General features: G+C 54.9%; 861 protein-coding genes, 16 tRNA genes, 7 rRNA genes, 3 other RNA genes, 8 pseudogenes, 2 CRISPR repeat arrays, 3 riboswitches and 1 other annotated feature (2 of these 901 cut by a window edge). Of the genes and pseudogenes, 373 read left to right on the top strand and 522 right to left on the bottom strand.

The features are described from left to right. The 3 genes from ABTW00_RS05815 to ABTW00_RS05805 form a co-directional block, all read left to right on the top strand. Positions 1–260, top strand: partial view of a bifunctional acetate--CoA ligase family protein/GNAT family N-acetyltransferase gene (locus ABTW00_RS05815; protein WP_433639495.1) — the end only. The gene continues 2,392 nt to the left of window position 1, outside the view; 260 of the gene's 2,652 nt are visible here — the last part of the coding sequence; its start codon lies off the left edge, out of view; it ends in the stop codon at positions 258–260. A gap of 108 nt (positions 261–368) precedes the next feature. After that, positions 369–1,724: a CDP-diacylglycerol--serine O-phosphatidyltransferase gene (gene pssA, locus ABTW00_RS05810; protein WP_064543404.1), complete on the top strand. Its 1,356-nt coding sequence runs from the start codon at positions 369–371 to the stop codon at positions 1,722–1,724. A gap of 71 nt (positions 1,725–1,795) precedes the next feature. Further along, positions 1,796–2,095: a YfiM family lipoprotein gene (locus tag ABTW00_RS05805; RefSeq protein WP_433640940.1), complete on the top strand. Its 300-nt coding sequence runs from the start codon at positions 1,796–1,798 to the stop codon at positions 2,093–2,095. 1 nt (position 2,096) lies between these two features. On the opposite strand, the gene ABTW00_RS05800 is transcribed toward ABTW00_RS05805, so the two are convergent. From ABTW00_RS05800 to rluD, 8 genes are all read right to left on the bottom strand, one after another. Beyond that, positions 2,097–3,395: an MFS transporter gene (locus tag ABTW00_RS05800; protein WP_064543400.1), complete on the bottom strand. Its 1,299-nt coding sequence runs from the start codon at positions 3,393–3,395 to the stop codon at positions 2,097–2,099. A 378-nt stretch (positions 3,396–3,773) separates the two neighbouring features. After that, positions 3,774–3,889, bottom strand: a 5S ribosomal RNA gene (gene rrf, locus ABTW00_RS05795). A 90-nt stretch (positions 3,890–3,979) separates the two neighbouring features. Beyond that, positions 3,980–6,887, bottom strand: a 23S ribosomal RNA gene (locus ABTW00_RS05790). Positions 6,888–7,098: 211 nt separating this feature from the next. Continuing rightward, positions 7,099–7,174: transfer RNA gene (locus ABTW00_RS05785), tRNA-Glu, on the bottom strand. An 85-nt stretch (positions 7,175–7,259) separates the two neighbouring features. Further along, positions 7,260–8,799, bottom strand: a 16S ribosomal RNA gene (locus tag ABTW00_RS05780). The 16S, 23S and 5S rRNA genes sit together here with 1 tRNA gene alongside, the layout of an rRNA operon. Positions 8,800–9,237: 438 nt before the next feature. Beyond that, positions 9,238–11,811 (bottom strand): ATP-dependent chaperone ClpB, encoded by a 2,574-nt coding sequence (gene clpB, locus ABTW00_RS05775; RefSeq protein ID WP_064543384.1) that lies wholly within the window; start codon positions 11,809–11,811, stop codon positions 9,238–9,240. 130 nt (positions 11,812–11,941) lie between these two features. Further along, entirely contained in the window at positions 11,942–12,673 is a 732-nt protein-coding gene (gene yfiH / locus ABTW00_RS05770; RefSeq protein ID WP_064543382.1) for a purine nucleoside phosphorylase YfiH, read from the bottom strand. After that, positions 12,670–13,650, bottom strand: a complete 981-nt coding sequence (gene rluD / locus ABTW00_RS05765; protein ID WP_064543380.1) for a 23S rRNA pseudouridine(1911/1915/1917) synthase RluD — start codon at positions 13,648–13,650, stop codon at positions 12,670–12,672. The genes yfiH and rluD overlap by 4 nt, the downstream gene beginning before the upstream one ends. 132 nt (positions 13,651–13,782) lie before the next feature. Between rluD and bamD the strand changes: the two genes are divergently transcribed. The 4 genes from bamD to pheA all read left to right on the top strand — a co-directional run bounded on the left by bamD (position 13,783) and on the right by pheA (position 16,568). Continuing rightward, positions 13,783–14,526: an outer membrane protein assembly factor BamD gene (gene bamD, locus ABTW00_RS05760; protein WP_064543397.1), complete on the top strand. Its 744-nt coding sequence runs from the start codon at positions 13,783–13,785 to the stop codon at positions 14,524–14,526. Between the two features lie 273 nt (positions 14,527–14,799). After that, on the top strand, positions 14,800–15,141 hold the full coding sequence (raiA, locus tag ABTW00_RS05755) for a ribosome-associated translation inhibitor RaiA (protein ID WP_064543378.1): 342 nt from the start codon (positions 14,800–14,802) through the stop codon (positions 15,139–15,141). A gap of 117 nt (positions 15,142–15,258) precedes the next feature. Then, positions 15,259–15,384, top strand: a sequence feature (Phe leader region). Further along, positions 15,260–15,307 carry a pheA operon leader peptide PheL gene (pheL, locus tag ABTW00_RS05750; protein WP_121497579.1) on the top strand — a complete coding sequence of 16 codons (48 nt, stop codon included), beginning with the start codon at positions 15,260–15,262 and terminating at the stop codon, positions 15,305–15,307. It overlaps the preceding feature by 48 nt. Positions 15,385–15,407: 23 nt before the next feature. Continuing rightward, positions 15,408–16,568 carry a bifunctional chorismate mutase/prephenate dehydratase gene (gene pheA / locus ABTW00_RS05745; protein WP_271447767.1) on the top strand — a complete coding sequence of 387 codons (1,161 nt, stop codon included), beginning with the start codon at positions 15,408–15,410 and terminating at the stop codon, positions 16,566–16,568. Here the strand turns inward: pheA and ABTW00_RS05740 are convergent. The 9 genes from ABTW00_RS05740 to ABTW00_RS05700 form a co-directional block, all read right to left on the bottom strand. Beyond that, positions 16,565–17,437: an SMP-30/gluconolactonase/LRE family protein gene (locus tag ABTW00_RS05740; RefSeq protein WP_064543388.1), complete on the bottom strand. Its 873-nt coding sequence runs from the start codon at positions 17,435–17,437 to the stop codon at positions 16,565–16,567. The two genes, pheA and ABTW00_RS05740, sit on opposite strands and share 4 nt — an antisense overlap. Positions 17,438–17,501: 64 nt before the next feature. Beyond that, entirely contained in the window at positions 17,502–18,623 is a 1,122-nt protein-coding gene (gene tyrA, locus ABTW00_RS05735) for a bifunctional chorismate mutase/prephenate dehydrogenase (RefSeq protein ID WP_064543374.1), read from the bottom strand. 9 nt (positions 18,624–18,632) lie between these two features. After that, positions 18,633–19,703: a 3-deoxy-7-phosphoheptulonate synthase AroF gene (gene aroF / locus ABTW00_RS05730; protein WP_064543372.1), complete on the bottom strand. Its 1,071-nt coding sequence runs from the start codon at positions 19,701–19,703 to the stop codon at positions 18,633–18,635. A gap of 226 nt (positions 19,704–19,929) precedes the next feature. Then, positions 19,930–21,300 carry a PepSY-associated TM helix domain-containing protein gene (locus ABTW00_RS05725; protein WP_433639488.1) on the bottom strand — a complete coding sequence of 457 codons (1,371 nt, stop codon included), beginning with the start codon at positions 21,298–21,300 and terminating at the stop codon, positions 19,930–19,932. A gap of 56 nt (positions 21,301–21,356) precedes the next feature. Beyond that, positions 21,357–21,692 carry a DUF2946 domain-containing protein gene (locus ABTW00_RS05720; protein ID WP_077248619.1) on the bottom strand — a complete coding sequence of 112 codons (336 nt, stop codon included), beginning with the start codon at positions 21,690–21,692 and terminating at the stop codon, positions 21,357–21,359. 338 nt (positions 21,693–22,030) lie between these two features. After that, positions 22,031–22,987 (bottom strand): hypothetical protein, encoded by a 957-nt coding sequence (locus ABTW00_RS05715; RefSeq protein ID WP_433639486.1) that lies wholly within the window; start codon positions 22,985–22,987, stop codon positions 22,031–22,033. A gap of 161 nt (positions 22,988–23,148) precedes the next feature. After that, a complete protein-coding gene (locus tag ABTW00_RS05710) occupies positions 23,149–24,063 on the bottom strand; it encodes an FRG domain-containing protein (protein WP_433639484.1) in 915 nt (304 codons plus the stop codon). A gap of 13 nt (positions 24,064–24,076) precedes the next feature. Beyond that, on the bottom strand, positions 24,077–25,102 hold the full coding sequence (locus ABTW00_RS05705; RefSeq protein ID WP_433639481.1) for a phage integrase: 1,026 nt from the start codon (positions 25,100–25,102) through the stop codon (positions 24,077–24,079). 7 nt (positions 25,103–25,109) lie between these two features. Next, entirely contained in the window at positions 25,110–25,688 is a 579-nt protein-coding gene (locus tag ABTW00_RS05700) for a phage repressor protein CI (protein WP_433639479.1), read from the bottom strand. 125 nt (positions 25,689–25,813) lie between these two features. Here ABTW00_RS05700 and ABTW00_RS05695 point away from each other — a divergent pair, with 125 nt between their 5' ends. From ABTW00_RS05695 to ABTW00_RS05645, 11 genes and pseudogenes are all read left to right on the top strand, one after another. After that, positions 25,814–26,038 carry a hypothetical protein gene (locus ABTW00_RS05695; protein ID WP_433639477.1) on the top strand — a complete coding sequence of 75 codons (225 nt, stop codon included), beginning with the start codon at positions 25,814–25,816 and terminating at the stop codon, positions 26,036–26,038. 35 nt (positions 26,039–26,073) lie between these two features. Next, positions 26,074–26,583 (top strand): phage regulatory CII family protein, encoded by a 510-nt coding sequence (locus tag ABTW00_RS05690; RefSeq protein WP_433639474.1) that lies wholly within the window; start codon positions 26,074–26,076, stop codon positions 26,581–26,583. Between the two features lie 6 nt (positions 26,584–26,589). Beyond that, positions 26,590–26,790: a phage filamentation protein Fil family protein gene (locus ABTW00_RS05685; protein WP_433639472.1), complete on the top strand. Its 201-nt coding sequence runs from the start codon at positions 26,590–26,592 to the stop codon at positions 26,788–26,790. Then, positions 26,754–27,092 (top strand): DUF5347 domain-containing protein, encoded by a 339-nt coding sequence (locus ABTW00_RS05680; protein WP_433639470.1) that lies wholly within the window; start codon positions 26,754–26,756, stop codon positions 27,090–27,092. Before ABTW00_RS05685 ends, ABTW00_RS05680 begins: the two co-directional genes overlap by 37 nt. Before the next feature lie 64 nt (positions 27,093–27,156). Next, on the top strand, positions 27,157–27,390 hold the full coding sequence (locus tag ABTW00_RS05675) for a DUF2732 family protein (protein ID WP_110140839.1): 234 nt from the start codon (positions 27,157–27,159) through the stop codon (positions 27,388–27,390). Between the two features lie 11 nt (positions 27,391–27,401). Beyond that, complete coding sequence (locus tag ABTW00_RS05670) at positions 27,402–27,788, top strand: hypothetical protein (RefSeq protein WP_433640936.1); 387 nt, start codon at positions 27,402–27,404, stop codon at positions 27,786–27,788. Further along, the gene (locus tag ABTW00_RS05665; RefSeq protein ID WP_110140841.1) at positions 27,785–28,063 is read left to right on the top strand and encodes a DUF5405 family protein; all 279 of its coding nucleotides are present in this window, start codon (positions 27,785–27,787) and stop codon (positions 28,061–28,063) included. The genes ABTW00_RS05670 and ABTW00_RS05665 overlap by 4 nt, the downstream gene beginning before the upstream one ends. Beyond that, positions 28,064–30,213, top strand: a pseudogene (locus ABTW00_RS05660) (replication endonuclease). It begins immediately after the preceding gene. A gap of 96 nt (positions 30,214–30,309) precedes the next feature. Continuing rightward, positions 30,310–30,492: a hypothetical protein gene (locus ABTW00_RS05655; protein WP_433639467.1), complete on the top strand. Its 183-nt coding sequence runs from the start codon at positions 30,310–30,312 to the stop codon at positions 30,490–30,492. A gap of 90 nt (positions 30,493–30,582) precedes the next feature. Then, a complete protein-coding gene (locus tag ABTW00_RS05650; protein WP_433639465.1) occupies positions 30,583–30,861 on the top strand; it encodes a hypothetical protein in 279 nt (92 codons plus the stop codon). A 116-nt stretch (positions 30,862–30,977) separates the two neighbouring features. After that, positions 30,978–31,799 (top strand): DUF2971 domain-containing protein, encoded by an 822-nt coding sequence (locus ABTW00_RS05645; RefSeq protein WP_433639462.1) that lies wholly within the window; start codon positions 30,978–30,980, stop codon positions 31,797–31,799. 324 nt (positions 31,800–32,123) lie between these two features. On the opposite strand, the gene ABTW00_RS05640 is transcribed toward ABTW00_RS05645, so the two are convergent. Further along, positions 32,124–33,155: a phage portal protein gene (locus tag ABTW00_RS05640; protein WP_433639460.1), complete on the bottom strand. Its 1,032-nt coding sequence runs from the start codon at positions 33,153–33,155 to the stop codon at positions 32,124–32,126. Then, the gene (locus ABTW00_RS05635) at positions 33,155–34,924 is read right to left on the bottom strand and encodes a terminase ATPase subunit family protein (RefSeq protein ID WP_433639458.1); all 1,770 of its coding nucleotides are present in this window, start codon (positions 34,922–34,924) and stop codon (positions 33,155–33,157) included. Before ABTW00_RS05635 ends, ABTW00_RS05640 begins: the two co-directional genes overlap by 1 nt. A gap of 164 nt (positions 34,925–35,088) precedes the next feature. On the opposite strand from ABTW00_RS05635, the gene ABTW00_RS05630 reads away from it, so the two are divergent. The 11 genes from ABTW00_RS05630 to ABTW00_RS05580 all read left to right on the top strand — a co-directional run bounded on the left by ABTW00_RS05630 (position 35,089) and on the right by ABTW00_RS05580 (position 40,789). Continuing rightward, positions 35,089–35,952 (top strand): GPO family capsid scaffolding protein, encoded by an 864-nt coding sequence (locus ABTW00_RS05630; protein ID WP_433639456.1) that lies wholly within the window; start codon positions 35,089–35,091, stop codon positions 35,950–35,952. Between the two features lie 31 nt (positions 35,953–35,983). After that, positions 35,984–37,138: a phage major capsid protein, P2 family gene (locus ABTW00_RS05625; protein ID WP_433639454.1), complete on the top strand. Its 1,155-nt coding sequence runs from the start codon at positions 35,984–35,986 to the stop codon at positions 37,136–37,138. Positions 37,139–37,141: 3 nt separating this feature from the next. Further along, the gene (locus ABTW00_RS05620; protein WP_433639452.1) at positions 37,142–37,903 is read left to right on the top strand and encodes a terminase endonuclease subunit; all 762 of its coding nucleotides are present in this window, start codon (positions 37,142–37,144) and stop codon (positions 37,901–37,903) included. 97 nt (positions 37,904–38,000) lie between these two features. Further along, on the top strand, positions 38,001–38,501 hold the full coding sequence (locus ABTW00_RS05615; RefSeq protein WP_433639449.1) for a head completion/stabilization protein: 501 nt from the start codon (positions 38,001–38,003) through the stop codon (positions 38,499–38,501). Further along, entirely contained in the window at positions 38,501–38,704 is a 204-nt protein-coding gene (locus ABTW00_RS05610) for a tail protein X (RefSeq protein WP_433639447.1), read from the top strand. Before ABTW00_RS05615 ends, ABTW00_RS05610 begins: the two co-directional genes overlap by 1 nt. Beyond that, entirely contained in the window at positions 38,695–38,916 is a 222-nt protein-coding gene (locus ABTW00_RS05605) for a primosomal protein (RefSeq protein WP_433639445.1), read from the top strand. Before ABTW00_RS05610 ends, ABTW00_RS05605 begins: the two co-directional genes overlap by 10 nt. Next, positions 38,900–39,409, top strand: a complete 510-nt coding sequence (locus ABTW00_RS05600) for a lysozyme (RefSeq protein WP_433639443.1) — start codon at positions 38,900–38,902, stop codon at positions 39,407–39,409. Before ABTW00_RS05605 ends, ABTW00_RS05600 begins: the two co-directional genes overlap by 17 nt. Next, complete coding sequence (gene lysB / locus ABTW00_RS05595; protein WP_433639441.1) at positions 39,406–39,819, top strand: Rz-like lysis system protein LysB; 414 nt, start codon at positions 39,406–39,408, stop codon at positions 39,817–39,819. Before ABTW00_RS05600 ends, lysB begins: the two co-directional genes overlap by 4 nt. Then, a complete protein-coding gene (gene lysC / locus ABTW00_RS05590) occupies positions 39,719–39,964 on the top strand; it encodes an Rz1-like lysis system protein LysC (protein ID WP_249221867.1) in 246 nt (81 codons plus the stop codon). Before lysB ends, lysC begins: the two co-directional genes overlap by 101 nt. Then, complete coding sequence (locus tag ABTW00_RS05585; RefSeq protein WP_433639438.1) at positions 39,927–40,343, top strand: phage tail protein; 417 nt, start codon at positions 39,927–39,929, stop codon at positions 40,341–40,343. The genes lysC and ABTW00_RS05585 overlap by 38 nt, the downstream gene beginning before the upstream one ends. Further along, positions 40,340–40,789, top strand: coding sequence for a phage virion morphogenesis protein (locus tag ABTW00_RS05580; protein WP_433639435.1), 450 nt, complete (start codon positions 40,340–40,342; stop codon positions 40,787–40,789). The genes ABTW00_RS05585 and ABTW00_RS05580 overlap by 4 nt, the downstream gene beginning before the upstream one ends. An 84-nt stretch (positions 40,790–40,873) precedes the next feature. Here ABTW00_RS05580 and ABTW00_RS05575 read toward each other — a convergent pair whose 3' ends face one another. Next, positions 40,874–42,325, bottom strand: coding sequence for a hypothetical protein (locus ABTW00_RS05575; RefSeq protein ID WP_433639432.1), 1,452 nt, complete (start codon positions 42,323–42,325; stop codon positions 40,874–40,876). Positions 42,326–42,449: 124 nt separating this feature from the next. Between ABTW00_RS05575 and ABTW00_RS05570 the strand changes: the two genes are divergently transcribed. Genes ABTW00_RS05570 through ABTW00_RS05545 form a run of 6 tightly spaced genes read left to right on the top strand, consistent with a single transcriptional unit; the run spans position 42,450 to position 46,633 of the window. After that, a complete protein-coding gene (locus ABTW00_RS05570) occupies positions 42,450–43,091 on the top strand; it encodes a phage baseplate assembly protein V (RefSeq protein WP_433639430.1) in 642 nt (213 codons plus the stop codon). Then, positions 43,088–43,435: a GPW/gp25 family protein gene (locus ABTW00_RS05565; protein WP_433639427.1), complete on the top strand. Its 348-nt coding sequence runs from the start codon at positions 43,088–43,090 to the stop codon at positions 43,433–43,435. Before ABTW00_RS05570 ends, ABTW00_RS05565 begins: the two co-directional genes overlap by 4 nt. Before the next feature lie 4 nt (positions 43,436–43,439). After that, positions 43,440–44,348, top strand: coding sequence for a baseplate assembly protein (locus ABTW00_RS05560; RefSeq protein WP_433639424.1), 909 nt, complete (start codon positions 43,440–43,442; stop codon positions 44,346–44,348). Beyond that, on the top strand, positions 44,341–44,952 hold the full coding sequence (locus tag ABTW00_RS05555; RefSeq protein ID WP_433639421.1) for a phage tail protein I: 612 nt from the start codon (positions 44,341–44,343) through the stop codon (positions 44,950–44,952). The genes ABTW00_RS05560 and ABTW00_RS05555 overlap by 8 nt, the downstream gene beginning before the upstream one ends. Next, the gene (locus ABTW00_RS05550) at positions 44,949–46,043 is read left to right on the top strand and encodes a phage tail protein (RefSeq protein ID WP_433639419.1); all 1,095 of its coding nucleotides are present in this window, start codon (positions 44,949–44,951) and stop codon (positions 46,041–46,043) included. The genes ABTW00_RS05555 and ABTW00_RS05550 overlap by 4 nt, the downstream gene beginning before the upstream one ends. Further along, a complete protein-coding gene (locus tag ABTW00_RS05545; RefSeq protein ID WP_433639417.1) occupies positions 46,043–46,633 on the top strand; it encodes a tail fiber assembly protein in 591 nt (196 codons plus the stop codon). Before ABTW00_RS05550 ends, ABTW00_RS05545 begins: the two co-directional genes overlap by 1 nt. Here ABTW00_RS05545 and ABTW00_RS05540 read toward each other — a convergent pair. Further along, a complete protein-coding gene (locus tag ABTW00_RS05540; protein WP_433639415.1) occupies positions 46,608–46,955 on the bottom strand; it encodes a tail fiber assembly protein in 348 nt (115 codons plus the stop codon). The genes ABTW00_RS05545 and ABTW00_RS05540 overlap by 26 nt on opposite strands. A 454-nt stretch (positions 46,956–47,409) precedes the next feature. Here ABTW00_RS05540 and ABTW00_RS05535 point away from each other — a divergent pair, with 454 nt between their 5' ends. The 9 genes from ABTW00_RS05535 to ABTW00_RS05495 all read left to right on the top strand — a co-directional run bounded on the left by ABTW00_RS05535 (position 47,410) and on the right by ABTW00_RS05495 (position 54,677). Further along, positions 47,410–47,988: a recombinase family protein gene (locus ABTW00_RS05535; RefSeq protein ID WP_433639412.1), complete on the top strand. Its 579-nt coding sequence runs from the start codon at positions 47,410–47,412 to the stop codon at positions 47,986–47,988. Between the two features lie 64 nt (positions 47,989–48,052). Next, on the top strand, positions 48,053–49,240 hold the full coding sequence (locus tag ABTW00_RS05530; protein WP_433639409.1) for a phage tail sheath protein: 1,188 nt from the start codon (positions 48,053–48,055) through the stop codon (positions 49,238–49,240). 12 nt (positions 49,241–49,252) lie between these two features. Beyond that, a complete protein-coding gene (locus tag ABTW00_RS05525) occupies positions 49,253–49,771 on the top strand; it encodes a phage major tail tube protein (protein ID WP_433639407.1) in 519 nt (172 codons plus the stop codon). A 63-nt stretch (positions 49,772–49,834) separates the two neighbouring features. Beyond that, entirely contained in the window at positions 49,835–50,116 is a 282-nt protein-coding gene (locus ABTW00_RS05520; protein WP_433639404.1) for a phage tail assembly protein, read from the top strand. Between the two features lie 32 nt (positions 50,117–50,148). Continuing rightward, positions 50,149–50,268 (top strand): GpE family phage tail protein, encoded by a 120-nt coding sequence (locus ABTW00_RS05515; RefSeq protein WP_433639401.1) that lies wholly within the window; start codon positions 50,149–50,151, stop codon positions 50,266–50,268. After that, positions 50,261–52,690, top strand: coding sequence for a phage tail tape measure protein (locus ABTW00_RS05510; RefSeq protein WP_433639398.1), 2,430 nt, complete (start codon positions 50,261–50,263; stop codon positions 52,688–52,690). The genes ABTW00_RS05515 and ABTW00_RS05510 overlap by 8 nt, the downstream gene beginning before the upstream one ends. 11 nt (positions 52,691–52,701) lie before the next feature. Further along, a complete protein-coding gene (locus tag ABTW00_RS05505) occupies positions 52,702–53,166 on the top strand; it encodes a phage tail protein (protein WP_433639395.1) in 465 nt (154 codons plus the stop codon). 2 nt (positions 53,167–53,168) lie between these two features. After that, positions 53,169–54,347, top strand: a complete 1,179-nt coding sequence (locus tag ABTW00_RS05500) for a phage late control D family protein (RefSeq protein WP_433639393.1) — start codon at positions 53,169–53,171, stop codon at positions 54,345–54,347. Positions 54,348–54,458: 111 nt separating this feature from the next. Beyond that, a complete protein-coding gene (locus ABTW00_RS05495; protein WP_112933321.1) occupies positions 54,459–54,677 on the top strand; it encodes a DNA-binding transcriptional regulator in 219 nt (72 codons plus the stop codon). A 163-nt stretch (positions 54,678–54,840) separates the two neighbouring features. Here ABTW00_RS05495 and rplS read toward each other — a convergent pair whose 3' ends face one another. The 5 genes from rplS to ffh all read right to left on the bottom strand — a co-directional run bounded on the left by rplS (position 54,841) and on the right by ffh (position 58,317). Further along, the gene (gene rplS / locus ABTW00_RS05490) at positions 54,841–55,188 is read right to left on the bottom strand and encodes a 50S ribosomal protein L19 (RefSeq protein ID WP_006687325.1); all 348 of its coding nucleotides are present in this window, start codon (positions 55,186–55,188) and stop codon (positions 54,841–54,843) included. Positions 55,189–55,229: 41 nt separating this feature from the next. Beyond that, on the bottom strand, positions 55,230–55,997 hold the full coding sequence (trmD, locus tag ABTW00_RS05485) for a tRNA (guanosine(37)-N1)-methyltransferase TrmD (RefSeq protein WP_064543366.1): 768 nt from the start codon (positions 55,995–55,997) through the stop codon (positions 55,230–55,232). Positions 55,998–56,027: 30 nt separating this feature from the next. Further along, positions 56,028–56,576 carry a ribosome maturation factor RimM gene (gene rimM, locus ABTW00_RS05480; RefSeq protein ID WP_035894946.1) on the bottom strand — a complete coding sequence of 183 codons (549 nt, stop codon included), beginning with the start codon at positions 56,574–56,576 and terminating at the stop codon, positions 56,028–56,030. Between the two features lie 18 nt (positions 56,577–56,594). Then, positions 56,595–56,843, bottom strand: coding sequence for a 30S ribosomal protein S16 (rpsP, locus tag ABTW00_RS05475; protein ID WP_064543364.1), 249 nt, complete (start codon positions 56,841–56,843; stop codon positions 56,595–56,597). Positions 56,844–56,952: 109 nt separating this feature from the next. Continuing rightward, positions 56,953–58,317 carry a signal recognition particle protein gene (gene ffh, locus ABTW00_RS05470; protein ID WP_064543362.1) on the bottom strand — a complete coding sequence of 455 codons (1,365 nt, stop codon included), beginning with the start codon at positions 58,315–58,317 and terminating at the stop codon, positions 56,953–56,955. A 224-nt stretch (positions 58,318–58,541) separates the two neighbouring features. On the opposite strand from ffh, the gene ABTW00_RS05465 reads away from it, so the two are divergent. Together ABTW00_RS05465 and ABTW00_RS05460 are read left to right on the top strand one after the other, a co-directional pair. After that, complete coding sequence (locus tag ABTW00_RS05465; RefSeq protein WP_064543360.1) at positions 58,542–59,333, top strand: cytochrome C assembly family protein; 792 nt, start codon at positions 58,542–58,544, stop codon at positions 59,331–59,333. Positions 59,334–59,349: 16 nt separating this feature from the next. Continuing rightward, complete coding sequence (locus ABTW00_RS05460; RefSeq protein WP_065358046.1) at positions 59,350–60,636, top strand: HlyC/CorC family transporter; 1,287 nt, start codon at positions 59,350–59,352, stop codon at positions 60,634–60,636. A 42-nt stretch (positions 60,637–60,678) separates the two neighbouring features. Here the strand turns inward: ABTW00_RS05460 and grpE are convergent, their stop codons facing one another. Then, entirely contained in the window at positions 60,679–61,272 is a 594-nt protein-coding gene (grpE, locus tag ABTW00_RS05455; RefSeq protein WP_065358045.1) for a nucleotide exchange factor GrpE, read from the bottom strand. A gap of 121 nt (positions 61,273–61,393) precedes the next feature. On the opposite strand from grpE, the gene nadK reads away from it, so the two are divergent. The 3 genes from nadK (at position 61,394) to bamE (ending at position 64,506) form a co-directional block, all read left to right on the top strand. After that, complete coding sequence (gene nadK, locus ABTW00_RS05450) at positions 61,394–62,272, top strand: NAD(+) kinase (protein WP_064543386.1); 879 nt, start codon at positions 61,394–61,396, stop codon at positions 62,270–62,272. Between the two features lie 85 nt (positions 62,273–62,357). Beyond that, entirely contained in the window at positions 62,358–64,019 is a 1,662-nt protein-coding gene (gene recN, locus ABTW00_RS05445; protein ID WP_433639386.1) for a DNA repair protein RecN, read from the top strand. Positions 64,020–64,167: 148 nt separating this feature from the next. After that, entirely contained in the window at positions 64,168–64,506 is a 339-nt protein-coding gene (gene bamE / locus ABTW00_RS05440) for an outer membrane protein assembly factor BamE (protein WP_064543353.1), read from the top strand. A gap of 66 nt (positions 64,507–64,572) precedes the next feature. Here the strand turns inward: bamE and ABTW00_RS05435 are convergent, their stop codons facing one another. Beyond that, positions 64,573–64,869 carry an RnfH family protein gene (locus tag ABTW00_RS05435; protein WP_065358043.1) on the bottom strand — a complete coding sequence of 99 codons (297 nt, stop codon included), beginning with the start codon at positions 64,867–64,869 and terminating at the stop codon, positions 64,573–64,575. Then, a complete protein-coding gene (locus ABTW00_RS05430; RefSeq protein ID WP_064543350.1) occupies positions 64,859–65,296 on the bottom strand; it encodes a type II toxin-antitoxin system RatA family toxin in 438 nt (145 codons plus the stop codon). The genes ABTW00_RS05435 and ABTW00_RS05430 overlap by 11 nt, the downstream gene beginning before the upstream one ends. Before the next feature lie 151 nt (positions 65,297–65,447). Here ABTW00_RS05430 and smpB point away from each other — a divergent pair, with 151 nt between their 5' ends. Next, entirely contained in the window at positions 65,448–65,930 is a 483-nt protein-coding gene (gene smpB / locus ABTW00_RS05425) for an SsrA-binding protein SmpB (protein ID WP_064543348.1), read from the top strand. Between the two features lie 48 nt (positions 65,931–65,978). On the opposite strand, the gene ABTW00_RS05420 is transcribed toward smpB, so the two are convergent. From ABTW00_RS05420 to ABTW00_RS05405, 4 genes are all read right to left on the bottom strand, one after another. Beyond that, positions 65,979–67,148 (bottom strand): HlyD family efflux transporter periplasmic adaptor subunit, encoded by a 1,170-nt coding sequence (locus tag ABTW00_RS05420; RefSeq protein WP_064543346.1) that lies wholly within the window; start codon positions 67,146–67,148, stop codon positions 65,979–65,981. Between the two features lie 10 nt (positions 67,149–67,158). After that, entirely contained in the window at positions 67,159–69,291 is a 2,133-nt protein-coding gene (locus ABTW00_RS05415; protein WP_433639380.1) for a type I secretion system permease/ATPase, read from the bottom strand. A 24-nt stretch (positions 69,292–69,315) separates the two neighbouring features. Next, on the bottom strand, positions 69,316–70,665 hold the full coding sequence (locus tag ABTW00_RS05410) for a TolC family outer membrane protein (protein WP_433639378.1): 1,350 nt from the start codon (positions 70,663–70,665) through the stop codon (positions 69,316–69,318). Positions 70,666–70,737: 72 nt separating this feature from the next. Next, positions 70,738–82,362: an Ig-like domain-containing protein gene (locus ABTW00_RS05405; RefSeq protein ID WP_433639376.1), complete on the bottom strand. Its 11,625-nt coding sequence runs from the start codon at positions 82,360–82,362 to the stop codon at positions 70,738–70,740. A gap of 512 nt (positions 82,363–82,874) precedes the next feature. On the opposite strand from ABTW00_RS05405, the gene ssrA reads away from it, so the two are divergent. The 3 genes from ssrA to ABTW00_RS05390 all read left to right on the top strand — a co-directional run bounded on the left by ssrA (position 82,875) and on the right by ABTW00_RS05390 (position 85,087). Then, positions 82,875–83,237: a transfer-messenger RNA gene (gene ssrA, locus ABTW00_RS05400) on the top strand. A gap of 165 nt (positions 83,238–83,402) precedes the next feature. Next, on the top strand, positions 83,403–84,632 hold the full coding sequence (locus ABTW00_RS05395) for an integrase domain-containing protein (protein ID WP_433639374.1): 1,230 nt from the start codon (positions 83,403–83,405) through the stop codon (positions 84,630–84,632). Between the two features lie 38 nt (positions 84,633–84,670). Next, positions 84,671–85,087, top strand: a complete 417-nt coding sequence (locus ABTW00_RS05390) for a hypothetical protein (protein ID WP_000387701.1) — start codon at positions 84,671–84,673, stop codon at positions 85,085–85,087. Here the strand turns inward: ABTW00_RS05390 and ABTW00_RS05385 are convergent. The 5 genes and pseudogenes from ABTW00_RS05385 to hxsD form a co-directional block, all read right to left on the bottom strand. Beyond that, positions 85,074–86,886, bottom strand: a pseudogene (locus ABTW00_RS05385) (DUF6119 family protein). The gene ABTW00_RS05390 and the pseudogene ABTW00_RS05385 sit on opposite strands and share 14 nt — an antisense overlap. Positions 86,887–86,954: 68 nt before the next feature. Continuing rightward, positions 86,955–87,590, bottom strand: coding sequence for a His-Xaa-Ser repeat protein HxsA (gene hxsA / locus ABTW00_RS05380; protein ID WP_433639371.1), 636 nt, complete (start codon positions 87,588–87,590; stop codon positions 86,955–86,957). Beyond that, entirely contained in the window at positions 87,587–88,699 is a 1,113-nt protein-coding gene (gene hxsC / locus ABTW00_RS05375) for a His-Xaa-Ser system radical SAM maturase HxsC (RefSeq protein WP_433639368.1), read from the bottom strand. Before hxsC ends, hxsA begins: the two co-directional genes overlap by 4 nt. After that, a complete protein-coding gene (gene hxsB / locus ABTW00_RS05370; RefSeq protein ID WP_433639366.1) occupies positions 88,692–90,080 on the bottom strand; it encodes a His-Xaa-Ser system radical SAM maturase HxsB in 1,389 nt (462 codons plus the stop codon). Before hxsB ends, hxsC begins: the two co-directional genes overlap by 8 nt. Then, the gene (gene hxsD, locus ABTW00_RS05365; protein ID WP_000333417.1) at positions 90,080–90,352 is read right to left on the bottom strand and encodes a His-Xaa-Ser system protein HxsD; all 273 of its coding nucleotides are present in this window, start codon (positions 90,350–90,352) and stop codon (positions 90,080–90,082) included. The genes hxsB and hxsD overlap by 1 nt, the downstream gene beginning before the upstream one ends. A 113-nt stretch (positions 90,353–90,465) precedes the next feature. On the opposite strand from hxsD, the pseudogene ABTW00_RS05360 reads away from it, so the two are divergent. Further along, positions 90,466–90,723: pseudogene (locus ABTW00_RS05360) on the top strand (tyrosine-type recombinase/integrase); the annotation flags it as partial. 425 nt (positions 90,724–91,148) lie between these two features. Beyond that, complete coding sequence (locus tag ABTW00_RS05355) at positions 91,149–93,125, top strand: alkyl/aryl-sulfatase (protein WP_433639364.1); 1,977 nt, start codon at positions 91,149–91,151, stop codon at positions 93,123–93,125. A gap of 472 nt (positions 93,126–93,597) precedes the next feature. Here ABTW00_RS05355 and ABTW00_RS05350 read toward each other — a convergent pair whose 3' ends face one another. After that, positions 93,598–94,074 (bottom strand): GNAT family N-acetyltransferase, encoded by a 477-nt coding sequence (locus ABTW00_RS05350; protein WP_433639361.1) that lies wholly within the window; start codon positions 94,072–94,074, stop codon positions 93,598–93,600. A 234-nt stretch (positions 94,075–94,308) separates the two neighbouring features. On the opposite strand from ABTW00_RS05350, the gene ABTW00_RS05345 reads away from it, so the two are divergent. Next, positions 94,309–95,166, top strand: coding sequence for an alpha/beta hydrolase family protein (locus ABTW00_RS05345; protein ID WP_433639358.1), 858 nt, complete (start codon positions 94,309–94,311; stop codon positions 95,164–95,166). A gap of 206 nt (positions 95,167–95,372) precedes the next feature. Here ABTW00_RS05345 and ABTW00_RS05340 read toward each other — a convergent pair whose 3' ends face one another. Both ABTW00_RS05340 and ABTW00_RS05335 read right to left on the bottom strand, forming a co-directional pair. Then, positions 95,373–96,173, bottom strand: a complete 801-nt coding sequence (locus ABTW00_RS05340) for a nucleotidyltransferase domain-containing protein (protein ID WP_433639356.1) — start codon at positions 96,171–96,173, stop codon at positions 95,373–95,375. A 328-nt stretch (positions 96,174–96,501) separates the two neighbouring features. Continuing rightward, complete coding sequence (locus ABTW00_RS05335; RefSeq protein ID WP_276852266.1) at positions 96,502–96,798, bottom strand: DUF406 domain-containing protein; 297 nt, start codon at positions 96,796–96,798, stop codon at positions 96,502–96,504. 250 nt (positions 96,799–97,048) lie between these two features. Here ABTW00_RS05335 and ABTW00_RS05330 point away from each other — a divergent pair, with 250 nt between their 5' ends. Further along, positions 97,049–97,471: a hypothetical protein gene (locus ABTW00_RS05330; RefSeq protein WP_276852268.1), complete on the top strand. Its 423-nt coding sequence runs from the start codon at positions 97,049–97,051 to the stop codon at positions 97,469–97,471. Between the two features lie 108 nt (positions 97,472–97,579). On the opposite strand, the gene ABTW00_RS05325 is transcribed toward ABTW00_RS05330, so the two are convergent. The 4 genes from ABTW00_RS05325 to ABTW00_RS05310 form a co-directional block, all read right to left on the bottom strand. Then, positions 97,580–98,686 carry a fimbrial protein gene (locus ABTW00_RS05325; RefSeq protein ID WP_433639352.1) on the bottom strand — a complete coding sequence of 369 codons (1,107 nt, stop codon included), beginning with the start codon at positions 98,684–98,686 and terminating at the stop codon, positions 97,580–97,582. 12 nt (positions 98,687–98,698) lie between these two features. Then, positions 98,699–101,152, bottom strand: a complete 2,454-nt coding sequence (locus ABTW00_RS05320; protein ID WP_433640934.1) for a fimbria/pilus outer membrane usher protein — start codon at positions 101,150–101,152, stop codon at positions 98,699–98,701. Between the two features lie 80 nt (positions 101,153–101,232). Continuing rightward, a complete protein-coding gene (locus ABTW00_RS05315) occupies positions 101,233–101,898 on the bottom strand; it encodes a fimbrial biogenesis chaperone (protein ID WP_276852272.1) in 666 nt (221 codons plus the stop codon). A 68-nt stretch (positions 101,899–101,966) separates the two neighbouring features. Continuing rightward, positions 101,967–102,521, bottom strand: coding sequence for a fimbrial protein (locus ABTW00_RS05310; protein ID WP_433639349.1), 555 nt, complete (start codon positions 102,519–102,521; stop codon positions 101,967–101,969). A 621-nt stretch (positions 102,522–103,142) separates the two neighbouring features. Here ABTW00_RS05310 and ABTW00_RS05305 point away from each other — a divergent pair. The 4 genes from ABTW00_RS05305 (at position 103,143) to ABTW00_RS05290 (ending at position 105,130) form a co-directional block, all read left to right on the top strand. Continuing rightward, a complete protein-coding gene (locus ABTW00_RS05305) occupies positions 103,143–103,442 on the top strand; it encodes an ArsR/SmtB family transcription factor (RefSeq protein ID WP_433639347.1) in 300 nt (99 codons plus the stop codon). A 13-nt stretch (positions 103,443–103,455) separates the two neighbouring features. Then, entirely contained in the window at positions 103,456–103,977 is a 522-nt protein-coding gene (locus ABTW00_RS05300; protein ID WP_433639344.1) for a rhodanese family protein, read from the top strand. Positions 103,978–104,035: 58 nt separating this feature from the next. Continuing rightward, entirely contained in the window at positions 104,036–104,215 is a 180-nt protein-coding gene (locus ABTW00_RS05295; protein WP_065358205.1) for a hypothetical protein, read from the top strand. 465 nt (positions 104,216–104,680) lie between these two features. Continuing rightward, on the top strand, positions 104,681–105,130 hold the full coding sequence (locus ABTW00_RS05290; RefSeq protein ID WP_065358204.1) for an L-alanine exporter AlaE: 450 nt from the start codon (positions 104,681–104,683) through the stop codon (positions 105,128–105,130). A 39-nt stretch (positions 105,131–105,169) separates the two neighbouring features. Here the strand turns inward: ABTW00_RS05290 and ABTW00_RS05285 are convergent, their stop codons facing one another. Next, positions 105,170–105,514: a DUF2002 family protein gene (locus ABTW00_RS05285; protein WP_064543247.1), complete on the bottom strand. Its 345-nt coding sequence runs from the start codon at positions 105,512–105,514 to the stop codon at positions 105,170–105,172. Positions 105,515–105,664: 150 nt separating this feature from the next. On the opposite strand from ABTW00_RS05285, the gene ABTW00_RS05280 reads away from it, so the two are divergent. Next, positions 105,665–105,991, top strand: a complete 327-nt coding sequence (locus ABTW00_RS05280; RefSeq protein ID WP_433639341.1) for a DUF883 family protein — start codon at positions 105,665–105,667, stop codon at positions 105,989–105,991. A gap of 67 nt (positions 105,992–106,058) precedes the next feature. Here the strand turns inward: ABTW00_RS05280 and ABTW00_RS05275 are convergent, their stop codons facing one another. Beyond that, positions 106,059–107,408 carry a PLP-dependent aminotransferase family protein gene (locus ABTW00_RS05275; RefSeq protein WP_433639339.1) on the bottom strand — a complete coding sequence of 450 codons (1,350 nt, stop codon included), beginning with the start codon at positions 107,406–107,408 and terminating at the stop codon, positions 106,059–106,061. A gap of 86 nt (positions 107,409–107,494) precedes the next feature. Here ABTW00_RS05275 and ABTW00_RS05270 point away from each other — a divergent pair, with 86 nt between their 5' ends. The 8 genes from ABTW00_RS05270 (at position 107,495) to emrB (ending at position 116,526) form a co-directional block, all read left to right on the top strand. After that, entirely contained in the window at positions 107,495–107,926 is a 432-nt protein-coding gene (locus ABTW00_RS05270; protein ID WP_064543241.1) for a carboxymuconolactone decarboxylase family protein, read from the top strand. Between the two features lie 411 nt (positions 107,927–108,337). Continuing rightward, positions 108,338–109,543, top strand: a complete 1,206-nt coding sequence (gene proV / locus ABTW00_RS05265) for a glycine betaine/L-proline ABC transporter ATP-binding protein ProV (RefSeq protein ID WP_433639336.1) — start codon at positions 108,338–108,340, stop codon at positions 109,541–109,543. Then, positions 109,536–110,597: a glycine betaine/L-proline ABC transporter permease ProW gene (proW, locus tag ABTW00_RS05260; RefSeq protein ID WP_064543237.1), complete on the top strand. Its 1,062-nt coding sequence runs from the start codon at positions 109,536–109,538 to the stop codon at positions 110,595–110,597. Before proV ends, proW begins: the two co-directional genes overlap by 8 nt. A gap of 63 nt (positions 110,598–110,660) precedes the next feature. Further along, positions 110,661–111,662, top strand: coding sequence for a glycine betaine/L-proline ABC transporter substrate-binding protein ProX (gene proX, locus ABTW00_RS05255; RefSeq protein ID WP_064543235.1), 1,002 nt, complete (start codon positions 110,661–110,663; stop codon positions 111,660–111,662). Between the two features lie 176 nt (positions 111,663–111,838). Beyond that, positions 111,839–113,020, top strand: a complete 1,182-nt coding sequence (locus tag ABTW00_RS05250; protein WP_433639333.1) for an MFS transporter — start codon at positions 111,839–111,841, stop codon at positions 113,018–113,020. Between the two features lie 136 nt (positions 113,021–113,156). Continuing rightward, complete coding sequence (gene mprA / locus ABTW00_RS05245; RefSeq protein ID WP_064543231.1) at positions 113,157–113,687, top strand: transcriptional repressor MprA; 531 nt, start codon at positions 113,157–113,159, stop codon at positions 113,685–113,687. A 111-nt stretch (positions 113,688–113,798) separates the two neighbouring features. Next, positions 113,799–114,971, top strand: a complete 1,173-nt coding sequence (emrA, locus tag ABTW00_RS05240) for a multidrug efflux MFS transporter periplasmic adaptor subunit EmrA (protein ID WP_064543230.1) — start codon at positions 113,799–113,801, stop codon at positions 114,969–114,971. A 16-nt stretch (positions 114,972–114,987) separates the two neighbouring features. After that, positions 114,988–116,526 (top strand): multidrug efflux MFS transporter permease subunit EmrB, encoded by a 1,539-nt coding sequence (emrB, locus tag ABTW00_RS05235; RefSeq protein ID WP_163446252.1) that lies wholly within the window; start codon positions 114,988–114,990, stop codon positions 116,524–116,526. 161 nt (positions 116,527–116,687) lie between these two features. Here the strand turns inward: emrB and ABTW00_RS05230 are convergent, their stop codons facing one another. From ABTW00_RS05230 to mltB, 21 genes are all read right to left on the bottom strand, one after another. Continuing rightward, positions 116,688–119,471 (bottom strand): glycoside hydrolase family 3 protein, encoded by a 2,784-nt coding sequence (locus tag ABTW00_RS05230; protein ID WP_433639329.1) that lies wholly within the window; start codon positions 119,469–119,471, stop codon positions 116,688–116,690. A gap of 29 nt (positions 119,472–119,500) precedes the next feature. Continuing rightward, positions 119,501–120,859: a glycoside-pentoside-hexuronide (GPH):cation symporter gene (locus ABTW00_RS05225; RefSeq protein WP_064543224.1), complete on the bottom strand. Its 1,359-nt coding sequence runs from the start codon at positions 120,857–120,859 to the stop codon at positions 119,501–119,503. 306 nt (positions 120,860–121,165) lie between these two features. Next, positions 121,166–121,681 carry an S-ribosylhomocysteine lyase gene (gene luxS, locus ABTW00_RS05220; protein WP_064543222.1) on the bottom strand — a complete coding sequence of 172 codons (516 nt, stop codon included), beginning with the start codon at positions 121,679–121,681 and terminating at the stop codon, positions 121,166–121,168. 260 nt (positions 121,682–121,941) lie between these two features. Beyond that, on the bottom strand, positions 121,942–123,486 hold the full coding sequence (gshA, locus tag ABTW00_RS05215) for a glutamate--cysteine ligase (RefSeq protein WP_433639325.1): 1,545 nt from the start codon (positions 123,484–123,486) through the stop codon (positions 121,942–121,944). Between the two features lie 81 nt (positions 123,487–123,567). Next, complete coding sequence (locus ABTW00_RS05210) at positions 123,568–123,996, bottom strand: YqaA family protein (protein ID WP_064543219.1); 429 nt, start codon at positions 123,994–123,996, stop codon at positions 123,568–123,570. Further along, positions 123,993–124,559: a fructose-1-phosphate/6-phosphogluconate phosphatase gene (gene yqaB / locus ABTW00_RS05205; protein WP_065358199.1), complete on the bottom strand. Its 567-nt coding sequence runs from the start codon at positions 124,557–124,559 to the stop codon at positions 123,993–123,995. The genes ABTW00_RS05210 and yqaB overlap by 4 nt, the downstream gene beginning before the upstream one ends. A gap of 122 nt (positions 124,560–124,681) precedes the next feature. Further along, positions 124,682–124,996 (bottom strand): BON domain-containing protein, encoded by a 315-nt coding sequence (locus tag ABTW00_RS05200; protein WP_064543215.1) that lies wholly within the window; start codon positions 124,994–124,996, stop codon positions 124,682–124,684. Positions 124,997–125,288: 292 nt separating this feature from the next. Beyond that, positions 125,289–125,365 (bottom strand) — tRNA-Arg (locus ABTW00_RS05195). Positions 125,366–125,399: 34 nt separating this feature from the next. Next, a tRNA-Arg gene (locus tag ABTW00_RS05190) sits at positions 125,400–125,476 on the bottom strand. A 60-nt stretch (positions 125,477–125,536) separates the two neighbouring features. Continuing rightward, positions 125,537–125,613, bottom strand: a tRNA-Arg gene (locus ABTW00_RS05185). 90 nt (positions 125,614–125,703) lie between these two features. After that, positions 125,704–125,780: transfer RNA gene (locus tag ABTW00_RS05180), tRNA-Arg, on the bottom strand. A gap of 3 nt (positions 125,781–125,783) precedes the next feature. Then, positions 125,784–125,876 (bottom strand) — tRNA-Ser (locus ABTW00_RS05175). A 317-nt stretch (positions 125,877–126,193) separates the two neighbouring features. After that, positions 126,194–126,379 (bottom strand): carbon storage regulator CsrA, encoded by a 186-nt coding sequence (gene csrA / locus ABTW00_RS05170; RefSeq protein WP_007370562.1) that lies wholly within the window; start codon positions 126,377–126,379, stop codon positions 126,194–126,196. Positions 126,380–126,621: 242 nt separating this feature from the next. Further along, complete coding sequence (alaS, locus tag ABTW00_RS05165; protein WP_433639318.1) at positions 126,622–129,249, bottom strand: alanine--tRNA ligase; 2,628 nt, start codon at positions 129,247–129,249, stop codon at positions 126,622–126,624. A 253-nt stretch (positions 129,250–129,502) separates the two neighbouring features. Further along, entirely contained in the window at positions 129,503–130,003 is a 501-nt protein-coding gene (gene recX / locus ABTW00_RS05160; RefSeq protein WP_433639315.1) for a recombination regulator RecX, read from the bottom strand. A 66-nt stretch (positions 130,004–130,069) separates the two neighbouring features. Further along, on the bottom strand, positions 130,070–131,128 hold the full coding sequence (recA, locus tag ABTW00_RS05155) for a recombinase RecA (RefSeq protein WP_064543209.1): 1,059 nt from the start codon (positions 131,126–131,128) through the stop codon (positions 130,070–130,072). 80 nt (positions 131,129–131,208) lie between these two features. Beyond that, positions 131,209–131,706 carry a nicotinamide-nucleotide amidase gene (gene pncC / locus ABTW00_RS05150; RefSeq protein WP_064543208.1) on the bottom strand — a complete coding sequence of 166 codons (498 nt, stop codon included), beginning with the start codon at positions 131,704–131,706 and terminating at the stop codon, positions 131,209–131,211. Positions 131,707–131,845: 139 nt separating this feature from the next. Then, positions 131,846–132,724 carry a metal ABC transporter substrate-binding protein gene (locus ABTW00_RS05145; RefSeq protein WP_065358292.1) on the bottom strand — a complete coding sequence of 293 codons (879 nt, stop codon included), beginning with the start codon at positions 132,722–132,724 and terminating at the stop codon, positions 131,846–131,848. A gap of 8 nt (positions 132,725–132,732) precedes the next feature. Beyond that, positions 132,733–133,596 carry a metal ABC transporter permease gene (locus ABTW00_RS05140; RefSeq protein ID WP_433639311.1) on the bottom strand — a complete coding sequence of 288 codons (864 nt, stop codon included), beginning with the start codon at positions 133,594–133,596 and terminating at the stop codon, positions 132,733–132,735. Further along, positions 133,593–134,303: a metal ABC transporter ATP-binding protein gene (locus tag ABTW00_RS05135; RefSeq protein ID WP_433639309.1), complete on the bottom strand. Its 711-nt coding sequence runs from the start codon at positions 134,301–134,303 to the stop codon at positions 133,593–133,595. Before ABTW00_RS05135 ends, ABTW00_RS05140 begins: the two co-directional genes overlap by 4 nt. A gap of 194 nt (positions 134,304–134,497) precedes the next feature. Beyond that, positions 134,498–135,568: a lytic murein transglycosylase B gene (gene mltB, locus ABTW00_RS05130; RefSeq protein WP_065358289.1), complete on the bottom strand. Its 1,071-nt coding sequence runs from the start codon at positions 135,566–135,568 to the stop codon at positions 134,498–134,500. A gap of 203 nt (positions 135,569–135,771) precedes the next feature. On the opposite strand from mltB, the gene gutQ reads away from it, so the two are divergent. Further along, the gene (gene gutQ / locus ABTW00_RS05125; protein ID WP_065358288.1) at positions 135,772–136,737 is read left to right on the top strand and encodes an arabinose-5-phosphate isomerase GutQ; all 966 of its coding nucleotides are present in this window, start codon (positions 135,772–135,774) and stop codon (positions 136,735–136,737) included. On the opposite strand, the gene norR is transcribed toward gutQ, so the two are convergent. Continuing rightward, positions 136,734–138,251, bottom strand: coding sequence for a nitric oxide reductase transcriptional regulator NorR (norR, locus tag ABTW00_RS05120; RefSeq protein WP_433639306.1), 1,518 nt, complete (start codon positions 138,249–138,251; stop codon positions 136,734–136,736). The two genes, gutQ and norR, sit on opposite strands and share 4 nt — an antisense overlap. Before the next feature lie 189 nt (positions 138,252–138,440). Between norR and norV the strand changes: the two genes are divergently transcribed. Then, a complete protein-coding gene (gene norV, locus ABTW00_RS05115; RefSeq protein WP_433639303.1) occupies positions 138,441–139,889 on the top strand; it encodes an anaerobic nitric oxide reductase flavorubredoxin in 1,449 nt (482 codons plus the stop codon). Further along, on the top strand, positions 139,886–141,019 hold the full coding sequence (gene norW / locus ABTW00_RS05110) for an NADH:flavorubredoxin reductase NorW (protein ID WP_433639301.1): 1,134 nt from the start codon (positions 139,886–139,888) through the stop codon (positions 141,017–141,019). Before norV ends, norW begins: the two co-directional genes overlap by 4 nt. A gap of 149 nt (positions 141,020–141,168) precedes the next feature. Here norW and ABTW00_RS05105 read toward each other — a convergent pair whose 3' ends face one another. From ABTW00_RS05105 to ABTW00_RS05085, 5 genes are all read right to left on the bottom strand, one after another. Further along, the gene (locus tag ABTW00_RS05105; RefSeq protein WP_064543190.1) at positions 141,169–142,185 is read right to left on the bottom strand and encodes a HoxN/HupN/NixA family nickel/cobalt transporter; all 1,017 of its coding nucleotides are present in this window, start codon (positions 142,183–142,185) and stop codon (positions 141,169–141,171) included. Positions 142,186–142,196: 11 nt separating this feature from the next. Further along, a complete protein-coding gene (gene hypF, locus ABTW00_RS05100) occupies positions 142,197–144,422 on the bottom strand; it encodes a carbamoyltransferase HypF (protein ID WP_433639298.1) in 2,226 nt (741 codons plus the stop codon). A 5-nt stretch (positions 144,423–144,427) separates the two neighbouring features. Further along, the gene (gene fdhF / locus ABTW00_RS05095) at positions 144,428–146,578 is read right to left on the bottom strand and encodes a formate dehydrogenase subunit alpha (RefSeq protein ID WP_065358284.1); all 2,151 of its coding nucleotides are present in this window, start codon (positions 146,576–146,578) and stop codon (positions 144,428–144,430) included. Between the two features lie 36 nt (positions 146,579–146,614). Further along, positions 146,615–147,160, bottom strand: coding sequence for an electron transport protein HydN (gene hydN / locus ABTW00_RS05090; protein ID WP_064543184.1), 546 nt, complete (start codon positions 147,158–147,160; stop codon positions 146,615–146,617). Positions 147,161–147,304: 144 nt separating this feature from the next. Further along, positions 147,305–148,318, bottom strand: a complete 1,014-nt coding sequence (locus tag ABTW00_RS05085) for a LacI family DNA-binding transcriptional regulator (RefSeq protein WP_163446273.1) — start codon at positions 148,316–148,318, stop codon at positions 147,305–147,307. 262 nt (positions 148,319–148,580) lie between these two features. Between ABTW00_RS05085 and ascF the strand changes: the two genes are divergently transcribed. Further along, entirely contained in the window at positions 148,581–150,038 is a 1,458-nt protein-coding gene (gene ascF / locus ABTW00_RS05080) for a PTS cellobiose/arbutin/salicin transporter subunit IIBC (RefSeq protein WP_065358282.1), read from the top strand. Between the two features lie 20 nt (positions 150,039–150,058). Then, the gene (locus ABTW00_RS05075) at positions 150,059–151,483 is read left to right on the top strand and encodes a 6-phospho-beta-glucosidase (RefSeq protein ID WP_271447610.1); all 1,425 of its coding nucleotides are present in this window, start codon (positions 150,059–150,061) and stop codon (positions 151,481–151,483) included. A gap of 43 nt (positions 151,484–151,526) precedes the next feature. Here ABTW00_RS05075 and ABTW00_RS05070 read toward each other — a convergent pair whose 3' ends face one another. Further along, on the bottom strand, positions 151,527–152,294 hold the full coding sequence (locus ABTW00_RS05070) for a phytanoyl-CoA dioxygenase family protein (protein WP_433639292.1): 768 nt from the start codon (positions 152,292–152,294) through the stop codon (positions 151,527–151,529). Between the two features lie 159 nt (positions 152,295–152,453). On the opposite strand from ABTW00_RS05070, the gene ABTW00_RS05065 reads away from it, so the two are divergent. Continuing rightward, positions 152,454–153,275, top strand: coding sequence for a helix-turn-helix transcriptional regulator (locus ABTW00_RS05065; RefSeq protein ID WP_433639289.1), 822 nt, complete (start codon positions 152,454–152,456; stop codon positions 153,273–153,275). 2 nt (positions 153,276–153,277) lie between these two features. Here the strand turns inward: ABTW00_RS05065 and ABTW00_RS05060 are convergent, their stop codons facing one another. Both ABTW00_RS05060 and ABTW00_RS05055 read right to left on the bottom strand, forming a co-directional pair. Next, the gene (locus ABTW00_RS05060; protein ID WP_064543171.1) at positions 153,278–153,622 is read right to left on the bottom strand and encodes a nitrous oxide-stimulated promoter family protein; all 345 of its coding nucleotides are present in this window, start codon (positions 153,620–153,622) and stop codon (positions 153,278–153,280) included. A 64-nt stretch (positions 153,623–153,686) separates the two neighbouring features. Further along, complete coding sequence (locus ABTW00_RS05055) at positions 153,687–153,974, bottom strand: SelT/SelW/SelH family protein (RefSeq protein ID WP_064543168.1); 288 nt, start codon at positions 153,972–153,974, stop codon at positions 153,687–153,689. A gap of 205 nt (positions 153,975–154,179) precedes the next feature. Here ABTW00_RS05055 and ABTW00_RS05050 point away from each other — a divergent pair, with 205 nt between their 5' ends. From ABTW00_RS05050 to ABTW00_RS04970, 17 genes are all read left to right on the top strand, one after another. Next, a complete protein-coding gene (locus ABTW00_RS05050) occupies positions 154,180–156,534 on the top strand; it encodes a TonB-dependent receptor domain-containing protein (RefSeq protein WP_433639284.1) in 2,355 nt (784 codons plus the stop codon). A 61-nt stretch (positions 156,535–156,595) separates the two neighbouring features. Then, on the top strand, positions 156,596–157,627 hold the full coding sequence (locus tag ABTW00_RS05045) for a hemin-degrading factor (protein WP_433639282.1): 1,032 nt from the start codon (positions 156,596–156,598) through the stop codon (positions 157,625–157,627). Continuing rightward, positions 157,624–158,439, top strand: coding sequence for a heme/hemin ABC transporter substrate-binding protein (locus ABTW00_RS05040; RefSeq protein ID WP_433639280.1), 816 nt, complete (start codon positions 157,624–157,626; stop codon positions 158,437–158,439). The genes ABTW00_RS05045 and ABTW00_RS05040 overlap by 4 nt, the downstream gene beginning before the upstream one ends. Then, complete coding sequence (locus tag ABTW00_RS05035) at positions 158,439–159,434, top strand: FecCD family ABC transporter permease (RefSeq protein ID WP_433639277.1); 996 nt, start codon at positions 158,439–158,441, stop codon at positions 159,432–159,434. The genes ABTW00_RS05040 and ABTW00_RS05035 overlap by 1 nt, the downstream gene beginning before the upstream one ends. Next, complete coding sequence (locus ABTW00_RS05030) at positions 159,427–160,206, top strand: heme ABC transporter ATP-binding protein (RefSeq protein ID WP_065357910.1); 780 nt, start codon at positions 159,427–159,429, stop codon at positions 160,204–160,206. The genes ABTW00_RS05035 and ABTW00_RS05030 overlap by 8 nt, the downstream gene beginning before the upstream one ends. 189 nt (positions 160,207–160,395) lie before the next feature. Then, positions 160,396–160,473, top strand: a complete 78-nt coding sequence (gene tnaC, locus ABTW00_RS05025) for a tryptophanase leader peptide (RefSeq protein ID WP_074398737.1) — start codon at positions 160,396–160,398, stop codon at positions 160,471–160,473. Positions 160,474–160,727: 254 nt separating this feature from the next. Next, positions 160,728–162,143: a tryptophanase gene (tnaA, locus tag ABTW00_RS05020; RefSeq protein WP_433639274.1), complete on the top strand. Its 1,416-nt coding sequence runs from the start codon at positions 160,728–160,730 to the stop codon at positions 162,141–162,143. A 114-nt stretch (positions 162,144–162,257) separates the two neighbouring features. Beyond that, on the top strand, positions 162,258–163,505 hold the full coding sequence (gene tnaB / locus ABTW00_RS05015; RefSeq protein WP_065357911.1) for a low affinity tryptophan permease TnaB: 1,248 nt from the start codon (positions 162,258–162,260) through the stop codon (positions 163,503–163,505). A 201-nt stretch (positions 163,506–163,706) separates the two neighbouring features. Beyond that, positions 163,707–166,268, top strand: a complete 2,562-nt coding sequence (mutS, locus tag ABTW00_RS05010; RefSeq protein WP_433639270.1) for a DNA mismatch repair protein MutS — start codon at positions 163,707–163,709, stop codon at positions 166,266–166,268. Between the two features lie 347 nt (positions 166,269–166,615). Further along, positions 166,616–168,913 (top strand): xanthine dehydrogenase molybdenum-binding subunit XdhA, encoded by a 2,298-nt coding sequence (xdhA, locus tag ABTW00_RS05005; protein WP_433639267.1) that lies wholly within the window; start codon positions 166,616–166,618, stop codon positions 168,911–168,913. Positions 168,914–168,923: 10 nt separating this feature from the next. Beyond that, on the top strand, positions 168,924–169,802 hold the full coding sequence (gene xdhB, locus ABTW00_RS05000) for a xanthine dehydrogenase FAD-binding subunit XdhB (protein ID WP_433639264.1): 879 nt from the start codon (positions 168,924–168,926) through the stop codon (positions 169,800–169,802). Beyond that, entirely contained in the window at positions 169,799–170,278 is a 480-nt protein-coding gene (xdhC, locus tag ABTW00_RS04995; RefSeq protein ID WP_064543145.1) for a xanthine dehydrogenase iron sulfur-binding subunit XdhC, read from the top strand. The genes xdhB and xdhC overlap by 4 nt, the downstream gene beginning before the upstream one ends. Positions 170,279–170,810: 532 nt before the next feature. After that, entirely contained in the window at positions 170,811–171,590 is a 780-nt protein-coding gene (gene ygfM, locus ABTW00_RS04990) for a molybdopterin-dependent oxidoreductase FAD-binding subunit (RefSeq protein ID WP_433639260.1), read from the top strand. Then, positions 171,587–174,457, top strand: a complete 2,871-nt coding sequence (locus tag ABTW00_RS04985) for a molybdopterin-dependent oxidoreductase Mo/Fe-S-binding subunit (protein WP_433639257.1) — start codon at positions 171,587–171,589, stop codon at positions 174,455–174,457. Before ygfM ends, ABTW00_RS04985 begins: the two co-directional genes overlap by 4 nt. A gap of 164 nt (positions 174,458–174,621) precedes the next feature. After that, complete coding sequence (locus ABTW00_RS04980; RefSeq protein WP_064543140.1) at positions 174,622–176,022, top strand: nucleobase:cation symporter-2 family protein; 1,401 nt, start codon at positions 174,622–174,624, stop codon at positions 176,020–176,022. 18 nt (positions 176,023–176,040) lie between these two features. Next, positions 176,041–177,357 carry a guanine deaminase gene (gene guaD / locus ABTW00_RS04975; RefSeq protein ID WP_065357917.1) on the top strand — a complete coding sequence of 439 codons (1,317 nt, stop codon included), beginning with the start codon at positions 176,041–176,043 and terminating at the stop codon, positions 177,355–177,357. 55 nt (positions 177,358–177,412) lie between these two features. Next, positions 177,413–178,780: an NCS2 family permease gene (locus ABTW00_RS04970; RefSeq protein WP_064543136.1), complete on the top strand. Its 1,368-nt coding sequence runs from the start codon at positions 177,413–177,415 to the stop codon at positions 178,778–178,780. A gap of 64 nt (positions 178,781–178,844) precedes the next feature. Here ABTW00_RS04970 and ABTW00_RS04965 read toward each other — a convergent pair whose 3' ends face one another. Genes ABTW00_RS04965 through ABTW00_RS04955 form a run of 3 tightly spaced genes read right to left on the bottom strand, consistent with a single transcriptional unit; the run spans position 178,845 to position 181,112 of the window. After that, positions 178,845–179,081, bottom strand: a complete 237-nt coding sequence (locus ABTW00_RS04965) for a non-oxidative hydroxyarylic acid decarboxylases subunit D (RefSeq protein ID WP_065357919.1) — start codon at positions 179,079–179,081, stop codon at positions 178,845–178,847. Between the two features lie 10 nt (positions 179,082–179,091). After that, the gene (locus tag ABTW00_RS04960) at positions 179,092–180,519 is read right to left on the bottom strand and encodes a non-oxidative hydroxyarylic acid decarboxylases subunit C (RefSeq protein WP_064543132.1); all 1,428 of its coding nucleotides are present in this window, start codon (positions 180,517–180,519) and stop codon (positions 179,092–179,094) included. Next, a complete protein-coding gene (locus tag ABTW00_RS04955; protein ID WP_064543129.1) occupies positions 180,519–181,112 on the bottom strand; it encodes a non-oxidative hydroxyarylic acid decarboxylases subunit B in 594 nt (197 codons plus the stop codon). The genes ABTW00_RS04960 and ABTW00_RS04955 overlap by 1 nt, the downstream gene beginning before the upstream one ends. Positions 181,113–181,262: 150 nt before the next feature. On the opposite strand from ABTW00_RS04955, the gene ABTW00_RS04950 reads away from it, so the two are divergent. Continuing rightward, complete coding sequence (locus ABTW00_RS04950) at positions 181,263–181,667, top strand: MarR family winged helix-turn-helix transcriptional regulator (RefSeq protein WP_064543127.1); 405 nt, start codon at positions 181,263–181,265, stop codon at positions 181,665–181,667. 61 nt (positions 181,668–181,728) lie between these two features. On the opposite strand, the gene rpoS is transcribed toward ABTW00_RS04950, so the two are convergent. The 12 genes from rpoS to cysD form a co-directional block, all read right to left on the bottom strand. Continuing rightward, positions 181,729–182,721: an RNA polymerase sigma factor RpoS gene (gene rpoS, locus ABTW00_RS04945; RefSeq protein WP_064543125.1), complete on the bottom strand. Its 993-nt coding sequence runs from the start codon at positions 182,719–182,721 to the stop codon at positions 181,729–181,731. Between the two features lie 117 nt (positions 182,722–182,838). Further along, positions 182,839–183,984 (bottom strand): murein hydrolase activator NlpD, encoded by a 1,146-nt coding sequence (nlpD, locus tag ABTW00_RS04940; protein WP_064543123.1) that lies wholly within the window; start codon positions 183,982–183,984, stop codon positions 182,839–182,841. A 121-nt stretch (positions 183,985–184,105) separates the two neighbouring features. Further along, the gene (locus ABTW00_RS04935; protein ID WP_064543122.1) at positions 184,106–184,735 is read right to left on the bottom strand and encodes a protein-L-isoaspartate(D-aspartate) O-methyltransferase; all 630 of its coding nucleotides are present in this window, start codon (positions 184,733–184,735) and stop codon (positions 184,106–184,108) included. Next, positions 184,729–185,490: a 5'/3'-nucleotidase SurE gene (gene surE / locus ABTW00_RS04930; protein ID WP_064543120.1), complete on the bottom strand. Its 762-nt coding sequence runs from the start codon at positions 185,488–185,490 to the stop codon at positions 184,729–184,731. The genes ABTW00_RS04935 and surE overlap by 7 nt, the downstream gene beginning before the upstream one ends. Next, the gene (truD, locus tag ABTW00_RS04925; protein WP_433639250.1) at positions 185,471–186,520 is read right to left on the bottom strand and encodes a tRNA pseudouridine(13) synthase TruD; all 1,050 of its coding nucleotides are present in this window, start codon (positions 186,518–186,520) and stop codon (positions 185,471–185,473) included. The genes surE and truD overlap by 20 nt, the downstream gene beginning before the upstream one ends. Then, a complete protein-coding gene (gene ispF, locus ABTW00_RS04920; protein WP_064543116.1) occupies positions 186,517–186,996 on the bottom strand; it encodes a 2-C-methyl-D-erythritol 2,4-cyclodiphosphate synthase in 480 nt (159 codons plus the stop codon). The genes truD and ispF overlap by 4 nt, the downstream gene beginning before the upstream one ends. Beyond that, the gene (gene ispD, locus ABTW00_RS04915) at positions 186,996–187,706 is read right to left on the bottom strand and encodes a 2-C-methyl-D-erythritol 4-phosphate cytidylyltransferase (protein WP_167575142.1); all 711 of its coding nucleotides are present in this window, start codon (positions 187,704–187,706) and stop codon (positions 186,996–186,998) included. The genes ispF and ispD overlap by 1 nt, the downstream gene beginning before the upstream one ends. Before the next feature lie 19 nt (positions 187,707–187,725). After that, a complete protein-coding gene (gene ftsB, locus ABTW00_RS04910) occupies positions 187,726–188,043 on the bottom strand; it encodes a cell division protein FtsB (protein WP_064543112.1) in 318 nt (105 codons plus the stop codon). 150 nt (positions 188,044–188,193) lie between these two features. Then, a complete protein-coding gene (locus tag ABTW00_RS04905; protein WP_064543109.1) occupies positions 188,194–188,520 on the bottom strand; it encodes a DUF3561 family protein in 327 nt (108 codons plus the stop codon). A gap of 43 nt (positions 188,521–188,563) precedes the next feature. After that, positions 188,564–189,169: an adenylyl-sulfate kinase gene (cysC, locus tag ABTW00_RS04900; RefSeq protein WP_064543107.1), complete on the bottom strand. Its 606-nt coding sequence runs from the start codon at positions 189,167–189,169 to the stop codon at positions 188,564–188,566. After that, complete coding sequence (cysN, locus tag ABTW00_RS04895; RefSeq protein ID WP_065357926.1) at positions 189,169–190,596, bottom strand: sulfate adenylyltransferase subunit CysN; 1,428 nt, start codon at positions 190,594–190,596, stop codon at positions 189,169–189,171. Before cysN ends, cysC begins: the two co-directional genes overlap by 1 nt. Before the next feature lie 9 nt (positions 190,597–190,605). Then, entirely contained in the window at positions 190,606–191,514 is a 909-nt protein-coding gene (gene cysD, locus ABTW00_RS04890) for a sulfate adenylyltransferase subunit CysD (RefSeq protein ID WP_064543103.1), read from the bottom strand. Positions 191,515–191,841: 327 nt separating this feature from the next. On the opposite strand from cysD, the gene ABTW00_RS04885 reads away from it, so the two are divergent. Further along, a complete protein-coding gene (locus ABTW00_RS04885; protein ID WP_433639244.1) occupies positions 191,842–192,903 on the top strand; it encodes an aminopeptidase in 1,062 nt (353 codons plus the stop codon). A gap of 133 nt (positions 192,904–193,036) precedes the next feature. Here the strand turns inward: ABTW00_RS04885 and ABTW00_RS04880 are convergent, their stop codons facing one another. Then, on the bottom strand, positions 193,037–193,192 hold the full coding sequence (locus ABTW00_RS04880; RefSeq protein ID WP_433639242.1) for a hypothetical protein: 156 nt from the start codon (positions 193,190–193,192) through the stop codon (positions 193,037–193,039). Positions 193,193–193,454: 262 nt separating this feature from the next. On the opposite strand from ABTW00_RS04880, the gene ABTW00_RS04875 reads away from it, so the two are divergent. The 5 genes from ABTW00_RS04875 (at position 193,455) to tnpA (ending at position 196,427) form a co-directional block, all read left to right on the top strand. Then, positions 193,455–193,808 carry a DUF6463 family protein gene (locus ABTW00_RS04875; RefSeq protein ID WP_433639239.1) on the top strand — a complete coding sequence of 118 codons (354 nt, stop codon included), beginning with the start codon at positions 193,455–193,457 and terminating at the stop codon, positions 193,806–193,808. A 671-nt stretch (positions 193,809–194,479) separates the two neighbouring features. Beyond that, on the top strand, positions 194,480–194,932 hold the full coding sequence (locus ABTW00_RS04870) for a PTS sugar transporter subunit IIA (protein ID WP_433639237.1): 453 nt from the start codon (positions 194,480–194,482) through the stop codon (positions 194,930–194,932). A 97-nt stretch (positions 194,933–195,029) separates the two neighbouring features. Further along, complete coding sequence (locus tag ABTW00_RS04865) at positions 195,030–195,146, top strand: hypothetical protein (RefSeq protein ID WP_433639234.1); 117 nt, start codon at positions 195,030–195,032, stop codon at positions 195,144–195,146. A 32-nt stretch (positions 195,147–195,178) separates the two neighbouring features. Then, on the top strand, positions 195,179–195,823 hold the full coding sequence (locus ABTW00_RS04860; RefSeq protein WP_433639232.1) for an HAD-IA family hydrolase: 645 nt from the start codon (positions 195,179–195,181) through the stop codon (positions 195,821–195,823). 157 nt (positions 195,824–195,980) lie between these two features. After that, positions 195,981–196,427, top strand: a complete 447-nt coding sequence (gene tnpA, locus ABTW00_RS04855) for an IS200/IS605 family transposase (protein WP_433639230.1) — start codon at positions 195,981–195,983, stop codon at positions 196,425–196,427. A 67-nt stretch (positions 196,428–196,494) separates the two neighbouring features. On the opposite strand, the gene ABTW00_RS04850 is transcribed toward tnpA, so the two are convergent. The 14 genes from ABTW00_RS04850 to cysJ all read right to left on the bottom strand — a co-directional run bounded on the left by ABTW00_RS04850 (position 196,495) and on the right by cysJ (position 214,292). Beyond that, a complete protein-coding gene (locus ABTW00_RS04850) occupies positions 196,495–197,256 on the bottom strand; it encodes a DeoR/GlpR family DNA-binding transcription regulator (protein ID WP_433639227.1) in 762 nt (253 codons plus the stop codon). Positions 197,257–197,347: 91 nt separating this feature from the next. Continuing rightward, entirely contained in the window at positions 197,348–198,484 is a 1,137-nt protein-coding gene (locus ABTW00_RS04845; protein WP_433639224.1) for a hypothetical protein, read from the bottom strand. A gap of 18 nt (positions 198,485–198,502) precedes the next feature. Next, on the bottom strand, positions 198,503–199,006 hold the full coding sequence (locus ABTW00_RS04840; protein WP_433639222.1) for a hypothetical protein: 504 nt from the start codon (positions 199,004–199,006) through the stop codon (positions 198,503–198,505). 129 nt (positions 199,007–199,135) lie between these two features. Beyond that, a CRISPR array of direct repeats spans positions 199,136–201,177; the repeat unit is 29 nt; unit sequence CGGTTTATCCCCGCTGACGCGGGGAACAC. A 96-nt stretch (positions 201,178–201,273) separates the two neighbouring features. Further along, entirely contained in the window at positions 201,274–201,567 is a 294-nt protein-coding gene (gene cas2e, locus ABTW00_RS04835) for a type I-E CRISPR-associated endoribonuclease Cas2e (RefSeq protein WP_433639220.1), read from the bottom strand. After that, positions 201,567–202,487: a type I-E CRISPR-associated endonuclease Cas1e gene (gene cas1e / locus ABTW00_RS04830; protein WP_433639218.1), complete on the bottom strand. Its 921-nt coding sequence runs from the start codon at positions 202,485–202,487 to the stop codon at positions 201,567–201,569. Before cas1e ends, cas2e begins: the two co-directional genes overlap by 1 nt. After that, positions 202,484–203,134: a type I-E CRISPR-associated protein Cas6/Cse3/CasE gene (gene cas6e / locus ABTW00_RS04825; RefSeq protein WP_433639216.1), complete on the bottom strand. Its 651-nt coding sequence runs from the start codon at positions 203,132–203,134 to the stop codon at positions 202,484–202,486. Before cas6e ends, cas1e begins: the two co-directional genes overlap by 4 nt. Next, positions 203,116–203,862 carry a type I-E CRISPR-associated protein Cas5/CasD gene (gene cas5e, locus ABTW00_RS04820; RefSeq protein ID WP_433639214.1) on the bottom strand — a complete coding sequence of 249 codons (747 nt, stop codon included), beginning with the start codon at positions 203,860–203,862 and terminating at the stop codon, positions 203,116–203,118. The genes cas6e and cas5e overlap by 19 nt, the downstream gene beginning before the upstream one ends. Before the next feature lie 10 nt (positions 203,863–203,872). Then, positions 203,873–204,931, bottom strand: coding sequence for a type I-E CRISPR-associated protein Cas7/Cse4/CasC (gene cas7e, locus ABTW00_RS04815; RefSeq protein WP_433639212.1), 1,059 nt, complete (start codon positions 204,929–204,931; stop codon positions 203,873–203,875). Positions 204,932–204,941: 10 nt separating this feature from the next. Continuing rightward, on the bottom strand, positions 204,942–205,505 hold the full coding sequence (gene casB, locus ABTW00_RS04810; protein WP_433639209.1) for a type I-E CRISPR-associated protein Cse2/CasB: 564 nt from the start codon (positions 205,503–205,505) through the stop codon (positions 204,942–204,944). Next, complete coding sequence (casA, locus tag ABTW00_RS04805) at positions 205,502–207,058, bottom strand: type I-E CRISPR-associated protein Cse1/CasA (protein ID WP_433639206.1); 1,557 nt, start codon at positions 207,056–207,058, stop codon at positions 205,502–205,504. Before casA ends, casB begins: the two co-directional genes overlap by 4 nt. Before the next feature lie 11 nt (positions 207,059–207,069). After that, positions 207,070–209,715, bottom strand: coding sequence for a CRISPR-associated helicase Cas3' (gene cas3 / locus ABTW00_RS04800; RefSeq protein ID WP_433639203.1), 2,646 nt, complete (start codon positions 209,713–209,715; stop codon positions 207,070–207,072). A gap of 193 nt (positions 209,716–209,908) precedes the next feature. Further along, the gene (gene cysH, locus ABTW00_RS04795; protein WP_223803934.1) at positions 209,909–210,643 is read right to left on the bottom strand and encodes a phosphoadenosine phosphosulfate reductase; all 735 of its coding nucleotides are present in this window, start codon (positions 210,641–210,643) and stop codon (positions 209,909–209,911) included. 134 nt (positions 210,644–210,777) lie between these two features. Further along, positions 210,778–212,490: an assimilatory sulfite reductase (NADPH) hemoprotein subunit gene (gene cysI / locus ABTW00_RS04790; RefSeq protein ID WP_110496999.1), complete on the bottom strand. Its 1,713-nt coding sequence runs from the start codon at positions 212,488–212,490 to the stop codon at positions 210,778–210,780. Continuing rightward, complete coding sequence (gene cysJ, locus ABTW00_RS04785) at positions 212,490–214,292, bottom strand: NADPH-dependent assimilatory sulfite reductase flavoprotein subunit (RefSeq protein ID WP_433639199.1); 1,803 nt, start codon at positions 214,290–214,292, stop codon at positions 212,490–212,492. Before cysJ ends, cysI begins: the two co-directional genes overlap by 1 nt. A gap of 304 nt (positions 214,293–214,596) precedes the next feature. Between cysJ and queD the strand changes: the two genes are divergently transcribed. Together queD and agp are read left to right on the top strand one after the other, a co-directional pair. Next, positions 214,597–214,962: a 6-carboxytetrahydropterin synthase QueD gene (gene queD, locus ABTW00_RS04780; RefSeq protein ID WP_163446301.1), complete on the top strand. Its 366-nt coding sequence runs from the start codon at positions 214,597–214,599 to the stop codon at positions 214,960–214,962. 165 nt (positions 214,963–215,127) lie between these two features. Then, positions 215,128–216,369 (top strand): bifunctional glucose-1-phosphatase/inositol phosphatase, encoded by a 1,242-nt coding sequence (gene agp / locus ABTW00_RS04775; protein ID WP_433639196.1) that lies wholly within the window; start codon positions 215,128–215,130, stop codon positions 216,367–216,369. 66 nt (positions 216,370–216,435) lie between these two features. Here agp and ABTW00_RS04770 read toward each other — a convergent pair whose 3' ends face one another. Together ABTW00_RS04770 and queE are read right to left on the bottom strand one after the other, a co-directional pair. Continuing rightward, complete coding sequence (locus ABTW00_RS04770; protein ID WP_433639193.1) at positions 216,436–216,630, bottom strand: hypothetical protein; 195 nt, start codon at positions 216,628–216,630, stop codon at positions 216,436–216,438. 127 nt (positions 216,631–216,757) lie between these two features. Next, positions 216,758–217,579: a CRISPR direct-repeat array (repeat unit 29 nt; unit sequence CGGTTTATCCCCGCTTACGCGGGGAACAC). A 324-nt stretch (positions 217,580–217,903) separates the two neighbouring features. Further along, positions 217,904–218,575: a 7-carboxy-7-deazaguanine synthase QueE gene (gene queE / locus ABTW00_RS04765; protein ID WP_433640932.1), complete on the bottom strand. Its 672-nt coding sequence runs from the start codon at positions 218,573–218,575 to the stop codon at positions 217,904–217,906. Positions 218,576–218,867: 292 nt separating this feature from the next. Here queE and ABTW00_RS04760 point away from each other — a divergent pair, with 292 nt between their 5' ends. Next, entirely contained in the window at positions 218,868–220,205 is a 1,338-nt protein-coding gene (locus tag ABTW00_RS04760; RefSeq protein ID WP_065357933.1) for a gluconate:H+ symporter, read from the top strand. 338 nt (positions 220,206–220,543) lie between these two features. Further along, a complete protein-coding gene (locus tag ABTW00_RS04755; protein ID WP_433639191.1) occupies positions 220,544–221,653 on the top strand; it encodes an SDR family oxidoreductase in 1,110 nt (369 codons plus the stop codon). A gap of 50 nt (positions 221,654–221,703) precedes the next feature. Here the strand turns inward: ABTW00_RS04755 and eno are convergent, their stop codons facing one another. The 5 genes from eno to rlmD all read right to left on the bottom strand — a co-directional run bounded on the left by eno (position 221,704) and on the right by rlmD (position 229,376). After that, positions 221,704–223,002, bottom strand: a complete 1,299-nt coding sequence (eno, locus tag ABTW00_RS04750; protein ID WP_064543089.1) for a phosphopyruvate hydratase — start codon at positions 223,000–223,002, stop codon at positions 221,704–221,706. 79 nt (positions 223,003–223,081) lie between these two features. Beyond that, positions 223,082–224,719 carry a glutamine hydrolyzing CTP synthase gene (pyrG, locus tag ABTW00_RS04745; RefSeq protein ID WP_064543087.1) on the bottom strand — a complete coding sequence of 546 codons (1,638 nt, stop codon included), beginning with the start codon at positions 224,717–224,719 and terminating at the stop codon, positions 223,082–223,084. Positions 224,720–224,942: 223 nt separating this feature from the next. Beyond that, on the bottom strand, positions 224,943–225,734 hold the full coding sequence (gene mazG, locus ABTW00_RS04740) for a nucleoside triphosphate pyrophosphohydrolase (RefSeq protein WP_271447418.1): 792 nt from the start codon (positions 225,732–225,734) through the stop codon (positions 224,943–224,945). Between the two features lie 61 nt (positions 225,735–225,795). Then, a complete protein-coding gene (relA, locus tag ABTW00_RS04735) occupies positions 225,796–228,027 on the bottom strand; it encodes a GTP diphosphokinase (protein WP_064543083.1) in 2,232 nt (743 codons plus the stop codon). Positions 228,028–228,077: 50 nt separating this feature from the next. After that, a complete protein-coding gene (gene rlmD / locus ABTW00_RS04730; RefSeq protein ID WP_433639187.1) occupies positions 228,078–229,376 on the bottom strand; it encodes a 23S rRNA (uracil(1939)-C(5))-methyltransferase RlmD in 1,299 nt (432 codons plus the stop codon). A 56-nt stretch (positions 229,377–229,432) separates the two neighbouring features. On the opposite strand from rlmD, the gene barA reads away from it, so the two are divergent. Next, positions 229,433–232,186 (top strand): two-component sensor histidine kinase BarA, encoded by a 2,754-nt coding sequence (gene barA / locus ABTW00_RS04725; protein WP_433639185.1) that lies wholly within the window; start codon positions 229,433–229,435, stop codon positions 232,184–232,186. A gap of 82 nt (positions 232,187–232,268) precedes the next feature. Here barA and ABTW00_RS04720 read toward each other — a convergent pair whose 3' ends face one another. The 6 genes from ABTW00_RS04720 to syd all read right to left on the bottom strand — a co-directional run bounded on the left by ABTW00_RS04720 (position 232,269) and on the right by syd (position 237,781). Continuing rightward, entirely contained in the window at positions 232,269–233,408 is a 1,140-nt protein-coding gene (locus ABTW00_RS04720; RefSeq protein ID WP_433639183.1) for a glycerate kinase, read from the bottom strand. 33 nt (positions 233,409–233,441) lie between these two features. Further along, positions 233,442–234,782 carry a glucarate dehydratase gene (gene gudD, locus ABTW00_RS04715; protein ID WP_433639181.1) on the bottom strand — a complete coding sequence of 447 codons (1,341 nt, stop codon included), beginning with the start codon at positions 234,780–234,782 and terminating at the stop codon, positions 233,442–233,444. Between the two features lie 250 nt (positions 234,783–235,032). Next, the gene (locus ABTW00_RS04710) at positions 235,033–235,476 is read right to left on the bottom strand and encodes a flavodoxin (protein ID WP_163446313.1); all 444 of its coding nucleotides are present in this window, start codon (positions 235,474–235,476) and stop codon (positions 235,033–235,035) included. Positions 235,477–235,491: 15 nt separating this feature from the next. Further along, positions 235,492–236,274 carry a tRNA pseudouridine(65) synthase TruC gene (truC, locus tag ABTW00_RS04705; protein ID WP_433639178.1) on the bottom strand — a complete coding sequence of 261 codons (783 nt, stop codon included), beginning with the start codon at positions 236,272–236,274 and terminating at the stop codon, positions 235,492–235,494. Next, positions 236,274–236,603, bottom strand: a complete 330-nt coding sequence (locus tag ABTW00_RS04700) for a YqcC family protein (RefSeq protein ID WP_064543071.1) — start codon at positions 236,601–236,603, stop codon at positions 236,274–236,276. Before ABTW00_RS04700 ends, truC begins: the two co-directional genes overlap by 1 nt. A gap of 632 nt (positions 236,604–237,235) precedes the next feature. Further along, positions 237,236–237,781, bottom strand: coding sequence for a SecY-interacting protein (syd, locus tag ABTW00_RS04695; protein ID WP_271447414.1), 546 nt, complete (start codon positions 237,779–237,781; stop codon positions 237,236–237,238). Positions 237,782–237,850: 69 nt separating this feature from the next. Here syd and queF point away from each other — a divergent pair, with 69 nt between their 5' ends. The 5 genes from queF to xni all read left to right on the top strand — a co-directional run bounded on the left by queF (position 237,851) and on the right by xni (position 244,258). Continuing rightward, positions 237,851–238,696 carry an NADPH-dependent 7-cyano-7-deazaguanine reductase QueF gene (gene queF, locus ABTW00_RS04690; protein ID WP_271447413.1) on the top strand — a complete coding sequence of 282 codons (846 nt, stop codon included), beginning with the start codon at positions 237,851–237,853 and terminating at the stop codon, positions 238,694–238,696. 117 nt (positions 238,697–238,813) lie between these two features. Beyond that, positions 238,814–240,178 carry a nucleotide 5'-monophosphate nucleosidase PpnN gene (gene ppnN / locus ABTW00_RS04685; protein WP_064543065.1) on the top strand — a complete coding sequence of 455 codons (1,365 nt, stop codon included), beginning with the start codon at positions 238,814–238,816 and terminating at the stop codon, positions 240,176–240,178. A gap of 501 nt (positions 240,179–240,679) precedes the next feature. Continuing rightward, complete coding sequence (locus ABTW00_RS04680) at positions 240,680–241,969, top strand: HAAAP family serine/threonine permease (RefSeq protein WP_065358091.1); 1,290 nt, start codon at positions 240,680–240,682, stop codon at positions 241,967–241,969. A 53-nt stretch (positions 241,970–242,022) separates the two neighbouring features. Then, positions 242,023–243,390, top strand: coding sequence for an L-serine ammonia-lyase (locus ABTW00_RS04675; RefSeq protein ID WP_065358092.1), 1,368 nt, complete (start codon positions 242,023–242,025; stop codon positions 243,388–243,390). A gap of 112 nt (positions 243,391–243,502) precedes the next feature. After that, positions 243,503–244,258 (top strand): flap endonuclease Xni, encoded by a 756-nt coding sequence (xni, locus tag ABTW00_RS04670; protein WP_433639171.1) that lies wholly within the window; start codon positions 243,503–243,505, stop codon positions 244,256–244,258. Positions 244,259–244,374: 116 nt separating this feature from the next. On the opposite strand, the gene rlmM is transcribed toward xni, so the two are convergent. The 4 genes from rlmM to ABTW00_RS04650 form a co-directional block, all read right to left on the bottom strand. Further along, positions 244,375–245,475, bottom strand: a complete 1,101-nt coding sequence (gene rlmM / locus ABTW00_RS04665; protein ID WP_065358093.1) for a 23S rRNA (cytidine(2498)-2'-O)-methyltransferase RlmM — start codon at positions 245,473–245,475, stop codon at positions 244,375–244,377. Beyond that, positions 245,468–245,863 carry a DUF423 domain-containing protein gene (locus ABTW00_RS04660; RefSeq protein WP_049850475.1) on the bottom strand — a complete coding sequence of 132 codons (396 nt, stop codon included), beginning with the start codon at positions 245,861–245,863 and terminating at the stop codon, positions 245,468–245,470. The genes rlmM and ABTW00_RS04660 overlap by 8 nt, the downstream gene beginning before the upstream one ends. A gap of 22 nt (positions 245,864–245,885) precedes the next feature. Beyond that, positions 245,886–246,803 (bottom strand): glycine cleavage system transcriptional regulator GcvA, encoded by a 918-nt coding sequence (gene gcvA / locus ABTW00_RS04655; protein WP_064543054.1) that lies wholly within the window; start codon positions 246,801–246,803, stop codon positions 245,886–245,888. 352 nt (positions 246,804–247,155) lie between these two features. Further along, the gene (locus ABTW00_RS04650; protein WP_065358094.1) at positions 247,156–247,383 is read right to left on the bottom strand and encodes a YgdI/YgdR family lipoprotein; all 228 of its coding nucleotides are present in this window, start codon (positions 247,381–247,383) and stop codon (positions 247,156–247,158) included. Between the two features lie 191 nt (positions 247,384–247,574). Here ABTW00_RS04650 and csdA point away from each other — a divergent pair, with 191 nt between their 5' ends. Continuing rightward, positions 247,575–248,780 (top strand): cysteine desulfurase CsdA, encoded by a 1,206-nt coding sequence (gene csdA, locus ABTW00_RS04645; protein WP_433639165.1) that lies wholly within the window; start codon positions 247,575–247,577, stop codon positions 248,778–248,780. Further along, positions 248,780–249,229, top strand: coding sequence for a cysteine desulfurase sulfur acceptor subunit CsdE (gene csdE, locus ABTW00_RS04640; RefSeq protein ID WP_433639163.1), 450 nt, complete (start codon positions 248,780–248,782; stop codon positions 249,227–249,229). Before csdA ends, csdE begins: the two co-directional genes overlap by 1 nt. Here csdE and tcdA read toward each other — a convergent pair. Beyond that, positions 249,214–250,026, bottom strand: a complete 813-nt coding sequence (gene tcdA / locus ABTW00_RS04635; RefSeq protein ID WP_433639161.1) for a tRNA cyclic N6-threonylcarbamoyladenosine(37) synthase TcdA — start codon at positions 250,024–250,026, stop codon at positions 249,214–249,216. The two genes, csdE and tcdA, sit on opposite strands and share 16 nt — an antisense overlap. Positions 250,027–250,149: 123 nt before the next feature. Continuing rightward, positions 250,150–251,247 carry a murein transglycosylase A gene (gene mltA, locus ABTW00_RS04630; RefSeq protein ID WP_065358098.1) on the bottom strand — a complete coding sequence of 366 codons (1,098 nt, stop codon included), beginning with the start codon at positions 251,245–251,247 and terminating at the stop codon, positions 250,150–250,152. 208 nt (positions 251,248–251,455) lie between these two features. Here mltA and ABTW00_RS04625 point away from each other — a divergent pair. The 3 genes from ABTW00_RS04625 (at position 251,456) to ABTW00_RS04615 (ending at position 251,778) form a co-directional block, all read left to right on the top strand. Then, positions 251,456–251,532, top strand: a tRNA-Met gene (locus ABTW00_RS04625). 48 nt (positions 251,533–251,580) lie between these two features. Next, positions 251,581–251,657, top strand: a tRNA-Met gene (locus ABTW00_RS04620). Positions 251,658–251,701: 44 nt separating this feature from the next. Next, positions 251,702–251,778: transfer RNA gene (locus ABTW00_RS04615), tRNA-Met, on the top strand. Between the two features lie 83 nt (positions 251,779–251,861). On the opposite strand, the gene ABTW00_RS04610 is transcribed toward ABTW00_RS04615, so the two are convergent. Genes ABTW00_RS04610 through ABTW00_RS04530 form a run of 17 tightly spaced genes read right to left on the bottom strand, consistent with a single transcriptional unit; the run spans position 251,862 to position 265,951 of the window. Beyond that, positions 251,862–253,379 (bottom strand): cobyric acid synthase, encoded by a 1,518-nt coding sequence (locus tag ABTW00_RS04610; protein WP_433639159.1) that lies wholly within the window; start codon positions 253,377–253,379, stop codon positions 251,862–251,864. Then, positions 253,376–254,182: an energy-coupling factor ABC transporter ATP-binding protein gene (locus ABTW00_RS04605; protein WP_433639157.1), complete on the bottom strand. Its 807-nt coding sequence runs from the start codon at positions 254,180–254,182 to the stop codon at positions 253,376–253,378. Before ABTW00_RS04605 ends, ABTW00_RS04610 begins: the two co-directional genes overlap by 4 nt. 8 nt (positions 254,183–254,190) lie before the next feature. After that, positions 254,191–254,868 (bottom strand): energy-coupling factor ABC transporter transmembrane protein, encoded by a 678-nt coding sequence (locus tag ABTW00_RS04600; RefSeq protein WP_433640930.1) that lies wholly within the window; start codon positions 254,866–254,868, stop codon positions 254,191–254,193. After that, positions 254,855–255,136: an energy-coupling factor ABC transporter substrate-binding protein gene (locus tag ABTW00_RS04595; RefSeq protein ID WP_064543034.1), complete on the bottom strand. Its 282-nt coding sequence runs from the start codon at positions 255,134–255,136 to the stop codon at positions 254,855–254,857. The genes ABTW00_RS04600 and ABTW00_RS04595 overlap by 14 nt, the downstream gene beginning before the upstream one ends. Before the next feature lies 1 nt (position 255,137). Beyond that, positions 255,138–255,875, bottom strand: a complete 738-nt coding sequence (gene cbiM / locus ABTW00_RS04590) for a cobalt ECF transporter S component CbiM (protein ID WP_433639154.1) — start codon at positions 255,873–255,875, stop codon at positions 255,138–255,140. Next, positions 255,872–256,585, bottom strand: a complete 714-nt coding sequence (locus ABTW00_RS04585; RefSeq protein ID WP_433639152.1) for a cobalt-factor II C(20)-methyltransferase — start codon at positions 256,583–256,585, stop codon at positions 255,872–255,874. Before ABTW00_RS04585 ends, cbiM begins: the two co-directional genes overlap by 4 nt. Next, positions 256,582–257,361: a sirohydrochlorin cobaltochelatase gene (gene cbiK / locus ABTW00_RS04580; protein WP_064543028.1), complete on the bottom strand. Its 780-nt coding sequence runs from the start codon at positions 257,359–257,361 to the stop codon at positions 256,582–256,584. The genes ABTW00_RS04585 and cbiK overlap by 4 nt, the downstream gene beginning before the upstream one ends. Next, positions 257,358–258,158 (bottom strand): cobalt-precorrin-6A reductase, encoded by an 801-nt coding sequence (locus tag ABTW00_RS04575; protein ID WP_433639148.1) that lies wholly within the window; start codon positions 258,156–258,158, stop codon positions 257,358–257,360. Before ABTW00_RS04575 ends, cbiK begins: the two co-directional genes overlap by 4 nt. Beyond that, entirely contained in the window at positions 258,155–258,880 is a 726-nt protein-coding gene (locus tag ABTW00_RS04570) for a precorrin-3B C(17)-methyltransferase (RefSeq protein WP_065358106.1), read from the bottom strand. The genes ABTW00_RS04575 and ABTW00_RS04570 overlap by 4 nt, the downstream gene beginning before the upstream one ends. After that, entirely contained in the window at positions 258,880–259,935 is a 1,056-nt protein-coding gene (gene cbiG, locus ABTW00_RS04565) for a cobalt-precorrin 5A hydrolase (RefSeq protein ID WP_433639144.1), read from the bottom strand. Before cbiG ends, ABTW00_RS04570 begins: the two co-directional genes overlap by 1 nt. Continuing rightward, positions 259,916–260,689: a cobalt-precorrin-4 methyltransferase gene (locus tag ABTW00_RS04560; RefSeq protein WP_433639142.1), complete on the bottom strand. Its 774-nt coding sequence runs from the start codon at positions 260,687–260,689 to the stop codon at positions 259,916–259,918. Before ABTW00_RS04560 ends, cbiG begins: the two co-directional genes overlap by 20 nt. Next, positions 260,682–261,251 carry a decarboxylating cobalt-precorrin-6B (C(15))-methyltransferase gene (locus tag ABTW00_RS04555; protein WP_433639140.1) on the bottom strand — a complete coding sequence of 190 codons (570 nt, stop codon included), beginning with the start codon at positions 261,249–261,251 and terminating at the stop codon, positions 260,682–260,684. The genes ABTW00_RS04560 and ABTW00_RS04555 overlap by 8 nt, the downstream gene beginning before the upstream one ends. Next, complete coding sequence (locus ABTW00_RS04550) at positions 261,241–261,846, bottom strand: cobalt-precorrin-7 (C(5))-methyltransferase (protein WP_433639138.1); 606 nt, start codon at positions 261,844–261,846, stop codon at positions 261,241–261,243. Before ABTW00_RS04550 ends, ABTW00_RS04555 begins: the two co-directional genes overlap by 11 nt. Further along, complete coding sequence (gene cbiD, locus ABTW00_RS04545) at positions 261,840–262,979, bottom strand: cobalt-precorrin-5B (C(1))-methyltransferase CbiD (protein ID WP_433639135.1); 1,140 nt, start codon at positions 262,977–262,979, stop codon at positions 261,840–261,842. The genes ABTW00_RS04550 and cbiD overlap by 7 nt, the downstream gene beginning before the upstream one ends. Beyond that, positions 262,976–263,611 carry a cobalt-precorrin-8 methylmutase gene (locus tag ABTW00_RS04540; protein WP_065358112.1) on the bottom strand — a complete coding sequence of 212 codons (636 nt, stop codon included), beginning with the start codon at positions 263,609–263,611 and terminating at the stop codon, positions 262,976–262,978. The genes cbiD and ABTW00_RS04540 overlap by 4 nt, the downstream gene beginning before the upstream one ends. A 10-nt stretch (positions 263,612–263,621) precedes the next feature. Beyond that, positions 263,622–264,581 (bottom strand): adenosylcobinamide-phosphate synthase CbiB, encoded by a 960-nt coding sequence (gene cbiB, locus ABTW00_RS04535; protein WP_433639132.1) that lies wholly within the window; start codon positions 264,579–264,581, stop codon positions 263,622–263,624. Continuing rightward, on the bottom strand, positions 264,578–265,951 hold the full coding sequence (locus ABTW00_RS04530) for a cobyrinate a,c-diamide synthase (protein WP_433639130.1): 1,374 nt from the start codon (positions 265,949–265,951) through the stop codon (positions 264,578–264,580). Before ABTW00_RS04530 ends, cbiB begins: the two co-directional genes overlap by 4 nt. 96 nt (positions 265,952–266,047) lie before the next feature. Then, a riboswitch (cobalamin riboswitch) is annotated at positions 266,048–266,223 on the bottom strand. Between the two features lie 134 nt (positions 266,224–266,357). Here ABTW00_RS04530 and ABTW00_RS04525 point away from each other — a divergent pair. Beyond that, positions 266,358–267,227 (top strand): L-threonine kinase, encoded by an 870-nt coding sequence (locus ABTW00_RS04525; protein ID WP_433639128.1) that lies wholly within the window; start codon positions 266,358–266,360, stop codon positions 267,225–267,227. Here the strand turns inward: ABTW00_RS04525 and cobD are convergent. Together cobD and amiC are read right to left on the bottom strand one after the other, a co-directional pair. Continuing rightward, the gene (gene cobD, locus ABTW00_RS04520; RefSeq protein WP_433639125.1) at positions 267,212–268,288 is read right to left on the bottom strand and encodes a threonine-phosphate decarboxylase CobD; all 1,077 of its coding nucleotides are present in this window, start codon (positions 268,286–268,288) and stop codon (positions 267,212–267,214) included. The two genes, ABTW00_RS04525 and cobD, sit on opposite strands and share 16 nt — an antisense overlap. 6 nt (positions 268,289–268,294) lie before the next feature. Beyond that, positions 268,295–269,545, bottom strand: a complete 1,251-nt coding sequence (gene amiC, locus ABTW00_RS04515; protein ID WP_064543004.1) for an N-acetylmuramoyl-L-alanine amidase AmiC — start codon at positions 269,543–269,545, stop codon at positions 268,295–268,297. Positions 269,546–269,774: 229 nt separating this feature from the next. On the opposite strand from amiC, the gene argA reads away from it, so the two are divergent. After that, positions 269,775–271,106, top strand: coding sequence for an amino-acid N-acetyltransferase (gene argA, locus ABTW00_RS04510; RefSeq protein ID WP_064543002.1), 1,332 nt, complete (start codon positions 269,775–269,777; stop codon positions 271,104–271,106). Positions 271,107–271,828: 722 nt separating this feature from the next. Here argA and recD read toward each other — a convergent pair. From recD to rppH, 12 genes are all read right to left on the bottom strand, one after another. Further along, the gene (recD, locus tag ABTW00_RS04505) at positions 271,829–273,667 is read right to left on the bottom strand and encodes an exodeoxyribonuclease V subunit alpha (RefSeq protein WP_433639120.1); all 1,839 of its coding nucleotides are present in this window, start codon (positions 273,665–273,667) and stop codon (positions 271,829–271,831) included. Then, complete coding sequence (gene recB, locus ABTW00_RS04500; RefSeq protein ID WP_433639117.1) at positions 273,664–277,206, bottom strand: exodeoxyribonuclease V subunit beta; 3,543 nt, start codon at positions 277,204–277,206, stop codon at positions 273,664–273,666. The genes recD and recB overlap by 4 nt, the downstream gene beginning before the upstream one ends. After that, complete coding sequence (gene ptrA / locus ABTW00_RS04495) at positions 277,203–280,088, bottom strand: pitrilysin (RefSeq protein WP_433639115.1); 2,886 nt, start codon at positions 280,086–280,088, stop codon at positions 277,203–277,205. Before ptrA ends, recB begins: the two co-directional genes overlap by 4 nt. A gap of 156 nt (positions 280,089–280,244) precedes the next feature. After that, positions 280,245–283,613: an exodeoxyribonuclease V subunit gamma gene (gene recC, locus ABTW00_RS04490; RefSeq protein ID WP_433639113.1), complete on the bottom strand. Its 3,369-nt coding sequence runs from the start codon at positions 283,611–283,613 to the stop codon at positions 280,245–280,247. Positions 283,614–283,625: 12 nt separating this feature from the next. Continuing rightward, complete coding sequence (locus ABTW00_RS04485; protein ID WP_433639111.1) at positions 283,626–283,946, bottom strand: prepilin-type N-terminal cleavage/methylation domain-containing protein; 321 nt, start codon at positions 283,944–283,946, stop codon at positions 283,626–283,628. Then, positions 283,931–284,335, bottom strand: coding sequence for a DUF2509 family protein (locus ABTW00_RS04480; RefSeq protein ID WP_433639108.1), 405 nt, complete (start codon positions 284,333–284,335; stop codon positions 283,931–283,933). Before ABTW00_RS04480 ends, ABTW00_RS04485 begins: the two co-directional genes overlap by 16 nt. Then, positions 284,332–284,886, bottom strand: a complete 555-nt coding sequence (locus tag ABTW00_RS04475; protein ID WP_433639106.1) for a prepilin peptidase-dependent protein — start codon at positions 284,884–284,886, stop codon at positions 284,332–284,334. Before ABTW00_RS04475 ends, ABTW00_RS04480 begins: the two co-directional genes overlap by 4 nt. Further along, entirely contained in the window at positions 284,880–285,338 is a 459-nt protein-coding gene (locus tag ABTW00_RS04470) for a prepilin peptidase-dependent protein (protein ID WP_433639103.1), read from the bottom strand. The genes ABTW00_RS04475 and ABTW00_RS04470 overlap by 7 nt, the downstream gene beginning before the upstream one ends. A gap of 170 nt (positions 285,339–285,508) precedes the next feature. Continuing rightward, entirely contained in the window at positions 285,509–286,303 is a 795-nt protein-coding gene (gene thyA / locus ABTW00_RS04465) for a thymidylate synthase (RefSeq protein ID WP_065358156.1), read from the bottom strand. Positions 286,304–286,309: 6 nt separating this feature from the next. Then, complete coding sequence (lgt, locus tag ABTW00_RS04460) at positions 286,310–287,182, bottom strand: prolipoprotein diacylglyceryl transferase (RefSeq protein ID WP_064542984.1); 873 nt, start codon at positions 287,180–287,182, stop codon at positions 286,310–286,312. A 256-nt stretch (positions 287,183–287,438) separates the two neighbouring features. Then, a complete protein-coding gene (gene ptsP / locus ABTW00_RS04455) occupies positions 287,439–289,685 on the bottom strand; it encodes a phosphoenolpyruvate--protein phosphotransferase (protein WP_064542982.1) in 2,247 nt (748 codons plus the stop codon). 12 nt (positions 289,686–289,697) lie between these two features. Beyond that, on the bottom strand, positions 289,698–290,228 hold the full coding sequence (gene rppH, locus ABTW00_RS04450) for an RNA pyrophosphohydrolase (protein ID WP_035893962.1): 531 nt from the start codon (positions 290,226–290,228) through the stop codon (positions 289,698–289,700). Between the two features lie 441 nt (positions 290,229–290,669). On the opposite strand from rppH, the gene ABTW00_RS04445 reads away from it, so the two are divergent. From ABTW00_RS04445 to ABTW00_RS04425, 5 genes are all read left to right on the top strand, one after another. Beyond that, complete coding sequence (locus ABTW00_RS04445; protein ID WP_433640928.1) at positions 290,670–290,819, top strand: hypothetical protein; 150 nt, start codon at positions 290,670–290,672, stop codon at positions 290,817–290,819. A 93-nt stretch (positions 290,820–290,912) separates the two neighbouring features. After that, positions 290,913–291,608: a DNA mismatch repair endonuclease MutH gene (gene mutH, locus ABTW00_RS04440; RefSeq protein ID WP_433639098.1), complete on the top strand. Its 696-nt coding sequence runs from the start codon at positions 290,913–290,915 to the stop codon at positions 291,606–291,608. Between the two features lie 120 nt (positions 291,609–291,728). Then, entirely contained in the window at positions 291,729–292,442 is a 714-nt protein-coding gene (locus ABTW00_RS04435; RefSeq protein ID WP_064542974.1) for a TerC family protein, read from the top strand. 123 nt (positions 292,443–292,565) lie between these two features. After that, complete coding sequence (locus tag ABTW00_RS04430) at positions 292,566–292,784, top strand: YgdI/YgdR family lipoprotein (protein ID WP_035893968.1); 219 nt, start codon at positions 292,566–292,568, stop codon at positions 292,782–292,784. A 128-nt stretch (positions 292,785–292,912) separates the two neighbouring features. Further along, the gene (locus tag ABTW00_RS04425) at positions 292,913–293,953 is read left to right on the top strand and encodes an NADP(H)-dependent aldo-keto reductase (protein WP_065358151.1); all 1,041 of its coding nucleotides are present in this window, start codon (positions 292,913–292,915) and stop codon (positions 293,951–293,953) included. Positions 293,954–294,084: 131 nt separating this feature from the next. Here the strand turns inward: ABTW00_RS04425 and lplT are convergent, their stop codons facing one another. Further along, positions 294,085–295,278, bottom strand: a complete 1,194-nt coding sequence (lplT, locus tag ABTW00_RS04420; protein ID WP_433639095.1) for a lysophospholipid transporter LplT — start codon at positions 295,276–295,278, stop codon at positions 294,085–294,087. Continuing rightward, the gene (gene aas / locus ABTW00_RS04415; protein ID WP_433639093.1) at positions 295,271–297,430 is read right to left on the bottom strand and encodes a bifunctional acyl-ACP--phospholipid O-acyltransferase/long-chain-fatty-acid--ACP ligase; all 2,160 of its coding nucleotides are present in this window, start codon (positions 297,428–297,430) and stop codon (positions 295,271–295,273) included. Before aas ends, lplT begins: the two co-directional genes overlap by 8 nt. Positions 297,431–298,047: 617 nt before the next feature. Here aas and galR point away from each other — a divergent pair. Next, a complete protein-coding gene (gene galR / locus ABTW00_RS04410) occupies positions 298,048–299,064 on the top strand; it encodes an HTH-type transcriptional regulator GalR (RefSeq protein WP_064542962.1) in 1,017 nt (338 codons plus the stop codon). Here galR and ABTW00_RS04405 read toward each other — a convergent pair. Genes ABTW00_RS04405 through ABTW00_RS04385 form a run of 5 tightly spaced genes read right to left on the bottom strand, consistent with a single transcriptional unit; the run spans position 299,025 to position 303,374 of the window. After that, positions 299,025–299,504, bottom strand: a complete 480-nt coding sequence (locus ABTW00_RS04405; protein WP_433639089.1) for a GNAT family N-acetyltransferase — start codon at positions 299,502–299,504, stop codon at positions 299,025–299,027. The two genes, galR and ABTW00_RS04405, sit on opposite strands and share 40 nt — an antisense overlap. Further along, a complete protein-coding gene (locus tag ABTW00_RS04400) occupies positions 299,501–300,274 on the bottom strand; it encodes a GntR family transcriptional regulator (protein ID WP_064542956.1) in 774 nt (257 codons plus the stop codon). Before ABTW00_RS04400 ends, ABTW00_RS04405 begins: the two co-directional genes overlap by 4 nt. A 47-nt stretch (positions 300,275–300,321) precedes the next feature. Then, positions 300,322–301,749, bottom strand: coding sequence for a glycoside hydrolase family 1 protein (locus ABTW00_RS04395; protein WP_433639086.1), 1,428 nt, complete (start codon positions 301,747–301,749; stop codon positions 300,322–300,324). 7 nt (positions 301,750–301,756) lie between these two features. Further along, complete coding sequence (locus tag ABTW00_RS04390; RefSeq protein ID WP_064542950.1) at positions 301,757–303,094, bottom strand: PTS sugar transporter subunit IIC; 1,338 nt, start codon at positions 303,092–303,094, stop codon at positions 301,757–301,759. After that, a complete protein-coding gene (locus tag ABTW00_RS04385; RefSeq protein WP_433639083.1) occupies positions 303,069–303,374 on the bottom strand; it encodes a hypothetical protein in 306 nt (101 codons plus the stop codon). Before ABTW00_RS04385 ends, ABTW00_RS04390 begins: the two co-directional genes overlap by 26 nt. 22 nt (positions 303,375–303,396) lie before the next feature. Between ABTW00_RS04385 and ABTW00_RS04380 the strand changes: the two genes are divergently transcribed. Further along, positions 303,397–304,407, top strand: a complete 1,011-nt coding sequence (locus ABTW00_RS04380) for a LacI family DNA-binding transcriptional regulator (RefSeq protein ID WP_064542944.1) — start codon at positions 303,397–303,399, stop codon at positions 304,405–304,407. Positions 304,408–304,487: 80 nt separating this feature from the next. On the opposite strand, the gene lysA is transcribed toward ABTW00_RS04380, so the two are convergent. Then, complete coding sequence (gene lysA / locus ABTW00_RS04375) at positions 304,488–305,750, bottom strand: diaminopimelate decarboxylase (protein ID WP_065358147.1); 1,263 nt, start codon at positions 305,748–305,750, stop codon at positions 304,488–304,490. A gap of 120 nt (positions 305,751–305,870) precedes the next feature. Between lysA and ABTW00_RS04370 the strand changes: the two genes are divergently transcribed. After that, positions 305,871–306,806, top strand: coding sequence for a LysR family transcriptional regulator (locus ABTW00_RS04370; protein WP_433639079.1), 936 nt, complete (start codon positions 305,871–305,873; stop codon positions 306,804–306,806). On the opposite strand, the gene ABTW00_RS04365 is transcribed toward ABTW00_RS04370, so the two are convergent. Next, positions 306,793–307,485, bottom strand: a complete 693-nt coding sequence (locus tag ABTW00_RS04365) for an aspartate/glutamate racemase (protein WP_064542936.1) — start codon at positions 307,483–307,485, stop codon at positions 306,793–306,795. The genes ABTW00_RS04370 and ABTW00_RS04365 overlap by 14 nt on opposite strands. Positions 307,486–307,626: 141 nt before the next feature. Between ABTW00_RS04365 and ABTW00_RS04360 the strand changes: the two genes are divergently transcribed. The 7 genes from ABTW00_RS04360 to ABTW00_RS04330 all read left to right on the top strand — a co-directional run bounded on the left by ABTW00_RS04360 (position 307,627) and on the right by ABTW00_RS04330 (position 315,041). Further along, positions 307,627–307,953, top strand: coding sequence for a cupin domain-containing protein (locus ABTW00_RS04360; protein ID WP_064542933.1), 327 nt, complete (start codon positions 307,627–307,629; stop codon positions 307,951–307,953). 205 nt (positions 307,954–308,158) lie between these two features. Continuing rightward, on the top strand, positions 308,159–309,079 hold the full coding sequence (locus ABTW00_RS04355; RefSeq protein ID WP_433639075.1) for a hypothetical protein: 921 nt from the start codon (positions 308,159–308,161) through the stop codon (positions 309,077–309,079). Positions 309,080–309,617: 538 nt separating this feature from the next. Further along, positions 309,618–310,508, top strand: coding sequence for a carbohydrate ABC transporter permease (locus ABTW00_RS04350; RefSeq protein WP_065358143.1), 891 nt, complete (start codon positions 309,618–309,620; stop codon positions 310,506–310,508). Beyond that, a complete protein-coding gene (locus tag ABTW00_RS04345; protein WP_106925888.1) occupies positions 310,501–311,403 on the top strand; it encodes a carbohydrate ABC transporter permease in 903 nt (300 codons plus the stop codon). The genes ABTW00_RS04350 and ABTW00_RS04345 overlap by 8 nt, the downstream gene beginning before the upstream one ends. A gap of 12 nt (positions 311,404–311,415) precedes the next feature. Further along, positions 311,416–312,543: an ABC transporter ATP-binding protein gene (locus ABTW00_RS04340; RefSeq protein WP_064542921.1), complete on the top strand. Its 1,128-nt coding sequence runs from the start codon at positions 311,416–311,418 to the stop codon at positions 312,541–312,543. 14 nt (positions 312,544–312,557) lie between these two features. Then, a complete protein-coding gene (locus tag ABTW00_RS04335) occupies positions 312,558–313,844 on the top strand; it encodes an ABC transporter substrate-binding protein (RefSeq protein WP_065358230.1) in 1,287 nt (428 codons plus the stop codon). Positions 313,845–313,913: 69 nt separating this feature from the next. Continuing rightward, positions 313,914–315,041 carry an oligogalacturonate lyase family protein gene (locus ABTW00_RS04330; RefSeq protein WP_065358231.1) on the top strand — a complete coding sequence of 376 codons (1,128 nt, stop codon included), beginning with the start codon at positions 313,914–313,916 and terminating at the stop codon, positions 315,039–315,041. Positions 315,042–315,128: 87 nt separating this feature from the next. On the opposite strand, the gene araE is transcribed toward ABTW00_RS04330, so the two are convergent. The 3 genes from araE to kduI form a co-directional block, all read right to left on the bottom strand. Next, positions 315,129–316,547, bottom strand: coding sequence for an arabinose-proton symporter AraE (gene araE / locus ABTW00_RS04325; RefSeq protein ID WP_433639070.1), 1,419 nt, complete (start codon positions 316,545–316,547; stop codon positions 315,129–315,131). 319 nt (positions 316,548–316,866) lie between these two features. After that, positions 316,867–317,628, bottom strand: coding sequence for a 2-dehydro-3-deoxy-D-gluconate 5-dehydrogenase KduD (gene kduD / locus ABTW00_RS04320; RefSeq protein ID WP_433639068.1), 762 nt, complete (start codon positions 317,626–317,628; stop codon positions 316,867–316,869). A gap of 63 nt (positions 317,629–317,691) precedes the next feature. After that, on the bottom strand, positions 317,692–318,528 hold the full coding sequence (gene kduI, locus ABTW00_RS04315; protein ID WP_064542907.1) for a 5-dehydro-4-deoxy-D-glucuronate isomerase: 837 nt from the start codon (positions 318,526–318,528) through the stop codon (positions 317,692–317,694). Positions 318,529–318,997: 469 nt separating this feature from the next. On the opposite strand from kduI, the gene ABTW00_RS04310 reads away from it, so the two are divergent. Continuing rightward, entirely contained in the window at positions 318,998–320,173 is a 1,176-nt protein-coding gene (locus ABTW00_RS04310) for an oligogalacturonate lyase family protein (protein WP_065358233.1), read from the top strand. A gap of 671 nt (positions 320,174–320,844) precedes the next feature. Here the strand turns inward: ABTW00_RS04310 and ABTW00_RS04305 are convergent. The 3 genes from ABTW00_RS04305 to ABTW00_RS04295 form a co-directional block, all read right to left on the bottom strand. Further along, positions 320,845–321,561 carry an oligogalacturonate-specific porin KdgM family protein gene (locus ABTW00_RS04305; RefSeq protein WP_271448137.1) on the bottom strand — a complete coding sequence of 239 codons (717 nt, stop codon included), beginning with the start codon at positions 321,559–321,561 and terminating at the stop codon, positions 320,845–320,847. 479 nt (positions 321,562–322,040) lie between these two features. Continuing rightward, positions 322,041–323,228, bottom strand: a complete 1,188-nt coding sequence (locus ABTW00_RS04300; protein ID WP_271448138.1) for an acetyl-CoA C-acetyltransferase — start codon at positions 323,226–323,228, stop codon at positions 322,041–322,043. Positions 323,229–323,339: 111 nt separating this feature from the next. Next, positions 323,340–324,209: a LysR family transcriptional regulator gene (locus ABTW00_RS04295; RefSeq protein ID WP_433639064.1), complete on the bottom strand. Its 870-nt coding sequence runs from the start codon at positions 324,207–324,209 to the stop codon at positions 323,340–323,342. A gap of 94 nt (positions 324,210–324,303) precedes the next feature. On the opposite strand from ABTW00_RS04295, the gene ABTW00_RS04290 reads away from it, so the two are divergent. Both ABTW00_RS04290 and ABTW00_RS04285 read left to right on the top strand, forming a co-directional pair. Further along, positions 324,304–324,765, top strand: a complete 462-nt coding sequence (locus tag ABTW00_RS04290; RefSeq protein WP_433639061.1) for a multidrug/biocide efflux PACE transporter — start codon at positions 324,304–324,306, stop codon at positions 324,763–324,765. A gap of 111 nt (positions 324,766–324,876) precedes the next feature. Further along, positions 324,877–326,106, top strand: coding sequence for an amino acid permease (locus ABTW00_RS04285; protein ID WP_433639059.1), 1,230 nt, complete (start codon positions 324,877–324,879; stop codon positions 326,104–326,106). 72 nt (positions 326,107–326,178) lie between these two features. On the opposite strand, the gene mqo is transcribed toward ABTW00_RS04285, so the two are convergent. The 7 genes from mqo to ABTW00_RS04250 form a co-directional block, all read right to left on the bottom strand. After that, on the bottom strand, positions 326,179–327,837 hold the full coding sequence (gene mqo, locus ABTW00_RS04280) for a malate dehydrogenase (quinone) (RefSeq protein ID WP_433639057.1): 1,659 nt from the start codon (positions 327,835–327,837) through the stop codon (positions 326,179–326,181). Positions 327,838–328,029: 192 nt separating this feature from the next. Beyond that, positions 328,030–328,803, bottom strand: coding sequence for an ABC transporter ATP-binding protein (locus tag ABTW00_RS04275; RefSeq protein ID WP_100250005.1), 774 nt, complete (start codon positions 328,801–328,803; stop codon positions 328,030–328,032). Continuing rightward, the gene (locus tag ABTW00_RS04270; RefSeq protein WP_065358240.1) at positions 328,800–329,771 is read right to left on the bottom strand and encodes an ABC transporter substrate-binding protein; all 972 of its coding nucleotides are present in this window, start codon (positions 329,769–329,771) and stop codon (positions 328,800–328,802) included. The genes ABTW00_RS04275 and ABTW00_RS04270 overlap by 4 nt, the downstream gene beginning before the upstream one ends. A gap of 51 nt (positions 329,772–329,822) precedes the next feature. Beyond that, on the bottom strand, positions 329,823–330,653 hold the full coding sequence (locus ABTW00_RS04265) for an ABC transporter permease (RefSeq protein ID WP_064542876.1): 831 nt from the start codon (positions 330,651–330,653) through the stop codon (positions 329,823–329,825). Positions 330,654–330,662: 9 nt separating this feature from the next. Beyond that, positions 330,663–332,009, bottom strand: coding sequence for an LLM class flavin-dependent oxidoreductase (locus tag ABTW00_RS04260; RefSeq protein WP_065358242.1), 1,347 nt, complete (start codon positions 332,007–332,009; stop codon positions 330,663–330,665). Positions 332,010–332,152: 143 nt separating this feature from the next. After that, positions 332,153–333,472 (bottom strand): voltage-gated chloride channel family protein, encoded by a 1,320-nt coding sequence (locus ABTW00_RS04255; protein WP_433639051.1) that lies wholly within the window; start codon positions 333,470–333,472, stop codon positions 332,153–332,155. Positions 333,473–333,542: 70 nt separating this feature from the next. After that, positions 333,543–333,604, bottom strand: a riboswitch (Fluoride riboswitch). 28 nt (positions 333,605–333,632) lie between these two features. Then, positions 333,633–334,103, bottom strand: coding sequence for an Lrp/AsnC family transcriptional regulator (locus ABTW00_RS04250; RefSeq protein ID WP_064542870.1), 471 nt, complete (start codon positions 334,101–334,103; stop codon positions 333,633–333,635). 138 nt (positions 334,104–334,241) lie between these two features. On the opposite strand from ABTW00_RS04250, the gene ABTW00_RS04245 reads away from it, so the two are divergent. Continuing rightward, positions 334,242–334,853, top strand: coding sequence for a LysE family translocator (locus ABTW00_RS04245; RefSeq protein ID WP_433639049.1), 612 nt, complete (start codon positions 334,242–334,244; stop codon positions 334,851–334,853). Between the two features lie 39 nt (positions 334,854–334,892). Here the strand turns inward: ABTW00_RS04245 and ABTW00_RS04240 are convergent, their stop codons facing one another. The 4 genes from ABTW00_RS04240 to ABTW00_RS04225 all read right to left on the bottom strand — a co-directional run bounded on the left by ABTW00_RS04240 (position 334,893) and on the right by ABTW00_RS04225 (position 336,883). Next, entirely contained in the window at positions 334,893–335,165 is a 273-nt protein-coding gene (locus ABTW00_RS04240; protein WP_064542864.1) for a GNAT family N-acetyltransferase, read from the bottom strand. A gap of 11 nt (positions 335,166–335,176) precedes the next feature. Next, a complete protein-coding gene (gene yjdI, locus ABTW00_RS04235; RefSeq protein WP_064542861.1) occupies positions 335,177–335,410 on the bottom strand; it encodes a 4Fe-4S mono-cluster protein YjdI in 234 nt (77 codons plus the stop codon). A gap of 66 nt (positions 335,411–335,476) precedes the next feature. Continuing rightward, positions 335,477–336,010, bottom strand: coding sequence for a hypothetical protein (locus tag ABTW00_RS04230; protein ID WP_433639045.1), 534 nt, complete (start codon positions 336,008–336,010; stop codon positions 335,477–335,479). A 177-nt stretch (positions 336,011–336,187) separates the two neighbouring features. Continuing rightward, positions 336,188–336,883: a porin gene (locus ABTW00_RS04225; protein WP_064542854.1), complete on the bottom strand. Its 696-nt coding sequence runs from the start codon at positions 336,881–336,883 to the stop codon at positions 336,188–336,190. A 609-nt stretch (positions 336,884–337,492) separates the two neighbouring features. On the opposite strand from ABTW00_RS04225, the gene ABTW00_RS04220 reads away from it, so the two are divergent. Then, complete coding sequence (locus ABTW00_RS04220) at positions 337,493–338,350, top strand: AraC family transcriptional regulator (RefSeq protein ID WP_433639041.1); 858 nt, start codon at positions 337,493–337,495, stop codon at positions 338,348–338,350. Positions 338,351–338,381: 31 nt separating this feature from the next. Further along, complete coding sequence (locus ABTW00_RS04215) at positions 338,382–338,744, top strand: cupin domain-containing protein (protein ID WP_065358247.1); 363 nt, start codon at positions 338,382–338,384, stop codon at positions 338,742–338,744. Here ABTW00_RS04215 and ABTW00_RS04210 read toward each other — a convergent pair. Beyond that, a complete protein-coding gene (locus tag ABTW00_RS04210; RefSeq protein ID WP_064542846.1) occupies positions 338,741–339,145 on the bottom strand; it encodes a hypothetical protein in 405 nt (134 codons plus the stop codon). The two genes, ABTW00_RS04215 and ABTW00_RS04210, sit on opposite strands and share 4 nt — an antisense overlap. Before the next feature lie 102 nt (positions 339,146–339,247). Here ABTW00_RS04210 and ABTW00_RS04205 point away from each other — a divergent pair, with 102 nt between their 5' ends. Continuing rightward, on the top strand, positions 339,248–340,000 hold the full coding sequence (locus tag ABTW00_RS04205) for a DeoR/GlpR family DNA-binding transcription regulator (protein WP_433640926.1): 753 nt from the start codon (positions 339,248–339,250) through the stop codon (positions 339,998–340,000). Between the two features lie 11 nt (positions 340,001–340,011). Further along, positions 340,012–340,656, top strand: coding sequence for a LysE family translocator (locus ABTW00_RS04200; protein ID WP_433639037.1), 645 nt, complete (start codon positions 340,012–340,014; stop codon positions 340,654–340,656). A 75-nt stretch (positions 340,657–340,731) separates the two neighbouring features. Here the strand turns inward: ABTW00_RS04200 and ABTW00_RS04195 are convergent, their stop codons facing one another. The 4 genes from ABTW00_RS04195 to ABTW00_RS04180 all read right to left on the bottom strand — a co-directional run bounded on the left by ABTW00_RS04195 (position 340,732) and on the right by ABTW00_RS04180 (position 347,534). Next, the gene (locus ABTW00_RS04195; protein ID WP_433639035.1) at positions 340,732–342,255 is read right to left on the bottom strand and encodes a phosphoethanolamine transferase; all 1,524 of its coding nucleotides are present in this window, start codon (positions 342,253–342,255) and stop codon (positions 340,732–340,734) included. 295 nt (positions 342,256–342,550) lie between these two features. Next, the gene (locus ABTW00_RS04190) at positions 342,551–343,939 is read right to left on the bottom strand and encodes a carbohydrate porin (protein ID WP_271447503.1); all 1,389 of its coding nucleotides are present in this window, start codon (positions 343,937–343,939) and stop codon (positions 342,551–342,553) included. Between the two features lie 419 nt (positions 343,940–344,358). Then, entirely contained in the window at positions 344,359–346,032 is a 1,674-nt protein-coding gene (locus ABTW00_RS04185; RefSeq protein WP_064542835.1) for a glycoside hydrolase family 43 protein, read from the bottom strand. Positions 346,033–346,094: 62 nt separating this feature from the next. After that, positions 346,095–347,534, bottom strand: a complete 1,440-nt coding sequence (locus ABTW00_RS04180) for an MFS transporter (protein ID WP_164092419.1) — start codon at positions 347,532–347,534, stop codon at positions 346,095–346,097. A 443-nt stretch (positions 347,535–347,977) separates the two neighbouring features. Between ABTW00_RS04180 and xylA the strand changes: the two genes are divergently transcribed. Next, complete coding sequence (gene xylA, locus ABTW00_RS04175) at positions 347,978–349,297, top strand: xylose isomerase (protein ID WP_065358270.1); 1,320 nt, start codon at positions 347,978–347,980, stop codon at positions 349,295–349,297. 61 nt (positions 349,298–349,358) lie between these two features. Here xylA and ABTW00_RS04170 read toward each other — a convergent pair whose 3' ends face one another. Genes ABTW00_RS04170 through ABTW00_RS04150 form a run of 5 tightly spaced genes read right to left on the bottom strand, consistent with a single transcriptional unit; the run spans position 349,359 to position 353,671 of the window. Continuing rightward, positions 349,359–350,135 carry an ABC transporter ATP-binding protein gene (locus ABTW00_RS04170; RefSeq protein ID WP_065358251.1) on the bottom strand — a complete coding sequence of 259 codons (777 nt, stop codon included), beginning with the start codon at positions 350,133–350,135 and terminating at the stop codon, positions 349,359–349,361. Further along, complete coding sequence (locus tag ABTW00_RS04165; RefSeq protein ID WP_416683409.1) at positions 350,135–350,905, bottom strand: ABC transporter permease; 771 nt, start codon at positions 350,903–350,905, stop codon at positions 350,135–350,137. The genes ABTW00_RS04170 and ABTW00_RS04165 overlap by 1 nt, the downstream gene beginning before the upstream one ends. Then, positions 350,902–351,909 carry a taurine ABC transporter substrate-binding protein gene (locus tag ABTW00_RS04160; protein WP_065358253.1) on the bottom strand — a complete coding sequence of 336 codons (1,008 nt, stop codon included), beginning with the start codon at positions 351,907–351,909 and terminating at the stop codon, positions 350,902–350,904. The genes ABTW00_RS04165 and ABTW00_RS04160 overlap by 4 nt, the downstream gene beginning before the upstream one ends. Positions 351,910–351,963: 54 nt before the next feature. Then, positions 351,964–352,674: an aspartate/glutamate racemase family protein gene (locus tag ABTW00_RS04155; RefSeq protein WP_433639028.1), complete on the bottom strand. Its 711-nt coding sequence runs from the start codon at positions 352,672–352,674 to the stop codon at positions 351,964–351,966. Then, the gene (locus ABTW00_RS04150) at positions 352,667–353,671 is read right to left on the bottom strand and encodes a D-cysteine desulfhydrase (RefSeq protein ID WP_433639025.1); all 1,005 of its coding nucleotides are present in this window, start codon (positions 353,669–353,671) and stop codon (positions 352,667–352,669) included. Before ABTW00_RS04150 ends, ABTW00_RS04155 begins: the two co-directional genes overlap by 8 nt. A 524-nt stretch (positions 353,672–354,195) precedes the next feature. Between ABTW00_RS04150 and ABTW00_RS04145 the strand changes: the two genes are divergently transcribed. Next, on the top strand, positions 354,196–354,900 hold the full coding sequence (locus ABTW00_RS04145; protein WP_433639023.1) for a helix-turn-helix transcriptional regulator: 705 nt from the start codon (positions 354,196–354,198) through the stop codon (positions 354,898–354,900). Between the two features lie 271 nt (positions 354,901–355,171). Here the strand turns inward: ABTW00_RS04145 and ABTW00_RS04140 are convergent, their stop codons facing one another. The 6 genes from ABTW00_RS04140 to ABTW00_RS04115 all read right to left on the bottom strand — a co-directional run bounded on the left by ABTW00_RS04140 (position 355,172) and on the right by ABTW00_RS04115 (position 362,918). Continuing rightward, positions 355,172–356,284, bottom strand: a complete 1,113-nt coding sequence (locus ABTW00_RS04140; protein WP_433640923.1) for a carbohydrate porin — start codon at positions 356,282–356,284, stop codon at positions 355,172–355,174. Positions 356,285–356,434: 150 nt separating this feature from the next. Beyond that, positions 356,435–358,345 (bottom strand): BglG family transcription antiterminator, encoded by a 1,911-nt coding sequence (locus tag ABTW00_RS04135; RefSeq protein WP_433639020.1) that lies wholly within the window; start codon positions 358,343–358,345, stop codon positions 356,435–356,437. 10 nt (positions 358,346–358,355) lie between these two features. Further along, positions 358,356–360,989 (bottom strand): mannosylglycerate hydrolase, encoded by a 2,634-nt coding sequence (gene mngB, locus ABTW00_RS04130; protein ID WP_433639018.1) that lies wholly within the window; start codon positions 360,987–360,989, stop codon positions 358,356–358,358. Between the two features lie 30 nt (positions 360,990–361,019). After that, positions 361,020–362,123: a PTS fructose transporter subunit IIC gene (locus ABTW00_RS04125; RefSeq protein WP_065358260.1), complete on the bottom strand. Its 1,104-nt coding sequence runs from the start codon at positions 362,121–362,123 to the stop codon at positions 361,020–361,022. A 13-nt stretch (positions 362,124–362,136) separates the two neighbouring features. After that, positions 362,137–362,460 (bottom strand): PTS fructose transporter subunit IIB, encoded by a 324-nt coding sequence (locus ABTW00_RS04120; RefSeq protein WP_065358261.1) that lies wholly within the window; start codon positions 362,458–362,460, stop codon positions 362,137–362,139. Positions 362,461–362,462: 2 nt separating this feature from the next. Continuing rightward, positions 362,463–362,918, bottom strand: coding sequence for a PTS sugar transporter subunit IIA (locus ABTW00_RS04115; protein WP_065358262.1), 456 nt, complete (start codon positions 362,916–362,918; stop codon positions 362,463–362,465). A 491-nt stretch (positions 362,919–363,409) separates the two neighbouring features. On the opposite strand from ABTW00_RS04115, the pseudogene ABTW00_RS04110 reads away from it, so the two are divergent. The 3 genes and pseudogenes from ABTW00_RS04110 to ABTW00_RS04100 all read left to right on the top strand — a co-directional run bounded on the left by ABTW00_RS04110 (position 363,410) and on the right by ABTW00_RS04100 (position 367,041). Next, positions 363,410–364,171 (top strand): annotated as a pseudogene (locus tag ABTW00_RS04110) (IS3 family transposase). A 996-nt stretch (positions 364,172–365,167) separates the two neighbouring features. Next, positions 365,168–366,415, top strand: coding sequence for a phosphoadenosine phosphosulfate reductase (locus ABTW00_RS04105; protein ID WP_433639014.1), 1,248 nt, complete (start codon positions 365,168–365,170; stop codon positions 366,413–366,415). After that, positions 366,400–367,041, top strand: a complete 642-nt coding sequence (locus ABTW00_RS04100; RefSeq protein WP_433639011.1) for an IbrB-like domain-containing protein — start codon at positions 366,400–366,402, stop codon at positions 367,039–367,041. Before ABTW00_RS04105 ends, ABTW00_RS04100 begins: the two co-directional genes overlap by 16 nt. 177 nt (positions 367,042–367,218) lie before the next feature. Here ABTW00_RS04100 and ABTW00_RS04095 read toward each other — a convergent pair. The 4 genes and pseudogenes from ABTW00_RS04095 to ABTW00_RS04080 all read right to left on the bottom strand — a co-directional run. Further along, positions 367,219–367,888 (bottom strand): annotated as a pseudogene (locus tag ABTW00_RS04095) (tyrosine-type recombinase/integrase); the annotation flags it as partial. A gap of 293 nt (positions 367,889–368,181) precedes the next feature. After that, the gene (locus tag ABTW00_RS04090) at positions 368,182–368,943 is read right to left on the bottom strand and encodes a hypothetical protein (RefSeq protein ID WP_433639009.1); all 762 of its coding nucleotides are present in this window, start codon (positions 368,941–368,943) and stop codon (positions 368,182–368,184) included. After that, on the bottom strand, positions 368,940–369,362 hold the full coding sequence (locus tag ABTW00_RS04085) for a hypothetical protein (RefSeq protein ID WP_433639007.1): 423 nt from the start codon (positions 369,360–369,362) through the stop codon (positions 368,940–368,942). Before ABTW00_RS04085 ends, ABTW00_RS04090 begins: the two co-directional genes overlap by 4 nt. 190 nt (positions 369,363–369,552) lie before the next feature. Beyond that, positions 369,553–370,017, bottom strand: coding sequence for a helix-turn-helix domain-containing protein (locus ABTW00_RS04080; RefSeq protein WP_282985901.1), 465 nt, complete (start codon positions 370,015–370,017; stop codon positions 369,553–369,555). A gap of 240 nt (positions 370,018–370,257) precedes the next feature. Here ABTW00_RS04080 and ABTW00_RS04075 point away from each other — a divergent pair, with 240 nt between their 5' ends. Further along, the gene (locus tag ABTW00_RS04075; RefSeq protein WP_282985900.1) at positions 370,258–370,755 is read left to right on the top strand and encodes a hypothetical protein; all 498 of its coding nucleotides are present in this window, start codon (positions 370,258–370,260) and stop codon (positions 370,753–370,755) included. A 157-nt stretch (positions 370,756–370,912) separates the two neighbouring features. On the opposite strand, the gene ABTW00_RS04070 is transcribed toward ABTW00_RS04075, so the two are convergent. After that, positions 370,913–371,470, bottom strand: coding sequence for a recombinase family protein (locus ABTW00_RS04070; protein ID WP_282985899.1), 558 nt, complete (start codon positions 371,468–371,470; stop codon positions 370,913–370,915). 222 nt (positions 371,471–371,692) lie between these two features. Between ABTW00_RS04070 and ABTW00_RS04065 the strand changes: the two genes are divergently transcribed. From ABTW00_RS04065 to ABTW00_RS04055, 3 genes are all read left to right on the top strand, one after another. Then, positions 371,693–372,421 carry a hypothetical protein gene (locus ABTW00_RS04065; RefSeq protein ID WP_433639004.1) on the top strand — a complete coding sequence of 243 codons (729 nt, stop codon included), beginning with the start codon at positions 371,693–371,695 and terminating at the stop codon, positions 372,419–372,421. An 864-nt stretch (positions 372,422–373,285) separates the two neighbouring features. After that, on the top strand, positions 373,286–373,756 hold the full coding sequence (locus tag ABTW00_RS04060) for an NUDIX hydrolase (RefSeq protein ID WP_433639001.1): 471 nt from the start codon (positions 373,286–373,288) through the stop codon (positions 373,754–373,756). Next, on the top strand, positions 373,753–374,085 hold the full coding sequence (locus ABTW00_RS04055; RefSeq protein WP_433638999.1) for an NIPSNAP family protein: 333 nt from the start codon (positions 373,753–373,755) through the stop codon (positions 374,083–374,085). The genes ABTW00_RS04060 and ABTW00_RS04055 overlap by 4 nt, the downstream gene beginning before the upstream one ends. Positions 374,086–374,195: 110 nt before the next feature. Here the strand turns inward: ABTW00_RS04055 and ABTW00_RS04050 are convergent, their stop codons facing one another. The 4 genes from ABTW00_RS04050 to ABTW00_RS04035 all read right to left on the bottom strand — a co-directional run bounded on the left by ABTW00_RS04050 (position 374,196) and on the right by ABTW00_RS04035 (position 378,093). After that, the gene (locus tag ABTW00_RS04050) at positions 374,196–376,142 is read right to left on the bottom strand and encodes a DUF6538 domain-containing protein (protein ID WP_433638996.1); all 1,947 of its coding nucleotides are present in this window, start codon (positions 376,140–376,142) and stop codon (positions 374,196–374,198) included. 89 nt (positions 376,143–376,231) lie between these two features. Then, a tRNA-Gly gene (locus ABTW00_RS04045) sits at positions 376,232–376,305 on the bottom strand. A gap of 80 nt (positions 376,306–376,385) precedes the next feature. Beyond that, on the bottom strand, positions 376,386–377,141 hold the full coding sequence (gene actS / locus ABTW00_RS04040; protein ID WP_433638993.1) for an amidase activator ActS: 756 nt from the start codon (positions 377,139–377,141) through the stop codon (positions 376,386–376,388). Between the two features lie 49 nt (positions 377,142–377,190). Further along, entirely contained in the window at positions 377,191–378,093 is a 903-nt protein-coding gene (locus ABTW00_RS04035; RefSeq protein ID WP_433638990.1) for a LysR family transcriptional regulator, read from the bottom strand. 171 nt (positions 378,094–378,264) lie between these two features. Here ABTW00_RS04035 and ABTW00_RS04030 point away from each other — a divergent pair, with 171 nt between their 5' ends. The 4 genes from ABTW00_RS04030 to idi are packed head-to-tail and all read left to right on the top strand — an operon-like array spanning position 378,265 to position 381,671. After that, positions 378,265–379,743, top strand: a complete 1,479-nt coding sequence (locus ABTW00_RS04030; protein WP_433638988.1) for a UbiD family decarboxylase — start codon at positions 378,265–378,267, stop codon at positions 379,741–379,743. Positions 379,744–379,755: 12 nt separating this feature from the next. Next, complete coding sequence (locus ABTW00_RS04025; RefSeq protein WP_433638985.1) at positions 379,756–380,337, top strand: UbiX family flavin prenyltransferase; 582 nt, start codon at positions 379,756–379,758, stop codon at positions 380,335–380,337. An 18-nt stretch (positions 380,338–380,355) separates the two neighbouring features. Further along, positions 380,356–381,072, top strand: coding sequence for a DUF554 domain-containing protein (locus ABTW00_RS04020; protein ID WP_433638983.1), 717 nt, complete (start codon positions 380,356–380,358; stop codon positions 381,070–381,072). Between the two features lie 53 nt (positions 381,073–381,125). Beyond that, positions 381,126–381,671: an isopentenyl-diphosphate Delta-isomerase gene (gene idi / locus ABTW00_RS04015; protein ID WP_065358269.1), complete on the top strand. Its 546-nt coding sequence runs from the start codon at positions 381,126–381,128 to the stop codon at positions 381,669–381,671. 72 nt (positions 381,672–381,743) lie between these two features. Here idi and lysS read toward each other — a convergent pair whose 3' ends face one another. From lysS to xerD, 5 genes are all read right to left on the bottom strand, one after another. Continuing rightward, on the bottom strand, positions 381,744–383,261 hold the full coding sequence (gene lysS / locus ABTW00_RS04010; RefSeq protein WP_433638980.1) for a lysine--tRNA ligase: 1,518 nt from the start codon (positions 383,259–383,261) through the stop codon (positions 381,744–381,746). Positions 383,262–383,270: 9 nt separating this feature from the next. Beyond that, positions 383,271–384,369, bottom strand: a protein-coding gene (gene prfB, locus ABTW00_RS04005; RefSeq protein ID WP_100249904.1) for a peptide chain release factor 2 whose coding sequence is annotated in 2 segments (ribosomal slippage) — positions 383,271–384,293 and positions 384,295–384,369 — 1,098 coding nt in all. Because the reading frame shifts where the segments join, the coding sequence is not laid out codon by codon here. Between the two features lie 89 nt (positions 384,370–384,458). Next, complete coding sequence (gene recJ / locus ABTW00_RS04000) at positions 384,459–386,192, bottom strand: single-stranded-DNA-specific exonuclease RecJ (protein ID WP_271448149.1); 1,734 nt, start codon at positions 386,190–386,192, stop codon at positions 384,459–384,461. A gap of 5 nt (positions 386,193–386,197) precedes the next feature. Then, entirely contained in the window at positions 386,198–386,911 is a 714-nt protein-coding gene (dsbC, locus tag ABTW00_RS03995) for a bifunctional protein-disulfide isomerase/oxidoreductase DsbC (protein ID WP_065355981.1), read from the bottom strand. A 22-nt stretch (positions 386,912–386,933) separates the two neighbouring features. Next, positions 386,934–387,830: a site-specific tyrosine recombinase XerD gene (gene xerD / locus ABTW00_RS03990; protein ID WP_064542785.1), complete on the bottom strand. Its 897-nt coding sequence runs from the start codon at positions 387,828–387,830 to the stop codon at positions 386,934–386,936. Between the two features lie 102 nt (positions 387,831–387,932). On the opposite strand from xerD, the gene fldB reads away from it, so the two are divergent. After that, positions 387,933–388,454 (top strand): flavodoxin FldB, encoded by a 522-nt coding sequence (gene fldB, locus ABTW00_RS03985; RefSeq protein WP_064542782.1) that lies wholly within the window; start codon positions 387,933–387,935, stop codon positions 388,452–388,454. Here fldB and ABTW00_RS03980 read toward each other — a convergent pair. Together ABTW00_RS03980 and sdhE are read right to left on the bottom strand one after the other, a co-directional pair. Then, a complete protein-coding gene (locus ABTW00_RS03980; protein WP_064542779.1) occupies positions 388,451–388,864 on the bottom strand; it encodes a protein YgfX in 414 nt (137 codons plus the stop codon). The genes fldB and ABTW00_RS03980 overlap by 4 nt on opposite strands. Then, positions 388,845–389,111, bottom strand: a complete 267-nt coding sequence (sdhE, locus tag ABTW00_RS03975) for an FAD assembly factor SdhE (protein ID WP_064542776.1) — start codon at positions 389,109–389,111, stop codon at positions 388,845–388,847. The genes ABTW00_RS03980 and sdhE overlap by 20 nt, the downstream gene beginning before the upstream one ends. 243 nt (positions 389,112–389,354) lie before the next feature. Here sdhE and ygfZ point away from each other — a divergent pair, with 243 nt between their 5' ends. Continuing rightward, the gene (gene ygfZ, locus ABTW00_RS03970) at positions 389,355–390,338 is read left to right on the top strand and encodes a tRNA-modifying protein YgfZ (protein ID WP_433638975.1); all 984 of its coding nucleotides are present in this window, start codon (positions 389,355–389,357) and stop codon (positions 390,336–390,338) included. A 154-nt stretch (positions 390,339–390,492) separates the two neighbouring features. On the opposite strand, the gene trhA is transcribed toward ygfZ, so the two are convergent. Continuing rightward, complete coding sequence (gene trhA, locus ABTW00_RS03965; RefSeq protein ID WP_433638973.1) at positions 390,493–391,155, bottom strand: PAQR family membrane homeostasis protein TrhA; 663 nt, start codon at positions 391,153–391,155, stop codon at positions 390,493–390,495. 158 nt (positions 391,156–391,313) lie between these two features. Beyond that, positions 391,314–391,628, bottom strand: coding sequence for a N(4)-acetylcytidine aminohydrolase (gene yqfB / locus ABTW00_RS03960; protein ID WP_433638971.1), 315 nt, complete (start codon positions 391,626–391,628; stop codon positions 391,314–391,316). A gap of 51 nt (positions 391,629–391,679) precedes the next feature. On the opposite strand from yqfB, the gene ABTW00_RS03955 reads away from it, so the two are divergent. Beyond that, a complete protein-coding gene (locus ABTW00_RS03955; protein WP_065355987.1) occupies positions 391,680–392,408 on the top strand; it encodes a MurR/RpiR family transcriptional regulator in 729 nt (242 codons plus the stop codon). Positions 392,409–392,528: 120 nt separating this feature from the next. Further along, positions 392,529–393,962: a 6-phospho-beta-glucosidase gene (locus ABTW00_RS03950; protein WP_433638969.1), complete on the top strand. Its 1,434-nt coding sequence runs from the start codon at positions 392,529–392,531 to the stop codon at positions 393,960–393,962. A gap of 93 nt (positions 393,963–394,055) precedes the next feature. Here ABTW00_RS03950 and ABTW00_RS03945 read toward each other — a convergent pair whose 3' ends face one another. From ABTW00_RS03945 to ABTW00_RS03910, 8 genes are all read right to left on the bottom strand, one after another. Next, complete coding sequence (locus ABTW00_RS03945; protein WP_433638967.1) at positions 394,056–394,799, bottom strand: SDR family oxidoreductase; 744 nt, start codon at positions 394,797–394,799, stop codon at positions 394,056–394,058. Positions 394,800–394,858: 59 nt separating this feature from the next. Further along, positions 394,859–397,732 carry an aminomethyl-transferring glycine dehydrogenase gene (gene gcvP / locus ABTW00_RS03940; protein WP_433638965.1) on the bottom strand — a complete coding sequence of 958 codons (2,874 nt, stop codon included), beginning with the start codon at positions 397,730–397,732 and terminating at the stop codon, positions 394,859–394,861. A gap of 217 nt (positions 397,733–397,949) precedes the next feature. Further along, positions 397,950–398,339: a glycine cleavage system protein GcvH gene (gene gcvH / locus ABTW00_RS03935; protein ID WP_064542751.1), complete on the bottom strand. Its 390-nt coding sequence runs from the start codon at positions 398,337–398,339 to the stop codon at positions 397,950–397,952. A 26-nt stretch (positions 398,340–398,365) separates the two neighbouring features. After that, complete coding sequence (gene gcvT, locus ABTW00_RS03930) at positions 398,366–399,460, bottom strand: glycine cleavage system aminomethyltransferase GcvT (protein ID WP_271447722.1); 1,095 nt, start codon at positions 399,458–399,460, stop codon at positions 398,366–398,368. 392 nt (positions 399,461–399,852) lie between these two features. Further along, positions 399,853–401,055, bottom strand: a complete 1,203-nt coding sequence (gene ubiI, locus ABTW00_RS03925; protein WP_433638962.1) for an FAD-dependent 2-octaprenylphenol hydroxylase — start codon at positions 401,053–401,055, stop codon at positions 399,853–399,855. Between the two features lie 18 nt (positions 401,056–401,073). After that, complete coding sequence (ubiH, locus tag ABTW00_RS03920; RefSeq protein WP_433638960.1) at positions 401,074–402,252, bottom strand: 2-octaprenyl-6-methoxyphenyl hydroxylase; 1,179 nt, start codon at positions 402,250–402,252, stop codon at positions 401,074–401,076. Beyond that, positions 402,249–403,565, bottom strand: coding sequence for a Xaa-Pro aminopeptidase (gene pepP, locus ABTW00_RS03915; RefSeq protein ID WP_433638958.1), 1,317 nt, complete (start codon positions 403,563–403,565; stop codon positions 402,249–402,251). The genes ubiH and pepP overlap by 4 nt, the downstream gene beginning before the upstream one ends. Before the next feature lie 52 nt (positions 403,566–403,617). Next, positions 403,618–404,196: a YecA family protein gene (locus tag ABTW00_RS03910; protein ID WP_163446049.1), complete on the bottom strand. Its 579-nt coding sequence runs from the start codon at positions 404,194–404,196 to the stop codon at positions 403,618–403,620. Between the two features lie 158 nt (positions 404,197–404,354). Between ABTW00_RS03910 and zapA the strand changes: the two genes are divergently transcribed. The 3 genes from zapA (at position 404,355) to ABTW00_RS03895 (ending at position 405,525) form a co-directional block, all read left to right on the top strand. After that, positions 404,355–404,684: a cell division protein ZapA gene (gene zapA, locus ABTW00_RS03905; RefSeq protein WP_064542733.1), complete on the top strand. Its 330-nt coding sequence runs from the start codon at positions 404,355–404,357 to the stop codon at positions 404,682–404,684. Between the two features lie 41 nt (positions 404,685–404,725). Continuing rightward, positions 404,726–404,909, top strand: a non-coding RNA gene (ssrS, locus tag ABTW00_RS03900) — 6S RNA. A 19-nt stretch (positions 404,910–404,928) separates the two neighbouring features. Then, entirely contained in the window at positions 404,929–405,525 is a 597-nt protein-coding gene (locus ABTW00_RS03895; protein ID WP_433638955.1) for a 5-formyltetrahydrofolate cyclo-ligase, read from the top strand. Positions 405,526–405,892: 367 nt separating this feature from the next. Here the strand turns inward: ABTW00_RS03895 and serA are convergent, their stop codons facing one another. Then, positions 405,893–407,125, bottom strand: coding sequence for a phosphoglycerate dehydrogenase (gene serA / locus ABTW00_RS03890; RefSeq protein WP_064542727.1), 1,233 nt, complete (start codon positions 407,123–407,125; stop codon positions 405,893–405,895). Between the two features lie 264 nt (positions 407,126–407,389). Next, positions 407,390–408,049: a ribose-5-phosphate isomerase RpiA gene (rpiA, locus tag ABTW00_RS03885; RefSeq protein WP_433638953.1), complete on the bottom strand. Its 660-nt coding sequence runs from the start codon at positions 408,047–408,049 to the stop codon at positions 407,390–407,392. Between the two features lie 199 nt (positions 408,050–408,248). Between rpiA and argP the strand changes: the two genes are divergently transcribed. After that, positions 408,249–409,142: a DNA-binding transcriptional regulator ArgP gene (gene argP, locus ABTW00_RS03880; RefSeq protein ID WP_035896251.1), complete on the top strand. Its 894-nt coding sequence runs from the start codon at positions 408,249–408,251 to the stop codon at positions 409,140–409,142. Between the two features lie 42 nt (positions 409,143–409,184). Here the strand turns inward: argP and ABTW00_RS03875 are convergent, their stop codons facing one another. From ABTW00_RS03875 to epd, 6 genes are all read right to left on the bottom strand, one after another. After that, positions 409,185–409,928 (bottom strand): oxidative stress defense protein, encoded by a 744-nt coding sequence (locus ABTW00_RS03875; RefSeq protein ID WP_433638950.1) that lies wholly within the window; start codon positions 409,926–409,928, stop codon positions 409,185–409,187. A gap of 86 nt (positions 409,929–410,014) precedes the next feature. Further along, positions 410,015–410,650, bottom strand: a complete 636-nt coding sequence (gene argO, locus ABTW00_RS03870) for an arginine exporter ArgO (RefSeq protein ID WP_065355997.1) — start codon at positions 410,648–410,650, stop codon at positions 410,015–410,017. Between the two features lie 154 nt (positions 410,651–410,804). Beyond that, positions 410,805–411,662: a small-conductance mechanosensitive channel MscS gene (gene mscS / locus ABTW00_RS03865; RefSeq protein WP_433638948.1), complete on the bottom strand. Its 858-nt coding sequence runs from the start codon at positions 411,660–411,662 to the stop codon at positions 410,805–410,807. A gap of 188 nt (positions 411,663–411,850) precedes the next feature. Beyond that, entirely contained in the window at positions 411,851–412,930 is a 1,080-nt protein-coding gene (fbaA, locus tag ABTW00_RS03860; RefSeq protein ID WP_064542711.1) for a class II fructose-bisphosphate aldolase, read from the bottom strand. Positions 412,931–413,027: 97 nt separating this feature from the next. After that, a complete protein-coding gene (gene pgk / locus ABTW00_RS03855) occupies positions 413,028–414,191 on the bottom strand; it encodes a phosphoglycerate kinase (RefSeq protein ID WP_064542708.1) in 1,164 nt (387 codons plus the stop codon). A 39-nt stretch (positions 414,192–414,230) separates the two neighbouring features. Further along, positions 414,231–415,259 carry an erythrose-4-phosphate dehydrogenase gene (gene epd, locus ABTW00_RS03850; protein WP_064542706.1) on the bottom strand — a complete coding sequence of 343 codons (1,029 nt, stop codon included), beginning with the start codon at positions 415,257–415,259 and terminating at the stop codon, positions 414,231–414,233. Positions 415,260–415,632: 373 nt separating this feature from the next. Here epd and ABTW00_RS03845 point away from each other — a divergent pair, with 373 nt between their 5' ends. Genes ABTW00_RS03845 through ABTW00_RS03825 form a run of 5 tightly spaced genes read left to right on the top strand, consistent with a single transcriptional unit; the run spans position 415,633 to position 418,683 of the window. Then, positions 415,633–416,058, top strand: a complete 426-nt coding sequence (locus ABTW00_RS03845) for a PPC domain-containing DNA-binding protein (protein WP_433638944.1) — start codon at positions 415,633–415,635, stop codon at positions 416,056–416,058. 30 nt (positions 416,059–416,088) lie between these two features. After that, positions 416,089–416,667: an ECF transporter S component gene (locus ABTW00_RS03840; protein WP_433638942.1), complete on the top strand. Its 579-nt coding sequence runs from the start codon at positions 416,089–416,091 to the stop codon at positions 416,665–416,667. Beyond that, positions 416,667–417,383 (top strand): energy-coupling factor transporter transmembrane component T, encoded by a 717-nt coding sequence (locus ABTW00_RS03835; protein WP_433638940.1) that lies wholly within the window; start codon positions 416,667–416,669, stop codon positions 417,381–417,383. The genes ABTW00_RS03840 and ABTW00_RS03835 overlap by 1 nt, the downstream gene beginning before the upstream one ends. Then, on the top strand, positions 417,362–418,039 hold the full coding sequence (locus tag ABTW00_RS03830) for an ABC transporter ATP-binding protein (RefSeq protein WP_433638938.1): 678 nt from the start codon (positions 417,362–417,364) through the stop codon (positions 418,037–418,039). Before ABTW00_RS03835 ends, ABTW00_RS03830 begins: the two co-directional genes overlap by 22 nt. Further along, on the top strand, positions 418,033–418,683 hold the full coding sequence (locus tag ABTW00_RS03825; RefSeq protein ID WP_433638936.1) for an energy-coupling factor ABC transporter ATP-binding protein: 651 nt from the start codon (positions 418,033–418,035) through the stop codon (positions 418,681–418,683). The genes ABTW00_RS03830 and ABTW00_RS03825 overlap by 7 nt, the downstream gene beginning before the upstream one ends. 53 nt (positions 418,684–418,736) lie before the next feature. On the opposite strand, the gene tkt is transcribed toward ABTW00_RS03825, so the two are convergent. Continuing rightward, positions 418,737–420,728, bottom strand: a complete 1,992-nt coding sequence (tkt, locus tag ABTW00_RS03820) for a transketolase (RefSeq protein ID WP_065356002.1) — start codon at positions 420,726–420,728, stop codon at positions 418,737–418,739. Between the two features lie 267 nt (positions 420,729–420,995). On the opposite strand from tkt, the gene ABTW00_RS03815 reads away from it, so the two are divergent. Further along, positions 420,996–421,754, top strand: coding sequence for a M48 family metallopeptidase (locus ABTW00_RS03815; protein WP_065356003.1), 759 nt, complete (start codon positions 420,996–420,998; stop codon positions 421,752–421,754). 388 nt (positions 421,755–422,142) lie between these two features. Beyond that, a complete protein-coding gene (locus tag ABTW00_RS03810; RefSeq protein ID WP_433638933.1) occupies positions 422,143–423,411 on the top strand; it encodes an OprD family porin in 1,269 nt (422 codons plus the stop codon). Between the two features lie 58 nt (positions 423,412–423,469). Here the strand turns inward: ABTW00_RS03810 and speB are convergent, their stop codons facing one another. The 5 genes from speB to ABTW00_RS03785 form a co-directional block, all read right to left on the bottom strand. Beyond that, complete coding sequence (speB, locus tag ABTW00_RS03805) at positions 423,470–424,390, bottom strand: agmatinase (protein ID WP_433638930.1); 921 nt, start codon at positions 424,388–424,390, stop codon at positions 423,470–423,472. Positions 424,391–424,525: 135 nt separating this feature from the next. Continuing rightward, positions 424,526–425,260 carry a hypothetical protein gene (locus ABTW00_RS03800; RefSeq protein ID WP_433640921.1) on the bottom strand — a complete coding sequence of 245 codons (735 nt, stop codon included), beginning with the start codon at positions 425,258–425,260 and terminating at the stop codon, positions 424,526–424,528. A 147-nt stretch (positions 425,261–425,407) separates the two neighbouring features. Beyond that, complete coding sequence (speA, locus tag ABTW00_RS03795; RefSeq protein ID WP_074398733.1) at positions 425,408–427,384, bottom strand: biosynthetic arginine decarboxylase; 1,977 nt, start codon at positions 427,382–427,384, stop codon at positions 425,408–425,410. Between the two features lie 8 nt (positions 427,385–427,392). Beyond that, positions 427,393–427,524, bottom strand: coding sequence for an acid stress response protein YqgB (gene yqgB / locus ABTW00_RS03790; protein ID WP_157093515.1), 132 nt, complete (start codon positions 427,522–427,524; stop codon positions 427,393–427,395). A 96-nt stretch (positions 427,525–427,620) separates the two neighbouring features. Then, positions 427,621–427,710: a hypothetical protein gene (locus ABTW00_RS03785; protein WP_433640919.1), complete on the bottom strand. Its 90-nt coding sequence runs from the start codon at positions 427,708–427,710 to the stop codon at positions 427,621–427,623. Between ABTW00_RS03785 and ABTW00_RS03780 the strand changes: the two genes are divergently transcribed. The 9 genes from ABTW00_RS03780 (at position 427,698) to ruvX (ending at position 435,375) form a co-directional block, all read left to right on the top strand. Next, on the top strand, positions 427,698–428,006 hold the full coding sequence (locus tag ABTW00_RS03780) for a hypothetical protein (RefSeq protein ID WP_433641132.1): 309 nt from the start codon (positions 427,698–427,700) through the stop codon (positions 428,004–428,006). The two genes, ABTW00_RS03785 and ABTW00_RS03780, sit on opposite strands and share 13 nt — an antisense overlap. A gap of 166 nt (positions 428,007–428,172) precedes the next feature. After that, complete coding sequence (gene metK, locus ABTW00_RS03775) at positions 428,173–429,327, top strand: methionine adenosyltransferase (protein ID WP_064542672.1); 1,155 nt, start codon at positions 428,173–428,175, stop codon at positions 429,325–429,327. A 377-nt stretch (positions 429,328–429,704) separates the two neighbouring features. Further along, complete coding sequence (locus ABTW00_RS03770) at positions 429,705–431,099, top strand: sugar porter family MFS transporter (RefSeq protein ID WP_064542669.1); 1,395 nt, start codon at positions 429,705–429,707, stop codon at positions 431,097–431,099. Between the two features lie 77 nt (positions 431,100–431,176). Beyond that, on the top strand, positions 431,177–431,677 hold the full coding sequence (locus ABTW00_RS03765) for a SprT family zinc-dependent metalloprotease (RefSeq protein ID WP_433638925.1): 501 nt from the start codon (positions 431,177–431,179) through the stop codon (positions 431,675–431,677). Positions 431,678–431,771: 94 nt separating this feature from the next. Further along, on the top strand, positions 431,772–432,479 hold the full coding sequence (endA, locus tag ABTW00_RS03760) for a deoxyribonuclease I (protein ID WP_433638923.1): 708 nt from the start codon (positions 431,772–431,774) through the stop codon (positions 432,477–432,479). 78 nt (positions 432,480–432,557) lie between these two features. Beyond that, on the top strand, positions 432,558–433,289 hold the full coding sequence (gene rsmE / locus ABTW00_RS03755) for a 16S rRNA (uracil(1498)-N(3))-methyltransferase (protein WP_065356008.1): 732 nt from the start codon (positions 432,558–432,560) through the stop codon (positions 433,287–433,289). A 12-nt stretch (positions 433,290–433,301) separates the two neighbouring features. Next, the gene (gshB, locus tag ABTW00_RS03750) at positions 433,302–434,249 is read left to right on the top strand and encodes a glutathione synthase (protein ID WP_064542657.1); all 948 of its coding nucleotides are present in this window, start codon (positions 433,302–433,304) and stop codon (positions 434,247–434,249) included. Between the two features lie 146 nt (positions 434,250–434,395). Beyond that, the gene (locus ABTW00_RS03745) at positions 434,396–434,959 is read left to right on the top strand and encodes a YqgE/AlgH family protein (protein WP_064542654.1); all 564 of its coding nucleotides are present in this window, start codon (positions 434,396–434,398) and stop codon (positions 434,957–434,959) included. Continuing rightward, positions 434,959–435,375, top strand: coding sequence for a Holliday junction resolvase RuvX (gene ruvX, locus ABTW00_RS03740; protein WP_433638919.1), 417 nt, complete (start codon positions 434,959–434,961; stop codon positions 435,373–435,375). Before ABTW00_RS03745 ends, ruvX begins: the two co-directional genes overlap by 1 nt. 58 nt (positions 435,376–435,433) lie before the next feature. On the opposite strand, the gene ABTW00_RS03735 is transcribed toward ruvX, so the two are convergent. Both ABTW00_RS03735 and ABTW00_RS03730 read right to left on the bottom strand, forming a co-directional pair. After that, positions 435,434–436,087 (bottom strand): LuxR C-terminal-related transcriptional regulator, encoded by a 654-nt coding sequence (locus tag ABTW00_RS03735; RefSeq protein ID WP_064542647.1) that lies wholly within the window; start codon positions 436,085–436,087, stop codon positions 435,434–435,436. 521 nt (positions 436,088–436,608) lie between these two features. Then, entirely contained in the window at positions 436,609–437,589 is a 981-nt protein-coding gene (locus ABTW00_RS03730) for a type IV pilus twitching motility protein PilT (RefSeq protein ID WP_433638915.1), read from the bottom strand. A gap of 16 nt (positions 437,590–437,605) precedes the next feature. Between ABTW00_RS03730 and ABTW00_RS03725 the strand changes: the two genes are divergently transcribed. The 8 genes from ABTW00_RS03725 to ABTW00_RS03690 all read left to right on the top strand — a co-directional run bounded on the left by ABTW00_RS03725 (position 437,606) and on the right by ABTW00_RS03690 (position 444,056). Then, entirely contained in the window at positions 437,606–438,310 is a 705-nt protein-coding gene (locus ABTW00_RS03725) for a YggS family pyridoxal phosphate-dependent enzyme (protein ID WP_064542640.1), read from the top strand. 18 nt (positions 438,311–438,328) lie between these two features. Next, positions 438,329–438,895, top strand: coding sequence for a YggT family protein (locus tag ABTW00_RS03720; RefSeq protein ID WP_064542638.1), 567 nt, complete (start codon positions 438,329–438,331; stop codon positions 438,893–438,895). Beyond that, on the top strand, positions 438,892–439,182 hold the full coding sequence (gene yggU / locus ABTW00_RS03715; protein ID WP_064542635.1) for a DUF167 family protein YggU: 291 nt from the start codon (positions 438,892–438,894) through the stop codon (positions 439,180–439,182). Before ABTW00_RS03720 ends, yggU begins: the two co-directional genes overlap by 4 nt. An 8-nt stretch (positions 439,183–439,190) precedes the next feature. Then, on the top strand, positions 439,191–439,784 hold the full coding sequence (locus ABTW00_RS03710) for an XTP/dITP diphosphatase (protein WP_167575042.1): 594 nt from the start codon (positions 439,191–439,193) through the stop codon (positions 439,782–439,784). Next, positions 439,777–440,913 (top strand): radical SAM family heme chaperone HemW, encoded by a 1,137-nt coding sequence (gene hemW, locus ABTW00_RS03705; protein WP_433638910.1) that lies wholly within the window; start codon positions 439,777–439,779, stop codon positions 440,911–440,913. The genes ABTW00_RS03710 and hemW overlap by 8 nt, the downstream gene beginning before the upstream one ends. Positions 440,914–441,216: 303 nt before the next feature. Then, positions 441,217–442,203, top strand: coding sequence for a TRAP transporter substrate-binding protein (locus ABTW00_RS03700; RefSeq protein WP_433638908.1), 987 nt, complete (start codon positions 441,217–441,219; stop codon positions 442,201–442,203). A gap of 48 nt (positions 442,204–442,251) precedes the next feature. Further along, a complete protein-coding gene (locus tag ABTW00_RS03695; protein ID WP_065356016.1) occupies positions 442,252–442,755 on the top strand; it encodes a TRAP transporter small permease in 504 nt (167 codons plus the stop codon). Then, on the top strand, positions 442,755–444,056 hold the full coding sequence (locus ABTW00_RS03690; RefSeq protein WP_065356017.1) for a TRAP transporter large permease: 1,302 nt from the start codon (positions 442,755–442,757) through the stop codon (positions 444,054–444,056). The genes ABTW00_RS03695 and ABTW00_RS03690 overlap by 1 nt, the downstream gene beginning before the upstream one ends. 46 nt (positions 444,057–444,102) lie before the next feature. Here the strand turns inward: ABTW00_RS03690 and ABTW00_RS03685 are convergent, their stop codons facing one another. The 4 genes from ABTW00_RS03685 to trmB form a co-directional block, all read right to left on the bottom strand. Next, positions 444,103–445,107 (bottom strand): DUF1202 family protein, encoded by a 1,005-nt coding sequence (locus ABTW00_RS03685; RefSeq protein WP_433638903.1) that lies wholly within the window; start codon positions 445,105–445,107, stop codon positions 444,103–444,105. Positions 445,108–445,218: 111 nt separating this feature from the next. Continuing rightward, positions 445,219–445,938 carry a DUF2884 domain-containing protein gene (locus ABTW00_RS03680; protein ID WP_065356019.1) on the bottom strand — a complete coding sequence of 240 codons (720 nt, stop codon included), beginning with the start codon at positions 445,936–445,938 and terminating at the stop codon, positions 445,219–445,221. 176 nt (positions 445,939–446,114) lie between these two features. Then, positions 446,115–446,441, bottom strand: a complete 327-nt coding sequence (locus ABTW00_RS03675) for a YggL family protein (RefSeq protein WP_065356020.1) — start codon at positions 446,439–446,441, stop codon at positions 446,115–446,117. Then, positions 446,442–447,161 (bottom strand): tRNA (guanosine(46)-N7)-methyltransferase TrmB, encoded by a 720-nt coding sequence (gene trmB / locus ABTW00_RS03670; protein ID WP_223803858.1) that lies wholly within the window; start codon positions 447,159–447,161, stop codon positions 446,442–446,444. Between the two features lie 155 nt (positions 447,162–447,316). On the opposite strand from trmB, the gene mutY reads away from it, so the two are divergent. The 4 genes from mutY (at position 447,317) to ABTW00_RS03650 (ending at position 451,298) form a co-directional block, all read left to right on the top strand. Then, complete coding sequence (gene mutY / locus ABTW00_RS03665; protein ID WP_433638898.1) at positions 447,317–448,369, top strand: A/G-specific adenine glycosylase; 1,053 nt, start codon at positions 447,317–447,319, stop codon at positions 448,367–448,369. Positions 448,370–448,395: 26 nt separating this feature from the next. Beyond that, complete coding sequence (locus ABTW00_RS03660) at positions 448,396–448,671, top strand: oxidative damage protection protein (protein ID WP_064542603.1); 276 nt, start codon at positions 448,396–448,398, stop codon at positions 448,669–448,671. A 47-nt stretch (positions 448,672–448,718) separates the two neighbouring features. Further along, complete coding sequence (gene mltC, locus ABTW00_RS03655) at positions 448,719–449,801, top strand: membrane-bound lytic murein transglycosylase MltC (protein WP_064542601.1); 1,083 nt, start codon at positions 448,719–448,721, stop codon at positions 449,799–449,801. 240 nt (positions 449,802–450,041) lie between these two features. Then, positions 450,042–451,298 (top strand): nucleoside permease, encoded by a 1,257-nt coding sequence (locus ABTW00_RS03650; protein WP_064542598.1) that lies wholly within the window; start codon positions 450,042–450,044, stop codon positions 451,296–451,298. A 118-nt stretch (positions 451,299–451,416) separates the two neighbouring features. Here the strand turns inward: ABTW00_RS03650 and ABTW00_RS03645 are convergent, their stop codons facing one another. After that, on the bottom strand, positions 451,417–453,552 hold the full coding sequence (locus ABTW00_RS03645) for an ornithine decarboxylase (protein WP_433638895.1): 2,136 nt from the start codon (positions 453,550–453,552) through the stop codon (positions 451,417–451,419). 418 nt (positions 453,553–453,970) lie between these two features. Between ABTW00_RS03645 and ABTW00_RS03640 the strand changes: the two genes are divergently transcribed. Together ABTW00_RS03640 and ABTW00_RS03635 are read left to right on the top strand one after the other, a co-directional pair. After that, positions 453,971–454,678, top strand: coding sequence for a DUF554 domain-containing protein (locus tag ABTW00_RS03640; RefSeq protein WP_064542592.1), 708 nt, complete (start codon positions 453,971–453,973; stop codon positions 454,676–454,678). A 105-nt stretch (positions 454,679–454,783) separates the two neighbouring features. Next, a tRNA-Phe gene (locus ABTW00_RS03635) sits at positions 454,784–454,859 on the top strand. Between the two features lie 75 nt (positions 454,860–454,934). Here the strand turns inward: ABTW00_RS03635 and ABTW00_RS03630 are convergent. The 12 genes from ABTW00_RS03630 to ABTW00_RS03575 form a co-directional block, all read right to left on the bottom strand. Next, positions 454,935–455,906: a DNA repair protein gene (locus ABTW00_RS03630; protein WP_433638892.1), complete on the bottom strand. Its 972-nt coding sequence runs from the start codon at positions 455,904–455,906 to the stop codon at positions 454,935–454,937. A gap of 163 nt (positions 455,907–456,069) precedes the next feature. Continuing rightward, entirely contained in the window at positions 456,070–457,215 is a 1,146-nt protein-coding gene (locus ABTW00_RS03625) for a trans-sulfuration enzyme family protein (protein WP_433638889.1), read from the bottom strand. A 10-nt stretch (positions 457,216–457,225) separates the two neighbouring features. Then, positions 457,226–458,596, bottom strand: coding sequence for a pyridoxal-phosphate dependent enzyme (locus tag ABTW00_RS03620; protein WP_433638887.1), 1,371 nt, complete (start codon positions 458,594–458,596; stop codon positions 457,226–457,228). 373 nt (positions 458,597–458,969) lie between these two features. Beyond that, a complete protein-coding gene (locus ABTW00_RS03615; protein WP_065356033.1) occupies positions 458,970–459,875 on the bottom strand; it encodes a fimbrial protein in 906 nt (301 codons plus the stop codon). A gap of 16 nt (positions 459,876–459,891) precedes the next feature. Continuing rightward, positions 459,892–460,395, bottom strand: a complete 504-nt coding sequence (locus ABTW00_RS03610) for a fimbrial protein (protein ID WP_433638884.1) — start codon at positions 460,393–460,395, stop codon at positions 459,892–459,894. A gap of 12 nt (positions 460,396–460,407) precedes the next feature. Then, entirely contained in the window at positions 460,408–460,935 is a 528-nt protein-coding gene (locus tag ABTW00_RS03605; protein WP_433638882.1) for a fimbrial protein, read from the bottom strand. Positions 460,936–460,945: 10 nt separating this feature from the next. Beyond that, positions 460,946–463,540, bottom strand: a complete 2,595-nt coding sequence (locus tag ABTW00_RS03600; RefSeq protein ID WP_433638880.1) for a fimbrial biogenesis usher protein — start codon at positions 463,538–463,540, stop codon at positions 460,946–460,948. A gap of 70 nt (positions 463,541–463,610) precedes the next feature. Beyond that, complete coding sequence (locus tag ABTW00_RS03595) at positions 463,611–464,315, bottom strand: fimbria/pilus periplasmic chaperone (protein ID WP_064542463.1); 705 nt, start codon at positions 464,313–464,315, stop codon at positions 463,611–463,613. A 44-nt stretch (positions 464,316–464,359) separates the two neighbouring features. Further along, positions 464,360–464,899, bottom strand: a complete 540-nt coding sequence (locus ABTW00_RS03590) for a fimbrial protein (protein WP_064542458.1) — start codon at positions 464,897–464,899, stop codon at positions 464,360–464,362. Between the two features lie 67 nt (positions 464,900–464,966). After that, the gene (fimA, locus tag ABTW00_RS03585; RefSeq protein ID WP_064542454.1) at positions 464,967–465,515 is read right to left on the bottom strand and encodes a type 1 fimbrial major subunit FimA; all 549 of its coding nucleotides are present in this window, start codon (positions 465,513–465,515) and stop codon (positions 464,967–464,969) included. Between the two features lie 156 nt (positions 465,516–465,671). Then, positions 465,672–465,998 (bottom strand): hypothetical protein, encoded by a 327-nt coding sequence (locus ABTW00_RS03580; RefSeq protein ID WP_167351044.1) that lies wholly within the window; start codon positions 465,996–465,998, stop codon positions 465,672–465,674. A gap of 1,063 nt (positions 465,999–467,061) precedes the next feature. Continuing rightward, positions 467,062–467,403, bottom strand: coding sequence for a DUF1971 domain-containing protein (locus ABTW00_RS03575; RefSeq protein ID WP_064542451.1), 342 nt, complete (start codon positions 467,401–467,403; stop codon positions 467,062–467,064). A 191-nt stretch (positions 467,404–467,594) separates the two neighbouring features. Between ABTW00_RS03575 and murQ the strand changes: the two genes are divergently transcribed. The 4 genes from murQ to ABTW00_RS03555 all read left to right on the top strand — a co-directional run bounded on the left by murQ (position 467,595) and on the right by ABTW00_RS03555 (position 471,386). After that, complete coding sequence (gene murQ, locus ABTW00_RS03570) at positions 467,595–468,509, top strand: N-acetylmuramic acid 6-phosphate etherase (protein ID WP_065356039.1); 915 nt, start codon at positions 467,595–467,597, stop codon at positions 468,507–468,509. Beyond that, entirely contained in the window at positions 468,499–469,857 is a 1,359-nt protein-coding gene (locus ABTW00_RS03565) for a PTS transporter subunit EIIC (RefSeq protein WP_433638875.1), read from the top strand. The genes murQ and ABTW00_RS03565 overlap by 11 nt, the downstream gene beginning before the upstream one ends. 57 nt (positions 469,858–469,914) lie before the next feature. Then, positions 469,915–470,775, top strand: a complete 861-nt coding sequence (locus tag ABTW00_RS03560) for a MurR/RpiR family transcriptional regulator (protein WP_433638873.1) — start codon at positions 469,915–469,917, stop codon at positions 470,773–470,775. A 236-nt stretch (positions 470,776–471,011) separates the two neighbouring features. Further along, entirely contained in the window at positions 471,012–471,386 is a 375-nt protein-coding gene (locus ABTW00_RS03555; protein WP_433638871.1) for a DUF1090 domain-containing protein, read from the top strand. Between the two features lie 66 nt (positions 471,387–471,452). Here the strand turns inward: ABTW00_RS03555 and ABTW00_RS03550 are convergent, their stop codons facing one another. The 3 genes from ABTW00_RS03550 to gss all read right to left on the bottom strand — a co-directional run bounded on the left by ABTW00_RS03550 (position 471,453) and on the right by gss (position 477,363). After that, positions 471,453–473,744, bottom strand: coding sequence for an FdhF/YdeP family oxidoreductase (locus ABTW00_RS03550; protein WP_433638869.1), 2,292 nt, complete (start codon positions 473,742–473,744; stop codon positions 471,453–471,455). 444 nt (positions 473,745–474,188) lie between these two features. Next, entirely contained in the window at positions 474,189–475,370 is a 1,182-nt protein-coding gene (locus ABTW00_RS03545; RefSeq protein ID WP_064542438.1) for a PLP-dependent aminotransferase family protein, read from the bottom strand. Between the two features lie 127 nt (positions 475,371–475,497). Beyond that, positions 475,498–477,363 (bottom strand): bifunctional glutathionylspermidine amidase/synthase, encoded by a 1,866-nt coding sequence (gss, locus tag ABTW00_RS03540; RefSeq protein WP_064542435.1) that lies wholly within the window; start codon positions 477,361–477,363, stop codon positions 475,498–475,500. A gap of 346 nt (positions 477,364–477,709) precedes the next feature. Between gss and yghU the strand changes: the two genes are divergently transcribed. Beyond that, a complete protein-coding gene (gene yghU, locus ABTW00_RS03535) occupies positions 477,710–478,576 on the top strand; it encodes a glutathione-dependent disulfide-bond oxidoreductase (protein WP_064542432.1) in 867 nt (288 codons plus the stop codon). Between the two features lie 33 nt (positions 478,577–478,609). On the opposite strand, the gene ABTW00_RS03530 is transcribed toward yghU, so the two are convergent. Then, entirely contained in the window at positions 478,610–478,900 is a 291-nt protein-coding gene (locus tag ABTW00_RS03530; RefSeq protein ID WP_064542429.1) for a DUF2623 family protein, read from the bottom strand. Positions 478,901–479,090: 190 nt separating this feature from the next. On the opposite strand from ABTW00_RS03530, the gene ABTW00_RS03525 reads away from it, so the two are divergent. Further along, on the top strand, positions 479,091–480,131 hold the full coding sequence (locus ABTW00_RS03525) for an aldo/keto reductase (RefSeq protein WP_433638865.1): 1,041 nt from the start codon (positions 479,091–479,093) through the stop codon (positions 480,129–480,131). A 63-nt stretch (positions 480,132–480,194) separates the two neighbouring features. Here the strand turns inward: ABTW00_RS03525 and ABTW00_RS03520 are convergent, their stop codons facing one another. Both ABTW00_RS03520 and ABTW00_RS03515 read right to left on the bottom strand, forming a co-directional pair. Next, positions 480,195–480,689, bottom strand: coding sequence for a TIGR00645 family protein (locus ABTW00_RS03520; RefSeq protein ID WP_433638863.1), 495 nt, complete (start codon positions 480,687–480,689; stop codon positions 480,195–480,197). Positions 480,690–480,759: 70 nt separating this feature from the next. Further along, positions 480,760–481,269 carry an ESA_00282 family adhesion-associated protein gene (locus ABTW00_RS03515; RefSeq protein WP_433638861.1) on the bottom strand — a complete coding sequence of 170 codons (510 nt, stop codon included), beginning with the start codon at positions 481,267–481,269 and terminating at the stop codon, positions 480,760–480,762. 102 nt (positions 481,270–481,371) lie between these two features. Here ABTW00_RS03515 and ABTW00_RS03510 point away from each other — a divergent pair, with 102 nt between their 5' ends. Both ABTW00_RS03510 and ABTW00_RS03505 read left to right on the top strand, forming a co-directional pair. After that, positions 481,372–481,767: a hypothetical protein gene (locus ABTW00_RS03510; RefSeq protein ID WP_433638859.1), complete on the top strand. Its 396-nt coding sequence runs from the start codon at positions 481,372–481,374 to the stop codon at positions 481,765–481,767. 2 nt (positions 481,768–481,769) lie between these two features. Continuing rightward, the gene (locus ABTW00_RS03505) at positions 481,770–482,213 is read left to right on the top strand and encodes a hypothetical protein (protein WP_064542414.1); all 444 of its coding nucleotides are present in this window, start codon (positions 481,770–481,772) and stop codon (positions 482,211–482,213) included. Here ABTW00_RS03505 and ABTW00_RS03500 read toward each other — a convergent pair. The 5 genes from ABTW00_RS03500 to exbB form a co-directional block, all read right to left on the bottom strand. Continuing rightward, positions 482,186–483,718, bottom strand: coding sequence for a glycoside hydrolase family 43 protein (locus ABTW00_RS03500; protein WP_433638857.1), 1,533 nt, complete (start codon positions 483,716–483,718; stop codon positions 482,186–482,188). The genes ABTW00_RS03505 and ABTW00_RS03500 overlap by 28 nt on opposite strands. A gap of 10 nt (positions 483,719–483,728) precedes the next feature. Then, entirely contained in the window at positions 483,729–485,147 is a 1,419-nt protein-coding gene (locus ABTW00_RS03495; protein WP_064542406.1) for a glycoside-pentoside-hexuronide (GPH):cation symporter, read from the bottom strand. Between the two features lie 153 nt (positions 485,148–485,300). Next, positions 485,301–486,752 carry a methyl-accepting chemotaxis protein gene (locus ABTW00_RS03490; protein WP_433638854.1) on the bottom strand — a complete coding sequence of 484 codons (1,452 nt, stop codon included), beginning with the start codon at positions 486,750–486,752 and terminating at the stop codon, positions 485,301–485,303. A gap of 233 nt (positions 486,753–486,985) precedes the next feature. After that, positions 486,986–487,411, bottom strand: a complete 426-nt coding sequence (gene exbD, locus ABTW00_RS03485; protein WP_064542400.1) for a TonB system transport protein ExbD — start codon at positions 487,409–487,411, stop codon at positions 486,986–486,988. Between the two features lie 6 nt (positions 487,412–487,417). After that, positions 487,418–488,149, bottom strand: a complete 732-nt coding sequence (exbB, locus tag ABTW00_RS03480) for a tol-pal system-associated acyl-CoA thioesterase (RefSeq protein ID WP_433638852.1) — start codon at positions 488,147–488,149, stop codon at positions 487,418–487,420. Between the two features lie 251 nt (positions 488,150–488,400). Between exbB and metC the strand changes: the two genes are divergently transcribed. Together metC and yghB are read left to right on the top strand one after the other, a co-directional pair. Continuing rightward, positions 488,401–489,588 (top strand): cystathionine beta-lyase, encoded by a 1,188-nt coding sequence (gene metC / locus ABTW00_RS03475; RefSeq protein ID WP_064542393.1) that lies wholly within the window; start codon positions 488,401–488,403, stop codon positions 489,586–489,588. A 245-nt stretch (positions 489,589–489,833) separates the two neighbouring features. Then, positions 489,834–490,493 (top strand): DedA family general envelope maintenance protein YghB, encoded by a 660-nt coding sequence (gene yghB, locus ABTW00_RS03470; protein WP_064542390.1) that lies wholly within the window; start codon positions 489,834–489,836, stop codon positions 490,491–490,493. A 102-nt stretch (positions 490,494–490,595) separates the two neighbouring features. Here yghB and ABTW00_RS03465 read toward each other — a convergent pair whose 3' ends face one another. Further along, positions 490,596–491,486, bottom strand: coding sequence for an AraC family transcriptional regulator (locus ABTW00_RS03465; RefSeq protein WP_065356049.1), 891 nt, complete (start codon positions 491,484–491,486; stop codon positions 490,596–490,598). A gap of 214 nt (positions 491,487–491,700) precedes the next feature. Between ABTW00_RS03465 and yqhD the strand changes: the two genes are divergently transcribed. The 3 genes from yqhD (at position 491,701) to ABTW00_RS03450 (ending at position 494,903) form a co-directional block, all read left to right on the top strand. Further along, entirely contained in the window at positions 491,701–492,864 is a 1,164-nt protein-coding gene (gene yqhD / locus ABTW00_RS03460) for an alcohol dehydrogenase (protein WP_065356050.1), read from the top strand. Between the two features lie 204 nt (positions 492,865–493,068). Further along, a complete protein-coding gene (gene dkgA / locus ABTW00_RS03455) occupies positions 493,069–493,896 on the top strand; it encodes a 2,5-didehydrogluconate reductase DkgA (protein ID WP_433638848.1) in 828 nt (275 codons plus the stop codon). Between the two features lie 107 nt (positions 493,897–494,003). Continuing rightward, complete coding sequence (locus ABTW00_RS03450) at positions 494,004–494,903, top strand: DUF3828 domain-containing protein (RefSeq protein ID WP_433638846.1); 900 nt, start codon at positions 494,004–494,006, stop codon at positions 494,901–494,903. Positions 494,904–494,968: 65 nt separating this feature from the next. On the opposite strand, the gene ABTW00_RS03445 is transcribed toward ABTW00_RS03450, so the two are convergent. The 6 genes from ABTW00_RS03445 to ABTW00_RS03420 form a co-directional block, all read right to left on the bottom strand. Then, complete coding sequence (locus ABTW00_RS03445; RefSeq protein WP_433638844.1) at positions 494,969–497,188, bottom strand: YgiQ family radical SAM protein; 2,220 nt, start codon at positions 497,186–497,188, stop codon at positions 494,969–494,971. Between the two features lie 221 nt (positions 497,189–497,409). Then, positions 497,410–498,822, bottom strand: a complete 1,413-nt coding sequence (gene ftsP / locus ABTW00_RS03440; protein WP_433638842.1) for a cell division protein FtsP — start codon at positions 498,820–498,822, stop codon at positions 497,410–497,412. 99 nt (positions 498,823–498,921) lie between these two features. Next, complete coding sequence (locus tag ABTW00_RS03435) at positions 498,922–499,659, bottom strand: 1-acylglycerol-3-phosphate O-acyltransferase (protein WP_065356055.1); 738 nt, start codon at positions 499,657–499,659, stop codon at positions 498,922–498,924. 214 nt (positions 499,660–499,873) lie between these two features. Further along, a complete protein-coding gene (parC, locus tag ABTW00_RS03430; protein ID WP_064542363.1) occupies positions 499,874–502,132 on the bottom strand; it encodes a DNA topoisomerase IV subunit A in 2,259 nt (752 codons plus the stop codon). 110 nt (positions 502,133–502,242) lie between these two features. Next, entirely contained in the window at positions 502,243–503,109 is an 867-nt protein-coding gene (locus ABTW00_RS03425) for an AraC family transcriptional regulator (RefSeq protein WP_271447179.1), read from the bottom strand. Positions 503,110–503,180: 71 nt separating this feature from the next. After that, complete coding sequence (locus tag ABTW00_RS03420; protein WP_064542358.1) at positions 503,181–503,576, bottom strand: YgiW/YdeI family stress tolerance OB fold protein; 396 nt, start codon at positions 503,574–503,576, stop codon at positions 503,181–503,183. 149 nt (positions 503,577–503,725) lie between these two features. On the opposite strand from ABTW00_RS03420, the gene qseB reads away from it, so the two are divergent. The 4 genes from qseB to ABTW00_RS03400 all read left to right on the top strand — a co-directional run bounded on the left by qseB (position 503,726) and on the right by ABTW00_RS03400 (position 506,764). Beyond that, positions 503,726–504,385, top strand: a complete 660-nt coding sequence (gene qseB / locus ABTW00_RS03415; protein WP_064542355.1) for a quorum sensing response regulator transcription factor QseB — start codon at positions 503,726–503,728, stop codon at positions 504,383–504,385. Further along, on the top strand, positions 504,382–505,731 hold the full coding sequence (gene qseC, locus ABTW00_RS03410; RefSeq protein ID WP_064542352.1) for a quorum sensing histidine kinase QseC: 1,350 nt from the start codon (positions 504,382–504,384) through the stop codon (positions 505,729–505,731). The genes qseB and qseC overlap by 4 nt, the downstream gene beginning before the upstream one ends. Before the next feature lie 106 nt (positions 505,732–505,837). Then, positions 505,838–506,419 carry an NAD(P)H-dependent oxidoreductase gene (locus ABTW00_RS03405; protein WP_064542349.1) on the top strand — a complete coding sequence of 194 codons (582 nt, stop codon included), beginning with the start codon at positions 505,838–505,840 and terminating at the stop codon, positions 506,417–506,419. A gap of 30 nt (positions 506,420–506,449) precedes the next feature. Next, positions 506,450–506,764 carry a putative quinol monooxygenase gene (locus tag ABTW00_RS03400; RefSeq protein ID WP_433638835.1) on the top strand — a complete coding sequence of 105 codons (315 nt, stop codon included), beginning with the start codon at positions 506,450–506,452 and terminating at the stop codon, positions 506,762–506,764. Between the two features lie 50 nt (positions 506,765–506,814). Here the strand turns inward: ABTW00_RS03400 and ABTW00_RS03395 are convergent, their stop codons facing one another. From ABTW00_RS03395 to ABTW00_RS03385, 3 genes are all read right to left on the bottom strand, one after another. Then, positions 506,815–508,005, bottom strand: a complete 1,191-nt coding sequence (locus tag ABTW00_RS03395) for a glycoside hydrolase family 88 protein (protein ID WP_433638833.1) — start codon at positions 508,003–508,005, stop codon at positions 506,815–506,817. A 25-nt stretch (positions 508,006–508,030) separates the two neighbouring features. Next, positions 508,031–509,299 carry an oligosaccharide MFS transporter gene (locus ABTW00_RS03390; protein WP_064542340.1) on the bottom strand — a complete coding sequence of 423 codons (1,269 nt, stop codon included), beginning with the start codon at positions 509,297–509,299 and terminating at the stop codon, positions 508,031–508,033. A gap of 96 nt (positions 509,300–509,395) precedes the next feature. Continuing rightward, positions 509,396–511,234, bottom strand: coding sequence for a DUF2264 domain-containing protein (locus tag ABTW00_RS03385; RefSeq protein ID WP_433638831.1), 1,839 nt, complete (start codon positions 511,232–511,234; stop codon positions 509,396–509,398). A 152-nt stretch (positions 511,235–511,386) separates the two neighbouring features. Between ABTW00_RS03385 and ABTW00_RS03380 the strand changes: the two genes are divergently transcribed. Continuing rightward, positions 511,387–512,295: a helix-turn-helix domain-containing protein gene (locus tag ABTW00_RS03380; protein WP_433638829.1), complete on the top strand. Its 909-nt coding sequence runs from the start codon at positions 511,387–511,389 to the stop codon at positions 512,293–512,295. Here ABTW00_RS03380 and ABTW00_RS03375 read toward each other — a convergent pair. The 8 genes from ABTW00_RS03375 to nudF all read right to left on the bottom strand — a co-directional run bounded on the left by ABTW00_RS03375 (position 512,246) and on the right by nudF (position 519,893). Continuing rightward, entirely contained in the window at positions 512,246–513,535 is a 1,290-nt protein-coding gene (locus ABTW00_RS03375) for a TRAP transporter large permease (protein ID WP_167575000.1), read from the bottom strand. The two genes, ABTW00_RS03380 and ABTW00_RS03375, sit on opposite strands and share 50 nt — an antisense overlap. Before the next feature lie 12 nt (positions 513,536–513,547). Further along, on the bottom strand, positions 513,548–514,096 hold the full coding sequence (locus tag ABTW00_RS03370) for a TRAP transporter small permease (RefSeq protein ID WP_065356064.1): 549 nt from the start codon (positions 514,094–514,096) through the stop codon (positions 513,548–513,550). 57 nt (positions 514,097–514,153) lie between these two features. Continuing rightward, positions 514,154–515,131 (bottom strand): TRAP transporter substrate-binding protein, encoded by a 978-nt coding sequence (locus ABTW00_RS03365; RefSeq protein WP_163447880.1) that lies wholly within the window; start codon positions 515,129–515,131, stop codon positions 514,154–514,156. 289 nt (positions 515,132–515,420) lie between these two features. Next, positions 515,421–517,316 carry a DNA topoisomerase IV subunit B gene (gene parE / locus ABTW00_RS03360; RefSeq protein ID WP_163447879.1) on the bottom strand — a complete coding sequence of 632 codons (1,896 nt, stop codon included), beginning with the start codon at positions 517,314–517,316 and terminating at the stop codon, positions 515,421–515,423. Between the two features lie 27 nt (positions 517,317–517,343). Continuing rightward, positions 517,344–517,919 carry an esterase YqiA gene (gene yqiA, locus ABTW00_RS03355; RefSeq protein ID WP_064542320.1) on the bottom strand — a complete coding sequence of 192 codons (576 nt, stop codon included), beginning with the start codon at positions 517,917–517,919 and terminating at the stop codon, positions 517,344–517,346. Next, on the bottom strand, positions 517,919–518,746 hold the full coding sequence (gene cpdA, locus ABTW00_RS03350; RefSeq protein WP_167574999.1) for a 3',5'-cyclic-AMP phosphodiesterase: 828 nt from the start codon (positions 518,744–518,746) through the stop codon (positions 517,919–517,921). The genes yqiA and cpdA overlap by 1 nt, the downstream gene beginning before the upstream one ends. 92 nt (positions 518,747–518,838) lie before the next feature. Then, positions 518,839–519,264 carry a DUF1249 family protein gene (locus ABTW00_RS03345; protein WP_064542314.1) on the bottom strand — a complete coding sequence of 142 codons (426 nt, stop codon included), beginning with the start codon at positions 519,262–519,264 and terminating at the stop codon, positions 518,839–518,841. Then, positions 519,261–519,893 carry an ADP-ribose diphosphatase gene (nudF, locus tag ABTW00_RS03340; protein ID WP_065356069.1) on the bottom strand — a complete coding sequence of 211 codons (633 nt, stop codon included), beginning with the start codon at positions 519,891–519,893 and terminating at the stop codon, positions 519,261–519,263. The genes ABTW00_RS03345 and nudF overlap by 4 nt, the downstream gene beginning before the upstream one ends. A gap of 209 nt (positions 519,894–520,102) precedes the next feature. Here nudF and tolC point away from each other — a divergent pair, with 209 nt between their 5' ends. The 3 genes from tolC to ABTW00_RS03325 all read left to right on the top strand — a co-directional run bounded on the left by tolC (position 520,103) and on the right by ABTW00_RS03325 (position 523,545). Next, positions 520,103–521,530, top strand: a complete 1,428-nt coding sequence (gene tolC, locus ABTW00_RS03335; protein WP_064542531.1) for an outer membrane channel protein TolC — start codon at positions 520,103–520,105, stop codon at positions 521,528–521,530. 171 nt (positions 521,531–521,701) lie between these two features. Beyond that, positions 521,702–522,379: a DUF1190 family protein gene (locus ABTW00_RS03330; protein WP_064542307.1), complete on the top strand. Its 678-nt coding sequence runs from the start codon at positions 521,702–521,704 to the stop codon at positions 522,377–522,379. Positions 522,380–522,384: 5 nt separating this feature from the next. Further along, complete coding sequence (locus ABTW00_RS03325; protein WP_064542305.1) at positions 522,385–523,545, top strand: glutathionylspermidine synthase family protein; 1,161 nt, start codon at positions 522,385–522,387, stop codon at positions 523,543–523,545. Positions 523,546–523,548: 3 nt separating this feature from the next. Here ABTW00_RS03325 and ygiD read toward each other — a convergent pair whose 3' ends face one another. Next, the gene (gene ygiD, locus ABTW00_RS03320) at positions 523,549–524,337 is read right to left on the bottom strand and encodes a 4,5-DOPA dioxygenase extradiol (RefSeq protein WP_433638821.1); all 789 of its coding nucleotides are present in this window, start codon (positions 524,335–524,337) and stop codon (positions 523,549–523,551) included. Positions 524,338–524,532: 195 nt separating this feature from the next. Between ygiD and zupT the strand changes: the two genes are divergently transcribed. Continuing rightward, positions 524,533–525,306, top strand: a complete 774-nt coding sequence (gene zupT, locus ABTW00_RS03315) for a zinc transporter ZupT (protein ID WP_064542298.1) — start codon at positions 524,533–524,535, stop codon at positions 525,304–525,306. 62 nt (positions 525,307–525,368) lie between these two features. Here the strand turns inward: zupT and ribB are convergent, their stop codons facing one another. After that, a complete protein-coding gene (gene ribB, locus ABTW00_RS03310) occupies positions 525,369–526,022 on the bottom strand; it encodes a 3,4-dihydroxy-2-butanone-4-phosphate synthase (protein WP_065356073.1) in 654 nt (217 codons plus the stop codon). A gap of 104 nt (positions 526,023–526,126) precedes the next feature. Next, positions 526,127–526,275: riboswitch (FMN riboswitch) on the bottom strand. Between the two features lie 121 nt (positions 526,276–526,396). Here ribB and ubiK point away from each other — a divergent pair. Beyond that, positions 526,397–526,666, top strand: a complete 270-nt coding sequence (gene ubiK / locus ABTW00_RS03305; RefSeq protein ID WP_065356074.1) for a ubiquinone biosynthesis accessory factor UbiK — start codon at positions 526,397–526,399, stop codon at positions 526,664–526,666. A gap of 107 nt (positions 526,667–526,773) precedes the next feature. Here ubiK and hldE read toward each other — a convergent pair whose 3' ends face one another. Genes hldE through ABTW00_RS03290 form a run of 3 tightly spaced genes read right to left on the bottom strand, consistent with a single transcriptional unit; the run spans position 526,774 to position 532,418 of the window. Next, positions 526,774–528,207, bottom strand: a complete 1,434-nt coding sequence (gene hldE, locus ABTW00_RS03300; protein ID WP_064542289.1) for a bifunctional D-glycero-beta-D-manno-heptose-7-phosphate kinase/D-glycero-beta-D-manno-heptose 1-phosphate adenylyltransferase HldE — start codon at positions 528,205–528,207, stop codon at positions 526,774–526,776. A 47-nt stretch (positions 528,208–528,254) separates the two neighbouring features. Continuing rightward, positions 528,255–531,095: a bifunctional [glutamate--ammonia ligase]-adenylyl-L-tyrosine phosphorylase/[glutamate--ammonia-ligase] adenylyltransferase gene (gene glnE / locus ABTW00_RS03295; protein WP_433638817.1), complete on the bottom strand. Its 2,841-nt coding sequence runs from the start codon at positions 531,093–531,095 to the stop codon at positions 528,255–528,257. A 21-nt stretch (positions 531,096–531,116) separates the two neighbouring features. Continuing rightward, positions 531,117–532,418, bottom strand: a complete 1,302-nt coding sequence (locus tag ABTW00_RS03290) for an inorganic triphosphatase (RefSeq protein WP_433638815.1) — start codon at positions 532,416–532,418, stop codon at positions 531,117–531,119. Between the two features lie 234 nt (positions 532,419–532,652). On the opposite strand from ABTW00_RS03290, the gene ABTW00_RS03285 reads away from it, so the two are divergent. Together ABTW00_RS03285 and ABTW00_RS03280 are read left to right on the top strand one after the other, a co-directional pair. Then, on the top strand, positions 532,653–533,273 hold the full coding sequence (locus ABTW00_RS03285) for a TIGR04211 family SH3 domain-containing protein (RefSeq protein ID WP_064542529.1): 621 nt from the start codon (positions 532,653–532,655) through the stop codon (positions 533,271–533,273). A 65-nt stretch (positions 533,274–533,338) separates the two neighbouring features. Then, complete coding sequence (locus ABTW00_RS03280) at positions 533,339–534,580, top strand: multifunctional CCA addition/repair protein (RefSeq protein WP_064542279.1); 1,242 nt, start codon at positions 533,339–533,341, stop codon at positions 534,578–534,580. A 10-nt stretch (positions 534,581–534,590) separates the two neighbouring features. Here ABTW00_RS03280 and bacA read toward each other — a convergent pair whose 3' ends face one another. Together bacA and folB are read right to left on the bottom strand one after the other, a co-directional pair. Beyond that, on the bottom strand, positions 534,591–535,412 hold the full coding sequence (bacA, locus tag ABTW00_RS03275; protein WP_433638812.1) for an undecaprenyl-diphosphate phosphatase: 822 nt from the start codon (positions 535,410–535,412) through the stop codon (positions 534,591–534,593). A gap of 93 nt (positions 535,413–535,505) precedes the next feature. After that, the gene (gene folB / locus ABTW00_RS03270) at positions 535,506–535,865 is read right to left on the bottom strand and encodes a bifunctional dihydroneopterin aldolase/7,8-dihydroneopterin epimerase (RefSeq protein WP_064542273.1); all 360 of its coding nucleotides are present in this window, start codon (positions 535,863–535,865) and stop codon (positions 535,506–535,508) included. A 107-nt stretch (positions 535,866–535,972) separates the two neighbouring features. Between folB and plsY the strand changes: the two genes are divergently transcribed. After that, the gene (gene plsY / locus ABTW00_RS03265; protein WP_064542270.1) at positions 535,973–536,590 is read left to right on the top strand and encodes a glycerol-3-phosphate 1-O-acyltransferase PlsY; all 618 of its coding nucleotides are present in this window, start codon (positions 535,973–535,975) and stop codon (positions 536,588–536,590) included. A 57-nt stretch (positions 536,591–536,647) separates the two neighbouring features. On the opposite strand, the gene tsaD is transcribed toward plsY, so the two are convergent. Beyond that, the gene (gene tsaD, locus ABTW00_RS03260) at positions 536,648–537,661 is read right to left on the bottom strand and encodes a tRNA (adenosine(37)-N6)-threonylcarbamoyltransferase complex transferase subunit TsaD (protein ID WP_433638808.1); all 1,014 of its coding nucleotides are present in this window, start codon (positions 537,659–537,661) and stop codon (positions 536,648–536,650) included. Positions 537,662–537,896: 235 nt separating this feature from the next. Between tsaD and rpsU the strand changes: the two genes are divergently transcribed. From rpsU to rpoD, 3 genes are all read left to right on the top strand, one after another. Continuing rightward, positions 537,897–538,112 (top strand): 30S ribosomal protein S21, encoded by a 216-nt coding sequence (gene rpsU, locus ABTW00_RS03255; RefSeq protein WP_001144069.1) that lies wholly within the window; start codon positions 537,897–537,899, stop codon positions 538,110–538,112. Positions 538,113–538,417: 305 nt separating this feature from the next. After that, positions 538,418–540,160, top strand: a complete 1,743-nt coding sequence (dnaG, locus tag ABTW00_RS03250) for a DNA primase (RefSeq protein WP_064542263.1) — start codon at positions 538,418–538,420, stop codon at positions 540,158–540,160. A gap of 153 nt (positions 540,161–540,313) precedes the next feature. After that, positions 540,314–542,158 carry an RNA polymerase sigma factor RpoD gene (gene rpoD, locus ABTW00_RS03245; protein WP_271447192.1) on the top strand — a complete coding sequence of 615 codons (1,845 nt, stop codon included), beginning with the start codon at positions 540,314–540,316 and terminating at the stop codon, positions 542,156–542,158. A gap of 146 nt (positions 542,159–542,304) precedes the next feature. Here rpoD and mug read toward each other — a convergent pair whose 3' ends face one another. Beyond that, complete coding sequence (gene mug, locus ABTW00_RS03240) at positions 542,305–542,811, bottom strand: G/U mismatch-specific DNA glycosylase (protein WP_064542257.1); 507 nt, start codon at positions 542,809–542,811, stop codon at positions 542,305–542,307. Between the two features lie 126 nt (positions 542,812–542,937). On the opposite strand from mug, the gene ABTW00_RS03235 reads away from it, so the two are divergent. Beyond that, positions 542,938–543,013, top strand: a tRNA-Ile gene (locus tag ABTW00_RS03235). Between the two features lie 241 nt (positions 543,014–543,254). Here the strand turns inward: ABTW00_RS03235 and ABTW00_RS03230 are convergent. From ABTW00_RS03230 to ABTW00_RS03215, 4 genes are all read right to left on the bottom strand, one after another. Further along, on the bottom strand, positions 543,255–545,213 hold the full coding sequence (locus ABTW00_RS03230) for an acyltransferase family protein (protein ID WP_433638804.1): 1,959 nt from the start codon (positions 545,211–545,213) through the stop codon (positions 543,255–543,257). Positions 545,214–545,460: 247 nt separating this feature from the next. Continuing rightward, entirely contained in the window at positions 545,461–545,760 is a 300-nt protein-coding gene (locus ABTW00_RS03225) for a DUF1889 family protein (protein WP_064542200.1), read from the bottom strand. 180 nt (positions 545,761–545,940) lie between these two features. Further along, entirely contained in the window at positions 545,941–547,494 is a 1,554-nt protein-coding gene (locus tag ABTW00_RS03220) for a peptide MFS transporter (RefSeq protein ID WP_065356096.1), read from the bottom strand. Between the two features lie 472 nt (positions 547,495–547,966). Then, complete coding sequence (locus tag ABTW00_RS03215; protein ID WP_065356097.1) at positions 547,967–548,731, bottom strand: siderophore-interacting protein; 765 nt, start codon at positions 548,729–548,731, stop codon at positions 547,967–547,969. Positions 548,732–548,966: 235 nt separating this feature from the next. Between ABTW00_RS03215 and ABTW00_RS03210 the strand changes: the two genes are divergently transcribed. Further along, positions 548,967–549,485 carry a PadR family transcriptional regulator gene (locus ABTW00_RS03210; protein ID WP_433638800.1) on the top strand — a complete coding sequence of 173 codons (519 nt, stop codon included), beginning with the start codon at positions 548,967–548,969 and terminating at the stop codon, positions 549,483–549,485. Here the strand turns inward: ABTW00_RS03210 and ABTW00_RS03205 are convergent. Then, positions 549,482–551,002 carry a methyl-accepting chemotaxis protein gene (locus ABTW00_RS03205; RefSeq protein WP_433638797.1) on the bottom strand — a complete coding sequence of 507 codons (1,521 nt, stop codon included), beginning with the start codon at positions 551,000–551,002 and terminating at the stop codon, positions 549,482–549,484. The genes ABTW00_RS03210 and ABTW00_RS03205 overlap by 4 nt on opposite strands. Positions 551,003–551,357: 355 nt before the next feature. Between ABTW00_RS03205 and ygjG the strand changes: the two genes are divergently transcribed. Both ygjG and ABTW00_RS03195 read left to right on the top strand, forming a co-directional pair. Then, positions 551,358–552,749 carry a putrescine aminotransferase gene (ygjG, locus tag ABTW00_RS03200; RefSeq protein WP_433638795.1) on the top strand — a complete coding sequence of 464 codons (1,392 nt, stop codon included), beginning with the start codon at positions 551,358–551,360 and terminating at the stop codon, positions 552,747–552,749. Positions 552,750–552,894: 145 nt separating this feature from the next. Next, positions 552,895–554,913 carry an FAD-dependent oxidoreductase gene (locus ABTW00_RS03195; protein ID WP_433638792.1) on the top strand — a complete coding sequence of 673 codons (2,019 nt, stop codon included), beginning with the start codon at positions 552,895–552,897 and terminating at the stop codon, positions 554,911–554,913. Positions 554,914–555,026: 113 nt separating this feature from the next. Here ABTW00_RS03195 and rlmG read toward each other — a convergent pair whose 3' ends face one another. Continuing rightward, positions 555,027–556,163: a 23S rRNA (guanine(1835)-N(2))-methyltransferase RlmG gene (gene rlmG / locus ABTW00_RS03190; RefSeq protein ID WP_065356101.1), complete on the bottom strand. Its 1,137-nt coding sequence runs from the start codon at positions 556,161–556,163 to the stop codon at positions 555,027–555,029. Positions 556,164–556,279: 116 nt separating this feature from the next. Next, the gene (locus tag ABTW00_RS03185; RefSeq protein WP_433638788.1) at positions 556,280–557,623 is read right to left on the bottom strand and encodes a glycoside-pentoside-hexuronide (GPH):cation symporter; all 1,344 of its coding nucleotides are present in this window, start codon (positions 557,621–557,623) and stop codon (positions 556,280–556,282) included. Between the two features lie 119 nt (positions 557,624–557,742). Between ABTW00_RS03185 and ABTW00_RS03180 the strand changes: the two genes are divergently transcribed. The 6 genes from ABTW00_RS03180 (at position 557,743) to sstT (ending at position 564,777) form a co-directional block, all read left to right on the top strand. Further along, on the top strand, positions 557,743–558,609 hold the full coding sequence (locus ABTW00_RS03180) for a helix-turn-helix domain-containing protein (RefSeq protein WP_433638785.1): 867 nt from the start codon (positions 557,743–557,745) through the stop codon (positions 558,607–558,609). Between the two features lie 127 nt (positions 558,610–558,736). Next, entirely contained in the window at positions 558,737–560,380 is a 1,644-nt protein-coding gene (locus tag ABTW00_RS03175) for a glycoside hydrolase family 43 protein (protein WP_433638782.1), read from the top strand. A 77-nt stretch (positions 560,381–560,457) separates the two neighbouring features. Then, on the top strand, positions 560,458–560,958 hold the full coding sequence (locus tag ABTW00_RS03170; protein ID WP_433638779.1) for a M48 metallopeptidase family protein: 501 nt from the start codon (positions 560,458–560,460) through the stop codon (positions 560,956–560,958). Positions 560,959–561,030: 72 nt separating this feature from the next. Beyond that, complete coding sequence (locus ABTW00_RS03165; RefSeq protein ID WP_433638777.1) at positions 561,031–562,008, top strand: Gfo/Idh/MocA family protein; 978 nt, start codon at positions 561,031–561,033, stop codon at positions 562,006–562,008. 268 nt (positions 562,009–562,276) lie between these two features. Continuing rightward, on the top strand, positions 562,277–563,245 hold the full coding sequence (locus tag ABTW00_RS03160) for a TerC family protein (RefSeq protein WP_065356104.1): 969 nt from the start codon (positions 562,277–562,279) through the stop codon (positions 563,243–563,245). A gap of 284 nt (positions 563,246–563,529) precedes the next feature. Continuing rightward, on the top strand, positions 563,530–564,777 hold the full coding sequence (sstT, locus tag ABTW00_RS03155) for a serine/threonine transporter SstT (protein ID WP_416374490.1): 1,248 nt from the start codon (positions 563,530–563,532) through the stop codon (positions 564,775–564,777). Between the two features lie 19 nt (positions 564,778–564,796). On the opposite strand, the gene ABTW00_RS03150 is transcribed toward sstT, so the two are convergent. The 3 genes from ABTW00_RS03150 to uxaC all read right to left on the bottom strand — a co-directional run bounded on the left by ABTW00_RS03150 (position 564,797) and on the right by uxaC (position 568,349). Continuing rightward, positions 564,797–565,348 carry a YgjV family protein gene (locus ABTW00_RS03150; protein ID WP_065356105.1) on the bottom strand — a complete coding sequence of 184 codons (552 nt, stop codon included), beginning with the start codon at positions 565,346–565,348 and terminating at the stop codon, positions 564,797–564,799. Between the two features lie 85 nt (positions 565,349–565,433). Beyond that, positions 565,434–566,921 (bottom strand): UxaA family hydrolase, encoded by a 1,488-nt coding sequence (locus tag ABTW00_RS03145; RefSeq protein WP_065356106.1) that lies wholly within the window; start codon positions 566,919–566,921, stop codon positions 565,434–565,436. A 15-nt stretch (positions 566,922–566,936) separates the two neighbouring features. Further along, positions 566,937–568,349, bottom strand: coding sequence for a glucuronate isomerase (gene uxaC, locus ABTW00_RS03140; RefSeq protein WP_433638773.1), 1,413 nt, complete (start codon positions 568,347–568,349; stop codon positions 566,937–566,939). Positions 568,350–568,824: 475 nt separating this feature from the next. Between uxaC and ABTW00_RS03135 the strand changes: the two genes are divergently transcribed. The 11 genes from ABTW00_RS03135 (at position 568,825) to ABTW00_RS03085 (ending at position 576,193) form a co-directional block, all read left to right on the top strand. Continuing rightward, entirely contained in the window at positions 568,825–570,129 is a 1,305-nt protein-coding gene (locus ABTW00_RS03135; RefSeq protein WP_064542128.1) for an MFS transporter, read from the top strand. A 130-nt stretch (positions 570,130–570,259) separates the two neighbouring features. Then, the gene (gene exuR / locus ABTW00_RS03130) at positions 570,260–571,036 is read left to right on the top strand and encodes a transcriptional regulator ExuR (protein ID WP_065356108.1); all 777 of its coding nucleotides are present in this window, start codon (positions 570,260–570,262) and stop codon (positions 571,034–571,036) included. Positions 571,037–571,339: 303 nt separating this feature from the next. After that, positions 571,340–572,002: a DedA family general envelope maintenance protein YqjA gene (yqjA, locus tag ABTW00_RS03125; RefSeq protein WP_064542121.1), complete on the top strand. Its 663-nt coding sequence runs from the start codon at positions 571,340–571,342 to the stop codon at positions 572,000–572,002. A 2-nt stretch (positions 572,003–572,004) separates the two neighbouring features. Further along, the gene (gene mzrA, locus ABTW00_RS03120) at positions 572,005–572,385 is read left to right on the top strand and encodes an EnvZ/OmpR regulon moderator MzrA (RefSeq protein ID WP_064542119.1); all 381 of its coding nucleotides are present in this window, start codon (positions 572,005–572,007) and stop codon (positions 572,383–572,385) included. A gap of 145 nt (positions 572,386–572,530) precedes the next feature. Further along, positions 572,531–572,899: a DUF1090 domain-containing protein gene (locus ABTW00_RS03115; protein ID WP_064542527.1), complete on the top strand. Its 369-nt coding sequence runs from the start codon at positions 572,531–572,533 to the stop codon at positions 572,897–572,899. Between the two features lie 29 nt (positions 572,900–572,928). Next, positions 572,929–573,234 (top strand): DUF883 family protein, encoded by a 306-nt coding sequence (locus tag ABTW00_RS03110; RefSeq protein WP_064542116.1) that lies wholly within the window; start codon positions 572,929–572,931, stop codon positions 573,232–573,234. A 2-nt stretch (positions 573,235–573,236) separates the two neighbouring features. Continuing rightward, positions 573,237–573,635 (top strand): phage holin family protein, encoded by a 399-nt coding sequence (locus tag ABTW00_RS03105; protein WP_064542113.1) that lies wholly within the window; start codon positions 573,237–573,239, stop codon positions 573,633–573,635. Then, positions 573,635–573,925, top strand: a complete 291-nt coding sequence (locus tag ABTW00_RS03100; RefSeq protein ID WP_064542524.1) for a YqjK-like family protein — start codon at positions 573,635–573,637, stop codon at positions 573,923–573,925. Before ABTW00_RS03105 ends, ABTW00_RS03100 begins: the two co-directional genes overlap by 1 nt. Positions 573,926–574,249: 324 nt before the next feature. After that, positions 574,250–574,642 carry a DoxX family protein gene (locus ABTW00_RS03095; protein WP_064542109.1) on the top strand — a complete coding sequence of 131 codons (393 nt, stop codon included), beginning with the start codon at positions 574,250–574,252 and terminating at the stop codon, positions 574,640–574,642. A gap of 69 nt (positions 574,643–574,711) precedes the next feature. Then, positions 574,712–575,698, top strand: a complete 987-nt coding sequence (locus ABTW00_RS03090) for a glutathione S-transferase family protein (protein WP_064542106.1) — start codon at positions 574,712–574,714, stop codon at positions 575,696–575,698. Between the two features lie 129 nt (positions 575,699–575,827). Then, positions 575,828–576,193: a DUF805 domain-containing protein gene (locus ABTW00_RS03085; protein ID WP_065356112.1), complete on the top strand. Its 366-nt coding sequence runs from the start codon at positions 575,828–575,830 to the stop codon at positions 576,191–576,193. Between the two features lie 289 nt (positions 576,194–576,482). Here the strand turns inward: ABTW00_RS03085 and ABTW00_RS03080 are convergent, their stop codons facing one another. Next, a complete protein-coding gene (locus tag ABTW00_RS03080) occupies positions 576,483–577,379 on the bottom strand; it encodes a LysR family transcriptional regulator (RefSeq protein ID WP_065356113.1) in 897 nt (298 codons plus the stop codon). Positions 577,380–577,483: 104 nt separating this feature from the next. Between ABTW00_RS03080 and ABTW00_RS03075 the strand changes: the two genes are divergently transcribed. Together ABTW00_RS03075 and ABTW00_RS03070 are read left to right on the top strand one after the other, a co-directional pair. Next, positions 577,484–578,185 carry a pirin family protein gene (locus tag ABTW00_RS03075; protein ID WP_064542096.1) on the top strand — a complete coding sequence of 234 codons (702 nt, stop codon included), beginning with the start codon at positions 577,484–577,486 and terminating at the stop codon, positions 578,183–578,185. A gap of 25 nt (positions 578,186–578,210) precedes the next feature. Continuing rightward, positions 578,211–578,372 (top strand): hypothetical protein, encoded by a 162-nt coding sequence (locus ABTW00_RS03070; RefSeq protein ID WP_433638766.1) that lies wholly within the window; start codon positions 578,211–578,213, stop codon positions 578,370–578,372. A 32-nt stretch (positions 578,373–578,404) separates the two neighbouring features. On the opposite strand, the gene ABTW00_RS03065 is transcribed toward ABTW00_RS03070, so the two are convergent. The 7 genes from ABTW00_RS03065 to ABTW00_RS03035 all read right to left on the bottom strand — a co-directional run bounded on the left by ABTW00_RS03065 (position 578,405) and on the right by ABTW00_RS03035 (position 586,311). Beyond that, positions 578,405–579,712 (bottom strand): serine dehydratase subunit alpha family protein, encoded by a 1,308-nt coding sequence (locus ABTW00_RS03065; RefSeq protein ID WP_433638764.1) that lies wholly within the window; start codon positions 579,710–579,712, stop codon positions 578,405–578,407. A gap of 15 nt (positions 579,713–579,727) precedes the next feature. Then, on the bottom strand, positions 579,728–581,053 hold the full coding sequence (locus ABTW00_RS03060; protein ID WP_064542092.1) for an amino acid permease: 1,326 nt from the start codon (positions 581,051–581,053) through the stop codon (positions 579,728–579,730). Between the two features lie 554 nt (positions 581,054–581,607). Further along, positions 581,608–581,988, bottom strand: an RNA gene (gene rnpB / locus ABTW00_RS03055) — RNase P RNA component class A. A gap of 32 nt (positions 581,989–582,020) precedes the next feature. Next, positions 582,021–583,166: a glycerate 2-kinase gene (gene garK / locus ABTW00_RS03050; RefSeq protein WP_065356115.1), complete on the bottom strand. Its 1,146-nt coding sequence runs from the start codon at positions 583,164–583,166 to the stop codon at positions 582,021–582,023. A gap of 86 nt (positions 583,167–583,252) precedes the next feature. Then, positions 583,253–584,143, bottom strand: coding sequence for a 2-hydroxy-3-oxopropionate reductase (gene garR / locus ABTW00_RS03045; protein WP_065356116.1), 891 nt, complete (start codon positions 584,141–584,143; stop codon positions 583,253–583,255). Between the two features lie 30 nt (positions 584,144–584,173). Continuing rightward, the gene (gene garL / locus ABTW00_RS03040; protein ID WP_064542083.1) at positions 584,174–584,944 is read right to left on the bottom strand and encodes a 2-dehydro-3-deoxyglucarate aldolase; all 771 of its coding nucleotides are present in this window, start codon (positions 584,942–584,944) and stop codon (positions 584,174–584,176) included. Positions 584,945–584,970: 26 nt separating this feature from the next. Further along, on the bottom strand, positions 584,971–586,311 hold the full coding sequence (locus tag ABTW00_RS03035; protein WP_064542081.1) for an MFS transporter: 1,341 nt from the start codon (positions 586,309–586,311) through the stop codon (positions 584,971–584,973). A 413-nt stretch (positions 586,312–586,724) separates the two neighbouring features. Between ABTW00_RS03035 and garD the strand changes: the two genes are divergently transcribed. Further along, complete coding sequence (gene garD / locus ABTW00_RS03030; RefSeq protein ID WP_064542078.1) at positions 586,725–588,296, top strand: galactarate dehydratase; 1,572 nt, start codon at positions 586,725–586,727, stop codon at positions 588,294–588,296. A 49-nt stretch (positions 588,297–588,345) separates the two neighbouring features. On the opposite strand, the gene ABTW00_RS03025 is transcribed toward garD, so the two are convergent. Continuing rightward, positions 588,346–589,161, bottom strand: coding sequence for a DeoR family transcriptional regulator (locus ABTW00_RS03025; protein ID WP_065356118.1), 816 nt, complete (start codon positions 589,159–589,161; stop codon positions 588,346–588,348). Positions 589,162–589,430: 269 nt separating this feature from the next. Between ABTW00_RS03025 and kbaZ the strand changes: the two genes are divergently transcribed. The 11 genes from kbaZ to ABTW00_RS02970 all read left to right on the top strand — a co-directional run bounded on the left by kbaZ (position 589,431) and on the right by ABTW00_RS02970 (position 601,552). Further along, entirely contained in the window at positions 589,431–590,708 is a 1,278-nt protein-coding gene (gene kbaZ / locus ABTW00_RS03020) for a tagatose-bisphosphate aldolase subunit KbaZ (protein WP_433640915.1), read from the top strand. A 19-nt stretch (positions 590,709–590,727) separates the two neighbouring features. Then, the gene (gene agaV / locus ABTW00_RS03015) at positions 590,728–591,201 is read left to right on the top strand and encodes a PTS N-acetylgalactosamine transporter subunit IIB (protein WP_065356120.1); all 474 of its coding nucleotides are present in this window, start codon (positions 590,728–590,730) and stop codon (positions 591,199–591,201) included. A gap of 10 nt (positions 591,202–591,211) precedes the next feature. Next, complete coding sequence (agaW, locus tag ABTW00_RS03010) at positions 591,212–591,991, top strand: PTS N-acetylgalactosamine transporter subunit IIC (protein WP_065356121.1); 780 nt, start codon at positions 591,212–591,214, stop codon at positions 591,989–591,991. After that, positions 591,981–592,859 (top strand): PTS N-acetylgalactosamine transporter subunit IID, encoded by an 879-nt coding sequence (gene agaE / locus ABTW00_RS03005; protein WP_433638757.1) that lies wholly within the window; start codon positions 591,981–591,983, stop codon positions 592,857–592,859. Before agaW ends, agaE begins: the two co-directional genes overlap by 11 nt. 17 nt (positions 592,860–592,876) lie before the next feature. Further along, positions 592,877–593,311 (top strand): PTS galactosamine/N-acetylgalactosamine transporter subunit IIA, encoded by a 435-nt coding sequence (agaF, locus tag ABTW00_RS03000; protein WP_433638754.1) that lies wholly within the window; start codon positions 592,877–592,879, stop codon positions 593,309–593,311. Further along, positions 593,308–594,441 carry an N-acetylglucosamine-6-phosphate deacetylase gene (nagA, locus tag ABTW00_RS02995; protein ID WP_433638752.1) on the top strand — a complete coding sequence of 378 codons (1,134 nt, stop codon included), beginning with the start codon at positions 593,308–593,310 and terminating at the stop codon, positions 594,439–594,441. Before agaF ends, nagA begins: the two co-directional genes overlap by 4 nt. Positions 594,442–594,736: 295 nt before the next feature. Then, positions 594,737–595,891 carry an AgaS family sugar isomerase gene (locus ABTW00_RS02990; protein WP_433638750.1) on the top strand — a complete coding sequence of 385 codons (1,155 nt, stop codon included), beginning with the start codon at positions 594,737–594,739 and terminating at the stop codon, positions 595,889–595,891. Positions 595,892–595,903: 12 nt separating this feature from the next. After that, positions 595,904–596,776, top strand: a complete 873-nt coding sequence (gene kbaY, locus ABTW00_RS02985) for a tagatose-bisphosphate aldolase subunit KbaY (RefSeq protein ID WP_433638748.1) — start codon at positions 595,904–595,906, stop codon at positions 596,774–596,776. A gap of 114 nt (positions 596,777–596,890) precedes the next feature. Then, entirely contained in the window at positions 596,891–598,462 is a 1,572-nt protein-coding gene (malX, locus tag ABTW00_RS02980) for a maltose/glucose-specific PTS transporter subunit IIBC (protein WP_433638746.1), read from the top strand. Positions 598,463–598,473: 11 nt separating this feature from the next. Next, positions 598,474–599,649: a MalY/PatB family protein gene (locus tag ABTW00_RS02975; RefSeq protein WP_433638744.1), complete on the top strand. Its 1,176-nt coding sequence runs from the start codon at positions 598,474–598,476 to the stop codon at positions 599,647–599,649. A 13-nt stretch (positions 599,650–599,662) separates the two neighbouring features. Beyond that, positions 599,663–601,552, top strand: a complete 1,890-nt coding sequence (locus ABTW00_RS02970; RefSeq protein WP_433638742.1) for an enterotoxin — start codon at positions 599,663–599,665, stop codon at positions 601,550–601,552. A gap of 66 nt (positions 601,553–601,618) precedes the next feature. Here the strand turns inward: ABTW00_RS02970 and rsmI are convergent, their stop codons facing one another. After that, entirely contained in the window at positions 601,619–602,482 is an 864-nt protein-coding gene (gene rsmI, locus ABTW00_RS02965; RefSeq protein ID WP_064542046.1) for a 16S rRNA (cytidine(1402)-2'-O)-methyltransferase, read from the bottom strand. 62 nt (positions 602,483–602,544) lie between these two features. Here rsmI and ABTW00_RS02960 point away from each other — a divergent pair, with 62 nt between their 5' ends. The 4 genes from ABTW00_RS02960 to dolP are packed head-to-tail and all read left to right on the top strand — an operon-like array spanning position 602,545 to position 606,180. Continuing rightward, complete coding sequence (locus tag ABTW00_RS02960) at positions 602,545–604,641, top strand: penicillin-binding protein activator (RefSeq protein ID WP_433638739.1); 2,097 nt, start codon at positions 602,545–602,547, stop codon at positions 604,639–604,641. After that, on the top strand, positions 604,599–604,988 hold the full coding sequence (locus ABTW00_RS02955; RefSeq protein ID WP_064542039.1) for a YraN family protein: 390 nt from the start codon (positions 604,599–604,601) through the stop codon (positions 604,986–604,988). The genes ABTW00_RS02960 and ABTW00_RS02955 overlap by 43 nt, the downstream gene beginning before the upstream one ends. 16 nt (positions 604,989–605,004) lie before the next feature. Continuing rightward, positions 605,005–605,595, top strand: a complete 591-nt coding sequence (diaA, locus tag ABTW00_RS02950) for a DnaA initiator-associating protein DiaA (RefSeq protein WP_064542037.1) — start codon at positions 605,005–605,007, stop codon at positions 605,593–605,595. A 9-nt stretch (positions 605,596–605,604) separates the two neighbouring features. Beyond that, a complete protein-coding gene (gene dolP / locus ABTW00_RS02945; protein WP_065356132.1) occupies positions 605,605–606,180 on the top strand; it encodes a division/outer membrane stress-associated lipid-binding lipoprotein in 576 nt (191 codons plus the stop codon). 22 nt (positions 606,181–606,202) lie between these two features. Here the strand turns inward: dolP and ABTW00_RS02940 are convergent, their stop codons facing one another. The 5 genes from ABTW00_RS02940 to ABTW00_RS02920 form a co-directional block, all read right to left on the bottom strand. Further along, positions 606,203–606,841 (bottom strand): NAD(P)H-binding protein, encoded by a 639-nt coding sequence (locus ABTW00_RS02940; RefSeq protein WP_433638735.1) that lies wholly within the window; start codon positions 606,839–606,841, stop codon positions 606,203–606,205. A 140-nt stretch (positions 606,842–606,981) separates the two neighbouring features. Continuing rightward, complete coding sequence (locus ABTW00_RS02935; protein WP_433638733.1) at positions 606,982–610,125, bottom strand: CusA/CzcA family heavy metal efflux RND transporter; 3,144 nt, start codon at positions 610,123–610,125, stop codon at positions 606,982–606,984. A gap of 10 nt (positions 610,126–610,135) precedes the next feature. Next, the gene (locus ABTW00_RS02930) at positions 610,136–611,377 is read right to left on the bottom strand and encodes an efflux RND transporter periplasmic adaptor subunit (RefSeq protein WP_433638731.1); all 1,242 of its coding nucleotides are present in this window, start codon (positions 611,375–611,377) and stop codon (positions 610,136–610,138) included. Positions 611,378–611,382: 5 nt separating this feature from the next. Beyond that, positions 611,383–611,730 carry a copper-binding protein gene (locus ABTW00_RS02925; RefSeq protein WP_420811677.1) on the bottom strand — a complete coding sequence of 116 codons (348 nt, stop codon included), beginning with the start codon at positions 611,728–611,730 and terminating at the stop codon, positions 611,383–611,385. Between the two features lie 20 nt (positions 611,731–611,750). Then, on the bottom strand, positions 611,751–613,133 hold the full coding sequence (locus ABTW00_RS02920) for a Cu(I)/Ag(I) efflux RND transporter outer membrane protein (RefSeq protein WP_433638728.1): 1,383 nt from the start codon (positions 613,131–613,133) through the stop codon (positions 611,751–611,753). A 509-nt stretch (positions 613,134–613,642) separates the two neighbouring features. Here ABTW00_RS02920 and ABTW00_RS02915 point away from each other — a divergent pair. The 3 genes from ABTW00_RS02915 to ABTW00_RS02905 all read left to right on the top strand — a co-directional run bounded on the left by ABTW00_RS02915 (position 613,643) and on the right by ABTW00_RS02905 (position 617,129). Further along, on the top strand, positions 613,643–614,929 hold the full coding sequence (locus ABTW00_RS02915) for an ABC transporter substrate-binding protein (protein ID WP_433638725.1): 1,287 nt from the start codon (positions 613,643–613,645) through the stop codon (positions 614,927–614,929). 90 nt (positions 614,930–615,019) lie between these two features. Continuing rightward, on the top strand, positions 615,020–615,703 hold the full coding sequence (locus tag ABTW00_RS02910; RefSeq protein ID WP_065356138.1) for a copper/silver response regulator transcription factor: 684 nt from the start codon (positions 615,020–615,022) through the stop codon (positions 615,701–615,703). After that, positions 615,693–617,129 carry a Cu(+)/Ag(+) sensor histidine kinase gene (locus tag ABTW00_RS02905; protein WP_433638722.1) on the top strand — a complete coding sequence of 479 codons (1,437 nt, stop codon included), beginning with the start codon at positions 615,693–615,695 and terminating at the stop codon, positions 617,127–617,129. The genes ABTW00_RS02910 and ABTW00_RS02905 overlap by 11 nt, the downstream gene beginning before the upstream one ends. On the opposite strand, the gene ABTW00_RS02900 is transcribed toward ABTW00_RS02905, so the two are convergent. Next, positions 617,126–617,551: a YhbP family protein gene (locus ABTW00_RS02900; RefSeq protein WP_433638720.1), complete on the bottom strand. Its 426-nt coding sequence runs from the start codon at positions 617,549–617,551 to the stop codon at positions 617,126–617,128. The two genes, ABTW00_RS02905 and ABTW00_RS02900, sit on opposite strands and share 4 nt — an antisense overlap. Positions 617,552–617,605: 54 nt before the next feature. Here ABTW00_RS02900 and ABTW00_RS02895 point away from each other — a divergent pair, with 54 nt between their 5' ends. Next, positions 617,606–617,890: a GIY-YIG nuclease family protein gene (locus ABTW00_RS02895; RefSeq protein WP_064542008.1), complete on the top strand. Its 285-nt coding sequence runs from the start codon at positions 617,606–617,608 to the stop codon at positions 617,888–617,890. Here the strand turns inward: ABTW00_RS02895 and ABTW00_RS02890 are convergent. After that, positions 617,877–618,380 carry a GNAT family N-acetyltransferase gene (locus ABTW00_RS02890; RefSeq protein WP_065356140.1) on the bottom strand — a complete coding sequence of 168 codons (504 nt, stop codon included), beginning with the start codon at positions 618,378–618,380 and terminating at the stop codon, positions 617,877–617,879. The two genes, ABTW00_RS02895 and ABTW00_RS02890, sit on opposite strands and share 14 nt — an antisense overlap. Next, the gene (gene ubiT, locus ABTW00_RS02885; RefSeq protein WP_065356141.1) at positions 618,374–618,898 is read right to left on the bottom strand and encodes a ubiquinone anaerobic biosynthesis accessory factor UbiT; all 525 of its coding nucleotides are present in this window, start codon (positions 618,896–618,898) and stop codon (positions 618,374–618,376) included. Before ubiT ends, ABTW00_RS02890 begins: the two co-directional genes overlap by 7 nt. Positions 618,899–619,117: 219 nt before the next feature. On the opposite strand from ubiT, the gene ubiU reads away from it, so the two are divergent. The 3 genes from ubiU to ABTW00_RS02870 all read left to right on the top strand — a co-directional run bounded on the left by ubiU (position 619,118) and on the right by ABTW00_RS02870 (position 622,141). Then, positions 619,118–620,113, top strand: a complete 996-nt coding sequence (ubiU, locus tag ABTW00_RS02880) for a ubiquinone anaerobic biosynthesis protein UbiU (RefSeq protein WP_065356142.1) — start codon at positions 619,118–619,120, stop codon at positions 620,111–620,113. 8 nt (positions 620,114–620,121) lie between these two features. Further along, positions 620,122–621,000, top strand: coding sequence for a U32 family peptidase (locus tag ABTW00_RS02875; RefSeq protein ID WP_271447056.1), 879 nt, complete (start codon positions 620,122–620,124; stop codon positions 620,998–621,000). Between the two features lie 133 nt (positions 621,001–621,133). Then, a complete protein-coding gene (locus tag ABTW00_RS02870) occupies positions 621,134–622,141 on the top strand; it encodes a luciferase-like monooxygenase (protein ID WP_433638714.1) in 1,008 nt (335 codons plus the stop codon). A gap of 87 nt (positions 622,142–622,228) precedes the next feature. Here ABTW00_RS02870 and mtr read toward each other — a convergent pair whose 3' ends face one another. From mtr to ABTW00_RS02810, 12 genes are all read right to left on the bottom strand, one after another. Continuing rightward, positions 622,229–623,473 (bottom strand): tryptophan permease, encoded by a 1,245-nt coding sequence (mtr, locus tag ABTW00_RS02865; RefSeq protein WP_433638711.1) that lies wholly within the window; start codon positions 623,471–623,473, stop codon positions 622,229–622,231. Positions 623,474–623,618: 145 nt separating this feature from the next. After that, on the bottom strand, positions 623,619–625,565 hold the full coding sequence (locus tag ABTW00_RS02860; RefSeq protein WP_064541988.1) for a DEAD/DEAH family ATP-dependent RNA helicase: 1,947 nt from the start codon (positions 625,563–625,565) through the stop codon (positions 623,619–623,621). Beyond that, on the bottom strand, positions 625,558–625,638 hold the full coding sequence (gene yrbN / locus ABTW00_RS02855) for a protein YrbN (protein WP_100249910.1): 81 nt from the start codon (positions 625,636–625,638) through the stop codon (positions 625,558–625,560). The genes ABTW00_RS02860 and yrbN overlap by 8 nt, the downstream gene beginning before the upstream one ends. A gap of 106 nt (positions 625,639–625,744) precedes the next feature. After that, on the bottom strand, positions 625,745–626,629 hold the full coding sequence (nlpI, locus tag ABTW00_RS02850) for a lipoprotein NlpI (protein WP_064541985.1): 885 nt from the start codon (positions 626,627–626,629) through the stop codon (positions 625,745–625,747). A gap of 111 nt (positions 626,630–626,740) precedes the next feature. Then, positions 626,741–628,876 carry a polyribonucleotide nucleotidyltransferase gene (gene pnp, locus ABTW00_RS02845; RefSeq protein ID WP_064541982.1) on the bottom strand — a complete coding sequence of 712 codons (2,136 nt, stop codon included), beginning with the start codon at positions 628,874–628,876 and terminating at the stop codon, positions 626,741–626,743. A 357-nt stretch (positions 628,877–629,233) separates the two neighbouring features. Next, positions 629,234–629,503 (bottom strand): 30S ribosomal protein S15, encoded by a 270-nt coding sequence (gene rpsO, locus ABTW00_RS02840; protein ID WP_035891092.1) that lies wholly within the window; start codon positions 629,501–629,503, stop codon positions 629,234–629,236. A gap of 151 nt (positions 629,504–629,654) precedes the next feature. After that, the gene (gene truB, locus ABTW00_RS02835; RefSeq protein WP_064541979.1) at positions 629,655–630,599 is read right to left on the bottom strand and encodes a tRNA pseudouridine(55) synthase TruB; all 945 of its coding nucleotides are present in this window, start codon (positions 630,597–630,599) and stop codon (positions 629,655–629,657) included. Then, positions 630,599–631,000 (bottom strand): 30S ribosome-binding factor RbfA, encoded by a 402-nt coding sequence (gene rbfA, locus ABTW00_RS02830; RefSeq protein ID WP_064541976.1) that lies wholly within the window; start codon positions 630,998–631,000, stop codon positions 630,599–630,601. Before rbfA ends, truB begins: the two co-directional genes overlap by 1 nt. Before the next feature lie 152 nt (positions 631,001–631,152). Next, positions 631,153–633,843, bottom strand: a complete 2,691-nt coding sequence (infB, locus tag ABTW00_RS02825; RefSeq protein WP_065356146.1) for a translation initiation factor IF-2 — start codon at positions 633,841–633,843, stop codon at positions 631,153–631,155. A 24-nt stretch (positions 633,844–633,867) separates the two neighbouring features. Continuing rightward, positions 633,868–635,370, bottom strand: a complete 1,503-nt coding sequence (gene nusA / locus ABTW00_RS02820; RefSeq protein WP_065356147.1) for a transcription termination factor NusA — start codon at positions 635,368–635,370, stop codon at positions 633,868–633,870. A gap of 27 nt (positions 635,371–635,397) precedes the next feature. After that, positions 635,398–635,850 (bottom strand): ribosome maturation factor RimP, encoded by a 453-nt coding sequence (rimP, locus tag ABTW00_RS02815; RefSeq protein ID WP_064541967.1) that lies wholly within the window; start codon positions 635,848–635,850, stop codon positions 635,398–635,400. A 208-nt stretch (positions 635,851–636,058) separates the two neighbouring features. Next, positions 636,059–636,135, bottom strand: a tRNA-Met gene (locus ABTW00_RS02810). A gap of 335 nt (positions 636,136–636,470) precedes the next feature. Between ABTW00_RS02810 and argG the strand changes: the two genes are divergently transcribed. Continuing rightward, positions 636,471–637,814 carry an argininosuccinate synthase gene (argG, locus tag ABTW00_RS02805; protein ID WP_000207646.1) on the top strand — a complete coding sequence of 448 codons (1,344 nt, stop codon included), beginning with the start codon at positions 636,471–636,473 and terminating at the stop codon, positions 637,812–637,814. A gap of 64 nt (positions 637,815–637,878) precedes the next feature. On the opposite strand, the gene ABTW00_RS02800 is transcribed toward argG, so the two are convergent. After that, positions 637,879–638,784, bottom strand: coding sequence for a cupin domain-containing protein (locus tag ABTW00_RS02800; protein WP_064541962.1), 906 nt, complete (start codon positions 638,782–638,784; stop codon positions 637,879–637,881). A 115-nt stretch (positions 638,785–638,899) separates the two neighbouring features. Between ABTW00_RS02800 and ABTW00_RS02795 the strand changes: the two genes are divergently transcribed. Continuing rightward, positions 638,900–639,436: a carboxymuconolactone decarboxylase family protein gene (locus ABTW00_RS02795; protein ID WP_433638703.1), complete on the top strand. Its 537-nt coding sequence runs from the start codon at positions 638,900–638,902 to the stop codon at positions 639,434–639,436. Between the two features lie 57 nt (positions 639,437–639,493). Here the strand turns inward: ABTW00_RS02795 and ABTW00_RS02790 are convergent. The 6 genes from ABTW00_RS02790 to rlmE all read right to left on the bottom strand — a co-directional run bounded on the left by ABTW00_RS02790 (position 639,494) and on the right by rlmE (position 645,089). Beyond that, a tRNA-Leu gene (locus tag ABTW00_RS02790) sits at positions 639,494–639,580 on the bottom strand. Between the two features lie 9 nt (positions 639,581–639,589). Next, entirely contained in the window at positions 639,590–639,922 is a 333-nt protein-coding gene (gene secG / locus ABTW00_RS02785; RefSeq protein WP_064541957.1) for a preprotein translocase subunit SecG, read from the bottom strand. A 226-nt stretch (positions 639,923–640,148) separates the two neighbouring features. Continuing rightward, positions 640,149–641,486 (bottom strand): phosphoglucosamine mutase, encoded by a 1,338-nt coding sequence (gene glmM / locus ABTW00_RS02780; RefSeq protein WP_271447051.1) that lies wholly within the window; start codon positions 641,484–641,486, stop codon positions 640,149–640,151. Continuing rightward, positions 641,479–642,327 (bottom strand): dihydropteroate synthase, encoded by an 849-nt coding sequence (folP, locus tag ABTW00_RS02775; RefSeq protein WP_065356151.1) that lies wholly within the window; start codon positions 642,325–642,327, stop codon positions 641,479–641,481. Before folP ends, glmM begins: the two co-directional genes overlap by 8 nt. 94 nt (positions 642,328–642,421) lie before the next feature. Continuing rightward, positions 642,422–644,359: an ATP-dependent zinc metalloprotease FtsH gene (gene ftsH, locus ABTW00_RS02770; protein WP_065356152.1), complete on the bottom strand. Its 1,938-nt coding sequence runs from the start codon at positions 644,357–644,359 to the stop codon at positions 642,422–642,424. A gap of 100 nt (positions 644,360–644,459) precedes the next feature. After that, entirely contained in the window at positions 644,460–645,089 is a 630-nt protein-coding gene (rlmE, locus tag ABTW00_RS02765) for a 23S rRNA (uridine(2552)-2'-O)-methyltransferase RlmE (RefSeq protein ID WP_064541917.1), read from the bottom strand. 126 nt (positions 645,090–645,215) lie between these two features. On the opposite strand from rlmE, the gene yhbY reads away from it, so the two are divergent. Further along, a complete protein-coding gene (gene yhbY, locus ABTW00_RS02760) occupies positions 645,216–645,509 on the top strand; it encodes a ribosome assembly RNA-binding protein YhbY (RefSeq protein ID WP_024133059.1) in 294 nt (97 codons plus the stop codon). A gap of 154 nt (positions 645,510–645,663) precedes the next feature. On the opposite strand, the gene greA is transcribed toward yhbY, so the two are convergent. After that, positions 645,664–646,140, bottom strand: a complete 477-nt coding sequence (gene greA, locus ABTW00_RS02755; RefSeq protein ID WP_064541914.1) for a transcription elongation factor GreA — start codon at positions 646,138–646,140, stop codon at positions 645,664–645,666. Positions 646,141–646,386: 246 nt separating this feature from the next. On the opposite strand from greA, the gene dacB reads away from it, so the two are divergent. Further along, entirely contained in the window at positions 646,387–647,820 is a 1,434-nt protein-coding gene (dacB, locus tag ABTW00_RS02750; protein ID WP_433638699.1) for a serine-type D-Ala-D-Ala carboxypeptidase, read from the top strand. Positions 647,821–647,950: 130 nt separating this feature from the next. Here the strand turns inward: dacB and cgtA are convergent, their stop codons facing one another. The 4 genes from cgtA to rplU form a co-directional block, all read right to left on the bottom strand. Next, complete coding sequence (cgtA, locus tag ABTW00_RS02745) at positions 647,951–649,126, bottom strand: Obg family GTPase CgtA (RefSeq protein ID WP_064541901.1); 1,176 nt, start codon at positions 649,124–649,126, stop codon at positions 647,951–647,953. A gap of 15 nt (positions 649,127–649,141) precedes the next feature. Beyond that, complete coding sequence (locus tag ABTW00_RS02740; RefSeq protein WP_065356154.1) at positions 649,142–650,107, bottom strand: DMT family transporter; 966 nt, start codon at positions 650,105–650,107, stop codon at positions 649,142–649,144. Between the two features lie 113 nt (positions 650,108–650,220). After that, positions 650,221–650,478: a 50S ribosomal protein L27 gene (rpmA, locus tag ABTW00_RS02735; RefSeq protein ID WP_064541895.1), complete on the bottom strand. Its 258-nt coding sequence runs from the start codon at positions 650,476–650,478 to the stop codon at positions 650,221–650,223. A 19-nt stretch (positions 650,479–650,497) separates the two neighbouring features. Continuing rightward, positions 650,498–650,809 (bottom strand): 50S ribosomal protein L21, encoded by a 312-nt coding sequence (rplU, locus tag ABTW00_RS02730; protein WP_003025032.1) that lies wholly within the window; start codon positions 650,807–650,809, stop codon positions 650,498–650,500. 256 nt (positions 650,810–651,065) lie between these two features. On the opposite strand from rplU, the gene ispB reads away from it, so the two are divergent. Continuing rightward, the gene (gene ispB, locus ABTW00_RS02725; RefSeq protein WP_064541892.1) at positions 651,066–652,037 is read left to right on the top strand and encodes an octaprenyl diphosphate synthase; all 972 of its coding nucleotides are present in this window, start codon (positions 651,066–651,068) and stop codon (positions 652,035–652,037) included. A gap of 187 nt (positions 652,038–652,224) precedes the next feature. Then, on the top strand, positions 652,225–652,497 hold the full coding sequence (gene sfsB / locus ABTW00_RS02720) for a DNA-binding transcriptional regulator SfsB (protein ID WP_065356156.1): 273 nt from the start codon (positions 652,225–652,227) through the stop codon (positions 652,495–652,497). A 49-nt stretch (positions 652,498–652,546) separates the two neighbouring features. On the opposite strand, the gene murA is transcribed toward sfsB, so the two are convergent. From murA to mlaF, 7 genes are all read right to left on the bottom strand, one after another. After that, positions 652,547–653,806 (bottom strand): UDP-N-acetylglucosamine 1-carboxyvinyltransferase, encoded by a 1,260-nt coding sequence (murA, locus tag ABTW00_RS02715; RefSeq protein ID WP_064541880.1) that lies wholly within the window; start codon positions 653,804–653,806, stop codon positions 652,547–652,549. A 65-nt stretch (positions 653,807–653,871) separates the two neighbouring features. Then, positions 653,872–654,126 carry a BolA family iron metabolism protein IbaG gene (ibaG, locus tag ABTW00_RS02710; protein WP_065356157.1) on the bottom strand — a complete coding sequence of 85 codons (255 nt, stop codon included), beginning with the start codon at positions 654,124–654,126 and terminating at the stop codon, positions 653,872–653,874. 137 nt (positions 654,127–654,263) lie between these two features. Beyond that, a complete protein-coding gene (gene mlaB, locus ABTW00_RS02705) occupies positions 654,264–654,554 on the bottom strand; it encodes a lipid asymmetry maintenance protein MlaB (protein WP_065356158.1) in 291 nt (96 codons plus the stop codon). After that, positions 654,554–655,189: a phospholipid-binding protein MlaC gene (gene mlaC / locus ABTW00_RS02700; protein WP_064541872.1), complete on the bottom strand. Its 636-nt coding sequence runs from the start codon at positions 655,187–655,189 to the stop codon at positions 654,554–654,556. Before mlaC ends, mlaB begins: the two co-directional genes overlap by 1 nt. Before the next feature lie 18 nt (positions 655,190–655,207). After that, positions 655,208–655,762, bottom strand: coding sequence for an outer membrane lipid asymmetry maintenance protein MlaD (gene mlaD / locus ABTW00_RS02695; protein ID WP_064541869.1), 555 nt, complete (start codon positions 655,760–655,762; stop codon positions 655,208–655,210). A 4-nt stretch (positions 655,763–655,766) separates the two neighbouring features. Further along, positions 655,767–656,549 carry a lipid asymmetry maintenance ABC transporter permease subunit MlaE gene (gene mlaE, locus ABTW00_RS02690; protein ID WP_064541866.1) on the bottom strand — a complete coding sequence of 261 codons (783 nt, stop codon included), beginning with the start codon at positions 656,547–656,549 and terminating at the stop codon, positions 655,767–655,769. A gap of 7 nt (positions 656,550–656,556) precedes the next feature. After that, on the bottom strand, positions 656,557–657,369 hold the full coding sequence (gene mlaF / locus ABTW00_RS02685) for a phospholipid ABC transporter ATP-binding protein MlaF (protein WP_064541861.1): 813 nt from the start codon (positions 657,367–657,369) through the stop codon (positions 656,557–656,559). A 188-nt stretch (positions 657,370–657,557) separates the two neighbouring features. Here mlaF and ABTW00_RS02680 point away from each other — a divergent pair, with 188 nt between their 5' ends. From ABTW00_RS02680 to npr, 11 genes are read left to right on the top strand one after another with little or no spacing between them, the layout of a single operon-like run. Continuing rightward, positions 657,558–658,532, top strand: coding sequence for a calcium/sodium antiporter (locus ABTW00_RS02680; RefSeq protein ID WP_064541859.1), 975 nt, complete (start codon positions 657,558–657,560; stop codon positions 658,530–658,532). A gap of 14 nt (positions 658,533–658,546) precedes the next feature. Beyond that, complete coding sequence (kdsD, locus tag ABTW00_RS02675; RefSeq protein WP_064541856.1) at positions 658,547–659,533, top strand: arabinose-5-phosphate isomerase KdsD; 987 nt, start codon at positions 658,547–658,549, stop codon at positions 659,531–659,533. A 15-nt stretch (positions 659,534–659,548) separates the two neighbouring features. After that, positions 659,549–660,115: a 3-deoxy-manno-octulosonate-8-phosphatase KdsC gene (gene kdsC, locus ABTW00_RS02670; RefSeq protein WP_065356159.1), complete on the top strand. Its 567-nt coding sequence runs from the start codon at positions 659,549–659,551 to the stop codon at positions 660,113–660,115. Continuing rightward, entirely contained in the window at positions 660,112–660,687 is a 576-nt protein-coding gene (gene lptC / locus ABTW00_RS02665) for an LPS export ABC transporter periplasmic protein LptC (RefSeq protein ID WP_064541850.1), read from the top strand. The genes kdsC and lptC overlap by 4 nt, the downstream gene beginning before the upstream one ends. Then, positions 660,656–661,210 (top strand): lipopolysaccharide ABC transporter substrate-binding protein LptA, encoded by a 555-nt coding sequence (gene lptA / locus ABTW00_RS02660; RefSeq protein ID WP_064541847.1) that lies wholly within the window; start codon positions 660,656–660,658, stop codon positions 661,208–661,210. The genes lptC and lptA overlap by 32 nt, the downstream gene beginning before the upstream one ends. Before the next feature lie 6 nt (positions 661,211–661,216). Continuing rightward, positions 661,217–661,942: an LPS export ABC transporter ATP-binding protein gene (gene lptB, locus ABTW00_RS02655; RefSeq protein WP_064541846.1), complete on the top strand. Its 726-nt coding sequence runs from the start codon at positions 661,217–661,219 to the stop codon at positions 661,940–661,942. A gap of 45 nt (positions 661,943–661,987) precedes the next feature. After that, positions 661,988–663,421, top strand: coding sequence for an RNA polymerase factor sigma-54 (gene rpoN / locus ABTW00_RS02650; RefSeq protein WP_064541843.1), 1,434 nt, complete (start codon positions 661,988–661,990; stop codon positions 663,419–663,421). Positions 663,422–663,443: 22 nt separating this feature from the next. Beyond that, positions 663,444–663,731, top strand: a complete 288-nt coding sequence (gene hpf / locus ABTW00_RS02645; RefSeq protein WP_065356160.1) for a ribosome hibernation promoting factor — start codon at positions 663,444–663,446, stop codon at positions 663,729–663,731. A gap of 55 nt (positions 663,732–663,786) precedes the next feature. Continuing rightward, positions 663,787–664,275, top strand: coding sequence for a PTS IIA-like nitrogen regulatory protein PtsN (ptsN, locus tag ABTW00_RS02640; RefSeq protein ID WP_035891171.1), 489 nt, complete (start codon positions 663,787–663,789; stop codon positions 664,273–664,275). Between the two features lie 33 nt (positions 664,276–664,308). Further along, positions 664,309–665,163, top strand: a complete 855-nt coding sequence (gene rapZ, locus ABTW00_RS02635; RefSeq protein ID WP_064541836.1) for an RNase adapter RapZ — start codon at positions 664,309–664,311, stop codon at positions 665,161–665,163. After that, a complete protein-coding gene (npr, locus tag ABTW00_RS02630) occupies positions 665,160–665,432 on the top strand; it encodes a PTS phosphocarrier protein NPr (RefSeq protein WP_064541834.1) in 273 nt (90 codons plus the stop codon). Before rapZ ends, npr begins: the two co-directional genes overlap by 4 nt. Positions 665,433–665,540: 108 nt before the next feature. Here the strand turns inward: npr and mtgA are convergent, their stop codons facing one another. From mtgA to ABTW00_RS02615, 3 genes are all read right to left on the bottom strand, one after another. Next, positions 665,541–666,260, bottom strand: coding sequence for a monofunctional biosynthetic peptidoglycan transglycosylase (gene mtgA / locus ABTW00_RS02625; RefSeq protein ID WP_064541831.1), 720 nt, complete (start codon positions 666,258–666,260; stop codon positions 665,541–665,543). 226 nt (positions 666,261–666,486) lie between these two features. Next, complete coding sequence (gene arcB / locus ABTW00_RS02620) at positions 666,487–668,826, bottom strand: aerobic respiration two-component sensor histidine kinase ArcB (RefSeq protein ID WP_065356161.1); 2,340 nt, start codon at positions 668,824–668,826, stop codon at positions 666,487–666,489. A gap of 188 nt (positions 668,827–669,014) precedes the next feature. Then, entirely contained in the window at positions 669,015–669,938 is a 924-nt protein-coding gene (locus ABTW00_RS02615) for a TIGR01212 family radical SAM protein (RefSeq protein ID WP_100249914.1), read from the bottom strand. Positions 669,939–670,621: 683 nt separating this feature from the next. On the opposite strand from ABTW00_RS02615, the gene gltB reads away from it, so the two are divergent. The 5 genes from gltB to ABTW00_RS02590 all read left to right on the top strand — a co-directional run bounded on the left by gltB (position 670,622) and on the right by ABTW00_RS02590 (position 680,460). Next, complete coding sequence (gene gltB, locus ABTW00_RS02610) at positions 670,622–675,082, top strand: glutamate synthase large subunit (RefSeq protein ID WP_433638682.1); 4,461 nt, start codon at positions 670,622–670,624, stop codon at positions 675,080–675,082. 9 nt (positions 675,083–675,091) lie between these two features. After that, the gene (gltD, locus tag ABTW00_RS02605; protein ID WP_064541823.1) at positions 675,092–676,510 is read left to right on the top strand and encodes a glutamate synthase subunit GltD; all 1,419 of its coding nucleotides are present in this window, start codon (positions 675,092–675,094) and stop codon (positions 676,508–676,510) included. A 209-nt stretch (positions 676,511–676,719) separates the two neighbouring features. Beyond that, positions 676,720–677,802: a PDDEXK nuclease domain-containing protein gene (locus ABTW00_RS02600; RefSeq protein ID WP_433638679.1), complete on the top strand. Its 1,083-nt coding sequence runs from the start codon at positions 676,720–676,722 to the stop codon at positions 677,800–677,802. Positions 677,803–677,939: 137 nt separating this feature from the next. Continuing rightward, complete coding sequence (codB, locus tag ABTW00_RS02595) at positions 677,940–679,190, top strand: cytosine permease (RefSeq protein WP_433638677.1); 1,251 nt, start codon at positions 677,940–677,942, stop codon at positions 679,188–679,190. Further along, entirely contained in the window at positions 679,180–680,460 is a 1,281-nt protein-coding gene (locus tag ABTW00_RS02590) for a cytosine deaminase (protein ID WP_433638674.1), read from the top strand. Before codB ends, ABTW00_RS02590 begins: the two co-directional genes overlap by 11 nt. A 33-nt stretch (positions 680,461–680,493) precedes the next feature. Here ABTW00_RS02590 and sspB read toward each other — a convergent pair whose 3' ends face one another. From sspB to zapE, 5 genes are all read right to left on the bottom strand, one after another. Continuing rightward, on the bottom strand, positions 680,494–680,994 hold the full coding sequence (gene sspB, locus ABTW00_RS02585) for a ClpXP protease specificity-enhancing factor (protein ID WP_065356165.1): 501 nt from the start codon (positions 680,992–680,994) through the stop codon (positions 680,494–680,496). Positions 680,995–680,998: 4 nt separating this feature from the next. After that, on the bottom strand, positions 680,999–681,637 hold the full coding sequence (sspA, locus tag ABTW00_RS02580; protein ID WP_064541808.1) for a stringent starvation protein SspA: 639 nt from the start codon (positions 681,635–681,637) through the stop codon (positions 680,999–681,001). Positions 681,638–681,935: 298 nt separating this feature from the next. Then, positions 681,936–682,328 (bottom strand): 30S ribosomal protein S9, encoded by a 393-nt coding sequence (rpsI, locus tag ABTW00_RS02575; RefSeq protein WP_000829815.1) that lies wholly within the window; start codon positions 682,326–682,328, stop codon positions 681,936–681,938. A 15-nt stretch (positions 682,329–682,343) separates the two neighbouring features. After that, positions 682,344–682,772: a 50S ribosomal protein L13 gene (gene rplM / locus ABTW00_RS02570; RefSeq protein ID WP_064541805.1), complete on the bottom strand. Its 429-nt coding sequence runs from the start codon at positions 682,770–682,772 to the stop codon at positions 682,344–682,346. 290 nt (positions 682,773–683,062) lie between these two features. Further along, positions 683,063–684,187 carry a cell division protein ZapE gene (zapE, locus tag ABTW00_RS02565; RefSeq protein ID WP_064541803.1) on the bottom strand — a complete coding sequence of 375 codons (1,125 nt, stop codon included), beginning with the start codon at positions 684,185–684,187 and terminating at the stop codon, positions 683,063–683,065. Between the two features lie 198 nt (positions 684,188–684,385). Between zapE and zapG the strand changes: the two genes are divergently transcribed. The 3 genes from zapG to degS all read left to right on the top strand — a co-directional run bounded on the left by zapG (position 684,386) and on the right by degS (position 687,457). Then, positions 684,386–684,784 carry a Z-ring associated protein ZapG gene (zapG, locus tag ABTW00_RS02560; protein WP_064541800.1) on the top strand — a complete coding sequence of 133 codons (399 nt, stop codon included), beginning with the start codon at positions 684,386–684,388 and terminating at the stop codon, positions 684,782–684,784. A 138-nt stretch (positions 684,785–684,922) separates the two neighbouring features. Continuing rightward, on the top strand, positions 684,923–686,299 hold the full coding sequence (gene degQ, locus ABTW00_RS02555) for a serine endoprotease DegQ (protein ID WP_064541797.1): 1,377 nt from the start codon (positions 684,923–684,925) through the stop codon (positions 686,297–686,299). A 90-nt stretch (positions 686,300–686,389) separates the two neighbouring features. Further along, complete coding sequence (gene degS, locus ABTW00_RS02550; protein ID WP_064541790.1) at positions 686,390–687,457, top strand: outer membrane-stress sensor serine endopeptidase DegS; 1,068 nt, start codon at positions 686,390–686,392, stop codon at positions 687,455–687,457. Positions 687,458–687,514: 57 nt separating this feature from the next. Here the strand turns inward: degS and mdh are convergent, their stop codons facing one another. After that, positions 687,515–688,453 (bottom strand): malate dehydrogenase, encoded by a 939-nt coding sequence (gene mdh, locus ABTW00_RS02545; protein ID WP_064541787.1) that lies wholly within the window; start codon positions 688,451–688,453, stop codon positions 687,515–687,517. Positions 688,454–688,897: 444 nt separating this feature from the next. Here mdh and argR point away from each other — a divergent pair, with 444 nt between their 5' ends. The 3 genes from argR (at position 688,898) to yhcN-B (ending at position 690,393) form a co-directional block, all read left to right on the top strand. Then, entirely contained in the window at positions 688,898–689,368 is a 471-nt protein-coding gene (gene argR, locus ABTW00_RS02540) for a transcriptional regulator ArgR (protein ID WP_035891195.1), read from the top strand. A gap of 375 nt (positions 689,369–689,743) precedes the next feature. Further along, positions 689,744–690,007 (top strand): peroxide/acid stress response protein YhcN, encoded by a 264-nt coding sequence (gene yhcN / locus ABTW00_RS02535; RefSeq protein ID WP_065356166.1) that lies wholly within the window; start codon positions 689,744–689,746, stop codon positions 690,005–690,007. Between the two features lie 119 nt (positions 690,008–690,126). Further along, the gene (yhcN-B, locus tag ABTW00_RS02530; RefSeq protein WP_064541780.1) at positions 690,127–690,393 is read left to right on the top strand and encodes a DUF1471 family stress response protein YhcN-B; all 267 of its coding nucleotides are present in this window, start codon (positions 690,127–690,129) and stop codon (positions 690,391–690,393) included. A 52-nt stretch (positions 690,394–690,445) separates the two neighbouring features. Here yhcN-B and ABTW00_RS02525 read toward each other — a convergent pair whose 3' ends face one another. Both ABTW00_RS02525 and ABTW00_RS02520 read right to left on the bottom strand, forming a co-directional pair. Further along, complete coding sequence (locus ABTW00_RS02525) at positions 690,446–690,721, bottom strand: barstar family protein (RefSeq protein ID WP_064541777.1); 276 nt, start codon at positions 690,719–690,721, stop codon at positions 690,446–690,448. Positions 690,722–690,747: 26 nt separating this feature from the next. Beyond that, entirely contained in the window at positions 690,748–692,202 is a 1,455-nt protein-coding gene (locus tag ABTW00_RS02520; RefSeq protein WP_433638666.1) for an NAD-dependent succinate-semialdehyde dehydrogenase, read from the bottom strand. A gap of 104 nt (positions 692,203–692,306) precedes the next feature. Here ABTW00_RS02520 and ABTW00_RS02515 point away from each other — a divergent pair, with 104 nt between their 5' ends. After that, entirely contained in the window at positions 692,307–693,680 is a 1,374-nt protein-coding gene (locus ABTW00_RS02515) for a CoA transferase (protein ID WP_433638664.1), read from the top strand. A 33-nt stretch (positions 693,681–693,713) separates the two neighbouring features. Here ABTW00_RS02515 and aaeB read toward each other — a convergent pair whose 3' ends face one another. From aaeB to aaeX, 3 genes are read right to left on the bottom strand one after another with little or no spacing between them, the layout of a single operon-like run. Further along, positions 693,714–695,681 (bottom strand): p-hydroxybenzoic acid efflux pump subunit AaeB, encoded by a 1,968-nt coding sequence (gene aaeB, locus ABTW00_RS02510; RefSeq protein ID WP_065356168.1) that lies wholly within the window; start codon positions 695,679–695,681, stop codon positions 693,714–693,716. 5 nt (positions 695,682–695,686) lie between these two features. Then, a complete protein-coding gene (aaeA, locus tag ABTW00_RS02505) occupies positions 695,687–696,619 on the bottom strand; it encodes a p-hydroxybenzoic acid efflux pump subunit AaeA (RefSeq protein WP_064541765.1) in 933 nt (310 codons plus the stop codon). Positions 696,620–696,626: 7 nt separating this feature from the next. After that, positions 696,627–696,830 carry a p-hydroxybenzoic acid efflux pump operon protein AaeX gene (gene aaeX / locus ABTW00_RS02500; RefSeq protein WP_064541762.1) on the bottom strand — a complete coding sequence of 68 codons (204 nt, stop codon included), beginning with the start codon at positions 696,828–696,830 and terminating at the stop codon, positions 696,627–696,629. Between the two features lie 129 nt (positions 696,831–696,959). On the opposite strand from aaeX, the gene aaeR reads away from it, so the two are divergent. Continuing rightward, entirely contained in the window at positions 696,960–697,886 is a 927-nt protein-coding gene (gene aaeR, locus ABTW00_RS02495) for an HTH-type transcriptional activator AaeR (RefSeq protein WP_064541759.1), read from the top strand. A gap of 241 nt (positions 697,887–698,127) precedes the next feature. After that, the gene (locus ABTW00_RS02490) at positions 698,128–698,742 is read left to right on the top strand and encodes a YagU family protein (RefSeq protein ID WP_064541756.1); all 615 of its coding nucleotides are present in this window, start codon (positions 698,128–698,130) and stop codon (positions 698,740–698,742) included. Positions 698,743–698,794: 52 nt separating this feature from the next. Here the strand turns inward: ABTW00_RS02490 and tldD are convergent, their stop codons facing one another. The 8 genes from tldD to csrD form a co-directional block, all read right to left on the bottom strand. Continuing rightward, positions 698,795–700,240, bottom strand: a complete 1,446-nt coding sequence (tldD, locus tag ABTW00_RS02485; RefSeq protein WP_163446529.1) for a metalloprotease TldD — start codon at positions 700,238–700,240, stop codon at positions 698,795–698,797. A 106-nt stretch (positions 700,241–700,346) separates the two neighbouring features. After that, complete coding sequence (gene yhdP / locus ABTW00_RS02480; RefSeq protein ID WP_065356169.1) at positions 700,347–704,147, bottom strand: AsmA2 domain-containing protein YhdP; 3,801 nt, start codon at positions 704,145–704,147, stop codon at positions 700,347–700,349. A gap of 33 nt (positions 704,148–704,180) precedes the next feature. Next, complete coding sequence (gene rng, locus ABTW00_RS02475; protein WP_064541745.1) at positions 704,181–705,650, bottom strand: ribonuclease G; 1,470 nt, start codon at positions 705,648–705,650, stop codon at positions 704,181–704,183. After that, positions 705,640–706,233, bottom strand: a complete 594-nt coding sequence (locus tag ABTW00_RS02470) for a Maf family protein (protein WP_064541742.1) — start codon at positions 706,231–706,233, stop codon at positions 705,640–705,642. Before ABTW00_RS02470 ends, rng begins: the two co-directional genes overlap by 11 nt. A 7-nt stretch (positions 706,234–706,240) precedes the next feature. Further along, entirely contained in the window at positions 706,241–706,729 is a 489-nt protein-coding gene (gene mreD / locus ABTW00_RS02465) for a rod shape-determining protein MreD (protein ID WP_433638654.1), read from the bottom strand. Beyond that, positions 706,729–707,736: a rod shape-determining protein MreC gene (gene mreC, locus ABTW00_RS02460; RefSeq protein WP_064541735.1), complete on the bottom strand. Its 1,008-nt coding sequence runs from the start codon at positions 707,734–707,736 to the stop codon at positions 706,729–706,731. Before mreC ends, mreD begins: the two co-directional genes overlap by 1 nt. Before the next feature lie 69 nt (positions 707,737–707,805). After that, positions 707,806–708,849 carry a rod shape-determining protein MreB gene (gene mreB, locus ABTW00_RS02455; protein ID WP_000913396.1) on the bottom strand — a complete coding sequence of 348 codons (1,044 nt, stop codon included), beginning with the start codon at positions 708,847–708,849 and terminating at the stop codon, positions 707,806–707,808. Positions 708,850–709,154: 305 nt separating this feature from the next. Next, positions 709,155–711,095 (bottom strand): RNase E specificity factor CsrD, encoded by a 1,941-nt coding sequence (gene csrD / locus ABTW00_RS02450; RefSeq protein WP_064541732.1) that lies wholly within the window; start codon positions 711,093–711,095, stop codon positions 709,155–709,157. Between the two features lie 216 nt (positions 711,096–711,311). On the opposite strand from csrD, the gene acuI reads away from it, so the two are divergent. The 11 genes from acuI (at position 711,312) to fis (ending at position 720,831) form a co-directional block, all read left to right on the top strand. Further along, positions 711,312–712,286 (top strand): acrylyl-CoA reductase (NADPH), encoded by a 975-nt coding sequence (acuI, locus tag ABTW00_RS02445; RefSeq protein ID WP_433638638.1) that lies wholly within the window; start codon positions 711,312–711,314, stop codon positions 712,284–712,286. Positions 712,287–712,363: 77 nt separating this feature from the next. Continuing rightward, the gene (gene msrP, locus ABTW00_RS02440) at positions 712,364–713,362 is read left to right on the top strand and encodes a protein-methionine-sulfoxide reductase catalytic subunit MsrP (RefSeq protein WP_065356172.1); all 999 of its coding nucleotides are present in this window, start codon (positions 712,364–712,366) and stop codon (positions 713,360–713,362) included. Continuing rightward, positions 713,362–713,961, top strand: a complete 600-nt coding sequence (gene msrQ, locus ABTW00_RS02435) for a protein-methionine-sulfoxide reductase heme-binding subunit MsrQ (RefSeq protein WP_433638634.1) — start codon at positions 713,362–713,364, stop codon at positions 713,959–713,961. The genes msrP and msrQ overlap by 1 nt, the downstream gene beginning before the upstream one ends. 234 nt (positions 713,962–714,195) lie before the next feature. Then, on the top strand, positions 714,196–714,648 hold the full coding sequence (aroQ, locus tag ABTW00_RS02430; protein ID WP_064541720.1) for a type II 3-dehydroquinate dehydratase: 453 nt from the start codon (positions 714,196–714,198) through the stop codon (positions 714,646–714,648). A gap of 22 nt (positions 714,649–714,670) precedes the next feature. Then, complete coding sequence (accB, locus tag ABTW00_RS02425) at positions 714,671–715,132, top strand: acetyl-CoA carboxylase biotin carboxyl carrier protein (RefSeq protein WP_064541717.1); 462 nt, start codon at positions 714,671–714,673, stop codon at positions 715,130–715,132. A gap of 11 nt (positions 715,133–715,143) precedes the next feature. Then, a complete protein-coding gene (accC, locus tag ABTW00_RS02420; RefSeq protein WP_064541714.1) occupies positions 715,144–716,493 on the top strand; it encodes an acetyl-CoA carboxylase biotin carboxylase subunit in 1,350 nt (449 codons plus the stop codon). A 110-nt stretch (positions 716,494–716,603) separates the two neighbouring features. Beyond that, positions 716,604–716,849 carry a YhdT family protein gene (locus tag ABTW00_RS02415; RefSeq protein WP_064541711.1) on the top strand — a complete coding sequence of 82 codons (246 nt, stop codon included), beginning with the start codon at positions 716,604–716,606 and terminating at the stop codon, positions 716,847–716,849. Then, positions 716,839–718,290: a sodium/pantothenate symporter gene (gene panF, locus ABTW00_RS02410; protein ID WP_064541708.1), complete on the top strand. Its 1,452-nt coding sequence runs from the start codon at positions 716,839–716,841 to the stop codon at positions 718,288–718,290. The genes ABTW00_RS02415 and panF overlap by 11 nt, the downstream gene beginning before the upstream one ends. Positions 718,291–718,301: 11 nt before the next feature. Then, a complete protein-coding gene (gene prmA / locus ABTW00_RS02405; RefSeq protein ID WP_433638630.1) occupies positions 718,302–719,183 on the top strand; it encodes a 50S ribosomal protein L11 methyltransferase in 882 nt (293 codons plus the stop codon). A gap of 361 nt (positions 719,184–719,544) precedes the next feature. After that, positions 719,545–720,510 (top strand): tRNA dihydrouridine synthase DusB, encoded by a 966-nt coding sequence (gene dusB / locus ABTW00_RS02400; protein ID WP_064541703.1) that lies wholly within the window; start codon positions 719,545–719,547, stop codon positions 720,508–720,510. A 24-nt stretch (positions 720,511–720,534) separates the two neighbouring features. After that, positions 720,535–720,831: a DNA-binding transcriptional regulator Fis gene (gene fis / locus ABTW00_RS02395; RefSeq protein ID WP_000462905.1), complete on the top strand. Its 297-nt coding sequence runs from the start codon at positions 720,535–720,537 to the stop codon at positions 720,829–720,831. Positions 720,832–720,960: 129 nt separating this feature from the next. Here the strand turns inward: fis and envR are convergent, their stop codons facing one another. After that, positions 720,961–721,614: an acrEF/envCD operon transcriptional regulator gene (gene envR, locus ABTW00_RS02390; protein ID WP_271447035.1), complete on the bottom strand. Its 654-nt coding sequence runs from the start codon at positions 721,612–721,614 to the stop codon at positions 720,961–720,963. Between the two features lie 361 nt (positions 721,615–721,975). On the opposite strand from envR, the gene ABTW00_RS02385 reads away from it, so the two are divergent. The 3 genes from ABTW00_RS02385 (at position 721,976) to ABTW00_RS02375 (ending at position 726,765) form a co-directional block, all read left to right on the top strand. Further along, positions 721,976–723,115: an efflux RND transporter periplasmic adaptor subunit gene (locus tag ABTW00_RS02385; RefSeq protein ID WP_064541696.1), complete on the top strand. Its 1,140-nt coding sequence runs from the start codon at positions 721,976–721,978 to the stop codon at positions 723,113–723,115. 12 nt (positions 723,116–723,127) lie between these two features. Then, positions 723,128–726,238 (top strand): efflux RND transporter permease subunit, encoded by a 3,111-nt coding sequence (locus ABTW00_RS02380; protein ID WP_065356177.1) that lies wholly within the window; start codon positions 723,128–723,130, stop codon positions 726,236–726,238. A gap of 305 nt (positions 726,239–726,543) precedes the next feature. Further along, positions 726,544–726,765: a lipoprotein gene (locus ABTW00_RS02375; RefSeq protein WP_035891258.1), complete on the top strand. Its 222-nt coding sequence runs from the start codon at positions 726,544–726,546 to the stop codon at positions 726,763–726,765. Between the two features lie 586 nt (positions 726,766–727,351). Here ABTW00_RS02375 and rrf (ABTW00_RS02370) read toward each other — a convergent pair. The 6 genes from rrf (ABTW00_RS02370) to ABTW00_RS02345 form a co-directional block, all read right to left on the bottom strand. Continuing rightward, positions 727,352–727,467: ribosomal RNA gene (rrf, locus tag ABTW00_RS02370) — 5S ribosomal RNA — on the bottom strand. Positions 727,468–727,505: 38 nt separating this feature from the next. After that, a tRNA-Thr gene (locus tag ABTW00_RS02365) sits at positions 727,506–727,581 on the bottom strand. A gap of 14 nt (positions 727,582–727,595) precedes the next feature. After that, positions 727,596–727,711: ribosomal RNA gene (gene rrf, locus ABTW00_RS02360) — 5S ribosomal RNA — on the bottom strand. Between the two features lie 92 nt (positions 727,712–727,803). Further along, positions 727,804–730,711, bottom strand: a 23S ribosomal RNA gene (locus tag ABTW00_RS02355). Between the two features lie 211 nt (positions 730,712–730,922). Continuing rightward, a tRNA-Glu gene (locus ABTW00_RS02350) sits at positions 730,923–730,998 on the bottom strand. A gap of 85 nt (positions 730,999–731,083) precedes the next feature. After that, positions 731,084–732,623 (bottom strand): 16S ribosomal RNA (locus ABTW00_RS02345). 467 nt (positions 732,624–733,090) lie between these two features. Between ABTW00_RS02345 and ABTW00_RS02340 the strand changes: the two genes are divergently transcribed. Further along, entirely contained in the window at positions 733,091–733,645 is a 555-nt protein-coding gene (locus tag ABTW00_RS02340) for a gamma carbonic anhydrase family protein (protein ID WP_433638620.1), read from the top strand. On the opposite strand, the gene ABTW00_RS02335 is transcribed toward ABTW00_RS02340, so the two are convergent. The 6 genes from ABTW00_RS02335 to dprA are packed head-to-tail and all read right to left on the bottom strand — an operon-like array spanning position 733,621 to position 737,412. Beyond that, positions 733,621–733,878, bottom strand: coding sequence for a DUF1488 domain-containing protein (locus ABTW00_RS02335; protein WP_065358271.1), 258 nt, complete (start codon positions 733,876–733,878; stop codon positions 733,621–733,623). The two genes, ABTW00_RS02340 and ABTW00_RS02335, sit on opposite strands and share 25 nt — an antisense overlap. Continuing rightward, positions 733,875–734,693, bottom strand: a complete 819-nt coding sequence (gene aroE, locus ABTW00_RS02330; protein ID WP_065358272.1) for a shikimate dehydrogenase — start codon at positions 734,691–734,693, stop codon at positions 733,875–733,877. The genes ABTW00_RS02335 and aroE overlap by 4 nt, the downstream gene beginning before the upstream one ends. Positions 734,694–734,696: 3 nt before the next feature. Beyond that, on the bottom strand, positions 734,697–735,269 hold the full coding sequence (gene tsaC, locus ABTW00_RS02325; RefSeq protein WP_433638617.1) for an L-threonylcarbamoyladenylate synthase type 1 TsaC: 573 nt from the start codon (positions 735,267–735,269) through the stop codon (positions 734,697–734,699). Continuing rightward, positions 735,262–735,816: a DNA topoisomerase family protein gene (locus ABTW00_RS02320; RefSeq protein WP_433638615.1), complete on the bottom strand. Its 555-nt coding sequence runs from the start codon at positions 735,814–735,816 to the stop codon at positions 735,262–735,264. The genes tsaC and ABTW00_RS02320 overlap by 8 nt, the downstream gene beginning before the upstream one ends. Before the next feature lie 26 nt (positions 735,817–735,842). After that, the gene (smg, locus tag ABTW00_RS02315; RefSeq protein WP_064541675.1) at positions 735,843–736,316 is read right to left on the bottom strand and encodes a DUF494 family protein Smg; all 474 of its coding nucleotides are present in this window, start codon (positions 736,314–736,316) and stop codon (positions 735,843–735,845) included. Next, the gene (gene dprA / locus ABTW00_RS02310) at positions 736,288–737,412 is read right to left on the bottom strand and encodes a DNA-protecting protein DprA (protein ID WP_433638612.1); all 1,125 of its coding nucleotides are present in this window, start codon (positions 737,410–737,412) and stop codon (positions 736,288–736,290) included. Before dprA ends, smg begins: the two co-directional genes overlap by 29 nt. Before the next feature lie 129 nt (positions 737,413–737,541). On the opposite strand from dprA, the gene def reads away from it, so the two are divergent. The 5 genes from def to mscL all read left to right on the top strand — a co-directional run bounded on the left by def (position 737,542) and on the right by mscL (position 742,313). Further along, positions 737,542–738,051: a peptide deformylase gene (def, locus tag ABTW00_RS02305; RefSeq protein ID WP_064541669.1), complete on the top strand. Its 510-nt coding sequence runs from the start codon at positions 737,542–737,544 to the stop codon at positions 738,049–738,051. Between the two features lie 14 nt (positions 738,052–738,065). Next, positions 738,066–739,013, top strand: coding sequence for a methionyl-tRNA formyltransferase (fmt, locus tag ABTW00_RS02300; RefSeq protein WP_433638608.1), 948 nt, complete (start codon positions 738,066–738,068; stop codon positions 739,011–739,013). A 54-nt stretch (positions 739,014–739,067) separates the two neighbouring features. Continuing rightward, positions 739,068–740,357 (top strand): 16S rRNA (cytosine(967)-C(5))-methyltransferase RsmB, encoded by a 1,290-nt coding sequence (gene rsmB, locus ABTW00_RS02295; protein WP_433638605.1) that lies wholly within the window; start codon positions 739,068–739,070, stop codon positions 740,355–740,357. A gap of 21 nt (positions 740,358–740,378) precedes the next feature. Further along, positions 740,379–741,755, top strand: a complete 1,377-nt coding sequence (gene trkA, locus ABTW00_RS02290; RefSeq protein ID WP_064541661.1) for a Trk system potassium transporter TrkA — start codon at positions 740,379–740,381, stop codon at positions 741,753–741,755. A 147-nt stretch (positions 741,756–741,902) separates the two neighbouring features. Continuing rightward, positions 741,903–742,313 (top strand): large-conductance mechanosensitive channel protein MscL, encoded by a 411-nt coding sequence (gene mscL / locus ABTW00_RS02285; protein ID WP_064541658.1) that lies wholly within the window; start codon positions 741,903–741,905, stop codon positions 742,311–742,313. Here mscL and ABTW00_RS02280 read toward each other — a convergent pair. The 31 genes and pseudogenes from ABTW00_RS02280 to rpsJ all read right to left on the bottom strand — a co-directional run bounded on the left by ABTW00_RS02280 (position 742,207) and on the right by rpsJ (position 757,146). After that, a pseudogene (locus tag ABTW00_RS02280) lies at positions 742,207–742,529 on the bottom strand (alternative ribosome-rescue factor A). The gene mscL and the pseudogene ABTW00_RS02280 overlap by 107 nt on opposite strands. A 71-nt stretch (positions 742,530–742,600) precedes the next feature. Further along, positions 742,601–743,014, bottom strand: coding sequence for a Zn(2+)-responsive transcriptional regulator (gene zntR / locus ABTW00_RS02275; protein ID WP_064541652.1), 414 nt, complete (start codon positions 743,012–743,014; stop codon positions 742,601–742,603). A gap of 2 nt (positions 743,015–743,016) precedes the next feature. Continuing rightward, positions 743,017–743,385, bottom strand: a complete 369-nt coding sequence (locus tag ABTW00_RS02270) for a DUF1992 domain-containing protein (protein WP_065358278.1) — start codon at positions 743,383–743,385, stop codon at positions 743,017–743,019. Between the two features lie 110 nt (positions 743,386–743,495). Next, positions 743,496–743,882, bottom strand: a complete 387-nt coding sequence (rplQ, locus tag ABTW00_RS02265) for a 50S ribosomal protein L17 (protein WP_064541646.1) — start codon at positions 743,880–743,882, stop codon at positions 743,496–743,498. 40 nt (positions 743,883–743,922) lie between these two features. Continuing rightward, positions 743,923–744,912 carry a DNA-directed RNA polymerase subunit alpha gene (locus ABTW00_RS02260; protein ID WP_002919219.1) on the bottom strand — a complete coding sequence of 330 codons (990 nt, stop codon included), beginning with the start codon at positions 744,910–744,912 and terminating at the stop codon, positions 743,923–743,925. A 25-nt stretch (positions 744,913–744,937) separates the two neighbouring features. Then, positions 744,938–745,558 (bottom strand): 30S ribosomal protein S4, encoded by a 621-nt coding sequence (rpsD, locus tag ABTW00_RS02255; protein ID WP_038158499.1) that lies wholly within the window; start codon positions 745,556–745,558, stop codon positions 744,938–744,940. A 33-nt stretch (positions 745,559–745,591) separates the two neighbouring features. Beyond that, positions 745,592–745,981, bottom strand: a complete 390-nt coding sequence (gene rpsK, locus ABTW00_RS02250; RefSeq protein WP_001029684.1) for a 30S ribosomal protein S11 — start codon at positions 745,979–745,981, stop codon at positions 745,592–745,594. A 16-nt stretch (positions 745,982–745,997) separates the two neighbouring features. Further along, on the bottom strand, positions 745,998–746,354 hold the full coding sequence (gene rpsM / locus ABTW00_RS02245; RefSeq protein ID WP_013364454.1) for a 30S ribosomal protein S13: 357 nt from the start codon (positions 746,352–746,354) through the stop codon (positions 745,998–746,000). A 146-nt stretch (positions 746,355–746,500) separates the two neighbouring features. Beyond that, positions 746,501–746,617 carry a 50S ribosomal protein L36 gene (gene rpmJ / locus ABTW00_RS02240; RefSeq protein WP_000868187.1) on the bottom strand — a complete coding sequence of 39 codons (117 nt, stop codon included), beginning with the start codon at positions 746,615–746,617 and terminating at the stop codon, positions 746,501–746,503. Between the two features lie 31 nt (positions 746,618–746,648). Continuing rightward, entirely contained in the window at positions 746,649–747,980 is a 1,332-nt protein-coding gene (gene secY, locus ABTW00_RS02235; RefSeq protein WP_015962746.1) for a preprotein translocase subunit SecY, read from the bottom strand. Positions 747,981–747,987: 7 nt separating this feature from the next. Continuing rightward, complete coding sequence (rplO, locus tag ABTW00_RS02230) at positions 747,988–748,422, bottom strand: 50S ribosomal protein L15 (protein ID WP_064541643.1); 435 nt, start codon at positions 748,420–748,422, stop codon at positions 747,988–747,990. A gap of 3 nt (positions 748,423–748,425) precedes the next feature. Then, entirely contained in the window at positions 748,426–748,605 is a 180-nt protein-coding gene (gene rpmD, locus ABTW00_RS02225; protein WP_003863301.1) for a 50S ribosomal protein L30, read from the bottom strand. 3 nt (positions 748,606–748,608) lie between these two features. Next, a complete protein-coding gene (gene rpsE / locus ABTW00_RS02220) occupies positions 748,609–749,112 on the bottom strand; it encodes a 30S ribosomal protein S5 (protein ID WP_015962744.1) in 504 nt (167 codons plus the stop codon). A gap of 14 nt (positions 749,113–749,126) precedes the next feature. Further along, positions 749,127–749,480 (bottom strand): 50S ribosomal protein L18, encoded by a 354-nt coding sequence (gene rplR, locus ABTW00_RS02215; protein ID WP_000358960.1) that lies wholly within the window; start codon positions 749,478–749,480, stop codon positions 749,127–749,129. Between the two features lie 9 nt (positions 749,481–749,489). Then, positions 749,490–750,023, bottom strand: coding sequence for a 50S ribosomal protein L6 (gene rplF, locus ABTW00_RS02210; protein WP_064541640.1), 534 nt, complete (start codon positions 750,021–750,023; stop codon positions 749,490–749,492). A gap of 12 nt (positions 750,024–750,035) precedes the next feature. Then, positions 750,036–750,428, bottom strand: coding sequence for a 30S ribosomal protein S8 (gene rpsH, locus ABTW00_RS02205; RefSeq protein ID WP_003031127.1), 393 nt, complete (start codon positions 750,426–750,428; stop codon positions 750,036–750,038). Between the two features lie 30 nt (positions 750,429–750,458). Next, positions 750,459–750,764, bottom strand: coding sequence for a 30S ribosomal protein S14 (rpsN, locus tag ABTW00_RS02200; RefSeq protein WP_064541637.1), 306 nt, complete (start codon positions 750,762–750,764; stop codon positions 750,459–750,461). 14 nt (positions 750,765–750,778) lie between these two features. Continuing rightward, positions 750,779–751,318, bottom strand: a complete 540-nt coding sequence (rplE, locus tag ABTW00_RS02195) for a 50S ribosomal protein L5 (protein WP_064541635.1) — start codon at positions 751,316–751,318, stop codon at positions 750,779–750,781. A 14-nt stretch (positions 751,319–751,332) separates the two neighbouring features. After that, the gene (gene rplX, locus ABTW00_RS02190) at positions 751,333–751,647 is read right to left on the bottom strand and encodes a 50S ribosomal protein L24 (RefSeq protein WP_035894981.1); all 315 of its coding nucleotides are present in this window, start codon (positions 751,645–751,647) and stop codon (positions 751,333–751,335) included. 10 nt (positions 751,648–751,657) lie between these two features. Continuing rightward, on the bottom strand, positions 751,658–752,029 hold the full coding sequence (gene rplN, locus ABTW00_RS02185; protein ID WP_000613954.1) for a 50S ribosomal protein L14: 372 nt from the start codon (positions 752,027–752,029) through the stop codon (positions 751,658–751,660). A gap of 163 nt (positions 752,030–752,192) precedes the next feature. Continuing rightward, the gene (rpsQ, locus tag ABTW00_RS02180) at positions 752,193–752,447 is read right to left on the bottom strand and encodes a 30S ribosomal protein S17 (protein ID WP_035894980.1); all 255 of its coding nucleotides are present in this window, start codon (positions 752,445–752,447) and stop codon (positions 752,193–752,195) included. After that, on the bottom strand, positions 752,447–752,638 hold the full coding sequence (gene rpmC, locus ABTW00_RS02175) for a 50S ribosomal protein L29 (protein ID WP_002919754.1): 192 nt from the start codon (positions 752,636–752,638) through the stop codon (positions 752,447–752,449). Before rpmC ends, rpsQ begins: the two co-directional genes overlap by 1 nt. Further along, complete coding sequence (gene rplP / locus ABTW00_RS02170; protein ID WP_064541633.1) at positions 752,638–753,048, bottom strand: 50S ribosomal protein L16; 411 nt, start codon at positions 753,046–753,048, stop codon at positions 752,638–752,640. Before rplP ends, rpmC begins: the two co-directional genes overlap by 1 nt. Positions 753,049–753,060: 12 nt before the next feature. Continuing rightward, positions 753,061–753,759: a 30S ribosomal protein S3 gene (rpsC, locus tag ABTW00_RS02165; RefSeq protein WP_006817277.1), complete on the bottom strand. Its 699-nt coding sequence runs from the start codon at positions 753,757–753,759 to the stop codon at positions 753,061–753,063. 17 nt (positions 753,760–753,776) lie between these two features. After that, a complete protein-coding gene (gene rplV / locus ABTW00_RS02160; RefSeq protein ID WP_035894978.1) occupies positions 753,777–754,109 on the bottom strand; it encodes a 50S ribosomal protein L22 in 333 nt (110 codons plus the stop codon). A 14-nt stretch (positions 754,110–754,123) separates the two neighbouring features. After that, positions 754,124–754,402, bottom strand: coding sequence for a 30S ribosomal protein S19 (rpsS, locus tag ABTW00_RS02155; protein WP_001138117.1), 279 nt, complete (start codon positions 754,400–754,402; stop codon positions 754,124–754,126). Between the two features lie 16 nt (positions 754,403–754,418). Beyond that, complete coding sequence (gene rplB / locus ABTW00_RS02150; protein ID WP_000301859.1) at positions 754,419–755,240, bottom strand: 50S ribosomal protein L2; 822 nt, start codon at positions 755,238–755,240, stop codon at positions 754,419–754,421. A 17-nt stretch (positions 755,241–755,257) separates the two neighbouring features. Beyond that, complete coding sequence (gene rplW / locus ABTW00_RS02145; RefSeq protein ID WP_000617546.1) at positions 755,258–755,560, bottom strand: 50S ribosomal protein L23; 303 nt, start codon at positions 755,558–755,560, stop codon at positions 755,258–755,260. Then, complete coding sequence (gene rplD / locus ABTW00_RS02140; protein ID WP_000424395.1) at positions 755,557–756,162, bottom strand: 50S ribosomal protein L4; 606 nt, start codon at positions 756,160–756,162, stop codon at positions 755,557–755,559. The genes rplW and rplD overlap by 4 nt, the downstream gene beginning before the upstream one ends. 10 nt (positions 756,163–756,172) lie before the next feature. Then, the gene (rplC, locus tag ABTW00_RS02135) at positions 756,173–756,802 is read right to left on the bottom strand and encodes a 50S ribosomal protein L3 (protein ID WP_064541630.1); all 630 of its coding nucleotides are present in this window, start codon (positions 756,800–756,802) and stop codon (positions 756,173–756,175) included. A 32-nt stretch (positions 756,803–756,834) separates the two neighbouring features. After that, complete coding sequence (rpsJ, locus tag ABTW00_RS02130; RefSeq protein ID WP_001181005.1) at positions 756,835–757,146, bottom strand: 30S ribosomal protein S10; 312 nt, start codon at positions 757,144–757,146, stop codon at positions 756,835–756,837. 379 nt (positions 757,147–757,525) lie between these two features. On the opposite strand from rpsJ, the gene ABTW00_RS02125 reads away from it, so the two are divergent. Then, positions 757,526–757,999, top strand: coding sequence for a prepilin peptidase (locus tag ABTW00_RS02125; RefSeq protein WP_433640913.1), 474 nt, complete (start codon positions 757,526–757,528; stop codon positions 757,997–757,999). Here ABTW00_RS02125 and bfr read toward each other — a convergent pair. The 11 genes from bfr to fkpA all read right to left on the bottom strand — a co-directional run bounded on the left by bfr (position 757,983) and on the right by fkpA (position 766,187). Beyond that, complete coding sequence (gene bfr, locus ABTW00_RS02120) at positions 757,983–758,459, bottom strand: bacterioferritin (protein WP_064541623.1); 477 nt, start codon at positions 758,457–758,459, stop codon at positions 757,983–757,985. The genes ABTW00_RS02125 and bfr overlap by 17 nt on opposite strands. A 72-nt stretch (positions 758,460–758,531) precedes the next feature. Next, positions 758,532–758,726, bottom strand: a complete 195-nt coding sequence (bfd, locus tag ABTW00_RS02115; protein ID WP_035894970.1) for a bacterioferritin-associated ferredoxin — start codon at positions 758,724–758,726, stop codon at positions 758,532–758,534. Between the two features lie 182 nt (positions 758,727–758,908). Next, a complete protein-coding gene (tuf, locus tag ABTW00_RS02110) occupies positions 758,909–760,093 on the bottom strand; it encodes an elongation factor Tu (protein ID WP_003031109.1) in 1,185 nt (394 codons plus the stop codon). Positions 760,094–760,162: 69 nt separating this feature from the next. Further along, positions 760,163–762,277, bottom strand: a complete 2,115-nt coding sequence (gene fusA, locus ABTW00_RS02105; protein WP_064541605.1) for an elongation factor G — start codon at positions 762,275–762,277, stop codon at positions 760,163–760,165. A gap of 96 nt (positions 762,278–762,373) precedes the next feature. Next, complete coding sequence (gene rpsG, locus ABTW00_RS02100; RefSeq protein WP_017374162.1) at positions 762,374–762,844, bottom strand: 30S ribosomal protein S7; 471 nt, start codon at positions 762,842–762,844, stop codon at positions 762,374–762,376. A gap of 95 nt (positions 762,845–762,939) precedes the next feature. Beyond that, positions 762,940–763,314 carry a 30S ribosomal protein S12 gene (gene rpsL, locus ABTW00_RS02095; RefSeq protein WP_000246815.1) on the bottom strand — a complete coding sequence of 125 codons (375 nt, stop codon included), beginning with the start codon at positions 763,312–763,314 and terminating at the stop codon, positions 762,940–762,942. A gap of 123 nt (positions 763,315–763,437) precedes the next feature. Next, positions 763,438–763,725 carry a sulfurtransferase complex subunit TusB gene (tusB, locus tag ABTW00_RS02090; RefSeq protein ID WP_065356483.1) on the bottom strand — a complete coding sequence of 96 codons (288 nt, stop codon included), beginning with the start codon at positions 763,723–763,725 and terminating at the stop codon, positions 763,438–763,440. Between the two features lie 7 nt (positions 763,726–763,732). Further along, entirely contained in the window at positions 763,733–764,092 is a 360-nt protein-coding gene (gene tusC, locus ABTW00_RS02085; protein WP_433638516.1) for a sulfurtransferase complex subunit TusC, read from the bottom strand. Then, positions 764,092–764,478: a sulfurtransferase complex subunit TusD gene (gene tusD, locus ABTW00_RS02080; RefSeq protein WP_064541599.1), complete on the bottom strand. Its 387-nt coding sequence runs from the start codon at positions 764,476–764,478 to the stop codon at positions 764,092–764,094. The genes tusC and tusD overlap by 1 nt, the downstream gene beginning before the upstream one ends. Further along, the gene (locus tag ABTW00_RS02075) at positions 764,478–765,200 is read right to left on the bottom strand and encodes a helix-turn-helix transcriptional regulator (RefSeq protein ID WP_064541597.1); all 723 of its coding nucleotides are present in this window, start codon (positions 765,198–765,200) and stop codon (positions 764,478–764,480) included. The genes tusD and ABTW00_RS02075 overlap by 1 nt, the downstream gene beginning before the upstream one ends. Positions 765,201–765,365: 165 nt before the next feature. Further along, complete coding sequence (gene fkpA / locus ABTW00_RS02070) at positions 765,366–766,187, bottom strand: FKBP-type peptidyl-prolyl cis-trans isomerase (RefSeq protein WP_433638513.1); 822 nt, start codon at positions 766,185–766,187, stop codon at positions 765,366–765,368. A 233-nt stretch (positions 766,188–766,420) separates the two neighbouring features. Here fkpA and ABTW00_RS02065 point away from each other — a divergent pair, with 233 nt between their 5' ends. Continuing rightward, complete coding sequence (locus tag ABTW00_RS02065) at positions 766,421–766,639, top strand: protein SlyX (protein ID WP_064541591.1); 219 nt, start codon at positions 766,421–766,423, stop codon at positions 766,637–766,639. Positions 766,640–766,701: 62 nt separating this feature from the next. On the opposite strand, the gene slyD is transcribed toward ABTW00_RS02065, so the two are convergent. From slyD to kefG, 4 genes are all read right to left on the bottom strand, one after another. Continuing rightward, positions 766,702–767,298 carry a peptidylprolyl isomerase gene (gene slyD, locus ABTW00_RS02060; RefSeq protein WP_064541588.1) on the bottom strand — a complete coding sequence of 199 codons (597 nt, stop codon included), beginning with the start codon at positions 767,296–767,298 and terminating at the stop codon, positions 766,702–766,704. Between the two features lie 96 nt (positions 767,299–767,394). Beyond that, the gene (locus ABTW00_RS02055) at positions 767,395–767,595 is read right to left on the bottom strand and encodes a YheV family putative zinc ribbon protein (RefSeq protein ID WP_064541585.1); all 201 of its coding nucleotides are present in this window, start codon (positions 767,593–767,595) and stop codon (positions 767,395–767,397) included. Positions 767,596–767,605: 10 nt separating this feature from the next. Further along, positions 767,606–769,411 carry a glutathione-regulated potassium-efflux system protein KefB gene (gene kefB / locus ABTW00_RS02050; protein ID WP_064541582.1) on the bottom strand — a complete coding sequence of 602 codons (1,806 nt, stop codon included), beginning with the start codon at positions 769,409–769,411 and terminating at the stop codon, positions 767,606–767,608. Beyond that, entirely contained in the window at positions 769,411–769,962 is a 552-nt protein-coding gene (gene kefG / locus ABTW00_RS02045) for a glutathione-regulated potassium-efflux system ancillary protein KefG (RefSeq protein WP_064541579.1), read from the bottom strand. Before kefG ends, kefB begins: the two co-directional genes overlap by 1 nt. Positions 769,963–770,134: 172 nt before the next feature. Here kefG and ABTW00_RS02040 point away from each other — a divergent pair, with 172 nt between their 5' ends. Together ABTW00_RS02040 and ABTW00_RS02035 are read left to right on the top strand one after the other, a co-directional pair. Beyond that, on the top strand, positions 770,135–772,042 hold the full coding sequence (locus tag ABTW00_RS02040; RefSeq protein ID WP_064541577.1) for an ABC transporter ATP-binding protein: 1,908 nt from the start codon (positions 770,135–770,137) through the stop codon (positions 772,040–772,042). 16 nt (positions 772,043–772,058) lie between these two features. Then, on the top strand, positions 772,059–772,991 hold the full coding sequence (locus tag ABTW00_RS02035; protein ID WP_433638509.1) for a LysR family transcriptional regulator: 933 nt from the start codon (positions 772,059–772,061) through the stop codon (positions 772,989–772,991). A 90-nt stretch (positions 772,992–773,081) separates the two neighbouring features. On the opposite strand, the gene mdcH is transcribed toward ABTW00_RS02035, so the two are convergent. The 8 genes from mdcH to mdcA all read right to left on the bottom strand — a co-directional run bounded on the left by mdcH (position 773,082) and on the right by mdcA (position 780,140). Further along, on the bottom strand, positions 773,082–773,978 hold the full coding sequence (gene mdcH, locus ABTW00_RS02030; RefSeq protein WP_433638507.1) for a malonate decarboxylase subunit epsilon: 897 nt from the start codon (positions 773,976–773,978) through the stop codon (positions 773,082–773,084). Continuing rightward, positions 773,975–774,595 carry a malonate decarboxylase holo-ACP synthase gene (locus ABTW00_RS02025; RefSeq protein WP_433638505.1) on the bottom strand — a complete coding sequence of 207 codons (621 nt, stop codon included), beginning with the start codon at positions 774,593–774,595 and terminating at the stop codon, positions 773,975–773,977. Before ABTW00_RS02025 ends, mdcH begins: the two co-directional genes overlap by 4 nt. A 3-nt stretch (positions 774,596–774,598) precedes the next feature. After that, on the bottom strand, positions 774,599–775,558 hold the full coding sequence (locus ABTW00_RS02020; RefSeq protein ID WP_433638503.1) for an AEC family transporter: 960 nt from the start codon (positions 775,556–775,558) through the stop codon (positions 774,599–774,601). A 123-nt stretch (positions 775,559–775,681) separates the two neighbouring features. Continuing rightward, positions 775,682–776,482: a biotin-independent malonate decarboxylase subunit gamma gene (gene mdcE, locus ABTW00_RS02015; protein ID WP_433640912.1), complete on the bottom strand. Its 801-nt coding sequence runs from the start codon at positions 776,480–776,482 to the stop codon at positions 775,682–775,684. Beyond that, positions 776,482–777,315: a biotin-independent malonate decarboxylase subunit beta gene (locus ABTW00_RS02010; protein ID WP_038634789.1), complete on the bottom strand. Its 834-nt coding sequence runs from the start codon at positions 777,313–777,315 to the stop codon at positions 776,482–776,484. Before ABTW00_RS02010 ends, mdcE begins: the two co-directional genes overlap by 1 nt. Continuing rightward, the gene (mdcC, locus tag ABTW00_RS02005; RefSeq protein ID WP_032945188.1) at positions 777,308–777,607 is read right to left on the bottom strand and encodes a malonate decarboxylase acyl carrier protein; all 300 of its coding nucleotides are present in this window, start codon (positions 777,605–777,607) and stop codon (positions 777,308–777,310) included. Before mdcC ends, ABTW00_RS02010 begins: the two co-directional genes overlap by 8 nt. A gap of 17 nt (positions 777,608–777,624) precedes the next feature. Further along, positions 777,625–778,485 (bottom strand): triphosphoribosyl-dephospho-CoA synthase, encoded by an 861-nt coding sequence (locus tag ABTW00_RS02000; protein WP_069323816.1) that lies wholly within the window; start codon positions 778,483–778,485, stop codon positions 777,625–777,627. Continuing rightward, positions 778,485–780,140 (bottom strand): malonate decarboxylase subunit alpha, encoded by a 1,656-nt coding sequence (gene mdcA, locus ABTW00_RS01995; protein WP_038634792.1) that lies wholly within the window; start codon positions 780,138–780,140, stop codon positions 778,485–778,487. Before mdcA ends, ABTW00_RS02000 begins: the two co-directional genes overlap by 1 nt. A gap of 250 nt (positions 780,141–780,390) precedes the next feature. Here mdcA and ABTW00_RS01990 point away from each other — a divergent pair, with 250 nt between their 5' ends. The 3 genes from ABTW00_RS01990 to ABTW00_RS01980 all read left to right on the top strand — a co-directional run bounded on the left by ABTW00_RS01990 (position 780,391) and on the right by ABTW00_RS01980 (position 782,557). Further along, the gene (locus tag ABTW00_RS01990) at positions 780,391–781,413 is read left to right on the top strand and encodes a hydrolase (RefSeq protein ID WP_064541570.1); all 1,023 of its coding nucleotides are present in this window, start codon (positions 780,391–780,393) and stop codon (positions 781,411–781,413) included. Continuing rightward, entirely contained in the window at positions 781,410–781,628 is a 219-nt protein-coding gene (locus tag ABTW00_RS01985; protein WP_064541565.1) for a YheU family protein, read from the top strand. The genes ABTW00_RS01990 and ABTW00_RS01985 overlap by 4 nt, the downstream gene beginning before the upstream one ends. Before the next feature lie 65 nt (positions 781,629–781,693). Beyond that, positions 781,694–782,557 (top strand): phosphoribulokinase, encoded by an 864-nt coding sequence (locus ABTW00_RS01980; protein ID WP_065356468.1) that lies wholly within the window; start codon positions 781,694–781,696, stop codon positions 782,555–782,557. Positions 782,558–782,618: 61 nt separating this feature from the next. Here the strand turns inward: ABTW00_RS01980 and ABTW00_RS01975 are convergent, their stop codons facing one another. Beyond that, positions 782,619–783,023 carry an OsmC family protein gene (locus ABTW00_RS01975; protein WP_064541617.1) on the bottom strand — a complete coding sequence of 135 codons (405 nt, stop codon included), beginning with the start codon at positions 783,021–783,023 and terminating at the stop codon, positions 782,619–782,621. Between the two features lie 304 nt (positions 783,024–783,327). On the opposite strand from ABTW00_RS01975, the gene crp reads away from it, so the two are divergent. Continuing rightward, positions 783,328–783,960, top strand: coding sequence for a cAMP-activated global transcriptional regulator CRP (gene crp / locus ABTW00_RS01970; protein ID WP_000242758.1), 633 nt, complete (start codon positions 783,328–783,330; stop codon positions 783,958–783,960). A gap of 54 nt (positions 783,961–784,014) precedes the next feature. Further along, positions 784,015–786,090: a YccS/YhfK family putative transporter gene (locus tag ABTW00_RS01965; protein WP_433638497.1), complete on the top strand. Its 2,076-nt coding sequence runs from the start codon at positions 784,015–784,017 to the stop codon at positions 786,088–786,090. Here ABTW00_RS01965 and argD read toward each other — a convergent pair. The 3 genes from argD to ppiA all read right to left on the bottom strand — a co-directional run bounded on the left by argD (position 786,083) and on the right by ppiA (position 788,617). Next, positions 786,083–787,300 (bottom strand): bifunctional acetylornithine/succinyldiaminopimelate transaminase, encoded by a 1,218-nt coding sequence (gene argD, locus ABTW00_RS01960; protein WP_064541556.1) that lies wholly within the window; start codon positions 787,298–787,300, stop codon positions 786,083–786,085. The genes ABTW00_RS01965 and argD overlap by 8 nt on opposite strands. Before the next feature lie 84 nt (positions 787,301–787,384). After that, on the bottom strand, positions 787,385–787,948 hold the full coding sequence (pabA, locus tag ABTW00_RS01955) for an aminodeoxychorismate synthase component 2 (protein WP_064541553.1): 564 nt from the start codon (positions 787,946–787,948) through the stop codon (positions 787,385–787,387). A 96-nt stretch (positions 787,949–788,044) separates the two neighbouring features. Beyond that, complete coding sequence (gene ppiA / locus ABTW00_RS01950; protein WP_064541550.1) at positions 788,045–788,617, bottom strand: peptidylprolyl isomerase A; 573 nt, start codon at positions 788,615–788,617, stop codon at positions 788,045–788,047. 277 nt (positions 788,618–788,894) lie between these two features. Between ppiA and tsgA the strand changes: the two genes are divergently transcribed. The 5 genes from tsgA to ABTW00_RS01925 all read left to right on the top strand — a co-directional run bounded on the left by tsgA (position 788,895) and on the right by ABTW00_RS01925 (position 795,278). Further along, on the top strand, positions 788,895–790,076 hold the full coding sequence (tsgA, locus tag ABTW00_RS01945) for an MFS transporter TsgA (protein WP_065356465.1): 1,182 nt from the start codon (positions 788,895–788,897) through the stop codon (positions 790,074–790,076). Positions 790,077–790,478: 402 nt separating this feature from the next. Further along, entirely contained in the window at positions 790,479–793,022 is a 2,544-nt protein-coding gene (gene nirB, locus ABTW00_RS01940; RefSeq protein ID WP_433638492.1) for a nitrite reductase large subunit NirB, read from the top strand. Beyond that, a complete protein-coding gene (gene nirD / locus ABTW00_RS01935; protein WP_065356463.1) occupies positions 793,019–793,360 on the top strand; it encodes a nitrite reductase small subunit NirD in 342 nt (113 codons plus the stop codon). Before nirB ends, nirD begins: the two co-directional genes overlap by 4 nt. Before the next feature lie 133 nt (positions 793,361–793,493). Next, positions 793,494–794,867, top strand: coding sequence for a siroheme synthase CysG (cysG, locus tag ABTW00_RS01930; protein WP_064541538.1), 1,374 nt, complete (start codon positions 793,494–793,496; stop codon positions 794,865–794,867). Between the two features lie 237 nt (positions 794,868–795,104). Continuing rightward, positions 795,105–795,278 (top strand): DUF4223 family protein, encoded by a 174-nt coding sequence (locus ABTW00_RS01925; protein WP_065356461.1) that lies wholly within the window; start codon positions 795,105–795,107, stop codon positions 795,276–795,278. Between the two features lie 66 nt (positions 795,279–795,344). On the opposite strand, the gene trpS is transcribed toward ABTW00_RS01925, so the two are convergent. The 12 genes from trpS to ABTW00_RS01865 form a co-directional block, all read right to left on the bottom strand. Beyond that, positions 795,345–796,349, bottom strand: coding sequence for a tryptophan--tRNA ligase (gene trpS, locus ABTW00_RS01920; RefSeq protein ID WP_064541532.1), 1,005 nt, complete (start codon positions 796,347–796,349; stop codon positions 795,345–795,347). Then, the gene (gene gph / locus ABTW00_RS01915) at positions 796,342–797,103 is read right to left on the bottom strand and encodes a phosphoglycolate phosphatase (RefSeq protein WP_271446769.1); all 762 of its coding nucleotides are present in this window, start codon (positions 797,101–797,103) and stop codon (positions 796,342–796,344) included. The genes trpS and gph overlap by 8 nt, the downstream gene beginning before the upstream one ends. Beyond that, positions 797,096–797,773 carry a ribulose-phosphate 3-epimerase gene (gene rpe, locus ABTW00_RS01910; RefSeq protein ID WP_271446768.1) on the bottom strand — a complete coding sequence of 226 codons (678 nt, stop codon included), beginning with the start codon at positions 797,771–797,773 and terminating at the stop codon, positions 797,096–797,098. Before rpe ends, gph begins: the two co-directional genes overlap by 8 nt. A 33-nt stretch (positions 797,774–797,806) precedes the next feature. Next, positions 797,807–798,640 carry an adenine-specific DNA-methyltransferase gene (gene dam / locus ABTW00_RS01905; RefSeq protein WP_064541523.1) on the bottom strand — a complete coding sequence of 278 codons (834 nt, stop codon included), beginning with the start codon at positions 798,638–798,640 and terminating at the stop codon, positions 797,807–797,809. Between the two features lie 117 nt (positions 798,641–798,757). Beyond that, positions 798,758–800,041, bottom strand: coding sequence for a cell division protein DamX (gene damX, locus ABTW00_RS01900; protein WP_433638486.1), 1,284 nt, complete (start codon positions 800,039–800,041; stop codon positions 798,758–798,760). An 84-nt stretch (positions 800,042–800,125) separates the two neighbouring features. Further along, positions 800,126–801,220, bottom strand: coding sequence for a 3-dehydroquinate synthase (aroB, locus tag ABTW00_RS01895; protein ID WP_064541516.1), 1,095 nt, complete (start codon positions 801,218–801,220; stop codon positions 800,126–800,128). 58 nt (positions 801,221–801,278) lie between these two features. Further along, a complete protein-coding gene (aroK, locus tag ABTW00_RS01890) occupies positions 801,279–801,800 on the bottom strand; it encodes a shikimate kinase AroK (RefSeq protein WP_035892101.1) in 522 nt (173 codons plus the stop codon). Between the two features lie 280 nt (positions 801,801–802,080). Then, positions 802,081–803,310, bottom strand: a complete 1,230-nt coding sequence (gene hofQ, locus ABTW00_RS01885; protein WP_433638483.1) for a DNA uptake porin HofQ — start codon at positions 803,308–803,310, stop codon at positions 802,081–802,083. Further along, complete coding sequence (locus ABTW00_RS01880; RefSeq protein WP_271446765.1) at positions 803,231–803,629, bottom strand: HofP DNA utilization family protein; 399 nt, start codon at positions 803,627–803,629, stop codon at positions 803,231–803,233. Before ABTW00_RS01880 ends, hofQ begins: the two co-directional genes overlap by 80 nt. Next, on the bottom strand, positions 803,619–804,083 hold the full coding sequence (locus tag ABTW00_RS01875; RefSeq protein ID WP_433638479.1) for a hypothetical protein: 465 nt from the start codon (positions 804,081–804,083) through the stop codon (positions 803,619–803,621). Before ABTW00_RS01875 ends, ABTW00_RS01880 begins: the two co-directional genes overlap by 11 nt. Continuing rightward, positions 804,070–804,606 carry a PilN domain-containing protein gene (locus tag ABTW00_RS01870; protein WP_433638477.1) on the bottom strand — a complete coding sequence of 179 codons (537 nt, stop codon included), beginning with the start codon at positions 804,604–804,606 and terminating at the stop codon, positions 804,070–804,072. The genes ABTW00_RS01875 and ABTW00_RS01870 overlap by 14 nt, the downstream gene beginning before the upstream one ends. After that, complete coding sequence (locus tag ABTW00_RS01865) at positions 804,606–805,367, bottom strand: pilus assembly protein (protein WP_433638475.1); 762 nt, start codon at positions 805,365–805,367, stop codon at positions 804,606–804,608. Before ABTW00_RS01865 ends, ABTW00_RS01870 begins: the two co-directional genes overlap by 1 nt. A 119-nt stretch (positions 805,368–805,486) precedes the next feature. On the opposite strand from ABTW00_RS01865, the gene mrcA reads away from it, so the two are divergent. Next, entirely contained in the window at positions 805,487–808,039 is a 2,553-nt protein-coding gene (gene mrcA, locus ABTW00_RS01860; protein ID WP_433638473.1) for a peptidoglycan glycosyltransferase/peptidoglycan DD-transpeptidase MrcA, read from the top strand. Between the two features lie 61 nt (positions 808,040–808,100). Here the strand turns inward: mrcA and nudE are convergent, their stop codons facing one another. After that, on the bottom strand, positions 808,101–808,664 hold the full coding sequence (gene nudE / locus ABTW00_RS01855) for an ADP compounds hydrolase NudE (RefSeq protein ID WP_064541497.1): 564 nt from the start codon (positions 808,662–808,664) through the stop codon (positions 808,101–808,103). Between the two features lie 305 nt (positions 808,665–808,969). Here nudE and ABTW00_RS01850 point away from each other — a divergent pair, with 305 nt between their 5' ends. The 4 genes from ABTW00_RS01850 (at position 808,970) to hslO (ending at position 813,167) form a co-directional block, all read left to right on the top strand. Next, entirely contained in the window at positions 808,970–811,117 is a 2,148-nt protein-coding gene (locus ABTW00_RS01850; protein WP_433638471.1) for an intracellular growth attenuator family protein, read from the top strand. A 66-nt stretch (positions 811,118–811,183) separates the two neighbouring features. Beyond that, positions 811,184–811,861, top strand: coding sequence for a GMP/IMP nucleotidase (gene yrfG, locus ABTW00_RS01845; RefSeq protein WP_064541492.1), 678 nt, complete (start codon positions 811,184–811,186; stop codon positions 811,859–811,861). A gap of 2 nt (positions 811,862–811,863) precedes the next feature. Further along, on the top strand, positions 811,864–812,265 hold the full coding sequence (gene hslR / locus ABTW00_RS01840) for a ribosome-associated heat shock protein Hsp15 (protein WP_064541489.1): 402 nt from the start codon (positions 811,864–811,866) through the stop codon (positions 812,263–812,265). Positions 812,266–812,288: 23 nt separating this feature from the next. Next, a complete protein-coding gene (gene hslO / locus ABTW00_RS01835; RefSeq protein WP_065356451.1) occupies positions 812,289–813,167 on the top strand; it encodes an Hsp33 family molecular chaperone HslO in 879 nt (292 codons plus the stop codon). Between the two features lie 124 nt (positions 813,168–813,291). On the opposite strand, the gene ABTW00_RS01830 is transcribed toward hslO, so the two are convergent. Beyond that, complete coding sequence (locus ABTW00_RS01830) at positions 813,292–815,010, bottom strand: DUF4153 domain-containing protein (protein WP_433638467.1); 1,719 nt, start codon at positions 815,008–815,010, stop codon at positions 813,292–813,294. Positions 815,011–815,379: 369 nt separating this feature from the next. Here ABTW00_RS01830 and pckA point away from each other — a divergent pair, with 369 nt between their 5' ends. Beyond that, positions 815,380–816,996, top strand: coding sequence for a phosphoenolpyruvate carboxykinase (ATP) (gene pckA, locus ABTW00_RS01825; RefSeq protein ID WP_065356449.1), 1,617 nt, complete (start codon positions 815,380–815,382; stop codon positions 816,994–816,996). 143 nt (positions 816,997–817,139) lie between these two features. Here pckA and envZ read toward each other — a convergent pair whose 3' ends face one another. Both envZ and ompR read right to left on the bottom strand, forming a co-directional pair. Beyond that, positions 817,140–818,492, bottom strand: coding sequence for a two-component system sensor histidine kinase EnvZ (gene envZ, locus ABTW00_RS01820; RefSeq protein ID WP_064541479.1), 1,353 nt, complete (start codon positions 818,490–818,492; stop codon positions 817,140–817,142). Beyond that, positions 818,489–819,208, bottom strand: a complete 720-nt coding sequence (gene ompR, locus ABTW00_RS01815; protein WP_001157751.1) for an osmolarity response regulator transcription factor OmpR — start codon at positions 819,206–819,208, stop codon at positions 818,489–818,491. The genes envZ and ompR overlap by 4 nt, the downstream gene beginning before the upstream one ends. A 230-nt stretch (positions 819,209–819,438) precedes the next feature. On the opposite strand from ompR, the gene greB reads away from it, so the two are divergent. From greB to feoC, 5 genes are all read left to right on the top strand, one after another. Further along, positions 819,439–819,912 (top strand): transcription elongation factor GreB, encoded by a 474-nt coding sequence (greB, locus tag ABTW00_RS01810; RefSeq protein WP_433638464.1) that lies wholly within the window; start codon positions 819,439–819,441, stop codon positions 819,910–819,912. A 99-nt stretch (positions 819,913–820,011) separates the two neighbouring features. After that, positions 820,012–822,345, top strand: coding sequence for a Tex family protein (locus ABTW00_RS01805; protein WP_433638462.1), 2,334 nt, complete (start codon positions 820,012–820,014; stop codon positions 822,343–822,345). 459 nt (positions 822,346–822,804) lie between these two features. Continuing rightward, positions 822,805–823,029, top strand: a complete 225-nt coding sequence (gene feoA, locus ABTW00_RS01800; RefSeq protein ID WP_074416793.1) for a ferrous iron transporter A — start codon at positions 822,805–822,807, stop codon at positions 823,027–823,029. A gap of 31 nt (positions 823,030–823,060) precedes the next feature. Then, on the top strand, positions 823,061–825,379 hold the full coding sequence (feoB, locus tag ABTW00_RS01795) for a Fe(2+) transporter permease subunit FeoB (protein ID WP_433638460.1): 2,319 nt from the start codon (positions 823,061–823,063) through the stop codon (positions 825,377–825,379). A 9-nt stretch (positions 825,380–825,388) separates the two neighbouring features. Then, complete coding sequence (gene feoC / locus ABTW00_RS01790) at positions 825,389–825,625, top strand: [Fe-S]-dependent transcriptional repressor FeoC (protein WP_064541466.1); 237 nt, start codon at positions 825,389–825,391, stop codon at positions 825,623–825,625. A 48-nt stretch (positions 825,626–825,673) separates the two neighbouring features. Here the strand turns inward: feoC and ABTW00_RS01785 are convergent, their stop codons facing one another. Then, the gene (locus tag ABTW00_RS01785) at positions 825,674–825,943 is read right to left on the bottom strand and encodes a YdgH/BhsA/McbA-like domain containing protein (protein ID WP_064541463.1); all 270 of its coding nucleotides are present in this window, start codon (positions 825,941–825,943) and stop codon (positions 825,674–825,676) included. Between the two features lie 114 nt (positions 825,944–826,057). Then, positions 826,058–826,834 carry a pimeloyl-ACP methyl ester esterase BioH gene (bioH, locus tag ABTW00_RS01780; RefSeq protein WP_433638456.1) on the bottom strand — a complete coding sequence of 259 codons (777 nt, stop codon included), beginning with the start codon at positions 826,832–826,834 and terminating at the stop codon, positions 826,058–826,060. A 37-nt stretch (positions 826,835–826,871) separates the two neighbouring features. On the opposite strand from bioH, the gene gntX reads away from it, so the two are divergent. The 3 genes from gntX (at position 826,872) to gntT (ending at position 829,914) form a co-directional block, all read left to right on the top strand. Beyond that, positions 826,872–827,546 carry a DNA utilization protein GntX gene (gene gntX, locus ABTW00_RS01775; protein ID WP_433638454.1) on the top strand — a complete coding sequence of 225 codons (675 nt, stop codon included), beginning with the start codon at positions 826,872–826,874 and terminating at the stop codon, positions 827,544–827,546. 58 nt (positions 827,547–827,604) lie between these two features. Then, the gene (gene nfuA / locus ABTW00_RS01770; RefSeq protein ID WP_064541454.1) at positions 827,605–828,180 is read left to right on the top strand and encodes a Fe-S biogenesis protein NfuA; all 576 of its coding nucleotides are present in this window, start codon (positions 827,605–827,607) and stop codon (positions 828,178–828,180) included. Positions 828,181–828,597: 417 nt separating this feature from the next. Further along, a complete protein-coding gene (gene gntT / locus ABTW00_RS01765) occupies positions 828,598–829,914 on the top strand; it encodes a gluconate transporter (protein ID WP_064541451.1) in 1,317 nt (438 codons plus the stop codon). A gap of 167 nt (positions 829,915–830,081) precedes the next feature. Here the strand turns inward: gntT and malQ are convergent, their stop codons facing one another. Beyond that, on the bottom strand, positions 830,082–832,166 hold the full coding sequence (gene malQ, locus ABTW00_RS01760; protein WP_433638451.1) for a 4-alpha-glucanotransferase: 2,085 nt from the start codon (positions 832,164–832,166) through the stop codon (positions 830,082–830,084). A 10-nt stretch (positions 832,167–832,176) separates the two neighbouring features. After that, positions 832,177–834,567: a maltodextrin phosphorylase gene (malP, locus tag ABTW00_RS01755; RefSeq protein ID WP_433638449.1), complete on the bottom strand. Its 2,391-nt coding sequence runs from the start codon at positions 834,565–834,567 to the stop codon at positions 832,177–832,179. A 623-nt stretch (positions 834,568–835,190) separates the two neighbouring features. Here malP and malT point away from each other — a divergent pair. Continuing rightward, positions 835,191–837,896, top strand: coding sequence for an HTH-type transcriptional regulator MalT (gene malT, locus ABTW00_RS01750; protein ID WP_433638447.1), 2,706 nt, complete (start codon positions 835,191–835,193; stop codon positions 837,894–837,896). Positions 837,897–837,967: 71 nt separating this feature from the next. On the opposite strand, the gene ABTW00_RS01745 is transcribed toward malT, so the two are convergent. The 3 genes from ABTW00_RS01745 to glpE form a co-directional block, all read right to left on the bottom strand. Further along, positions 837,968–838,726, bottom strand: coding sequence for a DeoR/GlpR family transcriptional regulator (locus ABTW00_RS01745; protein WP_064541438.1), 759 nt, complete (start codon positions 838,724–838,726; stop codon positions 837,968–837,970). Positions 838,727–838,743: 17 nt separating this feature from the next. Further along, positions 838,744–839,574, bottom strand: a complete 831-nt coding sequence (glpG, locus tag ABTW00_RS01740; protein WP_433638444.1) for a rhomboid family intramembrane serine protease GlpG — start codon at positions 839,572–839,574, stop codon at positions 838,744–838,746. A gap of 128 nt (positions 839,575–839,702) precedes the next feature. Beyond that, positions 839,703–840,032: a thiosulfate sulfurtransferase GlpE gene (glpE, locus tag ABTW00_RS01735; RefSeq protein ID WP_064541432.1), complete on the bottom strand. Its 330-nt coding sequence runs from the start codon at positions 840,030–840,032 to the stop codon at positions 839,703–839,705. A gap of 204 nt (positions 840,033–840,236) precedes the next feature. Here glpE and glpD point away from each other — a divergent pair, with 204 nt between their 5' ends. Next, on the top strand, positions 840,237–841,745 hold the full coding sequence (gene glpD, locus ABTW00_RS01730) for a glycerol-3-phosphate dehydrogenase (protein ID WP_163446738.1): 1,509 nt from the start codon (positions 840,237–840,239) through the stop codon (positions 841,743–841,745). Between the two features lie 45 nt (positions 841,746–841,790). Here the strand turns inward: glpD and glgP are convergent, their stop codons facing one another. The 6 genes from glgP to asd all read right to left on the bottom strand — a co-directional run bounded on the left by glgP (position 841,791) and on the right by asd (position 852,592). After that, positions 841,791–844,238 (bottom strand): glycogen phosphorylase, encoded by a 2,448-nt coding sequence (glgP, locus tag ABTW00_RS01725; protein ID WP_064541427.1) that lies wholly within the window; start codon positions 844,236–844,238, stop codon positions 841,791–841,793. Positions 844,239–844,255: 17 nt separating this feature from the next. Beyond that, a complete protein-coding gene (gene glgA / locus ABTW00_RS01720; protein WP_065356439.1) occupies positions 844,256–845,689 on the bottom strand; it encodes a glycogen synthase GlgA in 1,434 nt (477 codons plus the stop codon). After that, positions 845,689–846,984 carry a glucose-1-phosphate adenylyltransferase gene (glgC, locus tag ABTW00_RS01715; protein WP_064541420.1) on the bottom strand — a complete coding sequence of 432 codons (1,296 nt, stop codon included), beginning with the start codon at positions 846,982–846,984 and terminating at the stop codon, positions 845,689–845,691. The genes glgA and glgC overlap by 1 nt, the downstream gene beginning before the upstream one ends. Positions 846,985–847,064: 80 nt before the next feature. Next, positions 847,065–849,041, bottom strand: a complete 1,977-nt coding sequence (gene glgX, locus ABTW00_RS01710) for a glycogen debranching protein GlgX (protein WP_433638440.1) — start codon at positions 849,039–849,041, stop codon at positions 847,065–847,067. 4 nt (positions 849,042–849,045) lie between these two features. Next, on the bottom strand, positions 849,046–851,232 hold the full coding sequence (gene glgB / locus ABTW00_RS01705) for a 1,4-alpha-glucan branching enzyme (RefSeq protein ID WP_433638438.1): 2,187 nt from the start codon (positions 851,230–851,232) through the stop codon (positions 849,046–849,048). A 253-nt stretch (positions 851,233–851,485) separates the two neighbouring features. Next, the gene (gene asd, locus ABTW00_RS01700) at positions 851,486–852,592 is read right to left on the bottom strand and encodes an aspartate-semialdehyde dehydrogenase (protein WP_064541414.1); all 1,107 of its coding nucleotides are present in this window, start codon (positions 852,590–852,592) and stop codon (positions 851,486–851,488) included. 232 nt (positions 852,593–852,824) lie between these two features. On the opposite strand from asd, the gene ABTW00_RS01695 reads away from it, so the two are divergent. Beyond that, on the top strand, positions 852,825–853,418 hold the full coding sequence (locus ABTW00_RS01695; RefSeq protein ID WP_035892151.1) for a YhgN family NAAT transporter: 594 nt from the start codon (positions 852,825–852,827) through the stop codon (positions 853,416–853,418). 124 nt (positions 853,419–853,542) lie between these two features. Here ABTW00_RS01695 and gntU read toward each other — a convergent pair whose 3' ends face one another. From gntU to ABTW00_RS01670, 5 genes are all read right to left on the bottom strand, one after another. After that, on the bottom strand, positions 853,543–854,883 hold the full coding sequence (gene gntU / locus ABTW00_RS01690; protein WP_064541411.1) for a gluconate transporter: 1,341 nt from the start codon (positions 854,881–854,883) through the stop codon (positions 853,543–853,545). Beyond that, positions 854,880–855,413, bottom strand: coding sequence for a gluconokinase (gene gntK, locus ABTW00_RS01685; protein WP_064541408.1), 534 nt, complete (start codon positions 855,411–855,413; stop codon positions 854,880–854,882). The genes gntU and gntK overlap by 4 nt, the downstream gene beginning before the upstream one ends. 147 nt (positions 855,414–855,560) lie before the next feature. Next, on the bottom strand, positions 855,561–856,556 hold the full coding sequence (gntR, locus tag ABTW00_RS01680) for a gluconate operon transcriptional repressor GntR (RefSeq protein WP_064541405.1): 996 nt from the start codon (positions 856,554–856,556) through the stop codon (positions 855,561–855,563). A 102-nt stretch (positions 856,557–856,658) separates the two neighbouring features. Next, positions 856,659–857,354 (bottom strand): pirin family protein, encoded by a 696-nt coding sequence (locus ABTW00_RS01675; RefSeq protein WP_064541402.1) that lies wholly within the window; start codon positions 857,352–857,354, stop codon positions 856,659–856,661. Positions 857,355–857,475: 121 nt separating this feature from the next. After that, positions 857,476–858,513, bottom strand: coding sequence for an oxidoreductase (locus ABTW00_RS01670; protein ID WP_433638433.1), 1,038 nt, complete (start codon positions 858,511–858,513; stop codon positions 857,476–857,478). A gap of 266 nt (positions 858,514–858,779) precedes the next feature. Between ABTW00_RS01670 and yhhY the strand changes: the two genes are divergently transcribed. Then, the gene (gene yhhY / locus ABTW00_RS01665) at positions 858,780–859,268 is read left to right on the top strand and encodes an N-acetyltransferase (protein ID WP_433638431.1); all 489 of its coding nucleotides are present in this window, start codon (positions 858,780–858,782) and stop codon (positions 859,266–859,268) included. A gap of 87 nt (positions 859,269–859,355) precedes the next feature. Here yhhY and ggt read toward each other — a convergent pair whose 3' ends face one another. Continuing rightward, positions 859,356–861,098 carry a gamma-glutamyltransferase gene (gene ggt / locus ABTW00_RS01660; RefSeq protein WP_271446776.1) on the bottom strand — a complete coding sequence of 581 codons (1,743 nt, stop codon included), beginning with the start codon at positions 861,096–861,098 and terminating at the stop codon, positions 859,356–859,358. A 122-nt stretch (positions 861,099–861,220) separates the two neighbouring features. On the opposite strand from ggt, the pseudogene ABTW00_RS01655 reads away from it, so the two are divergent. Next, positions 861,221–861,529: pseudogene (locus tag ABTW00_RS01655) on the top strand (DUF2756 family protein); the annotation flags it as partial. A gap of 8 nt (positions 861,530–861,537) precedes the next feature. Here ABTW00_RS01655 and ugpQ read toward each other — a convergent pair. From ugpQ to livK, 12 genes are all read right to left on the bottom strand, one after another. Next, positions 861,538–862,278: a glycerophosphodiester phosphodiesterase gene (gene ugpQ, locus ABTW00_RS01650; RefSeq protein WP_433638428.1), complete on the bottom strand. Its 741-nt coding sequence runs from the start codon at positions 862,276–862,278 to the stop codon at positions 861,538–861,540. Then, the gene (locus ABTW00_RS01645) at positions 862,275–863,345 is read right to left on the bottom strand and encodes a sn-glycerol-3-phosphate import ATP-binding protein UgpC (RefSeq protein ID WP_065356431.1); all 1,071 of its coding nucleotides are present in this window, start codon (positions 863,343–863,345) and stop codon (positions 862,275–862,277) included. The genes ugpQ and ABTW00_RS01645 overlap by 4 nt, the downstream gene beginning before the upstream one ends. Position 863,346: 1 nt before the next feature. Beyond that, a complete protein-coding gene (gene ugpE / locus ABTW00_RS01640; protein WP_064541386.1) occupies positions 863,347–864,192 on the bottom strand; it encodes a sn-glycerol-3-phosphate ABC transporter permease UgpE in 846 nt (281 codons plus the stop codon). Next, positions 864,189–865,076 carry a sn-glycerol-3-phosphate ABC transporter permease UgpA gene (ugpA, locus tag ABTW00_RS01635; RefSeq protein WP_065356429.1) on the bottom strand — a complete coding sequence of 296 codons (888 nt, stop codon included), beginning with the start codon at positions 865,074–865,076 and terminating at the stop codon, positions 864,189–864,191. Before ugpA ends, ugpE begins: the two co-directional genes overlap by 4 nt. A gap of 101 nt (positions 865,077–865,177) precedes the next feature. Then, on the bottom strand, positions 865,178–866,494 hold the full coding sequence (gene ugpB, locus ABTW00_RS01630) for a sn-glycerol-3-phosphate ABC transporter substrate-binding protein UgpB (protein WP_064541383.1): 1,317 nt from the start codon (positions 866,492–866,494) through the stop codon (positions 865,178–865,180). Between the two features lie 235 nt (positions 866,495–866,729). Beyond that, positions 866,730–867,098: a type II toxin-antitoxin system death-on-curing family toxin gene (locus tag ABTW00_RS01625; protein ID WP_271446745.1), complete on the bottom strand. Its 369-nt coding sequence runs from the start codon at positions 867,096–867,098 to the stop codon at positions 866,730–866,732. After that, on the bottom strand, positions 867,095–867,316 hold the full coding sequence (locus ABTW00_RS01620; RefSeq protein ID WP_271446744.1) for a type II toxin-antitoxin system Phd/YefM family antitoxin: 222 nt from the start codon (positions 867,314–867,316) through the stop codon (positions 867,095–867,097). Before ABTW00_RS01620 ends, ABTW00_RS01625 begins: the two co-directional genes overlap by 4 nt. Positions 867,317–867,449: 133 nt before the next feature. After that, the gene (gene livF, locus ABTW00_RS01615) at positions 867,450–868,163 is read right to left on the bottom strand and encodes a high-affinity branched-chain amino acid ABC transporter ATP-binding protein LivF (protein WP_271446743.1); all 714 of its coding nucleotides are present in this window, start codon (positions 868,161–868,163) and stop codon (positions 867,450–867,452) included. Position 868,164: 1 nt separating this feature from the next. Then, positions 868,165–868,932 (bottom strand): high-affinity branched-chain amino acid ABC transporter ATP-binding protein LivG, encoded by a 768-nt coding sequence (livG, locus tag ABTW00_RS01610; RefSeq protein ID WP_433638424.1) that lies wholly within the window; start codon positions 868,930–868,932, stop codon positions 868,165–868,167. Further along, complete coding sequence (livM, locus tag ABTW00_RS01605) at positions 868,929–870,209, bottom strand: branched chain amino acid ABC transporter permease LivM (RefSeq protein ID WP_064541378.1); 1,281 nt, start codon at positions 870,207–870,209, stop codon at positions 868,929–868,931. The genes livG and livM overlap by 4 nt, the downstream gene beginning before the upstream one ends. After that, entirely contained in the window at positions 870,206–871,132 is a 927-nt protein-coding gene (gene livH / locus ABTW00_RS01600; RefSeq protein WP_065356427.1) for a high-affinity branched-chain amino acid ABC transporter permease LivH, read from the bottom strand. Before livH ends, livM begins: the two co-directional genes overlap by 4 nt. 54 nt (positions 871,133–871,186) lie before the next feature. Continuing rightward, positions 871,187–872,296: a high-affinity branched-chain amino acid ABC transporter substrate-binding protein LivK gene (gene livK / locus ABTW00_RS01595; RefSeq protein ID WP_163446764.1), complete on the bottom strand. Its 1,110-nt coding sequence runs from the start codon at positions 872,294–872,296 to the stop codon at positions 871,187–871,189. Between the two features lie 444 nt (positions 872,297–872,740). Here livK and panM point away from each other — a divergent pair, with 444 nt between their 5' ends. Further along, complete coding sequence (gene panM, locus ABTW00_RS01590; RefSeq protein WP_433638420.1) at positions 872,741–873,124, top strand: aspartate 1-decarboxylase autocleavage activator PanM; 384 nt, start codon at positions 872,741–872,743, stop codon at positions 873,122–873,124. 105 nt (positions 873,125–873,229) lie between these two features. On the opposite strand, the gene livJ is transcribed toward panM, so the two are convergent. From livJ to ftsY, 6 genes are all read right to left on the bottom strand, one after another. Further along, a complete protein-coding gene (gene livJ / locus ABTW00_RS01585) occupies positions 873,230–874,333 on the bottom strand; it encodes a branched chain amino acid ABC transporter substrate-binding protein LivJ (RefSeq protein WP_100249924.1) in 1,104 nt (367 codons plus the stop codon). A 253-nt stretch (positions 874,334–874,586) separates the two neighbouring features. Further along, positions 874,587–875,792 (bottom strand): 4-aminobutyrate--2-oxoglutarate transaminase, encoded by a 1,206-nt coding sequence (locus tag ABTW00_RS01580; protein WP_433640909.1) that lies wholly within the window; start codon positions 875,790–875,792, stop codon positions 874,587–874,589. A gap of 334 nt (positions 875,793–876,126) precedes the next feature. Then, the gene (rpoH, locus tag ABTW00_RS01575) at positions 876,127–876,981 is read right to left on the bottom strand and encodes an RNA polymerase sigma factor RpoH (RefSeq protein WP_064541362.1); all 855 of its coding nucleotides are present in this window, start codon (positions 876,979–876,981) and stop codon (positions 876,127–876,129) included. Positions 876,982–877,237: 256 nt separating this feature from the next. Beyond that, entirely contained in the window at positions 877,238–878,293 is a 1,056-nt protein-coding gene (gene ftsX, locus ABTW00_RS01570; protein ID WP_065356423.1) for a permease-like cell division protein FtsX, read from the bottom strand. Next, positions 878,286–878,954 (bottom strand): cell division ATP-binding protein FtsE, encoded by a 669-nt coding sequence (ftsE, locus tag ABTW00_RS01565; protein ID WP_064541355.1) that lies wholly within the window; start codon positions 878,952–878,954, stop codon positions 878,286–878,288. The genes ftsX and ftsE overlap by 8 nt, the downstream gene beginning before the upstream one ends. 2 nt (positions 878,955–878,956) lie before the next feature. Then, positions 878,957–880,498, bottom strand: a complete 1,542-nt coding sequence (ftsY, locus tag ABTW00_RS01560; protein ID WP_433638415.1) for a signal recognition particle-docking protein FtsY — start codon at positions 880,496–880,498, stop codon at positions 878,957–878,959. Positions 880,499–880,676: 178 nt separating this feature from the next. Between ftsY and rsmD the strand changes: the two genes are divergently transcribed. Together rsmD and ABTW00_RS01550 are read left to right on the top strand one after the other, a co-directional pair. After that, positions 880,677–881,273, top strand: coding sequence for a 16S rRNA (guanine(966)-N(2))-methyltransferase (gene rsmD, locus ABTW00_RS01555; protein ID WP_064541348.1), 597 nt, complete (start codon positions 880,677–880,679; stop codon positions 881,271–881,273). Continuing rightward, positions 881,263–881,541 (top strand): DUF1145 family protein, encoded by a 279-nt coding sequence (locus ABTW00_RS01550; protein WP_064541345.1) that lies wholly within the window; start codon positions 881,263–881,265, stop codon positions 881,539–881,541. The genes rsmD and ABTW00_RS01550 overlap by 11 nt, the downstream gene beginning before the upstream one ends. Before the next feature lie 34 nt (positions 881,542–881,575). On the opposite strand, the gene ABTW00_RS01545 is transcribed toward ABTW00_RS01550, so the two are convergent. Then, on the bottom strand, positions 881,576–881,935 hold the full coding sequence (locus ABTW00_RS01545; RefSeq protein ID WP_064541500.1) for a DUF2500 domain-containing protein: 360 nt from the start codon (positions 881,933–881,935) through the stop codon (positions 881,576–881,578). 141 nt (positions 881,936–882,076) lie between these two features. Between ABTW00_RS01545 and ABTW00_RS01540 the strand changes: the two genes are divergently transcribed. Both ABTW00_RS01540 and zntA read left to right on the top strand, forming a co-directional pair. Further along, entirely contained in the window at positions 882,077–882,703 is a 627-nt protein-coding gene (locus tag ABTW00_RS01540) for a lysoplasmalogenase (RefSeq protein ID WP_433638411.1), read from the top strand. Between the two features lie 78 nt (positions 882,704–882,781). Further along, entirely contained in the window at positions 882,782–884,983 is a 2,202-nt protein-coding gene (zntA, locus tag ABTW00_RS01535) for a Zn(II)/Cd(II)/Pb(II) translocating P-type ATPase ZntA (RefSeq protein ID WP_433638409.1), read from the top strand. A 126-nt stretch (positions 884,984–885,109) separates the two neighbouring features. Here zntA and ABTW00_RS01530 read toward each other — a convergent pair whose 3' ends face one another. Together ABTW00_RS01530 and tusA are read right to left on the bottom strand one after the other, a co-directional pair. Beyond that, a complete protein-coding gene (locus ABTW00_RS01530) occupies positions 885,110–887,005 on the bottom strand; it encodes a bifunctional metallophosphatase/5'-nucleotidase (RefSeq protein ID WP_433638406.1) in 1,896 nt (631 codons plus the stop codon). Between the two features lie 180 nt (positions 887,006–887,185). Then, entirely contained in the window at positions 887,186–887,431 is a 246-nt protein-coding gene (gene tusA / locus ABTW00_RS01525) for a sulfurtransferase TusA (protein WP_064541333.1), read from the bottom strand. A 180-nt stretch (positions 887,432–887,611) separates the two neighbouring features. Here tusA and ABTW00_RS01520 point away from each other — a divergent pair, with 180 nt between their 5' ends. Then, positions 887,612–888,277, top strand: a complete 666-nt coding sequence (locus ABTW00_RS01520) for a 7-cyano-7-deazaguanine/7-aminomethyl-7-deazaguanine transporter (RefSeq protein ID WP_065356416.1) — start codon at positions 887,612–887,614, stop codon at positions 888,275–888,277. Positions 888,278–888,350: 73 nt separating this feature from the next. Continuing rightward, positions 888,351–888,908 (top strand): DcrB family lipoprotein, encoded by a 558-nt coding sequence (locus tag ABTW00_RS01515; protein ID WP_065356415.1) that lies wholly within the window; start codon positions 888,351–888,353, stop codon positions 888,906–888,908. On the opposite strand, the pseudogene ABTW00_RS01510 reads toward ABTW00_RS01515, so the two are convergent. From ABTW00_RS01510 to ABTW00_RS01470, 9 genes and pseudogenes are all read right to left on the bottom strand, one after another. Then, positions 888,901–890,132 (bottom strand): annotated as a pseudogene (locus ABTW00_RS01510) (MFS transporter). The gene ABTW00_RS01515 and the pseudogene ABTW00_RS01510 overlap by 8 nt on opposite strands. Before the next feature lie 79 nt (positions 890,133–890,211). Further along, a complete protein-coding gene (gene arnF, locus ABTW00_RS01505; protein WP_064541321.1) occupies positions 890,212–890,601 on the bottom strand; it encodes a 4-amino-4-deoxy-L-arabinose-phosphoundecaprenol flippase subunit ArnF in 390 nt (129 codons plus the stop codon). Then, the gene (arnE, locus tag ABTW00_RS01500; RefSeq protein WP_064541319.1) at positions 890,601–890,939 is read right to left on the bottom strand and encodes a 4-amino-4-deoxy-L-arabinose-phosphoundecaprenol flippase subunit ArnE; all 339 of its coding nucleotides are present in this window, start codon (positions 890,937–890,939) and stop codon (positions 890,601–890,603) included. The genes arnF and arnE overlap by 1 nt, the downstream gene beginning before the upstream one ends. Then, a complete protein-coding gene (arnT, locus tag ABTW00_RS01495) occupies positions 890,936–892,591 on the bottom strand; it encodes a lipid IV(A) 4-amino-4-deoxy-L-arabinosyltransferase (RefSeq protein ID WP_433638401.1) in 1,656 nt (551 codons plus the stop codon). Before arnT ends, arnE begins: the two co-directional genes overlap by 4 nt. Next, positions 892,588–893,490 (bottom strand): 4-deoxy-4-formamido-L-arabinose-phosphoundecaprenol deformylase, encoded by a 903-nt coding sequence (gene arnD / locus ABTW00_RS01490; protein ID WP_433638399.1) that lies wholly within the window; start codon positions 893,488–893,490, stop codon positions 892,588–892,590. The genes arnT and arnD overlap by 4 nt, the downstream gene beginning before the upstream one ends. Continuing rightward, positions 893,487–895,472: a bifunctional UDP-4-amino-4-deoxy-L-arabinose formyltransferase/UDP-glucuronic acid oxidase ArnA gene (arnA, locus tag ABTW00_RS01485; protein ID WP_065356412.1), complete on the bottom strand. Its 1,986-nt coding sequence runs from the start codon at positions 895,470–895,472 to the stop codon at positions 893,487–893,489. The genes arnD and arnA overlap by 4 nt, the downstream gene beginning before the upstream one ends. Beyond that, positions 895,472–896,452, bottom strand: coding sequence for an undecaprenyl-phosphate 4-deoxy-4-formamido-L-arabinose transferase (gene arnC / locus ABTW00_RS01480; protein ID WP_065356411.1), 981 nt, complete (start codon positions 896,450–896,452; stop codon positions 895,472–895,474). Before arnC ends, arnA begins: the two co-directional genes overlap by 1 nt. Position 896,453: 1 nt before the next feature. After that, positions 896,454–897,593, bottom strand: a complete 1,140-nt coding sequence (arnB, locus tag ABTW00_RS01475; protein WP_433638397.1) for a UDP-4-amino-4-deoxy-L-arabinose aminotransferase — start codon at positions 897,591–897,593, stop codon at positions 896,454–896,456. Positions 897,594–897,975: 382 nt separating this feature from the next. Next, on the bottom strand, positions 897,976–898,482 hold the full coding sequence (locus ABTW00_RS01470) for a phenolic acid decarboxylase (RefSeq protein WP_433638395.1): 507 nt from the start codon (positions 898,480–898,482) through the stop codon (positions 897,976–897,978). A 99-nt stretch (positions 898,483–898,581) separates the two neighbouring features. Between ABTW00_RS01470 and ABTW00_RS01465 the strand changes: the two genes are divergently transcribed. After that, positions 898,582–899,445, top strand: coding sequence for a LysR family transcriptional regulator (locus tag ABTW00_RS01465; protein ID WP_433638393.1), 864 nt, complete (start codon positions 898,582–898,584; stop codon positions 899,443–899,445). Position 899,446: 1 nt separating this feature from the next. On the opposite strand, the gene ABTW00_RS01460 is transcribed toward ABTW00_RS01465, so the two are convergent. Then, entirely contained in the window at positions 899,447–900,637 is a 1,191-nt protein-coding gene (locus ABTW00_RS01460; RefSeq protein WP_223803734.1) for an NAD(P)/FAD-dependent oxidoreductase, read from the bottom strand. 230 nt (positions 900,638–900,867) lie between these two features. Here ABTW00_RS01460 and pitA point away from each other — a divergent pair, with 230 nt between their 5' ends. Then, the gene (gene pitA, locus ABTW00_RS01455) at positions 900,868–902,355 is read left to right on the top strand and encodes an inorganic phosphate transporter PitA (protein WP_433638390.1); all 1,488 of its coding nucleotides are present in this window, start codon (positions 900,868–900,870) and stop codon (positions 902,353–902,355) included. Positions 902,356–902,409: 54 nt separating this feature from the next. Here pitA and uspB read toward each other — a convergent pair whose 3' ends face one another. Beyond that, entirely contained in the window at positions 902,410–902,745 is a 336-nt protein-coding gene (uspB, locus tag ABTW00_RS01450) for a universal stress protein UspB (protein ID WP_064541289.1), read from the bottom strand. A gap of 378 nt (positions 902,746–903,123) precedes the next feature. Here uspB and uspA point away from each other — a divergent pair, with 378 nt between their 5' ends. Next, positions 903,124–903,561, top strand: coding sequence for a universal stress protein UspA (gene uspA, locus ABTW00_RS01445; protein ID WP_064541286.1), 438 nt, complete (start codon positions 903,124–903,126; stop codon positions 903,559–903,561). 62 nt (positions 903,562–903,623) lie between these two features. On the opposite strand, the gene rsmJ is transcribed toward uspA, so the two are convergent. The 3 genes from rsmJ to ABTW00_RS01430 form a co-directional block, all read right to left on the bottom strand. Then, on the bottom strand, positions 903,624–904,376 hold the full coding sequence (gene rsmJ / locus ABTW00_RS01440; RefSeq protein WP_433638387.1) for a 16S rRNA (guanine(1516)-N(2))-methyltransferase RsmJ: 753 nt from the start codon (positions 904,374–904,376) through the stop codon (positions 903,624–903,626). An 8-nt stretch (positions 904,377–904,384) separates the two neighbouring features. Further along, positions 904,385–906,427: an oligopeptidase A gene (gene prlC / locus ABTW00_RS01435; RefSeq protein ID WP_433638385.1), complete on the bottom strand. Its 2,043-nt coding sequence runs from the start codon at positions 906,425–906,427 to the stop codon at positions 904,385–904,387. A gap of 160 nt (positions 906,428–906,587) precedes the next feature. Next, positions 906,588–907,244 (bottom strand): hypothetical protein, encoded by a 657-nt coding sequence (locus ABTW00_RS01430; protein WP_064541277.1) that lies wholly within the window; start codon positions 907,242–907,244, stop codon positions 906,588–906,590. Between the two features lie 323 nt (positions 907,245–907,567). Here ABTW00_RS01430 and ABTW00_RS01425 point away from each other — a divergent pair, with 323 nt between their 5' ends. The 3 genes from ABTW00_RS01425 (at position 907,568) to gorA (ending at position 910,303) form a co-directional block, all read left to right on the top strand. Beyond that, on the top strand, positions 907,568–907,882 hold the full coding sequence (locus ABTW00_RS01425) for a hypothetical protein (RefSeq protein WP_433638381.1): 315 nt from the start codon (positions 907,568–907,570) through the stop codon (positions 907,880–907,882). 120 nt (positions 907,883–908,002) lie between these two features. Further along, entirely contained in the window at positions 908,003–908,845 is an 843-nt protein-coding gene (locus tag ABTW00_RS01420; RefSeq protein ID WP_064541271.1) for a 23S rRNA (adenine(2030)-N(6))-methyltransferase RlmJ, read from the top strand. A 105-nt stretch (positions 908,846–908,950) separates the two neighbouring features. Beyond that, a complete protein-coding gene (gene gorA, locus ABTW00_RS01415; protein ID WP_433638378.1) occupies positions 908,951–910,303 on the top strand; it encodes a glutathione-disulfide reductase in 1,353 nt (450 codons plus the stop codon). A 74-nt stretch (positions 910,304–910,377) separates the two neighbouring features. On the opposite strand, the gene ABTW00_RS01410 is transcribed toward gorA, so the two are convergent. Further along, positions 910,378–911,115, bottom strand: a complete 738-nt coding sequence (locus ABTW00_RS01410) for a MipA/OmpV family protein (RefSeq protein WP_433638375.1) — start codon at positions 911,113–911,115, stop codon at positions 910,378–910,380. Between the two features lie 120 nt (positions 911,116–911,235). Here ABTW00_RS01410 and ABTW00_RS01405 point away from each other — a divergent pair, with 120 nt between their 5' ends. The 7 genes from ABTW00_RS01405 to ABTW00_RS01375 all read left to right on the top strand — a co-directional run bounded on the left by ABTW00_RS01405 (position 911,236) and on the right by ABTW00_RS01375 (position 917,650). Further along, a complete protein-coding gene (locus tag ABTW00_RS01405; RefSeq protein WP_433638372.1) occupies positions 911,236–912,165 on the top strand; it encodes a LysR family transcriptional regulator in 930 nt (309 codons plus the stop codon). Between the two features lie 229 nt (positions 912,166–912,394). Continuing rightward, a complete protein-coding gene (locus tag ABTW00_RS01400) occupies positions 912,395–913,918 on the top strand; it encodes a BglG family transcription antiterminator (RefSeq protein ID WP_433638369.1) in 1,524 nt (507 codons plus the stop codon). Beyond that, the gene (locus ABTW00_RS01395) at positions 913,908–914,381 is read left to right on the top strand and encodes a fructose PTS transporter subunit IIA (RefSeq protein WP_065356398.1); all 474 of its coding nucleotides are present in this window, start codon (positions 913,908–913,910) and stop codon (positions 914,379–914,381) included. The genes ABTW00_RS01400 and ABTW00_RS01395 overlap by 11 nt, the downstream gene beginning before the upstream one ends. A 20-nt stretch (positions 914,382–914,401) precedes the next feature. Next, entirely contained in the window at positions 914,402–915,814 is a 1,413-nt protein-coding gene (locus ABTW00_RS01390) for a PTS fructose transporter subunit IIC (RefSeq protein ID WP_065356397.1), read from the top strand. Positions 915,815–915,817: 3 nt separating this feature from the next. Continuing rightward, entirely contained in the window at positions 915,818–916,678 is an 861-nt protein-coding gene (locus ABTW00_RS01385; protein ID WP_433638366.1) for a ketose-bisphosphate aldolase, read from the top strand. A 417-nt stretch (positions 916,679–917,095) separates the two neighbouring features. Further along, positions 917,096–917,515, top strand: a complete 420-nt coding sequence (locus ABTW00_RS01380; RefSeq protein WP_433638364.1) for a hypothetical protein — start codon at positions 917,096–917,098, stop codon at positions 917,513–917,515. A gap of 3 nt (positions 917,516–917,518) precedes the next feature. Then, the gene (locus tag ABTW00_RS01375; RefSeq protein ID WP_433638362.1) at positions 917,519–917,650 is read left to right on the top strand and encodes a bestrophin family ion channel; all 132 of its coding nucleotides are present in this window, start codon (positions 917,519–917,521) and stop codon (positions 917,648–917,650) included. Positions 917,651–917,711: 61 nt separating this feature from the next. On the opposite strand, the gene ABTW00_RS01370 is transcribed toward ABTW00_RS01375, so the two are convergent. Further along, positions 917,712–919,304 carry an STY4199 family HEPN domain-containing protein gene (locus tag ABTW00_RS01370; protein ID WP_433638361.1) on the bottom strand — a complete coding sequence of 531 codons (1,593 nt, stop codon included), beginning with the start codon at positions 919,302–919,304 and terminating at the stop codon, positions 917,712–917,714. A 136-nt stretch (positions 919,305–919,440) separates the two neighbouring features. Here ABTW00_RS01370 and ABTW00_RS01365 point away from each other — a divergent pair, with 136 nt between their 5' ends. Together ABTW00_RS01365 and ABTW00_RS01360 are read left to right on the top strand one after the other, a co-directional pair. Then, complete coding sequence (locus ABTW00_RS01365; RefSeq protein ID WP_077248559.1) at positions 919,441–919,986, top strand: GNAT family N-acetyltransferase; 546 nt, start codon at positions 919,441–919,443, stop codon at positions 919,984–919,986. A gap of 53 nt (positions 919,987–920,039) precedes the next feature. Then, on the top strand, positions 920,040–920,483 hold the full coding sequence (locus ABTW00_RS01360) for a lysozyme (RefSeq protein ID WP_433638360.1): 444 nt from the start codon (positions 920,040–920,042) through the stop codon (positions 920,481–920,483). Here ABTW00_RS01360 and ABTW00_RS01355 read toward each other — a convergent pair. Both ABTW00_RS01355 and ABTW00_RS01350 read right to left on the bottom strand, forming a co-directional pair. Next, positions 920,460–921,086, bottom strand: coding sequence for a LuxR C-terminal-related transcriptional regulator (locus ABTW00_RS01355; RefSeq protein WP_433638358.1), 627 nt, complete (start codon positions 921,084–921,086; stop codon positions 920,460–920,462). The two genes, ABTW00_RS01360 and ABTW00_RS01355, sit on opposite strands and share 24 nt — an antisense overlap. Before the next feature lie 329 nt (positions 921,087–921,415). Beyond that, positions 921,416–922,174 carry an SDR family NAD(P)-dependent oxidoreductase gene (locus tag ABTW00_RS01350; protein WP_064541246.1) on the bottom strand — a complete coding sequence of 253 codons (759 nt, stop codon included), beginning with the start codon at positions 922,172–922,174 and terminating at the stop codon, positions 921,416–921,418. A gap of 119 nt (positions 922,175–922,293) precedes the next feature. Between ABTW00_RS01350 and ABTW00_RS01345 the strand changes: the two genes are divergently transcribed. Then, positions 922,294–922,746 carry the 5' portion of a LysR family transcriptional regulator gene (locus tag ABTW00_RS01345; RefSeq protein WP_433638354.1) on the top strand. Its footprint extends 447 nt past the window's final position, so the window shows 453 of its 900 coding nt (coding positions 1–453); the start codon lies at positions 922,294–922,296; its stop codon lies off the right edge, out of view.

Here is a 922,746-nt window from a genome sequence, read left to right as displayed (position 1 = left end):
GCGCCATTTCCGATCCCGACAATATTGACGCGGAGTTTGCCGTGTTAGTGCGCTCCGACCTGAAAGGGCTGGGGCTAGGCGGGCGTCTGCTGGACAAACTTATCAGCTATACCCGGGCCCATGGTTTGCAGCGCCTGAATGGCATTACCATGCCAAACAATCACGGGATGATTGCCCTCGCGAGGAAGCTCGGTTTTGACGTAGATATTCAGCTGGAAGATGGCATTGTCGGGCTGTCATTAAGGCTAAGTGATGAGTAAGCTGCTGGAAATGCTGCCCTTAACCGACAGAGATGGTATCATTGACCGCTTACGTCGTCTGCGTGGTACAGAGGACCCTTCACTAAACCAGAGAAGAAACGCACTGTGATGTTGTCAAAATTTAAGCGTAATAAACATCAACAACACCTTGCCCAACTACCCAAGCTTTCACAGTCTGTTGATGATATTGAGTTTTTTTATGCTCCAGCAGATTTTCGTGAAGCGTTGCTCGCAAAAATCGCCAGCGCCACGCGCCGAATCTGTATCGTCGCGTTGTACCTTGAGCAGGACGACGCCGGAAAGATGATTCTGCAAGCCCTGTACGATGCCAAACGTCAACGCCCGGAACTCGATGTTCGCGTGCTGGTTGACTGGCATCGCGCACAGCGTGGGCGCATTGGTGCTGCTGCATCCAATACCAACGCGGACTGGTACTGCCGCACCGCAAAAGAGAATCCCGGTGTCGAGGTTCCCGTTTATGGCGTGCCGGTGAATACCCGTGAAGCACTCGGCGTACTGCATTTTAAAGGCTTCATTATTGATGACTGCGTGCTGTATAGCGGCGCCAGCATCAACGATGTCTATCTGCATCAGCACGATAAATATCGTTATGATCGCTACCAATGTATCCGCAATCCGCAGATGGCCGATATCATGTTCAACTGGGTATCGGAGAATCTGGTCGAAGGCCGTGGCGTTAATCGCCTGGACAACACCGAGCGCCCGAAAAGCCCGGAAATCAAAAATGATATCCGCCAGTATCGCCAGGAACTGCGTGATACCAGCTACCATTTCACAGGCAATGCCGGTGATGATGAGCTGACGGTTACGCCGCTGGTTGGCCTGGGGAAAACCAGCCAACTGAATAAAGCTATTTTCCACCTGATGCCGTGCACCGAAGAAAAGCTCACTATCTGCACCCCTTACTTTAACCTGCCAGCATTGCTGGTCCGCAGCATTATTCGTCTGCTGCGCGAGGGGAAGAAAGTGGAGATTATCGTCGGTGACAAAACGGCGAATGACTTCTATATTCCGGAAAATGAGCCGTTTAAAATTATCGGCGCGCTGCCTTATCTCTACGAAATTAACCTGCGCCGCTTCCTGAGCCGCCTGCAATATTATATCAATACCGATCAACTGACGGTGCGCCTGTGGAAAGATGGCGATAATAGCTATCACCTTAAAGGGATGTGGGTCGACAACGAGTGGATTCTGCTGACCGGCAATAACCTCAACCCTCGTGCCTGGCGTCTGGACCTGGAAAACGCGGTGCTGATTCACGATCCGAAAAAACAGCTAGCGTCGATGCGCCAGAAAGAGCTGGACCTCATCCGTAAGCACACGACGGTGGTTAATCACTTCCGCGACCTGCAAAGCATCGCGGATTACCCGGTAAAAGTGCGCAAGCTGATTCGCCGTCTGCGTCGAATTCGTATCGACAGGCTGATTAGCCGTATCCTGTAAACTGAAGCCCCGCACGTCGGGGCTTTTTTATGACTGGAGTCTTTATGCTACGTCCCCTTCTGATTTGCACAATGCTGGCGCTCAGCGGTTGCAGCCATATGGCAAACGATAGCTGGAGCGGGCAGGATAAAGCTCAGCATTTTATTGCCTCGGCCATGCTTTCAGCCGCCGGTAATGAGTTTGCGCAGCACCAGGGCGTCAGCCGCGATCGCAGCGCGGCGATTGGCTTTCTGTTCTCCATTAGTCTGGGTGCGTCAAAAGAGCTTTGGGACAGCCGCCCGGCGGGGAGCGGCTGGAGCTGGAAAGACTTTGCATGGGACGTTGCCGGCGCCACCACCGGCTATGCGGTGTGGCAGCTCGCGCAACATTAACCTACAAGCGTAGACCTTTTCCTTTGCGATGCAGTTTAAGTGAAACCAGGAAAGCAATCGCCGCCATTACCGTCACATACCAGAAGAAGGCGGTTTCGATACCCGCCGACTTCATTGACAACGCCACGTATTCGGCTGAACCGCCAAACAAGGCGTTAGCCACCGCATAAGACAAGCCTACCCCCAACGCGCGCACCTGCGCCGGGAACATTTCAGCTTTCAGGATCCCGCTAATCGAGGTGTAGAAGCTGGTAATGAGCAGCGCGCACATGACTAACGCAAATGCCGCGTATGGTGACGTGACGTTCTGTAACGCAGAGAGAATTGGCACGGTGAACAGGGTAGCCAGCGCACCAAAGCAGAGCATCGAGGTACGACGTCCGACTTTATCAGACAGCAGGCCAAACAACGGCTGGACGAGCATATAGACGAACAGCGCAGCGGTCATAATGACGCTTGCCAGGTTTGCGCTCATCCCGGCAGTGTTCACGAGATATTTCTGCATGTAGGTCGTAAAGGTGTAGAAACTCAGTGACCCTGCAGCAGTGAAACCGAGCACCATGAAAAACGCTCTACGGTTACGCCACAGCCCTTTGAATGAACCGGCTTCTTTTAGCGTGCGCGTCTCTTTCTGCGAGGTTTCATCCAGCTGACGCCGTAGCCACAGGGCGACAATCGCCAGTACGGCCCCCAGGGCAAATGGAATTCGCCATCCCCAGGCGTGAAGATCTTCGCTGCTGAGCACATTTTGCAAGATAACCACGACCAGAACAGCCAGCAGTTGTCCGCCAATCAGCGTGACATACTGGAAGGAGGCATAGAAGCCCTTACGGCCTTCAACCGCCACCTCGCTCATGTAGGTGGCGCTGGTACCATACTCGCCGCCAACGGACAGCCCCTGGAACAAACGCGCCAGCAGCAGCAGTGCGGGAGCCCAAGTGCCAATCACGCTGTAGCCCGGTAAACAGGCAATAACTAACGAGCCGAAACACATCATACATACGGAAATGAGCATCGAGACCTTACGTCCGCGGCGGTCCGCGATGCGGCCAAATAGCCAACCACCGATTGGGCGCATCAGAAAACCTGCGGCAAATACGCCAGCAGTTTGTAGCAGTTGGGTCGTGGTATTTCCTGACGGAAAAAAAATGTGAGCAAAATAGAGGGAACAGAACGAGTAGACGTAGAAATCAAACCACTCAACAAGGTTCCCTGATGATGCCCCGACGATTGCCATCACGCGACGGCGAGTATCGCTGTTGGCCAGCGATTCTTCTGGGGTCACACTGGTTACGGCCATTTGTTAACTCCTGCCAAAAGCGCTCTCCTGCCTTACCGGGCGTACACGTCACGCAGGCAGATATTTTAGTAAATAAAATGTTATATAATTGTTATTATTAAATTAGTGATGAAAATCACATTTTCTGTTAGCAGGATCACGATTTAGGATTAGGTGCAGAAGGAACAGAGGGGAATAGGGAGGAAAAAAAGTGGAGTATGACGTAGGCCGGATAAGGCATTTATGCCGCCATCCGGCAATGTGCCCCGGGATGACCTGATGACGCTGCGCTTATCCGCCCTGCAGAGGGCATTAATCGCCCGGGATTTCACCCTGTTTTACTTTCGTACAGACGTAAAAAAGCCCATCCGTCAGGATGGGCTTCTTCACTTAATTGATGCCTGGCAGTTCCCTACTCTCGCATGGGGAGACCCCACACTACCATCGGCGCTACGGCGTTTCACTTCTGAGTTCGGCATGGGGTCAGGTGGGACCACCGCGCTACAGCCGCCAGGCAAATTCTGTTATCAACACGCATTAGCCTGTCGATGTAATCTGTAATCAAGCTGAATATCGTCTCTTCGCCAAAACATCTTCGGCGTTGTAAGGTTAAGCCTCACGGTTCATTAGTACTGGTTAGCTCAACGTATCGCTACGCTTACACACCCAGCCTATCAACGTCGTCGTCTTCAACGTTCCTTCAGGACCCTTAAAGGGTCAGGGAGAACTCATCTCGGGGCAAGTTTCGTGCTTAGATGCTTTCAGCACTTATCTTTTCCGCATTTAGCTACCGGGCAATGCCATTGGCATGACAACCCGAACACCAGTGATGCGTCCACTCCGGTCCTCTCGTACTAGGAGCAGCCCCCCTCAATTCTCCAGCGCCCACGGCAGATAGGGACCGAACTGTCTCACGACGTTCTAAACCCAGCTCGCGTACCACTTTAAATGGCGAACAGCCATACCCTTGGGACCTACTTCAGCCCCAGGATGTGATGAGCCGACATCGAGGTGCCAAACACCGCCGTCGATATGAACTCTTGGGCGGTATCAGCCTGTTATCCCCGGAGTACCTTTTATCCGTTGAGCGATGGCCCTTCCATTCAGAACCACCGGATCACTAAGACCTGCTTTCGCACCTGCTCGAGCCGTCACTCTCGCAGTCAAGCTAGCTTATGCCTTTGCACTAACCTCCTGATGTCCGACCAGGATTAGCTAACCTTCGTGCTCCTCCGTTACTCTTTAGGAGGAGACCGCCCCAGTCAAACTACCCACCAGACACTGTCCGCAACCCGGATTACGGGTCTACGTTAGAACACCAGCCATTAAAGGGTGGTATTTCAAGGTTGGCTCCACGCAGACTGGCGTCCACGCTTCAAAGCCTCCCACCTATCCTACACATCAAGGACCAGTGTTCAGTGTCAAGCTATAGTAAAGGTTCACGGGGTCTTTCCGTCTTGCCGCGGGTACACTGCATCTTCACAGCGAGTTCAATTTCACTGAGTCTCGGGTGGAGACAGCCTGGCCATCATTACGCCATTCGTGCAGGTCGGAACTTACCCGACAAGGAATTTCGCTACCTTAGGACCGTTATAGTTACGGCCGCCGTTTACCGGGGCTTCGATCAAGAGCTTCGCCTTACAGCTAACCCCATCAATTAACCTTCCGGCACCGGGCAGGCGTCACACCGTATACGTCCACTTTCGTGTTTGCACAGTGCTGTGTTTTTAATAAACAGTTGCAGCCAGCTGGTATCTTCGACTGATTTCAGCTCCATGGGTAAACCACTTCACCTACATATCAGCGTGCCTTCTCCCGAAGTTACGGCACCATTTTGCCTAGTTCCTTCACCCGAGTTCTCTCAAGCGCCTTGGTATTCTCTACCTGACCACCTGTGTCGGTTTGGGGTACGATTTGATGTTACCTGATGCTTAGAGGCTTTTCCTGGAAGCAGGGCATTTGTTACTTCAGCACCGTAGTGCCTCGTCATCACACCTCAGCGTTAGTAAGCGTCCGGATTTACCTAAACGCTCCGCCTACATGCTTAAACCGGGACAACCGTCGCCCGGCTAACATAGCCTTCTCCGTCCCCCCTTCGCAGTAACACCAAGTACAGGAATATTAACCTGTTTCCCATCGACTACGCCTTTCGGCCTCGCCTTAGGGGTCGACTCACCCTGCCCCGATTAACGTTGGACAGGAACCCTTGGTCTTCCGGCGTGCGGGTTTTTCACCCGCATTATCGTTACTTATGTCAGCATTCGCACTTCTGATACCTCCAGCATCCCTCACGAGACACCTTCGCAGGCTTACAGAACGCTCCCCTACCCAACAACACATAGTGTCGCTGCCGCAGCTTCGGTGCACAGTTTAGCCCCGTTACATCTTCCGCGCAGGCCGACTCGACCAGTGAGCTATTACGCTTTCTTTAAATGATGGCTGCTTCTAAGCCAACATCCTGGCTGTCTGAGCCTTCCCACATCGTTTCCCACTTAACTGTGACTTTGGGACCTTAGCTGGCGGTCTGGGTTGTTTCCCTCTTCACGACGGACGTTAGCACCCGCCGTGTGTCTCCCGTGATAACATTCTTCGGTATTCGCAGTTTGCATCGGGTTGGTAAGTCGGGATGACCCCCTAGCCGAAACAGTGCTCTACCCCCGAAGATGAGTTCACGAGGCGCTACCTAAATAGCTTTCGGGGAGAACCAGCTATCTCCCGGTTTGATTGGCCTTTCACCCCCAGCCACAAGTCATCCGCTAATTTTTCAACATTAGTCGGTTCGGTCCTCCAGTTAGTGTTACCCAACCTTCAACCTGCCCATGGCTAGATCACCGGGTTTCGGGTCTATACCCTGCAACTTAACGCCCAGTTAAGACTCGGTTTCCCTTCGGCTCCCCTATACGGTTAACCTTGCTACAGAATATAAGTCGCTGACCCATTATACAAAAGGTACGCAGTCACACCCCAAAGGGTGCTCCCACTGCTTGTACGTACACGGTTTCAGGTTCTTTTTCACTCCCCTCGCCGGGGTTCTTTTCGCCTTTCCCTCACGGTACTGGTTCACTATCGGTCAGTCAGGAGTATTTAGCCTTGGAGGATGGTCCCCCCATATTCAGACAGGATACCACGTGTCCCGCCCTACTCATCGAGTTCACAACCTGTGCATTTTGGTGTACGGGACTATCACCCTGTACCGTCGGACTTTCCAGACCGTTCCACTAACACACAAGCTGATTCAGACTCTGGGCTGCTCCCCGTTCGCTCGCCGCTACTGGGGGAATCTCGGTTGATTTCTTTTCCTCGGGGTACTTAGATGTTTCAGTTCCCCCGGTTCGCTTCGTTAACCTATGTATTCAGTTAACGATAGTGTGTCGAAACACACTGGGTTTCCCCATTCGGAAATCGCCGGTTATAACGGTTCATATCACCTTACCGACGCTTATCGCAGATTAGCACGTCCTTCATCGCCTCTGACTGCCAGGGCATCCACCGTGTACGCTTAGTCGCTTAACCTCACAACCCGAAGATGTTTCACTTCTGATTGCGAAAATTTGAGAGACTCGAACACACCATTTATCTGTTCTTATTACGGAGAACAGACACAGTGTGTCGTTTCAATTTTCAGCTTGATCCAGATTTTTAAAGAGCAAATATTTCAAACGTCACCCGAAGATGAGTTTTGAGATATTGAGGTCGGCGACTTTCACTCACACAAACCAGCAAGTGGCGTCCCCTAGGGGATTCGAACCCCTGTTACCGCCGTGAAAGGGCGGTGTCCTGGGCCTCTAGACGAAGGGGACACTGAAGTCTCAATCGCAAGACGCCTTGCTATTTACTTTTCATCAGACAATCTGTGTGAGCACTTCAAAGAACGTTTCTTTAAGGTAAGGAGGTGATCCAACCGCAGGTTCCCCTACGGTTACCTTGTTACGACTTCACCCCAGTCATGAATCACAAAGTGGTAAGCGCCCTCCCGAAGGTTAAGCTACCTACTTCTTTTGCAACCCACTCCCATGGTGTGACGGGCGGTGTGTACAAGGCCCGGGAACGTATTCACCGTAGCATTCTGATCTACGATTACTAGCGATTCCGACTTCATGGAGTCGAGTTGCAGACTCCAATCCGGACTACGACATACTTTATGAGGTCCGCTTGCTCTCGCGAGGTCGCTTCTCTTTGTATATGCCATTGTAGCACGTGTGTAGCCCTACTCGTAAGGGCCATGATGACTTGACGTCATCCCCACCTTCCTCCAGTTTATCACTGGCAGTCTCCTTTGAGTTCCCGGCCGAACCGCTGGCAACAAAGGATAAGGGTTGCGCTCGTTGCGGGACTTAACCCAACATTTCACAACACGAGCTGACGACAGCCATGCAGCACCTGTCTCAGAGTTCCCGAAGGCACCAAAGCATCTCTGCTAAGTTCTCTGGATGTCAAGAGTAGGTAAGGTTCTTCGCGTTGCATCGAATTAAACCACATGCTCCACCGCTTGTGCGGGCCCCCGTCAATTCATTTGAGTTTTAACCTTGCGGCCGTACTCCCCAGGCGGTCTATTTAACGCGTTAGCTCCGGAAGCCACTCCTCAAGGGAACAACCTCCAAATAGACATCGTTTACGGCGTGGACTACCAGGGTATCTAATCCTGTTTGCTCCCCACGCTTTCGCACCTGAGCGTCAGTCTTCGTCCAGGGGGCCGCCTTCGCCACCGGTATTCCTCCAGATCTCTACGCATTTCACCGCTACACCTGGAATTCTACCCCCCTCTACGAGACTCAAGCTTGCCAGTTTCAAATGCAGTTCCCAGGTTGAGCCCGGGGATTTCACATCTGACTTAACAAACCGCCTGCGTGCGCTTTACGCCCAGTAATTCCGATTAACGCTTGCACCCTCCGTATTACCGCGGCTGCTGGCACGGAGTTAGCCGGTGCTTCTTCTGCGAGTAACGTCAATCGCTGTGGTTATTAACCACAACGCCTTCCTCCTCGCTGAAAGTACTTTACAACCCGAAGGCCTTCTTCATACACGCGGCATGGCTGCATCAGGCTTGCGCCCATTGTGCAATATTCCCCACTGCTGCCTCCCGTAGGAGTCTGGACCGTGTCTCAGTTCCAGTGTGGCTGGTCATCCTCTCAGACCAGCTAGGGATCGTCGCCTAGGTGAGCCGTTACCCCACCTACTAGCTAATCCCATCTGGGCACATCCGATGGTGTGAGGCCCGAAGGTCCCCCACTTTGGTCTTGCGACGTTATGCGGTATTAGCTACCGTTTCCAGTAGTTATCCCCCTCCATCGGGCAGTTTCCCAGACATTACTCACCCGTCCGCCACTCGTCACCCGAGAGCAAGCTCTCTGTGCTACCGTTCGACTTGCATGTGTTAGGCCTGCCGCCAGCGTTCAATCTGAGCCATGATCAAACTCTTCAATTTAAGTTTGATGCTCGTGAATTAAACTTCGTAATGAATTACGTGTTCACTCAGAGACTTGGTATTCATTTTTCGTCTTGCGACGTTTAAGAATCCGTATCTTCGAGTGCCCACACAGATTGTCTGATAAATTGTTAAAGAGCAGTGCCGCTTCGCTTTTTCTCAGCGGCGCGGGGTGTGCATAATACGCCACCCAGCCACGAAGTCAAGAGTTTATTTTCGCTTTCTTCGCCGAAGTTCTCAGGAGAACCTCGCTAACCCGGCGGCTTGTTTGCCGTTGTTCCGTGTCAGTGGAGGCGCATTATAGGGAGAAAATGAGAAGCCGCAAGCATAAAATAGAAAAAACTTTTCGTTCGGCTATTTTTCATACAACCCTCTTATTTTCGCCTGGTTTTTAAACAAAAACGAGCCCCGTAGGGCTCGTTTTCTTCTTTTTGTGACTTACTGCACTGCCACAATCTGGTCGTCTTTCACTTCCAGCCGAATGGTTTTACCCGGCAACAACTCGCCAGACAAGATTTGCTGTGCCAGCGGGTTCTCGATCTGCTGCTGGATAGCACGTTTGAGTGGACGCGCACCATACACCGGATCGTAACCATTCTTACTCAGCAGTTGCAAAGCCTCGTCGGAGATCTGTGTTTCATAGCCACGTTCTTCCAGACGTTTGTACAAACGCTGCAGCTGAATCTGCGCAATCGACGCAATGTGTTTTTCACCTAACGGATGGAAAACAACCACTTCATCAATACGGTTGATGAACTCTGGACGGAAGCTGTGGCTGACCACGCCCAGTACCAGATCTTTCATATGCCCGTAGTCCAGTTCACCGAAGCGTTCCTGAATCAGGTCAGAACCGAGGTTAGAGGTCATGATGACCACCGTGTTACGGAAGTCGACCGTTCTCCCCTGCCCGTCAGTCAGACGACCGTCGTCCAGCACCTGCAGCAGAATGTTGAACACATCCGGATGCGCTTTCTCGACTTCATCCAGCAGGATGACCGAGTAAGGACGACGACGAACCGCTTCCGTCAGATAGCCGCCCTCTTCATAACCGACATATCCCGGAGGCGCACCGACCAGACGAGACACGGAGTGTTTCTCCATAAACTCGGACATGTCGATACGCACCATCGCGTCATCGCTGTCGAACATAAAGTTAGCCAGCGCTTTACACAGTTCGGTTTTACCTACCCCGGTTGGCCCCAGGAACAGGAATGAACCAATCGGACGGTTCGGGTCAGACAGACCAGCCCGGCTACGACGGATCGCATTTGATACCGCTTCAACCGCTTCGTTCTGCCCAATCACGCGGCTATGCAGATCCTGCTCCATACGCAGCAGTTTCTCACGCTCGCCCTCCAGCATGCGGGCCACCGGAATACCTGTCCAGCGCGCCAGCACTTCGGCAATCTCCGCATCCGTCACTTTATTACGTAACAGGCGCATGGTTTTGCCTTCGGACTGGGTCGCCGCTTCCAACTGTTTTTCCAGTTCCGGAATTTTGCCGTACTGCAGCTCGGACATACGCGCCAGGTCACCGACACGACGCGCCTGTTCAATGGCGATTTTCGCCTGCTCCAGCTCCGCTTTAATAGTTTGCGTACCCGAGAGCGACGCTTTCTCCGCTTTCCACTCTTCTTCTAACTCAGAATATTGACGCTCTTTATCGCTCAGCTCGTCGTTCAGCATGTCGAGACGTTTCTTACTCGCCTCGTCAGACTCTTTCATCAGCGCCTGCTGTTCCAGCTTCAACTGAATGATACGGCGATCGAGACGGTCGAGCTCTTCCGGCTTCGAGTCGATCTGCATACGAATGCTGGAGGCCGCTTCATCGATAAGGTCGATGGCTTTATCCGGCAGCTGACGGTCAGCAATATAGCGGTGAGACAGCGTCGCCGCCGCGACAATCGCCGGGTCGGTGATCTGCACATGGTGATGCAGTTCATAACGCTCTTTCAGACCGCGCAAAATCGCAATAGTGTCTTCCACCGATGGCTCTGCCACGAACACTTTCTGGAAGCGACGTTCCAGCGCCGCATCTTTTTCGATGTACTGACGATATTCATCCAGCGTGGTCGCACCGACGCAGTGCAGTTCCCCGCGCGCCAGCGCCGGTTTCAGCATGTTACCGGCATCCATCGCGCCGTCGGCTTTACCCGCGCCCACCATGGTGTGCAGCTCGTCGATAAACAGGATGACGTTGCCTTCCTGTTTCGCCAGATCGTTCAGCACGCCTTTCAGACGCTCTTCAAACTCACCGCGGTATTTCGCCCCGGCCACCAGCGCCCCCATATCCAACGCCAGCACGCGGCGGCCTTTCAAGCCTTCCGGCACTTCACCGTTGATAATACGTTGCGCCAGCCCTTCGACAATGGCGGTTTTACCGACGCCTGGTTCACCGATCAATACCGGGTTATTTTTAGTACGACGTTGCAGTACCTGAATGGTACGGCGAATTTCTTCATCACGGCCGATCACCGGGTCGAGCTTGCCCTGCTCGGCGCGTTCAGTCAGATCGACGGTGTATTTTTTCAATGCCTGACGTTGGTCCTCGGCACCCTGGTCATTCACGCTTTCACCTCCGCGCATCTGTTCAATTGCCTGAGTGATATTGGCGGTAGTTGCGCCTGCCGTTTTCAGCAGATCGGTCAGAGTGCCGCGAGACTCAAGCGCCGCCAGAACGAACAGTTCCGACGAAATAAAGTTATCGCCGCGTTTTTGCGCCAGCTTGTCGCAAAGATTCAACACGCGCATCAGATCCTGAGACGGCTGCACGTCTCCCCCGGTGCCTTCCACCTGAGGTAAACGGCTCAGCGCCTGATCGATAGCCGTGCGTAGCTGGCCGGCGTTAATGCCCGCGGATGTTAATAAAGGACGTACCGAGCCCCCTTCCTGATTCAGCAAGGCGCTCATTAAATGAAGAGGTTCGATAAATTGGTTGTCGTGCCCCAGTGCGAGTGACTGAGCATCGGCAAGAGCAAGCTGGAATTTATTGGTAAGACGATCCAGACGCATGACTCCTCCCATATATAGGTCAATTTTGCTACAGGAGATTAAATGAGGTCATCCCTCAATTATTCAAGGTTAAATGACCTGGTCTATGAGAAAAAAATATCTGCCTTCTGGATCGTCTTGATTCTATAGGTTATATCAGCCAGATAAAACTTGCCATACGACCCGTAATACGGTCGCGGCGATAGGAGAAAAAATCATCCTTTTCGCTGAATGTACAGCGGTCGCCGCCAAAGATGGCGGTTACGCCAATATTCCCTAAACGCTGACGCGCCAAAAGATAGATATCTGCGTAATATTTTTCGCCAACAGGACGAAATGCCCTAACCGCGTTGGCGTCTTTGGCCATAAACGCTTCACGTACTTCCGGGCCGACTTCAAAAGCCTGCGGACCAATCGCCGGGCCAAACCAGGCAAGAATATTCTCGGGACGGTCTTTGAAGCAGGCAACGGTCTCTTCCAGCACGCCGTCGCATAAACCGCGCCAGCCGGCATGTGCCGCGGCCACTTCCGTTCCTGCTTTATTGCAAAACAGAACCGGAAGGCAGTCCGCCGTCATCACCGCGCACACCGTCCCGGGCGTATTACTGTAAGAGGCATCCGCACGTTTCGAAGCATAAGGCTCGCCGGTCAGGTGCAGCACATCTTTACCGTGCACCTGCTCCAGCCACACCGGTTTCGACGGCAGTTGGCCCGCCGCGAACATACGCTTGCGGTTCTCCTCAACGTGTTCGAGATTATCGCCACAGTGAGCGCCGAGATTCAGGGAATCCCACGCGCCTTCACTGACGCCACCGACGCGCGTTGAACTACAGGCGGCCACGCCTTGCGGCAGCGGCCATTCCGGGACAATGATTTTGGTCATAACCAGTCTACGTCATCCTTATGTTCTTCAAAGTCGGCACGCATCACGGCAATCAAATCGACCATATCCTGCGGGATAGGCGCATGCCATTCCATTTCAATCCCCGAAATGGGGTGATAGAGACGAAGCATAGTCGCATGCAGCGCCTGGCGATCAAATTTACGCAGTACGGAAATGAACTCATCCGACGCGCCTTTTGGCGGACGCGGACGGCCACCATAGACCTGATCGCCCACCAGCGGATGGGTGATGTGCGCCATGTGCACGCGGATCTGGTGCGTACGCCCGGTTTCCAGACGCAACCGCAGACGCGTGTGCACACGGAAGTGTTCCATAATACGATAGTGCGTTACCGCCGGTTTCCCCATCGGGTGAACCGCCATGTGCGTACGTTTGGTTGGGTGACGGCTAATCGGTTCCTCAACGGTACCGCCCGCCGTCATGTGACCAATCGCCACCGCCTCATACTCGCGGGTAATCTCGCGCAGCTGCAGCGATTCCACCAGACGTGTCTGCGCCGGAACGGTTTTGGCCACCACCATTAAACCGGTGGTGTCTTTATCCAGACGGTGGACGATGCCCGCACGCGGCACATCGGCAATCGGCGGATAGTAATGCAGCAGCGCATTCAGCACCGTACCATCCGGGTTACCGGCACCCGGGTGAACGACCAGGTCGCGCGGCTTATTGATGACGAGGATATCATCATCTTCATATACAATATCGAGTGGGATATCCTGCGCTTCAAAGCGGATCTCTTCGTCGATTTCAGCATCGATAGCGACGGACTCGCCACCCATGACTTTTTCTTTCGGCTTGTCTGAAACTTTGCCATTGACCTGAACGCGCTGGTCGAGGATCCACTCTTTTATGCGCGATCGCGAATAATCAGGGAACATTTCGGCCAAAGCCTGATCTAAGCGTTGACCGAGTTGTGACTCGGACACCGTTGCGGTGAGTTGTACTCGTTGTGCCATATACAGCTTCTTCGTTAACGTTGGGTTTTTACGGCTTCGCCGTTTAATATAGTGTGCTATTGTAGCTGGTCTTAATCGGGAACAGGAACTGTGAATATCCCGTATAAACATTTTGAGGAAAGTCAAAACGTCATGACGCGCATGAAATATCTGGTGGCAGCGGCCACGTTGAGCCTGGCTTTGGCGGGGTGCTCTGGTTCAAAGGAAGAGGTTCCTGATAATCCGCCTAATGAAATCTACGCAACTGCTCAGCAAAAGCTGCAGGACGGTAACTGGAAACAGGCAATAACGCAACTGGAAGCGTTGGATAACCGCTATCCGTTCGGGCCATATTCTCAACAGGTACAGCTGGATCTGATCTACGCATACTACAAAAATGCCGATCTGCCGCTGGCTCAGGCCGCGATTGACCGTTTCATTCGTCTGAACCCGACGCACCCGAACATCGACTACGTGATGTACATGCGCGGCTTAACCAACATGGCGCTGGACGATAGCGCGCTGCAGGGCTTCTTTGGCGTCGACCGTTCAGACCGCGATCCGCAGCACGCCCGTGACGCATTTAACGACTTCTCGAAGCTGGTGCGCGGCTACCCGAACAGTCAATACGTCACCGACGCCAACAAACGTCTTATCTTCCTGAAAGACCGTCTGGCGAAGTATGAACTTTCCGTTGTTGATTACTACACCGCGCGCGGCGCGTGGGTAGCCGTCGTAAACCGCGTCGAAAACATGATGCGTAACTTCCCGGATACTCAGGCAACTCGCGACGCTCTGCCGAAGATGGAAAACGCCTACCGCGAAATGCAGATGACGGCGCAGGCTGATAAAGTCGCGAAAATCATTGCCGCCAACGGCAAAAGCACTCAGTCCTGATTCAAACATCTTAGAAAGCAAAACGGCAGCCCGATGGCTGCCGTTTTTTTATTCGTTTTAATGACTTGCTGAAGCGGTTTAGCGCCTGGTCATCCTATCAAATATGGCTGCATTTTCCGGAATCGACAAGTAAAAAAACACTTCTTCCTGTCTTGACTCACAAAATGAATGCGCTGACAAAAAGTGACAAAATAATGTGATCTTCATCACACATTTTAAGCAAATCCGAGGTATGCTGGAATCACCAAGACGGAAAGACAAGAGGTAAAATTTATGACAATGAACATTACCAGTAAACAAATGGAAATTACTCCGGCTATTCGCCAGCATGTCGCAGACCGTCTCGCAAAATTGGAAAAATGGCAAACCCACTTAATCAACCCGCATATCATTCTGTCCAAAGAGCCACAGGGATTTGTAGCGGACGCCACGATGAATACCCCTAATGGGCATCTGGTCGCCAGTGCGAAACATGAAGATATGTACACCGCCATTAACGAATTGATCAACAAGCTGGAACGGCAGCTCAATAAGGTGCAACACAAAGGGGAAGCCCGTCGCGCCGCAACGTCGGTGAAAGACGCAAGCTTCGTAGAAGAAGTTGAAGAAGAGTAAACTGAACTTTGTACTTTAATGTGTATCGCCAACGCGCCTTCGGGCGCGTTTTTTATTGACAGAACGAAAACAGAACGAGTACTGTAAAACCTCATCACGCTAAGGATTTAACCTGATAGTGAAACTTCTACCGTTTTTCTTCGCATTCTTTTTTACCTTCCCCTGAATGGGAGGCGTTTCGTCGTGTGATAAAGAATGCGAAGACGAACAATAAGGCCTCCCACACCGGGGGGCCTTTTTTATTGATAACAAGAAAGGCAAACATGATGACTTCGGAAAATCCGTTACTGGCGATACGCGATAAGATAAGCGCCCTTGATGAGAAATTAGTGAGCCTGCTGGCCGAGCGCCGCGGCCTGGCCATTGAGGTGGGTAAAGCCAAGCTGGCGTCTCACCGCCCGGTCCGCGACATCGACCGCGAGCGCGATCTGCTGGAACGCCTGATTACGCTGGGCAAAGCCCACCAGCTTGACGCGCACTACATCACCCGCCTGTTCCAGCTCATCATTGAAGATTCAGTCCTGACCCAGCAAACCCTGCTCCAGCAGCACCTGAATAAAATTAACCCGCACTCCGCACGTATCGCGTTTCTGGGCCCGAAAGGTTCCTACTCGCATCTGGCGGCCCGCCAGTATGCCGCCCGCCACTTTGAGCAGTTCATCGAAAGCGGCTGCCTGAAATTTGCCGATATCTTTAATCAGGTCGAGACCGGCCAAGCTGACTACGCCGTGGTGCCGATTGAAAACACCAGCTCCGGCGGCATTAACGACGTCTACGACCTGCTGCAGCATACCAGTCTGTCGATCGTGGGCGAAATGACGGTCCCTATCGACCACTGCGTGCTGGTCAACGGCACGACCACCCTCGACACCATTGAAACGGTCTACAGCCATCCGCAGCCGTTCCAGCAGTGCAGCCAGTTCCTGAGCCATTATCCGCAGTGGAAAATTGAGTATACCGAGAGCACCTCGGCGGCAATGGAAAAAGTGGCGCAGGCCAACTCACCAACCGTCGCGGCGCTGGGTAGCGAAGCCGGCGGCAAGCTGTATGGCTTGCAGGTGCTGGAACACTGCCAGGCGAACCAGACGCAGAACATCACGCGCTTCCTGGTGCTGGCGCGCAAAGCGGTGAACGTCTCCGACCAGGTACCGGCGAAAACCACCCTGCTGATCGCCACCGGGCAGCAGGCCGGTGCTCTGGTTGAAGCGCTGCTGGTATTGCGTAATCACAACCTGATTATGACCAAGCTCGAATCGCGCCCGATTCACGGCAACCCGTGGGAAGAGATGTTTTATCTCGACGTCCAGGCGAACCTGGACGCGCTGCCGATGCAAAAAGCACTCAAAGAGCTTTCCGGTATTACCCGCTCGATGAAAGTGCTGGGCTGCTACCCAAGCGAGAACGTGGTACCGGTCGACCCGGTTTAACGTTCGATAAACGGTAGCTTCTTCATCCCTGCGACTTCAACGTGCAGGGTGAAGATGGCACCAGAAAGCGGATACTGCGCCACCTCATCCGCCGACATATTCTCTCGGGTGGTGGTAATAAACAGCGTGCGCATATCCGCGCCACCGAAGCAGACCATCGTCGGGCAACGCACCGGCAGACGATATTCCGCAAGCTGCTCCCCCGTTGGCGAGAAGCGCGCCACGCGCCAGCCGTCAAACATCGCGCTCCAGTAACAGCCTTCTTCATCGATAGCCGCGCCGTCCGGGATCCCCTCACCGTCCTGAAACAAGCGGAACACCTCCCGCGCTCCCGGTTCGCCGTCAGCGTCCAGCGGCGTACGATAAATCACGCCGTTTGGCGTGTCGGAGGTATACATCCAGCCTTTATCCTCGCTGAATGCCAAACCGTTGGCGCCGTGAATATCACACTGAATCACCTTTGGCCTCAGTTGGTTATCCACCCTAACCAACAGCGCCCCGTTGTAATCACCCGGCCCCCAGAAGGTACCGGCATAAAAACGTCCATCGCGATCGGTGCCGCCGTCGTTAAAACGCGCCAGCTGTGGATTACTTGGGTTATCGCAGATTTTATGCTGGAGCAGACCGCGGCTATCGGCAAGCCAGATTGCGCTGCGTAGCGCGACGATAAAGCCCCCCTTCTCCCTCAGCGCAAAGCAGCCAACCTCTTCCGGGAACTGTAAGATCTGGTGGTCGCCCGTCGCAGGTACATAGCGGTGAATTTCACACTCCATGATGTCCGCCCAGTACAACGCCTGCTCGGCGTCGCTCCAGGTCGGGCATTCCGGCAGATGTCCGGTGTAATCAAACAGCAGGTTTGCTTCAGCCATCGTCTTCATCCCATAAAAAAAGCCAGAGGATTTCCCCTGGCTTTCAAGTATATACAGTTTTCGTTTACTGCCGACTGTCATTCGCCTGGCGTAACAGGACGCGGCTCTCACTCTGGAAACGCTGTGCGTAGTCGCCGAACCAGTGTTCCACCTTACGGAAGCTGTCGATAAACGCCTGCTTATCGCCCTGCTCCAGCAGGCCAATTGCCTCGCCAAAGCGCTGGTAGTAACGTTTAATCAGCGCCAGATTGTTACCAGACGACATAATAATGTCGGCGTACAGCTGCGGATCCTGAGCAAACAGACGGCCAACCATCGCCAGTTCCAGGCGGTAGATCGGTGAAGAGAGCGCCAACAGCTGTTCCAGCTGCACATTCTCTTCCGCCAGATGCAGGCCATAGGCGAAAGTCGCAAAGTGACGCAGCGCCTGGATAAACGCCATATTCTGGTCGTGCTCAACCGCGCTGATACGATGTAAACGCGCGCCCCAGACCTGAATCTGCTCGAGGAACCACTGGTAGGCTTCCGGCTGGCGGCCATCGCAGTAGACCACCACCTGTTTAGCCAGGCTGCCGCTGTCCGGACCAAACATCGGGTGCAGCCCCACAACGGGCCCCGAGTGCACCGACAGCATCGCTTGCAGTGGCCCGGCTTTCACCGAGGCCAGATCCACCAGAATACAGTCCTTCGGTAGCGGCGGTAGCTTTGCAATCACCTGCTCAGTGACGTGGATTGGCACGCTGACGATGACCATCCCGGCATCCGCCACCATTTCTGGCGCGTTTGCCCAGTCTTCTTTTTCCAGCGTCCGCACCTGATAGCCGGACAGGGTCAGCATTTTTTCAAACAGCCGCCCCATCTGGCCGCCGCCGCCGACAATCACCACCGGGCGCAGCGACGGACAGAGCGTTTTGAAGCCTTTGTCGTTTTCGCTGGAGTAGGACTCGCGCATCACGCGACGCAGCACATCTTCAATCAAATCAGGCGGCACGCCTAATGCGGCGGCCTCTTTGCGACGCGAAGCCAGCATTGAAGCCTCACGTTCCGGGACATAAATCGGCAGGCCGTACTGGCTTTTGACTTCGCCAACTTCCGCCACCAGTTCCAGACGCTTCGCCAGCAGGTTCAGCAGAGCCTTATCCACTTCATCAATTTGATCGCGCAGCGCGGTCAGTTCAGCAACCATACAATCCTCTTACGCCAGACGAGCCGCCAGATGGCCGCGTAAATCCTTGTCGAGCTCACGCAGCAGCGCATCGGTCGTTTCCCAGCTGATGCATGCATCGGTTACCGATACGCCGTATTTCATATCACAGCGCGGCTGCTCGGAAGACTGATTGCCTTCGTGAATGTTGCTTTCAATCATCAGACCAATAATGGAACGGTTACCGTCCTTGATCTGTGCGACAACGGATTCCGCTACCGCAGGCTGACGACGGTAGTCTTTATTGGAATTACCATGACTGCAATCTACCATCAGCGATGCGCGCAGTCCCGCCTGTTCCATCTCTTTTTCACACTGCGCCACATCTTCCGGGCCGTAGTTCGGCTTTTTACCGCCGCGCAGAATTACGTGACCATCCGGGTTACCCTGAGTGCGCAGCAGGCAAACCTGACCGGCCTGGTTGATACCCACGAAACGGTGCGGCATCGCCGCGGCGCGCATCGCGTTGATGGCGGTCGCCAGCGATCCGTCGGTGCCGTTTTTGAAACCCACCGGCATCGACAGGCCTGAAGCCATCTCACGGTGCGTCTGCGATTCTGTGGTACGCGCGCCAATCGCTGACCAACTGAACAGATCGCCCAGGTACTGCGGGCTATTCGGATCCAGCGCTTCGGTTGCCAGCGGCAGCCCCATGCTAACCAGTTCAACCAACAGACGACGAGCAATTTTCAGACCGCCTTCCACATCAAACGAGCCATCCATGTGCGGATCGTTGATAAGCCCTTTCCAGCCGACGGTAGTACGCGGCTTTTCAAAATAGACGCGCATCACCAGGTAGAGGCTATCGCTGACCTCTTCCGCCAGTGTTTTAAATCGACGCGCATATTCGATGGCAGCTTCAGGATCGTGGATGGAGCAAGGCCCACACACTACCAGCAGACGCGGATCGCGACCGGAGATAATGTCAGAAATCGTTTTACGTGACTGGGCGATTTGCGCTTCCTGCTCAACGGTGAGCGGGAATTCAGCTTTCAGCTGATCCGGGGTGATCAAAACCTGTTCATCGGCGATATTTACGTTATTCAGCGCGTCTTTTTGCATGATGGCATTACCTGTTATGGCTCGTTTGCGATAGTTGTTTCCTCAATGAGGTGCTCTCACAATATCATAATGAGTAAAGATATCAATCCAAAATCCGTAAATTATTATTTACAATAGCCTATTAAAGGCAAAATAATCGCCACCAATGTGTACAATAATAATTACACCCCTAATTAAGATGTATAAAAAAGGGCGAACGCCAATGCGTTCACCCTGAGTTAAGCGCCTACTCAGCTGCGCGCGATAATCCCTGCGCGACCCTGCTACGCCAGCGCACCCAGTCAATAGCAACAAACAGCAGTAAACTTGCCCCCATCACCGGCAACGCCAGACCAAGTGCCGCAGTGACGACGAGTGTCGCAATGCGTGCAGGCAGCGCCAACGCCAGCCAGCTTTGCGTCAGCGTTTGCAGCGGGCTGCTCTGTGTCTGGGCTGGACGTTTAATCCACCAGAGCCGATAGCCCATCACAATCGCCACGCACAGCGCCAGCCCAAAGGCGATCAACAAAAGCTGGTTTGGCAAACCGAACAGGATCCCCATATGGAAATCAACACCCCAGCGCGTGAGCTTTGCCATCAACGGAAAATCAGCAAACTGCGTATAGTCGATAATCGCCAGAGAGTGCGGATCGACCGCAACGGCATCGACCTGCGTGGGCCAGCGCCGGTCGATCTCAGTGACCGTCCAGGCACGATCGGCGCTGCGCGGCGGGCGGATCTCCAGATGAGTGGCATCGATGCCGCCGCGTTGAGCAACGTTAAGGATGGCATCGATCCGCTCCCAGGCGACCGGTGAAACATGTGGCATCATCTCGCCCGAATGGCCGCGATGCTCCGCATGAGGATCCATCGCCATCATCTCACCACCGTGCAGTTGGGTATTGACCTGCGGTGTCAGCCAACCAAAAGCAGCGCGCAGCTTATCAACGTTCCCCCCGGCCCACTGCGACCAGGTTAAGCCGGTAGCGGAAAATAGCAGCATCCCCGCCAGTAGACACCAGCCAAGAGTAACATGCACGCGGCGCGTATTTTGCAGACGGTTTTTGATCCGTCGCTTAGGGCGGGTAAAGGCCCACAGAACGATTCCCCCCAGCGCGGCTACCCACATCCACGACGCGGCCAACTCGCTGTATAAGCGCCCCGTATCGCCGAGCAATAGCGATCGATGCGCATAATCAATCCACTGACGCAGCGGTAAAATACCGCTGGTGCCGTAGACCGTCATATCGCCTTTCACCGCCAACGTCACCGGATCAATAAAGATGGCGCGATTTTCCGAGGCCTGAAGCGCCGGATCGGCAAACATTACGCGTGTGGTTTCACCCGCTTCCAGCGCAGGTCGTACGGCGCTCAAACGCAACGGCGTATCCAACGCGCGTTCCGCAGCCGCAATCTGCACGGCTATTGGCTGCCGCTCTCCGCCAATGGTGCCGTGTAGCGCATCGCGATACAGCAGGTTCTCTAGCTGCGGCGTGGCGACATACAGCGTGCCAGTCAGGGCCGCGACGAAAATAAATGGCCCAACAAACAGACCGATAAAAAAATGCAGGCGGCGCAGCAGGTGCACCCATGCCGCCTGCGAGGTGCAGGTTGTCATACTCTTCCTTCATACATGCGAAAAGTGGTGTGACGCTGAGGCGTCATTGATTATTTTTAAGCAGGTACAGCAGGCAAACGCGGCGGCGCGCGGGTATCAGGAAAGAGCCAGGGAAAGTAGCACCAGTGGGTGACGACAGGTGGGAACGACACAATCGTCACGCGCAGCAACAACGCGCACAGCAGTGCACACAGCGCCAGCATTACGCCTGGCATATGCGTCAGCAGCACGCAGTAGCCGCAGGCTTCACCGTGGTCAATGGGTATGCTGTCCGACATCGAATGATGAGTGGGCATTGGCATCGTCATTTCATGGTGCATACCGGGCATCGCGCTCATTGGCGATTGCTGTAGCGACACAGAGATCAGCGGAGCAAAGATAATCAGCGCCATAGCCAACAGCGCAAGTCCGGCGGCCCACTGTTTCAGTGCTGTGATGTTGAATGCTCTGCCGCTCACACTGCCCTCCAATGAATGAGGGCATTGTAAATGATTTAACAACCAAATGTTAACGCATGGTGCCTTTGAGGATAAAAAAAGGGCCAGCCTTTCGGCCAGCCCTTTCTAACAGGATGTCGCTTGCGCGAATCTTAGTTAAGACGCTTTTACCTGACACCATTGAAATACATAAATTTTTAATTATAAACAGTTAGTTATATGTATATCTAGTGCAACGAAATGCGGTCAAAAACATGCTGTATGGGCAATTTGTGGTCATCACGCATTGCTTATCATCCTTTCTTAGCCACAACCTCGGCAATTTTGGCTAAAAAATCCAATTCATCTTTGTCGAATTTCCTGGCTTCCAGGAGCTCTGTCGTTTGCCCGCTTTCAAGTCTCCCAACATTGGAGCTAAACTTTAATCTATCTAGAACAGCCATGTAATCGACATTCTCAGAATTAACTGAAAGTAGTTTTACCACTGCTAAGGTTTCCTCACGAGAGCGTTTTATCGCTTCATAATATCTGAATTCATCCATTGTGACTCTATATTGCTTGAGGAAGAAAAATGATATTAACTCAATAAAAAAAAGTATACCAAACTTCGGAGCAAGATAAATCAGTTCATTTACGAAGCTACTAGACGTCGAAATATTAGCTACGGGCGATTGCGGATCAGAAGCATGAACTTGCGAGTAAAAAAACACCAACCCCACTATTGAGAATATAACCCCAAACAGTAAATACAGACTACCTCGACTATATATATCTTTAGATAACCTAGCGGAGCTAATAACCAAATCGCTTAAATACCCCTCAGCCAAATCTGATTTAGTTTTTTGAGGTTTATCATCCACAACATCAAAAGCCATAGAATTAATTCTAACTTCGTCATTAATCGACAAAGCGCGCCTAAGAACCATTTGTAACGGAGATACTCGATACACCATCGTAAATGCCAACGGAATCAAGCCTAAAACTAAAGATTTAACCCCTGAACTCATATTTAAAAACATGGAAAAGGTGGGTGTTTCAGAAGGCACGGCATTGGCCCCGGGAGATTTATGAAACATAAAAACTAAAAACGAAATATAGAACCACGAAAACATTTCCATGATATTTATAATGCCGGGATTTTTTGCCATAAGGGAGATTAACCTTCGCTCACCACTTATCTTCTTCGCTCTATCAGTTAATTTAGCATCATCTTCAGTAACTCTTTTCTCATCTTCACTATTTAGACTCATAAATCATCTACTCTCTAATATTCACTAATGGGTTAAGTAAATCAGCTCTTACACAGAGCCATTGATAAACAGGTATTTATTCATTTTAAACAGTTATTTACCTGTGTCTCTAGTGCAACTAGATGCGACCATAAGCATACAGTGCGGGCATTAACTGGACACTACAAAAGACTACTGACACCCCGCCCTCTATGGCTAGCACCATATAAATCAGTAATGAAACTGGCTGATTTATCGATTTCAGGGAATAAAGTCCGTTCATGTATCCCTAACAATTCAAGCTCCTTTCGAATATGTACTTTATCATCTTCATGGATCCAAATTCTGTCTTGCCTCAGATTTCCTCCTGCTTTCGAAGCATCTTTTATAACGCCCCATAAAAGGAATGCTCCCGACTGAGCAATAATTCTCTTGTTAGACATTTTAGGTTTGACATAAACAGGTCTAAGTAAGTCATCCGGATTCACGACTTTTCTAAAATGTGCTTTTTCCATCCCAATATGAAATACAAGGGTATCCACAATAGGTTCACTATTAAATTGTTCTATACTTGCAGCCTCTTTAACGCAACCAGCTAGCTCTTCTTTTTGCTTTTTGGTCAAATTAGCTATATTGGCCATACAACTCACACGATCGCTGTCATAATATCTCTGTCGATCTTGAGGGATCAACAAAGCCTGAATCACACCGTGAAACTCATCTTCATCAATACTTGGTTCTGTTGCAAACCAGAGTGCAACAAGTGGATTTGTTGTGACATCAAGTAGCCTTGTTGGTAAGCCGAAGTGTTGCATTCTGACTAGCCTATCAAACATAGTCTTATCAGATTCGAATTCACTTGGATGTAGGGAAACAATATCTCTCACCGCGAAATTTTCACTATTATATAGGTCATTATCATCACGAAAAATTTTTGGTGTAGAATACCAGCCGTAGTGACGCTGCCCACGAAAAACAGTTGGAGGGTATCCATCTAGACGCCAATCAACCACATGCCTAACAAAGTCAGAAACGTTGGTTACTCGCAGTGAAGGACGCGGCCTTTTCTTCTTTGTTTTTAATTTGATATCAGTCACATCTAATTTCCCATTATATTTTTATTCGTGCGATAGGATTTAACTCCGCAGCCTCTTCAAGATGGTCTGGAGCAAAATGTGCGTACCGCATCGTTTCGCGAATGTTCGCATGTCCAAGTATTCGCTGGAGTACCAGAATATTCCCACCATTCATCATAAAATGACTAGCAAAAGTATGTCGTAGTACATGAGTTTTTTGCCCTTCAGCCAACTGTATATCGGTCAGAGCTAGCATTTTCTTGAACTCCTGATAGCAGGGATGGAACATTTTTCCCTGCAAAGGAGCCAATTCGTCATACAACCACCGAGGGATCGGAATAGTACGGTTTTTCTTTCCCTTCGTTTTCGTAAAAGTCAGCTTATAGGGGGAGAGCTGCGAACGTGTAAGTCGTTCGGCTTCGCTCCATCGAGCACCTGTCGCCAGACAAACTTTCACGATGCGAGTTAAGCAGATTTTTCCGTAGGACTCACAGGCTTCGAGCACTTCTAGAATTTGAGGCTGAGTAAGCCAGGACATTTCTTTTTCAGCTTCTTTGAAAACCCGTACACCTTCGAGAGGATTTGGCAGACTCCACTCCCCCAAACGCTTCAGTTCATTGAAGACGGCTTCGAGATATTGCTGCTCTCTATTTACGGTGACAGGCTGCGCAATCCACTTTTTAGGGTTAGCGTGATAGCCATTGTCGATTTCGCCTTTGAGACGTTTGTCGCGATAGTGCGCAAAATCTTTGGCGGTAAGTTGACCCGCAATTGGATCACCAAGACCCCGGCAAACTATATGTAATTTTGCCAATCGTGATTTGCTGGCGGCCAGAGACTGCCCGTGGAGGTTATGCCAGAGCTCAATCAGTTCGCTAAGGCGTCGACGGTCTTCCTTCTCACCCATCCAGGGCTTATTTTGAGCCTCTTCGCGGTAATACTGTTCAAAGGCAACAGCCTCACCTTTAGTGGTGAACTTCTTTCGCACACGGCGACTATCAGCCCCGTCGACACGGAAATCACAAAGCCAATCACCAGAGGCTAGTTTTTTTATCGCCATAATTCTTTTAGTTAGTTCTGCTCAGGGTTAGGTGTACTAGACCAATGCACTCTACCTCTGATACTGCACACTGGAAATCAGTACCCGAGTTGCTGACTTTAATTTTGTTGCCTGGAATTCTCGCAACGTCATAGATGTCATGATCACCATCGATACTTAGAAGCCAACGGCCGTTAGAAATATCAGTCTTGTCAAAATCGACAATCCAAGAATTCTGGCCCTTACAAACATATTTAGGGCTCGTTATCGCATCTGAGAGGAGCGATGCATCAACAATCCATTTTTCATTTTCAACCAAATTACCCGCAAAGATGTCAAAACGAGTTAACGTCTTCATCTTACCTTGTGTGTGATCGGTATCGAACTTACTCCCCTTCCCTGTAGCCAACCAACGCAGCGAAACCCCGGTATCCAGAGCGCAAGCTACCACCACGTCACCAGGGAAATAATCTCGCCTTACCCATGTACTGATTGTGCCAGATGATAGTTCATGCATATCGCCAAGCTGCTTTTGCATAGTAAAACCATAAGCGTCTAGCATGCGCTGCAACACAGCCTTTCCACCTTCTAGTTCATCCAATTTCATCTTAAAAATCCGAATTATCGCAAAAATCCAATTTGACACCTTAAATAAATAAGATTAGATTCTGCTTGAAACTGAAAAATGCACGCCAATGCACTGTAATTACACTTAACAGAGAATAATCACTTATGACTCCACAAATTGCAATCCCGTCCGGCGCGGACCTCATGACATATGACGAATTTGCTGAACTCTATGGATACAGCCTTCGCACAGTAAAACAGATGGTTGCTGATGGTGACTTACTCATCATGCCTCGTAAAAAAGACGGAGGCGCTGCGCGTATAAATATGGTTGCCTTTCGTGCTCGCCTTCTGGCGCAAGGTCTCAACTGCCGCTATGTCACTGCTTGATAAACTCGATTATTTAAGATTTGAAGGGAAAGCGCATGTTTGATTTTCAAGTTTCCAAACATCCTCACTATGACAACGCGTGCCGGGCATTTGCTAAGCGGCACAACATGGCAAAACTGGCAGAGCGCGCCGGGATGAATGTTCAAACATTACGCAACAAGCTCAACCCAGAACAACCTCATCAGTTTACGCCACCTGAATTATGGTTACTGACTGACCTGACCGAAGATTCAACCCTTGTCGATGGCTTTCTGGCTCAAATTCATTGTCTGCCTTGTGTGCCGGTGAACGAGCTGGCGAAAGACAAATTACAGACCTACGTCATGCGCGCTATGAGTTCACTCGGAGAACTGGCAAACGGTGCGGTCTCGACTGAACGCATGACCTCAGACCGGAAGCACAGCATGGTTGAGAGCGTAAACGCAGGTATTCGCATGCTCTCACTGTCTGCGCTGGCGCTGCATGCACGTCTACAGGCTAACCCGGCAATGTCGAGCGTTGTCGATTCAGTGACCGGCATTGGCGCAACTTTCGGTTTGGTGTGAGGGCTTATGCTGACTAACGAACCGTCATTTGCATCACTTCTCGTTAAGCAAAGTCCGGGTATGCACTACGGCCACGGCTGGATCGCAGGTAAGGACGGAAAGCGCTGGCACCCGAGCCATTCACAGGCTGATTTACTGGCTGGTCTATCCACCAAAAAGCAGGGGGAATCATGGCTATCGAAGCTGCTGAACTGTCTGCGCCACTGACCGCCGGTGAGCGGCTGGCAGGTTTAAACCATATTGCTGAATTACGCGCCCGTTTTTGGGGTGATAGCTGTAAAGAAGTGGAGCAATTTATTCGTGATATGCGTGATAAACGTGATCCACTGTTTGAAGAGAATAACCGCGCAATGGCCGCGATTTTCTTTCTGGCAAAAATACCGGCGGCTCGTCATGAGCTCGAATTAAGTGAGCTGACGACTGACGAGAAAAAAGCGCTGATTACAGCGATGAATCATTTTCGTGCAGTGGTGAGCTTATTTCCAAAACGGCTAACCATGCCTAATTAACCCACAACAGGAATTAATGGCGTAAACCCGCCGGGCATTCTTTTGCCCAAATTCAGGAGGCTTTATGAGTAGAACTATTTTCTTATCAACGCCGAATAGTGCTGGCGATGATGTATTAGCGACCTTGTTTAAAGAGGCCAAAAAAGAAGAGCGCAAAGACCGCGCTTTAGCCGTTTCAATCCGTCTTGAGGCTCTGGCCGTTCACATTACCAATAACGATATGTCCGGCAAAGAAGCGGCTGAACTTCTGCGCCGCGAAGCCACCCGCTACGAAAACGAATCTCAGGAGCTGCACTAATGGCTAAGGAAATGACCAATAACCAGTTAGACAAACGCGCACGTCTACGCAAGGCAGCTCAAGACTATCAAACGTCATTGTCGTGGTATCAGGAAAACCTCGATAGTCCAAACGCAGAACAGGACTGTGATGAATCTGCGGCGGCGTTTAAGCGCGAAATCGGCTATCGAGAAATGGACATTATTGCTGACCTGCTAGATGAGATAGATGAGCTTCGGGAATGCCGAAAATCTCGCATTGTTCCAGATGGCTGGGTAGCAGTACCCGCTGAGCCTACTGGCGATATGCTGGCGCGCATCAAGCTATCTGATGTTTGGACAACCGAAGCGCTAACCACCAGATATAAAGACATGCTCCGCGCCGCCCCTCGCGCTCCATGTAAGGAAATAATCAAATGAGTATTCATATCAGCATTGGCGACAAATGGGTTATTACCAGCGACCAATATCAATTCATCCTGAATGAAAAGAAAATCGTTAAATCCGGTAAAAAAGCTGGCGAAGAGTGGCTAGATACTATCGGTTATTACCCGAAGATTAACCAGCTTATTAATGGGCTGATTCACCATCATATTTGCAGTTCTGAGTTAGTCACTCTTGATGAGCTTGTATCAGAAATCGAGCTTATAGGGCGAATGTGTGCAACCGCCTTTAATTATGGGCCTGAAAAATAAATGGTAGCTGTCACCTACGCTTACCCGTGGAACGCAGCGCGGTCAGCTATAGCCAGCCCATATCTGACCTATGACCAACAGTATCGCCGCGATCGTATGTTCGCGGCTTTGCTGCATGCTCGAAAAGTGCTTTCTCTTCAGCCAGAGAGTGTGCGGTTTGACGTTTACCGCACTGCTGCGGTGCTGGAGCAAAATCAGGGTAGTCAGCGAGCCAATGCCTTTTTAATCAGCTTCTGTAAAAAGGCATTGCCGCGCCTCGAACTGGTCGCCAAAAAATATGAATGTACTGGCATTGACCAGAATGTATCTGCTGATGTTTTTGCCGGTCAGTTTGATACACAGTTAGTTCAGTATCTGGCATCTCGTATGGTCAATATGGTGGCTCGATACAACCGCTTACCGGATATGGCGCGCGCCGACATTGATTTGCTTGCCGCTGATATAGCGAACTTCATTCGTGGTGAGCTTGCCAATATTGATGACCGTGATTTCGGTGAGTTCAAAACGCTTTATACCTGGTACATGCGCGCCGGGTATATCTCGCGCCAGTTCAACGTTACCCCTCCCCACTGGGAACGAGTGACCCGTAAAGCCTTCAATCAGGATGACGTCGCCCCTGCCGTTATTCGTATGTTTACCGAATCATGGTGGCGTCAGCGTCTGCGTCGCGTTGCGGCGGCATGGCGCGAACACCTGCAAATTGCCGTCGGCAATGTCAGTAAGAAAAAACACCCATATGCGAGTAAAAACTGCGTTACCGACTGGCGCGAGCAGAAGCGCCGCACCCGTGAGTTTCTCAAAGGACTGGAGCTCGAAGACGAAGACGGCAACCGTATCAGCCTGATTGAAAAATATGATGGTTCCGTTGCTAACCCTGCTATTCGGCGTTGTGAGCTCATGACCCGCATTCGCGGGTTTGAAAATATCTGTAATGAGCTCGGTTATGTCGGAGAATTTTACACACTAACTGCGCCGTCTAAATATCACGCCACGATTAAAGCGGGTTACCGTAACAGTAAATGGAACGGTGCCAGCCCGTCAGATACGCAAAGTTATCTTACTGGCCTGTGGGCGCGAATCCGGGCAAAGCTACACCGAGAAGATATCCGTATTTTCGGGATCCGTGTTGCCGAGCCGCACCATGATGCAACCCCTCACTGGCACATGCTGATGTTTATGTTGCCTGAAGATGTTGAGCGTGTTCGCTTCATCATTCGTCATTATGCGTGGGAAGAAGACCGCCACGAACTGAAGAGTGATAAAGCCAAAAAAGCGCGCTTTCACGCCGAAGCTATCGACCCGGAAAAAGGCAGCGCGACCGGCTATGTCGCAAAATACATTTCAAAAAATATCGATGGTTATGCTCTCGATGGTGAAACCGATGATGAAAGCGGTGAGCTGTTAAAAGAGACTGCACCGGCGGTTTCCGCATGGGCTGCACGGTGGCACATTCGTCAGTTTCAGTTTATCGGTGGTGCGCCGGTGACCGTCTACCGCGAGTTGCGCCGCCTTGCTGATACCGAGACCGCTCACGGCCTCAGTGTTGAGTTTGCTGCTGTTCATGATGCGGCTGACGCTGGTGATTGGGCTGGTTATGTCAATGCTCAGGGTGGGCCATTCGTGCGCCGTGATGAATTGCAGGTGCGTACGTTGTACGAGCCACGCGCCGAGTTTAATCAGTACGGCGAGGAAACTGTCGCCATCCGTGGTGTTTACGATTCTCTCGTCGGTGCCGGCACCCCAATTTTAACCCGACTCACGCAATGGAAGATTGTTCCGAAGCGCGCCGTTGATTTGGCTGTTGACCTTCAGGACGGCTTTGCCGTCCCTCGGAGTTCTGTCAATAACTGTACGGGAAGCGAAAGCGAACCACCGATGCTGGATTTAACAAAGCCACTGAGTCGGCATGAAAGGCGCGAACTAACCAAGCGTCTCAAAAAAACAAAGCCACCAAAACGAGCGCAATTTATCCACGGAACCGATGAGCAGCAATTATCCATCGACCAAACCATCGACAAAGTACGCATAACAACCGGCATTACTATCAGCCGTGGCGAAGCTCTGCATCTGATGAAAGTAGGCAAAGTTGTGTTGAATGGAGGTGGTGACGAGGCTCATCTGATGGTTGGATATTTCCAGCAGCATCATGAACATACGACAGACGGGTGACTAATTTTTTTGCTTTCACTCTTTTGCCATAACGTGCTACTGTATAAATATACAGTATATAGTCGTGGAGGAATTTCATGGTTGGGGAACATTTCAGCCGGACGCAGAAAAAGTGGGCTTGTGTGCAATTCATCGCAGAGGTATCGCTGATTGCCAACTGCAAACCAGCAGATTTAAAGCTCGCATTAACCCTGATTGCCGACCTAGCTCACAGCGAAAGCGACGAAGAAAAAGACGAAATTTTCTATAAGGCTGAATAGGTTAAACACGTTGATGCAAAAACTAGATTTTAGCATCAACGGGTTTGAACAACTCGCATTGCGAGGCGTTAGCAATATTGAGAGGTAAATATGTCTAAGTCCGATAGTAACTATCAGGTAGTTTATCGGGGCGATAGTCTTAAGAATTTTAAGCCCGGTGGTTGGGTGTTCTTTCAGCGCGCGAAAGAGTATGGCGGCGGGTATTGGCTAGGCAGAACCTATGACGGCGTCTTCATCATCGAGTATGAAAAGCCAACATCTCTTTTCGATGGTATTAGCTTCATCCTGATGGTTACCAATATGGAGAAAGAAAGCGATTTTCAGGATATGAGTGTTGATGATCCAGATAGCCAGTTGTCATTGTTTTAGCACTTCATCGCCGTCCCGAATCGGTCATAGGTTCGAATCCAACACCTACGGGTGTTGCAACATATTTGCTTATGTATAGGATAGAGCGAAAGGGTATGATTAGATGGTGATATGGAATGTATTTATCAAGCGATACTCATTTATTTAGATTTCGTGCAGACAATGAGAACACGGTTAATGAGCTAATCAATAATGTTATTTGGCATTCAAAGGCCAGGTGGCTTAATGACCCGTTTGAAATGTTTTTTAATTTTGACCCAAGAGATGTAAGTAAACTTAGTCGCGATGATGTTGCGACAATAATAAAAAAATCAAATTTCCTTAAGGAAAACAGAGTAAATATTGAACGCTGTTTTCTTTCTAATGATTTGTCACCGATTTATAAGTTCTTAAATGATATGTTAGGCAAGAAAACAGTAACCAGCTTAGTTGAAGACCTTCAGCGAAACATCGTAGTTGCATGCTTTACCAAGGCGCATGATAGTCGCTTGATGTGGGGCTACTACGGCAATGGAATGCAAGGGGTTTGCTTTGCCTATAACAAAGAAAAGCTAGTTGAATCAGGTATTGAGTTTGATGATGTCGACTACGTTGAGACAGCGCCAACAATAGATATATATAAACATTTGTTGGAACAAGTTAGAGGCCTTCCTAGCACGATTAACAGTCGTTTCTCATTGACTAAGCATAACGACTGGAAGAAAGAAGAAGAAGTTAGAAGCCTGAAGTATGTTAGCAGTGAGGATATGAGTGAAAGCGCTCACGGATACGCTGTGCAGCTAAATAATCGATGCATTGATGCGGTTATTATAGGCGATAGATTAACAGGTGAAATCCGGGATTCTATAGCCAAATACGCAAGAGAGAACGGTATTGAATTGCTCGTGGCAAGAGCTGATTTATCCAACTACAAAATTCAAATTTCAGCAGAAAAATAGGAATGCATTCATTACTGCATCGAATTGCATGCGTTTTCCTCCCCTGTCGCGTCTGAGCGCCGCCAGTGCTGGCGCGCCTCCGGCGTGTTCGTGCACCTGCATTAAAACCGACCCATAAAGCGGGCAGGCGTGGCGGGGTAAGCATTGCGCGCTGAGCGTGGTATTTATTTTTATTTATCAGCGCCTGAGCGCGTCACAGTGGCGTTTAAACGGTCGTGGGTGAGTCGTAAGGTGTTGAGGCGTGACGACGGCGTGTCGTGGCGCTGAGGCCGTTGTGTGCGGTGGGGGTAAAGCCGCCACGACGGGCGGCTATGGGTGGGGTTATCAGTCGTCGCCGAGCGTGTATTTTTCGAAACGGATAATCTCTTCACCCGCCCACTCGTTCAGCTCCATGAACCGGGCCTGAAGCGGGGTCAGCTCGTTACGCACAAAGACTTTTGCCACCTTCTCAACGTCGCCAACTGAGCCGACGTTCTCAGGCTTGCCGCCCATAAGCTGGAACGGTATGCGGTGCGCATCGAGCAGGTCACCGGCGCTGACTTTCTTGATATTAAAAAAGTCATCCTTTGTCGCGACTTCGCTCAGCGGCACAATTTTAATCCCGTCCGGTTTGCCGTGCGGCGCGTAGAAAAACAGATTTTTAAAATTGCCGAGCCCTTTCGAATCACGCATCGCTTTTCGCAGCGCCTCGACGTCGGTACTACTCTGCGCGGCGTCAGTCACATACATGATGTACCCGGCGTGGGCGCCGTTCTGATAATACTTGCGGCGAAAAAGCGTCGCCGACTCATTCAGCCAGGCTGAATTAAGCGCGCTCAGGTATTCCGGCATCCCGTAAAGCTCCTGATTAATATCAGGCTCAAGCAGGTGGAAGACGGAACCGGCTTTAAACTGGTGCGGCTGCGTGTAGCTCTGAATGTACCAGTACACATCATCCTCAATGCCACGGCGGGTGTATTTCGCCGGTGAGGTTTCCAGCTTTAACGGCTTGCCGGTCAGGCTGCGACGCTCTTCGATAAACGCATTACCAAAGACCAGATAATCGAGCGCGAACCGGGTGAAGTCCTGACGGGATAACAGCGGGTGCGGAATGTAGGTCGACACCAGAATGTTACGCTTCACGTAAATCGGTGAGCTGTGGTGAACGGCGGCGCGCATGCTCTTCGCCAGCCCGGAGAAGCTCACCGGCGGCTCGTACCACTGGCCGTTATCGATACACTCCACATAATCGAGAATGTCGCGGCGATCGAGTACCGGCGTCGGCTCGCCAAAGGTGAACGCCTCCATGCTCTGCGTCGGGGCGGCGGTGCGGTTTTCGGTGCGCGGCTGCTGGCGCTTGTTGCGTTTTTTGCTCATTAATTCCACTCCATAATGCTGGATGACTGTTCGCCTGTCGCGGCGGTCAGCGGCTCATTGATTAATACGTGCATGGTTGCCCACGCGAGGTCGGCGTGACTGGCTTCCTCGGTGCGGCTGGCCTCATAGGTCGAGCTGCGGCCGCTGCTGGTCATGGTTTTACGAATCGACATAAACGACTGCGTGAGGTCGGTCGCGCTGACGTCGTACTCGAGGCAACCGCGGCGAATGGTGTCTTTTGCTTTGAGCACCATCGCGGTTTTCATTTCCGGCGTGTAGCGAATTTCCCGCGCTGCCGGGTAGAACGAGCGCACCAACTGGAAGACGCCCTGACCGAGCCCGGTCGCATCGATACCGATGTATTCGACGGTGTATTTCTGCGTGAGCTCGCGAATGGATTCGGCCTGTTGGGCAAAATCCATGCCTTTCCACTGGTGACGCTCGAGGATGCGGAATTTGCCACCGGCGACAACCGGCGGCGCGATGACGACGCACCCGGCGCTGTCGCCCCGTAGTGACGGGTCATAACCAATCCATACCGGGCGGTGACCGAATGGCCGGTCGGCAAATGGCGCGTAATCGCTCCATTTTTCGAGGCTGTCGACCATGCAGCGCTGAAGCTCTTCGAACGGGAATACCGACGCTTTATCGTCGACGAACTCGCACATAAACAGGTTGCGGAACTCGTCGACGCTGTTCTCACGCTTCAGCGTATCGATGTTAAACAGGGTGCACCCTTTGGCGAGTGCGTCCTCAATGGTGACAATCTGCCGCCACTGGCCGTCAGGGCAAGCGACACCCTTCGCGAGTGCGGCGTGACTGATATCGATATCGACCCGCTCACTCTTGTCCGAGCGCCCACGGTTGAACTGTTCGCCCGACCAGAACGGATAGGCACCGTGTGCCAGCGACGACGGGGTCGAAAAGTAGGTCGTGCGTAGATGCTCCTGTGACGACATGCCACCGGCGACGCGCTTCAGCTTCTGGAAGTTGGGGATCCAGAAAATTTCGTCGACATACAGGTCGCCGTTGTGGCTTTGCGCGGTGTTGGCGTTGGTGCCGAGAAACATCAGCTCTGCGCCGTTGTTGCCAAGCACAATCGGATCGCCGGTGAGTTCGACATCAACCTGTCGGGCAAAAGCGATAATGTATTTACGGAATACATAGGCTTGCGTCTTACTGGCCGATAAAAAAATCTGGTTGTGGCCGGTCTTCAGCGCCTGTAGTAACGCCTCACGCGCAAAGTAGAACGTCGCGCCAATCTGTCGCGATTTGAGGATGTGCCGGATACGGTGCGCCAGTCCCGCGCGCCACCACTCGAGCTGATACTCGAAAGACTGCTCGAGGAAAATCTCTTCGAGTTTCTCGATAGCCTCCTCGCTGAAAAAGTTCTTTTTCGGCTTCTTCTTTTCCCCTTTGTTGCGGTTGGCCACCTTCGGATTTAAATCCGCTTCGTTGCCGGTCTGGCCGTAGCGATTAACCCTTGCGAGGCGCTCCATCTGGCGCGCCAGAAAATCCGCGACCTTAAAGTCGTGAGCGGTCAGGTCGGGCTTTGCATAGAGCTGAATCAGTCGCGCTTCGAGCGTGAACTCGACCCGGTTCAGAGGGGCGGTCTCTTCCCATTTATCGCGCTGCTTCCAGCTCTGCACCGTGGGGCGTTTAACCTGCAATTGCTCCGCGATTTGTGGCACGGAGAACCCTTGCCAGAACAAAAGCGCGGCCTGTCGTCGCGGGTCGCTGAGTAATGATGTGTCGGTTGTAGTGGTCATAAAACCTCGCCGTGATGAGTACATGGCAAGGCTAAAGATTCAGGGGGGATGAATCGCTAAACCACTGTTGTGTCAGGGGTTGCACTTCCGCAACAGGTGGCTGGCGAAGGGCTGAGTCGGGAAACTACATCCGACCCGATAACCCAACTCAGGACACCTGACACATGGCTAAAAAAGTTTCGAAATGGTTTCGCATCGGCGTCGAGGGTGACACCTGCGACGGTCGCGTTATCAGTGCGACCGATATTCAGGAAATGGCTGATTCGTATGACCCGCGCGTCTACGGTTGCCGTATTAACCTCGAGCACCTGCGCGGCCTGTTGCCTGACAGCGTATTTAAACGTTATGGCGATGTGGCTGAGCTGAAAGCTGAAGTGATTGACGATGATTCAGCGCTCAACGGCAAGCTGGCATTGTTCGCCAAAATCACACCGACCGATGACCTCGTCGCGATGAATAAGGCGGGACAGAAAGTCTATACCTCAATGGAAATTCAACCGAACTTTGCCAACAGCGGCAAATGCTATCTGGTTGGTCTGGCCGTCACTGACGACCCGGCAAGCCTCGGTACTGAATATCTCGAGTTTTGCCGTACCGCGAAACACAACCCCCTCAACCGCTTTAAAGCCAGCCCTGAGAATTTCTTCTCTGTGGCAACGCTCGCCGAGCTGGAATTCGAAGACCAGCCCGAGACCATCATCACCCGTCTGAGCGACACGGTGAAAAGCATCTTCAGCCGTAAACAGGCCAGCGACGACGCGCGATTCGGTGATGTGCACGAAGCCGTGACCGCCATCGCCGAGCAGGTGCTGACCGGCAGCGAAAGCGCCGAGGTACGTTTCAGCCAGCTTGAAACTGAGCTCGCCAACGTCAAAAAGGCGCTGACCGAACAGGCCGCAGCCACCACGCAGCAATTCAGCGCCATCAGAACCACGCTGGAACACACCGAAGACAAAACGCAGACGCGCCGTAAGTTAAGCACCGGCGGTGACGGTGATGCGGCTGGCTCCACGCTGACCGACTGCTAACCCCTGATAAACCCGAAGGAATATAAAATCCATGCGTAAAGAGACCCGTTTTAAATTCAATCAGTACCTGAGCCGTATCGCCGAGCTGAACGGCATCGAGGTCAGCGACCTGAACAAGAAATTCACCGTTGAGCCGTCGGTCACTCAGACTCTGTTTGACAAAATTCAGCAGTCGTCCAGTTTCCTGAAACTCATCAACATGGTGACTGTCTCCGAGCTGACCGAAGAGAAAGTCGGCATTGATGTGACCGGCTCCATTGCCAGTACCACCGACACTGACGGCGGCGTCGAGCGTAAAACCGCTGATTTCTCGAAAATGGATGCGTACCGCTATTTCTGCCACCCGGTGAACTTCGACTATCACCTGAAGTACAACAAGCTCGACCTTTGGGCGCGTTTTCAGGATTTCCAGATCCGCATTCGCAACGCCATCATCAAGCGTCAGGCACTGGATTACATCACCATCGGCTTTAACGGCGTGAGCCGCGCGGCGACCTCCGACCGTACCAAAAACCCGTTACTTCAGGACGTGGCCGTCGGCTGGTTGCAGAAATACCGCGAAGACGCGCCTGAGCGCGTGATGTCCAGCGTCACCGACGATGACGGTACGGTGATTTCGGACACCATCAAGGTGGGTAAAGGTGGTCATTACGCCAACCTCGACGCGCTGGTGATGGATGCCTTTGAATCGCTGGTCGCGGAAATTCACCGTGAAAACCCGGAAATGGTGGTTATCTGTGGTCGCCGCATCCTGACCGACAAATACTTCCCGATGATTAATAAATTCCAGGCGAACAGTGAACAGCTCGCCGGTGAGCTGATTATCAGCCAGAAGACCATCGGTCAGCTTCAGGCTGTGCGCGCGCCGTTCTTCCCGGCGAACAGTATTTTCATCACCACGCTGGATAACATTTCGATTTATCTGTACGAGGACGGCCACCGCCGCCACATCGTCGAGAACCCGAAACTCGACCAGGTGGAAAACTACGAACAGGTCAAAGTCGATTTCGTCATCGAGGACTACGAGGCCGGGTGTCTGATTGAAAATATCGAGATCCTCGAGCCGGAAGAAACCGACACCCCGGAAGCGGCCAGCGCGGAAATCTTCGCGGCGGCAATGGTCAAGGCGATGCAGTCCCTGACCGGTACCGCACCGGCTGACACCACTGACGGTACGGAGGCTTAACCGATGGCAACCCCCGCACAGCGTCACGCGATGCGGGTCTCGGCCATTCAGGCATCGCAGCGGGAAAACGCCCCGCTGCGTCATGCCTCAGCTTACGAGCAAATGCTCGTTAAGCTGGCCGCAGACCGCCGGACGCTTTCAGAAATCCGCTCGAAAGAACGCAAAGCGGATAAAAAACGCGAATTACTCCCGCTGTACCTGCCGTGGGTCGCTGGCGTACTGGAAAGCGGCACCGGCGCACAGGATGACATTCTGATGACGGTGATGCTCTGGCGTCTTGATGCGGGGGATATCACCGGCGCGATTGAGATTGCGCGCTATGCGCTGCGCTTCGGTCTCTCGATGCCGGAAAACCATTCCCGCCCCGCGCCTTACATGCTGGCCGAAGAGGTCGCGCTCGCGGCAACCCGCGCCCGTATCGCCGGTGAGCCCGTCGACGCCGCTCAGTTGCTCGAGGTCATCGGCATGACTGAAGCCGCCGACATGCCCGACGAAGTCCGCGCCCGGCTGCATAAGGTTACCGGGCTGGCGCTGCGTGATGCCGGTCAGCTTCCCGAGGCGCTAGGACATCTGAAACGCGCCTTACAGCTCGACACTAACGCCGGTGTTCGCAAGGACATTGAGACGCTCACCCGCGAGGTATTCCCGAAGCCGGTCGCCGCCAAAAAAGTGGAAAAGAAAACCGCCGCGAAAAAGGCACCCGCTAAAAAACCAGATTCACCGGTGAAACGAGGGCGAGGACGCCCGAAGAAAGTCACCGGTTAACCGAACGCGCCCCGCGCCGGGCGGCTCGCTGGTCAATGTCGGTAATTTACCGCAACTGCGACCGGCGACCACCGCCCACCTATTTTCTGAGGAACTCATGACCATGATTGTGATGAACAACCCGACGCAACCGCGCGACCAGATGGTCGTTCCACCAGTGCCGGTTGAGGAGCCGGTGATTAAAAATAACGCCTTTTTCCCCGACGTTGACCCAAAGCGTATACGCGATGAAATGCGCCTCGAGCAGACCGTGACGCCGGTGCGTCTACGTACTGCGATTATCGCCGCGATGGCTGAGACCAACGCCGAGCTGGCCGAGTGGCGCGATTATCAGCTCTCCTGTGGTTATCAGCTACTTGAGAACGTGCCGACGGATATGCTCGACGGTGAAAGTGTGCGGGTTTTCCACTATTTCAACGCTGTGCGAGCGATGACGACCGCGACGCTCTACGAGAAATATCGCGGCGTCGATGCCAGCGCCAAAGGCGACAAAAAGGCCGACAGCATTGACCCGACAATTGATGAAATGTGGCGTGACATGCGCTGGTCTATCGCCCGTATTCAGGACAAAGCGCGCTGCATCATAGGGCAAATCTGATGAACGTCATCGCGCATCAGGGCGACACGCTCGACACGTTATGCCAGCGCCATTACGGGCGCACTGAGGGTGTTGTCGAGGCGGTGCTGTTGGCTAATCCGGGTCTCGCCGAGCTGGGCGTCGTCCTGCCGCACGGCACGGAGGTCAGCTTGCCTGAAGTCGACACCGCGCCGGTATCGGAGACCGTGAACCTATGGGACTGACGATGGAAAAAATCACGACCTTTCTGACCTACTGGCTGTCAGTGGTGCTGGCATATTTCGGTACGCAGACGCCGGAACGGCTGGCGCTTTATGTCGGGGGTGGCTGCGCCATTTTTACCGCGCTGGTGAACTTCTGGTACCAGCACAAGAAATACCGCTATCTCGTCTCGATGGGGATTGATAAGGGGGTTATTCGTGGGCTCATTCGTTAAACGTTGCAGTGTGGCCGTCGTGCTGGCGCTGGCGGCACTGGTGCCTGATTTTCGTTTGCTTCACACCTCGCCGGAGGGGCTCGCGCTGATTGCCGACCTCGAGGGTTGCCGGTTGCGCCCTTACCAGTGCAGCGCGGGTGTGTGGACGTCAGGCATCGGCCACACTGCCGGGGTGGTACCGAAACGGGATATCACCGAGAAAGAAGCCGCCGTGAATCTGGTTGCCGACGTGCTGAACGTCGAGAAACGTCTCGCGGTCTGTGTGCCGGTGGAAATGCCACAGGCGGTCTATGACACGCTGGTCAGCTTCGCCTTTAACGTCGGCACCGGTGCGGCCTGTCGCTCAACGCTGGTTTATCACCTGAAGCACCGACAATGGTGGCAAGCCTGTGACCAGCTCACTCGCTGGGTGTTTGTGAATGGCGTCCGTAATACCGGGCTCGAAAATCGCCGCTTGCGCGAGCGCGCAAACTGCCTGAAGGGGGTGAAATGAAAACGCTGATTGTGTTGTTAACGCTGGCCGTGGCCGGGCTGCTGTGGTTGCGTCACGAAAACACCAACCTGAGCCGCTCTTTTGAACGGGCAAATAAAGTCGCGGGTGAGCAAAAAACGGTTATCAGCATGCTGAAAAGCCAGCTCAAAACCGCCCACCGTATCAGTGGTGAAAACGAGACCGCTCAGGTCTTACTGCGCGGCGAACTCATGGATGCCGGAGCTCGGGCGCAACGTCGGGAACAGACCATCACGAGGTTACTTAATGAAAACGAACAGCTACGCCGCTGGTATAGCGCTGATTTGCCTGATGCTGTGCGCCGGTTGCACCAGCGCGCCGCCTGTGCCGACGCCGGTGATTGTTTACAACGCTTGCCCGAGGGTCAGCCTTTGCCCGATGCCGGGAAGTGACCCGACTACCAATGGCGATCTGAGTGCGGATATACGCCAGCTCGAAAGCGCCCTCGAGCGCTGCGCGCTTCAGGTCAGAACGGTAAAAAACTGCCAGGACAAAATCGATGTACAAGCCAAAGAGTCTGCGAAAAGCCTTAACTGACGCCGTGCCGGTGCTGGCGCGTAACCCTGAAATGATGCGCATCTTTATCGATAACGGAAAACTTACCTCGACGCTGGCGGCGTCGCTGTCTTTCGAAAATCAGTACACGCTCAATGTGGTGGTGACCGACTTCACCGGCGATATCGAGCTGCTGCTCGTGCCGATTCAGGCATGGCTGCGCATCCATCAGGCCGACATCATGACGACCGATGAGGGGCGTAAAAAAGGCTTCACCTATTTCGCCGATATCAACGACAACGACAGCGCCGATATCAGTATCAGCCTGATGCTGACCGAGCGCACCATCGTCAGGGAAGACGGGAATAAGCTGCATATTGAGACCGTGCCAGAACCTCAGCCACCTGAGCCGCTGGTATGAACGACTTTAAACCGTTCGACGATAAGCTCGCGGGTCTGATTGCGGCGCTGTCACCAACCGCCCGGCGCAGGATGGCCGCAGATATCGCGAAGACCCTGCGAACCCGACAACAGCGCCGGATTAAAACGCAGAAAGCGCCCGACGGCACCCCATACGCCGCGCGAAAACGCCAGCCGGTGAAAGCGAAGAAAGGTCGGGTTAAGCGGGAAATGTTCGCCAAACTCCGCACCAGTCGCTTTATGAAAGCCACGGCAGGAAATGACGCTGCCGTCGTGGAATTTACCGGCAAGGTGCAAAGGATGGTGAATGTGCATCAGTACGGCCTGAAGGATAAGCCAGGGCGAAACAGCGCGCCGGTGCAGTACGCCGCCCGACCGCTCATCGGGTTTAACGCTGAAGACCGACAAACTATAGAAAATATTATTATCTGCAAATTATCTATTTAAGATGTATGTAACACGTCGTTAGTTATTAAATGCCGCAGGTATGACTGGCGGCATTCCCATTAAAATATCATTGAATGTTTGGTTTTACATAAAGGATATCAAATTATTGATAACTTTTTTGAATTTTTCCGCATCATCAATAAATGCAGTATCATTGATAATAATGGTTCTTTGTGGGCAAATTAACTTGGTCACTCTCATTTCAATATCATCGAGTATAGGCTGTAGGACTTCAAGATCTTTTCTTAGTTGTTTCTCAGCATCAGTAATTGTACTAAAGCCTTGATGTATTCGCTCAAAAATTCTCATTTTGAAATTAATGTCATCTTCGTTTCCTGTAAGATGAGAAAGATCACCATTCATTACTCTATTGCTACTATTGAGTGTTTCTGTTACCACTAACTCTAAAGTTTCTTTTTTAGTCAACGTTTTCATAAAATCTTTTGATTTAAATTCATTAGATATTGACTTACCTAACGTTTCTTGGAAGATTCGACGAATAAGATAAGGCGGGGCAATAATGACACTGAAAGGATGAATACGTCCTTTATTTAAAAGATTTTCGGTAATCTCTGACAAAACAAGATCATTCATCTTTTTTTGTGAAATATTTATTATGAGCCTGTCAAACAGTCGTTGAACTTCTGCAATGGAACTGAGTACAGCTTTAAAATCCTCTTCTCCCATATGGCTAAAGAAATCCCGGCTAAGACCGTAAAAGTCAGCAATTCCAAGACTAACTCTATGCTCTTTATCTATATTCCCAATTCTTCCTTGTACGGCTTTAAGATCGTCATCTGTTAAATATTTAATCCCATAATCATCCAGTGCTTTTCTGAATACTCTATCAGCCCCTTCGATATCCACTATGCTTACCGTTCTAAAAAACAAAGAAACTAGGTTGCTATAATTATAAACACGAGCAGTTAAGTCTATAGAGTTTGAAAAGGAAAAAGACAACCCCTTAAATAAATTCAACACATTGTCAACTGGTGGGTTTTCCCTGAAGCAAGAAAATGACTCGTAATCATCAGTGACTTGTTTGACATAATTGTCAAACCTACCTTCATTGACCTCTACATCTAATTCACTGATATGAGAATTAAGAAAAATAGCAGCGGGCTCAGATAGATCCATTGCAGCATAGAGGTGATATTGATGAGCTGCTGGGGTAGGCATTAATGAGTTATCAAGAAGGTAAAAAAGCAAGAATTTTATTACTTCTTTGATGACTACAGGCCTGCTAATTCGGCTGGTTATCTTTTTACACTGAATAACTCCGCAAACAATGTCATTACGATACAGAATGCAATCCCGACCTCGTTCCCCAACACCTTGCATTAAAACTATTTTTGTGAATAAGGGGTGTTTCCCCTCATCTATTTCACGCTTCACCAACAAATAAGAAAGTAGTTCAAACTCCCTATCGCCTAAATCAGTAAATGGTAATGGGGCTATACCAGACTCTATAGTTGGAGGTTTATATCCTGCACTTGCTTCCAGATCAATTTGGGTATCGCTTATTGCTTTTATCACAATAAAGACTCCTACATTCCCATTCATAATTTATGTGTATCAGCATGCCTAACTTAAGTTGTGCTGTCCATGGTAAAACGCTGCTAGGTTGCTGTTCCGTACCCCAGGCAACATCATCCAGTGTATGAATACTCGCGCAACTCTTCAGGACGCTTTACGCCTCCTACGCAATTTGATCCGCACCGGCGTCATCGTCGAAGTCGACCTCGATGACGGGCGCTGTCGCGTCCAGACTGGCGGCATCGTTACCGACTGGCTTCAGTGGCTGACGACGCGCGCCGGTCGCTCTCGCACTTGGTGGGCTCCGTCTGTGGGCGAACAGGTTTTACTGCTGGCCGTGGGCGGCGAGCTCGACACCGCCTTTGTGCTGCCCGGTATTTTCTCTGATGACCATCCTGCGCCGTCGGCGTCGGCTGATGCGCTGCATATCGATTTTGCTGATGGCGCGGTTATCGAGTACGAGCCGGAGACCGGCGCGCTGACAGTGAGCGGCATTAAAACCGCAGACGTGACGGCGTCGGACTCCATCACCGCGACGGTGCCGCTGGTGATGGTGAAAGCCGAGACCCGCATCACCCTCGATACCCCGGAAGTGGTCTGCACCAACAAACTGACAGCCGCGACGCTCGAGGTCACCAAAGGCGGAACGATGAGCGGCGATATCGAGCACACCGGCGGTACGTTCAAATCAAACGGCGTAGCGGTCGATAAGCACGCTCACGGCGGCATTCAGCACGGTAACGACTGGACGGAGGGCACGAAATGACGATCCGTTATATCGGCATGAGCCGCGAGACCGGGCGCGCTATTACTGACGTTGAGCATATCCGTCAGAGCTGTGGCGACATTCTGCGTACGCCGGTCGGCTCTCGCGTGATGCGCCGCGATTATGGGTCGCTGCTGTTCTCCCTGATTGACCAGCCGCAGACCGACGCGCTGAAGCTGCAAATTATGTGCGCCTGTTATATGGCGCTGCTGAAGTGGGAACCGCGCATCAGCATCAGCGCGCTGACGGTCGAGCGCCAGTTTAACGGCCAGATGGTTGTTGACCTGACCGGCGAAGTAAAAGCCACCGGCAAACCACTTTCTTTAACCATCCCTGTGAGTTGAATCTATGGCAACTATTGACCTGAGCCAGCTCCCCGTGCCCGACTTCGTGGAAACGCTGGATTTTGAAACCATTCTCGCGGAACGCAAAGCGACGCTGGTCTCGCTTTATCCTGAAGAGCAACAGGACGCTGTTGCGCGCACTCTCGCCCTCGAGTCTGAGCCGCTGGTGAAATATCTGGAGGAAAACGCCTACCGTGAAGTCATCTGGCGTCAGCGTGTGAACGATGCCGGGAAAGGCTGCACGCTGGCCTATGCGAATAATAATGACCTCGACGTAATGGCCGGGAACAACAATACCGCTCGTCAGACCTTGATACCTGCCGATGACAGCACTATCCCGCCCACACCGGCGGTTATGGAATCGGACACCGATTTACGCTTCAGGGCGCAACAGGCGTATGAGGGGCTCAGCGTGGCTGGCCCGGTCGGCGCGTATGAGTACCACGGCCGCAGCGCAGACGGGCGGGTCGCTGATATCTCGGTCGTGAGCCCGTCACCGGCCTGTGTGACCATCACCGTACTTTCACGCGAGGATGACGGCACCGCATCCGATGACCTGCTGGCCGTCGTGGAAAAAGCGCTGAACGCTGAAGAGGTGCGCCCCGTTGGCGACCGGGTGACGGTACAGAGTGCTGAAATCGTGCCGTACCAGATTGACGCGACCCTTTATTTTTATCCCGGGCCGGAAGCCGAACCCATCCGTCAGGCCGCTGAAGAAAAGCTCAAAGCGTATATCACCGCGCAACAGCGACTAGGCCGCGACATTCGTCAGTCGGCGATTTATGCCGCCCTGCACGTCGAAGGTGTGCAGCGTGTCGAGCTGGCCGCGCCACTGGCCGACATTGTACTCACACAATACCAGGCATCTTACTGCACCGAATACAGCATCGCTGACGGAGGTGCCGATGAGTGATAACCGGCTGTTGCCCGTTGGCTCGTCGGTGCTGGAGGTTGCCGCCGCTCGTGCGGCCGCAGATATCGAGCGTGTGCCGGTACCGCTTCGCACGTTGTGGAACTGGCGCACCTGCCCGGTGCGGCTGCTGCCTTATCTGGCGTGGGCGTTTTCTGTCGACCGGTGGGATGAAAACTGGCCGGAGGCGACAAAACGCAGCGTCATCGCCTCATCGTTTTACATCCATCAGCACAAAGGCACCATCGCGGCATTGCGGCGCGTGGTGGAGCCGCTCGGCTATCTGATTCAGGTTAAGGAGTGGTGGGAGCTTAACGAGGAGCCGGGAACGTTTCGGCTGGTTGTGGGCGTCCTCGAGACCGGCATCACTGAAGAAATGTTTCAGGAGCTCGAGCGTCTGATTTATGGCGCAAAGCCCGCGAGCCGTCACCTGACCGGGCTCGCCATCAGCCTGAGCACAACCGGGCCAGCCTACGTGGGTGCGACCTGCTATGACGGCGACATTTTATCGGTTTACCCCTTCACCACTGAAGAGATTGTCGTTGGTGGTGATTTTTATCCGGCTTCGGCCATTCATCTGATTGATAACCTGCGAGTAAGCGCATGACGACGAAATATTTTGCCACCCTGACAAATCAGGGCGCGGCGCGACTGGCAAACGCGACCGCACTCGGTACCAAACTGAATATCACTCAAATGGGCGTCGGTGACGCGAACGGCACACTGCCGACCCCATCGCCGACACAGACCACGCTGATTAATCAGCGCCGCATCGCGGCGATTAACTCACTGGCCGTGGATGACAACGACGCCGGTCAGATTATTGTCGAGCAGGTCATCCCCGAAAATGAGGGCGGTTTCTGGATCCGTGAGATTGGCCTTTATGACGATACCGGCGTACTGATTGCGGTCGCCAACTGCCCGGAAACCTACAAGCCATTACTCACTGAGGGGAGCGGTCGAACGCAGACCATTCGAATGATTCTGGTCGTCTCGAGCTCGGCATCCATTACGCTAAAAGTCGACCCATCCGTCGTACTGGCGACCCGAAAATATGTCGATGACGGTGTTATCGAGGTAAAGAGCTATGTCGATAAGCAGGTCAAAGCACATGAAGCGAAAGCGAATCCGCATTCTCAATATCTGCTGATTAAAAATGCGCTGAAAGAAATCGCCGACGCAGGTCTCGCTGATGAGGTTCTCGAAAACCTTGGTTTAGGAGATTTCCGTTTTGGTGCGCCACTTATTGGTCAGCGTATCGACTGGCCTTTGGAACTTATGCCACAGGAAATATGGCCTGGCATGACAATGGAATTTATTCCGTATATGGCACAGTCATTTGACCCGGTTAAATACCCACTGCTGTCGCAACTGCATCCAGAAAATAAATTACCCGCTGATATGCGTGGCTATGCGCCGCGTGGATGGGATAACGGGCGCGGAATTGATATCGACCGAGAGCTGATGAGCGAACAGGATGATGCCATGCGTAATTTCACCGGCACATTTGTCGCCTCTGACGATAATTCAGCGGCATCATGTACTGGCGTATTCTCCATTACAAAAAATTACGGAACTGCTCAGGGAGGCGGTGCAGTTGAAAAGTTAATTACATTTGACCCAAGCAAGGTTGTCTCGACAGCGGATGAAAACCGAATGAAAAACGTAGCGTGGAATATGATTGTGAGGGCGAAATAATGGCGGCTTTATTTGATAAAAACGGTAATGCAACGGAAACTCACATCGCTACAGTTAGCAGTTTTGCTCCCGTTACCGGCGAATTTAAGGCTACTTATGACGTACGGGTTTTAGCGGGTACGGGCATACCGGCATATTCTACGCTTTCACTGGCTCCAGTATTTAAATCAGGTCAGGCCGCTTGCTGGAATGGTAAAGAGTGGCAACTGATTGCAGATTTGCGGGGAAATACCGCTTACAGAAAATCTGATGGAAGCGAAGTCATTATTAAATCGCTTGGCGAACTGGATGATGACCTGACCGACCTGGCACCGTCTACGCCTTACGACCAGTGGAGCGGAACTGAGTGGGTAACTGATGAGGATACAGCTCACGCGGCTGAGGTGGTGGAGGCTGAGCAGTATAAACAACGGTTAATTACAGCGGCACAGCAATCTATTTCACTGCTACAAACAAAACTCCTGATGGCGCGTACGCTGACTGATGCCGAAACAAATAAAGTGAATAAAACACTGGATTACATTGATGCGGTTGAGGCTATCGATACCGCAACCGCACCGGGAATCAATTTTCCGCAGCTGGAGGTGTAGGCCATTCGGGTTTTGTCGTATCAACTCGCATTAATAGAACCCGGTATAAGCTCCATTCATCCAATGCGGCAGACTCTTCGTCTGTCGCAATCCCCTTGTTTACTGCATATTGTCGCCATTCTATTTCAGCATCAGCAGCCATGCGCAGCGCCGTTTTTTTCTGCTCAGCCAGTAAAACTAATTCAGCCTGAGTTGGTGCAGGGCTTGCCAGAGCTAGTGCATCAGCTTCGCTAATTTCCGTTAGACCACTTTTCACATATTTCTCATCTACAGCATCTTCATACGCGTAAACAGTTCCGCTTTCGTTTTTAAAATATTTCATTATCGCAACTCCAACCATAAAGCATCCGAACCATCCACGCCGATATTGCTGGCTACGCTGTACGTGCTCCCGTCAGGGACAATAATCGAAACACTACTAAGAATGGAGCCAGATGAGACCTGAGTGAATCCGGCTATAGGCGCGCCGTCCACAAATGCACGCCCCTGTGCAGATGTATTTCTCCCTGTGATAACAACAAAGATTGGTTTGCCGGTGCTGTTCGTATATGTAACTCCAGCGACACGGCTTGCTTTGACGTCTTGCCAGGCTTGCCCAACCCCTAGCATCTTTCCAAAACGGTTATCATTACCAGCGGCGACTGTCCCCTCCGTCTCGCCTACGTCTTTTGACGCTGCATCACCGAAATCTGGCAAGTCTCCTAAACCAACGTTTGAGAAAATGCAGTTTTCCCGCCGGGCTGGCATCATTCCGGCTTTTGCATAGGGGAAAACAGATGCAGGTTGGCTACGTTCGTGTATCAACAAATGAGCAAAATACCGCGCTACAGCGTGACGCGCTTGAACGCTCAGGATGCGAGCTAATTTTCGAGGATAAAATCAGCGGAAAATCGACCAACAGGCCGGGCCTTAATCGCGCCTTAAAGCGACTTCAGGCCGGTGATACGCTGGTTGTCTGGAAGCTCGACCGGCTCGGTCGTAGCATGCGGCATCTTGTCTCGATGACCGAAGAGCTTCGACAGCGCGGAGTCAATTTCCGCAGCCTGACCGACAGTATCGATACATCGACCCCGATGGGGCGCTTTTTCTTCCACATCATGGGCGCGCTTGCGGAAATGGAACGCGAGCTCATCGTCGAGCGAACCCGCGCCGGGCTCGATGCCGCTCGCGCACAGGGAAGAGTCGGAGGACGTCGGCCAAAACTGACGCCTGACGAATGGGCTCAGGCCGGGCGACTGATTGCGGCCGGAGAATCCCGTCAGCGTGTTGCGATAATTTTTGATGTGGGGATATCGACGCTGTATAAAAAATTCCCGGCGACAAATCCCGTTGTGTCAGCCACCGCCGAACCCTGACAAATAGCCGCATACAGGCGTAAACCAGACAATATCACTCACCCCAACTAACGGAGTTAAACGGATGAGTGATTATCATCACGGCGTCAAGGTCGTGGAAATTGACGACGGCACGCGCACAATCTCGACCGTATCAACGGCGGTTGTCGGCATGGTCTGCACGGCCAGTGATGCTGACGCCGAAATGTTCCCGCTCAATGTGCCGGTACTGATTACCAGCCCACAAAACGCCATTGCGAAAGCCGGTACCAAAGGCACCCTGTCAAAATCCTTACAGGCCATTGCCGACCAGTCAAAACCGGTCGTTGTGGTCGTGCGCGTCGCGGAGGGTACCGGCGACGACGAAGAGGCACAGGCGCAAACCATTTCTAATATCATCGGCACCACGGATGAGAACGGCAAATACACCGGGCTGAAAGCGCTGTTAACGGCGAAAGCGGTCACAGGTGTGAAGCCCCGTATTCTCGGTGTACCGGGTCTCGATACTCAGGAGGTCGCGACCGCGCTTGCGTCCGTGGCTCAGAAGCTGCGCGCCTTTGCCTACGTTAGCGCGTGGGGCTGTAAAACCATTTCCGAGGTTATCGCCTATCGCGAAAACTTCAGCGCCCGTGAGCTCATGATTATCTGGCCTGACTTCCTCGGGTGGGACACTACGGCCAACGCGACAACAACCAGCTACGCAACCGCGATCGCGCTGGGGCTGCGCGCCAAAATCGACAATGACATAGGGTGGCATAAAACCCTGTCAAACGTCGGCGTCAACGGCGTCACCGGTATCAGCGCGTCGGTCTTCTGGGATTTGCAGGAATCCGGCACCGATGCCGACCTGCTGAATGAGGCCGGTATCACGACGCTGATTCGTGCCGATGGTTTCCGCTTTTGGGGCAACCGTAATTGCTCCGATGACCCGCTGTTTCAGTTTGAAAACTACACCCGCACCGCGCAAATAATTGCCGATACGATGGCCGAAGGTCATATGTGGGCGGTCGATAAGCCGATCACCGCTACCCTGATTCGCGACATTATCGATGGTATTAACGCGAAATTCCGCGAGCTGAAAACCGGCGGTTACATCATCGATGCGACGTGCTGGTTTGACGAAGAGGCCAACAGCAAGGAAACCCTCAAGGCCGGAAAACTGTTTATTGATTACGACTATACGCCGGTGCCACCGCTCGAAAACCTGACCCTGCGCCAGCGTATCACCGACAAATATCTGGCGAATCTTATCTCGTCAGTGAACAGCAAATAAGGAGCCTGACCTATGGCATTACCGCGCAAGCTCAAACTCATGAACCTGTTTATCGACGGGGTGAGTTATCTCGGCGTCGTGCAGTCCGTCACGCTGCCAAAACTGACCCGCAAGCTCGATAAATATCGCGGCGGCGGGATGAATGGCGCTGCCTCCGTTGACCTTGGTCTCGATGACGATGCGCTGTCGGCTGAGTTTTCCCTCGGTGGCTTCCCTGATGACGCGATCTGGTCGTTATATGCCGCCACTGGCGCTGCATCCGTGCCGCTACGTTTTGCAGGGTCTTACCAGCGCGACGACACCGGCGAGACAATCCCGGTCGAGGTTGTACTCCGTGGTCGTCAGAAAGACGTTGACCTTGGCGAAGCTAAACAGGGTGAAGACACGGAGTCGAAAATCTCTCTCGAGTGCACGTACTACAAGCTGACCATCAACGGTAAAGAAATGGTCGAAATCGACACGGTGAACCTCATCGAAAAAGTGAACGGCACCGACATGCTCGAGGCGCACCGACAAAACATCGGCCTGTAATTTCTGCCCCGGTCAGCGCGGCTGACCGGGCATCCTGAAACCTGAATTTAACGAGAAAATATCATGGAAAAAATTAACGAAAATATCGTCACTCTGATTAAACCAATTACGCGCGGTGAGCAGGTGATTACCGATGTCACTCTGTTAAAACCGACCGCCGGAACCCTGCGCGGTGTCAGCCTGGCATCTGTCGCAAACTCCGACGTCGATGCGCTGATTAAAGTGCTGCCACGCATGACCATACCGTCACTGACAGAACAGGAAGCCGCCGCGCTGGAGCTGCCCGACCTGCTGTCGTTTGCCGGTAAGGTGGTGGTTTTTTTGTCACCGAGTTCGGCGGCTTAACCTTCCCGAAAAAACTCTCGGTCGATGACCTGATGGCTGACATAGCGGTAATTTTCCACTGGTCGCCATCAGAGCTATACCCCATGAGCCTGACCGAGCTCATCAACTGGCGTGAAAAAGCGCTACAGCGAAGCGGAAACACGAATGAGTAATAACCTCAAACTCGAAGTGCTCCTGAAAGCTGTCGACCAGGCGACCCGACCCTTTAAAGCGATCCAGACGGCGAGTAAATCGCTGTCTGGTGATATCCGCACGACTCAGCAATCCCTGCGTGATTTGAATGGTCAGGCATCGAAAATCGACGGTTTTCGCAAAGCCAGCGCACAACTGGCGGTAACCGGTCAGTCACTGAAACAGGCAAAGCAGGAAGCCGCCGCGCTGGCCGTCCAGTTTAAAAACACCGAAAGCCCGACCCGCGCACAGGCTCGGGCGCTCGAGCTTGCGAAGAAAAGCGCGGCTGACCTTCAGCTCAAATATAACGGTCTCAGGTTGTCCGTGCAGCGCCAGCGTCAAGAGCTCAGTCAGGCCGGGATTAATACCCGTAAACTGTCGACCGATGAGCAGCGACTGAAAACTACCATCAGTGAAACAACCGTACAGCTTAACCGCCAGCGTGAAGCACTGGCGCGCGTCAGTACGCAACAGGCGAAACTGAACGCGGTTAAATCGCGCTATGAGTCCGGGCAGAAGCTCGCCTCTGGTGCGCGTAATGTTGGGGTGGCTGGTGTCGGGATGGCAACCACTGGTGTTGTTGCTGGCGGCGCTGTGCTCAAACCCGGTTTTGATTTTTCTCTGAAGAACTCAGAGCTTCAGGCGGTACTTGGCCTCGATAAAGAATCGGCTGACATGAAGGCGCTGAAAGGGCAAGCCAGAACGCTGGGTGATAATACAGCCGCATCTGCTGACGACGCCGCGGCGGCACAAATTATCGTGGCGAAATCCGGCGCGGATAAAGACGGCATTCTCGCGCAGACGCCCGCCATCCTGAATATGTCGCTTGCGAACAAAGAAACGATGGAGGACAACGCAAAATTACTCATCGGGACTAAATCCGCTTTCGGTCTCGCAGATGATAAGGCAACCCATATTGCCGATGTGATCTCGATGACCATGAATAAATCACAGGCCACCTTTGCCGGGTTAAGTGACTCACTGACCTATGTCGCACCGGTGGCGAAAAATGCGGGTGTGAGTCTGGAAGAAACCGCCGCGATGATTGGCGCACTTCATGACAACAATATCACCGGCTCGATGGCCGGTACCGGTAGCCGTGCCGTATTGAGTCGACTACAGGCACCATCGGGTAAGGCGTACGACGCGATTAAAGAGCTGGGCGTCAAAACGATGGATAGTAAGGGAAACACCCGGCCTATCTTCTCCATCCTGAAAGAAATGCAGCAGAGTTTTGAGAAAAATAAACTCGGTACCGGCCAGCGCTCAGAGTACATGAAAGCGATTTTCGGCGAAGAAGCCAGCTCGTCGGCCAGCGTCCTGATGGCCGCAGCGGCCAGCGGAAAACTGGATAATCTGACCCGCCTGATTAAAGACTCGGACGGAAAAACCGCTGAACTTGTCGAGGTCATGCAGAACAATCTCGGCGGCGACTTTAAAGAATTTCAGTCTGCTTACGAGGCGGTCGGGACTGACCTTTACGACCAGCAAGAGGAGTCGCTCCGCAATCTGACCCAAACGGCTACAAAATACGTTTTACGACTCGATGGCTGGATACAAAAAAATAAAGAACTTGCTCAGACCATTGGTCTTATTGCCGGTGGCGCGCTTGCTTTGATTGGTGTTATTGGTGGCATCGGTCTGGTTGCATGGCCTGTTATTGCCGGGATTAATGCCAGCATCGCGGCCGCTGGCGCACTCGGTGCAGTAATTACGACAATCAGCGGCGGGGTCATTGCGGCTATTGGCGCTATTACGTGGCCTGTCGTGGCCGTTGCGGCGGCTGTTGTCGCTGGCGCGCTGCTTATCCGTAAATACTGGGAGCCTATCAGCGCATTCTTTGCTGGTGTGGTCGAGGGGCTCATGAGTGCCTTTGCGCCGGTCGGGGAAATATTCGCACCGCTAGCACCCATTTTCGACGGTCTCGGCGAAAAACTTCGCGGCGTCTGGCAGTGGTTTAAAGACCTGATAGCGCCGGTGAAAGCGACTCAGGACACGCTCAACAGTTGTCGTGATGTTGGGGTTATGTTCGGTCAGGCGCTGGCTGATGCGCTGCTGATGCCGCTTAATGCCTTTAACAAGCTGCGAAGCGGGATCGATTGGGTGCTCGAAAAACTCGGCATTATCAACAAAGAATCCAGCTCGCTTGACCAGACCGCAGCGAAAGCCAGTGCGGCGACGCAGAACGGCTACAGCCCCGCTATCAGCTCATACAACAGCTATCAGCCGGTCACGGCACCCGCCGGTAAAACCTACATCGACCAGAGTCGGCCAACCTACCAAATCAACGTGCCGGGCAATGGTATGCCGGGCGGTCGGTTGGGTAACGATTTGCAGGATGCATTAGAAAAATATGAGCGTGATAAACGCTCTAAAGCTCGCGCAAGCATGATGCACGATTAAGGAGACTGATTATGATGCTGGCACTCGGTATGTTTGTTTTTATGCGTCAGACGCTGCCCTATCAGAGCATGCAGCGCAGCGCGGATTATGGCTGGGCGTCAAACTCCCGTGTCGGGAAGCGTGACGCTTTTCAGTACCTCGGCGAGGGTGAAGATAAAATCACCCTGAGCGGTGACCTGTATCCTGAGCTGACCGGCGGTAAGGTCTCGATGCTGGCGCTGTATACGATGGCCGAGCAGGGGCGCGCATGGCCGCTCATTTCCGGGACGGGGACGATTTACGGGATGTTTGTTGTCAGCAATGTCTCGGAGACCGGAACAGTATTTTTTGAGGATGGATCGCCGCGCAAAATCAGCTTCACCCTGACACTAACCCGCGTCGATGAATCGCTGGCGGCGATTTACGGTGATATTGGCAAACAGGCCGAGAGTCTGGTCGGTAAAGCTGGCGACCTGTTGTCGATGGTGGGGGCATAATCATGCTGGATATTATCACCGGCGCGGGTGCCACACTGACGCCCGACTTTATGCTGACACTGGAAAGCAAAGATATCACCGGCAATATCAGCGATCGGCTGATTAACCTCTCGATGACAGACAACCGGGGATTTGAGGCCGACCAGCTCGATATTGAACTCGACGATAGTGACGGGCTGGTCGTGTTGCCGATTCGCGGCGCGGTACTGTCGCTGTATCTCGGGTGGAAAGGTTTCTCGCTGGTCGGTAAGGGGCAATTTACTGTCGATGAGGTGGAGCACCGGGGCGCACCTGATACGGTGACCATCCGCGCCCGGAGTGCGGATTTTCGCGGCACGCTCAATTCTCGCCGTGAAGAGTCCTGGCACGATACCACGCTCGGCGCTATCGTCCACACGATAGCAGAACGGAATAAACTCACGGCCAGCGTCGCCGATTCTCTCGCGGGGATCCAGATTCCGCATATCGACCAGTCTCAGGAATCCGACGCCGTTTTCCTGACCCGTCTCGCGGAGCGTAACGGCGGCGCGGTGTCGGTGAAAGCCGGTAAATTGCTGATGCTCAAAGCGGGGAGTGGCACCACGGCCAGCGGAAAGCCCATCCCTCAAATCACGATCCAGCGCAGTGACGGCGACCGGCATCAGTTTGCCATTGCTGACCGGGGTGCTTACACCGGCGTGACCGCTAAATGGTTGCATACCAAAGACCCGAAACCGGCGAAACAAAAGCAAGCGGTAAAGCTGAAGCGAAAACCCAAAGTGCAGCACCTCAGGGCGTTACAGCACCCGAAAGCGAAACCGGTGAGCAGTAAAGCCACGGCCAAAAAGCAGAAAGAGCAGGAAGCCCGAGAGGGTGAATACATGGCCGGTGAGGCTGACAACGTTTTCGCGCTGACGACCATTTACGCCACGAAGGCGCAAGCGATGCGCGCGGCTCAGGCGAAGTGGGATAAATTGCAGCGGGGCGTTGCTGAGTTCTCGATTATGCTGGCGACCGGTCGCGAAGACATTTATCCAGAAATGCCGGTCAGGGTCTCGGGCTTTAAGCGCGTCATAGACGAGCAATCATGGATAATCAGCAAAGTGATCCATAACCTCGGCGGGAATGGCTTCACGACGGCTGTAGAGCTTGAGGTGATGCTTTCTGATGTGGAATATGAGGACGAAGGGGGTGACGATTAAAACATGGCATATAGTGAGCCTCAAACGCCTACCAGCAAAAATGCATACTTCAACTTGCAAATGTAAGTTTTAGGATTATCATTCTCTCAAGCCAGTAGAGGGGGAAAGATTATGATGCACTGCCCATTATGCCAAGATGCAGCTCACGCAAGGTCCAGCCGGTACCTGAGTATGGAAACGAAAGAACGTTACCACCAATGTCAGAATATCAACTGTGGATGCACCTTTGTGACCCACGAGACTCTCGCCCGATTCATTGTGAAGCCGGGCGAAATTGAACCAGCCCCGCCCCACCCGACCCGACATCAACAACATCAGCTTTGGCTTTAGAACCTGCTTCGGCAGGTTTTTTTATTATCTGCTATCAGTGGACTCCTGTGGACACAAAACGATTCTGCGTGGACATTCCGTGGACACCAAGATAAAAAAAGGGGTTAGCATATAGCTAACCCCTTGTTTTCTAACACGCTTTGGATGCAGCGTGAAAGCGTTCTTAGTTAAGACGCTCTTTGATACGAGCAGACTTACCAGTGCGCTCACGCAGGTAGTACAGTTTAGCTTTACGTACAGCACCACGACGTTTAACAGCAATGCTGTCAACTACCGGAGAGTGAGTCTGGAAGACACGCTCAACGCCTTCGCCGTTGGAAATTTTACGAACAGTGAATGCAGAGTGCAGACCGCGGCTACGAATAGCGATAACCACGCCCTCAAATGCCTGCAGACGTTTTTTGGAACCTTCAACAACCCATACTTTCACTTCCACGGTATCACCCGGACGGAAGGAAGGTACGTCCTGCTTCATCTGTTCTTGTTCAAGTTGCTTAATAATGTTGCTCATAATTTAATCTCTTATCCTGGGTAAACTGATATTTGGGGGTCTCAGACCAGCCCATCATGTTTATGTTGCTGTTGCGCGTGTTCCTGTTTGAACTCCGCCAGCAACCTTGCTTGCTCTTCAGTCAGAGCCAGGTTTTCCAGAAGTTCAGGTCTTCTAAGCCAGGAGCGGCCCAGCGACTGCTTCAAACGCCAGCGACGTATCTCGGCATGGTTTCCCGACAGCAGAACCGGCGGTACCTCCATCCCTTCTAACACTTCAGGGCGGGTATAGTGCGGACAGTCCAGCAACCCGTCAGCAAACGAATCTTCGATTGCTGATGCTTCATGACCTAGCACACCCGGAATAAACCGGGAAACGGAGTCGATCAGCGTCATTGCCGGTAACTCTCCACCGCTGAGAACGTAATCGCCGATAGACCATTCTTCGTCAATCTCGGTCTGAATCACGCGCTCATCGATACCTTCGTAGCGACCACATACCAGAATCAGCTTTTGATTCGTGGCCAGCTCGCTGACGCCCGCTTGATCAAGCTTGCGTCCCTGAGGTGACAGATAAATCACCTTTGCGCCTTCACCTGCCGCGGCTTTTGCTGCATGAATAGCGTCCCGTAAAGGTTGCACCATCATTAACATCCCCGGTCCGCCGCCGTAAGGACGATCGTCCACGGTACGGTGCCGGTCATGCGTGAAGTCACGTGGACTCCAGCTCTGGATGCTCAGCAGGCCATTTTTTACTGCCCGGCCAGTTACCCCGTAATCGGTAATTGCGCGGAACATTTCAGGAAACAGGCTAATTATGCCAATCCACATAGCGCCGTCTTTTACCGTTTATCCGGTGGTTTAAAAACCAGGATCCCAATCTACTTCGATAGTACGAGTAGCGAGATCGACTTTCTTGATAACCTGCCCATCGAGGAACGGAACCAACCGCTCCTTGATGCCAAATGCATCTTTCAGGTTTGCCTTAATGACGAGAACGTCATTCGACCCGGTTTCCATCATATCGATGACTTTACCGAGACCGTAGCCTTCCGTGGTCACTACCTGGCAGCCCATCAGGTCTTTCCAGTAATAGCTTCCATCTTCCAGCGCCGGCAGCTGCGAGGAATCCACGATAATTTCGCAGTTCGTCAGCAGATTCGCGGCATCGCGATCGTCAACGCCTTTCAGCTTAATGACGATATCCTGATTGTGGTAGCGCCAGCTTTCCAGCTCAACGGTCTGCCACTGACCCGCCTTCTGGATTAACCAGGGCTGATAGTCAAAAATGCTTTCGGCGTCTTCGGTGGAGGAAAACACTCTGAGCCAACCACGGATACCGTAGGAAGAACCCATTTTCCCCAATACGATCGGATCAACAGGTGCTTGTGCGGTGTGTTGCTTGCTCATCATGACCACCGTGACAGATTAAGCTGCTTTCTTAGCTTCTTTGATCAGCGCAGATACGCGATCAGAGATAGTTGCGCCCTGGCCAACCCAGTGTGCGATACGGTCCAGGTCCAGACGGGTGCCTTCTTCCGCGCCAGAAGCGATCGGGTTGAAGAAACCAACGCGCTCGATGAAGCGACCGTTACGTGCGTTACGGCTGTCAGTAACAACAACCTGGTAGAACGGACGCTTTTTAGCGCCGTGACGTGCTAAACGAATAGTTACCATAACATCCTCTTGTGTGAATAGAACAACCGGGCCCCATCGAGGGAAGGGGCCCGGTGTCATATTAAAAGCCCGAAAATTTTACTCATTTTTGGGCAAAATGCAATCCGTATTATCTGCCGGGGAATCCTGGTGGCATCATTCCCTTCATTCCGCGCATCATTTTCATCATGCCGCCTTTCGACTTCATCTTCTTCATCATGCGCTGCATGTCGTCGAACTGCTTGAGCAGACGGTTCACGTCCTGCACCTGCAGGCCGCAGCCCTGGGCGATACGACGCTTACGGGAACCTTTGATGATTTCCGGCTTCGCACGTTCTTTCAGCGTCATCGAGTTGATGATCGCTTCCATACGCACCAGCACTTTGTCATCCATCTGCGATTTGACGTTGTCTGGGATCTGGCCCATGCCCGGCAGTTTGCCCATCAGGCTCGCCATGCCGCCCATGTTTTTCATCTGCTTGAGCTGTTCCAGGAAGTCGTTCAGGTCGAAACCATCGCCCTTCTTCAGCTTGGTCGCCAGCTTCTCAGCCTGCGCGCGGTCAACCTTGCTCTCAATATCTTCGATCAGCGACAGCACGTCGCCCATGCCGAGGATACGGGAAGCGATACGGTCCGGGTGGAACGGCTCCAGCGCTTCGGTTTTCTCGCCGACACCGAGGAATTTAATCGGTTTGCCGGTAATGTGACGAATGGAGAGCGCTGCACCGCCGCGCGCATCACCATCGACTTTGGTCAGCACCACGCCGGTCAGCGGCAGCGCTTCGTTAAAGGCCTTGGCGGTATTCGCCGCATCCTGGCCGGTCATCGCGTCAACGACAAACAGGGTTTCAACCGGCTTAATCGCCGCGTGAACCTGCTTGATTTCGTCCATCATCGCTTCATCAACGTGCAGACGACCGGCGGTATCCACCAGCAGCACATCGTAGAATTTCAGCTTCGCTTCTTTCAGCGCCGCGTTAACGATGTCGATAGGCTTCTGGCCAACGTCAGACGGGAAGAAGTCCACGCCGACCTGCTCGGCCAGGGTTTCCAGCTGTTTGATCGCCGCCGGGCGATAAACGTCGGCAGAAACCACCAGGACTTTCTTCTTGTGCTTCTCGCGCAGGAACTTACCGAGCTTACCGACGCTGGTGGTTTTACCCGCACCCTGCAGGCCCGCCATAAGTACCACAGCCGGCGGCTGCGCGGCGAGGTTCAGCGTCTGGTTCTCTTCGCCCATCGCCGAAACCAGTTCGCTACGGACGATTTTGACGAATTCCTGGCCTGGCGTCAGGCTTTTGTTAACTTCATGACCAACCGCTTTTTCTTTTACGCGATTGATAAAATCACGCACTACCGGCAGCGCAACGTCAGCCTCCAGCAGCGCCATGCGCACTTCGCGCAGCGTCTCTTTTACGTTGTCTTCAGTAAGGCGTCCACGGCCACTGATATTGCGCAGCGTGCGCGACAAACGATCGGTTAAATTATCAAACATTGTCTCTCGCCTGGGGTGGAAACGGTGAGTCGCTCACGCGACAAAAAAACGGAAATTTGCGGGAGTATAACACGACACCGGGCGAGTTGTGAGGCCGTGGTTGGCGCTGATATCACGTAACGTGACACCATCGCCCTCACACCACCTGCGCGCCTTGATACAACTCGAGGGATTTTGCGTATATACTGCTTCTCTTTCTTCACTTTGACGACTGCCGACTCTTTATGCCTGTGTTTGCCCTGCTCGCGCTTGTTGCCTACTCCATCAGCCTGGCGCTGATCATTCCCGGCCTGCTGCAAAAAAACAGCGGCTGGCGGCGTATGGCGATTCTTTCCGCCACCGTGGCGCTGGTGTGCCATGCATTTGCGCTGGAAGCCCGTATCCTGCCGGGCGGTGACAGCGGGCAGAATCTCAGCCTGTTAAACGTCGGCTCGCTGGTGAGCCTGATGATCTGTACGGTGATGACCATCGTCGCCTCGCGTAACCGCGGATGGCTGCTGTTGCCCATTGTTTATGCGTTTGCGCTGATCAACCTCGCCTTCGCCACCTTTATGCCCAATGAGTTTATTACCCATCTGGAAGCGACGCCGGGGATGATGGTGCATATTGGCCTGTCGTTATTCTCCTACGCGACGCTGATTATCGCAGCCCTGTATGCGCTACAGCTCGCATGGATTGACTATCAGCTCAAGAATAAGAAGCTGGCGTTCAACAACGAAATGCCGCCGCTAATGGTCATTGAACGCAAAATGTTTCACATCACCCAGGTTGGCGTGGTTCTGCTCACGCTGACCCTCTGTACCGGCCTGTTTTACATGCATAACCTGTTTAGCATGGAAAATATCGACAAGGCCGTCCTTTCCATCATCGCCTGGTTCGTCTATATCGTGTTGTTATGGGGTCACTATCACGAAGGGTGGCGCGGCCGCCGGGTGGTCTGGTTTAACGTGGCGGGCGCTGGCATTCTGACGCTCGCCTACTTTGGTAGCCGCGTGATTCAACAATTCGTGGGCTAAGTACTAAGGAATTCTCTTGGAACATATCTCTACCACCACGCTGATCGTGACGCTGATCATCATGGTGGTCATCTCCGCCTATTTCTCCGGTTCTGAAACCGGCATGATGACGTTAAACCGCTATCGGCTGCGTCATCTGGCCAAACAGGGCGACAAATCCGCGCGGCGAGTTGAAAAGCTGCTGAAAAAACCTGACCGTCTCATCAGCCTGGTGCTGATTGGCAACAACCTGGTCAACATCCTGGCTTCCGCGCTCGGCACCATTGTCGGCATGCGCCTGTACGGCGATCTGGGCGTCGCCATCGCCACCGGGGTACTGACCTTTGTGGTACTGGTGTTCGCTGAAGTGCTGCCCAAAACCATCGCCGCGCTCTACCCGGAAAAGGTCGCCTACCCCAGCAGCTTCCTGCTCGCACCGCTGCAAGTTCTGATGATGCCGCTGGTCTGGCTGCTTAACCTCATCACCCGCATCCTGATGCGCATGATGGGCATTAAAACCGACATCACTATCAGCAGCGCGCTCAGTAAAGATGAGCTGCGCACCATCGTGAATGAATCCCGCTCGCAGATTTCACGCCGCAACCAGGACATGCTGCTATCGGTACTGGATCTGGAAAAAGTCAGCGTCGATGACATCATGGTGCCGCGCAACGAAATCGTCGGCATCAACATCAACGACGACTGGAAGTCTATCGTCCGCCAGCTCACCCACTCGCCGCATGGCCGCATCGTGCTGTACCGCGATACCCTCGACGACGCCATCAGTATGCTGCGCGTGCGCGAAGCCTATCGTCTGATGACCGAGAAAAAAGAGTTCACCAAAGAGGTGATGCTGCGTGCCGCCGATGAGATTTACTTCGTGCCGGAGGGAACGCCGCTCAGCACCCAACTGGTGAAGTTCCAGCGTAATAAGAAAAAGGTGGGGCTGGTCGTCGACGAGTATGGCGATATTCAGGGTCTGGTGACGGTGGAAGACATTCTGGAAGAAATTGTCGGCGACTTTACCACCTCTATGTCACCGTCACTCGCCGAAGAAGTGACCCCGCAAAATGATGGTTCGGTGATTATCGATGGCAGCGCCAACGTGCGTGAACTCAATAAGGCTTTCAACTGGCATCTGCCGGAAGACGAAGCGCGCACCATGAACGGGATGATTGTTGAAGCGCTGGAAGAGATTCCTGCGGCAGGTACGCGGGTACGTATCGCCCAGTATGATATCGATATTCTCGACGTGCAGGATAACGTGATTAAGCAGGTGCAGGTGAACCCGGTTAAGCCGATTCGGGAAAGCGTGCAGGATTAAAGATATCCCCTCTCCCCGGCTGGGGAGAGGGCAACGCGAAGGTTATGCCTTCGCTTTCGCGACGGACACCATCGCCGCGCGAATAGTACGACCGTTCAGGGTGTAACCCTTCTGCATCACCATCAGTACATTGCCAGCGGCCACTTCGTCAGACTCCACCATCGCAATTGCCTGGTGAACGTTCGGGTCCATCGGCACGTCGATATCGGCAACAACCTGCACGCCAAATTTCGCGACCACGTCCAGCATCGACTTACGCGTCAGTTCAATACCTTCGATCATCGCCGCCATCGCGTCGCTGTCTTTGTTGGCCACTTCCAGCGCACGGTCCAGACTATCCAGCACCGGCAGCAGTTCATTGACGAATTTTTCCAGCGCGAATTTGTGCGCCTTCTCAACGTCAATTTCAGTGCGACGACGCAGGTTTTCCATCTCGGCCTTCACGCGCAGCACGCTTTCGCGCTCGCGGGTTTCGGCTTCCGCCAACTGCGATTCAAGGTTCGCAATTTTTTCGTCGCGCGGATCCACCTGCTCAGCAGAAGCGTCTGGTTCAACCGCCTCAACTTCTTCGTGCTGTTCCATGATAATTTCTTCCGGGGATTGCCCCTCAGGCGTTTTCTGTTCTTTACTACTCATGAATTTCTCCGCGTTTTTTCGCAATCATCTCGCTAACTTCGCTTATTATGGGGATAAGATTTCGGGTTTCAAGGGAAGCTCTCACATTGTCACCAATCTTCGGCACAAGGACATTCAGAAAATGAACAATCATTTCAAGTGTATCGGTATTGTAGGACACCCTCGTCACCCGACGGCCCTGACAACACATGAAATGCTCTATCGCTGGCTGTGCACCAAAGGCCTCGATGTGATTGTTGAGCGCCAGATAGCCCAGGAGCTGAAGCTCGATAATGTGAAAACCGGCACGCTGGCCGAAATTGGTCAGAAAGCGGATCTCGCGGTAGTCGTTGGCGGCGACGGTAATATGCTCGGCGCAGCGCGGACTCTTGCGCGCTATGACATCAGCGTCATTGGCATTAACCGCGGTAATCTCGGCTTTCTGACCGACCTCGACCCGGATAACGCCCATCAGCAACTTGCCGACGTGCTGGACGGCAATTACATTGCCGAAAAGCGCTTCTTACTGGAGGCTCAGGTATGCCAGCAGAACTGTCAGAAGCGTATCAGCACCGCCATCAACGAAGTCGTGCTACACCCGGGCAAAGTGGCGCACATGATTGAGTTCGAAGTGTATATCGACGAGACCTTCGCCTTCTCCCAGCGTTCCGATGGCCTGATTATCTCCACCCCCACCGGCTCCACCGCCTACTCACTTTCCGCCGGGGGGCCGATTCTCACCCCATCATTGGATGCAATAACCCTGGTGCCAATGTTCCCGCATACGCTCTCCGCGCGCCCGCTGGTGATTAACAGCAACAGCACCATCCGCCTGCGTTTTTCGCACCGCCGCAGCGACCTGGAAATTAGCTGTGATAGCCAGATTGCCCTGCCCATCCAGGAAGGCGAGGATGTCTTAATCCGCCGCAGCGACTATCACCTGAATCTGATTCACCCTAAAGACTACAGCTATTTCAATACATTAAGCACAAAACTCGGCTGGTCAAAAAAATTGTTCTAATTTTATCGCCGCCTCTTTACTGGATAAAAAACCAGTCTATACTGTATGAAAACACAGTTATGGGTTTTCATACAGGAAAGCGGCTATGTTGGCACAACTGACCATCAGCAATTTTGCAATCGTTCGTGAACTTGAAATCGACTTCAACAGCGGCATGACGGCCATCACCGGGGAAACCGGTGCGGGTAAATCTATTGCAATTGATGCCCTCGGGCTGTGCCTGGGTGGCCGAGCGGAAGCCGACATGGTTCGCGTTGGCGCCACACGCGCCGACCTCTGCGCGCGCTTTGCGCTGAATGACACGCCAGCGGCCCTGCGCTGGCTCGAGGAGAACCAGTTGGAAGATGGCCGCGAGTGCCTGCTGCGCCGCGTCATCAGCAGCGACGGTCGTTCTCGTGGCTTTATTAACGGCACGGCCGTCCCACTTTCCCAACTGCGCGAACTGGGCCAGTTGCTTATCCAGATCCACGGCCAGCATGCGCACCAGCTGTTAGTCAAATCCGAACACCAGAAAACGCTGCTCGACGCCTATGCCGGCGAGCCCAATCTCGCACATCAGATGGCGGAAAATTACCGCCTCTGGCACCAGAGCTGCCGCGATCTGGCGGCTCACCAGCAGCAAAGTCAGGAACGCGCCGCGCGAGCCGAGCTGCTGCAATACCAGTTGAAAGAACTGATCGAGTTCAATCCGCAGCCCGGTGAATATGAACAAATCGATGAAGAGTACAAGCGCCTTGCTAATAGCGGCCAGCTGCTCTCCACGAGCCAGCATGCGCTGGCTATCCTGGCCGACGGCGATGACGTGAACCTGCAAAGCCAGCTCTATACCGCCCGCCAGCTGGCGGGCGAACTGGTGAGCATGGACGGCAAACTCTCCGGCGTGCTGGATATGCTGGAAGAAGCGGCCATTCAGCTAAGCGAAGCCAGCGACGAACTGCGCCATTATTGCGACCGGATGGATCTCGATCCAAATCGTCTGTTCGAGCTGGAACAGCGTCTGTCAAAACAAATTTCCCTGGCGCGGAAGCATCAAATCTCGCCGGAAGCGCTGCCGGAATACTATCAGTCGCTGTTGGATGAACAGCAGTTGCTCGACGACCAGAGCGACTCGCTTGAAACGCTCAAACTAGCTGTTTCTCGCTATCATCAACTGGCACTGGACACCGCGCGCCAGCTGCACGCTCAGCGTCAGGCCAGCGCCCAAGAACTGGCGCAGTTGATTACCGACAGCATGCATATGCTCTCCATGCCGCACGGCGTGTTTGATATCGACGTCAGCTTTGAAGAGCAGCATCTGACCGCCGAAGGTGCAGACCGTATTGAATTCCGCGTCACTACCAACCCGGGCCAGCCGCTGCAGGCGATTGCCAAAGTGGCTTCCGGCGGTGAACTGTCGCGTATTGCCCTGGCCATTCAGGTGATTACCGCACGCAAAATGGAAACCCCGGCGCTGATTTTCGATGAAGTGGACGTTGGGATCAGCGGCCCAACGGCGGCAGTCGTCGGCAAGCTGCTGCGCCAGTTGGGTGAATCAACCCAGGTGATGTGCGTAACCCACCTGCCGCAGGTAGCAGGCTGTGGGCACCACCACTTCTACGTCAGCAAAGAGACCGACGGCGCAATGACCGAAACCCATATGCAGCCGCTGGATAAACGGGCTCGTCTGCAAGAGCTGGCGCGGCTGCTGGGGGGCAGTGAAGTCACCCGCAATACGCTGGCGAATGCGAAAGAGTTGCTGGCCGCATAAACTTTTTTGATTTCCCAGAGTCTGAGTTCACAATAAAAACGCCGTAAGACCTGATATCAAAGGTTTCCAACTTACCTCAGGTCTATTATCATCGGCACATGACATATGAGCCGCGTACTGCTCGGGCCCGAAAAGGAATCAAATCACTATGCGCTGTAAAACGCTGACTGCTGCCGCAGCGGTTCTTCTGATGATGACTGCAGGCTGTTCCACTCTGGAGCGAGTGGTTTACCGTCCTGATATTAGTCAGGGGAACTACCTGGCACCTAACGATGTAGCGAAAATTCGTCCAGGCATGACCCAGCAACAGGTCGCCTACACCTTAGGTACCCCGATGATGACCGATCCATTCGGCACCAACACCTGGTTCTATGTTTTCCGCCAGCAGCCAGGCCATGAAAAGGCGACCCAGCAGACACTGACGTTGACCTTCAACAGCAGCGGTGTGCTGACCAACATCGATAACAAACCGGCGCTGACCAAATAAGCCAACGCTGACGAAAAAAAGCGCTCATTGAGCGCTTTTTTATTGTCTGCAAACAGCAGCAGAGGGTTATCCCTTTTTCTGCGCCGACTTTTCCGCCCGCTGGCGGCGAAGCTCTTTTGGATCGGCAATGAGCGGGCGATAAATCTCAACCCGGTCGCCATCGTGAACCTCATCCTGCAGTTTCGCCGGGCGACTATAAATACCGACCTTATTTTTGCTCAGATCAATATCATCCCGCAGCGCTAACAGGCCGCTTGCCTGAATCGCCTGCTCGATCGTCGCCCCCTCATTCAGGGTAACGCGCTGTACATACTGCTTTTGCGGCAACGCGTAGGCCACTTCCACGACAATCTTACCCGACACGATAAACCTCTCTGGCACGCATCGTGAAGGCCTGCACCATATTCAGCGCCAGTTCTTTAAAGATACGACCAAACGCCAGTTCAATAAGTTTGTTGGTAAACTCAAAATCGAGATGGAATTCAATCTTACAGGCGTCCTGGCTTAATGGCGTAAACTTCCAGCCGCCAATCAGCTTTTTAAACGGCCCATCGACCAGGTGCATCAAAATGCTCTGGTTATCGGTTAAGGTATTACGCGTGGTAAAGGTCTTACTGATACCCGCTTTTGCAACATCGACCGCCGCCGTCATTTGCGTCGGTCCAGACTCCAGAACGCGGCTGCCCGTACAACCGGGAAGAAAATCCGGGTAGGCATTCACATCATTCACCAGTTGATACATTTGCTCCGCGCTGTAGGGAACCAGCGCAGTACGGCTAATCTGAGGCATAGCAATTTCCATGATCGAACACGGCGTAAATAGTATCATTTATCTACGGTTAAAAAAAACGGACGCCGGCTATATCGTGCTAAGATAACGCATTACGCCTCGCGGGAGCTTGAGGCTAGGTTTATCAGATTAGCGATAATTTCAGGATATTATGACAAAGAAAAAAGCACACAAACCTGGATCGGCCACGATTGCGCTGAATAAACGCGCCCGCCACGAATACTTTATCGAAGAAGAATTTGAGGCGGGCCTGGCACTCCAGGGCTGGGAAGTGAAATCCCTGCGCGCAGGTAAAGCCAACATCGGCGACAGCTACGTTATCCTGAAAGACGGTGAAGCGTTCCTGTTCGGTGCCAACTTTACCCCGATGGCCGTAGCGTCTACGCATTACGTTTGCGATCCTACCCGCACCCGTAAGCTGCTGCTCAACCAGCGCGAACTGGATTCCCTGTACGGGCGTATCAACCGCGAGGGTTACACCGTGGTGGCGCTGTCGCTGTACTGGAAAAACGCCTGGTGCAAGGTAAAAATCGGCGTGGCGAAAGGGAAGAAACAGCACGATAAACGTTCCGATCTGAAAGATCGTGAATGGCAGTTGGATAAAGCCCGCATAATGAAGCATGCAGGCCGCTAATACGACTGGCTGACCCTCTCCTGGCGGGGGAGGGTTTTCGATACGCTCCTAGCGTTCACGCAACGCTTCATTCACCTTGTTCAGCGGTTTGATCAGATAATCGAGCACCGATTTTTGTCCGGTCTTAATCTCAACGCTTGCCACCATCCCCGGCAGGATCGGAAAACGCTGCCCCGCTTTATTGCGCAGTTCAGCGCTGTCGGTCCGCACGTAAACCCGATAGTAGAACTGATCCCGGCGAACCTCATCCTGTAATGTATCCGGCGAAACCACTTCGACCGTACCGTTCAGATTGCCATAGATCGACGTATCGTAAGCGGTGACCTTCACCGTAGCGGCAAGGCCTGGGCGAATATAGGCGATATCACGCGGGTTAATCCGCGTTTCAACCAACAGCTGATCTTCCAGTGGCACAATTTCCATCAGCTTACCGCCCGGCTGGAGCACGCCGCCAACGGTGGTGATCTGAATATCCTTCACCACGCCACGCACCGGGGAAAAGAGCGTAGCGCGATCCAACTGATCCGCTTTCCCCGCCATCACCTGTAACTGAGCATCAAGATCGGCGTTGGTTTTTACCTGTTCTTCCCGCGCCCGCACCGCAAACTGGTTACGCGCTTCATCGATTTTACCCTGTAGCTCGGTGGCCTGACGCTGAAGACGGATCACCTCAACCTGGCCTGCTGCCCCTTTCTGTACCAGCGGCTGGGTCATCTGCAGCTCCGCTATCACCAGCCGGTAGTTTTTCTGCAGATTGTTGACCGTTTCATTCAGGTTGCGGCGACGGGATTCATACAGTTGCTGTTCGCGGGCAACCAGATCCGGCTCGCGCATAGATTCGGCGCTGAACTTCAGCGGCGCGCCGGTCAGTTCAGCACGTAGACGCTCGCTGGACGCACGCAGCGCTCTGGCACGGGCAGCCGCTTCGCCGTAATTTGACTGAAACCGTGTCGGGTCAAGCCGGGCCAGCACCTGCCCCTGCTCGACAATATCCCCTTCGCGTACCGCCAGCGACTTGATGATCCCGCCATCCAGACTTTCGATCACCTGCGCATGGGTCGAGGGCGTGATTTTGCCCGTACCGACAGTCACCTCATCAAGGATCGCCCACCACGCCCAGACCACAAAGACCACCAGACCGATCAGCGACAGCCAGATAATCGACGAGTAAAACCGCCCCTGGCGCGCCAGCTCTTCCTGCATCCCCAGTTGACTCATGGCAATATCCTCAGGCGATAGACGCCACGTTACTGTTATTCTGCGCCTGCTTGAGCAGCGAATCCCGTGGACCATCAGCAATAATTTTGCCGTTTTCCATCACCACTATTCTGTCCACCAGATTGAGTAACGCCGGGCGATGGGTTACCAGGATCAGCGTACGCCCGGTCAGCCACTGCTGGAGCTGGCGGATAACCCAGGCTTCCAGCTGTTCATCCATTGACGCGGTGGGTTCATCCAGCAGCACAATCTGTGGATTGCGAACGATTAACCGACTCAACAGCACCATCTGCCGCTGCCCGCCGGAAAGCCCGCGTCCACCTTCGTTGATCAACCGGTCAAGACTGGCGGCATCCTGCTGCACCATGGTGATCGCTCCGCTGATACGCAGCGCCTGGATAAGTTCCGCCTCGGAGGCATGAGGATGCCCCAGCATCAGATTCTGCCGCAGCGTACCGAAGAAGAGACGCGAATCCTGAGAGAGGTAGCCCACCTGGCGACGGACGTCATCGGGGTCGATATGCGCCATATCAACGCCGTCGATAATCGTTTTGCCTTTCGTGGCCTGCGCCTGGCCAGAGAGCAGCTTCAGCAGCGTCGATTTTCCGGCACCGGTTTTGCCGAGAATGGCAACGCGCTCGCCGGGTTTAATCTCCAGCTCGCCGATCTGTACCGCCTGCTCGCCCTTCTCTTCGTCATAGCTGTACTGCAAGCCCTGGACCTGGTAGTGACCCGCCAGCACCGGGCAGTGGGCCATTTTTTTGTCGGCTTCTTTATCGAGCGGCTTTTTCAGCAGCTCATTCAGTCCGGTCATCGCCGATTTCGCATGTTGCCAGCGCGAGAAGACCATCGTCAGCTGCATCAGCGGCGCAATCGTACGCGAGGAAAGCAGGCTACAGGCGACCAGAGTACCGGTCGTGATCCCACCATCCAGCACCAGATAGCTGCCGAACACCAGCATCCCGGCGTAGGTGATCTGCTGGACAGTAGAGGCCCATCCGCTAAGCCGTGCGCCCCACACGCGCTGTTTCATGCCGATTGCGGCACCTACCGAATGGGTGTGCTCCCACTGGCGCTGGAAATAGGGTTCCGCCTGCAGGGCTTTGATATCCTCGATCCCTTCGATCGATTCGACCAGCACCGCGTTACGGATAGCGCTCTCGCGCATCCCCTCTTTCGCCAGCTTCGCCATCGGCCACTGCACCAGCAGGCCAGGAATAACAATCAACGGGATGGCGATCAGCGGAACCGCCACCAGCGGGCCGCCCACCAGCGCCATAATGCCAAGGAACAGGAAAACAAAGGGCATATCCATCGCCGCGCCGACGGTGGTTGACGTCAGGAGCTCGCGCACCTGGTCAATTTCACGGAGCTGGGAGATGAATGAGCCGGTGGATTTGGGACGCGCGTCGTTTTTGATGGCCATCGCCCGCGCAAAGAACAGCGAGGAGACCTTAAGGTCGATGTGCTTACCCATAATGTCGGAGACATGGGTTCGCGCAAGACGAATAAAATACTCAAACGCCGCCGCCATCAACACGCCGAAGAACAGCACCCACAGGGTCGGGATCGACTGAGCAGGAATAACCCGGTCATACACCTGCATTGAGAAAAGGATCCCCCCCAGCGCCAGCACGTTGCCAACAATCGAGGCCAGCGCAATCTCGCTCAGCTTGCGTCCGCTGTGGCGGAAATGACGCCAGAACCAGTGTGCTTCCCAGGGACGGGTAAACTCGTCGATACGCGAATCGCGCCCGCGTGCGGCGATGCCCAATAGAACAATCTCGGGTTTAACACGGGTGAGCAGGGTTTCCAGCGGTTCTTCACGCACCAGATCGCCGCCGTCGCTGAGCCAGTAGCTGACCAGACCGTCGGCGTCGATCGCCTCCAGCAGCATCAGCTCGCCGGATTCCAGTTGGACTATCACCGGCAGGGTCTGCGCATTCCAGCGCATATTTTTTAGTTCGGCGGTCCGTACCTGTAGCCCCATTAATCCACTCAGCCGCTCCAGACGTACATTCAGAGGCAAGGATTCAAACCAGCGCATCTGCTGACGTACCGCCGGCGCGTCAGCGGGCAGGCCAAAACGCCCTGCCGCCCGCACCATAACATTGATCCAGCTTTCGGTTTCGGGCTGTTGCATCTACATCTCCTGTACCCTGTGCGTTTAAAGGGAAGGCAGCGTGTCGCCCACGGTACGGCTCCGCTCAATACCTAACATGTCGAGTAAGTTATCTGCCGCAGCGGCATAGCGTACGGCCGCATCCCAGCCGTCATAGCGCGCAGTGATGGTCGAGGTATCGGCCTGAAAAACATCCTGTTCAACGCTGAGCAAATCATTGAGACTGCGTTTGCTGAGCTGGTATTCACCCTGATACACCCCTCGCGCCCGCTCGGCGCTGGCGTACTGTATTTCACCAGCCTGCTGGCGCTGCTGCGATCCGGCCAGATCCGCCCATGCCGTTGCCGCTTTCTGGTTGATATCCAGTTTGCTGGCCTCCACCTGCGCACGCGCGTTGGCACGATCGCCTTCCGCTGCGTCAACTCTCGCGCTGACCGCCCCGCCCTGATACAGCGGCGCATCCACCACCAGTTGGATCTGATCGTCCCAGTAATTGCTGCTGTTGCTGCTGCTCTGGTAGCGCGTACGGCCGGCCTGCACCGACAGCGTTGGCCAGTGCTGAGCTTGAGCCTGACGAATACGATCGTCAGCCGCGAGCTGTTTAGCGCGTGCGCTGCGTACCGCATAGCTTTGCTCATAGGGAAGCGTTTTGAGGGTGATTTTTTGCTTAAGCAGATCGACCGGCAGGTCGGGCAGCGTGTCTGCGGTCACGCCGGTCAGCACGCTGAGCGCTGCCTGAGCGGAGATCCGCTGCGCCGTGTATTGCGCCAGCGTGGCGTTCATTCCGGCGATACGGGTTTGCGCCTGCAATACGTCAGACTGCGAACTTAGCCCAGCTTCGGCGCGAAGTTTAGCCATCTCCAGCACTTTGTTCAGCGAGTTGGTATTTTTTTTCGCCGACTCCTCCAGCGCCTGAAAACGCTTAACCTGGAGATAGGTTTGCAGCGTCTGCATACCGACCTGATTCAGTGAATCATAGAGCTGGTAGCGATAGGCATCCGACAGGTTATGTTGCTCATCAATACTGCCGCTGGTTTTGCCAAAATCCCACAGCAGCTGGCGCAGGTTAATACCGGCTGAGGCGTTACTGTTCAGCGAACCGGAAGAGTCGGTTCGATGAGAACGTCCGGTATTCCCTTGCAAAGAGACCTGCGGGAACCAGGCGCTTTCCGCCTCGCTAAGATTGGCCTTGCCGACGCTAATTTGCGCCGCGGCCATCGAAATATTGGGGTTACGTGCAAAGGCGCGAAGAATCGCCTCTTTGATAGTCAGTTGTGCCTGGTAAGCATCTCCCGGCGCCGCTTGCCATCTTGTATCTTCCGCGCTTCTTGCGCTGCCCGTCGATGCCATCAACAGCGCCGCCAGCATTGTGCAATGCAGGATTGTTTTCGTCATTCACTCCACCTTAGGTTACCCCGGTGATATTTTTACATCCGAACCCGCCTCGTCCCTGAGGCGACAACCGGTTTACACCATATTGACATGCAGCCCGTGCTGGATGAGAACATCACCTAGCGTATTGCTTTGAGAGCTGTTGTGATAAACATCGAACTGGATCCCGCCGATATCACGCTGCCCGCTGACGCTCCAGATATCTCCCTGCCCCTGCACCAGATTCACCTGGTCGCCGGACACACCTTTAATCAGCAGGTCGTCTTCAGGTTTATCGGTAATTCTTAAGGCCTGTTGCAGGTCAAGGGTGATGCTGTTAGTGCCGGACGAGCCTAAATCGACAATTTCGATATTCTGGATTTTGTCACCCAACGCCGTCAGGTCGAGCTGGAGATGTAGCCCGTCGAGGATCAGCGTATCGGTTCCGGCACCGCCATCGATATGGGTTAACCCCAGAGACGAAAGATGGATAGTGTCGTTACCGGCGCTGCCCGTTACGGAGTCCCCGGTCTGATGGGTTCCGTCGGCCAGATCGATAGTGACGCCTCCAATAGTGTAGGCACCGGTAGCGGCATTTTCTTCCGTAGCCTGTTGATTTTCTGCACTCTGTGCTTCAGTCGTGCTTTCGGTCGACAGGACACTGACTTTCGCCGCCGTGGTGGTGGTGGTCGCCAGCGTGCTGTGGTCGTCAGAGGACTCGCTGGCAGCCAGCACCGACAGGGTCTCAGCTTCAGTTGCCATCAGCGTGGCCGGTGGCGTGGTGGAAATAATGCTGCCGTTAAGGCCGACGTTAAGATAGGTGTGGTTCCCGGCCGCATCCACCGCGTCAATATTCAGAACGCTGGTGAGGCTAAGGATAACACCAAGGTTCAGCACCAGGCCCAGAGACGCCGTCCAGTTGCCACTCGCATCCGGCGTCACCACCGCAAAGGCCGTACTGTTCACCAGTGAAACCCTGATTGAACCGCCTGCGCCCACGTTGGTCGATTTACCGCTGATGGTCAGTACCACCAGACCCAGAAGTGAACTCAGCGGGTTAATCGATACCGTCGGAGCCGTCTGTTTACTGCTGACATCCACAGAGGTGGTGCTGGTGTTACCGACCTTATCGGTGACGCCCGCCGTCACTTTCAGGGTGCCATCGGTAATCCCTTTCAGGATGGAAGAATCAACGGTCGCCGACCAGGTCCCGGTAGTGGCGTCCACCGTGATCTTGCCCGGGTCGAGAACTGTGTTGCCAACGGTGACAACCACTTTTGCCCCGTCGGCCAGGCCGTTGATTTTCCCGGTGATGCTCTGGGCCGTATTGGCTTCACTGATGTTCAGCCAGCCATCGTTGCCAAACAGCGAGGTCAGGGAGATCGACGGCGGGTTATGCGAAATCACGGTCAGCGCGCCGCTGCCTGACGCGACATTACCCGCCGGGTTAGTCAACGTGACGCCGACCGTCAGGTTACCGTCCGCTAACTGACTCAGGTCGCTGGTCGGAACGCTGACAGACCATGTTTTATCTGCCCCAACCGTTGCGGTATAGGTGCGCGTACCCAGCGTCACCGTTACCTTGGATCCAATCCCACTGTCGTTGGTGGTCCCGGAGATCACCTGCGCTTTCAGCAGGTCGGCAATACTCAATCCGCCGTCGCCGAAGATGCTGTTCACGACCAGCGTCGGCAAGGTGTTAATCGCCACCGACGGCGTCACGCTGACGGTATCTTTGTTACCGGCCATATCCTGAACCGAAACGCTGACGTTAAGCGGGCCGTCGGCAAGTTTCTGCAAATCAACCGTCGGCAGCGCCGCTTTCCAGGTGCCGTCTGCATTCACCGTCGCGGTGTAGTTAAAGCCGCCCAGGGCGATTTTCACCTGCGCTCCCGCCGCCAGGTTGGTGACGCTACCGCTGATAAACTGCTGGCTCAGCAGGTCGTTAAGATCCAGGCCGTTGCCGCCAAACAGCGGGTTAAGCGTGATTTTCGGCACGTTAGTCACGATAGAGGTGATCACCTGGGAACTCGTCGCCTGGTTACCCGCGCTGTCGGTGACCGACGCCGTCAGCGTCAGGCTACCGTCACCGAGTCCTTTCAGTTCAGCTTTGGTCAGTTCCAGAGACCAGACGCCGCCAGTAACGGCAACGCTATCATGTATCACTCCGCCGATCGTCACCTTTATGAAACCGTTGTCCAGGTTAGTGACCGTACCGCCTATGGTCTGCCCAAGATTGGCCTCATCCAGATTCAGATAGCCGTCATTGCCAAACAGGGAGGTGATATTGACCACCGGCAGTTTGGTGAGGTTAACAATAGCGTTATGCGTTGCATCGGTGACGGTGTTGCCGGAGGGCGTGGTGATTTTCACGCTGGCGGTCAGATTACCATCCGTCAGGCCGAGCAGATCGGTACTTTTAGCGGTAATGTTGAATGAACCGCCGCTCACCGTGCCGGTAAAGACCTTACCGCCAACGGTCACCTGTATCAGCGAGCCGTCGGCCGCATTGGCCACCGTGCCTGTAATCAGCTTATCGGTCTGCGCCCCCACTGCGCTCAGGGTATTAGTGCCAAACAGCGTCAGCGAGTTCAGCACCGGCGCCAGCAGATCCAGCTTCAGCGAACCGCTGACGCTGGTCGCATTATTACCATACTGATCCGTTGCCGCCATGGTGACGGTCAGCGGTCCGGTGGTACCCAGCGCTTTCAGCGCATCGGCAACGGTGGACGGCAGGCTAACGGACCATTTACCGGTACTGTCTACCGTGGCGGTGAAGGACGCCGTGCTGCCAATGGTAATTGTCACTTGCCGCCCGGCCGCCAGCCCTGTGGTGGTCCCGCTTATCACGCCGGAAACCAGTTCGTTCAGCGAAAGCGTGCCGTCGCCGAACAGCGAACCTAGCGTAATGGTCGGAAGGGTTTTTGCCACGCCAAAGCTGATATTGGTGCTAACCAGGTTGCCGTCGAGGTCGGTGATATTCACCTTCCCGGTAATGGTTCCGTCCTGCAGTCCCTGAAGCAGAGAGGACCCCAGCGTGGCCGACCACAGCCCCTTAACGGCATCAACTGTACCGGTAATCGTCTGACCAGCGATAACCAGCACTACGCTGCCCACTTTGTTTGCGTTGCTGACAATACCGCCAATGGTATGGGCAGTGGCGCTTTCAACATTGTTGATCACGTTATCGACATCAATAACGTTACCTACGGCCAGCGTAACGGCCTCCGCCGCTTTCGGCAGGTCGCCCAGCGACAGGCGCACGTTCGCCAGCGGATCGCTGCTGTTGCTCGGTACAACGTTGCCGTTCGCATCGGTGACGACCAGCTGTAAGCCCAGGGTCTGATTTAGCAGCCCCAGCCAGAGTGACGGCGGCAGGTTAATGGAGAACTTGCCATCGTTGCCCACGGCGACGCTATCCAGCGGAATATTGATATTGGTTCCGGCGATGGTCAGCTTAACGGTTGCCCCGCGGTAGTCTCCGTCTACATGACCGGTGAGGATTTGAGTAACCTGAGACTCGGCGATATTGAGCACACTGTCATTGCCAAAGACGCTGTCAATGGCCACGCCCAGGTCCTTGTTCAGAGCGACGTTGAGGGTCACAGAATTTGTGCTGGTATTACCGGCCGCATCCGTTGCGGTAACACTCACCACCTGCGCGCCGTCGGTTAAGGTCAGCAAATCGGCTTTCGGGAAGGTCACGGACCATTTGCCATCGGGACCCACGGTGGCCGGAAGTGATAGCAGCCCAATTCTGATGAGCAGACTTTCGCCCTGCTGACCTTTGCCGGAAATCACCAGTCCATCTTTGATATCGAGGGTATTCAGCACCGCAGGAAGCAGGTTGAAATTGACATCCAGCAGCGGCGGCGTCGCATCCAGGGTGAACTCTTCCTTTGTCTGATACGAGTTACCGGCACTGTCGCTTACCGAGGCCCGGAAGGTATAGTCGCCGTCGCTCAGGCCTGCCAAATCGCCTTTCGGAATGGAGGCAGACCAGCTACCGCCCGCGACGGTGGAGTAGTAGACTTTCACCACCGTACCCGCTGAATTCAGCAACTCAATACGCACTTCACGGCCGTTTGCATCGGATGTCCCGGTTAAGATCTGGTCGAGACCTTTACCGGTGCTGTTCAAATCGGCAAACGCGTTAATCGCCAGGCTCGGCGCCACGGTATCCACCGTGACGTTCACCACCGCATTAGGGGCACCCGCTCCACTGGCGATAATGCTGTTTGGCCCTTCACTGAGATCGGTTTTGGGCACAATAACCTGCCAGCTACCGTCGCTACCAATCGGGATATTCTCGTAGGTGTGCCCGCCAATCTCCAGCGTAATCACGCCGGAGACATTGCTGCTTTTCCCGCTGATGGTGGTGCTGCCTGAAGCCAGCGCCGCCGCATTCAGCGAGTTATTAAGGCCCACTGTATCGATGGTGATCCAGGCTGCCGGCGGTGTGATATCGATAATCAGGCCAAGATCGGTGGTGCCGGTGACGATCGTCGGGTTACCCGCTTTATCGTTTGCCGTCAGCGTGATGGTGCCGCTGGTCATGCCCACCATCTGCTCCGGCGTGACCTGCAGGCTCCAGCTATGGTCACTTTGCACCGTTGTCTGGAAGGTCTTACCGCCGATAGTAATCGTAATCTTCTGTCCGGCTTCCAGATTCGTCGAGGTGCCGGTGAGCGTCTGTACAAGCCGCGACTCACCGTAGTCCAGGGTTCCGCCTGCAAATGCGGAAGTGACGCTGATTGTCGGCTGTATCAGCGCAATATTGACCGGCTGGGTAATGGTGGTCACGTTGCCCGCCACGTCGGTCACTTTCACATCAATACTTTGCAAACCGTTGGTCACGCCGCTCCAGTCGGCCTGATTCATGGTCAGAGACCAGCCGGTTCCCCCTGAGTTAACGACGCCAGGGAACGTCTTACCGCCGATGGTCACCGATACCGTCGAGTTACCCGGTATCGCTGTTGTCAGGTTGCCGGTCAGCGTCATCGGGCTTGTCACATCGCTAAGGCTGACGTTGCCGTCGCCAAACGCCGAGGAGAGGGTGATCACCGGGTTACTCAGTGCAGCAGAGAATTCGCGTACCGATTCGTTCACGTTGCCGAACTGATCCTCAGCGGTCACCGTAATGGTGTGCTTACCGTTGCTGAGGAATTGCAGCGCATTGGCCGGCAGCGCCAGGATCCAGTTTCCGTTCGCCAGCACCGTGGCCGGGTAGCTGACCCCGTTGACGTCGATAGTCAGCTTCACATACTGCGTGCCGCTGGTAACACCTGTTGTCCCCGTCAGCGTCAGCGGTCCGCTGGCTTCGCTAAGGCTTAGCAGGTTATCGCTGCCAAACAGATCAACGATAGACGGTGTCGGCAGGCTGGTATGGACCGTAAAGTTCACCGACTGCGTATCGGTATTGCCCGCCGCGTCGGTGGCGGTGATCGCCAGCGTCTGGGAACTACCGTTAGGCAGATTTTGCAGCACCTCTTTTGGCAGATTGATAGTCCAGCGACCGTCTGCAAGCACCGTTCCGCTGTAGGTTACCCCGTTTAACACCAAGGAGACTTTTTGCCCGGCGCCGGAGAGATTCGTGGTGCCGGAAATGGTCTGATTGCTGGTTGATTCGACGAAATTCAGCACGCCGTCGGTAAAAGCCACGACCGGGCTAAGCGACGGAGCCGAATGGGTTGCGGCGGTAAAGCTCCCGCTGCCCGTCGAGACGTTGGCGGCATTATCGATAACCGTGATATCAACGCTAACCTTGCCATCCGGGAAGGCTTTCATCTGGGCGGACGTCAGCGACAGGCTCCAGCTACCGTCGGCATTGATGGTGGCCGGGCCGTAATCTACGCCGTTAATGCGGATGGTCACGCTCTGGATACTGGCTTTCGCCAGCCCGGTAGAGCCGCCTATTGTGCCGGTTGTTGCACCGGATTCCAGCACGTTCAGAATACCATCGCCAAACGGCGCCGCCAGGGTCGGCGTCGGCAGCGTATCGGTCTGCACGTTAAAGCTGGCGCTGCCGGTGACGGCGTTTCCGGCTCTGTCGACAATCGTGACGGTCATTAAGTGCGAACCGTCGCTTAATGCCAGCAATGCAGCCGGTGGCAGCGTTAACGACCAGCTGCCGTCATTGTTGACCGGCACCGTAATTGGGTTAATGCCATCAATGGTTATCTTAACGGTCTGGCCCGGACCGGTTACCGAGGTTGAACCACTCAGGGTTTGCCCGAGCGTGGCTTCTGCGAGGTTAATAATGCCATCGCCGCCAAACAGACCGCTGAGGGATGGCAGCGCCGGTCTGGTCAGCAGGTAATCAACGTTGGCCGTCGCACCGGCCTGGTTGCCCCATCCATCCGACGCGCTGACCGTATAGACATGCGTACCATCGCTGTTAGCCGGGATATCGTTAGAGCCAACAATAATGCTCCATTTACCGTCGCTGCCCACGGTTCCACTTCGTACCGCCACGCCATCAACATAGAGCGTCACCACGGTATTAGCGGCAAGACCGCGACTGGTCCCCGTAATCGTTGTACCGGCCTGGGCATCGTTAATATTGACCAGCGCATCACCGAAAGGCGTGCTCATGGTCAGGGTCGGTGGCGTGGTGCTGTTGACATCGACAGGAATTTTCACCTGTGTGGTATTGCCGTCCGCATCCGTCGCGCTCAGCGTCCACTCGCCTTTGCCCTGGGTAAGATTCTGCAAAACGTCCAGCGGAACGGTCATCGACCAGCTATTGCCCGGCCCCGCCACGGTATCAACAATTTTACCGCCCACGTTGAGCGTAACGATCTGCCCTTCTGGCGCTGTACCCGACAGCACCTGGATAGCCGCCGTTTCGCTGATATTGACCTTGCCATCGGCAACAAAACTGCCTGGGTTCAGCGTAAGCGCCGGCCCGATCAGATCCACCGTTACCGTATGGTTGACTGGCGTCGCCGTGTTATTGGCGATATCCGTAGCATTTGCCGTCACCGTATACAGCTGCGAGCCGGAACCGCTGGACAGCGCCTGAACATCGGCAGCCGGCACGTCAACGCTCCACTTGCCGGTGCTGTCCACCAGCCCGGTATAGGTCTTACCGTTCAGCGTAACGGTGACAATACGACCGGCGGTAAGGTTCTGGGATGAGCCGCTGATTGTCAGCGCCTGAAGATGCTCGATGGCGTTAATCACATCATCACCGGCGATGACATTAACGGTGAGGGAAGGCTGTTTGCTGGCATCGGCCACAAAGGTCAGATTATGGTTACTGGTGGCTGAATTACCGGCGACATCGGTAACGGTAGCGGTAATCACCTGGGTACCGCTGGTCAACCCGGTCATCACCGACGAAGGCAATGTCAGCGACCAGGTACCGTCTGGCTGAACCAGAGCACCCGTATAAGTGACGCCGTTAAATACAACGCTGATAATACTGCCCGCCTCGGTGTTGGTGGTTTTACCGTTAATCACCAGCGGCTGCGAAGATTCACTCACATTGATGAAGTCATCGCCGGAAATAGCATTGATGGTAATGGTTGGCAGGGTCGCCGGATTGGCATCAAGAATAAAACTGCCCTTCATCACGGTCGGGTTACCGGCTGAATCACTGATGGTGGCCGTATAGTTAATCGGGCCGTCAGGCAGGCCTACCAGCGCGCCCGCCGGCAGCGAGATGCTCCAGGTCCCGTTACTTAACAGCGTAGTGGTATAGGTCTGGTTGTTAACGACCACAACAATCGTATGTGGATGGTCAGGATCGTAAGGCCCGCCGGTACCGCTAATCGGCACGCTCTGCACCACCTCGACCGCGTTAACGTAGCCACCGCTGACCGCCTGAAGCGTTAACGCTGGAGGTGTTTTATCAACGTCGATGGTGCCGTTGATGACGCTGGTGTTTCCAGCCGCATCCTTCGCGGTGACGGTGTAGGGAATCGGAGTTAAGCCAGTATCCGGGGCATTTAATAACGAGGCAGGCGCATCCAGCGACCAGTTGCCGTTGGCATCAACGGTGGCGCTGTAGTTGATGCCGCCGATATTCACCACGACCGTCTGTCCGGCGCCGAGTACGCCTGTACTACCGGTGAGCGTTGGCGAACCTGCAGCTTCTGCACTATTCAGTATGCCGTCGCCAAATGGCGTATTAATCGTCGCCGACGGTACTTTGTTGATAATCACCGTAAAATCATGGCTGACGCTAATCGGGTTACCGGCGGCATCAACGGCGCTGACGGTGACGGTAGATTTGCCATCACTCAATGCTTTGGCATCCGCTGCCGGTATCAACACCGACCAGGTACCGTCAATTTCGGTTGCCTTTGAATAGGTTTTACCGTTCAGGGTGACGGTGACGATGGTATTGGCCGTCAGATTGCTGGAAATGCCGGTGATACTGAAACCCGCTCCCGCCTCGGCCACGTTGATAGCATCATCACCTGTGACTGGCAGCACGCTGATAGCGGTAAGGTCTTTATCAATGGTGAAGTTATGCTGTGATGATACGGTGTTACCGGCCTGGTCGCTGGTCGTCGCCACCAGGGTATAGCCATTGCTGGTCAGTGCAGCCAGATCGCCCTGCGGGATCTGCACAGACCATATGCCGCTGGCATCCACCGTACCGGTCCAGGACTGCGACCCCAGGGAGACGGTAACCGTCTGCCCTTGCTGGACATTGAGCGTCTTACCGGTGATGGTGATAGCCTGGTTAATTTCAGCAGCATCGATAATATTGTTGCTGGTGACCGGATCCACACTCAGCACCGGCTGTTTGGTCGGATCTATCGCCACCTGGATAGGCTTCGTTACCACAGTGGCGTTGCCCGCGCTATCGGTCACCGTGACCGTCATATTGATGGTGCCGTCCGGCAGCGCTTTCAGATCCGCCGAAGTGACGGGAATAGACCAGGCTCCGTTTTGCCCAATGGTGGTAGTGTAGGTTTTACCGTTCAGCACCAGGGTGACTTTATCCCCGGTCTGTACATCGGTTGCCGTCCCGCTCAACGTCTGGGTGATGTTGGCTTCGTTGGCGTTTAGGTAGTTGTTTCCTGCAAACGCAGAGATGGTGACCTGCGGCGGCACCACATCAACGGGAACATTCAGATTCTGAGAACCGGTGTTGCCGGCAATATCGGTGACCGTAACGGTGACCTGGAGCGGCGAGCTGGCATTGGTCAGCCCCGACAGCGCGCCTGAAGGAATGGTGGCGCTCCAGTTACCGTTGGCATCTACCGTTCCCTGATAATTAACGCCGTCGAGGGTAATGACCACCTTCTGCCCTGCCCCGCTTACGCCGGTTTTACCGCTGAGGGTCTGGTTCTGGGTAATCTCCTGCGCGTTTAGCACACCGTCGCCAAACGGCGTGTTAAAGCTGACATTCGGCAAGTTATTAATAACAATATTGATAGTATGGTTGTCGCTTACCGCGCCATTAGGCCCGATCGCCGTCGCCGTAACCGTCAGCGCGCCATCCGGCTGGGTCAGCAGCGTTCCGTCAGGCAGCGTGACCGACCAGTTGCCCTGAGCATCGGTTTGCGCCGGGAATGTCTTCGTGCCAATGGTTACCGTTACGGTGGTATTTGCGTCCAGCCCCGCGCTGGTACCGCGGATGGTGACCTGGCCTGTGGCCTCGTTTTTGCTGATATAATCGTCACCGGCAATAATACTGATCGCCACGCCACCCTTCAGGGTATCGACGTTAACCGTTGAACTGCCGGTCCCCGTTTGCCCGGCAAGATCAGTAACGGTCACGCTAATGCTAGTGGGCCCCTGCGGCAATTTCTGCAAATCAGCCGCGCTAATTTGCACGCTCCAGTTGCCGTTGGCATCCACCTGCGTGATGTAGCGTTGATCGCCGATCGTGACCTGCACCGTACTGCCCGCCGGTGCGTTTTTCGTAATACCGGAAAGGGTCTGGTCAGTTTTAACCTCGGCGGCATTCAGTGCATTATCGCCGGTCAGCGGCGTGACGGTGACCGTAGGCAGCAGCGTTTTAACATTAAAACTGCCGTTTATCGTGGTGGTATTGCCCGCCGCATCGGTCAGGGTTGCCACAATGTTGTTAGTCCCCTGCGGCAGTGCGGTAAGATCGGCAGGCGATAAGGAAATAGACCACTTACCGTCCACGCCTACCAGCGCCGTGTAGTTTTTACCGTTCAGGGTTACGGAAACCGTACGGCCCTGATCTTCAATCGATGCGATACCGCTAAGCGTCTGGCCCGCTTTCGCTTCCTGTAGGTTAAGAATATTGTCGCTGGTCAGTGGCAGGACAGCCAACGAAGGCGGGGTGAGATCGACGGTAACGTTGCCCTGTACCTGTCCGGTATTTCCTGCCGCATCTTTGGCAACCACGGTTATCGGCAAGGTACCGGCAGCCAGTGCCGCCATATCGGCAGCGCTAAGGTTTAACGTCCACTTACCGTTAGCATCCGCAGTCGTTTCCCAGGTTTTATTACCAATCGTCACCGTGACCGTCTGCCAGCTGCCTTTTACGCCGGTCGTCCCCGTCAAGGTCTGAGCAGCGGCATGTTCTGCGCTATTGACGTAGCCATCGCCAAACGGCGTATTGAGGGTCGGCTTAGGCAGGTCATGGGTCATCACGTCCAGATTCTGAGTCGCCTGGGCCGACAGGGTTCCAAGTGAGACACGAGCAGAGATAGTGTAATTACCATCCTGCAGCAGTTGCAGATCTGCCGACGGGATCGAGACGCTCCAGTTACCCGCGCTATCCACGGTCGCCACATAGTTTTTGCCGTTCAAGGTCACGATAAGCGTAACGCCGGTACCGTACAGGCTGGTGATTCCCCGCACTTCCATCGGTTGTTGGGCCTCAGCCGCGCTCAGATGACCATCGGTGGACAGGATTGCAATCGCTACAGCCGGCTGGGAGGTATCAATGGTAATCGTCTCACTAGCGGTAATGACCTTACCGCTTTTCTCCGTGTAACTCACGGTCACGACCTGAGAACCGTTAGCCAGCGCCTGCAGATCCGCCGCAGGGATCTCCACGCGCCACAGGCCATCGCCGCCAACCGTCGCAAAATAGGTTTTACCATTTAACGTAATGGTCACCATCTGACCGGAAGCGATATTTTGTGTTGAGCCCCACAGCAGTTGGTTCAATTGAACTTCGGCCGAGTTCAGGGCGTTATCGTTGGCAAAAGGACTAATAAAAATTTTAGGGGTAGCAACAGGCTCAGGATCCTTCCCGCCTCCCCCGCCGCTGTTATGACCGTCATTCCCGCCACCGTCACCACTGCTACTGGCTGCGATAGCAATTCCGCCGATCACCGCGGCGCCAGCTATCGCGCCAAGCACGCCCAGGGTTGAGATCCCCGCAATGCCCGCACTACCGGTCAGCGCACCAATAGAGGTTTCGACAATGGTCGGCACCACCGCCTCAGCGGCCATTGGGCCCGCTTCCGTTGCAAACGGGAAGGCTGCGCGATGTACGCCATACTCATCTTCAAAAATCAGTTCGCTGTGTAAGCCGTTAGCATCAAGCGTAAAGAAGCTTTGATAGCGTACCGTCGTACCGTCCTTCATGTGGACAATAAGATCGTCGCCCTGCCGTTCATAAAAATTAACTGATTCAGGCGAAGCATTAATTTTCACTACGCTGCTTTGCGAGAGATTAACGACCCTGTCAGCACTTTGCGAATAACTTGTGATCTCCTTCCCAGTTTCACGGCTAATAATATCTACGGTCGGAGAAAGTGCGCTTGGTTCTGCCATCTTGATATTCCTCTCGCTGCAAGGTAATTACGCACGGCGGCAATAAGGATAAAACGCCTGATAATGGGCATCACCTTGAAATTGATTCAATAGAATATAAGTGCAACACATTGATTATTAAAATAACAATCAATTCATTACATTACGACCATCTGAGCGATCGCTTTAAAAGCTATAACGCGCACCCTGCATTAAAGCAAATAAAAACTATAAATAAGTTTATTTCACAAAACACGATGGATGGTCTAGCAGGGGAAAAATAAAATATCTTTAAGCGATGCTAAACAACTTCAATGAAGTGTTTAAGTCGCATTAATGTGCCCTACCATAAATAAGGGTGTGATTTTAAAATATGATATATCATGCAAATAATAATGGCATTTATATTATTGCTGTCATTTTAGATTATTTTCTCTGTTTACATACGCTGTACAGAACGCAACCAGCTGCAATCCCTCACGATTTGCGCTGGCGTCACGCGTCACAAATCTGTTATACTGTGTGAACACATTGGGGCTGATTCTGGATTCGACGGGATTTGCGAAACCCAAGGTGCATGCCGAGGGGCGGTTGGCCTCGTAAAAAGCCGCAAAAAATAGTCGCAAACGACGAAAACTACGCTTTAGCAGCTTAATAACCTGCTCTGAGCCCTCTCTCCCTAGCTTCCGCTCTTAAGACGGGGATCAAAGAGAGGTCAAACCCAAAAGAGATCGCGTGGAAGCCCTGCCTGGGGTTGAAGCGTTAAAACTAATCAGGCTAGTTTGGTAGTGGCGTGTCTGTCCGCAGGTGCCAGGCGAATGTAAAGACTGACTAAGCATGTAGTGCCGAGGATGTAGGAATTTCGGACGCGGGTTCAACTCCCGCCAGCTCCACCACTTTTTAGTTGTTTGAAGTACAATAAAGTCTACTAAGCCCGCATAGCACAAGCTCTGCGGGCTTTTTTACGTCTATTGTCGTCCAGTGAGAATTGCTGAGAACTATCACATATGGCACCCTGAATGGGACCCACTAAGAAGGGTCCATAAACCGAGGGGCCTAAAATGGCAAAAATCGCTAAGAAGCTCACTGACACTGAAATCAAAAGCACCAAGCCAGCCGACAAAGAAATCAACTTGTTTGACGGAGATGGTTTGATACTACGAATCGCTCCCCTCTCGAAAGGAGGAAAGAAGAATTGGTATTTCAGGTATGCAGTGCCAGTGAGTAAAAAAAGAACCAAAATGAGCCTTGGAACCTATCCTCACCTTACACTGGCAAGAGCCAGAGCCTTACGTGATGAATATCTTTCCTTTCTGGCAAATGGTGTTGATCCACAAATCCATAACAACGATAAGGCGAAGGCATTAAAGAGTGCTACTGAGCACACTCTCCAAGCCGTAGCGCGGAAATGGTTAGATGAGAAGGTAAAGACATCAGGTATCTCACAAGACCATGCAGCAGACATCTGGCGCAGCTTAGAGAGAAATGTCTTTCCCGGTCTGGGTAATGTCCCTATCAATGAGATCCGACCTAAGCTCTTAAAACAACACCTTGATCCTATTGAGCAACGAGGCGTATTGGAAACTCTACGCCGTATCATTTCACGTCTGAATGAAATCTTCCGGTGGGCAGCTACTGAAGAACTTATTGAGTTCAACCCGGCTGACAACCTTGGTCAAAGATTCAGTAAACCAAAAAAGCAAAATATGCCTGCCCTTCCCCCAAGCGAATTGCCAAGGTTTATGGAATCTTTGACGAATGCGTCAATCCGGTTGGAAACACGTATGCTAATTGAATGGCAATTGTTGACATGGGTTCGTCCGGGTGAAGCCGTTCGCGCAAGGTGGTCTGATATTGATACAACCAACAGCATTTGGAACATTCCTGCTGATTTCATGAAAATGAAAAAGCCTCACAAAGTTCCTTTGAGTAAAGAAGCTTTGCGCATCCTTGAATTAATGAAATCAATAAGTGGGCATAGAGAATGGGTTTTCCCCAGCATAAAAGCGCCTCTTAATCATATGCATGAACAAACAGCCAACGCAGCTATTATCCGAATGGGGTTTGGAGGCGAACTTGTAGCTCACGGTATGCGTTCGATTGCAAGAACAGCGGCAGAGGAGTCTGGTAAGTTCAGAGCTGAAGTTCTTGAGGCAGCACTCGCCCACTCTAAAAAAGATGAAATTATCGCAGCATACAATCGTGCAGAATATCTGATAGAACGACAGAGTTTGATGCAATGGTGGAGTGATTACGTTCAAACTCAAAGATTAAATGCTCTGGTAGCCTAGGCATCAGAATAGTTAATATAATCCTGAAGGTGCAGAAAATGGAAGCCTTATTCAAAGTTTTTGAAAAATTCAGTTCCAGACCGCTTTTTTTTATTTTTTTCGGACTCTCACTTTGCGAATTTTTTCAGGAACAATCGGTTCTAATGAATCCATCAGCAGATAACATTGCGAAATTATTTGCAGCCATGACATTAGTTGTTTTTTTAACTTGGGGATTTGAATGGCTAATTTTTAAGTTCAATGTAAACCTTGAACCTCATGATCAAGGCGATATTGGACCAACAATTGGAACGGCTACTTTAGCTGTATACTTAGTTTATGCCTTTCATTTTCTCAGTGAAAATCCTGAAGCATTAAATTTAAAGTTATTAACTAACTCTGGTTTTATATACAGCACAACTCTATTATTATTCTCATTAGAAAGTATGAAGCTTAGAAGACTTAAACAAAAGTAAACAACATCATTGCGAGATAAATACAAAAGAGGTATGGCGGTAAATCACCATACCTAAAACATAATAATTTTGGTAGTATCGGTGATACATAATCCACACCAATATTGGAGCGATACTGAGACGCTATAGCCTGATATCTTTCTCCATAACCAATTCTAAGTTGAGATTTAAGATACGTTTTTTTTCTTTCCCTTTTTCTTTTGGGATTTGTCGTGATGTGAATAATATATCTTTGGTTTCAGATTAAATCCTTCAACAACTTCCTTCCAAGTTTGAACCGCCAATAAAAATTGAATAGAATTGATGTCAATTAATTTTTTAGCTTTTGTAGTAGTTGAGATCCATAAAACCACATCAGTAATTGTCTCTTCAAATTTTACTACTCCTCTTACTATAGTTTGAATTGTAGTTTTTGACTGCTCAATATTATAAATTAGATCATGCGGTTTATCTGATATCTTTACAGCAATAATCTCTCCATTTTTATAAAGATCTGCAACTTCAACATTGTAGTCCTTGCCATTATCACGTAAGGATGGTATTTTTTTTAGCTGGCGATCTAGAAGTATATAACCTTTCTCATCAGACATCTTTTCATTAAAATAATACTCTCTATATTCTAATTTGTCTTTAGAAGTTCCTTCTGCGATTTGTTTTATTTTTTCAGCTTGCCATACTTTGAAGTCGTCTTCCTTAAGAGCATCTTTAACCTCAAATTTTATACTGGATAAAGAAGTAGACAAATACTTCATAAAAGCAGAGTTAAATCGACTCCATCCTCCCCTCTTAAGGAAGAAGTGCTCACTGCCCTCGCTATAAGTAATGCTCAATATTTCTTTTAACGAGGCTGTATGACCACTGTTATTTTCATTAGTTATCTTAACAAAAACTTTATTGACATCTTTTATGTCGTTAGTTTTTATGAATTTCTTTACATCTGCTATTTTTATGTCATTAATTTTATCTGATGATTGAAGATACTTTCCACTCCCCTCAACTTTTGTGTGCAATTTAAAAAATGTCAAAGAATTATTAATTACAATAGAGGCACCAAAAGATTGAATCTCATCAATAATAACTTTTGCATCATCTGTAATGATCGATTGAAGTAGATAATTATCAAGCTCATCTATCTTTGACTCGTCAGTGATTTTTTCCGATTTAGGAAATTCGATTTTCTCTTTGGTTGCCAACGAAGAATCAATATCATTGAAAACATCGACTAATGCAGTAGGGGCACCATCCAAACTTAGCTGAATTGAATCAGAAAAAGTTATATTATTACATCCCCACTTGTCAGTTTCTTTGGCTTTTGTTTTGAGATGCTCGATGGATTCGCCAGGAAAATATGATCCTTGAACAAACTGTGAGTATGAGGATGCCTCCTGACTCTTTCCCCCACAAAAGAATCTGCTTTTCTTGAGTAAAATATTTTCATCATTAGCTATACGCATTGCCACATTCAGCCCAAAGTCTGCTTCAATAAACTTGCTGAGATAAAAATGTGATTTACCAAGACTGATAAGATAGCAATTCTCAGGGTCCTTTTCTTTAAATCCTATTAGCAGGCCAAAATAGAATATATTATGAGGCTTTTCAATTTCTTCATTGAAGAAATCACTAAAAACATCCCACCACCATACTTCATTTCCTTTTAACTTATCAGAAAAATAAAATTTGAGTTGATAAGATTGATGTAGAATAGTTTTTTGTTCGACAAGCCCTTCTTTAATGACTTTTTTTGTCAATTCTGGAAGACTCTTATATGGCATTCTATATATGTTATAGCTGACTGACATTTAATCGCCTCTGAAATATATATTCATACAAGTTAATGTTAAAGTGAAAAATTTTTAATATACTTGATTTATCGAGCTAAAATACTCAATGAATTTAACAACTGTGTATCTAAGGTTTCACTTGAGGGCACTGGTAGTCCGTTCGCAATGCGATAATTTTTTATTGACTGCCTTGTGGAAGGCCCCATTATGCCGTCAATATTCCCGTTGTAATAACCTTTGTCCAGCAAAGCGAATTGAACCCGCATGATTAAGCGCTTACGCTTCTCTGTACCAGAAGTCAGCCCATTACTTGCACGGTTAGCTTCTGTAGTTCCAGCAGAATTCGTAGTAGTAGAGTTGTTATTGTCGTTAGAACGAAGCGAACGCACAGAGGAAGAGGACGATGAGGAACTTGTTCCTGAACTTGAAGACCCAGATGAACTTGGTGAGCTGTATGTTTTTGGATAATAGGGAGTGCTGCCACCATAGTACCCGCCACCTGATGATGAACGGTGAGAACTATGGCTCCGATGGGAGCTATGACTGCGATGCCCTGCAATGTAGAATGGAACTTCGGTGTTAAGTGGGGCTATCACTAAATCATGTTCATTAAGAGTCATACCAGGCAAATCACTTGCTCCGGTAGATGAATCACTTGCCCATACAGAATTATTGAGTGCGAAAAACCCCGGAAGTAGAGCAGCAAAATTAAATTTTTTCATAAAATTGGTCTCGGTGGTTGATGGAAACGGCCCGTTGAAGAACTGAAATAACCAGCACAGGAAGACTTCTGAGTGCATTCATCACATTCTTTAGGATAGTAATTTTTCCAATCAGAGATCGACTGAGCAGCAAGCTCCCAGGCTCTTTCAGGAAGATGACACAAAGGATAATTAAAAATTGTTAGAGGTATACCTGACCTGTGTGCAGCGTCTATAGCGGAGGTTATTTTCTCACTATAGCTGCTGTGTTCAATGAAGATTGTTGACCAGTTTTTTCGCGCCCAACCGATAGATTCCAACCCCATAAGGGAAATCTGATTGATGTTGGAGAAAACACGGCCAACGAACTCTACGATGTCATCCAATTCCGTATAGTTAGCCAGTGTCGGAATAACTCTAAGTTCGATATTAATCCCTGAGTTCCCTGCATTGATTAACCCCTTAACCGTTTCATTAAATGCGCCATCACTTCCTACCAAATGATCATGCACAAGTGGTCTTGATGAGTAGAGCGGTATACCAAAGGTGATTTTTATCTTTTTACTTCGCTTTGCCATTTCATGAGTAAAGTTGGTATCAGCAAATTTGCGTCCGTTTGTTAAAACATGCAAAGCAGTACCTGATGAATTCTCGATGATAAAATCAATGAAGTTAAGGAAATCATCTCCATACAGCAAAGGTTCACCACCGCTGACCCCAACTACTCCATTCAACCCAAATGAAGCGATAGCAAGGGCTGATTGGGTAAGTAGCCAGTCATCATTTGATTTCTTTGGTGGCTGCGAACAAAAGAGACACAAGTTATTGCAGCGTTCCGTTACTAAGACAGTATTATGATTGGCTCTGCGGGACAGAATAACGCGGATCATATTGCCATTGTTAATTACCCCAATATCTCCATCTTCAATTGACTCACATAATTCAGTGCTAATAACAGAGTAATCAAAGCATGGTAGAATGGCATCATTATTGCCTTCAGCAACTACCAGTAAATTGGGCAAAAAGAATAAAGGGTTCACTGGTTTTTGTTTGCATAACCGATAGAATCCCGTGGGCACATTCTTTTTTGAAGCAAAATGAAAGATATCGTTCCTGATAACCTCAGACATATGCCCATCCTTTTAGCATCTCAGCCTTCGGACCACCTTCTGAAATGCAGTTCATCAGATACCTGAACATTCCCTTGTGATACTGACAAAACGTTGAACGACTCCTATCACCAACAGGCTCACCTTGTACACTTATGTTCTGGCATGGGTCTGCACCGCAAAATGGTTGATACGCGCATGTATCACAACCTGGCAGAGCAAAATTGAACGATGAACTCAATACTGCGTTATAGTAAGGACTCTTGGAAAATGATAGCGTCTTAACCTCACCCGCACTGAACTCCGTTTCAGGATTCACCTTCTGCAACATACGGCTCTCATCGCTACCATATACTCGACCGTCATAATTGAAAAGAATACTGTTAAGCACGACCCCACTTGGCGACTTTAAATCCGCATAACCACTAAAGCCGGGATTGAAGATCCTTTTCAGATGAATGGAGGCCGAATGTTCCACAACCCTTATCCCTTTATTGTTGATCTTAAGGATTTCATCTATCAACGAGGCATAGAAACTTAAGTATTCGTCCATAGAAAAGGTGAACGATGCTTTTTGTGCAAACCCATAGGGACTAACAGGTCGGATAAACATGTCCTTGAGGCCAAGAGATAAGTGAGCTTGGACAATCGATTCAGGGTGCCTGATAAGTTCTTTAGTAACTGTAGTAACCGTTGCAACACGACCAGCGCCTAAAGACCGTTTGATAGCCTCTACCCCTGACACTGTTCTACTGTAAGCAAGCCCATGACCAAGAATTCGATTACTGTTGTGAACAACTTCCTCACCATCAAGCGAAACAGAAAACGTTATGTTCCTATCTCTCGACCATTCAAGCATATCCTCATTCAAGACAGACAGGCTTGATGCTACCACCATCTCAAAATTGGTACTTCCCAGCGTTTCAGCACATTGCTCATAGATAGACTGAATTAAATCGAACCGCAAGAGTGGCTCTCCACCCTGTATCTCTATCTTGTAAGGTGGTGTCGATAGTTTTTTGATAGTTGAAATGATGTCAGGTATGAGAAAGGGATTTAGATCATATCCAGGGGCGTTCACTGAAGCTCTACTGACCTGACAATACTTGCAGGTATGGTCGCAACGCAGTGTGGGCACAATCATGAAAATTGGCCTGAGCGCCAATTCATTCATCAATCGTTTTGCAAAAGCTGAACTTAAAGCATAGGGAGCAATAGCTGATGAGCTTTCGTTGGTTATGAACAGCTTGCTTTCTAGTGCGTTTGATTGCTCTGCACTAATTTGCTCATCAGAAAGATCTAGCAGCTCTTGCTCATTAATGAAGTGATGAAAGCCAGCGAGGTTGCTTATAAAAACCCGTCCATTAGGCAATCTATCAAAATTGAATGGCATCAATTCCATTACGAAAGCCTTTCATCGACACTGCGTAGCACTTTATGGACAATAGAGTCTCTCAACGCCCCCGTTTTATGCTGTAGTTTTTCTCGCAAAGCATAATCATTCAGCAGCCTCTCGAATTCATAGAGGCATTCGGGACCATCGTTTTCAAAAGAGATTGTCCAGGAGGATATATCTTCACAAAGTTTCCACTGAGTAAGAGAAGTCATCCAGTACAGGCTATTGCGTATAACCCATTCAGAATAAACATCTTTTTTTAACGTCCTTTCGCACATTGCCATTGCCTCACAAAACTAATAATCACAATCAGCAACCGCTTTAAAGCGGATTTTTCCTATAGAAATGAGGATACACCATTAAATTAATATGTTACAGGATGTTAGCATCTGAATGGCAATTACTAACGATGATCCGACCTGCCGAAGCGTCAACGACTTGCTGGGATGAGATCGACTTTGACGCAAAAGAATGGCGTATCCCTGCTGGTCGCATGAAGATGAAGCGTGAGCATATCGTTCCGCTTTCTGCGCAAGCTTTGGCTATTCTGGAAGTGATGAAGACCATTAGTCAGCACAGAGATTATGTTTTCCCCGGCTACCGTAATCCACTTGAACCGATGAATAGCCAGACAGCGAACATGGCGCTTATGTAAGCATCCCTGCAATCTGTGCCATTCACTTTTAGAGATCTTCCGACATAATGATTATGCCCCTGAGGAGATCTGGCCCCCCCCCCCCACAATAATGAGCTTGCCCTTAATACCAGCACATGCAGTCACCCCAGGAAAAATCACTCGTCTTTCAAGTCAAATACAACAGCCCGCCACTTTGTTTCACCAGCGTGAGCTACAGCAATCGATTCTAATTTAGAATAATACACTAATGTAATATATCTCATTATTAATGATCGCCTTGCTAATAAAATCCCCCCACCCTGTGTACAGCTACAACATTGCAAAATGCAAAAAAACCTCCTGTTTAAACATAAATATCTACACTAAATCTGTAACGGTATGAATATCTTACTTTCGCTAATGTTTTACCCAGCCAATACAAGTCAAAGAGGGTCCCAATGAAACAAAAGCTTATTGTCAAAAGTCTGGCGCTCGCCGGGCTGATGTCAACGGTCATTCTGCCTGCTTATGCTGATATCACCCCAAAAGACGCAACCGAAACGACCCAACAAGCCAACGACGCGCTGTATAACCAATTACCATTCTCTGACAATACCGATTTTACTAACGCTCATAAGGGCTTTATTGCCGCACTGCCTACTGAAGTTATCAAAGGCGAACAAGGTAACGTCATCTGGGATCCACAGCAGTATGCGTTTATCAAAGAAGGTGAAAAGGCCCCCGCAACAGTCAACCCAAGCCTGTGGCGCCAGTCTCAGCTGATTAATATCAGCGGCCTGTTTGAAGTCACCGACGGTGTCTACCAAATCCGTAACCTCGACCTGTCCAACATGACCATAATCGAAGGTAAAGAAGGGATTACGGTGGTTGACCCGCTGGTCTCTGCCGAAACCGCAAAAGTCGGTATGGACCTGTACTACAAAAATCGCGGTAAAAAACCCGTTGTCGCAATTATTTATACCCACAGCCACGTTGACCACTATGGCGGTGTACGCGGTGTCGTTGATGAAGCCGATGTGAAGGCCGGTAAGGTAAAGGTGTACGCACCCTCTGGCTTTATGGAGGCCGCAGTAGCTGAAAACATTATGGCCGGTAACGTCATGAGTCGTCGTGCCAGCTACATGTATGGCAACCTGCTGAAGCCCGATGCGAAGGGCCAGGTTGGCGCAGGTCTTGGAACCACAACATCAGCGGGTACGGTTACCCTGATCGCACCGACGAATATCATTGAAAAAGACGGTCAGAAAGAAGTGATTGATGGCCTGACCTACGACTTTATGCTGGCCCCAGGGTCAGAAGCCCCGTCTGAAATGCTGTGGTATATCGAAGAGAAAAAACTCATCGAGTCTGCGGAAGACGTTACCCATACCCTGCACAACACTTACTCTCTGCGCGGTGCAAAAATTCGTGAGCCGTTGCCGTGGTCTAAGTACATAAACGAAGCGATTGTTCGCTGGGGCGATAAAGCAGAAATCATCATGGCACAGCACCACTGGCCGACCTGGGGCAACGAAAATGTGGTTAACCTGCTGAAAAGCCAGCGTGACCTCTATCGTTATATTAACGACCAGACGTTGCGTATGGCCAACCAGGGACTGACCCGGGATGAAATCGCCGCCAACTTCAAGCTACCGGATAGCCTCGCACACACCTGGGCAAACCGCGGTTACTATGGTTCGGTCAGCCATGACGTGAAGGCCACCTACGTGCTGTACCTCGGCTGGTTCGATGGCAACCCGGCAACCCTGGACGAACTGCCGCCAGAAGAAGCGGCTAAGAAGTTCGTTGACTACATGGGTGGCCCGGATGCCATCATGAAGAAAGCCAAAGAAGACTTTGATCAGGGTAACTACCGTTGGGTTGCGCAGGTCGTCAGCAAGATAGTGTTCGCCGACCCGAACAACCAGGATGCCCGTAATCTGGAAGCGGATGCGCTGGAACAACTGGGCTATCAGGCTGAATCTGGCCCATGGCGTAACTTCTATCTGACCGGCGCGCAGGAACTGCGTAATGGCGTATTGAAGGGGCCAACCCCAAATACCGCCAGTCCCGATACCGTGCGTGCGATGACTCCGGAAATGTTCTTCGACTATCTGGCAGTCCATATCAACGGCGAGAAAGCGGGCAATGCGAAGTCGGTGTTTAACATTGACCTTGGCAGCGACGGCGGTAAATACAAACTGGAACTGGAAAACGGCGTACTGAATCATACCGCCAATGCAGAAGCGAAAGATGCCGATGCGACCATATCTCTGGACCGCGCGACCCTGAACAAAATTATCCTGCAAGAAGAAACGCTGAAACAGGCGCAGGATAAAGGGGAAGTTAAAATCTCAGGCGACGGTGCGAAGCTCGACGAAATGCTGGGCTATATGGATAAATTTGAATTCTGGTTCAATATCGTCACGCCATAGTTATTGCTGTGTGAGAAAGCTGCCTACGGGCAGCTTTTTTATTAGCAAAAGCTAAATAGCTTCTTTGTTTCCTATTACCAAACTTAGCACCTTCTCCTTAAAACCAGCCTGATGTGCTATTTCAATACAAATATAGAAGGTAATTGTGTCTCTTGAATCATATATTTCAAGAACAAATAAATTTGTGGACTTACTTTTTCCTTTTTTGTAGCAAGGAGCAAAACTGCCAATAAGACATACAACTATTTAAGCATCCCTGCATTACGAACCATTAATTTTTCAACAGTCTCTAACCCGCCAACTTCCGCTTGTGGCTCGAAGTGGGCAATCTCCCTGAGCTGAGGTCTGCCGCGAGCGAGGAGCAAACATTGAACACATGAGTTATAGCCAGCCCAAGGTTTTGAAGCTGCTCCTGAACTTGTAGCGATTCGATTTCCGTTGGTGAGCTATCCTGCCAAAAGCACAAGAAAATTCAGACTGATAGTGTGATAGACATATCCATGCAACGCAGATCTGTTTTGGCAAGTCTTGATGGGGATGTCGTTTCCTTGATAAACATAAAACCATGCTTTTCGTAGAAAGTTTGTGCGTTTGGTGTTGAGGTCAAGGTTAACTGTTTCAACCCTCTTTTAATCGCCTCATCTTTAATCGTTTCAATAATCAGGCTAGCAAAACCTTTACCAAAATAATCCGGCAATGTAAAAATAGCTTCTACGCTACCTTCGGTAAGATCCAGATATCCCGTTGCCACCAACCCTGTATCAGGCAACTCGACAACAAAAAAAGGATTTTCCGTAATAACCTCCCTGTAATGTTCAGGCATAGCTTCAGGCGTCCAGTCCTCAAGGACTCTGGCACAATAACTTGGCTTACATCCTTCCCGGATAGAAAGATTCCGTATATTCCAACATTCCTCTGCCTCTTCAGGTACTGCAAGCCTGATTTTCATTTGTTCTTCCTTTTCGTCTTATTATATTTATAGATTTATCATGAAACGGTTTCGTTTCAACAACTTTGTTTAACAAAAGAGGAAAGTCCGCACCTGGCACGCAGCGGACGAGTTACGCTGTGAGCGAAAAACGGGCATCAGGCTCAAAATAGAAAAAAAATCGCCGAATTCCGTAACAAAGGCTAGATTGAATTCAGACTCAACTGGTATGACCACAAAAGCAAGGCGCAAAAAATGAATTCGATCACTATCCCCGTCAGCCAGGGCGGATTTCTGGCCGCCACGGTTTGGGAGAGAAGCAATGCCAGGGCGATGGTTATCATTCACCCGGCAACGGCGGTTGTGCAGGCATTTTATAAGGGATTTGCAGAGTATCTTTTTAACAGAGGATTCAGCGTTCTCACTTATGATTACCGCGGCACGGGTCTTTCGAAGACCGGGAGGGTCCGTCACTACAACGTCTCAATGTCAGACTGGATCGAGCAGGACGTCGGATGCATAACCGCATGGGCTAAAGCGCGTTTCCCTGGCGTTAGCCTGCTGGCGGTAGGGCACAGTGTGGGAGGTCACGCCGTTCTGCTTTCGTCTGCCACCCAAACCTTGCGTGCCGCAGCCATTGTGGCTTCACATGCTGGCGTGACGAGCACGATAAAACGAACGGTAGAAAAAGTGCGCGTCTGGTGCTTATTGCGTGTTCTGGCCCCGGTTCTGTGCCGTATCTTCGGCTACATGCCTGCCAGGCTTCTGGGGCTGGGTGAAGATTTACCGGCTCCGGTGATGCGTCAGTGGGGGCGCTGGAGCGCAATGCCGGGTTATTTCTACGACGACCCAGACTGGAATGCACGCCAACGGGCAGGTGAGATAACGTTACCCGTATTGGTGATGGGTTTTGATGACGACCCGTGGGCTAACACTGAAGCTATTACACGTTTGTTGGAGCCGGTGCAAAACGCCAAAATAGAACGCCGCGAGATACGACGCGCAGAGTTTGGTCTGTCGTCTATTGGTCATATGGGATTTTTTCGTGCGCGATGCGCAAAGACATTATGGCCCGTCGTCGGTCAATGGCTGGAGAGTCAGTGCCCGGATTGAATAAAGCGTGGCATTAGGTTCTGAGAACGCCCAATTCAACGTCTGTTCCAGGGCCTCAGCAACCATTTGAACTTTCCCCTCCCCTGGACACCTGAACCTGGCTTCAGCATGGATTGCAGCAGCTGAATTGAGATATCCACCTCGGGATTTGGCTATTCGATGATACTTTTACACTCCGGCCGCGTAAGTGACCGGAGTGTATAGATTTAACCCCTGTCAGAATACTCGTTCAGCATGGTAAGGACCGCCCAACGGGCCGCATCGTCTGCGATATTGTCAGGCACAGCATCAGCTCGCAGATTGATATAAGCATCAGCGGCCATTTTGATAGCCAGGCTAACAGAATCACGATCGTGCGTTGCCAGCGTGGAAGTCAGCAGGCCATCAGGATCAATGCCGTGAAATTCAATACGGCGAACCCCACGTTGCGGTAGATTTGCACGACGGTACAGCATGGGCCCCAGAATCTGCTCGCGGAAAAATGCCAGCATACCCATCGCTTCGAAGAGTTCGCCCCTTCCCAGCTTAACCACTGCGTAATGAAGCCAGATCCAGGCTCGGGATTCAAACCACTCCGGCGTCATGTTGGGCCAGTGGGCACTAAATTTTGCCAGCTGTCGCTCCAGCGCCGTGTTATCACGGGTAAATAATACCGCGGGCTCCTCAACGCGTTGAGTGAGCATTTCCAGGGAGACAAATTTTAGATCGACATGCAGGAGCTCAGGGCCATACAGGCATATGAGCAGGCGAGGCTCTCCGACATGTTCCCCGGTGAAAGCATGCAGCAGATGGCCTAATGTTCCGGCAAGTTCCCTACGCTGCGCCATGATTTCGTCATAGTGGAGAGGGTCGACGACAACGACAAAATCGAGATCGGAGTATTTATCAAATCCGCCATGAATCATCGAACCGCCGGCAAGAAGGGAATGAATTCGCGAATCTGACTGAAATTTAAGTTTGAGTTGCTCTGCAAAACTTCTGTGTAAATCGGGTAACGAACTCAGCATACTTTTTCCTGTTCACAAAAAAGACAAAGCATTTCAGAATATCGAGTTGCTTATATTCAGGCCAGATATTTTTTTGCAAGAACAGGAATATTTTTCAGGAGTTATCTCGATTAGCCATATGTCCACTATTTAGTGGGTAAGCGCATCAGGGATATATCAACCAGACTGAAGGCATAATTCTATGGTTATTCCGACAAAGGACAAGAAAGCCCGATATAGCGCAATGGCAACCGTCGGAGATAAACACATTTACCTGGGCGTCCAGGAGGTACGTTTAACAGGCCTGCCGCCGTTCATCCACTGAACATACCGGCAGGCGCGCTTACACTCAGAATGCCGACCGTAATGATAATTCAAAAATGATCTTTTCTGCCTGACAAGAGAATGTCACAGAAGCGTCCAGTTTTGCTTCGTTGTCGACGTTCAGAATCTGATACTCAACCTCTGGTTTCCCATCCGATGCCGCAGCAGAAGCCAGTTTCTGGATTTTAGCGGCCGCTAGCTCCGCTTCGTTTTGCGTCGGAAAAATTCGCTCGATTTGAAAGGTACAATCGTCATTTTCAATAATTGTACCAATATCGATTGCACACCCCTTGGTACTGCACTTATCAACAACATCTTTCATAATGATAACCTCGTATATTTGCTCTCAGGATAGGACGCTGACGAGGGAAAATCCATACTTTTAGTGCGTAATCCGCCCGGTCGCTTACGATACGACCCGTCGTGGACGAAGCCCACCTTTGCCCCCAACGATCATAACATTCATTCAAAACCCAGATGATTCACTTACAGTTTATTCCTGGAGACGCATAATCTCCGGTATGCCAACCTTGTTCATGCTCATAACACTGAGATCGTTAGATGAGGACATTATGAAAAAGACAATGATTGCATTATCTGTACTTATGCTGGCATCACCGGTTTTTGCCGCAACGACTCACGCCACTGACGACACCGTGGCCGCAGCACAGGAAAACGCCAACACCGCGAAGGAAAAACTGCATCAGGCGCAGAATCAGGGTGAAGAGCTGAAACTGAAATCAAAACATGCCGCCGAAGGGAAAAGCGACAGCGTCGGCAGCCAGGTAAGTGAAGGCGCGCAGAAAACCTGGCATAAAACCAAGGAAGGGACGGAAAAAGGCTGGAACGCCACCAAAGAAGGCGCGCAGAAAGGCTGGGATAAGACCAAGGAAACCACCGAGAAAGGATGGGATGCCACCAAAAAAGGTGCCCAGGAAGGCTGGGATAAAACCAAAGATGGTGCCGCTGAGCTTGAGAAAAAAGTTACCGAATAACCTGACGTTCACACAAAAAAAGCCGCATTCGCGGCTTTTTTTATATTCCGCGCATTGTCGCCACCTAAAGAAGAACGCGAAGGAAAACGGGCGCTTCGCCCGTCACCATTAATTATAAATAAGCGTAAACGTCGCCATACTGTTCGCCGTCCCGGCGTTAACCACATTGCCAGTCTGCACATAATGGGCAGTGAAGTTAATTCGCTCAGCGCTGGCGGCGTTACTTGCCGCCACCTTTTTCAGTATCGGAAGGTTCGTGGCTTCATTAATTTTCACCGCCGTACCGGCTGCCGGGGCAGGCGCGCCGTTATTGCCGTAGTTCAGTGCCACGCCAACGCCGCTGGCTGCCGCGCTGGTCTTTGTTAATGCCAGAATATTCGGCTGCCCGGATGCATCTTCTACACCAAAGAAGCCTATCCGTACCTCGGTCGGCTGAGAGCAATAAACCGGAATAGCAAACGTCTGGGCGTTACCTCCGGTCGTGCCAATACCTTTAAATTCGGATTTATTGACTGAACCTAACGCCACATGAATCGTGGAAGTGGTGACCTGGCAGCTCCCGCTGGCACCGATATCGACGTTAAGCGCCGAGAGTCCAAGGAAGGTTGGCGACGTGCTGGTCGTGGTTTTCCCCGATGCGGACTGCAGTTCCATAAACAGTTTCCCAACCTGCGGCTGTGCATCCACGTTAGTATGGTTGCCCCCGCTCAGCTGTACGTCGCCGGTTTTGTAGAAGGTGACATAAGCCTTAATGATCACCTCTTTCATGCCAAGTAGCGCCGGTATATCGGCACTGTCGCAGATGGTTGCCGATTCACTCCCCGCCGGAGACGAGCTTCCATCAATGTAATGCACCGCGCCGCCATTGCACTGAAACCCCAGCGAGTAACCAAGACCGTTCAGTTTACTGGCAAAAATATGCACCCCATTCACCGCCGTCGCCGCCCCCTGGGTATCCATTTGCTGATACACCACGCGCTTCCACCCGGCGGCGGGGATCGCTAAATCGCAAGAAAAGCGAACACCGCTGCCATTATCCGCCATCGAATGGGACATCTGCGTATTGTTCGGCAGCGTAGGCAGATATTTGATGTTCTGCGTGTTCACGGTCATATCACCGATGGTATTACTGCAGCTTTCTGCCCAGGCTTGCGGGCTGTTTGCCCCCAGCATGAGCAGAACAAGAATGCAAAAGCGCCGAAAACCGATGTACATACTCAAGCCCTTTTATAAACAGACCGCGCTCACCGTTTTGACCGGATTACGCTGTGGATGATTGGAAAGATGGAAATGAACCGCACAGCTTTGCGCGACATGGTTTACGTCCCAGCGCACAACCAGGGTGCCATCATCCGGAACGCCGCTGAGATAAACCTGTCCCTGCTCTGCCACAATTCCTGAGTCAGCGCCCGCTACGCCCGCAAGCGTTGCGCTCGCGCCAAACGGCAGCGGGCCATTTTTGCCGCGAAGCGTAAACAATACGCGGTGTCCGATATGTGTCTCATAATCCGCCTCGACAATCGCACCGCCTCCGGGGATCACCGTCTGCCCTTCCAGTTCTACCTCGGTGTCATCCGCCATTGATTCGGTATCCAGGCTGATATCATTCTTACGATACGCCGTGAGCGTCGGCACGATGGCATAGCCACGCCAGTCGGTATGGAGATCGGTGCCATTTTGAATCGCCACGTTATCCGCCCCGGGAGCCCGGACGATGGCAAAACTGTCACCGGTATACTGGCCCAGAGTCACACCATGAGGATGCGCCACAATGGATCCGGACGCGCCCCAGTTAATCTGATGAGTGGTTTTATCACGCTGATAGCCAAGCTGTGCTTCGCCATAGCCGCCACGGTAGTCCAGCGACACGCCGCTGTTCCCCCCCTGACCATGGTTGCCGTAGCCCTGTTGCACGGTGTAGTAGAGGTTATTTTCCTCCAGCGCCGAACCATACAGCGAGGCCTGCTGAGAGGTATAGCCGTTGTTATCGGAGGTGGTACTGTAGCTAACGGAGGCATCCGGCAGCATCTCGCCTAATGGGATATTGAGGTTAAAAGAGAACGAGCGGTCATTTTTATTACTTTGCGACGATTGCGTATAGTAATACCCCACTCCCCAGGAGACGCTTCGCCAGGCGCTATAGAAACCCACATGAACGGTCTGATCGTGTCGCGTGGAATGCCAATAGGTTTGCTTCCAGGCAGAAGCGGACAAGCTACCTACGCCTCCCAGCGTTTGCGACAGCGAGATCTCCTCACGGTTACGCTTGTTGTCCGTTTCGCCATAACGTCCCTCAAGGGCGTTGGCTTCGCTAAAATCGTAGTAACCGCTGGAAGAGTAGCGATAGCTTGCAAGGCTCAGCGTCGTGCCGGTAGTAACGAAGTCTTTTTGATACTGTAAGCGCGCCGAATGGCCGTTATAACGCTGCCTGGACGGCGTACGGGTAACCGCGCTGGTGTAATCAACGCCCAGCGAGCCCAGCATGCCAAATCCCCGCCCCGCGCCGACCGACCAGGATTGGTAATCCTCCGCAATTTGTGTGCCGCCATAGAGCGTCACACCCGCGGGCAGTCCGTAGAATAAGGTCGACTGCATAAACTGCGGACGGCGGGTCTGGGGTTGCGTGGAGTAAAAACGCCCCGCGCTGACGCTGTATTTTATGCGTCCCTGGCGCAGCATAAACGGCACCGCTGAAAACGGTTGGGTAAATTTCCGCTCTGAGCCGTCGCTCTCTTTCACCGTCACGTCCAGATCGCCGCTCTGCGAAGTCGGATACAGATCGTTAATGACAAATGCGCCCGGCGCGACAAAGGTTTCATAGATGACATAGCCATGCTGGGAGACGGTCACTTTGGCGTTACTGTGGGCCATGCCGCGAATCGTCGGCGCAAAGCCACGCTGGCTATCCGGCAGCATCTCTTCATTGGACATCAGCTGAATGCCGCGAAACTGCACGCTATCGAAAATATCGCCGCTGGTATAGGTGTCGCCCATGCGCAGCTGACTCTGTAAAGCGCGCACGTCATGCTGTAGATAGGTGCTTTGCGAACGCCAGCGACGCGTTTTGTCGTACTGCATCGCGGCAATATTGCGCAACCGCCAGCCGCCCAGGTTAATACCGCTGCGCAAGTTTAAATAGCTGGAGCGAAAGTCACCGCCGCTTTGCTGTGTCTGCGCACCGGTCAGGTTGTAGTCGACAAATGCGGCAGGAATGCCATCATCCCAGCGGGAAGGGTCAACATAACCATGGCTTTGCAGATTCATCGCCGCCTGCGGAATGCTCAGTTTGAGTCGCTGTTCGGTGAAATCAAACGTGCTGGAAGCATCGGGAATGAACTTGCCAATCAGGCTGAAGGTTTCCCCTTCATCCAGCGAGTCAAATGACGAGAACGCGCTAATGTTTACGCCATACTCGGCCAGTTGGGCTGGCGTTAAAAGTGGCTGCAGCCGGCCATTAACATCGACAAACTCAATGGTTTCATGGCCCATTTGCTGGTTATTGATCCACACGTCCACCGGATAACGACCCGGTTGTTGGCCGCCGGGTTTTGCGAAATAGTGCAGATCGGCCATTTTCTGTTGCGGGTCGGAAAGCTCTAACGCCGAAGGGTCAAAATAGTCCTCGGCCCGCGTAGCATTGTGGTAGCACAGCAGCAGCAACGCCGCGGGAATCCAGGCCATAAGCGGATGACGGCCAATGCCAGCCTCATCAAACGCATTGTCGGAAGTTCTCTTTTTCACGATGGGAGTTGTCAGCAAGATTACTGTTGCGCGGAGTCTGTAATGCCGCCAAAGTCGTTAATCGCCCGCCACTTCACGACGCCTGAACGCGTGACTGGCCACGATTGATCGCTGAAAGGGGCAATCATGCCTGGCGATTCCAGTTCCTGCCCACCAACAGACAGTGAAAAGAAGGAAACAAAATACGCGGTGGGGTTATGGGCAACCAACCGGTTTCCCGTCGTACTGAATGTCAGCGCTTGCCAGGCGCTTTCCGCCTCGCCCGCTAAATTTTTCGGCCGATAGAAGATCTTAAACTTCGATTTAATATTGACCTGCAGCTTATTCACATCATCTTTTTGCGTTGGAGCAATACTTTTCACATTCAACCAGAATACCGATTCACGATCGGTGGGTAATTGTGCTCCAGTATAATTAATTCGCAGCATATTTTTCTGTTCAGGTTCCAGACGAAATAGCGGCGGCGTCACAATAAACGGCGGCTGCCCCTTATCCGTAGTCAGATAATTTTCCACCCATGACTGAACTAAATAAGGCATTGCGGCATCGGCATTCGTAACAGAAATAGACGCCTCACGTTTACCTTCTTCATAAATAACGCGGGTGCCCCCCATAACGATCCCCGCATGAGCACCAGATGAAATGATAAATAAAGAAATAGCCAGACTCGCGATAAAACGATTCATTGGGAAAAACCAGATTTAAAGAATAAAAGAGAAATTGAGCAGAAGCCGCCTTCTGCTCAGAGCTTTAATTAGTTGTAAATCATATTAAAGGTAGCAGTACCGTTTGCTGCCCCGGTGGTTATGGCTGTACCGGTGGCTTTGTAGTCGGCATAGAAGGTCAAATCGGCGGTACCGGTGTTGGTGCCTGATGACCCAGCGGTGACCGGGTGTTTATCACTTACCTTACCCAGAATGACTTGTTTACTTTGGTTTGCTTCATACAGTTTAATGCCGACACCCGTTGCGCCACCTGAGGCAATGGCCAGTAATGTCGTATCGGTCTTGTCTTTGTTGCCATCAAACAGCACGGCAACCTGGGTTACCGAACTTGGGCAATCCTGGACGCTAATTTGGAAGGACTTTTTGGTCGTCTCGACGCCAGAACCGGTAAAATAGGATTGTGCCCACGTGCCAAGGTCGACCTGCGGGTTTGTGCTGCCGCTGGTCACGTTACAAGAAACATCCGTAATGGCCCCGGTGAATTCGACCTGCCCACCCTTACCTTGTGTAGAACCGGCAGCGGCTACCGCCCCCGATACCACTAAGCCGATGACACCTGCCATAATACGAAATTGTGTTTTCATTCTTCATCTCTGATTGATATGCATTGATGCTGACGGTTGCCGGGTAAAAACGATTTATCCGCGCATCGCCGTAAAGCCCTCCATGATTATTAATCTTCGATTCCATCCACAGGGTATTAAACAAGTAATCGCCCTCCATGCCTTTATTAAAGACGGAGAGTATTTTTATTTATAAATTAAGGCTAATCGCCAATATCTTATGTGCATTAGAAATGCGACATCAATCATATCTGCATTGAAAATCAATGCAACAAACAATCACGTAAAAATATCGTAAAAGAACCATCTATTTACTCTCAAAAATAAATAATAATCACTAAATGTTATCTACTAATGATGTTCAAAGTGTAGATACTCAATGCATAAACAAAAGTCATTAACACTCTTTCTTAAAACTTAACGAAATTAACGTCACAAGGCATGCCATCAAATTGCCTGCGTAACAAAAAGTGCTGAGCACGCACGAAAGTAGGAATAATCTTAATATTGTCACCACCCGGACTTTTCAAATACTGATAATAACCACACTAAGCAATAAGTACATTACCAACACAACACGGCTTGTCATCCCTCCCTCTTTAGTTTAGAGTCTTCTTAATTAAGATAAACATAAAATAAACTATGACCGAAATCGATTTTCTGCAGGCTCGCGCCAGCGAAGCCGCCACGCTACTAAAAGCGATGAGCAACCCCCACCGGCTGCTGATCCTTTGTATGCTGTGCGATGCGCCAGGCACTAGCGCTGGCGATCTCGCGAAAGTGACCGGCTTAAGCCCGTCAGCCACTTCTCAACATCTGGCGCGCATGCGCGAAGAGGGGCTGATTGACAGCCAGCGAGCCGCACAACGCCTCCACTACTTTATTAAAAACGACGCGGTGAGGCAGATTGTTGCCACCCTAAAAACGCTCTTTTGCCCTTGAGGAATACCTGAACATGACCGTTGAATACCTCTCTCCACAAGCGGCGCTTACGCTCCTTGAGCAGGGTGCCATCCTTATCGACATACGTGATACTGACGAGTATGCGCGTGAACACATTCCCGTGGCCCGACCGTTTCCGCTTGCATCCATCGAAAAAGGGCAGACGCTTCAGGCCTCAGCTGACAACATCGTGATTTTTCACTGCCAGTCCGGCAATCGTACGCGTAACAACGAAGCGCGACTGATTGCCGCCGCAGCACCTGCAGAGGTTAAAATAGTTGACGGAGGGATCGACGCCTGGCGGCAGGCTGGCCTGCAGACGGTCGAGGATAAATCACAGCCACTACCTCTTATGCGCCAGGTACAGATCGCCGCGGGCGTGCTAATTTTACTGGGCGTCCTACTGGGTTATAGCGTATCCAGCGCCTTCTTCTTGCTAAGTGCATTCGTGGGCGCAGGCTTAACCCTGGCCGGGGTGACCGGCTTTTGTGGTATGGCGCGGCTGCTAGCCATGATGCCGTGGAACAGGCGGTAAGCGCTGTCGCCGCTACGGCAACGTTAATAAAGACAAGAGACAACAAAGGAGCACGTTGATGTTTGCACCTGGCGATCTGGTCCAGCCTAAAATGGGCGGTCCAAAATTGAAGGTTATTGAAGCACATGAAGAGAGCATTGTGGCCGTCCAGGCCAGCGATGAACACGGTAAGCAATACACGCTGAAAAACGATGACGTTGCCCCGTATCGTGAAGAAGGCGACTTTGGCGTTTGCTAAGACCTCCCCCGCGGTGAGCCTGGCTCACCGCCTCTCCTCACGAAACTGAATGCTTACCCACAAATCACGCATATCCTCCAATACCCCCCACCAGCGTTTAATGCCAAAAAATAGCCTTTTAGTCAGTTAAAAACACCATTAGTGACGACAATCACAATAATTTCAGCATTAGCACGCTAAACGCAAAAAAGCCCTACGCTTCCGATACTATTAACCGTTCGATAACAAAGCATAATACATTGATTTTTAATACAAAAATCAGAGTCAAAAACAAAAATAGCGCACAGGTTAAAAAACAATCAAAAACAGAGTATTTTATTGATAAAAACGCATTAAATAAAAATATTTCACTAGTTGTTTGTTTTATTGTAGATGGATAACCTATACGCGTTGAACAAACCAACCCAAAACGCCAATAAACACGTTTTCTCTCAGTTTTAACGTTCATTTTCGAGGAGCATACCGATGTTCTCTGCGCAGTCACGCCTGCGTCATGCGGCAGCAGACACTTTCGCCATGGTGGTCTACTGTTCCGTCGTGAACATGATGATTGAAATTTTTCTCTCGGGAATGACCTTCGAGCAGTCACTTTCGTCTCGACTGGTGGCGATTCCGGTGAACATTATTATTGCATGGCCGTACGGTATCTACCGTGACTTCATCATGCGCCAGGCCGCGCGAATCAGCCCGGCTGGCTGGATGAAAAGAGTGGCAGATCCGCTAGCGTACGTGACCTTCCAGTCGCCGGTATACGTATTGATTCTGCTGAGCGTGGGTGCCGATTGGCATCAAATTGCCGCAGCGGTCAGCTCAAACGCGGTCATATCGCTGGTGATGGGCGCCGCTTACGGCTACTTCCTCGATTTCTGCCGTCGCTTGTTCCGCGTCGAGCAATACACCCAAGCGAAAGCCTGATAGCAGGGTAATAAGAGACTGGCCATGCCAGTCTCTTATTTAGATATTCTCGCCAAAAAGCCCATCTAAGAAACGTTCTAAAGCCATTCGTGAACTAAAGCCGTGCGGAATACCGTAATGCTGTTCAACATCGCCGCCAAGGTACAACGGAAACTGTTCGTAGTGATCGCACGCTTTAATATCAGATGCCGGTTCGGCAAATTTAAAGCTACGGTCTTTGAGCGCCGGGTGAATGATCAGGGCGGTGCGCCCCATCCGCGCTTCGCGGTTGACGTAAACATAATTTTCCCCCCGGCGATAGCCGTAGGCTTTGGCGGTTACCGCATCCATGGTAAAGCCCGCTTTTTCAAGAACGCGCGCCACCTCATCAGGTCGTAGATACATATTTTTTCCTCGTCATCTTTTACTGCATCGCCACCTTACATGAATCAGTATTCGCCTCGCTTTCAGATAAATCCAGAAACACGTTAAATCACGGCAATTTATAGCGGATGACCTACACTTAACGCTCCAGCAAATTTCGTGGAGGACGTTATGCCCAAATTATTTAACCGCAATGAAGCAGAAGATGAAGCACAGGATATTCATAACGATGTCAGCCAATTAGCCGATAGCCTGGAGGATATTCTCAAGAGCTGGGCCAGCGAGAATAAAGATGAAGTGGAAACTGCACGACGCAAAGCCAAAGCGTTGCTGAGTGAAACCCGCGCTCGTATTCATGGCCGCAGCCGTTTACAGCAGAGCGCCTACGATGTTGCCGACACCGCGGACAGCTATGTTCGCGATAAACCGTGGCAAAGTGTGAGCGCTGCCGCGGCAGTGGGGATTTTTATTGGCGTATTATTGGGATCGCGCCGATAATATAACCATAACGATGTTGATAATAAAAACGCGTCTACCCCGGAGTATCTTTGATGCTCCGGGGTTTTTATTTTATTGCTCGCCTTAGCGCCGCAACCTGTTCATTTGCCATCGCCTGTGAAGCAATATTGGTAAAACTCATAATCAGCCCGGCACCTCCACAATGAGCCATGCGCCAGTCGTTAACCGCCTGCACCGCCAGGCCCGCCTCTCGCGCCCGACGCGCCATCATCCGGTCATCCCCGTCAACCGACACCACCAGTTGGATGCCCCCCAGCTGTTCCACCACCTGAAAACCGTGCGCCACAAGCGCCGCTTCAAGCCAGCGACGACGCTGGGCATAGTGAAGGCGCATTTTCTTCAAATGCCGCCAGAAGTGACCTTCACGCAGGAAATCTGCCAGCGTTTGCTGCCAAAGCAGTGGCACCGGGCAAGCCACCCGTTGAGCCTGCCGGCGGAACGCCGCCACCAGCGGCATCGGCGCCACCAGCCAGGCGGTACGCAACGCCGGAAATAGCGCTTTGCTGAATGTGCCGATATAAATGACCCGCTGCGGTGCATCCAGGCTTTTCAGCGGCGGCAGCGGCTTGCCGTGATAGCGGAACTCGCTGTCATAATCATCTTCAATCACCCACGCCTGATGATGCGCTGCCCAATCCAGCAGCTGTCGCCGCCGCGGCAGTGACAGCGCGACGCCCGTCGGGCTTTGATGCGCGGGAGTCAGTAGCGCAAAACGCGTATCGGCAGCATGTTTGAGCGCCCAGTCAACGTCCATCCCTTCGGCATCGACAGGCACCGGATGCAGCGTCACGCCTTCTTGCTCGATGGTGGGACGAATCAGCGGAAAGCCGGGGTCTTCGACCCACATCCCTTCACCACGCCCCGACAGAGCCTGTAGAGTCAGGCTCATAGCGGCCGCATAGCCCGAGGTGATAAATACCTGCTCGGCTTCACATTCAATACTTCGCGACAATCGCAGGTATTCAACAATCGCCTGGCGTAACACCATTTCGCCACATACATCGCCAAGCGCTAAATCAAAACGCGTTTGCGTTCGCAGCCGACGCCCCATCACACGGGACCATATTCCGCGTGGAAAGAGGTCGAGCGCGGGTAGCCCCAGTTGAAACGGTTGTGGCTGAAACTGTTCGCCACCAAAGCCAAGCGGCTCAGCTGGCGCAGTCTCCAGTGTTAAGTGATCGCTTACATACGTACCGGCCTGCCCGCGTCGCTCAAGCCAGCCTTGTGCCACCAGTTCGCCATAGGCGTTCTCCACCGTCACGCGTGAAACGCCAAGTTCCTGAGCATAGAGACGGCTTGATGGCAGACGCCTGCCTGCCGCGAGCTCTCCTTGTTCAATCGCCGTCTTCAGCTGGCGAGCTATTTGCCGGTAACGCGGTTCGCTCTTCTGCTTCATGGTCTTATTTTTTACTCTTAATATGGCCATCTTTCTAAGACCATTATAGTGCTATTTTTGTCACATCTTGAACGAGGAGAAAGACAATGACTGCATTACGCCAACCCTATAGTGAACTCAGCCCCAACGTCTATGCCGGGCTGGTACAGGCCAGTATCGCGCTGGAAAAAAGCTCGCTGGAGCGCACGCTGCTGGAACTGCTGTATTTACGCGTATCGCAAATCAACGGCTGCGCGTTCTGCCTGGAAATGCACAGCAAAGCGCTGCGCAAAGCGGGCGTTGAACAGAGCAAACTGGATGCGCTGGCGGGATGGAGAGTGAGTAATCACTTCAATGATGCGGAGCAGGCTGCGCTGGCATGGGCCGAAGACCTGACGGACATCGCCAGAACCCATGCCGAAGACAGCGTATATCAACCGTTGTTAACCTATTTCAGCGCAGAGCAAATCAGCGATATGACCTTTGCCATCAGCCTGATGAACGCCTTTAACCGGCTGGCCGTTGGCATGCGGATGTAGTCCCGGAGTGCCCGTGAATCATCGCCGTACACGGGCATTATTTTACTTCAAATATCTCACGTTAATTCAGCAAAACACGGCCTTATTTTCCACCCGGATATTTCCTAAAAAAACGTCATCATCATACAAATAATCTCCGCCATTCCCCTTCTAGTTTTCAGAAAATATTCAGTACATTTTTTAGATCTCAACCCAAATTCCTGACCAAAATTATAAAAAAAATCAACTACCGCTAATTTGCGCTCAGCCCTTATATCATGGGAAATGAGAGCGATATCACCCTGCCGGCTATTTCGGATGAAAACAGATTGAGGGTTGTCACATCGTCTCAGTATGCTAGGGTATATACAGGTCATTATTTTCATCAGGTAGCATATCGACATAAACTAAAAACAGGAAATTTCATATTGCATGGCAGTTAAATTAGAAATTAAGAATCTTTATAAAATATTCGGCGAGCATCCACAGCGAGCATTTAAATATATCGACAAAGGTTTCAGCAAAGAGCAAATTCTGGAGAAAACAGGGTTATCGCTTGGCGTCAAAGATGCCAGTCTGGCCATTGAAGAAGGCGAGATATTTGTCATCATGGGGTTATCCGGCTCCGGCAAATCCACCATGGTACGCCTTCTCAATCGTCTGATCGAACCGACTCGTGGGCAGGTGCTGATTGACGGCGTGGATATTGCCAAAATATCCGACGCCGAGCTTCGCGATGTCCGCCGTAAAAAAATTGCAATGGTCTTCCAGTCATTCGCCCTCATGCCGCACATGAGCGTACTGGATAACACCGCGTTTGGCATGGATCTGGCCGGTGTGCCGGTGAAAGAGCGCCAGGAGAAAGCGCTGGACGCCCTGCGCCAGGTGGGCCTCGAAAACTATGCTCACGCCTATCCTGACGAACTCTCCGGCGGGATGCGTCAACGCGTTGGTTTAGCCCGCGCGCTGGCCATTAACCCCGATATCCTGTTAATGGATGAAGCCTTCTCAGCGCTCGATCCGTTAATTCGTACCGAAATGCAGGATGAGTTAGTCAAATTACAGGCCAAACATCAGCGGACCGTGGTATTTATTTCCCACGACCTTGATGAGGCCATGCGAATTGGCGATCGCATTGCCATTATGCAAAATGGCGAAGTGGTACAGATCGGTACCCCGGATGAAATTCTGAATAATCCGGCAAATGACTATGTCCGCACCTTCTTCCGCGGCGTAGATATTAGCCAGGTATTTAGCGCCAAGGATATTGCGCGCCGTAATCCGGATGGTCTGATCCGTAAAACACCGGGCTTTGGCCCGCGCTCCGCCATCAAATTACTGCAGGATGATGACCGTGAATACGGCTACGTCATCGAACGCGGGAATAAGTTTGTCGGTATTGTCTCCATCGATTCACTGAAAGAGGCGCTCAAAGCCAATCAGGGAATTGACGCGGCGCTTCTTGATGAGCCACTGGCCGTCGATGCGCAAACGCCACTCAGCGAATTGCTCTCTCATGTGGGTCATGCCCCCTGCGCCGTACCGGTTGTTGGGGAAGAGCAGCAGTACGTCGGCGTTATTTCAAAAAGAATGCTGCTACAGGCATTAGATCGCGAGGGGGCAAACAACAATGGCTGATCAATCTAACCCGTGGGATACCACACCGGCCGCCGATAGCGCGGCTAACTCCGCCGATGCCTGGGGTTCACCGGCTTCGGCACCGTCCGGCGGCAACGCCGACTGGCTGCACAGCGCGCCCGCGCCGCAGCCCGAACACTTCGACATTATGGACCCGTTCCATAAAACGCTGATCCCGCTCGATAGCTGGGTGACGCACGGTATCGACTGGGTGGTTACGCACTTCCGTCCGCTGTTCCAGGGGATTCGCGTGCCCGTCGATTACATCCTGAGCGCCTTCCAGCAGCTGCTGCTGGGGATGCCTGCGCCGGTAGCGATCGTGCTGTTCGCCCTGATTGCCTGGCAGATCTCCAGCGTAGGCATGGGCATCGCGACCTTTATCTCGCTGATTGCCATCGGCGCCATCGGAGCCTGGTCGCAGGCGATGATCACTCTGGCGCTGGTACTCACCGCCCTGCTGTTCTGCGTGGTGATAGGCCTGCCGCTAGGGATATGGCTGGCGCGTAGCCCGCGGGCGGCAAAAATTATTCGCCCGCTGCTCGATGCGATGCAGACAACCCCGGCGTTTGTCTACCTGGTGCCGATCGTCATGCTGTTCGGTATCGGTAACGTGCCGGGCGTGGTGGTGACCATTATCTTCGCCCTGCCGCCAATTGTGCGTCTGACCATTCTGGGGATTAACCAGGTACCGGCAGACCTGATTGAAGCTTCGCGCTCCTTCGGCGCCAGCCCGCGTCAGATGCTGTTCAAGGTGCAGCTGCCGCTGGCCATGCCGACCATTATGGCGGGCGTAAACCAGACGTTGATGCTGGCGCTGTCGATGGTGGTTATCGCTTCGATGATCGCCGTCGGCGGTCTGGGCCAGATGGTGCTGCGCGGTATTGGCCGTCTCGATATGGGCCTGGCGACGGTCGGCGGCGTGGGGATCGTTATCCTCGCCATTATCCTCGACCGCCTGACGCAGGCCGTAGGCCGGGACTCCCGCAGCCGCGGCAATCGCCGCTGGTACAGCACCGGCCCGCTGGGTCTGCTGCTTCGCCCTTTCACTAAGTAACCATCGTGTTGGCCCGCGCTGGCGGGCCAACGCTCCACGACTATCACTATTAAAGGAACAACGATGCGACACTCATTTGTCTTAGCCACTGCTTTTACCACGCTGGTCTCCACCAGCGCGTTTGCTGCCGACCTTCCAGGGAAAGGCATTACCGTTCAGCCGGTGCAGAGCACCCTGTCAGAAGAGACCTTCCAGACGCTGCTGGTGAGCCGCGCGCTGGAAAAACTGGGCTACACCGTCAGTAAACCGAACGAAGTCGATTACAACGTCGGCTACACTTCTATTGCCGCTGGTGATGCGACGTTCACCGCCGTCAACTGGATCCCGCTGCATAACGACATGTACGCCGCCGCGGGCGGTGATAAGAAGTTCTATCGTGAAGGGACGCTGGTTGGCGGCGCGGCACAGGGTTATTTGATCGATAAGAAAACCGCCGATCAATACCACATCACCAATATTGCGCAGTTGAAAGATCCGAAGATTGCCAAACTGTTCGACACCAACGGTAACGGTAAAGCCGACCTGACCGGCTGTACGCCAGGCTGGGGCTGTGAAACGGCCATCAACCACCAGTTGGAAGCTTACGACCTGAACAAAACCGTCGATCATAATCAGGGTAACTACGCGGCGATGATGGCCGACACCATTACCCGTTTTAAAGAAGGTAAACCGATCTTCTACTACACCTGGACGCCGTACTGGGTGAGCGATGTACTGAAACCGGGCAAAGACGTGGTGTGGCTGCAGGTGCCGTTCTCTTCCCTGCCAGGCGTTCCGAAAGATGCCGACACCAAGCTGCCTAACGGCGCTAACTACGGCTTCCCGGTAAGCACTATCCATATTGTCGCCAACAAAGCCTGGGCCGAGAAAAACCCGGCTGCCGCGAAGCTGTTCGCCATTATGAAACTGCCGCTGTCTGACATTAACGCGCAGAACTCCATGATGCATGCCGGTAAAGCATCGGAAGCCGACGTTCAGGGCCAGGTTGATGGCTGGATTAAAGCCCACCAGCAGGTATTTGACGGCTGGGTGAAAGAAGCGTTGGCAGCGCAGAATAAGGACTGATAAACCTGGCGCCATCAAACAAAGCCGCCACCGGTCACCGGATGGCGGCTTTGTCTTATCCGGCCTATACGAGACAACGACCGCCATCAAAAAGCACATTCCGCTACGCGACATTTTCCCGCTCCTCCCAGCCTTTCGTTATTATCGTCCTTATTCTTCCTCACATTCTCAATACCATGACTAAACCTGCTCACGGGCTTAGCCCAGCGTTAATCGCCTTAATGTCCGTCGCCACCGGCCTTGCCGTTGCCAGTAACTACTATGCACAACCGCTGCTGGAAACCATCGCCCGTCACTTCTCACTAAGCGCCGGACAGGCCGGTTTTATCGTTACCGCCGCCCAGTTGGGCTACGCCGCCGGGCTGCTGTTCCTCGTACCGCTGGGCGATATGTTTGAACGTCGCGCGCTGATTGTCACCATGACGCTGCTCGCCGCGGGAGGCATGCTGATCACCGCCAGCAGCAGTTCGCTGGTCATGATGATCCTCGGTACCGCCCTTACGGGACTCTTCTCCGTAGTCGCGCAGCTTCTGGTCCCTATGGCGGCCACCCTCGCCTCACCGGAAAAGCGTGGCAAAGTGGTCGGAACCGTGATGAGCGGATTGCTGCTGGGTATCCTGCTGGCGCGAACCGTCGCTGGGCTGCTGGCAAGCCTCGGCGGCTGGCGTACCGTTTACTGGGTCGCCAGCGCGCTGATGGTGGTACTGGCCTTCGCCCTGTGGCGTGGTCTGCCGAAGCTCAAGCAGGAGACGCACCTTAACTATCCGCAGCTGCTCGGCTCTATTTTTAGCCTCTTCGCGCACAATAAGCTGCTGCGCACCCGCGCGCTGCTCGGCTGCCTGACTTTTGCCAATTTCAGCATTCTGTGGACCTCGATGGCGTTTCTGCTCTCGGGCGCACCGTTCAACTATTCGGAAGGCACGATCGGCCTGTTTGGTCTGGCGGGCGCGGCGGGTGCGCTGGGCGCACGTCCCGTCGGTGGGCTGGCGGATAAAGGCAAAGCACACCTGACAACCACATGGGGCCTGGTGTTGTTGCTGCTTTCCTGGGTGGCTATTGGCTACGGCCAGACCTCCGCCATTGCGCTGATTATCGGTATTCTGGTGCTGGATCTGACGGTTCAGGGGGTGCATATCACCAATCAGACGGTGATTTATCGCGTGCAGCCTGACGCCCGTAACCGACTCACCGCAGGCTACATGACCAGCTACTTTATCGGTGGTGCGGCAGGGTCGCTGCTATCGGCCTGGGCCTGGCAGCATGCCGGCTGGCTCGGAGTCTGTGCGGCCGGCGCGGCGATTTCCGTCGCCAACCTTTTGGTCTGGTGGTGGGGCTATCATCGTCAGGCAGCCGAGTAACGGCGAGGGGTGATGAGCATACGTATTCATCACCCCTATGCCATAGGGTCATCACATAAATTACTGGCAATAATTCATTTACTTTATTTGTCACTGTCGTTACTATATCGGCTGTAACTAATGAGGTAATGCCCAGATGGATAGTTCGTTTACGCCCATTGAACAAATGCTGAAATTTCGCGCCAGCCGCTGCGAAGAGTTCCCTTTTCAGGAAATTCTCCTGACTCGCCTGTGTATGCACATGCAGGGTAAGCTGCTGGATAACCGCAATAAAATGCTGAAAGCTCAAGGGATTAACGAGACGTTGTTTATGGCGCTAATTACGCTGGAGTCTCAAGAAAATCACAGCATTCAGCCCTCCGAACTCAGCTGCGCGCTCGGGTCATCGCGTACCAACGCCACCCGCATCGCCGATGAACTGGAAAAACGCGGCTGGATTGAACGTCGTGAAAGCGACAATGACCGCCGTTGTCTGCATCTGCAGCTCACCGACAAAGGTCGCGAATTCCTGAGCGAGGTTTTGCCTCCGCAGCATCACTGCCTGCATCAGCTTTGGTCGTCTCTCAGCGCGGCTGAGAAAGATCAGCTTGAGCATATCACCCGCAAACTTCTTACCCGTCTGGATCAGATGGAAGAGGATGGCTCAGTACTCGACGCCCTGCGCTGATACTACCGCGATCGCAATGAAAACAAACAGGCCAGCAGATAACCCCTGCTGGCCTTTCTGGTAAACAGGTCGGCGTTGCCGATATCAATAATAAGAAATGTGGAGAATCACATGAGCGCAAATGCGGAGACTCAAACCCCGCAGCAACCCGCCAACAAGAAAGGCAAACGTAAACGCGCCCTCATCTTGTTGACCTTGCTCTTTGTTATTATTGCCGTGGCCTACGGGGCCTACTGGTTTTTGGTTCTGCGTCACTTCGAGGAAACCGATGACGCTTACGTGGCAGGGAACCAGGTACAAATCATGGCGCAGGTGTCCGGTAGCGTGACGAAAGTCTGGGCCGACAACACCGACTACATCCAGCAGGGTGACGTGCTGGTCACGCTTGACCAGACCGATGCTCAGCAGGCGTTTGAAAAAGCGCAGACCCAGCTGGCCTCCAGCGTGCGCCAGATGCGCCAGCTGATGATCAACAACAAGCAGCTGCAGGCGAATATCGATATTCGCAAAACCACGCTGGCTCAGGCGCAAACCGACCTCAACCGTCGTATTCCGCTGGGCAGCGCCAACCTGATTGGCCGCGAAGAGCTGCAGCACGCGAAAGATGCGGTGACCAGCGCTCAGGCGGCGCTCGATGTGGCGGTACAGCAGTACAACGCTAACCAGGCGATGATTCTGGGGACCAAACTGGAAGATCAGCCAACGGTTCGCCAGGCGGCAACCGACGTTCGTAACGCCTGGCTTGCCCTGCAACGTACCAAAATTGTCAGCCCGATGAGCGGCTATGTTTCCCGCCGTTCCGTCCAGCCTGGCGCGCAGATAAGCCCAACCACTCCGCTGATGGCGGTAGTGCCGGCCAGCAACCTGTGGGTAGATGCAAACTTTAAAGAGACGCAGCTGGCGCACATGCGTATCGGCCAGCCGGTAACCGTCATCAGCGATATCTACGGTGACGACGTCAAATACACCGGGAAAGTGGTCGGTCTCGATATGGGTACCGGCAGCGCCTTCTCGCTGCTGCCGGCGCAGAACGCCACCGGTAACTGGATCAAAGTCGTACAGCGTCTGCCGGTACGTATTGAACTGGATGCCGATCAGCTGGCGAAACACCCGCTGCGTATCGGTCTCTCTACGCTGGTGAAGGTTGATACCTCCAACCGCGACGGTCAGATGCTGGCTAACCAGATTCGTACCAGCCCGGTTTACGAGAGCAATGCGCGTGAAATCAGCCTCGATCCGGTTAACAAGCTGATTAACGACATCGTCCAGGCCAACGCCAACTAATGCTGGGGTGCGCGTAATGCAACAGCAAAAACCGCTGGAAGGCGCGCAGCTGGTCATTATGACCATTGCGCTGTCGCTGGCCACCTTTATGCAGGTGCTGGACTCCACCATCGCGAACGTGGCTATCCCCACCATCGCCGGTAACCTTGGCTCATCGCTGAGCCAGGGGACGTGGGTTATCACCTCATTCGGGGTCGCGAACGCCATCTCCATTCCGATTACCGGCTGGCTGGCGAAGCGCGTCGGTGAGGTGAAGCTGTTCCTGTGGTCGACCGTCGCCTTTGTCATTGCGTCCTGGGCGTGCGGGATGTCCAACAGCCTGAGCATGCTGATCTTCTTCCGCGTGATTCAGGGGATCGTTGCCGGGCCGTTGATCCCGCTGTCGCAGAGTTTGCTGCTCAGCAACTATCCTCCCGCCAAACGCTCAATCGCGCTGGCGCTGTGGTCGATGACGGTGATCGTGGCCCCGATCTGCGGGCCAATCCTCGGCGGCTACATCAGCGATAACTATCACTGGGGCTGGATCTTCTTTATCAACGTGCCGATTGGCGCGATAGTGGTATTGTTAAGCCTCCAGACCCTGCGCGGGCGTGAAACCCGAACCGAGCAAAGGCGTATCGACGGCATTGGCCTGGCGCTGCTGGTGTTGGGGATTGGTAGCCTACAGGTCATGCTCGACCAGGGGAAAGAGCTCGACTGGTTCAACTCCACGGAAATTATTGTGCTGACCATCGTGGCGGTGGTGTCGCTAAGCTTCCTGATCGTCTGGGAGTTGACCGACGATAACCCGATAGTCGATCTGTCGTTGTTTAAGTCACGAAACTTTACTATCGGCTGTTTGTGTATCAGCCTGGCCTATATGCTCTACTTCGGCGCGATTGTTTTGCTGCCGCAGCTATTGCAGGAGGTCTACGGTTATACCGCAACCTGGGCAGGTCTGGCTTCAGCGCCGGTAGGCGTCATTCCGGTGCTGCTGTCGCCGATTATCGGTCGATTTGCCCATAAGCTGGATATGCGCCGTCTGGTCACCTTCAGCTTTATTATGTATGCCGTGTGCTTCTACTGGCGCGCCTACACCTTCGAACCGGGAATGGACTTCGGCGCCTCGGCCTGGCCGCAGTTTATTCAGGGCTTCGCCGTCGCGTGCTTCTTCATGCCGTTGACCACCATTACGCTTTCCGGGCTACCGCCTGAGCGTCTGGCGGCCGCATCGAGTCTGTCGAACTTTACCCGTACGCTGGCAGGCTCCATCGGGACGTCGATTACCACCACGCTGTGGACTAACCGTGAAGCAATGCATCACGCTCAGCTCACCGAGTCGGTGACGCCGTTCAACCCCAATGCCCAGCAGATGTACGATCAGCTGCAAGGCATGGGGATGACGCAGCAGCAGGCTTCCGGCTGGATAGCCCAGCAGATTACCAACCAGGGGCTGATTGTCTCAGCCAACGAAATCTTCTGGATTTCGGCGGGGATCTTCCTGGTGCTGCTGGGGCTGGTGTGGTTCGCCAGACCGCCGTTTGGCGCTGGCAGTGGAGGCGGTGGCGCTCACTAGTTAAAAAGCCAGCTCAGTTGAGCTGGCTTTTTTGTTCGGAAAACCGAAAATATCCTTGTATAACAGCAAGATGACATAACCCTGACAAGCGCAACGACAGCAGTCTACCCGGAGCAAATTGCCAGATGGCGGCCTTGCCTTATCTGGCCTACAAACGGCACTCAGGAATCAACACGCTTAAACTCCAGCCAGTCGATTTCCAGACCCGCTTTCATCACCTCGGTTTGCACCCGGTAGTATCCCGGCTCCAGCTGCACACGACACAGCTTCTGTACCACTCTCTGCCCCAGGGTTCCGCGCGTCTGTATCGTGGCGACAAATTTACCGTTGAATAACAGGTTGGTCGCCGTCTGCGCCAGCGGCATCGCCGCCGCGTTCACGCTCACCAGCAGGTCATATGCTCCTGCGTGCGGAATATAAATCGCCAGCGGTTCGGTGTAGCGTAGCCGCGACTCGGGCGCGATTTTGATCGCATCTGCGATATACAGCTCGTTGTCCGTGGTGATTACCGGCACCCGCACTTTTGGCACCTCGCCCCGCTTCACCACCTGCGTGTGCAGCATAAACGACAGAATATTGCTGGCGCAGCGCTGAAGCTCACCCAGCGTCAGGGTTCCGTCAGCCAGCGCCGTCAGCGTGTTATCCTCTCCGGCATTAATCTCCGCGCCGTTGTTGTTAACCACCATATACAGATCGTTTTGTGCCCGGATCATCGCCGCCGTGTTGTTAACCGTCGCGTCACCGCCGACGATGGCATCATTCATCTTTGCCCACCAGTCGGTCATCACGATGCCTTGAAAGCCCCAGTCATCGCGCAAAATCGTCGTGTTCAGGCAGTAGTTTGACGCTGACCAGTGGCCGTTAATCGGGTTATACGCCGTCATCACCGCCATCGCGCCGCCCTCTTTCACCGCATATTCAAAGCCGCGCAGATAAATTTCACGTAGCGCGCGCGCCGAAACCACCGCATTTGCCTGGGCACGCGCCTGCTCCTGGCTATTGCAGGCAAAGTGCTTGAGCGTGGCAATGCCGCCACCGCTACGAATACCGCGCACCGTGGCCGCCGCCATCATGCCTGTCAGTAGCGGATCTTCCGAGAAATACTCAAAGTTACGCCCGTTGAGCGGATGACGGTGGATGTTCATTCCCGGCCCCAGCAGCAGATCGATCTGATTACGCTGTAGCTCCTTGCCTTCCATCGCGTATAAACGCTCAATCAAAACCGGATCCCAGGTACAAGCCAGCAGCGTACCGCTGGGCATCAGCGTCGCATGCGCGCCGTTATCCATGCGGATACCGGAAGGGCCATCAGCCGTAGAGGCTAGCGGAATGCCTTTTTCCAACAGGCTGTCACTGGTGCCCCCGAACGCTGAGGCCACGCCCGGCGTAACCTTGTGGCTACACATCCCCTCACCGCGCACCAGACAGGCCAGTTCCTCGGGCTCGAGCTGGGCGATAAATTCCGCCATATCGGCACGTCCCTGCGCCACATCAGCAAAGCGAATATTTCGATCGCCAGTCAGACTCAGCGCCGACGGCAGACGCGTATGAATACGGTGATGCAGAGAAAATTTTCTCCTCGGCGTCTCCTCCCACTCCTCAAGCCACGTGCCGGATGTCAGGCGTTTGCCGGGACGCAGTCGCGAAAATGGCACCGTTGGCGCCAGCGCCTGCTCATGACAGGACACAACCCGCAGCATCGGCTGTACGTAGCCGTCCTCGCCCTGAACGCCGATCGGCTGTAAATTACGCACCTGATTCCCACCCCAGAAACGGTATGTTCCCGCCTCCAGCACCCAACAGTTGGGATGACCGGTAGCACCGCTGTCGTCCCACGAAGCCAGCCGTTCCAGCGGCACCGTTAGCGTCAGCGTTTCACGCTCGCCCGGCTGTAGCACCCGGGTTTTCCCAAACGCGATCAGCTGGCGCGCAGGCTTACCTAACACCCCCTGAGGGGCTTCAAGATAGATCTGCACCACCTCGCTTCCCGCAAATCGCTCGCCCACATTGTCGACCGTCGCCGTAAACTGCAACGACAGCGAGGGATCGACAATCAACTCAGCCCGCAAAGCGTGGAGGGTAAAACGCGTGTAGGACAACCCAAAACCAAATGGATACAGAACGGACTGCGGCCGGAAAGTTTCAAAGTAGCGATAGCCTACATAAATATCTTCCTGATAAATATTTTGCACGCTATCGCCCCAGCAGGCAGCTGAAGGGTACTCGTCCAGCGAGGTGGCGAGGGTATCGGTCAGCTTACCGGAGGGCGTCACATCGCCGCACAGCAGCGAAGCAACCACCCGACCTCCGTGCGGGCCGCCGTGCCAGGCGTAGAGAATGGCGCCAATATGTGGCCGCAGCGCCGGATCTTCCGACCATGACATGTCGATGATTGAAGACACGTTCAACACAACGATCACGTTATTGAAGCGTTGGCATACCGCTTTCAGCATGGCGTATTCAGCATCACTCAGGCGATAGCCGCCGGGCACATCGGCATTGTCTTTATCTTCACCGGCTGTGCGGCCAATCACAACCACCGCTTTATTGGAAACCAGGCTGGCCCTGGCAACCAGATCATCGCTCAGCGGCATCTCCTGTTGAAACCACGGTTCCTGCGCCCAGCCTCCGCCGCCGTTATCAAAAGGGTGCGAGATAACCCACTGCTCATAGCTCTGCGCCACGATGCTATTGATCCGCGCGCCGCAGCGTTCGCGCATCGCATCCAGCAGGTTACAGGTTGATACAACGTTTACCGCCCCGCCGGACCCCGTGCCGCTACGATAGTAATTGATTTGGGTACGGCCAAAAATGGCGATCGTATCCAGTTCATCCAGCGGTAGCGTCCGCGGCCTGTTTTTCAGTAATACCGCGCCCTGTGCCGCTACGGTCATCGAGAATTCGGCAAACCCCTCCAGGGGTTTACCGATGAAAGCGTGATGCATACGTGATTCCCCCTTCCCGAGGATTTAACTTACGAATGGGCAAATGTGCCTTTTTTCAGGTCATCAACAACGCCGTTCATTCTGGTTTCGTTCAAACCATAGAACTTGATCGAGAACGCAGTCAGCACGTAGAACACAGCCGGAACAATCGTAAATAACAGCATCACGCCCTGAGCGGCGGAAGGGGACTGTACGGCCACGCCGGATTCGTAATGGAAATAAGCCAATACCCAACCTAAAATGGCGCCACCGACGGCAACCCCCAGCTTAATAATGAATATATTGGCCGCAACATTCATTCCTGTAATGCGACGCTGCGTTTTCCATTCGCCGTAATTATTTGTATCGGTAATCATCGACCACTGTAGCGCACCGTTACCGCCCTGAATCACAGAAATAATAATGTGAATCACAAATATCACTATCCATGCCTGTGGGGGAACGAAGAAACAAATAACCCCAAATGCGGCAGTGAGCAGGTTAATCCAGAATGAAAGCTTCACCTTACAAAAACGGGTACCAAACGGTTTTGCCAGCACGGACCCCGCCATGGAAGCGAACATCCCGCCAAGCATAAACAGAGAAATAATATCAGCGCCTTTATTCAACACCGTATTGATGTAATACACCACCGCGCCGCCGCGCAGCACCACGGCAACCAGCATCATGAAGTTATAGACGGAGAGAATCAGCCACTGGTCGTTTTTAAAGAGAATTTTAACGTCGCGCGCAATGTTGAGATTCTCTTCTTTAATCGGCTGAACGCGTTCTTTGGTGGTGAAGAAGCAGGTAATAAACATCAGGCAGCCAATCACCCCAAACAGAGCCATAGAAACCTGGATGCCGGTCGCCCGATCGGCCGGATAGAGGAAATCGGCCAGCGGGAGAATAAGCGCGGTACCCAGCGCGCCACCGATAGGCGTAATAGCAAATCGCCAGGACTGCAACGACAGGCTTTCGCGCGGGTCAGAGGTGAGCGCTGCGCCGAGCGAGCAGTAAGGGATGTTAATCGCGGTGTACATCAGCGTCATAAAGATATACGCCGCGACCGCGTAAACCACTTTACCGGTATCCGAGAAAGACGGGATGGAATACACCAGCACGCAACTGACAGCAAACGGCACACAAATCGCCAGCAACCATGGACGGAAACGACCCCAGCGCGTAGAAGTCGCATCGGCGATGGCCCCCATAATCGGATCGGTTATCGCATCCAGCAGACGGACCAGCAGGAACATAGTGCCCATTACCGCAGGCGGCAGGCCGTAAATATCGGTGTAAAAATAGGCCAGAATAGCCACCGACGAGTCAAATACGATATGACTGGCGGCATCCCCAAGGCTATAGCCAATCTTCTCCCGAATAGAAATTCTATCCCCTGTAGACATATACACTCCCATTTTAATTTTTGGTCATGAAACCGGTTTCTCTGGGGGTATTTTTGACAGTTACGGGGCGGGATTCTATTATGTTTTTCGACTATTCAATTACGTTTTTCATTTTATGTGATCGACAAACGGGTTAATGCCCGCATCCAAAATTATTTTGTTTAACAGCTCACAAAATAAAAATAGAAATCTTTATTTAAGATATGCATTACTTTTTTTCATTCAAATAGCAAATAATTACAACCCGAGAAATAAAAACCCCGAGGCTAGCCCCAGGGTTTTATTATCACCACATCCACATATCAACTAGATGTGCAGTTCCTGCAGTTTCTCTTTCGGCAGCGCAAGTTCATCATTGCTGTTGATGCGCACATCACGTTCGATAATATGGCGCGCAATCTCCTGCGCTTCACTCAGAGAATGCATCTCGTAGGTGCCGCACTGGTACACGTTCAGCTCCGGGATCTGGTTTTGATCCTGCACTTTCAGCACGTCGGCCATCGCGGCTTTCCAGGCATCCGCTACGCGCTGCTCGTCCGGTGTGCCAATCAGGCTCATGTAGAAACCGGTACGGCAGCCCATCGGGGAAATGTCGATAATCTCAACGCCATTACCGTTCAGATGATCGCGCATAAAGCCCGCAAACAGATGCTCAAGGGTGTGGATCCCTCTTTCCGGCATCACTTCTTTGTTCGGTACGCAAAAACGCAGGTCAAAAACCGTGATCGCGTCGCCGTGCGGGGTGTTCATTTTCTTCGCCACGCGAACGGCTGGGGCTTCCATACGGGTATGGTCAACTGTGAAGCTATCTAACAACGGCATTTCATAACCTCCGATATCACCTTCTTGCTCCCGCGCGCTGCATTTTTTTCATTAAGATAAAAACATTTAACTTATTGAATAAACTATGATTTATGCAATCCGCCACGTTCTGCCTCAGGATAATGTGATTTTTTTAAAAATAAACTGAACTCTTTGTTCCCATGCCAGTCTTACTATATGAAAGACGCGCATTTGTTATCATCATCCCTGATTCAGAGATGTATATTTTGGCCACAGTGATGTGGCCTTTTTCTTTTGTATCAGGCGTGTCTCGCCAGCAGCGCTTCAAACGATTCGTTATCCGCCTCTTCAATCTGACGCTGACGCGCTCTTGAAGCGTCCCGCTCCTTTGCAAAATCCTCTTCGCTGAGAATCTCCAGCGGCTCTTCACGCAGCATTGTCCGATACTGTTCCGCCAGGGCCTTGCCGGTTCCGCCAATCCCCTGATCAAGCATAGAACGCAGAATGCGTGCGGAGAAGGTTAACTCCGGATTATCGAAGCTGGCCACCAGTTCATCGCAAACCGTCTGGTAGGCCGTGTCGCCATTCATGCTATCCATCGTCTGCGCGACACGTTTCAGATCGTGGAACAGATCTTTGCCCACTTTGGTCAGCGGGAACTGCGCGGTTTCGCAGCCAATGCCCAGCGTCAGCCCCGGCTTACGCCCTTCCAGAATCACGCGATTCCAGTTGGTACGGGTGCACAGAAGCTCATCGCTGCTCATCTCCGGCGCATCGGCCAGCACGCACCAGACCATAAACAGGTCGAGGAAGCGAATCTGCTGCTCATCGACACCAATTGGCGAGAACGGGTTGATGTCCAGCGAGCGTACTTCGATATATTCAATACCGCCGCGCAGCAGCGCATCGGACGGAGTTTCGCCGTCGCGGGTCACACGTTTGGGGCGAATCGGCGCATACAGCTCGTTTTCAATCTGCAGAATGTTGCTGTTGATCTGCAGATACTTGCCGTCTCTCTCCAGACCAATGCGGGCATACTCTTCCGACGGCGTTTTGATCGCGCGCTTCAATCCTGCCACATACTCGTGCAATTCGTTAAACGTAATTCCGAGATTGCTTTGCGATTTATTGGTATAACCCAGATCGCTCAGACGCAGCGAGGTGGCGTAAGGCAGGTAGTACATGCCGCATTCGGTTTTCTCAAACGGCAGCGTCGTCGGTTTGCCCTGCAGGAAGGAAGAACAGATCGCCGGAGAGGCGCCAAACAGATACGGTATCACCCAGCCGAAGCGGTAATAGTTACGAATCAGACGAAAATAACCGGCTGAAATCGCTTCTTTATCCTGCGTACCGCACTTCGCCTGCCAGAAAGCCATCGGCAAAGAGAAGTTGTAGTGAACGCCGGAGATGGTTTGCATCAGCGCGCCGTAGCGGTTTTTCAGCCCTTCACGATACAGCGTTTTCAGGCGACCAATGTTCGACGTGCCGTACTGCGCCAGCTCAATGTCCTGACCCGGCGCGATGTAGCACGGCATGCTCAGCGGCCACATACGCTCATCGCCGAGCTGACGTGCAGTGTGACGATGCACATCGCGCAGAAACGTCAGCATATGGTTGATGTCGCCGTCGACCGGAGTAATAAACTCCAGCAGCGCTTCGGCGAAATCGGTAGTGATCCATTTATGGGTCAGCGTGGCGCCCAGCGCCTCCGGATGACCGGTTGTTGCCAGAGAACCATCTGCATTAACGCGTAGGGTTTCGCGCTCAAGACCGCGCTGGATCCCTTCAAGAGCCTGAGGGTGTTTTTCCAGCCAGGACAGCGCCTGTGATACGTCCGGGATCAAATTGACCTCCCGCCTGTCGAATTCATTTTATTAAGCATAATTGTCATCGTGGAGATGAGGACTCTTCCACAAGCCATCCAATTAGTGCCACCACGTCATGCCTTGCAGCGTCAGCGCCGCGACTGCGATATAGCGCAGCGCTTTACCCAGGCATAAAAAAAAGAGTACCGGTCCCCAGGAAATGCGCATCCAGCCTGCGAGCAGGCACAGCAAATCACCGATAACGGGCATCCAGCTCAGCAGCAGCGTGGCCGCGCCGTAGCGACGCAACCAGCCCACCGCTTTTTCCTGCCAACGCGATGTTTTGCGTAATGGAAAAAAACGACCAAGAATAACGTTTGTAGCCCCGCCAAGGCTATTACCCATTGTTGCTATTACTACCAGAAGCCAGGGCTTGCTTGCGCCTGCTAGCAGCAGGCCAATCAGCACGGCTTCCGAGTTGCCCGGCAGCAGCGTTGCGCTGAGAAAGCTGCTTGCAAACAGCGACCCCAACGCCAGAAGTTCATTCACAGCAATCGAACGTCAACAGCATCCATTCCCGCAGCGGCGGCAGCCTGAAGGCCGAAATCGGCATCTTCAAACACCACGCAGCGTTCCGCCGCCACGCCCATACGCTCCGCGCACAGTAAGAAGGTGTCCGGTGCGGGTTTATGCAGTTTAACGTGATCGGCAGCGACAACGGCCGCAAAATAGTGGCGCAGGCCCAGATGTGCGAGCAGCGCCTCGGCCACCGCGCTTTCGCTGCCGGTGCCGACGGCCATCGGTCGACGACCATGCCACGCTTTCACGACTTCAATCAGCGGCAGCGGCGTAACCGAGTCCAGCAGCATCGATTTCACCGCATCGGTTTTTTCACGCGCCAGAAGATGGGGATCCAGATCGGCCTGATGACTTTCAATGATCGCCTGCGCAATACGCCAGGTAGGAGAACCGTTAAGGGCTACCATCGCCTGTTCATCAAAACGCATACCGTAGCGACCCAAAACCTCACGCCACGCCTTACGGTGCGTCGGCTCCGTATCAAGGATGGTGCCATCCATATCAAAAATCAATCCAGCGTAGCGCTCGTACATCGTCTTCTCACCCATCGGATAATGTGACGTTACTTTATCGTAAATGGGGATGATTGTCGCTGTTAGCCGCAGAGACAACAAAGGCGCCTTTCAGCGCCTTATCATCATCCGCATGTCACGGATTATTTTATTTGCATATCGTTTTCAACGACACGCACGCCCTGCACCTTACGGGTTACCTCGACGGCACGCTTAGCGTCCGCGGACGACGACACAAAGCCGCTCAGCTGTACGCGGCCTTTAAAGGTCTGCACGTTAATCTCGCTGGACTTGATATCTTTGTCGCTAAACAGCGCCGTTTTCACTTTGGTGGTAATGACGGTATCGTCAATGTAACCACCGGTGCTCTCTTTCGTTGACGAGCCAGCACAGCCGGACAGCGAGATAGCCATCAGAAGCGCAGCGCAAAACGCAGACGTTGCTTTGAACCATTTCATGGATTTCTCTCCTTGCAGTCATGTCACCAGAATAAGGGTGTATACAAGGATAAATTATAGAAGAAAGAATGAGTTGCCAATGAGAAAAGTGTGAAGAAGATTTTTTGGTTAAAAAGACTAATTCGAGAAAAATAAGAAAAGGTTGGCGACTTCGAGGAGATGGTGCATCCGGGAGGATTACTCGGCTGCGCCTCGCCCTGTGGGTCGTTGCTAAAGCAACGCTATCCTCCCTGGTGCTGGCGATTATCTCGCAGACCTTGAAAAAACAGTGTAGCTGTTATCTCGGAGAATATGGTGCATCCGGGAGGATTCGAACCTCCGACCGCTCGGTTCGTAGCCGAGTACTCTATCCAGCTGAGCTACGGATGCATCGGAAAAGCTAAGTATCGTGCAAAACAAAGAATGGTGCATCCGGGAGGATTCGAACCTCCGACCGCTCGGTTCGTAGCCGAGTACTCTATCCAGCTGAGCTACGGATGCATCGGGAAACTTGCTTTACTGCCGATATTGATACCATCAAAAATGATATCAAGTAAGAGATGGTGCATCCGGGAGGATTCGAACCTCCGACCGCTCGGTTCGTAGCCGAGTACTCTATCCAGCTGAGCTACGGATGCATCGGGAAACTTACTTTACTGCAGATTTGATATCGCCGCTAAAGCGCTATCATTTTCTGTAACAACGCTAATGCGCTATTGCAGAGAAGATGGTGCATCCGGGAGGATTCGAACCTCCGACCGCTCGGTTCGTAGCCGAGTACTCTATCCAGCTGAGCTACGGATGCAAATGGCGGTGAGGCGGGGATTCGAACCCCGGATGCAGCTTTTGACCGCATACTCCCTTAGCAGGGGAGCGCCTTCAGCCTCTCGGCCACCTCACCAACAACACCTCTTGCGAGTGCTTCGAGAACTTGTTTCTGCTCATCGTCGCTGTGTGGCGCACATATTACTTTCTGGGACTTATAAGTCAAACAATTTTCCGCAGATTTTTTTCGTTTGCACATTTCACAGGCAATCAGGTGTTAAAAAAAGCAGAACGGATGTTTTATCAACAGATAAAACGCGATGAAGGCCGCAAAACGGTAACCAGGGAAAATAGCATCAAAGAGATAAGCAGAAGAAAAAACGGTTAATGCAGAGGATAAAACGAGACGAACGGTGGGATTTGCGTCTCACCCGCTGGGTGAGACGCGAGAACTTAGTAATTGGACTGCTGGGATTTTTCAGCCTGGATACGCTGGTAGATCTCTTCACGGTGAACAGAGACTTCTTTCGGGGCATTTACGCCGATGCGCACCTGGTTACCCTTCACCCCTAAAACTGTCACAGTGACCTCATCTCCAATCATGAGGGTCTCACCAACTCGACGAGTCAGAATCAGCATTCTTTGCTCCTTGAAAGATTAAAAGAGTCGGGTCTCTCTGTATCCCGGCATTTTCCATCATATAACGCCAAAAGGTCAGCGATGACAAACACCTTCACGTGTAAGCAGTCACGGCATCACATTCTGTTAAATGTAAGTCTAGCCGATCTACATGACTTCAACCTGACTTTATCGTTATCAGTACCGCATATGCAAGACGCCGTAACAGATAACGTTAAGGCGTCTGCGTGCGTTTATTGTTATTACAGTTTAGCGCTTACCCAGCCTTTCACGCTGGCCAGTGCAGCAGGGAGTGCAGACGCGTCGGTACCGCCAGCTTGCGCCATATCCGGACGACCGCCCCCTTTGCCGCCCACCTGCTGAGCGACCATACCAATCAGCTCCCCTGCTTTCACACGGTCTGTGACATCCTTAGACACACCAGCAATCAGAGAAACCTTACCTTCCGCTACCGTCGCCAGCACGATAACCGCAGAACCCAGCTGGTTCTTCAGATCGTCGACCATGGTACGCAGCATTTTCGGCTCAACGCCAGCGAGCTCGCTCACCAGCAGGTTAACGCCGTTAATCGTCTCAGCTTTGCTGGAAAGATTCGCGCTTTCCTGTGCTGCCGCCTGCTCTTTCAGCTGCTGAAGCTCTTTTTCCAACTGGCGGGTACGTTCGATAACGGTACGAACCTTCTCCGTCAGGTTGTGGCTATCGCCTTTCAGCAGTTGGGCGATGTCGCTTAAGCGATCGCTTTCCGCATGCACAGAGGCAATGGCGCCTTCACCGGTTACGGCTTCAATACGACGCACACCTGCCGCAGTGCCCGATTCAGACACAATGCGGAACAGACCAATATCACCCGTACGGGAAGCGTGAGTACCGCCGCACAGCTCGGTAGAGAAGTCGCCCATGCTCAGTACGCGCACGTGGTCGTCATATTTCTCACCAAACAGCGCCATCGCACCCTTCGCTTTCGCCGCTTCCAGATCCATGATGTTGGTTTCAACAGGCAAGTTGCGACGAATCTGGGCGTTGACCAGATCTTCAACCGCGCGAATCTCTTCCGGCTTCATGGCTTCAAAGTGAGAGAAGTCGAAACGCAGCACTTTGTCGTTAACCAGAGAGCCTTTCTGCGCAACGTGAGTGCCCAGAACCTGGCGCAGCGCCGCGTGCATCAGGTGCGTCGCGGAGTGGTTCAGACGGATGCGAGCGCGACGCGTTTCATCAACATCGGCCTGCACGCCATCTCCCACTTTCAGCGCGCCGGTTGCCAGCTTGCCGAGGTGGCCGATAGCCTGACCATATTTTTGAGTGTCGCTGACCGCAAAGCTAAAGCCCGCGCCTTTCAGCTCACCTTTATCGCCAACCTGACCGCCGGATTCCGCGTAGAACGGCGTCTGGTCCAGAACGACAACGGCTTCCTGGCCCGCAGCGATAGACTCTACCGCTTTACCATCAACAAACAGCGCGGTGACTTTACCGTTCAGTTCCAGATGGTCGTAACCTTTAAATTCGGACGCCCCGTCAACACGGATCATCGCATTATAGTCGGCGCCAAAACCGCTGGACTCACGCGCGCGACGGCGCTGTTCTTCCATCGCCGCTTCAAAGCCCGCTTCATCCACCTTGATGTTGCGCTCGCGGCAAACGTCCGCCGTCAGGTCAACCGGGAAGCCGTAGGTGTCGTACAGACGGAAAGCGGTTTCGCCGTCCAGCGTATCGCCGGTCAGTTTTGCCAGCTCTTCATCGAGCAGGGCCAGGCCGCGCTCCAGCGTACGAGCAAACTGCTCTTCTTCGGTTTTCAGAACCTGTTCAACCTGCGCCTGCTGACGCTTCAGCTCTTCGCCTGCGGCCCCCATGACTTCCACCAGCGGGCCAACCAGCTTGTAGAAGAAGGTGTCTTTCGCGCCCAGCATGTTGCCGTGGCGGATTGCGCGACGAATGATACGACGCAGCACGTAGCCGCGGCTTTCGTTAGACGGCATCACGCCGTCGGCGATCAGGAAAGCACAGGAACGAATATGATCCGCAATAACGCGCAGCGATTTGTTGCTCAGATCGGTCGCGCCGGTCACTTTCGCGACGGCATCAATCAGCTTACGGAACAGGTCGATTTCGTAGTTGGAGTTAACGTGCTGCAGGACAGCAGTAATACGCTCCAGACCCATACCGGTGTCCACGGACGGCTTCGGCAGCGGTTCCATGGTGCCGTCAGCCTGACGGTTGAACTGCATGAAGACGATGTTCCAGATCTCAATGTAGCGGTCGCCGTCTTCTTCCGCGGATCCCGGAGGCCCACCCCAGATGTGGTCACCGTGGTCGTAGAAGATCTCGGTGCACGGGCCGCAAGGACCGGTGTCGCCCATCTGCCAGAAGTTATCGGATGCGTACGGCGCGCCTTTATTGTCGCCGATACGGATAATGCGCTCACGCGGGATGCCTACTTCTTTTTCCCAGATTTCGTAAGCTTCATCATCGGTTTCATACACGGTGACCCACAGACGCTCTTTCGGCAGGGCGAACCAATTTTCACCGGTCAGCAGTTCCCATGCGTACTGGATAGCATCGTGTTTGAAGTAGTCGCCGAAGCTGAAGTTACCCAGCATCTCGAAGAAAGTGTGGTGACGCGCGGTGTAGCCGACGTTTTCCAGGTCGTTGTGTTTACCGCCCGCACGCACGCAACGCTGCGCGGTGGTCGCGCGAGAATAATTACGTTTGTCGAGACCGAGGAACACATCCTTGAACTGGTTCATCCCGGCGTTGGTAAACAACAGAGTGGGGTCGTTATTCGGCACCAGGGAGCTGCTGGCAACTACCTGATGGCCTTTACTATGGAAAAAGTCGAGAAACGCCTGACGGATCTCAGCGGTGCTCTTGCTCATAATTATCCTGAAATCAAGCTACACTTCATCCTTCAAACCGCCTCTGCGTTGGCTGCGCTCGTTCACCCCAGTCACCTACTGATGTACGTTCAGGGGGGTCACTCACTTGCCGCCCTAATGCGGCTTGAATGATTTTGTGTATTTAAGGGATATTCGTCGTAGACACTCGTTGCGATAAAACAACCTGCGCCCGGACGGAAAAAGTGGGAATAAGATAAGTTTTCTTTTGAGGGAAGTAAAATCCCGAGTGGGGTCAATCAGCAAAATTTCGCCATATTTCCTGGATATCTTCCATCAGGTAGCCACGGTAAAGCAAAAAGCGTTGAATTTTGACCTTCTCAGCGAAGACGGTTGGCAGCGGTTCGCCGTATTTTCGTTGAGCCTGTTCTAGCGCCTGTGCAGCCCAGTCGATTTCACACTCCCGCATCGCCTGTTCAATGACCTCACGGGTAATCCCCTTTTGTCCCAGTTCCTGGCGAATGCGTGCGGGGCCATAACCTTTACGACTGCGCCCGGCCATAAACTGCTGAACGAAGCGCCCATCATCGAGGTAGCGGTTCTCAAAGCACCATGCCACCACCTTTTCCACGTCTTCGGGCGGCGCATCGATAGGCTCCGGGCCATTCTTGCCCATCACCGGGGCGGTAAGCTTGCGCCGTAGTTCCTGTTCACTATGGTCGCGCATCGCCAGAATACGGATAGCGCGATCCAGCAGACGGGCATAGGCGGAACGGCGCGGTGAGTTTTCAGTCATCGTTATCCTGCCATCGTGATAAACAAAAGGGCTGCATAAGCAGCCCTGGCGTCGATTCTGAGGTTATCAGAAGTCTTCGTTGGTTTCTTCAACGCTGTTGTTATCAACAACGAAGTCAGGCTTATCGTCCTGGTTATTGAGCAGAAGTTCACGAACCTTCTTCTCAATTTCTTTTGCCGCCGCCGGGTTCTCTTTCAGCCAGGAGATAGCATTCGCTTTACCCTGACCAATTTTGTCGCCGTTGTAGCTGTACCAGGCACCCGCTTTCTCAATCAGCTTCTCTTTCACGCCGAGGTCAACCAGTTCACCGTAGAAGTTGATGCCTTCACCGTAGAGGATCTGGAATTCAGCCTGTTTGAACGGTGCCGCGATTTTGTTTTTCACGACCTTCACGCGGGTTTCACTACCCACCACGTTATCGCCTTCTTTCACCGCGCCGATACGACGGATATCCAGACGAACGGAGGCATAGAATTTCAGCGCGTTACCGCCGGTAGTGGTTTCCGGGTTACCGAACATCACGCCAATTTTCATACGGATCTGGTTGATGAAGATCAGCAGCGTATTGGACTGCTTAAGGTTACCCGCCAGCTTACGCATCGCCTGGCTCATCATACGCGCCGCCAGGCCCATGTGAGAGTCGCCGATTTCACCTTCAATTTCCGCTTTCGGCGTCAGCGCCGCGACGGAGTCGACCACGATAACGTCTACCGCGCCAGAACGCGCCAGCGCGTCACATATTTCCAGCGCCTGCTCACCGGTGTCCGGCTGGGAGCACAGCAGGTTGTCGATATCGACGCCCAGCTTACGTGCATAAACCGGATCCAGCGCGTGTTCGGCGTCGATGAACGCACAGGTTTTACCTTCGCGCTGCGCCGCGGCGATAACCTGCAGCGTCAGCGTTGTTTTACCGGAGGATTCTGGCCCGTAGATTTCGACGATACGACCCATTGGCAGGCCGCCAGCGCCCAGCGCAATATCCAGAGAAAGCGAACCGGTAGAAATGGTTTCCACATCCATGGTGCGATCTTCACCCAGACGCATGATGGAGCCTTTACCGAATTGCTTTTCGATCTGGCCCAGCGCTGCCGCCAACGCTTTCTGTTTGTTTTCGTCGATAGCCATTATTACTCCTGTCATACCGGGTGTTACCGGATAGTGAATTCTGTTCTGTTGAAGCAATTATACTGTATGGTCATACAGTATCAAGTATTTTGTAGAAATTGTTGCCAGAGGAGTTTTAGCGCGTAAGCCGTCGCCTGACGACGCACCGATTCACGGTCGCCAGAGAAGCATTCACGCTGCGTCACGCCCTGCCCGTTGGCGCTGGCAACGCCAAACCAGACGGTGCCCACCGGCTTTTCCGCACTGCCGCCGTCAGGCCCGGCGATGCCGCTGACCGAGACCGCGAAGTCGGCCCGCGCCGCGCGCAGTGCGCCAATCGCCATTTCGACCACGACCGGTTCGCTAACCGCGCCGTGCTGCTCCAGGGTCACTTCACGTACGCCGATCATCTGCGATTTTGCTTCGTTGCTGTAGGTGACAAAACCGCGCTCAAACCACGCGGAGCTGCCCGCCACATCGGTGATAGTTTTCGCAATCCAGCCGCCGGTGCAGGACTCTGCGGTGGTCATGGTCGCGCCGCGCGCCTTCAGCGCCAGGCCTACCTGCTCGCTTAGCTGCAGTAATTCTGAATCTGTCATTGTCGCTCCGCATAAGCCCGATAAAGAGGCCATCAAAGATAGCACTTTCAGCAGAGATGTGGGGACGGGATGGCAATTTTACGAGGGGGGTTCCGAAATTGTATCGCCCCGGCTAAATCAGGGCGAAAAAGAGCAAGGCTCAGCGCATGCTGTCCGCAATCAGCTTCACGTTATGACGCAGCATTTTCACATAGCTGTCGGCCACGCCGCCGGGCGCAGACAGCGCTTCGGGGTAGAGCTCACCGCCAGGCTGAGAACCGGTAGCGGTAGCAATCTGCTTCACCAATCGCGGGTCGAGCTGATTTTCCATAAACCAGGTGTGCACACCGTCGGCCTTAATCTGCTTAATCAGCGCAGCCACCTGCGCCGCGCTGGCTTCGCTTTCCGACGACAGCCCCTGCGGTGCCAGGAAGGTAACGCCGTAAGCACGGGAGAAGTAGCCAAAAGCATCGTGACTGGTCAGGACTTTACGCTTCGCCTGTGGAATACCGTCGAACTGACTTTTCGCCCAATGATCAATGTCGTTTAACTGGGCGATATAGCGTTCACCAGAGGCCTTCAGCGCCGCGCTATCCTCCGGATCGGCCTTAATCAACCCGTTCATAATATTTTTCGCATACAGCGCGCCGTTGGCTGCGCTGTTCCAGGCGTGGGGGTCGGTCACGGTTTTCCCGTCTTCATCCAGCGTATGCGTCTTGACGCCGGTAGAAGCCACCACCAGCTCGCCTTTAAAACCGGAGGCTTTAATCAGCCGATCAATCCACCCTTCCAGCCCCAGTCCGTTAACCACCACCACATCAGCCTTGCTGAGCAGCGCGCTGTCCTTCGGCGACGGCTCAAAGGTATGCGGGTCACCGTCCGGGCCGACCAGCGTGTCGACATGTACGTGTTCACCGCCCACCTGCTGCACCATATCGCCCAATACAGAAAAGCTGCTGACCACATTCAGCGTTTTCGCCATCGCCCCTTGCGCCGATAGCCCCAATACCAGCGCCAGAATCACCCCAATACGTTTCATGTTTTCCCCTATCTTGTGAGTTTTTGCCAACTGACGGTCAGCCGGCTTCGCTTGCCAAAAAACACCGAGACCAAAAAGACGCCGCTGGCGGTCAGAACGATCGAAGGACCGGCGGGTAAATTGGCGGCCCACGACAGGCTCAACCCCATCCACGCGCAGACGCTGCCCATCAGCGCCGCCAGCAGTAAAATGCCCGGCAGGGTCTTCGCCCAACAGCGCGCTGCCACGGCGGGCAACATCATGACGCCCACCGCCATCAACGTACCGAGCACCTGAAAACCCGCCACCAGGTTAAGCACCAGTAAGGCCAGAAACAGGCCGTGCAGCAGAACCGGTAGCCAGCGCGCATTGACCTGTAGCCAGGCGCTGTCGAAGGCTTCACTCACCAGCCCGCGATAAAACAGCGCGATGCTGATAAGCGTCAGGCTGGCAACGCCCGCCACAAACAGCGCCGCGTCGTTATCAACGGCCAGAATGGAGCCAAACAGCAGATGCAGCAGGTCGACGTTTGAGCCGCGTAGCGACACCAGCGTGACGCCCAGCGCCAGCGAGCCAAGATAGAATCCGGCAAAGCTGGCATCCTCCTTCAGCGGCGTGCGCCGGCTCACCCACCCCGCCACCAGCGCCACCGCAATCCCGGCGATAAAGCCGCCGACGGTCATCGCCAGCAGCGACATGCCGTTCACCAGATAACCCACCGCCACACCGGGGAGAATGGCGTGCGATAATGCGTCGCCCATTAAGCTCATACGCCGCAGCAACAGAAATACGCCGAGAATTGTGGTGCTCAGCGACAGGGCCAGGCACACCACCAGCGCGCGACGCATAAAGCCAAATTCAATAAACGGTTGAAAAAAGGTATGCCAGATCATGCGGGCCTCGCGGAGTGAAACGCGGGCAGCACCTCATGGGTCAGCCCCCAGCGCGCATTCTGCGGCGCCAACAGCAGAGTTTCCGGGAAATAGTCCGCGACCCGCTGGTTATCGTGCAGCACCGCCAGCACGGTCTGTCCCTGCTGGTGCATCTCCTGAATAACCGTCATCAGGTCATGAGTGGTGGCCTCGTCAATGCCGGTAAACGGCTCGTCCAGCATCACCAGCGGCGCGCGCTGAACCAGCACACGGGCGAACAACATGCGTTGAAACTGGCCGCCGGAGAGTGCTTCGATCGGCGTTCTCGCCATCTCCGTCAGCCCCACGCGCGCCAGCGCGGCCTGAATTCGCCGCCGCACGTCATTACGCAGGCCGCGCAGTAGCGAAATACGCGGCCACGCCCCCTGACTCACCACATCGAGCACCGTCAGCGGAAACTGCGACTCCAGCGCGTGGCGCTGCGCCAGCCAGCCGATCGTCGGGCGCGTCGGCGACCAGCGCAGCACGCCGCTCACCGGCGGAATAAATCCGGCCAGCGTTTTCAATAAGGTGGATTTGCCACAGCCATTCAGGCCGACGATGGCCGTCATGCTGCCTTTGTGAATCACGCCGCTCAGCGAGGGCGTGATCGCCACGCCTTCATAGCCTGCGACCAGGTTGTCCAGTTCAATCATGGCAGCGTGACCGCCCACCAGACCGCCAGCCAAAGCACAGCCAGCAGCGCGCAGGCCAACAACAGACGCGTCGCGCTGGACGCCATAAAAACAGGAGTCAACATCTTTGCCTCATTATATTATGTTATAACATAACAATAAGGGATGAAATCTAAGATGTAAACGGCGAGAAATGATGCAAAATGTAACAAGCCCCTCCCCGGACGGAGAGGGGCAAGAAAGGAAGATTACTGACCGCGGGCCTGAGACACCGCCAGCCCCAGCTGCCATACGGCCATCGCGTAGTGGGTGCTGTGGTTGTAACGGGTGATGGTGTAGAAGTTCGGCAACCCATACCAGTACTGATAGCCGGTGCCAATATCCAGGCGCAGCAGGCTGGCCTGCTGATGGTTACCCAGCGGCTGCATCGGGGTTAAGCCTGCCGCCGCCAGCTGCGACACGCTGTATTTAGTCTTGAAGCCGTTTTCCAGCCCCGGCGCCTGGCCCATCGCCTGCACCGCCACCGTGTCGCCCGTCACCCAGCCATGCTGTTTGAAGTAGTTCGCCACGCTGCCGATGGCATCTTCCGGATCCCACAGGTTGATGTGACCATCGCCGTTAAAGTCCACCGCGTACTGACGATAAGACGATGGCATGAACTGCCCATAGCCCATCGCCCCGGCGAACGACCCTTTCAGGTCCAGCGGATCGTCTTTTTCATCACGCGCCATTAGCAGGAAGGTTTCCAGTTCACCAGAGAAGTATTCGGCGCGACGCGGATAATTGAAGGAGAGCGTCGCCAGGGCATCGAGAATGCGGGTTTTCCCCATCACGCGGCCCCAGCGGGTTTCCACGCCGATAATCCCCACGATGATTTCCGGCGGTACGCCGTAAACCTGCTGCGCGCGCTGTAGCGCCCCCTGATACTGGTTCCAGAAGGCCACGCCGTTCTGCACGTTATCCGGGGTAATAAATTGTTTGCGATAGCGCAGCCACGCACCGTTCGGGCCGGTTGGCGGCAGGCCGGTCGGAGCCTGTCTGTCCATCAGGCGCAGCACGTAGTCCAGACGCTTGGCCTGCGAGAGAATTTCGTGCAGTTGCTGACGGTCAAATCCGTGCTTGCTCACCATCTTGTCGATGAACTGTTCTGCCGCCGGGTTATTGGCAAAATCACCGGTCGGGATCAACGCATTATGCTGGGGTTCAAGAAGAAAACCGCCGGAGGTGGTTGCCGGTGATTCAGCCGTTTTCGGCTTACTGCTACAGGCAGCGAGCAGGACACACAGGGGGAGTAAAGCCAGAACGCGACGCTTCAGCATGGGACTTCCGTTTAACAATATCAGCAAGAGTTAAATATGGTAAAGCATCCGCCTCGCTGCAAGGAAGCGCCTTCTGGTCCGGCGGGAAAAAAAATCACCGACTCCGAACAATCATGATGCAATCGATGATCTCAATGGGCGTAATGTTTTATCATCGCCGCGCAAAACTGGACCGTGTGACGCGCTAATTATCGGAGAAAGTCATGAGTGATTTTTTGTTAGACGCCGGGCGTAAGGCCCTGTTACTGGAATTACAGGAAGCCAGCCGCCTCCCCGACCGTCTTGACGAGACCTTTGTTCAGGCCGCCAAAGCCATTCTCGACTGCAAAGGCAAACTGATCGTATCCGGGATGGGCAAATCCGGCCATATCGGTAAAAAGCTGGCCGCCACCTTTGCCAGTACCGGCACTCCCGCCTTCTTTGTCCACCCGGCTGAAGCGCTGCACGGCGACCTGGGCATGGTTGAAAGCCGCGACGTGATGCTATTTATCTCCTATTCCGGCAGCGCCAAAGAGCTGGATTACCTCATCCCTCGTCTGCAGGAGAAATCGGTCGTGCTGCTGGCGATGACCGGCAAAGCGAATTCGCCGCTGGCGCTGGCAGCCGACGCGGTGCTGGATATCTCCGTTGAACGCGAAGCCTGCCCGATGCACCTGGCCCCCACCTCCAGCACCGTCAACACGCTGATGATGGGCGACGCGCTGGCCATCGCCGTTATGCAGGCGCGTGGCTTTAATGAAGAAGATTTTGCCCGTTCGCATCCGGCCGGGGCGCTCGGCGCGCGTCTGCTCAACCGCGTGCATCACCTGATGCGTAAAGACGCGGATATTCCACAGGTCAACGTGCACGCCAGCGTGATGGACGCCATGCTTGAGCTGAGCCGCACCGGGATGGGAATGGTGGCGGTTTGTGACGATGTGCTGCAGGTGCATGGCGTGTTTACCGACGGCGACCTGCGCCGCTGGCTGGTGAGCGGCGGATCGCTGGCCGACAGCGTCAACGAAGCAATGACCAAAGGCGGCGTGACGATTCACGATAAAGCGCGCGCCGTCGATGCGAAAGAAAAGCTGATGAAGCTGAAAATCAGCGCCGCGCCGGTAGTGGATGAAAGCCACCGTCTGGTCGGCGCGATTAATCTGCAAAACTTCTACCAGGCCGGGATACTCTAATCCTTGAGGCCCAGACGCTTCGCCAGCCGATGCAGGTTGGCGACGTCTGTCTCCAGCGCTCGCGCGCTCGCCGCCCAATTATTCTGATGTGTCTCCAGCGCCTGGCGAATCATCTGCCGCTGAAAATCCTCCGTTGCATCACGTAAGTTGTGCACGGCAGCCGCCACAGGCTTTGCCTCAACCACCGCCGCCGGTGCCCCTTCCTGAAAGGCAAAATGCTGCGCCTCCAGCACGACCTCGCCGCTGCTGCGGGTCGCCCGCGCCAGCACCACCGCACGATGGATCGCATGTTCCAGTTCGCGTACGTTGCCCGGCCAACCGTAGCTTTGCAGGTGCGTCCTAGCGCCGCTGCTCAACACCACGCGGGACAGGCCCAATCGCAGCCGACATTGCTCGCAAAAATAGCCCGCCAGCAGCACCACGTCATCACCCCGCTCGCGTAGCGGCGGCACCGAAAGCGGAAACACGCTCAGGCGGTGGAACAGGTCGGCGCGAAAGTTGCCCGCCAGCACCTCTTCACGCAGGTCGCGGTTGGTTGCCGCTAACACACGCACATCAACGCGCAGGCTACGATCGTCGCCAACGCGCTGAATATCGCCGTATTGCAGTACGCGCAGCAGCTTGGCCTGTAGCGCCAGCGACAGTTCGCCAATTTCATCTAAAAACAGCGTGCCGTTATCGGCCATCTCAAACTTGCCGCTGCGGTTGCTGATGGCCCCGGTAAACGCGCCCTTCACGTGGCCGAACAGCTCGCTTTCGGCCACGCTTTCCGGCAGCGCGGCACAGTTCAGGTAAACCAACGGGCTAACCGCGCGCGGCGAACCTTCATGAATCGCCTTCGCCACCAGCTCTTTCCCGGTACCCGTTTCACCGCTAATCAGCACGTTGAGGTCAGAGGCGGCGACAATCTCAATCTCTTTTTTCAGCTGCATCATGCCCGGCGACAGGCCGATCATCTGCGTCTCTTTAACCTGTTCAAAATCGCTCACCGAGCCGGGCAACATGTTCTGACTTTCAAGCTGCTCAATGAGCAGCGCGTTGTTAAGCGCCCCGGCGGCCAGCGCGGCAATCAGCCGCAGCTCTTCATCGCTGAATACGTCGAACTGATCCGGCGACATGCCGTCGAGGGTCAGCGCGCCAATCAGGTTCTGTCCGGCAAACAGCGGCAGCCCGATACACGCGTGCACTTTGAGGCGCTCCTGACCGGGAATCAGACCATCGTAGGGATCCGGCAAATCGCTGTCAGCGGGGAAGCGCACCACATCTCCCGCACGGGCGATAGCCTCCAGCCGCGGGTGCCCTTCCAGCGTAAAGCGGCGTCCCAGTACGTCCTTCGCCAGGCCATCGATCGCCAGCGGAATAAACTGCCGCGCGTCGTAGCGCAGCAAAGCTGAGGCATCGCATTCAAGCACCTGGCGCAGCGTAGTAATCAGGCGCTGGAAGCGGTCCTGATGGCCGACACCGCGCTGGAGTTCAATGGCGATGCCCGCCAGTACGTCAACAGAAAAGCTCATGGCAACCTCAAATAGTCATTTCGACAGTGCATGATGTCATATTGACAACCCCACGCATAGTCATTTTGACTAACAAAAAAGGAGGGTTATATTATTAACCAAACAAAATCAATGAATTAAAAAGTTGGCACGTGACCTGCAATAAGCAATACATCTTTTTTGAAAAACGCTGAATTAATTGAGGTTGCTATGTCTATTCTGGTTAAAAATAACATTCATTGGGTTGGCCAACGTGACTGGGAAGTGCGTGATTTCCACGGGACTGAATACAAAACCCTGCGCGGCAGCAGCTACAACAGCTACCTGATTCGCGAAGGCAAAAACGTTCTGATTGATACCGTTGACCATAAATTCAGTCGTGAATTCGTCCAGAACCTGCGCAGCGAAATCGACCTTGCCGATATCGACTACATCATCATTAACCACGCGGAAGAAGACCATGCCGGCGCGCTGACCGAGCTGATGACTCAGATTCCCGATACGCCAATTTACTGCACTGCCAACGCGATAGACTCCATCACCGGTCACCACCATCACCCGGAATGGAACTTCAACGTGGTGAAAACCGGTGATTCGCTGGATATCGGCAACGGCAAACAGCTGATCTTCGTAGAAACCCCGATGCTGCACTGGCCGGACAGCATGATGACCTACATGACCGGCGACGCGGTGCTGTTCAGTAACGACGCTTTCGGCCAGCACTACTGCGACGAACGCCTGTTCAACGACGAAGTCGACCAGACCGAACTGTTCGAACAGTGCCAGCGCTACTATGCCAACATTCTGACCCCGTTCAGCCGCCTGGTCACGCCGAAAATTACCGAAATCCTCGGCTTCAACCTGCCGGTCGATATGATTGCCACCTCTCACGGCGTGGTGTGGCGCGACAACCCGACGCAAATCGTTGAGCTGTACCTGAAATGGGCGGCGGATTATCAGGAAGATCGTATCACTATCTTCTACGATACCATGTCCAACAACACCCGCATGATGGCGGACGCCATTGCCCAGGGCATTAACGAAGTTGACCCGAACGTGGCGGTAAAAATCTTTAACGTCGCCCGCAGCGATAAAAACGAAATCCTGACCAATGTCTTCCGCTCGAAAGGCGTGCTGGTCGGCACCTCTACCATGAACAACGTGATGATGCCGAAAATCGCCGGACTGGTGGAAGAGATGACCGGCCTGCGCTTTCGCAACAAACGCGCCAGCGCCTTCGGTTCTCACGGCTGGAGCGGCGGTGCGGTTGATCGCCTGTCTACCCGCTTGCAGGATGCCGGTTTCGAAATGTCACTGAGCCTGAAAGCCAAATGGCGTCCGGATCTGGATGCACTGGAACTGTGCCGTCAGCATGGTCGTGAAATTGCCCGTCAGTGGTCGCTGGCACCGCTGCCGGAAATGAACACCGCGTCAGCCACAGCAAAAGAAGATTGCGCCTGTGCCGCCGCGGCAGCAGCCGACCTCGGCCCAAGCATGCAGTGCAGCGTGTGCCAGTGGATTTACGACCCAGCCAAAGGCGAACCTAACCAGGACGTCCAGCCGGGTACCCCGTGGACCGACGTGCCGGATAACTTCCTGTGCCCGGAATGCTCGTTAGGTAAAGACGTCTTCGACGTACTGGCAACGGAGGCAAAATGAATCATGGCATTGTGATCGTTGGGTCGGGCTTCGCGGCCCGCCAACTGGTGAAAAACATCCGTAAACAGGATGCGAGCGTCAAGCTGACGCTCATCGCCGCCGACAGCATCGATGAATACAACAAACCGGACTTAAGCCACGTAGTGAGCCGGGGGCAAACCGCCGCCGACCTCACCCTGCAAACCGCCGGCGAGTTTGCCGAACAGTACAACCTGAACCTGTTCCCGCAAACCTGGGTAACCCACATCGACGCTGAGGCGCACGTGGTCAAAAGTCAGAACCATGAATGGCGGTACGACAAACTGGTCCTGGCCACCGGCGCGGCGGCAATCGTTCCGCCTGTGCCGGGCAAAGAATTGATGTTGACCCTCAACAGCCAGCAGGAATTTGGCGCGGCACAAAGTACGCTGCGCGATGCCAAACGGGTGCTGATTATCGGCGGCGGGCTGATCGGCAGCGAGCTGGCGATGGACTTCTGCCGCGCCGGCAAAGCCGTCACCGTAGTCGACAATTCCGCCAGCGTACTGGCATCGCTGATGCCACCGGAAGTGAGCAGTCGTCTGCAGCATCGTCTGACCGACATGGGTATCCATCTGTTGCTGAAAACGCAGCTGCAATCGCTGGAACAAACCACCACCGGCATTCGCGCGAGTTTTGACCGCGACCGCCACGTTGAGGTTGATGCGGTAGTGGCCGCCACCGGCCTGCGTCCGGAAACGGCGCTGGCACGCATGGCAGGTCTTGAGATTAATCGCGGCGTGAAGGTCGATAGCACTCTGCGCACCAGCAACCCGGATATTTACGCGCTGGGCGACTGTGCGGAAATTAACGGTACGGTGATGCCGTTCCTGCAGCCGATTCTGCTCAGCGCCATGTGCCTGGCGAAAAACATCCTTGGCCAACCCGGCGAACTGAAGCTGCCCAATATGCTGGTGAAGGTGAAAACGCCGGATCTGCCGCTGCATCTGGCCGGGGAAACCCGTCGTCAGGATCTGAACTGGACCATTGAAACCCGCGCCGACGGCATGCTGGCGCAAGGCTACGACGAAAGCCAGCAGTTACGGGCGTTCGTGGTCAGCGAGGAAAGAATGAAAGAAGCCTTTGGTTTGTTGAAGTCGCTCGCCAGTTAAGTCGTTAAGCGTTGTTCACTGTCTTACTTAACCCTCAAGCACAAGGAAGTATGGAAGTCTGATTTTGCCCCGGTGCCCCGGGGCTTTTTTTGTTTTTGCATTTGCTGCTTCCCCGGCGGCGCTGCGCTTGGCCGGGAACGGCTCAAATCTTACCGCACCACCAGCGCGTCATAATTGCGCCAGCGGTAGTTCACCATCGACACCAGCCAGCACAGCGCAAACAGACCAATCACCACAAAGCCCGCGTTGCCGAGGTTGTCGCTCAGCATAGACACGCCGCTCCAGATGCCGCCCGTCAGGTCAAACTTATCAATAATCAGCCCCAACGCTTCCAGACCACCGATAAACAGCGCGACGACCACGGAAGCACCGGTAATAGTCATGTTGTAATACAGCTTGCGCTGCGGCTTGTTGAAGGCCCAGCCGTAAGCACCGACCATCAGGATGTTATCCAGCGTATCCACCAGCGCCATTCCGCTCGCGAACAGCGCCGGGAAAACCATAATCGACCACATCGACATGCCGCTGGAGGCGCTGGCGGCAGAGATACCCAGCACGCCGATTTCGGTCGCCGTATCAAAGCCGAGGCCGAACAGGAAGCCGACCAGATACATATGCCAGCTTTTGCCGATCAGGCGGAAAGTACGGCTGAACAGCGCATTCATCAGACCGCCGGTCACCGGGACGTCAGCAGAAACCGACTCCCCTTTTTTCAGCGCCTGGAAGCTGCGCCATACGCCACGCAAGATAACCAGGTTGACCAGCGCCATCGCCAGCAGGAACACGGCGGAAACCGTGGTGCCGATAATGCTACCGGTATCGTGGAACCAGCTCATTTTATGCTGGAAAGCGGTTGCCGTGGCGGCAATCGCCACCGACGCCAGCACCACGATGGAAGAGTGGCCGAGTGAGAACCAGGCTCCCACGCCAAACGGGCGCTTGCCCTGCTGCATCATTTTACGGGTGACGTTATCAATCGCCGCGATATGGTCAGCGTCCACCGCGTGGCGCAGGCCATAGCCCCACGCCAGCAGGCTGGCGGCCATCAGCGCGCCGTTATGGCCAAAGGCCTGCCACGCCCAGCCCCAGGCCAGTAGGTTCGCCAATACCAAAGCCAGCACCAGCAGCGATGCCCGCGGCTGTTGACGAAGAACATTCCACAACATGAATAACTCCTTTAAAGCTGATGACGAGCTGCCGCAATGACGGCCTGCCCGTATGAAATCGCCCCATCACCCGCGGGTAAGCGCTTCGGAAAGAGCAAAGTGAAATCGTGTAAATAGTGCATTAACCGCGCACGCAGCAGCGCGTTGTGCAGCACGCCGCCGCCAAACGCTAGCGTGGAAATATTTGCCGGGCTGGCGTGAGAACGCAGCAATTCGGCCACGCCACGCGCCAGCGCATCGTGGAACGCCCACGCTTTATGCGCGGGTGTCGCCTGCCAGCGCAGCCATGTGTCCCAGAAGCGCATGAGATCGAGCTGACTCTCGCGTACCGGCATGATCACCGGATGGCTCACGCCGGAGCAGGTGGCGGCCAGCGCCTCCAGCCGACACGCCGCCTCACCTTCATAACTCAATGTCTGCGGCGCGCAGCCCAGCGCGCTGGCTACCGCATCAAACAGGCGGCCGCAGGAGGAGGCCTGTGGGCTGTTCAAGCCCCGCGCGATCGCCTGTTTCAGCAGCGGCCAGTTTTGTTGTTGCAGCGGTTGGGTTTCAGCGAAGGTCTGCCAGGCGGGAACAAACGCCAGGCAGTGGGCCAGCAGATTGCGCCACGGCTGCTTCGCCGCCAGGTCACCGCCCGGCAGCGCCACCGGCGGCAGGCCGCCAAGATGCTCGCATTCCCGGTAGTTAACGCGCAGACACTCACCGCCCCACAGCGCGCCGTTCTCGCCCATTCCGATACCGTCCAGCGCCATCGCAATGACATCGCCGCCGTCGAGCGGCCAATCGTGCTCGGCCAGACAGGCGGCAATATGCGCATGGTGGTGCAGCACGCGTTGCTGCGGTAATGCGCTCGCGTCTGCCCAGCGAGAGGAACGGTAGCCACGGTGCGCGTCGGCGACGACGGCCTGCGGCGTAAAATCGTATATCGCCTGCATTAATCCCAGCGCCTGCTGCCACTGGCTTTCAACACCGTCGTCGGTCAGATCGCCAAAGTGCTGGCTGACAACCGCCTGGTCACCACGGACCAGGCAGAAGGTGTTTTTCATATCAGCGCCAAGACATAACATGGGCGGCACGTGATGAAAGCCCGGCGGCAGCGGCAGCGCATCCGGCACAAAACCGCGCGAACGGCGCAGCATTTCACCGCTCTGGCGCACCACCGAATCGTCCATGCGCTGGACGATATCGCGGTTATGCAGCAGGAATCCGTCGGCGATGTCGGCGAGATCCGCCAGCGCCTGGTCATTGCTGAGAGCGGGCGGTTTGCCGCTAAGATTGCCGGAGGTCATCACCAGCGGGCGACCCAGCGCCTGCATCAGCAAATGCTGGAGCGGGTTGGCGGGCAGCATCACGCCCACCTCGGCCAGTTCCGGCGCGATGAGGTCACAAAGCCCCGCTACACGTGCTTTATCCACCAGCACAATCGGCGCGGCGGGCGTGTTCAACAGCGATCTTGCGTCGATTGGCAGCGCGTCGCTATTCGGCAGCATCACCGCCAGCGGTTTCGCCGGGCGATGCTTACGGGCACGCAGCCGTTCAACAGCCCGTTCGTTGCTGGCGTCGCAGGCCAGATGAAAACCGCCAATCCCTTTCACGGCGACGATGCCGCCAGTATTCAGCTGCGCGACGGCGGCCTGAAGCGCCTCTTCTTTCTGTGCACGCTGGCTGCCGCTAAGCCACGTCAGCCACGGGCCGCACTCGGCGCAGGCCACCGGCTGGGCATGAAAACGTCGGTCATACGGGTTGCGGTACTCCGCCTCGCACTGCGGGCAAAGCGGGAATGCCGCCATCACGGTGAAAGGCCGGTCATACGGCATGGCGTTAATAATGGTAAAACGTGGCCCGCAGTGGGTGCAGTTGATAAACGGGTAGCGGTAGCGCCGCTCCTGCGGGTCATTCATTTCCGCCAGACAGGCTGGGCAGGTCGCCGCATCGGGAACAATTTGCGTGCTCATCGCCCCGCTACCGCTCTGGCGGATCGTAAAGTCGGTTGGGATGGTCGGCCAGTCAAACGGCTCAACCTGGGTACTGTCGATGCGTGCAAGCGGCGGGCAGTACTGGTACAGCGCGGCGATGAAGTCCGCTTCATCGCCGTACAGGCGCAATAGTACCCCGGCACTGTCATTACAGACATCGCCCAGACAGCCGCGCTGCTGCGCCAACTGCCAGACGAAGGGGCGGAAACCTACCCCCTGTACCTTTCCGCAGATGCGGATCTGCACGCCGTTTGCACTCATCGTGATTACCCGTGTACCGCCGCTTTCAGACGCATTTTCATCGACTGATAGCTTTGTAGCGCATGCTCTTCGGCCCAGAGCTGATCCACAATCGCCTCCACTTTCACCGCGCAATACTTGGTTTCCGGTGTTTTGGAGATAGGATCGAGGTTGTCCTGAGTCAGTTCATTGCAGGCCCCTACCCACCATTGATAGGTCATGTAGACACAGCCCGCGTTGATACGTTCACTTACGCAGGCGCGGCTAATGACCTTACCGCGGCGGGAGGAAACCCACACCAGTTGTTTATCTTTGATGTTCAGCCGTTCTGCGTCCTGCGGGTTGATTTGCACAAATCCCGGTTCATCGGCCAGCGATTGCAGCGCGGCACAGTTACCGGTCATCGAGCGGCAGGAGTAGTGGCCCACCTCACGTACGGTGCACAGTACCAGCGGAAAATCTGCATCCGGGCTTTCCGCCGGGGCACGCCACGGTGCGGCGAACAGATGGCCTTTGCCGTCCGGCGTGGCAAACTGATTACCTTCATACAGGTACGGTGTACCGGGGTGATCCAGCGTCGGGCAAGGCCACTGCACGTGGCCCATGTCACCCATTTTTTCGTAGGTCACGCCGTAGAACAGCGGGCACAGCTCGCGCATTTCGTCCCAGATTTGCTGGTTATCGTCGTAGTGCATCGGATAACCCATTTCGCTGGCGATCAGGCTGATAATCTCCCAGTCGCGCTTGACGTTATACTTCGCGTCGATGGCTTTATCGAAGCGCTGGAAGCCGCGGTCAGCGCAGGTAAAGACGCCGCCATGCTCGCCCCAGGAAGTGGCGGGCAGCAGTACGTCAGCCTGTTCGGCGGTTTTGGTCATGAAAATATCCTGCACCACCACGAAATCGAGCGCTTCGAAGCCTTTGCGCACCAGCCCTAAATCCGCCTCGGTTTGCAGCGGATCTTCACCCATGATGTAGTAGGCTTTAACCTTGCCTTCTATTGCCAGATGCGGCACTTCGGTAATGCGCACGCCGACTTTGTCGTCCATCAGGCTGGCATCAATCCCCCAGGCATTGGCGAATTTTTCACGCACCTGCGGGTCCGTCACGTCCTGATAGCCAGGGAACTGATTTGGCAGCACGCCCATGTCACACGCGCCCTGCACGTTGTTCTGCCCACGCACCGGGCCAACGCCGACGGCTTCACGCCCGAGGTTACCGGTCAGCAGCGCCAGGCTTGCCAGCCCTTTCACTACGTCAACCGCCTGGCCGAACTGGGTGACGCCCATGCCCCACATGATGGTCGCCGACGGCGCCGCCGCATAAGTGCGCATCGCCTGACGAACCTGTGCGGCGGGAATACCGGTCAGTTCTTCCACCGCTTCGGGCGCGTAGTCTTTAACGACTTCACGCATCTCGTCCAGCCCGGTGGCGTAGCGCGCAACATACTCTTTGTCGTACAGCTCTTCTTCCAGCAGCACATGGGCAAAGGCATTCACCAGCGCCATATTGCTACCGTTACGCATTTGTAGATGCTGATCGGCGATGCGCGCGGTTTCAATTTTGCGCGGGTCGCAGACGATAATTTTCGCCCCTTTATCTTTGGCCTTAATCACGCGACGCGCCACGATGGGGTGCGAATCCGCGCAGTTGTAGCCAAAGACCAGCAGGCAACGGGAATTTTCAATATCGCCGATGCTGTTGCTCATCGCGCCGTTACCCAGCACTTCCTGCAACCCGGCAACCGATGGGCCGTGGCACACGCGGGCGCAGCAATCGACGTTATTGGTGTGCAGCACGCCGCGGGCGAATTTCTGCATCACATAGTTGGTTTCATTACCGGTACCGCGCGATGACCCGGTGGTCATAATGGCGCGCGGTCCGTATTTGGCTTTGATCTCACTCAGCCGTTTCGCGGTGTAGCGAATGGCTTCATCCCAGCTCACGGGGGTGAATTTGCCCCCTTTTTCATAGCGGATCATCGGCTGCGTCAGACGCGGCGTCAGCAGTTGGGTATCGTTCAGAAAATCCCAACCGTAGTAGCCTTTCAGGCACAGCTCATTCTGGTTGGTTTGCCCATCAGCCGCCTCGGCGCGAATAATTTTACCGTGGTCGACGACCAGCTTCAGTTTGCAACCAGCACCGCAATAAGGGCATACACTCGTGATTTTTTTCATCAGTAACAGACCTGTTAAAAGAGAAATAAAGGATGATTAAAGAGAGATAGACGCGGCGCTTTCCAGCGCGGCGCGACGGCGTTTTTCCGCGCTAAGCTGTTCCAGCTTGTTGCGGTCAACGCAGAACAACGCGTGGGTCGGGCACGCTTCCATACAGGCCGGGCCTTCTTCACGGTGGAAGCAAAGGTCGCACTTGTTGGCTTCCGCTTTTTCCGCACGCACCTTCAGACCTGCGCCGCTGTCGCGCACAACCGGACGCACCACCACTTCCATCGCGCCATAGGGGCAGGCCACCACACAGGTTTTGCAGCCAATGCAGCGCTCCTGCATAACGTGGATAAACCCTTTGTCGCGGACAATCGCGCCGTTCGGGCAGACGTTGGCGCACGGCGCGTCTTCGCACTGGCGGCAGGCGGTGGCGGTAGAAACATCTACGCCCTTAATAACGTGAATACGCGGCAGGAACGACTGTGGCGTCAGCGCGGCGCAGTCCTGATCCTGCTGGTGAGAAACCACGCAGGCGACTTCGCACGTACGGCAGCCAATACATTTACTCGCATCAGCGATGATGAAACGGTTCATCAACTTCTCCAGCTATGACAGTGATTGCGCGGGAGAATGCATTATTCGAGCCAACTTTTATTTTATTGATTCATAAGGGGATTTGACAGAGTGTCTGCCGGAACAGGCTGTCATCGTCACTAATGACGATGACAGCTGACGACATTAACGGTGCGGGCCGGCGACGATGGACTCGCGCTCAATCAATTCGCCGGGAAAGGTTTGTTGATATTTAAAATCACCGCCGTCGAGCATAAAAATAAGACGGTGAATCGTCTCTTTAATCATTTCCGTCACCGGAATACGCACGCTCGAGAGGGACGGAATCATATACGGCGCTAACGCAATATCGTCAAAGCCAATCACCGACACCTGCTGCGGCACCGCTATTCCGTGAGCATGAAGCCGCTTGATTGCGCCCACCGCCATATCATCGTTACTGGCCACCAGCGCGCTGAATGTCACCTGCCTTTCTCGCAGAATATCGACACCTGCCGCGCCGGTGGCGGGCGTCCATTTTCCTTCTACAATCAGCTCATTACGTAGCGTAATGCCATGTTTCGCCAGCGCATCCTTATAGCCGGAAAGACGCTCAACGCCGGTCGGCGAATCCAGCGAGCCGGTAATAAAAGCAATATCACGATGGCCCAGCGTAATTAATTTTTCCACCGCCTGCTGGCTGGAAGATTTTTGATCGCAATAAACGCAGTGGCTGCTATTTCGGCGCAGGCGACGGTTAATGACCATCACCGGCTGTTGCTGCTGCTGAATAATATCGTCAATTTCGTCGACGCTTAAAAAACGTGGATAAATAATAATGCCATCGCAGCGCAAATCGAGCAGATACTGAATCGCCTCACGCTCCTCTTCGGCGCTGTGCTTGCCGTCGGCGAGTACCAGACGACGCCCCTGATCTTCCGTCATACTCGCCGCGTGATACAGCAGTTCGCTAAAGTACACGCCATGATAAAGGGTGTTTGTCACCACCAGCCCCAGCGTTTGCGTCTTTTTGGTGGCCAGATTACGCGCCAGAAGGTTTGGCCGGTAGCCGCTCTCTTCGATAGCCAAAAACACCCGGTCTTTGGTCTCCTGACTGACATAACCGTTGCCCGATAGCACCCGGGACACGGTGGCTTTCGATACGCCCGCCCGTCGTGCCACCTCTAGCATCGTCGTCATATTCATACCTTTGAAAAATTATCTGCCCGCAGTGTACTGCACCGCCTGGCGATTTTCAGCAATGGCGAAACGGGTGAATCTTTCATCAGGGCTATTTCCTGTGATCGGTTTCACGAATCAATCAAAAACAAAATCTAGATCTTGTAGCAACAAAATAAACACTTGATGATTATGTGGAACCGGTTTCCTATACAGCGTTTCATCTTTTGAAGCATTCAGGCGATGAACCATAAGTACCCTACTGATAAAACAGGATTTTCCGATGGCTAAAAATTATGCGGCTCTGGCGCAATCTGTGGTGAGCGCGCTTGGCGGCGTGGAGAATATCTCCGCCGTCACGCACTGCATGACCCGTCTACGCTTCGTGCTGAAAGATGACACGCTGGTTGATAGCGCGACGCTTAAAGGCATCAGCGGCGTGATGGGCGTGGTACGCACCGACAGCCAGTGCCAGGTGATTATTGGCAACACCGTCTCGCAGGCTTACCGCGAAGTGGTCAACTTGCTGCCGAACGACATGCAGCCAGCGGCCCCGGTCGGGAAACCGAAGCTGACCCTGCGTCGCATTGGTGCCGGGATCCTCGATGCGCTGATCGGCACCATGTCACCGCTGATCCCGGCGATTATCGGCGGATCGATGGTTAAGCTGCTGGCGATGATCCTCGAAATGACCGGCGTGTTGCCAAAAGGCGCACCGACGCTCACCATTCTGACCGTCATCGGTGACGGCGCCTTCTTCTTCCTGCCGCTGATGGTTGCCGCCTCTGCGGCAGTGAAATTCAAAACCAACATGTCGCTGGCGATTGCTATCGCCGGGGTGCTGGTGCACCCGAGCTTTATTGAGCTGATGGCGAAAGCCGCACAGGGCGAGCACGTCGAGTTTGCCTACATTCCGGTGACCGCCGTGAAATACACCTACACGGTGATCCCGGCGCTGGTGATGACCTGGTGCCTCTCCTACATTGAACGCTGGGTTGACAGAATTACGCCCGCCGTCACCAAAAACTTCCTGAAACCCATGCTGATCGTGCTGATCGCAGCGCCGCTGGCGATTCTGTTGATAGGCCCGATTGGGATCTGGATCGGTAGCGCCATCTCCGCGCTGGTGTACACCATTCACGGCTATCTGGGCTGGCTGTCGGTCGCCATTATGGGTGCGCTCTGGCCGCTGCTGGTGATGACCGGGATGCACCGCGTCTTTACCCCAACCATCATTCAAACTATTGCCGAAACCGGTAAAGAAGGCATGGTGATGCCGTCAGAAATCGGCGCCAACCTGTCGCTCGGCGGTTCGTCGCTGGCGGTAGCGTGGAAAACCAAAAACCCGGAACTGCGCCAGACCGCGCTGGCCGCCGCCGCGTCCGCCATTCTGGCCGGCATCTCAGAACCGGCGCTGTACGGGGTCGCCGTACGCCTGAAGCGCCCGCTGATCGCCAGCCTGATCAGCGGCTTTATCTGCGGCGCGGTCGCCGGTATCGCCGGACTGGCCAGCCATTCAATGGCCGCGCCGGGGCTGTTTACCAGCGTGCAGTTCTTCGACCCGGCTAACCCGATGACCATCGTCTGGGTGTTCGGCGTGATGGCGCTGGCGGTGGTGCTGTCGTTCGTGCTGACGCTGATCCTCGGCTTTGAGGACATTCCGGTAGAAGACGCCGCCGCCGAAGCACGCCAACGTCAGGCTAGCGCGCCGGTAAACGCCACAGCCGCACAAATTTCATAAATTTTTTAGCGAGGTAACGCATGTCGACATTTCCGCAAGGATTCCTCTGGGGCGGCGCCATTGCCGCTAACCAGGCCGAAGGAGCGTATCTTGAAGGCGGCAAAGGGCTGACCACCGTGGATATGATCCCGCACGGCGTCAACCGCCTGCCGGTCAAACTGGGCCAGGAGAAGCGTTTCACGCTGCGCGATGATGAGTTCTATCCCAGCCACCAGGCGATCGACTTCTATCATCGTTATAAAGAAGATATCGCGCTGATGGCCGAAATGGGCTTCGGCGTATTCCGCACCTCCATCGCCTGGAGCCGTCTGTACCCGAACGGCGACGAACTGACGCCGAATGAGGAAGGTATCGCCTTCTACCGCGATCTGTTCCGCGAATGTAAAAAATACGGTATCGAACCGCTGGTGACGCTGTGCCACTTCGACGTGCCGATGCACCTGGTGACCGAGTACGGCTCGTGGCGTAATCGCAAGATGGTGGAGTTCTTTACCCGCTATGCCCGCACCTGCTTTGAAGCATTCGACGGGCTGGTGAAATACTGGCTGACCTTCAATGAAATCAACATTATGCTGCACAGTCCGTTCTCCGGTGCGGGGCTGGTGTTCGAAGAAGGCGAAAATCAGGATCAGGTGAAGTACCAGGCCGCGCACCACGAGCTGGTGGCCAGCGCGCTGGCCACCAAAATCGCCCATGAGGTCAACCCGCAGAACCAGGTAGGCTGCATGCTGGCAGGCGGCAACTTCTACCCCTACTCCTGCAAGCCGGAAGACGTGTGGGCGGCGCTGGAGAAAGATCGCGAGAACCTGTTCTTTATCGATGTGCAGGCGCGCGGCCGCTACCCGGCCTACTCGGCTCGGGTGTTCCGCGAAAAAGGCGTGACCATCGCCAAAGAGGCCGGAGATGATGAAGCGCTTAAGCATACGGTCGATTTTGTGTCGTTCAGCTACTACGCCTCACGCTGCGCATCGGCAGACATGAACGCGAATAACACCAACGCGGCCAACATCGTGAAGTCGCTGAAGAACCCGTACATTGAGGCCAGCGAATGGGGCTGGGGTATCGACCCGCTCGGCCTGCGTATCACCATGAACATGATGTACGACCGCTACCAGAAGCCGCTGTTCCTGGTGGAGAACGGTCTTGGCGCGAAGGACGTCGTCAACGCCGATGGACAGATCGACGACGATTACCGCATCAGCTATTTACGCGAACATATCCGCGCCATGGGCGATGCCATCGAAGACGGCGTGCCGCTGATCGGCTACACCACGTGGGGTTGTATTGACCTGGTGGCGGCGTCGACGGGCGAGATGAGTAAGCGCTACGGATTCGTGTACGTCGACCGCGATGACGCGGGCAACGGGACGCTGGCGCGGACGCGTAAAAAATCGTTCTGGTGGTATAAGAAGGTGATAGCCAGCAACGGGGAAGATTTAGCGTAACGGCCCCCCTCTCCCTTTTAAGGGAGAGGGCTCGTTCAGTGCACTACTCCACATCCAGCAGCCACTTCTGCGCGGGCGTCAAGCGGCTGGCGGTTTCCGGGGTGAGCCAGCGGCGCTGATCCTGCTGCGCGGCGTCTGCCCGGTCGATGTACAGGCCGTGTAGCACGCGGCGGCGCGAACCTTCGCGGTTAGTCATGCCGCCGTGCCAGGCATGGGCGTTGTAAATCATCACGCTACCCGCAGGGGCTGCAAAAATCACTTCGTCCGGATGCGGTGCTTCCACATCTTGCAGCACGTCTTCCGGCAGCTCGGGGCGCAGGTGCGTGGCGGGGATAATACGCGGTGCGCCGTTCGCGGCGGAGAGATCGTCAATTGCCCAGATGGTGTTCACCAGGTGCACCTTCGGAAAATCTGGACGCGGCTTTTTCCAGTCGGCGTGCAGCGGCTGATGACCACCGTTGTACAGCGCCTCACGGGCGTTGAGGCTGGAAACTTTAAACGCGCCCCCAAAAATATAGCGGCACGCTGACAGAATCAGCGGATGCGCCCACACTTTCTCCCACACCACGCCTTTATTCACCAGGTTCGCCACCCGCGTCGCCGTCTCCTCCTGATGGTGCTCCACCGCCAGGTTTTCACCTTCTTTCTCCACCAGAAAATCAATTCGCTCGCGCATTGCGGCCAGCCAGTCGGCATCCGCTACGCCGTGAACGATCGTATAGCCCTGGGTATCCAGCTCGTGTTTCATCGTTGCTGACAGTCCGCCGTTGGCGCCCAGTGCATCCAGCCAGAATGCCGCTTGCTTGTCCATACCGCCTCTCTTTTGTTAACCATTTCACAACATGTATGAAAAGTTACTGCAGGCGTGGCCGCTATTCTGTATGAGATAGCTACACAACGCTGGATTTTTGTGTACAGCAAAATAAAGTGTGATGAGATTCAAAATCCAGAATAACAACAGGACATGAGCATGTCAGAGTCAACCCTCGTCCCCGTACTGGAACAGCTGCTTTCCCGCCAGGGAGACCTCGTCGTACGCTTCCCGCAAGCCTCGCAGCCCGCACCAGAGCTGGCGATGAGCGTATCGTTTCCCCGCCTTGAAATTGTGCTGGAAGGCGAGCTGCCGGATGGCTGCCTGGAAGCGCCGCTTGGGCCGCTGCAGGCGCTGTATATTCCCGGCGGGCGCTGGAATGCCCCACGGTGGCACGGCCCGGCGACGTCGCTGAGCATTCTGTTCAGCAAACAAAAACTGGGCTTCAGCCTTCAACGCTTCGACGGTAAAAAATTCGTTGAGATCCGCAAGCAGCACGTGGCGCGACTCGGCCCGCGGGTAGGCTCGTATCTACTGCTGGCGATGAATGAGCTGGCGATCCGCCCGGTGATGCCCACGACGCAGATAGTGCTCAGCGGCCTGCTCAGCCACTGTATCGATCAACTGACCCATCTGGCGGATACGGTCAGCAAAAGCAGAGAATTATTTCTGGCGATTCAGGAATATATCGACGAACACGCCGCCGGGGCGCTCAGCCGAGAGACGGTGGCGAAGAAATTTCATATCACGCCAAACTATCTGTCGCACCTGTTTCAGAAATCCAGCACCGTCGGCTTTAACGAATACCTCACCGCCGTTCGCCTGGAGTTAGCAAAGAAATTACTGCGCGGCTATGAACTGAAAATCAAAGAGATTGCCCACCACTGTGGCTTTGAGGACAGCAACTACTTTTGCCGCATCTTCCGCAAGCATACTGCCCGCTCGCCGTCGGAGTATCGTCGTCACTGCCGTACCCTGTAAGGCTATTTTTTGCGCCGATATTTCTCCGGCAGCTCGGGAACCGGGCGTCGGTCATCAATCAAATGGAGGATCGTGAGAAGCGGGTGACGCCAGAGCATCCGCGGACCCGCCCAGCGCATAATCTGTTTCATCTCTTCACGCTTTGCGGGTTGGTAGCAGTGCACCGGGCACTGCTTGCAGGCTGGCTTTTGTTCGCCGAACACGCATTTATCCAGCCGCTTATCGGCATAACGGTTCAGCATCTCGTAATGCTCAGCATCGTGCAACGCCTGCGGACAGCGGCGCTGATAAAGCGTAATCATGCTGCTGATTGTCCGTTTTTCACGATCGATGCGTTTGCCTGCCATAGCCCGTCCCTCATCAATAAAGATGCATTAATAATACACGTTTAATGGCGCATTCGCAGCCGCTTTATCCTTCGTGCTTATCCACATGCCCCAGCGGTTTTTCCGGGAAGCAAACGTCGCGCACCCGACGCTTGAGCTCGGCGGCGTCCGGGAAGCCATCGTCACGCTTGCGCTCCCACACCAGTTCATCCCCGACGGTAATGGCAAAAATCCCGCCGGTACCCGGTATCAGCGTTACGCAGGCAATATCGGTGCTGAAGGTGTGTAGCAGTTCCTGCGCCATCCAGCTGGCGCGCAGCATCCAGTTGCATTGGGAACAGTAGGTGATGGTAACAGCCGCTTTCTCGGTCATCGCTATCTCGGGAGAGTCAAAAAACAAAATTGTAATCAAATTGTTGCATGCAAGCAGGTTTATTTGCAAACCTTGTTGCAAATGATAACAACTATCATTACCATTCGCATCACTGAAAATTGGATAGCGTCAAAATGCTTACGGAAAAGCAGATTCTGGAAGTTACGCGTGAGCCAATACTAATAACGATGAAGGCATGGCAACTATGTACAAATCCATTCAATCAGAGGCGTGGCGCAAGAAAAGCCTACTGGTGACCTCTTTGCTCGCAGCAATCTATCAGACTTCCGCGGGCGCGGCTGAAACACAGGACAAAACCGCCGTCGACAGCGCGGAACAGATGACCGTCACCGCCCCCGCACCGGTACTCAAACCGGGCAGCCAGCACGCGGTAAGCGCGCAGGAGCTTCAGGACAAAGGGGCCAACGATTTTGGTTCCATTATGCGTTATGAACCGCTGATCGGCGCGACCGGCGCTAGCGGCGGATCCGGCAACGGCAAAAGCGGCTTCGACCGCGGCGGCTACACCGGCTACAACATTCGTGGCCTTGAGAGCAACCGCGTCGGCATCGACGTCGACGGCATTGCGCAGCCGAACGCCACCGGCCGCAGCTACGTCAGCCGCGCCGGCCAAAACACCTTCGGCATCGGCCGCGACTATATTGACCCGTACATGTACGGCAGCGTGGATATTCAATCTGGCGCGACCGACACCGAGACCGCCAATACTTCCATCGGCGGCAACGTCTCCTTCCAGCCGAAATCGGCGGACGACTATCTGCATCCAGGCAAAACCAGCGCTTTTAGCTACCGCAGCGAGTATGACTCGTCTGACCGCAGCTGGCACAATGGCCTGACGGCAGCGGGCGGCGACGAAACGCTGCGCGGCATTTTTGTCTACAGCCGCCGCGATGGCCAGGAGACCACCACCAACAGTTCGAGCGTGGACGCGTTCCCGGCGAACTGGCACTCCGACGCGTTTATGGCCTCTGGGATCTGGCAGCCTAACGATCAGCACAAACTGACCAGCACCCTCGACTACTACCATAAAACCAACCACACCCACTACGATGTGTGGGACAACGCTGGCGACAGTACCATCGGCAACGCACAGCAGACCAGCCAGACTCGCCGCTGGGGCCTGAGCCTGAAAGACGACTGGACGCCGATGAACGATTTCATCGACAGCATGTCCACCAAGGTCTATTACCAGCATACCGAAGCACACGACCGCACCTACATGCCAGACAGCACTACCGGCACGATGGAAACGGTCTACTCTGACTACGACACCGATACCTGGGGTATGCAGACAGCATTAGCAAAAACGCAGGGTCGTCACGATCTGAGCGCCGGTTTCAACGCCAGCACCACCAAAACCCAGCGTCCGTTCAGCCAGTCGCCGATCCCAAGCGTTTATAGCGAGATCATGCAGCCGGAAGCGGACAGCCGCGAGTACACGATCGGCGGCTTCCTGCAGGATCGGATCAACTTCGATCTCGACGGGCATAACTTTGCGGTGATCCCGGGCGTTCGCGTCGTGCACCAGTCCACCAAGCCGGAGAACCTCTCCAGCCTGACCACCAACAGCACGGTGCTGACCGAATCCTCGGTCTCCACGCTGTATGGCAAAAACGCTGATACCCAGGCGCTGCCGTCGCTGACCTTCCAGTACGACATTACGCCGCGCATGATGACCTATCTGCAGTACAAACGCGGTGCGGAGTTCCCGAACACCAGCCAGCTGTACGGTTCATGGAACCTCGGATCCAGCTACGCGGGCCGCGGTCAGTACGCGCTGATCGGCAATACCGATCTGAAAACCGAAACCAGCGACAACTTCGAGTGGGGCATGAAGGGCGAAGTGACCGAAGGGATCACCATGCGTACCGCGTTGTTCTACAACAACTATAAAGACTTTATCGCCTATACCCGCTACACCCGTTCCAACAACCCAACCCAGTTCGCCAACGTACCGTCGAACATCTACACCATTTATCAGGCGGAAAACCGTGATAAAGCCTATATCTACGGCGGTGAGATCAGCGCGAAATTCAACTTTGGCACCTGGTTTGAGCAGGTTGACGGCCTGAGCGCAACGCTGGCCTACGGCTACAGCGAAGGGAAGTCAAAATCCAGCTACTACGGCGACAAATACGTCGACCTCGATAGCGTTGCGCCGATGAAAGCGATCGTCGGCGTGGCGTGGGACGATCCGTCGAAAGTGTACGGTACCGCGCTGACCGCCACCTTCGTGAAAGGCAAACGCGCCACTGCCACCAACCGTGAGAGCTACGCTAACACCGGCAGCGCGATTACCGATTCCACCAGCGAATACATGCGCGTACCTGGCTACGGCATGCTCGACTGGACGGCCTACTGGCGCGTGGCGAAGAACGTCCGTATCAACGGCGGCGTGTATAACCTGACTGACCGTAAATACTGGGACTACCTGAGCAGCCGCAACATTGAAACGTCCACCAATCAGGACGCCAACGATAAGTCGCTGGCGGTGATGCCGGGCCGTACCTGGCAGTTGGGCGTCAACGTCGATTTCTGATAACAACATCAACAAAATCTGCCTCCGGCCGCTGGCCGGGGTAATGATAAGGAAGAGAGTTATGCAAAACGCATCAAATGAACTGTGGCAGCGCTATCAGGACGTCAAAGCCAGCGGTGCCGCCAAATACGCTCGCGATATCGCCGCCGTAATGGGGGTGAGCGAAGCAGAACTGACCGCAGCCCGCGTCGGCCACGATGCCGTTCGCCTGCAGGATAATGCGCGCGCGATCCTCGCTTCGCTGGAAAAGGTCGGCGAAACCAAATGCATCTGCCGCAATGAGTACGCGGTGCATGAGCAGGTTGGCGCGTTCACCCACCAGCACCTCGACGGCCACGCGGGCCTGGTACTCAACCCGCGCGCCCTCGACCTGCGCCTGTTCCTGAGCCAGTGGGCCAGCGCGTTTCACGTTAACGATGGGGGCCGCGAGAGCATTCAGTTCTTTGACCCGCACGGCGACGCGGTGCTGAAGGTCTATACCACTAACAACACGGACAGCGAGGCCTGGCAGGCGCTGATTGCCGAACAGGCCCAATCAACGCCAGCGCCGCTGGCGGTTCGTCTGGTGGAAAACGCGCGCTATGCCGACACGGCCGACGGCGCGGCGCTGGAAAAAGAGTGGCGCGCAATGACCGACGTCCACCAGTTCTTCGCGCTGCTGCGCAAGTACAACCTCTCGCGCCAGCAGGCTTTCCGCCTGGTCAACGACGACCTGGCCTGTCGCATCGATACTGATGCCCTGCCTCGCCTGCTGGAAACCCTGCAGCGGGACGGCAATGAATTTATGATTTTCGTTGGCAACCGCGGCTGCGTGCAAATCTTCACCGGCGTGCTGGAGAAGCTGACGCCAATGCGCGGCTGGATCAACATCTTCAACAGCGCCTTCACCCTGCACCTGCGTGAAGAGACCATCGACGAAGTGTGGGTGACGCGTAAGCCGACCGTTGACGGTCACGTCACCAGCGTAGAGCTATTTGCCAAAGACGGCACCCAGATTGCCCAGCTGTACGGGCAGCGCAGCGAAGGCCATCCGGAGCAGCAACGGTGGCGCACCCAGGTCGATAGCCTGACGGCGGAAGGGCAGACCGTATGAAACGACTGCTGATTCTGCTGGCGGCGCTGCCGCTGTTGGCTAACGCCGCCGAGCGTATTATCACCCTCGGCGGCGACGTGACGGAAATCGTCTACGCGCTGGATACCCAGTCGCAGCTGGTCGCTCGCGACAGCACCAGCACCTGGCCGACGGCGTCACAATCGCTGCCGGACGTCGGCTACCTGCGCCAGCTCAATGCGGAAGGCATTCTTTCCCTGCGCCCTACGCTGGTGCTGGCCAGCAGCCAGGCACAGCCGTCACTGGTGCTGCAAAAGGTAGAAGACAGCAAGGTGAAGGTGGTTAACGTACCGGGCGGCTACGACGCGGCGGCGATGGAGCGTAAAATCAGCGTTATCGCCGACGCGTTGGGTAAAGGCCCGCAGGGCGATGCCCTGCGTCAATCGCTGCATGACGATATGGCCAAAATTCCGGCCCAGCCGTTGAATAAGCGCGTGCTGTTTATCCTCAGCCACGGCGGTTCCGGCGCGCTGGTGGCCGGGCAGCGGACGGCGGCGGACGGCGCGATTAAGCTCGCGGGTCTGCAAAACGCCATGCAGGGCTTTGACCACTATCGCACCATGTCGCAGGAAGGCGTCATCGCCAGCCGGCCGGATCTGGTGGTGATTTCCGCCGACGGTCTAAAAGGCATGGGCGGCGAAGCATCGCTGTGGAAGTTGCCGGGTCTGGCGCAAACGTCGGCCGGGCGCGACAAGCAGGTGCTGGTGGTTGACGATATGGCCTTGCTCGGGTTCAGCCCGCGCACGCCGCAGGCGCTGCTGCAGCTGCGGCAAAAAGCGGAGCAGCTACCCTGATGCAAATCACCGTCTCCCGCCAGCTCTGGCTGATGGTCGCGCTGCTGATTAGCCTGACGCTGTTCGCCACCACCCTCGGCGCCATGCGGCTACCGCTCGCGAGCCTCTGGCCGTCCGGCGACGAGGTGCTGCGCCATATCTGGCTCACCATCCGTCTGCCGCGCGTGCTGCTGGCGCTGCTGGTAGGCAGCGCGCTGGCGCTCTCCGGCTGCGTGATGCAGGGGCTATTTCGCAACCCGCTCGCCGATCCGGGGCTGCTCGGGATCAGCAGCGGCGCGGCGCTGGCGGTGGCGTTCTGGCTGGTACTGCCGATTTCCGTACCGGTTCTGGTGGCGCTGTATGCGCCCATGCTGGCCGCGTTTATCGGCAGCCTGACGGTGATGGCAGTGATTTTTGTGCTCAGTAAGGCTGGCGACGGTTCGCTCTCGCGCCTGCTGCTGGTCGGTATTGCGATTAACGCCCTGTGCGGCGCGCTGGTGGGGATGCTGTCGTGGATCAGCAACGACGCGCAGCTGCGCCAGCTGTCACTATGGGGGATGGGCAGCCTGGGGCAGGCGGAGTGGCCGACGCTGTTGGTCTCCGCCACGCTGATTATCCCATCATCGCTGGTGGTGTGGTGGATGGCCGCGCGCCTCAATCTGCTTCAGTTGGGTGATGAAGAAGCGCACTATCTCGGCGTTAACGTCCGGGTGCTGCAGCGCGTGCTGCTGCTGTGTAGCGCGGTGCTGGTGGCGGCATCGGTGGCGATAAGCGGGGTGATTGGCTTTATCGGGCTGGTGGTTCCGCATCTGATGCGCATGTGGCTCGGGCCGGATCACCGCGGGCTGATCCCCGGCTCGCTGCTGGCGGGCGCCATTCTGCTGTTAATTGCCGATACCCTCGCCCGTACGGTTGCCGCGCCTGCCGAGATGCCGGTGGGGCTGCTGACCAGCCTGCTCGGCGCACCGTGGTTCTTGTGGCTTATATTCCGTCAGGAGAGGGGGGCCCATGGATAAGCACTATTCCGCCCGCGCGCTGTCGCTGCGTCTGGGCAAACGTCGGGTGATTGATGGCGTGTCGCTGGAGCTGCGGCGCGGCGAAGTCACCGCGCTGATTGGCCCCAACGGCGCGGGAAAATCGACCCTGCTGCGGCTACTTTCCGGCTTTCTCAACGCCGACAGCGGCGAGCAGAACATTGAAGGCAAACCGCTTACCGAGTGGTCGACTGCTGCCCTTTCCCGCCGCCGCGCGGTGATGCTGCAACGCACGCAGCTGAACGCCAGTTGGCCGGTGGAAACGGTGATCGCCATGGGGCGCGCGCCGTGGGGAGCGGAAGTGGACCCGGCGCTTATCCAGCGGGTGATGGCCGAAACCGGCTGTACCCATCTGGCGGGCCGTCTCTATCCGGCGCTCTCCGGCGGCGAACAGCAGCGCGTGCAGCTGGCACGCAGCCTGGCGCAACTGTGGCGCGACGATGGTCCGCAGGGATGGCTGTTTCTCGACGAACCAACCTCGGCGCTGGACCTGTTCTATCAACAGCACCTGCTGCGGCTGCTGAAGAAGCTGACCCGCCGCGGCGAGCTGCACGTGTGCATTGTGCTGCACGATCTCAACCTCGCCGCCCTGTGGGCCGACACTATTCTGTTGTTATATCAGGGCAAGCTGGTCGCCCAAGGCACGCCGCAGGAGGTGATTCAGCAGCCGGTGATTCACCGCTGGTACGGTGCAGACATCAGCATGAACCAGCACCCTGACGCGGCGGTACCGCAGGTCCATCTGGCCCCCTAGCGGCGGGGCCTTGCGACAGGGTGATTGCATAGGTGATTATTCTGTTATTCATTAAGCTCAGGAAACGTAACCCTGCTTTAGCGCGTAGATATAATCAATCGTGACCAGATTCACAATTGAATGCACAGTTAATAGACAAAAAAATAAATTATCATAATGTATGGGCGTGTCTGATGGAGAACATACATTATGAACATCCTGAATAGAACGTATAAAATTTCGAAGTGGTTTAATATTGACAACGTCATCGTCAATCACCGTCCTTAACTCCTCGAACGACTCCACGCCTGTATCATTGTAAATAGTGGTGTAACCGCTATTTCTGATATTCCATAAAAATCTATGCCTTTCTGTTTTATTACAGCGACGCTGCACGCCTTTTTAACAGGCCGTGTAGATTGATGCCGTAATATACCGAGAGCAGAGATGGTATTCGTATTGCGCCAATAAGTGGTTTTTCATATTTCATGAATAACCAGCGGGGAGCCGCGCGCTAAAAATAACGATTTAAGGATGACACCATGAATAACTTTAAACATCTGCCAGAACCGTTCCGTATTCGCGTCATTGAGCCAGTAAAACGTACCACCCGCGAACACCGCGAAAAAGCCATTATTCAGGCCGGGATGAACCCCTTCCTGCTCGACAGCGAAGACGTGTTTATTGACCTGCTCACCGACAGCGGCACCGGCGCGGTAACGCAAAATATGCAGGCAGCGATGCTGCGTGGCGATGAAGCCTATAGCGGCAGCCGTAGCTACTATGCGCTGTGCAATGCCGTAAAAGATATTTTTGGCTATCAGCACACTATTCCAACGCACCAGGGACGCGGCGCCGAGCAAATTTATATTCCGGTGCTCATCAAAAAACGCGAGCAGGAAAAAGGCCTCGACCGCAGCAAAATGGTGGCGTTCTCTAACTATTTCTTCGACACCACCCAGGGCCATAGCCAGATTAACGGCTGTACCGTACGTAACGTATATATTAAAGAAGCGTTCGACACCGCCGCGCGTAACGATTTTAAAGGTGATTTCGACCTGCAGGGTTTAGAGCACGGCATTGAAACGGTCGGCCCGAACAACGTGCCGTATATTGTCGCAACCATTACCTGTAACTCGGCGGGCGGCCAGCCGGTGTCGCTGGCGAACCTGAAGGCGATGTACGCGATTGCGAAGAAATACGATATTCCGGTAGTGATGGATTCGGCGCGCTTTGCGGAAAACGCTTACTTTATTCAGCAACGCGAACCGGGTTATCAGGACTGGAGTATTGAAGAGATCACCCGTGAAACCTATAAGTATGCGGATATGCTCGCCATGTCGGCGAAGAAAGATGCCATGGTGCCCATGGGCGGCCTGCTGTGTATCAAGGACGACAGCTTCTTCGACGTGTACACCGAATGTCGTACCCTCTGCGTCGTGCAGGAAGGCTTCCCTACCTATGGCGGGCTGGAAGGCGGCGCGATGGAACGTCTGGCCGTTGGTCTGTACGACGGGATGAATCAGGATTGGTTGGCCTACCGCATCACCCAGATTCAATATCTGGTCGATGGACTGGAAGCCATTGGCGTGACCTGTCAGCAGGCTGGCGGACACGCGGCGTTTGTCGATGCCGGTAAGCTGCTGCCGCATATTCCGGCCGACCAGTTCCCGGCTCAGGCGCTGGCCTGCGAGCTGTATAAAGTCGCGGGGATCCGCGCCGTAGAAATTGGTTCATTCCTGCTGGGCCGCGACCCGAAAACCGGCAAACAACTGCCGTGTCCGGCAGAACTGCTGCGCTTAACCATTCCGCGCGCGACCTACACCCAAACGCATATGGACTTTATTATTGAGGCCTTCGAACATGTCAAAGAGAATGCCCACAATATTAAAGGATTAACCTTTACCTACGAGCCTAAAGTGCTGCGCCACTTTACCGCCAAACTGACTGAAGTGTAATTAACCTAAACGCCAGTGGTTATATCCAGAATATAGCCACTGGCTTATTCATGCCTGGCATTACGATATTCCTGACAACAACAACGCATTCGCCGTTATCAATAAGGGAAAGCCATGGAAGAAAATTCAAATACAAAACATTCCTCATTCTGGGGAATTATGGTAATTGCCGGTACCGTAATCGGTGGCGGGATGTTTGCTTTACCGGTCGACCTTGCCGGAGCCTGGTTTTTTTGGGGGGCTTTTATTCTTATTATTGCCTGGTTTTCGATGCTGCACTCCGGGCTATTATTACTGGAAGCGAACCTGAACTACCCGGTAGGTTCCAGTTTTAATACCATTACCAAAGATTTAATTGGCGCGAAGTGGAACGTAATAAGCGGAATCACCGTCGCATTCGTACTGTATATTCTCACCTATGCCTATATTTCGGCAAACGGCGCCATTATCAGCGAAACTATCGCGATCAATACCGGAACGCACGTTAATCCGCGAATCGTCGGCATCGGCAGCGCGGTGTTTGTCGCGTGTATTCTGTGGGTCAGTTCGCTGGCTGCCAGCCGCATTACCTCTTTATTTCTTGGCATCAAGATCATCGCCTTTATCGTGGTATTTGGATCGTTTTTCTTCCAGGTTGACTACACGATCCTGCGCGATCTCGCCGCACCGGAAGCCAATAAAACCTACCTCCCCTATATTCTGATGGCCGTGCCGGTTTGCCTGGCCTCGTTCGGTTTCCATGGCAATATTCCCAGCCTGATTATCTGCTACGGCAAACGCAAAGATAAGTTGATTAAGAGCATCGTCTTTGGTTCGCTACTGGCCCTGGTCATTTATCTGTTCTGGCTTTACTGCACGATGGGCAATATCCATCGCAGCAACTTTAAAGAGATTATCGCCTCAGGCGGTAACGTCGACTCGTTGGTGAAGTCATTTTTAGGTACCAATCAGCACGGCGTCATCGAATTTTTCCTGCTGATCTTCTCCAACCTGGCGGTCGCGAGCTCTTTCTTTGGCGTCACGCTGGGGCTATTCGACTATCTGGCGGATTTATTCAAAATGGATAATTCGCCGTCCGGGCGATTCAAGACCCTGCTGCTCACCTTTTTACCGCCCGCCGCGCTGTATCTGATTTTCCCTAACGGCTTTATCTACGCCATCGGCGGCGCGGGGCTCTGCGCAACCATCTGGGCGGTGATCGTACCGGCGTTCCTCGCGCTAAAATCGCGCGAGCGCTTCCCGGACAAAATGTTCACCGTCTGGGGCGGCAAAGCGATTCCCGCGGTGGTGATTCTATTTGGCGTGATGGTTATTCTTTGCTGGTTCGGCAGCACCTTTAACCTGTTGCCGAGGTTCGGTTAACACCACTCCGGCGGCAGGTCGAATCGCCCGATTCAGCCTGCCGCCGGCTCGGCGAACATCCTACTGGAACAACTCTCCCACTTTCGTCTTCACCGCTTTCCCTGAAATACCTATCTCCGTTATCATAGCCACCCACTGCGACAAAAACGAAAATGAAAAAGTTCGCTTTCCACTTTTAACCAGGGACCTGGATTACACCCCATGAGTAAAATCGACAATCTCGACGCTCACACCCCGATGATGCAGCAGTACCTGAAGCTAAAAGCACAGCATCCGGAAATTCTGCTGTTCTATCGCATGGGCGACTTCTACGAAATGTTCTACGACGATGCGAAGCGCGCCTCGCAGCTGCTGGACATCTCGTTGACCAAACGCGGCGCTTCTGCCGGCGAACCGATTCCCATGGCGGGTATCCCGCATCACGCGGTAGAAAACTATCTCGCCAAGCTGGTCAATCAGGGCGAATCGGTCGCCATCTGCGAGCAGATTGGCGACCCGGCCACCAGCAAAGGGCCGGTTGAGCGCAAAGTCGTACGCATCGTCACGCCCGGCACCATCAGCGATGAAGCCCTGTTACAGGAACGTCAGGACAACCTGCTGGCAGCCATCTGGCAGGATAGCAAAGGCTACGGCTATGCGACGCTGGATATCAGCTCCGGCCGCTTCCGCCTGAGCGAACCGACCGACCGCGAAACCATGGCGGCAGAGCTGCAGCGCACCAACCCGGCCGAGCTGCTGTACGCCGAAGATTTTGCCGAGATGTCGCTCATTGAAGGCCACCGTGGGCTGCGTCGTCGCCCGCTCTGGGAATTTGAAATTGATACCGCGCGCCAGCAGTTGAACCTGCAGTTCGGCACTCGCGATCTCGTCGGCTTCGGCGTTGAAGGTGCGGCGCGCGGCCTGTGCGCCGCAGGCTGCCTGTTACAGTATGTCAAAGACACCCAGCGCACCTCGCTGCCGCATATTCGCTCCATCACCATGGATCGTCAGCAGGACAGCATCATCATGGACGCCGCGACCCGTCGCAATCTGGAGATCACCCAGAACCTCGCCGGCGGCTTTGAAAATACCCTCGCGTCGGTGCTCGATTGCACGGTCACGCCGATGGGCAGCCGTATGCTCAAACGCTGGCTGCATATGCCGGTGCGCGATACAAAAATTCTCACCGAGCGGCAGCAGACCATTGGCGCACTGCAGGATACCACCGCCGAGCTGCAGCCGGTGCTGCGTCAGGTTGGCGATCTGGAGCGTATTCTCGCACGTCTGGCGCTGCGTACCGCCCGTCCGCGTGATCTTGCCCGCATGCGCCATGCTTTCCAGCAGTTGCCGGAACTGCGCGCTCAGTTGGCTAGCGTTGACAGCGCGCCGGTACAGATGCTGCGCGAGAAAATGGGTGAATTTACCGAACTGCGCGAGCTGCTGGAGCGTGCCATCATCGATGCGCCGCCGGTGCTGGTTCGTGACGGCGGCGTGATCGCCCCGGGTTATAACGAAGAGCTGGATGAATGGCGCGCGCTGGCCGATGGCGCGACCGACTACCTCGACCGCCTGGAGATCCGCGAGCGCGAGCGCACCGGGCTGGATACGCTGAAGGTAGGCTATAACGCGGTTCACGGCTATTACATCCAAATCAGCCGTGGGCAGAGCCATCTGGCGCCGATTAACTATGTGCGCCGTCAGACGCTGAAAAACGCCGAGCGCTACATCATTCCCGAGCTGAAAGAGTACGAGGACAAAGTTCTGACCTCGAAAGGCAAGGCGCTGGCGCTGGAAAAACAGCTGTATGACGAGTTGTTTGAACTACTGCTGCCGCACCTGGCCGACCTTCAGCAAAGCGCCAGCGCATTGGCTGAGCTGGATGTGCTGGTCAACCTGGCGGAACGCGCCTATACGCTGAACTATACCTGCCCGACCTTTACCGATAAGCCCGGTATTCGGATTACCGAAGGCCGCCATCCGGTGGTAGAGCAGGTGCTCAACGAACCGTTTATCGCCAACCCGCTGAGTCTGTCGCCGCAGCGCCGAATGTTAATCATTACCGGCCCGAACATGGGCGGTAAAAGTACCTACATGCGCCAGACGGCGCTGATTGCGCTGCTGGCCTACATTGGCAGCTACGTTCCGGCGCAAAGCGTCGAGATTGGCCCTATCGACCGCATCTTCACCCGCGTCGGCGCGGCGGATGACCTGGCCTCCGGCCGCTCCACCTTTATGGTAGAGATGACCGAAACGGCCAATATTCTGCACAACGCCACCGAACACAGCCTGGTGCTGATGGATGAAATTGGTCGCGGCACCTCCACCTACGACGGTCTGTCGCTGGCGTGGGCCTGCGCGGAAAATCTGGCTAATAAGATCAAAGCGTTGACGCTATTCGCCACCCACTATTTCGAGCTGACCCAACTGCCGGAGAAAATGGAAGGCGTCGCCAACGTACACCTGGACGCGCTGGAGCACGGCGACACCATCGCCTTTATGCACAGCGTGCAGGATGGCGCGGCGAGCAAGAGCTACGGCCTGGCGGTGGCGCAGTTAGCTGGCGTGCCGAAGGAGGTGATTAAGCGCGCGCGCCAGAAGCTGCGCGAGCTGGAAAGCCTTTCGCCGAATGCGGCGGCCACGCAGATAGACGGCACGCAAATGTCGCTGCTGTCCGTACCCGAAGAGGTGTCGCCGGCGGTTGAGGCCCTGGAAGGTCTGGATCCGGACTCGTTAACGCCGCGTCAGGCGCTGGAGTGGATTTACCGTTTGAAAAGCATGGTGTAATCCATACCAACTGCCGGGCTGCCTAACGTGGCCCGGCACATTACACGCATTGATATTGAATATTAGGAAAAGAAGATAAAATCATATTGCATTAACTTTTATTCATTCAGTAACAATATATATCCAATTCCCTTCCCGCATTATCATATCGCTTCGTATCATAATGAGTTTATATTTATCATATTGATAATTTAGCACGAATGCCTTTCCATATTTTGCAGCAACTTCGTGATATATTTATATAGCGCTCACACTTCCTTATTCTCAATTATTTATTCCCCATTACTGGCGTAGTTATTGCCTGTTCTCAATATTGACCTAAATAGATTGATATTGAGGGAAGAGAAATGGGAACTCGAAGAACGGCCGCCGTTGGCGATACCTGCATGCGCGTCGATGCCATCGCAAAGGTCACCGGGCGAGCACGGTATACCGATGACTATGTGATGGCGGGCATGTGCTATGCAAAGTATGTTCGTAGCCCTATCGCACACGGCTATGCCAATAGTATTCACTGCGATGAAGCCAGAAGCCTGCCTGGCGTACTGGCGATATTTACCTGGGAAGACGTGCCTGCCATTCCCTTTGCCACGGCGGGCCACGCATGGGTATTAGATGAAGATAAGCGCGATGTCGCCGATCGCTACCTGCTCACTCGCCATGTGCGCCACCACGGCGATGCGGTGGCTATCGTGGTCGCCAGAGACGAACTGACCGCCGAGAAAGCGGCGCGGTTAGTCGAGGTCGATTGGCAGCCTCTCCCCGTGATTACCACGCCTGAAACCGCGCTCTCACCGGATGCCGTTAAGATCCATGAGGGCGGTAATTTACTGAAACAGAGCGAAATGTCCACAGGCGATGTGTCGCAGGCTATCGCGCAGGCCGATTATCAAATACAGGGACGCTATCAGACGCCGGTGATTCAACATTGCCACATGGAAGGCGTCACCTGCTTTGCCTGGATGGAGGAGGATTCGCGAATCACTATTGTCTCCAGCACGCAAATTCCGCATATCGTACGCCGCGTCGTGGCACAATCTCTGGGGCTATCCTGGTCGCAGGTCCGAATTATCAAGCCCTACGTTGGCGGTGGCTTTGGCAATAAGCAGGATGTGCTGGAAGAGCCGATGGCGGCGTTTCTGACCACAAAACTCGGCGGCATTCCGGTGAAAGTCGCCCTCAGCCGAGAAGAGTGCTTTCTGGCTTCCCGTACCCGGCATGCCTTTACGCTCAACGGCCAGCTCGGGATCGATCGAGACGGTACATTAAAAGGCTACAGCCTGGACGTACTCTCCAATACCGGCGCCTATGCCTCACACGGCCATTCGATCGCCTCCGCTGGGGGAAATAAAGTGGCCTATCTCTACCCGCGCAGCGCCTTTAGTTACCGTTCTACCACTTGTTACACCAATTTACCGTCCGCTGGCGCCATGCGAGGATACGGTGCGCCGCAGGTGGTCTTCGCCGTCGAATCCATGCTGGATGACGCGGCGGCGGCATTAGGACTGGATCCGTTGGACGTGCGCCTGCGCAACGCCGCGCGGGAAGGCGATACCAACCCGATTACCGGCAAAACAATCTACAGCGCCGGGCTGCCGGAGTGCCTGCTAAAAGGCCGTGAGCTCTTTGAATGGGATAAGCGCCGTGAGGAGTGTCAGCATCAGCAGGGACGCATTCGTCGCGGCGTCGGCGTCGCCTGCTTCAGCTATACCTCCAATACCTGGCCCGTTGGCGTAGAGATAGCCGGTGCGCGCCTGCTGATGAATCAGGACGGGAGAATTCACGTCCAGAGCGGCGCCACGGAAATCGGCCAGGGCGCAGATACCGTCTTTAGCCAAATGGTCGCCGAAACCGTCGGCGTTCCTGTCAGCTTCGTTCACGTTATTTCAACGCAGGATACCGATATTACCCCCTTCGACCCTGGCGCATTCGCCTCGCGCCAAAGCTATGTCGCCGCCCCTGCGCTGCGTCAGGCCGCACTGCAGTTAAAAGAAAAAATTATCGCCCATGCCGCGGAGATGCTCCATCAATCCGCCATGAGCCTGACGCTGGAGAAAGGTTTTATCGTCCTTATCGACCGCCCGGAAACACCGCTGTTATCCATACAGGAGCTGGCGATGGATACGTTTTATCACCCCGATCGCGGCGGCCAGCTGTCGGCAGAGTGTTCGGTAAAAACCACCACTAACCCACCGGCGTTTGGCTGCACCTTTGTCGACTTGAGCGTGGATCTGGACCTGTGCAAAGTGACCATCAACCGCATGCTTAACGTTCATGACTCCGGGCGTATTCTCAACCCGCTGCTGGCGGAAGGCCAGGTTCATGGCGGCATGGGAATGGGGATCGGCTGGGCGCTATTTGAGGAGATGATCATTGATGCACAAAGCGGCATCGTGCGTAACCCAAACCTGCTGGACTACAAAATGCCGACCATGCCGGATCTGCCGCCCCTGGAAAGCGCCTTTATCGAAACGCAGGAGCCGCAGTCCGCTTACGGGCATAAATCACTGGGTGAGCCGCCGATTATTCCCGTCGCCGCTGCCATTCGTAACGCTGTCAGAATGGCGACCGGCGTGGCCATTAATACGCTGCCGCTGACGCCCAAACGGTTGTTTGAAGAATTTCACCAGGCCGGTCTGATTTAAGGATAACACCATGTTTGATATAGCCACTTATCATCGTGCAGCCAACATCGCCGAAGCGATCGGCCTGCTGCTTAACCACCCGCAGGCAAAATTGCTCGCGGGGGGCACCGACGTCCTGATTCAACTGCATCATCACAATGCGCGCTACCGTCACATTATCGATATTCATGGCCTGGACGAACTGCGCGGTATCGCCTTCACCCAAGGAGGCGATCTGCGTATCGGTTCAGCAACGACCTTCACTGAATTGATTGAACACCCTCTGACACAGCGGCACCTGCCCGCCCTGTGCGCAGCGGCGGCGTCCATTGCTGGCCCGCAGATACGCAACGTCGCGACCTATGGCGGCAATATCTGCAATGGAGCCACCAGCGCCGACTCAGCAACCCCAACGCTGATTTATGAGGCGATGCTGGAGATCCACTCTCCTGAAGGCATCCGCTATACCCCAATTAGCGGTTTCCATACCGGGCCGGGTAAAGTTGCCCTCGAGCAGGGGGAGATCGTCGCGGCGTTTCACTTCCCCGCACAGCCTGACGAAAATATCGGAAGTGCGCATTTTAAATACGCCATGCGCGATGCGATGGATATTTCAACCATTGGCTGCGCGGCGCGCTGCCGCCTGCATAACGATGGCATTAGCGAGCTGCGCCTCGCTTTCGGCGTAGCGGCGCCTACCCCAATTCGCTGTCAGCACGCCGAGAACACCGCGCGCAATGCGCCGCTCACGCAAGCCACGCTGGACGCTATCGGCGAGGCGGTGTTGCAGGACGTCGCCCCACGTTCGTCCTGGCGCGCCAGTAAAGAATTTCGCCTGCATCTCATTCAAACCATGACCAAAAAAGTGGTTAGCGAGGCCGTCGTTGCGGCCGGAGGAAAGCTGCTATGAAGCACACTGACAGAATCACGCTGGCATGCACCATTAACGGCATCTCGTTTGAAGGCGGCGTTGCGCCGGGTATGCCGCTGTCTGAGCTGCTCCGCGAACAAGGGCTCCTTAGCGTCAAGCAGGGCTGCTGCGTAGGTGAATGCGGCGCCTGCACCGTTCTGGTTGACGATGTAGCCATTGATAGCTGCCTGTATCTGGCGGCCTGGGCGGCCGGTAAGCATATTCGTACGCTGGAGGGAGAGGCATGCGGCGAAAAAATATCGCCGATACAGCACGCCTATGCGACATCGGGCGCCGTACAGTGCGGCTTCTGCACGCCAGGGCTTATCATGGCAACCACGGCCATGCTCGCCAAACCGCACAATTCGCCGTTAACCATCCTGGAAATTCGTCGGGGGCTGGCGGGAAATTTGTGCCGCTGTACGGGTTATCAAATGATTGTGGATACCGTTCAGCGCTGCGAACAAGAAAAGTGAGCCAAAAAGAGAGACAAGGATGTCTCTCAAACTGCTGGCAAAGTATGGAGCCGTGTTTGTGTCGGGTGGCGACTGCGTCTTACCCGACCAACAAATAGCATGATATCAATATGTCGTAGAAACACGGTTTAGTGCTATCAGGCAAGGGGTTTGTCAGCAATCTCAGAAACAAAGATGTCTCTTATCTATCGCCTATATTCTCCATCAATCTTTCGCCGTTATTTTTATCATTATCATAATGAGAGATTCTCACCGCTATCGAGAAAATAATGCAACCAAAAAAATGAGAGTTCCTGCCGCCGCAAACCACGCGAAGCCCCCCAGACCAACTGCGATATATTTCACAAAGTAGATTCAGGATTAGAAGTTACTCACATAATTTTATTTTAATACCTCCGTTGCGCAAGAGTGGTGCGAATGTTGCTGCATATCCCTCAATTTCAATTGACAACTCATCTATGCACAGGCCGTTAAGGCCGCAACCGATATATACCCTCTGTCCTGACCAAAGAGGGGAGCACGAGGAACGTTTATGATCGAACAATTTTTCAAACCGGACTCCGTCGAGCAGGCGCTAGAACTGAAGCGCCACTACCAGGATGACGCCGTCTGGTTCGCTGGCGGTAGCAAACTCAACGCCACGCCGACGCGCACCGAAAAACGTATCGCTATTTCTCTGCAGGATCTGGAACTGGCATGGGTAGACTGGGACAACGGTAAGCTGCGCATTGGCGCGATGACCTCCTTGCAAACGTTACGCGATACCCCTTTTATCCCCAATGCATTACACGACGCTCTCGGCTTTATCTACTCCCGCCACCTGCGCAATCAATCCACCATCGGCGGTGAAATTGCCGCCCGGCAGGAAGAGTGCGTTTTACTGCCCGTACTGCTGGCGCTGGATGCCTTACTGCTCTTCGGAAACGGCGAAACGCTATCGCTGGAAGATTATCTGGTTAATCCTGGCGATCGCCTGCTTACCGAAATAGTGATTCAAGACCCTTACCGAACCTGTGCCACCCGCAAAATCAGCCGCTCACAGGCCGGGTTAACCGTTGTGACCGCCGCCGTGGCGCTTACCGATCACGACGGCATACGCATCGCCCTCGATGGCGTCTGCGCTCAGTCGCAGCGCCTGCGCGATGTCGAAAAACAGCATCGGGAAGGAAATTCGCTGGAGCAAGCTGTCAGCGCGGCGATTTTCCCGCAGGAAGACCTGCGCGGCAGTGTTGCCTATAAACGCTATATCACCGGTGTCGTCGTAGCGGATCTGTATGCCGATTGCCTGCAAATGGGGGAGGAAATAGCATGATTGTTCATTTCACGCTCAACGGTACGGCTCAGGAGATAAAGGTTAATCCCGGCGAAAACGTACAGAAAATGCTGTTTAATCTTGGTCTGCACGCGGTGCGTAACAGCGACGACGGCTTTGGTTTCGCAGGATCCGACGCCATTCTTTTTAATGGTCATATTGTCAACGCATCGTTATTGATCGCCGCCCAACTGGATCAGGCAAAAATTTTCACTGCGGAATCACTGGGTAAGTGGAACGAGCCGAGCCTGGTGCAGCAGGCAATGATAGACGTCGGCGTTGTGCAGTCTGGCTATAACGACCCCGCTGCCGCGCTTATCATCACCGATCTCCTTGATCGGATCCCCACCCCCAGTCGCGAAGAGATCGACGATGCGCTGTCCGGTTTATTCAGCCGTGATGCGGGCTGGCAGCAATATTATCAGGTAGTTGAACTGGCCGTGGCCCGTAAAGCCGACCCAAACGCCTCGTTGGAAATTGCTCCAACATTCCGTGACGATCTCACCGTCATTGGTAAGCTGCATCCTAAAACGGATGCCGCCAAAATGGTGCAGGCGAAACCGTGCTACGTCGAAGATCGCATCTCCGCAGATGCCTGTGTCATCAAAATGCTGCGCAGCCCGCACGCGCATGCGCTGATTAGCCATCTTGATGTCAGCCGCGCGGAAGCCCTGCCGGGCGTTGTCCACGTCATTACCTGGCGCAACTGCCCCGATCTCTACTACACCCCCGGCGGGCAAAGCGCGCCGGAACCCTCGCCGCTCGATAGACGCATGTTTGGTAAAAAACTGCGCCACGTCGGCGACCGGGTGGCTGCCGTCGTCGCGGAAAATGAAGAGATTGCACTGGCCGCGCTCAAGCTCATCGACGTTGAATACGAAGTCCTGAAGCCTGTCATGTCGATTGATGAAGCCATGGCGGAGGATGCACCTATCGTACACGACGAGCCGGTTGTGTACGGCGTAGGCGCGCCGGATACGCTGGAAGGTGATAACCTGCACGCCGCACAGCGCGGCGAGCACATGATCGTGAACTTCCCGATCGGCGCACGCCCGCGTAAAAATATCGCCGCCAGCATCCATGGCCACATCGGCGATATTGAGAAAGGTTTTGCCGATGCCGACGTGATCATTGAACGTACCTACCGTTCGACCCAGGCCCAGCAATGTCCGGCAGAAACCCACATCTGCTTTACCCGTATGGACGGCGATCGGCTGGTGATTCATGCGTCAACCCAGGTGCCGTGGCACGTACGTCGCCAGGTGGCACGCCTCGTCGGCATGAAGCAACACAAGGTTCATGTCATTAAAGAGCGCGTTGGCGGTGGATTCGGTTCAAAACAGGATATTCTGTTAGAAGAGGTTTGCGCCTGGGCGACCTGCGTCACAGGGCGTCCGGTCTATTTCCGCTATACCCGCGAAGAGGAGTTTATTGCTAACACCTCACGCCACGTCGCCAAAGTGACGGTAAAACTGGGGGCGAAAAAAGATGGCCGCCTGACCGCCGTGAAGATGGATTTCTGCGCCAACACCGGGCCGTATGGCAACCACGCTCTGACGGTGCCGTGTAACGGCCCAGCGCTGTCACTGCCGCTGTACCCTTGCGATAACGTCGATTTCCAGGTCACCACCTACTACAGCAATATTTGTCCAACCGGCGCTTATCAGGGCTATGGCGCGCCAAAAGGCAATTTCGCACTGACGATGGCTCTGGCGGAGCTGGCGGAGCAGCTGCAAATCGATCAGCTGGAGATGATTGAGCGCAACCGCGTGCACGAAGGGCAGGAGCTAAAAATTCTTGGGGCGATTGGTGAAGGTAAAGCGCCAACCTCAGTACCGTCCGCTGCCAGCTGCGCGCTGGAAGAGATTCTGCGTCAAGGTCGGGAAATGATTCAATGGTCATCGCCCAAACCACATCAAGGTGACTGGCGCATCGGACGCGGCGTAGCGATTATCATGCAAAAGTCAGGGATCCCGGATATCGATCAGGCAAACTGTCTCATCAAGCTGGAATCTGACGGTACCTTTATCGTTCAGTCCGGCGGCGCCGACATCGGTACAGGGCTGGATACCGTCGTCGCCAAGCTGACGGCAGAAGTACTGCACTGCCCGCTGTCCGACGTGCAGGTGATCTCCGGCGACACCGATAGCGCGCTATTCGATAAAGGGGCCTATGCCTCGTCGGGCACCTGCTTCTCCGGCAACGCGGCGCGTAAAGCGGCGGAAAATCTACGTGACAAAATCCTCGTCCACGGCGCGCAAATGCTGAATGAGCCGCTGGAGGATGTGAGTATCGCTGCGCCGGGCGTGGTTCGCGGCAAGCAAGGTGAAGTGAGCTTTGGTGATATTGCCCATCAGGGCGAAACCGGCACAGGTTTCGGCGCGCTTTCCGCCACCGCCTGCTATATCACGCCTGATTTCGCCTTCCCTTACGGCGCCAACTTTGTCGAGCTGGGGATCAATACCCGCACCGGTGAAATTCGCCTCGATAAGTTCTACGCTCTGCTCGACTGCGGCACCCCGATTAACCCGGAGCTGGCGTTGGGGCAAATCTATGGCGCTACGCTGCGCGCCATTGGCCACAGCCTGAGCGAAGAAATTATCTACGATGCCGAAGGCCACCCGCTCACGCGCGACCTGCGTGCCTACGGCGCACCTAAAATCGGCGATATTCCCCGTGATTTCCGCGCGGTACTGGTGCCCAGCGATGATAAAGTCGGGCCTTTTGGCGCTAAGTCCATCTCTGAAATTGGCGTTAACGGCGCCGCACCGGCGATTGCCACCGCCATTCACGACGCCTGCGGCGTCTGGTTACGCGAATGGCACTTTACCCCAGAAAAAATACTGCATGCATTAGGAAACATGTAACGACAGCGGGCCGCTACGGCGGCCCGTTTAGATACCCGAATCTATTCAAATGAAGGTTGCAGAGTGAATTGAGATGTCGCGTTCTCAGGGTTTCCTGTACCTAAAATTCGCGAAATACAATCCCAGAATCAGATGATCAAATTTACTTTAGAAGGAGTGAAGGGATGTCTGATATAACTCGCACCGGTTCCGATCTTATTTATGAGCTGGAAGATCGGCCACCGTTTCATCAAGCTATTATTGGCGCGGTAACCCATTTATTAGCTATTTTCGTCCCGATGGTGACACCCGCATTAATCGTTGGCGCGGCGTTGCAACTTTCCGCAGATACCACCGCTTATCTGGTGTCGATGGCGATGATCGCCTCCGGTATCGGCACCTGGCTACAGGTTAATCGCTACGGTATTGTCGGTTCCGGTTTGTTATCAATCCAGTCGGTTAACTTCTCTTTTGTCACCGTAATGATTGCGCTCGGCAGCAGCATGAAAAATGACGGGTTTCATGAAGAATTGATTATGTCTTCGCTGCTCGGAATCTCCTTTGTCGGCGCCTTTCTGGTCGTCGGCGCATCTTTTATTTTACCCTATTTACGTCGGGTGATTACGCCGACCGTCAGCGGTATTGTGGTGCTGATGATTGGCCTGAGCTTAATCAAAGTCGGTATTATTGATTTTGGCGGCGGCTTTGCAGCCAAAAGCAGCGGAACGTTCGGCAGCTACCAGCATATTGGCGTCGGACTATTAGTGCTGATCGTCGTGATTGGCTTCAACTGCTGTCGTAGCCCTCTGTTGCGCATGGGCGGTATCGCCATTGGCTTATTTGTGGGCTACGTTGTTTCATTATGTCTGGGAATGGTGGATTTCAGCACCCTGCAGAATTTGCCACTCATCACCATTCCTACCCCGTTCAAATACGGTTTTCACTTTAGTTTTCACCACTTTCTGGTGGTTGGCACCATTTATTTACTCAGCGTGCTGGAAGCCGTTGGGGATATTACCGCCACCGCGATGGTGTCGAACCGCCCGATTCAGGGAGACGAATACCAGTCGCGCCTGAAAGGCGGCGTGCTGGCCGATGGGCTGGTATCGGTTATTGCGTCCGCCGTGGGGTCGCTGCCGCTCACTACTTTTGCGCAAAATAACGGCGTGATCCAAATGACCGGCGTTGCCTCTCGCTACATTGGGCGCGCCATCGCCGTGATGCTGGTGGTGCTGGGGTTGTTCCCGGTCATCGGCGGTTTCTTTACCACCATTCCTTCGGCGGTGCTCGGCGGCGCGATGACGCTGATGTTCTCCATGATAGCCATCGCCGGGATCCGCATCATCATCACCAACGGGCTCAAACGTCGCGACACCTTAATTGTCGCCACCTCATTGGGATTAGGGCTTGGCGTCTCCTACGATCCCGAAATTTTCAAAATATTGCCAGCATCAATTTATGTCCTGGTAGAAAACCCTATTTGCGCGGGTGGATTGACCGCCATCATCCTGAATCTCATTCTTCCCGGCGGTTATCGGCCAGAAGAGATTTTACCGGCAGCCTCCTCTGCGAAGGATTCGTTTTAAATCTGAAAGGAATTTGTCATGGCCGAAGAACAGACATTAAAAGCCGTACGCGGTAGCTTTATCGACATTACACGAACCGTTACCCACCCGGAGGAGATCGAGTCGGCGTTACGTTTCGTTGAAGATGGGCTACTGCTGATCGCAAACGGGAAAGTGGAATGGTTTGGGAAATGGGAAGACGGTAAGCATCGCATTCCTAACACCATCCGCATCCGCGACTATCGCGGGAAATTAGTCGTGCCGGGATTTGTCGACACCCATATTCACTACCCACAAAGTGAAATGGTCGGCGCCTACGGCGAACAGCTGCTGGAATGGCTGAACAAGCACACCTTCCCAGCGGAGCGCCGCTATCAGGATCTCGAATATGCCCGCGAAATGTCGACCTTCTTCATCAAACAGCTGCTGCGTAACGGCACCACGACCGCGCTAGTGTTCGGCACGGTACATCCGCAGTCGGTCGATGCGTTATTTGAAGCGGCAAGCCATATCAATATGCGCATGATTGCCGGTAAGGTCATGATGGACCGCAACGCGCCCGATTACCTGCTTGATGACGCGCAAAGCAGCTATCTGCAAAGCAAGGAGTTGATTGAGCGCTGGCATAAAAACGGCCGCCTGCTCTACGCCATTACGCCGCGCTTCGCCCCAACCTCGACGCCGGAACAGCTGGCGATGGCACAGCGCCTGCGCGAAGAGTACCCCGATACCTGGGTGCATACTCATCTCTGTGAAAACAAAGATGAAATTGCATGGGTAAAAGCGCTGTACCCCGAGCACGACGGCTATCTCGATGTTTATCACCAGTATGGTTTAACCGGAAAAAACTGTGTTTTCGCCCACTGCGTCCATCTGGAAGAAAAAGAGTGGGATCGTCTCAGCGAAACGGATTCCAGCATCGCGTTCTGTCCAACCTCCAACCTGTATCTCGGCAGCGGGCTGTTTAATCTCCAAAAATCCTGGCACAAAAAAGTCAAAGTGGGGATGGGCACGGACATTGGCGCCGGAACCACATTCAATATGCTGCAAACGCTGAATGAAGCCTACAAAGTGGTGCAACTACAGGGCTACCGCCTTTCGGCCTATGAAGCGTTTTATCTCGCCACCCTGGGCGGCGCAAAAGCGCTTGGGCTGGAGAATCTGATTGGCAACTTCGCTCAGGGTAAAGAGGCCGACTTTGTCGTGCTGGAGCCTACCGCAACACCGTTGCAGCAGCTGCGCTATGACAACTCCGTCACGCTGGCCGACAAGCTGTTCGTCATGATGACACTGGGCGACGATCGTTCCATCTATCGTACCTATGTCGATGGCAGACTCGTTTATGAGCGCAACTGATTGATTTTAAAATCTATTAAATAGAAACCTTTTACTCTATTCTGAGGGCGTTATTATGTCTGGAGATATACAGCAAGCACCCAGCGCCTCGTCACCGCGCGGCACACTCGATGCGTATTTCAAAATTTCAGCGCGTGGGAGCAGCGTTCGCCAGGAGATTCTGGCCGGGTTAACCACGTTTCTGGCTATGGTGTATTCCGTCATCGTCGTACCTGGTATGCTGGGTAAGGCCGGTTTCCCTCCGGCGGCGGTATTTGTCGCAACCTGCCTGGTTGCTGGGTTTGGGTCACTACTGATGGGTCTATGGGCTAACCTGCCGATGGCGATCGGCTGCGCCATCTCCCTGACCGCGTTTACCGCCTTTAGCCTGGTGCTGGGGCAGCATATTAGCGTGCCCGTCGCCCTCGGCGCCGTATTCCTGATGGGGGTTATCTTTACCGCCATTTCCGTCACCGGGATACGAACGTGGATCCTCCGCAACCTCCCTATCGGCATTGCGCACGGCACGGGTATCGGCATTGGGCTATTTCTGCTGCTGATTGCCGCAAACGGTGTAGGTATGGTCATTAAAAATCCGCTGGAAGGGCTGCCCGTCGCGCTGGGATCCTTTACCTCATTCCCGGTACTGATGAGCCTGCTTGGCCTGGCGGTGATTTTTGGCCTCGAAAAATGCAAGGTTCCAGGCGGGATCCTGTTGGTTATCATCATCATCTCGATCATTGGTCTTATTTTCGATCCCGACGTACAGTATCACGGCCTGGTGGCGATGCCGAGTTTGAGCGATGCCGATGGTAAGTCACTGATTTTCAGCCTTGATATTATGGGAGCGCTGAAGCCAACGGTACTGCCCAGCGTACTGGCGCTGGTGATGACGGCAGTATTCGACGCCACGGGGACCATCCGCGCCGTCGCCGGTCAGGCTAATCTGCTGGACAAAGACAATCAGATTATTAATGGCGGTAAAGCGCTAACCAGCGACTCAATCAGTTCGGTCTTCTCCGGTCTGGTGGGTGCCGCGCCTGCTGCGGTGTATATCGAATCCGCCGCCGGTACGGCCGCTGGCGGCAAAACCGGGTTAACGGCCGCCGTTGTCGGCTGCCTGTTCCTGGCCATTTTATTTTTATCGCCACTCTCCTATCTGATCCCAGGCTATGCCACCGCACCAGCGCTGATGTACGTCGGACTGTTGATGCTCAGTAACGTCTCAAAGCTTGATTTTAATGACTTTATTGATGCGATGTCCGGATTGGTTTGTGCGGTATTTATCGTGCTGACCGGTAATATCGTCACCGGCATTATGCTCGGCTTTGTGACGCTGGTCGTTGGGCGCGTGGTCGCGCGTGAATGGCAAAAACTGAATATCGGTACAGTGATAATCACTCTTGCGCTGGTTACATTTTATGCTGGCGGATGGGCAATCTGACAAAAAAAACCACTCCGCGTATCGCTGCGCGGAGTGGAACAATCAGTAAAAAAGGCGAGCGATTTTAACGCTTATCTTCCGCCAGCAGAGGCGGAATGCTCGGCACCATTGGCGCGTCGTCGATATCCTTCTGCGTCATTCGGAACGCTTCCGGATAATGCTCGCGACTGGTGCGGCGTAGCGGCTCGGTATCGCGCCAGGTGTACAGACAGTGCTGGCACTGGTATACGGTCCAGACACCTTTCACCGGCGATTTCGCCATCACTTCAATATGCTCATCGGCGCAACGTGGACAAATCATCTTTTCCTCCTTACTTACGGTTAGCCAGCATAGCGGTCAGTTTTTCAGCCCAGGCCTTGGTTTCCGGCAGGTCTTGTACGGGCTGGCTATAGTGACCGCGGTTGTCCGGCGCAACCGGGGTGGTGGCGTCGATAATCAGTTTGTCGGTGATGCCCGCCGGGCTTGAGCCCGGATCCAGTTCCAGTACCGACATATTCGGCAACTGTACCAGGTCACCCGCCGGGTTAACTTTTGACGATAGCGCCCACATCACCTGCGGCAGGTTGAACGGGTCGACGTCTTCATCAACCATAATCACCATTTTCACGTAGCCCAGACCGTGCGGCGTGGTCATCGCACGCAGCCCCACCGCGCGGGCAAAACCGCCGTAGCGTTTTTTCGTGGAGATAATCGCCAGCAGACCGTGGGTGTACATGGCGTTTACCGCCTGCACTTCCGGGAACTCCGCCTTCAGCTGCTGGTAGAGTGGTACACAGGTCGCCGGGCCCATCAGGTAGTCAATTTCGGTCCACGGCATGCCGAGGTACAGCGATTCAAAAATCGGTTTGGTGCGATACGAAACTTTATCGATGCGCACCACGGTCATGTTACGACCGCCGGAGTAGTGGCCGGTGAACTCACCGAACGGTCCTTCAATTTCACGCTTGCGGCCTTCAATCACCCCTTCGAGGATCACTTCAGAGCCCCACGGCACGTCGAAACCGGTCAGCGGCGCGGTGGCAATCGGATACGGGCTTTCACGCAGCGCGCCGGCCATTTCATATTCTGACTGGTCGTACTTCAGCGGCGTAGCGCCCATCAGGGTAATAATCGGGTCGTTGCCCAGGGTAATCGCAATCGGCAGATCTTCGCCACGCTCTTCCGCTTTATGCAGGTGTAGCGCGATGTCGTGCATCGGGACCGGCTGCAGGCCCAGCTTACGCTTACCTTTCACTTCCATACGGTAAATGCCGACATTCTGCTTACCGAAGTTATCTGGATCCAGCGGGTCGCGCGAGACGACGCACGCTTTATCGAGGTAAAAACCGCCGTCGCCGTCGTTCAGGCGGAACAGAGGCAGAATATCGAACAGGTTAATGTCTTCGCCGTCGACGGTGTTTTCCGCCCACGCCGGGTTAGCGCGGCGCTCCGGCGCAATCGGGAATTTATCCCAGCGGCGAATAAACTCATCAATCTGTTTTTTCACCGGCGTGTTGATTGGCAGCCCCATAGAGATAGCGTGGTTCTGCCAGGAGCCGATGGTATTCATCACAACGCGAGCATCGGTAAAGCCGCGAATGTTATCAAACCACAGCGCGGGCGCACCGTCGCCAATGCGGCCTGTTGCATTGGCCGCGGCGGCCAGATCGGGCTCGGCATTGACCTCTTCACTGATTTTCAGTAGTTGTCCCTGGTCTTCCAGCGCCTGCAAGAACCCACGTAAATCATCAAAAGCCATTATGCATTCTCCTGTGAATATTGGTTCGCCGCCGGTAAACCCTGCCAGCGACGGGCCTTGTCATGTTTGAGGCCAAACTGATCGAGCACGCGGGTCACCACGTGCTGCACGATGTCGTCCACCGTTTCCGGATGGTTATAAAACGCGGGCATGGGCGGCACCATGGCCACCCCCATGCGCGAGAGCGCCAGCATGTTTTCCAGATGGATAGTGCTGAGCGGCATTTCGCGAGGCACCAACACCAGCTTGCGCCCTTCTTTCAGCACCACATCCGCGGCACGCCCCACCAAACCATCCGCATAACCAGCGCGAATACCGGCCAGCGTCTTCATACTGCACGGGATAACAATCATGCCGTCGGTCTGAAAAGAGCCGGAAGAGATAGTCGCGGCCTGATCGGCCGGGCTGTGGCTGAAGTCGGCCATGGCGGCGACATCGCGTGCGCTCCACGGAGTTTCCAGTTCGATGGTGGTTTTGGCCCATTTCGACATCACCAGGTGCGTTTCCACCTCCGGCATGCCTTGCAACGCTTGCAGCAGCGCAACCCCCAACGGCGCGCCGGTTGCTCCCGTCATGCCAATAATCAGTCTCATCTCTCACCTCATTTCGTTCGTGTACGAACAATATGGTTAAGCTACTCCTGTTGGACGAGTCTGGCAAGGCTGTTCCGCTAAGCTCGCATTTTTTGTTCAATGAGTCGGGAGCGGCTATCATAAGCGCAGATACATTGCCGGAGAGCGATCATGGAGATCAAAAACGAAGCGTTTCACCTGCTCCGCCATCTTTTTCAGCAGCATACATCACGCTGGCAGCACGAGTTGCCGGAACTCACCAAGCCGCAGTATGCGGTCATGCGCTCCATCGCCGAATGCCCGGGCATTGAACAAGTGGCGTTGACCAGCGTGGCGGTCAGCACCAAGGCGACGCTCGCTGAAATGCTGAGCCGAATGGAAGCCCGTGGGTGGGTCAAACGCGAGCATGACCCCGATGATAAGCGTCGGCGCTTTGTTTTTTTAACGCCGGACGGGGAAGCGCTACTGGCGGCGAGCCAGCCGGTGGGAAACCGCGTGGATGATGAATTTTTACAGCGTTTGACGCCGCAGGAACGAGAGCAGTTTACGCATTTAATTCGTAAGATGATGGAATAACGCGGAAAAAAAGCAAAGAAAAAGGCCAGTCTGACGACTGACCTCTTTGAAAAAAACAGGCTTATTCGCGGAACAGCGCTTCGATATTCAGCCCCTGCGTCTGCAGAATTTCACGCAGACGACGCAAACCTTCAACCTGAATCTGACGCACGCGCTCGCGGGTCAGGCCAATCTCGCGGCCGACATCTTCCAGCGTAGCTGCTTCATACCCCAACAGGCCAAAACGACGCGCCAGCACTTCCCGTTGTTTGGCGTTCAGTTCGAACAGCCATTTTACGATGCTTTGCTTCATGTCATCGTCTTGCGTGGTGTCTTCCGGGCCGTTTTCATTTTCATCGGCCAGGATATCCAGCAGCGCTTTCTCAGAATCTCCGCCCAGCGGCGTATCAACTGAAGTGATGCGTTCATTGAGACGCAGCATACGGCTTACGTCATCAACCGGCTTATCCAGCTGTTCAGCTATCTCTTCCGCGCTCGGTTCATGGTCCAGCTTATGGGACAGTTCACGCGCGGTACGCAGATAGACGTTTAGCTCTTTAACAATATGGATAGGCAGACGAATAGTACGGGTTTGGTTCATGATCGCCCGTTCAATAGTCTGACGAATCCACCAGGTGGCATAGGTTGAAAAACGGAACCCACGCTCCGGGTCGAACTTCTCTACGGCACGAATCAGCCCCAGGTTGCCCTCTTCAATCAGATCCAGCAGCGCCAGACCACGATTGCCGTAACGGCGGGCAATTTTTACCACCAGACGAAGGTTGCTTTCAATCATCCGACGGCGTGAGGCAACGTCGCCACGCAGGGCACGACGTGCAAAATAAACTTCTTCTTCAGCGGTCAATAACGGAGAATAGCCGATCTCGCCTAAGTAAAGCTGAGTCGCATCGAGTACACGTTGAGTGGCACCTTGCGATAAGAGCTCTTCTTCCGCGAGTTCGTTGTCACTGGGTTCCTCTTCATTTAAGGCCTTCTCATCGAAAACCTCTACTCCATTCTCATCAAATTCCGCGTCTTCATTTAAATCATGAACTTTCAGCGTATTCTGACTCATTTTAAGGTGGCTCCTACCCGTGATCCCCAGGCAATGCACCTTATCATGTCACTTTTCAGGCGACCTCTGCGGTCGCCGACGTCGCCTGAAAGCGTTCATGTGAAGTACTTTGCCGACTTATCGCTGCGGTAAATACTGCAGCGGGTTGACGGATTTCCCCTTGTAACGAATTTCAAAATGCAAACGTGTTGAACTGGTTCCGGTGCTACCCATGGTAGCGATTTTCTGCCCCGCCTTGACGTCCTGTTGTTCCCGGACCAGCATTGTATCGTTATGAGCGTAGGCACTCAGGTAATCATCGTTGTGTTTGATGATAATAAGATTACCGTAACCGCGCAGTGCGTTACCGGCATAGACGACGCGCCCATCGGCGGTTGCGACGATTGCCTGTCCTTTACTGCCCGCAATATCGATACCTTTGTTGCCACCGTCGGTGCCGCTAAAGTTCTCGATTACCTTGCCGTCAGTTGGCCAGCGCCACGAAGAGATTGGCGAACTGGTTGAAGTACTGCTGGCATTCGGTACGGTCGTGCTCGCAGTGGGTGCCGTTACAGGCGCTGTGACGGTCGTCGCAGGCTTGTTGTTAGGCAACATTTTGTTAGCACTTTGTTCACCTGAATCCTCAGAATACGTAATTGTCGGAGTCGACGCAACAACCGCGGTTGAATTTTGTGCAGGTTTTGAGACTAATCCGGAATTTCCGCTGCTGGCCTGTGCGCTGGCCATGGCGACCGAGTTATTGCCGGTAATCGGCTGGCCTGAAGCATTCCCAACCTGCAGAACCTGGCCGACGTTCAGGGCGTACGGCGCCGCAACGTTGTTACGCTGCGCCAGGTCACGGAAATCATTCCCGGTAACCCATGCAATGTAGAACAGCGTATCACCGTGCTTCACGGTATAGGTGCTGCCGCCGGTATAGCTGCCTTTAGGAATGTCGCCATATTTACGGTTATAGACGATATGGCCGTTCTGCATCTGTACCGGCTGCTCGGCAACGGGCTGCGCGACTTGCGGCTGCGCCTGCACCGGCTGGGTCTGAACCGGCTGTACCGGTTGAATCTGAGGCGTTGACTGCGCCGTGCTGCCCATTTTGGGCGGCGGCGTAATCAGCATGCCGGAGTTCGTGCTGCTGGAGCCTCCGCTGTTCACAGAGCTGACTGGCGCTGGTGCATTATTCGAAGAAGTACAACCGGCCAACCAAAGTGAAACCAGTGATAATGCCACAACACGATTGACGGTAAATTTAGGGCTTCCCGCGCTCATTTATCCCCCAGGAATAGGTTAACTGCCAGTGACTTAATACCGTGCAACGCAGGCTATGAACACTGGAAACGTGTTCACCATACGCTGAATTGCGCTGAATACCCTCAGAAAAATCCGGGACTCAGGCCAGCTCCCCTTTTACCAGGGGAACGAAGCGAACGGCCTCAACGGTATCAATAATAAATTCGTCTCCCCGCCGATGAACGCGCTTGAGATACTGGCGATCGTCGCCCACGGGTAAAACAAGAATACCGCCTTCGTCCAGCTGCGACATGAGCGCAACCGGAATCTCGAGCGGCGCCGCCGTAACGATGATGGCGTCAAACGGGGCGCGTGCCTGCCACCCCTGCCAGCCATCGCCGTGGCGGGTCGATACATTATGTAAATCAAGCTGCTTCAGGCGACGCCGGGCGTGCCATTGCAGGCTTTTTATCCGCTCAACGGAGCAGACATGATGCACCATATGCGCCAGAATCGCCGTCTGATAACCTGACCCGGTGCCAATCTCCAGCACCCGGGACTCCGGCGTCAGCTCCAGCAGCTCGGTCATCCGTGCCACCATATAGGGCTGTGAAATCGTCTGGCCCTGGCCTATCGGCAACGCGACGTTTTCCCACGCGCTATGTTCAAATGCTTCATCAATAAATTTATCGCGCGGAACCTGCGCCATCGCATCGAGCACGCGCTCATCGCGGATGCCCAGCTGACGAAGCTGATTGAGCAGACTCTGGATACGTTTACTGACTACCATTGCGCATCGACCCTCGCCTGCTCCAACCAGCCGGTGACCACCTCATGCGCGCTGTGCGCGGTGAGATCTACATGCAGCGGCGTCACCGACACGTAGCCCGCGTCCACGGCGGCAAAATCGGTGTCCGGCCCGGCGTCACATTTGTCGCCCGGCGGCCCAATCCAGTAGAGAGTATTACCGCGCGGATCCTGCTGTGGAATCACTTTATCCGCCGGATGGCGGCTGCCGCAGCGGGTCACGCGAATGCCTTTGATTTGCTCAAGCGGCAGGTCGGGCACGTTGACGTTGAGGATACGCCCGGTGCGTAGCGGTTCGCGGGCGAGCGCGCGCAGCAGCGAGCAGGTCACCGCCGCGGCAGTCTCATAGTGCTGATGACCGTTTAGCGACACCGCCAGCGCGGGAAAGCCTAAATGGCGGCCCTCCATGGCGGCGGCAACCGTGCCAGAGTAGATCACGTCATCGCCCAGATTGGGGCCGGCATTAATGCCTGAAACCACGATATCCGGGCGCGGACGCATCAGCGCATTGACGCCCAGATAGACGCAGTCAGTCGGCGTGCCCATCTGTACGGCAATGTCGCCGTTATCGAAAGTGAAGGTACGAAGCGAGGATTCCAGCGTCAACGAGTTCGACGCACCGCTGCGGTTACGATCGGGTGCAACTACCTGAACCTCGGCAAATTCCCGTAAGGCTCTGGCCAGCGTCTGAATGCCTGGCGCATGGATCCCGTCATCGTTACTCAGCAATATTCGCATAATCACCTGTTGTATTGATAAGTTCCCTTACCACGCTGGTCGCGAAACTGCCCGCCGGCAGCCAGAAGCGCAGTTCGACGGTGACGTCGTCCCACCAGTTCCAGCTTAGCTGCTGCGGATAGAGTAGCATGGCGCGGCGCGCGGCTTCGACTTTTTCACGCTGCAACAGCGACTGCAGCGCCATCTCTTCAGCCAGCACGGTCTGTTCAAATTCCAGGGCGGTACGCTGTGTTCCCCAGTCGCCGCTCCCAGGCAGCGCTGCGGTAATCATTAATTCACGCGCGTCGACGCGAGCCTGCAATACGGCCTGCTCTTCATCGGTGGCAACAAACCAGCTGCCGCGTCCCGCTAATTGTAGCGCATCGCCGTCAACAACTTGATTAAAGTCCGGTTTTTTTAGGCGTTCACTCACTATCTGATTAAACAACGCGCTGCGGGCCGCCGACAACCAAAAACTGCGCTTATTCCGATCCCGCACCGGCGCGCCGCTTTCTGCCCAGCGCAGCGCGCCCAGCAGGTTGCTGCCGCCAATGCCAAAACGCTGAGCGCCGAAATAGTTCGGCACGCCGCGTTCGGCAATCGCCTGTAATCGCGTCTCAACGTCATCACGGCCGCTCACCTCACGCAGCACCAGCGTAAACTGATTGCCTTTTAGTGCGCCTAAACGCAGCTTACGCTTATGACGCGCGTATTCCAGCACCTGACAGCCTTCCAGCTGAAACTGGCTTAAATCCGGCATCGTGTTGCCCGGCACGCGCGCGCACAGCCACTGTTCGGTGACCGCATGCTTATCTTTCTGTCCGGCAAAACTCACTTCACGAGCGTGAATTTTAAGGAATTTCGCCAGCGCGTCGGCGACAAAGCGGGTATTGCAGCCGTTTTTCAGGATGCGCACCAGAATGTGCTCGCCTTCGCCGTCCGGCTCAAAACCTAAATCTTCCACCACCAGAAAATCTTCCGGACTGGCCTTTAATTGCCCCGTCCCCTGCGGCTTGCCGTGCAGGTAGGTCAGTGCATCAAACTGAATCATGACGTAGCCTTTTGTAGCAGAGCGACCGCTTCACAGGCAATGCCTTCACCGCGCCCGGTAAAGCCGAGCTTCTCGGTGGTGGTCGCTTTTACGTTAACGTCGTCCATATGGCAGCCGAGGTCTTCGGCAATAAACACGCGCATTTGTGGGATGTGCGGCAGCATTTTCGGCGCCTGTGCAATGATGGTGACATCAACATTACCTAGCGTGTAGCCTTTGGCCTGGACGCGTTTCCACGCTTCGCGCAGCAACGCGCGGCTGTCCGCGCCTTTAAAGGCCGGGTCGGTATCCGGGAACAGTTTACCAATATCGCCCAGCGCCGCCGCGCCCAGCAGAGCGTCGGTCAACGCGTGCAGCGCCACGTCGCCATCGGAGTGCGCCAGCAGCCCTTTTTCGTACGGGATGCGCACGCCGCCAATGATAATCGGGCCTTCGCCGCCAAAGGCGTGTACGTCAAAACCGTGTCCAATTCGCATTATGCATTCTCCGGGTTACCCGAGCGGGTGAGGTAAAATTCAGCGAGCGCCAGGTCTTCCGGGCGGGTCACCTTAATATTATCAGCACGTCCGGCAATCAACTCGGGATGAAAGCCGCAATATTCTAATGCCGACGCTTCGTCGGTAATCGACGCGCCTTCGTTCAGCGCGCGGGTTAAGCAATCCAGTAACAGTTCGCGAGGGAAAAACTGCGGCGTCAGCGCATGCCACAGATCGTTACGATCGACGGTGTGCGCAATCGCGGCTTTCCCCGGCTCGGCGCGCTTCATGGTATCGCGCACCGGCGCGGCCAGAATACCGCCAACCCGGCTGGTTTCGCTTAAGCTGAGCAGGCGCGCCAGATCGTCCTGATGCAGACACGGACGGGCCGCATCGTGTACCAGCACCCATTGCGCATCATCAATCGCGCGCAGGCCCGCCAGCACGGAATCCGCGCGCTCGGCGCCGCCTTCAACGACGGTAATCTGGGGATGTTGCGCAAGAGGCAGCTGCGCGAAGCGTTCGTCTCCGGCAGAGACGGCGATAATCACCCGCTGGACGCGGGCGTTAGCCAGCAGCGCATCCACCGAGTGTTCAAGAATCGTTTTGTTACCGATTGAGAGATATTGTTTTGGGCAGTCCGTTTGCATGCGGCGGCCAAATCCGGCTGCCGGCACCACGGCGCATACGCCCGGAAAAGTCACGGCCATGTCGTCATCCTGGGACTGGTTATCGATTAGTTTGCGTTTGCCCCGCGCTCTGCGTACGTTTAGACGCATCCGGAACCAGACGATAGAACGTTTCGCCCGGACGGGTCATGCTGAGTTCGTTACGTGCGCGTTCCTCAATCGCCTCCTGACCGCCATTGAGGTCGTCAATTTCGGCGAAAAGCTGATCGTTGCGCGCTTTTAATTTTGCGTTGGTGGTTTGCTGTACGGATACATCATCACGGACCCGGCTGAAGTCATGCAGACCGTTCTTTCCGAACCACAGCGAATATTGTAGCCAGACCAGCAAAGCCAGTAATAGCAGCGTTAATTTACCCATCCTGCCCCCTGAAAAACGGCTCTATCATCCCATAACTTGCCGTCATACTCCACTCCGGCCGCAGGCGATACCGCATATCGCCGGAAATTTACCACATTTCCCCTGCGTATTGGCGCGCAATCGCTGCCGCCGACGCCTCAGGCGAAAGGATTAACTCATAATCCACATGAATAGCAAACCACACAGCAGGGCGACGGTCAGCAGCGTTGCAACAATGGTGTAACCCAGCTTGCCTTTCACCAGCGAGTGAAACGCAACGCCCACCACCACCGCCACGGGCATCAGGGCAAGGAAAAAAGGCCAGGTATAGAGGAAGAAGAACAGCGTGTTATTGCCGTAATGCAGGTAGGGGATACCCAGCGCCATCAACCATGCCACAAAGCCGACAAAAGCCCCTGACAAAGACCAGGTGGTTTCATCATAAGCAGGGGCTAGTGACTCGGGTTGGGCCACGTTGATGTTCTGAGTGTTACGCATAAATCATCCTGTTAGGTCGGAGCAGGCAAACTCCGACACGTTTTCAGGATCTGATAATATCGCTCTGCCTCAGTAGATCTAATAATTGCGCAACCAAATTTGTTACTAATTGTTCACCATCCAGGTGGATCGCAGGCTGCTCGGGCGATTCATACAATGAATCAATTCCGGTGAAATTACGCAGTTCACCGGCACGCGCTTTCTTATAGAGCCCTTTCGGATCGCGAGCCTCGCAGGTTGCCAACGGTGTATCGACAAAGACCTCAAAGAAACGATCGTCCCCCACGCGTTCACGCACCATCTGCCGTTCAGCACGGTGAGGCGAGATAAATGCGGTCAATACCACCAGCCCCGCATCCACCATCAGCTTCGCCACTTCACCGACGCGGCGAATATTTTCTTTACGGTCCGCATCGCTAAAACCGAGATCGTTGCACAGCCCGTGGCGCACGTTATCGCCGTCGAGCAAATAGGTGCTTACACCAAGTTCATGCAGCGCCTCTTCCAGTGCCCCAGCCACGGTAGATTTACCCGAGCCCGAGAGCCCGGTAAACCACAGCACAACCCCACGATGCCCGTGGAGTTGTTCACGCTGCTGCGCGGTGACGGGATGGGCATGCCAGACGACGTTTTCGTCATGTGCCGCCATTACTTGCCTCCCAGCAGATCGCGCGCGCCCCAATGCGGGAAGTGTTTGCGCACCAATGCATTCAGCTCAAGTTCAAAAGCGCTGAACCCGGAATTCACCACGGCATCCTCGGTATTCGGTTCACGCACCATGCCGGCGCCAACCGTCACGTTGCTTAAACGGTCAATGAAGATCAGACCGCCGGTGACCGGGTTTTCCTGATATTTATCGAGCACCAGCGGCTCATCAAAGGTCAGGTCCACCAGGCCGATACCGTTCAACGGCAGTGCGTCCACTTCGCGCTGGGTGAGATTATTGATGTCGACCTGATACTGAATGCCGTCGACGCGGGCGCGGGTTTTCTTCCCGGCGACTTTAATATCATAGCTTTGCCCTGCCGCCAGCGGCTGCTCGGCCATCCATACCACGTCAACGGAAGCGCGTTGTACCGTCGGCAGCGCGTCCTGTGCGTCAAGCAGCAGGTCGCCACGGCTGATGTCGATTTCATCTTTCAGCACCAGCGTGATGGCTTCGCCTGCGGCCGCTTCCTGCAGATCGCCGTCGAAGGTCACAATGCGCGCCACGGTAGACTCGACGCCTGACGGCAGCACTTTAATGCGCTGGCCGACCTTCACGGTGCCGGAAGCCAGCGTACCGGAGAAACCGCGGAAATCGAGGTTCGGACGGTTCACGTACTGAACCGGGAAGCGCATCGGCTGGGTATCCACCGTACGACGAATTTCCACCGTCTCCAGCACTTCCAGCAGCGTCGGGCCGCTGTACCACGGCAGCTTGTCGCTGTTGCTGGCGACGTTATCGCCCTCCAGCGCGGACAGCGGCACGAAGCGGATATCCAGGTTGCCCGGCAGCTGCTCGGCAAAGGTCAGATACTCTTCGCGAATGCGATTAAAGGTCTCTTCGCTGTAGCCGACGAGATCCATTTTATTGACAGCCACCACCAGGTGCTTGATGCCCAGCAGTGTGGAGATAAAGCTGTGGCGACGGGTCTGATCCAGCACGCCTTTACGCGCGTCGATCAGCAGGATCGCCAGGTCGCAGGTCGAGGCGCCGGTGGCCATGTTACGGGTGTACTGCTCGTGCCCCGGGGTGTCGGCGATGATAAATTTACGCTTCTCGGTGGAGAAATAGCGGTACGCCACGTCGATGGTGATGCCCTGCTCGCGCTCGGCCTGCAGGCCATCTACCAGCAGCGCCAGATCGAGCTTCTCGCCCTGAGTGCCGTGACGCTTGCTGTCATTGTGCAGCGATGACAGCTGGTCTTCGTAAATCTGACGAGTATCGTGCAGCAGGCGGCCAATCAGCGTACTTTTGCCGTCATCCACGCTGCCGCAGGTCAAAAAGCGCAGCAGGCTTTTGTGCTGCTGGGCGTGCAGATACGCTTCAACGCCGCCTTCATCGGCAATTTGTTGTGCAATAGTGGTGTTCATGGCGGCTCCTTAGAAATAACCCTGACGTTTTTTAAGCTCCATGGAGCCGGCCTGGTCGCGGTCAATCACGCGGCCCTGGCGTTCACTGGTGGTCGAGACCAGCATCTCTTCGATAATTTCCGGCAGCGTTTGCGCGTCGGACTCTACCGCGCCGGTCAGCGGCCAGCATCCCAGGGTACGGAAACGCACCATGCGTTTTTTGATCACTTCGCCCGGCTGCAAATCAATACGATCGTCATCGATCATCATCAGCATGCCGTCACGTTCCAGCACCGGACGCTCGGCGGCCAGGTACAGCGGAACAATTTCGATGTTTTCCAGATAGATATACTGCCAGATATCCAGCTCGGTCCAGTTAGAGAGCGGGAAGACGCGAATGCTTTCACCCTTGTTGATCTGCCCGTTGTAGTTGTGCCACAGCTCCGGACGCTGGTTCTTCGGATCCCAGCGGTGGAAGCGGTCGCGGAAGGAGTAAATACGCTCTTTGGCGCGGGATTTCTCTTCATCGCGGCGCGCGCCGCCGAAGGCGGCATCAAAACCGTATTTGTTCAGCGCCTGCTTCAGCCCTTCGGTTTTCATAATGTCGGTATGCTTGGCGCTGCCGTGCACGAACGGGTTAATGCCCATCGCCACCCCTTCCGGGTTTTTGTGCACCAGCAGTTCGCAGCCGTAGGCTTTCGCAGTACGGTCGCGGAACTCATACATTTCGCGGAACTTCCAGCCGGTATCGACGTGCAACAGAGGAAACGGCAACGTGCCCGGATAAAACGCCTTGCGCGCCAGGTGCAGCATTACGCTGGAATCTTTGCCGATGGAATACATCATCACCGGATTAGAGAATTCGGCGGCCACCTCACGGATGATATGGATGCTTTCCGCCTCCAGTTGCCGCAGGTGAGTAAGTCGTTTTTGGTCCATAACCGTTCCTTAAGCCTGATTCATTGCATATCTGTTGTGTTTGAGGGCCGATCTTGTCGTTGGCGCTTATTGGGTTGTTGCTGCGGGGTCGTGCTACAACTCGCTAACAATCAGCAATAGAGGGACTATAGGGGTAGGTTTAGACCAAATGAAATTACGAAAAGGAATGAGTAGTTACTCAAAGGAATAACGGTCTGGAAAAGCAAATATCAAAAAGTGCTTAACATGCTATTTTTCGGGCATTTAAGAGCTTTTGAAATTGTGTAATGAAAATCACAGTTTCATACTAAGCGCGTCTATTTTTTTGCTCTGTTGTAAGGACTTCCTATGTTCTCCGCATTGCGCCACTGCATGGCAGCCCTGGCGCTCGGCGTATGCTTCACCCTCCCGGCCCAGGCCGCCGCCTCGTCGCTGGGCACGATCGCCAATACGCAGGCTCGCTATATTGCTACCTATTTCCCCGGACGCATCACCGGCACGCCCGCTGAAATGCTCTCTGCCGACTATATTCGTCAGCAGTTTGCGCAAATGGGCTACCAGAGCGATATCCGTACCTTTAACAGCCGCTATATCTACACCAGCAAAGATAACCGAAAAAACTGGCATAACGTGGTCGGCAGTACGGTTATCGCGGCGCATGAAGGGAAATCCAGCCAGCAGATTATTATCATGGCGCATCTGGACACCTACGCGCCGCACAGCGATAGCGACGTCGAACAGAATCTCGGCGGCCTGACGCTTCAGGGCATCGACGATAACGCACTGGGCCTCGGCGTGATGCTGGAGCTGGCGGAACGTTTTAAAAATATTCCCACAGAGTATGGCATCCGTTTTATCGCCACCAGCGGTGAAGAGGAAGGCAAGCTTGGTGCTGAGAATTTACTTAAGCGTATGAGCAGCGCTGAAAAGAAAAACACCCTGCTGGTCATTAACCTCGACAATCTGGTCGTCGGCGACAAACTCTATTTTAACAGCGGCGTCAAAACCCCGGCCTCAGTGCGCAAATTAACCCGCGACCGGGCGCTGACGCTGGCCCACAGTCGCGGCATTGCCGCAGCCACCAACCCGGGTCTTAACCCCCTGTATCCACAGGGCACCGGCTGCTGCAACGATGCCGAAATTTTTGATAACGCAGGTATCCCCGTACTTTCTGTCGAAGCCACTAATTGGTCGCTTGGCAAAAAGGACGGTTATCAGCAGCGCGCGAAAAGCGCCAGCTTCCCGGACGGTACCAGCTGGCATAACGCGCAACTCGACAACCAGCAGTATATTGATAAAGCACTGCCGGGGCGTATTGAGCGCCGTAGCCGCGAGGTGGTTCGGGTGATGATGCCGCTGATGCGAGAGCTGGCGAAGGCGGGTACTCCAGGAAGTGGGCACAAAAGTTAAGCACACCCTGCTGTTCACCGCGAGAATGCATCAATGCCTTCATCTCAATGGGGGCCTGGGGCATGCACACGATGTTTCATTAACTTCTGCACTATCGGGGGAGTTTATCCCCGCTGACGCGGGGAACACGGTATCAGCGACCGTCCAGCTTCACCGGCCGGTCTGCTGCGGACATGTTGTCAGCCGGAGGCGGTGATTCCGGCGTTAAGGGTAGCACCACTACTTCCGTCGCCCGCAGCTCCGCCTGGACCCGTCGACGAAATGCCGGATAGCGGAGCCAGTCGAGCATGAACAAAGTTCGTTACCGACCAATTTTCCTCAATGCTTTGACAAGTCCGTTTGCCCGCGGTATCAGAGTAATGCTCTCTGATTTACAGGGAGTTTTCGTGATACAGCAAGCCATTGAGAACATGGAAGATATAAAACAGTATAAATAACTACATTTTGAAAATGTAGAAACATAAGTTGGCATTTTAGAAGAAGATCAATTTTTTCATGTTTTTATTGATTAAAATAATGCTATTTATTTAGATTGATAAAGGGATATTGATATGTGGAAATTAAGCGGTCGACTTATGTTTTTAACTGGCATTATTCACACTATAGTAGGCGTTATTTTAGGATATAGTGCGATAAATGAAATCGGCTATAGAGGATATTTCAATGTAATAGCCCAGGATATAAGTCTTGAATATCATTTTTGGTTTATTTTTTGTGGATTAATTATTATCATGCTAGGTCAATTGCTCCATGTTTTTATACAGAAAACACAGGAGCCCGCACCTAAATTCCTGGGTTATAGCATAATGACTATTTCAATCATTGGATGTATATTAATTCCTGCATCAGGTTTTTGGCTTTTTATTCCACAAGCACTAATAATTCTTTTTCCAGCTAAAAATTGAATATTATTCATGATGTAATGTATCTTACAACAGATGGTCTGGTAGAAGGTATAAAAAAATAAACACTTTGATATATGTTTTTTAGAACTATAAGTTCCATAAAAGAAATTATTCAATAAGGTGGACATAAGGATATCCTTCTGGTGCACCTTTCTATTAAAAAAGAAAAATACACTTATGCAGAAAGTAATCAGGCTTACATGAGAAATGCCTGAGCGGCAAATGTCGTTTATGCAAAGTGACCAGCTCCCCGATGTTTGTGATGTTTTCATAAGACACATGTGAATATCCCCATGAAAAACCGCAAACAAGCCATTTCCGCATTTGTTTCGTAAAGGCCAGGTAACCATCCAGCAAGCCTTTATCTCTGTGATGCAGAGTAACCAACAATTTCACAAACCACAGTGCTTTTCCAGTGATCTAGCTCAAATATGAATTCCATTGGCGACGAGACAGTACCACTCCGGGTGGAACGGGTTATGAATACCCATAACAGGGCCCTTCCAGATACTGGCTATGAAAAACATCTGTCATCAAAGATGAGATCTCATTCACAAAATACAAACACAGCAAACCAAAACAGAATCTATAAATCTTGTTTTGGTTTTGTTTTGATCGTATGTTAATTACACAAAAGCAATCATCAATCTTCAGTTAACCCGGGAGGATCCATGAAAATTGCAATCGTAATTGCTTCAAATGGTTTACTCGCCAGCGAATTGGTCAACGTAGCAGAACGAACTGTTGGGCAGGTAGAAAATGTCAGGGCCATAGGATTTCACGATAGTGAAAGCATTGAGGAACTTGTAAATCGTTACAGGCAAGCAAGCAAGGAACTAAATACTACCAATGGCATTGTTTTTTTAATAAATGACAGATTGAGTTGTCACCATTACGTTGCAAGTCAACTTGTCCATGAACTCCAAAATGGCTGCGTCATTACAGGAGTTAATCTTCCTATGTTAATTTCATTATTTCTGTACGAATCTAATGAAACTGAAATAGCCCCTTTTGCTTCCAAAGCGAAACTATATGGTATAGCCGGTATTCAGCTAACTGAAAAAAGCGATATTGATAAGGCGATTAACGATAAAAACAAAAGCAATGAATTATTTGGGGTTTGAGTTTTACACAGAAGGAAATTTTTTATGGAAAAAATAACAGTTCAGATATCAATACCTAAGGCTATTGGTGACTCAAAAACGGTAGTTTGACCTGGGCATGGATGCTGTTCTTGTGAATTCGGCTATTGCACAGGCCAGTGATCCTGTTGCGATGGCCACGGCCATGCGCCTGGCCACCGAAAGTGCACTTTATTACAAGAAAGCTAAAGGTTAACTAATACCTGTCCTTTTATTTGTGGAGGGATTATGACTGAAATTATATGTAAAGCTATACTTTTTGACCTTGACGGAACGCTGGTCGATTCTGGCAAATGTATAGAAGAATTGTGGAGTGAATGGGCTGAAAAGCATCATCTAGATATAAACTATGTTCATTCCATAATACATGGCAGAACAATAGAGGAAGCGCTTTCAAAAATATCACCGTATTTTAGTAATGAAAAATGTGTTGAAGAAGTTAAATCTCTCGCGATTGAAAAACTGAGTAAAATGGCTCCGGTATCAGGTGCGGTTACTTTTTTATCCTCCTTGCCCCATGATTTGTTTGCTGTTGTAACATCCGGCGCGAAAAAGGTGGCATTGCCAAGCATGTATGGTGCAGGCATTCCGGTCCCGGAATGCATAATTACAGCCGAAGACGTCCTGAAAAGTAAGCCATCACCGGAACCCTATTTGCTGGCTGCTGAGCGACTCAATAAGCATCCGGGATATTGTGTCGTTTTTGAGGATGCTGATGCCGGCATTACCTCTGCTCTTGCTGCGGGCATGCGGGTCGTCGTTGTAGGTTCATCACTGGATCTAAAATATGAATATCAGAAGCTTCTTCGGGTAGATAATTTTAATAATATTAAAGTAACATTTGACGGTGACAACATCATAATTTCATTATGAGTCCATCATAAAATACAGGCTTGATGCCTGTATTTTAATTATCAATCTTAAAACACCTCCTATGGAGGTGGTGATCGTTCATGTGGGGCTTTGCCCGTAGAATGCCCATGCTAAATACTGCCCCGGTTTGTTACCAGCAAATCAAGGAGTAAATAGCATGAGCAGATATGAATCCGCTTCCCACGTATTCTATCGCTGTCAGTATCATCTCGTATGGACCCCGAAGTACAGATACAAAATCCTCAAGGGTAACCTTGGTAAAGAGCTTTACCGCAGTATCTACATCTACTGCAGCATGAAGAAATGCACGGTAGTAGAACTAAATGTGCAAATAGATCATATACATCTGGTTGTCGGACCCCCACCAGGTTTAAGTGTTTCCGAGTTAATGGGATTTGTGAAGGGGCGAACGGCCATCAGACTGTTCGCAAAGTTTCCTTATCTCAGGAAGCACAAGCTTTGGGGTAATCACTTTTGGCAAAGAGGATATTTTGTGGATTCAGTAGGGGCAAACGAAGAAATAATCCGACGATATGTACGGTACCAGGACAAGGTAGCGAAAGAGGAAGAAGAAAGACAAATACAGCTGGGACTGGAAAGGTAGTGTTTAAGCCCCCTTTTAGGGGGCCGTGTCAAAGCCACCTGCTATGCAGGTGGTTTTTTACAATCTGTCAGAATGGTTTCAAAATATTGACTGATTCCGGAATGCATTTCCTTTCATCCGGTGTCAATTCCCTCTCAAAGATTAATGTATCCAGTTCACTGTAAGAACAATAACAATATAATCCCTGTAATGAAATTTTGGATGTATCTGCGAGAAGAATCGACTTACTGGCTTGTTCAAGTACTATTTCTTTAGCTTCAAGCTCTCTGTATGAACCCACAGTAGGACCATTCTGATGAAATCCATCACAGCCCATGAATGCGATATCAATATTGCTCTGACGTAATGCCCTCATTGTCCAGGCTCCGACATATGAATAACTTTTAGGTCTTAATTCACCGCCGGTGACCAGTAACTGATTTTTACTGTTTGAAAGTGCCTGTGCCGCCATCATCGAATTTGTAATTATGGTCAGGTTTTCATACATATTCAGCACATTAGCAAGTTGCAGTAAAGTTGTTCCGGAGTCGATGAAAATAACATTGTTTTCTCTAATCAGGGAAACGGCACAATTAGCAATTCTGGATTTTTCTTCGGCATGTGAACTAATCTTGAACGGCAATGGATTTTCAGTGTAATTGCTTGCCGGGAGGACAATCCCGTGGCCTCGCTGAAGGATATTTTTCTCATGCAACTCTGTCACATCCTTTCGGATCGTTTCAGGAGTTACGTTGAACATTTTTGCCAGTTCACTAATGGTTGCTCTGCCGTTAGTTAATACCACATTGATTATTTTATTTCGGCGTTCTACATCTACTGGTCTGGCCATAACTGCCTCACGTTAAAAATTCAATTTTGCATTAAACAAACCGTCCTGATACCGGAAGTGACTGACTCCATGTTCACCTCTGTCAGGCTTGTTACTTCAGTTCTTTCAATTGTGCCATTACACAACTGACTACCCTGTCCATTTCCTTACAGAATTTTTTCACATCACCTGAGCTTCTGCTCCTGGGTTGCACGTAGGTTTTTTTATCAAACCGACAGGTGTAGTATTTCACAGTCTCATTAAGTCGGGGACGTGTACCTTCCCGGGTAAGATGAACTTCTACATATTCATCATTACCATGGGTATGTTGTCCTGTATGAAGATAAAGCGGAGCCCAGTCTGTCATCAGATGATCGTTGTTATTGTTGACTATTTTTGCATTTATACCCGCCCGGCGAAGAGCATCAGGTAAATAGGTCGAATACAGGTTATCAATAAAACCGTATGTCCCTACAATGATGATATCGCTTATCTCTTTGCGCGTTAACCCGACGAACTCTGGCGCAAAATCATCCGGGTGAAACACCAGACTCATCAGAGTGTCAAAGTCAGAGGTCGTTTGGTACAGAGGCGTTGACGGTGATCCTTTCCATGTATCCGGTGCCGCTCTTTCTTTTAACAGTCCAGCGTTCTGTAAGGCACGCACCGCCTGAATAGCTATGCCACTATCCTGGCTCGTAAGAGCCAGCTCGGCCTCTTCTGAGGAGGCACTACCATGCACAGGTTCGGTCTGACGGATTTTTAGTTCCCGGGCAAACCTGATCTGATAGCTGGTCAGCGTGCTGACAAGGCGAATAAAATGGTATCGCTTGCCATCAGGCATTTCGCTGAGTGGAGTTCGACCCAGCGTCACCGACAGGCGTGTATAATATTCGGTCTTTGATTTTTCATCATCTGTTGCCAGTTTTCTTATGACCGGTAACAGATCCTCCTCTCGAAATTCCACTGTTTCATCATAGTCACGATTAAGCCCCAGAAGAAACGTCTCAAGACGTTCGAGCCTTTGCTCCCGCTCTATCCCGGCGATACCCTGAATAAACTTTTCTGTGGCAGAAACAGTGCCTCCCAGGAGAGGTACTTCCTTAATGGCCTCAATGATCAAATCTTTTGCCAGTTTCCTGTTAGCCTGGCTGCTGTAAATTTCTTTTGCTACCGCCCTAACCTCTTCCATAAAGGGGGATGACTTACCGTGCCCTTCCGGAGGAACATTTTGGTCAGACCTTCTCATATGTTCTCCCCGGCAGACTCATTTCACTGACGTCAGAAGGGTGTCTGCAGTGTCCCGAAGCCAGACATAGAGTTCATGACCGTCTTCGTCCGGCCCCGCATCCAGCTGAATACAGCGCTTTGTGACTGTTCCGCCACTGGCCTGGATATCTCTGAGCAGGGAGCCCACCGTGCCGGTTCTGTCATCAATCACCACCCGGTCCTGATATTCCGCAAACTGGTTCAGGGTAAGGTCGACAAACCAGCCGGTCACCTCCACGATGACGTGGGATTTTACTGTCGACCGGTACTTTTCCCGGAAATCCTCAGTCGTCTCCATATGGATAATCACCGGCTTCAGGGACGGATCACCGTCCTGAAGATACTGCGCCAGAAAGTTGCTGGCCAGATCGCAGCAGCCGTGTGGGAAGGCATTCAGCTCCTTCCATCGGTCCATCCGGAAGCATTCATTGGAGCGGGTGTCGGCCGCAAGCACCAGGGCGTTGCGGAAAGCGTGGATACGGCGTCTGATTTCTGGTGTCATTTTGTCACCTTCCCGCCTTTCGGCTCAGCCCGGGCCTGCATCAGCAGTTCTTTCTGCAGCGCCTTTTCACTGGCCCGCAGGGTTTTCACTTCCTCCCGGCTCTCCTGCAGCTGTTCATTCAGGTGTTCACGGTTTATCCCCGCTGACGCGGGGAACACGGATCCATCACGTTTAACGTGAACGTAACCAACGGTTTATCCCCGCTGACGCGGGGAACACGAGTTCATCCTCTGCCCCGGTATTATCGTCACCGGTTTATCCCCGCTGACGCGGGGAACACGTCGCCATCTGCGCCACCGATAACGCTGAGGCCGGTTTATCCCCGCTGACGCGGGGAACACACATGGCACCCAGCGGTTTGATACTCTGCGTTCGGTTTATCCCCGCTGACGCGGGGAACACCTTTTGATACCCACCCCGAACCAGCAAAAACCCGGTTTATCCCCGCTGACGCGGGGAACACCTCCAGGGGAACCGTTTCAACCGGGTAGAAATCGGTTTATCCCCGCTGACGCGGGGAACACAACATTGTCATAAATGGTGTAATTGGTATCACCGGTTTATCCCCGCTGACGCGGGGAACACTGAATCTGTGCTCGACTGAGAGTAGGGCGATGCGGTTTATCCCCGCTGACGCGGGGAACACCAGCGCGCAAAACCACTCGATACCTGAATAACCGGTTTATCCCCGCTGACGCGGGGAACACGGTGGCTCTGATGCTGAAGGTAACTACACCGGCGGTTTATCCCCGCTGACGCGGGGAACACTCCAGTGCTTCGTTAAAGCGGCCGATGAAAATCGGTTTATCCCCGCTGACGCGGGGAACACTAAGACCGGGACCACGAACGCATCAAACTACGCGGTTTATCCCCGCTGACGCGGGGAACACAAGGCCCAGCAGGTAAGCAGGGAATCAAGCTGCGGTTTATCCCCGCTGACGCGGGGAACACTGATGAGAAACTGATAAGCCGACCAAACTCGACGGTTTATCCCCGCTGACGCGGGGAACACGTTGACGGCCACCAACTGGACGACGCAGGGAACGGTTTATCCCCGCTGACGCGGGGAACACTGAATTGAGCTAGCTCCATTGCAGCCTCCACGCGGTTTATCCCCGCTGACGCGGGGAACACGTCGTCAACAACATGATGCAGAAGCTCAGCGGCGGTTTATCCCCGCTGACGCGGGGAACACTCAGATACATCAAATTCTATTTGATATGTTTTCGGTTTATCCCCGCTGACGCGGGGAACACCCGATTAAACGTGACGGTAACGAAATCAACACCGGTTTATCCCCGCTGACGCGGGGAACACGGAGGATCCACCATGACAGACAGCACCGCCAACGGTTTATCCCCGCTGACGCGGGGAACACGAAATCATAACGAGTCTGACGAGAGAACATGCGGGTTTATCCCCGCTGACGCGGGGAACACTTATTTGTGTTGAAAAAACCCGTACTCAGCAGCGGTTTATCCCCGCTGACGCGGGGAACACTTCTAGTTATATCGATAGGTATATGGATCAGCCGGTTTATCCCCGCTGACGCGGGGAACACGTAGATGATTTCCGGGCCGTTGTAGCTGTTATCGGTTTATCCCCGCTGACGCGGGGAACACGTCACCGGCGCGGCCGAGCCGATCAAAAAACGCGGTTTATCCCCGCTGACGCGGGGAACACACGTCGGCCAGCTCTGCGGCGCTACCGGTAGCCGGTTTATCCCCGCTGACGCGGGGAACACTGGCGTAGCCAGAATATAGGGCCTGCGGAGAACGGTTTATCCCCGCTGACGCGGGGAACACTGCCGGGTAACAGGCTGGCGTTAGCATCCCACCGGTTTATCCCCGCTGACGCGGGGAACACCAATTGATCGCCATCTGGCCGTACAGGGTTGTCGGTTTATCCCCGCTGACGCGGGGAACACCTCAGTAGGTTGGCGCGGTCGATGGTCAGGATCGGTTTATCCCCGCTGACGCGGGGAACACTTTAGCGGCTGCAGCAACGCGAAGGAAGCTGTCGGTTTATCCCCGCTGACGCGGGGAACACCAGGAAGGCCCACAGGCGACACCAGGCGACGGCGGTTTATCCCCGCTGACGCGGGGAACACAGTTCCATCAATTCAGGCGCGCGCTTGTTTAGCGGTTTATCCCCGCTGACGCGGGGAACACACTAAACCTATATACTTGTTCCAAAAGCTCTTTTTTAAGGCAAAACAATCTACCAACGTTTATATAACAATTCCATATTATTAAAGAACGCGTAATTTATTGATTTTCAACAGGAAGAAATGAAACCAAACGCAGTCCATCCAAATCTACCGGAATACGTCGGTTTTCACCCCATGTCTGAAACTCAAAACCAGATTCCGTATTAGTCGCCCAGGCCATGACGATATTTCCGCCACCGCCGAGCTGCGTGATCTGTTGCCAGATCATTTCCCGAATACGTTTCGAAGTATCGCCAACATATACGCCAGCCCGAATCTCCAGCAACCAGATGGCAAGACGGCCCCGCAAACGCGGTGGTACGTTTTCTGTAACAACAACCACCATACTCATCAGCCATGCCCCCGATGACCACTATCACCCAATGCTTGCGGTTCCGGTATCGCCGGCGGCAACATATCTGGCGCAGGCTGAGGGGGTTCAATATTTCCGGCGGCGAGCACTTCTTCAATAAGTGGGATCAGTTTTCCCGTCAGCTTTGAGCTGCGAAAAATATCGCGGCAGGCGAGGCGAACTTCTTTATCCGGCTCTGCCGGGTGGCAAGCGGCGATTTCAAATGCTTTTGGCACGACAGAGTCAAATTTGATGATATCGGCAATGTCATAAACAAAAGAAAGCGGCTTACCGCTATGGATAAAACCGATAGCTGGCGCATATCCCGCCGCCAGGATAGCCGCTTCGGAAATCCCGTACAGGCACGATGTCGCCGCGCTAATACATCGGTTGACGACATCCCCCTTCTCCCAGTCTTTCGGATCATAGTTACGACCATGCCACTTCACGCCATACTGCTTCGCCAGCAATGCATAGGTCGCCCGCACACGGGAACCTTCGATACCGCGGAGCTGCTCAATGGAACGACGAGCGGGCGGCGGCTCGCGAAAACGCAGTTCATACATTTTGCGCACCACCTTCAGCCGCAGTTCATCATCCAACGCCAGCTTTGCCTGATAAAGCAACTTATCGGCTCGTGCGCCGCCGGGTTGCCCGGAAGAATAAACCCGCACGCCAGCTTCACCCACCCACACCAGCAGCGTTCCTACTGTCGATGCCAGGCGCACGGCTGCGTGGGAAACTCGCGTTCCCGGCTCCAGCATAATGCAGGCGACCGAACCAACGGGAATGTGCGTGCGGATCCCGGTCTTATCGATCAGCACGAAGGCGCCATCCAGCACGTCGATCTGACCATACTGGAGAAAGATCATCGAGGTGCGATCTTTTAACGGGATCGGATTGAGCGGCACAAATGTCACGCGTCGTCTCCAGGTTTGATCATCATCATTCCGCAGCCAAACGCCCGACTTTTACCGTATCCCTGCGCCAGACGTTGCAGGAAAAGCGCGGGTTCGGTAACCACCAGCATACCGGTATAGTCCACGCTGCTGAACTGAATCATCTGCCGCGATTTCTCGCGGCGAATCTGGTGCTGCCGATAAGCGTCAACGCTTGCCCCACGCAGGGTAAAACCATTTTTATCTCCCTGACGCGCCAGCCACGCCAGCGCAGCCTGCTGTTGATGGGCCCAGCTCTCCCGGCTTTCACCCTGCGCTTTAAGCTGGCGTTTCGCCTCCATCAGCAGATCGTGACGCTTCCCGTTTTTGCAAATCGTCGGGTTAGCGCGCAGGCTAAAGCAGAGCGTCTGTCCGGCGCTCAGCGCAGGCGCAAACGGACGGGTCTGTACGTCAAAAATGGCGCTGGCAGCGGGCTGATCTTGTGACAGAACAAAAAAGCGAAACGCCCCCTGCAACTCTTCACGACGATAGAGAAACTGACGCTCCTTCCCGCCAGGAAAAAGCGCCCACAGCCACTGATGCATGACGTACTCGCCGCGCTCCACCAGGTGTAAGAGCTGTGAAGGCGCCAGTTCGCGGGTATGCAACGTTATTCTTGAGAGATACACGCATCCTCCTTGCTGAGCCACGGCCCCTGATTCACGGTACGTTCACCGAACAGCCATTGCTGACGGTTTATAGGCATATCGCGTCGGCGTAAAATTTTATTCGCCGTTAAGCCATCATGTTCGCCTTCCCACCAGCATTCATTCTGTAATACGGGGAGAGGCAGTCTCAGCGCATTGAATTTATCCTGATACTGACGATACGCTTCGCGTAACACATCCGCCGCACTCCCCTCCAGCAGTTGCGGCGCAAGCGGCAACGCCAGAGGGTGACTTTTGCGCCCCAGATACAGCGGGAATACAGGATGTTGTAACGACGCCTGAAGCTGCGCCAACGTGTAAGGCGCATCCAGCGTCGCGCTGATGGCGACCATCCACCACGCGTCGGTATAGTAGTCGCGTCGGGAAATCAGCGCGCTCAGTAGCTCAGGATCCTGTAACTCTTCGCGACGACTGAAGTAACGCGCTTTACGCACCTCTTTCGGCATCTGCACGGTATGATAATCCCGTGCCCAGCGCGGGCTACAGCTGGCGCACAGCAAAAATGCATAATGACGATTAAAGGCGTTCAGCCGTTCCTCTTCATCGCGGCGAATACCAAGCGCCGCCGCTAATAACCCCAACAGCGCGGAACGCGAAGGAAGTTCATGACTGTGGCGCACTTCGCCTGGCGCATCCACGCCCCAGGAGGCCATCGGCCCATGAAGCTGAAAAACCAGATATTGGCTCATAAGCCACCCCTTATGCGCAGATAAAATCGAGCACGTCTTTGATGCTTCCCTTCTTATTCATCACGTCAAAACCGGTAGATTCCGTTTGCTGCTCATAGACTTTATTCATATTTTCACGCAGTTCGGTGATTCGTTTTACCGCTACATCCAGCTGATTGGTGCCGTTGATCGGATTGTAAAATGCGGCCGCTAGCGATCGCGGTTGATCGGTACCTTTTTCCGCCAGCGCCCAGGAAGCATAGGCACGGCTGGCAAAGCTGTTCTGCTTGCCGGTCGGCGACACTTTCAGCGCGGCCTCAGTAAATGCGCGTAGAGTTTTGTTTGCCAGCTCTTCATTGCCGTTCAAATTTTTCACCAACAAATCTTTGTCGATGCAGATATAGGTATAAAACAGCGCCGAGCCGAACCCAGTTTCTCCCAGATGCCCTGCACCGGCATCTTCTGCCGCCGCCTGGCGTAAATCATCCACAGCGGTAAAGAAATCGTCTTCAACGATCGTTTCGCTGACACCAAAAGCGTGCGCAACCTGGCAAGCTGCTTCCACGTTGAATTCGGGTTTATTCGCCAGCATGCGGCCAAACATCGCAATATCGACGGCCATACGATCGCGGCGTAACAGCGCCAGTTCGTCTTCTTTCGGCGCACGTTTTTCTTCCGCCAGACGATGCGCCAGGGCTTTTACCGCATCAAATTCCGCCGGGCTGATATGTACCAGCTGTTCGGTTTCGGCGTTAGTCAGGATATCTTTTGCTTTCTTGTCGGCCTTCACTTTACCGAAGCAGCTGGCAATACTTTCTACCCACTCGACCGCTTTTTTCGGTTCAATCCCTTTTTCAATCAGAATATTCGCCGCCTCGCGCGCAATGCGCCCACTACGGATACCAATATTTCCAGCGAGCGCCTGCTCAAAAAGCTCAGAAGTACGCCATGCGCGCTTCAGGCTTTGCGAAGAAATACGCAGACGCGTTGCGCCACCAAGCAGCACCGTTTTCGGTGAGCCGGTGTCGTCGCGGTTCAGGTTGGCAGCCGGGTAAGCGGTCAGTAAATGCAGCTGAATAAATGTGGTCATCTGATAGTCCTTATTGATCTTTGTTATTGTCCGTATCAACTTCACCGGCCTGGTAATATTCCAGCGCCCAGCGGATACGAATAAATTCAGTCGGCCGCTGCTGGCGGCGAAGATGGCTAAGCTGTTCGTCGTTTTCCCGGCACCAGAGGAAGACGTCGTCTGCCAGCGAGGGAAGGTTCACCACGCCGTTAAGCAACCGAACCGCACGCAATAGTTGACGCAACAGTTCATCAGGGGTTTTCACCGCAGACAGCCGGGAAAATCGCAGTTCGGACATGACCGGGTTGCTGCCCGTCACCTGGCCTAACTGGGCAGCAAACTTCTGGCGTTCATCAATCGATTTAACATGTGCAGCCAGCGCCGCCGTGATCGCCAGTGCGGTAAAACGCCACTCCTCATTTTCACGTTTCCATAAGGTGTGAGTCTGCATCAGCAGGGAGCGAAATCCCTCCGACAGGCAGGCTTCATTTACCGTTTTACTGCGACGCAGGCTGGCACGCAGGCCGCGTGTTTCCTGCAATTCTTCATGCCATCGGCGTAACGTAACCTTATGGTCGTCCTTCACAATACTCATTCAGCCGCCTCCTGCTTTTTTGCCCCGGCGGCTTTCGCGCTCTGCTTCTCCGCCGATTTCGCGAAATACTTTTTACGCGCCAGCATAATGCGTTTGAGATCGCTCCCTTCATAAGGGTTGGTAAAAACATGGTCGTCAAAGTAGCGGCGGGTAAGTTTCCAGATATTCGTTTGCCACTGACTCAGTCTTTCTTCCGCGCTTTCGCCACTTTCAAGGTCATGCACCAGTGCAAGAAAGTGCGTCTGCGTGAGATGCCAGAAATCGATATCAATAAAGCTGAAGTCGCCGCGCGCGCCTTTGGCATCCGCAAACCAGGCCTCTTTTAACGCGCTACGCAGCAGGCTGAGATTGCGCGACGCCGTTTGCGCCGCCAGCCGGAGATCGGGAACAATACTGTCGGTTAATAGCAGCGGGAAGTGATGTTCATACCAGCAGCGGGCTTTCATATTGTCGAAATCATAACCAAAGCCCCACAGCCCCACTTTGGTGTCCTTGAGGCTACGCGCACCGGTTGTTTTGACAACCAGCGCCGGATATTCGGTGTTATTTTCTGACGTACCTTCCTGATTTAAACCTAGCCAGTCTCGCCAGATGAGCCCGCCGGGCTGCGGCTTAACGGAATAGCGCTCGCTGTCCCCTTTCAACGCCAGACGGTAAGGCGTTAACGGATGCGTCCAGCCCGCATAGTTAACGCCGTAGTTCTTCACCGTCATCCCGCTAAGCAATTCATCACTTTGGGCTTCACAGAGATCGCAACGCCCCGAATGGGTGGTATTAAAATCAAGGCGGATGCGGCGCGGCATCCCCCAGTAGGCCTGAAGCAAATCCACCTGTTCCGGCGTGGTGACGGCATTTGCCTGTTCGCTAGTACGCGTGGGGGCCAACCAGGGAAAAACAGATTCATCACACTGGTTTGGCACGGGCATCCCTGCGCTGTCCTGCGGCATCACATTGAGCCACAGTTTACGCCACAGGGGCGTTTGCCGGTTTCCCTGATACTCCTGCAATTCGATGAGCGTGGTCATCGGCCCGCCGCCGCGCAGCCCGGTGCGATAACCTTTACCGCCCGATGGCGCATTAAGCTGTAATGAAAAGAGCGCCAGCGCCGCACAGTGCGGGCAAAAGCGCTCGGTGACGCCACGCTTAACAAAATGGTCTTTATTAAATTTAGTGGTTTGCGCGCCGGGGATTTCTGGCAGCAATGAGGCGATAGAAACGGTCTCTCCGCTTAACGGCTCGAAATCCTGCATAAAAGCAGGCGTTTGGTCGCCAAACTGGAAAGCAGGCTCCAGCGGTACCAGCGCCTTTTGTAGCGCCTCTGCGCTCAGCCCATCGAACCAGATATCCTCCCAGCGGGCGCTATTTTTCGGCGCAATACTGCACTGCAATAACCCCAGCAAAAACTGCCAGGCCGCACCCTGTAAATCCGCCCGCACAGCGGCGATATCCACCACGCTTTCATCGGCCAGATTGACCGGCGCCAGCTTGCCCACAGAACCGTCGTTAAAACGTACGGGAAGCCAGGGGGTTGTTATAAGTGAGAAATTATTCATATGGTTAGCAGCTAAACCTCCATCATTCCGATTAATCCTTCACAGGCTGAATAACCGCTGTTTTCAACCTCCGACACCACAATCACCACGGCAAACTCCTGATTTTGATGTTGCTCCACGCACCACTGCTGAAGCGGCTTGCCGTCAAGCAATGTGAAATCTGCACGATGTTTATTCCACCAGCCCTGGCGTACCCGCATCGCGCTCATTTCCCAGGCGTGCTCTCCCGGCGCATACGGCATCACGACCCCATCAATAATTCTGGCCAGCCACAGCGTGATGGACTCCTCAGCCAGTCGTGTCGACAGTTTCTCAGGCAGAAAATCGCTGCTTTCCGGGCTGTATCCTGCCGCGAAGTTGAGGATATTTTGCGCAGCGAAGGCCCGGTCACAATAATATTTCCCTTCCTGCAGTTGCTCCGTCTTCGCGAACCCCTCCGGCATCGCAACGTCGTCACCATAGACGGATTCAATCAGCAGCCGGGCTGACTGCGGCATTCGAATCTCGCCTTGTTGTCGTAATACGCGCTGAGTCAGCCACAAACGACCATGATCGGGATAAACGTAGGCACTGTTGCGCATCGCGCTGGATAGCCAGTCTTCACGCGGCGCGTCATCCCATTCGGGGGCAAGGATCAACAGTTCTGGCGCATCGCGCTCATCCTTCCCTGCCGTTTTCACCAGGCCATGACGATCGCGGATATGTCGCTGTAAACGTCCTGCCCTTTGGATCAGTAAATCCACCGGCGCTAAGTCAGAAATCATTTCATCAACGTCGATATCCAGACTCTGCTCAATAACCTGCGTAGCGATAATGACTTTACCCGCGCGCTGACCCGCGCTTTTTTTACCAAACACATTCAGCGTTTGAGTTTCGATTTTCTGGCGATCGTGAAAGGCAAAACGGCTGTGAAAGAGGATCAGATTTTCAGGTGAAACAATGCCCCTGGAGAAAAGCTGGCGATAAATGCGGATAGCGTCATCCACGGAATTTCGGATCCAGGCAATGCACTTACCATTCCGCACCGATTGCTCAATGCGTTCGATACACGCCTGCTCACTGTCTAACCAACCGACGTTGACGCGGCGTTCAACCTCTTTGCGGGTCGCCACATGCTGAGAAACTACATCATTACCCACCACCTGCGTCAGCCAAGGGTAATCGTCATGGCCCAGCAGCGGCGCTTCCACGTTGCTCTTCGTACCACGTGCAAACGCCGCGATCAGCCGGTTGCGTTGCTGCTGGGACAGCGTGGCGGAAAGCAGAATGGTGGAATTACCGTTGCGGGCCTGGTTTTCAATCAGGCTTTCGAGGATACGAGACATATAGGCATCGTAAGCGTGGATCTCATCAGCCAGCAGGATTTTGTTTCTCAGGCCCAGCAAACGCAGGTTGTTGTGTTTAAAAGGCATCACCGCCATCATTGCCTGATCGAGCGTTCCCACACCGACTTCCGCCAGCAGCGCTTTTTTATTACTGTCGGCAAACCAGGCGGCGCAGCCCTGTTTTTCATCCGGCTCTTCCGAACCGGATAAATCCCCCGACCAAAGCGATTGATTAAACCGGTCCATCAGTTGGCGCGCGCTGTGCGCCAGGACCAGGCTAGGGCGAGAATCGGAGTCATACAGCGCCAGCCAGCTTTTCGCCAGCCTGTCGAACATGGCATTCGCCGTCGCCATGGTCGGCAGACCAAAGAACAGCCCCTGCGCTTTACCCGCGGCCATCAGACGATGGGTAAGAATCAGCGCGGCCTCGGTTTTTCCCGCCCCGGTGACATCTTCCAGAATAAACAGCTGCGGCCCTTCCTGATTCACCTCCAGCTCCAACGCCTTTTGCTGCAACGGCGTTGGCTGGCGGATAAAAGGAAAGAGCGTATTAACACCGGAGAAAGGAGCCACCGCAGAAGACGGCGGGAAAAGAGCCAGCGCCGCCTGCGCTTTCTCCAGCGCCTGCCGCCAGTAGGCGTCGATAGGCATTGCATGGGCAATGAGTGGGAAAAAACGAGTAGACGACCCGGTCCAGTCAGCCAGAACCACCGCCGCCGAAATCAGCCAGGAGAGCCGTTGAAAAACCTCAATACCTTCGTCTTCATCCCAGAATGCCGGAACGTCAATCAGTGGAAACAGCGCTTTGATACTGGTAAGAAATTCTCGGGCCGCGTCTTTATCCTGTTGGAGAAAGTTATTGAGTTCAGGAATCCCTTTTGGTGGACGTCCGTGATGCCCGGTCGTTAGTGGCATCCACATCGTTATCACGCGCTTCAGTTTACGAGGAGAGAGGGTCGAAGCAGGCCATAATTCACTATATTGATTTAGCCAGGTATTCCATAGCCCGTAACCTAAATCAGCATGGGAGATAAATTCATAGTTTTGCCGACTTTCTGGAGGGAGCGAAAGATTGGGATGGCTATACTGCCGTTGGAACGAATTGGCGAACTTCCCGGTATCATGCCAGCATAATAACCAGGCGAAAAACTGCGCGGCCTGCTCTCTGTCCTTGATACCTAATTGACCGAATGCATCAGCCAGACCGTAAATGTTGCGCTTCACCATCCAGTAGCCGACAGCGGCTACATCCAGTGAATGCCAGCAGAGTAAATGATAATCATCACCCCCCTCCTTTTCTGCCCGGCGGGTTTTTCCCCAATAATTGAACATCGCTGCAAAGGCTCCACCTAAAGACACGTAATTCATCATCACGTATTTGCCAGGCCAGCCAATGATTTATATCAATAGACCACTCTGTTTTACCGCCTCTCTTGCGTACAAAATGAGGCTTTTTACTCGCTCTAATATGAAAATCCCGGCATAACCGGGATAATAAAATTTAATGAGCAAAACGGGATTAACCTTACCCTTCGTGCAGCCCGCACTCGCGTTTCAGCCCGAAGAAGCGCGTCTCTTCTTCCGCCATGCCCGGCTCCCATTTGCGGGTGGTGTGCGTATCGCCAACCGACAGATAGCCCTGATCCCACAGCGGATGGTATTTCAAACCGTGTTTTTGCAGATACTGGTAAACCGTACGGTTATCCCAGTCGATAATCGGCAGCACCTTAAACACGCCGCGCTGAATCGCCAGCACCGGCAGCGTAGCACGGCTACCAGACTGCTCGCGGCGCAGGCCGGCAAACCAGGTCTGCGCGTTTAGCTCTTTGAGCGCCCGGTTCATCGGCTCAACCTTGTTGATGTCATTGTATTTCTCAATGCCTTCAACACCCTGCTCCCACAGTTTGCCGTAGCGCGCTTCCTGCCATGCCGCGCTCTCTTTGGCGCGATAAACCTGGAGATTGAGTTTGAGTTTGTCCGTTAACTCATCAATAAACTGGTAGGTTTCCGGGAACAGGTAGCCGGTATCGGTGAGGATCACCGGGATATCCGGGCGAATCTGATTCACCAAATGCAGACTCACCGCCGCCTGAATGCCAAAGCTTGAGGAGAGCACGTATTCGCCGGGCAGGTTTTCCAGCGCCCAGGCCACGCGATCCTCGGCGCTCAGTTTTTCCAGTTCGGCGTTGGTTTCGGCCAGCGCCAGTACGCGATCGACCTTTGGCAGGTCGTTCAGGGCGTTTAGATCGAGTTTGGACATATGGACCTCGTTTGTGTGTTTCCCCTCACCCCGGCCCTCTCCCCAAAGGGGCGAGGGAGAAAACCGAGCGGCAGAGAAAACCGAACGGTCCCCTCTCCCCTGCGGGGAGAGGGTTAGGGTGAGGGGGTACGGTGTTATTCCCAGAAATCACGCGCTGGATCGAGCACCGGGCGAATGATGCCCGCACGCACCGTAAAGTCGCCGAAGCCTTCACCCGCTTCACGCTCTTTCGCCCAGCGCCCAACCAGTTCGTCAATGGAATCGAGAATTTCCGGTTCCGTAATATTTTCGCGGTACATACGCGGAATACGCGTCCCCATGCGGTTGCCGCCCAGATGCACGTTGTAACGCCCCGGGGCTTTGCCCACCAGACCCAGCTCCGCCAGCATCGCGCGGCCACAGCCGTTCGGGCAGCCGGTCACGCGCATCACGATATGCTCGTCAGGAATGCCGTGTTTTTCCAGAATCGCTTCCACTTTGTCCGTAAACGACGGCAGGAAACGCTCGGCCTCCGCCATCGCCAGCGGACAGGTCGGGAACGACACGCAGGCCATCGAGTTTTCACGCTGCGGCTTCACCGCATTCATCAACCCGTGGTCGCGCGCCAGCTTCTCGATCTTCGCTTTCTGGCTTTCCGGCACGCTGGCAATAATCAGGTTCTGGTTAGCGGTGATGCGGAAATCGCCTTTGTGGATCTTCGCGATCTCCAGTAAACCGGTTTTCAGCGGACGTCCAGGATAATCCAGGATACGACCGTTTTCGATAAACAGCGTCAGGTGCCAGTTGTTGTCGATCCCTTTCACCCAACCAATGCGATCGCCACGACCGGTGAACTCATACGGGCGGATCGGCTCAAACTTGATCCCCGCGCGGCGCTCAACCTCTTCCTTAAAGGTGTCGATACCGACGCGCTCCAGGGTATATTTGGTTTTCGCGTTTTTACGGTCGGTACGGTTACCCCAGTCACGCTGGGTCGTCACCACCGCTTCGGCCACGGCCAGGGTATGCTCCAGCGGCAGGAAGCCGAACTCGCTTGCCGTACGCGCATAGGTTTTCTTATTACCGTGCTCAATAGACAGACCGCCGCCGACCAGCAGGTTAAAGCCCACCAGCTTGCCGTTTTCAGCAATCGCCACGAAGTTCATGTCGTTGGCGTGCAGATCGATATCATTCTGCGGCGGGATCACCACCGTGGTTTTGAATTTACGCGGCAAATAAGTCGCGCCGAGGATCGGTTCTTCGTCGGTGGTGGCGACCTTCTCCTGATCGAGCCAGATCTCCGCATAGGCACGGGTACGCGGCAGCAGATGTTCAGAGATCTTTTTTGCCCACTCGTAGGCCTCGGCGTGCAGCTCGGACTCATACGGGTTGGAGGTGCACAGCACGTTACGGTTCATGTCGTTGGCGGTCGCCAGCGCGTCCAGCCCGACGGAGTGCAACATCTGATGCACCGGCTTGACGTTCTTCTTCAGAATGCCGTGGAACTGGAAGGTCTGACGGTTGGTCAGACGAATGCTGCCGTAAATCGTGTTGTCAGCGGCGAATTTATCGATGGCCTTCCACTGGGTAGTGGTGATCACCCCGCCCGGCAGACGGCAGCGCAGCAGCATCGCGTGACGCGGCTCCAGCTTCTGCTCGGCGCGCTCGGCGCGGATGTCGCGGTCATCCTGTTGGTACATGCCGTGAAAACGGATCAGCAGGAAGTTATCGCCGTGGAAGCCGCCGGTCAGGCCGTCGTTAAGGTCTTCCGCGATGGTGCCGCGCAGGAAATTACTTTCACGCTTCATGCGCTCGGCGTCAGTCAGTTTGCCTTCGACCACTAAAGGCCCTGGGTGTTTTTCGCTCATTAGTAGACATCTCGCTGATAACGGCGCTCAACGCGCAGCTCACTTAAAAATTCATCCGCCGCTTCGATGTCCATTGCACCGAATTCAGCAATCACTTCCAGCAACGCCTGCTCAACGTCTTTCGCCATGCGATTGGCGTCGCCGCAGACATAAATGTGGGCACCGTCATTAATCCAGCGCCACAGCTCCGCGCCCTGTTCGCGCAGTTTGTCTTGTACGTAGATTTTTTCTTTTTGATCGCGGGACCAGGCCAGATCGATACGGTTCAGCACGCCTTCTTTCACGTAGCGCTGCCATTCAACCTGATAGAGGAAATCTTCGGTGAAGTGCGGGTTACCGAAGAACAGCCAGTTCTTACCTTCCGCACCGTCGGCGGCGCGCTGCTGCATAAAGGCGCGGAACGGCGCGATACCGGTGCCTGGGCCAATCATAATGACCGGGGTCTGCGGGTTCGCCGGCAGGCGGAAGTTGTCGTTGTGCTCAATGAACACGCGCACTTCGCCCTCTTCTTCCACGCGGTCGGCGAGGAAGCTGGAGGCTCCACCGGTGCGGGCACGGCCTTCGATGTCGTAGCGCACGACGCCGACGGTCACGTGCACTTCGCTTTCAACTTCCGCCTGTGAAGAGGCGATAGAGTAAAGGCGCGGCGTCAGCGGACGCAGCAGGCCGATTAATGCTTCGGCATCAAGCTGTGCCGGGGAGAAACGCACCATATCGACGATTGGCGTGGTAGCCGCATACTGCTGAAGCTGGGCTTTATCGCCCACCAGCGGCAGCAGGGACTCGCTGCGCGTCAGCGTAGCGTAGTTCTCCACGATATTCGCGGTATTGACCGTGAGTTCGAAGTGCCACTGCAGCGCTTCGGCCAGCGGCAGGGTTTTGCCGTTAACGGTGACGAGCTCGTCGCCCTTCAGCCACAGCAGCTCCACCAACTCTTGCACCAGCGCAGGATCGTTCTGATACCACACGCCCAGCGCGTCGCCTGGCTGATAGCGCAGGCCAGAATCACCGAGGTCAATTTCAATATGGCGGACGTCTTTTTCAGAATCGCGGCCGGTAATTTTCTGGTTGACCGACAGCGACGCCGACAGCGGCGCCTCTTTGGTGTACGGGCTGGAGTGAATGTCGTTCACCGCCCCGCTTGCTGCCGCCTGCACGGAAGGTGCAGCCGGCGCGCGGGCTTTCAGCACCTCAACCAGACGCGCACGCCATTCGGCAGCGGCGGCCTGGTACTCCACATCTGCATCGACGCGGTCGAGCAGGCGCTCACCGCCCAGCTCGGCCAGCTTGCTGTCAAAGTCTTTCCCTGCCTGGCAGAAAAACTCATACGAGGTATCGCCAAGGCCCAGCACCGCAAAGGCGGTATCGGTCAGCTTCGGCGCTTTTTTCGAGAACAGGAATTTATGCAACGCCACCGCTTCTTCCGGCGTTTCCCCTTCGCCCTGCGTAGAGGTCACAATGACCAGCAGCTTTTCCGACGCGATTTGTTTGAATTTATAATCCCCGGCGTTGACCAGGTTCACGTTCAGTTTCGCGGCCAGCAGATCGTCACGCAGCGCTTCAGCGACGCGGCGGGCATTGCCGGTCTGCGAGGCGGAAATCAGCGTAATGGCCGGGACTTCGACGGCAGCCGGTGCGGCAGAGACGGCTACGGCGCCAGGCTGCTGATTAAGCACGCCCCAAAAATAGCCGGAAACCCAGGCAAGCTGGGTGGGTGATAAATCAGTAGTGGCCGCCTGAAGGCGCGCTAACTGCTCCGGGTTAAGCGGGAGCAAAGCTGAAGGGGGAGACTGTGTTGTCATGCGTTGTTATGTTCCAGTAGCAAAGCTGTTTCTAATCAGGAAAAACAAAACTGAATGTAAGGTTAACGACGTGGATAATAACAATTAAAGAAGGGATAGAAATATCAAATAACCAAATGGACTAACCTCTTTTCCTGGTAGTTAATAGCAATAAAACAGATTAAATAACCCATTGATATGAATAGACAAAAATTATCATCGTGCACAATTATTGCACTCTTTGGCCATTTGGCGGTTTTAGTTAATGCAGAAAAATGTGCATTCGGGTACTATGCGGCGTTTTTTTCCGCAAGACTGAGAGTTCATGATGTCCACCACACTGTTTAAAGATTTCACCTTCGAAGCCGCCCATCATCTGCCACATGTGCCGGAAGGGCATAAGTGCGGTCGCCTGCACGGCCACTCGTTTATGGTGCGTCTTGAGATTACCGGTGAAGTCGATCCCCATACCGGTTGGATCATGGATTTTGCCGAACTGAAAGCGGCGTTCAAACCAACCTACGATCGTCTGGATCACTACTATCTGAACGATATTCCGGGTCTGGAAAACCCAACCAGCGAAGTGCTGTCCCGCTGGATCTGGGAACAGGTTAAACCAGTTGTGCCGCTGCTTAGCGCGGTAATGGTGAAAGAAACCTGCACCGCAGGCTGCGTCTACCGCGGCGAGTAAGTCAGTCGGCATGCGGGGAGTCGGTTCGCGTCTTCCCCGCTTCCCTTCCGTAGTTTCCTATCACATTAATTTCCCTAATCTTTCAGAATGCGGCATCTACCCAGGAAATATGACGAAGTTCTGTCACACTCTTTGGGTTGGTTAATACATTGTGAGGAATAAGGGATGAAAAAAACGCTTCTCGCCGCAGCAATGCCGGCACTGTTATTGTTCTCAGGACTGAGCCAGGCGCAAACCCCACCCGAAGGCTATCAACTTCAGCAGGTGCTGGTGATGAGCCGTCACAACCTGCGCGCGCCGTTGGCGACTAACGGTAGCGTGCTCGAACAGTCGACGCCGAACGCCTGGCCGGAATGGGACGTTCCCGGGGGCCAGCTCACCACCAAAGGCGGCGTGCTCGAAGTCTATATGGGCCATTATATGCGTGAATGGCTGGCGCAGCAGGGACTGGTCACCAGCGGGGAATGCCCAGCGCCGGACACGGTATACGCCTATGCCAACAGCCTGCAACGTACCGTTGCCACCGCCCAGTTCTTTATTAACGGCGCCTTCCCCGGCTGCGACGTTGTCGTCCACCACCAGGAAAAAATGGGCACCATGGACCCAACCTTTAACCCGGTGATCACCGACGACTCTGCCCCATTCCGCGAGAAGGCGGTACAGGCGATGGAGAAAGCGCGGCAGGCTCAACAGCTCGACGAGAGCTATAAGCTGCTGGCGCAGATTGCCCGTTATCAGGATTCTCCTTCCTGCAAAGAGAAGCAACAGTGTTCGCTGAGCGATGCGAAAGACAGCTTTAGCGCCAACTATCAGAAAGAGCCCGGCGTTAAGGGGCCGCTGGCAATCGGTAACTCGCTGGTCGATGCGTTCACGCTGCAATATTACGAAGGGTTCCCGCTTGACCAGGTGGCCTGGGGGGAAATTAAGACCGATCGGCAATGGCGTCTGCTGTCAAAACTTAAAAACGGCTATCAGGACAGCCTGTTCACCTCACCAGAAGTCGCGCGCAACGTCGCCAAACCGCTGGTGAAATATATCGATAATGCGCTGGTAACCGAGGCGGCGAAAACGCCGAAAATCACCGTGCTGGTAGGCCATGACTCGAATATTGCCTCGCTGCTGACGGCGCTGGATTTCAACGCCTACACGTTGCCGGGACAGTACGAACGCACGCCAATCGGCGGGAAAATTGTGTTCCAGCGCTGGCATGACGGCAAAGATAATCGCGATATGATGAAAATCGAGTATGTCTATCAGAGCGCCGAGCAGCTGCGTAACGCTGATGCATTAACCCTGAAAACACCGCCGCAGCGCGTCACGCTGTCGCTCAAAGGCTGCCCGGTTGATGCCAACGGTTTCTGCCCGATGGACACCTTCTCGAAAGTCATGAACGACGCGGCGAAGTAAAGCTTAACGTCCCCGGCTGAGCGAAGCGATGCCGGGTCCTCAACGGGGCCGAATAATTATCGCCTATTATGTTCGCCCACGTTCATTCGCGGCCTGCACCCCTCCACAATATCTTGTTTCCAATAGCGCCTCAGAAAGTGAAGAAATCATCATGCGCTGGAAATCATCGCGTTCTGCATTAATCAATTCATCAAGCTGAATCTCAGCATCGGCAGGTAATGGTTCGGTATTTATCAAAACAACGGCTTTATCGTAATGCATCCTTTTATCTCGTTTAAATGGTGTGCTGATTTTCGCGGAGAGGCTCGTTCTGGCGGTGCAATCTGGTGTATCCCCCGCTCACGCGGGGAACACTCACCGGCTTAAGCACCTTGCGTTCAAACCACGTCGGTTTATCCCCGCTTACGCGGGGAACACGAAGGCCTTGGGAGCCGATACATCCTCTACTACGGTTTATCCCCGCTTACGCGGGGAACACTATCGTTCCGGAAAGTCGGTGTGGTTTAACAGCGGTTTATCCCCGCTTACGCGGGGAACACATAATGGCTGTGGCGCTTGAGGCTTTTTGCCTCGGTTTATCCCCGCTTACGCGGGGAACACACAGTCCACTACCAGCGAAACGGTCATAACTGCGGTTTATCCCCGCTTACGCGGGGAACACCTTAGCGCTAGGTTATGGAATACTGCACTTAGCGGTTTATCCCCGCTTACGCGGGGAACACTGGGGCGACCCTGTCTGCGTGCTAGTATTACCCGGTTTATCCCCGCTTACGCGGGGAACACAAATCGTTGAGGAGGGTTAACCGTGGCTAAAACGGTTTATCCCCGCTTACGCGGGGAACACCGGTTTGAGGTTATTACAAGCAAAACAATAACCGGTTTATCCCCGCTTACGCGGGGAACACTTTATGCGCTGGGGACGCGTTCGGCTTATCGTCGGTTTATCCCCGCTTACGCGGGGAACACTCTAATTGCGGCGGCGTCGTATGCTCTCGCCGCGGTTTATCCCCGCTTACGCGGGGAACACACGAAACCCCCTGTTATAAACAACAAAATAGCCGGTTTATCCCCGCTTACGCGGGGAACACTTGCGGCAGCCGTTACGCCGGGTTATCGACATCGGTTTATCCCCGCTTACGCGGGGAACACGCCGGGATGAAGTTGCAGCAAAACATTCAGGCCGGTTTATCCCCGCTTACGCGGGGAACACTCTAAACACATCTATATGTTTACAAAAAAATTTTTCAGCAAACAACAATCAACCAACAAAATAGCAACCTTTCCATGTTTTTAAAGATCACCTAATCCAATGATTTTTAATAACAAAATAAAATCACCGCTATTCTTCCCTGAAACTTACCAAAATAGTGTGACGCAGATGACATTCGAGAGCACCACCATCGAAATCAGGATACAGATACGCACGACACGATGCCGGCAGACAATTTGAAAAGGGAGAAACGATATTTTGCGCCAAGGTTTATTGACGGCATCAGATGACGGTCACCGGACGGCAACCGTCGAACATCAGGGATCAGGCAATATTCAGATACTTGTGCGTCTGCATCGACAGGCGCCAGTTGCGCGCAATACAGGTTTCAATACACAGGCGGGTTGCATCATCTTTCTGACTGATCGGCTGCAGCGCAATAATACGCTGTTTGTCATCACTCAGCGTCTCCAGCAGCTCATCCAGCGCTTCAATATCGCGCACGCGGCCTACCGGATGCTTGATTTCATCGGCGCGTTCCAGCGCCTGCGACAGCACGTCGTAGCCGCCGCGCATGTTCACCTTCGGCGACACGGTCACCCAGGTGCTAGGCGTGCAGCGCACTTCATGGGTACCGCTGGTTTCAATCTGGCAGCTAAAGCCGTTCTGCTCAAGCAGCGCGGTAAGCGGAGTTAAGTCGTGGATGCACGGCTCGCCGCCGGTAATCACCGCGTGACGCGCGGTCCAGCCCTGACGGCCAATAATCGCCAGCAGATCGTCGCTGCTTGCCGCCCCCCATTTATCGCTCTCTTTGGTTTTCGCCAGGATACTGAACAGAGAAACTTCCCGATCCTCGAGCTTATCCCAGGTATGTTTGGTGTCACACCAGGCGCAGCCTACCGGGCATCCCTGTAAACGAATAAAGATGGCGGGGACGCCAGTAAAATAACCTTCACCCTGCAGGGTTTGAAACATCTCGTTAATCGGGTACTGCATCATCGGCTCTTCAGTAGTGGTAAACCGTCATTATTGCATATTTCGCGCCAGCGATCCCTCGCACTTCTTGCGCAACCGCACGTTGCTTTTTTGCCGACGCACTTAGCGGGGGTTTTCTGTGATGTATCCAATCCTTTTGATGAAAATTAACATTTTCATTACATCGTTATTCGCCCTCTTTCACTGTTTAACATGTTGCTGCGTGATTCAAATTGGTATGACACATTTTCGTGAGTAATATCCAAAACCGGCTACATATCATACCAATTATAAATTTTGACAAGGAAAAAGGATGAACGCGTTTGCTGAAGCCCTGCCGGTGATCTGGGTCGCCCTGGGCGTTGTACTGCTACTTATTCTCAATATGAAATTTAAGATCAACGGGATGCTCGCACTGCTGCTGGCGGCGATTTTTGTTGGCGTGTGTGAAGGATTGCCGCTGGAGGCTATCGGGAAATCGATCGAGGCGGGCGTTGGCAGCACGCTGGGGCATCTGGCATTAATTATTCTGTTCGGTGCGATCCTCGGTAAGCTGATGGTCGATTCCGGCGCGGCCCAGCGTGTTTCCTCGACTTTGCTGCAAAGCTTCGGGCCGAAAAAAGTACAGTGGGCAATCATGGTCATTGGCCTGATATTCGGCCTGGCGATGTTTTACGAAGTTGCTTTCCTGATCCTCGCGCCGCTGGTGATCAGTATTGCTCGCGAAGCCAAAATTCCGTTCCTGAAGCTCGGCATCACGATGGTGGCCGCCGCAACAACCGCGCATAGCCTGTTCCCGCCGCAACCAGGCCCAACGGCGCTGGTTGCCGCTTTCCACGCCGATATGGGGATGGTCTATATCTACGGCGTTATCGTCGCCATTCCAACGGTTATCTGCTCGGGCATTCTACTGCCAAAACTGCTGGGCAATCTGGAGCGCCCAATTCCACAGCTGCTGGAATCACAGAAGGTTTTTCGCGATGACGAAATGCCGTCGTTCGCCACCAGCCTACTGGTGCCGTTGATTCCGGCGATTATCATTACCGGCGTGACCGTGATTAAGCTGTTTATCCCGGCTGGAGCTACCGTCATCTCGTTTCTTAACTTTATCGGTAGCGCGCAGGTCAGCATGCTGATTGCCGTGCTGGTCGCGCTGTATGCATTCGGTACCGCGCGCGGTAAGTCCATGACCGAGGTGATGAGCTCTTACTCCACCGCCATTGAGAAAGTTGCGCTGGTCGTCTTTATCATCGGTGCAGGGGGTGCCTTTAAGCAGATTATTATGGATACCGGCGTGGGCGATTACATCGCCGATATGATGCGTACCTCTTCCATCTCGCCGTTGATTATGGCGTGGTTTATCACCGTGCTGCTGCGACTGGCTACCGGTGCAGGTACCGTCTCTGCGATTACCGCGGCGGGGATTGTGGGGCCAATGATTACCACCTTTAATGTTGATCCGGCGTTGATGGTGTTGGCGACCGCCTCGGGAAGCAACACGCTGACCCACGTCAATGATGCCGCGTTCTGGTTATTCAAAGAGTATTTTGGCCTGTCGATTAAAGACACCTTTAAGACATGGGGGCTTTTAGAATTAACCAACTCCGTTGTCGGTCTGTTAATTGTATTATTACTCGATTTGATTATCTAAATATTTTTAAAAATACATTTTATAAACAATCCGTAGCGCGGCCCACTGCGGATTGTTTTTCTTCTTTTAAAAAGTCATTTATGATGTAACAAAAAATGTTTTTTCTTACAGTTAAGACACAACTATTAATTTTATATAATCCATAATAAACAATGCATTAAGTTTAAGAATAAAATTTATTGAATCTTTTTAAATATCAAGATGTCAAATTTAATCCGCGCCAGTATGTAAGCTTAAAATAAGCTTAAGCTCTCCCTTTATTACCCCCTTCTTTATTTAATCGCCGTTTACTTTTCCGATCCTAGAATCCGCAAATCAACTATGACGAGACAGTATTCATGAATACATTATTAATCACGGGCGTTACCGGTTTTCTGGGCGGCGCGGCGCTGGAAGCCATTCTCAATAGCCACAGTGGCGTTAATTTACTGCTTTTAGTCCGTGCAGATAACGGTGAAGCCGCTGTCGCAAGGGTTAAGGAGAACTTACGTAAATTCAATATCGACGAAGAGAAGCTGACGAAGATTGCCCCACACAATATCCTGCTGGGTGACTTAGCCTATCCGGAGAGTTTTCTCGGTGATGCGCGCCTGGACGAGGTAACCCACGTGCTGAACTGCGCCGCCGTGGCTTCCTTTGGCAACAACCCGCTGATCTGGAAAGTAAACGTAGAAGGTACGCTACAGTTTGCTCGCCGTATGGCAAAGGTGGAAGGGTTACAGCGCTTCCTGCACGTCGGCACGGCAATGTCCTGCTCGCCAGAGCCGGACTCTCTGGTCGCTGAAAGTGCAGAGTTCCGCGAGCGAGCCGAACACCTGGTAGAGTACACGCATTCCAAATCGACCATCGAACAGCTGATGCAACAGCAGCTTCCAAGGCTACCCCTGATCGTCGCCCGCCCCTCAATCGTTGTGGGCCATACTCGCCACGGCTGCCAGCCATCCAGCAGCATTTTCTGGGTCTTCAGCATGGGTCTGATGCTGCAAAAATTCCTGTGCTCGATGGAGGACAGAATTGATGTGGTGCCGGTCGATTACTGTGCCAACGCGCTGCTTCTGCTGCTGGATGCGCCGCTGGTCCAAGGGGAAGTGATACATATCTCCGCGGGAGAAGAGAATAGCGTTCGCTTTGCCGATATTGATTATGCAATGGCGCGTGCGCTGGAGCAGGCACCGGTTGGCGACCGCTATGCGCAGGTTAGCTATGAAACGCTGGTGAAAATGCGGCGTGAACTGAAAGGTATTTTCGGCCCGTGTAACGAGCGGCTAATGTTGAAAGCGATGCGGCTGTATGGCGCTTTCGCCACGCTGAACGTGCGCTTTAGCAACGATAAGTTGCTCAGTATCGGCATGCCAAAACCACCGCGCTTTACCGACTATATCGATCGCTGCGTACAAACCACGCGTGGACTCTCGATTCCACAGCAGATGGCGGTCGATTTTAAGTAAAAAAAATGCCAGCCCGAAGGCTGGCATTTCTATATCAGATAAAGACAGGATTACGCCTGACCTTTGATCTCTTTACGACCGTTGTACGGAGCCTGTGCACCCAGAGCTTCTTCGATACGAATCAGCTGGTTGTACTTAGCAACACGGTCAGAACGGCTCATAGAACCGGTTTTGATCTGGCCTGCAGCGGTACCAACAGCCAGGTCAGCGATGGTAGCGTCTTCAGTTTCGCCAGAACGGTGAGAGATGACAGCGGTGTAGCCAGCATCTTTCGCCATTTTGATCGCAGCCAGAGTTTCGGTCAGGGAACCGATCTGGTTGAATTTGATCAGGATGGAGTTAACGATGCCTTTCTCGATGCCTTCTTTCAGGATCTTGGTGTTGGTTACGAACAGATCGTCACCAACCAGCTGGATTTTGTCGCCCAGAACTTTAGTCTGGTATGCGAAACCAGTCCAGTCAGACTCGTCCAGACCATCTTCGATGGACACGATCGGGTACTGTTTGGTCAGTTCTTCCAGGAAGTGAGTGAATTCTTCAGAGGTGAACGCTTTGTTGCCTTCGCCAGCCAGAACGTATTTACCGTCTTTGTAGAATTCAGAAGCTGCACAGTCCATCGCCAGAGTGATGTCGGTGCCCAGCTCGTAGCCAGCCGCTTTAACAGCTTCAGCGATAACAGCCAGTGCTTCAGCGTTGGAACCCAGGTTCGGCGCGTAGCCGCCTTCGTCACCAACTGCAGTGTTCATACCTTTAGCTTTCAGAACTTTAGCCAGGTTGTGGAACACTTCAGAACCCATACGTACGGCTTCTTTCAGGGATTTCGCGCCAACTGGCTGAATCATGAATTCCTGAATGTCGACGTTGTTGTCAGCGTGCTCACCGCCGTTGATGATGTTCATCATCGGAACCGGCATGGAGTATTTGCCCGGAGTGCCGTTCAGTTCAGCGATGTGAGCGTACAGCGGCAGGCCTTTAGCGGCAGCTGCTGCTTTGGCGTTCGCCAGGGAAACAGCCAGGATTGCGTTCGCGCCGAAGTTGGATTTGTTCTCAGTACCGTCCAGATCGATCATGATCTTGTCGATGCCAGCCTGATCTTTAGCATCTTTACCCAGCAGAGCCTGAGCAATCGGGCCGTTAACAGCGGCAACAGCTTTCAGTACGCCTTTACCCATGAAACGGGATTTGTCGCCATCGCGCAGTTCCAGCGCTTCGCGGGAACCAGTAGAAGCACCTGACGGGGCAGCTGCCATACCGACGAAACCACCTTCCAGGTGTACTTCAGCTTCAACAGTCGGGTTACCACGGGAGTCGATGATTTCACGACCGATGATTTTAACGATTTTGGACATTAGGTTTTCCTCAGTACAAGTTAAACTAAAACTCCAGACAAACAACGCCCCTCGTGGGGCGCTGCCGTTCTAACTTTTTTTACTTCGCTTGACGCTTCTGGTACTCGCCAGCGGCTTTCACAAAGCCAGCAAACAGCGGGTGCCCATCACGCGGCGTAGAAGTAAACTCCGGATGGAACTGACAAGCAACGAACCACGGGTGATTCGGAACTTCGATGATCTCGACCAACTGATCATCACCGGAACGGCCCGCAACGCGCAGACCTGCAGCTTCAATCTGTTTCAACAACATGTTGTTGACTTCATAGCGGTGACGGTGACGTTCAACGATTGTTGGCGCGCCGTACATCTGACGAACCAGGCTGTCATCGCTAAGCTGGCACTGCTGCGCGCCAAGGCGCATGGTGCCGCCGAGGTCGCTCTTTTCAGTACGAACTTCGACATTGCCTTCTTCATCACGCCATTCAGTAATGAGCGCCACAACCGGGTACTTACAGTCTGGCACAAATTCCGTAGAGTTGGCGTTGTCCATCCCCGCAACGTTGCGCGCGAATTCGATCAGCGCAACTTGCATACCCAGGCAGATGCCCAGATAAGGAATATTGTTTTCACGCGCGTAGCGTGCGGTAGCGATCTTACCTTCAACACCACGGTAGCCGAAGCCGCCAGGGATCAGGATAGCATCTAAATCTTTCAGAATTTCGACGCCGCGCGTTTCAACATCCTGCGAATCAATCAGCTTGATGTTGACGCTCACGCGGTTTTTCAGGCCACCGTGTTTCAGCGCTTCAATAACCGATTTGTAGGCGTCCGGCAGTTCAATGTACTTGCCGACCATACCAATGGTTACTTCGCCTGCCGGGTTCGCTTCTTCGTAGATAACCTGTTCCCATTCGGACAGATTCGCTTCCGGGCAGTTCAAGCTGAATCGTTTACAAATATAATCGTCCAGCCCCTGAGATTTCAACAGGCCTGGAATTTTATAAATGGAATCGACATCTTTCATCGAAATAACGGCTTTTTCTGGCACATTACAGAACAATGCAATTTTTGCACGTTCATTTGCCGGAATCGCGCGATCGGAGCGGCAGACCAGGATATCTGGCTGGATACCGATGGACAGCAGTTCTTTAACGGAGTGCTGGGTCGGTTTGGTTTTCACTTCACCGGCAGCCGCCATATAAGGCACCAGAGTCAGGTGCATGAACAGCGCGTTCTCACGACCGATATCCACCGCTAATTGACGAATCGCTTCCAGGAACGGCAGAGATTCGATATCGCCGACGGTGCCGCCGATTTCAACCAGCACCACATCGTGACCTTCGCCACCGGCAAGCACGCGCTCTTTGATCGCGTTAGTGATATGCGGGATAACCTGTACGGTCGCGCCCAGATAGTCGCCACGGCGCTCTTTGCGCAGGACGTCTGAGTAAATACGGCCAGTTGTGAAGTTGTTACGGCGAGTCATTTTAGTGCGGATGAAACGCTCGTAGTGGCCCAGGTCCAGGTCGGTTTCAGCGCCGTCTTCGGTAACGAACACTTCCCCGTGTTGGATCGGGCTCATGGTACCAGGATCGACGTTGATATACGGATCCAGTTTCATCATGGTGACGTTAAGGCCACGGGCTTCAAGAATGGCTGCCAGGGAGGCTGCGGCAATGCCTTTACCCAGAGAGGATACGACCCCGCCGGTCACAAAAATATAGTTCGTTGTCATGCTGAACCTGAGAAGTTAGGGTGAAACGATGGAATAACCAAGACGGGAAAGTAGTATACCCGAACATGGCGAGCGCCACAAACTTTCATTCTCGCTCCTCAATCGCCGCAGAAACAAACATGGGGAGTGAGAAAATAGCCCCTTTTGGGTAAATGTTTTTGACGCAAATCAAGCGCTTGTCATTTAAGATTTCGCACTTTTCGCCCTTTCCCGCAAAAATTCTTTAGAGATCATGTTCCTGCTGTTTTACCTGTTGCCAAACTTCTTCCATCACATTGAGGTCTACGCCGGTCATTTCCAGGCCTCGTTCAGCCACAATTCGTTCGACCTCGCGGAAACGGCGCTCAAATTTTTCATTCGCTTTTTGCAGCGCGGTCTCGGCTTTGACACCTAAATGACGTGAAAGATTGACGGTGGCGAACAGCAGGTCGCCCATTTCCTCTTCCAGTCTAGCTTCATCGACGACCGCCTGCCTGGCTTCGTCCATGACTTCATCAATTTCTTCGTACACTTTGTCCAGAACCGGACCCAGCGTCGTCCAGTCAAAACCTACCGCCGAACAGCGTTTCTGGATTTTGTGCGCCCGCATCAGCGCCGGGAAGGTGCGCGGAATATCGTCCAGCGCCGAGTGCTGCGCTTTATCCGCACGCTCGGCCGTTTTAATCTGCTCCCAGCGGGCCAGCACTTCCTGGCTATTCCCCGCGCTGGCGTCACCGAAGATGTGCGGGTGGCGACGCTCCAGCTTGTCGCTGATGGCGGCACATATGTCGTTGAAATCAAAGCGGCCTTCTTCCTGGGCCATCTGGGCGTAGAACACCACCTGAAACAGCAGGTCGCCAAGTTCACCGCGCAGGTCGTCGAAATCTTCACGGGCAATGGCATCGAGTACTTCGTAGGTTTCTTCCAGCGTGTAGGGCGCGATGGAGCTGAACGTCTGCTCTTTATCCCACGGGCAGCCGTTTTCCGGGTCGCGCAGGCGCTGCATAATGCCGAGCAGTCGGTCGATTTGAGTCATGGTGTTTCCTTGCAAAAATAGAGCGTTACCCTCCCCCAACAGGGAGAGGGTAAAAGGGAAGTTAACCGCCGTGCAGTCGACGCGCGTCGATCACGTCCGGCACCTGGTTCAGCTTGCCAAGCACGCGGCCCAGCACCTGCAGGTTGTAGATTTCAATGGTCATGTCGATGGTCGCCATCTGCTGCTTGGTATCGCTGCGGCTGGCCACGCCCAGTACGTTGACCTTCTCGTTGGCGAGAATGGTGGTGATATCGCGCAGCAGGCCGCTGCGGTCGTTAGCCTGCACGCGCACCACCAGCGAATAGCCCGCCGAGTAGCTCTCGCCCCACACCGCATCGACAATACGTTCCGGCGCGTGCGATTGCAGTTCCGCCAACTGTTCACAGTCCGCACGGTGCACCGAAATGCCGCGCCCCTGGGTAATGAAGCCGACAATTTCATCGCCGGGAATCGGCTGGCAGCAACGGGCAATGTGGTGCATCAGGTTGCCAACACCTTCAACCACTACGCGACCATTGTCTTTGCTGCGGTTTTGCGGCGTGTAAGATTTCTGCTGCAGCTGTTTAAGCGCGGCGGCATCCTGTTCAGCGGCGCTCGGTTTATTGAACTGCGCCTGCAGGAAGTTGACCATCTGGTTGAGGCGAATATCGCCGCCGCCGATCGCCGCCAGCAGCTCTTCCACGTCGTTAAAGTTGTAGCGCGGCAGCAGGTGCTTTTCGGCTTCCTTGAGGCTGATGCCCAAATGCTCCAGCTCGTCGTCGAGGATCTGCCGCCCGGCCAGCACGTTCTTGTCTTTATCCTGTTTACGGAACCAGGCGTGGATTTTCGAACGCCCGCGGCTGGTTGTCACATAGCCCAGATTCGGGTTCAGCCAGTCGCGGCTTGGGTTCGGCTGCTTCTGGGTGATGATTTCAATCTGGTCGCCCATCTGCAGTTGATAGGTGAACGGCACGATGCGCCCGCCGATCTTCGCGCCGATGCAGCGGTGTCCGACATCGCTGTGAATGTGGTAGGCAAAGTCCAGCGGCGTGGAGCCTGCCGGCAGATCCACCACGTCGCCTTTCGGCGTAAACACGTAGACGCGGTCATCAAAGACCTGGCTGCGCACTTCGTCGAGCATTTCGCCCGAGTCGGCCATCTCTTCCTGCCAGGCAATCAGCTTACGCAGCCAGGCGATACGATCTTCGTGACCGGAGCGCTGGCCGCTGGCGGTGCCTTCTTTGTACTTCCAGTGCGCGGCGACGCCCAGCTCGGCATCTTCGTGCATCTGTTTAGTACGAATCTGGATCTCAACCGTTTTGCCGCCAGGCCCCAGCACCACGGTGTGGATGGACTGATAGCCGTTCGGTTTCGGGTTGGCGACGTAGTCATCGAACTCATCCGGCAGGTGGCGGTAGTGAGTGTGCACTATCCCCAGCGCGGCGTAGCAATCCTGCAGGCGCTCGGCGACGATACGCACCGCGCGCACGTCAAACAGTTCGTCGAACGCGAGGTGTTTTTTCTGCATTTTGCGCCAGATGCTGTAGATATGCTTCGGACGACCGTAAACCTCGGCTTTGACCCCTTCGGTTTTCATTTCACTGCGCAGGTGGCCGACGAAGTCATTGATGTAATGCTCACGGTCAATACGACGCTCGTGCAGCAGTTTGGCAATACGTTTGTATTCCGCCGGGTGCAGGTAGCGGAAGCAGTAATCTTCCAGCTCCCATTTGAGCTGGCCGATACCGAGACGGTTCGCGAGCGGCGCGTAGATGTTGGTACACTCTTTCGCCGCCAGCACGCGCTCATCTTCCGGCGCATCCTTCACCTCACGCAGATGCGCAATACGCTCGGCGAGCTTGATGACCACGCAGCGGAAATCGTCGACCATCGCCAGCAGCATGCGACGGACGTTGTCGACCTGTTCGGAGGAAACCGCGTCAGTATGGGTGGCCTTCAGTTGGCGAATGGCCGCCATATCGCGCACGCCGTGAATCAGCGTCACCACCGACTGCCCGGCGCTCTCGCTGAGCACCTCTTCACTGACCACGTTAGCATCGACTAACGGGAACAGCAGCGCCGCGCGTAGCGTGTCGTTATCCATACTCAGCGTTGAGAGGATTTCAACCATCTCAACCCCGCGCCACAGCATCAGCTCGGCGTCATCACGCCCCACGGTCTGGCGGCGACAATAATCCCAGGTCTCGGCTAAGCGTTCACACGACTGCTGGCTGGAAATTCCCAGACTTGCGATCCATTTCTGTGGGTCAAATTCACCAGCTTTATTGAGATGTGCACTTCTTACCGCAACCATTGTCCTCTCCTTTCAGGGACCGGCCTGTCGAAGTCGACAAGCCACCGTTATTACCTACGCTCAAACAGCACCATAGATTCCTGGTGCCCAGTGTGCGGGAACATATCCAGCATTGCCAGACGCTGAATTTGGTAACCCGCATTCAGCAACGCCTCGCTATCGCGCGCCAGCGTCGCCGGATTGCAGGAAACATACACCACCCGCGTCGGCGCTAATTTTATAACATGCTGCATCACGCCCGGTGCGCCAGCACGAGCAGGATCGAGTAAAACTTTGTCAAAACCGTGTTTCGCCCACGCCTGAAGTGTTACATCATCTTCCAGATTCTCGTGAAAGAAGGTGACATTTTGCAGGTGGTTGAGTTCGGCATTCTCGCGCCCTTTCGCCACCAGCGCGGGCACGCCCTCGACGCCGACCACGCTGGCCGCGCGTTTGGCCAGCGGCAACGTAAAGTTGCCCATCCCGCAGAACAGATCCAGCACCCGGTCGGTAGGCTGTACGTCCAGCCATGCCAGCGCCGTCGCCACCATCTGCTGATTCACGCCGTCGTTAACCTGAATAAAATCGCGCGGGCTGAAGGTTAAGCGTAGCCCGTCTGAGGAATACCAGGGAGCATCACCGGTAACGCGTTCAAGTATCTCGCTTTCCGGTGCCAGATACAGCGCCACGCCGGAAGAATGCGAAAAGCGTTCCAGTTTTTCTTTATCTTCGCCGTTAAGCGCCGCCGTATGGCGTAGCACCATCAGCGGCCCGTTATCGGCGCTGACCAGCTCAACGTGCCCCAAATGACGCTGGCCTTTCAGGCTGCTCAGGCACTCACGCACCGCGGGTAGAAACGCCTCAAGATTGGGCACCAAAACAGGGCATTGCACCACATCGATGATATCGTTCGAGTTGGCCTTGCGAAAACCCATCTGCAAGCGTTGCGTTTTTGGCTGATAATTCAAGCTTAAGCGCGCGCGGCGGCGGTATCCCCAGGCTTCCCCGGCGATGACCTCCTCGACCTCGCGATTCATTAAACGATTCAGCGCCGCACGTTTGCTGCGCTGTTGTAGTGCAACCGACGCGTGCTGCTGCTGGCAGCCGCCGCAAATGCCAAAGTGCGGACAACGGGGTTCAACGCGCTCCGGACTGTCGCTCAAACGGCGCTTAACCTGCCCGCGCGCGTACTGTTTTTTGTCTTCCGTCAGGGTAATTTCCGCACGTTCTTCTGGCAATAACCCATTGATGAATAATGCTTTACCGTTGTGGCGCGCCACACCTTGCCCGAAGGGATCAAGACTGCTGACTGTCACGGTTATGATCTGGCGCGTCGTCACGCGCCGTTTTGCAGAGTAGAATTGCGCCATCGTAGAGATTTTTCTCAATCAAATATATTGCACTGATTCTCCCACAACGGACCTCCATGACCAACTACAGCCTGCGTGCAAGAATGATGATTTTGATCCTGGCGCCGACCGTATTAATCGGTTTGCTGCTCAGCATCTTCTTCGTCGTCCACCGCTATAACGACCTGCAGCGTCAACTGGAAGACGCCGGCGCCAGCATTATCGAGCCGCTTGCCGTCTCCAGCGAATACGGTATGAATTTGCAAAACCGTGAGTCGATCGGCCAGTTGATAAGCGTTCTGCACCGTCGCCACTCCGATATCGTGCGGGCGATTTCCGTCTATGACGAACACAACAAGCTGTTCGTTACCTCCAATTATCAACTGGATCCGGGCGAGCTACAGCTGCCGCGCGGCATGCCCTTCCCGCGAAGGCTGAGCGTGACGCGCCACGGGGATATCATGATCCTGCGCACGCCGATTATCTCCGAGCACTACTCGCCGGATGAATCACCGCAGTCGGACGCGAAAACGCCGGTCAATATGCTTGGCTACGTGGCGCTGGAGCTGGATCTCAAGTCGGTCAGGCTTCAGCAATATAAAGAGATCTTTATCTCCAGCGTGATGATGCTGTTTTGTATCGGCATTGCGCTGATCTTCGGCTGGCGGTTAATGCAGGACGTCACCGGGCCAATACGCAACATGGTGAACACCGTTGACCGGATCCGCCGCGGGCAGCTCGACAGCCGCGTTGAGGGCTTTATGCTCGGCGAGCTGGATATGCTGAAAAACGGCATCAACTCGATGGCCATGTCGCTGGCCGCCTATCACGAGGAGATGCAACATAACGTCGACCAGGCCACCTCGGATCTGCGCGAGACGCTTGAACAGATGGAGATTCAGAACGTTGAGCTGGATCTCGCCAAGAAACGCGCCCAGGAGGCGGCACGCATCAAGTCTGAGTTCCTGGCTAACATGTCGCACGAGCTGCGTACGCCGCTCAACGGCGTCATTGGCTTTACCCGCCTGACGCTGAAAACCGAACTGAACCCGACCCAGCGCGACCACCTCAATACCATCGAGCGGTCCGCCAACAACCTGCTGGCGATCATCAACGATGTGCTCGACTTTTCCAAGCTGGAAGCGGGCAAGCTGTTGCTGGAGAGCATTCCGTTCCCGTTGCGCAGTTCGCTGGATGAAGTAGTCACGCTGCTGGCGCATTCGGCGCACGATAAAGGGCTGGAGCTGACGCTGAACATTAAGAATGACGTGCCGGACAACGTTATCGGTGACCCGCTGCGTCTGCAGCAGGTCATCACCAACCTGGTCGGCAACGCCATCAAGTTTACCGAAAACGGCAACATTGACGTGCTGGTAGAACAGCGCGCCGTCAGCAATAACAAGGTACAAATTGAAGTCCAGATCCGCGATACCGGTATCGGTATTCCTGAGCGCGATCAGTCCCGCCTGTTCCAGGCCTTCCGCCAGGCCGATGCCAGTATCTCCCGCCGCCACGGCGGCACCGGGCTGGGGCTGGTGATCACGCAAAAACTGGTGCGCGAGATGGGCGGCGATATCTCCTTCCACAGCCAGCCCAACCGTGGTTCAACGTTCTGGTTCAATATCAACCTCGATCTCAATCCGAACGTTATTTCTGAAGGGCCGGATACCAGCAGCCTGCAAGGCAAGCGCATCGCCTACGTGGAGGCCAATGCCGCCGCCGCGCAGGCGACGCTGGATATGCTGGCGACAACGCCGCTCGAGGTCGTCTATGCGGTGAGTATTGCCGCGCTGCCCACCGAGTTTTACGACATTCTGCTGGTTGCCGTACCGGTTTCGGTGCGCGACCTCAGTATACATCGCGACAAGTTGAATGCCGCGCTCGGCATGACCGACCATCTGGTGCTGGCGCTGCCGTGTCACGCCCAGGTTGATGCCGAGTCGCTGAAACAAAACGGCGCGGCTGCCTGCCTGCTTAAGCCGTTGACCGTCACCCGTCTGCTGCCGGTGCTGCAGGAATTCAGCCGCAGTACGCCCACGCAGGTGGCCGTCCCGGTGACCGAGCATCGCCTGCCGATGACGGTGATGGCGGTGGACGATAACCCGGCGAACCTGAAACTGATTGGCGCGCTGTTGGACGATCAGGTGCAGCACGTTGAGCTGTGCGAAAGCGGACAGCAGGCGATTGAGTGCGCTAAGCAGATGAAATTCGACCTGATTCTGATGGATATCCAGATGCCGGACATCGACGGCATTCGCGCCTGTGAGCTGATTCGTCAGCTTCCGCATCAGCAGCAAACGCCGGTCATTGCCGTCACCGCCCACGCCCTTGCCGGGCAGAAAGAGAAGCTGCTGACCGCCGGGATGAACGACTATCTGGCGAAGCCCATTGAAGAGAACCGTCTGCACGACCTGCTGCTACGCTATAAGCCTGGCGTCATTACGCCACCGCGTCCCGTCCAGCCTACGCCGGTCGAACCGCCGATCGATCTGAACACCACGCTGGACTGGCAGTTAGCGCTACGTCAGGCCGCCTATAAGCCGGATCTGGCGCGGGAGATGCTACAAATGCTGATCGCCTTCCTGCCGGAAGTGCGTAATAAGGTGGAGGAGCAGCTGGTCGGCGAAGAGCCGGAGAATCTGGTCGACGCCATTCACAAACTGCACGGCAGCTGCGGCTACAGCGGCGTTCCCCGTCTTAAACATCTATGTCAGCTGATTGAAAGCCAGCTGCGTAGCGGCACCCCGGCGGAAGAGCTGGAACCGGAGCTGCTGGAACTGCTGGATGAAATGGATAATGTGACGCGGGAAACGAAGAAAATGCTGGGCTAGCCCAAACCTGTAGGCCGGATAAGCGAAGCGCCATCCGGCAGAACCGCGCAAGTTGCCGGATAGCGGCGTTGCCCTATCCGGCCTACAGCGACTGCCCCACTTTTATCGCCGCAGCGATATTCCGCGCGGCCATTCGAACGTTCGTTCCGGCTTCTGCCAGCGCCTCGTCGAGCGAACAGATCCGATGCAGCACGCTGAACACCGCATCCAGTCCGTGCTGGTGCACAACGCCCACATCAGCCGTCAGGCTACCGGCAATGCCAATCACCGGTATCTGATAGCGTTTGGCGACACGCGCCACGCCTACCGGCACCTTGCCGTGGATCGTCTGGCTATCGATACGCCCTTCTCCGGTAATCACCAGATCCGCATCGGCGACCAGCACATCCAGGTGCAGCGCGTCGGTCACAATATCAATACCCGGTCTCAGGTGTGCGCCGCAAAATGCGTACAGCGCCGCCCCCATCCCTCCTGCCGCACCGCCGCCTTCCAGCGTCAGCACATCAAGATCTAAATCTTGCGCAATTTGCCCGGCATAGTGCGCCAATGCGCGGTCGAGCTGCACAACCATCTCTGGCGTCGCGCCTTTCTGCGGCCCAAATACCGCCGATGCCCCTTTATCACCGATAAGCGGATTCGTCACATCACAGGCGACATCTATCTGGCATTGCGCCAGGCGCGGATCCAGGCCGCTGATGTCAATCTTTGCCAGCGTCGACAGCCCCGCACCGCCGGGCGCAATCGGCTGGCCGTCAGCGGTCAGGAGCAGTGCGCCAAGCGCCTGCACCATGCCTGCGCCACCGTCGTTGGTGGCGCTACCGCCAATGCCAATAATAATCCGCGTCACGCCGAGATCCAGCGCATGACGAATCAGCTCTCCGGTGCCCCATGAGGTTGTTTTCAGCGGGTTACGCGCATCGGGAGGTAGAAGCTCCAACCCGCTAGCCGCCGCCATTTCGATAAACGCACAGCATTCATCGCCGGAGATGCCATAAAAACCCTGCACCGGCTCACCGAGCGGGCCGGTCACCTCAACCTGTACCACCCGCCCCTGTGTTGCCGCCACCATAGCCTCAACGGTCCCTTCGCCGCCGTCGGCAACCGGAAGCTTGACGTACTCGGCGTCCGGGTAAATCTCACGAAATCCCGCTTCAATCGCACTGGCGACCTCGAGAGCGCTCAGGCTTTCCTTGTATGAGTCCGGGGCAATTACAATCTTCATAAGCTGTCCTTGTGCGAAGTGGCGGCAGTAAGCTTAGCGCACCATGCAGGGGCGTTTGTTATCAAATGTCCAGTTTGGGATCAGGTACTGCATTCCCATGGCATCGTCGCGCGCCCCCAGCCCATATTGTTGATACAGCGCGTTGGCCCGCATCACCTGATCCATATCCAGCTCAACGCCCAGCCCCGGTTTATTCGGTACTTGCACCTTACCGTTTTTAATTTCAAACGGCGCTTTGGTCAGGCGCTGATTACCTTCCTGCCAGATCCAGTGGGTATCAATGGCGGTAATTTTACCCGGCGCAGCGGCGGCGACGTGAGTGAACATTGCCAGCGAAATATCGAAGTGATTATTGGAGTGCGATCCCCAGGTCAGGCCAAACTCATGGCACAGTTGCGCGACGCGCACCGAACCTTGCATCGTCCAGAAGTGGGGGTCGGCCAACGGGATATCGACCGATTGCAGCGCCAGCGTGTGTCCCATCTGCCGCCAGTCGGTGGCAATCATGTTGGTAGCGGTCGGCAGACCGGTCGCGCGGCGGAATTCCGCCATCACTTCACGGCCAGAGAAGCCCTGCTCGGCGCCGCATGGATCTTCGGCATAGGCCAGCGTCCCTTTCAGGGACTTGCCGATCTTAATCGCTTCATCGAGCGACCATGCGCCATTCGGGTCCAACGTCACGCGCGCCTGCGGGAAGCGTTTCGCCAACGCCACGATGGACTCGGCCTCTTCTTCACCCGCCAGCACGCCGCCCTTCAGTTTGAAGTCGTTAAAGCCGTATTTTTCATAGGCGGCCTCTGCCAGGCGTACAACGGCATCCGGGGTCATCGCCTCGTCGTGGCGCAGGCGGTACCAGTCGCACTGCTCATCCGGCTGGCTCTGATACGGCAGAGGCGTCGCCTTGCGGTTGCCGATGAAGAACAGGTAGCCAAGCATTTCGACTTCGCTACGCTGTTGCCCGTCGCCAAGCAGCGAGGCCACGTTAACGCCCAAATGCTGGCCCAGCAGGTCAAGCATGGCTGATTCAATGGCGGTCACAACATGAATCGTGGTGCGTAAGTCGAAGGTTTGCAGGCCGCGACCGCTGGCATCGCGGTCGGCAAAAGCCGCACGAACGCGGTTCAGAACGTTTTTGTATTCACCGAGCGTTTTCCCCACCACCAGCGGAATCGACTCCTCCAGCGTGGCGCGAATCTTCTCGCCGCCGGGGATTTCCCCCACGCCCGTATGCCCCGCGTTATCCTGAATAATCACAATATTGCGCGTAAAGAACGGCGCATGCGCTCCGCTCAGGTTCATCAGCATACTGTCGCGTCCGGCAACCGGGATCACCTGCATGGATGTGACAACGGGCGTGGAAGTGTGAATCGTCATGGTTAAATCCTTGTCTACTGGGTCGACGGCCGAAAACAGAGCACGGGTATTAACATGCCCAGCCCGACGCGTCAGGAGCGAGAAATCTGGCAATCGTTATTATTATGGCTAACAGCAGTATAGGAACAGGCACGCGGCAGCTCATCGTGCAAATGCACAATATTGCCGGTGAATATTATTTAATGATGTGATAAATGAACAAATAGCAGCCGGTACGACGCCGTCGTACCGGAAAGAGGATAAACCTTGCTTATTTAAGCAGCGTTGCCCACTGCTCGACCCATGGATTGGAGACGCTCTCCGGCTCCGGGTCTTCTGACGCATCAATCATCAGCATATCGCCAATGCGCTGCGCGCCCTGCTCTTGCAACAACGCATCAAAGCGCTTGCCGCCACCGCAGAAGTTCGCGTAGGTGCTGTCACCCAGCGCGATAATACCGTAGCGTAGATGCGGCTGGTACATATCCTGGAGATCGTTAAACAGCGGCACGATGCTATCCGGTAGGTCACCCTGACCGGTGGTGGAGGTCACCACCAGCGCGTATTTACCGGTGTAGCTTTCCCAATCCGCCACCGTCGGGTCTTCAAAGACTTTCGCCTGATGCCCGAGACCGCCGAGAATGGTTTGCGCTTCTTCCGCCACCAGCAGCGAATTGCCGTACATGGTGCCGACAAAAATCCCTACTTCAGCCATGATTTAACTCCCTGTTTACTTCTGGATAGCTTCATCCTGACCGCAGTTGGCAACAAACTCAACCCTTTCATTCTCAGGGAGAAGGCCGCGCCAGCCGAAATGTGATAAAGCCTGCATCCAGACGTGATCCAGCCCGGCGCGAATCGTCAAGGGTTCGCCGGTAAACGGATGGGTCATCGAGAGTTCGCTGGCGTGCAGCATCAGGCGGTTGCAGCCAAAATGCTCCGCGGCGCTGCGGTTCTGGCGCAGATCCCCGTGCTTGCTGTCGCCAATAATCGGATGACGCAGATGTGCCAGATGGCGACGCAACTGGTGTTTGCGGCCGGTTTGTGGATCCAGTTCTACCAGCCCGTAGCGCGTGGTTGGGTAGCGGCCGGTCGCCACCGGCATTTCTACCGTCGCCATGCCCCGATAGTGGGTGACCGCTGGCTGTGGATCCTTGTTCTCACGGGCAAACTTGTCGGCGATTTTATCCAGCTCTTCCACCAGCGGGTAGTCCAGCACCGCCTCATCGGTCAGCCAGCCGCGCACGATGGCGTGGTAGCGCTTGTGGATTTGATGCTGTTCGAACTGTTGCGCCAGCAGACGCCCGGCTTCGCTGGACAGCCCCATCAGCAGCACGCCAGAAGTTGGACGATCGAGACGATGCGCGGTAAAAACGTGCTGACCAATCTGGTCACGTACCGTCTGCATCACCACCACTTTTTCATCGCGATCGAGCCAGCTGCGGTGCACCAGCCAGCCTGACGGTTTGTTCACCGCCACCAACCACTCGTCCTGGTAGATAATTTCCAGCATCAGTGGGGATCGCTCGTAAAGAAGGCATCCAACTGCTCAAGCGGCGGCAGGATAATCGCGCGCAGCGGATGCGCGGCGTCGAGCGCCATTTCGTAATAGGGCGCGATGGCAAAATCTTTCGGCAGCGGCATTTCGCTATCCAGCAGCTGATGCATGCGCGGGATCAGCACCCACTGCAGCCACTCCAGCGGCTCCAGGGTATCCATGCAGAACGGCTGGTCGCTGGCAAAGGCGCTTTCGTGCGGCGCCGTCTCCTGCCAGTGCTGATGCTGACGCAGCAGCGTTTCGATAAGCAGTAATTGGTCGCGTAGGCTGTCGTGGCGTGTCATGGAAACCTCTGAGGAATGAAAATCGCGCGCAGGATACCACTAGTTGGCGGGAAACAAAAAAAGGGGGCACTGTAAAAACAGTGCCCCCGGTTCGTTTCGCAGCAATCCAGCTACTTTTAGTGCTCCCTGCTCGTCCGTGACAACTTTTCCTATGGTCTCCTGACCAGTTCGTCCCTAAACGGTTGCATCCTGCATCACACCACCCCGATGTGATTTCACCCAATCCTTGAGTGTGTCCCGATCTTCCTGATCCACCAGATATCCTGTCTGGCTCTCGTTCTCCGTCCTGGAGGTGTCCTTTAACGCGTTCCTGCGTTATCCTTTTGCTTCATCCTGAAGCCTTTCCTTGAATCACCTTCCCGGTGTGTCCTATGAAGCGTCATCATCCTGATGTTCACTTCATTGTGCGACTCCCTGTCGACGTAGATAGAATCCGCTATTTCGCGCCGTCTTACAAGCGCCCCTCAGGCAATCCCTTAAGGCTTACGCGCAAGAAAATCACGCTATAGAACAATCATCTTATTGATATAAAAAGAAATTACTAAAACATAGGGATAAGTGTCTTACTTATAATCTGGCGATCTCTCACAGTGCGTGTAAGAGATCTCTCACAAAGGGATGGGCAAACTGTCTTACAGAATAGGCTCAAGTTGAGTCAGGAAACTCGCAAGGGAGGAGGCCAGAGGCAGGCGATTGCGCGTTCCGAGCGTCTCTTTGACCACTTCACCGGTCACGTTGCAGACAGAAATCACGTCAAGTTCGCTGTCCAGCGTGGCAATAAACAGCGTCGGCGACAACTTCAGGCGCTTCTGCGTGACCAGGTGGCCAATCAGGTTTTCCTGCACGCGACGGAAGTCATCGGGGCTCCACACCTGCAGCAGCGTCAGGGCTTCCCCCATGAAAAGCGCTTGCATGTCACCCGCATACTGAGTGGTATAATAGGTGTGAATGGGTTGTTGTACCACAATATCCATCGCCCGTTCAACGCCATTTACATTCGGTTCACCGTCAAAATCCTGCGGCTGCCAGAAGACCGCTTCGCCGCTCGTCGATACCTGACATGGCGATGGAATGCCGTAAAGCTCTTCGCTGCGCGGCAGGCTGTTGTAGGTGCGTTGCCAGGCATCGCAATAGCGTTGGGTAAAGGCGTGTAATGCGTCTGCAGTCTGCTGATCCACGAATTTCTCTCTTCAGGTTAGCCAGGATACACTAGAAGCCATAGTGTACCTGCTTTATAACGGTGAAACATGTCTTCTTATGATAACCATCAGGCGCTTGCCGGCCTGACGCTCGGTAAAACCACAGATTACCGCGATACCTACGACGCCAGCCTGCTACAGGGCGTTCCGCGCAGCCTGAACCGCGATCCGCTCGGGCTGCATGCCGATTCCCTGCCTTTCCACGGCGCGGATATCTGGACGCTGTACGAGCTTTCCTGGCTCAACGCCAAAGGTCTGCCGCAGGTCGCGGTCGGCCACGTTGAGCTAAGCCACGCAACGGTGAACCTGGTGGAGTCAAAAAGCTTTAAGCTCTATCTCAACAGCTTCAATCAGACGCGTTTTGCCAGTTGGCAAGCCGTGCAAGAGACGCTGCAACGCGACCTGAGCGCCTGCGCCCAGGGCAACGTGACGGTGGCCCTGTATCGCCTCGATGAAATAGAAGGCCAGCCTATTGCCCATTTCCACGGCAGCTGTATTGATGACCAGGATATCGAGATTGATAACTACCAGTTCAACGCCGACTACCTCAACGGCGCAGCCGGCCAGAAGGTCGTGCAGGAAACGCTGGTCAGCCACCTGCTGAAATCAAACTGCCTGATCACCCACCAGCCGGACTGGGGGTCTGTACAAATTCAGTACCGTGGCCCGCAGATCGACAGGGAAAAGCTGCTGCGCTATCTGGTCTCTTTCCGCCATCACAACGAGTTCCACGAGCAGTGCGTCGAGCGTATCTTCAACGATATTCTGCGCTTCTGCGCGCCGGAGAGCCTGAGCGTTTACGCGCGATACACCCGCCGCGGCGGGCTGGATATCAACCCGTGGCGAGCAAACGGTGAATTTGTCCCGGCAATTGGCCGCCTGGTGCGTCAGTAAGCTGAACAATTTCTCAATAATGCGCACATTGTTCCGCGACTGAGGTTGTAGTAAACAAGCCAGCGAGGCTATTGTAATCACTAAGGAAGACGATTTTCGTCCCGTTAAGGAGTCCACTTGATTACACATATTAGCCCGCTTGGCTCAATGGATATGTTGTCGCAGCTGGAAGTCGACATGCTTAAACGCACGGCCAGCACCGACCTGTATCAATTGTTCCGCAACTGCTCATTGGCCGTACTGAACTCAGGCAGCCTGACCGATAACAGTAAAGAGCTGCTGTCCCGTTTCGAAAGCTTCGATATTAACGTGCTGCGTCGCGAACGCGGCGTTAAGCTTGAGCTGATTAATCCGCCGGAAGAGGCGTTCGTCGACGGGCGCATTATCCGCTCACTCCAGGCCAACCTGTTCGCCGTACTGCGCGATATTCTGTTCGTTTACGGGCAGATTCATAACACCGTACGTTTCCCGAATCTCGATCTGGAAAGCTCCACCCACATCACTAACCTGGTGTTCTCCATTCTGCGCAACGCCCGCGCGCTGCACGTGGGTGAAGCACCGAGCATGGTGGTGTGCTGGGGCGGTCACTCAATCAACGAAAACGAGTACCTCTACGCGCGTCGCGTAGGTAACCAGCTTGGCCTGCGTGAGTTGAACATCTGCACCGGCTGCGGTCCTGGCGCGATGGAAGCGCCAATGAAGGGCGCCGCGGTCGGCCATGCGCAGCAGCGCTACAAAGAAGGGCGCTTCATCGGCATGACCGAACCGTCGATTATTGCCGCTGAGCCGCCAAACCCACTGGTCAACGAGCTGATCATCATGCCGGATATCGAAAAACGCCTTGAAGCGTTTGTGCGTATCGCTCACGGCATCATTATTTTCCCGGGCGGCGTGGGAACGGCGGAAGAGTTGCTGTATCTGCTGGGTATCCTCATGAACCCGGCAAACAAAGACCAGGTGCTGCCGCTTATCCTCACCGGCCCGAAAGAGAGCGCCGACTACTTCCGCGTGCTCGACGAGTTCGTGGTGCATACGCTGGGCGAAGGCGCGCGTCGCCACTATAAGATCATCATTGATGATGAAGTGGAAGTGGCGCGCCAGATGAAAAAAGCGATGCCGCTGGTGAAAGAGAACCGCCGCGATACCGGCGACGCCTACAGCTTCAACTGGTCGATGCGCATTGCGCCGGACCTGCAGATGCCGTTTGAGCCGTCACACGAGAACATGGCCAACCTGAAGCTTTATCCGGATCAACCGGTTGAAGTACTGGCCGCAGACCTGCGCCGTGCCTTCTCAGGCATCGTGGCGGGCAACGTGAAGGAAGTAGGCATTCGTGCCATCGAAGAGTTCGGCCCGTACAAAATTCACGGCGATAAAGAGATGATGCGCCGCATGGACGAACTGCTACAGGGCTTCGTGGCGCAGCACCGCATGAAGCTGCCAGGTTCCGCCTACATCCCCTGCTACGAAATCTGCGCCTGACACTATTCGCAGCGTATTTCACTCCTCACCCGGCGGTCTTCACCGCCGGTTTTTCTCTCAAACCGCCCTCATAAATACCCTAATTCGCGCAGAGCCAATCGTTTGCGCGCTATATGCAACCGCATATTATTAGCAATAATTATGATTCGGCGCTAAAAAACGCCATTTCCATCATTTTTATCAGCAAAAACATCGTATTTACCCCTACCCCCATTTACCACACATACTGCGAATGCTAGCCTTCGCGACCATAAATTTTCGCTCAAAAGGTTATTACAGTAAAAAGACCTGCAATAACCCCAGCTAAAAGTGGATTATTACATTTGGGATCATGATCACTGATACATTTACCAGTTAAATGTACATTTGCGCTCGTCGAAAATGGTGTTGGGTAAAAATCACAAAAAAACCAACACTTCTAAAATTTAATATTACGTTTTTGTTTTTTTTCACTTTATTTGACTAAAAAATTAGCATTTTTCCTTCCTCCAGGAGATACAGATGGAAAACACTCAAACCAGCACGGTCGTCACAGCAGAATCTGCTAGCGGATGGCGCAAAACAGATACGATGTGGATGCTGGGTCTTTACGGCACTGCCATCGGCGCGGGCGTACTGTTCCTGCCGATCAACGCCGGCGTCGGCGGCATGATCCCGCTGATCATCATGGCTATCCTCGCCTTCCCGATGACCTTCTTCGCACACCGCGGCCTGACCCGCTTCGTGCTGTCCGGTAAAAACCCGGGCGAAGACATCACCGAAGTCGTTGAAGAGCACTTCGGCGTAGGCGCAGGTAAACTGATTACCCTGCTCTACTTCTTCGCTATCTACCCAATCCTGTTGGTGTACAGCGTCGCTATCACTAACACCGTGGAAAGCTTCCTGGCGCACCAGCTGCACATGACGCCGCCGCCGCGCGCTATCCTGTCGCTGATTCTGATCGTCGGCATGATGACTATCGTGCGCTTCGGTGAGCAGATGATCGTTAAAGCGATGAGCATCCTGGTATTCCCGTTCGTGGCGGCCCTGATGGTGCTGGCGCTGTACCTGATCCCGCAGTGGAGCGGCGCAGCACTGGAAACCCTGTCCTTCAGCAGCGCGGCCTCTACCGGCAACGGCCTGTGGATGACCCTGTGGCTGGCCATTCCGGTGATGGTGTTCTCCTTCAACCACTCGCCGATCATCTCTTCCTTCGCGGTGGCGAAGCGTGAAGAGTACGGTCAGGGCGCAGAGAAGAAGTGTTCCTCTATCCTGGCACGTGCCCACATCATGATGGTGCTGACCGTGATGTTCTTCGTCTTCAGCTGCGTACTGAGCCTGTCCCCGGCGGACCTGGCGGCGGCGAAAGAGCAAAACATCTCTATCCTGTCTTACCTGGCGAACCACTTTAACGCGCCGGTTATCGCCTGGATGGCACCGATTATCGCGATTATCGCTATCACCAAGTCCTTCCTGGGCCACTACCTGGGCGCACGTGAAGGCTTCAACGGGATGGTAATTAAGTCTCTGCGTAGCAAAGGCAAATCCATCGAAATCAACAAACTGAACAAAATCACTGCGCTGTTCATGCTGGTTACCACCTGGATTGTGGCAACCCTGAACCCGAGCATCCTGGGCATGATTGAAACCCTGGGCGGCCCGATCATCGCGATGATTCTGTTCCTGATGCCGATGTATGCAATTCAGAAAGTACCGGCAATGCGTAAGTACAGCGGTCACATCAGCAACGTCTTCGTTGTGCTGGTGGGTCTCATCGCTATCTCCGCAATCTCCTACTCTCTGTTTAGTTAATCCCCCTGCGCCGCCTTTCGGGGCGGCGCACCTCGATACACAATGGACGCCTCATGATTAGCGTATTCGATATTTTCAAAATCGGCATTGGTCCTTCCAGCTCACACACCGTCGGGCCAATGAAAGCAGGCAAACAATTCACGGACGACTTGATTGCGCGTGGGATCCTGACTGATATCACTCGCGTAGTCGTCGATGTTTACGGTTCACTCTCTCTGACCGGTAAAGGTCACCATACCGATATCGCCATTATTATGGGTCTGGCTGGAAACCTGCCGGATACGGTGGATATCGACGCCATTCCGGCGTTTATCCAGGACGTGAATACCCATGGCCGACTGATGCTGGCTAACGGTCAGCACGAAGTGGAATTCCCGGTTGATCAGTGCATGAACTTCCATGCCGACAACCTCTCGCTGCACGAAAACGGCATGCGTATTACCGCGTTGTCAGGTGACAAAGCCGTTTACAGTAAAACCTACTATTCCATCGGCGGCGGTTTTATCGTCGACGAAGAGCACTTCGGCCAACAGACTGAAGCGCCGGTTGCCGTGCCATACCCGTATAAAAGCGCCGCGGATTTACAGCGTCACTGCCAGGAAACCGGCCTGTCGCTGTCTGGCCTGATGATGCAGAACGAACTCGCGCTGCACAGCAAAGAAGAGCTGGAAAAGCACTTTGCTGACGTCTGGGCGGTGATGAAAGGCGGCATCGAGCACGGCACCACGACCGAAGGCGTATTGCCGGGCAAACTGCGCGTTCCACGTCGTGCCGCCGCGCTACGTCGTATGCTGGTCAGCCAGGACAAAATCAGCAGCGACCCGATGGCGGTAGTTGACTGGATTAACATGTTTGCGCTGGCGGTGAACGAAGAAAACGCCGCCGGTGGGCGCGTCGTCACCGCGCCCACCAACGGTGCCTGCGGTATCGTTCCGGCGGTGCTGGCTTACTACGACAAGTTTATCCGCGAAGTGAACGCCAACTCGCTGGCACGCTACATGCTGGTTGCCAGCGCGATTGGCTCACTCTACAAGATGAACGCCTCCATCTCCGGCGCTGAAGTGGGTTGCCAGGGGGAAGTGGGTGTCGCCTGTTCCATGGCGGCAGCGGGTCTGGCAGAGCTGCTGGGCGGTAGCCCGGCGCAGGTGTGCATTGCCGCGGAAATCGGCATGGAACATAACCTCGGCCTGACCTGTGACCCGGTTGCCGGTCAGGTTCAGGTGCCATGCATCGAGCGTAACGCCATTGCGTCGGTGAAAGCGGTTAACGCCGCGCGTATGGCCCTGCGCCGTACCAGCGTGCCGCGCGTGTGTCTCGATAAAGTTATCGAGACCATGTACGAAACCGGCAAAGACATGAACGCCAAATACCGCGAAACCTCTCGCGGCGGGCTGGCGATGAAAGTGGTAGCCTGCGACTAACGCACTTCAGAGGCCTCGTTTTGCGAGGCCTCTTCCCGTTTTATCCCCCGCCGATAGCCTCACCCGTCCCTGAATGTTACCCTTAGCGCCCAATCTGTTAGGGAGAACGCCCGTGGCCGTCCATTTGCTTATTGTTGACGCACTCAACTTAATCCGCCGTATTCATGCCGTTCAGGGTTCCCCCTGCGTAGAAACCTGTCAGCATGCGCTGGATCTGCTGATTGCGCACAGCCAGCCGACGCATGCGGTAGCGGTTTTTGACGATGAAGCACGCAACAGCGGCTGGCGGCATCAGCGACTCCCAGACTACAAGGCCGGTCGTCCACCTATGCCGGACGATCTTCATGCCGAAATGCCCGCCCTGCGCGCCGCCTTTGAGCTGCGCGGTGTACGCTGTTGGGAGTCCCAGGGTAACGAGGCTGACGATCTCGCGGCCACGCTGGCCGTGAAAGTCGCCAGCGCCGGGCATCAGGCGACCATCGTCTCGACGGATAAAGGCTACTGTCAGCTGCTGTCGCCCACGCTGCGCATTCGCGACTACTTCCAGAAACGCTGGCTGGACGTGCCGTTTATCGAAAAAGAGTTTGGCGTGCAGCCGCAGCAGCTACCCGACTACTGGGGGCTGGCGGGAATTAGCAGTTCGAAAGTACCTGGGGTCGCGGGAATTGGCCCCAAAAGCGCCACCCAACTGCTGACGCAGTTTCCCACGCTGGAAGCGCTGTACGAACATCTGGAAGAGGTGCCGGATAAGTGGCGGAAGAAACTGGAAGAACACCGGGAGATGGCGTTCTTGTGCCGGGATATCGCGCGCCTGCAAACCGATTTGCATCTTGATGGCAATTTGCAGCAGCTCAGACTTAACAGATAGCATCATGACGTAGGCCGGATAAGGCAAAGCCGCCATCCGGCAGTTCTGAGCACCTTGCCGGATGGCGGCTTTGCCTTATCCGGCCGACAAATCACATTCGACCGGACTATGCGTTATTAACGCTCGTCGCGACGCCCACCGACCGCCGCCCACAGGCGACGCACGTGTACGGTCACTTCTTCACGATCGTGATACAGCTGGCGCGCCTGCATCTGCGCGTTAATACCGTGCTCGTCCAGCTTCGCCTGGATGTGCGCCAGATTCTGCGACAGCTCTTCATAACGCTTTTTCATCGGCAGCTTCAGATTGAAGATGGTCTCACGGCACCAACCATTAACCAGCCATTCCGCCATCAGCGCGGCGACCTTCGCCGGTTTCTCCACCATATCGCACACCATCCACGAGATGTTGTTGCGGGTAGGGCGGTAGCGGAAACCGTCTTCGCGCAGCCAGGTCACCTGGCCGGTGTCCATCAGGCTCTGCGCCATCGGGCCGTTATCCACTGAGGAAACCCACATGTTGCGCTTCACCAGCTGATAGGTCCAGCCGCCCGGACAGGCGCCCAGGTCAACCGCGTACATGCCGTTTGCCAGACGCTCGTCCCACTCGTCGGCGGGAATAAAGACGTGAAATGCCTCTTCCAGCTTCAGCGTAGAGCGGCTTGGCGCGTCGGCCGGAAACTTCAGGCGCGGAATGCCCATATAGAACGGCGAGTTGTTGGTGCTATACGAATACCCGGTATAGCAGCAGCCCGGCGCGATAAAGAACACGTGCACCACCGGACGTTTGGTGGTCTCGTACGGCGCCAGCACTTTCGCCTCACGCAGCGCCGCGCGCAGCGGCACGGTCAACTTGCGGCAGAACTTCATCAGCTCTTTGCTTTCGTTGGTATCCGCCACTTCAACGCGCAGATCGCCGCCCTTCTCCACTACGCCTTGCAGCATGCCGACGATCGGCGTGACGCGGTCTTCCGGCGGTAAATCTTTCAACAGCTCGCCGACGACGATCATCTGGCGAGCAAAGATGAGCGAGCTAAACGGCAGCTCGCGCGCCAGCTTATCGGCGTCGCCATCCTGATAGCATTCGAAAATCACATAGCCCGAGTTATCTTTTACGCGCGCGAAGCCAAACACCTCACGACGCCCGGCCTTATCGGTAATTTCCGCAGCACACTCTTTCTCAAACCCAGGGCGGCAATACAGCACAACCTTATTCATGAACAACACCCTTACGCTTAAGTCGAATGGCACCAATTAACATCAACACCCAACCGGCGAGGAAGCTGACGCCGCCCACCGGGGTAACAAACGCCCACAGGCGTAAATGAGAGAGCGCCAGGCAGTACAGGCTACCGCTGAACAGCACGGTACCCAGCGCCAGAAAAACGCTGCTCCAGTAGAACCAGATACTAATGCGGCGCTGCATCGCCACCGCCAGGCCAAAAATCGCCAGCGTGTGAAACGCCTGGTACTCCAGACCGGTCTGGATCCAGCCCATTTCAACAACGCCCAACGATTTACTCAGCACGTGCGCGCCAAATGCGCCCAGTGCGACAAAGATAAAACCGCTGATAGCGGCAAAAATCAGCATAAAACGGCTGGTCATGATGGTATTACCCTAAATTCATTTATTGTTCGTAACGAAAACGAAAAGTTTCTTGCTCATGGGCCGCTTTCGCCAGAATCCACTGACGAAAGGCCGCTATTTTACCCAGTTCTGCCTGACTGTCATGACAAACCAGATAAAACGCATTCTTACTGACCAGAACATCATTAAATGGGCACACCAGACGGCCTGCCTCAATCTCTGACTGCGCCATCACGTTGTTGGCAAGCGCAATCCCCTGTCCGTGGATGGCAGCCTGTAGCACCATGGCGCTATGGCTGAAGATAGGTCCCTGTTGTACGTTAATATGGGTGAGCCCCAGCTGGCGCGTATACGTTTGCCAGTCGCGGCGGGAAGCATCGTGCAGCAGCGTATGTTTGGCTAAATCGGCGGGGGTTTTCAGCGCTTTATCGCCGGTCAGCAGCAGAGGAGAGCAAACCGGGAGTAAATACTCCGCGTACAGTTTTTCAACGCGTAACCCCGGCCAGTTGCCGCGACCGTAAAAAATAGCGACGTCGACATCGTCGGCCAGCTTATCTTCCTGACGGTCCACCGCCTGGATTCTGACGTCGATTCCCGGATAAGCTGAGTTAAAGCTTGAGAGGCGCGGCACCAGCCATTGAATCGCAAAACTGGGCAATAAACTGACGGTAAGCGCCCCTTTCGCGCTGCGTGCCTGTAGTTTACGCGTTGCCTCTGTTAATTGCGAAAAGATCTCTTTGATATCCTGAAAATAGCTCTGCCCCTCTTCGGTCAGCAGCAACGAACGATTGCGCCGACGGAACAGCTTCAACCCCAAAAAATCCTCAAGAGACTTGATTTGATGGCTTACTGCGGCCTGCGTCACAAAAAGCTCATCGGCCGCGCGGGTGAAACTTAAATGGCGTGCGGCTGCATCAAATACACGTAATGCATTAAGAGGTGGCAAACGCTTTGACATGGTCCCAGAACCCAATTGTTAATTGAATTTAACAAATAGGAAACAACAGTTAACCTATTAGTTTTTTTTATCTGAGCCATTATAATTTGTCCGTTGAGCTTCTACCAGCAAATACCTATGATGGCGGCACTTCCTGAGCCGGAACGAGAAGCTTTTTTTGGAATGCGTGTTCTGAAGGGCTTTTGGCTTACGGTTGTGATGTTGTGTTGTTGTGTTTGCAATTGGTCTGCAATTCAGATCACGGTAGCAAGGCTACCCTTTTTCACTTCCTGTACATTTACCCTGTCTGTCCATAGTGATTAATGTAGCACCGCCTAATTGCGGTGCTTTTTTTTGCCTGCGATTCGGCGCGCTATTTCTCCAGCGCCACCATCTCTTTCACATCGCTATGGTTGATTTGCTGTTCAACGCCGTTGGCATCGGTGTAAGAAATCATACCGGTGTCTTTATCAGTCTGCGGTTTCCCCTCGGAAACAATGCTACGACCATCGTTGGTGTGCATCACGTAGTTTGGGCCAGAACAGGCGCTCAGGGCAAACGTCAGCATACAGGCAGAAATCATTGCGGCAGTCTTTTTCATCTTCTTCTCCTTTAGCGATTTATGCTATTTAAAGCTCATTTCATAACAGGCCAAAATATTTGCCTAACGTTATTTAGCATAAGACACTGGTCGGATAGCGCCAGGAGAACCAGACGATTCCGAGGATTGGCACAAACCTTGTATCAATGCTCATTTTGCGCCACGATCGGTTGATTGAACCGAGGAATACCATGAACGCTTTCAACCCCGCGCAGTTTCGCGCGCAATTTCCCGCCCTGCACGATGCCGGGGTTTACCTTGATAGCGCCGCCACAGCGTTAAAACCACAGGCGGTGATCGAGGCGACAAATCAGTTCTACTCGCTAAGCGCGGGGAACGTCCATCGCAGCCAGTTCGCCGAAGCCCAGCGCCTGACCGCGCGCTACGAGGCCGCGCGCGATCAGGTCGCCCGCTGGCTGAACGCCCCTCGCGGTAAAGACATCGTCTGGACGCGCGGCACGACAGAAGCCATCAATATGGTGGCCCAGTGCTACGCGCGCCCTCGCCTGCGGCCGGGCGACGAAATTATCGTCAGCACCGCCGAGCACCATGCTAACCTGGTGCCATGGCTGATGGTCGCGGAGCAGACTGGCGCGAAGGTGGTGCAACTGCCTCTTGGCGCTAACCACCTGCCGGACGTCGAACAGCTCACCACGTTGATGACCTCACGCAGCCGCATTCTGGCGCTGGGGCAAATGTCGAACGTCACCGGCGGCTGTCCGGATCTGGCGCGCGCGATTACTCTCGCCCATCAGGCCGGTATGGTGGTGATGGTCGACGGCGCACAGGGCGCGGTGCACTTCCCGGCAGACGTGCAGGCGCTGGACATCGATTTCTATGCCTTTTCCGGCCATAAGCTCTACGGGCCGACCGGCATTGGCGCACTTTATGGCAAGAGCGAGCTGCTGGATGCCATGGCTCCGTGGCTGGGCGGCGGCAAAATGATTAGCGAAGTGACCTTCGACGGCTTTACCACCCAACCGGTGCCGTACCGCCTGGAGGCGGGTACGCCAAACGTCGCGGGCGTCATTGGCCTGAGCGCGGCGCTGGAATGGCTGTCCGAGGTGGATATGGTGCAGGCCGAATCCTGGAGTCGGGGCTTAGCGACGCTGGCGGAAGATGAGCTGGCAAAACGTCCGGGGTTTCGATCCTTCCGCTGCCAGGACTCCAGCCTGTTAGCCTTTGATTTTGCAGGTGTTCATCACAGCGACATGGTGACGCTACTGGCGGAATACGGTATTGCCCTGCGCGCCGGCCAGCACTGCGCCCAGCCACTGCTGGCGGCACTGGGCGTTAGCGGCACGCTGCGCGCCTCGTTCGCCCCCTATAATACGCAAGACGATGTACACGCGCTGGTCAACGCCGTTGACCAGGCGCTCAAACTTCTGGTGGATTAATGACGACTCCTTTGCTCGCCGGACACCCGTTCGGCACCACCGTAACGCCCGAGGCATTACGGCAACTGTTTGGCGCACTTAGCCAGTGGGAAGATAAATACCGGCAGCTGATTCTGCTGGGCAAACAACTCCCCTCGCTGTCGGACGATCTCAAAGCGCAGGCCAAAGAGATTGCCGGCTGCGAAAACCGCGTCTGGCTGGGCTACTCGCTGGAGGCTGACGGAACGCTGCATTTCTTTGGCGATAGCGAAGGCAGGATCGTGCGCGGCCTGCTGGCGGTGCTGCTGACCGCCGCGGAAGGCAAACGCCCGGAAGCGATTCTGGCTACCAGCCCGCTCGACTTTTTCGATGAACTCGGGTTACGCGGCCAGTTGAGCGCCTCACGTAGTCAGGGCCTGTCGGCCCTGAATGACGCCATGATTGATGCCGCGCGTCAGGCGCTGGCCTGACGCTCCGCTTTCGCCAGCATCTTCTTCAACGCATGGGATACCGCGACAAAACCGAAGGTCGCGGTGACCATCGTCGCCGCGCCAAAGCCTGAGGCGCAGTCCATCCGTTTTGGCCCTTCAGCGGTACTTTTCATCGCACACACGGAACCGTCGGACTGCGGGTAGACCAGCGCCTCGGTGGAAAAGACGCAGTCCACGCCCAGCTTACCTTTGCTGTTCTTCACCACGCCAAAATCGCTTTTCAGCCGTTCACGCAGCTTGGCCGCCAGCGGATCCTGGATGGTTTTCGCCAGATCGCTCACCTGGATCTGCGTCGGGTCGATTTGCCCGCCCGCGCCGCCGGTCGTGATCAACGGCACTTTATAGCGACGACAGTAAGCAATCAACGCGGCCTTCGGGCGCACGCTATCGATAGCGTCCACCACGTAGCTGTAGCCCACGCCCAGATATGCCGCGACGTTATCCGGAGTCACAAAGTCGTCAATGACGGTCACACGGCATTCGGGATTAATCAGGCGAATACGTTCAGCCATCACTTCAGCCTTCGCCATGCCAACGTTGCCGCCCAGCGCATGAATCTGGCGATTGGTGTTGGTCACGCACACGTCATCCATATCAATCAGCGTGATAGCGCCGATACCGGTACGGGCCAGCGCTTCCGCCGCCCAGCTGCCCACGCCGCCAATCCCAACCACGCAAACGTGCGCATCGGCAAACACCTGCAGCGCCTTTTCGCCGTATAAACGAGCCGTGCCGCCAAAACGCTGGCGCCAGGCGTCACTGATAACCACAGACATAGAACCTCAGAGTTAAAAACAAAAAGAGCGGACAATGCCGCCCTGAGCGCATTTCATTGCCGGATGGCGCTTCGCTTATCCGGCCTACGCGCTAATGTGTAGGCCGGATACGCCATCGGGCCACTAGCCGCTAAATACGTTACCCGCGCTGCCGGATGACTTCAGCACCCACACGCGTCCGTAGTGATTATACCAGCCAGCACGGTGTCCGGCATCCGGGCCGATGCCCTGATAGATGTCGAAGTGCTGGCCTTTAATCGCGCCGCCGACATCCAGCGCCACCATCAGACGTAGCTCGTACTGACCGTTAAATTTACCGTTATTGTCCAACTGCGGCACTTCCGCCAGCAGCGTGGTACCCGGCGGGATCACGTTACGGTCTGCCGCCACCGACGCACGCCCTACCAGCGGCACGGCGCTGGCGCCTTTCACCGGGGCGAAAGACTGTGGTTTAAAGAAGACAAATGACGGATTCTGCTCCAGCAGTTCGCGAACTTCCGCTTCGCTGTGGGTTTCGCCCCAGTGGCGAATGGCCTGCATCGACATATCTTCGCGCTTCACTTCCCCGCGATCGATCAGTACCTTGCCAATACTCTTATAGGCCCAGCCGTTTTTCCCGGCATAGCTAAAGAAGTTCAGCGGCGAGCCGTCGCCAAAATCAATGTAGCCGCTGCCCTGCACATCCATGATGAAGTTATCCATCAGCGAATTGCTGTAGGCAAGAATATAAGCATCGCTCAGCTGGCCTGCGTAAATACCGGCGCGGGAAGGCAGCTTGCCGCGCTTTGGCGGCATCCGGTAAATCGGATACTGGAATTCGCCCTGACGCGTATGACGCGCTTCCACCACCGGCGTGTAGTAGCCGGTAAACTGCACGTTGCCGTAGTTGTCGGTCCCTTCCATCTGCCAGGCATCGATACCGTACTGGCGCAGGGTACGGGTATCGCCGCCGGAAAGCAGCCACTGCTGCACGGCGTTGTATACGTTGCTCTGATTGCCATACAGACGCGGCGAAGCGCTACGGATATGGCCCACCTGCTGCGCGAAGTCGCCCGCGTTGATCGGCGCGCCGACGGCATCAGGCTGATTGACTAAAGAGAAAGGCTGGGTGAATTTCCCGTCTTTATACTGTTGACCGCGATCGGTCGGTTTTGACGAACAGGCGGCCAGCATTGCCAGCATTGCCCCCGTTGCCACATATTTTACCCAACGTCCTTTCATGGTGTTTTGTATTCCGCATAATCGAAAGTGCCCGCTGAAGATAACAAACCGCCAGGGGTATTGAAATGCGATTGCGCTGCCCCGTCATAATTTCGAACAAAAAACGTTCAGATTGTGCCTAATACGCACAACTCATAAAAAAATGAGAGCTTTATATCAAAAATGGGTTGCAACAAATGCTCAGCAGAGTATAGTGCGCATCCACGGACGCGGGGTGGAGCAGCCTGGTAGCTCGTCGGGCTCATAACCCGAAGGTCGTCAGTTCAAATCTGGCCCCCGCAACCAATTAAAATCAGAAGCAGTAACGTTACTCGATGGAAGAGTAATGACGGACGCGGGGTGGAGCAGCCTGGTAGCTCGTCGGGCTCATAACCCGAAGGTCGTCGGTTCAAATCCGGCCCCCGCAACCAATTAAAATCTGATGCAAGTTTACTCGATGAAGAGTAAAGACGGACGCGGGGTGGAGCAGCCTGGTAGCTCGTCGGGCTCATAACCCGAAGGTCGTCGGTTCAAATCCGGCCCCCGCAACCAATTAAAATGACACCCATCAGGGTGTTTTTTTTGCCTGTTATCCAGCGAAAGTACGCCATCCTCACGAATGGCGCGCCGCTTCCCTACCCTTCTTTATGCTCACGCATAATCGTATAAATCTTTTCAAGATCAATATGCTGCCGCATCGCCGCTGCCAGAATGTCGAACTGCTGCATCTTATACTCCGCATACTGAAAATCATTATCCCGTGCCGGTAAGCCTTTGCGTTCACGCAGCCCATTGACCAGCGCACGCGTAAAGGTGTCGCTATCGAACAGGCCGTGCAGATAGGTGCCAAACGCCAGTCCGTCCGCGCTGACCGCGCCATCCGCATGATGCTGGCCGTTTTTACACAGCTGCATTAACGGCAGCGCGTTGCCCGCCAGCGCCGTCTCACCCATATGAATTTCATAGCCCTGCAGCGCCATACCGGACACCGCCGCCAGCCAGCCCGGCAGCGCGGCGTTGAGCGTTGCCGTGGCCCGCGTGGTGGTTTTCTGCGGTGCAAAACGCGTGACGGTATTGAGCAGCCCCAATCCGGGCAGCGTACCCAACCCGGATTCCACGTCATCTATCAACGTATCGCCGAGCATCTGATAGCCGCCGCAAATGCCCAGTACCGGCACACGCTGATGCTGCGCCTGGAGAATCCCGTGCGCCAGCCCGCTATCCTGCAGCCACAACAGATCGCCCAACGTGTTTTTACTGCCCGGCAGAATAATCAGGTCCGCACCCGCCAGCTCTTGCGCATGGCGCACGTAGCGTACTCGTACGTCCGGCTGGGCGGCCAGCGCGTTGAAGTCGGTAAAGTTAGAGATATGCGGCAGCTGCACCACGGCAATATCCACATCACGCTCGCCCGCGCTGCGGTACTTGCCCTTTTGCAGAGCGACGCCGTCCTCATCTTCCAGATCGACCTCCAGCCACGGCATCACGCCCAGCACCGGTACGCCGGTCAGCGCTTCGATTTGCGTAATGCCGGAATGCAGCAGCGCCACATCGCCACGAAACTTATTGATGATCACGCCCTTCACCCGCGCCCGTTCGTCGTCGCGCAGCAGCGCCAGCGTGCCGTAGATAGCGGCGAAAACGCCGCCACGATCGATGTCCGCCACCAGAACCACCGGGCACTGCGCCATCTCCGCCATGCCCATATTGACGATATCGCGGTCGCGCAGGTTGATCTCCGCCGGGCTCCCCGCACCTTCCAGCACCAGCACGTCATACTCGCTCGCCAGACTGCGATAGACGCTGAGGATCTGCTCACGCAGACGCGGTTTGTAGTCGTGATAGCTGACGGCGTCCATATTGCTCGCCACTTCGCCCATCAGCACAATCTGCGCTTTGCGGTCGCTGGTTGGCTTGAGCAGAATCGGGTTCATCCGCACGTCCGGGGCAATACCTGCGGCTTCCGCCTGAAAAATCTGCGCCCGCCCCATCTCTTTGCCGTCCGGGGTAATCCCGGAGTTGAGCGCCATATTCTGCGATTTGAACGGCGCGGTGCGCAGGCCATCCTGATAAAAAATCCGGCACAGCCCCGCCACCAGCATACTTTTGCCGACGTCAGAGGCGGTGCCTTGTAACATAATGGCCTGGGTCATCTCGTTCCTTTTTCACGCATGCGGCGAAAAAACTCCGCCTCGGTTTTACACAGCGGCAGCCCAAGCTCCGTGTGCAGCTTTACCAGCCACGGCTGGCTCAACCCCGCCTGTTCCATCAACTCACGCTGGGCAAATACCTTGCCGGGAGCGCCCTGCGCCAGCACTTCACCACAGCGCAACACATACACCGCGTCGCTGACTTCATAAATCAAATCGATATCGTGGCTGGAAATTACCACATGATTGCCCTGCGCGACGATACGCTTGATGATATCCATCATCTGCGCGCGTCCGGACGGGTCCAGCCCTGCTGTCGGTTCATCCAGCAGCAGGTAGCGCGCTTTCAGCACCAGCGCACCGGCAATCGCCACGCGCTTTTTCTGCCCGTGGCTCAGGCATTGAATCGGCTGCTGGCGAAAATGTTGGGCGTCGACCAGCGTAAGCGCATCGTCAACACGCCGTGCGATCTCATCCTCCGCCACGCCGATATTGCGTAGGCTAAAGGCGATATCGCTGTCGATATCGGTATAGAAAATCTGCTGTTCCGGGTCCTGAAACACCGTCGCCACCTGCTGGCGCAGCGCCAGCAGCCCGCGTTTACTGTAGTCCAGCGGCTTACCCTGCCACAGCACCGCCCCCTGCTGCGGACGCAGCAGCCCGCTGAGATTCATAAACAGCGTCGATTTCCCGCACCCGTTGGCTCCCACCAGCCCGGTGACGGCCTGGCAAGAAAAATCCAGCGTTAACCCTTTGAGAATGAGCGCGTCCTGATAGCGAAATTCCAGGTCAGAGGTGGCAAGCATGGCGTTCCTTAAAGATGAAAATCACCCTGATACAGTTTGATATCCAGCACGGTGCTCATCTGCTGATAGCGCATCAGCACCCGCGTAAACAGCAGGCTCACCAGCATCGCCAGCGAGCGATAGCCAAGACGGACATTGCGGTAGCCAAAGCGCAGCGTCTGCGCCCGGTGAATGGCCATGGCTTCGTCAATCAGGATAAAGATAAAGCGCCAGGTCAGCAGAATCTGCTCGGTAAGCAGACGCGGCACCCGCGCCCGCTTCAGCAGCACAATCAGCTGCGGAAATGGCAGGTTCAGCACCAGCCAGAAAGTGGCTGAGAGTGCGGCGAGGCTGCGCCAGAAGGTCGCATTGGCGGTCGCGACTCCCTGTGCCGTAATCCCCAGCCAGTACGGCCCAATCGGCACGCCCGCCAGCAGCGTCTGCGGATCGCGGCTGATGCTGAAGACAATCGTCAGTACGCCGACCGCCAGGAATCCCAGCGGCAGCGCCATCCAGCGGCACCAGCGCCACGGCGAGATACGCAGCAGCCAGCAGGTGAACGCCGCGGTCATCACCATCAGCAGCGCCTGCCACAACGGCGGCAGGCTGAAGGCCAGCACCATCAACAACAGCCAGAACAGGAACTTACGCTCGGGTGCGATGTGAAACCAACGGCTCTGGTAGCTTAGCCTGTCAAGACCGGTCATCACGACGCTGACGCCCTTTGTAATAGCCGAGAATATAGAAAATCACCGCCGCGCCGAGCGAGCCCTGTAGGGTAAACAGCAGGCTTTCGATTTCCCCGCTCGCCGGTTCATACAGCGGCTGGAACCACGGCTGGTAATCCGGCGCAATAGCCTGAATCTGGCTTTCGGCCTCGCCGTCGGAACCGCCGTATTCGCCGCCGTGGTTGATGAAGAACGGCAGGATCATCAGCGCTATTACCAGCGCCAACAGGATCAACGTCTTTTTCATCTTAATGCCCTCGCGCCGGGATCAGCTGCCGTTTGGTCAGTTGGTCGTAGATCATTACCGTCAACAGCCCTTCCGCGATGGCGATCGGAATCTGCGTCAGGCAAAAGATCGCCATAAACTTCAGGCTCGATCCGACAGCACCCGCCTGCGGATCCGGGAAGGCGACACCCAGCTGTAGCGAGGTGACAAAGTAGGTGGCCAGATCCGCAAACATGGCGCAGAGAAAGACCGATACATCGCGACGGAACCCCGCCTTACGGGCCATTTTCCACACCAGATAGCCGACGATGGGGCCAATCACCGCCATCGACATGCCGTTCGCGCCGAGCGTCGTCAGGCCGCCGTGCGCCAGCAATAGCGCCTGGAACAACAGCACGATCGCGCCAAGAATGGCCACGACGCCCGGCCCGAACAGGATAACCGCCAGCCCAACGCCGGTCGGGTGCGAGCAGCTCCCGGTCACCGACGGGATCTTCAACGCTGAGAGTACAAAGATAAATGCCCCGCACAGCGCCAGCAGCACCTTCTGGTTGCTGTCCTCCTGCACGATGCGGCGCAGACGCACCAGCCCGTACCACAGGCACGGCAAAAACAGCAGCCACCAGGCCAGCGCCCACATCGGCGGCAGGAAGCCTTCCATGATGTGCATGGCAAAGGCTTCTTGCGGCACCACCAGCAGCAGTATCGCCGCCGCCAGTCCGCTGAGCGACAGTCGCTTCAGCTGTTGTTCCAGTTTCATTGTCCCGGCTCCCACTGTTTGTTCACCAGAATGGTGGAGAAATACGGCAGCGGCTGGTCGTCCGCAACCTCACCCAGATGCCGCCAGCACTGCTCGCCGGGCAGCGTGGCTTCGGCCATCAGCAGCGCGTGGTCCAGCAGCCCGGCTTTCGCCAGCAGCGCTTTGATGCGCGGAAAACGCCCGTAGACCTTCATCAGCACCAGGCTGTCGTGCTGCGCCAGCGCGCGTTCAATCTCGTCCTCCGGCGCGGTGCAGGCGACCACCGCCAGCGACTGTTGCTCCATCGCCAGCGGCGTTTTGCTGCGCGCGGCAATGGCGGCGAACGAGGTTACGCCGGGAACAATCTCCAGCCATTCCGGGCTGCCGATGCGCTGGAGTAAAAAGACCCAGGTGCTGAACAACATCGCATCGCCAAGGGTGATAAAGCCGACGGTTTTCCCGGCTTCCACTTCGCGCACCAGCGCCGCCGAAACGTCGTCCCACACCGCCTCTTTTTCGGCGCTGTCTGCGCTCATCGGGAAGTGACAGCAGCGCACCTCGGTCTGCTCGCCGAGATACTCGCGCACGATAGAGAGCGCCAGGCTGTCGCCGCCTTTGCGCCCCGCCGGGGCGTAGAGGATATCCAGCGAGCCCAGAATGCGCGCCGCGCGTACGGTAATCAGGTCAGACGCGCCCGGACCGGTGCTCAGAGCATACAGTTTGCCGCTCATGCTGCCTCCAGAGACTGCTGCAGATGCTCAACAAACATGGCGCGTACCACCGGGTTTTCACCCAGCCCGCACAACCACGGTGTCGCCGGAATGCCTGCGGCGTTAAACCGTGTCTTCCACGAATCCTCTTCGTCGGAGGCCATGTCGTTAATCGCATGGTCACCCGCCACCAGCATCAGCGGCATCAGGTGTACGGCGCTGACGCCCTCTTGGCTCATACTCTCAATCAGTACGTCCACTTCCGGGTAGCTCTCCACCGCGCCAACCCGCGCCGGAAAGCGCTGGGCGGTCATCATATGGTCGAGGCAGGCGTAGGCGGCAAAGGCGTGATGGCTGGCACCGTGGCCCATAAACACCACCTTTTCGTTGGCGTTGAGCGCGGGCATCTGTTGGGCGAGCGCGTCCATCAGGCGCACGTAGTCGTCATGCCTGCTCAGCAGCGGCGTCCCGAGGGTCAGGCGTTTGAACAGCGGGCGCAGGCTCTGCACTTCACGGGCGATTTTTTCGTATTCGTCGCCGTTGATGATGTGCAGCGACTGTACCGCCACATCGTCATAGCCGAGGTCCGCGAGTTTTTGCAGCGCCTCAAGCGGGGTATCGGTTTCAATACCATCGCGGGCTTTCAGCTTGCGGATGATCATCCCCGAGGTAAAAGCGCGGAACAGGTCACGGTCGGGGCAGCTTGCCGCCAGCTCGCGTTCGCAGGCGACAATATTCTTCTCGCAGGTGTCATGGTAGCTGGTACCAAAACTCACCACCAGTAGGGCTTTTTTCATGCTTGATTCCTTTTGTCGGCGGCCAGCCAGCGCGCTAAGCGCTCGGCAAAGGCGGGCTGACTTTCCAGTAGTTCGTCGCCGGACACCAGCGGTGCCGGGCGGGTAATCACGATGCAGGGAAGCCCGGCATCCAGGCACGGCTGCACCTTTTCCTGATAGCCGCCTTCCGCGCCGGAGGCTTTGGTCACCACTACGTCGGCGCGGCAGTGTCGGTAAAACGCGGCGTTAAACTCGGCGCTGAACGGCGCGCAGATAGCAAAAATCTCGCCCACGCCAAAGCCGAGGTCCGCGCACTGCTGTACCACGTTCGGCACCGGCAGCACGCGGGCCAGCAGCGTTTTTTCCGGCAGCCCGGCGCGCCATAGCGCCAGGTCTTTGCTGCCGGTGGTCAGCAGCACGCGCTGGCCCAGCGGTTTAATCCGCTCACAGGCTTCATCAATGCTGGTGACGTAGTGCAGCAGCGGGTGCGTCAGTTCATCCCGTTGATCCGGGCGCTGGTAGCGGCTCAGCAGCACGCCCGCTTCCGTACAGGCATCCAGCACGTTGCGGCTGACCGCTTCGGCATACGGATGCGACGCATCAATCACCCAGCGCGTGTCATGTTCACGAAGCCAGGCCACCATCTCCGATTTTTCCAGACGACCGCAGCGCACCTGCCCCTGAATATCCCCCGCCAGCGCTTCGCCGGTGGGCGTGGCGACCGAGACGGTGTATTGCACGTTTGCCGCATCCAGTAGCTGGCAAATCGCCCGCGCATCGCTGGTACCGCCCACCACCAGAACCTCCCCGAAACTCACAGCACGTAGCCTCGCGGAGTAATCATCAGCCCGTCCTGGACGTAGGTGGTTTTGTTGCCGACGATGACCAGGCTGGTCATATCCACCGGTTCAAAGTCCATCGCGCCGAGCGTCGTGAGCCATTTTTCCTGCTTTTTACGCCCGGCGGATTTCACCACGCCTACCGGTGTGTCGGCGCTTTTAACGGCGGAAAGCAGTTCAAAGGCGCGCGCCAGATGCCCTTCACGGCCCCGGCTGCGCGGGTTATAGAAGCAGATAACGAAGTCGGCTTCCCCGGCGGCGATAATGCGTTTTTCAATCACCGGCCACGGCGTCAGCAGGTCGCTCAGGCTGATATGGCAGAAGTCATGCATCAGCGGCGCGCCCAGCAGCGAGGCGGCGGCAATGCTGGCGGTCATCCCCGGAATCAGGCGCACCTCCACGTCGAGCTTCTGTTTACTGACCAGCTCAAGCACCAGCCCTGCCATGCCGTAGATGCCCGCGTCGCCGCTGCTGATTAGCGCCACGTTGTGCCCGGCCTGCGCCAGTTCAATCGCCGCCTGGCAGCGTTCAATCTCTTTGCACATCCCGGTTTTGATCACCTGCTTGTCGCCGGTAAAAGCCTTCACCAGATGGGTGTAAGTTTTATAGCCGACAACGATTTCCGCCGCCTGTAGCGCTTCAACGGCCTCCATGGTCATCATCGCCTGCGAACCCGGGCCAATTCCGATTACGCTTAACATCAGTGTGTTACTCCCAAAGTAATGGTGACGCCCTGTTCACGCAGGGTCTCGCCTAATAGATTTCCGTTGCTCATCCGCCACGCTGCCGGACCTGAAACGCTGCCCACGCCGACCGTCTGCTTCACAAACCGCGACGAGGGAAAACGGTGTTCGTGTTCGCGCAGGGCGTCCACGCTGAACACGTCAAATGGCACGTCAAGGTCGCTTGCCAGCTGAATCAGCCCCAGTTCGTCCTGCTTGAGGGCGATGCTGCCGATAGCCTTCAGAGCCAGCGGGTCTACCTCCTGACACGCAAGCTGACGATGCAACAACTCGCCGAGCAGCGTGCAAGGCGTGCCGCGTCGGCAGCCAATGCCTGCCACAATGCGTCGTGGCACCAGTTTCCAGTGCGGCAACGCCAGTTCAGGCAGCGTAGCGCGCAGGGTGATGCACACCAGCGCATCCAGCTCAGGCAGCGCGTTAAGGTCGCTGACGGTAATAAACCCGCGTCGGTCGCAGCGGCTGATCTCATCGGCGAGCATGTCGTCCCACCACAGCCCCACGCGCTGCTGGCTGACCAGCATCTGGTTAACGGTTTTCACCGCCGCGCGAAAGTCGTGCATCCGCGCGTTAAGCTGGCAGGCCAGCGTATCCAGCGCCGCCACGTCGTTAACGTCGGTGGCGGTGGTGATAACCGGGTCGACACCGAGAATGCCCGCCAGATGCCGGGCGAGGTTGTTCGCCCCGCCGATATGCCCGGAAAGCAGGCTGATGACGTGCTGACCGCGCTCGTCAATCACCACCACCGCCGGATCATGGAATTTATCTATCAGCAGCGGCGCGAGCGTGCGTACCGCAATCCCGGTCGCACCGATAAAAATCAGCGCCGTATCGCGATGAAACGCCTGCCCGACGCTCGCCGCGAAGCCGCCGTCAAACGGCAGGAATCCCGGTTCCACCAGCCCTTCGCGGGTATAACAGTTCATCGGCAGCGCGGCGCTCAGCCGTTTCGCCAACGCCACGCCGCCGGGGGTCAGGCAAAAGAGCGCAATGCGCTCAGGCTTTGCGGTATTCATGGCTAAAGTCTGCGGCGTAGAGACGCGAGTAGTGGTACTCCTCGCCGAGGAAATCCCCGACCAGGATCAGCGCGGTTTTACGGATATCGGCGTCGCGGACCTTGTCGGCGATATCCACAAGCGTACCGCGTACGGTCTGGCTCTCGGGCCAGGTGGCTTTGTAAATCACCGCCACCGGCGTAGTCGCCGGGTAGCCACCGTCAATCAACCGCTCGGCAACTTTATTAATGCGCTGCACCGAGAGGTAAATCGCCATCGAGGTGCGATGCTGGGCAAAAGACTCCAGCTGTTCGCGCTCCGGTACCGGGGTGCGCCCTTCCAGGCGGGTGATGATGAGGCTCTGCGACACTTCCGGCACCGTATACTCCACGCCCAGCTCCGCCGCCGCGCCGAGAAACGCGCTCACACCCGGTACCACCTGCCAGTGAATGCCGCGACGGGTCAGCTCTTCGCCCTGCTCGCGCACCGAGCCGTACAGCGACACGTCGCCGGTTTGCAGGCGGACCACCGTTTTACCGGCCTTCACGCCGGCTTCCATCAGGTCGAGAATCTGTTCCAGATGCAGTTCGGCGCTATCGTGACACTCGGCCTCAGCCGGGCAGTAGCTCAGCAGTTCGGGGTTAATCAGCGAACCGGCGTAAATCACCACCTGCGCCTGTTGTAGCAAACGGTAGCCCTTCAGGGTGATCAGCTCGCGGTCGCCCGGCCCGGCGCCAACAAACCAGACACAGCGTGAATCAAAGGCATCACTCATGGATTTCCTCCTTCTGACAGGCAATGACAAAAACGGGGTTATGCGGTTTGAAGTAGTGACCGCTACCAAGCGCGGTGAGCGTGGATACGTTCAGCTGCTGGCAGTCAATCGCCGTCACGTCCGCCTGCTGGAGGTGCTCAAGGGCGAAATGCAGGTTTTCCTGCAGAATAAAGGTCATCACCAGCCGTCCGCCGGGGCGCAGATGATGCAGCGACCAGTCAATCAGCGCGGTAAGGTGACCGCCGCTGCCACCCATAAAAATCGCGTCGGCACGTTCGACGCTGACGTCAGGGGCTTCACCGGCAATAATCGACACGTTACCGCAGGCAAAGCGTTGGCAGTTTTCTGCCAGCAGACGCAACGCCGCCGGGTTGCGTTCAATCGCCGTGACCGCCAGCGTCGGATGTTGCAACGCGGCTTCAATCGACACGCTGCCGGTCCCCGCGCCGATATCAATCAGGTGGCTGGCCCAGTGCAGCTCTAGTTTTGAGAGCGCCAGTGCGCGTACCGCCTCCTTGGTCATCGGCACTTTTTCGCCGCGTAAAAACAGCTCATCTTTCATCGAGGATCACCACCGTGTTCATCTCATAGTCGTTGTGGACTGCGCTCACCGGCAGCCAGTGAATGCGCTCGTTGTCCAGCGCCAGATTTTCGCCAATCACCATCCAACGATGGCCCTTACCGCGAGCGACCAGCGCGGCGGCTATCTCTTTGGGCCCGCAACGCGTATCGGTCACCATCGCCACCTTGCGATGCACGGCGAGCGTGTCGAAGCACACTTCGCGCCCGTGGCTGCTGGTCAGCCACATGTCGTTCATATCGATGCCCGCCCGCGCACACAGGTACTGCACCGCGCTGACGCCGGGGATCACCCTCACGTTGTCGCGGCCAAAGTGGGCAATCAGCCGCGTGCCGATGCCGTAAAACAGCGGGTCGCCGGAGGCCAGCACCACCACGTTCTGTGCCTGCCGTGCCGCAATCCACGCCAGCACCCGGGGAATATTGGCGCCCAGCGCGCAGCGTTCGCCGCCAAACTCAGGAAACTGCGCCAGATGGCGCACGCCGCCGACCAGCGCATCGGCCTGCTTTACGGCATCTGCTGCCAGCGGCGTCATCAGCTGTACGCCCGCCGGGCCCATTCCGACGACGGTTAACATCGCATGTCCCTTACGATCTCACTGACCGAACGATTGCTGCCGAGTGTCTGGTTATCAAAGGCGAACATGATGGCATCGCAGATGGGCGGGTTTTGCGTGAAGCGCAGCCGCTCCAGCACGCGCTGACAGATGCGTTCGGCCAAGTGGTTGTAGATTGTCTGGAAGCCGTAAGCGTCGATGTGCTCCATGGCCGCTTCGGTGGTGTCGCACTCGCTCACCTGGGTAAGCAGTTCAAGCGGCGCGCCGAGCAGCGCCAGATGGGCCACCAGCGTTTCCATGCGCCCGTCGGCGATATGGCTGTGGGTGTGGAAAATCCCGGCGGCAATTTTGATAAGCTTGCCGGGGTGACCAACCAGCACAATCTGGCGGAAGCCAAGGCGCACCGACTCTTCAATCATGTAGCCGACGAAGTTGCTCATGGTGACCACCCCCTGTGGGTCAATGCCCATCTGTTCGCGCACGAAGCGCTCGCCGTGGTTGCCCGGCACCAGCACCACCCGTTCAAGCCCGGCGGCGCGCTTCATTTCCAGCTCCAGCGCCAGCGAGCGCTTCCAGCTCTCTTCCGACATCGGCGTGACGATGCCGGTGGTGCCGATAATCGAGATCCCGCCCAGAATACCCAGCCGTGAGTTATAGGTTTTCTTCGCCCGCTCTTCGCCTTCCGGGGCAAAAATTTCCACTTCTGCGCCGCGCGCCGGGCCGATGGCCTCACGGACGGCGGTTTCGATGGTATGGCGCGGGGTGCGGTTAATCGCCGCGCTGCCGATGGGTAGCCCGATACCTTTGCGGGTGACGGTGCCGACGCCCTCGCCGCCGCGCAGGGTAATCTCGCCGCTGTCGTTGACGGTCACGCGGGCAAAAATCAGCATTCCGTGGGTGGCGTCGATATCATCGCCGCCGTCTTTGCGGATGGCGGCAATACCCTGCAGGCCTTCGACGTGCGGTGATTCGACGTTCAGGTTTAGCGTCACGCCCGACGGCGTGACAATTGACACCTGGTGAATCAGGTGCTGACGCATCACCATCAGCGCGGCGACTTTCGCCGCCGCCGTAGCGCAGGAGCCGGTGGTGTAGCCTTTGCGCAGCGCTTTGCCGTTATGCCATACCGGGGCATCGAAGGCGGATTCGCTCATCGCGCCCCCTGCAGGTGATAGAGAATGGCGTTGACGATCGCCGCCGCGACGTTGCTGCCGCCTTTACGCCCCAGCGCGGCGATGCCCGGCAGGCTGCTTTTACTCAGCGCCTCTTTCGACTCTGCCGCGCCGACAAACCCGACCGGCACGCCAATCACCCCGCTGACGTCCAGCTCTGTATGCTCCAGCAGACGGAATAGCGCGGTGGGCGCATTGCCGAAGACGAACACTTTGTCGCCTTCTTCTTTGGCGGCAATATCCACCGCCGCCATCGAGCGGGTGATGCCCTGCGCTTTGGCTTCGCGCACCACGCGCGGGTCGCTGATGTAACAGCGGCACTCGCCGCCGAAGGTCGCCAGCAGATTTTTATTGATGCCGGAGAGCGCCATGGTGGTGTCGGTGTACAGCGTGCACGGGCGGCTGAGCGCCTCGCTCAGCCGGGTTAAGGCATCCGGCGCGAACCACAGAATATCCAGCCACTCAAAGTCGGCGGTGGTGTGGATCACCCGTTTGATAATCGCCTCGTGCAGCGGGCTGGCAAAGCGATACGTCGGGCGCATGTCGGCGATAATCTCGCTGATTATCTCGAAGCTTTTGCGCTCAATCGCTTGCGGTTGCTGGATATAGTTCATGCCGTTCTCCTCAGGCCGCGCCCACTAGCCAGTACCTGACCGCCATAAACAGCAGCAGGGCCAGCGTGGAGGCCACCCACATCAGTCGTATCGTTCGGGAAATGTCATCGATGGCGATAGCGCGTCGGGCATCGCCGATCCACGGCTTCTCCACGCGCTGACCAAAATAGTCGTTTGGGCCGCCGAGCCGCACGCCCAGCGCCCCGGCGACGGCGGCTTCCGCCCACGCGCAGTTCGGGCTGCTGTGGTTGTAACGGTCACGCCAGCCAATGCGCAGCGCGCGCGGGCCGTCGTAGCGGCAAAGAAATGCGGCGATGCTAATCAGCAGCCAGCTCAAGCGAGCAGGAATAAAATTGGCGACATCATCGAGGCGGGCGCTGACCATACCGATAGCGCGGTACTTTTCATGTTTGTAGCCCACCATCGAATCGAGGGTGTTGACGGCTTTGTAGGCCATGGCCAGCGGCGCGCCGCCGAGCAGCAGGAAAAACAGCGGCGCGATAATGCCATCAACGGTGTTTTCCGCCACCGTCTCCACCACCGCGCGGTTAATCTGCTCCGGCTGGAGCTGTGAGGTATCGCGACCGACAATCCACGAGAGCTTAATTCGGCTTTCAGCCAGATCGTCGGCACGTAGCGGACGCTCGACGTCCTGCGCGGAACGGGCCAGGCAACGCCCGGCCAGCACGGTGAAAATCATCCATACCTCAACGCCCCAGCCCAACCCCGGGTGAATCAACGTCGCCAGATGCAGCACGCCCCAGGCGATGCCGTAGGTCAGCCCGACCACCGCCAGCCACATCACGCCGCCGCCGATACGCAGGGCGCGATCGCTGTGACAAGTACGGCGCACGACGCGCTGAACGAGATGAATCAGGTTGCCTATCCAGCGCACGGGATGCGGCCAACTCTGCGGATCGCCGATAATAACGTCGAGCAGCCATGCACAGCACCAGGCGAGCAGCGTCATAGAACGCTCCTTGCGGCGGCGAACCAGTGATTCAGCATGGCTGGATGCTGGGCGAAGTGAACGTGAAGATAGCTGGCAAACGTGTTGCCAAGCTGCCAGCCCCCCTGCCATTGCTGAAGCACGACGCCATCGCGAGTTTTTCGGCAGGCCATCGCCGCCGGGATTCGGGCGGTGAAGTCAGAGTAGTGGAACTCGTGACCGCGCAGCACTTCGCCGGGCGCGGCGAGCAGCGTTTGCTGCTCGGCCTGCGCTTCACAGTAACCAAAGCGGGTGAGACGTTTGCCCATTTTGCTGTCGCCGGGGAGAATGTTAGCCATGGCGTGCACCTCGCCCTGCGCATCTTCCAGCGTGCTGCCGAGATACATCAGGCCGCCGCATTCGGCGTAAATCGCCACGCCGCGCTCATGTGCCACCCGCAGCTGGGCCAGCATCGGCGCGTTGGCGGCAAGCGCTCGGGCGTGCAGTTCCGGGTAGCCGCCACCGAGCCAGATCATCTGGCAGTCGGGAAGTACCGCGTCATGCAATGGGCTAAAGCGGACAAGGGTCACCCCCGCGCGTTCCAGCAGCGCGAGATTATCCGGGTAGTAGAAATTGAACGCTTCATCATCCGCGACCGCGAGGGTTAGTCCCTCGCCGCTGGCCGGCATCGGTGGCCACTCGCCCGGCGGTAACCTGTTCAATACGCTCAGCTCCAGCAGACGATCGACATCCAGCGTCCGTTCCAGCGTCGCGGCGAAATCCTGCCATGGCTGGCCATCGATGAGCGCTTCCCGAGCGGTGACCAGACCAAGGTGACGTTCCGGCAGCGATACGCCTTCCGCACGCGGCACGTAGCCGAGCACCGGCAGGTCGCAGTAGCGTTCAATGGCGTTTTTCAGCAGTTGGAAGTGGCTATCGCTGTTGACGCGGTTGACGATAACGCCCGCAATATTGAGGCTCGGGTCGAAGTGCTGGAAGCCCATCACCGTGGCGGCAATGGAGGTCGAGACCGCTTTGCCGTCCACCAGCAAGATGACCGGGCAGCCCAGCTGTTTCGCCATCGCCGCGCTGCTGCAATAGTTGGGGTCGGTACCGTAACCATCGTAGAGGCCCATCACGCCTTCAATGACGGCAATATCGGCCTGCTGCATCTGTTCGCCGAACAGCGCGTTGAGCGTAGAAGGGGGAAGCATAAAGCCGTCGAGATTGCGGGACGCGACGCCACACAGCGCGGTGTGCCAGCCGGTGTCGAGATAGTCCGGGCCGACCTTGTAGGGCTGAACGCGCAGGCCACGCTGCTGAAGCAACGTTAGCAAGCCGAGCGTCACCGTGGTTTTACCACAGCCGCTGCCGGTGCCTGCGAGGATAAATGCGTGCTGCCTGGCTGCCATACCCTGACCCTATTCAGGGTGGTTCTCGGGTATAGCCGTGCGCACGCCCAGTCCGAAGACTGTACGACTCAAAGCAACCCACTTCCCACCGAAGTTGTTGTGAATGGCCAACAGGCAGGTCTTCTGGCTTAGCGTCATCCTCACCCGTCCTTCCCGATCCAGCGATCAGTGGTTTCTACGGGGTCGTCAGCATTACAGCAGCGGGGGCTGCGAGGGATTTACACCCTCTTCCCTGGCACATACTATGCCAAACCTGTTGGTTGCAGATTTATGCCGGCACATCGGCCCGCACAAAATAAAAAGCAGGTTACTCTAGCGCCGCGAAAGAAGGATTTCGTTGCGCTATGACAATACCGGCATATTTATTTACGGTAGTTATATTTCGTTTGGCAAGGCAAGGAAAATCATGAGCGTGGCGCGCTGTCCCGCCTCCGGTGGGGAACTGATTCAGGGCTGGATTCTCGGCAGCGAAAAGCTCGTCTCCTGCCCAATAGACTGGTATAGCACCGTGGAAGTGCGCGAGGGCGTGCCGCTCGTCAATGAGCGACCGCTGGCGCGGGCGATGGTTAATACGCTGCTGGCGCGCTGGGGCTATCCGCCGACGCTGAGCCAGACGCTGCGCATTGAGATTGACTCGACCATTCCCGTGGCGAAAGGGATGGCCAGCAGCACCGCTGACATTGCCGCCACTGCCGTCGCCACCGCGCATCATTTGGGACATTCACTCAGTGAATCTGAACTGGCAACGCTGTGCGTATCGCTGGAGCCGACGGACAGCACCCTGTTTCATGCGCTAACGCTTTTCGATCATCACCACGCACAAACCCAGATTGCCTGCGCCCCCGCCCCCCATTTTGATCTGCTGGTGCTGGAGAACCCGGTTCAGCTTCGCACCGCCGACTATCACCGCCTGCCGCGACGCCCGGCGCTGGAGGCCAACGCCGGGGTGCTGCAACAGGCATGGGATAAGGTACAAACCGCCTGCACGGGCAATAACCCCAGCCTGCTCGGCGAAGCGGCGACGCTCAGCGCTGTCGCGAGCCAGACTCTGCTGCCAAAGCCGGGTTTTACGGCGCTGCTTTCACTTGTCGAACGGTGTGGCCTGTACGGCCTGACGGTGGCGCACAGCGGCAGCGTAGTCGGGCTGATGCTCGACCGTCGCTATCACGATGTGGATTATCTGCACTGGGCACTGGCACAGCGCGACCTGGCGGCGCACTGGCCGCAGCGGCATCTGCTCGCGTCAGTGAATGGCGGGGTTCAGGCCAGCGCCTGACGCAGCGCCGTCAATAGCCGCTGGTTTTCTTCGCGGCTGCGAATCGCCACGCGGAAGTAGCGCCCGTCCAGCCCCGGATAGTTGGCGCAGCTGCGAATCAGAATCTGTTTTTCTAGCAGCGCGTACTGTAGCTCAACTTCCGGGCGTTCGCAGCGCAGGAAAAGGTAGTTCGCCCGCCCCGGATACACCTTCAGCCCCTCAATCTCGCCCAGCGCCCGGTAAAAATGCGCTCCCTCTTCAGCCAGCCAGCAGTGGGTAGCCCGCTGATAGTCGACATCAGTGAGAATGACCTCTGCGGCCAGCGCGGCAAAAGCATTGATTGACCACGGCATCTGCCGCTGACGCAGCCTGGCGACCGCTCGTTCATCGCTGTTCAGCAAATAGCCCAGCCGCAGGCCGGGAATGGCATAGAATTTGGTGAGCGATCGCAGCACCCAAACGTGCGGATACTGCGCCAGCCGTGGGATAAAGCCCGCTTCATCGGGAATAAAATCGAGAAAGGCTTCGTCGAGGACCAGCGCGATTTCCAGCGCGCGACAGCGCTCGGCGATTGCCGCCAGCAGCGCGTCATCCGGCAGCAGGCCGGTAGGGTTATTGGGCGTGCAAAGAAACAGGCAGTCCAGCCCGGCGGTCAGCGCCGGGAGAATACGGTCAGTCAGCTGCCAGTTGTCCTCTTCACGCAGGAAAAAGGTATCGATGGCGCAATCAACGGTTTCCAGCGCCCGACGATATTCGGCGAACCCGGGCGCAACCACCATCGCCCGGCGCGGACACAGCCCCTGAACGAGGGTAAAGATGGATTCGGTTTCGCCGTTGCCCGCCAGGATCCACGTTGCCGGAACACCATGGTGTTCCGCCAGCGCCCGATGCAGCTGCTGATACTCGACGTCAGGGTAACGTTCGGCGCAGCTGAGCTGGGCGACAATCGCCCGTTTTAAACTTTCAGGCATTCCCAGCGGGTTAATATTGGCGCTGAAATCCAGCAGTTGGTCGGCGGAAATCCCCATCAGCGCCGCCGCTTCACGGATATTGCCGCCGTGAGCGCTTTTCAGACGCGACACGCCCGGTTACCCGCGCCGCGCCAGCGTTGCGCCGTCGGCAAAGTAGGCCTTAATGCCAGCGAGGATCGACTCGGCCACTTCCTGCTGGAACTTCGCGGTTTTCAGCTTACGCTCTTCTTCAACGTTACTGATAAACGCCGTTTCGACGAGGATAGACGGAATATCCGGCGCTTTCAGCACCGCAAACCCGGCCTGCTCGACCTGATTTTTATGCAGGTTGTTAATCTGCCCCATCTTCTTGAGCACCGCTTTCCCAAATTTCAGGCTGTCGGCGATGGTCAGCGATTGCACCATATCGAACATGGTGTGGTCGACGTAGCGGTCGCCGCTTTTGCTGACGCCACCGATCAAGTCCGAGGCGTTCTGAGTCTGCGCGAGGTATTTCGCCGCCGTACTGGTGGCCCCCTTGGTAGAGAGCGCAAACACCGATGAGCCGCTCGGCTGACGGCTGGTAAAGGCATCCGCGTGAATAGAAACAAACAGGTCGGCGCGCTGTTTCTGGGCTTTGGCCACCCGCACCTTCAGCGGAATAAAGATATCTTCGTTGCGCGTCATGTAGGCCTTCATGTTGCCTTCTTTCTCAATCAGCGCGCGCAGGCGGCGGGCAATTTGCAGCACCACGTCTTTTTCCCGCGTCTTGTACAGCCCCACCGCGCCGGAGTCTTCGCCGCCGTGTCCGGGGTCAAGCATAATGACAATTGGCCGATCGCGACCGGCTTTCCCCGGCTGCGGCCCGCTCTGCGCCGGCGGCACCTGCTTTTCGAGACCGTCTTTGTTGTACTCTTCCAGCAGCGCCAGCAGCGGGTCCTGCACATCGTTCGCGTTAGCGGGGTAGAGATCCATCACCAGACGTTCTTTAAAGTTGGCAACCGGCGCGAGGGCAAACAGCTGCGGTTTGACGTCCTGCTTCAGCTCAAACACCATGCGCACGGTCTGCGGGTCGAACTGGCCGACACGCGCGGATTTAATAAACGGATCGTCGCCGCGAATCTGCGCCGCCATCCCTTTCAGCACCGAGTTGAGGTTCACCCCTTCAAGATCAACCACCAGGCGGTCGGGATTGCTCAACGCAAACTGCCGATACTTGAGCACGCGGTTGGACTCCACCGTAACGCGCGTGTAGCTGGACGCAGGCCAGATGCGGACGGCCACCACCTGACTGACGGCAGCGAAACCAACCTGACTGACACTTAGCAACCACATGGCGCCCGCCCCTTTTAACAGGCGGCGGCGACTCAAAGACTGACTTCCTGACATGCTCTATCCCAGGCAAAAAAAGACGATTTCAAATTAAGCAAAATATGATTGACCGAAAACTTTAACCAAAGGCGAATAAACTGTCATCTATAAAAGGGTAAACATTCGTTGGTTAAGCGAAATTTGGCGGAGATTTTTCCCATGTTTAGGCAAATTCCGGCTTGCGTTTAGCGCAAAAACAGAATAAAAATACACTTATTACGAATAATCATGCATTGAGGGTTGTGCCGTGGTGAAGGAACGTAGAACCGAACTGGTCGAGGGGTTTCGTCATTCAGTCCCCTATATTAACGCTCATCGGGGCAAGACGTTTGTCATCATGCTTGGCGGCGAAGCCATTGAGCATGAGAACTTTTCAAGCATTGTCAATGATATAGGGCTGCTGCATAGTCTGGGCATCCGCCTGGTGCTGGTCTACGGCGCGCGTCCGCAAATCGACGCCAATCTGGCCGAACATCAACATCAGCCAACCTATCATAAACACATTCGTGTCACCGATAGCAAAACCCTTGAACTGGTTAAACAGGCGGCGGGCCAGCTGCAGTTGGATATCACCGCGCGTCTGTCGATGAGCCTGAACAATACGCCGCTTCAGGGCGCACACATCAATGTGGTCAGCGGTAACTTTATCATCGCCCAGCCGCTGGGCGTGGATGACGGTATCGACTACTGCCACAGCGGGCGCATTCGTCGTATTGATGAAGAGGCGATCCACCGCCAGCTCGACAGCGGCGCTATTGTGCTGATGGGGCCGGTTGCCGTCTCCGTTACCGGCGAAAGTTTTAACCTGACTTCAGAAGAAATTGCCACTCAGTTGGCGATTAAGCTGAAGGCCGAGAAGATGATTGGCTTCTGCTCATCGCAGGGCGTTTACAATGAGGCCGGTGAAATCGTTCCTGAACTGTTCCCTAACGAAGCGCAGGCGCGCATCGAAGAGCTGGAGCAGGAAGGCGACTACCTTTCCGGTACCGCTCGCTTCCTGCGCGGCGCGGTGAAAGCCTGCCGCAGCGGCGTGCGTCGCAGCCACCTGATCAGCTATCAGGAAGACGGCGCGCTGTTGCAGGAATTGTTCTCACGCGACGGTATTGGTACGCAAATCGTGATGGAGAGCGCCGAGCAGATCCGCCGCGCCACCATTAACGATATTGGCGGTATTCTCGACCTGATTGCGCCGCTGGAGCAGCAGGGGATTCTGGTGCGTCGCTCACGCGAGCAGCTGGAGATGGAGATCGACAAGTTCACGATTATTCAACGTGATAACACCACCATCGCCTGTGCCGCGCTTTATCCGTTCCCGGAAGAGAAAATTGGCGAAATGGCCTGCGTGGCGGTGCATCCGGACTATCGCAGCTCTTCGCGCGGCGAAGTGCTCCTTGAGCGCATTACCGCGCAGGCGAAGCAAATGGGGCTGAATCATCTGTTTGTGCTGACCACCCGCAGTATTCACTGGTTCCAGGAGCGTGGGTTTAAGCCGGTTGATGTTGAGCTGCTGCCGGAGAGTAAAAAGCAGCTGTATAACTATCAGCGTCGTTCGAAGGTGCTGATGGCGGATTTAGTCTAGCAGCGCCGATCGGTCTCCGCGCCCTCTTCCCTTTTGAAGCTGTCTCTTATAATCCTTGACGACAGTTATCAGAAAGGGGGGAGGTGTATTTGGATTGATCACTCCGTTGCGCTCCTTTTCAGCTCTCGCCACATAAATTGTACGGGCGCAGGGAGCGCGCAAGGGGCGGCCAATCGCCACTGCGTGGTTCCCTCAGCTTATCCCTTCCGGCTTCGGGTCGGGCGCGAGTTCACATCCATGTGAACCACGCCCTCAGCCCACATCCATGTGGGCTGACCCGGCCTACAGGGAACGCCTCGGCGATTTAGACGCCACCAATACCAGTGCAGTCTTTTAGTTAACAGCAAAAACCAGAGCCACTGAAACCGATGAGTCCCCGCTGGAAATCGGCGAGCCGGAGAATGGAAGACAAGGTTAGGACGCCATGGATGGCGGACTGAGGCGAACCGAGACAGGACGTCGAGTTTCGCCGTGCCGCAGGCTGGAGTGCGTAGGTGAGCGTAGTGCGAAGCACCGATTTCCCCGCGGGGCCGCGGGGATTGTCAAGGGGGGCGCGGCCGCCCCCCTTGGCCCGTTCACCGGTGATAGAACGTCATATTCCACCCTACGTAAAGTGAACGGAATCCCTCTCCTTACTGACAGACATTCGGTCCTATCGCACGAATTTGTGTATAACAGACAGCTTTAAAGGTAAAGGGAGCACATTGTGCCCCCTTTACGCACTATGCCATCTCCGCAAATATCGCCGACAGCCCGCTGCGCCGTTCAGTACGTGTGGCAATCGCCGCGGCCAACAGATTTTCATCGGCATACATCGACAGGCGTGACTTCGCGCGGGTAATCGCGGTGTAGACCAGCTCGCGGCTGACCACCGGCACCAGCTGCGTCGGCAGTACCAGCGCGGCGTGAGTAAACTCGGAACCCTGCGATTTATGCACCGTCATCGCCCATGCGGTATCGTGATCCGGCAGGCGGCTTGGCTGCACCGATTTGATCGTCCCGTCCGGCATCGGGAACCAGACGCGCATCCCCTGCCCACGATCTAACGCCACGCCGATATCACCGTTAAACAGCCCCAGCGCGCTGTCGTTACGGCTAATCATCACCGGACGACCTTCGTACCAGCGCGAGTGGCGCTGCGGCTGAATCAGGCGATGACGCGCCAACAGCTGTTCGAACTGTGTATTCAGCCCGCCGACGCCCCACGGCCCTTCCCGCAGCGCGCACAACAGTTGATATTCACCGAACGCCGCCAGCACCTCTGCAGGCTCGGCCTGCGCGCGTAAAAGCTGTAAATAATGACCGTACCCCATGCGCGCATCATCGAGCATGGCGGCATAATCATCCGTTGTGCGCAGCGGTTTGAGTTCGATATCGCTAAAGCCGCGGGCGAAGACCTCGCCAACGGCCTGTTTATCGCCCCGGTTTACCGCGCCCGCCAGTTGCCCAATCCCCGAGTCGCTGCCAAAACGGTAGCTGGTGCGCAGCAGGCAGAGACTGTCGCGCAGCGCCCCCGCCGTTTGGCCTTCGCCCGCCGGAAGTTCGTTCCCCACCAGGCGGCTTAACTGGGCCGCGCGTTCAGGCGTATAGCCAGCGTTCACCCAGCTACAGATATCCCCCAGTACCGCGCCCGCCTCTACTGACGCAAGCTGATCGCGGTCACCGAGAAAAATGACTCGTCCATGCGGCGGCAGCGCGTCAATCAGCCGCGCCATCATCGGCAGGTCGATCATGGAAGCTTCGTCGACCACCAGCACATCAAGGTGCAGCGGGTTACCCGCGTGGTAGCGCATTTTCTGGCTGCCGGGTTGCGCACCCAGCAGGCGGTGCAGCGTGCTGGCCTCGGTCGGCAGCATCGCTTTATGCGCGTCGCTTAGCGTCAGTTTACGCAGCGCCGCGCCCAAAGATTCGGTAAGGCGCGCCGCCGCTTTCCCCGTCGGGGCCGCCAGACGAATACGGAGTTTTTCGGCATTCGCCATCTGTACCAGCGCCGCCAGCAGTTTGGCGACGGTGGTGGTTTTCCCGGTGCCAGGTCCGCCGGAGATCACCGAAATACGCCGCGTCAGCGCAACGGCGGCGGCCACTTTCTGCCAGTCGACGTTGTCACTGGCGGGGAACAGCGCGTTTAGCGTCTGCTGGAGCTGTGCTTCGTCCACCGCCTGCGGTGTCTGGGTGTCGCTAAAGAAACGCGCCACCGTCAGCTCGTTATGCCACATGCGGTTGAGGTACAGCCGGTCACGGCTTAGTATCAGCGGCGACGGGCGTTCACCGGCACTCACGGCCTTAGACGCCAGCAACAACGCAGCCCAGTCTTCTGGCGCATCGGCATCGCTGAACAGCTGCTGCCAGAATTCACGTGCGCGCTCTTTCGGCTGCATCGTCGCGGTCAGGTGCGACAGAGGCAGGCACACGTGCCCTTCGCCGGTATCGCGGCTGAGCATCGCCGCCGCCAGCATCACCGCCGGGTGCTCATCCTGCGCAACCATCAGCGCAAACTGCACGTCCAGCGGGCGCAGCAGACGCTGCTCGGCGGCATCCAGCAAACGTTGTTCGAGACTCATGCGTCCATCTCCTCGCCTTCTCCGGCAAACAGTGCATCCATGGCCGCAATAAGCGCGGGGTCTGGCCGGGTAGTGAATATCCCTTGCTGCCCCGCGTCGCGGTTAACGCCACGCAGGAACAGGTAAATCACGCCGCCGAAGTGGCGTTCATAGTCATAATTGGCAATGCGATGGCGCAGATAGCGGTGTAGCGCCAGGCTATAGAGCTGATACTGCAAGTCATAGCGGTGCGACTGCATCGCCTCGACCATCGCCTGTTGGGTGTAGGCCTCGCCGTTCTCTCCCAGCCAGTTGGACTTGTAGTCCAGCAGGTAGTAGCGCCCGTCGTGGCGGAAAACAAGGTCGATAAAGCCTTTCAGCATACCGCGTACCTGGCGGAAATCGAGCGTGGGGCAGCCTGCCGAAAGCGGGTCATAGCGGCGGGTTAAGGCATCCAGCGCCAGCGGGTCGAGCGGGCGGTTGATGGGCAAATAAAACTCCATTTCCACCTGTTTTTGCTGTGCGCTCAACTGATTAAGCGCAATACCGGTTTCCGCCAGCGGCGCCGCCAGCACCTGGGAAATCCAGGCGGTCAGCACCGGCTCCCACTCTTCGCCAAAGCCGTTGCTTTGCAGCTTTTCCAGCATCCACTCGGATGAAACCGGCTGGGTAAAGTCGAGGTCTTCAAACAGGCTGTGCAGGAAGGTACCCGGCGATGCGCCACGCGGAAAGTTGTGCGGCGTCAGGGTTAGCTCCGGCAGCGTTTCCGCCGCGCCGACGGCGTCGATATCCAGGCGCGACAGCAGATCCTGCGCCACGCTGTGGCCGCGTTGTTGCAGGCCGGAGTAGCTGGTGACCCGCCAGTCGTCCACGATGCGACGCAGCACCTGACGCGCCGCCAGTTCAGGCATTTGTGCCTGAGTGGCCTGCCAACGCGCGTCGTCGGGCGATGTCGCCAGCGTCAGCGCAATGTGCTCATCGCAGAGCGCACGCAGACAGGCTTCCAGACCCGCGGCGTCGAGTACCTCGCCTTTCTGCATCAGCCTTCCCGGCGCGCTGTGATGAAGTTCGGTATCGGTGGGTTTGTCGCTGCGCCGTGCGGTGAGCGGTGCCAGCCCCAGACTACAGTGCCACACGGCGCGGGTTAGGGCGACGTAGAGCAGGCGCAGATCTTCCGCCAGACGCTCGGCTTCGGCCAGCTCCAGGCTTTCATCGCTTTCGTGAAGATCCAGCACCGCCGCGAAGGATTCCCGATCGTGATAGAACGCCTGCTTCTCTCTACGGAAACGGGCGATAAACGGCAGCCAGACCAGCGGATATTCCAGCCCTTTCGACTTGTGAATAGTGACTATCTGCACCAGGTGTTTGTCGCTCTCCAGACGCATTTGCTGGCTGGAAGCGTTGGTATCCGGCTCGGCGATTTGCTGGTTCAGCCAGCGTACCAGCGCGTGCTCGCTCTCCAGCCCGGTGGCCGCTTCTTGTAGCAGCTCGCTAAGGTGCAGAATATCGGTTAAGCGCCGCTCGCCGCCGTGCGTGGCGAGCAGGTTTTCCGCGAGGGAACGCGCGTTCATCAGGGCACGAATCATCGGCATCACACCGCGGCGTTGCCAGATAAGCCGGTAATCGCTGAACTCTTCCACCAGCGCATCCCAGGCGTGTTCATCCTGATTCAGCCGTTCAATGTCCCGCGCGTTCAGGCCAAACATTGCCGTCGCCAGCGCGCTGCGCAGGGTATTTTCCCGCTCCGGCGTCAGCACCGCCTGTAGCACCCACAGCAGTTCCTGCGCTTCCGGGGTTTCGAATACGCTGTCGCGGTTGGAAAGATAAACCGACGGAATAGCCAGCGCATTCAGCGCATCGCGAATCAACGAGGCTTCCTGGCGGTTACGCACCAGCACGGTAATGTCTGATGCCTGCACCGGACGCGCGCTGTCGCCGCGCCACAGCAGCGCCGTGCCGCGTTGGCCGCCGGTGAGCCAGTCGCGAATCTGCGCCGCGCACTGCTGGGCCATAAAGTTCTGATAGTCGCCTGCGCTAACGCCCTCACCGGGCATCAGCCAGAGGTTCATTGCCGGCTGATTTTCGCCATCCACCTCAAAACGCAGTGAGGCATTTTTCTCGGCGGATTTGACCGGCAGGAACGGAATATCGCGGAACATAAAAGGGTTATCGACCAGCCCAAACAGGCGGTTGACGCTAGCCACCATGCCCGGCGCGGAACGCCAGTTGGTGTCGAGCGTGTAGTGCGCCGCCACATCGCCGCGCGCGCGCATGTAGGTAAAGATATCGGCGCCGCGGAAGGCGTAGATCGCCTGCTTCGGGTCGCCAATCAGCAGCAACGCGGTCTCCGGCTGTTGCCGCCAGATGCGGCGGAAAATGCGATATTGCTGCGGGTCGGTATCCTGGAATTCATCGATCATCGCCACCGGAAAACGCTGACGAATGGCGGCGGCTAACGCATCGCCGCTTTCGCTCTCCAGCGCTTCATCGAGGCGGCTTAGCATATCGTCAAAGCCCAACTCGCCGCGGCGGCGCTTCTCGCGGGCCACCGCCTCACGGATCTCTTTCATCGCCTGGGCAATCACCAGGTCGTTAAGCGTGAGCGGCGAGTCCAGTAGACGCTCAATAGCGCTGAACAGCGGATGCGTTGGCACTTCTCCGCCCGCTTTGGTGCGTTCAGACAGGAACGACTGGCTGAATTTTTCCAGCGCATCGGGGAGTTGGTAGTTTTTGCTCTCTTCCTGCGCCCAGGCGCTGATCTTGTCGATCCACTTGCCCTGGTTGCCGCGGTTGAACTTGCGGCGATCGATACCCGAGTTTTCCAGCAGCGGTTCAAGATCGCTGACCGCAGCCAGCCACTGCTGTTTGATGTCGCCAATCTGCGCGAGGATCTGCTGATGGCGTGATTCCAGCGTCTCGGCGCTGAGCGGTATTTTTAGCTGCGGCGCTTCACCTTGCAGATAGCGGTCGATCGATTTCAGCAGGTCCTGCGGCCCTTTCCAGGACTCAACGATCACCTGCGCGATTTCGCGGTTCAGCGGGTAGCAGTAGCGGCGCCAGAAGTCGGCGCAGGCCTGATAGCGCAGCTGAGATTCGTCTTCAATCAGCTGCTGTTCGAACAGCATCCCCGACTCAAACGCGTTGAGGCTAAGCATGCGCTGACAGAAACCGTGGATGGTAAACACCGCGGCATCGTCCATCTGGCGTTCGGCCAGCAGCAGGACGTTTGCTGCCTGTTGAGGATCGTCGATTTCCGCCAGCAGGCTGGCATACAGCGGGTTGTCGGTGGCGTTACGCAGGCAGGCGACGCGCAGTTCATGAATGTTGCTGCGAATACGCCCGCGCAGTTCTTCGGTTGCCGCCTCGGTGAAGGTCACCACCAGCAGCTCTTCGACGTTGACCGGCCGGGGAAAGGCGGCCTCGCCGCCGAGCCCCAGCAGAAGCCGCAGGTAGAGTGCGGCGATGGTGAAGGTTTTTCCGGTGCCCGCTGAGGCTTCAATCAGGCGCTCACCGTAGAGGGGCAAACGCAGGGGATTAAGGGACTCAGCAGTTACGGTCATTCGTTCTCTCGTCTTATCGGTAAGGTTTGCTGCAACGCGCTAATGCTCTCCCATACCTTCCACCCTTCGGGGTGCGCATAGTCCGTCTTACCATTCTGGCTTCCGGAAACCTGCGACAGCACCGTCATACCCTGTGGCGCAACGACGGTCTGGTGGAAGAAATCAGCCAGCTTCTGCGGCGTTAACAGCTTAATCTGGGCCACTACTTTAGCACGTGAATCAAAGGCCATATTACCGCGATCGAAATCTTTGCTCAGCTGTGAGGCTTCATCCCCGAGCGTTTGCGGCGCTTGCAGCATGTCGGCGATCACCGCCTGCTGAAGCTGCGCGAACTCTTCCGGCTTCATCGCCCGCAGCTTTTGCTCGGCGGTCGGGAAGAAGGCTTTGAAACGTTGCCACAGGAACGCCGGCTGTTTGTCATTGCTTTGCAGCAGGAAGCCCATGCCCCACTGACGGCCAATGTTCATCGAAAAGGCAAACACCGCGTAGCCAAGCTGTTCTTCAGTACGCAGCTGATTGTAGAACCATGGCTGAACGATCTGCGCCAGCATGGCGCTTGCCGCCGAGCTGGAGAACTCATCCACGTTCGGCGGGACAAACACCGCCGCCAGCGCCGAGTCGGTGCTGTTGCCCGCTTTTTCGAAGATGGCGTTCTGCTGTTTTTCCACCAGCACATCTTTGTTACGGCACCATTCGTTACCGTTCGCACCAAGCTGCGACTGGATACTGCGCGCCAGCGTCGTGGACTGCTCGGCGCTGAGGTTGCCAATCACCATAAACTCCGGACGTCCGCCAGTTTTCAGTTGGTCGCGGTAGGCCATCACCTCTTTCAGCGTGATCGACGGCAGCAGCGCCTTGCGATCTTCGCGCTGGAAATACGGCACCTGCGACACCATCTGCACCGGCATAATCGCCTGTTCGTAGGCTTTGCCTTTATCCGCCGAGTCCATCATTTGCTTGTACCAGGATTTTGCCTGTTCAAGCTGATCTTCGGTCGGCGTATAGCTGAAGTAACCTTCTAACAGCGCACTAAACAGCTGCGGCAGACGCTGGGTGTAACCGTTGGCGTTAAGCATCAGGCCGTTGTTCGCGCCGGTCGAGAAGCTGATGCCGCCGACGGCGGCCTGGTTGCTGAGCTGGTCGAGCGCAATGCCCGCCAGATAGTCATTAAGGGCGAACATCACCTGATTTTTGGCGCTGTCCATCGCCTGCGGGTTACGCAGGATCATGGTGATATCGGCCTTCGGTTCAGACGCAAAATAGCGGCTCGGCATATAGACCAGACGCAGATTTGGTTCGTCGATAATCAGCTCCGGATGCGCGTAGCTTTTTTCGTTCTTGATCAGCGTGAAGTCATCGGGAATGTACGGGTTCAGCTGCGGCAGAGTCAGCGTGATGTCGTCGGCCGCTTTCTGCCACTTCGCGAAAGTATCCGCGCTGATTTTATCGACCTGATACGGCGCATCAACAAAGTAGGCCACCTTGTTATGCGGCTCTTTCGGGCTGATGTACCAGATACGCGCATTCTGCGGCGTCATCATCGCCAGACGATCTTTTATCGCCTGCGCATCGTAACGATCGGCAATGTTCACCGCGTCCAGCGTATGCTCGACCGGCACGCGAATCATGGTGTCCGCCAGCCATTCGACGTAGTCCATATCGCGGTTAATCGACGGATAGCGGAAGTCGAGATCCAGCACGTGGGCCAGCTCGTCAAAGTAGCTTTTGTCGACGCCCTTCTGGCGCAGCATGTCGAGGTAGCTAAAGATAGCCGCCACCACCCGATCGCGATTGGCGAGGCCCTTGTCGGTTAAGGTGGCGGAGATTGCCAGCACGCCGCTGTTCCCGTTAACGACCGGGTCGGAATCGGCGCGAATGCCTTCCACCAGCCCCTGCTTTTGCAGCCAGTCGGACAGCGTACCCGGCGTGCGGTTACCGATGAGGTAGGTAATCAGCTCGTCGGTTTTGCTGCGGAACTGCGCCGAGTTGTTATCAATGCGGAACTCCACGCGCAGTACTTTACGCGGCAGCGCGGGAACATAGTGGATAACAATGCCCTTTTGCGCGTCGGTGACCACCGGAACGGTAATTTCCGGACGTTCAATCGATTTATTCGGCACGCGACCATAGGTTTGCGCGGCAATTTGTGCCAGCTCAGGCAGCGGCTTGTTACTGTAAATCACCGCCTTCATCAGGTTAGCGGAGTAGTATTTGTCGCGGAAGGCCAACAGCGATTCATACACCGGGCTGTTCGGCTTGTCGCTCAGCGTTTCGAGGTTGCCGCCGGAGAAACGCGCGCCGGGGTGCGCCGGGTTGATGGTTTCAGCGCTAACCTGCGCCATACGCATACCGTCACGGCTACGCGCCATGGTCAGCTCGGCGTTCACCGCGTTACGTTCGCGATCGGCGTATTTTTTTTCCAGCAGCGGTTCAGCAATGGCATCCGCCAGACGGTCAACGGCCCCCTGTAAGGCGTCATTTTCGACTTCAAGGTAGAAGGCGGTGCGATACGGCGCGGTGCTGGCATTGTGGCTGCCGCCGTGCAGCTTGAGGAATTCCGAGAGGCTATCGGGCTGCGGGTAGTGCTTCGAGCCCATCAACGTCATATGTTCAAGGAAGTGCGCAAGGCCCGGATGCGAATCAGGATCTTCCAGCGAGCCAACCGGAACCACCAGCGCCGACAGTGATTTCACCGCCTGCGGATCGGATACCAACAGCACAACCATTTTGTTATCCAGCGTAATCGCTTGATACTGACGGGTATCTTTTTCGCTTTTACGGATGGTTTCCTGAATCGGTTGCCATCCGGTGTCTGCCTGACCTACGGTCGCCCAAAAGGCGGTGACAAAAACTACAATACTCAACCAGATACTGCGGGGCATTCACGGACCTCACCATTAACAAATACTGCTGAATCTTAATGCTTGTGCGGGCAACTCCCGGCCAGACAAATGGGTCTGACGGCGGCCACTCATCGGTCCGTGACGCGTTGCGCATAGTAAATGAACAACTCAGATTGCGCAATTTTTATACAGCAATTATGCCTGGTGAAAACGAAATAGCGGCAGCAGATACGGCGTCGTTTGTTCGATAATCGCCTCATACTGCGCGGGTTCCAGGGTACGCCACAAGCGCTGATACCAGACATCGGCCCCTTCGCCGCTCACCACCATATTGCCTTCATACACCTGCATAAACTTGCTGCGTGCTTTTTGCTGCGTTTCCTCGTCCCTTAAGATGGCATCATTTTGGGCATCGTAACAGGCTTTTATCCACGCACCTCCGCTTTCTGGTAAGAACAGCAGCGGTTGGCGCATGCCCTCGCGGTATCCGGCGACCAGTTGTGACAGATACGCTTTCGCTTCATTCGCCGCCAGCGGGGGGAATAACCACTCACCCTCTTTGCGCAGCAACAGTCGGCTTTCGCCGCAGCCGCCGCTAGCACAGTAGACAAGGTGTTCCAGCCAAAGTTGCATTCCTTGTGCCACGCTAAGCAAAGATGGCCGCCAGCGCAACAGCCCATTATCCTGAACCTGCGGTAACCATCCGGTTATGTTAACCCCGTCGCAATCAAGGTCTATTTCGATACTCTTTCCTTCCCGACGATATTCGATAACCCGGCTCGCCAGCGCGGTCATCTCCTGGCGCTGTGCCTCCCAGGCAATTTCGCCAAACGGACCGTAGGGCAGTTCTCCCGCAGCACGATAGCGGCGATACATCGCATCCGGCGCCTGCTCTTCAATCAGGGTATTGAGCAACTGTTGGTTAAGCTGGTAGCGGGTCAGCCCCTCAAGGGTAAACGGCTCGGTGTCGGGAATGTCACTCTCTTCGCTACGGAAATTGACCTGTAGGCGCATCTGAAAGAAGGCGCGAACCGGATGACGCCAGAAGCGCTGAAGCTGCTCCAGCGGCAGCGTTGTCAGTTCAACAGGTTCCAGCGGCTGAATAAATTCGCCGTGCGCTTCCCCCTGACGGCTGGCCGCCGCCAGCCATTCCTGAGCATAGCTTTGGCGCTCATCATGCTGGTAATTCTCCGCGTCGAACGGCATGCGGCTATGCAGGTGCATGATGTGGTTCTTCACCCGTCGCTCGCTTTCATCGCAGTTCAGCGCCTCATCACCTTCCAGGCAGTGGCTCTGGCCGATATAGTCCAGCAGTTCCTGCACCAACACCGATGGATAGCGCTCGCTGTTATCCTGAATAGAGCGACCGATGTAGCTGATATAGAGCGATTTTTCCGCCGACATCATTGCCTCGAGGAACAGATAGCGGTCATCGTCGCGACGGCTACGATCGCCGCGTAGCGGCTTCTGGCTCATCAGGTCAAAGCCCAGCGGCGCCAGCGCGCGCGGGTAGATACCATCGTTCATGCCCAGCAGACACACCACTTTGAACGGAATGGATCGCATCGGCATCAGGGTACATATGTTGATAGGGCCCGCCAGGAAGCGCTGGCTGATACGCTCCTGGTCCAGACGCTGAGCCAGCTCATCGCGCAGCAGCACCAGCGGTACTTCACCGACGTATTGCGACTGCACACCCTGAGCGATAATCCCCTGCCACTGCTGTTCAATCAGCGTTAGCGCCGCTTCTGTATCCGGGTCCGGCAGGAAGAAGTCATTCAGCATTTCACGACACACCGGCAGCCACTCTTCGAGTGAACGCCCTTGCGTCAGCACCTGTCGCCAGCGGTTAAGCTGCATGAGCAGCGAAGCCAAATGCCCCACCAGCTCGGCGATAAGCCCGCTGGATTCATCATAGGGCAGCACGTCCTGCCACTCGCCCTCGCGGCTTTCCATGGCGTAACCCAGCAGCATGCGCGTCAAACCAAAGCGCCAGGTGTGCTGCCCGGTCGCCGGGAGATCGAGTTCGCGCACGTTGTCGTCGTCCATCCCCCACCGCACGCCGGATTCGCTGACCCATTGGCGCAGGTGCTGCAAACCGGCTTCATCAATGTTGAACCGCGCGGCCAGTACCGGCACGTCGAGCAGCGCCAGCACGTCTTCACTGGTAAAGCGGCTGTCCGGTAGGGAAAGCAGCGTAATAAAGGCCTGCATTGCAGGATGTGCCTGACGGGCGCGGCGGTCGGAAATGGCGTAAGGCAGATAGCGCTCGCCGGTGGCGCTGCCAAACACGGCCTGGATAAACGGGCTGTAGCTGTCGATATCCGCCACCATCACGATGATATCGCGCGGCGTCAGCGTCGGGTCGGCCTCCAGCATCGCCAGCAGGCGGTCGTGCAGCACTTCCACCTCGCGCTGCGGGCTGTGGCAGACGTGGACGGTCAGGCTGCGGTCATCGTGGGCCAGCGTGCGTTTGTTGCCGCTCCGGGCAAACTCTTCGGCGGTGCGCCCGGCCACGGCGCTGTTTTTTAACTCCAGCACGTCGTATTGAAGGTTGTGTAGCAGGTTATCCGGCTCGATATCAACGAACGCATCCAGCTCCTGATAGCGCTCCAGCCCCGCCAGGAGGTAGATATAGTCGCGCCCCAGTTTGCCCCAGGAGGCCAGCATCGGGTTACCAACGTCCTGTTCGCCGTTATCGTTAAACAGCCCCGGCGCGCTGCTGGCGTCCTGGAACAACGGCAGCTCACGCTGCTCACGATAGTGTCGGCGCTGGCGCGCCATCAGCCGGGCGAGGAACGCCGGATCTTTAATGTCACCCCAGTAATAGCGGCACGGGTTGGTGAACAGCACGTAGATATCCACATGTTTGCCCAGCGCCTGCAGCGCGTGCAGATACACCGGAGGTAGCGCAGAGATGCCGCAGATAAACACCCGCGACGGCAGCCCGTCAGGTTTCTCGCTGCTGTTTTCCAGCGTGTCGATAAAGCGTTGGTAGAGATTGGCGCGGTGCCACTGCGGCTGCCCCAGCGCTGCGGTGTGCTCCACCAGCGCTTTCCATAGCGGAGCCTGCCACTGCTGCGCCTCACCGACGTCATCCACTAACTCTCCGGCTTCCCACTTCGTGAGCCACTGCGGGCGATAGACCAGATACTGGTCATACAGATCGGCCACCCGTGAGGCCAGCTGGAACAGCTTGCGTTTATCGGCATCGTCAGTCAGATAGTGGCGCAGCGGCGTAAAAGCCTCTTCGTCCAGCATGCCCGGCAGCAGCGTCATCAGCTTCCAGCTCATGCTTTGCTTATTAAAGGCGCTCTCGCCGGGAATCTCGGGCAAAACGCGGGTAAACATGTCCCAGATAAAGCTCGCGGGCAGCGGGAAATCGATGTTGGCGGCGATACCAAAACGCTGGGAGAGCGTCATCTGTAGCCACTGCGCCATCCCGGTGCTCTGCACGAGGATCATTTCAGGCTCGAAGGGGTCAGCCAGCAGGTCCTGCTCCACGATAAATTCCATTAACGCTTCCAGCACGTCCAGACGGTTGGAGTGGTAGACCCTTAACATATTCGCTCCTGACTACTGACTGACCGGGCAATGCAGACGCGTTAAACGCCCTTGCCTGCCCATGGGGGTGGTAATAGTAGCATTGATGCTGACACAACGTTGTGACGATGTCTGTACCCGCTGGCTGTGCCAGCCTTCCGGCAGCGGCGCGACCTGTTGCTGCGTTTGCGCCCATGCATAGCGCCACATCTGACGATACTGGTTAAGCTGAGCGTTACCGGCGGCCAACGCGCGGTAGTATCCGCCCAGCGCCGTCACCACCATCACCATTAACAACATGGCCAGCATCACCTCCGGCAGGCTAAAACCGCGTGATTTCAGGGTGTCTGGCATAATAGCGCCTCTTTCAGGGGACAAAAATCACTCCAGCCATGGGCTGAGAACTGAAGGCTACCGGCGGCCCAACGCCCGGATTGCCACAGCGAGAAACCGTCGCTTTGTGCTATCAGCAATAACCTGCCGTCGGTCAATAAGCGCAGACAAACGCGGGTATCTGCGGTATAGGTCATACACTGGGCTTCGGCTTCAGTTCCCCATGGCTGGTGTATCCCCCACTGCAACGCCGAATGCGCCTGCGCCGTGCGCTGTATCGCCAGGCTTTCATCGTTCACCATTGCCAGCCGCTGGCGCTGCGCCTGATTCAGCCCTTGTAGCATCAGGCTGCCGAGCACCAGCAGCATCAGCACCATGGCCAGCGACGAAACGCCGCGCTCGGCGTTCACTGATTATATCCCGTCACGCCATATTGCGCGGTGACCATGCTGCCATGTGCGCCGCTGGCGGACAGCACAATGGTCAGCTCCGGCGGGAAACCGCTCAGCAAACGGCGTACTACCTGAAAATGCGTTACCGTGAGCGCCGCGGGATCGGTCATTTTGTCCCACCCTTTTCCCTCGCAGGTGGTCGCACCGCGTAGCGTTTCCAGCACGCCGGACTGCAGCCGAAAGCCAATGCTGTCAGCCTCGTCGGCGGGCGACGTTTGCCAGAGACCATTGCTGTCGCCATCCCAGTGGGCGATCACACACTGCCCTTGCTGTGCAATCTGCAGCGCCTCGCCGCCACAGTCGTCATCCCCGCAGTACCCTGCACGCTGCAAATGCTTCGCGACCGTGAACAACCGCTGCCAGAGTTCCTCTTCCAGCGTTTGCTGCTGCGTCTGCGCCAGTACGCCCCGCTGGAGCGCGGGGAGAAAGCGTGACGCGCCAAGCAGCAATACGCTGCTGATGGCCATAGCGATAATCACTTCCAGCAATGAGAAACCTCGCATCAACATGTGGCCCCCTCACACAGGCGAATTCGCCCCCAACTGGAGATGACAACCGTCCAGCACCCCGCCTCGCTCGATACCATCAGGCTTCCCGCCCACGCGGTGTTTCGCAGGCCGAAAAACGCCAGATTCGGCGTCATTTTGCTCAGCGAAACCTCGGCCCACGGCGGCCTGAAAATGGCGGGGTTTCCCGCGGGGCAGCCCTCCAGCACCGCATCGTCCGCCGTGAGGCACCAGCCCTGCGCTTCGTGGTTAACCCGCAGTCGACGGTCCCGGTTATGCCAGTTAGCATCGTTACGCAGATAAAGCAGATAGTCCCGTAGTGAACCGACGGTTTGCCACAAACGCTGCTCTTGCTGCCAGCTGCGCCAGCCATACAGACCCGAAGCGCCAAGAATGAGCACCAGCGTCACGGCGATTAAGGTTTCGATAAGGGTGTAGCCCTGTTCTCTGTTCATGGCGGCAGTTTCCTGCGCTGAATAACGGAGCGCGAGCCTGGATTGCGCGTTTTACGTGGGGCTTCGGAAAAAGGTTAACGCGTTGCAGCGGGTGACAAATAAACGGGAAGCGGCCTTCAGAAAATAAAAAAACGGCGCTGAGAGCAGCGCCGTTTTGCGGGTCAGGAAGATTAAATCGCCACGGGCGCTTTGATACCCGGATGCGGGTCGTAACCTTCGATTTCGAAGTCTTCAAAGCGGTAGTCGAAAATAGAATCGGGTTTGCGTTTAATCACCAGCTTCGGCAGCGCGCGCGGTTCGCGAGTCAGCTGCAGGGCGGTCTGCTCCATGTGGTTGCTGTACAGGTGGGTATCCCCGCCGGTCCAGACGAAGTCGCCCACTTCCAGGTCGCACTGCTGCGCCATCATATGCACCAGCAGCGCATAGCTGGCGATGTTGAACGGCAAGCCGAGGAACACGTCGCACGAGCGCTGGTACAACTGGCAGGAGAGCTTGCCGTCTGCCACGTAGAACTGGAAAAACGCGTGGCACGGCGCCAGCGCCATCTTGTCCAGCTCGCCCACGTTCCACGCCGAAACGATGATACGGCGCGAGTCCGGGTCATTTTTCAGTTGGTTCATGACGGTGGTGATCTGGTCAATATGACGGCCATCCGGGGTCGGCCAGGCGCGCCACTGCTTGCCGTAGACCGGCCCAAGATCGCCGTTCTCATCGGCCCACTCATCCCAGATGCTGACGTTATTTTCATGCAGATAGGCCACGTTGGTGTCGCCCTGCAGGAACCACAGCAGTTCATGGATGATAGAGCGCAGGTGGCAGCGCTTGGTGGTCACCAGCGGGAAACCTTCTTGCAGGTTAAAGCGCATCTGGTGGCCAAAAATGGAGAGCGTACCGGTGCCGGTACGGTCATTTTTCTGGGTGCCCTCATCGAGCACCTTCTGCATCAGTTCGAGATACTGTTTCATGCTTCCTCAGGAGATCTGTTTCTGCGGACGGCGAAACGCCCAGACCATCATAATGATACCCGCAAGCACCATCGGAATCGAAAGAATCTGCCCCATGCTGATGTACTGCACCCACTCGCCGGTGAACTGCGCATCCGGCTGGCGGAAGAATTCAGAGATGATGCGGAACAGACCGTAGCCAATCAGGAACAGGCCGGAAACCGAACCCGCCGGACGCGGCTTACGGATAAACCAGTTCAGGATCAGGAACAGGACAACCCCTTCCAGCGCCAGTTCGTACAGCTGGGACGCATGGCGCGGCAGTGAGCCATAGGTGTCGAACAGCGTTTGCCATTCCGGGTGCGACGGCAGCAGCGCCAGGTCTTCCGCACGGGACCCCGGGAACAGCATAGTGTAGTGGAAGCTCGGATCGACGCGGCCCCACAGCTCGCCGTTGATAAAGTTACCCAGACGACCGCAGCCCAGGCCGAACGGAATCAGCGGCGCAATGAAGTCAGATACCTGGAAGAAGGTACGCTTAGTGCGTTTGGCGAAGATAATCATCACCACGATCACGCCGATCAGGCCACCGTGGAAGGACATCCCGCCGTCCCAGACGCGGAACAGATACAGCGGATCCTGCAGGAAGGAGTCGAAGTTGTAGAACATCACGTAGCCGATGCGCCCGCCGAGGAATACCCCGAGGAAGCCCGCATACAGCAGGTTTTCAACTTCGTTTTTGGTCCAGCCGCTGTTTGGGCGGTTCGCACGACGCGTCGCCAGCCACATGGCAAAGATAAAACCCACCAGGTACATCATGCCGTACCAATGCAGGGAGACCGGTCCGATGGAGAAAATTACCGGATCAAAGTCCGGGAAACGCAGATAACCACTATTCATCTGTCACCACAAATGCTTGTTATTCCGCCGAAAGTGGACAGCGGTAGAGATGCGCGCCGTAGGCTTCAGGCGCTCCAAAGGTGCGAATGATAGCATAAGGGTGCTGAGAGGTGATGCGACGAAGATGTAAAAGATATGTATAAGCGGGCAGCTTCGCTCGACCAGGTGACGGAATGGCGCTGCATGTAGGCCGAATAAGGCAACGCCGCCATCCGGCAAGGGCGCCGGACGGCCCGATGGCGCTGCGCTTATTGGCCTACAGGCCGCCGCGAATCAGGCCGCCGAGGCCGCGACGCTCCATAAAGGCCGCGACCTGATGGCGCACTTCGGTCGCCATCTGCGCCTCCAGGCTGCGCTGGGCGAGCGTTTGCGCGTCTTCGAGATCGATATTGCGCAGCAGATACTTCACGCGCGCCACCGAACGACCGTTCATCGACAGATGTCGGAACCCCAGGCCAATCAGGATGGTGACGCACATCGGGTCGCCCGCCATTTCGCCGCACAGACGTAAATCGATACCATAACGTTCGGCTTCCTGCACAATCATCGCCAGTACGCGAATCATCCCCGGATGCAGGCTATCGTAGATGCTGGCAACGCGGGTATTGTTACGATCCACCGCCAACACATATTGCGTGAGATCGTTGGTGCCCACGGAGATGAAGTCGATGCGGCTCGCCAGATGCGGCAGCATAAAGACCATCGACGGCACTTCCAGCATGATGCCAATACGCGGTTTCGGAATGGCGTAGCCGATCATCTCTTCCACTTCGCGGCCGGCACGGTCGATCAGACGGCGCGCTTCGTCGACCTCTTCCAGGCTGGTGACCATCGGCAGCAGAATGCTCAAATTGCCGGTCGCCGCGTTGGCGCGCAGCATCGCGCGCACCTGCACAAGAAAGATCTCAGGCTGATCGAGCGTAATGCGGATCCCGCGCCAGCCGAGGCAGGGGTTTTCTTCGCTGATCGGCATATACGGCAGCTGTTTGTCCGCCCCGACGTCCAGCGTACGTAAAGTCACCGGCTTGTCGTTGAACATCTGTAGCATGCCCTGATACTGCGCCACCTGCTCCTCTTCGGAAGGGAAGCCGCTTTGCAGCATAAACGGAATTTCGGTACGGTACAGACCAATGCCGTCGATGCGCCGCCCCAGCTTCTGCTCATGCTCCGGGCTCAGGCCAGCGTTGAGCATCACCTTCACGCGCTCGCCGCTTTTCAGCTCCGCCGGGCGCTCAACGTCTCCTTCCGCCAGGCGGCTGAGTTCATTTTCTTCGCTGATAAGACGTTGATATTCATGCAGTAGGATCGGTTCAGGATCCACCAGCAACTCGCCGCGATAGCCATCGACTACCAGCGTACGCCCGTGGAGGATCGACGGCTGGATATCGGCGCCCATCACCGTAGGGATCCCCAACGCACGAACCATGATCGCCGCGTGTGAGTTGGCGGCACCGTCGCGCACCACCACGCCCGCTAAACGATCCTGCGGGACTTCCGCGAGCGTGGCGGCGGAGAGTTCATCCGCCACCAGCACAAAGCGCGGCGGCCAGGCATTGGCGCCTTGCGTGGTGTCATCAAGGTGGAACAGCAGACGCTGCCCTAATGCACGCAGATCGCCCGCGCGCTCTTTTAGGTAGCCGTCGCTGAGCGCGGCAAACTGTTCGGCAAACTTCTCAATAACCGTTTTCACCGCCCATTCGGCCACCGAGCCATTATCCACCGCGGCAAACAGCGCGCGGCGCAGGCTGGCGTCAGAAAGCAAGTGCGAATAGAGGTCAAAAATCGCCGCCGTCTCTTTTTGCGCCCCGGCGGCATAGCGTTTGCTGTAACGGCGGAATTCGTTCGCCGCTTCTTCCAGCGCGCCGGTTAAACGTTCGCGCTCCAGTTGAGTATCCAGCGACGACGCTTCATACACCTGCTCCATCAGCGGCAGGGTGGCGTCCATCCAGCCTTCGGCGATCGCCACGCCCGGCGAAGCCGGCAGCGCGCGGATACGCGTCTGGCGATACTGGCCGAACAGCGCCGTCAGCTGAGACTGCGAGAGGATCGCCGCCATCTGGGTGGCCAGCGTCACCAGGAATGACTCTTCGCTTTCGTCGTACTGCCTCAGCTCGCGCTGCTGAACCACCAGCACGCCCAGCAGCTGGCGGCGCTGAATGATCGGCACGCCAAGAAACGCGCGGAAGCGCTCTTCTTTCACTGAGGGAATGTATTTATAGCTGGGGTGTTTTTGCGCGTCGGCGAGGTTAATCGGTTCGGCCAGGCGGCCAACCAGCCCGACGATCCCTTCATCGAAGGCGAGCGTAATGGTACGACCGCGCGGTTTTTTCAGGCCGCGGGTCGCCATCAGATAGAAGCAGCGTCGATCGTTGTCGGCGAGATAGACGGAACAGACCTCGGTCTCCATGGCCAGGCAGACATCGGTGACCAGTATATCCAGCGCCTCGTTCAAACGAGGCGCACTCGCGACCTTCTCAACAATTTCGCGTAAGCGAGTGAGCATAATATGCGTGGCTTAACCTCTTTTACGTCGATAAGCAGGCGCGCTTTGCGGTTTTGGCGCGCTCTCCGCAAGCGCCATCACTACGCTGGCGAACTCTTTCATCACCCGGCGGTAGACGTCACGTTTAAACGACACGACCTGACGCACCGGATACCAGTAACTCACCCAGCGCCAGCCGTCGAACTCCGGCGTGCTGCTGGTTTGCATATTGATATCCGCATCATTGCCGATCAACTGCAAGAGAAACCATTTTTGTTTCTGGCCGATACAAACCGGCTTTGTGTCCCAACGCACCAAACGTTTAGGCAATTTGTAACGCAACCAGTTTCGGGTCGAAGCGAGGATCCGTACGTCCTTACGGCTTAATCCAACTTCTTCGAACAGTTCCCGATACATCGCCTGTTCTGCTGTCTCACCGGGGTTTATGCCCCCTTGCGGGAATTGCCAGGAGTGCTGACCGTAGCGTCGGGCCCACATAACCTGGCCCTGACGATTGCAAATTACAATACCAACATTTGGGCGGTAGCCATCGTCATCAATCACCGGACTACCTCAAAATAAGCTTCAATGTGAATGATTGTTTCACACTCGCTGGAAACGGTAAACCACTCTATTACAGCACGACCATCGAATAACATTTGAATAACTCACAGTAATCATCAGAGTTATAAACAGAGAACCGCGTTCATCCGCGATTTTATTCACTTTTTCTGTGGATAGAGTTGTGAAGAAGTACGGAATTACCCAGGGAAAACCCAGACTACTCTGAATAATCGCATGCAGGCCCTTCGCAGTAAAATGATATTTTTCATTAAGTTATTATAGTTAATCCGCATGCATTAGCGCATAACGTGATGATCATCACATAGGCGATCCTCCAACTGATGAAAGATCGAGCAACGTCGATTTTATCCACAGATTGTGCCAACATCTTAGACATCTTTTGTGCGAAAATTCGATTTTCGTCGCACGTCAAGGCTGTAAATTGAAACAGTAGTGAGGCTTTTCCCCAGTTATCCCATTTTTCTGTGGATAACATGGTGTAAGATCCTGTTCATTGTCAGTGACCAGATTTGGAAAACCTTTTTTCACGGCGTTTTTACGCTGAAAAATAGATTAAAAAATCCATTATAATCATCACGTTGATATATTTACTCAGAAAAAGTTAAACTCTATCCACACCCGGCAAAACAGTCGTTCATTTTTTCACCAAAAGGCGCTTTCATCATGTCAATGCTCGCCCCGCTTCCCGAATCGCCCAAAACCCAGGCCGAGCTGCTTGCGCAGGCGCAGCGTCTGGCGGGCTATTCGCTGGGCGAACTGGCGGCGATGGCCGGTATCGTCCCCCCCAAGGATTTGAAGCGTGATAAAGGCTGGATTGGCGTGCTGCTGGAAATCTGGCTCGGCGCCAGCGCCGGCAGCAAGCCAGAGCAGGACTTCGCCACGCTGGGGGTCGAACTGAAAACGATCCCCATTGACCGCCAGGGACGACCGCTGGAGACCACCTTCGTCTGCGTGGCGCCGCTGACCGGCAATTCCGGCGTCACCTGGGAAAACAGCCACGTTCGCCACAAGCTCAAGCGCGTATTGTGGATTCCGGTAGAAGGCGAACGGACGATCCCGCTCGCCGAGCGCCGCGTCGGCGCGCCGCTGCTGTGGACGCCGAGCCCGGAAGAAGAACATCAGCTGCAAATGGACTGGGAAGAGCTGATGGATCTGATTGTTCTGGGGCAGGTCGAACGCATTACCGCGCGTCACGGTGAAGTGCTGCAGCTACGCCCAAAGGCAGCCAACAGCAAAGCGCTGACTGAAGCCATCGGTGCGCATGGTGAACCGATTATGACGCTGCCGCGCGGTTTCTATCTCAAAAAGAACTTCACCGCCGCCTTGCTGGCGCGCCACTTTATGCTGCAAACGCATTAATTTTTTTGCCCTGCCGCGCACCGGGATTATACTCCTCGTGCTGCTGGCGGCAGGATTGCCCCACAGCACCCACAAAGTACATCTATTGACGCTTTCGCTTTTTTTGGCAGGACTTATCTAATGTTATTTGCATGGATCACCGACCCCAACGCCTGGCTTGCGCTCGGTACGCTGACGCTGCTGGAGATCGTTCTGGGGATCGATAATATTATTTTTCTCTCTCTGGTTGTGGCTAAGCTTCCTACCGCGCAACGCGCCCATGCCCGTCGTTTAGGGCTGATGGGGGCGATGGTCATGCGTCTGGCGCTGCTGGCCTCTATCGCCTGGGTGGTGAAGCTCACCAACCCGCTGTTCACCGTGTTCGATCAGGCCATCTCCCTGCGCGATATTATCCTGCTGCTGGGCGGCCTGTTCCTTATCTGGAAGGCCAGTAAGGAAATTCACGAGTCGATTGAAGGTGATGAGGAAGGGCTGAAAACGAACGTACATTCGTTCCTCGGCGCAATTGTGCAGATCATGCTGCTGGATATTATCTTCAGCCTCGACTCGGTCATTACCGCAGTGGGCCTCTCTGACCACCTGTTTATCATGATGGCGGCGGTGGTGATTGCCGTGGGCGTAATGATGTTTGCCGCGCGTTCAATCGGCGAGTTTGTCGATCGGCATCCGTCGGTGAAAATGCTGGCGCTGTCGTTCCTGATTCTGGTCGGCTTTACGCTGATCCTCGAGAGCTTCGACATACACGTGCCGAAAGGCTATATCTACTTTGCCATGTTCTTCTCAATCGCGGTAGAAAGCCTCAATCTGCTGAGAAACAAAAAAAATCCGCTCTAATCTGTCGCCCATAGCCCTCTTTTGAGGGCTATGTCTGATTTTTTTAAGATTTTCCTGCTTTATGCTAGCCCTGAGGTCGGTTATTACTAGACTATTGAGAGTGCGGCGATGAAGGGGATGACGATGACAAAATGGGCAGTATTGATTTCCGCAGTAGGTCTAGCGTTTGCAGTTTCCGGCTGTAGCAGTGATTACGTCATGGCAACAAAAGATGGCCGGATGATCCTCACCGACGGTAAACCCGAAGTCGATGACGATACCGGGCTTATCAGCTACGAAGATCAGCAAGGCAATAAAATGCAGATTAACCGCGACGACGTATCACAGATCATCAAGCGATAAAGTTAGAGAGGTCAGCCGCTTGCTGGCCTTTTTTCATTTTCTGCTTTCCCTTTTTCTTCCCCTCTGCCATTTTTATATTCCTTTGTCGGGACTCTTTCCCGACGCTGTTGATAAAAGGAAGCCGGCTTATGCAGTACCACCGTATCCCCCACAGCTCTCTTGAGATAAGCACCCTCGGGCTTGGCACAATGACGTTTGGTGAACAGAATAGCGAAGCCGACGCCCATGCACAGCTTGATTACGCCGTGAGTCAGGGTATCAACCTGATCGACGTCGCGGAGATGTATCCTGTGCCGCCGCGCCCGGAAACCCAGGGCCTGACTGAAACCTACGTTGGCAACTGGCTGGCGAAACGCGGCAACCGTGAAAAACTGGTGATCGCCTCTAAGGTTAGCGGCCCGTCACGCAATAACGACAGCGGCATCCGCCCCAATCAGGCGCTGGACCGTAAGAACATTCGCGACGCGCTGCACAACAGCCTGACGCGCCTGCAAACCGACTATCTCGACCTCTACCAGGTGCACTGGCCTCAGCGCCCAACCAACTGCTTCGGCAAATTGGGCTATACCTGGGCTGATTCCGCGCCGGTCGTATCGCTGCTGGAAACGCTGGAAGCACTCACCGAGTATCAGCGCGCTGGGAAAATTCGCTATATCGGCGTCTCGAACGAAACCGCGTTTGGCGTGATGCGTTACCTGCATCTGGCCGATAAACACGACCTGCCGCGTATTGTGACCATTCAGAACCCGTATAGTCTGGTCAACCGCAGCTACGAAGTCGCGCTCTCAGAAGTGAGCCAGTTTGAAGGCGTTGAGCTGCTGGCCTATTCCTGCCTGGCGTTCGGCACCCTAACCGGTAAATACCTGAACGGCGCCAAACCGGCTGGCGCGCGCAATACGCTGTTTAGCCGCTTTACCCGCTACAGCGGCGAGCAGACGCAGAAGGCTGTCGCCGCCTATGTGGACATTGCCAAACGCCATAACCTCGACCCGGCGCAGATGGCGCTGGCGTTCGTCCGCCGCCAGCCGTTCGTCGCCAGCACGCTGCTGGGCGCGACGACGATGGAGCAGCTGAAAACTAACGTGGAAAGTCTGCATCTGGAGCTGAGCGAAGAGGTGTTAGCGGAAATTGAAGCGGTGCATCAGGTCTATACCTACCCGGCACCGTAAAATGTAGGCCAGATAAGGCGGTTACGCCGCCATCCGGCAAGGTGCCGCATCGTGCCGGATGGCGCTTACGCTTATCCGGCCTACAATGAATAGCCGTAGCCCGGCCAAGCGTAAGCGCCGCCGGGTTCACATCAGCGTCGCTTACCCCACAGCCACAGCACGATAATCGCCAGCGCAAACAACACACCGAAGCCCACGCCTACGCCGACAACCGGAATATTCACCGCTACCGCCAGCGAGTACAGCCCCAGCATCAGCAGCATCGCGCTGTTTTCACCGAGATTCTGTACCGCAATCGCGTTGCCCGAGCCAACGGTATGTTTACCGCGATCCTGCAATAGCGCATTCAGCGGCACGATAAAGAATCCGCCGCAGATACCGATGATAAACAGCAGCACGTAAGCCGGCAAAATCGCGTGCTGAAGGGCGAAAATCGCCACGACGACGCCAATCAACACCCCGGCAGGCATACAGCGCGCCACCGTTTCCAGCGTGACCAGCTTCGCGGCCGCCCCGGCCCCCACCACAATCCCCACCGCAACCATCGCGTTCAGATAGGTTGGCGTGGCGTTATCGGTAATCCCCAACGCCACCGGAACCCACAGCACCAACAGGAAGCGCAGCGTCACCCCGGCGCCCCAGAACAGGCTGGTGCCAAGCAGAGAAAAACGCGTTTCACCGTTGTGCCACAACACAATGCAGGCGTTAAAGAAATTGTGGGTCATGGGACGAAAACGCCAGGACTGGCCCGGACGCGCGGCTGGCAGTCTGGGAATAAAGAGGTTAGCCACCACCGCGCCGCCGTAGACGATCGCGCAGAGCGCCAGTGCGCCCACCACATTCCAGTCAGCCACGACGCCGCCGGCCACCGAGCCGATCAGAATCGCCGCAATGGTCGACGCTTCCATCAGGCCGTTGGCCTTCACCAGTTTATCGCCGGTCGTCAGTTCCCCGAGAATGCCATACTTCGCCGGCGAGTAAGCCGCCGCGCCGATTCCCACCAGCGTATAGCCGATAAACGGATTCAGCCCCACGCAAATCATGGCCGCGCCAATCAGCTTCAGGCCGTTGGCGAACATCATTACCCGACCCTTACCAAAACTGTCCGCCACCTGGCCGACGAACGGCGCAAAGACGATGTAAGCGCCCACAAACACCATTTGCAGCACCGGCTGGCTCCAGTCCGGATAGTATTGCTGCTTCATCAGCGCCAGCGTGGCAAACAGCAGCGCGTTGTCGCCAAAAGCCGAGAGGAACTGGGCGGCGATAACCGCCATCATGCCCTTCGACCAGATAGAGGTGTTAGTGTGTACTGACTCACTCATGTGGGTGTTCCGTCTCTGCAACCATGCTCTTAAGGGTGACGAAATCCGGTTTACCGCTGCCCAGCAGCGGCAGCTGCTTCATCCAGCGAATGTCACGAGGGACCGCCAGCTCCGGCACGCCATGGGCCCGCGCATACTGCAACAGTTTGTCGCGGGTCAGTTCATTATCGGTGGTAAATAGCACCAGCGCCTCGCCTTTGCTGGCATCGGTTTTCACTGCCGTGGCGTGCATCTTCTCAGGCGATACGCCCAGCGCCATCTGTTCAACCGTTTCCAGCGACACCATTTCGCCGGCAATTTTAGCAAACCGCTTTGCGCGCCCCTGAATCTGAACGTAGCCCTGAGCGTCAAAAGCGACAATATCACCGGTGTCGTACCAGCCGGTTTCCCGCTCGCCGTGCTGATTCTCCGCCGTCGGCGCTTCCAGCACGCCGGGATTTTCAACGCGCAGGTAGCCGCACATCACGTTCGGCCCTTTCACCTGCAGGCGACCGCCCTGCTCAATACCCGGCACGGCCAGCAATCTCGCGTCCATACCCGGCAGAATGCGCCCTACCGTGCCCGGTTTTGCCGCCATTGGCACGTTAATCGACACCACCGGCGCGCATTCGGTTACGCCATAGCCTTCCAGAATGCGCAGGCCAAACTTGTCCTGCCACAGTTCTTTGGTGCTCTGTTGCAGCTTTTCCGCCCCGGCCACGACATAGCGTAGACGATAGAAATCGTACGGGTTGGCGAATCGCGCGTAGTTGCCCAAAAACGTTGAGGTACCGAACAAGACGGTACAGTTACGGTCATACACCAGCTCCGGAACCATGCGGTAGTGCAACGGGCTGGGGTAGAGGAACACCTCCGCGCCGGTCAGAAGCGGCGTAAACAGCCCGACCGTCAGACCAAACGAGTGGAACAGCGGCAGCGCCGACATAAAGCGGTCATTGGCGGTAAAGTCGGCGATGGTTTTGATCTGCTCGACGTTCGCCAGAATGCTTTTGTGGCTGTGCACCACCCCTTTCGGGTGGCCTTCCGAACCGGAGGTAAACAGAACGATCGCCGGGTCCTCCGGCTGCTGCGCCACCTGCGCCAGACGCGGCATCAGCACGCGCGAAAAGATCCACAGCTTATCGGCGGTGGTGACATCGCCTTTTAAATCTTCAAGGAATACCCAGCGAACCTGGGTTAACTGCTCGGTCAGGTGCCAGAGCTTGCCTTTATCAAGAAACGTGCGCGAGGTAAAAATCGTGCCAATTTGGGCAGCGGTAATAGCGCTGGACAGCCCTTTAACTCCGGCAGTGTAGTTCATCATCGCCGGAATACGCCCGCGGGCAATCGCCCCGAAGATAACCGCGGCGCTGATACCGGCGTTCGGGAGCATCAGGCCGATCTTTTCGCCCTTCTGGCTGTACTTTTCGAGGATACGCGCCACAAACAGCGTTTTGGTCAGCAGTTTACGGTAGCTGTCCGGCTGGAAATTGATATCTTCCACGCACGCTTTTTTTTCGCCGTAACGGTGCATCGCCGTCAGCAGCGATTCATACAGCGTTTCACGCGGGCGCACCGCCATGCGGGCTTCCATCATAATCTGGTGCAGCATTTCACCGGCAATACGGCGGCGGTCGCGAGCGCGCGGCGCTTCCGGCATCGGCAGCGTAGTTGGCGGCAACAGGTGAAGTTGAATGCGCGGGAAAAGGCGGCGTTTCACTAACCCTTTCAGGCGACTAAAGTAGCTCAGTTCCGCGCCTTCAATACGCACCGGAATAATCGTCGCCCCGGACTTCGCCGCCACAAAGGCCGCGCCGTCGTAAATCTTCATCAGCGAACCGGAGACCGAAATGCGCCCTTCCGGGAAAATCACCACCGGGCGCCCCTGTTCGATCAGGCGCACCAGATGCTTGATAGACATCGGTTTTGTCGGATCGAGCGGCACAAAATCGATGATCGGCGTCAGCCAGCGCATGAACCATTTTTGGGAAATAGAGGTATAGACGGCAAAAACCGGGCGAACCGGGAGAAACAGCGCCAGCAGAATGCCGTCGATAAACGAGACGTGGTTAGGTGTAATCAGCACTTTAGGCTGACTTAACGCCTCTGTGTTACCGGTCATCCGTACCCTAAATAACACCCTGAAAAGCTGTCGGAAGAAACAGAGAAGCATACCAACTCCTTTTGCCAAAGATTTGTCTTTGCAAAGGGTACACGAGAAAAGCGGGGAAAAGCAGCAGACGGGGAGACAGAGGTAAAAAAAAACCTGCGCTTCTGCGCAGGTCGGTGTAAGTGATGCGTACGCAAAGCGTACTTTGAAACATTCACCAATCAATACCTCTGGGACCGCTATTGTCTCCCCCCTACCGCCAGGCAGCCAGTTTAAAAGCGCAAGAGAATGAGCGGAAATGCAACGAGGTATTGCGATTGTGGGGAACTGTAACAGCGTATATTCAGGCAAAAAAAACCTGCGCATCTGCGCAGGTTGGTGTAATTGAGTGGTCAACCTTGTGGGCGACTTCACCTATCAATACCTCTGGGATAATCAGATTAGCAACTCGCGTAACGCGTTCTCCAGCAGACATTCGCAACAGCATCTCGCAAAGTGTAAGCAAACGTTTGAATATTCCTGTTTAGTTGCAAAAGCGCGGTGTAACTTTTCCACAAAGCGTTATAAACGCATCAATATTGTGCAATCCACCACAGACTCGGCCTTGAATAGCACCGGGATTTCCGTAAAACTGTTAGGGTGTAAACGTTTACCCCTTCGAATCTTCTTTAAGGCATATTATGGCGACAATTAAAGATGTGGCCCGGATGGCAGGCGTCTCTGTCGCCACCGTTTCCCGCGTCATCAACAACTCTCCAAAAGCCAGCGATGCCTCGCGCCAGGCCGTCCACTCCGCCATGGAGACGCTCAGCTATCATCCCAACGCCAATGCTCGGGCGCTGGCACAGCAATCAACGGAAACCGTCGGCCTGGTGGTGGGCGATGTCTCCGATCCTTTTTTTGGCGCCATGGTCAAAGCCGTGGAGCAGGTCGCCTATCACACCGGCAATTTTTTGCTGATTGGCAACGGCTACCATAATGAAATGAAAGAACGCCAGGCCATCGAGCAGCTGATCCGCCACCGTTGTGCGGCGCTGGTGGTACACGCCAAGCTGATTCCCGACGCTGAGCTGGCAGATTTAATGAAGCAAATGCCCGGCATGGTGTTGATCAACCGCATTCTGCCCGGTTTCGAAAAACGCTGCGTGGCGCTGGACGACCGTTACGGCGCCTGGCTGGCGACCCGCCATCTGATTCAACAAGGGCATACGCGCATTGGCTATATCTGTTCCAACCACGCGATTTCGGATGCGGAAGACCGACTGGCGGGCTACTACGATGCGCTAAAAGAGCACGGGCTACCGTGCAACGACCGGCTGGTGACCTTTGCCGAGCCGGATGAAAGCGGTGGCGAGCAGGCCATGACCGAGCTGCTCGGTCGCGGCAAGCAGTTTACCGCCGTCGCCTGTTACAACGACTCGATGGCGGCGGGCGCGATGGGCGTGCTGAATGATAATGGTATCGACGTACCGCAGGCTATTTCGCTGATTGGATTCGATGACGTGCTGGTTTCCCGCTACGTGCGACCACGGCTGACCACCATCCGCTACCCGATTGTCACCATGGCCACCCAGGCCGCCGAACTGGCGCTGGCGCTGGCAGAGAACAAACCGCTACCGGATATCACCCACCTGTTCAGCCCTACGCTGGTACGCCGTCACTCGGTGATAGCCCCGGCGGAAGAGGTTAAATCGTAGCGATAAAGATGGACGGTGGTGTCCGGGTAATCGAGGGCATCACCGAGGTACTGCCAGCCGAAGCGTTCGTAAAAATCCCGACATGCCGAATAGAGATGCAGTTCCGTATATCCCTGCTGCGCGGCATAGGACATCACGTGCCGCTGTAGCTGGCCCGCCAGACCGCGGCCACGCGCCTCTGGCGTGACGTACAACGCCGCCATCCACGGCCACAAATCCTGACGGCTGATTAAATCGCAGCGCCACAGCCCTACCGTCCCTAACAGTTTAGCGTCCTCAACGGCAATAAACGTCAACGGCAGCGCGCCCGGACGCTGGCTGTGGTCGATGATGCTGGCAAAAAATGCCCGCAACAGACCATCACCGCCAAAGGCATGCCATAGCCAGTCGGTCACCTGATCGGCATACTGCGGGCGGTCGTAGAGCGGCAGAATGGTCACATTAATTTTCCCTGGAAGATGGGCACCGATTCAAACAGATAGCCGTCAAAATCCGGCGCGTCCTCGTCAGACAGCTCCATCAGACTGTTTTTGACGTTCTCAAGGTGCTGCCACATCGCCTGCCAGGCTCCCATGACGTCGCGGCGGCGTAGCGCGGCCAGAATAGTCTGCCGATCGCCGAGCCATTTCAGCCGATAGGTGCGGCTGGCAATATGGGCGTTAAACTGCTGCCACAGCGGGCTGCTGTCCATCTGGATCCAGACGCGTTCGATAGTCGCCAGCAGCATCTGATTTTGCGTCGCGCCCGCCAGCACCAGGTGGAACAGTCGACCGTTGTCCTGGCTGGTGTCATTGAGCGCAATCGCCCGCTGCTCTTGTTCGATAATCTGCTTAAGGTTGTCGATATCTGCGCGGGTGGCCATCTTCGCGGCGAAAGCGGCAATGTTACTCTCCAGCAATTGACGCGCCTGCAGGATTTCAAATGGCCCGACGTCGCTGCTTAGCATCTGCTCTTCCTCACCGTCGCTTTCTTGCGGAATACGCATCACGTACACGCCGGAGCCCTGGCGAATATCAACCGTCCCCTGTAGCTCCAGCATTAACAGCGCCTCGCGCACGATGGTACGGCTAACGCCGTAAGTTTCAGCGATATTGCGTTCCGGCGGCAGGCGCGACCCGACGGGATAACGGCCCTGCATAATCTGGGCGCGCAAATCATCGCCAATCTCCTGATAGGGTTTCTTTTCCGGCGGGACGGTAGCCTTCTCCACAATTTCACCTGTACGTTATGCCAATACCGGCGCTATCTTAGCAAAAATCAGCGCCATTCATCATCGATATCCACCGTCAGCTCGCGGCTGTCGCGCAGTTGACGGAACCAGCGGGCAGAGGCTTTTGGCCGTCGCGCGCGGTCGTTATGGAGGTCGATTTCAATCAGCCCGTAGCGGTTTTTAAAGGCGTTCATCGGCGAAACGTTGTCGGTAAAGGCCCACAGCATATAGCCGTGGCAGTTGGCACCGTCTTCTCTCGCCCGCAGCGTTTGCCACAGATGCTCGCTGATAAAACGGATCCGATAGTCGTCGGCAATCACGCCATCGGCGTTACGGAACTGGGCTTCATTTTCCACCCCCATACCGCTCTCGGCGACAAACCACGGAATATTGCGATAGTCCTTTTTGATGCGCATCGCCATGTCGTAGACAATCTGCGGGTAGATTTCCCAACCGCGCGAGTTGTTCATCTTTCTGCCCGGCAGTTCAAACGGTTCGTAGTACCAGGCCGGGTGGAACGGCGTCTCGGGATGCCAGGCGCGCGACGGCGCTTTTACCCGATGCGGGTAGTAGAGGTTAATGCCCAGTTCATCGACCGTATTATCACGGATGATCGCCAGTTCGTCGGCACTGTAGTCCCAGGCAACCGCATGCTTCTCCAGCAGCGTGAACAGCTCTGCCGGGTAAGCGCCGTGCACCAGCGGGTCAAGGAATACGCGGTTGTAGAACAGATCGTACACCTCCGCCGCCCGCAGATCGTGAGCGGCGGAGGAACGCGGATAGGTCACCTCCGGGTTGAGAATGCAGCCGACGGTTCCTTGATATCCTTTCTCGCGGAATAGCTGCACCACCTTCGCCGTCGCCAGCACCTTATGGTGATTCCACTGCATCCATTTGCCGGTGTTTTGTTCATACGGCCAGCGTAGCGCATCCAGATAGACGCGGGTCTGCACCACAATCGGCTCATTAAAGGTAAACCAGCGCGTCACCTTGTGATGATAGCGGGCAAACACCTGCTCAACGTAGCGCACATACAGCTCAACCACCTTTTTCGACCCCCAACCGCCGTACGCCTCCAGCAGGTAGCCCGGCAGCTCGTAGTGCTCAAGGCAGATCATCGGCTCAATACCGTTGGCCAGCAGCTCATCAAACAGCTGGTCATAATAGGCGGCATACTCTTCATCCACCGTCACCGCCTCGTAATCGGTTAAAAAACGCGACCAGTTGATGGAAGTTCGGTAATGGGTCAGCCCCGCCAGCTTCATCAACTGCACATCTTCGCGAAAGCGGTTGATAAAATCGGTGGCAACCGCCGGGCCGTAGCCGTTATGCCAGACGTGACGGTCGTGCTTGTACCAGAGATCGGGCCAGGAATCCTGGCCCGGCTTCTTCCCGCTCCAGCCTTCCGTCTGCCAGGCCGAGGCCGCGGCCCCGAGAATAAAATCATCGGGAATCGTTATCCGTTTTGTACTCATAGCGTCCTCAGAAGTTATCGGTAGCCGGGGATTTTGCCGCCAGGCGCTCGGAAATCTCGGCGCGTCGGGAAGCGATTTTGACGAACGGCAGGTAAATCAGCACCGCCACGACGATACAAATCAGCTGCGTCACCACCGCTCCCATCGAGCCAGCGGTGGAGAGCCAGGCGTTGATCAGCGGCGGCGTGGTCCACGGCACCATCACCACCGCTTTACCGGCAAACCCGGTGACGGTGGCGAAATAGCCGATACTGCCGGTCACCAGCGGGGTGATAATGAAGGGAATCGCCAGGATCGGGTTAAGCATGATCGGCATACCGAAGATCACCGGCTCGTTGATGTTGAAGATCCCCGGGCCAATCGACAGCTTGGCGATCTCTTTCATCTCTTTACGCTTGGTGGCAATCATCACTGCGATCAGCAGCCCAATGGTCAGCCCGGAGCCGCCGATGCTCATATACACGTCCCAGAACGGCATCGTAATAATATTCGGCACCTCTTTACCCTGCTCGAAGGCGCTCATGTTGACGGTAATCGCCCCTAGCAGCAGCGGTTCGCGGATAGGTTTGATCATCTGGTTACCATGAATGCCAATCACCCAGAAAATCTGCGCGACGAACATCAGCAGCAGGATCCCCGGCAGGCTCTGCATCACCCGCTCCAGCGGCTGTTGCACCACCTGATAAACCGCATCGTAGAGGTACATGCCGGTCAGTTGATGGAAGATAAAGCCGAAGGTGGCGATCGCGGTGACGGTAATGATCGCCGGGATCAGCGCAGAAAACGACGCGGCGACGTTCGGCGGCACGGTGTCCGGCATTTTGATCTTCAGCCCGTTACGCGTTTCCAGCCAGCAGTAGATCTCGACCGACAGAATGGCGATAAACATGCCGAGGAACAGGCTGCGGGTATCAGAGAACTGACGCAGCAGCACATCTTTAACTTCGTGCATCTGCCCGTCGACCATCATCTGTACGGTGGTCGGCGTGACGCAGATAAAGCAGATCACCGCCAGCAGGCCGGGGAACAGCGTCTTAATACCGTTGATCCTTCCCAGCTCGATGCCGATCAGGAACACGGCGCCGATGTTGAGGAAGTTCAGCGTGGCGTAGTTGATGGCGCTGGTAATCGGTTTGAGAGACGCCAGAAACGACAGCGACTGGAAGCTGGCGAGACCATTTTTCGGATCCAGCACCATGTTGGAGATCAGTACGGAGAAAGCGCCAACGATGATCACCGGCATCAACGTAATAAAGGCGTGTTTGATCGCCATGATATAGCGATAGCTATTGAATTTCGTGGCGAAACTCCCCAACGAATCAATCAGTTTGTCCTGCAATGCCATAAGAAAGTACCTCAAATTTAAGGGCTTTATCGCGCATCCGGTGTACAGCCAAACACCTTTTGGTATACCAAAAATAATCATCTTCAATGAAAAGTTCTGTGATTAAGCTCCCAACCTCCATTTTGGTATTCCAAACTGAAAGAAATACCATTATTGGCATACCGCATGTCAGAGGCGCGGTTCTTAGCGCGATTAACTGCAAAAGCGTGATCGCGATAGGTTTTTTATCCGCTGTAGAGTTCGTATGAGTGGTGAATGTCTGTGATAAACTGCGGGTCATCACGGAGTTTCAGGGATTAACAATGGCAACAATGCTGGATGTCTCAATACGCGCTGGCGTGTCGAAAGCAACGGTCTCCCGTGTACTGAATGGTACCGGTCAGGTCAAAGAGAGCACCCGTAAGCAGGTGTTTAAAGCGATGGAGGAGTTAGGCTACCGGCCAAACTTTCTGGCGCGCTCGTTGGCCAATCGCACCAGCAACAGCATTGGCCTCGTTGTCTCTACCTTCGACGGCTTCTACTTTGGGCGTTTGTTACAGCAGGCCTCCCGTCAAACGGAAGCCTGGGGTAAACAGCTGATTGTTACCGATGGCCACGACACGCCCGAGCGTGAAGAACAGGCGGTGCAGATGCTGGCCGACCGCCAGTGCGACGCCATCGTGCTCTACACCCGCCATATGAGCGAAAAAGCGATCATGTCGCTGGTGAACAGCACGCCGATGCCGCTGGTCGTCATTAACCGCGACGTCAGCCAGGCACGCGATCGCTGCGTCTTCTTCGAACAGCAGGATGCCGCATTCCAGGCGGTAGAGTATCTGATTTCTCAAGGGCACCGGGACATCGCCTGTATTACCGTTCCTATTCATACGCCAACCGGTAAAGCGCGTTTGCAGGGCTATCGTCGGGCGCTGGAACAAAACGGCATAAAATGGGATCCGGCAAAAGTGAAGCATGGTGATTCCACCATGAACTGCGGCTATGACATGTGCAACGCGCTGCTGGAAGAGAAAGTGAAGTTCAGCGCGCTGTTTGCCTGTAACGATGACATGGCGCTGGGCGCGTCGAAGGCGCTGCATCAGGCGGGGCTACATATTCCTCAGGACATTTCGCTGTTTGGTTTTGATGATGCGCCTAGCGCCAAATGGCTGGAGCCGGGGCTGTCGACGGTATACCTGCCGATCGACAACATGATCGTCACCGCCATTGACCAGGCCATTAAGCTGGCCGCGGGCGAAGAGATTGAAACCATTCCGCCGTTCACCGGCACGCTGGTATTGCGCGATTCGGTCACGACGGGACCGTATTACAAATAACGTGCCGGATGGCGGCGCAAGCGCCTTATCGGGCCTACATCCCCGTAGGCCCGATAAGCGCAACGCCATCGGGCGTTCCCTCAGATAAGCTCCAGCGCCAGCAGCTCTTCAATCGTCTGACGACGACGAATCAAGCGCGCCACGCCGTTATCAAACAGCACTTCCGGCAGCAGCGGTCGGCTGTTGTAGTTTGACGACATCGACGCGCCGTAAGCACCGGTATCGTGCAGCACCAGATAATCACCCGGGACGACCGCAGGCAGCAGGCGAGTTTCCACTTTGCCCCCTTCCTGCTGGGTGAAGACATCGCCGGATTCACACAGCGGACCCGCCACCACGGTTTCAATCTGCGGGGCGTTTTCCAGCGCACGACCATCGCCCGCCAGCGCGGAAATATGGTGATAGCTGCCGTACATCGCCGGACGCATCAGATCGTTGAAGCCCGCGTCAATCAGTACAAAGTGACGACTGCCCATCGCTTTTACGCTGCGCACCTGCGCCACCAGCACGCCGGATTCCGCCACCAGGAAACGCCCTGGTTCGATCTCAAGCTTCACCGGGTGGCCCAGGTGTTGCGCGATTTGCTGACGCGCGGCATCCCACAGGCCAAAGTAGTGATCGGTGTCGATCGCCTCCTCGCCCTCGCGATAGGGGATCGACAGCCCGCCACCCGCGGAGATCGCTTCCAGATCCTGACCAAACTCCACCACCTGACGCACCATCGCGCCGCACACCTGCTCCAGATGGCCATAATCGACGCCGGATCCGATATGCATGTGAATGCCCACCAGCTTCAGCTGATAACGCTGGATCACCGCCAGCGCCGCCGGCAGATCGCTGTACCAGATGCCATGTTTGCTGTTTTCGCCGCCGGTGTTGGTTTTCTGACTGTGGCCGTGGCCAAAACCAGGGTTAACGCGCAGCCACACGCGATGCCCCGGGGAGATGCTGCCAAGCTGCTCAAGCATATCGACTGACCCGGCATTCACCGGAATGCGTAACTCGTGCACTCGGGCCAACGTGGCTTCATCAATCATATCGGCGGTAAAAACGATATCGTCACGCCCTTCGCCCGGCTCATAGCCTGCGGCCAGCGCGCGTTCAATCTCGCCGAGGGAGACGGAATCCACCTTCACGCCCTGCTCGCGCATCAGACGCAGAATGTGAATATTCGAGCACGCCTTCTGGGCAAAACGCACCACATCAAACTGGTTCAGTTTGGCAATCTGAGCGCGAATAATTTGCGCATCGTACACCCACACCGGACAGCCAAATTCGGCAGGCAGGCGCAGCAGGTTGTCGGCGGTGAGGTCGGTTTCGGTATTGTTGAGCGGACGTGGCATAGCGGACTCCGGTAATTATCTTTTTTATGATTACGCCACAGGCGAAAGAGAATAAAAAATATCGTTTTATCGTGAGTCTATGCAAAAATGATATGGAGTACAGACCTGTGAGGATCGCCGATGCCAGCCGTAAACCTGCGCCATATTGAAATCTTTCATGCCGTTATGACGGCAGGAAATCTGACGGAAGCCGCGCGAATGCTGCACACCTCGCAGCCGACCGTCAGCCGCGAGCTGGCACGCTTTGAGCAGGTTCTCGGCTTAAAGCTGTTTGAACGCAGCCGAGGGCGTTTGCACCCGACGGTGCAAGGGCTGCGGCTGTTTGAAGAAGTGCAGCGATCCTGGTATGGGCTGGACCGTATCGTCAGCGCCGCCGAAAGCCTGCGCGAATTTCGTCAGGGTGAGCTGTCGATTGTCTGCCTGCCGGTGTTCTCGCAATCTTTTTTACCGCCGCTGCTCCAGCCGTTCCTCGCGCGCTACCCGCAGGTCAATATTCAAATCGTGCCGCAGGAGTCGCCGCTGCTGGAAGAGTGGCTGTCGGCGCAGCGCCACGATCTGGGCCTGACGGAGACGCTGCACACGCCCGCCGGCACCGAGCGCACGCCGCTGCTTACGCTCAACGAGGTGTGCGTTTTGCCGCAGGCACACCCGCTGGCCGCGAAAGCGGTGCTAACGCCTGCCGATTTTCAGGGCGAGAACTACATCAGCCTGTCGCGCACCGACAGCTATCGCCAACTGCTGGACGCGCTGTTTAATGAGCATAAGGTGAAGCGTCGCATGGTCGTTGAAACGCACAGCGCCGCGTCAATCTGTGCGATGGTCAAAGCCGGCGTCGGCCTTTCGGTGGTGAACCCGCTAACGGCGCTGGACTACGTCAACAGCGGCGTTGCCATTCGCCGCTTTAGCGTCGGCGTGCCGTTCACCGTCAGTCTGATTCGCCCCCTGCACCGCCCGGCCTCGGCGCTGCTGGAGACGTTTACTGCCCATCTTCAGGCGCATCTGTCACGCATTACCGACCCGCTGGAGGCGGTGCTTAGCGAGATTAAGAGAGCATAAACGCCACCGCGTCTTCGGCATGAATCGCCGCCGTATCAAACACCGGTAGCGGGCTCAGTTCAGCGGGCACCAGCAGGCCAATCTCGGTGCAGCCAAAGATCACCCCTTGTGCGCCCTGCTTCGCCAGCGCCGCTATCACGCCCAGGTAATAGTCGCGGGAGGCCTCGCTGAATTCACCAAGACAGAGCTCGTCAAAAATGATCTGATTGATCTTCTGCCGCTCGTCCGCTTGCGGGATCGGCGTATCGATCGCAAATTCCGTCTGCAAACGCCCGCGGTAGAAATCCTGTTCCATGGTGTAACGCGTGCCGAGTAGCGCGACATTGTTCATCTGTTGTTTTTGAATCGCACGGCCCGTGGCGTCGGCTATATGCAGGAACGGCACGTCGCAGGCGGTTTCAATCGCTTCGGCCACTTTGTGCATGGTGTTAGTGCACAGCACGATACCTTCCGCCCCCGCCTGCTGAAGGCCCCGCGCGGCCTGAGCGAGGATCTCGCCCGCACGCGGCCAGTCGCCCTGTGACTGACACAGTTCAATCTCGTGGAAATCCACGCTGTGCAGTAAGATCTGCGCCGAATGCAAACCGCCAAGACGCTGCTTTACCCCTTCATTAATCAGGCGATAGTAGGGAATGGTCGACTCCCAGCTCATACCGCCTAACAGACCGATCGTTTTCATCGTGGTTCCTTGTTCGTTGTCGTCCAGCCAGTGAAGCAAAGTTGTGATCAACTTTCCACATCTGCGGCTCGCGTTTTCTTTTTGATCGTTTCTGATATAAATTTAATGAAACACCGTTTCAACATAAAACAGGACAGCCGGATGTTTATTTTCCATAAAGAAACCACGCTTGAAGATCTGGGCAATGGCGTAACCCGCCGCATTCTCGCACACGATGGCAAGATGATGGCGGTTGAAGTCAACTTCGAACAGGGCGCGATTGGCCCAATGCACAACCACCCGCACGAGCAGCTGACCTACGTGCTGTCCGGTGAGTTTGAATTCACCATCGGCGATGAGAAGCACGTAGTTACCGCAGGCGATACGCTGTACAAACAGCCGAATATCATGCACGGCTGCGTGTGCCTGAAAGCCGGCACCCTGCTCGATACCTTCACTCCGGTGCGTCAGGATTTCCTGAAAGCATAATCGCCGACACATCAGCCGCTTTTCATCACGAAAGGCGGCGATTCTTTATAGCCCCTTTCCCCTTCCCGCTTTTCAGATTCCGCACGAATTTTCACGCATTCCGCTGAGATCTAACGTCGATTTCCATCACAGTCGCCGAAAAATAATGCGCGTTATGCTAGTGCGCATCTGCCGTTATTGGTCAGGAAATGAAAAAGGGAATTTTATGAAAGTACTCACACTCAGCGATTTACACCCCGCGGACGTATTGCTTTTCTCACCGGAGAAGAAAAGTTTTATTTCCTGGGCAATTACCTTTCTGACCGATGCGCCGGTCAGTCATGCCGCAATGTATTTTGAGACCTGCCCGCCCACAATCGTAGAAGAAACGCCGCCACAGGTGACCACCAACCCCGCCGAAAAGCGTTTCAAGGGCCGCACCATTCATGTTTATCGCCACACGACAGGGGCTCCACTCACCCCCGTCACCCAGGCAGCACGCCAGCACCTGAATAACCAGGAACCCTATGACCATGCCGGGCTGTATATGGTTGGACTGCTGCTGATGTATAAAAAATTCTCGATAACCAGCCAAAAACAGCAGGTTATTATTCGGATACTGAAAAAACTGACCGCGACGATAACCCAGTTTATTCAGCAACAGCAAACGCCCGGTAAACACCCGATGGTCTGTTCACAGTTCGTCGCTCAATGCTTTGACGATGCGGGAAGCGCCTTCCGCCTGCAGTTCCGCCACGCCACGCACCTGGATTCGGCCATAGGCGAAACGCTGCTCGATAAAGCCGCCGACTGGATGAAGCAGCGCCAGGTGACCTTCAATCAATATGATATGAACGCCGCGCCGGAAACCGCCAGCGATGAAGCGCTGTGCGAAGCTCTGCATCACGCCTTTATGGACAATAACACGCAACCGACACCGGCCATGACCGATGCGCTGGCGGAAGCTATTTACTATTTTGCCCAGGCGCACGCGTCGCTGTTGGACCTGGATACCACCGTCAGGCGTTTCGATCCGCTGGCTGCGCTGCGGACCAATCAAAATATGTTTGTCTCGCCGGGCGATTTGATGCGCCATTGCACAAATTTAACGCCAATCGGAATTGTGATGATTCCGACAAATAGCTGACGCGTCATACCCACGAATACATTCCTGATGTTTCCCAAATAAGTTCTTTATTGTGATCAAAGCCTCATCTTTTTCGCTGAGGCTTTATATTTTTCGCCCCCAGTAAAGATTAGCCAATTAATCGTTTTAACAATTAATTATATCAAGATTAATAGATACTAGCGGCCGTCAACTTCCATACCAGAAGCCCCGAATGGTGCAGCCTGAAGGGCAAAAACGCCATCGCCGTCACTATAATGAAACATCGTTTCGACTCTGATCACATTTTCACGATTAATCGCATGACGTAGAAACAAATCGCAATAAAATAAATTTAAAACGGTGTTTTATAAAATGATTGTCGCAAAGCATGAGATTTTGAAACGCAACAACACCGAACAATGGACGAAGTTAATTTTTATTGTATTACATTCACTTACAGGGAAAGGCTGCATGACCGACACCAAGTTAACGCTTTAAATGCTCTGGCGCCAGCAGGCGCGAGGGATGTAACCAACACCCAATCCGTTTGACACACTTGTTCGCCAGGTAGGTATGTATGAATGAAAACAGAATGCTGGGTTTGGCGTGGATTTCACCCTATATAATCGGGTTGATAATCTTCACGGCCTTCCCGTTCGTTTCATCTTTCTTCCTCAGTTTTACTGAGTATGACTTGATGAGTCCACCGGTGTTTAACGGCATCGAAAACTATCGCTACATGTTTACCGAAGACACGCTCTTCTGGAAATCCATGGGCGTGACCTTTGCCTACGTATTTTTGACAATCCCATTAAAACTGGCATTTGCTTTGGGGATTGCGTTTGTTCTTAACTTTAAATTACGCGGAATCGGCTTCTTCCGTACCGCTTACTATATTCCGTCTATCCTTGGTAGCTCCGTGGCGATCGCGGTGCTGTGGCGTGCGCTGTTCGCCATCGACGGCCTGCTAAATAGCTTTATCGGCGTACTCGGTTTCGATCCGGTTAACTGGCTGGGCGAACCATCTCTGGCGCTGATGTCCGTAACCCTGCTGCGCGTATGGCAGTTCGGCTCCGCGATGGTTATCTTCCTGGCGGCCCTGCAAAACGTTCCGCAGTCTCAGTACGAAGCGGCGATGATTGATGGCGCCTCTAAATGGCAGATGTTTATGAAAGTGACCGTGCCGCTGATTACGCCGGTTATCTTCTTCAACTTCATCATGCAGACCACTCAGGCATTCCAGGAGTTTACCGGACCGTACGTCATCACCGGCGGTGGCCCAACCTACTCAACGTACCTGTTCTCGCTGTACATCTACGACACGGCGTTCAAGTACTTCGACATGGGTTACGGCGCGGCGCTGGCATGGGTACTGTTCCTGGTTGTAGCAGTCTTCGCTGCCATTGCCTTTAAGTCTTCAAAATACTGGGTGTTCTACTCCGCCGATAAGGGAGGCAAAAATGGCTGATATTCAACAAATCTCCGACGCACAAAGCATCGCTGAACGTGAGGTTGCCCGCACCCTTCGCCGTGAGAAGATCAACGCATGGGTTCGCTACACCATCCTGCTGATTGTCGGTCTGTTAATGCTCTACCCGCTGGCGTGGATGTTCTCGGCGTCGTTCAAACCGAACCACGAGATCTTCACCACGCTGAGCCTGTGGCCGGCACACGCCACCTGGGACGGCTTTATTAACGGCTGGAAAACCGGTACCGAGTACACCTTCGGTCATTACATGCTGAACACCTTCAAGTATGTCATCCCGAAAGTGATTCTGACCATTATCTCCTCCACCATCGTGGCGTACGGCTTTGCCCGCTTCGAGATTCCGTGGAAGAAGTTCTGGTTCGCAACGCTCATCACCACCATGCTGCTGCCGAGCACCGTACTGCTGATTCCTCAGTACCTGATGTTCCGTGAAATGGGCATGCTGAACAGCTATATGCCGCTGTACCTGCCGCTGGCCTTCGCCACGCAAGGGTTCTTCGTCTTCATGCTGATTCAGTTCCTGCGCGGCGTACCGCGCGACATGGAAGAAGCGGCACAGATTGACGGCTGTAACTCCATCCAGGTGCTGTGGTATGTGGTGGTACCGATTCTGAAGCCGGCGATTATCTCCGTCGCCCTGTTCCAGTTCATGTGGTCCATGAACGACTTTATCGGCCCGCTGATCTACGTCTACAGCGTTGATAAGTACCCGATTGCACTGGCACTGAAAATGTCCATCGACGTCACCGAAGGGGCGCCGTGGAACGAAATTCTGGCAATGGCGAGCATCTCCATTCTGCCATCCATCATTGTGTTCTTCCTGGCACAGCGCTACTTCGTACAGGGCGTGACCAGCAGCGGAATTAAAGGTTAAGAGGGATATATCATGGCTGAAGTTATTTTCAACAAACTGGAAAAAGTGTACTCCAACGGCTTCAAAGCGGTACATGGTATCGACCTGAAAATCGCAGAAGGTGAGTTTATGGTGATCGTCGGTCCGTCCGGCTGCGCCAAGTCCACCACCCTGCGTATGCTGGCTGGTCTGGAAACCATCAGCGGCGGCGAAGTGCGTATCGGCGAGAAAATCGTTAACAACCTCGCGCCGAAAGAGCGTGGGATTGCGATGGTGTTCCAGAACTATGCGCTGTATCCGCACATGACCGTACGTGAGAACCTGGCGTTCGGCCTGAAGCTGAGCAAAATGCCGAAAGATCAGATCGACGCCCAGGTGAACGAAGCGGCGAAAATCCTCGAGCTCGAAGAGCTGCTGGACCGTCTGCCGCGTCAGCTCTCCGGTGGTCAGGCACAGCGTGTGGCCGTAGGCCGCGCGATTGTGAAAAAGCCGGACGTATTCCTGTTCGATGAACCGCTGTCGAACCTCGATGCCAAGCTGCGTGCGTCAATGCGTATCCGTATTTCCGACCTGCACAAGCAGCTGAAGAAATCCGGCAAACCGGCAACCACCGTTTACGTTACCCACGATCAGACCGAAGCGATGACCATGGGCGACCGTATCTGCGTGATGAAGCTCGGCCACATCATGCAGGTAGACACCCCGGACAACCTGTACCACAAACCGAAAAACATGTTCGTTGCAGGCTTTATCGGCGCGCCGGAAATGAACATCCGCGCCAGTAAACTGGTGAGCAAAGAGGGTCGACTGAACCTGAGCATCGGCGATGAGTTTATGCCGCTGAGCGAAGATCTGCACAACAAGCTGACGGCGCAAGAAAATCAGGAAGTGTTCTACGGTATTCGTCCGGAATTCGTCTCCCTGTCCGACGAGCCGTTCGCTGAAGGCGGCTGTAGCGGTGAGATGGTTCGCGTGGAAAACATGGGGCACGAGTTCTTCGTTTACCTGAAAGTCGCGAACTACGAGCTGACGGCACGCATCCCTTCAGATGAAGCTAAACCAATGATTGATAAGGGGCTTCATCGCAAGGTGTACTTCAAGTTTGACATGAATAAATGCCATATTTTTGACGCTAAAACTGAACAGAACCTCTCCCTCTAATCTGGAGTATTAAAATGAAAAAAGTGCTTTTAAGCGCAGCAATCTCCGCCACCCTGGGCCTCACGGCCCTCCCTTCAATGGCAAAGGATGTCGATCTTCGTATGTCCTGGTGGGGCGGTAACGGCCGTCACCAGGTCACACTGAAGGCGCTGGAAGAGTTCCATAAGCAGAATCCAGACATTAACGTAAAAGCGGAATACACCGGCTGGGACGGCCACTTATCCCGTCTGACCACCCAGATTGCAGGCGGTACCGAGCCGGACGTGATGCAGACTAACTGGAACTGGCTGCCGATCTTCTCCAAAAACGGCGACGGCTTCTACGACCTGAACAAAATGAAGGACGTGATCGACTTAAGCCAGTTTGATGCCAAAGAGCTGCAGTCCACCACCGTCAACGGCAAGCTGAACGGGATCCCAATCTCCGTGACCGCACGCGTGTTCTATTTCAACGACGAAACCTGGAAACAGGCTGGCGTTGAATACCCGAAAACCTGGGACGAGCTGATGGCGGCGGGTAAAACCTTTGAAAGCAAGCTGGGTAAACAGTACTACCCGGTGGTGCTCGAGCACCAGGACACCCTGGCGCTGCTGAACTCGTATATGACGCAGAAGTACAACATCCCGGCGATTAATCCGGAAACCAAGAAATTCTCCTACACCAAAGAGCAGTGGGTTGAGTTCTTCCAGATGTATAAAAAGCTGGTCGATAGCCACGTGATGCCGGACACCAAATACTATGCGTCATTTGGTAAGAGCAACATGTATGAGATGAAACCGTGGATTCAGGGTGAGTGGGGCGGTACCTACATGTGGAACTCCACCATTAACAAATACTCTGACAACCTGAAGCCGCCAGCGAAGCTGGAGCTGGGTAGCTATCCAATGCTGCCGGGCGCCACCGACGCGGGTCTGTTCTTCAAACCGGCGCAGATGCTGTCTATCGGTAAGTCGACCAAGAACCCGGAAGCGGCAGCGAAAGTGATCAACTTCCTGCTGAACAGCAAAGAAGGCGTGGATACGCTGGGTCTGGAGCGTGGCGTGCCGCTGAGCAAGGTTGCGGTGAAATACCTGACCGAAGACGGCATCCTGAAAGAGAGCGATCCGTCCGTTGCTGGTCTGCGTCTGGCGCAGTCTCTGCCGGCGAAACTGAGCGTGTCTCCGTACTTCGACGATCCGCAGATCGTGGCCCAGTTCGGTACCACTCTGCAGTACATCGACTATGGTCAGAAATCGGTTGAAGACGCGGCAGCCGACTTCCAGCGCCAGGGTGAACGTATCCTGAAACGCGCAATGCGCTAATCGCGCCATCATGTGTTAATACCCTGCAACTTCGGTTGCGGGGTATTTTTTTATTCAAGGAGAAAGGACATGAAAGGCAAAATCATCCCGCTGAATTTCCGCCATCAGAAGGACAGCGAAACCGGTCACGAGGTGATCCGGATGACGCCACCACACATTATTTGCCACCGGAACTACTTCTACCAAAAATGCTTTACCCGCGATGGGAGCAAGCTCATTTTTGGCGGCGCGTTCGAGGGGCACTGGAACTATTACTTACTGGATATTGCCGCACAGCAGGCAACCCAGCTGACCGACGGCGCAGGCGATAACACCTTCGGTGGCTTTCTTTCCGACGACGACCAGTCATTATGGTACGTCAAAGATACCCGCCAGCTGCGTCGTGTGGATCTCTCGACGCTGGAAGAACACGTGGTGTACGAAGTCGACGACCAATGGGTGGCCTACGGCACCTGGGTCGCCAATTCCGACTGCACGCAGCTCGTCGGCATTGAGATTAAGAAAAGCGACTGGCAGCCGCTCACCGACTGGTCGAAGTTCCGCGCCTTCTACTTTACCAACCCGGAATGCCGCCTGATTAACATTGACCTGAAAACCGGGGAACAGCGGACCATTTTGCAGGAAAAACGCTGGCTTGGTCATCCGATTTACCGCCCGTTCGACGACAATACCGTCGCGTTCTGCCATGAAGGGCCGCGCGATGCGATTGACGCCCGCATGTGGTTGATTAACAACGACGGAAGCAACGTTCGCTGCGTGCGCCAGCAGCAGCCAGGCGAGAGCTTTACGCATGAATTCTGGGTGCCGGATGGCTCGGCGCTGTATTACGTCGCCCATCAGGAAAATAGCCCGCACCGCTATCTGTACAGTGCCGATCCTTCAACGCTGGAAAATCGCCAGCTGATGGAGATTCCGCCCTGCTCTCACCTGATGAGCAACCACGATGGTTCACTGGTCGTCGGCGACGGCGCGCCGCATAAAACCGGGGATATCAGCCTCAACGATCCGTTTATCTGGGTGTTCGATCTGAAAACCGGCGACAAGAAAGCCATCTGCCAGCACAACAGCAGCTGGAAGGTGCTGGACGGCGATCGCCAGGTGACGCATCCGCATCCGTCGTTCTCGCCGGACGGGAAGTGGGTGCTATATACCTCGGACGCTGAGGGGATGCCAGCGCTGTATTTAGCGAAGGTGTAAAAAAAGCCGGGTGGCGGCTGCGCCTTACCCGGCCTACACGGTACATCAAACGTAGGCCCGGTAAGCGTAGCGCCACCGGGCTCTGCATCACACGCCGATATCCCGCAATTTCTCGCCTTTCATCAGCTTGCGTTCAATATGCTCCAGCGTCACCCCTTTGGTTTCTGGAATCAGCCAGAAGGTCACACCGATAAAGGCGACGTTCAGCGCGGTATACAGCCAGAACGTACCCGCCGCGCCGATGGCATCCAGCAGCGTCAGGAAGGTAGCCCCGATAATCATATTCGACACCCAGTTGGTGGTGGTGGAACAGGTGATACCGAAATCGCGGCATTTCAGCGGCTGGATTTCCGAGCACAGGATCCACACGACCGGTGCGGCGCTCATGGCGTAACCGGCGATGCACATCATCGTCATCCCCACCGACAGCCAGGAGAGCCCGCTTGATGCCGTGCCGTTATCAAACTGCATCAGACAGTAGCCCAGCACCAGCGTCCCCACGGCCATCACGCTAAAGCCGATTTTCAGCGCCGGTTTGCGCCCGGCTTTATCCACGGTGAACACGGCGATAAAGGTGGCAAACATAAAGGTCAGGCCGACCACCAGCGTGGCGATCATCTGCTGTTCTGTGGTGGTGAACCCGGCCATTTTAAAGATGCGCGGCGCGTAGTACATGATGATATTCATGCCGGTGAACTGCTGCATCGCCTGTAACAGCATGCCGAGGAACACCGCGCGGCGCACGTTGCGGTTAACCTTAAACAACGCCCAGCCGCCCTGCTTCAGCTTCAGGCTTTCGCGGATTTCGTTCAGTTCATCACGCGCCTTCTCTGAGGTGTCGCGCAGCATGCGCAGCACCTCTTCGGCTTCAATATGACGGCCTTTTTCCGCCAGCCAGCGCGGGCTATTGGGCAGGAACACCACCAGCACAATCAGCACCACTGCGGGCAGCGCCAGCACGATGAGCATCGCACGCCAGTTACCGCTGTAGCTGAAAGCCGTATCGGATAAAAACGCCAGCACAATCCCCAACGTCACCATCAGCTGATACATGCTGATCATCTTGCCGCGCACGTTTTCGCTGGCCATCTCGGAGAGGTAAAGCGGCGCGGTGTAGGAGGCAATACCGACGGCCACGCCGAGAATGACCCTGGAGATTAGCAGCATTTCGACGTTCGTCGCCAGACCCGAGCCGAGCGACCCGGCAACAAACAGTACGGCCCCTACCATCAGGCTGTATTTACGTCCGAGGCGGAATGACAGCCAGCCGTTGAACAGCGCGCCGATCGCCGCTCCCAGCATCATACTGCTCACCACCCACTCCTGGAGGCGATTGGATAACACAAAGTGATCGGTGATAAACGGCAGCGCGCCGGCAATCACCCCGATATCGAGACCAAAGAGCAGCCCCGCGACCGCTGCGGCAATTGAGACAAACTGGTTCATGCGTCGGGTGTCGCGCTGGGTACGCGGCATGAGCGAAGGGTCGTTACTGATTGAAGCCATATTTTCCTGCCAGACAGAGTAAGACATACAACGAAAGTAAGAGATCGATGAACAGGAGTGTCAGGCGGGAAAGGTTATTAACATGGACAATATTGCTGCGCCACATCGTTTTGTGATGGACATTTAACTTTCACATGAAAGCCCATCATGTTACATCGCCTCTATAAGAGGCAGTATACATAGGTGATAATTTCATTATCATCATTTCAGCATGGATTATTCGCACCTTACAATATGGATAAATCTCATGCTTCTCATGCTTTTCACAGGCATAAAAAAACCTGCCGGAGCAGGTTTTTTTATCGGGCTGGCTAAAAAATTAGCGCGCCAGCCAGCCGCCATCAACGGCAACGGTATAGCCGTTGATGTAGTCAGATGCCGGAGAAGCCAGGAATACAATCGGCCCCATCAGGTCGCTCGGCAGACCCCAACGGCCAGCCGGGATACGATCGAGGATAGCGGCGCTACGCTCTTCGTCAGCACGCAGCTGCTGGGTGTTGTTGGTCGCCATGTAGCCCGGTGCAATCGCGTTTACGTTGATACCGTGTTTCGCCCACTCGTTCGCCATCAGACGGGTTACGCCCATTACGCCGCTCTTGGAAGCGGTGTAAGACGGAACGCGGATGCCGCCCTGGAAGGAGAGCATGGAAGCGATGTTGATGATTTTGCCGCCTTTGCCCTGCGCGATAAAGTGCTTAGCTGCGGCCTGAGACATAAAGAACACGCTCTTGATGTTCAGGTTCATAACATCGTCCCAGTCTTTTTCGCTGAAGTCGATCGCGTCTTCACGACGGATCAGGCCTGCGTTGTTAACCAGAATATCGATATGGCCGAATTCCGCCACCGCACGCTCCAGCAACGCCGGGATGCCGTCGATCTGACGCAGGTCAGCGGTCAGGCTCAGGAAACGACGCCCCATGCCGGTTACACGTTCGATGGTTTCGGTTGGCTCAACAATGTTGATACCCACAATGTCGCAGCCCGCTTCAGCCAGACCCAGCGCCATACCTTGACCCAGACCGGTATCACAACCAGTCACAACGGCAACTTTGCCCTGCAGAGAGAATGAATCCAAAATCATTTTATATTCCTTATCGTTAGCGCCTGTACCGGACAGGCATCATTGAACTAATGCTGTCCGCGACTAGCGCAGATCCTTCACTGCTACATGATCCATGTCATCAAAGACCTGGTTCTCACCCACCATCCCCCAGATGAAGGTATACGCCTTGGTACCTACGCCTGAATGGATCGACCAGCTCGGCGAAATCACCGCCTGCTCGTTGTGCATCACGATGTGACGCGTTTCCTGCGGCTGCCCCATCATATGGAACACGCAGCTGTCTTCATCCATATTGAAATAGAAGTAGACTTCCATGCGACGCTCGTGGGTATGGCACGGCATGGTATTCCACAGGTTGCCCGGCGCCAGTTCGGTCAGGCCCATGCTGAGCTGACAGGTTTCGAGTACGTCCGGCACGAAATATTTATTGATGGTACGGCGGTTACTGGTGAGGTTATCGCCGAGGGTTACCGGTGCCACATCGGCAGGGGTTACTTTTTTGGTCGGGTAAGTGGTGTGTGCCGGCGCGCAGTTATAGTAGAACTTCGCCGGTTTCGCCGCGTCAACGCTGGCGAAAACCACTTCTTTAGCCCCTTTGCCCACGTATAACGCGTCGCGGTGGCCAATTTCGTAGCACTGGCCATCAACGGTGATGGTACCCGCGCCGCCAATGTTGATAACGCCCAGCTCGCGGCGCTCCAGGAAGTAGCTCACGCCAAGCTGCTTGCCCACTTCGCCGCCAACCGATACGGTTTTCGCCACCGGCATGATGCCGCCAACGATAATGCGATCGATATGGCTGTACACCATGGTGTATTCGTCGGCGACAAATACCTGCTCAACTAAAAACTCTTCGCGAAGCCCCTGCGTATCCAGCGTTTTAGCATGAGCGCTATGAATGCTCTGTCTTACTTCCACCTGAACCTCCAGGAAAATGTGGTCTTATGTTCTATTACAGAACGAAACTTCGTTCCGTTTTGTTAATGCACGTATCTTATCCCTGATGAAATGGGTTTTCAATTACAAATAAAACATCGTTTCATTTTTCCTGTGAATTAATATCAAAAATGCAAATGGGATCACGAATACGCCGTTCACCAACCTAGCCAGAAAACAAAAAACAATATTATTCATCTAGTTACATTTTCTTTGAAAAATACTCTGTAGAAGGTAAATGATGGAGCAAAATCAAAGATGCGCTTGACGGGAGGAGAAAAGGCTTATCAAAAAAGTCGCAGAAATGATGATTTTTCGTATAAAGTGCGTCTGCCATCACAAACATTGAAACAGTGTTTTGATAAATTGACACCTAATTTTTAAAATGACATCCACATCGGCCAGCGAAGTTGATAGCACCTCGCGACCGCATCAGTAAAAGGAGAGCACCATGGCTAAAGGCATGCGGGTAAAATTGAATTATGAGGTCAGCCGCGACCCGGACACCGGCGCGGAGGTCACCCGCTTAACACCACCAGAAGTCACCTGTCATCGTAACTACTTCTATCAGAAGTGCTTCTTTAACGATGGTAGCCATCTGCTGTTTGCTGGTGAGTTCGATGGCCATTGGAACTACTACTTACTGGATGTGGCAAACGCCGAAGCCGTACAGCTGACCGAAGGCGCTGGCGACAACACCTTTGGTGGTTTCCTGTCTCCGGATGACAAATCCCTTTATTACGTTAAGAACGACCGCACCCTGCTGGAAGTTAACCTGAAAACGCTGGCCGAGCGCGAAGTTTATCGCGTGCCGGATGAGTGGGTTGGCTACGGTACCTGGGTGTCCAACAGCGATTGTACTAAGCTGGTCGGCATTGAAATCGCTAAAAGCGACTGGACGCCGCTGAACGACTGGAAACTGTTCCACGACTTCTTCCATAAAGGCCCGCACTGCCGCCTGCTGCGCGTCGATCTGCAAACCGGCGAAAGCGCGGTGATCCACGAAGAGAAAAACTGGCTCGGCCATCCAATCTACCGTCCGTTTGACGACAACACCGTCGCATTCTGCCACGAAGGCCCGCACGACCTGGTCGACGCGCGCATGTGGATGGTCAACGAAGACGGCAGCAACGTACGTAAAGTTAAAGAACATGCGGAAGGCGAAAGCTGCACCCACGAATTCTGGGTTCCGAACGGCTCCGCGCTGATTTACGTTTCCTATCTGAAAGGCAAACAGGGTCGTACCATTTACCGTTTCAACCCGGACACCAACGTCAACGAAGCGCTGATGCAAATGCCTGCCTGTTCGCACCTGATGAGTAATTTCGACGGCACCATGCTGGTCGGCGACGGCTCCGGTACCCCGGTCGACGTGAAGGACACCAGCGGCTACACCATCGACAACGATCCGTATCTGTATGCGTTCGACGTGGCGAAGAAAGCCTACTTCCCGGTTGCCCGCCACGATACGTCGTGGGCAACGGTACAAAACAGCCGTCAGGTGACTCACCCGCACCCGTCCTTTACCCCGGACGACAGCGCGGTGCTGTTCAGCTCTGACAAAGATGGCAAACCTGCGCTGTATATCGCCAAACTGCCAACCGAACGTAAGTTCATGCAAGCATAAGAATTTTGAGTTTAGTGTTTCTGTAACTGGCCTTGCCCTCCTCTGGAGGGCTTTTTTTTGTCGATGATTTACACAGATGTTGCCTTAGTTATTCCCAGATGCGGACGGTCCCGCTCCCTTTTTAGTCCCAGTCTCTTACACACAAATTCGCAGGACAAAACCTGATATCTATCAGTAAGGTGAAAGGTTCCGTTCACTTTGCGTCAGGTGGAACATGGCATCTTTTCACCGGTGAACGTGTTAAGGGGGATAACCGCATCCCCCTTAATAATCCCTGCGGCCCGCAGGGATGTGGGCTGAGGGCGCGGCTTTGCAGGGTGTTACCTCGCGCCCGACCCGAAAGCCGTAAGGGATAAGCTGAGGGAACCACGCAGTGGCAATTTTGCCGCCAGAGCCCGGGGGTGCAGGGGGCGGCGGCGACTGGCCGCCCCTTGCGCGCTCCCTGCGCCCGTACAATTTATGTGGCGAGAGCTGAAAAGGAGCGCAATGGAGTGATTAATCCAAATGCACCTCCCTTTTCCCTGATAACTGTCAACGGCGATCTGTGTACAAGAGTTAGTTTTAGGGAGAAGAGTCTTTTAGTGTGCGCAGTACCTTCGTTCGCCACAAAAACGAAAACCCCCGGCCAAATGCTCCGGGGGGAAAACGGATGAGGGTCCGGTTTTGTTTATTTAGAAGGAGTAAGCCACACCAACACGCAGACGGGTCTGACGTTCATCGGTCGATTTCACACCCACGTTGCCCACTTCAAAATACGGGGACCAGTTTTTATCCCACTTGTAGGCCATCTTAGCGTTATATTCGGTGCTGTACGGTTTATTATTGTTACGATACAGGCTCTTATGCTGATCGTCCGCCACGGTACTGCGTGCATAAACGTAGTTCAGTTCTACACGCCAGTCGCCCATCGCCCAGCCAACCCAGGTATCCACTTTATTGACTTTGTCATCCACGCCGCCGCCGTTGCTGGAGGTTGCCGGTACACGGGTATATTCATAACGGTAACGCGCCGCCACATAAAAACCATTATCAAAGCTGTACTGCGCGTGCAGATACGGTTTATAGATGGAGAAGCTGTCTTTACTCTCAATATTAAAGCCTGGGTTCAGGGCAAAGTTATCCGTCGCCTTCCAGCGCCAGTTAATGGATTCTTCGTGACCATTCCCCACCATTTCGTTAAACGGACGATCCTGTTTATCAGTATCACCACCCGTTTTCCATTTTGCTTCGACGCCAAAACCAAGACCGTTATCAAACCGATGAGATACCGCAACACGGTCAGCGTTTGAACCGCTGTCAATATATTCATGACGCAGGTCAACGGTTACCGCAGATGCAGCGAAAGACATGCCAGATAATACGGCCAGGGCCAGAGTTTTCTTTAACATTTGCCATCCCTCAATTGAAATTATGTTTCTTTTTTATGGAATTGGATTTTATTTTTTCCAAATTTCTATTTTAGTGATCGAGATCGTAATTATTTGTTTCAGAAAATCTGGCACAAAGAGGACGTGATAAAGCTCAACAAAAAACAGACATAACCCTCAAAAAATAAAACTTAGATCACAAAGATTTATTTTCCATGAATTAAGTTTTCTATAATTTACTTAATTTACATGAACTTACCAAAAAAGAAGTAACGTGAGTTATTCTTAGCAATAGTAATAATTTATGTTTAAGCAATGACTCGGCTAAGCATTTACTCATTCATATCTCTTACAAATGACACAAATAAAAATAAATATATAAAGGAAGGAACTAGACACGAATACTTTCGTGGTCTCTTAACTCAGCGTATAGAAACAAAAAAAGACCTCGAATGAGGTCTTTTTGAAAGGGAAAAAAGAATGGAGAAACTAAAGCAGAGTTACTGAATGTCTCGCTCGACGGCAAGGGCAACCCCCTGACCACCACCGATGCACAGCGTCGCCAGGCCTTTACGTGCATCGCGTTTAATCATCTCGTGAACCAGAGAAACCAGGATTCGGCAGCCCGATGCGCCTATCGGATGCCCCAGAGCAATCGCCCCGCCGTTGACGTTAACCTTCTGCTCGTTCCATTCCAGCATTTTACCCACCGAAATGGCCTGCGCGGCGAAAGCTTCATTAGCCTCAATCAAGTCAACATCATTCAACTGCCATCCTGCACGCTCCAGGCATCGTCGCGTGGCATAAACCGGTGCAATCCCCATTAACGCGGGATCCACCCCCACGCTGGCAAACGCACGGATCCGCGCCAGGATAGGTAACCCCAATTCAAGCGCTTTGCTTTCGCTCATCATCAACACCGCCGCCGCGCCGTCGTTAATCGACGAAGCGTTACCCGCCGTCACCGAGCCCGACAGATCGAAAGATGGGCTCAGACGCGCCAGTGCTTCCGCGCTGGCATCGGTTTGCGGCTGCTCATCGGTATCGACAATCTGCGGCTGACCACCAGGCTGTGGGTTTATCACCGGAACGATTTCGTCGCGAAAGCGCCCCGAGTCGATAGCCTTGCGGGCTTTATGCTGTGAGCTTAACGCCCAGGCATCCTGCTGCTCGCGGCTGATGCCATATTCGCGCGCCAGATTTTCCGCCGTAACGCCCATATGATAATCGTTGAAGGCGTCCCACAGGCCATCATGCACCAGACTATCGATAAGTTGGCTATTGCCCAGCTGCGCGCCGGTACGGCTGTCGGTCAACACGTGCGGCGCGCGGCTCATATTTTCTTGCCCACCGGCGATAACCACATCGGCTTCACCGCATTGAATTGCCTGGGTCGCCAGATGCAGCGCCTTCAGCCCCGAGCCACAGACGTCGTTAATGGTGATGGCCGATACGGTATTCGGCAGCCCCCCTTTTATCGCGGACTGCCGCGCCGGGTTTTGCCCGGTACCTGCGGTCAGAACCTGGCCAATAATCACTTCGTCGATCGACGTTGCGGCAATGCCGCTGCGTTCAACCAACGCGTTGATCACCAGGCTACCCAGTTCGACGGCGGAATGACGTGCAAGCGCCCCCTGAAAACAGCCGATGGGCGTACGGACAGCACCTACGATAACGACATCTTTCATCTCAACCTCAGCGCAAAATAATCTGCGTATAGTAGATGATTGTTATCAACTTTTTTCGCAATTGTTTAAAAAAAGTGAGTCTTATCACAAAGGAATTGCTTATCGTATGCGCTACGTCGACACCTGCTGGAGGTACTGACGCAGCCAGCTTCCCGCCGCGCCCAGGGGAGCCTCTTTATGCCAGAGCAAATCGATAGAAACCGACATGGGCCAGCCCGTAATATCCAGCATAGTCAGCTCCGCCGAACTGGCAAATTCATCCACCAGCGCACAGGGCAACACGCACCATCCCAGCCCCTGCGCCGCCATGCTCAACAGCATCAGATAGTTGGGTGCCGACCATACCGGCCCGCGTGCGGGTGCTGAGCGATTCTCCAGATAGGTATTCAACCGCAGCTCGCGCCACGTGCGCAGTTGCTCCCACTCCACGCGGGCCTGCGCGGTCAGAGGATGATCGGGAGAGACATAGACCGCCATGCGCGTCTGCATCGGCAGGCGGGTATGACCAATATCGGTCGGATAGTCGTCGCGCGCCTCAATCAACCCCACCTGCGCGCGGCCTTTTTGCAACAGATCGACCACATCATCATCCTCCCCCACCAGACATTCAAACTCGGTATGCGGGAAGCGACGGTCGAACTGCGCCAGCAGATCTTCCAGCACGTCCGGATGCAGAGTATCCGACAGTACAAAGGTTAAACGCGCTTCCGTTTCACCGCTCAATGAAACCGCCAGCTCATCAAGCCGTTCACTGGCGGCGAGGATCGCCTGCACGTAGCTCAGCACCCGCTGGCCTTCCGGGGTCAATACCGGTTGGCGCGCAGAACGATCGAACAATGTGACGCCGAGATCCACCTCCAGATGGGCGATGGCGGTACTGATCGTCGACTGACTTTTGCGTAGACGGCGCCCCGCGGCGGAAAAGGAACCGCAGGAGACGGTTTCAACGAAGGCGGTCAGAGCTTCGGGGGAATAGCGCATGAAGTATCTACTTTATCGATGGATTCTATCTTTTACTTATCACATTTACCCATAAAATGCGCATAACAGTGTTCAATAAAACGAAGGTCATCAGATGCAACACGATTTATTACATCGCAGAAAGCTCCCGGAGCGTATTTTCCACGCCGTGTGCTTTGAAGGGATCGCCACCGCGATCCTCGCCCCTACCGCCGCCTGGCTGATGCAACGGCCCGTACTGGAAATGGGGGGACTCACGATTATTCTGGCCACCACCGCCATGGTGTGGAACATCATCTACAACGCCGTTTTTGACCGCCTGTGGCCGGTCACTCGCGTAAAGCGGACGGCAAAAGTGCGTGCCCTGCACGCCCTGGGATTTGAGTGTGGGTTTATCGTCATCGGCGTCAGCATCGTGTCGTTCGTGCTGGGCGTAACGCTGCTGCAGGCACTCACGCTGGAGATTGGCTTCTTCCTGTTTTTCCTGCCTTACACCATGCTCTACAACTGGGCGTACGATACGCTACGCGATCGCATCATCAAACGCCGCCAACAGAATCTTTACGCACAAAATTAGTCTTCTTTTCAGGCCGATAACAAGCGGCCTGAAAATGTTCAGCCACACGAAAAGCTAATTATGGTAAATTGTCCGCCATTTTTTTGGTTTTATGGTTGATATATTCAGATAATGTCTAAAATTTGGTCTAAAGACGAAACTCTATGGAGCTTTGCCCTATATGGCACTGCCGTCGGAGCGGGCACCCTTTTCCTGCCCATCCAGCTAGGGGCCGCCGGTGCGGTAGTTCTGTTTATCACCGCACTGGTTGCATGGCCGTTAACGTACTGGCCGCACCGCGCTTTATGTCAGTTCATCCTTTCGGCTAACACTCCGGCAAGCGTTGGCATTACCGGCGCCGTCACCCACTACTATGGCAAAAAGATCGGCAGTTTAATCACCGCGCTCTATTTCATTGCCTTTTTCGTGGTGGTCTTGATCTACGCCGTCGCTATCACCAATTCGCTGGCCGAGCAGATTTCCCGCTATACGCCCGTCGATTTACCCTTGCGTGCATTGATTAGCCTGGGCGTGGTGCTGCTGCTGAACCTGATCTTCCTGACCGGTCGACAAACCACTATCCGCGTGATGGGCATGCTGGTGTTCCCGCTGATCGCCTACTTCCTGTTCTTATCCATCTATTTGACCGGAAGCTGGCAGCCGTCGCTGCTGACCACGCAGATGGAGGTCAACAAGCAAACCTTGCATCAGGTGTGGTTGTCCATCCCCGTGATGGTTTTCGCTTTTAGCCATACGCCGATTATTTCGACTTTCGCCATCGACCGTCGAGAGAAATACGGCGAGCAAGCCATGGGTAAATGCAAAAAAATCATGAAGGTGGCGTATTTGGTTATCTGCCTGAGCGTGCTGTTCTTTGTATTCAGCTGTCTGCTCTCGATTCCGCCGTCATACATTACTACCGCAAAAGAGGAAGGCGTTACCATCCTCTCCGCGCTGTCGATGATGCCCAACTCTCCGGGCTGGTTGTCCATTTCCGGCATTATTGTGGCAGTCGTGGCAATGTCAAAATCGTTCCTCGGCACCTATTTTGGCGTGATTGAAGGGGCGAGTGAGATGGTGAAAGCGTCGCTGAATCAGGTTGGCGTGCGTAAGAGCCGCTCGTTCAACCGCGGGCTATCTATCCTGCTGGTATCCGCAGTAACGTTCATCGTCTGCTGCATTAACCCGAACGCGATTTCGATGATCTACGCCATCAGCGGCCCGCTGATCGCCATGATTCTGTTTATCATGCCGACGCTGTCGACTTACCTGCTCCCGGCGCTGAAGCCTTACCGCTCCATCGGTAGCCTGATTACGCTGATTGTCGGGTTGATGTGCGTATCGGTGATGTTTTTAGGCTGAACAATATTTGATGTAAAAAAGACCTGCCGGGGTAACCCGCCAGGTCTTTTTTATCACCGGAAAACGATGGGTTTACAGCGCCATATCGTGCTGCGGCGATGCGCTGGCCGGCTGCTCTTCAGCCGGTTTAGCCTGCGCAACCGGGGCGGCTGGCATCTCGATTACCGGCGGTTTGGTCAGTTCCAGCGTCGCGGCGGTGTCGTTCCACACCTGCTGGGTCAGCGCCACGTTGCCGTTCAAGTTCTGGCCAAAGCTCGGGATAATACTGTGGATTTTGCTCTGCCACTCCGGTGAGTTGAACTGTTCCGGGAACAGCTTCTTAATCACATTGAGGGTGATAGGCGCGGCGGTAGAGGCCCCCGGAGATGCGCCCAGCAGCGCTGAAATGGTGCGCTGCTGATCCACCACCACTTCGGTGCCCAGCTTCAACACGCCGCCTTTATCCGCATCTTTCTTGATGATCTGCACGCGCTGACCGGCCTGAATCAACTTCCAGTCCTCTTTACGCGCCTGCGGATAGTACTCTTTCAGCGCCGCAAAGCGGTCATCATCGCTCAACATCACCTGGCTGATGAGGTATTTCACCAGGTCGAAATTATCCAGACCCACGTGGGTCATCGGCATGACGTTGCTGGTTGTGGCCGTGCTCAGCAGATCGAAGAACGAACCTTGTTTCAGGAACTTAGTGGAGAAGGTCGCGAACGGCCCGAACAGCACCACGCGTTTACCGTCGATAAAGCGTGCATCAATGTGCGGCACCGACATCGGCGGCGCGCCCACGGAGGCCTGACCGTAAACTTTTTCCATATGCTGACGGGTCACGTCCGGGTTTTCGGTCATCAGGAAGGAACCGCCCACCGGGAAGCCCGCGTAGTTATCCGCTTCCGGAATACCGGTTTTTTGCAGCAGCTTCAATGCGCCGCCGCCTGCGCCGATGAAGACATACTTCGCGTCAATAGCATGCTGCTTGCCGCTGTTGACGTCTTCAATAGTCACGTGCCAGGAGTTATCGCCGTTGCGCTTAAATTCTGTCACTTCAGAGGAAGTTTGCAGCGTAAAGTGTTCGTTCTTTTGCAGGCTACCGATCAGCTGGCGGGTAATTTCACCGTAGTTGACGTCAGTACCGACCGGCGTCCAGGTGGCAGCCACCTTCTGCTGCGGATCGCGACCGGCCATGACCAGCGGCGCCCACTGGGCAATTTGCTGATGATCGGTAGAGAATTTCATGCCCTGAAACAGCGTAGTTTTTTGCAGCGCATCGTAGCGTTTGCCGAGATATTCCACATTTTTATCGCCCCACACAAAACTCATATGTGGAGTGGAATTAATAAAGGAGTGCGGATTATTCAATACGCCGCGCTTCACCTGCGCCGACCAGAACTGGCGCGAGATCATAAACTGTTCGTTAATTTCCAGCGCTTTAGTGACATCAATGCTGCCATCCGGGCGCTGCGGCGTGTAGTTTAATTCCATGTTAGCCGAGTGGCCGGTACCGGCGTTATTCCAGCCGTTAGACGATTCTAATGCGACTTTATCGAGCTTCTCGACCATCACCTGCTTCCAATCCGGCTGCAGCTCCTGTAGCCAGGTGCCCAGAGAGGCGCTCATGATGCCGCCGCCAATGAGCAGAACATCGGTTTCTTGCGTGGTTTCAGTATTGGCGTAAGCAGCGGAATTGACCAGCAGTGCGATGGTAGCGAGAGAAAATAGTTTTTTATTAATAGCAGGCATAATGATGATATTCGCATAGCTAAATGTAATGAGTGCGACAATAGTAGCGTACTTTTACATTATTTTAAAATATCACCCATTATTTAACAAAAAACATTAACAAATAGACTTTGGCTGCTTTTTTTAATTAAAAAAAGCAGCCTTACACTTTGCGCGGAAATTAAATTAAGCCACGTATATTACAAACAATAATTAATGCAGACCAAACTCAGCCATTAATTGCTGACGCAGGACGACGAACTCTGTGCTGCTACGTTCGCGCGGGCGCGGCAGCGAAACTTCAATAGTGCGAATCGGGTCGCCTTTAATTTTCGGCAGAATCAGCACCCGGTCAGCGAGATAAATCGCCTCTTCCAGATCGTGCGTCACCAGCACCATCGTCATCTTTTCCGCATCGCGAATACGGACAAGCTCTTCCTGCATGGTGATTTTGGTCATCGCATCCAGCGCGCCCAGCGGTTCATCCAGCAGCAGAATTTCTGGCTGAATGGTCAGGGCGCGGGCAATGCCCACGCGCTGAGCCATGCCGCCGGAAAGCTGGTTCGGTAGCGCCTGTTCGCAGTGGCTGAGGCCCACCAGCTCAATCGCTTCTTTCGCCCGCGCTCTGGCCTGCTTGCGCGGCACGCCCTGTACGTCGAGGCTGAAACTGACATTCTCCAGCACCGTCAGCCACGGCAGCAGGCGCGGTTCCTGGAAAATCACCGCTCGCTCACGGCTCATGCCATGCACCGCCTGCCCATCAATCACCACGTCGCCCGCATCCGGCGTTTCCAGCCCCGCCAGAATACGCAGCAGCGTGGTTTTCCCGCAGCCGCTCGGCCCAACGATGGCAATACTCTGCCCGCTCTCAATCTGTAAGTTGAGGTCGCGGAAAACGTCGAACGGTTTACCTTCCAGCGAGAACGTTTTGCGTAAGCTACGAATCGAGATATCGCCGCGTGGCGTCTGAAGTGTCGCAGTCATCATACACCTTCCGTTTTCAGCAAAATATTAGAGGCTTTGAGCTGGCCTTTTTTCAGTACGCCATCACGCTCTAGGATATCGAGCCAGAACTGCACGTCGTGTGGTTCAGACTGGCCGCCTTTACGCACGCCGTAGCCGGTAAAGTACTTCGCAACTTCCGGGTTCTCACCGCGCTCCTTGAGGATTTTGGCCATAATTTCGCGCACTTTTTCCGGGTTGTCGCGAGCGTAGTCCAGGGCACGCGCCGATTCCACCACGAAGATGCGCGCCGCGTCAGGGTGCTGCTTAACGAAGTCAGCACGCAGCACCGTGAAGCCCCCGGCAATCGGCCCCAGTACGTCGGCATCGTTGAAGATTGGACGCAGGCCGCCATGGCTGCGCGCCGACCCTTCAAAAGTGGTTTGCCAGTAGCCAAATGCCGCTACGTCGACCTGACCAGAGCGTAAAGTCTGTTCCAGCTGCGGGCCCGGCACCACCACCGGTTTCGCCGCGTTTTCCGGCAGATTGGCCTGACGCAGCGCCTCGCGCAACGTGTAATCCAGGTGTGCCCCCAGCGTATTCACCGCCACGCTTTTCCCGGCTAAATCTTTGATCGATTTAATCGGGCTGTCTTCCTTCACGTAGAAGATAGATTTGGTGGTCTCGTTAATACCGTTGGTGGGGTAAGCGGCGACAAAATCGTTACCGTTAGCAATGGCGTTAATCACCGCCGGCGTGGCCGCAGAACCGATATCAATGCTGTTCGACGCCAGCGCAAATAAAGACTCCGGGCCACCGCTGGCGTAACCGGCATTTTTAATCGACACTCCGGTATCCTTAAAATACCCCAGTGCGTCGGCTAATTCGTGGGCGGAAATACCGCCGTAGCTCGCCATATAGCGCATCGTGACTGCTTCCTGAGCCCGCACGGATGTGCTGATTCCAAAGAGGAAAAGTACCGCTACCCACGCAAAAGAGATCTGTTTTTTCATTATTGAAATTCCCATCAGGCTTAATTTAAAAACGCAAAATAACGTGCAAAATTAATGGTTACGTGAGTTCCAGCGACACAGACGACGCTGCAGCAGGACCAGAATGGCGTTCGCTAATAGCCCGGCAAACGCCAGCAGGAATATCGCCGCGAACATCATCGGTATTTGGAAGTTATATTGCGCATTCATCACCCGGAAACCGATCCCCTGATTCGCGCCAATCATCTCTGCGGCAATCAGCAGCAGCAGCGCGGTCGTCGCGGAGAGACGTAGCCCGACAAAGATGGACGGCACAGAGGCAGGAACAATCACCCGGTAAAAGAGCGTCAGTCGACCCGCACCAAAGGTCCGCGCCATCTCCAGCAGCTTGCCATCCACCTCTTTCACACCGCTAATGGTCGACAGCAGAATCGGGAACAGCGCCGCCCAAAAGATAACGAACACTTTTGACGTTTCGCCCAGACCCAGCAGCAGGATAAAGATGGGATACAGCGCCAGCGCCGAGGTCTGGCGGAAAAGCTGTAAGATAGGATCCAGTGCCTGCTCCAGCGGGCGTATTTGCCCCATAAACAGCCCCAGCGGAATCCCCACCACGATAGCGGCGGCAAAGGCTAACCCGGCGCGCTGTAAACTGATGGTGATGTCACCCAACAGTGCGCCCTGAGTAATCCCGTTCCACAGTGCGGCAAAGATTTTATCCAGCGGCGGGATTACCGCAGCGTTAAGCCAGCCTGCCGTGCTGGCGATTTGCCAGCCGGCAAAAAACAGGACGAGCAGGCCGTAGCGAGCAATCAGCGACAGGCTGCGCTGATACCATTGCCGGTAAGCGGGCGCGGTTGTCTGGCGGGCCTTCAGGCGAATTCGGGTGGTGGAATAGAACATAGATCCTCCTCAAGCCACTTTGGCATTGCGCGCGGCGCTGTAGCGGTTATCGGCAAACGGCAGCCCCAGGTTTTCGCGCAGCGTCTTACCTTCATACTGGGTACGGAACAGGCCGCGTTTTTGCAGGATAGGCACCACCAGCTCGATAAAGTCGTCCAGCCCGCCCGGCAGCCACGGCGGCAGCACGTTGAAACCGTCTGCGGCCTCGTTCTCAAACCACGCCTGCAGCGTGTCGGCCACCTGCTCCGCGCTTCCCACCACGGTAAAGTGCCCGCGAGCGGTCGCAACCCACTGGTAGAGTTGGCGAATGGTGAAGTTGTTTTCGTCGGCGATCTGGCGGATCAGCTCCGGGCGCGATTTCATGCCTTCAGTCACCGGCAGCGGCGGCAGCGGACCATCAGGATCAAATTTACCCAGGTCGATCCCCCCGCCGGCCAGGCCATTCAGCAGCGCAATGCCGTCAGCTTCGACGATAAGCGAAGTCAGCTTGTGGTATTTCTCTTTGGCCTCTTCTTCGGTGCGGCCGATAAACGGTGCGACACCGGGCATGATCAGCACGTGATCCGGGTTGCGGCCTGCCGCCCTGGCGCGAGATTTAATATCGCGATAGAAGGTCTGCGCCGTCTCCAGATGCTGGTGTGAGGTGAAAATGACTTCGGCGGTGGCAGCCGCCAGCGCACGTCCGCTTTCAGATTGCCCGGCCTGGACGATCACCGGCTGGCCCTGAGGAGAACGCGGCACATTCAGTGGCCCGCGTACTTTAAAGAATTTACCGACGTGATTCGTGTCGTGCACTTTACTGCGATCAAAGAACTGGCCGGAGGCTTTATCACGCAGGAACGCGTCATCCTCAAAGCTGTCCCACAGCTTTTTGACCACTTCAACGTGCTCTTTGGCCCGCTGATAGCGATATTCGTGCGGATGCTGAGTGTCGAGGTTGAAGTTATGCGCCGCGGCCTCCGTCGCTGTGGTCACGACGTTCCAGCCTGCACGGCCGCCGGAGATTAAGTCCAGCGAGGCAAACTTACGCGCCAGGTTGTACGGCTCTTCATAGGTGGTCGAGGCGGTCGCGATAAAGCCGATATTGTTGGTCAACGGCGCCAGCGCGGAAAACAGCGTCACCGGCTCAAAACCGGCCACCTTGGCGGTGCCGCCATCGGTCACGCCGGACGCCGGAATCGCCAGGCCATCGGCCAGGAAGTAAGCATCAAACAGCCCGCGTTCGGCGGTTTGCGCCAGCTGTTTGTGAAATTCAAAACTGGTTGCGCCGTCGGCAGGCTGATCCGGATGACGCCATGCCGCAATATGCTGGCCGCCGCCGGGAAGAAAAGCACCTAATTTGATTTGTCTGCTCATTCTGGTTTTCTCCTGATTCGATGCCGGGTAGTTGGGCTGAAACCAAGATAGCCAGAATGCGCAGCCATTCTGAAATAACAAATATTGAGTTCGTTATTTACATTTTCGCAATAAGAATTCCACTCCGTTACAACAATACGTTATTAGCTATCCGCTTTCGCTTCATCGACTGGAGGCTGCGAACGCGTATTTTTACGCTGCCAGGCCGGAAGTTCCGCCAGTGTGATCCCGATGGGCACCACCCGATGCTTCAGACAAGCCACCCGCTGAGAACGATAGATCCCGCTATAGCCGGATACCAGCCAGGCGACCACGCAGGCCATCGCGGCATACACGCCAACCTCCGCGCCAAACAGCTCAATCGCCATCAACGTCGAGGCGATCGGCGTGTTAGCGGCCCCGGCAAAGACCGCGACAAAGCCCAGGCCGGCCAAGAAAGCGAACGGAAGATGGAGCAGCGGCGCCAGCGCGTTACCCAGCGTGGCCCCGACATAGAATAAAGGCGTCACCTCGCCGCCTTTAAAGCCGCTGCCCAGCGACATGACGGTAAAAGCCAGCTTGCCGACAAAGTCCCACGGTGCCAGAGGGTGCTGAAAAGCATCGACAATCACCGGAATACCCAGGCCAATATAACGATCCCCCTGCACCAGATAGACCGCCAATGCCACAACCACCCCGCCGATAAACGGACGTAGCGGCGCATACGCCACGTATTTTTTCATCACGCCGCCAATCAGGTGCGTGGCATCAGCAAAGACGCGCGTCGCCAGGCCGAAGCAGCAACCCGCAGCAATCACCGCCCCCAGCGTCCACAAGGAGAGTGGCGGAATCAACGACATTACGTAGTGGGTATGATGAACACCCCACATCAGGCCCACCTGGTCAGCCACCACCGCCGCCAGCAGGCAGGGGAAAATGGCGGTGTAGTGCATGCGGCCAATCGCCATCACTTCAAGGCCGAAAATAGCGCCGGCAAGCGGCGTACCGAATACCGAGGAGAAGCCAGCGCTGACCCCTGCCATCAACACCATTCGCCGCACATCGTTATCGAGCTTCAGCAACGAAGTAAACTGGTCAGCGATGGAAGCGCCCATTTGCACCGCGGTGCCTTCGCGCCCAACCGACGCGCCAAATAGATGCGAAACGACGGTACCGATATACACCAGCGGCGCCATCCGCAGCGGAATGGTGTTCGCCGGACGATGTACTTCTTCAAGGATCAGGTTATTGCCGCCCTCCACCGAGCGGCCAAAGCGCAGGTAGAGCCAGCCGACGGTAAAACCGGCAAACGGCAGCAGCCAAATCAGCCAGGGATGGGTAATGCGCGTCGCGGTTGCCCAATCGAGTGAATAGAGGAAGAGCGCGGAGGCGGAACCGGCCAGTACGGCAATCACCGTCGCCAGCAGCAACCACTGCACAAGAAAAAAAAGCGTATTTTTACGCGCGAAGTGTTCAGAAATCATGGACGCATCCTTAGATGAATTGATCATCCTGGACGCGGTAGGGGTGTGCCTGTTCATTCCCGGTCCAGGAATAAAAACAGGCATCATCAGCCACACGGCGGTTCAAGGGGGAATGCCATCCCCTATCGCCCTACTTTAGCACATGAAACGTTTCAGCCAACTATTTCTCTTTCAACGACTCCAGTGGGAAAGCGCGATCCTGCACGACGGTTTTCATCACCAGCGTCGAGCGCAGGTGCTGTACGCCCGGCATCGCTGAGAGCTTTTGGTCGTAGAGCTTCTGAAACGACGAGAGATCGCGCGTGACCACCTGCATTAAATAGTCGGGGTCGCCAAACAGCCGCTGGGCCAGCACGATCTGTGGGATCTCTTCCACCGCCTCCTCAAAGGCGCTAACCGCTTTGCGGTCACCCTCTTTAAGCGTCGCAAACACCAGCGCCACAAAATTGAAGCCCATCTTGCCTGGATCAAGGTTGGCGCGATAGCCGGTAATAACGCCCTCTTGCTCCAGCGCCCGTAGGCGTCGATGGCACGGTGAGAGGCTCAGGTTTACCCGTTCAGCCAGCTCGGTGATAGATAAACGGCCATCCGCCTGTAGTTCAGCAAGAATTTTTCGATCAATGCTATCCATTTAGAAGATTCTCTCTCTAAGCACCGAATCCCAGCATAACATTGAAAGCTCATTGCGCGGAAATAACGATATTCTTTCTCGATATCAGGTCAGGGTTTTCGGGGATAACGCAATGAAAAATAATGGAGAATGTGAGTCATGGAGATGAGCTTAGTGGCCGGTTTCTGGCTGGTATCGTTTTTGCTGATCATGACGCCTGGGGCCGATTGGGCCTACACCATCAGCGCCGGAATCCACGGTCGGCGCATTGTTCCGGCGGTAGCCGGACTGATGTCAGGGCATCTGCTGGCGACCATTGTGGTCGTCGCGGGCGTCGGTGTACTGATTGCCGGGCATCCGCTGGCGCTGTCGGCTATCACGTTACTGGGCGCGGTCTATTTACTGTGGTTAGGGATTTCGCTGCTGCGCCACCCGGCAACGGTCTCCAGCGCCAGTCAACAGAGCGGCGGTTGGAATCAGTGGGTGCTGAAAGGCCTGTGCATCAGCGGCCTGAATCCCAAAGTTTTTCTCCTGTTTCTGGCGCTGCTGCCGCAATTTACCGATCCGCACGGTCAATGGCCGCTGGCGATGCAAATGTCAGCGCTGGGGTTGATGCATCTGCTGACCTGTACGCTCATCTATCTGCTGGTGGGTTACGGTTCACGTGCGTTGCTGGCCAGCCGTCCACAGGCCGCACGAGTCGTCAGCCGGATATCCGGGGGATTGATGGTGGCAATCGCGGCGATGCTGATCATCGAGCAGTTGCGCTAAGGGCTAAGGATTCGCGCCAGCCGACGCTGGCGCAAAAGGTCAGGCGCGAATATCGTCGTATTCGCGAGTCTTATCAAACTCATGCCTGGCAAACGGGCACAGCGGGATCACCTTACGTTGTTCCTGGCGCATCTTCGCCACCACCTTCGCCACCAGCTGTTTCCCTACCCCCTGCCCTTTCAGGCTGGGGTCGACATCGGTATGCTCAATAATGCTCAAATGCTCGCCGGTCGGCACAAAGACGATTTCCGCCACCTGGTTGCCGTTTGCATCATTCACATAAAACTTGTTATGCCCTTCCAGAATCTCCATCGCACCCTCGCTTAGTCATGATGACGGTATTTCAGCGCCCCGCTTGGGCAGGTATCAATCACCCGCACCACCGTGGCAACGTCTACTTCATCCGGGATAATCCACGGTTTCCGCTTCAGGTTAAACAGCTTGCTGCTGCCTCTGACGCAATTGCCGGAGTGCTGGCAGATGTCGGTGTTGAAATAGACATCAATCTTTTCCCCGGTATAGACGCGATAGCCCGCATCCTGTAGTTCCTTATCCATGACATTGCCTCTATTTTTATATGGGTTCGAGGCTAAGCATAGACCTGGGGCGATGGAGACCGCCACTCATTTCACCGTGACCTCGTTACGTATTCGGTTCTGGAACTCGGTAGATTGGGCTGCGAACTTCTGCATTTTGTCGGACAGCTCGCGTAACACGCGCGCGCTGTCGTTTGAACGCCCGTACAGATAATCAAAATAGACCGTGCAATCGGCCAGTTTGCAGAGCTTGGTGTAATCATCCTGCAGATGCGGGAAGTAAATGAAAATCAGCGCCTTTATTTTCGAATGAAGCTGCGTGTTATCGCCATTAATACTGGGCTGCGTACTACGATATTCGGCATCCTGCTTTTTCTTTAATTTGGCAATAAAAAAACTGATGCTGGCCAGTCGCTGCGTGTGCCACTCAATTTCCATCGCCAGCAGCTCCTCATATTTTTGTAGTATCTTTTGCTGTTTTTCCTCTTCTCTTTTTAACTCAAATTCAGTATGCATCTTTTTTTCTATTTTCATTTCTGTGCGCATGATGAGAAACCATCCGCCCCCCAGAATCAGGAAACAGACGATGAGAAGTAATACTACGACGATAGCGCTGTTCATACACGAACCTCTTCGATGATGTGAATACGAAAGACGTGGGGTAATAGCGACACAACTGCGCTTTAACATTAATTAAATTATTCAGGCGAGGTACAAATAAAGCGTGGCAAGGTTTGCAGGGAAAAGTAGAGAACCCCGGCCAGCTTCGCCGGGGGTTTCACTAAAGCAGTGAGGTCATTAGAAGGAGTAAGCGACACCCACGCGGAAACGGGTCTGGCGGTCATCACGGTCGTTGACGCCCACGTTACCCACTTCACCATACGGGGCCCAGTTTTTGTCGATTTTATATGCCACTTTCACGTTATATTCCTGGGAATACGGCTTGTTGTTGTTACGTGCATTGCCTTCTGAGCTACGTGCATAAACGTAGTTCAGCTCGGTACGCCAGTCACCGAACACGTAGCCAGCCCATGCATCACCACGGTTAACTTTGTCATCGTCTTTATTGGCATTTGACGGATAGCGGGTGTAGTCGTAACGATAACGCGCGGCGACGTAGAAGCCGTTGTCGAAGCTATATTGAACGCGCAGGTTCGGCTTATAAATAGAGCGGCTATCGTTACTTTCGATATTAAAGCCAGGCTGAATCGAGAAGTTTTTATTAAATTTATATTGGTAGCTAATAGATTCTTCATGACCGTTTCCGACGAAATCAGAGAACGGTTGGTCGGTGTTGTTACCACCTGATTTCCATTTTGCTTCAACCGAGAAGCCAAAGCCGTTTGCAAAACGGTGAGAGACAGAAACGCGGTCAGCGTTCGTTTTATCAGTTTTGCCGCCGTCAATAAATTCATGACGGAGATCGACAGTCACTGCCGATGCTGCGAAAGAAGCGCCACATAATGCCATCAGGACCAGAGATTTTTTAAACATGCAATAACCCTCAATTGGAATTGTGTTTCATTTTTATGGAATTGCATTTTATTTTTTTGCGAAAGATATTTTAGTGATCAAGATCGTAAAGATTTATTTCATAAGCCTACGAAATGAAAGGACGTGACAGGGTTCAAGAAAACACCGATTGACGAATGGAAAATACAGCCATGGATCACACAAAAGAATAATTTACAGTTAGCTGACATAACTTTATAAAACAAAATTACTTTTTAAATATCAATATGATAAGAAAACATAATTACTCTTGTTACTTATTTCAAGGCAATAATTTACACCATCAACAATATAAAGGCTAAGAATTAACCTAGTCATAAAGTCGTATTTGATACATTTTCTTCACAATATTGGCGTGACTAACGGAACTTTTTCCGAGCGAATTTGCGCACAAAAATCCGTCTCCAGGAAATTCATTTTCACCGATCAGTTGTATACATTCCGGACCAAAGGGGACTGTGTGACATGCAACAACGGGAGCACCATCATCAATGCTACGTTAGTCGCTGGACGGTGATATTCTGTCGATAAATAAGAGAGGCAGGTAAAACGAGAGCACTTCCGTCAGCCAGCCCAACTGCGGACTCCTGCATGAAAAACAACATCGCAACCCAGGACTGGCTTCGCCGGGCTACCGCGCCATCGCGCATTGAGATTATTGAAGCTTACTTCAGAGGGCATGGCTATCAGCCGCATCGTCACGATACCTATGCCATTGGCCGCACGCTGTCTGGCGTGCAGAGCTTCCGTTATCGCGGCAGCATGCGACACGGCCTTCCCGGCTCAACCCTCGTCCTGCATCCTGATGAGCTCCACGACGGCGAAGCAGGAACCGAAGAGGGTTTCCGCTATCGCATGCTCTACGTTGAGCCATCGCTGATTCAGTCCATCCTGGGCGGCCAGTCACTACCGTATATCAAAGGGGGGATATCCGCCGATCCGCGACTGCTGGCAGCCGCTACGCCTTTACTCTGCGCCGTTGATTCACCGCTACAGCCGTTGGAAGAAGATGAAGCGCTCTACGGTCTTGCCCACGCGCTGTCAGCAGTGGGCGGGCAGCGCTTTCATCGTCGCGCCTTCGATTATCCGGCTGCCGAACGGGCCAGAGACTATATCCACGAGTTCTTTTACCGCAGCATCTCTTCTGAAGAACTCACTGCCGCCAGCGGTCGCGAGCGTTGGGCGCTGAGCCGCGACTTCCGAGCCTTGTACGGTACCAGCCCTCATCGCTACGTTATCCTGCGGCGCATCAGCTACTGCAAGCAGTTGCTCATGGCTGGGTTCAGTATGGCGGATAGCGCGATCCAGGCCGGTTTTACCGACCAAAGTCATATGATTCGCCACTTCAATGCTTGTATCGGGTTGTCTCCGGGGCGCTGGCTAAAGCTCCACGGCCTGGCGTCCCCTGCCTGCACAAACGTACAATACGCGCCACCTGCCGCTTTATAAGCTGGATGCTCTTATCACAGGAGGATCACTCATGCAGAAGCCCGTCAATTTTGAGTCAAAACTTGCTCAGTTCAGCGAACACTGGCAGCCCAAAGTGGTCGCTGAAATGAACGACTATCAATTCAAGGTGGTAAAAATCCAGGGCGATTTTATCTGGCATGCGCACCCGGAAACCGACGAAACGATCGTCGTCCTAGCAGGCACGCTGGAGATCGCATTCCGGGATCGCATTGTTGAAGTTCAGGCGGGCGAAATGTTCGTTGTCCCACGGGGTATTGAGCATAAAACAGCAGCCGAACACGAAGCGCATCTGCTGCTCATTGAGCCGCGCGGCGTGCTCAATACCGGCCATGAGGGCGGCGCGCGCACCGCAGTTAACGACGTCTGGATCTAATCTTTGCCCGTCAGGCGGAGCCAGGACTCCGCCTGCATCGTCTTCACGGGTACCTCATCCAGTGAGTAATACACCGCCAGCCCAAGCTCATTCGCGACCCTGACATCATTATCCGCACCGTTAGACGCGCCTTCCATTCGCAGCACCGCATCACAACGCGTCAACAGCCGGTGAGCCACGGGATAAAGAAACGCTTCGCTGATGGCATCGCCAATTTTCTGCGACCCCGCCGCCGCCGAGAGTGGAAATGCCAGCCACTCGCCAATCACCGGGATATGCCCCAGCCGATACACAGCCAGCGCCGTCTGCTCCATGCGTGCCAGGTTTTCATGCATCAACCGTTCATCGCCGTTAGTGCCACTTCGTACTGGACCTGCAATCAATATGATCATACTTTGCATCTTATGCTCCACGTAGGTTGTTGTTTTGGGTAACAGGTGACAGCGCACAACCTATCATGCATAATCGTGCACATTCAAGATCAAACATGCATAGAGAAAATGATGCTAGCCAGCCAGCGAAAACAGCACATCCTTGAGATTCTGGCTCGGGATAAACAAGTGCACTCTACCGAGTTAAGCCAGCACTTCAACGTCTCGGAAGACTCGATCCGCCGGGATTTACGCGAGCTTGCGGCGGCGGGATTGCTCCAGCGCGTCCACGGCGGCGCGCTGCCGGTCTCAGCCGCTATCGCCCCGTTTGAAGCAAGAAAAAGCGTGCAACCAGACGCAAAGAAAACGATCGCGCAAAAAGCGGCGGCATTAATCTGCCCGGGCCAGGTGGTGATCGTTGATGGGGGGACAACCACCTCTGAGATGATCAAGCTGCTGCCAGTCGATATGTCGTTCACCGTGGTGACCCACAGCCCAAACATCGCCGTCGGTCTGGTCGACTATCCGTTAATTGAAGTCATCCTGCTTGGCGGCACGCTGTTCAAGCACTCGGTGGTCACAACCGGGACGGCGATGACCGAAGCCGCCAGCCGCATCAACGCCGATCTGTATTTTATGGGCGTCACAGGGGTCCATCACAGCGCCGGGTTTACGACAGGAAATTTTGAAGAGGCAGGAGTGAAACGTCTGCTGAGCGAACGAGCCTCCGAAACCGTGGTCATGGCCTCTCATGAGAAAATTAATGCCGCCTCCGCTTTCGCCATCGGCGAGCTCAGCCTCGCCAGCACGCTGATCGTCGACGGCATGCTGGATCAACCGCTCACCGATGCGCTTGCCCGCAGCGGCGTTACCCTTATTCACTAACCGAGGTCATCATGCTGGATATCACCCATTTTGGGCTGTTCATTCTCTCCGTGTTCCTGCTCTCTATCACGCCGGGGCCCGATATGGCCTATGTCGTCGGCCAGAGCGTGGCAAACGGCCGCCGCGCTGGGCTGATTTCAGCCGCAGGCGTCGCGCTCGGTAGCTGCACCCATGCGGTCGCCAGCGCCGTGGGATTAACGGCGTTGATTACCGCCTCGCCGCTGCTGTTCACCGTAGTGAAGTACGTTGGCGCGGTATACCTGATGTATCTGGGCGGGAAAATGATACTGGGCACGTTTAGCAGGAAATCGTCACAGGGCGATGAACCGATGGTGGAGCGAAACAGGGCCAATACCGGCGGCCTGCTATCAAAAGGGTTTATTACCACCCTCACCAATCCGAAGGTGATTTTGTTCTTTATCTCCTTCTTCCCGCAGTTCGTGATGCCAAACGGCGAGCATCATGCCATTTCGTTTCTGATCCTCGGTATGGCCTATGCGCTGGTCGGGTTTATGACCGACGCCACGTTTGCCATTCTGGCCGGTAGCGCCGCAGGCGCGGTGTCGCGTAATCAGACATTGCAAAAGGTGTTGGATCGCGTGGTCGGCACGGCGTTTATTGGCCTGGGAATTCGGCTGGCATTGACGCGTCGCTAGTCGTGTCATATCAAACTAATCCAAAAGCGAAACGCGGCCTTGCTGGTCGCGTTTTGCTTTTATCGATAGCCGACACTAACGAATGAGTACCCTGGAAATATCGATAGCCGGGTCATCGACTTTATAAGGCTTTTTGCTCAGACCATAATCCTCGCTATCGGCGACACCATCAAATAGGTTATAGGGCTGAATTTGCTGGGCGCTAATTCCCATCCAACTGGCCAAGCCATTGACGAACATCATGCCTGATTTTTGACTATTAACCACTACCCTGCCGGTATCGTCAGACGAAATTTTCACCAGCGGAATATCGTGATGATATTTACTCACAAAATTGTTATTAAGTTGAATAACCCCATCAACATCACGATGCACCATGCCATGATCGGAAAAATAGATCATCGAAAAACTCCGGCCCTGTTTATTGTGCATCAGCATATCATGTAGCGTCTCAAGGAATTGGTCAGTTTGCTTGATACTCGAGACATAGCAGGCAATATATGCATCTTTTTTCTCCTGCACTTTATAAGCATCTTTCATCCCCTCGATGCGATCGCAGGCATAGGGGTGTGAGCCCATTGTGTGGATCACAAAGAATCTGCGCTGTTTACTGCTGGCGTTAACCATCGGTTTTAATATGCGCAGCAGTTCAAAATCGGAAATATTGCGTTCATTAAATGCACGGAGCTTTGTGAAATAGGTCTTATCACTTTTTTTAGCAATCGCCGATATCGGCGTATCCCATTCGCCAAACTGCCCCTGATTGGAGAGCCAATAAGTATTGAAACCGGCTTTCTTGATGAGACCTATCAGATTCAGATTGTAGTTGGGCGCCGCCGTGCTTTTGTCTCCCTGAGTCAGCATCAGGCGCAGTGAGCCAATCGTGTAGGTTCCCGCAGACTCCATCCCGTTGACGATAACACCTGTGGTGGAATCCAGGAACGGCGTATTTTCTACCGGATAGCCATAGGTATGAAAGTAGTCACGTCGGGCGCTCTCACCAATGACCAGGAAATAATCATCATACTGAGTCTGGCGAGTCTGTTGAACATCGGCCCAATCATTTCTACTGACATAGCTATCAAGCTGAGCATTTTCATCCTTGACCCGCTGTACCGACTCCTGTGCTTCATTCACAAACAGGAACGCGCCAGAACTGTAAAATGAAAGTAGCGCAAAGGATAAAATAAACAATTTGTTATTACAGGGTTTAATCTTAAATTTTAACGCCAACCGGTTAAGCGCAAACGGAGCCAGTATTAAAATAAAAGTATACATGTATGCTTTAAATGGAATTAACCGCAGGAACTCAAACGACTCAGCGATGTTCGAGGCAAAGAGAGACGAAACATACTGGTAAGTCGGGTAACCATACGTCAAACCAATTGGGGCATATACTGTTAACAACAGAAAAAATGGGATCGCGATCAAAAAGGTTCTTTTTGCCGTGAACAAAAATGCACACAACCCGCATAACAACAAAATATTAATCGCATGCGGATGCCCGTCCCCTGTGGCACGTAATAAAAACCTTGAGTAGATATAAAGCGCTGTGAAAAATAATAAAACGGCAATATTTTCTTGGTATTTTCGTAACATATTATAGGTGGTTTTTTTATCCGAGCCGCGAGTCTACCCCCGAATATATCAGGCAGCAACCAGATAATTTTATTATGGCCAATTTACTATAATAAATAGTAGCTAACGAGGTTTTTTACTTCTCTTGCCCAAATAGTAACGCAGGAAAATGTTGCCACTAAAATAATAACAAAAAACAATTATCCCTCTTTTATTATTAGGTTGCCTGGCCACGATTATTGCCTGAAGGCCATCTTAGCAATAGAGCAGCCGGTTCCCCGGCTGCTCCAGGCAAAGTGCATTTTCTCACGCTAGCTTAGAACCACGCCTCGAACATACCGCCGAAGTTCAGTGAATCCAGCTGCTGGTCGTCGGTACCGTTCACCTTCGCCGTACGCTTGTTGTCCACCTGACCGCCGGTCACGTAGAAGCGCAGCATCGGGCGGAATTCCGGGCCCATACCGATCGCGATGTTCTGCGACAGCGTCAGCTTCCAGCCGTGGTTGTCACCGCCTTTGTCGTAATCAACACGCTGGTAACCCGCTTCCAGCCAGGTGGAGTGCACGTCGTTCCAGAAGTACATCGGACGCACAATCGCGCCGTAGTTTTTACGGTTGTCGGTGTTGTCTTTGCTGTTGTCGTAGTCGTGGAACGCCAGCAGGTATTCCACCTGCGCCTGCTGGGTGAACTTGTAGTTACCCTCGAAGCTGGCGTAGATAGCGGTCAGACCGTCGGTTTTGTTGAACACGCTGTTATCCGAGTTATCCGAGTAGCGCAGGATAACCTTGTTCACGCCGCTGTCATCGCTGTTGGTATGGCTTAACAGCAGGCCGCCCTGCCAGGCATCGAGCTGCTTGTCGTTATCCACCGCTTTGGAGTCGAAGCCGTAGTTGGCGTACACCTCAACATCGATCGGGCCCGCTTTGATGTTGTGGGTTTTGGTGGTCAGCGCGTAGTGGCCGTCGTCACCGGTATCGGAGTTACCGGTACAGGTGATGCGCGACGGGTTCGACTCATCGGCCATCACTTCCGGGCTACAGGATTTCACCTGAGCCACCGTGGCCACGTCGAACTGCACGCCGCCGACGTCAAAGTTTTTCACCCCGGCGCCCTGACCGTCGTGGTTCATCCAGAAGTAGTCGTTGATACCCTGTTGCGGACGCTGGTGGAAGTCACGACCGGCCCAGATATAGGCGTTCGGGTTGGATTCCAGCACGTTGGTCACGCCGACGTAGGCCTTTTTCAGGTTCACTTCGTCGCTCCAGTGGTCGAACATCACGTTGATGTCCCAGATCGCGCCTTTTTCGCTCTTGAAGGCCTTGGTGAGCTGGAATTCGCCGCCGTTGCCTTCGTTACCCAGACGACCGATCGCCGAGGCGCCGTTATAAGAGCCGTCCACGCCGACGTATTTCTGATCGCCCGCCTGGAAATGCGCGCCGTAGCGCGCGTAGCCGCTGAACTTCAGGCCGAACGGTACCGCCATATCCGGCGTCGCCGCCGCGGTTTGCGGGTTGGTTTCCAGATCCACTTTCTTCGCGGCAGCGGCGTCCATTTTGGCCTGACGATCCGCCAGTGCTTTATCGACGGCTTTGGCCACAATGGCGTCGATTTGTTCCTGAGTAAATTCTTGTGCCATTACAGAGGAAAGAGGGCAAAGTGCGGCAATAACCGCCATAGCTAAAGGAAGTTTTTTTACAGTTTTCATGGTTATCTCAAATTAATTATATTCTCAGACAATAACCATCCCGTTTCGGTGTAAATATAAAAGATACCACCAAAACAAGCTGATTTTATTTTTATTTATGCAGAGGTAAATTTAAAATAATGGCGTGATAAACCCTCCATATTCTGGATAATTAAAAACAAATGTAGGTATAGATAAACAATCTATTCTGACACTACGCGAATTAACCAAATGACTGATGTCATTTCGATATTTCGACCATAAGGGAAAATATAAATTTGCGGTATTTCATCATCACGCCTGTCAATCTGCTGAAGCCACTTTGGATATACCATTGGCTTGCCATTGCAGATGCTGGCGCTATCTATCGCATCCTGATGCGAGGCGGTAGCTGCATCAGTTACCGCCTCTTGCTCAAGATTGTCAGTGAATCATTTAGCTCAGCGTAGTTCGCTAGCCTCCCAGCTATAAGTGCCCGCGGAGGTTAACGCGTCACCCAGTTCCTGATAAGAGAAATCATAAAAATCTGCACTGACTTCATAACCAGAATAGTCGACGGCGGCCAGGCCAACGAAGGCTCCGGTAAAGAACCCGCCATAGCTTTGCAGGACGTAATCGTCTGACAAGACCGCAGCATCTAGTGTGACCGGAATTTCAGTAAAATGAGTGCCGTCAAAACTGTATTCATAGCGATAGGTTTGTTTGCGAACTTTCGTGCGGAACCAGACATACTCGGTTCCTTCAGGAATCTTGATAGCATCATCTTTTAAATAAGACGTGTATTTCCCACGGTTGTTTTCACCTACTTCAATGACTGAGCCATTAATTTCATTCCAGGTGATAAAAACAAAGCTCCAATGACGATCGTTGTAGTAGTTTGTTAACCCAGCCATTTGTTGATAGCTAAATGGATTAAATTTAACCTTAACTTGCGCATCAAAATAGAAGGCTTGCCAGCGTCGGGCAATAAGCGACAGGTCATGGGTATTGGCTAACGAGCCCTGACCAATTAATGTTAATTTACCCTCGCCGGTCGTGCCCATTTTTTCATTAAACGGAACGCGAAGCGTATTCCAGTTGTGATCGAGCGTCGATGAGGTAAATGCATCATACTGGCTATGATCTTTGGCGCTTTCGGTGTAAATGGCATCCTTTGGCCCTTCCACGAAGGTTTTTCCACCGTGCCCCCCTTCTACACGCGGCCAGCCTTCTTCATCCCAGTACACTTTTTGAATTGACGTCTCTCTGCCCAACGTTGACCAGCCACGCGGATCATAGATTGACTCTCCTGGACGATTCCACGGACGGGCGCAGAGCGAGGCGTAGTACCATTCACCCGCAGGCGTTGAAACCAAAGCGCCATGCCCTTGCTTCTGGATGTAACTGTCTGGCGTATCGACGTTCGTTATGAACACTTCGCCTGGCGCAGTTTCAAAACTGTGGGCATCCAGGGTTTTTGAACGTGCAACCACTTCCTGGTGGGTAAACACCGTTCCCCCCTGCGCGGCGAAGAGATAATAATAGCCGTCTCGTTTATAGAGATGTGGCCCTTCGACCAGTGCCACAGCGGTACCGTGATAGAGGGTTCGCGCGGTTTCTGGTTTTAATTTTAAGGTCCTGGTGTCAAGCTCAGTTAGCGTAATGCCATTGAATGGGTGATGATATTCACGATGATCCCAGGTTTGTTGAACAATATATTTGCGCCCATCATCATCATGGAACAGTGACGCATCAAAACCAACGCCATTCAGTTTAATGGGGTCCGACCATGGGCCACGAATATCCGTCGCAGTGGTCAGGTAGTTGGTCATGTCTTTAAAGGCACCTTCTGTGATTTTCACATCCGTATACACTAACCAGAATTTGCCGTCAGCATGGGAGAGCGCCGGAGCCCAGATCCCACCTGATGAAGGGTTGCCTTTCATATCTAACAGCGTGGTTGTCGATAACGGACTGGGAAGAAGATTCCAGTTTTGCAGATCCTTTGACTCGTGTAAGCGAACGCCAGGGAACCACTCAAATGTAGAGTTTGCAATATAGTAGGTTTCACCAACACGGATAATACTGGGATCCGCATTGAATCCAGGTAATACAGGGTTTTGAATAATGGCCATATCATTCTACCTTTCTATAATTTTTTATTTTAAATCTTTCAATACTTGAATAATTTTTTAAACTATACGCGTATCTCATCAAGCTGACGGTTGATCTCGGTGACATTTTTGTCTGAGATAGGGTAAAGCTGAATAATGATCATGGACACAATCGCCAAAATAATAGGGATCCACACTGCTGTCATAATAATGCCATCGATAGCACTGACGCTTTGTTGGGCTCCGGTTTCGCTAAAGCCATAGGCTGCCAGTAACCATAATGGAATCGCGCCGCCAATCGTAAAACCAATCTTGAAGAACAGCCCCATAATCGCATTAATAATTGCAGCGTTGCGCTTTCCTGATTTCAATTCGCCATAAGCAATCACTTCAGGAACCAGTGCCCACATGAAACCGGTGGCCGAGGTTAAGCCCCATTGTTTGATAAATGTCGCGATGTAAGCCAGCCAAAGCGCATCATGCATTCCTTCACGTGACCAAACGTAGGTCAATAATTCACCGACGATAAACATGCCAAGGAAAAGATGGAAGAACCCTTTTTTACCAAAAATACGCTTCAGTCTGGACCAGAAAATAGGGAAGATAATACCCGGAATTGAGGCTACAAGGCCAATTGCGCCCATCCATTCTGAATGGCCAACAACAAACTGATTGAAGAACCCATTAACGGTGTTCATAAAGAACATAAAGGTAAAGGCCAGCATGAAGAACAGGCCGAGAATGACCAGAGGTCGGTTATTTTTCAGCTCAAGGAAGAGATCGGTTGTTTTCACGTTAGCGGTTTGTTCCGCCGTCGCGACAACACGCTCTTTAGTAAACTTATAACAGAAGAAAAGTGCCGCTGCGCCTATTAACATATAAATGGAGTATACGCCAAACCATGCATAATTCGCGGAGGGATCGGTATAGTTACCCATATTAAGCTCAAGGCCAAAAAAACCAGTATCTTTGAGGCTTCTGTCTTTTGGTGAAGCCATTTGTACAAACATTGGGAACATCGTATAGACAAGCAGGTTAGCCGTGTTTGCCAGCATCATTCGGGTACTGGTCAGTTTATCAATGGACTCCGGATCTCGCGTCAATGAGGCATTAAGAGAACCATAAGGAATATTGACCACTGAATACACTAAGTCCAGTGCTAAATAAATAATAAATGCAAAGGGAACAGAACCCCGGACGCCTGGAATAGGAGCGAACAGCAATGCGGAAAGAATAACGAGCGGAATACCGGCTCTTAAAAGCCATGGGCGATATTTACCCGCTGCTGAACTTCTTTTATCAACATAGGTTCCAACCATCGGATCCCAAAAAACGTTAACAATGCGAACAAAAAGAAATATAAATCCAGCCGTTGCCGTACTAATGGTATTTACCGTCAGCATATGTAGCGCGAGAAAACCGCCGATGGTACCGAATACCAGGTTCTGCGCAAAGTCACCCATCCCATAACCAATACGCTCACCCCGTGTTAATTTGTGATATTCGTCATGCCGATTTTGAATTATGTTTTTACGCATTCCAATCAGGTCTCCGATTTCATTTGTGAATGTGAAACACTTTTTGGCACAGGTCACCGTCGACAATCTATTGCGTTTTTATATTAACTAGTTATGTTTTTTTACTTTTGTGATCATTAAAACACATATTTCTTACGTACACGTAGCAACAATATGGCCTTTGCACTCTCCCGTAATGCCTGTGCCGGGCGCACAGCGCCTACAAAGGCGTCGTTTTCTTCTGGCATTTGTCAAAGGAATCCGCCCTAAAAATAAATTTTCACAGTTCTATTGCAACGATGAATATATGACAATTTTTTTGTGATAGTTATCACGTTTGGGTAATCTCCTAATCTGCGAATGAAATTACGTAATTGATCAAGGTGCGATGGAAAATACAGGATAACCACAGTTATTGACTTTTCACTTTGTGAATTATGGAGTTCATTATGCAAAATTATTTCGATCGGCTCGATCGTGTACGCTTTGAAGGACCTAAAACGACAAATCCACTCGCTTTTCGCCATTACAACCCGGATGAAATCGTGCTCGGCAAACGAATGGAAGAACATCTTCGCTTTGCTGCCTGTTATTGGCATAACTTCTGCTGGAATGGCGCGGATATGTTTGGCAAGGGTTCTTTTGAACAACCCTGGCAGCAGCCTGGCGATGCGCTCGCGCTGGCAAAAATGAAAGCCGACGTAGCATTTGAATTCTTCCATAAACTGAATGTCCCGTATTACTGCTTCCACGATATCGACGTCTCACCAGAAGGCGCATCGTTGAAGGAATATTTGAATAACTTTGCCGTAATGACCGATGTGCTGGCGCAAAAACAGCAAGAAACCGGGATGAAATTGCTGTGGGGGACAGCCAACTGCTTTACCCACCCACGTTACGGTGCCGGAGCGGCAACCAACCCGGATCCTGAAGTGTTCTCCTGGGCTGCAACCCAGGTCGTTACCGCCATGAATGCGACCCAGAAACTGGGCGGGGAAAACTATGTTCTGTGGGGCGGCCGTGAAGGTTACGAATCGCTCCTGAATACGGATATGCGGCAAGAGCGCGAGCAAATTGGTCGTTTCTTGCAGATGGTCGTTGAACACAAACATAAAATCGGTTTCCGTGGCGCGCTGCTGATCGAACCGAAACCGCAGGAGCCGACTAAGCATCAATACGACTACGATGTCGCCACGGTATATGGATTCCTGAAGCAGTTTGGTCTGGAAAAAGAGATTAAAGTCAACATCGAGGCCAACCACGCAACCCTGGCAGGGCATACCTTCCAGCATGAAATCGCCAGCGCGATTGCTCTGGATATCTTCGGTTCCGTGGATGCCAACCGCGGTGATGCGCAGCTCGGCTGGGATACCGACCAGTTCCCGAACAGCGTTGAAGAGAACACGCTGGTGATGTACGAGATCCTCAAAGCTGGCGGGTTTACCACTGGCGGTCTGAACTTTGATGCCAAAGTGCGCCGTCAAAGTACCGATAAATATGACATGTTCTATGGCCACATTGGCGCAATGGATGTGATGGCGCTGTCACTGAAGAAAGCCGCTCGTATGCTTGAAGATGGCGCGCTCAATAAGCGCCTTGAAAAACGCTATGCTGGCTGGAATGGCGAATTGGGTCAACAAATCATGCAAGGACGCCTGTCGCTTGCGCAACTCGCCCAATATGCTGAACAGAATAACCTTAATCCTCAGCATCAAAGTGGGCATCAGGAATTACTCGAAAACCTTGTCACCGCCTATCTCTTCGACTAAATCCTGTTTAAATGCCCCTGCGGGGGCATTTGCTTAAGAGGAGCTGATTCATTCCCAAGGTTTAACCCAAGTGCCGCTTCGCTTCGAGCCGCACCCGATGCAGAACATGGTGTTTGATCTCGCTGTACGAGGGGTGTTCGGCCAGCGTTTCGATATCCCTCTCGCGCCCAAAGGGCAGAACGATCTCATCGACGATCTTGCCTGGTTTTGCCGACATGATCAGAATGCGATCGGCGAGAAACAACGCCTCTTCCACATCGTGGGTGACGAAGAGCAGCGTGGTGCCGGTGGATAACCAGGCCTCACGCAGCAGCTCCTGCATCATCAGCCGGGTTTGCGCATCCAGCGCGCCAAACGGCTCATCAAGCAGCAGCACTTCCGGGCCAGGAAGCCAGGCGCGAGCCAGCGCCACGCGCTGTTTCATGCCGCCGGAAAGCTGCCAGGGCGCATGATTTTCGAATCCCTTCAGCCCCACACGCTCCAGCCACGCCTTCGCCTGAGCGTTGGTTTCGTCCTTACGATGTTTTCCCAGCCGCGGGCCAAAGGTGACGTTGTCCAGCACCGACAGCCAGGGAAACAGATTGGGCTGCTGGAAGATCATTCCGCGATCGGGCCCGGGTTGACGTACCGTTTTGCCGCCTGCCGCCACCCGTCCGCTATCCGGTTTATTGAACCCGGCGACCAGGTTCAGAATGGTCGATTTTCCGCAGCCGGACGGCCCGAGCAGCACAACAAACTCGCCGCGCTTCAGGGTCAGACTGATATCTTCCAGTACCGTAAACGGCTGTGGTTTCGCCGCAAAAGCGAGCGATACATTTTCGAGAGTGATGGCACTCATTATTCTTTCCCCGCCCATGGCACCGTCAGACGTTGCAGTCCCAGCAGTAAGAGATCCAGTAAATAGCCGATGCCACCCAGCAGCAAAATACCGAGCATGACGATATCGGTGCGTAAATAAGAGCTGGCGTTGATGACCATCCAACCCAGCCCCGAACTGGCCGCGACCATTTCCGCCGCGATCAACGACGTCCAGCCAATGCCAATCGAAAGCCTGACGGTGGTGAAAAGGTCCGGTAGCGCATCCGGCAACACCACGCGCAGGAAAATCTGCCAGCGGGATGCCCCGAGAGTCTGCGCCACACGAATACGCGAGCGTCCAATACGCTCAACGGCCGCCGACGCACCCACCACGACGCTCAAAAACGTGGCGATAAAAATCAGGAAAAATTTGGACGCTTCGCCAATGCCCAGCCAGACCACCGCCAGCGGGATAAGCGCGATTTTAGGCAATGGACGCAGAAACTGAACGAAAGGGTTAAGCACCGCCGAAAGTCCGTCCGACAGCCCCATCAGGAGACCCAGCGGTATCCCGATAATAATCGCCACCGCAAACGCGCTGAGGGCGCGCGCCAGGCTCACCGCGATATGCTCCCAGAGCGGCACCTGACGGTAGCCGTCCGCCAGCAGCTCTTCGGTGGTCAACCCGATGTCGGTGAGCGATGGCAGGAGCAGTGGGTCAACCCACTGCCGCGTCGCCGCCACCTGCCAGACGATAAAGAAAACCGCCACCGACAGCACGCTGATGGCGATATGCAGACTCAATCTCATTGCGCCGCCACCGCCGCATCACGAATATAGCGGGACTCAATCGCGCTATCCCAGTTGGCGGGAATGTCACGCTTGCGGATCTCGCCGATACCCGCGAGGAAACTGGACGTTTTACTCAACGCTTTGCCAATGCCGCTGTCGGAGGTGTGTGTTCCGTTACCCAGCCAGTCTGCGGTGCCCTGCTGGGCAAGCGTTGGGTATTCCAGCCCGCCGAGCGTATTTGCTGCGGTCGTGACCGGCGCGCCAACCTCTTTAGCCACAATCGCCGCGGCGCGCTCCGGATCTTTCCTGAACTCATCCACTTTCTGCTGGTGCACGCGCAGGAAGGCGGTTACCGCTTCTGGGTATTGTTCCGCAAAGGCTTTGCGTACGACGTAGTTGTTGTAGATCAGATAGCCGTCTTTCTGCAGATCTTTGGTCGCAAAGACCTGATGCCCGCCCGATGCCTCCAGCTCCTGGGCAAATGGCGCCCAGACGTAACCCGCGTCAATATCACCGCGTTTCCAGGCCGCCACCATCTCAGCCGGACGCAGCGGCAGCAGCGTAATTTTGCTGCGATCCAGCTTGTTCACGCTAATTGCGGCTTCAAGGGCGTACTGCGCCGTTGAGTTTGGCGGATAAGCCACGCGCTTACCTTCGATATCCTTGATTTTCACAATGCCATCTTTGCCAATCAGTCGCTCGTAGCTGGCAATCACGCCCGACACGCCAATAATCTCGACCGGTAATTTACGCACGATACCCGCCGTGGCGGGACTGGACCCGAAATTAGCAATATCAATGGCATTGCTGGCAAAATAATTCAACGCGTCGGCGCCAGATGCAAATTGCACCCATTTCACTTTGCTATTTAGCGCTTTATCCAGAGAGCCGTCGGCTTTTGCCAACATTAATACCTGCGAACCGCCGCTATAAGCGACACGAACTTCAGCTGGCGTATCGGCAAAACTCATATTTGCCCATAAACCACCCGCTGCGATTAATAAGCAGAGACTTTTTTTCATTTTATTTTTCCTTTGATGAAACCGATTATTTCGCCCGAAACTGTGCCGGACCATTTATCTCGTTATTTGCCATAACTGCGAACATCGCTCGGCCAGCGCTTGTGCCGGGTCGAAGGTAAGGTGACGAAACGGCGCATTGACCGCCTCAAGCGCCACAGGCACTTCGGTGCAGGCCAGCACCAGCTTTTGGGCCCCGCGAGCAAACAGCGCGTTAGCCTGCAGTGACAGCCACTCCCCCCCTTCCTTTAGCGCACCGCGTTTGACCGCGTAGCAGCCAGGCACAAACCACTGCGTCAGTTCCTCTTCCGTTGGCACAACCACTTCGATGTCCTGCTGCGCCAGACGGTGCTGATACCAGCCCGCTTCCAGCGTACCCTGGGTGGCAATCACCCCTACCCGCCGTGGCTTTTGCGCTGACTGTGACAGCGCATCCAACGTGGCATCAACGATATGCAGGATGGGAGCCTCACTCGCTTCGCTGAGCGCAGCGTACCAGTGGTGCGCCGTGTTGCAGGGAATGGCGATATGGCTTGCGCCCGCCTGATTCAGCTTCTCAATACCGTGGAGTAACTGTGGCAAAGGCGACGGCCCGGAGCCCGCCAGCGCTTTCTGACGATCGACAATTTGCGGCACGTTCCAGACCACCGAAGGGATCTGCTGCTGATCGCTTTGCGCGGGCGTGGCATCCAGCAAACGGCGCTGAAAATCCAGCGTCGCCAGCGGCCCCATGCCGCCCAGTACGCCAAGCAGGAAAGGCTTAGCCATGCTCTAACACCTGGCGATAACCAAACAAACCCGCCGCGCCGCCGGTATGGATAAATACGACGTTTTCATCCGAGCGGAAATGGCCTTTACGGATGAGATCGATAAGCCCGGCCATGCCTTTTGCAGAATAAACCGGGTCAAGCAAAATGCCCTCATGACGAGCGAGCAACGTCAACGCTTCGAGGGTCCCTTCCGTCGGTAAACCGTACCCGTCGCCAACATAATCGCTATTCGCGACCACCGCATGCCGCGACAATTCTCCCGGCACGCCAAGCAGTTCCCGCGTCCGTGAGGCCAGGTTCCAGACGTTCTCTTCCTGCTGTGCTTTTGGCGCTCGCACGCTAATACCCAGTACTGGAATATGACTGTTAGTGGCAGTAAAACCCGCCACTAACCCGGCCTGGGTACCGGTGCTGCCCGTGGCGTGAACCACATGATCGATACGCAGACGGCGCTCTGATGACTGATACAGCAACTCTTCCGCGCAGGCCACATAGCCCAGCGCACCAATCGGATTCGAGCCGCCGCCGGGAATGATATACGGCGTGTGGCCCTGTTCGCGCAGCGTCCCGGCGTATTCTTCCATCGCCTGCTGCATATTCGTACCACCAGGCAGATGGGCGACAATCTCGCCGCCGAGCAGATTATCCAGCAGCACGTTACCCGAACGCTGATAGTCTTCGCCAAAATCGGTCACGCGTTTTTCCAGCAGCGCTTTTGCTTTTAGCCCAAGACGCGCGGCACCCGCAATCATCTGGCGCACATGGTTAGACTGTGTCGCCCCTTGGGTAATGACCACATCAGCTTTTTTCTCCAGCGCATCCGCCAGCAGAAATTCCAGCTTACGGGTTTTATTTCCTCCCGTCGCCAGACCGGTTGCGTCGTCACGTTTAATCCATATTTTAGGTCCACCTAATAATTTGCTTAAATTATTCAGCGGCTCCAGAGGCGTGGGAAAGTGACCAAGTGAAATTCGAGGAAACCGGGCCAGATGCATAAACGCTCCTTGCTAATAAAAATCGCTTTATAAAAGTGAAATTCACTATACACATCTGACAGATGGGGCCAATCAAGAATAATAAATAACGATTACTGAAAAATGGATAAGCTGAAAAATAGTGAATGAACCGATAATATATATTCTATTGTGGAATACCTTACGGTGAAAAAGAATATTATTTTCGGGATGAGGGAGCGACAGACGCGCGTTTACTGAACGTTGTGCCGATGGCACTACGCAGGGGAAAATCGTCCGTATCGTTAATGGCGAAACACAAATGAAGGGAGGTAACGCCTACTGACTCATAGACTCCGGAGACCGTTTACATCCGCGTGTTGGTCTTCCAGCACATCGCCCCCGTTAAGCTGACGTTTTGCTACAGCCAGCAATCCCGCCATCCTGGACACTTTTTTACCACCACACTTGATCTTCTGTATCTTAAGATATAGTCTTTAATTATCTTAAGATACACTCTTACGATACATAACAGATATCCACGTACGCTATAAAAGGAATACCCTATGTTTTTTGATCGATTCCACCGCCACGCCTGCGGCCCCCATGGCCATCACCATCACCCACATCATCACCATGATCCTCGCATGGCGATGTTCAACCCGTTCGCTGACGAAGATGAAGCGTGCTTCCATATGGCTGGACGCCACCATGGAGGGCCCTTCGGCGCCGGCCGCGGCGATCGGGGTGACTTCTTTGGTAACGGCGGGCGCCCGCCGTTCTTACGCGGCCGTAAGTTCAGCGCCGATGAACTGCAATTATTGCTGCTGGCCCTACTGGAGGAGAACGCCAGCTATGGCTACGAGCTGATTAAACGCCTGGACGAAAAAAGCGCCGGGTTTTACAAACCGAGCCCGGGCGTCATCTACCCGGCGCTGACCTGGCTTGAGGATGTCGGCTATGTCACCGTCACTCAGGAAGGTACCCGCAAGCGCTATGCGCTGGCAGCTGAAGGCACGGCATGGCTGGCAGAAAACAGAGCGATGGCCGAGGCCATCCTGGCGCGGCTGGACCATTTCGCTCAGCAGATGAACACCATGACTGAGGCAATGCGAGAAGCCCCAACCGCTTTTGATCCTGCGTTACGGGATGCCGTAGCCGAGCTGCGCCACCAGATCCACGCCCGTCATCAGAGCGACCCGGAAGTACAGCGCCAGATGGCGGCTGTGTTACAAACAGCCCTTGAAGCACTCAAAAAACTCCCTCTCTAACCGACCGATCGTTGCAGTGCCTGCGGTGCAATATCTCGCACCCAGGCACTGGGGATACGGTAAAAAATCCATCCTCCCCTTTCGATGTGGATGATTTCGACAAGCAGCTTCTTCAGAGGATGCCCCCATGCGCAGCTGGAGACATGACAAGCATCGCGTGTATCCATTAACGGGGGAACAGGTAACCTGCTTACTGTATAAGACAGCGCAAATGAAATGATGAGCAATCCATAACTTATGCAGCAAGCAGGACCCACAACAACTGATAATATTAGAAGTGATATTTAAATCTTACGCGCGCACCATACCGATCTTCATCGTAATTGGTTTCTTTAACATCAATGCGCGACCAGTAAGCGCCTAAATAAATGTCAAAGTTATCCATTTCCATCACGTTACGAATACGGTAAGAAGCATGAACAGTGTTGATATCGTATTTACCCAGAATAAAATCACTACTATTCCTGATATCAATATTATTGGCATTAAACTCCTGGACATCATTCTTCGCATAGATATAACCTAACTCGAAATCATGCCATAGCGCATTAATGCCTACGCTAAAGTCTTTTTCGCCCGTTGCATCCATGTAAGCGGTACTGAGGTTAACCACCATTCCGTTATCAGGGTCAGATTTCTGTCCATTCCAGGAGAAGGTCGCCCCGTAGCCATTTCGTTTTGACTGATCTTTAAACTTGCCATAGCTGTCCGTATAGCCATAAGCGTTACTGACTACGTTGCTTTCCATTGCAATCGCTGCCGTAAATTCATCAACGGTCATGGCGATTACTGGGCGCATGTATATCACATTTTTCTTGTTTTCCAGGTGGTTACCGTGGTAATTGCTGTCCTGGAAAAGTTTCGACCCATCGCGCACGGCGGTGTTTACTTCAAAATAGAACGGCCCACTCATTTTGCTGAGCTGAATGGCGCCACCGTCGCTACGACCACGCCCCTCTTTCATCATATATATATAACCGTAGCCATCGTCGTAAAGATCGTTAGCCGTATTCCCGGAATACTCAATGTAAGTGTCCTGATTAAGCGGAAACATATCGAAGGCTTCATAGCGACCGATTTTCATTTTCCAGTTATTTTCCTGACCGAAAAAGAAAGCCGCATCATCAAGATCCATCGAACCAGAGAGATCCGCCAGTGGCTGAACGGTGAAACCAGCAAACTGGTTATTGGCCGACGTACGATAACCATCAAGGCCGATTAAGATACGGCCGTTGATATCCCAGCGTTCCGAATCACCGGCTTTCCAATCTTTACCAGCACTGGTTTTCACTGAGGTTAATTGCCCGGTACGACTCGCCGCATCAGCATTAAATTCAACATCACCATACAGCTTAAGGCTGCCCTGCGGAGTATCGAATGTCATGCCAGAAATAGCCGGGGTTGAGAGAACAAATAATGCACAGAGGTAATTTTTATATTTCACCACTAACTCCTTTTATATTATTAAGATAAAATGCAACATATAAACAAGCGCTCCCCAAAAAGAGCCACCTGATATTTTTAAAATATATTTTTATATAAAGTATTTCTGCGATAGTGATATAAACTCAGCGTAACTGTGGCACCGGCTTAAACTATCTATCACATCGTCATCGAGAATATTCGTCAGATAATCATATACAATCATGCTATCCACAAAAGCATCCTCGCTAATAGCTAGCATAAAGACCAGCTTAACTTTCTTCCCGGCATCCCACTCAATTCCCTCTGGGAATATAGCCACGGTCACCATAGTACTTAAAGCGACGAGCCCCAATGGGTGCGGGATAGCAATTTTATCATCCAGTAATGTTGATGCTCTTGCCTCTCTCTCCATAACCGACTCCCAATAATTTTGGTCGACCCGTCCTTTTAATTCTAATTGAGTAGAGAGAAATTTAATCAGCGATTCTTTAGTATGGGTATGGTTTTCAAAAACAAAAAAGTGATCTGCAGAGAAATAATTCACGATCGCCGCAGGTGGCGCATTTTCAGCCGCTAAAAAGTATTTTATATTTTCCAGTTGCCATCTTTCTGGCAACGGAGGCAACGTGATAACCCGTTTGTTCTTCTCTTCAATGCTCACCAGACTAATGACAATACTTTCACCCACGCTGGCCATCGCTTTGTATTGCTCGACCGAAATACATTTTGATACCTCAATGTTGGGGTACATCCTGGCAATTTTCTGGCAAACGATGCGAGTTGAGGCCCCTCCTTGATCGCTGACGACCAGCGCGCTGATAATTTTGCCTTCATCTTGCAGGTGCGTCTCCTCAAGAATGGCCCCAATGTGCATCACCAGATAACCAATCTCATCTTCACTGATTTTATTGGCGAAGCAGTGTTCCAGCTCGCTAAAAGCAGCCAGCGTCATCTCGAACATCAATGGATAGTGCCGCTTAATTTGCTCAATCAGCGGGTTGATAATGGTGATGCCATTATCCACCCGAACGCACATGGCTGTGATATGGCTAAGCAAATTCTTGCGGGACAACTCGTCGTAGCGAACATCGCAAAACCAGGATGAGCTTACATAGCTCAAAAAATGGTTCATCACTGCACGCCCGGCATCATATTGCTGATGGTCCAGGGGGTTTTCTTCCGCTGTGGCACAAAATGCGGCTAGATTCATCGCCATATAATCGATTTCACTTTGTGGAAGAGGTGTTGGCTCATCCGCCAGCAGCAAGTGAAGAATATCGCGAGCCACTGTTTTTAAGTGCGGTTCACAGGCTTCAAACTCAAAATCGAGCAGCCAACTGCCGCGATGGATTCGCTCACAGGCGATGCCATAAACCAGAGTAAAAAAGCGCAAATTAACATCGCTCACCACCAGTCCATGGCGAACAAAATACTCGCTCAGCGCCAGCTTGATATCGGAAAGCTGTGCCAGTGAATCAAAGATTTCGCGGTAATCCTCTTCCACCTCTTTTGAACGCAACAAGTGATCGTAAATACAACGGCGCAATGCGATTTCATCGCCTGAAAGTTTAAATTTATCCGTCCCTTCGGAAACAATACTCAGGTCATAAAGCACAAAGTGGCGCTTAAGAAGAGCAATATCGTTTCTCAGACTGTAGATGCTGATAAACCATAACGATTCCAGTTCCTCAAGTGAGACATCTGCCTCCTGGCGCAGCAAAGCAACCTGTAAATTGCGGCGGCGCTCTGCGGGTGAATGACTCTCTTTCCACGGCCTTTGAGACTGTTCCAGCAGCATTTTATACCCGGCAGGATTATCCACCCGAATCGCGATCCCTTTCTTACGATCGTGAATGAGACTGTTACCAGACCGACTAACGATATCGTTCAGCGCTTTCAGGTCACTGCGGATAGTTCGCGTGGACACATTCATCTCTCTGGCCAGAGAGGTTTGCGTTACATACCCCCCGGCTATCTGGATGAAAATATCTCTGACTCGCTTATTGGTAAACAGTCTCATGTCTCACCCTTTACGCCAGTTCTAAGTACAACGTCTGCACATCACCGGGTTTGAGGACAGCCCTTTCCGGCGAGGGGGTCTTCTCGTCCAGCAAGACGTAGCGAGCATGACTCAGCTCAGGAACAGTCGCTACCGCATTCAGATTTGGGTTATAGAAGCGACAAATGAGTCCCTCCCCCTCTTCGGCGCATTTCACCACACTCACCAGGGCATCTTCCGGACCATCAGGAAGCGTCAGCAGGCTGTATTCGTGCGGATAAGTACGTTGCTCATCACTCAGGCAAAAACGCAGTCGACCATTGAGGAAATCGCTGTCCTGATACACCGGAAACGATGTCAGCAGTGATTTTGATACTCTCGCATGCTGGGCGTTATCAAACGCACCGTGGTAAATTCGCCAGCCAAATGCAAAAGACAGAGGTCCGGAAAGTTGCGCATCAGGGGTGGCGACTACCGACTCACCCGACGCGCGGCCCGGACGGTAGAGCAGGTTTTCCTTGCCCATGTACCCAAACGAACGGAACAGCGTCACGGAAATGGTATCGAAATTGTCGCCTACAATTTCATATTCGCGCACGCCGTTGGTGTGCAATGTGAAACCGTGATTGTCATCATGCAGGTTTACGTAACTTTGCATCGGCTCAATCGAAATCGGTTTTTCATGCCAGTTTTCCGCTTCCCATACTTTCAGGGCGTTGCTTAACTGCACCGGACGAGACACAACGCCAAAAAGCTGATCGGCATAAGAGACGTTCGCCAGAATGTCCGTCGCGAAATGCACGCATAACCGATGGCTCAACACCCGGTTGTCCACGTCAACCGTAAAGCGGATCATGTCGTCATGCTGTAGCGTCACGCGCGCGACAATTTTCAGTGCAGAGGTGGCAATACGCTGCGCCCTCTCTTCAAGATCCCCCGGCACGTTAAGTAAATATTCGAGTTGTAATGACTGACTCAGGCCGTTGTCCTCCCGGCAGATGGAAACCAGGCAATCTTCCGAAGTCACAATCAAGTCATCACGCGGCGGCGAATAGTTGTAGGAATCGCCATCATCTCCGTTTTCTACCAGCAGCATCTGACGCTCGTAGCGTTTACCCGTGGCTTTATGCTGGATGGTGAGCATTCCGTTCTCTTCCACCTCTATGCGGTAAAATGCATTTTCGATGACCGGAGTGTTGTCCGTAACTCGCTGACTTGAGCCATTCGCCTCAAAATCAAGATACCAGCGGGTATAACCCAGCGCAGGCAAGTCACTGCTGTTGACCGTCACTTTCGTGCGATAAACCTTCTCCGGTTTATGATACGGCTCGCCCGGATTAAGGCGAATGGTCTGGTTCAATACGTAGCGGGTCAAATCGGTTTGTTCTTCAATCACATAAGGCAATGCTTTACCCGCCGCATCGCGTAACGTGAATGGAATACCTGGCAACCAGGCTTCGAAGGTGATTTGCGGCGCAACGCGACTGGTTAGTGGGTTGAATACCGTAAATGTGTAATCGTGCTCACGCGGGGTACGAATGGCGATTAATCGGCTATGCAGCTCGAGCAAATTCATGGCTAAATCGCGAGCCTGCTTATAGCGGAAGAAAATATCCTGATTCGTATCGTCGCTATTGCAGCCGCCGATGCTGTCATGGGCGGCGTTATAAAACATCAGCTTCCAGATCTCTGCGATAATTTTCGCCGGATACTCATGCCCGAGGCTGCGGCTGATTGCCAGCACTGGCTCAAGCGTATTCACCAGCAGCGATTCAATCTCGTTATTCAGTAACTTCAGATCGGCCCGACATGAGAAAATCGTCTTGTGTACGCGGGAGTGTTTGCCCTCAGTCAGCTCCCCCTGCAATACGCACACATCACCGACAGACTCTTTTTCCAGCGCCGTGATGAACTCCAGAGGGCTGCTGATTTGGTAGTGCCGTTCGTCATCGCAGGCATTAAACATCTTCACCAGATCCGGCAAATTCTCACGCACCGGAGCCTGATCAAAACCATGCGGATAAAGTAAATTTTGGCGAAAGCTTCGAGCTTCAATCGGAGACATTTTTTCATTCAAAAAAGCGGCCATTTTTTCCGGATTTTCATCTATCAGCCCGCCATAGTGGTAACCCCATGGCATCTGCACCGCAAAGACCCGATCGCCGTTTTCACCCTGCCAGATAAATTCGGTTTCCCGCAATGTGTTGTCTGCGATACCACGCCAGAACAGCGCGTGGTGGATACCGAACTGTTTATAGATCTGTGGCATATTGCCGCCCTGGCCAAAGCAGTCAGGAACATAGCCCAGAGCCATGCAGTTGCCTGCTTCATTCGCGACCTTAATGCCATACCACAGATTGCGGACCACTGATTCCTGGTGAATAACCAATTGGTCGGTCTGGGTATACCATGGCCCGGTAAGCAGACGCTTTTCAGCAATAAGCTTATACAAAATGTCTTTGTCTTCCGGAGCCCACTGTAAATAGCTTTCAATTAACGCACTTTGCGCATCCAGCAGGTAACAGGGAAAGTCATCATTATTCTCCAGTATACGAATCACATTTTTGATGTGATTAAAAAGATAAATACGAGAGCGCGATGAAGTAAAATACCATTCCTGATCCCAGTGGGTATGACTGTAAATATGGACAACCTTGTTTTTCATTCCAACCTCCCATTACGCAAAGTGCAAAATTCAATCAATTTTTATTTCAATCTCTTCACTCATATGGTCAGTGGATTTATCGGCTAATTCTTCATCGTTAAAATTCACCAGCATATTGGCGCCAAAAGCAATGACAGCCGCACCCACCAGCGCCCCCATAAAATAGGCCCATGGATTCCCGACAGTGAAGCCACCGTATAACCCACCAAGCGGCGGCATAATCGGGTAAGCTTTAAAGAAGGCAACCGTCACCGCTCCCGACATGCCCGCCAGAACGTTGAGAGGAATTAATCGCGCCGGATTTCGCAACGTAAATGGGATTGCCCCTTCGGTGATGCCTAGAATTCCCATAATAACCGAGCCATTACCCGCTTCTTTCAGTGTCTGGCTATAGTTATCCGGGCGAATAAAACGGGCGGCAGCATAACCGAGCGGAGGAATAATAATGGCAACATTGACCAGAATGGCTGGAAGATATACGCCGCTAAGAAATAGAACGTTCGCCGTTCCCCATGCGGCCTTATTGACTGGGCCACCAAGATCAAAACAAATCATTCCGCCAAGCACAGCCGCCAGCACGACGGTGCTGGTACCATCTTCCGTCATGCGCTGGACCCATGCCATTAGTGACGTGTTCAGCCAGCTAAGCGCATCGCCCAGCAACAGTAGCATCACTAACACCTGCAAACCCACGGTGATAAATGGCAGAATAATTAGAGGGACGGAGCTTGACGCCGAACCCGTTATTTGAATCTTCTTTGCCACCCACTCAGAAGAATAACCCGCGAGCAAACCGCCAAGCGCCGCACCGAGGAAACCCGACCCGGTTACCGAGGCAATTAAGCCTGCTGTAAACCCGGAAGCCAGCCCCTTTTTACCCGCAACAGAATAGGCAACGTAGGCGCCAAGAACATAGTTCATTAACCCGATGGTTTTAAAGCCAATGTCCTGCGTTAGATACAGCCAGTTTGTCAGGCCATCGCTATTGGCGAAGGCATCAAGGTCAGACTCGCCTATCGCCAGGCCGATAATTTTAGCAACCGCCACCATCAGAGAACCAGCAATAATGACAGGCAGTGCAAAGGAAATCCCTGTCATAAGATGATTTTTGATATCTATCATTAATTTTTTCATGACATCACCTTTTTTATTTTTTCAGTCTTGCCTCAATAGCTGTGACGCACTTAGTAATAACGTCCGACGCGTGGCTAACACACTGGCCAATCTTTACCCGAATAATTATTTTCCCGGCGAAGCGTTCTTCTTCTTCAATGGTGCGGTCGGCAGCAATTAGCACAAAATCAGCCGATTTAATGTCATCGGCGGTAATTTTATTCATGATGCCCATCGCCCCCTGCTGCTCAATTTTTACTTGATGCCCCAGACGTGCGCCCTCTTTTTCCAGGGATTTGGCTGCCATCGGCGTATGGGCCAGACCAGCAATACATGATGTGACGCCAACAATATTCATGTTTATTCCTCAATCTCGATACGGGATTTCATATAATGAAATAGTTCTTCTTCATCGTTGACTGTGAATAAATACTCTCTGAAACTATCATCAACGATCTGGCTCGCAAGACTATTAATGATTTGCAAATGCAATATTTTGGCCCCTGATGCGGGTACCAACAGACCAAAAATAATTTGTACGGGTTGATCATCCAGGCTTTCCCAGTCAATGGGTTTAGCCAGTCGAATAAAAATCACTCCTGCCTGGATGACATTTTCTGTTTTAGCGTGTGGAATCGCGATTTGGCTTTCAAAACCGGTAGAGTATTGATTCTCACGCTCCCATAGGTCGGCTTCAATTTTATTAGCATCCTCAGCCCACCCCTGTGCCACAGCGTGTGTTGCCAGAAAAGAGAAAATATCTTTTTTATCACTAAATGTTTGATTCAAGAAAATATTGTCACGAGCAATGAGCATATGCGTACATCTCCATCCGCGTGTTACTTCAACTATGTTGAGTAAGATACTAAGCCTTTTCTTATTTCTATACAGACAGGCAGTTTCCTCTTTGAAGAGGAAACGAATTAATAACAGGGGATGAAAATGGCGAGTTAGATCAAAAATATTTAGCATAGTGCGAATTGCGTCACACTTATCAACTCAATAGATAAAAAATTTATCCGCACAAAATGTGACATTAAACATAGAATAAATTTCATAACGGCATATGAAGTTATTATTGCATTGAGTTAACCTATGCAATGACATTCAGAATAATACATTCCTTTATGCGCGCCCCGTGTCCGTGTAAGTATCCCGGCAAGGCGACCCCTTCGTTTTTAGAGATCCCCGACATACTGATTATGTACCCTGAGAAGGTCGCTATGTGTAGAACACCAGACGATTGAATCGCCACGGGTTTAACAGACACCTCAGAGTCATTTCAGATCACTTAAAGAGAGGTCCCCATGAGCGGTAAGCGTTATCCTGAAGCATTCAAAATTGAAGCAGTCAAACAGGTTGTTAATCGTGGTCATTCTGTTTCCAGCGTTGCAACACGTCTCGATATCACCACCCACAGCCTTTACCCCTGGATAAAGAAGGCAGAGCAAACAGTTCTGGCTCGAGTCTGACTGCGTCTATGGTTATCGCAAGATCCATCTCGATCTGCGTGATACCGGGCAGCAGTGCGGAGTGAACCGGGTCTGGCGACAGTTCAATCCGGATGCTCCGGATGAGCGTTGAGTAACGGACATAACCTACATCAGGACCCTCGAAGGCTGGCTGTATCTGGCCGTGGTTGTTGACCTGTTCTCACGTAGGGTTATCAGCTGGTCAATGCAACCCCGCATGACAAAAGAGATTGTCCTGAACGCATTACTTATGGCGGTGTGGAGGCGTAATCCTCAAAAACAGGTATTGGTTCACTCTGATCAGGGCAGTCAGTACAAGAGCATAAGTGGCAGTCGATCCTGGAATCGCACGGTCTGGAAGGCAGCATGAGTCGTCGCGGTAACTGCCACGACAATGCGGTTGCGGAAAGCTTTTTCCAGATACTGAAACGCGAACGGATTAAGAAAAAGATCTACGGAACGAGAGACGAAGCCAGAAGCGATATTTTTGATTACATCGAAATGTTTTATAACAGTAAGCGTCGGCATGGTTCGAGCGAGCAGATGCCACCGGCTGAATATGAAAACCTATATTATCAACGGCTCAGAAGTGTCTAAATAATCCGTGGCGATTCAGGCCACACCAGAAAACTTGATTGTCTAAAACAATACTGCACTGGCATGAAGAACAGCCGCTAAACCAGCCATAGCGATCATAAGATGAATGACGGTAGCAATTGTACATCCGACAGAGGTTCAGAATCCTGCTTTCCACCCGCCGCCTAATGTTGCCGACAGCGTATAAACCACGACTATTCCCGGAGATAGGCATATAATGAAAACAGTTATGAAATACTCAATGCTCATGCACAGCTCCTTTACATTAGCTTGTAACTTATGCTGGATGTGTTTACGGGCTATTGACTCAACATGAACTCCATTCAGATGAAATAGTTTTATTGCGTTGATTATTTAATTTTGCTTTTTAAAGCCGAACGTTTATTTGTCAGCTCACATATTTTACTCTATCCTGTGCAGTCATGCTTCCTTTCTTCGTCCGCAACAATCTTCTTTCAAGGTCTATTGTCATAATTCGTTGATTTAGTCTCTGTTTCTCTGCAACAGAATCTATGTTTTTTTCACTTACTGATTTCCGTGAATTTGAATCAGTATCATTACAATCTCTGTTTCTGGAGAGCCCAGAACGCATTTGTGTGTCTTTCGTCACATAACTATCACTGAAAAGCAAGGAGTGGCTGCGACATCAAAAGACGCAATTGAAAATATTAAAGCTAAAATGACCTGTGCCTGAAATACTTTCAGACATAACTTATCCTTAAGATTTTCTTATGCATGCAGGAGTTATTACAATTTCAGATGATAACGATAATACACCTGGCAAGGTTAATACTACAATATCTTAAAATGGCTCTTTACATATATTAACCCGCACTCTGAAAAACCAGATGACTAAACTTTACATTTCCATTTTCGGGGCTCAGATCAAATATAAATTAGAAAACTCAACTTAATATTGTCATCCCAATGACAATTGGGTTAATAGATAACAGAACAGTTATTTTAACATTACCGGGCTTTGGCCTTCAGGTATTTATGTCAGACAACGTCATTATGGAACGTAATCGGATACAGAAGATCAGAACCGGCGAAGATGTGCTGTCTGCGGTTACAGACCGTGTGGAGTGGATATTTGATACCTTTTCTCAGGTTTGCCTGTCTTTTTCAGGTGGAAAAGACTCAACCGTTTTGTTTCATATCGTCGCCACAATAGCCCGCAGGAAACACCGGCGTTTCTCTGTCCTGTTCATTGACTGGGAAGCCCAGTATCAGTCCACGATTGAGCATGTTCAGAAAATGAAGGATCTCTACAGTGATGTGACGGAGACGTTTTTCTGGGTGGCTCTTCCGCTGACGACTGTAAATGGTGTTTCACAGTTTCAACCGGAATGGATCTGCTGGGAACCCGATGTGGAGTGGGTCCGTCAGCCACCGGCAGATGCCATTACTGATATGGCGTATTTCCCCTTTTACCGTTACGCCATGACGTTTGAAGAGTTTGTCCCAGCGTTTTCGACATGGTTTACGAGCAATCAGTGTGGAGTGGCCATACTGACCGGCGTTCGTGCTGATGAATCCCTGAACCGGTTTATAGGTCTTACCAGCCAGCGAAAGCTTCGTTATGCCGATGACAAACCCTGGACCACTGCATCTCCCGCGGGGTTTTCCTACACGATGTGCCCCCTGTATGACTGGAAAGCCCGGGACATCTGGATTTACCACGCCCGCACGGGCGCCATTTACAACCCACTGTATGACCTGATGTACAGAGCCGGCGTCCCACTGAGGAATATGCGGGTCTGTGAGCCTTTTGGCCCCGAACAGCGCCGCGGTCTGTGGCTTTATCATGTACTGGAGCCTGAAACCTGGGCGAGAATGTGTGCCCGTGTGTCCGGCGCGGCCAGCGGGGCCATTTATGCTAATGAAAGTGGCGCTTATTTTGCATTGCGCAAACGCATCTCTAGACCAGCACATCATACCTGGCGTAGTTATGCCATGTTTCTTCTCGATGTCATGCCACAGAAAACAGCCGAGCATTACCGGAACAAGATAGCGGTATACCTGCGCTGGTATCAGACGCACGGTTACCCGGAGGATATTCCGGATGAACAGGAGAATGATCTGGGCAGCAGGGATATTCCCTCCTGGCGGCGGATATGCAAAACACTCATCAAAAATGACTTCTGGTGCCGGACCTTATCTTTCAGCCCGAATAAGCCCCGGCATTACGAACGTTATCAGGCGCGTATGAAAAAAAGGAGGAAGGAATGGGGGATATTGTAACCAGGGAACAGGTGGCCAGTCTTATTACCCGGTATTTCAGTCAGCAGATTTCAGATGAAGAAAAAGTTGCTGCCCTCAATCATTTTCGTAAAACGCTTCATGAGCTTAGTCCCTTTACCCGGGAGCCTGTAGACCTGGTGTTGTGGGTGAAAGCCAGCGAAGTGGTGGCCAACGATTACAACCCCAATGTTATGGCTGCCGGAGAGAAAAAATTACTGCAGCACTCACTGCAGGAAGACGGTTTTACCCAGCCCGTCGTGGTATCTGAAGAGAAAGATCAGTTTCTGGTCGTGGATGGTTTTCATCGGCAACTGCTGGGCAGACGCGCGTCAGGGGTAGGAAAACGCCTGAAAGGCTGGCTGCCCGTCACCTGTATCAATCCCGAACGAAAGGGACAGGCGGAACGAATTGCCTCTACGATCAGGCATAACCGCGCCCGAGGGAAGCATCAGATAGCGTCGATGTCAGATATCGTCAGAGACCTGGCCCGTCTCGGATGGGCAGATGAACGTATTGGTAAGGAGCTGGGAATGGACAGGGACGAAGTTCTTCGTCTGAAACAGATAAGTGGACTGACTGAATTATTTGAAGAAGAGGATTTCAGTCCGGCCTGGACGGTTCGCTAAATTGGACAGCATCGTATCGCACCTAAAACTATTCCGGGCGGTGACTTGTCGTCCGTTAATTCTGTAATTAAGGATGATGTGTCATGTATAAAATCAGTACATTAACCGCAACCTTGTTGTTTTTATTTTCTTCTGGCGTGGTGAAGGCTGAAAGTAATTTTACGCTCGGAGTGGGAATTGCATCGCAATCTTAACAAGCACACTACCGGCATAAGTGTTCAAAGTTCGAAGAAACTCAAGCAATTCATCCAGGGATAAAAAGCATAGTGCTCTTTCTCATGAGGAATCACAGCGCTGGCTAGATCTGGTGCAGGACTGCCATTCAGACCTCTCCACAACGCTGGCGCACCTTGCGGACCTTTTCAGTTGCCCCTCACGCTTCAAATTTCGAAAGAACAGCAAGCAACTCCATCGGTTTGATATCTTTGATTGGCCGGTGGCCTATATAAGGAAATACATCCTTCTCAAAGGTTCTCATCATCTCCTCACGCCAGGAGATAGACTAGCGATCATAGCGACGCTGATATCACTCCTGAGTGATAGCCTCAAACGAATTTTCAGCGTCCTGCTTGCGACTGAGCTTCTCCATTTTTCTTTCGAGATAAGGGGCGTTACCAGCTGCTAATATTCTTTTAGCATCCTCACGCTTACTTCTGGCCTCAGCTAAAGAAACATCGTGGTAAATGCCAATAGCGAGCAGCTTCTCTTTACCTAACGAACGGTATTTGAGACGCCAGTATCTTTTATCGTTGGAATTAACCAGCAGGTAAAGACCACCACCATCAGCCAGTTTGTAGGGCTTCTCTTTGGGTTTTGCAGTTTCAACTTGACGAGCAGTCCGCTTCATTGGGGGTACCTTTCAGCAGGGGAGACAATAATCCCCCCATTGATACCCCCACATTGTGCTTGACCCTAGGGAAGTACAATTGAGTTCAATAGGCTAATAGAATGCTATAATCGCTTATTTATCAAAGGAAACTTGAGGTGGGTAGACTTCAGGATACTTAAGTTTGGAGCGGGCGAAGGGAAATCACCCCCGCTCCAAAGATCTCGTAATCCCATGGATTTATTAACAAAAATTTGATGCATTGTAGGAGGGCTTTGTAGGAAGAACTACAACGTTTTGCAAAGCTCCATTCCTTAAAGCGGGCACTTATCAAGGCTACGGCAAAAGTAGTAGTTTTTTGAAGATGTTACAGAAACACGGTTCAATTCGCGCACTTCTTGAACACGAAGATTCCTGTCAGGAGCATTACCAAAAAATACATGTCGGGGAGAAACAGGGATAAAAGGCACCAAACCATCACTATCACCAGGATAGTAATCAGCAACTAAAAATTCGCCCCTGCTAGCGGTCCATAACCCCCACGTTATCGGTTCCATTAAATGGCAAATCTTATCGAGCATAATTTGTATCTCTATACCTTTAGCGAAGTGATGCGGAAAACTACCTCCTTCTAAAACAAAGGTCGCATGTTTACTTTCTATAATTTCTTGTTCATCGATAGTGAGCGAATCCCCTGAAACACCATTAAGTTGCCAATCCTTTTTCTCGTTATCTCTTGACTCCCCTCTTAGACGCCACAAATGGAAATAACGGCTAATGGCTGCATGATTTCTGTCGCTGATAGGGGTATTAATATTATCTATAACCTGAAAAAAATCCGTCTCAAAACCATGCATATAACCTTTTTCAGCTCGTTGATCCCAAGCTCGTTTCGCGCAAAAAATCGCGGCATCTGGCTTACGCTGCACCCATTGAGAAATTGATTTATCAAAAACGTCCACTAAACCTTTTTCACCGGCAAACTTTTTTATGCAATGCGCTGCGTGGATATGTTGATCAACGACTAATTGATGAGGATTTCTTTTTTGAACTCTTCTGAAATTTGGCTGTGTCATAATGATTTCCCAGGCGCCCATAACCGAAACATCGACGCAGACTCACAGCTAGGTGAGATATTAAGGTCTCTCCTCATCTCGATAAGCAGCAACGACAGTAACTCATCATGACGTTCAAGGGTTCGGCTCGGATTGCTTGACTTTGTTTCGTCCTGAAACGCTTGCAGGGCCTTGATCACTGATGCGGGCGCAACGAGATTAAGGTTGTTGCAAGCTACGGCAAACCGCTTTTGTCCCTGTAAATTGTTATCGCCTTCAAGAATGTCACTCAGACTAGAAATAAGTTCTTTATAGTGATCTAAGCGTTCTTTTCGCAACTCAGCATCTCGTTCACGTTTTTTTGTGAGCCAGTAGCCAACGACTGCAACTACTAATGCCGTAGAGGATGCTATTACTGTCGTGACAATTTCAAAAGCCATCAACTCAACCCCGCGATATATCAATTCTCTTCTCAGATAAACGCCACTGTAACGCCTACGTAACGCACCTGTATTTTGATGTTTTATTAACTGTCATAGGCAGAAAAAGGCTGATGACACGGAAAGCTATCAAGATTGAATGAACACTGTTCATTCACACTACCTTAGAATTCATAAACTTATACCTGAGCTATTTTCTCAGTTTGTCCCAACGCACCGCTGACACAATGCCCCAATTACCGCTGGCATTGGGCCTACGCCATTTTGCTGTCTCCATGCTACGCAGATACTCAAGAGCCTCTGAAAACGTGCCAAAACGCTTCTGAGCGGTCTTATCGCCTACACCAAAGGAGCCATCTCTCGAACTCGCTAGTCCGGGGTGAAAACACGAACCATCGGCCGCGAATGGAACCAACAGTTCCGGGTCGTTATCATCAGTTGAGCCAGACGCTAACAACTGCCACGGCTCAACGCTCAGAGCGTTAGCCAGCACCTCAATCGCATCCAGAGACGCATTAGAACCACCGCGTTCAATGCGGCTCATATAGCTACGTGCGAACCCACACCGATCAGCAAACGCTTCCTGGCTCATTCCGGTGGCAATGCGCAGTTCTTTTACCCGCTCGCCAAACTGTATTCTCAGGGATTTTTTCATGCACTGAATGTGCAACTTTGACCACTGTAAGGCCACGCTCCATATGAGACATTTTGAATCCACCCTCTCGTCAGCGAGCTTAGTCACTCGCATTCATCGCCTGAATCATGACAATCCTTACTGATTCAAAATAAACACCAATAGTGACATTTAAAGCCTAATAAGTATGATGATCATCATCGGTTGGGCGTCACCAGCGTTCGCTATCAGGCGCGATGTGGTTTGGAAAGTGAGGGAATCATGGCGGGAGCAGACTTTTTATTACCGATTTCAGCGGGAGCCGCGCTTAGCTGGGCCAGCTATAGTGTGGTCGCTCATGTTGTATCAAAACGGCAGATCAGCACACTACGCGCAATTGCATGGGGGGCTCTGGGCACTCTCTCATTGGTGCTGGGCGTATGCGCCTTTTCCGCTGTAGGTGCAGAACAACCGCTAACAAAACAAAACGCCTTATGTTCAGGTAACAGCCCGGAATGCTATGCGAAAACGCACCACAACCCGGTCAGGGAGTGCAGGCAGGTAATGGACAAGAAAGCGACGTTCCCTCATGTATGGTCAGGCAACGAAGATCAATCGCGATTCACCACCTACCTCTGGCACGACGAGAACAAACGAACTATTCAAATGTTCGGACAACAAGCTAAGGCGATTAATAGCCTTGGAATGCAAACACCGCTTCAATATTTTTGTGTTTTCAACGCCAACACTGGGGAAATCATCGCGGCTTCATTTGAGTAACCACCATTAGCCCCCCGGACTCATAAGTGGGGGCATTCAACCTCGACGATCTTCTTTGCTGCCCTTACCGGAAACGGTGCCACAACCTTTTTCACGCTTTGAATCTCACACGCTAACCAACCCCAAACTCGCGGTTGTGATGAAAAGTTAGAAACGTTTAAAGCAACGTAGCTATAGTGGCCCTGGAAACGCCGTATTCACGCGCTAAAGCACTTACACTGGTTCCACTATTCTTTTTCTCTATAATCGCTCTACGGGCTTCTGGCGCGATTTTAGACGGTCTTCCCAGCTTCTTACCTTCAGCTTTTGCTCGTGACAATCCCGCTTGAGTGCGTTCAATCAAAAGATCGCGCTCCATCTCTGCAACCGCTGCCAGCATCGACAACAGAAGCTTACCCGCTGCGGAGGTGAGATCAGTCGTGCCAAGCTGGTGGACAATAACCTTGATATTACGGTCAGCCAGCGCCCTTACCGTTTGCAGGACGTCAATCGCATCACGCCCCAGACGGTCTAGTTTTGCAACTACCAACGTTTCACCATCGCGGATTTTGCTGAGCATTTCAGAAAACGCTTTACGTTGCATTGCCGGAACCTTCCCGCTAACAACATCGGCAAACCAGTAATCAATTTGCCACCCAGCCTGCCCAAGCTCCAGCCGTTGGTTCTCAGTATCCTGCTGCGATGTCGAAACACGTCCGTAGCCAAAAGTAGCCATTGTTATCTCCCCATCTGACCCCTGCCAGAAAACGAGGCCAACATTAGGATGGCCTGCCAGAAAAGCCAAGGCTATTTTTCCAACAGTGTGAAAGCGTGCAATTGGGAGGTGCCAGAAAACGGTCGTTTGTTGGCATACTTATTAGTTAACAAATGGATATAGGACAATCTAGTCATTAGATAGATGTATAATGCTCCAACCCATTAAGGATAAGAGAAAATCATGAACGAGCTGCCAGATAACCATCGTCGCTGGGTTGCCAACTATTGCGGTGGAAAAATTGAAGAGTTGCAATACCACTTAGCGGCCATCGTAACAGCTTGCGATACATCGATTAACTTATTTACTAGTAACCAACAGGTTCCCGAGTCAAATAGTCAGGCTGTTATTTATGGATTTTCCTCGTTCACGAATGTCATTCAAACGCTTAAAGACTCGATAAAAACAGTTACAGGCAAGCAGTTACCTTGGTCAAAAATACAGCAACTAAGCCATGGGGCTTTTTTTCAGGATGCGCGAAATGCAGCAACGCATGATGGTAATCCTGTCATAAACGCTTGGGTTGACGGAAGATACTACGTCGCCACCAAAATCGTTCGACTTGGTGATAGAGGACAAGTTATCGAAATCCCTGCACCAAATAATGATGTTCGCGCCCTTTGCCTAGAGTTTGCTGATGATTTTTGCCAACTTCTACGTCAAAAACTGCTTGAAACAAAAGAGAGCAATTCTCTGGAAGCCACCCCCTTCACCATGGCTGACCTAGAAGAAGCTTTTACAAACTCCAATTTAATCCCCGACTTTGCTATTCAATTGTTTACAAAGGAAAAAGAGACAATAGCCGAAAGCCTTAAGATTTCTAAACATGATCCTGTAGCACAAGCTATTGTTCGCCTCGATACCTTGCTCAAATATATCAATGAGCAACTAAAAACTGTGCAGGAAATTTAGACTGGATATTTTCAACATGTTAAAAATAGCTGCATTTTACCAACTTTATGATGTGGTTTAATGCGTTCAGAATATGAACGCACCTACATGATATATAACACTTTTATTGAAACTCAACGTGTGCTATGTTGGCCGTGACACCTACCTCATGCGGTAAACCGATCCGGGCAGGTGGAGCATCACCGCTCTTTTGCGGAAAACGTCAGGATGGGAACTCTGCGTAACGTTGATTGTGGTAGGTAGGGCGCGCAAGCGTTTGATGCAGCCAAGCAGAGGGTGAAAGTAGATATCGGCGGATTCTTGAGTAGCTACTTTTGCGCATAATGCATCTTTCAAGAAAGGTCGTCACACCACGAGGAAGACTTGATCTTCATCTGGCAAGGGGAACCGAGCAAACCTACAGGCTATCTTCTCAGATGGCTTTAGGGTTGATATGTCCGGCTTCCCCCCCGAGGAAGGGTTTACATCTTAAAGAACAATTTATGTTTTAACATTTTTAACAATCACACTTTTCTCTTGCTCATTGTATTAAATCTTTCCCTTCAAAAGTAAACCTGCCGTTTTCCCACCTTCGCAACACATAAACCTGAACCGATAGCTGTTAACCCGCAACATGTTCGCGGTGTAAATGCAGCCAGATAAGCTGGGCGCGAAAAAGTGGATCTCCTAGGTTTGCCAGCCCCCCTTTCAGGCATTGCGTCCGAAATTTTCCGTAGCATCGCAACAATCCTTATAAAGGCGGTCTGTCTTCGGCGTTAAATAGAGTTCAGTTTGGGCATTGATTGCCAAAACTGGTAGATACCTGCGACCTTGAAATACTGTATATATAGTCAGCGTCATCAGTAGAAAAGGAAAGCAGATATTATGGGCCGGGAAAGATATAACCTTTCAATTGCAGTGTTCGTCTTACTTCTTAGAGGGAATGAAATCTGCATGCTGCGAAGAAGCAATACGGGGTGGATGGACGGTTACTATAGCTTACCAGCCGGTGGGCTAGAACAAGGAGAACCCCTCTCGACGGCTGCGGCCAGAGAGTTAAAGGAAGAAACGGGAGTCCAGGCATCGCCCGCCGCGCTAACACTTGCGCACACTATGCATGTGTGGACAGAAAACCGTTCATGGATAGGGCTTTTTTTTATATGTAGAGAATGGAGCGGCGTTCCTTTTCTTGCTGAACCAGACAAGCACTCGGAAGTAAGCTGGAAAAATACAGAGGCACTACCGGAAGAGACAATACCTTATGTTCGGCAGGCGATTGTGGCTATAAAAGAGGCTCAGACATACTCAGAGTTCGGCTGGGAAAGCCACAAGTTATCAACGGAGATAACACGTTGAGAACCGTCGAGATACTGCAATACACCTTACGCAAAGGCTCCGGAACTGATTTTCACACCATCATGCAGGAAATCAGCGTTCCCCTACACCAACGCCACGGGATCGATGTCGTGTCGTTTGGCAACTCGCTTCATGACCCGGATTGCTACTACCTCATTCGCACCTTTGACAGCGCTGAAAAAATGACTGCGGTTCTCGATGCTTTTTACGCAAGCGCTGACTGGCGTAGCGGCCCACGCAAAGACATTATCCGCAGCATCGAAACCAGCATTAAAACAGTGATAAGTCTGCCGCAGGAAAGCGTGGAAGGGCTGCGGGTGCAATCGTAGGTCAAATGACTTCTCCAGACGCGTTTTAAGCGCTTCCAAATTCTGCACTGTAAATCCACGACCCTTGATAAAAAACGTGCCACAAAGCTTCTTGGCGCGTTTGGCACATCCTATGATTTATGTCTGCGCCGCGCATTGATGACCGCCTTGATACCCGCTTGCGAATCAAACTGCGCAATATCAGGCAAACTGTAGCTAAGCTGTGAAATCACGCCCAATTGCTCTCCCACATCAGCATCCTTGCGATAGGTTGTCATCGCGGTGGTGCTGCCACGAACATGTCCAACAAGCTGCGCAATCGTGCGTTCATTGTTCTCAAACTCGTCTAGAGCATTGATGAAAGTATGCCGCAGTGAATGGAACGTTTTCTTACCGTCACGGGGGAACCCGAGGACTTTGCCAAAGTAGTTTTCGTTAAACCATTTTGAGGCGCCGGCACGATATCCTTTGAGTTTGTTGTGCTTCAACTCAGGGAAAAGACGATCATACCCGGCAGCTTTCAGTGCATCTACATACTCCAGCAACCCTAGTTCGATAAGTCGCGGATGAATTGGAACCTGACGGATCGCATTCACCGTCTTTAATGATTTATCGCCGCCAGCCTGTGCCTCTTCATCCATCACCTTATCCGGCGCATCAAGGTTAAAATCAATATAGGCAATACCGTTTTTATCTTCGCGAATATCCGCCAGATAAAGCTGGCAAAGCTCATTGATGCGCCCGCCCACATATAATGCCAGCAGAGGCAACCAGTAGTGAAACGGGCGGAAGCTTGTATAACGTCCGTATTGATTGGGCGTTCCCGCGCCTTTCTTAAACCAGTCAGCCGAGAAAATTTGCACTAGTTCATCATCGGTGAAGAGGTCGCGGCGATCCTGCTCACGCACCATCACACGGCGCTGAGCCAGAACATTCTCAGCAGGGTTATCAAAAAGATAACGTTCACTCTTCGCCCATTTGAGCATAGAACCCAGTGACTCAATATGCCTGCCAATGGCATCTCGGCTCATAACTGGCTGACCATCAGCGAGCGCTATTTCAATAAGCTTTTGCGTATCTGAAATCTTGTATTTTCGCCGCATCAAATACAGATTACCGGGCATATTCTGCATTTTGGTGACGTAATCTTTCACTATGTCACGATTCAGTTCACCTAGAGTTAAATCGCCCATGACCTCTGTGAAGTGTTCAATTCTGGAACGAATTTTCCCCTCACTGGCCAACTTGATATCACCCGTATTTTTATAGACCAAAAACGCTTCCAGCAATGCTGAAACAGTCATGCTGGCATATGTCGGGTTGCAATACGGGTTGATGGTAGCGGCCACAGGAATCGCTGGTGTTACAACTGCCGGAGCACATGGCAGAGCACTTAATTTTGGCTCTGATTTCGTAAGCGCCTTATCCCAGGCGCTACGTAGTTTTTCAGCCTGCACGTTGTTGATGAACAAAGAACTTGCGTTCAGCGTCACCCCGGGTAAATCCAACAGCCAGAGAGAAAGCGGATTGCCATTATTAGCTCTGAATGCAGTGGCCTCAACCTTTCGTCCGTTCAGCAATTCAACAAGCGCAAACTGCGGTTGGTAAAGCTGCATATAACCGTTTACCGCAGCCTCGGCATGCGCAACGTTGTTTAAAACGAATCCATGCGTGTCAGGATCACGGTCAAGCGTGCTGAAATCATCAATCAGGAAGCCACGCTGATTCGACACAAGGGCATAAAGCGGCACATTGTCTGCCAGAAGATGTTGGACGACAGTCTCAAGCCCAACACCAAACGAATCGCAAAACAACGCCAGGCTGATTTTGCCAGCGCCAGTCAACAATGGGGCATTGCCCCCGATTTTCTCTTTATCCACTTGCCTGAACTCTTCCAGAGACGCATACCACTTCTCCAGCAAACGCGCGGCAATAGCTCTGGCATTTGCAAGGTGGGTTGTGCGGGTAGATGCATGAATTTCACGCTGCCCTATCAGGGCACGATAACGAACCGGAACGGTGATCCGCAGAACATAGATACCGCTTGGACGTCGATAGAGATTATCACGCTGCGCCATCGGCTGTATGAACCCTTTGTAGTAGGATCACGAGCGCCGTCACGTATGAATCAGAAAAAGGCTCAGGAATGAATACGTTAGGGGAATTCTGGAGCGGGCGAAGGGAATCGAACCCTCGTATAGAGCTTGGGAAGCTCTCGTTCTACCATTGAACTACGCCCGCAAAGGTGTGCGAGGAGCATTATAAACCTTACTCCTCGCCTGGCAAGCACTCTGGGTGCTAAGTGACGATAAAATAACCGGTTAGCACTTCGGCTTACTGCCCTGCGGCGGTAAATAACGCAGCGGATCGATAGCCGTTGCCCGGTAACGAATCTGGAAGTGCAGCCGCACCGAATCCGCATCCGAACTGCCCATGGTGGCTATCTGCTGGCCAATCTTCACGCTCTGCCCGTTGTTGACCATCAGTTTATCGTTGTGAGCATAGGCGGTAATGTAATCTTCGTTATGTTTAATCATAACCAGATTACCGTAACCGCGTAGCTGGTTGCCGACGTAAACCACCTTACCTGCCCCGGCAGCATACACAGGCTGTCCACGGCTGCCCGCGATATCGATCCCTTTGTTGCCGCCCTCTGAGGTTGAATACGTCATGACAACCTTACCGCTTGCGGGCCAGCGCCAGCAGCGTTGCCCAACCGGCGGCCATGATGACTGCGGTACCGCAGAGGAAGGCACCACTTTTGCCGTTTTGCTGGCAGTCGATTTTTTCGTACTGGAAGAGGACGCGCCGCTCACCTTCAGCTTTTGTCCAACTTCGATGGTATAGGGCGGAGAAATTCCGTTCATCCGCGCCAAATCTCGCACGCTGGTACCCGTCATACGCGAAATTCGCGATAGCGTATCGCCACGCTTCACGGTGTAAACCGAACCACTATAGCTGCCTTCTGACGAATTTCCGGCGCAACCGGACAGCGCCAGGCCGATAATCAGGCACATTAACAGTCGTAGTGGAGAAGTGAGTTGGCTTCCTGCTCGCAAAACGTATCCTCGGGTCATCAACGATCGGGAAACCTATGATAGCAGGCTCGCGCAGGATGCCAAACCATCAGGTTGGTGAATAATGGACAAACGGGAAACCCTCCGCCACCAGCTCCATCACCTGTGGACACCAGTTTACCGCCGGGATTTTCACCATTGCCGGGTAGAAAATCTGCGGCGAAGGGAAAACATCCACAACGTAGCATTCATTGAGTTTTTCCGCGCACACTTCGGACGACGGCAGCAATGTCGCCGCCGCCAGCCCCGACTCCAGCCAGTCAAGAATCACCCCCGGCTGAGTGATATGCATAATCACCTTTGGGTTAACGCCCGCTTTACGGAACAGATCGATCAGCATCTCATAGGTGCCAGAATCTTTCGCCCGGTGTAGTAACACCAGCGGCAACCCACCCAGTGCGTTGTAATCAAAGGGATTCGTCGGTGGTGACGGCAGACATTTTTTGTTGATCACCGCCACCAGCTTCACAGGGTCAAACGAGACAAAGTCAAAGCCTTCGCTACGATAAGGCCGCTGAATAAACGCCAGGTCGATAGCCCCCTCGTTGAGCATCATCTCCAGATGGCTGGAATCGGTAACGGAAATATTGACCTCAATTTCCGGGTAACGCTGATACAGTGCCAGCAGCAGCGGCTTGAAGTAGGACTGGAACAGGTGGCTCATACCAAAGCGGAACTGTAGGCGATCTTTCTGAGCAATTTCCATCGTCTCGCGCGCGGTGTCCTCTACCTGGCGCAAAATCTCACAGGCTTTTCGATAGAGGAAAAACCCCGCTTCGGTCGGTTCAATGCGGTTGCCGCGGCGCAAAAACAGCGGCGTCTGCAGCTCGTCTTCCAGCTCCTGAATGCGCTTACTCAGCGGCGGCTGCGCCATGTTCAACACCCTGGAGGCCTGGCTTATCGAGCCTTGCTCAACCACCCGGCAGAAATACCGTAACCGTTTTAAATCCATTTGTCCCCCATACCTGAAATGACTTTGCCCTAGTGTACGCACGATACCCCCAGCGGGTGTAGCCACATCTTTTTGATCTACCCTGCCCTGGCGAAACGGTATTTGCCCCTATTGTGAGTAAGGAATAGGGTGACGGCAGAAATTCTTCCCGAATATCAACAGGAATCCACCGTGAAAAATAATACTACCGTACGCGACCTGCGCTCTGCGCTCGCGCTGCTGAAAACGCTGCCGGGTGAATACGTTGAAACCGACACCGAAGTTGACCCGCATGCCGAACTCTCCGGCGTATACCGTTACGTTGGCGCCGGTGGCACCTGCCAGCGTCCAACCCGTAAAAACGGCCCGGTCATGATGTTTAATAAAATTAAAGGTTTTGACGATATCAGTGTCGCCATCGGTATTAACGGCTCGCGTAAACGTGTCAGTCACTTCCTGAACTGCCCGCCGGAAAGACTGGGGCATCTGCTGAAAGACTCCGTACAGAGCCCAATCCCGCCGGTACTGACAACGGAAAAAGCGGTAGCTCAGGAAGTGATTCATCTGGCCACCGATGCTGATTTTGACCTGCGTAAGCTGCTGCCCGCGCCGACCAACACCGAAGAGGATGCCGGTCCGTACATCACCATGGGGCTGTGTTACGCCTCCGACCCGGAAACCCACGAGTCTGATATCACCATTCACCGTCTGTGCGTGCAGAGCCGCGATGAACTGTCAATGTGGCTGACTCCGGGTCGCCACATTGATGCATTCCGCATGAAAGCAGAGGAGCTGGGCCAGCCGCTGCCAATCTCCATCAGCATTGGCGTTGATCCGGCTATCGAAATTGCCGCCTGCTTCGAGCCGCCGACCACGCCGCTGGGCTTTGATGAGCTGAGCATTGCCGGTTCCCTGCGCGGGCAGGCCGTAGAAATGGTGAAATGCCTGACTATCAACGAAAAAGCGATTGCCCACGCAGAAATCATCATTGAAGGTGAACTGCTGCCAAATGTGCGAGTTCGCGAAGACCAGAACACCGACACCGGACGCGCGATGCCTGAATTCCCTGGCTATACCGGTGAATCGAAAGACGCGCTGCCAGTGATTAAAGTGAAAGCGGTCACCCATCGTCACAGCCCTATCTGGCGCACCACTGTCGGACCCGGTGAAGAACATGTGAATATGGCAGGTATCCCGACCGAAGCCAGCATTCTGGATATGGTGGGCCGCGCGATGCCGGGCAAACTGCTGAACGTCTTCGCTCACTCAGCGGGCGGCGGCAAACTGCTGGCGGTGATGCAGTTCAAGAAATTCTCCCCAGCCGATGAAGGTCGTCAGCGTCAAGCTGCGCTTCTGGCGTTCTCCGCATTCCCGGAACTGAAACATGTGATTCTGGTGGACGAGGACGTGGACATCTTCGATAGCGATGACGTGCTATGGGCGATGCAAACGCGCTATCAGGGCGATGTTGATACCGTCACCATTCCGGGCGTGCGCTGCCATCCGCTGGATCCGTCGCAGGTGCCGGAATACAGTCCGAGCATTTTGCAGCAGGGAATGTCCTGTAAAACTATTTTTGACTGCACCGTGCCGTTCCACCTGAAACATCACTTTGAACGTTCTAAATTCAAAGAAGTTGACGTGAAACGCTTCCTGCCTGACTTCGAGTAAGAGGAACAGACAATGACACCACGCATCATCATTGGCATCAGCGGCGCATCCGGTTTTCAGTATGGCGTGAAGGCGCTGGAACTGCTTCAGCCCCTACCGCTGGAGGTTCATCTGGTCGTCTCTAAAGGCGCGGAAAAAACCTGTGAGCTGGAAACGGACTACCGACTGGATGAAGTGATGGCGATGGCGGACGTCGTGCACTCCATTGGCAACCTGGGCGCGGCCATCTCCAGCGGATCGTTCAAAACGCTGGGCATGCTGGTCGCCCCCTGCTCAATGCGAACGCTGGGCGCGATTGCACATTGTCTGACCGATAACCTGCTGACTCGCGCCGCCGACGTGGTGCTTAAAGAGCGGCGTCGTCTGGTACTGCTGGCGCGCGAAACGCCGTTAAATCTCGGCCATATCCGTAATATGGCCGCCGTGACGGAAATGGGCGGGATTATCTTCCCGCCGGTTCCGGCCCTCTATCAACGTCCGCAAACCGCGGACGACATTGTTACGCATAGCGTCAACCGTGCGCTCGACCTGTTCGACATCGACGTGGATAACATTCCGCGCTGGGGCGAAGGCTCACTGCGCCACGACGGCTAGTGCGAAAAGGAAACTCTCATGTTAATCGGTCCTTATGTAAACGGGTCCGCCGTGGTAATTGGCGGACTGATTGGCGCGCTGGCCGGAGGGAAACTCCCGGATCGCGTCAAAACGGCGCTGCCGATGACCTTCGGGCTATGTTCTGTCGGCCTGGGCATTACGCTGGTGCTAAAGGTGAAGTATATGCCAGCGGTTGTGCTGGCGATGATTGTCGGCGCGCTGCTTGGTGAGTTGCTGCATCTGGAAAGCGGGATTGGTAAAGCCGCCGGGTCGACACGTGGTCTTATCAACAAAGTCCTGCCACCGGTACAAGGCTTAAGCCACGACGAGTTCACCGAGAAGTTCGTCGCCATTCTGGTGTTGTTCTGCGCCAGCGGTACGGGCGTATTCGGGGCGATGACCGAAGGGATGAGCGGCGATCCGTCAATCCTGTATATCAAAACCATTCTCGACCTGTTCACCGCTGGAATTTTTGCCACCCTGCTGGGCTTCGCGGTCATGACCATTGCCATTCCACAATTGGTGATCCAGCTGGCGCTGGCAATGCTAGCGGTGTTTCTGCTGCCGATGATTACGCCGTCGATGATGGCAGACTTCTCCTGCGCGGGTGGGCTACTGATGGTGGCTACAGGGTTACGCATTTGTAACATTAAGCTCTTCCCTGTTGCTAACATGCTGCCAGGGCTTGTTTTGGTAATGCCTTTTTCCCACTTATGGGCTACGCTGGTTGCCTGAGTATATGACCCGGTGGGTTTATGCCGGGTCATCTTTCATTTTCAGGAGTTGCCATGGCAGGGGAACACGTCATTTTGCTCGATGAGCACGATCAACCGTGCGGAATACTGGATAAGTACGCCGCGCACACTCTCTCTACCCCGCTGCATCTCGCCTTCTCTTGTTGGTTATTTAACGATCGCGGCCAGTTTCTGGTCACCCGCCGCTCTCTAAGTAAAGTGGCCTGGCCCGGCGTATGGACTAACTCGGTCTGCGGGCATCCACAGCAGGGCGAAACCTTCGAACAGGCGATTGCCCGCCGCTGCCGCTTTGAGTTAGGCGTCGAAATCAGCCACATTACCTCCGTCGCCCCCGACTTCCGCTATCGTGCCGTAGCGCCTAACGGTATCGTCGAAAACGAGGTATGTCCGGTGTATGCGGCCCGCATTACCAGCGCCGTACAGCCAAATGCCGACGAGGTGATCGAGTATCAATGGTGTGAGCTCGACGACGCGCTGCGCGCGCTCGCACTGACGCCGTGGGCGTTTAGCCCGTGGATGGTGATGGAGGCGGCAGACGCGAAGGCGCGTCAGGCATTTATCGATTTCGCCCGAACGTAGCCATCAGCTGCCCGAATCGCAAGCATAAAAAAACCCGGCCATCGCCGGGTTTTTCACCTTTCGCTCTCGCGATTATTTCACCGGACGCATTGCCGGGAACAGAATCACGTCGCGGATGGTATGGCTGTTGGTGAACAGCATAACCATACGGTCGATACCAATCCCCAGACCTGCGGTCGGCGGCAGACCGTGTTCCAGCGCGGTAACGTAGTCTTCGTCGTAGAACATCGCTTCGTCATCGCCCGCTTCTTTAGCGTTAACCTGATCCTGGAAGCGCTGCGCCTGATCTTCTGCGTCGTTCAGCTCGCTGAAACCGTTACCGATTTCGCGGCCACCGATGAAGAATTCAAAGCGGTCAGTGATTTCCGGGTTCACGTCGTTACGGCGCGCCAGCGGAGAAACCTCGGCCGGGTACTCGGTGATGAAGGTCGGCTGAATCAGGTGCGCTTCTGCCACTTCCTCGAAGATCTCGGTCACGATACGGCCCAGACCCCAGCTCTTCTCAACGTGTACGCCGATGCTTTCTGCAATCGCTTTTGCGGAGTCAAAGTTATCCAGATCGGCCATCTCCGTTTCCGGGCGGTATTTCTTGATAGCTTCACGCATGGTCAGTTTTTCGAACGGCTTGCCGAAGTCGAAAGTCTGGTCGCCGTAAGGCACCGCGGTGTGGCCCAGAATATCCTGCGCCAGGGTACGGAACAGGGATTCGGTCAGCTCGATCAGATCTTTGTAATCTGCGTACGCCATGTAGAGTTCCATCATGGTGAACTCAGGGTTGTGGCGAACGGAGATGCCTTCGTTACGGAAGTTACGGTTGATTTCGAACACGCGTTCGAAGCCGCCAACCACCAGACGCTTCAGGTACAGTTCCGGCGCGATACGCAGGTACATGTCCAGATCCAGCGCGTTGTGATGGGTGATGAAAGGACGAGCGGACGCGCCGCCTGGGATCACCTGCATCATCGGCGTTTCTACTTCCATAAAGCCGCGGCCCACCATGAACTGACGGATACCCGCCAGAATCTGAGAGCGCAATTTGAAAGTCTTGCGGGATTCATCGTTAGAGATGAGATCCAGGTAACGCTGACGGTAGCGCGCTTCCTGATCCTGCAGACCGTGGAATTTATCCGGCAGCGGACGCAGCGCTTTGGTCAGCAGACGCAGTTCGGTGCAGTGGATAGACAGTTCACCGGTTTTGGTTTTGAACAGCTTACCTTTCGCGCCCAGAATATCGCCGAGGTCCCATTTCTTGAACTGCTCGTTGTAGATGCCTTCCGGCAGATCGTCACGCGCGACGTACAGCTGAATACGGCCGCCAACGTCCTGCAGCGTAACGAAGGACGCTTTACCCATAATACGGCGGGTCATCATACGGCCCGCAACGGAGACCTCGATATTCAGCGCTTCGAGTTCTTCGCCTTCCTTATCATCAAATTTCGCATGCAGAAGGTCTGAGGTGCTGTCGCGACGGAAATCGTTCGGGAACGGGATGCCCTGCTCACGCAGTGCAGCCAGCTTCTCGCGGCGTGCCTTCATTTCATTGTTAAGATCGACTACCTCGTCAGCGCCTTGTGCGTTTTGTTCAGACATGTTGGTTCCTCATAGCCCTGCTTTCAAACTTGCTTCGATAAATTGATCCAGACTTCCGTCCAGTACCGCCTGCGTATTGCGGGTTTCCACCCCAGTGCGCAGGTCTTTAATACGGGAATCGTCCAGGACATACGAACGAATCTGACTCCCCCAGCCGATATCAGACTTGTTGTCTTCCATCGCCTGTTTTTCCGCGTTCTTTTTCTGCATTTCCAGTTCATAAAGCTTCGCTTTCATCTGCTTCATGGCCTGGTCTTTGTTCTTGTGCTGGGAACGGTCGTTCTGGCACTGGGTCACAATCCCGGTCGGGATGTGGGTAATACGCACCGCAGATTCCGTACGGTTAACGTGCTGGCCGCCCGCGCCGGAGGCACGGTAAACGTCGATACGCAGATCCGCCGGGTTGATGTCGATATCGATATCGTCATCCACTTCCGGGTACACGAACGCGGAGCTAAAGGAGGTGTGGCGACGGCCGCCGGAGTCGAACGGGCTCTTACGCACCAGGCGGTGAACGCCGGTTTCGGTACGCAGCCAGCCGTAGGCGTAATCGCCGGAGATTTTAATGGTCACGGATTTAATCCCGGCCACTTCCCCTTCGGACTCTTCGATGATTTCAGTTTTAAAGCCGCGCGCTTCTGCCCAACGCAGATACATACGCTCGAGCATGCTTGCCCAGTCCTGCGCTTCAGTACCGCCGGAACCGGCCTGGATATCAAGGTAGCAATCGGCGTTGTCATATTCGCCTGAGAACATACGACGGAACTCGAGCTGCGCCAGCTTCTCTTCCAGCGTGTCCAGCTCGGCAACGGCTTCGTTGAAGGTGTCTTCGTCGTCGGCTTCTACAGCCAGTTCCAGCAGGCCGGAAACGTCTTCCAGGCCCTGGGCCATTTGGTCGAGGGTATCGACGATCGCTTCAAGGGAAGAACGCTCTTTGCCCAGCGCCTGCGCGCGTTCGGGTTCGTTCCAGACATCCGGCTGTTCCAGCTCGGCGTTTACTTCTTCCAGACGCTCTTTCTTAGCATCATAGTCAAAGATACCCCCTAAGAACGTCGGAACGCTCCGTGAGGTCCTGAATGCGATTATTTACCGGGTTTATTTCAAACATGGTCTATTTTCTTTTAATGGACGAGAAAAATGCGGTTATAAGAGCGGAATCTTAGCGGATTCCCGCCCTTATTTACAGTGTAAGAGATGCTAAATCGGCCACAGATGCTCGATGATCAACTGTAAGCTCCGGTTGCCGCGAAACTCGTTAATGTCCAGCCGGTAGGCCAGAGTCACTTCGCGCACGCCGTTATCCGGCCAGGCGGTCGTGTCAACGTTGAAGGCGATACCGTCCAGCAGCGGGCCGCCGCCAACCGGTTCAACCATCACTTTCAGGTGACGTTCGCCCACCAGCCGCTGCTGCAACAGGCGAAAACGCCCGTCAAACAGCGGTTCCGGGAACATCTGCCCCCACGGGCCAGCGTCACGCAGCATCTGCGCCATTTCCAGCGTCATCTCCTGCGGACTCAGTTCGCCGTCGGAAAGGATCTCCCCTTGCAGCAGCGCCGGATCCAACCATTCGGTCACCAGCTCGCCAAAGCGGCGCTGGAACTCTTCAAAGCGTTCTTCTTCCAGCGAAAGCCCCGCCGCCATCGCGTGGCCGCCAAACTTCAGCATCAACCCCGGATGCAGCGTGTCCAGACGCTCCAGCGCATCGCGCATATGCAGCCCCTGAATAGAACGCCCGGAACCTTTCAGTTGGCCGTTCCCCGCGGGGGCAAACGCAATCACCGGACGGTGGAAGCGCTCTTTGATGCGCGAAGCGAGAATACCCACCACGCCCTGATGCCACTCCGGATGATACATCGCCAGCCCGCCGGGCAGCTCGGCGCGGCTGCGCTCAAGCTGCTCGCACAGCGTCAGCGCTTCCGCCTGCATCCCCTGCTCTATTTCTTTACGGGTCTGGTTTAAGGCGTCCAGTTCATTTGCCAGCACGCGCGCTTCACCGAGGTTGTCGCACAACAGCAGCGCCACGCCGACCGACATGTCGTCCAGCCGCCCGGCGGCGTTCAGACGCGGCCCAAGCGCAAAGCCCAGATCGCTGGCCACCAGTTTAGCCGCGTCGCGGTTGGCAATCTCCAGTAGCGCCTTGATGCCCGGACGGCAGACGCCCGCACGAATGCGGCTCAGCCCCTGGTAGGTCAAAATACGGTTGTTGACGTCCAGGGGCACCACGTCAGCCACGGTGCCCAGCGCCACCAGATCGAGAAATTCGACAATCTTCGGCGCCGCAATGCCGCGAGACTCAAACCAACCTTTCTCTTTCAGATGGTTACACAGCACCAGCATCAGGTAGAACGCCACACCAACGCCCGCCAGCGACTTCGACGGGAAGGGGCAATCCACGAGATTCGGGTTCACCATCGCATCGGCGTTGGGCAACGTTTCGCCCGGCAGGTGGTGATCGGTCACCAGCACGCGGATCCCGAGACTGTGCGCATGATCGACACCGGCATGGGACGAGATCCCATTGTCCACCGTCATGATCATTTGTGCGCCGCGCGCGTGAGCCTGATCGACCACTTCCGGGCTTAAGCCGTAACCATCTTCAAAACGGTTCGGTACCAGATATTCCACGCTGCGACAGCCCATCGCCCGCAGCGACAGTACGCTCAGCGCGGTACTGGTTGCGCCATCGGCGTCGAAGTCGCCCACCACCATAATGCGCAGGTTATTCTCAAAGGCATCGTGCAGCATCTCGACGGCTTTCTCGACGCCGGTCAAGGTACGCCAGTGCAGCATACCTTTCAGGCCGCGCTCGAGATCGTCCGGCGACTTCACGCCACGGCTGGCGTACAGGCGACGCAGCAGCGGCGAAAGCTCTGCGGGCAAGGTGATGGATTCATCCACCTCTCGGCGGCGAAGTTGAGTCTGTTGTTTCACGCGAATTATTTACCGCTGGTCTGTTTTTGATGTTCGTCGAGGAACGCTTTCATCTCTTTCGGGCCCTGATAGCCCGGCACCATAAAGCCATCGCTCAGCACGATAGCCGGCGTGCCGGTGACGCCAAACTGCACGCCCAGCGCATAGTGGTTCGCGATGTCGATATCGCAGGTCGCCGCCTGCACGCCCTTGCCGTTCATCGCGTCGTCGAACGCTTTATTGCGGTCTTTCGCGCACCAAATAGATTTCATATCCTGCTCGGCCTGGCTTTGCACGCCCTGACGCGGGAAGGCCAGGTAGCGCACGGTGATGCCCAGCGCATTGTAGTCTTTCATCTCTTCATGCAGCTTGTGGCAGTAGCCGCAGGTGATGTCGGTAAAGACGGTAATGACGTGTTTTTCCTGCGGCGCTTTGTAAACGATCATCTCTTTTTCCAGCGCCTTCAGGTGGGTCATCAACAGCGCGTTGGTCACGTTAACCGGCTGCGCGCCGCTTACGTCATACATCGGCCCCTGGATAATGTGCTTGCCGTCGTCGGTGACGTACAGCACGCCGCTGTTGGTCAGCACGGTTTTCATGCCCGCAACCGGCGCGGGCTGAATGTCGGTACTCTGTACGCCGAGCTTAGCGAGCGACTGCTTGATCGCGGCGTCATCTGCGTGGGCCAGGCCGGAGAACGCGGCGGCCAGCAGGGTAAACATCATTAAACCTTTTTTCATAATCCGTCCTTTTAAATCAGCATCATGCGCGTGGATGATGCTGTTGGTGGAGTTGTCGCAGCCGCTCGGTCGCAACGTGCGTATAAATTTGGGTCGTCGACAAATCGCTGTGCCCCAGCAGCATTTGCACCACGCGCAGGTCCGCGCCGTGGTTGAGCAGATGGGTGGCAAACGCGTGTCGTAATACGTGCGGCGACAGCTTTTCGCTGTCGATTCCCGCTAGCTGGGCATAATGTTTAATACGGTGCCAGAAGGTCTGTCGGGTCATCTGCTGCGCGCGCTGACTGGGAAACAGCACATCAATCGCCACACCGTTCAGCAGCCACGGGCGGCCATGTTCCAGCCAGTTTTCCACCCAGTAGACCGCCTCTTCGCCCAGCGGCACCAGACGTTCTTTATTGCCCTTACCGATCACCCGCACCACGCCCTGACGCAGGCTGATGTCGCTCATTGTCAGGCCGACCAGTTCCGACACGCGCAGTCCGGTCGCGTAGAGTACCTCAAGCATAGCTTTATCGCGTAGCTCCAGCGGCTGATCCACCAGCGGCGCCTGCAACAGGCGTTCAACCTGTGCCTCACTGAGATCTTTCGGCAGCCGCTGCGGCAGTTTCGGCGAAGCCAGCAGCGCGCTGGGATCGTCCTGACGTATTTTTTCGCGGTACAGATGCTGGAAAAAGCGCCGCATGGCGCTCAGCAGACGCGCGGAACTGGTCGCCTTATAGCCGCCCTGCTGACGCTCGGCGAGTAAGTTTTGCAGATCGTCGCTCTGAACGCTTTCCAGCGTCAGGTTTCGATGCGCCAGCCATTCGACCACCATGGTCAGATCCCGACGATAGGCGCTGAGGGTATTTTCCGCCAGATTACGCTCCAGCCACAGCGCATCAAGAAACTGTTCAATTCGCGCAAGATCCTTTTCCACTTCGAGCCCTCTGCGTGTTAAATCAGCACCATTATGCCTGAATCAGGCCCCTTTCTGGTACACTAGCCGCATCGTCATCGCAAGAATCGAGAGCAGTACGTCATGAATATCGGCCTTTTTTACGGTTCCAGCACCTGCTACACCGAGATGGCAGCGGAGAAAATTCGCGACATTATCGGCCCGGAACTGATCACATTACATAACCTGAAAGATGATTCCCCGGCCTTAATGGAGCAATACGACGTGCTCATTCTGGGGATTCCAACCTGGGATTTCGGTGAGATTCAGGAAGATTGGGAAGCGGTCTGGGAGCAGTTGGATACGCTGAACCTCGAAGGTAAAATCGTCGCGCTATACGGCATGGGCGACCAGCTCGGCTACGGCGAATGGTTCCTCGATGCGCTGGGCATGTTGCACGACAAACTGGCGACCAAAGGCGTGAAATTTGTCGGCTACTGGCCGACTGAAGGCTATGAGTTCACCAGCCCGAAACCCGTCATCGCCGATGGGCAGCTGTTTGTTGGCCTCGCGCTGGACGAAACCAATCAGTATGACCTCAGCGACGAACGCATTCAGAGCTGGTGCGAACAGATTCTCGGCGAAATGGCCGAACAGTTCTCTTAATGCTTAGTGGGCGCGGGCTGCTGCAGGAGAATCCGCCGCAGATCGCGCCACTCTTCCGGGTTCATGCTATCCGCTGCCAGCCAGAGATGTTGGCGACGACCGCCCGGACGGCGAATCCGCAGCATCATGCCCGAATTCAGCATCCACGGTGCCCCCAGAATTTCCCACTCCTGATTACGCCAGCGCAACCGGGAATCCATCAGCAGCTTAATCTCCCCCTGGTGTGAGTGAATACGTCGTTGGCTGCGCACGCAGTCAAACACCACCAGCGACAATAAAAGCAGCCAGAGCGGGGTGTAGCTCAGCGGCCACGGCATCAGCAGCACAAACGCCGCCACCAGCCCGTGGAGCAGTAAAGAGAGCCACTGTGAGCGCCAGGAGACGCGTAAATCAGATTGCCACAGGACCACGTTCCCGATTCCGTGTCTGAATAAGTTGCACCATGCGCTGAAGGCTAGCATCGGCCGGTTCGCCGTGATTCATCAACCAGTTGAAAAGGTCCGGATCGTCACACTCCAGCAGACGAATAAAGAGGGCCTTGTCTTCATCGCTCAGCGTGTCGTACTCATATTCAAAGAACGGCATGATGGAGATGTCGAGTTCGCGCATACCGCGGCGGCATGCCCAATGGATACGGGCTTTATTATTGATGTCCATAATTTCCTTCCAGCATTACGTTGCTACTAGTTTAACGTGTTTTTTGCAGTTACTTTACTGGAATATCACGTTGCACGCGTCATATTCCAAAAAAAGCCATGCGAAATGAAGGGTTTTCATCTTATTACGCGCCGCTTCGCAGAACGCGCGAACGGCACAAAACGGCCATCGAAAGCGCTTGCAATGGCGGACATCTCTTTTACCATGAACAAATAAGCGCGTTACTCAATTCAGGATATCAATATGGCTTTTACTCCTTTTCCTCCACGTCAGCCCTCCGCCTCCGCGCGTTTACCGCTGACGTTAATGACGCTTGATGATTGGGCGCTGGCGACCATTTCCGGTGCCGACAGTGAAAAGTATCTGCAGGGCCAGGTGACCGCAGATGTGGCGCAGCTTGATGAGCACCAACATCTTCTGGTCGCTCACTGCGATGCCAAGGGTAAAATGTGGAGCAACCTGCGTCTGTTCCGTCGCCAGGACGGTTTCGCCTGGATTGAGCGTCGCAGCGTGCGTGAAGCACAGCTGACCCAGTTGAAGAAATACGCCGTGTTCTCAAAAGTCACCATCGCCGCCGATGATGCGCTGGTGTTGCTGGGCGTTGCCGGATTCCAGGCTCGCGCCGCGCTGGCGAATCTCTTTACCGAGCTGCCGGGGGCCGGGAAACCTTGCCTGCAGGAAGGTGATACGTCTCTGCTGTGGTTTGCTCATCCGGAAGAACGTTTCCTGTTGGTGACCGACGAAGCAACCGCCGAGCGCGTGACCGAGGCGTTGCGCGGTGAAGCGCAGCTTAACAACAGCCAGCAGTGGCTGGCGCTGAATATTGAAGCCGGTTTGCCGGTGATTGATGAAGTGAACAGCGCGCAGTTTATTCCGCAGGCCACTAACCTACAGGCGCTAGGCGGCATCAGCTTTAAGAAAGGCTGCTACACCGGTCAGGAGATGGTGGCGCGCGCGAAATTCCGCGGCGCCAACAAGCGCGCGCTGTGGACGCTGGCCGGTAAAGCCTCTCGCGTACCACAAGCCGGGGAAGATTTAGAACTGCAGATGGGCGATAACTGGCGTCGTACCGGCACGGTGCTGGCCGCGGTACAGCTCGATGACGGCCAACTGCTGGTGCAGGTTGTGATGAACAACGATATGGAAGCCGACAGCGTATTCCGCGTGCGCGACGATGCCAACACCTTAAGCATCAAGCCGCTGCCGTATTCATTAGACGAAGAGTAATTAGGTTTGGCATAACACTGCAATATTCCGTAGGCCTGATAAGCGTAGCGCCATCAGGCTATCCAGTGCCGGGGCCGGATGGCGGTGTTGTCTCATCCGGCCGACAAAAATATATCCCGGGAGAGGCATTTACCTGCCCGGGGTTACGCTGAAGCTAGGCGTGTTGGCCCACGTACAGATAAATCGCCAGAAAATGACAAGCGCTACCGCCCAGTACAAACGCGTGCCAGATAGCGTGGTTGTATGGAATCCGCTTGCAGACATAGAAAATCACCCCCAGCGAATACACAACACCTCCGACCGCCAGCAGCGTCACGCCGCCAATCGCCAGCTTCACCGCCAGCTGATACACCACAATCAGCGATAGCCAGCCCATGGTCAGATAGGTCACCAGCGACAGCACCTTAAAGCGATGCGCGATGGTCAGCTTAAACAGAATCCCCAGCAGCGCCAGGCTCCAGATAACAATCATCAACCCGCGGGCGAGCGGAGAATCTAACCCCACCAGCAGAAACGGCGTGTAGGTACCGGCAATCAGCAGGTAGATGGCGCAGTGGTCGAATTTCTTCAGCCAGACTTTGGCCCGCCGCGAAGGAATGGCGTGGTACAGCGTCGAGGCGAGAAACAGCAGAATCATACTGCCGCCGTACAGGCTATAGCTGGTGATGGCGGTCGCGCTGGCATTGGCGTCAACGGCCTGCACCAGCAACAAAACCAGCCCGACGATGCCGAGCACAAAACCGACACCGTGACTAATGCTATTGGCAACTTCCTCTGCCAGAGAGTATCCCTGCTGAATGAGTGGTTTCTTATCCATTACGCGCTCCGGGCGAACGACAAATCAAGCAACGGCACTAGCGTAACTGAGAATGGTTCCAGTGAACACATGTAAGCTAAAATAAAAAGGTGATTTTTTGTAAAATAAGAATAATCAATAAGTTAACAAACTCATTCAACTAACAGGTGTACGCTTTTTCATTTAATACATTTAAATTCAATAACATAAAAGATGTTCTCACCGGGGTAGATGTCGGTAATCACCTGTTTAAGCTGCGGAAGCGTCATGTTTTCCTGCTCCGCGTGGCGCTCGGTGAGGGTATCCAGGGTTACGGTTGAGGTGGCAAGGACTTCAATTGTGCAGAAGTACCCGTCATCTTCATAGCGCCCGACACGCAAAATATCACCGGTTTTGAAATGGGATTCTGCCGCATCGCGCAGCGTAATGGTCTTGCGCCCGGCAACAATGTCATCCTGAAAGCGCTGAAAAAAAGTGATGTCGTTAGGCTGCATGGTATTATTCCCTTTAGGTTTTCAAATTAACGAGTATCCGCCACCGTGAGCATGTTCTCCCACGCCGCTATCGCCAGCCTCAATAATCTTGAGATGATGGTCTATCACTATGTCATCAAAAATCGCGACACGGTAATGTACATGACCATTCGTGAGCTGGCCGACGCGGCGGGCGTCTCCACCACCACGGTGATGCGCTTCTGCCGCAAGCTCAACTGCGATGGCTACTCGGAGTTTCGCGTTCGCTTCAAATTATATCTGGAGCAGGAAGAACCGCAGCAGACTAATTTCGGCGCCAGTGAAATTATCAGCTTTTTTAAAAGCGTCAATAATGATGAGTTTGATAAACTGCTGGATCGCGCGGTCGACGTTATTCTCGCCTCTGAGCGTATTATTTTTGTCGGCGCGGGGACTTCAGGGTCCTTAGCAAAATATGGTGCGCGGTTCTTTTCTAATATAGGAAAGTTCAGTAACCATATCGATGACCCTTATTTTCCGGTCACCAATGATATGGCCAAAAATGCGCTGGCAATTGTGCTCTCCGTCTCTGGCGAAACCGAAGAGATCCTCCGTTTTGCCAGCCAGTTTAGCCTGCACCACTGTAAAGTCATGTCGATCACCAGCCATGAACACTCGCGTCTGGCGAAGCTGGCGGATTTCAATCTCTCCTGGCACGTCTCGCAAACGCGTATTGCCGGCGTTTACGATATTACGACGCAGATTCCGGTTATCTATATTCTGGAGTCATTAGGCCGCAAACTGGCGAAGAAATTAGCATAAAAATACAGGGTGTTTTTTCGATGTAACATATGCCCTGAGGGGTAATTTGTTATATCGTGACATTTAATATTCCTTTGTTAGACTCCGTATTATTAAATCTAATCTGCGAGCCTGACAAAGATGAAAAAACTGACCTTACCGAAAGACTTTTTATGGGGTGGCGCGGTTGCTGCACACCAGGTTGAAGGCGGCTGGAACAAAGGCGGCAAAGGCCCCAGCATCTGTGATGTGCTCACCGGCGGCGCGCACGGCGTACCGCGCGAAATAACCCAGGAAGTGGTGCCGGGTAAATACTATCCCAACCACGAAGCTATCGACTTCCACGGGCACTACAAAGAAGACATCAAGCTGTTCGCCGAGATGGGCTTCAAATGCTTCCGCACGTCGATTGCCTGGACCCGCATCTTCCCGAACGGCGATGAAAGCCAGCCCAACGAAGAAGGGCTGAAATTCTACGACGACATGTTCGATGAGCTGCTCAAATACAACATTGAGCCGGTAATTACCCTCTCCCACTTTGAAATGCCGCTGCACCTGGTGCAGGAATACGGCGGCTGGACCAACCGCAAAGTCGTTGATTTCTTTGTCCACTTCTCCGAAGTGGTCTTCGAGCGCTACAAAAATAAGGTCAAATACTGGATGACCTTCAATGAAATCAACAACCAGCGCAACTGGCGCGCGCCGCTTTTCGGCTACTGCTGCTCCGGCGTGGTTTACACCGAGCATGAAAATCCGGAAGAGACTATGTACCAGGTGCTGCACCATCAGTTCGTGGCCAGTGCCCTCGCGGTAAAAGCCGCGCGTCGCATTAACCCCGAGATGAAAGTCGGCTGCATGCTGGCGATGGTGGCGCTCTATCCGTTCTCCTGCAAGCCGGAAGATGTGATGTTCGCCCAGGAATCGATGCGCGAGCGCTACGTGTTTACCGACGTGCAGCTGCGCGGCTACTACCCAAGCTACGTGCTCAACGAATGGGAACGCCGTGGCTTCAACATCAGGATGGAAGCCGGCGATGAGGCCATTCTGCGTGAAGGCACCTGCGACTACCTCGGCTTTAGCTACTATATGACCAACGCCGTGAAGGCAGAAGGCGGCAGCGGCGATGCCATTTCCGGCTTTGAAGGCAGCGTGCCGAACCCGCACGTGAAAGCCTCCGACTGGGGCTGGCAGATTGACCCGGTCGGCCTGCGCTATTCGCTGTGTGAGCTGTACGAACGCTATCAGAAGCCGCTGTTTATCGTGGAAAACGGCTTCGGCGCTTACGATAAGGTGGAAGAAGACGGCAGCATCAATGATGACTACCGTATTGACTATCTGCGCGCGCACGTTGAAGAGATGATGAAGGCGGTAACCTATGACGGCGTCGACCTGATGGGCTATACGCCATGGGGCTGTATCGACTGCGTGTCGTTCACCACCGGGCAGTACAGCAAGCGCTATGGCTTCATCTATGTGAACAAGCACGATGACGGTACGGGCGATATGTCGCGTTCACGGAAGAAGAGTTTTGAGTGGTATAAGGCGGTGATTGCCAGCAACGGCGAGAGTCTGTGATTTTTGCCGGATGGCGCTGCGCTTATCCGGCCTACGGAAACTTAACCTGTAGGCCGGATAAGGCGTTTACGCCGCCATCCGGCAATCAAAACGCTATTTTCCGCCCGCCAGCTCAATAAAACTCCCCGTCACATACGACGCCTTGTCGCTCAGCAACCAGACAATCGCCTGCGCCACTTCTTCCGGCTGGCCGCCGCGCTGCATCGGCAGGACGGATTTTACCCGGTCAACGCGCCCCGGCTCGCCGCCGTCGGCATGCATTTCGGTATAGATAAAGCCTGGCCTGACGCCGTTCACGCGAATCCCCTGCGCCGCCACTTCAATCGACAGCCCGGTAGTCAGCGTGTCAATCGCCCCTTTCGACGCGGCATAGTCGACATACTCGCCCGGCGATCCAAGACGCGCCGCGGCCGAGGAGACATTGACAATCCCCCCGCCCTTCCCGCCGTGCGGTATCGCCATGCGCTTTACTGCTTCCCGACAGCACAGGAAATAGCCGGTCACGTTAGTGGTTAACACCCGATTAATCCGCTCAGCGGTTAACGCCTCTACGCGGCTTTGGGTGAACAACACCCCAGCATTATTCACCAACGCCATCAACGGTTCCGGTTGCTTGTCGAGCAGGGCAAACATCGCTTCCACCTGTGCTTCATCGCCAATATCCGCCTGCACCGCAAAGGCGTTACCGCCTGCCGCTGTAATGGTATTGACGACCTCTCCCGCCGCCTGCGCGTTCTGGTGGTAGTTCACCGCCACCGTATACCCTTCCTGTGCCAGCTGTAGCGCGGTAGCCCGGCCAATCCCCCGACTGGCGCCGGTCACTAATGCAAGAGCCATACATTTCTCCCAAAAATAAAGGCGCCGTAGCGCCTTTAGAAGATAGTGCAATCAATGGATTACTGGTATTCGCTCATCGGTACGCAGGAGCAGAACAGGTTACGGTCGCCGTAAACGTCATCAAGACGTTTTACGGTCGGCCAGTATTTGTTCGCCATGCCCGCCGGGAAAACGGCCAGCTCGCGGCTATAACCGTGATTCCACTCGGCCACCAGCTCATTCTGGGTGTGCGGAGAGTTCACCAGCGGGTTATCTTCCAGCGTCCACTCGCCCGCTTTCACGCGGTCGATTTCACTGCGAATCGCCAGCATCGCGTCGATAAAGCGGTCCAGTTCAGCTTTACCTTCAGACTCCGTCGGCTCAACCATCAGGGTACCCGCCACCGGGAAGGACATGGTCGGCGCATGGAAACCGTAGTCGATCAGGCGCTTAGCAATATCCAGCTCGCTGATGCCGGTCTCTTCTTTCAGCGGACGAATATCCAGAATACATTCATGCGCCACGTGGCCATGGCTACCGGTATACAGCACCGGATAAGCGTCTTTCAGGCGGGTCGCAATGTAGTTGGCGTTGAGGATCGCCACCTGGCTTGCCTGCTTCAGCCCTTCCGCGCCCATCATACGGATATACATCCAGCTGATAGGCAGAATAGACGCGCTGCCGAACGGCGCTGCGGATACCGCGCCCTGACGGGTCAGCATGCCTTCAATATGCACCACGCTGTGGCCCGGCACGAACGGCGCCAGGTGAGATTTCACGCCGATAGGCCCCATACCTGGGCCGCCGCCGCCGTGCGGAATGCAGAATGTTTTGTGCAGGTTGAGGTGCGAAACGTCCGCGCCGATAAAGCCCGGAGAAGTAATACCCACTTGAGCGTTCATGTTCGCGCCATCGAGGTATACCTGGCCGCCGAACTGGTGCACGATTTCGCACACTTCACGGATGGTTTCTTCATACACGCCGTGGGTGGACGGATAGGTCACCATGATGCAAGAAAGATTGTCGGCATGCTGCTCCGCCTTCGCGCGCAGATCCGCCAGATCGATGTTACCGTTCTTATCGCAGGCCACGACCACGACCTGCATCCCCGCCATCTGCGCAGAAGCCGGGTTAGTACCGTGGGCAGAACTTGGAATCAGGCAGATATCACGATGGCCGTCGTTGCGGCTTTCATGATAGTGACGAATCGCCAGCAGGCCCGCGTACTCGCCCTGCGCGCCCGAGTTCGGCTGCATGCACAGCGCGTCGTAGCCGGTCAGTTTCACCAGCCACTCGGAAAGCTGACCGATCATCTGATGGTAGCCCTCAGCCTGATCAACCGGGCAGAACGGGTGCAGTTCGGCAAATTCCGGCCAGGTGATTGGGATCATTTCTGCTGCGGCGTTCAGTTTCATGGTGCAGGAACCCAGCGGGATCATCGCCTGGTTCAGCGCCAGATCTTTACGCTCCAGCGAGTGCATATAGCGCATCATCTCGGTTTCGCTGTGGTAGCGGTTAAAGACCGGATGGCTGAGGATCGCATCGTCGCGCAGCATGCTGTTCTGAATAGAGCGGCTGTCGAGCGCCACGTCTTTATCGAGCGTGTCGATATCCAGACCATGGTTTTCACCAAGGATCACGCTAAACAGCGCCAGCACGTCTTCACGGGTGGTGGTTTCGTTCAGGGTCACGCCCACGGCATTAATGATGTCGCTACGCAGGTTAATTTCGGCAGCCTGCGCGCGCGCCAGCACCGCCGCTTTATCCGCCACTTCCACGCACAGGGTGTCGAAGAAGTGCGCATGGCGCAGCTTCAGCCCTTTCTTCTGCAGGCCGGTCGCCAGAATATCGGTCAGGCGATGAATACGGTTCGCGATACGTTTCAGGCCAACCGGACCGTGGAAGACCGCGTACAGGCTGGCAATGTTGGCCAGCAGCACCTGAGAGGTACAGATGTTGGAGTTAGCTTTCTCGCGGCGAATGTGCTGCTCGCGAGTCTGCATCGCCATGCGCAGCGCGGTATTGCCCGCCGCATCTTTCGATACGCCGATAATACGGCCCGGCATGGCGCGTTTGAATTCATCTTTAGCGGCAAAGAATGCCGCGTGCGGGCCACCGTAGCCCATCGGAACACCGAAGCGCTGGGCTGAGCCGAAGACAATGTCCGCGCCTTGTTTACCCGGCGCAGTTAACAACACCAGCGCCATAAAGTCAGCGGCAACGCTCACCACCACTTTGCGGGATTTCAGTTCTGCAATCAGTTTGCTGTAATCATGCACTTCGCCAGTAGTACCCACCTGCTGCAGCAGTACGCCAAAGACGTCCTGATGCTCCAGCGCTTTGTCGGCGTCATCGACGATAACGTCAAAACCAAAGGTTTCCGCACGAGTACGAACCACGTCCAGCGTTTGCGGATGGACATCAGCCGCAACGAAGAAGCGATTTGCGTTCTTCAGCTTGCTTACGCGCTTGGCCATCGCCATCGCTTCTGCGGCGGCAGTCGCTTCATCCAGCAGGGAAGCGGAAGCCATATCGAGACCGGTCAGATCCAGCGTAACCTGCTGGAAGTTAAGCAGCGCTTCAAGGCGGCCCTGAGACACTTCCGGTTGATACGGAGTATAAGCGGTGTACCAGCCTGGGTTTTCCAGCATATTGCGCAGGATAACCGGCGGCAGCTGCACCGGGGTGTAGCCCATGCCAATGTACGACTTAAAGCGCTTGTTGCGACCCGCAATCGCCTTCAGCTCCGCCAGCGCGGCGAATTCTGTGGTGGCCTCGCCTACCTGAGGCGGCGTGGCAAGCTGGATATCTTTCGGCACGATCTGTTCAATCAGTGCGTTGAGTGAATCCGCGCCAACCGTTTTGAGCATCTCTTGCTGCTGCTGGGCATCCGGCCCGATGTGACGTTCAATAAACGCGCCACGGTTTTCAAGCTGGCTTAAAGTCTGTGTCATGAGCGATGGTTCCTGAAACGTGCGGTGAATCGTGATTGTCTAACTGACCTGCCCGGTGGCGCTCCGCTTACCGGGCCTACAAACAACGCCGAATACGCAAAATAATTCGTGCTGCAGGAAGGCGGCAAGTAAGTGCATGCCCAGGAGCGTACATAAGTACGTGACTGGACTGAACGAACGCAGCCAACGCGCCTGCAGCGCGAAGTATGAAGCGTATTTACTCGTCTTCTAATAATGCTTCGTATGCGGTCGCGTCCAGCAGTGCGGCAACTTCCGCCTCGTCGCTGGCCTTGATCTTGAAGATCCAACCGCCGGCGTACGGTTCGCTGTTTACCAGCTCCGGTGAATCACCCAGTTCTTCGTTAACCGCAACGATTTCGCCGCTGATTGGCGCGTAGATATCGGAAGCCGCTTTCACGGACTCCGCTACCGCGCAGTCATCGCCCGCGCTGACGGTCGCGCCGACTTCCGGCAGGTCAACAAACACCATGTCGCCCAGTAACTCCTGCGCGTGCTCGGTGATCCCCACGGTGTAGCTGCCGTCGGCTTCTTTGCGCAGCCATTCGTGTTCTTTACTGTATTTCAGTTCTGCTGGTACGTTGCTCATCAAAAAATCTCCAGAATAATAATCGGTTACGCCACGGCCTTGCCGTTACGTACAAAAACAGGTTTGGTGACCTTCACCGGCATTTCACGGTTACGGATTTGCACAATCGCCGTCTCGCCAATGCCCTGAGGGACACGAGCCAGCGCAATACTATGGCCTAAGGTCGGCGAGAAAGTCCCGCTGGTGATCACACCTTCACGCGCATTGCCGTTATCATCGGTAAAACGCACCGGCAGTTCGCCGCGCAGCACGCCTTTTTCGGTCATCACCAGGCCCACCAATTGGTCAGTGCCTTTCTCGCGTTCCAGTTCCAGCACGTCGCGACCGATAAAGTTGCGATCGGCCGGTTCCCAGGCGATGGTCCAGCCCATATTCGCCGCCAGCGGAGAGACGCCTTCGTCCATCTCCTGGCCGTACAGGTTCATACCGGCTTCCAGACGCAGCGTATCGCGCGCGCCCAGGCCGCAAGGCTTCACCCCTGCCTGGACCAGTTGCTGCCAGAAATCCGCCGCCTGCGCTTTCGGCAGGGCAATTTCATAGCCCGCTTCGCCGGTATAGCCGGTGGTGGCGATAAAGAAATCGCCCGCCTGCACGCCAAAGAATGGCTTCATGCCTTCTACCGCGTGGCGCTGTTCATCGCTAAACAGCGTGCCCGCTTTCGCCTGCGCATTTGGCCCCTGCACCGCAATCAGCGACAGGTCGTCACGAACGGTGATATCAATGGCATAAGGTTCAGCGTGTTGAGTAATCCAGGAGAGGTCTTTTTCGCGGGTGGCGGAGTTAACGACGAGGCGGAAGAAATCTTCGGTGAGGTAGTAAACGATCAGGTCATCAATCACGCCGCCCGATGCGTTCAACATCCCGCTATAAAGCGCTTTGCCGGGTTTGGTGAGCTTCGCCACGTCGTTGGCCAGCAGATAGCGCAGAAACTCGCGGGTGCGCGGGCCGTGCAAATCGACGATCGTCATGTGCGACACATCGAACATCCCGGCGTCGGTACGCACCGCATGGTGCTCATCAATCTGCGACCCATAGTGCAGCGGCATCATCCAGCCGTGGAAATCTACCATACGCGCGCCACATAACACGTGCTGGTCATACAAAGGCGTTTGTTGAGCCATCATGTCCTCGTTGAATATATCGCACCACAAAAACACGCGCCGACGCCCGTCCAGGCACCGACGCAAACGTTCTCTTTTCCCTGAACTTACCACCGAACACCGTGCTAAACCATCAGGAAAAAAGGGACATCACATTAGCTTATGACCAAAAGCCGCCAAAAAGCATACAGAGGAATCAACTGGAAAAAAGCGAATTACACCACATTTAATTAACAATAATGGTTAACAATTCAGCATAAGATAATATTTCATGCGAAAAACAGGGCGACTTTCCCGTAACATAAAATTTGATGGATTAATAAAACTAATGCGAAAAAATGGGTGAAATTAGAATTTTTCAAATGAGGGGGAAGACTCCCGGTGGAACCACCGGGAGTAAAAGTGTGAGCGACTTAACGAAGCCACTCCGGCAGGTCGTTCAGGCCCATCGCCTGACGGATCAGCTGTGGTTTTACGCCGGGCAGCGTATCGGCGAGTTTAAGACCAATATCGCGCAGCAGTTTTTTCGCCGGGTTCTCGCCGGCAAACAGTTCACGGAAGCCCTGCATTCCCGCCAGCATCAACGCGGCGCTGTGCTTGCGGCTGCGTTCGTAGCGACGCAGATAGAAATGCTGGCCGATGTCTTTCCCCTGCGCATGCAGACGTTTGAGCTCTTCAATCAACTCGGCGGCGTCCATAAAGCCCAGGTTAACCCCCTGCCCCGCCAACGGATGAATGGTGTGCGCCGCGTCGCCGACCAGCGCCAGACGGTGCGCGGCAAACTGGCGCGCGTAACGCCCGGTCAGCGGGTAAACCTGCCGCTCGCTCTCCACCCGGCAAAGACCCAGGTGGTTATCAAAGGCAATGTTCAGCGCTTTGTTGAACTCGCTTTCCTCCGCCTGCTGCATCCGCTGCGCCTCTTCCGGCGACAGCGACCAGACGATAGAACACAGATGCGGATCGCTAAGCGGCAGGAAAGCCAGGATGCCGTCGCCGTGGAAGCTCTGACGTGCTACCGCATCGTGCGGCGCGTCGGTGCGAACGGTCGCCACCAGCGCATGATGCCGGTAGTCCCAGAACGTCAGCGGTATATCGGCTTTGCTTCGCAGCCAGGAGTTGGCGCCATCGGCTCCCACCACCAGACGTGCGGTCAGCATGCCGCCGTCTTTCAGCGTCAGAAACGCTTCGTTTTCGCCCCAGGCGACCTGCTGCAATTCCGCAGGCGCCATCAGGGTGATATCCGCGCTACGCTCGGCTTTCTGCCACAGTGCATGGTGAATAACCGCATTTTCAACGATATGCCCCAGATGGCTGTAACCCATGCTGCGATCGTCAAACGCAATGCGGCCAAAACTGTCTTTATCCCACACTTCCATGCCGTGGTAGCGGCTGACGCGCTGCGCGACAATCGCCTGCCAGACATCCAGCTTTGACAGCAGCTTTTCGCTGCCGGCATTAATGGCGGATACGCGCAGCGCAGGCGGCGCATCGGCGGCCAACGCTTGCGGCAGAGATTGTTCCAGCACGGCAACCCGCAGGCCGCTGCCCTGTAAACCGCAGGCCACCGCCAGCCCGACCATACCACCGCCTACGATGGCAACATCAACACTTTGCACATTCACTCCTTACAGCTCTTAACGGGCGACCCAGCCCAGCGTCCGCTGCGCCAGTACATCACGGGCAGGGGTAAATAATTCCATCGCCATCAGCCCCACGTTGCGCCCGACAACCAGCGGTGCCCAACGGTTAGCAAACAGATGCACCAGCCCATCGGTAACGCCGATGGTGGCGGCTTTATCCTCCGCCCGCTGACGCTGGTACTGGCAGAGCAGCGCATAGTCGCCGATATCCTGACGCGCGGCGTGCGCCTGCGCCAGGTTTTCCGCCAGCGTCATCACATCGCGCAAGCCGAGGTTAAACCCCTGCCCGGCGATAGGATGCAGCGTTTGCGCGGCATTGCCTACCAGCGCCAGACGGTGCGAAACCGTACGTGTCGCGGTGGTCAGGGAGAGAGGGTATACGTTGCGCGCTCCCGCCTGAGTGATACGCCCTAAACGCCAGCCGAACGCACGCTGCAGTTCGTCACAGAAACGCGAATCAGACCAGCCGAGCACCTCATCGTGGCGTTCACGTGGATGGCACCACACCAGCGAGCAGCGGTTCTGCGACATCGGCAGCATCGCCAGCGGACCCTGCTCGGTAAAGCGCTCAAACGCGCGCCCGTGATGCGGGATAGCGGTGGTAACGTTCGCAATCACCGCCAGCTGATTATACGGCTCCTGCTGCCAGTGAATTCCGCAGCGTTCACCTAGCGTTGATCGCGAGCCGTCGGCCGCCACCAGCAGTTTGCCGCGCAGCGTTTCGCCGTTATCCAGCGTGACGCTAACGCCGTCAGTTTGCCGCTCAACCTGCGCCACGCGCGATGGGCAGTGTAGCGTCACGCCGGCGGCGCGGCGCAGCAGGCTGAACAGCCGCTGACCAACGTCGTGCAGTTCAACCACGTTGCCCAGCGCCCCCAGACGGTAGTCCTGAGCCTCCAGCGTGACAAACCCGGCATGACCGCGATCGCTCACGTGAACAGTGGTTATCGGGGTGGCGCAGTCGGCGATAGCTTGCCAGAGATTGATCTTCGCCAGCTGTTGGCAGGTGCCCGCAGCCAGCGCGATCGCCCGGGCATCAAAGCCTGGGTGTTGAGCACCGTCGATATCTGCTGCTTCAATCAGATGCACCGGCAGACGGCCCGCCGTCAGCTGCGATACCGCCAGCGCCAGCGTCGCACCGGTCATCCCGCCGCCGACAATAATCAGGCTCATAGCTGGCGCGCCGCCGCCATCAGCGCTTCGATGTCGTCCGCATCCTTCACGACGCTCGCCGTCAGGTTTTCATTGCCGTCTTCGGTAATGAGGATATCGTCTTCAATACGAACGCCGATGCCGCGATACTCCGCCGGTACGTCGGCATCCGGCGCAATATACAGGCCCGGTTCAACGGTCAGCACCATGCCCGGCTCCAGTACACGAGAACGGTCAGGGCCGTACACGCCCACATCGTGAACGTCCAGCCCCAGCCAGTGGCTCAGGCCATGCATAAAGTACGGACGGTGCGCGTTATCGGCGATCAACTGGTCAATCTCGCCTTTGAGGATCCCCAGGCCGTGCAGCCCTGTCACCATGATACGCACCACTTCGCCGGTGACTTCCTGAATGGAGGTGCCCGGACGGTACAGCTCGAGCGCCTTGTACAGCGACGCCAGCACGATGTCGTAGATAGCACGCTGCGCCGGGGTAAATTTGCCGTTTACCGGGAAGGTACGGGTGATGTCACCGGCGTAGCCTTTGTATTCACAGCCCGCGTCAATCAGCACCAGCTCGCCATCGCGCAGTTCAGATTCATTTTCGGTGTAGTGCAGAATGCAGCCGTTTTCACCGCCGCCGACGATGGTGTTGTAAGACGGATAGCGGGCGCCATGGCGGGTAAATTCGTGAAGAATCTCGCCTTCCAGCTGATATTCAAACATCCCCGGACGGCATTTCTCCATCGCGCGGGTATGCGCCAGCGCGCTGATTTCACCGGCGCGGCGCAGGATGTCAATCTCTTCGCTGTCCTTGAACAGGCGCATTTCGTACACCATCGGACGCCAGTCGATCATCGCGTCCGGCGCGGTCAGATTCTGACGCGAACCTTTGCGCAGTTTATCCAGCGCGGTGAAGACAATCTCGTCAGCCCAGGCATATTCCCCCTGCGCGTGATAAATCACGTCAAGGCCGTTCAGCAACTGGAACAGCTGCTGGTTGATTTCACTGAATGCCAGCGCGCGGTCAACGCCCAGTTTTTCCGGCGCTGCGTCCTGTCCTAAGCGGCGGCCAAACCAGATTTCCGCCGTCAGGTCGCGAACGCGGTTGAACAGCACGCTGTGATTGTGGGTGTCATCGCTTTTAATCAGCACCAGCAAGGCTTCCGGCTCGTTGAAGCCGGTGAAGTACCAGAAATCGCTGTTCTGGCGATAGGGATACTCAGAATCCGCGCTGCGCGTCACCTCTGGCGCGGCAAAAATTAGCGCCGCGCTGCCTGGCTTCATTTGCGCCAGCAGTGCCTGGCGGCGGCGGAGAAACGCTTGCTGTGTCATGACATCTCCTTTCAATCCCTTCGCGCTGCGACGAGCAGAGCAGGTATTATGTTTAGTGTAAGGTTGGTTTCCGGACTTCCGGCGCCGTCGGCTGCGGGTGGGTGAACGTATCGTGGCACAGCAGCGCCGCTACGCGAACGTATTCGATAATTTCTTCCAGCGACATCTCCAGCTCTTCCTGATCTTCATCTTCTTCATAGCCAAGTTGCGCAATATTTCGAAGATCGTCAATGGCTTCGCCCGCTTCTCCCTTCACTTTATCCAGCTTCGGCTGAACCATGCCCAAACCAAGCAGGAAGTGATTCACCCAGCCAGAGAGCGCGTCGGCGCGGTCAAACACGCTGACGTCGTCGCCTTCAGGCAGATAAAGCTGAAAAAGGAAGCCGTCATCTTCCAGCGCGTCGCTGGTAGCCGAATGCATGGAGCGCAGTGATTCAGCAAGCTCGTGGCCAAACGCCAGACCTTCGTTTGTCAGGTCGTGAACCAGCGGCTGCCATGAGCTGTCGTTGTTTCCGCCGCAAAGCAGACCGCTGAGCAGACCGTGCATTTCCGCAGGCGTCAGGCCTACCCCTTGTTGGTTTAACAGCTGGTTCAGCAGGGTGTAACCAGGCATTTCGTTCTGTATAGACATGCGCATTCGTCATTGTTGGGTGGAATTCATGGTATGCTACCACTTTGGACCCTGGAGATACCAGAAAAGGGCTTGTAAGTTCATACCAGGGTAGCTATAGTGTCGCCCCTTCACATCCTGAGAGTGAAGGACGCGCAGTCAATCAGCAGGAAGGTGGCATGTCTGCACAACCCGTCGATATCCAAATTTTTGGCCGTTCACTGCGAGTGAATTGCCCGCCTGAACAAAGAGATGCTTTGAATCAGGCCGCGGACGATCTGAATCAGCGGTTGCAAGATCTGAAAGAACGCACTAGAGTCACAAATACTGAGCAGCTGGTTTTCATCGCCGCGTTGAACATCAGCTACGAGTTAACTCAGGAAAGGGCGAAAACGCGTGACTATGCTTCAAGCATGGAACAGCGCATTCGGATGCTACAACAGACCATTGAACAGGCATTGCTTGACCAGGGTCGCATATCCGATAAGTCAGCACCAAACTTTGAATAACACTTTGCAGTTTACTATGGTAGAGTGACTGTGAAGAAAAAATTTCTCTGAGATGTTCGCAAGCGGGCCAGTCCCCTGAGCCGATATTTCATACCACAAGAATGTGGCGCTCCATGGTTGGTGAGCATGCTCGGTCCGTCCGAGAAGCCTTAAAACTGTGACGACGCATTCACCTTGAACCAAGGGTTCAAGGGTTACAGCCTGCGGCGGCATCTCGGAGATTCCCCTTCTACCTACCGGTCTTATGACGCATCCATCTGAGCAACAAAACTCCCGACAGCACATCCGCCAGATTATCCGGCAGCGTCGTCGTGCGCTCACGCTCCAGCAGCAAATTCTCTACGGCGAACAGGCCGCAGATCGCATGATGGCCTGGCCTCCGGTGGTGATGGCAAAAACCGTTGCGCTGTTTTTGTCTTTTGACGGCGAGCTCGATACCCAGCCTTTAATTGAACAGCTCTGGCGCGCGGGCAAACGCGTATACCTGCCGGTGCTTCATCCGTTCAGCCCTGGTAACCTGCTGTTCCTGCACTACCATCCGCACAGTGAGCTGGTCGTTAATCGCTTGAAGATCCACGAGCCGAAGCTTGATGTGCGTGACGTTCTGCCACTTGCCAATCTCGACGTACTGATAACGCCGCTGGTCGCCTTTGATGAACAAGGGCAGCGGTTAGGTATGGGCGGCGGTTTTTACGACCGCACGCTGCAGAACTGGCAGCAGCACGGCATCCAGCCCGTCGGCTATGCCCACGATTGCCAGCAGGTTGACGCGCTGCCGGTGGAGCAGTGGGATATTCCGCTGCCCGCGGTGATCACGCCGTCAAAAGTCTGGCAGTGGTAGGCCGTTTCAGGCAATTGACAGCGTCGTTTTTTTGACCTACATTCCTCGGTAAAGGGTGAGGGAGGCGAACCTCCCTCCTGCGTTCATACTGTTAATATGCTGGCAGAGCGATGATTAACAGAATCAGCAGTATGATGACCAGTCTCATCATTGTCCCTTTCCTTTCAGGGCCCCTGCTTCGGTAGGGGCTTTGCCGTTTCAGCCCCCTGCTGAGCCCCCATCGTAAATCCCTTTTGCTAAGGGACAATGCGCGGCGGCGCCTTTAATCACCGTTTGCGGCGAGGCTCGTAAATAGGATGTATACGTTGCAGGCAAGCGAAAAAAACGGGCAGACCAATGGCCTGCCCGTTTCATCAGTGCGGGAAAATCAGTACAGCAGGCGAGCGCGAACGGTGCCCGGAATAGCCTTCATACTTTGCAGCGCTTTCTGCGCCACATCTTCTTCGGCTTCAATATCGATAACCACGTAGCCCATCTGCGGCGTGGTTTGCAGATACTGCGCGGCGATGTTAACGCCCTGCTCGGCGAAAATCTGGTTCAGCGCGGTCAGCACGCCTGGACGGTTTTCGTGGATATGCAGCAGACGACGACCGCCGTGCAGCGGCAGCGACACTTCCGGGAAGTTAACGGCAGACAGCGTAGAGCCATTGTCGGAGTATTTAATCAGTTTACCCGCCACTTCCAGGCCGATATTCTCCTGCGCTTCCTGGGTTGAACCGCCGATGTGTGGCGTCAGGATCACGTTGTCGAATTCGCACAGCGGCGAGGTGAACGGGTCGCTGTTGGTCGCCGGTTCGGTTGGGAAAACGTCGATGGCCGCACCCGCCAGATGCTTACGCGCCAGCGCGTCGCACAGCGCCGGAATGTCCACTACCGTACCGCGTGCGGCGTTAATCAGCAGCGAGCCTGGCTTCATCAGCGCCAGCTCTTCCGCGCCCATCATGTTTTTGGTAGAGGCGTTTTCCGGTACGTGCAGGCTCACCACATCGCTCATGTTCAACAGGTCGGAAAGATGCTGCACCTGCGTCGCGTTACCCAACGGCAATTTGCTTTCAATATCATAGAAGTAGACATGCATCCCCAGCGACTCCGCCAGGATGCCAAGCTGAGTACCGATGTGGCCGTAGCCGATAATGCCCAGCTTTTTACCGCGCGCTTCATAGGAGCCCGCGGCCAGTTTGTTCCACACGCCGCGGTGCGCTTTAGCGTTGGCTTCCGGAATGCCGCGCAGCAGCAGCAGCAGTTCGCCAATCACCAGCTCGGCAACGGAACGCGTATTGGAGAACGGCGCGTTGAACACCGGTACGCCGCGTTTAGCCGCCGCTTTCAGATCCACCTGGTTGGTGCCGATGCAGAAGCAGCCTACGGCAACCAGCTTCTCAGCAACAGCGAAGATCTCTTCCGTCAGTTGAGTACGGGAACGCAGGCCGATGAAATGGGCATCACGGGCAGACTCTTTCAGCTGTTCGCTATCCAGCGCACCCTTGTGAAATTCGATATTGGTGTAACCTGCTGCGCGAAGGCTATCCAGCGCCTTCTGGTGCACGCCTTCAACCAGCAGAAATTTAATTTTGTCTTTTTCCAGTGATACCTTAGCCATTTCCCCGTCCCGTCTTTGTTTTACTGATGTTGTGGTGAACGAAAGTTCACCTAAGCAACATATCAAAAAAAATTATTGCGGCAATATGAACGTTTGCGTCGGCAACATGAGGAAGCCTCACGCAGAGGGAAATGCCAGCATAAAATGCTAAACGGGAAGATAAACATGGGATGTTAATCAGGCAGAAGATTGAAATGTGACACAAGTCACCAAATTCAGCCTCAATAAAAAAAAGAGGGGAATTTGTCATTCCCCTGAGTCAGATCATTTAGTAATGGTTTTCACGCCGTCGGCGGTACCAATCAGCGCGACGTCGGCGCCGCGGTTAGCAAACAGGCCCACGGTCACAACGCCTGGAATGCCGTTGATCGTGTTTTCCAGCGCGATAGCGTCAAGGATTTCCAGACCGTGCACATCAAGGATCACGTTGCCGTTATCGGTCACTACGCCCTGACGATATTCTGGACGACCGCCGAGCTTCACCAGCTCGCGCGCCACGGCGCTGCGCGCCATCGGGATAACCTCTACCGGGAGTGGGAAATTACCCAGGATATCTACCTGTTTGGACGCATCGGCGATGCAGATAAACTTGTCGGCCACCGAGGCGATGATTTTCTCACGCGTCAGCGCCGCGCCGCCGCCTTTGATCATCTGCATGTGACCGTTAATTTCATCCGCACCGTCCACGTAGATCCCCAGACGGTCAACTTCGTTCAGGTCGAAAACGGTGATGCCGAGGCTTTTCAGCTTCTCGGTTGAGGCATCAGAGCTTGAGACCGCGCCCTCGATTTGTCCTTTCATCGTGCCCAGCGCATCAATAAAGTGCGCCGCGGTAGAGCCCGTGCCTACGCCGACAATCGTACCCGGCTGTACGTATTGAAGGGCCGCCCAGCCTACTGCTTTTTTCAGTTCATCCTGCGTCATGATCGTTATCGCCTGTGGTGTCATCAACTGCCGCGCATTATAGAACAGAACCCCGGCATAATTCGACCCATGAGCCAGGCGAATAAAAGATGTAACTCGTGAAGAACTTCACAGTAAATGGCAAATTAATTTCGTCTGTATCCAGGGTAAATTTATGTCATAGTGCTTGATAACACCTACAGGGGAGTATTTCAGAGCAATGAAACGTCCGGACTACAGAACACTACAGGCGCTGGATGCCGTTATCAGGGAACGTGGGTTTGAGCGCGCCGCGCAGAAACTGTGCATCACTCAGTCCGCCGTTTCTCAGCGCATTAAGCAGCTTGAAAATATGTTCGGGCAGCCGCTGCTGGTTCGCACCGTCCCTCCGCGCCCCACAGAGCAGGGGCAAAAGCTGCTGGCATTGCTGCGTCAGGTTGAGCTGCTGGAAGAGGAGTGGCTGGGCGACGAGCAAACCGGCTCCACGCCGCTGCTGCTGTCGCTGGCGGTCAACGCCGACAGTCTGGCGACCTGGCTGCTGCCTGCTCTCGCAGACGTGCTGGCAAACTCCCCTATTCGCCTGAACCTTCAGGTTGAGGACGAAACGCGTACCCAGGAGCGCCTGCGTCGTGGTGAAGTGGTTGGCGCGGTGAGTATTCAACCGCAGGCGCTGCCGAGTTGCCTGGTCGATCAGCTCGGTGCGCTGGACTACCTGTTTGTCGGTTCCAAAGCGTTTGCCGAGCGCTACTTCCCGAACGGCGTGACTCGCTCTGCGCTGCTGAAAGCGCCCGCCGTGGCTTTTGACCATCTGGACGATATGCATCAGGCGTTTTTACAGCAAAACTTTGACCTGCCGCCGGGCAGCGTGCCGTGTCATATCGTTAACTCATCGGAAGCCTTCGTACAGCTGGCGCGTCAAGGCACCACCTGCTGTATGATTCCACATCTGCAAATCGAGAAAGAGTTAGCCAGCGGCGAGCTTATTGACCTCACGCCAGGCCTGTTCCAACGCCGGATGCTTTACTGGCACCGCTTTGCGCCGGAAAGCCGTATGATGCGCAAAGTCACCGACGCGCTGTTGGCTTATGGGCATAAGGTGCTGCGTCAGGATTAAACGCGAAGAAAAACCCCTTGCGTTGCAAGGGGTTGGCGGGAATTACTTCGCAGCAGCTGGCGCTGCTGGTGCCGCAGCCTGCTCAGGCTGCAGCTGGAACACCACATCCACCTGGTCATCAAACTGAATAGTCGGCTGCTCGTAAGTTTCCTGTGCCGAAACCGGCGCCGCATCGGCCTTCATCATGCGAACCATCGGGCTTGGCTGGTAGTTAGAGACATGGTAACGCACGCTGTAAACCGGCCCCAGTTTGCTATTGAAGCCTGCGGCCAGAGATTGCGCCTGATGAATAGCATCATCAATTGCCGCTTTACGCGCTTTGTCTTTGTAGGCATCCGGTTTCGCCACGCCCAACGATACGGAGCGAATCTCGTTTAACCCTGCTTTTAACGCGCCATCCAGCAGCGAATTCAGCTTATCCAATTGGCGCAGCGTGACTTCGACCGTACGCACCGCACGGTACCCCTTCAACACGCTTTTACCATTCTGGTAGTCATAATCCGGCTGGGTACGCAGGTTGGCGGAGCTGATATCGTTTTTCGCCACGCCGTTTTGCTCAAGGAAAGAGAGATATTGCGCAACGCGCTGGTCGGCCTGTTTCTTGGCGCTCGCCGCATCTTTCGCGGCAATATTCACTTCGATGGCCAGCGTCGCGATATCCGGCACCGCCGCCACGCTCGCCGTCCCCGACGTGACGATATGCGGGCCATCAGGCAACTCGTTTGCCTGTACGGACATTGCACTAAACCCGATTGCTGCGGCCAAAGCCATCACTTTAAACTTCACTGTTGTATCTCCTTGGTTATCACCCGACAACGGGGGTCTTGCCTGCAAGCTTAGCCGCTGCCAGGAGAAAGTCCATCAGATGAGGCTTAGTTAAGGAGCGCGTGCAGATGTCCAACGCCTTCTTTCGCCAGCTGAAAAGCGATAAGCCACATCACGATGCCCACCACGAGGTTAATAATGCGCTGTGCTTTCGCCGTGCGCAAACGCGGTGCCAGCCAGGCCGCCAGTAGCGCAAGCGCGAAGAACCACAGGAATGAGGCGCTGATGGTCCCCAGCGCAAACCAGCGCTTCGGCACCGCATCCAGTTGGCCGCCTAAGCTGCCCAACACCACGAAGGTATCGAGATAAACGTGTGGATTGAGCCACGTCACCGCCAGCATAGTGGCGATAATTTTCCAGCGCCCCTGCTTCATCACCTCGGCGGTCGCCAGTTCAATATTGCTCCCCATCGCGGTTTTCAGCGCCCCGAAACCATACCACAGCAGAAACGCCACGCCGCCCCAGGTGACCAGGGCCAGCAGCCACGGCGAAGACATCAACAGCGCGCTGCCGCCGAACACACCTGCGCAAATAAGCAGCAGATCGCTCACGGCGCAGAGGAGCGCAATCATCAGATGGTACTGGCGACGAATCCCCTGATTCATCACGAACGCATTCTGCGGGCCGAGCGGAAGGATCATGGCCGCACCAAGTACAAGACCTTGAAAATAATAAGATATCACGATAGTTTTCTTTATGTTGTTCAGGAATGGCGCTGACTATAACGCGATAGAATTATTAGAGGAAATTGATATTTTTAATAGGATATAAATATCTCTAATAACGTTGCACATAAAAATGCCGAACCTCTGTCCGGCATTTTTTGACAGCAAGACGTTACTCTGCGGAAGGGGTTCCCGGCTTCATATTTACATCGAGCTGCGGGTAAGGAAAACTGATGCCGTTAGCGTCAAATTCACGCTTGATGCGCTCCAGCACGTCCCAGTAGACGTTTTGCAGGTCACCGCTGAGGCTCCAGGCGCGCACGACAAAGTTGACCGATGACGGCGCCAGCTCATTCAGACGCACGGTAATTTCGCGATCTTTCAGCACGCGCTTATCCGACTCCAGAATCGTCGTCAGAATCTGCTTAACCTTATCAATATCCGCATCGTAAGAGACGCCGATAATAAATTCATTACGGCGCGCAGGCTCACGCGAGAAGTTAATAATATTGCCGGCGATAATCTTACCGTTCGGGATCACCACAATTTTACCGTCGACGGTACGCATGGTGGTGGAGAAAATCTGCACGTTCAGCACGGTACCGGCCACGCCGCCCAGATCAACATACTCACCCGCACGGAACGGGCGGAACATGACCAGCAGCACGCCAGCCGCCAGGTTAGAGAGCGAGCCTTGCAGCGCCAGACCAACGGCCAAACCGGCAGCACCGAGCACGGCGATAACCGAAGCGGTCTGCACGCCCACGCGACCCAGCGCGGCAATCAGCGTAAAAGCAATGACCGCATAGCGCACCAGTGCCGAAAGGAAGTCCGCCACGGTGGCATCAATTTTACGCGCCAGCATCAGGCGATTGACGGTATTAGAGACAATGCGCGCGGCGATCATCCCCACAATGATTATCGCGATTGCCGCAACGATATTGACCGCATAGCTCAGCAGTAATTCCTGGTTGCGCACCAGCCATGAACTGGCGTCGTTTATGCTATCGACAACGTTTAAATCTTCCATTCAATATTCCTTATGGATACCCGGACGGGAAATTAAAAACGGCCTGCAAAAATGCAGGCAGGTATAAAGGGTAAACAAAAAATGAGATTTTTGCCAAGTTGATCACGTTTTAATGCCCATCCATCGTATTGAAAAGGCAATAAAAAAGCCCGCCATACGGCGGGCTTTCGGCAAAAATAAGGCTTTTCTTACAGAACGTCTTTCGCGTTCAGTTCAGTGAAAGCCTGCTCCAGACGAGTCACCATGGACGTCTGAGCAGCGCGCAGCCATACGCGCGGATCGTAGTATTTCTTGTTCGGCTGGTCTTCGCCTTTCGGGTTGCCCAGCTGGCCCTGCAGGTAAGCTTCGTTCTCTTTGTAGTAGTTCAGGATACCTTCCCAGGTTGCCCATTGGGTGTCGGTATCGATGTTCATTTTCACTACGCCGTAGCTTACGGAGTCTTTGATTTCCTGAGCAGAAGAACCGGAACCGCCGTGGAAGACGAAGTTCAGGCTGTTGTGCGGCAGGTTGTGTTTCTTGGACACGTATTCCTGAGAATCACGCAGGATGGTCGGGGTCAGAACCACGTTACCCGGCTTGTAAACGCCGTGTACGTTACCGAAGGAAGCGGCGATGGTGAAACGCGGGCTGATTTTGCTCAGCTCAGTGTACGCGTAATCCACGTCTTCCGGCTGGGTGTACAGGGCAGAAGCGTCCATGTGGCTGTTGTCCACGCCGTCTTCTTCGCCACCGGTGCAACCCAGTTCGATTTCCAGGGTCATGCCCATTTTGGACATACGCGCCAGGTATTTGGAACAGATTTCGATGTTTTCGTGCAGGGACTCTTCAGACAGGTCGATCATGTGGGAAGAGAACAGCGGCTTACCGGTCGCAGCGAAGTGTTTTTCGCCAGCGTCCAGCAGACCGTCGATCCACGGCAGCAGTTTCTTAGCGCAGTGGTCAGTGTGCAGGATAACCGGAACACCGTAGTGCTCAGCCATCTGATGAACGTGGTGCGCACCGGAGATAGCGCCCAGGATTGCAGCACCCTGAGGAACGTCGGTTTTCACGCCTTTACCTGCGATGAACGCAGCGCCGCCGTTGGAGAACTGTACGATAACCGGCGCTTTAACTTTTGCAGCGGTTTCCAGTACGGCGTTGATGGAGTCGGTGCCCACGCAGTTAACTGCCGGCAGAGCAAAGTTGTTTTCTTTTGCTACCTGGAACACTTTCTGAACGTCGTCGCCAGTGATGACGCCCGGTTTTACGAAATCAAAAATTTTAGACATGTTACGTAGTCCTGTATCTGTATCTTCGGCCGTTGAAGAAGGTTCGCGAGCTGTTACGCGCGCTGAAAAACAGGCGGGTCTCCCCGCCTGAACTGAATTACTTCTTAGCGCGCTCTTCGAGCATCGCTACTGCCGGCAGTACTTTGCCTTCCACGAATTCGAGGAATGCGCCGCCGCCAGTGGAGATGTAGGAGATTTTGTCAGCAATACCGAACAGGTCGATTGCTGCCAGAGTGTCGCCGCCGCCAGCAATAGAGAATGCTTCGCTGTCTGCGATTGCGTTAGCAACGATTTCAGTGCCTTTACGGAAGTTCGGGAATTCGAACACGCCGACCGGGCCGTTCCACAGGATGGTTTTGGCGTTTTTCAGGATTTCAGCCAGTTTCTCTGCGGAAGCGTCGCCCAGGTCCAGAATCTGCTCGTCATCTTTGATGTCGTTTACAGATTTCAGGGTCGCGGTTGCGGTTTCAGAGAACTCGGTCGCTACGCGAACGTCGGTCGGAACCGGGATATCGCAGGTGGTCAGCAGACGCTTAGCTTCGTCAACCAGGTCAGCTTCGTACAGGGATTTACCCACGTTGTGGCCCTGAGCGGCAACGAAGGTGTTCGCAATACCACCGCCAACGATCAGCTGGTCAGCGATTTTAGACAGGGAGTCCAGAACGGTCAGTTTGGTAGAAACTTTAGAACCGCCAACGATAGCCACCATTGGGCGAGCAGGTTCTTTCAGTGCTTTACCCAGCGCGTCCAGTTCTGCCGCCAACAGCGGGCCTGCGCACGCAACGTCAGCAAACTTGCCGATACCGTGGGTAGAAGCCTGCGCACGGTGTGCAGTACCGAATGCGTCCATTACGAACACGTCGCACAGTGCAGCGTATTTCTTAGACAGCGCTTCGTCGTCTTTCTTCTCGCCTTTGTTGAAGCGAACGTTTTCCAGAACAACCAGCTCACCGGCAGCAACTTCAACGCCGTCCAGGTAATCTTTAACCAGACGAACCGGAGCAGACAGTTTGTCTTTCAGGTAATTAACAACCGGCAGCAGAGAGAATTCTTCGTTGTACTCGCCTTCGGTCGGACGACCCAGGTGAGAAGTGACCATGACTTTTGCACCCTGTTTCAGCGCCAGCTCAATAGTCGGCAGAGAAGCACGGATACGCGCGTCGCTGGTTACTTTCCCTTCTTTAACTGGTACGTTCAGGTCCGCACGGATGAAAACGCGTTTACCAGCCAGATCCAGATCGGTCATCTTAATTACAGACATGGTGAATCCTCTCGTTGATACTTAAAGTTTTGTCGACGCTCAAGCGTCGAGCCTGAAACCAATAGCGGCCATTGCTAACGTGGTGTCGAGCATTCGGTTAGCAAAGCCCCATTCGTTATCACACCAGACCAGCGTTTTGATCAGGTGAGCACCGCTGACCCGCGTCTGCGTGCCATCGACAATGGCACTGTGCGGATCGTGGTTAAAATCAGTGGAGACCAACGGTAATTCCGTATAGTCAACTATACCATGAAATGCACCCTGTGCTGCTTTTTGCAGCAACTGGTTGACTTCATTCGCTTTTACAGGTTTTTTCACCGTCACGCTCAGGTCAATTGCCGTCACGTTAATGGTCGGTACTCGTACCGCAATCGCCTCAAAACGGTCGCCAAACTGCGGGAAAATACGGGCAATCCCCGCAGCAAGTTTAGTATCTACCGGGATGATCGACTGGCTTGCCGCACGCGTCCGACGTAAATCCGGGTGGTAGGCGTCAATCACCTGCTGGTCGTGCATCGCAGAGTGAATGGTAGTTACCGTACCGGACTCAATGCCATAAGCATCATCCAACAATTTAATGACGGGAATTATGCAATTCGTGGTACAGGAGGCGTTGGAAACGATACGGTGTTCCGCGCGCAATTCATGTTGATTGACCCCATAGACGACGGTGGCGTCGAGATCGTTGCTGCCAGGATGTGAAAAGAGCACCTTCTTCGCGCCAGCGGCGATATGGGCTTCGCCGTCATGGCGGCTGCCGTATACGCCGGTACAGTCTAGCACGACATCAACCGATAGCTCTTTCCAGGGCAGCGCCTCAATAGTGCGCTCATGCAGAAGACGGATGGCGTCATCGCCGACGAAAAGCTGTTCGCGCTCCTGGCGAACATCCCAGGCAAAGCGCCCGTGGCTGGTGTCGTATTTCAACAAATGCGCGATGCCCGCAGCATCTGCCAGCTCGTTGATTGCCACCACGGTGATTTCCGCACGGCGTCCGGATTCATACAAAGCACGAACCACGTTACGTCCAATGCGACCGAAGCCATTAATCGCTACGCGTACGGTCATAGGTCTCCTGCAAGGTCATCCCGATGCAAAGTGGCAAACAGAGTAATGCAGCCAAACGCTTTGGGAAACCTCACCCGCCACAAACAGTGACTGATTGGTTAAATGTCGAACAATTTATCGACTGAAACGCTTCAGCTAGAATAAGCGAAACAAGGAATAAAAGGAATGATTGTCCAGACAGAGACGCCTAATATCTGACATGCATCACATTTTACACTTGCGCAGGATGGAATTTATTCCATATCCCAGAATTGTGAATAAGCACTGCCGGATCTTTTCGTTGTGGTGTCGCAAACACTGATTTATATCAGAATGCACCCTCTCTCACGTCTATATTATCAGCATCACGTCCGAGTCTCGGAGTCCTTCAAATATGGCTATGCATTCCAATCTCGCCTCTACGGCTCGCTTCTATGCGCTCCGCCTGCTTCCTGGACAGGAAGTGTTTTCCCAATTGCGAACGTTTATCCAACAACAGCAGATTCAGGCCGCCTGGATAGCGGGTTGCACGGGCAGTCTGAGCAATGTGGCTTTGCGCTATGCGGGGCGCGAAGAAACGACCTTTATCAACGGCACTTTTGAGGTTATCTCACTGTGCGGCACGCTTGAGCGGGCTGGCGAGCATCTTCATCTGTCGATTTCCGATCCACAGGGCGCCACGCTGGGCGGCCATATGATGCCCGGCTGTACCGTCCGGACCACGCTTGAACTGGTGATTGGTGAACTGGAAGCGCTGACCTTTAGCCGACGCCCCTGCGCCATTTCGGGTTATGAAGAGCTGCACATTTCTCCTCGTTAATTTACCACGCTACCCAACAAGAGGTTTTCTATGGCACGCCGCCAATTTTCCAGCCAATCCTTAGTGCTGATTGTCATTGCTATCGCTATCAACATGATCGGAGGGCAGCTTATTAGCATGCTGAAACTGCCCATTTTTCTCGACTCGATTGGTACGCTTATCAGCGCCGTACTGCTTGGGCCGGTTATCGGTATGTTGACCGGCTTACTCACTAACCTGCTTTGGGGGCTGCTGACTGACCCGATTGCCGCAGCCTTTGCCCCGGTGGCGATGGTGATTGGCCTTGTCGCAGGCTGGCTGGCGCGCGCTGGCTGGTTCCGTACGTTGCCAAAAGTCATCGTCAGCGGCGTGGTGATTACGCTTGCGGTAACGGTAGTTGCCGTTCCTCTCCGCACGATACTGTTTGGCGGCGTAACCGGTAGCGGCGCAGATCTGTTTGTCGCCTGGATGCACTCGCTTGGGCAGAACCTGATTGAGTCCGTTGCGGTTACCGTCATTGGCGCCAACCTCGTCGATAAAATTCTGACCGCGATTATCGTCTTGCTGCTGCTACGCCAATTGCCGCTGCGAACCACTCGCCACTTCCCGTCGATGTCAGCCGTACGCTGATGCATCCGTTCACCTCGTTAACGCTGTGGGCGCTGGCAGGTTTCACTACGCTGCTGTTGCCCGCGCAGACGCTGCTCCCCGCCTATAGCGTGCTGACGTTTGTCTGCCTGCTGGTGCTGAAGCCGACACGGCGGCGGGCAAAATATGTCGCCTGGCTGATGTTTTCGCTGGGGTGCGGTTTGTGGCTAGTGCATGGCGGCTGGTTGGCCGAGTGGATTAGCGGCCAGCCGCGCGACCCGGCGCGATGGGCAAACGCTATCACGCTGTGGCTGCGTATTCTGGCAATCGTCTCCACCGCCCAGCTGTGGATGCAGTATGTGCCGGTACAACAGTTTATCCGCGCGCTCTTTGCCTCACGCGTGCCGCCCGGTATGGCCTATCTGTTTGCCGGCCCGCTGCTGGTTGTGGAGCAACTCAAGCGTCAGTTGGCCGTGATTCATGAAGCCCAATGTGCCCGCGGCGTGCCGCTTGATGAAGGCTGGTATCAACGGCTACGTACCATACCTGCGCTTATCGTGCCGCTCACCCACAATGCGCTCAATGATTTAGTCGTACGCGGCGCGGCGCTGGACATGCGCGCCTTTCGTCTGCACGCCCGCCGTACCACTCTATGGGCTCCAAAAGACAGCGCCGCTCAACGGTGGGCTCGCTATGTGATGGTGCTGATGATGTTTGTGGAAGCAGGAGCATGGCTATGGTTACTTTTGAGCAATTAAACTACCGCCCACCGCAGGCAACGCGCACGCCTGTATACCTGGATTTTCACCATGCCGAGCCCGGCATGGTAGCCATTTTTGGCGATAACGGCAGTGGGAAAAGCACGCTGGCGCAGCTTATGGCAGGTTGGTATCCCGATTACCTTCCCGGCGCGATAGAGGGTCAGGGAACCCTACTTGGTATTCCCGTTGGCGAGCTTTCGCTTGTTGAACGAGCCCCCTCCATTCAACTCGTCCAGCAATCACCCTATTTACAGCTTTCTGGCTGTACTTTCAGCGTTGAAGAAGAAGTGGCCTTTGGTCCGGAAAACCTCTGTCTGGAAGACGCTGAGATTCTTCAGCGCATCGATGCGGCCCTTTCGCTGACCGCATGCCAACCGCTGCGCCATCGCCATCCCGCAACGCTCTCCGGCGGGGAAACCCAGCGCGTCGTCATCGCCAGTGCGCTGGCAATGCAGCCAAAACTGCTGCTACTCGATGAAGCCTTCAGCCGTCTGACGGCAGAGGCCACCGCCATGCTGCTTGAGCGTTTACTGCGCTGGGCTCGGGAACAGCAGTCGTTGATCGTCCTGTTTGAACGTCACCCATCCCCTTTTCTCACCTGGTGTCAGCGGGCATGGCAGCTTGATGATGGAGGTTTGACCCCGCTATGTTGACCTTAAATCAGCTAACTTACCGTTGGCCAGGCGCAGAGGCCGATTGCCTGAAATCTATCTCACTGACTCTCGTCGAAGGCGACTGGCTGGCGCTGACGGGCGATAACGGCGCGGGGAAGTCGACTCTGCTGCGCGTCATGGCGGGGTTGCTGAACCCCACTTCCGGGTCGGTATGCTGGCGGGGAGAAGACCTTTCCGCACTTAAAAACAGAGCCCGCGCCGCCGTTTTTGGCGTGCTGTTCCAGGAGGCGGAAAATCAAATATTCCACAGCAGCGTAGCACAAGAAGTGGCATTCGGTCTGAAGCTACAGAAGTGCCCGGCCGCCGAGATAAATCAGCGCACCCAGGCCGCACTGGCGCTGTGTCATCTGGAAGATGTTGCTGATAGGCATCCGCTGGATCTCCATACCGCGCAGCGACGTATGGTCGCGGTAGCAAGTCTGGAGGCCATGAAGCCATCTATGTTGTTGCTTGATGAGCCCAGTCGGGATTTTGATCCCCACTGGCTGGCGATATTTGAAAACTGGCTGGCGGTGTGTCGCGCGAGGGGTTGCAGCGTTGTCGCCATTAGCCATGACGTCGCGTTCACCCAGCGTCATTTTGCCAAAGTTCTGCGCCTGGATAACGGTCAACTCTCCGGCTAAGCCGCAAAAAAAGGGCCGCCGAGGCGACCCTTTCATTTCACAGAAAACGCGGATTACAGCAGGGATTTCGCTTTCGCGAGGACGTTTTCTACGGTGAAGCCGAACTCTTTAAACAGCTGATCGGCCGGCGCAGACTCACCGAAGGTGGTCATACCGACGATCGCGCCGTTCAGGCCCACGTATTTGAACCAGTAGTCAGCGATGCCCGCTTCGATAGCGACGCGTGCAGAGACGGCTTTCGGCAGCACGGATTCACGGTAAGCCGCATCCTGCTTGTCGAATGCGTCGGTAGACGGCATGGAAACCACGCGCGCCTTCACGCCTTCAGCGGTCAGTTTTTCGTAAGCGGCCACGGCCAGCTCAACTTCGGAACCGGTCGCAATCAGGATGATTTGCGGCTGGCCGTCGCTGTCTTTCAGCACGTAACCACCACGGGCCACGTTGGCCAGCTGCGCTTCGGTACGATCCTGCTGCGCCAGGTTCTGACGGGAGAGGATCAGCGCGGTCGGGCCGTCCTGACGCTCTACGCCGTATTTCCACGCAATCGCGGATTCAACTTGGTCACATGGGCGCCAGGTGCTCATGTTCGGGGTCACGCGCAGGGAGGCAATCTGCTCTACCGGCTGGTGAGTCGGACCATCTTCGCCCAGACCGATGGAGTCGTGGGTGTAGACCATCACCTGACGTTTCTTCATCAGCGCGGCCATACGCACCGCGTTACGGGCATATTCAACGAACATCAGGAAGGTAGAGGTGTATGGCAGGAAACCACCGTGCAGCGAGATACCGTTGGCAATCGCGGTCATACCGAATTCACGCACGCCGTAATGGATGTAGTTACCCGCGGTGTCTTCGTTAATGGCTTTAGAACCGGACCAGATAGTCAGGTTAGACGGCGCCAGGTCAGCGGAACCGCCGAGGAATTCTGGCAGCAGAGGACCAAAGGCTTCAATCGCGTTCTGGGAGGCTTTACGGCTGGCGATTTTCGCCGGGTTGGCCTGCAGTTTCGCGATGAATTCGTTCGCTTTCGCATCGAAATCAGACGGCATTTCGCCTTTCATACGACGGGTAAATTCTGCAGCTTCCTGCGGGAAGGCTTTCGCGTAAGCAGCGAACTTATCGTTCCACGCGGCTTCTTTCGCCTGGCCTGCGGCTTTCGCATCCCACTGAGCGTAGATGTCAGCCGGGATTTCAAACGGACCGTAGTTCCAGCCCAGCTGCTTGCGGGTCAGCGCAATTTCGTCTGCGCCCAGCGGTGCACCGTGAGAGTCGTGGGTACCCGCTTTGTTCGGAGAACCGAAACCAATGATGGTTTTGCACATCAGCAGAGACGGCTTGTCGGTGACAGCACGCGCTTCTTCTACGGCACGTTTAATAGCGTCGGCGTCGTGGCCGTCGATACCGCGGATCACGTGCCAGTTATAGGCTTCGAAACGCTTGGCGGTGTCATCGGTAAACCAGCCCTCAACGTGACCGTCGATGGAGATGCCGTTGTCATCATAGAAGGCAATCAGTTTGCCCAGTTTCAGGGTACCGGCCAGGGAGCACACTTCGTGAGAAATGCCTTCCATCATGCAGCCATCGCCCATGAACGCGTAAGTGAAGTGGTCAACGATGTCGTGACCCGGGCGGTTGAACTGCGCCGCCAGCGTTTTTTCAGCAATCGCCATACCTACGGCGTTCGCAATACCCTGACCCAGCGGACCGGTGGTGGTTTCAACGCCAGCGGTGTAGCCCACTTCCGGGTGACCAGGCGTTTTAGAGTGCAGCTGACGGAAGTTCTTCAGTTCTTCCATCGGCAGATCGTAACCGGTGAGGTGCAGCAGGCTGTAGATCAGCATGGAGCCGTGGCCGTTAGACAGCACAAAGCGGTCACGGTCAGCCCAGGACGGATTTTGTGGGTTATGGTTCAGAAAATCACGCCACAGGACTTCGGCAATGTCAGCCATACCCATCGGGGCACCCGGGTGACCGGAATTGGCTTTCTGTACTGCGTCCATGCTCAGCGCACGAATAGCATTAGCAAGCTCTTTACGTGAGGACATTTTGACTCCAGTTCGGACTGTTGAAGGCTACCCTAACGCCACGAGGCGCGCACGTTACGGGCTATGCCAGAAAAAAGTGTCAACAATGTAACCTATGCGACAAAGCATGTACATGGAGCATCCTTTTGCCTGTTCAGAAATCTCTGGAACAGGCGTTAACAAGATGTAATCCTCTCGCCCGTAAGCCGCGATATTCTTTATACTTAGCCTAACTCTGGCGGCGCAGTTCCAGGGCATTTTCAGATAAACGACTTTGGAAGCAATCTCATGAAGAAACGGGCGATGGTTCTGGCTTTTGGCGCTACTTTGCTGCTCAGCGGCTGTCAGAATATGGATTCAAATGGCTTATTAAGTTCAGGCACCGGCGCTTTGCAGGCCTTCTCCCTGAGCGATCAGCAGGTACAAGCATTGAGCGATCAGGCCTGTAAAGATATGGACAGCAAGGCTACCATCGCGCCGTCCAACAGCGCCTATACGCAGCGATTGAACAAAATCGCCGCCGCGCTTGGCGACAACATCAACGGCCAGCCGGTTAACTACAAAGTCTACGTGGCGAAGGATGTGAACGCTTTCGCCATGGCCAACGGCTGTATTCGCGTGTATAGCGGCCTGATGGACCTGATGAACGATAACGAAGTGGAAGCGGTCATCGGCCACGAGATGGGCCACGTTGCGCTGGGCCATGTGAAGAAAGGCATGCAGGTGGCCATAGGGACCAACGCCCTGCGCGCGGCGGCAGCCTCAGCGGGCGGTATCGTCGGCAGCCTGTCGCAGTCGCAGCTTGGCGATCTTGGCGAGAAGCTGGTGAACTCGCAGTTCTCCCAGCGGCAGGAATCAGAAGCGGATGACTACTCCTATGACCTGCTGCGCAAACGCGGCATCAATCCAACCGGTCTCGCCACCAGCTTTGATAAGCTGTCGAAACTGGAAGATGGCCGCCAGAGCTCAATGTTCGACGACCATCCGGCGACTCAGGAACGCGCGCAGCATATCCGCGATCGCCTACAGGCCGACGGGATTAAATAAAGATTCACGGGGGGCAATATTGCCCCCCTTGCACAAATAAGAAAAAAATATTAAAACCAGTAAACGGCACTAATTGATAATTTAAGCGCACAAACCGTTAAATATACTCATCCGCCAGCCACGAGGAATATATAAGCCACAACGATAAAGGCTGGACAGTTATCCTAAAAAATAAAATGACAATATATTATTAAACTTCCCATAAGCCATTTAGCCTTATTTTTAAATAGTCTATAGCCAATCCCAAAACGCACGCACGGCGAGCCTTCCAGCGGCCCAGTCGATGAAACATCCCTTCATACAATGATTGCTTTTGATACTTATTCAGGCGACTATCCAAATTGTAACAACACAATTTGACAGTTTTATAAACAGAGAAGTTCCCTCCGTGAAAAAGAAATTAACATTAGTTGCCTTAAGTATTATTGTCTCTGCACCGGCGTTTGCTAGCCAGCAATCTGATAGCCAGGGTTTTATTGACGACAGCCATCTGGCTCTGTTCCTGCGTAACGCTTATATCAAACGCGATTATCGCGATGGGCTGCACGATAAAAGCGAATGGGGCCAGGGTTTTATTGCCACCTTTGAATCCGGCTTTACCCAGGGCCCGATCGGCTTTGGCGTAGACGGTATCGCCCAGTACGGCGTGCGCCTGGACGGCGGCCGCGGTAACAGCGGCGCGGGCGGTATCGATTTCTTCGCGCAGGACAACGACGGTCGTGCCAAATCCGACCTCGCCAAGTTTGGCGCAACCGCCAAAATGCGTTTCTCTAACACCGTGCTGAGCTACGGTACCCAGCGCCCGACGCTGCCAATTATCTATGCCGACGACTCCCGTCTGCTGTATGAAACCTACACCGGTACCATGCTGACCTCAAAAGAGATCGCCGGTCTGGAAGTGAACGCCGGTTACTTCACCGACGAGCAGCGTAAGAGCGACGACAGCCACAACAGCGGCCTGAAAAGCATCACCTTCGGCGGCGCGAGCTACCAGTTCAACGACCAGCTGAGCGGCGCGCTGTACGCTTCCCACGTGGAAGATGTACTGAACAAGCAGTACCTCGGCCTGAACTACGCCCAGCCGCTGGCCGAAAACCAGAAACTGGTATTCGACTTCAACGGCTATAACTCTCGCCTAGAGCAGGAATATGCGGACTCGCTGAATACCGGGCGCAGCAACAGCATCTGGAGCCTGGCAACCAGCTACATCTGGGATATTCACACCTTCAAAATTGCCTACCAGCAGAGCAGCGGCAGCACCGGCTATAACTACGGCGGCTACCAGAATCAGGGCGGCGTCGGCGACGGAGGCAACACCATCTGGCTGGCGAACTCCTACTGGTCTGATTTTAACGGCGAAGACGAACGCTCATGGCAGGCATCCTATGCGCTGGACTTCGGCGGCCTTGGCCTGCCGGGTCTGAGCTGGACCACTGCCTACGTTCGCGGCGACAACATCAAGACGGCGGAAACCAACAACGGTAAAGAGCACGAGTGGTTTAACCAGGTGCAATACCAGGTCCAGGACGGCCCGGCAAAAGATCTGAAGTTTAAAGTCCGCTACTCGGTGCTGCGCGTTTCCAGCAACGCCAGCGACTATAACGTCAGCGGGAATGAAGTCCGCGTTTACGTAGAGTACCCGTTTAACGCGTTTTAATCGTCAAGATGACGGTTCCCGGCCAGGCTCAACCGCGCCGGGAACCTCCAACAATGGCTTACTCGCCTTTTTTCGCCGCCTGAATGTAGAGCATTTCCAGCGCCAGGGTCGCCGCGGCCAGCGCGGTGATCTCGGACTGGTCGTAAGCCGGTGCGACTTCCACTACGTCCATCCCGACGATGTTCAGATCCTTCAGGCCGCGCACCAGCTTAATGGCGCGATCGGAGGTCAGGCCGCCAATGACAGGCGTGCCGGTACCTGGAGCAAACGCGGGATCCAGGCAGTCGATGTCGAAGGTCAGGTAGACCGGCATATCGCCGACGATCTGTTTAACCTGAGCAATGATATCGTCCACGCTGCGATCGTTCACCTGCCCGGCGTCCAGTACGGTGAAGCCGTTGTCTTTATCAAACTCGGTACGGATACCGATCTGCACAGAGTGATTCGGATCGATCAGCCCTTCGTTCGGCGCGGTGTAGAACATGGTGCCGTGGTCGAACTCGCAGCCGTTGGCGTAGGTGTCGGTGTGGGCGTCAAAGTGCACCAGCGCCATTTTGCCGAAGTGTTTAGCGTGCGCGCGCAGCAGCGGCAGCGTGACAAAGTGATCGCCGCCGAAGGAGAGCATGCGTTTGCCCGCCGCCAGCAGTTTTTCCGCGTGCGCCTGCAGCTTCTCACTCATTTCACGCGCGTCGCCGAAAGCATAAACCAGGTCGCCGCAGTCGACGACGTTCAGACGTTCACGCATATCGAAGTTCCATGGGAAGCGGTTGTGCTCCCAGGCCAGGTTGGTGGAAACCTGACGAATCGCCGACGGGCCGTGGCGGCCGCCGGCACGACCAGAGGTCGCCATATCAAACGGTACGCCGGTAATGACCCAGTCCGCGTCGCTGTCGTACGGCATAAAGTTCATCGGCAGACGCAGGAAACCAAACGCGTTGGAAACCAGGGAGTTATCGTATTGATGACCTAAGGTGCTCATGGGCTGTGACCTCTTTTAAATCGGGGTAAAAAAAATCCCCTCCGCGTCGTTAGGCCCGACGAGGAAGGGATTGATTTGCATATAACATATTTGACGTAATTATCGCCTTAAAACTCCCGGTCTTCAAGTGGGCTTCTATTTACGGCAGGGAGGCGGCGCGTAACCCTTGCTATCCGCCGGGAAGGCCTGCGCGGAACAAGGCGGCAAGGATTTAGCGGCCGAGCCTTGTAACGCAAAGGCGGCAAAGCCAATCACCCCAACGTTGCGCACATCGCCCTGCGCTGAATTAGCGGCATAAGCATCGCGGATATCAGAGAACACGAACGCGGCTTCCGTATGCTGGTTTTTCCTGAACCCTTTAATGGCCAGAGAGCGCCCTGCATCCACGATATAACCACTATTTTGCAAAGAACCAGGCCTACCGCTGAGCACATCCAGCCCATCTACCGTGGTCACAATTTCATACTTCGTGTCACGACTATAATTACGCACATATAATTGATAAACCTGCCCAACAGTGGCATGAATAACATACGTAAAACTATTATTAGCCGCTGAATTATAGATTCTATAAATGGGAATTGAATTAAAATTAGCATCACGAACAGCATATTCCAGATCGCCTACGGAAATACTGTATTGCGTCTCGTAAGCTGATGGGTACCCGGTCGAATAATTGATTAATACTACGTTGAGTGGGTCGCGTTCTGCGCGCTCAACGCTAACGCCCTTAACCGTCGAGTGTACATCCTCGCCCCAGGCGGTTCCCACAGATGACGAAGGCGTACTGGCGTATTGCCCTGAACTGGAGCAACCGCCCACCAATAAAATAAGGCCAAGAATCGCCCAGTTGATATTTAAAAATTTCATGCTTCCTTTCACTCCATAAATAACCACATTAATAATACGGCAATAAATGAGAATAGAAAGCCTGAAGGTTGGATCTTTGAGAATACATTTAGAAGATAGCAGACCGAGAAAATAAATTAACTCGGCCTGCAAGGTAAATAATCTTAATTATTCATCTTCAAGATAGGTGTAACCATATAAACCGGCCTCAAACTCTTCCAGGAACTGCTGCTGCAGCTCGAGATCCAGATCGGTATTTTTCACCTGATCGCGGAACTGAGTAAGCAGTTTATTGGGATCCAGCTGCACGTACTGCAGCATATCCGCCACGGTATCGCCTTCATCGGACAGCTCAACCTCGACGCTGCCGTCAGGGAAGACGAACACGTCAACCGCCTCGGTATCACCGAACAGGTTGTGCATGTTGCCGAGGATCTCCTGATACGCGCCGACCATAAAGAAGCCCAGCATCGGCGGGTTCTCCGGGTCGTATTCCGGCATCGGCATGGTGGTGGCAATGCCGTCGCCGTCGACGTAGTGGTCAATCGCACCATCAGAGTCACAGGTAATATCCAGCAGCACCGCGCGGCGCTCCGGCGCCTGATTCAACCCTTCAAGCGGCAGCACAGGGAACAGCTGGTCGATACCCCACGCATCCGGCATTGACTGGAACAGCGAAAAGTTGACGTAAATTTTGTCCGCCATACGTTCCTGCAGCTCGTCGATAATCGGACGGTGCGCGCGGTTGCTCGGGTCGAGCTGTTTCTGCACTTCGTGGCACATGTTCAGATACAGCTGCTCTGCCCACGCACGCTCCTGAAGGCTAAAGGTGCCTGAAGAGTAGCCGACGTGAATATCGTGCAGGTCCATCTGGCTGTCGTGTAGCCATTCGCGCAGCGAGCGGCGGTTATCCGGCTCGTGCATCTCCTGCCAGGTTTCCCACATGCTTTGCAGCGCGCGCGGCGCATCGTCAGCCGGCGGCGTCGCTTCGGTATGTTCGCTACGCTCAACGCCGATAATGTTCGACACCAGCACGGTGTGGTGCGCGGTCACCGCGCGGCCGGACTCGGTGATCACCGTCGGGTGCGGCAGACCGTGCTCTTCGCAGGCATCGCCAATCGCCCAGATAATATTGTTGGCGTATTCGTTCAGGCCATAGTTCACCGAGCAATCAGACTGCGAGCGGGTACCTTCATAGTCCACGCCCAGACCGCCGCCGACGTCGAAGCACTGGATATTAACGCCCAACTTGTGCAGCTCAACGTAGAAACGCGCCGACTCACGCACGCCGGTGGCGATATCGCGAATGTTCGCCATCTGTGAGCCGAGGTGGAAGTGCAGCAGTTGAATGCTGTCCAGACGGCCACGTTCGCGCAGGATTTCCACCAGCTGCAGAACCTGGTTGGCCGCCAGACCGAACTTGGATTTTTCACCGCCGGAGGACTGCCATTTACCGGAGCCCTGAGAAGCCAGACGCGCACGCACGCCAAGGCGCGGGACCACGTTCAGACGTTCTGCCTCTTCCAGCACAATGGCGATTTCAGACATCTTCTCGATGACCAGATAGACCTTATGGCCCATCTTCTCGCCCACCAGCGCCAGACGAATGTATTCACGGTCTTTATAGCCGTTACAGACGATCACGCTACGGGTCATGCCCGCATGCGCCAGCACCGCCATCAACTCGGCTTTGGAACCGGCTTCCAGACCCAGCGGTTCGCCGGAGTGGATCAACGACTCAATGACACGACGATGCTGGTTAACCTTGATCGGGTAAACCAGGAAGTAGTCGCCGTTGTAACCGTAGGATTCACGCGCGCGTTTGAACGCCGCGTTAATCGAGCGCAGACGATGCTGCAGAATCTGCGGGAAACAGAACAGTGCAGGCAGGCGCTGACCCTGTGCTTCACGGGCTTTAACCAGCTCGGCGAGATCGACACGCGCTTGCGGAACGTCAGGATCCGGGCAAACGCTGATGTGGCCCAGTTCGTTGACGTCGTAGTAGTTATTGCCCCACCAGGCAATGTTGTATGTGCGTAGCATTTTGCTGGCTTCCTGGGAGCTCATCGCAACCTCCTGCATGGAACGTAGTACACCGCGTTCGCCTGCTGACGAAGGCGAATCCAATGAAATGTCGTCAGACATAGCGAACCTCAATTATTTATAACAAGTGTAAAACAGTTAACTACTATCGCAGCGTGACGTTGCGATAACAACCCATAAACAGCCCGATGAGGCAGCAGAACATGCTGACGCACCGACTGTGCGACCGGTTTCTTTTTCATATCATTGTAAAACACGCACCTGAACCGGGTATGACGGTTCAGCGAAACCACGAGAAAACCCTTGCCGTGACAAGAGCGCCCTTGTTCAGTGTTCCGTTACCTACCGGCTCGGGAGTCCTGAGAAGCGCCGAAATGGGTATAACATCGGCTGGTATACAAAGCAGAATGACGGGTTGCGGGGAACATATTCGCGCCAGAACGGCACGGTAGAATCAGCAGAATACAACGGTTCATTATCTCGTATCACCTCCACGGCCGCCCCAAAAGACGAACCTCAAGCCAAAGCTAAAGTCTTAGCCCGGCTGGAAGTGGCAACACGAAAAATGACGTGTGCTTTTTTGTATGAGCCGCGCGCGGCGTTTTATACCGATAACCCACCTAAAATGCAAAATATAAATGTGCAGCTTGCCGTCGGTGTCAGGAAAAATTTCCAATTTCAGTTGCAACAGAATGCGAGCTATCTCAAAAAACACTGGCATTGAGATGAAGATGTGACCTACAATAGCCGTCCAGATGTTAATCCATCTATACCGATTAACACTCAGACTGCCAGTGACGGCAACCCTTAAGTCCGTGGTATAATCTTCCATCGTGATTATTCAATACAACAGTTTGAGCTAACCAAATTCTCATTGGGTGATATTAAATATGGCAAAACACCTTTTTACGTCCGAGTCTGTATCCGAAGGGCATCCTGACAAAATCGCAGACCAAATTTCCGACGCCGTGCTGGACGCCATCCTCGAGCAGGATCCGAAAGCCCGCGTAGCGTGTGAAACGTACGTCAAAACCGGTATGGTGCTGGTCGGCGGTGAAATCACCACCAGCGCATGGGTTGATATCGAAGAGATCACCCGTAACACCGTTCGCGAAATTGGCTATGTGCATTCTGATATGGGCTTTGATGCCAATTCTTGTGCCGTACTGAGCGCGATTGGTAAACAGTCCCCGGACATCAACCAGGGCGTTGACCGTGCCGATCCGCTGGAACAGGGCGCGGGCGACCAGGGCCTGATGTTTGGCTATGCTACCAACGAAACCGACGTGCTGATGCCGGCGCCAATCACCTACGCCCACCGTCTGGTGCAGCGTCAGGCTGAAGTGCGTAAAAACGGCACCCTGCCGTGGCTGCGTCCGGATGCGAAAAGCCAGGTCACCTTCCAGTACGACGATGGCAAAATTGTCGGTATTGATGCGGTAGTTCTGTCGACTCAGCATTCAGAAAGCATCGATCAAAAATCGCTGCAGGAAGCGGTGATGGAAGAGATCATCAAGCCGGTTCTGCCGACCGAATGGCTGAACGCGTCTACCAAATTCTTTATCAACCCGACCGGTCGCTTTGTTATCGGTGGCCCAATGGGCGACTGTGGCCTGACCGGTCGTAAGATCATCGTGGATACCTACGGCGGCATGGCTCGTCACGGCGGCGGCGCGTTCTCCGGTAAAGATCCATCAAAAGTTGACCGTTCAGCAGCCTATGCTGCGCGTTATGTGGCGAAAAACATCGTTGCCGCTGGCCTGGCCGACCGCTGTGAAATTCAGGTTTCCTACGCTATCGGCGTGGCGGAACCGACTTCCATCATGGTGGAAACTTTCGGTACCGAAAAAGTGCCTGCTGAGCAGCTGATTGGTCTGGTTCGCGAGTTCTTCGACCTGCGTCCGTACGGCCTGATCCAGATGCTGGACCTGCTGCACCCGATCTACAAAGAGACGGCAGCTTACGGTCACTTCGGTCGCGAAACTTTCCCATGGGAAAAAACCGACAAAGCCGCTCAGCTACGCGAAGCGGCCGGCCTGAAATAAGCCCTCCCCGTTCGATAAAAGCCAGCCTCGCGCTGGCTTTTTTATGCCCGCAATTCATAACCTCTACGTATCAATTTACATTTCAAAACATTTTAATGAAAGCGATTACATCTCAAAATACTCGGGATACAAAGCCTTCTGCCGCGTGAATGAAACAGCTTTTCACCTTATTGCCTCATGTTTCAGTAAAATCTCATTATCGTTTTTTTATCTCTCACTAAAATAAGCACACCATCATGATTTAATTGATATTTAACCCATAGATAACATGAATAACAGTGTAACCGATTACACAGTCGTGATTGTTATCACATTTTTTTACTACATAGTCTCCTACCCTAAGCATCGATAGAATCAATGACTCAATGGAGAGCATCATGCCTAACAATAAAAAACAGGGTCGCTCGAACAAGACAATGACCTTTTTTGTCTGTTTTCTGGCGGCACTGGCCGGACTGCTGTTCGGTCTTGATATCGGCGTTATTGCCGGTGCCCTACCGTTTATTACGACCGATTTCCAACTCAGTGCCCATACGCAGGAATGGGTGGTTAGCTCGATGATGTTCGGTGCCGCCGTTGGCGCCGTCGGCAGCGGCTGGCTCTCCTTTAAGCTGGGGCGTAAGAAAAGCCTGATGATCGGCGCGATCCTGTTCGTCGCCGGCTCGCTGTTCTCCGCCGCCGCGCCGAACGTCGAAGTACTGCTGATTTCCCGCGTGCTGCTGGGCCTGGCAGTGGGTGTGGCCTCCTACACCGCGCCACTGTATCTGTCTGAAATCGCACCGGAGAAAATCCGCGGCAGCATGATTTCCATGTACCAGTTGATGATTACTATCGGTATTCTCGGCGCGTATCTGTCCGACACCGCGTTCAGCTACAGCGGCGCATGGCGCTGGATGCTGGGCGTGATCATCATCCCTGCGGTGCTGTTGCTGATTGGCGTTATCTTCCTGCCGGACAGCCCGCGCTGGTTTGCGGCGAAACGTCGCTTTAACGATGCCGAACGCGTACTGATGCGTCTGCGTGATACCAGCGCCGAAGCCAAACGCGAGCTGGATGAAATCCGCGAAAGCCTGAAAGTGAAACAGAGCGGCTGGGCGCTGTTTAAAGAGAACAGCAACTTCCGTCGCGCGGTGTTCCTCGGCGTGCTGCTGCAGGTAATGCAACAGTTCACCGGTATGAACGTCATCATGTACTACGCGCCAAAAATCTTTGAGCTGGCAGGCTACACCAACACCACCGAACAGATGTGGGGTACCGTTATCGTTGGCCTGACTAACGTGCTGGCCACCTTTATCGCGATTGGTCTGGTTGACCGCTGGGGTCGTAAACCTACCCTTATCCTTGGCTTTATCGTGATGGCCGTGGGTATGGGCGTGCTGGGCTCGATGATGCATATCGGCATTCACTCCGCGGTGGCCCAGTACTTCGCCGTGCTGATGCTGCTGATGTTTATCGTTGGCTTCGCCATGAGCGCCGGTCCGCTGATTTGGGTACTGTGCTCTGAAATTCAGCCGCTGAAAGGCCGTGATTTCGGTATCACCTGCTCTACCGCCACCAACTGGATTGCGAACATGATCGTCGGGGCCACCTTCCTGACCATGCTGAACTCGCTGGGTAGCGCCAATACCTTCTGGGTTTACGGCGGTCTGAACGTGTTGTTCATCTTCCTGACCCTGTGGCTGATTCCGGAAACCAAAAACGTCTCTCTGGAACACATTGAACGTAACCTGATGCAGGGCCGTCCGCTGCGTGAAATTGGCGCTCGCGACTAACCTTCATCCCGCTTCCTCCCGCCTGGGAGGAAGCTTCTTCTTGCACCTCCCCGCGTCACGTTTTATTCTCAGCCGTTATGAAAACCCCTCGAATTCCTATCGCCGTCCAGCAAAACGTCATGCGCAGCCTGCGGGAAAAACTCGCTCAGGCCAACCTGGCGCTGGGGCGTAACTACCCCGAACCGAAGCTGATCTATCAACAGCGCGGTACCTCTGCGGGTACCGCCTGGCTTCAGCAGTATGAGATTCGCCTCAATCCCGTGTTGTTACAGGAAAATCAGCAGGCGTTTATTGATGAAGTGGTGCCGCACGAGCTGGCGCATCTGCTGGTGTGGAAACACTTTGGCCGCGTCGCGCCGCACGGTAAAGAGTGGAAGTGGATGATGGAGAGTGTGCTCGGCGTACCGGCGCGGCGCACCCATCAGTTCGAGCTGGAGTCCGTGCGCAAAAATACCTTCCCCTATCGCTGCCGCTGCCAGCAGCATCAGCTCACCGTCCGCCGCCATAATCGCGTCGTGCGTGGTGAAGCGACCTACCGCTGCGTCCACTGCGGGGAGCCATTGGTTGCCGAAATGTAACTAACGGAAATATCTGGAAGTTTTCTGACCTGACTGATTGCATCTGACAACCACATTCGTTACGTTGCGGACTCGTTTTGAGATGGAGTTCGTGATGTACCGTAATTTGTCTTTTGCCGTGGCGTTTGTCGCGGCGGCACTCTCCGGGCAGGCCTTAGCCGAGGGTATTAACAGCTTTTCCCAGGCGAAAAGCGCCGGCGTAAAAGTGAATAGCGACGTTCCAGGCGATTTCTACTGCGGCTGTAAAATTAACTGGCAGGGTAAGAAAGGCGTTATCGATCTGGAATCCTGCGGCTATAAAGTGCGTAAAAATGAAAACCGCGCCAGCCGCGTCGAATGGGAACACGTCGTCCCGGCATGGCAGTTCGGCCATCAGCGCCAGTGCTGGCAGGATGGCGGCCGGAAGAACTGCGCCAAAGACCCGGAATACCGCAAGATGGAAAGCGACATGCACAACCTGCAGCCCGCCGTCGGCGAGGTGAACGGCGATCGCGGCAACTTTATGTACGGGCAGTGGAACGGCGGCGAAGGTCAGTACGGCCAGTGCGCCATGAAGATCGACTTTAAAGAGAAAGTCGCCGAGCCGCCGGAGCGTTCACGCGGCGCCATCGCCCGTATCTACTTCTATATGCGCGACCGCTATCAGCTGACGCTCTCCCGCCAGCAAACCCAGCTGTTCAACGCCTGGGACAAAATGTATCCCGTCAGCCAATGGGAGTGCGAACGCGACCAGCGCATCGCCAAAATTCAGGGCAACCATAATCCATATGTGCTGCAGGCTTGCCAGGCGCAAAAGAGCTAACCTACACTAGCGGCAATTGTTATTTTGCCCTGCCCTCTCCCCGGCGGAGAGGGCGTAGCCACAGATGGAATTCAGACTATGCGCATCCCTCGCATCTATCACCCAGAATCACTCACCGTCGGCACGCAGGTTGCCCTATGCGAAGATGCGGCGAATCACGTCGGGCGCGTTTTACGCATGGGCAAAGGCCAGGCCATCCAGCTGTTTGACGGCAGCAACCACGTCTTTGAGGCCGTCATCACCGACGCCGGTAAAAAGAACGTGACGGTTGAAATCCAGAGCAGCGCACTGGACGATCGTGAATCGCCCATCCATATTCACCTCGGCCAGGTGATGTCGCGCGGCGATAAAATGGAATTCACCATCCAGAAATCGATAGAACTGGGTGTAAGCCTCATTACGCCACTTTTTTCCGAGCGCTGCGGCGTTAAACTGGATGCCGAGCGTCTGAATAAGAAGATTCAGCAGTGGCAAAAAATCGCGATTGCCGCCTGCGAGCAGTGCGGTCGCAACCAGGTTCCGGAGATTCGCCCGGCAATGGACGTAGAAGACTGGTGCGCCGAGCAGGACGATGCGCTAAAGCTCAATCTGCACCCGCGCGCCAGCGCCAGCATCAATACGCTGCCGCTGCCGGTGGAACGCGTGCGTCTGCTGATTGGCCCGGAAGGCGGTCTGTCCGCCGATGAAATTGCCATGACCGCACGCTACCAGTTTACTGATATTCTGTTGGGGCCTCGCGTTTTGCGCACAGAGACTACCGCACTCACCGCCATCACCGCACTGCAGGTGCGCTTTGGTGACTTGGGTTAAAGGAGAACAATAATGATCAAGCTCGGCATCGTGATGGATCCCATCGCAAGCATCAACATCAAGAAAGACACCAGCTTCGCTATGCTGCTGGAAGCACAACGTCGCGGTTACGAACTCCACTATATGGAGATGAACGATCTGTACCTGATCAACGGCGAATCGCACGCGCGTACGCGTCTGCTGAGCGTTGAGCAGAACTACGAAAAATGGTACGAGTTCGGCAGCGAGCAGGATATTAAACTCGCCGACCTCGACGTTATCCTGATGCGTAAAGATCCGCCGTTCGACACCGAATTTATCTACGCCACCTATATTCTTGAGCGCGCGGAAGAGAAAGGGACGCTTATCGTCAACAAACCGCAGAGCCTGCGCGACTGCAACGAGAAGCTGTTCACCGCGTGGTTCTCCGACCTGACGCCGGAAACGCTGGTCACCCGCAACAAGGCGCAGCTGAAAGCATTCTGGGAAAAACACGGCGACATCATCATGAAGCCGCTGGACGGCATGGGCGGCGCGTCCATCTTCCGCGTGAAGGAAGGCGATCCGAACATTGGCGTCATTGCCGAAACGCTGACCGAGCTCGGCAGCCGCTACTGCATGGCGCAGAACTACCTGCCGGCCATTAAAGATGGCGACAAACGCGTGCTGGTTATCGACGGCGAGCCGGTACCTTACTGCCTGGCACGTATCCCGCAGGGGGGTGAAACGCGCGGCAACCTGGCCGCCGGTGGCCGTGGTGAACCGCGTCCACTGAGCGAAAGCGACTGGGAAATCGCCCGTAAGGTTGGCCCAACGCTGAAAGCCAAAGGCCTGATCTTCGTTGGTCTGGATATCATTGGCGATCGTCTGACGGAAATTAACGTCACCAGCCCAACCTGCGTGCGTGAAATCGAAGCGGAATATCCGATTTCCATCACCGGTATGCTGATGGATGCTATCGAAAAACGCCTGCAAAAATAGTACGTTGCTTTAATACGGCGGGAGGGAACCCGCCGCCAACCGGGCGTTCAGCGCTGCATATACGCAGGCAAGCCTGGTGACAGCCGTGCGCTTTCCCCTCATACTGGGCATTGCTGCTTTTTAAAACAGGACAAGAACCTCTGATAATGAATTTACAGCATCATTTTCTTATTGCTATGCCAACCCTCCAGGATCCTATCTTCCGCCGTTCCGTGGTTTACATCTGCGAATACAACGACGACGGTGCAATGGGCATTATTATTAATAAACCTCTGGAAAATTTGCAGGTTGAAGGGATCCTCGAAAAGCTGAAGATCTCCCCGGAACCCCGCGATCCGTCGATTCGCCTGGATAAGCCCGTCATGCTGGGTGGCCCACTGGCAGAAGATCGCGGATTTATTCTGCACACGCCGCCGGCGTCGTTTTCCTCCAGTATCCGGATCTCCGACAATACGATTGTCACCACTTCTCGTGATGTGCTGGAGACCCTCGGTACCGAGCGCCAACCGTCTGAAGTGCTGGTCGCGCTGGGCTATGCTTCCTGGGAAAAAGGACAGCTGGAGCAGGAGATCCTCGATAACGCCTGGCTGACCGCCCCAGCCGATTTCAATATCCTGTTTAAAACCCCAATTGGTGAACGCTGGAAAGAAGCGGCAAAGCTGATTGGGATTAATATTCTGACGATGTCAGGCGCTGCGGGGCACGCATAATGAGTGGAACACTACTGGCTTTCGATTTTGGCACGCGCAGCATTGGCGTGGCGATTGGCCAACGTATTACCGGCACTGCCCGGCCGCTGGCCGCCATTAAGGCACAGGACGGCACTCCCGACTGGAACATTATTGCCCGTCTGCTTAAAGAGTGGCAGCCTGAAACGGTCATCGTCGGCCTACCGCTGAATATGGACGGTACCGAGCAGCCGCTGACCGCGCGCGCGCGTAATTTTGCCAATAAAATTCACGGCCGCTTTGGCGTGCCGATTACGCTGCATGATGAACGTCTGAGCACCGTTGAGGCTCGCGCCGGGCTGTTTGAACATGGGGGATTCAGGGCGTTGAACAAAGGCAACGTCGACTCCGCCTCAGCCGTAGTGATTCTGGAAAGTTATTTCGAACAGGGTTACTAGCCATGGGCAGCCCCGGGAATCATTTCCCGGGAACACGCCAGAATAGGTGACTCGCCGATTAGTGGCGCAGATTTTCGTTGGCCCAGCTTACCGCCTGAGTTCTATTCTTCACGCTTAGCTTACGGAATACATTATACAGATGCGTGCGGACGGTATTCTCACTGATAAACAACGCACGAGCGATATCCATATTGGTCGCACCGTGGCGTAATTCATTGAGAATTTCACATTCACGCTCAGTTAGCGGCACGCTATCATGATTTTCCGGTGTATGTTCAACGGCATACATAGCTGGATGCATCACGCTCAATTCAGCCGTCTGCTCGCCGTTTAAGACCGCTTTGACGCCCTCAATTAAGCGCGATTCTTCGTCGTCATGACGGAACACGCCGTACAGTGCCGGCCACTGCGCCATTTCGTATAATTCATACTTCTGCGCACTGTTGATAATTAACAAGCGAGGGGAATCAAACTGCGTGCGGATAATATCGCGCCAGATGCCGTTCAGTTTTTTGTTGGAAACAGCAATATCGAACAACACCACAGTGCCCTTGTTAAGGCGCTGCATCAGCGGTTTGTTGATGTTGTGCACATCGACAGAAACTGAAAGTAATTCAGTAAGATAGTTTGCAAACGCGTTTGCTTGTACTGACGGGTGGGTGATTAAGATAATCTTCCGGGAATTAGATACACTCTCAGTTACTTCAAACATTTTGAAACTCTCCATAGTCTATATCCACCATCATGGTGATTTAATAAGTCAAAGCAAAGGCAAACCTAATACCATTAATAATAAGAACCAACCGATAAGTGAAACCTTATTTCATAAGATTAGTCCTAATTACATAAATAGGATAGAACGAAGACCTTGGAAGTGTCAAAAGAATATCAACCTTTTTTTGTAAGCCTACGCAACACAATGTAATTAACTAATTACAAAGTTCTCATACCTATGGCGTAATGACCAATACCATATTAGAATAAACGTCGTAGGAAGTTTTGTTTCCGCCCTTTGAAAATCACTCAGCAATTACAAATAAGTACATCCCCGCAACAGCGATAATAATTAAATTTACAATATAAAAAGAGAAATTGATTATTATCCCAGCAATGAATATTAAAATAACACGGCCATCACATTTTTGATTTCAATAGTATGATAGGCGAATTCATGGTTTCTTAATGGCGCTCGCCAGACGATCATGCTGGCGAATAACGATAGGTATTTCCTTTTTATAGCATCCCGGCCTTCACTCGCTGCTGGTAGCTCTGGCTAAAGGTCTGCATTCCGCTTTGCAGTCCAGTCTGCATCACGCCAGCAATCTGATGCGTTTTCCCCTCGCGAATAAGGTTGCTGACGGCAGGTGTATTAATCAACATTTCAAACAACGCCACACGCCCGCCCTGGCTGTCAGGCTGTAGCTTCTGCGCCAGCACTGCGCAGAGGCTGCTGGCAAGCTGGTTGCGAACCGGCTCTTTCTCCTGAGCAGGAAACACATCAACCAGCCGCTCGATCGCCTGCGCGGCGCCGCGCGTATGTAGCGTCGCCAGAACCAGATGACCGGTTTCCGCCGCCGTCAGCGCCAGGCGAATTGTCTCACTATCGCGAAGCTCGCCAAGCAGAATCACGTCGGGATCCTGACGTAGCGCCACCCTCAGCGCCTCCGCGAAAGAGGCGGTATGCTGCCCGATTTCGCGCTGCTGAATCAGGCAGTCTGCGCTGGTATGCAGAAACTCAACGGGATCCTCCAGCGTCAGAATATGTCCTGCCAGGTGATGATTGAGATAGTCCACCATTGCCGCCAGCGTGGTCGATTTACCGCTCCCCGTCGCCCCGGTCACCAGAATCAATCCGCTTTCTTCGTTGAGCATCTCAGCCAGCGCAACCGGCGTATGCAGTTCAGCAAGCGTCGGGCACCGCGTGGGCAAAAGGCGTAGTACCAACGATACCCCCTGGCTGTGAGCAAACGCGCTGGCACGTAATCGTGGACAACCGGGAAGCGAGACGGAAAAATCAAGCTGCCGATGCCGTTGCCACGCCTGCTGCTGGCTATCACTCAGCCAGTTGGCCATCAATACCTCGAGATCCGGGACGGTAAACGGCGCGATTTCCAGCTTGCCTCCCCTACGCCAGCGCGCGTTTGCGCTGCTACACAGGTGTAGATCCGAGACGTTATGCTTTACACTAAGCGCCACGATTTCTTGTATATCCATAGACCCACCAGCCCATATGAACGATATTGCGCATAACCTGGCACAGGTCAGGGAGAAAATCTCAGCGGCAGCAGCACGTTGCGGCCGGGATTCAAAAGAAGTAACGCTGCTTGCAGTGAGTAAAACTAAACCTGCGAGCGCCGTCGAAGAAGCCGTTGCGGCGGGCCAGAGCGCGTTTGGCGAAAACTATGTTCAGGAAGGGGTAGAGAAAATTCTCCACTTTCGCGAGCAGGGAATCACCTCGTTGCAATGGCACTTTATTGGCCCACTGCAGTCCAATAAAAGTCGTTTGGTTGCCGAGCACTTCGACTGGTGCCACACCGTGGACCGACTGAAAATTGCCGTGCGCTTAAGCGAGCAGCGTCCGGCCAGCTTGCCGCCGCTCAACGTGCTGATTCAAATCAATATCAGCGATGAGCAAAGCAAATCAGGCATTCCGTTGGCAGAGCTTGACGCGCTGGCCGCCGCTATTGCCGCCCTGCCGAACGTCTGCCTGCGCGGCTTAATGGCGATTCCCGCGCCGGAAAAAGAGTACGACCGGCAGTTTGCCGTTGCCCGCGAAATGGCTGTAGCATTCGCGCGACTGAAAGCAGACTACCCGACCGTAGACACGCTATCTCTGGGCATGTCTGACGACATGGAAGCCGCTGTTGCGGCAGGTAGTACAATGGTACGCATTGGCACCGCGATTTTTGGTGCGCGTGATTACACAAAAAAATAAGGAACCCCAAGGAACGCCATGAAGACGTTGACCTTCCTGCTCTCAACAGTGATTGAACTGTACACAATGGTGCTACTGCTGCGCGTCTGGATGCAGTGGGCGCGCTGCGATTTTTACAACCCGTTCTCGCAGTTCGTGGTGAAGATCACTCAACCGATCGTCGGCCCGCTGCGTCGTGTCATTCCGCCGATGGGCCCGCTGGACAGTTCTTCGCTGCTGCTGGCCTTTATTCTGTGCGTGGTGAAAGCCATCGTGCTGTTTATGGTCATCACCTTCCAGCCAATTATCTGGATCTCTGCGGTGCTGATTCTGCTCAAGACCATCGGCCTGCTGATCTTCTGGGTACTGCTGCTGATGGCGATCATGAGCTGGGTCAGCCAGGGCCGCAGCCCGGTTGAGTTCGTGCTGATGCAGCTCGCCGAACCGCTGCTGCGCCCTATCCGCCGCCTGCTGCCGTCCATGGGAGGAATTGATTTTTCCCCAATGGTGCTGGTGCTGCTGCTGTACGTCATCAATATGGGCATCGCCGAAGTGCTGCAAGCCACCGGCAACATGCTGCTGCCAGGACTGTGGATGGCGCTATGAGTGCCGTCACTCCCTGCGATGACGGGCTGGTACTGCGGCTGTATATTCAGCCAAAGGCCAGCCGGGATGCAATTGTTGGGGTACATGGCGACGAACTGAAAGTCGCCATCACCGCCCCGCCCGTTGATGGGCAGGCTAATGCTCATCTGGTGAAGTATCTCGCCAAACAGTTTAAGGTCGCCAAAAGCCAGGTCATCATCGAGAAAGGTGAACTGGGGCGGCATAAACAGGTTAAAATTATTCATCCGCAACAGATCCCATCGGGCGTCGACGCCCTGAAACTTTAGGATATCCCATGCAAAAAGTTGTCCTCGCGACCGGTAACGCCGGTAAAGTGCGCGAGCTTGCTTCGCTGCTCGGCGATTTTGGTCTTGATATCGTCGCCCAGACCGAGCTAGGCGTAGAGTCAGCCGAGGAGACCGGGCTGACCTTTATTGAAAACGCGATTCTCAAAGCGCGCCACGCCGCGCAGGTGACCGGCTTACCGGCCATCGCCGATGATTCCGGTCTGGCGGTTGACGTTCTCGGCGGCGCGCCGGGGATCTACTCCGCGCGCTACTCCGGCCTCGACGCCAGCGACCAACAGAATCTGGAAAAGCTGCTGGAAACGTTAAAAGACGTGCCGGACGACCAGCGTCAGGCGCAGTTTCACTGCGTGCTGGTCTATATGCGCCACGCAGAAGACCCCACGCCGCTAGTATGCCACGGCACCTGGCCGGGCGTGATTACCCGCGCCCCAGCGGGCCAGGGCGGCTTCGGCTACGATCCTATCTTCTTCGTGCCGTCGGAAGGTAAGACCGCCGCCGAGCTGAGCCGCGAAGAGAAGATTGCCATCTCCCATCGCGGTCAGGCGCTGAAGCTGTTACTGGAAGCCATGCGTCATGGTTAAGCTGCCCCCGCTGAGTCTCTACATTCATATCCCGTGGTGCGTGCAGAAGTGCCCGTACTGCGACTTCAACTCGCACGCGCTGAAGGGAGAAGTCCCACACGACGACTACGTGCAGCATCTGCTGAGCGATTTAGACGCCGACGTTGCTTATGCGCAGGGACGTGAAGTAAAGACTATCTTCATCGGTGGCGGTACGCCGAGCCTGCTGTCAGGCTCGGCGATGCAGGCTCTGCTGGACGGCGTTCGCGCGCGCCTGACGTTGTCTTCTGATGCAGAAATCACCATGGAAGCCAACCCGGGCACCGTCGAAGCCGACCGCTTCGTGGAGTATCAGTGGGCGGGCGTCAACCGTATCTCTATCGGCGTGCAGAGCTTTAGCGACAGCAAGCTCCAGCGTCTTGGGCGCATCCACGGGCCGGAAGAGGCCAAACGCGCGGCGCGCCTGGCGAGCGGGCTGGGGCTGCGCAGCTTCAACCTCGACCTGATGCACGGGCTACCGGATCAGTCGCTGGAAGAGGCGCTGAGCGACCTGCGCCAGGCGATTGAGCTGTCGCCGCCGCATCTCTCCTGGTACCAGCTGACTATCGAACCCAATACTCTGTTTGGTTCGCGCCCGCCGGTGCTGCCGGACGACGACTCGCTGTGGGATATCTTCGAGCAGGGTCATCAGCTGCTAACCGCCGCAGGTTATCAGCAGTATGAAACCTCGGCCTATGCTAAACCGGGCTATCAGTGCCAGCACAACCTCAACTACTGGCGCTTTGGCGATTATCTGGGCATCGGCTGCGGCGCTCACGGCAAAGTGACGTTCCCGGACGGCCGCATTCTGCGTACGGCGAAAACCCGCCATCCGCGCGGCTATATGGAGGGACGTTATCTTGAGCGGCAGCACGACGTAGAGAACGCCGACAAGCCGTTTGAATTCTTTATGAACCGCTTCCGCCTGCTGGAAGCCGCGCCGCGCGCCGAATTCAGCGCCTATACCGGCCTGGACGAAAGCATCATCCGCCCACAGCTGGATGAAGCGCTGGCACAGGGCTACCTGACCGAGTGCGATCAATACTGGCAGATAACCGAGCACGGTAAACTTTTTTTAAACTCACTGCTTGAACTGTTTCTCAGCGAATAAATAATAAATATATTTCGCCATTATTTATAATGGCGAAATATATCATTCATTTTAACCGAGTGATTACCCCAATACTTACCGAATAATTTCACTATTAATATTTAAAACAGATATTGATAGCCACTAATGAATACATAATAAATAGAATCCAGCGCACAAAAACCGCATTTAATGTGCAGATAATTTAAAAGTGTGAGAGTGGTAGCTTAAAGCTGTCTGACAACCAGGATAATATGTCATACAGAAATTCAACGCTGTCAGCTAGATATAAACCACAATAATGAATGTGCATGGAGCCTATTAATGAAACCTCTCTTTTTTCGTAAAACGCTAATCTGTGCGTCGCTTTTCGCATTGCTTTCCGCTGGGGCCACCGCCGCAGAGAAAGTGACGTTGAAGCTGGCGCACAACCTTGAGCGCAGCCACGTGGTGCACCAGGCTTTTGAAGAAATGGCCAAAGAGGTCAAGCAGCTGTCAGACGGCAAGATGACCATCCGTATTTACCCCAGCAGCCAAATGGGCAGCGCGCGTGAAACCATGGAGCTATTACAGAACGGTGCGCTGGATATGACCAAGGGTTCCGCCAGCGATCTGGAATCTTTCGACAACGTTTACGCCATTTATAATTTGCCGTTCTTATTTAAAGACCAGGCGCATTTTAATAAAGTAGTATTTGGCGAGGTCGGTAAAGAAATTATGGACTCCACTAAAGAAAAAGGATTCTTTGCTCTTTCCGCTTATGTCGCCGGTACCCGTAGTTTTTATGCTAAAAAACCGATTACCAAACCAGAAGATTTAAAAGGGCTGAAAATACGCGTGCAAGCCAGTCCGACTACGATAAAAATGATTGAATTAATGGGCGGTTCGCCCACGCCTATTTCATTCGGTGAGGTTTATACCGCGATGCAGCAGGGCGTGGTTGATGGTGCGGAAAATAATGTCCCATCGTGGGTACAAACGCGCCATATCGAAATTGCCAAAGTCTTCTCTGAAGATGAGCACGCCTCTATTCCTGACTTCCTGGTGATCTCCACCAAAACCTGGGACAAGTTGACGCCGGAGCAGCAGCAGATTCTGGCGAAAGCGGCCACGGATTCGCAGATTTATCAACAGAAGCTGTGGGACAAAATCGACGCAGACACGCGTGCTCAGGCGAAGGCCATGGGCGGCGAGATCGTCAAGGTCGACAAAGCGCCGTTCCGCGCAGCGGTCCAGCCGCTGTTTGACGATTTCAACAAAGATCCGAAACAGGCCGCGCTGCTGGCCAAATTTGAAGCCGCCGCAGAGTAATTCCCTTGCGGGCCAGCATCTGGCCCGCCTTCACCAGGATAACAAACGATGATTTTTACCCGCACTAAACAGGCGGTGGACCGCGCGATCGCCGCGTTCTCCGTCGCGGTCATGGTGGCGCTGGTCGTCTGCGTCGTCTGGCAGGTGTTCAGTCGCTATGTGTTAAACCAACCCAGCACGCTGACGGACGAGCTGGCGCGCTTTCTGATGATTTGGGTTGGCCTGCTCGGCGCGGCGTATACCGTTGGCGCACAGCGCCATCTGGCGATCGATCTGCTGGCCATGACGCTGAAACCGCGCAAGCAGACGCTGCTGAGCGTGGTGATTAACCTGCTAATTTTTCTCTTCTCCGGCGCGGTCATTGTGACCGGCGGTCTAAAGCTCATCGCCAAAACGCTGGCCACCGCGCAGGTCTCCGCGGCGATGCAGATCCCGATGGGCTACGTCTATCTGATCCTGCCGTTGTCCGGCCTCATCATGATGTTCTACGCGCTGTGGTTTATCGCCAACGGCCTGATTAGCCTGAAACAGTCCGCAGAAGGAGCGAGCTAATGGACGGGTATATTGCTTTAACGCTGTTCGGCGCTTTCTTTGTGCTGGTATTTATCGGCGTGCCGATTTCGTTCTCTATCGGCATCGCGACCGTTGCCTCGATGCTGCTGATGTTCCCGTGGGATATCGCCGTCATTACCGTCTCCCAGCGCCTGGCTAACGGCCTGGACAACTTTGCCCTGCTGGCGATTCCGTTCTTTATCTTCGCCGGTACGCTGATGAACAGCGGCGGGATCGCCATCCGCCTGATTAACCTCGCGCAGGTGATGGTTGGCCGCGTTCCCGGCTCGCTGGGCCACGTTAACGTGCTGGCTAATATGATGTTCGGCTCTATTTCTGGTTCTGCGGTCGCCGCCGCTGCGGCGGTGGGCGGCACCCTGCACCCGATTCAGACCAAAAAGGGCTATGACCCCGCGTTCTCCACTGCGGTTAACGTCTCATCGTGCATTACCGGGCTGCTGATTCCACCGTCTAACGTACTGATCGTCTTCTCGCTGACCGCGGGCGGCGTGTCGGTGGCCTCGCTGTTTATGGCGGGCTATCTGCCGGGTATTCTGATGGGCCTGGCGATTATGGTGGTCTGCGCGATTATCGCGAAGCGCCGCGGCTACCCGGTCTCCGAGCGCCCGACCTGCGCACAGGCGGCGAAAGCCTTCTTCGACGCCCTGCCGAGCCTGCTGCTGGTGATTATCGTGATGGGCGGGATTCTGGGCGGTATTTTCACCGCCACCGAAGCCTCGGCGATTGCCGTGGTCTACACCTTTATCCTGTCGGTGATTATCTACCGCGAAGTGAAATGGCGCGATCTGCCAAAGCTTATCCTGGAGTCGGTGGTCACAACCTCCATCGTGCTGCTATTGATTGGCTTTTCCGTCGGCATGTCGTGGGCGATGACCAACGCCGATATTCCCTACATGATCAGCGACACGCTGATGGGGATCTCGGAGAATCCGCTGGTGATCCTGCTGCTGATTAACATTGTGCTGCTGATCGTCGGCATCTTTATGGATATGACGCCTGCGGTGCTGATCTTCACGCCGATCTTCCTGCCCATCGCCCAGGACCTGGGCATGGATCCGGTACACTTCGGCATCATGATGGTCGCCAACCTGTGTATTGGCCTGTTGACGCCGCCGGTAGGCAGCGCGTTGTTTGTCGGCTGCTCTATCTCCGGAGTGAAGATCCAGCAGTTAATCAAGCCGCTGCTGCCATTCTACGCCGCGCTGCTGGTCGCCCTGATGATGATCGCCTACATCCCGCAGATCTCGCTGTTTATTCCGCAACTGCTGGGGCTAATGTAATCCCCACATCACCCGGACGAGGCGCGGATGCGCCGACTCCGGGTTATCAGGGAATCATCCCTTCTTTACGCAACCGCTCAACACCTTCGCGCCACTGTGCAGCATCGCGACTCATTTCCCGGTTGCTGGACTCCAGCACCTCCATCTGGTCACGAAGCACATTGGCCGCATTCAGGAACGACGCCTCTTTTTTCTCGTTTTCAGCCATCTTAAACTCAATCTTGTCGACCATTCGTTGGTGTTGGCGATAAGCCTCTTTTTCATGTTCCTTCAGCGCCCTGTTACGGGCGGCATCCAGGAACGCTGAATCGCAAACGTTTTTTTTCTGGCACGCCTTCAGAGCGGGTTGATAAACGCTGGCATCATACTGTTTTTCAAACTCATCGAAGTCGTTTTTAGCATCCACGGCGGCTAATTCCTGATATAACGCATGATGAAAGCCATTACGACCGGTCGGTTGGCCATCATCCTTAGTCCCCCATACGCGCAGTATTTTTTCGTTCAGTACAACAAGCTGCTGTTTAAGCTCATCATATTTTCTCTGCTGTTTTTGTACTTCGGCCATTCGGGTGGAAAACCGGGCGTCTATTTTCGCCAGTTGCGCCCTGAATCCGGGGTCGTTAACAATTAAATACGTGCTGAGATCTTCCTTACCGCTAAACGGACGCCCCGAATTTTTTGCCGCCGTCTGCGGGGCGGAAAATTTCATTTCCCAGCCGGAGGCCGTTGTGCCGACGGTGGTCATGATGGCTGAGAATTTAACCGTCTGACCTTTTGTCCATGTACGTTCGAAGAAGATATAGTCGCCCACTGCCCCAACCATATCGTAGAGATTGTCGGTCGAGGCAACATCGCCTTCTATCCTGTAGGTGGTACGTTCGCCTTCCTTTTCAAGCTGACGAAGCGTGAAACCCTCGAGACGCATCATGCCGCCAGACTGCTTCACAAACTGCTGCTTGATAACATCGTCGGTAGGGATATTACTGTCGGCAAAAACCGACAAGGTGACACAGCAAAGAAGAAACACCCCGCGTGTCCAGGCGAGCTTCATCGGCAAATTCCTTTTAGTATGAAAAGCGCATCATACGGAATCTGCGAAGGGGAGACGGATAAACAAAATCTGAATCTGGCTACCCGCAGAAATGCAGGTAGCCGGGGGATTTTACTTCAGCGTGCCAACCAGCGCCTTACGGCTGTCTTCCAGCGACACCACGCGGCTGCACACGTCTTTACCAAACGCCTGGAAATCCGCTTCCTGGTTTTTCCACTCGTTCTGAATGGCGGTTTGCAGACCGCCAAGACTGCCCAGCACGCCCTGTAGCGGGTTACCGCCGCCTTTCAGCACCGCTTTGGCGCCCATCTCGTTAATGCTGTCCTGCAGAATACCGCCCATCGCCTGATTGACGAGCTGCTGACCGTCGGCGCGAACCTGGTCTATCGCTTTGTAGTGGAAGGTCAGGCCGTCGGTACGGTGTTCAATAATGCGGTTCATCTGCGCTTTGAGCTGCGCGTCGAGCTTGGTCAGGCGACCGCGCATATTGCTGCTCTCGCCCACTTCTTTGGCGATAATTTTATCCAGCGCCACGCGGCCTTTTTCGACCCGGCTACGCGCACCGTCGTCGATCCACGGCAGCGCGCTGCGCAGTTCGGTCTGATAATCTTTGGCCTGCTCACGCTGGGCCGGCGTTAACGTATACGCCTTGCCGTTGTAGGTGACGTCGCCGTTGGGGGTAATAATAAGATTGCCGTTTTCGCCTTGCACCTGCACGGTTTGCGGCTTAAGCACCACGTCATCGCGTGGCGTGACGCTGCACTGGTAGTCAGCGTGGGCGGCCATCGCCGTGAACGTAAGTACCGCCGTCAGCAGCGTTTTGCGCATCATAACTTTCCCTCAAGATAAATCGGGCCAGCAAATGCTGGCCCCGTATACACTTCATCCTTCAAGCTGTCTCTGCGTTGGCTGCGCTCGCTAACCCCAGTCACGTACTTATGTACGCTCCTGGGGTTAGCTCCCTTGCCGCCTTGATGCAGCTCGAAGTATTTTGTGTATATAGGATGTTAGTCCCACCAAACGTCAAAAAGTTCGCTGGTGCGCACTTCTTCAAACTTGCGATCTTCCAGCCACTTGCGAACCAGCGCCTGATGTTCTTCGGTGCACTTGCCCACTTCCTGGGTGCAAATCAGACCTTCCCAGGCCAGATAGCCGCTGCCGTCAAACGCCAGCTTGTTCGGCTCGATCACTTCATCGATAAACTGATCGACGGTCTGGTCGATCTGTTCTTCGCTGGTGCCTTCCGGGAAACGCCACGCAACGGAGAAGCCGATTTCCTGAAATTCATCGATGTGCATTTTTTTACGCAAACGACGGCTACGATTCTTTGCCATTTATTTCACCCTCTCGAACATTAAGTCCCATACGCCGTGGCCAAGACGATGACCACGCTGTTCAAATTTGGTTACCGGGCGCGAATCCGGGCGCGGTACGTAATCCTGAGTCTCGGACAGGTTCTGATACCCTTCGATGGAGGACATCACTTCCAGCATGTGTTCCGCATAGGGTTCCCAGTCGGTTGCCATGTGGAAGACGCCGCCCAGCTTGAGCTTGCTTTTCACGAACTGGGCAAACGGCACCTGAACGATACGGCGTTTATTATGACGCGCTTTATGCCACGGGTCAGGGAAAAAGAGCTGCACCATGTTCAGGGAGTTGTCCGGGATCATCTTGTGCAGGACTTCTACCGCGTCGTGACACATCACGCGCAGGTTATCAACACCCTCTTCGTGCGCCGAGGCCAGGCACGCGCCCACGCCCGGTGAATGCACTTCAATACCGAGGAAGTTCTGCTCCGGGCGCGCTTTGGCCATCGCCACCAGCGAAGCCCCCATACCAAAACCAATCTCCAGAGTGACCGGCGCATCGCGGCCAAACAGCGCGGCGAAATCGACGGGCTCTTCGCTGAACTCAACGCCCATCACCGGCCAGTAGTTTTCCAGCGCGTGTTCCTGCCCTTTAGTCAGTCGCCCCTGGCGACGAACAAAACTACGAATGCGGCGCAGCGGGCGGCCGTTTTCATCAAAATCCGGTGAAATGACGTCGTTCTTCATAAAAATAAGTCTGCTTGTGAGAGTGTTCGGGAAACGGGCATTATCCAAAGTTAGTTGCCGGATGCAAGCACCGGAAAGTTCCTGTTTACAGCATAGTACCGCTGTGCTGCAATCTGGCACCCTAATCGCACGATATCGGAAGCACGGCTTTGACTATGCAAGCGTCTCAATTTTCAGCCCAGGTGCTGGACTGGTACGACAAATACGGGCGTAAAACCCTGCCCTGGCAAATTGAAAAGACGCCCTACAAAGTATGGCTGTCTGAGGTGATGTTGCAACAGACGCAGGTTGCCACAGTTATCCCTTATTTTGAGCGGTTTATGTCACGCTTTCCCACCGTCACCGACCTCGCTAACGCGCCGCTGGACGACGTCCTGCATCTGTGGACCGGACTCGGCTACTACGCCCGCGCGCGTAACCTGCACAAGGCCGCTCAGCAGGTCGCCACGCTGCACCATGGTCGTTTCCCGGAAACGTTTGACGAAGTGGCGGCGCTGCCCGGCGTGGGCCGCTCTACCGCCGGGGCGATTTTATCGCTGTCGCTTGGTAAACATTTTCCCATTCTCGACGGTAACGTGAAGCGCGTGCTGGCGCGCTGTTATGCCGTGGACGGCTGGCCGGGGAAAAAAGAGGTCGAGAAACGGCTGTGGGAGATCAGCGAACAGGTCACGCCTGCCGAGGGCGTTTCGCGTTTTAATCAGGCGATGATGGATCTGGGCGCGATGGTGTGTACCCGCTCAAAACCCAAGTGCTCGCTCTGCCCGCTGGAAAACGGCTGCATCGCCGCCGCCAACGGCAGTTGGGCGCAGTATCCGGGTAAAAAACCGAAGCAGACCATCCCCGAGCGTACCGGCTATTTTCTGATGATGCAGCACGACCGCGAGGTGTTTTTACAGCAGCGTCCGCCTAGCGGCCTCTGGGGCGGTCTATACTGTTTCCCGCAGTTTGCCGATGAAACGGCGCTGCGCGACTGGCTGGCCGAGCGGCAGATTCCGGCAGAGAAGCTGACCCAGCTTACCGCTTTCCGCCACACTTTCAGCCATTTCCATCTGGACATTGTGCCTATGTGGCTTAGTGTGTCCTCATTCGCCTCATGCATGGATGAAGGCAGCGCTCTCTGGTATAACTTAGCCCAGCCGCCCGTCGTTGGGCTGGCCGCACCGGTTGAGCGCCTGTTGCAGCAGTTACGCGCCGATTCACTCGTTTAACGAGCGGCGAAATAAGAGGATTGATTATGAGCAGAACTATTTTTTGTACTTTCCTGCAGCGCGACGCCGAAGGACAGGATTTCCAGCTCTACCCCGGCGAGCTGGGAAAGCGCATCTATAACGAGATTTCGAAAGAAGCCTGGAAGCAGTGGCAGCACAAGCAGACCATGCTCATCAATGAAAAGAAACTCAATATGATGAATGTGGAGCACCGTAAGCTTCTGGAAGAAGAAATGGTCAACTTCCTGTTTGAAGGCAAAGATGTGCACATTGAAGGCTACACGCCGCCAGAAAAACAGTAAGGGCCCAAAGGCCCTTTAAGACAACAACAACACGCGCTCCCGGAATGATGAAAAAAAGAATATTTGCACTGGCATTGATAGCGCCGTTGCTTGTTTCCTGCTCGGGTTCAAAAAAGGGCGATGCCTACAATGAAGCCTGGGTAAAAGACACCAACGGTTTTGACATTCTGATGGGCCAGTTCGCCCATAATATTGAAAACATCTGGGGGTTTAACGAAGTACTGATCGCCGGGCCGAAGGACTACGTTAAATACACCGATGGCTACCAGACGCGTAGCCATATCAACTTCGATGACGGTACCATCACCGTCGAAACCATCGCCGGTACCGAACCCGCTGCACGCCTGCGCCAGGCCATCATCACCACGCTGCTGATGGGTGACGACCCCAGCTCGGTCGACCTTTACTCCGACGCCGACGACATTCAGATTTCCAAAGAACCGTTCCTGTACGGCCAGGTGGTCGATAACACCGGCGAGGCTATTCGCTGGGAGTGGCGTGCCGCGCGCTTCGCCGACTATCTGCTGCAAACGCGGATGAAAAAACGCAGCAACGGCCTGCACATTATTTATAGCGTGACCATTAATCTGGTACCGAACCACCTTGATAAGCGTGCCCACAAATATCTGGGCATGGTGCGGCAGGCTTCACGCAAATACGGCATCGACGAGTCGTTGATTCTGGCGATTATGCAGACTGAATCGTCCTTCAACCCGTATGCGGTCAGCCGTTCCGACGCGATGGGGCTGATGCAGGTGGTGCAGCATACCGCCGGGAAAGACGTCTTCCGCTCGCAGGGGAAATCCGGCACGCCAAGCCGTAGCTTCCTGTTCGATCCGGCCAGCAACATTGATACCGGGACCGCCTATCTGGCGATCCTCAACAATATCTACCTTGGCGGTATCAACAACCCAACGTCGCGCCGTTATGCGGTGATTACCGCCTATAACGGCGGTGCGGGCAGCGTGCTGCGCGTCTTCTCTAACGATAAGGTGCAGGCGGCGAACATCATTAACAGCATGTCGCCAGGCGACGTCTATCAGACGCTGACCACCCGCCATCCGTCGGCGGAATCGCGTCGCTATCTCTACAAGGTGAATACGGCGCAGAAAAGCTATCGCCGTAAGTGATAATTCTCACAAACGCAGCCGCTTCTTCCCGATCTCACCAGGATGAAGCGGCTTCCCCGCCTGAACTTCATACAGAAATGTTAGTTTTGTCACTATTTCGTTGTGCAAAGTAAAAATAATTGCAATTTTTTGCGGCGCTTAACAATGTCTCATCACAGCAATTGATAGAATCAGCACAAATAATGCCTTCGGATGTTATTACGCGAACGCCTATCCGGTCCTATTTGTGAGGAAATTAACATGAATTTAAAGCTGCAGCTTAAGATACTGTCCTTCCTGCAGTTCTGCCTGTGGGGGAGCTGGCTGACCACGCTTGGCTCATACATGTTTGTGACGCTGAAGTTCGATGGTGCCTCTATCGGCGCGGTGTACAGCTCACTGGGTATCGCCGCCGTCTTTATGCCAACGCTGCTGGGCATCGTGGCGGATAAGTGGATTAGCGCCAAGTGGGTCTACGCCTTCTGTCATCTGGTCGGGGCCGGGACGCTGTTTATGGCCGCCGAGGTCACCACGCCGGGAGCGATGTTCTTCGTTATTCTGCTCAACTCGCTGGCCTATATGCCAACGCTGGGCCTGATTAACACCATCTCCTATTACCGCCTGAAATCGGCGGGCATGGACATCGTCACCGACTTCCCGCCAATCCGCATCTGGGGCACCATTGGCTTTATTCTGGCGATGTGGGCGGTAAGCTTCTCCGGCTTCGAACTGAGCCATATGCAGCTGTACATTGGTGCTGCGCTGTCGGTGGTACTGGTGCTGTTCACTCTGACACTGCCGCACATCCCCGTCTCTAACCAGCAGCAGAAGCAAAGCTGGAGCAGCATGCTGGGGCTGGACGCCTTTGCGCTGTTTAAAAACAAACGCATGGCGATCTTCTTTATCTTCTCGATGATGCTGGGCGCGGAACTGCAGATCACCAACATGTTCGGCAACACCTTCCTGCACAGCTTTGATAAAGATCCGCTGTTTGCCACCAGCTTTATCGTGCAACACGCCTCCGTGATGATGTCGATTTCACAAATCTCCGAGACGCTGTTCATCCTCACCATCCCGTTCTTCTTAAGCCGCTACGGTATCAAAAACGTCATGTTGATCAGTATCTTCGCGTGGATGCTGCGCTTCGGCCTGTTCGCCTACGGCGACCCGACGCCGTTCGGCACCGTGCTGCTGGTACTGTCGATGATTGTCTACGGCTGCGCCTTCGACTTCTTCAACATTTCCGGCTCAGTATTTGTGGAAAAAGAAGTCCGCCCGGAAATCCGCGCCAGCGCGCAGGGCATGTTCCTGATGATGACCAACGGCTTTGGCTGCATCCTTGGCGGCATGGCGAGCGGGAAAGTCGTGGAGATGTACACCGTGGACGGGATTACCGATTGGCAAAGCGTATGGCTGATTTTCGCCGGCTACTCGCTGGTGCTGGCGGTGGCGTTCGTTGGGCTGTTCAAATATAAACATGAGCGTGTTGCGCCGGGAGCACAGCCAGTTGTGCATTAAGGCGTCGTCCCTCTCTTCCCACGAAGGAGAGGGAACCCGGTTCTATTGTTAATCACTGCACCTGACGGCCCCTCTCCCCCATGGGGAGAGGGTTAGAGTGAGGGGTTCCCCCCGCACCTTACTTCAAAACATACCCATACAGCCGGCTAATCCCGTCAGCATCCTTCTCGCTGTACACCCCCTGAAGTTCCGGCGAAAAGCCGGGCAGCAGGTTCACGCCCTCTTCCAACGCCAGGAAGTAGCGCTGTACCGCACCGCCCCACACTTCCCCCGGCACCACGCACAGCACGCCCGGCGGGTACGGCAGCGCGCCTTCGGCGGCAATGCGCCCTTCCGCATCACTGATACGGACCAGCTCAACATTACCGCGAATAAACTCGCTGTTAGCGTCCTGCGGGTTCATCACCACGTTCGGCAAGCTCTCTTTGCGGAACATCGCCTTTTGCAGATCCTTGACGTCAAAGCTGACGTAAAGATTGTGCATCTCCTGACACAGCTCGCGTAGCGTATAGTCACGGTAGCGTACCGGATACTTGTTGTAGATAGTCGGCAGCACGTCGGCCAGCGGCGTATCGTCCTCGATATGCTGTTCAAACTGGCCGAGCATTGCCACCAGCTGCGCCATTTTCTCCGGCGTTTCCGCTGGGGTTAGCAGGAACAGGATCGAATTCAGGTCGCACTTCTCCGGCACGATACCGTTCTCACGCAGATAGTGGGCAAGAATCGTCGCCGGAATGCCAAACTCGGTATATTGCCCGGTTTCTGCGTCGATCCCCGGGGTGGTCAGCAGCAGCTTGCACGGGTCAACGAAGTACTGTTCCTGCGCATAGCCCTCAAAACCGTGCCAGCGCGCGCCCGGCGTGAAGCTAAAGAAGCGACGTTCGCTGGCAATCGTTTTGGTTGGGTGATCCTGCCACGGGCGGCCATCCACCATCGGCGGAATAAACGGCTGGATCATCTTGCAGTTCGCGACAATCGCCTTACGCGCTTCAATACCCAGCTCAACGCACTCTGCCCACAGACGGCGCCCGCTCTCCCCTTCGTGGATTTTGGCGTTGATATCCAGCGCCGCAAACAGCGGGTAAAACGGGCTGGTTGAGGCATGCAGCATAAAGGCGTTGTTCAGCCGTTTGTGCGGGCAAAAGCGCGCCTGGCCGCGAATATGGTTATCTTTTTTGTGGATCTGCGAGGTCTGCGAGAAACCCGCCTGCTGTTTGTGCACCGATTGGGTAACGAAAATGCCCGGATCGTTTTCGTTGAGATCCAGCAGCAACGGCGAGGTATCGGACATCATATCGATAAACTGCTCGTAGCCGACCCATGCGGAGTCAAACAGAATGTAGTCGCAAAGGTGGCCGATTTTATCCACCACCTGACGCGCATTGTAGATAGTACCGTCATAGGTGCCCAACTGAATGATCGCCAGGCGGAACGGACGCACATCATCGGCTTTCTCCGGCGCGGCTTCACGAATCAGCTCACGCAAATAGCGCTCGTCAAAGCAGTGTTCATCAATACCACCGATAAAACCGAACGGGTTACGCGCCGCTTCCAGATAAACCGGCGTCGCGCCAGCCTGAATCAGCGCACCGTGGTGGTTCGATTTGTGGTTATTGCGGTCAAACAGCACCAGGTCGCCGCGGGTCAGCAGCGCATTGGTCACTACCTTATTGGCGGCGGAAGTGCCGTTCAGCACGAAGTAGGTTTTATCGGCGTGGAACACCTTAGCGGCAAACTTCTGCGCGTGCTTGGCAGAGCCTTCGTGAATCAGCAGGTCTCCAAGCTTCACGTCGGCGTTGCACATGTCAGCGCGAAAGACGTTCTCACCGAAGAAGTCATAAAACTGGCGGCCCGCCGGATGCTTTTTAAAAAATGCGCCGTGCTGATGGCCCGGGCAGGCAAAGGTACTATTGCCCATTTCAACGTACTGAGTCAGGGTATTAAAAAACGGCGGCAGCAGCTCTTCTTCATAGCGACAGGCGGCGGTTTCCAGCTCCAGCCACTCCTGGTCTTTACCGCTGATGACCGCATCTACGCCGTTTGGGGCGCTGATATCATCGCTCGTTAGCACGAACACCGGCAGCTTAAATCCGGTGCGTTTGAGTAATGCAAGAATGCCGCTGTGGCTGTCGGCCACGGTAATGACGACTGCTGCCACATCGGTAAAGTCGGTACTATCCAGCGCCACCACGACACGATGGGTGGAAAGGCGAGAGACCAGTTCACGACTGGCAGCAATGTTCATTGATTTCATAAGCGCAACGACCCACTCAGGGAGAGTAAAAGTCCTGGGCAGAGCATCTGGCTCTGCCCCACGAAGCGTCTGGGTGCAACTGGGTTACAGCTCCGACCGCCAGACATCAGTAAAAGCAGACATGGTCTAATCTTACTGTTGTCCTGCAGTGAGCGTGCGTTGGCGTCACCGCATGGTGAACAATGAGAAAGGGGCAGACCTTCGCGAGCAGGCGAAGCGGCATTGGCGATGTAATGGCAAAGATGTCATTGCAGGCGGCCCCGATTGAGGAAAGGAGAAATTTCGCGCAATCATGGCACCATTCACCAGAGGGTGCAAGACGAAATTTTTATGCACCAATACCACGGAGAAACAAGCACTGAACCGATTAATCAGTCCATAATAATGCAGGACTTATATATAAGTAACAGGAGTTAACGTGGTAATTGGCCCATTTATTAATGCCGGGGCGGTGCTCGTCGGTGGTTTGATCGGCGCGTTGTTAAGCCAGCGTCTTCCGGAGCGTATTCGCGTCTCCATGACCTCGATCTTCGGCCTCGCCTCGTTGGGTATTGGCCTGCTGCTGGTGATCAAGTGCGCCAACATGCCGGTGATGGTGCTGGCCACACTGGTGGGAGCGCTGATCGGTGAGTTTTGCCATCTGGAAAAAGGGATCAACAACGGCGTCTCCCGACTGCAAAAACGGCTGATTAAGCCCGGCAAAAGCCGGGAACATGAGACTTTTATTCAAAGCTACGTGGCGATCATCGTGCTATTTTGCGCGAGCGGAACCGGGATTTTTGGTTCAATGCACGAAGGAATGACCGGCGATCCGACCATACTCATCGCCAAGTCGTTTCTCGATTTCTTTACCGCCATGATTTTCGCCTGCTCACTCGGCTTTGCCGTCTGCGCCATCAGCGTGCCGATGCTGGTCATCCAACTGACGCTGGCCTTCTGCGCCTTTATGATCCTGCCGCTGACCACCCCTGCAATGATGGCTGATTTCACCGCCGTCGGCGGCCTGTTACTGTTGGCAACCGGCCTGCGTATCTGCGGAATCAAGATGTTCGCTGTGGTGAATATGCTGCCAGCGCTGCTGCTGGCGATGCCTATTTCCGCTGCCTGGACCGCCTTTTTTGCCTGACGTCGCGTGCAAAATACGCAAGGTGATGATAGATTGTGCAACTCGCCGCAAAATTTATAATTTTCGTTGACGAGGCGAGGCGATTACGGTTTAATGCGCCCCGTTGCCCGGATAGCTCAGTCGGTAGAGCAGGGGATTGAAAATCCCCGTGTCCTTGGTTCGATTCCGAGTCCGGGCACCACTTATTCAGAAAACCCAGCCTATGGCTGGGTTTTTGCTTTCTGGCATTCCGATAAATGTCCGCGTCCAGCAATGGCTAAGCTACCTCATCCAACCCTGACTCAAAGATGCGCTTGCGCAGAGTGGCGATCGTGTTCGACAGCGCTTTTTCCTGCTGGCGGAAATAGGCCTGCGGGTCGGCAAGCGTGGATACCAGCAGCCAGGATTTCTCTTTCTCAAGCGCGAGCATTTCGGCCTGCAGGCTGGCAATTTGCTGCTGCGTGGCGCTGATTTTCCGCAGCAGTAGCGTGAGATCGTTCAGTCTTTCGCTCGCCATCATTGGCTCATGCTCACGCATCAGTCGGGCTAGCAGGTTACGAATAGTCGGCAGATCGCCGCGCTGTCTGGCCTGGTTGAGCTGGGCCATCATCTCGTTAGCCTCTGCCTTCAGCGCATCGTCGACCAGATCCGGGTGACAAAGCTTGCTCGCCTGGCGCCACAATCGTTTGAGTTCCTGACGATCCTCCTGCGCCATATTTTCATGATGCTCGCGGCGTTTTTGCGCTTTTTGCTGCTGATCGCGCCAGGTTTCATACTGCTCGCGCGCTTCGTCACGCGCACGGCGTTCACAGGTATCTTCGTCATGGCACATTTCAGCGCGCTTGCGCAGCGAGGCTTCCGCCAGGATCTTTCTCAGCCTCAGCACCTCGGCCATCAGCGGCCCCAGATGCTGCATATAAAGATCGTTAAACTCATCAAGCTGGGTCAGCCTTGCGTTTCTGGCATCAAGCAGCGCCTGCAACTGGGTTTCCAGCGCTTTTAGCTCCAGCTTGCTGGCCGCAACGCGCGGATCCTGCCATTGAGTCATCGAGCGCTGGCTTTGCAGCCAACTGACGATGGCGTTCATCGCCTCGCCATAGCGCCGGGCCTCAAGAGCCTGAATGATGGCGTCAATCGCGGGATCGTCAATGTCGCCTTTCAGGTGCGAAATCTGACTGGCAATGATCTCATCATCTTCCAGTTCAATGGCATTTTTGATGATTTCCAGCCGCTTGATGGGTTTACTCATGGGGCGTTTGCTCGGCGTCCTGACCGTGGGAATGGATCGCAGAGTAGCACTCGTTTCGGTGCGCCGTCAGCCGCTATGTCATATTATAAGTGACGTTATTTCAGTCGCTTATATTTTTGGTATGAAGTATAGACTTAAGTCGAACTGACGGCGGTTAATATCGCTACTCTGCCAGCGCCTGACGTAAATCGTCGCGTAAATCGTCAACCCCTTCAATGCCCACAGAGAGGCGAATCAGCTGTGGCGTAATGCCGTTGGCCAGTCGCTGCTCCAGCGGGATAGAGGCATGGGTCATGCTGAACGGCTGGCTGACCAGGCTTTCCACGCCGCCCAGGCTCTCAGCGAGCGTAAAGAGGCGCAACTTTTTGATCACCGCTTCTGCCCGTTCGGCATCGCCTTTTACCACAATTGAGATCATTCCGCCCGGTTGCGCCATTTGACGGCGGGCAAGCGAATAATCGGGGTGCGATTCCAGCCACGGGAACCAGACTTTTTCCACCTGCGGCTGCTGCTCAAGCCACTGGGCAAGCGCCAGCGCGTTGTTGCTGTGGCGTTCCATACGCAGCGACAGCGTGCGGATCCCGCGCAGAGTCAGAAAGCTACTGAACGGATCGAGCACGCCGCCAACGGCGTTTTGCAGATAACCAAGCTGCTCTGCCAGAGTCGGGTTATCGCCCACCACCGCAAGACCGGCGACAACGTCGGAGTGACCGTTGAGGTATTTGGTCGCGGAATGCACCACGATATCAAAACCGAATGCCAGCGGGCGCTGGATTACCGGCGAGGCGAAGGTGTTATCCGCCACGCTGATAAGCTTGTGGCGGTGGGCGATGCCGGCAATCGCCTCCAGATCGGCCAGTTTTAGCAAGGGGTTGGTCGGCGTTTCAACCCAAATCATGCGTGTTTCCGGACGGATAGCCGCTTCCAGCGCCGAGAGCGAACCGGGTTTGACCCAGCTCACCTGCAGCCCCGCGCTGCGCCGACGCACGTTTTCAATCAGCCGGTAGGTTCCACCATAAACATCATCGACGGCAACGATATGGCTGTCTTTATCCAGCAGCTCCAGCACCGTGGAGATAGCCGCCAGCCCAGAGGCAAAGGCGTAGCCGCGGCTGCCGCCTTCCAGTTCAGCGATGGCGGTCTCCAGCGCAGCGCGCGTTGGGTTGCCGCTACGCGAATACTCGTAGCCGGTGTGCTGTCCCGGTGCCGGTTGGGCATAGGTGGATGTCGCGTAAATGGGCGGCATCACCGCACCGTGGCTATCGGTAAAAGTGCCGCTGTGTACGCTCAGGGTATCGAAGGTTTTCATTATTCATTCCTTACTGTTCAAGACGGTTACGCCAGCTCGTGAGGAGATCGCTGCGGGTGATAAGGCCAAGGAAGCGTTCGTTATCCACCACAACGGCCACCTGGCCGCGATCAAAAATGGGTTTCAGCGCGCTCTCAGGCGCGGTGATGTCGAGGGTTTCAACCTCCTGAGTCATGGCTTCGCGCACCGGCAAGCCAAAACGTTGACTGTCTCCCTGGACGTGGCTCAGCAGATCCCACTCATCGATGATCCCCACCACCCCGCCCTCTTCCAGTACCGGTAGCTGTGAGATGTCATAAAGGCGCATACGGGCCAGTACGGTCGCCAGGGTGTCATCCGGTGCGGCAGTAACGGTGGCGCCTTCATCGTGGCGCAGGGCAATGAAATCGCTCAAGTCACCACGCAGTGTGCGGGCCAGCAGGCCCTGCTGGCGCATCCAGTCGTCGTTGAACATTTTCGACAGGTACTTGTTGCCGCTGTCGCAGGCAAAGGTCACCACCCGTTTCGGCGTCGTTTGCGCACGGCAGTAGCGCAGCGCCGCCGCCAGCAGCGTGCCGCTTGAAGAACCAGCCAGAATCCCCTCTACCTGTAGAAGTTCGCGGGCGGTAGTGAAGGCTTCGCGATCGCTGATGCGTAACGCCTTACGGACGTTATTGATGTGCGCTAATGGCGGGATAAAGTCTTCGCCAATCCCTTCAACCAGCCAGGATCCCGCTTCCTGATAACGACCGCTTTCGACCTGATCGGCAAGGATCGAACCGGCCGGATCGGCCAGCACAAACTCGGTATGCGGCGAATGTTCGGCGAACCATGCCTGCAGACCGCCCAGCGTACCGCCCGACCCTACGCCAACGACGATGGCATCAATTTGCCCGTCGAGTTGCTGATACAGCTCCGGCGCGGTAGTCGTGGCGTGAGCCAACGGATTGGCGGCGTTATTGAACTGGTCAATGTAAAAAGCGCCGGGCAGCGCTTTTGCCAGCCGCTGTGCGTAGTCCTGATAGTACGCCGGATGCCCTTTACCAACGTCAGAACGGGTCAACACAACCTGAGCGCCGAGGGCGCGGAGGTGGAAAATCTTCTCGCGGCTCATTTTGTCCGGTACGACAAGGATAAGCTTATACCCGCGCTGGGCGGCAATCAGCGCCAGCCCTAGCCCGGTGTTACCTGCGGTCGCTTCGACAATGGTACCGCCAGGCAGCAGCAGCCCCTGCTTTTGCGCCTCATCGATCATCGACAGCGCCACCCGGTCTTTGATTGAACCACCGGGGTTCTGGTTTTCCAGTTTCAGAAACAAGCTGCACGGTCCGGTATCCAGCTTATGCAGCTGCAGTACCGGCGTCTGGCCGATAAGTTCGGTGACGGAATGGTAAACGGTCATACGCTTTAATCCTGATATATGAGCAATGACCAGAGTGTAGGGCTGTAAAAAATGGATGATAAAGAACCTTTATCTGGCCTTTAGCGCAAATTGGAATATGACCTGCTATTTAGACATTTAGACGGAGAGACGTTTAGTCGTGCAGAGGGGTTGATGGCTAAAAAAGGGGGGATTTGCTCTATTTTCAGCCATAAAAGCGGCATCAGGTCGCGCCTTTTGCCGCATCATAGCTTTCTATTGTTGAACTTCATCTAAGGATTGTTCGCCGCATTCTTTGGGCTATTCGCGCTATGGGGACGAGACGACGCGTTGAAGAACCCGCCTGAAAGGCGGGTTTTTGGTTTCTGTGCCCCTCGGAGCTGTCTCGCATCACTCACTGATAAACAAACGTCACGCCAATAATCGACTGCACGTTTCCCGCCGTCACCTGGCCGCGGGTTCGCGCATAGTTGGCGGTCAAGCCAAGGCTCACGGCCGATGTGCTTACCGTGCCAAGCGATACCATACTGTTGGCAGGTACGATGCTGCCGTTGCGGGTAAGCTGAACGCCCACCCCGCTCGCAGGCGACGCCGATGCGGTGTTGGTGAAAATGGAGTTTGCCGAATCCTCCGTCGTCCCCGAGAGGTAGTAACTGAGCTTTTGGCTCTGCGCGCAATACACCGTTAGCGGAATGGCTGTAGAGCCTGGGTAATCCGGCAGCGTGACCGTGACGTTTCGCGCAGAGACATCACAGCCTCCGGTGGGTACCACGACGTTGTTGTTAGCGTAGATATTCCAGACAAACTGGAAATCGTCGTTATTTTTATTGTTGGTCTGGCGAAGAATCATTACGGCGATAAGCGTTCCAGCGCTAATCGCCACGCCGCCAGCGGAGCTAATCGGCGTCAGATAGAGCATCGTGGGCCAGGGAGTATCGGTTTTCGAGTTGTAGATTATCCGCGCGGTTTCCGTGGTGGTGGGAAACGGGTAGCTGGAACCGTTGTATTTGACGGTGCCGGAAAAACTTGCAAGCACGCCACCGTATGCCGAACCTCTCTGCAAGGTGACGTAGTCGGTGATGGTCTCCGGATAATCGTTATGGCAAAAAATCTGCGTCGAGAGATCGACGACCAGGTTTTGCCCCACGTTCACCGCGGGGGCCAGATCCACATAGACGTTCGCGCTGCCGCCGCCGATGGGGATTGTTGTTCCGCTGGCGGTCCTGCAGGCAAATGACCAGGCATTAAACGACCAGCCGGCCATCAGCAGCATCGTCAACACGGTTATCACTCTCTTCATAACGCTTTTCTCCTGCTCAGGCGTAGGTATAGGTGACGTTGATCACCGCCTGAATGGTTCCCTGGGTCGCGCCGCCGTTAACCGATAGCGCCCTCACCTGCAGCGGAAAACGGGCAGACTGCGAGGTCTCATCCACCGTGACCGTTGTCGTCGCGCCGGTATTAAGCGTTTTGCCCCCCGCATCCTGCAGCTCAAGCTGAATATTTCTGGCCGTTCCCTGATTCTGGTAGTAGCCGGTGGCGTCTGCCGTGCCGCTAAAGCTGGCGGTAACCCGCGATGTGCCAACAGGGCAGTTGATGAGATCCAGCTCGACGCCATGCCAGGCCGAACTTGAACCTGCCGAAAGCAGGCTGAAAGTGTAGAGATCGCCAAGATCAACGTCAGCATTGCGGGTCGAGACCGTGCAAGGCTTCGCCACCACTTTACCGTTGACGGTAATCGTCACATCGGCGGCCCATAGCGCCGAAGATAAGGCGACCAGCACGATCGCCGATAGCACGCCGCAATAAGCCCATTTCATTGATGCCTCCACTTACTGAAATTCAAGGGTGAACGTCGCCGTGGCGTTAACGTGGCCCGGCGTGACCGGCACCTGCGTGGCCATCAGGCGAGCATAAAAATTAAGCGTGTTGCTTTGGCCTGGCGTCAGCGTCGTCCATGGAAGAACGGATGATGCGGCATTGAGCGGCAGCATCGTCTGCTGGCCATTGAGGATCTGCACCCCCATGCCAGCGGCGGCAGCGCTGCCGCTGTCAAGCTTCAACAGGCTGGTATTGTCGTTATCCGCCACGCCAGTAAACCCTACCTTCACCGCGCTCACCGCGCCGCCGCAGGGGGAAAGGACAATACGAAAAGGTATCGCCGGCGTGGTCGCGCCGACGGCGCTGAACTGTTTCGCTGCGTTATCCATCAGATCGACGATAAAGTCCTTAGACTCGCCCGCCACGGCACAGCCGTTATCTCTCACATGGCCGCTGATGGTGATCGTGCTATCTGCGGCCAGCGCGCTGGCGGTAAATAGCGACAGGAGTGCGCTGAACAGGTAACAAGGCATTGTCATAGTGATGTCCTTAGCGGCACGTGGCCGATAGCTGAATCAGAGGCTGCTGCTGGCTCTCGTCGGGTAACCGATATTCAGCTTCGCAACGTGCATTGGCGCCTTGCCCCCACATGACCTGCACCTTTCCGGCTAGCGGCATGCCGCTGAGGTAAACGAGACCGTTATCGGCGACGATGCTGGCATTCTGGTTACCCGCCGAGGTGACCATGGCGCCAAACGGTACGGGTTTACCGTTGTGAATTAACGTCATCAGCAGCTTCATGCCAACGTGCGCCTTGAACTTCGCACGCACAATCGCGCCGTGCGTCGGTACCACACTCACCACCGCGTCATCCAGGTCGACGTTATCCGCCAGCGTGTTGGTGTCCAGCGCCACACGGTTTTCCCGATACTCGGTGGCGTAAGGCAGCACGGCGTAGCCGCGCCAGTCGGTGCGCACCCCGGTCTGATTTTCCACTTTCGTCCCTTTCGCCCCCGGCGCGCTGACCAGTACCGCCGTGTCATTGAGAGGCTGGCTCAGCGTGACGCCGTCAGCATGCGCCAGCACGCCACCGCTCATGCCGTAATACAGTTGTTTAATCCCGTCGCTATGGCTGTAGCCAACGTTGGCATTACCGTAACCGCCGCGATAGTTCAGCGCGGCATAACCGGTGCTCCCGCTGCTGCCTTCGCCGCCGCTGGCATAGCCCGTCTGCACGTTGTAGCTGAGGTTGTTATCCTCCAGCAGCGTGCCGTAAAGCCCGGCGAGGTTGCTCATCCGACCGTTGAGATCGTTGGACATGCTGTAGCTGGCGCTCGCTTGTCGCCAGGCGGACTGGCTGTCCGAGCGCAACCAGTGGCTGAACGGAATGTTGACGTTCACCGCCAGCATCTGGTCACGACCATCCTGCCAGGCGTTTTTGGTCAGGCTATAGCTCAGCGTCCAGTTGATATCGTCAACGGCGGTATTTAGCCCGGCCTGGAATTGCTCATCGACATTGCCGGTTCCCCAGTAGGTTTGCTGGCTGCCGCTCAAATACAGCGTGGCCGTTCGTCCCAACTGCTGGGTAATGCTCACCTGTACTTTGCCCCGTTTGCTGTAGGCAAGGTTGTAATAGTCGGTGAATTTCGGCTTCACGTAGACCGGCCCGTCCTCGGTGACCACCGAGTGTCCGCTCATGCGCTGATAGGTAGTATCAGCAAAATTAAAGTAGCCCCGCGTGGAGTAGCGGTAACCCACCAGCTGAATATTGGTACCTAGCTCACTGAGCGATTTGTTGTAGAGAAACCGCACCGACTGGCCCTGCTGCCGACTGTCATCGGGTAGCGTGGCGTTGGCCTGGGTAACGTCCACCGACATCGCTCCCAGGTTGCCCATGTTCTTGCCGACCCCGACGTTAAACGCACGATAGCGATCGGCCAGCTGGCTCCCGCCGTACAGCGTCCATCCTGCCGCCAGCCCGTGCATCAGGGTACCTTGAAAGAACGTGGGATCGTCCTGCAACTCATTGCCGCTGCGGTATTTTCCGGCGGTCAGCGCGTAGCGAGTGTGACCTTGACGCTGCAACACCGGGACGGAAGAATACGGTACGGTAAAACGTTGGCTGCTGCCGTCCGCTTCTTTGATCGTGACCTGTAGGTCGCCGCCGTTACCCGCCGCATAGAGATCGTTAATGGTGAAGGGACCTGGCGGCACCGTACTGTGATAAATCTCATAGCCGTTTTGCTTGATAGAAACCTGTGCCGTGCCGCGAGCAATACCATGAATAGCCGGCGCAAAACCTTTCTGACTGTCCGGCAGCATGTTGTCATCAGAAGCCATCTGCCCGCCACGAAAGTTAATCCCATCGAAGATATCGCCATTGGTATAGCTGTCTCCCAGCGTCAGCCGCGAGCGTAAGGCCGTGATATCGCGCTCCAGCCAGGTATTGATATGCTGCCATTTGTTTTCACTTTGCGAGCCGCTGCTGTGGCTCCAGCTACTGTTGTCACGTAGCCGCCACGGGCCAACGTTCAACCCGCTTTGCAGGTTTAAATAGGCATATTGGCTGCTACCGCCAACCGAGTTCTGCACGCGATTACCGGTGAAGTTGTAGTTCAGCAATCCGGCTGTGATACCGTTGTCCCACAGTTCCGGCGGGATATAACCACGCGCCTGATTGCCCATAAAGGCCTGAGGAATGGTCAGGTACAGGCGCTGCTGGCCCACATCCAGACGAATGGTTGCTGCCTCAATCATCGCCGTTAACGGCACGCAAGTGTCAGCGTCTAACGCACTCAACCCGTCGACCGCCGCGGCGTTCAGCCCCATGCTAACCAACTGTCCGCGTGTCAGACAGGGCATCAGCCCATCGCCATTTTCGCGGGCGCTGAACGCCACATCGCGGGTAGCCATGTACCCGTCATTGAGGTAGATGTCTACCCGATAGGTCCCCGGCGGCAGCTCCTGCCCCTTCTCAAAACCAGAGAGATCCGCCACGGCGGCAGGGTCGTCAGCCAGAAAACGCGGGTTAAAGTAGAGTTCCGCCTGGACGAGAAAAGTCGGTGCCGCGAGCAAAATGGCAGCGGCAAGCAGCCGCATACGCCGGACCTGCAAACAAGCGAGGCCAAATTTCAGATATGACATAGTCCCTCCGGTTTCACTTCACCCGGCGATCGTTTCTTATTCTATTCAAGGGATAGGACTGCCCCGAGGCTTAACGCATCGCGCCAATCATGCGCGGCGTCAGCGCGCCATAGTCATTAATGGTCCTGAAGGTGATTTCACCGCTGGCATCGTCGGGTATTTTCACCCGGGTTTCGCCCATCGGCGGAACCAGCGCATTTTCCAGCACTCGGGTACCGGCATTGAGCTCAGTCACCGTCAGATAATACGGCGTGGGGTTGTTCAGCGTGAGCGTGCCGGCACCGCGACGAAACGTCAGTTTTTCGACGGCCTGCTCCGGCGGCATCGCCAGTTTTGCCGGACGGTAGTAAAGCTTAATACGGCTGATAATCGCCAGTTGCAGGGTATTGTCGTTGAGCTTAGATTTATCCATCGCCGGAATCGCCTTCACGTTCATCCAGAACAGGCTTTCCCGATCCTGCGGCAGCTGGTTATTGGACGCGTCAAGAATGCGTAGCGTGTTCTCTTTTTTCCCCTGCATCGCGAACAGCGGCGGCGTCACCACAAAACGGCCATCTTTAACGCCGTCGGCGTTCTCCACCCAGGACTGAATGAGATAAGTACCGCTATCGTCGGTATTGGTTACCGCCAGAGGGACCTGCTTTTGTCCCGCCGGATAAATGACCCGGGTCGCACCCAGCGCCACGCCCGCGTGTGCATAATGGCTTACCCCGCTAGCCGCTATCAGCAGCAGCATCGCCAGCGCGCCGCGCATCACCATCAACGTTCTTTTCATGTTTACCCCTGTTGTATTCACCGTCATTTCCTGCGTCCGGTTAATTACTGGTAGGTTAAAGCGAACCAGGCCTGCGCATTCGCCGTTCCGCCGGTCACCTGCCGCGCTGTCGCACGATATTTCGCCACAAAATGCAGTGTGGTCAGCCCCTCGTTGAGTCGTATCCAGCGAGCGGGCGCCTGGTTGAGCGGAATGAAACGGCCCTGGTCATCAAACAGCGCAATGCCAATACCGGTAGCAATGCCCGCACCCTCTCCCACGGAGAGAACGTCAGGATCTTTACCGTCAGCGACACCCTGAAACGACACACCCACGTGCTGGCTGACCGCCGTACTGCAATCTTCAAGATGAATAGCAAAAGCGATGGGATTGGACTCTTCGCCAACCGCATGAAAACGATGGCTGGCGACCTGGCCCATCTTTACCGTCATCAGGCGATCTTCCGCCGCCACGCTGCAGGCTTCGGCAACAACAACCCCCTGAAAACGTAAACCACCACCGGGTAACGTGACGTTCCAGTGGTTACCAGCCTGCGCGACGATCGGCAGCAGAAACGTCAGCAATAACCCTGTCGTCCAACGCATGACTCTCACCTCCGTTCCCTCCTGATTTCGGGCCTTCCTGGCCCTCGTGGCATCCCTGCCGGTTGGATTACTCGTACTGAACTTTGAAGGTCGCGTCGGCGTTCGCCGTACCCGCCGTGGCCGCGCCGGTCGCGTAGTAACGCGCCTGGAATGGGATCACGTTCGTGCCATCGTTCAGGGTGGTGGCAGAGCTAAAGGTTCCACCATCGAGCGCCAGCGGTTTGCCTTTGTTATCGAGGATCTGGATGCCCACGTTGGTGGCACCGCCCGATGCTGACCCTTGCAGCGCCAGAACGGTGGTGTTGGTGGTATCAATCGCCGTGCCGGAGAAGGCCACGGATGCCTTGGTTGAAACGCTGGTGTCACAATCATTCAGCTGGATGTTAAAACCAACGGCGGAACTAGTGCTGCCCGCGGTCGCCAGTTTTGCCGAACGAACCTGACCCATCTGTACCGTCTGGTCGATAGAACCGGCGTCCACGGCGCAGGCCGCGTTCACCACATCGCCTTTAAAATGCACGGTGCCGCCGTTTACGGTAGTCGTATCCGCCAGCGCCGCCGCAGAGGTGAAGGAAAGCGCAGAGATAATTAGCAGCGCAACTTTATTAATGCCCATAAATGTACTCCTGATTAATGGAGAATATTATTCTCACTTTGTTAAAAACAGCGCTAAAGGCAGGCAATAGAGGTTCTGCCTGACACGCATCGATTATTTATGTGAAGACGACCACATCCCGACAGCAGCACCGCTATCTGGATATCAGAAATAACGTCACCAGCGTCGATTCAGCTTTGAGATATCCAGATAAAACGACATTGTCGCGGCATTATTCCCACGCAAACCAAACATTCGTTTAGTTTTCTGCCGCAAATAATAAATATGCTTTTCGCTGAGCCCTGCTAATTTATTAATTTGTGAAACGGAGTAGCCTTCGCATAGATAGCGAAAGACAATCAACTCTTGTTCAGAGAAATCCCGCCGATCAAAAATAGATTTACTCGCCTCATACAGGCACAAGTAAAGATCTGAAAAACCTATCTTTTCAGAGATGAGCCAAGGGAATGGCCCCTGATAGACACATCCGGGAGAACTCTCCATCTTGTATAACAGTACAATTCGGCAATGAGAGCATAGTGATGCAATTAAACTCAGTATCCGGTGTCGCTCGGCGATATCAGAAATATAAATTATGAAAATATCACTAACCGACGTACGTAAGTAACACTGTGACTTTAATTGTGTGGAGTGGATCGCTGCAACATTTCCTCTCCGAATAACTTCATCATCTTGCAATGCCAAAAGGAAAAAACTGTTATCCGAGATAATACATTTCCTCATATATTACCCCAACATGCAGATCCAATTTATTCTATTTAGTATCCATAATTCCTGTTTCCAGAACGTCGTAACCCAAACTTCGATTTAATTATATACACAGCGAATATACATCGTCAAAAACGATCAATTAATTATTATTGATAGATATCGGCAATTGATTTAATGGATATAGATCGCCCTGATCGATCAATTAATAAAGAAAAATAATAAGATCAATGAAATAGATAATTTAATTTTAGGATTTTTCAATTAATAAGAAATTGTTCGTATTGATATGCATCGCGAACTAATTGTAATTTTGTGTAAAGAATATATCTTGATGCGCAATTTAACTTAATTTTCACAAATGCATAAATTGATCCAAATCAATTTACATCATTAAAACAAAAAATGAATTATTGACCTCGCACCAATACACACGGCAAAACTTCACTCATCAGGGGGATTAAATGCGCTAAATCGCTACCCGATAGTGAGTATAGAATCAATTTGGCGCTTTATCGGGTTAGAAGGGGGATATTTGAGACGGGAGCATAACAAACAACGTCAGACACATAGCCTGCTCAGGAACACTGTGCCATAGCGTTATGAAACCTCGCCGAAGATGTGGAGGCCGTCGCTTTTTCCTGATTCCGATTCGGGCCTAAAGGAGCCGCAGATGAAAGATATTGCTAGTATTCCGCAACGTACAGCAGGGTCTGCTCGCCGCAAAACTCCCGCTCGCCATAATCAACAGACGATAAAGATTGTCGGAAGAATTTGAACATAACGTTTTCCCACCATTGGACCAGGCCCCCCATCAATTGATGAGGGGGCGTCACGATTATGATTTTTTCGCGCTGTAGACTTCTTCACCGGTAAATGTCGGCTCGGCCCAGAAGTTAATATTGAACTGCGCGTCGTCGGTCATTTCAATGCGGTGCCAGTACTGCGGCGGGCTGGTCGCGAAGCTACCGGCGTTGATGACCACCTTCACTTCCGGTTCCGTGGCCTGCTCGTCAGCAAAACCGTAATAGGTCACCGTCCCTTCCATCACGCACAGTTGACCAAAGATGCCAGCGGCGGTGTTGTGATGGCTCAGCAGCGCGGCCGGGACATTGTCTTTCGTGAAGAACGGGGTTGAACGTTTGATAGTCCAGTTTTTTGGGATTCTGTAATGGCTCATATTAACCTCCGGATCTAAAACATGCATTTAAAATACAACTTCAAATCCGAGCTGTAAAGATTTTTTGATAATAAATCTCATTATCACAAAAACACCGTTCTTCGCCCCGCATCACATTTCTGAATGTTGCTCATTGTCGAATCTCGACATTTATTTATATTAAAAATGTCGAATACCAACAGAGGTAATGCATGAACCCGCTCGCTTTCACTATCGCGCAAGAACAGAATGTCGCTACTCGCTACCTGGCAGACCTGCCGCTTCCGGACGTACTGGCGTTGCTCAACGAGCACGACGCACGTGTTCCGCAGGCCATTCAGAGCGTTCTCCCGCAGGTAGAGCAGGCCGTACGTCTGATTGTCGGGCAGATGAAAAGCGGCGGTCGGCTGTTTTACGTCGGCGCGGGCACCAGCGGACGGCTTGGCGTGCTGGACTCCGCCGAGTGCCCTCCCACCTTCGGTACCGACCCAAACCTGGTGCAGTCAGTGATTGCCGGCGGGCTGGATGCTATGCTGCGAGCCGTTGAGAACGTTGAAGATGATGGTGCTGCCGCGGTTGCCGAACTCCGTGCTCGCGGCCTGAACGATCGTGATGTGGTGCTGGGTATCGCCGCCAGCGGACGCACGCCGTTCGTGATGTCGGCGCTCGACTTTGCGCGCCAGACTGGCGCAAAGACCATCGCCCTCACCACCCGCGGTCCAGGCCCGATCTCAGAAAAAGCCGACGTGGCGGTGGCTCCGGATGTGGGCGCCGAAGCGCTGGCTGGTTCCACGCGGATGAAAAGCGGCTCCGCACAGAAGATGCTGTTAGGCATGATCAGTACCGCTACCATGATTCAACTGGGGCGCGTGCACGGCAACCTGATGATTGACGTAAAAGCCTCGAATGAAAAGCTACTGCGCCGCGCCGAGCACATGGTGGCACAGATCTGCGAAGTGGATAACGCTACGGCACAGGCGCTACTCCAGGAAGTGAACTACAACGTGCGCGCGGCGGTGCTGAGCAACCTGCTGGGCCTCTCTCCCGATGCGGCGCTTACGATGGCCGCGCAACCCTTTGTCTCCCTGAAAGATCAGCTATTATCAGGAGCCTCTCATGGCCAATAAAATAGAACATCTGGAGCTTATCGCTGACGCTATCGAACACCATATTGGCGGCTTCGGCAACGTCGCCACGTTGACCAATTGTATGACCCGCGTACGCGTCGTCCTGCGCGATCGTAGTCTGTTTAACGCCGAAGCGCTGCGCAAAGTGGACGGCGTTAAAGGCACCGTCGATGCCGGAGAGCAGTTTCAGATTATCGTTGGTGCGGGCACGGCGTCGAAGGTGACAGGTATCCTGACTAAACGCATGAATCACGCGGGAATCGCCCCTGCCGCCGCAGACGATGAAGAACGCAAGCCTTTCTCCATCCGCCGCAGCCTGAATATTCTGGCGGCGATTTTCGTCCCGACCATCCCGGCGCTCATCGGCTGCGGTTTAATTCTCGGGTTAGTGAACGTCTGCCGCCTGGTCGGTCCGGAATTTGTTGCCAACCATCAAGATCTCTTTGCCCTGTTAACGGTAATGGGTAAAGCGGTCTTCACGGTACTGGCGGTGATGATCGGCATGAATACCGCCAAAGAGCTGCAGGCATCCCCTGCTATCGGCGCCGTGATGGCGGCCGTACTGGCCGCACCGGATCTCGCCAACATCAAGCTATTCGGCAGCGCCTTAACGCCGGGCGGCGGCGGGATTTTCGCCGTGCTGCTGGTCTGCGTCTTTGCCGCGAAATTTGAGCTGTGGTTCCGCCGCTACTGCAAAGAGAGCCTGGATCTCATTTTGACGCCGATGGTGACGATTCTGGTTTCTTCACTGGCCGCGTTGCTGATTCTGCAACCGCTGGCGCACGCGGTTAACCAGTGGCTGGGCGACCTGGTTGCGCTCTCCCTGCTCAACAATTCCGCGGGTTCTATCGTGGTTGGCGCGCTGCTTGGCGGCGGCTTCCTGTTCCTGCTGCTGACCGGTTTACATCAGGGGCTTATTCCTATTCACGCGCAGATCCTCGATACTTTTGGCCTGAACTATCTGTTCCCGATCCTTGCCATGGGCGGGATGGGTCAGGTGGGTGCTGCGGCCTATGTCTATCTGAAGACCAAAAATTCGCGCCTGAAGAAAACCATTTCCGGCGCGCTGCCGGTAGGCATTATCGGCGTCGGTGAACCGCTGCTGTTCGGCGTCTCCTTGCCGCTGGGCAAACCGTTTATCGCAGGCTGCATCGGCGGCGCGGCGGGCGGTGCGGTGATTGCCGCCTGTAAAGTAGGGATCATCATTCCGTTTGGGACTGCTGGATTATCGCTACTGCCGTTAGTCGGCGCCGGACAGATTCTGCCGTTCCTGCTGGCGGTTGTCAGCGCATGGGGGGTTGGATTTGTCGCCGCCATGATCCTGGGCTTTACCGATCCGCAGGAATAGTCATAATCAGGCACGGGGCGCAACGCGCCCTTCCCATGATGAGAAATAAGGTACGTAATGGAATCCATCATCAGCAAAATTCAGGCTCTGGCAGAGGCCAAAAACGGCGGCGATCGGCGTATTTCGACCTATCTGATTGAGCGAAATTTTGATATCTCCGATTTAAGCGCCACCCGCATGGGGCAGGAGCTGGGTATCAGCGATTCCTCCGTCATCCGCTATGCCAAAGCGCTCGGCTGTAGCGGCTTTCCGGAGCTGAAGCTGTGGCTCGCCGCGGCCAGCCATCCGCAAAAATTACGGGCACGCGAGGAAATCTACGAAGGCATTGAAGCCAGCGACTCTACCCATCAGATGGTTGAGAAAGCGCGCGTCCTGTTTGCCAGCAAAATCGACCAGTCGCTGGATCTGCTCGACCCGCAAACTATCGACACCTGCGCGCGGTTACTCATCGACAGCCGCAAAATCGTTCTCGTCGGCATCGGCACCTCGGCGCTGATCGCGCTGGATATCAACCACAAGCTGATTCGTTGTGGGTTAAACGTGCAGTTCAACTACGATTACCACACGCAAATTGTACAGGCATCTTTGCTACAGCCCGGCGACGTGCTGCTCGCGGTCTCCGCGCGCGGTGAAACGGCGGAGGTAGTGGAAGCGCTGGAACTGGCCCGCGAACGTGGGGCGTACACGATAGCCATCACCCGCTACGGCAAAAACAAGGTCAGCCAGATCGCCGAACACGTCATCCCCTATAGCTATACCGAAGCGCACGAGAAGCTCGGCATGGTGACGCCGCAGATCCTACAGATGATCGCCTTTGATATTCTTTTCTTCCGCATCAACAGCCTGGTGTCGCCGGACAGCATGTCCACCGCGCTGCGTACCATCAATAAACGCCAGCAGAAAGGGAGTACGCCATAAATATCGGTCAGGTCGCAGGCTATCGCTTACCGACAAGCGGGAGCCTGCGCTGAACACAGGAAGTACTACAGGCGAAAATTCCTGGTTTTTATCCATAAAGATCAAATAACTAAATATCCACAGAATTAGCATTGCCTTTTAAAATCTATTAACAGATAGTGTATTAGATTTAACTTAAGCTTTGTTTTTATTACCGTCAGGATATTTGTTAAATGTTATCAATTAAAAAGACAATAATGAGCACTCTGGTCATTGCACCGGCCCTCTTCAGCTTCAGCACTGGCGTCAGCGCCGCCGAATTAACCGGCTGCGCCGCCAAAAAGCAAGAAATTACCCGCCAGCTTGAGTATGCCCGTACGCATAATAATCAGCATCGGGTGAATGGATTAACCACCGCCTTAGCTGAAGTTGAAGCGCACTGTACCGATGCCTCTTTGCAAAAGGAACGTCAGCAGAAGGTCGCCGAAAAGCAGGAGAAGGTGAACGAACGCCAGGCGGAATTAAAAGAGGCTCAGTCGTCAGGGCGTTCGGATAAGGTCGCTAAAAAACAGCAGAAACTGGATGAAGCCAAAGAGGAGCTGGCGGCAGCTCAGGCGGAATTACAGCGCTGATAGCCCAAATCGGCTCAGACCACAACCCGGCCGCTAAACCGGGTTGTGGACGCGTTATCCCTCTCGCTACATTGCCTTGCGAATGATGACCGGCACGCTCTTATAGGCAGGCGTCAGGCTCTGGGTATCCACCGCATCGAGAGACAGCAGCACGTTCGCTTCCGGCAGATAGGCGCCAATCGAACCGGCAGCCATGCGGTAAACCACCACCGTCAGGCCATACATCGCACGTTCGACGCTCGGTTCGCCGTTGTCTTCCAGCGCTTGAATGTTAATGACGTCACCTTCTACCAAACCGCGCGTCTCAGCTTCCGCCTGGCTTAAGAACACCACATCGCGACGACCAGTGATGCCACGGTAGCGATCGTTCATGCCGTATAGGGTGGTGTTGTACTGGTCATGGCTGCGTAACGTCGCCAGTACCAGCGCATCATCCGGCTGATTCTGACGATCCACCGCGCGCTGACGGCTAACGATAAAGTTCGCTTTACCGCTCTCCGTGCGCCACTCGCGACGCGACGCGGGCGTATCCATGCGGAAGCCGCCCGGTTCGGCAATACGCGCGTTATAGTTGGCAAACGCCGGAATGACGCTGGCGATGGCCTCACGAATCAGCGCATAGTTATCCGTCATGGCTTCCCAGTTTACCGGCGAGTCAGGCAACGTTGCTCGCGCCAGCCCGGCGACAATCGCCGGCTCCGACTTCAGCCAATGCGATGCCGGTTTCAGCGCCCCGCAGGAGGCATGCAGCATCGACATGGAATCTTCGACGGTGACCGACTGAATGCCGCTCGCCTGCATATCGCGCTCGGTGCGACCCAGCGCCGGGAACAGGTAGTTATGCTTTGCCATCAGCAGATGCGAGCGATTGAGTTTGGTCGCCACGTGGACCTGCAGATCCAGCTTTTTCATCGCTTCAAAGGTACGCTGCGGTTGCGGCATCGCCACCGCCAGATTCCCCCCCATGCAGATTAGCGCCTGTGCGTCACCGCTCTCGATGGCGCGAATACTCTCAACGCTCGAGCGGCCATGCTTGCGAGGTACGCGAATGCCAAAGTGGGCTTCCAGGCGCGACAAAAAGGCTTCCGGCGCTGCCTCGTTAATGCCGACCGAACGATCGCCCTGCACGTTGGAGTGACCGCGCAGCGGGCAAATACCGGCACCCGGTTTGCCGATATTGCCCTTCAACAGCAGCAGGTTCACCAGTTGCTGGACGTTTTCGGTGCCGTTTTTATGCTGGGTAATCCCCAGTCCATAGCAAATGATGGTGGCTTTCGAGCGGTCGTAACGGTAGGCCAGATCTTCCATCTGGCTGCGGCTCAGGCCGGAGTCTTGTTCCAGTTCCGCCCAGTGACAGCGATGCAGATCGGCATACAGCGCCTGATAGCCGTGGGTATGCTCAGCCAGGAACGCGCGGTCGAGACACGGTTCCTGGCCAAGCAAGGTTCTGGCTTCGTCCATCTCAATCAACGCCTTCATGATCCCTTTCAGCAGCGAGGCGTCGCCGCCCATTTTGACCTGATAGTAGTCATTGCTCAGCGTGGTGGCATGGCCTTTCAGCATGTCCGTCGGGCTTTGCGGGAAGCTAAAGCGTTCAAGGCCGCGCTCCGCCAACGGATTGATAGAGATAATACGCCCGCCGCGCTGCGCCACTTCGCGTAGCGTGGTCAGCATCCGCGGGTGGTTAGTCCCTGGATTATGACCAATACAAATGACCAGGTCACAGTGCGCGAAATCATCCAGTTCGACGGTGCCCTTACCCAGACCGATAGCGCTGGTCAGCCCGACGCTAGTTGGCCCGTGGCACATATTAGAGCAGTCCGGGAAATTGCTGCTGCCGTATTCGCGGGCAAACAGCTGGTAAAGAAACGCGGCTTCATTGGAGGTACGCCCGGAGGTATAAAATTCCACGCGTTCCGGGGAGTCGTAGCTGCGCAGGCGCTCGCCGATTTCGGCAAATGCCACCTGCCATTCGACGGCCTGCCAGGTATCGGTGATGGCGTCGTACTTCATCGGATGCGTCAGACGGCCAACATTCTCCAGCTCGTAATCGCTGTATTTCCACAGCTCGGCCACGGTGTGCTGGCGGAAGAATTCCGGAGAGGCTTTCTTGCTGGTGGTTTCCCAGGAGACGGCCTTCACGCCGTTCTCACACAGCTCCATCGGCGAACGATGGCTGGGGTCCGGCCACGCGCAGCCGGGGCAGTCGAACCCCTTTACCTGATTCATGCGGAACATCGCGATGACATCGCGCGCGATGGCCTTTTGCGAAAATACCGATGCGGTGACCGCTTTTACCGCTCCCCATCCACCCGCGGGCCCTTGATAGTCGCTTACACCTGGAACGCCATTACTCATTTTTACCGCTTATTCTGTACGCAATTTCAATGGCGAATACGGTAGCAATTTCTGTTGAGCAAAGATTTCCTCTTCACGAGGTACGGCGGCTCTACGCTGTACGGATTAGTCTGCGGCTCCCTCTGGGAGCATAGCGATTCCCCCTCATGCGTCACCGCCACACGAAAAATAGGGTTGATCTGATACGAACAACCTCTTATTTTTCACCTTTCTTTTTTAATCGGACCCTGCGATGTCAGCTATGAATCAAGCGAAAGCGGTAGTGAACAGCAGAATAATAAGAACAATAAGCTGAGGTATTTCTGATGTGGTTATTTATTGGCACCGTCACCGTCGCCTTTTTAGCATCGCTGATGCTGATCTGGCTTGACGACAGAATTGCGGAAACGGAATAAATCCGTGGAGGACGTTCCGCGCCAGCAGGCGGCGCGGAACGAAAAAGCATTACAGCGACTTCGCCAGACGCTCAACGGCGGTTTGCAGACCTTCCAGCGACACCGTAGAGTAGGATAAACGCAGCGTACGGGTATCCGGATTGTCGTTATAGAAGGCTTCACCCGGCACGTAGACCACGCCATTTTCCAGCGTTTTCTCCAGCCACTTCATGGTATCGAACGGATAGCGGAAGCGCGCCCACAGGAACATCCCGCCTTTCGGACGGCTGAACTCAAGATGCTCGCCCAGACGGCTTTCCAGCGCGTCGGCCAGCGCATCGCACTTCTTACGGTAGTCTTCGCGAATGAGCGCAATCTGGTTTTCCAGGCGGCCCAGGCTCAGGTACTCGGCGGTAATCACCTGCGACAGCATGTTAGTGTGCAGATCGGCGGCCTGCTTGACGATCACCGTCTGCTGAGCCAGCCAGTCCGGCATCACGATCCAGCCAATACGCATGCCCGGCGCCAGAATTTTGGAGAAGGTCGAGGTATAGACCACCTGATCTTCACAGCCTAATTCCACCGCATGCTGGTACAGCGGACGCTGTACTTCATCGGTAAAGCTGATTTCACCGTACGGATCGTCTTCAATAATCACCACGTCATGCTGCTTCGCCAGCTCCACCAGACGGCGGCGGCGATCGTCGCTCAACGTTTTACCGCCCGGATTACCGAAGGTCGGGACCAGGTAAACGGCTTTAACACGCGTGGTGGTCAGCAGCTCGGCGAGCTGTTCCACCAGCATGCCGTTGTCGTCAGTATCGACGCTCAGGATGTTGGCCTGCGCCAGCTGGAACACCTGCAGCGCCGCGAGGTAGGTTGGGCGTTCAACGACAATGGTATCGCCCGGATCGAGCAGGGTACGGGCAACAATATCCAGCGACTGCTGCGAGCCCGAGGTGATATAAACATGGCTTGCCTGACAGGCCACGCCGCGCGCCTGACACAGTTCACTGACGGCCTGGCGCAGCGGCGGGTAGCCTTCGGTCAGCCCGTACTGGAACGCATCGTTAAAGCGTTCGCTCATCACCTTCTGCACCGCCAGCTCCAGCCCTTCGGTATCAAAAAGCTCCGGCGCCGGAATACCGCCACCGAGAGAAATCACGCCGGGCAGTTTACTGTGCTTGAGGAGTTCGCGGACGGCGGAAGGTTTGAGTTCCCCCGCGCGCGCGGCGAGTCGCCGATCGTGCATATTCTTTTCCTTTTTTGTCTTGTTGTTGTGTTTACTGCAGACTTTCTTTACGTAGGCCTGATTAGCGAAGCGCCATCAGGCAACCCGACACAGATTGCCGGATGGCGGCTCCGCCTTATCCGGCCTACTATTTTTTATCTTTAATCACCACCAGCGGTTCGATATCGCTCTCTTTTTTAATCACCAGAGATTCATCACCGCGCAGGCAGGTGCCGCCGTAGTTACCGCCAACGGTAAAGGTACATACCTGAATATATTTTCCCGCCACGTTTGGCAAGCACCAAAGCTGCTGGTAAATATTTTTCCGGTCAGTAAATTTACCGCTGGTTTGATCCAGCAGCTGATCGTGACCGCTGACCAGATCGATATTGCTGCCGCAACGGCCGGAAATCGGCTTGATGGCATAGCCGGTTTTGGCCAGATGTTCGCTCACCTCAAAGTCGGTATCCAGCAGATACGGATGGTTCGGGAACAGCGACCACAGCACCGGAAGAATGGCTTTGTTGCCGGGAATGACCGTCCACAGCGGTTCGAAGACCATCACTTCCGGGCGCAGCAACACGTCAATCAGGCGCACTTCGTTATCCGGGTGACCGGTACGAATTGGCACGGCGGCGTATTCGTCTTCATCCACCTCACGCACCTGCTCAATCGCCGTTTCCCACGCCCAGGTTTTCCACACGCAGTTCACCAGACGACCCTCACCGTCAATTAACTGACCGGCAGCATCCCAGCGCAGTTCGTCGAGACCGTAGAGAATTTTGCTCTCGAAGCCCGCCTGTTCAAGGGCGCGCTGCATAAACTGGGCGTGGTAATTTTCTTCCAGATCGTTGTCCTGCATGATGTGCACGAACGGCCTTGCCTGACTGTGCCTCCACGCGCCCACCAGCTCGCCCAGCAGATCTTCCGCCGGGTTATGTCCGTTGCCGCGATAGCCGGTTTTCAGCCACTGTTCAAGGATCAGGCCGCCTTCGGTGTGGCAGGAGGCAGAGTCGGCGTTGTACTCGTAAACCTTCAACCCGCGCTCGTCCATGCAGAAGTCCATGCGCCCGGTGATCATGTCGTGGCGACGGCGCTGCCAGGAGAGACGCAGGCGCGGCCAGAGGATTTTCGGGATGTCGAACAGCGCCAACAGGTTGTCATCACGCATCACTTTGTCGGTGGCGTGGAGATACATCAGGTGCATCTCGTTGGTCGCTTTAATCAGCTCCTGTTCGGCGCTTTCGGTCATGGTGAAGTACTGGTACGGATCGGCGTTGATCACATGACCGTTGGCGGCAATATACGCCTGCTGGAGCGAATCTTTTTCGTCGAGCCATTTGCCATCAAACTGACCATTGTTCTCCAGACGCGCTCCGCCCAGCTTCAGCGCTGCACCGGCAATCGCCGGCTGCGGCAGGCTATAGCGAGCATCGTCAGTCTGAATCATCCAGCCAAGAATGGTGGTGTCGTCGAAGGTGTCGTGCAGCGTGTAATGGCCGTCTTTCACCTCTAAGGTGAGCTCGCGGGTCCACTGCTGGCCTGCCGGCAATGGCGAGTGCAGCACGTTCTGTTCAGCGATACGTACCTTGTTGCCCAACAGTTGGGTAATCACCGCCACGTGGCCGGTTTCATTAAACTCACCGCCCTTCTGCCAGATCAGCAAAGAGCCGACGAGCGGCGCGCGGCGGGAGCCATTAGCAAAAGCCTGCAGCGGGAGAATGGCGTCGTTCACCACCTGACGCAGATAGCGCAGAGAGAAGATCTCGTAGGCCATGCCCACATCGGTGAAGACAAATCCGTAGTTAATGAACAGGAAGCGGCGGGCAAACTCGACGCACTGCCACTTGTGGCCCATATATTCGTTGTCAATGTAGCTACGAAACGAAGCATCATCAGGCATATCACCTGGTTTTAAGCTGCTGTAATTTGAAGAGTAAATCGCTACGCCGCCCGGCGCATACCCCAACAACGTGCCAAATGGGGCGTCACTATTGGTACTTCCCTTGCTCATGAACCTTCCTCAAACATCGCGTGCGATTTTCTCGCCCGCACGTTGAAATTAATCCAATATACACAAAATCATTCAAGGTGCATCCAGGCGGCAAGCGAGTGAATCCCGAATCACTTACTTAAGTAAGTGATTCGGGTGAACGAACGCAGCCAACGCAGAGGCAGCTTGAAGGATGAAGTGTATAAAAGTGGATTAATCATACACCCGTGTATGCGAGGATGACCCATTATCGGGAAAAATATTCATCTGAAAAATGGGCAACAGGTGCGCGAGAGAGGCCCGGATTTTTGCCTGAAGCTGCTAAACTTCACTACCTCAACACATCATCAAAATAAGGCGAGCGATTATGTCAGAGAACACCTATCAGCCCCCCAAAGTCTGGGAATGGAAGCAAAACAACGGCGGCGCATTTGCCAATATCAACCGCCCGATTTCCGGTGCCACTCATGAACAAGCGCTGCCGGTAGGCCAGCATCCCCTCCAGCTCTACTCCCTTGGCACGCCGAACGGCCAGAAAGTCACGATTATGCTCGAAGAGCTGCTGGCGGCTGGCGTCACGGAAGCGGAGTACGACGCGTGGCTCATTCGCATTGGCGAGGGCGATCAGTTCTCCAGCGGCTTTGTGGAAGTGAACCCAAACTCGAAGATTCCGGCGCTGAGCGACCACTCCACCACGCCGCCAACCCGCGTGTTTGAGTCCGGCAATATCCTGCTCTATCTGGCGGAAAAGTTTGGTCATTTCCTGCCCAAAGATCCGGCCGGGCGCACCGAAACGCTGAACTGGCTGTTCTGGTTGCAGGGTTCGGCCCCGTTCCTCGGCGGTGGTTTTGGTCACTTTTATAACTACGCGCCGGTAAAGATTGAGTACGCGATTGACCGCTTCACCATGGAAGCCAAACGTCAACTGGACGTGCTGGACAAACAGCTGGCGCGCGGGCGCTACGTGGCAGGGGAAGAGTACACCATCGCCGATATCGCCATCTGGCCATGGTATGGCAACGTGGTGCTCGGCAACGTCTACGGCGCGGCGGAATTCCTTGATGCGGGAAGCTACAAAAACGTGCTGCGCTGGGCGCAGGATATCGCCAGCCGCCCGGGCGTGAAACGCGGTCGTATCGTCAACCGTACCAATGGACCGTTGAATGAGCAGCTGCATGAACGTCATGCCGCCAGCGATTTTGACACCAATACGGAAGATAAGCGTCAGCAGTAATGGCTTAATTGACCGGGTGCCTGGCGCCCGGTTTTATTGCCCTTCCAGCCGGTATCCCGCCATAAAGTAGCGAACGGTCGTGCTGGAGTCATGCTCTTTAAAGAAGTCCATCACCATTTCTTTGTCCAGCCCGTAACGCCGCGTCAGAATCCCCGCTTCCCAGGCGCTGAGCTGCCGGTCGCCTGTCCTTTCAAACATTCGGTGCGAAAAGCCCAGCACGAACCCGCGTTTATAGTCGGTGCAAAAACCAATCACCTTTTGCGCGCTATCGGCATAAGGCGCCTGTAGCCCCGCCATCAACCCTTTGCCAAAATGGTTATCCATCAGTGTACCCTCAATCGTTATATATAAAATTATATAGCGAATATTTGAGCGGAGGCTAGCGCTATTTGAACGCTAACCCTAAAGGGGAATCCGCCAGCCAATTCCCGGCAGTGTGATCGCGCCAACGGGCATTCGCGCGCAAAGCAAGTATTCTGGAAACAGCGTTTCAAAAATGAGAGAAGGAGATGTTATGGCCTGGCAAGCAAACCCAGCCCGTTATGAACAGATGCAGTATCGCTACTGTGGCCGCAGCGGTTTACAGCTTCCTGCCCTGTCCCTCGGCCTATGGCACAGTTTTGGTCATATTCACGCGCTAGACGATCAGCGCGCACTGCTGCGCAAAGCCTTTGACTGCGGCATCACTCACTTCGATCTGGCGAATAACTACGGCCCGCCTCCGGGCAGCGCCGAGGAGAACTTTGGCCGCCTGTTACGGGAAGATTTTGCCGGTTATCGCGATGAGCTCATCATCTCGACCAAAGCGGGTTATGACATGTGGCCCGGGCCGTACGGCTCCGGCGGCTCGCGTAAGTATCTGCTGGCCAGTCTCGACCAAAGCCTACAGCGTATGGGGCTGGAGTACGTCGATATCTTTTATTCGCACCGTGTCGATGAGCGCACCCCGATGGAAGAGACCGCCAGCGCGTTAGCTCAGGCGGTGCAAAGCGGTAAGGCGCTGTACGTTGGCATCTCGTCATACTCTTCCGAACGCACCCAGGCGATGGTAGAGCTGCTGCGTGAATGGAAAATTCCGCTGCTGATTCATCAGCCTTCTTATAATCTGCTCAACCGCTGGGTCGACAAGAGCGGACTGCTGGATACGCTTGAGCGCAACGGCGTGGGCTGTATTGCGTTTACCCCGCTGGCGCAGGGCCTGCTAACCGGAAAATACCTGAACGGGATTCCGGAAGGTTCGCGGATGCAGGTGGAAGGCAAAAAGGCGCGCGGCCTGACGGAAAATATGCTGAGTGAGAGCAACCTGAACAGTCTGCGTTTACTCAACGATATGGCGCAACAGCGCGGGCAATCAATGGCGCAAATGGCCTTGAGCTGGCTGTTGAAAGACAGCCGCGTGACGTCAGTGCTGATTGGCGCCAGTCGACCAGAGCAAATTGAAGAGAACGTGAAGGCGCTGGAAAACCTGCACTTCTCCCGCGAGGAGTTGGCGCTGATTGATAAGCACGTGACGGATGGTCAGTTAAATCTGTGGCAGGCGTCGTCGGATAAGTAGGACCGTACCGAAAACGTGAATGGGTAGGCCAGACAAGCGTAACGCCCCGTCCGGCCTACATCGCTATTTTTTCGCGCGGGTGAGGCTATCGAGGTAACCCATCACAAACGCTGAGAGTACGAAAGTCAGATGAATAATCACATACCACATCAGCTTGTTATCCGGGACGTTCCTGGCATCCATAAACACCCGTAGCAGGTGAATGGACGAGATAGCCACAATCGAAGCCGCCACTTTGTTTTTCAGCGAGGTGGCGTCCATTTTGCCCAGCCAGTTCAGCTTCTCTTTATGTTCACTGATATCGAGCTGCGAGACAAAGTTTTCATAGCCGGAGAACATCACCATCACCAGCAGGCCGCCGACAAGCGTCATATCCACCAGCGACAACAGGGTCAGGATTAAATCAGCTTCCGCCATGCTGAAGATATTCGGCAGCACGTGCAGGATCTCCTGAAAGAACTTCAGGGTTAAGGCCAGCAGCGCCAGTGAGAGGCCAAAATAAACCGGGGCGAGGATCCAGCGCGATGCGTACATCGCATTTTCCAGAAAGCGTTCCATAGTGTCCTGTCTTCGAGTCAAATTCGCCCTAGTATATCGCAATCACATAACATCATATCAACACTTCGGCTTACACATCGTGGGGACGAATAAAGGGTCGCTGGAAGTCCGGCCAAACCAACGCCACCAGTTCGGGATAAGCCTCCTGAGCAAATTCCTCGTAGCACCGCTGCAGGCTGAGCACCACCGGGTCGACGTCGGTCACCCGTTCACCTTTCAGGCAGCGTCGTTTAATCTCATCGTAATACTCATAGACGGCGCCATTGAGATTCCGGCAACGTTCCTGCGCATCAAACAGGCCCGCCTTTTCTTTTAGCTGATCTGTCGACATACGCTTAATTGTCGATTGGACAAAATCGATATACTCGTGGTTAATACGCCAGTACCAGGAAGGGGTAATCCGGCTCATGAGCCCGGCAAAATGATTTTCGCCTTCGTCTTTGTTCAGTGGCGCGAGGGCCGGGGCGGGAACGGTTTCATTATTCGCATCAGACGGTGCGTTATTTTGACCATACATAAAAAATAAAATAATGACGGTAAGTAACAGCAACACCATCACAAAATAAATAATACCACTCATGGTTTTCTCCACTTTTTTTGATTTTAAAAGTGCGTCATGTTAATGTCAACGAACCTCACTATAATAAAAAACATTCTCCAGCCATTCACAGACGACGCCTATATGATAGCTGAAACCCTTATCCCAGCCCGTTTCTGCATCGCCGCTATAGATGCGGAAAACAAGGATACACCGCCAGGCCTGCTGGCTGAGCAGGAGAAAGTCTCGCTCGCGACGTGGCAGGACGAGATATTGATTGGCGGCGGTCAATCGCGTAACCCATTGCTTGAGGAGCGCGATCGTCATATTAAAGACAGATTATATCGCATCGCTAAAATTGAAGCTTTTGCACTTATGCTAAATAACCTGGTCGTTCAGGGGGAGATCTCTGCGCTGGAGTTAAGTCAAATTATGGAGCTAAAAACTCAGGAGATAAATGAGGACGGTAATAAAATCTGGCTTAATTTAATGACCCAGGAAAGAACCGCGCCAATGTTTTATAATCTAACGGATAAGTGAGTATGAAACTTGTCGATGTTAGCGCGACTAATATAGCGTTAAGCCCACAGCTCAGTGATGAGACCATTCTTCAGCGTAATTTGCAGACGCTGCGCGAGGAAAAAAATGCCGAGGGGCGCCGCATTTCCGGCCTTTCCGAACCCATTCCCGCGGCGCTGGTGAAAATGAAGTGGCAACATCGCCGCGAAATCTATGGCTATCAAATTAAAGAAGAGATCTTCGGCTCCGCGCTGTGCGAAGTGATGGCGCGTTACCCCCATCTGCGCGACAAAATCCTGGCGCATACGGAATCCTGCTATCAGCACGTCCTGAACCGGGAGGCCGCAACGCTTGAGATTAGTCGCGGCCTCGCCGATGGTCATTACCGCACGTCCAACGTCATCCTGAAAGTTGAAAAGAACGACGAAAAACGCCCGGATCAGCCGATAATGTCGATGGCAAAGTGATTGAACGAGCAGCTTCCGCGCTGCGCCTGGCTTTCTAACGACACTGCTACCAGCCCCACTTTTGCCCCAACCCACTTCCCTTTGCCCGCGGCGAAAGGCTGAGCCACCCGCTGCCAGTTCGCCTCGCCGCTACGCCAGGCAAAGCGGCAGATGCCGCCGTGAGAAACCTCGACCGACATTGTGCAGGTGGTGCTATCCAGCGTCGCGATGACTTCGCGGCGTTCGCGTACCACGCCCGCATCGCTCATCCAGCCGGTCAGCCACAGCAGCCGAGACTGCCCGTCACGTTTTTCCAGCAGCAGCGCGGCATAACGTTCACCGTAGATAACCAAACCGCCCGCATCGCCGCTGGCTTCAGCATTCAGCGTCAGCGTGGTTTCGGCGCTAAACTGCCAGGCCGGAAATTTTTGCAGCAGCAGGTTGGGCAGCCAATAGAAATGTTGTTTCTCTTCGCCGCGGGGTAGTTCGCAGCAGCGGAGATTCAACTGGCCATCGCCCGGCAGCAACCACTGGGGATCCGGATTAGCCTGCCACTGCCACTGTAGCCCCGGCACGCCTGAGGCAAAGTCATCGTCGGTTTGCGGCAATAATGGGGGTGAAGGCGGTAAGCTCGCCGGACGCGGCCAGCGCATCACCGGTTGCCCGGCGCCGTCATCCCCCAGCGGCTCACCAATACGCGGCCAACCGTCCTGCTCCCAGCGCATTGGCTGGAGGTGAACGATGCGTCCATACAGATGCGCATCCTGGAAATGGACAAACCAGCATTCGCCGTCATCCAGCTCAACCCAGCCGCCCTGATGTGGACCATTAACCGGGGTATTCCCCTGAAACAGAACGTTTTTCGCCTCCCAGGGGCCGCTCATGCTGCGGGCACGCAGTACCGTTTCCCAGCCGGTTTCGACGCTGCCCGCTGGGGCAAAAATATAGTACCAGCCGCCGCGCTTGTAGACTTTTGGCCCTTCAAGCGTCGGCTGGTCGCTGCTGCCGTCGTAAATGATCTGCCCTTCACCGCGCAGCGAGGTACCATCAGGCGACATGGCGAACAGTTGAAGCTGGTGTTTGATTCCGCTACGGCTATAGGCAAAGGCGTGGACCAGCCAGGCGTCACCGTTGTCATCCCAGAACGGGCAGGGATCGATCCAGCCTTTCGCGGGCTGCACGCAGTGCGGCGCGCTCCATTCCCCCCACGGATCGTCGGTACGACACATGAAAATACCTTCATCCGGGGTGCTGAAAAAGACCCACAGCTGATTGTCGTGCCAGCGAATTGACGGTGCCCATACGCCTTTTCCCGGCTGGTACTGGTTGTAGCCCGCCAGGGGTAAAGACTGAAAAACATGATTAATGATCTGCCAGTTCACCAGGTCGGTCGAATGCAGGATCGGCAGCGCGGGCATATGGTTGAAGCTCGACGAAACCATAAAGAAATCGTCGCCGACGCGAACAATATCCGGGTCCGAATAGTCGGCGCAGAGGATCGGGTTATGATAATCATGTGAAGTCATCGTCGTTTCCTCAGGCTTTATGTAATACGCCGCTGACGGCTTCAGGTTCGGCCTGCACCGCCGCCTGCTGGCGTGCGGAAAGGTCGCGTTGAATGGTTGCCATGGCGCGGTCGTCCAGCTTATAGAAGCGCGACAGCCACCATAACACCAGGTACGAGAGCGATGGCCCCAACGTCAGCAGACCAACGATGCCCATCGTCGCCATCGGTGTTTGTTCGGTGACGCCCGCCTGATAGCCAAACAGCCCCAGCGAGAAACCGACGACCGCGCCAGCGACCGCCATACCCATTTTCAACGCAAACAGGTTGCCGGAGTAGGACAGGCCAGTAATACGGCGACCAAACTTCCACTCGCCGTAGTCGGCGGCGTTCGCCATCATGTTCCATTTAAACGGTTGATACATCTGATGGAAGAATCCCACAAGGAAGTACAAAGGGAACACGACGGGTAGCCAGGTCGGCGGCACGAAGAACATCACTACACCAACGGCGACCAGCAGCAGGTTAATATTTTTAAACAGCGAAACCGCGCGGTAACGTTTCGCCAGCCAGCCCGCCGCGATGCTGCCGATAATGGTACCGACCACGCTAGTCGACACAAATGCCGACTTCATCGCCGTTCCGGCCGCAGACTCGACGCCGCCCATCATCAAATAAGTGGCGTAATACAGCGTTGCCGCGCTGCGCATCACCCCTGCCATGCTGGAGAAGAAGGTGATGATCGCCACGACCCGCCACTGATCGTTGGCCAGCAGCGAGCGCAGATCTTCGCGAATGCTGCCCTGTTGCTCCACCGCGGGCGCCACGCGCTCTTTGGTGGAGAAGAAACAGAAAGCCAGCATCACAATGGCGATGGCCCCCATAATGCCCATGGTGGCCTGAAAGCCGAACTGCTTATCTTCTTTACCCAGGTAGTCGACCAGAAACAGCGTGGCGACAGAGACCATCAGACCGGCCACAGACGAAATCGTAAAACGATAAGATTGCGCCGACAGGCGATCTTTCTCATCGCGGGTGATCACACCACCCAACGCGCAGTAGGGGATATTGATAAAGGTGTAACACAACATCAGCAAGGTATATGTCAGGTAGGCGTAAACCAGCTTACCGGAAGCGCCAAAATCGGGCGTAGTGAAGGTCATCACCGCCAGCACGGCGTAGGGAATCGCAAACCAGATCAGCCATGGGCGGAAGTGGCCCCAGCGGGTTTTGACCCGGTCAGCGACAATGCCCGTCAGCGGGTCGGTAATGGCATCCAGCACGCGCGTTACGAGGAACATCACCCCCACCGCCGCCGCAGACAAGCCGTAAATATCGGTGTAAAACCAGGTCAAAAACATCGTTACCGAGGAGTAGACAATACCGCAGGCGGCATCGCCCATGCCGTATCCCAGCTTTTCGGTAATAGACAACTTTGTATCGTTTGCCACACTTATATCCTCCTGAATTGAAGTGGTTTCAATGTAGAAGGATGGGATTGGCAATTATATTGTCATTTTTCGTACTGGTATTACGTTTTCTAACAACTGCGAAAGTTATCACACAACTAAATTACTTGTTATACATCTTTCATTTTTGTGACATTACACCAATCTGAACACGGAAATAGCCGACTTAAGTTCACCGGTATGCTGTTGCTGCTGATGCGCAACCTGAATAGTTTGCGCCACGTGCTGCACGTTCTCCTGCACGCTGGCGTCGATATGCGCAATGCTGCCTTTCATCTGTAATACGCTGGCGCGCTGCTGGTCGCTCATTGATGACAACACGTCGACACAGGCCTGTAGGCTGTCGATGTTATTGATGATCGCCGCCATGGTTTTCCCCGCTCTTTCTACTTGCTCAGCGCCCTGATGGGTACTCTCGACGGAAGCGGCCACCAGTTGACGAATGTCCCGCGCCGCACTTTCACAGCGCAGCGCCAGAGTACGGACTTCAGCCGCCACCACCGCAAACCCTTTCCCATGAGCACCGGCCCGCGCGGCTTCAACGGAGGCGTTGAGCGACAGAATATTGGTCTGGAAGGCTATGCCGTCGATGAGCTCAAGGATACCGCCAATCTTCAGCGATTCATCACGGATGTGCGACATGGACGCCATGGCTGAACGGATATTCTCCCCCCCTTCCCGCGCCACAGCGCTGGCCTGCCCGGCGAGTTCGCGCGCTTCGCTGGCCTTTTCACTGGTTAACGATGCCGCACCGGCAAGCAGCTCCATGGCGCTGGCGGTGACCGCTAACGACCGCGCCTGGCTGTCGGTGCGTTCGGAGAGCGCGGTGTTACGTTGCAGTAGCGTCTGTGAGGCATCCAGCAGTTGCGATACATTACCGCTGACCTGCTCAAGCGTGTTACGCATGGCATCCAGCGTCAGGCTAAAAGTTTTCGCAAAGGGTGAGCGGCTGGTTTTGGTGTCGCGCTCCAGCGTCAGGTAGCCCGACTCGCGGTTAATGACCGCCGCCAGCTTCGCAACCTCGCTGGCCGACCGTGCATCCTGCTCCATCCGTACCGCCAGGAAGACCAGGAATACCGTCTGCGCCACGACGTACACCGCGTGCATAATCACCATATGCAGACCGGCGTGCATAAACACGGTGATATTAAACAACCCGTATTCCTGTAAATAATTAAATACCAGGTGGTGAACAGCAATCACCCCCGCGCCCATAATTAATGGCCGCCAGTCGCGCCAGGCGAGCAGCGCAGACAGCAAAACAAATACCGAAAAATGATATTCGGTCTCGCTGCCGCCAAGCTGAATCAGCAGTGCGGAATAGGCCATTAGAATAAACGCATAAACTAAGCGAGTGATGAGTTTGCCCGCAAAAATCAGCGTCATCAAGGTGGCAAGTCCCGCCAGAATCGTCGCCACCAGCAGTGCCAGACTGGGGTTATCATTCATCCAACCCACTCCCAGCGAAACGCCCCACATCACCCAGGCCAGCACCAATAATAGCCGGTCTGCTCTTTGGCGAATTGAGGATAACGAGATCAGGTCGCGATGCGAACCTTCAGCTTGTCGCAATGTTATTATGGCCATGATATTTTCCGCCCGCTGTAGATATATATTATTGTTAGCGTTCAGAATTAAGCGTAGGAAGGTTATTTAAGACTAGCCACTCTCATATTTAAATTATATTGCTACATTTAAGCGCCGCTAAATATTATTTAAATAGTTTTGGATATAATTCGCTGAAACAGGACTTAAGATAAATATGATATTACTTAGGGAAGTAATAACGGATGGCGCTGAATGCGCCATCCGGGATGAGATTATTTTTTCGCGACGGTCTCTTCACCAACCAGCCCAATCTTCAGATAGCCAGCCTGATGCAGCGTATCCATCACCTTCATCATCGTTTCATAGTCCACCGTTTTATCGGCACGGAAGAAGATGGTGGTGTCTTTCTTGCCTTCCGTCAGCGCATCCAGCGCCGGCACCATGCTGTCATCGGTAATAGGGTCGTTACCGAGGAACATCGATTTATCCGCTTTCACCGACAGGTAGACCGGTTTTTCCGGGCGCGGCTGCGGCTGGCTGGAGGAGGCCGGCAGATTGACTTTAACATCAACCGTCGCCAGCGGCGCGGCGACCATAAAGATAATCAACAGAACCAACATGACGTCGATAAACGGCGTCACGTTGATTTCATGCATTTCGCCGGTATCGTCCAGATTTTCATTAAGACGCATTGCCATAGGGCATTAACCTACTCGTAATTTCTGGGCGGTACGAACCGGATGCACGCCGCTGGCGCTCAGATCCAGATCGCGACTCTGCAGCAGCAGAACCTGCGCTGCCACATCGCTCAGGTTAGCCTTGAAGCCACCGATGAGGCGCGCGAAGACGTTATAGATGACCACCGCCGGAATCGCGGCGAACAGGCCAATTGCCGTTGCCAGCAGAGCTTCTGCGATACCTGGCGCAACAACGGCCAGATTCGTGGTTTGCGTCTGGGCGATACCGATAAAGCTGTTCATGATGCCCCACACGGTACCAAACAGGCCGACGAACGGAGAGATAGCGCCGATGGTCGCCAGGAAACCGTTACCCCGTCCCATATGACGGCCTACCGCCGCCACGCGACGCTCCAGGCGGAAACCGGTACGTTCTTTAATCCCTTCGTTATCTTCCGAACCCGCAGAGAGCTCCAGTTCGTTCTGCGCTTCGTTAATTAACTGGCTGCTCAGGCTCTGCGCGTCAAACGCGGAGGCCGTTTCGTGCGCCTGATTGAGGGAACGCGCGTCCGCTAACAGTTTCTGCTCGCGCTTGAGGCGGCGCTTATGAGAAAGGAGCTCTGCCCCTTTACTGAAGAAAATTGCCCAGGTGACGACGGATGCCAGTATCAAGCCAATCATGACCACTTTAACCACGATGTCGGCATGATGATACATACCCCAAACGGAGAGATCCGCCTGCATCAAATTATTACCCACTGTGTATCTCCAGGACGTAAATCACAAAATCTGAGCACAATAATATCAAAACAACGTCGAATTGATAGTAGTTCTCATTAGTATTTACATATTGACTTAAATCACACTTACTTTCCTTGCGCTTACGCAGTAAAAAAGTTTTCTGCACGGTTTTTGGCAAAATTTTCTGCTGTATGCGCGAGGAACGCTACATCGCTGAGGCAATCGTGATAGTTTAGACGTCCAGACGTATAAAAACAGGTATATCCAACATGGCAGACAAGCACCTCGATACCGCGCTGGTTAACGCCGGACGCAGCAAAAAATATACCCAGGGATCGGTGAACAGCGTGATTCAACGCGCCTCGTCGCTGGTTTTTGACACGGTCGCCGCCAAGAAGCATGCGACCCACAACCGCGCTAACGGCGAGCTGTTTTATGGCCGTCGCGGCACGCTGACCCACTTTTCGCTGCAGGAAGCCATGTGCGAACTGGAAGGCGGCGCCGGCTGTGCCCTCTTCCCCTGCGGCGCGGCGGCGGTGGCAAATACTATCCTCGCCTTCGTTGAACAGGGCGACCACGTGCTGATGACCAACACCGCCTACGAACCGAGCCAGGATTTTTGCACCAAAATTCTCAGTAAGCTTGGCGTCGCCACCAGCTGGTTCGATCCCATGATTGGCGCTGAAATTGCGAACCTGATTCAGCCGAACACCAGAATCGTGTTCCTCGAATCTCCGGGTTCCATCACCATGGAAGTTCACGACATCCCGGCGATCGTCGCCGCCGTTCGCAGCATCGCTCCTGAAGCCATCATCATGATCGACAACACCTGGGCGGCAGGCGTGCTGTTTAAAGCGCTCGATTTTGGCATCGATATTTCGATTCAGGCGGGCACCAAGTACCTGATTGGCCACTCAGATGCCATGGTCGGCACGGCGGTATCGAACGAGCGCTGCTGGGCACAACTGCGTGAGAACGCCTATTTGATGGGGCAGATGCTCGACGCCGACACGGCCTATATGACCAGCCGCGGCCTGCGTACGCTCGGCGTGCGTCTGCGTCAGCACCATGAAAGCAGCCTGAAAGTCGCCGAATGGCTGGCGCAACAGCCGCAGGTGGCGCGCGTCAATCATCCGGCGTTACCGGGCAGCAAAGGGCATGAATTCTGGAAGCGCGACTTCACCGGCAGCAGCGGTCTGTTCTCCTTCGTACTGAACAAACGCCTGAATAATGACGAGTTGGCAAACTACCTCGACCACTTCTCGCTGTTCAGCATGGCTTATTCCTGGGGCGGATTCGAATCGCTGATTCTGGCTAATCAGCCGGAAGAGCTGGCCAGCATTCGTCCAGACGGGGTGATTGATTTTGAAGGTACGCTGATCCGCCTTCACATCGGTTTGGAAAACGTTGACGATCTGATTGCGGATTTAGCGGCAGGATTCGCCCGCATCGTGTAACATATCCCAAGCCCGGTACGGTCAGTGCCGGGTGGGTTAGCAATATTTTTGGCGCGTCCAGCGGAGGCGCCACCGATGTTGAGAACAGTCGGTTCCCGAGTTCACATCGCCGCCAGGCGTAAACCTATGTCACCCGGTTGTCAGCCAGACTGAACAATGCGGCTTCATTTGTTGCGTCCGGGATCAAGGTGTTCTTCAGAATTCGGGCGTACAATAAATGAAAACGCTGTTCCACAGGAATGTCCATGGTCGTTATTCAAGATATTGTCGCCGCGCTTTGGCAGCACGATTTTGCTGCACTGGCGAATCCGCACGTCGTGGGGATCGTTTATCTGGTCATGTTTGCTACGCTGTTTCTGGAAAACGGCCTGCTCCCCGCATCATTTTTACCCGGCGATAGCCTGCTGCTATTGGCAGGGGCGCTCATCGCCAAGGGCGTAATGGGCTACGTCCCTACCCTCGTCATTCTGACGACGGCCGCCAGCCTTGGCTGCTGGTTGAGCTATATTCAGGGGCGCTGGTTGGGCAACACTAACGTCGTGAAAGGTTGGCTGGCACAGCTGCCGGATAAATACCACCAGCGCGCGACCTGCATGTTTGACCGTCACGGGCTGCTTGCATTGCTTGCGGGTCGCTTCCTGGCGTTCGTGCGTACGCTGCTGCCAACGATGGCGGGAATTTCCGGTCTGCCTAACCGTCGCTTCCAGTTATTTAACTGGCTAAGCGCGCTGCTGTGGGTTGGCGTGGTCACCGGCTTTGGCTATGCCATCAGCATGATTCCATTCGTGAAACGTCATGAAGATCAGGTGATGACCTTCCTGATGGTTCTGCCGATCTTCCTGCTGGTTGCCGGGCTGCTCGGCACGGTAATTGTGGTGATTAAGAAAAAATACTGCGACGCCTGATGGCGTCGCCTTGCAATCTGTAGGCCGGATAAGGCGTTTATGCCGCATCCGGCAATGTGCAGCAGCGTTGCCTGATGGCGCTACGCTTATCAGGCCTACCCGTTACATTCCGCGCAGTCTTGCCGCATCCTCACCCGGCGTCAGGCCGAAAAACCGTTTAAACTCTCGACTGAACTGCGACGCGCTCTCGTAGCCCACCTGCATCGCCGCCGCGCTGGCCTTCAGGCCGTCGTGCGCCATCATCATCCGGGCTTTGTGCAGCCGATAGGCTTTCAGATATTGCAGCGGCGAAGTACTGGTTACCGACTTAAAATTATGGTGGAACGCCGACAGGCTCATATTGGCCTCGGCGGCCAGCTGATCGACGCTCAGCGTTTCGCTGTACTGGCTCTCAATCCGCTTGAGCACGCGGCTAATCTGGCTGAAGTGGGTCTGGCGGCTCACCAGCGCCATCAGCGCGCCGCCGCGCGGCCCGGTGAGCACGTGGTAGAGCATTTCGCGGATAATTTGCTTGCCGAGAATACGGGCATCCAGCGGGCGTTCCATCACGTCCAGCAGACGTTCGGCGGCGCAAAGGATCTCTTCGGACAACGTCGCCGCGTTAATCCCGCTTTCCGCCATCGCCGGGCGGAAAAGCGGGTCTTCACCGATATCCATGAGCAATTCCTGGAGCTGGAAAATATCGACGTCGAGACGCAATCCGGCCAACGGGGCCTCAGCGGTGGCAAAAGTTTCACATTCGAAGGGTAAAGGTACGGTGAGCAGCAGATATTCATTGGCGTCGTAGCGAAAGGTACGATCGTTGATATAGCCAATTTTATAGCCGGAAAAGAGAAACACGATGCCAGGCCGGTACATGACCGGCGTGCGTCCACTGGGCTGGCTGCCGTAGATCAGCTGGATGTCAGGCAGCAGGGTACGCAGGTTTTGTTCGTTATTTTTCAGCTGCTTAATTTTTTCTGTCAGCAGCGCACAGATCGCTTCACGGTTCATCAACGAAGGCTCCAGATACCTTTTTTCACGCTCTCATTGTGGCCGTGATTAACGTGATTAACGTGATTAACGTGATTATCCAGCCTTATGGAGAAATGGGCAAGACAAACGCAGAAATGTGCATTGAGAGGTACGGCAACGAGGACCACAATGATGTCATTCGGCGACGACCTTCGCCGCCTTGTTTTTCCATCCACCAAGAAGGGAACGAGCAATGTTTAATTTTGATCTTCACACCCCGACCCGCATTCTGTTCGGTAAAGGCGCTATCGAAAATCTGCGCGCTCAGATCCCCGCTGACGCTCGCGTGCTAATCACCTACGGCGGCGGCAGCGTGAAAAAAACGGGCGTGCTGGACCAGGTACTGACCGCACTGAAGGGGCTGGACGTGCTGGAATTTGGCGGTATTGAGCCAAACCCGTCCTATGAAACGCTGATGAACGCGGTGAAAATTGCCCGCGAACAGAAAGTGACCTTTCTGCTGGCGGTCGGCGGCGGTTCCGTCCTGGACGGCACCAAATTTATCGCCGCGGCAGCGCACTATGATGAAAGCATCGACCCGTGGGAAATCCTCGAGACCTACGGCAGCAACGTTAACAGCGCCATCCCGATGGGTTCCGTTCTGACTCTGCCAGCAACCGGCTCCGAGTCGAACAAAGGCGCGGTGATCTCCCGTAAAACCACCGGCGACAAGCGTGCCTTTATGTCTTCGCACGTCCAGCCGCAGTTTGCCATTCTGGACCCGGTTTACACCTACACTCTGCCGCCGCGTCAGGTCGCGAACGGCGTGGTTGATGCCTTCGTGCATACCGTTGAGCAGTACGTCACCTATCCGGTTGACGGCAAAATTCAGGACCGTTTCGCCGAAGGCATTCTGCTGACGCTGGTTGAAGAAGGCCCGAAAGCGCTGAAAGATCCGGAAAACTACGACGTGCGCGCCAACATTATGTGGGCGGCGACTCAGGCGCTGAACGGCCTGATTGGCGCAGGCGTACCGCAGGACTGGGCAACCCACATGCTGGGCCACGAACTGACCGCCATGCACGGGCTGGATCACGCCCAAACGCTGGCTATCGTTCTGCCTGCACTGTGGAATGAAAAACGCGAAACCAAGCGCGCCAAACTGCTGCAATACGCTGAACGCGTCTGGAACATTACCGAAGGTTCTGACGACGCGCGTATCGACGCCGCTATCGCCGCAACCCGCAGCTTCTTCGAACAAATGGGCGTGCCGACTCGCCTGTCCGACTACGGTCTGGACGGCAGTTCCATCCCGGCGCTGCTGAAAAAACTCGAAGAGCATGGTATGACCAAACTGGGTGAAAATCAGGATATTACCCTCGAAGTGAGCCGCCGTATTTACGAAGCAGCCCGTTAAGCCCTTCCTCACTTTTTGCTCTAAGCATGTCGAGCACACCCCAGAAGCTTACCCCCGTAAGTGGCTGGGGTGAGCTGACGCAAACGGCGCATCTGTAGCTTGAAAGGCGACGAGCAAGCTTTCGTTTTTGCATATTTCGACCAGACTTAATCATACAAATCTTATCGGGGCATGCCCCAATAAGCTGATGAAAAGGAGAAATGCATGACACATCCAACCGTGATTAAACTGCACGATGGCAATGTAATGCCGCAGCTGGGCCTGGGCGTATGGCAGGCCAGTAATGAAGAAGTGGTTACCGCAATCCACAAAGCGATTGAGGTCGGCTACCGTTCTATTGATACTGCCGCCGCCTACAAGAACGAGTCGGGCGTGGGCAAAGCCATTCACAGCGCGGGCGTTGCGCGTGAAGATCTGTTCATCACCAGCAAGCTGTGGAATGACTCCCATCTGCGCGCCGCCGATGCGTTGCAGGAGAGCCTGGAGCATTTACAGCTGGACTACCTCGATCTGTATCTGATCCACTGGCCGGTGCCGGCATCTGACCACTATATCCAGGCCTGGAAAGCGCTGATTGACCTGCAAAAACAGGGGCTGGTGAAGAGCATCGGCGTGTGTAACTTCCAGGTTCCACATCTGCAACGGCTGATTGATGAGACCGGCATCGCACCGGTGATTAACCAGATTGAACTGCATCCGCTGATGCAACAACGTCAGCTGAACGCATGGAACGCTACCCACAAGATTCAGACCGAATCGTGGAGCCCGCTGGCGCAGGGCGGCGACGGCGTTTTCGATCAAAAGGTCATCCGTCATCTTGCCGACAAGTACGGCAAAAGCCCGGCGCAAATTGTGATTCGCTGGCACCTCGACAGCGGTCTGGTGGTCATTCCGAAGTCGGTCACGCCATCGCGCATCGCAGAAAACTTCGACGTCTGGGATTTCCGCCTGGATAAAGACGAATTGAGCTACATTGCGACCCTGGATAAGGGCAAGCGGTTAGGGCCGGATCCGGACCAGTTCGGCGGTTAACCCCTCAAGCCCGGCAATTGCCGGGCTTTTTTCAGAAATCATCAATACCTTTCCCTCACCGCGTCTTGATAACCTTGCGACAATCGCTCTTCTTACGGGACGTCGCTATGAAATATCTCCTCGCAGGGTCATTGTGCTTCATCTTCTCCACATTCAGTTCCGTGACCTCTGCAACGGACTCCCTTGAATACACCATCCGACAGATTTATCAGCCTTATATCGAAAGCACTCCCGTCGCCACGTTTGGCGGCGCAATGGTCTCAGCCCGAATGGGCCAGGCGCTAACGCTGGATGAACGTTTAACGCTGCCGGGAGATATGGGCTGGTTGGGTTACGACCCCATCTGCAACTGTCAGGATTTTGACAATCTGGTGCTGGAGAACGTCGCGATTACCCGCAAAGATGCCTCTCATGCAGAGGCCACCGTACGCTTTCGCCCCTTTCGCGATCGGGGTGAAAGCGTCACGCAAACGCTGAGCATGATGATGGAAAACCGCCGCTGGGTTATTGACGACATTATCAGCGAGCAGGATAGCCTGTACCAGCAGCTCAACGCCAGCAACCAGCAAACCCTCGCCGCGTTGTCGGCGTTGCAGAGACCGCGCCCTGAAGATTTCATCCGTACGTTGTACCAGCATATTGACGATAATACCTGGCCGTGGACCTGGATAGTCTCACCCGATTATGACCGGGTGATTAATGCCTATCAGCACGCGGTCTCCCGCCAGGACGCAGACAGAAGCAGCGATGGATTGCTTTATCACAATCCGCTTTGTGACTGTATGGCAACTCAGCCTGTCAGGCTCAATACGCTGAATGTAATGGAAAGCACCCTTCATCGGGCTCGCGTGCAGGTTAACGTGACAATAGGTAAAACAGCATTCACTCAGGAGATCGTCTTACAGCGCATTGAGGATGAGTGGAAAATCGCTGACGTTATTCGCAGGCAGGACGGTAGCCTGATGGCGAAAATGCGGGCCGCGACGGCACGCATAGAACAGCAATAGCGTTAACGCTAATCCACCAGGGTGATGAACTTCCCGGCAGCATTAATGCTGCCGGGATGACTTTCTTAACGACCCACCGTCGTTTTAGCGCGCTTCTTCGCACCGGCATTAACCGGACGAGACGGCGCAGCAGGCGCTTTCTTTGCTCCCGTCGGCGTCTGGCGCTGGTGCGCCACCGGCGTATGCTTGGTCAGCGCCGGGCGGGTGTTGCGGTTTTGACGACGCGCTTCGCGCATTTCATCGATTGTCGGCGCAGGCACCAGACAGTCGCGACGGCTACCGATCAGGTGCTTTTTGCCCATCGCTTCCAGCACGGTGCGAATCAGCGGCCAGTTAGCCGGATCGTGATAACGCAGCAGCGCTTTGTGCAGACGGCGCTGCTTATCGCCCTTCGGAATCACCACATCTTCACTCTTATAGCCAATCTTACCCAACGGGTTTTTGCCGGTGTAATACATGGTGGTTGAGTTCGCCAGCGGTGACGGATAGAAGTTCTGCACCTGATCCAGGCGGAAGCGGTGCTGCTTGAGCCACAGCGCCAGATTCACCATATCTTCGTCGCGCGTCCCCGGGTGTGCGGAGATAAAGTACGGAATCAGATACTGCTCTTTGCCGGCCTGCTTCGAGTAGGTGTCGAACAGCTCTTTAAAGCGGTGATAGCTGCCCATTCCGGGTTTCATCATTTTCGACAGCGGCCCTTCTTCCGTGTGCTCCGGCGCAATCTTCAGGTAGCCGCCGACGTGGTGGGTCGCCAGTTCTTTGATATAGCGCGGATCTTCCACCGCCAGGTCGTAACGCACGCCAGAGGCAATCAGGATCTTCTTCACCCCTTTCAGCTCACGAGCGCGACGGTACAAGTTGATGGTCGGCGTGTGGTCGGTATCCATATGCGGACAGATTTCCGGATACACGCAGGAGAGGCGGCGGCAGGTTTGCTCGGCACGCGGTGATTTACAGCGCAACATATACATGTTGGCCGTTGGGCCGCCCAGATCGGAGATAATACCGGTAAAGCCGGGAACCGTGTCGCGAATGGCTTCGATCTCATTGATGATCGAATCTTCCGAACGACTCTGAATAATTCGCCCTTCGTGCTCGGTAATCGAGCAGAAGGAACAGCCGCCAAAGCAGCCGCGCATGATGTTAATCGAGAAGCGGATCATCTCATACGCCGGAATACGCGCTTTGCCGTATGACGGATGCGGCACGCGCTGGTACGGCAGGGCAAATACGCTGTCCATCTCTTCGGTCGAGAGCGGAATAGCCGGCGGGTTGATCCAGATATAGCGATCGCCCTGCTTCTGCATCAGCGCGCGGGCGCTGCCCGGGTTGGTTTCATGGTGCAGAATGCGCGAGGCATGAGCGTACAGCACCTTGTCGCCCTTCACTTTCTCAAAAGACGGCAGCAGCACGTAGGTTTTTTCCCACGGCTTCGGGCGCGGCGGCTGTACGGTGATGGCCCTGGCTTCCTGCTTTTTCGGCGCGACGGGTTTGTTGTCGGCGCACGGCAGGTCTTCGCCATACGGGTGCGGAATCGGGTCGATTTTCCCCGGGGTGTCAATGCGGGTGGAGTCGACGCCGGACCAGCCCGGCAGCGCTTCTTTGACAATAATCGCCGTATTACGCACGTCGCGAATTTCAGTAATCTTTTCACCCTGCGCCAGACGGTGCGCCACTTCCACCAGCGGGCGTTCGCCGTTGCCGAACATCAACATATCGGCCTTAGCGTCAATCAGCACCGAACGACGGACGGTATCCGACCAGTAGTCGTAATGCGCGGTACGGCGCAGGCTGGCTTCGATGCCGCCGAGAATCACCGGCACATCTTTCCACGCCTCTTTACAGCGCTGGGTATAGACCAGCGTTGCGCGGTCCGGGCGCTTGCCCGCGACGTTGTCCGGGGTGTAGGCGTCGTCATGGCGCAGCTTACGGTCAGCGGTGTAGCGGTTGATCATCGAGTCCATATTGCCGGCGGTCACGCCGAAGAACAGGTTCGGTTTACCCAGACGCATAAAGTCGTCTTTGCTGTTCCAGTCAGGCTGGGCGATGATCCCCACGCGGAAGCCCTGCGCTTCCAGCATACGGCCACAGATCGCCATGCCGAAGCTCGGATGGTCGACATAGGCGTCGCCGGTTACCAGAATGATGTCGCAGCTATCCCAGCCAAGTTGATCCATCTCTTCACGTGACATCGGCAAAAACGGTGCCGGCCCAAAGCAGGCGGCCCAGTACTGCGGCCAGGAGAAAAGGTCGCGATCCGGTTGGATCAGGGAGATAGCGCTCATATTGCTTCCAAAAGAATTGGCAAAAAAATAATCAAAGGTCGGGGATTATAAGCCCGATTGTCCTATGAATGAAGCGGGAATTTTTAACGGTTGATAACCCGAGCGTTGCGGCGCAACAATGCTGATTTTGCAGGGCTGATAAGCGTAGCGCTATCAGGCCATTCCGTGCTGCAGGCCGGATGGCGGCGTAACCGCCTTATCCAGCCTGCAGCTGTGCCCGGCTACGGAGCCGGGTTGACCAGAATCTGTCCGATAGAACCGCGGTCTGCCAGTTCCAGCGTTTGGCTGACGTACTGGAACGGGAAGTGCGGCCACGACGGCTGGCCATAATAAACCAGCAGCTCGACCTGACCGTCAACCCAGACGGTATCTTTCCAGCCGCGATCCTCCGGCAACGGCATCGCGCCGTTAACGTTACGGATCTGGAACATCACCCCTTCAATATGGAACGACTGCGGCGCGTCGGCGCGAACCGTCCAGCGCTCCCAGGTGCCCTGCTGCGCGGTAATATCGATACGCTGCGGGTCCCACAGCTGACCGTTGATGCCAGGATCGTCGCTCAACTGGATATCGCGACTGCGAATCGGCGTACCGCTGAGGATTTCCGTCGGCAGAATGCGCATCGGTAAGTTATCGGTCACTAACGGCAGCAGCCCCGTCGGACGAAGGGTCAGCACCAGCGTAGAAACCAGAATGCTCGACGGCTCGAAGAAGCCACGGATACGATCCATGATGCTGGCGGACTCACCGCAGGTAATAGACACTTCATCGCCGTTGGTCATATCCACCAACACTTCCCGGCGCTCACCCGGGGCCAGCGACAGCTGAGTGGTAGAGACCGGCGCGGGTAAGAAACCCTGATCGCTGGAGATGACGTGCAGGGCGCGGCCATCGCTCATCCGCAGCATATAGCGACGCGAGTTGGAAGCATTCAGCAGGCGCAGACGTACCCAGCCGCGGGAAACTTCCACATAGGGCCCCTGCACGCCGTTCACCAGCAGCGTGTCGCCCACGAAGCCACCGCTGCCCGGTTCTTCGTAGACCGGCGTACCAAAGTTATCCAGACGCTTGTCCTGAATGATGACAGGGAAGTCGTCCACACCGTAATGGTTAGGGAAAGGTAAGGACTTACTAACATCATCTTCGATCAGCCACATACCCGCAAGGCCGTTATAGACCTGCTGAGCCATGTGGTTCGGCGTATTGGCCTGATACCACAGCGTGGCGGCGCTCTGACGAATTGGCAACACCGGCGCCCAGTCGGCATTCGGCGTCATCATACGCGCCGCGCCGCCGATCAGCGGCCCCGGCACCTGCAGACCGCGTACGGTCATCGCGACGTTTTCGGTGAGTCGGTTACTGTAGATAAGCTTAACGTCATCGCCGCTCCAGACGCGGATCGTCGGCCCCAGATAGCGACCGTTGACGCCCCATACCGGCGCCCGAGTGCCCTGAGTGAACGACCAGTGCGCGCGCTGTAGCGTTAAGAACAGCGGCTGTCCGCGACGCGACTCCAGCAGCGGAGGCACCGGCAGCACGGGTTGTTTCCCTGCGGCCTGCGCCCTCAGCGGCACCGCGCCTGCACAAAGCGCAACGCCCGAAGCCTGAATAAACTGACGCCGACTGAGTGACATATAAGCTCCATCAAAACTGACAAATCAAAAGTGGGAAATCACTTTCCCGACAGCAAAAAATCTACGGCGCGAGCGTTTGCTCACGCCGTCAACAGGGCATTACTTTTTCGCGGCGGCTTCGCGTTGGGCCACTTCCTGGTCCAGCTCATCGATTTTAGCCTTCATCACTTCCCGGCAGTGCTTCGCCAGATCGCGCACCTGATCTTTGCCCCACGCGCTGGTGTCGATAGGATCCAGCATTTCCACAATCACCAGGCCGTTATTCCAACGGTTGAGTTTGATTTTATTGGAGGTATTCGACACGCACACCGGGATAATCGGCACGCCCGAAGCGATAGCCGCGTGGAACGCGCCGGTTTTGAACGGCAGCAGGCCGCGACCGCGGCTGCGGGTTCCTTCCGGGAACATCCAGAAGGAGATTTTGCGTTTCTGAAAAGTATTGACCACTTCCGCAATGGTACCGTGCGCTTTCGCACGGTTGTTGCGGTCAATCAGCAGGTTACCCGTCAGCCAGTACAGCTGGCCGAAGAACGGGATCCATACCAGACTCTTTTTCCCTACCGTAACGGTTGGCGGCAGCACGATGTTTGCGGCGGTAACCATGTCATAGTTGTTCTGATGGTTAGCGATGTAGATGGCGTTGCCAAAGCTTTCCGCGCCAGCAGGCAGGCGGGTTTCAACCTTGAGACCAAAGACGGGCGCCAGGCGGCCAAACATATGTCCGAAGGTGGCGACGTGTTTTGGGTTACGCGGGCTGAACAGACAATAGATGCAGCCAAAAATGCATACCAGGATGCAGTAAATGACAACAATAATGACACGTAAAATAAATAGCATAGCGTCCTCTGACCCCTGAACCGCTTAGAATTATACCGTCGGTGCGCGGCTGTCATGTACGCCGGGCGCACATTTCCAGCCAGGCATAACGGGCACGTATACCGGACAGGGCTTTGTTACTTGCAGACCCCTGCAAAAGGGTATTGTTAATCGCAACGGCTGAATTAACAACGGTTTTACGGCAAATTTTCCCCCGCCCAGCGGCGGGGAAAACTTACTCTTCGCTATCGTCCACCTGCGCGCGCTGCGGCGAATCAATCTCCACACGGTCGATTTTCTGCAGGCCGCGCATCAGCGTGCCGCGACGACCGCGTTCACCGGTCACTTTTTGCAGTTCTTCCGGGCGCAGTTTGATCTTACGTTTGCCCACGTGGAAGGTCAGCGTGCTCTGCGGCGGCAGGATATACAGGTGTGCAAGGCTATCGGTACCGTTGGCCGCTTCCGCCGATGGGATACTGATAATCTTGTTACCCTTACCTTTCGACAACTGCGGCAGATCGCTCAACGGGAACATCAGCATACGGCCCGCGGCGGTGATCGCCAGCAGCATGTCGGACTCGTCCTCAACGACCAGCGGCGGCATCACATGGGCATTTTCCGGCAGCGAAATCAGCGCTTTACCAGCACGGTTACGCGCCACCAGATCGTTGAAGGTACACAGGAAACCATAGCCCGCATCGGAGGCCATCAGCAGCCTGGTATCGTCCCCTTCCATCAGCATATGTTCGACGGTCGCGCCCGGCGGCAGCGTCAGCTTGCCGGTGAGCGGTTCGCCCTGCCCGCGTGCGGACGGGAGCGTAATCGGGTCAATGGCGTAGCTGCGACCGGTAGTATCGACAAACACCACCGGCTGGTTGCTCTTGCCTTTCACCGATGCTTTCCAGCTGTCGCCCGACTTATAGCTCAGCCCCTGCGCGTCGATATCGTGGCCTTTGGCGCTACGCACCCAGCCCATCTGTGACAGCACGATGGTGACCGGCTCGGACGGCAGCATATCGTGCTCGCTCATCGCCTTCGCTTCTTCACGCTCGTGCAGCGGCGAACGACGGTCGTCGCCGAAAGCATCCGCATCGGCCTGCAGTTCTTTCTTCAGCAGGTTACTCATCTTGCGCTCGGAGGCGAGGATCGCCTGCAGCTGATCGCGTTCTTTGGCTAAATCGTCCTGCTCGCCGCGAATCTTCATCTCTTCGAGTTTGGCGAGATGGCGCAGTTTCAGCTCAAGGATCGCTTCCGCCTGCGTTTCGCTGATGCCAAAGCGCGACATCAGCGCGGGTTTCGGCTCATCCTCGTTACGGATGATCTCGATCACTTCATCGATGTTGAGAAACGCCACCAGCAAACCTTCAAGGATATGCAGGCGCTTCAGCACTTTCTCCAGACGATAGTTCAGACGACGGCGCACCGTGTCGCGGCGGAACGCCAGCCACTCGGTGAGGATCTCCAGCAGGTTTTTCACCGCCGGGCGGCCGTCGAGGCCAATCATGTTCAGGTTGATGCGGTAGCTTTTTTCCAGATCGGTGGTGGCAAACAGGTGATGCATCACCGGCTCCATGTCCACGCGATTGGAACGCGGCACGATCACCAGACGGGTCGGGTTCTCATGGTCAGATTCATCGCGCAGATCGTCAACCATCGGCAGCTTTTTGTTGCGCATCTGGGCCGCGATCTGCTCCAGCACCTTGGCGCCGGAAACCTGATGCGGCAGCGCGGTAATCACCACCGCGCCGTCTTCCTTGGTCCACACCGCGCGCATGCGCACGGAGCCACGACCGTTCTGGTAAATTTTGCGGATTTCCGCACGGGAGGTGATGATTTCCGCTTCGGTCGGGTAGTCCGGCCCCTGGACAATATCCAGCACTTCGTCAAGGGTGGTCTGCGGTTTCTCAATCAGCGTAATCGCCGCTTTCGCCACTTCGCGCAGGTTGTGCGGCGGAATATCCGTCGCCATGCCCACGGCAATACCGGTGGTGCCGTTCAACAGGATGTTCGGCACGCGCGCAGGCAGCATTTTCGGCTCCTGCATCGTGCCGTCGAAGTTGGGCACCCAGTCAGCCGTTCCCTGCCCCAGCTCGCTTAGCAGCAGCTCGGAGTATTTAGACAAGCGGGATTCGGTATAACGCATCGCCGCGAATGACTTGGGATCATCCGGCGCGCCCCAGTTCCCCTGGCCATCGACCAGCGGGTAACGATAAGAGAACGGCTGCGCCATCAGCACCATGGCTTCATAGCAGGCGCTGTCGCCGTGCGGATGATACTTACCCAGTACGTCACCAACGGTACGGGCGGATTTTTTAAATTTGGCGCTGGCGTTCAGCCCCAGCTCTGACATCGCATAGACGATGCGGCGCTGTACCGGCTTCAGGCCGTCGCCAATAAACGGCAACGCACGATCCATGATGACGTACATGGAGTAGTTTAAGTAGGCGTTTTCCGTAAATTCATGTAGCGCAAGGCGCTCTGCCATATCGCTCATTAACAGGGGATCCTCAATCTGCATGCTGACCGTTCGGACGGCAATATTGCCGCAGATAATACCCTATCTCACGGTCTGAGTCACAAACCGTGAGATAGGTTGCAAGGAAGTTAACGAAGCGGCAGATAGATATCCGTCAGCAGCTCATGTTCCGCCACCTCATGGACGAAATTCAGGTACTGGAAGAAGAGCGGAAAATCGCGCGGCGTCTCGCCGCTGGCCGGTAGCCATTCGCGGAATAAATACCACACGCTCTCCGGGAGGCTGTCGAGCGCTCCCTGATGGCGCACCACCGCGCAGCGCCCGCCGGGAATCTCGCTATTCACCACGCCAACGTCATTTTCGGCTATCGGCTGGCGGACGCTGCCGCAGATATCAAAGCGGAATTGATCCGGCGGCGTGGTCTGCGGGTCGTGCCAGGCGATGCCAAAAGTCTGACTGCTGGCAATCGGCGACTGGCCCGTTTCGCGTCGCCATGCAATAAATTTCGCCGCGCTGGCATTGACCTTATCCGGATGCCCCAGATGCGTCAGCATCGCAACGCGGGTAGGTGGAAAATCAACGATTTTTACGTCCATTACATGCTGCTCCTGTAACGCAAGTTTAGGAACGCGTTGGTGCCAGGCCAGCCAGTCCGGCGATTGCCGGAACCGGCGCGGGCTTTGACCAAACGCGGTTTTGAAAGCACGTGAGAACGACTCCGGATTCTGGAATCCGGCATCCAGCGCGATATCGATAACTTTATCCTGCGGATTAAACGCCAGCCGCCATGATGCCCGGCGCAAGCGCAGCCACTGGATATAGCGATAGAGCGGAAGCCCGCTCCAGGCGGTAAACTGCCGGTGAAAATGAAACGGCGAACTGTGCGCCATCCGGCTTAACGCCTCAATCGACAGAGGCTCATCCAGATGACGCTCAATGTGGTCGCAAACGCGCCGCAGACGTTCGGAATAAGCCGCGCTTATCAGGTCATTCATCACTGCCTCCTTGTGGCCTATTCTGCCCACCGGGCGGCGGTGAATCCTGACCGATCTTGCGCTGTGTGGGGTTACGGATTCACTTTACGAATCTGCTTCACGTCGACTTCGACAGAGTTCCAGTCTTTATCTACTTCACCCTGAATTTCTACCAGATCCTGCGGGGAGATGGTCTGGCCGTTCCAGCGCTTGTGGTCAATATCGACATTGATGGTGCCGCTGGAATCTTTAAAGATATACAGATCGTCGGAAACACGCTCGGTGATATTACCGCGCAGCGTCACCCAGGTATCGTCACGCATTGATTTCGCGTTTGCCGCGGTGGTTACCGTTCCGCTAGGGCCGGTAAAGCCGCCGGTTTGCGTCGTCGTGGTGCTGGAAGGGCCGGAAAAACCGCCCTGATTAGCGGCGAAGGCCGGTGCGGATGCCAGTGCCAGAATGGCGGCGAAAGCAGCAAGTTTCTTCATGATAATGTCTCCTTGTTATTGGCTGTGCTGCCGATTACACCGTCCAATTCTTAACAACTTCTTAAGCGGAAAAAAGAATTTTTTTTGCTGTACAGCGGCGCTAAAGGCGCGGTTTACTTGGCATTCAGAGTGTCGGCAAGGAGCAAGATATGCGCATTTTATTAGTGGAAGATGACAAGCTTATCGGCGACGGCATTAAGACCGGGCTGGGAAAAATGGGCTTCACCCTTGATTGGTTCACCCGTGGTGAAGAAGGCAAAACCGCGCTCTACACGGCCCCTTACGATGCCGTGATCCTCGACCTGACGCTGCCGGGTATCGACGGGCTGGATATTCTGCGCGAGTGGCGCGAAAACGCCCGCCGCGAGCCGGTGCTCATCCTCACCGCTCGCGATGCGCTTAGCCAGCGTGTGGAAGGGTTACGTCTCGGCGCCGACGATTATCTCTGTAAGCCCTTTGCCCTGATTGAAGTCGCCGCCAGGCTGGAGGCGCTGATTCGTCGCGCCCATGGGCAGCCCAGCAGCGTACTACGTCACGGCGACGTCGAGTTGGATCCCGGCAGCCTGACCGCCACGCTAAAGGGCGAAGCGCTGGTGCTCAAACCCAAAGAGTTCGCGCTGCTGGAGCTGCTGCTGCGCAACGCCGGGCGCGTGCTGCCCCGCAAGCTCATTGAAGAGAAGCTCTACAGCTGGGATGAAGAGGTCATCAGCAACGCTATTGAAGTCCACGTCCACCATCTGCGCCGCAAGCTTGGCAGCGCCTTTATCCGTACCGTTCACGGTATCGGCTACACCCTGGGTGACCAATGAATCTGTTCCGCCACCTTAGCCTGCGCGTCCGTCTGACGCTGCTGTTTATGCTGCTTGCCGCCATCACCTGGTGTTTCGCCAGCGCCATCGCCTGGAAGCAAACCACCAAAAAGCTGGATGAGCTTTTCGACACCCAGCAGATGTTATTTGCCAAACGCATCAGCGCCATGGATTTTACCGACCTGTCGGCTTCACGTCAGTGGATCCGCACGCCAAAAAAGGTAAAACACGGCCATCTGGATGACGACGTACTGGCCTTCGCCATCTACACCACTGACGGCAAAATGGTGCTGCACGACGGTGAAAATGGGCCGGACATTCCCTATCACTATCGGCGGGATGGTTTCGATGACGGGCAACTCAACAATGACGATGACCCCTGGCGCTTTCTTTGGCTGACCACCGCCGATAAAAAGTATCGCATCGTTGTCGGCCAGGAGTGGGATTACCGTCGCGAGATGGCGCTGGATATCATTACCAGCCAGTTGACGCCGTGGCTTATCGCACTGCCGGTGATGTTTTTGCTGCTGATCGTGCTGCTGAGCCGCGAGCTGGCGCCGCTGAAAAAGCTGACCCGCACGCTGCGCCAACGCGACCCGGATGCCAGTGAGCCGTTGAACACCGATAGCGTACCGACGGAAGTGCGCCCGCTGCTGGATGCCCTCAACCAGTTGTTCCGTCGAACCCACGACATGGTGACCCGCGAGCGGCGCTTTACCTCTGACGCCGCCCACGAGCTGCGCAGCCCCTTAACGGCGCTGCGGGTGCAGGCCGAAGTGGCGCAGATGTCGCAGGACGATCCAGAAAGCCAGCGTAAAGCGCTGATGCAGCTGCATGAGGGTATTGACCGCGCCACCCGGCTGGTGGAACAGCTGCTTACCCTTTCGCGCCTGGATTCGCTCGAACAGCTGGCGGACGTGCAGAGCGTCGCGTTGGACGAGCTGCTGCAATCCTCCGTCATGGACATCTACCACACGGCGCAAAAAGCAGGCATCGAAGTGCGGCTGCATCTCAATGCTCAGTCGGTCACCCGGACGGCTCAGCCGCTGCTGCTGGGTCTGCTGGTGCGTAACCTGCTGGACAATGCCGTGCGCTATAGCCCGGCAGGCAGCGTGGTCGACGTGACGCTGACCCCTGACGGGTTTAGCGTGCGCGACAACGGGCCGGGCATCAGCCCGGAGGCGCTGGCGCGCATCGGCGAACGTTTCTATCGCCCGCCGGGCCAGGATGCCACCGGCAGCGGCCTGGGGCTGTCTATCGTGCAGCGCATCGCGGCGTTACATCATATGTCCGTGACTTTCCGCAATGTGCCCAACGGCGGTTTCCAGGTCGATATTCGTGGCTGAAGAGATTATTGCTATTTCAGCAAAAGACTTTGCACATTTTGCACATTTAACCGTAGCAAGTTGCCGAGTATCATGGCTGACAAAGGCATTTTATTGAGGACATATAATGAGCAACATCCTGATTGTTAACGGCGCGAAAAAATTCGGCCACTCCAACGGCCAGCTGAATGACACCCTGACCGAAGTCGCGGAAACCTTCCTGCGCGACCTCGGGCATGATGTTAAAGTGGTTCGCGCCGACGGCGACTACGATGTCAAAGCCGAAGTGCAGAACTTCCTGTGGGCGGACTCCGTCATCTGGCAGATGCCGGGCTGGTGGATGGGCGCACCGTGGACCGTGAAAAAATACATCGATGACGTCTTCACCGAAGGTCACGGCTCCCTGTACGCCAGCGATGGCCGCACCCGCTCCGACGCGAGCAAGAAATACGGTTCTGGCGGCCTGATTCAGGGCAAAACCTACATGCTGTCCCTGACCTGGAACGCACCGATGGAAGCCTTTACCGATAAAGAACAGTTCTTCCACGGCGTGGGCGTTGACGGCGTGTATCTGCCGTTCCACAAAGCCAACCAGTTCCTGGGAATGGAAGCGCTGCCAACCTTTATCGCCAACGACGTGATTAAAATGCCGGACATTCCGCGCTACGTTGCAGAATATCGCGAGCATCTTGGGAAAATTTTTGGTTAACTGTTAGTCAGGAATTAGAAGGAGTTAATCATGTTGACAGTTATTGCTGAAATCCGTACCCGTCCCGGCCAACACCACCGTCAGGCGGTACTGGATCAGTTCGCGAAAATTATCCCGACCGTCCTGAAAGAAGACGGCTGCCACGGCTATGCGCCAATGGTAGACCACGCGGCAGGCGTCAGCTTCCAGACGACCGCCCCGGACTCGATCGTGATGGTCGAAGTGTGGGAAAGCGTGGCACATCTTGAAGCGCACCTGCAAACCCCGCACATGAAAGCCTGGGGTGAAGCGGTGAAAGGCGACGTGCTGGATACGAGCATTCGTATTCTGAAAGCGGGCGTTTAAGCCCGTATTTCACTGGAGTCGGCGTAAACACGCCGACTCCAGACGACATATTACCAGTACAGCTTCCAGCTCTGCGTCATACGTACCAGCGCTTCCACATAGAAGTAATCCCCCCAGCTACAGCACTCATCCACGCCTTTATCGCTGGCGAAGTGATACACCGAATGCTTCAGCACGCCGGTACCCGGCTCGTCCAGCCCCATCAGATAGTTTTTTGACAGCGACGACATGATGCCCATCGCCCACTGCTGATAGCGCTCACGATCCGGATCGGTGGTCGGCAGATGCTTCACCAGCTCCAGCAGTCCACATACCGCAATCGCCGCCGATGACGAATCACGCAGCGCATCGGTGCCGACCAGCGCCAGATCCCAGTGACAGATCGCATCCTCCGGTAAACGGTTAAGGAAGTAGTTCGCCAGCTTTTTCGACAAGCTAATCAGTTCCTTATCGCCGGTGTAGAGGAAACTCAGCATAAAGCCGTAGATGCCCCACGCCTGGCCGCGCGACCAGCAGGAGTCGTCGGCGTAGCCCTGCTGCGTTTTGCCAAAGCGTGGTTCGCCGGTCTGCACGTCCATATAGTAGGTGTGGTAGGTCGAAGCATCTTCACGCACCAGATACTTCGCAGACTGACGCACATGCGCGCGGGCCGCATCGGCAAAGCGCGGGTCGCCGGTCTGTTCCGTCGCCCAGTACAGCAACGGCAGGTTCATGGTGCAGTCGATGATCATGCGCCCGGCCTGCTCCGGATCGGTCAACACGCCCCAGGCCTGAATGATTTCCGCTTTGCGGTGGAAACGTTCGAGCAGCGCTTCCGCCGCCAGCAGGGAAAAACCGCGCGCGTCGCGATTGCCGGTCAGGCGCCACGCCGATACGCAGGAGAGCGTATACAGGAAGCCCAGATCGTGGGTATTGGTATCATGACGCCCGGCAATGCGCAGGCCGAATGAACGCGCGTGTTTTTCCGCCAGCGCCCGATACTTCTCATCACCGGTCATTTCCCACGCCAGCCAGAGCTGGCCGGTCCAGAAGCTGGTGGTCCATTCAACGTTTTCGGTTAACGGGTAATAACCTTTAACGCAGGCCTCGCCGGGGAATTTATCACCGAAATCCGTTAAATGACGGCTAATCAGCTTAAGGACATGGCTACGCGCCGAGCACAGCTCATCGTTAAACGTTTGCAGATTAACGGGAGCGCCCGGGAATTCACGTAATTTTTCCTCAACGATTTGGTTTAACATATTCGGTTCCTTCAATCAGTAAGGCTTATTTAGAAATACCATTTTCAGCCACATCAAGGGCTGGCTGGCGATGATTCTGACGTTTACAGGCGGATAAAGTGAATGCGGAGATAAGCGTAAAGAACAGCGCAATTCCGCCCATAATAATATAGGTTTTTTCGAAACCAATACGATCGTACAATAATCCTGCCGGGGACGAGACCACGACGTTACCGATATACAGCATCGCCTGATAGCCTAATAAATACATGGTGGCATTAACGCGTTTATCGAAATGCTCGGCAATATATTTAAAGACCGATACCAGCAGCAGACAAATTTCCAGACCGTACAGCGGCTTAATAACGGAAATCAGCAGATGAGAGTCGCACAGGCCTGAAATAACCAGTCGCGCGCCAACTAATGCGCCGACTATAATCAGACCGCGTTTTGCACCGATATAATTCACAAACATCGGCATAAATATATACATCACAAATTCGGTGCCGGACTGTACCGTGCCGAGCAGGCCAAATATGGTATTCCCTTCATGAACATCATCAAAGAAGGTCACAAAATAACGGGAGAACTGCTGCTCAGCGACAAACATCATCCATGCAACCCCAGCCACATACAGGCAGAAGGCCCAGAATTTGCCGCTTTTCAGCAGATCGAAAACGTCTTTCAGGACAATTTTATCTTTAGAAATCACAGCACTTGCATTCGCCGTCTGGGTATCGACCTTCAGGCTGATTAACACTGCCAGCATGACCAGCGACGCTACGCTGCCGAGAATAAAGTTGTAGGCCGGAGAGATATTAAACAGCAGACCGGAGAATGAGGACGCCACCGCCCAACCGAGCGAGCCCCACATACGAATTTGACCGAACTCCATGCTGTTCAGACGGCTGTAACGATCGGCATAGGATTCACAAGCCGCCACACCGGCATACCATGCGAAGCTCAGATAAATCGCCCCAACAATAATCCCGAGGGTGGTGTAAGACAGCAGCAGTGGCTGATAAACATAAATAAAGAACGGCGCCATCAGGGCGGACATCACCACCACAAAATAGAGCAGATATTTACTCATACCGATCTTATCGAGAATATAGCCGTAGATCGGTTTAAGAATTACCGAGAATATTCCGTTAACGGCAAAAACGGTGCCAATGACTGCGCCGCTGAGCTCCGCTTTTTGCCCAAGCCAAATGGCAAAGAGGCCAATGCTGGCAGACCAGGTAAAGAAATATAAAAAGATAAACGAACTTATTTTGTAATATTCAAGCCTGTTTGGAGACGCTATTTTTTCCATACGGTCCTCGACAAAACTTTGTAGGGTGCCAGCTCTGAATCATGACAATTCAAAGCTGGCGAGGGGATATTCCGGTTTATTGTATTTTCCGGAGGGTTATAAACTTAAATTTGTTATTTTTCCGCTCACGTTATCCCTGACGCTTAGCGCATTGTTTTCAATATGCAGCATCGGCAGTGCCGGCAACGGCGCATGGGTGTCACCGCTAGCGACGACGGCACAGCACAACCAGTGTTCGCCGGGGGCGATATCGCCAGAGAGCATTGGGATAGCCGCGCATTCCGGGAACATCACGCTGCTGTTTGGCGGCGTAATCACGCAGTCGGCCTGGCGCACCGCGTGCGGGGAGAGATCGACCACCACGCTGGTACCATTAGCGGCACGAACGCGGCTTTGGCCCCCAGTGATTTCCGCATCGGCCTTCATCACCGCGAAACCGCCCTCTACCGTCTGCAGACGGCGCGCGGTATTAACACGGTGAACACGCACATGCCATTCGCCGCAAGGAATCAGCCAGGTATCGACCTGCACGTCGTGCCACGGCAGCCAGCGGGAGTAGATGGCACCGTCCAACATCTCCACGCTGGCGCACTCTCGACGACCACGCCAGTAGTTGTCGTTATCCGACAGCAGCAGCATGGAGTCGCAGGCCGCGTGCTTGATACCGTAGCGCCCGCGCTCAATGGTGAAACCAAAACGGGTGGAGTAGGCAAATTTGGTGTATTTCGCTTCGGTATTGACGTAGTTGTTCAGCTCCAGTTGCCCGGAGGTCAGCATCACCACGTGCTGCGAACCTTCATCGTGTTGCAAAATCTGCTGTGCGGGGACAATGGCGTGAACCGGGTCTAACCTCGGCAGCGGCAGCTCTTGAGCCTGCCAGAACGCGTGATTGGCGGGCAGCGCCAGAATCAGGAACACTTTCAGCGCCCAGTACGGCGAGCCCGGTGAGTTATAGTCTTCACACATCGCCAGATTCGGGTACGCGAAGCCAAGGGTTAAAATACCGTCGCGATCGAAAATCGGCTGCGCCAACCACCAGCGCAGGTGACGCAGGATAATGCCTTTCACGACGCCCGGTGAGAACACATCCAGTTCAGCAAACGCCACGCCGCTCCAGAAAGCCACCATGGCAAAACGGTAGGTCAGGCTGCGACCAAACGGCACCGATGCGCCGTCGGCGGCGGACATGTAGATAAAATCCTTCGCGAACAGGCTGGCGCGCTCACGCAAGGTAGCCGCGCGGGTAGGGTCATCGCTGGCGTTAAGAGTGGCGTAAATCAGGCCATAGAAATGGAACGCCATCGAAATATAGTAGTCCTTCGGGCGGCCGGGACCATCAGAGTACCAGCCGTCGCCAAGATAGTAGGCTTCCATCATGTTGAAGCGACGGTCAATCGCCGCCTGATCGTAAGGCAGCCCGGCGCGCTTAAAGCCCAACTGAACAATCACCGCGAAGTAGTTCCAGTTGCTGTCCGGCATCTGGGCATCGGTGATTTGATTCAACCAGCGATGCAGATTCGCCAGTTCTGCGTCGCTGAAATGCGCGGTCAGCTTGTCCTGCAACAGCGCCAGCCCCAGGCCGTAGGCGGCCATTTCGACCAGTCGCTGATCGTAGGGCCCGGTTTCGCCCCAGTAAGACGGGCTTTGCGGGTCGGTGCCTAACTTAATGGCAGTGATGTACTTGTCGCTGAACGGCACGTCCGCCCCGCCCGCCAGCAGCGGGAACAGGCCCCAAAGCGCTCTCGATAAGCCCTCCATCTCCGCGATATCCGTGCTGTAGTGCGCACAGGTGTTACCCAGCGAGAACTGCGCGACGTCAGCGGGAAATTGTTTATCGAGAGCGCTCAGCATCGTCATCAACGTTGCTGTAACGTCTTCACGTGATGACAATATTTTTGATATTTCAGCCACTGTCCTGACTCCTGATTTAACCATCCTCGAAAGTGGCTAAAGCATAGAGAATCCAGGCAGCGAAGAAATGTTAACCCGGTCACAACTGATAGTATTGTGTGAACCGGTGCTTGATAAAATTTAAAACAGTGGTTTAGTAGTAAGATTAAACCGGTAAAAGTTTAAATATATTGCACATGACTTCGTCCTGGAATGCCGAACATCTGGAGCTGATCACGCTGAATGACGCCGTCGCGTCATTCAGCCGTCTTTTTGCCAACACCGTGCGCTACCATCACTGGCACCAGTGTCTGGAAATTCTCTACGTTGAAGAGGGTTTTGGCGTGGTGATCGTCGACAATCGCCAGTACACCATGCGTCCCGGGCGACTGTTTTTCTTCCCGCCATTTACGTTGCATAAAATCATGGTGGATGAGAAAGCGCAGGACAGCTATCGCCGTACCATTATTCACGTCGATCAGCACGCTATTGCCAAACTTCTCCGTCATTTTCCCGATAATCACCGCCGTTTGCAGATGCTTTCCACACGGGGCCGCCCGGCATTTGTCGCCGATTTAGCCGAGATGCATCCCCATATCGATCATCTGTTCGGGCTTTACGCGCGCGCCGCCAGCCTCTCCGCGCTGAGCACTGAACAGATAGCCTGTATGTTAATGACATTATTCAATATGCTGCCGCCGGTGCAGGAAAAAATGACCGACACCTCAAGCGGTATTGCCAGCCCGGTCATGTTCTGGATTGAAGAGAACTATCAGAAGAAATTCAGCCTTGATGCCCTGGCAGCGGAGCTGGGCAAATCGCGCAGCTATCTGTCACGCCGCTTTCGCGCCGAGACCGGGGAGCATATTCACGACTACCTCAATACGTTACGCCTGCGCCGCGCCTGCGAGCTGCTGCTGCACAGCGCGCTGCCGGTGAGCGAGATTGCCGGGCAGGTGGGGTTTGCCGAAGTGACCTACTTTATTAGCTCATTTAAAAAGGGGATCGGTGAGACCCCCTTGCAGTACCGGAAAAATCACGTTTCGCGCCAGCGGGCTAGTGGAAGCGCCCCGGGAGCCACAGTGACAGAATCGGGATATAGGTAATGGCAATCAGCACCAGGAACAGCACGCAGTAGAACGGAATCATCGCTTTCACGACGGTTTCAATCTTCTGCCCGCTGACGGCGCTGGCCACGAACAGTACCGAACCTACCGGCGGCGTGATCAGCCCAATGCCTAAGTTCATCATCATAATAATGCCGAAGTGCACCGGATCGATCCCTAGCTCTACCACCACTGGCAGCAGGATCGGCGTCAGAATCAGAATCAGCGGCGCCATGTCCATCAGACAGCCCAACAGCAGCAGCATGATGTTGATGATTAACAGGATGACGTACTTGTTATCTGACAGCGACAACAATGCGGCGGAGATCTCCTGCGGCAGCCCTACCAGCGTCATAACCGAGCCAAAAGCGGCGGCAAAAGCGATCAGCACCATCACCATGGTGACGGTTTTGATCGTGCGGTGGATAAGCTTCGGGAAATCCTTCAGCTTATATTCGCGGTAGACAAAGAAGGTGACAAACATCGCCCAGATACAGGCAATTGCCCCTGATTCCGTCGGCGTAAAGAAGCCCGAGAGGATGCCGCCGGAGATGATCACAATGGTCACGAGTCCCCAGATGGCGTCGGAGGCAATCTTGATCTTGCGCTTCAGCTCAACGCGCGCTTCTTTCGGATAGTTGTTTTTACGTGCCGCAATTAAACACATAACGATAAGCGTCACGCACAGCACCAAGGTCGGAATGATCCCGGCGAGGAACATCGCCGGAATGGTCACCGCCGCAGTGTTCGCCACGATAGCGAACAACACCGAGTTGTGGCTTGGCGGCACCAGGATCGCCTGCACCGAGGCGCTGGCGGTCAGCACCGCGCCAAAAGAACGCGGGTAGCCTTTACGCTCCATTTCCGGGATCAGCACCGATCCGATCGAAGCGGTATCCGCCACCGACGATCCCGAAATTGCGCCAAACAGCGTGGAGGCCAAAATGTTAACCAGCGACAGCCCCCCGCGGATCCAGCCGACAAACAGCCCGGCAAAATCCACCAGCCGTCGCGCCATTCCCCCTTCTGCCATGATCGCCCCCGCGAACACGAAGAAGGGAATGGTCAACAGGTTGACGTTATCGGTACTGTGGAAAATGGTGATAACCAGGCCATCGAGCGAGAAGTCCGCGAAGGCGGTCACCACCACGGCGGTCAACCCCACGGCGTAGGCCACCGGCATCCCCACGGCCATCAACACCACGAAGGTCACGACAAATATAATCAGCGTTAAGTCCATTGCTTTTGCCCCTTAGTGACCGACTTTCGGCGAGCCAAACTGCACCAGTTCGCGGTGCGTTTGCGGGCCGCACAGCAGTTTTTCAACCACAAACAGCAGCGTGAAGAACGACCCCAGCGGAATTGGCAAATGGGTGATCCCCGAGGTCAGGAACGGCAGCGATGGCACCACGTCCTCCCAGGCATCCATACAACCGATAATCCCCCAGTGAATGATAAACAGGCAGGTGGCCAGCATCGCCAGATCGACGAACACCGCCAGTGCTTTTTTCATCGCCGGGTTAATGTGATCCACCAGCATGGTAATCGCGATGTGGCTGCCGGCCCGATAGGCCGCGGCCGCCCCCACGAAGGAGAAGGTGATCATGCAAATCTGCGATAACGGTTCCGGCCAGCTGGTTGAGGCATGCGGGAGAAAATCGAGCCATGCCGGAAAATCAGGACGAAAACGGGCGTAAATCCCCACCAGATAAATAAACGTCATAAATAACAGGCTGATCCCTGACAGCCAGATACAGATCCGATACACGCCATCCATGACCAGGACATAGATATTTTTCATTGTTATCTCCAGATCAAAACGGGCAGGCCAGCACGCGCCGTCCTGCCGCCACGGGGATTATTTGGTGTCCTGAATTTCTTGCATTAAGTCGCTGAACTGCTTGCCATATTTTTCGCGAACCGGCGCAGTGGCATCGACAAAGGGTTTTTTATCCACCGGCAGGAATTTCACGCCCTGGCTTTGCAGACGCTGTTTGGATTTCTCGACGTATTCAGCCCAGAGCACGCGTTCTTCCGCCTGCGCTTCTTTTGCCAGCTTCATGATCAGCGCCTGATCTTCCGCCGACAGTTTGCTCCATTTACGCTTCGAGAAGGCGAGCACTTCCGGGATCATAAAGTGTTCGGTGAGGTCAAAATATTTGGTGCCGGCCACCACATAGTTTTCGGTATCAAAGGTCGGCTCGTTGTTTTCTGCTGCGTCAATCACCCCGGTTTGCAGGCTAGCGAAGACATCGCCAACCGGCAGGACGATCGGGTTAGCGCCCAGCGCTTTAAAAGTATCGAGACCAATCGGGTTGTTTTGCAGACGGATCTTCACGCCTTTCAGATCGTCGAGGGTGGTGATCGGTTTTTTGGTGATCAAGCTGCGCGAGCCCGCGTCCATCCAGCCAAGGAAAACCAGCCCAAGGTTGCTGTCGGAGATCTCTTTCGCCAGTTTGCTGCCCACGTCGCCATCCAGCACTTTGTGCTGATGATCGGTATCGCGGAACACAAACGGCATGTTGAAGACGCTCACCTGCGGCAGGATGCCGCCAACCGGCGCCATAGAAACGCGCAGAATATCAATCGCCCCGGCGCGGGTCTTTTCCAGCGTGGTGCTTTCATCTCCCATCTGCCCGCTTGGGAACATCCTGATGGAGAGACGCCCGTCGGTTTGTTGACTGAGCTTCTCCCCCATATGAATCACCGCAGCAGTCGTCGGATAATCAGCGGGATGCACATCTGAAGCGATGAACACCGTTTTCGCCATCGCTGCCGCAGACCCCATCAGTAACGAGAAAGATAAAACGCTTAAAACCAGTTTTCTTCTTAACATAGACGATTCTCTTGTAAGGAAAGATAAAATTCACTATGCGAATCACTTGGCTGCATAGATTGACGTCCATGTTCAAAAGTATGTTTTATGTCCAGCGGAAGAATATGGTAGAAGTCATACAACTAAAGTGTGACCTGTCATACCAAATTTTAAAATGGCATTTCATAAAGCGCAGAAATTAGAAATGAATCGATTCATTAGCATCGGAGGTTGGCGATTGAGCCGCCCCGCGGGCAATAAAAAAGGAGACGCATGCGTCTCCTTTTTAGGCTCAATTTGAGATTGGAAATCAGGCTTCGATATCGGCCATATCGCCTTTTTCCTGCAGCCAGTTGCGGCGATCTTCCGAGCGCTTCTTGGCCAGCAGCATGTCCATGGTGGCATCAGTCTGCTGTTCATCTTCATCGTTGATGACAAGCTGCACCAGGCGGCGAGTGTTCGGATCAAGCGTGGTTTCGCGCAGCTGCATCGGGTTCATTTCACCCAGACCTTTAAAACGCTGCACGTTCGGTTTGCCTTTCTTACGCTTGAGCTGTTCCAGCACGCCTGCTTTTTCTTCTTCGGTCAGAGCGTAGTAAACCTCTTTGCCCAGATCGATACGATACAGAGGCGGCAGCGCCACGTAGACGTGACCTTCTTTCACCAGCGCGCGGAAGTGCTTCACAAACAGCGCGCAGAGCAGCGTGGCAATGTGCAGACCATCGGAGTCGGCATCCGCAAGGATACAGATTTTGCCGTAGCGCAGCTGGCTGAGATCCGAACTGTCCGGATCGATGCCGATCGCCACGGAAATATCGTGCACTTCCTGTGAGGCCAGCACTTCGTCAGACGAGACTTCCCAGGTGTTAAGGATCTTACCTTTGAGCGGCATGATCGCCTGATATTCACGATCGCGCGCCTGTTTGGCGGAGCCGCCCGCCGAGTCGCCTTCCACAAGGAACAGCTCGGTGCGAGCGAGATCTTGCGCGGTGCAGTCGGCCAGTTTGCCCGGCAGCGCCGGTCCGCTGGTGAGTTTTTTACGCACCACTTTTTTCGCCGCGCGCAGACGACGCTGGGCGCTGGAAATCGCCATTTCGGCCAGCAGCTCGGCCGCCTGCACGTTCTGGTTCAGCCACAGGCTAAAGGCGTCTTTCACCACGCCGGAGACAAAGGCCGCGCACTGACGGGAAGAGAGACGCTCTTTAGTCTGCCCGGCAAACTGCGGATCCTGCATCTTCACCGACAGCACGTAGGCGCAGCGATCCCAGATATCTTCCGCCGACAGCTTCACGCCGCGCGGCAGGATGTTGCGGTATTCGCAGAACTCGCGCATCGCGTCGAGCAGGCCCTGACGCAGACCGTTAACGTGCGTACCACCCTGCATGGTCGGGATCAGGTTGACGTAGCTTTCGGTCAGCAGTTCGCCGCCTTCCGGCAGCCACAACAGCGCCCAGTCCACCGCTTCGGTGTCGCCGGAGAAGTTGCCGACAAACGGCTTTTCCGGCAGCAGCGGCAGGCCGTTCACCGCTTCACTGAGATAGTCGTTCAGACCGTCAGCGTAGCACCAGGTCTGTTCGGTATCGTTGACTTTGTCTTTAAAGACGATTTCAACGCCCGGGCAAAGCACCGCTTTCGCTTTCAGCAGGTGGCTTAAGCGGGATACGGAAAAACGCGGGCTGTCGAAGAAGCTTTCGTCCGGCCAGAAGTGCACGCTGGTGCCGGTATTGCGCTTCCCGCAGGTACCGGAAACGTGTAAATCTTCGACTTTTTCGCCGTTCTCAAACGCGATGCTGTAGATTTGGCCGTCGCGACGAACGTTGACTTCAACGCGTTTGGATAAGGCGTTCACCACCGAAATCCCCACGCCGTGCAGGCCGCCGGAGAACTGGTAGTTTTTGTTGGAGAACTTACCGCCCGCGTGCAGACGGCACAGGATCAGCTCAACCGCCGGTACGCCCTCTTCCGGATGGATATCGACGGGCATGCCGCGGCCGTCATCGATAACTTCCAGCGACTGATCGGCATGGAGGATGACTTCGACACGCTTCGCGTGCCCGGCCAGCGCTTCATCCACGCTGTTATCAATCACTTCCTGACCAAGGTGGTTAGGGCGAGTGGTATCTGTGTACATTCCCGGACGGCGGCGAACCGGCTCAAGCCCGGTGAGTACCTCAATGGCATCAGCGTTATAAGAAGATTGCGTCATGATCTATTCGTAGGTAGTTGGCGCTGCTTAATGCAACCCCAGGAAATCGATAATCTGTGTGAAGTGATCTTCAAAGCCGGTAAATGCGTGATTACCGCCCTCCTCTACCGTTTGTCGGCAGGAGGCGAAATAGTCCACGGCCTGGCGGTAATCAAGCACTTCATCGCCGGTCTGTTGAAGCAACCAGATGAGATCCGGTGCCTCAAGCGGGTCAATTTGCATCACTTTGAGATCGTAAATATGGCGTGACTCTAGCACATATTGCTGCCCGGTGTAGGGATTCTCGTTCGGTCCGAGGAAATTCACCAGCAGCTCAAACGGCCGTATCGCCGGGTTTACCACCACCGCAGGCAGCATAAAACACTGCGACAGCCAGGTGGCGTAATAGCCGCCCAGCGACGATCCGACGATGCCGAGCGGCTCACCGCCGTGCTTGAGCACTAACGCTTCGAGCATTTCCGCCGCTTCCGCCGGATAGACGGGCAACTGCGGGATCAGCATTTTCACATCAGGATAGTGCTCCGCCAGCCACTGCTTAAGCGCCGTGGCCTTGGCCGAACACGGAGAGCTGTTAAAGCCATGCAGATAAAGAAGCGTCGACATTAATAGCCTTCAGATGCGGTATCAGGATGGAATTTTGACCCGGCGAGGCGGCAGACTTCGGTGGTTAACGAACCATCGGCATGCAGCTCCAGCCAACGCCAGCCAGGCGAAACGGTATCCAGCGTAAAGTTGGCGCAGTGCGGCTTAAACTGCACGCAGGTTGACGGCGTCGCCATGATACGGCGCCCGTTCCACTCGACGTCCAACTCCTGGTGAATATGGCCGCACAGTAGATGCTTCACGCGCGGATAGTGCACCAGCACGTTATCCAGGGCACCGGCGTTGCGCAGACTGTGCTGATCGAGCCAGCTACAGCCCGCCGGCAGAGGGTGATGGTGCAGAAGCAGCAAGGTATGTCGTTCCGGCATTTCCGCCAGCCGTTTCTCTAACCACTCAAGCTGGAAGTCGCTCAGTTCGCCGTGCGGTACGCCGAAAACCTGACTGTCGAGCAGCAGGATCTGCCAGTGTTCGCCAACCAGCACGCGCTTGGCCGGAGAGATGCCTGCATCCTGTAATGTGCTGTACATGGACGGCTGAAAATCGTGATTTCCCGGAAGCCAAACGCAAGGCGCAGTAAAGCTCGCGATGCCTTCAGCAAAGTGCTGATAGGCCGCGGATGAGTGATCCTGCGCTAAATCGCCTGTCGCTACCACCAGGTCAACTTCACGCGCCGAGGCATGTATCGCCTGCAAGACGGCGTGGTAGCTTTCCCAGGTATTCACCCCTAACAGCGTTTCATCTTTTTCAGCAAACAGGTGAGTATCAGTAATTTGCAGTACCCTGACACTGGCCCCACCAGCCAGAGGAAGGTTTAAAAGGCTTTCCAAATGGTGTCCTTAGGTTTCACGATGCAAACATACACATCATCCTTTCAGGCAGCGTCGTCGCTGGCAGCGCCCCAGAGGCAGCCCGAACGGTTCTATGTACAAACCGGAATCGCCATCGCTCCATGTGCTAAACAGAATCGAAGCCAGTCGGCCAGAAACTGATTAATTTGATGCTTTTCGTCGCGTTGATGCAACTTTTTATTTGGATAATCATACCGCGCTTTGAAGCGAAAGATCTGCTGACTTGAACACACTTCAGCCACCATCGCGTCATGATACAACCGCACGGTCATCGACGGCAGGCTCCAGTAGCTCACCGCCGGGTGCGTTTGTTCAATCGTCACAAGCGTAGTGTAACGAGTTGATTCGACTATCGTTAAGCGATATTGCGCATTAGCCACCTGATAGCTCACCGTTTCGCCGGCTTCATCAATGCGCGGCAGTAAGCGGCGTAATTGCGCGAAGTTGGTTTCGCACAAACGCATCATTTCAGGGAAGTCAGGTGTATAGCGCTTCATTTTGCCCACTCTTTTCGTAAGTCCTGATAATGCAGCTGCAGCCATTGCAAAGCGATGACAGACGCTGCGTTGTCAATTTTTCCCTCTTCCACACATTGATAAGCATACTCCCGGCTTACCACATGAACGCGAATGTCTTCGTGTTCTTCCGCCAGGCCATGGATGCCCTTGGCCGTTGTCGCATCCACTTCCCCCACCAGAATGCTCAGACGCTCGCTAGTGCCGCCGGGGCTGGCCAGATAGCTGAGACACGGCTTCATGCGACCCACGGTCAGCCCCGCTTCTTCCAGCGACTCACGACGGGCGACGTCCTCAACGGTTTCGCCCTCTTCAATCATGCCCGCGACCATCTCCAGTAGATAGGGGGTCTCACTGGTGTCATAAGCGGCAATACGCACCTGCTCGATCAGCACCACTTCGTCACGCACTGGGTCAAAGGGTAGCAAGACTGCAGCGTGACCGCGCTCAAAAATTTCACGACGAACTTCTCCGCTCATTTCCCCATTGAACAAACGGTGACGAAAACGGTACACATCAAGCGAAAAAAAACCGCGATAAACGGTTTCTCGTGCAATAATTTCTACATCGTTTTTCGCGAGGGTGACCACCGGGTTACGTGATTTAGTCATGGACTGGCCTATGCAGTAATTGTGTTGAAATTGTGGATTTAAACTCTGTTTACCTTAGGATCCACTCACTCTATGGTAGATTGGTGCAAATTAACGCCAGATGGCACGTTACGCCAACTTTTTAACATGGCGGACTCTGGTACAATCGGCAAATATTTTTCTGTGAATTAGATCAGCGCTAAGCTTCACAACAAGGAATGCAAATGCAAATGAAGAAATTGCTCCCTATCTTAATTGGCCTGAGCCTGACGGGCTTCAGTACAATGAGCCAGGCAGAGAACCTGTTACAGGTCTATCAGCAGGCACGTACCAGTAACCCGGATCTCCGTAAATCTGCAGCAGATCGTGATGCGGCATTCGAAAAGATCAACGAAGCGCGTAGCCCGCTGTTGCCGCAGTTAGGTCTGGGTGCCGATTATACCTACACCAACGGCTTCCGCGACAGCAACGGCGTGAACTCCAACGTCACCAGCGGCTCGCTGCAGTTGACGCAGACCCTGTTCGATATGTCCAAATGGCGTGCGCTGAGCCTGCAAGAAAAAGCGGCGGGCATCCAGGATGTGACCTATCAGACCGATCAACAGACGCTGATCCTTAATACCGCAACCGCGTACTTCAACGTGCTGAGCGCCATTGACTCGCTCTCCTACACCGAAGCGCAGAAACAGGCGATTTACCGTCAGTTAGACCAAACCACCCAGCGCTTCAACGTGGGCCTGGTCGCCATCACCGACGTGCAGAACGCCCGTTCACAGTACGATACCGTACTGGCGAACGAAGTCACCGCGCGTAACAACCTCGACAACGCGGTAGAAGCGCTGCGTCAGGTCACCGGTAACTACTATCCGGAGCTGGCGTCACTGAACGTCGACAGCTTCAAAACCGATAAGCCGCAGGGCGTGAACTCTCTGCTGAAAGAGGCGGAGAACCGCAACCTCTCCCTGTTGCAGGCTCGCCTGAGCCAGGACCTGGCGCGTGAGCAGATTCGCCAGGCGCAGGACGGCCACCTGCCGACGCTGGATTTAACCGCCTCTACCGGGGTGTCTAACACCTCTTACAGCGGCTCTAAAACTCGCGGCTCTTCGCAGTACGATGATAACGATGCCGGTCAGAACAAAGTGGGTCTGAGCTTCTCCCTGCCGCTGTATCAGGGCGGAATGGTCAACTCGCAGGTGAAACAGGCGCAGTACAACTTCGTTGGTGCCAGCGAGCAGCTTGAAAGCGCGCACCGCTCCGTGGTGCAGACCGTGCGTTCTTCCTTCAATAACGTCAACGCCTCTATCAGCAGCATCAACGCCTACAAACAGGCGGTGGTTTCTGCGCAGAGTTCTTTAGACGCCATGGAAGCGGGCTACTCCGTCGGTACCCGTACCATCGTTGACGTGCTGGATGCGACCACCACGCTGTACAACGCGAAGCAACAGCTCTCCAGCGCGCGTTACAACTATCTGATCAACCAGTTGAATATCAAAAATGCACTGGGCACGCTGAACGAGCAGGATCTGCTGGCGCTGAACAACACCCTGGGCAAACCGGTTTCGACCGCCAATGCCACCATTGCGCCTGAAAATGCGCAGCAGGATGCCACAGCCGACGGCTACACCTCTCCGGCCACCAGCAAAGCGCGTCTCCGCTAAGGCTGACGTTTGCAGGCAACAAGGTCCGCCCCGTGCGGACCTTTTTTTGCGCCAACGTAAGGCAACGTAAAGATCCCCCGCTTTCGCCGCTTCTTCGCTTCATTTTCGACCACTCATCCACTATCCTGAGCGCTATTGCAATACCATTCCACTGGGTCCAGGAAGAATAAAATGAAACGGACAAACAACATTCAGCACGCCGCTTTCCGTAAAAGCTGGGGCGCGCGCCATCTCACACCGGTTGCACTGGCCGTCACCGCCGTCTTTATGCTCGCAGGCTGTGAGAAAACCGATGAAACCGTCACGCTGTATCAGAATGCGGACGACTGCTCCGCTGCCAACCCGGGCAAAAGCGCGGAGTGTACAACAACGTTCAACAACGCGCTGAAAGAAGCCGAACGCACCGCGCCGAAATACGCCAGCCGTGAAGACTGCGTAGCCGAATTCGGCGAAGGCCAGTGCCAGCAGGCACCTGCCCAGGCGGGCATGGCCCCAACCGGTGAGAACCAGGCGCAGGCGCAAAGCAGCGGCAGCTTCTGGATGCCGCTGATGGCGGGTTATATGATGGGCCGCATGATGAGCGGCGGCATGGGCGGCTACCAGCAGCAGCCGGTCTTCACCTCGAAGAACCCGTCCAGCCCGGCCTACGGTAAATACACCGACGCCAGCGGTAAAAACTACGGCGCAGCCCAACCGGGCCGTTCGATGAACGTGCCGAAAACCGCCATGGCGCCGAAACCGGCAACCACCAGCACCGTTACCCGCGGCGGCTTCGGTGAGTCGGTGGCGAAACAGTCCACCATGCAGCGTAGCGCCACCGGCACCACCTCCCGCTCAATGGGTGGCTGATCGCCATGGAAAGAATCAGTATTGTTGAACGCCCGGACTGGCGTGAAAAGGCGACCGAATACGGTTTTAACTTCCATACCATGTACGGTGAGCCGTACTGGAGCGAGGAAGCGTACTACAAGCTCACCCTCGCGCAGGTGGAAAAACTGGAAGACGTCACCGCAGAGATTCACCAGATGTGCCTGAAGGTGGTCGAGCGCGTCATCGCCAGCGATGAGCTAATGGCTAAATTCCGGATTCCAAAGCACACCTGGGGCTTTGTCCGCCAGTCGTGGCAGACAAACCAGCCGTCGCTCTATTCGCGCCTGGACCTGGCGTGGGACGGCAAGGGCGAGCCGAAGCTGCTGGAGAATAACGCCGACACGCCAACCTCGCTGTATGAAGCGGCATTTTTCCAATGGATCTGGCTGGAAGATCAGCTGAACGCGGGCAATCTGCCAGCAGGCAGCGACCAGTTCAACAGCCTGCAGGAAAAGCTGATCGATCGCTTTAACGAACTGCGCGAACAGCACGGATTCCAGCTGTTGCACATGACCTGCTGCCGCGATACCGTAGAAGATCGCGGCACCGTTCAGTATCTGCAGGACTGTGCGGCGGAAGCAGGTGTCGCAACCGAATTCCTCTACATCGAAGATATCGGCCTGGGTGAGAAAGGTCAGTTTACCGATCTGCAGGATCAGGTGATCGGCAATCTGTTCAAGCTCTATCCGTGGGAGTATATGCTGCGCGAGATGTTCTCCACCAAGCTGGAAGACGCTGGCGTGCGCTGGCTGGAACCGGCATGGAAGAGCATCATCTCTAACAAAGCGCTGCTGCCGCTACTGTGGGAGATGTTCCCGGATCACCCGAACCTGCTCCCGGCCTACTTCGCCGAAGACGATCATCCGCAGATGGACAAATTTGTGGTGAAACCGATCTTCTCTCGCGAAGGCGCGAACATTTCGATCGTTGAAAATGGCAAAACCATCGAGCAGGTCGAAGGCCCGTACGGCGAAGAAGGGATGATCGTCCAGCAGTTCCATCCGCTGCCGAAGTTTGGCGACAGCTATATGCTGATCGGCAGCTGGCTGATTAACGATCAGCCAGCCGGAATCGGTATTCGTGAGGACAGAGCGCTGATCACTCAGGATCTTTCACGCTTCTATCCGCACATCTTCGTCGAGTAATCGTCAGCCAATTACCACCGACAGCATACTCAGCGAGCCCATTTCGATACCGTCTACCGGGATCGTGATGGGCTCTTCGCCATCCCATGCCCCCAGCACGTACAGCAGCGGCAGGAAGTGATCCGCCGTCGGGTTAGAGAGCGACCCGCCTTCATGCGACAGGTAGTTCACCAGCGGATGCTGCTCCGTCGGCCCTTTCCAGTCCAGATTCGCCTTCACATAGTCGCTAAAGGAGCTGGCCCACGGGTATGGCGTAGAATCGCCGTGCCATTTCGCGGTGCGCAGGTTGTGCACCACGTTGCCGCTCGCCACCAGCATGATGCCTTCATCGCGCAGGCTGGCCAGCTTACGGCCCATCTCAAAATGCCACGCCGCCGGTTTGGTGCTGTCGATGCTCAGCTGCACCATCGGGATATCCGCCTTCGGGTACATTTTGATCAGCACGCCCCAGGAACCGTGGTCAAAGCCCCACGCTTCTTTGTCCAGCGCCACCGGTACCGGAGCCAGCAGCTCAACCAACCGCTGCGCGAGTTCAGGGGAACCTGGCGCCGGGTAATGGGTATCGTACAGCGCCTGCGGGAAGCCGCCAAAGTCATGAATGGTCTTCGGCGTTTCCATCGCCGTCACCCCCGTGCCGCGGGTAAACCAGTGCGCGGAGACCACGACAATCGCTTTCGGGCGCGGCAGCGTCTCGCCCAGGTGCTGCCAGGTACGGGTATAGAGGTTATCTTCCAGTACGTTCATGGGACTACCGTGACCTAAAAACAGTGCTGGCATTCGGCTACGAGACATGGTGTTATCCTTCCAGAGGCATTGATTTGATAACACCACATTAACCTGTTTTCAGTGAGGATAAACTCAGATAAGCGTGATGATGATCTTCAGAAAATTTGAATGTAAGGATGACGTAAAGAGTGCGTTCAGCCCTCGCAAGGGAAAACGATTTTCAATATTATGAATGATAATCATTATCATAAGGAGTAAACAATGTCGGTTCCACTGATTCTGACATTATTGGCCGGGGCGGCGACGTTCATCGGCGCTTTTCTTGGGGTGATCGGCCAGAAGCCTTCTAACCGCGTGCTGGCGTTTTCCCTCGGCTTTGCCGCCGGGATTATGCTGCTCATCGCCCTGATGGAGATGCTGCCGGCAGCGCTGGATGCGCCGGGCATGCCGCCGGTGCTCGGCTACGGCATGTTTGTCTTTGGCCTGCTTGGCTACTTCGCCCTCGACAGGGTGCTGCCGCATGCCCATCCGCAGGATCTGATGCAAAAGAATACGCAGCCGCTGCCGCGCAATATTCGTCGCACCGCCGTTTTGCTAACATTGGGTATCAGCCTGCATAACTTCCCGGAAGGGATCGCCACTTTCGTCACCGCCAGCAATAATCTTGAGCTGGGCTTTGGCATTGCGCTGGCCGTGGCGCTGCACAATATCCCGGAAGGATTGGCGGTCGCCGGGCCGGTCTACGCCGCCACGGGTTCAAAGCGTAAAGCGGTATTCTGGGCGGGCATTTCCGGCATGGCCGAAATCCTCGGCGGCGTACTGGCCTGGGCGATTCTTGGCAGCATGGTGTCGCCGGTGGTCATGGCGGCGATTATGGCAGCGGTCGCCGGCATCATGGTCGCCCTTTCCGTGGACGAGCTGATGCCGCTGGCGAAAGAGATTGATCCTAACAATAACCCCAGCTACGGCGTGCTGTGCGGTATGTCGGTGATGGGAATGAGTCTGGTGGTGTTGCAGTCGATGGGTATCGGCTAATGCGATAAAAAAACCCGGGTCGCTGAGCTAACCGGGTTTTATCATTTGCGATTTACTGTCAATCAGCTGGCTTTACGTTCATGTTCACGACGATAAGCCACCAGATCTTCGATGGTCACCAGCGCCATGTTATGTTTCTTCGCAAACTCGATGCACTCCGGCGCGCGCGCCATGGTGCCATCGTCGTTGGTCAATTCACACAGAACACCCGCCGGTTTGAAGCCTGCCAGGCTGACCAGATCGATAGTCGCTTCGGTGTGACCACCACGGGTCAGTACACCGCCTGGCTGTGCGCGCAGCGGGAATACGTGGCCCGGACGGTTCAGGTCGGACGGTTTCGCGTTATCGGCGATTGCCGCACGAACGGTGGTCAGGCGGTCAGCGGCGGAAACGCCGGTGGTGACGCCGTGTGCCGCTTCAATAGTGACGGTAAAACCGGTGCCGTAGGCGCTGGTGTTATTTTCCACCATCATCGGCAGATCCAGCTGTTTACGGCGTTCGTCGGTCAGACACAGACAAACGATGCCGCTACCGTGACGGATAGTCAGCGCCATTTGTTCAACGGTCATGTTTTCGGCGGCAAAGATCATGTCGCCTTCGTTCTCACGATCTTCATCGTCCAGCACCATCGCGCCGCGGCCTTCGCGCAGGGCAATCAGTGCGTTTTCAACGCGTTCAAACGGAGTACCAAAAGAGGAAAGTAGCGTCTGATTCATGGTAAAAAAACCTCATTAAAATTATGGTTACCAGAATCAGGGCAGTCTTAGGAGTGCCGACAAGCGGCAAATAGATAACGCGAGCGGGATAAACCCAACTGAATCGTTACTCTCTCCCATCCGGACTTTAACCGTCGGCCCCGGAATTACACCGGATCTGCTGACCTTCAGAAAATTTCTGAAGCGCTCGCGGGCTTTCAGCCGTAGCTGATTTACCGCCGGTGGGGAATTTCGCCCCGCCCTGAGAATAAGCGTACTCACTATAACGCTAATGACTATCTTCGGCAATGCATAAGCTTCGCACAATTCTGGTTTATCGTATCGGGAGAAGACACTACAATAGCGGTAATGCCGACTGAATCAGGGAAACAGAGATGATCGACCCGAAGAAAATTGAACAAATCGCCCGCCAGGTCCACGAATCCATGCCGAAAGGTCTGCGAGAGTTCGGGGATGACATTGAGAAGAAAGTTCGTCAGGTGATCCAGTCTCAGCTGACGCGCCTTGACGTCGTCAGTCGCGAAGAGTTTGACGTACAAACGCAGGTACTGCTGCGCACGCGTGAAAAGCTGGCGCTGCTGGAACAACGCATTAGCGAGCTGGAAAACCGCGATGCGGCGCCGGCTGCTGACGAGAAAGAGTAATCATCGTTGAGTGCCGGATGGCGGCTACGCCTTATCCGGCCTGTAAATCGGATACTCGAGAAATTGTAGGCCGGATAAGCGTAGCGCCATCCGGCATAAATAAAGCGTTACTTACCGCTATCCTTCTGAATTTTCTTGATAATATTGGTCGTTGAACAACCATCTTCAAAGTTCAGCACCAGCACTTCACCCCCGTTCGCCCACACTTCTTCGCTACCGGCAATTTGTTCTGGTTTATAGTCACCGCCCTTCACCAGACGATCCGGTAAGATCCCGGCAATCAGGCGCTGTGGCGTATCTTCCTCAAACGATACGACCCAGTCGACCGACTCCAGCGCACCCAGCACGATCATCCGCTGATCCAGCGGGTTCACCGGGCGAGATTCGCCCTTCAAACGCTTGGTTGACGCATCGCTGTTAACCGCCACGATCAAACGATCGCCAAGTTTACGCGCATTCGCCAGATAGGAGACATGACCCGCATGCAGAATATCGAACACACCGTTGGTCATCACCACCTTCTCACCGCGACGACGCGCGGCGGCCACCGCCTGCTTAAGCTCTTCTTCGCTCATGACGCCAAAACCGGTATCCGCGCGACCGCGAACGGCGTTTTCCAGCTCGATGGGGGATACGGTTGACGTCCCGAGTTTACCCACCACGACACCCGCGGCGGCGTTAGCAAAGAAACAGGCCTCTTCCAGTGTCTTACCGGAGGCCAGCGTCGCCGCCAGCACGCCAATCACCGTATCACCGGCACCGGTCACGTCATACACTTCCTGAGCCTGAGTAGGCTGATGCAGCGGCGCTTTACCCGGCTGTAGCAGCGTCATGCCCTGTTCGGAGCGGGTCACTAACAACGCGGCAAGGTCGAAATCAGCAATCAGCTTCATGCCGCGCTCAACCAGCTCTTCTTCACTTTTACATTTACCCACTACCGCTTCGAACTCGGACAGGTTCGGCGTCAGCAGCGTCGCGCCGCGATAGCGTTCAAAATCAGTCCCTTTCGGGTCGATCAGCACCGGTACCTTCGCCTGACGCGCCAGCTTAATCATCTGCTGCACGCTTTCCAGCGCGCCCTTGGCGTAGTCGGAAAGCACCAGCGCCCCTACATTGGGCAGGCTGCTCTGAATACGGTCATGCAGCGGCTGCGGATCCACGCCGGCAAAACCTTCTTCAAAATCCAGACGAATGAGCTGTTGGTTACGCGACAGCACGCGCAGCTTGGTGATCGTCGGGTGCGTCGGCACGGAGACAAAATCACATTTGACGTTCACGTCGGCCAGCGCTTTGTTCAGCGCCCGCGCCGCGTCGTCAATACCTGTCAGGCCCACGAGACGAGAATTCGCGCCCAGGGAAGCAATGTTCATTGCTACGTTCGCCGCGCCGCCAGGGCGTTCTTCGATGGTCTCCACCTTGACCACCGGCACCGGGGCTTCCGGGGAAATACGGCTGGTTGGGCCATACCAGTAGCGATCCAGCATCACGTCGCCAACCACCATCACTCCTGCACGTTCAAATTCCGGCAGCGTAACTTTCATTCGTGTCTCCTGAGAGAATCAAAATTTTCGCGCGATAATAGCACATTTCACGGTTGAACCAGCCACTTCTGCCAGCTGGCGCTCACCAGCTCGCGTTCTTTGACGAAGCTCGCCAGGTCCACATTGCCCGGCATCTCCTGAAGCGCCAGATGATGTAACGCATCGCGCAGCGTGGTGTAAGCGCGGGTTAACGCCTGCGCTTCCTGCTCATCCATAATGTCGTTTTGCGCCAGCAGTTCGAGAATGCGCACGTTATCCGACCAGCGGGTCAGCTTTGGCTTCTCGTGGGCATAGCGCAGCACCAGATACTGGGTAATAAACTCAATATCGGTGATACCACCAGCGTCGGTTTTAATGTCAAAACGGTCACGCTGCTTACCGCCGAGGTGAGCGCGCATTTTTTCCCGCATCTCACGGACTTCCGTTTGCAGCGCCGCGCCGTCGCGCGCATTGGTCAGGATCTGACGACGGATCGCATCAAACTGCTGCTGAAGCTGCGGATCGCCATACACCACGCGGGCGCGCACCAACGCCTGATGCTCCCAGGTCCACGCTTCGTTCTGCTGATAATCCGCAAACGCTTCGGCGGTCGTCACCAGCATCCCGGCCGCACCGGACGGGCGCAGACGGGCATCCACCTCATACAAAATACCGGATGACGTACGGGTGCTGAACAGGTGCATAATGCGCTGGGCCAGCCGCAGATAGAACTGGCGACCATCAATTTCACGTTCGCCGTCGGTCATCGCATCCATCGGGCAATCGTGCAGAAACACCAGATCGAGATCCGAACTGTACCCCAGCTCCCAGCCGCCCAGTTTGCCGTAGCCTATCACCGCAAAACCGCGGCCATGGCGTTCGCGCAGGTGTGTCGGCTGCCCGTAGCGCGCCACCATCTGCACCCATGCCTGCTGAACCACGGCATCGATCATCGCCTCGGCCAGCCAGGTTAAGTGGTCACTAACCTTCATGACCGGCAGCGTGCCGGCAATATCGGCCGCCGCAATGTGCAGCAGCTGCGCCTGTTTAAACTGACGCAGTGCTTCCAGCTGCTGCTCTTCGTCTTCTTCCGGCACGCGCAGCAGATACTGGCGCAATTCGTCGCGGTAAGCGTCGGTGGCCGTCGGCTGGTACAACGTGTTCGGGTCGAGCAGTTCGTCCAGCAGCAGCGGATAGCGCGCCAGCTGACTGGCAACCATCGGCGAAGCCGCACACAGGCGAATCAGGTGTTTTAGCGTGCCGGGATATTCACTCAGCAGCTCCAGATAGGTCGTTCGGGTGACGATGCCGCTTAACAACGGCGTAATACGCGACAGCAGCACCAGCGCGTCCTCGCGGGCGCACACTTCGCTGAGCAGATGCGGCATCAGTGAATCCAGCACCTGACGCCCGCGTGGGCCGATGGTGCGCTTATCCAGCTCTTTACGGAAATCGGCAATTTGCGACAACACGCGATGACGATCGTCGTCGCTCAGATGAATCAGCACAGCCGGTGAATCATCCTCCTGGAGCGTGTCCTGCCACAGTTCGCGCCAGGACTCCGACAACTGCTCTTCCTGCGAACTTTCTTCATCGTCGCCGATAAGCTCGTTAAACACGCGGCGTACCTGCGCCATCAGCGCATCCAGCCGTTCCGTGAGCGTCTCCCAATCGGCAAAATGCATGCCCCAGGCCAGGCGCGCACGGTTGAGATCGTCGCCGGGCAGCGTTTGCGTCTGCTCGTCGTTAATACTTTGCAGCAGGTTTTCCAGGCGACGCAGGAACAGATACGCTTCACGCAGCGCCTGTGCATCGCTTTCTGACAGCAGATTGAGCGCTTCAATTGCGGTCAACGTCGGTAGCAGCGAACGACTTTGCAGCGTTGGCTCACGACCACCGCGAATCAGCTGGAAGACCTGAACGATAAATTCAATTTCGCGAATGCCGCCTGCGCCTAGCTTGATGTTGTCTTTCAAGCCACGGCGACGCACTTCGCGGGTGATCATCCCTTTCATGTTGCGCAGAGACTGGATCACGCTGAAGTCGATATAGCGACGGAAGACAAAGGGCCGCAGCATCGCACGCAGCTCGCTGGTGTAAACACCGTCGTCATCACCCATGATTCGCGCTTTGACCATCGCATAGCGCTCCCAGTCGCGCCCCTGCTCCTGGTAATAATCTTCCAGCGCCGCAAAGCTCAGCACCAGCGGACCGCTGTCGCCGAACGGGCGCAGCCGCATATCCACCCGATAGACAAAACCGTCCTGCGTGGGTTGATCGAGCACTTTGATCAACCGCTGCCCCAGGCGGGTAAAGAACTGGGCATTATCCAGTTCACGACGCCCCCCTTGGGTGCTGCCGTGCTCCGGCCAGGCAAAAATCAGATCGATATCGGAGGAGAAATTCAGTTCACCGCCGCCGAGCTTACCCATGCCAAGGATCAGCAGCGGCTGTGGTACGCCGTCGGCGCTACACGGCGTACCCCAATCGCGGCAGCAGGCGTCATACAGCCAGTTACGGGCGCTGACGATCAGCGTTTCCGCCAGGTGGCTAAGCTGTTGAAGCGTATCTTCTTCGGAAACCTGCGACAGCGCCTGTGACCAGGCGATGCGCACCATCATCCGCCGACGGAACAGACGCAGCGCGCGCATCAGCGCAGCTTCATCGTAAACCTCCGCCAGTTCGGCCTGTAGCCAGCCCGCGTATTGCCGCCATTCGTCCGCCTGCGGCGGCTCGCTTTCCAGCGACGTCAGCCACTCGGGGTGCGCCGTTAAACTTTGCTGAACAAAATCACTAAAGGTGAAAACAGCCTGCGCTTCGGTACTCAGCGCCCCAAGGGGAAAATCTTCCGGGGCGCGATCGAGGAGCGTTTGCCAGTGCTGCTGTAACTGCGAAGAAAGCGGCGTCATACACGGGTTCCCTGAAGTTAATTAACGTTTTCCGCTGTGTAACCAGAACGGCTCAACCGACAGTGCCTCATTGCGGTAATGTTCAATTTCAATGTGCTGACGTGTCTCGATGGCGTGGCGTAGGCCCTGCCAGTTGGCCAGCCATTGCGACGCCCGTTCGTGGTCGTAGTAACCCGACAGCAGTTGAACGGTGTTGATGTCGCGCGTTAGACGCGGCAGCTGGTCGCTATAGCCATCTCCCAACGGATAGGCGAACGTCGTGCGCAGCTCGGCAGCCTGACGGGAAAGGTGAATATCGGCAAAGCGTTTAAACGAATCGGCCAGTTTGGCTTCGGCTTTGGCGTCGAGGAACGTCTGCCAGCCGCGCGTCACCAGCCACTCGGTGTAGGCCAGTTTGGTCAGCGCGGTTTCGCGGCTAAAGACCACATCATGCGCAGAGGCCTCGCTTGCCATCAACGCATCGACCTGGGTTAGCCCATCGCGCAGGCTGGCGCTGGCTTTACGCGGCACGATGCCGCCGAACAGCGTCAGAATATGGCGAACCAGGCCCAGCGCATTAACCACTTCGGTTTTCGCCTTTTTATGACCGCGCAGCCACAACTCTTCGTGGTACTGCCAGTGCGCCAGCGCTTTTTCCAGCGCCGCCTCCATCGCTTGCCCTACCGTTGCCTTTGGCGGCAGCGCTAAAATCGTTAGCGGCTGCAGCTCTCGCGCCGGGTTGCCCTGCGCCAGATGATAGCCGCGCGCGGCTTTACTCAGGCTGCCCTGGCGCAGCAGGCCGGTCTCGGCCAACTGTTTCGCCAGCGCCAGCACGTCAGCGGTTTCACCGCTCAGCAGCTCCAGTTCCAGCTCGCAAATGGCTTCCTGATGCTCGCCCGCTTTGACCTCGCCCTGATCCAGCGCGATTTCAATTTGGCTTTCGCCCTGCTTCACCACCCATTTTTCGCGAGAGAAATCGGTGCTGAACAGCGGGTTAACCTGCTCCGCCAGCCCTTCCGGCATTTCGCCGTTTGGCCAGACTTCGGCAGGCAGTTTGTCGAGCGCCAGTTCGGGCGTAGTGATGTCGATGTTGTATTCCGGGCGCTGATGCAGGCCGCCCACGGTGCGCCCGGCGATTTTCATCGTCATCTCATAGCGACCGTTATCGCCGCGAATGCGCAGCCCCATATCGTGGCGGCGCAGCCAGTTATCGGCGGTTTCGTAATAGATATTCAGCAACTGAGTTGCAGGAGTATGCTCTGCATCGAGGGTGCTAAGGTGGTTACGCAGCGTCTCAACGCCAGCGTTATCGACGATAAATTTTAATTCGATTTCTTGAGCCATGATTGAATTCTTGTGGTTTCGTTACCCGGAAATACCTTTGTGGCGAACTTACAGGTATTCTTTTTGTCAGTAGATAGTATTTTGCGACAAATTGCCATGCAATGCGCAATTTGTCGGGCTAATCGCTGATGGCGTTTTTTCCTCCTGGAGGATTCTGATTGCCGCAGAATGCTTTGCGTCGTCAGACTGTTGCCACTACTATCGTTCCACTTTTATGACAAAAACGATGATCTGATGCCAAAATTACGCTTAATTGCCATTACTTTACTTGCACTTACCGCTTCTACCGTCGCTCATGCCGATGAAAAGCGTTACGTCTCTGATGAACTGAACACCTGGGTACGCAGCGGCCCGGGCGATAACTATCGCCTGGCAGGCACCGTCAACGCGGGTGAGGAAGTCACCCTGCTGCAGACCAACGAAAACACCCAATACGGCCAGGTGCGTGACAGCAATGGCCGTACCGCGTGGATCCCGCTCAAAGAGCTGACCGCCACGCCAAGCCTGCGCACCCGCGTGCCGGATCTGGAAAACCAGGTCAAAACCCTGACCGACAAGCTGAACAACATCGACACCACCTGGAACCAGCGCACCGCAGAAATGCAGAAAAAGGTTGCTGAGAGCGATACGGTGATCAACGGTTTGAAAAACGAGAACCAGAAGCTGAAAAACGAGCTTATCGTGGCGCAGAAAAAAGTGAACGCCGCTAACCTGCAGCTCGACGATAAGCAGCGCACCATCATCATGCAGTGGTTTATGTACGGCGGCGGCGTGCTCGGTATCGGCCTGATCTTCGGTCTGGTTCTGCCGCACATCATTCCAAGCCGCAAGCGCAAAGATCGCTGGATGAACTAAGCCAACTCGCCTTAAGTCGACTTCTTTCGTATTATCAGAAAGAAAATGATGAGGAGAAGCGTGGCGTGAAGAGTTATCTGGTCGGCGGAGCAGTTCGGGACAGGCTATTGGGCCTACCGATCAAAGATAAAGATTGGGTAGTGGTCGGCGCCACGCCGCAGCAAATGCTTGATGCGGGCTACCAGCAGGTAGGCCGCGATTTTCCAGTGTTCTTACACCCGGATAGCCACGAAGAGTACGCCCTGGCGCGCACCGAACGGAAGTCAGGTTCCGGGTATACCGGTTTTACCTGCTATGCCGCGCCGGACGTCACGCTGGAGCAAGATCTGCTGCGCCGCGACCTCACCGTTAACGCGCTTGCTGAGGACGCCGACGGCACCATTATCGACCCGTACGGCGGCCAGCAAGATCTTCAGCAGCGCATCCTGCGCCACGTCTCCCCCGCCTTCGCCGAAGACCCGCTACGCGTGCTGCGCGTCGCGCGTTTTGCCGCGCGCTACGCGCATCTCAGTTTCCGTATCGCCGACGAAACCCTGGCGCTCATGCGCGAAATGGCCGACGCTGGCGAACTGGCGCACCTGACGCCTGAGCGCGTCTGGAAAGAGACGGAAAGCGCACTCGGCACCCGTAACCCACAGGTTTTCTTCCAGACGTTACGCGACTGCGGCGCGCTGAAGGTGCTGTTCCCGGAAATTGACGCCCTGTTTGGCGTTCCAGCCCCGGAGAAATGGCACCCGGAAATTGATACCGGCGTGCATACGCTGATGACGGTATCGATGGCCGCGATGCTGAGCCCGGACATTGACGTTCGTTTTGCCACGCTGTGCCACGACTTAGGCAAAGGCCTGACGCCCAAAGCGCTCTGGCCGCGTCATCACGGCCACGGCCCGGCGGGCGTCAAGCTGGTCGAGCAGCTGTGTCAGCGCCTGAAAGTGCCTAACGACATGCGCGAGCTGGCGAAACTGGTCGCGGAGTTCCATGACCTGATTCATACCCTGCCCATCCTGCAGCCGAAAACGCTGGTGAAACTTTTCGACTCCATCGACGCCTGGCGCAAGCCGCAGCGTGTAGAACAGATTGCCCTCACCAGCGAAGCCGATGTGCGCGGACGTACCCGCTTCGAAGCCTGTGATTACCCGCAGGGGCGTCTGCTACGTGAAGCGTGGATCGCGGCGAAAAGCGTGGGCAACAAAGAGGTGATTGAGGCCGGATTTAAAGGCCCGGAAATTCGTGAAGAGCTGACGCGACGCCGAATTCAGGCGGTGGCGGAGTGGAAGGAAAAACGTTGCCCCCAGCCAAAAGACTGAGGGCACGGCATCAGAAGAAGACCACGTAGACCGCAGCTGCGACGATGAAGCGGTAGATAGCGAACGGAATAAACGAAATACGTTTAATCAGCTGCAGGAAGGTTTTGATGGCCACCAGCGCCACCAGGAAGGCCATCACAAACCCGACGGCAAACATCGGGATATCCCCGACGGTCAGGAAGTGCCAGCTCTTGTAGAGATCCAGCACCGTCGCGCCCATCATCATCGGCACCGCCAGCAGGAAAGAGAACTCCGACGCCGCATAGCGGCTCACGCCGACCAGCATACCGCCGGAAATGGTCGCCCCCGAGCGGGAGAAGCCCGGCCACAGCGCCAGACACTGGAAGCAGCCAATCATAAACGCCTGACGATACGTCATATCATCCACGCCAACCGCGCGCGGCACCTTCGGCTTCAGGCATTCCGCGGCAATCAGCAGGATACCGCCGACCACCAGCGCATACATCACGTTAATCGGGTTAAATAACGATTTGATGGCGTCGTGGAACACCAGCCCCAGCAACACCGCCGGGATCATCCCGAGCAGAATATGAATGAGCGACAAACGACCCGAGCCTTCGCCTTCGTGTACCGGAGGACGGCCAAAGTGAATGCCAATCAGGCCAAACAGCCGACGCCAGAACATCACTACCACCGCGAGGATCGAACCCAGTTGGATCACCACCTCAAACGTCTTCGCCGTATCACCTTCAAAGCCCAGCAGATGGCCGACGATAATCATGTGGCCTGTGCTGGAGACGGGCAGAAACTCAGTCAATCCCTCGACCACACCCAGAATAGCCGCCACCAGCAGCGAGTGCATATCGCTCATTAAATAAACCCTTAAAAAGTAAACAATAAAATAAACCCGGCACTAAGACCGGTATAAATCATTTTGGTTTAAGTTATATGACGAATAATGAGTTTAATTAGGATTATGGCCACGCTGAATGATCACGCCCACGTTGGCGGCACGCGCCACGGCCCCCGGCTTACTCACCTTAATGCGTACCCACGGTGAGTGAAAGCGTGACATCAGCAGGTCGGCAATCTCTTCCGCGACGCGCTCTACCAGCGCGAAACGGCTACCTTCAACGTGCTCCACCACCGCTTCACTGATATCCGCATAGCTCAGGCAGTCCTCGACGTTGTCGCTGGCGGCGGCTTTACGGTTGTCCCAGCCTAATTCGATATCGAACACCAGCTTCTGCTCAATGGTTTGTTCCCAGTCATAAACACCGATAGTGGTGATTACCGAAAGTTGCTCTATAAATACAATATCCATCACGACCTGCTTGGTTTTAGGCTAAACCGGATACCACTTCCGGCGAATTATGCGTATTATCCACAGATGCAGAGAATACTTCGACATTTTCAAAATGGAACAGCGTTATGAGTGCAATCGAGCCTGGAATGATCCTCCTTGCCTACCTTTGCGGCTCAATTTCCAGCGCCATTCTGGTCTGCCGCATCGCGGGGTTGCCTGACCCTCGCACCAGTGGTTCCGGTAATCCCGGCGCTACGAATGTCTTACGCATCGGCGGCAAGGGTGCTGCCGTAGCCGTCCTGGTTTTCGACATCCTGAAAGGGATGCTGCCCGTCTGGGGCGCTTATGCCCTTGGCTTTACCCCCTTCTGGCTTGGGCTGGTCGCGATCGCCGCCTGTCTGGGCCATATCTGGCCGGTTTTCTTCCATTTTCAGGGAGGAAAAGGCGTGGCGACCGCGTTCGGCGCAATTGCCCCTATCGGCTGGGATCTGACCGGCGTGATGGCCGGAACCTGGCTTCTGACGATTCTACTGAGCGGCTATTCGTCGCTGGGCGCCATCGTCAGCGCGCTGGTCGCGCCGTTCTACGTCTGGTGGTTCAAGCCCCAGTACACCTTCCCGGTATCGATGCTGTCGTGCCTCATTCTGCTGCGTCATCATGACAACATTCAGCGTTTATGGCGACGGCAGGAGACGAAAATCTGGACGCGCCTGAAAAAGCGCAAACGCAAAGACGCCGAATAACACGCACAAAAAAGCCCTCTTCAGGAGGGCTTTTTATCACGAGCCTCGGCCAGAGAATCAGGCGGCAGGCAGCTCCGCCAGCGGCCAGCGTGGACGCACGGTCACGCCCAGCGATTCATTGACGCCCGTTTTCAGACGCACCATGCCCGCATAGGCAATCATCGCGCCGTTATCGGTGCAGAACTCCGGACGCGCGTAGAACACTTCGCCGCCGCGTTTTTGCATCATCGTCGCCAGCTTCGCGCGCAGCGTACGGTTAGCGCTTACGCCGCCCGCCATCACCAGACGCTTAAAGCCGGTTTGATCCAGCGCGCGTTTGCACTTGATCATCAGCGTATCCACCACCGCATCTTCAAAGGCGCGGGCGATATCGGCACGCGTTTGATCGTCATCGCCGTTATTGCGGATAGTATTTGCCGCAAAGGTTTTCAGGCCGGAGAAGCTAAAATCCAGCCCCGGACGATCGGTCATCGGACGCGGGAACACAAAGCGCCCTTCCGTGCCCTGCGAAGCCAGCTTCGACAGCATTGGGCCGCCGGGATAATCCAGACCGAGCAGCTTGGCGGTTTTATCAAAAGCTTCCCCCGCCGCATCGTCAATTGACTCGCCCAGCAGGGTGTACTCACCGATGCCGGTGACGCTAATCAGCTGCGTATGGCCGCCGGACACCAGCAGCGCCACAAACGGATATTCCGGCGGATTATCTTCCAGCATCGGCGCCAGCAGATGGCCTTCCATATGGTGTACCGGAATGGCCGGCACGTTCCAGGCAAACGCCAGCGAACGTCCTACCGTTGCGCCGACCAGCAGCGCGCCAACCAGACCCGGACCGGCGGTATAGGCCACCGCGTCGATATCTTTGGCCGTCAGGTTCGCTTCCGTTAAGGCCGCCTGAATCAGGGGAACCGTTTTACGCACGTGGTCACGCGACGCCAGCTCAGGCACCACGCCGCCGTAGTCAGCGTGCAATTTCACCTGACTATACAACTGGTTGGCTAACAGACCTTTTTCGTCGTCATAAATTGCGATGCCGGTTTCATCGCAGGATGTTTCAATACCCAGTACACGCATGGCTAGATTTACCTCGTTTCAATACCGCGCAGTGTAGGTTTTCTGTCCCGGCTTGTAAAACATTGTTCGCCCCAGCAGGCAGCCTCGTGTATACTCCTCACCCTTAAAAAGTCCCGTTCAAAAACGCGTCGGCGCTTTACAAAGCAACAGCAATTGCAGTAAAATTCCGCACCATTTTGAAATAAGCTGGCGTTGATGCCAGCGGCAAACCGAATTTATTAAAGGTGAGAGTTACATGCCGGTAATTAAAGTACGTGAAAACGAGCCGTTCGACGTAGCACTGCGTCGCTTCAAGCGTTCCTGTGAAAAAGCGGGTGTTCTGGCGGAAGTTCGTCGTCGTGAGTTCTATGAAAAACCGACTACCGAACGTAAGCGCGCTAAAGCTTCTGCAGTGAAACGTCACGCGAAGAAACTGGCTCGCGAAAACGCACGCCGTACTCGTCTGTACTAATCTCTTGAGGGCATCGGCTCTCAGGTTACAGACCGAGTTGTAGTTGCAAGGCCGTGCTTCCGAAAGGAATGCGCGGCTTGTTTTCGTTTATAAATCAGCATTTACACAAAATCATTCATGCTGTATCACAAAACGCGTTAGCGTTTTGAACAGCGCTAGCGCTGGCCCCGAAGGGGCGAGGCTGCAAGCCGAGTAACGCGGCAAGTGAGTGAGTCCCCGGAGCTGACATAAGTCAGTGACAGGGGTGAACGAACGCGGCCAACGCAGAGACAGTTTGAAGGATGAAGTGTAAATAAACGGGGCCTATGGCTGGACGAATCCCACGCGTATTTATTAATGATCTGCTGGCACGCACCGACATCATCGATCTGATCGATGCGCGGGTGAAGCTGAAAAAGCAGGGCAAAAATTACCATGCGTGCTGTCCGTTCCATAACGAGAAAACCCCCTCTTTCACCGTGAACGGTGATAAGCAGTTTTACCACTGCTTCGGCTGCGGCGCGCACGGCAATGCCATCGACTTTTTGATGAACTACGACAAGCTCGAGTTCGTTGAAACCGTTGAAGAACTGGCGGCCATGCACAACCTTGAAGTGCCGTACGAAGCCGGAACAGGTCTTAGCCAGATAGAGCGTCACCAGCGTCAGAATCTCTATCAGCTAATGGAAGGGTTAAATGATTTTTATCAGCAATCCTTCACCCAACCCATTGCCGAGCCAGCACGCCAGTACCTGGAGCAACGCGGCCTGAGTGCCGAGATTGTCCAGCAGTTTGCTATTGGTTTTGCGCCGCCGGGCTGGGATAACGCCTTAAAACGTTTCGGCGGCAATGTCGACAACAGGAAGCTGCTGCTCGATGCCGGAATGCTGGTCAATAACGACCAGGGAAGAACCTACGACCGTTTCCGCAATCGCGTGATGTTCCCGATTCGCGATAAACGAGGCCGGGTGATTGGTTTTGGTGGCCGCGTACTCGGTAACGATACGCCAAAATACCTCAACTCCCCGGAAACCGATATTTTCCATAAAGGTCGCCAGCTGTATGGCCTTTATGAAGCCCAGCAGCACAACGCTGAACCACCGCGTCTGCTGGTTGTCGAAGGGTATATGGATGTTGTCGCGCTGGCGCAATACGGTATTCACTACGCCGTTGCCTCGCTGGGTACGTCAACCACGGCGGATCACATCCATATGTTATTCCGTGCGACAAACAACGTGATTTGCTGTTACGACGGCGACCGCGCGGGCCGCGACGCTGCATGGCGTGCGCTGGAAACCGCAATGCCATACATGACCGACGGTCGTCAGCTACGCTTTATGTTCCTGCCCGATGGTGAAGACCCGGACACGCTGGTACGTAAAGAGGGTAAAGAGGCCTTTGAAGCACGGATGGAGCACGCACAACCGCTCTCCGCCTTCTTATTTAACAGTCTCTTACCGCAGGTTGATTTAAGTTCGCCAGACGGCAGTACGCAGCTCGCCGCGCTGGCGCTGCCGCTGATAAACCAGGTGCCTGGCGACGCGCACCGTATTCAACTGCGCCAGACGCTGGGGCTGAAGCTGGGCATCTTTGACGATGCGGCGCTTGATCGTTTAATGCCAAAACAGGCAGAAAGTGGCGTAGTACGCCCGCCTCAGCAGATAAAACAGACGCCTATGCGTATACTGATAGGACTACTGGTGCAAAACCCAAATCTGGCGCCACTCGTACCTCCTATGCATGGGCTGGCTCAGGCGAAGCTACCCGGGCTCAACCTGTTCACTGAACTGGTCAACCTGTGTGTTGCCCAACCGGGCCTGACAACGGGCCAGCTGTTAGAGAATTATCGCGGGGCAAGTGAATACTCAACACTTGAAAAACTCTCAACCTGGAACGATATAAAGGATGAGAATGTTGAAAAAATGTTCACCGACACGCTAAACCGAATTTTTGATTCAATGCTTGAACAGCGACAGGAAGAGTTGATAGCTCGCGATCGCACGCACGGTTTGAGCAGTGAAGAGCGCAGGGAATTCTGGGAAATCAGACAGGCCCTGGAAAAAAAATGAATTTAACGGCTTAACTGCCGAATACCTATCGGGAAGCCCCCGACAGCCGCCCGAGGCGCAGCGGCACTAATATAAGTACGCCCTCGCTTTAAATGTCGGCGGTTCGTTCGCCGACCGACACCAATCAAATGAATTAAGTGTGGATACCGTCTTATGGAGCAAAACCCGCAGTCACAGCTCAAGCTTCTTGTCCAACGTGGTAAGGAGCAAGGCTATCTGACCTATGCCGAGGTCAATGACCATCTGCCGGAAGATATCGTCGATTCAGATCAGATCGAAGACATCATCCAAATGATCAACGACATGGGTATTCAGGTGATGGAAGAAGCACCGGATGCCGATGATCTGTTGCTGGCTGAAACCTCCAACAACACTGATGAAGACGCAGAAGAAGCGGCTGCACAGGTTCTGTCCAGCGTGGAATCTGAAATCGGGCGTACAACCGACCCGGTGCGCATGTACATGCGCGAAATGGGTACCGTAGAACTGCTGACCCGCGAAGGCGAAATTGACATCGCCAAACGTATTGAAGACGGGATTAACCAGGTACAGTGCTCCGTTGCCGAATACCCGGAAGCCATCACCTATCTGCTGGAACAATACGATCGCGTTGAAGCGGAAGAAGCCCGTCTGTCCGACCTGATCACCGGTTTCGTCGACCCGAACGCCGAAGAAGATATGGCGCCAACCGCCACGCACGTTGGTTCCGAACTGTCTCAGGAAGAGATGGACGACGACGATGAAGACGAAGACGACGACAGCGACGACAACAGCGACGACGACAACAGCATCGACCCAGAGCTGGCGCGTGAGAAGTTCGCCGAACTGCGTACACAGTACGAAGTCACTCGCGACACCATCAAAGCCAAAGGCCGTAGCCACGCTGCCGCTCAGGAAGAGATTCTGAAGCTGTCTGAAGTATTCAAACAGTTCCGTCTGGTACCGAAACAGTTCGACTACCTGGTGAACAGCATGCGTGTGATGATGGATCGCGTGCGTACCCAGGAACGTATCATCATGAAGATGTGCGTAGAACAGTGCAAAATGCCGAAGAAAAACTTCATCACCCTGTTCACCGGCAACGAAACCAGCGAAACCTGGTTCAACGCGGCTATCGCGATGAACAAGCCATGGTCTGAAAAACTCCACGACGTGGCAGAAGATGTACAGCGCAGCCTGCAGAAACTGCAGCAGATTGAAGAAGAAACCGGCCTGACCATCGAGCAGGTTAAAGATATCAACCGTCGCATGTCCATCGGCGAAGCGAAAGCCCGCCGTGCGAAGAAAGAGATGGTTGAAGCGAACTTACGTCTGGTTATCTCTATCGCCAAAAAATACACCAACCGTGGTCTGCAGTTCCTGGATCTGATTCAGGAAGGCAACATCGGTCTGATGAAAGCGGTTGATAAGTTTGAATACCGTCGTGGTTACAAGTTCTCCACCTACGCAACCTGGTGGATCCGTCAGGCGATCACCCGCTCTATCGCCGACCAGGCGCGTACCATCCGTATCCCGGTGCATATGATTGAGACCATCAACAAGCTCAACCGTATTTCCCGTCAGATGCTGCAAGAGATGGGCCGCGAGCCGACGCCGGAAGAGCTGGCTGAACGCATGCTGATGCCGGAAGACAAGATCCGTAAAGTGCTGAAGATTGCCAAAGAACCTATCTCCATGGAAACGCCGATCGGCGACGATGAAGATTCGCATCTGGGTGATTTCATCGAGGATACCACCCTCGAGCTGCCGCTGGACTCAGCCACCACCGAGAGCCTGCGCGCCGCCACCCACGACGTTCTGGCTGGCCTGACCGCCCGTGAAGCGAAAGTGCTGCGTATGCGTTTCGGTATCGATATGAACACCGACCACACGCTGGAAGAAGTGGGTAAACAGTTCGACGTGACCCGCGAACGTATCCGTCAGATCGAAGCGAAGGCGCTGCGTAAACTGCGCCACCCGAGCCGCTCTGAAGTGCTGCGTAGCTTCCTGGACGATTAATCGCCCCGGTAAAAACGTAAAAAGCTCCCTTTTGGGAGCTTTTTTTTGCCTGTTCCCCGCGCCGGAACGGTAGGCCGGATAAGGCGTTTACGCCGCCATCCGGCAATCTGCACGGGGTCTGCCGGATGGCGCTATGTTTATCCGGCCTACAGGCCTCGCGCCTTCAGCGCCACGTCCAGCTCCTGATACGCCTCAACCAGCTTATCCAACGTAATCCGGCTCAATCCACTCGGGTTCGGTAACACCCATACCTCTGTCTCACCAATCCTGTACGTCTGCTTTCCCCACGTCGCCCCGCGCTGCCCTAAACCGCGCTCAAAGGCTTGCTTGCCCAGTACCGCCAGCGCAGCAGGTTTATAGTGTTCAACCTTATCAATCAGCGCCTGGCCGCCGCTACGCAGCTCCTGCAACGTCACCTCCGTGGCCTGTACCGTCGGGCGCTCAACCAGCTTGGTCACGCCGCAGCGAAATGTCAGCATCTGCGCCGCCTCTTCCGGCTTCAGCTGGCGATCGGTAAACCCCGCCAGATGCAGCACCTTCCAGAAGCGATTTGCTGGATGGGCAAAAGGATAGCCCAGCGAAGACGACGACAGCCCCGGGTTAATACCACAAAACAATACCCGCAGCTCTGAATCGATAATGTCCTTAACCATAATATCCTCGACCTATACATCGTGAGACGAGTATAACGAATTGAAAATGCGTTGTTTATAAAAACAGCATGTGCACGCTTAGCGCTGGATTGGCGGCCGTTGTTACATTATAATCGTCGGCTAATTGGCCCCTTAGCTCAGTGGTTAGAGCAGGCGACTCATAATCGCTTGGTCGTTGGTTCAAACCCAACAGGGGCCACCAAATTTAAGCAGCAAATACATACTGTTAGGCCACTCTCGCGAGTGGCCTTTTTGTTGTCTCGTTTTCGAGTGGCAATAAAATGGCGGTGGTTTTTTACCGCCATTTTGCTGAGGGCATAAAAAACCCGCACGCGGCGGACAGTTAGCGAAAATTTATCAATGAGGCCGCCCTAAAAGACCGGCAAAGAAAAAGAGGCCAATGATGATTCATCGGCCTCTTTTTTATAATCTCAGCACGCGCCTTAACGCGCAATCATCGGCATCACCACGCTTTTCAGCACTTTATCCGCACCGTATCGCGTCAGATGCTGTGGGTCTTTGTAGTAAATATGCGCACTCTCCGCAAAACGGCAGCTCGCCGTGTCACACAACGCGTCTTTCAGGCTGGCGAATTCAGCATTTAGCTTCGTCGACACTTTACCGATCAGCGCCGCGCTGGCATCAGGCTCAACGCTATCGTGCCCCACCACCTCGCACATTCCGGCGCTCTGCGGGTTCGCATAGGCAAACGCCCGGCTAAAGCAGCGCATCACGCGTTTGGGTGGGGAAAAACTCATCATCGGCACATCGCCCAGCACAATGACCCGCTTACCCATATTCTGCAAACGCGTGATGGTCTCGGTTAGCCCCTGCTGCAGCGCCTGAGCTGGGCCTAATGACGGCGTCGTTTCAGACTGCCAGGGGGCTTTTCCCGCCATCAAACCGGACTGCCAGAACCCCGTAAGAATCACCGTCGATATCTGTTTATCCTGCGCCAGATAGTTGTCGACATCGAGCTTGAATGCCCGACACTGCGCGTCATGCAGCGGCCAGCCGTCGGCAAGGCGATACACGCCGAACAGCGGCGCACAGGATGATTTCGCGAAAATGACCGGCGTCAGATGACGGTCGTGCGCCAGCTTACGAAACGCCGCGGCCAGCGCCCCGGCATGGCTATCGCCAATCAGCGCAATTTTCTCCTGCGCCTCGCCACCGGTACAGCGAGGGGTTCCGGTCAGGAGAATATTGCCGTATGACGTCATGCAACTATCTTCCGCCTCTTCTATCTCCAACTGCATCCGGGCAAAATCGTCTGGCCAGCGGGCCGGAAAACCTTTTTGCAGCCAGGTGGTGGCAAAGACCAGCGTCAGCAGCCCCATCACCATCCCGTAGCGCCAGAATACGCGGGATGGCGGCAGCTGCGCCGCCCGAAAAGGTTTCTCGATGAGGTAGTAGCTTATCGTCGCCAACAGGAAAGAAAGCGCAATCAGCAATACGCGCATCCCGTTCCCCGGCTCCGCTTCACACAGATAGTGATAAAGGCTGATAACCGGCCAATGCCACAGGTAGAGTGAATAGGATATGAGCCCAATAAAACGCAGCGGTTTCAAGGTCAACACACGGCGGTTGAAAAGCGCCGTTTGCCCATCCAGCAGCAACACGGCCCCCATCACCACGGGCAGCGCTCCCAGGCCCGGGAAAGAGGTCTGCGCGTCGTAAAAAAACGCACACCAGGCAATGAGTAAAACACCCACGGCAGATTTCAGGTTATCAACCTTTGCCGAGAATGCCGCGGGAAAGTGGGTATGGGCCATTCCCAACAACGCCCCGGCAAAAAGCTCCCAGGCGCGAAACGGCGTCAAAAACCATGCGCTATGCGGAATTTGCAAGGTTCCGGCGGCAGCAATGGCAAAACAGAGCAGCGTGACGCTGCCCATCAGTAAAAAAGAGAGTTTTTTATCAAAACGCGTCAAAACAAGAATCAGCAGCGGCGCGAGAAAGTAGAACTGTTCTTCCACGCCCAATGACCAGGTCATCAATAAAGGATTATGCTCGGCGCTGGGGCTGAAATAGTCGATGGAATTCCAGAGCGTAACGTTAGATACCGACAGCAGCGTCGCCGCGGCATCGCGGCCTAATTTCCTGAAATCGGCGGGCGTCGAGATAAAAAACATCACCAGCCAGACCGCAATCACGACGGCGATCAGCGCGGGAAGAATTCGCTTTATGCGGCGAACATAAAACTGCCCCCACGAAAAATGGCCCGCAAGCTTACTTTGATAAATATGGCCGCCAATGAGATATCCCGAAATGACAAAGAAAACATCGACGCCCACAAATCCACCGGGGAATCCCAGCCCAAAGTGAAAGAGCACCACAAGGAGTACGGCGAGCGCGCGCAGCCCATCGATATCGGCACGATATTTAACGGTAGGGTTCATATTTATCTCTGGATACAGGGGAGTAAAAGCTAAAAGCATCATTCATATGATGATGTTTTTAATTATATTTTTATTAAATTCGGTCTTTCTTAGCGGAATTATAAAAGGGGGAAGATGATGGCTCAAGGAAGGCCAAACGTTTTCAGATTAATTGCAGCCAGCCCGAAATCGCTTATAGAGAAAAAATATGCAGATAAACAACAGACTTTGCGCTCCCACCGTCAAAGCGAGAGCGCCGACTTAGGGTTTATACCAGCGCACGAAGCTCTTCGCGCATATAATCGGAGAAGTATTCCGGGTTTTTAATCAGCATGTGTTCACCGGAGTTAACCTTGTCGGCCCAGCCAGCAACCTTCTGAGTGAATCCGGCATTCCAGCCTTCGCGGTCACCGCGCGCCGTAATGTCGGCCGCACTCGCGGGTACGCCCAGCTCTTTCAAATATTTCAGAATTCCCTTCGCTGTACTTTCGTCCATAGACTGTGGCACCGGCTCAGACGTATTCATACCACCAATAAAATCCAACGCTTTATCAATGACTGCTGGCATATTCTTGTCCTTAAATTAACCACGTAGTAAACAAGTCTATACTATGGACTGGAATCGAGCGGGATTTCAAAGAAACCGCTCACGTTCTTGCATTTTTTCGTGAGCTGTCACTCTTTTGGCCGCCGTTTGCGCAAAAAAAAGCCGGTGCATCGGCACCGGCTGGTTATGTTGTAACGGCTATCAGGCGTTGGCCGTCGGGTTCTGCTCCGCGCTGGATTTGCTGTTTTCCAGCATCCGGCGTACCGGAACAATCAGCACGCACAATACGGCCGCACAGATCAGCAGCGCGATAGAACAGCGGGCGAACAGATCCGGCAGCATATCCAACTGGTCGGCCTTCACGTGGCCGCCAATCAGGCCAGCGGCCAGGTTACCCAACGCGCTGGCGCAGAACCACAGCCCCATCATCTGGCCGCGCATTCTTTCCGGCGCCAGCAGCGTCATGGTCGCCAGACCAATCGGGCTCAGGCACAGCTCGCCGAGCGTCAGCATCAGAATGCTCCCCACCAGCCACATTGGCGAAACGCCAGCACCGCCGTTGCTCAGCACATTCTGCGCCGCCATCATCATCAGGCCAAAGCCTGCTGCCGCGCACAGAATACCGATCACGAACTTGGTGATACTGCCCGGACGCACGTTCTTACGCGCCAGCGCAGGCCACGCCCAGCTGAAGACCGGAGCGAGCAGGATAATAAACAGGGCGTTAATTGACTGGAACCACACCGCCGGGATCTCAAAATCACCGATCATGCGGTTGGTGTAGTCGTTGGCGAACAGGTTGAAGGAAGTGGGTTTCTGCTCAAAGGCGGACCAGAAGAACGCAGCGGAAACCAGCAGAATAAAGCACACCAGAAGGCGCGCGCGTTCTTTACGGCTCAGGCCCGCAAAGGCGAACAGATAAATAAAGTACAGCGCTACCGACGCCGCAATCACGTACACCAACACGCTCGCAACGGCCACCGGGTTAATCACGATCACGCCCTGTGCAATCAGGGTGATAACTACCGCGACGCCCAGCGCCAGCGCCAGCAGCCACGCGCCAACGCCGTTCTTTTTCACCACCGGGCTGTTCCAGGTGGAGTCCAGCCCTACTTCGCTGTCGTAGCGCTTCATCGCCGGTACGGCGAACACGCGGAAGATAACCAGCGCGACCAGCATCCCGATACCACCGATACCAAAGCCCCAGTGCCAGCCGTGTGATTTAATCAGCCAGCCGGAAATCAGCGGCGCGATAAACGACCCCATGTTGATACCCATATAAAACAGGGAGAAGCCGCCATCGCGACGGGCATCGCCTTTTTTATACAGTGTGCCGACCATCACCGAAATACAGGTTTTAAACAGACCCGACCCCAGTACGATAAACATCAGGCCGATAAAGAACAGGTTGTCGCCCATAAACGCAGACAGCGCGATAGACAGGTGCCCCAGCGCAATCAGAATGGAACCGTACCACACCGCTTTTTGCTGGCCGAGCCAGTTATCCGCCAGCCAACCGCCCGGCAGCGCCGCCAGGTACATGGTACCTGCGAAGATACCAACAATCGCCGACGCGTTTTCACGCGCTAATCCCATACCGCCGTCATAGACTGTAGCGGCCATAAACAGGATCAGTAACGGGCGAATGCCGTAAAACGAGAAGCGCTCCCACATTTCGGTAAAGAACAGCGACCCCAACGGATAGGGGTGACCGAAAAAGGTTCGGCTTTCGTTTTTATTAACAGTGGAATGCATAGTTTCTCCAGAGAAGGTGCGTCGTAACGCAGGTAAATCGTGTAAGCAGGTTAACCATTTTATAATTTTGTCGACTTTTTACATTCGACTCTGAGTTTTTAACCATTTGATAACCATCAGATGGTCGTGTCTAGTCCCTTCACCGCTATTTTTAGATGAAAACTCGACAAACATCTAGTTTTATAGATTTTGTATTGGCAAAATCTATAAGGTGATTGACATCACAATATCTTACAGATATTGATTAATTTACCATTAAAAACAATGAATTATAAAAATAAAACAACAGATAACTCACGTCAGAAAGGCGCAAAATAAAAGTATAAAAAGTAGGGAAAAGACGAGCTTCAGGGGATTGTTTACGGCAAGCGTCAATAAATATCGTAGCGATGGAGAAGGAAAAGAGATAATGGCGCGGGTAAGCGCCATAGGAAGTCATCCTGGTAGCAGGTGAAACGGCGGAAGAATAACGTTATTTGGCGTGCCAGTAGGCACTGGAGCGGACCAGCTGCGGGTCAATCGCATCGGTCACAAATCCATCGGTCAGGTTTTTAACCACCTTCCCTTCACCGGTCAGCCAGATAAAGTAGTCGGATGACGGCACCGTGAGCTGCGCCAGGCGCGTGGCAACGGCGGCGGCGTTATAGTCGCTAATCCATTCAATATTGAACTCATCAAAACCGGCCAGATAGGCTTTATCCGCCACGTCACGCACCATCACCAGCGCGGTAACCTGCGGACGCTGCGCCAGCGTGCGTAACGCCTCCAGGCGGCGTCGCAGCGCCGGCATGCCGGTTTCATCGCACACGTAAAGCTGCCAGGCATAATCTTCCGGAACGACCAGCGACCCGCGCGGACCACCGAGCGTCAGCGTATCACCCGCCTTCGCTTCCATCGCCCATTGGCTTGCGACACCGCCATCGTGAATGAAGAAGTCATAGGCCAGCTCATGGCGTTCAGCATTATACAGCGGGGTATAGTCACGCGACTGCGGACGGACGCCATCAGCCCAGACGATACCTTCATCGGTTATCGTCGGCGGCGTGATTTTGGTCCCGGCTTGCGGGAAGAATAATTTAGTGTGGTCGTCAAAACCAAGTGAACTAAAGCCTTCCAGCGCCTCGCCGCCCAGCACCACGCGCTGAAACGCGTTGCCGATGCGCTCAACGCGCAGCACGGTCAGTTCACGAAAACGAAGTTCATTGCGCACGCGCTGTGGGTACTTTTTCTCTTTCATTGAGCGTCTCTCTGGCAAATAGATATATCTAAATATTTTGCAAATGATAATGATTGCCAATTAAACAGAAAGCAAGCAATTTTTATGATATAGATAAAAACGAGCACTAAAAATCACACCACCAAATAAAATCATTTATTATCAACACCATAATTAATTTCACTATTTCTGGATTGCTAAATCCACATATTTAGATATAAATTAGATATATCTAACTTGTAGCCAGGAGTGAATAATGAGACCTTTCTCTGATGCCGAGCATCGCGGCCGTGGTCATCATGGTGGACGACGTCAGCGTTTCTTTGGCCACGGCGAATTGCGTCTGGTGCTCCTCAGCATTCTGAAAGACAACGCCAGCCACGGCTATGAACTGATTAAAGCCATTGAGTCCCTGACCCAGGGGAACTACACCCCAAGCCCGGGCGTGATCTACCCGTCACTCGATCTGCTCCAGGATCAGGGGTTGATTACGGTTCAGGAAGAAGACGGGGGGCGTAAACGAATCGCTATCACCGTCGAGGGCACACGGACGCTGGAAAAAAACCGGGATCAGTTGGAACAGATCCAGGCGCGGATAAAGGCCAGGATGGTAGGGCATGAACTGCGCAAAAATCCGCAGATGAAACGGGCGATCGATAACTTTAAGGCCGTGCTGGACCTGAAGGTCAACCAGGGGGAAGTCAGCGACGCGCAGCTGAAACAGATTATTGGCGTTATCGACCGCGCGGCGCTGGAGATCTCACAGCTGGATTAATGCAGTACGGTGACGGCATCCTGAAGCCGGCTGGCGCGGCGCTTGACCATCGCCGACACGTTGGCGCTTTCCGCCACCAGCCCGGCATTCATCTGGGTGATCTCATCGAGTTTTGCCACGGCCCGAGTGACATCAGACAGCCCGGTAGCCTGTTCAGACGTCGATTGGCTAATCTGCGCAATCAACTCAGTGACATTCTGTACCTGCGAGACAATGTCATCCATCGTGCGCCCCGCGGCGTGCACCTGCTCAGAACCGGATCGCACCTTGCTGGCGCTGGCTTCAATCAGCTGGCGAATTTCGTTAGCCGCCGTCGCGCTTCGGCTGGCCAAATGGCGCACCTCTCCCGCCACCACCGCAAATCCTTTTCCCTGCTCGCCGGCCCGCGCCGCTTCAACGGCCGCATTCAGCGCCAGAATATTGGTCTGGAAGGCAATATCGTTAATCAATGTGGTAATCGAGCCAATGCGCTGCGTACTGTCAGCAATATCTTCCATCGTCTGCACAACCCGGTGCATTGCCTGACCTCCCTGCGATGCCGCACCGCTGGCGGCCAGCGATAGCTTGTCGGCCTCGGCGGCGGTCTGGGAATTATTCTGTACGGAAGCCGCCATCTGGCTCATGGTAGCAACGGTTTGCTGGACGTTGACCACCGTTTCCTGAGTACGCTGGTTCAGCTCTTCGTTACCGCGCGCCAGAACATCGCTACCGTCGCTGACGCTGTTCACCTGGCTTGAGACATCGTTAATTAGCCAACGGCACATCAGCCCCAGCTGGCCGACGGAGCGCAGCATCAACCCCAGCTCATCACAGCGTTTTAAATGGTCAACGCTGTTGCGCTCGCCGGTCGCCACGCTCAGCGCCTGACGAGCGACGTTCTCAATAGGGCGAATAATCTGCCACTCCAGCATGGCGGTCGCCAGCAGCACTATCAGCGCTGATGCCAGTACTGCCGTCGTGGGTGCCCCCAGCGTCAGCAGACTTGCGGCCAGCAGCAGGTAACATCCCAGCGTGACGCTACGCATTCGCCAGCGCAGCGGTATTCCCGCCAGTTTGCCCCACCAGCGTTTGCTGACGACAAGACCTTTATGCAGGCGCTTGTTGCTGCGATTTTCCCGCAGCGCCTGATATAGCGGCTCGACGGCGGCAACCTCTTCAGCAGAAGCCATCGTGCGGATAGACATATAGCCTATCGTTTTGCCATTACGCACCTGCGGGATGGCGTTCGCGCGCACCCAGTAATGGCCGCCGGTTTTAGGCCGGTTTTTGACGATTCCGCTCCACGGCTCTCCCTGCTTGAGCGTACGCCACATATCGGCAAACGCCGCTTTTGGCATATCAGGGTGACGCACCAGATTGTGCGGTTTGCCATGCATCTCTTCACGGCTGTAGCCGCTCACTTTCACAAAGGCATCATTAACGTGAGTGATGTAACTTTCGAGATCGGTGGTCGACATGAGCGTGGTACGCTCGTCCAGCGGTGATGTGGACGGGTTTGGATCGGACAGGGTAGACATACGGACATCCTTTTCAGGTGCTGAAAGAAAATGTATAGCAGTTGTTATATCGGAGAGAATTTAATTAACCTTAATTGTTAATTTTGCGTTAGATCGCAAAATTAACAAAAGCCCTACTTTTTTTATGGCACGCCCGGCTGCGCGATGGTGGCGCAAAACCTGCCCCATCCTGGCGCAACCTGCCCTTTTGCGTTCCCGCTCTAAGCCCCATCCACGAGCCGCTGGACGATTAAATATTGTACACAACCGGTTTCTCCTGGCATTTATCCCGATTTTCTGCGTTGCCACTGAAGTGGCGTAATCCCTGCAATACTTAATTCAGTATCGTGTGATACGTGACCCCCAGGAGCACATTTTGAACAGGTTACCTTCCAGCGCCTCGGCTTTGGCCTGCAGCGCGCACGCACTGAATCTCATTGAAAAGCGAACGCTTGACCATGAGGAGATGAAAGCACTTAACCAGGAGGTCAGGGAATACTTTAAAGAGCATGTGAATCCCGGGTTTTTAGAGTATCGAAAATCTGTAACTGCCGGTGGGGATTACGGAGCCGTAGAGTGGCAGGCGGGAGGGTTAAATACGCTTGTCGACACCCAGGGTCAGGAGTTTCTGGATTGCCTGGGCGGTTTTGGTATTTTCAACGTGGGGCACCGTAATCCAGTGGTGGTTTCCGCCGTACAGAATCAGCTCGCCAAACAACCCCTTCACAGCCAGGAATTACTTGATCCTCTGCGCGCCATGCTTGCCAAAACGCTGGCCGCACTGGCGCCGGGCAAGCTGAAATACAGCTTCTTTAGCAACAGCGGAACCGAGTCGGTGGAAGCGGCGCTGAAGCTGGCGAAAGCTTATCAATCATCGCGCGGTAAATTTACCTTTATCGCCACCAGCGGGGCCTTCCACGGTAAATCGCTTGGTGCGCTGTCCGCAACCGCGAAATCGACCTTCCGTAAGCCGTTTATGCCGCTGCTGCCGGGCTTCCGCCACGTGCCGTTCGGCAATATCGACGCCATGCGCACGATGCTGAGCGAGTGCCAGAAAACCGGCGACGATGTGGCGGCGGTGATCCTCGAACCGATTCAGGGTGAAGGCGGCGTGATTCTGCCTCCGCAGGGCTACCTGCCCGCCGTGCGTAAGCTGTGCGATGAGTTCGGCGCGCTGCTGATCTTCGACGAAGTGCAAACCGGCATGGGCCGCACCGGCAAAATGTTCGCCTGCGAGCATGAAAACGTGCAGCCGGACATTCTCTGTCTGGCGAAAGCGCTGGGCGGCGGCGTGATGCCGATTGGCGCAACGATTGCCACCGAAGAGGTGTTTTCGGTGCTGTTTGACAACCCGTTCCTGCACACCACCACTTTTGGCGGCAACCCGCTGGCCTGTGCGGCGGCGCTGGCCACCATCAACGTCTTGCTGACCGAGAATCTGCCCGCTCAGGCGGAGCAGAAAGGCGATATGCTGCTGGACGGCTTCCGCTGTATGGCGCGCGAATATCCGGATCTGGTCCGCGAAGCGCGCGGCAGAGGGATGCTGATGGCTATCGAGTTTGTCGATAACGAAATTGGCTATAGCTTTGCCAGCGAGATGTTCCGCCAGCACGTGCTGGTGGCCGGCACGCTGAACAACGCGAAAACAATCCGCATCGAACCGCCGTTAACGCTGACGATAGAACAGTGCGACCAGGTGCTGAAAGCGGCGCGTAAAGCGCTGGCAGCCCTGCGCGTTAGCCAGAATCAGGTGGCAACCGAGCAGTAAACTCACGCCCCCTACGGTTTCGTGGGGGGGCGTTCTTTGAATCCCATCACAATCATTGCATTCCCCTTTTCCCTTTTCCCCGCCGACGGCTAAATTAGTAACTCATCCGACCACATAACAATAATTTCACATACTGGACATCCTTATGAGCTATCCGTCGCTGTTCGCCCCGCTCGATCTGGGGTTTACCCAGCTGAAAAACCGTGTGTTGATGGGTTCGATGCATACCGGGCTGGAGGAGTTCCCTGACGGCGCTGAGCGCCTGGCAGCCTTCTACGCCGAACGCGCACGTCACGGCGTGGCGCTGATCGTCAGCGGCGGGATAGCCCCGGATCCCACCGGCGTGGGGATGGCGGGCGGCGCGATGCTGAATGACGTCAGCCAACTGCCGCACCACCGCACGATTACCGATGCCGTGCATCAGGAAGGTGGCAAAATTGCGCTGCAGATCCTGCATACCGGGCGCTATAGCTATCAGCCTGACCTGGTGGCGCCTTCTTCGCTTCAGGCGCCGATCAATCGCTTTACGCCGCGCGAACTGACGCATGAGGGTATTCTGGGGCTGATCGACGACTTCGCACGCTGCGCCCAGCTGGCGCGGGAGGCGGGCTATGACGGCGTGGAAGTGATGGGCTCAGAAGGCTATCTGATTAACGAGTTTCTCGCCGCACGCACCAACCTGCGTCACGATGAATGGGGCGGTAACTACGACAACCGCATGCGCTTCGCGGTTGAAGTGGTGCGCACCGTACGCCAGCGCGTTGGAAACGACTTTATTATCATCTACCGTCTGTCGATGCTGGATCTCGTGGACAATGGCGGCACCTTTGATGAAACCGTCCGCCTCGCCCAGGCGATCGAAGCCGCAGGGGCGACGATCATCAACACCGGGATCGGCTGGCACGAAGCGCGGATCCCGACCATTGCCACGCCGGTACCGCGTGGCGCATTTAGCTGGGTCACCCGCAAGCTCAAAGGCCATGTGACGCTCCCACTGGTGACAACCAACCGTATTAACGATCCGCAGGTCGCCGACGATATTCTGGCTCGCGGCGATGCCGATATGGTGTCGATGGCCCGTCCATTCCTTGCCGATGCCGAGCTGCTGTCAAAAGCCCAGTCGGGTCGCGCCGATGAGATCAACACCTGTATCGGCTGCAACCAGGCCTGCCTCGATCAGATTTTTGTCGGCAAGGTGACCTCATGTCTGGTCAACCCTCGCGCCTGTCACGAAACCAAAATGCCGATTCTCCCGGCCACCACGTGTAAGAACCTGGCGGTTGTCGGCGCGGGCCCTGCGGGGCTGGCGTTTGCCATCAACGCCGCCGCGCGCGGTCATCAGGTAACGCTGTTCGACGGTAGCGCAGAGATCGGCGGGCAATTTAATGTCGCCAAACAGATCCCCGGCAAAGAAGAGTTTTACGAAACGCTGCGCTATTACCGCCGGATGATCGACGTCACCGGTGTGACGTTGAGGTTGAATCATCGCGTCACCGCAGACGATCTGCTCAACTTTGATGAAACGATCCTCGCCACCGGGATCACCCCGCGCACACCGCCTATTGAAGGCATCGATCATCCAAAAGTTCTGACCTATCTGGACGTGCTGCGCGATAAAGCGCCGGTAGGCCAGCGGGTGGCGATTATCGGCTGCGGCGGCATCGGCTTTGATACGGCGATGTATCTCAGCCAGCCCGGTAACCCAACCAGCCAGAATATTGCCGAGTTCTGCGTGGAATGGGGCATCGATACCAGCCTGCAGCAGGCAGGTGGCCTGCGCCCGGAAGGGCCGCATCTGGCCCGCAGCCCGCGGCAGATTGTGATGCTGCAGCGTAAGGCCAGCAAGCCGGGCGAAGGGTTAGGTAAAACCACCGGCTGGATCCACCGCACGACCCTGCTTTCTCGCGGCGTGAAGATGATCCCGGCGGTCAGCTATCAGAAGATCGACGATGCGGGGCTGCATGTTGAGATCGGCGGCGAGCCGCAGCTGCTGGCGGTCGATAACGTGATTATCTGCGCAGGTCAGGAGCCAAACCGCACGCTGCAAGCCCCCCTGCTGGCGGCGGGCAAGACGGTGCACTTAATTGGCGGCAGCGACGTCGCGGGCGAACTGGATGCCCGACGGGCGATTGCGCAAGGGACGAAGCTGGCGCTGGAAATATAGAGGATAAGACGATTATTCCATCATCCGGCAATCTGCACCCAACTGCCTGATGACGCTTCGCTTATCAGGCCTACAAACGTAGGCCTGATAAGGCGGCGACGCCGTTAATCGTATTAACGACGACGACCTAACTTCACCGCTTTCAGAATCACAAACTTATTATTCGTCGCGATGGTTTCACAGTTGCCAAAAATCTTCTTCAGCTTGTGGAAGTAGTCGAGGTGACGGTTGGCCACGATATACAGCTCGCCGTTGATCTTCAGGCAGCGGCGGGCGTGGTGGAACATCTCCCAGGCGATGTTATCGGTCAGCGCGTGCTTCTGGTGGAACGGCGGGTTGCAGAACACCGCGTTGAAGCGGAAAGGCTCGACGCCGGAGAGCGCGTTGTTAATCATAAACTCGCTGCGATCCAGCGCATCCGGCAGGTTGGTCTCGACGTTCAGGCGGCTGGAGGCCACCGCCATCGGCGATTCATCCACAAACACCACCTGCGCCTGCGGGTTTTTCGCCAGCAGGGTCATGCCCAGTACGCCGTTGCCACAGCCGAGGTCCACAATCTCCCCTTCCAGGTTTTCCGGCAGGTACTGCATAAAGAAACGCGCGCCGATATCCAGCCCGGTACGGGAGAAGACGTTAGCATGGTTGTGGATGGTCCAGTCGGTGCCTTCCAGCTTCCAGCTCAGGGTCTGGGCGGTGTCGGCCAGCGCCGGTTTGGTAAAGGTGCCGTTAATCAGACGCGCCTTTTTCCACGCCAGCGTGGTGGTGGTTGGGCCCAGAACCTTCTCGAACAGTTCCAGCGTCGAGGTGTGAATGTCGCGTGCTTTCGCCCCGGCGATAATGCGCGTTTCTGGCGTCACCACTTCACGCAGCGCGCGCAGCTGCTGCTCCAGCAGCGCCATGGTTTTAGGGATTTTAATCAGCACGACGCCGGGCGCCTGCGGGTATTCCGCAGTGCTGTCGAGAAATTTCACGCTCGATTCGGCGATATCGTTATGGCGCAGGTTTTCTCGGGTCGCCAGCTCGCTTAAGTAGGAGTCGCCAATGCTGTACGGCGTATGCTCAGCCAGCGCACAGGCCAGCGCGCCGAAGGTATCATTCAGGATCAGCACCGGGCCGCTAATTTCGGTATCGTCCAGCTGTTGCAGCAGATATTCATCCGCCGCTTCCCACGCCAGCAGCGGGTTAACGTCGTCCGTCTCCGGGAAACGTTTAAGTGTCAGTGAACGGAAACCGTTGTCTGTGTGGCTCATCGGCCCTCCTGAATGGTAAAATTTCGGCTTATCCCTGAAAAGGGTGCGTGAGTATACACAAAATCACCAATGATGCGTTAAGGCAGCAAGCAATTTGCCGCCTTTAGTACGTCACATTACGCCGGTAAATCGTCCTTCGCCAGATGAGACAGACGTTTATCATCCAGGCTATATTTGCTCATGATGACAATCAGCAACGCGACCAGAACGCCAGGGAAGACGGTAAACAGCAGTTTGATCATCTCCAGCGCCGAGTCCGTTTGCTGTGCGGCACCGCCCACATAATTACCCCACGCCAGCATATAGCCAACCAACGCGCCGCCGATGGCAATCCCTAACTTGATAGCAAACAGGTTCGTCGAAAACACAATGCCGCTGAGTTTTTTGCCGCTGCGTTTCTCTTCCGCATCAATAATATCGGACAGCATGCTCCACTGGAGTGGTGTGGCTGCCAGTTGAATAATATTGATGATAATCACCAGCGCGAAAATCGCCGCTACGTTCCCAGCCGGGACAAAATACATGGCAATCAGCAGCGCCGCTTCCAGCGTCATCGACAGCTTAAAGCCTTTCACTTTGTCGATATTTTTGAAGATAAAAGGCGACAGCATCGCGCCCAGTACCCCGGAGGCCAGCGTAGCGGTCAGCAGCAGGCTGCCCAGATCCGCACGTCCCATGATGTTATTAACGTAATAGAGCGTGGTGCCGCCTTTGAACAAGACAGCAATCAGGTTCACCACGTTCAGCGCAAACAGAATGCGCCAGTCTTTATTGGCGAGCAGCGTTTTCAGGTCGTCGAGAATACTACTTTGATTATTCGCCGAAATATCGGTAATGAAACGTTCTTTGGTCAGGCCAAAACAGATAAAGAACAACACAATGCTCAGGCAACCCATGACGATCATGGTGTAAAAGTAGCCGTTCTGCACGTTCCCTTTCCCCAGCCAGGCCACCAGCGGCAGCGCGGTGAGCGATACAATCAGCCCGCCAAGCGTGCTGAGCGCAAAGCGCCAGGATTGCAGTGACACGCGCTCTCTGGAATCGTTGGAAATATTATTGATCATGGCGCAATACGGGACGTTAATAGCCGTATACACCAGGGATAACAGCGTATAAGAGACGTAGGCGTAAATCAGTTTTCCGGTATAACCAAAATCAGGGGTATAAAAAGTTAAACAGCAGAGAACACCAAATGGAATCGCAAACCACAGAATATAAGGACGGAATTGCCCATATTTAGTTCGGGTTCTGTCGGCTACCGCGCCCATTAATACGTCGGTAACGGCATCCAACGCGCGTACGGCCAGAAACATCGTGCCCATATGCGCCGGACTTAAACCGAAAACATCGGTATAGAACCAGGCCATAAACAACATCACCGTTTGCCAGACTAAATTACATCCGGTATCGCCTAATCCATAACTAAACTTTTCCTTCATACTGATACGGGCAATATTCATAGCATCTCCGCCAAAATAAAACTGTAAAAACCACCGTTAACCTGTCATAAGTACGTTATTGCGAAGGGCGATTGGGTTATGTATAAAGAATCCTGTTTAATATAAGAAGAGTGTACCCAATGAGTGATGAATCTCCCGTTTTCGAGAAGATTCCGGTGCGTACCGGCGAGCTTTTTACGCTCCGTATAGACAATATTAATAATTTCAATGGGATAAATGTTGTCCCTCATTATCATATGATGGATGAGCTGATGTGGTTTCGCGATTCGGCGGGAAGCTACGTCATTGGTGATGAAAAATTTTCTATAAAAAATAATACGTTGGTTTTTGTACCCGCGCTGCTGATCCATGAAATGGCTATTCCCGCCGCCGCCACGCACAAGCGTTATCTTATGCAATTCGAAAAAGAGTGGCTGGACGGTTATGATCTGTCGCTCACCGCCGCCCACTGCGGCGCGGTGGCCTACCTGTCCGGTGAAGAGGCCGAGCGGCTGGAACAGCTTCTCAGCTGGTGCGGCGAGTTTACCGACTTCACCGACCCGCTGTTCCGCTCGCTGATGCAGAGCGTGCTGCTGCACGCGTTTAACAGCCTGAAAGGATCGGTGCTGATCACCGAACACACCAGCCATCGCTATCTGAGCGAACTTATCGAGCTACTGCAATCCATTGATATCAGTGAGAATTTCGAGATGACCACCGAAGAAGCGGCCCGCCGCTGTCAGTGGTCAAAATCATGGTTCTCAAAAACCTTTAAGTCCGCCTTCGGCATCAGCTTTAAGAAATTTATGCTGCTGCGCAAGCTGAACATCGCCATCAACCTGCTCACAAATACCGATCTGAAAATCAGCGATATCTCACAAAGCGCTGGCTTCACCGATAGCGCCTATTTTTGTCTTAAATTCAAAGAGATGATGAACGACACTCCGCTTGCTTTTCGCCACAAAGTCCGCACTACTGACGCGGTAGGCAGCCAGGCGACGCAATAAAGATGTTTTTGTGAGGTAAATCACTCACTAGTGTACGAATCTTATATAAATAAAAAGAGTCTACATATCATCATCGGCAGTAACGTTTTAAGATCCTCACATAGACTTAATATCGAGGATAAAAACGATGATTCAGAATCCTATTTTTAAAGGTTTTAATCCTGACCCTAGTATCTGCCGTCGCGGCGATGATTATTATGTCGCCGTCTCATCATTCGAGTGGTTTCCTGGATTACCCATTTATCACTCCAGAGATTTAAAAAACTGGCAATTACTGACCCACGTACTTACCGATGATAATAACCCTGATTTAAAAAAGTTACCGTCAGCGAAAGGTATTTGGGCACCCAGCCTGACCTGGTGCGAAGAAGAAAAATTGTTTTACGTTATTTATGGCGTGATGAATTCAATGAACTCGCGCTATTTTGACGTCGATAATTTCTTAATTACCGCCAGTGATATCAATGGCCCGTGGAGTGAGCCAGTATATTTACACTCTGCCGGGTTTGATGCCTCAATTCTCCACGATAACGACGGTAAAAAATGGATTGTATCACTGGAGTGGGAAACCCGCGAAAATTACGAAAAACCGGGGGCGATATGTCTGGTGGAATATTCACCGCAGGAACAGCGCGTTGTCGGTTATCCCAAACGTATCTGGCACGGCGGCACCGACCGCGGCTGCATCGAAGCCCCTCATCTGACCCGTCGCGGCGACAACTACTACCTGATGGTTGCCGAAGGCGGAACCGGCTACGGACACGCGGTGACAATGGCACGCGCCACCCAGGTTGACGGCCCGTATGAAGGCGACCCGCAAAACCCCATTCTGACCTCCTGGCCGCAAAACTTTAACGAACGCCAGGATGCCTGGCATCTGAAAACCCACTATTTCAACCCGGCGACGTATCTGCAAAAAGCCGGGCACGGCAGCTATGTTGAGACGCCGGACGGCGAAGTCTGGCTGACTCATCTGTGCAGCCGCCCATTCCGTGACACGCTACGCTGCACACTGGGGCGCGAAACCGCGATTCAGAAAATGCAGTGGACGGAGGATGGCTGGCTACGCCTGGCGGTGGGCGGCAACCTTGCGCAGCATCTGGTGGAAGAGTCAACGTTAGCGCCGCACCCTTTTCCCGCCAAACCCGCACGCGATGATTTCGATGCCGCTACCCTGGATAACACCTTCTATACGCCACGGATCCGCTTTCAGCGCTTTACCAGTCTGAACCGCCAGCCCGGCTATCTCGCCATTCGCGGCCAGGAATCTCTGAGTTCGTTAAATAAGGTCAGCCTGGTGGCGAAAAAGCTGACCTCGGTGTATGCCGATATCAGCACAAAGATGGCATTCACGCCGGAAATTTATCAGCACAGCGCCGGGTTGGTGCTCTACTACGACAATATGAATTACCTGTTCCTGCATAAAACCTGGGATGAAGCGTCAGGCGGCGCGCAGCTCGCCATTACGCATATTGATAACGGCGAACGGCGCGATGCGACGCAAAAGGTCAAGCTGCCGGAAGGTGAGATTTACCTCGCCATGGCGATTAACGGCCGCGAAATCCAATGTTCGTGGTCTGCTGATGGTCAGCACTATAACAATATCGGCCCGCGCTACGACACTTCGCGCTTTTCCGATGAATACAGCCAATACGGCGAATTTACCGGCGCGTTTGTCGGTATGGCCTGCGTTGATAGCATGCTGCATTGTCAGGAGGCGCGGTTCGACTTTTTCAGCTACAACGCCGTTGAAGATGCCGTCATCGAGTAAGCGTCTGTTCTGGCATCCCGCCCGTACGGGGTGCTAGAATTCCCTCCCGCAGCCGCGTTATTACTCAGATATCCGTCATGACCACACTACCGTATCTCCAGGGTTACCCTGAATCTCTGCTGGCGCAGGTCACCGTGCTGATTGAGCAAAAACGGCTCGAGGACGTCCTTCAGAAACGTTACCCGACCCGCCACGACATCAGCACCGACAAAGCGCTGTATCAGTACACCCAAGATCTAAAAAGCCAGTACCTGCGCAACGCGCCGCCGATCAATAAAGTGATGTACGACAACAAGATCCACGTATTGAAAAACGCGCTGGGGCTGCACACCGCCGTGTCGCGCGTGCAGGGCGGCAAGCTGAAAGCGAAAGCCGAGATCCGCGTCGCGACCGTTTTCCGTAATGCGCCGGAACCCTTTCTGAAAATGATCGTCGTGCATGAGCTGGCGCATCTGAAAGAAAAAGATCACAACAAAGCCTTCTACCAGCTGTGCTGCCATATGGAGCCGCAGTACCACCAACTGGAGTTTGATACCCGCCTTTGGCTGACGCATCTTTCGTTAAAGGAAACTGCGTAGTCGGGCACTGGCAATGTCATAAAGGCGTGTTACATTGACGGCAGAATCCCTTTATGGAGCCTGAAGGCGTTTATGATACGTTTCGCTGTGATTGGAACAAACTGGATCACCCGACAGTTTGTCGATGCCGCCCATGAGACCGGCAAGTTCAAGTTGACCGCCGTCTATTCCCGCAGCCTTGAACAGGCGCAAAGCTTCGCTAATGATTATCTTGTTGAGCACCTCTTCACCTCGTTAGAGGCGATGGCGCAAAGCGAAGATATTGATGCGGTGTATATTGCCAGCCCAAACTCGCTGCACGTCCCGCAAACCGAGCTGTTCTTGCGCCATAAAAAGCACGTCATCTGCGAGAAGCCGCTGGCTTCCAATATTGACGAAGCCGAGCGGGTGATCGCCGCGGCCCGCGAAAATCAGGTGGTGCTGTTCGAAGCGTTTAAAACCGCCAGCCTGCCGAACTTCCAGCAGCTCCAGCAGGCGCTGCCGAAACTTGGGCAGATTCGTAAGGCGTTTATCAACTACTGCCAGTACTCTTCGCGCTACCAGCGCTATCTCGACGGCGAAAATCCAAATACCTTTAACCCGGCCTTCTCCAACGGTTCGATTATGGATATCGGTTTTTACTGTCTGGCCTCCGCCATCGCGCTGTGGGGAGAACCGCAGCAGATTCAGGCTTCGGCCAGCCTGCTGGAGAGCGGCGTGGATGCCCACGGCGTGGTGATGCTGGACTACGGCGACTTCAGCGTGACGCTGCAACACTCGAAAGTCAGCGACTCTACCCTGCCAAGCGAAATTCAGGGTGAGGCGGGCGCGCTGGTGATTGAGAAAATCTCCGAATGCCAGAAAGTCTCCTTCGTGCCGCGCGGCAGTAAAGCGCAGGATCTCAGCCAGCCGCAGCATATTAATACTATGCTGTATGAAGCCGAAGAGTTTGCGCGCCTGGTCGAAAACAACGAAGTTGACCACCCGGGGCTGGAAGTCAGCCGCATTACCGCCAAAGTTCAGACCGAGATTCGTCGCCAGACCGGCGTCGTCTTCCCGGCGGATGCGTAAAGCAACGTAAACGGATATTGTCGGCCATTGACGAAATCAATGGCCTGTCATATTTTGTTACCTGCAAAGGGGAGTAACTTCCTTGTCGGTGGATCGTCATTACGATACGTGAAAACGTATCCGGTCGCCGGGCAACGAAAAAGGAATGCGTCAGCGCATTCTTTTTTCGTTGTAAGTGAGACCTTGCCGGAAGGCGAGGTCTATGCATAAAAAGCAACGGCTATCGTCTTCTGACGTTAGCCGTTTTTTTATGCGTAAGGAAATTTCTATGAATACTGTCGGCACACCGTTGCTCTGGGGCGGATTCGCTGTCGTCGTGGTTATCATGCTGGCCATCGACCTGTTTTTACAGGGGCGGCGCGGCGCTCACACCATGTCCATGAAGCAGGCAGCAAGCTGGTCGCTGGTCTGGGTCACCCTCTCATTACTGTTTAACGCCGCATTCTGGTGGTATCTGGTGCAGACCCAGGGCCGCGCGGTGGCCGACCCTCAGGCGCTGGCCTTCCTCACCGGCTATCTGATCGAGAAATCGCTGGCGGTAGATAACGTCTTCGTCTGGCTGATGCTGTTCAGCTACTTCTCGGTGCCCGCCGCGTTGCAGCGTCGAGTGCTGGTGTACGGCGTTCTGGGCGCGATCGTGCTGCGTACCATCATGATCTTCGCCGGTAGCTGGCTGATCTCCCAGTTTGAATGGCTGCTGTACGTTTTCGGCGCGTTTCTGCTGTTTACCGGCATCAAGATGGCGCTGGCGAAAGAAGATGAAGGCGGGATCGGCGATAAACCGCTGGTACGCTGGCTGCGCAGCCACCTACGCATGACCGACAAGATCGAGAACGAGCACTTCTTCACGCGTAAAAACGGCGTACTGTTCGCCACGCCGCTGCTGCTGGTACTGATTCTGGTTGAGCTAAGCGATGTGATCTTCGCGGTCGACAGCATTCCGGCTATCTTTGCGGTCACCACCGATCCGTTTATCGTGCTGACGTCTAACCTGTTCGCCATTCTCGGCCTGCGCGCGATGTACTTCCTGCTGGCAGGCGTGGCGGAGCGCTTCTCGATGCTGAAATACGGCCTGTCGGTGATCCTGGTGTTTATCGGTATTAAGATGCTGATCGTCGATTTCTACCATATCCCTATCTCGGTATCGCTGGGCGTTGTCGGTGGGATTCTGGCATTGACGCTGCTCATCAACGCCTGGGTGAATCATCGTAACGATCTGAAAGAAAAGAAAATGTAAAATTTTTTCCCGGCTGAGAAAAACCACGCCGGGAATCTCGCCTCATCGCCCGGGGCTGGCGTAAACGCCTTACCCGGGCCTCTCCATCTTTTGATTGTCGTCACACGTTGTAAATTATTGGTTAAATAATATGACGTGTGGCGTAAATTCCAGCATTTTATGCTTTCCCAAACGCAGACTTTCCTTATACTCGATCGAGCAAACATCTTTTTACATCCAGACATAAACGTAACAAATAATACGTCACTGGAAAGACACAACTCATCACTTTAAGGAATGCAATGATGACGAAACCTTCCGCATCATCCGGTTTTCTCCGTATTCTGACTCAGGGAAGTCTGGTGAAACAGATCCTGGTTGGGCTGATCCTGGGCATTATCCTGGCCCTCGTCTCTAAACCGGCCGCCATTGCCGCTGGCCTGCTTGGCACGCTGTTCGTTGGCGCACTGAAAGCCGTCGCACCGGTTCTGGTCTTGATGCTGGTGATGGCCTCCATCGCCAACCATCAGCAGGGCCAAAAAACCAATATTCGCCCCATCCTGTTCCTCTATCTGCTGGGCACATTTGCCGCGGCATTAACCGCCGTGCTGTTTAGCTTCCTGTTCCCGTCTGCGCTGCATTTAAGCGCGGCGGCAGAAGACATTGCGCCACCGTCCGGTATCGTCGAGGTGCTACGCGGCCTTCTGATGAGCATGGTTTCCAACCCGGTGAATGCGCTGCTTAACGCCAACTACATCGGCATTCTGGTGTGGGCGGTTGGCCTGGGCTTTGCGCTGCGCCACGGCAATGAGACCACCAAAAATCTGATCAACGACATCTCTAACGCCGTTACCTTTATGGTGAAATTGGTGATCCGCTTCGCGCCGCTGGGTATCTTCGGGCTGGTCTCTTCCACGCTGGCCACCACCGGCTTTAGCACCCTGTGGGGCTATGCGCAGCTATTGCTGGTATTGATTGGCTGTATGCTGCTGGTGGCGCTGGTGATCAACCCGCTGCTGGTATACTGGAAAATTCGCCGTAACCCGTACCCGCTGGTAATGGCCTGCCTGCGCGAAAGCGGCGTTTACGCCTTCTTCACCCGCAGTTCAGCGGCCAACATTCCGGTGAACATGGCGCTGTGTGAAAAACTGAATCTGGACCGCGATACCTATTCCGTTTCGATCCCGCTGGGTGCGACCATCAACATGGCCGGTGCGGCTATCACCATCACCGTGCTGACGCTGGCGGCAGTCAATACGCTGGGTATTCCGGTTGATTTACCGACCGCGCTGTTGTTAAGCGTGGTGGCTTCGCTGTGTGCCTGCGGGGCTTCCGGCGTCGCTGGCGGCTCGCTGCTGCTGATTCCCCTGGCCTGCAATATGTTCGGCATCTCAAACGATGTCGCCATGCAGGTTGTGGCCGTGGGCTTCATTATCGGCGTACTGCAGGATTCATGCGAAACCGCGCTGAACTCGTCGACCGACGTTCTGTTCACCGCGGCGGCATGCCAGGCAGAAGATGCTCGCCTCGAGAAAAACGCGCTCCGTAGCTAATCCCATCTCCCCTCCGCCGTCAGGTGGAGGGGTTTTCTTCCTGTATTTTCTTTTCCACCTTGAACGGGTCAATACCTTTACGCTGCATGCGCCAGAAACGAATGATATTCAGGCCGTTCATGACCAGAAAACTCCCCTCAATCAACGTGCCGCCAATCGAGCCCAGCCAGAAATTGTGCATCACCCAGCAGGCAGTTGAACACCACATTACGCAGCGTACCGTCAGCCCTTTACAGCGAAACAGCGCCCAGGTGCTGGCAACGGTCCCGGCAATCGGCAGCAGCTCCATGGCGTGCTGCAGTTTGCTAAGGCCGAGGATGAGCGTCAGCGCGATAAACACAAACATCACCCAAATACGGCGCGTATAAACCGAAATAAGGGTACGGATGACGTTGAGTTCAGCGCTCATCCCCGCGGGAAACGCGCCCATCAGAAAGAAGTGCACGCCGATGGTGGCACTGTAGAGTGAAAGCTGAAACTTGAAGCGTCGTTCATCGCGGTTGATAAAGGTGGTGATACCGATCAAAAACGCCAGAACGCCCACGCCCTGGGCAAGCCAATACGCAGTCATGGAAGGGGATCCCTGTTAAGCATGCATAAAAAAACGGCGTTTCAGAAGATGAAACGCCGTTTTATCGTATCAGATCACATTTTTATTACAACGTGACGCCGCTCTTAAAGATAGCCAGTTCGCGGAAGTCATTGCGCTCGTTGCAGGTCTGCTTGCCGTTAGCAAAGTCGACGATAACGTCAACAAACTCTTCCAGCAGCTGCGGCATCGCTTTACCGTGAATCAGCTGACCCGCGTTGAAGTCAATCCAGTGTTTCTTCTTCTCCGCCAGCTCGCTGTTGGTGGCAATTTTCACCGTCGGCACAAAACCGCCGTAAGGCGTACCGCGACCGGTACTGAACAGCACCATATGACAGCCCGCGCCCGCTAAGGCACTGGTCGCCACCGCGTCGTTACCCGGCGCGCTCAGCAGGTTCAGACCATGCGTTTTCAGACGTTCGCCGTAACGCAGAACATCAACCACCTTGCTGGAACCCGCTTTCTGAGTACAGCCGAGCGATTTGTCTTCCAGCGTGGTGATACCGCCCGCTTTGTTGCCCGGCGATGGGTTCTCGTAGATCGGCTGATCGTGGGCAATAAAGTACTGCTTGAAGTCATTGACCATCGTCACCAGCTTCTCGAAGGTCGCCTCATCGCGGCAGTGATCCATCAGCAATTGCTCTGCGCCAAACATTTCCGGCACTTCGGTCAGTACCGTGGTGCCGCCGTTGGCAATCACGTAGTCGGAGAAACGTCCCAGCATCGGGTTAGCGGTAATGCCGGACAGGCCATCCGACCCGCCGCACTCCAGACCAAACTTCAGCTCGCTCAGTTTACCCGGCTCGCGTTTGTCGTTGCGCATCACGTTGTACAGCTGATGGAGATGTTCGATCCCCGCTTCCACTTCGTCTTCCTGGTGTTGGCAGACCATAAAGTGAACGCGTTCAGGATCGAACTCGCCAAGAGTTTCGCGGAACGCATCAACCTGGTTGTTTTCGCAGCCCAGTCCCACCACCAGCACCGCCCCCGCATTCGGGTGGCGCACCATGTTTTGTAGCATGGTGCGGGTGTTGATGTGGTCATCGCCGAGCTGTGAGCAGCCGTAGGTGTGACTGAAGAGATGCACGCCGTCGATACCTTCGGCGTCATTCGTCTCTTTCAGAAAACGATTCTGCATCTGGCGTGCCATCGCGTTGACGCAGCCAACGGTCGGCAGGATCCACAGTTCGTTACGCACCCCTACATCACCGTTCGCGCGGCGATAAATCTGCACGTCGCGATCGGCCGCTTGGGCAACTTCCGCCTGGAAATCAGGGTGGTAGCTATACGTGTCCAGGTCGCTCAGATTGGTGCGCGTGTTGTGAGCGTGAATATGCTCACCCGCCGCCACGTCCACCAGCGTATGACCGATTGGCAAACCGTATTTAATGACGTTTTCACCTTTCGCGATATCGCGTAAAGCGAATTTATGGCCACGAGAGACCGCCTGGCGCAGGGTTACTGTCTGCCCATCAACGGTGACTTCGGTTCCTTCAGCCAAATCAGCGAGCGCTACCGCGACGTTATCCAGCGCATGGATCTTGATGTATTGCATACCTTCACCCAGACCTTAGTTCAGTTCAATGCCGAAGTAGTCACGCGCATTGTTAAAGCAAATATTTTTCACCATCTCACCCAGCAGCTGGATGTCGGCAGGCGCTTCGCCCGCGGCAACCCAACGGCCAATCATCTGGCACAGAATACGGCGGAAGTATTCGTGACGGGTGTAAGACAGGAAGCTACGGCTGTCGGTCAGCATACCGACGAAGCGGCTCAGCAGGCCCAGCTGTGCCAGTTGAGTCATCTGACGTTCCATACCGTCTTTCTGATCGTTGAACCACCAGCCGGAACCGAACTGCATCTTGCCCGGCATGCCTTCGCCCTGGAAGTTACCGATCATGGTGCCCAGCACTTCGTTATCGCGCGGGTTCAGGCAGTAGAGGATGGTTTTCGGCAGCAGATTCTGTTCGTTCTGCTTGCTCAGCAGTTTGGACAGCTCTTCGGCCATCGGACGGTCGTTGATGGAGTCGAAGCCGACATCCGCGCCCAGCAGTTTGAACTGACGCAGGTTGTTATTACGCAGCGCGCCGATGTGGTACTGCTGTACCCATTCGCGACGTGCGTATTCAGCGCCGAGGAACACCAGCACGGCGGTTTTGAACTGAGCGACTTCGTGCTCGCTGAGGGTTTCACCCGCCAGGCGGCGCGCCAGGATGCTATCCAGTTCAACTTCGTTCGCTTCGGCAAACAGCACAACGTCCAGCGCGTGGTCGGACACTTTACAGCCGTGCGCGGCGAAGTGGTCCAGACGTTTGGTCAGCGCGGTCTGCAGGTCAGCGAAACGACGGATTTCAATGTCGGACACTTCGCCCAGTTTGGCCATATAGTCAGCGAAAGTAGCCTGTTCAATGTTGAAGGCTTTGTCCGGGCGCCAGCTCGGCAGTACCTTCACGTCGAAAGAACCGTCTTTTGCAATGGTGGCGTGATGTTCCAGAGAATCGATCGGATCATCGGTGGTGCCGGCCATTTTCACGTTCATCTGCTTCATGATGCCGCGCGCGGAGAATTTGTCCTGCGCCAGCAGCTCATTGCACTGTTCCCAGATTTCATCTGCGGTAGTCGGAGACAGCAGTTTACCTGTAATACCGAACGGGCGGCGCAGTTCCAGGTGGGTCCAGTGGTATAACGGATTCCCGATAGTGTGCGGTACGGTCGCCGCCCACGCGTCAAACTTCTCGCGATCGGACGCGTCGCCGGTACACAGGCGTTCCGCTACGCCATTAGTACGCATCGCGCGCCACTTGTAGTGGTCGCCTTTCAGCCAGATGTCATACAGGTTTTTAAAACGGTAATCTTCCGCAACCTGCTGCGGCGGCAGGTGGCAGTGATAGTCGAAGATTGGCTGGTCTTTTGCGTAGTCATGGTACAAACGGCGAGCAAATTCGGTGTCTAGCAGAAAATCTTCAGTCATAAACGGGGTCATTATCGTCTTCCTCTCAACGAGTGGGTCAGATGTTTATCTGTAATGCCAACAAAGTTATCACACCAATTTCGCCAAACCGAAGATTTTTTCGTGAGTTAGATCAATAAACATTGACAAAAAATGACAATGAAATCGCAAAAAAGCCTCTGCAAGCCGCGCCACGCCTGGCTTGGCCTATCTACCCCTTAAACTCTATGGAAAATACCTCTTTTGTGACGGTATTCACCTTTTAAAGTTGTATGACAAGTTATCTTGCCCCCCGTCGAAACACATTGAACGACGGAATGTATTTGCGATGGTCGATACTGACACCTGATTGAGCGGTACGGATACCGAATTCAGCATACGTACTTACTGGCAAGTTCGGGTCGTACCGGGAAGCACTTCCACGGTAAGCCCTTCGAGAATGACATCCCCCGGCATAACGGGAAGATGGCTGTAGGACTCGCATTTATAACAACACGATGAGGTTTACATGCGTAAAATTAAGGGGTTACGTTGGTACATGATTGCGCTGGTGACGATGGGCACCGTGCTGGGTTACCTGACACGTAATACCGTGGCGGCAGCTGCGCCAACGCTGATGGCTGAGCTGCACATTTCCACACAACAATATTCATACATCATCGCTGCCTACTCCGCAGCTTATACCGTGATGCAGCCGGTTGCCGGCTATGTTCTGGACATCCTGGGTACCAAAATCGGTTACGCCTTCTTCGCCGTCGCATGGGCTATTTTCTGTGGCGCAACCGCGCTGGCAGGTAGCTGGGGCGGTCTGGCCGTGGCGCGTGGCGCGGTCGGTGCCGCAGAAGCAGCCATGATTCCTGCGGGCCTGAAGGCCAGCTCTGAGTGGTTCCCGGCGAAAGAGCGCTCTATTGCAGTTGGCTATTTCAACGTCGGTTCTTCTATCGGCGGCATGATTGCTCCGCCGCTGGTGGTATGGGCTATCGTGATGCACAGCTGGCAGATGGCGTTCATTATCTCCGGTGCGCTGAGCTTCATCTGGGCCATGTGCTGGCTGGTGTTCTACAAACACCCGCGCGATCAGAAAAAATTAACTGATGAAGAGCGCGAGTACATCATTGGCGGTCAGGAAGCGGCACACCAGACCAACAACGCGAAGAAAATGTCTCCGTGGCAGATTATTCAGACCCGTCGCTTCTGGGGTATCGCCCTGCCGCGCTTCCTGGCTGAACCGGCATGGGGTACCTTCAACGCCTGGATCCCGCTGTTCATGTTTAAAGTGTACGGCTTCGACCTGAAAGAAATCGCCATGTTTGCGTGGATGCCGATGCTGTTTGCTGACCTCGGCTGCGTTATCGGTGGTTACCTGCCGCCGCTGTTCCAGCGCTGGTTCGGCGTGAACCTGATTGTGTCCCGTAAAATGGTGGTCACCATGGGCGCACTGCTGATGATTGGCCCGGGCATGATCGGCCTGTTCACCAGCCCGTATATCGCTATCGCCCTGCTGTGCCTCGGTGGCTTCGCTCACCAGTCCCTGTCCGGCGCGCTGATTACGCTCTCTTCTGACGTCTTTGGCCGTAACGAAGTGGCGACCGCAAACGGTCTGACCGGTATGGCGGCGTGGATGGCAAGCACCATGTTTGCTCTGGTGGTGGGTGCGCTGGCTGATACCATCGGCTTCAGCCCGCTGTTCGCCGTACTGGCAATCTTTGACCTGTTAGGCGCGCTGGTTATCTGGACCGTCCTGCAGAACAAGCAGGCTGACGATGGCCAATCCGGCCAAAATCGTCCGGCCCAGCAGGCCACGCAAAACTAATCTGCGACAGAAGTTTGTTTTCGCTCAAGCCGCCTTGATCCAGGCGGCTTTTTTTCATGCCAAATTGTGGTGAGTGGCTCGCAAAAGTGGTATAACAAATTCAATCTGCCGTACCCTGCCTGGAGAGTATATGGAAATCGCCGACGCACGTCGCTTATATCAGCAACTTGCCGCTGAGCTGAAAGAACGCATTGAGCAAGGCGTTTACCTTGTGGGCGATAAACTGCCCGCTGAGCGCTTTATTGCCGATGAAAAAAGCGTCAGCCGCACCGTGGTGCGCGAGGCCATCATTATGCTCGAAGTGGAAGGGTACGTTGAAGTTCGCAAAGGTTCCGGCATCCACGTTATCTCCAATCAGCCGAAGTACCATCAGGCGCCGGACGAAAACCTGGAGTTCGCCAACTACGGGCCGTTTGAGCTGCTGCAAGCGCGCCAGCTTATTGAGAGCAACATCGCTGAATTTGCCGCCACCCAGGTCACCAAGCAGGACATCATGAAGCTGATGGAGATCCAGGAAAAAGCGCGCAAAGAGAAATGCTTCCGCGACTCCGAGTGGGATCTCCAGTTCCACGTGCAGGTCGCCCTGGCGACGCAGAACACCGCGCTGGCCGCCATCGTTGAAAAAATGTGGACCCAGCGCGTACATAACCCGTACTGGAAAAAACTCCACGACCATATCGACGCCCGAACCGTCGATAACTGGTGCGATGACCATGACCAAATCCTCAAGGCGCTCATCCGCAAGGATCCACACGCGGCGAAGATTGCCATGTGGCAGCATCTGGAAAACACCAAGCTGATGCTGTTCAACGAAACCAGCGATGATTTCGAGTTCAACGCCGACCGTTACCTGTTCGCCGAAAACCCGGTCGTTCACCTCGATACCGTCGCCATCGGCGGTAAATAAACCGTTCTTTTTTTCGACAAGGCTTGCCCGACTTTCTGTGTGGGTAAGCCTTTGTAAATCCCCTAGCCTCTCCCCGCACGAAACCGCAAAATCAATCTGCAACAAATTGCAATTTCTATGACGTGAAACCACGCCGTTTGTTACAATTGCATGCATTTTGTCGTTTCGACATTGAGTAAAAGTTTATTTCGCCAAAACAGGGACTGTTCAGCGCGTATTTACCGCGATGCTATTAGAATAAAAATAGAGAAGACGTCGCAGCGCGTTCAGGCATTACGTTAATCGATGTACCAGGAATCATGAATGGAACTACTAACCCAACTGTTAAATGCCTTATGGAGTCAGGATTTCGAGACGCTCGCAAATCCCTCGATGATCGGCATGCTCTATTTCGTCTTGTTTATGATCCTGTTTCTGGAGAACGGGCTGCTGCCTGCCGCCTTCCTGCCGGGCGATAGCCTGCTGGTGCTGGTTGGCGTGCTCATTGCCAAAGGCGCAATGGGCTTCCCGCAAACGATATTTCTCCTGACGGTCGCCGCCAGCCTCGGCAGCTGGATTGGCTATATCCAGGGCAACTGGCTGGGCAACACGCGTATCGTCCAGAACTGGTTATCCCATCTTCCCGCCCATTATCACCAGCGCGCGCACCACCTGTTCCATAAGCATGGCCTGTCTGCGCTGCTGGTTGGCCGCTTTATCGCTTTTGTCCGCACCCTGCTGCCGACCATCGCCGGCCTGTCCGGGCTCAACAACGCGCGCTTCCAGTTCTTTAACTGGATGAGCGGTCTGCTGTGGGTATTGATTCTGGTCTCGCTGGGTTTCCTGCTCGGTAAAACGCCGGTCTTCCAGAAATATGAAGATGCGCTGATGTCCTGCCTGATGCTGCTACCGGTAGTGCTGCTGGTCTTTGGACTGTGCGGTTCGTTAATCGTGATGTGGAAGAAAAAATACGGTAATCGAGGGTAATCATGGCGTCGAACCGCATTCATCTTCGCCGGTTTGCATTGAGCCTGAGCATCATGCTGATGTTATGCATGCTGCTCTGGATGTGGGCCGCACTGCAGCGTGAAGAGTCCACCCTCGCGATTCGCCCGATTAACCAGGCCAGCATGCCTGATGGCTTCTCCATCTCGCACCACCTTGATGCCAACGGTATTCGTTTTAAAAGCATTACCCCGCAGAATGACTCTTTGTTGATTACCTTTGAATCCAGCGAGCAAAGCGCGGCGGCGAAGCGCGTGCTGGATAGCACCCTGCCGCACGTCTACGTTGTCGCTCTCCAGGATGAAGATAACGATCCCGAAAGCTGGCTGTCACGACTGCGTGATACCTCACATCGATTTGGCTAAAAACTTCCAGGAATCTGAATAATTTCACTTACTTTGGTGATTTAGTCTTTTACTTACTATGCTTAGTAATGTGGGTGCCGTCTCGGTACTCACCTACTGGGAAAAGTACATTCCAGATGTACTGTGCAAAATGGAAGATGAATACATGAAATACCGCATCGTACTTGCGCTCACTCTCGCTTGTCTTAGCGCGAGCGCGGCAGCAACATCACTCTGCCAGGAAAAAGAGCAGGACATTCAGCGTGAGATTGGTTATGCCGAGAAGCATAACAATCAGAACCGTATCAACGGCCTTAAAAAGGCGTTGAGCGAGGTGAAAGCCAACTGTACTGATAGCAAGCTTCGCGCCGATCACCAGGAAAAGATCGCTGAGCAGAAGGACGAAATTCGCGAGCGCGAGCAGGATCTGCGGGAAGCAAAGCAGAGCGGCGATGCGGAAAAAGTGGCTAAACGCGAGCATAAGCTGCAGGACGCCAAAAAAGAACTTAACGCGCTGGAATCACGCGCGTATTGAGTGAGTGGAACCCCAACAGGAGAGAGACGATGGCTAAAGATTCAACCTCAGATCAGTTACGTGCAGAGCTGAAAGCCCTGTCAGATACTCTGGAAGAAGTCCTGAATGCTTCCACCGATAAATCCAAAGAAGAGTTGAGCAAACTGCGCAGCAAAGCGGAAAGCGCGCTGAAAGAGAGCCGCGACCGTCTGGGTGAAACGGGCGATGCCATTGCGAAGCAGACCCGCGAAGCCGCTGCGAAAGCCGACGGCTACGTCCGCGAAAATCCGTGGACCGGTGTTGGCATTGGCGCCGCCGTCGGCCTGGTGCTGGGCGTACTGCTGACGCGCCGTTAAGCATGAGTGATTCTCAGCACGCGCAGGGCCCCGGGAAAAACGTCCTCGGCATTGGTCAGCGCATTCTCACCTTGCTGGTTCAGATGGTTGAAACGCGACTCCGACTGGTGGTCGTCGAGCTGGAAGAGGAGAAAGCCAACCTCATCCAACTGCTGTTAATGGCAGGGCTTACCCTGCTATTTACCGCTTTCGGCCTGATGAGCCTGCTGGTGTTGATTATATGGGCGGTCGACCCGCAGTATCGTTTACACGTGATGATTGCCACCACCGGCACGCTGCTGCTGCTGGCGCTGATTGGCGGCATCTGGACCCTTCGCAAGGCCCGACGTACGACGTTACTGCGGCATACGCGCCACGAGCTGGCCAACGACCGCGCCCTTCTTGAGGATGAAGAGCCATGATGAGCCCACGTCAGGAACGGGAACAGCGCAAAGCGTTTCTGCTGCGCCAGATTCAGCAGCAGCGGCTGGATTTAAGCGCAGGTCGCCGCGACTGGCTGGATGTCACTCAGGTTTACGATCGCGGCTGGAGCCGTCTCGTCAGTCTGCGTTCGTGGGTGATGGTCGCCAGCAGCGCCATGGCCGTGGTGTCGCTGCGCCATCCGCGCTTTCTGGTACGCTGGGCGCGACGCGGCATTGGCGTGTGGAGCACCTGGCGAATGGCAAAGAGCCTGCTGCGCAAAGCAGGCTGATTTCCCTTTGCTGGCGAGCAGCGCCTGCTCAACATAAAGCCCCGTAGACAGCGCGCTGATACGGGCTTTTTCTGCTGTTCAAACCGTCGGTCCCATCAGCGTTTACCGCCATAAAACCCCCATTACCTCGCACCTCAGTCCGTCATCGCCTCCACGTCTCTACCTCATTGCTCAGATTCTTTGAAGAAGTTCAACAGTTTTCCTTGCTAACAATTGCCATACGTCGCAGTTATATTTCTCTCCATCGACAGCAACAACGCGCTATCGACGTGTAAATGCTGAATAAATTGGTTTAACTACCCGCAAGGTTCTCTGGAGAGAAAGATGAAAAAATTAGAAGATATCGGTTTCCTGGTTGCTCGTATTCTGATGCCAATTCTGTTTATCACAGCTGGCTGGGGCAAAATCACCGGGTATGCGGGTACACAGCAATATATGGAAGCGATGGGCGTCCCGGGGTTCCTGCTGCCGCTGACCATCCTGCTTGAGTTTGGCGGCGGTCTGGCAATCCTGTTCGGTTTCCTGACCCGTACTACCGCGCTGTTCACCGCAGGCTTCACCCTGCTGACCGCGTTCATCTTCCACAGCAACTTTGCTGAAGGCATGAACTCGCTGATGTTTATGAAAAACCTGACCATCGCTGGCGGCTACCTGCTGCTGGGTATCACAGGTCCGGGCGCATTCAGCATCGACCGTGTTCTGAATAAAAAGTGGTAAGCGCACTATACTGAATGAACAAAAAGCGAGGAGATATCTCCTCGCTTTTGCTATCTGAAGGAGAACATGATGGGACAATTAATCGACGGCGTCTGGCAGGATACCTGGTATGACACCAAATCCACCGGCGGGCGTTTCCAGCGTTCAGTCTCCGCCTTTCGCAACTGGCTAACCGCCGACGGCGAACCGGGCCCGACCGGCAGCGGCGGCTTTGCAGCCGAAAAAGATCGCTATCATCTGTACGTTTCTCTCGCCTGTCCGTGGGCGCACCGCACGCTGATTCTGCGTAAACTGAAAGGGCTGGAGCCGTTTATCTCGGTGTCGGTGGTGAACCCGCTGATGCTCGAAAACGGCTGGACTTTCGACGCCGATTTTCCGGCGGCAACCGGCGATACGCTCTATCAGCACCAATTTCTGTACCAGCTCTATCAGCATGCCGATCCGGCCTATTCCGGCCGCGTGACCGTTCCCGTTCTGTGGGACAAGAAAAACCAGACCATCGTCAGCAATGAATCCGCTGAAATCATCCGCATGTTTAATACGGCATTCGATGCGCTCGGCGCAAAAGCCGGCGACTATTATCCGCCCGCGCTGCGTGAGCAAATCGATGAGTTGAACGGTTGGATCTACGACACCGTGAATAACGGCGTCTATAAAGCCGGTTTTGCTACCAGCCAGGCGGCCTATGACGAAGCCGTAGAAAAAGTGTTTGTTTCGCTCGACCGTCTGGAGAAAATCCTCGGCCAGCAGCGCTACCTGACAGGCAACCAGCTCACCGAAGCCGATATCCGTCTGTGGACCACGCTTATCCGCTTCGATCCGGTGTACGTCACCCACTTCAAGTGCGACAAACACCGCATCAGCGATTATCTGAACCTGCACGGTTTCCTGCGTGACATCTATCAGATGCCGGGCATCGCGGAAACCGTGGATTTTGCCCATATTCGCAACCACTATTTCCGCAGCCACAAAACCATCAACCCGACCGGTATTATTTCGGTAGGCCCATGGCAGGATCTGGATGAACCGCACGGCCGCGACGAGCGTTTCCGTTAAGCACACCGGGCATCGGTCCTCGATGCCCAATTAATTCACGCCATCGATATTTACCAGGTTTTCATTCACGTCTATCCTTAGCTTGATCGCTTTAAAAACAAGTGATTAATGGTCAACTGAGGCAAAAAAATGGATTGGTATCTCAAGGTTCTACGTAATTACATTGGGTTTGGCGGCCGCGCCCGCCGCAAAGAGTATTGGATGTTCGTGCTGGTGAACGTCATTTTCACGCTGGTGTTGGGCGTGGTGGATAAGATGCTTGGCTGGCAGCGTGCTGGCGGTGAAGGGATCCTCACCACCATTTATGGTGTTCTGGTCTTCCTGCCCTGGTGGGCAGTACAGTTCCGTCGTCTGCATGATACCGATCGTTCGGCGTGGTGGCTGTTACTGCTGATCATTCCGGTAATCGGCTGGATCGTCATTCTGATCTTCAACTGTCAGAACGGGACGCCCGGCGACAACCGTTTCGGGCCGGATCCGAAACGTCTTCCCTGATCCCGGCCAGGCACAATGCGGGGTTTGTAGGCCTGATAAGCGCAGCGCCATCAGGTTATTCGGCGCCAATCGCCGGATGGCGGCGTAAACGCCTTATCCGGCCTACAGCCGATCGTTCCGGTGATCGCCCGGCGACAACCGTTTTGGGCCGGACCCGAAACGTCTTTCCCGATCCCGGCCAGGCACACTGCGGGGTTTTGTAGGCCTGATAAGCGCAGCGCCATCAGGCTATTCGGCGTCGATCGCCGGATGGCGGCGTAAACGCCTTATCCGGCCTACAACTACCACCCTATTTCGCGGTGAGCAGCTTTTGGATCTCGCGCAGGCACCAGGACTTCGCTTCGCCCATGCTGTCGCGCCGCCAGGCCATAATAATGTCAATCTCGCTGGTGTACTCCGGGCTAACCACCCGCAGACGCCCTTCGGCAATATCCTGCTCAACCAGCGGATACGGCATGGTCGCCACGCCCAGCCCGGCAAGCAACGCCTGACGTTTTTCTTCCATCGAGGTCACCGTCAGACGCGGCTGCTTATCCAGCAGCTGTACCGTCAGCACCGGGCGCTCGCGCGCGGTATCGGCAATCGCGACACCGCGATACTTCACGCGCGTCACCTCAGATAGCGGCTCGGCCTCCTGATGAATCGGATGGTCAGGCGCCGCAACGTAAACGTTCATCACCGAATAGAGCTTACGCGAGTTGATCTCCGTCGAAGAGCGGAAGTGCATATCCGGCGCGATAACAATATCCGCCCTTCCCTGCTCCAGACGCTCCCAGGCGCCCGCCAGCACTTCGGTAATAATCGACAATTGGGTGTTCGACTTGGTCGCCAGTTTCTCCACCAGCGGGAACAGGGTTGGCGTAGGGATCAACGCTTCAGCCACTATGGTGAGGTGCGTTTCCCAGCCGCGCGCCAGCGCTTCGGCATCGGTGGTCAGCTTATCCGCCGCTTCCAGCAACACGCGGCCGCGTTCCAGCAACATGCGCCCAACGTTGGTGAATTTTGTTCGATGACCTGAACGGTCAAATAACACCACGTCCAGCTCTTCTTCCAGCTTTTGCATGGTGTAGCTTAATGCCGAAGGCACGCGGCCCAGCTCGTCTGCCGCGGCAGCAAAGCTGCCACGCCGGTCGATGGCGTCCATTACTCGTAGTGCTTCCAGCGTCAGTGCTCTTTCTTTAGCCATGGCGTGCTCATTCAGGAAATTTGAACATACCGGGCAGAATATCTGGCTAACAATGCAGCGTCCATACCTTTACCATTGATTTAGTGTAAAGGAGGGTCAAGAAGATGATTACCACAAGAACAGCGAAACAGTGCGGACAAGCAGACTTCGGTTGGCTACAGGCCCGCTATACCTTCTCTTTTGGGCACTACTTCGATCCGAAACTGCTGGGCTATGCCTCTTTGCGCGTGCTGAATCAGGAAGTGCTCGCTCCCGGCGCGGCTTTCCAGCCACGTACCTATCCGAAAGTCGATATTCTGAACCTGATTCTGGAAGGCGAAGCCGAATACCGCGACAACGAAGGCCACCATATTCAGGCCAAAGCCGGTGAGGCGCTGCTGATCGCCACCCAGCCCGGCGTGAGCTATAGCGAACATAACCTGAGTAAAGATAAGTCCTTGACCCGGATGCAAATCTGGCTGGACGCCTGCCCGGAACGGGAAAACGCGCGGGTGCAGAAACTGAAGTTGCAAGAGGCGACGCACCAGCTGTTAGCCTCCCCTGACGGCAGCCAGCACAGCTTACAGCTGCGTCAGCAGGTGTGGCTGCACCATATCGAACTGGCAAAAGGCGAACAGGTGAATTTGCAACTGCACGGGCCGCGCGCCTATCTGCAGTCGATTCACGGTACGGTTCACGCGCTGGCACATGATGCGGAGAAACAGGCGTTAACCTGTGGCGATGGCGCATTTATTCGTGATGAAGCGAATATCACACTCGTTGCCGATACCCCTCTTCGCGCTTTGCTGATAGATTTACCGGTGTAGTTTTTTCAGGATAGCGGAAGTCAAAATGAGTAAGAGAAACAACAAAAAGCAGCAAACGGTGAAAGCCGTCGTCACCTCTCAGCCGGTCAGCGCGCCAAAAGAGTTTGGCGTTGAAGAGATGCTGAGCGAGTTAGAAGCCATCATCGCCCAGGCGGAAAGCCGCCAGGCAGAAGAGCGAGCGGCCTGAGAAAACGCCCCGGCCTGAACCGGGGCAAACGGCTAGTTCAGCTTGCTGGCCATAATCTGAATCACCTGCCGATCGGTTTGCTGCATCGACTGACAGGCCAGCGCGCAAAGGTTGGATATCGACTGCTCGACATCGTGCGCCACAATCCCCTCATTGCCGGTGACCGCGGTTTCATCCAGCGCCATCAGCACCGCTTTCCACGCCGACGATACGCTGGTTGACACCTTCATCGCGCAGCTGTTTGACGCGCCGTCGCAGATAATCCCGCTGACATCGCCAATCATGCTGCTGATCGCCATCGAAATACTGCGGTAGCTGCCGTCGATCAGCCAGCAAATCCCCGCCGCCGCGCCCATCGATGCCGTCGTCGCGGCGCAGAGCGCGGACAACATCGGCAGCTGATGGTGGATGTAGATAGCCGTCAGGTGCGAGAGAATCAGCCCGCGCGCCATTTTTTCCTGCGAGCAGCCCAGGTGTTCGGCAACGACGACCACCGGCATGGTGGCGGCAATGCCCTGGTTACCGGAGCCTGAATTGCTCATGGCCGGCAAGCAGGCGCCGCCCATACGCGCATCGGATGCCGCCGACGTGCGGATCATAATATCGGACAGCAGATCCTTAGCCAGCAGGCCGCGTTCGCGCTGGCGCTGGAGCGTCGCGCCAATATGTAGCCCATACTGCGCACGTAGCCCTTCGTGGGAGAGCGCGCTATTCAGCAGCGCCGCGTCGAGAATAAAACTGATTTTTTCAAACGGGACCTGCTCGGCAAACTCAACCACCTGCGCCAGCGTGACCTCCGACAGCGATGATGTAGACTCCTCTTCCCCGGCGCTGGCACAGCCGCTGGCATCCAGCAGCGTCACGCCGTTTTTCACGATCCGTACCACCCGAGTATGACCGCCTGCAATCGTCACCGTAGCCGACTCCGCGTCGGTATACACCGTGGCGCTGGCATACAGCACATCTTCGCACGATTCCTGAATCGAGACCGACACCCTACCGCTCGCCAGCAACGTCTTCCCGGCCGCGATGGCCTCAACGGAGGCGCTTTTTAATACCTCCAGCCCCGCCTGCGGATCGCCGCCTAACGCGCCTACCGCCGCGGCAATCGGTAACCCCACCATGCCGGTTCCCGGCACGGTAACGCCCATGCCGTTTTTCATCAGGTTGGGAGAGACTTTCGCGTCAATATGACTCACCCTTCCCGCCAGATGCGAGGCGGCAATCGCGCTGGCCAGAGCCAGCGACACCGGCTCGGTACAGCCCATCGCAGGCTTCACATTTTGTTTAACCGCTTGAATCAGGGTATCCCACAGCGGATTCATCGTTACTTCAACCATCTTAACCATCCAAAATCAGGAGAATGCCAGGAACGGAGAGACGCAGAGCAGCAGGCCAGTGATGATAATGATCGCCAGCGAGGCGCCTTTGTATTTATGCAGCGCCGGAACCTTGTAAACCAGCCAGGCCGGAATCAAACAACCCACCATGCCGAAGATAGGGCTGCAAATAGAAGTGAAGCTCAGCACTGGCGCATTCAGTACGATCGCGCTCCAGGCCAGCAGGATGGCGAAGATCATGATCCCACGCTGTACCAGCTTCTCATTGATCTTTTCCATCGGCATTTTGCGACGCAGCAGGTTAATCACGATCCCTTGCGTCGCCTCGCGAAAGCCGAGGTAAACACCGAAGAAAGCGGTCATCACCGCAAAAATATTGAGGATCACGCTCACCACGGTGACCCAGGCACCGGTGCTGCCGTTGATGAACTGCGCGGCAATCGCCAGCGCGGAGATATTTTGCTCGTAGGCTTTAACCGCTTCGTCGTGTCCCATTGCCAGCGTGAAGGAAACGGCATAGAAAAAGACCACGACAAACAGAATGCCGAAGGCAATATTCATCGCCCGCAGCGCTTTATGACGCGCCACTTCGCGGGATTTTTCCTTCGAGCGGTAAGAGATAACCATCGGGCTGAGCGTCTGAATAAACAGGATAGATGTCAGCGTAAACGGCAGCGTGATGATCGCGTTTTTCACCAGCAGACCCATCGGCGGTAGCGAACCGGCGTTGTACAGGTGCCACATCCCCACCATCGACACGCCCAGCGCCGCCACCACCAACAGCTTGGTCAGCACCATAAAGCTGGAGACTTTAAACAGCAGCTTCTCACCGCGCGAAGAGATTGCGACCAGCACGCAAATCAGCACCAGACCATAGAACGGGTTTTCTGACAGCAGACCATCGGTGACCCCGAAGGTATGCAGATAAGAGGCGCTGTCGTTGGTGATGGCCGTGGAGTAAACAAACATCCAGATCACCAACATAATGAAGTAGAGCGCGCCGAGTAAAATCCCCCAGTTTTTCCCCAGGTAGCCGCTGATCACGCTCGGGTAGTCTTTACACTCCGGCGACTCGGCCAGGGTGTTGATAAACAGTCGCTGAAACAAGTACATGGCCGGATAGCCGACAATGGAGGAGAGCAGGAAGACCCACAGCCCCATCAGCCCTACCTGCACGGGTAAAAAGACGATACCCGCGCCGATAGCCATCCCGATGCTCATAATGACCCAACCCACATCGGTACTGTCGAACTTTATTGCCGCCTGCCATTCACTTTCTGACATGCCCGCTCGTGCGGCCGCCGCCGAGGTGTGCGTCGGTGAAACTGAGATTGTTTCCATAACAAATTCTCACTCTTGGTGTGTAGGGTTTATTGTTCTGATACAGATTGATATTTCAAAAAAACAAATCATCACAGGCTTATTCACTGCTTTTTCCTGGAGTGTGAAGATCATAGCGCGGGTTAAGGAGAAAAAACTTGCAACTCTTTGCCCGGGAAAAAGCGATAAGGAGAAATTCATGCCATGAATAGCGAGAAATCAGCCAGGTTATTTCTCTTTTTACGAACAATGGAGGAGAAAACATATTTTCCTATGCCGCAGGATTTTATAACATACTGTTTTTAATGTTATTTTTAGAATTACCTTTCTATTTAACGAAACAACGTAAAGGGATTTTGTGAACTCGGACAACAAACAATGTTAATGAAATGTGATGTAAAATTGCGGCGAAAAATGAGGTCTATCACAACATCACGCTGTTTCAGTCAATAACTCCATTGTTTGTATGGATATAGTAAATAATCAGAAGATTTCGCTAACAAAACGGGGGCGCTTACAGGAGAGATTGAATGGGACCAGAAAGCAAAAACCCCGCCGAGGCGGGGTTTTTTAAGAGGTGAAACTGACCGATAAGCCGGGTTCTGTCGTGGACAGTCATTCATCTAGGCCAGCAATCGCTCACTGGCTCAAGCAGCCTACCCGGGTTCAGTACGGGCCGTACCTTATGAACCCCTATTTGGCCTTGCTCCGGGTGGAGTTTACCGTGCCACGGACTGTTACCAGCCGCGCGGTGCGCTCTTACCGCACCCTTTCACCCTTACCTGATCCCGCTTACGCGGGCCATCGGCGGTTTGCTCTCTGTTGCACTGGTCGTGGGCTGTGACACCCCCCAGGCGTTACCTGGCACCTTGCCCTATGGAGCCCGGACTTTCCTCCCCTCCGCCCGTCTCCCCCGAAGAGGACGACGACGAAGCGGCGACTGTCTGGTCAGCTTCGGCGCGCAGTATAGAGGGTTTGCGCGCTGATGTCACCTTTCCGTCAGCATTCCCACCTGTAGGGTGGCGGCAATGTTACGAGAGGTGAGATAAATATTGTCAGCCGCATCGCGGAACGCCTCTTCCAGCGAGCCAATGCGGTTCAGTACGCTGAAGACCGAATCAATGCCGTACTGATGCACCACGCCAACATCTCGGGTCAGGCTACCGGCAATACCAATCACCGGCTTATGGTATTTTTTTGCCACGCTGGCAACGCCCACCGGCACTTTGCCGTGAATGCTCTGACTATCGAGTCGCCCTTCGCCCGTCACCACCAGCGTGCAGTCGTGAATATGTTCTTCCAGATTCAGCGCCTGGGTGACGATCTCAATACCGCTGCGCAGCTCAGCGCCAAGAAATGCCATCAGCGCCGCGCCCATGCCGCCTGCGGCCCCGGAACCAGGTACGTCTTTCACATCAACGCATAGCGATTTTTGAATCACCTCGGCGAAGTGCGCCAGGTTACGGTCCAGTTCGGCAATCATTTCTGCCGTCGCCCCTTTTTGCGGCCCAAAAATGCAGGATGCGCCAAACGGCCCGGTCAGCGGGTTGGTTACATCGCAGGCCACGCGAATCGTACAGGCCTGTAGACGCGCATCCAGCCCGGCAATATCAATATGATTGAGGCTCATCAGACTGCCGCCGCCGAAGCCTATCGCCGTCCCGTTGGCATCGCACAGCTTTGCTCCCAGCGCCTGGACCATGCCGGCACCGCCGTCGTTGGTCGCGCTACCGCCAATGCCGATAATGATGTTCTTCACTCCGCTTTCCAGCGCCTGGAGAATCAGCTCCCCGGTACCGTAAGAGGTGGTAATCAAAGGGTTGCGTCGTTCCGCGGGCACCAGCGCGAGGCCGCTGGCAGCAGCCATTTCGATAAACGCCGTACCGCCGTCGCCCGAAATGCCCCACTGTGCAGTAACGGCATCGCCCAGCGGGCCGGTGACGGTCGATGTCACCGCGCGCCCCTGCGTCGCCGCAATCATCGCCTCAACCGTTCCTTCTCCGCCGTCGGCGACCGGGACGGACACAAACTGCGCTTCCGGAAAGATTTCCCGAAATCCTTTTTCTATCGCCAGTGCTACCTCGGTGGCAGAAAGGCTTTCTTTATAAGAGTCTGGGGCGATTACGATTTTCATATCTGAGCCTATTAGCGCGCGACGCCGGATGACGCATCACCGTTCCGGCCTACCTTGTGAGCCCGGCAGCGCCGGGCTCAACGTCCTTAGCGAGTCACTTCCACTTTCGCCAGTTTTTCGTAGTAGCACGCCAGAGCGCTATGGTCGGCGGTACCCAGACCATCGGCACGCAGCGCCTGCATCATTTCCATCACTGCCGCCGTTAGCGGCAGCTGCGCGCCCACGCCGTGGGAGGTGTCCAGCGCGTTGGCCAGATCTTTAATGTGCAGATCGATACGGAACCCCGGCTTGAAGTTTCTGTCCATCACCATCGGCGCTTTGGCATCGAGCACGGTGCTGCCCGCCAGGCCGCCGCGAATCGCCTGGTACACCAGATCCGGGTTCACGCCCGCTTTGGTGGCCAGCGTCAGCGCTTCCGACATCGCCGCGATATTCAGCGCGACAATCACCTGGTTTGCCAGCTTGGTGACGTTGCCCGCACCGATTTCACCGGTGTGAACCACTGAACCCGCCATCGCTTTCATCAGGTCGTAGTACTTATCGAAAATCGCTTTATCACCACCCACCATCACCGACAGCGTGCCGTCGATCGCCTTCGGCTCGCCGCCGCTGACCGGCGCATCCAGCATCTCAACGCCCTTCGCCTTCAGCGCATCGCTGATTTCACGGCTTGCTAGCGGCGCAATAGAACTCATATCAATCAGTACGGTGCCCGGCTTCGCGCCTTCGATAATGCCGTTTTCACCCAGTGCCACTTCTTTGACGTGCGGCGAGTTTGGCAGCATGGTGATGATCACGTCGCACTGCTCGGCAATCGCTTTTGGCGTGGTCGCGGTTTCCGCGCCCGCCGCAATCACTTCGGCAATCGTTTCAGGATTACGGTCAGCAACCACCAGTGAGTAGCCCGCTTTCAGCAGGTTTTTGCTCATCGGTTTGCCCATGATACCCAGACCAATAAAACCAACTTTCATCGTCATTTCCCCAATTTTGCGTTAATTCGGTAGCGGTTACTTTTTGAAAGCATCGGCCAGCTTCTGCGTTCCGGCGCGGAATACGCCCAGATCGCTGCCCACGGCCACAAAGGTGGCCCCCCACTCCAGATAGCGGCGCGCATCGGCTTCCACCGGTGCCAGAATGCCGCTGGGTTTCCCGTGCGCCTTCGCTCGGGCAAAAATATGCTGGATAGCCTGCTGTACTTCCGGATGCGAGGCGTTGCCAAGATGCCCCAGCGCGGCGGCCAGATCGCTTGGGCCAACGAAGATCCCATCAACGCCGTCGGTGGCGGCAATCGCATCGACGTTATCGACCCCCAGTTGGCTTTCAATCTGCACCAGGACGGTGATGTTCTTGTTGGACTGCGCGAAGTAGTCCGCTACGGTGCCAAACATATTGCCGCGATGCGAAACGGATACGCCGCGAATGCCTTCCGGCGGGTAACGCGTGGAGGAAACCGCCTGCGCCGCCTGTTCCTGGGTTTCCACGAACGGAATCAGGAAGTTGTAGAAACCGATGTCCAGCATACGTTTGATGATCACCGGCTCGTTGGTCGGCACGCGCACCACCGGCGCGCTCTGGCTGCCCTTAAGCGCCATGAGCTGCGGGATTAATGTCGTTACATCGTTCGGCGCATGTTCACCGTCCAGTACCAGCCAGTCGAACCCGGCCAGGCCTAACACTTCGGTACTGATTGGGCTGGAAAGTGCGGACCAGCAGCCAATCTGAACCTGTTGCGCTGCCAGCGCTGCTTTGAATTTGTTAGGAAAAATCGCGTTATCCATGTTCATTACCTTAAGTTAGTCGCAGCTTACTTCCGCAGTTCGAGACGTTTGATGTCGCCCACCACGAACAGGTAGCAAACCATCATCATCAGTGCGGAACAGCCAACAAAAATCAGTGCGCCATTAAAGGAGTGCAGTTCACTCACGATATAACCAATCACCAGCGGCGTGACGATGGAGGCCACGTTGCCAAACACGTTAAACAGACCGCCGCACAGGCCAACAATTTCTTTCGGCGCAACGTCGGAGATAACCGGCCAGCCGAGTGCGCCAAAGCCTTTTCCGAAGAACGCTAATGCCATCAGCGTGACCACCAGCGCGGTGTTGTCGGTGTAGTTGCACAGGATAATCGTCGAAGCCAACAGCATGCCCAGCACGATAGGCAGCTTACGCGCAAAAGTCAGCGTACAGCCACGGCGAATCAGGTAGTCAGAGAACAACCCGCCCAGCACGCCGCCGGCAAAGCCGCACAGCGCAGGGATGGACGCTACCAGACCCACTTTCAGAATCGACATGCCTTTATCCTGCACCAGATAAATCGGGAACCAGGTGAGGAAGAACCAGGTGATGGTGTTTAAGAAATACTGGCCGAAGAAGATACCTAACATCATACGACTGCTGAGCAGCTGTTTGATGTAATCCAGCTTCGGACCTTTCACCGCATCACTACCCGGCTTTTTGTGGTCCATATCGACTACCGCGCCATTGTCGGCAATGAACTTCAGCTCTTCTTTAGACATCCGCGGATGGTCGGTCGGGTTATGTACGAACTTCACCCACATCCCGGTCAACAGGAAGCCAATCACCCCCATCACGGTAAAGACGTGCTCCCAGCCCCAGGCAAAGGTCAGCCAGCCCAGCAGCGGCGAGAACAACGCCAGCGAGAAGTACTGCGCGGAGTTAAAGATAGCCGACGCGGTACCGCGCTCTTTAGTGGGGAACCAGGCCGCGACAATACGCGCGTTCGCCGGGAAGGACGGCGCTTCAGAAAAGCCGAGCATAAAGCGCATGAAGAACATGGAGACGCCGGCCCACGCCAGCGGGAAGAAACCAACAAAGCCTTGTAAGAAGGTAAACAGCGACCAGAAGAACAGGCTATAGGTATACACCTTTTTGGAACCAAATTTATCCAGTAGCCACCCTCCCGGAATCTGCATCAGCAGATAGGCCCAGCCAAATGCCGAGAAGATATATCCCATGGACACCGCGCTTAGCTGCAACTCTTTCGCCACGGAGGTACCGGCGATGGAGAGCGTTGCGCGGTCAGCGTAGTTAACGGCCGTAACAATAAAAATAATTAACAGAATTAAATAACGGGTATGCATTCCCTTTTTTGCTTCAACAGCGTCAGCAGTATCGTGTATCATTTTATTATCCTCGGGTACAGGATGCTTTAATCTTCTTATTTTTATTAAAGCGAATTTCGCTGATTATTTAATTAGTGACGGGTAATCCCAATAAATAATCAGACACCATGAAATCGTGAATCAGTATAATCAGGATACCTTCGCCACGCATTGTGCAAATCACCAGGTTAATTGCTTTTAAAACTGAATTTATTGTTCATGCGCACACAGCATTGGGCGCTGATGCACAATTTCACGTATTGATACCCTTGCCCCACGAGGGATGAGGAGGATGAGTGATCTGCATCACATTTTTATATTCAAACTCCTGACATTCTTTATTCCATTACTTAAGTGCTTTTATTTTTCATTATCTGAAAAGAAACACTTATATACTTAATTCATTTTACCCCCTGGCTGGAGAATGCTGGACAATGGCTAACATTGAAATCAGACAAGAATCGCCGACTGCGTTTTATATCAAAGTACACCCCACCGATAATGTTGCGATTATTGTCAATGATAATGGATTAAAAGCAGGAACACGTTTTCCTGACGGTCTGGAATTAATTGAACATATTCCCCAGGGGCATAAAGTTGCGCTGGTGGATATTCCTCAAAATGGTGAAATCATTCGCTACGGCGAAGTTATCGGTTACGCGGTACGCGATGTCGCCAAGGGCAGCTGGATCGACGAATCCACGGTCACGCTGCCGAAAGCGCCGCCGCTTAACACCCTGCCGCTAGCAACCAAAGTGCCGGAACCGCTGCCGCCGCTGGAAGGTTACACCTTTGAAGGTTACCGCAACGCCGACGGCAGCGTGGGCACCAAAAACCTGTTGGGTATTACCACCAGCGTGCACTGCGTGGCAGGCGTTGTGGACTACGTGGTTAAAATTATCGAACGCGACCTGCTGCCGAAATACCCGAACGTCGACGGCGTGGTCGGCCTGAACCACCTCTACGGCTGCGGCGTAGCGATTAACGCACCGGCCGCCGTGGTGCCGATTCGCACTATCCATAATATTGCGCTGAACCCAAACTTCGGTGGCGAAGTGATGGTGGTGGGTCTCGGTTGCGAAAAGCTACAGCCAGAGCGTCTGCTGGAAGGCACGGAAGATGTGCAGAGCATCCCGGTCGACAGCGCCAGCATCGTACGCCTGCAGGACGAACAGCACGTGGGCTTTAAATCGATGGTCGACGATATCCTGCAGGTTGCCGTGCGCCATCTGGAAAAACTCAACCAGCGCCAGCGCGTCACCTGCCCGGCCTCCGAGCTGGTGGTGGGCATGCAGTGCGGTGGCAGCGATGCGTTCTCCGGCGTGACCGCTAACCCCGCTGTCGGCTACGCCTCTGACCTGCTGGTGCGCTGCGGCGCAACGGTGATGTTCTCGGAAGTCACTGAAGTTCGCGACGCCATTCATCTGTTAACGCCGCGGGCCATCAATGAAGAAGTGGGCAAGCGTCTGCTCGAAGAGATGGCCTGGTACGATAACTATCTTGATATGGGCAAAACCGACCGCAGCGCCAACCCTTCGCCGGGCAACAAAAAGGGCGGCCTCGCCAACGTGGTGGAAAAAGCGCTGGGTTCGATCGCCAAATCCGGCAAAAGCGCTATCGTGGAAGTATTATCACCAGGCCAGCGCCCGACCAAACGCGGACTGATTTACGCCGCCACCCCGGCCAGCGACTTCGTCTGCGGTACCCAGCAGGTGGCCTCTGGCATTACCGTGCAGGTGTTTACCACCGGCCGCGGCACGCCGTATGGCCTGATGGCGGTACCGGTCATCAAGATGGCCACTCGTACCGAGCTGGCGAACCGCTGGTATGACTTAATGGATATCAATGCCGGCACCATCGCCACCGGTGAAGAGACCATTGAAGACGTGGGCACCAAGCTGTTCCACTTCATTCTTGATGTGGCGAGCGGGCGTAAGAAAACCTTCTCGGATCAGTGGGGATTGCACAACCAGCTGGCGGTATTTAACCCGGCACCGGTGACCTAATCACACCCGCCAGCTCATACAGGGGTATGCCTTTGCATACCCCATTTTTTTATTCCGACAGCGGCACCAGAATCACGTCGACGCCGATTTTCCGCAGCCCTTCCAGACTTTCCTGCGGGATCCCTTCATCGACGATAATCATATCGACACGCTGCATATCAATAATTTTATGCAGGCTTGAACGGTTGAATTTAGTCGAGTCCGTGACCACGATGATCTTCTCCGCCACTTCGCTCATCCGCCGGTTCAACCGCGCTTCGTCCTCATTATGAGTACTGATGCCCCGTTCCAGATCGATAGCATCAACGCCCAGAAACAACATGTCGAAATGGTAGTTTTGCAGCGAATGCTCCGCCTGATCGCCATAGAATGACTGGGACTGACGGCGCAGGTGTCCGCCGGTCATCAGCAGTTCCACCCCTTCCGCTTCCAGCAGCGCGTTGGCGACGTTCATCCCGTTGGTCATCGCAATCACGTCACTATGCTGACGCATCAAGCGCGCGATTTCATAGGTTGTGGTACCGGAATCAAGGATCACGCGGTGACCCGGCTTGACAAACTCGACGGCGGCCCGCGCAATGCGCCGCTTTACCGCCGTGTTTAGCGAGCTTTTATCTTCAACAGAGGGTTCCACGCCCGGCGTGTTGCCGTCGCAAATCAATGCACCACCATAGGCACGCACGGCAATGCCCTGTTTTTCCAGAAACGCCAGATCGTTACGGATGGTCACTGTGGAAACGCCGAACAATCCGGAAAGATCGTTTACCTGCACGCTACCCTGCTGTCGCAACCGCTGGATGATCTGCTCGCGCCTTTCGCTGGTCCCTGAAACCCGCTTATCTGCAGAAGACTCGCTGTTACTCATAAGAAATCCTTTGGTCAAATTCTTTCGTTTCATTTCGTTTGGTCTATTAACGCCTTTCTTTTTCCGAAAAGCAAGTCTTATAAAGTCCCTCTCCAGGCAGAAATTCACCCCCAAAACCTTTCATTACGTTTCTTTTGTGAAACAGATCGGAAAACTATTATCTTTCGTTTTATTTTTATAACACCATGATGCAGTATCAAATGAAACAAAACGAAAGATTGATTCCGAAGTCATCCTATCTGGAGAGGAAAGTGAAACATCTTACTGAAATAGTGGAGCAGCATAAACGGGGGAAGGCGAACGGGATTTATGCCGTTTGTTCCGCGCATCCACTGGTACTGGAATCCGCAATACGCTACGCGCACGCCAACCAGACGCCGCTGCTGATCGAAGCCACATCTAACCAGGTTGACCAGTTCGGCGGCTATACGGGCATGATCCCGGCCGATTTTCGCCGTTTCGTCTGTCAACTCGCCGACTCACTCCATTTTCCGCAGTCGCAGCTGATTCTCGGCGGCGATCATCTGGGGCCAAATCGCTGGCAGGATCGGCCCGCCGCCATCGCCATGGGGCATGCCGACGATCTGATCAAAAGCTACGTTGCGGCAGGCTTTAAAAAGATCCATCTGGATTGCAGCATGTCCTGCCAGGACGATCCGGTTCCTTTAACCGATGACATTGTCGCCGCGCGCGCCGCGCGTCTGGCGAAGGTCGCCGAAGAGACCTGCATTGCACAGTTTGGCGAAGCGGATCTGGTTTACGTTATTGGCACTGAAGTGCCGGTGCCGGGCGGCGCACACGAAACGTTAACCGAGTTGGCGGTAACGACGCCCGAGGCCGCACGCGCCACGCTGGAAGCTCACCACCACGCCTTTGAACAACAGGGGCTGAGCGACATATGGCCGCGAATTATCGCGCTGGTGGTGCAACCTGGCGTCGAATTCGACCACACCCACATCATTGATTATCAACCGCAAAAAGCCGTTGCGTTGAGCAAGATGGTGGAGGCCTATGACACGCTGGTGTTCGAAGCACACTCGACCGACTACCAGACGCCGCAGTCGCTGCGCCAGCTGGTGGTCGATCACTTCGCCATTCTGAAAGTCGGCCCAGCGCTCACCTTCGCCCTACGCGAAGCGCTATTTTCACTGGCTGCCATTGAGGAAGAGTTGCTGCCCGCCAAAGCCTGTTCCGGCCTGCGTCATGTGCTGGAAACCGTCATGCTCGATCGCCCGGAATACTGGCAGAGTCACTACCACGGCGACGGCAACGCGCGCCGTCTGGCACGAGGCTACAGCTATTCCGATCGCGTTCGTTACTACTGGCCGGACGAACAGATTGATGACGCTTTCGAACGTCTGGTGCGCAATCTGGCGGACGAACCGATCCCGCTGCCGCTCATCAGCCAGTATTTGCCGTTGCAGTACGTCAAGGTTCGCGAGGGGGATCTCATCGCCACGCCGCGAGAACTTATCATCAGCCACATTCAGGACATACTGCAGCAGTATCACGCTGCCTGTCAGGGCATGACATCCCATAACAGATAACAACAAAGAGGAAAACGCGATGCCAAATATTGTTTTAAGCCGTATTGATGAACGTTTGATTCACGGTCAGGTTGGCGTGCAGTGGGTCGGATTTGCGGGGGCAAATCTGGTGCTGGTCGCCAACGATGAAGTGGCGGAAGACACCGTACAGCAGAATTTAATGGAAATGGTGCTGGCTGAAGGGATTGCCGTGCGCTTCTGGACGCTACAAAAAGTCATCGACAACATCCACCGCGCCGCCGACCGACAGAAAATTTTGCTGGTGTGCAGAACACCGGCCGATTTCCTCAAACTGGTTGAAGGTGGCGTTCCCGTCACGCGTATCAACGTAGGAAACATGCACTACGCCGAAGGTAAACAACAAATTGCCAAAACGGTTTCTGTCGACGCCAACGACATCAACGCTTTTAACGGCCTGAAGGCCGCTGGCGTGGAGTGTTTCGTTCAAGGGGTACCGACAGAGCCGGCTTTGGATCTCTTTAAACTGCTTTGAGGGATTCACAATGGAAATCAGTCTGTTGCAGGCTTTTGCTTTAGGTATCCTCGCCTTTATCGCTGGCCTGGATATGTTCAACGGTTTAACGCACATGCACCGCCCGGTGGTCCTTGGGCCGCTGGTCGGCCTGATTCTGGGCGATCTGCATACCGGTATTTTAACCGGCGGTACGCTGGAATTGGTATGGATGGGTCTGGCTCCGCTGGCAGGTGCCCAGCCGCCCAACGTCATTATCGGTACGATCGTGGGGACCACGTTTGCTATCACCACCGGCGTCAAACCTGATGTCGCGGTCGGCGTCGCCGTGCCGTTCGCCGTGGCGGTGCAAATGGGCATTACCTTCCTGTTCTCCGTGATGTCCGGCGTGATGTCCCGCTGCGACCGCATGGCGGCAAATGCCGACACCGACGGGATTGAACGGGTCAATTATCTGGCACTGCTGGCGTTAGGGATTTTCTACTTCCTCTGCGCGTTTCTGCCCATTTATTTCGGCGCGGAGCACGCGAAAACCGCCATTGACGTTCTGCCAGAGCGCCTGATTGACGGCCTGGGCGTTGCGGGCGGCATCATGCCAGCCATCGGCTTTGCCGTACTGCTGAAAATTATGATGAAAAACGTCTACATCCCGTACTTCATTATTGGTTTTGTTGCCGCGGCCTGGCTCAAGCTTCCGGTACTGGCTATCGCCGCCGCCGCTTTGGCCATGGCGCTGATTGATCTGCTACGTAAATCCCCAGAACCGACACAACCTGCGGCACAGAAAGAGGAATTCGAAGATGGCATCTAACCAACAGACCCTACCGACTGTTTCCGACAATGAAGAGACGCTGCTGACCGGCGTTAACGAAAACGTCTATGAAGATCAGAGCATTGGCGCTGAGCTGAGCAAAAAAGACATTAACCGCGTGGCCTGGCGCTCCATGCTGTTGCAGGCATCATTTAACTACGAGCGTATGCAGGCTTCCGGCTGGCTGTACGGCCTGCTGCCCGCGCTGAAAAAGATTCACACCAACAAACGCGACCTGGCACGCGCCATGAAAGGCCACATGGGTTTCTTCAACACCCACCCTTTCCTGGTGACGTTTGTTATTGGCATCATTCTGGCAATGGAGCGCTCGAAGCAGGACGTTAACAGTATTCAGAGTACCAAAATTGCCGTTGGCGCACCGCTGGGCGGGATTGGCGATGCCATGTTCTGGCTAACGCTGCTGCCTATCTGCGGCGGGATTGGCGCCAGCCTGGCGCTGCAGGGATCGATCCTTGGCGCCGTGGTGTTTATCGTGCTGTTTAACGTGGTGCATCTCGGCCTGCGCTTCGGCCTGGCGCACTATGCGTATCGCATGGGGGTTGCCGCCATTCCGCTTATCAAGGCGAACACCAAAAAAGTGGGTCACGCGGCCTCAATTGTGGGGATGACGGTGATTGGCGCGCTGGTCGCCACCTACGTTCGCCTCAACACGACGCTGGAAATCAAAGCCGGTGATGCGGTCGTCAAACTGCAGGCCGATGTTATCGATAAGCTGATGCCTGCGTTCTTACCGCTGGTGTATACCCTGACCATGTACTGGCTGGTGCGTCGCGGCTGGAGCCCACTGCGTCTTATCGCCATTACCGTCGTGCTCGGCGTGGTCGGTAAATTCTGTCACTTCCTGTAAAGCAAAAGAGGTTTGAGATGCTAGGTATTATTTTGACGGGGCACGGCGGTTTTGCCAGCGGAATGGAAAAAGCCATGAAGCAGATCCTGGGCGAGCAGCCGCAGTTTATCGCCATCGATTTTCCTGAAACCTCAACCACCGCGCTGCTCACCTCGCAGCTTGAGCAGGCGGTGGCAGAGCTGGATCCCCAGGGTGATATCGTTTTTCTGACCGACCTGCTCGGCGGCACGCCGTTTCGCGTGGCCTCGACGCTTGCCATGCAAAAAGCCGGAAGAGAAGTGATTACCGGCACCAACTTACAGCTGTTGCTGGAGATGGCGCTGGAGCGCGATGAATTGAACAGCGAGACGTTCCGTCTGCAGGCCCTTGAGTGCGGGCACCGCGGTTTGACCTGCCTGGTCGATGAGCTGGACCGCTGTCGCGAGGAGAGTCCCGTCGAGGAAGGAATATGACGCAAATTCTTCGCGCCCGACGCGTGCTGACGGAGCAAGGCTGGCTCGACGACCATCAGCTGCGTGTTGAAGAAGGCGCCATTACCGCAATCGAACCGATACCGGCAGGCATAACTCACCGCAACGCCGAGCTGCTGTGTCCGGCGTATATCGATATCCACGTCCACGGCGGTGCGGGCGTTGATGTCATGGACGACGCGCCGGACGCCCTCGATAAACTGGCGCGCCATAAGGCATGCGAAGGGGTAGCCAGCTGGCTACCCACCACCGTCACCGCACCGCTGGAGACGATTCACCGGGCGCTGGCGCGTATCGCCCAACGCTGTGATTCCGGTGAGCCGGGGGCACAGATACTGGGGAGCTACCTCGAAGGCCCGTATTTTACGCCGCAGAATAAGGGGGCACATCCTCCGGATCTGTTTCGGGAACTGAACCTGGCGGAACTGGATAAGCTGATTGCCATTTCCCGACAAACCCTGCGCGTCGTGGCGCTGGCACCGGAAAAGCCCGGCGCGCTACAGGCGATTATCCATCTGAAAAAACGGGGCATTCGGGTGATGTTAGGGCATAGCGCCGCCAGCTTTGAACAAACCCGCGCCGCTTTTGACGCGGGTGCCGACGGGCTGGTTCATTGCTACAACGGTATGACCGGTTTACATCACCGCGAACCGGGGATGGTCGGCACCGGGTTAACCGATACGCGAGCCTGGCTGGAGCTTATCGCCGATGGGCACCACGTTCACCCCGCCGCAATGAAGCTTTGCGGCTGCTGCGCCAGGGAGCGAGTGGTGCTGATTACCGACGCCATGCAGGCCGCCGGTATGCCCGATGGCCGATACACGCTATGCGGCGAGCAGGTGGAGATGCGTGCCGGGATCGTGAGGACCGCTTCCGGAGGGCTGGCGGGCAGCACGCTCTCGATCGATGCGGCGGTACGCAATATGGTCGAATTAACCGGCGTACTCCCCGAAGAGGCGATTCATATGGCGTCGCTGCATCCCGCCCGTTTGCTGGGCGTCGATGGCCAACTGGGATCGCTCAAGGTCGGCAAACGCGCCAGCATTATTGCACTCGATGGTGGACTGCACCTGCAGCACATCTGGATTCAGGGCCAACCTTTCTCGTTGTAGCACCTCCGTTTTCCTCAGGCCTTCGGTTTGTTACCGCAAGGCCTTTCTTTTCCTTTCTATGAAAAAGTATCCCTCTTATCGGAAAATATTTTAATCATTTAAATATCAATAACATAAATAAAACACCCCTCTTAAGATCATAATTTTCGTTTTATTTCTCATTCGATCGTTGAACTTTCGATTTCTTTTCTATAGATTTTAATCAACCGATAAAGTGAACAAGTGAAACGAAACGAAAGATAGCGACCTATTGCCAGCGTCTGATGTGGAATTTACAAGACTAAGGACTTACGTTATGCCAGAAACCTATATCTCCGCCGCCTCGACAACCGGTACCTGGACAGAGGAAGAGATCCGCCAGCAGCCCGCGAGTTGGATCCGTTCACTGAAAAATATTGATGCGATACGATCGACCATTGATGCTTTTCTGACACCGCTGTTACGCAAAACCGATCTGCGAATCGTACTGACCGGGGCCGGAACGTCGGCATTTATTGGCGAAACCATCGCCCCATGGCTTTCCCGTCACACTGGGAAAAATATCAGCGCCGTCCCCACCACCGACCTCGTCACCAATCCAATGGACTACCTGAACCCGGCACATCCGCTGCTGCTGGTGTCATTTGCCCGCTCGGGCAACAGCCCGGAGAGCGTGGCTGCCGTTGAGCTGGCAAACCAGTTCGTTCCTGAGTGCTACCACCTGTCAATTACCTGTAACGAAGCGGGCAGCCTGTACCAAAATCTGGTCGACAGCGATAACGCTTTCGCCCTGCTGATGCCGGCCGAAACGCACGATCGCGGCTTTGCCATGACCAGCAGTATCACCACCATGATGGCAAGCTGCCTGGCGGTATTCGCGCCGGAGGTTTTCAACAGCCAGACCTTCCGTGACGTGGCCGATCGCAGCCAGGCGATCCTCGACTCGCTCGGCGATTTTAGCCAGGGGGTCTTTGGCGACGGCGCCTGGAAGCGCATCGTCTATCTGGGCAGCGGCGGATTACAAGGTATCGCGCGTGAGTCTGCGCTGAAGGTGCTGGAGCTAACCGCTGGCAAACTGGCGGCCTTCTACGACTCGCCAACCGGTTTCCGCCACGGACCAAAATCGCTGGTCGATAGCGAAACGCTTATCGTGGTGTACATCTCCAGCCACCCTTACACGCGCCAGTACGACCTGGATCTGCTGGCGGAACTGCGCCGCGATCGTCAGGCAATGCGCGTGGTCGCGATTGCGGCGGAAACGGATGCCATCATCGAAGCCGGCCCGCATATCCTGCTGCCCCCTTCCCGTTCGTTTATCGACATGGAACAGGCGTTCTGTTTCCTGATGTACGCCCAGGTCTTTGCGCTGACTCAGTCGATTCATGTTGGCAATACGCCAGATACCCCCTCTGCCAGCGGCACGGTTAATCGTGTGGTGCAAGGCGTGATTATTCATCCGTGGCAGGCTTAAGAGGATCTCCTTATGAGCATTATCTCAACGAAATATCTTTTGCAGGATGCGCAGGCCAACGGCTACGCCGTACCGGCGTTTAACATCCACAACGCCGAAACGATCCAGGCGATCCTCGAGGTGTGCAGCGAAATGCGCTCACCCGTGATCCTCGCGGGGACACCCGGCACGTTTAAACATATTGCCCTGGAGGAGATCTACGCCCTGTGCAGCGCGTATTCGATCACTTACGACATGCCGCTGGCGCTGCATCTCGATCATCATGAATCGTTGGAGGACATTCGCCGTAAGGTTCACGCCGGCGTGCGCAGCGCGATGATCGATGGCAGCCACTATCCGTTTGAACAAAACGTGAAGCTGGTGAAATCGGTGGTCGATTTCTGCCACCTCAACGATTGCAGCGTTGAGGCCGAATTGGGCCGTCTGGGCGGGGTAGAAGACGACATGAGCGTCGATGCTGAAAGCGCGTTTCTCACCGACCCACAGGAAGCGAAACGCTTTGTTGAGCTGACCGGCGTTGACAGCCTTGCCGTGGCTATCGGCACGGCACATGGCCTGTATACCAAACGGCCAAAAATCGACTTCCAGCGGCTGGCTGAAATCCGGGAAGTTGTGACGGTACCGCTGGTGTTACATGGCGCGAGTGATGTGCCGGATGAGTATGTTCGTCGCACCATCGAGCTGGGCGTCTGCAAAGTTAACGTCGCCACCGAGTTGAAGATCGCCTTCTCTGACGCCGTCAAAGCCTGGTTTGCTGAAAATCCGCAGGGCAACGATCCGCGCTTTTACATGCGGGTTGGTATGGACGCCATGAAAGAGGTGGTGAGAAACAAAATCGCCGTCTGCGGCTCGGCGAATCGATTACGGCTACCGGCGGAGGCCTGATCCGACAGCGTATTACAGCAATATCTCAAAATAACTATAAGCCTCGCAAATATGAAGGCGCGTCCTTAAACCGGGTAGCGCCTTCCATTATCCTAAAAATCCGAGGGTCCCTACATGACACAGAAAAAATCTTTTAAGTCAAAATCATGGGAGTTTTTCCAAAGCCTGGGAAAAACCTTTATGTTCCCGGTTTCTCTTCTTGCCTTTATGGGATTGCTGCTGGGTATCGGTAGTTCAGTCACCAGCCCTTCCACCATTACGAGTTTTCCCTTTCTGGGCGGCGAATTTACCCAGTTGACCTTTGGCTTTATCGCTATGGTCGGTGGCTTTGCTTTTACCTATCTGCCGCTAATGTTTGCTATGGCGATCCCCATGGGGCTTGCCAAACGCAACAAGGCGGTCGCCGCCTTTGCCGGATTCGTTGGCTACATGCTGATGAATATGAGCATTAACTATTACCTGACGGCCACCCACCAGCTTGCCGACCCCGCCACCATGAAACAGGTGGGACAATCGATCGTGCTGGGCATTCAAACCCTGGAGATGGGGGTTCTGGGCGGCATTGTGGTTGGGGTTATCACCTATTTTCTGCACGAGCGTTTTCAGGACACGGTTCTGCATGACGCCTTCGCCTTCTTTAGCGGCATTCGTTTCGTGCCGATCATTACCGCGCTCACTCTATCGCTGGTGGGTTTGTTCATTCCTCTTCTGTGGGAATACGTCGCGCTGGGCATCGCGGGTATTGGGCATATCATCCAGAGCACCAGCGTTTTCGGCCCCTTCCTCTACGGCGTGGGCGTACTGCTGCTGAAACCTTTTGGTCTGCACCACATCCTGCTGGCGATGGTGCGTTTTACCCCCGCTGGTGGCATTGAAATGGTGAATGGCCATGAGGTCGCCGGGGCGCTGAATATCTTCTACGCCGAGCTTAAAGCCGGCCTGCCGTTTAGCCCGCACGTTACCGCGTTTCTGTCGCAAGGGTTTATGCCGACCTTTATCTTCGGTTTACCCGCCGTGGCTTACGCCATCTACCGCACCGCGCGTCCGGAAAATCGGCCGGTCATTAAGGGGTTGCTGCTTTCCGGCGTGCTGGTTTCCGTCGTCACCGGTATTTCAGAGCCGATTGAGTTTCTGTTCCTGTTTATCGCTCCCGCGCTTTACGCCTTCCATATCGTCATGTCTGGCCTGGCGCTGATGGTAATGGCCCTGTTGGGAGTGACCATCGGCAATACCGACGGCGGCATTCTGGATCTGCTGATTTTCGGCGTGATGCAGGGAATGTCGACCAAATGGTATCTGCTGTTCCCGGTCGGTATTGCCTGGTTTGCCATCTACTTCTTTGTCTTCCGCTGGTACATCCTCAAACACGACATCAAAACGCCGGGCCGCGAGGTGGATACTCAGGGTGCGCAGCAAGCCGTCGAGGCGAACACCCGCGCGCGTGGAAAATCAAAATACGATCATGGTCTTATCCTGCGTGCGCTCGGCGGTAAAGAGAACATTGAGTCGCTTGATAACTGTATTACCCGCTTGCGTCTGGTGGTGAAAGATATGGGCCTTATCGATCAACAGGCGCTGAAAGCGGCAGGCGCGTTGTCGGTGGTGGTGCTTGATGCTCACAGCGTGCAGGTGATCATCGGCCCGCAGGTACAGAGCGTCAAAACCGGCATTGAAGCCTTAATTTAACAGGGGGAGTGATGTTTGATTTCGACAAAATCATCGAGCGCCAAAGTGATAAGTGCCGTAAATGGGACCATGCCTTTGTGTGCTCGCGTTTCGGTGACGTCCCGGAGTCCTTTATCCCCCTGTGGATAGCCGATATGGATTTCACCTCGCCGCCTGCGGTGATTGACGGCTTCCGGCGCATCGTGGAACACGGCACCTTTGGCTATACCTGGTGCTTTGACGAATTCTACGACGCGGTTATCGCCTTCCAGCGCAAACGTCATCAGGTTGAGGTAGAAAAGTCGTGGATCACGCTAACCTATGGCACCGTCTCCACGCTGCACTACACGGTTCAGGCGTTCTGCAAACCGGGTGACAGCGTGATGATGAATACGCCGGTCTACGATCCTTTTGCGATGGCGGCACAGCGCCAGGGCGTGCAGGTACTTGCTAACCCGCTGCGCGTGGAAGACAACCGCTATCAGCTTGATTTTAATCTGATAGAAGAACAGCTCAAAACCCACCGTCCAACGCTGTGGTTCTTCTGCTCGCCGCATAACCCGTCCGGCAGGATCTGGCGCGCGGAAGAGATACGCCAGGTGTCCGATCTCTGTCAACGCTACGGCACGATTCTGGTGGTCGATGAGGTTCACGCTGAGCACATTCTGGATGGCAAATTCGTCAGTTGTCTCACCTCTGGCTGTGCCGCACAGGACAACCTGATCGTGCTCACGTCCCCCAACAAAGCGTTCAATCTGGGCGGGCTGAAAACCTCCTACTCCATGATTCCGAACGACTCGCTGCGCCAGCGCTTCCGCCAGCAGCTTGAGAAGAACTCCATTACCTCGCCCAATATGTTCGGGGTATGGGGAATTATTCTGGCCTATCAACACGGTCTGCCCTGGCTCGACGCGCTGAACGGTTATCTGCAAGGCAACGCCCGGTATCTGGCGGATGCCATCCAGACCCACTTCCCGGCGTGGAAGATGATGAACCCGGAATCGTCGTATCTGGCATGGATAGACGTGAGCGCGGATGACCGTAGCGCAACGCAGCTAACCCAACATTTCGCACGGCAGGCGGGCGTGGTCATAGAAGACGGCAGCCACTATGTACAAAACGGCGAAAACTACCTGCGGATTAATTTTGGCACCCAGCGCTACTGGCTGGAGCAGTCCATTAACCGAATGCTGAAAAATAACAAATAAGGATCTTACCCCGATGAAGAAAGCGCTCACTCTCTCACTGCTGGCTCTCTGTGTTTCTCATGGCGCAGTGGCGGCAAATTACGCCCTCAATAACGACAATATTGCCCTCTCGTTTGATGATACAAACTCAACGGTCGTGGTGAAGGACAACAGGGCTAACCATCCGCTCACGCCGCAGGAGTTGTTCTTTCTGACGCTACCGGATGAGAGCAAAATCCACACCGCGGATTTCAAAATCAAGCACGTTGAAAAACAGGACAACGCGATTGTTATCGACTTTACGCACCCGGATTTTAACGTCATGGTGAAGCTGAACCTGGTGAAGGGAAAATACGCCAGCATCGGCTACACCATTGCCGCCGTTGGGCAGCCGCGAGACGTCGCTAAAATCACCTTCTTCCCAACCAAAAAGCAGTCTCAGGCACCTTACGTAGACGGCGCAATCAATAGCTCACCGATCGTTGCCGACTCGTTCTTTATCCTGCCGGATAAACCGATCGTGAATACCTACGCCTATGAAGCCACCACCAATCTCAACGTAGAACTGAAAACGCCGATTCAGCCAGAGACGCCGGTCAGCTTTACCACCTGGTTCGGCACTTTCCCGGAGACCAGCCAGCTACGCCGTAGCGTGAACCAGTTTATTAATGACGTACGTCCACGGCCCTACAAGCCTTATCTGCACTACAACAGCTGGATGGATATCGGCTTTTTCACTCCGTACACCGAACAGGATGTGCTGGGGCGGATGGACGAGTGGAACAAGGAGTTCATTGCGGGCCGCGGCGTGGCGCTGGACGCTTTCCTGCTGGACGATGGCTGGGACGATCTGACCGGACGCTGGCTATTTGGCCCGGCATTCAGCAACGGTTTTAGCAAAGTACGAGAAAAAGCCGACAGCCTGCACAGCTCCGTTGGGCTATGGCTTTCACCGTGGGGCGGCTACAACAAACCGCGCGACGTTCGCGTTTCGCATGCAAAAGAGTATGGGTTCGAAACCGTGGACGGCAAGCTGGCGCTGTCGGGAGCGAACTACTTTAAAAACTTCAATGAGCAGATCATCAAGCTTATCAAAAACGAGCACATTACCTCGTTTAAGCTCGACGGAATGGGTAACGCCAGTTCGCATATCAAGGGCAGCCCGTTCGCCTCAGATTTTGATGCGTCAATCGCCCTGCTGCACAATATGCGCAGCGCAAACCCGAATCTGTTTATCAACCTGACCACCGGCACCGACGCCAGCCCCTCCTGGCTGTTCTACGCCGATTCAATCTGGCGTCAGGGGGATGACATCAACCTGTATGGTCCCGGCACGCCGGTGCAGCAGTGGATGACCTACCGCGATGCCGAGACGTACCGCTCCATTGTCCGTAAAGGCCCTCTGTTCCCGCTGAACTCGCTGATGTACCACGGGATAGTCAGCGCCGAGAATGCCTATTACGGGCTAGAGAAGGTGCAAACGGACAGCGATTTTGCCGATCAGGTCTGGAGCTACTTCGCGACCGGCACCCAGCTGCAGGAGCTGTATATTACCCCATCCATGCTGAACAAGGTGAAGTGGGACACGCTGGCGAAGGCTGCAAAATGGTCGAAGGAAAATGCCAGCGTGCTGGTTGATACCCACTGGATTGGCGGCGACCCGACGGCGCTTGCCGTGTACGGCTGGGCATCCTGGAGCAAAGACAAAGCCATTCTCGGTTTGCGCAACCCATCGGATAAGCCACAAACCTACTATCTGGATTTGGCGAAGGATTTCGAAATACCGGCAGGAGACGCGGCGCAGTTTAGTCTGAAAGCGGTATACGGCAGCAATAAAACCGTGCCCGTTGAGTATAAAAACGCGACGGTGATTACGTTGCAGCCGCTGGAAACGCTGGTGTTTGAGGCGGTGCCCGTTAACTAAACGCTTGTCCCGATGAGCAGGCCGGGTAAGGCGCAAGCGCCACCCGGCAAAACCGGCAGCAGGGGCTTATTCCCCCTGCTGTTCCAGCGCATACTTATACAACGCATTCTTCTTCACGCCGTGGATCTCCGCCGCCAGCGCCGCCGCTTTCTTCAACGGCAGCTCAGCCTGCAACAACGCCAGCGTTCGCAGCGCATCGGCGGGCAGTTCGTCGTCCTGGGCTTTATGGCCTTCGACAATCAGCACCATCTCGCCTTTACGACGGTTTTCATCTTCTTTGACCCACGCCAGCAGTTCGCCGACCGGCGCACCGTGGATGGTTTCCCAGGTTTTGGTCAGCTCGCGCGCCAGCACCACGTAGCGGGATTCGCCCCATACGGCGACCATATCTTCCAGGCTATCGAGCAGACGGTGGGTGGATTCGTAGAAAATTAGCGTGCGCGGCTCGGCTTCAATCGCCTTCAGCGCATCACGACGGCCTTTGGACTTCGCCGGTAAGAAACCTTCATAGCAAAAACGATCGGACGGCAGACCGGCGGCGCTGAGCGCGGCAATCGCGGCGCATGGGCCAGGCAGCGGCACGACGCGAATCCCCGCTTCACGGCAGGTGCGCACCAGGTGATAGCCAGGATCGTTGATCAGCGGCGTACCCGCGTCAGAAACCAGCGCAATGTTCTGACCCTCTTTCAGCTTCGCCACCAGCGTCTCGGCTTTTTGTTGCTCATTGTGATCGTGTAAAGCAAACAAACGGGCGTTAATCGCGAAGTGTTGCAGCAATAAACCTGTGTGCCGCGTGTCTTCAGCCGCAATTAAATCAACAGCTTGCAATACTTCGAGCGCTCGTTGGGTAATATCAGCCAAATTTCCGATAGGAGTAGGTACAATAAAGAGTTGGCCTTGAGAATTATCCGCCGATTCGTGTTGTTTCATTGTTTCGTCCGTATTGCCGATTTAATATTGAGCATTGCGTAAAAAATATCACTGGATACAGAATGGTACCCTCAACATTTTCTCGTATGAAAGCCGCGCGTTGTCTGCCGGTTATCCTGGCTGCGCTGATTTTCGCAGGCTGTGGAATCCAGCAACCTGCCGATCAGAGTGCCGCCCAGCTTCAGGGCGCGACGCAGGCTGATTCCGGCTTTTACCTGCAGCAGATGCAGCAAAGTTCGAATGATAGCAAGACCAACTGGCAATTACTCGCCATTCGTGCACTGCTGAAAGAAGGTAAAAGCCAGCAGGCGCTGGAACTGTACAACCAGCTGCCGAAAGAACTGAATGCCGTTCAGCGTCAGGAACAGTCTCTGCTGGCCGTTGAAATCAAGCTTGCGCAGAAAGATTACGCCGGCGCTCAGGCGCTGCTGCAGCCGCTGAAAGCCGAAGATTTCGACAGCGTTCGCCAGGCCCGCTTCTGGCAGGATACCATCACCGCCGAGCAGGGTAAGCCCTCTCTGACGCTGCTGCGCGCCCTGATTGCTCAGGCGCCTCTGTTAACCACCCAGCAGGAAAAACAGCAGAATAGCGACGCCACCTGGCAAGCGCTCTCCGCTATGACCCAGCAGCAAGCCAACGCGCTGGTGATCAACGCCGATGAGAACGATCTGCAAGGCTGGCTGGATCTGCAACGCATGTGGTTTGATAACCGTAACGATCCGGACATGCTGAAGGCAGGCATCAAAGACTGGCAGACGCGCTATCCGCAGAATCCGGGCGCGAAGATTCTGCCGTCGCAACTGGCCAACGTGCAGAACTTCAAACCGGCGTCGGTCAATAAAATCGCCCTGCTGCTGCCGTTAAGCGGCCAGGCATCGGTCTTTGGCCGCACCATTCAGCAAGGTTTTGAAGCCGCGAAAAACGGCGCCACGCCGGTTAACGGCAGCGCCGTCCCGGAGCAGGTTGCTCAGGCGGCCTCTACGCCCGTCGTCAGCCCGTCACAGGCTGAAATCAGCGATCTGACCAGCCCGCAAACCCAGGCGCCGGTACAAGCATCGGCCACCGATGCGCCGGTTCAGGCCGCAGCACAGCCGGAAGAAGCCGCTGAACAGGCGACTACAGCACCAACGGCAGCGCCAGCGCCTGCTCCACAGCCGCAGGCCGTTGCCAGCGTGGCGGCGAATCCCTCCGCCGAGCTGAAAATTTACGACACCTCGTCTCAGCCGTTAAACCAGATTCTGGCGCAGGCGCAGCAGGATGGCGTTAGCCTGGTGGTCGGCCCGCTGTTGAAAAACAACGTCGACGAGATGCTGAAAAGCAACACGACACTCAACGTGCTGGCGCTGAATCAGCCGGAGTCGGTGACGAGCCGCGCCAATATCTGCTACTTCGCCCTGTCACCGGAAGATGAAGCTCGCGACGCCGCGCGCCACATTCACGACCAGGGTAAACAGTCGCCGCTGCTGCTGGTGCCGCGTAACGCGCTCGGTGAACGCGTCACTCAGGCCTTTGCCGATGAATGGCGTCAACTGGGCGGCGGTACTGTACTGCAACAGAAATTTGGTTCGCTCTCTGAACTGCGCGGCGGCGTCAACGGCGGTTCCGGCATCTCGCTGTCGGGTACACCGGTGGCCTCAACCCAGCCGCAGCCGCAGAGCGTCACCATCGGCGGGCTGACCATTCCGGCCGCGCCAACCGATGCGCAAATCACCGGCAGCAGCAAAGTCGATGCCGCCTATATTCTGGCAACACCGGAAGAAATCGCCTTTATCAAGCCGATGATCGCGATGCGTAACGGTAGCCAGAGCGGTGCGATGCTGTACGCCAGCTCGCGCAGCGCGCAGGGTACCGCAGGCCCGGACTTCCGTCTGGAGATGGAAGGTTTACAGTACAGCGAGATCCCGATGCTGGCTGGCAGCAACCCGGCGCTGATGCAGCAGGCGCTGCGTGCGGTCAACAACGACTACTCGCTGGCCCGCCTGTACGCGATGGGCGTTGACGCCTGGGCGCTGGCCAATCATTTCTCTCAGATGCGCGGCGTACCGGGCTTTGAGCTGAACGGCAACACCGGCGATCTGAGCGCCAACCAGGACTGCGTGATTAACAGGAAGTTATCATGGCTCAAATACCAGCAGGGGCAAATCGTCCCGGCAAGCTAACCACGAAACAGACCGGTGATGCCGCAGAACTGCGCGCGCGTCGCTGGCTGGAGCGTCAGGGGCTATGCTTTATCGCCGCCAACGTGCATGAGCGCGGCGGCGAAATCGATCTGATTATGCGCGAAGGGGCGGTGACGGTATTTGTTGAAGTGCGTTACCGCGCGTCCAGTACGTTTGGCGGCGCAGCCGCCAGCGTGACCCGCAGCAAACAGAACAAACTGTTACAGACTGCCCGTTTGTGGCTCGCCCGCCACAATGGGAGTTTTGACACTGTGGATTGCCGTTTCGATGTGGTAGCCTTCACGGGCAATGAGATCGAATGGTTTCAAAACGCTTTTAGCTTATAGAATGTAAAGGGATATCGTGCTCGAAAGAATCAAAGTGTGCTTCACTGAAAGCATCCAGACCCAAATCGCCGCGGCGGAAGCGCTCCCGGACGCTATCTCGCGAGCTGCGATGACCCTGGTACAATCGCTGCTTAACGGCAACAAAATTCTCTGTTGTGGTAACGGTTCATCCGCGGCCAATGCACAGCATTTTGCGGCCTGCATGATTAACCGTTATGAAACTGAGCGTCCCGGTCTACCTGCGATTGCACTTAATACCGATAACGTGGTCTTAACGGCAATCGCCAACGATCGCCTGCATGATGAAATCTATGCCAAGCAGGTGCGCGCGTTGGGTCATGCTGGCGATGTGCTGCTGGCCATCTCAACGCGCGGCAACAGCCGCGATATCGTAAAAGCGGTTGAAGCCGCCGTGACCCGCGACATGACCATCGTGGCCCTGACGGGCTATGACGGCGGCGAGCTGGCCGGTTTACTGGGCCAGCAGGATGTGGAAATTCGCATCCCGTCGCACCGCAGCGCGCGCATTCAGGAAATGCACATGCTCACGGTGAACTGTCTGTGCGATTTAATTGATAACACCCTTTTCCCACACCAGGACGACTAAGGAGAACACATGAAGGTAATTTCGACCCTCGCGGTCCTTATTTCCGCACTGCTGCTCCAGGGATGCATTGCCGCCGCCGTTGTTGGCACCGCGGCAGTGGGGACCAAAGCCGCAACAGACCCGCGCACGGTGGGAACTCAGGTGGACGACAGCACGCTGGAAGTTCGCGTCAACAGCGCATTGTCGAAGGATGAACAGATTAAGAAAGAAGCGCGTATCAACGTGACCGCATATCAGGGCAAAGTGCTGCTGACCGGTCAGGCGCCGGATCTCAGCCTCGCCAACCGCGCGAAGCAGATTGCCGTTGGCGTTGATGGGGCCACCGAAGTGTTTAACGAAGTCCGTCAGGGCCAGCCGATTAGCCTGGGCACCTCTTCGTCAGACACCTGGATAACCACCAAAGTCCGCTCGCAGCTGTTGACCAGCGATCAGGTGAAATCCTCGAACGTGAAGGCCACCACTGAGAACGGTGAAGTGTTCCTGATGGGCCTGGTAACCGACCGTGAAGGCAAAGCCGCGGCCGACATCGCCAGCCGCGTGAGCGGCGTGAAGCGCGTTACCACCGCGTTTACCTACATTCAGTAATCCGCACCATGGCCCGGCTAATTCACTGTCGGGCCATTTCTCTTAGCTGACGCGACGACAAAATCGTCACCGGGGACACGCCCGGATTCTTTGCCGTGCTCAGCATGGCTTTCGCCACATCCAGTGCTGCAATCGACTTCCAGTTTCCCGGCAGCAAACTAAACAGCGGTGCCAGCAGGCGCTCGTTTAAGCGCGGCGTACCGCGTTCACCCAGCAGCATTGAGGGGCGAGCCAGGGTGAGCCGCGGCCAGCCTTGTTCAATCAGCGCCGATTCCATCTGACCTTTCACACGGTTATAGAAAAACGGTGAATTCGCGTTTGCCCCCATCGCGCTCACCACCAGCAGTTGCTGCGCGCCGAGGCGTAAACCGGTCTGAGCCGTTTCCAACACCAGATCGTAGTCGACATGGCTGAACGCGGCCTTTGAGCCCGCATCGCGTATCGTGGTGCCAAGGCAGCAAAATACGGTATCGATGGGTGAGGTGACCTGCGCGAGCGCGGCGCTGAGATCCGGGTCATGCGGATTCTCAATGCCGAATGCGTGCTCCAGCGGACGGCGCGTAGGCGCAACAATCGATTCCACCTGCGCCTCGCGGCGCAGCAGGTTTAGTAAGTGCCCACCAACAAGGCCAGTGGCACCGGTAATGAGGACGTGATGCATAAGGGTCTCCCTATTCCCTGATATCGAAGGGTTCACCGCGCGTAGGCCGGATAAGGCGTTTACGCCGCCATCCGGCAATGTACTCCGTGACTGCCGGATAGCGATGCGCTTATCGGGCCTACGCGCGTCAATCGCACACTTTATTGGCTACGTTTGTGGCGATACAACCATATCAATTTATAGGCAGCCGGAATGATAAACAACGACAGCAGCGGCGCGGTAATCATCCCGCCAATCATCGGCGCGGCAATACGGCTCATCACTTCTGAACCCGCGCCCGTCCCCCACAGTATGGGCAATAACCCGGCAATAATCACGGCGACGGTCATTGCTTTTGGCCGAACGCGCAGCACCGCACCGTGATACAGCGCGTCGTCCAGGCCCTGCTCGGTGAAGGTTTCCGCGCGCTGGAGCTTAGGATCGGCCTCAACGGCGTGGCGCAAATACATCAGCATCACCACGCCAAACTCCGCGGCGACCCCGGCCAGAGCGATAAACCCGGTACCGGTCGCCACCGACATATGAAACGCCTGCCAGTAGAGGAACCAGATCCCGCCCACCAGCGCAAACGGCAGGCTCATCAGAATCAGCACCGCTTCTTCCACCCGACGGAAAGCCAGATAGAGCAGAATGAAGATAATCATTACCGTCATTGGCACCATCAACTTGAGCTTCTTATTGGCATGCTCCAGCAGTTCAAACTGCCCGGAGAAGGCCACGCTGGTGCCAGGCTTCAGGGTCACATTCTGGCTAATGGCCGTCTGCAGGTCATGCACTACCGAAACCATATCGCGGTCGCGCGCGTCGATGTAGATCCAGCTCGCCGGGCGGGCGTTTTCCGTTTTCAGCATCGTCGGCCCGGATACCACCTGTACTTTCGCCACGTCGCCCAGCGTGATCTGCTGCCTGGCGGGCGTCAGAATCGGTAGCTGGCGTAAGGCCGTCGGGCCGTCGCGGAAACCTTGCGGGTAGCGAATGTTGATCGGGTAACGCGCTACCCCCTCGACGGTTTCGCCCACCATCGCTCCGCCGATCGCCGACGAAACGAACAGCTGCACATCGCCCACGGTCATGCCGTAACGTGCGGCTTTCTGCCGGTCAATATCGACATCGATATAGCGCCCGCCTTCCAGCCGCTCCGCCAGCGCGGAGACGACGCCAGGCACCGTTTTCGCCACGGTTTCAATGCGCTGCGCCGCGTCGTCGATATCCGCCAGCGAAGTGCCCGAAACTTTAATGCCAATCGGGCTTTTGATACCGGTCGAGAGCATATCAATACGGTTACGAATCGGCGGCACCCACAGGTTCGCCAGCCCCGGCAGGCGCACGGTGGCGTCAAGCTCGTCGATGATTTTGTCGAGGGTCATCCCAGGCCGCCACTGGTCCTGCGGCTTGAGCTGGATGGTGGTTTCAATCATCTCCAGCGGCGCGGAGTCGGTCGCGGTTTCCGCTTTCCCGGCTTTGCCGAACACCGATGCGACCTCCGGCACCGTTTTAATCAGCTTATCGGTTTGCTGTAGCAGCACCGCCGCCTGTCCCGGCGAAATACCCGGCAGCGTCGAGGGCATATACAGCAGATCGCCTTCGTTGATCTTCGGCAGAAACTCGCCGCCCACCTTGCTCAGCGGCCAGATAACGGTAAACATCGACAGCACGGCGACCAGCAGCGTCAGCTTCGGCCACTTCAGCACCTTCAGCAGCAGCGGGTGATAAAGGGCAATCAGAAAACGGTTTAGCGGGTTGCGCGATTCTGCCGGAATTTTTCCCTTAATCCAGAACCCCATCAGGATCGGAATCACCACAATCGCCAGCGCCGCCGCCCCGGCCATGGCGTAGGTTTTGGTAAACGCCAGCGGGCCAAACAGTCGCCCTTCCTGGCCTTCCAGCGTAAAGATGGGAATAAACGACAGGGTGATAATCAGCAGGCTGATAAACAGCGCCGGCCCCACCTCGACCGCCGCATCGGTAATCTCTTTCCAGCGCGTGGCGTTGTCCATTTTTTCATCGGGATGCGCTTCCTGCCAGTGCTCCAGCCGCTTGTGGGCGTTTTCAATCATCACGATCGCCGCGTCCACCATCGCCCCGACCGCGATAGCGATGCCGCCAAGCGACATGATGTTAGCGTTCAGCCCCTGGAAGTGCATGACGATAAAGGCAATGCACAGCCCCAGCGGCAGCGAGACGATCGCCACCAGCGCCGAACGCACGTGCCAGAGAAACAGCGCGCAAACCACCGCCACCACGATAAATTCTTCAATCAGCTTTGAACGCAGGTTATCGATCGCGCGGTCAATCAGCTGGCTGCGGTCGTAGGTCGTGACGACTTCAACGCCTTCCGGCAGGCTTTTTTGCAGCGTGGCGAGCTTCTCTTTCACCGCCGTAATCACTTCACGAGCATTCTTACCAGAACGCAGCAGCACCACGCCGCCCGCCACTTCACCTTCGCCGTTCAGTTCGGCGATACCGCGGCGCATTTCCGAGCCAATCTGTACCCGCGCGACATCTTTCAGATAGATCGGTACGCCGTTATCCCCGGCTTTCAGGACGATATGGTTAAAGTCTTCCAGGCTTTTCAGGTAGCCGGTGGCGCGCACCATGTATTCCGCTTCGGCCATCTCGACCGATGAACCACCCGCTTCCTGGTTGGAGGTGGTCAGCGCCTGTTTAACCTCGCCAAGGCTGATGCCGTATTGGGCGAGCTTCATCGGGTCGACCTGCACCTGATACTGCTTCACCACGCCGCCCACCGACGCCACTTCGGCAACGTTAGGGATGGTTTTCAGCTCGTACTTCAGGAACCAGTCCTGCAACGAACGCAGCTCGGCGAGATCGTGCTTGCCGCTTTTGTCCACCAGCGCGTACTCAAAGATCCAGCCGACGCCGGTGGCATCCGGCCCAATCTCCGAGCTGACGCCCTGCGGCAGTTTGCCCTGCACCTGATTGAGGTACTCCAGCACGCGCGATCGCGCCCAGTACAGATCCGTCCCGTCTTCAAAAATGACGTACACGTAGGAATCACCAAACTGCGAGAACCCGCGCACGGTCTTCGCGCCCGGCACGGACAGCATGGTGGTGGTCAGCGGGTAGGTGACCTGATTTTCCACAATCTGCGGCGCTTGCCCCGGATAGCTGGTTTTGACAATCACCTGAACATCAGAGAGATCCGGCAGCGCATCCACTGGCGTATTGACGATCGTCCAGCCGCCCCAGACGCTGAGAAACAGTACCCCCATCATCACCAGAAAACGGTTGGCGACCGAACGCCGGATAATCCATTCAATCATCACCGTCTCCTTAATGCCCGGCATGAGGGTCAGCGGTATGGCGCATACGATCCAACGCGCCGCTGATATTGGCTTCTGAGTCAATCAGGAACAGCCCGTTCAGCACCACCGACTCTCCTTCCGCCAGGCCGCTGGCCACGCCCGTCTGCTGCTGTGACGCATGCAGCACCTGAATTTTCTTCGGTATAAATTCACCGTTGCTGGCCACGGTAATCACCCGCTGTTCATCGCCGGTATCGATCACCGCCTGCGATGGAATCAGCAGCATTTCGTCGCTTTGCGTGTTCAGCTTCAGGTAGGCATTCATCCCCGGCTTCAGCAGTTCATCCGGGTTGTTAACCTGCATACGCACCTGCACGGTACGGGTGGTTGGGTCGACGCTGGGCAAAATGGACCATTTTTGGATCGGGAAGGTTTTATCGGGATAGGCCGGGATCGCCACCCTGAACTGCGTCGAATCCTTCAGCAGCCAGGCCTTGGATTCCGGTACAGCGGCGCTGATCCACACCGGATCCATACCCTGTATCTGCGCCACGACGTTATCTTTGGCGATGTTCATTCCGCTTTTCAGACTAAAGGCGGTGAGCACACCGTCAATCGGCGCGTTGAGAGTAAAGCGCGTTTGTACCCGGCGGGTCGTGCGCATCCGCTGGATGTCCGACTCCGGCATCCCCGCCAGACGCAGCCGTTCCAGCACGCCCTCCAGCTGCGTTGCCGTACCGCCGGAGCTGGCCAGCAGCAGATATTCGCTCTGCGCCTCCACCCACGATGGAATCGTCACTTCCACCAGCGGCGCGCCTTTGCGTACCTTGTCACCGACCGTAAGCGGATACACCTTCTCGATAAAGCCTTCAGCGCGCGCTTGCACAATAACGAACTGGTATTCGTTATAGCTGACGTTCGCCGGCAGCGTCTGGCTGTAGGTCAGCCGCCCTTTCGTCACCGGCGCGGTACGCATGCCCAGATTGTGCACCTGAGTGGGATCGATACGTACGCCATTCGTGGAGGTCTCGCCCCCTTCATCGGCGTACTTGGCCACCAGGTCCATATCCATAAACGGCGATTTGCCCGGTTTATCAAAGCGCACATCGGGCTTCATCGGATCGTACCAGTAGAGCACTTTACGCTCGGCTGGCTCGGCCTTAACCTGCGCGTCAGTGGCCGTCAGGCGGCTTATCGCCGCCGTTGCCAGCCCGCCAATCAGCAGGCTACAGACGATCGCCGCGCTATATTTTAATTGAGCTTTTGTCATGGCCATCAGCGCGTTTTAATATCCTGAAGAAGGGAGATATTCCCCTGCTGGACGAAGCTGAAATCCACGCGGCTGCCCTCTTTGAGCTGCTCAATCGCTGGCGTCGGTTCGCTGTAGGTAAAACGCATGGTCATCGCGGGCCAGTTAACTTCCGCGATTGCTTCATGTTCAATGGTGATTTTCTTCGCCTCCGTATCAATCAACTTCACGACGCCGGTGCCTTTAATCACCGCCGGTTGCGCGCTCATATCCATCATTTGCCCATGCCCGTCATGCTGCATTTCCGCCGCCTGAACCTGCATCGCCATAACCATAAAAATACCGCCGAGTAGAGTAGTGAATTGACGCATTATTGAAGACTCCTGAATAAGGGTTAAGCTTTCCAACCGCCGCCAAGGGCGGTGAATAAATTGATTTCGTTGACCTGTTGGGAATAAATCAAATCGAGAATGGCCTGCTGCGTGGCGAATATTGAACGCTCGGCGTCGAGCACTTCGATATAGCTCACCGTACCGCTGGCATATAACGCGCGCGCGCGTTGTAAGGTAATTTGCAGCGACGCTAAATAACGCTGCTGGGCCACGAATTGCCCCTGAAGGCTGTCGCGCAGCGAGAGCGCATCCGCCACCTCTTTAAAGGCCACCTGAATCTTCTGCTCGTAGGTCACCACTGCCTGACGCTGCTTCACGCTTGCCAGCGCCAGATTGGCTTCATTGCGCCCGGCGTTGAAAATTGGCAGGTCGATCTTTGGTATAAAGCTCCACATGCCGCTCGCCGCGTTAAACAGGCTGGAGAGCGCCGAGCTGCTGGTCGAGACGCCGCTGGTCAGGGTGATAGAGGGGAAGAACGCCGCGCGGGCGACGCCGATATTGGCGTCGGCGGCACGCAGCTGGTGCTCGGCCGCCATAATATCCGGACGCTGGAGCAGAATGGTCGACGGTAGATTGGCCGGCAGCGGTAGCGGTTTCAGCGCGTCACTCTGCGCGCTGTCGCTCAGCGGCGTGCTGTAGGTACCCAGCAGCTGCTGCAATAAATGGTTAGCCTGCGCCAGTTCACCTTCGCGTTTAGCGATATCGGCGTGGGTACTTTCAATCACGCCGCGCGCCTGTTCCAGAGCCAGCACGTTGGTGCTGCCGGTCACCAGCTGTTGCTCGACGAAGCCGTAAGACTGCTGATAATTACGCAGCGTCTCTTTGGCAATGGCTAACTGCGCGGCCAGACGGCGCTGATTAAAATAGGCCTGCGAAACGTTGGTCACCACCACAATCTGCGCGGCGCGCTGGGCCGCCTGGCTGGCGAATACGTTCTGCCTGTCGGCTTCGCTCATGTTTTTCAGCTTGCCGAAAAAGTCCAGCTCGTAGCTCAGGTTCAGCCCTACGTCATAGCTTTTATCCGTAGCGTCGCGGCCCTGCAGGTCGCCTTTATAGCTCGCGCTAGAGGCGCTATCCAACTGAGGGTAGCGCCCGGCATCGGTCACGTTGTACTGCGCGCGCGCGGCTTCAACGTTGAGCATCGCCATACGCAGATCGCGGTTGTTACGGAGCGCAACGTCGATTAATCGCTTTGCCTGCGGGTCGACAAAAAAGGTTTGCCAGCCGGTCTCTTGCCAGCTGTCGCCGGTCGCCACCAGCGTGCCCGCAGACAGCGAAAATTGTTGGGGAACGATATTTTCGGGCTGCTGGTAATCCGGCGCCAGCGAGGTACATCCGGCCAGCATAAACGCCATCAGCAGCGTTAAAGGTTTTGCTTTCAACATGTCACGTCCTGTTTGGCCGAATCAGAAGGGCTGGCCTGGCGACTACCTTACGGGAGTGACTCTGTTGGTAACCTGACAGGATAATGACAAAGTTGTCATTTAAGGCTGAGGATAACGTGATCCGCACGGCGAAAATCCGCGCGGAAAAGATGAATCGGGTTTTACGAACGTTAAAAAAGAGAATATCGGCAGGGAGAAATTAACCGCGATCACATTTAATCAATAATATGCCAGAACGCTCACAAATTAATGGCCGGGTTAAGGCTAAGCGCTATTTGCCAAAAAACAGCAATATCAGCATTTTCACTGGGTTATATTTTAGCGGTAATATTTACGTTTATTTTCCCTGTGAGATAGCCCGCATAACGACGCGATATTGACCGGTTAGCCATAATAGAACGTTGTTTCATACAAATAGCACTCCTATCATCGTTTCGTTTTCCTTTTCACCAATCCTTACCTCTGTTCAGGGATGAAAATAATACCTATCGCAAAACCGGAGTCTCTCTATGAAATTCAGAACAAAAGCGCTTGGTTTAGCCTTGTTATGTGTCCTTTCACAAAATGCCTTCAGCGAACAGCTCGACGTCTGGATACGTGCCAGCAATGATTCAAAAGTGATTTATCAAAAACTCGCCGACCAGTTCCAGAAAGAGACCGGAATTTCCATCAAGTACTTCAACGCCGTGACCGACTTTGACCAGCGTCTGGCGCGCGCGGCAACCGGCAACGCGCTGCCGGACGTGGTCTTCAACGACGCGATTATCGTGGGTCAGATGGTGCAACTGGGGATTGTCGATGAAATTAAACCGAGCGAGCTGAAAGGCGGCGGCGATATTTACGACGCGGCCTGGAAATCGGCTCAGCAGCCGGACGGTAAATACTACGGCGTCCCCACTTCAGCGCACACCTACGCGCTGTTTATTCGCCAGGACTGGCTCAACAAGCTTAACCTGAAAGCGCCCAGCAACTGGGATGAGCTGAAAAAAGTGGCTCAGGCTTTTACTCACGACGACCCGGACGGCAACGGTAAAAACGATACCTACGGTTTCACCATGCCGCTGGCCACCACCCGCGGCTATGCCAGCTCGTTCTCTTCCTCGTATCTCTGGCAGGCGGGGGCGAACTATTTAGTCGCCACCCAACCGGGGAAATTTAAAGCCGCGCTCGACAGCAAAGAGATGGTCACCGCCATGGAATTTATGCGCGGCATGGTGTGCGAGGGGCTGGCGCAGCCTGGCGCGATCAACCACACCACCGCCGATGCCAACACCGCGTTCCGTTCCGGGCAAACCGGCATGTATTCCTCCGGGCCGTACCATATTGCGCTGTTTGATAAAGATCCGGGTAAAGAAACCTACACCGTGGTACCGCCACCGGCAGGCCCTGGCGGCGCGATCTCCATGGCGGAAGGGACCACCGCGTTCCTGATGAAAACCAGCCAGCGCAAAGCGGCGGCGAAGAAATTCCTTGAGTTTCTGATCTCGCCGGAAGGCCAGAAGATCGGTATGGCAACCGACAGCACCTCAATGCCGATCGTCCGCCTGCCGGTAAACAAAACGCTGAATATCAAAGATTATCATGACGATCCGCGTTGGGAAGTGTTCGCCGACACTTACGCGAAGAACGGTCGTTACATGCCGCAGATCCCCAACTGGATCCCGGTACGGCAGATTACCGCCGACGGCTTTAACAAGATTTACGCCAGCTGCGATGGCGATATTCCTGCCATGCTCACAGAGATCAACGACAAGGTTAACGCGGAGCTGAAGCGGCAAAACGCGTGGGCTGAGTAACCCCGACAAGGCGTATTTCGATCGTGGTTCTTCCGTCATCCCCCACTCCTCATTAGAATGGCCCCATCACACAGCGGCGACGGAGGGCGCGTGAAAATTCTGGTGGTGGAAGACGAGGTCAAAACCGGGGAGTACCTGTGTAAGGGGCTGACGGAAGCGGGCTTTGTGGTGGATCGCGCCGACAACGGCCTTAACGGTTATCACCTGGCGATGACCGGCGATTACGATCTGCTGGTGCTGGATATCATGCTGCCGGACGTCAACGGCTGGGATATCGTGCGCATGCTGCGTTCCGCCGGCAAAGGTATGCCGATCCTGCTGCTGACCGCGCTGGGCACCATTGAGCACCGGGTGAAAGGGCTGGAGCTGGGCGCCGACGATTATCTGGTGAAACCGTTCGCTTTCGCCGAGCTGCTGGCGCGCGTGCGTACCCTGCTGCGTCGGGGCGCGGCAACGATCGTCGAGAGCCAGTTTCAGATGGCCGATCTCACGCTCGATCTGGTTTCGCGTAAAGTCACCCGCGGCAACACGCGCATCACCTTGACCAGTAAAGAATTTACCCTGCTGGAATTTTTCCTGCGCCACCCGGGAGAAGTGCTGCCGCGCTCGCTGATTGCATCGCAGGTGTGGGATATGAATTTCGACAGCGATACCAACGTGATCGACGTCGCCGTCAAACGCCTGCGCGCCAGAATTGATAACGACTTTACGCCCAGGCTGATTCATACCGTGCGCGGCGTCGGCTACGTGCTTGAGGTTCGCGATGAAGGCTAGCCTGCGTCGCCCGTTCTCGCTGGCGACCCGCCTGACCTTTTTTATCAGCCTGGCGACGATCGTCGCTTTTGCCGCCTTTACCGGCATTATGCTGCACTCGGTGGAAAAACATTTCGCCGAGCAGGACGTGAGCGACCTGAAACAGGTCAACGCCACGCTCAACGCGCTGCTGACCGCGCCGGAAACCCCAGAGGCGGAAAAAATGGCCAATATCGGCAGCGTGCTGGCGGGCTACCGTAATACCGCCGTGCTGGTGACCACTCGCGATAACCCGCAGCTTTACCGCTCCCCCGGAGGGCCAGATCTGTCGCCGATCCTCTCCAGTTCACATTTCTCCGATGAGCTTAAGAGCGAACAGATGTTTCGCTGGACCGGCAGCGGCATGCGTCAGATGGCAGAGCACGGCGGCGACGCCAGCCATGCCACCACTTATCGGGTGATTGCGTCTACGGTCCGCGCGCACGACCAGACCTACACGCTGCTGACCGCGCTGTCGATCGACTTCCACCTTCACTATCTCGATGAACTGAAGCGCAATCTGATGATGATCGCGACCGTCATCAGCCTGCTGATTATCGTGATCGTGCTGATCGCCGTCCGTAAGGGCCACCAGCCGCTGCGCGACGTGAGTATGGCGATCAAAAACATCACCTCGGAAAATCTCGACGTGCGCCTGGATCCCAACCGCGTACCGATCGAGCTGGAACAGCTGGTTATCTCGTTTAACCAGATGATCGGCCGGATCGAGGACGTGTTCCGCCGCCAGGCCAATTTCTCCGCCGATATCGCCCACGAGATGCGCACACCGATCACCAACCTGGTCACCCAGACCGAGATCGCGTTAAGCCAGCCCCGTACGGTGAAAGAGCTGGAAGATGTGCTCTACTCCAGCCTGGAAGAGTACAACCGGATGGCGAAAATGGTCAGCGATATGCTGTTTCTGGCGCAGGCGGATGAAAACCTGCTGATCCCCGAGCGCGTGCCGCTGGATCTGCAAAGCGAAACGCTCAAAGTGTTCGAGTTCTTTGAAGCATGGGCCGAAGAACGCGAAGTGAAGCTCTGTTTCGTGGGGCAGTCGTCGCTAATATCAGGCGACCCGCTGATGATTCGCCGGGCGATCAACAACCTGTTATCCAACGCGATCCGCTATACCCCGCGAGGGATGTCGGTCACCGTCCAGGTTGGCGAGATTGACGAACGCGTGGAGTATCGCGTTGAGAATCCGGGCACACCGATCGCGGCGGAGCACCTGCCACGCCTGTTCGATCGTTTCTATCGGGTCGATCCGTCACGGCAGCGTAAGGGCGAAAACAGCGGGATCGGGCTGGCGATCGTGAAGTCGATCGTGCGGGCACATGGTGGGAAAATTAGCGTGACATCTGACTACGTTGCCACGCGCTTTATCATTGAGCTACCGCGGCTTTAGTCGCGGAGCCAGTGCAGCTTCTTGCCGAAGCCCAGGGTGTTGTCGGTAAACTTCAGCTCGTCGAGACGAATCTCCCACACCGGAGCGGGAAGCATGCGGGCTACCGGGAAACGACGGACATACAGCGCGCGCTTTTCATCGGCCTCTTCACCTTCCAGCAGGCGGATCTCGCCTTTGAACTGTACGCCGCGAATCAGCGCTACCGTTTTGGGCTGGCCGTTTACCGTCCCCGCCACCGGAGCCTGCTTGCCGGCCATCTGCCCGTGGCGCGTGGACTCTTCGCTCAACAGGTAGAACGCCACGCGCTGCGGGTCATACACGTAGAATGCGTTGGCGCACCACAGCTCGCCTTCACTCGCCACGCACCAACCAACAACATGTTGCTTCGCCAGCCAGCGGCTAATGGTTGCCAGGGTTTCCATCTGTTCTCTCCGTTATGCTATGGTGCGTGCACCTACACAGACAGGTTGGCACACGTGCGTTGGTTTCTTTATCTCGTCCGTACTGAGGACGACAAATTGTACACCGGTATCACCACCGATGTTGAACGGCGATTTCACCAGCATCAGAGCGGTAAAGGGGCGAAAGCGCTACGCGGCAAAGGCGCGCTACAGCTAGCATTTTCCGGTGAAGTGGGAGAGCACTCGCTGGCGCTACGCCTGGAGTACCGCATTAAGCAGCTAACGAAGCGCCAGAAAGAGCGCCTCGTCGCAGGTGACGGTTCATTTGAAACGTTACGGGACAGCCTTAAACACGATTAAAGTGGTCGGAATACTCCACCAGACCGTGTACGCCGTTTAACGCATCGTCAGCCAGACGATGGACCATAAACGCCTCTTCGGTGCCCGGCCAGCGACAGCGCAGATCGTATTGTGCCGCGCGCTCAAAGCCGAAACGACCATACAGCGCCGGTTCGCCCAGCGTGACAACCGCCGCATAGCCAAACTCGTTCAGCGAATCCAGACCTTCGTAGACCATCTGACGGGCTAACCCCTGACCGCGGTACGCTTCGTCAACCGCCAGCGGCGCCAGGCCTACCCACTGTAGCTCTTCACCTTCGATGCTCACCGGGCTAAATGCCACATAGCCCACCACGTGGCCTTCATCGTCAGTGGCCACCAAGCCGAGCGTAATCAGGCCGTCTTCACGCAGTTCGCGCACCAGATTGGCTTCGCTATCACGGTTGAAGGTCCGACGCAGCAGCGCGTCAATGCCCGGGGCATCAATTCCAATTTCTACTCGAATCAGCATGGCTCACCTACCGATGTATGTTTGGTTTCTGATGGTGATTTTAGGCCAGCCTCAACGAAATCAGCCAGCTGCATCAGCATCACGCGCAGCGCTTTTGGCATCTGCTCAAGCTCGATGGCATCCATCAGATTTTTGACATAGAGACCCAGTTCCGTATCCCCTTCAATCACCAGTCGACGCTGGAAGAAGAGCGTATCCGGGTCCTGTTTACGCGCAGCGATCATCAGCAGGTCGCTGGCATCCGCGCTGAAGCTCACGTCAGCCTCGGCCGCATCGCTCACAATAAGCCGTTCATTCTCAACGGAAGTGAACCATTTCAGGCCTATGTCGCGCACCTCAATGCTCAACCAGCGGCCTTCCAGAAAATCCAGTTCGCCGTCATTCAGCGCCTGACGGAACTGCCAGCTTAATACCTGCTGCAACACCTGGCGTTTAAGGGCGAACGGCGTCAATTTTACCGGAACGCTCATTAAACTCGGAGCAACATGAACCAGACGTGAACGCAGTTTATCCAACACAAGCTTTACTCCCTGAATGCAATAGTTCCGTTATTTTGCCATATCAGATAAACGACATAGCGGCGTAAATCAACAATTATGTCGTGAGGCCGAGGGATTATTGGCGCAATCAATGCGCTTTTGTCTGCCTCAAATCAAAAATGATTAGCGTTAGGTTAACTAAAATTCCCATTCATTAACAATAATGCGCCCTGCTGGGCCGCTAACTCAGGAAGAATTATGGAGTTGCTCTGCCCTGCCGGAAACCTCCCGGCGCTTAAGGCGGCTATCGAAAACGGTGCCGATGCGGTGTATATCGGGCTGAAGGACGATACCAATGCCCGCCACTTCGCTGGCCTGAACTTTACCGAAAAGAAACTGCAGGAAGCCGTGAGCTTCGTGCATCAGCATGGCCGTAAGCTGCATATCGCGATTAACACCTTCGCTCACCCGGACGGCTACGTACGCTGGCAGCGTGCCGTGGACATGGCCGCGCAGCTGGGCGCCGACGCGCTGATTCTCGCCGACCTCGCGATGCTTGAGTATGCCGCAGAACGTTATCCGCATATTGAGCGCCATGTCTCCGTTCAGGCATCCGCAACCAACGAAGAGGCGATTAATTTTTACCATCGCAACTTTGACGTCGCCCGCGTGGTCCTGCCGCGCGTACTTTCTATTCATCAGGTGAAGCAATTAGCCCGCGTCACGCCGGTGCCGCTGGAAGTGTTCGCCTTTGGTAGCCTGTGCATTATGGCTGAAGGCCGCTGCTATCTCTCTTCTTACCTGACCGGCGAGTCGCCGAATACCGTGGGCGCCTGCTCACCGGCACGCTACGTGCGCTGGCAGCAAACGCCACAGGGGCTGGAATCTCGCCTTAACGAAGTGCTGATCGACCGCTACCAGGACGGTGAAAATGCGGGCTACCCGACGCTGTGTAAAGGCCGCTATATGGTCGACGGCGAGCGCTATCACGCGCTGGAAGAACCCACCAGCCTCAATACGCTGGAGCTGTTGCCGGAACTGCTGGCGGCGAACATCGCCTCCGTAAAAATCGAAGGCCGTCAGCGTAGCCCGGCGTACGTCAGCCAGGTGGCGAAAGTCTGGCGTCAGGCTATCGACCGCTGCATGGCTGACCCGCAAAACTTCGTCCCGCAGGCCGCGTGGATGGACACTCTCGGTTCGATGTCCGAAGGCACCCAAACCACCCTCGGCGCGTATCACCGTAAATGGCAGTAGGAATTCCCATGAAATATTCATTAGGGCCAGTGCTTTACTACTGGTCAAAAGAGACGCTGGAAGATTTCTACCAGCAGGCCGCCACCAGCAGCGCCGACACCATTTATCTGGGCGAAGCGGTGTGCAGCAAACGTCGCGCGACCAAAGTCGGCGATTGGCTGGATATGGCGAAAACGCTGGCCGCTAGCGGCAAGCAGGTGGTGCTCTCCACCCTCGCGCTGGTGCAGGCGTCATCCGAGCTGGGTGAGCTCAAGCGTTACGTTGAGAACGGTGATTTTCTGGTGGAAGCCAGCGATCTTGGGGTCGTGAACCTGTGCGCCGAGCGCAAGCTGCCGTTCGTGGCAGGCCATGCGCTGAACTGCTATAACGCCGTGACGCTGCGCCTGCTGCAAAAACAGGGAATGATGCGCTGGTGTATGCCGGTGGAGCTGTCCCGCGACTGGCTGGTCAATCTGCTTAACCAGTGTGAAGAGCTGGGTATCCGCGATAAGTTTGAAGTTGAGGTGCTGAGCTACGGCCATCTGCCGCTGGCTTACTCTGCCCGCTGCTTTACCGCACGCTCGGAAGACAAGCCAAAAGACGAATGCGAAACCTGCTGCATCAAGTACCCGAACGGGCGCAGCATGCTGTCGCAGGAGAATCAGCAGGTGTTCGTGCTCAACGGTATTCAGACCATGAGCGGCTACGTTTACAACCTTGGCAACGAGCTAACGTCCATGCACGGACTGGTGGATATGGTACGTCTGTCGCCGATGGGTAACGAGACGTTTGCCATGCTCGATGCCTTCCGCGCCAACGAGAACGGCGGCGCGCCGCTGCCGTTAACCGCCAACAGCGACTGTAACGGCTACTGGAAGCGTTTGGCCGGGCTGGAGCTACAGGCCTGATAAAACCGCTCACTTTGTTAACAACAGTAGTCAGATTTTAATGCATTATTAAAGATGCAGCTTTTCTGTCCGGGCCGCCCGGTTGGAACAAGACCTTCAATCTGATGACTATGCTGTAGCAAAGTGAGCCTTTATGACTGACAAAACCGTTGCTTTCTCGGCGCTCGATCTGGCGCCGATCCCCCAGGGTTCCTCCGCGCGAGAAGCCTTCTCCCATTCGCTCGACCTCGCCCGGCTGGCTGAAAAGCGCGGCTATCATCGCTATTGGCTGGCCGAACACCACAATATGGTGGGCATCGCCAGCGCGGCGACCTCGGTGCTGATTGGCTATCTGGCCGCCAACACCACCACTTTGCGTCTCGGTTCCGGCGGCGTGATGCTGCCCAACCACTCGCCGCTGGTGATTGCCGAGCAGTTCGGCACGCTCAACACGCTGTATCCCGGGCGTATCGATCTCGGCCTTGGCCGCGCGCCGGGCAGCGATCAGCCGACCATGCGAGCGCTGCGCCGTCATATGAGTGGCGATATCGATAACTTCCCGCGCGACGTGGCGGAACTGGTGGACTGGTTCGACGCGGTCGACCCTAATCCACAGGTGCGCCCGGTGCCGGGCTACGGCGAAAAGATTCCGGTGTGGCTGCTCGGTTCCAGCCTTTACGGCGCGCAGCTTGCCGCCCAGCTTGGCCTGCCTTTTGCCTTCGCCTCACACTTCGCCCCGGACATGCTGTTCCAGGCGCTGCATCTCTACCGCACGAACTTCAAACCGTCCGCCCGGCTGGAGAAACCGTACGCCATGGTGTGTATCAACATTATTGCCGCCGACAGTAATCGCGATGCGGAATTCCTCTTCACCTCCATGCAGCAGGCATTCACCAGGCTGCGCCGTGGAGAAACCGGGCAGCTGCCGCCGCCGATTCAACAGATGGAGCATTTTTGGTCGCCGTCGGAGAAATACGGCGTCGACCAGGCGTTACGGATGTCACTGGTGGGCGATAAGGCGAAGGTGCGCCACGGGCTGGAGTCCATCCTGCGCGAAACACAGGCGGATGAGATTATGGTCAACGGGCAGATTTTCGATCATCAGGCGCGGCTGCATTCGTTTGACCTGGCGATGGATGTGAAGCAGGAATTGTTGGGCTAGTGCGTTTTTTGCCGGATGGCGGCTATGCCTTATCCGGCCTACATCAGAATGTAGGCCCGGTAAGCGTAGCGCCACCGGGCAAATGCCTTACTGATAAACCGGCAACAGATTAAAGCTCGACAGCACATGCACCAGCGCGTTACCCACACCAAACACCAGAATCAGCGCAATCATCGGCTTCCCACCCCAAACGCGGAATTTCGGGCTACCGAAGCGTTTACGGGATTTACGTGCCAGCAACGCCGGAACAATCGCCGCCCAGATCGTTGCCGCCAGGCCTGCATAGCCGATGGCGTACAGGAAACCGTTCGGCCACAGCAGGCCACCGATAATCGGCGGCAGGAAGGTCAGTAGCGCGGTTTTGAAACGCCCAAACGCGGAATCGTCGAAGCCGAACAGGTCTGCCAGGTAGTCGAACAGACCCAGCGTTACGCCAAGGAAGGAGCTGGCCACCGCAAAGTTAGAAAACACCACCAGCAACAGATCCAGACCACGGCTGTTCAGTACGCCGCTTAACGCCTGCACCAGCACATCAATGTTACCGCCCTTCTGGGCAATGCCGATAAACTCTGGACGCGGGATGTTACCCATCGTCCCCAGCAACCAAACGGTGTAGAGCACCAACGCCAGCAGCGTACCGTACACCAGACACTTCACGATGGTGCGCGGATCTTTACCGTAATACTTCATCAGGCTCGGTACGTTACCGTGATAACCGAAGGAAGCCAGGCAGAACGGCAGCGTCATCAGCAGGTAAGGCGTATAGCTGGCGTGGCTTTCGGCAACGTTAAACAGCGTGGCGGGCGTCACGTGGCCTATCAGACTACCGAAGGTCAGGAAGAAGGTAATCACCTTCGCGCCCAGTACGATGGCCGTCATGCGGCTCACCGCTTTAGTACTCAACCAGACAACAAACGCCACCAGCAGCGCGAAGCCAAAGCCTGCTGCTCGTGCCGGCACGTTCAGCGACATCTCGGCAAAGGTGTGGTGCAGAATCGAGCCGCTCGCCGAAATATAGGCATAGGTCAGGATGTAGAGCACAAAGGCAATAGAGATGCCGTTTACCACGTTCCAGCCTTTGCCCAGCAGGTCTTTGGTGATGGTGTCAAAACTGGAGCCAATACGATAGTTCAGGTTCGCTTCAAGGATCATCAGCCCGGAGTGCAGCATGCAGAACCAGGTGAACACCAGCGCCGCCATCGACCAGAAGAACCACGCACCGGACATGACCACCGGCAGGGAGAACATTCCCGCGCCAATGATGGTGCCGCCGATGATCACCACGCCGCCAAGCAGCGAGGGTGACGTTTGGGTGGTGGTTAGTGTCGCCATACAGCCTTTTCTCCAGTGAATAATTTTGCTACTGCATTTTAATGTGTTGCACTGTACCAGTACACGAGTACAAAAGAAATAAAAAAAGCCCCAATCATGGCGATCGGGGCTGTATATTTTACTTTACGCTTCTAAGCCGTCTGGCTTATGCGTCACCGCCGAAACGGCGACGGCCTGCGGAGTCATCGCGACGCGGCGCAGCATCATCACGGCGCGGGCCGCGGCTGCCTTCACGACGTTCGCCGCTGAAACGACGACCATCACCACGACCACCTTCACGACGCTCGCCACCGAAGCCACGGCCGCCTTCACGACGCTCACCACCGAAGCTACGACCACCTTCGCGACGTTCGCCGCCGAAGCTGCGACCGCTGCGCTCAGGACGCGGCTGAGCATCACCGATCAGCTGCATGTTCATCGGTTTGTTCAGGATGCGGGTACGAGTAAAGTGCTGCAGTACTTCGCCCGGCATGCCTTTCGGCAGTTCGATGGTGGAGTGGGTACCGAACAGCTTGATATTACCGATGTAACGGCTGCTGATGTCGCCTTCGTTAGCAATCGCGCCCACGATATGACGAACTTCAACGCCGTCATCACGGCCCACTTCAATGCGGTACAGTTCCATATCGCCAACGTCACGACGTTCGCGCTTCGGACGATCTTCACGGTCGCCACGGTCACGCGGACCACGATCGTTGCGATCGCCACGACGCTCGAAGCGGTCATCACGGTCACGGAATTCACGTTTCGGACGCATCGGCGCATCTGGCGGAACGATCAGAGAACGTTCGCCCTGTGCCATTTTCAGCAGCGCAGCGGCCAGCGTTTCCATATCCAGCTCTTCGCCTTCTGCGGTCGGCTGAATTTTAGCCAGCAGTCCACGGTACAGATCCAGATCGCTGCTTTCCAGCTGCTGCTGTACTTTGGCAGCGAATTTTTCCAGACGGCGTTTGCCCAGCAGTTCTGCGTTCGGCAGTTCTACTTCCGGAATGGTCAGCTTCATGGTGCGTTCGATGTTACGCAGCAGGCGACGCTCGCGGTTCTCAACGAACAGCAGCGCACGGCCCGCACGGCCCGCACGACCGGTACGGCCGATACGGTGAACGTAAGATTCGGAGTCCATCGGGATGTCATAGTTCACAACCAGGCTGATACGTTCTACGTCCAGACCACGTGCTGCCACGTCGGTTGCAATCAGGATATCCAGACGACCGTCTTTCAGACGCTCCAGCGTCTGCTCACGCAGGGCCTGGTTCATGTCGCCGTTCAGCGCAGCGCTGTTGTAGCCGTTGCGCTCCAGCGCTTCTGCCACTTCCAGGGTCGCGTTTTTGGTACGAACGAAGATAATCGCCGCATCAAAGTCTTCCGCTTCCAGGAAACGCACCAGCGCTTCGTTTTTGCGCATGCCGTACACGGACCAGTAGCTCTGGCTGATGTCCGGGCGAGTGGTGACGCTGGACTGAATACGCACTTCCTGCGGCTCTTTCATGAAGCGGCGGGTAATGCGACGAATCGCTTCCGGCATGGTGGCAGAGAACAGCGCGGTCTGATGACCTTCCGGAATCTGCGCCATGATGGTTTCAACGTCTTCGATAAAGCCCATGCGCAGCATTTCATCTGCTTCATCCAGCACCAGGCCGCTCAGCTTAGAGAGGTCCAGGGTGCCGCGCTTCAGGTGGTCCAGCAGACGACCCGGGGTACCGACAACGATTTGCGGCCCTTGACGCAGGGCGCGCAGCTGCACGTCATAACGCTGGCCGCCGTACAGGGCAACCACGTTTACGCCGCGCATATGTTTAGAGAAATCCGTCATTGCTTCAGCGACCTGAACCGCCAGTTCGCGGGTCGGTGCCAGCACCAGAATCTGCGGTGCTTTCAGCTCAGGATCAAGATTGTTCAGCAGCGGCAGAGAGAACGCCGCAGTTTTACCGCTACCAGTCTGGGCCATGCCCAGCACGTCACGACCAGAAAGCAGGTGTGGGATACACTCAGCCTGGATCGGAGATGGTTTTTCGTAACCCAGATCGTTAAGGGCTTCAAGGATAGGAGCCTTCAGGCCCAGATCTGCAAAAGTGGTTTCGAATTCAGCCATGTAGTACAAGTGCCTCGATATTAATGGCGGCCAGTCTACATAACTCATCATGAAATTGATCTGCAATTTTCATTGAAAAGTGTGAACCGGCTCAAAGTAGGTGTATTAACGAACAACAACGCCCTCACCCGCGAAGGTGATGACAATCAAAAAAGATTACGGGCTGATGTAGTCGTCAGCTATTGCTGGTCCGATTCTGCCAGGTCATCTTGGTCCTGGCCCAGGAGCGATAATTCCAACAATGCGTATCGGTGCTCAACGTAGTTATGTACGTTGTTCGCAACCGCCAGTTTGAACAGTGCCGTAGCGCTGTCCCTGTCCCCAAGACTTAGGTAATACTTACCTAAATAGAAGTTGGTTTCACTGAGATGCTCAGCGAGCGAGGTGTTATCCGTTGCGTCCGCCTTCAGGCGCTCCATTAACGTTTTTTCGTCAATGTTGCCTAAGTAGAACTCGACAATGTTCCATCCCCATTGTTCTTTATCCGATTTCTCGAAGCGTTGCTTCAACGCGTCTTTTGCCTGCTTCTCATCGAGCTTCTGCTCGGCAAGATAAAGCCACAGGCTGCGGAAAGGATCATTGGGATCGTCTTGATAAAACGCCAGCAGATCATCTTGCGCTAACTTCGCACGGCCACCGTAATAAAGCGCGATGCCGCGGTTCAAGTGCGCATAATTGTAAGTTGGATCAAGCTCAAGTACAGAATCAAACGCTTCATAGGCAGCATCAAAATTGCCTGCCTGCGTTAAATAAATGCCTAAGTAATTGAATACTTCAGGCATATCGGGTCGGATAGCCAGCGCTTGTGAAAAATCATTTCGCGCTAATGCCCTCAGACCGAGACTATCATACAACACTCCGCGCTCATATAAAAGCTGTGCGCGTTCGTCATCGGTTAAAGCCCGACTGGCAAGTATTTGTTCCATGCGTGCCAGGATTACTTCCTGCTGTAACGTCGGTTGCAATGGCACCGCGAGGACTTCACTTTTACGCCAGGCAGAGTTGCTACATCCTGCCAGCGTGAGTGCTGTCGCCACGAAACACCAGCGCAAAAAAGGCTTCATTTCCCACTCCCGAAGACAACAATTGGATGAACGTCCTGTCCCCCGCATGCAAACAAGGCATCCAGCCAGCGAAATGTGCCCTCCGCAAACGCGGAGGGCAAAAGGCAAACCTTACTCGCCTTGTTCCGCTGCCGGAGCTTCCGGTGCGGCGGCAGGCTGAGACTGCTCGGTTGCTTCTTTAATGCTCAGACGGATACGGCCCTGACGGTCAACTTCCAGAACCTTAACCGGTACTTCCTGGTTCATCTGCAGGTAGTCGGTCACTTTCTCAACGCGCTTGTCAGCGATCTGAGAGATGTGTACCAGACCTTCTTTACCGCCGCCGATGGCCACGAAGGCACCGAAGTCAACGATACGGGTCACTTTACCGTTGTAGATACGACCCACTTCGATTTCTGCGGTGATCTCTTCGATACGACGAATAGCGAATTTCGCTTTCTCGCCGTCGGTCGCTGCGATCTTCACGGTGCCGTCATCTTCGATTTCGATGGTGGTGCCGGTTTCTTCGGTCAGAGCACGGATAACAGAACCGCCTTTACCGATCACGTCTTTGATCTTGTCCGGATTGATCTTGATGGTGTGGATACGCGGAGCGAACTGAGAAATGTCGCCGCGCGGCGCGTTAATCGCCTGTTCCATCACGCCCAGGATGTGCAGACGCGCACCTTTAGCCTGGTTCAGAGCAACCTGCATGATCTCTTTGGTGATACCTTCAATTTTGATATCCATCTGCAGCGCAGAGATACCGTCGCGGGAACCCGCTACTTTGAAGTCCATATCGCCCAGGTGGTCTTCGTCGCCCAGGATGTCAGACAGCACAACATAGTTGTCGCCTTCTTTCACCAGACCCATCGCGATACCCGCAACGGCCGCTTTGATCGGCACGCCTGCGTCCATCAGCGCCAGGGAAGCGCCACATACGGAAGCCATGGAAGAAGAACCGTTAGATTCGGTGATTTCAGAAACCACACGCACGGTGTACGGGAATTTATCCAGTTCCGGCATCACTGCCAGCACGCCACGTTTCGCCAGGCGGCCGTGACCAATCTCACGACGCTTCGGAGAACCGACCATACCGGTTTCGCCTACGCAGTACGGAGGGAAGTTGTAGTGGAACAGGAAGTTGTCAGTACGCTCGCCCATCAGTTCGTCGAGGTTCTGCGCATCACGTGTGGTGCCCAGGGTCGCGGTAACCAGCGCCTGAGTTTCGCCACGGGTGAACAGCGCGGAGCCGTGGGTACGCGGCAGCACGCCGGTGCGCACGTCCAGACCACGGATCATGTCTTTTTCACGGCCATCGATACGCGGCTCGCCTGCCAGTACGCGGCTACGAACAACGTTTTTCTCGATAGCGTGCAGGATTTCGCCCAGTTCGTTAGCGTCCAGGGTTTCGTCTTCAGCCACCAGCGTCGCGATGGTTTCAGATTTGATCACGTCAACCTGAGCGTAACGCTCTTGCTTGTCGGTGATACGGTAAGCATCGCTCAGGCGAGATTCTGCCAGTGCGGCAACGCGCGCGTTCAGCGCTTCGTTGACGGCTTCTGGCTGCCAGTCCCAACGCGGTTTGCCGGCTTCTTTCGCCAGCTCGTTGATCGCCTGAATAACAACCTGCTGCTGTTCATGACCGAATACGACAGCGCCCAGCATCTGGTCTTCGCTCAGCAGTTCAGCTTCGGATTCAACCATCAGTACGGCAGCTTCGGTACCGGCAACAACCAGGTCCAGCTTGCTTTCTTTCAGCTCGTCCTGAGTCGGGTTCAGTACGTACTGGTCATTGATATAACCAACACGCGCAGCACCGATCGGGCCGTTGAACGGAATACCGGACAGCGTCAGCGCAGCGGATGCGCCAATCATTGCCACGATATCCGGGTTAACCTGCGGGTTAACGGAAACGACGGTTGCGATAACCTGAACTTCGTTAACGAAGCCTTCCGGGAACAGCGGACGAACCGGGCGGTCAATCAGACGCGCGATCAGGGTTTCGCCTTCGCTTGGACGGCCTTCACGACGGAAGAAGCTGCCCGGGATACGGCCAGCAGCGTAGGTACGCTCCTGATAGTTAACGGTCAGCGGGAAGAAGTCCTGGCCTGGTTTCGCTTTTTTCTGACCCACAACGGTAACGAATACCGCAGTGTCATCCATGCTAACCATCACAGCGGCAGTTGCCTGGCGCGCCATCATGCCGGTTTCCAGCGTAACGGTGTGTTGGCCGTACTGGAACTTACGAACGATCGGATTAAGCAAAATTCTATCCTTTCTTAATGAGTGGCGGCACACCCTTTGGCGTGCCGACCGATGAAACCGATCTTCTTTGCATCCTCGCGACTAATGACAACCCTAACCCGACGCCGGGTAAAGCCTCTCATTAGCCGCGCGAACCTCTGCAACGAAGAATATGTACAACAACAATACATTATACCCGTTATCTTTCAAAATACTGCTGTGTTGGTAATTTCAGCTCAATTTTGTCTCAACAAGATGCAAACAAGCAGGATTACCAGAACGCCAGGCAGCGTCTTGCGGGCATACTTTCTTATAAATGACGGTCGTCCGGTGGAAAAAAGGGGCCATAAAGGCCCCTCTTTCTGAAACTCGCTAGAATTAGCGACGCAGACCCAGACGCTCGATCAGCGCGGTGTAGCGTGCAACATCTTTACGTTTCAGGTAGTCGAGCAGTTTACGACGCTGAGAAACCATGCGCAGCAGACCACGACGGCTGTGGTGATCTTTTTTGTGCTCTGCAAAGTGACCCTGCAGGTGGTTGATCTGTGCAGTCAGCAGTGCAACCTGAACTTCGGTGGAACCGCTGTCGTTCGCGCCACGACCGAACTCAGAAACGATTTGTGCTTTAGCTTCAACGCTTAGAGACATTTTGAACTCCAAATTTAAAAGAAAGAAAGGGTGCCGATCTCTAATTCAGCAGCCCTGAGATAACGCTTGCCAATTGTTAAACAATTAAGCAGACGTTAAGCCGCGATATTCTACTCGCAGCGCCCGGTTATCGCAAGCCACAGAACCTGGCTTACTCGGAGTATTCGACCACCAGACGGCGTGGAGCCACGCGGCCTTCGTCATCGATTTCGCCCATACCGAGGAATTTGCCCTCATCACCTTCCGTCACGCGCACCAGACCTTCCAGCGGTGCGCCAGACGTCCGTACCGGGTTACCATTTTTAAAGTAAACCGCTGACGTTACAGGGATATTCACCACCGGATAGTCCGAAGCAGGACTGTCCATCGGCATCAATAACGGATCGAGTAATTCCGCCGCCGGAATGCCCTGCTGCTCGGCCTGTTCAACCAGCTCACGCAGATGCTCCAGCGTGACCATACGCTCGACCGGGTATTTGCTGACCGCCAGGCGACGCAGGAAAATCACATGCGCACCACAGCCCAGCTTCTCGCCCAGATCGTCAATGATGGTACGAATATAGGTGCCTTTGGAGCAGTGAATTTCCAGCTCCAGCTCGTTACCTTCGTGGCGAATAAACAGCAGTTCGTAGACGGTAATCGGGCGCGCTTCACGCGGCACGTCAATGCCCTGACGCGCATATTCGTACAGCTTTTTCCCCTGATACTTCAGCGCAGAGTACATGGACGGCACCTGCTGGGTGTCGCCACGGAAGCTCTCAAGCGCCTCTGCTAACTGCGCATCGCTGAAAGTCACCGGACGCTCTTCAACGATCTGCCCGTCTGCATCCGACGTATCGGTGCGCTGGCCTAAGCGAGCAATCACACGATAGCGTTTGTCGGAGTCCAGCAGATACTGAGAAAACTTGGTCGCTTCACCGAGGCAAATCGGCAGCATACCGGTCGCCAGCGGATCCAACGCGCCGGTATGCCCGGCACGATTGGCGTTATAGATACGCTTCACTTTCTGCAGTACATCATTGCTGGATGCGCCCTGCGGCTTATCCAGCAACAGCACGCCGTGGATATCACGGCCGCGACGACGAGGACGACTCATCAGTCCTCCTTGCTGTCGTCCGGGTTCACACGACGTTCTTCGTCATGCTTCACCACGTTGGTCACCAGGTTAGACATGCGCATCCCTTCAACCAGCGAATCGTCGTAGAAGAAAGTCAGTTCCGGCACGATACGCAGGCGCATGGCTTTACCCAGCAGCGAACGGATAAAACCAGAGGCTTCCTGCAACGCTTTGATACCGGCTTTTACCGCCGCTTCATCTTTGTCGTTCAGGAAGGTCACAAACACTTTGGCATAGGCCAGGTCGCGGGACATTTCGACACCGGAAACGGTGGTCATCATGCCGAGACGCGGATCTTTAATTTCGCGCTGCAGGATGATTGCGATCTCTTTTTGCATCTCCTGAGCCACGCGCTGCGGGCGACCAAATTCTTTCGCCATAATAAATTCTCCAGACAAAAAAGGGGCTTATCAGCCCCTTTTTGAAATTAATACGGTATTCAGGCTGTAGGCCTGATAAGCGCTAGCGCCATCAGGCATAACATTGCAGGATGGCGGCGTAAACGCCCTATCCGGCCTACACCCAACCAACCTTAAGCGATGGTACGTTGGATCTCGATGATTTCGAACACTTCGATCATGTCGCCAACGCGAACATCGTTGTAGTTCTTCACGCCGATACCACATTCCATGCCGTTACGGACTTCGTTAACGTCATCTTTAAAGCGACGCAGGGATTCCAGCTCGCCTTCGTAGATAACCACGTTGTCACGCAGAACGCGGATCGGGTTGTGACGCTTGATGGTACCTTCGGTAACCATACAGCCCGCGACCGCACCGAATTTCGGTGATTTGAACACGTCACGCACTTCAGCCAGACCGATGATCTGCTGTTTCAGTTCCGGAGACAGCATGCCGCTCATTGCCGCTTTCACTTCGTCGATCAGGTTATAGATGACGGAGTAGTAACGCAGATCCAGGCTTTCAGACTCGATCACTTTACGCGCAGAGGCGTCAGCACGAACGTTGAAGCCAACCAGAATCGCGTTGGATGCAGCAGCCAGGGTCGCGTCGGTTTCGGTGATACCACCTACGCCAGAACCGATGATCTTCACTTTCACTTCGTCGGTAGACAGTTTCAGCAAGGAGTCGGAAATCGCTTCCACAGAACCCTGTACGTCGGCCTTCAGTACGATGTTCACTTCGTGAACTTCGCCTTCGGTCATGTTGGCGAACATGTTCTCGAGTTTAGATTTCTGCTGACGAGCCAGTTTAACTTCACGGAATTTACCCTGACGGTACAGAGCAACTTCACGCGCTTTCTTCTCGTCACGGACAACGGTCACTTCGTCACCGGCAGCCGGAACACCGGACAGGCCGAGGATTTCCACCGGAATGGACGGACCCGCTTCCAGTACTTCCTGACCCAGCTCGTTACGCATCGCACGAACGCGGCCATATTCGAAGCCACACAGAACGATGTCGCCCTTGTGCAGAGTACCTTCACGAACCAGAACGGTTGCAACCGGGCCACGACCTTTATCCAGGAAGGATTCGATCACCGCGCCGCTTGCCATGCCATTGCGTACCGCTTTCAGTTCGAGAACTTCAGCTTGCAGCAGGATAGCGTCCAGCAGTTCGTCAATACCGGTACCCGCTTTGGCGGATACGTGAACGAACTGGCTCTCACCGCCCCACTCTTCCGGCAGGATGCCGTACTGGGACAGTTCGTTTTTAACGCGATCCGGATCCGCTTCTGGCTTATCGATTTTGTTCACTGCAACCACCACCGGCACACCCGCCGCTTTCGCGTGCTGGATTGCTTCGATAGTCTGCGGCATCACGCCATCGTCAGCTGCGACAACCAGAACAACGATATCCGTTGCCTGCGCACCACGAGCACGCATGGAGGTAAACGCGGCGTGACCCGGGGTGTCGAGGAAGGTGATCATACCGTTGTCGGTTTCAACGTGGTATGCACCAATGTGCTGGGTAATGCCGCCCGCTTCGCCAGAGGCCACTTTCGTGGAACGAATGTAGTCCAGCAGAGAGGTTTTACCGTGGTCAACGTGACCCATGATGGTCACAACCGGTGCGCGCGGTTCAGCCGCAGCGCCGGTGTCACGGTCGCTCATTACCGCTTCTTCCAGCTCGTTTTCACGACGCAGGATAACTTTGTGGCCCATCTCTTCGGCAACCAGCTGTGCGGTTTCCTGGTCGATGACCTGGTTGATGGTGGCCATGGCGCCCAGCTTCATCATCGCTTTGATGACCTGAGAACCTTTTACCGCCATCTTGTTAGCCAGTTCGCCAACGGTGATGGTTTCACCAATCACAACGTCACGGTTAACGGCCTGAGCCGGCTTCTGGAAGCCCTGCTGCAGTGTGGAACCTTTACGCTGCTTGCCGCCTTTACCCCCGCGAACAGCGGCGCGCGCTTCTTCACGGTCGGCTTTGGATTCGGCGTGTTTGTTGCCTTTTTTCGCCGGACGCGCAGCTTTCGCATTGCGACCACGGCCACGGCCGCCTTCTACTTCACGGTCGTTTTCGTCTTCTGCCTGGCGAGCATGCTGAGAAGTGGTGACGTGATAGTCGCTGGTGTCCTCAGTCGGCTCAGCGGCATCCACACCGTTCTTCTCGTTTTCTTCTGCCATGCGGCGCGCTTCTTCCGCAACGCGACGGGCTTCTTCTTCAAGCTTGCGACGCGCTTCTTCTTCCGCTTTGCGCTTCAGCTCGGCAGCTTCATTTTCACGGCGGGCTTTTTCAGCCTGGGCGGTTTTGGTCATATCGTCGGTCTGTTGATTGCTCACTTTGTCTTTTTCCGCAGCTTCACGTTTCGCTTTATCAGCGGCTTCACGCTTAGCTTGTTCTGCGGCCTCACGTTCGGCTTTTTGTTGCGCCTCGCGTTTGGCAGCTTCTTCTGCCTCACGACGGGCTTGCTCTTCCGCTTCACGCTGCGCCTGCTCTTCCGCGGCCAGGCGTTCAGCCTCTTGCGGATCGCGTTTCACAAAGGTGCGTGTCTTGCGGACTTCGATTTGTACCGATTTGCTTTTTCCACCGGTACCTGGAATGTTGAGAGTACTGCGCGTTTTGCGCTGCAAAGTCAACTTATCCGGCGCAGAACCGTTTTCACGGTTCAGGTGCGCCAGTAAGGTTTGTTTCTCTTGTGCGGACACAGAGTCGTCAGCAGACTTCGGGATGCCAGCGTCAGCAAATTGCTGTACCAGGCGATCTACCGAGGTCTCAATCTCTGCGGCCAGCTTTTTTACGGTTACATCTGTCATGCTGTTCCTTCCTGCTACAGTTTATTACGCTTCGTCGCCGAACCAGCAAATGTTACGCGCAGCCATAATCAGCTCACCCGCTTTCTCGTCGGTTAACCCTTCGATATCAGACAGGTCGTCAACGCCTTGTTCAGCGAGATCTTCCAGCGTACAAACACCACGAGCGGCCAGTTTGAAAGCCAGTGCGCGATCCAACCCTTCCAGGTTCAGCAGATCGTCAGCCGGTTTGTTGTCACCGAGGCTTTCTTCCTGGGCTAGTGCCAGAGTGGTCAGGGCGTTTTTCGCGCGTTCACGCAGCGCCTCAACGGTCGCTTCGTCCAGACCATCAATTTCCAGCAGTTCTTTCATTGGCACATAGGCCAGTTCTTCGAGCGTGGAGAAGCCTTCTTCTACCAGAACGGTGGCGAACTCTTCATCAATATCAAGATATTTGGTGAAGGTATCGATCGCCGCGTGCGCTTCTGCCTGGTGCTTCGCCTGCAGGTCATCAACGGTCATCACGTTGAGTTCCCAACCGCTCAGCTGAGAAGCCAGACGGACGTTCTGACCGTTACGGCCAATCGCCTGCGCCAGGTTCCCTGCTTCTACCGCGATATCCATGGTGTGCTTGTCTTCATCAACCACGATGGATGCCACGTCAGCCGGCGCCATTGCGTTGATCACGAACTGCGCCGGGTTGTCGTCCCACAGCACGATATCGATACGCTCGCCGCCCAGTTCGGTCGAAACCGCCTGCACGCGCGCGCCGCGCATACCGACGCAAGCACCGACCGGGTCGATACGCTTGTCGTTGGTTTTGACCGCAATTTTGGCACGAGAGCCAGGATCGCGAGCAGCGGCTTTAATTTCGATAACTTCTTCACCGATTTCCGGCACTTCGATGCGGAACAGTTCGATCAGCATTTCCGGCTTGGAACGGGTGACGAACAGCTGCGCACCGCGCGCTTCAGGACGAACGGCGTACAGTACGCCGCGAATGCGGTCACCCGGGCGGAAGTTTTCACGCGGCAGCATGTCTTCACGCAGGATCACCGCTTCAGCGTTACCGGCCAGCCCTTCGGATTTCACTTCCAGAGAGATGTTGTCGCGGTTCACTTTCTTCACCACGCCAGTGACGATTTCGCCTTCCTGGTCGCGGAACTGATCGACAACCATCGCGCGTTCAGCTTCACGCACTTTCTGCACGATAACCTGTTTCGCCGTCTGCGTGGTGATGCGGTCGAAGGTCACAGATTCGATCTGGTCTTCAACGTAGTCGCCCACGTTCAGGCTTTCATCTTCGAAACGTGCCGCTTCGAGGGTAATTTCTTTGGTTGGCTGGGTGACTTCTTCAACAATGACCCAGCGACGGAAAGTATCGAAGTCGCCGCTGCGGCGATCGATTTCAACGCGAACGTCGATTTCCTGTTCGTATTTTTTCTTTGTCGCCGTTGCCAGCGCACTTTCCAGCGCTTCGAAAATCTTCTCACGCGGCAGCGCTTTCTCGTTGGAGACGGCTTCAACAACAGCCAAAATTTCTTTGTTCATCGGGGCCTTTCACCTCAATCCAGACTGTTAAAAGTGGGGAACCAGGTTCGCCTTCTGGATGTTACTCAGCGCGAACACTTCATCTTTGCCTTCGACTGTCACAGTGATCATCTCACCGTCAACCGCTTTGATAATGCCCTGCCACTTACGACGGTTCTGTACCGCCATGCGCAGGACCAGCGTCACCTCTTCACCCAGGAAACGCACATAGTGTTCAGCGGTGAACATTGGACGGTCGAGGCCCGGAGAGGAAACTTCCAGGTTGTAAGCCACGGTAATCGGATCTTCAACGTCCATTACCGCACTTACCTGGTGGCTCACATCAGCACAATCATCAACATTGATGCCATCTTCACTATCAATATAGATGCGCAGTGTGGATGTGCGACCGCGAATAAATTCGATGCCGACCAGTTCGTAGCCCAGGGCTTCAACCGGTGCTGTAATCATCTCTGTTAATTTTTGCTCTAATGTGGACAAACCCACCCCCAAGACATAAAAAAAGGGCCTAAAGCCCAGTTATTCTGTAGTCAGATAACAAAAAACCCCGATAAATCGGGGCTTTAGATAACTGAACCCTATAGCCGCAACTGCGGCCTGGAGAACCTTCCGAAAGAATTTTTTTTCAAATCCAGCTACGAAGGCCTAAGTCTTCACAGTATATTTGAAAATGAACTCTAAGGGAAAGTGGTTGCGGGGGCCGGATTTGAACCGACGACCTTCGGGTTATGAGCCCGACGAGCTACCAGGCTGCTCCACCCCGCGCCTGAAACGTGGCAAATTTTACGCGTTTTGAGTAAAAAATGCAAATAATGCTGGGATTTGGTACCGAGGACGGGACGTAAAATCGGCCTACAGTATAGTGAGCCGGGTCACAGCTTGTCAACCTCACATTCTATGCACAAGAAATGCGTGGACAATCGCGGTATGGTACCCCTTATAAACTTCGCTGACGGCGCGGATTTTTTGAATAAAAATGCATGAATCCCTTCCGGTCTCCGTTAAAACGTGATTAAATGAAAACTCATTTATTTTGCATAAAAATTCACTGACAGCGAAAAGCGATTTCTCCTTCAGTCAATCAAGCAGGGTTTTACTTTATGACGACGATTCTCAAGCATCTTCCGGCAGGTCAACGTATTGGTATCGCCTTCTCTGGCGGTCTCGACACCAGCGCAGCACTGCTGTGGATGCGACAAAAAGGCGCTGTCCCTTATGCATATACTGCAAACCTGGGCCAGCCGGACGAAGATGATTATGATGCGATTCCTCGTCGTGCTATGGAATATGGCGCAGAGAACGCCCGCCTGATCGACTGCCGTAAGCAGCTGGTTGCCGAAGGCATTGCGGCCATTCAGTGTGGTGCTTTCCACAACACTACCGGCGGCCTGACCTATTTTAACACTACTCCGCTGGGCCGTGCCGTTACCGGCACCATGCTGGTTGCCGCCATGAAAGAAGATGGCGTGAACATTTGGGGCGACGGCAGCACCTACAAAGGCAACGATATTGAACGTTTCTATCGTTATGGCCTGCTGACCAACGCCGAGCTGCAGATTTACAAACCGTGGCTCGATACCGACTTTATCGACGAGCTGGGCGGCCGTCATGAGATGTCTGAATTTATGATCGCCTGCGGCTTCGACTACAAAATGTCCGTCGAAAAAGCCTACTCAACCGACTCCAACATGTTGGGTGCGACGCATGAAGCGAAAGACCTCGAGTTCCTGAACTCCAGCGTCAAGATCGTCAACCCGATTATGGGCGTGAAGTTCTGGGACGAGAGCGTGAAGATCCCGGCAGAAGAAGTAACCGTCCGCTTCGAGCAGGGTCATCCGGTCGCGCTGAACGGTAAAACCTTCAGCGATGACGTTGAGATGATGCTGGAAGCGAACCGCATCGGCGGCCGTCACGGCCTGGGCATGAGCGACCAGATCGAAAACCGTATCATTGAAGCGAAAAGCCGCGGCATCTATGAAGCCCCGGGGATGGCGCTGCTGCACATCGCCTACGAACGCCTGCTGACCGGTATTCATAACGAAGACACCATTGAACAGTATCACTCACATGGTCGTCAGCTGGGTAAACTGCTGTATCAGGGCCGCTGGTTCGACTCGCAGGCGCTGATGCTGCGTGACGGCCTGCAACGTTGGGTCGCCAGCCAGATTACCGGTGAAGTGACGCTGGAACTGCGTCGCGGCAACGACTACTCCATCCTGAATACCGTGTCTGACAACCTGACCTATAAGGCTGAGCGTCTGACCATGGAGAAAGGCGAGTCCGTGTTCTCACCGGACGATCGTATTGGCCAGCTGACCATGCGTAATCTGGACATTACCGATACCCGTGAGAAGCTGTTCGGCTACGCGAAAGCGGGTCTGCTGACCGCCTCTTCCGCGACCGGCCTGCCGCAGGTTGAGAATCTGGAAAACAAAGGCAAATAAGCCTGCCTGGTTGATGCAAAAGGCCGCGTAAGCGGCCTTTTTTATTGCCTTGTGTTAGCGGTCACTAACGGCGCCGCCATTCGCCCGGCGTCAGGCCGTAGTGCTTTTTAAAACTTTTCGAGAATGAGGCCAGCGACTGGAAACCGCAGCGCTCAGCAATCACCTCCAGGCGAGCCTGCCGGTCCTGATGCAGTAATCGAGCCGCCAGCGCCATACGTAGCTGCGTTAACCAGGCCTGCGGCGTCAAATGATAGGCGCGGGCAAAATGACGGGCGAAGGTTGCGCGGGATAAAAACGCTCTGGCCGCCATGCTCTCCAGCGTCCACGGCTGTTCCGGCGTTGCCAGCACGGCGAGCACCGCGGGCATCAGCCGCTCATCGCTCATCAGACGCAGTAAACCGCCAGGCGGTTCTTCCGCCCCCAGCAGCGTGCGCAGCATCAGCACCAACAGCGTATCCCCGAGGCTACGGACGATAGCGCTGCCGCCGGGATGTTCTGCCAGGCTTTCACGAACCAGCACGTTCAGCAGCGTTTCCAGTTCCGGGCAATCCTCGCGTTCATCGGTATGTAGATGAACCAGTTCGGTTTCCTCCGCAAACAGCCAGCTCACGTGGGGGCCGAAATAGAATTCACCGCACAGCATTTCTAGCGCATCGCCATCAGAGCCGGTACGCATCTCGGTCAGCGTGCCGTTAAAGCGATGAGCGACCGGCAATACCTGCCCCCACTCCACCAGGCTTTCCATCAGATGCGGCGAGCCGTGCGGCAGCATAATCACATCGCCCGCCCGCATTTGCCGCGTCTCTTTGCCGACGGTTAACCGCCCTTCGCCGCTAAGCACGAAGTGCCAGGGAACCACGCCAGCCCGCATCTGATTGTGTCCCGCCTGCCAGCGGCCGCCAAAGCGACAGTGCAAGTTCACTTCACAGCGCGGCGCCAGCAACGTTAAGAGATGGCTAAGACTGTCCATACGACTCCTGAGACGATAAGACAAAAAGATGAGACGAAGAGGGCCAGTCTACCACGCCGCCGTATCCTAAGATGTCCCCATGCCACAACAAACCCTCGAACAACAGGAGTAGACCATGAGCCGTTTAGCAGAGATTCGTGAACAAGATGCCACCGGTAAAGCCGCTGAGATTTTTGGCGGGATCAAAAAAGCCATGGGCAAAGTGCCAAATGCCTACCTGACCATCGGCGGACACTCCCCGGCGGCGTTACAGCAGGCGCTGGCACATAATGTCATGCTGCATAAAGGCAGCCTGAGCGCCCAGGAACTGGAGGCGATTAACCTCTCGGTCAGTGAAGCCACCGGCTGTGATTACTGCCTGGCAGCCCACACGATGATGGCGAAAAAAGCAGGCTTCAGCGGCGAGCAGATCCACGCGCTGCGCCGTGGAGATTATAAGGAAGACGCGCAACTTGATGCGCTGGTGAAATTCGCACAAACGCTGGTGAGCACCACCGGCACGCTGCCGGAAGCGGACGTCACCGCGCTGAAGCAGGCCGGTTTTAACGACCAGCAGGTGATTGAGATTATCAGCGCCGTCAGCGCGATTCTGTTCACCAACATGGTGAACCGGGTGAATGATACGGTCGTTGATTTCCCGAAAGCGGACTAGGCCCGCTTTCTACAGACGAAAAAAAAGACGCTTTTCAGCGTCTTTTTTTCGGAATATTGGTACCGAGGATGGGACTCGAACCCACAAGCCCGTTAGGGCACTACCACCTCAAGGTAGCGTGTCTACCAATTCCACCACCTCGGTACAGAATACTTAGTGCGGGATATCGCTGGTCGGCTGAGCCGGTGCAGCTGGCTGAGTGGTTTGCTCAGTCTTCGGTGCAGTCAGGTTATCCCATTCGCTTCCTTTATTGGTCTTGTTGCTGTTGATGTTACCCAGAACCAGACTGATGATGAAGAACAGCGTCGCGAACACGGCAGTCATACGGGTCATGAAGTTACCAGAACCGTTAGAACCAAACAGTGTAGCGGAAGCGCCTGCTCCAAAGGAGGCTCCCATATCAGCGCCTTTACCTTGCTGCAGCATAACGAGGACCACAAGGCCAATCGCTACAATAAGGAAAACAACTAAAAGAGCTTCGTACATAATCAACCTGTTCCTTGCGGGGACACCGCGTACCAAGTGCTTCGACCAATTAAGCGGGACATTTAAGTTTCCCACTGAAGCGGGTGTGAATACTAACCAAAGCGAATGACCTTCGCAAGGGCAATTTCAACACATTGTATCAACTGCGGAAAAAAACAGCAAAACAACGAGTAGTCGACAACAAAAAGGCGGCAAGCGCCGCCTTTTTAGTCACTTAGGTCACGGCTTAAGCCGCTTTAACCGCATCGGCAATGCGATGGGCAAGCTCGGTAACCTGGGCTTCATCTTCGCCTTCGACCATGACACGAATCAGCGGTTCAGTACCTGATTTACGCAGCAGCACACGACCACGATTTCCCAGTTCGGCTTCCACTTCCGCCGCAATCGCTTTCACCGCTTCATTTTCCAGCGGGTTGGATTTACCGTCGGTATAGCGAACGTTGACCAGCACCTGCGGGAACATCTTCATGCCGCTGCACAGGTCGTGCAGGCTCATGTGGTTACGCACCATCGCAGCCACCACCTGCAGGCCGGCCACAATGCCGTCGCCAGTGGTGGTTTTGTCCAGCAGAATCACATGACCGGAGTTTTCCGCGCCGATGCGCCAGCCTTTTTCCTGCATTTTTTCCAGCACGTAACGGTCGCCCACTTTCGCCCGAGTAAATGGAATACCCAACTGTTTGAGCGCCACTTCCAGGCCCATATTGCTCATCAGCGTGCCGACCGCACCGCCGCGCAGTTGCCCCTGACGCAGCGCTTCGCGAGCAATAATGTACATGATCTGGTCGCCGTCAACCTTATTGCCTTCATGGTCAACCATAATGACGCGGTCACCGTCGCCGTCCAGCGCGATACCAACGTCTGCTTTCTCAGCCAGCACGCGCGCCTGCAAAGCGCGCACATCGGTCGCGCCCACTTCTTCGTTAATGTTCACGCCGTTCGGCTCGCAGCCGATAGCGATCACGGTCGCGCCCAGTTCACGCAGCACGTTCGGAGCGATGTGGTAGGTGGCGCCGTTCGCGCAGTCCACCACCACTTTCAAACCATTCAGGCTCAGTTCATTCGGGAAAGTGCCCTTGCAGAATTCAATGTAGCGGCCCGCAGCGTCGACGATACGGCTGGCTTTACCCAGCTCCGCGGAGTCCACGCAGGTGATCTCTTTTTCCATTTCGGCTTCAATGGCTTCTTCTACGTCATCCGGCAGCTTGGTGCCGTCGATAGAGAAGAACTTGATACCGTTATCGTAGAACGGATTATGCGATGCTGAAATAACGATACCCGCTTCCGCGCGGAAGGTGCGCGTCAGGTAGGCCACCGCGGGGGTCGGCATTGGACCTGTAAAGGAGGCAGACAGACCTGCCGCCGCCAGACCGGCTTCCAGCGCCGACTCCAGCATATAGCCAGAGATACGGGTATCTTTACCAATGATGATTTTGCGCGAACCGTGGCTTGCCAGCACCTTGCCTGCCGCCCATCCCAGCTTCAGGACGAAATCAGGGGTGATCGGCGCATCGCCCACGCGACCACGAATCCCATCGGTACCAAAATATTTGCGATTACTCATAACGTTTATTTCCCTTCGCAGACAGGGTGGCCTCAACCACACGCATCGCTTCAACAGTTTCTTTGACGTCGTGGACGCGAACAATATGCGCGCCCTGCATGGCAGCAATCACTGCGCACGCCAGACTGCCGCTAAGGCGCTCCGACGGCCCCACGTTTAGCAGTTGACCAATCATCGATTTGCGCGACATACCGACGAACAGCGGCAGGCCGAAATGATGGAATTCTGACAAACGCGCCAGTAATGCATAGTTATGGGAGAGATTTTTACCGAAACCGAACCCCGGGTCGAGCAACAATTTATCTTTTGAGATCCCCGCCTGCTCGCAGCGAGCAATTTGTTCAGCGAAATAGCGGTTCACCTCAGCAAAGACATCGTCATATTTCGGCGCGTCCTGCATCGTTTTCGGGTTGCCCTGCATGTGCATCAGCGACACCGGGAGCCCGGTTTCGGCCGCCGCCTCCAGCGCCCCCGGTTCACTGAGTGAACGAATGTCGTTGATAATATGCGCCCCGGCGCGGGCTGACTCACGGATCACTTCCGGCTTTGAGGTATCGACAGAGATCCATACCTCAAAGCGCTGAGCGATGGCTTCTACCACCGGAATCACGCGTTCAAGCTCTTCTTCAACGCTGACGTCCAGCGCGCCTGGACGGGTAGACTCACCGCCCACATCAACGATAGTGGCCCCTGCGTTAATCATCAGATTCGCATGTTTCACCGCCTCAACCAGCGTGTTGTGCGTGCCGCCGTCGGAAAAAGAGTCCGGCGTGACGTTGAGGATCCCCATGACGTGAGGATGGGAGAGATCCAGGATAGAGCCCTGGGCGGTGAGTTTCATAGCGAATCCTTTTGTTATCTATTTCTTCAATATAAAAAACCCCGGGGCAAGCCCCAGGGTTTCAGATGATGCACAGTCTTCCACGAGGGAGAACTTATTTATCGCCCAGCTGCTCTGACATGGTGCCAGAGTCCGGCGCGCGCGGTTCATCAACCGGACGCGGTGCACTCGGCTTGCCGGTGCTGCCAGAGTTGTTACTGTTGGACGAACCCGGTTCTTCCCAACCCGCTGGCGGACGCACGTCGCGACGGGCCATCAGGTCGTCAATCTGCGGCGCATCGATGGTCTCATATTTCATGAGCGCATCTTTCATCGCGTGCAGAATGTCCATGTTGTCGTTCAGCAACTGACGCGCACGACCGTAGTTACGTTCGATCAGCGCCTTCACTTCCTGGTCGATGATACGCGCGGTTTCATCGGACATGTGTTTCGCTTTGGCTACAGAGCGGCCCAGGAATACTTCACCCTCTTCTTCCGCATACAGCAGCGGACCGAGTTTGTCGGAGAAGCCCCACTGAGTCACCATGTTACGCGCCAGGTTCGTCGCGACTTTAATATCGTTCGACGCACCGGTGGAAACATGTTCAACGCCGTAGATGATCTCTTCCGCCAGACGACCGCCGTACAGGGTCGAGATCTGGCTTTCCAGTTTCTGACGGCTGGCGCTGATTGCGTCGCCTTCAGGCAGGAAGAAGGTCACACCCAGCGCACGACCACGCGGGATAATCGTCACTTTATGCACCGGATCGTGTTCCGGTACCAGGCGACCGATAATCGCGTGGCCCGCTTCGTGGTATGCGGTGGATTCTTTCTGCGCTTCCGTCATCACCATGGAGCGACGTTCCGCACCCATCATGATTTTGTCTTTCGCTTTTTCGAACTCAACCATCGACACAACGCGCTTGTTGCCACGAGCAGCAAACAGCGCCGCTTCGTTCACCAGGTTCGCCAGGTCTGCACCGGAGAAGCCAGGCGTACCACGAGCAATGATTGCCGCGTCGATATCCGGCGCCAGCGGTACGCGACGCATGTGCACTTTCAGGATCTGTTCACGACCGCGAACGTCCGGCAGACCGACCACAACCTGACGGTCGAAACGGCCAGGACGCAGCAGCGCAGGGTCAAGTACGTCCGGACGGTTGGTTGCCGCGATAACGATGATACCTTCGTTACCTTCGAAGCCGTCCATCTCAACCAGCATCTGGTTCAGGGTCTGCTCACGTTCATCGTGACCACCGCCAAGGCCTGCGCCACGCTGGCGGCCTACGGCGTCGATTTCATCGATGAAGATGATGCACGGTGCCGCTTTCTTGGCCTGTTCGAACATGTCACGCACACGAGATGCGCCGACACCGACGAACATTTCCACGAAGTCAGAACCGGAAATCGTAAAGAACGGCACCTTCGCTTCGCCAGCGATCGCTTTCGCCAGCAGCGTTTTACCGGTACCCGGAGGGCCGACCATCAGGACGCCTTTCGGGATTTTACCGCCCAGCTTCTGGAAGCGGCTCGGCTCACGCAGGTACTCAACCAGCTCACCCACCTCTTCTTTCGCTTCGTCGCAGCCTGCGACGTCGGCAAAGGTGGTTTTAATCTGGTCTTCCGTCAGCATGCGCGCTTTGCTTTTGCCGAACGACATGGCACCTTTGCCACCGCCGCCCTGCATCTGGCGCATGAAGAAGATCCAGACGCCGATAAGCAGCAGCATCGGGAACCAGGAAATGAAGATCGAAGCCAGCAGGCTCGGCTCTTCTGGCGGCTCGCCAACCACTTTGACGTTTTTCGTCAGCAGGTTGTCAAGCAGCTTCGGATCGTTAACCGGGATGTAAGTCGTGTAACGGTTACTATCTTTCTTGGTAACGTTGATCTCACGTCCGTTGATACGCGCTTCGCGAACCTGGTCGTTATTGACCTCTTGCAGGAAGGTAGAATAATCCACCTTATGGCTGTTCGATTCGCTGGGCCCAAAGCTCTGGAATACTGACATCAGCACGACGGCAATGACCAGCCAGAGTATTAGGTTTTTCGCCATGTCACTCAAGGGATTAACCTCTTATTACAACTGTGTTAAAAACAGCGTCAGGATACTCTATATCCAGTTTCTTTCAAACTTTCGTTTGAAAAACCACCGTCTATGATTTTCGCCCGGTCGCTACAATGTACACTTCGCGTGAACGCGCACGCGAAGAGTCCGGCTTACGAACTTTAACCTTCGTAAACAGGGAGCGAATTTCCCTTAGATACTCATCGAAGCCTTCGCCCTGGAACACCTTCACTACAAAACTTCCGCCTGGCGCTAGCACATCACGAGCCATTTCAAGCGCCAGTTCCACCAGATACATGGCCCGGGGGATATCAACCGCCGGCGTTCCGCTCATGTTTGGTGCCATATCTGACATGACAACCTGTACTTTACTGTCACCTACGCGTTCCAGTAATGCCTGCATGACGAGTTCATCACGAAAATCGCCCTGAAGGAAGTCCACACCAACGATTGGATCCATAGGTAAAAGATCGCAAGCAATAATGCGGCCTTTACCACCAATCTGCGTGACCACGTACTGTGACCAGCCTCCCGGTGCAGCACCGAGGTCGACAACCGTCATCCCCGGCTTAAAAAGTTTGTCACTTTGCTGTATTTCATCAAGTTTAAACCAGGCACGGGAACGTAACCCCTTTTTCTGTGCCTCTTGAACATATTTATCGCTAAAGTGTTCCTGAAGCCAGCGGCTTGAGCTGGCAGAACGCTTTTTACCTGTCATTTAACATTCCCATCGGGACAGTTCATCGTAGCCTTTTGGCGTAAATTTCTACGCGCCATTTGGCGATATATGGGAGATGGCGGTAGAATGACCCGTTTTCAATCCCAACGTAAGCAAAAATATACGATGAATCTGAGTACTAAACAAAAACAGCACCTGAAAGGTCTGGCACATCCGCTCAAGCCGGTAGTTATGCTTGGCAACAATGGTTTGACCGAAGGGGTACTGGCCGAGATTGAACAAGCGTTAGAGCACCATGAACTTATCAAGGTGAAAATTGCCTCGGAAGATCGCGAGACCAAAACCTTGATCGTGGACGCTATCGTGCGCGAAACCGGCGCCTGTAACGTACAGGTCATCGGTAAAATGCTGGTGCTTTATCGCCCTGGTAAAGAACGCAAAATCTCGCTGCCACGTTAAGAATATCCTAATTTCTGACACAACATTGTGTTAAATGAGGGTTTTCCTTTACGAGGGCTAGCAACATGCCACGCTCTTATGCTTGATAAAAGGCCGCTATGCGGCCTTTTTCTTATCTTTACACTCAGTCAACATTTTCAGTGTTGAACAAAATTTACAGATAATCCACTGCGATGATTTCGAACTCAACTTCACCGCCCGGTGTACGGATGGTCACCACGTCGTCCTGCTCTTTACCGATGAGGCCACGCGCGATCGGCGAGTTCACGGAGATCAGGTTCTGTTTGAAGTCCGCTTCATCATCACCCACGATGCGGTAGGTCTGTTCTTCGTCGTTGTCCAGATTCAGCACCTTCACGGTCGCACCGAAGATAACGCGGCCGTTATTCGGGATCTTAGTGATGTCGATAACCTGCGCGTTGGACAGCTTCGCTTCGATATCTTTGATACGGCCTTCGCAGAAACCCTGCTGTTCACGAGCAGCATGATACTCCGCGTTCTCTTTCAGGTCGCCGTGCTCACGCGCTTCGGCAATGGCCGCAATGATTTCTGGGCGACGTACAGACTTGAGAAAGTCCAGTTCTTCACGCAGTTTTTCTGCACCACGAAGGGTCATCGGAATAGCTTGCATTGTTATACCTCTTAAACATTCCTGTAGGGAGCGGTTCGCCCCGCTCCGGCCGCTAAGCCCGCCTGGGTCGCTATCAACGCCAGGCCAGAAGCAAAAGAAAACCGACCCGGGTGCGAAGCCCCAGGTCAGCAGTAATTTTTAATTTGATACGCATTTTACCCCGAAGTTCACTACGGGTCATCGTTTACTTTACAGGGCGTTGGGCCGTAGTATGACGGCTTGTTTCCAGGTTGTTAGCGCGAGATTATGCGATTTTCCAGATTTATCATCGGATTGACCACCAGTATAGCGTTTAGCGTTCAGGCCGCGAATGTTGATGAGTATATCAATCAGCTTCCCGCCGGGGCCAACCTCGCGCTTTTGGTGCAGAAAGTGGGCGCCCCCGCGCCGTTGATTGATTACCACGGCCAGCAGATGGCGCTCCCGGCCAGTACCCAGAAGGTGCTCACCGCGCTGGCGGCCCTGCTGCAACTTGGCCCCGATTTCCGTTTTACCACCACGCTTGAGACCAAAGGCAGCGTGGATAGCGGTACGCTGAAAGGCGACCTGATTGCGCGATTTGGCGGCGATCCGACGCTAAGACGTCAGGATATTCGTAATATGGTGGCGACGCTGAAAAAATCCGGCGTACAAACTATTGACGGCAACGTCCTGATCGATACCTCGATTTTTACCAGCCACGATAAAGCGCCCGGCTGGCCATGGAACGACATGACCCAGTGCTTTAGCGCACCGCCAGCGGCAGCGATCGTCGACCGCAACTGCTTCTCCATTTCGCTCTACAGCGCGCAGAAAGCTAACGACCTGGCGTTTATTCGTATCGCCTCCTACTACCCGGTCATCATGTTCAGCCAGGTGCGGACGCTGGCGAAAGGCTCACCAGAGGCGCAGTACTGCGAGCTGGACGTCGTACCGGGCGATCTCAACCGCTATACGCTTACCGGCTGCCTGCCGCAGCGTGCGGATCCGCTGCCCCTGGCGTTCGCCATTCAGGATGGCGCCAGCTATGCCGGGGCGATTATCAAAGACGAGCTGAAGCAGGCAGGCATTACCTACACCGGTACGCTGCTACGCCAGACGCTGGTCAACGAGCCGGGTACGGTGATCGCCAGTAAACAGTCGGCGCCGCTGCATGATCTGTTGAAGATCATGCTGAAAAAATCGGACAACATGATTGCCGATACCGTGTTTCGCATGATTGGCCACGCACGCTTTGGCGTACCGGGCACCTGGCGCGCGGGATCCGATGCGGTACGGCAGATCCTGCGCCAGCAGGCAGGCGTCGATCTCGGCAACACGATTATCGCCGACGGCTCCGGCCTGTCGCGCCATAACCTGATCTCTCCGGCCACCATGATGCAGGCGCTACAGTACATCGCCCAGCATGACAACGAGCTGAACTTTATCTCGATGCTGCCGCTCGCAGGCCATGATGGTTCGCTGCAGTACCGGGCAGGCCTGCATCAGGCGGGCGTCGATGGTAAAGTTTCGGCAAAAACCGGCTCGCTGCAGGGTGTGTACAACCTGGCTGGATTTATCACCACCGCCAGCGGGCAGCGTATGGCATTCGTGCAGTATCTGTCGGGCTACGCGGTGCCGCCAGCCGACCAGCGTAACCGGCGTATTCCGCTGGTGCGTTTTGAGAGTCGGTTGTACAAAGACATCTATCAGAACAACTGAGTGCATTATTGCCGGATGACGACGCTAACGCGTCTTATCCGGCCTACAAAGAACATAACAAAACGGGCCGCAAATGCGGCCCGTTGGCTTTTGCCGGTAGGATAAGTGCTAGCGCCATCCGGCAAGGATATTAACGCTTGTAGATGAACTCAACGCCTTCTTCGTCGTCTTCATCCCAATCATCATCCCACTCTTCGTCTTCGGCTTCTGCCGCCACTTCATCAAGTTGCTGACGGTGGTAATCGTCCCACATGAACTCAACTTTCTCTGGCTGTTTCGCTTCTTCCTCCTGAGCAATTGGGTTCTCAATGATGAAGTTCATCACGTCCCAGCACAGGTCTTTGACACCCACCTGGCTTGCCGCGGAGATCAGGTAATACTTGTCTTCCCAGCCCATCGCTTCCGCAATCGCTTTAGCTTTAGCTTCGGCTTCCGCTTTATCCATGGTGTCAATTTTGTTGAACAGCAGCCAGCGAGGCTTATTCGCCAGTTTCTCGCTGTATTTCTCCAGCTCACCGATGATGATTTTTGCGTTTTCAGCCGGATCGGAGCCGTCGATCGGATCGATATCAATGATGTGCAGCAGTACGCGGCAGCGCTCAAGGTGCTTCAGGAAGCGAATACCAAGGCCTGCACCTTCGGATGCGCCTTCAATCAGACCCGGGATATCGGCAATAACAAAGCTCTTCTCGTTATCAACGCGGACAACACCGAGGCTCGGCACCAGGGTGGTAAACGGATAGTCCGCAACTTTCGGCTTCGCAGCGGAAACGGCGCGGATGAAGGTCGATTTACCGGCGTTCGGCATCCCCAGCATCCCAACGTCCGCCAGCAGCATCAATTCCAGCTGCAGATCGCGCTTGTCGCCCGGAGTACCCATGGTTTTCTGACGCGGGGTACGGTTTACGGACGATTTAAAACGGGTGTTGCCCAGACCGTGCCAGCCGCCCTTAGCCACCATCAGACGTTGACCGTGTTTGGTCATATCGCCCATGGTTTCACCGGTGCCCTGATCGATAACACGCGTACCAACCGGCACCCTAATGGTGACGTCTTTGCCACGCTTACCGGTACAGTCGCGGCTCGCGCCGTTCTGACCACGCTCGGCGCGGAAGGATTTTTCAAAACGGTAGTCAATCAGGGTGTTCAGGTTCTCGTCGGCTTCCATCCATACGTCGCCGCCGTCACCGCCGTCACCGCCGTCCGGGCCGCCTTTCGGAATATATTTTTCACGGCGGAAGCTCACGCAACCATTACCGCCATCACCTGCTACGACCAGGATCGTTGCTTCATCAACAAACTTCATTTTACTCTCCGTAAATCATTCGCCTGCGCGGGGTAACGGAACAACCGCTTCACGCTTACGCCACCGCCCCCATAGACGATGACCAATGGCGGAATACATCGCGCCCGCAACCACGACAAACGCACCGAGGTAACCTAAAAGGTTCAACATCGGTCTGGCGAAGAAATCGGGCCAGGCCATTGATAATAAATCTGAAAATAACAGAGTGAACAGCGGAGTCAGTGTGACTAACGCGCTCACCTGTGCCGCCTGCCAGCGCGCCATGGCTTCCGCCAGCGCCCCGTAGCCGACCAGTGTGTTCAGACCACAAAAGATCAGACAGGCTAACTGCCAGTCGCTCAGTTGCCCAATTACCTCAGGCTTCGCTAACGGCAGCAGTGCAATCGTACATAAAGTGTACAATAAAAAGAGGATCTGCTGTGATGCCATCCGCCGCAATAACACCTTTTGCGCGACGCCGTAACTCACCCAGACCATCGCCGCACCGACACCAAAGATAACGCCCCAGGTGTAATCGGTCAGACGGGTAAAAATTTCGATAAGGCTGGTGTTAAAGAACATTACCAGCCCGCAAATCAGCATGGTCGCCCCGATAATCTGCGTGCCACGCATCTTTTCTTTGAGGATAAAGACGCTTGCGACCATCATACCGACGGGAGACAGCTGGCCGATCACCTGCGACGCCGTTGGGCTAACGTACTGTAGCGATGAGCTAAACAGTACGAAGTTACCAAACAACCCGCCCGTGGCGATCAGCAGCAGTACCAGCCAACGCGGGTCACGAAAGAGCCGCAGGGACGGCAGCTTGCGCTTCCAGGTCAGGATGAGGCCCAGACCACAGCTTGCCATCAGAAAGCGGTAGAAAACGACGGTAGGCGGTTCCATGACTTCCAGAACCTGCTTCATCGCAATGGGCAATGCTCCCCAACAAACCGCCGTGGTGAGCGCCAACAGAATACCTATGCCCGCCTGTTGCTTCATACCGGATTTCCTACCCTGAAACAGCGCTACAGACCATCATTTACCTGGCGTCGAATGTAAAAAGCCCCGCAACGTGTTGCGGGGCTTTTATCCGTTACCGGGACGCGAATAACTTATTCAGCAACGATGCTGATATATTTACGGTTATTCGGACCTTTAACTTCAAATTTCACTTTACCGTCTGCTTTAGCAAACAGAGTGTGGTCTTTGCCGCAACCAACGTTGGAGCCAGCGTGGAATTTGGTACCACGTTGACGAACGATGATGCTACCAGCCAGAACTGTTTCACCGCCGAAGCGTTTTACGCCCAGACGTTTAGCTTCTGAATCGCGACCGTTACGAGTCGAGCCGCCAGCCTTTTTATGTGCCATTTAATCTGCTCCCCTTAACTTAAGCGCTGATGCCAGTGATTTTCACATCAGTGAACCACTGACGATGGCCCTGCTGCTTACGGTAGTGTTTACGACGACGAAACTTAACGATTTTAACTTTCTCGCCACGACCGTGAGCAACAACTTCAGCTTTGATAACGCCGCCATCAACGAAAGGAACGCCGATTTTGACTTCTTCACCGTTTGCGATCATCAGAACTTCTGCGAATTCAACAGATTCGCCAGTTGCGATGTCCAGCTTTTCCAGGCGAACGGTCTGACCTTCGCTTACTCGGTGTTGTTTACCACCACTTTGGAAAACCGCGTACATATAAACTCCGCTTCCGCGCACATCTTCGTGTGATTCAGAGTGCGCTATAAATATTCACAATAGGGCGCGAATATTACGCAAAACGCGAGCCTTTGACAAGTGCTACCATCAATAGATGCAGAAAAAAAACACAACGCGCACGGCAACGTTTATCTGTCGCGTTTTTTCAGTACAATCGTAGCTACAACTCTAACGTAAAACCTTCGTTATCCCGTATGGATAAGTGGTAAACAGGACATTAAGCCCGGCTTTTGCGATGAATTTACAAAAAATCAATGAGTTAACCGCGCAGGATATGGCGGGAGTCAATGCGACGATTCTTGAGCAGCTCAACTCAGACGTCCAGTTGATCAACCAGCTTGGCTATTACATCGTTAGCGGCGGCGGAAAACGGATTCGTCCCATGATCGCCGTGCTGGCAGCCCGTGCCGTTGGCTATCAGGGAAACGCCCACGTCAAGATTGCCGCGTTAATCGAATTTATTCATACCGCGACGCTCCTGCATGACGACGTCGTTGATGAGTCCGACATGCGCCGTGGCAAGGCCACGGCCAACGCCGCCTTTGGCAACGCGGCCAGCGTGCTGGTTGGCGACTTTATCTACACCCGCGCCTTCCAGATGATGACCAGCCTCGGTTCACTCAAGGTGCTGGAAGTCATGTCTGAAGCCGTCAACGTCATTGCAGAAGGTGAAGTCCTTCAGCTCATGAACGTGAACGATCCGGACATCACCGAAGAGAACTATATGCGTGTGATCTACAGTAAGACCGCACGTCTGTTCGAAGCAGCCGCCCAATGTTCCGGCCTGCTGGCTGGCTGTACGCCAGAGCAGGAAAAGGGCTTACAGGATTATGGCCGCTACCTGGGCACCGCCTTCCAACTGATCGACGACCTGCTCGACTACAGCGCCGATGGCGAAACGCTGGGTAAAAACGTCGGCGATGACCTGAACGAAGGTAAACCAACGCTGCCGCTGCTGCATGCCATGCGTAACGGCACGGCGGAACAAGCGCAGCTGATTCGCGGCGCTATCGAGCAGGGTAACGGCCGACATCTGCTGGAACCGGTGCTAGAAGCGATGGCCGCCTGCGGCTCGCTGGAATGGACGCGCCAGCGTGCCGAAGAAGAAGCCGATAAAGCCATTGCCGCCCTGGCCCCCCTTCCGGACTCCCAATGGCGCGATGCGCTTATTGGCCTCGCCCACATGGCGGTTCAACGCGATCGCTAATCCCTCTCCCGCGCAATGCGCGGGAAAGTTCCTGAAAACTCCCAATGACGTTATTTCGCGCCTGAAAATTAACGTTTTCCTAATTTAATGCAACTTACACGAACTTTTTAGAATCTTACTGAAAAGCGCGTTACAGTACATTCCTCGCCCAACATGACGATTTAAACAGCGCTCTCAGGGAGGAAGTATGGATAAGTTAATCGACTGGCATCCGGCGGACATCATCGCCGGGCTGCGCAAAAAAGGCACGTCAATGGCCGCAGAATCACGCAAAAATGGCCTGAGCTCGTCAACGCTCGCCAACGTGCTCTCACGCCCCTGGCCTAAGGGTGAAATGATTATTGCGAAGGTGCTGGAGACGGATCCATGGGTCATCTGGCCATCACGCTACCACGATCCGGTAACCCATGAGTTTATCGATAGAACACAGGCGATGCGCCAGCCAAAGAAAGATAAATAGCGAGGGAGAACGCCCCCCTGACTCGGAGGGCGTTTAACAACGGCAGCGATTACTCGCCTTTTACGCGTTCGATATTGGCGCCGAGTGCGCGCAGCTTATCTTCGATGCGTTCGTAGCCGCGATCAATGTGGTAGATGCGGTCAACGATAGTGGTGCCCTGAGCAATACAGCCCGCCAGCACGAGGCTTGCCGATGCACGCAGGTCGGTTGCCATGACCTGAGCGCCAGAAAGCTGCTCAACGCCGTGGCAAATCGCAGTGTTGCTTTCGATTTCCGCACGTGCGCCCATACGGATCAGTTCCGGGATGTGCATGAAACGGTTTTCGAAGACCGTTTCAGTGATCACACCGGTCCCTTCCGCCACCATGTTCAGCAGGGTGAACTGGGCCTGCATGTCGGTCGGGAACGCCGGGTGCGGCGCGGTACGTACGTTCACCGCTTTCGGACGCTTGCCATGCATATCCAGGCTAATCCAGTCTTCACCCACTTCGATATCCGCACCGGCTTCGCGCAGCTTGGCCAACACGGCATCCAGGGTATCAGGCTGCGCGTTGCGGCAGACAATTTTCCCGCCGGAGATCGCCGCCGCCACCAGGAAGGTGCCGGTTTCGATACGGTCAGGCAGAACGCGATAAACGCCGCCGCCCAGGCGCTTCACGCCTTCGATGGTGATGCGGTCGGTACCCTGCCCCGTCACCTTCGCGCCCATGGCGTTGAGGAAGTTCGCCGTATCGACGATTTCCGGTTCACGCGCGGCGTTTTCGATGATGGTGGTGCCTTCCGCCAGCGTCGCAGCTGTCATGATAGTGACGGTCGCGCCAACGCTGACCATGTCCATGACGATATGCGCGCCTTTCAGACGACCGTTGACGGACGCTTTGACGTAACCTTCTTCCAGCTTAATTTCCGCGCCTAACTGCTCAAGACCAGAGATGTGCAGATCGACCGGACGCGCACCAATGGTGCACCCACCCGGCAGAGAAACCTGGCCCTGGCCAAAACGCGCCACCAGCGGCCCCAGCGCCCAGATAGACGCGCGCATGGTTTTCACCAGGTCGTAAGGTGCACAGAATACGTTGACCGAGCCTGCATCAATCCATACTGAACCGTTGCGTTCTACCTTCGCACCCAGCTGCGTCAGCAGCTTCATGGAGGTATCCACGTCTTTCAGCTTCGGTACGTTCTGGATCTCTACCGGGTCTTCTGCCAGCAAAGCGGCAAAAAGAATCGGCAGGGCAGCATTTTTGGCGCCGCTAATGGTGACCTCGCCCTGAAGGCGGGTTGGCCCCTGCACACGAAATTTATCCATCAAATCTAATCTCTGTTAAGTATTCACGTTCGCCACCGGGAAAGCGTTGCCGCGTTCCCCATGGCTCAAAAACCGTTGAGTTTGCGATCGCGTGCCCACTCTTGCGGGGTATACGCTTTGATCGTCAGGGCATGAATGCGGTTATCCGCAAGATACTCCATCAGCGGGCCATAGATGGTCTGCTGCTTCTTCACCCGGCTCATGCCCTCAAACATCTCACCCACGGCAATCACCTGGAAGTGGCTACCGTCGCCAGAAACGAGAACTTCCTGAAGGGAGAGTGCATTCATCAGCACGGTCTGAATTTCATTATTTTCCATAGGTTCACATTTCATTTGAGAGTGAAAACAGCCCCACATCTTAGAGGAAAGTGGCGCAGTCTTAAACAAGCAAAAAGCCCCATCGTTAAGATTGATGGGGCTTTAGGAACATTAGAAGCAATAACGTGCTGAAATTTTTAAGGGATCATATCTTCAGGCAGATTATACAACCGTTTCAGCGTCGCCACTTTTTCGCTGACGCCTTCCAGGCTCACCTTGCGGCCCTGGGAACGAATCAGGTCAACCAGGTGCACCAGCAGCGCCAAACCTGCAGTATCGACGCGGCTAAGACCATTGAGATCGATCACCGAAACGCCCTGCGTCGCTTCATTTCTGGCGTCCCACAGGGGCACCAGAAAGTCCTGGTCCAGTTCGCCGCGCAGCATCAGGCGCTCACCGTCGCGCGTCCAGCTAAGCTGTTCAGCCATTATTTTTTCTGTTCCAGGGTGATCGGCTGCGCGGAGATGGATTTCAGCTGCGCGGTCAGGCCATCAATACCTTTGGTGCGCAACAGGTCGCTCCACTCGTTCTGTTTGGTGGTGATCATGCTCACCCCTTCAGCGATCATGTCGTATGCCTGCCAGTTGCCGGTCTGGGTATTTTTACGCCACTGGAAGTCCAGGCGCACCGGAGGACGGCCGTTCGGGTCGATGATGGTCACACGGATAGGTACGATGGTTGCGTCACCCAGCGGCTGTTCCGGGGCAATCTGGTAGGTCTGACCGTGGTACATCGCCAGCGCCTGGCCATAGGCCTGCTTCAGGTATTCACGGAACGCGGTAAAGTAGGCTTCACGCTGCGCCGGAGTAGCGTCTTTGTAGTAACGGCCCAGCACCAGCGCGCCGGCGTATTTTACCTGTACGTACGGCAGCAGTTCCTGATCGACCACATCACGCAGGTAGTTCGGGTTAGAACGAATTTTAGGTTGTTCATTCTTCAGGCGATCGAACGTTTTCTGCGCTGCTTCGTTCATCAGCTTGTAAGGGTTAGATTGGTCAGCTGCGGTTGCGGCCGTTAGCGGGGCAATCACCAGCATGGCGACCATCAGTAAGCGTTTAAACATGTCGAGTATCTCCTGAGATTAATTCGTCGCGCCAGTTGCAGGCGTCGCCGTATCAGTATGTCCATCTGTGGATTCCTGCGCATCGCCTGAATTCTTATTGTCGCTGCCCTTGCTGTTATAAAGGAATTGACCAATAAGATCTTCCAGCACCATTGCCGATTTGGTGTCCTGAATGGTGCCGCCGTCTTTAAGGATAGACGTTCCCAGCTCAGGGTCTTCAAAACCGACGTTCAGCGCCAGATACTGTTCCCCCAACAGACCGGAAGTTCGAATCGCCAGCGAGCTGGTATCCGGAATGTGGTTGTAGCGATCTTCAATGTCGAGCGCCACGCGAGGTAAATAGGTTTTTGGATCCAGGGTAATGTCAGCCACGCGGCCAATCACCACGCCGCCAATACGCACCGGCGAGCGTGCCTTCAGGCCGCCGATGTTATCGAAGGTGGCGTAAATGCGGTAGGTTGGCTCTGATTTCATTGACGAAACGTCCGCCGCCTTCAGGCAGACAAACAGCGCCGCCAGCAGGGCCACCAGCAGAAAAATACCGACCCAGATTTCACTCTTTTTCGTTTGCATTCACTCAATTCCCAAACATCAGTGCCGTCAGCACAAAGTCCAGCCCAAGAACCGCCAGCGACGAGTGCACCACGGTACGGGTGGTCGCCCGGCTGATTCCGGCAGAAGTGGGGATTGCATCGTAACCGTTAAATAACGCAATCCATGTCACCGTAATGGCGAAAACCAGGCTCTTGATCAGGCAGTTCACCAGATCGAGACGCCAGTCCACCGCATTTTGCATTGCCGACCAGAAGAACCCGGCATCAATGCCTTTCCAGCTTACGCCGACCAGCGAACCGCCCCAGATGCCTACCGCCACGAAGATAATCGTCAGCAGCGGCAATGAGATCACACCGGCCCAGAAGCGCGGAGAAATCACCCGGCGCAGCGGATCCACCGCCATCATCTCCATGCTGGAGAGCTGCTCGGTCGCGCGCATCAGGCCAATTTCCGCCGTCAACGCCGAACCGGCACGCCCGGCAAACAGCAGCGCGGCCACCACCGGCCCCAATTCGCGCAGCAGGGAAAGCGCCACCAGCATGCCGAGACTGGTCTCAGCGCTGTAGGTAGTCAGCACCAGATAACCCTGTAGCCCCAGCACCATGCCGATAAACACGCCCGACACAATGATGATCACCATCGAAAGCACGCCAACGTTGTAAAGCTGGCGCACCAATAGCGGCGCGTGCTTGCGGAACTCCGGCTTGCCGACAACGGCATTGAATAACATTAACCCAGCTCGCCCAAACGTCGCGATGGTCTTAATCCCGCGATGTCCAAGCGCTGCCAGTGCATTTAACAACATGAGTCGATTATCTCCCTGTGCCGATGAGGTCGCGGCGATAATCGCCCGCAGGGTAACGGAACGGCACCGGGCCGTCGGCAATACCGTCGAGGAACTGACGCACTCGCGGATCGTCGTTTTCCTGCAACGAAGTAGCACTACCGTGAGCGATGATTTTACGGTCCGCCATAATATAGGCGAAATCGGCAATGCTCAGCACTTCCGGCACGTCGTGGGAAACCACAATACAGGTGACACCCAACGCGCTGTTGAGTTCAGAAATCAGCTTCACCAACACGCCCATGGTGATCGGATCCTGGCCGACGAACGGTTCGTCAAACATGATCAGATCGGGTTCCAGAGCAATCGCTCTGGCCAGCGCGGCGCGTCTTGCCATCCCGCCGGAAAGCTCGGACGGCATCAGCTTAGCCGCCCCGCGCAGGCCGACGGCTTCGAGCTTCATCATCACCGTGCTTTTCAACAACGGCGCGGGAAGCCGGGTATGCTCGCGAATCGGGTACGCCACGTTGTCAAACACGTTCATGTCGGTAAACAGCGCGCCAGACTGAAACAGCATACTCATCCGTTTACGCACGGTGTACAAACGAGATCGCGACATCTGCGGCACGTTCTCGCCATCAAAGAGGATCTCTCCGCTATCCGGGGGGATTTGCCCGCCAATCAGGCGTAGCAGCGTGGTCTTGCCAATCCCCGACGGCCCCATTATCGCGGTGATTTTCCCGCGCGGCACCGACAGCGAGATCTTGTCGAAGATGACCCGACTGCCACGGGTAAACGTGACGTCGTGCATATCGACCAAATTCTCGATATTTTGGCTCATAGGCTTACCTTTCCAGGTCCTTAAGAGGAATCATTTCCTGCTCAATTGCGCATTCTTACAGAATCCTAACCGCACGAGTTAACGAAATCTGGCATTTGTTTTACTTTTCCTGCGCATAAAGTCAAAATTAGGAATTCGTTACGTCCAGACGTGCGGACCGACGATTATACCCGAATAAAGGACTTTAGATGCTCTTAGCCACGGCTCTGTTAATTATTGGTTTACTTCTGGTGGTCTACAGCGCCGACCGCCTCGTGTACTCCGCCTCCATTTTGTGCCGTGCTCTGGGAGTTCCACCGCTGATTATTGGCATGACCGTGGTCAGTATCGGCACCTCGCTGCCGGAAATTATCGTCTCCGCCGCCGCCTCCCTTCATGGTCAGGTAGACGTCGCCGTCGGGACCGCCATCGGCTCTAACATCGTCAATATATTACTGATCCTCGGCCTGACCGCGCTGTTCCATCCATTTACCGTGCATTCTGATATCCTGCGCCGTGAAATACCGCTAATGTTGGTCGTTAGCCTGCTGGCCGGGTATGTGCTGTATGATGGCGAACTCTCTTTAATGGACGGCGTTTTCCTGATTATGCTGGCAGCACTGTGGCTGCTGTTTATCATTAAGATAGCGCGTCTGGCCGAGCGCCAGGGTAACGATAAATTCACCCAGGAGCAGTTGGCCGAGCTGCCGCGCGACGGTTCGCTGCCCGTCGCCTGCTTATGGCTCGGCGTAGCGCTGATTATTATGCCAATGGCGACCCGCATGGTGATTGATAACGCCACGGTGCTGGCAAACTATTTCGCCATGAGCGAGCTGACCATCGGCCTGACAATCATCGCCCTCGGCACCAGCCTGCCGGAGCTGGCAACCGCCATCGCTGGCGTGCGTAAAGGTGAAAATGATATTGCGGTCGGCAACATCATCGGCTCGAATTTCTTTAATATCGCTATCGTTCTGGGTATCCCTGCCCTTCTCGCGCCGGGGACATTTAACCCGCTCGCGTTTACCCGGGACTATGGCGTCATGGTATTGGTGAGCGTGGTCTTCGCCCTCCTGTGCTGGCGTCGTCGCCAGATAGGCCGTGGCGCAGGTTTACTGTTAATCGGCGGGTTTGTTGCGTGGCTGGCGCTGCTCTATTGGGCAACGCCGCTCTTCATCGAATAAATCGGGATAACACTATGTCGCAAATAGATTTGCAGCCAAATTTCGACTTCCAGCAGGCGGGAAGAGAAGTTCTGGAGGTTGAACGGGAAGGGCTGGAACAGCTCGATCAATACATCAATCAGGACTTCAGCGACGCCTGTGAGAAGATCTTCTACTGCGGCGGCAAAGTGGTCGTGATGGGGATGGGCAAGTCCGGGCATATCGGGCGCAAAATGGCCGCTACCTTTGCCAGTACCGGCACCTCTTCCTTCTTCGTCCATCCCGGCGAAGCGGCGCACGGCGATTTAGGCATGGTGACACCACAGGATGTGGTCATCGCGCTCTCTAACTCCGGCGAGTCGAACGAGATTCTGGCGCTGATCCCGGTGCTCAAGCGCCTGCGCGTGCCGCTGATCTGCATGACCAGCCGCCCGGACAGCAGCATGGGCCGTGCGGCAGATATTCATCTGTGCGTAAAAGTTCCGCGCGAGGCTTGCCCGCTCGGGCTGGCGCCGACCTCCAGCACCACCGCCGCGCTGGTGATGGGCGATGCGCTGGCCGTTGCGCTGCTGAAGGCCCGCGGCTTTACCGCTGAAGACTTTGCGCTGTCGCACCCCGGCGGCGCACTGGGCCGCAAGCTTCTGCTGCGCGTTAACGATATTATGCACACGGGCGATGAAATCCCTCACGTGAGCGAAGATGCCTCACTGCGGGATGCGCTGCTGGAAATTACCCGTAAAAATCTCGGAATGACGGCCATCTGCGATGACAATATGCAGATTAAGGGTATCTTCACGGATGGCGACCTACGACGCATCTTCGACAACGGCGCAGACCTACGTAGCCTTGGCATCGCCGATGTGATGACGCCGGGCGGTATCCGCATTCGTCCCGGTACGCTGGCGGTCGACGCGCTGAACCTGATGCAATCACGTCATATCACCTGCGTGCTGGTTGCCGATGGCGACCATCTGCTAGGTGTGATACATATGCACGACCTACTGCGCGCAGGCGTAGTGTAATCAAGGATATAAAGAATGAGTAACGCTGTCGCATCGGTCGCCACCTGTTACGGGCCGGTGAGTCCACAATTTATCGCGAAGGCGGAGAAAATCCGCCTGTTGATCCTCGACGTCGACGGGGTGCTGTCCGACGGCCTGATTTATATGGGCAACAACGGTGAAGAGCTGAAAGCCTTTAACGTGCGCGACGGCTACGGCGTGCGCTGCGCCCTCACCTCCGGCATCGAAGTGGCGATTATTACCGGGCGAAAAGCTAAACTGTTAGAAGACCGCTGCGCTACCCTGGGTATTACGCATCTCTACCAGGGTCAGTCTGATAAACTTATCGCCTATCGTGAACTGCTGGCGAAGCTGAGCCTACGGCCGGATGAAGTCGCCTACGTGGGCGATGACCTGATCGACTGGCCGGTGATGGCAGAGATCGGCCTGAGCGTCGCGGTGGCGGATGCGCACCCGCTGCTGCTGCCGCGCGCCGATTACGTCACGCGCATTGCGGGCGGACGCGGTGCGGTACGCGAAGTCTGTGACCTGCTGCTGCTGGCGCAAGGGAAGCTCGACGAAGCCAAAGGGCAATCCATATGAGTAAAACCAGACGTTGGGTTATCATTCTGCTATCGCTGGTTGCGCTTGTCCTCATCGGCCTGAATCTCGCCGACAAAGACGACAGCGGCCCGGTTGCAGTAAATACCGGCGATCCAACCTATAAAAGCGAACATACCGATACGGTGGTGTACAGCCCCGAAGGCGCGCTCAGCTATCGGTTAATTGCCGAGCACGTGGAGTATTTTTCCGATCAGGGTCTGTCGTGGTTTACTCACCCCGTGCTGACTACCTTTGACACCGCGAAGGTGCCAACCTGGTCGATTAAAGCCGATAAAGCGAAGCTGACCAACGACCGCATGCTGTATCTCTACGGGCACGTTGAAATCAACGCGCTGACAGAAGACGCACAACTGCGTAAGATTACGACGGATAATGCCCAGGTGAACCTGATTACTCAGGACGTTTCCTCTGACGATCTGGTGACGTTATACGGAACAACATTTAATTCCAGCGGCCTGAAAATGCGCGGCAATTTACGCAGCAAAAACGCCGAGCTGATTGAAAAGGTTAGAACTTCTTATGAAATCCAGAACAAACAAACTCAGCCTTAAGCTGGCGCTCGTCGCTTCTCTGCTGGCAGCCAGTCTGCCGGCAATGGCCCTGACCGGCGATACCAATCAGCCGATTCATATTGAATCCGATCAGCAGTCGCTGGATATGCAGGGCAACGTCGTGACCTTCACCGGTAACGTTGTCGTGACTCAGGGCAGTATCAAAATCAACGCCGACAAAGTGGTCGTCACCCGCCCGGCAAACCAGCAGGGTAAAGAAGTGATCGATGGCTACGGCAACCCGGCTACCTTCTACCAGATGCAGGACAACGGCAAGCCGGTGAAAGGTCGCGCATCGAAAATGCACTACGAATTAGCAAATGATTTCGTGGTACTGACCGGCAATGCCTACCTTGAGCAGTTAGACAGTAACATCAAGGGTGACAAGATTACCTATCTGGTGAAAGAGCAGAAAATGCAGGCGTTTAGCGACAAAGGCAAACGCGTCACTACCGTTCTGGTTCCGTCTCAGCTACAGGACAAATCCAAAGACCAGGCTCCGGCACAGAAGAAGAGTAACTAATCCGTTATGGCGACATTAACTGCAAAAAATCTGGCGAAGGCCTATAAAGGCAGACGCGTCGTGGAAGATGTCAGTCTGACCGTCAACTCCGGTGAGATTGTGGGCCTGCTTGGGCCGAACGGCGCGGGTAAAACGACCACCTTCTACATGGTCGTCGGTATCGTACCGCGCGATGCGGGCAACATCATCATTGATGATGAAGACATCAGCCTGCTGCCGCTGCACGCCCGTGCACGCCGCGGCATCGGCTATTTGCCGCAGGAAGCGTCGATTTTCCGTCGTCTGAGCGTTTACGATAATCTGATGGCGGTACTGCAGATCCGCGATGACCTCAGCAATGAACAGCGCGAAGACCGTGCCAAAGAGCTGATGGAAGAGTTCCACATCGAGCATCTGCGCGACAGCCTGGGCCAGGCGCTTTCCGGCGGTGAACGTCGCCGCGTCGAGATTGCCCGCGCGTTAGCGGCAAACCCGAAGTTTATCCTGCTGGATGAACCGTTTGCCGGTGTAGACCCCATCTCCGTTATCGACATCAAACGCATCATCGAACATCTGCGCGACAGCGGCCTTGGCGTACTGATTACCGACCACAACGTCCGTGAAACGCTGGCGGTGTGCGAACGCGCTTACATCGTCAGCCAGGGGCATCTGATTGCCCACGGAACACCTCAGGAGATCCTGGAAGACGAACATGTTAAACGCGTGTATCTTGGGGAAGACTTCAGACTCTGATAGGGTAGTGGTTATCGACGTTAGCGGGAGATATTCGTTCTGAACATGAAGCAAGGTTTGCAATTAAGGCTCAGCCAACAGCTTGCCATGACGCCCCAGTTGCAGCAGGCCATTCGTCTGTTGCAATTGTCTACGCTGGAACTTCAGCAGGAACTCCAGCAGGCGCTGGAGAGCAATCCCCTGCTCGAGCAAACCGATCTTCACGATGAAGTAGAGACTCAGGAAACCGTCGATAGCGAAACGCTGGACAGCGTCGATGCGCTGGAAAAACCGGACATGCCCGAAGAGCTGCCGCTTGACGCCAGCTGGGACGAAATCTACACCGCCGGTACACCTTCCGGTACTGGCGCTGACTATCAAGACGACGAACTACCGGTTTATCAGGGTGAAACCACTCAGTCACTTCAGGATTACCTGATGTGGCAGGTAGAGTTAACGCCGTTTACCGATACCGACCGGGCGATCGCCACGTCGATCGTCGACGCGGTGGATGACACCGGCTACCTCACCGTCACCGTCGAAGATATCCGCGAAAGCATCGGCGACGACGAGATTGGCCTGGACGAAGTGGAGGCGGTACTTAAGCGCATCCAGCGTTTCGATCCGGTCGGCGTGGCCGCCAAAGATCTCCGCGATTGCCTGCTGATCCAGCTGTCACAATTTTCACCAGACACGCCGCGCCTCGATGAAGCGCGACTGATTATCAGCGATCATCTCGATCTGCTCGCTAACCACGATTTCCGCTCGCTGATGCGGGTCACCCGTCTGAAAGAAGATGTACTGAAAGAAGCTGTCGATCTGATCCAGTCACTGGATCCACGCCCGGGCCAATCGATCCAGACCGGCGAACCGGAGTATGTGATTCCGGACGTACTGGTGCGCAAGGTCAACGATCGCTGGGTGGTAGAGCTGAACGCCGACAGTATTCCGCGCCTACAGATAAACCAGCACTACGCGGGGATGTGTAATAACGCCCGCAACGACGCCGACAGCCAGTTTATTCGTAGCAACCTGCAGGAAGCCAAATGGCTGATCAAGAGCCTTGAAAGCCGCAACGATACGCTGCTGCGCGTCAGCCGCTGCATCGTCGAGCAACAGCAGGCCTTTTTCGACCTTGGCGAAGAGTACATGAAACCGATGGTGCTGGCCGACATCGCCCAAACCGTCGAGATGCACGAGTCCACGATTTCGCGTGTTACCACGCAGAAGTATTTGCATAGCCCACGGGGCATTTTCGAGCTTAAATATTTCTTCTCCAGCCACGTCAGCACCGAGGGCGGCGGCGAAGCCTCGTCCACGGCCATTCGGGCGCTGGTTAAGAAATTGATTGCCGCGGAGAATCCCGCGAAACCACTGAGCGACAGTAAACTGACCACCATGCTCTCTGAACAGGGTATCATGGTGGCAAGGCGTACCGTTGCAAAGTACCGAGAGTCTTTATCCATTCCGCCGTCTAACCAGCGTAAACAGCTGGTCTGACACAACTGATAAGGAAGACACTATGCAGCTCAACATCACTGGACACAACGTCGAGATCACCGAGCCGATGCGCGAATTCGTTAATGCGAAGTTCAGCAAGCTGGAGCAGTATTTCGAGAGGATCAATCAGGTCCATATTGTGTTAAAGGTGGAGAAACTGACGCACATCTCGGATGCGACATTGCACGTGAACGGCGGTGAACTTCATGCCAGCGCGGAAGGGCAGGATATGTATGCCGCCATCGACGGTTTGATCGATAAACTGGCGAGACAGTTAACCAAGCACAAAGATAAACTAAAACAACATTGATTGTCCGAGCGATCGCCCGATATGCCCGCATATCGGGCGATGCTTAGGTGAAATTATGACAAATAACGATTCGGCTCTACAACTGAGCAATGTCCTTAACCAGGAATGTACCCGCAGTGCTGTGCACTGTCAGAGTAAAAAACGTGCGCTGGAAATCATCAGCGAGCTGGCGGCGAAACAGCTTAGCCTGCCGCCGCAGGTGGTGTTCGAAGCCATTCTGACCCGTGAAAAAATGGGCAGTACCGGCATCGGCAACGGCATCGCCATTCCTCACGGCAAGCTCGAAGAAGATACGCTGCGTGCGGTAGGGGTGTTCGTGCAACTGGAAACGCCGATCGCCTTCGACGCCATCGACAACCAGCCGGTCGATTTACTCTTTGCGCTTCTGGTTCCAGCCGACCAGACCAAAACCCATCTGCATACGCTTTCCCTGGTGGCGAAACGTCTGGCAGATAAAACGATTTGCCGCCGCCTGCGCGCCGCGCAGAGCGACGAAGAGCTGTATCAAATCATCACCGATACGGAAACCCACGATGATGCGTAATGGACATCACATCGTACTGAGGAGAAACGGTACATGGTACTGATGATCGTCAGCGGCCGCTCTGGCTCGGGAAAATCAGTGGCCCTGAGGGCGCTGGAAGATATGGGCTTCTACTGCGTTGATAACCTGCCGGTGGTACTGCTGCCGGAGCTGGCAAAGACGCTGGCCGACCGCGAAATCTCGGCTGCCGTGAGCATCGACGTACGTAACATGCCTGAAACTCCGGAAATCTTCGAACGGGCAATGGAAAACCTGCCGGAGAACTTTTCCCCACAGCTGCTGTTCCTCGACGCCGATCGCAACACGCTGATTCGTCGCTACAGCGACACTCGCCGTCTGCACCCGCTCTCCAGCAAGAATCTGTCGCTGGAAAGCGCCATTGATGAAGAGAGCAACCTGCTGGAGCCGCTGCGCTCTCGCGCCGACCTGATCGTCGACACCTCCGAGATGTCAGTCCATGAACTGGCGGAAATGCTGCGCACCCGTCTGCTGGGTAAACGCGAGCGTGAGCTAACGATGGTATTCGAATCCTTCGGCTTCAAGCACGGTATTCCTATCGACGCCGATTACGTGTTTGACGTGCGCTTCCTGCCGAACCCGCACTGGGATCCGAAGCTGCGTCCGATGACCGGCCTCGATAAACCGGTTGCCGCGTTCCTCGACAGGCACACGGAAGTTCACAACTTTATTTACCAGACGCGTAGCTATCTTGAGCTATGGTTACCTATGCTGGAAACCAACAACCGTAGCTATCTGACGGTTGCCATTGGCTGTACCGGCGGTAAGCACCGTTCGGTCTATGTTGCCGAACAGCTGGCTGACTACTTCCGCTCGCGCGGTAAGAACGTGCAGTCTCGTCATCGGACGCTGGAAAAACGCAAATCATGACCGTAAAGCAGACCGTGGAAATCACCAATAAGCTGGGCATGCATGCCCGCCCGGCGATGAAGCTGTTTGAACTGATGCAGCATTACGATGCGGAAGTGCTGCTGCGCAATGATGAAGGCACCGAAGCCGAAGCCAATAGCGTGATCGCGCTGCTGATGCTGGACTCTGCCAAGGGCCGTCAGATTGAAGTGGAAGCCACCGGTCCGCAGGAAGAAGAGGCGCTGGCGGCGGTAATCGCGCTGTTTAACGCCGGGTTTGACGAAGACTAGTCCGCGCCCGGCTACACACGCATAGTCTGTAGGCCGGACAAGGCGTTTACGCCGCCATCCGGCAGTGCCACTGTATGCCTGATGGCGCGATGCTTATCAGGCCTACGGTTAATACAGCTTATTTTCCCGCATAAATCCTTCCCCACCGAGCTGGCGCATCTGCCGTAAAATCCACGCCTGACGGCTACGCACATACCCCGATGGGGCATTGGCTTTAAAACGAATCGGGTTAGGCAGCACGGCGGCCAGCAGCGCGGCTTCCGCCATCGTCAGTTGACTCGCCGACTTATGAAAGTAGCGCTGGGACGCGGCTTCCACGCCGAAAATACCGTCGCCAAATTCTGCGATATTCAGGTAGACGGTCAAAATACGTTTCTTACTCCACACCGTCTCCATGCCGAGCGTCAGACCCGCTTCCAGCCCCTTACGCACCCAGCTACGCCCATCCCACAGGAACAGGTTCTTCACCGTCTGCTGCGACAGCGTCGACGCACCGCGAATGCGGTTTTCGTTGCGCTCGTTGTGCGCCAGCGCCTTTTCGATTGCCGACACGTCAAAACCCCAGTGGTCAGGGAATTTTTGATCTTCGGCGGCAATCACTGCCAACCCCATCCACGGTGTAATTTCATCCATGCTGACCCAGTCTGAGTGGGCAACGTAGCCGAAATCACCCGAAAACCAGGCGCTCATCTGGCGTTCAACCATCACTGCGGAGAATGGCACAGGCAAAACACTGAACACCGCAATACCGCCGCCCCATAACAGCGCCAGCATCAGCAACAGCCGCCAGGCCAGACGTTTAAGCCTGGCTATACTCCTCAAAGCCATCTTGTTCTCGCTAACTCTCTGACGCTGATTAATATTTCTGATTAAGTCGTTACGCTTCACACATTTTACTGATTCACGTAACAAACTTTTTAAGTTTTGCTATCTTATTGAGCGTGCAATCGTATTTCAGGTTGTGTCAAAAAAACCAAAATTATGTCAATCATCTGACGCAACCACCAGTTCCCTGGTGTTGGCGCAGTGTTCGCGCACCCCGGTCAAGCCGGGGTCATTTTTTTCCTGCGCTGGCAACCCACGCTTTCAGCACCGCAACGTCGTGCTGCCATTCGGACTTCATCTCTTCAACCCATTCACCCACGTTATCCCACCACGCCGGTAGATCCGGTGATTGAATCTGCTGCCCCAGCTGTTGGAGATGACGTAGCCCGACGGAACCAGCAGCGCCTTTGATTTTATGGCCTTCTTCGACAATCCCTTTCTGGTCGCGGGCGGTGAGATTCGATTCCAGCACCGCCAGGTAGCCCGGCATCATCTTCTCAAATACGGCCAGACCATCGGTAATCAGCTTCGGCCCAACCAGTTCGATGTACTGCTCCAGCATCGCAATATCGAGCAACTGCTGCGATTTGTCGTTATCACTCTGGCTCACGGTACTCTCCTCTTCGTCTGCAGTGGTATCCCAGAACTTCTTGATCATCGCCGTCAACGCCGGTACCGAGAGCGGTTTACTCAGCACGTCGTCCATGCCGGCGTCCAGATACTCTTTTTTGTCCTTCAGAACGTTCGCCGTCAGCGCCACCAGCGGCGGCAGATCGTCGGCATGGTATTTGCCCGTTAGCTCACGAGCGATGTCCAGACCGGTCATATCCGGCAGCTGAATATCCAGCAGCACCAGGTCATACTCGCCAGGGGTAAACATCTCCAGCGCGGCCTTACCGGTCATGGCGACGTCGACGCTGTTACCCAGTTTTTCCAGCACCGAGCGCGCGACGATCACGTTCAACTCGATATCTTCCACCAGCAGCACGTGCAGCGCCGGCAACGGCATATCATCTTCATCAAACGCATCTTCCACTTCCTCAGCCACAGCCGGAGCATGGGCCGTCAGGATAAAGGTCGAACCGTGTCCTGGTTGACTGGAAACCTCAATATCGCCGCCCATACTTTTCGCCAGACGCTTCGACACCGCAAGACCAATCCCGGTACCGGTGGCGGGCTTGCCGCCATGGCTGTCTTTCACCTGATAATACATGGCGAAGATTTTGTCCTGCTCTTCCTGAGGGATGCCGATACCAGAGTCTTCCACTTCAAAGTGCAGCATATCGCCAGCATCGTAGCGCACGCGCACGACCACGCTCCCCTCCTGAGTGAACTTAACGGCGTTACTGATCAGGTTCCACAGAATCTGCCGCAGGCGGGTACCGTCGGTAATGACTTTATGCGGCAAAGGTAACGTCGGCTCCATTACGAAACGCAACCCTTTTTGCTGTGCCTGCAAGCCAGACAGGTTTTCAAGATCGGCGAGGAAACCGGTGAAGTCGACCTCCTGGTTATCCAGTTGAACTTTACGGCGCTCCATCTTATCCATGTCGATAATATCATTGAAGATATTACCCAGCGTCACCGCCGAAACGTGGATCGTTTTCAGGTACTTTTCCTGCTCAGCGGTCAGGTTAGTGTCGAGCAGAATACGGCTCAAACCGACGATACCATTGAGCGGCGTGCGCAGCTCGTGGCTGATGGTCGAGATAAAGGTGGTTTTGTCACGGCTGGCGCGCTCCAGCGCATCCTGATAGCGCTTGCGTTCGGTAATATCGCGACCAAAGCCCATCAAGCCGTGGCGCTTACCCACGCGATCGTAGTAAGGCACTTTACGGATTTCGAAGCAGGCTTTGCGCCCGTCCGGGTAATCGAGCCACTGCTCGTAGGTCAGCGAGACGTTGTGACGGAAAACTTTCTCATCGGTTTCAATAACCTTTGCCGCCGCTTCGGGGGTGTAGACATCTTCCGGATGCAGGTGAATCAGCTGCTTTTCACTCTTGCCAGTCAGCAGCTCCATCGCCCGGTTACAGCCGGAAAACTCTTTATCTTCATTGCGATAGAAAACCAGATCCGGCGAGGCATCGAGGAAAGAACGCAGGAAGGAGGACTGCTGCTCAAGGCGAATCTGCGTTTCCTCGCGCTCCTGCACCTCAACGCGCAGCTGCTCCAGCGTCGCCAGGCGCTCGGCCTCGGCTTTTTCGCGATCGCTAATTTCCTGATTAAGCTGTGAAATGTTGTCTTTAAGCTGAACGTTTAGCTTGAGGTCACGCTCGCGCATCTCTTCCAACTTTTCTACCAGCCGGGACAGGCGCTGGCGCGACTCCTCAAGCTGTTCGACCACCACTGACAGAAAATAAACCGCCCAGGGGGTGATCAGCAGACCGAAGAAGATCGAGCGAATCACGTCGATACTCTCCACCTGGCCGTGTAGCACCATGGTGACCGCCATCTGCACCACAATCGCCAGCACCACCAGCGCTAACGCCAGCAGCAGGGAGAACCGTACCAGACCCAGCTTCATCATCAGGTCGACGTAATACTGCGCCAGCATACGAATTTGCTTCATGAGGAGTTCCTTAACGACAACGTCGTTCAATAATACCCAATTCTGGGCGCGGCGCGGTAGGTTGTGCGAAAAATGCGAGGATTATATCGAGGTGTGAAACAGATCGTAGGCCGGATAAGGCAACGCCGCCATCCGGCAATGTATGCGGGGCTGCCTGTTAGCGCCTCGCTTATCAGGCCAACGGAGCGCTATGGCTGTACCCACGGCGTTCCCAACGCCGAGCCCTGCACTCCGTGTTCGTTGAGGTATTTATCCAGTTCAACCATCCCGGTCCAGCGATTTTCACACCATAGCGGCGCCAGCAGCGTCGGGCGTCGGGCGCTGGCAGAGATCCGGTGGTAAATCACCTCCGGCGGCGTATGACGGATCATCTCACCGGCGGTCACCGTGTAATCATCCAATTCGATACCGTTCAGACGACCGGCCTCCCAGGCCTTCGCCATAATGCTACCCGTCACAATATGCAGTGGATGTAGCTTAATACCGTCCACGCCGGTTTCTACAACCCGCTCAAGCGTCTCCAGACACTCGCTCTGCCCTTCCCCCGGCAGGCCGACAATCAGGTGGCTGCACACCTTCAACCCGCGCTCGCGCGCCAGCCGCGTGGTATTTTGATAACAGGCAAAGTCGTGGCCGCGGTTAATTCGGTGCAGCGTTTTATCGTGCGCGGTTTGCAGCCCCAGCTCCAGCCACACTTCATAACCCTGATCTTTATACTCACTCAGCAAATCAAGCACCGCCTCCGGCACGCAGTCCGGGCGCGTGCCGACGCACAGGCCGACGATATTTGCCTGACTTACCGCCTGCTGGTACATCGAGCGCAGCACCTGAACTTCGGCAAAGGTGCTGGTATAGGCCTGGAAATAGGCCAGATAGCGTTTTGCACGGTTGACCAGATTTGCCTGGTGCGCCAGCTGGTCGGCAATCGACTTATGCTGCTGTGCTTCGTCGGCAAACGAGGCGACATTACAGAACGTGCAGCCGCCGCGGCCGATCGTTCCGTCGCGATTTGGGCAGCTGAATCCACCATGCAGCGTCAGTTTATGGACCTTTTCGCCGTAACGACGCGTAAGATCCCCACCAAACATATTGACTAATTTTTGTAACTGCATAATCTGATAGACCGGCCTGAAGAAAGGGGCCAAGCCTGCCATTTTTAGTCTCGATCGGCGATGACCTGGATCAATCGCCATGTAGACCTTTTACTCCATTGCATAACAAATCAAAATTACTGCAATTTCATTCAAAACAAGAGTGATTATTTTTGCTTATGTTCGCCGTGCTATTTGCAATTATCTAGCGTCCGTTGAAAAACAGAGGGATCCTATACCCTCACACTCCACACCAGCATTAAATACTGCCATTTGCAATTAAAACAGTATATTCATATTAAAACCGCGCTTTCATATAGTGAGACAGATCACACTCACAAAGGCACTTACTCCTGGCCGCTAGTCGTCAAAATCGTTATATTTTTATTTATTTTCAATTATTTAATTACCCTATAGCACATTTCTGTATAAATAAGATTGCCATTTGACCTATGTAAGGATTCCCGATAAGTTGGGAATCCGCTGGAAGCTTTCTGGATGGGCAGTCTGCCCATCATATTTATGCAGTAATTGAGATTCCCTCTTAAGCAAGTCCTCAAACTTGTGTGACCTACGCGAAAAGGATAAAAGAGGGCGAATGCGAGGTAGGCAAAGAATGCCATACCCCGTCGCCATGCTCTTGCTGTGCCTTGCGCGCAATCGATTAAGGGGGCGTCCCGTAGAGCCTGGGGAGGTTCACTGATATGTTGTACGATAAATCCCTTGAGAGGGATAACTGTGGTTTCGGCCTGATCGCCCACATAGAAGGCGAACCTAGCCACAAGGTAGTGCGTACCGCGATACACGCACTGGCCCGTATGCAGCACCGCGGCGCGATTCTCGCCGACGGAAAAACCGGCGACGGTTGTGGCCTGCTGTTGCAAAAACCTGACCGTTTCTTCCGCATCGTCGCAGAAGAACGCGGCTGGCGCTTAGCCAAAAACTATGCCGTTGGGATGCTGTTCCTGAATAAAGATCCTGAGCTGGCTGCGGCCGCCCGCCATGTTGTAGAAGAAGAACTGCAGCGTGAAACCCTGTCTATTGTTGGCTGGCGCGATGTGCCCACCAACGAAGGCGTGCTCGGTGAAATCGCCCTCTCCTCTCTGCCTCGTATTGAGCAAATTTTCGTTAACGCCCCTGCGGGCTGGCGTCCGCGTGATATGGAACGCCGTCTGTTCATCGCCCGCCGCCGTATCGAAAAACGCCTTCAGGAAGACAAAGACTTCTACGTGTGTAGTTTGTCGAACCTGGTGAATATCTATAAAGGTCTGTGTATGCCGGCGGATCTGCCGCGCTTCTACCTGGACCTCGCGGACCTGCGTCTGGAATCGGCCATCTGCCTGTTCCACCAGCGCTTCTCCACCAACACCGTGCCGCGCTGGCCGCTGGCACAGCCGTTCCGCTATCTGGCGCACAATGGCGAAATCAACACCATCACCGGTAACCGCCAGTGGGCGCGCGCGCGTACCTATAAGTTCCAGACGCCGCTGATTCCGGATCTGCACGACGCCGCGCCGTTCGTGAATGAAACCGGCTCCGACTCCAGCTCCATGGATAACATGCTTGAGCTGCTGCTGGCGGGCGGGATGGACATCATCCGCGCCATGCGTCTGCTGGTCCCACCGGCCTGGCAGAACAACCCGGATATGGACCCGGACCTGCGTTCGTTCTTCGACTTTAACTCCATGCACATGGAGCCGTGGGACGGCCCGGCAGGGATCGTCATGTCTGACGGTCGCTACGCCGCCTGTAACCTCGACCGTAACGGTCTGCGTCCGGCTCGCTACGTGATCACCAAAGATAAGCTCATCACCTGCGCCTCTGAAGTTGGGATCTGGGACTACCAGCCTGACGAAGTGGTGGAAAAAGGCCGCGTAGGCCCAGGCGAGCTGATGGTTATCGACACCCGCAGCGGACGCATTCTGCACTCTGCCGAAACCGATAACGATCTGAAAAGCCGCCATCCGTACAAAGAGTGGATGGAGAAAAACGTTCGCCGTCTGGTGCCGTTTGAAGATTTGGCCGACGATCGGGTGGGCAGCCGTGAGCTGGACGACGATACGCTTGCCAGCTACCAGAAACAGTTTAACTACAGCGCCGAAGAGCTAGACTCGGTGATCCGCGTACTGGGCGAAAACGGCCAGGAAGCCGTCGGCTCAATGGGTGACGATACCCCGTTTGCCGTGCTCTCCAGCCAGCCGCGTATTATTTACGACTACTTCCGTCAGCAGTTCGCGCAGGTAACCAACCCGCCAATCGACCCGCTGCGTGAAGCGCATGTGATGTCGCTGGCAACCAGCATCGGTCGTGAGATGAACGTTTTCTGCGAAGCGGAAGGCCAGGCGCACCGCCTGAGCTTCAAATCACCGATTCTGCTGTACTCCGATTTCAATCAGCTCACGACGATGAAAGAGGAGCACTACCGTGCCGATACGCTGGACATCACGTTTGATGTGACGGAAACCAGCCTCGAAGCTACGGTGAAAGCGCTGTGTGACAAAGCTGAAGAGATGGTGCGTAACGGTACCGTACTGCTGGTGCTCTCTGACCGTAACATCGCCAAAAATCGCCTGCCGGTACCGGCACCGATGGCGGTGGGCGCTATTCAGGCTCGCCTGGTCGATAAGAGCCTGCGCTGCGATGCCAACATCATTGTTGAAACCGCCAGCGCCCGCGACCCACATCACTTTGCCGTACTGTTGGGCTTCGGCGCGACGGCAATTTACCCGTACCTGGCCTATGAAACTCTCGGTCGCCTGATCGATACCCATGCTATCGAGAAAGACTACCGCACGGTGATGCTGAACTACCGTAACGGCATCAACAAAGGTCTGTATAAGATCATGTCCAAAATGGGCATTTCGACCGTCGCCTCCTATCGCTGTTCTAAGCTGTTTGAAGCGGTGGGTCTGCACGACGACGTAGTCGAAAACTGCTTCCAGGGCGTGGTCAGCCGCATCGGCGGCGCGTCGTTCGACGACTTCCAGCAGGATCTGCTGAATCTGTCGAAGCGTGCCTGGCTGGCGCGTAAACCGCTGGAACAGGGCGGCCTGCTGAAATATGTCCACGGCGGCGAATACCACGCCTACAACCCGGACGTGGTGCGCACCCTGCAACAGGCGGTACAGAGCGGCGAATACAGCGATTACAAAGCCTATGCAGAACTGGTCAACAACCGCCCTGCGGCGACGCTGCGCGATCTGCTGGCCATCACGCCAAACGGCGAGACCGTCAACCTGGCCGACGTTGAGCCAGCGAGCGACCTGTTCAAGCGTTTCGATACCGCAGCGATGTCGATTGGCGCACTGAGCCCGGAAGCGCACGAAGCGCTAGCCGAAGCGATGAACAGCATCGGCGGCAACTCTAACTCCGGCGAAGGCGGCGAAGATCCGGCACGCTACGGCACCAACAAAGTGTCGCGCATCAAGCAGGTGGCTTCCGGCCGCTTTGGCGTAACGCCTGCGTATCTGGTCAACGCCGACGTCATTCAGATTAAAGTCGCTCAGGGCGCGAAGCCGGGCGAAGGCGGTCAGTTGCCGGGTGATAAAGTCACGCCGTACATCGCCAAGCTGCGTTATTCCGTACCGGGCGTGACGCTGATTTCTCCGCCACCGCACCACGATATTTACTCTATCGAGGATCTGGCTCAGCTGATTTTCGACCTCAAACAGGTCAACCCGAAAGCGATGATCTCCGTGAAGCTGGTTTCCGAACCGGGCGTCGGCACCATCGCTACCGGCGTGGCAAAAGCCTATGCGGACCTTATCACCATCGCCGGCTACGACGGCGGTACCGGTGCAAGCCCGCTGTCTTCCGTGAAATACGCCGGCTGTCCGTGGGAACTGGGTCTGGTCGAAACGCAGCAGGCGCTGGTCGCTAACGGCCTGCGTCACAAGATCCGTCTGCAGGTGGACGGCGGCCTGAAAACCGGCGTCGACATCATTAAAGCGGCAATTCTCGGCGCGGAAAGCTTCGGCTTCGGTACCGGGCCAATGGTCGCGCTGGGCTGTAAATACCTGCGTATTTGTCACCTGAACAACTGCGCAACCGGTGTGGCAACTCAGGATGAGAAACTGCGTAAGAACCACTATCACGGCCTGCCGTTCAAAGTGACCAACTACTTTGAATTCATCGCCCGTGAAGTCCGCGAGCTGATGGCTGAACTGGGCGTCACCCGCCTCGTTGACCTGATTGGCCGCACCGACCTGCTCAAAGAGCTGGATGGCTTCACCGCCAAGCAGCAGAAGCTGGAGCTGTCTCGTCTGCTGGAAACCGCTGAGCCACACCCGGGCAAAGCGCTGTACTGCACCGAGAACAACCCGCCGTTTGATAACGGCGTGCTGAACGCGCAACTGCTGCAGCAGGCAAAACCGTTTGTCGATGAACGCCAGAGCAAAACCTTCTGGTTTGATATCCGCAACACCGATCGTTCCGTTGGCGCATCGCTGTCTGGCTACATTGCCCAAACGCACGGCGACCAGGGGCTGGCGGCGGATCCGATTAAAGCGCACTTCAACGGTACCGCAGGCCAGAGCTTCGGCGTGTGGAACGCCGGCGGCGTTGAGCTGTACCTGACCGGCGATGCCAACGACTACGTCGGTAAAGGCATGGCGGGCGGTCTGTTGGCGATTCGTCCTCCGGTGGGTTCGTCCTTCCGCAGCCATGAAGCAAGCATTATCGGTAACACCTGCCTGTACGGCGCGACCGGTGGTCGTCTGTATGCCGCAGGCCGCGCGGGTGAACGTTTCGGCGTGCGTAACTCCGGAGCGATTACCGTGGTGGAAGGCATCGGCGATAACGGCTGTGAATACATGACCGGCGGCATTGTCTGCGTGCTGGGCAAAACGGGCGTGAACTTCGGTGCCGGTATGACGGGCGGCTTCGCCTATGTACTGGATGAAGACGGTGATTTCCGCAAACGCGTGAACCCGGAACTGGTAGAAGTACTGGACGTCGACTCGCTGGCGATTCACGAAGAACATCTGCGTGGATTGATCACCGAACACGTACAGCTGACCGGCTCCTCCCGCGGTGAAGAGATTCTGGCGCACTGGCCGTCTTATTCCGCGAAGTTTGCCCTGGTTAAGCCGAAGTCCAGCGATGTGAAAGCGCTGTTGGGTCACCGTAGTCGTAGCGCAGCCGAGCTGCGCGTGCAGGCGCAGTAAGAGGTCATCATGAGTCAGAACGTTTATCAATTTATCGACCTGCAGCGCGTTGATCCGCCGAAGAAACCGCTGAAGATCCGCAAGATCGAGTTTATCGAGATCTACGAGCCGTTTTCCGAAGGCCAGGCCAAAGCACAGGCAGACCGCTGCCTGTCCTGTGGTAACCCGTACTGCGAGTGGAAATGTCCGGTACATAACTACATCCCGAACTGGCTGAAGCTGGCCAACGAGGGGCGTATTTTTGAAGCGGCAGAGCTTTCACACCAGACCAACACCCTGCCGGAAGTTTGTGGCCGTGTGTGCCCACAGGATCGCCTGTGCGAAGGCTCCTGTACGCTGAACGATGAGTTTGGCGCCGTGACCATCGGCAACATTGAACGCTATATCAACGATAAAGCGTTCGAGATGGGCTGGCGTCCGGACCTGACCGGCGTGAAGCAAACCGGCAAGAAAGTCGCCATCATCGGCGCGGGCCCGGCGGGCCTGGCGTGCGCAGATGTGCTGACCCGTAACGGCGTGAAGGCGGTGGTGTTCGACCGTCACCCGGAAATTGGCGGCCTGCTGACCTTCGGTATCCCGGCCTTCAAGCTAGAGAAAGAAGTCATGACCCGCCGCCGTGAGATCTTCACCGGTATGGGTATTGAGTTCAAACTCAACGTGGAAGTGGGCCGTGACGTACAGCTCGACGACCTGCTGAAAGATTACGACGCCGTGTTCCTCGGCGTGGGCACCTATCAGTCAATGCGCGGTGGGCTGGAGAACGAAGACGCTTCCGGCGTATTCGACGCCCTGCCGTTCCTGATCGCCAACACCAAGCAGATCATGGGCTTTGGCGAAACGACTGAAGAGCCGTACGTCAGCATGGAAGGCAAACGCGTGGTGGTACTGGGCGGTGGCGACACCGCAATGGACTGCGTGCGTACCTCCATTCGTCAGGGCGCAACGCATGTTACCTGTGCTTACCGTCGTGATGAAGAGAACATGCCTGGCTCCAAACGCGAAGTGAAAAACGCGCGTGAAGAAGGCGTGGAATTCCAGTTCAACGTGCAGCCGCTGGGTGTGGAAGTGAATGCCAACGGCAAAGTCTGTGGCGTGAAAATGGCGCGTACCGAGATGGGCCAGCCGGATGCCAAAGGCCGCCGTCGCGCGGAAATCGTCGCCGGTTCCGAGCATGTGGTTCCTGCCGACGCGGTGGTCATGGCGTTCGGTTTCCGTCCACACAGCATGGAATGGCTGGCGAAACACAGCGTCGAGCTGGACTCTCAGGGCCGCATCATTGCCCCGGAAGGTAGCGATAACGCCTTCCAGACCAGCAACCCGAAAATCTTTGCCGGTGGCGACATCGTGCGTGGTTCCGATCTGGTGGTCACCGCGATCGCAGAAGGCCGTAAAGCGGCTGACGGGATCATGAACTACCTGGAAGTGTAATTCCTGCTGGCTCCCCTGCCCCAGCTTCACGCTGATGGATGGGGAGCCAATATTTTTCTGCTAAATACATACGAATTCATTCTTCGAAAGCCGCTCGCAAATACAGCTGCAACGCAATGTAATACACCTCTCCTGGATTGACCGGGCTATGCCTGAAGCGTATTGGTAGCGATATATTTTTATTTCGCAACTCTCGCGCCAGGGATGACATGACTACACCTACACCACCACAACACGCTGACGATTATCAGCAAATCCATGACGGTATTATTCGATTAGTAGATACGGCCCACACTGAGACTGTCCGTAGCATTAACGCTTTAATGACGGCAACCTACTGGGAAATCGGCAGGAGAATTGTCGAGTTTGAACAGGGCGGTGAATCACGGGCGGCTTATGGTATTCAGCTCATTGAGCGGTTATCCGCAGATTTAAGCCTGCGCTATAAGCGTGGTTTTTCCACCAGAAATTTGTGGCAAATGAGAACATTTTATCTATGTTTTCAGCATATTGAAATTCCGCAGACAGTGTCTGCAGAATCTTCACGTCTGGTACAACTCGCAAAAATCTTTCCACTTCCCTGGTCAGCTTACGTGCGATTGCTCTCGGTAAAAAATCCCGATGCCCGGGCTTTTTACGAGAAAGAGACGCTCCGTAACGGCTGGTCCGTACGGCAACTCGATCGGCAAATCGCCACTCAGTTTTACGAACGAACGCTACTGTCCCACGACAAATCCGCCATGTTGCAGCGACCTGCGCCCGCCGAGCCAAACGTTTTGCCGGAGCAGGCCATACGCGACCCATTCATTCTGGAGTTTCTTAACCTGAAGGACGAGTATTCAGAGTCGGATCTCGAAGATGCCCTGCTCAGCCACCTGATGGACTTTATGCTGGAACTCGGTGACGATTTTGCTTTTGTTGGCCGCCAACGCCGATTACGCATAGACGATAGCTGGTTCCGCGTCGATCTGCTGTTCTTCCATCGCCGCTTGCGCTGCCTGTTGCTCGTTGACCTGAAGGTAGGCAAATTCGGTTATGCGGATGCCGGGCAGATGAATATGTACCTGAACTATGCCAAAGAGCACTGGACAATGCCGGGAGAAAACCCGCCCGTCGGGCTGATTTTGTGCGCGGGAAAAGGCGCGGGAGAGGCGCATTACGCGCTGACTGGCCTGCCGAATACCATCATGGCGAGCGAGTACAAAGTACAGTTGCCTGACGAACAACTACTTGCAGACGAACTCATTCGTTCACAAGCCATGCTGGAACCTCAACCCACTGACGTGGATTGACTGTCAACAGAGAGAAACCGGCCAAATCATCAACCCCATGAATAATAACCAACAAAAAATCACGCGGAAACGTTTGCTTTATTCTGAGAACTGTATATTATGCGGCGGATTTTTTGGGCAAAATTCATGGAGGCGTTGTGTCGCAGGACAACAATTATAGCCAGGGGCCCGTCCCTCTGGCAGCGCGGAAAGGCGTAGTTCCACTCACGTTTGTGATGTTAGGGTTAACGTTTTTTTCCGCCAGTATGTGGACCGGAGGAACACTCGGTACCGGTCTTTCCTATCATGATTTCTTCCTTGCAGTTTTCTTCGGTAACCTCCTTCTCGGTATCTACACCGCATTTCTTGGTTTCATCGGCGCAAAAACCGGACTCTCTACCCACCTTCTTGCTCGTTACTCCTTTGGCGTAAAAGGCTCATGGCTTCCCTCCATGCTGCTCGGCGGCACGCAGGTCGGTTGGTTTGGCGTCGGCGTGGCCATGTTTGCCATCCCGGTTGGCAAGGCAACAGGCATTGACGTCAATATCCTGATTGCGGTTTCCGGGCTGTTGATGACCCTGACCATCTTCTTCGGCATCTCGGCACTGACTATTCTCTCGATTATCGCCGTGCCTGCGATTGTCATTCTGGGCAGCTACTCGGTCTGGCTGGCGGTGAGCGACGTTGGTGGTTTAGATCACTTAAAAACGATTGTGCCGCAGACGCCGCTCAATTTCTCCACCGCGCTTGCGCTGGTTGTCGGCTCGTTTGTCAGCGCCGGTACCTTAACCGCCGACTTCGTTCGCTTTGGCCGCAACGCCAAAGGCGCGGTGCTGATTGCGATGGTGGCGTTTTTCCTCGGCAACTCATTGATGTTTATCTTCGGGGCTGCGGGCGCTGCCGCTGTTGGGCAAGCGGATATTTCTGACGTGATGATAGCCCAGGGCCTGCTGTTGCCGGCGATTGTGGTACTCGGCCTGAACATCTGGACCACCAATGACAATGCGCTGTACGCATCAGGTTTGGGCTTCGCCAACATTACCGGTCTTTCCAGCCGAACGCTGTCGGTGGCGAACGGTATTATTGGCACGCTGTGTGCATTGTGGCTTTACAATAACTTTGTCGGCTGGCTGACCTTCCTGTCGGCGGCAATTCCCCCCATTGGTGGCGTGATCATCGCCGACTATCTGTTGAACCACCGCAAATATGCCGACTTCAACAACGCGCAATTTATTACCGTGAACTGGGTAGCCATTCTGTCCGTTGCGCTGGGCATTGCCGCGGGTCACTATATTCCCGGAATTGTTCCGGTCAATGCCGTCCTCGGCGGCGTATTCAGCTATATCCTGCTGAACCCACTCTTTAATCGTAACCTTGCTAAATCCCCGGAGGTTAGCCATGCAGAATAATAATATTACCCTTCGCCAGGCCCGCATGCAGGGGCGAGAAGGATTGTGGCAAATCACCATTGAAAACGGGCGCTTTAGCCGTTTTGAGCCTCAGGCAACGGCATCGGCACCACAGGGCAATGTGCTTGATGTTGAAGGCGGTCTGGTAATCCCTCCGTTTGTTGAACCGCACATCCATCTGGACACCACGCAAACCGCTGGCGAACCGAACTGGAACCAGTCTGGCACGCTGTTTGAAGGCATTGAACGCTGGGCCGAACGCAAGGCGATGCTCACTCACGAAGATGTAAAAACGCGGGCCATGCAAACCCTGAAGTGGCAGATGGCCAACGGCATCCAGTATGTTCGTACTCACGTTGACGTCTCCGACCCCACGCTGACGGCGCTGAAAGCCATGCTGGAAGTGAAGCAAGAAGTCGCGCCGTGGGTAGAACTGCAAATCGTCGCGTTCCCGCAAGAAGGCATTCTTTCTTATCCCAACGGTGAGGCGCTGTTGGAAGAAGCAGTCCGTTTGGGCGCCGACGTCATTGGTGCCATTCCCCACTTTGAATTTACCCGTGAATATGGCGTTGAATCGCTGCATAAAATTTTCGCCCTGGCGCAAAAATACGACAGACTCATCGACGTACACTGCGATGAAATTGACGACGAGCAATCACGCTTTGTTGAAACCGTCGCGGCGCTGGCGCACCGTGATGCGATGGGGGCTCGCGTGACTGCCAGCCACACGACGGCAATGCACTCCTATAACGGCGCGTACGCTTCCCGCCTTTTCCGCCTGTTAAAGATGTCCGGCATTAACTTTGTCGCGAATCCGCTAGTGAATATTCACCTGCAAGGACGCTTTGACACCTATCCGAAGCGTCGCGGCGTCACGCGCGTCAAAGAGATGCTGGAGGCGGATATCAACGTCTGCTTCGGTCATGATGACGTCTTCGATCCGTGGTATCCACTGGGTACCGCGAATATGCTGCAGGTGCTGCATATGGGATTACACGTGTGCCAGCTGATGGGATACGGGCAGATTAATGATGGGCTGAACCTGATAACGACCCACAGCGCGAAAACGCTGCATCTGCAGGATTATGGTCTTGAGGTCGGTAACAGCGCTAACCTGGTGGTTCTCCCTGCGGAAAACGGTTTTGATGCCGTACGTCGCCAGACGCCGGCTCGCTACTCTATCCGCCATGGGCGGGTGATTGCCGAAACGGTGCCGAGCCAGACGACGCTTCACCTCGACACGCCAGAGAAAGTGACGTTTAAACGATAGCCATAACAAAACAGGCCCCTACGGGCCTGTTTTCTATTTCACAACGCGAAGCGCCGGACGCCCGCCGCGAGGCGGTGGTGGCGTATCGTCGGGATCGTCTCCGTCGTCGCTATCCGGCTTGTTGCCATCAATCACCGACATCACGGTCTCGCTTGCGCCGTTTTCCACGTCTTCGTCGTCGTTGAAGCCTTCGACATTTTCATCGTACGCGGCTTCTGGCTCAAACATGGTTCCGGCACCGTTCTCACGGGCGTAGATCGCCAGCACGGCAGCCAACGGAACGGAAACCTGACGCGGCACGCCGCCAAAGCGCGCATTGAAGCGCACTTCATCGTTGGCCAGTTCAAGATTACCCACCGCACGCGGCGCGATGTTCAACACGATCTGCCCATCACGCGCGTATTCCATCGGCACATTCACGCCCGGCAGCATAACATCTACCACCAGGTGCGGCGTTAGCTGGTTGTCCAGCAGCCACTCATAGAATGCACGCAGCAGATACGGGCGGCGCGGAGAAAGTTGCGAAACTTCCATTCAGTTAACCCCGGCCAAGGCGCATTTCGCGCTCGGCTTCCGTTAAGGAGGCGAGGAAAGAGTCACGTTCGAATACGCGCGTCATATAGCCTTTCAGCTCTTTCGCGCCTGCACCGCTCAGCTCAATGCCCATTACCGGCAGACGCCACAGCAGCGGCGCCAGGTAGCAATCGACAATGCTGAATTCATCGCTCAGGAAGAACGGCTTCTGGGTGAAGACCGGCGCGATCGCCAGCAGCTCTTCACGCAGCTGTTTACGCGCGGCGTCAGCCTGCGCGGCAGAACCGGTCATCACGGTGTTCATCAGTGAGTACCAGTCTTTCTCGATACGGTGCATGTACAGGCGGCTTTCACCACGTGCAACCGGGTAAACCGGCATCAGCGGCGGGTGCGGGAAACGCTCATCAAGATATTCCATAATGATGCGTGATTCCCACAGCGTCAGCTCACGATCTACGAGTGTCGGAACGCTTTGATTCGGGTTGAGGTCAATCAGATCCTGCGGTGGATTGTCCTTTTCCACGTGCTCTATCTCAAAGCTGACACCCTTCTCAGCCAGCACGATGCGGACCTGATGGCTATAGATGTCAGTAGGACCAGAAAACAGCGTCATTACCGAACGTTTGTTGGCAGCGACAGCCATGAAAACCTCCAGGTATATTCAGAATTTTTACTGCTACCAGCCACAACGGCGGCTAGCCAGATGACAAGCCTCAGCTACACGCTAAACGACATTCTCGTTCACAAACTAAACAAAAAATGAACAATCGCGCGCATTTGGGCAGAAAATTGGAAGATAGTCTACCAGATTTTGAACGACTTGTGGTGAGGGGATTCCGGAAAAGCGGAAAAAGAGCGCGTCAGCCCCCGTTCAGTGGGCATAAAAAAACCCGCCGAAGCGGGTTTTTTCGCAAATTGTCGTCTGCCGAAGCAGAAAGCAATTAACGTTTGGAGAACTGCGGACGACGACGTGCTTTACGCAGGCCGACTTTCTTACGTTCAACCTGACGAGCATCACGGGTAACGAAGCCAGCTTTACGCAGTTCGCCACGCAGGGACTCGTCGTACTCCATCAGAGCGCGGGTGATACCGTGACGGATCGCACCAGCCTGACCAGAGATACCACCACCTTTAACGGTGATGTACAGATCCAGTTTCTCAACCATGTCGACCAGTTCCAGCGGCTGACGAACTACCATGCGGGCAGTTTCACGACCGAAGTACTGTTCCAGAGAACGTTGGTTGATAACGATTTTGCCGTTGCCCGGTTTGATGAAAACGCGAGCTGCGGAACTTTTGCGGCGACCAGTGCCGTAGTATTGATTTTCAGCCATTGCCTATAATCCCGATTAGATGTCAAGAACTTGCGGTTGCTGTGCCGCGTGGTTGTGCTCGTTGCCAGCGTAAACTTTCAGTTTACGGAACATAGCACGACCCAGCGGGCCTTTTGGCAGCATGCCTTTAACCGCGATTTCAATCACACGCTCAGGACGGCGAGCAATCATCTCTTCAAAGGTCGCTTCTTTGATACCACCGATGTGGCCGGTGTGGTGATAGTACACTTTGTCAGTACGCTTGTTGCCGGTTACAGCAACTTTGTCAGCGTTCAGAACGATGATGTAATCACCGGTATCTACGTGCGGAGTGTATTCCGCTTTGTGCTTACCGCGCAGGCGCAGAGCCAGTTCGGAAGCCAGACGGCCCAGAGTTTTACCGGTCGCGTCAACAACATACCAGTCGCGTTTTACGGTTTCTGGTTTAGCTGTAAAAGTTTTCATTAAAAGCTTACCCAAATAAATAAGTTACACGTTGGTGAACACCCAAACGTTTAGTCAGTTGAGGTTCACACGACATTGTCCAGCAAACCTACCCCTTCGAATAGCCTATGCCGGCGCAGAGAAAGTTTTGGGAAAAAAACTCTCTTGTAACGTGGGGTCGCAAGATTATAGAGAAGTCGGGGTCAAAGGTCGACCCCTTTATGTGATTTGCTGCGGGTTTTTCGGGGTTTGAAGATGTGCGGCCTGATGCCCTCACCCCCAGCCCCTCTCCCACGGGGAGAGGGTGGCATTTACGGCATGTGCGGGCGTTTCAGATACTCTTCGCTCTGCATCTCCTGCAAACGCGACAGGCAGCGCTGGAACTCAAATTTCAGTCGTTCGCCCTGATAGATGTTGTACAACTCGACTTCGGCGCTCACCACCAGCTTCACATGGCGCTCGTAGAATTCGTCCACCAGCGCGATAAAGCGACGCGCTTCACTCTCGAGCAATGGCGTCATCACCGGCACGTCAAACAACATCACGGTGTGGAACAGACGCGACAGCGCAATGTAGTCGTGCTGGCTGCGTGCGTCGACGCACAGAGTATTAAAGGAGACCGCCAGCGTCTGGTTTTCTACGCCAAGGGTGGGCAGCGGACGGTGGTTAATCTCCAGCGTGGTCTGGTTCATCTGCGGCGTCCCCGCCAGCGCCAGCCACAGTTTATTCATCTGCTGGCGGGTCTCTGCGTTGAGCGGCGAGAGCCACAGGTGCGCCTGCGTCAGCGTACGCAGACGATAGTCGATGCCCGCGTCGACATTCATGATATCGCAGTGCTCTTTAATCGCCTCGATCGCCGGCAGGAAGCGCGCGCGCTGCAGCCCATTGCGATACAGTTCATCCGGCGGGATGTTGGAGGTCGCGACCAGCGTAATACCGCGCGCGAACAGCGCCTTCATCAGGCCGCCGAGGAGCATGGCATCGGTAATATCGGAAACAAAAAATTCATCGAAGCACAGCACGTCGGTCTCGGCTTTAAAGCGTTCAGCCACAATTTCCAACGGGTCCGTATGCCCCTGGAGCGCGCCCAGTTCTTCGTGCACCCGTAACATAAAGCGGTGGAAGTGCAGGCGCTGCTTCCGCTCGCCCGGCAGGCTTTGATAGAACATATCCATTAGCCAGGTTTTCCCGCGCCCCACGCCGCCCCACATATAAAGGCCGCGTACGGCGCTCGGCGCGTCAGACTCTTTCTTGCCGAGCAGTTTGCCAAAACGCGCACGCAGGCCACCGACCGGGGCTGAGACGGGCGTTTTATGCTGGAGTTCCTGGTAAATGGTATCGAGACGGTTTACCGCCTCGCGCTGGACATCGTCAGGTTGATGACTGCCCTCCTCGAGGGCCTGAAGGTAGCGCGATGTGGGGGACTGGCTTTGCATGATCTAATTGTTATTCCTTTGAAAACCGGTATGTCTTACTTCACGATTGACTAAAAAAAGTCCGTTCTACACTACGCGATGATGCGTCAGGATTCCACTTCTACAGGATTAGCGGTTATAGTGGCACTATCGGGCGCTGGCATGGAGTTGCCGAAGCCGCCAATACCCTACGGAACAACAAAACAATGGGAGATGTTCATGACCTGGGAATACGCGCTAATTGGGTTAGTTGTCGGTATCATCATCGGTGCCGTAGCCATGCGTTTTGGTAATCGTAAATTACGCCAGCAGCAGGCGTTGCAGTACGAGCTGGAGAAAAACAAAGCCGAGCTGGAAGAGTACCGCGAAGAGCTGGTCAGCCATTTCGCCCGCAGCGCCGAGCTGCTCGATAACATGGCTGATGACTATCGCCAGATCTACCAGCACATGGCGAAAAGCTCCAGCAACCTGCTGCCGGGCATGTCTGCAGAAGCCAACCCGTTCCGTAACCGTCTGGCCGAGTCCGAAGCCGGTAACGATCAGGCACCGGTACAGATGCCGCGCGACTACTCCGACGGTGCATCCGGCCTGCTGCGTAGCGGCGCAAAACGCGATTAATCTGCATTCCACAAATATTTTACGGGCGCATGACATGCGCCCGTCCTCTTCTGCCTACGCCGTCTATATTTACTTCAATAACATCAGTCTTTTCGGGAAGTCGTGTTCTTGCATCCAGGGTCATGAGGGCCAGCATCAATGAATAAATCAACTTTACTGTTAAGTGCATTGGCGTTAAGCGTTGGGTTATCCCTCGCCGCTCCGGCGCCAGTGTTCGCGTCGCTGCCGACGCAGGTTCCAGGCCAGGGCGCGCTGCCTAGCCTCGCGCCGATGCTGGAGAAAGTGCTGCCTGCGGTGGTGAGCGTTCAGGTTGAAGGCACGGCACCTGTCAATCAGCAGGTGCCGGACGAACTCAAGAAATTCTTTGGTGATGATGGCGGCAACACGGCCAATGAACCCACCCAACAATTTGAAGGTTTGGGCTCAGGCGTCATTATTGATGCCATTAAAGGTTACGTGCTGACCAACAATCACGTCATCAGCGACGCGCAAAAAATCAGCGTTCAGTTGAACGATGGCCGCGAATTTGAAGCGAAGCTTATCGGCAGCGACGACCAGAGTGACATCGCGCTGCTGCAAATCCAGAAAGCCAGCCATCTGACGCAAATCGCCATCGCTGACTCCGACAAACTGCGCGTAGGCGACTTCGCCGTCGCCGTCGGAAACCCGTTCGGCCTGGGGCAGACCGTCACGTCCGGTATCGTCTCGGCGCTGGGCCGTAGCGGCCTCAACCTGGAAGGGCTGGAGAACTTCATTCAGACCGATGCGGCCATCAACCGCGGTAACTCTGGCGGCGCGCTGCTGAACCTGAACGGCGAGCTGATCGGAATTAACACCGCTATTCTGGCGCCCGGTGGCGGCAGCGTCGGTATCGGCTTTGCTATCCCCAGCAACATGGCGCAGACCCTGGCCCAGCAGCTGATTCAATTTGGTGAAATCAAACGCGGCCTGCTCGGCATCCGCGGTATGGAGATGACCGCCGACATCGCCAAAGCGTTTAATCTCGATGTGCAGCGCGGGGCCTTTGTCAGCGAAGTGCTGCCGGGTTCCGGTTCAGCAAAAGCAGGGATTAAATCCGGCGACGTGATTACCAGCCTGAACGGCAAGCCGCTGAATAGTTTCGCCGAGCTGCGGTCCCGCATCGCCACCACGGAGCCGGGTTCGAAGGTCAAATTGGGCCTGCTGCGCGACGGCAAACCGCTGGAAGTGGAGGTGACGTTGGACAAGAGCACCTCATCAACCGCTAGCGCGCAGCTGATTATCCCAGCGCTGGAAGGCGCATCGCTCAGCGATGGCCAGGCGAAAAGCGGTACCAAAGGGGTGGTCATTTCTGACGTGGAAAAAGGGAGCCCTGCGGCGCAGATTGGTTTGCATAAAGATGATGTGATCGTGGGGATCAACCGCCAGCCGACACAGTCCATCGCCGAACTTCGCAAGGTGCTTGAAGCCAAACCGGCGGTCATTGCGCTCAATGTGATGCGCGGTAATGAAAGCATTTACCTGCTTCTGCGCTAATCCACGAGAAACCGGGCATAGCCTGGAATGTATGTCCGGTTTCTCTCGTGGTATGCTTCGTCCAGTTTCCTCATCAACGATGCCTGTATCATGCTTGTAAAGCTCTTACGTTCAGTTGCACTTGGTTTACTGGTTGGCGGCATACTCATTGTCACCGTCCCTTCTTTGCGTCAGTGGAATCCACTATCCACCGAGCGCTTTAGCAGTACAGATGAAGCGCCCGCCAGCTATAACACTGCGGTGCGTCGCGCTGCCCCTGCGGTGGTGAACGTTTATAACCGCAGTCTGAACAGCAACACCAATAATCAGCTGGAAATCAAAACGCTCGGCTCCGGGGTGATCATGGACGAGCGCGGCTACATTATTACCAACAAACATGTGATCAACGACGCCGATCAGATTATCGTCGCCCTCCAGGATGGTCGCGTGTTTGAAGCCCTGCTGGTCGGCTCCGATAGCCTGACCGATCTGGCGGTCCTTAAAATCAACGCCACCGGCGGCCTGCCGGTCATCCCCATTAACCCGAAGCGCACACCGCACATCGGTGACGTGGTGCTGGCCATCGGCAACCCCTACAACCTCGGGCAGACCATTACTCAGGGGATTATCAGCGCGACCGGTCGTATCGGCCTCAACCCGAGCGGTCGACAGAACTTTCTGCAGACCGATGCCTCCATCAACCACGGTAACTCCGGCGGTGCGCTGGTCAACTCGCTGGGTGAGCTGATGGGCATTAACACCCTCTCTTTCGATAAGAGTAACGACGGTGAAACTCCTGAAGGGCTGAGTTTTGCCATTCCGTTCCAGCTGGCGACCAAAATTATGGATAAGCTGATTCGTGACGGACGCGTGATTCGTGGCTTTATCGGCATCAGCGGGCGTGAAATAGCGCCACTGCACTCACAGGGCAGCGGCATTGAGCAGATTCAGGGTATTGTCGTCAATGAGATAGCTCCGGACGGCCCGGCGGCACAGGCGGGTATTCAGAACAACGACGTGATTATTTCGGTCAACGGCAAACCGGCGATTTCCGCGCTGGAAACCATGGACCAGGTCGCCGAGATTCGTCCGGGATCGGTCATTCCGGTGGTCGTGATGCGTGATGATAAGAAACTGACGATGCAGGTGACGATTCAGGAATATCCGGCGTCGAACTAAACGGCGTGAAAAGCAAAGGGGCCATTGGCCCCTTTGTCACGTCTAAGGCGTCACGCCTTATTTATTAATAAAATCTTCACCCAGCTGAATATCTTTTCTCAGCGTATCGAGCATGCCTTCCAGCGCCTGCTGTTCGTAAGCGCTCAGTTTGCCAATCGACTGACGTTCTTCAATCCCGTTTTTACCTAACAGCAGCGGCTGCGAGAAGAAACGGGCGTATTGTCCGTCACCTTCCACATAGGCGCACTCAACCACGCCTTTCTCGCCCTGCAGGGCGCGAACCAGAGACAGGCCGAAACGCGCCGCCGCCTGGCCCATGGAGAGCGTAGCCGAGCCGCCACCCGCTTTCGCTTCCACCACTTCGGTGCCCGCGTTCTGGATGCGTTTGGTCAGGTCGTTCACTTCCTGATCGGAGAAGCTCACGCCGGAAATTTGCGATAATAAAGGCAGAATCGTCACCCCGGAGTGGCCGCCGATAACCGGCACTTCCACATCACCAGCGCTTTTACCTTTCAGCTCCGCCACAAAGGTGTTGGAGCGGATGATATCCAGCGTAGTAACGCCGAACAGTTTGTTCTTGTCGTATACGCCCGCCTTTTTCAGCACTTCGGCGGCAATGGCCACCGTGGTATTCACCGGGTTGGTGATAATACCAATACAGGCTTTCGGGGCAGTTTTGGCAATTTGCTGCACCAGGTTTTTGACAATCCCGGCGTTAACGTTAAACAGATCGGAGCGATCCATACCGGGCTTACGGGCCACACCGGCAGAAATCAGGACAACATCAGCGCCTTCGAGTGCGGGCGTGGCGTCTTCGCCGGAGAAACCTTTGATTTTGACATCAGTCGGAATATGGCTGAGATCGACAGCCACACCAGGCGTGACGGGGGCAATATCATAGAGAGAGAGTTCTGAACCTGAAGGCAGTTGGGTCTTTAGTAGTAGGGCAAGCGCCTGGCCAATACCGCCGGCGGCACCAAGGACTGCGACTTTCATCCTAAACTCCTTATTATGGTTAATGACTTTCAGGTAACAACCTGTCGTGGACCGCATAAACCAACGCAGGAGATACCAGTTGTTACTCCATTGCGGCGACCTTAATTCACAAGGTAAATAATTACAATATAATTGCTTACAGAATGCGGGCCATTCAACAGCATCCGCACTACTCCCAGAAAAAGGCCTTTCTACGAAACCAAATTTTCATCAACTATCGATTACAATATACTCAGCATGTTGCGTAAAACAACAGCAATTTAATAACATTTCATTTACTTTTAACTTATTTGGATCCCGTGATATAGGCATGTTTCTTAGGTCTAATTTTTGCTAAAATCCGCCCTTTCTCTATTTGGCTTAGCCTCTGTAGTAAATTATTTTGCATAAAAATTCACCTATATGCATAATAATGTCAATTTCACCACCATACTCGGGTGACTTATGCGAAGTTCAACTAAACAAGAAGAATTAGTTAAAGCCTTTAAAGCATTACTGAAGGAAGAAAAATTTAGCTCTCAGGGCGAAATTGTTCAGGCCTTGCAGGAAGAAGGTTTCGATAATATTAACCAGTCCAAAGTTTCTCGTATGCTGACCAAGTTTGGCGCCGTGCGTACCCGCAACGCCAAAATGGAAATGGTTTACTGCCTGCCAGCCGAGCTGGGCGTGCCGACCACCACCAGCCCGCTGAAAAATCTGGTACTGGATATTGATTACAACGATGCCGTTGTGGTTATCCATACCAGCCCCGGCGCTGCACAGCTGATTGCCCGCCTGCTGGACTCACTGGGTAAAGCGGAAGGCATCCTCGGCAGTATTGCCGGTGACGACACGATTTTCACCACGCCGGCACGCGGGTTCACCGTTAAAGATCTCTACGAGGCCATCCAGGTTCTGTTCGAACAGGAGCTGTAATCCCTCTTCCTTTCTCCTCTGGCCCACCAGAGGAGCTGCTTTAAAGGCAAATTTCCCTACGTTTCACTCCCGTCTCGTTAACATTAAGTGCGATTTTCTGGTCAGAATCATAGATCCAGTGAATATATCTATTCATAACCGCACAAAATATCAAATTATCATATCTAATTGATTATCATCACAATTAACACTTAACTTTACCGAAATATGTATTTTTTTATACATATATGTTCTAAAAATGACGATTTTTGACACCTAATTACACGCGAAACAATTAGCTGGGTATTAATATTTTAGGTGATTAGTGTATACTTAATTTCGTGATGAGGGTCACAAAACAAAGACCTTCCAAAAAAATTCGACGAGGTGAGTATCATGAAAATCAAAACAACTGTTGCCGCTCTGAGCATCCTTTCCGTTATCTCTTTCGGTGCGTTTGCCGCTGACTCTATCAGCAGCGATCAAGCACAAAGCCGTCAGTCAATCGGCACCGTTTCCATCGGTTCCGTCGGTTCATCTCCGATGGATATGCACGAAATGCTGAACAAAAAAGCGGAAGAACAAGGTGCATCATCCTATCGCATCATTGAAGCGCGTACCGGCGCTCATTGGCACGCAACGGCTGAACTGTACAAATAAGTTCGCATCAGGCAGCACGTCGGCAGTGTAGAAAAGTTAAATACCCAGCGGTCCCAGGAATCAGAAAGAACATCCTCTCACCGCTGAAGAATGAAGAATATGGTGAGGAGTAAAACATTATGAAAAGCGCAATGATCATCGCATCCCTTGGTCTGGCATCCGTTCTGTCCTTCGGCGCAAGCGCCGCAGTGCAACAGGTTAACGCGGAGCAGGCACAGAATCTGCAATCCGTCGGCACCGTTTCTGTTTCTCAGATCGGTAGCGACCCGATGGATATGCGCAGCGCATTAGCCGCTAAAGCCGAAAAACAAGGCGCCAGCAGCTACCGCATTATTGAAGCCCGTACCGGCGACCATTGGCACGCTACGGCTGAGCTGTACAAATAAACCCTCGTCGTCTTGTCCGACGACTTGCCCTCGCCCTTATGCGAGGGCTTTTTTATGCCCGCTGAACGTTAAAACGCAGCATCCCTTCCAGCTCTTCTTCTGCTTCATCAAACAGCAGAATCAACGCCCCATAGCGACGGCGCTGCTTGTCGTTGAGATGGATGAACTCGATCTCCAGCGGTAACGGCATTTGCGGGCCGGTGACCGCATCCCAAAGCGCATCTAAATCGCGAATCGACTCACGATCGAGGGCAAAGAGTTGAGCGAACTCCCGATAAAAATCGCCCTGATCCTCTATCTCATCAAAATCAAAAGTATAGATTTTCATCTCACGCCCTCTCCCATCCTGCAAAACTAAAGTCCCCCAATGTGCAACGTTTTCACCTCAAGGTACTCTTCCAGCCCCAGCACCGAGCCTTCACGCCCCAGCCCGGACTCCTTAACGCCGCCGAACGGCCCCAGCTCAGTCGATACGGCACATTCGTTAATACCGATCATCCCACTCTCTAACGCCTGTGAAACGCGGAACACGCGAGACAGGTTTTGCGTGTAGAAATAGGCGGCCAGGCCGTAGGGCGTATCATTCGCCCGGTGAATAACATCATCCTCATCGTGGAAGCGGAAGCACGCCGCCAACGGGCCAAACGTCTCTTCCTGCGCCAGCAGCATCTGTTCCTGACAGTCGCCCAGCACCGTCGGCTGCCAGAAGTTGCCCCCCAGCTCGTGAGGCTGCCCGCCAGCCAGCACCTTCGCCCCCTTCGAGACGGCGTCTTCTACGTGCTCACGCACTTTTTTCACTGCCGCCGCTTCAATCAGCGGGCCAACGACCACGCCATCATCCAGACCGTTGCCGACTTTCAGCGGTTTCACGGCAGCGGCAAGCTGGCTGGTGAAACGATCGTAGACACTATCGTGAATATAAAAACGGTTCACGCTGACGCACACCTGCCCGGCGTTGCGGAATTTATTCGCTACCGCCCCCTGTACCGCCGCGTCGATATCCGCATCCTCAAACACGATATAGGGCGCATTGCCCCCCAGCTCCATCGACACTTTCTTCATCGTTTCCGTTGCGTTACGCACCAGCGTTTTCCCCACTGACGTCGAGCCGGTAAAGGAGATTTTACGCACATCGTGACTCGCCATAATGGCGTCACTGATCTCCTGCGTATTGCCCGCAACGGCATTCAACACGCCATCAGGGATCCCCGCCTTCTTCGCCAGCGCCAGCAGCGCGAAGGCGCAGAGCGGCGTGTTATTGGCAGGCTTAATTACCCCGGTACACCCCGCGGCCAGCGCCGGGCCAAGCTTACGGGTCAGCATCGCCATCGGGAAGTTCCACGGCGTGATAGCTGCCACCACGCCAATCGGTTCACGCGTCGCCAGAATGCGCGAGCCGGGTTTAGCCGGGGGAATGATCTCCCCATTTGCCCGCTTACCCTGTTCCGCAAACCACTGGATAAAACTTGCCGCGTAATCCACCTCGCCTTCCGCCTCTTTCAGCGGTTTGCCTTGTTCAATGGTCATCAGACGCGCCAGCCAGCTTTTATTTTCAATTATCAGCTGATACCAGCGATACAGCAGCTCCGAGCGCGCTTTCGCCGTTTTTGCCCGCCACTGTGGGAACGCTTTTGCCGCGGCGGCAATCGCCTGCTCGGTCTCATGCCTCCCGGCCTTCACCACCTTTGCTACCACCTCACCCGTAGCCGGGTTCAGCACGTCAAAGGTGGTATCGAGATGGCGCCATTCGCCATTTACCAGATAGCCTGTTTGAAAAAGGTCATTGTCCTGTAGCGCTTGCGTGGTCATTACACCCTCCTGAAAAGTGTTTCCAGTTAAGTATAGCTATCGCTTTTACGGCAATAGTTGCCAGAATAACGAAAGTCGCATTAATGACGGGGAAGCGTGCTGTGATGAGTGAATATCCTGTTTTCAATAAGCTGCGCCAGGAACTCGGTTTGGCGCATTTCGCTACGAATAAAGTGACGTTAAGCAGCTGTGGGCCAATTTATCCCACGCCGTTTGCCATCGGTGACGCCGCCGCATCAATACTGGCGCTGCAGGGGATTATGCTGGACGTGCTGAGAGGTACCCAGCAGGACATTCACGTCGATGTCCGCTGCGCTGCCGCATCGACTCATGCGGTGACCTTTCAGCAACAGAACGGATATAACTGGCAGTACAACGATCCCGACTATCCCACTACCGATTTCTACCTCACCCAGGACAACCGCTGGATTTTCCTCCATGGCGGCTACCCGCGGCTGCGTGACGGTATTCTCGATATCCTCGATGTACCGAATAATCGCGCCAGAGTGGCACAGGCGGTAGCGAAGTGGGAGGCCGAGGCGCTCGAAGAGACGATCGCCCGCGCCGGGCTGTGCGCGGCAATCGCCCGTAGTCATGATGAATGGCTGGCGCATCCACAGGGGCAGGCGGTCAGCCGGGAGCCGCTGATCCGCCTTACGCGTCTGACAGACAGCCCCCCCAAACCTCGCCAGTACGGTCACGAGCGGGTTCTTCAGTCGCTGCGGGTGCTGGACTTCACGCATGTGATTGCCGGGCCGACCGCCACGCGCGGGCTGGCGCAGATGGGCGCTGACGTACTGCATATCTCATCTCCCTATCGCCCACGTATTCTGCCGTTTGACGTCGATACCAACCACGGCAAACGCAACGCCTACCTCGAGCTGTCCAGCGCCGATGGGGCAAGGCGAGCGGCGCTGCTGGTGCGTGAGGGTGACGTGTTTGTGCAGAGCTATCGCCCAGGCGCGCTCGCCCGCTATGGTCTCAGCAATGAAGAAATGGCGCACAACAATCCGCACATTATCACCGTGAACCTGAACTGCTACGGTCATCGGGGGCCATGGAAAGATCGCCCTGGGTTTGAACAACTGGCTCAAACGATAACGGGAATGGCGGTGGCACAGGGCGAAGCGGGCCAGCCGCAGTTGGGGCCAACCTATCCCAACGACTATTTGAGCGGCTACCTGGCAACACTTGGTGTGTTGATGGCGCTGGAGCGTCAGCGTCACGAAGGCGGCGCATGGCAGGTGGATGTGTCGCTGTGCCGAACGGCAACGTGGCTACAGGAGCTGGGAAGCCTGGCGGAATGGCGTCACGTACCGCCACCGGATGTTCAAGCCATCGCGGGCGGTATGGCTGTGGAACAGGGGCCATTTGGCGAACTGCGCTACTTCAATAGCGCGCTGTCGTTGGCGCACACGCCGATGCGCTTCTCGCTGCCCGCGATGCCGCTGGGGGCACACGAGGCCGCGTGGTGGTAAAACTTCCCGGGTCTATTCGGCCCGGGAAGTTGACTAATTGATGGTTAAAGCGCTCTGATACTTATGCAGCATCGCCACCAGCCGTTCAACCGGCTGCGTCACCTGCTCAGGCGCTTCCCAGACGCGAAGCTTATCCTGATAAACGCTTAATTCGTCCAGCAACCGCGAGAAGTAGTAATGGCGTTTATCGTCGCTGCTGGCCGAAATCACCTTATCGGCGGTGCGGCGCAACTGGCGGTGGAAAGCCGACAGATCGTCATTGACTGGAATCGGCGCGTCGCGCAGGCGCTGGTGCGCAATGATAAGCGTCAGCGCCAGGCGGAACTTAGCGACATCACCGGGAAACTTGTTCAACAGTAAAAAGAGCTGCTGATACAACGCCGGCAGATGGTTCTCTTTGCGCCGCGCCATATTGGTGGTCATCGCCGAGACGGCGGCAAACACAAACTGGTTCAGCAACACACGCCCAGTGCGCAAGCGCGAGTTATCGCGAATCAGCAGAATAACGATCAGCGCCATAAAGCAGCCGACAATCTGCCCCAGCGCGCTGTCGAGAAACTGGCTGAAGTGGAAAGTCATCGGGTTATCCAGCACCAGAATGTTGATGGTACTGGCCAGCGCGCCAAGCGAACCCAGCCGCCGTTTCTGCACCTCAATGCCGATAAAGAAGCACATCACCGCCAGGCTCAGACACAGCAGGAACATACTTTGCTGGGTGGCGGGCATGATCACCAGGAAATAGAGCGCACCGATCGGCAAAGCGGCGATCGTCCCGTAGAGGAAGTCAATCGCGACCATGCGCGGATTGGGAAGACGCATCGCCAGAGAGGTCACCACGGCGATCATCACCATCGCCCCGCTACCTGAAGTCCAGCCGGTCCATAGCCAGAATAAGATGCCCAACGCGCAGGAGACCGTGGTACGCCAGAAGTTGACCATCGCATGATGACGTTCGGCGGATTCCGGCCTCACCACCACTTCGCTTTGCAGAATTTCTTCTTCGCGGGCGCTGATTTTGGCGTTGCCAACCACACCGCGTCTGAGTAGCAAATAGCGCGTGGCCGCACCGACCCAACTGTAGATGGTGACCGGCGTGTCGTGTTCGCCGGTCCACGCCAGCACGCGACGCATGCGCTTAAGCTGACGATGTACATCCTGCACCGTCTCTACCGGCTCCTCAAATAGCTCGCGGTAGGCGTCTGTCACCAGCTCCGGACGCGAATTCTGCATGATAAACGTTTCAACGGCCTGGGTAATCATCGTCAGCGAGACGGTATTCAGCGCTTTCAGGCGACGGTTAGCGCGCGTCCAGCGTGATGACTCCATATTCAGGTTGCTACGCATGCCTTCCAGCGCGGTAGCGCGGCGCACCAGCGCAAGCCAGGCACGATCCATTTCATCGCTGTCACCGTGTTTAATGCACAGCTGCATCAGGCGGTATTGATCGATGAGCATCGAATCTAATTCGTTATCGATCTCTTTTTTGATCGAACGCGGAGAGAAGAGCAGATCGGCGACGATCGCGCAGACAATACCGATCACGATCTCGCTGCAGCGCTCTACCGCGAACTGTGGCGTTAATAGCGGTTCGGCCTGAATCGTAATAACGATAATCAGCGCCGTATAGCCGGAAAGCCCCCAGGCGTAGGAGTTCTCGACGCGCACCAGCGACGAGATCCAGGTACAGAAACCGGCCCAAATGCTGCACACCAGCAGCATCAGCAGCGGCGCGCGGATCATGGTGATAATAATCACCAGCGCGGCAATACAGCCGATAAAAGTACCAACAATACGCAGCATCCCACGGTAACGAATCGCCCCCGCGTAGGGTTCACCACCCGCGGCAAAGGCCGGACCGGCGGCTACCAGCGCGGCGGTGAGTACCGCCCAGCGCGGGGTTTCAAGCTGAAAGTGAAAACCGACAAACAGCGCCAGCACCACCGCGCAGGCCAGCTTAATGGCAAAGCGGATGTGCTGGTTGGCAATACTGAAGATGCCCATGGCGATTAACCGAATTCACGCAGGCGCAGCGCCAGTTTCTGGAAGAACGTCATCTGGCTGACATCACGGTCTTTTTCACCGGTGATCACCACCGTAGCGGTCGTACCCGCCGGCCACAGGTTACCCGGTTCGTCATCAAGATGAATACGGACCGGCACGCGCTGGGCCAGGCGTACCCATTCCAGATTGGAATCAACGGTCGCCATCCCTTTACTGTCGACGCTGCTGCTGGCGTTGGTGACGCCCGCCGCCATACTGTCAACGGTGCCTTTCAACACGCGGTTACTGCCCAGCGGCGTAATTTCCGCACGGTAGCCCGGACGCACGCGCTCCAGCTTGGTCTCTTCAAGATAGGCCATCACGTAGAAGGAGTGCTGTTTGACCAGCGCCACCGCCGTAGAACCACGGGTGATAAACTCACCGGCATAAACGTTCAGGTTGGTTATCCAGCCGTCTGCTGGCGCGCGAATAACGGTACGCTCAAGGTCAAGACGCGCGAGATCGCGGGTTGCCTGGGCCTTCGCTAACTGGTGCAGAACGGTTTGCAGCACGTTGTTAGACTGGTCGATTTCCTCACGTGACATTGCATTGATGCCCAGCTTGTTACGACGCCCGGCCTCACGGCTTTTCTCTTCAGCCAGCGCCTGGTAGTAGGAGACATCGGCTTCTGCTTCGGCGAGCGCCTTCTGGTAGCGCGGCTGGTCAATCACAAACAGAACCTGATTTTTGCTAACCAGTTGGTTATCCTTTACCTGAACGCCGGTAATCAGCCCCGACACATCGGGGGCGATAGCCACCACGTCCGCGCTAAAGCGCGCGTCTCGCGTCCAGGGGGATTCGGTGTAATAGACCCAGGCGCGGAAAATTGCGATGAACGCCAGGACGACCAGTATCACCGTAATAGCGGTACGGGAGATATTTCTTGTTAGTGTTTTCACATCTACCTCAAACGAACAAACGTGATATCAAATAAAACAGGCAGCAATACAGTGCAGTGTTGAACAACGCGGGATGCCAGACAAAATCATAGATCCCGGTTGGCACCAGCACTCGATGCACCACCCAAAAAATGGCGAGCGATAACAGCAGCTCAAAGAAGATCGGTGGAAAAGAGAGACCGAAAATCACGATGACAGGAAACAGGCTCATGTTGACCTTACCAGACTAGCATGCAGGTGAGATTGAAGATTTAGTTATGCAACTAACAGTATATTAACGTAACTGTTATCGCCTTATCTACATAGTGTGATGCAAATCACTTTTAAGCCAGAGTGAACAATGGAACGATTAAAACGGATGTCGGTGTTTGCCAAAGTTGTCGAGCATGGCTCCTTTACTGCCGCGGCCAGACAGCTACAGATGAGCGTCTCTTCCATCAGCCAGACTGTCTCTAAACTGGAAGATGAGCTCCAGGTCAAACTGCTTAATCGCAGTACGCGAAGCATTGGTCTCACCGAAGCCGGTAAAATCTATTACCAGGGCTGCCGCCGCATGCTGCACGAAGTCCAGGACGTTCACGAACAGCTCTACGCGTTTAATAACACGCCGATTGGAACGCTGCGTATCGGCTGCTCTTCAACTATGGCACAAAATGTTCTCGCACGGATCACCGCCGATATGTTGAAAAAGTATCCCGAGTTAACGGTCAATCTGGTCACCGGCATTCCCGCGCCAGACCTGATTGCCGATGGGCTTGATGTGGTTATCCGCGTCGGATCCTTACAGGATTCGAGCCTCTTTTCACGTCGGTTAGGCGCGATGCCGATGGTGGTGTGCGCCGCGAAAAGCTACCTGCAACAGGCGGGAGTACCGGAAAAACCTGCCGACCTCGCCAATCATTCGTGGCTGGAGTACAGCGTTCGGCCAGATAACGAATTCGAGCTGGTTGCCCCGGAGGGCATTTCCACGCGCCTCATCCCTCAAGGACGTTTTGTCACCAACGATCCGATGACTCTCACCCGCTGGCTTTCGGCAGGAGCAGGGCTGGCCTATGTGCCCCTGATGTGGGTAATCGAGGAGATCAACCGCGGGGAGGTAGAAATTCTCTTCCCGCGTTATCAGTCCGATCCCCGGCCGGTGTATGCCCTGTATACCGAGAAAGACAAGCTGCCGCTAAAAGTGCAAGTCTGTATCAACTATCTGACCGAGTATTTTGTCGAAGTGGCGGACTTATTTCAGGGAATGCGCGGAAGAAGGAAAGAGTAGTGCTGGGATATCACTTTAAACATTAAAAAAGACTATAGATATGCTTTATCTGAATATAGTCTCAACATCGTTATCGCTAATCTAAAATATCCATCTTTGGACTATCAAGATTAGCGAATTGACACTACCGGCGAGCGTCACCTATCTTATTATTCATATCTGAAATTGAGACTATTATATTAGTTACAGATATAAACAATAAGCGTGCAATATTCAGGATTACTTTAGACAAGGGCCATGTATGAATCTATTTGAAATGACGCCGCCTTCACGCCGGCGCTATGGACTCGCCGCTTTCATTGGTTTAATCGCTGGGATTGTCTCGGCCTTCGTTAAATGGGGTGCAGAAGTTCCGCTGCCTCCACGTAGCCCTACTGATTTATTTAGCAGCGCATGCGGGCCGGAACAATTGATCAGAGCGGCCGGTCAAATTGATTGTTCGCGCAATTTCCTGAACCCTCCCTATGTATTTCTACGCGATTGGTTAGGTGTTGCCGATCCTAATGCGGTGGTATACACATTTGCTGGTCATATATTTAACTGGGTTGGCGTCACGCATATTATTTTTTCTATCGTCTTCGCTGTTGGCTATTGCGTAGTCGCGGAAGTCTTCCCCAAAATTAAACTCTGGCAGGGTCTGCTTGCCGGCGCCTTAGCCCAACTTTTCGTCCACATGATCTCATTCCCATTAATGGGATTAACGCCGCCGCTTTTTGAGCTTCCCTGGTACGAGCACGTCTCCGAAATCGTGGGGCACCTGATCTGGTTCTGGTCTATTGAAATCATTCGTCGTGATTTACGTAACCGCATCACTCACGAGCCGGACCCCGAGATCCCGCTGGATCATTTACGCTAAAAAAATGGCGCGACTGCAGGCGTCGCGCCATTCATGCCTATCACCGTTCAGGTCAGGCCGTGCCGCCCACGGTCAGGTTATCCACCTTCAGCGTCGGCTGGCCAACGCCAACCGGCAGGCTCTGGCCTTCTTTACCACAAACGCCGACGCCGTTATCCAGCTTCAGGTCGTTACCGACCATAGACACCTGCTGCATGGTTTCGATACCGGAACCAATCAGCGTGGCCCCTTTCACCGGCTTAGTCACCTTACCGTTTTCAATCAGGTAGGCTTCCGAAGTGGAGAAGACGAACTTCCCGGAGGTAATATCCACCTGGCCACCGCCGAAGTTCGGCGCATACAGACCGTACTCAACGGATTCAATAATTTCCTGCGGCGTAGATTTGCCTGCCAGCATGTAGGTGTTGGTCATGCGCGGCATCGGCAGATGCGCGTAGGATTCACGACGCCCGTTACCGGTGGGCGCCACGCCCATCAGGCGTGCGTTGAGCTTGTCCTGCATGTAACCTTTCAGGATACCGTTCTCAATCAGGACGTTGTACTGGCCCGGCACGCCTTCATCGTCAATCGCGACGGAACCGCGACGGTCGCCGATCGTGCCGTCATCCACAATCGTACACAGCTCAGACGCCACCAGTTGGCCCATCTGCCCGCTGAAGACCGAGGTACCGCGACGGTTGAAGTCGCCTTCCAGACCGTGGCCTACTGCTTCGTGCAGCAGCACGCCCGGCCAGCCCGCTCCGAGCACAACAGGCAGCGTACCCGCTGGCGCAGCGACCGCAGACAGATTGACCAGCGCCATACGCACGGCTTCTTTCGCCCACGCATCAGCGCGGACTTCGCCATCGAGGTCGGCCAGGAAGTAGTCATAGCCAAAACGACCGCCGCCGCCGCTGGCGCCGCGCTCGCGTTTACCGTCTTGTTCCACCTGCACGCTAACCGACAAACGCACCAGCGGGCGAACATCCGCCGCCAGCGTACCGTCGGTTGCCGCCACCAGAATCAGCTCATACACGCCGGTCAGACTGGCGGTGACTTCCTGCACGCGCGAGTCTGCGGCACGCGCGACGCTGTCAACGCGGCGCAGAATATCCAGCTTCTCTTCGCGCGTCATGCTTTGTAGCGGATCCAGCGAGGTGTACAGCGCCGGGTGTTCAACCGCTCCCAGGGTTTGTACCTTACCATCGCCCGCATCACGCACGATGGTTCGTGCCGCCTGTGCGCTCTGCTCCAGCGCCAGGAGACTGATCTGATCGGCGTAGGCAAAGCCGGTTTTCTCGCCGCTGACCGCACGGACACCGACGCCCTGGTCGATATTGTAGGAACCGTCTTTAATGATACGGTCTTCTAAAACCCAGGATTCGTGATAGCTGGACTGAAAATAGAGATCGCCATAGTCCAGACGGCGTTCCGTGAGTTGACCAAGAATGGCAAACAGGTCCTGATGATTCAGGCCGTTCGCCGCCAGCAATTGTTCACTTACCAGGTTTAGACTCATTATTTCGCTACTCTTTAATGCCCGCGAGCCTTCAGCATGGCGGGCCTGTATTCTGGGTGTTGGTCGTATGAGATTGAGGCAATTCAAGGCTTGCGTCAAATCACGGCTATTTATTGCTACGCGCCTGGCGCAGCACTTCGTTAATTTGTGGTTTGTCGATCGGGCCGGTGATGCGATAGCGCAAGATCGAGACCTTGTTCCACAAGGGTCCCAGCACCTTGGTAGCGGCAAACACCGCCGCGCCGATAATGGGGTTTACCGCGAAAGCGGTCGCCACGCCGACCGTCGCCGAGATTTCCGGCGCAACAATCGCTTCCATATTCAGCTGTCGGCGCACCAGATCAACTGAACCTTTCATGGCGATATCCGCTTCCAGGCCATCCACCAGCGTATCATCGGTATTCAGGATCCCGTCTTTAATCCACGCGGTACTACGGATAGAGTCAAAGTAGAACCCGTCGCTGAACGTGTCGCTAAAGTCAAAACGTAGCTTACGCAGCAGCGCATCGACGCTCAGCAGGCGCAGCAGTTGCCCCGCATGGCCCGTAGAGATATCAGTAAACTGCCCTTTGCTAACGCGCGATTTGAGAATGCCGTTCAGCGAAGCGACGTCCGGCTGCCATGGTTTATCGCGCCAATGTAAATCGTAGTCTACATCAACGGACGCGTCGCGAATTGGCGTGGAAACGCCGAAGAAGGCCACCGCATCATCAACGTTGTTACCGTGAATTTTGCCCTTCAGCGAGGTCCGCTGACCAGAAGCGGCATTCACCCACACGCCATCGGCGGTCAGGCGGCCAAAACCGGTATCCACCAGCCCATTTGCCAGCGAGAGCGTATCGCCTTTGACGCTAAAATCACCGTCGATTCGCCCGTATTTTTGTCCCCATAGCCAGCACTCAGCACAGCGCAGCTGAAGATCGGGCCAACCGCGAAAATCGATAGCGCTGCCGCTGGCTGTGACGCTCGTGCTTTCAGCACTGGCCGCTTGCGCCAGAGGATTCGCCGAAGGGTTGTAGTAGAGATAGCGGATCGCGGCCTGCCACGGCGAGTTGTTCTTCATCGTCAGACTGGCGTTAACTTCACGGCCCTGCGCTTCCACCCGTGTTCCGTCAGCCGTCGGTTTTGAGACCAGGCTCAGGTTATTCCACTGCTGGCCGGCAAAGGTCAGCGACGGCGTACGTAGCGTAACGCTTTCCGGGAACGAGGCTGCCGAGCTAACGCTATCTGCCGCGCCGTGTTGGAACAGCGCCAGCCACTGCGCACCATCCATTGGCGGTAAATTGAGTTCAATTCCCGGCGTCTGCGGCAGCGGCGGTACCGTGCGGCTGTCCGAGGTCCAGATGGCGCTCTGGAGCGCCAGCTTATTGCCCAGCAGCCAGCGGCTGTTAATGTGGTTACTTTGACCGACGTTGCCGGTCAGGTCGAAACTGCGCAGATTACCGTCGACGTCAATTTTAAGCGGCAGCGCCTGACCCGCCGTTTTGTTGGCTGGCGAAGGTAAGTTACTGCTCACATTCTGCAGATCGCCGGTAATGCCTACCTTGTAGGTGGCGCTGCCGTGATACGGCAGCTCAATCGCCACGTTGCCTTTCCACGGCACGCTGCCCTTCAACGCATCGTTGAGCTGTTTCGGCAGCACGCCCATTTTCGCTGGCTGCCAATCAGCCTGCATATTCACGCCAACCTGATACGCTTTCGCCCCTTCGGCGGTGGTGAAATCGATATTCAGCGGCTGATTAAACCAGGTTGCCGTCAGCGGTTCGCTGGTCAGGTTGCCGTTTTCAAAGCTGAATTTGCCTGTGAGGTTATGCAGCGTGCTGTCCAGCGGCTTGATGAACAGGCTGTTGTTATTCAGCGCCACCTTGCCTTTAGCGGTGACCTGTTCGCCGTCGAGGGGGATATTAAGATGTAAGCGTGCACTCACATCACCGTCAATCTGCAACTCTTCAAGGGCCGCCGCCAGCGAATCGTGGAGGGGGGTTTCCTGGAAATACGGACCCACCGCCTTACCCGGGCCGTTGATATCGGCGTCGATCAGCAGCTTCTCTTTTTCGTAGTCTGGAATGGCCGCCTCAAGATTGCTGGCGGTCACGCCGCCGAGCGTCGCTTTGTCCGCCTTCATCCACAGGCCATCGTTAATAAAGTTCAGTTCGATATCAAGATTGGTCAGCGCCGGCCAGTCCGGCTGGAAGGCAAAGGTTGCGTCGTGCAACGGAACGTAGACCTGGAACTGACCTTCGTTGTGCTTATAGGGGAATAGGTGCGGGTTACCGCCGTACACCAACGTCGCGTTTTCCGCCTTCCCGGCCTTAATCGCGCCGCTCAGGTAGTCAACCAGCTTCTTGCCCATCAGGTTTTCCGGGAAGTAGCGCCACGCCTGACCGCCATCATCAGTGCTGATACCGGCGAGAATGCCAAGCCAGGGCTGATCGTCTTTTGGCTGAAGATAGCGGAAGCCGCCCGCGGCACGAACGCCGGTCGCCTGCACGTCGATATTACGCCCGTCCAGCATCAAGCCCTGGTCGTTGTTCACCCAATTCAGGGTGGCAACACCGTTGGCAATCTCCAGCGGCGCGCGAAACACGTGCTCGTAAGGCATCAGCGCTTTTTGCATGGCGACGTGCAGCGCGCCGTTCTCAACGCTGCCCGAGACGCTACCTGAAACGTGTTCAGCGCCCGGCAGCAGCTTCCACTGCTTCCAGGCGAGGTTGTCCCAGCTGGCGTTAAAGCGTGTTTTGTTGGTTTCCTGGAGCGGAATGTCCATTGCCAGAGCATCAATCATGCCGGTGGGTTGAGCCGTGCGCCAGATATCAGCCACTTCCGGCGAGAGCTTCTCGGCAATGGGCAGCAGACCGTTTAACCCCGCAAGCGACAGGTGGCTGGCGCGGATGCGCAGCTCATCGCTACGCTTAGCGTCTGGTCCGCCAACTTCCTGAGCCGGGATCCACGCCAGCGCCAGCGCGCCGCGCGGCCATGGCGTATTATCAATGGTGATGCGGGTATCGGGAATGCGGAATTCCCAGCCCTCTTTTTCCCGTGAAAGATGCGCGGTGAGGTTATCCACCGAGAGCTGATGCGTTTGCTGGTCGCCCTGCCAGCTGGCGCCGCCCTTCTTCAACCACACGTCGCCGCTGGCGATTTCGCCTTTATCCAGCGTCGCCCACCCCTCAAGGCTAAAGCGGGCGCTGGTCAGCGCGATATTGTCCTGCATCCAGCGGCCCAGCCACGGCTTAACGTCGATATCATCGGCCTGCAGCCACAGGCGACCTTTGTTTAGAAGGCCGTTTTCATCACGCAGATCCATGCGCACTTTCATCACCCCGTGCTGCCCGGTCAGGCTGGAAAGGCTCAGCTCGCCTTCGGCACGGTGACGGTTTTTGTCATTCACCCACGTCAGCTGCGGCACCGCCAGTTCGGCACGCTGGCCGGAGAGGGTCAGGAAGCTGAGATGGCTATCGCGTAAGGTGAAGTGATCGAACTGACGCAGGAAGAGATCGCCGATACGATCGCCCTTCAGGCCATCGCCGCTATCGTTTTTCTGCAGCGGCGTGTTGGTGTGAATTTGCAGCTGCCAGAAGGTCAGCTCGCGGAACTGCCAACGCATGTGCAGCAGACTTTGCCAAACGTCCAGCGCCATGGAGGCGCGTTTGATAGAGAGTTCGCCGCCATCATTGAGCCCGGCTTTGATATCGCGAACGTCAAGCGTCGGACCAAAATTCTGCCAGCTGGCCTGGATTTGCGAAGCGGAGACCGGCAGCCCGGTCGCCGTTTCAATTTTGCTCAGCAGTGCCGGACGCCATTTATCCAGATGCGGCAAAGCCAGACGCAGGCCGCTCACCAGCAGCGCGACAACAACAACCAGTGTGGCAACGGTGAGCAGTAAAATCCCCGGCAATCGCCTCACGCATCTCTCCTTGGGTCGCAGCAGGCTGCGTTGTTACATCATGACCACATCAAACTGCTCCGGGTTATAGAGCGGTTCAATCTGTACTTTGACCTGCTTACCCACAAAGATCTCCACTTCCGCCAGCGCATGGGACTCTTCGCCCTTCAGCGTTTCGGCTACCGAAGGAGAAGCATAGACCAGGAAGCGATCGGAGTCGTAGGCGTGATGAACGCGAACGATTTCACGCATGATTTCATAGCATACCGTTTCAACGGTTTTTACCGTACCGCGACCATGGCAGGTCGGGCACTCGGTGCACAGCACATGTTCAACGCTCTCACGCGTACGTTTACGGGTCATCTCTACCAGTCCCAGCGGCGAGAAGCCGTTCACGCTGGTTTTGACCCTGTCTTTACTCAGCGCCTGCTCCAACGAGTGCAGCACACGGCGGCGGTGATCTTCATTATTCATATCGATAAAGTCGATGATGATAATGCCGCCGAGATTCCGCAAACGCAGCTGACGGGCAATCGCCTGGGTGGCTTCAATGTTGGTGTTGAAAATGGTGTCATCAAGATTACGGTGGCCGACAAAAGCCCCGGTATTGATATCCACGGTAGTCATCGCTTCGGTCTGGTCGATAACCAGATAGCCGCCTGACTTAAGTTCAACTTTACGCTCCAGCGCGCGCTGGATTTCATTCTCAACGTCGAAGAGATCGAAGATAGGCTGGCGACCGCTATAGTGCTCAAGCTTACTGGTCATTTCAGGCATATATTCAGCCGTGAATTCCATTAACGCTTCGTAGGTTAAACGGGAATCCACGCGAATTTTATCGAGCTGCGCGTCAGCAAAGTCACGAAGCACACGCTGCGCCAGCGCCAGCTCGCCGTACATCTGGTAGCGGGTCTGTGGGCGTTTTTTACGCTCCATCACTTTGGTCCATACGCGCTTGAGGTAGGCGGCATCAGAGGCTAAATCCTCTTCGCACACCCCTTCAGCGGCGGTACGGATGATAAAGCCGCCCTGCTCATCGCAGTAATCGGCCACCACCTTCTTTAAGCGGTCGCGTTCGGCTTCGCTTTCAATACGCTGAGAGACGCCGACGTGAGAAGCGCCGGGCATAAAGACCAGATAGCGGGACGGTAAGGTGATATCGGTGGTCAGACGCGCGCCTTTGGTACCCAGCGGATCTTTCACCACCTGTACCATCAGATCCTGACCCTGACGTACCAGTTCAGAGATATCGCGGACGGTGAACTGTTTTTGTTCTTCACCGGCCACACATTCGGTATGCGGCATGATATCGGAAGCGTGCAGAAACGCCGCCTTATCCAGACCAATATCTACAAAAGCCGCCTGCATACCCGGCAAGACCCGACTGACACGACCTTTGTAGATATTGCCTACTATTCCGCGTCGCGCTTCACGCTCAATATGAATTTCCTGCAAAATGCCGCCATCGATGTACGCCACCCGCGTCTCCGATGGCGTCACGTTCACTAATAATTCAGCCGTCATGTTTATCCCTTTTTTCACGTAGCGAGTTAAAGTTACTCAGCAACTCATACGTTTCCACCAGCGGTAAGCCGACTACGGCGTGATAGCTGCCATTTATCTTCCTGACAAAACAGCCACCCAACCCTTGAATACCGTATGCACCTGCTTTATCTAAAGGTTCTCCGCTCGCAACATACGCTGCGATATCGTCATCAGAGAGCATCCGGAAGGTCACCTCAGTGACCACCAGACAGTCGAGCGTTTGCTGGCTATCGGCCAGCGCAACGGCGGTCATCACCTGATGGGTATTTCCCGAAAGCTTACGCAACATCGCTGCCGCATGGGCTTCATCGCGCGGTTTCTCCAGCACTTCACCGTTGAGGATAACAATGGTATCCGCCCCCAAAACCGGGAGATCCTCGCGGGCTAAGGCAACGCCCGCCTGCGCTTTCTCGCGCGCCAGTCGCGCCACATAGTGCGGCGCATCCTCATGAGGACGGCGCACTTCTTCAATACCCGGGACCACTTTCTCAAAGGTTACACCTAACTGAGTGAGCAGTTCCTGACGACGCGGGGAACCAGAAGCAAGATAGAGAGATACCATAACGACCTTATTGAACGGCAAATTGCTGGCGAACTTTACGCATCAGAAGAAATATCCACGGCCAGAGCACGCCGTTTACTACACTATTCCAGAACACTTCAGGTCGGAAAGAGACGTTGATCACTAAAAACTCTGCCCAGAAAACAATAATATCCGTGGCGAGCGAGAGCAACATAACCACCAGCGCCTGCTGCCAGAGCGCCAGGTTACGGAACAGTTGATACTTCAGCGCCACCAGATACGCCACAATGCTCAACGACAGCGCGCGCACGCCAAGCGTTGAACCACTGATCAGATCCAGTATGGCACCCATCACGAACCCCGTGCCAACATTCACCCGATGCGGCAGCGCCAGCGACCAGTACAGCAGAATGAGCAGCACCCAGTTTGGCCGAAAAACCGTGAGGTCGTCCGGCCAGGGCATAACCTGTAGCAACAGTGCGATAAGAAACGAGAGCCAGATGACCCATCGTCCCTGGCTGCGGTAACTTGCCACTATTGCCCTCCTGCGGAGGATGGCGGTGGCGGCGTAACCGCAGGCGGAGTAGCAATTCCGGTTGCCGGTGCAGGCAACTGTGGCCCCATCGCATCAGGCGACGGCAGCACTTGAGGCATCATCTGCATCAAACGTTCGTTGGCCACGCGATGCACCTCTTCCGGGGTCATCGGGTTAGTGCCGTTACGATCGGCACCCCACAGCAACAGCAGATAGCGCAGACGCTGAAGGCCCGCGGTTGGGCGAGCCTGAATCACGGTATATGCACGCTGGGTGTCCAGCTTAACCGAAGACACAACGCCCACCGGATAACCTTCCGGGAAACGCCCGCCCAGGCCAGATGTCACCAGCACGTCGCCCACACGAATGTCGGTGTTGGCAGGCAGATGCTCCAGTTGGAGATCGTCGGTGCAGCCGTTACCGGCGGCAATCACGCGGATATCGTTACGCAGCACCTGAATAGGCAGCGCGTGGGTGGCATCGCAAATCAGCAGCACGCGGCTGGTGAGTTTGGCGACGGCCACAACCTGACCCACAACGCCTTTGTCGCTGATCACCGGCTGGCCTTCGTAAACACCGTTCACGCTGCCTTTGTCGATAACCACCTGGTCGCTGTAGGGATCGTTTACCGTTGAGATCACCTGCGTCACCATTTTCTGTTCGTCCTGGCGCAGCGGTGAACCTAACAGCTCACGTAAACGGGCATTTTCTTGTTTGTACTGACCCAGCATCAGCAGGTCGCTGTTTTTCAGCAGCAGCTCCTGGCGTAATGCACGGTTTTCAAGCTCGAGCTGGTCGCGTGAAGCCAGCGTTTGCGAGACGCTATCGAGCAGTTCACGGGGACCATTAGAAACAAAGTAGAAAGGACTGACGGCAGTATCCATGTACGTTCGGATTTGACTGAACATACCCAGGCGGCTGTCGGCGATAATGACACCCAGCGCCACCAGCACCGCCAGAATAAGGCGAATCTGCAGCGACGGGCCACGGCTAAAAATGGGCTTCATAGGCTATGCGTATTCTCGTGTCAGTGAAATTGAGGGTAGCCTTTCTGGCTACCCTGAACCTCATGCTGACTACTCTTCGCTAAACAAGTCGCCGCCGTGCATGTCGATCATTTCCAGCGCCTTGCCGCCGCCACGCGCTACGCAGGTCAGCGGATCTTCAGCAACGACAACTGGAATACCGGTTTCTTCCATTAACAGGCGGTCGAGGTTGCGCAGCAGCGCGCCACCACCGGTCAGAACCATACCGCGCTCGGAGATGTCGGAAGCCAGTTCTGGCGGGCACTGTTCCAGTGCAACCATCACTGCGCTCACGATGCCGGTCAGCGGCTCCTGCAGCGCTTCGAGAATTTCGTTGGAATTCAGCGTGAAGCCACGCGGAACGCCTTCTGCCAGGTTACGGCCACGCACTTCGATCTCACGCACTTCGTCACCCGGATAAGCGGAGCCAATTTCGTGCTTGATACGTTCTGCGGTTGCTTCACCGATCAGAGAGCCGTAGTTACGGCGAACGTAGTTGATGATAGCTTCGTCGAAGCGGTCACCACCGATACGTACAGAAGAGGAGTAAACCACGCCGTTCAGGGAGATAACGGCCACTTCAGTGGTACCACCACCGATATCAACCACCATGGAGCCAGTGGCTTCAGAAACAGGCAGGCCTGCACCAATTGCAGCAGCCATCGGCTCTTCAATCAGGAACACTTCACGGGCGCCTGCGCCCTGAGCGGATTCACGGATCGCACGACGTTCAACCTGCGTTGCGCCAACCGGTACACAGACCAGTACGCGCGGGCTTGGGCGCATAAAGCTGTTGCTGTGAACCTGTTTGATGAAGTGCTGGAGCATTTTTTCAGTCACGAAGAAGTCAGCGATAACGCCGTCTTTCATCGGACGAATAGCCGCGATGTTGCCCGGCGTACGGCCCAGCATCTGTTTTGCGTCATGACCTACGGCGGCCACGCTTTTCGGTGAACCGGCACGATCCTGACGAATGGCGACCACGGAAGGCTCATTCAATACGATGCCTTGTCCTTTTACGTAAATCAGGGTATTCGCGGTACCCAGGTCAATGGACAGGTCATTGGAAAACATGCCACGAAATTTTTTCAACATACTAAGGGATAATCCTGAAAGCTGGGGCGGAAAAATAAAATCCGCTTACTTTACCAACCACACGCAGCAGCGACAAGGCGCAAAAATCATCTGCAACGGTGAAAATTAGTGCAGTTCGTTACCTTTGTTACAAATCCAACCTGACTCCTTCAGTGCAGGGAGACTCACTGCCGCTCCATCCTGGATTTGTACCTGTCAAAGGTCGTCACATGCGTGATGCGTCGTTTCCCCCGGCGAGCAGACATGCACACTCCCGGAAAAAACCGCGCGCGTTATTCTACGTGATAAACACGTTAAACAGCAGGTCAAACCGAATATCTTTGCGAATATTTTTTCACATTTGCGTCAAGTGGCTGGGAAGAGGCAAAAAAATCCCCCTGACCGCCGAAAACTCCGCATTCTGTCAGCGCCTGCCATTCACTGCGGCTGCGTACACCGGCGGCAAATACCTGGATTGATGTTCCTTTACAGGCCTCTACCAGGCTTTGTACCAGCAGCTGGTTCTGGCTACGCTTTTCAATGTCACGCACCAGCACCGGATCGATCTTAATCAGTTCAATCTCAAGCTGCTTAATCCAACTGGTGCTGACAAGGGCTAACCCCGCCTGCGTAACCGCGACCCGAACGCCTAACGCATGAATTAAACGCACGACGGGCTGGAGACGCGTCATATGTTGACAGACATCTACCTCTGCAAGTTCAAAAATAATCCGTCGACGATGCGATTTTTCGCACTGCATCAGTACGTCACGCAGCCAGCGCTGAAAACGCGGGCGGATCAATGACTCTACGGTGACCTGAATCGCCAGGTTTTCCTGCGGCCAAAATCCGAGGAAAGGAAGCAGACGGGTAATCTGCTGGCGGTCGTACTCTTCGCCCAGACCAAACTCCAGCACCATTGGCAGATACTCGGCGGCAATCACCTCTTCTTTGCCATCGAAGATCCGACATATAAGCTCGCGGTGGTGCACGGTGCCATCGAGGGTGACGGCGGGCTTTTGATACAAACGCGGGCCGCCGCGACTGAGCATTTGCTCAATAAGGGTACGCCAGCGCACGTTGCCACGCCCTTTCTCCGGTAGTGAATCATCATAAATGGCCCAGCTATTGCTGCCCTGCAATACGGCATTACGTACCGCCGCTTCGGCGTGCTCCATCACCTGCTCGGTGGTTTGCCCGCTGCGCCAGGCACAAATGCCAATATGCATCATGTCATCGCGATCGAGAATTTTAGCCAGCGGCAGACCGTCGATAGCTTTTAATAGCTGTCCGGCAATGCTGTCGGCCTCTTTCAGCGTACGATGCGGCAGTAGAACGGTAAAGTCGCTGCGGCGGTAGCGCGCCAGCAGCGCACCGGGATAGCGCATAATAAAGGTAGAGAGCAGGTTAATCAGCGTGAAGACGTGCTCCTCTGCCGCCGCGCGGCCCCAGTTGTCGCGCAGGAAGTCGAAGTCCGGCAGGCGGATCATCATAACGATGCCGTGTGCGCCGACGTTCTCCTGATCGTCAAGCAGCGTCGCCAACTGGCTATCGAAGAACTGACGGTTGCTCAGGCCGGTTTTTGAATCCTGCGCGGCATAAGAGCGAATCAGCGTATCCAGCCGGCTGCGCTGTTCGCCGGCAAACTGAATCTCCGACAGCAGCGTATCCAGCGCCGAACTGGTTCGCGCTGGCCATTCGTGGATAGTCCCCTTCGCTTTCGCCCCGCGCTCGCCGTTAAGAATTCGCGTAGCGCGCATCTCCAGCAACTCTTCCCCCGCCAGTTGTCGTCGCAGCCAGCGCACAGCAACAAAGACCACCAGCACCATAAAGGCAATTGTGATGGTCAAAGGCGCGGTGGTCATCAGCGAGCGGAAATAGTTGGCCATCGGATCCTGATACACCAGGTGAATCTTCATACCGGGATGCTTGAGCGACGCCACCGTTATTTCGCGATACTGATAGTGGCTCCCCATCGGCAGATAACTACTGTTGCGGGTATGGTGGAACAGTGATTTGTCGTTCAGGGTAAAGTCGATACGCACGATGTCGAGCGGCACCATGATTTCATCGAGCTGGTAGTCGAGCGTTTCAAACGAGCTGTTGACCAGTCGATTATCCAGCACGGTCGCGACGGCCTGCACGCGAGTGGCTATCTTATACTGTATGCCGTTATAGAAACTCAGTGAGGAGCCAATTAACGTCACAAAGATGGTAAGCCCGGTTAAGAGCGTAAAAAAGGCTGAGAACTTCGTCGTTAATCGCATCCCTGAGTTAACTCCGTGGGTTAATCATCCCCGACAGAGGCCGGGTGCCAGCGTCCGTGTCTTACAAGAAGTAAGCACTAACATATCAAACCAGGCTGGCATACTACCAAACCTGGCGGATCTGGCAATTTATTGCGCCAAATCGATATCAAATGATGATAAGCGAGTATAGTCCCCGGTAAATTTTTTCACTATCAGACCATGTAAGGAAAGGTTATGCAGGCACTCATCTTAGAACAGCAGGATGGCAAAACCCTCGCCGCAGTGAAGGCCGTTGATGACAGTCTGCTGCCGCAGGGCAACGTCACCGTCGACATCCAGTGGTCCAGCTTGAACTATAAAGATGCGCTCGCCATCACCGGTAAAGGGAAAATTATCCGCAACTTCCCGATGGTGCCGGGTATCGACTTTGCCGGTACGGTTCATCACAGTGACGATCCCCGCTTCACGACGGGTCAGCAGGTGCTGCTGACCGGCTGGGGCGTCGGCGAAAATCATTGGGGCGGGCTGTCCGAACGCGCACGTGTCAACGGTGACTGGCTGGTACCGCTGCCGGCAGGTCTGGACGGGCGTAAGGCCATGATTATCGGCACCGCGGGCTTTACCGCAATGCTGTGCGTGATGGCGCTGGAAGACGCTGGCGTGCGCCCGGAAGATGGCGAGATCGTGGTGACCGGCGCCAGCGGCGGCGTAGGCAGCACCGCGATAGCGCTGCTGCATAAGCTGGGTTATCAGGTTGCCGCCGTTTCCGGACGCGAAAGCACTCATGATTATCTGCGCGCGCTGGGCGCGAGCCGCATTCTGGGCCGTGACGAATTTGCCGAAACCCGTCCGCTGGAAAAACAGGTCTGGGCCGGTGCGGTAGATACCGTGGGTGACAAAGTGTTGACCAAGGTGCTGGCGCAGATGAATTACGGCGGTTGCGTCGCAGCCTGCGGCCTGGCTGGCGGTTTTGCGCTGCCGACCACCGTCATGCCGTTTATCCTGCGTAACGTGCGTCTGCAGGGCGTCGACTCCGTCATGACGCCAGCGGCACGCCGCGCCGAAGCGTGGAAACGTCTGGTGGCGGACCTGCCGGAAACGTTCTATCACCAAAGCGCAACGGAAATTAGCCTCGACCAGGCGCCCGCATTTGCCGACAAAATCATTAACAACCAGATTCAGGGCCGTACGCTGGTCAAAATCGCCTAAAATGCAATTTTTCGTGACATATTCGCATTAATGTCAGGCCTCCGTCATGCTTAGAAAAAAGCATGACGGAGAGCATTATGAATCGCAAAAAACTGACTGAAGCAGACGTCACGGCCGAGTCCGTGTTTATGCTCAAACGCCGCCAGGTGTTGAAAATGTTAGGCATTGGCACCGCTGCCGCCTCACTTCCCCTGCACGCCTCCAGTCTGACGGACTGGTTTAAAGGCAATGACCGTCCTGCCGCCCCCTCAGGCGCGCCGCTTACCTTTGATAAACCCGCCCAATGGCAAAGCAAACTGACGCTGACGCCAGAAAATAAAGTCACCGGCTACAACAACTTTTATGAATTTGGGTTAGATAAGGCCGATCCGGCGGCTAACGCCGGCAGTTTACAGACCAATCCCTGGAAACTCACAATTGGTGGCGAGGTGGCGAAACCGTTAACGCTCGATCATGATGACCTGACCAAACGTTTTCCGCTGGAAGAACGAATTTATCGAATGCGCTGCGTGGAGGCGTGGTCGATGGTGGTGCCGTGGATTGGCTTCCCGCTGCATAAGCTGCTGGCTGCCGTCGAACCCACCAGCAACGCGAAATATGTGGCTTTTAAAACCCTCTACTCGCCAGAAACTATGCCTGGGCAGAAGGATCGCTTTATCGGCGGCGGCCTGGCATATCCTTATATAGAAGGGTTGCGTCTCGACGAAGCGATGAATCCGCTGACGCTGCTCACCGTGGGCGTTTACGGCAAAGCGTTGCCACCGCAAAACGGCGCGCCGATCCGCCTGACGGTGCCATGGAAGTACGGCTTTAAAGGCATTAAGTCGATTGTCAGTATTACGCTCACCCGCGATCGCCCCGATACCACCTGGAACCTGGCGGCTCCTGACGAATACGGTTTTTACGCCAACGTGAACCCGCATGTCGATCATCCACGCTGGTCTCAGGCAACGGAACGATTTATCGGTTCTGGCGGTATTCTCGACGTACAGCGCCAACCGACGCTGCTGTTTAACGGCTACGCCGATGAGGTGGCCTCGCTTTATCGCGGGATGAATCTGCGGGAGAATTTTTAATGCGCTTAACGGCTAAACAGATAACCTGGCTGAAAGTTTTCCTGCATTTTGCCGCATTTTTACCGTTTGTCTGGCTGTTCTGGGCGGTCTCGCAAGGACAGCTCAGCGCCGATCCGGTAAAGGATATTCAGCACTTTACCGGTAGGATGGCTCTGAAATTGCTGCTGGCGACCTTGTTGGTCACCCCGCTGGCGCGCTACGCTAAACAGCCGTTGCTGATTCGCACGCGTCGGTTGTTAGGGCTATGGTGTTTCACCTGGGCGACAATTCACCTCACCAGCTACAGCGTGCTGGAACTGGGGATCCAGAATCTGTCGCTATTGGGACACGAAATCGTGACTCGCCCCTATTTACTGCTGGGATTAGCCTGCTGGCTTATCCTGTTGGCGCTGGCTGTGACCTCAACGCAGGCCATGCAACGAAAACTGGGACGCCGTTGGCAGCTTTTGCATAACTTCGTCTATCTTGTCGCGATCCTTGCACCGATACATTACCTGTGGTCGGTGAAGATTATCTCACCGCAACCGCTCATCTATGCCGGTTGCGCGATCGTGCTTTTAGCCTGTCGCTACAAGAAGTTTCGCCAATGGTGGCGATGATGTCGCGATATGTGCGGTTTACCACAATTCACTTATAGTCAGACGTTCTTTACACGATAGCGGTTGATAATCTTCCCTGATAAGACCAGTATTTAGCTGCCAAATGCTACGAAATAGTTATAATGTGCGACCTTGGTTTTCCTGACGGGGGTTTTCAGCCTCTGAAAAGGTGACAATCGCGCATCGAAGGTATATTTTGTTTTTTACCCGAGAATTGCAGGAGATAGCAGCACAATGACTGACAAGTTCCGCATTTTGCTTTTGAACGGCCCGAACCTGAATATGTTAGGCACCCGTGAGCCAGAGAAGTACGGCACGCTGACGCTTTCCCAGATCGTAAGCCGCTTAACCGCGGAAGCTGAAGCCTTGAACGTCACGCTCGACAGCCTGCAATCCAACGCCGAGTACGTCCTCATCGACCGTATTCATCAGGCTAAAGACAATATTGACTATATCCTGATCAATCCGGCCGCGTTCACGCACACGAGCGTTGCCCTTCGCGATGCGTTGCTGTCGGTGAGCATCCCGTTTATCGAGATTCATCTCAGCAATGTCCATGCGCGCGAACCATTCCGTCATCATTCGTATCTGTCTGATATCGCTTCCGGCGTTATCTGCGGGCTCGGGGCTGACGGCTATTCATACGCTTTACAGACGGCGGTAAAACGCCTGTCACAATCAAACTAAACAAAGAGTACGGAACCCACTCATGGATATTCGTAAGATTAAAAAACTGATCGAGCTGGTCGAAGAGTCTGGCATCAACGAACTGGAAATTTCTGAAGGCGAAGAGTCTGTGCGCATCAGCCGCACGGCGCCGAACACCGGTATTCCAGTGATGCAGCAGGCTTATGCAGCGCCTGTTGTGCAACAGCAGGCACCTGTCGCGGCAGCCGCACCAGCCGCAGCTGAAGCTCCGGCAAAAGCTGAAATCAGTGGTCACATCGTACGTTCCCCGATGGTTGGTACTTTCTATCGCACTCCAGGCCCGGATGCTAAAGCATTCGTGGAAGTTGGTCAGAAAGTTAACGTGGGCGACACCCTGTGCATCGTTGAAGCGATGAAAATGATGAACCAGATTGAAGCTGACAAAGCAGGGACTGTGAAAGCAATCCTGGTAGAAAGCGGTCAGCCGGTTGAATTTGACGAGCCTCTGGTCGTCATCGAGTAAACGAGGCGAAGATGCTGGATAAAATTGTCATCGCTAACCGCGGCGAGATCGCACTGCGTATTCTTCGTGCCTGTAAAGAACTGGGCATCAAGACCGTCGCCGTGCACTCCACTGCGGATCGCGATTTAAAACACGTACTGCTGGCGGATGAGACGGTCTGTATCGGCCCGGCTCCGTCCGTAAAAAGCTATCTGAACATCCCGGCTATCATCAGCGCAGCTGAGATCACCGGGGCAGTGGCGATTCACCCAGGCTATGGCTTCCTCTCTGAGAACGCCAATTTTGCCGAGCAGGTTGAACGTTCTGGCTTTATCTTCATCGGCCCGAAAGCCGACACCATCCGCCTGATGGGCGACAAAGTGTCTGCGATCACCGCGATGAAGAAAGCAGGCGTACCGACCGTTCCGGGCTCTGACGGCCCGCTGGGCGACGACATGGACGCTAACCGCGCACATGCGAAACGCATCGGCTACCCGGTTATCATCAAAGCCTCCGGCGGCGGCGGCGGTCGCGGTATGCGCGTTGTGCGCAGCGACGCCGACCTGGCGCAGTCCATTGCCATGACCAAAGCGGAAGCGAAGTCTGCTTTCAACAATGACATGGTGTACATGGAAAAATACCTGGAAAATCCTCGCCACGTCGAGATCCAGGTACTGGCTGATGGCCAGGGCAATGCTATCTATCTGGCTGAACGTGACTGCTCCATGCAGCGTCGTCACCAGAAAGTCGTTGAAGAAGCGCCGGCACCAGGCATTACCCCAGAACTGCGTCGCTACATCGGCGAACGCTGCGCGAAAGCGTGCGTGGATATCGGCTACCGCGGCGCGGGTACTTTCGAGTTCCTGTTTGAAAACGGTGAGTTCTACTTCATTGAAATGAACACCCGTATTCAGGTAGAGCACCCGGTTACCGAGATGATCACCGGCGTCGACCTGATCAAAGAGCAGCTGCGTATCGCTGCCGGTCAGCCGCTGTCCATCAAGCAAGAAGAAGTACAGGTTCGCGGCCACGCGGTGGAATGCCGTATCAACGCCGAAGACCCGGACACCTTCCTGCCAAGCCCGGGTAAAATCACCCGCTTCCACGCGCCGGGCGGCTTTGGCGTTCGTTGGGAATCTCATATCTACGCCGGCTACACCGTACCGCCGTACTATGACTCAATGATCGGCAAACTCATCTGCTACGGTGAGACCCGTGACGTGGCAATCGCTCGCATGAAGAATGCGCTGCAGGAGCTGATCATCGACGGTATCAAAACCAACGTTGATCTGCAGATGCGCATTATGAGCGACGAGAACTTCCAGCATGGTGGTACCAATATCCACTATCTGGAGAAAAAACTCGGATTGCAGGAAAAATAATCCTGTTCTCGCAGCAAAAGGCCGGATTTTCCGGCCTTTTTTCTTTTTCTCTCCCCTCATCTTTTCCTTGCGGTACAATCCCCGCTTTCTTCATCCACAAGGGACAAAAAATGGACAAACGTTTTGTTCAGGCCCACAAAGAGGCGCGCTGGGCGCTGTGGCTAACCCTTCTCTATCTTGCTGCGTGGTTGGCGAGCGCTTACATACCAAACTCTGTTCAAGGCTTCACGGGCCTGCCGCACTGGTTTGAGATGGCCTGCCTGCTGATACCGCTGGTATTTATTTTGTTGTGCTGGGCGATGGTGAAATTTATCTATCGTGATATTCCGCTGGAGGATGACGACCATGCAGCTTGAAGTCATTCTGCCGCTTATCGCCTATCTGATTGTCGTTTTTGGTCTGTCGATTTACGCCATGCGTAAACGAGCGACCGGAAACTTCCTCAATGAGTATTTTCTCGGTAGCCGCTCAATGGGAGGCATCGTCCTTGCCATGACGCTCACGGCCACCTATATCAGCGCCAGTTCGTTTATCGGCGGGCCGGGCGCGGCTTATAAGTACGGGCTTGGATGGGTGCTGCTGGCGATGATTCAGCTACCTGCCGTCTGGCTGTCGCTGGGGGTATTGGGCAAAAAGTTCGCTATCCTTGCTCGTCGCTATAACGCTGTGACGCTCAACGATATGCTGTTTGCCCGCTACCAGAGTCGCCTGGTGGTCTGGCTGGCGAGCCTGAGCCTGCTGGTTGCCTTTGTCGGCGCGATGACCGTCCAGTTTATTGGCGGCGCGCGTCTGCTGGAAACCGCCGCAGGGATCCCCTATGAAACCGGCCTGCTCATCTTTGGTATCAGTATTGCGCTGTACACCGCTTTCGGCGGCTTTCGCGCCAGCGTGCTGAACGACACCATGCAGGGTCTGGTGATGCTTATCGGCACCATCGTCCTGCTGGTTGGTATTGTGCATGCGGCGGGCGGGTTGAGCCACGCGGTGCAAACCCTGGAAGCGATTGACCCGAAACTCGTTTCACCACAGGGGGCGGATGATATTCTGTCGCCAACCTTTATGACCTCGTTCTGGGTGCTGGTCTGCTTTGGGGTTATCGGTTTGCCGCACACGGCGGTACGCTGTATCTCTTATAAAGACAGCAAGGCGGTGCACCGGGGCATTATTATCGGGACGATCGTCGTTGCCATCCTGATGTTTGGCATGCACCTTGCCGGCGCGCTGGGACGCGCGGTTATTCCGGACCTCACGGTGCCGGATCTGGTCATTCCCACGCTGATGGTGAAAGTGCTTCCCCCCTTCGCGGCGGGGATCTTCCTGGCGGCGCCGATGGCGGCAATTATGTCGACAATTAATGCCCAATTGCTGCAAAGTTCCGCTACGATCATCAAAGATCTCTATTTGAACCTGCATCCGGAACAGATGCAGAATGAGCGTCGTCTGAAGCGCATGTCGGCAGCTATTACGCTTATTCTGGGCGCATTGCTGCTGCTGGCCGCCTGGCGCCCGCCTGAAATGATCATCTGGCTAAACCTGCTGGCCTTTGGCGGGCTTGAAGCCGTATTCCTGTGGCCGTTGGTGTTAGGCCTGTATTGGGAGCGCGCCAATGCAGCCGGGGCGCTGAGCGGGATGATCGTCGGTGGCGTGCTGTATGCCGTGCTGGCGACGTTTAATATTCAGTATCTGGGCTTCCATCCGATAGTGCCTTCGTTACTGCTAAGTTTGCTGGCGTTTGTGGTGGGGAACCGTTTTGGTCAACCTGCACCGCAGGCAGCCGTAATTTCTACTGATAAATAAAGAGTTTTGCCATGCCGTGGATCCAACTGAAACTGAACACAACCGGCGCCAATGCCGAAGATCTTAGCGATGCGCTGATGGAGGCCGGTTCGGTCTCCATCACCTTCCAGGATACGCATGACACGCCGGTCTTCGAGCCGCTGCCGGGTGAAACTCGCCTGTGGGGCGATACCGACGTTATTGGCCTGTTCGATGCAGAAACCGACATGAAAGAGGTGGTTTCCCTGCTTGAGCAGCATCCGCTGCTGGGTGCGGGTTTTGCGCATAAAATCGAGCAGCTCGAAGATAAAGACTGGGAGCGCGAGTGGATGGACAACTTCCACCCGATGCGCTTTGGCGAGCGTCTGTGGATCTGCCCAAGCTGGCGTGAGGTGCCGGATGAGAACGCGGTCAACGTGATGCTTGACCCGGGCCTGGCCTTCGGTACCGGTACCCACCCGACCACCTCGCTGTGCCTGCAGTGGCTGGACGGTCTGGATCTGGCGGGCAAAACGGTAATCGACTTCGGCTGCGGTTCGGGGATCCTCGCGATCGCTGCGCTAAAGCTGGGCGCCGCGAAAGCTATCGGGATCGATATCGATCCGCAGGCCATTCAGGCCAGCCGCGACAATGCCCAGCGTAACGGCGTTTCCGAACGCCTGGAGCTGTATCTACCGCAGAACCAGCCAGAAGCCATGAAAGCCGATGTGGTAGTCGCCAACATCCTGGCCGGCCCGTTACGTGAACTGGCTCCGTTAATCAGCGTGCTGCCGGTTACAGGCGGCCTGCTGGGCCTGTCAGGCATCCTGGCTAGCCAGGCGGAAAGCGTCTGCGAAGCGTATGCCGACCTCTTCGACCTCGACGCCGTCGTCGAAAAAGAAGAGTGGTGCCGTATTACGGGCCGCAAAAAATAATCGTCTCTGAATGCGGCCTACTGGCCGCATTTTCCCCTAGCCGAGCGTTTTATCCCCCTCATAAATGCGAGACAGATCGCATTTATAGAACCAATATTGTTCATTAAATCATCATTTTATCGTTCAAGCGCTCGCCGATACGTAAGAATGCGAGAGAAGTTTGATGATTTTCTGAATGCGCACAAAACATTCACTTTTATTTAATTAGATGATTAATATGGGAATTTATCGTCGATTCGCTTTCAGTACTGAGATTCATTGATCTACAACATCTGATTGCTCAAAGTTTGGCCTTTCATCTCGTGCAAAAAATGCGTAATATACGCCGCCTTGCAGTCACAGTATGGTCATTTCTTAACTCATGCGTATCGGACAACACCAGCTCAGAAATCGCCTGATCGCAGCGCCCATGGCTGGCATCACTGACAGACCATTCCGGACGTTGTGCTACGAGATGGGAGCAGGCTTAACCGTATCAGAGATGATGTCCTCCAACCCGCAGGTGTGGGAGAGCGATAAATCTCGGTTACGTATGGTGCACGTGGATGAACCAGGTATTCGTACCGTGCAAATCGCCGGTAGCGATCCTGAAGAGATGGCCGGAGCCGCCCGCATTAATGTGGAAAGCGGCGCCCAGATTATTGATATTAATATGGGCTGTCCGGCAAAAAAGGTGAATCGCAAGCTAGCAGGTTCAGCCCTACTGCAATACCCGGATCAGGTGAAGGCTATCCTGAACGCGGTTGTTAAGGCGGTGGACGTTCCTGTCACACTTAAGATTCGCACTGGCTGGGCTCCTGAGCACCGTAACTGTGTAGAAATTGCCCAACTGGCTGAAGACTGTGGCATTCAGGCTCTGACTATTCACGGACGCACCCGCGCCTGCTTGTTTAACGGAGACGCTGAGTACGACAGCATTCGGACAGTTAAGCAGAACGTTTCCATTCCGATTATCGCGAATGGCGACATTACTGACCCGCTTAAAGCCAGAGCTGTACTCGACTATACGGGGGCTGATGCCCTGATGATAGGACGTGCGGCTCAGGGAAGACCCTGGATCTTTCGGGAAATCCAGCATTATCTGGACACTGGGGAGCTGCTGCCTCCACTGCCTCTGGCAGAGGTGAAGCGCTTGCTTTGTGCGCACGTTCGGGAACTGCATGACTTTTATGGTCAGGCAAAAGGGTACCGAATCGCGCGGAAACACGTCTCCTGGTATCTCCAGGAGCACGCTCCAAATGACCAGTTTCGGCGCACATTCAACGCCATTGAGGATGCCAGCGAACAGCTGGAGGCGTTGGAGGCATACTTCGAAAATTTTGCGTAATAGAAATAAAGAGCTGACAGAACTATGTTCGAACAACGCGTAAATTCTGACGTACTGACCGTTTCTACCGTTAACTCTCAGGATCAGGTAACCCAAAAACCCCTGCGTGACTCGGTTAAACAGGCACTGAAGAACTATTTTGCTCAACTGAACGGTCAGGACGTTAATGACCTGTATGAGCTGGTACTGGCTGAAGTAGAACAGCCCCTGTTGGACATGGTGATGCAATACACCCGTGGTAACCAGACCCGCGCTGCCCTGATGATGGGCATCAACCGCGGTACTCTGCGTAAGAAACTGAAAAAATACGGCATGAACTGATACTAGTCAGTTAATTGCTTGATTTTGAAGGCGCTACTCGGCATGGGGAAGCGCCTTTTTTATTGCCTGTGCTACGTTGCAGAAGAGACGCGGCGTCACGCCCGGATAGGAAAATAGATGTCCACCAGACTACTGATTGACCACCAGCGCAGGCCGAGCGGACCATAGACTTTGAGCACAAACCGCGGACATCAGATTGTCGACCAGCAGCGGCGCTTGTTGGTAGAGATCAAACTGCTGTGGCGCCATTAACCAGTTTTTAATCAAACCGCTAAACGCGCTATATAAAACGATTAATATAATCTCAATATTTGTATCTTTAGGTAATATCTGGTTACGCACACACCCCTGCAATATATCGCGAACAGTATCATAGCCAAAGCCTATTTTCTTTCTGATTTCATATTCAGACATCATGTCGCTATTAAATTCACACTTATGATACAGAATTTGCATCAAAGCACGCTGGCGAGGCGTTTCCGCGATATATTGCAAACCTAATACAAACTTATTCCTCAAATCCAATAATGGATTCCCACACTCTATTTGTTTCAATTTATGATGAATTAAATCACGCAGTGGGAGTTGCTCCTGCCACATCGCATTAAATAATTCACTCTTACTTGAAAAATGCCAGTAAACCGCCCCCCGCGTTACGCCAGCAGCATCGGCAATATCGGTCAGCGTGGTGTTGCTGACGCCGCGCAGCGCAAACTGTTCAATCGCTGCGTCAAGCAGCATTTGACGCGTCTTGAGCGCCTCTTCTTTCGTTTTTCTTGCCATGGAATGTATCGCTTAGCGCTGGATGAACGATGAATAATTTATATTACTCTATTCAATCTATCATTCAGAATAACTGCTGTATTTACCAAAAAGTTTGATACTCACCAAAAAACAAATAAATATAGTAAATGTATGCTTTGCTGAATTACCATTCACTGTATGAATATTATCTTCTGAGGTTTGCCCTCGTTTATTCTCCAATCCTGCTTTTTTTGTGTTTCCGTGCCTTTAGCATCCACTCCAAAATAACTATCCCTTACATCCATCGTTGTTTATTTGTAGGATAACGAACTGTTTTTTATTCACCCTTTCTTTCTCAGATTTGTAGTCAAATCGGGCTATCAATCTATAAGGAACCGCAATGACGAGCCACGCCAGAGTTACACTCTTAACCAGCCTAATTATCTCTGCGGCATTATTAAGCGGCTGCGATGATTCAGGCAATCAGCAAGCGCATGCCCCCATGCCCCAGGTTACTGTTCATGTCGTGAACAATGCGCCGCTCTCCATCATCACAGAATTGCCGGGCCGCACCTCTGCGTTCCGCGTCGCTGAGGTTCGCCCACAGGTCAGCGGTATCATTCTGAAGCGTAACTTTGTGGAAGGTAGTGACGTTGAAGCAGGGCAATCCCTGTACCAAATTGACCCAGCGACCTACCAGGCCGCTTATGACAGCGCCAGAGGCGATGAGTCAAAAGCGGAGGCCGCCGCAGCCATCGCTCATCTGACGGTAAAACGCTATGTCCCACTGCTGGGTACGAAGTACATCAGTCAGCAGGATTACGATCAGGCGGTCGCGACCGCACGTCAGGCCGATGCCGACGTCATGGCAGCAAAAGCGGCCGTTGAGAGCGCTCGCATCAATCTAGCCTATACCAAAGTGACCTCCCCTATCACTGGCCGCATCGGCAAGTCCAGCGTAACGGAAGGCGCGCTGGTAACCAACGGGCAGTCCAACGCGATGGCGACGGTACAGCAGCTCGATCCGATTTACGTCGACGTAACTCAGTCCAGCAGCGATTTTATGCGCCTGAAGCAGGAGAGCCTGCAACAGGGCGGTGATGCGAAGAGCGTCCAGTTAGTGATGGAAAATGGTCAGCCCTACGCCCTGAAAGGGTCTCTGCAATTCTCCGACGTCACCGTAGATGAAAGCACCGGCTCCATCACCCTGCGCGCCATCTTCCCTAATCCACAGCATACGCTGCTGCCGGGCATGTTTGTGCGAGCACGTATCGATGAAGGGGTAAATCCAAGCGCAATGCTGGTTCCTCAGCAAGGCGTCACCCGTACGCCGCGTGGCGATGCCACCGTGCTGCTGGTCAATGACAAAAATCAGGTGGAAACCCGTAACGTTGTGGCCGCGCAGGCTGTTGGCGACCAGTGGCTGATCACCAGTGGCCTGAAGTCCGGCGATAAAGTCATCGTCAGTGGGCTACAGAAAGTGCGCCCAGGCGCGACCGTGAAGGCAGAAGAGGATACCGCGGCTCCGGCTGCGCAATAAGGTACCAAACCCATGTCTAAGTTTTTTATCCATCGCCCGGTTTTTGCCTGGGTTCTGGCCATCATTCTGATGATTGCCGGCGGGTTGGCTATTTTGCAATTGCCTATCGCGCAATATCCTACGATTGCACCGCCAGCGGTGGCTATCTCCGCTACCTATCCGGGCGCTGACGCTCAGACCGTACAGGACACCGTTACTCAGGTTATCGAACAGAACATGAACGGTATCGATAACCTGATGTATATGTCCTCTACCAGCGATTCGGCCGGTTCGGTGACTATCACTCTGACCTTTAATTCAGGCACAGACCCCGATATCGCCCAGGTTCAGGTGCAGAACAAACTGCAGCTGGCAACGCCGCTGCTGCCGCAGGAAGTACAGCAGCAGGGGATTAGCGTAGAGAAATCGAGCAGCAGCTTCCTGTTAGTGGCCGGTTTTATCTCCGATAACCCGAATACCGTTCAGGACGATATTTCGGACTACATCGCCTCTAACGTTAAAGACCCGATCAGTCGTCTGAACGGCGTCGGCGACGTCCAGCTTTTTGGCGCACAATACGCGATGCGTATCTGGCTCGATGGGAATCTGCTGAACAAATACAACCTGACACCGGTCGACGTGATCAATCAGTTGAAGGTACAGAACGACCAGATTGCCGCTGGCCAGTTAGGTGGTACGCCTTCCGTGAAGGGCCAGCAGCTTAACGCCTCTATCATTGCGCAGACCCGTCTGAAAGATCCGGTTGAGTTTGGCAAAGTGACCCTACGCGTCAACGCTGACGGTTCCGTCGTGCATCTGAGCGACGTGGCGCGCATTGAGCTAGGTGGCGAAAACTACAACGTCGTTGCCCGCATTAACGGTAAACCGGCTTCAGGGCTGGGGATTAAGCTCGCCACGGGCGCGAATGCGCTGGATACTGCGAACGCGATTAAGGCCAAGCTGGCGGAGCTGCAGCCTTTCTTCCCGCAGGGAATGAAGGTAGTCTATCCATACGACACCACGCCATTTGTCACTATCTCCATTCACGAAGTGGTCAAAACGCTGTTTGAAGCGATTATCCTCGTCTTCCTCGTGATGTATCTGTTCTTACAGAATATCCGCGCAACGCTAATTCCCACGATCGCCGTGCCGGTGGTATTGCTGGGGACTTTTGCCGTGCTGGAGATGTTTGGCTACTCGATAAACACCCTGACAATGTTCGGGATGGTGCTCGCGATAGGACTATTGGTCGATGATGCTATCGTGGTGGTTGAAAACGTTGAACGTGTGATGGTCGAAGAGCAGCTTTCGCCGGTGGAAGCGACGGAGAAATCCATGTCGCAGATTCAGGGCGCGCTGGTCGGTATCGCTATGGTGCTATCGGCGGTGTTCGTCCCGATGGCCTTTTTCGGCGGCTCTACCGGCGCTATCTACCGCCAGTTCTCTATTACCATTGTTTCGGCCATGGCACTGTCGGTACTGGTTGCCTTGATTCTGACCCCTGCGCTGTGTGCCACGCTGTTGAAACCAGGATCTGCCGATCACTATGAGAAGAAAGGGTTCTTCGGCTGGTTCAACAATAAGTTTGATCAGAGCGTTAACCACTATACCAACAGCGTGAGCGGCATTCTGCGCTGTACCGGACGTTATCTGATCATCTATGTGCTTATTGTTGTTGGGATGGCGGTGCTGTTTGTCCGTCTTCCTACGTCCTTCCTGCCGGATGAAGATCAGGGTGTATTCATGACCATGGTGCAGCTCCCGGCTGGCGCTACGCAGGAACGTACGCAGAAGGTCCTGGATACCGTTACCCACTACTATCTGAATAACGAGAAGGCCAACGTGGCAAGCGTCTTTACCGTTAACGGCTTCAGCTTCAGCGGTCAGGGGCAAAACTCCGGTATGGCGTTTGTTAGCCTCAAGCCGTGGGATGAACGTAGCGGCGATAAGAACAGCGCGGAGTCCATCATCAAACGCGCGACCATGGCCTTCAGCCAGATTAAAGACGCCATGGTCTTCCCGTTCAATATGCCAGCCATTATCGAACTCGGTACGGCTACCGGCTTTGACTTCGAGTTGATTGATCAGGGTAACCTTGGCCATACGGCGCTGACTCAGGCCCGTAATCAGCTACTGGGCATGGTGCAACAGCATCCAGACCAGTTGGTTCGCGTACGTCCAAACGGCCTGGAAGACACCGCGCAGTTCAAGCTCGATGTTGACCAGGAAAAAGCGCAGGCGCTCGGCATCTCGCTGTCGGATATCAACGAAACAATCTCGGCGGCACTGGGGGGTTACTACGTAAACGACTTTATCGATCATGGCCGCGTGAAGAAGGTATATGTTCAGGCGGATGCTAAATTCCGTATGCTGCCAGGTGATGTCAACAATATGTACGTGCGAAGCGCTAACGGCGAGATGGTGCCGTTCTCTGCCTTCGTCACTTCACATTGGGTTTACGGTTCACCGCGGCTGGAGCGTTACAACGGTCTGCCTTCCATGGAGATTTTGGGTGAGGCCGCGCCGGGTAAAAGTACCGGTGAGGCCATGACGTTGATGGAACAAATGGCCAGCAAGCTGCCTTCTGGTATTGGCTTTGACTGGACGGGGATGTCCTATCAGGAGCGTTTATCCGGCAATCAGGCCCCTGCGCTGTATGCGATCTCACTGATCGTTGTCTTCCTGTGTCTGGCAGCACTCTATGAGAGCTGGTCTATTCCATTCTCCGTGATGCTGGTCGTGCCTCTGGGGGTTGTCGGTGCGCTGCTGGCAGCATCACTACGTGGTTTGAATAACGACGTTTACTTCCAGGTGGGGCTGTTAACCACGATCGGCTTATCAGCGAAGAACGCTATTTTGATCGTTGAGTTCGCCAAGGATCTTATGGAAAAAGAGGGTAAGGGGATTATTGAGGCAACGCTCGAGGCATCACGCATGCGTCTACGCCCAATCTTAATGACTTCGCTGGCCTTCATTCTTGGCGTTATGCCGCTGGTTATCAGCCATGGTGCCGGTAGCGGCGCGCAGAATGCGGTAGGTACCGGGGTTATGGGGGGAATGTTAACAGCAACGCTGCTGGCCATTTTCTTCGTCCCGGTATTCTTCGTGGTCGTCAGACGTCGATTTACCAAACACACGGACTAACCTCAGAAACTATCCGGTGAAAGGCGTCTTCGGACGCCTTTTTTTGTCGCCAAATAAATGCAATTGGCTCAATACGTTATCACTGATCTCGCTTATTATACTGGCGCGGCGTTTATTTCGTTATTTTCATCTACATCATTTCCACACAATCCTGCCAATTTAACACTCCTTCTCCACGATATTTACGTAACTCATAAATTGAGATTATTTCCTCTATCAGACCGCGGGTATCCAGGTGATAAAATAAGCCATTCCGTAATACGTCCATGACGGCGTAATGAAACGGACTATTTAGAGGCTATATCATGAAAAAATTTATTCTGGTGACGCTGCTGGCAACGCTGCTTGCGGGCTGTGCACATGATTCACCTTGCGTTCCGGTCTATGACGACCAGGGTCGTCTGGTTCACACCAACACCTGTATGAAAGGAACAACGCAAGACAACTGGGAAACCGCAGGAGCCATCGCCGGTGGTGCAGCGGCACTGGCAGGCCTGACGCTGGGTATCGTCGCGCTGACCAAGTAACAGAAAGGCCGCAAAGGTTCGTGCCTCCCGTTGTTTTTGACCCGCATCGGTTGTTATTTTATTAATCACGCTGATGCGGGTTTTATTTTATTCCTTTCACATATTTCCTTCTTATTCAGCACCGCATAAAAATCACCAAATAGAATAAAGAGATAGCAGTACATTTTATTTCAAGGACGCTATAACGCTCCGTTAAATATACAGGGATAACTCTCTTCACACGGTGTAGACGCTTTTTATTAGCAACCGCTATATATGGTAGACAGGGGAAGGCAAAGCCGACAAGCGCACTGAACCGATCTTGTGTCGGCATCCGGACAGGATATTTGTCGCCATTCAAGCGCAGCGATTCGGTTAGCAGGGCTATAGACGTAAAAAAGCCCATCCGTCAGGATGGGCTTCTTCACTATCTGATATCTGGCAGTTTATGGCGAGCCTCCTCCTGCCCGCCACCCTACGGGCCGTTGCTGCGCAACGTTCAAATCCGCTCCCGGCGGATTTGTCCTGGGCAGGAGAGCGCTCACCGACAAACAATACATAAAACAAAAGGCCCAGTCTTTCGACTGAGCCTTTTGTTTTATTTGATGTCTGGCAGTTCCCTACTCTCGCATGGGGAGACCCCACACTACCATCGGCGCTACGGCGTTTCACTTCTGAGTTCGGCATGGGGTCAGGTGGGACCACCGCGCTACAGCCGCCAGACAAATTCTTTACTAAGTGCCAAACTTTAACCGAAAAAGTGGTGCTGATACCCAGAGTCGAACTGGGGACCTCACCCTTACCAAGGGTGCGCTCTACCAACTGAGCCATATCAGCACGCTAAATTTGATGCCTGGCAGTTCCCTACTCTCGCATGGGGAGACCCCACACTACCATCGGCGCTACGGCGTTTCACTTCTGAGTTCGGCATGGGGTCAGGTGGGACCACCGCGCTACAGCCGCCAGGCAAATTCTGTTTATTAACCCGCTTTTCGCCGGTTAATGTCATCTGTAATCAAGCTGAATATCATCTCTTCGCCAAAACATCTTCGGCGTTGTAAGGTTAAGCCTCACGGTTCATTAGTACTGGTTAGCTCAACGTATCGCTACGCTTACACACCCAGCCTATCAACGTCGTCGTCTTCAACGTTCCTTCAGGACCCTTAAAGGGTCAGGGAGAACTCATCTCGGGGCAAGTTTCGTGCTTAGATGCTTTCAGCACTTATCTTTTCCGCATTTAGCTACCGGGCAATGCCATTGGCATGACAACCCGAACACCAGTGATGCGTCCACTCCGGTCCTCTCGTACTAGGAGCAGCCCCCCTCAATTCTCCAGCGCCCACGGCAGATAGGGACCGAACTGTCTCACGACGTTCTAAACCCAGCTCGCGTACCACTTTAAATGGCGAACAGCCATACCCTTGGGACCTACTTCAGCCCCAGGATGTGATGAGCCGACATCGAGGTGCCAAACACCGCCGTCGATATGAACTCTTGGGCGGTATCAGCCTGTTATCCCCGGAGTACCTTTTATCCGTTGAGCGATGGCCCTTCCATTCAGAACCACCGGATCACTAAGACCTGCTTTCGCACCTGCTCGAGCCGTCACTCTCGCAGTCAAGCTAGCTTATGCCTTTGCACTAACCTCCTGATGTCCGACCAGGATTAGCTAACCTTCGTGCTCCTCCGTTACTCTTTAGGAGGAGACCGCCCCAGTCAAACTACCCACCAGACACTGTCCGCAACCCGGATTACGGGTCTACGTTAGAACACCAGCCATTAAAGGGTGGTATTTCAAGGTTGGCTCCACGCAGACTGGCGTCCACGCTTCAAAGCCTCCCACCTATCCTACACATCAAGGACCAGTGTTCAGTGTCAAGCTATAGTAAAGGTTCACGGGGTCTTTCCGTCTTGCCGCGGGTACACTGCATCTTCACAGCGAGTTCAATTTCACTGAGTCTCGGGTGGAGACAGCCTGGCCATCATTACGCCATTCGTGCAGGTCGGAACTTACCCGACAAGGAATTTCGCTACCTTAGGACCGTTATAGTTACGGCCGCCGTTTACCGGGGCTTCGATCAAGAGCTTCGCCTTACAGCTAACCCCATCAATTAACCTTCCGGCACCGGGCAGGCGTCACACCGTATACGTCCACTTTCGTGTTTGCACAGTGCTGTGTTTTTAATAAACAGTTGCAGCCAGCTGGTATCTTCGACTGATTTCAGCTCCATGGGTAAACCACTTCACCTACATATCAGCGTGCCTTCTCCCGAAGTTACGGCACCATTTTGCCTAGTTCCTTCACCCGAGTTCTCTCAAGCGCCTTGGTATTCTCTACCTGACCACCTGTGTCGGTTTGGGGTACGATTTGATGTTACCTGATGCTTAGAGGCTTTTCCTGGAAGCAGGGCATTTGTTACTTCAGCACCGTAGTGCCTCGTCATCACACCTCAGCGTTAGTAAGCGTCCGGATTTACCTAAACGCTCCGCCTACATGCTTAAACCGGGACAACCGTCGCCCGGCTAACATAGCCTTCTCCGTCCCCCCTTCGCAGTAACACCAAGTACAGGAATATTAACCTGTTTCCCATCGACTACGCCTTTCGGCCTCGCCTTAGGGGTCGACTCACCCTGCCCCGATTAACGTTGGACAGGAACCCTTGGTCTTCCGGCGTGCGGGTTTTTCACCCGCATTATCGTTACTTATGTCAGCATTCGCACTTCTGATACCTCCAGCATCCCTCACGAGACACCTTCGCAGGCTTACAGAACGCTCCCCTACCCAACAACACATAGTGTCGCTGCCGCAGCTTCGGTGCACAGTTTAGCCCCGTTACATCTTCCGCGCAGGCCGACTCGACCAGTGAGCTATTACGCTTTCTTTAAATGATGGCTGCTTCTAAGCCAACATCCTGGCTGTCTGAGCCTTCCCACATCGTTTCCCACTTAACTGTGACTTTGGGACCTTAGCTGGCGGTCTGGGTTGTTTCCCTCTTCACGACGGACGTTAGCACCCGCCGTGTGTCTCCCGTGATAACATTCTTCGGTATTCGCAGTTTGCATCGGGTTGGTAAGTCGGGATGACCCCCTAGCCGAAACAGTGCTCTACCCCCGAAGATGAGTTCACGAGGCGCTACCTAAATAGCTTTCGGGGAGAACCAGCTATCTCCCGGTTTGATTGGCCTTTCACCCCCAGCCACAAGTCATCCGCTAATTTTTCAACATTAGTCGGTTCGGTCCTCCAGTTAGTGTTACCCAACCTTCAACCTGCCCATGGCTAGATCACCGGGTTTCGGGTCTATACCCTGCAACTTAACGCCCAGTTAAGACTCGGTTTCCCTTCGGCTCCCCTATACGGTTAACCTTGCTACAGAATATAAGTCGCTGACCCATTATACAAAAGGTACGCAGTCACACCCCAAAGGGTGCTCCCACTGCTTGTACGTACACGGTTTCAGGTTCTTTTTCACTCCCCTCGCCGGGGTTCTTTTCGCCTTTCCCTCACGGTACTGGTTCACTATCGGTCAGTCAGGAGTATTTAGCCTTGGAGGATGGTCCCCCCATATTCAGACAGGATACCACGTGTCCCGCCCTACTCATCGAGTTCACAACCTGTGCATTTTGGTGTACGGGACTATCACCCTGTACCGTCGGACTTTCCAGACCGTTCCACTAACACACAAGCTGATTCAGACTCTGGGCTGCTCCCCGTTCGCTCGCCGCTACTGGGGGAATCTCGGTTGATTTCTTTTCCTCGGGGTACTTAGATGTTTCAGTTCCCCCGGTTCGCTTCGTTAACCTATGTATTCAGTTAACGATAGTGTGTCGAAACACACTGGGTTTCCCCATTCGGAAATCGCCGGTTATAACGGTTCATATCACCTTACCGACGCTTATCGCAGATTAGCACGTCCTTCATCGCCTCTGACTGCCAGGGCATCCACCGTGTACGCTTAGTCGCTTAACCTCACAACCCGAAGATGTTTCACTTCTGATTGCGAAAATTTGAGAGACTCGAACACACCGCTTATCTGTTCTTATTACGGAGAACAGACACAGTGTGTCGTTTCAATTTTCAGCTTGATCCAGATTTTTAAAGAGCAAATATCTCAAACGTCACCCGAAGATGAGTTTTGAGATATTGAGGTCGGCGACTTTCACTCACACAAACCAGCAAGTGGCGTCCCCTAGGGGATTCGAACCCCTGTTACCGCCGTGAAAGGGCGGTGTCCTGGGCCTCTAGACGAAGGGGACACTGAAGTCTCAATCGCAAGACGCCTTGCTATTTACTTTTCATCAGACAATCTGTGTGAGCACTTCAAAGAACGTTTCTTTAAGGTAAGGAGGTGATCCAACCGCAGGTTCCCCTACGGTTACCTTGTTACGACTTCACCCCAGTCATGAATCACAAAGTGGTAAGCGCCCTCCCGAAGGTTAAGCTACCTACTTCTTTTGCAACCCACTCCCATGGTGTGACGGGCGGTGTGTACAAGGCCCGGGAACGTATTCACCGTAGCATTCTGATCTACGATTACTAGCGATTCCGACTTCATGGAGTCGAGTTGCAGACTCCAATCCGGACTACGACATACTTTATGAGGTCCGCTTGCTCTCGCGAGGTCGCTTCTCTTTGTATATGCCATTGTAGCACGTGTGTAGCCCTACTCGTAAGGGCCATGATGACTTGACGTCATCCCCACCTTCCTCCAGTTTATCACTGGCAGTCTCCTTTGAGTTCCCGGCCGAACCGCTGGCAACAAAGGATAAGGGTTGCGCTCGTTGCGGGACTTAACCCAACATTTCACAACACGAGCTGACGACAGCCATGCAGCACCTGTCTCAGAGTTCCCGAAGGCACCAAAGCATCTCTGCTAAGTTCTCTGGATGTCAAGAGTAGGTAAGGTTCTTCGCGTTGCATCGAATTAAACCACATGCTCCACCGCTTGTGCGGGCCCCCGTCAATTCATTTGAGTTTTAACCTTGCGGCCGTACTCCCCAGGCGGTCTATTTAACGCGTTAGCTCCGGAAGCCACTCCTCAAGGGAACAACCTCCAAATAGACATCGTTTACGGCGTGGACTACCAGGGTATCTAATCCTGTTTGCTCCCCACGCTTTCGCACCTGAGCGTCAGTCTTCGTCCAGGGGGCCGCCTTCGCCACCGGTATTCCTCCAGATCTCTACGCATTTCACCGCTACACCTGGAATTCTACCCCCCTCTACGAGACTCAAGCTTGCCAGTTTCAAATGCAGTTCCCAGGTTGAGCCCGGGGATTTCACATCTGACTTAACAAACCGCCTGCGTGCGCTTTACGCCCAGTAATTCCGATTAACGCTTGCACCCTCCGTATTACCGCGGCTGCTGGCACGGAGTTAGCCGGTGCTTCTTCTGCGAGTAACGTCAATCGCTGTGGTTATTAACCACAACGCCTTCCTCCTCGCTGAAAGTACTTTACAACCCGAAGGCCTTCTTCATACACGCGGCATGGCTGCATCAGGCTTGCGCCCATTGTGCAATATTCCCCACTGCTGCCTCCCGTAGGAGTCTGGACCGTGTCTCAGTTCCAGTGTGGCTGGTCATCCTCTCAGACCAGCTAGGGATCGTCGCCTAGGTGAGCCGTTACCCCACCTACTAGCTAATCCCATCTGGGCACATCCGATGGTGTGAGGCCCGAAGGTCCCCCACTTTGGTCTTGCGACGTTATGCGGTATTAGCTACCGTTTCCAGTAGTTATCCCCCTCCATCGGGCAGTTTCCCAGACATTACTCACCCGTCCGCCACTCGTCACCCGAGAGCAAGCTCTCTGTGCTACCGTTCGACTTGCATGTGTTAGGCCTGCCGCCAGCGTTCAATCTGAGCCATGATCAAACTCTTCAATTTAAGTTTGATGCTCGTGAATTAAACTTCGTAATGAATTACGTGTTCACTCAGAGACTTGGTATTCATTTTTCGTCTTGCGACGTTAAGAATCCGTATCTTCGAGTGCCCACACAGATTGTCTGATAAATTGTTAAAGAGCAGTGCAACGCGGCTTTCGCTCACCGTTGCGAGGTGGCGTATATTACGCTTTCCTCTTTCAGAGTCAACCCTCATTTTCAGGTTTTTCTCTTCAACCAACCCGGCTACTTAGTGTGAAGTGATTCACGTTTGCCGTCTCAGTGGGTGCGCATTATAGGGAACTTTGTTTTTTGCACAACCCCTTTTCTCAACTTTTTTTCTAAGTGTCGTTTTTTCACACTTTTCGCTCTGTAAGTATGCAATTTGCTTAATTTTTGAGATGAGAAACCCCAGGATTGGGCCGATAATGAGAAAGTATCCCACCATGACACCGTTTTAATGAGGTAAACATGTCTGCCGTTCTACGCCGCTATAAAGATTTATTCCCCGTCATCGGCAAACGCGTGATGATTGACCCCACCTGCGCAATCATCGGCGACGTTCGTCTGGCGGATGATGTCAGCATCTGGCCGCTGGTTGCCGCGCGCGGCGACGTGAACTATATCCAGATTGGCGCACGCAGCAATATTCAGGATGGTAGCGTGCTCCATGTGACACATAAGTCAGCCAGGAACCCCGAAGGTAATCCGCTAATCGTCGGCGAAGACGTTACCGTTGGCCATAAAGTGATGCTGCACGGCTGCACCATCGGTAATCGGGTATTGGTCGGGATGGGTTCGATTCTGCTGGATGGCTCGGTCGTCGAAGACGACGTCATGATTGGCGCGGGCAGCCTGGTGCCGCAGCATAAACGCCTCGAAAGCGGATACCTTTATCTGGGCAGCCCGGTAAAACAGATTCGACCGCTAAAAGAGGCCGAAATCGAGGGATTACGTTATTCGGCCAATAACTATGTGAAATGGAAAGATGACTATCTGGATCAGGACAGCCAGACCCAACCCTGAGCGTCTTCCTGCCGATCGCGAATCAGATCGCTGGCTTCTTCTTCAAGATCCCAGCGATTCTCGCTAAACAACGCGAGCCATTGCTGCGGGTTATCGCCGCCAAAGCGATGAGTCATCGTTTCTGCATTTAACGCGCACATTAACTGCATACCGTTTACCAGCGCCGGAAAACAAACGGCCTGCAGATCGGCACGCCACTCTTCGCGGTCGGGAAACTGAATCGCCTGATTCATACGCCCAGCTCGCGCTTGAGGGATGCGATCACCGGTTCAACGTCCGGTAAAACGCCGTGCCACAATAAAACGGCATGCGCTGCCTGTCCCACCAGCATCCCCAATCCATCAGCATAGCGTTTGACGCCGTGCTGAATGCACCAGGCCAGAAATGCCGTATTGCCTTGCTGATAAAACATGTCATAGCAACATACCTGCGGGCCCACCAGTGAAGCGGGAATAAGCGGCGTCTCACCAGAAATGCCGCTGGAGGTGGCATTAATGATCAAATCGAACTCGTATCCTTCAAGCTCACACATCGGCTGCGCGCTGACGCTGCCGGTATGACGAAACAGTTCCGCGAGAGTCTGCGCCCGCGCATGAGTCCGATTGGTAAGGGTGACGCGACAATCCAGCGAAAGCAACGGCAGCAGCACCCCGCGCGCCGCGCCGCCAGCGCCAATCAGCAGGACGCGATAGCCGGGCTTAATCAGCCCAAGTCGTTCGAGGTCGCTCAATAGCCCAATACCATCGGTGTTGTCACCAAGGATTCGTCCATCATCAAGGCGTTTAAGCGTATTTACCGCCCCCGCCAGAGCCGCACGTTCGGTGAGTTCATCGGCACGTGAAAAAGCCTCTTCTTTAAAAGGCACCGTCACATTCGCCCCTTTACCGCCCTGCTGGAAAAAAGCCTCCAGCGTCGCAACGAAACCATCCAGCGGCGCCAGCATGCGACCATACGGATGCGCGATGTTCAACTGCTCGGCAAACTGTTGATGGATGAACGGTGATTTGCTGTGGGCAATCGGGTTACCAAAAACGACGTAGCTTTCCATCAGTTATCCCTGGCGAAAACGTTCGCCCGTTAAGGCATCAAGAATCTCTGACGGATTCATCCGCCCCCCCGTTGGCGCATCCACGATCGGGAAATCGTCGCCAAACTGCGCAAGCACTTCCGCCGTGGTTCGGCAAGGAGGCAGGCCAGTCAGGTTCGCGCTGGTCGACACCAAAGGTTTGCCATAGGCCTGGCAGAGCTCAATAACTACCGGGTGATCGGTGACGCGAACGGCCAGCGAGTTAAAGCGGCCGGTCAGCCAGGCGGGAGTCGTTGGCTTCGCGGGGAAGACAAACGTCACCGGCCCGGGCCAACGCGCGAAGACCGTGGCATGCTGCTCATCGGTCAACTGACTGTCGTCAATATAAGGTTGAAGTTGTTCGAAGCTCGCGGCAATCAGGATCAGCCCCTTTTCTACCGGACGCTGTTTTAACGCCAGCAGCCGCATTACCGCTTCTTCATTATCAGGATCGCAACCCACGCCAAACACGGCTTCGGTTGGATAGGCGATGACTTCTTTATTATTCAGAGCAACAACCGCACGCTGCACGGCCTCTGATGGCAGGTTTTTATTCACTGATTTGTTTCGCCGGAACCGGCTTTCCACATTGTTTACTGGCACAAAAACGCTTTACGCCCTGCGCCGTTTTCTTTTCGATAAGCAGCGGGTAGTGGCACTCGGGGCACTCCCCCGCAACCGGTGTGAAGTTAATGACGAACTGACATTCCGGGTAACGATCGCAGGAATGAAAGGTTTTACCGTAACGCGAACGGCGCTGCACCAGATGCCCTTGCTGGCAGGCTGGACAGGCAATCGCAGTTTCATCCGGTTTATCAATAACCTCAGTATGTTCACATTCTGGATACTGACTGCATCCAATGAACATACCAAAGCGCCCCTGACGCAGCACCATTACGGCACCACACTTGGGACACATCTGCCCCTCCAGAATTTTAACGATATGACCGTCCGCCTGACTTTTCAGGGGACGAACGTAGTCGCATTCCGGATAATGGGAACAGCCAAGAAACGGCCCGTGTTTACCGGACCGTATGACTAATTCGGCCCCGCACTGCGGGCAGGGCTCGTGTTTAGGCACCGAAAACAGTGCTGATTTGACCATAACAACTCTTGATGCCACAAAATGATTTAATGCAGCATACCTTCATTCGTCTCGAAGAGTAATTCTTCCATTTGTTGATACGCGTTTTCACAGCCCGGAAGATTGAACAGAACCATCAAAATGACCCATTTCAGCTCTTCCAGCTCAAACTCTGCGGTATCCAGAGCCATCACGCGCTCAATAACCATTTCCCGCGTTTCGAGGTTCAGCACCTGAATCTGCTCCAGGAATAACAGGAACCCTCGGCAGCTTGCATCCAGACGCTGGCTCTCCTCCTGTGTGAAAATACGTACGGAGAGAGGATCGGATGCTAGCTGCATCGGTTCTACGAGGCCTTCCTGATAGTCGGCGAGCTTTTCCAGCCATATTAGCGCGTTGAAGATATCTTCACGTTCGAACCCCGCATCGGTAAGATCCCGAGTCAATTTGTCCTGATCTACGCGCATGTCTGTTTCGTTATGGATGTAGGTCTCAAACAAATACATTAGTACGTCGAACATGGCCTGCCCTCCTTAATCGGACATAGCCGCCGGGTACAGCTGCGATCCATCCTGCTAACTCCAGTTCAAGTAGCTGGGCCACGGTCACTGGCACAGGTTGGCCGGCACGTTCAGCGACGACGTCAACAGGTGTTACCTCATCTCCTACGTTAGCCAGGAGCTCAGGAAATGGCAATGCTACGGATTCCTTATCTGCACAATAATTTGCCATTTCTGCTCGTTCGGACAAATGTCTGTTTAATCCCGGGAAAAGCACCAGAATATCCTCAGGCTCCGTGACGGCGATCGCGCCTTGTTTGATAAGCCAATGCGGCCCCTCCATACCCGGATGACCAAGCGGCCCGGGGATAGCGAACACTTCGCGCCCCTGTTCAAGCGCACAACGAGCCGTCACCAGCGAACCGCTTCGCAGCGCGGCTTCCACAACCAGTACGCCGCGACTTAACCCGCTGATAATGCGGTTACGCCGCGGGAAATGGTAAGGCGCGGGCATCGCCATAAGCGGGAATTCTGACACCAGCGCCCCGCCGTGTTCCACAATGCTTTGCGCCAGTGACCGATGTCGGTAGGGATAGATATGATTCAGCCCGCTGCCGAGGACCGCAATCGTGCTGCCACCCGCCTGCAACGCCCCCCGATGGGCAACACCATCGATGCCTAACGCCAGGCCGCTGGTAATCGTGATGCCGAGTTTCGCCAGCGATTCACACAAATAGCGCCCCCAGCGCTCACCGTACAGAGAGTGTTGCCGGCTCCCGACAACGGCGAGCTGTGGGGAATGCAACAATGCCAGATTCCCGCGGACGCACAATACCGCCGGGTAATCGCTAATGGCGCGAAGCGGTTCCGGGTACAAGGGCGAATCCGCAAATAAAAGATGGTTGTCTGATTCCGCCAGCCAACGGTTGGCGGCCTCCATCTCGGCGGGTGAAAAAGCGAAAAAACGTTCGGCCTGCTTAATGCTGAAGCCCAAAGCGTAAAGCATTTGATGGGTAATGTGAGCTTCCTGACGCAGCACACACAGCGCGTGCAGCATGCCATCGCCATACAAATCATTCACCTTTAACAAACGAAAGGCGAGTTCCTCGGGTGACATCCTTTCCCCCTTGCCACATGCGGCATTAGCAATCTTTGCGATTGGTCAGTGACTCTGTCAATTAGAGGGGGTTTTGTCTAGAATAGAGGTAATAATCTTTCCTACTCCTGAACAGAACTCTGGATATTTATGGCAGTTTTGCAAGTATTACATATCCCGGACGAGCGCCTTCGCAAAGTCGCCGCGCCGGTAAAAGAAGTGAATGACGAAATCCAGCGTATCGTGGACGATATGTTCGAAACCATGTACGCCGAAGAAGGGATTGGTCTGGCGGCGACCCAGGTCGATATCCATCAGCGTATTATCGTTATCGATGTCTCTGAGAATCGTGACGAACAGCTGGTGCTGATCAACCCGGAACTACTGGAAAAAGACGGCGATACCGGCATTGAAGAAGGCTGCCTGTCCATTCCGGAACAGCGGGCGCTGGTTCCTCGTGCCGAACGCGTGAAAATTCGCGCCATTGGCCGTGATGGTAACCCCTTCGAGCTGGAAGCGGACGGCCTGCTGGCTATTTGCATTCAGCATGAAATGGACCACTTAGTCGGTAAGCTGTTTATCGATTATCTGTCGCCGTTAAAGCAGCAACGTATTCGTCAGAAAGTTGAAAAACTGGATCGCCTGAACGCGCGTGCCTAAGGATAAGGATTAACGTGTCAGATTCCCTACGTATTATTTTTGCGGGTACTCCTGATTTTGCAGCGCGTCATCTTGACGCGCTGTTGTCGTCTGAGCACCAGGTGGTTGGCGTATTTACCCAGCCAGATCGCCCTGCCGGTCGCGGTAAGAAGCTGATGCCAAGCCCGGTAAAAGTGTTGGCGGAAGAAAAAGGCATTCCGGTCTTTCAGCCAGCCTCGCTGCGTCCTGAAGAAAATCAGAAGCTGGTCGCGGATCTACAGGCCGACGTCATGGTCGTGGTCGCTTATGGACTTCTCCTGCCGAAAGCCGTGCTGACTATGCCGCGCCTTGGGTGCATTAACGTTCACGGTTCGCTGCTACCGCGCTGGCGCGGCGCTGCGCCAATTCAGCGCTCGCTGTGGGCGGGTGACAGCGAAACCGGCGTGACCATCATGCAAATGGACGTGGGTCTGGATACCGGCGATATGCTGCATAAGCTCTCCTGCCCAATTACCCCAGACGACACCAGCGCCAGCCTTTACGATAAGCTGGCTGAACTTGGCCCGCAGGGCCTACTGCACACGCTGCATTTGCTGGCAACCGGCACGGCGACACCTGAAGTGCAGGATGAAGCTCTGGTTAGCTATGCAGAGAAGCTGAGCAAAGAAGAAGCCCGTGTTGACTGGACGCTCAGCGCAGCTCAGCTGGAACGCTGCATTCGCGCCTTTAATCCGTGGCCGATGAGCTACATCGTTATCGACGAGCAGCCGGTTAAAATCTGGCAAGCTTCGGTGATTGATAAACCCGCAGGCGCCGAGCCGGGGACCATCCTCGAAGCCACCCGCCAGGGTATTCAGGTCGCGACCGGCGACGGCATCCTCAATCTTCTCTCTCTGCAACCCGCGGGTAAGAAGGCCATGAGCGCTCAGGATCTGCTTAACTCACGCCGGGAGTGGTTCGAGCCCGGAAACCGTCTACTCTGACGGTTGACACCTTTTTAAAGCCCGGAGTCTCCGGGCATTTTTATTTTTACGGTTATGAAAAAACATCTTAATTTACGCAGTATGGCGGCCCAGGCCGTTGAACAGGTCGTCGAAAAGGGGCAGTCGTTAAGCAATGTGCTGCCCGCCATGCAGCAAAAAGTGGCCGATAAAGACAAAGCGCTGCTTCAGGAGCTGTGCTTCGGCGTGCTGCGCACCCTTTCCCAGCTTGAGTGGATGATCCAACAGCTGATGGAACGCCCGATGACGGGCAAACAGCGTACCGTCCATTACCTGATCATGGTGGGCTTCTACCAGCTGCTGCATACCCGTATTCCACCGCATGCCGCGCTGGCGGAAACCGTTGAAGGCGCCGTCGTCATTAAGCGTCCACAGCTGAAAGGGCTGATCAACGGCGTACTGCGTCAGTTCCAGCGCCGTCAGGAAGAACTGCTCGCTGAATTCGCACAAAGTGATTTGCGCTTCCTTCACCCTTCCTGGCTGGTAAAACGCATTAAAGCGGCCTATCCGCAGCAGTGGGAAAGCATCCTTGAGGCCAATAACCAGCGCCCGCCGATGTGGCTGCGCGTCAACCGCACTCACCACTCGCGCGACGCCTGGCTTGATCTGCTCACAGAAGCCGGTATGACGGGTTTCCCGCATGCTGACTACCCGGATGCGGTGCGTCTGGAAACGCCAGCGCCTGTACACGCCCTCCCTGGTTTTGACGAAGGTTGGGTGACCGTTCAGGATGCTTCCGCTCAAGGATGCGTAAACTACCTGCTGCCGGAAGACGGCGAGCAAATCCTTGACCTGTGTTGTGCGCCGGGCGGCAAAACCACGCACATTCTCGAAGTTGCACCGCAGGCCGACGTATTGGCCGTCGACGTTGACGAAAAACGTCTGTCACGCGTGTATGACAACCTGAAGCGGCTGGGTATGAAAGCGACGGTGAAACAGGGTGATGGTCGTTATCCTGAACAATGGTGCGGCGATCGGCAGTTCGATCGTATCCTGCTGGACGCGCCGTGTTCCGCAACAGGGGTGATTCGTCGCCACCCGGACATTAAATGGCTCCGTCGCGACCGTGATATTGCCGAGCTGGCACAGCTGCAGGCCGAGATCCTCAACGCAATCTGGGCACACCTGAAGCCAGGTGGTACGCTGGTGTACGCCACTTGTTCCATTCTGCCGGAAGAAAACCAGCAGCAAATTGCCGCGTTTCTCTCCCGCACGCCGGATGCCGAACTGCACGAAACCGGTACGCCAGAGCAGCCAGGCCAACAGAATTTACCAGGTGCCGAAGAAGGTGATGGTTTCTTCTACGCTAAGCTAATCAAAAAGTGATGAAATAACGGGTCGCAACTGATGAAAATTATCATTCTGGGCGCCGGACAAGTCGGCGGTACGCTGGCGGAAAACCTGGTCGGGGAAAACAACGACATCACGATCGTTGACACTAACGGCGAACGCTTGCGCAGCCTGCAGGATAAATTCGACCTTCGCGTGGTACAAGGCCACGCCTCCCACCCACGCGTTCTGCGCGAAGCCGGTGCCGACGATGCCGATATGCTGGTCGCGGTTACCAGTTCGGATGAAACCAATATGGTCGCCTGCCAGGTGGCCTACTCGTTATTCAATACGCCAAACCGTATTGCACGAATCCGCTCACCGGACTACGTACGCGACGCCGATAAGCTCTTTCACAGCGATGCCGTACCGATCGATCATCTGATCGCGCCTGAGCAATTGGTTATCGACAACATCTACCGGCTGATTGAGTATCCCGGCGCGCTGCAGGTGGTGAACTTCGCAGAAGGTAAAGTCAGCCTGGCTGTGGTGAAGGCTTACTACGGCGGTCCGCTAGTGGGTAATGCGCTCTCAACGATGCGTGAGCATATGCCGCACATTGATACCCGCGTGGCGGCGATTTTCCGCCATGACCGCCCAATTCGCCCGCAGGGATCCACTATTGTCGAAGCCGGTGATGAAGTGTTCTTTATCGCCGCATCACAGCATATTCGCGCGGTAATGAGTGAGCTACAACGTCTGGAGAAACCTTACAAGCGCATCATGCTGGTTGGCGGTGGTAACATCGGTGCGGGGCTAGCACGCAGGCTGGAAAAAGATTACAGCGTGAAGCTGATTGAGCGTAATCAACAGCGAGCGGCCGAGCTGGCAGAGAAACTGCAAAACACCATCGTCTTCTTTGGCGATGCCTCGGATCAAGAGCTGTTGGCTGAAGAGCATATTGATCAGGTCGATCTATTTATTGCCGTCACCAACGATGACGAAGCCAATATCATGTCGGCGATGCTGGCTAAGCGGATGGGCGCCAAGAAAGTGATGGTGTTGATCCAACGCCGCGCTTATGTCGATCTGGTCCAGGGCAGCGTGATCGACATTGCGATCTCTCCGCAGCAGGCCACCATCTCCGCGCTACTGAGCCACGTGCGTAAAGCGGATATCGTGGGCGTTTCATCGCTCCGCCGCGGTGTTGCTGAAGCCATCGAAGCCGTCGCACACGGCGATGAAAGTACTTCGCGCGTGGTTGGCCGAGTGATTGACGAAATTAAACTGCCTCCAGGCACCATTATTGGTGCGGTGGTGCGCGGAAATGACGTCATGATTGCTAATGACAATTTGCGTATTGAACAAGGCGATCACGTCATTATGTTCCTGACCGATAAAAAATATATTTCCGACGTCGAACGCCTGTTCCAGCCCAGTCCTTTCTTCCTTTAATTTCCCAAAGGCGCTCAATAGAGCGCTTTTTTATTAACCTTCTATTATTTAAGGGTTAATTAATACCTTCATATTTATTATCACTAATGGAAATTAAATAAACATTTGTTAAACTTATAAACGTCAGCTAGCACAAGGGAGAATAAAATGAGCATTATTAAAGAGTTTCGCGAATTCGCGATGCGAGGAAATGTTGTCGATTTGGCAGTGGGTGTCATTATTGGTGCAGCGTTTGGTAAGATCGTGTCGTCTTTAGTGGCGGACATTATCATGCCACCGCTGGGGCTATTAATTGGTGGGATTGATTTCAAACAGTTTGCCGTCACGCTACGTGATGCGCAGGGTGATATCCCTGCCGTTGTGATGCATTACGGGGTGTTCATCCAGAATGTGTTTGATTTTATTATTGTTGCCTTCGCCATCTTTATGGCGATTAAGCTGATGAATAAACTCAATCGTAAGAAAGAAGAACCTGCGGCCGCGCCGGCGCCAACAAAAGAAGAAGTGCTGCTATCCGAAATTCGCGATCTGCTGAAAGAACAAAACAACCGTTCTTAATCAGGCTACAGAAAGCAGAAAGCCAGTGGTAAAAAAGCGTATCGCTTGTTTGCCACTGGCCTCCCGACCATATTGTTTACCGTGTTTTTCCTTCCGTAAATAGCTACCTTTCCCTTTCTTATTTTTCTCAACGCGCTGACGAAACAGCGGGTCATGCAACAGCGCCTCGATGGCATTATCTTTTATCTGCCCCTTCGTATGCTGATAGCGGCTCATAACGATCTCCTGATTAGGTTAATGATACGCGGCGAGTGTAGACCTCATTGTGTAAAAATTCAACGGCGATTTTACGATGCACCGGCCCCCTGCTCGAGGATCCCAAGTATCGAACAAAACTCACTGCTGTGAGCTGTTCCACAACAAGCATCATTGAGCTGTTTTAGCGCACGCTGCATCGACTGAAGTTCTTCAATGCGCGACTCAACTTCACTAAGCCGGGCCTGGACGATGCTTTTTGATTCCTGACAGGTATGGTGCTCCGGATCCACACGGATCGAAAGCAGCTCACGGATCGACTCCAGAGTAAAACCAAGCTGGCGAGCGTAACGAATAAACTTCAGACGCTGAAGATCGTCCGCGGTGTACAGGCGAAAGCCGCCTTCGGTACGCACGTCATGACTCATCATCTGCTGCTTTTCATAATAACGGACGGTGTCAGGAGTGACTCCAGCCAGTTTAGACAGTTCGCCAATCCGGTACATCGCTACTCCTCGTTGATTTTTTGCATCAGTTTTTCAGCATAATCGCCGCGCAGAAAGTCAGTATTGATACCGGCCTGTTGGAGTTTGAGCTCCAACAGCGTTAATCGACGACTTAGTTCCTGGTAGCGAACGTCTTCACGGCGAATACCTTTCAGGATATCCGCCAGCGCTATCGCCTCTTTACGTTGTTCAAGCTCTGGTGGCAGGCATCCGGCATTCTTTAATAGCCGGTAACCAGAGCGTAGCTCTTCAGGAACAGCGGAGTCATCATCAAGCACGAGTGGCTCGCCCTGCCCCGGAAGATTGTCAAACTCACCTCGGCGCAGTGCGTCGGTAATATGACGCTCAGCCCACTGGTCCAGTAACCACATGACAACACTCCGCTGAATTGAACAGAAAGAATACGGCTATTGTAGATAGGATGGGGGAAGAGGGGATATAAAAAAACCCGCCGAGGCGGGTTTTTTTATTTTACTGCAAATTACTCTGCAGCTGCTTCTGCTTTCGGCTCAGCACGATCAACCAGCTCGATGTATGCCATCGGCGCGTTGTCGCCTGCACGGAAGCCACACTTCAGAATGCGAGTGTAACCACCGGTACGGCTCGCGAAACGCGGGCCCAGCTCGTTAAACAGTTTTGCCACGATCTCGTTATCACGAGTACGGGCGAATGCCAGACGACGATTAGCAACGCTATCAGTCTTGGCAAGAGTAATCAGCGGCTCAACTACGCGACGCAGTTCTTTCGCTTTAGGCAGGGTCGTCTTGATGATTTCATGACGAACCAGTGAACCTGCCATGTTGCGGAACATAGCCTGGCGATGGCTGCTGTTGCGGTTCAGTTGACGACCACTCTTACGATGGCGCATGACCTTATCCTTCTCAGTAAAACCTTAACCTGTGATCCGGTTACTCGTCAGCAATGCTTGCCGGCGGCCAGTTTTCCAGGCGCATGCCCAGAGACAGACCACGGGAAGCCAGCACGTCTTTAATCTCGGTAAGAGATTTTTTACCCAGGTTAGGCGTCTTAAGAAGCTCAACCTCGGTACGCTGTACCAGATCACCGATATAGTGGATAGCTTCTGCCTTGAGGCAGTTAGCAGAGCGGACAGTCAATTCCAGATCGTCAACAGGGCGCAGCAGGATCGGATCGAATTCTGGTTTCTCTTCTTTCACTTCCGGCTGACGTACATCACGTAAGTCAACGAAAGCTTCCAGTTGTTCTGCCAGGATGGTTGCCGCACGACGAATCGCCTCTTCAGGATCGATTGTGCCGTTGGTTTCCATTTCGATGACCAGCTTGTCCAGGTCGGTACGCTGTTCTACACGCGCTGCTTCAACATTGTAGGCAATACGCTCTACAGGGCTGTAGCAGGCGTCGACCAACAGACGGCCGATCGGGCGCTCATCTTCTTCCGAATGAATTCGGGCAGAAGCCGGCACATAACCGCGACCGCGCTGAACTTTGATACGCATGCTGATAGCTGCGTTCTCATCGGTCAGGTGGCAGATCACGTGCTGCGGCTTGACGATTTCGACATCCCCATCATGGGTGATATCGGCTGCAGTCACAGGGCCAATGCCAGATTTATTCAAGGTAAGAATAACTTCATCTTTACCCTGAACTCTCACCGCCAGCCCTTTCAGGTTGAGCAGGATTTCAAGGATATCTTCCTGAACGCCTTCTTTGGTGCTGTACTCATGAAGTACACCATCAATCTCAACCTCGGTCACCGCGCAACCCGGCATCGATGAGAGCAGAATACGGCGCAGTGCGTTACCCAGAGTATGGCCAAAGCCACGCTCTAAAGGCTCAAGGGTCACCTTGGCGTGCGTCGAACTCACTTGCTCGATATCTACCAGGCGCGGTTTTAGAAACTCTGTCACAGAACCCTGCATTGTGTCCTCTCTTTGGTACTAAGCTTTACTTGGAGTAAAGCTCGACGATCAGGTGTTCGTTAATGTCCGCAGACAGATCAGAACGCTCAGGCTGACGCTTGAACGTGCCTTCCATCTTGCCAGCATCAACTTCCAGCCAGGTTGGCTTTTCACGCTGTTCAGCCAGCTCCAGAGCGGCTTTAACGCGAGATTGCTTTTTCGCTTTCTCACGGATGCTAACAACGTCATTCGCTTTAACCTGATAAGAAGCGATGTTAACAACACGACCGTTTACCATGATTGCTTTATGGCTAACCAGCTGGCGTGCTTCAGCACGAGTGGCGCCAAAGCCCATACGGTATACTACGTTGTCCAGACGACCTTCCAGCAGAGCCAACAGGTTTTCACCGGTGTTGCCTTTCAGACGTGCTGCTTCTTTGTAATAGTTACGGAACTGACGCTCCAGCACGCCGTAAATACGACGAACTTTCTGCTTTTCACGCAACTGCACACCATAGTCAGACAGACGCGGTTTACGCGCACCGTGCTGGCCAGGAGCTTGTTCAATTTTACACTTGGTATCGATCGCGCGAACGCCAGACTTAAGGAATAAGTCGGTGCCCTCACGACGGCTCAGCTTGAGCTTAGGACCCAAATATCTTGCCATTTTCTTTCTCCAACAAACCTGGAAAACGAAGCGTTATACGCGACGTTTCTTCGGCGGACGACAACCGTTATGAGGGATCGGAGTCACATCAGTAATGTTAGTGATGCGGAAACCAGCGGCGTTCAGAGCACGAATAGTAGATTCGCGGCCTGGACCCGGACCTTTAACCATAACTTCCAGATTCTTGATGCCGTATTCTTTAACGGCGTCAGCGCAACGCTCTGCTGCAACCTGAGCTGCAAACGGAGTGGATTTACGCGAACCACGGAAACCGGAACCACCGGCTGTTGCCCAACCCAGCGCGTTACCCTGACGATCGGTAATGGTAACGATGGTGTTGTTGAAAGAAGCATGGATATGAGCCACGCCGTCAGAGACTTGCTTTCTTACACGTTTACGTGCACGAATTGGTGCCTTTGCCATTATTCAATCACCCCGATTATTTCTTGATCGGTTTGCGCGGACCCTTACGGGTACGTGCGTTGGTCTTAGTACGCTGACCGCGCACTGGCAGACCACGACGATGACGCAAACCGCGATAGCAACCAAGATCCATCAGGCGCTTGATGCTCATGCTAATTTCACGGCGCAGATCACCTTCAACGACAAATTTGGCAACTTCGTCACGCAGCGTGTCGATTTGTCCTTCAGACAGCTCACTGATCTTAACATTTTCAGCGATACCCGCAGCAGCCAGGATGGCTTTAGAACGGGTCTTGCCGACGCCGTAGATCGAGGTTAACGCGATCACAGCATGTTTCTGATCAGGAATGTTAATGCCTGCTATACGGGCCACTATGCACTCCTACTATTTAATATGTACGCACCATGCTGAAAAGCCCGTTTTCAGGATACTCAAATGGAAACGTACAGACATACAAAAGATTGGCTGGCTAATCTAGCCAGCTCAACCCAACTTTGCAAGAAAAATATGCGAAAAAATCAGCCTTGGCGCTGTTTATGCTTCGGCTCGGCACTGCAAATCACACGGATGACACCATCACGCTTAACGATTTTGCAGTTACGGCATAATTTCTTGACGGAAGCACGAACTTTCATTTTTACTCTCCGTAACTTCTCAGACGACCATTTAGCGGCCGTAGCCTTTCAGGTTCGCCTTCTTCAATGCAGACTCGTACTGACTTGACATCATCAGAGTTTGCACTTGAGCCATAAAGTCCATAATCACGACAACAACGATCAGTAGCGATGTCCCACCGAAGTAGAACGGCACTTTCATTGCATCACGCATGAACTCCGGGATCAGGCAGATAAAAGTAATATACAGTGCACCAACGAGTGTCAGGCGAGTCATTACTTTATCGATATACTTCGCCGTTTGCTCTCCCGGACGAATTCCTGGTACAAATGCACCGGACTTCTTCAGGTTATCTGCTGTTTCACGCGGGTTGAAGACCAACGCCGTGTAGAAGAAACAGAAGAAGATGATTGCAGACGCATAGAGTAACACATAAAGCGGTTGCCCAGGCTGCAAATACAGCGAAATTGTTGTCAGCCAGTTCCAACCGGTACCGCCCCCGAACCATGACGCGATGGTCGCCGGGAACAGAATAATACTGGAAGCGAAGATTGCCGGGATTACCCCCGCCATATTCACTTTCAGCGGTAAATGTGTGCTCTGTGCAGCATAGACACGACGACCTTGCTGACGTTTCGCGTAGTTTACCACAATGCGGCGTTGACCACGCTCAACAAATACAACAAAGAACGTCACTGCAAACACTAATACTGCAACCAACAGCAACAGGAGGAAGTGCAGGTCGCCTTGACGCGCTTGCTCGATAGTATGGGCAATGGCTGGCGGGAGTCCCGCAACGATACCAGCGAAGATGATGATCGAGATACCGTTACCGATACCACGTTCAGTGATCTGTTCGCCGAGCCACATCAGGAACATTGTCCCTGTAACCAGACTCACAACAGCGGTGAAATAGAATGCAAAGCCTGGATTGATTACCAGGCCCTGCATACCAGGCATATTCGGCAGACCGGTAGCAATACCGATCGACTGGAATATCGCCAGCACCAGAGTACCGTAGCGGGTGTACTGGCTGATCTTACGACGACCAGACTCCCCTTCTTTCTTAATTTCCGCCAGCGTTGGGTGAACCACCGTCAGCAGCTGGATAATGATCGACGCCGAAATATACGGCATGATCCCCAGAGCAAAGATAGAAGCACGGCTGAGAGCACCACCAGAGAACATGTTAAACATCTCAATGATGGTGCCTCGCTGTTGCTCAAGCAGTTTGGCAAGTACAGCGGCATCAATACCAGGGATCGGAATAAAAGAGCCAATACGGAACACAATAAGCGCACCGATTACAAACAGCAGTCTGCGTTTCAGCTCGCCTAAGCCACCTTTGGCACTTTGAAAATCTAATCCCGGTTGTTTAGCCATCTGCTACTTATTCCTCGATTTTACCGCCAGCAGCTTCGATAGCAGCACGAGCGCCTTTAGTAACACGCAGGCCACGAACAGTTACCGGAGTAGAAACTTCGCCAGCCAGGATCACTTTCGCGAACTCAATCTGGACACCGATAATGTTAGCTGCTTTCAGCGTGTTCAGGTCAACAATACCGCCTTCCACTTTCGCCAGGTCAGACAGACGGACTTCCGCTGTGATCGCTGCTTTGCGAGAAGTGAAGCCGAATTTCGGCAGACGACGGTACAGAGGCATCTGACCACCCTCGAAACCACGACGTACGCCACCGCCAGAACGAGACTTCTGACCTTTGTGACCACGACCGCCGGTTTTACCGAGGCCAGAACCGATACCACGACCCAGACGGCGACCCGCCTTTTTAGAGCCTTCGGCCGGAGACAGAGTATTTAAACGCATCTCTTACTCCTCAACTTTAACCATGAAGTAAACCGCGTTGACCATACCACGAACAGCAGGAGTATCCTCGCGTTCTACGGTGTGACCAATACGACGCAGACCCAGGCCAAGCAGCGTTGCCTTGTGTTTCGGCAGACGACCGATTGCACTGCGGGTTTGAGTAATTTTAATAGTCTTTGCCATGGTTTATTTCCCCAGAATTTCTTCAACGGATTTACCACGCTTGGCAGCGACCATTTCCGGAGATTTCATATTTTCCAGGCCATCGATAGTTGCACGAACCACGTTGATCGGGTTAGTGGAACCATACGCTTTAGCCAGAACGTTACGAACCCCAGCGACTTCCAGAACGGCGCGCATTGCACCACCGGCGATGATACCGGTACCTTCGGAAGCCGGCTGCATGAATACACGAGAACCCGTGTGAGTACCCTTAACCGGGTGCTGCAGGGTGCCAGTATTCAGCGCGACGTTAATCATATTGCGACGGGCTTTTTCCATCGCTTTCTGGATCGCTGCTGGAACTTCACGCGCTTTACCGTAACCAAAACCAACGCGACCGTTACCATCGCCTACTACAGTCAGAGCTGTGAAGGAGAAAATACGACCACCTTTAACGGTTTTAGATACGCGGTTTACCGCGATCAGCTTTTCCTGCAGTTCGCCAGCTTGTTTTTCGATGTGAGCCATCTTACACCTCTACCTTAGAACTGAAGGCCAGCTTCACGGGCAGCATCTGCCAGTGCCTGGACACGACCATGATATTGGAACCCGGAACGGTCAAAGGACACATCTTTGATGCCTTTTTCCAGAGCGCGTTCAGCGACAGCTTTACCCACAGCTGCTGCAGCGTCTTTGTTACCGGTGTACTTCAGTTGTTCAGCGATAGCTTTTTCTACAGTAGAAGCAGCTACCAGAACTTCGGAACCGTTCGGTGCAATGACCTGTGCGTAAATATGACGCGGGGTACGATGTACCACCAGGCGAGTTGCACCCAGCTCCTGGAGCTTGCGGCGTGCGCGGGTCGCACGACGGATACGAGCAGATTTCTTATCCATAGTGTTACCTTACTTCTTCTTAGCCTCTTTGGTACGCACGACTTCGTCGGCGTAACGAACACCCTTGCCTTTATAAGGCTCAGGACGACGGTAGGCGCGCAGATCCGCTGCTACCTGGCCGATTACCTGCTTATCAGCGCCTTTCAGCACGATTTCAGTTTGAGTCGGACATTCAGCAGTAATACCTGCCGGCAGCTGATGCTCAACCGGGTGAGAGAAACCTAAAGACAGGTTTACCACGTTCCCTTTGACCGCTGCACGATAACCTACACCAACCAGCTGTAACTTCTTAGTGAAGCCTTCGGTAACACCGATAACCATTGCGTTCAGCAGGGCACGCGCGGTACCAGCCTGAGCCCAACCGTCTACGTAACCATCACGCGGACCGAAAGTCAGAGCATTATCTGCATGTTTAACGTCAACAGCATCGTTGAGAGTACGAGTCAGCTCGCCGTTTTTACCTTTGATCGTAATAACCTGACCGTTGATTTTTACATCAACGCCGGCAGGAACAACGACCGGTGCTTTAGCAACACGAGACATTTTTTCCTCCGATTAGGCTACGTAGCAGATAATTTCGCCACCAAGACCAGCCTGGCGCGCTGCACGATCAGTCATAACACCTTTAGAGGTAGAAACAACCGCGATACCCATGCCAGCCATAACCTTCGGCAGCTCGTCTTTACGCTTATAAATGCGCAGACCTGGGCGACTAACACGCTGAATGCTTTCTACAACAGCTTTACCCTGGAAATACTTAAGAGTCAGTTCCAGTTCCGGCTTGGTGTCGCCTTCAACTTTAAAATCTTCAATAAAACCTTCTTCCTTCAGCACGTTGGCAATTGCCACTTTCAGCTTGGAGGAAGGCATGGTGACCGCAGCTTTATTCGCGGCCTGACCGTTACGGATACGGGTCAGCATATCCGCGATCGGATCTTGCATGCTCATCTGTCTTTACTCCCGTGATTCAATTGGTAATTACCAGCTAGCCTTTTTCAAGCCCGGTACTTCACCGCGCATAGCGGCTTCACGAAGCTTAATACGGCTCAACCCGAACTTGCCCACATAGCCATGCGGACGACCTGTTTGACGGCAGCGTTTACGCTGACGAGACGGGCTGGAATCACGCGGCAGAGACTGCAGCTTGAGAACTGCGTTCCAACGATCTTCGTCGGTCGCGTTCACATCAGAGATAATAGCTTTCAGTTCAGCGCGTTTTGCGAAGTACTTATCAGCTAAAGCTACGCGCTTTACTTCGCGTGCTTTCATTGATTGCTTAGCCATTCAGTAACCCTACCTTACTTGCGGAACGGGAAGTCAAAGGCAGCCAGCAGAGCACGGCCTTCTTCATCAGATTTCGCAGTAGTGGTAATGGTAATATCCAAACCACGCACGCGGTCGACTTTATCGTAGTCGATCTCTGGGAAGATGATCTGCTCACGGACACCCATGCTGTAGTTACCACGACCGTCGAAAGACTTAGCGGACAAGCCACGGAAGTCACGGATACGTGGAACAGCAATAGTGATCAGGCGCTCAAAGAACTCCCACATGCGTTCGCCACGCAGAGTTACTTTACAGCCGATCGGATAGCCCTGACGGATTTTGAAGCCTGCAACTGATTTGCGTGCTTTGGTGATCAGCGGTTTTTGACCGGAGATTGCTGTCAGGTCAGCTGCTGCGTTATCCAGCAGTTTCTTGTCAGCGATCGCTTCACCAACACCCATGTTCAGGGTGATCTTCTCGACCCGAGGGACTTGCATGACAGAATTGTAGTTAAACTCAGACATGAGTTTAGCGACTACTTCGTCTTTGTAGTAATCATGCAGTTTCGCCATCGTACTACTCCAAATTACTTGATAGTTTCGCTGTTAGACTTGAAGAAACGGACTTTTTTGCCGTCTTCGAATCTAAAGCCTACACGGTCAGCCTTGCCGGTAGCCGCGTTGAAAAGTGCAATGTTAGAGATCTGAATAGCTGCTTCTTTCTCTACAATGCCGCCTGGTTGGTTCAGAGCCGGAACCGGCTTCTGGTGTTTCTTAACCAGGTTGATACCTTCAACGATGACCTTGCCGGAAGACAGGACATTCTTAACTTTACCGCGTTTACCTTTATCTTTACCGGTTAACACGATAACTTCGTCATCACGACGGATTTTAGCTGCCATGATTCGCTCCTTAGAGTACTTCTGGTGCCAGAGAGATAATTTTCATGAACTTCTCGTTACGAAGTTCACGAGTTACCGGCCCAAAAATACGCGTACCGATAGGCTGCTCGCTGTTATTGTTTAAAATAACGCATGCATTACCATCGAAGCGAATGACAGAACCGTCCGGGCGACGAACACCCTTCTTGGTGCGCACCACTACCGCCTTCAGCACATCACCTTTTTTGACCTTACCACGCGGAATTGCTTCCTTGATGGTGATCTTGATGATGTCGCCTACGCCTGCGTAGCGACGGTGCGAGCCACCCAGAACCTTGATACACATTACGCGACGTGCACCGGAGTTGTCGGCGACGTTCAGCATAGTCTGTTCTTGGATCATTTTAGTGCTCCGCTAATGTCAACTACTACTGAGACCCGAATTCAGGTCGTTAAAAAGCCCCATATCGAGGGCGCGGCATTATAACACCGCTTCAACGATAAGGGTAGAAAAAATAAACGGCTCATCGCTGAGCCGTTTATTCGTATCGAGAACGAGTACTGTATTACAGAACCGCTTTCTCTACAACGCGAACCAGCGTCCAGGATTTAGTCTTGGACAGCGGACGGCATTCGCGGATTTCAACCACGTCGCCCATGCCGCATTCGTTGTTCTCGTCATGTACGTGCAGTTTGGTCGTACGTTTGATGAATTTGCCGTATACCGGGTGTTTCACCATACGTTCGATAGCAACAACAATGGATTTCTCCATTTTTGCGCTAACTACGCGACCTTGCAGAGTACGGATTTTATCGGTCATTACGCACCCGCCTTCTGAGTCAGTAAAGTCTTAACGCGTGCAACATCACGACGAACCTGCTTCAGCAGGTGAGTCTGTTGCAGCTGGCCACTTGCAGCCTGCATGCGCAGGTTGAACTGCTCACGCAGCAGGTTCAGCAGCTCAGCGTTCAGCTCTTCAACGCTTTTTTCACGCAGCTCTTTTGCTTTCATTACATCACCGTCTTAGTTACAAAGGTGGTTTTGATCGGCAGTTTCGCTGCAGCGAGGCCGAATGCTTCACGGGCCAGCTCTTCCGGGACACCGTCCATTTCATACAGGACTTTACCCGGCTGGATCAAGGCAACCCAATACTCCACGTTACCTTTACCTTTACCCATACGCACTGCCAGCGGTTTTTCGGTGATCGGTTTGTCCGGGAATACACGGATCCAGATCTTACCTTGACGCTTAACTGCACGGGTCATTGCACGACGTGCTGCTTCGATCTGACGGGCAGTCAGACGACCACGGCCAACAGCTTTCAGGCCGAAGCTGCCGAAGCTAACATCCGCGCCAGCAGCCAGACCGCGGTTACGGCCTTTGTGCACTTTACGGAATTTTGTACGCTTTGGTTGTAACATCAGCGACGCTCCTTATTTACGGCCTTTACGCTGCTGCTTTTTAGGTTGAGCAGCCGGTTCCGGTTGTTCAACAGCAGCCATACCACCCAGGATCTCACCTTTGAAGATCCATACCTTAACGCCGATTACACCGTAAGTGGTGTGCGCTTCAGAGGTGTTGTAGTCGATGTCAGCACGCAGAGTGTGCAGCGGTACGCGACCTTCACGGTACCATTCGGTACGTGCGATTTCCGCGCCGCCCAGACGGCCGCTAACTTCAACTTTGATACCTTTAGCGCCCAGACGCATTGCGTTCTGTACAGCACGCTTCATAGCACGACGGAACATAACGCGACGTTCCAGCTGAGAAGTGATGCTGTCAGCAACCAATTTTGCGTCCAGTTCAGGCTTACGCACTTCGGCGATATTGATCTGGGCAGGTACGCCAGCAATATCAGCTACGACTTTGCGCAGTTTTTCTACGTCTTCACCTTTCTTACCGATCACGATACCCGGGCGAGCGGTGTGAATGGTCACACGGATGCTCTTAGCCGGACGCTCGATAACGATACGAGATACGGACGCTTTAGCCAGTTCCTTAGTCAGGTACTGACGTACTTTAAAGTCGCTGTCCAGGTTGTCAGCGAATTCTTTGGTGTTCGCAAACCAGGTTGAGTTCCATGGTTTTACAATACCCAGGCGAATACCATTAGGATGTACTTTCTGACCCATTGCTAGTCTCCAGAGTCTCAGCGATCGGACACAACCACAGTGATGTGGCTGGTGCGCTTCAGGATGCGATCTGCACGACCTTTCGCACGCGGCATAATGCGCTTCATGCTCGGGCCTTCGTCTACGAAAATTTTCGTAACTTTCAGATCGTCGATGTCAGCGCCATCGTTGTGTTCAGCGTTAGCAATGGCAGATTCCAGAACTTTCTTAACCAGTACAGCCGCTTTCTTATTGGTGTAGGTCAGAATTTCCAGTGCCTGCGACACTTTCTTACCGCGAATCAGGTCAGCAACAAGGCGAACCTTCTGAGCAGAAGAACGAGCATGGCGATGTTGAGCTAAAGTTTCCATCTCTTCCTCCTACCTTATTTCTTCTTCGCTTTTTTATCAGCAGCGTGGCCGCGATAAGTACGAGTCGGTGCGAATTCACCCAGTTTGTGACCAACCATTTCGTCGGTAACAAAAACTGGAACGTGCTGACGACCATTATGGACAGCGATGGTCAAACCGATCATGTTAGGAAAGATCGTTGAACGACGGGACCAAGTGCGCAGGGGCTTCTTGTCTCCGCTTTCCACCGCTTTCTCTACCTTCTTCAGCAAGTGCAGGTCAATAAAAGGACCTTTCTTGAGAGAACGTGGCATGGCTTATCCTCTAAAATTATTTGCTACGGCGACGTACGATGAATTTATCAGTACGCTTGTTGCTGCGGGTCTTCTTACCTTTGGTCTGAACGCCCCACGGAGTTACCGGGTGCTTACCAAAGTTACGACCTTCACCACCACCATGTGGGTGATCGACTGGGTTCATCGCAGTACCGCGAACGGTAGGACGAACACCACGCCAGCGTGCAGCACCTGCTTTACCCAGAACGCGCAGCATATGCTCAGCATTGCCAACTTCGCCCAGGGTTGCACGGCAGTCTGCTTCGACTTTACGCATCTCACCAGAACGCAGACGCAGGGTGACATAAGCACCATCACGCGCAACGATCTGAACGTAAGTACCAGCGGAACGTGCCAGCTGACCGCCTTTACCTGGTTTCATTTCTACGTTATGAACGGTAGAACCAACCGGGATATTGCGCATCGGCAGGGTGTTACCTGCTTTGATTGCAGCATCAACGCCAGACTGAATCTGGTCGCCAGCTTTCAGGCCTTTAGGGGCCAGGATGTAACGGCGCTCGCCGTCTTTGTACAGAACCAGCGCGATGTTCGCGGAACGGTTCGGATCGTACTCAAGACGTTCAACAACTGCCGGGATACCATCTTTGTTGCGTTTGAAGTCAACAATACGGTAAGCCTGCTTGTGACCACCACCAATGTGACGAGTGGTGATACGGCCATTGTTGTTACGACCACCGGATTTGCTGTTTTTTTCCAGCAGCGGAGCAAAAGGTTTGCCCTTGTGCAGCTCAGGGTTAACCACTTTAACTACGTGGCGACGACCCGGAGATGTCGGTTTACATTTAACAACTGCCATTGTATTACTCCTCCGACTTACTCAGCGCCGCCGACGAAGTCCAGATTCTGGCCTTCCTTCAGGGTGACGTAAGCTTTTTTCCAGTCGCTACGACGACCGATACGCTGTCCGTGACGTTTAACTTTCCCTTTAACTACCAGGGTGTTAACGACTTCGACTTCGACTTCAAACAGTTTCTGCACAGCAGCTTTGATTTCTGCTTTGGTCGCGTCTTTAGCAACTTTGAGAACGATGGTGTTAGTTTTTTCCATCGCAGTAGACGCTTTTTCAGAAACGTGCGGTGCGCGCAGCACCTTCAGCAGACGTTCTTCACGAATCATGCCAGCATCTCCTCAACTTGCTTAACAGCATCAGCAGTCATTACGACTTTGTCGAAGGCGATCAGGCTAACCGGGTCGATACCAGTTGCATCGCGTACGTCAACCTTGTGCAGGTTGCGCGCAGCCAGGAACAGGTTTTCGTCCAGCTCACCGGTGATGATCAGCACATCTTCCAGAGCCATGTCTTTCAGTTTCTGTGCCAGCAGCTTAGTTTTAGGCGCTTCTACAGAGAACTTCTCGACAACGATCAGACGATCCTGACGTACCAGTTCGGACAGAATGCTTTTCAGCGCGCCGCGGTACATCTTCTTGTTAACTTTTTGACTGTGGTCCTGCGGGCGTGCAGCGAAGGTCACGCCACCTGAACGCCAGATCGGGCTCTTGATAGAACCTGAACGCGCACGGCCGGTACCTTTCTGGCGCCACGGCTTTTTGCCTGAACCAGTTACTTCAGCACGAGTCTTCTGAGCACGAGTACCCTGACGAGCACCAGCTGCATAAGCAACAACAACCTGGTGAACCAGCGCTTCGTTGAAATCACGACCGAAGGTAGTTTCGGAAACAGTCAGCGCGCTCTGCGCGTCTTTCAATACTAATTCCATTGCTATCCCCTTACGCCTTCACAGCTGGTTTAACGATCAGGTCGCAACCGGTCGCACCCGGAACACCACCTTTAACCAGCAGCAGGTTGCGCTCAGCGTCAACACGTACTACGTCCAGGCTCTGAACAGTAACGCGTTCGTTGCCCAGCTGACCTGCCATTTTCTTGCCTTTGAACACTTTGCCCGGAGTCTGGTTCTGACCGATAGAACCCGGAACGCGGTGAGACAAGGAGTTACCGTGAGTAGCGTCCTGGGTACGGAAGTTCCAGCGCTTAACGGTACCAGCGAAACCTTTACCTTTAGAGGTACCGGTTACGTCAACTTTTTTAACGTCAGCAAACAGTTCAACGCTGATGCTCTGACCTACGGTGTATTCTTCACCATCTGCCAGACGGAATTCCCACAGGCCGCGGCCAGCTTCTACGCCAGCTTTAGCAAAGTGGCCAGCTTCCGGCTTAGTTACACGGTTAGCTTTTTTAGCACCAGTGGTAACCTGAACAGCGCGATAGCCATCGTTAGCCAGATCTTTGATCTGAGTAACGCGGTTTGCTTCAACTTCGATAACGGTTACTGGGATAGATACGCCATCTTCAGTGAAGATGCGGGTCATACCCACTTTTTTACCGACTAAACCAATCATTGTATCAACCTCTCAATCGCTCGATGACCTGATTAACCCAGGCTGATCTGCACGTCTACACCGGCAGCCAGGTCCAGACGCATCAGAGCATCAACGGTTTTTTCAGTTGGCTCAACGATGTCAACCAGACGCTTGTGAGTACGGATCTCGTACTGATCACGCGCGTCTTTGTTAACGTGCGGAGAGATCAGAACGGTGAAACGCTCTTTGCGGGTCGGCAGCGGGATCGGACCACGGACTTGCGCACCAGTGCGCTTAGCAGTCTCGACGATTTCCGCGGTTGATTGATCGATCAGACGATGATCAAACGCTTTCAGGCGGATACGGATTCTTTGGTTCTGCATGAGACCAGAGCTCCAATTATTTTATAGACGAAATAGTTACTCCTCAAACCCATTACGATTGATGGGAGAGTGTAACCGTTCTTACAGAGTTCCCCAATTGGGAACATTGTCTGGTATCGCTTACGCAGTACCTGGTTCAGATTGAACCGCCTGTCAATATTAGACAAGCCCGCGCATTATACACAAATACCCATGTGAAGCAAGCCGTGTTTATAAATTAATCACCACATCCTGCACACCGTTCGCAAAACAACCTGCACACCTGCAATCTCGTACGGTTGCCTGGATAACGTCTCGCAGTCGCTGAGATTGCCTTTTGCCAACTATGCCCGCGCTTCGCAAACTAAAGTCACTTTTCCCTTCGGACGACACCGATATGATGCTTCTAGCCCTCCCCTTCTTTATGGTTTATACGCTGCTCAGCGGCGCCCTGTGCTGGCATGATGCCCATACCGGTCTGCTGCCAAACCGTCTGACCTGTCCTTTACTGTGGACTGGAGTGCTATTCCAGCTCAGTCTGCATCCGGCGAGTCTCAGCGATGCGCTTTGGGGGATATTTGCCGGCTACGGTATTATGAGCATGTTCTACTGGGGATACCGGGCAATACGCCGCTGTGAGGGCTTAGGGTATGGGGATGTAAAATATCTCGCGGCCCTGGGAGCGTGGCACGGGTGGCAATCATTACCGGTACTGCTTGTTACCGCCTGCGCGATGGCAGGCACTTACATCCTGACTCAGGCTATCTGGAGACGGTCTGCGAAGACAATAAAAAACCCGCTGCCGTTTGGTCCATTTCTGGGGGCTGCGGGTTTTATTATCGCCGGCCTGGCGACGATTAATCTGCAACTTTAATTTGCGACTGCAGGTAATTCTGTAGGCCAATTTTGCCAATCAGATCCAGCTCAGTCTCCAGCCAGTCGATATGATGCTCTTCTTCGGTGAGTATCTCGATCAGCATATCGCGGCTCACGTAGTCATGGACGCTATCAGCATAGGCAATGGCTTCACGCAGATCTTTTGCGCCGTCCAGTTCCAGCTTTAAATCTGATTGCAGCATCTCTTCGACGTCTTCGCCGATATGCAGCTTGCCAAGATCCTGCAGATTGGGGATCCCTTCAAGAAACAAAATACGCTCAATGTACTTATCGGCGTGCTTCATTTCATCAATGGATTCGTGATACTCGATATCATTGAGGCGCATCAGGCCCCAGTTTTTGAACATTCTCGCATGGAGAAAGTATTGATTGATTGCGACAAGCTCATTTCCCAATAATTTATTGAGATAATTTATAATCTTAACGTCACCTTTCATTATATAGACCCTCCGCTTCCACTTATTGAAGCGTAGAACGGCCTACAGGGATGTCAAAAAAGAAATCCGGGCTCAGGCAATCTCTTTGAACTCTGGCATTTGCATTAATTCGTCTTCCATCACCTCTCGAGCCGCACGAACGCACTTACCACATTGATTTCCAATAGGAATACATTTTCTTAATTGCTGGAAAGACTGCGGATGAAACTGGCGCACTGCCTGGCGAATTTTTTTATCGCTGACGCCATTACACAAACAAACGTACATACCTACTCCCGTTCAATTTCTGAACAAAGTGTAAGTGAGAATAATTATGATTACAATACCAGAACGCAAAACGACGAGGAAATATGCGAGCAAATCGTGCGAAATACAGGCGGAATAAAACCATAAAAAGCAAAAAGGGCGCCGAAGCGCCCTTTTTAAGCTCAAAGCTAATTAATCAATAATTAGCTCATTACTTTAGCAACAACGCCCGCGCCAACGGTACGGCCGCCTTCACGGATTGCGAAACGCAGACCGTCGTCCATCGCGATCGGGTGGATCAGGGTAACAACCATTTTGATGTTGTCGCCCGGCATTACCATCTCAACGCCTTCCGGCAGTTCGATGGTACCAGTCACGTCAGTAGTACGGAAGTAGAACTGCGGACGGTAGCCTTTGAAGAACGGAGTATGACGGCCGCCTTCGTCTTTGGACAGGATGTACACTTCAGATTCGAACTTGGTGTGCGGCTTGATAGAACCCGGCTTAGCCAGTACCTGACCACGTTCGATTTCTTCACGTTTGATACCACGCAGCAGAACACCAACGTTCTCACCAGCACGGCCTTCGTCCAGCAGTTTGCGGAACATTTCAACGCCAGTACAGGTAGACTTAGCAGTCTCTTTGATACCAACGATTTCAACTTCTTCGCCAACTTTGATGATACCGCGCTCTACACGACCGGTAACAACGGTACCACGACCGGAGATGGAGAATACGTCTTCGATCGGCAGCAGGAACGGCTTGTCAATCGCACGCTCTGGTTCCGGGATGTAAGAATCCAGGAAGCCTGCCAGTTCGATGATTTTCGCTTCCCACTCAGCTTCGCCTTCCAGCGCTTTCAGAGCAGAACCACGAACGATCGGAGTGTCGTCGCCCGGGAAGTCGTACTGAGACAGAAGTTCACGAACTTCCATTTCAACCAGTTCCAGCAGCTCTTCGTCATCAACCATGTCGCATTTGTTCAGGAACACGATGATGTACGGAACGCCTACCTGACGACCCAGCAGGATGTGCTCACGAGTCTGCGGCATCGGGCCGTCAGTCGCAGCAACAACCAGGATCGCGCCGTCCATCTGCGCAGCACCGGTGATCATGTTTTTAACATAGTCGGCGTGCCCCGGGCAGTCTACGTGCGCGTAGTGACGGGTCGGGGTGTCATATTCAACGTGGGAGGTGTTGATGGTGATACCACGAGCTTTTTCTTCCGGAGCGTTATCGATCTGGTCGAAAGCACGAGCAGCACCGCCGTAGGTTTTAGCCAGAACGGTGGTGATTGCAGCGGTCAGGGTAGTTTTACCGTGGTCAACGTGGCCGATGGTGCCGACGTTAACGTGCGGTTTTGTACGTTCAAATTTTTCTTTAGACACGGCTATATTCCTTACTATAGTGCTCTCCCCTTTGGAGAGAGCACGGGACTTAGGTTTTAATCCTGTGGATTATTTACCACGGGCTTCAATAACGGCCTGAGCAACGTTGTTCGGCGCATCGTCGTACTTCAGGAACTCCATGGAGTAAGAAGCACGGCCTTTGGTCAGTGAACGCAGCTGAGTCGCATAACCGAACATTTCGGACAGCGGAACTTCAGCGTGGATCACAACGCCAGTCACGTTGGATTCCTGACCTTTGAGCATACCACGACGGCGGCTCAAGTCACCGATAACGTCACCAGTGTTCTCTTCCGGAGTCTCTACTTCAACCTTCATGATCGGCTCAAGCAGAACTGGTTTCGCTTTCTTAAAGCCATCTTTGAAGGCGATAGAAGCGGCCAGTTTAAACGCCAGTTCAGAGGAGTCAACGTCATGGTAAGAACCGAAGTGCAGACGAACACCCATGTCAACAACCGGGTAACCAGCCAGCGGGCCAGATTTCAGCTGTTCCTGGATACCTTTATCAACGGCCGGGATGTATTCGCCAGGGATTACACCACCTTTAATGTCGTTGATGAACTCGTAGCCTTTCGGGTTGGAACCCGGCTCCAGCGGGTACATGTCGATAACAACATGACCGTACTGACCGCGACCACCAGACTGCTTAGCGTGTTTACCTTCGATATCGGTAACTTTCGCGCGAATCGCTTCGCGGTAAGCAACCTGAGGTTTACCGACGTTCGCTTCAACGTTGAATTCACGCTTCATACGGTCAACGATGATGTCGAGGTGCAGCTCACCCATACCGGCGATAATGGTCTGGTTAGATTCTTCATCAGTCCATACGCGGAATGATGGGTCTTCTTTAGCCAGACGGCCCAGAGCCAGACCCATTTTTTCCTGGTCAGCTTTGGTTTTCGGTTCTACTGCGATGGAGATTACCGGCTCAGGGAATTCCATACGTTCCAGAATGATCGGCGCATCCGGGTCACACAGGGTGTCACCAGTGGTTACGTCTTTCAGACCGATTGCAGCAGCGATGTCGCCCGCGCGAACTTCTTTGATCTCTTCACGTTTGTTAGCGTGCATCTGAACGATACGACCGAAACGCTCACGTGCAGCTTTCACGGAGTTCAGTACGGTATCACCAGAGTTAACCACACCGGAGTACACGCGGAAGAAGGTCAGGTTACCAACAAACGGGTCGGTAGCGATTTTGAACGCCAGTGCAGAGAACGGCTCGTCGTCGCTTGCGTGACGCTCAGCCGGAGTGTCTTTACCGTCGTCCAGGATACCGTTGATCGCAGGTACGTCAACCGGGGATGGCAGGTAATCAATTACCGCATCCAGCATCGCCTGAACACCTTTGTTCTTGAACGCAGAACCACAGGTTACCAGGATGATTTCGTTGTTCAGAACGCGCTGACGCAGAGCTTTTTTGATCTCTTCTTCAGTCAGTTCTTCACCACCCAGGTATTTCTCCATCAGCTCTTCTGAAGCTTCAGCAGCGGACTCGATCAGGTTCTGGTGCCATTCGTCAGCCAGTTCCTGCATGTCAGCCGGGATATCTTCATAAGTGAAGGTTACGCCTGCGTCTTCTTCGTTCCAGTTGATGGCTTTCATTTTCACCAGGTCAACAACACCGGTGAACGCTTCTTCAGCGCCAATTGCCAGCTGCAGCGGAACAGGGTTCGCGCCCAGACGGGTTTTGATCTGACCAACAACTTTCAGGAAGTTAGCGCCCATACGGTCCATTTTGTTAACGAACGCGATGCGCGGTACTTTATACTTGTTAGCCTGACGCCATACGGTTTCAGACTGTGGCTGAACACCACCAACTGCGCAGTAAACCATTACCGCACCGTCAAGAACACGCATGGAACGTTCTACTTCGATGGTGAAGTCAACGTGCCCCGGGGTGTCGATGATGTTTACGCGATGCGGTTCATACTGCTTAGCCATACCAGACCAGAATGCAGTAGTTGCAGCGGAAGTGATGGTAATACCACGTTCCTGCTCCTGCTCCATCCAGTCCATGGTAGCGGCGCCGTCGTGAACTTCACCGATTTTATGGTTTACACCGGTGTAGAACAGAATACGTTCGGTAGTAGTGGTTTTACCGGCGTCGATGTGCGCACTGATACCGATGTTACGGTAGCGTGCGATGGGTGTTGTACGAGCCATTTGATTCCTCGTTTATCTTTTTAGGCGTTCAGTTAAGTAACCCAAAGCGGGCAGCTTCGCTGAAGCGCCCGCCTGGTGACTAATACTCCGAAGGGATTACCAACGGTAGTGTGCGAACGCCTTGTTGGCTTCTGCCATACGGTGAACGTCTTCACGTTTCTTAACTGCAGTACCTTTGTTTTCTGCAGCGTCAGAAAGTTCGTTCGCCAGGCGCAGAGCCATGGATTTATCACCGCGTTTACGAGCAGCTTCTACGATCCAACGCATTGCCAGAGCATTACGACGAACCGGACGAACTTCAACTGGTACCTGATAAGTAGAACCACCTACGCGGCGGGATTTAACTTCTACAGTCGGGCGAACGTTTTCGAGAGCGACTTCGAAAGCTTCCAGTTCATTTTTACCAGAACGCTGAGCCAGGGTCTCCAGCGCGCTGTATACGATTGATTCTGCAGTAGATTTTTTACCATCTACCATCAGGATGTTAACAAATTTAGCCAGCAGTTCTGATCCGAACTTAGGATCCGGCAGGATTTTACGCTGACCAATGACGCGACGACGTGGCATGGAAATACTCCGTTGTTAATTCAGGATTGTCCAAAACTCAAAGAGTTTAGTTTGACATTAATATAAAACGTTTGGCCTTACTTAACGGAGAACCATTAAGCCTTAGGACGCTTCACGCCATACTTGGAGCGAGCTTGCTTACGGTCTTTAACGCCGGAGCAGTCAAGCGCACCACGAACGGTGTGGTAACGAACACCCGGAAGGTCTTTTACACGACCGCCACGGATCAGGATCACGGAGTGCTCCTGCAGGTTATGACCTTCACCACCGATGTAGGAGGTAACTTCAAAACCGTTAGTCAGACGAACACGGCAAACTTTACGCAGTGCGGAGTTCGGTTTTTTAGGAGTGGTAGTATATACACGAGTACATACGCCACGTTTCTGCGGGCAGGCTTCCAGTGCAGGCACGTTGCTTTTTGCAACTTTGCGAGCACGTGGTTTGCGAACCAGCTGGTTAACTGTTGCCATTAAATAGCTCCTGGTTTTAGCTTTTGCTTCGTAAACACGTAATAAATCGCCTCATATAATATGAGGACGCGAAATTTTAGGGCCATGCCGAAAGGGTGTCAAGAAATATACAACGGTATGGCATTACCAGGTCATTTGAGCCGGGTGTTTTACCGTTAACCTGACGAAGTCAGTATAGCTGACCATGATGACATCGCTCGAAATTTGAGCACAAAGACCGCGCGCCTGCACATCTACATTCAACACATGGATGGATATGGGGGCAGCGCGCAGGATTTCAAGAAAGTGGCTGTTTTCCACCGCCGCGAGCACACCGTCAGCAAGCAGCAGCAAATCATCACCTTCTGCCATCAGACGGATCATACCCGCAATATCGGAATGCCAGGGAGAGGTACTGAGCGTATGCAGCATAGAGGCCTCAAAAGCGCAGAATGACGTCGTAGCCATTAAGCCGTTCACGCAGGGCATTCGGTTCTAACGGTTCCACGTCAGCGACAAATGCCGTATCAGCCGCCAGACCGCGTTCACGCATTGATGCGGCGCAGATCCAGCAGTTTTCAATATCGTAGAGCGCCAGCAGCTTGAAAGTGGCGATGTAGTCACGCGCCAGAATAACGCCGGGTGCCTGCTGGCTGAGCAGTTGAAACACGCCGTCGCCAATGAAAAAGACGCCAAGGTCTTCGCTTAATGCCGACGTCGCCAGCAGCGCATCCAACCCTTCACGGCCTGCAGCGCTGCCGTGAGGGGCGCTGGAGAAAACAAATGCGACGTGTTTCATCAGAACTGCACCATTCGATCGCAGGTTAATGCGGCTTCGGCCAGCGAACCCAATCCGCTCAGCGAAAAGCCCGGCTGTAGGTTAGACGTTGGCAGACCAAGCTGCCCAGCTTCCGTTTCGTCGGTCACGCCTCTACGGAGCGCGGCGGCGACACAAATATGCAGCGCCACACCGTGCGTATCATGCAGTGATTGCCATGCACGAACCAGATCAAACTCATCGCTGGCAGGGGAACTCAGCTGATTGGCGTTGTATACCCCTTCACGATAAAAAAATACACAGGCTATCTCGTGACCTTCAGCCAGCGCCGCCTGCGCAAACAGCAGCGCGCTGCTGGCCTGCTGCGTGCCATAGGCTGGCCCGGTCACCATCAGAGCAAAACGCATTACTTATCTTGCCCCAGGAAATCGCCATTCTTGAACTGACGAATATAGAGGTACACCGTGTGTTTGGAGATGTTCAGGCGATCGGCCACCTGGTTGATAGCATCTTTGATGTCGAAGATGCCTTTCTCGTAAAGGTTAAGCACGATCTGGCGATTTTTGGCGTTATTGGAAACGTTGCGATCGGCATTGACCTCTTCGATAGTGAACTCCAGCGTCTGGGTCACCAGATCCTCCACCGATGAGGCGAAGTTAACCGCAGAGCCCACTTCCGGCGTCTCTGGCGGGATAAAGGTGTTCATGATCTGTGAGAACGGCACATCGAGGTTCATGTTGATGCACAGCAGGCCAATGACGCGCTGATCGCGATTACGGATGGCAATAGTGACCGACTTCATCAGCACGCCGCTTTTGGCGCGAGTAAAATAGCATTTGGAAACGCTGCTATCCGCCCCGGTCATATCATGCAGCATACGGAGCGCGAGATCGGTAATCGGCGAGCCGATTTTCCGCCCGGTATGTTCACCGTTTGCGATGCGTATTGCCGAACATTTAAGATCCTGAAGTGAATGCAGCACGATTTCGCAGTGGGAACCAATGAGCATCGCCAACCCGTCCACCACCGCTTCGTAGGATTTAAGAATATCAAAGTCGGTCTGATCGAAAGGACGTTGATCCAGTAAATCAAGTTCACTGGTTTCGTTGGTTAAAAGCGACCTGGACATGAAAAAAAGCACTCCTTTTCAGGAGCCTGTCGTTATGTTGTCAGGGCAGGCTCATCACTATTAGGGGCATCTAAAGTAATACAGCGCATAAGGCGCTTTCCAGCATTAATTATATCCTGCCGATAATAAAAAGCCGCCGCCCAGTGGGCGGCGGCTGTCTGACTCTTATTTTTTGCTCGCTTCAGCGGCCTTATCTGCCGGTGCGGCTTCAGGCTGCGCTTCAGCTTTCGGTGCCGGTTTCACGTCTAACAGTTCAACGTCGAAGACCAGGGTCGAGTTAGCCGGGATACCCGGAACGCCGGTTTTTCCGTATGCCAGATCCGGTGGGATAACCAGCTGAATTTTACCGCCTTTCTTGATGTTCTTCAGGCCTTCGGTCCAGCCCGGAATGACACCATCCAGACGGAAGGAGAGCGGCTCACCGCGGGTGTAGGAGTTATCGAACTCTTTACCGTCGATCAGCGTACCCTTGTAGTTAACAACCACGGTGTCGCTGTCTTTCGGTGCTTCGCCGGTACCTTCTTTCTCTACTTTAAACAGCAGGCCGGTTTTAGAGGTTTTCACATCCTTCTCTTTGGCAAACTTGTCGCGGTAGGCTTTGCCTTTCGCTTCGTTATCAGCCGCGTCTTTTTCCATCTTCGCCTGAGCGGAGGTCTTCACGCGAGTTTCGAAAGCCTGCAGAGTTTGTTCAATTTCCTGATCGGACAGCTTGCTCTTGTCAGCAAAAGCGTCCTGAACGCCGGCAATTAGCTGGTCTTTATCCAGTTTGATGCCCAGTTTTTCCTGTTCTTTCAGAGAATTTTCCATGTAACGACCCAGCGATGCGCCCAGCGCATAGGCAGATTTCTGGTCGTCATTTTTGAATGCAGCTTTGCTTTCTGCTGCCGGGGCCGCTTTCGACGCCGCGTCAGCTGCGAAGGTCAGAGGCGCATTCAGTGCAACGGCCATTGTGGTTGCCAGAAGCGTTACTTTAAACAGTGATTTCATCCATCTCTCCAGGGCCGGGGCCTCTCGCCCCATGTTAACTAAATGAGAAGCGTACTATAAAACGTTGTAGAGGAAATCTACATACGAACGCTCCTGATATCGACCCTTTTCAGACTCTTTTTGTTTAAATTAGTTTCCGCTCACGAACGGCAGTGCTGCATGCCAGGGTAAAGTTGCGTAGAATCCGCCACGTCAGAAACGCTTTTGGCGATAACCGAGTAGAGAGAGACATCATGCAGGAAACGACTATCGAAGCGCGTCTGGAGGAGCTTGAAAGCCGGCTGGCCTTCCAGGAGATCACCATTGAGGATCTCAACCAGACGGTGACCGCTCATGAAATGGAGATGGCCAAACTGCGAGAGCATCTGCGTCTGCTAACGGAAAAACTCAAAGCCAGCCAGCCGTCACACATCGCGTCGCAGTCTGAAGAGACGCCGCCACCCCATTATTAAGACGTAAAAAAAGCGGGTTTCCCCGCTTTTTTTGTCTCTGTCGTTCGTAAGAACGAGAGGGATTAGTGGCAGCCGCAGCCGCCGTGGCCTTTACCGCCACCGCCGCAGCAGCCTTCGCCGCCGTGGTCATGACCGTGGTCGTGGCCGTGACCGCCGCAGCAACCGTCTTCACCGTGATCGTGATGATGATCGTGCGCGCCGTGAACGTGGCCATGAGCCAGTTCTTCTTCGGTTGCTTCACGGATAGCCACAACTTCAACGCTGAACTTCAGGTTCTGGCCAGCCAGCATGTGGTTACCGTCAACCACAACGTGGTCGTCTTCAACTTCGGTGATTTCAACCGGTACTGGACCCTGGTCGGTTTCAGCCAGGAAGCGCATGCCAACCTGCAGTTCATCAACGCCCATGAAGACGTCTTTAGGAACGCGCTGTACCAGGTTTTCGTCGTACTGACCGTAAGCGTCGTTAGCTTGAACAGCAACGTCGAATTTATCACCAACATCGTGACCGTCCAGCGCATTTTCCAGGCCGGAGATCAGGGAACCGTGACCATGCAGGTAGTCCAGCGGTGCACTTACCGGAGACTCATCAACCAACACACCGTCTTCTGTACGTACCTGATAGGCCAGGCTGACCACCAGGTCTTTTGCTACTTTCATGATATCTCCTGAGCATGGGAATATTTTAGTGGCGCAGATTGTAGCGGAATTCTACACCCGTGTACCCATAAGCTTAAAAAAAGACAGCACGGATCGCTACTCCGGATGAAAAATCCCGATCACTTGTTCCTCTTTGCGCACGTGATCGCGCGCTTCTTTATCCGCTTCACGCATCTGGTGCCCGCACTTAACGCATTCAACCACATCGATATTATTCTCGCGCCACATCGCCATGGAATCCTGCGCCTGACACGACGGGCATTTTGCGCCCGCGATAAAACGTTTACGTATCGCCATGCTTCACCTTCTATTCAAATTCGTCCCAGCCGTCCAGCTGCCGTCGCTCTTGTTGCATCTCACGCTGGAAGATCTCCTCCAGCTCCCGCCGCGCTTCCCGCACGCGCGAAATTTGTTGAGTATCGCTGTGGACCGGCATGAGTTCGCGCAGCATGCGCATGTCCAGGCGCTTAAAGTGCAGCTGCGCGCGCTGTGCCTGATGCGGGTGCATCCCGGTCGAGATCAGCGCTTTACGCCCCAGTTCCAGCGCGCTGGAAAAGGTCTCACGAGAAAACTGTACCACGCCCGCCTGCAGCAGTTCGTGCGCCTCCACACGTCCCCGTGCACGCGCCATAATGTTCAGATGCGGGAAGTGCTGCTGGCAGATTTCCACCAGCTTCATGGTATCTTCCGGTTCGTTGCAGGTGATGACGATCGACTGTGCCTGTTCGGCCCCCGCCGAGCGCAACAGCTCCACCTGCGTAGCGTCGCCGTAATAAACCTTGTAGCCGTATTTGCGCATCAGGTTGACCGCGCTGATATCGCGCTCAAGTACGGTAATGCGCAGCTTGTTGGCCATTAGCAAGCGGCCAATCACCTGACCGAAACGGCCAAAGCCCACCACGATCACCTGCGGCTTGTCATCTTCCACCCACGGCGCTTCATCTTCTTCCTCCGGGCCGTTAAAGCGTCGCGAGAGCACCCGATCCACTATCTTCATCAGTAGCGGCGTGGTCATCATCGACAACGTGACCGTCACCAGCAGCAGCGACATCTGGTCACCTTTGAAGACTTTGAACGACGAGGCGGCAGAAAAGAGCACGAAGGCAAACTCGCCGCCCTGGCTCAGCACACCGGCAAACTGCATGCGCTCCGCACTGCGCATCCCGTTGAGGTGCGCCAGCAGATACAGTACCAGGGTCTTCACCGCCACCAGCAGCGCCACGCAGCCCACCACCAATAACAGATGGCTGTAAAGCACGCCGAGATTCAGCGACATGCCCACCGAAATAAAGAACAGCCCCAACAGCAGCCCTTTAAACGGCTCGATGGCAATTTCCAGCTCGTGGCGATATTCGCTTTCCGCCAGCAGCACGCCCGCAATAAAGGTCCCCAGCGCCATCGACAGGCCCAGCGCATCCATAAACAGCGCAGAACCGAGGACCAACAGCAGCGTAGCCGCGGTAAACACTTCACGTACGCCAGAGCTGGCGATAAAGCGGAACACCGGGCGCAGCAGGTAGCGTCCGCCAATCAACATGCCGCCGAAAGCCAGCACCTTCAGGCCAACGGCCTGCCAGTGGACATGATCGTCCCCGGCCCCCGCCAGCAGCGGCACCAGCGCCAGCGCCGGGATGACAGCTAAATCCTGAAACAACAGCACCGAAAAGCCGAGCTGCCCGGCTTCGCTGCGGTTCATCCCCTTTTCGCGCATCAGCTGCAAGGCCATTGCCGTCGACGACATCGCCAGACCGATCCCACCGATCGCCGCCGCCTGCCACGAGAAGTTGGTTAGCAGCAGCAATCCGCCGAGGATCGCCGCGCTGAGCATGACCTGCGCGGCGCCAATGCCAAAAATGGGTCGCCGCAGCTGCCAGAGCTTGGCGGGATTCAGCTCCAGTCCAATGATAAACATCAGGAACACAACGCCCAGCTCGGAGAAGTGAAGAATTTCGTCAACGTCGCTGATAAAGCCCAGTCCCCACGGGCCAATCGCAATCCCCGCCAGCAGGTAACCCAATACCGCGCCGATGCCCAGCCTTGCGGCTAACGGCACCGCCGCCACCGCCGCGAAGAGAAACAGCACCCCCGCCAGTAATAAATCGGAGCCTTCCATCATCGCCCTCCTGCCACAATCGGAGCCGCCAGCCAGTCAGCATAAGCTTTGGCGTGATTTGCCAGTTCATCGGGCGGCTGACGTCGCGCCCAGTACACAATAATTGGGCTCATCCAGTGCATATGACACATGGCAGCGGTCAGCTCAAACGGGCGCAGGATATCGCTCATCGGATAGCGGTTCAGGCCATCGTGACGATAGGCGCTTTCCGGCTCGCCGGTGGTGATCACGCTACGCCAGTACTTTCCCGCCAGCTGGTTTCCCCCTATACCGCTGGCAAAGCCACGGCTTAGCACGCGGTCGAGCCACTCTTTAAGCAGCGCAGGACAGCTATAGGTATAAAGCGGATGCTGAAAGACGATAACGTCATGCTCGCGCAGCAGCGCCTGCTCGCGAGGGATATCAATAAAAAAGTCCGGATAGTGCGCGTAGAGATCGTGCACCGTGACGTTGCTTAACTGCGAAGCCGGCTTAAGCAAAACCCGGTTAGCTACCGAGTCCTGTGATTCCGGATGGGCATAGATCAGCAATACTTTCGCCGTCTGCGTCATTATTCCCCTCCCGGGCGTCAATCACATCCTCTTTCTGGTAGCGGGACGCAACCTGAATGATTTTGTGTATAGTCATCGTTTTGGGCTACCATTGCGGCCCGGTCTAGCGATTCGCTTACCACATTACATTACCACAATGACAATTTAACATATTCAGAACATACGGCGCCTTATGATTGTTTTCTCCTCGTTACAAATTCGTCGCGGCGTGCGTGTCCTGCTGGATAACGCATCGGCCACCATCAACCCAGGGCAAAAAGTCGGCCTGGTGGGGAAAAACGGCTGCGGCAAATCCACGCTGCTCGCGCTACTGAAAAACGAGATAAGCGCCGATGGCGGCAACTTTACCTATCCCAGCAGTTGGCAGTTGGCGTGGGTAAACCAGGAAACCCCTGCGCTGCCCCAGCCAGCTCTGGATTATGTCATTGACGGCGACCGTGAATTCCGCCAGCTCGAAGCCCAACTAAACGACGCTAACGAACGCGATGATGGGCACGCCATTGCCACCGTTCACGGCAAGCTGGACGCGATCGATGCATGGACTATCCGCTCTCGCGCCTCCAGCCTGCTGCACGGTCTGGGCTTCAGCAATGAACAGCTCGACCGCCCGGTCAGCGACTTCTCCGGCGGCTGGCGTATGCGCCTCAACCTGGCGCAGGCGCTGATCTGCCGCTCCGACCTGCTGCTACTCGATGAACCCACCAACCACCTCGATCTCGATGCGGTTATCTGGCTGGAACGATGGCTCAAAAGCTATCAGGGCACGCTGATTCTGATTTCCCACGACCGCGATTTCCTCGACCCGGTGGTGGACAAAATTATTCATATCGAACAGGAAACGATGTTCGAGTACACCGGCAACTACAGCTCGTTTGAAGTGCAGCGCGCCACCCGCCTGGCGCAACAGCAGGCAATGTACGAAAGCCAGCAGGAGCGCGTGGCGCATCTGCAAAGCTACATCGATCGTTTCCGCGCCAAGGCCACCAAGGCCAAGCAGGCACAAAGCCGTATCAAGATGCTCGAGCGTATGGAGCTCATTGCCCCGGCGCACGTGGATAACCCGTTCCACTTCAGCTTCCGCGCGCCGGAAAGCCTGCCGAACCCGTTACTGAAAATGGAAAAGGTCAGCGCGGGCTACGGCGATCGCACGATCCTTGAATCTATCAAGCTGAACCTGGTGCCGGGTTCGCGCATCGGCCTGCTGGGCCGTAACGGTGCGGGTAAGTCGACGCTGATTAAGCTGCTGGCGGGCGAACTGGAGCCGCTGCACGGTGAAATCGGCCTCGCCAAAGGCATCAAGCTCGGTTACTTCGCCCAGCATCAGCTGGAGTTCCTGCGCGCGGATGAATCCCCATTGCAGCATCTGGCGCGCATGGCGCCGCAGGAGCTGGAGCAGAAGCTGCGCGACTATCTCGGCGGGTTCGGCTTCCAGGGCGATAAAGTCACCGAACAGACCGCCCGCTTCTCCGGCGGCGAAAAAGCGCGTCTGGTGCTGGCGCTGATCGTCTGGCAGCGCCCGAACCTGCTGCTGCTCGATGAACCGACCAACCACCTGGATCTCGACATGCGTCAGGCGCTCACCGAAGCGTTAATCGACTTCGAAGGCGCGCTGGTCGTAGTCTCGCACGACCGTCACCTGATCCGCTCCACCACAGACGACCTCTATCTGGTGCACGACAAAAAAGTCGAGCCGTTTGACGGCGATCTGGAAGATTATCAACAGTGGCTGAGCGACGTGCAGAAACAGGAAAACCAGAGCGACGACGCGCCGAAGGAAAACAACGCCAACAGCGCCCAGTCGCGCAAAGACCAAAAGCGTCGTGAAGCCGAGCTACGCACCCTGACGCAGCCGCTGCGTAAAGAGATTACCCGTCTGGAAAAAGAGATGGAGAAGCTCAACGCACAGTTGGCGAAGGCAGAAGAGAAGCTCGGCGACAGCAGCCTGTACGATCCGAGCCGAAAAGCGGAGATGACCGAGTGTCTGCAATTGCAGGCTAGCGCCAAATCCGGGCTGGAAGAGTGTGAAATGGCATGGCTTGAGGCGCAGGAGCAGCTTGAGCAGATGATGCAAAACGACTAAGCCACGGGAGCGGGCGATGAACCTGTCAATCACCGACGATATTACCTTCCGCAAGCTGACCATCTTCATGACCTTTATGGAGAAGGGTAACATCGCCCGCACCGCCGAGGCGCTGAACATCAGCGGCGTTAGCGTTCACCGCGCGCTGCATACGCTGGAAGAGAACGTTCGTTGTCCGCTGTTCGTTCATAAAGGCCGCAACCTGATTGCACAACCGGCGGCGTGGACGCTGCTGGAGTACTGCCAGGAAGTCACCCAATTGATGGAACGCGGGCTGGAAGAGGCGCGCAAAACGGCAGGCGTGGGTCAGGGCCGCCTGCGCGTGGGTACGCTCTACTCACTGACGCTGGAGACGGTACCGCACCTGATTATGGGCATGAAGCTGCGCCGCCCGGATCTGGAGCTGGATCTCACCATGGGCTCCAACGAAGCGCTGCTGAAGATGCTGGAAGACGGCGTGCTGGACGCCATCCTCATCTCCATTTCCGAAAGCGAAATCGACCGCAACAGCCTCGAAGTGCTGCCCCTGTTCCACGATGATATCTACCTCGCCGCACCGATGTCAGCTACGCTGGACGCCACCATGAAGGCGGACCTGCGCCACTATCGCAATGAGAAATTTGTCTCGCTGGCGGAAGGATTTGCCACCTACGCCGGTTTTCAGGAAGCATTTCATATCGCCGGGTTTGAGCCTGAAATCGTTACCCGCGTCAACGACATCTTCTCCATGCTCAGTCTGGTACAGGCAGGGGTGGGTTTCTGTTTAATGCCGGGGCGAATGAAGAAAATGTATGAGAATACCGTGAAGCTGCAAAAACTGGCTGAACCCTATCAGATGCAGCAGCTTATCGCGATTGTCTTTGCCCGCAACCGCGAGCGCGACCCAAGCCTGTTAGCGCTGGCCGCCGAAGGGCGCATGTACGCCAGGACGCTGAACCAGAACGCCTGAATCGCCGGATGGCGACGCTTCGCGTCTTATCCGGCCTACATCAGGTGCGAGCCGTAGGCCCGATAAGCGCAGCGCCATCGGGCCATCACATCATGCGCGAAGGCGCTTTGCCAGATGCACGGCCACATCCATGCCGCTGCGTTCCAGGGCGATAGACTCCCCTTCCCACGCTGCCTGACGCGTCAGGCAGGTCAGCACGCCACCGGGTGGCATTTCAATCGCCAGCCGCGCTTCACGTTCGTTAGCGGAGATAACCGCCTCCTGCCAACGTACCGTACGTGCCATATTCATCGCCAGGTCGTCAGCAATACGCTCCGGCTGCCACAGCACGCGCCCGGTACTGCCGCTCAGGTAGGCATAGCGCGGACGGGAAAGCGTCACGCGGCTAAACGCTTCAACCAGCTTTTGCGCGGGCTCGGCCAGCAGTTCACAGTGCGACGGCACGCTCACCGCCAGACGAGAAGCCTTACTGGCCCCTTTGGCCATCGCGCGTTTTGCCACTTCCGCCATCGCTTCATCGGTACCCGCAATCACAATCTGCGTTTCGGCATTCAGGTTGGCAATATAGGTTTCGCTGTCTGCCACCAGGCTTTCCACCTGATTTAACGTTAGCCCCATAATCGCCGTCAGGCCGTAACCGTGCGGATAAGCCTGCTCCATTAAGTCACCGCGCAGCGCCACCAGCGTCAGCGCATCGGCAAAATCGAGCGCACCGGCAACCACCGCCGCCGGGTACGCGCCAATGGAGAGTCCACTGAGGATATCGGGCGCGACACCACGACGTTCCAGCTCACGCGCCCATGCAACGCCGGCAATCAGCAGAGACAGCTGAACGGCTCGGGTATGTTTCAACGCTTCAGGGCTATCCAGTGTATCCACCTCTGCGCCCAGCGCTTCACGCGCCTGAGCGAGCTCCGCCCCCGGAAGGTTTTGCAGCATACCTTCGTGCTGTGTCCCCTGCCCCGGGAAGGTAAACAGAATTTTCATGACTCCTCCCTGCCCCACGGATTGCGCACCAGTTGCGGCCCCTGTGAGGTTTTTAACAGCGCTTTTCCATCACGCAGCCATTCATTAAGGGCAAAGCCGCCGCGCGGAGTATCCACTTGGGTATCCGCCCGGCACAGCCCGCCCATCAGCTGCTGCTGCCACTTCTCCAGCGCTTGTCGGGAGAGCGGCTGAGGCGCGCGGATCAGCAGATCAAGATCGCTTGCCGCGTGGATCACCGGGATCCCGGTCGCCAGCGCATAGCCGGTACTCCCGGTAATGCCCCACGTCCACGGCCACGACTGCTGGGCCAATAATAAAGCCACCTGAAGCGGCGGCTGAGAGATAAAGGGCGAACGCAGCAGCGTCTGCGGGTCCACCAGCGATTCCGGCGAGCAGACGCGAACGACCGCCTCCGCTTTCACCCAACCGGCGGCGCGCTGGTCGCGCTTCATCCCGCGGACGCCCACGGGAATACGCCCCTGCGCATCAACATCACGCCGCACGACCACCGGCAGACCGCTATGCCAGACGGTATCCACCCAGGATTCCGTGACATCCTCGAGCGCGTCGCGTGCGTTCAGCCAGATAAGATCGTGTGGACGTAATGTTGTGCTCATGATTTAGATTCCTGAAGTCAGCGAGATAAACAGCGGCAGCGACAGGATACACAGTACAGAGCTCAACAGCAGCACGGCTTCTGCATCTGGAGACTGCACGCCAAAGCGGTTACCGAACACCACGCCGAAGAAGCCCGCGGACAATGCAATCATCAGGATGGCAGTGATAGCCACGGAACCATGCAGGCCGAAAATCAGCACGATACCCCAGGCAATAGCCGGTTGAATCAGCAACTTAGCGATGGTGGAAGTAATCACCACGGTATTGATTTGCAGTTTACGCGCAGAGAGGATAACACCGGTCAGGAACAGCGCCGCCGCAGTAGCAGACAGACCCAGCGGTTTGATCGCCGCCAGCACCAGCTCCGGCATTTTAATACCAATGGCGGAAAGGATAACCCCCAACAGTGGGCCCATTACGATTGGCTTTTTAATCGAACGCCACATCAGTACCGGCAGCATAGAGAGCGTAGAACCGGTGTTACCGCCTTCAGCACGCGCTTTTTCACGTTCGAGGATCAGCAGGCAGAACGGTGTCATCAGTACGGAACCGCAGGCGATGGAAACGGCAACGGAAAGCGAGGTGGAAGAGGTTTCACCCAGCACGCTACCCAGAATCGGCAGACCCAGCGCGGCATAGTTTGGCAGCGCAACGGTCAGCGTCAGTACGGCGGCATCCTGCGGCGATTTATTGAATAATTTGGTCGCCATAAAGTAGATAGCGGCATAGGTAATCCACATCGCCAGCGTCAACACCACAATCAGCGGTGACTGAGCCACGATACCGGCCCACGGCGTTTGTACCGTGGCGCTAAACAGCGCTGCGGGTAACGCAAAGTCCATCACAAAGATGTTGAGCAGGGAGACATTTTTGTTGTCGACCATTTTGGCCTTCCCGGCCCAGAATCCCAGCAACATGATGACGAAAATCGGAGCAAGAGCATGAACAATTACGTAAGTCATATTTCACCTGTAATGAAAAAAAGTTAGCACTGGCGCGATGATTATTATTTTTTCAGATGCAGCTGCCCGCATGGGCGCGGGAAGCGCCCATGGAGCCGTACATCCGGCAGGTCTCTTTTTTACTTACCAGCTTGCTCGCATGCGTTCGCGTACGAGGGCAGAGCTGCGGCGATTGTCGGCACCCAGACGGCTTTTCAGCGTAGGGTCCTGACGAGCGTCGTTGATGGCCTGTTGCAGGGTGTTTTTCACCAGCGCCAGGTCTTGTGCGGATGGGGCATCCGGGTTGCTGATATCCAGCAGGTTTTCCAGCAGGCCCAGGGTGGCGTAGTTGCTGATGTCATAGGCCATCGGCGGAATGGTTGCCGCCAGTTTTTCCAGCGCCTCAACGGTACGCAGGGTAATGCGCGCCGCGGACTCTTTGCCCATCGCGTGAATCAGTACGCCTTTATCGTTGAAGGCGATCAGACGGTTTGCCTGGTAGCCGTGCGCCAGAAATGCCCCGGACATCGCTTTACCGACGATAAGACCAATCACCGGGTGGCCTGCCAGACGCGCATTGGCATACGCCGCAGCCGCGCCAGCCAGCGCCTGATGAATGCCAAAGCCTTCTTCACGACGACCATAGGCCTGGCTGGAGACGTCAATCACTGCCACGATCGGGCGCTTCACGGCGCTGTTGGCATCGGCGGCGATGGTTTCGCTGACGACTTTCGCAAGCGTCCAGCCTTCCAGCAGACCGACTTCACCTTTAGTGGCGCGCGGATAGTGGTTATGGGCATCCGGAACGACGGCGATAAAGCGCACGTTTTCACCGTTCAGCTCGCCATCAGCGGCCTGTACGGACGGGCACAGCCCTGCAATACGTTTGGCGCCTGGCGCCAGCGTTTCCAGCCATAATTCGCCACGGCTAATTACGTTACTCATCATTTCACCTCCCGGGCGAAGAGCGCTCTAATCTGTTCTGAATCGGCCTGTTTGCGGGTATCAAAATGGCTCAGGCGGTCGAGATACCAGTCGTAATTATCGGTGCGATGTTTTGCCGGAACGCCTTTCGCCAGCGCCTCGTTCATGGCGGCTTTCACCGCGTTCACACCGTCGTTGACCAGTGCTTCTACCAGCCCGCTTTCGTAGCGAACTTCACCACCGGTCATGCTCCAGATGAACGGACGGTCGCGGGAGTCATACTCTTCAATCCCGGCTTCCTGTTCGATTACCTGCGGGCCGTTCAGGCCGAGACGCGCTTCGCGGGTCACAATCAGATAGCTACACAGCGCCGCCGCGATGGACATCCCGCCGAAGCAGCCCACAGTACCGGCCACAATGCCAACCACCGGGGTGTAACGACGCAGATCCACAATCGCCGCATGAATATCGGCAATCGCCGCCAGACCGAGGTTCGCTTCTTGTAAACGAACCCCGCCGGTTTCCAGGCTCAGTACCGCCTGAGTAGGAATGCCGTTACGGTTATCTTCCGCCGCCAGCTCCAGCGCCGCTGCCATTTTGGCACCGGACACTTCGCCCATGCTGCCGCCCTGGAACGCGCCTTCAATCGCTACAACAACGGCCGGTTTACCATTGATTGTGCCTTTTGCCACCACCATGCCGTCATCGGCCTGTGGAACAATGCCCTGTGCGCCGAGCCACGGCGACATCACGCCTTCAAATGGGTCGAGCAGTTCACGGTAGCTGCCTTCATCCAGCAGCGCATGCGCACGCTGGCGTGCTTTTAATTCGATAAAACTGCGGTCATCACGCATAGCTCACCTCTTCAAAAACCTGTTCGATACGGATGCGCGCCACGCCCGGCGTCGCGCCGAAGTCATGGATGGTCAGTTTGCCCGCAGGCAGGCTGCTGACCGTCTGCAGACGGTTGAACAGCGCTTCCCAGCGGCGGGTGCTGTTATCGACAGAAGTGGTGATATCAATGGTTAACGTCTGGCCCTGGTCGGCGGTGAATAACACCTCCATATCCCCGGAGCCCACAACGCCTGCCAGCGCTTTACCGCTTAAGGTGCGGCTGGCCGGTACGGTTAACGTAATGTGTTCCATAACATCCTCTTAATGCTTTAAATACGGCGATTCGACGTGATTTCGACGCGATCGAGAAATAGCGTGGCGGCGAGCAGGTCAGCCGCGCCGCCCGGCGAGGCGTTTAGCGCCAGCATCTGGCTATCCAGTTCCGCTAATGCCGCCTGACCCGCCGGGTGCGCGCTGCCGCCTGCATTCAACACGGCGCGCGCGCCGTCCTGCATGGCATCAAGCCCTTCCAGCCCGGCACGAGAAAGTACGCAGGTATCGGTCAGCGAGGTCATGATCGCCATCAGCGCATCCAGCCTCGCGTGCGTCTCGCTACTACCGCGCAGGCGGCTTAAACGCAGCTGCGGCAGCGCGCGCTGCATCACGTGCGGAAACGCCTGCTGAGCTTCTTCACGAGCGCCCGGTACACGATAACGATGCGTTGCGCGAAGCCCTTTGCTGAACACCTTCGGCGCTGCGTCATCCGGCAGCTTCGCCAGTTCCGCTGCGGTAGCGGCTATCTGCTGCGCGCCACCGGCACCACCGTGCATCGCAACGGCGCTCACCAACAACCCCAGCGCCCAAATCGCGCCGCGGTGGGTATTCACGCCGTGGGTCGCGGCCATCATCTGCTGCTCGCCCTCACGGCCGAGTCGCCCTATGGTTTGTCTGAGCGCAATATCCGCTGGACGCTGCCAACTTTGCTGCGCCAGCGCCTGAAACGTAGGGGTCAGGCTATGTGCGGAGCGCTCCATTAGCGAAAGCGTAAGATCGTGGTGCGCGCCGTTCCCCCGACTGTCCACCAGACCGGGTTTCGGGCTTAATCGTGCTTCGTCAATCAGACACTGCGTGGCGGTTCGCGCCAGCCACTCGGCACCGCCTTCAACCTGAATCTGGGGCAGAAGTTTCATTACCAGCTCCGGAATTTCGCAGGTGGGTTGTAAAGACCGCCGGACCATTCCACCAGGTCAGCGACGCTACCGGCTGCCAGCAGCGAACGGGTGGCATCGGTACGACGAATGCCCATATCTTCCGGATAGACCACCTTGCCGCTCTGACGCAGCTCGGCAACGCGCTTAGCGTCAACGCCCAGCCCGATATCGGTGATCCCTGCTACCGCAGCCACCATCGCACGGCGCTCTTCAAGATCTTTGGCGCGGTAGAGGTAGGCGATACCTTCTTCGGTCAGCACGTGGGTTACGTCATCGCCGTAGATCATTACCGGTGCCAGCGGCATGCCGGAGGCTTTCGCCACGTCAACCGCGTCCAGTTTTTCGACGAAGGTTGGCTTCACGCCCGCCTGGAAGGTTTCGACCATCTGCACCACCAGTTTTTTACCGCGCTGCATTGGGTCTGGTTCGGTGATCATATTCAGCCAGGCTGGCGTTGCATGACGACGACCGTGCGGGTCGTGACCCATGTTTGGCGCGCCGCCGAAGCCAGAAAGACGGCCGCGGGTCACGGTGGAGGAGTTGGCGTAGCCATCAACCTGCAGGGTGGAGCCGATAAACATATCTACCGCGTACTGGCCAGCCAACTGGCAGAAGGCGCGGTTAGAACGCATCGAGCCGTCGGAACCGGTAAAGAAGATGTCTGGGCGGGCGCGGATATACTCTTCCATCCCCAACTCGCCGCCGAAGCAGTGCACGCTTTCTACCCAGCCGCTCTCAATTGCCGGAATCAGCGTTGGATGCGGGTTCAGCGTCCAGTGTTTACAGATTTTGCCTTTCAGACCGAGCTGTTCACCGTAGGTTGGCAGCAACAGTTCAATCGCCGCGGTGTTGAAGCCGATACCGTGGTTCAGCGACTGTACCTGATGTTCCGCGTAGATGCCTTTAATCGCCATCATCGCCATCAGGATGTGTTCCTGTTTAATCAGGCGCGGGTCACGGGTAAACAGCGGTTCGATAAAGAACGGCTTATCGGCGACAACCACGTAGTCAATCCAGGAGCCCGGAATATCCACGCGCGGCAGGTCGCATTCGTCATCCACCAGTTCGTTCACCTGCGCGATGACAATGCCATCGTGGAACGCGGCGGCTTCCACCAGCGCAGGCGTATCTTCGGTGCTCGGCCCGGTGTAGAGGTTGCCTTTACGGTCAGCCTTATAACCGGCAATCAGCGCCACGTTCGGGGCCAGGTCGACGTAAAGACGGGAGTAAAGTTCGATGTAAGTATGGATGGCGCCGATTTCCAGTTGGCCATCTTCCAGTAGTTGCGAAATACGCAGGCTCTGGGTACCGGAGAAGGAGAAGTCCAGCTTGCGGGCGATGCCTTTTTCAAAGATATCCAGATGCTCGCTGCGCCCGACGCTTGGCATAATCATATGCAGGTCGTGCACAATCTGCGGATTGACTTCAGCCAGCATGCGGGACAGGAAATCTGCCTGCTTCTGGTTATTCCCTTCTAATACCACGCGGTCACCCGGCGCGATCAGTTTTTCCAGCATCGCGGTCAGGTCTGCGGTCGGCAGCACCTTACCCTGCACCGGAACGGAAGCCAGACGGCGCTGTTTTTCCGTGCGGCGGGTGTTCCAGACTCGTGCTGGCGTTTGCCCAGATAACATTATTAACCTCCTGATTCAGCTAATCATTTTGATTGCTTAACACTGGAAAGAGTGTGCACCCTGGTGAGAAAGTCATCAATTAAGCGTAGGAAAGAATCATTAGCTTGAGAGTAATAATTGAAGTAACAATTTGTGATGAGGATCAGAAACCAAAGGGATAAAAACGACTACCTATGCCTCATTTTCATAAACACGAGGGCAAAGTGACGGTATAGTAGGCGGCAGATTAACGAGTAAACATCGCGTAGACATGACTGAAACCACCCACCACGATCTCAACATCGACACCCAAAGCAGCGCCGACTTCGTGCCAATGCGCGGCGTCAGCAACCGGCATCTGCAGACGATGCTGCCGCGCCTTATTCGGCGTAAGGTGCAGTTCACGCCCCACTGGCAGCGCCTTGAGCTGCCGGATGGCGACTTTGTCGATCTTGCGTGGAGCGAAGATCCGCAGGCCGCCATTCATAAGCCGCGTCTGGTGGTGTTTCACGGGCTGGAAGGCAGTCTGTACAGCCCGTACGCGCACGGTCTGATCAATGCGGCGAAAGCGCAGGGCTGGCTGGGCGTGGTGATGCATTTCCGCGGCTGTAGCGGCGAGCCCAACCGCCTGAACCGTATCTACCACTCCGGCGAAACGGAAGACGGTACCTGGTTCCTGCACTGGCTTGCGCGCGAATATGGTCACGCCCCTACTGCGGCTGTGGGCTACTCGCTTGGCGGTAACATGCTCGCCTGTCTGCTCGCCAAAGAAGGCAATGCGGTGCCCATCGATGCTGCCGTGATCGTCTCTGCGCCGTTTATGCTGGAAGCCTGTAGCTACCACATGGATAAAGGCTTTTCGCGCGTCTATCAGCGCTATCTGCTCAACCTGCTGAAAGGCAATGCGGCCCGCAAGCTGAAGGCCTATCCCGGCTCCTTGCCGGTCGATCTGCGTCAATTGAAAAGCATGCGCCGCATCCGCGAGTTTGACGATTCGATTACCTCGAAGATCCACGGTTTTGCCGACGCCATCGACTATTACCGCCAGTGCAGCGCGATGCCGATCTTAAGCAAAATCACGAAGCCGACGCTGATCATCCACTCGAAGGACGATCCGTTTATGGATCACCACTCCATCCCCGCGCAGGAAGAGCTGCCGGAGAACGTGGAGTATCAGTTGACGGAATTTGGCGGGCACGTGGGTTTTATCGGCGGCACTTTACGCCACCCGGAAATGTGGCTGGAAAAACGCATTCCCGCCTGGCTGATGCGCTGGCTGGGAGCGAAAGCATGATTATTCCCTGGCAGGATATCGACCCGGAGACGCTGGACAACCTGATTGAAAGCTTTGTCTTGCGCGAAGGCACTGATTATGGTGAATATGAGCGTTCACTTGCGCAAAAGGTCGCCGACGTCAAACAGCAGCTACAAACCGGCGAAGCGGTGCTGGTCTGGTCCGAACTTCACGAGACCGTCAATATCATGCCCCGTAACCAATTTCGCGGTTAACTATACTCTAACGGCAGGAGGCGTTTACCACGCTTCCCTTGTCGTCTTTTCAGGGAGTTATTCGCATGTCTGCCAAACATCCGGTTATTGCCGTTACCGGTTCCAGCGGCGCGGGCACCACCACCACCAGCCTCGCGTTCCGTAAAATCTTTGCTCAGCTCAACCTGCGTTCGGCAGAAGTGGAAGGCGACAGCTTCCACCGTTATACCCGTCCGGAAATGGATATGGCCATTCGTAAAGCCCGCGATTTAGGCCGCCATATCAGCTACTTTGGCCCGGATGCCAACGATTTTGGCCTGCTGGAACAAACCTTTCGCGACTATGGTCTGCACGGTAAAGGGCAGTCGAGAAAATACCTGCATACCTACGATGAAGCGGTGCCGTGGAATCAGGTGCCAGGCACGTTTACCCCCTGGCAGCCGCTGCCGGAACCGACCGACGTGCTGTTCTACGAAGGGCTGCACGGTGGCGTCGTGACGCCACAGCATGATGTCGCACGCCACGTCGACCTGCTGGTCGGCGTTGTGCCAATCGTTAACCTTGAGTGGATCCAGAAGATGATCCGCGATACCAGCGAGCGCGGACACTCCCGCGAAGCGGTGATGGATTCGGTCGTGCGTTCGATGGAAGACTATATCAACTACATCACGCCGCAGTTCTCACGCACGCATATCAACTTCCAGCGCGTGCCGACGGTTGATACCTCTAACCCGTTTGCCGCCAAGGGCATTCCGTCGCTGGACGAAAGCTTTGTGGTGATTCACTTCCGCAACCTCGACAACATCGACTATCCGTGGCTGCTGGCCATGCTGCAGGGTTCGTTCATCTCGCATATGAACACGCTGGTCGTTCCCGGCGGCAAAATGGGGCTGGCGATGGAATTGATCATGACGCCGCTGGTGCAGCGTTTAATGGAAGGTCGAAACTAGCAGATTGACAGGACGGTTCCCTCTCCCCGAAGGAACGAGGGAGCCGTTGCTCGCAAAGGACTTACCCTTCGATCACTTCGTAGGAGTGGGTGATATTCACCGCTTTTTCAAGCATCAGCGCAACAGAGCAGTACTTCTCCGCAGACAGATCCACCGCACGGGAAACCGCCGCATCCTTCAGCCCTTTACCGGTGACGATAAAATGCAGATTGATGTGGGTGAACAGGCGCGGCGCTTCTTCACGACGCTCGGAGGTCAGCTTCACTTCGCAGTCGGTCACGTCATTGCGCCCCTTCTGCAGGATAGACACCACGTCGATAGCGCTGCAGCCACCTGCGGCCATCAGCACCACTTCCATCGGGCTTGGCGCTTTATCGCCAGAGTTGCCGTCCATCAGGATCTGGTGCCCAGAAGCGGACTCCCCCAGGAAGGTCAGCCCTTCAACCCATTTCACACGCGCTTGCATAATTTTTAACTCCAAGGTTGCAATTTTCTTCTCAGATTACGCGCACATAACAATTCTCGCAATGGAAGGCGATCGACGTCATGCTGAAGCGAGACACCAGGAGACACACGGCTAAAGCTATGCTAAAACAGTCAGGATGCTACGGTAATACATAAACGTACTGCATGTATGCAGAGGACATCACATTACAGGCTGCGACAGTATGCGACAGCCGACTTCCCAGGTAACGGGAAGGATACTATTGCAACCGGTGGCCGCAATGCTTTTGCCGCCGGGAAGAGCTTATAACAGAGGATAACCGCGCATGGTGCTTGGCAAACCGCAAACAGACCCGACTCTCGAATGGTTCTTGTCTCATTGCCATATTCATAAGTACCCATCGAAGAGCACGCTGATTCACCAGGGTGAAAAAGCAGAGACGCTGTATTACATCGTAAAAGGCTCAGTGGCAGTACTCATCAAGGACGAAGAAGGGAAAGAGATGATCCTCTCTTACCTCAACCAGGGCGATTTCATCGGTGAGTTAGGCCTGTTTGAAGAAGGCCAGGAACGCAGCGCGTGGGTACGGGCAAAAACCGCTTGTGAAGTTGCTGAAATCTCTTATAAAAAATTCCGACAGCTGATCCAGGTTAACCCGGACATCCTGATGCGTCTCTCTTCGCAAATGGCGCGTCGTCTGCAGGTGACCTCTGAGAAAGTTGGCAACCTGGCGTTCCTCGACGTCACCGGTCGTATCGCGCAGACGCTGCTGAACCTGGCAAAACAACCTGACGCAATGACCCACCCGGACGGGATGCAGATCAAAATCACTCGTCAGGAAATCGGCCAGATCGTGGGCTGCTCTCGTGAAACCGTGGGCCGTATCCTGAAGATGCTGGAAGATCAGAATCTGATCTCCGCACACGGCAAAACCATTGTCGTTTACGGTACCCGCTAATCCAGCCCAAACGGCGTATTGCGTCATGCAGTACGCCGTTTTTGTTTTCCCCCTATGTGGCGCAGGCTGATTTACCACCCGGAAGTCAACTATGCACTGCGGCAAACGCTGGTGCTGTGTCTGCCCGTTGCCATTGGTCTACTTCTCGGTCATCTCAAGCAGGGCCTACTGTTCTCGCTGGTGCCCGCCTGTTGCAACATTGCCGGGCTTGATACGCCACATAAACGTTTCTTCAAGCGTCTGATCATTGGCGGCTGTCTGTTCGCAGGATGTAGCCTCGCCGTTCAGCTGCTGCTGGCGCGCGATGTACCTCTGCCACTGATTCTGACCGGGCTGGCGCTGCTGCTTGGCGTTACGGCGGAGATCAGCGCCCTGCACGGACGACTGCTGCCCGCTTCGCTGATTGCGTCCATTTTTACCCTTAGCCTGGCAGGGAATATGCCTATCTGGCAGCCGTTATTGATCTACGCGCTGGGAACATTATGGTACGGGCTGTTCAACTGGTGGTGGTTCTGGATGTGGCGCGAGCAGCCGCTGCGAGAATCGCTCAGTCTGCTTTACCGTCAGCTTGCGGACTACTGCGAAGCAAAATATAGCTTACTGACTCAGCATACCGATCCCAACACCGCGCTGCCGCCGCTGCTGACTCGCCAGCAAAAGGTGGTGGACCTGATTTCCCAATGCTACCAGCAGCTACACATGCTGGCGGCGAACCAGCACAATGACTATAAGCGCCTGCTGCGCGCCTTCCAGGTAGGGCTGGATTTGCAGGAGCATATCTCCGTCAGCCTGCACCAGCCGGAAGAGGTGCAGAAGCTGGTTGAACGCAGCCATGCGGAAGCGGTGATCCGCTGGAATGCCCAGACGGTAGCCGCACGCCTGCGCGTGCTGGCGGACGATATCCTCTATCACCGCTACCCTACCCGCTTCAACATGGATAAACAGATTGGCGCGCTGGAAAAAATTGCCGACCAGCACCCGGATAACCCGGTTGGTCAGTTCTGTGCCTGGCACTTCAGCCGCATTGCCCGCGTGCTGCGCTCCCAGCGCCCGCTGTACCCGCGTAACCTGATGGCCGACAAAGAACGCCGTCTGCCGCTGTTCCCCGCGTTAAAAAGCTACCTCTCTTTGCGCTCTCCCGCCCTGCGTAACGCCGCGCGTCTCAGCGTGATGCTGAGCATCGCCAGCCTGATGGGCGCGGCGCTGCACCTGCCAAAACCGTACTGGATCCTGATGACGGTGCTGCTGGTCACGCAAAACGGTTACGGCGCGACCCGGGTGCGAATTTTCCACCGAGCGGCGGGCACGCTTGCCGGGCTGGTAATTGCCGCCGTGGCCCTGCACTTCCACGCGCCGCAGGGCTGGGCGCTAACGGGCATGCTGATAGTGACGTTAGTGAGCTACCTGATTATTCGTCGCAGCTATGGTTGGGCAACCGTCGGCTTTACCATCACCGCGGTATACACCCTGCAAATCCTGACGCTTAATGGCGAAGAGTTTATTGTCGCCCGCTTTATCGACACCATCATTGGCTGCCTGATCGCCTTCGGCGGTATGATTTGGCTCTGGCCGCAGTGGCAGAGCGGCCAGCTGCGCCAGAACGCCCAGGCGGCGCTGGAGGCCGATCAGGAAGCTATCCGCCTGATCCTCAGCCCTGACCCACAGGCACCGAAGCTGGCCTACCAGCGCATGCGCGTCAACCAGGCGCACAACACGCTGTATAACACGCTGAACCAGGCGATGCAGGAGCCAGGCTTTAATTCACGTTATCTTGAAGACATGAAGCTGTGGGTCACCCACAGCCAGTTTATCGTCGAGCACATCAACGCCATGACGACGCTGGCGCGCGAGCACAACATGTTGACGCCCGATCTGGCGCAGCAGTACCTGGAGTCGTGTGAAATTGCCCTACAACGCTGCCAGCAGCGTCTGGAATACGATGAAGCGGGGAGCAGCGGCGAGGTCAACATTATGGAAGCGCCGGATTCGCTGTCCCACGGGCCGTTAAGCACCATGGAACAGCATCTCCAGCGAATTCTGGGGCACCTGAACACCATGCACACCATTTCGTCGGTGGCCTGGCGCCAGCGCCCACGGCACGGCGGCTGGTTAAAGCGGCAAACTAGCTAACAATTTTCGCGACGGCCTGGGCAAAGCGCTGCATGCCTTCATCGATATCCACTTCTTCCACCACCAGCGACGGCGCAAAGCGCATCACGTCCGGGCCGGCATTCAATACCATTACACCGACATCCGCTGCGGCATACAGGAAGTCGCGCGCGCGGCCTTTGTATTTCGCGTTCAGCTCAGCGCCAATCAGCAGGCCCATCCCGCGCACATCGCTGAAGACATCGTATTTCGCGTTAATCTGTTGCAGATGCTGAACAAAGCGCTCGCGCTTAGCACTGACGCCGTTCAGCACTTCCGGCGTGTTGATAATATCAAAGGCCGCACCGGCCACAGCGCAGGCCAGCGGGTTACCGCCGTAGGTAGAGCCGTGCGAACCCACGTGGAAAGCGCTGGCAATGTCGTTGGTCGTCAGCATGGCGCTCACCGGGAAGCCGCCGCCCAGCGCTTTGGCGCTGGTCAGAATATCCGGCGTCACGCCGTAGTGCATATAAGCAAACAGCGAACCGGTACGGCCCATGCCGCTCTGCACTTCATCAAAGACCAGCAGCGCCTGATGCTTGTCACACAGGTCGCGAAGCCCTTTGAGGAATTCCGGCGTTGCCGCCTGCACGCCGCCTTCGCCCTGAATCGGCTCCACCACCACCGCGCAGGTGTGGTCATCCATCACCGCTTCCACCGCGTGCAGATCGTTAAACGGCACGTGAACGATATCGGCAGGTTTAGGGCCGAAACCGTCGGAGTACTTCGGCTGACCGCCGACGGAGACGGTAAACAACGAACGCCCGTGGAAGGCGTTATGGAAGGCGATAATTTTCGTTTTGTACGGACTATGACGGGTTGACGCGTAGTAACGCGCCAGTTTAAAAGCGGTCTCGTTGGCTTCAGTACCAGAGTTCATGAACACCACGCGCTCGGCGAAAGTGGCGTCAACCAGCTTCTGGCCCAGGCGCAGCGCCGGTTCGTTGGTAAACACGTTGCTGGTGTGCCACAGGGTTTCGCCCTGGGTTTTCAGCGCCTCAACCAGCGCCGGATGACAGTGGCCCAGCGCCGTCACCGCGATACCGCCCGCAAAATCAACGTACTCTTTGCCTTGCTGATCCCAGACGCGACTGCCTTTTCCCTTCACCGGAATAAACTCCGCCGGTGCATAGATTGGCAAAATGACCTGATCGAAGGTCGCGCGGGTGATCGCAGGTTGTTTGGTTACCATGTCATGCCCTTCTTCAAACGATGCAGCAATGATTGTGAGAATCTATCCACAAAATATGCATAAAAAATCACATCATGGCAACTACTATCGCTGGAGAAAGTTGGCCAGTAGCTGGTGCCCTTGTTCGCTAAGGATGCTTTCCGGATGGAACTGGACGCCTTCCAGATCCCACTCGCGATGGCGGATCCCCATGATTTCCCCGCATTCACTGCGGGCGGTAACCTCAAAGCAGTCGGCCAGCGTATCGGGATCAACCAGTAAAGAGTGGTAGCGGGTAACGGTCAGCGGGTTATTCAAACCACGAAAAACGCCCTGCTGCTGATGGGTAATCGGCGACGTTTTGCCGTGCATGACCTGCCGTGCGCGAACGATGCGCGCGCCAAATGCCTGCGCGATGGCCTGATGGCCTAAACAAACGCCGAGGAGGGGAACGGTACCCGCGTAGTGGCGGATGACATCAAGAGAGATACCTGCCTCGTCCGGCGTGCAGGGGCCGGGTGAGATCACGATTTTTTCCGGCGCCAGCTTATCAATGTCATCAAGGGTGATGTCATCGTTACGTCTGACCACCACGCTGGCCCCCAGCTCGCAAAAATACTGGTAGAGGTTCCAGGTAAAGGAATCGTAATTATCAATCAGCAGGATCATGGCGGCTCCGGTCATTTATCTGCCGCCATTCTACCGAGAGTGGAGTGCTTTAGCGATACGGACGGCAGCCTCATGCCTGACGCCGCCCGGCGCAAATTATGGCAGTACTTTCGCCGACAGGATGACAATCGGTTTGGTCGGCACATTCTGGTATGGCCCAACGTTGTGGCTCGGCACCTGGGAGATTTTATCTGCCACGTCCATGCCCTTCACCACCTTGCCAAATACCGCGTAGCCAAAATCACGCTGGCCGTGGTCAAGGAAAGCGTTGTCGGCCACGTTAATAAAGAACTGGCTGGTTGCGCTATCTTTATCAGCAGTGCGCGCCATCGCGATGGTGCCGCGGGTGTTGCGCAGGCCGTTGTCGGCTTCGTTTTTAATTGGCGGGTTAGGCTGCTTCTGCTGCATCTGCTCGTTAAAGCCGCCGCCCTGAACCATAAAGCCTGGGATCACGCGGTGGAAGGTGGTGTTGTTGTAGAAACCGCTATTAACGTAGTTCAGGAAGTTTTCAACGGAAACCGGCGCTTTCTGGCTATCCAGCTGCAGCTCGATGTTGCCTGCGGAGGTGGTCAGCAGCACGTGCGGATTCGTGGTTGCTGCGAGAGCCGCAGGAGCCATCGCCGAGAGAGCAAAAACAGCCGCCACGGCCGCCAGAGTTGATTTGAGCATGAGAATTCCTTTAACAGGTGCAGTAGAGAAGCAAGTGGCTTGATTCTAAAGAGGGACAGCCCCTCAGGCCAGTGCTTTACCAAAGTTTACGCGGATGTAACGCTTATAATGAGCATGGTAAGAATTCACCCTTTCCATTTTGTGATCCAGATCACAATGAAAAGTGTAATACGCCAACGTTTGCGTAATAAAACTATGAATACATCACCTCAATGACTAAAATCTGCCCGCTCAGCGCAATGTCAATGCGCTTTACACAACTATTCACAGGCCAGTCATGACTAACAGCAACCGTATCAAGCTCACATGGATCAGCTTCTTCTCCTACGCCCTTACCGGTGCGTTGGTGATCGTCACCGGGATGGTGATGGGAAACATCGCCGATTACTTCAATCTGCCCGTTTCCAGCATGAGTAACACCTTTACCTTCCTGAACGCTGGGATCCTGATCTCGATTTTCCTCAACGCCTGGTTGATGGAAATCGTTCCGCTGAAAACGCAGCTGCGTTTTGGCTTCATCCTGATGGTGCTGGCGGTCATTGGTCTGATGACCAGCCACAGCCTGGCGCTGTTCTCCGCCGCCATGTTCGTACTGGGGCTGGTCAGCGGGATTACCATGTCGATTGGTACCTTCCTCATCACCCATATGTATGAAGGGCGTCAGCGCGGCGCACGTCTGTTGTTTACCGACTCCTTCTTCAGCATGGCTGGGATGATCTTCCCGATGCTGGCAGCCTGGCTGCTGGCCCGTACCATTGAGTGGTACTGGGTATACGCCTGCATTGGCCTGATCTACGTGGCTATCTTCGTGCTGACCCTCGGCTGCGACTTCCCGATTCTGGGTAAAAAAGCGCAGAACAACGACCAGCCGATCGTAAAAGAGAAGTGGGGCATTGGCGTGCTGTTCCTGTCCATCGCCGCGCTGTGCTACATCCTCGGCCAGCTGGGCTTTATCTCCTGGGTACCGGAATACGCCAAGGGCCTGGGCATGAGCCTCAACGATGCCGGCAAACTGGTCAGCGACTTCTGGATGTCTTACATGTTCGGTATGTGGGCCTTCAGCTTTATCCTGCGCTTCTTCGACCTGCAGCGTATCCTGACCGTGCTGGCCGGTATTGCCACCGTGATGATGTACCTGTTCAACCACGGCGAACCGCAGCACCTGGCATGGTTTATCCTGACTCTGGGCTTCTTCTCCAGCGCGATCTACACCTCAATTATTACGCTGGGCTCCCTGCAGACCAAAGTCGCCTCACCAAAACTGGTTAACTTTGTGCTGACCTGCGGCACCATCGGCACCATGCTGACTTTCGTGGTCACCGGGCCTATCGTTGCCCATAGCGGCCCGCTGGCGGCGTTGACGACCGCAAACGGCCTGTATGCCGTTGTATTCGTCATGTGCCTTATCCTCGGCTTTGTGAGCCGTCATCGTCAGCATGCGGTGAGTGCTTCTCACTAATCTGCCTCGCCCCTTTTCGCCGTGAAAAGGGGCGCATTTCCTTCCTCCAACTGCTGCGCTCCCTTTCCGTTGTAGGCCGGATAAGCAAAGCGCCATCCGGCGCTCTGTGGCACATTGCCGGATGGCGCTTTGCTTATCCGGCCTACAGGATGTGAACTGAGACTGCCTAAAGCCTCTTTCAATGCTAACAAACGTCCCCCTCTCCTTTCGCTTATTTTTCACCCTTTTCGTTCAAGAAACGCACAGCAAATAAAGTTGAGTATTTTCCGCAACTTACAAAAACACTTAAAAATCATCATCCTACTCATTAAGGGGTAGGCAAAGGCTAAATTGATTTGAATCAATAATCCCACTAGCTGAATCGTTAAGGTAGGCAGTATTAGAATAGAAATCGAGGCAAAAATGAGCAAAGTCAGACTCGCAATTATCGGTAATGGCATGGTCGGCCACCGCTTTATCGAGGATCTTCTCGATAAATCCGACGCCAGCCGGTTCGATATTACCGTCTTCTGTGAAGAACCCCGCATCGCCTACGACCGCGTACACCTCTCTTCCTACTTCTCACACCACACCGCGGAAGAGCTGTCGCTGGTGCGCGAAGGCTTCTATGAGAAACACGGCGTTAAAGTTCTGGTCGGCGAGCGCGCCATCACCATCAACCGTAAAGAGAAGGTGATCCATTCCAGCGCGGGTCGTACCGTCTTTTATGACAAACTGATTATGGCGACCGGCTCCTACCCGTGGATCCCGCCTATCAAAGGGTCTGAAACTCAGGATTGCTTCGTTTACCGTACGATTGAAGATCTGAACGCCATTGAATCCTGCGCGCGCCGTAGCAAACGCGGCGCGGTAGTGGGCGGCGGCCTGCTTGGCCTCGAAGCGGCTGGCGCGTTGAAAAACCTCGGCGTCGAAACTCACGTGATCGAATTCGCACCCATGCTAATGGCCGAACAGCTCGATCAGATGGGCGGCGAGCAGCTGAAGCGCAAAATCGAAAGCATGGGCGTGAAGGTTCACACCAGCAAAAACACTAAAGAGATCGTCCAGGAAGGCGAAAACGCGCGTAAAACCATGCGCTTCGCCGACGGCAGCCAGCTGGAAGTCGACTTTATCGTCTTCTCCACCGGTATTCGCCCGCGTGACAAGCTGGCTACCCAGTGCGGCCTGGAAGTCGCCCAGCGCGGCGGCATCATGATTAACGATCGCTGCCAGACCTCCGACCCGGATATCTACGCTATCGGCGAATGCGCCAGCTGGAAAAACCGCGTCTACGGTCTGGTGGCGCCGGGCTACAAAATGGCTCAGGTTGCCGTTGACCACATCCTCGGCAGAGAAAACAGCTTCCAGGGCGCGGATATGAGCGCCAAGCTGAAGCTGCTGGGCGTCGACGTGGGCGGCATTGGCGATGCGCATGGCCGTACGCCTGGCGCACGCAGCTACGTCTACCTCGATGAAAGCAAAGAAGTCTACAAACGCCTGATCGTCAGCCAGGACAACAAAACGCTGCTCGGCGCGGTACTGGTGGGCGACACCAGCGACTTTGGCAATCTGCTACAGCTGGCGCTGAACGCGATTGAGCTACCGGAAAACCCGGACTCGCTGATTCTGCCCGCGCATGCCAGCGGCGGTAAGCCATCTATCGGCGTGGATAAACTGCCGGACAGCGCGCAAATCTGCTCCTGCTTTGACGTGACCAAAGGCGACCTGGTCGCCGCTATCAATAAAGGCTGCCATACCGTCGCGGCGCTGAAAGCCGAAACCAAAGCCGGTACCGGCTGCGGCGGTTGTATCCCGCTGGTCACCCAGGTGCTCAACGCCGAACTGGCGAAACAGGGTATCGAAGTCAACCACAGCCTGTGTGAACACTTCGCCTTTACCCGTCAGGAGCTGTATCACCTGATTCGTGTTGAAGGCATTAAAACCTTCGGCGAGCTGCTGGCGAAATACGGCAAAGGCTACGGTTGTGAAGTCTGTAAGCCGACCGTCGGTTCCCTGCTGGCCTCCTGCTGGAACGAATACATCCTGAAGCCGCAGCATACACCGCTGCAGGATACCAACGATAACTTCCTCGCCAATATCCAGAAAGACGGCACCTACTCGGTCATCCCGCGCTCTGCGGGCGGTGAAATCACCCCGGAAGGGCTGGTGGCCGTGGGCCGTATCGCGCGTGAATTCAACCTGTACACCAAAATCACCGGTTCCCAGCGTATCGGCCTGTTCGGCGCGCAGAAAGACGACCTGCCGGAAATCTGGCGTCAGCTGATTGAAGCCGGCTTCGAAACCGGTCATGCCTATGCCAAAGCGCTGCGTATGGCGAAAACCTGCGTAGGCAGCACCTGGTGCCGTTATGGCGTCGGCGACAGCGTCGGCTTCGGCGTGGAGCTGGAAAACCGCTACAAGGGCATCCGTACGCCGCACAAGATGAAGTTTGGCGTATCCGGCTGTACCCGTGAGTGTGCGGAAGCGCAGGGCAAAGACGTCGGCATTATCGCGACAGAAAAAGGCTGGAACCTGTACGTCTGCGGCAACGGCGGCATGAAACCGCGCCACGCGGATCTGCTGGCGGCAGACCTCGATCGCGACACGCTGATCAAGTACCTCGATCGCTTTATGATGTTCTACATCCGCACCGCCGATAAGCTGACGCGTACCGCGCCGTGGCTGGATAACATGGAAGGCGGTATCGACTACCTGCGGTCCGTGATCATCGACGACAAGCTGGGCCTGAACGCCCATCTGGAAGAAGAGATCGCTCGCCTGCGCGACGCGTTTGCCTGTGAATGGACCGAGACGGTCAACGACCCGGCCGCTCAGGTTCGCTTCAAACACTTTATCAACAGCGAGCAGCGTGACCCGAACGTGCAGGTGGTTCCTGAACGTGCCCAGCACCGCCCGGCCACGCCGTACGAACGTATTCCGGTAACTCTGGTGGAGGAAAACGCATGAGCCAGTGGGTAAATATCTGCAAGATTGACGCGATTGTACCAGCTACCGGCGTCTGCGCCCTGCTGGGCGACCAGCAGGTGGCGGTGTTCCGTCCCTACGCCGACAATCAGGTGTTCGCTATCAGCAACATCGACCCGTTCTTCGAGTCGAGCGTGCTGTCCCGCGGCCTGATTGCCGAGCATCAGGGCGAACTGTGGGTCGCCAGCCCGCTGAAAAAGCAGCGCTTCCGCCTGCGTGACGGCCTGTGCATGGAAGACGAAAGCCATTCCGTCGCCCATTACGACGTTCGCGTCAAAGACGATATGGTACAGCTAAAGGCCCGATCGTTTTCGGCATAAGTAATAGCAAAAACTTATGACCTTAAGGGGGTAACAGCAGGAAAAATCGTATATTCCATACGATGTCTGCTGTTATCCTTACCCGCATTATTCATTCCCCGCATTTCTATTGTTCATTCCGTGAGGTTGCCCCGTGGATCACTTACCCATCTTTTGCCAACTGCGCGATCGCGACTGTTTGCTGGTCGGCGGCGGCGATGTCGCCGAACGCAAGGCACGTCTGCTGCTGGACGCGGGCGCCCGCCTGACGGTAAACGCGCGGGATTACGTTCCGCAGTTCCACGTCTGGGCAGATGCGGGAATGCTGACGCTTGTCGAGGGCGACTTCCAGCCAGCGCTGCTTGACCCTTGCTGGCTCGCGATTGCCGCCACTGACGACGACGCGGTAAACCAGCAGGTTAGCGACGAAGCGGAAGTACGCCGTATTTTCTGTAACGTGGTCGATGCCCCGAAAGCCGCGAGCTTTATCATGCCGTCGATTATTGACCGCTCGCCGCTGATGGTGGCCGTCTCCTCCGGCGGCACTTCCCCGGTGCTGGCGCGTCTGCTGCGCGAAAAGCTCGAGGCGATGCTACCTCAACATCTGGGCCAGGTGGCGCACTATGCCGGCCAGCTGCGCGCGCGGGTGAAAAAGCAGTTCGCCACCATGGGTGAGCGCCGCCGTTTCTGGGAAAAGCTGTTTGTGAACGATCGTCTGGCGCAATCGCTGGCGAACCAGGACCAGAAAGCAGTAGAAGACGAAACCGAGCAGTTGCTGAATACTCCGCTGGACCATCGCGGTGAAGTGGTGCTCGTGGGTGCCGGGCCGGGGGACGCCGGATTGCTGACGCTTAAGGGGCTACAGCAGATCCAGCAGGCGGACGTGGTCGTGTATGACCGTCTGGTTTCCGACGATATTATGAATCTGGTGCGTCGCGACGCCGATCGCGTATTTGTCGGTAAACGCGCGGGCTACCATTGCGTGCCGCAGGACGAGATCAACCAGATCCTACTGCGTGAAGCGCAACAAGGTAAACGCGTGGTACGTCTGAAAGGCGGCGATCCGTTTATCTTTGGTCGTGGCGGCGAGGAGCTGGAAACCCTATGCCAGGCGGGCATTCCGTTCTCAGTCGTACCGGGAATTACCGCGGCGTCCGGCTGCTCGGCCTACTCCGGTATTCCTCTCACCCACCGCGACTACGCCCAGAGCGTACGTCTGGTCACCGGCCACCTGAAAACCGGCGGCGAGCTGGACTGGGAAAACCTGGCAGCAGAAAAACAAACGCTGGTGTTTTATATGGGGCTGAATCAGGCCACTACCATCCAGCAGAAGCTCATTGAACACGGCATGCAGGCCGATATGCCGGTCGCTATCGTGGAGAACGGTACGGCTGTTAACCAGCGCGTCGTCGACGGCCCGCTGGCGCAGCTCGGCGAGCTGGCGCAGCAGATGGCCAGCCCGGCGCTGATTATCGTTGGGCGCGTCGTTGGCTTACGGAATAAGTTAAACTGGTTCTCCTACCATTAATCCGATTAGTGACTCTTTATACGTGCCATAATATTTTTATGGCTCGCTTATCATTGTTTTATTTCGTTTATTTTCAGGCGTTAGATTATTTAAAATTATCTATTAATAGATATAACAACGAACCGCGTTGACTCAACATTTAATTTTAAGTTTATATATTAGCGGCTTAATTCAATCATGTTTTAAAGCATACGGAATTATGCATAAATAAATTTTTTTAATTAAATGGGATTATAAATGAAAAACATGTTAAAAGCGGCAGCGGTACTGCTGGCGCTGTCTACCCTGACAGCTTGCACCGGTTCTATCCAGAACAAAAAAGATAATTGCTCATACGACTATTTACTGCACCCGGCTATTTCCATCTCTAAAATAATTGGCGGCTGCGGCGCTCCGGCACAAGTGAAATAAATAATATTTATTTCCAAAATAAAAAACCGGGAAATATCCCGGTTTTTTATTTATTGAAGCAGACAATTATGGCTTAGCCACAAAACCAATTGCGTCGTACACCGCCTTCAGCGTCTCGGAAGCACGCGCGCTGGCCTTTTCCGCACCCTCTTTCATGATCTTCTGCAGGAAGGCTTCATCATTGCGGTAGCGGTTATAGCGCTCCTGCAGCTCGCTCAGCATACCGGAAACCGCTTCGGCGACTTCCCCTTTCAGGTGGCCGTACATCTTGCCTTCGAAGTGTTTCTCCAGCTCCGGAATGCTCTGACCGGTGACGCCAGACAGAATATCCAGCAGGTTAGACACGCCCGCTTTCTCTTTCAGGTCATAGCGAATAACCGGCGGCTCTTCGGAATCGGTCATCGCACGTTTGATCTTCTTGACCACCGATTTCGGATCTTCCAGCAGGCCAATCACGTTGTTGCGGTTGTCATCGGACTTGGACATTTTCTTGGTCGGCTCCAGCAGCGACATCACGCGCGCGCCGGACTTCGGAATAAACGGCTCGGGTACTTTGAACACGTCGCCGTAGATGGCGTTGAAACGCTGGGCGATATCGCGGCTCAGCTCAAGATGCTGTTTCTGGTCTTCACCCACCGGCACCTGGTTGGTTTGATACAGCAGAATATCTGCCGCCATCAGCACGGGATAATCGAACAGACCGGCGTTGATGTTTTCCGCATAGCGCGCGGATTTGTCTTTGAACTGAGTCATACGGCTCAGTTCACCGAAATAGGTGTAGCAGTTCAGCGCCCAGCCCAGCTGCGCGTGTTCCGGCACGTGGGACTGTACGAAGATGGTGCTTTTTTCCGGGTCGATACCACAGGCCAGATACAGCGCTAAGGTGTCGAGCGTAGCTTTACGCAGCGCCTGCGGATCCTGGCGAACGGTAATCGCGTGCTGGTCAACGATGCAGTAGATGCAGTGATAGTCGTCTTGCATATTGACCCACTGACGCAGCGCACCCATGTAGTTACCGATTGTCAGTTCACCTGACGGCTGTGCGCCGCTAAATACGATGGGCTTAGTCATGTTCTGATTCCTGATTTTCACTGTTCGGAAGCCCAAGAGCGGGCAAAAGTTGGTTAAAGTGGTCGAAGACAACGTCCGGCTCGCTGAGCGCGATGGCTTCGCCATAGTTATAGCCGTAGGTCAGGCCGACGCAGGCGCAGCCCGCCGCTTTTGCGGCCTGAATATCGTTGCGTGAATCGCCAACAAACAGCAGCGCTTCCGGCGTAATGGAGAGCGTCTCAGCGACCTTCAGCAGCGGCTCCGGATGCGGCTTCTTGTTTTGCACATCATCGCCGCCAATTACCGCGGAGAAATAGCCGTCGATGCCCAACGATGCCAGAATCGGCGCCACGAAAGGCGTCGGCTTGTTGGTCACCACCGCCAGCGGCAGGCCACTGGCGTGCAGCGCAGCCAACGTCTGCTCAACGTGCGGGAACAGGAAGCTACCTTCTTCTGCGAATTCAGCGTAATAACGATCGAACAGGCGACGCAGCACGCGAAGCTGCTCATCCTGAGGAATATCGTGGCTATCGACGGACGGTTTCCCCTGCGCCGCACGCTGGGTAGCACGCTCCTGACGGGCCCAGTTGAGCGCCCGCTCCATCAGAATATCGGCACCGTTGCCAATCCAGGTGACCACGCGGTCTTCACCGGCAACCGGTAGTTCCAGCGCGTACAGCGCGCTATCCACCGCCGCCGTCAGCCCCGGTGCGCTATCGACTAACGTCCCATCGAGGTCAAACGCGACGCCGCGAATGCTTTGCAATTTATCCATGACTTACCTTTGCCAGCTCACTGCGCATTTCATCAATGACTTTTTTGTAGTCAGGTTGACCAAAAATCGCCGAACCGGCAACGAACATATCTGCTCCCGCCGCCGCGATTTCACTAATGTTGTTCACTTTAACACCGCCGTCGACTTCAAGACGGATGTCATAGCCAGATTCATCAATACGGCGACGCACTTCACGCAGCTTATCCAGCGTGTGCGGAATAAAGGACTGACCGCCAAAGCCTGGGTTCACCGACATCAGCAGAATGACGTCCAGCTTATCCATCACGTAGTCGAGATAGCTCAGCGGCGTGGCCGGGTTCAACACCAGCCCCGCTTTGCAGCCGTGCTCTTTGATCAGCTGCAGCGTGCGGTCAACGTGCTCGGAGGCTTCCGGGTGAAAGGTGATGATGCTGGCACCTGCGGCGGCGAAGTCCGGAACCAGGCGGTCCACCGGCTTCACCATCAGGTGTACATCGATAGGGGCGGTGATACCGTAGTCACGCAGCGCTTTCAGCACCATCGGCCCGATGGTCAGGTTCGGCACGTAATGGTTATCCATAACATCGAAATGAACCACATCCGCCCCGGCGGCCAGCGCACGCGCCGTGTCTTCCCCCAGGCGGGCAAAGTCGGCCGACAAAATTGAAGGGGCAATCAGGTACTGTTTCATCCGCATCTCCTCAGAGCCTATCCATTAGGGTCTTTAACGTTGTTTTTTATCCGGCGGGCGATACAGCGCGAGCAGCTCGTCCACCTTTTTACGCGTGCCGCCGTTGCGGCTAATGCTGCGTCGGACCTTCACGACGTGCATCTGCGTTGCGTTTTTATACCATTCCAGCGTGAGCGGCGTACGGTGGTTTGAGATAAGCACCGGTATTCGCTTCGCCATCAGTTCTTCAGCTTTCTGCGCCAGAACCTCCTGCTGCTGTAGGCTAAAGCTGTTGGTGTGGTAGGCCGTAAAATTCGCCGTCGCCGACAGCGGCGCGTACGGCGGGTCACAGTAGACCACGGCATTCTTCCCGGCGCGCTTCATACAGTCTTCATAAGACTCGCAGTAGAACTCGGCATTTTGCGCTTTCTCGGCAAAGTGACGCAGCTCGGCTTCCGGGAAGTAAGGTCTCTTATAGCGCCCAAACGGGACGTTAAACTCACCGCGCAGGTTGTAACGACACAGGCCATTGTAGCCGTGGCGGTTAAGGTACAAAAACAGCACCGCGCGACGGAACAGGTCGGTGCTGGCATTAAACTCTTCGCGGAACTGATAATAGCGCTCGGCGCTATTGGTCTCGGGCACAAACAGCGCCCGCGATTGCTCAACGTACTCATCGGCGCGTGTTTTAACGATTTTATAGAGCTCAATGAGGTCGCTGTTGATATCAGCCAGAATATAACGCGAAAAATCGGTATTCAGGAATACCGATCCAGCACCAACGAAGGGTTCAACCAGGCAATCACCTTTCGGCAGATGGCCTTGAATTTCATCGAGCAGCGGGTACTTCCCCCCTGCCCATTTCAAAAAAGCGCGATTTTTTTTCATGCGGCCTGACTACTTACACTCTCTCCGGCTGTGGAGAAAGCTCCGACAGCATCCTGCGCTTCTACGCCCCGCTCATACCCAATGGTACAAACGGGGCGGTTGCTAACGAAACGGCGATTACTTCAGATCCGATTGAACCTGATGCAGCGGTTTCGCCCACGGGTTTTTCGCCTGTACGTCGGCTGGCAGCGTGGTCACGGCGCGTTTGGCATCATCTTTCGATGCGTAGATACCGCTGACCAGAACATACCACGGCTGGCCGTTACGAGAGGTTTCATACACCACGTAGTTTTTCAGGTTCTCTTTCTTCGCCCAACCGTTCAGGTTGTCGTAGTTAGAAGAGGAACTGAGCTGCAGCGTGTAGTGCGAGCCTGAAGCTGATTTCAACGAACCGACATCGCCAGCGGATTTACCGGTTGCCGCTGCAGGGGCTGCCGTCGCGGCGGCGGTAGCTGCAGGTGCAGTGGTGGTGGTAGTCGCTGGTTTCGCCGTTTCAGCTGCCGGCGCTTTAGTCGGCGCAGGCGTTGCGGCCGTTACGGTTTGCTTCGGCGCAGTCGTCACCGGCTTCGCTTCAGCAGGTTTGCTTTGTGCCGTCGTCGTCTGCGTTTTCGCAGGGGCAACCGGCTGCGGTTTGGCTTCGATGACCGTGTGCTTACGTTCCGGACGCGGAGCGGTCGCAGTCTGACGCGGGGTTTCCGGTGCCGTTACCGCCGGACGTGCGCCGTTACGGATAGGAGCGACGGTCGCAGGTTCGGTCGGCAGCGTGGAATTGACCACGGCGTCATCAATCTGGCCCTGCTGCTGAGTCAGCGCATTATTCAGATCGCCCTGTACTTCTACGCGCTGCTGTCCGTCAGGCGCAGCGGTTTGCTGACCCTGGGTCGGCGTAGAGGAGATAGGCGGCAGAGAAACGTCCTGCTGCTGGTTCGCTTCCGGCGCAGGCTGGCTCTGGCTCACATTGGCCTGATCGACATTATCGCCGCCAGACAGAGAAATACTCTTCTCAGCAGAAGCTCTCTGATCGTTTGAAGACGGGGCTTTCAATGCCGAACCGATGCCGACGATCAGCACCAGCAGCACCACGACGCCCAGACCCATCATGATGTACTGACGAGAAGCAGGCTTACGCGGCGCGACATTTTTACGTTTACGCGGGCGGCGCTCTACGACTTCTTCTGCATCATCCTCATCGGATGGGTCAGAGTCCTCGTATTCGTCTTCCGGTTCAATTTCTTCACGTGCTTTGCGACTACGGGACGGACGACGCTCATCCGCATCAAGATCCACATCATCAAAGTTGATCTGTGGCTCGTTGTCACGATCGGAAGATTGACGAGAGCGACCAGTACGACGATCGCTGGGATCGGGTTTCAGCTCGTCTTCTGGTTTAAATTCATCCATTTAACACCCCACTAAAAGGCTTATGCCACGACAATTGCACATCACCTGAAGTTAAAACACCGCGCGAACGCGGCTAGACCTTTCTTATAGTTGCGCCTGCTGAGTATCAGCAATAGCGCCAAGAACCACATCGTGGGATACGCCACCGCGTACCTCACTTTTCCCGATAGCCAACGGCAGCACTAAGCGCATTTCGCCAGCCAGGACTTTTTTATCTCGCAGCATATGCGGCAGATAGGCTTGCGCCGTCATCTCCTGCGGACCGGTAACCGGCAGACCCGCACGTTTGAGCAGCGCGATGATACGCTGAGTATCCTGGGCGTCAAATTGACCCAATCGCTCAGCGGCATGAGCTGCCATCACCATACCTGCCGCCACGGCCTCACCGTGCAGCCAGTTGCCGTAGCCCATTTCGGCTTCAATAGCATGGCCAAACGTATGCCCAAGATTGAGTAAAGCACGTAACCCGGTTTCGCGCTCGTCGGCTGCGACAACATCGGCTTTCAGCTCACAACAACGGCGAATACAGTACGCCATCGCTTTTTCATCCAGCGCCATCAGCGCATCAATGTTGTTTTCCAGCCATTCGAAGAACGGTGCATCCAGAATGATGCCGTACTTAATGACTTCAGCCAGGCCGGAAGAGAGCTCGCGTTTCGGCAATGTTTTCAGGCAATTCAGGTCAACCACCACGGAGGCTGGCTGCCAGAATGCACCGATCATATTTTTGCCGAGAGGATGGTTGACCGCAGTTTTGCCGCCAACCGAAGAGTCCACCTGCGAAAGCAGAGTGGTAGGCACCTGGATAAAGCGCACGCCGCGCTGATAGCTCGCCGCAGCAAAACCGGTTAAGTCGCCAATCACGCCGCCGCCCAGGGCGACAAGAGTGGTATCACGACCGTGCGGTTTTTGCAGAAGCGCGGTGAAGACGGTATCCATCACAGCCAGGCTTTTGTACTGTTCGCCGTCCGGCAGAATGACGCTATCAACCTTCACGCCAGCCTGCTCGAGCACGGTTCGAACCTGGTCCAGATAAAGCGGTGCCAGCGTTTCGTTGGTGACCAGCATAACCTGATCGCCAGACTTGAGCGGTAAGAAGGAAGCTGGATCGTTAAACAAACCAGCCGCGATGGTAATCGGGTAACTACGTTCCCCGAGAGTTACTGTAAGCCTCTCCATAACGCGACGTCCACCTTAGTGACTTATATTCGCTGGCGTTCTACTTTTCTGGCCAGTATTAGTTGCTTTCCAGCATATGGATAATCTGGTTGGCGACAACTTTTGCGCTTTGATCGTCAGTGCGAATGGTGACGTCGGCAATCTCTTCGTACAGCGGATTACGTTCGTCAGCCAGCGCCTCGAGCACTTCACGCGGCGGCGTTTCGACCTGCAGCAGCGGGCGTTTTTTGTCACGCTGAGTGCGCGCTAGCTGTTTTTCAATGGTCGTTTCCAGGTAGACGACGACACCACGAGCGGAGAGACGATTGCGCGTTTCACGTGATTTTACAGAGCCACCGCCTGTTGCCAGAACAATACCCTGCTTTTCCGTTAACTCATTGATGATTTTTTCTTCGCGGTCACGGAAACCTTCTTCGCCTTCGACATCAAAGACCCAGCCCACGTCAGCGCCTGTTCGTTTCTCAATCTCTTGATCAGAATCGTAAAATTCCATATTGAGCTGTTGAGCCAGCTGGCGCCCAATGGTGCTTTTGCCGGCACCCATGGGCCCAACCAGAAAGATATTGCGTTTCTCTGCCATTTTTTTGGTACTACTAAGACTATTCGTTAATGATAAATCCGCGCCGCAGAACATCGCGCGTCGCAGGACATGAACTGAAACCTCTTATGCAATAGAGCGAGAGTCAGACTGAAAATTATCTCAATACTCCGGCTGGTTTGGCAACAGATTAAATCAGCAGACTACAGGAGAAGGAGCGGTGCGTACTGACACTCAAATCGGTACTCCTTGTATGCTAAATCTGGCCCCACGTCAAACTCGGGACACGCCTTCCCACTGAAATTCGCCTGATTCTTCTCTGCTATTGCGCAGAAATAATACGTGGCGTGATAAACACCACCAGTTCACGTCGTTCATTATCCTTACCATCTCGGCGAAAAAGATGGCCCAGCAACGGAATACCCCCAAGAAAAGGCACGCTGTCGCTGGCGTTTTTATTCTTTTGGGAAAAAATACCGCCTAACGCCAGCGTTTCACCGCTCTTCACTTCCACCTGAGTTTCAATCTCTTGCTTATCGATCGCTAACACTTCGCCATCCGCCTGTTGCAGCACCTGGCCCGGCATGTTTTCGCTGATGTGCAGCTTCAGCCGCACGCGACCGTTCTGTAACACCGTTGGCGTCACTTCCATGCCCAGCACGGCCTCTTTAAATTCAACCGACGTTGCGCCGCTTTCCCCACTCGAGACCTGATAAGGAATTTCACTCCCCTGTTTGATGCTGGCGGGCTGGAGGTGCGAGGCCAGCAGGCGCGGGCTGGCGATAATATCCACCTTCTGTTTCTGCTCCAGGGCGGAAAGCTCCAGCTCAAGCAGCCGACCATTGATGCGACCAATGTTGAACCCGGCGCGAGTGGTGGCGTCGGCTACCGAGAGATCGCTGCTCAACGTAGTGATTTTTCCTGCACCAACCACACCGTCCGCATCCGCAAGGCTCCACTTCACCCCCAGCTCACGCAGGCTGGTTTCATTAATTGTGACAATATGCGCAGCCAGCTCAACCTGACCGACGGGAATATCCATCTCCTTCGCCCAGGCGCTGAACGCCGGCAGATGTTCGCTATCGTCACGGACAATCAGGCGGTTAGTCCGTTTGTCGACGGTCAACGTCCCACGCGCACTCAGTAGTTTGCCTCCTGACTTTGCCAGCTCACCGGCATCGGCATAGTGCAGCACGATGCTACTGTGGCTCAGCGGCAGCCTCTGCTGACGCCGCGTTTGTTCCGCCAGCGCTCGGGCCTGCTTCTCTTCACGCCAGCGCTGCGAATAGACATAGAGCACGCCTCCTTCCTGATTCAGCACCAGCTCACTGCTGGTGATCACCGTCTGTAGCGCCTGCTTCCACGGCAGATTGCGCAGCTGAAGCGAGAGCGAGCCCTGTACGTCGGGGGCAATCACCAGATTTTTCTGCTCAAGGTCGGCCAGGCTTTGCAGCACCTGTGCCACCGGCACGTCATCCACCACCAGCGTGACGTTTTTCGCCGGACTTAGCAGCGGCAGAAGCAGCAGTATCAGCAGACTTATCCTTTTCATTATGGGTCGTTCCTTCTCTTTTCCATTGCCAGCGCTGCGGCTCGCAGCCCGTGCCAACATCCACCGTCAGCTCATCCGGCGTGAGGGTCGTTACGCGCCACCCGGTGTTCAGTACGGTGTCGTTTTCCAGACGTTGCCATACCTCGTCATCGCGCTGAACGAGGCCAATCGTCCGCCCATCCATGGCAATCGCTCCACGATAGCGCCAGAGATTGAGCTGCGCGCTGTGGCAGGGATCATCGACTGGCGCAAAGGGATCGCGCAGACCGCAAAGCAGCGGAACCACGAGGAGAATGCTGGGTAAGCGCTTAAGGTTCATCGTCATGCACCAGTCGCATGGTGAAACGCAGCGTGCCGTTTTCTCCAGTTAGCGCAAACGCAGCCACCTGCATATCGCGCTCCGCCAGCAACGAAAAGGTGCTAACAACCTGCAGCCACGGCGTATCGAGCACCAGCTCACCACCCTTGTCGGAAGGTTGCCAGCTCACCAGTTTGGCCCCAGCCTGCTGAAACGCAGCCGGAGAGAATGCGACGACAGGGGGCACAGTCGACTCCGCCCCTTCAGGCAGGACACGCAGAGGCATCAGCCGCTGCCACCCTGCCACGTACTGCGCATGCTGCCGCTGGCGGGCTTCATTTCCTTTCTCGAACGTCAGGTTGACCTGCTTCATCATGTAAAAGCACAGCCCGCAGCCCGCCAGCAGCGCCATTAGTCCGGTGAGACGCAGCGCGTTCAGCCTTGAGACCGCTCGCCAGCCATCAGGGAGTCGCATGCGCTCTCTCCTCATTAAGCTGAAAGCGCACCAGCCAACGTCCGGCGCTATCACGCTGAATTTTTCCCGGCTTCGCGGGCTGAAAACCGGGCACGGTCTCCAGGCGATGTTCAAGCTCCGTCAGCGCAGGAAAACGCGTCAGCGTTGCCGAGAGCGACAGCGTATGGTCACGGTAATCCAGCGCATTCAGCCACGCCTGAGCAGGCAAGCCCTCTGCCAACGTCATGAGACGGGCGGACCACGCGCGTGTTTCCTGTCGGCGAGCCTGTTTTTGTGCATTCCGCACCTTCTGCTTTTCCCGTTCCGCCTGCTCACGTTCACGTAGTATCAACCGCTGGGCTATCTGCCGCTCTGCAGCAATATGCATGTCATTCACCGCCTGTACCGCTTTTCCGTTCAGCCAGCAGGACAGCACCACAACGGCTCCACACAGCCAACATGCCGCTATGCCCGTGCCCCAGCGGCGAAGGTGCTGATAAAAACGGATCCGCCGCCATGGCAGAAAGTTTACGGTCTGGATCATCACATCACCGTTCCCATCGCCAGCCCAATCGCTACCGCAAAGGCATCGCCACAGACCGGCAGCGGCGGCTGCTTTTGCGTTATGGCACTCCAGGGGTCGAAATAAGGGTATGGCGTTTCCTCTGCCGTGCAGCACACCAGCCGCGGCGAGGTAATGCCCAGCCGTTCCCCCAGCATGGCGACCTCATGCAGCGCACAGCTACCCCATCGCTCCCGGCTGGCCCAGAGCCACTGTGCGTCGTCGCGCCACAGCAGCACGGTATCCGCTTCTGCTAGCTGCGGCATAAAAGCCCGCAGCGCACAGGCATCCGGCGTAATCGCGACCACCTGAAGGCGCAGACGGCGTGACAAATGCTGTAGCCGTGCGACGTCACGCTGCTGCGCGGCGGTAACATTCCAGTCGCCTTGTGGCTCTGCCAGGTGGTAATCAAAACACAGCGCCTCCGCAGGCATCTCCAGTTGCTGCGACATCGCGCTGGCAATCCATTGGTTTTGCTCATTTTCTCGCAATGCGATCGCGGCACGAGGAAGGTTTTTTTGTAACGTTCTATTGGCAGGAAACGCGATGCTTACCGCATGCTGCCAGGGGAGTTCACGGCGCCACGGCGTAAGGGCGGCGAGCAGAGCATCGTCATCGGGGGAAGCAAGCGGCAGTAGCCACCAGCGGCGCAGCGACCAGCCCAGGCGGGCGCGCTGGAGGGCAACGATAAAGATATTATCTTGCTTAATATGGAGACCCATTTGCCAACAGTTGAAAGCCATTTCACGATTATCCTTACGTCACCGCCGGGTGACGGCTATATCAATGAATCAGGCTTGCCTTTATACTACCGCGCGTTTGTTTATAAACTGCCCAAATGACACTCAATGGGAAATCTCCGGTGAAGTTCGTAAAGTATTTATTCATCCTTGCAGTCTGTTGCATTCTGCTGGGAGCAGGCTCGATTTATGGCCTCTACAAATATATTGAGCCGCAGCTGCCAGACGTCGCTACGCTCAGAGACGTGCGCCTGCAGGTGCCCATGCAGGTCTATAGCGCAGATGGCGAGCTCATCGCACAGTACGGTGAGAAACGCCGTATTCCGATGACTCTCAACCAGATTCCGCCACAGATGGTAAAGGCGTTCATTGCCACCGAAGATAGCCGCTTCTATGAGCACCACGGGATTGATCCCATTGGTATCTTCCGTGCGGCCAGCGTCGCGTTGGTGAACGGTCACGCCTCTCAGGGGGCCAGTACCATCACCCAGCAGCTAGCGCGTAATTTCTTCCTCAGCCCTGAAAAGACGCTGATGCGTAAAATTAAGGAAGCATTCCTGGCCATTCGCATCGAGCAGTTGCTGAGCAAAGATGAAATTCTTGAGCTGTATCTGAACAAGATCTACCTCGGCTACCGCGCTTACGGCGTGGGAGCGGCAGCGCAGGTTTACTTCGGTAAACCTGTCGACCAACTGAGCCTCAGCGAAATGGCGGTTATTGCCGGTCTGCCGAAAGCGCCGTCGACCTTCAACCCGCTATACTCGCTGGACCGTGCCACCGCACGTCGCAACGTTGTGCTGTCGCGTATGTTGAGCGAGGGGTATATCACCCAGGCCCAGTACAACCAGGCGCGCAGCGAAGCCATTGACGCCAACTATCACGCGCCAGAAATCGCCTTCTCCGCGCCGTACCTCACCGAGATGGTGCGTCAGGATATGGTGAAAAAGTACGGCGAACAGGCCTACGAAGACGGCTATCGCGTTTACACCACCATCACGCGTAAAAATCAGCAGGCGGCCCAGCAGGCGCTGCGTAATAACGTGATGGATTACGATATGCGCCATGGCTATCGCGGCCCGGCCAACGTGCTGTGGAAAGCGGGTGAAGCCCCCTGGGACAGTCAAAAAATTCGGGCCTCGCTGCGGCCGCTGCCGTCTTACGGCCCGCTGCTGCCCGCCGTGGTGACAGCCGCCAATCCGCAGGAAGCAACCGTGGAACTGGCCGACGGCACCTCGGTGTCGTTAAGCATGGAAGGTATGCGCTGGGCGCGTCCTTATCGCTCCGATACCGCACAGGGCCCAACCCCGCGTAAGGTGACGGACGTCGTACAGGCCGGTCAGCAGATTTGGGTACGTCAGAACGGTGACAGCTGGTGGCTGGCACAGGTACCGGACGTCAATTCCGCGCTGGTGTCGCTTAACCCGAAAAATGGCGCCATCATCGCGCTGGTCGGGGGTTTCGACTTCAACCAAAGCAAGTTCAACCGTGCGACTCAGGCGCTGCGTCAGGTCGGTTCCAATATCAAGCCCTTCCTTTACACCGCCGCGATGGATAAAGGCCTAACGCTGGCCAGTATGCTCAACGACGTGCCAATCTCACGCTGGGATGCCGGTGCCGGTTCCGACTGGCAGCCGAAAAACTCCCCGGCGCAGTACGCCGGCCCTATTCGCCTGCGTCAGGGGCTGGGGCAGTCGAAGAACGTGGTGATGGTACGCGCGATGCGGGCGATGGGCGTGGATTATGCGGCGGAATATCTGCAGCGCTTTGGCTTCCCGGCGGAAAATATTGTGCATACCGAATCGCTGGCGTTAGGTTCTGCCTCATTCACGCCGCTGCAGGTGGCGCGTGGCTACGCGGTAATGGCGAACGGCGGCTTCCTGGTTGACCCTTATTACATCAGCAAAATTGAAAACGACCAGGGCGGCGTGCTGTTTGAAGCGAAGCCGAAAATTGCCTGTGCCGAGTGCAATCTGCCGGTAATTTACGGTGATACGCCGAAGTCGAACGTGCTGGAGAATCAGGACGTAGAAGATGTCGCTATCTCGCAGACCCCGCAAAACTCCACCGTTCCAATGCCGGAACTGGAGCAGGCAAACCAGCAGTTGGTGGCCCAGAGCGGCGGTCAGGAATACGCGCCGCATGTGATCAACACCCCGCTGGCGTTTCTGATTAAGAGCGCGCTGAATACCAACATCTTCGGCGAACCGGGCTGGCAGGGTACCGGCTGGCGCGCAGGCCGCGATCTGGGTCGCCGCGATATCGGCGGTAAGACCGGGACCACCAACAGCTCGAAGGATGCCTGGTTCTCCGGCTACGGGCCGGATGTGGTGACCTCAGTATGGATTGGTTTTGACGACCACCGTCGCGATCTGGGACGCACAACCGCCTCTGGCGCGATCAAAGATCAGATTTCCGGTTACGAAGGCGGCGCAAAAAGCGCGCAGCCAGCCTGGGATGCGTTTATGAAGCAGGTGCTGGCTGGCGTACCAGAGCAGCCGCTGACGCCGCCGCCGGGCGTGGTGACGGTCAACATTGACCGCAGTACCGGGCAGCTCGCCAACGGAGGCAGCAGCCGCCAGGAGTACTTCATTGACGGAACGCAGCCGACGCAACAGGCGGTTCACGAGGTGGGGACGGAAGTGATTGATAACGGGGAAACCCACGAGCTGTTTTGATGCCGTAGCGGGCATTCCGCCGCCCATCAGACGAATAAAAAAGGCGCCAGCGGCGCCTTTTTTATGACAATCGGCCCTGGGCTTTTAGCCATTCGCGCAACAGGAACAGCGCGCTGACGTTACGCGCCTCGTTAAAGTCTGGATCGTCGAGCAAATCCATCAGGTTAGCCAGCGGCCAGCGCACCTGCGGCAGCGGCTCCGGCTCATCGCCCGGCAGCGATTCCGGGTACAAATTTTCCGCCACCACGATGTTCATTTTGCTGGAGAAGTAGGACGGTGCCATGCTCAGCTTTTTCAGGAACGTCAGTTCATGCGCGCCAAAACCCACCTCTTCTTTCAGCTCGCGGTTTGCCGCCTGCATCACCGTTTCGCCCGGGTCAATGAGCCCTTTGGAAAAGCCCAGCTCATAGGATTCGGTGCCGACGGCATATTCACGAATCAGAATAATGTGGTCGTCGACAATCGGCACAATCATTACCGCTTCACGTGAGGACGGTTTCATACGTTCATAAACGCGACGAACGCCGTTGCTGAATTCCAGGTCAACGCTTTCCACATTAAACAGGCGTGATTGCGCCACGGTTTCAACATGAAGGATGGTAGGTTTCTGTAATGATTTGCTCATTGGGCCGGATCTTTGCAGTGGTGACTTTTATCATTGTGCGATAGCGATGAGGTTCCGGCAATGTATAAAGCGTTTTATTTACATCATCGTAACCTTTACCTGCCTATCTCTCATTTTCAGATAAATGTCAAGAGCTTGAATTGCAATTGAGAATTTACTGATACTCGTCAGAGGATGGGTTTGTTATGCTTACGTTTTGCGAGAGTCTATAAACTCTTTATAGTACCTCTGTAATACGTGCCGATGGTTAATAAGAAAAGCGGGCGACTCAAGAGACCTCTAAGAAAAAGTATGATGGGAAAAGCATGGGCACATTGATGATCTTTACCGTAGCGATACTGATCTGCGCCGTGCTGGTCGGTTGGCTCTTTCGTAAAAGGACAAAACGCCTTCAATTACCGTGGCTGCACCTTTTTCCTGGCGCAACCACGCGAAAACTGACCGACGAAGAGCGCCAGGGCGTTGAAAACTATCTGGGCGATCTGAACCGCGATTTGCAGGTTCCGGCGTCCGGCTCGACGATCGCGCCAACGGCGCTAACCCTCAACGCGCAAAGCGGCACCGTGTTCACGCTGACCCGCTCCATCACGCGCTATGGCATTACGACCGACGATCCGAATAAATGGCGCTATTTCCTCGACTCCGTGGAAGTGCACCTGCCGCCGTTCTGGGAACAGCATATTAACGATGAAAACAGCATTGAGCTTATCGTCACCGACGATATGCCGCTGGTCATCGGGCTCAACGGCCATTCACTCAAATCTTACTCGCAAGAGAGCCAGAATTTCGCGCTGGAGTCGACCACCTCGACGCAAGCCTCCATTCGCGGCGAAGAAAGCGAACAAATTGAACTGCTCAACATTCGCCAGGAAACCCATGAAGAACACGCGCTCAGCCGCCCCGACGGGCTGCGCGAGGCGCTGCTGATTGCCTCGGCTTTTTTGCTATTTTATTGCAGCCTGATTGCTCCTGCGGTATTTACCCCGTGGGTGCTGGGCGGAGCGCTGCTGCTGCTCGCTGGCGGGCTATGGGGACTCTTTGCTCCCCCCACCAAGTCCTCTCTGCGCGAGATCCACTGCCTGCGCGGCACCCCTAAGCGTTGGGGCCTGTTTGGTGAAAACGATCAGGAACAGATCAACAACATCTCGCTCGGCATTATCGACCTCATCTATCCGCGTCACTGGCAGCCTTTTGTCGCACAGGATCTGGGGCAGAAAACGGATATTGATATCTACCTTGACCGGCACGTGGTCCGTCAAGGGCGTTTCCTCTCGCTGCATGATGAAGTCAAAAACTTCCCGCTTCAGCACTGGTTGCGCAGCGCAGTCATTGCCGGCGGCGCGTTGCTGGTGGTGGTCATGATGTGGGTGAGCGTGCCGCTGAATATGCCGTTTAAGTTTACGATTTCATGGCTGAAAGGCGCCCAAACCGTAGAAGCCAAAGACGTTCGCCAGTTAGCGCAGGCCGGCGTACGCGTAGGCGACACGCTGCATCTGAGCGGCATCGGGATGTGTAATATTCACTCACCGGGCACCTGGACGGCGCAGGAAAGCTCGCCGTTCCTGCCGTTTGACTGTTCACAGATTATCTGGAACGACGCGCCGCGTCTGCCGCTGCCAGAATCCGAAACCGTCAGCAAAGCCACGGCGTTGGTGCAAGCGGTCAATCGTCAGCTGCATCCTTCTGCGGACGATGACTCTCATGTCAGCGCAGCGCTGCGCTCTGCCATTCAGAAATCCGGGATGGTCCTGCTGGATGACTTTGCCGATATTGTGCTGAAAACGAAAGATCTGTGTTCAGCCGCCGACGACTGCGTGCGGCTGAAGAATGCTCTGGTCAACCTTGGCAACACCCGCGACTGGGATGCGCTCGTTAAGCGCGCCAACTCCGGCAAGCTCGACGGCGTTAACGTCCTGCTGCGCCCGGTCAGCGCCGAATCGCTGGATAATCTGGTAGAGACCTCCACCGCGCCGTTTATCCTGCGCGAAACCGCGCGCGCGGCGCAGGCGCTCAATAGCCCGGCACCGGGTGGCTTCCTCATTACCAGCGATGAAGGTAGCGACTTTGTGACCCAGCCGTACCCAACCACCAGCCTGTATGACTATCCAGCCCGCGAGCAGTGGAACGAGTTCCAGCGTCTGGCGGGTATGCTGATGCACACCCCGTTCCACGCCGAAGGCATCGTGACGAATCTCTATACCGACGCCAACGGTACCCAGCATATCAACCTGCACCGTATGCCGGACAGCAGCGGGCTGTGGCACTATCTGGCCACCACGCTGCTGATGCTGGTGATGATTATCTGCACAATTTACAACGGCATTCAGGCGCTGCGCCGCTATCATCGCCATCGGGAACGTCTGGCCGAAATTCAGAAATACTATGAAAGCTGCATCAACCCGGTTCTGCTTTCATCACCGGATGACTTTAAGTCCGATTTCCCGACCCACTAGCCGCCTCACAAGTCGCGACGGAGTTATGTTACTCTGTCGCGCATTTCTTCCGTCTGGAGACTCAGCATGCATTTCGACATCGCCTGGCAAGAGGTTGATACCGTACTTCTGGACATGGACGGCACGCTCCTCGACCTCGCCTTCGACAGTTATTTCTGGCAAAAACTGGTGCCGGAAACCTACAGCACAAAGCATGGCATCAGCCTGCAGGCGGCTCGGGAAGCCATCCGCCAGGAATACCACGCGGTGCAACATACGCTAAACTGGTACTGTCTGGACTACTGGAGCGAGCGGCTGGGTCTGGATATCTGCTCGATGACCAGCGAGCAGGGGCCGCGCGCGGTGCTGCGCGATGATACCGTCCCCTTCCTGGATGCGCTGAAGGCCAGCGGCAAACGCCGTATCCTGCTGACCAACGCGCATCCGCACAACCTTGCGGTGAAGCTGGAACACACGGGTCTCGACGCACACCTTGATTTATTACTTTCCACCCATACATTTGGTTATCCGAAAGAGGATCAGCGGTTATGGCAGGCCGTGGCGGAAAAGACGGGACTGGAAGCCGAACGTACGCTGTTCATCGACGATAGCGAAGCGATTCTGGATGCCGCCGCACGCTTTGGGATTCGCTATTGCCTCGGCGTCACTAACCCCGATTCGGGCATGGCGGAAAAAGCGTATCTACGTCATCCCGCACTTAACGATTACCGTCGTCTGATCCCCTCACTGCACGTGAAGGAGTGACCATGAAAGAGAAGCCCACTGACGGCGTCAGGCTGGATAAGTGGCTCTGGGCCGCGCGTTTTTATAAGACCCGCGCCCTGGCACGCGAGATGATTGAAGGCGGTAAAGTTCACTATAACGGGCAGCGTTCCAAGCCCAGTAAAGTTGTCGAACTGAACGCACAATTGACGCTACGTCAGGGAAATGACGAACGCACCGTGGTGGTGAAAGCCATTACCGAGCAGCGCCGCCCGGCGACGGAGGCCGTCGCGCTATATGAAGAGACGGCAGAAAGTATCGAAAAGCGCGAAAAAGTTGCCCTGGCGCGCAAGCTGAATGCGCTGACCATGCCGCATCCGGACAGACGGCCGGATAAAAAAGAGCGGCGCGACCTGATGAGATTTAAATACGGCGACAGTGAATAACTGCCACCCCAAGAGAGAAAATTATGACTCAACACGATCAATTACATCGCTATCTGTTTGAAAACTATGCCGTACGTGGCGAACTGGTCACCGTATCCGAAACGCTCGAACAGATTCTGGCAGGCCACAACTACCCGCAGCCGGTGAAAAACGTGCTGTCGGAGCTGCTGGTTGCCACCAGCCTGCTGACCGCGACGCTGAAGTTTGAAGGTGATATCACCGTTCAGCTGCAGGGCGATGGCCCGATGACGCTGGCGGTGATCAACGGTAACAACCACCAGCAGCTGCGCGGCGTGGCCCGTGTGCAGGGTGAGATTCCAGAAGATGCCGATCTGAAAACACTGATCGGCAACGGCTATCTGGTCATTACCATTACCCCAGCCGAGGGTGAACGTTATCAGGGCGTAGTCGGTCTGGAAGGCGATACGCTGGCGGCATGCCTCGAAGATTACTTCCAGCGTTCCGAACAGCTGCCTACCCGTCTTATTATCCGTACCGGTGAGTCTGAGGGTAAACCGGCCGCGGGTGGGATGTTACTGCAGGTGATGCCCGCGCAGAATGCCCAGCCGGACGACTTCGACCATCTGGCGGCGCTGACCGACACGATTAAAGCCGAAGAGCTGTTCACGCTGCCGGCCAACGATGTGCTGTGGCGCTTGTACCACGAAGAAGAGGTCACGCTGTACGACCCGCAGAGCGTAGAGTTCAAGTGCACCTGTTCTCGCGAACGCTGCGCTGGCGCGCTGAAAACGCTGCCGGATGAAGAGATCAACAGCATTCTGGAAGAAGAAGGCGAGATCGATATGCACTGCGACTACTGCGGTAGCCACTACGTGTTTAACGCGATGGATATCTCCGAGATTCGTAATAACGCTTCTCCGGCGGATCCGCAGGTGCATTAATTCTGCCGTCCGGGACGTAGACCTGATAAGCATAGCGCCATCAGGCACAATCATGCTGAGTGCCGGATGGCGGCGTAAATGCCCTGTTCGGCCTATTCCACCTGAAATAACATAACGCGGAGGTTTAGCGCCGATACTCCAGCACCACCGTTTCATCCCCCAGCGTCATATCCTGCCAGAGCTTCGGCTTCGCGCCCACTTTGCCCTCTTCCACCGCCCGCAGCAGCTTCTCTTTATTCACTCCCGCAGGTAGCGTTGCGCTCGCCTTAAACTCCCAGCCTTTTGCCCCCAGGCCAAACACCAGCACGGTGCGATCGCCAAAAGCATACAGCACCTGCTCCCGCTGACCGTCACCGTTAAGATCCTGACTGACCAGCACGCAGCTATCGACGTCGCTGCAGGATTCCACCAGATAGCGCCGTTCAATAATTGCCGCCCACAGCGCGGCGTCCGGCGACTGGCTGCCAGCGGCCACGACGACGTTTTTCGCCAGCATCGGCGGCGTCAGTTTTTCCGTTGGGTTGAGATCGCCATTGAGCAGCCGCGTCAGTTGCCTCTGTCGCCTGGCATCCTGGGTAAATTCCGGATCTTTTTGCAGCGTCAGCAGCGCTTCACGCCCCGGTTTACCGCTGTGTGAAAGCATATATAGGCTGACCTGATCGGCGTTAATTTTGCCCTCATGATAGCGCGACATATGGCTATTCACGCTAATGCGCCAACTGTCGAGAACCGGGGTATAGATCAGCCCCAGTATGACCAACGACAGCAGTGATACGGCCAAATGCACCTGCCCCATCAGCAGCGACGGATCTTCCCGGCGGCGCAGCAAACTCAGCACATAGCCCAGTGACCAGACCAGCAGCACCACAACCACCAGCGTGCCGTGCAGACGCTCCGACGTCCAGCCATACTGCCCGATTCGCACCCACAACGCCCAGCCGGCAATCGCCACATAGACCGGTGTAAGCATCATCGCCGTCATGATGAGATAGCGCAGCGGTCGTGGATAGCCGAGTTGCGGCTGTTGCGGCTGCCAAACCATCGCCGTCAGCAACAGCTGACTCAGCGCTAAGGTTAGCAGCAGCAGCGCGGCAGACACGCGTTGAGAAATCACCGCCAGCCCGGTAAACGCCAACGTGACGAGGAACAGAATAGCCAGCAGCGAAACCAACGGCAGCAGACCGGTGGCGAGCAGCGTCAGCAGCTTATGAATGGCTGTCACCAGACGCACATTCTGCCGCGCCAGAATCACCGTCAGCGCCGTCACCAGGCCAATAACGAGGTAAATGAACCATTCCGTTTCAAAGAACAGCTGGGAGAAGAAGGTGATATTTGCCAGTTCAAACAACCCGCTCCACAGCAGGAAGATGAGCCAGACCAGACCATTAGCGACACCAATCAGCAGCAGCGTCAGGGCGTTCTGCCACTGTTGGTCATAGAAATGCACATAGCGATAACTCCCCGGATGGGGATGCAGCTGAAACTGTATCCACGGCAAAATCATCAGCGCCATCAACAGTAGACACCAGCCGTAGCGGAACAGGGCATCATACTGCCGCCATGCATCATCACCGCTAAGGTTGCTTTTCAGCCATCCGCTCATGCCAAGGACAACCGCCAGAATGAGCGCCAGCCAGCCCCACAGCGCGCGTTGGCGAAACGAGATGACGCTAAACAGCAGCACAGAAGATAATGCCAGGCTGCCGGGCAATCCATAAAATATCCACCAACTGTGGTGTGGAATAAGTTCTGTCACCAGCAAGTAGCACAGCAATCCTTGTACGACGCCGGTGAGCACCATCCCCCAGCGGGTTGGTGAGGAAAGCGGTGTCACAGTATCCATTTCAGTGTCCCTGCTTCAGGATAGGGTAAATACAGTATCTCATTGAACGAAACAGAAGCGAAATACCGCCTGCCGACAGGCGAGGTGAATCGATTTTTGTTCTGAAAGCATTACGTAATTTTCTTTCATAAATGCGATTACATTCACATTTATGCCGTCAATTAAACCATTTTGTAACCATTTAAGAACATTCGCGCCAAATACGCGGTATTTCCTGTCATAATCCCTGTCGCTTCGTGACAGGAGTCACAATGTTTTCGTAAGTAAGACGTTTGTCGGGATACGTAAATCTATGAGCCTGGTCGCGGTCAACACCCCTAAAATACCCATAGAATTTATGGTAGTACATATTGGCTAAGGAGCAGTGAAATGCGCAACGGTATAACCCCGCAGGACCTCAAGGCTTATGGTATTAACGACGTACAGGATATCGTCTACAACCCCGATTACGATACATTGTATCAAGAAGAACTCGATCCTAACCTGGAAGGTTATGAGCGTGGTGTACTGACGAACCTGGGAGCAATTTCTGTCGATACCGGTATCTTTACCGGCCGTTCTCCAAAGGACAAATACATTGTTCGCGATGATACGACCCGCGATACGGTGTGGTGGTCTGATAAGGGTAACGGGAAAAATGACAATAAGCCTCTGTCACCTGAAATCTGGCAACATCTGAAAGGCCTGGTGTCAGAACAGCTGTCCGGCAAACGCCTGTTCATCATTGACGCCTTCTGCGGCGCTAACGAAGACACGCGTCTGTCCGTCCGTTTTATCACCGAGGTGGCCTGGCAGGCGCACTTCGTCAAAAACATGTTTATTCGCCCGACCGATGAAGAACTGAAAACGTTTAAACCAGACTTTATCGTCATGAACGGCGCGAAGTGCACCAACCCGCAGTGGAAAGAACAAGGCCTCAACTCGGAAAACTTTGTCGCGTTTAACCTGACGGAGCGTATTCAGCTGATTGGCGGGACCTGGTACGGCGGCGAAATGAAAAAGGGGATGTTCTCCATCATGAACTACCTGCTGCCGCTGCAGGGCATTGCCTCCATGCACTGCTCCGCGAACGTGGGCGAGAAAGGAGATGTCGCCGTATTCTTCGGCCTCTCCGGCACCGGTAAAACCACCCTGTCTACCGACCCGAAACGTCGTCTGATTGGCGATGACGAACACGGCTGGGATGACGACGGCGTGTTTAACTTTGAAGGCGGCTGCTACGCCAAAACCATTAAGCTGTCGGAAGCGGCTGAGCCGGATATCTACCACGCCATTCGCCGTGATGCGCTGTTGGAAAACGTGGTGGTGCGTGAAGACGGCAGCATCGACTTCGATGACGGTTCCAAAACCGAGAACACCCGCGTTTCCTACCCGATTTATCACATCGACAATATCGTCAAGCCGGTGTCAAAAGCGGGCCACGCAACCAAGGTTATTTTCCTGACTGCCGATGCGTTCGGCGTGCTGCCGCCGGTTTCTCGCCTCACCGCCGACCAGACGCAGTATCACTTCCTGTCTGGTTTCACCGCGAAACTGGCGGGTACCGAGCGCGGCGTTACTGAGCCGACGCCAACCTTCTCCGCCTGTTTCGGCGCGGCGTTCCTGTCGCTGCACCCAACGCAGTATGCGGAAGTGCTGGTAAAACGCATGCAGGCGGCGGGCGCTCAGGCCTACCTGGTGAACACCGGCTGGAACGGCACCGGCAAACGTATTTCCATCCAGAATACGCGCGCCATCATTGATGCCATCCTCGACGGTTCGCTGGACAACGCTGAAACCTTCACCCTGCCGATGTTTAACCTGCAGATCCCAACCGCGCTGCCGGGCGTCGACACCCACATCCTCGATCCGCGTAATACCTACGGTTCGCCGGAGCAGTGGCAGGAGAAGGCCGAAACGCTGGCGAAGCTGTTTAAAGAGAACTTTGAGAAGTACACCGATACGCCTGCCGGCGCCGCGCTGGTGAGCGCAGGTCCGCAGCTGTAACTCAGCGTGTCTAGGCCGGATAAGGCGTTACGCCTCCATCCGGCAACGAACCGCACCGTGCCTGATGGCGCTACGCTTATCAGGCTTACAGGTCGTTCAAGCGCCAAAACAAAAACCGCCGGGGTTTTCCCCAGCGGTTTTTTTTAGCTTTCTTTGCTGCCCGATGGCATCTGGCCTGCCGGTATCGGCAGCCAGGCGCGAATCAACAGCCCGCCCCGTTCGCTGGTGTCTAATTCCAGCAGCCCGTTGTGGTTATCAATAATGCGCTGCACAATCGCCAGCCCCAATCCGGTGCCGCTGATGGTACGGGCGCTATCGCCACGCACAAAGGGCTGGAACAGATGCTTGCGCTGTTCGGGCTTAATACCCGGACCGTCATCCTCCACCTGGAACCAGGCGCGATGCGCTTCACGGCCGCTGCTGACTTTAATCCAGCCGTTACCGTAACGGGCCGCGTTCACCACCATATTCGCCAGCGCGCGTTTGATGGACAGCGGATGCACACGCACCGGGATATCGCCATCCAGCAGATTGGTTTCGATTTCTCGCTCGTAGCCGCTTTCCGCCGCAATCACCTCGCCGAGAACGGTATTGAGATCGATAAACTCCAGCGGCATCTCCTGGCCGGTACGCAGGTAATCAATAAACTGCTCGATGATGGCGTTGCACTCTTCGATATCTTTATTGATCGATTCCGCCAGATAGCCATCCTGCTCGCCCATCATCTCGGTTGCCAGACGAATACGCGTCAACGGTGTGCGCAGGTCGTGGCTGACCCCTGCCATCAGTAACGTACGGTCATCCGACAGCTGCTTCACGCCTGCGGCCATATGGTTAAAGGCCCGGGTCACCGAACGCACCTCCGACGCGCCATACTCGCGCAGCGGCGGCGGAATAATCCCTTTACCGACCTGAAGCGCCGCGTGCTCCAGGTCGACCAGGGGTCGGTTCTGGATGCGGATAAACAGCCATGCGCCGCCTATCGCCAGCAGCATAATCGCCAGGGTGTAACGGAACAGCGGGGAGAAGTCTCCCTGATGGATCTCGGTCAGCGGCACGCGCACCCAGATATTGGGCGACAGCCAGGTCTTCAACCAGACCACCGGGGAGCTTTTATTGACTTCAACGCGCACTTCCGTCGGCCCGCCGAGCTGCTGAGCCATCTGCTGGCTCAAAAACTCGTAGTGCTGCGCCCAGCGCAGGCCAGCCTCTTCTGCGGCTTCATCGGAATAGAGCGAAATGCCCAGTTCGCGATAGATCTCGCGGCGAAACGCCGGCGGCACGACCAGCTGCGTGCCGTCCTCCAGCTGCAGTTTATCGGTCATCAGCATACGCACTTCGTAGGCTAAGACTTTATTAAACTGCTGCAGGCTTGGCAGAATCGCGAAATTCAACACCACCAGATAGGTTGTCACCAGGCTGACGAACAGCAAGGTGACAATCAGCAATAACGTGCGGGCAAATGAACTTCGTGGCGAGAAGCGCAGTCGCCTCATGCTTTAGAGCCGTCCGGGACAAACACGTAGCCCAGACCCCATACGGTCTGAATATAGCGCGGATGCGCCGGATCTTCTTCCACCATGCGGCGTAAGCGGGAGATCTGCACATCGATGGAACGTTCCATCGCCGAGTATTCACGGCCGCGCGCCAGGTTCATCAGCTTGTCACGAGACAGCGGCTCGCGCGGGTGGCTCACCAGCGCTTTCAGCACCGCAAACTCACCGCTGGTCAGCGGCATCGGCTCGTCTTCACGGAACATCTCACGGGTGCCGAGGTTCAGCTTGAACTTACCAAAGGCGATAACCGCTTCTTCCTGCGAAGGCGCGCCCGGCAGTTCGTTCGCCTGACGACGCAGCACCGCACGAATACGGGCCAGCAGTTCACGCGGGTTGAACGGTTTCGGAATGTAGTCGTCGGCGCCGATCTCGAGGCCCACGATACGGTCAACTTCTTCCCCTTTCGCCGTCACCATAATGATCGGCATCGGGTTGCTTTGGCTGCGCAGGCGGCGGCAGATGGAGAGGCCATCTTCACCCGGCAGCATGAGATCCAGCACCATCAGATGGAAGGATTCACGGGTCAGCAATCTGTCCATCTGTTCGGCGTTAGCCACGCTTCGAACCTGGAAACCCTGCTCGGTCAGATAACGCTCCAGTAACGCGCGCAGGCGCATGTCGTCATCCACAACAAGAATCTTATAATTCTCTTGCATTGTTTTTACTCCCAAAGGTTCGCAACAATTAATCAGCATGTATTCTCAAAAAAGCCTGCGCTTGCGACCAGCTAAATCTGGTATAAATTCCAGGCTAAATTGTTACAAAGCATATTTAACAGCGAGTTAAGTATACAATGAATCTTAATACACATTATTTATTCTGTCGGTATGCTCACGTAATACGTATTGTGCGCAATATTTCCTCGGCAGCCAGGTAAGCACTTAAGATGAAAACACCGTTGATCACCCGTGAAGGGTACGAAAAGCTCAAACAAGAGATGGATTATCTCTGGCGCGAAGAACGCCCGGAGGTCACCAAAAAAGTGACCTGGGCCGCGAGCCTTGGCGATCGCAGTGAAAACGCTGACTACCAGTATAATAAAAAACGCTTAAGGGAGATTGACCGCCGCGTTCGCTATTTAACCAAGTGTCTTGAAAATCTGCGTATCGTCGATTATTCGCCGCAGCAAGAAGGCAAAGTCTTTTTTGGCGCGTGGGTGGAGATTGAAAACGACGACGGCGATACCAAGCGTTTTCGCATTGTCGGCTACGACGAGATTTTTGGCCGCAAGGACTACATTTCGATCGACTCGCCGATGGCCCGCGCGCTATTGAAAAAGGAGGTCGGCGATCTGGCGATCGTCAATACGCCAGCGGGCGAGGCCAGCTGGTACGTAAATGCGATCGATTACGTAAAATAACGCCGGAACAATCCGAAGCCCCCGCTGATGACTGGCATTTTTGCCAGTCAATCCGTATAACTGTCCCCTGATTTTATGACCTAACAGTGAAACCAAGCCATGATGAATGATTCGCTCTGCCGCATTATTGCGGGTGAACTTCAGGCCAGAGCCGAACAGGTGGAAGCCGCCGTTCGCCTGCTTGATGAAGGGAACACCGTGCCGTTTATCGCACGTTATCGTAAGGAAATCACCGGCGGACTGGATGATACGCAGCTGCGTAATCTGGAAACTCGCCTGGGGTATTTGCGTGAGCTGGAAGACCGCCGTCAGGTCATTCTGAAATCCATCAGTGAGCAGGGTAAGCTCACCGACGCGCTGGAAAAAGCCATCAACGGCACGCTCAATAAAACCGAACTCGAAGACCTCTACTTACCGTACAAACAGAAGCGCCGTACCCGCGGGCAGATTGCCATTGAAGCGGGCCTTGAGCCGCTGGCCGATCTGCTGTGGAGCGAGCCGTCCCACGACCCGGAAACCGAAGCGGCGAAATTTATCGATGCCGATAAGGGCGTGGCGGACACCAAAGCCGCCCTCGACGGCGCGCGCTATATCCTGATGGAACGCTTCGCCGAAGACGCAGGCCTGCTGGCGAAAGTACGTGACTACCTGTGGAAGAACGCCCATCTGGTGGCCAAAGTGGTCAGCGGTAAGGAAGAGGAAGGCGCGAAATTCCGCGACTACTTCGACCATCACGAACCGATTTCCACCACCCCTTCCCACCGCGCGCTGGCGATGTTCCGCGGGCGCAATGAAGGTATTCTGCAGCTCTCGCTCAACGCCGATCCACAGTTCGACGAACCGCCGAAAGAGAGCCACTGCGAACAGATTATTATCGACCACCTCGGCCTGCGCCTGAACAACGCCCCGGCGGATAGCTGGCGCAAAGGCGTGGTAAGCTGGACCTGGCGCATCAAGGTGCTGATGCACCTCGAAACCGAGCTGATGGGCACCGTGCGCGAACGCGCGGAAGATGAAGCCATCAACGTCTTCGCCCGTAACCTGCACGATCTGCTGATGGCTGCGCCGGCTGGCCTGCGCGCGACCATGGGCCTCGACCCAGGTCTGCGTACCGGCGTGAAGGTGGCGGTGGTTGACGGCACCGGCAAGCTGGTGGCAACGGATACCATCTACCCGCACACCGGGCAGGCGGCGAAAGCCGCGGTTGTCGTCGCGGCGCTGTGCGAAAAACACAACGTTGAGCTGGTGGCGATCGGCAACGGTACCGCCTCACGCGAAACCGAGCGTTTCTTCCTCGATGTGCAGAAACAGTTCCCACAGGTCACCGCGCAGAAGGTGATCGTCAGCGAAGCCGGCGCTTCAGTGTATTCCGCCTCCGAACTGGCGGCGCAGGAGTTCCCGGATCTCGACGTTTCCCTGCGCGGCGCGGTGTCTATCGCCCGTCGTCTACAGGATCCGCTGGCAGAGCTGGTGAAAATCGACCCGAAATCCATCGGTGTGGGCCAGTATCAGCATGACGTCAGCCAGACGCAGCTGGCGCGTAAGCTGGACGCGGTCGTCGAAGACTGCGTGAACGCCGTCGGCGTGGATCTGAACACCGCCTCCGTGCCGCTGCTGACCCGCGTCGCGGGCCTGACGCGCATGATGGCGCAGAACATCGTCGCCTGGCGCGATGAGAACGGCCAGTTCCAGAACCGCCAGCAGTTACTGAAGGTAAGTCGTCTGGGGCCGAAAGCGTTCGAGCAGTGCGCGGGCTTCCTGCGCATTAACCACGGCGATAATCCGCTGGACGCTTCCACCGTGCACCCGGAAGCCTACCCGGTGGTTGAACGCATTCTGGCGGCCACTCAGCAGGCGCTGAAAGATCTGATGGGCAACAGCAGCGAACTCCGCGGTCTGAAAGCCTCCGAGTTTACCGACGAGCGTTTCGGCGTGCCGACCGTCACCGACATCATCAAAGAGCTGGAAAAACCGGGCCGCGACCCGCGTCCGGAATTTAAAACCGCGAAGTTCGCCGATGGCGTGGAAACCATGAACGACCTGCTGCCGGGGATGATCCTCGAAGGCGCGGTGACCAACGTCACCAACTTTGGCGCCTTTGTCGATATCGGCGTGCACCAGGACGGCTTGGTGCATATCTCCTCGCTGGCGGATAAATTCGTCGAAGATCCACACACCGTGGTGAAAGCGGGCGATATCGTCAAGGTGAAGGTGCTGGAAGTCGATTTGCAGCGTAAGCGTATCGCCCTGACCATGCGTCTGGATGAGCAACCGGGTGAAACCAATGCCCGTCGCGGCGGCGGTAATGACCGTCCGCAGAACAGCGGGCGTCCAGCAGCCAAAGCGGCCAAGCCGCGCGGTCGTGAAGCTCAGCCTACCGGTAACAGCGCCATGATGGACGCCTTAGCCGCAGCTATGGGTAAAAAACGCTAATCAATAAACGCCTTATCCGTTTGTAGGCCGGATAAGGCGTGTACGCCGCCATCCGACTGCGTGCTCGCATTGTGCCTGATGGCGCTACGCTTATCAGGCCTACCTTTCCTTCCCGGATATATAGCTCGCCCAGCCATTAGGACTTTCAGATCGGTTTTTAATAATAAGCCTTGTCACGTTTTATTTTATTAACCAATGAAACCTTAATTAAACATTAAGCGATGTAAATATCGGTTAATTGATTTCTCGCTACATTGAGTTGCTTGAGGAATATCAAAAAAAGTGCAAATAGTGCGCAAAACTCCCGCCAGGCGCATATTATGTATTGATGATAAAAACCATTCTCATTATCATCATTTGCAGTGCATTTTATTCTTTATTCGTTGACGATGCCCATGCCGCCACCCGGCAGCCTCCGGGCACTCTCTCGTCCAGCTAGCGATAAAACAAGTAGGTTCTATGCAATTTACACCGGATACTGCGTGGAAGATTGTTGGTTTCTCCCGCGAAATTAGCCCAGCCTATCGGCAGAAACTACTCTCACTGGGCATGCTGCCTGGCTCATCATTTCATGTGGTTCGCGTTGCGCCCTTAGGCGACCCTATCCATATTGAAACTCGTCGCGTAAGCCTGGTATTGCGTAAAAAAGATCTCGCGCTAATCGAATTAGAACCCGTCGCGTAATGACTTCAGCCCGGTAATAAGAGTCTGAAAAATGAAAAAATTAACCATCGGTCTAATTGGTAATCCTAATTCCGGCAAGACAACTTTATTTAATCAGCTAACCGGCGCGCGCCAGCGCGTAGGCAACTGGGCGGGAGTCACGGTTGAACGTAAAGAAGGATCTTTCGCCACCACCGACCATCAGGTCACTCTCGTCGACCTGCCGGGCACCTACTCGCTGACCACCATATCCTCGCAAACGTCACTGGATGAACAAATCGCCTGCCACTACATTCTCAGCGGCGATGCCGACCTGCTGATTAACGTGGTCGACGCCTCCAATCTGGAACGTAACCTTTATCTGACGCTGCAACTGCTCGAACTGGGCATTCCGTGCGTGGTCGCACTGAACATGCTGGATATCGCCGAGAAACAGCAGATTCGCATTGATGTCGACGCCCTTTCCGCTCGCCTCGGCTGCCCGGTTGTGCCGCTGGTATCGACCCGCGCTCGCGGCATTGAAGCGCTGAAAATGGCGATCGATCGCCACAAGGGCAATCAGCAGCTGGAGTTGGTGCACTATCCACAGCCGCTGCTGCGCGAAGCCGATAATCTAGCCAAAGAGATGGCGCAAGACATTCCAGAGCGTCAGCGCCATTGGCTGGGTATGCAGATGCTGGAAGGCGACATCTACAGCAGCGCCTACGCCGGTGACGCAGCGCATAAACTGGACATTGCGCTGGCGCATCTGAGCGAAGAGCTGGACGATCCGGCGCTGCATATCGCCGACGCGCGCTATCAGAGCATCGCCGCTATCTGCGACGCCGTCAGCAATACGCTGACCGCCGAACCAAGCCGCTTCACCGCCGCGCTGGATAAAATCGTCCTCAACCGCGTGCTGGGGCTGCCGGTATTTCTGTTCGTGATGTACCTGATGTTCCTGCTGGCGATTAACATCGGCGGCGCCTTACAGCCGATCTTTGACGGCGGCTCGGTAGCGCTGTTTATTCACGGTATTCAGTGGATTGGCTACACCCTGCACTTCCCGGACTGGCTGACCGTATTCCTGGCGCAGGGGCTTGGCGGCGGTATCAACACCGTTCTGCCGCTAGTGCCGCAAATCGGTATGATGTACCTGTTCCTCTCGTTCCTTGAGGACTCCGGCTATATGGCCCGCGCCGCCTTCGTCATGGACCGCCTGATGCAGGCGCTTGGTCTGCCGGGGAAATCCTTTGTGCCGCTGATTGTCGGCTTCGGTTGTAACGTGCCGTCGGTAATGGGCGCCCGTACGCTGGATGCCCCGCGTGAACGCCTGATGACCATTATGATGGCGCCGTTTATGTCCTGCGGCGCGCGTCTGGCTATCTTCGCGGTCTTCGCCGCGGCCTTCTTCGGCCAGGGTGGCGCGCTGGTCGTCTTCTCGCTCTATGTGCTGGGGATCGTTATCGCCATCCTCACCGGCCTGATGCTCAAATACACCATCATGCGCGGCGAAGCCTCGCCGTTCGTGATGGAACTGCCGGTCTACCACGTACCGCACATCAAAAGCTTGTTCATCCAGACCTGGCAGCGCCTGAAAGGCTTCGTGCTGCGCGCCGGTAAAGTTATCGTGATCGTCAGCATCTTCCTGAGCGCGCTGAACAGCTTCTCGTTCAGCGGCAAGATCGTCGACAACATTAATGATTCGGCGCTGGCCTCTGTCAGCCGCGTGATTACGCCGGTGTTTAAACCGATTGGCGTGCATGAAGATAACTGGCAGGCCACCGTCGGCCTGTTTACCGGGGCGATGGCGAAAGAAGTGGTGGTGGGGACGCTGAACACCCTCTACACCGCCGAAGACATCCAGAACGAAGCGTTCAACCCGCAGGAATTCCATCTCGGCGATGAACTGCTGGGCGCGCTCGATGAAACCTGGCAAGGCCTGAAAGACACCTTCAGCCTAAGCGTACTGGCTAACCCCATCGAAGCCAGCAAAGGCGATGGCGAGATGGAAACCGGCGCAATGGGCGTGATGGGCAGCAAATTCGGCAGCGCGGCGGCAGCGTACAGCTACCTGATTTTCGTACTGCTCTACATTCCGTGCATCTCGGTCATGGGGGCGATAGCCCGTGAATCGAGCCGTGGCTGGATGACGTTCTCCATCCTGTGGGGGCTGAATATCGCCTACTCGCTGTCCACGCTCTACTACCAGACGGTCAGCTTCAGCCAGCATCCACGCTACAGCCTGGTGTGCATTCTGGCGGTGATTCTGTTTAACATTGTGGGGCTGGGTCTGCTGCGCCGCGCCCGTAGCCGGGTGGATGTCTCCCTGCTGGCGACGCGTAAAACGCCGACTTCCTGCTGCTCCAGCCCGGCTGGCGATTGCCACTAAGGAGCGATGATGGCGTCATTGATCGAAATACGCGACACGCTGGCCCTGCAAGGACGCATGGAAGCCTCACAGCTCAGCGCCCAGCTGCATACGCCGCAAGCGTTAGTTGACGCCATGCTGAGCCGCTTAGAAGCGATGGGAAAAGTGGTGAAAATTCAGGAAGACGCCGAGGGTTGCCTGAGCGGTAGCTGCAAAAGCTGCCCGGAAGGCAAAGCGTGCCTGCGTGAGTGGTGGGCGCTACGTTAAGATGTTATCCCCGACGCTGTCAGCAGCGTCGGGAGTAAAAGGCAAAACTTATTTGTAGACGTCCGCGTTACCGTGGACGGTTTTTTCGTTTTTCCCACCCGCAATAATCACATAATACTTGCCACCCAGCTCATCCGCCTTTTTCGACAGATCGCGCTTCGCATCCATTGGCGAGGTGGTACGCGAGGTGGTGATGTTGCCGATTTTCGTCAGCTTAAGCTTGGCAACATCTTCTTTCTGGATCTCTTTAGCAGCAAACGCACCAAACGACAGGGAGCCAATCACCAGAGATGCAACAATACCTGTAACAAATTTCATAGCCTCTACTCTCCTTAGGGTTGTTATTTGCGCTGCGCGGGTGCGCGAAATAATCACCTGCCGCAACAGCTTAAGTATTGCTATGAATATCTTTTTTACCACGTCCGCACAGAATTATTTCTCAATTTGCTTTTTCAACGCCACCAATGGTGCGCAAAATGCCTGCGGATGAGAGATAAACGGCGCATGGGCCGCTTTGTCAAAAATGAACGATTCGCTCTGCGGCCACTGCGCATCCAACTGCGGGACAATCTTGCGCGGCACCAGACCATCAAGTCGGCCATACAGACGCAGGAACGGTAAATCCAGCGCCGTGAGCGGCGCGCGTAAATCTGCGGTTTTGAGGATCTCAAGGCCGCCGTTGAGCACCTCAGACGACGGCATCGGCAGCGATAACACCGCCTGTTTCAGCGATCGGGCATCCTGTCGGGCACTTTCGGTACCTAAGGTTTGCAACGCCAGAAAGCGTTCAACGGTACGCTGAAAATCTTCGCTCAATTGCTGCTGAAAGCCGCTGAGCACTTCCGGCTTAATGCCCGGCCACTCATCCCGCGCGCTAAAACAAGGAGACGACGCCACGGTAACCAGTGCCTGCACGCGCGTCGGGTGGTTCAACGCAATCTGGCTTGCCACCAGCCCACCCAGGCTCCAGCCCAGCCAGATGGCTCGTTCAGGGGCATTTTCCAGCACCTTCTCCGCCATCGCTTCCAGCGTCATGGCGCCCCATTCACCGCTACGTCCGTAACCCGGCAGGTCAACAAGATGCAGCGTAAAATGCGCGCTCAATTCCGGCGTAATGCAATCCCAGACCTGTGCATTCAGCCCCCACCCGTGCAGCAGCACAAGATGACAATTTCCTTCGCCCGTGGTTTGCCACCAGATGTCGTTCATCAGCTATCGTTCTCGTTTCTTCGCTTAAGGAGGGATTATGCTAACAGTCCACGGCGCGTGCTGGCTATGCCAAATGCCGCTGGCGCTCCCCGCATGGGGCATCTGCTCGCACTGTGCAAAAACGCTGTTTGCGCAAGGGTGTCATTGTCCGCAGTGCGGCCTGCCGGCTGAAAACGAAAGCATCCCCTGCGGCCGCTGCCTGCAAAAACCGCCGCCATGGCAGCGGCTGGTGGCGATTAACGACTATCGTCCTCCGCTCAGCCAACTGATCCACCGCTTCAAGTTCAGCGGTAACGCAGAACTGGCCTCCACGCTGGCGCGTCTGCTGTTGCTGGCCGTCCGTCAACGTACCGACCTGCCCGCCCCCGTTCAGCTCATCAGCGTCCCGTTGTGGCAACGCCGTCACTGGCGGCGAGGCTATAATCAAAGCGAACTGCTCTGTCGTGCGCTGGCACGCTGGTTACATGCCGATTATCAGCCCCGAGCCATCACGCGTATTCGCCCAACGGCGACCCAGCATCAGCTCAGCGCCCGGTTGCGCAAGCACAACCTGAAAAACGCTTTCCAGCTTGAATTACCGGTGCACGACCGCCATATGGTGATTGTGGATGATGTGGTCACGACGGGGAGTACCGTGGCTGAAATTTCCCGCCTGCTTTTGCGAAACGGCGCGGCGAGCGTTCAGGTATGGTGTCTGTGCCGCACCTTGTAGACCCCCAGCGATGGGCGTATTATAACCAACTAAAGTAGTCAACTATTAGGTCAAAGCTATGATCCGTATTTCCGATACTGCGCAAGCGCACTTTGCCAAACTTCTGCAAAATCAGGAAGAAGGGACACAAATCCGCGTATTTGTGATTAACCCTGGTACGCCTAACGCAGAATGCGGCGTTTCTTACTGCCCGCCGGATGCGGTGGAAGCAAGTGATACAGCCCTGAAATTTGAACAGCTCACCGCCTATGTCGACGAGCTGAGCGCTCCGTATCTGGAAGATGCGGAAATTGATTTTGTCACCGACCAGCTCGGCTCTCAGCTGACGCTGAAGGCACCGAATGCCAAAATGCGTAAAGTGTCCGACGACGCCCCGCTGATGGAGCGCGTAGAGTACATGCTGCAGTCGCAGGTTAACCCGCAGCTCGCCGGCCACGGTGGTCGCGTGTCGCTGATGGAAATCACCGAAGATGGCTATGCCATTCTGCAATTTGGCGGCGGCTGTAACGGTTGCTCAATGATCGATGTCACCCTGAAAGACGGCATTGAAAAACAGCTGCTGGCCGAGTTCCCGGACCTGAAAGGCGTACGCGATCTCACCGAACACCAGCGCGGCGAGCACTCTTACTACTAAGTTAGCGCCCTGCTCATCCCCGGCGGCGCTTCGCTTGGCCGGGCTACCCATGTTTGTAGCCCGGGTGAGTCGTTTATGCCGACCCCGGGGATGCACCGTCCACTCCCACGACATCATGTTACCGCGCAACATTCCTCGCAAATTGCTGCACGAAAAACGGCAATAACCCTACCAATTATTTGACTACCGTCGCAGATTTCACATTTCTATGCATGGGGTTATTCTCAACCTCCGTATGTTACCCGTATCATTGCGGCACACACCACCGCGTTAAATAAATAGCCAGCTATCCTTTGTCTGAGTCATACAACAGACGGTGGCGTGAAGAAGTCAGTACCTATTCCCTCTGTAGGGACAATTGGAAGTTGTCGCAACAACAGTGACGTTACCCATAACAAATTAAAGGCTGGATAAGTTATGCCATTAATCATCGTAGCTATCGGGGTTATCCTCTTATTACTGCTGATGATCCGTTTCAAAATGAACGGGTTTATCGCTCTGGTGCTGGTGGCGCTAGCCGTCGGCTTAATGCAGGGCATGCCGCTGGACAAAGTGATCGTGTCGATTAAAAACGGCGTTGGCGGCACCCTTGGCAGCCTGGCGCTGATTATGGGCTTTGGCGCCATGCTCGGTAAAATGCTGGCCGACTGCGGCGGCGCGCAGCGTATTGCCACCACGCTTATCGACAAATTTGGTCGCAAGTACATTCAGTGGGCGGTCGTACTGACCGGTTTCACCGTCGGCTTCGCGCTGTTCTACGAAGTGGGCTTCGTGCTGCTGCTGCCGCTGGTCTTCACCATTGCCGCCAACGCGCGTATTCCGCTGCTGTACGTCGGTGTGCCGATGGCTGCCGCGCTCTCGGTAACCCATGGCTTCCTGCCTCCGCACCCGGGTCCGACCGCTATCGCGACCATCTTCCACGCAGACATGGGTAAAACCCTGCTGTACGGTACCCTGCTGGCGATTCCGACCGTCATTCTGGCGGGCCCGGTTTACGCACGCTGCCTGAAAAGCATCGACAAGCCGATCCCGGAAGGTCTGCACAACCCGAAAACCTTCACCGATGAAGAGATGCCGTCCTTTGGCGTGAGCGTCTGGACCTCTCTGGTACCGGTTATCCTGATGGCGCTGCGCGCCGTGGCTGAGATGGTGCTGCCGAAAGGGCACGCGCTGCTGCCTGCCGCTGAGTTCTTCGGTGACCCGGTGATGGCAACGCTGATCGCCGTGCTGATTGCTATCTTTACCTTCGGTCTGAACCGTGGCCGTTCGATGGACGACATCAACGATACGCTGATCTCCTCCATTAAAATCATTGCCATGATGCTGCTGATCATCGGCGGCGGCGGTGCCTTCAAGCAGGTACTGGTCGACTCCGGCGTAGATAAGTACATCGCGTCTATCATGCACGAGTCCAACGTTTCTCCGCTGTTTATGGCCTGGTCTATCGCCGCCGTACTGCGTATTGCGCTGGGTTCAGCCACCGTTGCGGCCATCACCGCTGGCGGTATTGCCGCTCCGCTGATTGCCACCACCGGCGTGAGCCCGGAGCTGATGGTTATCGCGGTAGGTTCCGGTTCCGTTATCTTCTCTCACGTGAACGATCCGGGCTTCTGGCTGTTCAAAGAGTACTTCAACCTGACCATCGGTGAGACCATCAAGTCCTGGTCAATGCTGGAAACCATTATCTCGGTTTGTGGTCTGGTCGGTTGTCTGCTGCTGGGGATGGTGGTGTAACGCCACGCACTTTAGAAACCAACATGCCGGGCTTGCCCGGCATTTTTATTGGTAGGCTTGATAAGCGTGGCGCCATCAGGCAATTACGGCGCACATCGCCGGATGGCGACGTTGTCTTATCCGGCCGACAAAAAACCCGGCGTCGCGTTGCTCGGCCGGGTTATGGTTTACTTCTTCTTGCTCGCCGCTTTCCGGCGCTTGTCTAAATCTTTAATCAGCTTGTTTACGCCGTCGTCAGCAAACATCGCTTCCAGCGAAGTGGAGAGCTTGCGTCGCCAGTTCGGGTATTCAGAGCTGGTACCGGGAATATTGACCGGTGCGGACATCTGCAGCCAGTCTTCCGGCTGTAGGCCCAGCAGCGCGCTATTGCTGTCCGCGATATAACGCTGCATGCCGCGGCTCAGGGTTGAAGTCATCGACATCAGCGATGCCTTATGCCCCGCACGTTTAGGCAGCGCGCCGTATTTATGCAGCGCGTCCAGCAGCCCCTGCTTCGCCAGTTCACGATCCTGATACAGCCCGCGCAGTACGTCTGCGTCCGGGTAGAGACCCAGCGCGTTGCCCAGCGTCAGATCGCCGCTTTCCCAGTAACCGCGCAGCGTCGGCAGGTCATGGGTGGTCGCGACGGCCATTGACTGCTCCGGATAGGCTTTCGGCGCACGGAACGTCTTCTCACTGTCGTTCTCAAAATAGAGCACTTTGTACGAGTAGACGCCGCTCTTACGCAGCTTACCGACGATTTCCACCGGCACCGTCCCCAGATCTTCGCCAATGACCATACAGCGATGACGTTTACTTTCCAGCGCCAGAATCGACAGCAGCGCATCCACCGGATACTGCACGTAGGCACCGTGATCGGCGGTTTCGCCGTACGGAATCCACCACAGGCGCAGCACGGACATCACGTGGTCGATACGCAGCGCGCCGCAGTTTTTCATGTTGGCGCGCAGCAGTTCGATAAACGGTTCATAAGCTCGCGCGGCGATGATATGCGGATCCATCGGCGGCAGGCCCCAGTTCTGCCCCAGCGGCCCGAGGATATCCGGCGGCGCGCCGACGGAAGCCTTCAGGCAGTAGAGTTCACGGTCGCACCAGGTTTCGGAGCCGCCTTCGGCCACCCCCACCGCCAGATCGCGGTAGAGGCCAATCGGCATGGCGTCGCGCTGGCTGGTTTCCCAGCACTCGGCAAACTGGGTGTAGGCCAGCCACTGTAACCAAAGGTAGAAATCGACTTCGTCAGCATGCTTTTGACAAAATGCGTGTACTTCCGGGCTGTCGATATTCTGATACGCCTTCGGCCACGCCGGCCAGCCCCAGCGTAGCTTATCTTCTTTCACCTGATGGGCGTGCAGCGCGTCAAACGCCGCCTGCCAGTACAGGCTTTCGCCCTCTTTATCAACAAAGTAACGGAAGGCCGCCATCGGCTCGTCGTGACGTTTGGCAAAGCGTTTCCACGCCATACGCAGGGCCGTCATTTTCAGCTCGGTGACCGCGGTGTAGTCCACCTGCTCGACGTCGCGCGCGGCCTTCAGCTTCTGCTGAGTCGCCGGCAGTTTCCACCACGCCTGCGCCTCGTCGCTCAGTCTGAAGTCTTCCACCGCGTTAACGTCGATATAGATAACGTTCATCCAGCGACGCGACGACGGGCTGTACGGGCTCGCGCTCTCCGGGTTAGCCGGATAAAGCGCATGAATCGGGTTGAGGCCGATAAACGCGCCGCCACGCTTCGCCACTTCCGGCAGCATCGCCTTCAGATCGCCGAAGTCGCCGATGCCCCAGTTCTTTTCCGAACGCAGGGTGTAGAGCTGCACGCAGGCGCCCCACAGCTTTTTCGCCTCTTGCAGCGGCTGTGGTTCATAGCAGCGTTCAGGCGCAATAATCACCCGGCAGTGCCAACGCTGGTCATCCTGAGTCAGCGTTAAGGAGTGATACCCCTCCGGCAAACGCGTCGGCAGGCTGAGATTTTTGCCGCCCGACGCCTTGCCGTGATGCTGCTGGCCCTCTTCGGTGGTGAGGATCCAGCTAAACTCGCCGCTGCCGGAAACCGGCAGCGCCATTTTCTTACCGTACGTCAGAACCATCACGTTCGGTATCGGCGTCGCCGCGACCGAATCGGTCGCGGGACGATGCATTGCGTCAAGCAAGCGCCGCTTGGTGTCTGCGCCGATAGACTGCGGCTTGCCGTGCGCATTGATATAGTCAGGGCTAATGCCTGCCGCCAGCGCGGCATTATCGAGGCGTTTGCTTTCCATAGGCCAGTCCTTAGCGTTTTGCCTGCCAGATACGTTTTTGGTAATCGCGAATCGAACGATCGGAGCTGAACATGCCGCAGCGCGCGGTGTTCAGGATGGCCGCACGCGTCCAGGCTTCCTGATCGCGGTAGAGCACGTCCACCTGCTTCTGCGCTTCCACATAGGCAGCAAAGTCGGCCATCACCAGGTACGGGTCGCCACCCTCTTTGCCGATGCTGTGCAGCATCTGGTCAAAGGCATGCTTGTCGCCGTCGCTGTACTTACCGCTTTCCAGCTCTTTCAGCACCGCGTCCAGCAGCTTATCGGCCTTACGCCATTTCAGCGGATCGTAACCCTTGGCTTTGAGTTCCTTCACCTGCTCAACGGTATGGCCGAAGATGAAGATGTTCTCGTCGCCCACTTTTTCGGCGATTTCTACGTTCGCACCGTCCAGCGTACCGACGGTCAGCGCGCCGTTCAGCGCCAGCTTCATGTTACCGGTGCCGGAGGCCTCTTTACCGGCCGTGGAAATCTGCTCGGAAACGTCCGCCGCCGGAATCAGCATCTCTGCCGCCGACACGCAGTAATCCGGCAGGAAGACCACTTTCAGCTTATCGCCCACCTGCGGATCGTTATTGATCGCATCGGCCACTTTGTTGATCGCAAAGATAATATTCTTCGCCAGGTAGTAGCCCGGCGCCGCTTTCGCACCGAACAGGAACACGCGCGGTACGCGGTCAGCCTGCGGGTTTTCGCGAATCTCTTTGTACAGCGCCAGAATGTGCAGCAGGTTCAGGTGCTGGCGTTTGTACTCGTGCAGACGTTTGATTTGAATATCAAAAATCGCGTTGCTTGAAATCTCAATCCCGGTACGGGCCTTGATGAATTTCACCAGGCGCTCTTTGTTCGCCAGCTTGATGTCGCGGTACTGCTGACGGAACTTCGCATCGTCGGCGTATTTTTCCAGATTGATCAACTGGTCGAGATCGTTAGCCCACTCTTTTTTCAGCGATTTATCCAGCAGCGCGGCCAGAGCCGGGTTGCACTGTTTGATCCAGCGACGCGGCGTGATGCCGTTGGTGACGTTGTGGAAACGGGTCGGCCACAGCTGATGATATTCCGGGAACAGATCCTTCACCACCAGGTCAGAGTGCAGTGCCGCCACGCCGTTAACCGCAAAGCCGCTCACTACGCACATGTTCGCCATGCGTACCTGTTTGCTGTGCACCACGGCCAGCTTCGCCCAGACGGCTTCATCGCCCGGCCAGGTCGCGTCAACCAGCTTCTTAAAGCGGTCGTTAATCTCTTTGATGATCTGCATATGACGCGGCAGCAGCGCTTTCACCAGCTTCTCATCCCAGCACTCCAGCGCTTCTGGCATCAGGGTGTGGTTGGTGTAGGCGAAGGTTTTGCTGGTGATAGCCCAGGCGTCATCCCAGCTCAGCTGGTGCTCGTCAATCAGCACGCGCAGCAGTTCCGGAATGGCGATGGTCGGGTGCGTATCGTTCAACTGGATAACTTCGAAATCGGCCAGTTCGTGCAGCTTACGGCCCGCCAGATGGTGGCGACGCAGAATATCGGCCACCGAACAGGCGCACTGGAAGTACTGCTGCATCAGGCGCAGTTTTTTACCCGCGGTGTGGTTGTCGTTCGGGTAGAGCACTTTAGTCAGTTTTTCGGCGTCGATACCCTGCTGCTCAGCGCGCAGGAAATCGCCGTCGTTGAATTTGGTCAGGTTGAACGGATGCGCATGTTTCGCCTGCCACAGGCGCAGCGGCTGCGCGACGCCGTTACGATAGCCCAGCACCGGGAGGTCCCAGGCTTCACCGGTAATCGTGAAGGCTGGCTGCCATTCACCTTTCACCACTTTGCCGCCAATGCCCACCTGCACATCCAGCGCTGCGTTGTGGCGGAACCACGGGTAGCTACCGCGCTGCCAGTCGTCCGGCGCTTCCATCTGCTGGCCTTCGGCAAACGACTGGCGGAACAGACCGTACTGGTAGTTCAGACCATAGCCGGTGGCGGACTGGCCGACGGTGGCCATTGAGTCGAGGAAGCAGGCTGCCAGACGGCCCAGACCACCGTTGCCTAACGCCGGGTCAGTCTCTTCTTCCAGCAGGTCAGTCAGGTTGATGTTGTAGGCTTTCAGCGCTTCGCTCACCCCTTCATACCAGCCGAGGTTGAGCAGGTTGTTGCCGGTCAGGCGGCCAATCAGGAACTCCATGGAGATGTAGTTCACGTGGCGCTGATCTTTTGCTGGCTTCGCTACCGGCTGCGCCGACAGCTGTTCAGCCAGCGCGCCGCTCACAGCCTGCCACCACTGATGAGACGTCATTTCGGAAGCGGCCTGCAGGCCAAAACGCTGCCACTGACGCGTCAGGGCAGCCTGGAATGAATCGTGATTAAAAGTAGGCTGTGACATAGTGAAATCGAATCCTTTTTACATAAACGTTAGCGGTAGTTTGCCTGGCTGGATGCGCGACTTCCTCCTCCTGTCCTGGATTAGGCGGGGAGGAGTCGCAGGGATGAGCGAAAAGTGTGATCGCCGCCACTATAACGTTAGCGACTGACGGCAGTTTTGCGCATTTTTCAGCCAGACAAGTAGGTCCTTTTTGCAGAATTCAGTCTCGGGGATTATGTCCACGAGATCTTCGCGCCAGGTCATAAAATGAAATGCCGTTTCGCAGTAAATATGTAAATAAGGAAACAATCCCCGTACGGAAATAAGCAACAAATTAATACGTATTGTTTCTATGGAAAATTACGTGCGCTGACATATCTTTAAACGTTCTTTATTCCATGGGGGCTTAAAGTTTATTTTCACTTGTCACCACAATAGGTTACAAACCCCCGTGTTTCCGCGCTCTGCGAGCCGTTCTACGTGGATGGTATTAAATTAAAGAAATTGTGACATATCGCAAATTAGCGGACATCAAAACGGGACATAACTTGCAATACATAGGCATTTGACCGACCTTTGTAGGGATTAATTACGAAGCGCAAAAAAAATCTCATTTTCCAATCCTCACAGTGAAGTGATTAGCTATGTTGATTCCGTCAAAACTCAGTCGACCAGTCCGTCTCGAACACACGGTGATTCGCGATCGGCTGTTGGCGAAACTTTCCGGCGCGAACAATTATCGTCTGGCGCTGATAACCAGTCCGGCTGGCTATGGAAAGACCACGCTCGTCTCACAATGGGCGGCAGGAATGAATGATCTTGGCTGGTATTCGCTGGATGAGGGCGATAACCAACAGGAGCGCTTTGCCAGCTATCTGATCGCGGCTATCCAGCAGGCGACGGGCGGGCATTGCGAGGCCAGCGAAAACATGGTGCAAAAGCGCCAGTACGCAAGCCTCAGCTCCCTTTTCGCGCAACTTTTCATTGAGCTGAGCGAGTGGCAACGTCCGCTCTATCTGGTCATTGATGACTACCATCTGATTACCAACCCGGTGATCCACGATGCCATGCGTTTCTTCCTGCGCCACCAGCCGGAAAACCTGACGCTGGTCGTGCTCTCGCGCAATCTGCCGCAGTTGGGTATCGCCAACCTGCGCGTGCGCGATCAGCTGCTGGAGATTGGCAGCCAGCAGCTCTCCTTTACGCATGCGGAAACCAAACAATTCTTCGACTGCCGCTTAGCCTCGCCGATTGAAGCGGCGGAAAGCAGCCGTCTGTGTGACGATGTCGCCGGTTGGGCCACTGCGCTCCAGCTTATCGCGCTCTCCGCGCGCCAGCGTAATAACGCCACCCAACATTCTGCACGTCGTCTGGCGGGGATTAACGCCAGCCACCTGTCCGATTATCTGGTGGATGAGGTGCTGGATAACGTCGATTCGCAAACGCGCAACTTCCTGCTGAAAAGTTCGCTGCTGCGTTCAATGAACGATGCGCTCATCGCTCGTGTAACCGGTGAAGAAAACGGCCAGATGCGTCTTGAAGAAATTGAACGCCAGGGGCTGTTTATCCAGCGTATGGATAACTCCGGCGAGTGGTTCAACTATCATCCGCTGTTCTGTAGCTTCCTGCGTCAGCGCTGCCAGTGGGAACTGGCTTCCGAACTGCCGGAAATCCACCGTGCGGCGGCGGAAAGCTGGATGGCCCAGGGCTTCCCGAGCGAAGCTATCCATCACGCGCTGGCGGCGGGCGATCCGACGATGCTACGCGATATTCTGCTGAACCATGCCTGGGGCTTGTTCCACCACAGCGAGCTGGCGCTGCTTGAAGAGTCGCTCTCTGCGCTGCCGTGGGAAAGCCTGTTGGAGAACCCGCGTCTGGTGCTTCTCCAGGCCTGGCTGATGCAAAGCCAGCACCGCTATAGTGAAGTGAACACCCTGCTGGCCCGCGCCGAACAGGAGATGACGTCCGAAATGGACACCTCGCTGCACGGTGATTTCAACGCCCTGCGCGCACAGGTGGCGATCAACGACGGCGATCAGGACGAAGCCGAACGTCTGTCGACCGTGGCGCTGGAAGAGCTGCCGCTGGCTAACTTCTACAGCCGTATTGTTGCCACCTCTGTGCATGGTGAAGTGCTGCACTGCAAGGGGCTACTCAGCCAGTCCATTGCCGTGATGCAGCAAACAGAACAGATGGCACGCCGCCACGATATCTGGCACTACGCGCTGTGGAGTCTGATTCAACAAAGCGAGATTTTATTTGCCCAGGGCTTCTTACAGGCCGCCTGGGAGTGTCAGGAAAAAGGCTTCCAGCTGATTCGCGACCAGCATCTGGAACAGCTGCCGATGCATGAATTCCTGCTGCGCATCCGCGCGCAGCTGCTGTGGGCGTGGGCACGTCTCGACGAGGCGGAAACCGCCGCCCGCACCGGTATTGAAGTGTTGAGCGGCTTCCAGCCGCAGCAGCAGCTCCAGTGCCTGACGTTACAGGTACAGTGCTCGCTGGCGCGCGGCGATCTGGATAACGCCCGCAACCACCTGAACCGTTTGGAAAATCTGCTCGGCAACGGTGCCTATCACAGCGACTGGGTCTCCAACGCGGATAAGGTGCGCGTCATCTACTGGCAGATGGTCGGCGATAAAAAAGCGGCGGCTAACTGGCTGCGCCACACGCCAAAACCGGAGTTCGCCAACAACCACTTCCTGCAGGGCCAGTGGCGTAACATCGCCCGCGCGCAAATTCTGCTGGGCGAGTTCGACTCGGCTGAAATGGTGCTCGAAGAGCTGAATGAGAATGCCCGTGGGCTGCGACTGATGAGCGATCTCAACCGCAACCTGCTGCTGCTCAACCAGCTGCACTGGCAGGCGGGTAATAAGAATGAAGCCCAGCGCGTGCTACTGGAAGCGCTCCAGCTCGCCAACCGCACCGGGTTTATCAGCCACTTTGTGATTGAAGGCGAAGCGATGGCCCAGCAGCTGCGCCAGCTGATTCAGCTAAATACGCTGCCGGAGCTGGACCAGCACCGCGCCCAGCGCATTCTGCGTGAAATTAACCAGCACCATCGTCATAAGTTCGCCCACTTCGACGAAAGCTTCGTCGAGCGCCTGCTGAACCACCCGGAAGTGCCGGAGCTCATCCGTACCAGCCCGCTCACCCAGCGTGAGTGGCAGGTGCTGGGGCTTATCTATTCAGGCTATAGCAACGAGCAGATTGCCGGTGAACTGGACGTGGCGGCAACCACCATCAAAACCCATATCCGTAACCTTTATCAGAAGCTTGGCGTGGCACATCGTCAGGATGCGGTGCAGCACGCACAGCAGTTGCTGAAGATGATGGGGTATGGGGTTTAATCAAAAAAAGGAGAAACGTTTTACGTTTCTCCTTTCTGACCGCCGCTTGATAGCGCGAAGCTTGTCAGGCCTTAGCACAGCTCCAGCTGCACCTCATTTTCGGCAATCACCTGCATCACGCCCGGCGGCGGTAGCACGTCGGTGTATACCGCATCCACCATGCTGATACTGCCCATATTGACCATTGCGTTACGGCCAAATTTCGAATGGTCGACAACCAGAATCACGTGGCGGGAGTTGTCGATAATCGCGCGTTTGGTGCGCACCTCGTGATAGTCAAACTCCAGCAGCGAACCATCGCTGTCGATACCGCTGATGCCGAGAATGCCGAAGTCGAGACGGAACTGGGAGATGAAGTCCAGCGTCGCCTCGCCGATGATACCGCCATCGCGGCTTCGCAGCTCACCGCCAGCCAGAATAATGCGAAAATCTTCTTTCACCATCAACGTGTTAGCCACGTTAAGGTTGTTGGTCACGATGCGCAGGTCGCTGTGATTAAGCAGCGCGTGGGCCACCGCTTCCGGTGTCGTTCCGATGTCGATAAACAGCGCCGAGCCGTTCGGGATCTGGCTTGCCACCTTCTGTGCAATACGCTCTTTCTCGGCCGTTTGCGTCGCTTTTCTATCGTGCCACGAGGCGTTTACCGAGCTCGACGGCAGCGCCGCGCCGCCGTGGTGGCGCAAGATTTTTTTCTGTTCCGCAAGGTCATTCAAATCGCGACGAATGGTCTGGGGGCTGACGGAAAAGTGCTCCACCAGCTCTTCCGTACTGACATAGCCCTGGAGTTTGACCAGTTCGATTATCGCGTCATGACGTTGTGTTTGTTTCATGATGAATCCCTGGAAAATTATGCTCGCTTTCGCACATTAAGCGTATCGACGAAGGCCATAGCCAGACCAATCACCAGCCCGGTGACGTGCGCGCCGTTCGCAATCGACATCCCAAAAACGTTGAACCACCCGGCAATCAGCCAGACCAATGAGAACATAATCAGCCCGCGCGGCAGGAAGATGCCGCTCTGCGGGTCGCGTTCCCCGCGCAGCCAGGCGTAGCCCATCAAGGCATAAACCACGCCGGAAAGGCCGCCAAACCACGGACCGCTAAACTGATGCTGAATAAAGCCGCTCAACAGCGCGCTGATGACGGTAATCACCACCAGCTTGCCGCTGCCAATGCGTTTCTCTATCGCGCCGCCAAGATACCACCACCATAGCAGGTTAAAGAGGATATGGACGAACGAGAAATGCATGAATGCGTGGGTAAAATAGCGCCAGACTTCAAATTTCAGCGAATCGTCGTACGGCCAGGCGAGCCAAAGCATGACCGGCTGATCGCCGATGACGCTCATCAGAATAAAGACCAGAATGCAGACCGCCATGATACTCATCGTCACCGGGCCAGCACCGGCCTTCAGCGTGGCAAGGAAAGGGAAACGACGATAGTGTAGGCCGCTGTTAGTCTGCCCGGACTGCCAGCTCGCCGCCAGATAGCGCGGGTCGGCCGGATTCTCGAGGAAGCGCTCCAGCTCGTCACGCACGCGGGCCTCCTGCGCTTCATCAGAAAGCCAGACATCGCTGCGCGTATGCTGCTGGATAGTCAGAATAACCCCCTGCGTTGCCATATAGTCAACAAAGGCCTGGGCCACGCGCGGGTTGGTAAAAGAGGTGATCATCAACATTCAGCAGGTCGCTTCTATTCCACACAAAAGAGGACAGTATATACCCAAACGCTGACGGATACGTTGCTAAGGCGCGCAATGACCGCCTGGCAGCAGGCGGTATCAAGAATGGGCAAACTCAGCCGTTTTTAGAAAGCGGCGTGTTCCACTTCAGCCGGGAAGTGACGGTGCCAGGCATCAAAGCCGCCGTCAACGCTGTAGACCTGGTCATAACCCTGCTGCAACAGGTACTGCGCGGCACCTTTGCTGCTATTACCGTGATAGCACATCACCATCACCGGCGTTTCAAAATCGTTATCGCGCATAAACGCGCCCAGCGTATCGTTCGTCAGATGAAACGCACCTGGGGTATGCCCCATCGCAAAGCTCTGCGGGTCGCGAATATCCACCAGTACAGCGGTGCTTTGCTGCAGCTTTTGGTGCGCCTGTTCTACGTTAATACATTCAAACTGTTCCATCGTGCTCTCTTATCGTTATGGCAGGTATTGTCTTGCTGGCGACATTTTACCGCCAAGTGTACGTCCTCAGGCCACGTAAACGCCAATATGTTATGCACATCACTCTAAAATGTTTTTTCAATGTTACCAAAAGCGCGTTTACTTGCTATTATGAGCGATATCGAACATTAATGAGCTATAACGAAAGTCCCTGAGGTAGCAATAATGGAAACCAAAGATCTGATTGTCATCGGTGGCGGTATCAACGGTGCGGGCATTGCGGCTGATGCGGCGGGGCGCGGATTATCCGTGCTGATGCTGGAAGCCAGAGATCTGGCCTGCGCCACGTCGAGCGCCAGCTCGAAACTGATCCATGGCGGCCTGCGCTACCTTGAACACTACGAATTCCGTCTGGTCAGCGAAGCGCTGGCCGAGCGTGAAGTGCTGCTGAAGATGGCCCCGCACATCGCCATTCCGATGCGTTTTCGTCTGCCGCACCGCCCGCATCTGCGCCCAGCGTGGATGATCCGTACCGGTCTGTTTATGTACGATCACCTGGGCAAGCGCACCAGCCTGCCTGCGTCTACCGGTTTGCGTTTTGGCGCAGAATCGGTCCTCAAGCCGGAAATCGTGCGTGGTTTCGAATATTCAGACTGCTGGGTCGACGATGCTCGCCTGGTCCTGGCTAACGCGCAAATGGTGGTGAAAAAAGGCGGTGAAGTCCGAACCCGTACGCGCGCAATCTCGGCGAAACGAGAAAACGGCCTGTGGGTGGTGGAAGCGGAAGATATCGACAGCGGCGAAAAATTCCGCTGGCAGGCGCGCGGCCTGGTGAATGCCACCGGCCCGTGGGTCAAACAGTTCTTCGACGACGGGATGCATCTGCCTTCGCCATACGGCATCCGACTGATCAAGGGCAGTCACATTGTGGTACCGCGCGTACACAACCAGAAGCAGGCCTACATTCTGCAAAACGAAGATAAGCGCATCGTGTTTGTGATCCCGTGGATGGACGAGTTCTCAATTATTGGCACCACCGACGTGGAGTACCACGGCGATCCGAAAAACGTCGAAATCGACGAAAGCGAGATTAGCTATCTGCTGAAGGTCTACAACGGCCACTTTAAGAAACAGCTCGCTCGTGAAGATATCGTCTGGACCTACTCCGGCGTGCGCCCGCTGTGTGACGACGAGTCGGACTCTCCACAGGCGATCACCCGCGACTATACGCTGGATATCCATGACGACCACGGCAAAGCGCCGCTGCTGTCGGTGTTTGGCGGCAAGCTCACCACCTACCGCAAGCTGGCAGAACACGCGCTGGAAAAACTGGCCCCTTACTATCAAGGCATTGGCCCAGCCTGGACCAAAGGCGCGGTGCTGCCGGGCGGTGAGATTGGCAGCGATCGTGACGACTACGCGGCGAAGCTGCGCCGCCGCTATCCGTTCATCAGCGAGTCACTGGCCCGCCATTTTGCCCGCACCTACGGCAGCAACAGCGAGCTGATTATTGGCGATGCGAAGGATATTGCCGGGCTGGGCGAAGATTTCGGCCATGAATTTTACGAAGCGGAGCTGCGTTACCTGGTCGAACACGAGTGGGTGCGTCGCCTCGACGATGCTATCTGGCGTCGTACTAAGCAGGGAATGTGGCTGAACGCCGAACAGCAGTCACGGATTAGCGCATGGCTGGTGAAAACGCTGGGAAAGCCTGAATTGTCGCTGGCGTCGTAAGCGATCAGGGAAAAAGAAACGGGGCCGATTGGCCCCGTTTGACGTTTACAGCCTTACCGGCTCGATATACCAGATATGCTCGGCATACTCTTTGATCGTGCGGTCAGAGGAGAAGTAGCCCATGTTGGCGATGTTGTGCATCGCTTTGGTGGTCCACTGCTCCGGCTCCTGATACAGCTCATCGACCCTGTCCTGACAGTCCACATAGCTGCGGAAATCGGCCAGTACCTGATAGTGGTCGCCGAAGTTAATCAGCGAATCCACCAGGTCACGGTAACGCCCCGGCTCGCTCGGGCTGAACACGCCGGTGGCGATTTGCGTCAGCACCTGGCGCAGCTCTTCATCCTGCTCGTAGTAGTCGCGCGGGCTGTAGCCCTTACGGCGCAGCGCCTCCACCTCTTCAGCCGTGTTGCCAAAGATAAAGAAGTTATCCGCCCCCACGTGTTCCTGCATCTCCACGTTAGCCCCGTCCAGCGTACCGATGGTTAATGCCCCGTTGAGCGCAAACTTCATGTTACTGGTGCCGGAGGCTTCCGTCCCCGCCAGCGAAATCTGCTCGGAAAGATCGGCCGCCGGAATGATCATCTGCGCCAGGCTCACGCTGTAGTTCGGAATAAACACCACTTTCAGCTTATCGCCAATCTGCGGATCGTTGTTGATCACGTCCGCCACGTCGTTGATCAGGTGAATGATGTGCTTCGCCATGTAGTAGGCCGACGCCGCTTTACCGGCGAAGATATTCACCCGCGGCACCCACTTCGCATCCGGATCGGCCTTGATGCGGTTGTAGCGAGCGATCACGTGCAGCACGTTCATCAGTTGACGCTTGTATTCGTGGATACGCTTGATCTGCACGTCAAACAGCGCGTGGGGGTTCACCACCACGTTCAGGTTCTGGGCAATAAACGCCGCGAGGCGCTTTTTGTTCTCCAGCTTGGCGTGCTGCACCGCCTGATTCACCTTCGGATAATCGATGTGCTGTTCCAGCTCGCTCAACTGACTGAGATCCGAACGCCACGTCTGGCCGATATTTTCGTCCAGCACGCCGGAGAGCGCCGGGTTGGCCAACGCCAGCCAGCGGCGCGGCGTCACGCCGTTAGTGACGTTGGTAAAGCGTGTCGGGAAGATAGCGGCGAAGTCGGCGAACAGCGACTGCACCATCAGGTTCGAGTGCAGTTCGGAAACGCCGTTGACCTTCTTACTCACCACCACCGCCAGCCACGCCATGCGTACGCGGCGGCCGTTAGACTCGTCGATGATCGAGGTGCGGCTCAGCAGCGCGGTGTCGTTCGGGTACTGTTCCTGCAGCGTCTTCAGGAAGTAGTCGTTAATCTCGAAGATAATCTGCAAATGACGCGGCAGAATTTTGCCGAGCATGTCCACCGGCCAGGTTTCCAGCGCTTCGCTCATCAGCGTGTGGTTGGTGTATGAGAAGACCTGGCAGGTGACGTTAAACGCGTCGTCCCAGCTGAACTTGTGCTCGTCAATCAACAGGCGCATCAGCTCAGGGATCGACAGCACCGGATGGGTGTCGTTGAGGTGGATGGCAATTTTATCCGCCAGGTTGTCATAAGTTTTATGCAACATGTAGTGGCGGTTTAAAATATCCTGCACCGTGGCGGAGACCAGGAAGTACTCCTGACGCAGGCGCAGCTCGCGCCCGGAATAGGTGGAATCATCCGGGTAGAGCACACGGGATACGTTCTCCGAGTGGTTTTTATCCTCCACCGCGGCGAAGTAATCGCCCTGGTTAAATTTACCCAGGTTGATTTCGCTACTGGCCTGGGCGTTCCACAGACGCAGCGTGTTGGTCGCGTCGGTGTCGTAGCCGGGGATAATTTGATCGTAGGCGACCGCCAGAATCTCTTCGGTTTCCAGCCAGCGGCTGGTTTTGCCTTCCATCTGCACGCGGCCACCGAAACGCACTCTGTAGCGGGTGTTGTGGCGCGGGAACTCCCACGGGTTACCGTACTCCAGCCAGTAATCCGGCGACTCTTTCTGACGACCGTCGACGATGTTCTGCTTAAACATGCCGTAATCATAGCGAATACCGTAGCCGCGCCCCGGCAGCGCCAGCGTCGCCAGCGAGTCAAGGAAGCAGGCCGCCAGACGCCCCAAACCGCCGTTGCCAAGGCCCGGGTCGTTCTCTTCGTCGATCAGCTCTTCGAGGTCTAACCCCATGCCTTCCAGCGCGTTTTTCACGTCGTCATACAGGCCTAACGACAACAGCGCATTGGAAAGCGTGCGGCCAATCAAAAACTCCATCGACAGGTAGTAAACCTGCCGTGTTTCCTGGGAAAGCTGAGCGCGGTTCGAGCGCAACCAGCGTTCGACCAGACGATCGCGAACAGCAAACAGGGTGGCGTTCAGCCATTCGTGTTTGTTAGCGATAGCCGGATCTTTCCCGATGATGAACATCAGCTTATAGGCAATAGAGTGCTTCAGTGCCTCAACGCTGAGGGTCGGTGATGCATACGTAAAGGGTGCATTCATAACTCAGATCCCCGTAGTTAGATCAGGCGTTGGTAAAGCTCACGATAAGAGTGTGCAGCAACCTGCCAGCTAAAATCCATGTTCATCGCCTGACGTTGTACATAGCGCCAGAGCGACGGACGAGACCATAATACGAAAGCACGGCGGATGGCTCTGAGCAGCGACCAGGCGTTGCTGTCTTCAAAGACAAAACCGCTGGCGATACCGTCAGCCAGGTTTTCCAGCGAGCTATCCGCCACGGTATCCGCCAGACCGCCGGTACGACGGACCAACGGCAGCGTGCCGTACTTCAAACCGTAAAGCTGCGTTAAGCCGCATGGCTCAAAGCGGCTCGGCACCAGGATGACATCCGCGCCGCCAATAATGCGGTGCGAGAACGCTTCGTGGTAGCCAATCTGTACCCCCACCTGCCCCGGATGTTCCGCGGCGGCGGCGAGAAAACCTTCCTGCAATACCGGATCGCCTGCGCCTAACAGCGCCAACTGACCGCCCTGCTCCAGCAGGCCCGGCAGGGCTTCCAGCACCAGATCCAGCCCTTTCTGGCTGGTGAGGCGGCTGACCACGGCAAACAGCGGCGCGGTGTCGCTGACCTTCAGCCCCATCGCAATCTGCAGCTGCCGTTTATTCTCCGCTTTCTTCTCTAGCGTATCGCGACTATAGCTTGCTGGCAGCAACAGGTCTTTTTCCGGACTCCAGACGTTGTCATCCACGCCGTTGAGAATCCCCGACAGACGGCCTTCTTTATGCCGCTGACGCAGCAGTCCTTCCATACCGTAGGCAAACTGCGGTTCGGTAATCTCCCGGGCGTAGGTTGGGCTGACGGCGGTAATATGATCCGCGAAGAACAGCCCCGCTTTCAGGAACGAAATCTGCCCGTGGAATTCCAGCCCGTGCATGTTGAAGTATTCTGCCGGCAGCTGGATTTCATCCATATGGTGGCTGTAAAACAGCCCCTGATACGCCAGATTATGTACCGTAAACACCGATTTCGCCGGGCGACCGCGGGCCGCCAGATAGGCCGGAGCCAGGCCCGCGTGCCAGTCGTGGGCATGCACCACGTCCGGACGCCAGAACGGATCCAGACCGCAGGCCATTTCACTGCCCACCCAGCCCAGCAGCGCAAAGCGCTTCACGTTATCGGGATAGGCGTTCAGGTGCGTATCGTGATACGGGCTCCCAGGGCGATCGTAGAGATGCGGCGCATCAATCAGGTAAATACCAACGCCGTTATAGTGGCCGAACAGCAGCGTAATGCGCCCGGCGAACGTATCACGACGCGTCACCACTTTGGCATCCGTAATCCCGCGGCGGATATCCGGAAACGCGGGTAACAGCACGCGAGCGTCAGTCCCTTCGGCAATCTGTGCCGCCGGCAGCGCGCCGATAACATCCGCAAGGCCACCCGTTTTTAATAACGGGAACATCTCAGAACAAACGTGTAAAACCTGCATTATCGCTCCTGTTTGTACCCCAGCTGCCGCAACATCTCGCGCGTTACCAGCACGATCCCTTCTTCTGAACGGTAGAAGCGACGCGCATCCTCTTCCGCATCTTCACCGATCACCATGCCTTCTGGAATCACGCAGGCCCGGTCGATGACGCAGCGACGCAGGCGTGAGGAGCGCCCAACCCACACGTCTGGCAGTAAGACTGCCGAATCAATGTTACAGAACGAGTTCACGCGCACGCGCGGGAACAGCACCGACTGCACCACCACCGAACCGGAAATAATACAGCCGCCGGAGACCAGCGAGTTCAGGGTCATGCCGTGGCTACCGGAGCGGTCCTGGACGAACTTCGCCGGAGGCAGGGACTCCATATGGGTACGGATAGGCCAGTGCTGGTCGTACATATCCAGCTCAGGGGTCACCGACGCCAGGTCGAGGTTCGCTTTCCAGTAGGCTTCCAGCGTTCCCACATCGCGCCAGTAAGGTTCGGCATCCGGGTCGGACTGTACGCAGGACAGCGGGAAAGGATGTGCATAAGCCGCGCCAGCTTTGGTAATTAACGGAATTAAATCTTTGCCGAAGTCGTGGCTGGAATTTTCGTTGACGTCATCCTGCTCCAGCAGTTCATAAAGGTAATCCGCATCAAAGACATAGATACCCATGCTGGCGAGCGATTTGCTTGGGTCACTCGGCATGGCCGGTGGGTTAGCCGGTTTTTCCACGAAGTCGATAATCTTGTCGTTTTCGTCAACCGCCATGACGCCGAACGCCGATGCCTCTTCAATGGGCACCGGAATGCACGCCACGGTGCAACGCGCGCCTTTTTCGACGTGGTCGATCAGCATGCGCGAGTAATCTTGTTTGTAGATGTGGTCACCGGCAAGGATCACCACATACTCCGCTTTGTAGCGGCGAATAATGTCGAGGTTCTGGGTCACCGCATCGGCGGTACCGCGATACCAGTTTTCACCGTGCATCCGCTGCTGAGCCGGCAGCAGATCCACAAATTCGTTCATCTCTTCGCTGAAGAAGGACCAGCCGCGCTGGATGTGCTGCACCAGCGTGTGGGACTGGTACTGCGTAATCACGCCGATACGGCGGATCCCGGAGTTCAGGCAGTTGGATAATGCAAAGTCGATAATGCGGAATTTACCGCCGAAGTGGACAGCGGGTTTTGCCCGTTTATTGGTGAGATCCTTTAAGCGCGTTCCGCGTCCGCCCGCCAGAATCAGGGCGACGGATTTGATCGGTAACTGGCGAGCCAGCATTAAGGGATCGTTTTTTTCTAGCCTAACCATGATTAACTCCTTTTGTTGCTCGTCCTTCCGGGTTATTAGGTAGTCCCCGCACAGGTGCGGGGTTCCGGGTAATTCAGAGACTATGACCTTTGAAATACGCACACTCCGTGCGCGGGCCCATGCCAGACAGCCATGACGACCGGCGCTTCATCGCCGGTGAATGGAGGAACGGCGCGCCATTCCCCCACGGGTAACTTCAGGTTTGCCACGTCCTGCGTCGCATTGAGCGTAATGAGCCAGCGATCGGAAAGCAGAATTTGCATCCGGCGCGCCCCGTGCTGCCACTCCTCGGCAGACAGCGGCTGCGCGTCCTGATTAAGCCATTGCACGTTGCCGTCGCCCTCCTGCCACCAGCTATCGACCGTTAAGGCCGGAATTTGCTGGCGCAGATGGATCAGGGCGGCGGTAAAGTCGGTCAGCGCATCATCCGCGTTTTCCCAATCAAGCCAGGTCAACGAATTGTCCTGGCAGTAGGCATTGTTGTTACCTTGCTGGCTGTGACCGTGTTCGTCACCGGCCAGCAACATTGGCGTTCCCTGCGATAACAGCAGCGTTGTCAGCAGCGCCTGAACGCTACCCTGCCGACGCGCCATTACATCCAGGTTTGCTTCCAATCCTTCGATACCATGATTATTGCTGTGGTTATTGCTGGTTCCGTCACGATTCTCTTCGCCGTTGGCGTCGTTGTGCTTATTGTTAAAGCTCACACAGTCGCGCAGGGTGAAGCCATCGTGAGCGGTGACCAGGTTGATGGCCGCGTGCGGTTGCCTCTCCTGATGCTGAAAGACGTCGCTAGAGGCGGCGAAGCGCTGGGCAAATTCCCCCAGCGACAGCGACTCCTCAAGCCAGAAGCGACGCATAGCATCACGGAAACGGTCATTCCACTCGCTGAAACCGGGTGGGAAGTTCCCCACCTGGTAGCCACCGTCGCCGATATCCCACGGTTCAGCAATCAGCTTCACCGTCGACAGTACCGGGTCGTCATGGATAGCCTTAAACAGCGGCGCATCCTGACGATAGCCCGGCGTTCGGCCAATCACCGACGCTAAATCAAAACGAAAACCATCAACGTGGCAGACGTCAACCCAGAACCGCAGGCACTGACGGGCGTATTCCACGACGCCCGGGTGACTGAGATTCAGCGTGTTGCCGCAGCCCGTCCAGTTGTGATAATCGCCGTCTTCTCTCAACCAATAATAGCTGCGGTTATCAATCCCCCGCAGCGAGAAGGTCTGACAATGCAGATCCAACTCGGCGCTGTGATTCAGCACCACATCAAGGATCACCTCGATACCGGCCTGATGCAGCGCTTTTACCGCATCGCGAAACTCGTCCAGCGCGTGCTCGGGCGCGCTGGCGTAACGCGGCGACAGAGCAAACATCGCCAGCGGGTTGTAGCCCCAGTAGTTGCGCAGCCCCATCCGCAGTAGACGCTGTTCGCTGGCAAAATGCGCCACCGGCAGCAGCTCCAGCGCCGTGATGCCAAGCCGCTTGAAGTAGTCGATCATCACCGGGTGGCCCAGCGCCTTATAGGTACCGCGGATGGCATCCGGCAGCCCCGGGTGGCGCAGGGTCAGCCCTTTGACGTGCGCTTCGTAGATAACGGTTTTGCCCCACGCGGTGCGCGGTGCGGCGTCATCCTGCCAGTCGTAGGCTAAGTCTACGACCACTGATTTTGGCGCTACCGGCGCGCTGTCGCGTTCATCCGGCGCGTCGTAGCCATCGTGAAAACGCGGGTCGTCTACCGGGTCGCCCTCGGCGCGAAAACAGCACGGGTCGAGCAGCAGCTTTGCCGGGTTAAAGCGGTAGCCCTGCTGCGGATCCCACGGGCCATGCACCCGATAACCGTAACGTAAACCGGGGCCCGCATAAGGCAAATAGCCGTGCCAGACGTCGCCGCTCCGGGCGGGAAGGTCATAGCGAGACTCGTTGCCCTGCGCGTCAAACACGCAGAGTTCTACCCGCTGGGCATGTGCCGAAAAAAGCGTGAAGTTCACGCCTTCGCCGTCAAAGCTGGCGCCGAGCGGCGCGGGTTTCCCTGCTGCGAGTTGCCCCATGTGGTTAATCCCCTTCCCGTACCAGCCAGATAGTCGACAGCGGCGGCAGCGTCAGGCTCAGCGACTGCGGGCGACCGTGGCTTTCGAGATTATCGCTGTGCACCACGCCGCCGTTACCGGCGTTGCTACCGTGGTAATGGGCGGAATCGGTATTCAGCACTTCACGCCAGCGGCCCGGCTGATTAATGCCGAAGCGATAGTCGTGGCGCGGTACCGGCGTAAAGTTACTGACCACAATCACTTCGTTCCCGGCTTTGTCACGGCGGACAAAGGCGAATACCGAACGCGCATGGTCATCAACCACCAGCCATTCAAACCCGTACGGGTCAAAGTCCAGCTCGTGCATCGCTTTATGGTGACGATAGGTATGGTTGAGGTCGCGCACCAGACGCTGTACCCCGTGATGCCAGTTATCGTCGCCTTCCAGCAAATGCCAGTCGAGGCTGCCGTCAAAGTTCCATTCACGGCCCTGAGCAAACTCATCGCCCATAAACAGCAGCTTTTTGCCCGGGAAAGCGAACATCCAGCCGTAGTAGGCGCGCAGGTTGGCGAACTTCTGCCACGCGTCGCCCGGCATACGGTCGAGAATGGATTTTTTACCGTGGACCACTTCGTCATGCGATAACGGCAACACGAAGTTTTCCGTGTAGTTGTACAGCATGCCGAAGGTCATTTTGTCGTGATGGTACTGGCGATGAACCGGATCGAGCTTCATGTAGTCCAGGGTGTCGTGCATCCAGCCCAGGTTCCACTTAAACCAGAAGCCCAGGCCGCCCATGTCGGACGGGCGTGAGACGCCGGCAAAGTCGGTCGACTCTTCCGCCATACTCACCGCGCCGGGAACCTGCTCGCCCAACACGCGGTTGGTCTGACGCAGAAACTCAATCGCTTCAAGGTTTTCGCGGCCACCGAACTCGTTCGGGATCCACTCGCCCTCTTTACGAGAGTAGTCGCGGTAAATCATTGACGCCACCGCATCGACGCGCAGCGCATCAATACCGAAGCGCTCCACCCAGTACAGGGCGTTGCCCGTCAGGAAGTTACTCACTTCACGGCGGCCATAGTTATAAATCAGGGTATTCCAGTCCTGATGGTAGCCTTCACGCGGATCGCTGTGCTCGTACAGGTTGGTACCGTCAAACTCGGCCAGCGCGAAGTCATCCGACGGGAAGTGCCCCGGAACCCAGTCAAGAATGATGTTCAGACCGGCGGCGTGCGCGGCGTTGATAAAGTAGCGGAAATCTTCGCGCGTACCGAAGCGGCGGGTCGGCGCATACAGCCCGGTTGGCTGATAGCCCCAGCTGCCGTCAAACGGGTGCTCGTTAACCGGCAGTAGCTCCAGATGGGTAAAGCCCATCCATTTAGCGTACGGCACCAGCTGCTCGGCCAGCTCGCGGTAGCTCAGCCAGTAGTTGTTGTCGGTATGACGGCGCCAGGAACCCAGGTGCACCTCGTAGATAGAGATAGGCGCGTCGAACTGGTTGGCTTTTTTGCGTTCTTCGCTCTGCTCAACTTTTGGCGGCAGCCCGCAGATTAGCGATGCCGTTTCCGGGCGCATCTGTGCTTCAAAGGCATAAGGGTCTGCTTTAATCCGCAGCGCGCCGCGAGCGTCGATCATCTCGAACTTATACAGCTGACCGTTATGCGCGCCGGGGATGAACAGCTCCCAAATTCCGGTTTCCCGACGCAGACGCATCGGGTGACGGCGACCGTCCCAGTAGTTGAACTGCCCGACGACGGAAACGCGCTGGGCATTAGGCGCCCAAACGGCAAAACGTGTCCCGGTAACGCCGTCCATGGTGTCCGCATGCGCGCCCAGTGTTTCATACGGGCGCAGGTGGGTACCTTCGGACAGCAACCATGCATCCATTTCCTGGAGCAATGGGCCAAAGCTATAGGGGTCATCAATAAGATTCTGTTGGCCATGCCAAACGACAGCCAACTGATAGCGGAAGAAATTTTTACGACGCGGCAGAATGCCACAAAAGAAACCGCGTGAGTCCACGCACTCCAGCTTGCCCACTTTGCGCCCGGTTTTTGGTTCAATCACCCAAACGTCGGTCGCGTCAGGCAGTAACGCCCGGACTTCCAGCCCTGCTTCCGTTCTGTGCATCCCCAGTACGGAAAAAGGATCCGCAAAATGGCCTGCGATCAGTGCATTAATCACGTCTCTATCAACACGATCAGACATGCTTCATCATCCTTAGTTTTTGTATCGCCTCAATCCAATTTAAATGGCGACATTTGTGACCTGAACGGTGCGGCACGAAGTTGTGTGCCTCTCTCGGCCCCGTTCAACCTTCAGTCAAGGTGACAGACCTTGATTAAAGCATAGTCAACGCTTTACCTGACTCCTGAGAGAAAAATAGACATAACTGCGTTTACTCCCTTGTATTACGCAAAAAAAAGGGGTGGTTTGCCACCCCTCATCGATGAATAAATGTTTACGCCAATTGACGTAGCATACGACGCAGCGGCTCGGCTGCGCCCCACAGGAGCTGGTCGCCAACGGTGAACGCTGACAGGTATTCCGGCCCCATATTCAGTTTGCGCAAACGCCCAACTGGCGTGGTCAGCGTACCGGTGACCGCCGCCGGGGTGAGTTCGCGCATCGTGATTTCACGATCGTTTGGCACCACTTTCGCCCACGGATTGTGCGCAGCCAGTAATTCCTCCACAGAACTTATGGAAATATCTTTTTTCAATTTCAGGGTGAATGCTTGGCTGTGGCAACGCAACGCGCCGATACGTACGCATAACCCATCCACCGGAATAACCGAGGAGGTCGCGAGAATTTTGTTGGTTTCCGCCTGGCCTTTCCACTCTTCACGGCTCTGGCCGTTGTCGAGCTGCTTGTCGATCCACGGAATCAGGCCGCCCGCCAGCGGGACGCCAAAGTTATCAACCGGCAGATCGCCGCTGCGGGTCAACGTGGTGACTTTGCGTTCGATGTCGAGGATGGCGGAAGCCGGGTCGGCCAGTTCGCTGGCGACGTGATTATGCAGCAGACCCATTTGGGTCAGCAGCTCGCGCATATGGCGCGCGCCGCCGCCGGAAGCCGCCTGATAGGTAGCGACCGAGGCCCACTCAACCAGATCGTTGGCAAACAGGCCGCCCAGCGACATCAGCATCAGGCTGACGGTGCAGTTGCCGCCGACAAAGGTTTTAATCCCGTTGTTCAGACCGTCGGTGATGACCTGCTGGTTCACCGGGTCGAGAATAATGATGGCGTCATCTTTCATGCGCAGCGAGGAGGCTGCGTCAATCCAGTAACCCTGCCAGCCGCTTTCACGCAGCTTAGGATAAATTTCGTTGGTATAATCGCCGCCCTGACAGGTAACAATAATGTCGAGCGCCTTCAGCGCTTCAAGATCGTAGGCGTCCTGAAGCTTACCACCGGTGGTGCCGCCGAACGACGGCGCAGCTTGACCTAACTGAGAGGTGGAGAAGAAGACCGGGCGAATGGCGTCAAAGTCGCGCTCTTCAACCATGCGTTGCATGAGTACAGAGCCGACCATCCCGCGCCAGCCGATAAAACCAACATTTTTCATAACGAATTTTCCTGCAGATATGTGCTGTTATTGCTTACCAGTTCCACTGGGCATCCCTTCACATTACAAAAAGCAGCTAAAGTCGCAAGTGAAATTAATCAATGATTGCGTAGCAATCAGAAATGCAACTTATTCCCCCTGCAATAGGGGTCACATTTTTCTACGTTGAACTCCGCAACGAAGACGATGTGTAGAGCAGAAATTCCACAACAATTATCAGGGAATTTGAGTCATGAGTGAAATCTTTTCCGCCGCTGTTTTATTGATCCTGATTATGGATCCACTGGGAAATTTGCCCATTTTTATGTCGGTGCTAAAACACACGGAACCCAAGCGCCGCAAAGCGATCATGATACGTGAGCTTTTAATCGCACTCCTGCTGATGCTGATTTTTCTCTTCGCAGGCGAGAAGATTTTGGCGTTTTTAAACCTGCGCGCCGAGACGGTCTCCATCTCCGGCGGCATCATTTTATTCCTGATTGCCATTAAGATGATTTTCCCCAGCGCGACGGGAAACAGCTCGGGGCTGCCGGCGGGTGAAGAGCCGTTTATTGTCCCGCTTGCCATTCCGCTGGTTGCCGGGCCGACGCTGCTGGCAACGCTGATGCTGCTGTCGCATCAGTATCCCAATAATCTGTCGCACCTGGTGATTGCGCTGCTGATTGCCTGGGGCGGCACGGTGGTGATTTTGCTGCAGTCGTCGCTGTTCCTGCGCCTGCTGGGTGAGAAAGGGGTTAACGCGTTAGAACGTCTGATGGGATTGATTCTGGTGATGATGGCGACCCAGATGTTCCTGGACGGCATTCGGATGTGGATGAAGGGATAAAACCGGGCAATTGCCCGGCCAAAGACCGTCTGTAGGCCGGATAAGGCGTTTACGCCGCCATCCGGCAATATGCGCCGGACAGCCTGATGGCGCTGCGCTTATCAGGCCTACAACGGGTGGTGCATTAACTTAACAGCGTAAACGCAATCATACCGACAATCGCGCCTACCGTACCAAGAATGGTTTCCATCATGGTCCAGGTTTTCAGCGTCTGCGCTTCCGTCGCGCCGGTAAACTTACCGAACAGCCAGAAGCCTGCGTCGTTCACGTGGCTCACCACGATAGAACCGCCGCCGATGCAGATAGACAGCGCCGCCAGCTGAGCGCCACTGTAATGCAGCTGTTCAATCACCGGCATCACCAGGCCAACCGCAGTCAGACACGCAACCGTCGCGGAACCCTGAATAATACGTACCGCAGCGGCCAGAATGAAGCAGGTCAGCGCAATCGGCAGGCCCATCCCGGTCAGGGCTTCGCCCAATGCCGGACCGACGCCGGAATCCACCAGCACCTGTTTGAACACGCCGCCCGCACCGATCACCAGCAGAATAATCCCCGCAGGCTGCAGGGCCGCACCGCAGATCGCCATCACTTTGTCTTTCGCCATGCCCTGACGGAACGCCAGGCCATAAATCGCCACCAGGCAGGCAATCAGAATCGCGGTGAATGGGTGACCGATAAATTCAAACCACTGATAGGTTTCGGATTCCACCGGCACAAAGCGCGCGGCGATCGTTTTCAGCCCCACCAGCACCAGCGGCAGCAGAATCAGCGCCAGGCTAAAGCCGAAGGACGGCATTTTGCCTTCGCCAAGGTGCGGCTCGGTAATGTCATCAGGAATGTTCAGCTCAACGTAGCGGCTGATAAAGTTGCCCCACAGCGGCCCGGCAATAATCATCCCCGGAATCGCCGCACACAGGCCAATCAGAATCATCCAGCCAAAGTCGGCGTGCATTTGGGAAGCCAGAAGCATTGGCGCTGGCCCCGGCAGCAGAAACGCCGCAGCGGCGGCTACACCGGCAAACAGTGGAATCACCAGCTTCACCAGGTTCGTCCCGGTGTGGCGCGCCATAGAGAACGCGACGCTAATCAGCAGCACGATCGCCACTTCAAAGAACAGCGGCAGCGCACAGATAAGACCGGCGATACCGATGGCATAGTGCGCGCGGCTGTGGCCGAAAGATTTCAGCATTTTGACCGCAATCTGATCGACTGCGCCCGTTTCATGCAGAATTTTGCCGAACATCGCGCCCAGCGCGACCACGATAGCCAGGAAGCCCAGCGTACCGCCCATCCCTTTCTCCATGGTTTCCGCGATTTTAATCAACGGCATACCGGAGAAAAGCCCTGCACCAATAGAAACCACCATCAAAGCCAGGAAGGCGTGCATACGCGCCTTCATGACTAAAAACAGCAGCAGTAAAACGGAACCTACTGCTGTTAAAACTAACGATAAAGTTGTCACGCGATACGGCCTTTGTTAATCACTTCAATGGTGCTGTCGATAACGCCTTCCAGCGGCTGATCGATATCAACCACCAGCACGTCGCGTTCGTCAGCGCCCGGTTCTTGCAGGGTTTCGAACTGCGTCACCAGCATCTGGGTCTTGAAGAAGTGGCCCTTACGCGCTTTCAGACGGCTCTCAATCACCTCGAAATCCCCTTTCAGGTAGACGAAGGAGAGATTCGGGTTTCCTTCACGCAGAATGTCGCGGTACGCTTTTTTCAGCGCGGAGCAGACAATCAGCGAGACTTTGTTCGTGCGCTGCATGGCAAACGCGGCGTCGTTCAGCGCCTGCAGCCAGGGCTTGCGGTCGTCGTCGTTCAGCGGTTCGCCGGAGGACATTTTGACGATATTGCTGCGTGGGTGCAGGAAATCGCCGTCCAGAAACGCGGCGTTCAGGCGATGTGCGACTTCGCTGGCTACGGCGGATTTACCGCTGCCGGATACGCCCATCAGTACATAAACGTGGTGATCGTGGTTAGTCGTGCTCAAGGCGTCCTCCTGTTGGGCACTGGGAATTTGTTACGGGTAACAGTTATCGGTAACATTGTCATGCTGAGCAACTGGATAAGCAATAACCATTCGTGCCGGAAGTGAATTATGAGTGAATATGTGTGATCTAGTTCAAACTTGTGGGGCCTAAATAGAACCACCCGGTGACAAAGTGAAACCTAAATCTAACATCTTCGGCGTCACCACTTCACCGCGAATACGGGCAAGCAGACGCTCCGCGCCAATGCGCCCCATGCGCTCACGCGGCGTCAGGACGCTGGCGAGACGCGGTTCCATCACCTGGCCGATATCGTGGCCGTGGAAGCCGGCAATCGCGATATCGTCCGGAATTTTCAGCCCCAGACGCTGGCACTCAAACGCCGCGCCGACCGCGAGGTCATCGTTGGTACAGAATATGCCGTCCAGCCTGGAGAATTCGCGCCGTGCCTGGCGCATCAGTTCGATGCCGGAAGTGTAAGACGACGACTGCTCTACCATCACGCTGTACGGCGTCAGGCCCGCGTCAAGCATCGCCTGTTCGTAGCCTTTCTGTTTGATAATAGTACGTTCATCGAGACGCGCACCTAAATAGGCGATATGCCGATGGCCGCGCGCGATAATCGCCGCCGTCATCTGCCGCGCCGCTTCAAAGTTATCGAAACCCACGGCGATATCGAGGCACGGCGACTGGCTATCCATGAGCTCAACCACCGGAATACCGGCCACTTCGATCATCTTGAGGGTACGCGGCGTGTGGGTACGTTCAGTCAGAATCAGGCCGTCAATGTTCCAGGAGAGCATCGACTCCAGGCGCTCCTGCTCCATTTCCGGCTTGTAGCCGTAGTGGGCAAGCATCGTTTGATAGCCGTGGGCGTCGGTGACGCTTTCCACACCGCGCAGCACTTCCGCAAACACCTGGTTGGTTAATGAGGGCAGCAGCACGCCGATGGCGCGGCTGGTAGCATTGGAGAGAATATCGGGGGCCCGGTTGGGGATATAGCCCAGATCGTCAAGCGCCGCCGCAATTTTACCGCGTAACGCTTCGGAAACCTGCTCCGGGTTACGTAAAAAACGGCTCACCGTCATTTTGGTTACGCCAACGCGATCGGCAACATCCTGAAGTACGGGTCTTTTCTTTTTCATCGTCCAGTGGCAAACAAAGGTGAAATATTGCTGAAGTTTACCACGGAGATGACGCAACCTCCCCGCAAGATTGGGGAGGTTGCGCTAATTATTTAAGACGGATCAAACTGGCGGCAGATCGAAGAGTAAAATTTCACTTTCGCTGTCGGCGTGAACCGAAATCGCCTGCTCGTCCCAAATCGCCAGACCATCGCTGGTGGTGGCTTTGGTGCCATTAATCGAGACTTCACCTTTCACTACCTGAATCCACACGCGGCGGTCGGCGGCAATCTGGTGCACCGACTGTTCGCCTTTTGCCAGCGCCCAGCGGTACAGCTCCATATCCTGGTAAACCTTCAGCGAACCTTCACGCGCATCCGGCGACAGCACCAGCTGTTTGCCCTGCGCGGCGTCGAAGCGACGCTGTTCGTAGCGCGGCGTGATGCCGGTTTTTTCTGGAATGATCCAGATCTGATACAGGTGCAGCTTATCGGTGGCGCTTGGGTTGTACTCAGAGTGACGCACCCCGGTACCGGCGCTCATAATCTGGAACTCGCCCGCCGGAACCTGCTCTTTGTTACCCATGCTGTCCTGATGCTCTACGGCGCCTTCCAGCACGTAGGTCAGGATTTCCATGTCTTTGTGCGGGTGAGTACCGAACCCCTGGCCTGCATCAATCACGTCGTCGTTAATGACGCGCAGCGCCGAGAAGCCCATGTAATTCGGATCGTAGTAGTCGGCAAAAGAGAAGGTATGCCAGGAATCCAGCCAACCATGATTCGCGTGACCACGTTCATTTGCTTTGCGTAAGAAAATCATTTTTTACCCCCTCATGTTTTCGATGAAACAAGTTTGGACGTAAACCGCTCAGGATGATAGTGGGTGAAAATTGACTCCTCTGTTCAAAAAATATGAACAAGAGCAGAGGAGCCATTTTTACTTATTTGGCAAGGGTAATCGTGGCAGGAGACGGCTGCTCAAATGCCCGTTCAAGCAGTTCCATATTGGTGAGAGCCTCAGTTTCCTTGACGAAATTCGGCACACCGTGGGTCAGCGTCTGATACAGCGCATCGTACACGCGACCATAGTCGCCACGCTCGGCCTGCCACTGCTCTTTTACCGTTTCCCCCGCCTCGTTAACGTACTCCAGCTGCGCCAGTGAACTATCCGCCGCGAAGCCCGCATCGCCCGGCATAATGCCCGCTTTCAGGCTGGTTTCCTGCTGGTCGATACCGTACTTCACGAAGGAGCCTTTGGTGCCGTGCACGATAAATTTCGGGTAGTCGATTTTCACCAGATGGCTGGTTTTCACAATCGCCTTCAGGTTGCCGTAGAACAGCTGAGCTTCAAAAGTATCATCCGGATTGGCCGGATTGCGCAGGCTGCGAATGTCGTACGCCGCATGATCCGGGCGGCCAAACAGCGAGATGATTTGGTCCATGGTGTGTACGCCCAGGCCATAAAACGCGCCGTCCTGCGGACGGCCCGGCTGGGTCGGCGCCTCCGGGCGGTAGTAGTCAAAGTGGCTTTCTACCTCAACAATCTCGCCCAGCTTACCGCTCTCAATGGCTTTTTTGGCAGTCAGGAAGCAGGAGTCAAAGCGACGGTTCTGATACGGCGAGACGGTCAGCCCTTTGCTTTTCGCCAGCGCAAACAGTTCCTTCGCTTCCGCCAGCGTCGGGGTGAATGGCTTTTCGACCAGTACGTTTTTACCGGCTTGCAGCGCTTTTTTCGCATACTCAAAGTGGCTATCAGCATGGGTGCAAACCACCACCAGCTTCACCTGCGGATCGTGCAGAATATCGTTCAACTCGCTGGTGAAGTGAATGTGCGCGTATTGCGGTGCCTGCTCGTCCGGCTTCGGACTGCGGCGATAGATATGCGCCACGTGCCAGTCGGCTTTACGGTGCAGAACATAGGGAAGATGGTAGCGGGTGGTGCTTTTGCCAAAGCCGATAAAGGCGCAGTGCAGAGTCATGGTTCAGTCCTTTTGAAGTGTTTGCTGAATACCATAGCGCAATGACAGGCAAAAAAAAGCCAGCAATAAGCTGGCTAAAGTAATACTGGAAGCAATGTGAGCAATGTCGTGCTTTCAGGAACTCCGCAAGGACGCCCTGAATGCAGGACAATAATAATCATTCTCATTCGCAACTGTCCAGTGATTTTTGCAAAAAAAGCCAATTGACGCACATTTCAAAATCAATGATGTTAAAAGGGACTTTTACACCACAAAGGAAATGAAGAATGAGTGACATCGTGATACGCCACGCTGAATCCAAAGATTTCGACGCTATCCGTCAGATCCACGCCCAGCCGGAGGTGTATCACAACACGCTACAGGTACCTCATCCTTCCAGCCATATGTGGCAAGAACGGCTAGCCGACCAGCCGGGCATCAAACAGCTGGTCGCCTGCATCGATGAACAGGTGGTTGGGCACCTCAGTATTGCCATTCCCCAACGCCCTCGCCGCAGCCACGTCGCCGACTTCGGAATTTGCGTCGATACCCGCTGGCAAAATCGCGGGGTCGCCAGCGCGCTCATGCGCACCATGATCGATATGTGCGACAACTGGCTGCGCGTCGACCGCATTGAACTCACCGTATTTGTCGATAACGCGCCGGCGGTGGCGGTGTATCAAAAGCACGGGTTTGAGATTGAAGGCACCGGGCGCAACTATGCGCTGCGTAATGGGGAGTATGTGGATGCGTACTTTATGGCGCGGGTGAAGTAACCATTGCCCGGTGGCGCTACGCTTACCGGGCCTACAAAGGTTAACCCTGTAGGCCCGGTAAGGCGAAGCCGCCACCCGGCAATTAAACTAGTACCCCGCCGTCAAATCATCCGGCGAACGCGGGTCCGAGGCCCCATACAGCGTCCCATCCGGGTCCACCATAATGCTCTGCGTGCTGCCCATCGCCTCTTTCAGCGCCACCTTCTGTCCTTTCGCTTCCAGCAGCTTGAGCGTGTCCGGGCTAAAGCCCTTCTCGACCCGCAGTTCGTCCGGCAGCCACTGGTGGTGGAAACGCGGTGCGTTGGTTGCTTCCGCCACGTTCATACCAAAATCGATGCTATTGACCACCATTTGCAGCACCGTAGTGATAATACGGCTACCGCCCGGGCTACCGGTCACCAGCCAGGTTTTACCGTCTTTCACCACAATCGTTGGCGACATCGACGACAGCGGACGTTTCTTCGGCCCAACCGCGTTGGCATCGCCGCCCACCAGCCCATAGACGTTCGGCACGCCGGGCTTAGCGGAGAAGTCATCCATTTCGTTATTCAGCAGAATGCCGGTGTTACCCGCCACGATGCCGGTACCAAAGGTGGTATTAAGGGTGTAGGTCACCGCCACCGCATTGCCGTCTTTATCCACCACCGAGAAATGGGTGGTCTGGTTGCTTTCATACGGCGCCAGCTTGCCGGGTTTAATCTGGCTGGAAGGTTTGGCTTTGTTGATATCAATCTGGTCGGCAATCGATTTAGCGTAGGCTTTGTTGGTCAGCGCCTGCCACGGTACCTTCACAAAGTCCGGGTCGCCGAGATACTCCGAGCGGTCAGCATAGGCGTGCTTCTCTGCTTCCGCCATCAGCTGCATCGCGTCGGCGCTGCCAAATCCGTATTTATGCAGATCGAAGTTTTCCAGAATATTAAGAATTTGCACGATGTGAATCCCACCGGAAGACGGCGGCGGCATGGAGAAGACCTCATAGCCGCGATACGTGCCGCTAATCGGCGTGCGCTCGACGGCCTTGTAATTCGCCAGATCGGCCTTGCTCATCAATCCGCCGTTTTTCTGCATCTCTTCGGCAATCTGATCGGCAATCGCCCCTTTGTAGAACGCATCCGGCCCGTGTTCGGCTATCAGCTCCAGGCTTTTCGCCAGATTGGCCTGCACCAGCTTGTCGCCCTTCTTCAGCGGTTCGCCGTCTTTCCAGAAGATAGCCTTGCTGTTGGGATGATTGGGCAGCACTTCGCTGCCGTAAGTTTTCAGATCGTCGGCCAGCGCATCGTTAACGATAAAACCCTCTTGCGCTAGCTTCAGCGCTGGGCGAATCACTTTGTTGAGCGGCAGAGTGCCGTATTTTTCCAGCGCCAGCGAGAAACCGGCGACGGTGCCCGGCGTGCCGGAGGCGAGATGTGAGGTCAGCGATTTTTTACTGTCCGGGTTGCCGTGATCGTCGAGGAACATGTCACGCGTCGCCTGCTCCGGGGCCATTTCACGGAAATCGATCGCCGTGGTTTTACCGTCTTTGGTACGCAGCAGCATAAATCCGCCCCCGCCAAGGTTCCCGGCCTGCGGGTGCGTCACCGCCAGCGCATAGCCAACCGCGACCGCCGCATCCACGGCGTTACCTCCCTGGCGCAAAATCTCCACGCCGACTCGCGTGGCGGCGGCATCCACCGAGGCCACCATGCCCTGCTGGGCGCGCACGGGGTGAAACACATCTTCTTCCACGCCGTAGGAGACGGGAGGCGGAGGCGGCGCGGCTACGGCGCTAAAACAGCTTCCTGAGAGCAGAGCAGCAAGGGCTACCCGGCGGATAAACGTCGGCGTTGTTATCATCATCATTCTCCAGAGCGTGCGGTGAGGTCCCCACTAAGCCTGGTTCATAATGCTGAAATAATCCTCGTTCTGGCGGGAAAGGAGTAAACTTAAGAGATCCCCTACAAGGAGGAAAGATGATGAAACGATTACTGATTCTCGCAGCGCTGCTGCCGTTCACCGCGCTGGCTGCGCCGTTGAACATCGACAATAACCCGAACCAGCCGGGTTATGAGATCCCCAGCCAGCAGCGCATGCAGTCGCGAATGTTGAACCAACAACAGCAGCAGAAAGGGATGCTGAATCAACAGCGGCAGGTGCAGACGCAGCAGCAACAGCTGCATCTGCAAAACCAGCTCAAAGCCAACCAGCAGCGCGTGCAGCAGGCCCAGCCGGGCATGCTCACGCCGAATCAGCAGCCGCTGCCCAACAATAACGGCGGCATGCTGAAGCAGTATTAAGGCTGGAAATCCGGCCCAATCACGTCAATCGCATCGGTACAGATGCAGTTCACGCCCCAGCGCAGCAGCTCCGCCGCGCGTTGGGGCGAGTTCACGGTGTACACCAGAATCTTCAGCCCGGCATCGCGCAGCGCGTCCACGCGCGCCTCATCGAGTAAACGATGGTTGAGGTGAATAGAAACGCAGCCCAGCCGCGTGGTCAACTCACGCCAGTCGTCGCGCCACTCGTCGAGCAACAGGCCGCGCGGTAGCTCCGGGGCGGCAAGCTGCGCTGCTTCAAGCGCATCAATTTCAAACGACGATAGCAGCGGCGGCGTCATGTCGGCCCACAGCTCGCGGGCGGCCAGCGCCACGGCTTTGCCGGTCAGCAGGCCGGTACCGGTGGTGGGTTTAATCTCAATATTGGCCATCATACCGTGCTGACGGCAGCGTTCCGCCACCTGCGACAGCAGCGGCAGCGGTTCGCCCTTAAAGCTGCTGGCAAACCAGCTGCCCGCGTCCACACGCAGCAGATCCTGCCAGTTCAGATCCCCCGCCACGCCCCAGCCGTTGCTGGTGCGTTCAAGATTGTCGTCATGCAGCAGAAAGATCTGCCCGTCTTTCGACAGCTTGGCATCAAACTCAATCATGGTATGCCCATAGCGCGCACCCACGTCGATCGCTGCCAGGGTATTTTCCGGCGCTAATTTGCCGCCGCCGCGATGGGCGACGATATGAGGATAGGGCCAGTTGCTCATACTCGCATTCCTGTTTCACCGTCAAAGAGGTGCAGATGTTCATCCGGCAGATGTAGCCACAGCGTGCTGCCCGCATTCGGGCGCTGCTGGTGCGGCAGGCGAACCACCATTTTCAATTCGCCAAAACGCCCGTGCGCCAGGTTATCTGCACCTAAAATTTCCAGCGTGTCGATGACCATCGGCACGCCGCCTTCCGCCTGCGAGCTTAGCGCAATATGTTCCGGGCGGATACCCAGCGTCATGCGACGCCCGGCATATTCACGACGCCCAGCCGGAAGCGGGAGCTGCATTCCATTGGGCAACACAAAGCGCGTGCCTGACGCATCCAGTTGGCCCTCCAGCAGGTTCATTGCCGGGCTACCGATAAAGCTCGCCACAAAGCGGCTGGCCGGTTTCTCATACACCTCTACCGGCGTGCCTATCTGCTCGGCAATCCCTTTGTTCATCACCATCACCCGCTGGGCAAGGGTCATCGCCTCCACCTGGTCGTGAGTGACGTAAAGCGAGGTTGTTTTCAACCGACGATGCAGTTGCTGTAGTTCAAGACGCATCTGCACGCGCAGCTTGGCATCGAGGTTAGAGAGCGGCTCATCAAACAGGAACACCGCCGGGTCGCGCACGATGGCGCGCCCCATCGCCACGCGCTGGCGCTGGCCGCCGGACAGTTCGCGCGGACGGCGCTTCAGCAGGCCATCCAGCTCAAGAATACGCGCCGCTTCCTGCACCTTTTCCGCGATATGCGCTTTCCCCATGCCGCGAATTTTCAGCCCCCAGGCCATGTTCTCTTCCACGCTCATATGCGGGTAGAGGGCGTAGTTCTGGAACACCATCGCAATGCCGCGATCCTTCGGCTCCATTTCGGTGACGCGCTTGCGATCGATCCAGATGTCGCCGCTGGTCACTCGCTCCAGCCCGGCAACCATGCGCAGCAGCGTGGACTTACCGCAGCCCGACGGGCCGACCATCACAATAAACTCGCCGTCCGCCACGTCCAACGTCAGCGGTTGAATCACCTGGGTTTTGCCGTCCCAGCTTTTGCTTACTGCCTGTAATTTCAGTCCTGCCATGTTATTTCTCACTGTCCACTAAACCACGCACAAACGCCCGCTGCATGGCTAAAACGATAACGACCGGAGGGATAAGGGTGAGCAGCATTGCCGCCATCACCTGATTCCACTGCGTGGTGCCTTGTCCAATGGCGATCATGCCTTTAATGCCCGCCACGGCGGTGCCGAGATTGACGTCGGTGATGATCAACAGCGGCCAGAGATACTGGTTCCAGCCGTAGATAAAGGTGATGACGAACAGCGCCGCCAGGTTGGTTTTTGACAGCGGCAGCACGATGTCGCGGAAGAAACGCATCGGCGAGGCGCCGTCAATTCTCGCCGCTTCTATCAGCTCGTCCGGCAAAGTCATAAAGAACTGACGGAACAGGAAGGTCGCAGTGGCCGAGGCCATCAGCGGCAGCGTCAAACCCGCGTAGCTGTCGAGCATTTTCAGGTTGGCAATCACTTCCACCGTCGGGAAGATACGTACTTCAACCGGCAGCATCAGGGTGATAAAAATCATCCAGAAGAACAGGTTACGCAGCGGGAAGCGGAACCAGACGATGGCAAACGCCGACAGCATCGAGACCGTGATTTTGCCGACGGTAATAGCGAAAGCCATGATGAAGCTGTTGAGCATCATCAACCAGAACGGCGCGCTGTTGGCCCCAACGCCGTTCACCCAGATGGTCTTCATGTTTTCAAACAGATGCCCACCGGGAATCAGCGTCATCGGCGTTTCAAATACCGCTTTGTCGTCCAGCGTTGCCGCGGTGAACGCAACGTACAGCGGGAAGAGAATCACGATAATCCCAAGGATTAGCATGGTGTGGCTGAAAATAGTCAGCCCGCGACGGTTCTCAATCATTGGTAGCGCACCTTTCTTTCCACGTAGCGGAACTGCACCACGGTCAGGATGATGACGAGGAACATCAGCACCACCGATTGCGCGGCAGAGGCCGAGAGATCCAGCCCGGCGAACCCTTCACGGTAAATCTTATAAATAAGCGTGGTGGTGGCCTGTACCGGGCCGCCTGCCGTCGCGGCATCAATCACCGGGAAGGTATCGAAGAAGGCGTACACCAGGTTCACCACCAGCAGGAAAAAGCTCACCGGCGCAATCAGCGGCAGCGCCAGCTTGAAGAAGCGGCGAATCGGGCCCGCACCGTCGATAGCGGCGGCTTCCACCAGCGAGCGCGGAATCGACTGCAGCGCGGCAAAGAAGAACAGGAAATTGTAGCTGATTTGCTTCCACACCGAGGCGAAGACCACGAGGAACATCGCCTGGCCGCTATTCTGCGCATGGTTCCAGTCGTAACCGAATTCACCGAGGAAATGGGTAATCAGCCCGCGACCGGGGTTAAACAGGAAGATCCACAGCACCGCGGCGACAGCGGGGGCAACGGCGTAGGGCAGCAGCATCAGCGTTTGATACAGGCGGCTGCCGCGCACCACGTAATCCACCAGCGCGGCGAAAATCAGCGATACCAGCAGGCCGCTGACGGTGACCATGGCGCTGAACTTGATCGTCGTCCAGAAGGAATCGAGGTAGTACGGATCGTGGAACAGCGAGACGAAGTTATCCAGGCCAACAAACTGGCTGGAAAGCCCAAACGGGTCGACGCTTTGTAGCGAGTACCACAGCGCTTCGCCAGCGGGCCAGATAAAGAAAATAACGGTGATAATCAGCTGCGGGGCGACCAATGCATAAGGCAGCCAGCGCGATTTAAACACCGGACGGGATGATGACATGAAGTTTTGATTCCTGAGCAGTGCCGGATGGCGCTACGCTTATCCGGCCTACGCGTACTGGTAGGCCGGGTAAGGCGCAGCCGCCACCCGGCATTTGGCGATTAAGACTTGGTCGATTGCTCGAAGCGACGCAGCAGCTGATTCCCGCGTTCAACCGCAGAATCCAGCGCCTGCTGAGGCGTTTTCTTGCCGGTCCAGACGCTTTCCAGCTCTTCATCCACGATGGTACGAATCTGCGGCATGTTGCCCAGACGCAGGCCTTTGGTGAACGGCAACGGTGGTTTGTTCAGCATCTGACGGGTCGCGATATCCGCGCCAGGATTCTTGTCATAGAAGCCCTGCTGGCGGGTCAGGTCGTACGCGGCGGTCGTGATCGGCAGGTAGCCGGTTTTCTGATGCCACTCGGCGGCGATTTCCGGCTTCGCCAGGAACTCGAGGAATTTCGCCACGCCGGTATAGGTCTCTTTATCTTTACCCTGCATTACCCACAGGCTCGCCCCGCCGATGATGGCGTTCTGCGGTGCGCCCTTCACATCAGCATCGTACGGCATCATGCCGACGCCGTAGTTGAATTTGGCGTAATGGCGGATATCCGCCAGCGAGCCGGAAGATGCGGTCGTGATCGCGCAGTCGCCGTTGTAGAACTTCTCGGTGGATTCGTCTTTACGTCCGAAGTAGCTGAAGTCGCCCTTTTTGTTCAGATCGGCAAGCAGCGCGATATGTTTAACCTGCTCCGGCTTGTTGAACTCCAGCACCGCATCGGTACCGTCGAAGCCGTTGTTTTTGCTGGCGACCGGCAGACCGTGCCAGGCGCTGAAGTTTTCAATCTGGATCCAGCCCTGCCAGCCGCTGGCATAACCGCACTTCATACCGGCGGCTTTCAGCTTCGCGGTGTAGTCAGCCAGGTCCTGCCAGGTTTTCGGCGGCTGTTCCGGGTCTAAACCGGCTTTTTTGAAGGCATCTTTGTTGTAGTACAGCACCGGGGTAGAGCTGTTAAACGGCTGGGAGAGCAGATGCCCGGTTTTGGCGTCGGTGTAGTAACCGGACACCGTCGGCACAAACTGAGATTCGTCAAACGTGATACCGGCATCGCTGAATACCTGATAGACCGGCTTAATCGCCTTCGAAGCCATCATGGTGGCGGTGCCCACTTCATACACCTGTAGAATCGCCGGGGCGTTGCCGGTGCGGAAAGCGGCGATACCCGCGCTCAGGCTCTGCTCGTAGTTGCCTTTGTAGATCGGGGTAATTTTGTAGTCCGGATTGGCGGCGTTAAAACGCTGCGCCAGGGAGTCAACTTCTTTGCCCAGCTCGCCTTCCATTGAGTGCCAGAACGGAATCGTAGTCACTGCCATCGCCTGGCTCGCCAATGCCAGACTTAACGCCAATCCTAAAGCTGTATGTCGTAACGATATCATCGGTTATCTCTCTTTTTGTGCCGGGATGCGCGATATCACGCGTTTTATGTTCGCGGGGGTAACATGACATGCTCGAATGACAGAAAAATAACTTTTTTATTACAAAAAAAAGATAGTAAGGCGACAAAGGGATGGCAAGGAGGTGACGGTGGTAAGAAGGGAAAGTGGGACCTGTGACACGGATAGGGATGACGTTATTCCCGGGGTCAGCGCAGGCGCTTTCCCCGGGAACGGCTCATCCACGCAGACGAAGGGCAATCTGCTCCAGCGTCAGCCGCCCTGCCGCTGCGTCGACCGTCATCTCGACAAAATCCGGATTCGCTGCAAGCGAGATGCCATTACGCTTTAAAAATAGCAGCGTAATAAATAAGGCGGTACGTTTGTTACCATCATTGAAGATATGCCCACGGGATATGGCGAGCAGATGCATTGCCGCCAGCAACCACACGTCGGTCACCCCTTCATATTCGATTTGATTGAGCACCCGATACATTAGCGCTTCCGCGCGGCCAGGATCGGGCATGCCTGTCACACCAGGCGTAACGCGGAGAAGCCTGTCATGAAACTGAATTATCTCTTCCGCTGAGATAATTTGTAGAGTCATTTATCCGCCAACTCCCTAAGCTCATTGCCATGAACCGCCATAATGGCAGCAAACTCATCATCCATTCGCGCCGTCTGATAACGCTCAAACTCTTCGGCGCTGATGATCACTGCGGGCTTGTGCCCGCGACGCGTGATGGTGACAGGGTCGCCCGCCACCGCGCTTTCCAGGACTTCGGCCAGATTTTGCCGAGCCTCGCTATAGTTAACCGTACGCATAAAACACCTCCCCATTTGTACATGTTTATTGTACAACAAATACGTACAAAAAAAGAGCCATCAGGCTCTTTTGTTCAATTTAACCGTATGCCGTTTCCGGGGTCGGCGCAGGCGCTTTCCCCGGGATACCATGTTAACCGCCGAGGTACGCGCTGCGCACCGCTTCGTTCGCCAATAGCGCATCTCCTGTATCTTCGAGTACCACGTGGCCATTCTCCAGCACATAGCCGCGGTCGGCGAGCTTCAGCGCCTGGTTGGCGTTCTGCTCGACGAGGAAGATGGTCATACCCTGCTCGCGCAGCTGTTCGATGGTGTCGAAGATCTGCTGGATGATGATCGGCGCCAGCCCCAGAGAAGGTTCATCCAGCAGCAACAGGCGCGGCTGGCTCATCAACGCGCGGCCAATGGCCAGCATCTGCTGTTCACCGCCGGACATGGTGCCCGCACGCTGAATTCGACGTTCATGCAGGCGCGGGAACAGTTCGTAAACCCACTTGATGCGCTCCTGGAACTGGTCACGCTCGGCAAAAAAGCCGCCCATCGCCAGGTTCTCTTCCACCGTCATGCGCGAAAACACGCGCCGCCCTTCCGGGACGATCGCGACCGCTTCACGCATGATTTTCGCCGTCTGCCAGTCGGTAATGTCTTTATCATCAAAGACAATCCGCCCGCTGGTCGCGCGCGGGTCGCCGCACAGCGTGCCAAGCAGCGTGGTTTTCCCCGCGCCGTTCGCCCCGATGAGCGTCACGATTTCACCCTGATTAATGTGCAGACTGACCTCGTGCAGCGCCTGAATCTTGCCGTAGTGTGCGCTGACTTTGTCGAACGATAACATCACTTTATCCATATTATGCCTCACCCAGATACGCGCGGATAACATCCGGGTTGTTGCGGATCTCTTCCGGCGTGCCGTTAGCCAACGGCGTGCCCTGGTTTACCACGTAGATACGGTCGGAAATCCCCATCACCAGCTTCATATCGTGCTCAATCAGCAAAATGGTGGTGTTGTGATGGTTACGCAGCTCGGCAATCAGCTCGTCCAGCTCTTTGGTCTCTTTCGGGTTGAGGCCAGCGGCCGGTTCGTCGAGCATCAGGATTTCCGGCTGGGTCACCATGCAGCGGGCAATTTCCAGACGACGCTGGTCGCCGTAGGCCAGGTTACTGGCCTGACGGTTGGCGTGCTCTAACAAGCCAATACGCTCAAGCCAGGTAGCGGCGCGGTCCAGCGCTTCGCTTTGTGCGCGCTTGAACGACGGGGTTTTCAGCAGGCCGGAGAAGACGCCGGTTTTCAACTGCTGATGCTGTGCCACCAGCAGGTTTTCAATCACCGTCATTTCGCGGAACAAACGCACGTGCTGGAAGGTACGCACCACGCCCATGCGGGCGATTTGCTGGCCCGGCAGCCCTTCCAGGTGCTGGTCGCGCAGCATAATGGTGCCGCCGGTTGGCTTGTAGAAGCCGGTCAGGCAGTTAAAGACCGTGGTTTTCCCCGCGCCGTTCGGGCCAATCAGGGAGACGATTTCCTGAGAATGCAGCTCCAGCGCCACGTTGTTGACCGCCAGCAGGCCGCCAAAACGCATCATCAGGCCGTTAACGGATAATAATGGCTGACTCATGCCTGCTCTCCTTCTTTCGCTTGCCCGTTTTTCAGTTTCAGCTGTGGACGGGTCATCGGCAGAAGGCCCTGCGGACGCCAGATCATCATCAGTACCATCAGGCCGCCGAGCATCAACATGCTGTATTCGTTAAAGTCACGCATCAGCTCGCGCGACACAACCAACAGAATCGCGGCGAGGATAACGGCAAACTGCGAACCCATGCCGCCCAGCACCACAATCGCCAGCACGAAGGCCGACTCGGCAAAGGTAAAGGACTCCGGGCTAACAAAGCCCTGGCGCGCGGCGAACAGCGTACCGGCAAAACCGGCAAACGCGGCGCTGATGGTAAAGGCGGTCAGCTTGATGCGCGTCGGGCTCAGGCCCAGCGAGCGGCAGGCGATTTCATCTTCACGCAGCGCTTCCCACGCGCGGCCCAGCGGCATACGCAGCAGGCGGTTGATCACAAACAAGCTCAACACCACCAGCAGCAGCGCCACCAGGTAGAGGAAGATGACGCGATCGGACGGGTCGTACTTGACGTTAAAGAAGTTGCTGAAGGTATCCCAGCCGCCTTCGCGCGCGCTGCGGCTGAACTCCAGGCCGAAGAAGGTCGGCTTTGGAATCTGGCTGATACCGTTCGGGCCGCCGGTGATTTCGGTGTTGTTGAGCAGCAGGATACGGACGATTTCGCCGAAGCCTAAGGTCACAATTGCCAGGTAGTCACCGCGCAGACGCAATACCGGGAAGCCCAGCAGGAAACCGGCAGCGGCAGAGACCAGCCCGGCGATCGGCAGACAGGTCCAGAAACCGAGGCCGTAATAGTGGTTCAGCAGCGCGAAAGTGTAGGCACCGATGGCATAGAAGCCGCCGTAGCCCAGCACCAGCAGGCCGGACAGCCCCACCACCACGTTCAGCCCCAGGCCCAGAATAATATAAATCATGGTCAGGGTGGCGATATCGACGGTACCGCGCGAGACCATAAACGGCCACGCCACGGCAATCACCAGCAGCGCAATCAGGAACAGCTTTTGTTTGACCGTTGAACCATCAATCGCCGGCAGTATAAATTTCGGCCCGGAGACGCTCTTCAGCCCTTTCTGGAACAGGGGGCGCAGCAGCTGGAAGAAAAAGACCACCGCGGTGCCAATAAAGATCCACTGCCAGCGGATATCCGCCGCGCTGCCGACCACCAGCTTAGTGCCGTCGAGCTGCAGCTGTACGCCCATAAAGACGCCCGCCAGGACGAAGAACATCGCCGCCGACAGCAGCGCCATCGCAAATTGCATCGGTTTCATACTTTCTCTACCTCCGGGCGGCCCAGAATACCGGTCGGCATCACCAGCAGTACCACGATCAGCAGCGCGAACGACACGACGTCTTTATATTCGGTGCTCAGGTACGCCGAGGACAGCGCTTCCGCGATGCCGAGGATCAGCCCACCGATCATCGCCCCCGGAATACTGCCGATACCGCCCAGAACCGCGGCGGTGAAGGCTTTCATCCCGGCCATAAAGCCGATATACGGGTTGATAACGCCGTAGAACTGGCCGAGCAGTACGCCCGCCACCGCCGCCATCGCCGCACCAATCACGAAGGTCAGCGCAATCACGCGGTCGGTGTTAATGCCGAGCAGGCTGGCCATTTTCAGGTCTTCCGCGCAGGCGCGACAGGCGCGGCCCATACGGGAGTAGCGAATGAACAGCGTCAGCGCCAGCATGGCAATAAAGGTCACAATCCAGATAACCAACTGCATAGTGGTGATAGAGGCGGAGAAGTTATCGCTGCTGCCGACAATCCACTGACCGTTAAACAGGCTCGGCAACGCGATATCGCGCGAACCCTCGGTCAGGCTGACGTAGTTTTGCAGGAAGATGGACATCCCGATGGCGGAGATCAGCGCGATCAGACGCTTGGAGCTGCGCACCGGGCGATAGGCCACCCGTTCAATGCTCCAGCCGTAGGCGCTGGCGATGACAATCGCCCCGATAAAGCCCGCCGCCACCAGCAACCAGCTGGTGTCGATGCCCATCATCATCAGCGCGGCGATGATCATAAAGGAGACATAACTACCGATCATGTACACCTCGCCGTGGGCGAAGTTGATCATGCCGATAATCCCGTACACCATGGTGTAACCGATGGCGATCAGTGCATAGGTGCTTCCCAGCGTTACGCCGTTAAACATCTGCTGCACAAAGTAGAGAACCTGCTCTGACATAAATTAGCCTTTTGCTACCCCTGCGGATCTACGCCCGCCAGGGGGAAATGAAGGTTACTTCACCGCGGTGGATGAGCCGTCGGCGTGCCACTGGAAGACGCCAAATTCAAAGCCTTTCAGATCGCCTTTGTCGTCCCAGCTCAGCGGCCCAATCACGGTTTTCGCGCCGTTTGCTTTTAAGTCTTTAATCAGCGCCTGAGGATCATCGCTGCCGGTACGTTCCATGGCGGTTGCCAGAGACTGTACGGCGGCGTAGGTGATCCACACATACGGACCGCTCGGATCTTTCTTCTGCGCTTTCAGGGCATCGACGATAGCGCTGTTTGCCGGATCCTGGTCATAGCGTTTTGGCATGGTAACCAGCATGCCTTCCGCCGCGTCACCCGCGATGTTCGACAGCGAGGCGTTACCCACGCCTTCCGGACCCATAAACTGCGTTTTCAGCCCGACGGCGCGCGCCTGACGCAGCATCTGGCCCATTTCCGGGTAGTAGCCGCCGTAGTAAACAAAATCGATGTTCTCTTTTTGCAGACGGGCAATCAGCGCGGAGAAGTCTTTTTCACCGGCGGTGATGCCGTCGAAGAAGACGATATTGCCGCCGCCTTTTTTCAGCCCGTCCTGCACGGAGCGCGCCAGGCCTTCGCCGTACTGCTGTTTGTCATGAATGATGGCGATGCGTTGCGGCTTCACTTTATTGAGGATGTAGTTTGCCGCCGTCGGCCCCTGAGAGGAATCCAGGCCCGCGGTGCGCATGATGTACTGATAGCCGCGCTGGGTCAGTTCCGGGTTGGTCGCCCCCGGAGAGATCATCAGAATGCCTTCATCTTCATAAATATCGGAAGCAGGCTGTGTGGAAGAAGAACACAGGTGGCCGATGACATATTTAATGCCGTCGTTGACGATTTTGTTGGCCACCGCCACCGCTTGTTTCGGGTCGCAGGCGTCGTCGTACTCAACGCCCACCAGTTTGTCGCCCTTAATGCCGCCCTTCGCGTTGATATCCTTAATGGCCTGGCGCGCGCCGTTGAACTCCATGTCGCCCCACTGCGCGACCGGGCCAGACATCGCCCCCACAACCGCAACCTTGATATCGTCAGCAAAAGCCGCGTGAGACATAGCCAGCGCGATCATCCCTGCGATTACTGTTTTTGTATTCCTTTTCATACTTCGGGATCCTCATTCGTGATGTCGTGTTTACACGTCGTGGCGTGTATATATTTTGTAATTTAGTGGTTAAAAAGCATTCTGTACTTTTAATATACAACGCTATTTTTGCCATTATCTTTAATGGGTTAGCGCATCTTTTTGGCTAAAAACAGACTAAATTCTCTATTTTTCAGTCTATTAAGAAAAGATAATATTCTGATTTTTACCATAGATAAACAAAAAAAAGTCCGCCATACAGCATAAAATAACGGCATAAAGAGCCGAATAAAACGCTGGTTTTTAGGTTAAAACTCTGTCTATTTTTCGATCCATACTGTTTCAAGCTGCCTATGTGAATATCGAAAAACGAATCCCCTGGCTGCCAGGGCAAAAAAGAGAAAGCCTGCGGCAGAATAAATTGAGTACACTGACCGCCATTTTCGCGACTGGAGCCCACCGCCCATGAAACTGACCATCATTCGTTTAGAGACCTTTAGCGACCAGGACCGCATTTGCCTTGGCAAGATCTGGCCGGAGCGGATTCCCGCCGAATCAGCGCTCAACGACAACCATCGTTTGTACGCCGCTCGCTTTAACGAGCGCCTGCTGGCCGCCGTGCGCGTCACGCTCAGCGCAGACCAGAGCCAGTTGGACGATCTTTGCGTACGCGAAGTCACCCGCCGTCGCGGCGTGGGGCAATATCTGCTGGAAGAGGTGATGCGCGATAACCCGCTGGTTAGCCGTTGGCTGCTCAGCAAAGCGGGCGCGGAAGAGAGTCTGGAAATGGCGGCGTTTGCCAAAGCGCTGGGCTTTACGATGCAGGAACAGGGCTGGGTGCGAGGGTAGTTTGAACCACTCGGTGTAGGCCTGATAAGCGCAGCGCCATCAGGCACTGCTGCATACATTGCCGGATGGCGGCGTACGCCTTATCCGGCCTACATTGAGAGCAACTTACTTCGCGTCGGTCGCCGTACCGTTAGCGTGCCAGTTGAAGATGCCGAATTCGAAGCCTTTCAGGTCACCCTTCTCATCCCAGGACAGCGGGCCCATTACGGTATCCACGGTGCTAGCCTTGAGGAATTTGGCGATCTCAGCCGGATCGTCAGAGTGGTTCAGACCCGCCTGCAGAGACTGCAGCGCCGCGTAGGTGGTCCACACGAACGCACCGCTCGGATCCTGTTTCTTCGCCTTGATAGCATCGACGATCGGTTTGTTCGCCGGCACCTGGTCATAGTTCTTCGGCTTGGTCACCAGCAGGCCTTCAGCAGATTCGCCCGCGATGTTAGACAGCGACACGTTCGCTACCCCTTCCGGCCCCATGAACTGGGTTTTCAGGCCGGCAGCACGCGCCTGGCGCAGGATCTGCCCCATTTCCGGGTGATAGCCACCGAAGTAAACGAAGTCGATGTTCTCTTTCTTCAGACGCGCCACCAGGGTGGAGAAGTCTTTCTCACCGGCAGTGATCCCATCGAAGAAGACCACGTTAGCGCCGCCTTTTTTCAGACCGTCCTGCACCGCGCGCGCCAGGCCTTCGCCGTACTGCTGCTTATCGTGGACAATCGCGATGCGCTGCGGCTTCACTTTATCGAGAATGTATTTTGCGGCAGTTGGGCCCTGGTCAGAGTCCAGACCGGTGGTGCGCAGAATCAGCTTATAGCCGCGCGCGGTCAACTCCGGTGCCGTCGCAGCCGGGGTGATCATCAGAATGCCTTCATCTTCATAGATGTCAGACGCTGGCTGAGTTGAAGAGGAGCACAGGTGGCCGATCACGTACTTAATGCCGTCGTTGACCACTTTGTTCGCTACCGCCACCGCCTGTTTCGGGTCGCAGGCATCGTCATATTTCACGATTTCCAGCTTGTTGCCCTTAATGCCGCCTTTGGCGTTAATATCGGCCACCGCTTGCGCCGCACCGCTGAACTCCTGATCGCCATACTGCGCAACCGGACCTGACATCGCGCCAACGACAGCAACTTTAATATTTTCTGCTAATGCCATATTGCTGAATGCCAGTGCAATACATCCTGCCAGTAACGCTTTGCCCTTCATTTTCATCCTGAGGTTCCCCATTATTATGGTTATTGCAATTGTTGTGATGTTGTTGTTTAGCACATTATTCTTATTCAAGCCCTAGGCTAAGTATAAGATATTAATATTAAGGGATACTGCCCGTGCTTTTGCAGCATACTCTGCTAAAACATACCCCATTTTTATGGATTTGAAACGTTAATTTTGACGGATTTGTAACGCAAAAATGACAAAAAAAAGCCACTCATCGGAGTGGCTTAGAGTATATGGGGGATTAAATTCACTCGCTGAGTGCCCGACGAATCACATCCAGCGCCTGCTGAAACTGTTTCTCAGGAATCGTGAGCGGGTAAAGGAAGCGGATCACGTTGCCGTACACGCCGCAGCTCAGCAGAAGCACCCCTTCCGCCAGCGCGCGTTCCTGTACCAATTTGGTGAATTCCGGCGACGGCTCGCGGGTCCGCGGGTCGACAAACTCCACGGCGACCATCGACCCCAGACCGCGTACGTCGGCGATCGCCGGGCAGCGCTCGCGGGTTTTATTGAGCACCTCAATCAGATGCTGGCCCAGATGGTTAGCGCGGGTGCAGAGCGCTTCTTCTTCAATCACGTCCAGCACGGCGTGCGCTGCCGCCACCGCCAGCGGGTTACCCGCATAGGTGCCGCCCAAACCGCCGGGTGCCGGGGCATCCATCACTTCGGCGCGGCCCACTACGCCGGAGAGAGGGAAGCCACCGGCCAGACTTTTCGCCATGGTCATCAGATCCGGCTTCACGCTGTAGTGCTCCATGGCAAACAGCTTGCCGGTACGGGCAAAGCCGGTCTGCACTTCATCCGCAATCAGCAGAATGCCGTGGGTGTCGCACAGCGTACGCAGCGCCTGCATAAACTCCGGCGGCGCGACGTTAAAGCCGCCCTCGCCCTGCACCGGCTCGATAATGATCGCCGCCACCTGATCCGGAGCGATGTCAGCTTTAAAAATATGGTTCAGGCTTTTGAGCGCCATGTCCGTGGTCACGCCGTGCGCGGCGTTCGGGAACGTGGCGTGGTAAACCGACCCCGGGAACGGCCCAAAGCCGATTTTGTACGGTGCCACTTTGCCCGTCAGCGCCATGGTCATAAAAGTACGCCCATGGAAGCCGCCGCCAAAGGTAATCAGCCCCGGACGTTTGGTATAGGCGCGGGCAATCTTCACCGCGTTTTCAATCGCTTCGGCCCCGGTGCTGAAGAACGCCGTTTTGGCATTGCCGGCAATCGGCGCCACGGCATTGATACGTTCTGCTAATGATACATAGCTTTCATAGGGAACAATCTGGTAGGCGGTATGGGTAAAGGCCTGAAGCTGGCTCTCTACCGCCGCAATCACCTGCGGGTGGCGGTGACCGGTGTTGAGCACCGCGATCCCGGCGGCGAAATCAATATATTCATTGCCTTCAATATCCCACAGCGTAGCGTTCTCCGCGCGTTCCGCGTAGAAACCGCACATCACGCCGACGCCGCGCGGCGTCGCCTGTAAACGCCGATGATTCAGTGACTCGTTACTCACGGTAAACCCCCTGCCATTAAAAGACGGAAAAATACGTAGCGCTTATTTAGTCTTTGCCATCGGCTTCATTCGCGCCAGCGGTAAAAGGGAAATAAACAGAGGAAAGCGTGATGACGGTGGGATTATCGGAGAGACGAAACCGTAGGCCCGATAAGCGTAGCGCCATCGGGCAGATCGGCGCAGATTGCCGGCTGGCGGCTAAGCTTTATCCGGCCTACAAAAACAAAAACCCCCGAATTCACATTCGAGGGTTCATTGGGCACGCGGCTAAAAATCAGGCTTCGATAGCCGCACGCAGTTTTTTCATCGCGTTCTTTTCAAGCTGACGTACACGTTCGGCAGAAACGCCGTAACGGTCGGCCAGTTCTTGCAGCGTAGACTTGTTGTCTTCGTCCAGCCAGCGGGCGCGGATGATGTCCTGGCTACGTTCGTCCAGGCCCTGCATCGCGTCGGTCAGCTTGTTGGCCGCCTGCTCTTCCCAGTTGTCGTCTTCGATGCCGTCGGCAAAGTTGGACGATTTATCCTGCAGATAGAGCACCGGAGCAACGGAGTGGCTTTCAGACTCGTCGTCCGAAGACATATCAAACGCCATGTCCTGCGCCGCCATACGCGACTCCATCTCACGCACGTCTTTGCTGGAGACGCCCAGCTCGCGAGCCACCATTTCCACTTCATCCTGATTGAACCAGCCCAGACGCTGCTTGGTTTTACGCAGGTTGAAGAACAGCTTACGCTGTGCTTTGGTGGTCGCCACTTTGACGATACGCCAGTTACGCAGTACATATTCGTGGATTTCCGCTTTGATCCAGTGCACCGCAAAGGAGACCAGACGAACGCCCACTTCCGGGTTAAAACGGCGCACCGCTTTCATCAGGCCGATGTTACCTTCCTGAATCAGGTCCGCCTGCGGCAGGCCATAGCCCGAGTAGTTACGAGCAATATGAACAACAAAGCGCAGGTGAGACAGGATCAGCGTTTTAGCTGCTTCCAGATCGCCCTGGTAATGCAGCCGTTCAGCAAGCGCCTTTTCTTCATCAGCCGTCAACATCGGCCATGCGTTCGCAGCCCGGATATAAGATTCCAGGTTACCAACAGGGGCTAACGCTAAATTTTGCATTTCTTTGGTCATTCAAATCCTCTCAATTCACTTCATACTGGCGGAGGCTTGTCCCTGAAGGCAACAAACATGCCAGGCTCTATGAGCAACGAGAATATCATCCGCTCTTTTATCAGACAGTGAGTTTATCCACAAGTTCCATGCAACAGTGTGAATAAATTACGCACAAAATGTGACACGCGATAGTTGCGAGGGCAGAAAGATGGGGTTGAAAACACATCCCCTGCGAACGGAAGTCGTCGCAGGGGAAGAGTATAACAGAACTTTTTTAGTCGGGGGTAAAGTGACGTAAATGTTGTACCGTGGCAAGCCAGGCTGCCACCCAACCAATCATCGAGCACAGCAGCAGCAGCAACAGGCACTCGTCAAACGACAGGCCGCTCAGCTCGAACTGGGTGCCGAAAACCCGCGCCACTTCGGTGACCGCCGATGACAGACGCATCACCAGAATCTCCGACAGGATCAGCGACAGAAACGCGCCGGCAAAGCCCAGCAGCGCCCCGCCGTACAGGAACGGGCGCAGGATAAAACCGTCGGTCGCGCCAATCAGCTTCTGCACGTTGATGGTATCGCGACGCGCAAAAATGCTCAGACGTACGCTGTTACCGATGACGAGGAATACCGCCGCCACCATCAGCACGCCAATCATTGCCGCCACGCGTCCCACCAGCCCGGTAATCGAAGCCAGACGGGCAAACCAGCTGTCGTCCATTCGCACTTCGTTAACGCCCTGAATCTGCGCCACGCGGTCGCGTAGCGTGTTCAGCGCGTCGGTGGTCTGGAAGTCGATTTTCGGAATCACCACCGCCACGGCGGGCAGCGGGTTCTCTTCCAGCATATCCAGCGCGCCGCCAAAGCCCGACCAGTTGCGGAATTCGCCCAGCGCTTCATCGCGGGAAAGGTAGTTCACCTTATCGACGCCCTGCTCGGCCTGAAGTTGGCCCACCACCTTCGCGGCCGCATCGTCATCCAGCGTTTTTTCCAGATAGACGGTGATCTGCGGCGACGGGTAGTACTGCGACGCCGCCGTATTGACGTTCTTGTACACCATGTAGCAGACGCTCGGCAGCGTCAGGGAGATAGCAATCACCATCACCGTCAGGAAGGTGGCGAACGGTTTGCTTTTCAGATCCTGCAGCGCCCCCTGCCACGCATAGCGCACCTGTTCGTTGAAAACGTTGGTTTTGCGTGAATTCGGCTTTGGCGCAGGCTTCGGCCGTTTCGGCGCGTTGCGGTTATCACCGCCTTTACCAACGGATTGGCGAATCCTGTCCAGCCGCCCGCCAAACTGGCGAATCTGGTTGATGGCATCGCGCTTATTCATTCATCAGGCCTCCATGCAAGTGGCCGTCGCTCAGCGTCAGCATGCGATAGGAACGACTGGAGATCAGCCCAATATCGTGCGTCGCCATCAGGACGGTCACCCCAACGCGGTTAAACTCTTCGAACAGTCGCAGAATGCCTTCCGACAGCGCATTATCCAGGTTCCCCGTCGGTTCATCCGCCAGCAGTACCGCAGGCTTGTTCACCACCGCACGGGCGATACCGACACGCTGCTGTTCACCGCCGGAGAGCTGAATCGGGAAGTTTTTCGCCTTATCCAGCAGCCCCACTTTATCCAGCGCCGCCGACACGCGACGGCGGATATCGTCCGCGCTCGCGCCGGCAATAATCAGTGGGATCGCCACATTATCGAAAACGGTGCGGTCCATCAGCAGATGGTGATCCTGGAAAATCATACCGATCTGGCGACGCAGGAACGGCACCTCACGGTTCTTCAGGCGGCTGATGTCGTGGCCGCCGAAGAAGATTTTCCCGGCGCTTGGCCGTTCAATCCCACAGATAAGCTTCAGCAGGGTACTTTTACCCGCGCCGGAGTGGCCGGTCAGAAATGCCATCTCGCCCGGCTGCAGGTGGAAAGTGACGCCCTGCAGCGCTTGTCTCCCGCCGAGATAGGCTTTGCTGACGTGTTCAAAGCGAATCATTGTTAGTCCTCTCGGGCAAAAAGTGCCTCAATAAAATCGCCCGCTTTAAACGGACGTAAGTCCTCTATACGCTCGCCGACGCCGATATAACGAATCGGAATGCCGAACTGATCCGCCACGGAGAATATCACCCCGCCTTTGGCGGTACCGTCGAGTTTAGTCAACGTAATGCCGGTCAGGCCGACCGCTTCATGGAACAGTTTGGCCTGGCTGATGGCGTTCTGCCCGGTGCTGGCGTCAATGGTCAGCATCACTTCGTGCGGCGCATCAACGTCAAGCTTTTTCATCACGCGGACAATTTTCTTCAGCTCTTCCATCAGGTGCGATTTGTTCTGCAAACGCCCGGCGGTGTCGGCAATCAGTACGTCGACGTTACGCGCCTTCGCCGCCTGAATGGCATCGAAAATGACCGAGGCAGAATCTGCGCCGGTGTGCTGCGCAATCACCGGAATGTTGTTGCGCTGGCCCCACACCTGGAGCTGCTCAACCGCCGCCGCGCGGAAGGTATCGCCCGCCGCCAGCATCACGCTTTTCCCCTGCTGTTCGAACTGACGCGCCAGCTTACCAATGGTGGTGGTTTTACCCACGCCGTTGACGCCGACCATCAAAATAACGAATGGCGTTTTGCCTTCAATATTAAGCGGTTCATCCACTTTTGCGAGAATTTCACCCATTTCATCTTTCAGCAGACCGTACAGCGCTTCCGCGTCGCGCAGCTGTTTACGGCTGGCGGTATCGGTCAAGCTGCTGATGATCTTACGGGTGGTTTCCACACCGACGTCGGCAATCAGCAGCTGTTCTTCCAGCTCTTCAAACAGATCGTCGTCGATTTTCTTGCCGCGGAACAGACTGATAAATCCGGAACCGAGATTTTCTTTCGTTTTCAGCAGGCTGCGCTTAAGGCGCGCGAAGAAGCCTTCTTTGGTCGGCTTTTCCTGCTCCTGCTGAGCGTCGTCGGCAGGCACATCTTCCGCCGCCGCCTCTTCTTCGACGATCTCGTTTTCAGACGGCGTTGCCAGCGCCTGCGCTTCCAGCTCTTCGTCGGTCAGCTCAGGTTCACTCGCGTCGTCCTGCTCCGGGAGGGTCTCCTCGACCACCTCGGGTTGAACCTCGTCGATCACTTCCGGCTGTACTTCAACAACCGGCTCGATTTCCTCAACCACTTCCGGCTCTGCTTCAACAACCGGCTCGATTTCTTCGACCGCTTCTGGTTGTTCTGCAACAACCGGCTCAATTTCTTCGACCGCTTCCGGCTGTGCTTCAGCAACCGGTTCGATTTCCTCAACCGCTTCCGGCTGTTCTTTTTCGCTTTCCGCAACCTGCTCGGTCACTTCCACGACTTCAGCCGCAAACGCTTCACTCTCGGCAATCGTATGCACGTCTTCTACGACCGGGGTCTCTTGCGCGACGATTTCCGGTTCAACAGCAGGCGTTTCCTCTACCGGCTGAGACTCAATTTTTTCTTCTGATTCAACAACCTGATCCTGTTCTTTCTGCCCAAAGCCCAGCCAGGAAAAAAAGCCACGTTTTTTTTCTTTTGCCATTTGCAACCACACTCCCCGCTGTTTTTGATGGCGCCACTTCGCCATAATCGACGCGAAGGCTAAAATAATGATGAAATTAGTCGCTTAGTCTATCACTTAACTTCCCTGGCTTCACCGCTTTCACCCGGCAGAGCAGATCGCTAGAATAGCAGGCCGAAAGAGCGACCAGAGCAAGCAAATGAAAAAACCAACTTCCGGCGGCAGTGGCCAGATCCGCATTATTGGCGGGCAATGGCGCGGCCGTAAACTCCCTGTTCCTGATAGTCCGGGACTGCGCCCCACCACCGACCGGGTGCGCGAAACCTTATTCAACTGGCTGGCGCCGTCGATGGTCGACGCCCGTTGCCTGGACTGCTTTGCCGGCAGCGGCGCGCTGGGGCTGGAAGCACTCTCTCGCTACGCGGGTAGCGCCACGCTGCTTGAGATGGAGCGTCAGGTCGCCCAGCAGTTGCAAAAGAACCTCGCCACGCTAAAGGCGACGCACGGAAAAGTGGTGAATACGAATACCCTCGCATTCCTCAACCAGACCGGTACGCCGCACGATATTGTGTTTGTCGATCCGCCGTTTCGTAAGGGATTACTGGAAGAGACGTTACACTTACTGGAGAGCAATGGCTGGCTGGCTAATGACGCGTTAATCTACGTCGAAAGCGAAGTCGAAAACGGCCTGCCGCCGGTACCCGCAAGTTGGGATCTGCATCGGGAAAAAATCGCCGGTCAGGTGGCTTATCGTCTCTACCAACGTGAAGTACAGGGAGAAAAGGATGCTGATTAATCTGGGTCGCTTGTTGATGCTGTGCGTGTGGGCATTTCTGCTATTGAACCTGTTCCACCCGTTCCCGCGTCCGCTGAATATTTTCGTCAACGTCGCGCTGATCTTCATGGTGCTGATGCACGGTATGCAGATGGCGTTGCTGAAATCCACGCTGCCGAAAGACGGCCCGCAGATGACGCGCGGCGAACAAATTCGCATCTTCCTGTTTGGCGTGTTTGAACTGCTGGTGTGGCAGAAAAAAATTGGCGCTAGCCTGAAGAAAAAGTAACGACAGCCGGCCTGGTCATGCACCAGGCCGCGTTTTACTGGTCTGCCTTAAACTCAACGAAACGCGAGCCTTTGTAGCTCAGCGTGCCTTTGTCGCCCACCGTCAACTGATGATACTGCGCCGCCTCGACGCGGAAGCTCACCTCCAGCCCGCCCTGCTCCGGCTTAAAGCTCACGTCATAGCGCATCTCGCTGCCCGCGGGCGTCACCGTCTGCTGACGTGAACGACGGTCATTCAGTACCTTCTCGCGCTTATTGCTCACCACCACCCGCTTTTGCATCAGCGGCGCGGCGTCGTTGTCCATCTTCTCGCGTCGCTGCTGCACGTAGCGAAACGAGGCGGCTACCACGATGACGGCCACCACCACGATGAAAAAAAGAGGCATTTTGCTCATTTCAGTTTCTCTTAAGAATTTACGCAAATCATAGTAAAGGGCGCGGTCAGCCATTGTCATCTGGTCATCCACACTACTACACTGGACATTCAAGACTGGCTACACAGTACCCATTAATGATAACAGATACAGGGACTTAATATGCTTTGGTCGTTCATCGCCGTATTCTTCTCCGGCTGGCTCTATGTAGATGCCGCCTACCGTGGCCCCACCTGGCAACGCTGGGTGTTTAAACCTATCACGCTCATTTTACTCCTGTTTCTTGCCTGGCAGGCGCCGATGTTTAACGCCATCAGCTACCTGGTGCTTGCAGGCCTGTGCGCCGCGCTGGCGGGCGATGCGTTAACCCAGCTACCGCGCCAGCGCATGCTGTACGCCGTGGGGGCGTTTTTCCTCTCGCATCTGCTGTATACCATCTGGTTTACGAGCCAGCTCACCTTCACCTTCTTCTGGCCGCTGCCGGTCGTGCTGCTGGTGATTGGCGCGCTGTGGGTGGCGGTTATCTGGACGCGGTTGGAGGAGATGCGCCTGCCGGTACTGGCCTTTATCGGTATGACGCTGGTGATGGTGTGGGTCGCGGGCGAGCAATGGTTCCTGCGGCCAACCGATACCGCAATGTCCGGCTTCTTCGGCGCGGCGCTGCTGCTTATCGGCAATATGGTCTGGCTGGTGAGTCACTATCGCCGCCGCTTCCGCGCCGATACGGCGATTTACGCCGCCTGCTACTTTGCCGGACACTTCTTTATCGTTCGCGCACTTTATCTGTAATTTCCTGCTTGACTCTGGAGTCGACTCCAGAGTGTATGCTGCGCTTAATGAGACAACGATCATTAACCGGAGGATACAATGTCGACTCCAGAGACGCAGGGCAAAAAAGCCCCACAGTTCTCCTCATTTAAACTTGCCCCCGCGCCACAGCCGCAGGAAGACTGCTGCTGCGACAGCCAGTGCGCAACCGCTGAAGCCGTGCCAGAAAGCACGCTGGACGCACGCTATAGCTGGGTGGTCAACGGCATGGACTGCGCCGCCTGTGCCCGTAAAGTAGAGACAGCCGCAAGCCAGGTCGCCGGGGTGAAACAGGCAAAAGTGCTGTTTGCCACCGAAAAACTGCTGGTCGAGGCCGATGAAGATATCCGTGCACAGGTGGAAAAAGCAGTCGCTGCCGCAGGCTATACGCTGCGCAGCGAAGATGAGCCACAGCCCGAGGCTCAGGGATCCCGCCTGAAGGAAAACCTGCCGCTGATTGCGCTGGTCGTGATGATGGCGATCAGCTGGGGGCTGGAGCAGTTCAATCACCCCTTCGGTAATCTCGCGTTTATCGCCACCACGTTGGTTGGGCTATACCCTATCGCCCGCCAGGCGCTGCGCCTGATGAAAAGCGGCAGCTGGTTCGCGATTGAAACGCTGATGAGCGTCGCAGCCATCGGTGCGCTGTTTATCGGCGCAACGGCGGAAGCCGCGATGGTGCTGCTGCTGTTTTTAATCGGTGAACGGCTGGAAGGTTGGGCGGCGAACCGTGCTCGTCAGGGCGTGAGCGCGCTGATGGCGCTGAAGCCGGACACCGCCGTGCGCGTGCGCGATGGCCAGCGTGAAACCGTGGCGCAGAAAGATTTGCAGCCCGGCGACGTGATTGAAGTGGCTGCCGGTGGTCGTCTGCCGGCTGACGGCAAGCTGATCACCCCCTTCGCCAGCTTTGACGAAAGCGCATTAACCGGGGAGTCGATTCCCGTTGAACGCAGCGCCGGAGAGAGCGTTCCGGCTGGCGCCACCAGCGCCGACCGTCTGGTACAGCTGAGCGTCATCTCAAAACCGGGCGACAGCGCCATTGACCGCATCCTGCGCCTGATTGAAGAGGCAGAAGAGCGTCGCGCGCCGATCGAGCGCTTTATCGACCGCTTCAGCCGTATCTATACCCCGGTGATTATGGCGATTGCGCTATTGGTCACGCTGGTGCCGCCGCTGCTGTTCTCCGCCTCGTGGGAGGAGTGGATCTACAAAGGGCTGACCCTGCTGCTGATTGGCTGCCCGTGCGCGCTGGTGATATCCACCCCGGCGGCGATTACCTCTGGCCTCGCCACCGCCGCGCGCCATGGGGCGCTGATTAAGGGCGGCGCGGCGCTGGAACAGCTTGGTCTGATTCGCCAGATGGCGTTTGATAAAACCGGCACGCTGACCCTCGGCAAACCGCAGGTGACGCGCATTATTACCACCACTGAACTGAACGAAGATGCACTGTTGGCACTCGCGGCATCCGTTGAGCAAGGCTCCACGCATCCGCTAGCACAGGCGGTAGTACGTGAGGCGCAACAGCGGAATTTGGCCATCCCGCAGGCTAAAGCGCAGCGAGCACGGGTCGGTTCAGGTATTGAAGCGGAGGTCGATGGTCAGCGCATCGTTATCTGCGCCGCAGGGAAATTCCCGGCCGAAGCCTATCAGACACAGATTCAGCAGTTAGAAAACGAAGGTAACACCGTTGTACTGGTCACCCGCGACGACACGCTGCTGGGCATTCTGGCGCTGCGCGATACGGTACGCAAAGAGGCTCGCGAGGCGATAGATGGCTTGCGCGAACTGGGCATTGAGGGCGTCATTCTGACCGGCGATAACCCACGCGCCGCGAAGGCAATTGCCGATGAGCTGGGCATGACTTACCGCGCTAACCTGCTACCTGCCGATAAGGTGAAAGAGGTCACCACGCTGAACGCTCAGGGTCCGCTAGCGATGGTTGGCGATGGCATCAACGATGCACCGGCAATGAAGGCGGCGGCAATGGGGATTGCGATGGGCAGCGGGACCGACGTGGCGCTGGAAACCGCCGACGCCGCGCTCACCCACAACCGTCTGACCGGACTGGTGCAGATGATTCGCCTGGCGCGCGCCACCCACGCCAACGTGCGGCAGAATATCGCCATTGCGCTGGGACTGAAGGGGATTTTCCTCGTCACCACCCTGCTGGGCATGACCGGGCTGTGGCTGGCAGTGCTGGCGGATACCGGGGCGACGGTGCTGGTGACGCTGAACGCGCTGCGGCTGCTGCGCAGGAAATAGGCGCACTGCCCTTGGTGCCGGGTGGCGGCTGCGCCTTACCCGGCCTACGGGTTACATACCCCGTAGGCCTGATAAGCGTAGCGCCATCAGGCGGTTCGGCGCAAAGTGCCGGGGCATTCTGAACGCTTACTCGTTGATCGCCTCAAGAATCACCAGCTGGTCGCTCACGAATTTCTTCGCTGCCGGTGAGCTTGCCGCCGCAAGCTCCGCCTGCAAGGCCGACTGCTTTTGCTTCTTCGCCTGTGGGTCGTTAAACAGCAGCCCCTTCACATTGAACGACGCCACGTTGCTATAGCGCCCATCGTCGCTCATCGGTACGCTGATTTTGCCGTCATTCAGCAGCTTTTCGACGATCTTACGTTCACGATCGTAGCCTTCCAGCCCAACCAGCTGCCAGCGCTGTACCGCCTGCCCCTGGTACCGGCCTTTTTTCACCTCCGTCAGGTAGCGGATCGTCAGATTGCGAATAGTGCCCGCCTCTTCGCCATATTCCGCCTTGCTATCCGACAGCACCGGGAACTGCATGCCTTCCAGCGCGCCGCCTTTTTGCGTCAGGTGACCCATGCGGTAGCTGTTCATTCCGAGACGAATCGGCGTGCTGTCCGTCACCGGCGTACCATCAGCCATTTGCAAATCGCGAATACGCTGCCCGACAGGCTGGCGCAGGTCAATCTTGTAGGTCACACCGTCGAAGAAGTCGTTGGTGGAATATTTGGACGCCCGACGCTGCGGGTTAAAGCTGTAGGTGACGTCACCATCATGCAGCTGATTGAAATAGCCCGCCGACCACTCCATGTACTTTTTCAGCTCTTTGCCGGTCAGCTGATACACGGTAATTTCGCCGCCCGCATACTGATAGTTAAAGGCGATATCTTTTGCCGTAATGGTGCCCACATTCAGTTTGGGGCGGTCGTTATCAATTTGCAGCGCAATCACCTGCGCCTTCGGCGCATAGTGGCGGCTGGCTTCCTGATACAGCTTGCTGATGCCGGTATCCTGAATATGGACCTGCGGAATGCCTTTCACCGCATCCGGCGGCACCAGATCCTGACCAGTCAGTTGCGCAATCGGCCGATTGGCGTTGGCGCGCAGAATTTTGTGGTACGGCTGATAGACCTCTTCCAGCGCCTTGTCTGACGCCATACCTTTGATAGAGTAGGTATAACTGTCTTTGTTGATCAGCACATACTTGCCGTTGTGCTGTTCAAACTGCAGGTCGATACGCGACAAGGCGCGGCCATATTTGTCCGGTTCCGTCACGATAACGCCATTAATAATCTCTTTATCCACCTTCACATGCATGTGCCCGGCGACGATGGCCGCCAGCTCAGGGTTGGCGCGCGCAATATCCCCAACGCCGGTTCCCGGCCGCTGGTTCTCGTTATCGATCCCCATGTGCGCCACCAGCACGATGGCATCCACCTCGCCCTGAATCTGCTGGATGGTTTGCTTCACCGCCTGAACCGGATCGGTAAAATTCAGCCCTTTGACGCGATCGGTGCCTTTGGCAAATTCCGCGGTCATCGGCGTATCCATGCCGATAATGCCGATTTTCACCCCCTGACGCTCAATGATTTTATACGCGGGCAGATAAGGTTTACCGCTGTCCCACAGAATATTCCCTGCCAGCGCCGAGCCTTTAAACTGGTTGAGTGAGGTTGACAGCGACGTCAGGCCGAAGTCGAACTCATGGTTGCCCATTACCCAGACGTCATAGTCCAGGGCGTTAAAACCGAGGATCATCGGGCTGGTTTTGTCGTTTTTGAAGGTTTCGACAAAGTTGCCCTGAATGGTGTCGCCCGCGTCGACCAGGATAACGTTCGGCTGCTGGCTGCGCACTTCGCGCACCTGCGTCGCAATCTGGCTCAGGCTGCCCGCCAGATTTTCAGTATCCGTCGAGTAATCCCAGGGAACGAAGGTGCCGTGGAGATCGGAGGTGCCCAGAATCGTGATATTGACCGGTTCAGCCATTGCCGTAGAGGTACCTAAACAAAGCAGAAGTGCTAAGAGTGATTTTTTCATTGTTATTTGCGGTGCCGGATGGGAAATGAGGGGAAATTATGCGATTTACATCAATAATTTGGCCAGAGGCTTTACAGGGTAAACAATAAAACTGAGAGGCAGTTCAAGGTTAGGCAGGCTAGCGGGAGGGGAAATGGCGGCCACGGTTTGAAAAAAGTCCGGGTATGGCCGCCTTCGCGATTAATGGCTCTTGCGCAGCAAATACCGATACGGCAGCGACGCGGTCTGCTGGGCAATCAGCTCATGCTCCATAAAACGGCAAAAGCCGGGAATATCGCGCGTGGTGGCGGGATCGTCGGCGATAATCAGCAACGTTTCACCGACCGGCATCGTGCGTACGGTTTTACGCACCATCATTACCGGCTCCGGGCAGCGCAGCCCTTGCGCGTCTAAGGTATGGTCGGGGCTGGAGAACAAATCGGTCATTATCATCTCGTCATCATAAAAATCGCGCCTAGTTTACGCCGACGGCGCGACGACGCAACCAGGTTAACGATTGCGCGAAAAACAACCATTGCAATGACGCACGAAAGCAGTATCATTCCGCCCCTGCAATAGGTTTGCAGATTATTGGGTTCCCTCACCCCACCGCTAAAAAGGTACAATATGACTCCCTTTACCTCCATACAGCGCCGTCATGCGCTGGTTTGGCTATCGCTATTCCATCTGCTGGTGATCACCTCCAGCAACTATCTGGTGCAGCTGCCGGTAACGATTTTCGGCTTCCACACCACCTGGGGCGCGTTTAGCTTTCCGTTTATCTTCCTCGCGACCGATCTCACCGTGCGTATTTTTGGCGCACCGCTGGCTCGACGTATTGTCTTTGCGGTGATGATCCCCGCGTTGATGATTTCCTACGTGATTTCGTCGCTGTTTTACATGGGCCAATGGCAGGGCTTTGGCGCGCTGGCGCACTTTAACCTGTTCGTCGCCCGTATCGCCGCCGCGAGCTTTATGGCCTATGCGCTGGGGCAGATCCTCGACGTTCACGTGTTCAACCGCCTGCGTCAGAACCGTCGCTGGTGGCTTGCGCCGACGGCTTCCACGCTGTTCGGCAACATCAGCGACACGCTGGCGTTCTTCTTCATTGCGTTCTGGCGCAGCACCGACCCGTTTATGGCCGACCACTGGGTGGAAATCGCCCTCGTCGACTACAGCTTTAAAGTGCTTATCAGCATTATTTTCTTCCTGCCGATGTACGGCGTACTGCTGAATATGCTATTGAAAAGGCTGGCAGATAAATCTGATTTGTCAGCAATGCAGCCAGGTTAAAGGTTCATTTGACGGGTTGTGTTAAGATAAGCGGATGAGCCGTTTATGGCTATTTAGCGAAAGGAAGAAGTCAATGCGCAAATTGGTGAAATATGTTGGTATTGGCCTGCTGGTGATGGGGCTTGCCGCCTGCGACAACAGCGATACCAGCACTCCGGCACAGGGTTCGGCAGCCGCCAGCGATGCTGCGGGTCAGTCGATTAACCTGCTGGACGGCAAGCTGAGCTTCACGCTGCCTGCCGGGATGACCGACCAGAGCGGTAAACTGGGCACCCAGAGCAACAATATGCACGTCTACTCGGATGCCACCGGTCAGAAAGCGATCATTGTTATCGTTGGCGATAGCACCAATGAAGAGCTCTCCGTACTGGCGAATCGTCTGGAAGAGCAGCAGCGTAGCCGCGACCCGCAGCTACAGGTGGTGACCAACAAATCCATCGAGATGAAAGGCCACACGCTGCAGCAGCTTGATAGCATCATCTCTGCCAAAGGGCAGACGGCTTACTCCTCCGTGGTGCTGGGCAAAATCGACAACAAACTGCTGACCCTGCAGGTGACGCTGCCAGCAGACAACCAGCAACAGGCGCAGGCTGACGCTGAGAAAATCATTAATACGCTGGTCATCAACTAATTTCGCTTGATGATCTCACGGCCTCTGGCGTACTCACGCGAGAGGCCGTTTTTTTAGCCGCCAGCCGAGCAGCAGCGCTATCGCCACCAGCCCCGCCGCCGCCAGATAGATGGTCGACACGCCCATCCATGCCATCATCAGCCCGGCCAGCGGCCCGGTGATGCCCAACGATAAATCCATAAATACGGTATAGGTCGCCAGCGCCGATCCCTGATTTTGCTGCGGCACGGCTTTCACCGCCACCACGCCCAGCGCCGGGAACACCAGCGAAAAGCCCGCGCCCGCCAGGAAGGTGCCTACCTTCGCCATCATTGGCGTCATCGCAATACCCACCAGCAGTAGCCCCATCACCTCAACGGCAAAACAGATCATCGCGACATTCAGGCCGCCCAGACGGTTAATACCGTTGGGGAATAACAGGCGGGTACCCACAAAAGCACAGCTGAACAACGTAAGCGCAAACGCTGCACCATCCCAACCTTTGGCGTCATAAAACAGGGTGATGAAGGTGGCAATCACGCCAAATCCTGCGGAGGCCAGCGCCAACGCCATACCGTAGGGCCAGACGCGCCCGAGTACCGCCCGAAAGGACATCGGTTTGCCCTTTTTCGCTTTAACTTCATCGCGAGGCAGCGCCGCCAGAATCGCCACGGCGGCCACGGCCATAATCGCCAGCGCCAGCCCCTGCAGGCCAATATAGCGATAGCACAGCACGCCCAGCGGCGCGCCCATCGCCATCGCGCCGTAGGTGACGATACCGTTCCAGGAGATCACCCGGCCAATATGCGGCGACCCGACGACGCCAACGCCCCACAGCGTCGACCCGGTACCGGCAAAGCTCTGCCCGATACCGAGGATCACGCGCCCCAGACACAGCAACGCCAGGCTTATCAACGGCCAGCCACCGCCAAACGCCGCCAGCAAATAGCTCAACCCACTCAGGAAGCAGCCGCAAAGGCCAAAGACAACGATTTTTTTCGGCCCGAGCTGGTCGGCATAACGCCCGGCGTGAGGGCGACTCAGCAAGGTGGCGAAGTATTGCAGGCTGATAACCAGACCGGCCCAGAAGGCGCTAAACCCCATCACATCATGAACATAACCGGGCAGCACCGCCAGCGGCAGGCCAATGGTGAGATAGCTGGCGAAATTGAAAATCACGACGGAGACAATACGCAAATTGAGGCGCAGGCCGCTAAGCTGCGCCTCGGCGTCGGCCGCAGGCATAGATAATCCCTTATAGATGCAACAGAAATGGCATTATTGCACATTTTGTCGCCGGGAAGACGGCATTACCCGATTCGGACTACCGGTGAGGTGTCGGTTTGTTTGGCCAGAAGATGGTAATGACGCCGGCGATAATAACAATAACCCCCAGCAGGCCGCGCCATGAGAAGGGTTCATGCCAGCCGGGCAGCAGAATCGCGGCAAGCCATACCACCATGTAGCTCAGGCTCAGCAGCGCATAGGCTTTCGCCAGCGGCAGGCGCTTCAGGGCGAAGAACCAGCAGGCCATAGAGGCCACGTAGCCCAGCAGACCCAGCAGCAGCGCCAGCGTGCCGGTTTCAAAATGCAGAAGATGCAGCAAAAAAGCCAGCGGTTGCTGCGCCGACGGTAGCGTCGTCATCGCCGCACGCAGCGTCAGCTGCGCGGCACTCACCAGCGCGACGCTCATTAATGCCCAGATAAGCCCCATTAAGCGCTGCTCCCCAATAACGCAATGCCGACGATAATCAGCGCTACACCGGCCCAATGGCGGCGGCTCACCGGCTCGCGCCAGATGAGACGTGCGGCCAGCGTCACCCAAACAAAATTCAGGCTCAGCATCGGGTAGGCCACGCTCACCGGAATCTGCTGGAGCACCAGCAGCCACAGCAGCATGCCCAGCCCCAGCAGCGCCAGCGCCAGCCCGAGCCAGGTTAGCAGATGACGCCCGCGCTGCCCTTTACGGGCAGGGCGAGTCGCCTGTTTCTGGCATAGCTGCCCGCCACAGCTCAACAGGCTGGCGAGCAGCAGGCAGGCCCACGTGATCATTGCGGGCGGTACTGAATAAAGACGGTGCGGCCCATGACGTACACCTCATCCGGTTTTGGCAGCGGCAGTTCGGCTAACTGTACGTCACGAGAGAGCAATAACACCAGCGAGATTGGCCCTTCCTGACGATGTTCCGCTAACCACTGAGGGAACGCTTCGGTAGATACGAAGCTGTTTTTCGCGTCAGGGTAAGAGAGCCCATACTTCAGCTCGCCCTGCTGGCCGTACAGCATCACATCGCTACGCTTCAGCTCCCAGGCCAGCCCGGCAGCTACGCCGACGCTGTTGCTCAGCACATAGCGGCTCGGCGCCAGCGACTCGCTAACAATATCCACCAGGAACTGCGGCTGCTTGCTATTGGTCACGCGATCGGGGATCGCCATCCCCACCAGCAGCGCCAGCCCCAGCGGGCAGAGCGCGGCCAGCTGCCAACGCTGTGCCCCCTGCTTAATCGATACCCAGCCCATCAGCGCCCAGAAGAAGAAGGCCACTGCCGCCAGCACGCATTTATAGAGCTCAATCTGCATCCAGACCGGGTGTTTCATCGGCCCCCACGGTGAGACTACCGCGACCGCTACCAGGCCCACAACGCCGAAGATGATGTTGATGATGCCGTTCACCCGCAGCGCTTTCGAACCGACTTTTGCCGCCTCAACCGCATAGCGCGCCATCAGTATCGCCAGCGGCGCGAAGCACGGCAGGATATAGGTCGGCAGCTTGCCCTTAGCAATACTGAAGAACAGGAAAGGCATCACCACCCAGCCCAGCAGATAAAATGCGCCGCGTAGCCCTTCCCGCTCCTGCCAGCCGCGCCTGAACGCACCAGGCAGCAGCGCCAGCCACGGCAGACTTCCCGCGACCAGGAACGGCAGGTAGTACCAGAACGGCGCTTTGTGCTGCGCGTCGCTCTGGGCAAAACGTTGAATATGCTCAACCCAGAAGAAGTAGCGCCAGAAGTCGCTCTCCCGCGCGGCGATGGCCAGCCCCCACGGCAGCACGGTCAGCACGCAAACCAGTACCGACAGCCAGCCCCAGACCAGCACTTCCCGCCAGCGTTTCTGCGCAATCACCCACGGCAACACGCCGATTACCGGTACCGCCAGCGCGAGGAAGCCTTTGGTCATGACGCCCATACCGCAGGCTACGCCCAGCAGCACGTAACCCCAGAAGCGCTCGCCGGTGGTCTTCGCCTGCGCCGCCAGCCAGAAGCTGCACATGGCGAGCGTCATCCACAGGGTGATCATCGGGTCGAGCACCGCGTAGGTACCAATCCCGTAGACCAGAAATGCGGTTAAGAAGATAGCGCCGGAGAGCAGCGCTACTTTGCGATCCTGCCAGATTTTCCACGCCAGCCAGACCACCAGCAGCGCGGAGACGGTGATAGAAAACACCGCGCCAAAGCGTACCGCGAAGTTATTGTGGCCAAACAGCCACTGCCCGATACTGTTAATCCAGTAGCCGGCAATCGGCTTTTCGAAATAGCGTAGCCCCAGGAAATGCGGCACCACCCAATCACCGGTCGCCAGCATTTCACGGCTGATTTCGGCATAGCGGGTTTCGTCCGGCTGCCACAGCAGCCGGAAGTTAAGCGGAACCAGGTAGTACAGAACAAACAATGCAGCTAACGAAATACCATAGCGAAGGGATTTCATACGTCTGAGCTCAAGAGTTGTTGGCAGCCTAGCCAGCCTTCACGACCGGCGATTTCTCCGCGCACCACCTTCCCAACCGGCAACTGACGGAAGTCATCCGGGAGAAGCTGGCTTAGCGGGCAAAAACGAATTTCCTGCTGTGCCGCAAGGGTCAGCAGATAGTCAAACTGTTCGGCGTAGGCGCCCCCTTCCACTTCGGCATGGATGGTGTACACCGGCGTACCGGTATCCTGGCGAATACGCTCCAGCAGCCAACGATTGAAGCCTTCCGCACTGACCACGCTACCGACAACTTCATCCCAGGTGGGCAGAGTGACGGGGATCTGTACGGTAGCCATCTCGCCGTTACTCAGCTGCGGAATGAACGGCTGCGTGCCGCGGCAGTCGCTGTTGTAGAGAAATTCAAAAGACTCTTTCGCCTTCACCACGCGCTGGTCAGCGCGCCAGCCCGCCACCGCCGAACAGGTGACCGGATGACCAATAATCGTCTCCAGCGCGGACAGGCCGCGGCCAATTTCGTCAATCAGCTGCTGCTCGTTCCACATGCCGCTCCACTGCTGCCAGCGGTGATGATCCCAGGCATGCAGCCCCACTTCATGCGCCTGCGCGACGCTGCGGATAATCTCTGCGTTGGCTTCGCCAATAAGACGCCCCGGCCACGCCGTCCCGGCCAGCAGAATGTCCCAGCCATACAGCGATGCCGCGCGTGAGCGCAGCATCTTCCACAAGAACTTCGGCTTTACCAGGCGCCACAGGTGGCGCCCCATGTTATCCGGCCCGACGCTGAAGAAAAAACTGGCCTGCACGCGGTGCTTTTTCAGCACCGCCATGAGCCGTGGCACCCCTTCGCGGGTACCGCGAAAGGTGTCGACATCAACGCGCAAACCTACTTTTTTCATGATGGTTTTTCGTCCGTCAGCTCTACCGTGCGCAGGAAGAAGTCCAGCGTCTCTTCTACCGTCTGCTGCATCTCAACCGTCGGCTGCCAGTCCAGGCAGCGTTTCGCGTTGCGAATGCTCGGCTTACGGTGCTCAACGTCCTGATAACCTTTGCCGTAGTAGTCGCTGCTTTCCACTTCACGGAAGCCGGCAAACGGCGGGAAGCGGTCGCGCAGTGGGTGACGTTCGAAGCAGTCGAGCAGCATTTCCGCCAGCTCTTTAATGCTCGCTTCGTTGTCCGGATTACCGATGTTGATAATCTGCCCATCGCAGCGGCCGTCTTTGTTTTCAATGATGCGGAACAGCGCTTCGATACCGTCGCTAATGTCGGTAAAGCAGCGTTTTTGTTTGCCGCCTTCGATCAGCTTGATTGGCGAGCCTTCCACCAGGTTGAGGATCAGCTGGGTGATAGCACGGGAGCTGCCGATGCGCGCGGCATTCAGGTTATCCAGACGCGGCCCCATCCAGTTAAACGGACGGAACAGGGTAAACTTGAGGCCGGTTTTATCCCCGTAGGCCCAAATCACGCGATCCAACAGCTGTTTGGAAACTGAGTAGATCCAGCGCTGCTTGTTGATCGGCCCTACCACCAGGTTAGAGTTATCTTCATCAAAGTTGGCATCGGTACACATGCCGTACACTTCGGAGGTGGACGGGAAGATGATGCGCTTGTTGTACTTCACACAGTCGCGGATGATCTTCAGGTTCTCTTCGAAGTCCAGCTCGAACACGCGCAGCGGGTTACGGGTGTACTCGATAGGCGTCGCAATCGCCACCAGCGGCAGCACCACGTCGCATTTCTTAATGTGGTATTCGATCCACTCTGAGTGAATGCTGATATCGCCTTCCACAAAGTGGAAGCGCGGGCAGTCGAGGAAGCGGCTGATGGCGTCAGAGCCGATATCCAGGCCATAAATCTCGTAGTTGTCGTCCGCCAGCAGACGCTCGGTCAGGTGGTTTCCGATAAAGCCGTTCACGCCCAGAATCAGCACGCGGGTACGGCGCTTCACCGCCACAAACGGACGGCTGGAGAGCAACGCGCCCGCCACCAGACCCAGCGCCGGCGCCAGCTGAGCGCCCTGCATGTATACGCCGTTAGCGCTCTGACCGGTAACGATTTCCAGCGCGCCTTCACCGCAGGCAACCACCAGCGGCGCTACGGACAGTACGGTACCCGGCTTCGCGGCTGCCATGTCGGTACGCACACGGGATTTCCAGACGATAAATTTATTGGTGCCGACAAAACCAAACGCGCCCGGCCACGGATCGCTCACCGCACGCACCAGGTTATGCAGCGCCTGCGCCGGTTTTTCCCACTCCAGACGGCCATCTTCCGGGGTACGACGACCGACGTAGGTCGCCTGCGAATGATCCTGCACACGCTCGTCAGTCTGGCCGCTGCGAATTTTCGCCAGCGCATCGCCAAGCAGCGTCTGGGAGGCCGCGCACAGCTTGCGGTGCAGCGTCAGCGCTACGTCAGAGTCAGCTATCGCTACGCTCTGCTGGGCCACAATATCGCCCGCGTCCGCGCGGTTGGTCATACGGTGCAGCGTCACGCCGGTCTCTTTCTCACCGTTCACCAGCACCCAGTTCAGCGGCGCGCGGCCACGGTATTTCGGCAGCAGCGAGCCGTGCAGGTTGAACGCCCCTTTCGGCGCCAGGTTGAGGATTTCGTCGCACAGCAAATTGCGGTAATAGAAGGAGAAAATCACTTCCGGCGCCATCGCGCGGATACGATCCACCCACAGCGGGTGGTTGACGTCTTCCGGCGCGTAAACGGTAATACCCTGCTCAGCCGCCAGGCGGGCAACGGAGCCAAAGAAGTTATTCTCACCCGCGTTGTCCGGGTGAGTGAAGATCGCCTCAATGTCGTATCCGGCGTCCAGCAGTGCCTGAATACCGGTGCAACCCATGTCGTGATAGGCAAATACAACAGCTTTCATTAACGATTTTCCTCTTCAGAATCCAGATTTTCCTGGCGAACAACACGTTGAATAAAGTAGCGAGGGCGGGCACGCACGTCGTTATAGATGCGGCCGATATACTCCCCAAGCAGGCCCATGCCGATAAACTGGGCGCCGATAAACATGAACAGAATGGCGAATAGCATGAACACGCCGTCCCCCGCCCATTCCGGACCGAGCACCAGGCGCAGCACGACCAGTAGAATGGAGAAGGCAAAGCCCAGCACCGCAATCACGCTGCCGACCACGCTTAACAGACGCAGCGGCGTGGTGGTTAAGCAGGTCACCAGGTCGTACATCAGGTTAATCAGGCGCATAAAGCTGTATTTCGAGTCGCCGAACTCGCGCTCGGCGTGCAGCACCGGAATTTCCACGGCGCGGCGGGCGAAGGTATTCGCCAGAATAGGAATAAAGGTGCTGCGCTCATGGCAGTTGAGCATGGCGTCAACAATATGGCGGCGATAGGCGCGCAACATGCAGCCATAGTCGCCCATCGCTTTACCAGTGGTACGCTGGATCAGGCGGTTGATCATCTTCGAGGCCGTTTTACGGAAGATGCTGTCCTGACGATTCTGGCGCACGGTGCCGACCACGTCGTAGCCTTCGTCCGCTTTTTCAACCAGCCGCGGGATCTCTTCCGGCGGGTTTTGCAGGTCAGCATCGAGGGTGATAATCAGATCGCCGGTGACGTGACTGAAGCCCGCCATAATCGCCGAATGCTGGCCGTAGTTGCGGTTCAACAGCACCGCCACAATGTGGCTTTCCGGCGCTTCTGCCGCTTCAACCAACATGCGCGCGGAGTCGTCGCTGCTGCCGTCATCAACCAGCAGAATTTCATATTCACGATTCAGGGTCGCGCAGGCAGCATCGGTACGGCGGATCAGTTCCGGCAGGCTGTCCTGCTCGTTGTAAACCGGGATCACCACCGAGACTTTTTTAACTAAGGGATACTCAAACATTTCAACGCCCCGCTAGCTGATGGAGCGCCGTAATAACACGTGTAGTGTCGTCATCGGTCATGTCCGGGAAAAGAGGTAATGAACAGATACGTGCGCTGTTCCATTCGGTATTCGGCAGAGAAACCTCCGGGAAACGCTCGCGGTAGTATTTTTGGGTGTGCGCGGCGCGGAAGTGCAGTCCGGTGCCAATACCTTGCGCTTTGAGTTGTTCCATCAGCGCATCACGGCTGATGCCGCAGCGCTGTTCGTCAACGCGAATAATAAACAGATGCCAGGCGTGCAGATGCGGCCAGCTCGGCACGGCCAGCGGCTGAAAAGGCGTATCCGCCAGTTCGCGCACGTAGCGCAGGGCTATCTCACTGCGACGCTGATTGGCCTGGCCCAGTTTGCCCAGCTGTACCAGCGCCAGCGCGGCGTTAATATCGGCGAGGTTATATTTGAATCCAGGGCTAATCACCTCCGCCTGCGGCGCACGGCCGTGGGTCTGGCGATCGTAGGCATCGACGCCCAGACCGTGGAACTTGAGGCTGCGAATGCGGTTGGCCAGCTGTTCATCGTCGGTGACAATCAGCCCGCCCTCGGCGCTGGTCATGTTTTTAATGGCATGGAAGGAGAAAATCGCCGTTCCCTGCGCGCCCACATGCTGGCCCTTATAGTAGGTGCCCGCCGCATGCGCCGCGTCTTCAATCACCGGGATACCGTGACGCTCCGCCACTGCGCGAATGCCGTCAATATCCGCAGGCGCACCCGCGTAGTGCACGGGAATAATGGCTTTGGTACGCGGAGTAATGGCGGCTTCAATCGCTTCAGGGGTCACCATCAGGTTGTCGCGATCGACATCGATCATTACCGGAGTTGCCCCCAGCAGGACGATCATATTCAGCGTAGAAACCCAGGTTTGGGAAGGGGTGATGACTTCATCGCCGGGGCCGATGCCCAGCGCCATCAGCGTGACGTGCATACCGCCGGTTGCCGAACTGACGGCGATGGAAAAACGGTTCCCCGTTAGCGAGCAGAACGCTTCTTCCAGCGCCTGGTTTTTTGGCCCGGTGGTGATCCAACCGGATTGCAGCACTTCCTTGAGCGCCGCGAACTCCGCCTCACCCATAGAAGGGCGGGAAAACGGCAGAAAATCACTCATGAATGTTCCTTACCCTATTACTCAAATGAGCGAAGCTGGCTCATCAATCAATGATTCGAGCGTTGTTTTTGTTTAAAAACAGCAATGGATAACGTGATATTCAAACCGACAACATTCGATGACGATAAAAGTATCAATGTTATCTTAGGATAAGATTAAGAAACTTGTAGAGGGAGGCACAATAAATACTAACTAAACGAAATCAATAGATTACCGCCCTAATGACTCACTTGATTTTAATGCAAAAAACGCCCAGATTACATCGTAACTGGGCGCTGATTCACATTATTCAACGTTCACTCAACAAAGATTTTATAATCAGAATAAATTAATCTTCGTTGAATATTAGTGTAATAAAGAACGTTCAGGTCGGTATTAATACTTAGCGCAAATTCGCCGGGAAATCTTTCGGTAATTCACTGGCAGCGCAATCAATCACGCTATTGTTATTCGCCCCACAGTCACGAACGAAGGTAATGGTAGCAAATTCATCAATGACTTCCGTCGGATACGCTGGGCCCGCATCGCGATATGAATTCATCAGCGGGATGTGATCGTTCTGGAAGCAGACGGTTTTCTCCGGATTGTTGATGACCCAACGCGGGAAGAAAATGGTGCCATGGAACAGTTTGTCGCCCAGGTTCACAATCAGGCTGACATCGGTACCGGTCGGTTCGGTCCAGGAAATTTTATACACGCTCTCACCCACACGGACGATGTAGGCCTGCTGGTCTTTGACCCAACGATTCGCCACGATACCGCTGTGGATACGGTAATCCAGGGTGTTGTCGTTTTTCACATAAATTTCGTAGTTCCAGCCGTTGTCATAGGTGTAGACCAGATGTTTACCCACGAAGCCGCTCAAATCATGTTTATCAAAGTTGCTCATAATTAAATCTCCTTGTGTCGATGCAGAGATCTTATTGCTTTAAAAAATAAATGAATAACGCTATGTTTGGATTAAATTCATCAAATTTTTAAATCAATCATGCACAAAACCACCCTTGAACAGTGGGCGCTACTGGAAAAGGTAGTCGAACTAGGCAGCTTTGCGAAAGCCGCGGAGGAGACGCACCGCAGCCAGTCTTCGGTCAGCTATAACCTGTCGCTACTGCAGGAGCGGCTGGGTGTGGCCTTGCTGGTCCCCGAAGGGCGTCGCGCGGTGCTGACCCCGGCGGGCGAGCTGCTGCTGGGCCAGGTGAAACCGTTGCTCAAAGCCTTTGCCTGGGTAGAAAGCCGTGCCGCTACGCTACGTGAAGGCACGCGCACGCGGCTGGATTTGGTGGTCGACAGCATTTTCCCGCGCCAGAGACTGTTCGCCATTCTGCGCCAGTTCCAGCAGCGCTACCCGCAAACGCAGGTACGGCTAACCGAGGTGCTGGAGAACGCCAACGACACCGATAACGTGCAGGCAGAAGCAGACGTGATGGTGCTGACGCGCCGTCAGGATATTACCGGCCGTGGGGAATGGTTGATGAATATCGATTTTGTCGCCGTCGCGCATCGGGATCATCCCGTGTTTCAGCAGACCGGTCCGCTTAGCGACGAACAGCTGCGCCCCTGGCCGCTGATCCGCATTGCCGACAGCGATAGCCGCCGCCAGGAGACGCACGATGCCTGGACCTTCTCGACGATTGATGCCGCCATTGATGCCGTGCTGTATCAGGTGGGGTATGGCTGGCTGCCGGAAGAGAGAATTCAGGAGGAGCTGGCGCAGAGGATATTAAAGCCGCTGCCGCTAAATCATGGCGTACGCCGGGCGACGCCGCTACATTTGATCGTCAAACGGGATTTAGCCCCGCTCGACGAACAGGTGGAGACGCTGCTGACGCTGTTTAGCCAGCAGCATTAATTTACTCCGCCAGCGCCTGCGCACAAGCCCAGGCGCTCGACCACGCCCACTGGAAGTTATAGCCCCCCAGCCAGCCGGTAACGTCCATCACTTCCCCGATAAAGTACAGGCCCGGCGCTTTCTTCGCTTCCATGGTACGCGAAGAGAGCTCGTTGGTGTCCACACCGCCGAGGGTCACTTCCGCCGTACGGTAGCCTTCGGTGCCGTTCGGCTGTACGCGCCAGTTTGTCAGCGTCTCAACCAGCGTCTGTTGCTCGCGCACGTTAAGCTGCTTGAGGGTCACGTCGGGAACCTGACCCAGCTGTTGCAGACACTCCACCAGACGCTTCGGCAACTGCATCGCCAGCGTATTTTTCAGGCTCTGGTTCGGGTGCTCGGCGCGCTGCGCATCAAGGAAGTCCGCGAGATCGATGTCCGGCAGCAGATTGATGGTGACGAACTCGCCTGCCTGCCAATAGCTCGAGATTTGCAGCACTGCCGGGCCAGACAGGCCGCGGTGGGTGAAAAGCAGACTTTCGCGGAATACCGTGCCGTCTTCAGCGGTAATCACCGACGGGACGGAGACGCCGGACAACACCTGAAACTGCTCCAGCATCGGCTTATGCAGGGTGAAAGGCACCAGCCCGGCGCGGGTCGGCAGCACCTTCAGACCGAACTGTTCGGCAATTTTGTAGCCGAAAGGCGAAGCGCCCAGGCCCGGCATCGACAGGCCGCCGCTGGCGATCACCAGTTTATCAGCTGCCACAGTATCGCCGTTGAGCTGTAAGGTGTAGCCCTGCTCGTCACGGGCGACGTTGAGGATTTCGCTGCGCAGACGCATCGTGACGTTGCCCTTCTCGCATTCCGCCACCAGCATTGCAACAATCTGCTCGGCAGAATCATCGCAGAAGAGTTGACCGAGGGTCTTTTCATGCCAGGCAATGCCGTGCTTGCCGACCATATCGATAAAGTCCCACTGGGTATAACGCGCGAGGGCAGATTTACAAAAATGCGGGTTTTGGCTGAGATAGGCCGCGGGTTCGACATAAAGGTTAGTAAAATTACAGCGGCCACCGCCGGACATCAGGATTTTACGCCCCGGTTTTTTACCGTTATCCAACAGCAACACGCGGCGGCCTGCCTGCCCGGCCATGGCTGCACAAAACATTCCTGCCGCTCCGGCACCCACTACAATGGCATCAAACCTTTCCACGCACTATCCTCAACATAGGTATTGTCTGGAAGTGTAAATTTTTCATGGATGTCATACCAGTGAAATCTCGACAAAGCCGACTTATCTGATTGATACAAAGGAAATATTTATTTTCAACCATTTAACGAATACGGATAAATATCAAAAAAAGTCGAGATTTCACTTTGCCCGCGCCGCCAATGTCCCTGATAATGCCGCGCGTTCATGTCCTCAAAATGGCGTAACGTCCTATGTTACATTTGTTTGCTGGCCTGGATTTACATACCGGGCTGTTGTTAGTTCTGGCGCTGGTGTTTGTTCTGTTCTACGAAGCGATTAACGGCTTCCACGATACGGCGAACGCTGTTGCCACCGTAATTTATACCCGTGCCATGCGCTCACAGCTTGCTGTTGCGATGGCGGCGATCTTTAACTTCCTCGGCGTTCTATTGGGCGGTCTGAGCGTAGCCTATGCGATTGTGCATATGCTGCCGACGGACCTTCTACTCAATATGGGCTCCGCGCACGGCCTCGCCATGGTCTTTTCCATGCTGCTGGCGGCCATCATCTGGAACCTCGGCACCTGGTATTTCGGTCTGCCGGCTTCTAGCTCCCACACGCTGATCGGCGCGATTATCGGTATTGGTTTAACCAATGCGTTGATGACCGGCACCTCAGTGGTTGAGGCGCTCAACATCCCGAAAGTGATTAACATTTTCGCTTCGTTGATTATCTCACCTATCGTGGGTCTGGTTGTCGCTGGCGGCCTGATTTTCCTGCTGCGCCGTTACTGGAGCGGTACCAAAAAACGCGCCCGTATCCACCTGACTCCTGCTGAACGTGAAAAGAAAGACGGTAAGAAAAAGCCGCCGTTCTGGACGCGTATCGCTCTGATTCTCTCCGCCATTGGCGTGGCATTCTCCCATGGCGCCAACGACGGTCAGAAAGGCATTGGTCTGGTCATGCTGGTCCTGATTGGCGTTGCTCCGGCAGGTTTCGTGGTCAATATGAACGCTTCCGGCTACGAAATCACGCGTACCCGCGATGCGGTCAACAACGTTGAAACCTTCTTCCAGCAGCACCCCGATTTGCTGCTGAAAGTGGCAAGCAACGCTGAAAAGCTGACCCCGGAAGCCGAGGCCGCCGTTGAGTTTCACTGCCATCCGGCAAACACCATCAACGCGCTCGATCGTGCTAAAGCGATGCTGACCAACGTAGAGAGCTATGACAGCCTCTCCGTAGAACAGCGTGGCCAGCTGCGTCGTATCATGCTCTGCATCTCTGACACCACTGATAAAGTGGCGAAGATGCCGGAAGTGAGCGGCGATGACCAGCGTCTGTTGAAGAAGCTGAAAACCGACATGCTGAGCACCATCGAGTACGCGCCAGTCTGGATTATCATGGCCGTCGCGCTGGCTCTGGGTATCGGCACAATGATCGGCTGGCGTCGCGTAGCGACCACCATCGGTGAGAAAATCGGTAAGAAAGGCATGACCTACGCCCAGGGGATGGCAGCGCAGATGACCTCCGCGGTCTCCATCGGTCTGGCAAGCTATACGGGGATGCCGGTATCCACCACCCACGTCCTGTCGTCTTCCGTTGCGGGGACCATGGTCGTTGACGGCGGCGGTCTGCAAAGAAAAACCGTGACCAATATCCTGATGGCCTGGGTCTTCACGCTACCAGCGTCGATCCTGCTGTCCGGCGTGCTGTACTGGCTGTCTCTGAAGCTTATTTAAGCGCGTTTGGCACAAACAGAAAACGGGTCAGGAAACTGGCCCGTTTTTTTTTACTCAGTGCCAAATCATCAGGGCAATTAAGCTAATCACCACCAGGCCACACAGCGAACTGGTCAAAATAAACTGACGACGGACCCGGTCACAGCGGCGAATAAACTCATCATCATGATGATCGCGATACCGCTGCCCGTAGATATACCAGACCAGGCGTATTTGTTTACCCGGCTGACCGTGCGAGGTAAAGAAACCACCGCCGTCAACATACTGATAAAGCAAGGGATCGCAACCACGTAGTACAACCAATAATGCACGCAACGATGAAAAGTAACGTGCCATATTTACCACACAAACGACACACAGGGCCCAAAACAGCGCAATCGTGCTGATCATAACTCCTCCCCGGCGACCAGTCCTCGGAGACCCCAGGACATCTCGCTCCCCAATAACCCACCAACACCTCAGTAAAAGAGTGCGATTCAGATCACGTTTATTTATCCGAACGGCTCATTAAATAGTGTAGGAGATCAGTTAAATTTTTTACCACAAGGTTAATCGTTATCAATACGTAAGATGGAAAAATTTGTTTAACTAATTGGCGAACCGGATGCATTGACGGCGCCTCAAGGCCGCTATAAGGTAGAAATATCTTCTACAATTAGGTCTTTAAGGGCAAACCCCGCGCAAGTCGCACGCAGGACGCGGGCAAGGGACAGCGCATGGGCTGTCTGGTCCAACAGTCATCGACAACTTTATGGAAGGAGTAACACTATGGCTTACAAACACATTTTGATCGCGGTCGACCTTTCCCCAGAGAGCAAAGTTCTGGTGGAAAAAGCGGTATCAATGGCTCGCCCCTACAATGCAAAAGTTTCGCTGATTCACGTCGACGTAAACTATTCCGATCTCTACACCGGGCTGATTGACGTGAATCTTGGCGATATGCAAAAGCGCATCTCCGAAGAGACCCATCACGCACTGACTGAACTGTCCACCAACGCGGGTTACCCAATCACCGAAACCCTGAGCGGCAGCGGCGACCTGGGCCAGGTGCTGGTTGATGCGATTAAGAAATACGATATGGACCTGGTCGTCTGTGGTCATCACCAGGACTTCTGGAGCAAGCTGATGTCGTCTGCACGTCAGCTCATCAACACGGTCCACGTCGATATGCTGATCGTTCCGCTGCGCGACGACGAAGAAGAATAACTCTCGCGTTGAGCATCGTGAAACGCCTGCGCAAGCAGGCGTTTTATTTCTAACACCCGGAATTACACCGCCGTCCCGGCATAAATATCAAACCGATGCCCTTTGGTCACCACCGCGTTAGGCGTGGCCACGTCCGCTAGCGGCGGCGCGTAGTCCGGGCGCTTCACCACCACACGTTTGGTTGCCAACCGGCGCGCGGGTTCAAGCAGGCCATCCGCGTCCAGATCCGGCCCCACCAGCGACTGAAACACGCGCATCTCTTTCTTTACCAGCGCGCTTTTTTGCTTATGCGGGAACATCGGGTCGAGATACACCACCTGCGGGCGTGGGGTAATATCGGTTAACGCTGTCAGACTCGAGGCATGAATCAGCTGTAAACGTTCCTGAAGCCAGCCGCCAATTTCCGCATCGGCATAGCCGCGCGCCAGGCCGTCATCGAGTAACGCGGCGACCACCGGGTTGCGCTCCAGCATCCGCACACGGCAGCCGACGGAGGCCAGCACAAACGCATCGCGCCCCAGCCCGGCAGTGGCATCGACCACGTCCGGCAAATAATCGCCTTTGATGCCAACGGCTTTCGCCACCGCTTCACCGCGACCGCCACCAAACTTGCGCCGGTGCGCCATCGCCCCGCCGACAAAATCAACGAAGATGCCGCCAAGTTTCGGTTCGTCTCGCTTACGCAGTTCCAGATGTTCCGGCGTCATCACCAGCGCCATCAGGTTGTCGTCATCGTGCTCCAGCCCCCAGCGGACGGCCAGAACAGATAAGGCGCCGTCTCCGGCGCCCGTTTCATCCAGTAAACAAATTTTCACGCGAACAATCAGCCCTTGATGCCGTAATGCGCCAGCATGGCGTCGAGCTGCGGTTCACGACCGCGGAAGCGTTTGAACAGCGCCATCGGCTCTTCGGAGCCCCCACGGGTCAGGATGTTATCAAGGAACGACTGACCGGTTTCACGGTTGAAAATACCTTCTTCCTCAAAGCGAGAAAACGCATCCGCCGCCAGCACGTCGGCCCACAGGTAGCTGTAGTAGCCCGCCGCGTAGCCGCCGGCAAAAATGTGGCTGAAGGCGTGCGGGAAGCGGCCCCAGGTTGGGCCCGGCACCACGGCGACCTGTTTCTTAATTTCGGCCAGCGTCTCAAGGACTTTCGCCCCCTGCTCTGGGTTGTACTGCGCGTGCAGGCGGAAGTCGAACAGGCCGAACTCCAGCTGACGCAGAATAAACAGCGCCGCCTGGTAGTTTTTCGCCGCCAGCATTTTATCCAGCAGTTCCTTCGGCAGCGGTTCGCCGGTTTCATAGTGGCCGGAGATAAACGCCAGCGCTTCCGGCTCCCAGCACCAGTTTTCCATAAACTGGCTCGGCAGCTCGACCGCATCCCACGGCACGCCGCTGATACCGGAAACACCGGCAGTTTCGATGCGGGTCAGCATGTGATGCAGGCCATGACCAAATTCGTGGAACAGGGTGATCACTTCGTCATGGGTAAACAGCGCCGGTTTGCCGTTCACCGGACGGTTAAAGTTACAGGTCAGATAGGCGACCGGTTTTTGCAGCGTGCCGTCGGTTTTGCGCATCTGGCCGACGCAGTCGTCCATCCACGCCCCGCCGCGTTTGTGTTCGCGGGCGTACAGGTCGAGGTAGAAGCTGCCGCGCAGTTCGTTGCTTTCGTCATACAGTTCGAAGAAGCGGACTTCCGGATTCCACACGTCAACGTCGGTGCGCTCTTTGGCGGTGATGCCGTAAATACGTTTTACCACTTCAAACAGGCCGTTAACGGCTTTGTTTTCCGGGAAGTACGGGCGTAGCTGTTCGTCGCTGATGCTGTACAGATGCTGTTTTTGTTTCTCGCTGTAGTACGCGATATCCCACGGCTGCAGCTCTTCAACGCCAAATTCGGCTTTGGCGAAGGCGCGCAGCTGGGCCAGTTCTTTTTCCCCCTGCGGACGGGCGCGTTTGGCCAGATCGGTCAGGAAGTCGAGCACCTGCTGTGGGTTTTCCGCCATTTTGGTGGCCAGAGATTTAAAGGCGTAGCTTTCGAAGCCCAACAGTTGCGCCAGCTCGTGACGCAGCGCGAGGATCTCTTCCATCACCGGGGTGTTGTCCCACTTGCCCGCGTTCGGCCCCTGATCGGAGGCGCGGGTGGAGTAGGCGCGATACAGCTCTTCACGCAGCGCCTGGTTGTCGCAGTAGGTCATTACCGGCAGGTAGCTTGGGATATCCAGGGTCAGCAGGTAGCCTTCCTGCTCTTTGGCTTCCGCCTGCGCTTTCGCTGCCGCCAGCGCGCTTTCCGGCATCCCGGCCAGCTCGCTTTCGTCCGTCACCAGCTTGCTCCAGCCCATGGTGGCGTCGAGCACGTTGTTGCTGTACTGGTTGCCCAGCTCGGACAAACGGGTGGCGATTTCACCGTAGCGCTGCTGTTTATCTTTCGGCAGGCCGATACCGGACAGTTCAAAATCACGCAGCGCGTTATCGACCGCTTTTTTCTGCGCAGTGCTCAGGGTGGCGTAGTTGTCGCCGTCGCGCAGGTCGCGGTAAGCCTTGTACAGCCCCTCATGCTGGCCAACCCAGGTGCTGTATTCCGACAGCAGCGGCAGCGTCTGCTCGTAGGCTTCACGCAGTTCCGGGCTGTTTTTGACCGAGTTTAAGTGGCTAACTGGCGAGAAAATACGCCCCAGGACATCGTCCACTTCTGCCAGCGGCTGGCAGAGGTTTTCCCAGCTATACGGCGCGCCCTGTGCGACTACGCGCTCCACATTCTCGCGACAGTCGTTCAGTGCCTGAGTGACAGCAGGGACAACATGTTCGGGCTGAATCTGGGAAAATGGCGGTAGTTCGAAAGGGGTCAGTAACGGATTGGTCATTAGCACGGTCCTGTTGAAGTGTGGATAAAACGCGCGACAGGCGCTTTTCGCGATTTAGACAATATGGAGGCGAGTGACATAAAATTCAATCACGTGTAGCTATCATTATAGCGCCAGCATCCAGTGCTGACGCGATTATGCTTACGCCACCGACGCTGACTTAATTAGCGAATATCGCCTTCTGTATAGGGAACGTGGCGGCATCCAGCACCAGAGTGAGTGGCAATAGCCCTTGACCCAACGCAGCCATAGAAACACCGTTTTTATACTCGTAGAACTCAACGTTGAATGGATGATGGAAAGACAACTGCTGTGCAGCACTCTGATCTTTATTTTTCTCATGGATAGTCCCTGCCAGATCGTTGACAAATAAAGATAATATGCAGAGTGATCCGCTATTTTTACACCTAAATCCATAACTCATCGCAGCATCTTTATCTTTTTGATTTGTCCACGCGTAGGTTAAATTAATCCAACCTATGAATATATTATCCTCCTTATCGATCCGAAACTGGACATCGTTTTGTATAGTAATATTTTCCCGGTGAATAACAGGATCTTTTAATAATGCGACGACTTTATCGCCTCCCTGAGTCAGCAAATAGTCATAATTCTTACCCACAAACACCCATCCCGTTTTCCCATTACTGTCTTTACCTAAAGACAACCCGGTAACGGTATCTGATTTCCAGGTGGATTTATGTCCACTACCTCCCCCTGTAGCCGTAAGCAAACCATATGAAATACAGCTAGATAGAGAACAGCAAACCAGTGAGACGCACAACGCACGAACAACACATTTTCCATAATGGAACATGAAGGAATTCCCTCTCTCTTTTATAAGGACCGCCGTTTTAACGGATAAAAAAGAGTAAAACCATTATCATCATCATAAAAAAAATACTTTCAGAATAAATAACGCCAGGATAAGTAAGCGCTAAACCCAGGTACGCTTGTATGTACGCGTTTCTTCAGTCATAGTTTTAGCGCCAAAATGCAGGGATTGCATATGACCGTGTTATTGCCGATTATCGTACTGATATTTACTGTTTTCTTTATTTTTCCCACCCGAAAATTTTTTATCGGAGTAACCATCCCGATCAGAAAGATGGGCGTAAATTAATTTCATCCTCTTCGTTGATGCTGCAAAAATTTGGCCGTTCTCGCGGCTACAAAGCGGATTACTACTTTGACGCGCAGAACCTCTATGAGGTCATAGACAGCATCACCTCAACAATACCGCTCGCCAGTATTGTTGAGGTGAAACGAGGAACTACGCTAATCGGTAACCGTTCAGTCTGGTCGGTCAATTGGCTAATAGAAGGACAGCGCAAACAGACTCGCTTCCTGCATAACTACACCCTGTTTAATCCAAGCTTTGCCACATTCCTTGACGCCGTGAAACAGGCTAACCCAAGCGCCAGGGTCAGTCGGTTGACGTTGTTTATACTCTGACTCCACAGCCTACTTGTTTTTCCTCCTGGCCAACGGCGATAAAAGCGCGGGAGCGGTAATCTCTACGAATCTGCGGTAAACTATCGGTTATCTTGTTTAATTCCCGGAATATCCGCATCCATGCTCAGTTATCGCCACAGCTTTCACGCAGGCAACCACGCCGACGTCCTCAAACACACCGTTCAGAGTCTGATCATTGAATCACTGAAAGAGAAAGAGAAGCCGTTTCTCTATCTGGACACCCACGCAGGCGCAGGCCGCTATCAGCTGAGCGGCGAGCATGCCGAAAAGACCGGGGAATACCTGGAAGGCATCGCCCGCATCTGGCAGCAGGACGATCTGCCCGAAGAGCTGGTGCCGTATATTTCGGTGGTTGAGCACTTCAACCGCAGCGGCCAACTGCGTTACTACCCGGGTTCTCCGCTGATTGCCCGCCAGCTGCTGCGCGAGCAGGACAGCCTGCAGATGACCGAGCTGCACCCGAGCGACTTCCCGCTGCTGCGTTCTGAATTCCAGAAAGATAACCGCGCCCGCGTAGAACGCGCAGACGGCTACCAGCAGCTCAAAGCGAAGCTGCCGCCGGCTTCCCGCCGTGGCTTGATTCTGATCGACCCGCCGTATGAAATTAAAACCGACTATCAGGCGGTAGTGAGCGGCATTAGCGAAGGCTACAAGCGTTTTGCTACCGGCACCTATGCGCTGTGGTACCCAGTGGTGCTGCGCCAGCAAATTAAACGCATGATCCACGACCTCGAAGCGACCGGCATTCGCAAAATTCTGCAAATTGAGCTGGCGGTGCGTCCGGACAGCGACCAGCGCGGCATGACCGCCTCCGGCATGATCGTCATCAACCCGCCGTGGAAGCTGGAAGCACAAATGAATAACGTGCTGCCGTGGCTGCACAGCAAGCTGGTTCCAACAGGCATCGGTCATACGCTGGTGAACTGGATCGTGCCGGAGTAATCGCAGGCATCGGTGGAACCTATCAGTTTCAGGTATACAATCGCGAGTATTTTGGCGGGGAGCATGAGGCTCACCCGCTCAACATTGAACGTTTGAGGAGCGGCCATGACCAAACATTACGACTACATCGCCATTGGCGGCGGCAGCGGCGGTATCGCCTCAATCAACCGTGCGGCCATGTACGGCCAGAAGTGCGCGCTGATTGAAGCCAAAGATCTGGGCGGTACTTGCGTTAACGTCGGCTGCGTGCCGAAAAAAGTGATGTGGCATGCCGCGCAGATTCGCGAAGCGATTCATATGTATGGCCCGGACTACGGTTTCGACACCACCATCAATAACTTTGATTGGGACAAACTGGTTGCCAGCCGTACCGCGTACATTGACCGTATCCATACCTCTTACGACAACGTGCTGGGTAAGAATAAAGTTGATGTAATCAAAGGCTTTGCCCGCTTCGTCGATGCCAAAACCATCGAAGTGAACGGCGAGACGATCACCGCCGATCATATCCTGATCGCCACCGGTGGCCGCCCAAGCCATCCGAATATTCCGGGCGTGGAATACGGTATCGACTCCGACGGTTTCTTCGAACTCCCGGCGCTGCCGAAGCGCGTGGCCGTAGTCGGCGCAGGCTATATCGCCGTTGAGCTGGCGGGCGTCATTAACGGCCTGGGCGCGGAAACTCACCTGTTCGTGCGTAAACATGCGCCGCTGCGTAGCTTCGATCCGCTGATCGTCGAGACGCTGGTTGAAGTGATGAACGCCGAAGGCCCACAGCTGCACACTAACGCTATTCCGCAAGCGGTGGTCAAGAATGCCGATGGCAGCCTGACCCTGACGCTGGAAGATGGCCGCAGCCAGACCGTGGATTGCCTGATTTGGGCGATTGGCCGCGAACCGGCTACCGACAACTTCAACCTCGCGGCAACCGGCGTGAAAACCAACGATAAAGGCTATATCGTCGTTGATAAGTTCCAGAATACTAACGTGCCGGGCATTTATGCCGTGGGTGATAACACCGGCGCCGTTGAGCTGACTCCGGTCGCGGTCGCCGCAGGCCGTCGTCTGTCTGAGCGTCTGTTTAACAACAAGCCAGACGAGCATCTGGACTACAGCAACATCCCGACCGTGGTCTTCAGCCATCCGCCGATCGGTACCGTTGGCTTAACCGAGCCGCAGGCTCGTGAGCAGTACGGCGACGATGCCGTGAAGGTCTATAAATCCTCCTTCACCGCCATGTATACCGCCGTGACTTCGCACCGTCAGCCATGCCGCATGAAGCTGGTCTGCGTTGGTCCGGAAGAGAAAATTGTCGGTATTCACGGCATCGGATTCGGCATGGATGAAATTCTGCAAGGTTTCGCCGTGGCGCTGAAAATGGGCGCGACCAAGAAAGACTTCGACAATACCGTGGCGATTCACCCGACTGCTGCGGAAGAGTTTGTCACCATGCGCTAAGGCGCTGGGCCCGAACGACAAAAGCCAGACGAAAGTCTGGCTTTTTTATGGCCCGTCACCGGGAAGCGCGATAATCAGAATCGCCAGCTTACCCCGGTCAGCAGCGTAAGACTGTCATCCCTGTCGACCATCGGGCTGTTTTTAATTTCATCCGGCAGGACGCTATAGCTGGCGTTGGCCAGCAGAATCAGGTTGCGGGTAAGCGGGTATTTCAACGTCAGCCCCACGTACGGCATCCAGCTCTCCCCTGGCGTTCGCGCCGCTAAACCGCTGCGGCGGGACTCTGCCCCCGAGACGCCATAGTAGTAACGGTTAAAGCTATCGTCATAGTAATAGACGCCCACAGCAGGCGTAATAGACAGAGCCCCGACCGGCAGCACGCGGAACCAGGACAGTTCGCCCACCCAGCCATTACTGTTATCCAGCACATCCGCCGCCGCGGACAACTTCAGGCTCCCCCACTTCTCATGGTGATACCATGCCGCCCCGGCCATTGCCGTACCGTTACGCTTGTCTAACTGCTTCATGGCGCGATCGTCGTTATCCGACGGGTCAAACGTCAGCAGCCATGATGCCGTCAGGCTGACCTCGTCACGTTTGTCTTTAAACAACGCGTAGCCCAATGTGGTCTGACGAATATAAAAAGAATTACCTTCGTAATTTATAATGGGTACCGCATGGGTATTTTCATTATATCCGCGATAAACCGACTCATTATATATTACACCCGCCCCGACAGATAAATCTCCCGCCGTGGCATCCGCGATAAATGAGAGCGACAGAAGCAGCATCGCCGTACGCTTAATTGACATTCCTGAGGTTCCAACCTAATATCATATCCTGATGCCAAATATGATAATGGTCATATTTATATCGCTGCAATCTCAATATTTATATAGCACTATATCAACTTATATATACAGAGCCCGGTGATGAAAAAACTCCAGATTAAACCGCAGGAATTAAAAATAATTTCGGTGATTGCAGCCAGCGAAAACGTCAGCCATGCCGCCACCATACTCGGGATGGCACAGGCCAACGTGAGCAAGTATCTTGCTGATGTTGAATCAAAAATTGGTTTAAAGATCTTTGAACGCACTTCCCGAAAGCTGTCGTTAACGCGTTTTGGCGAGTCATTGCTGCCCTACGTCAACGACCTGTTAGAGAAAGAGAACCAGCTAAATAATTTCATCTCTGATTATAAGCATGAGAAAAATGGCCGCGTCACGATCTACTCCCCAACCATGATTAACGCTTATTTAGCGAAAAATGTAGTCAATACAATTAAAGATATTGGCAACATTACGCTTTGCTTAAAAACATTTAACCTTGAACGTAAATCATTTTACGAAGGTTCCGATTTCCCGGAAGATTGCGATATATTACTTTCCTGCGTGCGCCCAAAGAATGAGTCACTGGTTGCCAACTTTATTACGAAATATGCGGTCAGCGCCTATGCCAGCACACAGTACCTCGCGGAGCACCCGATCAACGCTCCCGAAGAGCTTGAACAACACTCCTGCATCCTGCTGGATTCGATGATGATTGATGATGCCAATATCTGGCGGTTTAGCCTTGCGGGCAGCCAGGAAGTGCGTGATTTTCGTGTTAAAGGCCACTACGTGTGCGATAACAGCCAGTCAGCGCTGGAGCTGGCGCGGAATGGTTTAGGCATCGTCTTTGCACCGAAAAATAGCGTACAGGCCGATATTCACGCTGGCGTATTAGCCCCCTGCTTTGCCGAACAATATGAGTGGTGGCTGGATCTGGTCGCTATCTACCGCAAGCGTGAATATCAGCCGTGGCGGGTTCAGTTTATCCTTAATGAGGTACTGGAAGAGATTCGCCGTCAGGTGACCTAACCCGCCAACGACATAGGGATACCATCCGCGGAAGAGCGTTTATCCATTTTTATTCTTCACCCTTTGACCTCTACCGCGAATCACCGTTCTTCTTCAGATCTGTTCAACATCACAACATCTGTTCACCTTCCTGCTCCTATTGTGCCCATCCTTTAGTATTTAATGTTTTGACTTCCCCCGTTATAACTAGCATGAAAGAAGCACCCATATCTCAACAAAGAGGTTGATAATGAACGTGCTGAACCAACGACAAATTCAACTGATCAATTTACTGGCGGGCGAAAATGAATGGCTACCGGCCAACCGCGCTGCTGAAATATTAAAAATTTCAGTCAGCACTTTGCGTAGAGATGTTGATACCATTAACGATTTTTATCATAACAAAGATCACAAGATTGACAGCAAGCCCGGGCTGGGCCTCAAACTGGTGGGCGATAAAGCCTTTTCCCTGCCGCATACCCCGGGGGATAATGCCGTCCAGAGTATTTTAAAAAATAAAAGACTTATTGGCATTACCACCGATTTACTGACGCTTTCACCGGCACCACAGTCAATTAATGAGCTTGCTGAGAAATATTTCATCAGCCGTTCATCGATTGTTACGGACTTGAGAAAAATCGAAGTCTGGATTGCCTCGTTTGATTTAAAGATCGTAAAGAATCACACCGGTACCTTTATCAAAGGCAGCGATTTCAATATTCGCATGGCATTAAAAGATATCATTACCTATAGCGTACTCAATAACTATCAGATGACCGACAGTCGTATCGACCGTTTTTCGCGCGTTCAGCTGATTAAAGAGTTTGGTAAACAAAATGTCGCCAATTGCATGACATTGATATCAATTATTGAAGATGAGCTTCAATGTTCAATATGTGAGCCATACTATACGAACTTATTCTCTCATCTTTTGGTCACGATTCGTCGTGCAAAAAACCAGCACCAGGAGCATTGTCAGGATGACTATGTTCGGGCAGAGAACAAAGAGTGGCATATTGCTGAGAAAGCGATCGAGTGGCTTGAAGCCGAATACAACATTGCGCTACCAACTATTGAGGTAAGCTACATATATCAGTATATCGTTTCCTCGGGAATTCATTCCACAACGCTCTCGACAGATGAACATATCTATACCGGTCATAAGGCCGGGGATTATTCCGAGTTATTAATCAAGGCCGTCTCAGCATCACTTAATATCGATCTGTCCTACGATCAGGTGCTTAGACATGCGCTCATATCACATATAAAGCCAATGCTAAATCGCCTGACCTATAACATCATTATTCATAATCCGCTGCTCGATGAGATTAGGCAGGAACTCGCCTCAGTTTTTGCGGCGGTGAAAATGGCTGTCGATAATATAAACAACGAGCTCAATCTCCTTTCCGCTTCTGATGATGAGGTTGCCTATCTGACGGTTTACATCCAGGCGGCGATTGAAAAAATAAAGGTCAGCAAAAAAATAATTCTGGTCTGTTCTAGCGGAATAGGTACATCGCAATTGCTCTACAGCCGCATAAAACGCGCTTTCCCCGAGTGGGATATTGTTGACATTGTCCCCGGCGCGCGGCTCAAAGAGGTACTCCAGCAGAAGGCCTGCGATCTTATTATTTCAACTATCCGTCTTGATGATATCAATATTCCAATTGCCTATGTTTCTGCCCTGTTTTCAACAAAAGATATTACCCGCGTGACCGAGTGTTTAGGGGCCGACCTGAATCTGGATCTTAAGGAGAAGTATGATGTTAGATAAAATTGTTATTTCCGATCTGCTCAGCAGAGATTGCGTACTGACTGACCTGGTCGCCGATACTAAGCTCGATGTTATCGAAAAAATGACCGACCGCCTGTGCTCGGAAGGCGCAATTACTGATAAGAAAAAATTTATTCAGGATGTGTTGGCTCGCGAAGAATTAGGTTCAACTGGGTTCGAAAACCAAATTGCGATACCGCATGGAAAATCACCGTGGGTAAAAGAAACGCGTATCGCCGTTGCTAAATTAAAAAATACGGTTGATTGGGAAACCATGGATAGTACCGATGTCAAACTGGTCATTCTTTTTGCCGTAAAAGACGCCGACAGCGGTTCTGGCCATATAAGAGTGCTGGCTAAAATTTCTATCGCCCTTGGTGACGATGATATTGTTGAGAAATTACTTAATGCTAATTCACAGCAGGAACTCTACAGCTTAATAATAAACAACACCAGAGAATAATAATTCTCGAGGAGAAAACATTGAACATTATAGCCATTACCGCCTGCCCTACAGGTGTCGCCCACACCTACCTGGCAGAGGCGAATCTCAAGAAAAATGCTAAGAAAATGGGTCTTAATATTCTGGTTGAAACACAGGGCGCAGTTGAAAGTGAATATTTGTTTACCCCTGAGGATATTCAACACGCAGATATTGTATTAATTGCTGCCGATAAGGTGATTGACCTTTCGCGTTTCGCGGGAAAAAAGATTGTTCAGGTGTCAGTCACCCGTGCAGCTAAGGATGCTGCGGGATTATTACAGGATATTGTTTCCGGCAATCTGCCGGGTGAAATCATGGCCGATAGTCAAAAGAAAGCCACTGAAACCGCGCCCGCCGCAGGAGAAAAGCATAAATGGCTCTCTCAGGCCTATGTGCATCTCATCACGGGCGTAAACCTGATGATTCCCTTTGTGGTTGCCGGCGGCATCTTAATTGCGCTGAGCTTTTCCTTTGGCATTACCGCGGCAACACCCGGCGACCCGCACTTCAGTCCCATCGCCAAAATGCTGTCTGATATTGGGGGAGGAGCCGCCTTTGCGCTGATGCTACCGATTCTGTCATTGGGCATCAGCAAATCCATCAGCGGTAACGCCGGAATTGTGTCCGGCGCCGTCGGCGGCATGCTCGCTATTCATACCGGTTCTGGGTTTTTAGGTGCCCTGCTTGCGGGTTTTATGGCGGGTTACGTCACCTTCGTGATTGCGAAATATATCAACCTGCCTAAGGCGATAGCGGGACTAAAACCCATCCTGATTGTGCCATTGCTGAGCGTTTTTATTACCGGCGCCCTGATGATTCTGGTGATTGGTGAACCGATCAAACTGCTTCTGGAAGCGCTAACAGCCTTCCTGGCCAATATGGGCAATACCAATGCCGCCATCATGGGCTTAATTATGGGAATGATGGTCGCATTCGACATGGGCGGCCCGTTAAATAAAACGGTTTGTATGTTCGCTATTGGCCTGATGTCTACGGGTATCTACGAACCTATCGCCGCCTGCATGGCCGCAGGGATGGTTCCCCCTTTGGGCATTGCGCTGGCGACCACACTTTTCAAAAGCAAATTTACCCCTCAGGAAAGAGAGACCGGCAAAGTCACCTATGTGCTGGGGTTATCCTTTATTACTGAAGGCGCAATTCCCTACGCCGTTGCCGATCCTCTCAGAGTCATCCCGGCCATTGTTGCCGGCTCAGGTCTGGCCGGCGCGCTGTCGATGGCGCTGGGCTGCGCTTCCCGTGCGCCGCACGGCGGCGTATTCGTGATTTTCATCCCTAATGTTATTACCCATGTGCTGGGCTATCTGTTTGCCATTCTGGCTGGCGCGGTATTGACCGCCCTTATCCTCCGCTTCATTAAAGCAGATGCCCCGCAAACCGTTCTGGAGAACTAAGTCATGCTGATAAATATGAAAGATCTGCTTCACGTTGCCCGGGCAAACCAGTTTGGGGTTGGTGCCTTCAATATCGCCTCTGCCGAATTTGCCAGACTCGTGATCGAAGTAGCGGAGAAGCTACGTTCACCGGTTATTCTGGAAATTCATCCAGAGGAGCATGAATTTGTGGGTGACGCCTTTATTGGCTATCTGCGCGCACTGGCCACCGCCGCCACGGTACCCGTGGTGATCCACCAGGACCATGGTCAAAGCTTTGAACATGCGATGCGGGCAATCCGCACCGGTTATACATCGGTAATGATTGATGCCTCCGCGCTGCCGCTGGAGGAGAATATTGCGATCACTCGCCGCGTTGTCGAAGCCGCGCATACGGTGAATGTCTCGGTCGAAGCCGAGCTGGGAACCATTGGCGTCGCCCAGGGGAGCGGTGAAGGCGGGCATAGCGAGATCCTCTACACTGACCCCGCGCAGGCCGAGCGCCTGGTCGCCGAAACGGGCGTTGATACGCTGGCGGTGGCGATTGGCACCTCTCACGGACTCTACCCGGCAGGTAAACAGCCGAAACTGGATCTGGAACGCTTACAAGAGATTCATCAGCGCCTGAACATCCCGCTCGTTTTACACGGGGGTTCTGGCAACAAAGACAGCGAGGTCGCGGAATCGATAAAGTATGGCATCGGCAAAATTAATATTTCCAGCGATATGAAGAAGGCGTTCTTTGTTGCGCTGGAAGCCGAGCTCAAAGGCAATAGCCATGAGCCAAATGCGCTGTACATCAAGCCGATGGAAGCTGCCCGCCAGGTGGTTGAACACAAGATGCATCTCTTTTCCTCAGTAGGAAAAGCAGAGCTCTACGTCTGACCCTTATTGCCAGGCCGTCGTCACGGCGGGCCTGGCAAGCGCCTCCCACCATCTGTTGCTTAGGCTCGCCGTACTCCCCCGACAAATTTACCTTTTAGAAACACGTACCCATTTTTCATGTTATTTTTATACTGCTGTTTACTTTATTTATATTAAAGTCGGGATCTCCGGGGAGAAATAACCCGAATTAATTACATTAATAACCATTAATAAGTATAGAACAAGTACTTTATTATTGACGTTTTACAATCACGTCATCGCATCCGAAATATGTTATTTTGTCAGCATACATAATTAAATAGCTCAATGGCCAGATTACCCATCCTATATAGACATAAACATGCGCACGACATCAACATTCGCGCCGCTATAGATTACATTCAGGATAGGACGCCTCGCGCGCTGCGGATACCCAAGATGACTGATATCACAACCTCTCTGGAAGAAAAATCACTGCTGATTTTCAACCACCTCAATAAAATGGATAAATTCTGGAACACCTATTCCATGGAGCTTATCACGCAAATCACCGCCTCCGAGCGCATGTATCATCACCAAATTCAACCCAGCGAAAAAGGTCGCTTAAGCATCAGCATATTTAGCGGCGTTAATATTCATATCATCCGCTCAAGTATGTTTGGTGAAATCCAGATCCAGTTTGCAGTCGAGTCCGAGGCGTTGGGGCGTATTGAGCTCCCGCCAGCCTGTATCGACGTACATGGCAATCTCGATCGCTGCATTCCCGTTCAGGATAAAACCGGAGTGTTTACGCACTATCTCGAACGCCTGCAGGTGGTCTACGACACTCTTTTAGCGCTGTCAGCAGAAAAGGCGTAAACCATGATCGTCAGGCCAGAGCAAAACTGGCTGCGTAAGTTATTCTCGTGGCGTGGCTCCATCATGCGGAAAATCTCGCCTCAGCTTTACTTCTTTATCATCCTCAACATCGTCTGCTGTCATCGCATTGCGTGACGCGAGATGCGCGGAGGTTACGGGGTGTACCATCCGTCACATCGCGCGTCACGCGCCCTTCTTAACGAATCACATCATAGATAGATCGCTGTATCAGCAGCCATTTTTTGCTTTGAGCATCGCCCGTAGCCTGATTGCGCCGCTGTGCGTTATCCACCGCCTGCCGCTGACGGGCCACGACCGCCGGGATCGTGCAGAAGGCCTGAAGATAGGATTTTCGCACCGTATTAAGCGGTGCGCCCTGCGACATCTCGTGCGTAAGGGTATTGATAAACCGTCGGCAGGGCTTCGGCTCGTCCATCTGCTGGCGGTAGCGTAAGAGCAGATTAAGCACCGCCTGATGCCCCGCGGACATCGCCAAATCCGTCCAGGCTAACTGCCAGTTCATCCCTCCGCGTAAAAAGAGCTCGGCGACCTCAATATTATTGCTATCGATCGCCGAACGCAGCGCATTGCTGTCCCAAAGAATCCCGCGCCGAGCGAGGATTTCACGGGGCGGAGGCATCGCACGAGCCTCCGCAGCGACTGCCTGTTCTTCAATCGATGATACCGTAGACGGCACCGTCTCGGGCGCCGCGGTGAGTAGCCAGATGCCGCCCAGCACCATCCCCAGCACCGTCACGCCCACCGCACACCACAGCAAGGCGGCGAGAATGCGGTCACGCGTATCGGCGCGCTGTCGTGTTTTCTGCGACAGCCGCTCGATGCTGTCGGGAATGGGCCGCCCATCCTGACCGTAGGCGCGCGCATAGTCATGCGCCTGCTCCCAGAACTGCTGTACCTCAGCGCCGTCTGCAGCCATCAGGCTGGCGGGATTAACGCGGGTGCGCCCCTGCTCATAGGCGCGCTGAACCGGCGCGGTAATCTGCTGCGCGTATAGGTCCAGCAGCAGGCACTCCATTTCCCCCAACGCCCGATGGGCAAGTACCGAATTTCGCATCCGCCGAATGTCATCAAGGAACAGGTGCAGCGTTAAGCGCTGCTCGGCCAGAAACGTCAGCGCGGCCGCATAGTTGAAGAACGAAGTGAAATGGCGGGAGAACGTTTTCTTATCGATAAGCAACAGCGCTATCTCGCTGAAGGTCATGCCGTCAAGCAGTTCGCCCGACGGACTTCGCGAGTGCCAACGGCTGCACTCATGCGCCCCGAACTGCGACTTCAGAAAATGATGCAAATGCGGTTCGTCAGGCCAAACCTCGCCGATCAGCCCGCGGAGGGTCAGCTCAACGGCCCGAATCTGGCGCAAGGCGGGCTCCTGAGGCTGTTCGGCATCGCTGGCATAGCCCGTGTTGAACATGAGCAGAGGCTGCTGCTGCTTGATTTGCTCCAGCGTCACGACAAAGCGCAGCGCCGCAATCAACTGGTTCTCCGTCGCCCCTTGCCCGTGTTCATATGAGGGAATGCCCTGCTGAAGGTGACGCAGCTGCAGCATAAATTCACTTAGCTGGCTGTCGTTGATGCCAAGGCGTTGGGCGACGGCCCCCCAACCGCCGAGATTCAGCCGGGCCTGATCCAACTGTTCCAGAAACCAGCGGGGATCTTTACCCTCCGTCACGCGGAGCTTAAGCAGGGTGAGTATTTCAATGGAGGCCTGGCGAATAATGCTCAGGCAATGCTCAAAGTGCTGACCAACCTGACGCGACGACGTCGACATCTTCACGTTCCTTCACCAACGGCAAGGCCGATTCGCCTTAGGGTTAATATGTTATTTTTATGTAATTTTTGTCGTTACACCATAGACGAAATCAGGCAAATTAACAGTCCTGTGTTCCCACTCAGAATGTGAAATTATGATCGCGCTCACCACCGAACGTTTAGTCTGCACACAGCTTGTCGACGGCGACTGGCCCTTCTTTCTCGCTCTCCAGCAGCACCCGCAGGTGATGCGCTATGTGGCGGACAAGCGCAGTGAGAGCGAGATCCGCGCCGCCTTTGATTCCCGACTGCCTCGCTGGTCTCCCGGTGACGCACACTGGCTCTGCCTGCTGGTTCGCGATAGACAAAACTCGGCGCTCGGCATCACCGGCTATATTCATCGCGACCACGACTGCGCGGAAGTGGGATTTTTATTCGCCCCTGAATCGCAGGGCAAAGGCTACGGTACTGAATCACTGCGCGCCGTGTGCGACTATGCCTTTGGCAGCGGCGGCATACGTCGCCTGACGGCGACGGTCACCGCGGGCAATATCGCCTCACGCCGCACGCTGGAAAAACTCGGATTCCGCCTTGAGGGTGAGCTGCGCGAGAGCTATTTCCTTGCGGGGCAGTGGCACAATGACTGGCTTTTTGGCCTACTCAGCCACGAGTATGATAATTCCCCGTCATCCGGCCAATAGGCGCGCGAGCACGGCTCTTTTACACTTCTCGCCTCACCCGAAGAGAGGTCATTATGAGCACAGGCATCACCACGCCGAGCCCGCAGGGTTTGGAATTTATTAAGCGCTTTCAGGGGCTTTCGCTGGAGAAATACCGCGATGCGGAGGGGTTATGGGTGATTGGTTATGGGCATCTGATTCGCGAAGGCGAGCGTTTTGATGGGTGCTTAACTCACGCGCAGGCGGAAATGCTGTTTGAACAGGATGTGGATAACTATCGACAGTGGCTTTGTCAGGATATCAACGTGCCGCTGGCTCAGCACCAGTTCGACGCGCTGCTGTCGCTGGCCTTTAGCCTGGGGCTGGAAGGGTTACGTCAATCGGCGATAGTGCAAGCCATTAACCGCCGGGATTTTAATGCGGCGTTGGCCGAGTGGCTCCGTGAAGAAGAGCAACAAAGCAGCCTGGCGTTCCAACGCCAGGCTGAAGCCTCGTTATTCCAGTCCGCCGGGCTGTAAGTCCTGACGGTGATTAAGCAGCATCGCCGCCTGGGTCCGATTCTTCACATCCAGACGGCGGTACAAAGACTCCAGATGCGCTTTCACCGTCCCGGCGCTAATATTCAGCGTCCGGCTAATCTCTTTATTGGTTTCACCGTTCGCCAGGAGGGTTAATATTTCTCGCTGGCGCTGGCTTAAATTGTCCAGACCCTGTTTTGTTTGTTCATATTCCATTCGCCAGTCACCCGGCAGGCAGATTAACCCACGCATGACGCTTTTGATAGTTTGGACGAATACTTCCACGCTGGCATCACGCGGAATTATCGCCTGCACATTAAACGCCATCATATTACTGAGCCAGGCCTGGTTATATTCATTGACGATGATGATGCATTTAGATTCCGGAAACTGCTGGAACTTCTCCTGCAACAACCACTGACAAAATCCGGGATCCATTCCCCCATCCAGAATGAGCAGCGCGTCCGGATGCTGTAACAACTGCCGCCACAGGTCATCGGCCTGGCTGACGGCATACACATCAATTCCTGGAATATTTTCCTGTAAGCTGATTTTCATTCCATGAATAAATATTGACTGCCTGTCAAACATGACTACCTGCATAACGGTTTCCCCATTAAAAATAAACTGTTCTTAATGACCGGAAGAGTAATCCTCGCGGCATAAAATAAGAACTCGCCGTTTGGCCTGGGGCATTCTACGTAGATAAATAGCGATCTAAATATCATAATTATGAATACTTACAACCCTCGAAGGGGCATTACGCATTAACATAACTCATCACATTATGATTAAGGAAAAACTGAGAGGATGGACGAAGAATAAATATTAATTTCGCGAAATATAAAACATTGCTGAATAAAGGGAAGGCCAGAAATGAAATAAGTCCAAATTCGGACTTATTTCAGCACAATATGAATAGTGAGCAGCGGTTACAGGAACATTCCGCCGGAAACTTCGATACGCTGTGCGGTCATCCAGCGCAGGTTGTCGCTGAGCAGCGCGGCGATGGCGTCGCCGATATCGTCCGGCAGGCCAACACGGCCCAGCGCGGTTTGCGAGGCCACGTATTGATTCAGCTCTTCGTTGTCGCGCACGCGTCCACCGCCAAAGTCGGTTTCAATGGCCCCTGGCGCGATACTGTTGACGGAGATCCCTCGCGCACCCAGTTCTTTTGCCTGGTAACGGGTGAGGACTTCCATCGCCCCTTTCATCGACGCATAAGCCGCGTAACCCGGCAGTGCAAATCGCGCCAGTCCGGTCGAGACGTTAAGAATCCGCCCACCGTCAGCCATCAGTGGCAGAAGCTGCTGGGTGAGGAAGAACGGCCCTTTAAAATGAATGTTCATCAGCTCATCGAACAGCGCTTCTGATGTCTCGGCAAACGGCGCATAGAGGCCGATACCGGCGTTGTTCACTAAATAATCAAACGTCTCCCGACCCCACACCTGATTAAGCTGGTTTTTCACCTGTTCGGCAAAGACGGCAAAGCTCGCGGTTTCGCTGACGTTCAGCTGCAATGCCGCCGCTTTCGCCCCCGTTTTCTCCACTTCGGCGACAACCTGCAGGGCAGCATCATGTTGGCTGTTGTAGGTAAAAATAATATCCGTTCCCTGTGCGGCGAGCTTCAGCACTGCATTTTTTCCCAATCCGCGGCTGCCGCCGGTCACAATCGCAATACGCTGGTTCATAGGAAACCTCATTTCAGGTGGTGTGTACGTTGAGAACAAGCTTATTAGGTGATAAAAGAACAATAAATACTGCTAATTACGCTTCACTGTCTCAATCACGACAACAATAGGTCATTCTGATGGATAAAATTCACGCAATGCAGCTATTCATCCGCGTGGCCGAACTGGAGAGTTTTTCCCGTGCGGCCGACACGCTGGGCCTTCCTAAAGGTAGCGTATCGCGACAGATTCAGGCGCTGGAGAACCACCTTGGCTGCCGTCTGCTGCATCGCACCACCCGCCGCGTGCTGTTGACTCAGGATGGGATGGTCTACTTTGAGCGTGCTAAAGATCTGCTGAGCAATCTCGATGAGCTGGACGGCATGTTCCAGAACGACCCCAGCACCATCAGTGGTCGATTGCGGGTGGATATGCCGGTCGCTGTCGCACGGAATGTGGTCATTCCCCGCCTGCCCGAATTTTTGCAGCACTATCCCGGCGTCGAACTGGAACTCAGCAGCAGCGACCGCCTGGTGGATGTCATTCGTGAAGGGTTTGACTGCGTGGTGCGCGTCGGCGCGCTGAAAGATTCC

The organism is Kluyvera georgiana, from assembly GCF_050990895.1.
GTDB classification, from domain to species: Bacteria; Pseudomonadota; Gammaproteobacteria; order Enterobacterales; family Enterobacteriaceae; genus Kluyvera; species Kluyvera georgiana.
The sequence above is the reverse complement of the archived record's forward strand: the minus strand, read 5'-3'. Positions and strand labels throughout refer to the sequence as shown.

Coding starts and splice junctions, on each gene's coding strand:
- ABTW00_RS01975 (WP_064541617.1), bottom strand. CDS start 783,023: ATGCAAGCGCGTGTGAAATGGGTTGAAGGGCTGACCTTCCTGGGGGAG.
- ubiU (WP_065356142.1), top strand. CDS start 619,118: ATGGAGTTGCTCTGCCCTGCCGGAAACCTCCCGGCGCTTAAGGCGGCT.
- nudE (WP_064541497.1), bottom strand. CDS start 808,664: ATGAGCAAATCATTACAGAAACCTACCATCCTTCATGTTGAAACCGTG.
- gph (WP_271446769.1), bottom strand. CDS start 797,103: ATGGATAAATTGCAAAGCATTCGCGGCGTCGCGTTTGACCTCGATGGG.
- ABTW00_RS03375 (WP_167575000.1), bottom strand. CDS start 513,535: ATGGACTTAACGCTGATTATATTTGTCGTGACCTTCGTGGTGTTGATG.
- ABTW00_RS05605 (WP_433639445.1), top strand. CDS start 38,695: ATGGGACTGACGATGGAAAAAATCACGACCTTTCTGACCTACTGGCTG.
- bamE (WP_064543353.1), top strand. CDS start 64,168: ATGCGCTGTAAAACGCTGACTGCTGCCGCAGCGGTTCTTCTGATGATG.
- hldE (WP_064542289.1), bottom strand. CDS start 528,207: ATGAAAGTTACGCTGCCGGAATTTGAACGTGCAGGAGTGATGGTGGTT.
- ABTW00_RS01580 (WP_433640909.1), bottom strand. CDS start 875,792: ATGTGCGGTTTCTACGCGGAACGCGCGGAGAACGCTACGCTGTGGGAT.
- panF (WP_064541708.1), top strand. CDS start 716,839: ATGCAGCTTGAAGTCATTCTGCCGCTTATCGCCTATCTGATTGTCGTT.
- mtr (WP_433638711.1), bottom strand. CDS start 623,473: ATGGCGACACTAACCACCACCCAAACGTCACCCTCGCTGCTTGGCGGC.
- ABTW00_RS02800 (WP_064541962.1), bottom strand. CDS start 638,784: ATGGACAGTCTTAGCCATCTCTTAACGTTGCTGGCGCCGCGCTGTGAA.
- ABTW00_RS03800 (WP_433640921.1), bottom strand. CDS start 425,260: ATGAAATTTTTAAATATCAACTGGGCGATTCTTGGCCTTATTTTATTG.
- ABTW00_RS04970 (WP_064543136.1), top strand. CDS start 177,413: ATGTCTGGAGATATACAGCAAGCACCCAGCGCCTCGTCACCGCGCGGC.
- norR (WP_433639306.1), bottom strand. CDS start 138,251: ATGAGCTTTTCTGTTGACGTACTGGCGGGCATCGCCATTGAACTCCAG.
- aaeX (WP_064541762.1), bottom strand. CDS start 696,830: ATGAGCCTGTTTCCTGTCATCGTGATTTTCGGTCTCTCTTTTCCACCG.
- ABTW00_RS05650 (WP_433639465.1), top strand. CDS start 30,583: ATGTCTAAGTCCGATAGTAACTATCAGGTAGTTTATCGGGGCGATAGT.
- ABTW00_RS03825 (WP_433638936.1), top strand. CDS start 418,033: ATGTTGACCTTAAATCAGCTAACTTACCGTTGGCCAGGCGCAGAGGCC.
- secY (WP_015962746.1), bottom strand. CDS start 747,980: ATGGCTAAACAACCGGGATTAGATTTTCAAAGTGCCAAAGGTGGCTTA.
- casB (WP_433639209.1), bottom strand. CDS start 205,505: ATGAGTATTGTGAAGGACGACCATAAGGTTACGTTACGCCGATGGCAT.
- yhcN (WP_065356166.1), top strand. CDS start 689,744: ATGAAAATCAAAACAACTGTTGCCGCTCTGAGCATCCTTTCCGTTATC.
- ABTW00_RS04170 (WP_065358251.1), bottom strand. CDS start 350,135: ATGAGTGCCATCACTCTCGAAAATGTATCGCTCGCTTTTGCGGCGAAA.
- ABTW00_RS05625 (WP_433639454.1), top strand. CDS start 35,984: ATGCGTAAAGAGACCCGTTTTAAATTCAATCAGTACCTGAGCCGTATC.
- ABTW00_RS05315 (WP_276852272.1), bottom strand. CDS start 101,898: ATGAATCGTTTTATCGCGAGTCTGGCTATTTCTTTATTTATCATTTCA.
- fdhF (WP_065358284.1), bottom strand. CDS start 146,578: ATGAAAAAAATCACGAGTGTATGCCCTTATTGCGGTGCTGGTTGCAAA.
- ABTW00_RS03605 (WP_433638882.1), bottom strand. CDS start 460,935: ATGACAATGCCTTGTTACCTGTTCAGCGCACTCCTGTCGCTATTTACC.
- ispB (WP_064541892.1), top strand. CDS start 651,066: ATGAATTTACAAAAAATCAATGAGTTAACCGCGCAGGATATGGCGGGA.
- amiC (WP_064543004.1), bottom strand. CDS start 269,545: ATGTCAGGAAGTCAGTCTTTGAGTCGCCGCCGCCTGTTAAAAGGGGCG.
- ABTW00_RS03425 (WP_271447179.1), bottom strand. CDS start 503,109: ATGAATGACCTGATAAGCGCGGCTTATTCCGAACGTCTGCGGCGCGTT.
- rplM (WP_064541805.1), bottom strand. CDS start 682,772: ATGAAAACTTTTACAGCTAAACCAGAAACCGTAAAACGCGACTGGTAT.
- fis (WP_000462905.1), top strand. CDS start 720,535: ATGTTCGAACAACGCGTAAATTCTGACGTACTGACCGTTTCTACCGTT.
- yhbY (WP_024133059.1), top strand. CDS start 645,216: ATGAATCTGAGTACTAAACAAAAACAGCACCTGAAAGGTCTGGCACAT.
- ABTW00_RS04770 (WP_433639193.1), bottom strand. CDS start 216,630: ATGCATTACGATAAAGCCGTTGTTTTGATAAATACCGAACCATTACCT.
- arnF (WP_064541321.1), bottom strand. CDS start 890,601: ATGGGGCTTATCTGGGCATTAATGAGCGTCGCGCTGGTGAGTGCCGCG.
- ABTW00_RS04875 (WP_433639239.1), top strand. CDS start 193,455: ATGTGGAAATTAAGCGGTCGACTTATGTTTTTAACTGGCATTATTCAC.
- ABTW00_RS05065 (WP_433639289.1), top strand. CDS start 152,454: ATGTCAGAGTCAACCCTCGTCCCCGTACTGGAACAGCTGCTTTCCCGC.
- mdcA (WP_038634792.1), bottom strand. CDS start 780,140: ATGTTATCTGGGCAAACGCCAGCACGAGTCTGGAACACCCGCCGCACG.
- ABTW00_RS03135 (WP_064542128.1), top strand. CDS start 568,825: ATGCGTAAAATTAAGGGGTTACGTTGGTACATGATTGCGCTGGTGACG.
- ABTW00_RS04955 (WP_064543129.1), bottom strand. CDS start 181,112: ATGAGACTGATTATTGGCATGACGGGAGCAACCGGCGCGCCGTTGGGG.
- gltB (WP_433638682.1), top strand. CDS start 670,622: ATGTTGTACGATAAATCCCTTGAGAGGGATAACTGTGGTTTCGGCCTG.
- ABTW00_RS05615 (WP_433639449.1), top strand. CDS start 38,001: ATGACCATGATTGTGATGAACAACCCGACGCAACCGCGCGACCAGATG.
- glpD (WP_163446738.1), top strand. CDS start 840,237: ATGGAAACCAAAGATCTGATTGTCATCGGTGGCGGTATCAACGGTGCG.
- rplD (WP_000424395.1), bottom strand. CDS start 756,162: ATGGAATTAGTATTGAAAGACGCGCAGAGCGCGCTGACTGTTTCCGAA.
- panM (WP_433638420.1), top strand. CDS start 872,741: ATGAAACTGACCATCATTCGTTTAGAGACCTTTAGCGACCAGGACCGC.
- ABTW00_RS04935 (WP_064543122.1), bottom strand. CDS start 184,735: ATGGTAGTCAGTAAACGTATCCAGAGTCTGCTCAATCAGCTTCGTCAG.
- pckA (WP_065356449.1), top strand. CDS start 815,380: ATGCGCAACGGTATAACCCCGCAGGACCTCAAGGCTTATGGTATTAAC.
- ABTW00_RS04265 (WP_064542876.1), bottom strand. CDS start 330,653: ATGTTCTATTCCACCACCCGAATTCGCCTGAAGGCCCGCCAGACAACC.
- mtgA (WP_064541831.1), bottom strand. CDS start 666,260: ATGGCTTTGAGGAGTATAGCCAGGCTTAAACGTCTGGCCTGGCGGCTG.
- livH (WP_065356427.1), bottom strand. CDS start 871,132: ATGTCAGAGCAGGTTCTCTACTTTGTGCAGCAGATGTTTAACGGCGTA.
- ABTW00_RS04135 (WP_433639020.1), bottom strand. CDS start 358,345: ATGAGACTGTTTACCAATAAGCGAGTCAGAGATATTTTCATCCAGATA.
- ABTW00_RS05665 (WP_110140841.1), top strand. CDS start 27,785: ATGAGTATTCATATCAGCATTGGCGACAAATGGGTTATTACCAGCGAC.
- mscL (WP_064541658.1), top strand. CDS start 741,903: ATGAGCATTATTAAAGAGTTTCGCGAATTCGCGATGCGAGGAAATGTT.
- ABTW00_RS04020 (WP_433638983.1), top strand. CDS start 380,356: ATGTTAATCGGTCCTTATGTAAACGGGTCCGCCGTGGTAATTGGCGGA.
- hpf (WP_065356160.1), top strand. CDS start 663,444: ATGCAGCTCAACATCACTGGACACAACGTCGAGATCACCGAGCCGATG.
- cysN (WP_065357926.1), bottom strand. CDS start 190,596: ATGAACACCACTATTGCACAACAAATTGCCGATGAAGGCGGCGTTGAA.
- ABTW00_RS01980 (WP_065356468.1), top strand. CDS start 781,694: ATGTCTGCCAAACATCCGGTTATTGCCGTTACCGGTTCCAGCGGCGCG.
- ubiH (WP_433638960.1), bottom strand. CDS start 402,252: ATGAGCCTGATTATTGTCGGCGGCGGGATGACCGGTGCGACGCTGGCG.
- glpG (WP_433638444.1), bottom strand. CDS start 839,574: ATGTTGATGATCACCTCTTTTACCAACCCGCGCGTGGCCCAGGCCTTT.
- ABTW00_RS02615 (WP_100249914.1), bottom strand. CDS start 669,938: ATGCAGTTACAAAAATTAGTCAATATGTTTGGTGGGGATCTTACGCGT.
- emrA (WP_064543230.1), top strand. CDS start 113,799: ATGAGCGCAAATGCGGAGACTCAAACCCCGCAGCAACCCGCCAACAAG.
- prmA (WP_433638630.1), top strand. CDS start 718,302: ATGCCGTGGATCCAACTGAAACTGAACACAACCGGCGCCAATGCCGAA.
- ascF (WP_065358282.1), top strand. CDS start 148,581: ATGGCTAAAAATTATGCGGCTCTGGCGCAATCTGTGGTGAGCGCGCTT.
- ftsX (WP_065356423.1), bottom strand. CDS start 878,293: ATGAATAAGCGCGATGCCATCAACCAGATTCGCCAGTTTGGCGGGCGG.
- ABTW00_RS04610 (WP_433639159.1), bottom strand. CDS start 253,379: ATGACCCAGGCCATTATGTTACAAGGCACCGCCTCTGACGTCGGCAAA.
- ABTW00_RS03380 (WP_433638829.1), top strand. CDS start 511,387: ATGACTTCGTCCTGGAATGCCGAACATCTGGAGCTGATCACGCTGAAT.
- ABTW00_RS03465 (WP_065356049.1), bottom strand. CDS start 491,486: ATGAACCGTGAAGCGATCTGTGCGCTGCTGACAGAAAAAATTAAGCAG.
- ABTW00_RS03710 (WP_167575042.1), top strand. CDS start 439,191: ATGCAAAAAGTTGTCCTCGCGACCGGTAACGCCGGTAAAGTGCGCGAG.
- lysA (WP_065358147.1), bottom strand. CDS start 305,750: ATGCCACGTCCGCTCAACAATACCGAAACCGACCTCACCGCCGACAAC.
- ABTW00_RS05465 (WP_064543360.1), top strand. CDS start 58,542: ATGCCTGTGTTTGCCCTGCTCGCGCTTGTTGCCTACTCCATCAGCCTG.
- ABTW00_RS03095 (WP_064542109.1), top strand. CDS start 574,250: ATGAAAAAATTAGAAGATATCGGTTTCCTGGTTGCTCGTATTCTGATG.
- rpsE (WP_015962744.1), bottom strand. CDS start 749,112: ATGGCTCACATCGAAAAACAAGCTGGCGAACTGCAGGAAAAGCTGATC.
- ABTW00_RS03910 (WP_163446049.1), bottom strand. CDS start 404,196: ATGTCTATACAGAACGAAATGCCTGGTTACACCCTGCTGAACCAGCTG.
- ABTW00_RS03510 (WP_433638859.1), top strand. CDS start 481,372: ATGATAGCTGAAACCCTTATCCCAGCCCGTTTCTGCATCGCCGCTATA.
- agaW (WP_065356121.1), top strand. CDS start 591,212: ATGGAAATCAGTCTGTTGCAGGCTTTTGCTTTAGGTATCCTCGCCTTT.
- nfuA (WP_064541454.1), top strand. CDS start 827,605: ATGATCCGTATTTCCGATACTGCGCAAGCGCACTTTGCCAAACTTCTG.
- ABTW00_RS03835 (WP_433638940.1), top strand. CDS start 416,667: ATGCATCCGTTCACCTCGTTAACGCTGTGGGCGCTGGCAGGTTTCACT.
- sspB (WP_065356165.1), bottom strand. CDS start 680,994: ATGGAAGTTTCGCAACTTTCTCCGCGCCGCCCGTATCTGCTGCGTGCA.
- ABTW00_RS04260 (WP_065358242.1), bottom strand. CDS start 332,009: ATGAGCAGACAAATCAAATTAGGTGCTTTTCTTCCCGGCGGCGGCCAG.
- malT (WP_433638447.1), top strand. CDS start 835,191: ATGTTGATTCCGTCAAAACTCAGTCGACCAGTCCGTCTCGAACACACG.
- ABTW00_RS05340 (WP_433639356.1), bottom strand. CDS start 96,173: ATGCTGAGTTCGTTACCCGATTTACACAGAAGTTTTGCAGAGCAACTC.
- ABTW00_RS03285 (WP_064542529.1), top strand. CDS start 532,653: ATGCCAAAATTACGCTTAATTGCCATTACTTTACTTGCACTTACCGCT.
- ABTW00_RS05420 (WP_064543346.1), bottom strand. CDS start 67,148: ATGAGTCAACTGGGGATGCAGGAAGAGCTGGCGCGCCAGGGGCGGTTT.
- ABTW00_RS01925 (WP_065356461.1), top strand. CDS start 795,105: ATGAAAAACATGTTAAAAGCGGCAGCGGTACTGCTGGCGCTGTCTACC.
- argD (WP_064541556.1), bottom strand. CDS start 787,300: ATGGTAACCAAACAACCTGCGATCACCCGCGCGACCTTCGATCAGGTC.
- ABTW00_RS03060 (WP_064542092.1), bottom strand. CDS start 581,053: ATGGAAACAATCTCAGTTTCACCGACGCACACCTCGGCGGCGGCCGCA.
- csdE (WP_433639163.1), top strand. CDS start 248,780: ATGACGACTCCTTTGCTCGCCGGACACCCGTTCGGCACCACCGTAACG.
- ABTW00_RS04700 (WP_064543071.1), bottom strand. CDS start 236,603: ATGACACGCCACGACAGCCTACGCGACCAATTACTGCTTATCGAAACG.
- ABTW00_RS03450 (WP_433638846.1), top strand. CDS start 494,004: ATGAAATATCTCCTCGCAGGGTCATTGTGCTTCATCTTCTCCACATTC.
- lysS (WP_433638980.1), bottom strand. CDS start 383,261: ATGTCTGAACAAAACGCACAAGGCGCTGACGAGGTAGTCGATCTTAAC.
- rlmE (WP_064541917.1), bottom strand. CDS start 645,089: ATGACAGGTAAAAAGCGTTCTGCCAGCTCAAGCCGCTGGCTTCAGGAA.
- ABTW00_RS04390 (WP_064542950.1), bottom strand. CDS start 303,094: ATGGCATTGCAGGACAAACTGATTGATTCGTTGGGGAGTTTCGCCACG.
- aaeB (WP_065356168.1), bottom strand. CDS start 695,681: ATGGGCATCTTCAGTATTGCCAACCAGCACATCCGCTTTGCCATTAAG.
- ABTW00_RS03505 (WP_064542414.1), top strand. CDS start 481,770: ATGAAACTTGTCGATGTTAGCGCGACTAATATAGCGTTAAGCCCACAG.
- ftsB (WP_064543112.1), bottom strand. CDS start 188,043: ATGGGTAAATTAACGCTGCTATTACTGGCTTTGCTGGTCTGGCTACAA.
- ABTW00_RS03555 (WP_433638871.1), top strand. CDS start 471,012: ATGAGCACTCTGGTCATTGCACCGGCCCTCTTCAGCTTCAGCACTGGC.
- folB (WP_064542273.1), bottom strand. CDS start 535,865: ATGGATATTGTATTTATAGAGCAACTTTCGGTAATCACCACTATCGGT.
- dkgA (WP_433638848.1), top strand. CDS start 493,069: ATGACACATCCAACCGTGATTAAACTGCACGATGGCAATGTAATGCCG.
- def (WP_064541669.1), top strand. CDS start 737,542: ATGGCAGTTTTGCAAGTATTACATATCCCGGACGAGCGCCTTCGCAAA.
- ABTW00_RS02960 (WP_433638739.1), top strand. CDS start 602,545: ATGGTACCCTCAACATTTTCTCGTATGAAAGCCGCGCGTTGTCTGCCG.
- recA (WP_064543209.1), bottom strand. CDS start 131,128: ATGGCTATCGACGAAAACAAACAGAAAGCGTTGGCGGCAGCGCTGGGC.
- ABTW00_RS03545 (WP_064542438.1), bottom strand. CDS start 475,370: ATGCACGATCGGCGACTCGCCGCGCGCGCGGGGGAACTCAAACCTTCC.
- barA (WP_433639185.1), top strand. CDS start 229,433: ATGACCAACTACAGCCTGCGTGCAAGAATGATGATTTTGATCCTGGCG.
- ABTW00_RS02320 (WP_433638615.1), bottom strand. CDS start 735,816: ATGGTCAAATCAGCACTGTTTTCGGTGCCTAAACACGAGCCCTGCCCG.
- metK (WP_064542672.1), top strand. CDS start 428,173: ATGGCAAAACACCTTTTTACGTCCGAGTCTGTATCCGAAGGGCATCCT.
- envR (WP_271447035.1), bottom strand. CDS start 721,614: ATGGCAAGAAAAACGAAAGAAGAGGCGCTCAAGACGCGTCAAATGCTG.
- ABTW00_RS04880 (WP_433639242.1), bottom strand. CDS start 193,192: ATGCTCGACTGGCTCCGCTATCCGGCATTTCGTCGACGGGTCCAGGCG.
- galR (WP_064542962.1), top strand. CDS start 298,048: ATGGCGACAATTAAAGATGTGGCCCGGATGGCAGGCGTCTCTGTCGCC.
- ABTW00_RS03675 (WP_065356020.1), bottom strand. CDS start 446,441: ATGGCAAAGAATCGTAGCCGTCGTTTGCGTAAAAAAATGCACATCGAT.
- ABTW00_RS03520 (WP_433638863.1), bottom strand. CDS start 480,689: ATGGAACGCTTTCTGGAAAATGCGATGTACGCATCGCGCTGGATCCTC.
- ABTW00_RS02415 (WP_064541711.1), top strand. CDS start 716,604: ATGGACAAACGTTTTGTTCAGGCCCACAAAGAGGCGCGCTGGGCGCTG.
- alaS (WP_433639318.1), bottom strand. CDS start 129,249: ATGAGCAAGAGCACCGCTGAGATCCGTCAGGCGTTTCTCGACTTTTTC.
- ABTW00_RS01350 (WP_064541246.1), bottom strand. CDS start 922,174: ATGAACCAGCGTATTGCGATTGTGACCGGCGGCAGCCGCGGATTGGGA.
- ABTW00_RS05285 (WP_064543247.1), bottom strand. CDS start 105,514: ATGTATCTACGACCTGATGAGGTGGCGCGCGTTCTTGAAAAAGCGGGC.
- yqgB (WP_157093515.1), bottom strand. CDS start 427,524: ATGAAAAAGAAACCGGTCGCACAGTCGGTGCGTCAGCATGTTCTGCTG.
- csrD (WP_064541732.1), bottom strand. CDS start 711,095: ATGCGATTAACGACGAAGTTCTCAGCCTTTTTTACGCTCTTAACCGGG.
- ABTW00_RS05580 (WP_433639435.1), top strand. CDS start 40,340: ATGAACGACTTTAAACCGTTCGACGATAAGCTCGCGGGTCTGATTGCG.
- ABTW00_RS04205 (WP_433640926.1), top strand. CDS start 339,248: ATGCTAGCCAGCCAGCGAAAACAGCACATCCTTGAGATTCTGGCTCGG.
- ABTW00_RS02940 (WP_433638735.1), bottom strand. CDS start 606,841: ATGCATCACGTCCTCATTACCGGTGCCACTGGCCTTGTTGGTGGGCAC.
- rplV (WP_035894978.1), bottom strand. CDS start 754,109: ATGGAAACTTTAGCTCAACATCGCCATGCTCGTTCTTCTGCTCAGAAG.
- ABTW00_RS05295 (WP_065358205.1), top strand. CDS start 104,036: ATGTTTGCACCTGGCGATCTGGTCCAGCCTAAAATGGGCGGTCCAAAA.
- mazG (WP_271447418.1), bottom strand. CDS start 225,734: ATGACTCAAATCGACCGACTGCTCGGCATTATGCAGCGCCTGCGCGAC.
- ABTW00_RS01850 (WP_433638471.1), top strand. CDS start 808,970: ATGGGCACATTGATGATCTTTACCGTAGCGATACTGATCTGCGCCGTG.
- ABTW00_RS05290 (WP_065358204.1), top strand. CDS start 104,681: ATGTTCTCTGCGCAGTCACGCCTGCGTCATGCGGCAGCAGACACTTTC.
- ABTW00_RS04105 (WP_433639014.1), top strand. CDS start 365,168: ATGTCAGACAACGTCATTATGGAACGTAATCGGATACAGAAGATCAGA.
- rlmD (WP_433639187.1), bottom strand. CDS start 229,376: ATGGCGCAATTCTACTCTGCAAAACGGCGCGTGACGACGCGCCAGATC.
- glgP (WP_064541427.1), bottom strand. CDS start 844,238: ATGAATGCACCCTTTACGTATGCATCACCGACCCTCAGCGTTGAGGCA.
- bfd (WP_035894970.1), bottom strand. CDS start 758,726: ATGTACGTTTGTTTGTGTAATGGCGTCAGCGATAAAAAAATTCGCCAG.
- ABTW00_RS03660 (WP_064542603.1), top strand. CDS start 448,396: ATGAGCAGAACTATTTTTTGTACTTTCCTGCAGCGCGACGCCGAAGGA.
- yqiA (WP_064542320.1), bottom strand. CDS start 517,919: ATGTCGACGCTTCTTTATCTGCATGGCTTTAACAGCTCTCCGTGTTCG.
- ibaG (WP_065356157.1), bottom strand. CDS start 654,126: ATGGAAAATAATGAAATTCAGACCGTGCTGATGAATGCACTCTCCCTT.
- trkA (WP_064541661.1), top strand. CDS start 740,379: ATGAAAATTATCATTCTGGGCGCCGGACAAGTCGGCGGTACGCTGGCG.
- msrP (WP_065356172.1), top strand. CDS start 712,364: ATGAATCGCAAAAAACTGACTGAAGCAGACGTCACGGCCGAGTCCGTG.
- ABTW00_RS04550 (WP_433639138.1), bottom strand. CDS start 261,846: ATGTTAACCGTCGTCGGAATGGGCCCGGCGGGCGTACAGCTGATGACG.
- mlaF (WP_064541861.1), bottom strand. CDS start 657,369: ATGAGCCAAAATATCGAGAATTTGGTCGATATGCACGACGTCACGTTT.
- ispF (WP_064543116.1), bottom strand. CDS start 186,996: ATGCGAATTGGACACGGTTTTGACGTACACGCCTTTGGCGGCGAAGGC.
- lplT (WP_433639095.1), bottom strand. CDS start 295,278: ATGAGTGAGTCAGTACACACTAACACCTCTATCTGGTCGAAGGGCATG.
- rsmI (WP_064542046.1), bottom strand. CDS start 602,482: ATGAAACAACACGAATCGGCGGATAATTCTCAAGGCCAACTCTTTATT.
- ABTW00_RS04220 (WP_433639041.1), top strand. CDS start 337,493: ATGAAAAACAACATCGCAACCCAGGACTGGCTTCGCCGGGCTACCGCG.
- recN (WP_433639386.1), top strand. CDS start 62,358: ATGTTGGCACAACTGACCATCAGCAATTTTGCAATCGTTCGTGAACTT.
- ABTW00_RS05570 (WP_433639430.1), top strand. CDS start 42,450: ATGAATACTCGCGCAACTCTTCAGGACGCTTTACGCCTCCTACGCAAT.
- rpsS (WP_001138117.1), bottom strand. CDS start 754,402: ATGCCACGTTCTCTCAAGAAAGGTCCTTTTATTGACCTGCACTTGCTG.
- norW (WP_433639301.1), top strand. CDS start 139,886: ATGAATCATGGCATTGTGATCGTTGGGTCGGGCTTCGCGGCCCGCCAA.
- ABTW00_RS03210 (WP_433638800.1), top strand. CDS start 548,967: ATGAGACCTTTCTCTGATGCCGAGCATCGCGGCCGTGGTCATCATGGT.
- ABTW00_RS01745 (WP_064541438.1), bottom strand. CDS start 838,726: ATGAAACAAACACAACGTCATGACGCGATAATCGAACTGGTCAAACTC.
- greB (WP_433638464.1), top strand. CDS start 819,439: ATGAAAACACCGTTGATCACCCGTGAAGGGTACGAAAAGCTCAAACAA.
- hxsB (WP_433639366.1), bottom strand. CDS start 90,080: ATGGAATTGATGCCATTCAATTTTGATAGATTGCCTAATGGACGGGTT.
- cas7e (WP_433639212.1), bottom strand. CDS start 204,931: ATGACCACATTTATTCAGCTGCATTTACTGACCGCTTACCCGGCTGCC.
- ABTW00_RS04570 (WP_065358106.1), bottom strand. CDS start 258,880: ATGTTAAGCGTAATCGGAATTGGCCCGGGTTCGCAGGCGATGATGACC.
- ABTW00_RS04560 (WP_433639142.1), bottom strand. CDS start 260,689: ATGAGTGATGCCTTTGATTCACGCTGTGTCTGGTTTGTTGGCGCCGGG.
- ABTW00_RS04255 (WP_433639051.1), bottom strand. CDS start 333,472: ATGATTTCTGAACACTTCGCGCGTAAAAATACGCTTTTTTTTCTTGTG.
- ABTW00_RS02930 (WP_433638731.1), bottom strand. CDS start 611,377: ATGACAAAAGCTCAATTAAAATATAGCGCGGCGATCGTCTGTAGCCTG.
- ABTW00_RS02340 (WP_433638620.1), top strand. CDS start 733,091: ATGTCTGCCGTTCTACGCCGCTATAAAGATTTATTCCCCGTCATCGGC.
- ABTW00_RS04090 (WP_433639009.1), bottom strand. CDS start 368,943: ATGACACAGCCAAATTTCAGAAGAGTTCAAAAAAGAAATCCTCATCAA.
- ABTW00_RS04540 (WP_065358112.1), bottom strand. CDS start 263,611: ATGAACTATATCCAGCAACCGCAAGCGATTGAGCGCAAAAGCTTCGAG.
- ABTW00_RS04305 (WP_271448137.1), bottom strand. CDS start 321,561: ATGTTAAAGAAAACTCTGGCCCTGGCCGTATTATCTGGCATGTCTTTC.
- bamD (WP_064543397.1), top strand. CDS start 13,783: ATGACGCGCATGAAATATCTGGTGGCAGCGGCCACGTTGAGCCTGGCT.
- glgB (WP_433638438.1), bottom strand. CDS start 851,232: ATGTCTGATCGTGTTGATAGAGACGTGATTAATGCACTGATCGCAGGC.
- ABTW00_RS04960 (WP_064543132.1), bottom strand. CDS start 180,519: ATGGCTTTTGATGATTTACGTGGGTTCTTGCAGGCGCTGGAAGACCAG.
- ftsY (WP_433638415.1), bottom strand. CDS start 880,498: ATGGCAAAAGAAAAAAAACGTGGCTTTTTTTCCTGGCTGGGCTTTGGG.
- ABTW00_RS01355 (WP_433638358.1), bottom strand. CDS start 921,086: ATGCAGGTAGTCATGTTTGACAGGCAGTCAATATTTATTCATGGAATG.
- ABTW00_RS03085 (WP_065356112.1), top strand. CDS start 575,828: ATGGATTGGTATCTCAAGGTTCTACGTAATTACATTGGGTTTGGCGGC.
- mltA (WP_065358098.1), bottom strand. CDS start 251,247: ATGAAAGGACGTTGGGTAAAATATGTGGCAACGGGGGCAATGCTGGCA.
- parE (WP_163447879.1), bottom strand. CDS start 517,316: ATGACGCAATCTTCTTATAACGCTGATGCCATTGAGGTACTCACCGGG.
- ABTW00_RS03895 (WP_433638955.1), top strand. CDS start 404,929: ATGACGCATCCATCTGAGCAACAAAACTCCCGACAGCACATCCGCCAG.
- rplB (WP_000301859.1), bottom strand. CDS start 755,240: ATGGCAGTTGTTAAATGTAAACCGACATCTCCGGGTCGTCGCCACGTA.
- tyrA (WP_064543374.1), bottom strand. CDS start 18,623: ATGGTTGCTGAACTGACCGCGCTGCGCGATCAAATTGATGAAGTGGAT.
- ABTW00_RS02680 (WP_064541859.1), top strand. CDS start 657,558: ATGCTCTTAGCCACGGCTCTGTTAATTATTGGTTTACTTCTGGTGGTC.
- mug (WP_064542257.1), bottom strand. CDS start 542,811: ATGGTTAAGGACATTATCGATTCAGAGCTGCGGGTATTGTTTTGTGGT.
- ABTW00_RS03745 (WP_064542654.1), top strand. CDS start 434,396: ATGAATTTACAGCATCATTTTCTTATTGCTATGCCAACCCTCCAGGAT.
- casA (WP_433639206.1), bottom strand. CDS start 207,058: ATGAATAATTTCTCACTTATAACAACCCCCTGGCTTCCCGTACGTTTT.
- ABTW00_RS04250 (WP_064542870.1), bottom strand. CDS start 334,103: ATGGATAGCATTGATCGAAAAATTCTTGCTGAACTACAGGCGGATGGC.
- ABTW00_RS05395 (WP_433639374.1), top strand. CDS start 83,403: ATGGCAAAAATCGCTAAGAAGCTCACTGACACTGAAATCAAAAGCACC.
- trhA (WP_433638973.1), bottom strand. CDS start 391,155: ATGGATAAGAAACCACTCATTCAGCAGGGATACTCTCTGGCAGAGGAA.
- sfsB (WP_065356156.1), top strand. CDS start 652,225: ATGGATAAGTTAATCGACTGGCATCCGGCGGACATCATCGCCGGGCTG.
- ABTW00_RS01410 (WP_433638375.1), bottom strand. CDS start 911,115: ATGTCAATTAAGCGTACGGCGATGCTGCTTCTGTCGCTCTCATTTATC.
- rpsJ (WP_001181005.1), bottom strand. CDS start 757,146: ATGCAGAACCAAAGAATCCGTATCCGCCTGAAAGCGTTTGATCATCGT.
- mdcC (WP_032945188.1), bottom strand. CDS start 777,607: ATGGAACACATTACGTTAACCGTACCGGCCAGCCGCACCTTAAGCGGT.
- ABTW00_RS03615 (WP_065356033.1), bottom strand. CDS start 459,875: ATGAAGAGAGTGATAACCGTGTTGACGATGCTGCTGATGGCCGGCTGG.
- ABTW00_RS03590 (WP_064542458.1), bottom strand. CDS start 464,899: ATGCGTTGGACGACAGGGTTATTGCTGACGTTTCTGCTGCCGATCGTC.
- ABTW00_RS05500 (WP_433639393.1), top strand. CDS start 53,169: ATGCTGGATATTATCACCGGCGCGGGTGCCACACTGACGCCCGACTTT.
- ABTW00_RS03160 (WP_065356104.1), top strand. CDS start 562,277: ATGAATACTGTCGGCACACCGTTGCTCTGGGGCGGATTCGCTGTCGTC.
- ABTW00_RS01870 (WP_433638477.1), bottom strand. CDS start 804,606: ATGATCCAGACCGTAAACTTTCTGCCATGGCGGCGGATCCGTTTTTAT.
- ABTW00_RS01645 (WP_065356431.1), bottom strand. CDS start 863,345: ATGGCAGGACTGAAATTACAGGCAGTAAGCAAAAGCTGGGACGGCAAA.
- cysC (WP_064543107.1), bottom strand. CDS start 189,169: ATGGCGGCACATGACGAAAACGTCGTCTGGCATGCCCATCCCGTCACC.
- ABTW00_RS04125 (WP_065358260.1), bottom strand. CDS start 362,123: ATGAAAAAATTAATGATAGATATCAAAAATCATCTTATGACAGGGATT.
- yhhY (WP_433638431.1), top strand. CDS start 858,780: ATGAGTGACATCGTGATACGCCACGCTGAATCCAAAGATTTCGACGCT.
- aroK (WP_035892101.1), bottom strand. CDS start 801,800: ATGGCAGAGAAACGCAATATCTTTCTGGTTGGGCCCATGGGTGCCGGC.
- kdsD (WP_064541856.1), top strand. CDS start 658,547: ATGTCGCAAATAGATTTGCAGCCAAATTTCGACTTCCAGCAGGCGGGA.
- ABTW00_RS01670 (WP_433638433.1), bottom strand. CDS start 858,513: ATGACTCTGCACTGCGCCTTTATCGGCTTTGGCAAAAGCACCACCCGC.
- ABTW00_RS02335 (WP_065358271.1), bottom strand. CDS start 733,878: ATGAATCAGGCGATTCAGTTTCCCGACCGCGAAGAGTGGCGTGCCGAT.
- malQ (WP_433638451.1), bottom strand. CDS start 832,166: ATGGAAAGCAAACGCCTCGATAATGCCGCGCTGGCGGCAGGCATTAGC.
- ABTW00_RS03840 (WP_433638942.1), top strand. CDS start 416,089: ATGGCACGCCGCCAATTTTCCAGCCAATCCTTAGTGCTGATTGTCATT.
- ABTW00_RS04395 (WP_433639086.1), bottom strand. CDS start 301,749: ATGAGTACAAAACGGATAACGATTCCCGATGATTTTATTCTCGGGGCC.
- cbiB (WP_433639132.1), bottom strand. CDS start 264,581: ATGACGCTGCTCGCCTGGTGCTGTGCATGGCTGCTCGACGTTATTATC.
- epd (WP_064542706.1), bottom strand. CDS start 415,259: ATGACCGTACGCGTAGCGATTAATGGCTTCGGTCGCATTGGACGTAAC.
- ABTW00_RS03215 (WP_065356097.1), bottom strand. CDS start 548,731: ATGAAAGAGAAAAAGTACCCACAGCGCGTGCGCAATGAACTTCGTTTT.
- ABTW00_RS01865 (WP_433638475.1), bottom strand. CDS start 805,367: ATGGCTTTCAACTGTTGGCAAATGGGTCTCCATATTAAGCAAGATAAT.
- livG (WP_433638424.1), bottom strand. CDS start 868,932: ATGAGTCAGCCATTATTATCCGTTAACGGCCTGATGATGCGTTTTGGC.
- yhcN-B (WP_064541780.1), top strand. CDS start 690,127: ATGAAAAGCGCAATGATCATCGCATCCCTTGGTCTGGCATCCGTTCTG.
- ABTW00_RS02260 (WP_002919219.1), bottom strand. CDS start 744,912: ATGCAGGGTTCTGTGACAGAGTTTCTAAAACCGCGCCTGGTAGATATC.
- ABTW00_RS05640 (WP_433639460.1), bottom strand. CDS start 33,155: ATGAGCAAAAAACGCAACAAGCGCCAGCAGCCGCGCACCGAAAACCGC.
- ABTW00_RS04430 (WP_035893968.1), top strand. CDS start 292,566: ATGACAAAATGGGCAGTATTGATTTCCGCAGTAGGTCTAGCGTTTGCA.
- qseC (WP_064542352.1), top strand. CDS start 504,382: ATGAATCTGTTCCGCCACCTTAGCCTGCGCGTCCGTCTGACGCTGCTG.
- ABTW00_RS03165 (WP_433638777.1), top strand. CDS start 561,031: ATGATACGTTTCGCTGTGATTGGAACAAACTGGATCACCCGACAGTTT.
- ABTW00_RS03365 (WP_163447880.1), bottom strand. CDS start 515,131: ATGTTAAGAAGAAAACTGGTTTTAAGCGTTTTATCTTTCTCGTTACTG.
- ABTW00_RS03565 (WP_433638875.1), top strand. CDS start 468,499: ATGGCCAATAAAATAGAACATCTGGAGCTTATCGCTGACGCTATCGAA.
- speB (WP_433638930.1), bottom strand. CDS start 424,390: ATGAGCACCTTAGGTCATCAATACGATAACTCCCTGGTTTCCAACGCG.
- ABTW00_RS02375 (WP_035891258.1), top strand. CDS start 726,544: ATGAAAAAATTTATTCTGGTGACGCTGCTGGCAACGCTGCTTGCGGGC.
- rapZ (WP_064541836.1), top strand. CDS start 664,309: ATGGTACTGATGATCGTCAGCGGCCGCTCTGGCTCGGGAAAATCAGTG.
- csrA (WP_007370562.1), bottom strand. CDS start 126,379: ATGCTGATTCTGACTCGTCGAGTTGGTGAGACCCTCATGATTGGAGAT.
- ABTW00_RS04065 (WP_433639004.1), top strand. CDS start 371,693: ATGAACGAGCTGCCAGATAACCATCGTCGCTGGGTTGCCAACTATTGC.
- ABTW00_RS04605 (WP_433639157.1), bottom strand. CDS start 254,182: ATGCTTGCCACCTCTGACCTGGAATTTCGCTATCAGGACGCGCTCATT.
- rpsG (WP_017374162.1), bottom strand. CDS start 762,844: ATGCCACGTCGTCGCGTCATTGGTCAGCGTAAAATCCTGCCGGATCCT.
- ABTW00_RS04845 (WP_433639224.1), bottom strand. CDS start 198,484: ATGAGAAGGTCTGACCAAAATGTTCCTCCGGAAGGGCACGGTAAGTCA.
- yggU (WP_064542635.1), top strand. CDS start 438,892: ATGAGTGCCGTCACTCCCTGCGATGACGGGCTGGTACTGCGGCTGTAT.
- lgt (WP_064542984.1), bottom strand. CDS start 287,182: ATGAATAGTGGTTATCTGCGTTTCCCGGACTTTGATCCGGTAATTTTC.
- rplU (WP_003025032.1), bottom strand. CDS start 650,809: ATGTACGCGGTTTTCCAAAGTGGTGGTAAACAACACCGAGTAAGCGAA.
- ABTW00_RS04300 (WP_271448138.1), bottom strand. CDS start 323,228: ATGAAAGATGTCGTTATCGTAGGTGCTGTCCGTACGCCCATCGGCTGT.
- ABTW00_RS05720 (WP_077248619.1), bottom strand. CDS start 21,692: ATGGCGCTGATTATCTTTGCTCCGCTGATCTCTGTGTCGCTACAGCAA.
- ABTW00_RS05250 (WP_433639333.1), top strand. CDS start 111,839: ATGACTAAACCTGCTCACGGGCTTAGCCCAGCGTTAATCGCCTTAATG.
- ABTW00_RS03400 (WP_433638835.1), top strand. CDS start 506,450: ATGTTGACAGTTATTGCTGAAATCCGTACCCGTCCCGGCCAACACCAC.
- proV (WP_433639336.1), top strand. CDS start 108,338: ATGGCAGTTAAATTAGAAATTAAGAATCTTTATAAAATATTCGGCGAG.
- ABTW00_RS03370 (WP_065356064.1), bottom strand. CDS start 514,096: ATGAAAAATATCTATGTCCTGGTCATGGATGGCGTGTATCGGATCTGT.
- ABTW00_RS05415 (WP_433639380.1), bottom strand. CDS start 69,291: ATGCAACAGCCCGAAACCGAAAGCTGGATCAATGTTATGGTGCGGGCG.
- rpsO (WP_035891092.1), bottom strand. CDS start 629,503: ATGTCTCTAAGCGTTGAAGCTAAAGCACAAATCGTTTCTGAGTTCGGT.
- ABTW00_RS03630 (WP_433638892.1), bottom strand. CDS start 455,906: ATGAGTAAACCCATCAAGCGGCTGGAAATCATCAAAAATGCCATTGAA.
- gudD (WP_433639181.1), bottom strand. CDS start 234,782: ATGACGATTCACACTTCCACGCCCGTTGTCACATCCATGCAGGTGATC.
- ABTW00_RS03390 (WP_064542340.1), bottom strand. CDS start 509,299: ATGGAAAAAATAGCGTCTCCAAACAGGCTTGAATATTACAAAATAAGT.
- garK (WP_065356115.1), bottom strand. CDS start 583,166: ATGAAAATCGTAATCGCCCCAGACTCTTATAAAGAAAGCCTTTCTGCC.
- gcvH (WP_064542751.1), bottom strand. CDS start 398,339: ATGAGCAACGTACCAGCAGAACTGAAATACAGTAAAGAACACGAATGG.
- ABTW00_RS03515 (WP_433638861.1), bottom strand. CDS start 481,269: ATGAGTGGTATTATTTATTTTGTGATGGTGTTGCTGTTACTTACCGTC.
- ABTW00_RS04035 (WP_433638990.1), bottom strand. CDS start 378,093: ATGGATTTAAAACGGTTACGGTATTTCTGCCGGGTGGTTGAGCAAGGC.
- garD (WP_064542078.1), top strand. CDS start 586,725: ATGGCTAACATTGAAATCAGACAAGAATCGCCGACTGCGTTTTATATC.
- ABTW00_RS03225 (WP_064542200.1), bottom strand. CDS start 545,760: ATGCCAGCAGTCATTGATAAAGCGTTGGATTTTATTGGTGGTATGAAT.
- ABTW00_RS05430 (WP_064543350.1), bottom strand. CDS start 65,296: ATGCCTCAGATTAGCCGTACTGCGCTGGTTCCCTACAGCGCGGAGCAA.
- ompR (WP_001157751.1), bottom strand. CDS start 819,208: ATGCAAGAGAATTATAAGATTCTTGTTGTGGATGACGACATGCGCCTG.
- rpmJ (WP_000868187.1), bottom strand. CDS start 746,617: ATGAAAGTTCGTGCTTCCGTCAAGAAATTATGCCGTAACTGCAAAATC.
- rplN (WP_000613954.1), bottom strand. CDS start 752,029: ATGATCCAAGAACAGACTATGCTGAACGTCGCCGACAACTCCGGTGCA.
- ABTW00_RS05050 (WP_433639284.1), top strand. CDS start 154,180: ATGTACAAATCCATTCAATCAGAGGCGTGGCGCAAGAAAAGCCTACTG.
- uspA (WP_064541286.1), top strand. CDS start 903,124: ATGGCTTACAAACACATTTTGATCGCGGTCGACCTTTCCCCAGAGAGC.
- ABTW00_RS05510 (WP_433639398.1), top strand. CDS start 50,261: ATGAGTAATAACCTCAAACTCGAAGTGCTCCTGAAAGCTGTCGACCAG.
- mutY (WP_433638898.1), top strand. CDS start 447,317: ATGCAAGCGTCTCAATTTTCAGCCCAGGTGCTGGACTGGTACGACAAA.
- ribB (WP_065356073.1), bottom strand. CDS start 526,022: ATGAATCAGACGCTACTTTCCTCTTTTGGTACTCCGTTTGAACGCGTT.
- ABTW00_RS05635 (WP_433639458.1), bottom strand. CDS start 34,924: ATGACCACTACAACCGACACATCATTACTCAGCGACCCGCGACGACAG.
- hofQ (WP_433638483.1), bottom strand. CDS start 803,310: ATGAAAAGGATAAGTCTGCTGATACTGCTGCTTCTGCCGCTGCTAAGT.
- ABTW00_RS02955 (WP_064542039.1), top strand. CDS start 604,599: ATGGCTCAAATACCAGCAGGGGCAAATCGTCCCGGCAAGCTAACCACG.
- ptsN (WP_035891171.1), top strand. CDS start 663,787: ATGACAAATAACGATTCGGCTCTACAACTGAGCAATGTCCTTAACCAG.
- arcB (WP_065356161.1), bottom strand. CDS start 668,826: ATGAAGCAAATTCGTATGCTGGCGCAGTATTACGTCGACCTGATGATG.
- csdA (WP_433639165.1), top strand. CDS start 247,575: ATGAACGCTTTCAACCCCGCGCAGTTTCGCGCGCAATTTCCCGCCCTG.
- qseB (WP_064542355.1), top strand. CDS start 503,726: ATGCGCATTTTATTAGTGGAAGATGACAAGCTTATCGGCGACGGCATT.
- ABTW00_RS05390 (WP_000387701.1), top strand. CDS start 84,671: ATGGAAGCCTTATTCAAAGTTTTTGAAAAATTCAGTTCCAGACCGCTT.
- ABTW00_RS04885 (WP_433639244.1), top strand. CDS start 191,842: ATGTTCTCCGCATTGCGCCACTGCATGGCAGCCCTGGCGCTCGGCGTA.
- pheA (WP_271447767.1), top strand. CDS start 15,408: ATGACTTCGGAAAATCCGTTACTGGCGATACGCGATAAGATAAGCGCC.
- clpB (WP_064543384.1), bottom strand. CDS start 11,811: ATGCGTCTGGATCGTCTTACCAATAAATTCCAGCTTGCTCTTGCCGAT.
- ABTW00_RS02515 (WP_433638664.1), top strand. CDS start 692,307: ATGAGTGAATATCCTGTTTTCAATAAGCTGCGCCAGGAACTCGGTTTG.
- agaE (WP_433638757.1), top strand. CDS start 591,981: ATGGCATCTAACCAACAGACCCTACCGACTGTTTCCGACAATGAAGAG.
- rlmG (WP_065356101.1), bottom strand. CDS start 556,163: ATGAGCCACACAGACAACGGTTTCCGTTCACTGACACTTAAACGTTTC.
- ABTW00_RS04425 (WP_065358151.1), top strand. CDS start 292,913: ATGCAGTACCACCGTATCCCCCACAGCTCTCTTGAGATAAGCACCCTC.
- ABTW00_RS04435 (WP_064542974.1), top strand. CDS start 291,729: ATGTTATTTGCATGGATCACCGACCCCAACGCCTGGCTTGCGCTCGGT.
- ABTW00_RS05355 (WP_433639364.1), top strand. CDS start 91,149: ATGAAACAAAAGCTTATTGTCAAAAGTCTGGCGCTCGCCGGGCTGATG.
- ABTW00_RS02990 (WP_433638750.1), top strand. CDS start 594,737: ATGCCAGAAACCTATATCTCCGCCGCCTCGACAACCGGTACCTGGACA.
- ABTW00_RS03150 (WP_065356105.1), bottom strand. CDS start 565,348: ATGACTGCGTATTGGCTTGCCCAGGGCGTGGGCGTTCTGGCGTTTTTG.
- ABTW00_RS03075 (WP_064542096.1), top strand. CDS start 577,484: ATGATTACCACAAGAACAGCGAAACAGTGCGGACAAGCAGACTTCGGT.
- ABTW00_RS05535 (WP_433639412.1), top strand. CDS start 47,410: ATGCAGGTTGGCTACGTTCGTGTATCAACAAATGAGCAAAATACCGCG.
- ABTW00_RS03115 (WP_064542527.1), top strand. CDS start 572,531: ATGAAATACCGCATCGTACTTGCGCTCACTCTCGCTTGTCTTAGCGCG.
- ABTW00_RS04470 (WP_433639103.1), bottom strand. CDS start 285,338: ATGAACAGAGAACAGGGCTACACCCTTATCGAAACCTTAATCGCCGTG.
- tsaD (WP_433638808.1), bottom strand. CDS start 537,661: ATGCGTGTACTGGGTATTGAAACATCCTGCGATGAAACCGGCATCGCA.
- ABTW00_RS02795 (WP_433638703.1), top strand. CDS start 638,900: ATGAGCCGTTTAGCAGAGATTCGTGAACAAGATGCCACCGGTAAAGCC.
- ABTW00_RS02875 (WP_271447056.1), top strand. CDS start 620,122: ATGAAATATTCATTAGGGCCAGTGCTTTACTACTGGTCAAAAGAGACG.
- xdhB (WP_433639264.1), top strand. CDS start 168,924: ATGTTTGATATAGCCACTTATCATCGTGCAGCCAACATCGCCGAAGCG.
- infB (WP_065356146.1), bottom strand. CDS start 633,843: ATGACAGATGTAACCGTAAAAAAGCTGGCCGCAGAGATTGAGACCTCG.
- ABTW00_RS04050 (WP_433638996.1), bottom strand. CDS start 376,142: ATGGCGCAGCGTGATAATCTCTATCGACGTCCAAGCGGTATCTATGTT.
- arnD (WP_433638399.1), bottom strand. CDS start 893,490: ATGAAAAAAGTAGGTTTGCGCGTTGATGTCGACACCTTTCGCGGTACC.
- argP (WP_035896251.1), top strand. CDS start 408,249: ATGAAACGTCCGGACTACAGAACACTACAGGCGCTGGATGCCGTTATC.
- ABTW00_RS04100 (WP_433639011.1), top strand. CDS start 366,400: ATGGGGGATATTGTAACCAGGGAACAGGTGGCCAGTCTTATTACCCGG.
- cbiM (WP_433639154.1), bottom strand. CDS start 255,875: ATGAAACTGGAACAACAGCTGAAGCGACTGTCGCTCAGCGGACTGGCG.
- ABTW00_RS01875 (WP_433638479.1), bottom strand. CDS start 804,083: ATGCGACTCCCTGATGGCTGGCGAGCGGTCTCAAGGCTGAACGCGCTG.
- lysB (WP_433639441.1), top strand. CDS start 39,406: ATGAAAACGCTGATTGTGTTGTTAACGCTGGCCGTGGCCGGGCTGCTG.
- ABTW00_RS03700 (WP_433638908.1), top strand. CDS start 441,217: ATGAAACCTCTCTTTTTTCGTAAAACGCTAATCTGTGCGTCGCTTTTC.
- mdcH (WP_433638507.1), bottom strand. CDS start 773,978: ATGAAAATTCTGTTTACCTTCCCGGGGCAGGGGACACAGCACGAAGGT.
- ABTW00_RS03550 (WP_433638869.1), bottom strand. CDS start 473,744: ATGAGTAATGGCGTTCCAGGTGTAAGCGACTATCAAGGGCCCGCGGGT.
- dacB (WP_433638699.1), top strand. CDS start 646,387: ATGCGATTTTCCAGATTTATCATCGGATTGACCACCAGTATAGCGTTT.
- ABTW00_RS04190 (WP_271447503.1), bottom strand. CDS start 343,939: ATGAAAACTGTAAAAAAACTTCCTTTAGCTATGGCGGTTATTGCCGCA.
- araE (WP_433639070.1), bottom strand. CDS start 316,547: ATGGCTTCAATCAGTAACGACCCTTCGCTCATGCCGCGTACCCAGCGC.
- queD (WP_163446301.1), top strand. CDS start 214,597: ATGATGTCCACCACACTGTTTAAAGATTTCACCTTCGAAGCCGCCCAT.
- lysC (WP_249221867.1), top strand. CDS start 39,719: ATGCTGTGCGCCGGTTGCACCAGCGCGCCGCCTGTGCCGACGCCGGTG.
- queE (WP_433640932.1), bottom strand. CDS start 218,575: ATGCAGTACCCGATTAACGAGATGTTTCAAACCCTGCAGGGTGAAGGT.
- mdcE (WP_433640912.1), bottom strand. CDS start 776,482: ATGAGTAACGTAATTAGCCGTGGCGAATTATGGCTGGAAACGCTGGCG.
- trmD (WP_064543366.1), bottom strand. CDS start 55,997: ATGTGGATTGGCATAATTAGCCTGTTTCCTGAAATGTTCCGCGCAATT.
- ABTW00_RS03685 (WP_433638903.1), bottom strand. CDS start 445,107: ATGAAGCTCGCCTGGACACGCGGGGTGTTTCTTCTTTGCTGTGTCACC.
- rplE (WP_064541635.1), bottom strand. CDS start 751,318: ATGGCGAAACTGCATGATTACTACAAAGACGAAGTAGTCGCTAAACTC.
- gcvP (WP_433638965.1), bottom strand. CDS start 397,732: ATGACACAGACTTTAAGCCAGCTTGAAAACCGTGGCGCGTTTATTGAA.
- nudF (WP_065356069.1), bottom strand. CDS start 519,893: ATGACTAAATCACGTAACCCGGTGGTCACCCTCGCGAAAAACGATGTA.
- ABTW00_RS04870 (WP_433639237.1), top strand. CDS start 194,480: ATGAAAATTGCAATCGTAATTGCTTCAAATGGTTTACTCGCCAGCGAA.
- ABTW00_RS04860 (WP_433639232.1), top strand. CDS start 195,179: ATGACTGAAATTATATGTAAAGCTATACTTTTTGACCTTGACGGAACG.
- rpoN (WP_064541843.1), top strand. CDS start 661,988: ATGAAGCAAGGTTTGCAATTAAGGCTCAGCCAACAGCTTGCCATGACG.
- livK (WP_163446764.1), bottom strand. CDS start 872,296: ATGAAAAGGAATACAAAAACAGTAATCGCAGGGATGATCGCGCTGGCT.
- rpsN (WP_064541637.1), bottom strand. CDS start 750,764: ATGGCTAAGCAATCAATGAAAGCACGCGAAGTAAAGCGCGTAGCTTTA.
- agp (WP_433639196.1), top strand. CDS start 215,128: ATGAAAAAAACGCTTCTCGCCGCAGCAATGCCGGCACTGTTATTGTTC.
- ABTW00_RS05330 (WP_276852268.1), top strand. CDS start 97,049: ATGAAAAAGACAATGATTGCATTATCTGTACTTATGCTGGCATCACCG.
- ABTW00_RS04365 (WP_064542936.1), bottom strand. CDS start 307,485: ATGAAAACGATCGGTCTGTTAGGCGGTATGAGCTGGGAGTCGACCATT.
- ABTW00_RS03080 (WP_065356113.1), bottom strand. CDS start 577,379: ATGGCTAAAGAAAGAGCACTGACGCTGGAAGCACTACGAGTAATGGAC.
- ABTW00_RS05105 (WP_064543190.1), bottom strand. CDS start 142,185: ATGTTGTGGAATGTTCTTCGTCAACAGCCGCGGGCATCGCTGCTGGTG.
- ABTW00_RS05725 (WP_433639488.1), bottom strand. CDS start 21,300: ATGACAACCTGCACCTCGCAGGCGGCATGGGTGCACCTGCTGCGCCGC.
- ABTW00_RS02020 (WP_433638503.1), bottom strand. CDS start 775,558: ATGACTTACGTAATTGTTCATGCTCTTGCTCCGATTTTCGTCATCATG.
- ABTW00_RS03580 (WP_167351044.1), bottom strand. CDS start 465,998: ATGGAGAGTTCTCCCGGATGTGTCTATCAGGGGCCATTCCCTTGGCTC.
- ABTW00_RS03720 (WP_064542638.1), top strand. CDS start 438,329: ATGAAGACGTTGACCTTCCTGCTCTCAACAGTGATTGAACTGTACACA.
- speA (WP_074398733.1), bottom strand. CDS start 427,384: ATGTCTGACGACATTTCATTGGATTCGCCTTCGTCAGCAGGCGAACGC.
- ABTW00_RS02385 (WP_064541696.1), top strand. CDS start 721,976: ATGACGAGCCACGCCAGAGTTACACTCTTAACCAGCCTAATTATCTCT.
- rplS (WP_006687325.1), bottom strand. CDS start 55,188: ATGAGCAACATTATTAAGCAACTTGAACAAGAACAGATGAAGCAGGAC.
- rsmD (WP_064541348.1), top strand. CDS start 880,677: ATGAAAAAACCAACTTCCGGCGGCAGTGGCCAGATCCGCATTATTGGC.
- ABTW00_RS05075 (WP_271447610.1), top strand. CDS start 150,059: ATGTCGACATTTCCGCAAGGATTCCTCTGGGGCGGCGCCATTGCCGCT.
- rplO (WP_064541643.1), bottom strand. CDS start 748,422: ATGCGTTTAAATACTCTGTCTCCGGCCGAAGGCTCTAAAAAGGCGGGT.
- ABTW00_RS01545 (WP_064541500.1), bottom strand. CDS start 881,935: ATGAGCAAAATGCCTCTTTTTTTCATCGTGGTGGTGGCCGTCATCGTG.
- ugpQ (WP_433638428.1), bottom strand. CDS start 862,278: ATGAGCAACTGGCCCTATCCTCATATCGTCGCCCATCGCGGCGGCGGC.
- ABTW00_RS03105 (WP_064542113.1), top strand. CDS start 573,237: ATGAGTGATTCTCAGCACGCGCAGGGCCCCGGGAAAAACGTCCTCGGC.
- proX (WP_064543235.1), top strand. CDS start 110,661: ATGCGACACTCATTTGTCTTAGCCACTGCTTTTACCACGCTGGTCTCC.
- ABTW00_RS02600 (WP_433638679.1), top strand. CDS start 676,720: ATGACTACACCTACACCACCACAACACGCTGACGATTATCAGCAAATC.
- cbiG (WP_433639144.1), bottom strand. CDS start 259,935: ATGAATACCGCAAAGCCTGAGCGCATTGCGCTCTTTTGCCTGACCCCC.
- ABTW00_RS02035 (WP_433638509.1), top strand. CDS start 772,059: ATGAACCTGTCAATCACCGACGATATTACCTTCCGCAAGCTGACCATC.
- ABTW00_RS05325 (WP_433639352.1), bottom strand. CDS start 98,686: ATGTACATCGGTTTTCGGCGCTTTTGCATTCTTGTTCTGCTCATGCTG.
- ABTW00_RS01385 (WP_433638366.1), top strand. CDS start 915,818: ATGCTGATAAATATGAAAGATCTGCTTCACGTTGCCCGGGCAAACCAG.
- rplC (WP_064541630.1), bottom strand. CDS start 756,802: ATGATTGGTTTAGTCGGTAAAAAAGTGGGTATGACCCGCATCTTCACT.
- hxsD (WP_000333417.1), bottom strand. CDS start 90,352: ATGTGCGAAAGGACGTTAAAAAAAGATGTTTATTCTGAATGGGTTATA.
- ABTW00_RS04905 (WP_064543109.1), bottom strand. CDS start 188,520: ATGCGTAACACTCAGAACATCAACGTGGCCCAACCCGAGTCACTAGCC.
- gcvT (WP_271447722.1), bottom strand. CDS start 399,460: ATGGCTCAACAAACGCCTTTGTATGACCAGCACGTGTTATGTGGCGCG.
- ABTW00_RS03070 (WP_433638766.1), top strand. CDS start 578,211: ATGAGTAAGAGAAACAACAAAAAGCAGCAAACGGTGAAAGCCGTCGTC.
- ABTW00_RS05715 (WP_433639486.1), bottom strand. CDS start 22,987: ATGAGTCTAAATAGTGAAGATGAGAAAAGAGTTACTGAAGATGATGCT.
- ABTW00_RS01675 (WP_064541402.1), bottom strand. CDS start 857,354: ATGATTTTCTTACGCAAAGCAAATGAACGTGGTCACGCGAATCATGGT.
- gutQ (WP_065358288.1), top strand. CDS start 135,772: ATGAGTGATTTTTTGTTAGACGCCGGGCGTAAGGCCCTGTTACTGGAA.
- tnaA (WP_433639274.1), top strand. CDS start 160,728: ATGAATAACTTTAAACATCTGCCAGAACCGTTCCGTATTCGCGTCATT.
- murA (WP_064541880.1), bottom strand. CDS start 653,806: ATGGATAAATTTCGTGTGCAGGGGCCAACCCGCCTTCAGGGCGAGGTC.
- cysH (WP_223803934.1), bottom strand. CDS start 210,643: ATGTCCAAACTCGATCTAAACGCCCTGAACGACCTGCCAAAGGTCGAT.
- surE (WP_064543120.1), bottom strand. CDS start 185,490: ATGCGAATATTGCTGAGTAACGATGACGGGATCCATGCGCCAGGCATT.
- ubiK (WP_065356074.1), top strand. CDS start 526,397: ATGATCGACCCGAAGAAAATTGAACAAATCGCCCGCCAGGTCCACGAA.
- ABTW00_RS05675 (WP_110140839.1), top strand. CDS start 27,157: ATGAGTAGAACTATTTTCTTATCAACGCCGAATAGTGCTGGCGATGAT.
- ABTW00_RS03420 (WP_064542358.1), bottom strand. CDS start 503,576: ATGAAGAAACTTGCTGCTTTCGCCGCCATTCTGGCACTGGCATCCGCA.
- serA (WP_064542727.1), bottom strand. CDS start 407,125: ATGGCTAAGGTATCACTGGAAAAAGACAAAATTAAATTTCTGCTGGTT.
- actS (WP_433638993.1), bottom strand. CDS start 377,141: ATGACCCGAGGATACGTTTTGCGAGCAGGAAGCCAACTCACTTCTCCA.
- ABTW00_RS03525 (WP_433638865.1), top strand. CDS start 479,091: ATGGCCTGGCAAGCAAACCCAGCCCGTTATGAACAGATGCAGTATCGC.
- ABTW00_RS04230 (WP_433639045.1), bottom strand. CDS start 336,010: ATGAACAGCGCTATCGTCGTAGTATTACTTCTCATCGTCTGTTTCCTG.
- mlaD (WP_064541869.1), bottom strand. CDS start 655,762: ATGCAAACGAAAAAGAGTGAAATCTGGGTCGGTATTTTTCTGCTGGTG.
- ABTW00_RS02270 (WP_065358278.1), bottom strand. CDS start 743,385: ATGTGGTTACTGGACCAGTGGGCTGAGCGTCATATTACCGACGCACTG.
- rpe (WP_271446768.1), bottom strand. CDS start 797,773: ATGAAACAGTACCTGATTGCCCCTTCAATTTTGTCGGCCGACTTTGCC.
- endA (WP_433638923.1), top strand. CDS start 431,772: ATGTACCGTAATTTGTCTTTTGCCGTGGCGTTTGTCGCGGCGGCACTC.
- nadK (WP_064543386.1), top strand. CDS start 61,394: ATGAACAATCATTTCAAGTGTATCGGTATTGTAGGACACCCTCGTCAC.
- aroQ (WP_064541720.1), top strand. CDS start 714,196: ATGACTGACAAGTTCCGCATTTTGCTTTTGAACGGCCCGAACCTGAAT.
- ABTW00_RS04160 (WP_065358253.1), bottom strand. CDS start 351,909: ATGAAAAAAAGTCTCTGCTTATTAATCGCAGCGGGTGGTTTATGGGCA.
- ABTW00_RS05630 (WP_433639456.1), top strand. CDS start 35,089: ATGGCTAAAAAAGTTTCGAAATGGTTTCGCATCGGCGTCGAGGGTGAC.
- livM (WP_064541378.1), bottom strand. CDS start 870,209: ATGAAACCGATGCAATTTGCGATGGCGCTGCTGTCGGCGGCGATGTTC.
- ugpA (WP_065356429.1), bottom strand. CDS start 865,076: ATGTCATCATCCCGTCCGGTGTTTAAATCGCGCTGGCTGCCTTATGCA.
- ABTW00_RS03445 (WP_433638844.1), bottom strand. CDS start 497,188: ATGAGCGCTATCTCCCTGATCCAACCGGATCGCGACCTTTTCTCCTGG.
- ABTW00_RS05200 (WP_064543215.1), bottom strand. CDS start 124,996: ATGAAATGGTTCAAAGCAACGTCTGCGTTTTGCGCTGCGCTTCTGATG.
- ABTW00_RS05225 (WP_064543224.1), bottom strand. CDS start 120,859: ATGTCTACAGGGGATAGAATTTCTATTCGGGAGAAGATTGGCTATAGC.
- ABTW00_RS04385 (WP_433639083.1), bottom strand. CDS start 303,374: ATGACCCGCAGTTTATCACAGACATTCACCACTCATACGAACTCTACA.
- ABTW00_RS01405 (WP_433638372.1), top strand. CDS start 911,236: ATGAAAAAACTCCAGATTAAACCGCAGGAATTAAAAATAATTTCGGTG.
- hxsA (WP_433639371.1), bottom strand. CDS start 87,590: ATGAAAAAATTTAATTTTGCTGCTCTACTTCCGGGGTTTTTCGCACTC.
- plsY (WP_064542270.1), top strand. CDS start 535,973: ATGAGTGCAATCGAGCCTGGAATGATCCTCCTTGCCTACCTTTGCGGC.
- ftsP (WP_433638842.1), bottom strand. CDS start 498,822: ATGTCACTCAGTCGGCGTCAGTTTATTCAGGCTTCGGGCGTTGCGCTT.
- acuI (WP_433638638.1), top strand. CDS start 711,312: ATGCAGGCACTCATCTTAGAACAGCAGGATGGCAAAACCCTCGCCGCA.
- ABTW00_RS05565 (WP_433639427.1), top strand. CDS start 43,088: ATGACGATCCGTTATATCGGCATGAGCCGCGAGACCGGGCGCGCTATT.
- rplW (WP_000617546.1), bottom strand. CDS start 755,560: ATGATTCGTGAAGAACGTCTGCTGAAGGTGCTGCGCGCACCGCACGTT.
- ABTW00_RS03100 (WP_064542524.1), top strand. CDS start 573,635: ATGAGCCCACGTCAGGAACGGGAACAGCGCAAAGCGTTTCTGCTGCGC.
- thyA (WP_065358156.1), bottom strand. CDS start 286,303: ATGAAACAGTATCTCGAACTGATGCAGAAGGTGCTCGATGAGGGCACC.
- cbiK (WP_064543028.1), bottom strand. CDS start 257,361: ATGAAAAAAGCCCTACTGGTGGTGAGTTTTGGTACCAGCTACCATGAC.
- mutH (WP_433639098.1), top strand. CDS start 290,913: ATGTCAATGCTCGCCCCGCTTCCCGAATCGCCCAAAACCCAGGCCGAG.
- lptA (WP_064541847.1), top strand. CDS start 660,656: ATGAAATCCAGAACAAACAAACTCAGCCTTAAGCTGGCGCTCGTCGCT.
- rplX (WP_035894981.1), bottom strand. CDS start 751,647: ATGGCAGCTAAAATCCGTCGTGATGACGAAGTTATCGTGTTAACCGGT.
- ABTW00_RS05505 (WP_433639395.1), top strand. CDS start 52,702: ATGATGCTGGCACTCGGTATGTTTGTTTTTATGCGTCAGACGCTGCCC.
- ABTW00_RS03645 (WP_433638895.1), bottom strand. CDS start 453,552: ATGAAATCAATGAACATTGCTGCCAGTCGTGAACTGGTCTCTCGCCTT.
- yghB (WP_064542390.1), top strand. CDS start 489,834: ATGGTCGTTATTCAAGATATTGTCGCCGCGCTTTGGCAGCACGATTTT.
- mutS (WP_433639270.1), top strand. CDS start 163,707: ATGAGTAAAATCGACAATCTCGACGCTCACACCCCGATGATGCAGCAG.
- ABTW00_RS05145 (WP_065358292.1), bottom strand. CDS start 132,724: ATGAAACGTATTGGGGTGATTCTGGCGCTGGTATTGGGGCTATCGGCG.
- dusB (WP_064541703.1), top strand. CDS start 719,545: ATGCGTATCGGACAACACCAGCTCAGAAATCGCCTGATCGCAGCGCCC.
- gltD (WP_064541823.1), top strand. CDS start 675,092: ATGAGTCAGAACGTTTATCAATTTATCGACCTGCAGCGCGTTGATCCG.
- ffh (WP_064543362.1), bottom strand. CDS start 58,317: ATGTTTGATAATTTAACCGATCGTTTGTCGCGCACGCTGCGCAATATC.
- zntR (WP_064541652.1), bottom strand. CDS start 743,014: ATGTACCGGATTGGCGAACTGTCTAAACTGGCTGGAGTCACTCCTGAC.
- ABTW00_RS04350 (WP_065358143.1), top strand. CDS start 309,618: ATGAATGAAAACAGAATGCTGGGTTTGGCGTGGATTTCACCCTATATA.
- ABTW00_RS04600 (WP_433640930.1), bottom strand. CDS start 254,868: ATGACCGGTCTTGACAGGCTAAGCTACCAGAGCCGTTGGTTTCACATC.
- yjdI (WP_064542861.1), bottom strand. CDS start 335,410: ATGGATAAGGAACTACAGGATGCGGGCTATCGCGTCTATACCGGGGAA.
- hypF (WP_433639298.1), bottom strand. CDS start 144,422: ATGAGTGCAAACGGCGTGCAGATCCGCATCTGCGGAAAGGTACAGGGG.
- ABTW00_RS05620 (WP_433639452.1), top strand. CDS start 37,142: ATGGCAACCCCCGCACAGCGTCACGCGATGCGGGTCTCGGCCATTCAG.
- gss (WP_064542435.1), bottom strand. CDS start 477,363: ATGAGCAAGGGAAGTACCAATAGTGACGCCCCATTTGGCACGTTGTTG.
- ABTW00_RS04145 (WP_433639023.1), top strand. CDS start 354,196: ATGTTTTTTGATCGATTCCACCGCCACGCCTGCGGCCCCCATGGCCAT.
- ABTW00_RS03620 (WP_433638887.1), bottom strand. CDS start 458,596: ATGACCGTTTACCATTCCGTCACCGAACTTATCGGCCAGACGCCGGTA.
- guaD (WP_065357917.1), top strand. CDS start 176,041: ATGGCCGAAGAACAGACATTAAAAGCCGTACGCGGTAGCTTTATCGAC.
- sdhE (WP_064542776.1), bottom strand. CDS start 389,111: ATGGACATCAATAATAAAGCCCGTATCCATTGGGCATGCCGCCGCGGT.
- mscS (WP_433638948.1), bottom strand. CDS start 411,662: ATGGAAGATTTAAACGTTGTCGATAGCATAAACGACGCCAGTTCATGG.
- cas2e (WP_433639220.1), bottom strand. CDS start 201,567: ATGAGTATGGTGGTTGTTGTTACAGAAAACGTACCACCGCGTTTGCGG.
- dnaG (WP_064542263.1), top strand. CDS start 538,418: ATGGCTGGACGAATCCCACGCGTATTTATTAATGATCTGCTGGCACGC.
- mdh (WP_064541787.1), bottom strand. CDS start 688,453: ATGAAAGTCGCAGTCCTTGGTGCCGCCGGCGGTATTGGCCAGGCGCTT.
- bfr (WP_064541623.1), bottom strand. CDS start 758,459: ATGAAAGGTGACGTTAAGATTATAAATTATCTCAATAAATTATTGGGA.
- ABTW00_RS01985 (WP_064541565.1), top strand. CDS start 781,410: ATGATTATTCCCTGGCAGGATATCGACCCGGAGACGCTGGACAACCTG.
- ABTW00_RS02970 (WP_433638742.1), top strand. CDS start 599,663: ATGAAGAAAGCGCTCACTCTCTCACTGCTGGCTCTCTGTGTTTCTCAT.
- ABTW00_RS03345 (WP_064542314.1), bottom strand. CDS start 519,264: ATGAAGCGCTATACACCTGACTTCCCTGAAATGATGCGTTTGTGCGAA.
- aroE (WP_065358272.1), bottom strand. CDS start 734,693: ATGGAAAGCTACGTCGTTTTTGGTAACCCGATTGCCCACAGCAAATCA.
- exbD (WP_064542400.1), bottom strand. CDS start 487,411: ATGGCAATGCGTCTTAATGAAAATCTGGACGATACCGGCGAAATGCAT.
- rng (WP_064541745.1), bottom strand. CDS start 705,650: ATGACGGCTGAATTATTAGTGAACGTGACGCCATCGGAGACGCGGGTG.
- ABTW00_RS04210 (WP_064542846.1), bottom strand. CDS start 339,145: ATGCAAAGTATGATCATATTGATTGCAGGTCCAGTACGAAGTGGCACT.
- ABTW00_RS04355 (WP_433639075.1), top strand. CDS start 308,159: ATGAAAGTACTCACACTCAGCGATTTACACCCCGCGGACGTATTGCTT.
- pabA (WP_064541553.1), bottom strand. CDS start 787,948: ATGATCCTGCTGATTGATAATTACGATTCCTTTACCTGGAACCTCTAC.
- ABTW00_RS03725 (WP_064542640.1), top strand. CDS start 437,606: ATGAACGATATTGCGCATAACCTGGCACAGGTCAGGGAGAAAATCTCA.
- ABTW00_RS05655 (WP_433639467.1), top strand. CDS start 30,310: ATGGTTGGGGAACATTTCAGCCGGACGCAGAAAAAGTGGGCTTGTGTG.
- ABTW00_RS05345 (WP_433639358.1), top strand. CDS start 94,309: ATGAATTCGATCACTATCCCCGTCAGCCAGGGCGGATTTCTGGCCGCC.
- rpoH (WP_064541362.1), bottom strand. CDS start 876,981: ATGACCAAAGAAATGCAAAATTTAGCGTTAGCCCCTGTTGGTAACCTG.
- ABTW00_RS02590 (WP_433638674.1), top strand. CDS start 679,180: ATGCAGAATAATAATATTACCCTTCGCCAGGCCCGCATGCAGGGGCGA.
- livJ (WP_100249924.1), bottom strand. CDS start 874,333: ATGAAAATGAAGGGCAAAGCGTTACTGGCAGGATGTATTGCACTGGCA.
- rplR (WP_000358960.1), bottom strand. CDS start 749,480: ATGGATAAGAAATCTGCTCGTATCCGTCGTGCGACCCGCGCACGCCGC.
- gntR (WP_064541405.1), bottom strand. CDS start 856,556: ATGAAAAAGAAAAGACCCGTACTTCAGGATGTTGCCGATCGCGTTGGC.
- yqjA (WP_064542121.1), top strand. CDS start 571,340: ATGGAACTACTAACCCAACTGTTAAATGCCTTATGGAGTCAGGATTTC.
- ABTW00_RS04760 (WP_065357933.1), top strand. CDS start 218,868: ATGAACGCGTTTGCTGAAGCCCTGCCGGTGATCTGGGTCGCCCTGGGC.
- ABTW00_RS05045 (WP_433639282.1), top strand. CDS start 156,596: ATGCAAAACGCATCAAATGAACTGTGGCAGCGCTATCAGGACGTCAAA.
- ABTW00_RS05705 (WP_433639481.1), bottom strand. CDS start 25,102: ATGGCGATAAAAAAACTAGCCTCTGGTGATTGGCTTTGTGATTTCCGT.
- gntT (WP_064541451.1), top strand. CDS start 828,598: ATGCCATTAATCATCGTAGCTATCGGGGTTATCCTCTTATTACTGCTG.
- ABTW00_RS05690 (WP_433639474.1), top strand. CDS start 26,074: ATGTTTGATTTTCAAGTTTCCAAACATCCTCACTATGACAACGCGTGC.
- ABTW00_RS01830 (WP_433638467.1), bottom strand. CDS start 815,010: ATGGATACTGTGACACCGCTTTCCTCACCAACCCGCTGGGGGATGGTG.
- ABTW00_RS05520 (WP_433639404.1), top strand. CDS start 49,835: ATGGAAAAAATTAACGAAAATATCGTCACTCTGATTAAACCAATTACG.
- rpsK (WP_001029684.1), bottom strand. CDS start 745,981: ATGGCAAAGGCACCAATTCGTGCACGTAAACGTGTAAGAAAGCAAGTC.
- ABTW00_RS04285 (WP_433639059.1), top strand. CDS start 324,877: ATGTCTAAAATTTGGTCTAAAGACGAAACTCTATGGAGCTTTGCCCTA.
- ABTW00_RS03330 (WP_064542307.1), top strand. CDS start 521,702: ATGAAACGGACAAACAACATTCAGCACGCCGCTTTCCGTAAAAGCTGG.
- zapA (WP_064542733.1), top strand. CDS start 404,355: ATGTCTGCACAACCCGTCGATATCCAAATTTTTGGCCGTTCACTGCGA.
- glnE (WP_433638817.1), bottom strand. CDS start 531,095: ATGACGCCGCTTTCTTCGCAGTTACAGCAGCACTGGCAAACGCTCCTC.
- ftsE (WP_064541355.1), bottom strand. CDS start 878,954: ATGATTCGCTTTGAACACGTCAGCAAAGCCTATCTCGGCGGGAGACAA.
- nirB (WP_433638492.1), top strand. CDS start 790,479: ATGAGCAAAGTCAGACTCGCAATTATCGGTAATGGCATGGTCGGCCAC.
- ABTW00_RS05070 (WP_433639292.1), bottom strand. CDS start 152,294: ATGGACAAGCAAGCGGCATTCTGGCTGGATGCACTGGGCGCCAACGGC.
- aaeR (WP_064541759.1), top strand. CDS start 696,960: ATGGAACGATTAAAACGGATGTCGGTGTTTGCCAAAGTTGTCGAGCAT.
- mqo (WP_433639057.1), bottom strand. CDS start 327,837: ATGCCTGCTATTAATAAAAAACTATTTTCTCTCGCTACCATCGCACTG.
- ABTW00_RS02525 (WP_064541777.1), bottom strand. CDS start 690,721: ATGAAAATCTATACTTTTGATTTTGATGAGATAGAGGATCAGGGCGAT.
- recX (WP_433639315.1), bottom strand. CDS start 130,003: ATGACTGAAAACTCACCGCGCCGTTCCGCCTATGCCCGTCTGCTGGAT.
- ABTW00_RS03290 (WP_433638815.1), bottom strand. CDS start 532,418: ATGGCTCAAGAAATCGAATTAAAATTTATCGTCGATAACGCTGGCGTT.
- ygiD (WP_433638821.1), bottom strand. CDS start 524,337: ATGTCTCGTAGCCGAATGCCAGCACTGTTTTTAGGTCACGGTAGTCCC.
- tusD (WP_064541599.1), bottom strand. CDS start 764,478: ATGCGTTTTGCTCTGATGGTGACCGGGCCAGCCTATGGCACGCAGCAG.
- ABTW00_RS02065 (WP_064541591.1), top strand. CDS start 766,421: ATGCAGGAAACGACTATCGAAGCGCGTCTGGAGGAGCTTGAAAGCCGG.
- ABTW00_RS01515 (WP_065356415.1), top strand. CDS start 888,351: ATGCGCAAATTGGTGAAATATGTTGGTATTGGCCTGCTGGTGATGGGG.
- kefB (WP_064541582.1), bottom strand. CDS start 769,411: ATGGAAGGCTCCGATTTATTACTGGCGGGGGTGCTGTTTCTCTTCGCG.
- yrbN (WP_100249910.1), bottom strand. CDS start 625,638: ATGAAAATTGCAGATCAATTTCATGATGAGTTATGTAGACTGGCCGCC.
- ABTW00_RS05645 (WP_433639462.1), top strand. CDS start 30,978: ATGTATTTATCAAGCGATACTCATTTATTTAGATTTCGTGCAGACAAT.
- ABTW00_RS05685 (WP_433639472.1), top strand. CDS start 26,590: ATGCTGACTAACGAACCGTCATTTGCATCACTTCTCGTTAAGCAAAGT.
- ABTW00_RS05540 (WP_433639415.1), bottom strand. CDS start 46,955: ATGAAATATTTTAAAAACGAAAGCGGAACTGTTTACGCGTATGAAGAT.
- ABTW00_RS03205 (WP_433638797.1), bottom strand. CDS start 551,002: ATGTCTACCCTGTCCGATCCAAACCCGTCCACATCACCGCTGGACGAG.
- ABTW00_RS05585 (WP_433639438.1), top strand. CDS start 39,927: ATGTACAAGCCAAAGAGTCTGCGAAAAGCCTTAACTGACGCCGTGCCG.
- ABTW00_RS03600 (WP_433638880.1), bottom strand. CDS start 463,540: ATGTCATATCTGAAATTTGGCCTCGCTTGTTTGCAGGTCCGGCGTATG.
- eno (WP_064543089.1), bottom strand. CDS start 223,002: ATGTCCAAAATCGTTAAAATCATCGGTCGTGAAATCATCGACTCCCGT.
- ABTW00_RS04850 (WP_433639227.1), bottom strand. CDS start 197,256: ATGGCCAGACCAGTAGATGTAGAACGCCGAAATAAAATAATCAATGTG.
- rpsL (WP_000246815.1), bottom strand. CDS start 763,314: ATGGCAACAGTTAACCAGCTGGTTCGCAAACCACGTGCTCGCAAAGTT.
- ABTW00_RS02470 (WP_064541742.1), bottom strand. CDS start 706,233: ATGGTATCTCTCTATCTTGCTTCTGGTTCCCCGCGTCGTCAGGAACTG.
- ABTW00_RS05040 (WP_433639280.1), top strand. CDS start 157,624: ATGAAACGACTGCTGATTCTGCTGGCGGCGCTGCCGCTGTTGGCTAAC.
- ABTW00_RS03185 (WP_433638788.1), bottom strand. CDS start 557,623: ATGAATATTGCCCGTATCAGTATGAAGGAAAAGTTTAGTTATGGATTA.
- envZ (WP_064541479.1), bottom strand. CDS start 818,492: ATGAGGCGACTGCGCTTCTCGCCACGAAGTTCATTTGCCCGCACGTTA.
- yghU (WP_064542432.1), top strand. CDS start 477,710: ATGTCAGAGAACACCTATCAGCCCCCCAAAGTCTGGGAATGGAAGCAA.
- ABTW00_RS04985 (WP_433639257.1), top strand. CDS start 171,587: ATGATTGTTCATTTCACGCTCAACGGTACGGCTCAGGAGATAAAGGTT.
- ABTW00_RS04155 (WP_433639028.1), bottom strand. CDS start 352,674: ATGGCTAAGCCTTTCCTGCTTGGCGTACTGGGCGGCATGGGGCCGCTG.
- ABTW00_RS05275 (WP_433639339.1), bottom strand. CDS start 107,408: ATGAAGCAGAAGAGCGAACCGCGTTACCGGCAAATAGCTCGCCAGCTG.
- crp (WP_000242758.1), top strand. CDS start 783,328: ATGGTGCTTGGCAAACCGCAAACAGACCCGACTCTCGAATGGTTCTTG.
- truC (WP_433639178.1), bottom strand. CDS start 236,274: ATGCTGGAAATTATCTACCAGGACGAGTGGTTGGTGGCGGTGAACAAA.
- ABTW00_RS04120 (WP_065358261.1), bottom strand. CDS start 362,460: ATGAATATTGTTGGCGTCACATCATGTATTGCTGGTCTGGCCCATACG.
- ABTW00_RS03180 (WP_433638785.1), top strand. CDS start 557,743: ATGAGTGATGAATCTCCCGTTTTCGAGAAGATTCCGGTGCGTACCGGC.
- feoC (WP_064541466.1), top strand. CDS start 825,389: ATGGCGTCATTGATCGAAATACGCGACACGCTGGCCCTGCAAGGACGC.
- ABTW00_RS02490 (WP_064541756.1), top strand. CDS start 698,128: ATGAATCTATTTGAAATGACGCCGCCTTCACGCCGGCGCTATGGACTC.
- ABTW00_RS03625 (WP_433638889.1), bottom strand. CDS start 457,215: ATGAAAACCTTCGATACCCTGAGCGTACACAGCGGCACTTTTACCGAT.
- ABTW00_RS01695 (WP_035892151.1), top strand. CDS start 852,825: ATGAGTGAAATCTTTTCCGCCGCTGTTTTATTGATCCTGATTATGGAT.
- ABTW00_RS04675 (WP_065358092.1), top strand. CDS start 242,023: ATGATTAGCGTATTCGATATTTTCAAAATCGGCATTGGTCCTTCCAGC.
- ABTW00_RS03845 (WP_433638944.1), top strand. CDS start 415,633: ATGGCTATGCATTCCAATCTCGCCTCTACGGCTCGCTTCTATGCGCTC.
- ABTW00_RS04270 (WP_065358240.1), bottom strand. CDS start 329,771: ATGAAAAAACAGATCTCTTTTGCGTGGGTAGCGGTACTTTTCCTCTTT.
- ABTW00_RS04650 (WP_065358094.1), bottom strand. CDS start 247,383: ATGAAAAAGACTGCCGCAATGATTTCTGCCTGTATGCTGACGTTTGCC.
- ftsH (WP_065356152.1), bottom strand. CDS start 644,359: ATGGCGAAAAACCTAATACTCTGGCTGGTCATTGCCGTCGTGCTGATG.
- emrB (WP_163446252.1), top strand. CDS start 114,988: ATGCAACAGCAAAAACCGCTGGAAGGCGCGCAGCTGGTCATTATGACC.
- bacA (WP_433638812.1), bottom strand. CDS start 535,412: ATGAGCGATATGCACTCGCTGCTGGTGGCGGCTATTCTGGGTGTGGTC.
- truD (WP_433639250.1), bottom strand. CDS start 186,520: ATGATTCAGTTTGATGCACTGACCTACCTGCACGGCAAGCCGCAGGGG.
- ABTW00_RS05555 (WP_433639421.1), top strand. CDS start 44,341: ATGAGTGATAACCGGCTGTTGCCCGTTGGCTCGTCGGTGCTGGAGGTT.
- ABTW00_RS04225 (WP_064542854.1), bottom strand. CDS start 336,883: ATGTTTAAAAAATCTCTGGTCCTGATGGCATTATGTGGCGCTTCTTTC.
- nirD (WP_065356463.1), top strand. CDS start 793,019: ATGAGCCAGTGGGTAAATATCTGCAAGATTGACGCGATTGTACCAGCT.
- ABTW00_RS05350 (WP_433639361.1), bottom strand. CDS start 94,074: ATGAAAATCAGGCTTGCAGTACCTGAAGAGGCAGAGGAATGTTGGAAT.
- livF (WP_271446743.1), bottom strand. CDS start 868,163: ATGGATAAAGTGATGTTATCGTTCGACAAAGTCAGCGCACACTACGGC.
- accC (WP_064541714.1), top strand. CDS start 715,144: ATGCTGGATAAAATTGTCATCGCTAACCGCGGCGAGATCGCACTGCGT.
- hxsC (WP_433639368.1), bottom strand. CDS start 88,699: ATGTCTGAGGTTATCAGGAACGATATCTTTCATTTTGCTTCAAAAAAG.
- rpsI (WP_000829815.1), bottom strand. CDS start 682,328: ATGGCTGAAAATCAATACTACGGCACTGGTCGCCGCAAAAGTTCCGCA.
- rpsP (WP_064543364.1), bottom strand. CDS start 56,843: ATGGTAACTATTCGTTTAGCACGTCACGGCGCTAAAAAGCGTCCGTTC.
- degQ (WP_064541797.1), top strand. CDS start 684,923: ATGAATAAATCAACTTTACTGTTAAGTGCATTGGCGTTAAGCGTTGGG.
- pncC (WP_064543208.1), bottom strand. CDS start 131,706: ATGACAGATTCAGAATTACTGCAGCTAAGCGAGCAGGTAGGCCTGGCG.
- ABTW00_RS05805 (WP_433640940.1), top strand. CDS start 1,796: ATGCTGGCGCTCAGCGGTTGCAGCCATATGGCAAACGATAGCTGGAGC.
- mngB (WP_433639018.1), bottom strand. CDS start 360,989: ATGAAAAACAAGGTTGTCCATATTTACAGTCATACCCACTGGGATCAG.
- ABTW00_RS04150 (WP_433639025.1), bottom strand. CDS start 353,671: ATGCATCTGGCCCGGTTTCCTCGAATTTCACTTGGTCACTTTCCCACG.
- ABTW00_RS03735 (WP_064542647.1), bottom strand. CDS start 436,087: ATGTTTGAAGTAACTGAGAGTGTATCTAATTCCCGGAAGATTATCTTA.
- ABTW00_RS04200 (WP_433639037.1), top strand. CDS start 340,012: ATGCTGGATATCACCCATTTTGGGCTGTTCATTCTCTCCGTGTTCCTG.
- ABTW00_RS03405 (WP_064542349.1), top strand. CDS start 505,838: ATGAGCAACATCCTGATTGTTAACGGCGCGAAAAAATTCGGCCACTCC.
- ABTW00_RS05085 (WP_163446273.1), bottom strand. CDS start 148,318: ATGACGACGATGCTAGAGGTGGCACGACGGGCGGGCGTATCGAAAGCC.
- ABTW00_RS02520 (WP_433638666.1), bottom strand. CDS start 692,202: ATGACCACGCAAGCGCTACAGGACAATGACCTTTTTCAAACAGGCTAT.
- rpoS (WP_064543125.1), bottom strand. CDS start 182,721: ATGAGTCAGAATACGCTGAAAGTTCATGATTTAAATGAAGACGCGGAA.
- rplF (WP_064541640.1), bottom strand. CDS start 750,023: ATGTCTCGTGTTGCTAAAGCACCGGTCGTTGTTCCTGCCGGCGTTGAT.
- ABTW00_RS01625 (WP_271446745.1), bottom strand. CDS start 867,098: ATGACTCTACAAATTATCTCAGCGGAAGAGATAATTCAGTTTCATGAC.
- exuR (WP_065356108.1), top strand. CDS start 570,260: ATGGAAATCGCCGACGCACGTCGCTTATATCAGCAACTTGCCGCTGAG.
- arnE (WP_064541319.1), bottom strand. CDS start 890,939: ATGATCACGTGGGCCTGCCTGCTGCTCGCCAGCCTGTTGAGCTGTGGC.
- ABTW00_RS04710 (WP_163446313.1), bottom strand. CDS start 235,476: ATGGCTGAAGTAGGGATTTTTGTCGGCACCATGTACGGCAATTCGCTG.
- arnC (WP_065356411.1), bottom strand. CDS start 896,452: ATGTTTGAGTATCCCTTAGTTAAAAAAGTCTCGGTGGTGATCCCGGTT.
- ABTW00_RS05320 (WP_433640934.1), bottom strand. CDS start 101,152: ATGGCCTGGATTCCCGCGGCGTTGCTGCTGCTGTGCTACCACAATGCT.
- sstT (WP_416374490.1), top strand. CDS start 563,530: ATGACGAAACCTTCCGCATCATCCGGTTTTCTCCGTATTCTGACTCAG.
- glmM (WP_271447051.1), bottom strand. CDS start 641,486: ATGAGTAATCGCAAATATTTTGGTACCGATGGGATTCGTGGTCGCGTG.
- feoA (WP_074416793.1), top strand. CDS start 822,805: ATGCAATTTACACCGGATACTGCGTGGAAGATTGTTGGTTTCTCCCGC.
- cas5e (WP_433639214.1), bottom strand. CDS start 203,862: ATGAGCCAATATCTGGTTTTTCAGCTTCATGGGCCGATGGCCTCCTGG.
- pssA (WP_064543404.1), top strand. CDS start 369: ATGTTGTCAAAATTTAAGCGTAATAAACATCAACAACACCTTGCCCAA.
- ABTW00_RS04275 (WP_100250005.1), bottom strand. CDS start 328,803: ATGATGACTGCGACACTTCAGACGCCACGCGGCGATATCTCGATTCGT.
- ABTW00_RS05230 (WP_433639329.1), bottom strand. CDS start 119,471: ATGCATCACGCTTTCATCGGTAAACCCCTGGAGGGGTTTGCCGAATTC.
- ABTW00_RS04595 (WP_064543034.1), bottom strand. CDS start 255,136: ATGAAAAAGACGTTGATCCTGTTGGCGCTGGTAATAGCGCTGATGATC.
- greA (WP_064541914.1), bottom strand. CDS start 646,140: ATGCAAGCTATTCCGATGACCCTTCGTGGTGCAGAAAAACTGCGTGAA.
- ABTW00_RS05305 (WP_433639347.1), top strand. CDS start 103,143: ATGACCGAAATCGATTTTCTGCAGGCTCGCGCCAGCGAAGCCGCCACG.
- fbaA (WP_064542711.1), bottom strand. CDS start 412,930: ATGTCTAAAATTTTTGATTTCGTAAAACCGGGCGTCATCACTGGCGAC.
- ABTW00_RS02915 (WP_433638725.1), top strand. CDS start 613,643: ATGAAATTCAGAACAAAAGCGCTTGGTTTAGCCTTGTTATGTGTCCTT.
- aroF (WP_064543372.1), bottom strand. CDS start 19,703: ATGCAAAAAGACGCGCTGAATAACGTAAATATCGCCGATGAACAGGTT.
- tusA (WP_064541333.1), bottom strand. CDS start 887,431: ATGACCGATTTGTTCTCCAGCCCCGACCATACCTTAGACGCGCAAGGG.
- ABTW00_RS01520 (WP_065356416.1), top strand. CDS start 887,612: ATGACTCCCTTTACCTCCATACAGCGCCGTCATGCGCTGGTTTGGCTA.
- yrfG (WP_064541492.1), top strand. CDS start 811,184: ATGCATTTCGACATCGCCTGGCAAGAGGTTGATACCGTACTTCTGGAC.
- ABTW00_RS03395 (WP_433638833.1), bottom strand. CDS start 508,005: ATGTTAAACCAAATCGTTGAGGAAAAATTACGTGAATTCCCGGGCGCT.
- luxS (WP_064543222.1), bottom strand. CDS start 121,681: ATGCCGTTGTTAGATAGCTTCACAGTTGACCATACCCGTATGGAAGCC.
- ABTW00_RS03500 (WP_433638857.1), bottom strand. CDS start 483,718: ATGACTTCACATGATTATCATAACCCGATCCTCTGCGCCGACTATTCG.
- ABTW00_RS03435 (WP_065356055.1), bottom strand. CDS start 499,659: ATGCTATTTATTTTACGTGTCATTATTGTTGTCATTTACTGCATCCTG.
- rlmM (WP_065358093.1), bottom strand. CDS start 245,475: ATGAATAAGGTTGTGCTGTATTGCCGCCCTGGGTTTGAGAAAGAGTGT.
- ABTW00_RS04525 (WP_433639128.1), top strand. CDS start 266,358: ATGAGCGTGGCGCGCTGTCCCGCCTCCGGTGGGGAACTGATTCAGGGC.
- hslO (WP_065356451.1), top strand. CDS start 812,289: ATGACTCAACACGATCAATTACATCGCTATCTGTTTGAAAACTATGCC.
- ABTW00_RS04195 (WP_433639035.1), bottom strand. CDS start 342,255: ATGTTACGAAAATACCAAGAAAATATTGCCGTTTTATTATTTTTCACA.
- ptrA (WP_433639115.1), bottom strand. CDS start 280,088: ATGCCCCGCAGTATCTGGTTGAGTATTGTAGTTTTTGTCACCGCCTTT.
- tnaB (WP_065357911.1), top strand. CDS start 162,258: ATGGAAGAAAATTCAAATACAAAACATTCCTCATTCTGGGGAATTATG.
- ABTW00_RS03680 (WP_065356019.1), bottom strand. CDS start 445,938: ATGATGCGCAAAACGCTGCTGACGGCGGTACTTACGTTCACGGCGATG.
- ABTW00_RS05335 (WP_276852266.1), bottom strand. CDS start 96,798: ATGAAAGATGTTGTTGATAAGTGCAGTACCAAGGGGTGTGCAATCGAT.
- tnpA (WP_433639230.1), top strand. CDS start 195,981: ATGAGCAGATATGAATCCGCTTCCCACGTATTCTATCGCTGTCAGTAT.
- ABTW00_RS01375 (WP_433638362.1), top strand. CDS start 917,519: ATGATCGTCAGGCCAGAGCAAAACTGGCTGCGTAAGTTATTCTCGTGG.
- accB (WP_064541717.1), top strand. CDS start 714,671: ATGGATATTCGTAAGATTAAAAAACTGATCGAGCTGGTCGAAGAGTCT.
- ptsP (WP_064542982.1), bottom strand. CDS start 289,685: ATGCTCACTCGCTTACGCGAAATTGTTGAGAAGGTCGCGAGTGCGCCT.
- ABTW00_RS01540 (WP_433638411.1), top strand. CDS start 882,077: ATGCTTTGGTCGTTCATCGCCGTATTCTTCTCCGGCTGGCTCTATGTA.
- tusB (WP_065356483.1), bottom strand. CDS start 763,725: ATGCTGCATACGCTCAGTACCTCTCCCTGGCATTCCGATATTGCGGGT.
- ABTW00_RS05300 (WP_433639344.1), top strand. CDS start 103,456: ATGACCGTTGAATACCTCTCTCCACAAGCGGCGCTTACGCTCCTTGAG.
- ABTW00_RS02380 (WP_065356177.1), top strand. CDS start 723,128: ATGTCTAAGTTTTTTATCCATCGCCCGGTTTTTGCCTGGGTTCTGGCC.
- prlC (WP_433638385.1), bottom strand. CDS start 906,427: ATGACCAATCCGTTACTGACCCCTTTCGAACTACCGCCATTTTCCCAG.
- degS (WP_064541790.1), top strand. CDS start 686,390: ATGCTTGTAAAGCTCTTACGTTCAGTTGCACTTGGTTTACTGGTTGGC.
- ABTW00_RS01380 (WP_433638364.1), top strand. CDS start 917,096: ATGACTGATATCACAACCTCTCTGGAAGAAAAATCACTGCTGATTTTC.
- ABTW00_RS04185 (WP_064542835.1), bottom strand. CDS start 346,032: ATGGCCATTATTCAAAACCCTGTATTACCTGGATTCAATGCGGATCCC.
- ABTW00_RS01990 (WP_064541570.1), top strand. CDS start 780,391: ATGACTGAAACCACCCACCACGATCTCAACATCGACACCCAAAGCAGC.
- zupT (WP_064542298.1), top strand. CDS start 524,533: ATGTCGGTTCCACTGATTCTGACATTATTGGCCGGGGCGGCGACGTTC.
- ABTW00_RS02000 (WP_069323816.1), bottom strand. CDS start 778,485: ATGAAACTTCTGCCCCAGATTCAGGTTGAAGGCGGTGCCGAGTGGCTG.
- tsgA (WP_065356465.1), top strand. CDS start 788,895: ATGACTAACAGCAACCGTATCAAGCTCACATGGATCAGCTTCTTCTCC.
- ABTW00_RS05030 (WP_065357910.1), top strand. CDS start 159,427: ATGGATAAGCACTATTCCGCCCGCGCGCTGTCGCTGCGTCTGGGCAAA.
- fusA (WP_064541605.1), bottom strand. CDS start 762,277: ATGGCTCGTACAACACCCATCGCACGCTACCGTAACATCGGTATCAGT.
- ABTW00_RS04140 (WP_433640923.1), bottom strand. CDS start 356,284: ATGACATTCGATACTCCGCAGGGCAGCCTTAAGCTGTATGGTGATGTT.
- agaV (WP_065356120.1), top strand. CDS start 590,728: ATGCCAAATATTGTTTTAAGCCGTATTGATGAACGTTTGATTCACGGT.
- ABTW00_RS01785 (WP_064541463.1), bottom strand. CDS start 825,943: ATGAAATTTGTTACAGGTATTGTTGCATCTCTGGTGATTGGCTCCCTG.
- mltB (WP_065358289.1), bottom strand. CDS start 135,568: ATGCTGAAGCGTCGCGTTCTGGCTTTACTCCCCCTGTGTGTCCTGCTC.
- ABTW00_RS05280 (WP_433639341.1), top strand. CDS start 105,665: ATGCCCAAATTATTTAACCGCAATGAAGCAGAAGATGAAGCACAGGAT.
- ABTW00_RS03945 (WP_433638967.1), bottom strand. CDS start 394,799: ATGGCTCTTGCATTAGTGACCGGCGCCAGTCGGGGGATTGGCCGGGCT.
- xdhC (WP_064543145.1), top strand. CDS start 169,799: ATGAAGCACACTGACAGAATCACGCTGGCATGCACCATTAACGGCATC.
- metC (WP_064542393.1), top strand. CDS start 488,401: ATGGCAGACAAGCACCTCGATACCGCGCTGGTTAACGCCGGACGCAGC.
- proW (WP_064543237.1), top strand. CDS start 109,536: ATGGCTGATCAATCTAACCCGTGGGATACCACACCGGCCGCCGATAGC.
- ABTW00_RS04075 (WP_282985900.1), top strand. CDS start 370,258: ATGGCGGGAGCAGACTTTTTATTACCGATTTCAGCGGGAGCCGCGCTT.
- ABTW00_RS01465 (WP_433638393.1), top strand. CDS start 898,582: ATGCACAAAACCACCCTTGAACAGTGGGCGCTACTGGAAAAGGTAGTC.
- pepP (WP_433638958.1), bottom strand. CDS start 403,565: ATGACACAGCAAGCGTTTCTCCGCCGCCGCCAGGCACTGCTGGCGCAA.
- ABTW00_RS03610 (WP_433638884.1), bottom strand. CDS start 460,395: ATGAAATGGGCTTATTGCGGCGTGCTATCGGCGATCGTGCTGGTCGCC.
- mlaE (WP_064541866.1), bottom strand. CDS start 656,549: ATGTTGTTAAATGCACTGGCAGCGCTTGGACATCGCGGGATTAAGACC.
- ABTW00_RS03950 (WP_433638969.1), top strand. CDS start 392,529: ATGAAAAAACTGACCTTACCGAAAGACTTTTTATGGGGTGGCGCGGTT.
- ABTW00_RS04380 (WP_064542944.1), top strand. CDS start 303,397: ATGGCAACAATGCTGGATGTCTCAATACGCGCTGGCGTGTCGAAAGCA.
- recD (WP_433639120.1), bottom strand. CDS start 273,667: ATGAGTCTCGAACAACGTTTGCTGGATGCCGCCGAGCAGCGTCTGCTG.
- uxaC (WP_433638773.1), bottom strand. CDS start 568,349: ATGACCCCGTTTATGACTGAAGATTTTCTGCTAGACACCGAATTTGCT.
- ABTW00_RS04085 (WP_433639007.1), bottom strand. CDS start 369,362: ATGGCTTTTGAAATTGTCACGACAGTAATAGCATCCTCTACGGCATTA.
- ABTW00_RS04240 (WP_064542864.1), bottom strand. CDS start 335,165: ATGGAGATTCTGGAAGGGCATAACAAGTTTTATGTGAATGATGCAAAC.
- rpmC (WP_002919754.1), bottom strand. CDS start 752,638: ATGAAAGCAAAAGAGCTGCGTGAAAAAAGCGTTGAAGAGCTGAACGCT.
- ABTW00_RS04680 (WP_065358091.1), top strand. CDS start 240,680: ATGGAAAACACTCAAACCAGCACGGTCGTCACAGCAGAATCTGCTAGC.
- cgtA (WP_064541901.1), bottom strand. CDS start 649,126: ATGAAGTTTGTTGATGAAGCAACGATCCTGGTCGTAGCAGGTGATGGC.
- ABTW00_RS01360 (WP_433638360.1), top strand. CDS start 920,040: ATGAGCACAGGCATCACCACGCCGAGCCCGCAGGGTTTGGAATTTATT.
- asd (WP_064541414.1), bottom strand. CDS start 852,592: ATGAAAAATGTTGGTTTTATCGGCTGGCGCGGGATGGTCGGCTCTGTA.
- smg (WP_064541675.1), bottom strand. CDS start 736,316: ATGTTCGACGTACTAATGTATTTGTTTGAGACCTACATCCATAACGAA.
- ugpB (WP_064541383.1), bottom strand. CDS start 866,494: ATGATATCGTTACGACATACAGCTTTAGGATTGGCGTTAAGTCTGGCA.
- ABTW00_RS04335 (WP_065358230.1), top strand. CDS start 312,558: ATGAAAAAAGTGCTTTTAAGCGCAGCAATCTCCGCCACCCTGGGCCTC.
- ABTW00_RS04115 (WP_065358262.1), bottom strand. CDS start 362,918: ATGCTCATTGCTCGTGACAATATTTTCTTGAATCAAACATTTAGTGAT.
- ABTW00_RS04215 (WP_065358247.1), top strand. CDS start 338,382: ATGCAGAAGCCCGTCAATTTTGAGTCAAAACTTGCTCAGTTCAGCGAA.
- ABTW00_RS05550 (WP_433639419.1), top strand. CDS start 44,949: ATGACGACGAAATATTTTGCCACCCTGACAAATCAGGGCGCGGCGCGA.
- mreC (WP_064541735.1), bottom strand. CDS start 707,736: ATGAAGCCCATTTTTAGCCGTGGCCCGTCGCTGCAGATTCGCCTTATT.
- ygfM (WP_433639260.1), top strand. CDS start 170,811: ATGATCGAACAATTTTTCAAACCGGACTCCGTCGAGCAGGCGCTAGAA.
- ABTW00_RS03220 (WP_065356096.1), bottom strand. CDS start 547,494: ATGCATTCCACTGTTAATAAAAACGAAAGCCGAACCTTTTTCGGTCAC.
- mlaB (WP_065356158.1), bottom strand. CDS start 654,554: ATGGCTGAACAGCTTAGCTGGACGCGCGACGGTGAGCGCCTGATGCTG.
- ABTW00_RS02040 (WP_064541577.1), top strand. CDS start 770,135: ATGATTGTTTTCTCCTCGTTACAAATTCGTCGCGGCGTGCGTGTCCTG.
- ABTW00_RS03065 (WP_433638764.1), bottom strand. CDS start 579,712: ATGGTTGAAGTAACGATGAATCCGCTGTGGGATACCCTGATTCAAGCG.
- ABTW00_RS05560 (WP_433639424.1), top strand. CDS start 43,440: ATGGCAACTATTGACCTGAGCCAGCTCCCCGTGCCCGACTTCGTGGAA.
- ABTW00_RS01805 (WP_433638462.1), top strand. CDS start 820,012: ATGATGAATGATTCGCTCTGCCGCATTATTGCGGGTGAACTTCAGGCC.
- ABTW00_RS03175 (WP_433638782.1), top strand. CDS start 558,737: ATGATTCAGAATCCTATTTTTAAAGGTTTTAATCCTGACCCTAGTATC.
- argR (WP_035891195.1), top strand. CDS start 688,898: ATGCGAAGTTCAACTAAACAAGAAGAATTAGTTAAAGCCTTTAAAGCA.
- ABTW00_RS04165 (WP_416683409.1), bottom strand. CDS start 350,905: ATGAGATTGAGTCTGCATATCGCCATCAGCGTGCTGTCGGTGGCGGTT.
- ABTW00_RS03830 (WP_433638938.1), top strand. CDS start 417,362: ATGGTTACTTTTGAGCAATTAAACTACCGCCCACCGCAGGCAACGCGC.
- argG (WP_000207646.1), top strand. CDS start 636,471: ATGACGACGATTCTCAAGCATCTTCCGGCAGGTCAACGTATTGGTATC.
- ABTW00_RS03490 (WP_433638854.1), bottom strand. CDS start 486,752: ATGGCCATAATAACATTGCGACAAGCTGAAGGTTCGCATCGCGACCTG.
- malX (WP_433638746.1), top strand. CDS start 596,891: ATGACACAGAAAAAATCTTTTAAGTCAAAATCATGGGAGTTTTTCCAA.
- murQ (WP_065356039.1), top strand. CDS start 467,595: ATGAACCCGCTCGCTTTCACTATCGCGCAAGAACAGAATGTCGCTACT.
- kdsC (WP_065356159.1), top strand. CDS start 659,549: ATGAGTAACGCTGTCGCATCGGTCGCCACCTGTTACGGGCCGGTGAGT.
- ABTW00_RS03325 (WP_064542305.1), top strand. CDS start 522,385: ATGGAAAGAATCAGTATTGTTGAACGCCCGGACTGGCGTGAAAAGGCG.
- ABTW00_RS05680 (WP_433639470.1), top strand. CDS start 26,754: ATGGCTATCGAAGCTGCTGAACTGTCTGCGCCACTGACCGCCGGTGAG.
- ABTW00_RS03575 (WP_064542451.1), bottom strand. CDS start 467,403: ATGAGCCATTACAGAATCCCAAAAAACTGGACTATCAAACGTTCAACC.
- mlaC (WP_064541872.1), bottom strand. CDS start 655,189: ATGTTTAAACGCTTACTGATGGTCGCCATGCTGGTGATTGCCCCGCTA.
- ABTW00_RS04345 (WP_106925888.1), top strand. CDS start 310,501: ATGGCTGATATTCAACAAATCTCCGACGCACAAAGCATCGCTGAACGT.
- xylA (WP_065358270.1), top strand. CDS start 347,978: ATGCAAAATTATTTCGATCGGCTCGATCGTGTACGCTTTGAAGGACCT.
- ABTW00_RS05740 (WP_064543388.1), bottom strand. CDS start 17,437: ATGGCTGAAGCAAACCTGCTGTTTGATTACACCGGACATCTGCCGGAA.
- hemW (WP_433638910.1), top strand. CDS start 439,777: ATGGTTAAGCTGCCCCCGCTGAGTCTCTACATTCATATCCCGTGGTGC.
- ABTW00_RS04660 (WP_049850475.1), bottom strand. CDS start 245,863: ATGACCAGCCGTTTTATGCTGATTTTTGCCGCTATCAGCGGTTTTATC.
- ABTW00_RS05495 (WP_112933321.1), top strand. CDS start 54,459: ATGATGCACTGCCCATTATGCCAAGATGCAGCTCACGCAAGGTCCAGC.
- zntA (WP_433638409.1), top strand. CDS start 882,782: ATGTCGACTCCAGAGACGCAGGGCAAAAAAGCCCCACAGTTCTCCTCA.
- ABTW00_RS05140 (WP_433639311.1), bottom strand. CDS start 133,596: ATGATCTGGCATACCTTTTTTCAACCGTTTATTGAATTTGGCTTTATG.
- ABTW00_RS03385 (WP_433638831.1), bottom strand. CDS start 511,234: ATGGTTAAATCAGGAGTCAGGACAGTGGCTGAAATATCAAAAATATTG.
- ABTW00_RS01880 (WP_271446765.1), bottom strand. CDS start 803,629: ATGAACCTTAAGCGCTTACCCAGCATTCTCCTCGTGGTTCCGCTGCTT.
- nlpD (WP_064543123.1), bottom strand. CDS start 183,984: ATGAGCGCGGGAAGCCCTAAATTTACCGTCAATCGTGTTGTGGCATTA.
- cas3 (WP_433639203.1), bottom strand. CDS start 209,715: ATGTTCAATTATTGGGGAAAAACCCGCCGGGCAGAAAAGGAGGGGGGT.
- ABTW00_RS05035 (WP_433639277.1), top strand. CDS start 158,439: ATGCAAATCACCGTCTCCCGCCAGCTCTGGCTGATGGTCGCGCTGCTG.
- ABTW00_RS03230 (WP_433638804.1), bottom strand. CDS start 545,213: ATGAACCCTACCGTTAAATATCGTGCCGATATCGATGGGCTGCGCGCG.
- ABTW00_RS02055 (WP_064541585.1), bottom strand. CDS start 767,595: ATGGCGATACGTAAACGTTTTATCGCGGGCGCAAAATGCCCGTCGTGT.
- hslR (WP_064541489.1), top strand. CDS start 811,864: ATGAAAGAGAAGCCCACTGACGGCGTCAGGCTGGATAAGTGGCTCTGG.
- dsbC (WP_065355981.1), bottom strand. CDS start 386,911: ATGAAAAAAGGTTTAATGATGTTTACCCTGCTGGCCGCCGCGTTCTCC.
- uspB (WP_064541289.1), bottom strand. CDS start 902,745: ATGATCAGCACGATTGCGCTGTTTTGGGCCCTGTGTGTCGTTTGTGTG.
- queF (WP_271447413.1), top strand. CDS start 237,851: ATGTCTTCTTATGATAACCATCAGGCGCTTGCCGGCCTGACGCTCGGT.
- rpsH (WP_003031127.1), bottom strand. CDS start 750,428: ATGAGCATGCAAGATCCGATCGCGGATATGCTGACCCGTATCCGTAAC.
- secG (WP_064541957.1), bottom strand. CDS start 639,922: ATGTACGAAGCTCTTTTAGTTGTTTTCCTTATTGTAGCGATTGGCCTT.
- kbaY (WP_433638748.1), top strand. CDS start 595,904: ATGAGCATTATCTCAACGAAATATCTTTTGCAGGATGCGCAGGCCAAC.
- ABTW00_RS04340 (WP_064542921.1), top strand. CDS start 311,416: ATGGCTGAAGTTATTTTCAACAAACTGGAAAAAGTGTACTCCAACGGC.
- smpB (WP_064543348.1), top strand. CDS start 65,448: ATGACAAAGAAAAAAGCACACAAACCTGGATCGGCCACGATTGCGCTG.
- rplP (WP_064541633.1), bottom strand. CDS start 753,048: ATGTTACAACCAAAGCGTACAAAATTCCGTAAAGTGCACAAAGGCCGT.
- tcdA (WP_433639161.1), bottom strand. CDS start 250,026: ATGTCTGTGGTTATCAGTGACGCCTGGCGCCAGCGTTTTGGCGGCACG.
- rpiA (WP_433638953.1), bottom strand. CDS start 408,049: ATGACGCAGGATGAACTGAAAAAAGCAGTAGGCTGGGCGGCCCTTCAA.
- ABTW00_RS05695 (WP_433639477.1), top strand. CDS start 25,814: ATGACTCCACAAATTGCAATCCCGTCCGGCGCGGACCTCATGACATAT.
- damX (WP_433638486.1), bottom strand. CDS start 800,041: ATGGATGAATTTAAACCAGAAGACGAGCTGAAACCCGATCCCAGCGAT.
- ABTW00_RS05515 (WP_433639401.1), top strand. CDS start 50,149: ATGGCTGACATAGCGGTAATTTTCCACTGGTCGCCATCAGAGCTATAC.
- ABTW00_RS02890 (WP_065356140.1), bottom strand. CDS start 618,380: ATGCTGATTCGAGTAGAAATTGGAATTGATGCCCCGGGCATTGACGCG.
- ABTW00_RS04080 (WP_282985901.1), bottom strand. CDS start 370,017: ATGAAAAAATCCCTGAGAATACAGTTTGGCGAGCGGGTAAAAGAACTG.
- mreB (WP_000913396.1), bottom strand. CDS start 708,849: ATGTTGAAAAAATTTCGTGGCATGTTTTCCAATGACCTGTCCATTGAC.
- ABTW00_RS03090 (WP_064542106.1), top strand. CDS start 574,712: ATGGGACAATTAATCGACGGCGTCTGGCAGGATACCTGGTATGACACC.
- nagA (WP_433638752.1), top strand. CDS start 593,308: ATGACGCAAATTCTTCGCGCCCGACGCGTGCTGACGGAGCAAGGCTGG.
- ABTW00_RS04370 (WP_433639079.1), top strand. CDS start 305,871: ATGCCAGCCGTAAACCTGCGCCATATTGAAATCTTTCATGCCGTTATG.
- fkpA (WP_433638513.1), bottom strand. CDS start 766,187: ATGAAATCACTGTTTAAAGTAACGCTTCTGGCAACCACAATGGCCGTT.
- rimM (WP_035894946.1), bottom strand. CDS start 56,576: ATGAGCAAGCAACACACCGCACAAGCACCTGTTGATCCGATCGTATTG.
- rbfA (WP_064541976.1), bottom strand. CDS start 631,000: ATGGCGAAAGAATTTGGTCGCCCGCAGCGCGTGGCTCAGGAGATGCAA.
- ABTW00_RS03530 (WP_064542429.1), bottom strand. CDS start 478,900: ATGGATAACCATTTTGGCAAAGGGTTGATGGCGGGGCTACAGGCGCCT.
- norV (WP_433639303.1), top strand. CDS start 138,441: ATGTCTATTCTGGTTAAAAATAACATTCATTGGGTTGGCCAACGTGAC.
- ABTW00_RS01365 (WP_077248559.1), top strand. CDS start 919,441: ATGATCGCGCTCACCACCGAACGTTTAGTCTGCACACAGCTTGTCGAC.
- idi (WP_065358269.1), top strand. CDS start 381,126: ATGGCAGGGGAACACGTCATTTTGCTCGATGAGCACGATCAACCGTGC.
- gntX (WP_433638454.1), top strand. CDS start 826,872: ATGCTAACAGTCCACGGCGCGTGCTGGCTATGCCAAATGCCGCTGGCG.
- ABTW00_RS03170 (WP_433638779.1), top strand. CDS start 560,458: ATGACCACACTACCGTATCTCCAGGGTTACCCTGAATCTCTGCTGGCG.
- ABTW00_RS03695 (WP_065356016.1), top strand. CDS start 442,252: ATGATTTTTACCCGCACTAAACAGGCGGTGGACCGCGCGATCGCCGCG.
- ABTW00_RS05610 (WP_433639447.1), top strand. CDS start 38,501: ATGAACGTCATCGCGCATCAGGGCGACACGCTCGACACGTTATGCCAG.
- tolC (WP_064542531.1), top strand. CDS start 520,103: ATGAAGAAATTGCTCCCTATCTTAATTGGCCTGAGCCTGACGGGCTTC.
- ABTW00_RS04290 (WP_433639061.1), top strand. CDS start 324,304: ATGCAACACGATTTATTACATCGCAGAAAGCTCCCGGAGCGTATTTTC.
- zapG (WP_064541800.1), top strand. CDS start 684,386: ATGACCTGGGAATACGCGCTAATTGGGTTAGTTGTCGGTATCATCATC.
- ABTW00_RS02860 (WP_064541988.1), bottom strand. CDS start 625,565: ATGGCTGAATTCGAAACCACTTTTGCAGATCTGGGCCTGAAGGCTCCT.
- lptC (WP_064541850.1), top strand. CDS start 660,112: ATGAGTAAAACCAGACGTTGGGTTATCATTCTGCTATCGCTGGTTGCG.
- tldD (WP_163446529.1), bottom strand. CDS start 700,240: ATGAGTCTAAACCTGGTAAGTGAACAATTGCTGGCGGCGAACGGCCTG.
- ABTW00_RS04980 (WP_064543140.1), top strand. CDS start 174,622: ATGTCTGATATAACTCGCACCGGTTCCGATCTTATTTATGAGCTGGAA.
- fimA (WP_064542454.1), bottom strand. CDS start 465,515: ATGGGCATTAATAAAGTTGCGCTGCTAATTATCTCTGCGCTTTCCTTC.
- ABTW00_RS05525 (WP_433639407.1), top strand. CDS start 49,253: ATGGCATTACCGCGCAAGCTCAAACTCATGAACCTGTTTATCGACGGG.
- rpsC (WP_006817277.1), bottom strand. CDS start 753,759: ATGGGTCAGAAAGTACATCCTAATGGTATTCGCCTGGGTATTGTAAAA.
- dolP (WP_065356132.1), top strand. CDS start 605,605: ATGAAGGTAATTTCGACCCTCGCGGTCCTTATTTCCGCACTGCTGCTC.
- ABTW00_RS01530 (WP_433638406.1), bottom strand. CDS start 887,005: ATGAAAAAATCACTCTTAGCACTTCTGCTTTGTTTAGGTACCTCTACG.
- npr (WP_064541834.1), top strand. CDS start 665,160: ATGACCGTAAAGCAGACCGTGGAAATCACCAATAAGCTGGGCATGCAT.
- ABTW00_RS02935 (WP_433638733.1), bottom strand. CDS start 610,125: ATGATTGAATGGATTATCCGGCGTTCGGTCGCCAACCGTTTTCTGGTG.
- bioH (WP_433638456.1), bottom strand. CDS start 826,834: ATGAACGACATCTGGTGGCAAACCACGGGCGAAGGAAATTGTCATCTT.
- ABTW00_RS01470 (WP_433638395.1), bottom strand. CDS start 898,482: ATGAGCAACTTTGATAAACATGATTTGAGCGGCTTCGTGGGTAAACAT.
- tusC (WP_433638516.1), bottom strand. CDS start 764,092: ATGAAACACGTCGCATTTGTTTTCTCCAGCGCCCCTCACGGCAGCGCT.
- ABTW00_RS03955 (WP_065355987.1), top strand. CDS start 391,680: ATGTTCTCCCACGCCGCTATCGCCAGCCTCAATAATCTTGAGATGATG.
- cbiD (WP_433639135.1), bottom strand. CDS start 262,979: ATGAGCGAATCCGCCTTCGATGCCCCGGTATGGCATAACGGCAAAGCG.
- ABTW00_RS01430 (WP_064541277.1), bottom strand. CDS start 907,244: ATGTTCCATTATGGAAAATGTGTTGTTCGTGCGTTGTGCGTCTCACTG.
- ABTW00_RS05310 (WP_433639349.1), bottom strand. CDS start 102,521: ATGAAAACACAATTTCGTATTATGGCAGGTGTCATCGGCTTAGTGGTA.
- rpoD (WP_271447192.1), top strand. CDS start 540,314: ATGGAGCAAAACCCGCAGTCACAGCTCAAGCTTCTTGTCCAACGTGGT.
- malP (WP_433638449.1), bottom strand. CDS start 834,567: ATGTCACAGCCTACTTTTAATCACGATTCATTCCAGGCTGCCCTGACG.
- hydN (WP_064543184.1), bottom strand. CDS start 147,160: ATGAACCGTTTCATCATCGCTGATGCGAGTAAATGTATTGGCTGCCGT.
- ABTW00_RS03765 (WP_433638925.1), top strand. CDS start 431,177: ATGAAAACCCCTCGAATTCCTATCGCCGTCCAGCAAAACGTCATGCGC.
- ABTW00_RS05270 (WP_064543241.1), top strand. CDS start 107,495: ATGACTGCATTACGCCAACCCTATAGTGAACTCAGCCCCAACGTCTAT.
- ABTW00_RS04865 (WP_433639234.1), top strand. CDS start 195,030: ATGGATGCTGTTCTTGTGAATTCGGCTATTGCACAGGCCAGTGATCCT.
- tnaC (WP_074398737.1), top strand. CDS start 160,396: ATGAACATCCTGAATAGAACGTATAAAATTTCGAAGTGGTTTAATATT.
- ABTW00_RS02125 (WP_433640913.1), top strand. CDS start 757,526: ATGCTTCTAGCCCTCCCCTTCTTTATGGTTTATACGCTGCTCAGCGGC.
- truB (WP_064541979.1), bottom strand. CDS start 630,599: ATGAGTCGTCCTCGTCGTCGCGGCCGTGATATCCACGGCGTGCTGTTG.
- rpmD (WP_003863301.1), bottom strand. CDS start 748,605: ATGGCAAAGACTATTAAAATTACTCAAACCCGCAGTGCAATCGGTCGT.
- yfiH (WP_064543382.1), bottom strand. CDS start 12,673: ATGACCAAAATCATTGTCCCGGAATGGCCGCTGCCGCAAGGCGTGGCC.
- ABTW00_RS03025 (WP_065356118.1), bottom strand. CDS start 589,161: ATGAGTAACAGCGAGTCTTCTGCAGATAAGCGGGTTTCAGGGACCAGC.
- trmB (WP_223803858.1), bottom strand. CDS start 447,161: ATGAAGAACGACGTCATTTCACCGGATTTTGATGAAAACGGCCGCCCG.
- gorA (WP_433638378.1), top strand. CDS start 908,951: ATGACCAAACATTACGACTACATCGCCATTGGCGGCGGCAGCGGCGGT.
- relA (WP_064543083.1), bottom strand. CDS start 228,027: ATGGTTGCGGTAAGAAGTGCACATCTCAATAAAGCTGGTGAATTTGAC.
- raiA (WP_064543378.1), top strand. CDS start 14,800: ATGACAATGAACATTACCAGTAAACAAATGGAAATTACTCCGGCTATT.
- mltC (WP_064542601.1), top strand. CDS start 448,719: ATGAAAAAAAGAATATTTGCACTGGCATTGATAGCGCCGTTGCTTGTT.
- ABTW00_RS04475 (WP_433639106.1), bottom strand. CDS start 284,886: ATGTTGATGCGAGGTTTCTCATTGCTGGAAGTGATTATCGCTATGGCC.
- ABTW00_RS05060 (WP_064543171.1), bottom strand. CDS start 153,622: ATGGCAGGCAAACGCATCGATCGTGAAAAACGGACAATCAGCAGCATG.
- ABTW00_RS04840 (WP_433639222.1), bottom strand. CDS start 199,006: ATGACACCAGAAATCAGACGCCGTATCCACGCTTTCCGCAACGCCCTG.
- folP (WP_065356151.1), bottom strand. CDS start 642,327: ATGAAACTCACCGCCCAGGGCTCTATCCTGGATCTCTCCCATCCTCAC.
- ABTW00_RS05055 (WP_064543168.1), bottom strand. CDS start 153,974: ATGACCGAGAAAGCGGCTGTTACCATCACCTACTGTTCCCAATGCAAC.
- cysI (WP_110496999.1), bottom strand. CDS start 212,490: ATGAGCGAAAAACACCCAGGGCCTTTAGTGGTCGAAGGCAAACTGACT.
- kefG (WP_064541579.1), bottom strand. CDS start 769,962: ATGACGCAGACGGCGAAAGTATTGCTGATCTATGCCCATCCGGAATCA.
- ABTW00_RS03595 (WP_064542463.1), bottom strand. CDS start 464,315: ATGAAAAGAACGTTGATGGTGATGCGCGGCGCGCTGGCGATGCTGCTG.
- rluD (WP_064543380.1), bottom strand. CDS start 13,650: ATGGCACAACGAGTACAACTCACCGCAACGGTGTCCGAGTCACAACTC.
- glgX (WP_433638440.1), bottom strand. CDS start 849,041: ATGGGGCAACTCGCAGCAGGGAAACCCGCGCCGCTCGGCGCCAGCTTT.
- ABTW00_RS03560 (WP_433638873.1), top strand. CDS start 469,915: ATGGAATCCATCATCAGCAAAATTCAGGCTCTGGCAGAGGCCAAAAAC.
- trpS (WP_064541532.1), bottom strand. CDS start 796,349: ATGACTAAGCCCATCGTATTTAGCGGCGCACAGCCGTCAGGTGAACTG.
- ABTW00_RS03815 (WP_065356003.1), top strand. CDS start 420,996: ATGAAGAAACGGGCGATGGTTCTGGCTTTTGGCGCTACTTTGCTGCTC.
- ABTW00_RS02975 (WP_433638744.1), top strand. CDS start 598,474: ATGTTTGATTTCGACAAAATCATCGAGCGCCAAAGTGATAAGTGCCGT.
- ABTW00_RS01620 (WP_271446744.1), bottom strand. CDS start 867,316: ATGCGTACGGTTAACTATAGCGAGGCTCGGCAAAATCTGGCCGAAGTC.
- sspA (WP_064541808.1), bottom strand. CDS start 681,637: ATGGCTGTCGCTGCCAACAAACGTTCGGTAATGACGCTGTTTTCTGGT.
- ABTW00_RS01425 (WP_433638381.1), top strand. CDS start 907,568: ATGCTGCAAAAATTTGGCCGTTCTCGCGGCTACAAAGCGGATTACTAC.
- ABTW00_RS04330 (WP_065358231.1), top strand. CDS start 313,914: ATGAAAGGCAAAATCATCCCGCTGAATTTCCGCCATCAGAAGGACAGC.
- ABTW00_RS01965 (WP_433638497.1), top strand. CDS start 784,015: ATGTGGCGCAGGCTGATTTACCACCCGGAAGTCAACTATGCACTGCGG.
- ABTW00_RS01370 (WP_433638361.1), bottom strand. CDS start 919,304: ATGTCGACGTCGTCGCGTCAGGTTGGTCAGCACTTTGAGCATTGCCTG.
- rpsQ (WP_035894980.1), bottom strand. CDS start 752,447: ATGACCGATAAAATCCGTACTCTGCAAGGTCGCGTAGTTAGCGCAAAA.
- ABTW00_RS02010 (WP_038634789.1), bottom strand. CDS start 777,315: ATGCGTGATGACCGCAGTTTTATCGAATTAAAAGCACGCCAGCGTGCG.
- ABTW00_RS03785 (WP_433640919.1), bottom strand. CDS start 427,710: ATGTTCCCCGCAACCCGTCATTCTGCTTTGTATACCAGCCGATGTTAT.
- ABTW00_RS02905 (WP_433638722.1), top strand. CDS start 615,693: ATGAAGGCTAGCCTGCGTCGCCCGTTCTCGCTGGCGACCCGCCTGACC.
- dam (WP_064541523.1), bottom strand. CDS start 798,640: ATGAAAAAAAATCGCGCTTTTTTGAAATGGGCAGGGGGGAAGTACCCG.
- feoB (WP_433638460.1), top strand. CDS start 823,061: ATGAAAAAATTAACCATCGGTCTAATTGGTAATCCTAATTCCGGCAAG.
- garR (WP_065356116.1), bottom strand. CDS start 584,143: ATGACGATGAAAGTTGGTTTTATTGGTCTGGGTATCATGGGCAAACCG.
- arnT (WP_433638401.1), bottom strand. CDS start 892,591: ATGAAATCCCTTCGCTATGGTATTTCGTTAGCTGCATTGTTTGTTCTG.
- gshB (WP_064542657.1), top strand. CDS start 433,302: ATGATCAAGCTCGGCATCGTGATGGATCCCATCGCAAGCATCAACATC.
- rpsU (WP_001144069.1), top strand. CDS start 537,897: ATGCCGGTAATTAAAGTACGTGAAAACGAGCCGTTCGACGTAGCACTG.
- arnB (WP_433638397.1), bottom strand. CDS start 897,593: ATGAGTGATTTTCTGCCGTTTTCCCGCCCTTCTATGGGTGAGGCGGAG.
- ABTW00_RS04755 (WP_433639191.1), top strand. CDS start 220,544: ATGAATACATTATTAATCACGGGCGTTACCGGTTTTCTGGGCGGCGCG.
- ABTW00_RS02920 (WP_433638728.1), bottom strand. CDS start 613,133: ATGTTGAAAGCAAAACCTTTAACGCTGCTGATGGCGTTTATGCTGGCC.
- rsmB (WP_433638605.1), top strand. CDS start 739,068: ATGAAAAAACATCTTAATTTACGCAGTATGGCGGCCCAGGCCGTTGAA.
- ABTW00_RS04245 (WP_433639049.1), top strand. CDS start 334,242: ATGGAGATGAGCTTAGTGGCCGGTTTCTGGCTGGTATCGTTTTTGCTG.
- ABTW00_RS04295 (WP_433639064.1), bottom strand. CDS start 324,209: ATGCGCTATTCCCCCGAAGCTCTGACCGCCTTCGTTGAAACCGTCTCC.
- ruvX (WP_433638919.1), top strand. CDS start 434,959: ATGAGTGGAACACTACTGGCTTTCGATTTTGGCACGCGCAGCATTGGC.
- ABTW00_RS05800 (WP_064543400.1), bottom strand. CDS start 3,395: ATGGCCGTAACCAGTGTGACCCCAGAAGAATCGCTGGCCAACAGCGAT.
- yqfB (WP_433638971.1), bottom strand. CDS start 391,628: ATGCAGCCTAACGACATCACTTTTTTTCAGCGCTTTCAGGATGACATT.
- ABTW00_RS02025 (WP_433638505.1), bottom strand. CDS start 774,595: ATGAGCACAACATTACGTCCACACGATCTTATCTGGCTGAACGCACGC.
- mprA (WP_064543231.1), top strand. CDS start 113,157: ATGGATAGTTCGTTTACGCCCATTGAACAAATGCTGAAATTTCGCGCC.
- xdhA (WP_433639267.1), top strand. CDS start 166,616: ATGGGAACTCGAAGAACGGCCGCCGTTGGCGATACCTGCATGCGCGTC.
- cysJ (WP_433639199.1), bottom strand. CDS start 214,292: ATGACAACACAGTCTCCCCCTTCAGCTTTGCTCCCGCTTAACCCGGAG.
- ABTW00_RS04025 (WP_433638985.1), top strand. CDS start 379,756: ATGACACCACGCATCATCATTGGCATCAGCGGCGCATCCGGTTTTCAG.
- glgA (WP_065356439.1), bottom strand. CDS start 845,689: ATGCAGGTTTTACACGTTTGTTCTGAGATGTTCCCGTTATTAAAAACG.
- pgk (WP_064542708.1), bottom strand. CDS start 414,191: ATGTCTGTAATTAAGATGACCGATCTGGATCTGGCTGGTAAACGCGTT.
- ABTW00_RS01550 (WP_064541345.1), top strand. CDS start 881,263: ATGCTGATTAATCTGGGTCGCTTGTTGATGCTGTGCGTGTGGGCATTT.
- recC (WP_433639113.1), bottom strand. CDS start 283,613: ATGTTAAGGGTCTACCACTCCAACCGTCTGGACGTGCTGGAAGCGTTA.
- cysD (WP_064543103.1), bottom strand. CDS start 191,514: ATGGACCAAAAACGACTTACTCACCTGCGGCAACTGGAGGCGGAAAGC.
- fldB (WP_064542782.1), top strand. CDS start 387,933: ATGAATATCGGCCTTTTTTACGGTTCCAGCACCTGCTACACCGAGATG.
- yqaB (WP_065358199.1), bottom strand. CDS start 124,559: ATGTACGAGCGCTACGCTGGATTGATTTTTGATATGGATGGCACCATC.
- ABTW00_RS04485 (WP_433639111.1), bottom strand. CDS start 283,946: ATGCCAGACACCCTGAAATCACGCGGTTTTAGCCTGCCGGAGGTGATG.
- ABTW00_RS03035 (WP_064542081.1), bottom strand. CDS start 586,311: ATGATACACGATACTGCTGACGCTGTTGAAGCAAAAAAGGGAATGCAT.
- aroB (WP_064541516.1), bottom strand. CDS start 801,220: ATGGAGAGGCTTACAGTAACTCTCGGGGAACGTAGTTACCCGATTACC.
- ABTW00_RS01395 (WP_065356398.1), top strand. CDS start 913,908: ATGTTAGATAAAATTGTTATTTCCGATCTGCTCAGCAGAGATTGCGTA.
- aas (WP_433639093.1), bottom strand. CDS start 297,430: ATGCTTCTCTGTTTCTTCCGACAGCTTTTCAGGGTGTTATTTAGGGTA.
- yqhD (WP_065356050.1), top strand. CDS start 491,701: ATGTTTAATTTTGATCTTCACACCCCGACCCGCATTCTGTTCGGTAAA.
- ABTW00_RS04965 (WP_065357919.1), bottom strand. CDS start 179,081: ATGATTTGTCCACGTTGCGCCGATGAGCATATTGAAGTGATGGCGAAA.
- rpsD (WP_038158499.1), bottom strand. CDS start 745,558: ATGGCAAGATATTTGGGTCCTAAGCTCAAGCTGAGCCGTCGTGAGGGC.
- rplQ (WP_064541646.1), bottom strand. CDS start 743,882: ATGCGCCATCGTAAGAGTGGTCGTCAACTGAACCGCAACAGCAGCCAT.
- gcvA (WP_064543054.1), bottom strand. CDS start 246,803: ATGTCAAAGCGTTTGCCACCTCTTAATGCATTACGTGTATTTGATGCA.
- ppiA (WP_064541550.1), bottom strand. CDS start 788,617: ATGCTCAAATCAACTCTGGCGGCCGTGGCGGCTGTTTTTGCTCTCTCG.
- ABTW00_RS04950 (WP_064543127.1), top strand. CDS start 181,263: ATGGAGATCAAAAACGAAGCGTTTCACCTGCTCCGCCATCTTTTTCAG.
- ABTW00_RS05700 (WP_433639479.1), bottom strand. CDS start 25,688: ATGAAATTGGATGAACTAGAAGGTGGAAAGGCTGTGTTGCAGCGCATG.
- pitA (WP_433638390.1), top strand. CDS start 900,868: ATGTTACATTTGTTTGCTGGCCTGGATTTACATACCGGGCTGTTGTTA.
- ABTW00_RS03730 (WP_433638915.1), bottom strand. CDS start 437,589: ATGGATATACAAGAAATCGTGGCGCTTAGTGTAAAGCATAACGTCTCG.
- tkt (WP_065356002.1), bottom strand. CDS start 420,728: ATGTCCTCACGTAAAGAGCTTGCTAATGCTATTCGTGCGCTGAGCATG.
- ABTW00_RS04310 (WP_065358233.1), top strand. CDS start 318,998: ATGGCTAAAGGCATGCGGGTAAAATTGAATTATGAGGTCAGCCGCGAC.
- glpE (WP_064541432.1), bottom strand. CDS start 840,032: ATGGAACAGTTTGAATGTATTAACGTAGAACAGGCGCACCAAAAGCTG.
- ABTW00_RS01420 (WP_064541271.1), top strand. CDS start 908,003: ATGCTCAGTTATCGCCACAGCTTTCACGCAGGCAACCACGCCGACGTC.
- ispD (WP_167575142.1), bottom strand. CDS start 187,706: ATGGCCGTGACTTTTCCGGGCGTATGCGCCGTGGTGCCGGCAGCCGGA.
- slyD (WP_064541588.1), bottom strand. CDS start 767,298: ATGAAAGTAGCAAAAGACCTGGTGGTCAGCCTGGCCTATCAGGTACGT.
- ABTW00_RS03770 (WP_064542669.1), top strand. CDS start 429,705: ATGCCTAACAATAAAAAACAGGGTCGCTCGAACAAGACAATGACCTTT.
- parC (WP_064542363.1), bottom strand. CDS start 502,132: ATGAGCGATATGGCAGAGCGCCTTGCGCTACATGAATTTACGGAAAAC.
- ABTW00_RS05410 (WP_433639378.1), bottom strand. CDS start 70,665: ATGACGAAAACAATCCTGCATTGCACAATGCTGGCGGCGCTGTTGATG.
- nlpI (WP_064541985.1), bottom strand. CDS start 626,629: ATGAAGCCTTTTTTGCGCTGGTGTTTCGTGGCGACAGCACTCACGCTG.
- ABTW00_RS05545 (WP_433639417.1), top strand. CDS start 46,043: ATGGCGGCTTTATTTGATAAAAACGGTAATGCAACGGAAACTCACATC.
- grpE (WP_065358045.1), bottom strand. CDS start 61,272: ATGAGTAGTAAAGAACAGAAAACGCCTGAGGGGCAATCCCCGGAAGAA.
- ABTW00_RS05530 (WP_433639409.1), top strand. CDS start 48,053: ATGAGTGATTATCATCACGGCGTCAAGGTCGTGGAAATTGACGACGGC.
- ABTW00_RS02740 (WP_065356154.1), bottom strand. CDS start 650,107: ATGAAGCAACAGGCGGGCATAGGTATTCTGTTGGCGCTCACCACGGCG.
- agaF (WP_433638754.1), top strand. CDS start 592,877: ATGCTAGGTATTATTTTGACGGGGCACGGCGGTTTTGCCAGCGGAATG.
- kduD (WP_433639068.1), bottom strand. CDS start 317,628: ATGATTTTGGATTCATTCTCTCTGCAGGGCAAAGTTGCCGTTGTGACT.
- ABTW00_RS03145 (WP_065356106.1), bottom strand. CDS start 566,921: ATGCAATACATCAAGATCCATGCGCTGGATAACGTCGCGGTAGCGCTC.
- ABTW00_RS03195 (WP_433638792.1), top strand. CDS start 552,895: ATGAGCTATCCGTCGCTGTTCGCCCCGCTCGATCTGGGGTTTACCCAG.
- ABTW00_RS02900 (WP_433638720.1), bottom strand. CDS start 617,551: ATGGAAACCCTGGCAACCATTAGCCGCTGGCTGGCGAAGCAACATGTT.
- msrQ (WP_433638634.1), top strand. CDS start 713,362: ATGCGCTTAACGGCTAAACAGATAACCTGGCTGAAAGTTTTCCTGCAT.
- glgC (WP_064541420.1), bottom strand. CDS start 846,984: ATGGTTAGGCTAGAAAAAAACGATCCCTTAATGCTGGCTCGCCAGTTA.
- ABTW00_RS05405 (WP_433639376.1), bottom strand. CDS start 82,362: ATGGCAGAACCAAGCGCACTTTCTCCGACCGTAGATATTATTAGCCGT.
- ABTW00_RS05670 (WP_433640936.1), top strand. CDS start 27,402: ATGACCAATAACCAGTTAGACAAACGCGCACGTCTACGCAAGGCAGCT.
- ABTW00_RS04360 (WP_064542933.1), top strand. CDS start 307,627: ATGTTTATTTTCCATAAAGAAACCACGCTTGAAGATCTGGGCAATGGC.
- ABTW00_RS02870 (WP_433638714.1), top strand. CDS start 621,134: ATGACTGACAAAACCGTTGCTTTCTCGGCGCTCGATCTGGCGCCGATC.
- dprA (WP_433638612.1), bottom strand. CDS start 737,412: ATGTCACCCGAGGAACTCGCCTTTCGTTTGTTAAAGGTGAATGATTTG.
- recB (WP_433639117.1), bottom strand. CDS start 277,206: ATGACCGTAACTGCTGAGTCCCTTAATCCCCTGCGTTTGCCCCTCTAC.
- ABTW00_RS04530 (WP_433639130.1), bottom strand. CDS start 265,951: ATGGCAGCCAGGCAGCACGCATTTATCCTCGCAGGCACCGGCAGCGGC.
- ABTW00_RS04070 (WP_282985899.1), bottom strand. CDS start 371,470: ATGGCTACTTTTGGCTACGGACGTGTTTCGACATCGCAGCAGGATACT.
- ABTW00_RS04720 (WP_433639183.1), bottom strand. CDS start 233,408: ATGAAGATTGTAATTGCCCCGGACTCATACAAGGAAAGCCTGAGCGCT.
- lptB (WP_064541846.1), top strand. CDS start 661,217: ATGGCGACATTAACTGCAAAAAATCTGGCGAAGGCCTATAAAGGCAGA.
- ABTW00_RS03110 (WP_064542116.1), top strand. CDS start 572,929: ATGGCTAAAGATTCAACCTCAGATCAGTTACGTGCAGAGCTGAAAGCC.
- nusA (WP_065356147.1), bottom strand. CDS start 635,370: ATGAACAAAGAAATTTTGGCTGTTGTTGAAGCCGTCTCCAACGAGAAA.
- ugpE (WP_064541386.1), bottom strand. CDS start 864,192: ATGATTGAGAACCGTCGCGGGCTGACTATTTTCAGCCACACCATGCTA.
- ABTW00_RS01400 (WP_433638369.1), top strand. CDS start 912,395: ATGAACGTGCTGAACCAACGACAAATTCAACTGATCAATTTACTGGCG.
- ABTW00_RS04585 (WP_433639152.1), bottom strand. CDS start 256,585: ATGAGCGGCAAACTGTATGCTCTGAGCACCGGTCCGGGCGCGTCTGAC.
- zapE (WP_064541803.1), bottom strand. CDS start 684,187: ATGCAAAGCCAGTCCCCCACATCGCGCTACCTTCAGGCCCTCGAGGAG.
- rsmE (WP_065356008.1), top strand. CDS start 432,558: ATGCGCATCCCTCGCATCTATCACCCAGAATCACTCACCGTCGGCACG.
- arnA (WP_065356412.1), bottom strand. CDS start 895,472: ATGAAAGCTGTTGTATTTGCCTATCACGACATGGGTTGCACCGGTATT.
- ABTW00_RS04555 (WP_433639140.1), bottom strand. CDS start 261,251: ATGAAAGATGAGCTGTTTTTACGCGGCGAAAAAGTGCCGATGACCAAG.
- ABTW00_RS03690 (WP_065356017.1), top strand. CDS start 442,755: ATGGACGGGTATATTGCTTTAACGCTGTTCGGCGCTTTCTTTGTGCTG.
- ygfZ (WP_433638975.1), top strand. CDS start 389,355: ATGGCTTTTACTCCTTTTCCTCCACGTCAGCCCTCCGCCTCCGCGCGT.
- mzrA (WP_064542119.1), top strand. CDS start 572,005: ATGGCGTCGAACCGCATTCATCTTCGCCGGTTTGCATTGAGCCTGAGC.
- rpmA (WP_064541895.1), bottom strand. CDS start 650,478: ATGGCACATAAAAAGGCTGGCGGCTCGACTCGTAACGGTCGCGATTCA.
- ABTW00_RS03650 (WP_064542598.1), top strand. CDS start 450,042: ATGAATTTAAAGCTGCAGCTTAAGATACTGTCCTTCCTGCAGTTCTGC.
- pyrG (WP_064543087.1), bottom strand. CDS start 224,719: ATGACAACGAACTATATTTTTGTGACCGGCGGGGTCGTATCCTCTCTG.
- ABTW00_RS04060 (WP_433639001.1), top strand. CDS start 373,286: ATGGGCCGGGAAAGATATAACCTTTCAATTGCAGTGTTCGTCTTACTT.
- ABTW00_RS02075 (WP_064541597.1), bottom strand. CDS start 765,200: ATGTCCAGGTCGCTTTTAACCAACGAAACCAGTGAACTTGATTTACTG.
- garL (WP_064542083.1), bottom strand. CDS start 584,944: ATGGATAACGCGATTTTTCCTAACAAATTCAAAGCAGCGCTGGCAGCG.